The 914,215-nt window shown below is 72.1% G+C and carries 806 protein-coding genes, 19 tRNA genes, 6 rRNA genes, 2 other RNA genes, 6 pseudogenes and 4 riboswitches (2 of these 843 only partly in view); of the genes and pseudogenes, 374 read left to right on the top strand and 465 right to left on the bottom strand.

Translation table 11 applies throughout. The features are described from left to right. Window positions 1-2,205, bottom strand: the 5' portion of a protein-coding gene (locus D1J63_RS22835; protein ID WP_125631236.1) for an immune inhibitor A domain-containing protein. The gene continues 141 nt to the left of window position 1, outside the view; only the first 2,205 of its 2,346 coding nucleotides appear in the window; the start codon lies at window positions 2,203-2,205; its stop codon lies off the left edge, out of view. 428 nt (window positions 2,206-2,633) lie between these two features. Between D1J63_RS22835 and D1J63_RS22830 the strand changes: the two genes are divergently transcribed. Further along, entirely contained in the window at window positions 2,634-2,933 is a 300-nt protein-coding gene (locus D1J63_RS22830; protein ID WP_125631234.1) for a hypothetical protein, read from the top strand. A 3-nt stretch (window positions 2,934-2,936) separates the two neighbouring features. On the opposite strand, the gene D1J63_RS36790 is transcribed toward D1J63_RS22830, so the two are convergent. Both D1J63_RS36790 and D1J63_RS22815 read right to left on the bottom strand, forming a co-directional pair. Next, window positions 2,937-3,665 carry an RDD family protein gene (locus D1J63_RS36790; protein ID WP_164712935.1) on the bottom strand — a complete coding sequence of 243 codons (729 nt, stop codon included), beginning with the start codon at window positions 3,663-3,665 and terminating at the stop codon, window positions 2,937-2,939. Between the two features lie 285 nt (window positions 3,666-3,950). Further along, window positions 3,951-5,486, bottom strand: coding sequence for an RDD family protein (locus D1J63_RS22815; protein WP_125631232.1), 1,536 nt, complete (start codon window positions 5,484-5,486; stop codon window positions 3,951-3,953). Between the two features lie 269 nt (window positions 5,487-5,755). Between D1J63_RS22815 and D1J63_RS22810 the strand changes: the two genes are divergently transcribed. Then, the gene (locus tag D1J63_RS22810) at window positions 5,756-6,193 is read left to right on the top strand and encodes an SsgA family sporulation/cell division regulator (protein WP_102932826.1); all 438 of its coding nucleotides are present in this window, start codon (window positions 5,756-5,758) and stop codon (window positions 6,191-6,193) included. 13 nt (window positions 6,194-6,206) lie between these two features. Here the strand turns inward: D1J63_RS22810 and D1J63_RS22805 are convergent, their stop codons facing one another. Continuing rightward, window positions 6,207-7,655: an FAD-linked oxidase C-terminal domain-containing protein gene (locus D1J63_RS22805; RefSeq protein ID WP_164712934.1), complete on the bottom strand. Its 1,449-nt coding sequence runs from the start codon at window positions 7,653-7,655 to the stop codon at window positions 6,207-6,209. Between the two features lie 115 nt (window positions 7,656-7,770). On the opposite strand from D1J63_RS22805, the gene D1J63_RS22800 reads away from it, so the two are divergent. After that, window positions 7,771-9,195, top strand: coding sequence for a tetratricopeptide repeat protein (locus D1J63_RS22800; protein ID WP_164713216.1), 1,425 nt, complete (start codon window positions 7,771-7,773; stop codon window positions 9,193-9,195). A gap of 23 nt (window positions 9,196-9,218) precedes the next feature. On the opposite strand, the gene hppD is transcribed toward D1J63_RS22800, so the two are convergent. Then, on the bottom strand, window positions 9,219-10,364 hold the full coding sequence (gene hppD / locus D1J63_RS22795; protein WP_102930144.1) for a 4-hydroxyphenylpyruvate dioxygenase: 1,146 nt from the start codon (window positions 10,362-10,364) through the stop codon (window positions 9,219-9,221). A gap of 125 nt (window positions 10,365-10,489) precedes the next feature. Between hppD and D1J63_RS22790 the strand changes: the two genes are divergently transcribed. From D1J63_RS22790 to D1J63_RS22770, 5 genes are read left to right on the top strand one after another with little or no spacing between them, the layout of a single operon-like run. Beyond that, on the top strand, window positions 10,490-10,981 hold the full coding sequence (locus D1J63_RS22790; RefSeq protein WP_102930146.1) for an Lrp/AsnC family transcriptional regulator: 492 nt from the start codon (window positions 10,490-10,492) through the stop codon (window positions 10,979-10,981). A gap of 34 nt (window positions 10,982-11,015) precedes the next feature. Then, window positions 11,016-11,663: an ABC transporter permease gene (locus D1J63_RS22785; protein ID WP_125631228.1), complete on the top strand. Its 648-nt coding sequence runs from the start codon at window positions 11,016-11,018 to the stop codon at window positions 11,661-11,663. A gap of 7 nt (window positions 11,664-11,670) precedes the next feature. Beyond that, a complete protein-coding gene (locus D1J63_RS22780; protein WP_125635718.1) occupies window positions 11,671-12,945 on the top strand; it encodes a betaine/proline/choline family ABC transporter ATP-binding protein in 1,275 nt (424 codons plus the stop codon). Further along, window positions 12,942-13,823 carry an ABC transporter permease gene (locus D1J63_RS22775; protein WP_125631226.1) on the top strand — a complete coding sequence of 294 codons (882 nt, stop codon included), beginning with the start codon at window positions 12,942-12,944 and terminating at the stop codon, window positions 13,821-13,823. The genes D1J63_RS22780 and D1J63_RS22775 overlap by 4 nt, the downstream gene beginning before the upstream one ends. Beyond that, complete coding sequence (locus D1J63_RS22770) at window positions 13,820-14,788, top strand: glycine betaine ABC transporter substrate-binding protein (protein ID WP_102930140.1); 969 nt, start codon at window positions 13,820-13,822, stop codon at window positions 14,786-14,788. The genes D1J63_RS22775 and D1J63_RS22770 overlap by 4 nt, the downstream gene beginning before the upstream one ends. 18 nt (window positions 14,789-14,806) lie before the next feature. On the opposite strand, the gene D1J63_RS22765 is transcribed toward D1J63_RS22770, so the two are convergent. The 4 genes from D1J63_RS22765 to D1J63_RS22750 all read right to left on the bottom strand — a co-directional run bounded on the left by D1J63_RS22765 (window position 14,807) and on the right by D1J63_RS22750 (window position 20,105). Further along, on the bottom strand, window positions 14,807-15,586 hold the full coding sequence (locus tag D1J63_RS22765) for a S16 family serine protease (protein ID WP_125631224.1): 780 nt from the start codon (window positions 15,584-15,586) through the stop codon (window positions 14,807-14,809). A gap of 59 nt (window positions 15,587-15,645) precedes the next feature. Next, entirely contained in the window at window positions 15,646-16,305 is a 660-nt protein-coding gene (locus D1J63_RS22760; RefSeq protein ID WP_125631222.1) for a helix-turn-helix domain-containing protein, read from the bottom strand. A 297-nt stretch (window positions 16,306-16,602) separates the two neighbouring features. Continuing rightward, a complete protein-coding gene (locus D1J63_RS22755; RefSeq protein WP_102930137.1) occupies window positions 16,603-18,399 on the bottom strand; it encodes a DEAD/DEAH box helicase in 1,797 nt (598 codons plus the stop codon). Between the two features lie 212 nt (window positions 18,400-18,611). Beyond that, window positions 18,612-20,105, bottom strand: a complete 1,494-nt coding sequence (locus D1J63_RS22750; protein WP_125631219.1) for an MFS transporter — start codon at window positions 20,103-20,105, stop codon at window positions 18,612-18,614. A gap of 187 nt (window positions 20,106-20,292) precedes the next feature. On the opposite strand from D1J63_RS22750, the gene D1J63_RS22745 reads away from it, so the two are divergent. Further along, window positions 20,293-20,742, top strand: a complete 450-nt coding sequence (locus D1J63_RS22745) for a hypothetical protein (protein ID WP_125631217.1) — start codon at window positions 20,293-20,295, stop codon at window positions 20,740-20,742. Here the strand turns inward: D1J63_RS22745 and D1J63_RS22740 are convergent. The 10 genes from D1J63_RS22740 to D1J63_RS22695 form a co-directional block, all read right to left on the bottom strand. Beyond that, on the bottom strand, window positions 20,696-21,337 hold the full coding sequence (locus D1J63_RS22740; protein WP_241235593.1) for an SUKH-4 family immunity protein: 642 nt from the start codon (window positions 21,335-21,337) through the stop codon (window positions 20,696-20,698). The genes D1J63_RS22745 and D1J63_RS22740 overlap by 47 nt on opposite strands. A 164-nt stretch (window positions 21,338-21,501) precedes the next feature. Further along, window positions 21,502-23,823: a molybdopterin cofactor-binding domain-containing protein gene (locus D1J63_RS22735; RefSeq protein ID WP_102930133.1), complete on the bottom strand. Its 2,322-nt coding sequence runs from the start codon at window positions 23,821-23,823 to the stop codon at window positions 21,502-21,504. Next, window positions 23,820-26,417, bottom strand: coding sequence for a 2Fe-2S iron-sulfur cluster-binding protein (locus D1J63_RS22730; protein ID WP_125631213.1), 2,598 nt, complete (start codon window positions 26,415-26,417; stop codon window positions 23,820-23,822). Before D1J63_RS22730 ends, D1J63_RS22735 begins: the two co-directional genes overlap by 4 nt. Continuing rightward, window positions 26,414-27,307: an FAD binding domain-containing protein gene (locus D1J63_RS22725; protein ID WP_125631211.1), complete on the bottom strand. Its 894-nt coding sequence runs from the start codon at window positions 27,305-27,307 to the stop codon at window positions 26,414-26,416. The genes D1J63_RS22730 and D1J63_RS22725 overlap by 4 nt, the downstream gene beginning before the upstream one ends. A 273-nt stretch (window positions 27,308-27,580) precedes the next feature. Beyond that, window positions 27,581-29,194, bottom strand: a complete 1,614-nt coding sequence (locus tag D1J63_RS22720; RefSeq protein WP_125631209.1) for a beta-N-acetylhexosaminidase — start codon at window positions 29,192-29,194, stop codon at window positions 27,581-27,583. 1 nt (window position 29,195) lies between these two features. After that, window positions 29,196-30,041 carry a carbohydrate ABC transporter permease gene (locus tag D1J63_RS22715; RefSeq protein WP_102929500.1) on the bottom strand — a complete coding sequence of 282 codons (846 nt, stop codon included), beginning with the start codon at window positions 30,039-30,041 and terminating at the stop codon, window positions 29,196-29,198. Then, window positions 30,038-31,030, bottom strand: a complete 993-nt coding sequence (locus tag D1J63_RS22710; RefSeq protein ID WP_164712932.1) for a sugar ABC transporter permease — start codon at window positions 31,028-31,030, stop codon at window positions 30,038-30,040. Before D1J63_RS22710 ends, D1J63_RS22715 begins: the two co-directional genes overlap by 4 nt. Continuing rightward, the gene (locus D1J63_RS22705; RefSeq protein WP_125631206.1) at window positions 31,027-32,325 is read right to left on the bottom strand and encodes an extracellular solute-binding protein; all 1,299 of its coding nucleotides are present in this window, start codon (window positions 32,323-32,325) and stop codon (window positions 31,027-31,029) included. Before D1J63_RS22705 ends, D1J63_RS22710 begins: the two co-directional genes overlap by 4 nt. A 242-nt stretch (window positions 32,326-32,567) precedes the next feature. Then, window positions 32,568-32,852, bottom strand: coding sequence for a DUF3039 domain-containing protein (locus D1J63_RS22700; protein ID WP_030402030.1), 285 nt, complete (start codon window positions 32,850-32,852; stop codon window positions 32,568-32,570). Window positions 32,853-32,882: 30 nt separating this feature from the next. Next, a complete protein-coding gene (locus D1J63_RS22695) occupies window positions 32,883-33,455 on the bottom strand; it encodes a YqgE/AlgH family protein (protein ID WP_164712931.1) in 573 nt (190 codons plus the stop codon). 233 nt (window positions 33,456-33,688) lie between these two features. On the opposite strand from D1J63_RS22695, the gene murA reads away from it, so the two are divergent. Next, complete coding sequence (gene murA / locus D1J63_RS22690; protein WP_061444436.1) at window positions 33,689-35,035, top strand: UDP-N-acetylglucosamine 1-carboxyvinyltransferase; 1,347 nt, start codon at window positions 33,689-33,691, stop codon at window positions 35,033-35,035. 187 nt (window positions 35,036-35,222) lie between these two features. Here murA and D1J63_RS22685 read toward each other — a convergent pair whose 3' ends face one another. The 6 genes from D1J63_RS22685 to D1J63_RS22660 form a co-directional block, all read right to left on the bottom strand. Then, window positions 35,223-35,504: an HU family DNA-binding protein gene (locus tag D1J63_RS22685; RefSeq protein ID WP_004000874.1), complete on the bottom strand. Its 282-nt coding sequence runs from the start codon at window positions 35,502-35,504 to the stop codon at window positions 35,223-35,225. Window positions 35,505-35,856: 352 nt separating this feature from the next. Then, window positions 35,857-37,272: an NAD-dependent malic enzyme gene (locus tag D1J63_RS22680; protein WP_102929504.1), complete on the bottom strand. Its 1,416-nt coding sequence runs from the start codon at window positions 37,270-37,272 to the stop codon at window positions 35,857-35,859. A 413-nt stretch (window positions 37,273-37,685) separates the two neighbouring features. Continuing rightward, the gene (locus D1J63_RS22675; RefSeq protein WP_164712930.1) at window positions 37,686-40,037 is read right to left on the bottom strand and encodes a UvrD-helicase domain-containing protein; all 2,352 of its coding nucleotides are present in this window, start codon (window positions 40,035-40,037) and stop codon (window positions 37,686-37,688) included. An 82-nt stretch (window positions 40,038-40,119) separates the two neighbouring features. Continuing rightward, window positions 40,120-40,902: an anti-sigma U factor RsuA gene (rsuA, locus tag D1J63_RS22670; RefSeq protein ID WP_125631201.1), complete on the bottom strand. Its 783-nt coding sequence runs from the start codon at window positions 40,900-40,902 to the stop codon at window positions 40,120-40,122. Between the two features lie 71 nt (window positions 40,903-40,973). After that, a complete protein-coding gene (locus tag D1J63_RS22665) occupies window positions 40,974-41,498 on the bottom strand; it encodes a sigma-70 family RNA polymerase sigma factor (RefSeq protein WP_007450155.1) in 525 nt (174 codons plus the stop codon). Between the two features lie 195 nt (window positions 41,499-41,693). Next, on the bottom strand, window positions 41,694-42,284 hold the full coding sequence (locus tag D1J63_RS22660; protein WP_125631199.1) for an ABATE domain-containing protein: 591 nt from the start codon (window positions 42,282-42,284) through the stop codon (window positions 41,694-41,696). Window positions 42,285-42,478: 194 nt separating this feature from the next. Between D1J63_RS22660 and D1J63_RS22655 the strand changes: the two genes are divergently transcribed. Next, complete coding sequence (locus D1J63_RS22655) at window positions 42,479-43,027, top strand: anthrone oxygenase family protein (RefSeq protein ID WP_125631196.1); 549 nt, start codon at window positions 42,479-42,481, stop codon at window positions 43,025-43,027. A gap of 386 nt (window positions 43,028-43,413) precedes the next feature. Here D1J63_RS22655 and D1J63_RS22650 read toward each other — a convergent pair whose 3' ends face one another. From D1J63_RS22650 to stgR, 7 genes are all read right to left on the bottom strand, one after another. Next, window positions 43,414-44,601, bottom strand: a complete 1,188-nt coding sequence (locus D1J63_RS22650) for a uroporphyrinogen-III synthase (RefSeq protein WP_125631194.1) — start codon at window positions 44,599-44,601, stop codon at window positions 43,414-43,416. A gap of 109 nt (window positions 44,602-44,710) precedes the next feature. Then, window positions 44,711-46,072, bottom strand: coding sequence for a nitrate/nitrite transporter (locus D1J63_RS22645; RefSeq protein ID WP_125631193.1), 1,362 nt, complete (start codon window positions 46,070-46,072; stop codon window positions 44,711-44,713). Between the two features lie 132 nt (window positions 46,073-46,204). Next, window positions 46,205-47,035 carry a hypothetical protein gene (locus tag D1J63_RS22640; RefSeq protein ID WP_125631190.1) on the bottom strand — a complete coding sequence of 277 codons (831 nt, stop codon included), beginning with the start codon at window positions 47,033-47,035 and terminating at the stop codon, window positions 46,205-46,207. A gap of 117 nt (window positions 47,036-47,152) precedes the next feature. After that, window positions 47,153-48,424: an acyltransferase gene (locus D1J63_RS22635; RefSeq protein WP_241235592.1), complete on the bottom strand. Its 1,272-nt coding sequence runs from the start codon at window positions 48,422-48,424 to the stop codon at window positions 47,153-47,155. Between the two features lie 107 nt (window positions 48,425-48,531). Next, a complete protein-coding gene (locus D1J63_RS22630) occupies window positions 48,532-50,739 on the bottom strand; it encodes a glycosyltransferase (protein WP_125631188.1) in 2,208 nt (735 codons plus the stop codon). Then, window positions 50,739-52,211, bottom strand: a complete 1,473-nt coding sequence (locus D1J63_RS22625) for a hypothetical protein (RefSeq protein WP_164712928.1) — start codon at window positions 52,209-52,211, stop codon at window positions 50,739-50,741. Before D1J63_RS22625 ends, D1J63_RS22630 begins: the two co-directional genes overlap by 1 nt. Window positions 52,212-52,512: 301 nt before the next feature. Then, window positions 52,513-53,484 carry a LysR family transcriptional regulator StgR gene (stgR, locus tag D1J63_RS22620; RefSeq protein ID WP_125631185.1) on the bottom strand — a complete coding sequence of 324 codons (972 nt, stop codon included), beginning with the start codon at window positions 53,482-53,484 and terminating at the stop codon, window positions 52,513-52,515. Window positions 53,485-53,567: 83 nt separating this feature from the next. Here stgR and D1J63_RS22615 point away from each other — a divergent pair, with 83 nt between their 5' ends. Next, window positions 53,568-54,863: an MFS transporter gene (locus tag D1J63_RS22615; protein ID WP_164712927.1), complete on the top strand. Its 1,296-nt coding sequence runs from the start codon at window positions 53,568-53,570 to the stop codon at window positions 54,861-54,863. A gap of 54 nt (window positions 54,864-54,917) precedes the next feature. On the opposite strand, the gene ssrA is transcribed toward D1J63_RS22615, so the two are convergent. The 5 genes from ssrA to ftsE all read right to left on the bottom strand — a co-directional run bounded on the left by ssrA (window position 54,918) and on the right by ftsE (window position 58,863). Next, window positions 54,918-55,317: a transfer-messenger RNA gene (ssrA, locus tag D1J63_RS22610) on the bottom strand. Window positions 55,318-55,419: 102 nt separating this feature from the next. Beyond that, the gene (gene smpB, locus D1J63_RS22605; protein ID WP_007450171.1) at window positions 55,420-55,899 is read right to left on the bottom strand and encodes an SsrA-binding protein SmpB; all 480 of its coding nucleotides are present in this window, start codon (window positions 55,897-55,899) and stop codon (window positions 55,420-55,422) included. Between the two features lie 46 nt (window positions 55,900-55,945). Further along, window positions 55,946-57,145 carry a S41 family peptidase gene (locus D1J63_RS22600; RefSeq protein WP_176155126.1) on the bottom strand — a complete coding sequence of 400 codons (1,200 nt, stop codon included), beginning with the start codon at window positions 57,143-57,145 and terminating at the stop codon, window positions 55,946-55,948. A gap of 68 nt (window positions 57,146-57,213) precedes the next feature. Beyond that, window positions 57,214-58,131, bottom strand: coding sequence for a permease-like cell division protein FtsX (ftsX, locus tag D1J63_RS22595; protein ID WP_030402047.1), 918 nt, complete (start codon window positions 58,129-58,131; stop codon window positions 57,214-57,216). Window positions 58,132-58,173: 42 nt separating this feature from the next. Continuing rightward, a complete protein-coding gene (gene ftsE, locus D1J63_RS22590; protein ID WP_003975843.1) occupies window positions 58,174-58,863 on the bottom strand; it encodes a cell division ATP-binding protein FtsE in 690 nt (229 codons plus the stop codon). Between the two features lie 214 nt (window positions 58,864-59,077). On the opposite strand from ftsE, the gene D1J63_RS22585 reads away from it, so the two are divergent. Next, the gene (locus D1J63_RS22585; RefSeq protein ID WP_030402048.1) at window positions 59,078-59,272 is read left to right on the top strand and encodes a hypothetical protein; all 195 of its coding nucleotides are present in this window, start codon (window positions 59,078-59,080) and stop codon (window positions 59,270-59,272) included. Between the two features lie 141 nt (window positions 59,273-59,413). On the opposite strand, the gene D1J63_RS22580 is transcribed toward D1J63_RS22585, so the two are convergent. The 4 genes from D1J63_RS22580 to D1J63_RS22565 form a co-directional block, all read right to left on the bottom strand. After that, window positions 59,414-60,202, bottom strand: a complete 789-nt coding sequence (locus D1J63_RS22580; protein WP_125631183.1) for a hypothetical protein — start codon at window positions 60,200-60,202, stop codon at window positions 59,414-59,416. A 325-nt stretch (window positions 60,203-60,527) separates the two neighbouring features. Beyond that, window positions 60,528-61,634: a peptide chain release factor 2 gene (gene prfB, locus D1J63_RS22575; protein WP_125631181.1), complete on the bottom strand. Its 1,107-nt coding sequence runs from the start codon at window positions 61,632-61,634 to the stop codon at window positions 60,528-60,530. Window positions 61,635-61,713: 79 nt separating this feature from the next. Next, window positions 61,714-62,964 (bottom strand): serine/threonine-protein kinase, encoded by a 1,251-nt coding sequence (locus tag D1J63_RS22570; RefSeq protein WP_125631179.1) that lies wholly within the window; start codon window positions 62,962-62,964, stop codon window positions 61,714-61,716. Window positions 62,965-63,069: 105 nt separating this feature from the next. Beyond that, window positions 63,070-64,719, bottom strand: a complete 1,650-nt coding sequence (locus D1J63_RS22565) for a serine/threonine-protein kinase (protein WP_125631177.1) — start codon at window positions 64,717-64,719, stop codon at window positions 63,070-63,072. A gap of 407 nt (window positions 64,720-65,126) precedes the next feature. Between D1J63_RS22565 and D1J63_RS22560 the strand changes: the two genes are divergently transcribed. The 9 genes from D1J63_RS22560 to D1J63_RS22520 all read left to right on the top strand — a co-directional run bounded on the left by D1J63_RS22560 (window position 65,127) and on the right by D1J63_RS22520 (window position 83,156). After that, the gene (locus D1J63_RS22560; RefSeq protein WP_125631175.1) at window positions 65,127-69,245 is read left to right on the top strand and encodes an FHA domain-containing protein; all 4,119 of its coding nucleotides are present in this window, start codon (window positions 65,127-65,129) and stop codon (window positions 69,243-69,245) included. Window positions 69,246-69,446: 201 nt separating this feature from the next. Further along, window positions 69,447-70,844 carry an ABC transporter substrate-binding protein gene (locus D1J63_RS22555; RefSeq protein ID WP_125631173.1) on the top strand — a complete coding sequence of 466 codons (1,398 nt, stop codon included), beginning with the start codon at window positions 69,447-69,449 and terminating at the stop codon, window positions 70,842-70,844. 76 nt (window positions 70,845-70,920) lie between these two features. Further along, on the top strand, window positions 70,921-72,204 hold the full coding sequence (locus tag D1J63_RS22550) for a sugar ABC transporter permease (protein ID WP_125635706.1): 1,284 nt from the start codon (window positions 70,921-70,923) through the stop codon (window positions 72,202-72,204). After that, window positions 72,201-73,118 (top strand): carbohydrate ABC transporter permease, encoded by a 918-nt coding sequence (locus tag D1J63_RS22545; RefSeq protein ID WP_125631171.1) that lies wholly within the window; start codon window positions 72,201-72,203, stop codon window positions 73,116-73,118. The genes D1J63_RS22550 and D1J63_RS22545 overlap by 4 nt, the downstream gene beginning before the upstream one ends. Before the next feature lie 165 nt (window positions 73,119-73,283). After that, a complete protein-coding gene (locus D1J63_RS22540; protein ID WP_164712926.1) occupies window positions 73,284-75,569 on the top strand; it encodes a bifunctional glycosyltransferase family 2 protein/CDP-glycerol:glycerophosphate glycerophosphotransferase in 2,286 nt (761 codons plus the stop codon). A 145-nt stretch (window positions 75,570-75,714) separates the two neighbouring features. Continuing rightward, a complete protein-coding gene (locus D1J63_RS22535) occupies window positions 75,715-77,934 on the top strand; it encodes a bifunctional glycosyltransferase family 2 protein/CDP-glycerol:glycerophosphate glycerophosphotransferase (RefSeq protein ID WP_125631167.1) in 2,220 nt (739 codons plus the stop codon). Window positions 77,935-77,941: 7 nt separating this feature from the next. Continuing rightward, window positions 77,942-80,179 (top strand): bifunctional glycosyltransferase/CDP-glycerol:glycerophosphate glycerophosphotransferase, encoded by a 2,238-nt coding sequence (locus D1J63_RS22530; RefSeq protein ID WP_125631165.1) that lies wholly within the window; start codon window positions 77,942-77,944, stop codon window positions 80,177-80,179. Then, window positions 80,176-81,510 carry a hypothetical protein gene (locus D1J63_RS22525; RefSeq protein ID WP_125631163.1) on the top strand — a complete coding sequence of 445 codons (1,335 nt, stop codon included), beginning with the start codon at window positions 80,176-80,178 and terminating at the stop codon, window positions 81,508-81,510. The genes D1J63_RS22530 and D1J63_RS22525 overlap by 4 nt, the downstream gene beginning before the upstream one ends. Before the next feature lie 92 nt (window positions 81,511-81,602). Further along, on the top strand, window positions 81,603-83,156 hold the full coding sequence (locus D1J63_RS22520) for a hypothetical protein (RefSeq protein ID WP_125631160.1): 1,554 nt from the start codon (window positions 81,603-81,605) through the stop codon (window positions 83,154-83,156). A 21-nt stretch (window positions 83,157-83,177) separates the two neighbouring features. On the opposite strand, the gene D1J63_RS22515 is transcribed toward D1J63_RS22520, so the two are convergent. After that, a complete protein-coding gene (locus tag D1J63_RS22515) occupies window positions 83,178-83,591 on the bottom strand; it encodes an organic hydroperoxide resistance protein (RefSeq protein WP_125631158.1) in 414 nt (137 codons plus the stop codon). Between the two features lie 115 nt (window positions 83,592-83,706). On the opposite strand from D1J63_RS22515, the gene D1J63_RS22510 reads away from it, so the two are divergent. Together D1J63_RS22510 and galE (D1J63_RS22505) are read left to right on the top strand one after the other, a co-directional pair. Further along, entirely contained in the window at window positions 83,707-84,189 is a 483-nt protein-coding gene (locus tag D1J63_RS22510) for a MarR family transcriptional regulator (RefSeq protein WP_125631156.1), read from the top strand. 77 nt (window positions 84,190-84,266) lie between these two features. Beyond that, window positions 84,267-85,247, top strand: a complete 981-nt coding sequence (galE, locus tag D1J63_RS22505) for a UDP-glucose 4-epimerase GalE (RefSeq protein WP_125631154.1) — start codon at window positions 84,267-84,269, stop codon at window positions 85,245-85,247. A gap of 126 nt (window positions 85,248-85,373) precedes the next feature. Here galE (D1J63_RS22505) and D1J63_RS22500 read toward each other — a convergent pair whose 3' ends face one another. The 3 genes from D1J63_RS22500 to D1J63_RS22490 are packed head-to-tail and all read right to left on the bottom strand — an operon-like array spanning window position 85,374 to window position 86,942. Continuing rightward, the gene (locus tag D1J63_RS22500) at window positions 85,374-85,811 is read right to left on the bottom strand and encodes a glutaredoxin domain-containing protein (RefSeq protein ID WP_125631152.1); all 438 of its coding nucleotides are present in this window, start codon (window positions 85,809-85,811) and stop codon (window positions 85,374-85,376) included. Between the two features lie 34 nt (window positions 85,812-85,845). Next, entirely contained in the window at window positions 85,846-86,250 is a 405-nt protein-coding gene (locus tag D1J63_RS22495) for a nuclear transport factor 2 family protein (protein WP_164713214.1), read from the bottom strand. Between the two features lie 59 nt (window positions 86,251-86,309). After that, window positions 86,310-86,942: a TetR/AcrR family transcriptional regulator gene (locus D1J63_RS22490; RefSeq protein WP_125631148.1), complete on the bottom strand. Its 633-nt coding sequence runs from the start codon at window positions 86,940-86,942 to the stop codon at window positions 86,310-86,312. A gap of 172 nt (window positions 86,943-87,114) precedes the next feature. On the opposite strand from D1J63_RS22490, the gene D1J63_RS22485 reads away from it, so the two are divergent. The 4 genes from D1J63_RS22485 to D1J63_RS22470 all read left to right on the top strand — a co-directional run bounded on the left by D1J63_RS22485 (window position 87,115) and on the right by D1J63_RS22470 (window position 93,058). After that, window positions 87,115-88,044, top strand: coding sequence for an ABC transporter permease (locus D1J63_RS22485; RefSeq protein ID WP_102930362.1), 930 nt, complete (start codon window positions 87,115-87,117; stop codon window positions 88,042-88,044). Further along, entirely contained in the window at window positions 88,037-88,933 is an 897-nt protein-coding gene (locus D1J63_RS22480; protein WP_164712925.1) for an ABC transporter ATP-binding protein, read from the top strand. Before D1J63_RS22485 ends, D1J63_RS22480 begins: the two co-directional genes overlap by 8 nt. Window positions 88,934-89,093: 160 nt before the next feature. Next, a complete protein-coding gene (locus D1J63_RS22475) occupies window positions 89,094-91,346 on the top strand; it encodes a CDP-glycerol glycerophosphotransferase family protein (protein ID WP_125631146.1) in 2,253 nt (750 codons plus the stop codon). Then, window positions 91,343-93,058, top strand: a complete 1,716-nt coding sequence (locus D1J63_RS22470) for a glycosyltransferase family 2 protein (protein ID WP_125631144.1) — start codon at window positions 91,343-91,345, stop codon at window positions 93,056-93,058. Before D1J63_RS22475 ends, D1J63_RS22470 begins: the two co-directional genes overlap by 4 nt. A 235-nt stretch (window positions 93,059-93,293) precedes the next feature. On the opposite strand, the gene D1J63_RS22465 is transcribed toward D1J63_RS22470, so the two are convergent. From D1J63_RS22465 to D1J63_RS22455, 3 genes are all read right to left on the bottom strand, one after another. Continuing rightward, entirely contained in the window at window positions 93,294-98,264 is a 4,971-nt protein-coding gene (locus tag D1J63_RS22465; RefSeq protein ID WP_125631139.1) for an NAD-glutamate dehydrogenase, read from the bottom strand. A 473-nt stretch (window positions 98,265-98,737) separates the two neighbouring features. After that, window positions 98,738-99,409, bottom strand: a complete 672-nt coding sequence (locus D1J63_RS22460; RefSeq protein WP_102930699.1) for an HAD family hydrolase — start codon at window positions 99,407-99,409, stop codon at window positions 98,738-98,740. 58 nt (window positions 99,410-99,467) lie between these two features. After that, window positions 99,468-99,971, bottom strand: a complete 504-nt coding sequence (locus D1J63_RS22455; protein WP_125631137.1) for a hypothetical protein — start codon at window positions 99,969-99,971, stop codon at window positions 99,468-99,470. A 1,165-nt stretch (window positions 99,972-101,136) separates the two neighbouring features. Here D1J63_RS22455 and D1J63_RS37675 point away from each other — a divergent pair. Further along, a complete protein-coding gene (locus D1J63_RS37675; RefSeq protein WP_347141249.1) occupies window positions 101,137-101,550 on the top strand; it encodes an Rv3235 family protein in 414 nt (137 codons plus the stop codon). Window positions 101,551-101,655: 105 nt separating this feature from the next. Here the strand turns inward: D1J63_RS37675 and secA are convergent, their stop codons facing one another. Next, window positions 101,656-104,499: a preprotein translocase subunit SecA gene (gene secA / locus D1J63_RS22435; protein ID WP_125631133.1), complete on the bottom strand. Its 2,844-nt coding sequence runs from the start codon at window positions 104,497-104,499 to the stop codon at window positions 101,656-101,658. A gap of 281 nt (window positions 104,500-104,780) precedes the next feature. Between secA and D1J63_RS22430 the strand changes: the two genes are divergently transcribed. Beyond that, window positions 104,781-105,350 carry a GNAT family N-acetyltransferase gene (locus D1J63_RS22430; protein ID WP_102931294.1) on the top strand — a complete coding sequence of 190 codons (570 nt, stop codon included), beginning with the start codon at window positions 104,781-104,783 and terminating at the stop codon, window positions 105,348-105,350. 241 nt (window positions 105,351-105,591) lie between these two features. Further along, window positions 105,592-106,767, top strand: a complete 1,176-nt coding sequence (locus D1J63_RS22425; RefSeq protein WP_125631131.1) for a crosslink repair DNA glycosylase YcaQ family protein — start codon at window positions 105,592-105,594, stop codon at window positions 106,765-106,767. A 24-nt stretch (window positions 106,768-106,791) separates the two neighbouring features. Here D1J63_RS22425 and D1J63_RS22420 read toward each other — a convergent pair whose 3' ends face one another. The 7 genes from D1J63_RS22420 to mtnA all read right to left on the bottom strand — a co-directional run bounded on the left by D1J63_RS22420 (window position 106,792) and on the right by mtnA (window position 115,701). Next, window positions 106,792-107,556, bottom strand: coding sequence for a response regulator transcription factor (locus D1J63_RS22420; protein ID WP_125631129.1), 765 nt, complete (start codon window positions 107,554-107,556; stop codon window positions 106,792-106,794). 227 nt (window positions 107,557-107,783) lie between these two features. Then, window positions 107,784-108,476, bottom strand: a complete 693-nt coding sequence (gene raiA / locus D1J63_RS22415) for a ribosome-associated translation inhibitor RaiA (RefSeq protein ID WP_102931297.1) — start codon at window positions 108,474-108,476, stop codon at window positions 107,784-107,786. A 313-nt stretch (window positions 108,477-108,789) separates the two neighbouring features. After that, on the bottom strand, window positions 108,790-109,758 hold the full coding sequence (locus D1J63_RS22405) for a ComF family protein (protein ID WP_125631127.1): 969 nt from the start codon (window positions 109,756-109,758) through the stop codon (window positions 108,790-108,792). Between the two features lie 168 nt (window positions 109,759-109,926). Continuing rightward, window positions 109,927-111,774 (bottom strand): LpqB family beta-propeller domain-containing protein, encoded by a 1,848-nt coding sequence (locus D1J63_RS22400; protein WP_125631126.1) that lies wholly within the window; start codon window positions 111,772-111,774, stop codon window positions 109,927-109,929. Beyond that, window positions 111,764-113,863, bottom strand: coding sequence for an MtrAB system histidine kinase MtrB (gene mtrB, locus D1J63_RS22395; RefSeq protein WP_125631125.1), 2,100 nt, complete (start codon window positions 113,861-113,863; stop codon window positions 111,764-111,766). The genes D1J63_RS22400 and mtrB overlap by 11 nt, the downstream gene beginning before the upstream one ends. Window position 113,864: 1 nt before the next feature. Beyond that, entirely contained in the window at window positions 113,865-114,554 is a 690-nt protein-coding gene (gene mtrA / locus D1J63_RS22390; protein WP_003975799.1) for a two-component system response regulator MtrA, read from the bottom strand. A 4-nt stretch (window positions 114,555-114,558) separates the two neighbouring features. Then, complete coding sequence (mtnA, locus tag D1J63_RS22385; RefSeq protein ID WP_125631124.1) at window positions 114,559-115,701, bottom strand: S-methyl-5-thioribose-1-phosphate isomerase; 1,143 nt, start codon at window positions 115,699-115,701, stop codon at window positions 114,559-114,561. Between the two features lie 140 nt (window positions 115,702-115,841). On the opposite strand from mtnA, the gene D1J63_RS22380 reads away from it, so the two are divergent. From D1J63_RS22380 to D1J63_RS22360, 5 genes are all read left to right on the top strand, one after another. After that, complete coding sequence (locus D1J63_RS22380) at window positions 115,842-117,215, top strand: glycerophosphoryl diester phosphodiesterase membrane domain-containing protein (RefSeq protein ID WP_125631123.1); 1,374 nt, start codon at window positions 115,842-115,844, stop codon at window positions 117,213-117,215. A gap of 61 nt (window positions 117,216-117,276) precedes the next feature. Continuing rightward, the gene (locus tag D1J63_RS22375) at window positions 117,277-118,008 is read left to right on the top strand and encodes a DUF4129 domain-containing protein (protein ID WP_164713212.1); all 732 of its coding nucleotides are present in this window, start codon (window positions 117,277-117,279) and stop codon (window positions 118,006-118,008) included. Further along, entirely contained in the window at window positions 118,005-119,222 is a 1,218-nt protein-coding gene (locus tag D1J63_RS22370) for a DUF4350 domain-containing protein (RefSeq protein WP_164712924.1), read from the top strand. The genes D1J63_RS22375 and D1J63_RS22370 overlap by 4 nt, the downstream gene beginning before the upstream one ends. After that, a complete protein-coding gene (locus D1J63_RS22365) occupies window positions 119,222-120,211 on the top strand; it encodes a MoxR family ATPase (protein ID WP_102928893.1) in 990 nt (329 codons plus the stop codon). The genes D1J63_RS22370 and D1J63_RS22365 overlap by 1 nt, the downstream gene beginning before the upstream one ends. After that, a complete protein-coding gene (locus D1J63_RS22360; RefSeq protein WP_125631121.1) occupies window positions 120,211-121,521 on the top strand; it encodes a DUF58 domain-containing protein in 1,311 nt (436 codons plus the stop codon). The genes D1J63_RS22365 and D1J63_RS22360 overlap by 1 nt, the downstream gene beginning before the upstream one ends. A gap of 111 nt (window positions 121,522-121,632) precedes the next feature. Here the strand turns inward: D1J63_RS22360 and rrf (D1J63_RS22355) are convergent. The 4 genes from rrf (D1J63_RS22355) to D1J63_RS22335 all read right to left on the bottom strand — a co-directional run bounded on the left by rrf (D1J63_RS22355) (window position 121,633) and on the right by D1J63_RS22335 (window position 128,330). Further along, window positions 121,633-121,749 (bottom strand): 5S ribosomal RNA (rrf, locus tag D1J63_RS22355). Window positions 121,750-121,833: 84 nt separating this feature from the next. Continuing rightward, window positions 121,834-124,956 (bottom strand): 23S ribosomal RNA (locus D1J63_RS22350). Window positions 124,957-125,241: 285 nt separating this feature from the next. Then, window positions 125,242-126,768 (bottom strand): 16S ribosomal RNA (locus D1J63_RS22345). The 16S, 23S and 5S rRNA genes sit together here, the layout of an rRNA operon. A gap of 554 nt (window positions 126,769-127,322) precedes the next feature. Beyond that, window positions 127,323-128,330, bottom strand: coding sequence for a stage II sporulation protein M (locus tag D1J63_RS22335; protein ID WP_125631119.1), 1,008 nt, complete (start codon window positions 128,328-128,330; stop codon window positions 127,323-127,325). Between the two features lie 126 nt (window positions 128,331-128,456). On the opposite strand from D1J63_RS22335, the gene D1J63_RS22330 reads away from it, so the two are divergent. Beyond that, window positions 128,457-129,389: an RDD family protein gene (locus tag D1J63_RS22330; protein WP_125631117.1), complete on the top strand. Its 933-nt coding sequence runs from the start codon at window positions 128,457-128,459 to the stop codon at window positions 129,387-129,389. Between the two features lie 24 nt (window positions 129,390-129,413). Here the strand turns inward: D1J63_RS22330 and D1J63_RS22325 are convergent, their stop codons facing one another. The 9 genes from D1J63_RS22325 to D1J63_RS22280 form a co-directional block, all read right to left on the bottom strand. After that, window positions 129,414-130,028 (bottom strand): hypothetical protein, encoded by a 615-nt coding sequence (locus D1J63_RS22325; protein ID WP_125631115.1) that lies wholly within the window; start codon window positions 130,026-130,028, stop codon window positions 129,414-129,416. A gap of 119 nt (window positions 130,029-130,147) precedes the next feature. Continuing rightward, a complete protein-coding gene (ahcY, locus tag D1J63_RS22320) occupies window positions 130,148-131,605 on the bottom strand; it encodes an adenosylhomocysteinase (protein WP_102932743.1) in 1,458 nt (485 codons plus the stop codon). 279 nt (window positions 131,606-131,884) lie between these two features. Further along, complete coding sequence (locus D1J63_RS22310; RefSeq protein WP_125631111.1) at window positions 131,885-132,865, bottom strand: cation diffusion facilitator family transporter; 981 nt, start codon at window positions 132,863-132,865, stop codon at window positions 131,885-131,887. Window positions 132,866-132,990: 125 nt separating this feature from the next. Next, window positions 132,991-134,142 carry a mannose-6-phosphate isomerase, class I gene (manA, locus tag D1J63_RS22305; protein WP_125631108.1) on the bottom strand — a complete coding sequence of 384 codons (1,152 nt, stop codon included), beginning with the start codon at window positions 134,140-134,142 and terminating at the stop codon, window positions 132,991-132,993. A gap of 93 nt (window positions 134,143-134,235) precedes the next feature. Then, window positions 134,236-135,363, bottom strand: a complete 1,128-nt coding sequence (locus D1J63_RS22300; protein ID WP_125631106.1) for an SIS domain-containing protein — start codon at window positions 135,361-135,363, stop codon at window positions 134,236-134,238. 79 nt (window positions 135,364-135,442) lie between these two features. Beyond that, window positions 135,443-135,613, bottom strand: a complete 171-nt coding sequence (locus D1J63_RS22295; RefSeq protein ID WP_102928738.1) for a Trm112 family protein — start codon at window positions 135,611-135,613, stop codon at window positions 135,443-135,445. 267 nt (window positions 135,614-135,880) lie between these two features. Beyond that, a complete protein-coding gene (locus tag D1J63_RS22290) occupies window positions 135,881-137,245 on the bottom strand; it encodes a phosphomannomutase/phosphoglucomutase (RefSeq protein ID WP_125631104.1) in 1,365 nt (454 codons plus the stop codon). Window positions 137,246-137,325: 80 nt separating this feature from the next. After that, complete coding sequence (locus D1J63_RS22285; protein WP_125635696.1) at window positions 137,326-138,942, bottom strand: L-lactate permease; 1,617 nt, start codon at window positions 138,940-138,942, stop codon at window positions 137,326-137,328. Between the two features lie 152 nt (window positions 138,943-139,094). Further along, window positions 139,095-139,517, bottom strand: coding sequence for a DUF3499 domain-containing protein (locus D1J63_RS22280; protein WP_102928736.1), 423 nt, complete (start codon window positions 139,515-139,517; stop codon window positions 139,095-139,097). A 294-nt stretch (window positions 139,518-139,811) separates the two neighbouring features. Between D1J63_RS22280 and D1J63_RS22275 the strand changes: the two genes are divergently transcribed. Continuing rightward, on the top strand, window positions 139,812-140,264 hold the full coding sequence (locus D1J63_RS22275; RefSeq protein ID WP_164713211.1) for a metallopeptidase family protein: 453 nt from the start codon (window positions 139,812-139,814) through the stop codon (window positions 140,262-140,264). A gap of 28 nt (window positions 140,265-140,292) precedes the next feature. Here D1J63_RS22275 and D1J63_RS22270 read toward each other — a convergent pair whose 3' ends face one another. From D1J63_RS22270 to D1J63_RS22260, 3 genes are all read right to left on the bottom strand, one after another. After that, window positions 140,293-141,813: a DUF5719 family protein gene (locus D1J63_RS22270; protein WP_125631102.1), complete on the bottom strand. Its 1,521-nt coding sequence runs from the start codon at window positions 141,811-141,813 to the stop codon at window positions 140,293-140,295. Continuing rightward, window positions 141,810-145,628 (bottom strand): glycosyltransferase family 2 protein, encoded by a 3,819-nt coding sequence (locus D1J63_RS22265; protein ID WP_125631100.1) that lies wholly within the window; start codon window positions 145,626-145,628, stop codon window positions 141,810-141,812. Before D1J63_RS22265 ends, D1J63_RS22270 begins: the two co-directional genes overlap by 4 nt. Before the next feature lie 214 nt (window positions 145,629-145,842). Beyond that, on the bottom strand, window positions 145,843-146,106 hold the full coding sequence (locus tag D1J63_RS22260) for a WhiB family transcriptional regulator (protein ID WP_003975777.1): 264 nt from the start codon (window positions 146,104-146,106) through the stop codon (window positions 145,843-145,845). Window positions 146,107-146,792: 686 nt separating this feature from the next. On the opposite strand from D1J63_RS22260, the gene D1J63_RS22250 reads away from it, so the two are divergent. The 4 genes from D1J63_RS22250 to D1J63_RS22235 all read left to right on the top strand — a co-directional run bounded on the left by D1J63_RS22250 (window position 146,793) and on the right by D1J63_RS22235 (window position 150,715). Then, window positions 146,793-147,317, top strand: coding sequence for a cysteine dioxygenase family protein (locus D1J63_RS22250; protein ID WP_125631098.1), 525 nt, complete (start codon window positions 146,793-146,795; stop codon window positions 147,315-147,317). Window positions 147,318-147,361: 44 nt separating this feature from the next. Further along, window positions 147,362-148,345 carry a 2-phospho-L-lactate transferase gene (gene cofD / locus D1J63_RS22245; protein WP_125631096.1) on the top strand — a complete coding sequence of 328 codons (984 nt, stop codon included), beginning with the start codon at window positions 147,362-147,364 and terminating at the stop codon, window positions 148,343-148,345. After that, entirely contained in the window at window positions 148,342-149,673 is a 1,332-nt protein-coding gene (locus tag D1J63_RS22240) for a coenzyme F420-0:L-glutamate ligase (protein WP_125631094.1), read from the top strand. The genes cofD and D1J63_RS22240 overlap by 4 nt, the downstream gene beginning before the upstream one ends. A gap of 61 nt (window positions 149,674-149,734) precedes the next feature. Further along, a complete protein-coding gene (locus D1J63_RS22235) occupies window positions 149,735-150,715 on the top strand; it encodes a DNA-3-methyladenine glycosylase (protein ID WP_125631092.1) in 981 nt (326 codons plus the stop codon). A gap of 303 nt (window positions 150,716-151,018) precedes the next feature. On the opposite strand, the gene D1J63_RS22230 is transcribed toward D1J63_RS22235, so the two are convergent. Together D1J63_RS22230 and D1J63_RS22225 are read right to left on the bottom strand one after the other, a co-directional pair. Then, window positions 151,019-152,101, bottom strand: a complete 1,083-nt coding sequence (locus D1J63_RS22230; protein ID WP_125631090.1) for an NDP-sugar synthase — start codon at window positions 152,099-152,101, stop codon at window positions 151,019-151,021. Window positions 152,102-152,255: 154 nt separating this feature from the next. Further along, entirely contained in the window at window positions 152,256-153,515 is a 1,260-nt protein-coding gene (locus tag D1J63_RS22225) for a peptidoglycan recognition protein (RefSeq protein ID WP_125631088.1), read from the bottom strand. Window positions 153,516-153,654: 139 nt separating this feature from the next. Between D1J63_RS22225 and D1J63_RS22220 the strand changes: the two genes are divergently transcribed. From D1J63_RS22220 to D1J63_RS22195, 6 genes are all read left to right on the top strand, one after another. Next, entirely contained in the window at window positions 153,655-154,419 is a 765-nt protein-coding gene (locus D1J63_RS22220; RefSeq protein ID WP_125631086.1) for a TIGR03089 family protein, read from the top strand. Window positions 154,420-154,783: 364 nt separating this feature from the next. Continuing rightward, window positions 154,784-155,971, top strand: coding sequence for an LCP family protein (locus D1J63_RS22215; protein WP_125631084.1), 1,188 nt, complete (start codon window positions 154,784-154,786; stop codon window positions 155,969-155,971). 266 nt (window positions 155,972-156,237) lie between these two features. Beyond that, window positions 156,238-157,947: an LCP family protein gene (locus D1J63_RS22210; RefSeq protein ID WP_125631082.1), complete on the top strand. Its 1,710-nt coding sequence runs from the start codon at window positions 156,238-156,240 to the stop codon at window positions 157,945-157,947. 222 nt (window positions 157,948-158,169) lie between these two features. Further along, entirely contained in the window at window positions 158,170-159,882 is a 1,713-nt protein-coding gene (locus D1J63_RS22205) for an LCP family protein (protein WP_176155067.1), read from the top strand. 207 nt (window positions 159,883-160,089) lie between these two features. After that, the gene (locus D1J63_RS22200; protein WP_176155065.1) at window positions 160,090-161,814 is read left to right on the top strand and encodes an LCP family protein; all 1,725 of its coding nucleotides are present in this window, start codon (window positions 160,090-160,092) and stop codon (window positions 161,812-161,814) included. A gap of 76 nt (window positions 161,815-161,890) precedes the next feature. Continuing rightward, window positions 161,891-163,585, top strand: coding sequence for an LCP family protein (locus D1J63_RS22195; RefSeq protein ID WP_125631079.1), 1,695 nt, complete (start codon window positions 161,891-161,893; stop codon window positions 163,583-163,585). A 16-nt stretch (window positions 163,586-163,601) separates the two neighbouring features. On the opposite strand, the gene D1J63_RS22190 is transcribed toward D1J63_RS22195, so the two are convergent. Then, window positions 163,602-164,657: a glycosyltransferase family 2 protein gene (locus D1J63_RS22190; RefSeq protein WP_125631077.1), complete on the bottom strand. Its 1,056-nt coding sequence runs from the start codon at window positions 164,655-164,657 to the stop codon at window positions 163,602-163,604. Between the two features lie 287 nt (window positions 164,658-164,944). Between D1J63_RS22190 and D1J63_RS22185 the strand changes: the two genes are divergently transcribed. Beyond that, window positions 164,945-166,321 (top strand): LCP family protein, encoded by a 1,377-nt coding sequence (locus D1J63_RS22185; RefSeq protein ID WP_125631075.1) that lies wholly within the window; start codon window positions 164,945-164,947, stop codon window positions 166,319-166,321. Between the two features lie 31 nt (window positions 166,322-166,352). On the opposite strand, the gene D1J63_RS22180 is transcribed toward D1J63_RS22185, so the two are convergent. Further along, on the bottom strand, window positions 166,353-167,630 hold the full coding sequence (locus D1J63_RS22180) for an LCP family protein (protein ID WP_176155061.1): 1,278 nt from the start codon (window positions 167,628-167,630) through the stop codon (window positions 166,353-166,355). Window positions 167,631-167,749: 119 nt separating this feature from the next. On the opposite strand from D1J63_RS22180, the gene D1J63_RS22175 reads away from it, so the two are divergent. Next, window positions 167,750-168,316 carry an acyl-CoA thioesterase gene (locus D1J63_RS22175; protein WP_102930202.1) on the top strand — a complete coding sequence of 189 codons (567 nt, stop codon included), beginning with the start codon at window positions 167,750-167,752 and terminating at the stop codon, window positions 168,314-168,316. A 42-nt stretch (window positions 168,317-168,358) separates the two neighbouring features. Here D1J63_RS22175 and D1J63_RS22170 read toward each other — a convergent pair whose 3' ends face one another. Together D1J63_RS22170 and D1J63_RS22165 are read right to left on the bottom strand one after the other, a co-directional pair. Beyond that, window positions 168,359-169,399: a vWA domain-containing protein gene (locus D1J63_RS22170; protein ID WP_102930203.1), complete on the bottom strand. Its 1,041-nt coding sequence runs from the start codon at window positions 169,397-169,399 to the stop codon at window positions 168,359-168,361. 140 nt (window positions 169,400-169,539) lie between these two features. Further along, the gene (locus D1J63_RS22165; RefSeq protein WP_102930204.1) at window positions 169,540-170,697 is read right to left on the bottom strand and encodes an acyl-CoA dehydrogenase; all 1,158 of its coding nucleotides are present in this window, start codon (window positions 170,695-170,697) and stop codon (window positions 169,540-169,542) included. A 191-nt stretch (window positions 170,698-170,888) separates the two neighbouring features. Between D1J63_RS22165 and D1J63_RS22160 the strand changes: the two genes are divergently transcribed. Continuing rightward, entirely contained in the window at window positions 170,889-172,232 is a 1,344-nt protein-coding gene (locus D1J63_RS22160) for a UDP-glucose/GDP-mannose dehydrogenase family protein (RefSeq protein ID WP_102930205.1), read from the top strand. A 117-nt stretch (window positions 172,233-172,349) separates the two neighbouring features. Here the strand turns inward: D1J63_RS22160 and D1J63_RS22155 are convergent, their stop codons facing one another. Continuing rightward, window positions 172,350-172,859, bottom strand: coding sequence for a CGNR zinc finger domain-containing protein (locus D1J63_RS22155; protein WP_102930206.1), 510 nt, complete (start codon window positions 172,857-172,859; stop codon window positions 172,350-172,352). A 110-nt stretch (window positions 172,860-172,969) separates the two neighbouring features. On the opposite strand from D1J63_RS22155, the gene D1J63_RS22150 reads away from it, so the two are divergent. Then, entirely contained in the window at window positions 172,970-173,329 is a 360-nt protein-coding gene (locus tag D1J63_RS22150; RefSeq protein ID WP_102930221.1) for a VOC family protein, read from the top strand. A gap of 28 nt (window positions 173,330-173,357) precedes the next feature. Here the strand turns inward: D1J63_RS22150 and D1J63_RS22145 are convergent, their stop codons facing one another. The 4 genes from D1J63_RS22145 to D1J63_RS22130 all read right to left on the bottom strand — a co-directional run bounded on the left by D1J63_RS22145 (window position 173,358) and on the right by D1J63_RS22130 (window position 177,506). Beyond that, window positions 173,358-174,488 (bottom strand): dipeptidase, encoded by a 1,131-nt coding sequence (locus tag D1J63_RS22145; RefSeq protein ID WP_125631073.1) that lies wholly within the window; start codon window positions 174,486-174,488, stop codon window positions 173,358-173,360. Window positions 174,489-174,620: 132 nt separating this feature from the next. Then, entirely contained in the window at window positions 174,621-175,799 is a 1,179-nt protein-coding gene (locus tag D1J63_RS22140; RefSeq protein WP_125631070.1) for a dipeptidase, read from the bottom strand. 28 nt (window positions 175,800-175,827) lie between these two features. Then, on the bottom strand, window positions 175,828-176,370 hold the full coding sequence (gene purE / locus D1J63_RS22135) for a 5-(carboxyamino)imidazole ribonucleotide mutase (RefSeq protein WP_102930209.1): 543 nt from the start codon (window positions 176,368-176,370) through the stop codon (window positions 175,828-175,830). Further along, a complete protein-coding gene (locus tag D1J63_RS22130; RefSeq protein ID WP_102930210.1) occupies window positions 176,367-177,506 on the bottom strand; it encodes a 5-(carboxyamino)imidazole ribonucleotide synthase in 1,140 nt (379 codons plus the stop codon). The genes purE and D1J63_RS22130 overlap by 4 nt, the downstream gene beginning before the upstream one ends. Window positions 177,507-177,671: 165 nt before the next feature. Here D1J63_RS22130 and D1J63_RS22125 point away from each other — a divergent pair, with 165 nt between their 5' ends. After that, window positions 177,672-178,244, top strand: coding sequence for a GtrA family protein (locus tag D1J63_RS22125; protein ID WP_125631068.1), 573 nt, complete (start codon window positions 177,672-177,674; stop codon window positions 178,242-178,244). Window positions 178,245-178,268: 24 nt separating this feature from the next. Here D1J63_RS22125 and draK read toward each other — a convergent pair whose 3' ends face one another. Next, window positions 178,269-179,543, bottom strand: a complete 1,275-nt coding sequence (draK, locus tag D1J63_RS22120) for a two-component system sensor histidine kinase DraK (RefSeq protein ID WP_102930212.1) — start codon at window positions 179,541-179,543, stop codon at window positions 178,269-178,271. 34 nt (window positions 179,544-179,577) lie between these two features. Continuing rightward, a complete protein-coding gene (locus tag D1J63_RS22115; protein WP_019329973.1) occupies window positions 179,578-180,255 on the bottom strand; it encodes a response regulator transcription factor in 678 nt (225 codons plus the stop codon). 575 nt (window positions 180,256-180,830) lie between these two features. Here D1J63_RS22115 and D1J63_RS22110 point away from each other — a divergent pair. Next, window positions 180,831-182,327 carry an MFS transporter gene (locus tag D1J63_RS22110; RefSeq protein WP_125631065.1) on the top strand — a complete coding sequence of 499 codons (1,497 nt, stop codon included), beginning with the start codon at window positions 180,831-180,833 and terminating at the stop codon, window positions 182,325-182,327. 133 nt (window positions 182,328-182,460) lie between these two features. Here D1J63_RS22110 and D1J63_RS22105 read toward each other — a convergent pair whose 3' ends face one another. From D1J63_RS22105 to D1J63_RS22090, 4 genes are all read right to left on the bottom strand, one after another. Further along, window positions 182,461-183,108 carry a DUF1963 domain-containing protein gene (locus D1J63_RS22105; protein WP_241235591.1) on the bottom strand — a complete coding sequence of 216 codons (648 nt, stop codon included), beginning with the start codon at window positions 183,106-183,108 and terminating at the stop codon, window positions 182,461-182,463. Then, complete coding sequence (locus tag D1J63_RS22100; protein WP_125631063.1) at window positions 183,105-183,311, bottom strand: DUF397 domain-containing protein; 207 nt, start codon at window positions 183,309-183,311, stop codon at window positions 183,105-183,107. Before D1J63_RS22100 ends, D1J63_RS22105 begins: the two co-directional genes overlap by 4 nt. Before the next feature lie 173 nt (window positions 183,312-183,484). After that, window positions 183,485-184,042, bottom strand: a complete 558-nt coding sequence (locus D1J63_RS22095; RefSeq protein WP_102930214.1) for an ATP-binding protein — start codon at window positions 184,040-184,042, stop codon at window positions 183,485-183,487. Between the two features lie 200 nt (window positions 184,043-184,242). After that, window positions 184,243-184,620 carry an STAS domain-containing protein gene (locus D1J63_RS22090; RefSeq protein ID WP_061444345.1) on the bottom strand — a complete coding sequence of 126 codons (378 nt, stop codon included), beginning with the start codon at window positions 184,618-184,620 and terminating at the stop codon, window positions 184,243-184,245. A 240-nt stretch (window positions 184,621-184,860) separates the two neighbouring features. On the opposite strand from D1J63_RS22090, the gene D1J63_RS22085 reads away from it, so the two are divergent. Continuing rightward, window positions 184,861-185,787 carry an RNA polymerase sigma factor SigF gene (locus tag D1J63_RS22085; protein WP_164712921.1) on the top strand — a complete coding sequence of 309 codons (927 nt, stop codon included), beginning with the start codon at window positions 184,861-184,863 and terminating at the stop codon, window positions 185,785-185,787. Window positions 185,788-185,871: 84 nt separating this feature from the next. Here D1J63_RS22085 and D1J63_RS22080 read toward each other — a convergent pair whose 3' ends face one another. The 5 genes from D1J63_RS22080 to hutU are packed head-to-tail and all read right to left on the bottom strand — an operon-like array spanning window position 185,872 to window position 191,721. Next, the gene (locus D1J63_RS22080; RefSeq protein ID WP_102930215.1) at window positions 185,872-186,204 is read right to left on the bottom strand and encodes a hypothetical protein; all 333 of its coding nucleotides are present in this window, start codon (window positions 186,202-186,204) and stop codon (window positions 185,872-185,874) included. 39 nt (window positions 186,205-186,243) lie between these two features. Beyond that, entirely contained in the window at window positions 186,244-187,419 is a 1,176-nt protein-coding gene (gene hutI, locus D1J63_RS22075; protein ID WP_125631061.1) for an imidazolonepropionase, read from the bottom strand. A 41-nt stretch (window positions 187,420-187,460) separates the two neighbouring features. Then, window positions 187,461-188,810, bottom strand: a complete 1,350-nt coding sequence (locus tag D1J63_RS22070; protein ID WP_125631059.1) for a formimidoylglutamate deiminase — start codon at window positions 188,808-188,810, stop codon at window positions 187,461-187,463. Continuing rightward, window positions 188,807-190,024, bottom strand: coding sequence for an allantoate amidohydrolase (locus D1J63_RS22065; protein WP_125631057.1), 1,218 nt, complete (start codon window positions 190,022-190,024; stop codon window positions 188,807-188,809). Before D1J63_RS22065 ends, D1J63_RS22070 begins: the two co-directional genes overlap by 4 nt. Next, window positions 190,021-191,721: a urocanate hydratase gene (gene hutU, locus D1J63_RS22060; protein ID WP_125631055.1), complete on the bottom strand. Its 1,701-nt coding sequence runs from the start codon at window positions 191,719-191,721 to the stop codon at window positions 190,021-190,023. Before hutU ends, D1J63_RS22065 begins: the two co-directional genes overlap by 4 nt. A 178-nt stretch (window positions 191,722-191,899) precedes the next feature. Here hutU and D1J63_RS22055 point away from each other — a divergent pair, with 178 nt between their 5' ends. Then, on the top strand, window positions 191,900-193,273 hold the full coding sequence (locus D1J63_RS22055) for a diaminopimelate decarboxylase (protein ID WP_125635686.1): 1,374 nt from the start codon (window positions 191,900-191,902) through the stop codon (window positions 193,271-193,273). A 144-nt stretch (window positions 193,274-193,417) separates the two neighbouring features. On the opposite strand, the gene D1J63_RS22050 is transcribed toward D1J63_RS22055, so the two are convergent. After that, a complete protein-coding gene (locus D1J63_RS22050) occupies window positions 193,418-194,005 on the bottom strand; it encodes a hypothetical protein (protein WP_125631053.1) in 588 nt (195 codons plus the stop codon). Between the two features lie 129 nt (window positions 194,006-194,134). Continuing rightward, window positions 194,135-194,998 (bottom strand): MurR/RpiR family transcriptional regulator, encoded by an 864-nt coding sequence (locus D1J63_RS22045; RefSeq protein WP_125631051.1) that lies wholly within the window; start codon window positions 194,996-194,998, stop codon window positions 194,135-194,137. A gap of 152 nt (window positions 194,999-195,150) precedes the next feature. Between D1J63_RS22045 and D1J63_RS22040 the strand changes: the two genes are divergently transcribed. Beyond that, the gene (locus tag D1J63_RS22040) at window positions 195,151-195,585 is read left to right on the top strand and encodes a hypothetical protein (protein WP_164712920.1); all 435 of its coding nucleotides are present in this window, start codon (window positions 195,151-195,153) and stop codon (window positions 195,583-195,585) included. Window positions 195,586-195,988: 403 nt separating this feature from the next. Here the strand turns inward: D1J63_RS22040 and D1J63_RS22035 are convergent, their stop codons facing one another. Next, window positions 195,989-197,374, bottom strand: a complete 1,386-nt coding sequence (locus D1J63_RS22035; RefSeq protein ID WP_102930543.1) for a cystathionine beta-synthase — start codon at window positions 197,372-197,374, stop codon at window positions 195,989-195,991. A gap of 167 nt (window positions 197,375-197,541) precedes the next feature. On the opposite strand from D1J63_RS22035, the gene D1J63_RS22030 reads away from it, so the two are divergent. The 3 genes from D1J63_RS22030 (at window position 197,542) to D1J63_RS22020 (ending at window position 201,146) form a co-directional block, all read left to right on the top strand. Then, entirely contained in the window at window positions 197,542-198,567 is a 1,026-nt protein-coding gene (locus D1J63_RS22030) for an SGNH/GDSL hydrolase family protein (RefSeq protein WP_125631047.1), read from the top strand. A gap of 241 nt (window positions 198,568-198,808) precedes the next feature. Next, the gene (locus D1J63_RS22025) at window positions 198,809-200,029 is read left to right on the top strand and encodes an acetyl-CoA C-acetyltransferase (protein ID WP_102927542.1); all 1,221 of its coding nucleotides are present in this window, start codon (window positions 198,809-198,811) and stop codon (window positions 200,027-200,029) included. Window positions 200,030-200,336: 307 nt separating this feature from the next. Then, window positions 200,337-201,146 (top strand): hypothetical protein, encoded by an 810-nt coding sequence (locus D1J63_RS22020; protein ID WP_125631045.1) that lies wholly within the window; start codon window positions 200,337-200,339, stop codon window positions 201,144-201,146. 26 nt (window positions 201,147-201,172) lie between these two features. Here D1J63_RS22020 and D1J63_RS22015 read toward each other — a convergent pair whose 3' ends face one another. After that, window positions 201,173-201,484: a hypothetical protein gene (locus D1J63_RS22015; RefSeq protein WP_176155051.1), complete on the bottom strand. Its 312-nt coding sequence runs from the start codon at window positions 201,482-201,484 to the stop codon at window positions 201,173-201,175. Between the two features lie 103 nt (window positions 201,485-201,587). Here D1J63_RS22015 and D1J63_RS22010 point away from each other — a divergent pair, with 103 nt between their 5' ends. After that, the gene (locus D1J63_RS22010; protein ID WP_030189937.1) at window positions 201,588-201,818 is read left to right on the top strand and encodes a DUF4287 domain-containing protein; all 231 of its coding nucleotides are present in this window, start codon (window positions 201,588-201,590) and stop codon (window positions 201,816-201,818) included. Between the two features lie 82 nt (window positions 201,819-201,900). Here D1J63_RS22010 and D1J63_RS22005 read toward each other — a convergent pair whose 3' ends face one another. From D1J63_RS22005 to D1J63_RS21995, 3 genes are all read right to left on the bottom strand, one after another. Continuing rightward, window positions 201,901-202,824, bottom strand: coding sequence for a Bax inhibitor-1/YccA family protein (locus D1J63_RS22005; protein ID WP_125631043.1), 924 nt, complete (start codon window positions 202,822-202,824; stop codon window positions 201,901-201,903). A 168-nt stretch (window positions 202,825-202,992) separates the two neighbouring features. Continuing rightward, window positions 202,993-204,171 carry a 4-hydroxybenzoate 3-monooxygenase gene (locus tag D1J63_RS22000; protein ID WP_125631041.1) on the bottom strand — a complete coding sequence of 393 codons (1,179 nt, stop codon included), beginning with the start codon at window positions 204,169-204,171 and terminating at the stop codon, window positions 202,993-202,995. A gap of 168 nt (window positions 204,172-204,339) precedes the next feature. After that, window positions 204,340-204,423: transfer RNA gene (locus D1J63_RS21995), tRNA-Leu, on the bottom strand. A gap of 444 nt (window positions 204,424-204,867) precedes the next feature. Between D1J63_RS21995 and D1J63_RS21985 the strand changes: the two genes are divergently transcribed. Together D1J63_RS21985 and D1J63_RS21980 are read left to right on the top strand one after the other, a co-directional pair. Next, window positions 204,868-205,638 (top strand): ABC transporter ATP-binding protein, encoded by a 771-nt coding sequence (locus D1J63_RS21985; protein WP_102927536.1) that lies wholly within the window; start codon window positions 204,868-204,870, stop codon window positions 205,636-205,638. Window positions 205,639-205,709: 71 nt separating this feature from the next. After that, window positions 205,710-208,241: an ABC transporter permease gene (locus D1J63_RS21980; protein WP_125631037.1), complete on the top strand. Its 2,532-nt coding sequence runs from the start codon at window positions 205,710-205,712 to the stop codon at window positions 208,239-208,241. Window positions 208,242-208,320: 79 nt separating this feature from the next. Here the strand turns inward: D1J63_RS21980 and D1J63_RS21975 are convergent, their stop codons facing one another. The 14 genes from D1J63_RS21975 to D1J63_RS21910 form a co-directional block, all read right to left on the bottom strand. Next, entirely contained in the window at window positions 208,321-209,637 is a 1,317-nt protein-coding gene (locus D1J63_RS21975; RefSeq protein WP_125631035.1) for a cyclopropane-fatty-acyl-phospholipid synthase family protein, read from the bottom strand. 272 nt (window positions 209,638-209,909) lie between these two features. Further along, window positions 209,910-211,325 (bottom strand): NAD(P)/FAD-dependent oxidoreductase, encoded by a 1,416-nt coding sequence (locus D1J63_RS21970; RefSeq protein WP_102927533.1) that lies wholly within the window; start codon window positions 211,323-211,325, stop codon window positions 209,910-209,912. Window positions 211,326-211,778: 453 nt separating this feature from the next. After that, window positions 211,779-212,720, bottom strand: a complete 942-nt coding sequence (locus D1J63_RS21965) for a Ppx/GppA phosphatase family protein (protein WP_125631033.1) — start codon at window positions 212,718-212,720, stop codon at window positions 211,779-211,781. Further along, window positions 212,717-213,271, bottom strand: coding sequence for a DUF501 domain-containing protein (locus tag D1J63_RS21960; protein ID WP_125631031.1), 555 nt, complete (start codon window positions 213,269-213,271; stop codon window positions 212,717-212,719). The genes D1J63_RS21965 and D1J63_RS21960 overlap by 4 nt, the downstream gene beginning before the upstream one ends. A 119-nt stretch (window positions 213,272-213,390) precedes the next feature. Then, window positions 213,391-213,873, bottom strand: coding sequence for a cell division protein DivIC (gene divIC, locus D1J63_RS21955; RefSeq protein ID WP_164419631.1), 483 nt, complete (start codon window positions 213,871-213,873; stop codon window positions 213,391-213,393). A gap of 124 nt (window positions 213,874-213,997) precedes the next feature. Then, the gene (gene eno / locus D1J63_RS21950; RefSeq protein WP_125631027.1) at window positions 213,998-215,287 is read right to left on the bottom strand and encodes a phosphopyruvate hydratase; all 1,290 of its coding nucleotides are present in this window, start codon (window positions 215,285-215,287) and stop codon (window positions 213,998-214,000) included. 238 nt (window positions 215,288-215,525) lie between these two features. Further along, window positions 215,526-216,254 (bottom strand): resuscitation-promoting factor protein RpfA, encoded by a 729-nt coding sequence (gene rpfA / locus D1J63_RS21945; protein WP_125631025.1) that lies wholly within the window; start codon window positions 216,252-216,254, stop codon window positions 215,526-215,528. A 3-nt stretch (window positions 216,255-216,257) separates the two neighbouring features. Then, window positions 216,258-216,424, bottom strand: a riboswitch (cyclic di-AMP (ydaO/yuaA leader). 183 nt (window positions 216,425-216,607) lie between these two features. Beyond that, window positions 216,608-217,651: a transglycosylase family protein gene (locus D1J63_RS21940; RefSeq protein ID WP_125631023.1), complete on the bottom strand. Its 1,044-nt coding sequence runs from the start codon at window positions 217,649-217,651 to the stop codon at window positions 216,608-216,610. 143 nt (window positions 217,652-217,794) lie between these two features. Then, the gene (locus tag D1J63_RS21935; RefSeq protein ID WP_125631021.1) at window positions 217,795-219,096 is read right to left on the bottom strand and encodes a cytochrome P450; all 1,302 of its coding nucleotides are present in this window, start codon (window positions 219,094-219,096) and stop codon (window positions 217,795-217,797) included. Continuing rightward, a complete protein-coding gene (locus D1J63_RS21930) occupies window positions 219,093-220,070 on the bottom strand; it encodes a nucleoside triphosphate pyrophosphohydrolase (protein ID WP_125631019.1) in 978 nt (325 codons plus the stop codon). Before D1J63_RS21930 ends, D1J63_RS21935 begins: the two co-directional genes overlap by 4 nt. A gap of 75 nt (window positions 220,071-220,145) precedes the next feature. Next, a complete protein-coding gene (locus D1J63_RS21925; RefSeq protein WP_125631017.1) occupies window positions 220,146-220,799 on the bottom strand; it encodes a SurA N-terminal domain-containing protein in 654 nt (217 codons plus the stop codon). A 148-nt stretch (window positions 220,800-220,947) separates the two neighbouring features. After that, window positions 220,948-222,438: a serine/threonine protein kinase PkaE gene (pkaE, locus tag D1J63_RS21920; protein WP_277601477.1), complete on the bottom strand. Its 1,491-nt coding sequence runs from the start codon at window positions 222,436-222,438 to the stop codon at window positions 220,948-220,950. A 38-nt stretch (window positions 222,439-222,476) separates the two neighbouring features. After that, entirely contained in the window at window positions 222,477-223,082 is a 606-nt protein-coding gene (locus D1J63_RS21915) for a hypothetical protein (RefSeq protein WP_125631013.1), read from the bottom strand. 141 nt (window positions 223,083-223,223) lie between these two features. Next, window positions 223,224-225,245 carry an N-6 DNA methylase gene (locus D1J63_RS21910; protein ID WP_164712918.1) on the bottom strand — a complete coding sequence of 674 codons (2,022 nt, stop codon included), beginning with the start codon at window positions 225,243-225,245 and terminating at the stop codon, window positions 223,224-223,226. A gap of 261 nt (window positions 225,246-225,506) precedes the next feature. On the opposite strand from D1J63_RS21910, the gene D1J63_RS21905 reads away from it, so the two are divergent. After that, window positions 225,507-226,013, top strand: a complete 507-nt coding sequence (locus D1J63_RS21905) for a hypothetical protein (RefSeq protein ID WP_125631009.1) — start codon at window positions 225,507-225,509, stop codon at window positions 226,011-226,013. Window positions 226,014-226,023: 10 nt separating this feature from the next. Here the strand turns inward: D1J63_RS21905 and D1J63_RS21900 are convergent, their stop codons facing one another. Together D1J63_RS21900 and D1J63_RS21895 are read right to left on the bottom strand one after the other, a co-directional pair. After that, complete coding sequence (locus D1J63_RS21900; protein WP_125631007.1) at window positions 226,024-226,767, bottom strand: N-acetyltransferase; 744 nt, start codon at window positions 226,765-226,767, stop codon at window positions 226,024-226,026. Window positions 226,768-226,830: 63 nt separating this feature from the next. Continuing rightward, window positions 226,831-227,604, bottom strand: a complete 774-nt coding sequence (locus tag D1J63_RS21895) for an HNH endonuclease family protein (RefSeq protein ID WP_125631005.1) — start codon at window positions 227,602-227,604, stop codon at window positions 226,831-226,833. A gap of 147 nt (window positions 227,605-227,751) precedes the next feature. Here D1J63_RS21895 and D1J63_RS21890 point away from each other — a divergent pair, with 147 nt between their 5' ends. Continuing rightward, window positions 227,752-227,946, top strand: a complete 195-nt coding sequence (locus tag D1J63_RS21890; RefSeq protein ID WP_125631003.1) for an antitoxin — start codon at window positions 227,752-227,754, stop codon at window positions 227,944-227,946. Window positions 227,947-228,078: 132 nt separating this feature from the next. Here D1J63_RS21890 and mfd read toward each other — a convergent pair whose 3' ends face one another. The 6 genes from mfd to D1J63_RS21860 form a co-directional block, all read right to left on the bottom strand. Continuing rightward, entirely contained in the window at window positions 228,079-231,633 is a 3,555-nt protein-coding gene (gene mfd / locus D1J63_RS21885; protein WP_125631001.1) for a transcription-repair coupling factor, read from the bottom strand. A gap of 474 nt (window positions 231,634-232,107) precedes the next feature. Further along, window positions 232,108-234,675: an FtsX-like permease family protein gene (locus D1J63_RS21880; protein WP_125630999.1), complete on the bottom strand. Its 2,568-nt coding sequence runs from the start codon at window positions 234,673-234,675 to the stop codon at window positions 232,108-232,110. Then, complete coding sequence (locus D1J63_RS21875; protein ID WP_125630996.1) at window positions 234,672-235,460, bottom strand: ABC transporter ATP-binding protein; 789 nt, start codon at window positions 235,458-235,460, stop codon at window positions 234,672-234,674. The genes D1J63_RS21880 and D1J63_RS21875 overlap by 4 nt, the downstream gene beginning before the upstream one ends. Before the next feature lie 384 nt (window positions 235,461-235,844). Continuing rightward, entirely contained in the window at window positions 235,845-236,735 is an 891-nt protein-coding gene (locus tag D1J63_RS21870; RefSeq protein WP_125630994.1) for a cellulose-binding protein, read from the bottom strand. Window positions 236,736-236,923: 188 nt separating this feature from the next. Continuing rightward, the gene (locus D1J63_RS21865) at window positions 236,924-239,746 is read right to left on the bottom strand and encodes an SUKH-4 family immunity protein (protein ID WP_125630992.1); all 2,823 of its coding nucleotides are present in this window, start codon (window positions 239,744-239,746) and stop codon (window positions 236,924-236,926) included. A gap of 7 nt (window positions 239,747-239,753) precedes the next feature. Continuing rightward, a complete protein-coding gene (locus D1J63_RS21860; RefSeq protein ID WP_102929434.1) occupies window positions 239,754-240,746 on the bottom strand; it encodes an SMI1/KNR4 family protein in 993 nt (330 codons plus the stop codon). A gap of 289 nt (window positions 240,747-241,035) precedes the next feature. Between D1J63_RS21860 and D1J63_RS21855 the strand changes: the two genes are divergently transcribed. Both D1J63_RS21855 and D1J63_RS21850 read left to right on the top strand, forming a co-directional pair. Continuing rightward, the gene (locus D1J63_RS21855) at window positions 241,036-241,566 is read left to right on the top strand and encodes a YwqJ-related putative deaminase (protein WP_102929435.1); all 531 of its coding nucleotides are present in this window, start codon (window positions 241,036-241,038) and stop codon (window positions 241,564-241,566) included. Between the two features lie 68 nt (window positions 241,567-241,634). Further along, entirely contained in the window at window positions 241,635-242,129 is a 495-nt protein-coding gene (locus D1J63_RS21850; RefSeq protein WP_102929436.1) for an SUKH-3 domain-containing protein, read from the top strand. 14 nt (window positions 242,130-242,143) lie between these two features. Here the strand turns inward: D1J63_RS21850 and D1J63_RS21845 are convergent, their stop codons facing one another. Next, window positions 242,144-243,463, bottom strand: a complete 1,320-nt coding sequence (locus D1J63_RS21845) for a histidine kinase (RefSeq protein ID WP_125630990.1) — start codon at window positions 243,461-243,463, stop codon at window positions 242,144-242,146. Between the two features lie 134 nt (window positions 243,464-243,597). Here D1J63_RS21845 and D1J63_RS36780 point away from each other — a divergent pair, with 134 nt between their 5' ends. The 7 genes from D1J63_RS36780 to D1J63_RS21805 all read left to right on the top strand — a co-directional run bounded on the left by D1J63_RS36780 (window position 243,598) and on the right by D1J63_RS21805 (window position 249,317). Continuing rightward, window positions 243,598-244,458 (top strand): hypothetical protein, encoded by an 861-nt coding sequence (locus D1J63_RS36780; protein ID WP_164712916.1) that lies wholly within the window; start codon window positions 243,598-243,600, stop codon window positions 244,456-244,458. Between the two features lie 15 nt (window positions 244,459-244,473). Then, window positions 244,474-244,550: transfer RNA gene (locus D1J63_RS21830), tRNA-Gln, on the top strand. A gap of 112 nt (window positions 244,551-244,662) precedes the next feature. After that, the gene (gene glmU / locus D1J63_RS21825; RefSeq protein WP_125630988.1) at window positions 244,663-246,111 is read left to right on the top strand and encodes a bifunctional UDP-N-acetylglucosamine diphosphorylase/glucosamine-1-phosphate N-acetyltransferase GlmU; all 1,449 of its coding nucleotides are present in this window, start codon (window positions 244,663-244,665) and stop codon (window positions 246,109-246,111) included. Between the two features lie 131 nt (window positions 246,112-246,242). Beyond that, window positions 246,243-247,217, top strand: a complete 975-nt coding sequence (locus D1J63_RS21820) for a ribose-phosphate diphosphokinase (RefSeq protein WP_061444301.1) — start codon at window positions 246,243-246,245, stop codon at window positions 247,215-247,217. Between the two features lie 212 nt (window positions 247,218-247,429). Further along, window positions 247,430-248,026: a 50S ribosomal protein L25/general stress protein Ctc gene (locus D1J63_RS21815; protein ID WP_102929439.1), complete on the top strand. Its 597-nt coding sequence runs from the start codon at window positions 247,430-247,432 to the stop codon at window positions 248,024-248,026. A 117-nt stretch (window positions 248,027-248,143) separates the two neighbouring features. After that, window positions 248,144-248,746 (top strand): aminoacyl-tRNA hydrolase, encoded by a 603-nt coding sequence (gene pth / locus D1J63_RS21810; RefSeq protein ID WP_102929440.1) that lies wholly within the window; start codon window positions 248,144-248,146, stop codon window positions 248,744-248,746. A gap of 64 nt (window positions 248,747-248,810) precedes the next feature. Further along, a complete protein-coding gene (locus D1J63_RS21805) occupies window positions 248,811-249,317 on the top strand; it encodes a hypothetical protein (RefSeq protein ID WP_164712915.1) in 507 nt (168 codons plus the stop codon). Window positions 249,318-249,406: 89 nt separating this feature from the next. Here the strand turns inward: D1J63_RS21805 and ppc are convergent, their stop codons facing one another. Next, complete coding sequence (gene ppc, locus D1J63_RS21800) at window positions 249,407-252,142, bottom strand: phosphoenolpyruvate carboxylase (RefSeq protein ID WP_125630986.1); 2,736 nt, start codon at window positions 252,140-252,142, stop codon at window positions 249,407-249,409. 291 nt (window positions 252,143-252,433) lie between these two features. Between ppc and D1J63_RS21795 the strand changes: the two genes are divergently transcribed. Genes D1J63_RS21795 through D1J63_RS21785 form a run of 3 tightly spaced genes read left to right on the top strand, consistent with a single transcriptional unit; the run spans window position 252,434 to window position 255,315 of the window. After that, on the top strand, window positions 252,434-253,444 hold the full coding sequence (locus tag D1J63_RS21795) for a fatty acid desaturase (RefSeq protein ID WP_102927245.1): 1,011 nt from the start codon (window positions 252,434-252,436) through the stop codon (window positions 253,442-253,444). Next, entirely contained in the window at window positions 253,441-254,118 is a 678-nt protein-coding gene (locus D1J63_RS21790) for a TetR/AcrR family transcriptional regulator (protein WP_102927246.1), read from the top strand. The genes D1J63_RS21795 and D1J63_RS21790 overlap by 4 nt, the downstream gene beginning before the upstream one ends. Window positions 254,119-254,139: 21 nt before the next feature. After that, window positions 254,140-255,315: a CaiB/BaiF CoA-transferase family protein gene (locus D1J63_RS21785; protein ID WP_125630984.1), complete on the top strand. Its 1,176-nt coding sequence runs from the start codon at window positions 254,140-254,142 to the stop codon at window positions 255,313-255,315. Window positions 255,316-255,328: 13 nt separating this feature from the next. Here the strand turns inward: D1J63_RS21785 and D1J63_RS21780 are convergent, their stop codons facing one another. Next, entirely contained in the window at window positions 255,329-255,706 is a 378-nt protein-coding gene (locus D1J63_RS21780; RefSeq protein ID WP_125630982.1) for a VOC family protein, read from the bottom strand. After that, entirely contained in the window at window positions 255,703-256,533 is an 831-nt protein-coding gene (locus D1J63_RS21775) for a trans-aconitate 2-methyltransferase (protein ID WP_125630981.1), read from the bottom strand. Before D1J63_RS21775 ends, D1J63_RS21780 begins: the two co-directional genes overlap by 4 nt. Before the next feature lie 134 nt (window positions 256,534-256,667). Here D1J63_RS21775 and tamR point away from each other — a divergent pair, with 134 nt between their 5' ends. Next, window positions 256,668-257,165, top strand: a complete 498-nt coding sequence (gene tamR, locus D1J63_RS21770; RefSeq protein ID WP_102927250.1) for a MarR family transcriptional regulator TamR — start codon at window positions 256,668-256,670, stop codon at window positions 257,163-257,165. On the opposite strand, the gene D1J63_RS21765 is transcribed toward tamR, so the two are convergent. Continuing rightward, entirely contained in the window at window positions 257,124-257,903 is a 780-nt protein-coding gene (locus D1J63_RS21765; RefSeq protein WP_102927251.1) for a response regulator transcription factor, read from the bottom strand. The two genes, tamR and D1J63_RS21765, sit on opposite strands and share 42 nt — an antisense overlap. A 273-nt stretch (window positions 257,904-258,176) precedes the next feature. On the opposite strand from D1J63_RS21765, the gene D1J63_RS21760 reads away from it, so the two are divergent. After that, the gene (locus tag D1J63_RS21760) at window positions 258,177-258,632 is read left to right on the top strand and encodes a GNAT family N-acetyltransferase (protein WP_125630979.1); all 456 of its coding nucleotides are present in this window, start codon (window positions 258,177-258,179) and stop codon (window positions 258,630-258,632) included. A 72-nt stretch (window positions 258,633-258,704) separates the two neighbouring features. On the opposite strand, the gene D1J63_RS21755 is transcribed toward D1J63_RS21760, so the two are convergent. The 4 genes from D1J63_RS21755 to galT all read right to left on the bottom strand — a co-directional run bounded on the left by D1J63_RS21755 (window position 258,705) and on the right by galT (window position 263,016). Continuing rightward, window positions 258,705-259,613: an alpha/beta fold hydrolase gene (locus D1J63_RS21755; RefSeq protein WP_125635680.1), complete on the bottom strand. Its 909-nt coding sequence runs from the start codon at window positions 259,611-259,613 to the stop codon at window positions 258,705-258,707. Between the two features lie 172 nt (window positions 259,614-259,785). Next, window positions 259,786-260,949 (bottom strand): galactokinase, encoded by a 1,164-nt coding sequence (galK, locus tag D1J63_RS21750; protein ID WP_125630977.1) that lies wholly within the window; start codon window positions 260,947-260,949, stop codon window positions 259,786-259,788. Window positions 260,950-260,995: 46 nt separating this feature from the next. Continuing rightward, window positions 260,996-261,958, bottom strand: coding sequence for a UDP-glucose 4-epimerase GalE (gene galE / locus D1J63_RS21745; RefSeq protein WP_125630975.1), 963 nt, complete (start codon window positions 261,956-261,958; stop codon window positions 260,996-260,998). After that, complete coding sequence (gene galT, locus D1J63_RS21740) at window positions 261,955-263,016, bottom strand: galactose-1-phosphate uridylyltransferase (protein WP_125630973.1); 1,062 nt, start codon at window positions 263,014-263,016, stop codon at window positions 261,955-261,957. Before galT ends, galE (D1J63_RS21745) begins: the two co-directional genes overlap by 4 nt. A 212-nt stretch (window positions 263,017-263,228) precedes the next feature. Between galT and D1J63_RS21735 the strand changes: the two genes are divergently transcribed. Both D1J63_RS21735 and D1J63_RS21730 read left to right on the top strand, forming a co-directional pair. Continuing rightward, window positions 263,229-264,917 (top strand): sodium:solute symporter family protein, encoded by a 1,689-nt coding sequence (locus D1J63_RS21735; RefSeq protein ID WP_125630971.1) that lies wholly within the window; start codon window positions 263,229-263,231, stop codon window positions 264,915-264,917. A 21-nt stretch (window positions 264,918-264,938) separates the two neighbouring features. Next, complete coding sequence (locus D1J63_RS21730) at window positions 264,939-265,250, top strand: hypothetical protein (protein WP_125630969.1); 312 nt, start codon at window positions 264,939-264,941, stop codon at window positions 265,248-265,250. Window positions 265,251-265,714: 464 nt separating this feature from the next. Here the strand turns inward: D1J63_RS21730 and D1J63_RS21725 are convergent, their stop codons facing one another. The 10 genes from D1J63_RS21725 to rsmI all read right to left on the bottom strand — a co-directional run bounded on the left by D1J63_RS21725 (window position 265,715) and on the right by rsmI (window position 278,458). Then, the gene (locus D1J63_RS21725) at window positions 265,715-266,389 is read right to left on the bottom strand and encodes a response regulator transcription factor (RefSeq protein ID WP_102932016.1); all 675 of its coding nucleotides are present in this window, start codon (window positions 266,387-266,389) and stop codon (window positions 265,715-265,717) included. Window positions 266,390-266,591: 202 nt separating this feature from the next. Continuing rightward, complete coding sequence (locus D1J63_RS21720; RefSeq protein WP_206436780.1) at window positions 266,592-268,538, bottom strand: PQQ-binding-like beta-propeller repeat protein; 1,947 nt, start codon at window positions 268,536-268,538, stop codon at window positions 266,592-266,594. An 82-nt stretch (window positions 268,539-268,620) separates the two neighbouring features. Then, window positions 268,621-270,396 carry a PQQ-binding-like beta-propeller repeat protein gene (locus tag D1J63_RS21715; RefSeq protein ID WP_125630967.1) on the bottom strand — a complete coding sequence of 592 codons (1,776 nt, stop codon included), beginning with the start codon at window positions 270,394-270,396 and terminating at the stop codon, window positions 268,621-268,623. Between the two features lie 263 nt (window positions 270,397-270,659). Further along, complete coding sequence (locus D1J63_RS21710) at window positions 270,660-272,474, bottom strand: ABC-F family ATP-binding cassette domain-containing protein (protein WP_125630965.1); 1,815 nt, start codon at window positions 272,472-272,474, stop codon at window positions 270,660-270,662. A 57-nt stretch (window positions 272,475-272,531) separates the two neighbouring features. Continuing rightward, window positions 272,532-273,431: a 4-(cytidine 5'-diphospho)-2-C-methyl-D-erythritol kinase gene (locus D1J63_RS21705; RefSeq protein ID WP_125630963.1), complete on the bottom strand. Its 900-nt coding sequence runs from the start codon at window positions 273,429-273,431 to the stop codon at window positions 272,532-272,534. Between the two features lie 22 nt (window positions 273,432-273,453). Then, on the bottom strand, window positions 273,454-274,314 hold the full coding sequence (gene rsmA, locus D1J63_RS21700) for a 16S rRNA (adenine(1518)-N(6)/adenine(1519)-N(6))-dimethyltransferase RsmA (protein WP_125630961.1): 861 nt from the start codon (window positions 274,312-274,314) through the stop codon (window positions 273,454-273,456). A gap of 268 nt (window positions 274,315-274,582) precedes the next feature. Continuing rightward, window positions 274,583-275,917 (bottom strand): resuscitation-promoting factor, encoded by a 1,335-nt coding sequence (locus D1J63_RS21695; protein WP_125630959.1) that lies wholly within the window; start codon window positions 275,915-275,917, stop codon window positions 274,583-274,585. Between the two features lie 86 nt (window positions 275,918-276,003). Further along, a complete protein-coding gene (locus D1J63_RS21690; protein ID WP_125630957.1) occupies window positions 276,004-276,894 on the bottom strand; it encodes a TatD family hydrolase in 891 nt (296 codons plus the stop codon). 43 nt (window positions 276,895-276,937) lie between these two features. Beyond that, window positions 276,938-277,393 (bottom strand): hypothetical protein, encoded by a 456-nt coding sequence (locus tag D1J63_RS21685; RefSeq protein ID WP_125630955.1) that lies wholly within the window; start codon window positions 277,391-277,393, stop codon window positions 276,938-276,940. 198 nt (window positions 277,394-277,591) lie between these two features. Next, window positions 277,592-278,458 (bottom strand): 16S rRNA (cytidine(1402)-2'-O)-methyltransferase, encoded by an 867-nt coding sequence (rsmI, locus tag D1J63_RS21680; protein ID WP_125630952.1) that lies wholly within the window; start codon window positions 278,456-278,458, stop codon window positions 277,592-277,594. Window positions 278,459-278,567: 109 nt separating this feature from the next. Here rsmI and D1J63_RS21675 point away from each other — a divergent pair, with 109 nt between their 5' ends. After that, window positions 278,568-280,313: a phospholipid carrier-dependent glycosyltransferase gene (locus tag D1J63_RS21675; RefSeq protein WP_125630950.1), complete on the top strand. Its 1,746-nt coding sequence runs from the start codon at window positions 278,568-278,570 to the stop codon at window positions 280,311-280,313. A 28-nt stretch (window positions 280,314-280,341) separates the two neighbouring features. Here the strand turns inward: D1J63_RS21675 and D1J63_RS21670 are convergent, their stop codons facing one another. Further along, window positions 280,342-280,875, bottom strand: coding sequence for a hypothetical protein (locus tag D1J63_RS21670; protein ID WP_125630948.1), 534 nt, complete (start codon window positions 280,873-280,875; stop codon window positions 280,342-280,344). A gap of 220 nt (window positions 280,876-281,095) precedes the next feature. Between D1J63_RS21670 and D1J63_RS21665 the strand changes: the two genes are divergently transcribed. Beyond that, window positions 281,096-282,715: a penicillin-binding transpeptidase domain-containing protein gene (locus tag D1J63_RS21665; RefSeq protein ID WP_125630946.1), complete on the top strand. Its 1,620-nt coding sequence runs from the start codon at window positions 281,096-281,098 to the stop codon at window positions 282,713-282,715. 116 nt (window positions 282,716-282,831) lie between these two features. Then, window positions 282,832-284,532, top strand: coding sequence for a penicillin-binding transpeptidase domain-containing protein (locus D1J63_RS21660; protein ID WP_164712914.1), 1,701 nt, complete (start codon window positions 282,832-282,834; stop codon window positions 284,530-284,532). Window positions 284,533-284,544: 12 nt separating this feature from the next. Here the strand turns inward: D1J63_RS21660 and D1J63_RS21655 are convergent, their stop codons facing one another. Next, window positions 284,545-284,931 (bottom strand): SsgA family sporulation/cell division regulator, encoded by a 387-nt coding sequence (locus D1J63_RS21655; RefSeq protein ID WP_125630944.1) that lies wholly within the window; start codon window positions 284,929-284,931, stop codon window positions 284,545-284,547. Window positions 284,932-285,097: 166 nt separating this feature from the next. Here D1J63_RS21655 and D1J63_RS21650 point away from each other — a divergent pair, with 166 nt between their 5' ends. The 4 genes from D1J63_RS21650 to D1J63_RS21635 all read left to right on the top strand — a co-directional run bounded on the left by D1J63_RS21650 (window position 285,098) and on the right by D1J63_RS21635 (window position 288,999). Further along, entirely contained in the window at window positions 285,098-286,162 is a 1,065-nt protein-coding gene (locus D1J63_RS21650) for an energy-coupling factor ABC transporter permease (RefSeq protein ID WP_125630942.1), read from the top strand. A gap of 1 nt (window position 286,163) precedes the next feature. Continuing rightward, window positions 286,164-286,925, top strand: a complete 762-nt coding sequence (cbiQ, locus tag D1J63_RS21645) for a cobalt ECF transporter T component CbiQ (protein WP_125630939.1) — start codon at window positions 286,164-286,166, stop codon at window positions 286,923-286,925. Then, complete coding sequence (locus tag D1J63_RS21640) at window positions 286,913-287,704, top strand: ABC transporter ATP-binding protein (RefSeq protein ID WP_125630937.1); 792 nt, start codon at window positions 286,913-286,915, stop codon at window positions 287,702-287,704. Before cbiQ ends, D1J63_RS21640 begins: the two co-directional genes overlap by 13 nt. 77 nt (window positions 287,705-287,781) lie before the next feature. Next, window positions 287,782-288,999 (top strand): serine hydrolase domain-containing protein, encoded by a 1,218-nt coding sequence (locus tag D1J63_RS21635; RefSeq protein WP_164713209.1) that lies wholly within the window; start codon window positions 287,782-287,784, stop codon window positions 288,997-288,999. On the opposite strand, the gene D1J63_RS21630 is transcribed toward D1J63_RS21635, so the two are convergent. The 5 genes from D1J63_RS21630 to D1J63_RS21610 all read right to left on the bottom strand — a co-directional run bounded on the left by D1J63_RS21630 (window position 288,979) and on the right by D1J63_RS21610 (window position 293,816). After that, entirely contained in the window at window positions 288,979-289,254 is a 276-nt protein-coding gene (locus D1J63_RS21630) for a DUF1876 domain-containing protein (protein WP_102931815.1), read from the bottom strand. The genes D1J63_RS21635 and D1J63_RS21630 overlap by 21 nt on opposite strands. Before the next feature lie 83 nt (window positions 289,255-289,337). Beyond that, a complete protein-coding gene (locus tag D1J63_RS21625; RefSeq protein WP_125630933.1) occupies window positions 289,338-290,183 on the bottom strand; it encodes an EamA family transporter in 846 nt (281 codons plus the stop codon). After that, on the bottom strand, window positions 290,180-290,719 hold the full coding sequence (locus D1J63_RS21620) for a YbaK/EbsC family protein (RefSeq protein WP_125630931.1): 540 nt from the start codon (window positions 290,717-290,719) through the stop codon (window positions 290,180-290,182). The genes D1J63_RS21625 and D1J63_RS21620 overlap by 4 nt, the downstream gene beginning before the upstream one ends. A gap of 156 nt (window positions 290,720-290,875) precedes the next feature. Further along, window positions 290,876-293,113, bottom strand: coding sequence for an MMPL family transporter (locus tag D1J63_RS21615; protein ID WP_125630929.1), 2,238 nt, complete (start codon window positions 293,111-293,113; stop codon window positions 290,876-290,878). Between the two features lie 103 nt (window positions 293,114-293,216). Next, the gene (locus D1J63_RS21610) at window positions 293,217-293,816 is read right to left on the bottom strand and encodes a TetR/AcrR family transcriptional regulator (RefSeq protein ID WP_102931799.1); all 600 of its coding nucleotides are present in this window, start codon (window positions 293,814-293,816) and stop codon (window positions 293,217-293,219) included. Between the two features lie 186 nt (window positions 293,817-294,002). Between D1J63_RS21610 and D1J63_RS37285 the strand changes: the two genes are divergently transcribed. Next, complete coding sequence (locus D1J63_RS37285; protein ID WP_347141248.1) at window positions 294,003-298,040, top strand: S41 family peptidase; 4,038 nt, start codon at window positions 294,003-294,005, stop codon at window positions 298,038-298,040. A gap of 75 nt (window positions 298,041-298,115) precedes the next feature. Here D1J63_RS37285 and D1J63_RS21595 read toward each other — a convergent pair whose 3' ends face one another. From D1J63_RS21595 to D1J63_RS21580, 4 genes are all read right to left on the bottom strand, one after another. Next, entirely contained in the window at window positions 298,116-298,337 is a 222-nt protein-coding gene (locus D1J63_RS21595) for a hypothetical protein (RefSeq protein WP_125630927.1), read from the bottom strand. Between the two features lie 85 nt (window positions 298,338-298,422). Beyond that, the gene (locus D1J63_RS21590) at window positions 298,423-299,316 is read right to left on the bottom strand and encodes an SDR family oxidoreductase (protein ID WP_125630926.1); all 894 of its coding nucleotides are present in this window, start codon (window positions 299,314-299,316) and stop codon (window positions 298,423-298,425) included. Next, window positions 299,313-300,272, bottom strand: a complete 960-nt coding sequence (locus tag D1J63_RS21585) for an alpha/beta hydrolase (protein ID WP_125630924.1) — start codon at window positions 300,270-300,272, stop codon at window positions 299,313-299,315. The genes D1J63_RS21590 and D1J63_RS21585 overlap by 4 nt, the downstream gene beginning before the upstream one ends. Next, entirely contained in the window at window positions 300,269-301,798 is a 1,530-nt protein-coding gene (locus D1J63_RS21580; protein WP_125630922.1) for an NAD(P)/FAD-dependent oxidoreductase, read from the bottom strand. Before D1J63_RS21580 ends, D1J63_RS21585 begins: the two co-directional genes overlap by 4 nt. 160 nt (window positions 301,799-301,958) lie before the next feature. Here D1J63_RS21580 and D1J63_RS21575 point away from each other — a divergent pair, with 160 nt between their 5' ends. Continuing rightward, window positions 301,959-302,636, top strand: a complete 678-nt coding sequence (locus D1J63_RS21575) for a MerR family transcriptional regulator (protein WP_102931793.1) — start codon at window positions 301,959-301,961, stop codon at window positions 302,634-302,636. On the opposite strand, the gene D1J63_RS21570 is transcribed toward D1J63_RS21575, so the two are convergent. Continuing rightward, entirely contained in the window at window positions 302,624-303,427 is an 804-nt protein-coding gene (locus D1J63_RS21570) for an exodeoxyribonuclease III (protein ID WP_125630919.1), read from the bottom strand. The two genes, D1J63_RS21575 and D1J63_RS21570, sit on opposite strands and share 13 nt — an antisense overlap. Before the next feature lie 68 nt (window positions 303,428-303,495). On the opposite strand from D1J63_RS21570, the gene D1J63_RS21565 reads away from it, so the two are divergent. Continuing rightward, window positions 303,496-303,981 carry a GNAT family N-acetyltransferase gene (locus D1J63_RS21565; protein WP_125630917.1) on the top strand — a complete coding sequence of 162 codons (486 nt, stop codon included), beginning with the start codon at window positions 303,496-303,498 and terminating at the stop codon, window positions 303,979-303,981. 122 nt (window positions 303,982-304,103) lie between these two features. Here the strand turns inward: D1J63_RS21565 and D1J63_RS21560 are convergent. The 7 genes from D1J63_RS21560 to galU form a co-directional block, all read right to left on the bottom strand. Next, window positions 304,104-304,177: transfer RNA gene (locus D1J63_RS21560), tRNA-Ala, on the bottom strand. A gap of 55 nt (window positions 304,178-304,232) precedes the next feature. Further along, window positions 304,233-305,513 (bottom strand): gephyrin-like molybdotransferase receptor GlpR, encoded by a 1,281-nt coding sequence (glpR, locus tag D1J63_RS21555; protein WP_125630915.1) that lies wholly within the window; start codon window positions 305,511-305,513, stop codon window positions 304,233-304,235. A gap of 173 nt (window positions 305,514-305,686) precedes the next feature. Next, complete coding sequence (locus D1J63_RS21550) at window positions 305,687-306,376, bottom strand: GNAT family protein (protein ID WP_176156229.1); 690 nt, start codon at window positions 306,374-306,376, stop codon at window positions 305,687-305,689. Then, window positions 306,373-306,912 carry a MogA/MoaB family molybdenum cofactor biosynthesis protein gene (locus D1J63_RS21545; protein WP_125630913.1) on the bottom strand — a complete coding sequence of 180 codons (540 nt, stop codon included), beginning with the start codon at window positions 306,910-306,912 and terminating at the stop codon, window positions 306,373-306,375. Before D1J63_RS21545 ends, D1J63_RS21550 begins: the two co-directional genes overlap by 4 nt. After that, window positions 306,909-307,421, bottom strand: coding sequence for a cyclic pyranopterin monophosphate synthase MoaC (gene moaC / locus D1J63_RS21540; protein WP_061444236.1), 513 nt, complete (start codon window positions 307,419-307,421; stop codon window positions 306,909-306,911). The genes D1J63_RS21545 and moaC overlap by 4 nt, the downstream gene beginning before the upstream one ends. Window positions 307,422-307,507: 86 nt before the next feature. Then, complete coding sequence (glp, locus tag D1J63_RS21535; protein WP_125635676.1) at window positions 307,508-308,791, bottom strand: gephyrin-like molybdotransferase Glp; 1,284 nt, start codon at window positions 308,789-308,791, stop codon at window positions 307,508-307,510. A gap of 62 nt (window positions 308,792-308,853) precedes the next feature. Continuing rightward, complete coding sequence (gene galU, locus D1J63_RS21530; protein WP_102931249.1) at window positions 308,854-309,765, bottom strand: UTP--glucose-1-phosphate uridylyltransferase GalU; 912 nt, start codon at window positions 309,763-309,765, stop codon at window positions 308,854-308,856. A gap of 93 nt (window positions 309,766-309,858) precedes the next feature. On the opposite strand from galU, the gene D1J63_RS21525 reads away from it, so the two are divergent. Continuing rightward, on the top strand, window positions 309,859-310,473 hold the full coding sequence (locus D1J63_RS21525; RefSeq protein WP_125630911.1) for a 5-formyltetrahydrofolate cyclo-ligase: 615 nt from the start codon (window positions 309,859-309,861) through the stop codon (window positions 310,471-310,473). A gap of 103 nt (window positions 310,474-310,576) precedes the next feature. On the opposite strand, the gene D1J63_RS21520 is transcribed toward D1J63_RS21525, so the two are convergent. Beyond that, the gene (locus D1J63_RS21520; RefSeq protein WP_125630908.1) at window positions 310,577-313,381 is read right to left on the bottom strand and encodes a penicillin acylase family protein; all 2,805 of its coding nucleotides are present in this window, start codon (window positions 313,379-313,381) and stop codon (window positions 310,577-310,579) included. A gap of 238 nt (window positions 313,382-313,619) precedes the next feature. On the opposite strand from D1J63_RS21520, the gene D1J63_RS21515 reads away from it, so the two are divergent. The 6 genes from D1J63_RS21515 to mscL all read left to right on the top strand — a co-directional run bounded on the left by D1J63_RS21515 (window position 313,620) and on the right by mscL (window position 319,558). Further along, complete coding sequence (locus tag D1J63_RS21515) at window positions 313,620-315,218, top strand: potassium/proton antiporter (RefSeq protein ID WP_222514549.1); 1,599 nt, start codon at window positions 313,620-313,622, stop codon at window positions 315,216-315,218. A gap of 251 nt (window positions 315,219-315,469) precedes the next feature. Further along, complete coding sequence (locus D1J63_RS21510) at window positions 315,470-316,753, top strand: MFS transporter (protein WP_125630906.1); 1,284 nt, start codon at window positions 315,470-315,472, stop codon at window positions 316,751-316,753. 67 nt (window positions 316,754-316,820) lie between these two features. Next, entirely contained in the window at window positions 316,821-317,141 is a 321-nt protein-coding gene (locus D1J63_RS21505) for an FmdB family zinc ribbon protein (RefSeq protein ID WP_125630904.1), read from the top strand. A gap of 106 nt (window positions 317,142-317,247) precedes the next feature. Then, window positions 317,248-318,150: an S-methyl-5'-thioadenosine phosphorylase gene (locus D1J63_RS21500; protein ID WP_232250070.1), complete on the top strand. Its 903-nt coding sequence runs from the start codon at window positions 317,248-317,250 to the stop codon at window positions 318,148-318,150. 328 nt (window positions 318,151-318,478) lie between these two features. After that, the gene (locus tag D1J63_RS21495) at window positions 318,479-318,973 is read left to right on the top strand and encodes a hypothetical protein (RefSeq protein ID WP_125630901.1); all 495 of its coding nucleotides are present in this window, start codon (window positions 318,479-318,481) and stop codon (window positions 318,971-318,973) included. Between the two features lie 111 nt (window positions 318,974-319,084). Further along, window positions 319,085-319,558 (top strand): large conductance mechanosensitive channel protein MscL, encoded by a 474-nt coding sequence (gene mscL / locus D1J63_RS21490; RefSeq protein WP_102929018.1) that lies wholly within the window; start codon window positions 319,085-319,087, stop codon window positions 319,556-319,558. Between the two features lie 59 nt (window positions 319,559-319,617). Here the strand turns inward: mscL and D1J63_RS21485 are convergent, their stop codons facing one another. After that, window positions 319,618-319,794, bottom strand: coding sequence for a hypothetical protein (locus tag D1J63_RS21485; RefSeq protein ID WP_125630899.1), 177 nt, complete (start codon window positions 319,792-319,794; stop codon window positions 319,618-319,620). 112 nt (window positions 319,795-319,906) lie between these two features. Between D1J63_RS21485 and D1J63_RS21480 the strand changes: the two genes are divergently transcribed. The 4 genes from D1J63_RS21480 to D1J63_RS21465 all read left to right on the top strand — a co-directional run bounded on the left by D1J63_RS21480 (window position 319,907) and on the right by D1J63_RS21465 (window position 324,558). Beyond that, on the top strand, window positions 319,907-321,145 hold the full coding sequence (locus D1J63_RS21480) for a low temperature requirement protein A (RefSeq protein ID WP_164713207.1): 1,239 nt from the start codon (window positions 319,907-319,909) through the stop codon (window positions 321,143-321,145). Between the two features lie 93 nt (window positions 321,146-321,238). Continuing rightward, entirely contained in the window at window positions 321,239-322,282 is a 1,044-nt protein-coding gene (locus D1J63_RS21475) for a P1 family peptidase (RefSeq protein WP_125630897.1), read from the top strand. 134 nt (window positions 322,283-322,416) lie between these two features. Next, a complete protein-coding gene (locus D1J63_RS21470) occupies window positions 322,417-323,640 on the top strand; it encodes an Ig-like domain-containing protein (RefSeq protein WP_125630894.1) in 1,224 nt (407 codons plus the stop codon). Between the two features lie 168 nt (window positions 323,641-323,808). After that, window positions 323,809-324,558 carry a DUF6227 family protein gene (locus D1J63_RS21465; RefSeq protein WP_164712913.1) on the top strand — a complete coding sequence of 250 codons (750 nt, stop codon included), beginning with the start codon at window positions 323,809-323,811 and terminating at the stop codon, window positions 324,556-324,558. 36 nt (window positions 324,559-324,594) lie between these two features. Here D1J63_RS21465 and D1J63_RS21460 read toward each other — a convergent pair whose 3' ends face one another. The 4 genes from D1J63_RS21460 to D1J63_RS21445 form a co-directional block, all read right to left on the bottom strand. Continuing rightward, entirely contained in the window at window positions 324,595-326,679 is a 2,085-nt protein-coding gene (locus D1J63_RS21460; protein ID WP_125630892.1) for a fructose-specific PTS transporter subunit EIIC, read from the bottom strand. Between the two features lie 415 nt (window positions 326,680-327,094). Beyond that, complete coding sequence (gene pfkB, locus D1J63_RS21455; RefSeq protein ID WP_125630890.1) at window positions 327,095-328,042, bottom strand: 1-phosphofructokinase; 948 nt, start codon at window positions 328,040-328,042, stop codon at window positions 327,095-327,097. Further along, window positions 328,039-328,800: a DeoR/GlpR family DNA-binding transcription regulator gene (locus D1J63_RS21450; RefSeq protein ID WP_102929025.1), complete on the bottom strand. Its 762-nt coding sequence runs from the start codon at window positions 328,798-328,800 to the stop codon at window positions 328,039-328,041. Before D1J63_RS21450 ends, pfkB begins: the two co-directional genes overlap by 4 nt. A 187-nt stretch (window positions 328,801-328,987) precedes the next feature. Beyond that, entirely contained in the window at window positions 328,988-330,595 is a 1,608-nt protein-coding gene (locus tag D1J63_RS21445; RefSeq protein ID WP_125630888.1) for an MFS transporter, read from the bottom strand. 63 nt (window positions 330,596-330,658) lie between these two features. On the opposite strand from D1J63_RS21445, the gene D1J63_RS21440 reads away from it, so the two are divergent. Beyond that, complete coding sequence (locus D1J63_RS21440) at window positions 330,659-331,630, top strand: YafY family protein (protein ID WP_125630886.1); 972 nt, start codon at window positions 330,659-330,661, stop codon at window positions 331,628-331,630. 36 nt (window positions 331,631-331,666) lie between these two features. On the opposite strand, the gene D1J63_RS21435 is transcribed toward D1J63_RS21440, so the two are convergent. Continuing rightward, window positions 331,667-332,422 carry a TetR family transcriptional regulator gene (locus D1J63_RS21435; protein WP_125630884.1) on the bottom strand — a complete coding sequence of 252 codons (756 nt, stop codon included), beginning with the start codon at window positions 332,420-332,422 and terminating at the stop codon, window positions 331,667-331,669. A gap of 496 nt (window positions 332,423-332,918) precedes the next feature. Continuing rightward, window positions 332,919-333,917 (bottom strand): sigma-70 family RNA polymerase sigma factor, encoded by a 999-nt coding sequence (locus tag D1J63_RS21430; protein WP_030190975.1) that lies wholly within the window; start codon window positions 333,915-333,917, stop codon window positions 332,919-332,921. A 212-nt stretch (window positions 333,918-334,129) separates the two neighbouring features. Here D1J63_RS21430 and D1J63_RS21425 point away from each other — a divergent pair, with 212 nt between their 5' ends. Further along, on the top strand, window positions 334,130-334,648 hold the full coding sequence (locus D1J63_RS21425; RefSeq protein ID WP_125630882.1) for a GNAT family N-acetyltransferase: 519 nt from the start codon (window positions 334,130-334,132) through the stop codon (window positions 334,646-334,648). Window positions 334,649-334,728: 80 nt separating this feature from the next. Here the strand turns inward: D1J63_RS21425 and D1J63_RS21420 are convergent, their stop codons facing one another. Beyond that, the gene (locus tag D1J63_RS21420; protein ID WP_102929030.1) at window positions 334,729-335,490 is read right to left on the bottom strand and encodes a class III extradiol ring-cleavage dioxygenase; all 762 of its coding nucleotides are present in this window, start codon (window positions 335,488-335,490) and stop codon (window positions 334,729-334,731) included. A 121-nt stretch (window positions 335,491-335,611) separates the two neighbouring features. Here D1J63_RS21420 and D1J63_RS21415 point away from each other — a divergent pair, with 121 nt between their 5' ends. Continuing rightward, window positions 335,612-336,103 (top strand): MarR family transcriptional regulator, encoded by a 492-nt coding sequence (locus tag D1J63_RS21415; protein ID WP_102929031.1) that lies wholly within the window; start codon window positions 335,612-335,614, stop codon window positions 336,101-336,103. 109 nt (window positions 336,104-336,212) lie between these two features. Here D1J63_RS21415 and D1J63_RS21410 read toward each other — a convergent pair whose 3' ends face one another. Next, window positions 336,213-337,760, bottom strand: coding sequence for an MFS transporter (locus D1J63_RS21410; protein ID WP_102929045.1), 1,548 nt, complete (start codon window positions 337,758-337,760; stop codon window positions 336,213-336,215). A 242-nt stretch (window positions 337,761-338,002) separates the two neighbouring features. Continuing rightward, window positions 338,003-338,656, bottom strand: coding sequence for a TetR/AcrR family transcriptional regulator (locus D1J63_RS21405; RefSeq protein ID WP_125630880.1), 654 nt, complete (start codon window positions 338,654-338,656; stop codon window positions 338,003-338,005). Window positions 338,657-338,933: 277 nt separating this feature from the next. Here D1J63_RS21405 and D1J63_RS21400 point away from each other — a divergent pair, with 277 nt between their 5' ends. Further along, window positions 338,934-340,232: a M6 family metalloprotease domain-containing protein gene (locus D1J63_RS21400; protein WP_125630878.1), complete on the top strand. Its 1,299-nt coding sequence runs from the start codon at window positions 338,934-338,936 to the stop codon at window positions 340,230-340,232. A 261-nt stretch (window positions 340,233-340,493) separates the two neighbouring features. Continuing rightward, window positions 340,494-342,083: an IclR family transcriptional regulator C-terminal domain-containing protein gene (locus D1J63_RS21395; RefSeq protein ID WP_125630876.1), complete on the top strand. Its 1,590-nt coding sequence runs from the start codon at window positions 340,494-340,496 to the stop codon at window positions 342,081-342,083. A 70-nt stretch (window positions 342,084-342,153) separates the two neighbouring features. On the opposite strand, the gene D1J63_RS21390 is transcribed toward D1J63_RS21395, so the two are convergent. Together D1J63_RS21390 and D1J63_RS21385 are read right to left on the bottom strand one after the other, a co-directional pair. Next, on the bottom strand, window positions 342,154-342,624 hold the full coding sequence (locus D1J63_RS21390) for a hypothetical protein (protein WP_125630874.1): 471 nt from the start codon (window positions 342,622-342,624) through the stop codon (window positions 342,154-342,156). Window positions 342,625-342,812: 188 nt separating this feature from the next. After that, complete coding sequence (locus D1J63_RS21385) at window positions 342,813-343,079, bottom strand: hypothetical protein (RefSeq protein ID WP_206436779.1); 267 nt, start codon at window positions 343,077-343,079, stop codon at window positions 342,813-342,815. 345 nt (window positions 343,080-343,424) lie between these two features. Between D1J63_RS21385 and D1J63_RS21380 the strand changes: the two genes are divergently transcribed. Next, window positions 343,425-343,500 (top strand) — tRNA-Arg (locus D1J63_RS21380). A gap of 67 nt (window positions 343,501-343,567) precedes the next feature. Here the strand turns inward: D1J63_RS21380 and D1J63_RS21375 are convergent. The 16 genes and pseudogenes from D1J63_RS21375 to D1J63_RS21315 form a co-directional block, all read right to left on the bottom strand. Beyond that, entirely contained in the window at window positions 343,568-344,719 is a 1,152-nt protein-coding gene (locus tag D1J63_RS21375; RefSeq protein ID WP_125630872.1) for a site-specific integrase, read from the bottom strand. Continuing rightward, window positions 344,716-344,916 carry a helix-turn-helix domain-containing protein gene (locus tag D1J63_RS21370; RefSeq protein ID WP_125630870.1) on the bottom strand — a complete coding sequence of 67 codons (201 nt, stop codon included), beginning with the start codon at window positions 344,914-344,916 and terminating at the stop codon, window positions 344,716-344,718. The genes D1J63_RS21375 and D1J63_RS21370 overlap by 4 nt, the downstream gene beginning before the upstream one ends. 167 nt (window positions 344,917-345,083) lie before the next feature. Continuing rightward, window positions 345,084-346,574 (bottom strand): phage/plasmid primase, P4 family, encoded by a 1,491-nt coding sequence (locus D1J63_RS21365; RefSeq protein WP_125630868.1) that lies wholly within the window; start codon window positions 346,572-346,574, stop codon window positions 345,084-345,086. Then, entirely contained in the window at window positions 346,571-347,002 is a 432-nt protein-coding gene (locus tag D1J63_RS21360) for a hypothetical protein (protein WP_241235588.1), read from the bottom strand. The genes D1J63_RS21365 and D1J63_RS21360 overlap by 4 nt, the downstream gene beginning before the upstream one ends. Continuing rightward, window positions 346,999-347,901, bottom strand: coding sequence for a bifunctional DNA primase/polymerase (locus tag D1J63_RS21355; protein WP_125630866.1), 903 nt, complete (start codon window positions 347,899-347,901; stop codon window positions 346,999-347,001). Before D1J63_RS21355 ends, D1J63_RS21360 begins: the two co-directional genes overlap by 4 nt. An 87-nt stretch (window positions 347,902-347,988) precedes the next feature. Further along, window positions 347,989-348,156, bottom strand: coding sequence for a hypothetical protein (locus tag D1J63_RS36775; RefSeq protein WP_164712912.1), 168 nt, complete (start codon window positions 348,154-348,156; stop codon window positions 347,989-347,991). A 17-nt stretch (window positions 348,157-348,173) separates the two neighbouring features. Beyond that, window positions 348,174-348,638 (bottom strand): hypothetical protein, encoded by a 465-nt coding sequence (locus tag D1J63_RS21350; RefSeq protein WP_125630864.1) that lies wholly within the window; start codon window positions 348,636-348,638, stop codon window positions 348,174-348,176. A gap of 207 nt (window positions 348,639-348,845) precedes the next feature. Then, window positions 348,846-350,966 (bottom strand): ATP-binding protein, encoded by a 2,121-nt coding sequence (locus tag D1J63_RS21345; protein WP_125630861.1) that lies wholly within the window; start codon window positions 350,964-350,966, stop codon window positions 348,846-348,848. A 95-nt stretch (window positions 350,967-351,061) separates the two neighbouring features. After that, a complete protein-coding gene (locus D1J63_RS21340) occupies window positions 351,062-351,370 on the bottom strand; it encodes a hypothetical protein (protein ID WP_125630859.1) in 309 nt (102 codons plus the stop codon). A gap of 2 nt (window positions 351,371-351,372) precedes the next feature. Beyond that, window positions 351,373-351,690: a hypothetical protein gene (locus D1J63_RS21335; RefSeq protein ID WP_125630857.1), complete on the bottom strand. Its 318-nt coding sequence runs from the start codon at window positions 351,688-351,690 to the stop codon at window positions 351,373-351,375. A 20-nt stretch (window positions 351,691-351,710) separates the two neighbouring features. Further along, a complete protein-coding gene (locus tag D1J63_RS37280) occupies window positions 351,711-351,899 on the bottom strand; it encodes a hypothetical protein (RefSeq protein ID WP_241235718.1) in 189 nt (62 codons plus the stop codon). Then, the gene (locus D1J63_RS37275) at window positions 351,887-352,243 is read right to left on the bottom strand and encodes a hypothetical protein (RefSeq protein WP_241235717.1); all 357 of its coding nucleotides are present in this window, start codon (window positions 352,241-352,243) and stop codon (window positions 351,887-351,889) included. Before D1J63_RS37275 ends, D1J63_RS37280 begins: the two co-directional genes overlap by 13 nt. A gap of 136 nt (window positions 352,244-352,379) precedes the next feature. After that, window positions 352,380-352,856: pseudogene (locus D1J63_RS37270) on the bottom strand (DNA cytosine methyltransferase); the annotation flags it as partial. Next, complete coding sequence (locus D1J63_RS37580; protein WP_277601470.1) at window positions 352,853-353,866, bottom strand: protein spdB; 1,014 nt, start codon at window positions 353,864-353,866, stop codon at window positions 352,853-352,855. The gene D1J63_RS37580 and the pseudogene D1J63_RS37270, both read right to left, overlap by 4 nt. Further along, window positions 353,863-354,132: a DUF6284 family protein gene (locus tag D1J63_RS21320; protein ID WP_125630853.1), complete on the bottom strand. Its 270-nt coding sequence runs from the start codon at window positions 354,130-354,132 to the stop codon at window positions 353,863-353,865. The genes D1J63_RS37580 and D1J63_RS21320 overlap by 4 nt, the downstream gene beginning before the upstream one ends. A gap of 486 nt (window positions 354,133-354,618) precedes the next feature. Further along, complete coding sequence (locus tag D1J63_RS21315) at window positions 354,619-355,395, bottom strand: GntR family transcriptional regulator (protein ID WP_125630851.1); 777 nt, start codon at window positions 355,393-355,395, stop codon at window positions 354,619-354,621. A 58-nt stretch (window positions 355,396-355,453) separates the two neighbouring features. Between D1J63_RS21315 and D1J63_RS21310 the strand changes: the two genes are divergently transcribed. Both D1J63_RS21310 and D1J63_RS21305 read left to right on the top strand, forming a co-directional pair. Then, complete coding sequence (locus D1J63_RS21310) at window positions 355,454-355,882, top strand: NUDIX domain-containing protein (RefSeq protein ID WP_125630849.1); 429 nt, start codon at window positions 355,454-355,456, stop codon at window positions 355,880-355,882. A gap of 31 nt (window positions 355,883-355,913) precedes the next feature. After that, window positions 355,914-356,315: a hypothetical protein gene (locus tag D1J63_RS21305; RefSeq protein WP_125630847.1), complete on the top strand. Its 402-nt coding sequence runs from the start codon at window positions 355,914-355,916 to the stop codon at window positions 356,313-356,315. 461 nt (window positions 356,316-356,776) lie between these two features. On the opposite strand, the gene D1J63_RS21295 is transcribed toward D1J63_RS21305, so the two are convergent. Both D1J63_RS21295 and D1J63_RS21290 read right to left on the bottom strand, forming a co-directional pair. Beyond that, complete coding sequence (locus D1J63_RS21295) at window positions 356,777-357,214, bottom strand: ATP-binding protein (protein ID WP_125630845.1); 438 nt, start codon at window positions 357,212-357,214, stop codon at window positions 356,777-356,779. Window positions 357,215-357,487: 273 nt separating this feature from the next. Next, complete coding sequence (locus D1J63_RS21290; RefSeq protein WP_125630843.1) at window positions 357,488-358,228, bottom strand: GntR family transcriptional regulator; 741 nt, start codon at window positions 358,226-358,228, stop codon at window positions 357,488-357,490. An 81-nt stretch (window positions 358,229-358,309) separates the two neighbouring features. Between D1J63_RS21290 and D1J63_RS21285 the strand changes: the two genes are divergently transcribed. Beyond that, window positions 358,310-359,404 (top strand): DUF1152 domain-containing protein, encoded by a 1,095-nt coding sequence (locus D1J63_RS21285; protein ID WP_125630841.1) that lies wholly within the window; start codon window positions 358,310-358,312, stop codon window positions 359,402-359,404. A 190-nt stretch (window positions 359,405-359,594) separates the two neighbouring features. Here D1J63_RS21285 and D1J63_RS21280 read toward each other — a convergent pair whose 3' ends face one another. Next, a complete protein-coding gene (locus D1J63_RS21280) occupies window positions 359,595-361,025 on the bottom strand; it encodes a PIN-like domain-containing protein (RefSeq protein ID WP_125630839.1) in 1,431 nt (476 codons plus the stop codon). Window positions 361,026-361,763: 738 nt separating this feature from the next. Here D1J63_RS21280 and D1J63_RS21275 point away from each other — a divergent pair. Beyond that, a complete protein-coding gene (locus D1J63_RS21275) occupies window positions 361,764-362,198 on the top strand; it encodes a DUF6650 family protein (RefSeq protein WP_315978606.1) in 435 nt (144 codons plus the stop codon). Window positions 362,199-362,248: 50 nt separating this feature from the next. Here the strand turns inward: D1J63_RS21275 and D1J63_RS21270 are convergent. From D1J63_RS21270 to D1J63_RS21235, 8 genes and pseudogenes are all read right to left on the bottom strand, one after another. Beyond that, window positions 362,249-363,019, bottom strand: a pseudogene (locus D1J63_RS21270) (transposase). Window positions 363,020-363,058: 39 nt separating this feature from the next. Beyond that, complete coding sequence (locus D1J63_RS21265) at window positions 363,059-363,739, bottom strand: hypothetical protein (protein WP_125630835.1); 681 nt, start codon at window positions 363,737-363,739, stop codon at window positions 363,059-363,061. A gap of 139 nt (window positions 363,740-363,878) precedes the next feature. Further along, window positions 363,879-364,571, bottom strand: coding sequence for a response regulator transcription factor (locus D1J63_RS21260; protein ID WP_125630833.1), 693 nt, complete (start codon window positions 364,569-364,571; stop codon window positions 363,879-363,881). Further along, the gene (locus D1J63_RS21255) at window positions 364,568-365,722 is read right to left on the bottom strand and encodes a histidine kinase (protein ID WP_125630831.1); all 1,155 of its coding nucleotides are present in this window, start codon (window positions 365,720-365,722) and stop codon (window positions 364,568-364,570) included. Before D1J63_RS21255 ends, D1J63_RS21260 begins: the two co-directional genes overlap by 4 nt. 27 nt (window positions 365,723-365,749) lie before the next feature. Then, entirely contained in the window at window positions 365,750-366,538 is a 789-nt protein-coding gene (locus D1J63_RS37265; RefSeq protein WP_125630828.1) for a hypothetical protein, read from the bottom strand. Between the two features lie 125 nt (window positions 366,539-366,663). Then, a complete protein-coding gene (locus D1J63_RS37670) occupies window positions 366,664-367,155 on the bottom strand; it encodes a GIY-YIG nuclease family protein (protein WP_347141247.1) in 492 nt (163 codons plus the stop codon). Window positions 367,156-367,171: 16 nt separating this feature from the next. After that, the gene (locus tag D1J63_RS21240) at window positions 367,172-367,975 is read right to left on the bottom strand and encodes an MBL fold metallo-hydrolase (RefSeq protein ID WP_241235703.1); all 804 of its coding nucleotides are present in this window, start codon (window positions 367,973-367,975) and stop codon (window positions 367,172-367,174) included. Between the two features lie 190 nt (window positions 367,976-368,165). Further along, window positions 368,166-368,729, bottom strand: a complete 564-nt coding sequence (locus D1J63_RS21235; protein ID WP_125630824.1) for a hypothetical protein — start codon at window positions 368,727-368,729, stop codon at window positions 368,166-368,168. 116 nt (window positions 368,730-368,845) lie between these two features. Between D1J63_RS21235 and D1J63_RS21230 the strand changes: the two genes are divergently transcribed. From D1J63_RS21230 to D1J63_RS21220, 3 genes are all read left to right on the top strand, one after another. Then, on the top strand, window positions 368,846-369,442 hold the full coding sequence (locus D1J63_RS21230) for a TetR/AcrR family transcriptional regulator (protein ID WP_125630822.1): 597 nt from the start codon (window positions 368,846-368,848) through the stop codon (window positions 369,440-369,442). Window positions 369,443-369,536: 94 nt separating this feature from the next. Beyond that, window positions 369,537-369,947, top strand: a complete 411-nt coding sequence (locus D1J63_RS21225; protein WP_125630820.1) for a YciI family protein — start codon at window positions 369,537-369,539, stop codon at window positions 369,945-369,947. Window positions 369,948-369,955: 8 nt separating this feature from the next. Then, window positions 369,956-371,107, top strand: a complete 1,152-nt coding sequence (locus D1J63_RS21220) for a DUF6596 domain-containing protein (RefSeq protein ID WP_125635667.1) — start codon at window positions 369,956-369,958, stop codon at window positions 371,105-371,107. Here D1J63_RS21220 and D1J63_RS21215 read toward each other — a convergent pair. Then, window positions 371,079-372,662 (bottom strand): MFS transporter, encoded by a 1,584-nt coding sequence (locus D1J63_RS21215; RefSeq protein ID WP_125635669.1) that lies wholly within the window; start codon window positions 372,660-372,662, stop codon window positions 371,079-371,081. The genes D1J63_RS21220 and D1J63_RS21215 overlap by 29 nt on opposite strands. A gap of 181 nt (window positions 372,663-372,843) precedes the next feature. Further along, on the bottom strand, window positions 372,844-373,506 hold the full coding sequence (locus D1J63_RS21210) for a TetR family transcriptional regulator (protein ID WP_125630818.1): 663 nt from the start codon (window positions 373,504-373,506) through the stop codon (window positions 372,844-372,846). Between the two features lie 70 nt (window positions 373,507-373,576). Between D1J63_RS21210 and D1J63_RS21205 the strand changes: the two genes are divergently transcribed. The 3 genes from D1J63_RS21205 (at window position 373,577) to D1J63_RS21195 (ending at window position 375,914) form a co-directional block, all read left to right on the top strand. Next, window positions 373,577-374,476 (top strand): virginiamycin B lyase, encoded by a 900-nt coding sequence (locus D1J63_RS21205; protein ID WP_125630816.1) that lies wholly within the window; start codon window positions 373,577-373,579, stop codon window positions 374,474-374,476. After that, complete coding sequence (locus D1J63_RS21200) at window positions 374,473-375,147, top strand: CatB-related O-acetyltransferase (RefSeq protein ID WP_197923878.1); 675 nt, start codon at window positions 374,473-374,475, stop codon at window positions 375,145-375,147. The genes D1J63_RS21205 and D1J63_RS21200 overlap by 4 nt, the downstream gene beginning before the upstream one ends. A gap of 71 nt (window positions 375,148-375,218) precedes the next feature. Continuing rightward, window positions 375,219-375,914: a DUF5701 family protein gene (locus tag D1J63_RS21195; protein WP_125630813.1), complete on the top strand. Its 696-nt coding sequence runs from the start codon at window positions 375,219-375,221 to the stop codon at window positions 375,912-375,914. 6 nt (window positions 375,915-375,920) lie between these two features. Here D1J63_RS21195 and D1J63_RS21190 read toward each other — a convergent pair whose 3' ends face one another. Both D1J63_RS21190 and D1J63_RS21185 read right to left on the bottom strand, forming a co-directional pair. Then, window positions 375,921-377,003: a PP2C family protein-serine/threonine phosphatase gene (locus D1J63_RS21190; protein ID WP_125630811.1), complete on the bottom strand. Its 1,083-nt coding sequence runs from the start codon at window positions 377,001-377,003 to the stop codon at window positions 375,921-375,923. Window positions 377,004-377,167: 164 nt separating this feature from the next. Then, entirely contained in the window at window positions 377,168-378,385 is a 1,218-nt protein-coding gene (locus D1J63_RS21185; protein WP_125630809.1) for an MFS transporter, read from the bottom strand. A gap of 80 nt (window positions 378,386-378,465) precedes the next feature. On the opposite strand from D1J63_RS21185, the gene D1J63_RS21180 reads away from it, so the two are divergent. From D1J63_RS21180 to D1J63_RS21170, 3 genes are all read left to right on the top strand, one after another. Beyond that, window positions 378,466-379,455, top strand: a complete 990-nt coding sequence (locus tag D1J63_RS21180; protein ID WP_125630807.1) for a winged helix-turn-helix domain-containing protein — start codon at window positions 378,466-378,468, stop codon at window positions 379,453-379,455. A gap of 10 nt (window positions 379,456-379,465) precedes the next feature. Then, entirely contained in the window at window positions 379,466-379,987 is a 522-nt protein-coding gene (locus tag D1J63_RS21175) for a glutathione peroxidase (protein WP_125630805.1), read from the top strand. An 85-nt stretch (window positions 379,988-380,072) separates the two neighbouring features. Beyond that, complete coding sequence (locus tag D1J63_RS21170; RefSeq protein WP_125635663.1) at window positions 380,073-380,945, top strand: MerR family transcriptional regulator; 873 nt, start codon at window positions 380,073-380,075, stop codon at window positions 380,943-380,945. A gap of 93 nt (window positions 380,946-381,038) precedes the next feature. Here the strand turns inward: D1J63_RS21170 and D1J63_RS21165 are convergent, their stop codons facing one another. From D1J63_RS21165 to D1J63_RS21155, 3 genes are all read right to left on the bottom strand, one after another. Then, window positions 381,039-381,230 (bottom strand): DUF397 domain-containing protein, encoded by a 192-nt coding sequence (locus tag D1J63_RS21165; protein ID WP_030399277.1) that lies wholly within the window; start codon window positions 381,228-381,230, stop codon window positions 381,039-381,041. A 175-nt stretch (window positions 381,231-381,405) separates the two neighbouring features. Beyond that, complete coding sequence (locus D1J63_RS21160) at window positions 381,406-382,263, bottom strand: helix-turn-helix transcriptional regulator (protein WP_102929948.1); 858 nt, start codon at window positions 382,261-382,263, stop codon at window positions 381,406-381,408. A 315-nt stretch (window positions 382,264-382,578) separates the two neighbouring features. Next, window positions 382,579-383,337, bottom strand: a complete 759-nt coding sequence (locus D1J63_RS21155; RefSeq protein WP_102929949.1) for a GPP34 family phosphoprotein — start codon at window positions 383,335-383,337, stop codon at window positions 382,579-382,581. Window positions 383,338-383,526: 189 nt separating this feature from the next. Between D1J63_RS21155 and D1J63_RS21150 the strand changes: the two genes are divergently transcribed. From D1J63_RS21150 to D1J63_RS21140, 3 genes are all read left to right on the top strand, one after another. Continuing rightward, entirely contained in the window at window positions 383,527-386,532 is a 3,006-nt protein-coding gene (locus tag D1J63_RS21150; protein WP_232249504.1) for a D-alanyl-D-alanine carboxypeptidase, read from the top strand. A gap of 242 nt (window positions 386,533-386,774) precedes the next feature. Beyond that, a complete protein-coding gene (locus tag D1J63_RS21145; protein WP_125630802.1) occupies window positions 386,775-388,715 on the top strand; it encodes an MFS transporter in 1,941 nt (646 codons plus the stop codon). Between the two features lie 247 nt (window positions 388,716-388,962). Beyond that, complete coding sequence (locus D1J63_RS21140) at window positions 388,963-390,546, top strand: sodium:solute symporter family protein (protein WP_125630800.1); 1,584 nt, start codon at window positions 388,963-388,965, stop codon at window positions 390,544-390,546. Window positions 390,547-390,631: 85 nt separating this feature from the next. Here the strand turns inward: D1J63_RS21140 and D1J63_RS21135 are convergent, their stop codons facing one another. Both D1J63_RS21135 and D1J63_RS21130 read right to left on the bottom strand, forming a co-directional pair. Next, on the bottom strand, window positions 390,632-391,042 hold the full coding sequence (locus D1J63_RS21135) for a VOC family protein (RefSeq protein WP_102931883.1): 411 nt from the start codon (window positions 391,040-391,042) through the stop codon (window positions 390,632-390,634). 81 nt (window positions 391,043-391,123) lie between these two features. Continuing rightward, on the bottom strand, window positions 391,124-392,239 hold the full coding sequence (locus tag D1J63_RS21130) for an ADP-ribosylglycohydrolase family protein (RefSeq protein WP_125630798.1): 1,116 nt from the start codon (window positions 392,237-392,239) through the stop codon (window positions 391,124-391,126). Between the two features lie 223 nt (window positions 392,240-392,462). On the opposite strand from D1J63_RS21130, the gene D1J63_RS21125 reads away from it, so the two are divergent. After that, entirely contained in the window at window positions 392,463-393,677 is a 1,215-nt protein-coding gene (locus D1J63_RS21125; RefSeq protein WP_125630796.1) for a serine hydrolase domain-containing protein, read from the top strand. Between the two features lie 123 nt (window positions 393,678-393,800). Here D1J63_RS21125 and D1J63_RS21120 read toward each other — a convergent pair whose 3' ends face one another. Together D1J63_RS21120 and D1J63_RS21115 are read right to left on the bottom strand one after the other, a co-directional pair. Next, the gene (locus tag D1J63_RS21120) at window positions 393,801-394,658 is read right to left on the bottom strand and encodes a helix-turn-helix domain-containing protein (RefSeq protein ID WP_164712910.1); all 858 of its coding nucleotides are present in this window, start codon (window positions 394,656-394,658) and stop codon (window positions 393,801-393,803) included. A gap of 225 nt (window positions 394,659-394,883) precedes the next feature. Then, a complete protein-coding gene (locus D1J63_RS21115) occupies window positions 394,884-395,315 on the bottom strand; it encodes an ATP-binding protein (protein WP_125635657.1) in 432 nt (143 codons plus the stop codon). A gap of 116 nt (window positions 395,316-395,431) precedes the next feature. On the opposite strand from D1J63_RS21115, the pseudogene D1J63_RS21110 reads away from it, so the two are divergent. Together D1J63_RS21110 and D1J63_RS21105 are read left to right on the top strand one after the other, a co-directional pair. Next, a pseudogene (locus D1J63_RS21110) lies at window positions 395,432-395,620 on the top strand (helix-turn-helix transcriptional regulator); the annotation flags it as partial. A 17-nt stretch (window positions 395,621-395,637) separates the two neighbouring features. Next, window positions 395,638-395,829: pseudogene (locus D1J63_RS21105) on the top strand (DUF397 domain-containing protein). A gap of 4 nt (window positions 395,830-395,833) precedes the next feature. Here the strand turns inward: D1J63_RS21105 and D1J63_RS21100 are convergent. Beyond that, window positions 395,834-396,547, bottom strand: a complete 714-nt coding sequence (locus D1J63_RS21100) for a hypothetical protein (RefSeq protein WP_125630794.1) — start codon at window positions 396,545-396,547, stop codon at window positions 395,834-395,836. 51 nt (window positions 396,548-396,598) lie between these two features. Between D1J63_RS21100 and D1J63_RS21095 the strand changes: the two genes are divergently transcribed. Continuing rightward, the gene (locus tag D1J63_RS21095) at window positions 396,599-397,108 is read left to right on the top strand and encodes a DUF2165 domain-containing protein (RefSeq protein WP_125630792.1); all 510 of its coding nucleotides are present in this window, start codon (window positions 396,599-396,601) and stop codon (window positions 397,106-397,108) included. 1 nt (window position 397,109) lies between these two features. On the opposite strand, the gene D1J63_RS21090 is transcribed toward D1J63_RS21095, so the two are convergent. Then, a complete protein-coding gene (locus tag D1J63_RS21090) occupies window positions 397,110-397,673 on the bottom strand; it encodes a hypothetical protein (RefSeq protein WP_164712909.1) in 564 nt (187 codons plus the stop codon). A gap of 96 nt (window positions 397,674-397,769) precedes the next feature. Then, the gene (locus tag D1J63_RS21085; RefSeq protein WP_125630787.1) at window positions 397,770-400,373 is read right to left on the bottom strand and encodes a bifunctional FO biosynthesis protein CofGH; all 2,604 of its coding nucleotides are present in this window, start codon (window positions 400,371-400,373) and stop codon (window positions 397,770-397,772) included. Window positions 400,374-400,561: 188 nt separating this feature from the next. Here D1J63_RS21085 and D1J63_RS21080 point away from each other — a divergent pair, with 188 nt between their 5' ends. Next, window positions 400,562-402,079 carry a CehA/McbA family metallohydrolase gene (locus D1J63_RS21080; protein ID WP_125630785.1) on the top strand — a complete coding sequence of 506 codons (1,518 nt, stop codon included), beginning with the start codon at window positions 400,562-400,564 and terminating at the stop codon, window positions 402,077-402,079. On the opposite strand, the gene D1J63_RS21075 is transcribed toward D1J63_RS21080, so the two are convergent. Continuing rightward, a complete protein-coding gene (locus tag D1J63_RS21075; protein ID WP_125630783.1) occupies window positions 402,051-402,896 on the bottom strand; it encodes an endonuclease/exonuclease/phosphatase family protein in 846 nt (281 codons plus the stop codon). The two genes, D1J63_RS21080 and D1J63_RS21075, sit on opposite strands and share 29 nt — an antisense overlap. Window positions 402,897-402,992: 96 nt before the next feature. Between D1J63_RS21075 and D1J63_RS21070 the strand changes: the two genes are divergently transcribed. The 3 genes from D1J63_RS21070 to D1J63_RS21060 all read left to right on the top strand — a co-directional run bounded on the left by D1J63_RS21070 (window position 402,993) and on the right by D1J63_RS21060 (window position 406,870). Further along, complete coding sequence (locus tag D1J63_RS21070; protein ID WP_125630781.1) at window positions 402,993-403,409, top strand: nitroreductase family deazaflavin-dependent oxidoreductase; 417 nt, start codon at window positions 402,993-402,995, stop codon at window positions 403,407-403,409. Between the two features lie 90 nt (window positions 403,410-403,499). After that, complete coding sequence (locus D1J63_RS21065) at window positions 403,500-406,475, top strand: BTAD domain-containing putative transcriptional regulator (RefSeq protein WP_125630779.1); 2,976 nt, start codon at window positions 403,500-403,502, stop codon at window positions 406,473-406,475. Window positions 406,476-406,678: 203 nt separating this feature from the next. After that, window positions 406,679-406,870: a hypothetical protein gene (locus tag D1J63_RS21060; RefSeq protein WP_102931824.1), complete on the top strand. Its 192-nt coding sequence runs from the start codon at window positions 406,679-406,681 to the stop codon at window positions 406,868-406,870. A gap of 108 nt (window positions 406,871-406,978) precedes the next feature. On the opposite strand, the gene D1J63_RS36770 is transcribed toward D1J63_RS21060, so the two are convergent. The 3 genes from D1J63_RS36770 to D1J63_RS21045 form a co-directional block, all read right to left on the bottom strand. Further along, on the bottom strand, window positions 406,979-407,524 hold the full coding sequence (locus D1J63_RS36770; RefSeq protein WP_164712908.1) for an LEA type 2 family protein: 546 nt from the start codon (window positions 407,522-407,524) through the stop codon (window positions 406,979-406,981). Between the two features lie 91 nt (window positions 407,525-407,615). Further along, the gene (locus D1J63_RS21050) at window positions 407,616-410,012 is read right to left on the bottom strand and encodes a serine/threonine-protein kinase (protein WP_125630777.1); all 2,397 of its coding nucleotides are present in this window, start codon (window positions 410,010-410,012) and stop codon (window positions 407,616-407,618) included. Between the two features lie 192 nt (window positions 410,013-410,204). Next, window positions 410,205-410,975 (bottom strand): VOC family protein, encoded by a 771-nt coding sequence (locus tag D1J63_RS21045; protein ID WP_125630775.1) that lies wholly within the window; start codon window positions 410,973-410,975, stop codon window positions 410,205-410,207. Between the two features lie 134 nt (window positions 410,976-411,109). Between D1J63_RS21045 and D1J63_RS21040 the strand changes: the two genes are divergently transcribed. The 3 genes from D1J63_RS21040 to D1J63_RS21030 all read left to right on the top strand — a co-directional run bounded on the left by D1J63_RS21040 (window position 411,110) and on the right by D1J63_RS21030 (window position 413,194). After that, the gene (locus D1J63_RS21040) at window positions 411,110-411,745 is read left to right on the top strand and encodes a TetR family transcriptional regulator (protein ID WP_102928061.1); all 636 of its coding nucleotides are present in this window, start codon (window positions 411,110-411,112) and stop codon (window positions 411,743-411,745) included. A gap of 318 nt (window positions 411,746-412,063) precedes the next feature. Then, a complete protein-coding gene (locus D1J63_RS21035; RefSeq protein ID WP_125630773.1) occupies window positions 412,064-412,489 on the top strand; it encodes a pyridoxamine 5'-phosphate oxidase family protein in 426 nt (141 codons plus the stop codon). 36 nt (window positions 412,490-412,525) lie between these two features. Then, window positions 412,526-413,194 carry a pyridoxal 5'-phosphate synthase gene (locus D1J63_RS21030; RefSeq protein WP_125630770.1) on the top strand — a complete coding sequence of 223 codons (669 nt, stop codon included), beginning with the start codon at window positions 412,526-412,528 and terminating at the stop codon, window positions 413,192-413,194. 7 nt (window positions 413,195-413,201) lie between these two features. On the opposite strand, the gene D1J63_RS21025 is transcribed toward D1J63_RS21030, so the two are convergent. Further along, complete coding sequence (locus D1J63_RS21025; RefSeq protein WP_125630768.1) at window positions 413,202-413,819, bottom strand: GNAT family N-acetyltransferase; 618 nt, start codon at window positions 413,817-413,819, stop codon at window positions 413,202-413,204. A gap of 99 nt (window positions 413,820-413,918) precedes the next feature. On the opposite strand from D1J63_RS21025, the gene D1J63_RS21020 reads away from it, so the two are divergent. Continuing rightward, a complete protein-coding gene (locus D1J63_RS21020) occupies window positions 413,919-415,124 on the top strand; it encodes an NAD(P)/FAD-dependent oxidoreductase (protein ID WP_125630766.1) in 1,206 nt (401 codons plus the stop codon). Here D1J63_RS21020 and D1J63_RS21015 read toward each other — a convergent pair. Together D1J63_RS21015 and D1J63_RS21010 are read right to left on the bottom strand one after the other, a co-directional pair. Then, window positions 415,121-416,008, bottom strand: a complete 888-nt coding sequence (locus tag D1J63_RS21015; protein WP_125630764.1) for a hypothetical protein — start codon at window positions 416,006-416,008, stop codon at window positions 415,121-415,123. The genes D1J63_RS21020 and D1J63_RS21015 overlap by 4 nt on opposite strands. 20 nt (window positions 416,009-416,028) lie before the next feature. Further along, the gene (locus tag D1J63_RS21010) at window positions 416,029-417,339 is read right to left on the bottom strand and encodes an MFS transporter (protein ID WP_125630762.1); all 1,311 of its coding nucleotides are present in this window, start codon (window positions 417,337-417,339) and stop codon (window positions 416,029-416,031) included. A gap of 71 nt (window positions 417,340-417,410) precedes the next feature. Here D1J63_RS21010 and D1J63_RS21005 point away from each other — a divergent pair, with 71 nt between their 5' ends. Further along, window positions 417,411-418,445 (top strand): helix-turn-helix domain-containing protein, encoded by a 1,035-nt coding sequence (locus D1J63_RS21005; protein WP_125630760.1) that lies wholly within the window; start codon window positions 417,411-417,413, stop codon window positions 418,443-418,445. Between the two features lie 304 nt (window positions 418,446-418,749). Here the strand turns inward: D1J63_RS21005 and D1J63_RS21000 are convergent, their stop codons facing one another. From D1J63_RS21000 to D1J63_RS20985, 3 genes are all read right to left on the bottom strand, one after another. Continuing rightward, window positions 418,750-419,223, bottom strand: a complete 474-nt coding sequence (locus tag D1J63_RS21000) for an ATP-binding protein (RefSeq protein WP_164713205.1) — start codon at window positions 419,221-419,223, stop codon at window positions 418,750-418,752. 499 nt (window positions 419,224-419,722) lie between these two features. Next, on the bottom strand, window positions 419,723-420,235 hold the full coding sequence (locus D1J63_RS20990; RefSeq protein ID WP_125630756.1) for an EF-hand domain-containing protein: 513 nt from the start codon (window positions 420,233-420,235) through the stop codon (window positions 419,723-419,725). Window positions 420,236-420,291: 56 nt separating this feature from the next. Next, window positions 420,292-420,672 carry an STAS domain-containing protein gene (locus D1J63_RS20985; protein ID WP_007388697.1) on the bottom strand — a complete coding sequence of 127 codons (381 nt, stop codon included), beginning with the start codon at window positions 420,670-420,672 and terminating at the stop codon, window positions 420,292-420,294. Between the two features lie 319 nt (window positions 420,673-420,991). Between D1J63_RS20985 and D1J63_RS20980 the strand changes: the two genes are divergently transcribed. After that, window positions 420,992-421,585 (top strand): sigma-70 family RNA polymerase sigma factor, encoded by a 594-nt coding sequence (locus D1J63_RS20980; RefSeq protein ID WP_102927499.1) that lies wholly within the window; start codon window positions 420,992-420,994, stop codon window positions 421,583-421,585. Further along, window positions 421,582-422,859, top strand: a complete 1,278-nt coding sequence (locus D1J63_RS20975) for a maleylpyruvate isomerase N-terminal domain-containing protein (RefSeq protein WP_125630754.1) — start codon at window positions 421,582-421,584, stop codon at window positions 422,857-422,859. Before D1J63_RS20980 ends, D1J63_RS20975 begins: the two co-directional genes overlap by 4 nt. Window positions 422,860-422,905: 46 nt before the next feature. On the opposite strand, the gene D1J63_RS20970 is transcribed toward D1J63_RS20975, so the two are convergent. Further along, window positions 422,906-423,640 carry a helix-turn-helix domain-containing protein gene (locus D1J63_RS20970; RefSeq protein WP_125630752.1) on the bottom strand — a complete coding sequence of 245 codons (735 nt, stop codon included), beginning with the start codon at window positions 423,638-423,640 and terminating at the stop codon, window positions 422,906-422,908. 224 nt (window positions 423,641-423,864) lie between these two features. Here D1J63_RS20970 and D1J63_RS20965 point away from each other — a divergent pair, with 224 nt between their 5' ends. Genes D1J63_RS20965 through D1J63_RS20955 form a run of 3 tightly spaced genes read left to right on the top strand, consistent with a single transcriptional unit; the run spans window position 423,865 to window position 426,290 of the window. Beyond that, window positions 423,865-424,530 (top strand): DUF4097 family beta strand repeat-containing protein, encoded by a 666-nt coding sequence (locus tag D1J63_RS20965; protein WP_125630750.1) that lies wholly within the window; start codon window positions 423,865-423,867, stop codon window positions 424,528-424,530. 12 nt (window positions 424,531-424,542) lie between these two features. Beyond that, a complete protein-coding gene (locus D1J63_RS20960; protein WP_125630748.1) occupies window positions 424,543-425,508 on the top strand; it encodes an ATP-binding cassette domain-containing protein in 966 nt (321 codons plus the stop codon). Next, window positions 425,505-426,290, top strand: coding sequence for an ABC transporter permease (locus tag D1J63_RS20955; RefSeq protein ID WP_125630746.1), 786 nt, complete (start codon window positions 425,505-425,507; stop codon window positions 426,288-426,290). The genes D1J63_RS20960 and D1J63_RS20955 overlap by 4 nt, the downstream gene beginning before the upstream one ends. 57 nt (window positions 426,291-426,347) lie before the next feature. Here the strand turns inward: D1J63_RS20955 and purU are convergent, their stop codons facing one another. Both purU and D1J63_RS20945 read right to left on the bottom strand, forming a co-directional pair. Then, complete coding sequence (purU, locus tag D1J63_RS20950) at window positions 426,348-427,241, bottom strand: formyltetrahydrofolate deformylase (RefSeq protein WP_125630744.1); 894 nt, start codon at window positions 427,239-427,241, stop codon at window positions 426,348-426,350. Window positions 427,242-427,288: 47 nt separating this feature from the next. Beyond that, the gene (locus tag D1J63_RS20945; protein WP_061444143.1) at window positions 427,289-427,789 is read right to left on the bottom strand and encodes a hypothetical protein; all 501 of its coding nucleotides are present in this window, start codon (window positions 427,787-427,789) and stop codon (window positions 427,289-427,291) included. A 116-nt stretch (window positions 427,790-427,905) separates the two neighbouring features. Here D1J63_RS20945 and D1J63_RS20940 point away from each other — a divergent pair, with 116 nt between their 5' ends. Beyond that, window positions 427,906-429,222 (top strand): ABC transporter substrate-binding protein, encoded by a 1,317-nt coding sequence (locus D1J63_RS20940; protein WP_125630742.1) that lies wholly within the window; start codon window positions 427,906-427,908, stop codon window positions 429,220-429,222. A 30-nt stretch (window positions 429,223-429,252) separates the two neighbouring features. Here the strand turns inward: D1J63_RS20940 and D1J63_RS20935 are convergent, their stop codons facing one another. Together D1J63_RS20935 and D1J63_RS20930 are read right to left on the bottom strand one after the other, a co-directional pair. After that, window positions 429,253-430,944 (bottom strand): hypothetical protein, encoded by a 1,692-nt coding sequence (locus D1J63_RS20935; RefSeq protein WP_164712907.1) that lies wholly within the window; start codon window positions 430,942-430,944, stop codon window positions 429,253-429,255. Between the two features lie 201 nt (window positions 430,945-431,145). Next, window positions 431,146-432,531: a transcriptional regulator gene (locus D1J63_RS20930; RefSeq protein ID WP_125630740.1), complete on the bottom strand. Its 1,386-nt coding sequence runs from the start codon at window positions 432,529-432,531 to the stop codon at window positions 431,146-431,148. A 317-nt stretch (window positions 432,532-432,848) separates the two neighbouring features. Here D1J63_RS20930 and D1J63_RS20925 point away from each other — a divergent pair, with 317 nt between their 5' ends. The 3 genes from D1J63_RS20925 to D1J63_RS20915 all read left to right on the top strand — a co-directional run bounded on the left by D1J63_RS20925 (window position 432,849) and on the right by D1J63_RS20915 (window position 436,056). Beyond that, a complete protein-coding gene (locus D1J63_RS20925) occupies window positions 432,849-433,502 on the top strand; it encodes a bifunctional DNA primase/polymerase (RefSeq protein ID WP_125630738.1) in 654 nt (217 codons plus the stop codon). A 116-nt stretch (window positions 433,503-433,618) separates the two neighbouring features. Next, window positions 433,619-434,410: an ABC transporter ATP-binding protein gene (locus D1J63_RS20920; protein ID WP_125635652.1), complete on the top strand. Its 792-nt coding sequence runs from the start codon at window positions 433,619-433,621 to the stop codon at window positions 434,408-434,410. Further along, window positions 434,407-436,056 (top strand): transporter, encoded by a 1,650-nt coding sequence (locus tag D1J63_RS20915; RefSeq protein WP_125630736.1) that lies wholly within the window; start codon window positions 434,407-434,409, stop codon window positions 436,054-436,056. The genes D1J63_RS20920 and D1J63_RS20915 overlap by 4 nt, the downstream gene beginning before the upstream one ends. Before the next feature lie 31 nt (window positions 436,057-436,087). On the opposite strand, the gene D1J63_RS20910 is transcribed toward D1J63_RS20915, so the two are convergent. Both D1J63_RS20910 and D1J63_RS20905 read right to left on the bottom strand, forming a co-directional pair. Continuing rightward, window positions 436,088-437,059, bottom strand: a complete 972-nt coding sequence (locus tag D1J63_RS20910) for an alpha/beta hydrolase (RefSeq protein ID WP_125630734.1) — start codon at window positions 437,057-437,059, stop codon at window positions 436,088-436,090. A gap of 479 nt (window positions 437,060-437,538) precedes the next feature. After that, on the bottom strand, window positions 437,539-438,231 hold the full coding sequence (locus tag D1J63_RS20905; protein ID WP_007450686.1) for a metal-dependent transcriptional regulator: 693 nt from the start codon (window positions 438,229-438,231) through the stop codon (window positions 437,539-437,541). Between the two features lie 234 nt (window positions 438,232-438,465). On the opposite strand from D1J63_RS20905, the gene D1J63_RS20900 reads away from it, so the two are divergent. After that, a complete protein-coding gene (locus D1J63_RS20900; protein WP_125630732.1) occupies window positions 438,466-439,221 on the top strand; it encodes an SIS domain-containing protein in 756 nt (251 codons plus the stop codon). Window positions 439,222-439,293: 72 nt separating this feature from the next. Here the strand turns inward: D1J63_RS20900 and D1J63_RS20895 are convergent, their stop codons facing one another. The 3 genes from D1J63_RS20895 to D1J63_RS20885 all read right to left on the bottom strand — a co-directional run bounded on the left by D1J63_RS20895 (window position 439,294) and on the right by D1J63_RS20885 (window position 443,178). After that, window positions 439,294-440,700 carry a PAS domain-containing protein gene (locus D1J63_RS20895; protein ID WP_125630730.1) on the bottom strand — a complete coding sequence of 469 codons (1,407 nt, stop codon included), beginning with the start codon at window positions 440,698-440,700 and terminating at the stop codon, window positions 439,294-439,296. Window positions 440,701-440,867: 167 nt separating this feature from the next. Next, a complete protein-coding gene (locus D1J63_RS20890) occupies window positions 440,868-441,740 on the bottom strand; it encodes a GNAT family N-acetyltransferase (protein ID WP_125630727.1) in 873 nt (290 codons plus the stop codon). A 337-nt stretch (window positions 441,741-442,077) separates the two neighbouring features. Continuing rightward, window positions 442,078-443,178, bottom strand: a complete 1,101-nt coding sequence (locus D1J63_RS20885; RefSeq protein ID WP_125630725.1) for a citrate synthase 2 — start codon at window positions 443,176-443,178, stop codon at window positions 442,078-442,080. Window positions 443,179-443,417: 239 nt separating this feature from the next. Between D1J63_RS20885 and pdxH the strand changes: the two genes are divergently transcribed. Continuing rightward, on the top strand, window positions 443,418-444,119 hold the full coding sequence (pdxH, locus tag D1J63_RS20880) for a pyridoxamine 5'-phosphate oxidase (protein ID WP_125635650.1): 702 nt from the start codon (window positions 443,418-443,420) through the stop codon (window positions 444,117-444,119). Between the two features lie 18 nt (window positions 444,120-444,137). Here the strand turns inward: pdxH and D1J63_RS20875 are convergent, their stop codons facing one another. From D1J63_RS20875 to D1J63_RS20815, 13 genes are all read right to left on the bottom strand, one after another. Next, entirely contained in the window at window positions 444,138-444,743 is a 606-nt protein-coding gene (locus D1J63_RS20875) for a hypothetical protein (RefSeq protein WP_176154924.1), read from the bottom strand. 51 nt (window positions 444,744-444,794) lie between these two features. Further along, entirely contained in the window at window positions 444,795-445,424 is a 630-nt protein-coding gene (locus D1J63_RS20870) for a TetR/AcrR family transcriptional regulator (protein ID WP_125630721.1), read from the bottom strand. Continuing rightward, window positions 445,412-446,146 carry an enoyl-CoA hydratase family protein gene (locus D1J63_RS20865; RefSeq protein ID WP_125630719.1) on the bottom strand — a complete coding sequence of 245 codons (735 nt, stop codon included), beginning with the start codon at window positions 446,144-446,146 and terminating at the stop codon, window positions 445,412-445,414. The genes D1J63_RS20870 and D1J63_RS20865 overlap by 13 nt, the downstream gene beginning before the upstream one ends. Further along, the gene (locus tag D1J63_RS20860; RefSeq protein WP_125630717.1) at window positions 446,143-447,711 is read right to left on the bottom strand and encodes a 4-coumarate--CoA ligase family protein; all 1,569 of its coding nucleotides are present in this window, start codon (window positions 447,709-447,711) and stop codon (window positions 446,143-446,145) included. The genes D1J63_RS20865 and D1J63_RS20860 overlap by 4 nt, the downstream gene beginning before the upstream one ends. Before the next feature lie 28 nt (window positions 447,712-447,739). Then, complete coding sequence (locus tag D1J63_RS20855) at window positions 447,740-448,888, bottom strand: acyl-CoA dehydrogenase family protein (protein WP_125630715.1); 1,149 nt, start codon at window positions 448,886-448,888, stop codon at window positions 447,740-447,742. A 70-nt stretch (window positions 448,889-448,958) separates the two neighbouring features. After that, a complete protein-coding gene (locus D1J63_RS20850) occupies window positions 448,959-450,812 on the bottom strand; it encodes a biotin carboxylase N-terminal domain-containing protein (RefSeq protein WP_125630713.1) in 1,854 nt (617 codons plus the stop codon). A 13-nt stretch (window positions 450,813-450,825) separates the two neighbouring features. Further along, window positions 450,826-452,424 (bottom strand): carboxyl transferase domain-containing protein, encoded by a 1,599-nt coding sequence (locus D1J63_RS20845; RefSeq protein WP_125630711.1) that lies wholly within the window; start codon window positions 452,422-452,424, stop codon window positions 450,826-450,828. A 31-nt stretch (window positions 452,425-452,455) separates the two neighbouring features. Further along, complete coding sequence (locus D1J63_RS20840; protein ID WP_125630709.1) at window positions 452,456-454,126, bottom strand: acyclic terpene utilization AtuA family protein; 1,671 nt, start codon at window positions 454,124-454,126, stop codon at window positions 452,456-452,458. Further along, window positions 454,123-454,917 (bottom strand): TIGR03084 family metal-binding protein, encoded by a 795-nt coding sequence (locus D1J63_RS20835; protein WP_125630707.1) that lies wholly within the window; start codon window positions 454,915-454,917, stop codon window positions 454,123-454,125. Before D1J63_RS20835 ends, D1J63_RS20840 begins: the two co-directional genes overlap by 4 nt. Window positions 454,918-455,066: 149 nt before the next feature. Continuing rightward, window positions 455,067-456,833 (bottom strand): serine/threonine-protein kinase, encoded by a 1,767-nt coding sequence (locus D1J63_RS20830; protein ID WP_125630705.1) that lies wholly within the window; start codon window positions 456,831-456,833, stop codon window positions 455,067-455,069. A 103-nt stretch (window positions 456,834-456,936) separates the two neighbouring features. After that, window positions 456,937-457,416, bottom strand: coding sequence for a hypothetical protein (locus D1J63_RS20825; RefSeq protein WP_125630703.1), 480 nt, complete (start codon window positions 457,414-457,416; stop codon window positions 456,937-456,939). Beyond that, window positions 457,413-457,907, bottom strand: coding sequence for a MarR family transcriptional regulator (locus tag D1J63_RS20820; protein WP_125630701.1), 495 nt, complete (start codon window positions 457,905-457,907; stop codon window positions 457,413-457,415). The genes D1J63_RS20825 and D1J63_RS20820 overlap by 4 nt, the downstream gene beginning before the upstream one ends. Before the next feature lie 106 nt (window positions 457,908-458,013). Further along, a complete protein-coding gene (locus tag D1J63_RS20815; protein WP_164712906.1) occupies window positions 458,014-458,988 on the bottom strand; it encodes an EamA family transporter in 975 nt (324 codons plus the stop codon). Between the two features lie 206 nt (window positions 458,989-459,194). Between D1J63_RS20815 and D1J63_RS20810 the strand changes: the two genes are divergently transcribed. After that, window positions 459,195-459,647 carry an NUDIX domain-containing protein gene (locus D1J63_RS20810; protein ID WP_125630699.1) on the top strand — a complete coding sequence of 151 codons (453 nt, stop codon included), beginning with the start codon at window positions 459,195-459,197 and terminating at the stop codon, window positions 459,645-459,647. A gap of 94 nt (window positions 459,648-459,741) precedes the next feature. Then, a complete protein-coding gene (locus tag D1J63_RS20805) occupies window positions 459,742-460,356 on the top strand; it encodes a dihydrofolate reductase family protein (RefSeq protein ID WP_125630697.1) in 615 nt (204 codons plus the stop codon). Window positions 460,357-460,360: 4 nt separating this feature from the next. Here D1J63_RS20805 and D1J63_RS20800 read toward each other — a convergent pair whose 3' ends face one another. Further along, entirely contained in the window at window positions 460,361-460,921 is a 561-nt protein-coding gene (locus D1J63_RS20800) for a DinB family protein (RefSeq protein WP_125630695.1), read from the bottom strand. Between the two features lie 85 nt (window positions 460,922-461,006). Then, window positions 461,007-461,732: an alpha/beta fold hydrolase gene (locus tag D1J63_RS20795; RefSeq protein WP_125630693.1), complete on the bottom strand. Its 726-nt coding sequence runs from the start codon at window positions 461,730-461,732 to the stop codon at window positions 461,007-461,009. 206 nt (window positions 461,733-461,938) lie between these two features. Here D1J63_RS20795 and D1J63_RS20790 point away from each other — a divergent pair, with 206 nt between their 5' ends. After that, complete coding sequence (locus tag D1J63_RS20790; RefSeq protein WP_125630691.1) at window positions 461,939-462,337, top strand: helix-turn-helix domain-containing protein; 399 nt, start codon at window positions 461,939-461,941, stop codon at window positions 462,335-462,337. A 50-nt stretch (window positions 462,338-462,387) separates the two neighbouring features. Here D1J63_RS20790 and D1J63_RS20785 read toward each other — a convergent pair whose 3' ends face one another. Both D1J63_RS20785 and D1J63_RS20780 read right to left on the bottom strand, forming a co-directional pair. Further along, complete coding sequence (locus D1J63_RS20785; protein ID WP_240798807.1) at window positions 462,388-463,941, bottom strand: FG-GAP-like repeat-containing protein; 1,554 nt, start codon at window positions 463,939-463,941, stop codon at window positions 462,388-462,390. A 26-nt stretch (window positions 463,942-463,967) separates the two neighbouring features. Continuing rightward, window positions 463,968-464,240 carry a winged helix-turn-helix domain-containing protein gene (locus tag D1J63_RS20780; protein ID WP_125630689.1) on the bottom strand — a complete coding sequence of 91 codons (273 nt, stop codon included), beginning with the start codon at window positions 464,238-464,240 and terminating at the stop codon, window positions 463,968-463,970. A gap of 145 nt (window positions 464,241-464,385) precedes the next feature. Between D1J63_RS20780 and D1J63_RS20775 the strand changes: the two genes are divergently transcribed. The 3 genes from D1J63_RS20775 (at window position 464,386) to D1J63_RS20765 (ending at window position 466,192) form a co-directional block, all read left to right on the top strand. Beyond that, window positions 464,386-464,637 (top strand): hypothetical protein, encoded by a 252-nt coding sequence (locus tag D1J63_RS20775; RefSeq protein ID WP_125630686.1) that lies wholly within the window; start codon window positions 464,386-464,388, stop codon window positions 464,635-464,637. Beyond that, window positions 464,634-464,918, top strand: a complete 285-nt coding sequence (locus tag D1J63_RS20770; protein ID WP_125630684.1) for a hypothetical protein — start codon at window positions 464,634-464,636, stop codon at window positions 464,916-464,918. The genes D1J63_RS20775 and D1J63_RS20770 overlap by 4 nt, the downstream gene beginning before the upstream one ends. Before the next feature lie 104 nt (window positions 464,919-465,022). Then, window positions 465,023-466,192 (top strand): alpha/beta hydrolase, encoded by a 1,170-nt coding sequence (locus tag D1J63_RS20765; protein ID WP_125630682.1) that lies wholly within the window; start codon window positions 465,023-465,025, stop codon window positions 466,190-466,192. A 23-nt stretch (window positions 466,193-466,215) separates the two neighbouring features. Here D1J63_RS20765 and D1J63_RS20760 read toward each other — a convergent pair whose 3' ends face one another. Both D1J63_RS20760 and D1J63_RS20755 read right to left on the bottom strand, forming a co-directional pair. After that, window positions 466,216-466,593: a hypothetical protein gene (locus tag D1J63_RS20760; protein ID WP_197923542.1), complete on the bottom strand. Its 378-nt coding sequence runs from the start codon at window positions 466,591-466,593 to the stop codon at window positions 466,216-466,218. Between the two features lie 231 nt (window positions 466,594-466,824). Continuing rightward, entirely contained in the window at window positions 466,825-469,683 is a 2,859-nt protein-coding gene (locus D1J63_RS20755; protein WP_125630680.1) for an FAD-binding and (Fe-S)-binding domain-containing protein, read from the bottom strand. 110 nt (window positions 469,684-469,793) lie between these two features. Between D1J63_RS20755 and serC the strand changes: the two genes are divergently transcribed. Then, the gene (gene serC / locus D1J63_RS20750) at window positions 469,794-470,912 is read left to right on the top strand and encodes a phosphoserine transaminase (RefSeq protein WP_125630678.1); all 1,119 of its coding nucleotides are present in this window, start codon (window positions 469,794-469,796) and stop codon (window positions 470,910-470,912) included. Between the two features lie 69 nt (window positions 470,913-470,981). Here serC and D1J63_RS20745 read toward each other — a convergent pair whose 3' ends face one another. From D1J63_RS20745 to D1J63_RS20725, 4 genes are all read right to left on the bottom strand, one after another. Beyond that, window positions 470,982-472,448, bottom strand: coding sequence for a caspase family protein (locus tag D1J63_RS20745; RefSeq protein ID WP_125630676.1), 1,467 nt, complete (start codon window positions 472,446-472,448; stop codon window positions 470,982-470,984). A gap of 2 nt (window positions 472,449-472,450) precedes the next feature. After that, window positions 472,451-472,810, bottom strand: coding sequence for a hypothetical protein (locus D1J63_RS20740; RefSeq protein ID WP_276323124.1), 360 nt, complete (start codon window positions 472,808-472,810; stop codon window positions 472,451-472,453). Window positions 472,811-473,312: 502 nt separating this feature from the next. Further along, window positions 473,313-473,495, bottom strand: coding sequence for a DUF397 domain-containing protein (locus D1J63_RS20730; RefSeq protein WP_115743478.1), 183 nt, complete (start codon window positions 473,493-473,495; stop codon window positions 473,313-473,315). After that, window positions 473,492-474,361, bottom strand: coding sequence for a helix-turn-helix transcriptional regulator (locus D1J63_RS20725; RefSeq protein WP_125630672.1), 870 nt, complete (start codon window positions 474,359-474,361; stop codon window positions 473,492-473,494). The genes D1J63_RS20730 and D1J63_RS20725 overlap by 4 nt, the downstream gene beginning before the upstream one ends. Window positions 474,362-474,497: 136 nt before the next feature. On the opposite strand from D1J63_RS20725, the gene D1J63_RS20720 reads away from it, so the two are divergent. Continuing rightward, window positions 474,498-474,917 (top strand): ATP-binding protein, encoded by a 420-nt coding sequence (locus tag D1J63_RS20720; RefSeq protein ID WP_125630670.1) that lies wholly within the window; start codon window positions 474,498-474,500, stop codon window positions 474,915-474,917. 245 nt (window positions 474,918-475,162) lie between these two features. On the opposite strand, the gene D1J63_RS20715 is transcribed toward D1J63_RS20720, so the two are convergent. Then, entirely contained in the window at window positions 475,163-476,011 is an 849-nt protein-coding gene (locus D1J63_RS20715; RefSeq protein WP_125630668.1) for a helix-turn-helix transcriptional regulator, read from the bottom strand. A gap of 18 nt (window positions 476,012-476,029) precedes the next feature. Then, the gene (locus D1J63_RS20710) at window positions 476,030-476,794 is read right to left on the bottom strand and encodes a DUF6879 family protein (protein WP_125630666.1); all 765 of its coding nucleotides are present in this window, start codon (window positions 476,792-476,794) and stop codon (window positions 476,030-476,032) included. Window positions 476,795-476,971: 177 nt separating this feature from the next. Here D1J63_RS20710 and D1J63_RS20705 point away from each other — a divergent pair, with 177 nt between their 5' ends. From D1J63_RS20705 to D1J63_RS20695, 3 genes are all read left to right on the top strand, one after another. Then, window positions 476,972-477,205, top strand: a complete 234-nt coding sequence (locus D1J63_RS20705) for a DUF397 domain-containing protein (RefSeq protein ID WP_125630664.1) — start codon at window positions 476,972-476,974, stop codon at window positions 477,203-477,205. Between the two features lie 90 nt (window positions 477,206-477,295). Then, window positions 477,296-477,760, top strand: coding sequence for a hypothetical protein (locus D1J63_RS20700; RefSeq protein WP_125635642.1), 465 nt, complete (start codon window positions 477,296-477,298; stop codon window positions 477,758-477,760). 60 nt (window positions 477,761-477,820) lie between these two features. Further along, a complete protein-coding gene (locus D1J63_RS20695) occupies window positions 477,821-479,059 on the top strand; it encodes a methyltransferase domain-containing protein (protein ID WP_125630662.1) in 1,239 nt (412 codons plus the stop codon). On the opposite strand, the gene D1J63_RS20690 is transcribed toward D1J63_RS20695, so the two are convergent. Beyond that, a complete protein-coding gene (locus D1J63_RS20690; RefSeq protein ID WP_241235587.1) occupies window positions 479,020-479,652 on the bottom strand; it encodes a TetR/AcrR family transcriptional regulator in 633 nt (210 codons plus the stop codon). The genes D1J63_RS20695 and D1J63_RS20690 overlap by 40 nt on opposite strands. 114 nt (window positions 479,653-479,766) lie before the next feature. Here D1J63_RS20690 and D1J63_RS20685 point away from each other — a divergent pair, with 114 nt between their 5' ends. Next, window positions 479,767-480,621 carry an NAD(P)H-binding protein gene (locus D1J63_RS20685; RefSeq protein WP_125630660.1) on the top strand — a complete coding sequence of 285 codons (855 nt, stop codon included), beginning with the start codon at window positions 479,767-479,769 and terminating at the stop codon, window positions 480,619-480,621. A gap of 152 nt (window positions 480,622-480,773) precedes the next feature. Here D1J63_RS20685 and D1J63_RS20680 read toward each other — a convergent pair whose 3' ends face one another. The 5 genes from D1J63_RS20680 to D1J63_RS20660 all read right to left on the bottom strand — a co-directional run bounded on the left by D1J63_RS20680 (window position 480,774) and on the right by D1J63_RS20660 (window position 485,163). Beyond that, window positions 480,774-481,466, bottom strand: a complete 693-nt coding sequence (locus D1J63_RS20680; RefSeq protein ID WP_125630658.1) for a response regulator transcription factor — start codon at window positions 481,464-481,466, stop codon at window positions 480,774-480,776. Beyond that, entirely contained in the window at window positions 481,463-482,680 is a 1,218-nt protein-coding gene (locus D1J63_RS20675; RefSeq protein WP_125630656.1) for a histidine kinase, read from the bottom strand. The genes D1J63_RS20680 and D1J63_RS20675 overlap by 4 nt, the downstream gene beginning before the upstream one ends. A gap of 2 nt (window positions 482,681-482,682) precedes the next feature. Continuing rightward, window positions 482,683-483,231, bottom strand: a complete 549-nt coding sequence (locus D1J63_RS20670; RefSeq protein WP_125630654.1) for a hypothetical protein — start codon at window positions 483,229-483,231, stop codon at window positions 482,683-482,685. Between the two features lie 121 nt (window positions 483,232-483,352). Beyond that, window positions 483,353-484,177: an ABC transporter permease gene (locus D1J63_RS20665; RefSeq protein WP_125630652.1), complete on the bottom strand. Its 825-nt coding sequence runs from the start codon at window positions 484,175-484,177 to the stop codon at window positions 483,353-483,355. Beyond that, window positions 484,174-485,163, bottom strand: a complete 990-nt coding sequence (locus tag D1J63_RS20660) for an ATP-binding cassette domain-containing protein (RefSeq protein ID WP_102929808.1) — start codon at window positions 485,161-485,163, stop codon at window positions 484,174-484,176. The genes D1J63_RS20665 and D1J63_RS20660 overlap by 4 nt, the downstream gene beginning before the upstream one ends. 95 nt (window positions 485,164-485,258) lie before the next feature. Between D1J63_RS20660 and D1J63_RS20655 the strand changes: the two genes are divergently transcribed. After that, window positions 485,259-486,128, top strand: a complete 870-nt coding sequence (locus D1J63_RS20655) for a TetR/AcrR family transcriptional regulator (protein ID WP_125630650.1) — start codon at window positions 485,259-485,261, stop codon at window positions 486,126-486,128. On the opposite strand, the gene D1J63_RS20650 is transcribed toward D1J63_RS20655, so the two are convergent. Next, window positions 486,102-487,094, bottom strand: a complete 993-nt coding sequence (locus tag D1J63_RS20650) for a WD40 repeat domain-containing protein (RefSeq protein WP_164712905.1) — start codon at window positions 487,092-487,094, stop codon at window positions 486,102-486,104. The two genes, D1J63_RS20655 and D1J63_RS20650, sit on opposite strands and share 27 nt — an antisense overlap. 112 nt (window positions 487,095-487,206) lie before the next feature. On the opposite strand from D1J63_RS20650, the gene D1J63_RS20645 reads away from it, so the two are divergent. The 3 genes from D1J63_RS20645 to D1J63_RS20635 all read left to right on the top strand — a co-directional run bounded on the left by D1J63_RS20645 (window position 487,207) and on the right by D1J63_RS20635 (window position 489,630). Further along, window positions 487,207-487,887, top strand: coding sequence for a GDSL-type esterase/lipase family protein (locus D1J63_RS20645; protein ID WP_125630646.1), 681 nt, complete (start codon window positions 487,207-487,209; stop codon window positions 487,885-487,887). A gap of 110 nt (window positions 487,888-487,997) precedes the next feature. Then, window positions 487,998-488,585: a Uma2 family endonuclease gene (locus D1J63_RS20640; protein ID WP_125630644.1), complete on the top strand. Its 588-nt coding sequence runs from the start codon at window positions 487,998-488,000 to the stop codon at window positions 488,583-488,585. Between the two features lie 52 nt (window positions 488,586-488,637). Continuing rightward, window positions 488,638-489,630, top strand: a complete 993-nt coding sequence (locus tag D1J63_RS20635) for an aldo/keto reductase (RefSeq protein WP_125630642.1) — start codon at window positions 488,638-488,640, stop codon at window positions 489,628-489,630. 145 nt (window positions 489,631-489,775) lie between these two features. Here D1J63_RS20635 and thpR read toward each other — a convergent pair whose 3' ends face one another. After that, on the bottom strand, window positions 489,776-490,348 hold the full coding sequence (thpR, locus tag D1J63_RS20630) for an RNA 2',3'-cyclic phosphodiesterase (protein ID WP_125630640.1): 573 nt from the start codon (window positions 490,346-490,348) through the stop codon (window positions 489,776-489,778). Window positions 490,349-490,464: 116 nt separating this feature from the next. On the opposite strand from thpR, the gene D1J63_RS20625 reads away from it, so the two are divergent. Next, on the top strand, window positions 490,465-491,052 hold the full coding sequence (locus D1J63_RS20625; protein WP_125630638.1) for a Uma2 family endonuclease: 588 nt from the start codon (window positions 490,465-490,467) through the stop codon (window positions 491,050-491,052). An 18-nt stretch (window positions 491,053-491,070) separates the two neighbouring features. Here D1J63_RS20625 and D1J63_RS20620 read toward each other — a convergent pair whose 3' ends face one another. Both D1J63_RS20620 and D1J63_RS20615 read right to left on the bottom strand, forming a co-directional pair. Then, the gene (locus D1J63_RS20620; RefSeq protein WP_102929816.1) at window positions 491,071-492,447 is read right to left on the bottom strand and encodes an MFS transporter; all 1,377 of its coding nucleotides are present in this window, start codon (window positions 492,445-492,447) and stop codon (window positions 491,071-491,073) included. Window positions 492,448-492,474: 27 nt separating this feature from the next. Then, window positions 492,475-492,912: a MarR family transcriptional regulator gene (locus D1J63_RS20615; protein ID WP_003974639.1), complete on the bottom strand. Its 438-nt coding sequence runs from the start codon at window positions 492,910-492,912 to the stop codon at window positions 492,475-492,477. A gap of 149 nt (window positions 492,913-493,061) precedes the next feature. Between D1J63_RS20615 and D1J63_RS20610 the strand changes: the two genes are divergently transcribed. After that, entirely contained in the window at window positions 493,062-493,250 is a 189-nt protein-coding gene (locus D1J63_RS20610; protein ID WP_125630636.1) for a ribbon-helix-helix protein, CopG family, read from the top strand. Window positions 493,251-493,266: 16 nt separating this feature from the next. Here D1J63_RS20610 and D1J63_RS20605 read toward each other — a convergent pair whose 3' ends face one another. Beyond that, window positions 493,267-494,724 carry an NCS2 family permease gene (locus tag D1J63_RS20605; protein WP_102929818.1) on the bottom strand — a complete coding sequence of 486 codons (1,458 nt, stop codon included), beginning with the start codon at window positions 494,722-494,724 and terminating at the stop codon, window positions 493,267-493,269. Window positions 494,725-494,938: 214 nt separating this feature from the next. Here D1J63_RS20605 and D1J63_RS20600 point away from each other — a divergent pair, with 214 nt between their 5' ends. Beyond that, the gene (locus D1J63_RS20600; RefSeq protein WP_125630634.1) at window positions 494,939-495,253 is read left to right on the top strand and encodes a DUF2530 domain-containing protein; all 315 of its coding nucleotides are present in this window, start codon (window positions 494,939-494,941) and stop codon (window positions 495,251-495,253) included. Window positions 495,254-495,363: 110 nt separating this feature from the next. Continuing rightward, a complete protein-coding gene (locus D1J63_RS20595; RefSeq protein WP_125630632.1) occupies window positions 495,364-497,781 on the top strand; it encodes an HAD-IC family P-type ATPase in 2,418 nt (805 codons plus the stop codon). Window positions 497,782-497,881: 100 nt separating this feature from the next. Here the strand turns inward: D1J63_RS20595 and D1J63_RS20590 are convergent, their stop codons facing one another. Continuing rightward, window positions 497,882-501,010: a molecular chaperone Hsp90 gene (locus D1J63_RS20590; protein WP_125630630.1), complete on the bottom strand. Its 3,129-nt coding sequence runs from the start codon at window positions 501,008-501,010 to the stop codon at window positions 497,882-497,884. 444 nt (window positions 501,011-501,454) lie between these two features. Then, window positions 501,455-502,381: a DUF3027 domain-containing protein gene (locus tag D1J63_RS20585; RefSeq protein WP_102929150.1), complete on the bottom strand. Its 927-nt coding sequence runs from the start codon at window positions 502,379-502,381 to the stop codon at window positions 501,455-501,457. A gap of 344 nt (window positions 502,382-502,725) precedes the next feature. On the opposite strand from D1J63_RS20585, the gene D1J63_RS20580 reads away from it, so the two are divergent. Genes D1J63_RS20580 through D1J63_RS20565 form a run of 4 tightly spaced genes read left to right on the top strand, consistent with a single transcriptional unit; the run spans window position 502,726 to window position 506,246 of the window. Beyond that, window positions 502,726-504,117, top strand: a complete 1,392-nt coding sequence (locus D1J63_RS20580) for an MFS transporter (protein ID WP_125630628.1) — start codon at window positions 502,726-502,728, stop codon at window positions 504,115-504,117. Between the two features lie 58 nt (window positions 504,118-504,175). Further along, window positions 504,176-504,685, top strand: a complete 510-nt coding sequence (locus tag D1J63_RS20575; RefSeq protein ID WP_176154873.1) for a DUF2771 domain-containing protein — start codon at window positions 504,176-504,178, stop codon at window positions 504,683-504,685. Window positions 504,686-504,712: 27 nt separating this feature from the next. Further along, the gene (locus D1J63_RS20570; RefSeq protein ID WP_125630626.1) at window positions 504,713-505,408 is read left to right on the top strand and encodes a futalosine hydrolase; all 696 of its coding nucleotides are present in this window, start codon (window positions 504,713-504,715) and stop codon (window positions 505,406-505,408) included. Then, window positions 505,398-506,246, top strand: a complete 849-nt coding sequence (locus tag D1J63_RS20565) for a 1,4-dihydroxy-6-naphthoate synthase (protein WP_125630624.1) — start codon at window positions 505,398-505,400, stop codon at window positions 506,244-506,246. Before D1J63_RS20570 ends, D1J63_RS20565 begins: the two co-directional genes overlap by 11 nt. Window positions 506,247-506,263: 17 nt before the next feature. Here D1J63_RS20565 and D1J63_RS37575 read toward each other — a convergent pair whose 3' ends face one another. Then, window positions 506,264-506,647, bottom strand: coding sequence for a cold-shock protein (locus D1J63_RS37575; RefSeq protein WP_003974650.1), 384 nt, complete (start codon window positions 506,645-506,647; stop codon window positions 506,264-506,266). Window positions 506,648-506,822: 175 nt separating this feature from the next. Between D1J63_RS37575 and D1J63_RS20555 the strand changes: the two genes are divergently transcribed. Next, entirely contained in the window at window positions 506,823-507,095 is a 273-nt protein-coding gene (locus D1J63_RS20555; protein ID WP_125630622.1) for a hypothetical protein, read from the top strand. Here the strand turns inward: D1J63_RS20555 and D1J63_RS20550 are convergent. After that, a complete protein-coding gene (locus D1J63_RS20550; protein ID WP_125630620.1) occupies window positions 507,050-507,706 on the bottom strand; it encodes a haloacid dehalogenase-like hydrolase in 657 nt (218 codons plus the stop codon). The two genes, D1J63_RS20555 and D1J63_RS20550, sit on opposite strands and share 46 nt — an antisense overlap. Before the next feature lie 389 nt (window positions 507,707-508,095). After that, on the bottom strand, window positions 508,096-509,109 hold the full coding sequence (locus D1J63_RS20545; RefSeq protein WP_164712904.1) for a hypothetical protein: 1,014 nt from the start codon (window positions 509,107-509,109) through the stop codon (window positions 508,096-508,098). A gap of 140 nt (window positions 509,110-509,249) precedes the next feature. On the opposite strand from D1J63_RS20545, the gene D1J63_RS20540 reads away from it, so the two are divergent. The 3 genes from D1J63_RS20540 (at window position 509,250) to D1J63_RS20525 (ending at window position 514,142) form a co-directional block, all read left to right on the top strand. After that, window positions 509,250-511,850 (top strand): helicase C-terminal domain-containing protein, encoded by a 2,601-nt coding sequence (locus tag D1J63_RS20540; RefSeq protein ID WP_125630616.1) that lies wholly within the window; start codon window positions 509,250-509,252, stop codon window positions 511,848-511,850. 405 nt (window positions 511,851-512,255) lie between these two features. Beyond that, a complete protein-coding gene (locus tag D1J63_RS20530; RefSeq protein WP_125630612.1) occupies window positions 512,256-512,426 on the top strand; it encodes a hypothetical protein in 171 nt (56 codons plus the stop codon). A 78-nt stretch (window positions 512,427-512,504) separates the two neighbouring features. Beyond that, the gene (locus D1J63_RS20525; RefSeq protein WP_125630610.1) at window positions 512,505-514,142 is read left to right on the top strand and encodes a DNA repair helicase XPB; all 1,638 of its coding nucleotides are present in this window, start codon (window positions 512,505-512,507) and stop codon (window positions 514,140-514,142) included. A gap of 3 nt (window positions 514,143-514,145) precedes the next feature. Here the strand turns inward: D1J63_RS20525 and D1J63_RS20520 are convergent, their stop codons facing one another. Further along, on the bottom strand, window positions 514,146-514,331 hold the full coding sequence (locus tag D1J63_RS20520) for a hypothetical protein (RefSeq protein WP_003974657.1): 186 nt from the start codon (window positions 514,329-514,331) through the stop codon (window positions 514,146-514,148). Window positions 514,332-514,631: 300 nt separating this feature from the next. Between D1J63_RS20520 and D1J63_RS20515 the strand changes: the two genes are divergently transcribed. Further along, entirely contained in the window at window positions 514,632-516,677 is a 2,046-nt protein-coding gene (locus tag D1J63_RS20515; protein ID WP_125630606.1) for an ATP-binding domain-containing protein, read from the top strand. Window positions 516,678-516,869: 192 nt separating this feature from the next. Here D1J63_RS20515 and D1J63_RS20510 read toward each other — a convergent pair whose 3' ends face one another. The 3 genes from D1J63_RS20510 to D1J63_RS20500 form a co-directional block, all read right to left on the bottom strand. Continuing rightward, window positions 516,870-517,559: a copper homeostasis protein CutC gene (locus D1J63_RS20510; protein WP_125630605.1), complete on the bottom strand. Its 690-nt coding sequence runs from the start codon at window positions 517,557-517,559 to the stop codon at window positions 516,870-516,872. 85 nt (window positions 517,560-517,644) lie between these two features. Then, entirely contained in the window at window positions 517,645-518,328 is a 684-nt protein-coding gene (locus tag D1J63_RS20505) for a maleylpyruvate isomerase family mycothiol-dependent enzyme (RefSeq protein WP_125630603.1), read from the bottom strand. 10 nt (window positions 518,329-518,338) lie between these two features. Next, the gene (locus D1J63_RS20500) at window positions 518,339-518,989 is read right to left on the bottom strand and encodes a TetR/AcrR family transcriptional regulator (protein ID WP_125630601.1); all 651 of its coding nucleotides are present in this window, start codon (window positions 518,987-518,989) and stop codon (window positions 518,339-518,341) included. A gap of 122 nt (window positions 518,990-519,111) precedes the next feature. On the opposite strand from D1J63_RS20500, the gene D1J63_RS20495 reads away from it, so the two are divergent. Continuing rightward, entirely contained in the window at window positions 519,112-519,774 is a 663-nt protein-coding gene (locus D1J63_RS20495) for a hypothetical protein (RefSeq protein WP_125630599.1), read from the top strand. Window positions 519,775-519,784: 10 nt separating this feature from the next. Further along, window positions 519,785-520,891, top strand: a complete 1,107-nt coding sequence (locus D1J63_RS20490; protein ID WP_125630597.1) for a GNAT family N-acetyltransferase — start codon at window positions 519,785-519,787, stop codon at window positions 520,889-520,891. Here D1J63_RS20490 and D1J63_RS20485 read toward each other — a convergent pair. Together D1J63_RS20485 and D1J63_RS20480 are read right to left on the bottom strand one after the other, a co-directional pair. Beyond that, a complete protein-coding gene (locus D1J63_RS20485; protein ID WP_125630595.1) occupies window positions 520,873-521,169 on the bottom strand; it encodes a DUF4031 domain-containing protein in 297 nt (98 codons plus the stop codon). The two genes, D1J63_RS20490 and D1J63_RS20485, sit on opposite strands and share 19 nt — an antisense overlap. 10 nt (window positions 521,170-521,179) lie before the next feature. After that, window positions 521,180-521,560 (bottom strand): hypothetical protein, encoded by a 381-nt coding sequence (locus tag D1J63_RS20480; RefSeq protein ID WP_102930615.1) that lies wholly within the window; start codon window positions 521,558-521,560, stop codon window positions 521,180-521,182. Window positions 521,561-521,627: 67 nt separating this feature from the next. On the opposite strand from D1J63_RS20480, the gene D1J63_RS20475 reads away from it, so the two are divergent. From D1J63_RS20475 to D1J63_RS20465, 3 genes are all read left to right on the top strand, one after another. After that, window positions 521,628-522,578 (top strand): MurR/RpiR family transcriptional regulator, encoded by a 951-nt coding sequence (locus D1J63_RS20475; protein ID WP_125635638.1) that lies wholly within the window; start codon window positions 521,628-521,630, stop codon window positions 522,576-522,578. Window positions 522,579-522,687: 109 nt separating this feature from the next. Next, complete coding sequence (gene murQ / locus D1J63_RS20470) at window positions 522,688-523,623, top strand: N-acetylmuramic acid 6-phosphate etherase (protein ID WP_125630594.1); 936 nt, start codon at window positions 522,688-522,690, stop codon at window positions 523,621-523,623. Window positions 523,624-523,663: 40 nt separating this feature from the next. Continuing rightward, complete coding sequence (locus tag D1J63_RS20465; RefSeq protein WP_125630592.1) at window positions 523,664-524,233, top strand: hypothetical protein; 570 nt, start codon at window positions 523,664-523,666, stop codon at window positions 524,231-524,233. A gap of 11 nt (window positions 524,234-524,244) precedes the next feature. Here D1J63_RS20465 and D1J63_RS20460 read toward each other — a convergent pair whose 3' ends face one another. Beyond that, on the bottom strand, window positions 524,245-524,838 hold the full coding sequence (locus D1J63_RS20460; protein ID WP_125630590.1) for a dihydrofolate reductase family protein: 594 nt from the start codon (window positions 524,836-524,838) through the stop codon (window positions 524,245-524,247). A gap of 82 nt (window positions 524,839-524,920) precedes the next feature. On the opposite strand from D1J63_RS20460, the gene D1J63_RS20455 reads away from it, so the two are divergent. Further along, a complete protein-coding gene (locus tag D1J63_RS20455) occupies window positions 524,921-525,508 on the top strand; it encodes a TetR/AcrR family transcriptional regulator (RefSeq protein ID WP_125630588.1) in 588 nt (195 codons plus the stop codon). A gap of 32 nt (window positions 525,509-525,540) precedes the next feature. On the opposite strand, the gene D1J63_RS20450 is transcribed toward D1J63_RS20455, so the two are convergent. The 8 genes from D1J63_RS20450 to thrC all read right to left on the bottom strand — a co-directional run bounded on the left by D1J63_RS20450 (window position 525,541) and on the right by thrC (window position 534,440). Next, the gene (locus D1J63_RS20450) at window positions 525,541-526,077 is read right to left on the bottom strand and encodes a hypothetical protein (RefSeq protein WP_125630586.1); all 537 of its coding nucleotides are present in this window, start codon (window positions 526,075-526,077) and stop codon (window positions 525,541-525,543) included. A gap of 33 nt (window positions 526,078-526,110) precedes the next feature. Next, window positions 526,111-527,271, bottom strand: coding sequence for a pentapeptide repeat-containing protein (locus D1J63_RS20445; RefSeq protein WP_232249965.1), 1,161 nt, complete (start codon window positions 527,269-527,271; stop codon window positions 526,111-526,113). Between the two features lie 102 nt (window positions 527,272-527,373). After that, window positions 527,374-528,915, bottom strand: a complete 1,542-nt coding sequence (locus D1J63_RS20440) for a carboxylesterase family protein (protein ID WP_125630584.1) — start codon at window positions 528,913-528,915, stop codon at window positions 527,374-527,376. A 33-nt stretch (window positions 528,916-528,948) separates the two neighbouring features. Continuing rightward, window positions 528,949-530,079, bottom strand: a complete 1,131-nt coding sequence (locus D1J63_RS20435) for an NADH:flavin oxidoreductase (RefSeq protein WP_125630582.1) — start codon at window positions 530,077-530,079, stop codon at window positions 528,949-528,951. 232 nt (window positions 530,080-530,311) lie between these two features. Further along, window positions 530,312-531,937 (bottom strand): chaperonin GroEL, encoded by a 1,626-nt coding sequence (gene groL / locus D1J63_RS20430; RefSeq protein ID WP_030399380.1) that lies wholly within the window; start codon window positions 531,935-531,937, stop codon window positions 530,312-530,314. A gap of 327 nt (window positions 531,938-532,264) precedes the next feature. Beyond that, a complete protein-coding gene (locus D1J63_RS20425; RefSeq protein ID WP_004929928.1) occupies window positions 532,265-532,468 on the bottom strand; it encodes a cold-shock protein in 204 nt (67 codons plus the stop codon). A 407-nt stretch (window positions 532,469-532,875) separates the two neighbouring features. Continuing rightward, window positions 532,876-533,151 carry a MoaD/ThiS family protein gene (locus tag D1J63_RS20420; protein ID WP_125630580.1) on the bottom strand — a complete coding sequence of 92 codons (276 nt, stop codon included), beginning with the start codon at window positions 533,149-533,151 and terminating at the stop codon, window positions 532,876-532,878. Beyond that, the gene (gene thrC, locus D1J63_RS20415; protein ID WP_176154851.1) at window positions 533,148-534,440 is read right to left on the bottom strand and encodes a threonine synthase; all 1,293 of its coding nucleotides are present in this window, start codon (window positions 534,438-534,440) and stop codon (window positions 533,148-533,150) included. The genes D1J63_RS20420 and thrC overlap by 4 nt, the downstream gene beginning before the upstream one ends. A 17-nt stretch (window positions 534,441-534,457) precedes the next feature. After that, a riboswitch (SAM riboswitch) is annotated at window positions 534,458-534,605 on the bottom strand. Window positions 534,606-534,777: 172 nt separating this feature from the next. On the opposite strand from thrC, the gene D1J63_RS20410 reads away from it, so the two are divergent. Continuing rightward, the gene (locus D1J63_RS20410) at window positions 534,778-535,722 is read left to right on the top strand and encodes a glucosyl-3-phosphoglycerate synthase (RefSeq protein WP_125630578.1); all 945 of its coding nucleotides are present in this window, start codon (window positions 534,778-534,780) and stop codon (window positions 535,720-535,722) included. Window positions 535,723-535,733: 11 nt separating this feature from the next. Here the strand turns inward: D1J63_RS20410 and D1J63_RS20405 are convergent, their stop codons facing one another. Beyond that, the gene (locus D1J63_RS20405; RefSeq protein WP_125630576.1) at window positions 535,734-536,450 is read right to left on the bottom strand and encodes a hypothetical protein; all 717 of its coding nucleotides are present in this window, start codon (window positions 536,448-536,450) and stop codon (window positions 535,734-535,736) included. Window positions 536,451-536,596: 146 nt separating this feature from the next. Here D1J63_RS20405 and D1J63_RS20400 point away from each other — a divergent pair, with 146 nt between their 5' ends. Further along, window positions 536,597-537,985, top strand: coding sequence for a trehalose-6-phosphate synthase (locus D1J63_RS20400; RefSeq protein WP_125630573.1), 1,389 nt, complete (start codon window positions 536,597-536,599; stop codon window positions 537,983-537,985). 6 nt (window positions 537,986-537,991) lie between these two features. Here the strand turns inward: D1J63_RS20400 and D1J63_RS20395 are convergent, their stop codons facing one another. The 4 genes from D1J63_RS20395 to D1J63_RS20380 form a co-directional block, all read right to left on the bottom strand. Further along, complete coding sequence (locus tag D1J63_RS20395; protein ID WP_125630571.1) at window positions 537,992-538,477, bottom strand: hypothetical protein; 486 nt, start codon at window positions 538,475-538,477, stop codon at window positions 537,992-537,994. A 139-nt stretch (window positions 538,478-538,616) separates the two neighbouring features. Next, a complete protein-coding gene (gene otsB, locus D1J63_RS20390; RefSeq protein WP_125630569.1) occupies window positions 538,617-539,489 on the bottom strand; it encodes a trehalose-phosphatase in 873 nt (290 codons plus the stop codon). Window positions 539,490-539,524: 35 nt separating this feature from the next. Beyond that, window positions 539,525-539,758 (bottom strand): DUF3263 domain-containing protein, encoded by a 234-nt coding sequence (locus tag D1J63_RS20385; protein WP_125630567.1) that lies wholly within the window; start codon window positions 539,756-539,758, stop codon window positions 539,525-539,527. 50 nt (window positions 539,759-539,808) lie between these two features. After that, window positions 539,809-541,026 (bottom strand): extracellular solute-binding protein, encoded by a 1,218-nt coding sequence (locus tag D1J63_RS20380; RefSeq protein WP_206436812.1) that lies wholly within the window; start codon window positions 541,024-541,026, stop codon window positions 539,809-539,811. Window positions 541,027-541,213: 187 nt separating this feature from the next. On the opposite strand from D1J63_RS20380, the gene D1J63_RS20375 reads away from it, so the two are divergent. The 3 genes from D1J63_RS20375 (at window position 541,214) to D1J63_RS20360 (ending at window position 544,630) form a co-directional block, all read left to right on the top strand. After that, on the top strand, window positions 541,214-542,224 hold the full coding sequence (locus D1J63_RS20375) for an ROK family protein (RefSeq protein WP_125630563.1): 1,011 nt from the start codon (window positions 541,214-541,216) through the stop codon (window positions 542,222-542,224). After that, the gene (gene nagA / locus D1J63_RS20370) at window positions 542,224-543,369 is read left to right on the top strand and encodes an N-acetylglucosamine-6-phosphate deacetylase (protein WP_125630561.1); all 1,146 of its coding nucleotides are present in this window, start codon (window positions 542,224-542,226) and stop codon (window positions 543,367-543,369) included. The genes D1J63_RS20375 and nagA overlap by 1 nt, the downstream gene beginning before the upstream one ends. 328 nt (window positions 543,370-543,697) lie before the next feature. After that, window positions 543,698-544,630, top strand: coding sequence for a 1-phosphofructokinase family hexose kinase (locus tag D1J63_RS20360; protein WP_125635632.1), 933 nt, complete (start codon window positions 543,698-543,700; stop codon window positions 544,628-544,630). A 46-nt stretch (window positions 544,631-544,676) separates the two neighbouring features. Here the strand turns inward: D1J63_RS20360 and D1J63_RS20355 are convergent, their stop codons facing one another. After that, window positions 544,677-545,645, bottom strand: a complete 969-nt coding sequence (locus D1J63_RS20355) for a CBM35 domain-containing protein (RefSeq protein ID WP_125630558.1) — start codon at window positions 545,643-545,645, stop codon at window positions 544,677-544,679. A 120-nt stretch (window positions 545,646-545,765) separates the two neighbouring features. Beyond that, window positions 545,766-547,430, bottom strand: coding sequence for a diguanylate cyclase CdgB (gene cdgB / locus D1J63_RS20350; protein WP_125630556.1), 1,665 nt, complete (start codon window positions 547,428-547,430; stop codon window positions 545,766-545,768). A gap of 338 nt (window positions 547,431-547,768) precedes the next feature. On the opposite strand from cdgB, the gene D1J63_RS20345 reads away from it, so the two are divergent. Beyond that, a complete protein-coding gene (locus tag D1J63_RS20345; RefSeq protein WP_125630554.1) occupies window positions 547,769-548,377 on the top strand; it encodes a flavin reductase family protein in 609 nt (202 codons plus the stop codon). Between the two features lie 225 nt (window positions 548,378-548,602). Beyond that, the gene (locus D1J63_RS20335) at window positions 548,603-549,085 is read left to right on the top strand and encodes a GNAT family N-acetyltransferase (RefSeq protein WP_125630552.1); all 483 of its coding nucleotides are present in this window, start codon (window positions 548,603-548,605) and stop codon (window positions 549,083-549,085) included. A gap of 7 nt (window positions 549,086-549,092) precedes the next feature. On the opposite strand, the gene arfB is transcribed toward D1J63_RS20335, so the two are convergent. Next, window positions 549,093-549,530, bottom strand: coding sequence for an alternative ribosome rescue aminoacyl-tRNA hydrolase ArfB (gene arfB / locus D1J63_RS20330; protein WP_125630550.1), 438 nt, complete (start codon window positions 549,528-549,530; stop codon window positions 549,093-549,095). 157 nt (window positions 549,531-549,687) lie between these two features. Between arfB and D1J63_RS20325 the strand changes: the two genes are divergently transcribed. After that, window positions 549,688-550,263, top strand: a complete 576-nt coding sequence (locus tag D1J63_RS20325; RefSeq protein ID WP_102929939.1) for a TerD family protein — start codon at window positions 549,688-549,690, stop codon at window positions 550,261-550,263. Window positions 550,264-550,364: 101 nt separating this feature from the next. Here D1J63_RS20325 and D1J63_RS20320 read toward each other — a convergent pair whose 3' ends face one another. Both D1J63_RS20320 and D1J63_RS20315 read right to left on the bottom strand, forming a co-directional pair. Beyond that, on the bottom strand, window positions 550,365-551,018 hold the full coding sequence (locus tag D1J63_RS20320; RefSeq protein WP_125630548.1) for a response regulator transcription factor: 654 nt from the start codon (window positions 551,016-551,018) through the stop codon (window positions 550,365-550,367). Next, window positions 551,015-552,328, bottom strand: a complete 1,314-nt coding sequence (locus D1J63_RS20315; protein WP_125630546.1) for a sensor histidine kinase — start codon at window positions 552,326-552,328, stop codon at window positions 551,015-551,017. The genes D1J63_RS20320 and D1J63_RS20315 overlap by 4 nt, the downstream gene beginning before the upstream one ends. Before the next feature lie 251 nt (window positions 552,329-552,579). Here D1J63_RS20315 and D1J63_RS20310 point away from each other — a divergent pair, with 251 nt between their 5' ends. Both D1J63_RS20310 and D1J63_RS20305 read left to right on the top strand, forming a co-directional pair. Beyond that, window positions 552,580-553,149 carry a heme-binding protein gene (locus D1J63_RS20310; protein ID WP_125630544.1) on the top strand — a complete coding sequence of 190 codons (570 nt, stop codon included), beginning with the start codon at window positions 552,580-552,582 and terminating at the stop codon, window positions 553,147-553,149. A 101-nt stretch (window positions 553,150-553,250) separates the two neighbouring features. Then, window positions 553,251-554,666: a M1 family metallopeptidase gene (locus D1J63_RS20305; protein WP_125630542.1), complete on the top strand. Its 1,416-nt coding sequence runs from the start codon at window positions 553,251-553,253 to the stop codon at window positions 554,664-554,666. A 3-nt stretch (window positions 554,667-554,669) separates the two neighbouring features. Here D1J63_RS20305 and D1J63_RS20300 read toward each other — a convergent pair whose 3' ends face one another. Together D1J63_RS20300 and D1J63_RS20295 are read right to left on the bottom strand one after the other, a co-directional pair. After that, on the bottom strand, window positions 554,670-555,650 hold the full coding sequence (locus tag D1J63_RS20300; RefSeq protein ID WP_125630540.1) for a bifunctional GNAT family N-acetyltransferase/NUDIX hydrolase: 981 nt from the start codon (window positions 555,648-555,650) through the stop codon (window positions 554,670-554,672). A gap of 9 nt (window positions 555,651-555,659) precedes the next feature. Then, window positions 555,660-556,763, bottom strand: coding sequence for an NAD(P)-dependent alcohol dehydrogenase (locus tag D1J63_RS20295; RefSeq protein WP_125630538.1), 1,104 nt, complete (start codon window positions 556,761-556,763; stop codon window positions 555,660-555,662). A gap of 108 nt (window positions 556,764-556,871) precedes the next feature. Between D1J63_RS20295 and D1J63_RS20290 the strand changes: the two genes are divergently transcribed. The 5 genes from D1J63_RS20290 (at window position 556,872) to D1J63_RS20270 (ending at window position 560,172) form a co-directional block, all read left to right on the top strand. Continuing rightward, the gene (locus D1J63_RS20290; protein WP_125630536.1) at window positions 556,872-557,483 is read left to right on the top strand and encodes a TetR family transcriptional regulator; all 612 of its coding nucleotides are present in this window, start codon (window positions 556,872-556,874) and stop codon (window positions 557,481-557,483) included. 60 nt (window positions 557,484-557,543) lie between these two features. Next, window positions 557,544-558,050, top strand: coding sequence for a hypothetical protein (locus D1J63_RS20285; RefSeq protein WP_125630534.1), 507 nt, complete (start codon window positions 557,544-557,546; stop codon window positions 558,048-558,050). Window positions 558,051-558,201: 151 nt separating this feature from the next. Continuing rightward, entirely contained in the window at window positions 558,202-558,726 is a 525-nt protein-coding gene (locus D1J63_RS20280; protein ID WP_125630532.1) for a peptidylprolyl isomerase, read from the top strand. Window positions 558,727-558,847: 121 nt separating this feature from the next. Beyond that, window positions 558,848-559,402: a hypothetical protein gene (locus tag D1J63_RS20275; protein WP_125630530.1), complete on the top strand. Its 555-nt coding sequence runs from the start codon at window positions 558,848-558,850 to the stop codon at window positions 559,400-559,402. A 77-nt stretch (window positions 559,403-559,479) separates the two neighbouring features. After that, window positions 559,480-560,172, top strand: a complete 693-nt coding sequence (locus D1J63_RS20270; protein ID WP_241235702.1) for a hypothetical protein — start codon at window positions 559,480-559,482, stop codon at window positions 560,170-560,172. A 59-nt stretch (window positions 560,173-560,231) separates the two neighbouring features. Here D1J63_RS20270 and D1J63_RS20265 read toward each other — a convergent pair whose 3' ends face one another. Next, entirely contained in the window at window positions 560,232-560,945 is a 714-nt protein-coding gene (locus D1J63_RS20265; RefSeq protein ID WP_164712902.1) for a pentapeptide repeat-containing protein, read from the bottom strand. Between the two features lie 164 nt (window positions 560,946-561,109). Here D1J63_RS20265 and D1J63_RS20260 point away from each other — a divergent pair, with 164 nt between their 5' ends. From D1J63_RS20260 to D1J63_RS20245, 4 genes are all read left to right on the top strand, one after another. Next, window positions 561,110-562,270 carry an NAD(P)-binding protein gene (locus D1J63_RS20260; protein WP_125630523.1) on the top strand — a complete coding sequence of 387 codons (1,161 nt, stop codon included), beginning with the start codon at window positions 561,110-561,112 and terminating at the stop codon, window positions 562,268-562,270. 85 nt (window positions 562,271-562,355) lie between these two features. Next, entirely contained in the window at window positions 562,356-563,372 is a 1,017-nt protein-coding gene (locus tag D1J63_RS20255) for a zinc-binding dehydrogenase (protein ID WP_125630521.1), read from the top strand. Window positions 563,373-563,451: 79 nt separating this feature from the next. Then, window positions 563,452-564,963, top strand: a complete 1,512-nt coding sequence (locus D1J63_RS20250) for an MFS transporter (RefSeq protein ID WP_125630519.1) — start codon at window positions 563,452-563,454, stop codon at window positions 564,961-564,963. Window positions 564,964-565,113: 150 nt separating this feature from the next. Then, window positions 565,114-565,995, top strand: a complete 882-nt coding sequence (locus D1J63_RS20245) for an aminoglycoside phosphotransferase family protein (RefSeq protein ID WP_197925151.1) — start codon at window positions 565,114-565,116, stop codon at window positions 565,993-565,995. A gap of 24 nt (window positions 565,996-566,019) precedes the next feature. On the opposite strand, the gene D1J63_RS20240 is transcribed toward D1J63_RS20245, so the two are convergent. After that, a complete protein-coding gene (locus D1J63_RS20240; protein ID WP_125630515.1) occupies window positions 566,020-569,304 on the bottom strand; it encodes a LuxR family transcriptional regulator in 3,285 nt (1,094 codons plus the stop codon). Window positions 569,305-569,646: 342 nt separating this feature from the next. On the opposite strand from D1J63_RS20240, the gene D1J63_RS20230 reads away from it, so the two are divergent. The 3 genes from D1J63_RS20230 (at window position 569,647) to D1J63_RS20220 (ending at window position 573,270) form a co-directional block, all read left to right on the top strand. Continuing rightward, the gene (locus D1J63_RS20230; protein WP_061447023.1) at window positions 569,647-570,315 is read left to right on the top strand and encodes a response regulator transcription factor; all 669 of its coding nucleotides are present in this window, start codon (window positions 569,647-569,649) and stop codon (window positions 570,313-570,315) included. A 163-nt stretch (window positions 570,316-570,478) separates the two neighbouring features. Continuing rightward, entirely contained in the window at window positions 570,479-571,156 is a 678-nt protein-coding gene (locus D1J63_RS20225) for a DUF4255 domain-containing protein (protein ID WP_125630511.1), read from the top strand. 41 nt (window positions 571,157-571,197) lie between these two features. Next, complete coding sequence (locus tag D1J63_RS20220) at window positions 571,198-573,270, top strand: ATP-binding protein (RefSeq protein ID WP_164713203.1); 2,073 nt, start codon at window positions 571,198-571,200, stop codon at window positions 573,268-573,270. Window positions 573,271-573,293: 23 nt separating this feature from the next. On the opposite strand, the gene D1J63_RS20215 is transcribed toward D1J63_RS20220, so the two are convergent. The 4 genes from D1J63_RS20215 to D1J63_RS20200 form a co-directional block, all read right to left on the bottom strand. Continuing rightward, complete coding sequence (locus tag D1J63_RS20215; RefSeq protein ID WP_125630509.1) at window positions 573,294-574,751, bottom strand: RICIN domain-containing protein; 1,458 nt, start codon at window positions 574,749-574,751, stop codon at window positions 573,294-573,296. Window positions 574,752-574,850: 99 nt separating this feature from the next. Further along, window positions 574,851-576,284: an RICIN domain-containing protein gene (locus tag D1J63_RS20210; protein ID WP_125630507.1), complete on the bottom strand. Its 1,434-nt coding sequence runs from the start codon at window positions 576,282-576,284 to the stop codon at window positions 574,851-574,853. A gap of 15 nt (window positions 576,285-576,299) precedes the next feature. After that, complete coding sequence (locus D1J63_RS20205) at window positions 576,300-576,971, bottom strand: DUF4157 domain-containing protein (protein WP_164712901.1); 672 nt, start codon at window positions 576,969-576,971, stop codon at window positions 576,300-576,302. Between the two features lie 124 nt (window positions 576,972-577,095). Further along, window positions 577,096-580,041 (bottom strand): hypothetical protein, encoded by a 2,946-nt coding sequence (locus D1J63_RS20200; protein WP_125630505.1) that lies wholly within the window; start codon window positions 580,039-580,041, stop codon window positions 577,096-577,098. Between the two features lie 328 nt (window positions 580,042-580,369). On the opposite strand from D1J63_RS20200, the gene D1J63_RS20195 reads away from it, so the two are divergent. The 4 genes from D1J63_RS20195 to D1J63_RS36765 all read left to right on the top strand — a co-directional run bounded on the left by D1J63_RS20195 (window position 580,370) and on the right by D1J63_RS36765 (window position 583,194). Further along, window positions 580,370-581,974 carry a phage tail sheath subtilisin-like domain-containing protein gene (locus tag D1J63_RS20195; RefSeq protein WP_102931079.1) on the top strand — a complete coding sequence of 535 codons (1,605 nt, stop codon included), beginning with the start codon at window positions 580,370-580,372 and terminating at the stop codon, window positions 581,972-581,974. Window positions 581,975-582,050: 76 nt separating this feature from the next. Continuing rightward, the gene (locus D1J63_RS20190) at window positions 582,051-582,497 is read left to right on the top strand and encodes a phage tail protein (protein WP_030405220.1); all 447 of its coding nucleotides are present in this window, start codon (window positions 582,051-582,053) and stop codon (window positions 582,495-582,497) included. Next, window positions 582,497-583,039 carry a hypothetical protein gene (locus D1J63_RS20185; RefSeq protein ID WP_125630503.1) on the top strand — a complete coding sequence of 181 codons (543 nt, stop codon included), beginning with the start codon at window positions 582,497-582,499 and terminating at the stop codon, window positions 583,037-583,039. The genes D1J63_RS20190 and D1J63_RS20185 overlap by 1 nt, the downstream gene beginning before the upstream one ends. Next, on the top strand, window positions 583,036-583,194 hold the full coding sequence (locus tag D1J63_RS36765) for a DUF6760 family protein (protein WP_007450918.1): 159 nt from the start codon (window positions 583,036-583,038) through the stop codon (window positions 583,192-583,194). Before D1J63_RS20185 ends, D1J63_RS36765 begins: the two co-directional genes overlap by 4 nt. Before the next feature lie 371 nt (window positions 583,195-583,565). On the opposite strand, the gene D1J63_RS20180 is transcribed toward D1J63_RS36765, so the two are convergent. After that, window positions 583,566-584,051: a hypothetical protein gene (locus tag D1J63_RS20180; protein WP_125630501.1), complete on the bottom strand. Its 486-nt coding sequence runs from the start codon at window positions 584,049-584,051 to the stop codon at window positions 583,566-583,568. 2,428 nt (window positions 584,052-586,479) lie between these two features. Between D1J63_RS20180 and D1J63_RS20175 the strand changes: the two genes are divergently transcribed. The 9 genes from D1J63_RS20175 (at window position 586,480) to D1J63_RS20135 (ending at window position 596,744) form a co-directional block, all read left to right on the top strand. Then, complete coding sequence (locus D1J63_RS20175; protein ID WP_125630499.1) at window positions 586,480-587,232, top strand: hypothetical protein; 753 nt, start codon at window positions 586,480-586,482, stop codon at window positions 587,230-587,232. 141 nt (window positions 587,233-587,373) lie between these two features. After that, the gene (locus D1J63_RS20170) at window positions 587,374-587,796 is read left to right on the top strand and encodes a phage tail protein (RefSeq protein WP_102927666.1); all 423 of its coding nucleotides are present in this window, start codon (window positions 587,374-587,376) and stop codon (window positions 587,794-587,796) included. Window positions 587,797-587,824: 28 nt separating this feature from the next. Continuing rightward, entirely contained in the window at window positions 587,825-588,544 is a 720-nt protein-coding gene (locus tag D1J63_RS20165; protein WP_125630497.1) for a tail protein X, read from the top strand. Further along, window positions 588,544-590,463 (top strand): VgrG-related protein, encoded by a 1,920-nt coding sequence (locus D1J63_RS20160; protein ID WP_125630495.1) that lies wholly within the window; start codon window positions 588,544-588,546, stop codon window positions 590,461-590,463. Before D1J63_RS20165 ends, D1J63_RS20160 begins: the two co-directional genes overlap by 1 nt. A 34-nt stretch (window positions 590,464-590,497) precedes the next feature. Further along, a complete protein-coding gene (locus D1J63_RS20155; RefSeq protein ID WP_125630493.1) occupies window positions 590,498-590,959 on the top strand; it encodes a GPW/gp25 family protein in 462 nt (153 codons plus the stop codon). Continuing rightward, a complete protein-coding gene (locus D1J63_RS20150) occupies window positions 590,959-592,917 on the top strand; it encodes a putative baseplate assembly protein (protein ID WP_102927662.1) in 1,959 nt (652 codons plus the stop codon). The genes D1J63_RS20155 and D1J63_RS20150 overlap by 1 nt, the downstream gene beginning before the upstream one ends. Beyond that, window positions 592,914-593,492: a phage tail protein gene (locus D1J63_RS20145; RefSeq protein WP_102927661.1), complete on the top strand. Its 579-nt coding sequence runs from the start codon at window positions 592,914-592,916 to the stop codon at window positions 593,490-593,492. The genes D1J63_RS20150 and D1J63_RS20145 overlap by 4 nt, the downstream gene beginning before the upstream one ends. After that, on the top strand, window positions 593,489-594,964 hold the full coding sequence (locus tag D1J63_RS20140; protein WP_125630491.1) for a zinc ribbon domain-containing protein: 1,476 nt from the start codon (window positions 593,489-593,491) through the stop codon (window positions 594,962-594,964). Before D1J63_RS20145 ends, D1J63_RS20140 begins: the two co-directional genes overlap by 4 nt. A gap of 133 nt (window positions 594,965-595,097) precedes the next feature. Continuing rightward, on the top strand, window positions 595,098-596,744 hold the full coding sequence (locus tag D1J63_RS20135) for an alpha/beta hydrolase (RefSeq protein WP_125630489.1): 1,647 nt from the start codon (window positions 595,098-595,100) through the stop codon (window positions 596,742-596,744). Window positions 596,745-596,806: 62 nt separating this feature from the next. Here the strand turns inward: D1J63_RS20135 and D1J63_RS20130 are convergent. After that, a tRNA-Thr gene (locus D1J63_RS20130) sits at window positions 596,807-596,880 on the bottom strand. 219 nt (window positions 596,881-597,099) lie between these two features. Here D1J63_RS20130 and msiK point away from each other — a divergent pair. The 3 genes from msiK (at window position 597,100) to D1J63_RS20115 (ending at window position 599,685) form a co-directional block, all read left to right on the top strand. Continuing rightward, the gene (gene msiK, locus D1J63_RS20125; RefSeq protein WP_102931070.1) at window positions 597,100-598,236 is read left to right on the top strand and encodes a diacetylchitobiose ABC transporter ATP-binding protein MsiK; all 1,137 of its coding nucleotides are present in this window, start codon (window positions 597,100-597,102) and stop codon (window positions 598,234-598,236) included. A gap of 222 nt (window positions 598,237-598,458) precedes the next feature. Continuing rightward, window positions 598,459-598,905 (top strand): hypothetical protein, encoded by a 447-nt coding sequence (locus D1J63_RS20120; RefSeq protein WP_125635628.1) that lies wholly within the window; start codon window positions 598,459-598,461, stop codon window positions 598,903-598,905. Window positions 598,906-598,947: 42 nt separating this feature from the next. Next, complete coding sequence (locus D1J63_RS20115) at window positions 598,948-599,685, top strand: nucleotidyltransferase family protein (RefSeq protein ID WP_125630487.1); 738 nt, start codon at window positions 598,948-598,950, stop codon at window positions 599,683-599,685. Between the two features lie 94 nt (window positions 599,686-599,779). Here the strand turns inward: D1J63_RS20115 and D1J63_RS20110 are convergent, their stop codons facing one another. The 6 genes from D1J63_RS20110 to D1J63_RS20080 all read right to left on the bottom strand — a co-directional run bounded on the left by D1J63_RS20110 (window position 599,780) and on the right by D1J63_RS20080 (window position 606,520). Beyond that, entirely contained in the window at window positions 599,780-601,495 is a 1,716-nt protein-coding gene (locus tag D1J63_RS20110) for a DoxX family protein (RefSeq protein ID WP_164712900.1), read from the bottom strand. 260 nt (window positions 601,496-601,755) lie between these two features. After that, entirely contained in the window at window positions 601,756-602,697 is a 942-nt protein-coding gene (rlmB, locus tag D1J63_RS20105) for a 23S rRNA (guanosine(2251)-2'-O)-methyltransferase RlmB (protein ID WP_102928103.1), read from the bottom strand. 130 nt (window positions 602,698-602,827) lie between these two features. Continuing rightward, window positions 602,828-604,228 (bottom strand): cysteine--tRNA ligase, encoded by a 1,401-nt coding sequence (cysS, locus tag D1J63_RS20100; protein ID WP_125630485.1) that lies wholly within the window; start codon window positions 604,226-604,228, stop codon window positions 602,828-602,830. Window positions 604,229-604,421: 193 nt separating this feature from the next. Further along, window positions 604,422-604,934, bottom strand: a complete 513-nt coding sequence (ispF, locus tag D1J63_RS20095; protein ID WP_125630483.1) for a 2-C-methyl-D-erythritol 2,4-cyclodiphosphate synthase — start codon at window positions 604,932-604,934, stop codon at window positions 604,422-604,424. Then, on the bottom strand, window positions 604,924-605,700 hold the full coding sequence (gene ispD / locus D1J63_RS20090) for a 2-C-methyl-D-erythritol 4-phosphate cytidylyltransferase (protein WP_102928106.1): 777 nt from the start codon (window positions 605,698-605,700) through the stop codon (window positions 604,924-604,926). Before ispD ends, ispF begins: the two co-directional genes overlap by 11 nt. Window positions 605,701-606,037: 337 nt before the next feature. Beyond that, the gene (locus tag D1J63_RS20080) at window positions 606,038-606,520 is read right to left on the bottom strand and encodes a CarD family transcriptional regulator (protein ID WP_003953493.1); all 483 of its coding nucleotides are present in this window, start codon (window positions 606,518-606,520) and stop codon (window positions 606,038-606,040) included. 656 nt (window positions 606,521-607,176) lie between these two features. Here D1J63_RS20080 and D1J63_RS20070 point away from each other — a divergent pair. Then, window positions 607,177-607,917, top strand: a complete 741-nt coding sequence (locus tag D1J63_RS20070) for a copper chaperone PCu(A)C (protein ID WP_125630481.1) — start codon at window positions 607,177-607,179, stop codon at window positions 607,915-607,917. An 83-nt stretch (window positions 607,918-608,000) separates the two neighbouring features. Here D1J63_RS20070 and D1J63_RS20065 read toward each other — a convergent pair whose 3' ends face one another. Together D1J63_RS20065 and D1J63_RS20060 are read right to left on the bottom strand one after the other, a co-directional pair. Beyond that, window positions 608,001-608,681 (bottom strand): response regulator transcription factor, encoded by a 681-nt coding sequence (locus D1J63_RS20065; RefSeq protein ID WP_052842909.1) that lies wholly within the window; start codon window positions 608,679-608,681, stop codon window positions 608,001-608,003. Beyond that, window positions 608,678-609,976, bottom strand: a complete 1,299-nt coding sequence (locus D1J63_RS20060) for an ATP-binding protein (protein WP_125630479.1) — start codon at window positions 609,974-609,976, stop codon at window positions 608,678-608,680. The genes D1J63_RS20065 and D1J63_RS20060 overlap by 4 nt, the downstream gene beginning before the upstream one ends. 215 nt (window positions 609,977-610,191) lie before the next feature. Between D1J63_RS20060 and phoU the strand changes: the two genes are divergently transcribed. From phoU to D1J63_RS20045, 4 genes are all read left to right on the top strand, one after another. Continuing rightward, on the top strand, window positions 610,192-610,881 hold the full coding sequence (gene phoU / locus D1J63_RS20055; RefSeq protein ID WP_031047766.1) for a phosphate signaling complex protein PhoU: 690 nt from the start codon (window positions 610,192-610,194) through the stop codon (window positions 610,879-610,881). Between the two features lie 152 nt (window positions 610,882-611,033). After that, window positions 611,034-611,189, top strand: a complete 156-nt coding sequence (locus D1J63_RS36760) for a hypothetical protein (RefSeq protein WP_164419559.1) — start codon at window positions 611,034-611,036, stop codon at window positions 611,187-611,189. A gap of 118 nt (window positions 611,190-611,307) precedes the next feature. Continuing rightward, on the top strand, window positions 611,308-611,556 hold the full coding sequence (locus D1J63_RS20050; protein ID WP_125630477.1) for an SCO4226 family nickel-binding protein: 249 nt from the start codon (window positions 611,308-611,310) through the stop codon (window positions 611,554-611,556). 135 nt (window positions 611,557-611,691) lie between these two features. Further along, window positions 611,692-612,075 (top strand): hypothetical protein, encoded by a 384-nt coding sequence (locus D1J63_RS20045; protein ID WP_125630475.1) that lies wholly within the window; start codon window positions 611,692-611,694, stop codon window positions 612,073-612,075. A 214-nt stretch (window positions 612,076-612,289) separates the two neighbouring features. Here D1J63_RS20045 and D1J63_RS20040 read toward each other — a convergent pair whose 3' ends face one another. Then, window positions 612,290-612,757, bottom strand: a complete 468-nt coding sequence (locus tag D1J63_RS20040) for an SAM-dependent methyltransferase (RefSeq protein WP_125630473.1) — start codon at window positions 612,755-612,757, stop codon at window positions 612,290-612,292. A gap of 133 nt (window positions 612,758-612,890) precedes the next feature. Here D1J63_RS20040 and D1J63_RS20035 point away from each other — a divergent pair, with 133 nt between their 5' ends. The 4 genes from D1J63_RS20035 to D1J63_RS20020 all read left to right on the top strand — a co-directional run bounded on the left by D1J63_RS20035 (window position 612,891) and on the right by D1J63_RS20020 (window position 615,099). Next, window positions 612,891-613,760 carry an AraC family transcriptional regulator gene (locus D1J63_RS20035; protein WP_164712899.1) on the top strand — a complete coding sequence of 290 codons (870 nt, stop codon included), beginning with the start codon at window positions 612,891-612,893 and terminating at the stop codon, window positions 613,758-613,760. A 46-nt stretch (window positions 613,761-613,806) separates the two neighbouring features. Further along, the gene (locus tag D1J63_RS20030; protein WP_125630469.1) at window positions 613,807-614,205 is read left to right on the top strand and encodes a signal peptidase I; all 399 of its coding nucleotides are present in this window, start codon (window positions 613,807-613,809) and stop codon (window positions 614,203-614,205) included. Window positions 614,206-614,290: 85 nt separating this feature from the next. Then, complete coding sequence (locus D1J63_RS20025; protein WP_125630467.1) at window positions 614,291-614,782, top strand: hypothetical protein; 492 nt, start codon at window positions 614,291-614,293, stop codon at window positions 614,780-614,782. Further along, complete coding sequence (locus D1J63_RS20020) at window positions 614,779-615,099, top strand: transcriptional regulator (RefSeq protein WP_125630465.1); 321 nt, start codon at window positions 614,779-614,781, stop codon at window positions 615,097-615,099. Before D1J63_RS20025 ends, D1J63_RS20020 begins: the two co-directional genes overlap by 4 nt. A 299-nt stretch (window positions 615,100-615,398) precedes the next feature. Here the strand turns inward: D1J63_RS20020 and D1J63_RS20015 are convergent, their stop codons facing one another. The 3 genes from D1J63_RS20015 to D1J63_RS20005 form a co-directional block, all read right to left on the bottom strand. After that, complete coding sequence (locus tag D1J63_RS20015) at window positions 615,399-616,166, bottom strand: dienelactone hydrolase family protein (RefSeq protein WP_125630463.1); 768 nt, start codon at window positions 616,164-616,166, stop codon at window positions 615,399-615,401. A 202-nt stretch (window positions 616,167-616,368) separates the two neighbouring features. Beyond that, the gene (locus tag D1J63_RS20010) at window positions 616,369-616,560 is read right to left on the bottom strand and encodes a DUF6381 family protein (protein WP_125630461.1); all 192 of its coding nucleotides are present in this window, start codon (window positions 616,558-616,560) and stop codon (window positions 616,369-616,371) included. A 94-nt stretch (window positions 616,561-616,654) separates the two neighbouring features. Further along, a complete protein-coding gene (locus D1J63_RS20005) occupies window positions 616,655-617,413 on the bottom strand; it encodes a GntR family transcriptional regulator (RefSeq protein ID WP_125630459.1) in 759 nt (252 codons plus the stop codon). A 244-nt stretch (window positions 617,414-617,657) separates the two neighbouring features. On the opposite strand from D1J63_RS20005, the gene D1J63_RS20000 reads away from it, so the two are divergent. Then, entirely contained in the window at window positions 617,658-618,098 is a 441-nt protein-coding gene (locus tag D1J63_RS20000; protein WP_125630457.1) for an ATP-binding protein, read from the top strand. Between the two features lie 257 nt (window positions 618,099-618,355). Here the strand turns inward: D1J63_RS20000 and D1J63_RS19995 are convergent, their stop codons facing one another. Then, the gene (locus D1J63_RS19995) at window positions 618,356-619,957 is read right to left on the bottom strand and encodes a restriction endonuclease (RefSeq protein ID WP_125630455.1); all 1,602 of its coding nucleotides are present in this window, start codon (window positions 619,955-619,957) and stop codon (window positions 618,356-618,358) included. A gap of 840 nt (window positions 619,958-620,797) precedes the next feature. Between D1J63_RS19995 and D1J63_RS19990 the strand changes: the two genes are divergently transcribed. Next, a complete protein-coding gene (locus D1J63_RS19990; RefSeq protein ID WP_125630453.1) occupies window positions 620,798-623,050 on the top strand; it encodes a restriction endonuclease in 2,253 nt (750 codons plus the stop codon). A gap of 368 nt (window positions 623,051-623,418) precedes the next feature. On the opposite strand, the pseudogene D1J63_RS37255 reads toward D1J63_RS19990, so the two are convergent. Both D1J63_RS37255 and D1J63_RS19980 read right to left on the bottom strand, forming a co-directional pair. Next, window positions 623,419-623,688 (bottom strand): annotated as a pseudogene (locus tag D1J63_RS37255) (hypothetical protein); the annotation flags it as partial. A gap of 103 nt (window positions 623,689-623,791) precedes the next feature. Continuing rightward, window positions 623,792-624,553 (bottom strand): phosphoglyceromutase, encoded by a 762-nt coding sequence (locus D1J63_RS19980; RefSeq protein ID WP_102928664.1) that lies wholly within the window; start codon window positions 624,551-624,553, stop codon window positions 623,792-623,794. 161 nt (window positions 624,554-624,714) lie between these two features. Between D1J63_RS19980 and D1J63_RS19975 the strand changes: the two genes are divergently transcribed. Next, window positions 624,715-625,992: an MFS transporter gene (locus D1J63_RS19975; RefSeq protein WP_125630451.1), complete on the top strand. Its 1,278-nt coding sequence runs from the start codon at window positions 624,715-624,717 to the stop codon at window positions 625,990-625,992. A 60-nt stretch (window positions 625,993-626,052) separates the two neighbouring features. Here the strand turns inward: D1J63_RS19975 and D1J63_RS19970 are convergent, their stop codons facing one another. Next, window positions 626,053-626,511 (bottom strand): DUF2000 domain-containing protein, encoded by a 459-nt coding sequence (locus tag D1J63_RS19970; RefSeq protein WP_125630449.1) that lies wholly within the window; start codon window positions 626,509-626,511, stop codon window positions 626,053-626,055. 49 nt (window positions 626,512-626,560) lie between these two features. On the opposite strand from D1J63_RS19970, the gene D1J63_RS19965 reads away from it, so the two are divergent. Further along, window positions 626,561-627,430, top strand: coding sequence for an AraC family transcriptional regulator (locus D1J63_RS19965; protein WP_125630447.1), 870 nt, complete (start codon window positions 626,561-626,563; stop codon window positions 627,428-627,430). On the opposite strand, the gene D1J63_RS19960 is transcribed toward D1J63_RS19965, so the two are convergent. Continuing rightward, the gene (locus tag D1J63_RS19960) at window positions 627,408-627,911 is read right to left on the bottom strand and encodes a YbjN domain-containing protein (protein WP_125630445.1); all 504 of its coding nucleotides are present in this window, start codon (window positions 627,909-627,911) and stop codon (window positions 627,408-627,410) included. The genes D1J63_RS19965 and D1J63_RS19960 overlap by 23 nt on opposite strands. Then, window positions 627,904-629,277 carry a D-inositol-3-phosphate glycosyltransferase gene (gene mshA, locus D1J63_RS19955; protein WP_125630442.1) on the bottom strand — a complete coding sequence of 458 codons (1,374 nt, stop codon included), beginning with the start codon at window positions 629,275-629,277 and terminating at the stop codon, window positions 627,904-627,906. Before mshA ends, D1J63_RS19960 begins: the two co-directional genes overlap by 8 nt. Window positions 629,278-629,483: 206 nt before the next feature. On the opposite strand from mshA, the gene D1J63_RS19950 reads away from it, so the two are divergent. The 3 genes from D1J63_RS19950 (at window position 629,484) to D1J63_RS19940 (ending at window position 633,423) form a co-directional block, all read left to right on the top strand. After that, entirely contained in the window at window positions 629,484-630,299 is an 816-nt protein-coding gene (locus D1J63_RS19950) for a class I SAM-dependent methyltransferase (RefSeq protein WP_125630440.1), read from the top strand. 207 nt (window positions 630,300-630,506) lie between these two features. After that, complete coding sequence (locus D1J63_RS19945; protein WP_125630438.1) at window positions 630,507-631,646, top strand: C40 family peptidase; 1,140 nt, start codon at window positions 630,507-630,509, stop codon at window positions 631,644-631,646. 304 nt (window positions 631,647-631,950) lie between these two features. Continuing rightward, window positions 631,951-633,423: a fused response regulator/phosphatase gene (locus D1J63_RS19940; RefSeq protein ID WP_164712898.1), complete on the top strand. Its 1,473-nt coding sequence runs from the start codon at window positions 631,951-631,953 to the stop codon at window positions 633,421-633,423. Window positions 633,424-633,483: 60 nt separating this feature from the next. On the opposite strand, the gene D1J63_RS19935 is transcribed toward D1J63_RS19940, so the two are convergent. From D1J63_RS19935 to D1J63_RS19910, 6 genes are all read right to left on the bottom strand, one after another. Further along, window positions 633,484-633,819 carry a DUF2516 family protein gene (locus D1J63_RS19935; RefSeq protein WP_164419587.1) on the bottom strand — a complete coding sequence of 112 codons (336 nt, stop codon included), beginning with the start codon at window positions 633,817-633,819 and terminating at the stop codon, window positions 633,484-633,486. A 112-nt stretch (window positions 633,820-633,931) separates the two neighbouring features. After that, complete coding sequence (locus tag D1J63_RS19930; RefSeq protein ID WP_125630436.1) at window positions 633,932-634,570, bottom strand: hypothetical protein; 639 nt, start codon at window positions 634,568-634,570, stop codon at window positions 633,932-633,934. Between the two features lie 22 nt (window positions 634,571-634,592). Further along, on the bottom strand, window positions 634,593-635,030 hold the full coding sequence (locus D1J63_RS19925) for a helix-turn-helix transcriptional regulator (RefSeq protein ID WP_125630434.1): 438 nt from the start codon (window positions 635,028-635,030) through the stop codon (window positions 634,593-634,595). Window positions 635,031-635,123: 93 nt separating this feature from the next. Beyond that, window positions 635,124-637,190, bottom strand: a complete 2,067-nt coding sequence (locus tag D1J63_RS19920; RefSeq protein WP_125630431.1) for an AAA family ATPase — start codon at window positions 637,188-637,190, stop codon at window positions 635,124-635,126. 49 nt (window positions 637,191-637,239) lie between these two features. Beyond that, on the bottom strand, window positions 637,240-637,881 hold the full coding sequence (locus tag D1J63_RS19915) for a TetR family transcriptional regulator (RefSeq protein WP_125630429.1): 642 nt from the start codon (window positions 637,879-637,881) through the stop codon (window positions 637,240-637,242). 9 nt (window positions 637,882-637,890) lie between these two features. Next, window positions 637,891-638,910: an aminoglycoside phosphotransferase family protein gene (locus D1J63_RS19910; RefSeq protein WP_347141246.1), complete on the bottom strand. Its 1,020-nt coding sequence runs from the start codon at window positions 638,908-638,910 to the stop codon at window positions 637,891-637,893. A 189-nt stretch (window positions 638,911-639,099) separates the two neighbouring features. Here D1J63_RS19910 and D1J63_RS19905 point away from each other — a divergent pair, with 189 nt between their 5' ends. Further along, on the top strand, window positions 639,100-639,855 hold the full coding sequence (locus D1J63_RS19905) for an HAD hydrolase-like protein (protein ID WP_125630425.1): 756 nt from the start codon (window positions 639,100-639,102) through the stop codon (window positions 639,853-639,855). A gap of 17 nt (window positions 639,856-639,872) precedes the next feature. On the opposite strand, the gene D1J63_RS19900 is transcribed toward D1J63_RS19905, so the two are convergent. After that, window positions 639,873-640,694, bottom strand: a complete 822-nt coding sequence (locus tag D1J63_RS19900; protein WP_125630422.1) for an HAD family hydrolase — start codon at window positions 640,692-640,694, stop codon at window positions 639,873-639,875. Next, the gene (locus D1J63_RS19895; RefSeq protein WP_125630420.1) at window positions 640,643-641,524 is read right to left on the bottom strand and encodes a winged helix-turn-helix domain-containing protein; all 882 of its coding nucleotides are present in this window, start codon (window positions 641,522-641,524) and stop codon (window positions 640,643-640,645) included. Before D1J63_RS19895 ends, D1J63_RS19900 begins: the two co-directional genes overlap by 52 nt. Before the next feature lie 153 nt (window positions 641,525-641,677). Between D1J63_RS19895 and D1J63_RS19890 the strand changes: the two genes are divergently transcribed. Together D1J63_RS19890 and D1J63_RS19885 are read left to right on the top strand one after the other, a co-directional pair. Further along, entirely contained in the window at window positions 641,678-641,866 is a 189-nt protein-coding gene (locus D1J63_RS19890; protein ID WP_125630418.1) for a hypothetical protein, read from the top strand. A 191-nt stretch (window positions 641,867-642,057) separates the two neighbouring features. After that, complete coding sequence (locus D1J63_RS19885) at window positions 642,058-642,243, top strand: hypothetical protein (RefSeq protein ID WP_125630415.1); 186 nt, start codon at window positions 642,058-642,060, stop codon at window positions 642,241-642,243. 155 nt (window positions 642,244-642,398) lie between these two features. Here D1J63_RS19885 and D1J63_RS19880 read toward each other — a convergent pair whose 3' ends face one another. The 3 genes from D1J63_RS19880 to D1J63_RS19870 all read right to left on the bottom strand — a co-directional run bounded on the left by D1J63_RS19880 (window position 642,399) and on the right by D1J63_RS19870 (window position 645,535). Continuing rightward, the gene (locus D1J63_RS19880) at window positions 642,399-643,655 is read right to left on the bottom strand and encodes a GNAT family N-acetyltransferase (protein WP_125630413.1); all 1,257 of its coding nucleotides are present in this window, start codon (window positions 643,653-643,655) and stop codon (window positions 642,399-642,401) included. 60 nt (window positions 643,656-643,715) lie between these two features. Further along, window positions 643,716-644,780 (bottom strand): asparaginase, encoded by a 1,065-nt coding sequence (locus D1J63_RS19875; protein ID WP_241235586.1) that lies wholly within the window; start codon window positions 644,778-644,780, stop codon window positions 643,716-643,718. Between the two features lie 89 nt (window positions 644,781-644,869). Then, window positions 644,870-645,535: an aerial mycelium formation protein gene (locus D1J63_RS19870; protein ID WP_125630411.1), complete on the bottom strand. Its 666-nt coding sequence runs from the start codon at window positions 645,533-645,535 to the stop codon at window positions 644,870-644,872. 178 nt (window positions 645,536-645,713) lie between these two features. Between D1J63_RS19870 and dtd the strand changes: the two genes are divergently transcribed. Then, window positions 645,714-646,139: a D-aminoacyl-tRNA deacylase gene (dtd, locus tag D1J63_RS19865; protein WP_102929142.1), complete on the top strand. Its 426-nt coding sequence runs from the start codon at window positions 645,714-645,716 to the stop codon at window positions 646,137-646,139. 17 nt (window positions 646,140-646,156) lie between these two features. On the opposite strand, the gene D1J63_RS19860 is transcribed toward dtd, so the two are convergent. The 5 genes from D1J63_RS19860 to D1J63_RS19835 all read right to left on the bottom strand — a co-directional run bounded on the left by D1J63_RS19860 (window position 646,157) and on the right by D1J63_RS19835 (window position 649,382). After that, the gene (locus D1J63_RS19860; RefSeq protein ID WP_125630408.1) at window positions 646,157-647,122 is read right to left on the bottom strand and encodes a folate-binding protein YgfZ; all 966 of its coding nucleotides are present in this window, start codon (window positions 647,120-647,122) and stop codon (window positions 646,157-646,159) included. A gap of 20 nt (window positions 647,123-647,142) precedes the next feature. After that, the gene (locus tag D1J63_RS19855; RefSeq protein ID WP_102929144.1) at window positions 647,143-647,580 is read right to left on the bottom strand and encodes a transcriptional repressor; all 438 of its coding nucleotides are present in this window, start codon (window positions 647,578-647,580) and stop codon (window positions 647,143-647,145) included. Between the two features lie 15 nt (window positions 647,581-647,595). Beyond that, window positions 647,596-648,171 carry an FABP family protein gene (locus D1J63_RS19850; RefSeq protein WP_102929145.1) on the bottom strand — a complete coding sequence of 192 codons (576 nt, stop codon included), beginning with the start codon at window positions 648,169-648,171 and terminating at the stop codon, window positions 647,596-647,598. 171 nt (window positions 648,172-648,342) lie between these two features. Further along, entirely contained in the window at window positions 648,343-648,558 is a 216-nt protein-coding gene (locus D1J63_RS19840; RefSeq protein ID WP_125630406.1) for a DUF397 domain-containing protein, read from the bottom strand. Further along, window positions 648,540-649,382, bottom strand: coding sequence for a helix-turn-helix transcriptional regulator (locus D1J63_RS19835; protein ID WP_125630404.1), 843 nt, complete (start codon window positions 649,380-649,382; stop codon window positions 648,540-648,542). Before D1J63_RS19835 ends, D1J63_RS19840 begins: the two co-directional genes overlap by 19 nt. A 170-nt stretch (window positions 649,383-649,552) precedes the next feature. Between D1J63_RS19835 and D1J63_RS19830 the strand changes: the two genes are divergently transcribed. The 4 genes from D1J63_RS19830 to D1J63_RS19815 all read left to right on the top strand — a co-directional run bounded on the left by D1J63_RS19830 (window position 649,553) and on the right by D1J63_RS19815 (window position 652,326). Beyond that, on the top strand, window positions 649,553-649,945 hold the full coding sequence (locus D1J63_RS19830) for a hypothetical protein (RefSeq protein ID WP_125630402.1): 393 nt from the start codon (window positions 649,553-649,555) through the stop codon (window positions 649,943-649,945). Then, entirely contained in the window at window positions 649,942-650,193 is a 252-nt protein-coding gene (locus D1J63_RS19825) for a hypothetical protein (RefSeq protein ID WP_125630400.1), read from the top strand. Before D1J63_RS19830 ends, D1J63_RS19825 begins: the two co-directional genes overlap by 4 nt. Before the next feature lie 28 nt (window positions 650,194-650,221). Beyond that, window positions 650,222-650,584 (top strand): DsrE family protein, encoded by a 363-nt coding sequence (locus D1J63_RS19820; protein WP_125630398.1) that lies wholly within the window; start codon window positions 650,222-650,224, stop codon window positions 650,582-650,584. Window positions 650,585-651,105: 521 nt separating this feature from the next. After that, window positions 651,106-652,326, top strand: a complete 1,221-nt coding sequence (locus tag D1J63_RS19815; protein WP_102928828.1) for an RNA-guided endonuclease TnpB family protein — start codon at window positions 651,106-651,108, stop codon at window positions 652,324-652,326. A gap of 34 nt (window positions 652,327-652,360) precedes the next feature. On the opposite strand, the gene D1J63_RS19810 is transcribed toward D1J63_RS19815, so the two are convergent. Both D1J63_RS19810 and D1J63_RS19805 read right to left on the bottom strand, forming a co-directional pair. Further along, a complete protein-coding gene (locus D1J63_RS19810) occupies window positions 652,361-653,125 on the bottom strand; it encodes a glucose 1-dehydrogenase (RefSeq protein WP_125630396.1) in 765 nt (254 codons plus the stop codon). Window positions 653,126-653,166: 41 nt separating this feature from the next. Then, on the bottom strand, window positions 653,167-653,961 hold the full coding sequence (locus D1J63_RS19805) for an SDR family NAD(P)-dependent oxidoreductase (RefSeq protein ID WP_125630394.1): 795 nt from the start codon (window positions 653,959-653,961) through the stop codon (window positions 653,167-653,169). 83 nt (window positions 653,962-654,044) lie between these two features. Between D1J63_RS19805 and D1J63_RS19800 the strand changes: the two genes are divergently transcribed. After that, window positions 654,045-654,701 (top strand): TetR family transcriptional regulator, encoded by a 657-nt coding sequence (locus D1J63_RS19800; RefSeq protein WP_164712896.1) that lies wholly within the window; start codon window positions 654,045-654,047, stop codon window positions 654,699-654,701. Here D1J63_RS19800 and D1J63_RS19795 read toward each other — a convergent pair. From D1J63_RS19795 to D1J63_RS19760, 7 genes are all read right to left on the bottom strand, one after another. After that, entirely contained in the window at window positions 654,698-654,955 is a 258-nt protein-coding gene (locus tag D1J63_RS19795) for a DUF3099 domain-containing protein (protein WP_164712895.1), read from the bottom strand. The genes D1J63_RS19800 and D1J63_RS19795 overlap by 4 nt on opposite strands. Window positions 654,956-655,081: 126 nt before the next feature. Further along, the gene (locus D1J63_RS19790; RefSeq protein WP_003974805.1) at window positions 655,082-655,369 is read right to left on the bottom strand and encodes a DUF1416 domain-containing protein; all 288 of its coding nucleotides are present in this window, start codon (window positions 655,367-655,369) and stop codon (window positions 655,082-655,084) included. A gap of 55 nt (window positions 655,370-655,424) precedes the next feature. Further along, window positions 655,425-656,270: a sulfurtransferase gene (locus D1J63_RS19785; protein ID WP_125630388.1), complete on the bottom strand. Its 846-nt coding sequence runs from the start codon at window positions 656,268-656,270 to the stop codon at window positions 655,425-655,427. Between the two features lie 476 nt (window positions 656,271-656,746). Continuing rightward, on the bottom strand, window positions 656,747-657,484 hold the full coding sequence (locus D1J63_RS19775; protein ID WP_125630386.1) for a DUF2993 domain-containing protein: 738 nt from the start codon (window positions 657,482-657,484) through the stop codon (window positions 656,747-656,749). Between the two features lie 178 nt (window positions 657,485-657,662). Then, entirely contained in the window at window positions 657,663-658,853 is a 1,191-nt protein-coding gene (locus D1J63_RS19770; RefSeq protein ID WP_125630384.1) for a hypothetical protein, read from the bottom strand. A 3-nt stretch (window positions 658,854-658,856) separates the two neighbouring features. Beyond that, window positions 658,857-659,111 (bottom strand): MoaD/ThiS family protein, encoded by a 255-nt coding sequence (locus D1J63_RS19765; protein WP_030403605.1) that lies wholly within the window; start codon window positions 659,109-659,111, stop codon window positions 658,857-658,859. A gap of 36 nt (window positions 659,112-659,147) precedes the next feature. Continuing rightward, window positions 659,148-660,008, bottom strand: a complete 861-nt coding sequence (locus D1J63_RS19760) for an alpha/beta fold hydrolase (RefSeq protein ID WP_206307630.1) — start codon at window positions 660,006-660,008, stop codon at window positions 659,148-659,150. 229 nt (window positions 660,009-660,237) lie between these two features. Here D1J63_RS19760 and D1J63_RS19755 point away from each other — a divergent pair, with 229 nt between their 5' ends. From D1J63_RS19755 to D1J63_RS19735, 5 genes are all read left to right on the top strand, one after another. Then, entirely contained in the window at window positions 660,238-661,041 is an 804-nt protein-coding gene (locus D1J63_RS19755) for a response regulator transcription factor (RefSeq protein ID WP_125630382.1), read from the top strand. 42 nt (window positions 661,042-661,083) lie between these two features. Then, entirely contained in the window at window positions 661,084-662,106 is a 1,023-nt protein-coding gene (locus D1J63_RS19750) for a LacI family DNA-binding transcriptional regulator (protein WP_087808575.1), read from the top strand. A gap of 99 nt (window positions 662,107-662,205) precedes the next feature. Further along, window positions 662,206-663,243: a trypsin-like peptidase domain-containing protein gene (locus tag D1J63_RS19745; RefSeq protein ID WP_176154763.1), complete on the top strand. Its 1,038-nt coding sequence runs from the start codon at window positions 662,206-662,208 to the stop codon at window positions 663,241-663,243. A 73-nt stretch (window positions 663,244-663,316) separates the two neighbouring features. Further along, a complete protein-coding gene (locus D1J63_RS19740; RefSeq protein ID WP_125630378.1) occupies window positions 663,317-664,057 on the top strand; it encodes a response regulator transcription factor in 741 nt (246 codons plus the stop codon). Next, window positions 664,054-665,532: a HAMP domain-containing sensor histidine kinase gene (locus D1J63_RS19735; protein ID WP_125630376.1), complete on the top strand. Its 1,479-nt coding sequence runs from the start codon at window positions 664,054-664,056 to the stop codon at window positions 665,530-665,532. Before D1J63_RS19740 ends, D1J63_RS19735 begins: the two co-directional genes overlap by 4 nt. On the opposite strand, the gene D1J63_RS19730 is transcribed toward D1J63_RS19735, so the two are convergent. After that, window positions 665,507-665,908 (bottom strand): RidA family protein, encoded by a 402-nt coding sequence (locus D1J63_RS19730; protein ID WP_125630374.1) that lies wholly within the window; start codon window positions 665,906-665,908, stop codon window positions 665,507-665,509. The genes D1J63_RS19735 and D1J63_RS19730 overlap by 26 nt on opposite strands. A gap of 101 nt (window positions 665,909-666,009) precedes the next feature. Here D1J63_RS19730 and D1J63_RS19725 point away from each other — a divergent pair, with 101 nt between their 5' ends. Next, complete coding sequence (locus D1J63_RS19725) at window positions 666,010-666,393, top strand: helix-turn-helix domain-containing protein (RefSeq protein ID WP_125630372.1); 384 nt, start codon at window positions 666,010-666,012, stop codon at window positions 666,391-666,393. Window positions 666,394-666,435: 42 nt separating this feature from the next. Here the strand turns inward: D1J63_RS19725 and D1J63_RS19720 are convergent, their stop codons facing one another. Beyond that, the gene (locus D1J63_RS19720; protein ID WP_125630370.1) at window positions 666,436-668,262 is read right to left on the bottom strand and encodes a bifunctional metallophosphatase/5'-nucleotidase; all 1,827 of its coding nucleotides are present in this window, start codon (window positions 668,260-668,262) and stop codon (window positions 666,436-666,438) included. Between the two features lie 184 nt (window positions 668,263-668,446). Here D1J63_RS19720 and mshD point away from each other — a divergent pair, with 184 nt between their 5' ends. Continuing rightward, the gene (mshD, locus tag D1J63_RS19715; protein WP_125630368.1) at window positions 668,447-669,376 is read left to right on the top strand and encodes a mycothiol synthase; all 930 of its coding nucleotides are present in this window, start codon (window positions 668,447-668,449) and stop codon (window positions 669,374-669,376) included. Window positions 669,377-669,662: 286 nt separating this feature from the next. Here mshD and D1J63_RS19710 read toward each other — a convergent pair whose 3' ends face one another. From D1J63_RS19710 to D1J63_RS19690, 5 genes are read right to left on the bottom strand one after another with little or no spacing between them, the layout of a single operon-like run. Then, window positions 669,663-670,349 carry an ABC transporter gene (locus tag D1J63_RS19710; protein WP_164712894.1) on the bottom strand — a complete coding sequence of 229 codons (687 nt, stop codon included), beginning with the start codon at window positions 670,347-670,349 and terminating at the stop codon, window positions 669,663-669,665. Next, the gene (locus tag D1J63_RS19705; protein WP_125630366.1) at window positions 670,337-671,857 is read right to left on the bottom strand and encodes an ABC transporter permease; all 1,521 of its coding nucleotides are present in this window, start codon (window positions 671,855-671,857) and stop codon (window positions 670,337-670,339) included. Before D1J63_RS19705 ends, D1J63_RS19710 begins: the two co-directional genes overlap by 13 nt. Beyond that, window positions 671,854-672,714, bottom strand: coding sequence for an ABC transporter ATP-binding protein (locus D1J63_RS19700; RefSeq protein ID WP_061443957.1), 861 nt, complete (start codon window positions 672,712-672,714; stop codon window positions 671,854-671,856). The genes D1J63_RS19705 and D1J63_RS19700 overlap by 4 nt, the downstream gene beginning before the upstream one ends. Window positions 672,715-672,766: 52 nt before the next feature. Continuing rightward, window positions 672,767-673,630 (bottom strand): zf-HC2 domain-containing protein, encoded by an 864-nt coding sequence (locus D1J63_RS19695; RefSeq protein WP_125630364.1) that lies wholly within the window; start codon window positions 673,628-673,630, stop codon window positions 672,767-672,769. Then, complete coding sequence (locus tag D1J63_RS19690) at window positions 673,627-674,169, bottom strand: RNA polymerase sigma factor (RefSeq protein ID WP_125630362.1); 543 nt, start codon at window positions 674,167-674,169, stop codon at window positions 673,627-673,629. Before D1J63_RS19690 ends, D1J63_RS19695 begins: the two co-directional genes overlap by 4 nt. Window positions 674,170-674,428: 259 nt before the next feature. Here D1J63_RS19690 and D1J63_RS19685 point away from each other — a divergent pair, with 259 nt between their 5' ends. The 7 genes from D1J63_RS19685 to pstB all read left to right on the top strand — a co-directional run bounded on the left by D1J63_RS19685 (window position 674,429) and on the right by pstB (window position 683,475). Next, entirely contained in the window at window positions 674,429-676,813 is a 2,385-nt protein-coding gene (locus tag D1J63_RS19685; RefSeq protein WP_125630360.1) for an RNA degradosome polyphosphate kinase, read from the top strand. 607 nt (window positions 676,814-677,420) lie between these two features. Continuing rightward, window positions 677,421-678,551 (top strand): CHAD domain-containing protein, encoded by a 1,131-nt coding sequence (locus D1J63_RS19680; RefSeq protein ID WP_125635616.1) that lies wholly within the window; start codon window positions 677,421-677,423, stop codon window positions 678,549-678,551. Window positions 678,552-678,664: 113 nt separating this feature from the next. Continuing rightward, on the top strand, window positions 678,665-679,117 hold the full coding sequence (locus D1J63_RS19675) for an NUDIX hydrolase (protein WP_125630358.1): 453 nt from the start codon (window positions 678,665-678,667) through the stop codon (window positions 679,115-679,117). 200 nt (window positions 679,118-679,317) lie between these two features. Next, the gene (gene pstS, locus D1J63_RS19670; RefSeq protein ID WP_176154753.1) at window positions 679,318-680,448 is read left to right on the top strand and encodes a phosphate ABC transporter substrate-binding protein PstS; all 1,131 of its coding nucleotides are present in this window, start codon (window positions 679,318-679,320) and stop codon (window positions 680,446-680,448) included. 124 nt (window positions 680,449-680,572) lie between these two features. Then, window positions 680,573-681,583, top strand: a complete 1,011-nt coding sequence (pstC, locus tag D1J63_RS19665) for a phosphate ABC transporter permease subunit PstC (protein WP_125630356.1) — start codon at window positions 680,573-680,575, stop codon at window positions 681,581-681,583. Then, window positions 681,580-682,644 carry a phosphate ABC transporter permease PstA gene (gene pstA, locus D1J63_RS19660; protein WP_102932439.1) on the top strand — a complete coding sequence of 355 codons (1,065 nt, stop codon included), beginning with the start codon at window positions 681,580-681,582 and terminating at the stop codon, window positions 682,642-682,644. Before pstC ends, pstA begins: the two co-directional genes overlap by 4 nt. Before the next feature lie 54 nt (window positions 682,645-682,698). Then, complete coding sequence (gene pstB, locus D1J63_RS19655; protein ID WP_007451062.1) at window positions 682,699-683,475, top strand: phosphate ABC transporter ATP-binding protein PstB; 777 nt, start codon at window positions 682,699-682,701, stop codon at window positions 683,473-683,475. Window positions 683,476-683,586: 111 nt separating this feature from the next. Here pstB and pitH read toward each other — a convergent pair whose 3' ends face one another. After that, window positions 683,587-684,585 carry a low-affinity phosphate transporter PitH gene (gene pitH / locus D1J63_RS19650; protein WP_102932440.1) on the bottom strand — a complete coding sequence of 333 codons (999 nt, stop codon included), beginning with the start codon at window positions 684,583-684,585 and terminating at the stop codon, window positions 683,587-683,589. Between the two features lie 7 nt (window positions 684,586-684,592). Further along, complete coding sequence (locus D1J63_RS19645) at window positions 684,593-685,213, bottom strand: DUF47 family protein (RefSeq protein WP_030403626.1); 621 nt, start codon at window positions 685,211-685,213, stop codon at window positions 684,593-684,595. 207 nt (window positions 685,214-685,420) lie between these two features. Between D1J63_RS19645 and D1J63_RS19640 the strand changes: the two genes are divergently transcribed. Beyond that, window positions 685,421-685,810, top strand: coding sequence for a metal-sensitive transcriptional regulator (locus D1J63_RS19640; protein WP_125630354.1), 390 nt, complete (start codon window positions 685,421-685,423; stop codon window positions 685,808-685,810). On the opposite strand, the gene D1J63_RS36755 is transcribed toward D1J63_RS19640, so the two are convergent. Beyond that, a complete protein-coding gene (locus tag D1J63_RS36755; protein WP_164419508.1) occupies window positions 685,796-685,960 on the bottom strand; it encodes a hypothetical protein in 165 nt (54 codons plus the stop codon). The two genes, D1J63_RS19640 and D1J63_RS36755, sit on opposite strands and share 15 nt — an antisense overlap. 77 nt (window positions 685,961-686,037) lie before the next feature. Then, window positions 686,038-686,931 (bottom strand): hypothetical protein, encoded by an 894-nt coding sequence (locus tag D1J63_RS19635; RefSeq protein ID WP_125635612.1) that lies wholly within the window; start codon window positions 686,929-686,931, stop codon window positions 686,038-686,040. A 475-nt stretch (window positions 686,932-687,406) separates the two neighbouring features. Here D1J63_RS19635 and D1J63_RS19630 point away from each other — a divergent pair, with 475 nt between their 5' ends. Further along, complete coding sequence (locus D1J63_RS19630; protein WP_125630351.1) at window positions 687,407-688,999, top strand: FAD-binding oxidoreductase; 1,593 nt, start codon at window positions 687,407-687,409, stop codon at window positions 688,997-688,999. Window positions 689,000-689,016: 17 nt separating this feature from the next. Here D1J63_RS19630 and D1J63_RS19625 read toward each other — a convergent pair whose 3' ends face one another. From D1J63_RS19625 to D1J63_RS19615, 3 genes are all read right to left on the bottom strand, one after another. Beyond that, window positions 689,017-689,733, bottom strand: coding sequence for a phosphatase PAP2 family protein (locus D1J63_RS19625; RefSeq protein WP_125630349.1), 717 nt, complete (start codon window positions 689,731-689,733; stop codon window positions 689,017-689,019). A 205-nt stretch (window positions 689,734-689,938) separates the two neighbouring features. Continuing rightward, window positions 689,939-690,958: a bifunctional lytic transglycosylase/C40 family peptidase gene (locus D1J63_RS19620; protein WP_125630347.1), complete on the bottom strand. Its 1,020-nt coding sequence runs from the start codon at window positions 690,956-690,958 to the stop codon at window positions 689,939-689,941. An 11-nt stretch (window positions 690,959-690,969) separates the two neighbouring features. Beyond that, on the bottom strand, window positions 690,970-691,428 hold the full coding sequence (locus D1J63_RS19615; RefSeq protein ID WP_125630345.1) for an ATP-binding protein: 459 nt from the start codon (window positions 691,426-691,428) through the stop codon (window positions 690,970-690,972). Between the two features lie 198 nt (window positions 691,429-691,626). On the opposite strand from D1J63_RS19615, the gene D1J63_RS19610 reads away from it, so the two are divergent. The 9 genes from D1J63_RS19610 (at window position 691,627) to D1J63_RS19570 (ending at window position 701,157) form a co-directional block, all read left to right on the top strand. After that, the gene (locus tag D1J63_RS19610) at window positions 691,627-692,472 is read left to right on the top strand and encodes a helix-turn-helix transcriptional regulator (RefSeq protein WP_125630343.1); all 846 of its coding nucleotides are present in this window, start codon (window positions 691,627-691,629) and stop codon (window positions 692,470-692,472) included. Window positions 692,473-692,483: 11 nt separating this feature from the next. Next, window positions 692,484-692,822, top strand: coding sequence for a DUF397 domain-containing protein (locus tag D1J63_RS19605; RefSeq protein WP_125630341.1), 339 nt, complete (start codon window positions 692,484-692,486; stop codon window positions 692,820-692,822). 126 nt (window positions 692,823-692,948) lie between these two features. Beyond that, complete coding sequence (locus D1J63_RS19600; RefSeq protein WP_125630339.1) at window positions 692,949-693,689, top strand: SUMF1/EgtB/PvdO family nonheme iron enzyme; 741 nt, start codon at window positions 692,949-692,951, stop codon at window positions 693,687-693,689. A 314-nt stretch (window positions 693,690-694,003) separates the two neighbouring features. Further along, window positions 694,004-694,312 (top strand): membrane protein, encoded by a 309-nt coding sequence (locus D1J63_RS19595; RefSeq protein ID WP_003974839.1) that lies wholly within the window; start codon window positions 694,004-694,006, stop codon window positions 694,310-694,312. A 166-nt stretch (window positions 694,313-694,478) separates the two neighbouring features. Then, window positions 694,479-695,279 (top strand): hypothetical protein, encoded by an 801-nt coding sequence (locus D1J63_RS19590; protein ID WP_125630337.1) that lies wholly within the window; start codon window positions 694,479-694,481, stop codon window positions 695,277-695,279. Further along, on the top strand, window positions 695,269-696,594 hold the full coding sequence (locus tag D1J63_RS19585) for a hypothetical protein (RefSeq protein WP_206436776.1): 1,326 nt from the start codon (window positions 695,269-695,271) through the stop codon (window positions 696,592-696,594). Before D1J63_RS19590 ends, D1J63_RS19585 begins: the two co-directional genes overlap by 11 nt. Then, a complete protein-coding gene (locus D1J63_RS19580; RefSeq protein WP_164712892.1) occupies window positions 696,591-698,150 on the top strand; it encodes an SCO6880 family protein in 1,560 nt (519 codons plus the stop codon). Before D1J63_RS19585 ends, D1J63_RS19580 begins: the two co-directional genes overlap by 4 nt. A gap of 12 nt (window positions 698,151-698,162) precedes the next feature. Beyond that, window positions 698,163-699,578, top strand: a complete 1,416-nt coding sequence (locus D1J63_RS19575) for an ATP-binding protein (protein WP_007388842.1) — start codon at window positions 698,163-698,165, stop codon at window positions 699,576-699,578. Between the two features lie 43 nt (window positions 699,579-699,621). Next, complete coding sequence (locus D1J63_RS19570) at window positions 699,622-701,157, top strand: type IV secretory system conjugative DNA transfer family protein (RefSeq protein ID WP_125630335.1); 1,536 nt, start codon at window positions 699,622-699,624, stop codon at window positions 701,155-701,157. Between the two features lie 16 nt (window positions 701,158-701,173). Here the strand turns inward: D1J63_RS19570 and D1J63_RS19565 are convergent, their stop codons facing one another. Next, the gene (locus tag D1J63_RS19565; protein WP_180988764.1) at window positions 701,174-701,734 is read right to left on the bottom strand and encodes a GNAT family N-acetyltransferase; all 561 of its coding nucleotides are present in this window, start codon (window positions 701,732-701,734) and stop codon (window positions 701,174-701,176) included. A 94-nt stretch (window positions 701,735-701,828) separates the two neighbouring features. On the opposite strand from D1J63_RS19565, the gene D1J63_RS19560 reads away from it, so the two are divergent. Beyond that, on the top strand, window positions 701,829-703,118 hold the full coding sequence (locus D1J63_RS19560) for a sensor histidine kinase (RefSeq protein WP_197925229.1): 1,290 nt from the start codon (window positions 701,829-701,831) through the stop codon (window positions 703,116-703,118). Beyond that, window positions 703,115-703,804, top strand: a complete 690-nt coding sequence (locus D1J63_RS19555; protein ID WP_125630330.1) for a response regulator transcription factor — start codon at window positions 703,115-703,117, stop codon at window positions 703,802-703,804. Before D1J63_RS19560 ends, D1J63_RS19555 begins: the two co-directional genes overlap by 4 nt. 57 nt (window positions 703,805-703,861) lie before the next feature. Here D1J63_RS19555 and rrf (D1J63_RS19550) read toward each other — a convergent pair. From rrf (D1J63_RS19550) to D1J63_RS19530, 4 genes are all read right to left on the bottom strand, one after another. Next, window positions 703,862-703,978, bottom strand: a 5S ribosomal RNA gene (gene rrf / locus D1J63_RS19550). A gap of 84 nt (window positions 703,979-704,062) precedes the next feature. Continuing rightward, window positions 704,063-707,185: ribosomal RNA gene (locus D1J63_RS19545) — 23S ribosomal RNA — on the bottom strand. 280 nt (window positions 707,186-707,465) lie between these two features. Continuing rightward, window positions 707,466-708,992: ribosomal RNA gene (locus tag D1J63_RS19540) — 16S ribosomal RNA — on the bottom strand. Between the two features lie 636 nt (window positions 708,993-709,628). Beyond that, entirely contained in the window at window positions 709,629-710,177 is a 549-nt protein-coding gene (locus D1J63_RS19530) for a MarR family transcriptional regulator (protein ID WP_102929878.1), read from the bottom strand. A 153-nt stretch (window positions 710,178-710,330) separates the two neighbouring features. Here D1J63_RS19530 and D1J63_RS19525 point away from each other — a divergent pair, with 153 nt between their 5' ends. After that, window positions 710,331-711,611: an MFS transporter gene (locus D1J63_RS19525; RefSeq protein ID WP_125635606.1), complete on the top strand. Its 1,281-nt coding sequence runs from the start codon at window positions 710,331-710,333 to the stop codon at window positions 711,609-711,611. 46 nt (window positions 711,612-711,657) lie between these two features. Here the strand turns inward: D1J63_RS19525 and D1J63_RS19520 are convergent, their stop codons facing one another. Both D1J63_RS19520 and D1J63_RS19515 read right to left on the bottom strand, forming a co-directional pair. After that, window positions 711,658-713,307 carry a SpoIIE family protein phosphatase gene (locus tag D1J63_RS19520; protein WP_125630326.1) on the bottom strand — a complete coding sequence of 550 codons (1,650 nt, stop codon included), beginning with the start codon at window positions 713,305-713,307 and terminating at the stop codon, window positions 711,658-711,660. Between the two features lie 181 nt (window positions 713,308-713,488). Next, window positions 713,489-714,868: an NAD(P)/FAD-dependent oxidoreductase gene (locus D1J63_RS19515; protein WP_102931982.1), complete on the bottom strand. Its 1,380-nt coding sequence runs from the start codon at window positions 714,866-714,868 to the stop codon at window positions 713,489-713,491. A gap of 374 nt (window positions 714,869-715,242) precedes the next feature. Between D1J63_RS19515 and D1J63_RS19510 the strand changes: the two genes are divergently transcribed. Then, complete coding sequence (locus D1J63_RS19510; RefSeq protein ID WP_125630324.1) at window positions 715,243-716,076, top strand: helix-turn-helix domain-containing protein; 834 nt, start codon at window positions 715,243-715,245, stop codon at window positions 716,074-716,076. 441 nt (window positions 716,077-716,517) lie between these two features. Here D1J63_RS19510 and D1J63_RS37250 read toward each other — a convergent pair whose 3' ends face one another. Next, window positions 716,518-716,724 (bottom strand): hypothetical protein, encoded by a 207-nt coding sequence (locus D1J63_RS37250; RefSeq protein WP_240798636.1) that lies wholly within the window; start codon window positions 716,722-716,724, stop codon window positions 716,518-716,520. 9 nt (window positions 716,725-716,733) lie between these two features. Here D1J63_RS37250 and D1J63_RS19505 point away from each other — a divergent pair, with 9 nt between their 5' ends. Continuing rightward, the gene (locus tag D1J63_RS19505) at window positions 716,734-718,515 is read left to right on the top strand and encodes a sigma-70 family RNA polymerase sigma factor (RefSeq protein WP_241235585.1); all 1,782 of its coding nucleotides are present in this window, start codon (window positions 716,734-716,736) and stop codon (window positions 718,513-718,515) included. Here D1J63_RS19505 and D1J63_RS19500 read toward each other — a convergent pair. Together D1J63_RS19500 and D1J63_RS19490 are read right to left on the bottom strand one after the other, a co-directional pair. Further along, complete coding sequence (locus D1J63_RS19500; protein ID WP_164712891.1) at window positions 718,502-721,789, bottom strand: BTAD domain-containing putative transcriptional regulator; 3,288 nt, start codon at window positions 721,787-721,789, stop codon at window positions 718,502-718,504. The genes D1J63_RS19505 and D1J63_RS19500 overlap by 14 nt on opposite strands. 741 nt (window positions 721,790-722,530) lie before the next feature. Beyond that, window positions 722,531-724,690, bottom strand: a complete 2,160-nt coding sequence (locus D1J63_RS19490) for an asparagine synthase-related protein (protein ID WP_125630320.1) — start codon at window positions 724,688-724,690, stop codon at window positions 722,531-722,533. Window positions 724,691-725,403: 713 nt separating this feature from the next. Here D1J63_RS19490 and D1J63_RS19485 point away from each other — a divergent pair. Further along, window positions 725,404-726,825, top strand: coding sequence for an MFS transporter (locus tag D1J63_RS19485; protein ID WP_102928593.1), 1,422 nt, complete (start codon window positions 725,404-725,406; stop codon window positions 726,823-726,825). Between the two features lie 76 nt (window positions 726,826-726,901). Next, window positions 726,902-728,110: an L-2-hydroxyglutarate oxidase gene (lhgO, locus tag D1J63_RS19480; protein WP_125630318.1), complete on the top strand. Its 1,209-nt coding sequence runs from the start codon at window positions 726,902-726,904 to the stop codon at window positions 728,108-728,110. Window positions 728,111-728,118: 8 nt separating this feature from the next. On the opposite strand, the gene D1J63_RS19475 is transcribed toward lhgO, so the two are convergent. Next, window positions 728,119-728,523 carry a Dabb family protein gene (locus D1J63_RS19475; RefSeq protein ID WP_125630316.1) on the bottom strand — a complete coding sequence of 135 codons (405 nt, stop codon included), beginning with the start codon at window positions 728,521-728,523 and terminating at the stop codon, window positions 728,119-728,121. 193 nt (window positions 728,524-728,716) lie between these two features. On the opposite strand from D1J63_RS19475, the gene trmB reads away from it, so the two are divergent. Both trmB and D1J63_RS19465 read left to right on the top strand, forming a co-directional pair. Then, window positions 728,717-729,490, top strand: a complete 774-nt coding sequence (gene trmB / locus D1J63_RS19470; protein ID WP_125635602.1) for a tRNA (guanosine(46)-N7)-methyltransferase TrmB — start codon at window positions 728,717-728,719, stop codon at window positions 729,488-729,490. 10 nt (window positions 729,491-729,500) lie between these two features. Next, complete coding sequence (locus tag D1J63_RS19465; protein ID WP_125630314.1) at window positions 729,501-730,883, top strand: PrsW family intramembrane metalloprotease; 1,383 nt, start codon at window positions 729,501-729,503, stop codon at window positions 730,881-730,883. A gap of 16 nt (window positions 730,884-730,899) precedes the next feature. On the opposite strand, the gene D1J63_RS19460 is transcribed toward D1J63_RS19465, so the two are convergent. From D1J63_RS19460 to D1J63_RS19440, 5 genes are all read right to left on the bottom strand, one after another. After that, window positions 730,900-731,844, bottom strand: a complete 945-nt coding sequence (locus D1J63_RS19460) for an aldo/keto reductase (protein WP_125630312.1) — start codon at window positions 731,842-731,844, stop codon at window positions 730,900-730,902. Between the two features lie 152 nt (window positions 731,845-731,996). Beyond that, window positions 731,997-733,040: a M23 family metallopeptidase gene (locus D1J63_RS19455; protein ID WP_125630310.1), complete on the bottom strand. Its 1,044-nt coding sequence runs from the start codon at window positions 733,038-733,040 to the stop codon at window positions 731,997-731,999. An 11-nt stretch (window positions 733,041-733,051) separates the two neighbouring features. After that, a riboswitch (cyclic di-AMP (ydaO/yuaA leader) is annotated at window positions 733,052-733,209 on the bottom strand. A gap of 224 nt (window positions 733,210-733,433) precedes the next feature. Beyond that, window positions 733,434-734,645: a PP2C family protein-serine/threonine phosphatase gene (locus tag D1J63_RS19450; RefSeq protein WP_240798639.1), complete on the bottom strand. Its 1,212-nt coding sequence runs from the start codon at window positions 734,643-734,645 to the stop codon at window positions 733,434-733,436. 204 nt (window positions 734,646-734,849) lie between these two features. Then, window positions 734,850-734,923 (bottom strand) — tRNA-Met (locus D1J63_RS19445). Between the two features lie 68 nt (window positions 734,924-734,991). Continuing rightward, window positions 734,992-736,122 carry a dihydrofolate reductase family protein gene (locus D1J63_RS19440; protein ID WP_125630306.1) on the bottom strand — a complete coding sequence of 377 codons (1,131 nt, stop codon included), beginning with the start codon at window positions 736,120-736,122 and terminating at the stop codon, window positions 734,992-734,994. A 105-nt stretch (window positions 736,123-736,227) separates the two neighbouring features. Between D1J63_RS19440 and D1J63_RS19435 the strand changes: the two genes are divergently transcribed. From D1J63_RS19435 to D1J63_RS19425, 3 genes are read left to right on the top strand one after another with little or no spacing between them, the layout of a single operon-like run. Next, on the top strand, window positions 736,228-736,884 hold the full coding sequence (locus D1J63_RS19435) for a trimeric intracellular cation channel family protein (RefSeq protein WP_125630304.1): 657 nt from the start codon (window positions 736,228-736,230) through the stop codon (window positions 736,882-736,884). 23 nt (window positions 736,885-736,907) lie between these two features. Next, window positions 736,908-738,212, top strand: a complete 1,305-nt coding sequence (locus D1J63_RS19430) for a M20 family metallopeptidase (RefSeq protein ID WP_125630302.1) — start codon at window positions 736,908-736,910, stop codon at window positions 738,210-738,212. Between the two features lie 58 nt (window positions 738,213-738,270). Then, on the top strand, window positions 738,271-739,230 hold the full coding sequence (locus D1J63_RS19425; RefSeq protein ID WP_125630300.1) for a MerR family transcriptional regulator: 960 nt from the start codon (window positions 738,271-738,273) through the stop codon (window positions 739,228-739,230). Here the strand turns inward: D1J63_RS19425 and D1J63_RS19420 are convergent. The 8 genes from D1J63_RS19420 to D1J63_RS19385 form a co-directional block, all read right to left on the bottom strand. Further along, on the bottom strand, window positions 739,211-739,606 hold the full coding sequence (locus tag D1J63_RS19420; RefSeq protein ID WP_125630298.1) for a hypothetical protein: 396 nt from the start codon (window positions 739,604-739,606) through the stop codon (window positions 739,211-739,213). The genes D1J63_RS19425 and D1J63_RS19420 overlap by 20 nt on opposite strands. A 6-nt stretch (window positions 739,607-739,612) precedes the next feature. Continuing rightward, entirely contained in the window at window positions 739,613-739,990 is a 378-nt protein-coding gene (locus D1J63_RS19415; protein WP_125630296.1) for a hypothetical protein, read from the bottom strand. Window positions 739,991-740,053: 63 nt separating this feature from the next. Beyond that, window positions 740,054-741,235 (bottom strand): Cmx/CmrA family chloramphenicol efflux MFS transporter, encoded by a 1,182-nt coding sequence (locus tag D1J63_RS19410; protein ID WP_125630294.1) that lies wholly within the window; start codon window positions 741,233-741,235, stop codon window positions 740,054-740,056. 324 nt (window positions 741,236-741,559) lie between these two features. Next, window positions 741,560-741,632 (bottom strand) — tRNA-Lys (locus D1J63_RS19405). Window positions 741,633-741,748: 116 nt separating this feature from the next. Next, window positions 741,749-743,284 (bottom strand): amino acid permease, encoded by a 1,536-nt coding sequence (locus D1J63_RS19400; protein ID WP_125630292.1) that lies wholly within the window; start codon window positions 743,282-743,284, stop codon window positions 741,749-741,751. Between the two features lie 137 nt (window positions 743,285-743,421). Beyond that, entirely contained in the window at window positions 743,422-745,659 is a 2,238-nt protein-coding gene (locus D1J63_RS19395; RefSeq protein WP_164712890.1) for a DEAD/DEAH box helicase, read from the bottom strand. A 261-nt stretch (window positions 745,660-745,920) separates the two neighbouring features. Next, window positions 745,921-746,484 carry a hypothetical protein gene (locus D1J63_RS19390; protein ID WP_125630290.1) on the bottom strand — a complete coding sequence of 188 codons (564 nt, stop codon included), beginning with the start codon at window positions 746,482-746,484 and terminating at the stop codon, window positions 745,921-745,923. A 136-nt stretch (window positions 746,485-746,620) separates the two neighbouring features. Beyond that, window positions 746,621-746,971 (bottom strand): metallopeptidase family protein, encoded by a 351-nt coding sequence (locus tag D1J63_RS19385; protein ID WP_030404836.1) that lies wholly within the window; start codon window positions 746,969-746,971, stop codon window positions 746,621-746,623. A 71-nt stretch (window positions 746,972-747,042) separates the two neighbouring features. On the opposite strand from D1J63_RS19385, the gene D1J63_RS19380 reads away from it, so the two are divergent. The 7 genes from D1J63_RS19380 (at window position 747,043) to D1J63_RS37245 (ending at window position 753,865) form a co-directional block, all read left to right on the top strand. Then, window positions 747,043-748,716: a metallophosphoesterase gene (locus tag D1J63_RS19380; protein ID WP_164712889.1), complete on the top strand. Its 1,674-nt coding sequence runs from the start codon at window positions 747,043-747,045 to the stop codon at window positions 748,714-748,716. Between the two features lie 80 nt (window positions 748,717-748,796). Beyond that, window positions 748,797-748,869, top strand: a tRNA-Glu gene (locus D1J63_RS19375). Between the two features lie 34 nt (window positions 748,870-748,903). Beyond that, window positions 748,904-748,978: transfer RNA gene (locus D1J63_RS19370), tRNA-Asp, on the top strand. A 24-nt stretch (window positions 748,979-749,002) separates the two neighbouring features. Next, window positions 749,003-749,076 (top strand) — tRNA-Phe (locus D1J63_RS19365). A 118-nt stretch (window positions 749,077-749,194) separates the two neighbouring features. After that, complete coding sequence (hrpA, locus tag D1J63_RS19360) at window positions 749,195-753,154, top strand: ATP-dependent RNA helicase HrpA (protein WP_125630288.1); 3,960 nt, start codon at window positions 749,195-749,197, stop codon at window positions 753,152-753,154. A 104-nt stretch (window positions 753,155-753,258) separates the two neighbouring features. Then, window positions 753,259-753,333: transfer RNA gene (locus D1J63_RS19355), tRNA-Asp, on the top strand. 337 nt (window positions 753,334-753,670) lie between these two features. Further along, window positions 753,671-753,865, top strand: coding sequence for a DUF6274 family protein (locus tag D1J63_RS37245; RefSeq protein WP_125630286.1), 195 nt, complete (start codon window positions 753,671-753,673; stop codon window positions 753,863-753,865). A 476-nt stretch (window positions 753,866-754,341) separates the two neighbouring features. On the opposite strand, the gene bldC is transcribed toward D1J63_RS37245, so the two are convergent. Both bldC and D1J63_RS19340 read right to left on the bottom strand, forming a co-directional pair. Beyond that, window positions 754,342-754,548, bottom strand: coding sequence for a developmental transcriptional regulator BldC (gene bldC, locus D1J63_RS19345; protein ID WP_003949541.1), 207 nt, complete (start codon window positions 754,546-754,548; stop codon window positions 754,342-754,344). Between the two features lie 569 nt (window positions 754,549-755,117). Beyond that, the gene (locus D1J63_RS19340; protein WP_102930090.1) at window positions 755,118-755,969 is read right to left on the bottom strand and encodes a hypothetical protein; all 852 of its coding nucleotides are present in this window, start codon (window positions 755,967-755,969) and stop codon (window positions 755,118-755,120) included. A gap of 229 nt (window positions 755,970-756,198) precedes the next feature. On the opposite strand from D1J63_RS19340, the gene D1J63_RS19335 reads away from it, so the two are divergent. Both D1J63_RS19335 and D1J63_RS19330 read left to right on the top strand, forming a co-directional pair. Beyond that, on the top strand, window positions 756,199-757,293 hold the full coding sequence (locus D1J63_RS19335; protein WP_061443796.1) for a Glu/Leu/Phe/Val dehydrogenase dimerization domain-containing protein: 1,095 nt from the start codon (window positions 756,199-756,201) through the stop codon (window positions 757,291-757,293). 320 nt (window positions 757,294-757,613) lie between these two features. Beyond that, on the top strand, window positions 757,614-757,868 hold the full coding sequence (locus D1J63_RS19330; RefSeq protein ID WP_052843058.1) for a DUF3073 domain-containing protein: 255 nt from the start codon (window positions 757,614-757,616) through the stop codon (window positions 757,866-757,868). A gap of 78 nt (window positions 757,869-757,946) precedes the next feature. On the opposite strand, the gene purM is transcribed toward D1J63_RS19330, so the two are convergent. From purM to D1J63_RS19300, 6 genes are all read right to left on the bottom strand, one after another. Further along, on the bottom strand, window positions 757,947-759,014 hold the full coding sequence (purM, locus tag D1J63_RS19325) for a phosphoribosylformylglycinamidine cyclo-ligase (protein WP_102930091.1): 1,068 nt from the start codon (window positions 759,012-759,014) through the stop codon (window positions 757,947-757,949). 51 nt (window positions 759,015-759,065) lie between these two features. After that, window positions 759,066-760,592, bottom strand: coding sequence for an amidophosphoribosyltransferase (purF, locus tag D1J63_RS19320; protein WP_102930092.1), 1,527 nt, complete (start codon window positions 760,590-760,592; stop codon window positions 759,066-759,068). A gap of 62 nt (window positions 760,593-760,654) precedes the next feature. After that, window positions 760,655-761,515, bottom strand: a complete 861-nt coding sequence (locus tag D1J63_RS19315) for an META domain-containing protein (protein WP_125630284.1) — start codon at window positions 761,513-761,515, stop codon at window positions 760,655-760,657. Window positions 761,516-761,568: 53 nt separating this feature from the next. Then, a complete protein-coding gene (locus D1J63_RS19310; protein WP_125630282.1) occupies window positions 761,569-762,366 on the bottom strand; it encodes a maleylpyruvate isomerase family mycothiol-dependent enzyme in 798 nt (265 codons plus the stop codon). Window positions 762,367-762,375: 9 nt separating this feature from the next. Further along, window positions 762,376-763,212, bottom strand: coding sequence for a M23 family metallopeptidase (locus D1J63_RS19305; RefSeq protein ID WP_125630280.1), 837 nt, complete (start codon window positions 763,210-763,212; stop codon window positions 762,376-762,378). 41 nt (window positions 763,213-763,253) lie between these two features. Continuing rightward, complete coding sequence (locus tag D1J63_RS19300; RefSeq protein ID WP_125635596.1) at window positions 763,254-763,736, bottom strand: helix-turn-helix domain-containing protein; 483 nt, start codon at window positions 763,734-763,736, stop codon at window positions 763,254-763,256. 147 nt (window positions 763,737-763,883) lie between these two features. Here D1J63_RS19300 and D1J63_RS19295 point away from each other — a divergent pair, with 147 nt between their 5' ends. Continuing rightward, window positions 763,884-764,468 carry a Uma2 family endonuclease gene (locus D1J63_RS19295; protein ID WP_125630278.1) on the top strand — a complete coding sequence of 195 codons (585 nt, stop codon included), beginning with the start codon at window positions 763,884-763,886 and terminating at the stop codon, window positions 764,466-764,468. Window positions 764,469-764,522: 54 nt separating this feature from the next. Here D1J63_RS19295 and purL read toward each other — a convergent pair whose 3' ends face one another. From purL to purS, 3 genes are read right to left on the bottom strand one after another with little or no spacing between them, the layout of a single operon-like run. After that, window positions 764,523-766,781: a phosphoribosylformylglycinamidine synthase subunit PurL gene (purL, locus tag D1J63_RS19290; RefSeq protein ID WP_125630276.1), complete on the bottom strand. Its 2,259-nt coding sequence runs from the start codon at window positions 766,779-766,781 to the stop codon at window positions 764,523-764,525. Next, entirely contained in the window at window positions 766,778-767,458 is a 681-nt protein-coding gene (gene purQ / locus D1J63_RS19285) for a phosphoribosylformylglycinamidine synthase subunit PurQ (protein WP_003974894.1), read from the bottom strand. The genes purL and purQ overlap by 4 nt, the downstream gene beginning before the upstream one ends. Then, window positions 767,455-767,727, bottom strand: coding sequence for a phosphoribosylformylglycinamidine synthase subunit PurS (purS, locus tag D1J63_RS19280; protein ID WP_003974895.1), 273 nt, complete (start codon window positions 767,725-767,727; stop codon window positions 767,455-767,457). The genes purQ and purS overlap by 4 nt, the downstream gene beginning before the upstream one ends. Window positions 767,728-768,077: 350 nt before the next feature. Here purS and D1J63_RS19275 point away from each other — a divergent pair, with 350 nt between their 5' ends. The 8 genes from D1J63_RS19275 to D1J63_RS19240 all read left to right on the top strand — a co-directional run bounded on the left by D1J63_RS19275 (window position 768,078) and on the right by D1J63_RS19240 (window position 772,741). Next, window positions 768,078-768,395 carry an Lsr2 family protein gene (locus D1J63_RS19275; protein ID WP_102932929.1) on the top strand — a complete coding sequence of 106 codons (318 nt, stop codon included), beginning with the start codon at window positions 768,078-768,080 and terminating at the stop codon, window positions 768,393-768,395. Window positions 768,396-768,531: 136 nt separating this feature from the next. After that, window positions 768,532-768,603: transfer RNA gene (locus D1J63_RS19270), tRNA-Gly, on the top strand. Window positions 768,604-768,683: 80 nt separating this feature from the next. Beyond that, a tRNA-Gly gene (locus tag D1J63_RS19265) sits at window positions 768,684-768,756 on the top strand. Window positions 768,757-768,900: 144 nt separating this feature from the next. Beyond that, a complete protein-coding gene (locus D1J63_RS19260; RefSeq protein ID WP_125630274.1) occupies window positions 768,901-769,872 on the top strand; it encodes an ABC transporter ATP-binding protein in 972 nt (323 codons plus the stop codon). Then, window positions 769,869-770,684 (top strand): ABC transporter permease, encoded by an 816-nt coding sequence (locus tag D1J63_RS19255; protein ID WP_125630272.1) that lies wholly within the window; start codon window positions 769,869-769,871, stop codon window positions 770,682-770,684. The genes D1J63_RS19260 and D1J63_RS19255 overlap by 4 nt, the downstream gene beginning before the upstream one ends. 49 nt (window positions 770,685-770,733) lie before the next feature. Next, on the top strand, window positions 770,734-772,017 hold the full coding sequence (locus D1J63_RS19250) for a histidine kinase (RefSeq protein ID WP_125630270.1): 1,284 nt from the start codon (window positions 770,734-770,736) through the stop codon (window positions 772,015-772,017). Continuing rightward, window positions 772,014-772,628 carry a response regulator transcription factor gene (locus D1J63_RS19245; protein ID WP_164712888.1) on the top strand — a complete coding sequence of 205 codons (615 nt, stop codon included), beginning with the start codon at window positions 772,014-772,016 and terminating at the stop codon, window positions 772,626-772,628. The genes D1J63_RS19250 and D1J63_RS19245 overlap by 4 nt, the downstream gene beginning before the upstream one ends. Before the next feature lie 37 nt (window positions 772,629-772,665). After that, window positions 772,666-772,741, top strand: a tRNA-Gly gene (locus D1J63_RS19240). Between the two features lie 72 nt (window positions 772,742-772,813). Here D1J63_RS19240 and D1J63_RS19235 read toward each other — a convergent pair. From D1J63_RS19235 to ffs, 6 genes are all read right to left on the bottom strand, one after another. After that, window positions 772,814-773,713, bottom strand: a complete 900-nt coding sequence (locus D1J63_RS19235) for a phosphoribosylaminoimidazolesuccinocarboxamide synthase (RefSeq protein WP_125630268.1) — start codon at window positions 773,711-773,713, stop codon at window positions 772,814-772,816. A gap of 112 nt (window positions 773,714-773,825) precedes the next feature. After that, the gene (locus D1J63_RS19230) at window positions 773,826-775,325 is read right to left on the bottom strand and encodes a N,N-dimethylformamidase beta subunit family domain-containing protein (RefSeq protein ID WP_125630266.1); all 1,500 of its coding nucleotides are present in this window, start codon (window positions 775,323-775,325) and stop codon (window positions 773,826-773,828) included. Window positions 775,326-775,565: 240 nt separating this feature from the next. Further along, complete coding sequence (locus tag D1J63_RS19225; protein ID WP_125630264.1) at window positions 775,566-777,677, bottom strand: hypothetical protein; 2,112 nt, start codon at window positions 777,675-777,677, stop codon at window positions 775,566-775,568. 343 nt (window positions 777,678-778,020) lie between these two features. Continuing rightward, window positions 778,021-779,271 carry a phosphoribosylamine--glycine ligase gene (gene purD / locus D1J63_RS19220; protein ID WP_125630262.1) on the bottom strand — a complete coding sequence of 417 codons (1,251 nt, stop codon included), beginning with the start codon at window positions 779,269-779,271 and terminating at the stop codon, window positions 778,021-778,023. A 198-nt stretch (window positions 779,272-779,469) separates the two neighbouring features. After that, window positions 779,470-781,842, bottom strand: coding sequence for a DNA polymerase III subunit gamma and tau (locus tag D1J63_RS19215; protein ID WP_125630260.1), 2,373 nt, complete (start codon window positions 781,840-781,842; stop codon window positions 779,470-779,472). Window positions 781,843-781,887: 45 nt separating this feature from the next. Further along, an RNA gene (gene ffs, locus D1J63_RS19210) (signal recognition particle sRNA small type) lies at window positions 781,888-781,984 on the bottom strand. Between the two features lie 73 nt (window positions 781,985-782,057). Here ffs and D1J63_RS19205 point away from each other — a divergent pair. From D1J63_RS19205 to D1J63_RS19190, 4 genes are all read left to right on the top strand, one after another. Further along, window positions 782,058-782,145, top strand: a tRNA-Ser gene (locus tag D1J63_RS19205). A 593-nt stretch (window positions 782,146-782,738) separates the two neighbouring features. Further along, window positions 782,739-782,921 (top strand): hypothetical protein, encoded by a 183-nt coding sequence (locus D1J63_RS19200; protein WP_125630258.1) that lies wholly within the window; start codon window positions 782,739-782,741, stop codon window positions 782,919-782,921. Beyond that, window positions 782,918-783,358, top strand: coding sequence for a hypothetical protein (locus tag D1J63_RS19195; RefSeq protein WP_125630256.1), 441 nt, complete (start codon window positions 782,918-782,920; stop codon window positions 783,356-783,358). The genes D1J63_RS19200 and D1J63_RS19195 overlap by 4 nt, the downstream gene beginning before the upstream one ends. Continuing rightward, complete coding sequence (locus D1J63_RS19190) at window positions 783,355-783,972, top strand: hypothetical protein (RefSeq protein ID WP_125630253.1); 618 nt, start codon at window positions 783,355-783,357, stop codon at window positions 783,970-783,972. Before D1J63_RS19195 ends, D1J63_RS19190 begins: the two co-directional genes overlap by 4 nt. 102 nt (window positions 783,973-784,074) lie before the next feature. Here D1J63_RS19190 and D1J63_RS19185 read toward each other — a convergent pair whose 3' ends face one another. Both D1J63_RS19185 and D1J63_RS19180 read right to left on the bottom strand, forming a co-directional pair. Next, window positions 784,075-784,830, bottom strand: a complete 756-nt coding sequence (locus D1J63_RS19185) for an HNH endonuclease (RefSeq protein WP_125630251.1) — start codon at window positions 784,828-784,830, stop codon at window positions 784,075-784,077. After that, a complete protein-coding gene (locus tag D1J63_RS19180; RefSeq protein WP_232250302.1) occupies window positions 784,827-785,513 on the bottom strand; it encodes an AAA family ATPase in 687 nt (228 codons plus the stop codon). Before D1J63_RS19180 ends, D1J63_RS19185 begins: the two co-directional genes overlap by 4 nt. A gap of 113 nt (window positions 785,514-785,626) precedes the next feature. On the opposite strand from D1J63_RS19180, the gene D1J63_RS19175 reads away from it, so the two are divergent. From D1J63_RS19175 to D1J63_RS19165, 3 genes and pseudogenes are all read left to right on the top strand, one after another. Continuing rightward, window positions 785,627-786,498, top strand: a protein-coding gene (locus D1J63_RS19175; protein ID WP_241235487.1) for an IS5 family transposase whose coding sequence is annotated in 2 segments (ribosomal slippage) — window positions 785,627-785,987 and window positions 785,987-786,498 — 873 coding nt in all. Because the reading frame shifts where the segments join, the coding sequence is not laid out codon by codon here. A 146-nt stretch (window positions 786,499-786,644) separates the two neighbouring features. Beyond that, entirely contained in the window at window positions 786,645-788,213 is a 1,569-nt protein-coding gene (locus D1J63_RS19170) for a class I SAM-dependent DNA methyltransferase (protein ID WP_125630247.1), read from the top strand. Between the two features lie 177 nt (window positions 788,214-788,390). Further along, window positions 788,391-788,483, top strand: a pseudogene (locus D1J63_RS19165) (NUDIX hydrolase); the annotation flags it as partial. Here the strand turns inward: D1J63_RS19165 and D1J63_RS19160 are convergent. Next, window positions 788,471-789,034: an HD domain-containing protein gene (locus tag D1J63_RS19160; RefSeq protein WP_125630245.1), complete on the bottom strand. Its 564-nt coding sequence runs from the start codon at window positions 789,032-789,034 to the stop codon at window positions 788,471-788,473. The pseudogene D1J63_RS19165 and the gene D1J63_RS19160 sit on opposite strands and share 13 nt — an antisense overlap. Window positions 789,035-789,088: 54 nt before the next feature. Next, window positions 789,089-789,790 carry a hypothetical protein gene (locus D1J63_RS37240; protein ID WP_241235584.1) on the bottom strand — a complete coding sequence of 234 codons (702 nt, stop codon included), beginning with the start codon at window positions 789,788-789,790 and terminating at the stop codon, window positions 789,089-789,091. A 927-nt stretch (window positions 789,791-790,717) separates the two neighbouring features. On the opposite strand from D1J63_RS37240, the gene D1J63_RS19145 reads away from it, so the two are divergent. The 5 genes from D1J63_RS19145 (at window position 790,718) to D1J63_RS19115 (ending at window position 795,825) form a co-directional block, all read left to right on the top strand. After that, window positions 790,718-791,329, top strand: a complete 612-nt coding sequence (locus D1J63_RS19145) for a hypothetical protein (RefSeq protein ID WP_232250303.1) — start codon at window positions 790,718-790,720, stop codon at window positions 791,327-791,329. Window positions 791,330-792,333: 1,004 nt separating this feature from the next. Next, window positions 792,334-793,065, top strand: coding sequence for a hypothetical protein (locus D1J63_RS19130; protein ID WP_232250304.1), 732 nt, complete (start codon window positions 792,334-792,336; stop codon window positions 793,063-793,065). A 19-nt stretch (window positions 793,066-793,084) separates the two neighbouring features. Then, window positions 793,085-793,483, top strand: coding sequence for a hypothetical protein (locus tag D1J63_RS19125; RefSeq protein ID WP_125630239.1), 399 nt, complete (start codon window positions 793,085-793,087; stop codon window positions 793,481-793,483). A gap of 263 nt (window positions 793,484-793,746) precedes the next feature. Next, a complete protein-coding gene (locus D1J63_RS19120; RefSeq protein ID WP_176156210.1) occupies window positions 793,747-794,580 on the top strand; it encodes an MIP/aquaporin family protein in 834 nt (277 codons plus the stop codon). A gap of 111 nt (window positions 794,581-794,691) precedes the next feature. Then, window positions 794,692-795,825, top strand: a complete 1,134-nt coding sequence (locus D1J63_RS19115) for a glutathione-independent formaldehyde dehydrogenase (RefSeq protein ID WP_125630234.1) — start codon at window positions 794,692-794,694, stop codon at window positions 795,823-795,825. Here the strand turns inward: D1J63_RS19115 and D1J63_RS19110 are convergent. From D1J63_RS19110 to D1J63_RS19085, 6 genes are all read right to left on the bottom strand, one after another. Continuing rightward, window positions 795,822-796,589: a hypothetical protein gene (locus D1J63_RS19110; protein ID WP_232250305.1), complete on the bottom strand. Its 768-nt coding sequence runs from the start codon at window positions 796,587-796,589 to the stop codon at window positions 795,822-795,824. The genes D1J63_RS19115 and D1J63_RS19110 overlap by 4 nt on opposite strands. A 116-nt stretch (window positions 796,590-796,705) precedes the next feature. After that, window positions 796,706-798,586, bottom strand: a complete 1,881-nt coding sequence (locus D1J63_RS19105; RefSeq protein WP_125630232.1) for a copper resistance protein CopC — start codon at window positions 798,584-798,586, stop codon at window positions 796,706-796,708. A 234-nt stretch (window positions 798,587-798,820) separates the two neighbouring features. Beyond that, a complete protein-coding gene (locus D1J63_RS19100) occupies window positions 798,821-799,627 on the bottom strand; it encodes a glucose 1-dehydrogenase (protein WP_125630230.1) in 807 nt (268 codons plus the stop codon). Next, entirely contained in the window at window positions 799,624-800,115 is a 492-nt protein-coding gene (locus D1J63_RS19095) for a cupin domain-containing protein (RefSeq protein ID WP_125630228.1), read from the bottom strand. Before D1J63_RS19095 ends, D1J63_RS19100 begins: the two co-directional genes overlap by 4 nt. Further along, window positions 800,112-800,732 (bottom strand): GNAT family N-acetyltransferase, encoded by a 621-nt coding sequence (locus tag D1J63_RS19090; protein WP_125630226.1) that lies wholly within the window; start codon window positions 800,730-800,732, stop codon window positions 800,112-800,114. Before D1J63_RS19090 ends, D1J63_RS19095 begins: the two co-directional genes overlap by 4 nt. Continuing rightward, on the bottom strand, window positions 800,725-802,893 hold the full coding sequence (locus tag D1J63_RS19085; protein WP_125630224.1) for a penicillin acylase family protein: 2,169 nt from the start codon (window positions 802,891-802,893) through the stop codon (window positions 800,725-800,727). The genes D1J63_RS19090 and D1J63_RS19085 overlap by 8 nt, the downstream gene beginning before the upstream one ends. A gap of 83 nt (window positions 802,894-802,976) precedes the next feature. Here D1J63_RS19085 and D1J63_RS19080 point away from each other — a divergent pair, with 83 nt between their 5' ends. From D1J63_RS19080 to D1J63_RS19045, 6 genes are all read left to right on the top strand, one after another. Continuing rightward, window positions 802,977-803,702, top strand: a complete 726-nt coding sequence (locus D1J63_RS19080; RefSeq protein WP_125630222.1) for a siderophore-interacting protein — start codon at window positions 802,977-802,979, stop codon at window positions 803,700-803,702. Between the two features lie 25 nt (window positions 803,703-803,727). Then, entirely contained in the window at window positions 803,728-804,321 is a 594-nt protein-coding gene (locus tag D1J63_RS19075; protein ID WP_125630220.1) for an HhH-GPD-type base excision DNA repair protein, read from the top strand. A 636-nt stretch (window positions 804,322-804,957) separates the two neighbouring features. Continuing rightward, window positions 804,958-805,641 carry an HdeD family acid-resistance protein gene (locus D1J63_RS19060; RefSeq protein WP_102930693.1) on the top strand — a complete coding sequence of 228 codons (684 nt, stop codon included), beginning with the start codon at window positions 804,958-804,960 and terminating at the stop codon, window positions 805,639-805,641. A gap of 79 nt (window positions 805,642-805,720) precedes the next feature. After that, window positions 805,721-806,059: a hypothetical protein gene (locus tag D1J63_RS19055; protein ID WP_125630218.1), complete on the top strand. Its 339-nt coding sequence runs from the start codon at window positions 805,721-805,723 to the stop codon at window positions 806,057-806,059. A gap of 358 nt (window positions 806,060-806,417) precedes the next feature. Beyond that, window positions 806,418-806,714: a type II toxin-antitoxin system VapB family antitoxin gene (locus D1J63_RS19050; protein ID WP_003999914.1), complete on the top strand. Its 297-nt coding sequence runs from the start codon at window positions 806,418-806,420 to the stop codon at window positions 806,712-806,714. Between the two features lie 136 nt (window positions 806,715-806,850). Then, complete coding sequence (locus D1J63_RS19045) at window positions 806,851-807,465, top strand: LytR C-terminal domain-containing protein (protein ID WP_125635586.1); 615 nt, start codon at window positions 806,851-806,853, stop codon at window positions 807,463-807,465. A gap of 16 nt (window positions 807,466-807,481) precedes the next feature. On the opposite strand, the gene upp is transcribed toward D1J63_RS19045, so the two are convergent. Further along, the gene (gene upp / locus D1J63_RS19040) at window positions 807,482-808,117 is read right to left on the bottom strand and encodes a uracil phosphoribosyltransferase (RefSeq protein WP_061446998.1); all 636 of its coding nucleotides are present in this window, start codon (window positions 808,115-808,117) and stop codon (window positions 807,482-807,484) included. A gap of 139 nt (window positions 808,118-808,256) precedes the next feature. On the opposite strand from upp, the gene D1J63_RS36750 reads away from it, so the two are divergent. The 8 genes from D1J63_RS36750 (at window position 808,257) to D1J63_RS19000 (ending at window position 812,928) form a co-directional block, all read left to right on the top strand. Next, on the top strand, window positions 808,257-808,529 hold the full coding sequence (locus D1J63_RS36750; RefSeq protein WP_164712887.1) for a hypothetical protein: 273 nt from the start codon (window positions 808,257-808,259) through the stop codon (window positions 808,527-808,529). A 337-nt stretch (window positions 808,530-808,866) separates the two neighbouring features. Continuing rightward, window positions 808,867-809,409 (top strand): hypothetical protein, encoded by a 543-nt coding sequence (locus tag D1J63_RS19030; RefSeq protein WP_125630216.1) that lies wholly within the window; start codon window positions 808,867-808,869, stop codon window positions 809,407-809,409. Between the two features lie 68 nt (window positions 809,410-809,477). Next, window positions 809,478-809,909, top strand: coding sequence for a tRNA adenosine(34) deaminase TadA (gene tadA / locus D1J63_RS19025; protein ID WP_125630214.1), 432 nt, complete (start codon window positions 809,478-809,480; stop codon window positions 809,907-809,909). A 99-nt stretch (window positions 809,910-810,008) separates the two neighbouring features. Further along, window positions 810,009-810,093: transfer RNA gene (locus tag D1J63_RS19020), tRNA-Ser, on the top strand. A 43-nt stretch (window positions 810,094-810,136) separates the two neighbouring features. Beyond that, the gene (locus tag D1J63_RS19015) at window positions 810,137-810,358 is read left to right on the top strand and encodes a hypothetical protein (RefSeq protein ID WP_164418939.1); all 222 of its coding nucleotides are present in this window, start codon (window positions 810,137-810,139) and stop codon (window positions 810,356-810,358) included. Then, on the top strand, window positions 810,358-810,651 hold the full coding sequence (locus D1J63_RS19010) for a Dabb family protein (RefSeq protein ID WP_125630212.1): 294 nt from the start codon (window positions 810,358-810,360) through the stop codon (window positions 810,649-810,651). The genes D1J63_RS19015 and D1J63_RS19010 overlap by 1 nt, the downstream gene beginning before the upstream one ends. 179 nt (window positions 810,652-810,830) lie before the next feature. Further along, entirely contained in the window at window positions 810,831-811,670 is an 840-nt protein-coding gene (locus D1J63_RS19005; RefSeq protein ID WP_061446996.1) for an RNA polymerase sigma factor SigF, read from the top strand. A gap of 292 nt (window positions 811,671-811,962) precedes the next feature. After that, window positions 811,963-812,928 carry an RNA polymerase sigma factor SigF gene (locus D1J63_RS19000; protein WP_102931059.1) on the top strand — a complete coding sequence of 322 codons (966 nt, stop codon included), beginning with the start codon at window positions 811,963-811,965 and terminating at the stop codon, window positions 812,926-812,928. Window positions 812,929-813,043: 115 nt separating this feature from the next. Here D1J63_RS19000 and D1J63_RS18995 read toward each other — a convergent pair whose 3' ends face one another. Beyond that, a complete protein-coding gene (locus D1J63_RS18995; protein ID WP_164418954.1) occupies window positions 813,044-813,244 on the bottom strand; it encodes a hypothetical protein in 201 nt (66 codons plus the stop codon). Between the two features lie 205 nt (window positions 813,245-813,449). Here D1J63_RS18995 and D1J63_RS18990 point away from each other — a divergent pair, with 205 nt between their 5' ends. The 3 genes from D1J63_RS18990 (at window position 813,450) to D1J63_RS18980 (ending at window position 817,472) form a co-directional block, all read left to right on the top strand. Next, window positions 813,450-813,953 (top strand): MarR family transcriptional regulator, encoded by a 504-nt coding sequence (locus tag D1J63_RS18990; protein WP_102931057.1) that lies wholly within the window; start codon window positions 813,450-813,452, stop codon window positions 813,951-813,953. Window positions 813,954-813,962: 9 nt separating this feature from the next. Further along, window positions 813,963-816,542, top strand: coding sequence for an MFS transporter (locus D1J63_RS18985; RefSeq protein WP_125630208.1), 2,580 nt, complete (start codon window positions 813,963-813,965; stop codon window positions 816,540-816,542). Window positions 816,543-816,650: 108 nt separating this feature from the next. Continuing rightward, on the top strand, window positions 816,651-817,472 hold the full coding sequence (locus D1J63_RS18980; protein ID WP_102931481.1) for a YceI family protein: 822 nt from the start codon (window positions 816,651-816,653) through the stop codon (window positions 817,470-817,472). Here D1J63_RS18980 and D1J63_RS18975 read toward each other — a convergent pair. Further along, window positions 817,455-818,210 carry a GAF and ANTAR domain-containing protein gene (locus D1J63_RS18975; RefSeq protein WP_125630206.1) on the bottom strand — a complete coding sequence of 252 codons (756 nt, stop codon included), beginning with the start codon at window positions 818,208-818,210 and terminating at the stop codon, window positions 817,455-817,457. The genes D1J63_RS18980 and D1J63_RS18975 overlap by 18 nt on opposite strands. A gap of 18 nt (window positions 818,211-818,228) precedes the next feature. After that, complete coding sequence (locus D1J63_RS18970; RefSeq protein ID WP_164712885.1) at window positions 818,229-818,945, bottom strand: ANTAR domain-containing protein; 717 nt, start codon at window positions 818,943-818,945, stop codon at window positions 818,229-818,231. A 280-nt stretch (window positions 818,946-819,225) separates the two neighbouring features. Between D1J63_RS18970 and D1J63_RS18965 the strand changes: the two genes are divergently transcribed. Continuing rightward, window positions 819,226-819,627, top strand: coding sequence for an STAS domain-containing protein (locus tag D1J63_RS18965; protein ID WP_102931484.1), 402 nt, complete (start codon window positions 819,226-819,228; stop codon window positions 819,625-819,627). A 194-nt stretch (window positions 819,628-819,821) separates the two neighbouring features. After that, window positions 819,822-820,292, top strand: a complete 471-nt coding sequence (locus tag D1J63_RS18955; protein ID WP_125630204.1) for a PPOX class F420-dependent oxidoreductase — start codon at window positions 819,822-819,824, stop codon at window positions 820,290-820,292. A 50-nt stretch (window positions 820,293-820,342) separates the two neighbouring features. Here D1J63_RS18955 and D1J63_RS18950 read toward each other — a convergent pair whose 3' ends face one another. The 7 genes from D1J63_RS18950 to D1J63_RS18920 form a co-directional block, all read right to left on the bottom strand. Beyond that, on the bottom strand, window positions 820,343-821,101 hold the full coding sequence (locus D1J63_RS18950) for a TetR/AcrR family transcriptional regulator C-terminal domain-containing protein (protein WP_102931486.1): 759 nt from the start codon (window positions 821,099-821,101) through the stop codon (window positions 820,343-820,345). A gap of 288 nt (window positions 821,102-821,389) precedes the next feature. Further along, entirely contained in the window at window positions 821,390-823,591 is a 2,202-nt protein-coding gene (locus D1J63_RS18945; RefSeq protein WP_125630201.1) for a glycosyltransferase family 39 protein, read from the bottom strand. After that, entirely contained in the window at window positions 823,588-825,081 is a 1,494-nt protein-coding gene (locus D1J63_RS18940) for a glycosyltransferase (protein WP_125630199.1), read from the bottom strand. The genes D1J63_RS18945 and D1J63_RS18940 overlap by 4 nt, the downstream gene beginning before the upstream one ends. A 14-nt stretch (window positions 825,082-825,095) precedes the next feature. After that, complete coding sequence (locus D1J63_RS18935; RefSeq protein WP_125630197.1) at window positions 825,096-826,643, bottom strand: ATP-binding protein; 1,548 nt, start codon at window positions 826,641-826,643, stop codon at window positions 825,096-825,098. Continuing rightward, window positions 826,640-827,377, bottom strand: coding sequence for a response regulator transcription factor (locus D1J63_RS18930; RefSeq protein WP_102931217.1), 738 nt, complete (start codon window positions 827,375-827,377; stop codon window positions 826,640-826,642). Before D1J63_RS18930 ends, D1J63_RS18935 begins: the two co-directional genes overlap by 4 nt. A gap of 78 nt (window positions 827,378-827,455) precedes the next feature. After that, a complete protein-coding gene (locus D1J63_RS18925) occupies window positions 827,456-828,349 on the bottom strand; it encodes an amidohydrolase family protein (protein ID WP_125630194.1) in 894 nt (297 codons plus the stop codon). Between the two features lie 95 nt (window positions 828,350-828,444). Then, window positions 828,445-829,326, bottom strand: coding sequence for a DUF2797 domain-containing protein (locus D1J63_RS18920; protein ID WP_125630192.1), 882 nt, complete (start codon window positions 829,324-829,326; stop codon window positions 828,445-828,447). Between the two features lie 118 nt (window positions 829,327-829,444). Between D1J63_RS18920 and D1J63_RS18915 the strand changes: the two genes are divergently transcribed. Next, window positions 829,445-829,840, top strand: a complete 396-nt coding sequence (locus D1J63_RS18915; RefSeq protein ID WP_125630190.1) for a helix-turn-helix domain-containing protein — start codon at window positions 829,445-829,447, stop codon at window positions 829,838-829,840. Here D1J63_RS18915 and D1J63_RS18910 read toward each other — a convergent pair. Continuing rightward, window positions 829,830-831,317 (bottom strand): penicillin-binding protein 2, encoded by a 1,488-nt coding sequence (locus D1J63_RS18910; protein WP_125630188.1) that lies wholly within the window; start codon window positions 831,315-831,317, stop codon window positions 829,830-829,832. The two genes, D1J63_RS18915 and D1J63_RS18910, sit on opposite strands and share 11 nt — an antisense overlap. A 242-nt stretch (window positions 831,318-831,559) precedes the next feature. Between D1J63_RS18910 and D1J63_RS18905 the strand changes: the two genes are divergently transcribed. Continuing rightward, on the top strand, window positions 831,560-831,988 hold the full coding sequence (locus tag D1J63_RS18905) for a DUF6010 family protein (RefSeq protein ID WP_125630186.1): 429 nt from the start codon (window positions 831,560-831,562) through the stop codon (window positions 831,986-831,988). Between the two features lie 54 nt (window positions 831,989-832,042). Here the strand turns inward: D1J63_RS18905 and D1J63_RS18900 are convergent. Both D1J63_RS18900 and D1J63_RS18895 read right to left on the bottom strand, forming a co-directional pair. Beyond that, window positions 832,043-832,115 (bottom strand) — tRNA-Arg (locus tag D1J63_RS18900). Window positions 832,116-832,308: 193 nt separating this feature from the next. Next, window positions 832,309-832,399 (bottom strand) — tRNA-Ser (locus D1J63_RS18895). Window positions 832,400-832,612: 213 nt separating this feature from the next. Here D1J63_RS18895 and D1J63_RS18890 point away from each other — a divergent pair. Both D1J63_RS18890 and D1J63_RS18885 read left to right on the top strand, forming a co-directional pair. Continuing rightward, window positions 832,613-833,080, top strand: a complete 468-nt coding sequence (locus D1J63_RS18890) for an SSI family serine proteinase inhibitor (RefSeq protein ID WP_125630184.1) — start codon at window positions 832,613-832,615, stop codon at window positions 833,078-833,080. Window positions 833,081-833,276: 196 nt separating this feature from the next. Further along, window positions 833,277-837,674, top strand: coding sequence for a PAS domain-containing protein (locus D1J63_RS18885; protein WP_125630182.1), 4,398 nt, complete (start codon window positions 833,277-833,279; stop codon window positions 837,672-837,674). Between the two features lie 18 nt (window positions 837,675-837,692). Here the strand turns inward: D1J63_RS18885 and D1J63_RS18880 are convergent, their stop codons facing one another. Further along, window positions 837,693-838,271, bottom strand: coding sequence for a TetR family transcriptional regulator (locus D1J63_RS18880; RefSeq protein WP_125630179.1), 579 nt, complete (start codon window positions 838,269-838,271; stop codon window positions 837,693-837,695). 140 nt (window positions 838,272-838,411) lie between these two features. Between D1J63_RS18880 and D1J63_RS18875 the strand changes: the two genes are divergently transcribed. Next, on the top strand, window positions 838,412-839,701 hold the full coding sequence (locus D1J63_RS18875; RefSeq protein WP_125630177.1) for an MFS transporter: 1,290 nt from the start codon (window positions 838,412-838,414) through the stop codon (window positions 839,699-839,701). Between the two features lie 75 nt (window positions 839,702-839,776). On the opposite strand, the gene D1J63_RS18870 is transcribed toward D1J63_RS18875, so the two are convergent. The 3 genes from D1J63_RS18870 to D1J63_RS18855 all read right to left on the bottom strand — a co-directional run bounded on the left by D1J63_RS18870 (window position 839,777) and on the right by D1J63_RS18855 (window position 842,892). Further along, window positions 839,777-841,453, bottom strand: a complete 1,677-nt coding sequence (locus D1J63_RS18870) for a long-chain fatty acid--CoA ligase (RefSeq protein WP_125630175.1) — start codon at window positions 841,451-841,453, stop codon at window positions 839,777-839,779. Between the two features lie 127 nt (window positions 841,454-841,580). Continuing rightward, window positions 841,581-842,213, bottom strand: a complete 633-nt coding sequence (locus tag D1J63_RS18865; protein WP_164712884.1) for a SigE family RNA polymerase sigma factor — start codon at window positions 842,211-842,213, stop codon at window positions 841,581-841,583. A 352-nt stretch (window positions 842,214-842,565) separates the two neighbouring features. Then, the gene (locus tag D1J63_RS18855) at window positions 842,566-842,892 is read right to left on the bottom strand and encodes a hypothetical protein (RefSeq protein ID WP_125630173.1); all 327 of its coding nucleotides are present in this window, start codon (window positions 842,890-842,892) and stop codon (window positions 842,566-842,568) included. A gap of 362 nt (window positions 842,893-843,254) precedes the next feature. Here D1J63_RS18855 and D1J63_RS18850 point away from each other — a divergent pair, with 362 nt between their 5' ends. Next, window positions 843,255-844,148, top strand: coding sequence for a bifunctional DNA primase/polymerase (locus D1J63_RS18850; RefSeq protein ID WP_125630171.1), 894 nt, complete (start codon window positions 843,255-843,257; stop codon window positions 844,146-844,148). Between the two features lie 6 nt (window positions 844,149-844,154). Here the strand turns inward: D1J63_RS18850 and D1J63_RS18845 are convergent, their stop codons facing one another. Further along, the gene (locus D1J63_RS18845; protein ID WP_125630169.1) at window positions 844,155-844,532 is read right to left on the bottom strand and encodes a MerR family transcriptional regulator; all 378 of its coding nucleotides are present in this window, start codon (window positions 844,530-844,532) and stop codon (window positions 844,155-844,157) included. A gap of 75 nt (window positions 844,533-844,607) precedes the next feature. Between D1J63_RS18845 and D1J63_RS18840 the strand changes: the two genes are divergently transcribed. Together D1J63_RS18840 and D1J63_RS18835 are read left to right on the top strand one after the other, a co-directional pair. Beyond that, entirely contained in the window at window positions 844,608-845,336 is a 729-nt protein-coding gene (locus D1J63_RS18840; RefSeq protein WP_125630167.1) for an SDR family oxidoreductase, read from the top strand. 38 nt (window positions 845,337-845,374) lie between these two features. Further along, window positions 845,375-846,246 (top strand): IS5 family transposase gene (locus tag D1J63_RS18835; protein ID WP_241235487.1). Its coding sequence is split into 2 segments (ribosomal slippage): window positions 845,375-845,735 and window positions 845,735-846,246, totalling 873 coding nucleotides; the frame shifts between segments, so codons are not numbered across the junction. A gap of 177 nt (window positions 846,247-846,423) precedes the next feature. Here the strand turns inward: D1J63_RS18835 and D1J63_RS18830 are convergent. Beyond that, window positions 846,424-846,508, bottom strand: a tRNA-Ser gene (locus tag D1J63_RS18830). 62 nt (window positions 846,509-846,570) lie between these two features. Continuing rightward, window positions 846,571-847,161, bottom strand: a complete 591-nt coding sequence (locus D1J63_RS18825; RefSeq protein WP_125630165.1) for a TetR/AcrR family transcriptional regulator — start codon at window positions 847,159-847,161, stop codon at window positions 846,571-846,573. A gap of 71 nt (window positions 847,162-847,232) precedes the next feature. On the opposite strand from D1J63_RS18825, the gene D1J63_RS18820 reads away from it, so the two are divergent. Next, entirely contained in the window at window positions 847,233-848,126 is an 894-nt protein-coding gene (locus tag D1J63_RS18820; protein WP_164712883.1) for an NADP-dependent oxidoreductase, read from the top strand. Between the two features lie 101 nt (window positions 848,127-848,227). On the opposite strand, the gene D1J63_RS18815 is transcribed toward D1J63_RS18820, so the two are convergent. Further along, window positions 848,228-849,856: a trypsin-like peptidase domain-containing protein gene (locus tag D1J63_RS18815; protein WP_125630162.1), complete on the bottom strand. Its 1,629-nt coding sequence runs from the start codon at window positions 849,854-849,856 to the stop codon at window positions 848,228-848,230. A gap of 262 nt (window positions 849,857-850,118) precedes the next feature. Here D1J63_RS18815 and D1J63_RS18810 point away from each other — a divergent pair, with 262 nt between their 5' ends. From D1J63_RS18810 to D1J63_RS18800, 3 genes are all read left to right on the top strand, one after another. Continuing rightward, window positions 850,119-850,955 carry a glycerophosphodiester phosphodiesterase gene (locus D1J63_RS18810; protein ID WP_125630160.1) on the top strand — a complete coding sequence of 279 codons (837 nt, stop codon included), beginning with the start codon at window positions 850,119-850,121 and terminating at the stop codon, window positions 850,953-850,955. 220 nt (window positions 850,956-851,175) lie between these two features. Continuing rightward, window positions 851,176-851,814 carry an ATP-binding protein gene (locus tag D1J63_RS18805; RefSeq protein WP_102927911.1) on the top strand — a complete coding sequence of 213 codons (639 nt, stop codon included), beginning with the start codon at window positions 851,176-851,178 and terminating at the stop codon, window positions 851,812-851,814. 163 nt (window positions 851,815-851,977) lie between these two features. After that, a complete protein-coding gene (locus D1J63_RS18800; RefSeq protein WP_125630158.1) occupies window positions 851,978-852,943 on the top strand; it encodes a DUF5926 family protein in 966 nt (321 codons plus the stop codon). 244 nt (window positions 852,944-853,187) lie between these two features. On the opposite strand, the gene D1J63_RS18795 is transcribed toward D1J63_RS18800, so the two are convergent. Both D1J63_RS18795 and D1J63_RS18790 read right to left on the bottom strand, forming a co-directional pair. Continuing rightward, window positions 853,188-853,799 (bottom strand): hypothetical protein, encoded by a 612-nt coding sequence (locus D1J63_RS18795; protein ID WP_241235701.1) that lies wholly within the window; start codon window positions 853,797-853,799, stop codon window positions 853,188-853,190. A 190-nt stretch (window positions 853,800-853,989) separates the two neighbouring features. After that, entirely contained in the window at window positions 853,990-854,655 is a 666-nt protein-coding gene (locus D1J63_RS18790; RefSeq protein WP_125630156.1) for a bifunctional DNA primase/polymerase, read from the bottom strand. A gap of 660 nt (window positions 854,656-855,315) precedes the next feature. Here D1J63_RS18790 and D1J63_RS18785 point away from each other — a divergent pair. Both D1J63_RS18785 and D1J63_RS18780 read left to right on the top strand, forming a co-directional pair. Then, window positions 855,316-856,749 carry a PP2C family protein-serine/threonine phosphatase gene (locus tag D1J63_RS18785; protein ID WP_125630154.1) on the top strand — a complete coding sequence of 478 codons (1,434 nt, stop codon included), beginning with the start codon at window positions 855,316-855,318 and terminating at the stop codon, window positions 856,747-856,749. A 143-nt stretch (window positions 856,750-856,892) separates the two neighbouring features. Next, the gene (locus D1J63_RS18780; protein WP_125630152.1) at window positions 856,893-858,350 is read left to right on the top strand and encodes an aminopeptidase P family protein; all 1,458 of its coding nucleotides are present in this window, start codon (window positions 856,893-856,895) and stop codon (window positions 858,348-858,350) included. A gap of 67 nt (window positions 858,351-858,417) precedes the next feature. On the opposite strand, the gene D1J63_RS18775 is transcribed toward D1J63_RS18780, so the two are convergent. Then, window positions 858,418-858,882: an ATP-binding protein gene (locus tag D1J63_RS18775; RefSeq protein ID WP_125630150.1), complete on the bottom strand. Its 465-nt coding sequence runs from the start codon at window positions 858,880-858,882 to the stop codon at window positions 858,418-858,420. A gap of 241 nt (window positions 858,883-859,123) precedes the next feature. Here D1J63_RS18775 and D1J63_RS18765 point away from each other — a divergent pair, with 241 nt between their 5' ends. The 9 genes from D1J63_RS18765 to D1J63_RS18725 all read left to right on the top strand — a co-directional run bounded on the left by D1J63_RS18765 (window position 859,124) and on the right by D1J63_RS18725 (window position 869,234). Next, window positions 859,124-859,963, top strand: a complete 840-nt coding sequence (locus tag D1J63_RS18765; RefSeq protein WP_125630145.1) for a hypothetical protein — start codon at window positions 859,124-859,126, stop codon at window positions 859,961-859,963. 130 nt (window positions 859,964-860,093) lie between these two features. After that, window positions 860,094-860,849 carry a YcnI family protein gene (locus tag D1J63_RS18760; RefSeq protein ID WP_102932627.1) on the top strand — a complete coding sequence of 252 codons (756 nt, stop codon included), beginning with the start codon at window positions 860,094-860,096 and terminating at the stop codon, window positions 860,847-860,849. A gap of 146 nt (window positions 860,850-860,995) precedes the next feature. Then, entirely contained in the window at window positions 860,996-861,646 is a 651-nt protein-coding gene (locus D1J63_RS18755) for an SCO family protein (protein WP_102932626.1), read from the top strand. Further along, window positions 861,643-862,158 carry a copper chaperone PCu(A)C gene (locus D1J63_RS18750; protein ID WP_125630143.1) on the top strand — a complete coding sequence of 172 codons (516 nt, stop codon included), beginning with the start codon at window positions 861,643-861,645 and terminating at the stop codon, window positions 862,156-862,158. Before D1J63_RS18755 ends, D1J63_RS18750 begins: the two co-directional genes overlap by 4 nt. A 13-nt stretch (window positions 862,159-862,171) precedes the next feature. Continuing rightward, on the top strand, window positions 862,172-864,226 hold the full coding sequence (locus D1J63_RS18745; RefSeq protein ID WP_125630141.1) for a copper resistance protein CopC: 2,055 nt from the start codon (window positions 862,172-862,174) through the stop codon (window positions 864,224-864,226). A gap of 8 nt (window positions 864,227-864,234) precedes the next feature. Continuing rightward, window positions 864,235-865,572 (top strand): iron uptake transporter deferrochelatase/peroxidase subunit, encoded by a 1,338-nt coding sequence (efeB, locus tag D1J63_RS18740; protein WP_125630139.1) that lies wholly within the window; start codon window positions 864,235-864,237, stop codon window positions 865,570-865,572. Between the two features lie 80 nt (window positions 865,573-865,652). Then, window positions 865,653-866,585 (top strand): prephenate dehydratase, encoded by a 933-nt coding sequence (pheA, locus tag D1J63_RS18735; RefSeq protein ID WP_125630137.1) that lies wholly within the window; start codon window positions 865,653-865,655, stop codon window positions 866,583-866,585. 532 nt (window positions 866,586-867,117) lie between these two features. Continuing rightward, window positions 867,118-868,395, top strand: coding sequence for a serine--tRNA ligase (serS, locus tag D1J63_RS18730; RefSeq protein WP_125630135.1), 1,278 nt, complete (start codon window positions 867,118-867,120; stop codon window positions 868,393-868,395). Further along, the gene (locus D1J63_RS18725; protein ID WP_125630133.1) at window positions 868,392-869,234 is read left to right on the top strand and encodes an HAD family hydrolase; all 843 of its coding nucleotides are present in this window, start codon (window positions 868,392-868,394) and stop codon (window positions 869,232-869,234) included. Before serS ends, D1J63_RS18725 begins: the two co-directional genes overlap by 4 nt. A gap of 300 nt (window positions 869,235-869,534) precedes the next feature. On the opposite strand, the gene D1J63_RS18720 is transcribed toward D1J63_RS18725, so the two are convergent. Genes D1J63_RS18720 through D1J63_RS18705 form a run of 4 tightly spaced genes read right to left on the bottom strand, consistent with a single transcriptional unit; the run spans window position 869,535 to window position 873,034 of the window. Then, window positions 869,535-870,254 (bottom strand): ABC transporter permease, encoded by a 720-nt coding sequence (locus D1J63_RS18720; RefSeq protein ID WP_007388893.1) that lies wholly within the window; start codon window positions 870,252-870,254, stop codon window positions 869,535-869,537. Window positions 870,255-870,265: 11 nt separating this feature from the next. Next, on the bottom strand, window positions 870,266-871,177 hold the full coding sequence (locus D1J63_RS18715; protein WP_102932619.1) for an ABC transporter ATP-binding protein: 912 nt from the start codon (window positions 871,175-871,177) through the stop codon (window positions 870,266-870,268). After that, entirely contained in the window at window positions 871,174-872,082 is a 909-nt protein-coding gene (locus D1J63_RS18710; RefSeq protein ID WP_125630131.1) for an ABC transporter permease, read from the bottom strand. Before D1J63_RS18710 ends, D1J63_RS18715 begins: the two co-directional genes overlap by 4 nt. Further along, window positions 872,072-873,034, bottom strand: a complete 963-nt coding sequence (locus D1J63_RS18705) for an ABC transporter ATP-binding protein (protein ID WP_125635582.1) — start codon at window positions 873,032-873,034, stop codon at window positions 872,072-872,074. The genes D1J63_RS18710 and D1J63_RS18705 overlap by 11 nt, the downstream gene beginning before the upstream one ends. Window positions 873,035-873,366: 332 nt before the next feature. Between D1J63_RS18705 and D1J63_RS18700 the strand changes: the two genes are divergently transcribed. From D1J63_RS18700 to D1J63_RS18680, 5 genes are all read left to right on the top strand, one after another. Next, a complete protein-coding gene (locus D1J63_RS18700) occupies window positions 873,367-875,124 on the top strand; it encodes an SDR family oxidoreductase (protein ID WP_125630129.1) in 1,758 nt (585 codons plus the stop codon). A 111-nt stretch (window positions 875,125-875,235) separates the two neighbouring features. Further along, complete coding sequence (locus tag D1J63_RS18695; RefSeq protein WP_125630127.1) at window positions 875,236-875,784, top strand: RNA 2'-phosphotransferase; 549 nt, start codon at window positions 875,236-875,238, stop codon at window positions 875,782-875,784. A 6-nt stretch (window positions 875,785-875,790) separates the two neighbouring features. Beyond that, on the top strand, window positions 875,791-876,249 hold the full coding sequence (locus tag D1J63_RS18690; protein WP_125630125.1) for a hypothetical protein: 459 nt from the start codon (window positions 875,791-875,793) through the stop codon (window positions 876,247-876,249). 52 nt (window positions 876,250-876,301) lie between these two features. Further along, window positions 876,302-877,207, top strand: coding sequence for an LLM class flavin-dependent oxidoreductase (locus D1J63_RS18685; RefSeq protein WP_102932613.1), 906 nt, complete (start codon window positions 876,302-876,304; stop codon window positions 877,205-877,207). A gap of 90 nt (window positions 877,208-877,297) precedes the next feature. After that, a complete protein-coding gene (locus tag D1J63_RS18680; protein ID WP_164712881.1) occupies window positions 877,298-878,185 on the top strand; it encodes an HAD family hydrolase in 888 nt (295 codons plus the stop codon). Window positions 878,186-878,207: 22 nt separating this feature from the next. Here the strand turns inward: D1J63_RS18680 and D1J63_RS18675 are convergent, their stop codons facing one another. The 5 genes from D1J63_RS18675 to D1J63_RS18655 all read right to left on the bottom strand — a co-directional run bounded on the left by D1J63_RS18675 (window position 878,208) and on the right by D1J63_RS18655 (window position 887,307). Next, complete coding sequence (locus D1J63_RS18675) at window positions 878,208-879,260, bottom strand: M23 family metallopeptidase (protein ID WP_125630121.1); 1,053 nt, start codon at window positions 879,258-879,260, stop codon at window positions 878,208-878,210. Between the two features lie 139 nt (window positions 879,261-879,399). Further along, the gene (locus tag D1J63_RS18670; protein WP_125630119.1) at window positions 879,400-881,082 is read right to left on the bottom strand and encodes a GAF domain-containing protein; all 1,683 of its coding nucleotides are present in this window, start codon (window positions 881,080-881,082) and stop codon (window positions 879,400-879,402) included. A gap of 98 nt (window positions 881,083-881,180) precedes the next feature. Continuing rightward, on the bottom strand, window positions 881,181-884,696 hold the full coding sequence (gene cydD / locus D1J63_RS18665; RefSeq protein WP_125630117.1) for a thiol reductant ABC exporter subunit CydD: 3,516 nt from the start codon (window positions 884,694-884,696) through the stop codon (window positions 881,181-881,183). Window positions 884,697-884,776: 80 nt separating this feature from the next. Further along, window positions 884,777-885,781, bottom strand: coding sequence for a cytochrome d ubiquinol oxidase subunit II (gene cydB / locus D1J63_RS18660; protein ID WP_003974997.1), 1,005 nt, complete (start codon window positions 885,779-885,781; stop codon window positions 884,777-884,779). 20 nt (window positions 885,782-885,801) lie between these two features. After that, window positions 885,802-887,307 (bottom strand): cytochrome ubiquinol oxidase subunit I, encoded by a 1,506-nt coding sequence (locus D1J63_RS18655; RefSeq protein WP_102932607.1) that lies wholly within the window; start codon window positions 887,305-887,307, stop codon window positions 885,802-885,804. A 210-nt stretch (window positions 887,308-887,517) separates the two neighbouring features. Between D1J63_RS18655 and D1J63_RS18650 the strand changes: the two genes are divergently transcribed. Further along, a complete protein-coding gene (locus D1J63_RS18650; RefSeq protein ID WP_125630115.1) occupies window positions 887,518-887,922 on the top strand; it encodes a cyclophilin-like fold protein in 405 nt (134 codons plus the stop codon). Window positions 887,923-887,936: 14 nt separating this feature from the next. On the opposite strand, the gene hisC is transcribed toward D1J63_RS18650, so the two are convergent. After that, window positions 887,937-889,016 (bottom strand): histidinol-phosphate transaminase, encoded by a 1,080-nt coding sequence (gene hisC, locus D1J63_RS18645; protein WP_125630113.1) that lies wholly within the window; start codon window positions 889,014-889,016, stop codon window positions 887,937-887,939. A gap of 422 nt (window positions 889,017-889,438) precedes the next feature. On the opposite strand from hisC, the gene D1J63_RS18640 reads away from it, so the two are divergent. From D1J63_RS18640 to D1J63_RS18630, 3 genes are all read left to right on the top strand, one after another. Next, window positions 889,439-890,551: a LacI family DNA-binding transcriptional regulator gene (locus tag D1J63_RS18640; protein ID WP_003975000.1), complete on the top strand. Its 1,113-nt coding sequence runs from the start codon at window positions 889,439-889,441 to the stop codon at window positions 890,549-890,551. Window positions 890,552-890,932: 381 nt separating this feature from the next. After that, window positions 890,933-892,039, top strand: coding sequence for a Ser/Thr/Tyr protein phosphatase SppA (gene sppA, locus D1J63_RS18635; protein ID WP_125630111.1), 1,107 nt, complete (start codon window positions 890,933-890,935; stop codon window positions 892,037-892,039). A 182-nt stretch (window positions 892,040-892,221) separates the two neighbouring features. Further along, the gene (locus tag D1J63_RS18630; RefSeq protein ID WP_125630109.1) at window positions 892,222-893,094 is read left to right on the top strand and encodes a hypothetical protein; all 873 of its coding nucleotides are present in this window, start codon (window positions 892,222-892,224) and stop codon (window positions 893,092-893,094) included. A 24-nt stretch (window positions 893,095-893,118) separates the two neighbouring features. On the opposite strand, the gene D1J63_RS18625 is transcribed toward D1J63_RS18630, so the two are convergent. From D1J63_RS18625 to thiC, 3 genes are all read right to left on the bottom strand, one after another. Next, a complete protein-coding gene (locus D1J63_RS18625; RefSeq protein ID WP_125630107.1) occupies window positions 893,119-894,564 on the bottom strand; it encodes a VWA domain-containing protein in 1,446 nt (481 codons plus the stop codon). 102 nt (window positions 894,565-894,666) lie between these two features. Then, window positions 894,667-895,770, bottom strand: coding sequence for a hypothetical protein (locus D1J63_RS18620; RefSeq protein WP_125630105.1), 1,104 nt, complete (start codon window positions 895,768-895,770; stop codon window positions 894,667-894,669). Window positions 895,771-895,913: 143 nt separating this feature from the next. Beyond that, window positions 895,914-897,758, bottom strand: a complete 1,845-nt coding sequence (gene thiC, locus D1J63_RS18615; RefSeq protein ID WP_125630103.1) for a phosphomethylpyrimidine synthase ThiC — start codon at window positions 897,756-897,758, stop codon at window positions 895,914-895,916. Then, window positions 897,751-897,940, bottom strand: a riboswitch (TPP riboswitch). Its footprint overlaps the gene before it by 8 nt. A 71-nt stretch (window positions 897,941-898,011) precedes the next feature. Between thiC and D1J63_RS18610 the strand changes: the two genes are divergently transcribed. Next, window positions 898,012-899,520 carry a YibE/F family protein gene (locus tag D1J63_RS18610; RefSeq protein ID WP_125630101.1) on the top strand — a complete coding sequence of 503 codons (1,509 nt, stop codon included), beginning with the start codon at window positions 898,012-898,014 and terminating at the stop codon, window positions 899,518-899,520. Window positions 899,521-899,568: 48 nt separating this feature from the next. Here D1J63_RS18610 and D1J63_RS18605 read toward each other — a convergent pair whose 3' ends face one another. The 4 genes from D1J63_RS18605 to D1J63_RS18590 form a co-directional block, all read right to left on the bottom strand. Beyond that, the gene (locus tag D1J63_RS18605; protein ID WP_007388906.1) at window positions 899,569-900,006 is read right to left on the bottom strand and encodes an SsgA family sporulation/cell division regulator; all 438 of its coding nucleotides are present in this window, start codon (window positions 900,004-900,006) and stop codon (window positions 899,569-899,571) included. A gap of 100 nt (window positions 900,007-900,106) precedes the next feature. Continuing rightward, complete coding sequence (locus D1J63_RS18600; RefSeq protein WP_102932633.1) at window positions 900,107-900,832, bottom strand: IclR family transcriptional regulator C-terminal domain-containing protein; 726 nt, start codon at window positions 900,830-900,832, stop codon at window positions 900,107-900,109. Window positions 900,833-901,153: 321 nt separating this feature from the next. Next, a complete protein-coding gene (locus tag D1J63_RS18595; RefSeq protein ID WP_007388908.1) occupies window positions 901,154-901,366 on the bottom strand; it encodes a DUF5326 family protein in 213 nt (70 codons plus the stop codon). Between the two features lie 151 nt (window positions 901,367-901,517). Continuing rightward, window positions 901,518-901,835, bottom strand: a complete 318-nt coding sequence (locus D1J63_RS18590) for a cupin domain-containing protein (protein ID WP_003975009.1) — start codon at window positions 901,833-901,835, stop codon at window positions 901,518-901,520. 60 nt (window positions 901,836-901,895) lie between these two features. On the opposite strand from D1J63_RS18590, the gene D1J63_RS18585 reads away from it, so the two are divergent. The 6 genes from D1J63_RS18585 (at window position 901,896) to D1J63_RS18560 (ending at window position 906,591) form a co-directional block, all read left to right on the top strand. Next, window positions 901,896-902,273: a phage holin family protein gene (locus tag D1J63_RS18585; RefSeq protein WP_030403100.1), complete on the top strand. Its 378-nt coding sequence runs from the start codon at window positions 901,896-901,898 to the stop codon at window positions 902,271-902,273. A 4-nt stretch (window positions 902,274-902,277) separates the two neighbouring features. Then, on the top strand, window positions 902,278-902,772 hold the full coding sequence (locus tag D1J63_RS18580; protein ID WP_125630099.1) for a low molecular weight protein-tyrosine-phosphatase: 495 nt from the start codon (window positions 902,278-902,280) through the stop codon (window positions 902,770-902,772). After that, window positions 902,769-903,947, top strand: coding sequence for a cystathionine gamma-lyase (locus D1J63_RS18575; RefSeq protein ID WP_125630097.1), 1,179 nt, complete (start codon window positions 902,769-902,771; stop codon window positions 903,945-903,947). Before D1J63_RS18580 ends, D1J63_RS18575 begins: the two co-directional genes overlap by 4 nt. Before the next feature lie 251 nt (window positions 903,948-904,198). Then, a complete protein-coding gene (locus tag D1J63_RS18570) occupies window positions 904,199-905,095 on the top strand; it encodes a LysR family transcriptional regulator (RefSeq protein WP_125630095.1) in 897 nt (298 codons plus the stop codon). A 70-nt stretch (window positions 905,096-905,165) separates the two neighbouring features. Next, on the top strand, window positions 905,166-905,648 hold the full coding sequence (locus tag D1J63_RS18565; RefSeq protein ID WP_125630093.1) for an NUDIX hydrolase: 483 nt from the start codon (window positions 905,166-905,168) through the stop codon (window positions 905,646-905,648). Between the two features lie 76 nt (window positions 905,649-905,724). After that, the gene (locus D1J63_RS18560; protein WP_125630091.1) at window positions 905,725-906,591 is read left to right on the top strand and encodes a GNAT family N-acetyltransferase; all 867 of its coding nucleotides are present in this window, start codon (window positions 905,725-905,727) and stop codon (window positions 906,589-906,591) included. A 93-nt stretch (window positions 906,592-906,684) separates the two neighbouring features. Here the strand turns inward: D1J63_RS18560 and D1J63_RS18555 are convergent, their stop codons facing one another. Further along, complete coding sequence (locus D1J63_RS18555; RefSeq protein ID WP_125630089.1) at window positions 906,685-907,104, bottom strand: heme-binding protein; 420 nt, start codon at window positions 907,102-907,104, stop codon at window positions 906,685-906,687. Window positions 907,105-907,210: 106 nt separating this feature from the next. Further along, entirely contained in the window at window positions 907,211-908,419 is a 1,209-nt protein-coding gene (locus tag D1J63_RS18550; protein WP_102932592.1) for an MFS transporter, read from the bottom strand. A 141-nt stretch (window positions 908,420-908,560) separates the two neighbouring features. On the opposite strand from D1J63_RS18550, the gene D1J63_RS18545 reads away from it, so the two are divergent. After that, complete coding sequence (locus tag D1J63_RS18545; protein ID WP_125630087.1) at window positions 908,561-909,025, top strand: MarR family transcriptional regulator; 465 nt, start codon at window positions 908,561-908,563, stop codon at window positions 909,023-909,025. Between the two features lie 21 nt (window positions 909,026-909,046). Next, entirely contained in the window at window positions 909,047-909,499 is a 453-nt protein-coding gene (locus tag D1J63_RS18540; protein WP_102932590.1) for a GNAT family N-acetyltransferase, read from the top strand. A gap of 72 nt (window positions 909,500-909,571) precedes the next feature. On the opposite strand, the gene D1J63_RS18535 is transcribed toward D1J63_RS18540, so the two are convergent. Together D1J63_RS18535 and dnaB are read right to left on the bottom strand one after the other, a co-directional pair. Continuing rightward, on the bottom strand, window positions 909,572-910,957 hold the full coding sequence (locus D1J63_RS18535) for a serine hydrolase domain-containing protein (protein ID WP_125630085.1): 1,386 nt from the start codon (window positions 910,955-910,957) through the stop codon (window positions 909,572-909,574). A gap of 104 nt (window positions 910,958-911,061) precedes the next feature. After that, entirely contained in the window at window positions 911,062-912,540 is a 1,479-nt protein-coding gene (dnaB, locus tag D1J63_RS18530) for a replicative DNA helicase (protein ID WP_125630083.1), read from the bottom strand. A 459-nt stretch (window positions 912,541-912,999) separates the two neighbouring features. Here dnaB and D1J63_RS18525 point away from each other — a divergent pair, with 459 nt between their 5' ends. After that, window positions 913,000-914,215, top strand: the 5' portion of a protein-coding gene (locus tag D1J63_RS18525; protein WP_125630081.1) for an MATE family efflux transporter. The gene runs 122 nt beyond the window's last position; the window shows 1,216 of its 1,338 coding nt (coding positions 1-1,216); its start codon is at window positions 913,000-913,002; its stop codon lies beyond the right edge, outside the window.

Below are 914,215 nucleotides of genomic sequence, written 5' to 3'. Positions count from 1 at the left end.
GTTGAAGACCGAGACGCCCTTCGAGCCCGGGACGTACTTCGCGACGTCCGCCTTGTGCAGCGTCATGCCGTCCGTACGGAAGCGGCTGAACGGCGCGTCGTAGGTCTGGAAGCGGTTGCGCATGACCGTGCCGTCCTTCCACTTCAGCGCGGTCGGGTGCGAGTCGATCGGCAGGATCAGACCGGTACCGGGGTGCTGGCTGGTGTTGTTGTCCGCCTGGGAGGTGTCCCACTTCCAGATCAGCAGGCCGTTCTGGTACGCGTAGTGCTCGACCCAGTTCGGGCGCTCCGAGAAGCCGAAGTTGTACGGGCCGACCTCGAGGGTCTTGTCGTACGACACGTACTGGCGGTTCTCGGCGATGTAGTACTGCGCGTAGTCCTTGGTGAAGGACGCGCCCTTGCGGGTGAAGCCGTCCGCCGTCCAGGCGGCGTCCTCGGTCTCCGCGTCGTCGGAGAAGAGGGTCTGGCCGTCGGCCGTCACCGTGATCTCGTCGGCGGCGAAGCCCTTCATGGCCAGTCCGCCGTCGGTCTGGTAGCGGAAGCGCAGGTCGATCTTCTTGCCGGCGTAGGCGTCCAGCGGATAGACGAGCTTGCCGTAGGCGTCCACGGTGGCGCTCAGGGCGGGCTTGTCACTGCCGTCGCGCTGGATCGGCTTGCCGTCGAACGTGCCGTCGACCGCGGTCCAGTTGGCGCCGCCGTCGGTGGACACCTCGGTGTAGAGGTAGTCGTAGTCGGCCTCGATGTCGTACCAGCCGTCCAGGGTGAGGGAGGCGGACGACTTGCCGGTGAGGTCGACGCTGCGGGTCAGCGTGTTGCTGAGGTCGTTGCCGCTGCCGCTCCACCACTGGGTCTCGCCCTGGGCGGGGGGAACGATCTCGGTGGTGACCGCCTTCTTCGGCAGTTCGACGACCAGGCCCTGCTTGTGCTTGGTGTTGTACTCGGCCAGGCCCAGCTTGTGCCAGGAGTTGACGCCCGCCTTGGCGGTGTCGTAGTTCAGCCAGCCCAGCTGGAGCTTGTCCCAGGCGGTCATGTCGCCGGGCAGGTCGCCGATCTCGTTGCGGCCGGTGCCCAGCCACGAGCCGGACGACATCAGCGTCCAGAAGCCGGTGGAGTTGTCGCCGCCGTTGGTGTCGTAGAGGTCCGGCAGACCGAGGTCGTGGCCGTACTCGTGGGCGAAGACGCCGAGTCCGCCGTTCTCCGGCTGGATGGTGTAGTCGCCGACCCAGATACCGGTGTCGCCGATCTGGGTGCCGCCGAGCTTGTTGTCGGCCGGGCCGGTGGCGCCGGCGTCGGTGCCGAAGGCGTACCAGCGGTGGGCCCAGATGGCGTCCTCGCCCTGCGCGCCGCCGCCGGCGGACTCGTCCTCGCCGGCGTGCACGATCTGGAAGTGGTCGATGTAGCCGTCGGGCTCGTTGAAGTCGCCGTCGCCGTCGAAGTCGTAGCGGTCCCACTGGTCGTACTGGGTCAGCTGGGACTTGATCTGGGCGTCGGTGCGGCCGGCCGCCTTCTGGTCGGCGACCCAGGCGGTGACGCCGTCCTGCACCGCGTACCAGGCGCAGTTGTCCGGGTCGCACTTGTTGGAGCCGTAGCGGGCCTCGTTGTACGGGACCTTGACCCAGTCGGCGACCTCGCCGTCGACCGAGTAACGGCCGGAGGACTGCGTCTCGTAGTACGTCTTGACCGAGTGGACGCCCTTGCCGGAACCGAAGTACAGGTCCTGGTAGTGGTCCCGGTCGTAGTCCTCCTGCCAGGCCGTGGAGTTGTCCTCCTTGCGCTTCGGCTTGGCTATCTCGTTGTGCAGCGGGCCGGGGGTGCCGCCGTAGCGGCTGTCGACCTTGTTGCCGAACTCGACCAGGATGGTGAAGATCTTGTCGGTCTTCTCCCGGCCCAGCTCGACGTACTTGGCGTCGCCCTTCTTGCTCTTCAGCTGGACGACCTTCGAGCCGTCCTTCTTCTTCACCGACGCGTTGCCGGAGAGGACCTGCTTGAGGGCCTCCTCGCGCTGGGCGGCCTGAGTGTCGCTCAGGGGGCCCTTGAGGTCGTGGGAGCGCGCGGTCTTGTCCGGGCTGGGGTCGTGGCGGTTCACGGACTCCGGCCGGGACGGCGAGTCCGCCTGCGCCACGCCGGCCGCGGAGAGCGTGGCGGTCGCGGTGGCGAGCGCGATGGTGGTCGCCGCCGTTCTGAACGTCCAGGGTCTTCTGGTCACTTGATTTCCTCCCCCGCGTCCACGCGCGCGGAAGGGGGGACAAAGACAGAGCAAGTCCGCGCACACGTGATCAACGCGTGTTGTCAAGTGACGACATTTGACTAGAGGTTCGGCAGAAAAGACAGACCTTGACTTGAGCAGAACAAGTGCACTATGCGGAGCCGCCGTTCGCTTTGCGGACACCGGATCGTGACCTTCGCGGGATCCGGCGGCCCCCGGCCGGACCCGGCGGGCGCGCGTGACCGCCCACTTCCGGTACGTCATGAATCCGTGCGCCCCCCGTGCATCGGCCGTGCCGGTTAGGTCGTGCTTACTACCGTTCCCCCTCGGGCACACAGCGGGTTAGAGTCGCTTGGCGGAACGCCCGGAGACCGGCGGAAAGCCAGGCCGACAGCATCTTCAGCCCCTGATTGCCTTCCGAGGACACGATGGCCATGCCCCGTCCGACTGCCGCACAGTTCGCCTACGGTTCGTGCACCGTGATCTTCTCGACGCTCGCCATGCTGCTGCTGTCGCGGACGAGTTCGGGTCCCGGAGTCGCTCTCATCGCCGTCGCGGCCCTCGCCCTCGGTCTGCTGGTCGCCATGACGGTCCCGCTGCCCGGGCCCCGCACGGCGACCGCCACGCCGGCCCGACGGCCCGCCGACGACCGGGAGCCGGTACCGGTGCCCGCGCCGGCCCGTGTCTCCGCGGGCGCGGGCGAGTCGACGCGCGGACGGGCCGCCTGACCGTCAACGGGTGCTGACCACGACCGTCTTGGCCGCCTTGTCGTGCAGGCCCTGCTTGTAGGGCTTGTCGAAGAAGCTCCAGCCGCCCGCGATGATCGTCCACACGCAGGCGCAGCAGAAGGCGAACGGGATCCACAGCACCAGGGCCCGGATCAGCGACGTCTGCACCGAGGGCGTCGCCCCGTCGGCCAGGTTGGCCACCCGCATCCCGAGCCACTTCTTGCCGAGGGTCTGGCCCGTCTTCGTGGTCAGGTAGGTGTCGTACGCGATGTAGAGCACGGCGGCGATCACGGACTGCCCGAAGGACTTGCCGACGGAGACGTCGTCGCCGTCCACCGTGTACTCCTGGACGTTGAACGCCCAGCTGAGCAGCCACACCACGATGCCCACGAGGATCATGTCGACGATCCGCGCGAGCGTGCGCCGCCCGCTGTCGGCGAGCGGGGGCATCCCGGCCAGCGGATCGGCGGGGTAACCGCCACCGCCGTACGGATCCCCGCCGTAGGGGCCACCACCGTACGGGCCGCCACCGCCGGGGGGCGGGGCACCGTAGGGGCCGCCACCGCCGGGGGGAGGAGCGCCGTAGGGACCTCCGCCGCCGGGAGGCTGGGCGCCGCCGTAAGGATCCCCTCCGCCGGGAGGCGGGGGCGGGTTGTCGTAGGGGTTCTTCCTCAGCGGGTCGTCGTCCGGCGGCTGCTGCCCGCCGGCGCCGGGGGGCGGTTCGCTGCTCATGTCCCGAGTCGAACCCGGAGTCTCTTACGGCGCATCCGCCGAGGGCCGTCCGGTGGACCGGGGTGCGCCGTTCGGGGGTGGGGTGCGGGTTTCGTCGGCGGGTGCGGGTGCGTGGGGGCTGGTCGCGCCCACGCGGCGGAGCCGCATATCCGATACAGCCCCGCGCCCCCAAAAAGAAGGGCGTGCACTGGACGCCCCGGAAAGGGGCGCGGGGAACTGCGCGAGCAACCACGACGCACCCGCACCCGAAGACGAGACCGGCGCTCCCCTCACCCCACGGCCGAGCTAGCCCGCGACAAACGTGCCGGCGGCCTTGTCGTGCCAGCACTGGTGCCACGGGCGGTCGAACAGGCACCACACGATGCCGACCACGCCGACGGCCAGGAGGCCCGGAACGCTGTAGACCAGCCAGCGGCGCAGGGCCGCGCCGAAGGACGGCGGCTCGTGGGCCTCGATGTCCCGCACCTCCAGGCCGAGCAGCTTCTTGCCCAGGGTCCGGCCCCACTTGGCGGTGGGCAGCGCCTCGTAGACGACGCCGAAGAGCAGCAGGACGGCGAGCACGATGCCCAGGTAGGTGGACGTCGTGCCGTCCAGCAGCCAGACCGTGACGGTCTCGCCGGAGAGCTTCGCCTGGTCGATCTTGTCGTTGACGTGGTCCGCGGCCTTCATGCCGAGCGGTACGGCGGCCACGGCGGTGACGCCCGCGAGGACGACCGTGTCGATCAGCCGGGCGGCCAGCCGCTTGCCCAGCCCGGCGGGCCGGGCGGCCGCCTGACGCCGGGCGGCGGCCTGGAACACGTCCTCGACCGGCGGCTTCCACGGAGCGACGGGCTGCTCGTCCCCGCCCGCCCCGGCCAGCCGGTGCACCTGCTGGGCCCAGGAGGCCTGGCCCCCACCGGGGCCGCCGGCCGCGACCGGCGCGGCGGGGGCGGGCTGCGGCGGGGACGCCTGGTGCGGAACCGAAGGGGCGGCAGGGGCCGCGGGTGCCTGCGGCGCGGGAGCCTGCGCCGCGGCGGCCCGGGCGGCGGCCGCCTTGCCGGCCCCGAAGCCGGGACCGGAACCGGAGCCGGACCCAGGTCCGGAAGCGGCCCCGGGTCCGCCGGACTGCGGGCCCGAACGCGGGGTGACCGCGCGGAAGGTCATGGTGCCCTCGTCCTCCGCGGGGGCGGGAGAGCCGCCCGGCGCCGGTGAGCCCTGCGGGCCCACCGCGGGACGGCGGAAGACGAACGTGTTGCCGGCCTGGGACTCCCCCTCCGCCTCGCCGGAAGCGGAAGCCGAAGCCGAGGCGGGGCCGGGCGCAGCGGAAGGCGCGGGGGCAGCACCCGGCGCAGCCGCGGGGGCAGCCGGAGAAGCCGCAGCCGACGCAGGGGCAGACGCGGCGGCGGCGTCAGCCTGCCCGCCCGCCTCCGCGGCACCCTCCGCGGACGGTGCCGGCTGCCGGGTGTGCGGGACCCTCGGGTCCGCGCCCCGCGCCGGGCCCGGCCAGGCCACGCGCTGGTCCTGGGCGTCGGCGGAACCGGCCGGACCGGAGCGGTCGGCGCCCCAGGCCGTGGCGGACTCCGGACGGCTGCCGTGCTGGGACGCGGCCGGCGGCGGGTCCTCGACCGGGTCCTCGTCGAAGAAGTGCGGTCCTGTCTCCTCGACGGAGGGCCGCGCGCCGGGCGGAGGCGCGAGCGGCTCGCCGTCCTTGGGGGCGGGCCGGCTCGTGCCCGCCACCCAGGAGGCGCCGTTCCAGTACCGGACGTATCCGGGAATGGACGGGTCCGGGTAATACCCTTCGCGTGGCCTGTCGTCGCCGGGGGCCGGGGTTGGGGCGCTCATGTCCGTCGTCCCGTATCTGCTCGGGGGTTGATAGAGGGGCTCCAACATCTATCAGACGGGCGCAACGCGCACCGCCGGTCCCGCCGTACCCGCCCCTTTCCGGGCAACCTCGTGCCGGGACCTTCACACCCGGACGCCCGGGCATCCGTTCACCGGGACTCCCACCAAACCGGGGTTCGGAAAAAAGTTCCGCGAACCCGCGTAATGCTCCGGCCGCCGGCCGCTCTTCCTGGGCAAGGACCGTACGAGACACGGGAGAGGAACCCGCCATGCACACCGACCCCACCGGCCCCACCCGCCCCTCCGTCGTGGAGCGCGAGCTGGAGCTGCGGCTCATCCTGTCGCCCGAGCACGGCGTCCCGGTGCCGGCCAGGCTCGCCTACCACACCGACGACCCCTACGCCGTCCACGTCACCTTCCACATCGACTCCGGCCACCCGGTGCACTGGACCTTCGCCCGCGACCTGCTGGTGGAGGGCGTCTTCCGGCCGTCCGGGCACGGGGACGTGCGGGTGTGGCCGTCGAAGGCGGAGGGCCGCAGCGTCGTGCTGATGGCGCTGAGCAGCCCGGACGGCGACGCCCTCCTGGAGGCGCCCACGCCCCAGGTGTCGGCCTGGCTGGAGCGGACCCTGCGGGCGGTGCCGCCGGGGACCGAGGGCCGGCAGCTCGGGATCGACGACGGGCTGGCCGAGCTGCTCGCCCGGTGAGGAGCGGCACGGCTCAGAAGAGCTTGCCCGGGTTGAGGATGCCCAGCGGGTCGAAGACCTGTTTGACGGCCCGCTGCATCTCCAGGCCCACCGGGCCGATCTCCCGCGCCAGCCACTCCTTCTTCAGGACGCCCACGCCGTGCTCGCCCGTGATGGTGCCGTCGAGTTCCAGACCGAGGGCCATGATCTCGTCGAAGGACTCCCGGGCCCGCCGGGACTCGTCGGGGTCGGAGGCGTCGAAGCAGACGGTGGGGTGGGTGTTGCCGTCGCCCGCGTGGGCGCAGACGCCGATGGTGAGGCCGTACTTCGCGGCGATCCGGTCGACGCCCTCCAGCATGTCGCCGAGCCGGGAGCGCGGCACGCACACGTCGTCGATCATCGTGGTGCCCTTGACGGCTTCGAGGGCGGTGAGGGCCAGCCGCCGGGCCTGGAGGAGGAGTTCGGACTCGGCGGCGTCCTCGGCCGGGACCACCTGGGTGGCGCCCGCGGCCTCGCACAGCGCACCGACGGCGGCGAGATCGGCGGCCGGGTCGGCGGTGTCGAAGGCGGCCAGCAGGAGCGCCTCGGTGGTCTCCGGCAGGCCCATGTGGGCGAGGTCGTTGACCGCCTTGACGGTCGTACGGTCCATCAGTTCGAGGAGGGAGGGGACGTGTCCCCCTTCCATGATCCGGCAGATCGCGTCGCAGGCGGCCGACGCGGAGGCGAACTCGGCGGCCAGCACCAGCTGCTCGGGCGGCTTGGGACGCAGCGCCAGGACCGCCCGTACGACGATGCCGAGGGAGCCCTCGGAGCCGACGAAGAGCCGGGTGAGGTCGTACCCGGCGACGCCCTTGGCGGTGCGGCGGCCGGTGGACATGAGGCGGCCGTCGGCGAGGACGACATCGAGGCCGAGGACGTACTCGGCGGTCACCCCGTACTTGACGCAGCACAGGCCGCCGGAGGCGGTGCCGATGTTGCCGCCGATGGTGCACATCTCCCAGCTGGAGGGGTCCGGCGGGTAGTAGAGCCCGTGCTCGTTCACCGCGCGGGAGAGCGTGGCGTTGACGACGCCGGGTTCGACGACGGCGACGCGGTCGACCGGGTTGATCTCCAGGATGCGGTTCATCTTCGTCAGGGAGAGGACCACGCAGCCGTCGGTGGCGTTGGCCGCGCCGGACAGGCCGGTGCGGGCGCCCTGCGGCACCACCGGGACGCGCAGCTCGGTGGCGGTGCGCATGACGTGCTGGACGTCCTCCACGGTGCGCGGCAGGACGACCACGGCGGGGGCGCCGGCGGGGCAGAAGCTCGCCATGTCGTGGGCGTAGGAGGCGGTGATGTCGGGGTCGGTGAGGACGGACCCGGCGGGCAGCCCGGCCAGCAGCCGGTCGACGAGGGTGTTCCCGTCGGCGAGGGGGCTGCCGGGCGTGCTGGCGACCGTCGCGGCCGCGTCGTCTTCGTCGCGAGGCGCTTCGATACGGCTCATGATCACAGCGTCGCACCCGGGGCCATCGGTGTGAACCCCATGGGCGGCACCCGTAGCCTGCCCGGTGTGATCGTCGTATTGGCGCACAGTGAGCGCCATGAACGGCACGAACGCCATGGACGTCAGGGACGCCACGCGGGGACGGAGCGGAGGCCGCCGGCCGCCGCGCCGCGGGCGCCGCGCGCTGATCGCCTGCGGCGCCGGGGCCGCCGTACTCGGCGGGGTCCTGGTGCTGTCGGCGCCCTGGGACGGGCGTGACGCTCCCCCGCCCGCACCCGGGCCCGCGGCGCTCGCGCGGGGCGCGGTGACCACGGGGGTGCCCGCCGCGCTGCCGGACCTGGCGGCGCTGATCGGCGACCGGGAGACCCATCTGCGGGCGCATCCGCTGGACGGGGCGTCGTGGGCGGTGCTCGGGGCGGCCTACGTCGAGCAGGGCCGCCGGACGGCGGACGGCGCGAACTGGCCGAAGGCCGAGAAGGCGCTGCGCACCTCGCTGAAGACGGGGCCGAAGCGCAACCCGCAGGCCCTGGAGGGGCTGGCGGCGCTGGCGGTGGCGCGCCGGGACTTCCCGGCGGCGAAGAAGTGGGGCGAGAGCGCGGTGAAGGCGGCGCCCAAGCGGTGGACGGCGCATGCCGTGCTGATCGACGCGTACACCGGGCTCGGCGACGACAAGGGCGTGGGCCGGGCCCTGGACAAGGTGATGGAGCTGCGGCCGAGGACTCCCGCCGTGGGCGCGCTGGCCGCCGCCGTCTACCGGAACCGGGGCTGGCGGGAGGACGCGGCGGCGCGGATCTCGGACGCGGCGGCGAAGGCGGAGGCACCGGCCGAGCGGGCGGCGTACCTGGAGCAGGCCGGGCGGCTGGCGTTCGAGCGCGGGGGCCGGGAGGAGGCGCTGCGGTTCTTTCAGGAGGCGCTGCGCACCGACCCCGACCAGCGGGCCGCGCAGGCCGGCCAGGGCCGGGCGCTGGCGGCGCTGGGCCGGACGACGGAGGCGCTGTCGGCGTACCAGGCGGCGCTGGCCAAGCGGCCCGGTCCCGAGTACGCGCTGGAGCTGGGCGAGCTGTACGAGTCGCTGGGCCTCGGGCAGGCGGCGCGGGTGGAGTACGACCTGCTGCGGGAGCGGGCGCGGGGCGCCGAGGAGGCCGGGGCGGACGAGGCGCTGATGCTGGGGCGGCTGGAGGCGGACCACGGCGATCCGGCCGAGGCGGTGCGCCTGCTGCGGGCGGAGTGGGGGCGGCAGCCGGGGATCGCGGTCGCCGACGCGCTGGGCTGGGCGCTGCACCGCACCGGTGCGGACGAGGAGGCGCTGGAGTTCGCGACGATCGCGACCGACGGCGACAAGGGCGGCGGGGTGCGCAGCGCGCTGTACGTGTTCCACCGGGGCGCGATCGAGCAGGAGCTGGGGCAGTCGGGACCCGCGCGGCGGCATCTGCGGGAGGCGCTGACGATCAACCCGTACTTCTCGCCGCTGCGGGCCCCGGAGGCGAAGCGGGCCCTGACGGAGCTGGGCGAGCCCCCGCTGGAGGGCCCGCCCGACTGACATCTGCCTTTGCGGAGCTGGTGTCAGAGGTTGCCGCGCTTCTCCTGCTCGCGCTCGATCGCCTCGAACAGGGCCTTGAAGTTGCCCTTGCCGAAGCCCATGGAGCCGTGGCGCTCGATCATCTCGAAGAAGACGGTCGGCCGGTCCTGGACCGGCTTGGTGAAGATCTGCAGCAGGTAGCCGTCCTCGTCGCGGTCGACGAGGATCTTCAGCTCGCGCAGGACGTCGACCGGGACCCGGGTCTCGCCGGCCCACTCGCCGAGCGTGTCGTAGTACGAGTCGGGGGTGTCCAGGAACTCGACGCCCGCCGCCCTCATCGCGCGGACGGTGGCCACGATGTCGTTGGTGTTCAGCGCGATGTGCTGGACGCCGGCGCCGCCGTAGAACTCCAGGTACTCGTCGATCTGGGACTTCTTCTTGGCGATGGCGGGCTCGTTGATCGGGAACTTGACCTTGAGGGTGCCGTCCGCGACCACCTTGGACATCAGCGCGCTGTACTCGGTGGCGATGTCGTCGCCCACGAACTCCTTCATGTTCGTGAAGCCCATGACCTTGTTGTAGAAGCCGACCCACTCGTTCATGCGGCCGAGTTCGACGTTACCGACGCAGTGGTCCACGGCCTGGAAGACGCGCTGCTCGGGCGGGGCGACCATCGGCTTGGCGGCGACGTACCCGGGCAGGTACGGGCCGTCGTAGCCGGTGCGCTCGACGAGGGTGTGCCGGGTCTCGCCGTAGGTGGCGATGGCGGCGAGGACGACGGTGCCGTGCTCGTCCTTGACCTCGTGCGGCTCGGCGAGCGAGCGGGCGCCGTGCTCGACGGCGTAGGCGTGGGCGGCGCGCGCGTCCGGGACCTCGATGGCGAGGTCGACGACGCCGTCGCCGTGCTCGGCCACGTGCTGGGCGAGGAAGGTGCCCCAGTCGGTCGAGGGCTTGATCACCGAGGTGAACACGAAGCGGGCGGAGCCGCTCTCCAGGACGTAGCTCGCGGTCTCGCGGCTGCCGTTCTCCGGTCCGGAGTAGGCGACCAGCTTCATGCCGAAGGCGGTGGAGTAGTAGTGCGCGGCCTGCTTGGCGTTGCCCACGGCGAAGACGACCGCGTCCATTCCCTTGACCGGGAAGGGATCGGCCTGCCGGGCGGTGTCGGGAGTGTGGTGTGTGGTCTGCGTCATAGCCGCAGGTTCTCCCCTGTTCGCAAGGTGCGCAATAGTTTGCGTTTTCAGTGGGCAACATGACCAGTGATGTGCGGGTGCGGGCGGGCGATCTGTACAGGATGACCAGCAGGGAGGGTGTGGGCATGGCGGGTACGGGGATCGACCGGCTGGACGGGCGGATCATCGGTCTGCTGGCGCGGGAGCCGCGGATCGGGGTGCTGGAGATGTCCCGGCGGCTGGGGGTGGCGCGCGGCACCGCGCAGGCGCGGCTCGACCGGCTTCAGTCGAACGGAGTCATACGCGGCTTCGGTCCTGAAGTGGACCCGGCGGCCCTCGGCTACCCGGTGACCGCGTTCGCCACGCTGGAGATCCGGCAGGGTCAAGGGGCCGACGTGCGGGCGCACTTGGCGACGGTGCCGGAGGTCCTGGAGCTGCACACCACGACCGGCACCGGGGACATGCTGTGCCGGTTGGTGGCCCGCTCGAACGCCGATCTCCAGCGGGTGATCGACCGGGTTGTCGGTTTTGATGGCATCGTCCGGGCCGCCACGGCGATCGTCATGGAGAACCCCGTTCCGCTGCGGATCATCCCGCTGGTGGAGCAGGCGGCCGCGGACAGCGGCGGACACGACTGAGGCCGGGCCGGCCCGAACCCGGAGGTGAGCGAACGTGAACTTCTGGGACTACCTGAGCGATCGCCACCAGCAGCTGCTCGCCGACGCCTCCCAGCACGCCAGCGCCGTCTTCCAGTGCATGGTGGTGGCGACCCTGCTCGGGGTGCTGATCGGCGTGGTCACCTACCGCAGCGAGTGGGCGGGGAACCTGGCGACCCTGTCCACGTCGACGATCCTCACCATTCCGTCGCTGGCCATGATCGGTCTGCTCATCCCGATCGTGGGCCTCGGTGTGCCGCCGACGGTGACGGCGCTGACCCTGTACGGGCTGCTGCCGATCGTGCGGAACTCGATCGTGGGCCTGCGCGGGGTCGACCCGGCGCTGGTGGACGCTGCCAAGGGCATCGGGATGTCGCGTCCGGCGCGGCTGCTGCGGGTGGAGCTGCCGCTGGCCTGGCCGCCGATCCTGACCGGCATCCGGGTCTCCACGCAGATGCTGATGGGCATCGCGGCGATCGCCGCCTACGCCTCCGGGCCGGGCCTCGGCAACGAGATCTTCCGCGGGATCGCCTCGCTGGGCAGCAAGAACGCGCTCAACCAGGTGCTCGCGGGCACGCTCGGCATCATCGTCCTGGCCCTGCTGTTCGACGCGGCGTACGTGCTGCTGGGACGGCTGACCATTCCGAGGGGGATCCGTGTCTGAGACATCCGTGTCCGGCTCCGTTTCCGACGACGGCCGCGGTGCGGCGCCGGCCGGCACCACCGGCGCGACCATCGAGCTGGAGGCCCTCACCAAGCGCTACCCGGGCAGTCCGCAGCCCGCCGTCGAGAACGTGTCGATGGAGATCAAGGCCGGGGAGACGGTCATCTTCGTCGGTCCCTCGGGCTGCGGGAAGTCCACCACCCTGAAGATGATCAACCGGCTGATCGAGCCCAGCGGCGGGCGCATCCGCATCAACGGCGAGGACGTCACCGACATCGACCCGGTGAAGCTGCGCCGCAAGGTCGGCTACGCGATCCAGTCCTCCGGTCTCTTCCCGCACATGACCGTCGCCCAGAACATCGCGCTGGTGCCGAGGATGATCGGCTGGTCCAAGGCGCGGATCAGGTCGCGGGTGGAGGAGATGCTGGACCTGGTCGGCCTGGACGCCGGGGAGTTCCACGGCCGCTATCCGCGCCAGCTCTCCGGCGGCCAGCAGCAGCGGGTGGGCGTGGCGCGGGCCCTGGCGGCCGATCCGCCGGTGCTGCTGATGGACGAGCCGTTCGGCGCGGTCGACCCGATCACCCGGGACCACCTCCAGGACGAGCTGATCCGCCTCCAGCGGGAGCTGCACAAGACGATCGTCTTCGTCACCCACGACTTCGACGAGGCGATCAAGATCGGCGACCGGATCGCGGTGCTGCGCGAGCGCTCGCACATCGCGCAGTTCGACACCCCGGAGGCGATCCTCACCAACCCGGCGGACGACTTCGTCTCCGGCTTCGTGGGCGCGGGCGCCGCCCTCAAGCGGCTGAACCTGACCCGGGTGCGGGACGTCGGCATCACCGACTACCCGACGGTGACGGTGGAGGACCCGCTCCAGCACATCTTCGACCGGCTGCGGGAGTCGGGCAGCAACGAGATCCTGCTCCTGGACCGGCGCGGGCGCCCCTACAAGTGGCTGCGGCGCGGCGACCTGATGCGGGCCAAGGGCTCGCTGGCGCGGGCCGGGACGCTGGTCCACGACACGGTGACCCGGGACGCCACGCTGCGGGACGCGCTGGAGGCGGTGCTCACCGACAACGCGGGGCGGGTCGCGGTCACCGGGCGGCGCGGCGCGTACGAGGGCGTCGTGGACATGGAGACGCTGATGAACTCCGTGCACGAGTTGCTGGAGGCCGACCGGCTCGACGCGCTGGAGCACCAGCACGACCTGGAGGAGACCCGGTCCGCCCAGACGCACACCGAGCAGGAGGGCTTCGGCGGGGTCGGAGGCCGCGCGTGAGCGGCTCCTCCCGGCCCGTGCCCGGACGGCGTCCCGACGGCGAGCACGAGGTCAAGGGGCTCGCGTTCCGGGACGAGGGCGCCGGTGCGGGCGAGGACGAGGAGGAGGCCGGGACTCCCCCGCCGCCCCCGGCGCCGGCGGGCCGGGTCGGCTGGCGCAAGCTGACCTTCCTGCCCGTCGTCCTGATCGCCGTACTGCTGGCGACCTGGCTGTGGTTCCGGCAGGCCGACCTGGACGCGCTCACCCGCAACGCCCTCGGCAACGGCCAGGTCACCAAGGCGCTGTGGCAGCACGTCCAGCTCACGGTGATCTCCACCTTCTTCGTGCTGATCATCGCGATCCCGCTGGGCATCCTCCTCACCCGGCGGATGTTCCGGAAGGCCACCCCGTTCGCGATGGCGTTCGCCAACATGGGCCAGGCGACGCCGGCGATCGGTCTGCTGGCGCTGCTGGTGATCTGGCTGGGCATCGGCCGCCGGGCCGCCCTGATCGGCATCATCGTCTACGCCGTCCTGCCCGTGCTCTCCAACACCATCGCCGGCCTGAGGGCGAACGACCCGACGCTCCTGGAGGCGGCCCGCGGCATCGGCATGTCCCCGCTGGGCGTCCTGGTCCGGGTGGAACTCCCCCTGGCCGTCCCGCTCATCCTGGCCGGGGTGCGCACGGCGCTCGTCCTGAACGTCGGTACGGCGACGCTCGCGACCTTCGGCGGCGGCGGTGGTCTGGGCGTGCTGATCACCACCGGCATCACCAGCCAGCGGATGCCGGTGCTGGTGCTGGGCTCGGTCCTCACCGTGGCCCTGGCGCTGCTGGTGGACTGGCTGGCCTCGCTGGCGGAACTGCTGCTGCGGCCGCGGGGGCTGGAGGTGGGCACATGAGGCGACGCGTCTGCTGGACCCTGGCCGCGGTACTCCTTGCGGCTCCCGCCGGCTGCGGGCTGACCAGCGGCTCCCCGATGGTCGACGACGTGGAACCGGGCACCATCGGCAGGGGGAAGCCGCTGGAGGGGGCCGATCTCACGGTCACCTCGAAGGAGTTCACCGAGCAGCTGATCCTGGGCGCGATCATGGGCATCGCCTTCGAGGCGGCCGGCGCGGAGGTGCTCGACCGCACCGGCATCCAGGGCTCGGTCGGCACCCGCGCGGCCGTGGAGAACGGCGACGCCGACGCCACCTACGAGTACACCGGCACCGCGTGGATCACGTACCTGGGCAACAGCAAGCCGATCCCGGACCCGGAGCAGCAGTGGAAGGCGGTGAAGGAGGCCGACGCGAAGAAGGGGCTGACGTGGCTGCCGCCGGCCCGCCTGAACAACACGTACGCGCTGGCGATGAACCAGGCCAACTACAAGAGGTACGGCACGAAGACCCTGTCGCAGGTGGCGGAGCTGGCGAAGTCCGACCCCGGCGCGGTGACGCTGTGCGTGGAGGGCGAGTTCGCCAACCGCGCGGACGGCCTGCCGGGCCTGGAGAAGGCGTACGGCATGTCGCTGCCCGCCGGGAACATCACCCAGATGGACACCGGGATCATCTACACCCAGACCGCGAAGGGCGCCTGTACGTACGGCGAGGTGTACACCACCGACGGGCGGATCAAGTCCATGAACCTGGTGGTGATGGAGGACGACAAGAAGTTCTTCCCGAACTACAACGCGGCGCCCATGGTCCGCACCGCCACCCTGAAGAAGTGGCCGGCGATCGCGTCCGTCCTCGACCCGGTCACCAGGGCGCTGACCAACGACGTGGCGCAGACCCTGAACGCCAAGGTCGACGTAGACGGCGAGGACCCGCACCAGGTGGCGCTGGACTGGATGAAGGAGAAGGGCTTCGTGAAGGAGGGGTGACGGGGCTGTTCCCGGCCGTCAGCAGGCGGGAACGCCGCCCTTCCCGCTCTCCAGCGCCTTCAGCGAGTCGACGGCGCCCTTGAGGGTGGTGACCGGGATCAGCCGCAGCCCCTTCGGCAGCTCGGCCTGCGCGTCGGAGCACTCCGCCTTGGGCACCAGGAAGACGGTGGCCCCGTCCCGCCGGGCGGCCTGCGTCTTGAGCGGCACCCCGCCGACGGCACCGACCTTGCCGTCGTCGGTGATGGTCCCGGTCCCGGCGATGACCCTGCCCCCGGTCAGATCCCCGGCGCCGAGCTTGTCCACGATGCCGAGCGAGAACAGCAGCCCGGCGCTGGGCCCACCGACGTCCTCCAGCCGCAACCGCACGTCGACGTCGTCCCGGTCCATCCGGAGATACCCGAGCGCGGCCGCGGTCGCCGAGTCCTGGGACTCCTTCATCTGCTCCTGGTTGTACTCCTCGATCTCGCTCACGTCGTCGCCGCTCGGGTAGACGGCGTCGCGCGGCATCACGGCCCGGTCGGTGTCGAACCAGCTGCTGAGCACGTCCCCGAGACGGATACTGGCGTCCGGCCCGGTCGCCTCGATCGTCGTCATGCGCAACTGCCCGCTGGTGTCGTGCGTCGGCGCGCCACTGATCGTGATCACCTCGTCCCCCCGGTTCTTGCCCAGCACGTCGGCCGTCAGCCCCGGCTGCGCCACGGAGAACGGCAACGGCGCGAACACGGCGGTCGCGAGCAGCGCCACCACGGGCACACCGCAGACGGCGAGAAACTGGGAACGCGTGAGACGAGAGAGCACGGAGTCAATCTAACGCGGCGCGATTCCCGGGGCTCCGACGCCCGGTCCCGACCGACGTCTCACCGCAGTGCCTCCGCGACCTCCCGGGCCGCGTGCATTACGCGTTCGCCGACGCGTTCGGGGACGACGTCGGCCAGCATGACCACGCCGACGCTGCCCTCCACGCCCGTGACGCCGAGCAGGGGGGCCGCCGCGCCGCAGGCGCCGGCCTCCAGTTCGCCGTGGGTGAGGGTGTAGCCGGGGGTGTCCTCGTCGTCCTCGGAGGGCTGGGGCGGACGGCGGGCGGACAGGATGGCCTTGCCCGCGGCGCCCCGTTCCAGGGGGTGGCGGAAGCCCGCCCGGTAGGCGACGTGGTAGTCGGTCCAGGTCGGCTCCACGACCGCGACGGCCAGCGCCTCGGCGCCGTCCACCAGGGTCAGGTGGGCCGTCGCCCCTATGTCCTCCGCCAGGGCCCGCAGGGCCGGCATCGCCGCCTCGCGGACGAGGGGATGGACCTGGCGGCCCAGGCCCAGTACGCCGAGCCCGACGCGGGCCCGTCCGCCCAGGTCGCGGCGTACGAGTGCGTGCTGCTCCAGCGTGGCGAGCAACCGGTACACGACGGTCCGGTTCACGCCCAGCTTGTGGGACAGCTCGGTGACGGTCAGCCCGTGGTCCGTATCGGCCAGCAGTTTGAGGACCCGCAGTCCCCTGTCGAGCGTCTGAGAGGTCTCCGCGGTCACGACGCCCACTCCTTAGTGGTGAGGTCGGCGACCCTCTTCGCGGGGATGCGTCACCGAGTCCCGTCAGTGACGCGCTGGAGAGGCCGCCGATCGGCTGACGGCCCTGCTTTGTCGCGGGCCCAGTCGCTTTCACGGCTGCGCTCCGCGGCGGCGCTGCCACGGGGCGTGTGCGTAGCGGGACAGTAACGACCAGGTCCGCTCAGCGGAAGGCTCCGTCCAGAATCCGGGCACCAACCGTTATCGACTGCCGGTGTTTGTCCCGGTACGTACCGCGCACGCCTCCGGCGCCGCACCGCGTCACTTCATGCGCGTGGCCCACTCCTGGACCTTGGCGATGCGCTGGCGCAGCTGGCCGCCGGTCGCCTCGGCGCTGGGCGGGCCGCCGCACACGCGGCGCAGCTCGGTGTGGATGACACCGTGCGGCTTGCCGCTCTGGTGGACGTAGGCGCCGACCATGGTGTTGAGCTGCTTGCGCAGCTCCATCAGCTCCTTGTGGGAAACGACGGGGCGGCGGTCGGCGGGCAGTTCGAGCAGGTCGGCCTCTTCGTCGGGCTTCTTCCGGCTGTGCGCGATCTGCCGGGCCTGCCGCTTCTGGAGCAGCAACTGCACCTGGTCGGGCTCCAGCAACCCCGGGATGCCGAGGTAGTCCTGCTCCTCCTCACTCCCCGGGTGGGCCTGCATGCCGAACTCGGCGCCGTTGTACATGACCCGGTCGAAGGTGGCCTCGGACTCCAGCGCCTCGAAGGCGAACTGCTCCTGCTCGCCGGTGTCCTCGTCCTGCTCCCGGTTCGCCTCCTCCATCTCCTTCTCGGACTCGGCGTAGGGGTCCTCCTCGCCCTCCTTCTTGGGCTTGTCGAGGACGTGGTCGCGCTCGCGCTCCATCTCGTTGGCGAAGGTGAGCAGGTCGGGCACGGTCGGGAGGAAGACGGAGGCGGTCTCGCCCCGGCGGCGGGAACGGACGAAGCGGCCCACCGCCTGGGCGAAGAAGAGCGGGGTGGAGATGGTGGTCGCGTAGACGCCGACCGCGAGGCGGGGGACGTCGACGCCCTCGGACACCATGCGGACGGCGACCATCCACCGGTCGGTGCCCTGGCTGAACGTGTCGATGTTCTTCGAGGCGCCCGCGTCGTCGGACAGCACGACCGTGGCCTTGTCGCCGGTGATCTCGCGGATCAGCTTGGCGTAGGCGCGGGCCGAGTCCTGGTCGGCCGCGATGACGAGCGCCCCGGCGTCCGGGATGGCCTTCCTGACCTCGGTCAGCCGCTGGTCGGCGGCGCGCAGCACGGCCGGCATCCACTCGCCGCGCGGATCGAGGGCGGTACGCCAGGCCTGGCTGACGGCGTCCTTGGTCATCGGCTCGCCGAGCCGCGCCGCGATCTCGTCGCCTGCCTTCGTGCGCCAGCGCATGTTGCCGCTGTAGCTCATGAAGATGACCGGCCGGACCACTCCGTCGGCGAGCGCCGAGCCGTAGCCGTAGGTGTAGTCGGCGGCGGAGCGGCGGATGCCGTCGTTGCCCTCCTCGTACGCCACGAAGGGGATCGGGTTGGTGTCCGAGCGGAAGGGCGTGCCGGTCAGCGCGAGGCGGCGGGTGGCGGGCTCGAACGCCTCCAGGCAGGCCTCGCCCCAGGACTTGGAGTCACCGGCGTGGTGGATCTCGTCGAGGATGACCAGGGTCTTGCGCTGCTCGACGCGGTTGCGGTGCAGCATGGGGCGGACGCCGACGCCCGCGTAGGTGATGGCGATGCCCTGGTACTCGCGGCTGAGCGGGCCCGCGCTGTACTCGGGGTCGAGCTTGATCCCTATCCGCGCGGCGGCCTCGGCCCACTGCTTCTTCAGGTGCTCGGTCGGCGCGACGACGGTCACCTGCTGCACGACGTGGTGGTGCAGCAGCCAGGACGCCAGCGTCAGCGCGAAGGTCGTCTTTCCGGCGCCGGGGGTGGCGACGGCCAGGAAGTCCCGGGGCTGGTCCTGGAGGTACTTCTCCATCGCCCCCTGCTGCCAGGCCCGCAGCTTGCCGGCGGTGCCCCAGGGGGCACGGCCGGGGAAGGCCGGGGACAGGTGGTGCGAGGTGCTGGAGCTGGCGGTGGTAGTCACGGTCTCCGAAGGGGGTAGAACGGCTCGGCCACGTATGACAACCGGGCCACCCTACCGGCGGGCCGACGCGATCAACGCGCGCACGGGGTCGGGTCACCCCCGGGTGGGACGGACGTCACAACCGCCCCGTGCGTGCACTGCGGCTCACCCCCGCCGCAGCGGCGTCGCCGACCCCGCCTCATCTCTCTCGCAGTCGCGCCGCCACCCGCGTCTCACTTCTCCCGCAGCCGCGTCGCCACCCACGCCCCCGCCAGCGCCACCGCCGCCATCGGCAGGAACACCGCCGCGAACGCCGCCGGGTGGGAACCGGTGGCCTCACCGGCCCCGGCGGCCGCGTGGCTGACGGTGCCGCCGCCGAGGGCCGCGAAGGCCGCGCCGCCGACGGACAGGAGGACGACGTTGGAGAGCCCGTCGGAGATCTGGAGCGCGGCGGAGTTGGCACCGGCCTCCTCGGGGGCGGAGAGCTTGAGCAGCAGCACGCTGGTGGAGGAGATCACCAGCCCCATGCCGAAGCAGCCGAAGCCCCAGGCGACGGCCACCGTCCAGGCCGGCACGGCGTCGATCAGCACGCTGGGCGCCGTGGCGACGGCCGCCGCGACCAGCACCATGCCGAGGCTCATCAGGCGCTCCCGGTACGGCTCCAGGCGCGGCCGGGACTGCAACCACGAGCCCCCGGCCCAGGTCGCGCCGCCCGCCGCCAGGGAGAGCCCGGCGAGGGTCGGGCTGAGCCCCCGCTGGGTGACCAGCATCAGCGGGACGAAGGACTCGGCGGCGATGAACGATCCCGCGGCCACCCCGCGCAGCAGCACCACGGAGGGCAGCCCGCGCGCCGCCCGGTAGGTGCCGCGCGGCAGCAGCCCGAGCACGGCGGGCACGAGCAGCGCCACGCCCGCGGCCGCGGGCAGCAGGGCGACCGGGCGCAGATCCTGTGCGGCGTACTGGAGCAGGCCCGCGCCCAGCGAGATGGCGAGGGCGAGACGGATGCGGCGGCGGTCGAAGGAGGCCGGCGCGTCCCCTCCCCCTCCCCCGACGGGACCCGCCGCGCGGCTGCGTATCTGCGGCAGCGCGAGGGCCAGCGGGACGACCACCAGTACGGGGATGCCGACGAACACCCAGCGCCAGCCGAGGTGTTCGGTCACCGCGCCGGAGGCCAGCGGCCCGACGACGGACGGCACGACCCAGCCCGCCGCGAACGCCGCCATGATCGCCGGCCGCAGCCGCTCCGGGTAGGCCCGCCCCACGACGACGTAGAGCGCGACGATCACGAGCCCGCCGCCGAGCCCCTGCACGGCCCGCCCGAGGATGAACAGCCACATCGCCCCGGCCGTCCCGGACAGCACCAGCCCGGCCGCGAAGGCGGCGATGCCGGTCGTCAGCGGTGCCAGCGGCCCGCGCCGGTCGGACCACTGACCGGACAGCACCATCCCGAACAGGCTGGTCGTGAAGTACCCCGAGAACGCGAACGCGTACAGCGACACCCCGTCCAGCTCCCGCGCCGCCACCGGCATCGCGGTACCGACCGCCGTCGCCTCGAAGGCGATCAGCACGATGACGGAGACGATGCCGATGCTCAGCGCCCGGTAGGCACGGCTCAGCACGGTCTCGCCGGGGACGGCGGCAGCGGTGGCAGCGACGGTCCCGCCGGTACCGGCGGAGGACTCGGCGGGGACCGCGACATCGGTGTCACGGGGCTCAGGGACGGTCATGGTCGCCAGAGTAAGGGCCACGACCTGCTTTGACCCCTGTCGGGAGACGGTACGGGACCGGGACCTTGGTCGTACGACCGGCCCGGTCCGGCCCGATAGAGTTGAACGTGTTCAAATTCCATGCCATCGTGTGTGCTTGCCGATCCGGCACGAGTCGGCCGGGCGTGCGACGTACGCAGGGGGAGTCATGCGTGAGGAACGAGGGCGGGTCGCCGCGGCGAGGTTGCGTGGGGTGGTCCCGGCAGGCGCGGTCGCGGTGATGATGCTGGCCACGGGGTGCATGTGGCAGCAGCAGACACTGGCTCGGGCCGACGTCACAGGCACCTGGTCCGGGGACGGTGTCGGGACCCTTCGCGTCAATGCCGATGGCACCGTTGTCGCGACCGGCCTCGCCGTGTACGACCAGGACGGCGACAAGGTCTCGGAGTGCAGCGGCACCGGCGAGTGGGGCATGTATCCCGACGACAGGGCGGCGAAGCAGCTGTCGATCACCGTCTGCGACGGCAACCCGTGGGAATTCGGCGGCTCGAAGGAGCATCCGAAGATGCGGCGCGGCGTGGGCGATCCCGATGACGGGAACTTCCAGACCCTCAGCCGCCAGGAAGAGAAGCCGCCCGGCGCAGTGCCCACAGGGTGAGGGCGAGGGCGGAGATGTCCGCCACCAGGGGGTGGAGGGTGCCGTCGGCAGTTCTCCAGGTGAGGACGGCGCCCGTCGTGCCGTGGACGACCACGTGGGCGCCGTCCGTCAGACGGCCCAGGCGTACGAAACGGTCCGCGTCGGGCGGGAGCGGGTGCTCGGGGTGGTCCTCGCCGTACTCCGCCAGCGTCGGGAGCGGCAGGTCGTCCGCGTCGAGGTGGAAGGGGTGGGCGTGCTCCGGCAGGCCCGTCTCGCGCAGGAAGCGGCGGGTGGGGTCGTGGGTGAGGGCGGCCGGGAAGTCGATGTCCTCGAAGCGCGTCACCCCGCGGCGGCCGAACTCGCGGTCCAGGAAGCGGGTCGGCAGGTCTGGGGCGGCCCCCGGCGTCATGCTGTGGCCCACCGTCAGGAGCAGGCAGCTCATCAGCGCCGACGTGTTCCACAGGGACGGCCGCTCGCAGCCGCCCGGGGAACGGCGGGCGGCGCCGTCCTCCACGGACGTCGCGAGGCGGACCCGGGTCAGCAGCGAGGGGAGCGGCGGCCGGACGTCCGCCGCCGCGTCGCGCATCGTCGTCGTACCGCCGGTGACCGCGTGCATCGTCTCCCCCGGGAATGTGTGGCCGTGCGCGGGCCGGCGGCTGCCGTTCGCGCTCCTTCGGAGACTACGTGCCACCACTGACAACGCACCCCGCGCACGGACCCGTTCGCCCTGTAGGACGCGCCCGGCCCGTCCCGCGTTGCCTCACGCGCGCGACCAGCGGCTCAGGTGCCCGTGGCCACCGCTGCCTGGGGGCGGATCGGAAGGCGGTTGACCGGACGCCCGGTGGCCGCGCGTACGGCCGAGGCGACGGCTGCCGGGGAGGCGACCACCGGGACCGCGCTGACGGCCTTGGCGCCGAAGGGGGCGACCACGTCGCGTTCCTCGACGAGCTTCACGATGCGGATGTCGGGGGTGTCGAGTGCCGTCGGGAGGGCGTAGCCGGTGAGGTCGGGGTGGCGGATCAGGCCGCGCGGGGTGCGGAGGTTCTCCGTGAGCGCGATGCCGACGCCCTGGGTGACGCCCGCCTCGATCCGGGCGGTCAGCTGGGCCGGGTTCAGGACGCGGCCCACGTCCTGGGCGACGGCCAGTTCCACGACCCGGACCGAGCCGATCTCGATGTCCACGTCCACCACCGCGCGGATCGCGCAGAAGGCCATGCCGACGAACGCGTCGCCCTGCCCGGCCTCGTCCAGCGGCTCGGTCGGGTGCGGGCGGCACTGGGCGGTGGCCCACAGCTCCTTGCCGTCCAGCGCCTCGGCGACCGTCGTCGACAGCACGCCGTCGTACGAGGTGATCTTGCCGTCGGCGATCTGGAGCAGCTCCGTGGACATGCCGAACTGGTGGGCCAGCGGCTGCAGGAGCTGGGTGCGGACCATCTTGGCCGCGCGTTCCACCGCGCCGCCCGACACCCAGGTGTGGCGGCCGCGGCAGCCGGCGCCGGCCGGGGGCTGGTCGGTGTCCACGGGCGCGACGTGGACCTCGTCCACGCCCAGGGTCTCCTGGACGATCTGCCGGGCCAGGGTCGTGAAGCCCTGGCCGGTCTCCACGGCCGCGCACAGCACCGTCGCCACGCCGTTCTGGACCTTCACGGTGGCCGTGGAGACCTCGTCCGCGCCCTCGGCGCCGAGCATGTGCACCATGCCGATGCCGTAGCCGACGCCCCGGCGCACCGCGCCCGGTTCGCCCGCGCCCTCGGGGCCGCCGGGCAGCAGCCACTCGTCCTCGGGCGTGTCCTTGGGCAGGGCGGGGAGGGGGAAGTCGCGGACCGCCTGGAGGAGTTCGGCCACGGGGGCCGGGCAGGTGACGGTCTGGCCGGTGGGGAGGACGTCGCCGGTGGCCAGGACGTTGCGCAGCCGCACCTCGGCCGGGTCCAGACCGAGCTTCTTGGCGATCTTGTCCATCTGCGCCTCGTACGCGGCGCACACCTGCATGGCGCCCTCCCCGCGCACGTGGCCGGAGGGCGGGTTGTTGGTGCGTACCGCCCAGCCCTCGATGAAGGCGTTGGGCACGACGTACGGGCCACAGGCGAAGGCCACCGCGGCGGCCAGCGCGTCGGAGGAGGTGTCGGCGTAGGCGCCCGCGTCCAGCAGGATCTGCGCCTCGACCTTCACGACCCGGCCCTCGGCGTCCGCGTGGTGGCGGTAGCGCAGGAGGGTGGGGTGGCGGTGGGTGTGCCCGAGGAACGACTCCTCGCGCGTGGCGGTCAGTTTCACCGGGCAGCCGGTCTTCAGCGCCAGCAGGCCGAGCGGCAGCTGGAAGCCCTGGTCCTCGCGGTCCGCGGTGGCGCCCGGCACCCCGGTGACGACGATCTTCACCTGTTCGGGCGACAGGCCGTAGCAGGCGGCGGCGATGTCGCGGTCGCCGTGCGGGTCGGTGGAGGCCAGGTACAGCTCCACGCCGCCGTCGGGGCGCGGCACGGCCAGACCGGCCTCGGCTCCTATGGGGGCCGGGTCCTGGCGGCCGATGCGGTACAGGCCCTCGACGACGACCTCGCCGGCCGCCTCCGGGTCGCCGTGGCGCAGCGGGATGTGCCGGATCAGGTTGCCGTCGGGGTGCAGCGGCTCGGCCTCGAAGGCCTGCTCCGGGTCGGTGACCGGGTCGAGCACCTCGTACTCGACGATGACGGCGGCGGCGGCCATCCGCGCGGTGTCCGGGTGGTCGGCGGCGACGGCGGCGAGGGGCTCGCCGTGGTGGCGTACGACGTCGGCGGCGAAGACCGGGCGGTCGGCGTGGCCCCCGCGGCCGTGCAGCGGGGTGCCGGGCACGTCCTCGTGGGTGACGACGGCCCGTACGCCGGGCATCTCGCGCGCGTGGGTGGTGTCGATGGACACGATGCGCGCGTGCGGGTGCGGTGAGCGCAGTACGGCCGCCCACAGCAGGCCCTCGGCCCACAGGTCGGCGGCGTACGGGAAGGTGCCCTCGGTCTTGGCGCGGGCGTCGGCGGGCGGCAGGGACGCGCCGAGGCCGTGCGGGATCGGCTCGGGGACGGGGGTGACCGTCTCGGCGGTCCCCTCGGCCTCCGCAGTCGCGGCGTCGTTGCTCACGCGTGGCCTCCGTCCTGGCCGTGGTTGCCGTGCTCACCGTAGAGCGGGTGGCTGTCGTGCGGTCCTGTCGCGTCCTGCGCGTCCGGTGGCGGCTGGGACTCGAACGCCGACGGGTTGACGCCGCCCGCGCCGGGACCGGCCTGGTGCGGGATGCGGGGCTCGTCGGGGTCCGCGCCCGCGTGTGCCTCGGCGTCGGCGTGCGCCTCGCGTTCGGCGACGACCTCCTGGACGGCCTCCAGGACGCCCCGGTAGCCGGAGCAGCGGCACAGGTTGCCGCACAGGGCCTGGCGGGCCTCCAGCTCGGTCGGCGCCGGGTTGCCCTCAAGGAGGTTGTGCACGGTCATCGCCATGCCGGGCACGCAGAAGCCGCACTGCACCGCGCCCCGCCGGGCGAGCGCCCGCTGTACGTCCGAGGGCCGTCCGTCGGTGGCCAGACCCTCGACGGTGCGCACCTCGCTGCCGGCCGAGGTCACGGCCGGGACCAGGCAGGAGGCGACGAGCCGTCCGTCGACCTGCACGTTGCAGGCGCCGCACTCGCCCTGCGAGCAGCCGTCCTTGGCGCCCGCGAGGCCGAGCCGCTCGCGCAGGACGTAGAGCAGCGACTCGCCGATCCAGGCGTCGGTGACGGGCCGGTCCGCGCCGTTGACGCGCAGCACGTAGGAGGCGAGGGGGTGTTCGTCCTGCGGGCCGACGGGGGCCGGGGGCTCCTCGGCGGCCGTGAGGGCGGGGGCGGCTTCGGGGTCGGGGTCGGGGTCGGGGTCGGTGGCGTCGGACCGGGTCCCGTCCGGGCCGGTGCGGCCGTCGGCCGCGTCCGCCTCGGCGTCCGCGGGGCCGGACACGTCGGCGGCGACACTCTGGGGGTCCGTCGTGCCGGTCGGGCGACCGGTCGTGGGCTCCGGATGCGGCGCTCCTCCGGGCTCCTGCCCGTGCTCGCGCGCGCCCTCGGACGTCGACCCGTCCGGAGCGGTCGATGCCGGGCCCGGCAGGGGGCCGTCGGGGGCCTCCGGGCGGAGTTCACCCCTCGTCTCCTCGCCGGGATGCGCCGGGCCTTCTGCCCGGCCTTCAGGAGCCTCCTCGGCCCCACCGGGCTCGCCAGTCACCGTCTCGGTCCCGCCGACCGGCCCGGTGGCCGTCTCGGCCGTCCCGGCCGTCCCGTCGGCGGGGTCGGTCGGGTACGGGACGGCGCCGGAATCGGACCGTCCCACGCCGTCGTCGTGACCCGGCGCGTGCATGGCGTTCGCAGGGCCGGAGGTCTGCACGCCGTCGGCGGCGCCGGCCCCGCGCAGTCCGTCGGCGTGGCCGGGGGCGTGCGGGTCGTCGGCGGATTCGGCGGCGTACCGGCCCCCGTCGTGGCCGGACCGGGGCACGCCGTCGTCGGAGGCGGACCCCTGCGGACCCTCGACGGGACCGGGCGCATACGGCCCCCCGTCGGAACCGGACCCGTGCACACCACCGGCGGAACCGGAAACCCGCACACCCTCGTCCGGAGCCGAACCGTGCAAGCCCTGGGCGGAACCGGACGCGTACCGGCCCCCATCGGAACCGGACCCGTGCATACCTGCGGCGGAACCGGAGGCCCGCACCCCCTCCTCGGGAGCGGACCCACGCAGATCCCCGGCGGGAGCGGAGACGTGCGGGGCGTCGGCGGAACCGGACGCGTACCGGCCCCCGTCCGGGCCGGGCCCGTTCGCGCCGCCGTCGGGGGCGGGGGCGTGCGGGGGTCCGGAGGGGTGCTCCTCGCCGGTCGGGGCGGACTGGCCCGCGCCGTCGCCCCAGGCATGACCGGCGGGCTGGGCCGACGGTGGGCGTCGGTCCTCGGCGGACCGTTCGTCGGTGTCCGGGCCGTGTTCCTCCCGGCGTTCGCCCCACGGCTGCCCGGCGGCCTGCGTCGCCCAGGGCGCGGGAGCGCCGCCGGGGAGGGTGGCGGGCGCACCGGTGCCCCACTGCTCGGCCAGGGACGACGTGGTGAACTCGCCCGACTCGTCCGGCAGGTCACCGCCGGCGACGGGGATGGACCACTGCCCGGTCACGTCCTGGCCCGGCGCGGGCGCGGTCGCCGCGGCCTCCGGGTCGGTCTCGGCGGCCTGTGCGGCCTGCGAGAAGTCCCACTGTCCGGTGGGCCCGGGCTGGTAGGCGAACCGGTCGTCCTGCCCGGGGGCGCTGCCCTGCCCGGTGTGCGTGCCGTAGGGCGCCGCCCCGCCGTACGGGTCGTGGTGGGCGGCGTAGTCGCCGTACCCCTGCCCGGCGTCCGGCGCCTGCCACTGGGTGCCGTCCACGGGTGCGGACGGCGTCGACGGCATCGCCCAGGAGCCCGTGGCGGCCGGGTCGGTGCCCGCGGTGGTGGCGGGCGCGACCGTGATCTGGGGCGGCACGTAGCCGTGGCCGGGCGCGGCGAGCGGACTGTCGGAGGAGGCGAGGAGCGCGTCCACGCCGCCCTCGGGGAGTTTCACGAAGGCGGTGGCGCCGTCGTCGTAGTCGCCCTGGGGCAGCGGGTCCCAGCGGCCGCCGCTCGGCGGCGTCCCCCCGGCGTGCTGATCGCCGTACTCGTCCCCGTACTCGTCCCGGTACTCGTCGCCATGCCGGTCGTCGGTCACGACAGTGCCCTCCCCAGTGCTCGTCGGGCCAGCGCGGCGACGGTGCGCCGCAGGTGCAGTACGGCGGGCGGCAGCGGAGGCACGGTGCCGTCCTCGGCCGGGGCCTCGTCGGGGATGCAGGCCGCGGCGACGTACTCGCCGAAGCCGTGCAGTGCCTCGGGGACGATGGCGCGGCCGTTGTCCCAGTCGATGAGCGAGGCCACCCACTGCTCGGCCTCCAGGGGCCGCAGCGGCATCGGCGCGATGGCGCCCACGGCGCACCGTACGCCGCGCCGCGCCGGGTCGAGGACCAGTGCCACGGAGGCCGTCGCACGGCCGGGACCGGTGCGGCCGGTCGCCTTCAGGAAGACCTGCGGCGCGTGCAGCAGCGGCACGCGCACGTAGCCGATCACCTCGCCCGCGCGGAGCATCTCCATGCCCGCCAGCAGGTGCGAGACCGGCACCTCGCGCCGGGCGCCGCCCTGGCCCGCGATGATCAGCGTCGCCTCCAGGGCGGCCAGCACCGGCAGCGCGTCCCCGGTGGGGGCGGCCGAGGCGATGTTGCCGCCCAGGGTGCCCGCGTTGCGGATCTGCGGCGGTCCGGCGGCGCGCGCGGCGGCGGCGAGCGCCGGGATGAGCGCCGCGAAGTCGGGGCGGCCCATGCGGGCGTGGGTGAGGCCCGCGCCGAGCAGCGCGTGCCCGTCCTGGTACTGCCAGCCGCGGATCTCGCTGATCCGGCCGAGACCCACCAGCGCGGCGGGCCTGAGCTGGCCGGAGTTGACGGCCGCCATCAGGTCGGTGCCGCCCGCGACCGGAACGGCCGCGGGCATCGCGGCGAGCGCCGCCACGGCCTCGTCCAATGTCGTGGGCAGCGTGACGGCCTGCGCCGCCTGCGGTGCGTGCGTGGTCAAACCGACTGCCCCTTCCCGCTGTCCCACCTGGTCCCGCCCATGTGGCCGTACCGTACGACCTCACAGGGCGGACGTGGCAACTCTGGCACATCTTCGCAGGGCCCGAACGCAGGGGTCCCATAGGAGGCATTCGCCCGCCTCGTCGGCGAGATGGGACGTTTTCGTACGGGATCTCCGACGATCGGAGCTCGGCGCCATGCGCGCGAGTTGCCACCCTTCGGTGACGTTTGGGAGCGTTTCGCGGTCTGGGTGTCGCTGTGTGGCGGAGTTTTCCTACTTGTTCGGCGGCGGCCCGTCGATCGGCCGGCCGAGCACACCGGGCCGCCGCTGCCAGGGCAGCGGGCCGGCGGGCGGCCGGTAGTCGACACCCAGGGCGTCCAGGCGCCGGTAGTGGGCGGCCATCCGCCGCTCGAAGGCAGCGTAGTCCCGCTCGGCGGGGGCGGGCAGCGCGCTCCACGCCACCTCGGCGAAGGCGGCGAGCCTCGGGAACACCTGGTAGTCCACGCGCCCCTGGTTCTCCATCACCTCGGTCCACACGTTGGCCTGGGTGCCGATCACATGTCCGGACTCGTCCGGCGTCAGTTCGGCGGGAACCGGTTCGAACCGGTAGACGTCCTCCAGGGTGCGCACGAAACCGATCGGCACCGGTTCGTCCTCGCCCGGGGCCTGCCGGTGGTCCAGGTACACCTGCTGCTCGGGGCACATCACGACGTCGTGTCCCGCGCGCGCGGCGGCGACCCCGCCCGCGTAACCGCGCCAGGACGCCACGGCCGCGCCCTTGGCCAGGCCGCCCTCCAGGATTTCGTCCCAGCCGATGAGCCGGCGCCCGCGTTCGGTGAGCCAGGTGTCGAAGTGCTGGATGATCCAGGCCTGGAGTTCGTCCTCGTTCGCGAGGGCGAGTTCCTCGATGCGCGCCTGCGCGGTGGCCGAACTCCGCCACTGCTCCTTCGGGCATTCGTCGCCGCCGATGTGGACGAACTCCGAGGGGAAAAGCTCCAGCAGTTCCTCGAACACGCCCTCGTAGAAGCGCAGCACGGCGTCCGTGGGCGCGAGTACGTTCGGGGAGACGCCCCAGGTGTCCCACACGGAGAGCGCGGTGGTGTCGATCACGTCCGTGTTGCCGAGTTCGGGATACGCGGCGATGGCGGCCTGCGAGTGTCCGGGTACGTCGATTTCGGGGACGACGGTGATGTGCCGTTCGGCGGCGTAGGCGACGATCTCCCGGATGTCGTCCTGGGTGTAGTAACCGCCGTGGGGTTTGTCCTCCCACAGCGGCGAGGCGCGGTGGCCGTATTTCGTGCGTGCGCGCCAGGAGCCGGTCTCGGTGAGCTTCGGGTGGCGTTTGATCTCGACGCGCCAGCCCTGGTCGTCCGTCAGGTGGAAGTGCAGGACGTTGAGTTTGTGCGCGGCCATCAGGTCCAGGTAGCGCAGGACGCCGTCCTTGGGCATGAAGTGCCGGGCGACGTCCAGCATCAGGCCGCGCCAGCGGAATCGGGGCGCGTCCTCGATGCGGGCCAGCGGCAGCCGCCAGCGGCGGTCGGGCAGCGGGGCGCGCCGGAAGGCGTCCGGGCCGAGCAGCTGGCGCAGGGTCTGGGCGCCCCAGAAGAGGCCGGCCGCGTCGCCGCCGGTGAGGTGCACGCCCTCCGGGGCGACGACCAGGCGGTAGCCCTCGTCGGGCAGGCCGGCGTCGAGGGCGAGGCGGATGGCACCGCCGCCGCCCGCCGAGGGGGCCAGCGGCAGACCGGTGGCGGCGCCCAGCGTGGCGCGCAGCCAGCGCTCGGTGCGCCCGGTGCCTTCGCCGGCCACCAGAGCGGTGTCCGGGCCGAGGTCGAAGAAGGCGTCCTCCTGGGAGGAGACCTGCTGTGGCTGGGGAAGAACGTCGCTCACGTCAGTCCTTTACCGCTCCGCCGAGGCCGGAGACGAGTCGTCGTTGTACGAGTACGAAGAAGACCAGCACCGGAATCGTCATCACCGTGGACGCGGCCATGACGCCGCCCCAGTCGGGATCGTCCGGCTTGTAGAAGACCAGCAGCGCCATCGGCAGCGTCGACTGGGAGGTGTCGCTGATGATGAACGACTTGGCGAACAGGAAGTCGTTCCAGGTGGAGATGAAGGAGAAGACGCTGGTGGCCACCAGCCCCGGGAAGACCAGCGGGAAAAGGATCTGCCAGAGAAAGCGGCTCCGGCTCGCCCCGTCGATGTGGGCGGCCTCCTCCAGGGCCTCCGGCACGGCTTTCACGAAGCCCCGCAGCATCCAGATCGCGAAGGGCAGCGAGAAGGCGATGTGGGGCAGGATCAGCGAACCCAGGGTGTTGAGCTGACCGAAGTCCCGCATGAGGAAGAACAGCGGGATCGTGAGCGCCTCCACGGGCACCATCTGGGCCACCAGGAACATGATCAGCAGGGTGGTCCGGAAACGGAACCGGAAACGCGTCACGGCGGTCGCCGCGAGGAACGCGATCAGCGCCGAGGCGATCACGACGGAACCCGCCACGATCAGGCTGTTGAGAAAGTAGCGGCCGAATTCCTGCTGTTCGAAGACGCGCCGGAAGGAATCCAGCGAGGGGGTCAGCGTCCAGGGCCGGGGCTCGCTCGACTCGATCTCCCCGGCCGGTTTGAAGGCGCTCAGCACCATCCAGTAGAGCGGGAAGGCGACCACCACGGCGATCAGCAGCGCGGACGCCTCGGCCGCGAGCCGCCACGGACGGCGCACACGCGCGCGCGAAAGATTCACAGCTCCTCCCCCTGACGGCGCAGCAAGCGCAGGTAGACCAGCGTCACGGCCAGCAGGATCAGCAGCATGACGACCCCGATCGCGGAGCCGAGGCTGTACTGCGAGGACGCGAAGGCCTTCTGGTAGGCGTAGACGTTGAGGACGAGGTTCTGGCCGGCGATGCCGCCGCCGTTCGTCATGACGTAGATCTGGGTGAAGACCTTGAAGTCCCAGATGACCGACTGGATGGTCACGACCACCAGGATCGGCCGGAGCATCGGCGCGAGCACTGAGCGCCAGATCCGCCACTGCGAGGCCCCGTCGAGCGCGGCCGCCTCCAGGACCTCGGCCGGCACGGCCCGTATCCCGGCGTAGACGGTCACCATGACGAACGGGAACGAGCACCAGACCACTTCGAGCAGCACGAGCAGGAAGGCGCTGTAGCGCCCGTACGTCCAGGAGTGGTCGCCGAGGCCCAGCATCCGGTTGACGGGCCCGAAGTCCGGGTCGAACAGCAGCAGCCACACCGTCGACCCGGTGACCGCCGGCGTCGCCCACGCCCCCAGCCCCGCCAGCATCAACGCCAGCCGCGGCACGGCCCGCACCCGGGTGAGCAGCACGGCGAGCGCGCACCCGACCGCCAGCGTCGACACGACACACGCGGCGGCGAAGACGACGGTGGCGAGCAGCACCCGCCAGAACTCCCCGTCCCCGAACAGCTCGGCATAGTTCCCGAACCCCTGGAAGGTCGTCGGCTCCCCACCACTGACCTGAGCCTGCGTGTACTCCAGAAACGAGATCAGCCCGAGCTGGTAGACGGGGTAGACGAGCAGCCCACCAAGGACGACAAGAGCGGGGGCGAGATAGATCCAGGGGGTAGCGGAGGAGCCCCCAAAGGGGCGCGGGGCTGTGTTGCCTTTGCGGCTACCGCCGCGCGGGCGCGACAAGCCACGACGGCGCCGCGCCCGCCACCGAACCGCACCCCCCGAGCTCACAGGCGCACCCGTCATCCGGCGGAGCCAAACGCGTCGTCCATCTTCTTCGCGGCATCCCCAGCGGCAGCGCCCACGTCCTTCTTGCCGCTCACCACTTCCTGGAACATGGTCGGCAGCACCTGCGAGGAGTCGATCGTCGCCCACGCGGGAGAGGCCGGCACGAACTTCGTGCCCGCGCCGAGCGTGTCGACGAACGGCTTCACGAACGGCTCCTTCGCCGCGACCTGCTGCCGTACGTCCGCGAAGGTCGGCAGGAAGCCCATCGCGTCGAAGAGTTCGCCCTGCGCCTTCTTCGACGCGAGCCGCTTCGTCAGGTCGACGGCGAGGGTGCGGTGCGAGGTGCTCTTCAGGACGCCGATGTTGTTGCCGCCCGCGAAGGCGGGGGCGATGGAGCCGGGCTCGACCCCGGGCAGCGGCACGACCGCGTACTTGCCCTTGACCTGGCCGGCCTCCACGGCCTGGTGGCTGAAGTCGCCGCCGATGGCCATGGCCGCCTTGCCGGAGGCGAAGGCGGTGACGGTGTCGTTGCCGCCCATGCCGGCGCATTTGGCGGCGGGGCAGTTGTCGTCCCCGAACAGGGAGGTGTACGCCTCGATGCCCTTCCGGGCGGCGGCGCTGTCGATGGCGGCGGCGTACGAGCCGCCCTTGCCGGTGGCGAGTTCGCCGCCGTTGGCCCAGATGAACGGCATCGCGCCGTAGGTGTAGGCGCCGCCGACGGCGATGCCGTAGAGGCCGGGCTTGGCGGCGTGCACCTTCTTGGCGGTGGACGCCAGCTCGGACAGCGACTCGGGGGGTTCGAGGCCGAGTTCGTCGAAGACGTCGGTGCGGTAGTAGAGGGCGCGGACGCCGACGAAGTAGGGGGCGCCGTAGACCTTTCCGTCCACGGTGACCGACTGGCGGGCGGTGGGGTCGGTGTCCTTGGCCTCGTCCCAGGCCGCGAACTCCTTCGATATGTCGGCGAGTCCGCCGTCCTTGACGTATCCGGCGGTGTCGGTGTTGCCGTACTCGATGACGTCGGGGGCGCTCTTCGGGTCGTTGAAGGCGGCCTTGATGCGCTGGGCGCGGGTCTCGACCGGGATGTACTCGACGGTGACCTTCGTGTCCTCGTGCGCCTTCTCGAAGTCGGCGAGGACCGCGTCGACGACCTTCTCCTTGGGCTTGTTGTTGACCTCCTGGAACAGCCAGACGCGCAGCGTGCCGCTCTTCTCGTCCTTGCCGGAGGAGGAGTTGTCGGACGTCTGGGGGGCGCAGGCGGTCGCGGCGACGACGGCCGCGGCCAGCAGTACGGCCAGGCGGGGGGCGAGCTTCATGGAGTCTTCCTCCGGGCGTGCGTTGCAACATATGCAATGACGGTTTCGCTCTGCACAACACCCAGGAGCGTAGGGAGACATGAACCTGTCCACAAGAGGTCTGAACCAGTTCGTAAACCTCTTTGTGGATCGGCACCGTCGGAGCCCCGCCCCGGCCACGGCGCACGAAGGCCCCCGGAGTGCGCGCGGGCACACTCCGGGGGCCTTCGGGAAATCTCAAGAGGTCCGTACGGGCAGGGGCGCTACTTCTTGTCGCCGCCCTTGCCCTCGTCCCCGCCGCCGCTCATGGACTCGTAGATCTCCTTGCACATGGGGCAGACGGGATACTTCTTCGGGTCGCGGCCCGGTACCCAGACCTTGCCGCACAGCGCCACGACGGGGGTGCCGTCGAGGGCACTCGCCATGATCTTGTCCTTCTGGACGTAATGCGCGAAGCGCTCGTGGTCGCCGTCGCCGTGGGACGTCTGCGGCGTCGGCTCGACGAGGGTTCCCGTACCTGTCCCGCGCTCGGGCTCGAGAGTGCTCATAACCGCCAAGGGTACTGAAGCTCACACGCTTCAGTTGAGCGACGGGTCGTCCGGGTACGTCGCCACCATCGCCAGGTCGCCCCGCTGGCGGCGCAGCACCTCGCGCCAGAGTCTCTCGGGGAACGGCGAGGAGACGTCGCCGGGCTCGGACTCGACCACGTACCAGGCGCCCTCGGTCAGCTCGTCCTCCAGCTGGCCGGGTCCCCACCCCGCGTACCCGGCGAAGATCCGCAGGGCGCCCACGGCCGGCGCCAGCAGCTCCGGCGGTGCCTCCAGGTCGACCAGGCCGATCGCGCCGTGCACCCGGCGCCAGCCCAGCGGTGCCTGCTCGCCCGTCGCCCCGCCGGGGACGACGGCGACGCCGAGGGCCGAGTCCAGCGAGACCGGGCCGCCCTGGAAGACGACGCCCGGCTCGCCGGCCAGGTCCGCCCAGTCCTCCAGGATGTCGCCCACGTCGACCGGTGTGGGACGGTTGAGGACGACACCGAGGGAGCCCTCCTCGTCGTGGTCGAGGAGGAGCACCACCGCACGCTCGAAGTTCGGGTCCGCCAGGGCGGGCGTTGCCACGAGCAGCCGCCCCGTGAGCGAGGACACCTCGGTCATGCCAGACATGATCCCGCATGTTCCCCTCCCGTGGGGAGGCAATCGGAGGCACTGGGGTGAACACGCACCCGCGCACGCCCCTCGGCCGTGACCGCGCGTACGCGCCCGTGAACGCCACGTGTTGTGACAAATCCATGACGTTGCCGGACCGTGCGGAGGCGCCCTGAAGGGGGGTACAAGACGATTACCCTTTCCCTTCTGGCCCCTGCCCAACCCCACGGAACGCGAGATTCATGACCGTCAACGGCGCTGATGACGTACTGCTTGTCCACGGCGGAACCCCGCTGGAGGGCGAGATCCGGGTCCGCGGTGCGAAGAACCTCGTGCCGAAGGCCATGGTGGCCGCCCTGCTGGGCAGTGCGCCGAGCCGGCTGCGCAACGTGCCGGACATCCGCGACGTGCGGGTCGTACGCGGACTGCTTCAGCTGCACGGGGTGACCGTCCGTCCGGGCGAGGAGCCCGGCGAGCTGGTCATGGACCCCACCCATGTGGAGAGCGCGAACGTCGCCGACATCGATGCCCACGCGGGCTCGTCGCGCATCCCGATCCTGTTCTGCGGCCCCCTGCTGCACCGTCTCGGGCACGCCTTCATCCCGGGCCTGGGCGGCTGCGACATCGGCGGCCGGCCCATCGACTTCCACTTCGACGTGCTGCGGCAGTTCGGCGCAAAGATCGAGAAGCGGGCGGACGGCCAGTACCTGGAGGCCCCGCAGCGGCTGCGCGGCACGAAGATCCGGCTGCCGTACCCGTCCGTCGGCGCCACCGAGCAGGTGCTGCTGACCGCCGTGCTCGCCGAGGGCGTCACGGAGCTGTCCAACGCGGCCGTGGAGCCCGAGATCGAGGACCTGATCTGCGTCCTGCAGAAAATGGGCGCGATCATCGCCATGGACACCGACCGCACGATCCGCGTCACCGGCGTGGACGAGCTGGGCGGCTACACCCACCGTGCCCTCTCGGACCGCCTGGAGGCCGCCTCCTGGGCCTCCGCGGCGCTGGCCACCGAGGGCAACGTCTATGTCCGCGGGGCCCAGCAGCGCTCGATGATGACGTTCCTGAACACCTTCCGGAAGGTGGGCGGCGCGTTCGAGATCGACGACGAGGGCATCCGCTTCTGGCACCCGGGCGGCCGGCTGAAGTCCATCGCCCTGGAGACGGACGTGCACCCCGGCTTCCAGACGGACTGGCAGCAGCCCCTGGTGGTCGCCCTGACGCAGGCCACCGGCCTGTCCATCGTCCACGAGACGGTGTACGAGTCCCGGCTGGGCTTCACCTCGGCGCTCAACCAGATGGGCGCCCACATCCAGCTCTACCGCGAGTGCCTCGGCGGCTCGGACTGCCGCTTCGGCCAGCGCAACTTCCTGCACTCGGCCGTGGTCTCCGGGCCGACCAAGCTGGAGGGCGCCGACCTGGTCATCCCCGACCTGCGCGGCGGCTTCTCGTACCTGATCGCCGCCCTCGCGGCCCAGGGCACGTCCCGCGTCCACGGCATCGACCTGATCAACCGCGGCTACGAGAACTTCATGGACAAGCTCGTCGAGCTGGGCGCGAAGGTGGAACTCCCGGGCAAGGCGCTCGGCTAGACCGGCCCGCCAACGCCGGTGGGGCGGTCACCCGATCCCGGGTGACCGCCCCACCGGCGTTGAGACGAGCGCCCCCGAAAGGGGCGCGGGGAACTGCGCGACCAGCCACATCCGGCCCGCGGCCGGAGGACGGCCCGCACACCGTGCGAACGGCCCGCGCAGTTACCCGGCACTCCAAGCGGAGCGCTTACTTACCCTTGGCGGCTTCCTTGAGCTTGGAACCCGCGGACACCTTGACGCTGTAGCCGGCGGGGATCTGGATCGGGTCGCCGGTCTGCGGGTTGCGGGCGGTGCGAGCGGCACGGTGGGTGCGCTCGAAGGTCAGGAAGCCGGGGATGGTGACCTTCTCGTCGCCCTTGGAGACGATGTCGCCGACAACCTCGGCGAACGCGGCCAGCACGGCGTCGGCGTCCTTGCGGGTCACCTCGGCGCGGTCGGCCAGCGCGGCCACCAGCTCACTGCGGTTCATGTTGTTACTCCCGTGTTCTTCTTGCCGTTGAGGCGTGCCACGCGGCGGAGCCGCATGTTGGGCACAGCGATGCCGATGCTGCCAGGGCCCTCTGACATTCCCCGGACCCGGGTCGGTCGTCAGACCCTCGCGCCCAGGGAGGCATCCTGCCTCCACCTGCGGCGGTAAAGCCAATCCGGCACCCCCAGGAGGTCGTGAGAGCACCCTTGGGAGTCACACGCCGAGAGGGCCTGAGCCTTGCGCAACCCTAGAGGGCGATCCGAGGCCCGACATCCCGCGACGCGCCGGAGCGGCGGCCCGCCGTGGTGATCCTCGCCACCACGCGCGGGCCGCCTGCCCGGGCCCAGGGGGTCTAGGCGACCACTCCGGCGGCCTTCGCCGCATCCCGCACGGCGCCCGCGACGGCACCGGCGACCTTGTCGTTGAAGACGCTGGGGATGACGTAGTTCGGGTTGAGCTCGTCCTCGGTCACCACGTCCGCGAGGGCGTGCGCGGCGGCCAGCATCATCTCGGTGTTGACGGTGCGGGACTGGGCGTCCAGCAGGCCGCGGAACACACCGGGGAAGACCAGCACGTTGTTGATCTGGTTCGGGAAGTCGGAGCGGCCGGTGGCGACGACCGCGGCCGTCTCGCGGGCGATCGCCGGGTCCACCTCCGGGTCCGGGTTCGCGAGCGCGAACACGATCGCGCCGTCGGCCATGGCGGCCACGTCGTCGCCGTCGAGGACGTTGGGGGCGGAGACGCCGATGAAGACGTCGGCGCCGTGCACGGCCTCCTTGAGGGTGCCGGTGAGGCCCTCGGGGTTGGTGTTGTCGGCGATCCAGCGCAGCGCGGACTCCGGGGCGGCGTCGACCAGGTCGGCGCGGCCGGCGTGCACCACGCCGTGGATGTCGGCGACGACGGCGTTCTTGACGCCCGCGGCCAGCAGCAGCTTCAGGATGGCCGTACCGGCGGCGCCGGCGCCGGACATGACGACCCGTACGTTCTCGATCGGCTTGTCCACCACGCGCAGAGCGTTGGTCAGCGCGGCGAGGACGACGATGGCGGTGCCGTGCTGGTCGTCGTGGAAGACGGGGATGTCGAGGGCCTCGCGCAGCCGGGCCTCGATCTCGAAGCAGCGGGGGGCGGAGATGTCCTCGAGGTTGATGCCGGCGAACCCGGGGGCGATGGCCTTGACGATCTCGACGATCGCGTCGGTGTCCTGGGTGTCCAGGCAGAGCGGCCAGGCGTCGATGCCGGCGAACCGCTTGAACAGGGCAGCCTTGCCCTCCATCACCGGCAGCGCGGCCTTCGGGCCGATGTTGCCGAGGCCGAGGACGGCGGAGCCGTCCGTCACGACCGCAACGGAGTTGCGCTTGATGGTGAGGCGGCGGGCGTCCTCGGGGTTCTCGGCGATGGCCATGCAGACGCGCGCCACGCCGGGCGTGTAGACCATGGACAGGTCGTCGCGGTTGCGGATGGGGTGCTTGGACGCCATCTCGATCTTGCCGCCGAGGTGCATGAGGAAGGTGCGGTCGGAGACCTTGCCCAGGCTGACGCCCTCGATGCCGCGCAGCTTCTCCACGATCTCGTCGGCGTGGGAGGTCGAGCCGGCCGCGATGGTGACGTCGATCCGGAGCTTGTCGTGGCCCGAGGCCGTGACGTCGAGGCCGGTGACCGAGCCGCCGGCGGACTCCACCGCGGTGGTGAGCTGCGAGACGGCGGTTCCGCCCGCGGGCACCTCCAGTCGGACCGTCATCGAGTAGGAGACGCTGGGCGCCGTTGCCATGGCCGACTTCCTCTGCTTTCACCGTGTAACTGGGTTGTGCCGTCCGATCGTCGCACCTACCACCGAGTACGCGGTAGCCGCCCCGGATTGCGAACTTTTTGTTCGCACCGATTTCGGAAAACGACTTCCACCATACGAGAAGTAGCCCGTCAGGGGAAGGGGTCGGCGGAAGTGGCGGGCGGGACGTGCCCGGACGGCGAAAGGAACCCGCGGGACGGGAATTGTCTTGCGGGGATCGTTTGTTACCTTGGACGTGGCACCGGCTCGATCCAAGCCCCCGGGCCCAACCTTCGTCGCTACGAGCGACCACTTGCCGCGAGGCGAGCATGGCGGGTCGGTGCCACCTAGACGAAGAGCGAGAGGCCCGCGCCGTCCGACGGCGCGGGCCTCTCGCACGTTCACGTCCCGTGCGCTCAGTCGCGCAGCAGGTCCGGCACCCCCGAGGCGTCCGGCTCGTCCCGCTCGCAGGAGACGACCGTCAGCTGCTGCGTGGCCCGGGTCAGGGCGACGTACAGCACGCGCAGCCCGGCGGGCGACTCGTCGGCGATCTCGGCCGGGGAGACGACGACCGTGGCGTCGTACTCCAGGCCCTTGGCCTCCAGGCTGCCCAGCGCCACCACGCGGTCGCCGAGCCCCTCCAGCCAGCGCCGGGCCTCCTCGCGCCGGTTCATGGCGACGACGACGCCGACGGTGCCGTCGACGAGGCCGAGCAGCCGGGCCGCCTCGGCGCGGACCGTCTCGGCGAGGGAGTCCTCCACCACCGCGAAGCGCGGTTCCACGCCGGTCGAGCGCACGGCCGACGGGGACTGCGAGCCGGGCATGGCGAGGGCGAGGACCTTGGCCGCCAGCTCGGCGATCTCCGCCGGGTTGCGGTAGTTCACGGTCAGCTCGAAGCGGCGGCGCGGGCGGGTGCCGAGGGCCTCGTCACGGGCGGCGGCGGCCTCGTCGGGGTCGGACCAGGAGGACTGGGCCGGGTCGCCGACGACGGTCCAGGTGGCGTGCCGGCCGCGGCGGCCGACCATCCGCCACTGCATGGGCGTGAGGTCCTGCGCCTCGTCGACGATGACGTGCGCGTACTCGGTGCGTTCCTGGGCGAGGCGCTCGGCGCGCTCCCACTGGGTCTCCTCGCGCTGCGGCATCAGCTCCTCCAGCCCGGTGAGCTGGTCCAGCGGGTCCTGCTCGCGCCGCTTGCGGGGGCGGGCCGGGGTGCCGACGATCGCCTGGAGCTCGTCGAGCAGGGCGATGTCGTGCACGGAGTGGCCCTCGCGCCGCAGCGAACGGGCCACCTTGCGGACCTCCCCCGCATTCAGCACGCGCCGGGCCCAGCGGCCCAGGCGCCGCTCGTCCGCCATGGCGGCCAGCACCGCGCCCGGGGTCAGCTCGGGCCACCAGGCGTCGAGGAAGGCGATGAAGGAGTCCTCGGAGCTGACGTCCTCGTCGAAGGAGGAGCGCAGCTCGGCGGCGAGCTCGGGGTCGGTGTGCCGGGCCCCGGCGCCCGACTTCTGCCACAGGGCGTCCAGGAGCAGCCGGCGGGCGCGGGGGCGCAGCAGGTTGACGGGTGCGGTGCCGCCGAGGACGGTGCGGCGGATGCCGGCCAGCTCCCCGGCCTCCAGTTCGAGGCGGCGGCCGAAGGCGACGACCCTGAGCAGGGTCGGCGAGTCGGCCGGCTCCAGCGCCCCGCGCGCGGCCTTGCGCAGCACCCTCAGCATGCGCGAGGAGCCCTTGGCGCGTGCGGTGGCCGGGGAGTCGTACAGCGTGGCCTCCGCGCCGTCGACCAGGGAGCCGATCGCGCGGATGGCGACCTGGCCCTCCTCGCCGAGGGAGGGCAGTACGCCCTCGGTGTACGCCACGAGCAGCGGTGTCGGCGAGACGATGAGGATGCCGCCCGCGTACCGGCGCCGGTCCTGGTAGAGCAGGTAGGCGGCCCGGTGCAGGGCGACGGCGGTCTTGCCGGTGCCGGGGCCGCCCTCGACGTAGGTCACGGAGGCGGCGGGGGCGCGGATCACCTGGTCCTGCTCGGCCTGGATGGAGGCCACGATGTCCCGCATGGAGTGGGTGCGGGCCTGTCCGAGGGCGGCCATCAGGGCGCCGTCGCCGACGACCGCCAGCTCCTCGCCGTCCAGACGGGCGGTGACCTCGGGCCGCATCAGGTCGTCCTCGACGCCGAGGACGCGCCGCCCCTTGGAGCGGATCACCCGGCGGCGCACGACCCGGCCCGGGTCGACCGGCGTGGACCGGTAGAAGGGGGCGGCGGCGGGCGCCCGCCAGTCGATGACCAGCGGCGCGTAGTCCTCGTCGAGGACGCCGATGCGGCCGATGTGCAGGGTCTCGGCGATGTCCGCGGTGCCGTCGGGCTCGAGGGCGCCCTCGGCGGGTTCGACCGCCGTGTACGCGCCGTCCGGGCCCTTCTTGCCGTCCTTGCCGAGGAGCAGGTCGATGCGGCCGAAGAGGAAGTCCTCGAACTCGTTGTTCAGGCGGTTGAGGTGGATGCCGGCCCGGAAGACCTGGGCGTCGCGCTCGGCGAGGGCGCCGGGCGTGCCGACGTGGCCGCGCTGGGCGGCGTCGTGCATGAGGAACTCCGCCTCGTGGATCTTCTCCTCGAGGCGTCGGTACACCCGGTCCAGGTGTGCCTGTTCCACGCCGATCTCTCGGTCCCGTACGGAGTCCTCGCGTGTGGAGTCCTCCCGCGCGGAGTCCCCTCGTACGAGGCGTACGGGGTCGTGCTCCGAGTCGACCGCTGAATCCTGTTGAGCCTGTGCGGCCACCGGGCCCCCTTCTGACGTGCTGGGCAGCCGTCAAAAATACGCGAAGGGGGCCCGGGAAGCTACGGCGCGCCTGTGGACCGCGCTACGCGTCGACCTCCACCAGTCGCTTCCCGTCGAAGGTCATGACCTCGAAGTGGGAGATCTGGTTGGGTTCGAAGGCGGCGCCGCCGTGCACGTAGAGCGGCTTCTTGGCCTTTTCGGTGGTGGCGTCCGGGATGCCGTAGCCCCAGTCGGGGACCGTCCAGGAGCTGAGCGTCTCCCGCTCGCCGTTCTTGCCGACGGCGATCAGGGAGCACTTCTGGGGGCCCTTGAGGTTCTTCAGCTCCAGGACCGTCTCGGTGCCCCAGGCCTTCTTCTCCAGCGCCACGGTGGCGCTGACCTGCGTGGCCGGGTCGGTGGCGGTGACCCGGTCCGGCATGGCGGCGAAGGCGGACTCGGCGGCGCTCGCGGCCTGCTGCGTCGCCTCGGTCTTGCGACCGCCTCCGTCGTCGCCACCGCCGCCGCCCGTGGTCGCCACGGCGGCGAACGGGCCGCCGATGATCAGCGCGGCGGCGGTGCCCACCAGGTAGAAGTTGCGGCGGCGCTTGCTCGCCCGGCGTTCGGCGACCTCGTCGACGAGCTTCTCCGAGAGCCGCGGGCTGGGCTTCACGGTGAGCGACTCGGCGATCGCGGGCGTGCCGGTGCCGGGCAGGTCGGCCAGCGCCGCCATCATCGGCTCCAGGCCGGCCAGCTCGTCGAGCTGCTGCGCGCACCACTCGCAGGTGGCGAGGTGCGCCTCGAAGGCGGTCGCCTCGGCGTCGTCGAGGATCCCGAGGGCGTAGGCGCCGACGGTCTCGTGCTCGTTCGGCGCCGGTGATCCCTGCATGGGGACAGAATTACCCGTATCCCCCGGGCCGAATCCCCCGCCGAATCCCTGAGCTCCCCCGTACCCGCTCATCACGCCGTCACCCCCCGCTCCTCCAGAGCCAGCTTCATCGAACGCAGGGCGTAGAACACCCGGGAGCGAACGGTGCCGCTGGGTATGCCCAGTGTCTGCGCCGCCTCATTGACGGTACGCCCTTTGAAGTACGTCTCGACGAGGACCTCCCGGTGGGCCGGGGTCAGGTCGTCGAGCGCGTCCGACAGCGTCATCAGCCACAGCGCCTTGTCGATCTCGTCCTCCGCGGGGATGACCTCCAGCGGCGACGGATCGACCTCCTGCGGCCGGGCCTGCCGGCTGCGGTGGCCGTCGATGACGATGCGCCGGGCGACCGTCACCAGCCAGGGGCGTACCGATCCGGTCGCACGGTTGAGCTGACCGGCGTTCTTCCAGGCACGGATGAGCGTCTCCTGGACGACGTCCTCGGCGCGCTGGCGGTCCCCCGCGACCAGCCGCAGCACGTAGGCGAGCAAGGGGCCGGCGTGCTCGCGGTACAGCGCGCGCATCAGCTCCTCGTCGGGTTCCGAGGACGACTGCGACATGCGATGTCGGGCCCTCGCACCACGTTCATTGGCCACGACGGAATCCTTGCGCACGCCCACCTCCGATGTCCGGGGGTTCCCCCAGTCGGTCGCTCGCCCATTCGGTACGGACGCGAAGTGCGGCGTGTTCAAACCGAGATGAAAGATTTCCCGGGGGCGGTGTGACGAACGGGGCGCGCGGGGCGCTACGGGGACTTACCGGGCGAGGGCGGCGCGGCGGCGGTGCCGGGCGACGCGTTCGCGGTTGCCGCAGATCTCGCTGGAGCACCAGCGCCGGCGGCGGCCGCGGGAGGTGTCCACGTACACGATGGGGCAGTTGTCGCCCGCGCACTGCCTGAGGCTCGCCCGCGCGACGGGGTCGGTGAGGAGTTCCACGGCGTCCCGGGCGAGGGCGCCGAGCAGCGCGGCACACGGCGGCGGCCCGGTCAGCTCCCGCACCAGCGCGCCGTCCGCTCCGAGGACGGCGCGGGGCGCGGGGGGTGCGGCGAGGGCGAATTCGTTGACGCGGGCGAGTGCGAGGTCGTACGCGGGGGTCGGGGGTACCGGCCGGGTGCGCACCAACCTCGCGGTCTCGGCGCGCAGTTCGCGGAAGCCGGTCAGCCAGGTGGGGTCGGCGTGGGTCAGCGGGGTGCCGGGCGGGACGAGTCCGGAGCCGGTGATCCAGGCGCGCAGCGCGTCCAGGGAGCCGAGGCGTTCCACGGGGTGGGTGGTGGCGATGAGGTCCAGACAGGACCGCCCGGTGTCGAACCGCAGCTCGTACGGGTCGGTGGCCGTACCCAGTGCCATGTTCCTGTCACCGCCTTGGGTGGCCCGGTGGAGGGTGGGCGGGCCGGAGAGGGGAGCAGGGGAACCGCTCCTTCTACAGTGCCTGCCCGCCCGCGCGCCCGGAACCCCTCGTACCGCCCCCGTGTGGACGCTCGCGCATGCGCCCGCGCGTCCGGGCCATGTCCGGCGCGCCGCGGCGCCCGTTGACTGGACGCATGGCAGAAATCAACGGGGTACGGCGGTCCCGCACCGCCGGTGGAGTACTGGTCGCGGCCACGGTCGCCACGGGCCTGATGGCCGGGACCTTCTACGTCTTCGCCTGTGCCGTGATGCCGGCGCTGGCGCGCAGCGACGACCGGGTGTACGTCGACGTGATGCGCGACATCAACGAGGTGATCGAGAACGCGGTGTTCCTGCCGGTCTTCCTGGGCGCGTTGGTGCTCGCGGGCCTGGCGGGGTGGCAGTCGCGCCGGGCGCCGGGCCGCTGGTGGGTCTGGGCGGGCGCGACGGCGTACGCGCTCGCCTTCCTGGTCACCGTGGCAGGCAACGTCCCCCTGAACGACGCCCTGGCCCGGCCCGGCGATCCGGCGGCGCTGCGGGAGCGGTTCGAGGACCCGTGGCTGGCCTGGAACGCCGTACGCGCCGCGCTGTCGACGGTGGCGACGGGCTGCCTGGCGGCGGGGGCGGCGGCGCGGGTACGGACGACGTCATGGGCCGCTTCGGGGGCGGTACGGCGGGAGGCCGTGCACGGGTCACCCCGGTGAGCGCCGCGGACGGCGTCCCCGTCGCGGGTGCGGTGAGTGTCGGTGGCGGGTGCCTGCGGCGCCTGTGCGGGTGCCTTCGGCGGTGGTGGCGGGTGCCTGCGGCGCCTGTGCGGGTGCCTGCGGCGCCTGTGCGGGTGCCTTCGGTGGTGGTGCGGGTGCCTTCGGTGGTGGTGCGGGGTGCCTGCGGCGCCTGTGCGGGTGCCTTCGGCGGTGGGGGTGCGCGTAGCGCCTTGGGGTGCGTGGTGGGTCGGGGCCGCGCCGGGGGGTGTCCGTCCTCGGAACGGCGCGGAATCGGTCGGCCACAGAAGTGAACCGCGTTGACGCGCCAACCGCTGCGGGCGGACACCCCCCGACACGTCCCCTTCCCGCCGTACGCGGGCGACGGGTCAGTCCGTCGTGTACTTGCTGGTCGTCGCCGGGTCCAGGGCGAGGCGGTAGCCGCGTTTCACCACCGTCTGGATCAGCTTCGGGGTACCGAGGGAGGTGCGCAGGCGGGCCATGGCCGTCTCGACGGCGTGCTCGTCGCGGCCGGTGCCCGGCAGGGCGCGCAGCAGCTCCGCGCGGGGCACGACCCAGCCGGGCCGCCGGGCGAGGGCGCGCAGCAGGGACATGCCGGCGGGCGGCACGGTCCGCAGCTCCCCGTCGACGAGTACCGCGTGTCCGCGGATCTCCAGGCGGTGCCCGGCGACCGGCAGGGCGCCGGCGCGGGTCGGCAGCTCCTGGCAGAGCAGCTGGACGAGGGGCCCGAGCCGGAAGCGTTCGGGCTGGACCGTGGCGACGCCGTGCGCCTGGAGCGGCACCGCGGTGACCGGTCCGACGCAGGCGGGCAGCACGTCGTGGCCGAACGCGGCGAGCAGCTCCGGCAGCATGCCCCGCTCCTCGGCCCGCCCCAGCAGGGACACCGCGGCCGGCGCGCTGGTGAACGTCACGGCGTCCACGCCCCGCGACACGGCGGCGTCCAGCAGCCGGTCCACGGGCCCGAGGTCCTCCGGCGGCAGCCACCGGTACACGGGCACGCCCAGCACCTCGGCGCCGCCCTCCCGCAGCGCCTCCACGAATCCCGGCAGCGGCTCCCCGTGCAGCTGTACGGCGATCCGGCGGCCCTCGACACCCTGCTCCAGGAGCCGGTCCAGGACCTCGGCCATGGACTCCGAGGCGGGCGACCACCGCTCCGTCAGTCCCGCGGCCCGGACCGCGCCCTTGACCTTGGGCCCGCGGGCCAGCAGCTCCACCGTGCGCAGCCGCTCCAGCAGGGCGTCCCCGAGGCCCCAGCCGTCGGCGGCCTCGACCCAGCCCCGGAACCCGATGGCGGTGGTGGCGACGACGACATCCGGTGCCCGGTCGACGATCCGCTTGGTCGCGGCCATCAGCTCGCCGTCGTCGGCGAGCGGCACGATCCGCAGCGCCGGCGCGTGCAGGACGGCGGCTCCGCGGCGCTGGAGCAGCGCGCCCAGTTCGTCGGCCCGGCGGGCGGCGGTCACGCCCACGGTGAACCCGGCGAGCGGGCCGTGCTCGGGCCCCCGCGCCCCGTCGCCCCCACCGTCCGGCTCCCCCACGTCGCTCACGTCGTCCATCGCTCGCCGCGCTCCGTTCCGTTCACACCCACGTGCACCATCACGTGGCGACCGAGCCTGCCAACACCGCGTGACGGGCTCGGTTCCGCTTCATGTCACCAGTGTTACGTCACACCTCGGCACGGCTGAGCCCGGCCCTCGCCCGGTCCGGGCCCGCGGTGCCCTCCGGCGTCCGTACGGCTGGCCGGCGAAGGTATACCGCCCACGTGACGGCGAGACACACGGCGTAGAAGGCGAGGAAGGCCACGAAGGCGCCGGTGCCCGACCCGGAGGAGAGGAAGGACTGCCGGAAGGCGAGGTTGATCGCGACGCCGCCGAGCGCGCCCACCGCGCCGATCAGCCCCATGGAGGCCCCGGAGAGCCGCCGCCCGTACGCCACCGCCGCCTCCCCCTCCAGCCCCTTGGCCAGCGCCTTGTTCTGGAAGATCCCGGGGATCATCTTGAACGTCGACCCGTTGCCCAGCCCGCTGAGCACGAACAGCACCACGAACACGGCCACGAACAGCGCGAGCGAATCCGCCGCGCTGGCCGCGACCAGTACGGCGGTGGCGGCGGCCATGGCCACGAAGTTCCCCAGGGTGATGCGCGCGCCGCCGTACCGGTCGGCGAGCCTGCCGCCCACCGGGCGGATCAGCGAGCCGAGCAGCGGACCGATGAAGGTCAGGTACGCCGCCTGGAGCGGGCTGCGTCCGAACTGGCTCTGGAGCACCTGCCCGAAGGCGAAGCTGTAGCCGATGAACGAGCCGAACGTGCCGATGTACAGCACGGACATGATCCAGGTGTGGACGTCCCGCGCGGCGTCCCTGGCGGCCCCGGTGTCGTTCTTCACCGAGGCGAGGTTGTCCATGTGGCGTGCGGCGAGCACCGCGGCCAGCAGGATCAGCGGGATGTAGACGCCGAGCAGCACCCGCGGCCCGCCGCCCGCGCCGATGATCGCGAGCGCGGCCAGTTGGATGACGGGCACGCCGATGTTGCCGCCCCCGGCGTTGAGGCCGAGTGCCCAGCCCTTCTTCCTGAGCGGGAAGAAGGCGTTGATGTTGGTCATGGAGGAGGCGAAGTTGCCGCCGCCGATGCCGGCCAGCAGTCCGACCAGGAGGAAGGTCGAGAAGGACGTCCCCGGTTCCATGACGGCGAAGGCCGCGACGGTCGGCACGAGCAGCAGCCCGGCGGAGACGACCGTCCAGTTCCGCCCGCCGAAGACGGCGACGGCGAAGGTGTACGGCACCCGCACCACCGCGCCGACGAGCGTCACGACGGACGTCAGCAGGAACTTGTCGGCCGGTGTCAGCCCGTACTCCGGGCCCATGAAGAGCACCAGCACGGACCACATCGTCCAGACGGAGAAGCCGATGTGCTCGGACAGGACGGAGAAGAACAGGTTCCGCCGGGCGGTCCGCTCCCCCGTCTCCCGCCAGAAGGACTCGTCCTCGGGATCCCAGTACGTGATCCAACGGCCGCCAGGGACTGTCATGACGCCTCCACGGTGCTCCACAGCTCGGTTGCGCCGACGCTAGGCGGGACGCGTTTCGGGCCGGTGGGGCTGTGGATGACCGGGAGGGAACGTCGCTCTCACCCGGCGCCGGTGGCCGGTGAGAGATCGCGGTCAGCCCTGCGGGGGCTGGGGCTGCCAGTGCGGGTTCTGCTGCGGGTAGCCCTGCGGCGGGTACGGCTGCTGTCCCTGCGGGGGCGCGTAGGGCTGCTGGGCCTGTGGCGCCTGCTGCGGCTGGGCGTACGGCTGCGGCGGGTACGGCTGCTGCTGCGGCTGGGCGCCGTACGGGCCGGGGGCCGGCTGGCCGTAGCCGCCGGGCGCGGTGCCGAACGGGTTTCCGTGGCCCGGCAGCTGCCCGCCGGGCGGCAGGTAGCGCACCCGGCCCGTCTCGTCGGTCATCGGCATGAACCCGGCCGCCTGCAGCCGGGCCGCGAACTTGGCGTTGCGCTTGCGGGTGGCGAGGAAGCCGATGCCCAGGGCCGCCATGAGGACCAGCCAGATGATCCCGGAGATGACGAAGTCGTCGGACGAGCCGCCCTCGCGGAAGGCGATGACCACACAGGCGACGGTGCCGCCGAGCGCGCCGTAGCCCATGTTCTTCTGGGCGTTCTTTCCGGTGAGGTCGAACTTGATCCGCGCCTTGAGGAGTTCGAAGGCGTCCGGCACGAGCGGCGGCAGCGACACGCCGTCGCCGGCGTTCGGGTACTGCGCCCAGTTCTGCGCGGCCCGGGTGCGGGCCTGCGGGCTCGGGTCGGGGACGAGCAGCATGGTGAGCGCGGTGTTGTTCCCGCCGCTCTGACGGACGTCGGCGTACTCGTACCCGAACTGCTGGGCGACGAAGGCCAGCTTGGCGAGCTTCTTCACGGACGACATCCGGCTGGTGAGCTGGACCGGCTCCCCGCTCGCCATCAACTGCAGCATCTGCTGCGTCTGCCGCTTGCTCATCCCGCTGCTCCCCCTGACCGGCTCACGCCACCCTGTTCACTTCCGCAACCGGGGCAGTCTCGCACGGAGGGCCGACAGCCGTCAGCCCCGGTGCGGGAGCCGCCCCGGTCGAAAGGGTCAACTCCGGTGCGTGGCGCGGGCCCTCGGCTGCTTCGGTGCCGGGCGCTTGCCGCCGTCCGGCCACAGCTGGGGCTTGCGCTTGGCGGCCACGTCCTCCATCCAGCCGAACCAGACGATGCAGCTCCCGATGAGCAGCCAGGCGATGGCCAGGACCGGCCAGGGGCTCTCCAGCAGCCAGGGGACGTTCTCGTAGATGACGTCGAAGCCCCACAGCTGGTCCCAGAGCGTGGCCGCGACGAGGATGCAGACGTTGTGCCACAGGTAGATCGTCACCGCGCGGGAGTTGAGCAGGGTGATCAGCCGGTCCCAGCGGCGCAGCCGGCGCGGCCACTCGGTCCACGAGGGGCTGACGTGCAGGAGCAGCAGCACCGTCGCGAAGGACCAGACGGCCTGGGCGAAGGGGATGGAGTCCAGGTCGTACCCGGTCTTGAAGCCCTCCCGGAAGGCGTACCAGAGGCCCAGCGCGGCGATCACCGGCGCCACCGAGGGGACCACGTAGCGCGGCAGCCGTTTCAGGACGCCTTCCTGGTGGGCCATGCCGAGGATCCAGCAGGCGCCGAAGGTGCTGAAGTCGGTGAGCGCGGACGGGAAGCGCTCGCCCGGCAGGTTGAGGTAGCCGAACTGGAAGGCGGCCGACAGCACCAGGGGCGCCAGGATCGTCAGCCAGGGCAGGGCGCGCAGCGCGCGCAGCAGGACCGGGGAGAGCAGGACGTACCAGAGGTAGGCGCGGATGTACCAGAGCGGCCCGGCGAGTTCCCCGGCCCAGTCCTCGCCCAGGATGCCGTGGATGCCCGGCACGCTCTCGGCGAAGGGCGGGTCGCTCAGCGGCAGGATCCAGTAGAGGAGGTGGAACCACCACCAGCCCGGGTGCCCGTCCTCGTTCGGTCCCCAGCCCTGCAGCACCATGCCGGTCACGCCCACGGCGCCCAGCAGCCACAGCGGCGGCAGCAGGCGGCGCATGCGGCTGCGGACGACCTGGACGGCCGGGCGCTTGAGGCTGCGGGCCATCAGGTTGCCCGCGAGGGCGAACATGACGCCCATGGACGGGAACACCACCGGCAGCCAGGCCCAGCCCATGAGGTGGTAGAGGACCACGCGGAAGAGGGCAACCGCCCGCAGCAGGTCGAAGTACCGGTCCCGGACGGGACCGCGCCGGGCCCGCTCCTGCCGGGGCGCGGCCGGGTCCACCGAGGCGGGCGAGGCGGACTGGGCGGACAGGGCGGCCGGGTCCGCGCCGGCGGGCGGGTACGGGGACGGTGGTGCGGTCACGTGCGGGGCTCTCCGGGTGGCGGCCGGCGCGGAGGCGGCCGGGACGGGCGCTGGGGGCGGGACGGGCGCGGCGGGGTACGGCCGCGTCGGGTCGAACGGCGGGGTGGTCATCCGACCGGCCGCCTCCCGTCCATGGCGCCGGAGCGCCGCTGGGGCGGTACGCCGTCGGCACCGGGCGGCGGCGCGGACACACCGCCGCTGCGCCGCAGCTTCTGCCAGCGCAGCCGGCCGCCGGTGAGCGCCGTGATCCAGGACTGGAGCAGCACCACGTACATGATCTGCCGGTACAGGATCTGCTGGAGCGGCAGCGAGATGAGCGGGGTCAGCTTCTCCCGGTCGAGCCGGAAGGCGTACGCCGCGCACACCGCCTGGATGGCGAGGACGCCCAGCCACGCCACGATCGTCTTGTCGGTCGGGCCGAAGACGAGGCCGTAGAGCAGGAAGACGTCGATCAGCGGGGCCAGCAGCGGGGCCACGACCATGAACAGCGAGACGAAGGGCAGGCCCACCCGCCCGAAACGGCCCGAGGGACCCTTCTCGATCACCGCGCGGCGGTGCTTCCAGATGGCCTGCATCGTGCCGTACGACCAGCGGTAGCGCTGGGACCACAGCTGGCTGACGGACTCCGGGGCCTCGGTCCAGGCGCGGGCGTTCTCGGCGTAGACGACCCGCCAGCCGGCCCGGTGCAGCGCCATGGTGACGTCGGTGTCCTCGGCGAGGGTGTCGTCGCTCATGCCGCCGATGGGTTCCAGGGCGGAGCGGCGGAAGGCGCCGACCGCGCCGGGGATGGTCGGCATGCAGCCCAGGACGTCGTACATCCGGCGGTCCAGGTTGAAGCCCATCACGTACTCGATGTGCTGCCAGGCGCCGATGAGGCTGTCCTTGTTGCCGACCTTCGCGTTGCCGGCCACGGCGCCCACCTTCGGGTCGCCGAAGGGCTGGACGAGTTCGCGGACGGTGGAGGGCTCGAAGACGGTGTCGCCGTCCATCATCACGACGATGTCGTGACGGGCGTTGGCCAGGCCCCGGTTGAGCGCGGCCGGCTTGCCCGCGTTGAGCTGCCGGATCACCCGGACGCCCGGCAGGCCGAGCCCCTCCACGATGCGTGCGGTGCCGTCGCTGGAGCCGTCGTCGATGACGATGACCTCGACCGGGTGGTCGCTGGCCACCAGGGAACGCACCGTGTTCTCGATGCACTTGGCCTCGTTGTACGCCGGGACCAGCACCGTCACCGGTTCGGTGACCGCCGGGCCCCAGCGGAAGCGTCTGCGGCGCACCCGGCGGGCGTGGGCACCGGACAGCAGCAGCATCAGGCCGAAGCGTCCGATGACCAGCGTGCCGATGACCGCCAGGCCCACCACCAGGCCGTCGGTGACCTTCTCCGAGGCCTGGACCAGGAAGACCCACGCCTTGCCCTTCCACAGTTCGGCGCCGGTCACCGGGGTCATGGCGCTGGGCGCGTCCAGGGCCTCGGTGAGGTTGTCGAACTCGTAGCCCTTCTCCTTGAGGTCGGGCAGGAACCGGTCCAGGGCCTGCACGGTCTGGTGGCGGTCGCCGCCGGAGTCGTGCATCAGGACGATGGCGCCCTTGCCGCCCTTCGGGGTGGCCCGGCGGATGATCTCGTCGACGCCGGGCTTCTTCCAGTCCTCGCTGTCGGTGTTGTTGACGACGGTGAGGTAGCCGCGTCCGCCGATGTACTCGGTGACCGGCCAGGACTTGTTGTCCATGGCGTCGGCGAAGGAGGAGTACGGCGGACGGAACAGCGAGGTGCGCACGCCGGCCGCGCCGGTGAGTGCCAGCTGGTTCTGCGACAGCTCCCAGTCGATGCGCTTCTCGGACTGGAAGGAGAGGTCGGGGTGGTTGAAGGTGTGCAGGCCCACCTCGTGACCCTCGTCGACCATGCGCTGGACCAGGTCGGGGTAGCGGGAGGCCATGGTGCCGGTGACGAAGAAGACCGCGTGCGCGTCGTGCTTCTTCAGCACGTCGAGGACGCGTGGCGTCCAGGTCGGGTCCGGGCCGTCGTCGAAGGTGAGGACGAGCCGGTGGTCGGGCACGCTGAGGCTCTCGGTGCGCCCGCCGCGCGTGTCGATGACCGGACCGCCCTCGAGGATCTTCTCGGGCACGTCGGTGGTGGCGGCGGGCGGCTGGACGCGGTGGTCGGCGAGGATCTCGCTGTGCACGTATCCGCGCAGCATGAGCATCGCCACCAGGGCGACCAGGACGAACAGCGGAAGCAGCAGGCGCAACGGCAGGCGACGGCGGGAGCCCTCACGGGCGCTGCGCGCGGCCCCGTGACGGCGGGTGCGGGATGCCATCAGAGGGTGTTCTCCGGGGACAGGGAAAGGGAATCGGAAGAAGCGGCGGAGTCGGACGAGTCGGAAGAGGACGACGTGGCGGTGCCGGCCGGACCGGCGGCCACGACGGGCTCGCCGGCCGGGCCCGCGACGGGGTCCGCGCCGCCCGCGCCGTTGGGGTTGGCGCCGCCCTCGCCCGGACCGGCGTCCGTGGTGGTGCCGCCGGTGGGCTCGGTCGGACCGGCGGGGGTGTCGCCGTCGCCCGCCGGGGTGGACGCGTCCGTGGTGGCGGGGGTCGACGCCTGCGTCGACTGCGCCGGGTCGGGGCCGGTCGCGCCGGAACCGCCCGCGTTCCCGCCCGTGCCGGGCGCCGAGGACTGCGGGCCGGTGCTCGTACCGGGCTGCTCCGCGGTGCCGCCCGCGACGCCGGACGTACCGGACGCGGGTGCCCCGGCGCCCGGTGCGGTCGCCGTGCCGGCGTCGGCCGAGGGGCTGGTCTGCGGGAAGGCGGCGCCGGTGCCGGAGGGCTGCGCCGACTCCGAGGGAAGCGGCGTGGTGTCGACCTGGCCGGCCGGGGCGCCCTCCTCCTGGCCCGGTACGGGCATCCAGGGCGCGTCGGAGTTGCCGGAGAGCAGCGTGGAGACGATGACGACGGCGTAGACCGCGCAGGCGACGGCGACGAGGATGCCGAGGCGGCGGTACAGGCGGCTGCGGCGGCCCGACGCGTCGACGAAGACGGGGCCTTCGGAGGGCTCGGGGCCGCTCTTGCGGTGTCCGCCGTCGGCGCGCAGGAGTTGGCCGTCGCCGAGGTGGACGGCGTCGAGCTGGACCGTGACCTCGTGCGGGTCGTGGGTGTGACCGGCGGCGTCGGTGCCGGTGCCGGGACCCGCGTCGCCGTCCGTGTCCGGCAGCTCCTGCCAGGGGTCGCGGAGTGCGGCGGTGGCGGGGCCGGGCGGGGGTGCGACCGCGGGTGCGGGTGCCGGTGCGGGGAAGGCGCGGGTGGGACCGGCCGGCGGGAGGATGTCCGTCCGGTCGGGGTCCTGGGCGGCGCCGGTGCCGTGGCCGACGCCGTGGGCGTGGTGGGCGGCACCGGGCGCGGGGGCCGCGTGCGGGGCCCTGCCGAACAGGTCGGGCGCCGGGGCCGCGTTGCCGGGAGCGGCGCCGTTCGGGCCGTGGGTGGGGGCGGAGTTGCCGGGATTCGTCCCGGCGGGGTCGGTTCTGCCCCAGGTTATCCGGCCCTGGGCGGACTGGTCCGGGCCCGGGAGGCGACGAGCGTGGCCGCCTATTCGGGCACCGAGGATCTCCGTCCGGTCCGCGGCGGAACTCCCGTGGCCGCGCGGGCCCTCACGGGACTCCCCGAACCAGCCCGGACCCGACGCGGCCCCGGTGAACCCGGCAGAAACGGAGGAACCGGCAGAACCCGAAGCGCCGGCCGAGCCGGAGGAACCGGAGGAACCGCTGGAATCGGCCTCGCCGGGCCCCCTCGTGCTCATCGGGGACCTCCCCGCCGGAGGGAAGACCCGGGCCGGGGGCAACACCTCGGTGGCGTCAGCATGTCGTCCTGCCTCCGAGAGATCACGAGCCCCGGACTCGACATCGGGCCGCTCCGGTTGGGCGTCTTTTTGCCAATTCTTCACGCGCGCGCACTTCCCCCCACGGAACACTTCCGGGTGCGCACACGACTCCGAGCACTCGTCGGCCGAACCGGCCCCCACCAGGTTCGAGCGCCCCCTGTACCACACCGTGCTCAGGCAAAGAATGTAGCGCACGCGGAGGATGTGTGGTGGCCGCGTGTCACTTGTGGACGGACATCACAGCAGCGTCGGCGGCCGGAATCCATCCCCCGTCGGGAACCTCCAACCAACCCTTTTCGGTCGCGACCTGGGACGCTGCCCGGCGCAGCGCGTCGAGCGCGGGATGCACCAGTCCCTTTCGCCAGACGAGCGACACCGGCGAGAGCGGCACGGGGTCGACGAGCGGGCGTACCACCGTCGAAGGCATGGCCGGAAAGCTCCGCACGGCGAGGATCGGATTGCGCGTCTTGTCCATGATGCGCTGGAACTCCTCCTCGCCGATCGCCAGCGGCGCGGGGGACGCCACCTGGATGCCGCGCCCCTCGAAGAGGAGGTGGGCGAGGTCGGTCCACTCCGGTGTCCGCGGGTTACCGGCCCCGGCGTACACGCTCTCCCCGGCGAGCGCGGTCAGCGGCACCTCCGTCAGCCGGGCCAGCGGATGGTCCTCGGGCAGTACGACCGCCATGGGCTCGTAGCGCACCGGCTGATGGGCGAGCCCCGCCCGCAACGCCGCGGGCAGCCCCGCGAACCGGCCGAAGGAGGCGTCGAGGCGGCCCGCGACCAGTTCGCCGGCGGCGTGGGTCAGCCCACTCTCGTAACGCGCCATCAGCTCCTGCTCGGGCGCGAGCGAACGGGCCCGCTCCAGGACGAGGCGGCCGGTGGCCAGCCCCGGGGAGTTGAGGTCGACCAGCAGCGGGCGGGCCTGCCCGAAGGCGGCGAGCAGGTCGTCCTGCGCCTGGAGGACCCGGCGGGCGTACGGCAGCAGCCGCTCGCCGTCGGCCGTCGGCGTCACCTGCCGGGTGGTGCGGACGAACAGCTCGGCCCCCAACTCCCGCTCCAGACGCCGCACGTCCCTGCTCAGCGCCTGCTGGGCGACGTAGAGCCGGGCGGCGGCGCGGGTGAAGTGCAGCTCCTCGGCCACGGCGACGAAGGCGCGCAGGAGGCGGGGGTCGAGGTGGGCGGGTGCGGGCATCCGGTGAATTTACAACGGGGTTGCGTCAATGGCCACGGAGAAGGTGTTGGACCGCCCGATCGCCCCCGGGCGACGGTGGTCCCATGCCGCAACCGACCTCCGCGCACCCCTCCCGCCCCGCCTCCCCCGCCCCCTTCCTGGCCGTCACCGCGGACACCGTGGTCGCGGCCGACTTCCGCCCCCGCACCCGGAGCCGTCCGCCGGGCCCGTACCGCCGCCTCCTGTCCACACCCGGTGCACGCGCCTTCACGACCGGGAACCTCATCGCCCGGCTGCCCATGGGCATGTTCAGCGTGAGCGCGGTCGTGATGATCGCCGGCACCCGTGGGTCGTACGTCCTCGCCGGCGCCGTCACCGCGACGGGACTGGCGGCCACGGCGCTCGTCGCCCCGTGGACCGCACGGCTCGTGGACCGGTACGGCCAGGCGCGGGTGGCCGTACCCGCCACCCTGTTCGCCGCGCTGGGCTCCGTCGCCCTGCTGCTGTGCGTGCGGTACGGGGCGCCGGCCTGGACCCTGTTCGCCGCGTACGCCGCCACGGCGACGACCCCCAACACCGGCGGCATGGCCCGCGCCCGCTGGTCCCACCTGCTCAGGGGCGACGCGGACGCGCTGCACACCGCGAACTCCTTCGAGCAGGCCACGGACGAGTTGTGCTACATGCTGGGCCCGGTCCTCGCGGCGTTCCTGTGCACGGCGCTGTTTCCCGAGGCGGGCACGCTCGTGGGCGTGGTGCTGCTGGTGACCGGCATGCTGCTGTTCGCCGCCCAGCGTTCGACCGAGCCGCCGGCCCGCCCGCGCCCGACGGCGAAGGCACCCTTCCGGGCGCCGGGCATCCCGCCGCTGCTGGTGGTGTGCCTGGCGATGGGCGGGATCTTCGGCGCGATGGAGGTCGTCACGATCGCGTTCGCGGACGCACAGGGTCACCGCGCGGCGGCCGGTGCGGTCCTCGCCCTGCAGGCGGCCGGTTCCTGCGCCGCGGGTCTGCTCTACGGCGCGCTCAAGCCGGCCGGACCGGCCGAGCACCGCCTGCCGTGGTGCGTGGCCGCGATGACGGCCCTGCTGGTCCTGCCCCTGCTCGCGGCCTCCCTCAGCGGCTCCCTGCCCCTGCTGGCGCTCACGCTGCTGGTCGGCGGGATGGCGACGGCCCCGACGATGGTCACCACGATGACCCTGGTCCAGCACCGCACGCCGGAGGGCCGCCTGAACGAGGGCATGACCCTCGCGGTGACCGGCCTCCTCGGCGGTATCGCCTGCGGCAGCGCGGCGGGCGGCTGGACGGTGGAGCACGTCTCCCCCACCGCCGCCTACACCGTCCCGGTCACGGCGGCGGCCATCGCCCTGCTGCTGACCCTGCGGCCGGCCCGACGGACGCCGTGAACACGAAAACCCCCTGGTCATCGGCGGAAGGCCGACGACCAGGGGGTCCTGGAGATGTGGAGATGGCGGGAATCGAACCCGCGTCCAACGGTGCGGAACCAGGGCTTCTCCGTGTGCAGTCCGCTTCGATTTTCTCGGCCCCGGAGATCACGCGAACAAGTCTCCGACGGGCCCAGTCACTGTTTGGTTTCCCTCTTCACCCCGTGACCGGGATCAAGGTTTAGTCCCCTAGCTGATGCCAGGATCCGGGTCGGGAACAGCCCCGGGCTGACACTCCCTTAGTAGGAGGCTCGCTCTGCTACCTGAGATCAGGCAGCGAGGGCGAAGGCCTGCTGGGAGGAATCGCGCTTGGTGTTGGCGATTATTTTTTTCGGCCTGTGGTTTACGAGATCATGGCCGCTTCCTCGACACGCTTCCCCTGCTTCGACAGCCGCTGTCGAAACCGATCATCCCCATGTTGATTTTTCAAACCCTCCGAGGAGGTACGCGCTCGCTATGGAGTGCTTGCGCCATCGTACGTGACCAACGCAGGACGGTGCCAGCCTATTCCCGGCGCTCAGGCCCGCTGCTTGCGCCGGATCGCCGAGATCGTCCGCTCCGCCTCGCGCCGGTCCTGCTTCTCCCGGAGGGTCTGCCGCTTGTCGTACTCCTTCTTGCCCCGTGCCAGCGCGATCTCGACCTTGGCCCGGCCGTCCTTGAAGTAGAGCGCCAGCGGCACGATCGTGTGACCGGTCTCCTGGGACTTCGACTCCAGCTTGTCGATCTCCACGCGGTGCAGCAGCAGCTTCCGCTTGCGGCGCGCGCTGTGGTTGGTCCAGGTGCCCTGGCTGTACTCCGGCACGTGCACATTGTGCAGCCACGCTTCGTGTCCGTCCAGCTGCACGAAGCCGTCGACCAGCGAGGCCCGCCCCTGGCGCAGCGACTTCACCTCGGTGCCCGACAGCACGAGGCCGGCCTCGTAGGTGTCGAGGATCTGGTAGTCGTGCCGCGCCTTCTTGTTCTGCGCGATCAGCTTGCGCCCTTTTTCCTTAGCCATAGTGCGGTCCATTTTGGCACTACGGAGGGGTCTCGCGGAAAGCCGATTACGCGGGGTCGTTCGCCTCGCGCCCCAGTCCGCTCAGCACGGTCCGGGCCCGTCCCAGGGCGGCCGGGTCCGCCGGGTCGACCTCCAGGTCGGGCGTGATGCCCGAGCCGTCGACGCCGCGGCCGGAGGGGGTGCGGTAGTGGCCGACGGTCAGCTCGGCCACCGAGCCGCCGGGCAGCCGGCTCGGCATCTGCACCGAGCCCTTGCCGAAGGTGCGGGAGCCCAGGACGACCGCCCGGCCGCGGTCCTGGAGGGCCCCGGTGAGCAGCTCGGCCGCGCTCATCGTGCCGCCGTCGACGAGCGCGACCAGGGGTCTGGTGGTGTCGCCGCCGGGTTCGGCGTGCAGGGCGCGCTGCTCGCCGTCCACGTCGTACGTGGCGACCAGGCCGCCGTCGAGGAAGGCGGAGGCGGCGGTGACGGCCTCGGCGACCAGACCGCCGGAGTTGCCGCGCAGGTCGAGGACGACACCGGCGCCGGACGGCAACCGTGCCGCGGCCTCGCGCACCTGCTCGCCGACGCCCTTGGTGAACGAGGTGACCTTGACGACGGTGAGGCCGTCGGCGAGCGTGCGGACGGTCACGGGGTCCGTGGACAGCCGGGCGCGTCGTACGGTCTCGGTCCACGCGCGCGTGCCGCGCTCCAGGCCGAGGCGTACGGCGGTGCCGGCGGGCTCGGCCTCGGCGTCGCCGCGGAGTATGGAGACGACCTCGGTGACGGGCCGCCCGTCGACCGGCTCGCCGTCGACGCTGCGCAGGCGGTCGCCCTCGCGGATCCCGGCGCCCGCGGCGGGCGAGCCGGAGCGCACCCCGGTCACCTGGATACGGCCGTCCCGTTCGCGGCGCGCGGAGAGCCCGACGCCGGTGTACCGGCCGTCGAGGGCGTCCTCCAACTCCTCGTACTCGCCCTGGGAGTAGATGGCTCCCCAGCGGTCCCCGCTGCGGCTGACCGCGCGTTCGGCGGCCTCCACGGGGGACTTGCCGTGGGCCATCGCCTCGGCCGCCGCGCGGGCGACGTCGTCGGGCCGGGCCCGCTGACCGGCGGGGGCGGCCGAACCGGCCGCGGTGGGCTCGGACTTCCGGTCCGTCCCGGGGAGCGAGCCGGTGGCCGCGCCCGCGACGAGCACGCTCGCGAACACCAAGGTCAGGGCGGCCCCGTGGCGTGCGCGACGGGGCTGACAGAACAGGGCACGACCTGACATGCCGGTGAGTCTAGGACAACGCGAGGGGGTCGTACGGTCGCTCGACCGTACGACCCCCTTGGTATGTGTCACACCTTCAGGTACTTGCGCAGCGCGAAGAACGCGGCCAACGCGGGCATCAGCAGACTCACGGCCAGGATGAGCGGGAGCTTGGTCAGGACGGCGTCCCAGCCGATGAAGTTGATCAGGTTCAGCTTCTCGGACAGGGCGAGTCCGTGGTCGATGATGAAGTACCGGGCGATCACCAGGAATCCGCAGGCGACACCACCGCCGATGAGTCCGGCGACCGCGGCCTCCATGATGAACGGCGCCTGGATGTAGAAGCCCGACGCACCCACGAGGCGCATGATGCCGGTCTCGCGGCGCCGGCTGAACGCCGAGACGCGCACGGTGTTGACGATCAGCATCAGCGCGACGACGAGCATGAGGGCCATCACCGCGCGGGCGGCCCAGTTCATGCCGTTGAGGAGACCGAAGAGGTTGTCCAGGATGCCCTTCTGGTCCTGCACGGACTGCACGCCCTCACGGCCGTCGAAGGCGGTCGCGATGACCTGGTACTTCTCCGGGTCCTTCAGCTTGATCCGGTACGACTCCTGCATCTGGTCCGGCGTGAGGGAGCTGGCCAGCGGCGAGTCGCCGAACTGCTCCTTGTAGTGCTTGTACGCCTCGTCCTGCGACTCGTACGTCACCTTCTCGACGACGGCCATCTCGTCGAGGTCGGCCATGATCTGCTTCTTCTGGTCCTCGGTCACCGCGCCCTTGGCGCAGTTGGGGTCGGACTCGGCGTCGCTCTTGTTGCAGAGGAAGACCGAGACGTTGACCTTGTCGTACCAGTAGCCCTTCATGGTGCTGACCTGGTCGCTCATCAGCAGTGACCCGCCGAACAGGGCCAGGGACAGGGCGACCGAGACGATGACCGCGAAGGTCATCGTCAGATTGCGGCGAAGACCGACACCGATCTCCGAGACTACGAACTGGGCGCGCATGGCGTCTCGTTAAGCCTTTCGTTCCTCGTCGTCAGCGGCTCGTCAGTGCTGGTAGCCGTAGACACCGCGTGCCTGGTCCCGGACGAGGCGGCCCTTCTCCAGCTCGATGACGCGCTTGCGCATCTGGTCCACGATGTTCTGGTCGTGCGTGGCCATCACCACGGTGGTGCCCGTCCGGTTGATGCGGTCGAGCAGCTTCATGATGCCGACGGAGGTCTGCGGGTCGAGGTTGCCCGTGGGCTCGTCGGCGATCAGCAGCTTGGGCCGGTTGACGAAGGCGCGGGCGATGGCGACGCGCTGCTGCTCACCACCGGACAGCTCGCCGGGCCTGCGGTCCTCCTTGCCGCCGAGTCCGACCAGGTCGAGCACCTGGGGCACCGACTTGCGGATCTCGCCGCGGGACTTGCCGATGACCTCCTGGGCGAAGGCGACGTTCTCGCCGACCGTCTTGTTCGGCAGCAGGCGGAAGTCCTGGAAGACCGTCCCCAGCTGGCGCCGCATCTGCGGCACCTTCCAGTTGGACAGGCGGGCGAGGTCCTTGCCCAGCACGTGCACCTGTCCGTGACTGCACCGCTCCTCGCGGAGGATGAGCCGCAGGAAGGTGGACTTTCCCGAGCCGGAGGATCCCACGAGGAAGACGAACTCGCCCTTCTCGACCTCCAGGGAGACATCCCTGAGGGCTGGGTGGCTCTGTTTGGGGTAGACCTTGGAGACGTTGTCGAATCGGATCACGGATGCACCACGGGTCGCCGGGGGTAGATGTGCGTGACCATACGCGAACCGGGGAGCCGACCGCAGTCACCGGTCGGGGTTGCGTATCAGTTGCGCGTTTTGTCCCCACGGGAGGGCGCGCGGGGGCCCACGGAACCTGGCACAGTGGAAGGGGAACGTTCGTACCGTCGCGGGCGTTGTTTCAGACAGAGCCGGTGGCAAGGAGGGCGAGCGCATGACGTACGACCGGTTGGTGTGCGCGAACTGCGCGGCGCCCGTGAGTGAGGGCAGGTGCCCGGTGTGCCGGGCCAACCGCGAGCGGCTGCAGCAGGAGAGCAACCCCTTCTCGGGGCTGAACCCGATGGCGCTGATCGCGCTGCTGGCGGTGCTGGTCGCCGCGGTGGCCCTGCTGGCCCAGCAGACCGTCTGACGGCCCTGGAGCGGCCTTCAGGGCCGCCAGGACGCGGACACACGGGCACGACACGGACACGTAGAGCGCAAAAGGGGCCCGGAGCGGTGATGCTCCGGGCCCCTTCACGTGCGTGCGCGGTGCGTACGCGGACGGCTACCGTCAGGCAGCAGCGCCGCCGCGGCCGTTCATCAGGCGCGGCAGGAAGCGGAAGCCGATGCCGCCCGCGATCATCGTCGCGGCGCCGACCAGCAGGAACGTGGTCTCGGCGGCACCGGTCTCGGCGAGCTCCTTGCCGTCACCCTGGGCGGCGTTGTTGGAGGAGGCCGGGGCCTGCTCGCCGGTGTCGGTCAGGGCCGAGGAGCCCTGGTCCTGGGTGACGTTGTCGTTGCCGCCGCCGTCGGGGGAGGTGTTGTCGCCGCCGCCTCCGTTGCCGTTGCCGTTGCCGTTGCCGTTGCCGTTGCCCGAGCCGCCGTTGCCGTTGCCGCCGTTGCCGTTGCCGTTGTCGCCACCGTCACCCGGGTCGGTCGGATTGGTGGGGTCGGTCGTGCCCGGGTCGGTCGGGTCCGTGGTGCCGGGGTCGGTCGGGTCGGTCGTACCGGGGTCCGTCGGATCGGTCGGGTCCGTCGGGTCCGTCGGGTCCGTGGGGTCGGTCGGGTCCGTGGGGTCCGTGGGGTCCGTGGGGTCGGTCGGGTCCGTGGGGTCGGTCGGGTCCGTCGGGTCCGTGGGATCCGTCGGGTCACAGTCCGGACCGGTGCCGATGTCGCACGGGTCGGGGTCGTCCTCGCCGCCCTGGACGCTCAGACCGAGGCCGATACCGCTGTCGCTGGAGTCCGCGCTGACGCCGATCTCCAGCGCCGAGGCGGCGCCCGCGGCGGTCAGCGAGGCGCCGGCCGCGATCACGGCGCCGGCCGCGATGCGCGCGACACGGATGCGCGTCTTCTTCGTCATGTAGTTGCTACCCCCAGTAGCCGATTAGTCGGTGAGGCCGCACTCGGGGCTGTGATCGACGGGGGGCGGCTGCATGTGTGCTCAAGCCCCCCGGTTCACATGCGCCCCAGAAATACGCATGCCGCGCCTCACCATTCCGAATGTTCAAAGCAACGTCAAGGCCATTGCGTACGCGATGTCCAGGTAAGGGACGTATGCCGGACACAAAGGGTGTGAGTGTGATGCAAAACCCAGACATCACCGGCGAACGGCGGGCAGACAAAAGGCAACTGCCGCCCGAAGAGCGGCAGTTGCCTTGTCGACAAAGCGGCGATTCCGCTTCGCTTTACCTCTCCTGCTGCTTGCGCCAGCGAATGCCGGCCTCGAGGAAGCCGTCGATCTCGCCGTTGAACACGGCCTCGGGGTTGCCCACTTCGTGCTCCGTGCGCAGGTCCTTGACCATCTGGTACGGGTGCAGCACGTACGAACGCATCTGGTTGCCCCAGGAGTTGCCCCCGTCGCCCTTGAGGGCGTCCATCTTGGCCTGCTCCTCCTGGCGGCGCCGTTCCAGGAGCTTGGCCTGGAGGACGTTCATGGCGGTGGCCTTGTTCTGGATCTGCGAGCGCTCGTTCTGGCAGGAGACGACGATGCCGGTGGGGATGTGGGTCAGGCGTACCGCCGAGTCGGTGGTGTTCACGCCCTGGCCACCGGGGCCGGAGGAGCGGTACACGTCCACCCGCAGCTCGGACTCGTCGATCTCGATGTGGTCGGTCTGCTCGACCACGGGGAGGATCTCGACGCCCGCGAAGGAGGTCTGGCGGCGCCCCTGGTTGTCGAAGGGCGAGATGCGCACCAGGCGGTGGGTGCCCTGCTCGACGGAGAGGGTGCCGTAGGCGTACGGCGACTGCACGGCGAAGGTGGTCGACTTGATGCCGGCCTCCTCCGCGTACGACGTCTCGTAGACCTCGGTCTTGTAGCCGTGCTGCTCGGCCCAGCGCAGGTACATGCGCTGGAGCTTCTCGGCGAAGTCGGCGGCGTCCACGCCACCCGCCTCGGCGCGGATGTTGACGAGCGCCTCGCGCGCGTCGTACTCGCCGGAGAGCAGGGTGCGGACCTCCATCTCGTCCAGCGCCTTGCGGACGGCCGCGAGCTCGGACTCGGCCTCGGCACGGGTGTCCGGGTCGTCCTCCTCCTCGGCCATCTCGAAGAGCACCCCGAGATCGTCGATCCGGCCGCGCAGGGCCTCGGCCTTCCGCACCTCGGCCTGGAGGTGCGAGAGCTTGCTGGTGATCTTCTGCGCCGCCTCCGGGTCGTCCCACAGGGAGGGCGCGGCCGCCTGCTCCTCGAGCACGGCGATGTCTGCCCTCAGCCTGTCGAGGTCCAGGACGGCCTCGATCGACTCCATGGTCGAGGAGAGGGACTTCAGCTCTTCGGATACATCGACGACTGCCACGCATCCAGCGTAACGGCTCCGGCCCGCGGTCCACGCCCGGCGGGGGTGCGGGGTGTGGACCGCGGCGGCGGTGCGGGGCTCAGGGAGCGGCCGGCGCCGAGTTCCGCGTGTCCTGGGGACCGGTGCCGTCCTCGTCACCGCCCGTGGCCAGCCAGGTGCCGACGCCGATCGCCGCCACCAGGGCCACGGCGCCCGCACCCACCGCGAGCCGGCGCCGCCGCGCGGTGGCGCGGTTGCGGGCCGAGCCGGGGCGCGGGGAGCCCGCCGCGCGCGGGGCGCGGGCGGTGCCGCGGGCGCCGCCGGCCAGCTCGTCCGGGGCGGGGACGCGCATCGACGTGTGGGTGTCGCGGTTGGAGTCGGCGGGCTTGGCCCCCGGCACCAGCGGCACCGCTCCCCGGCGCCGTACGGGCTCGGGGGCGGCCGGGGACGCGGCGGACACCGCGGACTCCTCGGGGGCGTCCTCCTGCTGCTCGGCGTCGGGCTCGTCCACGTCCAGCGGGGCCATGCCGGCGAGCATCGGCAGCAGCTCGCGCAGCCGGGCGCTCAGCTCGGAGGCGCGCAGCCGGGAGGCGGGGGCCTTGGCGAGGCACTGGACCAGGAGCTGCCACAGCTCGTCGGGGATGCCGGGGAGCGGGACGACGGTCTCGGTCACGTGGCGGCGCAGCACGGCGCCGGGGTGGCCGCCGCCGAACGGCGTGAAGCCGGCGAGCAGCTCGTAGAGCACCGTGGCCAGCGCGTAGATGTCGACCGCGGCGCGCGGGGGCAGGCCCTCGACGATCTCCGGGGCGAGGTAGTCGGGCGTGCCGATGATCTTCGTGGCGCGGGTGCGGCGCGGGGTGTCGATGAGCTTGGCCACCCCGAAGTCCGTCAGCAGCGCCGGGTGCGAGCCGCCGGGGCCGAGCGGGCCCTGCATGTCGAGCAGCACGTTCTCGGGCTTGACGTCGCGGTGCACGACCCCGGCGGCGTGGGCCGCGGCCAGTCCGTCGGCGACGTCGGCGACGACGGCCACCGCGGCCTCGGGCGCCAGGCGCCGCTCCCGGTCGAGGCGGGTGCGCAGGTCGGTGCCGCGGACCAGGTCCATGACGAGCGCGAGGTCGTTGCCGTCGACCACCAGGTCGCGCACGGAGACGACGTGCGGGTGCTCCAGGCCGAGCAGGGCGGTGCGCTCCTGCACGAAGCGGGAGACGAGTTCCTGGTCGGACGCCAGGTCCTCGCGCAGCAGCTTGATCGCGACGGGTCCGTCGGGACCCTCGCCCAGCCACACCGTGCCGGCGCTGCCCCGCCCGAGGATCTGATGGGCGGTGTACCGGCTGCCGATCTTCCGTGCCAAGACTGCTCCTACCGACGCGTGTTGCGCCTAAAAGTACGCGTCCCGGGAGCCGGCCTTCACCGCGGAGGCGGAAATCACCCTCCGGATGTCGACAAGTCTCCAGACTCAGCCTCCGCCGGAGCCGCCCAGGTCCCCCATCCAGTCGGTCACGGTGGTGAACCAGTCGGTGAGCTGGTCCCAGTAGCCCTTGCCGGTGCCGATCCAGTCCTGGAGCGGGCTCAGCTCCCACACGAGCCAGCCGGCCACGAACAGGACGACGAGGGTGACCAGGCACCCCTTGAGGCAGCCCAGCCCCGGGATGCGCATGGGGTTGGCGCTGCGCTGCCGCGGCGGCCTGGGCTCACGCCGGGGCGGCTGCGGCTCGGGGGCGGGCGGCGGGGCGTAGCGCTGCGGCGGCTGGGGCTGCGGGGTGGCGTAGCGCTGCGGCGGTTGCTGCTGCGGGTAGCCGTAGCCGGGCTGCTGGGGCGGCGGTCCCTGGGGGGCCTGGCGCGGCTGCTGGGGCGCGCGGGAGACCTGCCGCTGGGGGCGGCGGCGCAGCGGGTCCTGGTTGGGGTCGAGGTACTGGACCTGCGTCTGCTCGTTGCGGTCGCGGGCGGCGCGCAGCTGGTTCTGCCAGGGGTGCGGGTCCTCGGGCCCGCCCTGACCGGGCGCGCCCGGCTGTCCCGCCTGCCCCGGGCCCACCGGCGGCATGACGGCGGTCGGGTCGGCGGCCCCGGTGTTCGGGAGCACGGCGGTGGGGTCGGCGGCGCCCGCCGGGCCCCCGGTGTGCGGCAGGACGCTGGTCGCGCCGTTCGGGTCGTAGGCGGCGTCGGGGGTGCCGGGAGTTCCGGGAACCTGCGCGGGTGCCGGGTCGGGGGCGAGGAGCGCGCCCACGCCCTCGGCGGCGCCGATCTGCGCGCTGCTCGCGTGCACGCCGATGCCCTCGGCGACGACGCGCAGGCCGCGGGCGAGGTTCTCGGCGCTGGGGCGTTCGTCCGGGTTCTTGCGCAGGCAGCGCTCGATGACCGTCCACAGCGGGTCGGGGACGGTGGAGGGGCGGCGCGGTTCGGCGCTCAGGTGCTGGTGCAGCACTTCGAGGGCGGAGCCGCCGCCGAACGGGGGACGGCCGGTGACCAGCTCGTACAGCAGGATGCCGGCGCCGTAGACGTCGACGGCGGAGGTCTGCGGGCGGCCCTCGGCGGACTCCGGCGCGACGTACGCGGGCGTGCCGACGAACTCGTGGGTACGGGTGAGGCCGGGCGAGTCGGCGAGGCGGGCGATGCCGAAGTCGGTGAGCATCGGGTGCATCTCGCCGCCGGTCTGCTTCAGCAGGACGTTGGCCGGCTTCAGGTCGCGGTGGACGACGCCGTCGGCGTGGCTCGCGGCGAGCGCGTCGGCGATCTGCGCGGTGAGCAGGGCCGCCGCAACCGGGGTGAGCGGCCCGTTTTCGCGCAGATAGCGGTGGAGGTCGGGGCCGTCGACGAGGTCCATGACGAGGGCCAGCAGCTCGCCCTCGACGACCAGGTCGCGGACCCGGACGATATTGGGGTGGGTGAGCCGGAGCAGGACGGAACGTTCGCGCAGAAAGCGCATCACGATGTCGGCGTCGCTCGCGAGCTCTTCCTTGAGCACCTTGATCGCGACGGTCTCGCCGGGCTGTCCGGCCACGGCCGCCTCGGCGCCCGCGGTCTCGCGCTGGCGGGCACGCCAGACGGTGCCCGTGGCGCCGCGGCCGAGGGGCTCCTCGAGGAGGTACTTGCTGCCGACGGGCCGCACGTCATGCGCTCCTAGTTGCTTGCTGGCTGTTCGGACCCACTGTCGCAGAAGCGGTCGGTCGACGGTGGGTCCCAGTCGGACCCAACTGTAGTGCCGCCTCCGGGCCACGTTCGAAGGAAAGACGCTCGACCCGGTCCCTTGGTTGCCGCTGCCCGGACGTGACCGATCTCAAGCGGACGGCTTTCGATCATCCACGGAGCAGCTGTCAGGCATTTTTGGGGGCACAGCCGACCAATCAAGATCATTTGACGGCGGGCGGCGGGCGCGTTGTCGGTGGCAGGTGCGAGGATGCGTGCAGTACTGGCCGACGTGCTCGTGTGACGGTGGGGGAAGTCCGCGGTGGGGGACCGTGGTGGCGGCTTCCGTCCCGGCGTGCGGGCGCCCGCGCGAAGGGACCGCTTACGGCGATGCAGATCCGGCTGACCGTCGTGGACCCGCTGGGCCCGCATGCACCGGCCGTCCCGGCCTCCTCGGCGGGGGGCCGCGCCGCGCGTTGCGACGTACTCGTCACCGCGCCCGCCGGCACGGCGCTGGCCGCGGTCGCCTCCGCGCTGGCCGCCACGCTCCCCGGCGAGGGCGCCGGCTCCGGCCAGGTGGTGCTGTACTCCGGCGCACAGCGCCTCGACGCCCAGCGCAGCACCCTGGGCGAGCCCCCGCTGGTCGACGGCGCCGTCCTCTGTCTCGGCGCGCCGGGCGAGCCCGACCCGCACACCGAGCCGGCGGACGTCCCCGTCCAGCTCCACGTGGTCGCGGGGCCCGACGCGGGCGGCGTCCACCTCCTGCACGGCGGCCAGATCCGGCTCGGCCGCTCCGCCGACGCCGACGTCGCGCTCGACGACCCGGACGTCTCCCGCATGCACTGCGCGGTCACCGTCGGTCCCGACGGCCGCGTCTCGGTCGCCGACCTCGGCTCCACCAACGGCACCACTCTGGACGGCACCCGCGTGGGCGACCGCCCGGTCCGCTTCGCCCCGGGTGCGCTGCTGCGGATCGGCGAGTCGGCCCTGCGGCTGGTGCCGGTGCCGCCGGCGGCGGAGGTGCGGGTGGCGACGACGCCGGACGGGGAGGGACACGTACGGCTGTCCGGGTACCGGGCGCCCGCACCGGGCGACGGGGTCGGCGACGCGGTGTCCCACGCGCGCGTGGCCGACGGGGCGGAGGGACCCGGCGCCGCGGGCGACCGCTCCCGCGCGGCGGGTCCGTCCGGAGCCGCGCGGGCGGCCGGCGGCGCCGCTCCCGCCACCCGCGGGGCGTCGGAAGGGTCGGGCACCGCGCCGGACTCCGGCGCCCACGGCACCCGGGGCACGGAGGCCGACGGCACCCCCGCGGCCGGGGGGCGGACCCACCACGCGTACGGCACCTCGGCGTACGGCACGGACGGGACACCCCCCGAGCCGCCGCAGGTCCCCGGGCAGGGCGGCGCACCCCGCATCGAGAGCCACGGCACCGGTCCCACCGCGGGCCTGCCCCGGCAGTCCCCCGCCGCGGGCGAGACACACGGCGGCGCGCGGGGCGCGGGGTCGTACGCGACCGACGGCCACCGCGCGCCCGGGCACCGCCCTCCCGCACCGCGCGCACCCGGCGAGCACGGGAGCGGCCGGGGTTCCTCCACGCCGGGCGGTTACGGGGCCGACGCAACCGGCGGCGGGTACGGGGCCGACGCGCCCGGCGGTGCCGCGCCCCGCACCGGCACACGCGGCGGGGGCGCGCACGGCACCGGCATGCCCGACGGGGACGCGTACCGTACCGGTCCCTCCGCACAGCAGCACACGTACGGGCCGGGTAGGTCCGGCGGAAGCGCGGCCCGCACCGGCACAACCGGCGAGGACGCGTACCGCACCGGCGCCTCCGGACCGACCCCGTACCGACCGGACAGTCCCGGCACGAGCGCGTACGGCGACGTCGGCGCGGGCGGGCCCGGCGGCGGCTCCGCCGGTGCGCGTGCTTCCCGCACGGGTGCCGCCGGTGAGGCCCCCCGCCGTCCCTCCGACGCACGCGGGTGGACGGCCGGCGCGGGCCCGAACGACCGCACCGGCCGGGAGCCCGGCACCGGACAGCGCGCCGACGACCGCCCCGGCCGCGAGCCCCGCCCCGGCCGCAAGGGCACCCCCCTGCGCGGCACCGACGTGCCGCAGGAGGTGCGCAGGCGCGGAGGGATAGGGGCGTGGGCCCGGCGGCTGACCGGCGGCCGCGCAGGCGCTCCGGAGACCGGCGTGTCCGGCGCGCGGGCGTACGACGAGACGACGGCCGCCGGAGCGGCGCCGGAGGCCCCGCCCGGCACCCAGCGCGCCCCGGAGACCTGGCCGGACCCCGCCTCGCTGCTGCTGACGGCGCTGGGCCCGGGGCCGCGGCTGTGGGAGCGCGGCCCGGATCACCCGGAGGCGCTCACCGTGCGGCTCGGCACGGCCGACCGGATGGCGCCGGGCGGTGCCGCCCCGCTGCCCGCGGTCCCGGTCACCGCCGATCTGCGCGAGGTCGGCGCGCTCGGCCTCGCGGGCCCGCGCGAGCGGCTCAGCGGGCTGGCCCGTTCGGTGCTGGCCCAGCTCGCCGCGCTGCACTCCGCCGACACCCTGGAGATCGTCCTGATCAGCGCGGACCGCTCCCGTCCGCTCGCCGAGCGGGACGCCGAGTGGTCCTGGCTCGGCTGGCTGCCGCAGGTGCGCCCGGGACACGGCCAGGACTGCCGCCTGCTGCTCGCCCACGACCGCGAACAGGCCACGGCCCGTGCGCAGGAGCTCCTCCGCCGCCTCGACGACCACCACGCGGACCGGGCCCGGTCCGGAGCACGCGCCCAGGACGCGGCTCCGGACGCGACCGGCGGAACCGCCCGCCACCAGCCCTCCTGGGCCCGCCCCGCCGACGGAAGCAGCGACGGGACCGACCCGGCCGGCGGCTTCACCGGCCCGTACACCGTGGTCGTCGTGGACGGGGACCCCGGCGGTGCCGACGTGCGCGAGGCGGTGGCGCGGCTGGCCCTGGAGGGACCGCGGGCCGGCATCCACGTCGTGTGCCTCGCCGAGACGGCCGCCGCCTCCCCCACGTCCCCGGTGACGCGGACGTACGAGGCGGCCTGCGCGGTGTCGCCGGTGTTCCGGGAGTGCGGTGCCGTCGCGCTGCTCAGCGGCGACGTGGCGACGACCCTGCGCCTGCTGCGCGTCGCCCGCGCGGGGACCAGCACCGGCACGAGCGCCGGACCGGGCGCGGACCCGGGCGCCCCGGCTGCACCCGTCGCCCCCGCCGGCCCGGTCGGGCACGGCACCCTCGGCACGCTGGACGCCGTCTCCCTGCCGTGGGCCGAGCGCTTCGCGCGCGCCCTGGCCCCGCTGCGCACGGACGCCGCCACCGGCGGCGAGCACCACGCGCGCGTGTCCGCACCGCTCCCCCGGACGGCCCGGCTCCTCGACGAGCTGGGCCTGGCCCGCGCCACCCCCGCCTCCCTGATGGCCCGCTGGGCCGCCGCCGCCGACGACACCGAGTCCCTCGGGGGACGCGCCCAGGCGGTGCTGGGCGCCGGTCCGCGCGGCCCCGTCCCGGTCGACCTGGCCGCCGAGGGACCGCACCTGCTGATCGAGGGCCCGCCCGGCAGCGGTCGCACCGAGCTGCTGCGGGCGCTGGTCGCCTCGCTCGCCTCGGCCGAACGGCCCGACCGGCTCGGCGTCGTCCTCGTGGACGGCCGCGACAGCGTGAGTTCGGGCGGCGCCCACGGCGAGGGCCTGCGTGTGTGCACGGACGTACCGCACGTCACCACCCATCTCACCGCCAACGACCCCGTGCGGATGCGGGAGTTCGCCCAGTCCCTGAGCGCCGAGCTGAAGCGGCGCGCCGAGCTGCTCGGACGGTCGCACTTCACCGAGTGGCACACGGGACGCGAGGTGTCGGGCCGGCTGGTGGCCCAGCGCACGGCTGCCACGGCGGGGACCGCGCCGGCCTCCGACGCCGGGGACATCGAGTCCCCGCCCAGCTCCACCCTGCGCCTGCGCCCCGCCGCCAAGCGCCGCACGGGGCCCGTCCCGCCCCTGCCCCGCCTGGTCGTGGTCGTCGACGACCTCGACGCCCTCGTCACTCCCCCGCTCGGTTCCCCGGGGCGCCCCGCCGCGGGGTCGGTGATGCGGGCCCTGGAGGCCGTCGCGCGGGAGGGCGAGCGGCTCGGGGTCCACCTGGTGGCGGCGACCGCCCCCGGCGGCCGTACGGAGAACACGGAGCCCGCCCTGCGCGCGACCCTGCGCGTCACCCTGGACGCGCCGGTGCCGGGCCCGGACGAACCGGCGCCCGGACGCGGCCGGTTGGCCCACCCCGACGGACGCACCACCGCCTTCCAGGGCGGCCGGGTCACGGGCCGCATCCCGCGCACGGCGACACTGCGCCCCACGGTGGTCCCCCTGGAGTGGCACCGCATGGGCGACCCGCCCACCCGCCGTCCGGTGCGCGAACTGGGCAACGGCCCCACCGACTTGGCCCTCCTGGCCAGCGCCCTGGAGCGCGCGGCCCGCGAGGTCTCGGCGGCGGAGGTCCCCTCGCTCCTGTAGTGCCGGAGCAGCCCACGACGCCCGCACCCGTGCCGCCCCAGCGGCACGACTGCCCGCAGGCGGCGCGCGTGGGAGTCACGACGCGGTCACGAAACCCCGTTCGGCGGCCGACGCGCCCTTGCCGCCCTCACCCCCCTGGCGTACACCAGAGCGCACGGGACAGCGCCGAGCGTTCGACGATGAACGAAGAACGGGGCAGTGATGCGCATGAGCAGCACCATCCGGACAGGCAGAACCGTCAAGAGGACCACCCGCGCCGCCGCCACCCTCGCCGTGGCGGCACTCGCCCTCTCGCTCACCGCGTGCGGGGGCGACGACGACAACGGCGGGGGTGACAACGCCGACAAGGGCGGCGGCACCAAGACACCGGCCTCCTCCGTCACCCTCCCGAAGCTGGACGGCGAGAGCCTGGAGGTCGCCGCCGTCTGGACCGGCACCGAGCAGGAGAACTTCAAGAAGGTCCTCGCCGAGTTCGAGAAGCGCACAGGCGCCAAGGTGACCTTCGTGCCGGCCCAGGACCCGATCATCAACTTCCTCGGCTCGAAGATCGCGGGCGGCGCCCCGCCGGACGTGGCGATGCTCCCGCAGCCCGGCGCCATCAAGCAGGCGGTGGACAAGGGCTGGGCCAAGCCGCTGGGCGCCGAGGCGACCAAGGAGCTGGGCGAGAACTACTCGCAGGGCTGGCAGGACATCGGCAAGGTCGACGGCAAGCAGTACGGCGTGTACTACAAGGCCGCCAACAAGTCGCTGATCTGGTACAACGCGCAGGTCTTCGAGAACGCGGGGGCGTCCGAGCCCAAGACCTGGGACGAGCTGCTCAACACGGTCCAGATGGTCTACGACTCGGGCGTCACCCCGTTCTCCGTGGGCGGCGCGGACGGCTGGACGCTCACGGACTGGTTCGAGAACGTCTACCTCTCGCAGGCGGGCCCGGAGAAGTACGACCAGCTGGCCAAGCACGAGATCAAGTGGACGGACCCGTCCGTGAAGCAGGCGCTGACCACTCTCGCGGAGATCTGGGGCAAGAAGGACTTCGTCGCGGGCGGCGCATCCGGGGCGCTGCAGACGGAGTTCCCGGCCTCGGTGACGCAGACCTTCACCGGCGGCGCCCAGCCCAAGGCGGGCATGGTCTACGAGGGCGACTTCGTGCAGGTCAACATCGGTGAGACGAAGGCGAAGGTCGGCACGGACGCGAAGGTGTTCCCGTTCCCGGCCGTGGGCGACACCGCGCCGGTGGTGTCCGGCGGCGACGCGGCCGTGGTCTTCAAGGACTCCAAGGCGGCGCAGGCGCTGGCCACCTGGCTGGCCTCGCCGGACGCGGCGGCGATCCAGGCGAAGCTCGGCGGGTTCCTCTCGCCCAACAAGAGCGTGGACGCGTCCGTGTACCCGAACGAGGTGCAGAAGAAGATCGCCGAGGCCCTGGTCGCGGCCGGTGACGACTTCCGCTTCGACATGTCGGACCAGGCCCCGCAGGCCTTCGGCGGCACCCCCGGCAAGGGCGAGTGGAAGACGCTGCAGGACTTCCTGAAGAACCCGAAGGACGTCGCGGGCGCCCAGGCGAAGCTGGAGGCGGACGCGGCCGCCGCCTACGGAGGCTGACGCGATGACGTCGGCGACGGCGGCGGGAGCCTCACGGGGCCCCGCCGCCCCCAAGTCACCCAAGTCGCGCGGGAGCGTGACCGGCACCCGCAGGTCCGTGGCGGCGCTGTTCCTGCTGCCCGCCCTGGTGCTGCTCGGCGCGCTCGTGGTCTACCCGATCGGGTACTCGCTGATCCGCAGCTTCTACGACCAGTCCGGCGACTCCTTCGCCGGATTCGACAACTACGAGACCCTGTTCACCGACGACGGCATCCGCACCGCCCTGAAGAACAACGTCATCTGGGTGGTGTTCGCGCCGACGGTCGCCACCGCGCTCGGCCTGATCTTCGCGGTGCTGACCGAACGCATCCGCTGGGGCACGGCGTTCAAGCTGGTCGTCTTCATGCCGATGGCGATCTCGATGCTCGCGGCCGGCATCATCTTCCGCCTGGTGTACGACCAGGACCCGGACAAGGGCGTCGCCAACGCGGTGTGGGTCGGGGTGCACGACACCTTCGCCGAGTCGTCCGCGTTCCCGAAGGCGCACCCGGGCCGCGACTCGCCGCTGAAACCAGCCGGCGGCGGTGCGTTCATCACGAAGCAGCCGGTCGGCGCGGGCACCCCGGTCGCCCTGCCCCTCGTGGGCGTCGCCCCCGATCTGATGCCCGACGACGCGAAGACCGCCGCGGTCGCCGAGCCCGAGGACGGCAGGGTCACCGGCACCACCTGGCAGGACTTCACCCGCGGCAAGGGCGTCGGCAAGCCGGGCGGCGTCGACGCGGCCGAGCTGGGCTACGCCGGGATGAAGATCGAGGCGGTCAAGGACGGCGAGGTCGTCGCGACGGCCACGGCGGCCGGGGACGGCACCTTCACGCTGCCCGCCGCGGCCGACGGGGCGCTGCTGAGACTGCCCGCCGACAACTTCAAGGAGCCGTACAACGGCCTGAACTGGCTCGGCCCCTCCCTCGTCACCCCGGCGATCATCGGATCGTATGTATGGATGTGGGCGGGCTTCGCGATGGTGCTGATCGCGGCGGGGCTGGCCGGGGTCCCCAGGGAGCTGCTGGAGGCCGCCCGGGTCGACGGCGCCAACGAGTGGCAGGTCTTCCGACGGGTCACGGTGCCGCTGCTCGCGCCGGTTCTCGCGGTCGTCGTCGTCACCCTGATGATCAACGTGCTGAAGGTCTTCGACCTGGTCTTCATCATCGCCCCGGGCTCCTCCCAGGACGACGCCAACGTGCTCGCCCTGGAGCTGTACCGCAAGGGCTTCGCCTCCGACCAGCCGGGCGTCGCCAGCGCCATCGCGGTGTTCCTGCTCCTCCTGGTCATCCCGGTGATGTGGTTCAACGTACGGCGGCTGCGGCGGGAGGTGCGGCGATGACCGCGGACGCGGGTTCCCTCACCACGGCGGCCGCCCAGCCGCCCGGGACGGTCGTCAAGGCGCGGCAGCCGCTCGGGTCCCGGCTCGCCGAGGCCGCCGGCGGCGGGCTCGTCCGGGTGTTCCTGATCGTGGTGGGCCTGTTCTGGCTGGTCCCGACGATCGGGCTGCTGCTGTCCTCGCTGCGCACGCCCGAGGACATGGCGGCGAGCGGCTGGTGGAAGGTCTTCACCGAGCCGTCGCAGCTCACCTTCCAGAGCTACGAGGAGCTGCTGAAGAACGGCGACATCACCTCGTCCCTCCTCAACACCGCGCTGATCACCGTCCCGGCGACCGTCCTGGTCGTGGTCATCGGGGCGCTGGCCGGGTACGCGTTCGCGTGGATGGACTTCCCGGGCCGCGACTGGTGGTTCCTGGCCGTGGTCGGGCTGCTCGTCGTACCGGTGCAGGTGGCCCTGATCCCGATCGCCGAACTCTTCGGCAAGATCGGCCTGTTCGGCTCGATGCTCGGCGTGATCCTCTTCCACGTCGGCTTCGGCCTGCCCTTCGCGGTGTTCCTGCTGCGGAACTTCTTCGCGGAGATCCCGAGGGAGCTGCTGGAGGCTGCCCGGCTGGACGGCGCGGGCGAACTGCGGCTGTTCGTGCGGGTGGTGATGCCGCTCGGCGGGCCCGCGATCGCGAGCCTGGGCATCTTCCAGTTCCTGTGGGTGTGGAACGACATGCTGGTCGCGCTGATCTTCTCGGACTCCGGGAGCCAGCCGATCACGGTCGCCCTGCAGACCCAGGTGCGGCAGTTCGGCAACAACATCGACGTGCTGGCACCGGGAGCGTTCATCTCCATGGTGGTCCCGCTGGCCGTGTTCTTCGCGTTCCAGCGGCAGTTCGTCTCCGGCGTCATGGCGGGCGCCGTCAAGTAGCCGCCGCGACGCCACCCTTGAGGGGGCCGGCCGGTGTCCGGTCCGCCCCCTCATCCGTACGGGCACAACGTCCCCCGAATGCCCCGGGGACCGTAACCAACTCGCGTCGGCGGCCGTTGCCGGGCAGAACGCCCGCGCCGATCCCGCCGACCCATGGATGTCCCCGTGCCCCGGTTCAGTGTCATCGTTCCCGCGTACCAGGTGCAGGCGTATCTGCACGCGTGCCTGGAGTCGGTGCTGGCCCAGTCGTACCCGGACTTCGAGGTGATCGTGGTCGACGACTGCTCGCCGGACGCCTGCGGCGCGATCGCCGACGAGTTCGCGGCCCTCGACCCGCGCGTCCGCGTCGTACGCCTGGCGCGCAACGAGGGCCTGGGCCCCGCGCGCAACGCCGGGATGGAGCGGGCGGGCGGCGACTACCTGGTCTTCCTCGACGGCGACGACACCCTCACCCCGCACGCGCTGCGCGGCATCGCCGACCGGATCAAGGAGACCGGCGAGCCGGACGTCCTGGTCTACGACTACGCGCGCACGTACTGGACCGGCGAGACGGTCCGCAACCAGGCCGCCGCGCACCTCACCGAGCAGGGTCCGGCGCCGTTCCGGCTCGCCGACCGGCCAGGGCTGCTGAAGCTGCTGATGGTGGCCTGGAACAAGGCGGTGCGGCGGGAGTTCGTCGAGCGCGAGGGCCTCGCCTTCCCGCCGGGCTACTACGAGGACACCCCGTGGACCTACCCGGTCCTGCTGACGGCGGGGTCCGTCGCCACCCTGGACCGGGTCTGCGTGCACTACCGGCAGCGCCTCCGGGGCAGCATCCTCGGCACGCCGGGCGAGCGGCACCTGGACGTCTTCGCGCAGTACGACCGCGTCTTCGCGTTCCTGGACGCGCGCGCGGAGACCCACCCGGCCTCGCGCCGGGAGCTGGACCGCTGGCGGCCCCTCCTGTACCGCCGGATGGCCGACCACCTGACGACGGTGTACACCCGCCCCGACCGCCTCCCGCGCTCCCTGCGCGCCGAGTTCCTGCGCCGGGCCCGCGTCCACTGCCGCCGCTACCGGGTCCCGGGCGCCCCCGCCCCGCTGCCCGTCCGCCTCCGCCACGCCCTGCTCCGCCTGGGCCTGCGCCGCACCTACGCCGCCCTGCGCCTGGCGTCGGCCCTGCGCCGCCGTACGGCGAGGATCACCGCGGGGCTGCTGCGCGCCGCCCGGACCGGCGCCCTGCGCCTGCACTACCGCGTCCAGCGCTGCCTCCCGCTCCGTGCCGACCGCGCCGTCTTCGCCGTCGAGGGCCACCGGGGGTACGGCCGCGACCCGGGGGCGCTGGAGGAGGCGTTCCGCCGGCTCGCCCCGCACGTGCGCACGGCGTGGGCCGCCGCCCCCGTGCACCACCACACCGTGCCGCCCGGCACCCGCCGCCTGACGCCGGGCACGGCCGCCCACTGGACCGCCCTGGCCCGCTCCCGCTACCTGGTGTCAGACGCAGCCTTCGACCCGGGCCTGGTCCGGCGCCGGGGCCAGGTCCTGGTGCAGACGCAGGCCGGGACGCCGCTCAAGCACATGGGCCTGGACCTCCAGGAGCGCCCGGGCGCCGCGCGCGGCACCGACTTCGCCCGGCTGCTGCGCGAGGTCGACACGTGGGACTACGTGGTCTCCGCCAACCGCCACTCGACCCTGACCTGGGAACGCGTCCACCCCGGCGGCTGGACCGCCCTGGAGCACGGGCAGCCGCGCACCGACGTCCTCCAGCGGGCGACGGCGGCGGACGTGGCCCGGCTGCGCGAGACCCTCGGCATCCCCGAGGGCACGGTCGCGATCCTGTACGCGCCCACCCACCGCGACTACCGGCGCACCCAGCGCTCCGCCCTGGACCTGGAGCGCGTCGTGCGCCGGCTCGGCCCGCGCTTCATGGTGCTGGCCCGCGCCCACCCCGCCCACGGCGGCCCGCTCGCCGCCTCCGCCGGCCGGGTGCTGGACGTCAGCGACCATCCGCACGTGGAGTCGCTCTGCCTGGCCTCGGACGCCCTGGTCACCGACTACTCGTCCCTGATGTTCGACTGTGCGGGCCTGGACCGCCCGATCGTGCTCCACGCCGACGAGCCCCAGGCGTACGAGGCGGTCCGCGGCACCTACGTCGATCTGCGGTCCTTCCCGCCGGGCGCGATCGCCCGGGACGAGGACGAGCTGATCGGCGTCTTCGCGAGCGGCGAGTGGCACGGCGCCCGGACGGCGCGGCTGCGGGCCGCCTTCCGCGAGCGGTTCTGCCCGTACGACGACGGCCGCGCCGCCGACCGCGTGGTACGCCGGGTCGTCCTGGGCGAGAGCGACCTGCCGCCGGTCGTGCCGCTCGCCGAGCGCCGCCCGGCTCCCTCGGCCGCATCCGCCCTCGCCCGCACCCCGCTGGCGACGGTGCCGCAACCTGCGGGGCCCCGGACCGTCACCGACAGCCTCTGACCGCCATTTGTCCACCGGGAGTTCCCATGCCCCGCGGTTCGTCGCGGCCCACTCCGTCCCGGCCGCCCACGTGGCGGCCGGCGGGGCGGCCGGGGCCGCCGTCGCGGCCTGCCGGGACCACGAACGAAAGAAGAGAAAGAGCAGTATGCCCCGCTTCAGCATCATCGTCCCGTCCCATGGGGTCGCGGGGCGGCTCTCCCAGGCCCTGGACTCGGTCCTCGGCCAGTCCTTCGGCGACTTCGAGCTGATCCCGGTCTGCGACGGCCCGGAGTGCGCCGCGGCGGACGTCGCCGGGGAGCACGCCGAGCGGGACTCCCGGGTGACGCCGGTGCACTCGCCGCCGTCGGCCGGTCTGGCCGGCGCGCGCAACGCCGGGATGCGGGCGGCGACCGGCGCGTACCTGCTGTTCCTCGACGGCGACGACGTCCTCGTGCCGGGCGCGCTGGCGGCGCTGGACGCGCGCCTCGCGGACACCGGCGGCGTCGACGTCCTGTACTGCGAGTACGAGCGGGTGCCCTGGTGGGAGGGCGAGACCACCAACCCGGCCGCCCCGCTGCTGGCGAAGGCCCCGGACGGCGCCTTCGCCCCCGACCGCGCCCCGCACCTGACCGGCGTGCACCTGCCCGCGTGGAGCGCGGTGCACCGGCGCACCTTCCTCGCCGAGCGCGGACTGGACTTCACCGACGGGCACTTCACGGACGTCGGCTTCGGTGCCCGCGCCGCGGTGCGCGCCGAGCGCGTGGCGGTGCTGCGCTCCGTGGTCGTACGGCACCGGGTGCGGCGCCAGGGCAACCGGCTGAACCTGCCCGGCGAGCACCACGCGGACCTGCTCGACCAGGCCGAACTGGCGCTCACCTACGCCGCCGAGCGGGGCCTGCCGCCCGAGCGGCTCGGCCCGCTGTTCGAGCAGCTCTTCGCCCAGGTCCTGAAGACGGCCACCCACCCCCGGCGCCTGACCCGGCGGGGGCGCCGCGCCTTCTACCGCCGGGCGAGCCGTCTGTACCGGCGCCATCGACCCGCGGGCTTCCGGCCGCCGGGAGGGCGGCTCGGCGTGCAGCACCGGCTGCTGGCGGCGGGCTCGTACGCCGGCTTCCGCGCCCTGCGCGCCGCCAACCGGGCCGCGACCGGCGTCCTCGGCCGCCTGCCGTGGCCGCGGGGACTGCGCACCCGGCTGCGCTACCGCCGCCACCTGCGCCGCCCGCTGGATCCGAACCTCGTCGTGTACTGCGCCTACTGGGGCCGCGGTTACGCCTGCAACCCGGCCGCGATCCACGCCAGGGCCCGCGAACTCGCCCCGCACCTGAAGTCGGTGTTCCTGGTCGAGCCGGACCAGGCGCACACGCTCCCGGCGGGCATCGACCACGCCGTCATCGGCAGCCACCGGTACTGGGAGGTGCTGGCCCGCGCCAAGTACCTGGTGAACAACGCCAACTTCGCCGAGGGCGTCGTCAAGCGCCCCGGCAGCGTGCACGTGCAGACGCAGCACGGCACGCCGCTGAAGACGATGGGCGTGGACCAGTCGCCGTACCCGGTGGTGGCGGCGGCCACCGGCAGCTTCACCAAGCTGCTGGGCCGCGTGGACCGCTGGGACTACAACCTGTCCGCCAACCGGCACTCCACCCGGATGTGGGAGCGGGCCTTCCCCGGCTCCTACGAGCACCTGGAGTACGGCTACCCGCGCAACGACGTCTACTGCACGGCCACCGCGGAGGACGTCGCCCGCGTCCGGCGCGAACTGGGCGTCCCGGAGGGGAAGACGGCGGTCCTGTACGCGCCGACGCACCGGGACTACGAGACCGGGTTCGGGGCGGGCGGCCTGGACCTGGAGGCGTTCTGCGAGGCGGCCGGCGAGGACGTGGTCGTGCTGCTGCGCGCCCACTACTTCTACGACCGGGGCGGGAAGCCGGAGCGCACCGGCCGGATCCTCGACGTGACCGCGCACCGCTCCTCGGAGGACGTGTGCCTGGCCGCGGACGCGCTGGTCACCGACTACTCGTCCATCATGTTCGACTACGCCAACCTGGACCGCCCGATCGTCGTGTACGCCGACGACTGGGACGTCTACCGGGAGACCCGCGGCGTCTACTTCGACCTCATGGCGGCCCCGCCCGGACCGGTGGCGCGCACCCCGGAGGAGCTGGCCCGCGTGTTCGCCGACGGCACCTACGCGGGCCCGGAGTCGACGGCGCTGCGGGCGGCGTTCCGGGAGCGGTTCTGCGAGTTCGACGACGGCCGGGCCGCCGAGCGCGTCGTGCGCCGGGTGCTGCTCGGCGAGCCGCCCGAGACGCTGCCGCCCGTGGTCCCGCTCGACCGGCGCGTCCCGGCGCCCGCCGCCGCCACCCACGAGAGCCTCGCAAGGAGCTGACCCAGCCGTGCCCCGCTTCAGCGTCATCGTCCCCTGCTTCAAGGTGCAGGGCTTCCTGCGCGAGTGCCTCGACTCGGTCCTGGACCAGTCCTTCCGGGACATCGAGGTGATCGCCGTCGACGACTGCTCCCCGGACGGTTCGGGAGCGATCCTGGACGAGTACGCGGCCCGCGACGACCGGGTGCGCGTGCTGCACCTGGAGGAGAACGTCGGCCTCGGCCGGGCCCGCAACGCCGGGATGCCGCACGCCACCGGCGACTACCTCTTCTTCCTCGACAGCGACGACTCCCTCACCCCGGGCGCCCTGCGCGCGATGGCCGACCGGCTCGCGGAGACGGACGACCCGGACGTGCTGGTCTTCGACTACGCGCGCACCTACTGGTGGGGCGGCACCCGGCGCAACGTCCTGGCCCGGGTGCTCGCGGAGGCCGGCGGCGGCACGTTCACGGCGGCCGGGCACCCGGAAATCCTCGACCTGCTGATGGTGGTGTGGAACAAGCTCTACCGCCGCGACTTCGTCGACCGCGAGGGCTTCACCTTCCCGCCGGGCTACTACGAGGACACGCCCTGGACCTTCCCGGTCATGTTCAGCGCGGAGCGGATCGCCGCGCTGGACCGGATCTGCCTGAACTACCGCCAACGCCGCCAGGGCAACATCCTGTCCACCACCAGCCGCAAGCACTTCGACGTCCACGCGCAGTACGAGCGGGTCTTCGCCTTCCTCGACGCCCGCCCGGCACTGGCGGACCGGTGGCGGGCGTTCCTGCACGCCAAGATGGGCGAGCACTGCCTGGACATTCTGTCCAAGCCGGACCGCCTGCCGCCGTCCGACCGGGCCGAGTTCTTCCACCGCACGGCGCAGATGTTCCGCGCGTACCGGCCGAAGGACGCCGCGGTCCCGGCCGAACTCCGGGTGCTGGAGGGGTCGTACGCCGCCTACCGGCTGCGTCGGCAGTCCGGGCGGGCGGTCCGGGAGCTGGAGCGCCGGACGCGGCAGGCACGCGGCACGGCCGCCGGTCGGGCCCGCCGGGCCGCGGCCGCCGTGCTCCCCCGCCGGGCGCTGGACCCGGACCTCGTCGTGTACTCGGCCTTCTCCCACCGGGGCGTGCTCGGCGACCCGGCGGCGATCTACCGCGCGGCCCGGGAGCACGCCCCGCACCTGCGCGGGGTGTGGGTGGTGCGCGACGAGGAGTGCGCGGCGGACCCCGCCCTCGTGCCGCCGGGCACCGAGCACGTGATTCTGGGCAGCGCCGCCTACCGGCGGGTGACCGAGCGGGCGGCGTTTCTCGTCAACAACGTCAACTGGCCCGGCACGGTGGCCAAGCGGGAGGGCAGCGTCCACCTCCACACCCACCAGGGCACCCCGCTCAAGTACATGGGCGTCGACCTGCTGGGCAGGCCCGGCGCCCGGCTCGGCCTGGACGTGCCTCAGATGCTGCGCCGGGCCGACCGCTGGGACCACAGCCTGGTCGCGGGCCGGTATGCGGAACGGATCTGGGAGCGGGCCTACCCCTGCCACTTCACGTCCGCGCGCACCGGCAGCCCGCGCAACGACGTCCTGGTCAACGCCGGTCCGGAGGACGGCCGCCGGGTCCGCGAGCGGCTCGGCGTCCCCGACGGCCACACCGTCGTGCTGTACGCGCCGACCCGCCGCGAGTACCGGCGCGGGGGGCTCGTCGAACGCCTGGACGTGGCCCGGCTCGCCGCCGACCTCGGCGAGCAGCACACGCTGCTGGTCCGGCTGCACCCCTCGCTCGCCACCGGCCCGGCGCGGGGCCTCGGCCTGTCGGAGCTGCACCGGCGGGGCGTGGTGGTCGACGTGACGGACGAACCGCACGTCGAGGACCTGATGCTCGCCTCCGACGTGCTGATCACCGACTACTCCGCCCTGATGTTCGACTACGTCCTCCTCGACCGGCCGATCCTGATCCACGCCGACGACTGGGGGCCGTACGCGGCGACGCGCGGCGCGTACTTCGACATCACCGAGGAGGCGCCCGGGCACGTCTCGCGCTCCTACCGCGAGCTGGCGTGGCTGCTGGCGTCCGGGGCGTGGCGGGACGAGGAGGCGGCGCGGCTGCGGGCGGCCTTCCGGGCGCGGTACTGCGAGTACGAGGACGGCCGGGCCGCCGAGCGGGTGGTGCGGACGCTGCTCCTGGGCGAGCCGATGCCCGGTCCCGAGCCCTCGGGTGTCCCCGGCGCCCGGGGCGTCCCGTCCGGACGCGACCTGCTGCCCTCCACATGAGACCCGGCAGCCGGCTGGGCGGCCGGTTCCTGGGGGTGCTGGTCCTGGCCGCCGTGTTCGCCGCGCTCCAGCTCGCGAACGTCACCGGCCGGGACACCCCCGACACCAAGAACTACCTGTCGTACGCGCTGAGCCTGACCGGCCAGGACAAGCGCGCGGCGGCGACGGCCACCATCGACTACGTGTGCGCGAGCCGGGCGGAGCGGGCCCGCCGGGACCAGAGCGTGCACGTGGTCCGCTTCCACCGCGCCGACCCCACCGACGAGGTGCTGGCCGAGTGCCGCGAGCAGGAGTGGGCGGTGGTCCGGCCACGACTGGCGGCCGGGCAGACCGGCGGGCACACCGTGCCGTACATGCCGGAGCGCTTCACGGCGATCTTCGAGGCGCGGCCCGGCTACCCGGCGTTCCTGGTGCCGTTCGTCCTGGCCTTCGGGGTGACGTGGGGCCTGTGGGCGGCGGGGGTCGTGATCGCGTGCGCGGGCGGGGTCCTGGTCTTCCTGGTCCTGCGCACCCTGGCGGTGCCGGTGCCGCTCGCCCTGACGGGGCAGGCGCTGTACTACGTGCTGCCGTGCGGGACGACCGCGATGCGCCCGATGACCGAGGGCCTGCTGATGGCGCTGACCCTGGCGGCGGTGTGGGGCTGCGCGCTGGTGCTGCGGGCCGGGCGGCCGAGGGCGGGGCTGGCGCTGGTCGCCGGTTCGCTGCTCGCCCTGTTCACGGTGAAGCACTCCCAGGCGCTGTTCCTGGGCGTGTGCTTCGCGGCGGCGGGCGCGGCGATCGCCCTGCGGCGGTACCGGCGACGGGCACGGGGGCGGGGCGGCCCGGCACCCCGGGAGGTACTGGCGCTCGCGGCCGTGGGCCTGGCGGGCGTGGCCGTCACCCTGCTGCTGGCGCGGCTGCTGCACTACCCGTCCGAGTCGGACAGCCTCCAGGACCTGCTCACCGACCACTTCGCCCGCCCCGACCGGAAGCACCCGTGGCCGGAGTTCTGGCAGTTGCAGGGCAACTTCTGGGTGGAGTGGCTCCGCCGGCAGGCCTGGCAGCCGCTGTTCGTGGCGGCGCTGGGCGCCGGGTTGTGGGGCGCGCTGCGGCGCGGGGGCGCGGTCGGCGGCTTCCTGGTCGCGGCGGCGTGCACCGGGATCCTCACGCAGGCCGGGCATCCGGACATCAACATCTGGGGCGAGCGGCTGATCGTGCTGGCGTGGCTGCTGCCGGTGGTGGGGGTTCCGCTGCTGCTGGAGCCGGTGGCGCGGGGCGGCGGCCGGGTGCCGCTGCCGGCGCGGAGTGAGCGGGACCGGGGGGAGCGGGACCGGGCGGAGGCGGTCGGCTGAGCGTCACCCGTTGAGGTGACTTGAGGTCATGGGCGGGACCCCATCGGGAACATACCGCAAATGTCCCGAATGCCCTTTTTTCTGACCGTCCTGTGAGCGCCGGCGTCCTCGTCCGGCGGCCGGTGCGCGGCGCGACGGCGCTGCGCGGCGGCCGCATCTGGCGCCCCACCCCGTACCAGGTCGCCGGTTTCTGCTTCTTCCTCGTGATGACGCTGGCGTACTGGGCGGTGCCGCTGTGCTGCGACGCCGGCCAGCACGCGGCCGTCGTCGAGCGCCTGAAGGCCGACCTCCTCCACCCCCGCCACCCGATGGCCGACCTGCCCGGCGAGGGCAGCGCGTACTACTCGCCGTACGCGGTGGCCGAGGGCGTGTTCGCCCGGCTGACGGGACTGGGCGGCTGGGAGGTGGTGCGGCTCGCCGGGCCGCTGAACCTGCTGGTGCTGCTGACCGGCCTGAACCGCTTCGTGCGGGTGCTGACCCCGCGACCGTGGGCGCCGGTCCTCGCACTGGGCGCGATGACGCTGCTGTGGGGCACGGAGCGGGCCTGGTGGAGCGGGTACCTCGGGCTGATGTCGATGACGGGCAACCTCGGCTATCCGTCGACGTTCGCCATCGGGCTCACCTTCTGGGCCTGGGCGCTGACGGGCGCGCGGGCGAGGGACGCGCGCCCGGTGCGCTACGTGGGCCCGAGCGGGCTGCGCGGCCTGCCCGGATACGCGGCGCTGGGCGGCCTCTACGCGCTGATCCTCCTCGTCCACCCGATCACCTCGGTGGCGGCGGTGCTCGGCGCGGTGGCGCTGGTGGCCGGATGGCAGCGCGGGTGGCGCGGGCCGGTCGCGGGGCGGTGGGCACTGACGGGCGCCGTGGCGGTGGGCGCGGCGGCGGCCTGGCCGTACTTCGACGTGTTCGCGCTGGCCGGCGACGGCAGCGTGGACGCCATGCACCGGGTCCTCTACCTCGACCTGCCCGGGGAGTTCTGGCTGGCGCTGCTCGGACTGCCGGCCCTGTGGGCGCGCGGGCGCCGCTCGCGCCGGGACCCGCTGGTGCTGATGTTCGCGCTGGACTGCGCGGTGGTGGCGTACGGCTGGTTCAGCGGCCACTACACCTACGGCCGCATCCTCGGGCTCACGCTGGTGCCGTTGCAGTTCGCGCTGGCGGTGGAGCTGGCGGCGCCCCGGCCGTGGGGGCGGTGGCGGGCGGTGCTGGGCCGGACGGCGACGGCCGGCGCGCTGCTCGGGTTCCTCACGGTCCACGCGGGGGCGGTGGTGCCGCGCGCCCTGGACCCTGTGGGCTTCGAGCAGCCGCCGCAGTGGCCGACGTACGCGTGGGCGGCCCGGCACATCGGCCCCGGCGAGGTCGTGATCACCGACGGCTACTACGCCGGGCACGCCATCGCCGGGTACGGCCCGAACCTCGCGGCGCCCGCCTGGCCGGACCCGGCGCTGGACGAGCGGGAGCGCGGGCGGCGGGTGGCCGACGTCGAGGCGTACCTCGCGCCGGACTCGACCCGCGCCGAGCGCGCCGCCGTCGTCCGCCGCTACCACGTCCGCTGGCTGCTGCTGACCCGCTGGCACCCGGTGCCCGAGGAGGCGGTGGTGGTGGCGTGGAGCGAACGGACGGGGGAGGTGCTGGCCCGGGTCGGCTGAGCGCCGCTCCCCGGCCGAGGACTACTCGATGACGAGGTCGACCGGGATGTTGCCGCGGGTCGCGTTGGAGTAGGGGCAGACCTGGTGGGCCTGCTCGACCAGCTTGCGGCCGGTCTCCTCGTCGAGGCCGTCGGGCAGCTCGACCCGGAGGGTGACGGCGAGCGCGAAGCCCTCGCCCTGCTTGCCGATGCCGACCTCGGCGGTCACCGCGGCGTCGCTGACGTCGACCTTCGCCGCGCGGCCGACCACACCGAGGGCACTGCCGAAACAGGCGGCGTAACCGGCGGCGAACAGCTGCTCGGGGTTGGTGCCCTGCCCGTTGCCGCCCATCTCGACGGGGATGCCGAGCGCGAGGTCGAGCGTGCCGTCGGAGCTGACGGCGCGGCCGTCACGGCCGTGGGTGGCGGTGGCGGCGGCGGTGTAGATCGCGTCCATGGGAGACCGTCCCTTTCGGAAGGAGACTGCGTGGCTTGACGTCCACAAGTAGAGCACGCAATTCAATTGCGCACAACTAAATGGCGCACAAATCCCGTCCGCTACCCTGGGAGGCATGACCACGCCGCCCGCAACCGACTGGCTCCGCCTGGACCAGCAGATCTGCTTCTCCCTGAACGCCGCGTCGCGCGCCTTCGGCGGCGTCTACCGCGTGGTCCTCAAGGAGCTGGGGCTCACGTACCCGCAGTACCTGGTGATGCTGGTGCTGTGGGAGCACGGCGAGCTGCCCGTGAAGAAGCTCGGCGAGCACCTCCGCCTGGACTCCGGCACCCTGTCGCCCCTGCTCAAGCGGCTGGAGGCGGCCGGTCTGGTCCGGCGCGAGCGCAGCGCGCGCGACGAGCGCTCGGTGGAGGTGCGGCTGACCGGGGAGGGCGCCGCGCTGCGCGAGCGGGCCGTCGAGGTGCCCCGCCGGATCGCCGCGGCGACCGGCCTGGACCTCACCGAGGTCCGCGACCTGCGCGCCCGCCTCGACCGGCTCACGGCGGCCCTGGACGCGTACGGTACCGATCCGGCACCCGCACGGTCCGTGCCGTCCTGACGGGTGCGGGCGCCCGGCGGCTGCCGGGATGACGGATCATGGGACCAAGAACCACCGAACGTAAGGGGACGGCCGCAATGACCTGGCTGATCACCGGCGGCGCCGGATACATCGGGGCGCACGTCGTAAGGGCGATGACCGAGGCGGGCGAGAAGGCCGTCGTCTACGACGACCTGTCCACCGGCATCGCCGAGCGCGTGCCCGACGGTGTCCCCCTGGTGGTGGGCTCGGTCCTCGACGGCGAGCGGGTCGCGCGCGCCCTGGCCGACCACTCGGTCACCGGCGTCGTGCACCTGGCCGCCAAGAAGCAGGTCGGCGAGTCGGTGGACCTGCCGCTGCACTACTACCGGGAGAACGTCGAGGGCCTGCGCGTCCTGCTGGACGCGGTCACGAAGGCGGAGGTCCCGTCCTTCGTCTTCTCCTCCTCGGCCGCCGTGTACGGCATGCCCGACGTCGACCTCGTGACCGAGGAGACGCCGTGCGTGCCCATGTCGCCGTACGGCGAGACCAAGCTGGCCGGCGAGTGGCTGGTCCGGGCCACCGGCAAGGCCTCGGGTCTGGCCACGGCGTCCCTGCGCTACTTCAACGTCGCGGGCGCGGCGAGCCCGGAGCTGGCCGACACCGGCGTCTACAACCTCGTCCCGATGGTCTTCGAGAAGCTGACGGAGTCGGCGGCCCCGCGCATCTTCGGCGACGACTACGCGACCCCGGACGGCACCTGCGTGCGCGACTACATCCACGTCGTCGACCTGGCCGAGGCCCACGTGGCGGCGGCCCGCGCCCTGCAGTCCTCCCCCGGTCGCACCCTCACCCTCAACATCGGCAGGGGCGAGGGCGTCTCCGTCCGCGAGATGATCGACCGCATCAACGCCCTCACCGGCTACGACCAGCCCCCGACGGTCACCCCGCGCCGCCCCGGCGACCCGGCCCGCGTCGTCGCCTCGGCCGACCGCGCCGCCGTCGAACTGGGCTGGAAGGCCAAGTACGACGTCGAGGACATGATCACGTCGGCCTGGGCGGGCTGGGTACGCCTCCACCCGGAGGCGGCCCGGGACTGACACCGGGCCGCGGGGGCACGGAGCACCGGCGCGCCGGGCCACCGGACCGCCCGGTCACCGTGCCGCCGGGTCACCGTGCCGCCGGGTCACCGGACCGCCCGGTCACCGTGCCGCCGGACCGCCGGGTCACCGTGCCGAGGAGACCTGCTCACGCACCCACGCGGGGTCGGGATTGGTGTACGCCCGGCCCGCCACGAGGACCGTGGGCACGGTCTCGTTGCCGTCGTTGGCCTCCCGCACCAGCTCCGCCCCGGCCTCGTCCCGCCAGATGTCGACCCAGTGCAACCGCCGCGCCCTCCGGCCCAGCCGGACGCGCAGCCGCATGCAGTAGGCACACCCGGGCCGCCAGAACACGACCGGCCGCCCGTCCACGGCACTGCGCCGCCGCGCCTCCACCGCACCGACCGACCGGGGGAACACCAGCGGCGAGGTCGCCCCCGCCAACAGCACGAACACCACCAGCAGCGCGACACCCGTCCCGCCGCGCCCCCGCACGAACGACCCGGCCGCGACCCCCGCCCCGACGATCAGCAACAGCACCGGGGCCGTCCACGCCCGTCTCATGTCCACCCTCTCGTCGTACCCCCTTGGGTCGCGCCTACAGCGGTCGTACGAACTCCGCCCGCCACTCGGGCGACGGGTCCGAGCCCAGGGCCGTCCAGTACTCGCGGCCGCAGGTTATCCGCCCGTCGCGGACCGTCCACAGGGAAACGGCCCGGTGGACGCCCATCGTCTCGTGCGGGACCTGCACCTCGGAGACCACGGTCTCGCCGTCGGCCACGACGCGCAGCACCTCGATCGACCAGCCCTCCGGGTACTCCGCGTTGACGCTCACGAAGTCGGCGCGGCCCTCGATCCGCTCGGCGCTGACCGGCCACTCCACCACCAGGTCGTCGGCGAGCAGCGCGCCGAGGCCCGCCCAGTCGCGGGCCTGCATGCGGGTCCAGAACTCCCGCACGGTCGCCGCGGGGTCCGGCACGTCCCCCGGGGCCGTCGGGTCCATCGGTTCCATCGGCTTCATGAGGGCATCGTGACAGGCACCACTGACAGTGGGCCCGGGGATCAGATCGCCTTCAGGCCCTGAGCCGTCGCCCGGGCCAGCGAGCCCAGGTAGCCCTTCGGCAGCTTCGGGCTGCGGACGACCACCGCGCGCCAGTACAGCGGGCCCGAGATCAGGTCGAGGGCCAGGTCGGTGTCGAGGGCGGGACTCAGCTCGCCGCGTTCGGTCGCCGCCGCGAGGATCCGGCTGGCGACGCCGTCCTGGCCCTCGCGCAGGGTCTTCTGCAGCGCCTCGGCGATCTCGGGATTGCGGGCCGCCTCCGCCTGGAGGTCGGGGATGATCTGCGAGGCCACCGGGTGGCGCAGGGCACGGGAGGTCACCTCGTACAGCAGCCGCAGGTCGCCCTCCAGGGAGCCGGTGTCCGGCGCGGGCAGGCCCTGGACGGCGAGGGCGGAGACGATGTCGAGCACCAGGTGCAGCTTGGAGCGCCAGCGCCGGTAGACGGCCGTCTTGCCGACGCCCGCGCGGCGCGCGATGCCCTCGATGGACATCCGGGCGTAGCCGACCGCCGCCAGTTCCTCGAAGACCGCCGCCCGGATGGCCTCCGTCACGTCCTCGCGCAGCACCGCCGCCCCGGCGGGGGCCCGGCGGCGCGGGCGCGGCGTCGGCTCGTCGGCGGCGGCGTTGGTCGTCATGCGCGTCAAGCATAGGGCGTCACGACGAAACGGTTGCGTTCCGGCGTCGCGACGCCCTACGCTCCCGTTACGACGATACGGTGCCGTCCCGACGTAAGTGAACACACACGGTCACCCGGGTGAACGACGGGCGGCGCCCTCTCGCCCCCTCCCCCGAGCGAAAGCACCGGATGTGAGCCAGGTCCTCGACCCCCCACCCGCGACCACCCAGGCGGCCTCCACTCCCGACCCGGACGACCTCGCGGCACTCGCCGCCCGGCACGGGCTGTCGGTCAGCGGCGCCCGCCCCTCCCTGCCCGAGTACGTCCGCCAGCTGTGGGCGCGCCGGCACTTCATCGGCGCCTTCTCCACCGCCAAGCTCACCGCCCAGTACAGCCAGGCCAAGCTGGGCCAGGTCTGGCAGGTGATGACGCCCCTGCTCAACGCGGCGGTGTACTACTTCATCTTCGGCATGCTGATGAACACCAGCCGCGGCGTGGAGGACTTCGTCCCGTTCCTGGTGACCGGCGTGTTCGTGTGGACGTTCACGCAGAGCTCGATCATGGCGGGCACCCGGGCCATCTCCGGCAACCTCGGCCTGGTCCGCGCCCTGCACTTCCCGCGGGCGGCCCTGCCGGTGTCCTTCTGCCTCCAGCAGCTCCAGCAGCTGCTGTTCTCGATGGGCGCCCTCGTCGTGATCCTGCTGGCGTTCGGCGTGCCGCCCGGCCCCTCCTGGCTGCTCGCGGTCCCGGCGCTGGCGCTGCAGTTCGTGTTCAACACGGGCCTGGCGATGGTCATGGCCCGGGTGGGCTCGAAGATCCCCGACATGGCCCAGCTGATGCCGTTCCTGCTGCGCACCTGGATGTACGCCTCGGGCGTCATGTTCAGCATCCACCACATGACCGGCCCGGACAGCGGCCTGCCGTCCTGGGTCGGCCCGCTGCTCCAGGTCAACCCCGCCGTCGTCTACATCGACCTGATGCGGTTCGCGCTGATCGACAGCTTCGGCGGCGGCATGCTGCCCGACCACGTCTGGGCGCTGGCCCTGGGCTGGGCGCTGGTCGCCGGGATCGGCGGCTTCATCTACTTCTGGAAGGCCGAGGAGACGTACGGTCGTGGCTGAGACCCCCGCTGAGAACACCCCCGCTGAGAACACCCCCGCCGAGCGCGTGCCCACCGTCGTCGCCGACGGCGTCGACATCGTCTACCGGGTCAACGGCACCGGCGCCGGCCGCGGCTCCGCGACCGCCGCCCTCAACCGCATCCTGCGCCGCGGGAAGGCCGAGAAGGCGGCCGGTGTACGCCGGGTGCACGCCGTGAAGAACGTGTCCTTCGTGGCGTACCGCGGCGAGGCCATCGGCCTGATAGGCACCAACGGTTCGGGCAAGTCGACGCTGCTCAAGGCGGTCGCCGGCCTGCTCCCGGTCGAGAACGGCCGGATCTACACCGACGGGCAGCCCTCCCTGCTCGGCGTCAACGCCGCCCTGATGAACGACCTCACCGGCGAGCGCAACGTGTACCTCGGCGGTCTGGCGATGGGCATGTCCCGGGCGCAGGTCAAGGAGCGGTACCAGGAGATCGTCGACTTCTCCGGGATCAACGACAAGGGCGACTTCATCACCCTGCCGATGCGCACGTACTCCTCCGGCATGGCGGCCCGGCTGCGGTTCTCCATCGCCGCCGCCAAGGACCACGACGTGCTCCTCGTCGACGAGGCCCTGGCCACCGGCGACCGCTCCTTCCAGAAGCGCTCGGAGGAACGCATCAGGGAGCTGCGCAAGCACGCCGGCACGGTCTTCCTGGTGAGCCACAGCAACAAGTCCATCCGCGACACCTGCGACCGGGTGCTGTGGCTGGAGCGCGGCGAGCTGCGGATGGACGGGCCGACGGACGAGGTCCTGAAGGAGTACGAGAAGTTCACCGGCGGCCCGGCCAAGGCGGCTCCCAAGGCGGCACCCAAACCGCAGGCCAAGCCCGCCACGCCCGCGCCGAAGGCACCGGCGGCCGTGTGAGCCCCCGCCCCCGCACGGGGGCGGCTCCCTCGGAAGGCGTACTCACCGCCCTCCCGATTAATCCTTTTGCCCGATTGATGTCACTATGACCGAATAGAAACCGACCCACAGGAGTGCTCCGGGAGCGACGCAGCGAAGGCCGAGGCGAAGGAGTCCCGCGATGCCCGAGACGGTCCACGATCCGTTCCCCGAAACGGCCCCCGACCTCAGCGTCGTCGTCCACGGCCGCAACGTCCAGGACCACCTGCCCGCCCTCCTCGACTCCCTGGACGCCCACCCCCTCACCGGTGTCGAGGTGATCGTCGCCGCCGTCGGGGACTGGGCGCGGGAGACGGCCGAGCGGCACGCCCCCGCCTTCACCGTGCTGCCGCTCCCGGAGGGGGCGGGGGACGCGGCGGCCCGCTCCGCCGGGGCCGCTCGGGCGCGGGGCCGGTGGCTGCACTTCGTGCACGCCAAGGACGGGCTGCCGGCCGGCGCCCCGTCCGCCCTCGCCCGGCACACCGCGGGCCTGCCCGGCCCGGTGGACGTCCTGCTGTTCGACCACGTCCGCAGCTCCTGGCGTGCCTCCGGCCTGCCCTCGCCCGACGGGCCCCGCCTCGCCCGCGCGGGCCGCGCCGAGGAGGGCCTCGCCCTCGACGACCGCGCGGGGCTGCTCCGGCTCGCCCCGCTGCTCGGCAACCGTGCCGTGCGCGCCGGGTTCTGGCGGGCCCACGAACGGCTGCTGACCACCGAGGACGAGCCGTTCGCCGCCTACGCCGCCCTGCTGCTCGCCGACCGCGTCGCCTGCCTGCCGCACCCGGCGTACGAGGACCGCGGGCTGCGCCCGGAGAGCCTCCCGCCGCCCACGCCGGCGCAGCGGTACGCCCTGGTCGACCGCTACGAGGCGCTGCTCGGCCTCACCGCCGGCCGGCCCGCCGTCCACCGCGCCCTGTACGACCTGATGGTCCGCGACTGCCTGCGCACCTTCGCCCGCGCCGGGATGCCCGACGACGTGGCCCGGGAGTTCTTCCACCGGGCGTCCGTGACCGCCCGGCGCCACCGTCCCGACGGCCACCGGCAGCCCGCGGGCCTGGAAGGGATGCGCCGGTCGCTCCTCGAGGAGGGCGCCTACGGCAAGTACCGCGCCCTCCAGAGCGCCAACCACGCCCGCCGCGGCCTGCGCTCCGCCGTGCGCACCGGCAGGCGACGGGCCGGCACGCGGCTGCGCTCTCTCCAGTACCGCGGCGCCCTGGCCCGCCCGGTCGATCCGCACCTCGCGGTCTTCTCGGCGTACTGGAACCGCGGGATGGCCTGCAACCCGGCCGCCGTCGCCGCCAAGCTCGCGGAACTCGCCCCGAGCATCCACCCCGTGTGGGTGGTCACGGCGCAGGGCGCGGCCCTGCTGCCGCCCGGCACCGACCACGTCGTGCCCTGCACCCGCCGCTACTGGGAGGTGCTGGCCCGCGCCAAGTACCTGGTCAACAACGTCAACTTCCCGGACGCGGTGGTCAAGCGCCCCGGCACCGTCCACCTCCAGACCCACCACGGCACCCCGCTCAAACGCATGGGCGTGGACCAGCTGCCCTACCCCGCCGCCGCCCACGGCCTGGACTTCCAGGCCCTGCTCGAACGCGTCGACAAGTGGGACTACAGCGTCTCCGCCAACAGCCACTCCACCCGCATGTGGCAGCGGGCCTACCCCTCCCACCACATCTCCCTGGACCACGGCTATCCGCGCAACGACGTCTACTACACCGCCGGCGCCGCCGAGGTCCGAGCGGCCCGGGCGCGCCTCGGCATCGCGCCCGGCCGCCGCGCGATCCTCTACGCGCCCACCCACCGCGACTACGAGGCCGGCTGGACCCCGCGCCTCGACCTCGCCGCCCTCGCCGACCGGCTCGGCGAGGAAACGGTCCTGCTGGTGCGCGCGCACTACTTCTACGACGGCACCGCCTCCCCCCTGGGGGGCCTGCTGGGGAGCCTGCGCCGCACCGGCCGCCTCGTCGACGTCTCCTCCTACGAACCCGTCGAGGAACTGTGCCTGGCCGCCGACGCACTGGTCACCGACTACTCGTCGATCATGTTCGACTACGCCAACCTCGACCGCCCGATCGTCGTCCACGCCGACGACTGGGAGACGTACCGCACCACGCGCGGCGTCTACTTCAACCTGATGGCCGAGGCCCCGGGACCGGTCGCCCGCACCCAGGCGGAGCTGACGGAGATCCTCACCACCGACGCCTGGCACGACGAACGCGCGACCAAGGCACGGGCCGCCTTCCGGCGCCGCTTCTGCGAGTACGACGACGGCCACGCCGCCGAACGCGTCGTGCGCCGGGTCTTCCTCGGCGAGGACGAGCGGACGCTCCCCCCGGTCCTGCCGGTCGACGACCGCATCCCGGCCCCGACCCCCGAGGAGGCCACCGCGTCATGAGGACAGCCACCACGAGCCCCGCCACGGGCACGCTCCTGCCGCCCATGAGCATCCCGGACGTCACCGTCACGGTCATCGTCTACAACGACGCCGAACGCCTCCCCCGCGCCGTCGCGTCCGTGCTGCGCCAGACCCACGCCAACATCGAGGTCGTGATCAGCGACGACCACTCGACCGACGCCACCGAGGAGGTGGCCCGCGAACTCGCCGCCCACGACCCGCGGATCGTGTACCTCCGGCTGCCGGAGAACAGCGGCGGGTGCAGCGCACCGCGCAACCGCGCCCTTGAGATCGCCCGGGCGCCGTACCTGATGTTCCTGGACAGCGACGACGAACTCCCCGAACGCGCCGTCGAGGTCCTGCTCGCCGCCCACCGCGAACGCGACCTCGACTTCGCCATGGGCGCCGTGCACCGCATCCGCGTGGACGGCGGACGCCGCACGACCTGGATGCCGCACCTGGTCGCCGAGCGCCGCACCCTGGACGGCATCGAGGCCGACCCGCGGCTGTTCTTCGAGCACCTCTCCACCAGCAAGATGTACGCCCGCGCCTTCCTCGACCGGCACGGCCTGCGCTTCCCCGAGGGCATCCACTACGAGGACCAACTCTTCTCGGCGCAGGCGTACTGCCTGGCCAAGACGTTCACCGTCGTCCCCGACCCGGTCTACCGCTGGTACATCGCCCCCTACGCCGCCTCCGAGGCCGCCTCCATCTCCAACCAGCGGCACAAGCTCACCAACGTCCGCGACCGCGTCCACGTGCAGCGCCTCATCGACGCGTTCCTGGCCGAGAGCGGGCACGAGGGGCTGCGCGAGGACAAGGACTTCAAGTTCCTCAAGCACGACTTCCGGATGTACGCCGGTGACCTCCCCTACCGGGACGACACCTGGCTGGCCTCCTTCGCGGACCTGATGAACCCCTACCTGGACACGCTCGCCGAGGGCGCCTGTGCCCGGCTGCCCCGTTCCGAACGGGTCGTCCTGCGGCTGCTGCGCGACCGGCGCCTGTCCGACGTCCGCACGGCGGCCCGGGGCCTCGGCCACGACGTGGCACCGCGCTGCGTGACACCGGACGAGGAGAGCGGCCGCGTGTACTGGGGCGAGGTGGTTCCGGAGTCCCCTCAGGCCCGCCGCGAGCTGGACCTGACGGACCTGGAGCTGGACACCCGGCCGTTCTTCACCGCCCTCCTCCGGCACGAGATCACGCGGATCACGCGCGGCCCGGGTGCGTCCGTCGACCTCACCGTCCGCACCTACGACCCCGCCCTGCGCCTCCCCGTCGGCCCCCAGCGCGCCGTGCTCCACCTCTCCCCCGGCCGCCGGCGCCTCACGGTGCCCTTCCGCCTCTCGCCCGTCCGCCCCGGGGTGTTCGAGGGCCGCGTCCGCCTGGACCTGGCGGCGGCCCGTCTCCCGCTCCACGGCTTCGAGGGCACCCGTCATCCAGTCCTCCGCCTCTGGCACCGCGGCCGCGCCCACACGGGCATCCTGCTGGCGCCGCTGACCTTCCCGCCCCTCACGGCCCGCGTCCCCCACCGCGCCGGCCTCACCCCGCACCGCGTCACCCTCCGCCCGGAGGGCCACAACCCGGGCCGCCTCCAGATCACCTGGCAGCCGACGGGCCCGACCGCCACGGTCCTCCGCCCAGCAGCCCGCCGCCTGTCCACCCCCCGAACCCGAAGAGCAGCCCGCCTGGCCGCCAACATCCTCCACTGACTGATGGAGCCGCGGCGAGTCGCGGACGCACGCAGCCGCGGCCAGCCGCCAAGCCTGCCGCCCCAGCTGCGGGCAGTCGTGCCGCTGGGGCGGCACGGGTGGGCGCAGCGGCACCCCGCAACGCCGGGCCGCGAACGCTCCCCCGCACAGCTCCCCCGGCACACGCCAAGGCGCCCCGGACCGAACCCGGCCCGGGGCGCCTCACACAGCGAGCGGCGCGACACCGCACCGCCACCTACGAATGCGTACGCAGCAACGTCCGCATCGTCCGCATGGCCACCGACAGATTCGACAGATCGAACTCGTCCGACGACCGGATCTCCTCCAGCGTCGTCCGCGCCCGCCCGAGAATCGCCGCGTTCTTCTCCTCCCACGCCTTGAACCGCTGCTCCGGCGTCGACGTACCGTTCCCCACCGCCAGGACATCCGCGGTCAGCGACGCGTGCGCCGAGTAAAGGTCCTCACGGATCGCCGCGCGGGCCATGGACTGCCACCGGTCGTTCCGCGGCAGATCACTGATGCGGTCCATCAGCTGGGTGACGCCGAGCCGGTCGGCGAGGTCGTAGTACACCTCGGCGACGTCCAGCGGCTCCTTGCCCATGCGGTCGGCCACCGACACGATGTCCAGCGTCGCGAAGGCCGAGGAGAACCCCGCCACCCGCGTGGCCGGCTCGTCCGGGACGCCGGCGGCGGTCAGCTCGTCGTAGATGTGCTGGTACCACTCCGCGTCCGCACCGCGCAGCAGCTTCGGCAGCTGCGACCACACCTGCTCGACCCGCTCGGCGAAGAAGTCCACCGTCTCGGCCAGCTCCAGCGGCTGCGGCCGGTTGTTGAGCAGCCAGCGCGTGCCGCGCTCGACCAGGCGGCGCGAGTGCAGCCGGATCCGGGTCTGGACGGCGGCGTCGACCTTGGTGTCCAGCTCCTCCACCGCGTCCCACACCGGGGAGGAGCGGAAGATCGCCCGGGCCACGGTCTGCGCCCGCACGATCTCCTCGAGCGACGCGCCGGTCTCCTCGCGCATCCGGTGCAGATACGTCGTACCGCCCGTGTTGACCGTGTCGTTGACCAGGACGGTCGTCGTGATCTCGCGGCGCAGCGGGTGGCCGTCGACCTGCTCGGCGAACTGCTCGCGCAGCGCCGTCGGGAAGTAGGCGTGCAGCAGACCCTTGAGGTACGGGTCGTCCGGCAGCGAGGTGTGCAGCAGCTCCTCGGCGACCGTGATCTTCGTGTACGCCAGCAGCACGGCCGTCTCCGGGCCGGTCAGACCGTGTCCGCCGCTCAGCCGCTCGCGGATCTGACGGTCCGTGGGCAGGAACTCCAGGGCGCGGTCGAGATGGCCCTCCCTGACCAGGTGGCGCATGAAGCGCTGCTGGGCGTGGAGCATGTCCTTGGACTGCGCGAGCGCGTTGGCGATCGCGGTGTTCTGCGCGTAGTTGTTGCGCAGGACCAGCGCGCCGACCTCGTCGGTCATCTGGGCGAGCAGCTTGTTGCGCTGCTTGACGGTCATGTCGCCGTCCTTGACCAGACCGTTGAGCAGGATCTTGATGTTCACCTCGTGGTCGGAGGTGTCCACGCCCGCGCTGTTGTCGATGGCGTCGGTGTTGATCCGGCCGCCCTGCAGCGCGAACTCGATCCGGCCCAGCTGGGTCAGGCCCAGGTTGCCGCCCTCGCCGACGACCTGGACCCGCAGGTCCTTGCCGTCGACGCGGATGGCGTCGTTGCCCTTGTCGCCGACGTCGGCGTTGGACTCGGTGGACGCCTTGACGTACGTGCCGATGCCGCCGTTCCACAGCAGGTCGACCGGGGAGCTGAGGATCGCCTTCATCAGCTCGGCCGGGGTCATCTTGGTGATGCCCGCCTCGATGCCGAGGGCCTCGCGGACGTGCGCGTTGACCGGGATGGACTTGGCCGTGCGCGGGAAGATCCCGCCGCCCGCCGAGAGCAGCTCGGTGTTGTAGTCCTCCCAGGACGAGCGCGGCAGCTCGAACAGCCGGCGGCGCTCGGCGTACGAGGTGGCCGCGTCCGGCGTCGGGTCGATGAAGATGTGCCGGTGGTCGAAGGCGGCGACCAGGCGGATGTGCTCGCTGAGCAGCATGCCGTTGCCGAACACGTCGCCGGACATGTCGCCGATGCCGACGACCGTGAAGTCCTGGGTCTGGGTGTCCACGCCCAGCTCCCGGAAGTGCCGCTTGACGGACTCCCAGGCGCCGCGGGCGGTGATGCCCATGCCCTTGTGGTCGTAGCCCGCGCTGCCGCCGGAGGCGAAGGCGTCGCCGAGCCAGAAGTTGTAGGACTCGGCGACCTCGTTGGCGATGTCGGAGAACTTCGCGGTGCCCTTGTCGGCGGCGACGACGAGGTAGGTGTCGTCCTCGTCGTGCCGGACGACGTCCGCGGGGTGCACGACCTCGCCGGCCACCATGTTGTCGGTGATGTCGAGCAGCGCCGAGATGAACGTCTTGTAGCTGGCGATGCCCTCCGCCATCCAGGCGTCGCGGTCCACGCTCGGGTCGGGCAGCTGCTTGGCGACGAAGCCGCCCTTGGCGCCGACCGGCACGATGACGGTGTTCTTCACCATCTGCGCCTTGACCAGGCCGAGGATCTCGGTGCGGAAGTCCTCGCGCCGGTCCGACCAGCGCAGACCACCGCGGGCGACCTTGCCGAAGCGCAGGTGCACGCCCTCGACGCGCGGCGAGTACACCCAGATCTCGAACGCCGGGCGCGGCGCCGGGAGGTCGGGGATGGCCTGCGGGTCGAACTTCATGGAGACGTAGTCGTGCGGCTTGCCGCCCGCCGCCTCCTGGAAGAAGTTCGTGCGCAGCGTCGCCTTGATGACGGTGAGGAAGGACCGCAGGATCCGGTCCTCGTCGAGGCTGGCGACCTGGTCGAGGGCCGCGTCGACCTCTTCGAGCAGGGCGTCGACGATCTCCCGCCCGGCCCGCTGCCGCTCCGGCGCCATCCGCGCCTCGAACAGGTTGATCAGCAGGCGCGTGGTGTGGACGTTGTTGCGGAGGGTGTCCTCCATGTAGTCCTGGCTGAAGGTCGAACCGGCCTGGCGCAGGTACTTGGCGTAGGCGCGCAGCACCATCGCCTCGCGCCAGGTCAGGCCGGCGCTGAGGACGAGGGCGTTGAAGCCGTCGTTCTCCGCCTTGCCGGTCCAGGTGGCGGCGAAGGCGTCCTGGACGCGCTCGCGGGCGTCGTCGCCGAGGTAGTCGGCGCCGCCGGACGGGGCCTTGGGCATCCGCAGGCCGAAGTCGTAGATCCAGGCCGTGGTGCGGTCCGCGCAGCGCAGCTCGTAGGGCCGCTCGTCGGTGACCTCGACGCCGAGCCGGCTGAGCACCGGCAGGACGGCGGACAGGGAGACCGAGCCGCCCTTCTGGTAGATCTTGAAGCGCCGCTCCTCGGGTGCGGCGCCGACCGGCTCGTACAGGCTCAGCGCGAAGGTCTTCTCCTCGTCGAGCTGCTCCAGGTGGCCGAGGTCGGCGACGGCGGAGCGCGGGCCGTGGTCGGCCTTGTAGCCCTCGGGGAAGGCCGAGCCGTAGTGGCGCAGCAGCTCGGCGGCGCGCTCCTCGCCGAACTCGGCGGTCAGCGCCTCGCCGAACCCGTCGGCCCAGGAGCGGGCGGCCTCGACCAGACGGGCCTCGACGCGCTCCTTGTCGGAGTCGGACAGGTGCGGCAGCTCGGTGCCCTGCGGGACCCGGACCACGAAGTGCAGCCGGGACAGGATCGACTCGGTGTTCCAGGCCGTGAAGTCGACGCTGGTGCCGCCGAGCTCCTCCTTGAGGATGTCGATGATCCGCAGCCGGACACCGGTGGTGTAGCGGTCGCGGGGGAGGTAGACGAGCGCCGAGTAGTAGCGGCCGTACTCGTCCTGGCGCAGGTAGAGGCGCAGTCGGCGGCGCTCCTGGAGGTAGAGCACGGAGGTGACGATCGGCTCCAGCTCCTCGACGGAGGTCTGGAACATCTCGTCGCGCGGGTACGTCTCCAGGATCTGGAGCAGGTCCCGGCCGTCGTGGCTGTTGGGCGAGAACCCGGCGCGCTCCAGCACCTCCTCCACCTTGCGCCGCACGACCGGCACCCGGCGGACGGACTCGGTGTAGGCCGCGGAGGAGAACAGGCCGAGGAAACGCCGCTCGCCGACCACGTTGCCGTTCTCGTCGAACTTCTTGACGCCGACGTAGTCGAGGTACGACGGCCGGTGCACGGTGGCCCGGCTGTTCGCCTTGGTCAGCACCAGCAGCCGGTGCTCGCGGGCCTTGGCCCGGGCGTCGGCGGGCAGCCGCTCGAAGGAGGGGCTGACCGGGTGGCTCTCGTCGGTCGCGTGGTGCGGGTCGGAGCGCAGGATGCCGAGGCCGGTGCCGGCGACGGCGGCGAGGGAGTCGTCCTCGCGCAGCTGGTACTCGCGGTAGCCGAGGAAGGTGAAGTGGTCGTCGGCCAGCCAGCGCAGCAGCTCGCGGGCCTCCTCCAGCTCCCGCGCGGGGAGGTCCTCGGGCGTGGTCTCGGTCGACAGCTGGTCGGCGATGCGGACGGCCGCGTCCCGCATCTTGCCCCAGTCCTCGACGGTCTCGCGGACGTCGTTGAGGACGCGGAGCAGGTCGGCGGTGATCTGCTTGAGGTCGCCGCGGTCGGTCTCGCGGTCGATCTCGACGTGGATCCAGGACTCGGTGTGCGCGTCGTGCGGCAGGTCGGCGGTGGGCGGACCGGCGAGCACCTCGACGAGCTTGCCGGCGATGTCGCGCCGCACCACGATCTGCGGGTGGACGACGACGTGGATGCCGCGGCCCTGGCGGGTCAGCTCGTTGGTCACGGAGTCGACGAGGAAGGGCATGTCGTCGGTGACCACCTCGACGACGGAGTGGCTGCACGTCCAGCCGTTCTCCTCGACCGTCGGGGTGTGCACCCGGACGTTCGCCGTGCCCTGCGGGCGGTTTTCCGCCAGCCGGTAGTGCGAGACGGCGGCTCCGAAGACGTCGACCGGGTCGCGGTCGGCCAGGTCCTCCGGGGCGGTGTGCCGGTAGTAGCGCTGGAGGAACGCGAACACGGATGCGTAGTCCGGGGCGCCGTCCGGGCCGTCCGGCGTGCCCGGGGTACCCGGAGTGCCCTCGCCCGTCGTCCCAGTCGGTAGGTGGCCCCCGACCGGGCTGTTCTCAGCTACCCGCGCAGCCCTTTCGAGCAGCTCGGCCTTGGCTTCGTCCAGCTTGGTCTGCATTGTCCTCTGACTCCTGTCGCGCGCCGTTGCGTGACGTAGAAGGAAGTACGGTCTCCTGCCTTCCGGCATGACGTCGGGACACGGGGTGTCCGGTCCGCTTCGACGCTATGCCGCAAGACGAGAGGAGCGGGGGCATATCAGCCAATGTCGCCGCTCCCACCGGGTGTGACTTCGCTCTCGCCGTCACCGTCCGGGGAGTGTGCGGCGGCCTGCCGGGGGTCTGTGCCGCCCCGTCCCGCCCGCGAGGATCAGCGACCGCCGCCCGGACACGGATGTCGTCCGTGCGTGCCGGGCGCAGGGCAGGGGCACCAGTGCCCCCGCGAGCTATCGCGCTGATCACGCCACAAGGCTATCGCTCCCCGTGGGCTCCCCGTCATGAGCCGCATGTGTACAAAACCGGACCCACAACTTGGACGTTCCGCACAGCTACCTACCGGTAACGGCGCGGCTCGCGCCATCGGACGCCGCCGGCGTCATCCCGCCAGCCGCTCCGCCACCACGACGGCCTCCCCCAGCGTGTCCACCACCGGCACCCCGACCCCCTCGAGGCTGGCCCGGCTGTGGGATCCGCCGGTGTACAGCACCGCCCCCGCCCCCACGTGGTGCGCGGCCAGCGCGTCGTCCGCGGCGTCCCCGATCACCACGGTGCGGGCGGGCTCCACCCCGGACAGCGCCAGCTGCGCGAGATGCCGCACCATGTGCTCGGCCTTGCTGCCCCCGGACGGCCCGGTGCGCCCGTCGACGCGTATGAAGTGCGCCTCGATCCCGAGTCCCTGGACCAGGGGCACCAGCTCGTCGTGGCCGTACATGCTGAGGATCGACTGGCTGCGCCCCGCGGACCGCCACCCCGCGAGCAGCTCGGCGGCACCGTCGGCGAGCCGGCAACGGGCCCGGTGCGCGCTGTAGTGCCGCTGGAAGGCCGCGTCCATGAGCTGCCACTCGGCGTCGGTGGGCAGCCTTCCCATCAGCCGCTCGTAGAACTTCGGCACCGGCACGCAGTACAGCGCCCGGTACTGCTCCAGTGTGATCGGCGCCAGCCCCAGCTCGGCGGACGCCGCGTTCGTCGCCCCGATGATGGCGTCGTTGTCGTGGAACAGCGTGCCGTTCCAGTCCCACACGATGTGTGCGCCCGTCTGCGTCCCCATGCCCGAAAACGTACCCGCCGCCACTGACAATCGGGACGTCGCGGAGCGAACTGCCTGGTCAGACCAGGTTCGGGAGCTCCTGCGTCGCGTACCAGAGCAGCTCGTGGTCCTCCGCGCCGTCCACGACGAACTGGGCGTCGTCGTCCCCGCCGTCCGCCGCCGCGAGCGACTCGGCCGCGGCGCGCACGTCCGCCTCCGCGTCGGCGGAGTCGACGTGCACCGCGGCCGCCTTGACCAGCGGCAGCGGCCCGGCGACCCGGACCTCGCCCAGTGCCGCCGGGTCGAGGCCCCGGTCCGGGTCGGCCGCGGCGGCGCCGTCGGGCACGTCGGCCGCGACCACGACCCGGCGCCGCGCCGCGGCGGGGTCGGCCGCCAGCAGGCGCAGGGAGGCCAGCGCGGCGCGGTTCAGGGCGGCGTACTCCAGCTCCTCGATGTCGTCCGACAGGTACCACTCGCGCAGCGCCGGCGTGACGGCGTAGGCGACGAACGGCCCGGCCCCCAGCTCCCCCGCCCGGTGCGCCTCGGCGAGGCCGGACAGGGTCAGGGGGACGTAGACGCGCATGAGTCTGCCGCTTTCGTGGTCGGGGACGCCGCCGGGGCGCTCGGTGGACCCGGTGGGAGAGCCTTCAGGATACGTGCGCGTGTCCCCTTTCGGGTCCCCACCCGGGGCGTCGGACACGTCCACCCCGGTCCCGGAATTCACCCTGGTCCCCCTTGCCGTCCCGGCTCTTGAACCCCTTCAACCACTCGGATAGGTGAACTTTCCCGCCCTCGCGACGCGGTCGCCCGCCTCCTTGCCGCGCCACCCCTCCAGCCCGTACAAGATCCCCGACCGCGAAGTTACTGCCCGGTATCTCCGGGCCCGCCGAACGGGGACCCCCATGCGCAAGGTCATGACCAGGAACCGGCTCCGCCCCACCACCCCACTCAGCCCCAACCCAACGGGCCCACTCGCCCGATCCGCACGGCCCGCCCCGCCCGGCGAGCCCGGCAACGCCCCGTCCCGGGGCCCGGGCGGCACCACCCCGCCCGGCCGCTTCGGCACACCGCCCCGCGTACCCGCCCACGCCACCCCTGCCGAAGCCCCGCCCGGCAACCCCGGCGGGCCCCGCCCCACGGACGCCGGCAACCCCACCAGCCCGGGGGAAGCCCGACACGGCAAATCCGGCGGGCCCCGAAGCACCGACGGCGAGACCGCCCCGCCCGGCCAGACGCCCCTGAGCGCCGTCTCCGCCCACACCGCCTCCGACGCAACCGGCGGTCCCCTGCCCCACACCCCCGGCGGCGCCTCCTCCCACCTGTCCGGCGGGCCCCGCGGCACCAACGGCGGCACCCCCGCCGCGCCGCCAAGCCGCACGCCCCTGAGCGCCGGCTCCGCCCGTGTCCCGTCCGACGGGTACGTCTGTCTCCCGTCCGGCGCACCCGGCGGTGTGCCGCCCCGTGCTCCCGGCGGTGTGCCGCCCCGCAGGCCGGGAGCGCGCGGGGCCCGTGCCGCCGCACCCGGTGGGCGGCCGCCGGGCTCGCCCGGCCGGTCCCGGCGGTCCCGTACGCGGCCGGCGGACACCCGTCCGCCCACGGCCGGCGCCGGGCCGGGCACCAAGCCGGGACCCGCCACGGGTCCGGCTTCTGACCCGGCCACCGGTATCAGTCCCGGCCCCGGCACGGCGCTCACTCCGGCGCGCGTCGCGAACCCCGCCACGGCCCGCACGGCCGGGGTGCCCGCACCGGTGGTCCACCGGGCCGCGCGGCCCGCCGCAGCGCCTCTCGTCCCCGCGCAGACCCCGCGCCGCCCCGTTCCGCAGCTGCGCCCCACCGACCACTTCGCCGAGCTCCTGCTCGGCGTGCTCAGCGGGCGGCGCCCCGTCCACTCGATGCTCCGGCACACCATCGGCCGTGCCTACGACGACCTGGCCCACCTCGCCGAACGCGGACCGCTGCGCACCCGCGGCGCGTCCCCCGTCGTCCGCGACATCGGGTACTTCGAGCCCCGGCCCGGCGCCCTGGAGGTCTTCGCCCGCATCGGCGCGGGCGACCGGCTGCGTGCCCTGGCCTTCCGGCTGGAGCAGGGCCGTGACCTGCGCTGGCGCTGTACGGCAGTGGAAGTGGGCGGCCCCCGCAGGCACCGCGCGGACGACGACTGAGGCGCCGCCCGCACCCGGCCCCCGGCCCCCGGAACAGGCCGAAGGGCCGGTCACCCCGGGTGACCGGCCCTTCCACCGCCACGGCGCCCGCAGGGCACCGCGTCGTCACTTCTTGCGGCGGCGTCCGCCCTTGGCCTGCTTGCGGCGCTCCGCACGCGTGAGCCCGTCGGACTGGGCCTGGGCGGCCTCGCCGTCGGTGAACTCACCCTCGACGACACCGCCCTCACCGTCCACGGTCGGCGCGGAGAAGTGCAGGTCCCGACGCTGCGGCGCGTCGAGGCCCTTGGCCCGGATCTCCGGACGGGCGCCCGCCTGGGCCGGGACCGCGTCCTGCGCGCCCTTGTCCAGCGACGGCGCCTTGTCCTCGACCGGGACCTCCTCGACCTGCTGCTCGACCTGGACCTCAAGGTTGAACAGGTAGCCGACGGACTCCTCCTTGATGCCCTCCATCATGGCCTGGAACATGTCGAAGCCCTCGCGCTGGTACTCGACCAGGGGGTCCTTCTGCGCCATCGCGCGCAGGCCGATGCCCTCCTGGAGGTAGTCCATCTCGTAGAGGTGCTCGCGCCACTTGCGGTCCAGGACCGACAGGACGACCCGGCGCTCCAGCTCGCGCATGATCTCGGAGCCGAGCTGCTTCTCGCGCGCCTCGTACTGCTCCATGATGTCGTCCTTGATGGACTCCGCGATGTAGTCGGCGGTCAGGCCGGCCCGGTCGCCGGCCGCCTCCTCCAGCTCCTCGACGGTGACCTTCACGGGGTAGAGCTGCTTGAACGCGCCCCACAGGCGGTCGAGGTCCCAGTCCTCCGGGAAGCCCTCGGCGGTCTCGGCCTGCACGTAGGCGTCGATCGTGTCGTTCATGAAGTGCTGGATCTGCTCCTGCAGGTCCTCGCCCTCCAGGACGCGGCGCCGCTCGCCGTAGATGACCTCACGCTGGCGGTTGAGGACCTCGTCGTACTTCAGGACGTTCTTACGGGTCTCGAAGTTCTGCGTCTCGACCTGCGACTGGGCGGACGCGATCGCGCGCGTGACCATCTTGTTCTCGATCGGCACGTCGTCCGGCACGTTGGCCATGGACATCACGCGCTCGACCATCTGGGCCTTGAACAGCCGCATCAGGTCGTCGCCCAGGGAGAGGTAGAAGCGGGACTCGCCGGGGTCGCCCTGACGGCCGGAACGACCGCGCAGCTGGTTGTCGATGCGGCGCGACTCGTGGCGCTCGGTGCCCAGGACGTAGAGGCCGCCCAGCTCCTTGACCTCTTCGAACTCGGCCTTGACCGCCTGCTCGGCCCGCTCCAGGGCGGCGGGCAGGGCCGCGGCCCACTCCTCGATGTGCTCCTCGGGGTCGAGGCCGCGCTGGCGCAGCTCCGCCTCGGCGAGGTCCTCGGGGTTGCCGCCGAGCTTGATGTCCGTACCGCGGCCGGCCATGTTGGTGGCCACCGTCACCGCGCCCTTGCGGCCGGCCTGGGCGACGATCGTCGCCTCCCGGTCGTGCTGCTTGGCGTTGAGCACCTCGTGCTGGACGCCGCGCTTGCTGAGCTGCTGCGAGAGGTACTCGGACTTCTCGACCGAGGTGGTGCCGACGAGGATCGGCTGCCCCTTGCGGTGCTTCTCCTCGATGTCGTCGACGACCGCCTCGAACTTGGCGACCTCGGTGCGGTAGATCAGGTCCGACTGGTCCTTGCGGACCATCGGCCGGTTGGTCGGGATGGGCACCACGCCGAGCTTGTAGATCTGGTGGAACTCGGCGGCCTCGGTCATCGCCGTACCGGTCATGCCGGACAGGCCGGGCTCTTCCTTGCCCTTGTGGTCGTGGCGCTTGTAGAGGCGGAAGAAGTTCTGGAGGGTGATCGTGGCGAGCGTCTGGTTCTCGTCCTTGATGTCCACCCCTTCCTTCGCCTCGATCGCCTGGTGCATGCCCTCGTTGTAACGGCGGCCGGCGAGGATACGGCCGGTGTGCTCGTCGACGATCATGACTTCGCCGTCGAGGACGACGTAGTCCTTGTCCTTCTTGAAGAGTTCCTTGGCCTTGATCGCGTTGTTGAGGTAGCCGACCAGCGGGGTGTTCACCGACTCGTAGAGGTTGTCGATGCCCAGCCAGTCCTCGACCTTGGACACGCCCGACTCGTGGATGGCGACGGTGCGCTTCTTCTCGTCGACCTCGTAGTCGCCGGTCTCCTCGATGCCCTTGAGGGTGTTGCCGGCCTCGCCCTTCTTCAGGCGCGTGACCAGCTTGGCGAAGTCGCCGTACCACTTGGTGGCCTGGTCGGCCGGACCGGAGATGATCAGCGGCGTACGGGCCTCGTCGACGAGGATGGAGTCGACCTCGTCGACGATGGCGAAGTTGTGACCGCGCTGGACCAGTTCGTCCTTGGACCACGCCATGTTGTCGCGCAGGTAGTCGAAGCCGAACTCGTTGTTCGTGCCGTAGGTGATGTCGCAGCCGTACATCTCGCGGCGCTGGGCCGGCGTCTGGTTGGCCAGGATGCAGCCGACGGTCAGGCCCAGGAACTTGTGGACGCGGCCCATCAGCTCCGAGTCGCGCTCGGCCAGGTAGTCGTTGACCGTGACGATGTGCACGCCTTCGCCGGACAGGGCGTTGAGATAGGCGGGCAGTGTGCCGACGAGGGTCTTGCCCTCACCGGTCTTCATCTCGGCCACGTACCCCATGTGGAGGGCGGCGCCGCCCATGATCTGCACGTCGTAGTGGCGCTGGCCCAGGACGCGCTTGGCGGCCTCGCGGACGGTGGCGAAGGCTTCGGGCAGCAGGTCGTCCAGGCTCTCACCGTCGGCGTAGCGCTGCTTGTACTCGTCGGTGAGGGCCCGCAGCTCGGCGTCGGAGAGGTCAGCGAAGTCCTCTTCGATGGAGTTGACCTGGTCCGCGATGCGGTGCAGCTTGCGCAGGATCTTGCCTTCGCCTGCACGCATGATCTTCGAGAGGACGGACACGGGGGTTGGTCTCCTTGCCGGTCGGGCCTGGGACGGTCGGTTTCCTGTGACGGATTGGGCAACGGCCATCGTATGCGAGGACCCCGCCGCACCGGGAGGCCTGCCGTAACGGGGACCGTCCACTCCTTTGCATCCAGCATCCCTGTCTGCTGTCACCCCTTTCAACGTCCGGGCCCCGCGGATGGTGCCGCACCCCGGCGACGAATCGCACGTGAGGTGACCGGATGTTCACGGAGGGCAAAACATTGGCGCCGCCACGGGACGCCGAGCAGAATCGGCCGATGGAACCCGTCACGCTCACCACCGACCGCCTGGTCCTGCGCGCGGTCGGCCCGCAGGACACCGAGGCCGTGTACGCCGCCTGCCAGGACGCCGACATCCAGCGCTGGACGACGATCCCCTCGCCCTACCTCCCGGAGCACGCGCGGGGCTTCACGGAGCAGATGGTCCCCGACGGCTGGGCGAACGACTCGATGTTCACCTTCGGCCTCTTCCTCCCCGCCGGGGATCTGGTGGGCATGCTCGGCGTCACGATGATCTCCCTGGGCGTCGGCGAGATCGGGTTCTGGGGCGCCAAGGAGCACCGCGGCCGGGGCCACGTCACCGAGGCCGCCGTCGCCGTCGCTCGCTGGGCCTTCACCGACCGGGCCGTCGACCGCCTGGAGTGGCGTGCCGAGGTCGGCAACACTGCCTCCCGCGCGGTGGCCCAGCGCGCGGGATTCACCATGGAGGGCACGCTGCGCTCCGGGATCAACAACCAGGGCACACGCCGCGACTGCTGGATCGGCTCCCTCCTCCCCTCAGACCTCTCCCTCCCCTCGACGTCCCCGTACTTGCCCGCACAGACATAACCACGGGCAGCCCCATGCCGCCGTAGCTGCGGGCAGTCGTGCCTCCCCCAGTGCCTGAACGGCCTGGGAGGTACCCCCAAGCGGCACGGGTGGGCGCAGCGGCACCCCGCTACGCCGGGCCGCGCAGCACCCCGCGCCCGCACACGCACCGGGTGCCACCCGGACCCCGGCCCACCGCACCCACCTCCCCGCACCCCCGCACCCCACCCACTGTCAGACCCACCCCCTATCGTGCGGACGCATGACGACCCTCCCGCCCCCCGCCACGGAACTGTCCGCAGCCGAGGCCCGCCGCCTCGCCCTCCGCGCACAGGGCTTCCTCGGCGCCCCCGACCGCCGCGCCGGCGTCCGCGGCGTCCTCCGTCACCTGGGCGCGGTGCAACTCGACACCATCTCGGTCCTGGCCCGCTCCCACGAGCTCATCCCGTACGCCCGCCTGGGCGCCGTCGGCCGCAGGACCGTCGACGACGCCTACTGGAAGGACACCCACGCCTTCGAGTACTGGTCGCACGCCGCCTGCATCCTCCCCATCGAGGAGTGGCCCCACTTCGCCTTCCGCCGCCGCGCGCTGCGCAACCGCCCGCACTGGAACCACCACCTCCCCGAGGGCGACTACGACCGCGTCATCAAACAGCTCCGCGCCGAAGGCCCCCTCACCGCGACCGACCTGGGCGGCGCGAAGAAGACCAGCGAGTGGTGGGACTGGTCGGGCACGAAGGTCGCCGTCGAGCGCGCGCTGATGTACGGCGAGGTGGTGTGCGTGGAGCGCCGCGGCTGGAAGCGGGTGTACGACCTGGCGGAGCGCGCGATCCCGGCCGCGCTGCTCCACGACGACCTGGACGACACGGAGTGCCTGCGCCGCCTGGTCCGCCTGGCCGGTCAGTCCCTGGGCGTCGGCACGCGCGCGGACATCGCGGACTACCACCGCCTCAAGGCCGAGCAGGTCGACGCGGTGATCGCCGACTCGGGCCTGGTGCCGGTCACGGTGCAGGGCTGGGGGCGGCCGGCCTGGGCGGACCCGGCGGCCCTGGAGACTCCCCCGCGCGGCCGTCACCGCACGACGCTGCTCTCGCCCTTCGACTCCCTCATCTGGGAGCGGGCGCGCACGGAGCGGATCTTCGGCTTCACCCATCGCCTGGAGGCCTACGTGCCCAAGCGGAAGCGGGTGCACGGCTACTTCGCGATGCCGGTCCTGGCCGGAGGGCGGCTCGTCGGCCGGGTGGACCCGGCGCGCGAGGGGCGCACCCTGGTCGCCAAGCAGGTCACGCTCGAGAGCCGGAAGGCGGCCCCGGCGGTGGCCCAGGCCCTGGTCGAGGCGGCGAGCTGGGTGGACTGCACGGACGTACGCGTGGAGCGGGTGGAGGCACCCGACCTGCGCGAGCCCCTCACCCGGGAGCTGGCCCTCCTGCTCCACTGACCGGGGCCCGGCTCACCGGCCGGCTCAGCGGATCTCGAGAATCTTCTCCCGCATCGCGTACACCACGGCCTCCATCCTGGAGTGCAGCTGGAGTTTCTCCAGGATGTTGCGGACGTGGTTCTTCACGGTGTTCTCGGAAATGAACAGTTCCTTGGCGATGTCCCGGTTGTTCATTCCCGTGGCGACGAGCTTGAGGACCTCCAGCTCGCGATCCGTGAGCCGGGGTGCGGGCACCAGTCGGCGTTCGTCGGTCCGCTGGATCATCGACTTGAACTCGGTGAGCAGTTTCGACGCCATGGACGGACTGATCTGGGACTGCCCGTCGGCCACCGCGCGAATGGCGGTGGCGACCTCGTCCGTGGAGATCTCCTTGAGCAGATATCCGGTCGCGCCCGCCTTGATCGCGTCGTAGAGATCGGCCTCTTCGTCGCTGATCGTCAGCATGATGATCTTGGCACTGGGGGCCACCTCCTTGATGGAGGTGCAGGCCTCGATACCGCCCCGCTTGGGCATCCGCACGTCCATCAGGACGATGTCCGGCAGCAGGTCGGCGGCCTTCTCCACGGCTTCGGCGCCGTCCCCGGCCTCTCCGACGACCTGGATGTCCTCCTCGGCCGCGAGCACGATTTCCAGGCCGCGGCGGAAAAGGGCGTGGTCGTCCACGACCAGCACCCTGATCGGCTCCTCGCGTGTGGGGCCCGCGTCCGCGTCCGGGCCCATGCCGACCGCCGCGTCGTCGATCCCGTGGTCGACGCCCGCGCCCCGCATCGGTCCGAAACTGTCCGCCATCGTTCCTCCCCCTGAAGGCTGTGGCACGTGGTCCTGAGCCATCGCCAACCCAGAGCAACGACCCACCTGTTGGGCCGTTGCCGCCATGATTCCATGCCCCGCCCGCAGCAGAGTGACCGAACGGGCAGCGATGGGGTCGCACACCCACGCGCACCGTCGCACACCGGTGCCCCTGGGGGCGCACACGCGCTCCAGGGGCACCGGACCGCTGTCACCGGCGGTGCGTGTCAGCCGCCGAGCGCGTCGCCCGCGTCGGGAGCGTGCGCCTGGGTGACCATCGTGTCCGTGGTGAGGTGGATGACGCCGTAGTCGTAGGCGTGCCGCCGGTAGACGACGCTGGGCTCCTTCGTCTCGGAGTCGACGAACAGGTAGAAGTCGTGCCCGACCAGTTCCATCTCGTAGAGCGCCTGGTCGAGGGACATCGGGGCGGCCACGTGGGTCTTCTCCCGGACGACGAGCGGCCCGTCGCCCTGAACCTCCAGCGAGCCGATCTTCTTGGTGGGAACGCCGTCCTGCTCCTCGGTCGGGACGACGGCGCCGTTCCCGTTGAGCGTCGCCGCGCCGGGTACGTGGTCGGCGACCTCGGCCGCCGAGATCCGGCGCGCTCCGCGGCGCGAGAAGCGCTTGTCGTGCTGCTTGCGCAGCCGTGCGCCGAGCTTCTCCGCCGCCAGGTCGAGCGCCGCGTAGGGGTCGCTCGCCGCTGCCTCCGCCCGGATCACCGGACCGCGGGAGCGGAGCGTGATCTCCACTCGGTCACAGCGGTCGGCCTGCCGGGGGTTCGGCTCCTTGGACACCTCGACGTCGAGGCTGATCACCTTGCCATCGAGCTTCTGGATCTTCTCCAGCTTCAGCTTCTCGGCCACGTGCTTCCGGAACCGCTCGGGCACCTCGGTCTTGCGGCCCTTGACGACGATGTCCACGCAGAACTCCGTTCCCGGATCGCTCCACTTCGACGGCGGAGCATCTCCCTTTTGCACCAGGTTCCGGTCTCTCCCGAAACCTCGGACTCGGTGACGTCCACCTCCTCCCCCGTGGGCGGGATCTCCACTCCACCGGTGCGGGTGATGACGGTGAAACCCGCAGCACGGCATTCGGATTTGAGAGGTGTGGCCTGCGGCTTTGCCTCACAACCGAACATATCTCGCCCGGACGGATGTCGTCACCCTCTACCGCGGCGTACCTCCGTTCCGGTGAATTGAACCTCTCATTACCTGCAACGACGAAAGTTCTCAGTCAGTTCCGGTTTATTTCGAAGGAATCTGGTGAAGCCGCGACCACTGCCGCGCAGATCGCCTCACGGATCACGCCACCGCCTCCGTACCGGCCCGCCATTCGGGGCACGGTCTTCCGTTCCTCTCTGCCTTCCCCTGCCTCCGCCGGATACACAGCCGATCTCGTCCTCCCGTACGTGTCCGGCCCCGCCCGCGACTCAACGGCGGCGGCCGTCGCCGCGCGCACCGCACGTGCCGCCTCGGCCAGCGACGCCCCCGTCGTCATCAGGTCGTCGACGAGGACGAGCACCCCTCCGCCGCGCAGCAACCCGCCGGCGCCGGGCGTCACCGTCAGGGCGCCGGTGAGGTTGTCCAGCCGCTGCCGGGCGTCGAGCCCCGACTGGTCGGCCACGGCGTACCGTTGCCGCAGCACGGCCAGCACCCGGGCGGACGTCCCGGTGCGCCGCAGCTCCCCCGCGGCCGCGAGGGCGATCCGCCGCGCCGGGTCGTGTCCGCGGATCCGCACGGATCTGCGCGCCGACGGCACGGGCACCAGCAGCACCGGTCCCCGCCTCCGTACGGCCCCCGCCCCACCGGAACCCGTGTCACCGGCGCCGGCGTCACCAGGACCCCCACCACCGGCTCCCGCACCGTCTGCTCCCCTCCGCGCCTCCCGGAGTCCCGTCCGCACCGCCCCCGCCAGTGCCACGCCGAGCGGTCCCGTGAGGGCCAGCACCCCCCGCTCCTTGTGTGCCAGCAGCGTCGCCCGGACCTCGTCCGCGTACGGCGCCGCCGCGTGCACCGGGGGCAGGCCGGGCGGCTCCGGGTCCGGACGCACCCGACACGGCGGGCTCCCGCTCAGCGCCGTACGGCACCGGGTACACAGCACCGCTCGAGCCTTGCCACAGCCTCCGCACTCGGCCGGCAGCACCAGGTCCGTGAGGTCGGTCCACCACCTCCGCACTGTCGGCGTTCCCCGCATGGCCACCATCTCCGCAACGTCCGCGATCCCCGATGGCCACCACTGTGCCAACGCCCGCGGAACCCTGCCAGGCCTGTGGAAAACGCCGCCCGCGCCCTGTGGAAAACTCCGTCGCGGCACGCGACGGCCGTTCCGCCCCGCCTTCGACGGGCCGGACGCCGCGCCCCGCCTCGGGCCTCACCCCGGATAGACCGGCGCGGTCCCCTCCGTCACCTTCTGCCACTGGAGCCCGGACGGCAGCCGCACGATCAGGTCCTCCGAGTACGCCACCAGCGGCAGCCGCTCGTCCTCGGTGGCGGCGATCTCCTTGACGCCGGTCAGCGCGGCGGGCACCGTGACCTCCGGCGTCGAACCGTCGACCTGGACGTAACCGATCTGCTGGACGCCGCCGCTCTCCCGTCCGACCACCACGAGCCGGGCGTCACCGGCCCACGACATGGCCGTGACCTCCTCCAGTTCCGGGGTCGCGGAGCGCAGTTCGAGCACGGTGACCACGGGTGGCTCGCCGGCCTTCTCCTCACGCTCGATCCGTCCGATGAGCAACGACCGCTTGCCGTCCTTCTCCACGACGAGCGCGATCCGCACCCCGTCGGCGGCGACCCTTACGGCCTGAACGCGTCCGTCGAGGCCCGGCGTCCGGACCTCCACCGGATCGCCCGCGCCCTTCTCCAGCAGCAGCAACCTCGGGTCGGCCGGGTCACGGTCGGCGATCCACAGATCGCCCCGCGTGTCCCAGCTGGGTGCGGTCAGCCGGTCCTTCTCCGCCTTGCCCCCGCTGGTCAGCACGGGGTCGCCCAGCGAACCGCCCGACACCAGGGAGCCGACGTAGAGCGACTTGCTGTCGAGACCGATCCCGGCCGCGCTGTGCTCGTCGCGCGACACGGCCACCGACCGCATGGCCCGGTGCCCCTCGCCCAGGGGGCCGGGCACCGGTTCGGCCCGGGTCCCGTTGCTGCCGGCGGCGATCCGCACCAGGCGGTCCTCGTCGTCGAGGAAGTACAGGTAGTCGGGCCGTTGCGCCGAGCCGCGCGTCGCGACCGTCTCGGCCCTGTCCTCGGAGAGCGAACACATCTGCTCCCCGCCCGAGCGCAGCTCGACCTCCTCCACCGCCGGAGTGAGGTTCTGCAGCGTGAACAGGAGCTGCGCGGCCATCTCGTCGCACTCGTCGTCGCCCGCCGCGGCCGCCTTGTCGTTGAGCGGCACGGTCAGCTTGTTGCGGTCGTCGGGCGTCAGCGAGACCACGTCGTCCGCCAGCGCCGTCCCGGTCGGGAAGCTGGACCTGACCACGGGGTCCAACAGGCTCGTCGGACCGCTGAGCAGGGAGCGCACCACCTGGGTCAGCGGATCCACGCGCCGGCGCACGTAGACGGGGTCGGCGACGGCCGCCGGTTCCCGGACCGTGCCGGTGTCGGCGTCCGCCCGCGTCACGGCGTTCGACGCGAAGTAGTACCGGTTGACCGACATGTAATTGCGCTGGAAGTCCGACTTGCCCATGACGACGCCCTGCGGCAGCACGTCGATGCGCCACTGCTTGGTCTTTGGGTTGCGGGTGAGGTGCACCGACTCGCGGTACCGCCCCTCGGCCGGCGCGTACGACTGCTGCCCGTCCACCGTGGCGACCTTGGTGCCGGTCAGGTTGACCGAGTAGTCGTTGGCCTCCTCGCGGTTGCCCGAGTGGTCCGACACCGTCCCCGGGCCGTCCGCGAGCACCGTCGTCGACCGGTCCGGCCGCCAGTTCTTCGCGGCGTCGCCGGTCAGGTACTTCCGCGCCGTCTCGTAGTGCGGATCGTCGCTGGTCAGCGCCTCCAGGAAGCCCTGCACGATGTCGGCGGGCGGGTCGTCCTCCTGCGGCGGCATCGCGAACACCCGCACCTGAGGGTCCTGGCGGGGCGTGGACTCCACCCCGCGCAGGTCCCCGCTGTCGGGCATGGACGCACATCCCGCCAGCAGCACGAAACCGCAGGCGGTGTACGCCATCACGCGTGCCGGCCCCCGCCGACCGCTCCCCTCGCGGTCAGCGCCCACGAGATGCCTCCCCTTGCCTGCTCGACTCCTCGGAACCGGCGTCCGCACGGCTCGCCGCCGCCCCCGGTGCCGACCCGTCGTCCTGTCTCCGCGCGGCCCCCGAAACCGGCCTCGGCACCACGCGCGCCCCGTTGCCGGGCAGCGCCGTCGGGTCTGCGGTGGGGGCGACCGTGGCCTGCCGCGGCGTTATCGGCCCCCGCGCGGAGACCGTGGACGCCTGACCGGCGGGCGCCTGCGCCGGGACGCCGACCGCCTTGTCCATGCCGTGGCCGTGCGGCCGTGCGGTGTCGCCCGGGCCCGCGTCCTGGAGCCCGTGGTTGCGGCGCGAGTCGGCCGGCTCCAGCGGTATCGGCGAGCCCCGCAGCGGCTCGTCCGCCGTCCTGGGCAGCGTCAGCCGGAACTGCGAGCCGCCACCTGGCTCGCCCCAGGCCTGCAGCCAGCCGCCGTGCAGACGCGCGTCCTCCAGGGCGATCGACAGGCCCAGCCCCGTACCGCCGGTGGTACGCGCGCGTGCCGGGTCGGCCCGCCAGAAGCGGCTGAACACCCGGGTGGCCTCGCCCGGCTTGAGTCCGACGCCGTAGTCGCGCACCGCGACGGCGACCGCGCCGCCGGCGGCGGCGAGCTTGACGACGACGTCCCGGCCCTCGCCGTGCTCGACGGCGTTGACGACGAGGTTGCGCAGTACGCGTTCCACCCGCCGGGCGTCCGCCTCGGCGACGACGGGCTGCTGGTCGCCGGAGAGCCGTATCCGCGTGCCCTTGCGCTCGGCGAGCGGCTCCGCACCGCTGACGACCCGCCGTACGACCTCCCTGAGGTCTATCGGCTCGGCCTCGAGGGCGGCGGCGCCCGCGTCGAAGCGGCTGATCTCCAGCAGATCCGCGAGCAGCGTCTCGAACCGGTCCAGCTGATCGGCGAGCAGCTCGGCCGACCGCGCGGTCACCGGATCGAAGTCCACGCGCGCGTCGTGGATGACGTCGGCGGCCATCCGCACCGTGGTCAGCGGCGTCCGCAGCTCGTGCGACACGTCGGAGACGAACCGCCGCTGCATCCGCGACAGGTCCTCCAGCTGGCTGATCTTGAGCTGGAGGTTCTGCGCCATCTTGTTGAAGGCCTCACCGAGCCGGGCGATGTCGTCCTCGCCGGTGACCTTCATCCGTTCCTGCAGCCGCCCCGCCGACAGCCGCTCGACGATGCTCGCCGCCATCCGTACGGGCGTGACGACCTGGCGCACCACGAGCCAGGCGATGGCGCCGAGCAGCACGACGACGAAGAGCCCGGCCGTCGCCAGGGTGCCCCTGACCAGGCTGAGCGACTTCTCCTCCTGGGTGAACGGGAAGAGGTAGTACAGCTGGTAGGGCTCGCCGTTCGGGTCGTTGACCTGCTTGCCGATGACCAGTCCGGGCTGGGACGCCTGGTCGGAGTTGTAGACGATCCGGGTGTAGCTCTGGGCGGCCGCGGTGTCGCCGTCGATGCGCTCCCGCAGGGACTCGGGGACGCTGGCCGCCCAGTTGACCGTCCCGGAGGCGCGTGGACCGCGTCCGCTGCCGCTCTCCCCGCCCATGGGGAGGGTGACCACGTCGAACGCGCTCTGACCGCCGCTGGAGAGCGATTTCACCAGCTCGCTCATCCACTGGATGACGTTCTGCGAGGGGCGGCCGTCCGCGGGGGTGGTGTCGTCGCCGTTGGTGCTCGCCGCCTCCTCGGCCTTCTGCTTGGCCGCCGTGAAACCACCGGTGGCCTGGCTCTGGGAGGCCTTCACCTTGGCGTCGAGCAGTCCGTTGCGGACCTGCCCGATCACCACGAAGCCGAGGAGGAGCACCACACCCAGCGACATCAGCAGCGTGGTGGCGACGATCCTTAGCTGGATGTTGCGTCGCCACAGCCGCATGACCGGCAGCAGGGGGCGGCGCACCCAGCGCATGAACAGCCGGAGCACCGGGCTGCCCTGCACCCCGCCGTGCAGCAGCCCGCCCTCCAGCACGCGGCCGAAGCGCGAACCGGAGGGCTTGCGGCCGGCGGACTCGGGGCCGACAGGCCGCCCGGCGCGGGCCCCGGACCCGGGCGCCGAAGCGGCACTGTCCCTGGTCATGTCAGCTCGGTCCGGCCTTGTAACCGACGCCGCGGACGGTCACCACGATCTCCGGCTTCTCCGGGTCCTTCTCGACCTTGGAGCGCAGCCGCTGGACGTGCACGTTGACCAGGCGGGTGTCGGCGGCGTGCCGGTAGCCCCAGACCTGCTCCAGGAGCACCTCGCGCGTGAACACCTGCCACGGCTTGCGGGCCAACGCCACCAGCAGGTCGAACTCCAGCGGCGTCAGCGCGATCGACTGCCCGTCCCGCTTCACGGAGTGACCGGCCACGTCGATGACCAGGTCGCCTATGGCGAGCTGTTCCGGCGCCGGCTCCTCCGACCTCCGCAGGCGCGCCCGGATACGGGCCACCAGCTCCTTCGGCTTGAACGGCTTCACGATGTAGTCGTCGGCACCGGACTCGAGACCGACCACGACGTCGACGGTGTCACTCTTCGCCGTCAGCATCACGATCGGCACACCCGACTCCGCCCTGATCAGGCGGCACACCTCGATGCCGTCCCGGCCGGGCAGCATCAGGTCGAGCAGCACCAGATCGGGCTTGGTCTCCCGGAAGGCGGCCAGCGCCTTGTCGCCGTCGGCTACGAAAGATGGCTCAAAACCCTCACCACGCAGCACAATGCCGAGCATCTCGGCCAGTGCGGTGTCGTCGTCGACGACAAGGACTCGTCCCTTCATAAACGACATCATCCCATTAGCTAATCGTTACCTGGGGTGACCTGGCACACAGCGCGGCCAGGGCCTCGGCCGTCACGGGCGAAACCACGCCCTCCTCGGTGACGATCGCCGTCACCAGTTCGGGCGGGGTCACGTCGAATGCCGGGTTGTACGCCTGGCTCCCCAGGGGTGCCACCGGAATCCCGCCTCCCGCTCCCGCCACCGGCACCTGGGGTGCTGTGACCTCGGTCACTTCATGTCCGGGGCGCTGCTCCACCTCGATGGACGCCCCGTCCGGTGTGCCCGGATCCACCGTCGTGACCGGAGCCACCACGATGAACGGCACATGGTGGTACCGCGCGAGCACCGCGAGCGGATAGCTCCCCACCTTGTTCGCCACCGAACCGTCGGCCGCGATGCGGTCCGCGCCGATCAGCACCGCGTCGACCTCACCCGCCGCGAACAGCGAACCCGCCGCGTTGTCGGTGAGCAAGGTGTACGCCATGTCGTTGCGGGCCGCCTCGTATGCCGTCAGGCGAGCACCTTGCAGCAAGGGACGCGTTTCGTCCACCCACAGGCGGCGCAGCCGCCCCTCCCGGTGCGCCGCGAGCGCGACCGCGAACGCGGTCCCTTCACCGCCCGACACCAGCGAACCCGTGTTGCAGTGCGTGAGGACGCGGTGCCCTCCGGCGGGCAGCAGCTCGTCGAGCAGCGCCAGTCCGTGCGCGGCCATCCGGGCGCTGGCCTCGGCGTCCTCCCGGTGCAGCGCCCGTGCCGCGGTCAGCGCCGCGGCGGCGGCCTGCCGGGGGTCACCGGTCCTGGCGAGCGCCTCCTGATGGGCGGCCCGCGCCCGGCGTACGCCCACGGCGAGGTTCACCGCGGTGGGGCGGGCGCCCTCCAGCGCGACCGCGGCCTCGGTCACCTCGAAGCCCCGCACGGCGGCGAGCGCGACCCCGTAGGCGCCGGCGATGCCCAGCAGCGGTGCACCGCGGACGGCGAGCGAGCGGATCGCCTCGACCAGGGCGGCCGGGTCCGTGCAGACCAGCTCGACCTCTTCGGCCGGCAACCTGGTCTGGTCCAGCAGCACCAGCACCGGGCCCTCGGGGGGTTCCTCCCACCGAAGGACCGGTATCCCGGTCGGCCTCTTGTCCTCGCCGCTTCGCGCGTCCTGATCAGCCATGCGGTCAGTGTGCCCCCTGTACGACGGACAATTGAAGGTGCGCAGCCCCTACCGCGCCCGGTCCGCACCCGACGCCCCCATGGCACGATGGCTGCCAACCTGCCGCCGCGACCGCGGAAGGGCACCGTGAAGGAGCGACGATGAACGACACTCCGGGCTGGGCATCGCCCGGATCCGCCCCGTCCGACGGCCCAGGCCCCGGCGCGTCCGGCCCCGCCGACCGCCCCGCCGGCCCCGATCAGCCCGCGCCGCCCGCGGACCGGCCGGGTGCGGAACCGACGAGCCCCGGCACGAAGTGGTCCAAGGAGCAGCCGCCCCCCGGCCAGTGGTCCGCACCCACCGGACCCGCCGCACCGGGCCAGGCGCCGCCTCCTCCGCCGCCCGGCCCGGGCTGGGGCGCCCCGCCTCCCGGACCTCCGGGAGGCGGCTACGGCGGCTACCGAGGCCCCGGCGGCCCGGGCGGAGGCTACGGCGGCTACGGCGCCCCCGGTGGACACGGCGGCTGGGGAGGCGGCTGGGGCGGGCCCCCGCCCGCGGCCAAGCCCGGCGTGATCCCGCTCCGGCCGCTCGGCGTCGGCGAGATCCTCGACGGTGCCGTCTCGACCATGCGCACCCACTGGCGCACCGTCCTCGGCATCTCGCTGACCGTCGCCATCTTCACCGAGGTCATCGTCGTACTGCTCCAGGGCCTCGTCCTGGACAACACCGGCACCGAGGCCCTCAACGACCCCGACGCCACCCTGAGCGAACTCGGCGACGCGCTGGCCGACACCACGATCAACTCGGGTGTCATCTTCCTGTTCTCGCTGATCGGCACCGTCCTGGCCACCGCTCTGCTCACCACCGTCACCAGCCGCGCCGTCCTCGGCCGACGCGTGACCACCGGCGAGGCCTGGCAGGACGCCCGCCCCCAGGTGCTGAAGCTGTTCGGCCTGATCCTCCTGCTGATCCTCATCGCCGCCAGTCTCCTCACCGCCGGCATGACGCCCGGTCTGATCATCTCGGCCACCGCGGGCGGCGAGGCCGGGGTGGCCCTGTCCGCCCTGGGCTTCATGGCGGGCGGCGTCGTCGCGATCTGGCTCTGGGTCCGCTTCTCGCTCGCGTCCCCCGCGCTGATGCTGGAGAAGCAGGGCATCAAGAAGGCGATGGCCCGCTCGGTGAAGCTGGTGCGCGGCTCCTGGTGGCGGGTCTTCGGCATCCAACTGCTCGCCACGGTCATCGCCAACGTCGTCGCGTCGATCATCGTCATCCCGTTCACCTTCCTCGCCGCGGCCCTCGGCGGCGACGGGATCGGCGGCTTCCTGGAAGGCACCGGAGACCTCGGCTGGACGTTCCTCGTCGTCAGCGGCATCGGCTCGGTGATCGGCTCCATGATCACTTTCCCGATCACGGCGGGCGTGACCGTCCTGCTGTACATCGACCAGCGCATCCGCCGCGAGGCTCTCGACCTCGAACTGTCCCGCGCCGCCGGCGCCCCCGGCCCCGGCGCCTCCGGCGCCGTCCCGGGGAGCTGATGCGGTGAGCACGTCGGGGGGAGTTCTCACGGAGGTGCTGTCGCGCGCCGCCGCACGAACGGTGTCGCACGCCAGCGACACCTCCGTGCTGTCGGCACTGTCGCTGACGCGCTCCGGCGACGAGCCGCCGGTGACGATCCCGCGCGACCCCGCGCGGGAGGCGGCACGGCGCGAGCTGTCCAAGCGCATGTACCACGAGAACGACCCCAGCTGGTTCCAGCGGGCCCTGAACGCCTTCTGGGACTGGATCGGAGAGCTGTTCAGCAGGGCTTCCACCGCGACACCGGGCGGGACGCTCGGCCTGGTCGTCGTCATCCTGGCCGTGGTGGCGCTGCTCGGCGCCCTCTGGTGGCGCCTGGGCACCCCCCGCCGCAGTCCCGTCTCCGCCCCCGCCCTCTTCGACGACCGCCCCCGCGGCGCCGCCGACCACCGCGCCGCCGCCGAGGCACACGCCGCCCAAGGACACTGGAGCCAGGCCGTCCAGGAACGCATGCGGGCCGTCGTCCGCGCCCTCGAGGAACGCGCCCTGCTCGACACCCGCCCCGGCCGCACCGCCGACGAGGCGGCCACCGAGGCGGGCCGCGCCCTGCCCGACCACAGGGACCGCCTGCGCACCGCCGCCCGGGACTTCGACGACGTCGCGTACGGCGGCCGGCCCGGCAGCGAACAGTCGTACCGGCGCCTCACCGAACTCGACCACGACCTGGAACGCAGCAAGCCGCACCTGGCGAGCAGCACGGCCGGAGCCACGGGCGACGCGGACCGGGACACCGCCCGGGGAGCCGCCGAATGACCACCGAGGCCACGCTCCCCACCACCGCGGCCTCGCCCACCGCCCGCCAGGTGTGGACCCGCACGCGCGGCATCGCCCTCGCGCTCGTCCTGCTGCTCGTCGGAGCCGTCGCGATCGCGGCGGTCCGCTCCGACGCCCGGCACAGCGAACTCGACCCGCGCTCCGCCGACCCCTACGGCAGCCGCGCCGTCGCCGAACTCCTCACCTACCGGGGGGTCTCCACGCGCGTGGTCACCACCCTGGACGAAGCACGGGCCGCGACAGGCCCGGACACCACCCTGCTGGTCGCCGTGCCCGACCTCCTGACGGAACGCCAGCAGACGGGACTCCACTCCGCGACGACCGGCTCCGGCGGACGCACCGTCCTGGTCGCCCCCGGCGGCGGCGCCGTCGAGCGCCTCGCCCCCGGCGTCACGGCCGACCCCGCGCTCAGCCTCGACTCGACCCTGGCCCCCGCCTGCGACCTGCCCGCCGCCCGACGCGCCGGCAACGCCGACACGGGCGGCATCCGCTACAGCACCCACCTGGAAGCCGACGCCTGCTACCCCAGCCGGCGCCTGGCCACCCTGCTCCGCATCCCCGACCCGACGACGGAGGCCTCTCCGGAAGGCCTCCCGGGCGACACCGTCGTCCTCGGCGCCCGCGACATCCTCTTCAACAACCACCTCGACGAACACGGCAACGCCTCGCTCGCCCTCCAACTCCTCGGCTCCCGCGACCATCTGGTCTGGTACCTCCCCTCCCTCTCCGACGTCCCGGACCCCGACGACGAGCGCGGCTTCTTCGACCTGATCCCGTCCGGCTGGCTCTGGGGCACCCTGCAGCTCTTCATCGCCGCCGCCCTCGCCGCCCTGTGGCGGGCACGCCGACTCGGCCCCCTGGTGCCCGAAAAACTCCCCGTCGCGATCCGCGCCTCCGAAACCGTCGAAGGCCGCGCCCGCCTCTACCGCAAGGCGAACGCCCGCGACCGCGCCGCCACCGCTCTTCGCTCCGCCACCCGCACCCGCCTCGCCCCTCTCACCGGCGTCCCCGTCTCCCAGGCGCACACACCCGAGTCCCTGCTCCCCGCCCTGTCCGCCCACCTCCACGGCACCCACGGCGACGGACAGTCCCTGCACGCTCTCCTCTTCGGCCCGCCGCCCGGCGACGACGCGGCCCTGATCGCCCTCGCCGACCAACTCGACGCCCTCGAAAGAGAGGTACGCCGTCCATGATGGACCCGACCACTGACAACGCCGGGCAGACTGCGGCCCCGGGCAACGCCCGCGCCGCTCTCGAAGCCCTGCGCGCCGAGATCGCCAAGGCCGTGGTCGGCCAGGACGCCGCCGTGACCGGTCTCGTCGTAGCCCTGCTCTGCCGGGGCCACGTCCTGCTCGAAGGCGTCCCCGGAGTCGCCAAGACGCTCCTCGTCCGCACCCTCGCCGAGGCCACCGAACTCGACACCAAACGCGTCCAGTTCACCCCCGACCTGATGCCGAGCGACGTCACCGGCTCCCTGGTCTACGACGCCCGCACCGCCGAGTTCTCCTTCCAGCCCGGCCCGGTCTTCACCAACCTCCTCCTCGCCGACGAGATCAACCGCACGCCCCCGAAGACGCAGTCGTCCCTCCTGGAAGCCATGGAGGAACGCCAGGTCACGGTGGACGGCACGCCGCGCCCTCTCCCCGAGCCCTTCCTCGTCGCGGCCACCCAGAACCCGGTCGAGTACGAGGGCACCTACCCCCTCCCGGAAGCCCAGCTGGACCGCTTCCTCCTCAAGCTCACCGTCCCGCTCCCCACCCGCCAGGACGAGATCGACGTCCTCACCCGCCACGCGGCCGGCTTCAACCCGCGCGACCTGCACGCCGCCGGCGTACGCCCCGTCGCGAGCGCCGCCGACCTGGAGGCCGCCCGCGCGGAGGCCGCCAAGACGACCGTCTCCCCGGAGATCACCGCCTACGTCGTCGACATCTGCCGCGCCACCCGCGAGTCGCCGTCCCTCACCCTCGGCGTCTCCCCGCGCGGAGCCACCGCACTGCTGTCGACCGCCCGCGCGTGGGCCTGGCTCACGGGCCGCGACTACGTCACGCCGGACGACGTGAAGGCCCTGGCCCTCCCCACCCTCCGGCACCGCGTCCAGCTCCGTCCGGAGGCCGAAATGGAGGGCGTGACCGCGGACTCGGTCATCAACGCGATCCTCGCCCACGTCCCCGTCCCCCGCTGATGGCACTCACCGGACGAGCCGCGCTCATCGCGGCCCTGGGCTCCGTTCCCATCGGCATCTGGGACCCCGGCTGGACGGGCATCCTCACGGTCAACGCCCCGCTGGCCGCCGCCTGCGCCTGCGACTTCGCCCTGGCCGCCCCCGTACGCCGCCTCGGTCTGACCCGCTCCGGCGACACGTCCGCACGTCTCGGCGACACCGCCGACGTCACCCTGACGGTGACCAACCCGTCGGGCCGCCCACTCCGGGCCCGTCTGCGCGACGCCTGGCCGCCCAGCAGCTGGCAGGCCGGCACGGAAACGGCGGCCTCCCGTCACACCCTGTCGGTGCCCGCCGGCGAACGCCGCCGCGTGACCACCCGCCTGCGCCCTACCCGCCGCGGCGACCGCCACGCCGACCGCGTCACGATCCGCTCGTACGGACCCCTGGGCCTCTTCACCCGCCAGGGCACCCATCGAGTTCCCTGGACGGTACGCGCCCTCCCCCCGTTCACCAGCCGCAAGCACCTCCCCTCCAAACTGTCCCGCCTGCGCGAACTCGACGGTCGCACCAGCGTCCTCACCCGCGGCGAGGGCACGGAGTTCGACAGCCTGCGCGAGTACGTCCCCGGCGACGACACCCGTTCCATCGACTGGCGCGCGACAGCCCGCCAGTCCACCGTCGCCGTACGCACCTGGCGCCCCGAACGCGACCGGCACATCCTGCTCGTCCTCGACACCGGCCGCACCTCGGCGGGCCGCGTCGGCGACGCCCCGCGCCTCGACGCCTCCATGGACGCCGCTCTGCTCCTGGCCGCCCTGGCCTCCCGCGCCGGCGACCGCGTCGACCTCCTCGCCTACGACCGGCGAGTACGTGCCCTGCTCCAGGGGCGCACGGCGGGCGACGTCCTTCCCAGCCTGGTCAACGCCATGGCGACCCTGGAGCCGGAGCTCGTGGAGACCGACGCGCGCGGCCTCACCGCCACGGCCCTGCGGGCGGCCCCTCGCCGCTCCCTGATCGTTCTCTTCACGACTCTCGACGCGGCCCCGATCGAGGAAGGCCTGCTCCCCGTCCTGCCGCAACTGACCCAGCGCCACACGGTCCTCGTGGCCTCGGTGGCCGACCCGCACGTGGCAAGAATGGCCCAGGCCCGCGGCCACACGGACGCCGTCTACGAAGCAGCAGCGGCCGCACAGGCCCAGTCGGAACGCCGTCGCACCGCCGACCAACTCCGTCGGCACGGTGTCACCGTCGTCGACGCGACCCCGGACGAGTTGCCGCCGTCCCTCGCGGACGCCTATCTGGAGCTCAAGGCGGCCGGCCGGCTGTAAACGGCGGGGCGGGGCAGGGCCGAAGGGCCCTGCCCTTTCCTCACTTCAAAGCCCCCCCAAAACGCAGAAAGCCCCGCACCGTTCCCGGTGCGGGGCTTCCTCGCAATAATTGTTCGGCGGCGTCCTACTCTCCCACAGGGTCCCCCCTGCAGTACCATCGGCGCTGTAAGGCTTAGCTTCCGGGTTCGAAATGTAACCGGGCGTTTCCCCTACGCTATGACCACCGAAACACTATGAAACTCTCAACCGCACCACGCTGTGGACGTGGGGTTGTTCGTGGTTTCAGAACCAACACAGTGGACGCGAGCAACTGAGGACAAGCCCTCGGCCTATTAGTACCGGTCACCTCCACACCTCACGGTGCTTCCAGATCCGGCCTATCAACCCAGTCGTCTACTGGGAGCCTTAACCCCTCAAGGGGGTGGGAGTCCTCATCTCGAAGCAGGCTTCCCGCTTAGATGCTTTCAGCGGTTATCCCTCCCGAACGTAGCCAACCAGCCATGCCCTTGGCAGAACAACTGGCACACCAGAGGTTCGTCCGTCCCGGTCCTCTCGTACTAGGGACAGCCCTTCTCAAGACTCCTACGCGCACAGCGGATAGGGACCGAACTGTCTCACGACGTTCTAAACCCAGCTCGCGTACCGCTTTAATGGGCGAACAGCCCAACCCTTGGGACCGACTCCAGCCCCAGGATGCGACGAGCCGACATCGAGGTGCCAAACCATCCCGTCGATATGGACTCTTGGGGAAGATCAGCCTGTTATCCCCGGGGTACCTTTTATCCGTTGAGCGACGGCGCTTCCACAAGCCACCGCCGGATCACTAGTCCCGACTTTCGTCCCTGCTCGACCCGTCGGTCTCACAGTCAAGCTCCCTTGTGCACTTACACTCAACACCTGATTGCCAACCAGGCTGAGGGAACCTTTGGGCGCCTCCGTTACTCTTTAGGAGGCAACCGCCCCAGTTAAACTACCCATCAGACACTGTCCCTGATCCGGATCACGGACCCAGGTTAGACATCCAGCACGACCAGACTGGTATTTCAACGACGACTCCACCCACACTGGCGTGCGAGCTTCACAGTCTCCCAGCTATCCTACACAAGCCGAACCGAACACCAATATCAAACTGTAGTAAAGGTCCCGGGGTCTTTCCGTCCTGCTGCGCGAAACGAGCATCTTTACTCGTAGTGCAATTTCACCGGGCCTATGGTTGAGACAGTCGAGAAGTCGTTACGCCATTCGTGCAGGTCGGAACTTACCCGACAAGGAATTTCGCTACCTTAGGATGGTTATAGTTACCACCGCCGTTTACTGGCGCTTAAGTTCTCAGCTTCGCCCCACCGAAATGGAGCTAACCGGTCCCCTTAACGTTCCAGCACCGGGCAGGCGTCAGTCCGTATACATCGCCTTACGGCTTCGCACGGACCTGTGTTTTTAGTAAACAGTCGCTTCTCGCTGGTCTCTGCGGCCACCCCCAGCTCACGGAGTAAATCCGGTCACCAGGTGTGGCCCCCCTTCTCCCGAAGTTACGGGGGCATTTTGCCGAGTTCCTTAACCATAGTTCACCCGAACGCCTCGGTATTCTCTACCTGACCACCTGAGTCGGTTTAGGGTACGGGCCGCCATGAAACTCGCTAGAGGCTTTTCTCGACAGCATAGGATCATCCACTTCACCACAATCGGCTCGGCATCAGGTCTCAGCCGTATGCAAGGCGGATTTACCTACCTTGCGGCCTACACCCTTACCCCGGGACAACCACCGCCCGGGATGGACTACCTTCCTGCGTCACCCCATCACTCACCTACTACAGGTCTGGTTCGTCGGCTCCACCACTCCCACTGACGGCAAAGCCGGCAGCAGGCGGTCTCACGGACTTAGCATCGCCTGGTTCGATGTTTGACGCTTCACAGCGGGTACCGGAATATCAACCGGTTATCCATCGACTACGCCTGTCGGCCTCGCCTTAGGTCCCGACTTACCCTGGGCAGATCAGCTTGACCCAGGAACCCTTAGTCAATCGGCGCAAACGTTTCTCACGTTTGTATCGCTACTCATGCCTGCATTCTCACTCGTCAACCGTCCACAACTACCTTCCGGTGCTGCTTCACCCGGCAGACGACGCTCCCCTACCCATCCATACAGGCGTTGGCCCTATTGTATGAATGACACGACTTCGGCGGTACGCTTGAGCCCCGCTACATTGTCGGCGCGGAATCACTAGACCAGTGAGCTATTACGCACTCTTTCAAGGGTGGCTGCTTCTAAGCCAACCTCCTGGTTGTCTGTGCGACTCCACATCCTTTCCCACTTAGCGTACGCTTAGGGGCCTTAGTCGATGCTCTGGGCTGTTTCCCTCTCGACCATGGAGCTTATCCCCCACAGTCTCACTGCCGCGCTCTCACTTACCGGCATTCGGAGTTTGGCTAAGGTCAGTAACCCGGTAGGGCCCATCGCCTATCCAGTGCTCTACCTCCGGCAAGAAACACACGACGCTGCACCTAAATGCATTTCGGGGAGAACCAGCTATCACGGAGTTTGATTGGCCTTTCACCCCTAACCACAGGTCATCCCCCAGGTTTTCAACCCTGGTGGGTTCGGTCCTCCACGACCTCTTACAGCCGCTTCAACCTGCCCATGGCTAGATCACTCCGCTTCGGGTCTTGAGCGTGCTACTGAATCGCCCTGTTCGGACTCGCTTTCGCTACGGCTTCCCCACCCGGGTTAACCTCGCAACACACCGCAAACTCGCAGGCTCATTCTTCAAAAGGCACGCAGTCACGAGAACAAGGCAAGCCTTGTTCCGACGCTCCCACGGCTTGTAGGCACACGGTTTCAGGTACTATTTCACTCCGCTCCCGCGGTACTTTTCACCATTCCCTCACGGTACTATCCGCTATCGGTCACCAGGGAATATTTAGGCTTAGCGGGTGGTCCCGCCAGATTCACACGGGATTTCTCGGGCCCCGTGCTACTTGGGTGTCTCACAAGCAAGCCGCTGACATTTCGACTACGGGGGTCTTACCCTCTACGCCGGACCTTTCGCATGTCCTTCGCCTACATCAACGGTTTCTGACTCGCCCTGTTGCCGGCAGACAACAGAAGTGAGATCCCACAACCCCGCACACGCAACCCCTGCCGGGTCTCACACGTGAACGGTTTAGCCTCATCCGGTTTCGCTCGCCACTACTCCCGGAATCACGGTTGTTTTCTCTTCCTGCGGGTACTGAGATGTTTCACTTCCCCGCGTTCCCTCCACACTGCCTATGTGTTCAGCAGCGGGTGACAGCCCATGACGACTGCCGGGTTTCCCCATTCGGACACCCCCGGATCAAAGCCTGGTTGACGACTCCCCGGGGCCTATCGTGGCCTCCCACGTCCTTCATCGGTTCCTGGTGCCAAGGCATCCACCGTGCGCCCTTAAAAACTTGGCCACAGATGCTCGCGTCCACTGTGCAGTTCTCAAACAACGACCAACCACCCATCACCCCGAGACTTACAATCCCGAGTGCACTGGGGCCGGCAACCGAAGACCCAGCCTCACGGCCGTGCCCTCAGACACCCAACAGCGTGCCCGACACCCTCGCCTTCCCTCACTCGTGTTCCACGCCGAAGCAGTACTAACGAGAAGATCAGGATCGAGTGTGCCGAGTAGTCAACGTTCCACCCATGAGCAACCGTGCAAGACATTTGCTTGCAGTCGGCCATGTGCTCCTTAGAAAGGAGGTGATCCAGCCGCACCTTCCGGTACGGCTACCTTGTTACGACTTCGTCCCAATCGCCAGTCCCACCTTCGACAGCTCCCTCCCACAAGGGGTTGGGCCACCGGCTTCGGGTGTTACCGACTTTCGTGACGTGACGGGCGGTGTGTACAAGGCCCGGGAACGTATTCACCGCAGCAATGCTGATCTGCGATTACTAGCGACTCCGACTTCATGGGGTCGAGTTGCAGACCCCAATCCGAACTGAGACCGGCTTTTTGAGATTCGCTCCACCTTGCGGTATCGCAGCTCATTGTACCGGCCATTGTAGCACGTGTGCAGCCCAAGACATAAGGGGCATGATGACTTGACGTCGTCCCCACCTTCCTCCGAGTTGACCCCGGCGGTCTCCCGTGAGTCCCCAACCTCCGAAGAGTTGCTGGCAACACGGGACAAGGGTTGCGCTCGTTGCGGGACTTAACCCAACATCTCACGACACGAGCTGACGACAGCCATGCACCACCTGTACACCGACCACAAGGGGGGCACCATCTCTGATGCTTTCCGGTGTATGTCAAGCCTTGGTAAGGTTCTTCGCGTTGCGTCGAATTAAGCCACATGCTCCGCCGCTTGTGCGGGCCCCCGTCAATTCCTTTGAGTTTTAGCCTTGCGGCCGTACTCCCCAGGCGGGGCACTTAATGCGTTAGCTGCGGCACGGACAACGTGGAATGTTGCCCACACCTAGTGCCCACCGTTTACGGCGTGGACTACCAGGGTATCTAATCCTGTTCGCTCCCCACGCTTTCGCTCCTCAGCGTCAGTATCGGCCCAGAGATCCGCCTTCGCCACCGGTGTTCCTCCTGATATCTGCGCATTTCACCGCTACACCAGGAATTCCGATCTCCCCTACCGAACTCTAGCCTGCCCGTATCGACTGCAGACCCGGGGTTAAGCCCCGGGCTTTCACAACCGACGCGACAAGCCGCCTACGAGCTCTTTACGCCCAATAATTCCGGACAACGCTTGCGCCCTACGTATTACCGCGGCTGCTGGCACGTAGTTAGCCGGCGCTTCTTCTGCAGGTACCGTCACTTTCGCTTCTTCCCTGCTGAAAGAGGTTTACAACCCGAAGGCCGTCATCCCTCACGCGGCGTCGCTGCATCAGGCTTTCGCCCATTGTGCAATATTCCCCACTGCTGCCTCCCGTAGGAGTCTGGGCCGTGTCTCAGTCCCAGTGTGGCCGGTCGCCCTCTCAGGCCGGCTACCCGTCGTCGCCTTGGTGAGCCATTACCTCACCAACAAGCTGATAGGCCGCGGGCTCATCCTGCACCGCCGGAGCTTTCGACCCGCCAAGATGCCTTGGCAGGTCAGTATCCGGTATTAGACCCCGTTTCCAGGGCTTGTCCCAGAGTGCAGGGCAGATTGCCCACGTGTTACTCACCCGTTCGCCACTAATCCCCACCCGAAGGTGGTTCATCGTTCGACTTGCATGTGTTAAGCACGCCGCCAGCGTTCGTCCTGAGCCAGGATCAAACTCTCCGTGAATGTTTGCCGGTTATCCGGCGTACACCACGAGAGCGGAACATCGGGAGGAATAGTCCCGACGTTCACAGCGTCCTCGCTGTGTGTTTCAAAGGAACCTCGTCCCAGCCGAATGACTGGAGACGGGGTATCAACATATCTGGCGTTGACTTTTGGCACGCTGTTGAGTTCTCAAGGAACGGACGCTTCCTTTGTACTCACCCTCTCGGGCTTTCCTCCGGGCGCTTCCCTTCGGTCTTGCGTTTCCGACTCTATCAGATCTTTCCGATCCGATTTCCTCGGTGCTTTCCAGGTTCCCGCTTTCGCGTTTCCCTTTCCGGCGGTTCCGACTTTATCAGAAGTTTCGGGGCGGTCTGACCGGCCGTTCGTTTCCGATTCATCGGGAGGTTGCTTCGTCGAATTCTTCGATTCGGAGAAGCTGGTAGATGTTCACTGTTGCCCTCTGGGGTGAACCCGTCTCCAGGCAACTGTTCTAATCTACCTCCCCGCTCGCTCCGTGTCAACGGCTCTTGCGGGAACGAAGAGGACAGTAGCAGCTCGCCGGGGTGGGATGCACATCAGGCGGCCGTCGGCACGGTGGCGCTGCGTTCGGCCGCCTCGACATCGCCCGTGTCGCCGGCGCGCACGGCGCGGCCGCCGAGGACGTAGACGTAGACGAGGAAGGCCAGCTCGGCCGCGACTCCGATGGTGATGCGGGCCCAGGTGGGCAGGCCTGACGGGGTGACGAAGCCTTCGATGGCGCCGGAGACGAAGAGGACGAGGGCCAGCCCGACCGCCATGCCGATGGCCGCCCGGCCCTCTTCGGCGAGGGCGACGCGTCGGGTACGGGGGCCCGGGTCGATGAGGGTCCAGCCCAGCCGCAGGCCGGTGCCCGCGGCGACGAACACCGCTGTCAGTTCGAGTAGGCCGTGGGGCAGGACCAGGCCGAGGAAGGTGTCGAGGCGGCCGGCCGACGACATCAGGCCGAAGCCGACGCCGAGGTTGAGCATGTTCTGGAAGAGGATCCAGATGACCGGTAGCCCCAGGAAGACACCCAGGATGAGACAGAGCGCGGCGGCCCAGGCGTTGTTCGTCCACACCTGGGCCGCGAACGAGGCCGCCGGGTTGCTCGAGTAGTACGTCTCGTACTGGCCGCCCGGACGGGTGAGCTCGCGCAGTTCACTCGGTGCCGCGATGGTGGACTGCACCTCCGGGTGGGTGCCGATCCACCAGCCCAGGAGCGCGGCGACCGCGGTCGACAGGAGTGCCGTGGGGACCCACCAGTGGCGGGCCCGGTAGACGGCCGCCGGGAACTGCCGGGTCAGGAATCGCGTGACGTCGCGCCAGGAGGCGCGTCGGGTGCCTGTCACGACACTGCGCGCGCGTGCCACCAGTTGACTGAGCCGTCCGGTCAGCTGGGGGTCGGGTGCGCTGGACTGGATCAGGGAGAGGTGGGTCGCCGTGCGCTGGTAGAGGGCGACGAGTTCGTCGGTCTCGGCGCCGGTCAGTCGGCGCCGGCGCCGGAGGAGGGCGTCGAGGCGGTCCCACTCCGCGCGGTGGGCGGAGACGAAGACGTCGAGGTCCATCGGTGTGCCTGCTCCTCGGCTATCGTCGGCGGCTCGTCGTGGATCAGCTTGTCGTACTGCGGCGCGGTGCGTCCTCAGCTTGGCAGACTGGCGGGGACGGGGGCATTCAGGGGAAGGGCGGCGGGCGTGAGTGAGCTGGTGACGGGCGAGGCGGTGGCGCTGGAGCTGCGTCCCGCGCGGCTGCCCAGCAGGGCGCTGGCCGTTCTGCTCGACCTGGTGGTGACGGTGGCCGTCTACGTCGCGGTGACCATCGCGCTGGTGGCCTCCACCTCGTCCCTGGACGGGGCGGCGCAGACCGCCCTGACGATCGCGACCTTCGTCCTCGTCCTGGTGGGCGGGCCGATCGCCGTGGAGACGCTCAGTCATGGGCGGTCGCTCGGGAAGATGGCGTGCGGGCTGCGGGTGGTGCGGGACGACGGCGGACCCATCCGTTTCCGTCATGCGCTGGTGCGGGGCTTGATCGGGGTGATCGAGATCCTCATGACGTTCGGGGTGATCGCCTGTATCGCCTCGCTGGTGTCGGCGCGGGGGCGGCGGCTCGGTGACGTGTTCGCGGGCACGCTGGTCGTGCGGGAGAGGGTGCCGTTCTCGTCGCCGGGCTTCATGCCGCCGCCTCCGCCGTGGCTGGCGGGGCGGTTCTCGGGGCTCGACCTTTCCGCGGTGCCCGACGATCTGTGGCTCGCCGTCCGTCAGTACCTGACGCGGGCGGGTCAGCTGGATCCACGCGTCGGCTGGGCCATGGCCGAGCGGCTCGCCGCCGATGTGGCGGCCCATACGGGTGCTCCGGTGCCGCGGGAGGTGCCGCCGCCCGCGTATCTGGCGGCGGTGCTGCAGGAACGGCAGGCACGGGAGGCCCGGCGGGCGTTCGGCGAGGCCTCGGCGGGCGGGCCTGCCGCCCCGGCGGCACCGAGGGTGCCGGTGTCTCCTGCGCCGACTCCCCCGTCGGCGCCCGCGCCGATCACCCCGCCGTCTGTACCGCCGTCCGGCGACCTGCCCGAGGTGTCGCGGGACGTGCCGTCGGACGGCCGCCGCGGGACCGGGTTCGTGCCGCCCGCGTAGGCACCGTCAATCGTCCGGCGCCCCTCACGGGAACACGGACGGTGGTGTCTCCAGGTCCTCCAGCTCGACACCGGGGGCCGCGAGTACGACGTCGCCGGCGATGTGCACGGAGTGCTGCTCGCCCGTGTCCAGGGCTGTGACCTGGTATTCGTCGACGACGAGCGGGCCGTTGTCAGTGGCGTGTGCTTCTCTGTTCAGCAAGGCCCAGGACTGGTCCACGGTGCGGGGGGCGAGGACCGGATCGGTGAGGGCGACGAGGCGTACGCGGGTGGCTGATGCGGAGGGGGTGAGGCGCAGGAGACGGGTGACGGCGACGAGGAAGGCCGGGGAGGTGCCGGTGAAGGCGTGGGCGCGCGCATTGCCTTCGGTGGCGTGGACTCCGGTGGGGTCGGTGCGGACCCAGGTGACGCCGTCGAGGGCGGCGCCGCGCACCTGCCAGTCGGCGGCGTGGAGTTCGAGGCGGAGGGGGCGGCCGAGTTCGTCGAGGGTGAGGTCGACGGAGCCGTGGTGGTCCCCGGTGGGGGTGGTCAGCTGTGAGACGTAGCGCCAGCCGGAGGGGCCGGGGGCGCATTGGAAGTGTTCTTCTGCGAGGGGGGTGTGGTCGTGCGGATCGTGGAGCGAATAACGGCCGCGGGGCATGGGTGTCCTGGGTGGTGACGGGCTGCTGGTCCGACCGCTGAGGCGGCAACGGGACAGGCCCCCGGCACGGGGGTGCGGGGGCCTGTCTCGTGGGCGAGGAGCCGTGGGAACCGGCTGGCTCAGTAGCGGTAGTGGTCCGCCTTGTACGGGCCCTCGACCTTGACGCCGATGTACTCGGCCTGCTCCGGGCGGAGCGTGGTCAGCTTGACGCCGAGGGAGTCGAGGTGGAGCCGGGCGACCTTCTCGTCGAGGTGCTTGGGAAGCACGTAGACGTCGGTCGGGTACGCGTCGGGCTTGGTGAACAGCTCGATCTGGGCCAGGGTCTGGTCCGCGAACGAGTTGGACATCACGAACGACGGGTGACCGGTGGCGTTGCCCAGGTTCAGCAGGCGGCCCTCGGAGAGGACGATGAGGACCTTGCCGTCGGGGTAGGTCCAGGTGTGGACCTGCGGCTTGACCTCGTCCTTGACGATGCCCGGGGTCTTGGCGAGGCCGGCCATGTCGATCTCGTTGTCGAAGTGGCCGATGTTGCCGACGATGGCCTGGTGCTTCATCTTGGCCATGTCCGAGGCCATGATGATGTCCTTGTTGCCGGTCGTGGTGACGAAGATGTCGGCCTTGTCGACGACCTCGTCCAGCGTGGTGACCTGGTAGCCGTCCATCGCCGCCTGCAGGGCGCAGATCGGGTCGATCTCGGTGATGATCACCCGGGCGCCCTGGCCACGCAGGGACTCCGCGCAGCCCTTGCCCACGTCGCCGTAGCCGCAGACGACGGCGGTCTTGCCGCCGATGAGGACGTCGGTGGCGCGGTTGATGCCGTCGATCAGGGAGTGGCGGCAGCCGTACTTGTTGTCGAACTTCGACTTGGTGACCGCGTCGTTGACGTTGATCGCCGGGAACAGCAGGGTGCCGTCGCGGTGCATCTCGTACAGGCGGTGGACTCCGGTCGTGGTCTCCTCGGTCACGCCGCGGATCTCGGACGCCAGCTGGGTCCACTTCTGCGGGCTCTCGCTGACCGTGCGGGTGAGGAGTTCGAGGATGACGCGGTGCTCGTCGGACTCGGCGGTGTCGACCGAGGGGACCTTGCCGTCCTTCTCGTACTCGACGCCCTTGTGGACGAGGAGGGTGGCGTCACCGCCGTCGTCCAGGATCATGTTCGGGCCGCCGGTGGGGGTGTTCGGCCAGGTCAGCGCCTGCTCCGTGCACCACCAGTACTCCTCCAGGGTCTCGCCCTTCCAGGCGAAGACCGGGACGCCCTGCGGGTTGTCGGGCGTGCCGTTCGGGCCGACGGCGATGGCGGCGGCCGCGTGGTCCTGGGTGGAGAAGATGTTGCAGGAGGCCCAGCGGACCTCGGCGCCCAGGGCGACCAGGGTCTCGATGAGCACCGCGGTCTGCACGGTCATGTGCAGGGAGCCGGTGACGCGGGCGCCGGCGAGCGGCTGGGCCTCGGCGTACTCCTTGCGGATCGCCATCAGGCCCGGCATCTCGTGCTCGGCGAGGGTGATCTCCTTGCGGCCGAACGCGGCCAGGGAGAGGTCGGCGACCTTGAAGTCCTGTCGGTTGTCGACAGTCGTCATTACGGGCTGCTCCTCGGGTTGGGTCGAGGTGGGTACGGCTGACCTGCGCGGCGGCGGACACAGGGGTGCCCCGAAGAGGACACAGGCATGCCCGCGTGCGCGCAGCGCAGTCCGTCGGAGGCCCTCTCTCCCTCGGCCGGTCCGTCGTGGACCGCCCGACCGCCATCAGCAGCGACGTCTGGCTCCGTCCCAAGCTACACCGCGGGCGCCCGCCGTCCCCAGTCCGCCTCCGAACACTTCCGGACGTTCACGCAGGGTGATGACGGGCGCCGGGCGTGGTCAGTGGGCTGCGGGCGGGGCGGTCGGGCCGCCGGGGGTCGCCTCGGGATCGGGGCCCTTGGCGGCCTCGGACTCGCTGTAGATGTCCGGTTCCAGGTAGATGACGCGGGCGATCGGGACCGCCTCGCGGATCCGCGATTCGGCGGCGTCGATGGCGGAGGCGATCTCCGTGGCCGTGCCGTCGTGGCGGACGGCGATCTTGGCGGCGACGAGCAGTTCCTCGGGGCCGAGGTGGAGGGTGCGCATGTGGATGATGCCGGTGACGGTGTCGCCGGAGACGACCGCGGCCTCGATCTGCTGGACCACCTCGGTGCCGGCGGCCTCGCCGAGCAGCAGGGACTTGGTCTCGGCGGCGAGGACCAGCGCGATCAGGATGAGCAGGATGCCGATGCACAGGGTGCCGATGCCGTCCCAGACGCCGTTGCCGGTGAGCAGGGCGAGGCCGACGCCGCCGAGGGCGAGGATCAGGCCGACCAGGGCGCCGAGGTCCTCCAGGAGGACGACCGGCAGCTCCGGGGCCTTGGCGTGGCGGATGAACTCCTTCCAGGACTTCTTGCCGCGCAGCGGGTTGGACTCCTTGATGGCGGTCCGGAAGGAGAAGCCCTCGGCGATGATCGCGAAGACCAGGACGCCCACCGGCCAGTACCAGTGCTCCAGTTCGTGCGGGTGCTTGATCTTCTCGTAGCCCTCATAGAGGGCGAACATGCCGCCGACGGAGAAGAGCACGATGGAGACGAGGAAGGCGTAGATGTAGCGCTCGCGGCCGAAGCCGAAGGGGTGTTGCGGGGTGGCCTCGCGCTGGGCCCGCTTGCCGCCCAGCAGCAGCAGGCCCTGGTTGCCCGAGTCGGCGACGGAGTGCACGGACTCGGCGAGCATCGACGACGATCCGCTGAAGAGGAACGCCACGAATTTCGCCACCGCGATCGAGAGGTTGGCGAGCAGTGCCGCCACGATCGCCCTGGTACCGCCTGACGCGCTCATGTGTCGCGTTGTCCCTTCGCCTACGTCCGTGGCCGGCTTTGCCCCGCCTTTGCGGTGCGCCATTCTTGCAGCCCGCGCGAACCCCGACGTGCCGGATGCCCCGTCGTACGCCTCTCAGACCCGGGTCAGACGCGCACGGTGGCCCGGAAGAGCGTGCCGGTTCCGGACACTTCGGCCTTTTCGTGCGCGGGGACGAAGACGGAGCGGCCGGGGGCCAGTTCGTGTTCGCCCGCCCGTACGGTGCCCGCCGTGCAGAGCAGGATCTGCGGGGTGGGCAGGGTGAGGTCGTGGGTGGCGGACCCCTCGGGCAGGACGTAGCGGGACAGGCGGAACTCGTCGGTCGGGGTGTCGTAGACCTCTTCGCCGTCGGGGGACGCCTCCGGGCGCAGCACGCCGGGGTCGCCCGCGTCGAAGCGGACGATGCGCAGAAGTTCGGGGACGTCGACGTGCTTGGGGGTGAGGCCGCAGCGCAGGACGTTGTCGGAGTTGGCCATGATCTCGACGCCGAGGCCGTTGAGGTAGGCGTGCGGGATGCCGGCGCCCAGGTACAGGGCCTCGCCGGGCTGGAGCCGGACGTGGTTGAGGAGCAGGGCGGCGAGGACGCCGGGGTCGCCCGGGTAGTGGTGGGCGACGTCGGCGTAGGGCCGGTAGGGGCCGCCGAGGCGGTCGCAGGCGGCCGCGGTCTCGGTGACCGTGCGGGACATCTCCTCGGGGTCGGCGGTGAGGATGGCGGTGAGGACCTCGCGCAGGGCGGCGTCCTCGGGGTGGGCGCGCAGCAGGTCGACGTACGGCTTGAGGGAGGCGACTCCGAGGCCGTCGAGCAGGTCGGCGGTCTCGGCCGGGGCGCGGAAGCCGCACAGGCCGTCGAAGTCGGTGAGGGCGCAGACCAGTTCGGGCTTGTGGTTGGCGTCCTTGTAATTGCGGTGCGGGGCGTCCAGGGGGACACCGCGGCGCTCTTCGTCCTCGTAGCCGGCCCTGGCCTGGGCGAGGTCGGGGTGGACCTGGAGGGAGAGCGGGGCACCTGCGGCGAGGAGCTTGAGGAGGAAGGGCAGCCGGGGACCGAACTTGGCGACGGACGCGGCGCCCAGTTCCTTCTCGGGGTCGGCGTCGACGACCTCGGCGAGGGTGCCCCGGCCCGTTCGGGAGGGGGCGCCCGGGTGGGCACCCATCCACATCTCCGCCTGCGGTTCGCCGGTCGGCTCGGTCCCGAGCAGGGTCGGGATCGCGGTGGTGGAACCCCAGGCGTAGGGGCGGACGGTGTTGTCGAGGCGGTCCATGGGCTCTCTCTGCCGGTGCGTGCGCGGTGGTACGTGGGAGTCGTACCAGGACGTCGTACGGGGAGGTCGTACGGGGGTGATGGTGCGTACGGATCAGGCGCCCGAGGCGAGTGCCAGGTAAACGGCGGCGAAATCCGTGATGGCGATCAGTTCGGCGAGGGTGTCGAGTTCGCCGCCCTCTTCCGGTTCCAGTTCGCTGATCGGCGTGTCGTGGCCGAGGGCGAGGTCACGGGCGTTGGGTGCGGCGGTGAGGCCGCCCGTGGGCCGGTCCCGCAGGAGCACCACGCGTGCGTGGAGGGCGGCCGGTTCCTCGACGCGGTCGCGGAAGAAGTCGTCGGGGTCGGCGCCGGCGGCGAGCCGGCCGGCGAGCAGGGCGCTGTGCGCGGCGAGCGCCTCGGGCAGGTCGGCGACGACGGCGGGGGTGCCGGACAGTTCGGCGAGCGCGGCGGCGAACCGGCGGCCCGCGGGCCCGGCGGAGGTGCCCTCGGTCCAGATGACGGGGAGGGATTCGGCCAGTTCGGCCGCGAGGGTCTTGGCGGGATTGCTGTAGGTGACGATCGCGGGTCCGCAGCGTTCGGCGACGCGGTCGAGGCGGTCGGCGACCTTGTCGATGGCCTCGGGGGGCGCCTCGAGCAGCCCGGTGCGGTCCAGCAGCGCGAGGAGCGGGGTGAGCAGCGCCCACAGGACACCGGGGGCGGCACCGGCGAGGGGCTCGTCGTGGTCGTAGGGAGCGGTCGCCATCGGGATGAACAGGCCGCGGGAGGCGCTCACCGCCTCGCTGAGCGGGGAGCGGGCGGGGGCGACGGCGACGACCGTGCAGCCGCGTCGGTAGGCCTGTTCGGCGAGCAGGGACAGGCCGGGCTCGGTGCCGTCGGGGGTGGCGATCAGCAGGAGGTCCACGGAGCCGGCCCAGCCGGGCAGTTCCCAGCGCAGGGCGCCCGCGGCGGGGGCGACGCCGGTGGGGGCGAGGCGGGTGACGGGGCTGCCGGCACCGGCGAGGGTGCCGAGGAGGTCGGCGGCGTGGGTGGCGGCGGCGCCGGGTCCTGCGATCAGTACGGCGCGGGGGCGGCCGTCCGGCTTGAGGTTGCCGACGCCGGCCTCGGCGGCGTGCCGGGCGGCGGTGCGGACGCGGGCACCGGCCTCGGCGGCGCCGCGGAGCAGGCCGCGGCGGTCGGCCTCGGTGAGGCGCTCCGGGGCGTCGAGGAGCGATTCGTCGAGCATGGCGGCAGGTCTCCGATCGCCGGGGCGTTCGTTCGGTTGCGCGGGGTCGTCGCCGGGTTGCCGGTCGCCGGGGCGGCGGTTACTCGGGGCGGCGGGCCTCGTCGACGAGGAGGACGGGGATGCCGTCGCGCACCGGGTACGCCAGGCCGCAGTCCTGGCCGGTGCAGATCAGCTCCGCTTCCTCCTCCTTGAGGGGGGCGTGGCAGGCGGGGCAGGCGAGGATCTCCAGGAGGCCGGCTTCGAGCGGCATGGGGGTTCCCTCCGGGGGTGGTGGGGCTTGTGTGGATGTGCTGGTCAGGGTACCGCCGGGGCGGGGCCCGTGCGGGTGGCCCACCTTGAACCCGGCGGTGGGGCTGGGGGCGGTCGCGCGCCGGGCGCTTGCCGGGTGCCGCTGCGCCCACCCTCCCCCACTCTCGGCTTCGCTCGAGCGGGGGGACCCCCGTCGCCCCAGCGGCACGACTGCCCGCAGCGGCGGCGGGGGGCGGGAGGGGGCGGCGCGGCTGCCCAACGTCGGCGGCTAAGCCCGGATGATCGCCAGGGCCTCGTCGCGGACCTTTGCCATCGTCGCCTCGTCGCGGGCCTCCGCGTTGAGGCGGAGCAGGGGCTCGGTGTTGGAGGGGCGGACGTTGAACCACCAGTCGGCCGTCGTGACCGTGAGGCCGTCCAGGTCGTCCACGGTGACGTCGTCGCGCTCCTCGTACGCGGCCCGGATCGCGGCGAGGCGGGCCTGCTGGTCGGCGACGGTGGAGTTGATCTCGCCGGAGCCGGCGTAGCGGTCGTACGCGGCGACGAGGGCGGACAGCGGGCCGTCCTGCTCACCGAGGGCGGCGAGGACGTGGAGGGCGGCCAGCATGCCGGTGTCGGCGTTCCAGAAGTCGCGGAAGTAGTAGTGGGCGGAGTGCTCGCCGCCGAAGATGGCGCCGGTCCTGGCCATCTCTGCCTTGATGAAGGAGTGGCCCACGCGCGTGCGTGCCGGTGTGCCGCCGTTCTCGCGCACGACCTCCGGGACGGACCAGGACGTGATCAGGTTGTGGATGACGGTGCCCCTGCCGCCGTTGCGGGCCAGTTCGCGGGCGGCCACGAGGGCGGTGACGGCGGACGGGGAGACCGGGTCGCCGTTCTGGTCGACGACGAAGCAGCGGTCGGCGTCGCCGTCGAAGGCGAGGCCGAGGTCGGCGCCCTCCTCGCGGACGCGCTGCTGGAGGTCGACGAGGTTGGCCGGGTCGAGGGGGTTGGCCTCGTGGTTGGGGAAGGTGCCGTCCAGTTCGAAGTACATCGGCACCAGGTCGAGGGGCAGGCCGGCGAAGACCGACGGGACCGTGTGGCCGCCCATGCCGTTGCCCGCGTCGACGACGACCTTGAGGGGGCGGATGGCGGTGAGGTCGACCAGGGAGCGCAGGTGGGCCGCGTAGTCGGCGAGGACGTCGCGCCGGGTGACGGTGCCGGGGCGGGCGGACGGTTCCGGGGCGCCCACCTCGCTCCAGCGCTCCACCAGGGCGCGGATGTCGGCGAGGCCGGTGTCCTGGCCGACCGGGGCGGCGCCCGCGCGGCACAGCTTGATGCCGTTGTACCGGGCGGGGTTGTGCGAGGCCGTGAACATGGCGCCCGGCAGGTCGAGTGCGCCGGAGGCGTAGTACAGCTGGTCGGTGGAGCACAGGCCGATCTCGGTCACGTCGGCGCCGCGGGCCGCCGCCCCGCGTGCGAAGGCGCCGGACAGGCCGGGGGACGAGGGCCGCATGTCGTGGCCGACCACGAGGGCGCCCGCGCCGGTCAGCTCGGCGAAGGCCGCGCCGAACAGCTCGGCCAGCGGCTCGTCCCACTGGTCCGGGACGACACCGCGCACGTCGTACGCCTTCACGATCTGCGACAGATCAGCAACCACGGCCAACCTTCCTGAAAGTCCTGTCGGAGCCCACAAACTACCCGTAGGGACCGGCGCACCGCCCGGAAGGTTCCCTCAGGTCAGGGCAGCATCCAGCCCAGGACGGCGGTGGACTGCCCGACCACGATCAGGCACATCACCAGCAGCAGGCCGAGGCTCCACGGCAGCACCTTGCGCAGGAGGTCGCCCTCGCGGCCCGCGAGTCCCACGGCGGCGCAGGCGATGGTGAGGTTCTGCGGGGAGATCATCTTGCCGAGGACGCCGCCGGAGCTGTTGGCGGCGGCGAGCAGTTCGGGCGAGAGTCCGGACTCCCGCGCGGCGGTCACCTGGAGGGCGCCGAAGAGCGCGTTGGCCGAGGTGTCGGAGCCGGAGACGGCGACGCCGAACCAGCCGAGCACCGGGGAGAGGAAGGCGAGTCCGGCCCCGGCCGCGGCGACGAAGTGGCCGATGGTGGCGGCCTGCCCGGACAGGTTCATGACGTAGGCGAGGGCGAGGACCGAGGTGACGGTGAGGATCGCGAAGCGCAGTTCGTGCACGGTCGCGAGCCACTCCTTGACCGCCACGCGCGCGTGCACGCCGAGGACGACGGCGGTGGCCACCCCTGCGAACAGCACGAGCGTGCCGCCGGTGGAGACGATCGGCCAGGAGAAGACGTTCCCGCCGACCGGCTTGCCCTCGGGGTCGAGCACGTCCAGGAACGGCCAGTCGTAGGACTGCGTGGCCTTGGCCAGCCAGTCCTTGACCGCCGGGATCTGCGCCACGGAGAAGACGGCGACGATCAGCGCGTACGGCGCGTAGGCCCGCACCACCTCCCGCGGCGTGTCCTCCTCGTCCAGTTCCTCGCTGCGTACGCCGGTCAGGACGGAGGCCCGTACGGGCTCGGCGGCGGGCCGGCGGGAGTGCGGTACGGCGACCAGGGCGCCGGCGCCGATGAGCGCGGCGGCGATGTCGGCGAGCTGGGCGGAGACGTAGTTGGAGGCGACGAACTGGGCGACGGCGAAGGCGACTCCGCAGGCCAGGGCGGGCACCCAGGTCTCGCGCAGGCCGCGCCGCCCGTCGACCAGGGCGACGAGGAGCAGCGGTACGACGAGGGCGAGCAGGGGCGTCTGGCGGCCGACCACGGAGGCGACGTCGTCCAGCGGCAGCCCGGTGACCTGGGCCAGCGTGACCACGGGGGTGCCCATCGCGCCGAAGGCGACCGGCGCGGTGTTGGCGACCAGGGAGACGACGGCGGCGCGCACGGGGTCGAAGCCCAGGGCGACGAGCATGACGGAGCAGATCGCGACGGGTGCCCCGAACCCGGCGAGGGCCTCCAGGAGGGCGCCGAAGCAGAAGGCGACGACGAGGGCCTGGATGCGGGGGTCGTCGGACAGGCGGCCGAAGGAGCGGCGCAGGATGTCGAAGTGCCGGGTGCGGACGGTCATCCGGTAGACCCACAGGGCGTTCACGACGATCCACAGGATGGGGAAGAGGCCGAAAACCGCCCCCTGGACGGCGCTGGAGGCCGTCTGGTCCAGCGGCATGCCGTAGGCGAGCCAGGCCACCAGCACGGCGGCCAGCAGGCCGATGAGGCCCGCCAGGTGCGCCTTCATGCGGACGCCGCCCAGCAGGACGAGGACGATCACCAGTGGCAGGGCCGCCACCAGGGCGGACAGGCCGAGCGAACCGGCGACGGGTTCCAGTTCCTGCACGTACACGGACGCCTCCCCGGATTCCGCCATGCGAAAGCGATTTCTCGTGACTTCCGGAATGGTCGTGTCCGCGACAACAGCGCGTCAATGGGTGTGCAGCAACGGATGTGATCGACGCCACGGGAAGTGGGACGGGGGAAGCAGGGGGCGAGCGGGACTCAGTTGTCCGGCGAGCGCAGCACGCGCAGGTGACCGCGGCGCGCGACCTCCATCGGGTCGGCCGTGCGTGCGCCGCCACCCGCCTCGGCCGCCCGCTCCTGGGGCCGGGCCGCCTCGCGCACCGCGTTGGCGAGCGCTTCCAGGTCGTCGCCGCTGGGGCGGGCCGGGGCCGATCCGTCGAGCAGGCGGACGACCTCCCAGCCGCGCGGGGCGGTGAGGCGCTCGGAGTGCTCGGCGCACAGGTCGTAGCAGTGGGGTTCGGCGTAGGTGGCGAGCGGGCCGAGGACCGCGGTCGAGTCGGCGTAGACGTACGTCAGCGTCGCGACGGCGGGACGGCCGCAGGCGGTGCGCGAACAGCGACGTACAGGGCTCACGATGTTGGACGGTACCGCACTCTTGAGCGGGCCGCGACGACTCTCCACCAGGTCACACCCCCGTGTCGTGGCGTGAAACGTCCTACGGCCGTCCCGCTCACCCCCGTTCGACCTGCGTGGACGCCGCTCCCGAGGAGCTCGCGCGGACCGGAAAGCGGTCACGACCCGATACAAACAACGACATTTGCCTTGAGTTCCGCGGTCACGGAGAGATACCGAATTGAGCCCAACCTTGGCTGGAATGGTCATCCGGCGACAGGCCGAGTGGACCGCCGTCACGTGGCCCGCCGAGCGCGTGCGGGCCGGGCGCGTCGCCTCGGCGGGGACTACCCTTCACCAGTGATGGACAACCCCGTGACGCCCCGTGATGCCGGCCGCCCGGGCCCCCGCCGTCGTGATCGCCACGGTCGGGGCATGCGCGGCCCGGTCGCTCCCCCGCAGGTGCCGCTCGCCGCGAGCCGTGGCGAGGTCTTCGCCGACCTGGTGCAGGACTCCGTGGAGCGGCTGGAGCGGCGGTGGCCGCAGCTCGCCGACATCGACTTCCTCGTCCTCGACGTGCCGCGGCCGGCCGCGGCCGGGGACGCGTGGAACGACGAGGCGGTTCCGCTCGGGGGCACGGTGCCCTCCCGGGACGGGCGGCGGGGGCGGGTGGTCGTCTACCGGCGGCCGGTGGAGATCCGGACCAAGGGGCGCGACGAGCGGGCGCTGCTGGTGCACGAGGTCGTCGTCGAGCAGGTCGCGGAGCTGCTGGGGCTCACCCCGGAGACGGTGGATCCCCGGTACGGGGAGGACTGAGCGGCGGGGGCCCGGTCGCCCCCGGCCACTACTTCTGCAGGACCGACAGGTCCTCGTCCGCGTTGGGCACCGAGACCATGCCCCGGTCGTCGGGGAGGGTCTGGACGGTGAAGGACGCGACGTCGTCGTCGGACCCCGTCAGAGTGCGCGAGGCGTGGACCGGGCCGCCCGAGACGGTCTCGACGGTCAGCGCATAGGAACCCTTGAGTCCCGCGGGCACCGGTGCGTCGACGTTCTGGGTCGTGCCGGCCTTCAGCGTGTACGTCTTGGTCGCCGTCGTGCCGCCCTCGGTGCCCGCCGAGGCCGTGACCCTGACCTTCGCCGCCGCGCCGGGCGCGGACAGGGCCAGGGTGGTGCTCTTGGCGCGGTTGTCCGCGGCCGTCGCGCGCGCACCGACCGGGTCGGAGGCCGGGATGAACGCGGACTCCTGCTCGTCGCCCTTGCCCCGCACGACCCGGACCGCGGCCACGACCGGAACGGACCGGTCCGTGGGCGTGAGCACCAGCGAGCCCGCCTCGCCGCGCGTGACCTCGCCGAGGTCGACGCCGGTCGTCATACCGGCCTTGACGTGCACGGTCTCGTGGCCGGCGGGCGTGATCAGCCCGGTCGGCGAGGCGAGTCGCACCTTCAGGTCGGCGTCGGTGCCGCCGGGCGTGAACAGCACCAGGCGTACGGCGGTGGCGTCCTTCGGGATGCCCGGCACGACCAGGTCGCTCGCCGGGTCCGCGGCCGCGGTCAGCCAGTCGCCGCCGGTCTTGTCGTCCAGGGCCTGCACCGCGGCGCCGAGCCGGCCGCTGCGCACGCCGACGTGCACGGTCAGGTCGGTCTGCCGCACGTCGCTGAGGGTCGACAGCAGCAGGGACTCCGTGGCGTGCGGCGGCACCGTGACGCCCTCGCCCACCGTGGACTTCAGGGCGCCGTCCTTGCCGTACAGCTCGATGTCGACGACGGCCGCCGAGTCGTCGGGGTTGGTCAGGTGCACGTAGTCGGTGCGGCCGGTCGCGGTGCTGGCGCCCGGGAACCAGAACTCCGTGTCCGGAGCGGTGCAGTTGACGCCCTGGAGTCCCCGGCCCGTCCCGGCGGCGACCTCCGTGGTCTGCTGGACCGTCCAGCCCGGCGCGCTGCCGCCCTCCGCGGTGCCGATCAGGGCGGGGGTGTCGGCGCCGGTGGTCTTCCCGGCGACGGGCGTGCCGGGCGCCTTGGGCTGGACGACCGGCTTCTCCGCCTTCTCGTCCTTGTCGCCCTTCTCGTCCTTGTCGTCGCCCTGGCCGCCGGCCCCGGTGGCGTCGTCCGACTCCGCCGCCACGAGCGCGGCGCTGCCCTTCTCGTCGGCGCCCTTCGTGACGGGCGTGAAGGACGTGTACGACGTCTCGGCGAGGTCGGAGGTGCTGGGCGCCGGGCACAGCAGGCTGGTGCGCTCCACGGGCAGCCGGGCGGCCGGCGCCCCGGTGTCCGGGCCGGAGTCGTCCGGGGCGGACACCGCGGCGAACCCGGTGACGGCGGCGAGCGCGGTCGCGCAGGCGATCAGGGACAGGGTCGTGCGCTTCACTGCTGGCTCCCGTCGGGGCGCTCACTGCCCGTGCCGTGCGGCTGCTGGGGCTGGGAAGGGTCGTACGGCGTGTCGTAGCCGCCCTGGCCGTACCCCTGGTCGAACGCGGGGTCGTACCCGGTCTCCTGACCCTGCGTCGGGTCGCCGTACGCGTACGGGTCGTACTGGCCGCCGCTCCCGTACTGCGCGCCCTGGCCGGCGGGGCCGCCCTGGTAGGCGTCCTGCTGGTACGGGTCCCCCTGGTAGGGCTGCTGCCCGTAGGCGGCGGGGTCGTACTGCTGGGCGCCCTGGTACTGCTCGCCGCCGTAGCCGCCGTCGTAGGAGCCGTAGTCGGTGCCGGTGTATCCCGTCGTGTCCCACGCGCCGTACGCCTGCTGCTGCGGGACCGGTGCGGGGGCCGCCGCGGGCGGCTCGGGGACCTCGGGTGCCTCGGGCGCCTCGGGCGCGTCGTCCGCTGTCCCGGGGCCCGGCTCCGGGCCTGCTCCGGCTCCGGCCTCGGCTTCCGCCGCCTCCGCCTCGGCCTGGGCGCGCAGGCGCCGTGCCCGGCGTCCCTCGCCCTCGGCCGCCTGGGCGGGGACGAGCTGCTCGTCGGGCAGGTCGTCGTCGACGTCGCGGCGCCTGCCGGGCAGGGCGAGCACGACGAGGACGACGCCGAGGAGTCCCTGGGCCCACATCCAGGCCGTGTGCGTGAACGGGGCGTCGTAGGTGACGTCCAGCCGGCCGCCGGAGGCGGGGAGTTCGAAGCCCTGGGCCCAGCCGTCGACCGTGGTGCGAGTGAGGGCCTTTCCGTCCAGGGTCGCCGTCCAGCCCTCGGCCGCGGTGTCGGCGAGGCGCAGCACCCGGCCGTCGGGGCCGGCCTTGACGTCGGTGTGGATCTCGACGGGCCCGGCCGCCACGGGCTCGGGCTCGCCGGCACCGGACTTCCCGGCACCCGACTTCTCGCCGGGCACGATGGTCGCGCGCGCGACCTCCTGGTTCACCCGCCACAGTCCGCTGCCGTCCTGCTGGCTGAGCCTGCTCAGTCCGGGCGTGGCGTCCAGGACGCGGGTGACCTCGCGCGGCGCTCCCTTGTGCACGAGCACGTAGCGCACGGCGAATCCGCCGAGCTGGTCGGCCTGGTCGGCGCCGGAGCCGGCCACGAGGTTGGCGACGACCTTGTCGAGGGTGGTGTTCCCGCCGTCGCCGGAGGCCAGTTCGCCGTCGCCGAGACGGGCGCCGGAGCCGCGGACCAGCATGTAGCTCACGTGGGCGGACGAGTCGCTGTCGAGGACGAGGGTGCGGGCCTGGTCGCGGGTGTGGCTCTCCTCGGCGACGAACGCGGGCACCTGCACGGGGTCGCGTCGCTCCACGGGCCCGTCGGCGCCGCCGATCATCCAGCCGGCGGCGGCGATCAGCGGGCCGAGGGCCGAGGCGAGGGCGATCAGGGCGGCGACGGGCTGGCGCCAGCCGAAGCTCTGCTCGGCCACGCGGAAGCGCGCGCCGTCGGCGCCGAGGGCCGCGGCGGACAGCAGGGCGATGCCGTAGACGAGGGTGGCGGGGCCGGCCCAGGCGGAGCGGTTGGACAGGACCGAGAAGACGAGGGCGACCAGGGCGACGGCCCAGGCCGTCCGGACGGCCAACTGCCGCTCGGAGCGCAGCAGTGCCGCCAGCGCGGCCAGCACGACGCCGATGAGGAACAGCCCGCCCACCGTGCCCGGACCGCCGGGGCTGGCGCCGAGCAGGTCGAGCGCGGAGGCGGCCGAGGAGCCGTACGCGAGCCCGGCCTCGTCGAAGAAGCCGAACGGCAGCAGCGACAGCGACCAGGGGGCGAGCAGCAGCAGCGGGGTGCCGAGCTGGGCGAGGAAGCGCGGTCCGTACGCCGTGATCTCGCCGCGGCGCAGGGCGAGCACTCCGAGGCCCAGGACCAGCGCGACCGGCCACACCACGGGCGTGAAGGCGGTCGTGACGGTCAGCAGCAGGGCGTACGCCCAGGTGGCGCGCCAGCTGCCGCGGGCGCCGGAGGAGCCCGTCAGACCGGCCGCCGCGACGCCCGCGCGCGCGATCAGCGGCAGCAGGACGGCGAGGACGGCGGTGCCGATGCGGCCGCCGGCGAGGGCGCCGGTCGCGGCGGGCAGGAAGGCGTAGGCGACGGCGGCCCAGGCGCGCAGCAGCCGGGACGGGACCAGCGGGCGGGAGGCGAAGTACGCCGTGGCGCCCGCCAGGGGCACCGAGCAGACCAGCAGCAGGGTGACGGCGAGTCCGGTGGAGCCGAGCAGGACGGAGGCGAGCGTGGCCAGGATGGCGAGGTAGGGCGGCGCGGAGGCGGTGCCGCCGGTGCCGACCGTGTGCCAGGCGTCCAGGTACCGCGACCACAACTCGCCGGCGCCGGCCGGGGCGGGCAGCAGCGCGCCGCCCGCCAGGGCGCCGCCGCCGAGGAGCGCGCGGCAGGCGACCAGGGAGACCAGCAGCAGCACCAGGAAGAGCACCGGGCCGGGTTTGCGGGCGATGCGCTTGAGGCGGGCGAACTGCTCGATCTCCAGGAAGTCGGCGTCGTCGCCGCCGGGTCCGGACTCGATGCCGCCGCCGTGCCGTCCGGCGCCCGTGGCGGCGTCGGCGTCGGAACCGCCGAAGAGGTCGCCCGCGACCTGCTCGACGGTGGCGCGGACGGTCGCGCCGGGCGGCGGGAACAGGGGCCGCAGTTCGTCCTTCTCGACCTGCGGGCGCCCGCGTTCGCGCCGGCCGGCGAGGATCCGCTCCGGTCGCAGCAGGACGCCCAGCAGGCCCCGGATCTCGTCCAGGGCCTGGCCGGGCACCTTGCCGACGAGGTAGGCGAGGGTCCGCAGCAGGGTGCCGAGGACGATGCGCAGCAGCACCCAGGGCAGCGCGGCGGTGCGGACGTTGACCAGGAGGGTGTGGACGGCGCCGGCCTTGTCCACCTTGTGCGGCGAGGCGGTGGTGCGGCCCGCGCAGTCGACGGCGCGGCGCTCGCGCGAGGCCGCCTCGGCGTGCCGGACGACCGCCTCGGGGGCGACGAGGACGCGCATTCCGGCCGCGTGCGCGCGCCAGCACAGGTCGACGTCGTCGCGCATCAGGGGCAGCCGGCGGTCGAATCCGCCGAGCCGCTCGAAGACGTCGCGCCGGATCAGCATGCCGGCGGTGGACACCGACAGCACGGTGCGGACGTGGTCGTGCTGGCCCTGGTCCTGCTCGCGGCGGTCCAGGCCGGTCCAGCGGCGGCCGGAGTTGGCGATGGAGACGCCGACCTCCAGCAACTGCCTGCGGTCGTACCAGCCGCGGAGCTTGGGTCCGACGACGGCGACGTCGTCGCGGCCGAGTTCGTACTCGGTGTCCACGACGCGCAGCAGCTGGGCGAGGGCGTCGGGTTCGGGGGCGCAGTCGTCGTGCAGCAGCCACAGCCACTGGACCGGCTCTCCGTGGGGCAGCTCCGGCAGGTCGTAGGCGTCGTCGCGCCAGCTGCGCGTGACGGGGTCCCAGCCGCTGGGCCGCTTCAGGTACGGCAGGTCCTCGGGGGTGAGGACGGGGGCGGTGCGGGCGGCCTCCTCGACGGCCTGGCCGAAGCCGGTGCGCCGGGCGAGGTGGAGCACGCGGTCGTCGCCGAGGGCGTCGGCGACCAGCCGGGAGGAGTCGTCGGCGCTGCCGGTGTCGGCGGCCACGGCGTACTGGACGGGGCGCTCCTGGCCGAGCAGCCCGGCGAGCGCGTCGGGCAGCCAGCGGCCTCCGTCGTGGGCGACGAGGACCGCGGTCACCACGTGACGCGGGAACTCAGGTGTGGCAGCGAGGTCTTGCTGGGCTGCCGTGTGACTCTGCACGGACATCGAGGTACGGGCCCCGGTTCGGTGGACTGCGGTGGACGCCCGTGCCTGTTGGGAACGGCGGGGCGTCTCGGACGAGCGCCCACACTATCGGCTGGACACAGGGGCGGCCCGCCGCCTGTGGACAACCCACCGGCGACGGGCCGTTACCGCTGCTCGGGCCGTCTGCGCGGACCGTCCGCGCGGGCCCTTCCGCCGCCGCGTCGGACGTTCGTGCTCAGACCGCGGCCTTCTTCAGGCGGCGGCGTTCTCTCTCGGACAAGCCGCCCCAGATGCCGAAACGCTCGTCGTTGGCAAGGGCGTACTCGAGGCATTCGGAGCGGACCTCGCAGGCGAGGCAGACCTTCTTGGCCTCGCGGGTCGAGCCGCCCTTCTCGGGGAAGAAGGACTCGGGGTCGGTCTGGGCGCACAGTGCGCGCTCCTGCCAGCCGAGCTCCTCGTCCGCGTCGTCGACCAGCAGTTGCTGCACCAGCTCGGTCATGTGCGCCCCTCGTCTGTCTTTCGCGTCCCCGTGATCCAGCCGTTACCGATTCCGGCTGAACGACACGAGTGAAATTACAAGTGTGCTGCTCCGGGCGAGTCAAGCCGAGATCTGCTATTGGGCCCCTTATTCACTCTGCGGAACCAAGGCCATGCAGTAAGTGTTCAAATCGCCATAAACCTTGACATACCAATCAGCCCGCCGGGGAGCCCGTCCCGTTCAACATCTGCACCAGGAAGGACGCCCCGGCGATCGATCCCGTTCCGATACACGCGCCGAAGCGAACCTGATCACATTCGGATCACGGGATCGCAACGGGGGTTGTGCGCCCGGCTTGTGCGCCATGTGTCCCGGAAGCCGTATGAGCAAACCTTTCGGCAGCGCGATCAACCGGATGAGGTGAAACATGTCCCACATAACGGGCATCGAGTTGACAGTGCTGGTGTGAACCGCTGTCCTTGTGGGCATGCTCGCGAACTTGGCGCTCGCCTCGACCCGCACCGCCGGGTCCCACGGTGCTGCCCGCGCTCGCTGTAGCTGTTGCCGCTGTTCCAGCTGTTGAGCCGACCGCGCTCCGGCTGTCCCCGAGTCCACGCGACTCGACTGCTCCGTTCCCGCCCCACCAGGGCGTTCTTCGTCATTCGCTCCGCTCCGCCGCTCTCTTCCCGCCGAGGAACCACGCACCCATGAACAGCGACAGCGATCTCCAGATCGCCGGCGACATCCTCGAAGTCCCCCACCTCCTGCAGCCTCCGCGCGAGCACCCGGCCACCGTCGCCGAGTTCGCCGGTCTCCTCCGTTCCCTCGCCGCCGACCGCACGGCGTGGGAGCACCTCGTCCGGTACGACGCGACGACCCGCTGGTACCACCGGCTGCGCACCGGCCCCGGGTACGAGGTCTGGCTGCTGTCCTGGGTGCCGGGACAGGGCAGCGGACGCCACGACCACGGCCCCTCCTCCGGCGTGTGGACGGTCCTGGAGGGCACGCTCACCGAGCACACGGAGCGCGGCACGCGCGCGTTGCGGGCCGGTACGCAGCGCGTGTTCGCGCCGGGCCACGTGCACGAGGTCGTCAACGACGCGCTGGAGCCGGCGGTCAGCCTGCACGTCTACCACCCGGGCCTGACCGAGATGCCGATGCACTCCCCGCAGTGCTCGGCCGCGGCCGGGCAGGACACCGGCGCCGGCACCGCCGCCGCACCGGCACGGTGACGACTGGTCGACGCAGTGTCGTACCCGCCTGCAAGACTGGGCCCATGCGCATTGTGGTTCTGGCAGGCGGCATCGGCGGTGCCCGGTTCCTGCGTGGTCTGAAGCAGGCCGCGCCGGACGCGGACATCACGGTCATCGGCAACACCGGGGACGACATCCACCTCTTCGGGCTGAAGGTCTGCCCGGACCTCGACACGGTGATGTACACGCTCGGCGGCGGCATCAACGAGGAGCAGGGCTGGGGGCGGGCCGACGAGACCTTCCACCTCAAGGAGGAGCTGGCGGCGTACGGCGTCGGGCCCGAGTGGTTCGGGCTGGGCGACCGTGACTTCGCCACGCACATCGTGCGGACCCAGATGATCACTGCGGGGTTCCCGCTGAGCGCGGTGACCGAGGCGCTGTGCGACCGCTGGAAGCCCGGGGTGCGCCTCATCCCGATGACCGACGACCGCGTCGAGACGCACGTGGCGGTGACCTTGCCCGACAGCGGCTCCGCCGCGGGGTCCGGGGAGCGCAAGGCGGTCCACTTCCAGGAGTACTGGGTGCGGCTGCGCGCCTCCGTACCCGCCGAGGCGGTCGTGCCGGTCGGCGCCGAGCAGGCCAAGCCCGCGCCGGGCGTCCTGGAGGCCATCGCGGAGGCGGACGTCATCCTCTTCCCGCCCTCCAACCCGGTCGTCTCGGTCGGCACGATCCTCGCCGTGCCCGGCATCCGGGAGGCGATCGCCGAGGCCGGGGTGCCGGTGGTGGGCCTGTCCCCCATCGTCGGCGACGCGCCCGTGCGCGGCATGGCCGACAAGGTGCTCGCCGCGGTCGGCGTGGAGTCCACGGCCGCCGCGGTCGCCGAGCACTACGGCTCGGGGCTGCTCGACGGCTGGCTGGTCGACACGGTCGACGCCGACTCCGTCACGCGCGTGAAGGCCGCCGGGATCCTCTGCCGCGCCGTACCGCTGATGATGACCGACCTCGACGCCACGGCGCAGATGGCCCGGGAGGCGCTGACGCTGGCGGAGGAGGTGCGGGAGGCGTGAGCGACGAGACGCGCGACGGCGCTTCCGGCCACCGGGACGGCTACCGGGTGTGGGCCCTGCCGGGGCTGCCCGAGGTGCGGCCCGGCGACGACCTGGCCAAGCTCATCGCGGCCGCCGAGCCCGGGCTGGCCGACGGGGACGTGCTGCTCGTCACGTCCAAGATCGTGTCCAAGGCCGAGGGCCGGATCGTCGAGGCCGCCGACCGGGAGGCCGCGATCGACGCCGAGACGGTGCGGGTGGTGGCCCGGCGGGGCACGCTGCGCATCGTCGAGAATCATCTGGGTCTGGTCATGGCGGCGGCCGGCGTCGACGCCTCCAACACTCCGCAAGGGACCGTACTGCTGCTCCCCGAGGACCCCGACGCCTCCGCGCGCGGCATCCGCGAGGGGCTCCGCGACACGCTCGGCGTGGACGTCGGCGTGATCGTCACCGACACCGCCGGGCGGCCCTGGCGGTCCGGGCTCACCGACATGGCGATCGGCGCCGCGGGCGTCCGCGTCCTCGACGACCTGCGCGGCGGCACGGACGCGTACGGCAATCCGCTCAGCGCCACCGTCGTCGCCACCGCCGACGAGCTGGCCGCCGCGGGCGACCTGGTCAAGGGCAAGGCCGCCGGCCTGCCCGTCGCCGTCGTACGCGGACTGCCGCAGGTGGTCGCCGAGGACGACGGCGAGGGCGCGCGGGCGATGGTGCGCGGCGCGCGCGGCGACATGTTCCGCCTCGGCACCTCGGAGGCGGTACGGCAGGCGGTCACGCAGCGGCGTACGGTACGGGCCTTCACGGACGAGCCCGTCGACCCCGGCGCCGTGCGCCGGGCGGTGGCCGCCGCCGTGACCGCGCCGGCGCCGCACCACACGACACCGTGGCGGTTCGTGCTCCTGGAGTCGGCGGACTCCCGCACCCGGCTGCTCGACGCGATGCGGGACGCCTGGATCGCTGACCTGCGGCGCGACGGCAAGAGCGAGGGGTCCATCGCCAAGCGCGTCCGCCGCGGCGACGTCCTGCGCAACGCGCCCTACCTCGTCGTCCCCTGCCTGGTCATGGACGGCTCGCACACCTACGGGGACGCGCGGCGCGACGGGGCCGAGCGGGAGATGTTCGTGGTCGCCACCGGCGCGGGCGTGCAGAACCTGCTCGTCGCGCTGGCCGGGGAGCGGCTGGGTTCCGCGTGGGTGTCCTCGACGATGTTCTGCCGGGACGTCGTACGGGAGGTGCTGGGGCTGCCGGGCGACTGGGACCCGATGGGCGCGGTGGCGGTCGGGCATCCGGCCGAGGAGCCGAAGGCGCGGCCGGAGCGGGACGCGGGGGCGTTCATCGAGGTGCGGTAGCCCTCTACCCTCGTAGGGGCTCTCCCTCGGCTCTCGTACGGCTCTCCCAAGGATCACGCTCGTGGCAGGACGTTTCGCTCCCCGGCCCCCTCGCGCCACCGTGCGCGGTGGGATACCCCGGCAGGCGCCCGCGCCGGGCCGGGTCCGGGTGTGGGTGCCGGACGGGCCGCTGGAGCTGGGGCTGGTGCTCGGGCCGCTGCGGCGCGGGCCGGGCGATCCGACGTTCCGGACGATGCCGGACGGGTCGGTGTGGCGGGCCAGCCGGACGCCCGCCGGGCCGGGCACCCTGCGGGTCACCGCGCGCGGCGCCGAGGTGCGGGGCGAGGCCTGGGGGCCGGGGGCCGAGTGGCTGCTGGAGGAGTTGCCGCGGCTGCTGGGCGCCGAGGACGACCCGTCCGCGTTCGTGCCGCGGCACCGGCTGCTGGCGGTCACGGCGCATCGGCGTCCGGGGCTGCGGCTGGGACGGACCGGGCTGGTGCTGGAGTCGTTGATCCCCTCGGTCCTGGAGCAGAAGGTCACGACGCTGGAGGCGTACCAGGCGTGGCGGCTGCTCGTGCGGAAGTTCGGCGAGCCGGCGCCGGGGCCCGCGCCCGGGCGGATGTGCGTGATGCCGGCGGCGCGGACGTGGGCGATGATCCCGTCCTGGGAGTGGCATCTGGCCGGGGTGGACGACAAACGGGCGTCGACGATCCTGCGGGCCGTGCGGGTCGCCGCGCGGCTGGAGGAGGCGTCGGGGATGGAGCCGGCGGCCGCGCGGGAGCGGCTGGAGGTTCTGCCGGGGGTGGGGCCGTGGACGTCGGCGGAGACCGTGCAGCGCAGTCACGGGGCGCCGGACGCGGTGACGGTCGGGGATCTGCATCTGCCGGGGATCGTGGGGTTCGCGCTGGGCGGGGACCGGTATGCGGATGACGCGGAGATGCTGCGGTTGCTGGAGCCGTATGCGGGGCAGCGGCATCGGGCGGCTCGGTTGGTGTTGTTGAGTGGGCGGGTGCCGGGGAGGCGGGCGCCGCGGATGGCTCCGCGGGGGATCGAGCGGTTGTAGGGGGTCCGGGGTTCGCTGGTCGGCCGGGGTGCGGGTGTGCCGGGGTGCGGGTGTGCCGGGGTGCGGGTGTGCCGGGGTGCTGGCGTGCTGGGGTGCGGGCGGTGGGGTGCGCGGCCCGGCGCTGGCGGGGTGCCGCCTGCGCCCACCCGTGCCGCCCTGGGGGTACCTCCCAGGCCGATCAGGCGCTGGGGGAGGCACGACTGCCCGCAGGAACGGCGGCGTGGCGGCTGCCAGCAGGTACGGCGGCGGCACAGCGACTGCCGTCGGCTACGGCGGTATGGCGACTGCTCGTGGTCGGGGCGGCTAGGTGTCCGAGGAGAAGCGGAGGGCTGCCGGGGGGATCTGGGCATCGCACCAGATGCGGGCGCCGGAGCGGAGTTCGTTGTCGGCGCCGATGACCGCGCCGTCGCCGATGACCGTGTCGGCGAGGACCGAGCGGGTGCCGACACGCGCACCCGTGCCGATGAGGGAGTCGGTGATGAGGACGCCCGGCTCGATGACGGCGCCCGGCAGGATCGTGCTCCCGAAGACGCGCGCCCCCTCCGCCACGAAGGCGCCCTCGCCGACCACCGTGCCGCCGGCCAGCTTGGCGTCGGGCGCGACCTGTGCCGTGGGCAGGACGAGGCGGTCGCCGCAGCGGCCCGGTATCGCCGGGGACGGGGCGCGGCCCAGGACCAGGTCGGCCGAGCCGCGTACGAAGGCCGCCGGGGTGCCCAGGTCCAGCCAGTAGGTGGAGTCGACCATGCCCTGGAGGTGGGCGCCGGTGGCGAGGAGCTCGGGGAAGGTCTCGCGTTCGACCGAGACGGGGCGCCCCGCCGGGATCGTGTCGATGACCGAGCGGCGGAAGACGTACGCGCCCGCGTTGATCTGGTCGGTGACGATCTCCTCGGGGGTCTGCGGCTTCTCCAGGAAGGCGAGCACCCGGCCCGCGTCGTCGGTGGGGACCAGGCCGTAGGCCCTCGGGTCCGTGACCGTGGTCAGGTGCAGGGAGACGTCCGCGCCCGTCGTCTCGTGGGTGCGGACCAGCGCGCCGATGTCCAGGCCCGTCAGGATGTCGCCGTTGAAGATCAGCACCGGCTCGTCGGGGCCGGAGTGCAGCCGGGACGCCACGTTGCGGATCGCGCCGCCCGTGCCGAGCGGCTCCTCCTCCGTGACGTACTCGAGGTGCAGGCCCAGCGCCGAGCCGTCGCCGAAGTACGGCTCGAAGACCTCGGCCAGGTAGCTGGTCGCGAGCACGATGTGCTCGACGCCGGCCGCCTTGGCCCGCGCCATCTGATGCGTGAGGAACGGCACTCCGGCAGCCCGGACCATGGGCTTGGGCGTGTTCACCGTGAGCGGGCGAAGCCGCGTGCCCTTGCCGCCGACCAGGAGGATCGCTTCTGTCACCTGTCGTCTCTGCTTCCTGCCGGGACCGGCCGAACTGTCTTTCGGCGGGCCAGTGTATGCAGACCGTTCCGTGGTGCCTTCGAGGACCGTGCGGCGGCGTGCCCCATCGGTTCCTCCGCCAGTCCTCGTCGGTCCCGTCGGTCCTCGGCCGGCCTCAGCGTCGCTGGTACGCCGCCGCCTTCGCACGGGCCGTGCCGAGCTTGGCGTAGAGCTTCTTTCCGGGGCAGTTCGTGGCGAAGCCGTCGCGGTGACCGGAGATGACGTTCAGTCGTACCTTCCTGCCCTTTGGGTAGAGGTTGCCACCCCCGGACTTGAGGTATGTCTTCCCGCGCGGATTCATGCCGTAGAGCCCGACCTTCCACGCGGTGAGCCGGGCGATCGCCTTCAGGGCGGCCGACGACGGCTTCTTGGAGCTGTAGGTGCCGAGTACGGCGATGCCCATGCTGTTGGAGTTGAACCCCAGGGTGTGGGCGCCCAGTACGGGCTTGGACACGCCGCCCGCCCGGCCCTCGTAGATGTTTCCGCACTTGTCGACGAGGAAGTTGTAGCCGAGGTCGCGCCAGCCCATGCTCCTGACGTGGTAGCGGTAGATGCCGCGGATGACCGACGGCGCCTGTGAGCAGCGGTAGTTGTTGCCGGTGTCCGAGTGGTGCACGAAGGCCGCCTTGATCTTCTTCGTGTACACGAACCCCTTCTGGCGCAGCTTCTCGTCGGCGCCCCAGCCGCGGCGGGTGGTGATGCGCGGGCGGGGGCCGGCGTGCGGCTTGGTCTTCTGCCGGGCGGGCAGCGCGGGAAGTACGGCGGGTTGGGCGGCCCGGGTCCGCGCGCGGTTCGCCGGCGGCGGGGTGTCCTCGCCGGGGTCGACGAGTTCGAGGCGCAGGCCGGTGGGGAGCCGCGGGGCGGCCGGGGCGGTACGGGCGGCCGCGGGAGCGTCCGCCGCCCGGACCCGCACCTCCACGCCGTCGGACTCGCCCACCCACAGCGGTGCGGTGGCGCCTCGGACGCGGCCCGAGGTGCTCTCGGGGGTGCCGGGGTCGGCGGCGTGGTCGGCGTTGTGGGTCTCCAGCTCCCGCCAGCCGGACCAGGCGCCGGTCGCGGTGGCCCGGGTACGGACCTCGACGCGGCCGTGGAGTTCGGTGGCGGGGTTGTCCCAGACGACGCCGACGAGCGAGAAGTGCCGTACGTCCCGGCGGGGCAGGCCCTGTTCGGCGGCGCCGGGTGCCCGGTCGCGGGCGAGGGGGGCGAGGGGCAGCGACTGGGTGCCGCCCGGGGCGTAGGTCTCGGGCCGTGCCGTCGGACTCGTCACGGGTGGTGCCGAGGTGGTGGTGGTGTTCGCTGCCGCGGGCGGGGCGAGCGGGAGGGCCAGGGCCGCCGCGCATGTGACACCGGTCGAGGAAGCTAGGAATCCACGCATGCCCCTGATTCTGTACATCATTGGACAAACATGTCTATTTGGGATCTGACGGGCCGTAGGGTTCTCTCGTGCGATCCGGTGGTGGCGCGGTGCGCCGTCCGCCCGGTGGGCGTCGCGCGGCCCGCGTACGCTTGCCCGGGTGAACGCGACCGACCGCACCCCTGCCGACCTGCTGAGTTCCGCGCTCGCCGCGGACCCGGGACGCCCCCTGGTGACCTTCTACGACGACGCCACGGGCGAACGCGTCGAACTGTCCGTGGCCACCTTCGCCAATTGGGTGGCCAAGACCGCCAATCTCCTCCAGGACGAACTGTCCGTCGAACCCGGCGACCGGGTCGCGCTGCTGCTGCCCGCGCACTGGCAGACGGCGGTGTGGCTGCTGGCGTGCGCGTCGGTGGGCGTCGTCGCCGACGTGGCGGGCGACCCGAAGGCGGCGGACGTGGTCGTGAGCGGGCCGGAACCGGAGTCGCTGGAGGCGGCGCGGGCGTGCTCAGGTCCGCGGATCGCGCTGGCGCTGCGGCCGCTCGGGGGGCGGTTCGCGCCGGCGGCGCCGGAGGGCTTCGCCGATTACGCGGTGGAGGTGCCGGGGCAGGGGGACCGGTTCGTGCCGTACGCGCCGGTGGACCCGGAGGCGCCGGCGCTGATCGTGGCCGGGCGGGAGTTCAGCGGGGCGGAGGTCGTGGAGCGGGCTCGGGCGGAGGCGTCGGGGCTGGGGCTCACGGGGCCGGGGGCGCGGATTCTGTCGGGGTTGCCGTACGACACGTGGGAGGGGTTGAGCGCGGGGTTGTACGGGCCGTTGGCTTCGGGGGGGTCGGTGGTGCTGTGCCGGCATCTGGAGCTGGCGGGGGCGGGTGTGGTGGATCAGCGGATCGAGGCGGAGCGGGTGTCGGTGACGGCGCGGTGAGGTTGCCGCGGTGAGGTTTCCGCGTGGTGGTTGGTGAACCGGCGTTGAGGTGACGCCGGGTAGGGCGGCGACCGGTGCCGGCCAGGGCCCGGCGTGCGTGCCGGCGCGGGGTGGGGCGCGTGGCCCGGCGCTGCCGGGGTGCCGCCTGCGCCCACCCGTGCCGCCCTAGGCGGCACGAATGCCCGCAGCTTGGGGGGCGACTGCCCGCAGCTTGGGAGGGCGGGGACTGCCCGCAGCTGGTGGGCGGGTGGCTGCCCGCGGGACCGTCTCGGGCGGTGTGCCCCGTTTGGGCTAGGTCCGTGCTGTCCTTCGTCGTGCCCCGGGGCATGGTCGTAGCAGCGCGCGGGTGTGGACGGAGGCAGGCGTGGGCGAGGACGCGGGTACGGCGGCCTCCGGTGGGGAGCCGGGGCGCGGGGCGTCCGCGAGCGGCCGTGGGTTGAAGCGGCGGCGCAAGCGGCGGCTGTGGATCGCCGGGATCGCGGTCGTGGTGCTGGCCGGGGGTGCCGCGGGCGCCGGGTGGGCGGTGTACGCCAAGCTGAGCGGCAACATCACGGCGGACGAGGCGGCCGCCGCCGAACTCGCCCGGTACGAGAAGGAGCGGCCCACGGCACTGGTGGACGGCGCGCAGAACATCCTCCTGATCGGGTCGGACTCGCGGTCGGGGGCCGGCAACTCCCGCTACGGCCACGACTCCGGGACCGAGCGGTCGGACACCACGATCCTGCTGCACCTGGCCGCGGACCGGGACAGCGTCACCGCCGTCTCGCTCCCCCGCGACCTCATGGTGAACGTCCCCGGCTGCCACCGCCCCGACGGGTCACTCACCGAACCGGCGTTCACGCAGTTCAACTACGCCTTCGCGGCGGGCGGTTCGGCGTGCTCGATCCGCACGGTGGAGAAGCTGACCCGCATCCGGATCGACCACCACGTGGTCGTCGACTTCGAGGGCTTCAAGGAGATGGTCGACGCGCTCGACGGCGTCGAGGTGTGCCTGCGCAAGCCGGTCGACGACAAGGACGCCAAGCTGAAACTGCCCGCGGGCAGGGTGACGCTCGACGGGGAGCAGGCGCTCGGATACGTCCGCGCCCGGAAGTCGCTCGGGGACGGCAGCGACACCGACCGGATGGACCGGCAGCAGCGTTTCCTGGGGGCGCTCGTGAACAAGGTGCAGAGCAATGGCGTACTGCTGAATCCGGTGAAGCTGTACCCCGTACTGGACGCGGCCACGTCCTCGCTCACGACGGATCCCGAGCTGGCGAGTCTGCGCGGGCTGTACGACCTCGTGCGCGGGCTGCGCGGAATTCCCACCGAGCGCGTGCAGTTCCTGACCGTCCCCCGGGAGTCGTACGCGGGCGACGCCAATCGCGACCAACTCGTGCAGCCCGGCGCCGAGAAGCTGTTCACCCGCCTGCGGACGGACGAGCCCGTGACGATCACGGCCGAGCGGTCGGACCCGAGCGGCGGTACCGGGAATTCCGGCGAAACCGGCGCCCCCGAATCCCCGGCGCCGACGTTCAGCGGGAACACCGCCGACGAGGACATCTGCGAGTAAAGCGCATTCCAAGAAGGGGCAACCGCGAGTGCAAGGTGGCATGCGCGCGCGGACAATTGTCCGAGAAATGCGCCGGATTGCCCAGTTGTAAGGTTCGTGGAATGCGTCACTGCCGTCGCCCCGTGCCGGGCGGGACGGTTAGTGTGAGCGATCCGGTGTGCCCGGCCGCGGAGTTCTGCCCTGGCCACGCACTGAACTGACGTGAGCGAGACCGGGCGCCCGGAGGGGAGGGCGCCGCGTGGCCCCGACGGAGGATTCGGAAAACCGTGGACGCGCAAGGCCGTGGGCAGGCGGAGGACATCGACCCCGCAGACCAGTGGGTGCTCAATCCGGACACCGGCGATTACGAATTGCGACTGCCTTCTTCCACTCCGCAGTCACCGGTCCCCGGGCCCCGCCGGGCCTCGCCGGCACCGAGTCCCGAGGTTCCCGCGCCGCGCAGGCGGCGTGCGACGCCGGAGGAACCGCCGCCGGGACGGCGCGACCGCCGGAGGCCGGCGAAGAAGGCCAAGAAGAAGTCGAGGGGCAAGAAGATACTTCTGTGGACCGGCGGCACGATGGCGTTCGTCGTCCTCGCCGCCGCCACGGCCGGTTATCTGTATCTCCAGCACCTCAACGACAACATCGAGTCCCTCCCGGACGACGGCGCGAGCACCGGCGGTTTCCGCAAGGACGAGGCGATCAACATCCTGCTGATCGGCACCGACAAGCGCACCGGCTCCGGCAACGACGGTTACGGGGACAAGGGCAGCGCGGGCCACGCCGACACCACGCTCCTGCTGCACGTCTCCAAGGACCGCTCCAACGCGACCGCGCTCAGCATCCCCCGCGACCTGATCGTCGACATCCCCGACTGCCCGACCACGCAGGAGGACGGGAGCACCAAGGTCATCCCCGGGTCCTCCGGCGTCCGCTTCAATCAGAGTCTCGGCCAGAGCGGCCGTACGCCCAGCTGCACCATGCGGACCGTCACCGAGCTGACCGGGGTGAAGCCCGACAACTTCATGGTGGCCGACTTCAACGCGGTCAAGACCCTGTCCTCCGCGGTCGGCGGCGTCGAGGTCTGTCTGGCGAAGGACATCAACGACCCCGACTCACACCTGAACCTGCCGGCGGGCAAGCACACGATCGAGGGCGAGGACGCGCTCGCCTTCGTCCGCACCCGTCACTCGGTCGGCTTCGGCGGCGACCTGAGCCGTATCGAGCTCCAGCAGCAGTTCCTCAGCTCGCTGATGCGCAAACTGAAGTCCAACGACACCCTCACCAGCCCGACCAAGATGGTGAAGCTGGCCGAAGCCGGCACCAAGGCGCTGACCGTCGACGCGAAGCTGGACGACATCGGCAAGCTGAAGGACCTCGGTCTGGAGCTGGGCAAGCTCGACACCAAGAACCTGACCTTCGCCACCGTGCCGGTCAAGGACAACCCGGCCGAGAAGACACCGGTGACGGTCGTCCTCAAGGAAGAGCCCGCCCAGCAGGTCTTCGACATGATCAAGAACGACGTCTCCTTCACCGAGGTCAAGAAGAAGGAGAAGGAGAAGAAGAAAAAGGAGGACGCCGCCGTCGCCGCCCGCCTCGAGGGCGCGAAGTCCGAGCCCTCCGAGGTCCGCGTCCGCATCCTCAACGGCGGCGCCTCGTCCGGCAGCGCGGGGCGGGAGCTGACCTACCTCCAGAACGAAGCCGGCGTCACGAAGTCGGAGAACGCGGGCAACGCCCCCGCCGACATCGCCAAGACCACCCTGGAGTACGCCCCCGACCAGGCCGACCAGGCCCGCGCCCTCGCCGAGATCCTCGGCCTGTCCGGCGCCGCCATGAAGCCCGGCGAGAGCGTCACCAACTCCCAGGGCCTGCCCACCATGACCCTCACCCTCGGCAAGGACTTCAAGGGCGCCGGAGTCAAGCTCGACGCCACCTCCGCCGAGGCGCCGAAGGACCTCCAGAAGTCCACGGCGGACAAGGTCGAGTGCGCGAAGTGACCTGAGGGGCCCCACGCACGTCTGACAGTACGACAGTCCATCGGTCGGCCGGTCGCCCATCAGCCGTCCGTCGGTAGGCCGGTCCGTGGATCGACCGGCCGAGCGGCCCCCGGTGAACAATCCACCGGTCGCCGTACAGCCAACGAGGGGCTTCGTACGTCCAACTGTGCGAGCAGGTCGCGTGCGGGTGTGCGTTCGCGGGCCCGAGGGTGGGAGAGGGACATGACGCAGAGCAGTGTGCGCGGGGAGGGAACGCGACCGGACACGGTCCGGCACGCCCGCGGCCGGCGGGCCGGACGCGACGGCCGGGACGAGAGCGCCGGGGACACGGCCGGGCAGGAAGACCGGGGAGGGTCGCAGGGCCACGGCGGCAGAAACGGCAGGCGCTCCGGGCGGCGGCGCGCCGGACGCCGGCACCGGGCGCTGAGGTGGTCCGCGACCACTCTCGCGGTGCTGATACTCGGCACGGCCGGCGCCGGATACCTCTACTACCAGCATCTGAACGGCAACATCGACAAGGGCGAGCGCAGCAGCGGCGATTCCAAGGCGCACAAGACCGAGCCGAACGCGGCCGGCCAGACGCCCCTGAACATCCTGCTGCTCGGTTCCGACAGCCGGGCCTCCGACGCCAACGTCGCGCTGGGCGGCGGCAAGAACCACCGCGACAACCCGCCGCTCGCCGACGTTCAGATGCTGATCCACCTGGCCGCCGACCGCAAGAGCGCCTCGGTGGTGAGCATCCCCCGGGACACCCGGGTCGACATCCCCGCGTGCAAGGACCCCGACACCGGGGAGAAGTTCCCGGCGACCAACGCCATCATCAACACGTCGCTGGCCCGCGGCGGCGCCGGCTGCACCCTGGCCACCTGGGAGAACCTCACCGGGGTCTACATCGACCACTGGATGACGATCGACTTCGCGGGCGTCGTCTCGATGGCGGACGCGGTCGGCGGCGTCGAGGTCTGCGTGAACCAGAATGTGTGGGACCGCCCGCTGCCCGGCGTGCCCGGCGGCTCGGGTCTGAAGATGACGAAGGGCTCGCACAAGGTCAAGGGCGAGGAGGCACTGCAGTGGCTGCGCACCCGGCACGCCTGGGGCAGTGACCCGCTGCGGGCCCGGGCCCAGCACATGTACATGAACTCGATGATCCGCACGCTGAAGAGCCAGAACGTCTTCACCGACGCCGGCCGGCTGATGGACCTGGCGGAGGCCGCCACGAAGTCGCTGACGGTCTCCGAGGAGATCGGCACCGTCAAGAAGCTGTACGACCTCGGCATGCAGCTCAAGACGGTGCCCACGGACCGCATCACCATGACGACGATTCCCACCGTCGAGGACCCCGAGGACAAGAACCACCTGCTGCCCGCCACCGACGCCGACAAGATGTGGGCGATGCTCCGCGACGACGTGTCCTTCGACGACAAGGGGACGAAGGGGAAGAAGGACGGCGGCGAGGACGCCACCGGAGACGGTGCCGCGGCGGACGGCGATGCCGCGAAGCCCTCCGACGAGCCCGCCGCAGACTCCGAGATCGGCGTCCTCGTCCGGAACGCCACCCGCTCGGCCACCCTGGGGCCGGTCACCGGCCGGGCCGGCGCGGTCGCCGGGACGCTGGTGGACAAGGGCTTCGTGAAGGCGACGAAGGACACCTCGGCGGCGCTCTCCGAGGAGCGGACCGTCGTCCGTTACCCGAGCGACGAGCTGGCGGGCGACGCGCGGCGCGTCGCCGAGGCGCTGGGGATCCCCGCGAACGCGGTGCGCAAGTCCACGGACGTGTCCGGGGTCACTCTCGTCGTGGGAGCTGACTGGCGCGAGGGCGCGTCCTATCCGAAGCAGAAGACGCCCGAGGCCGGAGACCTGCCGGAGAGCAGCGACGCCATCAACGGCTCGGACACCAGCAAGTGCATGGACGTCTACAAGCCCTACCGATGGTAGGAGTTCACGAAAATAGGAGGGAATGCCCTGTTGTAGGGGTGACGATCGTGACACCAGAGTCGTTCGACGCCGAACCGGGCGGATAGTGTGAGCGCTCCGGTGCCCCCTGCCGCGAGGTCCGCCCTGGCGTCGTGCACTTGTTGACCTTTTCTACCGTGCGCCTTCAGGAGAAGGTGCCGCGTGGCCCCGACGGAGGATTGGGAGAGCGTGGACGCGCAAGGACGTGGGCGGGCAGACGACGTGGATCCCGCAGACCAGTGGGTGCTGAATCCGCGTACCGGTGAATACGAACTGCGGATGCCCCCTTCCGGGCCCTCCGCCCCCTCCGCACCGGAGTCGTCCGTCCCCGGACCGCGCACGGCGGGCCGCCGCACGTCCGCTCCGGGCCGCGAGGTGCCGCCCCAGCGGCGGCGCCGCCCGGAGCCCGAGGAGCCGGTGCCGGGCCGGCGCGGACGCCGGCCGGAGAAGAAGAAGTCCAAGGGCAAGAAGGTCCTGCTGTGGACCGGCGGCACCATGGCCTTCGTCGTCCTGGTGGCCGGCGTGGGCGGCTACGTCTACCTCAAGCACCTCGAGGGCAACGTCTCGACGACGGACGTCGGCAACGCCGGAAGCAGCAGCTTCAGCAAGGACGAGGCCTTCAACATCCTCATCATCGGCACCGACAAGCGCACCGGTGCGGGCAACGAGGGCTACGGCGACAAGGGCAGCGCCGGGCACGCGGACACGAACATCCTGCTGCACGTCGCCAAGGACCGCTCCAACGCGACCGCGCTCAGCATCCCCCGCGACCTGATCGTCGACATCCCCGACTGCGAGACCGTGCAGGAGGACGGGACGAAGAAGGTCATCCCCGGCTCCGAGGGCGTCCGGTTCAACCAGAGCCTCGGCGACCTCGGCCGGGACGCGGGCTGCACGATGCGGACGGTGACGGAGACGACCGGCATCAAGCCCGACCACTTCATGATGGCCGACTTCAACGCGGTCAAGACGCTGACCACCGCGGTCGACGGTGTGGAGGTCTGCGTGGAGCACGCCGTCAACGACAAGAAGTCCGGGCTCGTCCTGGACGCGGGCGAGTCCAAGGTCGAGGGCGAGCAGGCCCTGGCCTTCGTCCGCACCCGGCACGCCTTCGGCAACGAGGGCGACCTGGACCGCATCAAGGTGCAGCAGCAGTTCCTGGGCTCGCTCATGCGGAAGATGTCCTCCAGCGACACCCTCACCAGCCCCACCAAGCTGGTGAAGCTCGCCGAGGCCGCGACCAAGGCCCTCACCGTGGACAGCGCCATCGGCAACGTGGGCACGCTCAAGGACGTCGCACTGGAGCTGAAGAAGGTGCCGCCGAAGAACATCACGTTCACCACGGTGCCGGTGCTCGACAACCCGGCCGAGAAGGTCAAGGCGACGGTGGTCGTGAACGAGACGAAGGCTCCCCCGATCTTCGACATGATCAAGAACGACATCTCCTTCACCGAGGTCGAGCAGGAGAAGAAGGCGAAGAAGAAAAAGGAGGACGCCGCCGTCGCCGCCCGCCTCGAGGGCGCGAAGTCCGACCCCTCGGAGATCAGGGTCCGCGTCATGAACGGCGGTGCTCCCACCGGCAGTGCCCAGCAGGAGCTGAACTACCTCCAGACCCAGGCCGGCGTCGCGAAGTCGGAGAACGCGGGCAACGCCCCCGCCGACATCGCCAGGACCACCCTGGAGTACGCCCCCGACCAGGCCGACCAGGCCCGCGCCCTCGCCGAGATCCTCGGCCTGACGGGCGCCGCCATGAAGCCCGGCGAGAGCGTCACCAACTCCCAGGGCCTGCCCACCATGACCCTGACCCTCGGCAAGGACTTCAAGGGCGCCGGAGTCAAGCTCGACGCCACCTCGGTCAAGAAGCCGGACCTGGACAACGCGTCCACGGCCGACCAGAAGCTGTGCGCCAGTTGACCTGAGGGGCCTGTCGTACGTCTCACAGGACGGCGACGGGCCCGCGCGGCGGCGCGGGGTGGGGAGGGACGCGGAGATGACGCGAAGCAGTGTGCAGGGGGACGACACGCAGGAGGACGCGGCAGACGCCTCCGAGCGTGCGGGGGTCGTCCGGGAGGACGGCGACAACGGTGTCGACGACACGGCGGACGAGGGTGGGGGCGGCATAGCCGACGACACGGCGGACGCCGCCGGGGGCGGCACGGGGAGCGACGGCGGGAAGCCCGAGGTGGTGGCCGCCCGTCCGCGTCGGCGCCGCCGGGCCCTGCGCTGGACCGCGGTGCTGCTCGCCGCGGTCCTGGCAGGCACCGCCGGGGCCGGTTACCTCTACTACGAGCACCTCAACGCCAACATCAAGCAGGACGCCCTGAACCTGGGCGACAACAAGGTCGCCGCGCCGACGCCCAACGCGGCCGGGCAGACCCCGCTGAACATCCTCGTCATCGGCTCGGACGCCCGGGACAGCGAGGAGAACCAGCAACTGGGCGGCGCCCGCGAGACGTTCGGCTCCACTCCACTCGCGGACGTGCAGATGCTGGTGCACCTGTCGGCCGACCGCAGCAACATGTCGGTGGTCAGCATGCCGCGCGACACGCTGCTGGAGATACCCAAGTGCACCGACCCGGACGACGGCACGGTGTACCCGGCGAGCGAGGGCCGGGTGATGACCAACCAGAGCCTCGGTCACGGCGGTCCGGGCTGCGCGGTGGCCACCTGGCAGGAGCTGACCGGCATCCACATCGACCACTTCGTGATGGTCGACTTCGCGGGCGTGGTCTCGATGGCGGACGCCGTCGGCGGCGTCCCGGTCTGCGTGGACGCCAACATCCACTCGCGCGACAACGAGGGCCACGGCTCCGGTCTGAAACTCGAGAAGGGCACCCACCCGGTCAAGGGCGAGCAGGCCCTGCAGTGGCTGCGCACCCGGTACGGCTTCGAGGACGGCAGCGACCTCGCGCGGGCCAAGGCCCAGCACATGTACCTCAACTCGATGGTCCGGGTGCTGCGCGAGAACGCGACCCTCAGCAGCCCGAACCGGCTGCGCAGGCTCGCCGAGGAGGCCACCGAGGCGCTCACCGTCGACCCGGGCCTGGACTCCGTCAAGAAGCTGTACGACCTCAGCGACGAGCTGCGCAAGGTGAAGCCCGAGCGCATCACCATGACCACGATGCCCAACCGGTACGTGGGCGCCCGCGTCGAACCGACCGAGGACGCGGAGCAGTTGTTCCGGCTGGTGCGCGAGGACATCGCCCTGGACGGCAAGGACGCGAAGAAGAAGCCCGACGCGGAGCCGGAGCCCCCGGCCGACCCGGCCGCCCCCGACGACGAGTTGGCGGTCCAGGTACGCAACGGCACCCGCACCGACGAGCTGGGCACCGCCCCCGGACGTGCGAACGCGATCGCCGGGCTCCTGGTCGAGCGGGGCTTCACCAAGGCGGTCGCGGACCCCTCGGTGCTGCCGAGCGAGGACCGTACGGTGATCCGCTACCCGAGCGCCGACCTGGAGGGCGACGCACGGCGCGTGGCGAAGTCCCTGGGCGTCCCGGCGAGTTCGGTGAAGCGCTCCACGGACGTCTCCGGCGTCACCCTGGTCGTGGGCGCCGACTGGCGCGAGGGCACGGCGTACAAGGCGCCCGGGAGCGACAACAGCACTCCCGAGTCCGCCCAGGCCCTCAACGGCGCGGACGACAGCGCCTGCATGCACGTGAACCCGGCGTTCACCTGGTCCTGAGGCGGTCGGGGCCGGGTCAGCGGGCCCCGGCGGCGTCCGCGGCCCCGGTCTCCGGCCGCACCGCCGGGCGCCGCGAGGCGATGACCTTGCGGGCCAGCGACTTCGGGCTGGTCAGGAAGCCCCAGCCCCACGACATGTGCATGGTCGCCAGCGCCACCGGGATCTGCGCCCGAGCCTTCAGCCCGAGCCCCTTGCCGGCGGGCAGCGAACCCGCGACGATCGCCGCGAGGTAGCCGCCGGGCACCACGAAGCCCCACGGGGTCAGCGCCGCGCCCACCACGACACCGGCCGCGATGGCGCACACGGCGGTCGGCGGCGCGAGGTAGCGCAGGTTGATGGAGCCGGAGTGGTAGCGGGCGACGACGTGCCGCCAACGGCCGTAGTCCTTGTACTGCTTGGCCAGCGCCCGCACGGACGGCCGGGGGCGGTAGGACACCTTCAGCTCGGGCGAGAACCAGATCAGGCCGCCGGCCTCGCGGATGCGGAAGTTCAGCTCCCAGTCCTGGGCGCGGATGAATTCCTCGTTGTACCCGCCCTGCCGCTCCAGCGCCTCGCGGCGGAACACGCCGAGGTAGACGGTCTCGGCGGGCGCCGCCTGTCCGCCCGTGTGGAAGGCCGCGTTGCCCACACCGATCTTCGACGTCATCGCGGCGGCGACGGCGTCCTCCCAGGCGTTCTCGCCCTCGGCGTGCATGATGCCGCCCACGTTCTGCGCGCCGGTCTCCTCCAGCAGCCGTACGGCCGTGGAGATGTAGTTCGGCGACAGCATGCCGTGGCCGTCCACGCGGACGACGACTGGATGGCGGGAGGCCTTGATCGCGGCGTTCAGCGCGGCGGGGGTGCGGCCGGTGGGGTTCGGCACGGTGTGCACGCGCGGATCCTCGGCGACGAGCTCGGCGGCGATCTCCTCCGTGCGGTCCGAGGACGGACCGACGGCGATGACGACCTCCATCTCGCCGGCGTACTCCTGGGCGAGGATGGCGCGGACGGCGCCGCGCAGGTGCCGCTCCTCGTTGAGGACGGGCATGATCACGGAAACGGCGGGCAGCCGCACGTCGGACTTGGCGTTCATCGGTGCTCACGTTACCGCGAACGGGGGACACGGGTGCGCGCCGCGGGGGTCACAGCCCCGGGCAGCAGATCGTATGGGCCTACGGTGCTCACGAATCCCACGTCCGGCCGCACGCTCCACGCCCAGGTGCCCGTCCCCGCGGAGGTGTCCCCTTGCCCACGCCGCCCCGCTCGTCCCGGGTCCCGGCCTCGACCGACCGGGGCGGGCCTCCGTCGCAGCGCGGCGGCCCCCGGCCGTCCCGGCGTCCGCCGCGGCCCCCCGTACGGCGGAAGAGGCCGCGCTGGGCCATGCGGGCGGTGACCGCGCTGTCGGTGGTGGTGCTCGGCTCCGCCGGGATCGGGCACGCGGTGCTCTCCAACCTGGACTCGGACATCTCGCGGGTCGACGCGTTCAAGGACATGAAGAACCGGCCCAGGGCGGGCGACGGCATGAACGTCCTGATGGTCGGGACGGACGGCCGGGACGAGATCACCAAGGAGGAGCGGCGCAAGTACAGGCTGGGCGGCGCCCCCTGCCACTGCACCGACACCATCATGATCGTGCACATCTCGGAGGACCGGGAGCGCGCGAGCGTGGTCAGCCTGCCGCGCGACTCGTACGCCGAGACGCCCGGCCACACCGACCGCACCACGGGCGAGCACCACAAGGGGCACCCGCTCAAGCTGAACGCCGCCTACGCCGAGGGCGGCCCGCAGCTGACCATCCGCACGGTCGAGAACATGACCCGCGTGAAGATCGACCACTACCTGGAGGTCGACTTCACCAGCTTCATGAAGACCGTGGACGTGCTCGGCGGGGTGAAGATCTGCACCGTCCAGCCGCTCAAGGACAGCTACACGGGGCTCGACCTCGCCCCGGGCACCCACACGCTGATGGGCGGGCAGGCGCTGCAGTACGTGCGCTCCCGCCACCTCGACGGCGCCTCCGACCTCAGCCGGATGAAGCGCCAGCAGCGCTTCCTGGCCGCCCTGATCGACCGGGCGACCTCCTCGGGGATCCTGCTGAACCCGCTGAAGTTCCGTGACGTCACCCGGGCCGTGCTGGGCTCGGTCCGCGCCGACGAGGGCTTCGGCACCGACGAGCTGCTGACGCTGGGGCGGGCGATGCGGGACTTCTCGCCGTCGTCGTCCGAGTTCACCACCGTGCCGATCGGGCAGATGGGATACAAGGTCGAGGGCGTCGGTTCGACCCTGAAGTGGGACCCGGTGAAGTCGAAGCGGCTCTTCGACGCCCTGCGCGAGGACAAGCCGCTGGCCGCGCCGAAACCGAGGCCGAAGGGGCCGGCTCCGGTGCGGGTCCCGGTGGACCCGAAGCAGATCCGCGTCCAGGTGGAGAACGGCACGCACACCTCGGGGCTCGGCAAGCGGGTGGACGACGCGCTCGCCGCGACCGGGTTCCGCACCACCAAGGCGCCGCGCAACGCCGGGGACCGGGCGGTCGAGCGGACCGTCGTCGCCTACGACCCCCGTTGGGACCAGTCGGCGAAGTCGCTGGCCGCCGCCCTGCCCGGCAGTGAGCTGAAGCCCGTGAAGGGACAGGGCGCGACGCTCAAGGTGATCGCGGGCGCCGACTTCGAGAAGGTGGTGAAGGTGCGGCCGGCCGACCCGCCGCAGGAGTCGGGCACGGTGGTGCGGGGCGACGAGGTGGTCTGCGGCAAGGAGTGAGGCGCGCCGGTGCTCACCAGCGCGCCCGGGCTCAGTTGCCGGAGACGGTGACCTTCTCGTCGTTCTTCAGCTCCTGGACGAGCTTCTTCACCTTGGCGTCGTCCCACTTGAGGTTGCCGCCGACACTGCCCGAGATCGGCATGTTCATCGAGGTGCCCTCGCCGCCGCTGACGCTCTTCATCGCCCAGAACATGCTCGCCAGGTCGAACAGGCCCATGTCCTTGTCGACGATGAGTGAGTCCAGGCCGGCGCCCATGGTCGGGTACAGCTTGAACGGGTTGAGGACGGTCGACGGGGTGGCCACCTGGCTCGCCAGCGCCGACAGGAACTTCTGCTGGTTCTTGGTGCGGTCCAGGTCGGAGCCGGGCAGGGCGTACCGGGTGCGGACGAAGGCGAGGGCCTCCTGGCCGTCCAGGGTCTGCTTGCCCTTCTTGAAGTCGGCGCCGGACTTCTTGTCCTTGATGTCCTGCGGGATGTCGATCTCGACGCCGCCGACCGCGTCCACGATGTTCGCGAAGCCGCCGAAGCCGATCTCCACGTAGTGGTCCAGGCGCAGCCCGGTGTTGTACTCGATGGTGCGCACCAGCAGCTCGGGGCCGTCCTCGGCGTAGGCGGCGTTCAGCTTGGTGTGCCGACCGGTGCCCTTGTACGTCTTGCCGGACTCGGAGCCGACGAAGCTCGGGATCTCCACGTCCGAGTCGCGGGGCAGGGAGATCAGCGTCGACCCGTTGTCCCCGGTGTGCAGGATCATCATCGAGTCGGTGCGCTTGCCCTCGGCGTAGCCGGTGTGCAGGTCCTTCATCTGGTCCTTGGACATGCCCTCGCGGCTGTCGGACCCGACGATCAGGTAGTTGGTGCCCTCGCCGGCCTCGGGCCGGTCGATGACCTTGGACAGGTCGACGTCGCGGTTGAGCTTGGAGTCGGCCCAGAAGTAGGTGCCCACGGTGGTGACGACGAGCACGGTCACCACCGTGATCGCGGTCCACTTGATCCGGCGGCGCCAGTTCGGCGCGGGCCGGTCCCGGAGCTGACGGCCGGGGCCCTGGCCGCCGCCACCGCCGCCGTAGACCTGGCCGGTGTTGTAGCCGCTGTCGTAGCCGTCGCCGCCGTACCCCTGGCCGTCGGTGTACGACGGCTGCTGGGGCACCCCGGCGCCGTACGGCGGGGCCGACGGGCCCGGGCCGGGCGGCGTCGCACCGCGGCGGACCTGACGCATCACGCGCGCGCTCTCGGGCCGTGCGCTCGCGCTGCCGCGCCCGTATCCGCTGCCGCGGTTGTCACCGGACCATCCCTCGGGCCAATCATTCATGCGCCCAGTGTGCAGGGCTGCCCTGTGGGCGTTACAAGGTTCGTCGGAAAATCAGGGCAGCGCTGTTGCGAACCCGACACAAAATCACGCCGGTGTAGCTCCGGCATAAGGTGGAGGCCATGACAGACCAGGCAGAACAGGCCTCGGCCGCGCAGCCGGCGCCCCCGGAGATCCCGGGCAAGCCGACCTCGGCCTCCCGCACCACCCTCAGCCACATCATGACGCACAGCGACACCAACCTTCTGGGGACGGTGCACGGCGGTGTGATCATGAAGCTCGTCGACGACGCGGCGGGGGCCGTGGCCGGACGGCACTCCGGCGGTCCCGCCGTCACCGCGTCCATGGACGAGATGGCGTTCCTCGAACCGGTCCGCGTCGGCGACCTCGTCCATGTGAAGGCGCAGGTCAACTGGACCGGCCGCAGCTCCATGGAGGTGGGCGTCCGGGTCATGGCCGAGCGCTGGAACGAGTCCACCCCGGCCACCCAGGTCGGCTCGGCCTATCTGGTCTTCGCCGCCGTGGACGCCGACGGCAGGCCCCGCACGGTCCCGCCGGTCCTGCCCGAGACCGAGAAGGACAAGCGCCGCTACCAGGAGGCGCAGATCCGCCGCACCCACCGCCTGGCCCGGCGCCGCGCGATCATGGAGCTGCGGGAGCGGCGGGCGGCCGAGGGGTACGAGGACTGACCCCCGCCCGGGACGTCGCGGCCCTCGCGGACGGCACGGGCGTCAGAGCATGAGCAGGAGCCGCGTGTTCGCGACCAGCTTCCGGTTCACGCTCGTGCTCTGCACGAAGATCGTGAAGTCGTCGTTGTGGTCCGGCTTGACGCGGACCTCGACATCCGGCAGGCCGAGCAGGGCCCGGGCCTCGGGTCCCGTGTAGATCTTGTCCGTCTTCTTCTCCAGCACCGATATCTGCTTCTTCGGCTGGACCTTCTCCGACTTGCTGAGCTGGTAGAACGCGCCGCCGGTGCGGTAGGTGTGCCCGCTCTCGACGACCCACTCCCGGATCGCGACGTCCCGGGTGACGTCGATGAGCCGGTACTTCGACGACTCCACCGGGGTGAGACCGGCCGCCTTGATGGTGTCCTTGTTGACCGTGTCCGCGCCAGTGGAGAAGACGGCCCGCGAACCCCGGATGCCCTTGGTGCGGCCCACCATGAACTTCTCGGTGGCCTCCTGGATGACCTGTCCGGCCTCCTCCAGGCCCTGGGTGCTGGTGGCGTCCCAGATGGCGATGTTGTCCTTCGGGAAGCCGTACTGCATGGCCTCGCGCTTGCCCATCTGGTCGGGCACGAGGACGGCCAGCGTCCAGTTGTCCTCCTGCGTCTCGATCATCGAGGACACGGCCTGGACCAGGGCACGCGGGTCCTTGGTGGGGGCGTCGGGGCAGCGGTGGCTCACGTTCTCCTGGCCGTCGGTGAGGACGAAGGTCAGGAAGCTGTGGTCCCCGTAGAGCTGGGCGGTCTGCGCCAGCTCGTGCTGCGACTTGAGCGTGGCGGCCAGCAGCGCCGTCATGCCGCCGACCCGGTACATCTGCTTCAGGGACGGCATCCGCAGCACGTCCTTGTCGTAGATGACGCACTGCACCCGGTCGGCGAAGACGTACACCGTGACGCGGGTCTCCTGGTCCAGTTCCTGGGAGCGGCGGGCCAGGTAGGCGATCTGCTGGTCGGCGACCTCGACCACCTTCTGGCTCAGGCGGGACATGGACGAGCTGGCGTCCAGCACGAGAGCGACGTGGTTGATGTAGTTCTGGCTTCCGGACATGGCGGATCCCCCTCTTACCGACTGCCGCTCGGCGGCTTCCCGACTCGATGGATCCACCGTCTCACCCGCCACTGACAATCCGTCACGACGAGCGAGGGGCGCCCGGCCGGCGGACGCCCCTCGCTGTACGGAAACCGCCGTTACGGCAGGTTGCGCGCCATGACGATGCGCTGGACCTGGTTGGTGCCCTCGTAGATCTGCGTGATCTTGGCGTCGCGCATCATGCGCTCCACCGGGTAGTCGCGGGTGTAGCCGTAGCCGCCGAGCAGCTGGACGGCGTCCGTGGTGACCTCCATGGCCACGTCGGAGGCGAAGCACTTGGCGGCGGCGCCCTGGAAGGTCAGGTCGCCGTCACCGCGCTCGGACTTGGCGGCGGCCGCGTAGGTGAGCTGGCGGGCGGCCTCGATCTTCATGGCCATGTCGGCGAGCATGAACTGGATGCCCTGGAAGTCGGCGATCGGCTTGCCGAACTGCTTGCGCTCCTTGACGTAGCCCTTGGCGTAGTCGAGGGCGCCCTGGGCGATGCCGAGGGCCTGGGCGGCGATGGTGATGCGGGTGTGGTCCAGCGTCTTCATCGCGGTGGCGAAGCCGGTGCCCTCCGCGCCGATCATGCGGTCGGCGGGGATGCGGACGTTGTCGAGGTAGACCTCCCGGGTCGGGGAGCCCTTGATGCCGAGCTTCTTCTCCGGGGCACCGAAGGAGACGCCCTCGTCGGACTTCTCGACGACGAAGGCGGAGATGCCCTTGGAGCGCTTGGTCGGGTCCGTCACGGCCATGACCGTGTAGAACTCGGACTCACCCGCGTTGGTGATCCAGCGCTTGACGCCGTTGAGGACCCAGAAGTCGCCGTCGCGGACGGCCTTGGTCTTCATGCCGGCCGCGTCCGAGCCCGCGTCCGGCTCGGAGAGGCAGTACGAGAACATGCCCTCGCCCTTGGCGAGCGGGCCCATGTACTTCTTCTTCAGCTCCTCGGAGCCGGAGAGGATGACGGGGAGCGAGCCCAGCTTGTTCACCGCGGGGATCAGGGAGGAGGAGGCGCAGACACGGGCGACCTCCTCGATGACGATGACGGTGGCGAGCGCGTCGGCGCCGGCGCCACCGTACTCCTCGGGCACGTGCACGGCGTGCAGGTCGTTGGCGACGAGCGCCTCCAGCGCCTCCCGCGGGAAGCGGGCCTCCTCGTCGACCGCGGCGGCGTGCGGCGCGATCTTCGCCTCGGCCAGCGAGCGGACGGCGTCGCGGAGCATGTCGTGCTCCTCCGACGGGCGGTACAGGTCGAAGTCAGCCGATCCGGCCAAGGTGTCTCACGCTCCAAAACGCTGTGATGCTGGGCACGCTAACTACCGTTAAGTAACCCAAATTTTAGGGCCCGCCCGCGTTCGTGGATAGGTGAGCTTGACGACAGCCGGACCAAAGGTCTCGAAAGGCTTTCCCCGCGTCCCCCGATATGCTCGGGCGCGCACCCATGCCGTACACCTCTGGAGCACCCATGGCCCTGAAGATCACCGTGATCGGTACCGGTTATCTCGGCGCGACGCACGCGGCGGCCATGGCCGAACTCGGTTTCGAGGTGCTGGGTCTGGACGTGGTGCCCGAGAAGATCGAGATGCTCCAGCGGGGCGAGGTCCCGATGTACGAGCCGGGCCTTCAGGAGCTGCTCGGCAAGCACGTCGCCGGGATCGAGGGGTCCAGCGGGCGGCTGCGCTTCACCACCGACTTCGCCGAGGTCGCGGCCTTCGGCGACGTGCACTTCCTGTGCGTGAACACCCCGCAGAAGCACGGCGAGTACGCCTGCGACATGTCGTACGTCGACTCCGCGCTGGCCTCGCTGGCACCGCATCTGACCGGCCCCGCGCTGGTCGTCGGCAAGTCGACGGTGCCGGTGGGCTCCGCCGACCGGCTGGCCGCCTACCTGACCGAGCACGCGCCGGCCGGCCACGAGGCCGAGCTGGCCTGGAACCCGGAGTTCCTGCGCGAGGGCTTCGCCGTCGAGGACACGCTGCACCCGGACCGGATCGTGGTCGGCGTGCGCAGCGAGCGGGCGGAGAAGCTGCTGCGCGAGGTCTACGCGACGCCGGTCGCGGAGGGTTCGCCCTTCGTCGTCACCGACTTCCCGACCGCCGAGCTGGTGAAGACCTCGGCGAACTCCTTCCTCGCCACCAAGATCTCGTTCATCAACGCGATGGCGGAGGTGTGCGAGGCCGCCGACGGCGACGTGGCCAAGCTGGCGGAGGCCATCGGGTACGACGACCGGATCGGCCGGAAGTTCCTGCGGGCCGGGATCGGCTTCGGCGGCGGCTGTCTGCCCAAGGACATCCGCGCCTTCATGGCCCGCGCCGGTGAGCTGGGCGCCGACCAGGCGCTGACCTTCCTGCGCGAGATCGACTCGATCAACATGCGCCAGCGCGGCCAGATGGTGGAGCTGACCCGGCAGGCGCTGGGCGGCGGCCCGTTCCTGGGCAAGCGGATCGCGGTGCTCGGCGCCACCTTCAAGCCCGACTCGGACGACGTGCGCGACTCCCCCGCGCTGAACGTCGCCGGGCAGGTCCACCTCCAGGGCGCCCAGGTGACCGTGTACGACCCCAAGGGCATGGACAACGCCCGGCGGCTCTTCCCGACCCTCGGCTACGCCGACTCGGCGCTGGAGGCGGTGCGGGGCGCGGACGTCGTGCTGCACCTCACCGAGTGGCGGGAGTTCCGCGAGCTGGACCCGCAGGTGCTGGGCGAGGCGGCGGCGGCCCGGGTGATCCTGGACGGGCGCAACGCGCTGGACCCGACATTGTGGCGCAAGGCCGGCTGGACGTACCGGGCGATGGGCCGCCCCACCGCCTGACGGCTGCCGGGGTCCCCGAGGGCGACGCCGGTTCGGCCGAGGCTCAGTCGGCCGAACCGGCGTCCGTCCGTATTGTGCCGCAGGGCGCGGCCGGGCGGCCGGTGAAGCGGGCGGTGTTTACGACTCCTTGGCCCGGTAGCGGCGCATCTTGGCGCGGGCCCCGCACACCTGCATGGAGCACCAGCGGCCGCGTCCGGCCGGGCTGCGGTCGTAGTACGCCCAGTGGCAGTCGGGCGCCTCGCACGCCTTGAACCGGCTCCAGGTGCCGGCCACCAGCGCCTCGGCGACGGCGGCGGCGACGCGTGCGGTCAGCGAGCCCTCCCGGACCGGGGCGAGGGCGGCGGAGCCGTCGGCCGTCTCGACGGTGACGACCAGCGGGGCGGCGGCCAGCAGCTCGCCCAGCGGGGTCACCGTGCGGTGCGGCGGATGGCCGGCGTGGGCGAGCAGGGTGGCGCGCAGGGACTCGCGCAGCTCACGGGCGGCGGGCAGGTCGTCCTCCGTCAGGCCGAACCGCTCCCGGACCTCCGGCGTGTCCAGCGAGTCGGCGCCCGTCTCGACGTTCAGCAGCGTGTTCACCAGGGCCTCGACCAGTTCCAGGCCGCCCGGCGCGGGCGATCGCTCACTCATGCTTGCGACGTTACCCCCAATAGGGCAGCATACAGTAACCGTTACCGGTTACCCGTCCTTACAGGTAACCGGCAACGGTGATCCCGACCGGACGCTTCAAGGAGGAAGTCATGGCTGTCGCCGAACTGGGCCCCGTGGTCCTGGACTGTCCCGAGCCCCGCGCACTGGCCCGCTTCTACGCCGACGTGCTCGGCGGCACCGTCGAGGGCGACGACGACTGGGTCGACCTGAAGCTGCCGGGCGGACGGGCGCTGGCGTTCCAGGCCGCCCCCGGCTTCGTGCCGCCGAAGTGGCCCGCGCCCGACGACTCGCAGCAGTTCCACCTCGACCTCACCGTCACGGACCTGGACGCGGCCGAGAAGGCGGTCCTGGAGCTGGGCGCACGTCCGCTGGACGCCGAGGACCGCACCCGCACCTTCCGGGTCTACGCCGACCCGGCCGGACACCCGTTCTGCCTCTGCGCCTGCTGAGCCGCCGCGCCCGGTGAGCGCCGCCCGCTCAGCCGTCCAGGTCGGCGATGGCCGCCGTGGACGGCTCGCGGCGCAGCTGGGCGGCCTTCGCGGTGAAGGCCGCGGCACGCAGGACGCGCTGGACGTTGCCCCAGGTCAGCAGGGCCACGTCCGCCTCGTCCCAGCCGCGGCGGAGCAGTTCGGCGATGAGCCGGGGGTAGCAGGAGGGGTCACCCAGCTCCAGCGGGTGGGCGGTGCCGGTGTCGTAGGTGCCGGACAGGCCGACGCTCTGCGGGCCGGCCACCGTGCGCACGTGGTCGAGGTGGTCGGCGACGTCCCGGACGGTCGGGCCGGTCTGCTCGGCGGTCAGCGGCACCATGCACAGGCCGCCGGCCGCGCCCAGCTCCACCAGCAGGTCGTCGGGGAGGTTGGCGGGGTGCGGGCGCAGGGCGCGGGCGGCGGAGCGGGTGCACAGCGCCGGCGCCTTGGACACCGCGAAGGTGCGGCGCATGGTCTCGGCACCGGCGCCGGAGAGGTCGGCGACGACACCGAGGCGGTTCATCTCGCGGACGACCTCCTCGCCGAACCGGGTCAGTCCCCCCTCGCCCGCCCAGCTCACCCCGGACAGCGTCAGCGCGCGCAGGCCGAGGGCGTGCAGGGAGCGCAGGATGCCGAGGCGGTCGCCGATCGCGGCGGCGCCCGCGGGACCGGGGATCACGGCGACCCGGCCGCAGTTGCGGGCGTCGATGGCCTGCCCGGCGTCGTACGCCAGGCGCAGCCCCTCCGGGTGGGCCCGCACGACCGTCTTGACCAGGTCGAGCTGTTCCAGCGTGGCGCCGACCGCACGGTCGCCGTCGACGGACTCGGGCAGGTGCAGCGACCACAGCAGCGCGCCCACGTGTCCCTCGCGCAGCCGCGGCACGTCGGTGTCGACGGCGCTCTCGCCCAGCTCCAGGTCGTACCAGGGCAGATGCCTGAGCGCCCAGGGCAGCCCGCTGCAGCCGTCGGCGACGGGATGGGCGGCCAGCACGGCGAGCGCCCGGGCCGACGGCTCGTCGTCGGGGTCGGACACGGGCGCGTAGGGCTCCGGCGGAAAGGCCTCCGCGGCGAGCGGCACGGGCAGGTCGTCGAGCCCACCGGCCTCGCTACCGGTGTGCAGGTCGTCCTGGAGATCTGCCATGGCGGTGCTCCGTACGGTCGTCGTGAGATACGGCCACCGTCGCACGGAGCGGTAAGGGCTTCCTGGTGGGTGGGGCGTTCGGGGGTACGAGCGCCCCACGCGCGCCCCACCCGTCGGCCGGAAGCGGGCGGTTCAGCCGTCCAGCTGCTCGATGGTGGCGTTGGACGGTCCCCGCGTCGCCCGGAGCCCCCGGGCCACGTCCTCCGCGGCGTCCAGGACGCGGACCGCGTTCTTCCAGGTGAGCTTGGCCAGGTCGGCCTGGGACCAGCCGCGGTCGAGGAGTTCGGCGATCAGGTTCGGGTAGCCGGCGACGTCGTCGAGGCCGTCCGGGGTGAAGGGCGTGCCGTCGTAGTCGCCGCCGATGCCCAGGTGGTCGACGCCGGCGACCTCGCGCATGTGGTCGAGGTGGTCGGCGACCGTGGAGACGGTGGCCACGGGGCGCGGGACGCGCTCCTCGAAGGCGGCGTGCACCTTCATCGCCTCGGGGCTGGAGTCCAGGTGGTGGAAGCCGTGCGCGCGCATGTTCTCGTCGGCCTCCGCCGTCCAGTCCACGGCGGCCTGGAGCACGAACTTCGGCACGAACGTCACCATCGCCATGCCGCCGTTGGCGGGCAGTCGCTCCAGCACGTCGTCCGGGATGTTGCGCGGGTGGTCGCACACCGCGCGGGAGGACGAGTGGGAGAAGATCACCGGCGCGGTGGAGGTGTCCAGCGCGTCGCGCATCGTCGTCGCCGCGACGTGCGAGAGGTCGACCAGCATGCCCTCGCGGTTCATCTCCCGCACGACCTCGCGGCCGAAGGCCGACAGACCGCCGACGCCGGGCTCGTCGGTCGCCGAGTCCGCCCAGGCGACGTTGTCGTTGTGGGTGAGCGTCATGTAGCGCACGCCGAGCGCGTACAGGGCGCGCAGCGTGGCCAGCGAGTTGTCGATGGAGTGGCCGCCCTCGGCGCCCATCAGGGAGGCGATCCGGCCCTCGGCGCGGGCCGCCTCCATGTCGGCGGCGGTCAGCGCGGCGCGCAGCTCGCCGGGGTGGCGGGCGATGAGCTGCCGTACGCAGTCGATCTGCTCCAGCGTCGCCGTCACCGCGCCGGGCAGGTCGGAGCGGACGTACACCGACCAGTACTGCGCGCCGACGCCGCCGGTCCGCAGCCGGGCCAGGTCGGTGTGGAGGTACGCGGACTGGTCGGCGGCGATGTCCCGGGCGTCGAGGTCGTAGCGGACCTGTTCGCGCAGCGCCCAGGGCAGGTCGTTGTGCCCGTCGACGACGGGGAACTCGCGCAGCAGCTCCCGGGCCCGGTCCAGCGAGGTCATCCGCGTACCTTCCGTCACTGTGTGTCGGTCACTTTCCGAAGCCGAAGCCGGCCGTCGAGCCCGCGACCTTGTTGCGCAGTCGCTTGCCCTTCTCGGTGGCCTGGTCGTTGAGGTCCTGCTGGAACTCGCGCATCCGGCCGAGCAGCTCCTCGTCGTGGGCGGCGAGGATGCGGGCGGCCAGCAGCCCGGCGTTGCGGGCGCCGCCGACGGAGACCGTGGCGACGGGGACGCCGGCCGGCATCTGCACGATGGACAGGAGGCTGTCCATGCCGTCCAGGTACTTCAGCGGCACCGGGACGCCGATGACCGGCAGCGGGGTGACGGAGGCGAGCATGCCGGGCAGGTGGGCGGCGCCCCCGGCCCCGGCGACGATCGCCTTCAGTCCCCGCCCCGCGGCCTGCTCGCCGTACGCGATCATCTCGTGCGGCATGCGGTGCGCGGAGACGACGTCCACCTCGTAGGGGATCTCGAACTCGTCGAGTGCCTTGGCGGCGGCCTCCATGACGGGCCAGTCGGAGTCCGACCCCATGACGATGCCTACGACCGGGCTCGCCGGGCTGGCCTGGCTCATTCGGTGATCGTCCCTCTCAGGTAGCCGGCAGCGTGACGGGCGCGCTCCAGCACGTCGTCCAGGTCGTCGCCGTAGGTGTTGACGTGGCCCACCTTGCGGCCGGGCTTCACGTCCTTGCCGTACATGTGGATCTTGAGCTGGGGGTCGCGGGCCATGCAGTGCAGGTACGCGGAGTACATGTCCGGGTAGTCGCCGCCCAGGACGTTGACCATGACCGTCCACTTGGCGCGCGGGCGCGGGTCGCCGAGCGGGAGGTCGAGGACGGCGCGGACGTGGTTGGCGAACTGCGAGGTGATCGCGCCGTCCATCGTCCAGTGGCCGGAGTTGTGCGGGCGCATCGCCAGCTCGTTGACGAGGATGCGGCCGTCGCGGGTCTGGAACAGCTCGACGGCCAGGTGGCCGACGACGTCCAGTTCCTTGGCGATGCCGAGCGCCATCTCCTCGGCGCGCAGGGCCAGCTCCTCGTCGAGGCCGGGCGCCGGGGCGATCACCGTGTCGCAGACGCCGTTGACCTGCTGGGACTCGACGACGGGGTAGGCCACCGCCTGGCCGTGCGGGGAGCGGACCACGTTGGCGGCCAGCTCGCGGACGAAGTCGACCTTCTCCTCCGCCAGCACGGGCACGCCCGCGCGGAAGGGCTCGGCGGCCTCCGCCACGGAGTCCACGACCCACACGCCCTTGCCGTCGTACCCGCCGCGGACCGTCTTGAGGACGACGGGGAAACCCTCGCCCTCGTCCGCGAAGGCGGCCACGTCGGCCGGATCGCTCACGATGCGGTGCCGCGGGCAGGGCACGCCGATCGCGTCGAGCTTCGCGCGCATCACGCCCTTGTCCTGGGCGTGCACGAGCGCCTCGGGGCCGGGGCGCACGGGGATGCCGTCCGCCTCCAGGGCCTTGAGGTGCTCGGTCGGCACGTGCTCGTGATCGAAGGTGATCACGTCACAGCCGCGCGCGAACTCGCGCAACGTGTCCAGATCGCGATAGTCGCCGACGACGACTTCGTTCACGACCTGCGCCGCGGAGTCCTGAGGAGTGTCACTGAGAAGCTTGAACCTGATGCCCAACGGGATGCCCGCCTCGTGTGTCATACGAGCGAGCTGGCCACCGCCGACCATGCCGACTACGGGGAACGTCACACCCCTAGCGTATCGGCCGCGCGGAGCCCACCTGTTTACCGGCCGTTTCCCGCCGCTCTCCGCGCCCGTTCCGACCCTCGTGGGTCCGTCCGCAGGAAGATCGCGCGTCCGGGTGGTTAGCATGAGCGGATTGACGCCAACCGATGGACGGGGGCCTGCACGACCATGGGACATGGTTCCTCGGGTGCTCAGACGGCTCCCGCCACGCCCCGGGCACCCCGTGAGGGAGTGCGGGGCCGGATCGACCGGCTCGTGCGCGAGGTCGTGAAGTTCGGCGCCGTGGGCGGCGCGGGGGTGCTGGTCAACCTCCTCGTCTTCAACTTCGTGCGGCACACGACCGACCTCCAGGTCGTGCGGGCCAGCATCATCGCCACGGTCGTCGCGATCGCCTTCAACTACGTGGGCTTCCGCTATTTCACCTACCGCGACCGCGACAAGAGCGGCCGGACCCGCGAGATGTCGCTGTTCCTGGTGTTCAGCGCGATCGGGCTGGTGATCGAGAACGGCGTGCTCTACACGGCGACGTACGGGTTCGGCTGGGACAGCCCGCTGCAGAGCAACATCTTCAAGTTCCTCGGCATCGGGATCGGCACGCTGTTCCGCTTCTGGTCGTACCGCAGCTGGGTCTTCCGGGCGCTGCCCGCCCGTGAGCCGGTGACGCGGGCCGAGACCTTCCTGGAGCACGAACACCCGACCGCGCTCCCCCGGGCCGACGGCGCCCCCGCCGGTCACCGCTGACCGGCTCGCCGCCCTCCGGCGCGCTCAGCGCACCGTCTGGCCGCCGTCCCCCGAGGACTTCTTCGGGGGCGGGGTACGGGACAGGAACAGCCCGAAGACCGGCGGGCGCCCCTGGAGCAGCTCCAGGCGTCCGCCGTCCGCCTCGGCCAGGTCGCGGGCGACGGCGAGGCCGATGCCCGTGGAGTTGCGTCCGCTGATCGCCCGCTCGAAGATCCGCGCCCCCAGGTCGGCCGGGACGCCGGGCCCCTCGTCGGTGACCTCGACGACGGCCTGGTTGCCGGTCACCCGGGTCCGCAGGGCGACGGTGCCGCCGCCGTGCATCAGGGAGTTCTCGATCAGCGCGGCCAGCACCTGCGCCACGGCGCCCGGGGTGCCCACGGCCGTCAGATGACGCTTGCCGGAGCTGACGATGGCCCGGCCCTCGCTGCGGTAGGCGGGGCGCCACTCGGCGATCTGCTGCTGGATGACGTCGTCCAGCTCGAAGGTGACGGCGGAGCCGCTGCGCGGGTCGCGGGAGTTGGTCAGCAGCCGGTCGACGACGTCCGTCAGCCGCTCCACCTGCGACAGCGCGATCGTCGCCTCCTCCTTCACCGTCTCCGGCTCGTCGGTGAGGGTGATCTCCTCCAGCCGCATCGACAGCGCGGTCAGCGGCGTACGGAGCTGGTGGGAGGCGTCGGCGGCCAGCCGGCGCTCGGCGGTGAGCATCCGGGCGATGCGCTCGGCGGAGGAGTCCAGGACGTCGGCGACACGGTCCAGCTCGGGGACGCCGTACCGCTTGTGCCGGGGGCGCGGGTCGCCGGAACCGAGGCGTTCGGCGGTCTCGGCGAGGTCGGTGAGCGGGGAGGCGAGGCGGTTGGCCTGCCGGATCGCCAGCAGTACGGCGGCGACCACCGCGAGCAGCGCCACCAGGCCGATGATCAGCAGGGTCCGGCCGACCTCGCGGGTCACCGAGGACCTGGGCTCCTCGACGAGGACGGTCTCGCCCTCCTCGCCGGTGGCCCTGCCCTGGAGGACGTCGCCGGACGGCTTGTCGCCGACCTCGACGACCGGCTCGCCGGGGATGCGGATCAGGGCGTACCGGGCGTCGCGGATCTGCTCCCGCAGGAACTGCTCGTCGACGGAGCCGGTGCCGATGAGCCGGCTGTCCACGATGCTGGCCAGCCGGACCGCCTCCAGGTCGACCCTCTCCTGTGCGGTGCTGCTGATCGTGCGGGTCTCGACGATGACGAGGGAGACGCCGAAGACGGCGATCACGACGAGCACCACGGCGAGCGTGGACTGGATCAGTCGACGGCGCATGTCCTCTTACCCGCAAGGCCCGCTCGGGGCCCGCTCAGTTCTTCTCGAAACGGAAGCCCACGCCGCGCACGGTGGCGATGTAGCGGGGGTTGGCCGCGTCGTCGCCGAGCTTCTTGCGCAGCCAGGAGATGTGCATGTCGAGGGTCTTGGTCGACGACCACCAGGTGGTGTCCCAGACCTCGCGCATCAGCTGGTCGCGGGTGACGACCCGGCCGGCGTCGCGCACCAGGACCCGCAGCAGGTCGAACTCCTTCGCGGTGAGCTGGAGCTCCTCCTCGCCCATCCAGGCCCGGTGCGACTCGACGTCGATGCGCACACCGTGGGTGGCGGGCGGCTGCGGGGGCTCGACGGCGCCGCGCCGCAGCAGGGCCCGGACCCGGGCGAGCAGCTCGGCGAGGCGGAAGGGCTTGGTGACGTAGTCGTCGGCGCCCGCGTCCAGGCCGACGACGGTGTCCACCTCGTCGGCGCGCGCGGTCAGGATCAGGATCGGCACGGCGTGGCCCTCGGACCGCAGCCGGCGGGCGACCTCGAGACCGTCCATGTCCGGCAGGCCGAGGTCCAGCACGACCAGGTCGATGCCGCCCTGCAGCCCCGCGTCGAGTGCGGTGGGTCCGTCCTCACGCACCTCGACCTCGTACCCTTCCCTGCGCAGTGCGCGGGCCAGCGGCTCCGAGATGGACGCGTCGTCCTCGGCGAGCAGTACACGGGTCATGAGCTGATGGTAGACCGCTCGGAGCAACGCCCGGGGCAAGATCGACCCAGGGCACTCCCGCCCGCGGAGCACCTGTGCGTCACCTGTGGAGCACTCGGGGACAAGCCGGGCACGCGCCGGACATGCGCCGCGCGACCCGCCCTCGGCCACCCCGCGTCCGCACCTGCGCCTGTGGGGTGCCATCCTGGAATAAACCTTCGAAAGATCGTTCGCGGTTCCACAGTTACCTGTGATTCACGTCTCAAGTCCTTCCATACCGGGCGGTGTACTGCCGTATGGTGAATCAGCGCCTGTAGCACCCAGAGGACCTTTGGCGACAGTTTCGACGCTGAAGGTCTCTTTTGTGTGCGGGCCGGCCCCCACGGCCGGCCTTGAAAGGAATGACCTGTGGCCGGGCCTCACCGCGTGCAGTGACGCGCACGGAGGCGTGGATCCCGGTGGCCGCCGCCCACCGCTTCGCAACCCGGAGCGGAATCCCTCAGGCGTGGGACGGGCGGGAAAGGCCGCCGGTGCCGGCCGCCCCCCACCGGGCGCGCATCGCCTCGTGAGCGCGTCCCGACCAGCAAGGATCGACCATGGCGTCCAGCCTGACGAAGGACTCGGTCACCCCGGGCACCCCCGGAACCGAGAAGACCTTCTTCGGCCACCCCCGCGGACTGGCCACACTCTTCATGACCGAGATGTGGGAGAGGTTCTCCTACTACGGCATGAGGGCTCTGCTCCCGCTGTACCTCGTCGCCCCGGGTGGCCTCGGCCTCAACGCCGGCACCGCGACCGCGATCTACTCGGTGTACCTCTCGCTGGTGTACCTGCTCACGATGCCGGGCGGCTGGTTCGGCGACCGCGTGTGGGGCCCCCGCAAGACCGTCGCCATCGCCGGTGGCGTGATCATGCTCGGCCACCTCACGCTGGCGCTGCCCTCCGCGGGCACGTTCTACGCGGGCCTCGGTCTGGTCGCCATCGGCTCGGGTCTGCTGAAGGCCAACATCTCGACGATGGTCGGCCAGCTCTACAGCGGCCCCGACGACCCGCGCCGCGACGGTGGCTTCACCGTCTTCTACATGGGCATCAACCTCGGTGCCTTCGCGGCGCCGCTGACCATCGGCACCATCGGCGAGAACGTCAACTGGCACCTGGGCTTCGCCCTCGCCGCGGTCGGCATGGGTCTGGGCGTGCTCCAGTTCCTGATCGGCAGCCGCCACCTGGACCCGCACTCCAGCGTGGTCCCCAAGCCGCTGTCCGCCCAGGAGAAGACCTCGACGCTGCGCAAGGCCGCGTTCTGGGCCGCGCTGGCCGTCGTCTTCTACGCGATCGTCGGCTTCTCCGGTACCTACACCCTGAACTGGGTCCTGGTCCCGCTGACCCTGCTCGGCGTGATCGTCCCGGTGCTGGTGCTGACCAACATCAAGCGCGACAAGTCCCTGGACCGCGAGGAGCAGTCCAAGATGTCGGCGTACATCTGGTTCTTCGTCGCCGCGGCCGTGTTCTGGATGATCTACGACCAGGGCGGCTCGACCCTGTCGCTGTTCGCCGACTCCTCGACGAACACCAGCGTCCTCGGCTGGGACTTCCCGGTCTCCTGGTTCCAGTCGGTCAACCCGGTCATCATCATGGCCCTGGCCCCGGTCTTCGCCACGGTGTGGCTGGCGCTCAACCGCCGCGGCAAGGAGCCGAGCACGGTCGTCAAGTTCTCCTTCGGCCTGGTCCTGGTCGGCGCGTCCTTCTTCCTCTTCCTGGCCCCGCTGGGCATCGCGGAGGGCGGCCACAAGGCGGCGGCGCTGTGGCTGGTGGCGATCTACTTCGTCCAGACCTGCGGTGAGCTGATGCTCTCCCCGGTCGGCCTGTCGGTGACGACGAAGATGGCTCCGGTGAAGTACGCCTCCCAGATGATGGGCGTCTGGTTCCTGGCCGTCACCGCCGGTGACGCCACGACCGGCCTGCTCTCCATCGCCGGCGTCGACCTCAACAAGACGGGCATCGTCGCCGCGGAGGCCACCCTCGCGGTGGTCGCGGGCGTCGCGATCTGGATGTACCGCAAGCGCGTCAAGGAGCTCATGGGCGACGTCCGCTGAGCCCTGCGGGCACGCCCGCGCCTTCTCGGAGGGTCACCTCGTCCTGCGGATGGGGTGACCCTCCGGGCGTTGGGGCGGGGCAGTGACGTCTTCTCAGCGGCGGCCGGTCAGCACTGCCATCAGCGGCGGCCGGTCAGCACTGCCACAGGAACGAGCCCTCCTCGCACGGCGCGCAGGCGAAGGCGTATCCGCAGCCGCCTCCGCCGAAGTTCATCGCCGTCCGGTCGTCGCGTCCCTCCTCGAGCTGGGCCACGAAGCTCATCGGCCGCGCGCACGACGGACAGGCCGGCGTCTCGTCGTGCTGCACCCACGACGGAGTACCGCCCAGCTGGCCGAGGACGTCCCGCAAGGGGCGGCCGTGCGCCTGCGACCACTTGCCGCGCGCCTCGTCGTACGGAGCCGCGTCCCGCGCCGTGCAGTCGATGCCGCAGGTCTCTGCCAGCAGGGTCTCGTCTCCCGCCGGCACCGGGGCGGGCGTGAGTCCGGCGCGCGGGAACAACAGCGCCCGGTTGCCACCCGCGACCGGGTCCCACTCGTCGCACAGCCCGGGGTCGTTCTGGCACATGAAGACCGACAGGACGCGCTCGGCATCCGCAGCCGCCCCCGCCCCCTGGGCGCCGGGCACGTTCACCAGCAGCTGCGCGAGGAACTGCATCGGTCCCGAGCACTCCGCGCACCGCGGCCAGGTGAACCCGGCCGGCACCAGCGGCACACCGCCGGTGCGTGTCACCGGCGCCAGGTCGTCGACCGGGCCGGCATACGTCATCAGGGTGGTCGTCACGGTCGCGCACCCCGGCTCCGTCCGTGGGCATCCGCGGCGGTGCATGCGGCCGAGCGCGTCCACGTGGCGGGACGCGGGGCGAGGCGGGGCCCGTTCGAGTCCTTGGAATCCCGGACGAGGACCCTCGCCGGGGTGGTGGCTGTCCCGAGGCGGTTCGAACCGTCGCCGCCGTACGGGGATTTCCGCCACTGGTGGATGCTCATGCCGGCCTCTCTCACATGTCCCGCCGGAGGTTCTGAACGAAGTCGCGCGCTGCGGTGGTGTCGAGCGCGCGGGACTCCATGTGCTCCGGCACGGCACGGTACTTGGCCAACCGAGCCTCGGGCGTCGAGGGGCGGGGCACGTCGAGGGGCGGGGGCCCGGGGACGGCAGCCCCTTACGCCGGAGCGCCCAGCTCCGCCCACACCCGCTTGCCGGCGACTCCCGGCGTGCGTACGACGCCCCAGTCCAGGCACAGGCGCTGCACGATGAACATGCCGTGTCCGCCGGGGCGCCCCGCGCGGTGCGGGGTCCGCGGCGCCGGCTGGCCCGTACCGCGGTCGGAGACCTCCAGCCGGATCACCTTCTTCTCGCAGGTGATCGACAGCTCGTCCGGGCCCTCCGCGTGGAGACACGCGTTGGTGACCAGCTCGGAGACCACGAGCAGGACGTCCTCCGCGGCGGCACGCTGGTCCGCGGTGGCGGAGGGCAGCCAGCCCCAGGCGTACAGCGCCTCGCGGGTGAAGTCACGGGCCAGCGGGACGACCCCGCTCGCGTCCTCGAAGCTCAGCCTGCGGGCCTGCCGCCCGCCGCCCCCGGAAGCGGAGGCAGCCGTGGGCACGGACGCCGCCCCGGGAGTCCCCGAAGAAGGCACCTGCGCGGGCGCGGACGCCCCGGAAGCGCCGCTGGGCTCCGGACCGCGGTCGCCCGGCGAGTAGGGCCGGGTGGTGCTCATCAGCGCTTCACCTCACCGATTCACCAGTTCACGTTTCAAAGTCGTCGTCGTCAGCAATGCCGTACACAGCCGGTTCAGGGTCTCTCCTGCCCGAGCGGACGGTGCGAACACCCCTGTATTCGCCACGAAACCCGGCGCGGGGCGGAAACGCCCGCCCCGGGAAGCACACGCACCCCTCCGTCGGCCGGACAAGGACCGGCTCAGCCGGACTCGTCGGCCAGGGCGGCCGCAAGCGTGTCATGCAGGGTGAAGACCGCTTCGGCCCCCGTGATCTCGAACACGCGGGCCACCACCGGCTGCATGGCCACCAGGTGTACTCCGCCCCCCGCCGCCTCGGCCTTCAGCCGCGCGCCCAGCAGGACGTTGAGCCCCGTGGAGTCGCAGAACTCGAGCCGTGAACAGTCCACGACGAGCCGGTTGAATCCCTTGGCGAGACAGTCCTCCAGCGGCTCGCGCAACAGATCGGCGGTGTGGTGATCCAGCTCACCCGCCGGGGTCACGACGGCACTGGGGCCCTCTTCCCGTACCTCGACCAGAAGCCGGCCCGACTGGGCCTGGCCGACCGTCCCGCGGTCCATGCCGTTTCTCTCTCCCGAGGTCGTGACTGCTTGCTGACGCCCTCGAACACTACGCCCTCCCACCGCACTCCGACACCCGAACAACCGCACAGAAACGGACATACCCGCACAGAACACACTTGCGGTCAGCTCGGTAAACCCGGTAGGGCTAGTAAGACACGTAAACCGACACGGCCGGCTTTGGAGGCGCCGCACACCGCAGTGCACGTATTTGGCTTCGGCAGCCGTATGCCGAGAACGATGGAGGACATCATGTCACCCCGGCTCGACGGATCGCGTACCCACCAAGCGACGTCGACACTCCCTCCGGAACATCTGGATCCCATCGAGCACCACGACGCCGTCGTCGACCCCGACGACGCACTCGCCGGGCTTCCGGACATCCCCGCCTACGACGAGGTCGCTCCGGCGGACGCCAGGGCCCTGTCCAAGACCCTCTTCGAGCGGCTGGAGTCGCTGGAGGAAGGCACCCATGAGTACGCGTACGTACGCAACACGCTCGTCGAGCTGAACCTCGCGCTGGTCAAGTTCGCCGCCTCCCGCTTCCGCTCGCGCAGCGAGCCGATGGAGGACATCATCCAGGTCGGCACCATCGGCCTGATCAAGGCGATCGACCGCTTCGAGCTGTCGCGCGGTGTGGAGTTCCCCACGTTCGCGATGCCGACCATCATCGGCGAGATCAAGCGCTTCTTCCGCGACACCTCGTGGTCCGTGCGCGTCCCGCGCCGCCTCCAGGAGCTGCGGCTCGACCTGGCGAAGGCCGGCGACGAGCTGGCCCAGCGCCTCGACCGCGCCCCCACGGTGACCGAGCTGGCCGAGCACCTCGGCCTGTCCAAGGACGAGGTCGTCGAGGGCATGGCGGCGTCCAACGCCTACACCGCCTCCTCGCTGGACGCCCAGCCGGAGGAGGACGACGCGGAGGGCGCGCTCGCCGACCGCATCGGCTACGAGGACCACGGGCTCGAGGGCATCGAGTACGTCGAATCGCTGAAGCCGCTGATCGCCGAGCTGCCCTCGCGGGACCGGAAGATCCTCTCCCTCCGTTTCGTCGCGGGCATGACCCAGTCGGAGATCGGCGAGGAACTGGGCATCTCGCAGATGCACGTCTCACGTCTGCTGTCGCGGACCCTCGTACGGCTGCGCAAGGGGCTCACGGTCGAGGAGTGATCCTCAGGCCCTGACCGGGTGTCGCTTGCCCTCCAGGGGGGCGGTCCGAAATCGGGCCGCTCCCCTTCGGGCTGCCGTGGCCCTTCACACGGAGTTGGCGACCAGCACGGCCGTCGGCAGGAACGGCACCAGGACGCACAGCAGCCAGAACGAGCGCGGGGCGAGGGCGGTCCTGCGCCGCAGGGGTTCGTTGGCCAGCCACCAGATCAGCCCGAACAGCGCGACCACCGGGACGACGATCACCAGCCAGAGCGCCATCCCGTCGTTCTCCGTCGGGTTGCGCATGGTCCAACCGAGTTCGGCCAGCGGCCAGTTCACCAGCAGGTACCAGACGAGCCAGATCGGTACCACCGCCGGAACGCCGAGCAGCAGGTTCACCAGGAACGGCGCTCCCCAGGCCCGCCAGTGCCTCGCCATCCGCCCCGTCCCCCCCCACTCCCACCGACGCTCGTACGCTCACACCTTACGTACGCCCCGCCGCCACACCCCCGCGACCAGCGGCACCCCCGGCCGGTAGGCCAGGTGGACGTGGCTCGGGGCGTCCAGCAGCGTCAGGTCGGCGTACGCCCCCGGGACGAGGCGGCCGACGTCCTCGCGGCGCAGGGCCGCGGCGCCGCCCGCGGTGGCCGACCAGACCGCCTCGTCCGGCGTCATCCCCATGTCCCGTACCGCGAGCGCGATGCAGAAGGGCACGGAGGACGTGAAGGACGAGCCGGGGTTGCAGTCGGTGGAGAGGGCGACCGTGGCGCCGGCGTCGATCAGGCGCCGGGCGTCCGGCCACTGGGCGCGGGTGGAGAACTCGGCGCCGGGCAGCAGGGTCGCGACCGTACGGCTGTTCGCGAGGGCGTCCACGTCGGCGTCGGTGAGGTGGGTGCAGTGGTCGGCGCTGGCGGCGTCGAGTTCGACGGCGAGTTGGACGCCGGGACCGTAGGAGAGCTGGTTGGCGTGGATGCGGGGGTGCAGGCCCTTGGCCCGGCCCGCGGTGAGGACGGCGCGGGCCTGGTCGCCGTCGAAGGCACCCTTCTCGCAGAACACGTCGATCCAGCGGGCGTGCGGCGCGCAGGCGTCGAGCATCTCGCCGGTGACCAGGTCGACGTAGGCGGCGGGGTCGTCGGCGAGTTCGGGGGCGACGATGTGGGCGCCGAGGAAGGTGACCTCGTCGGTGTGGCGGGCGGCGACGCGCAGGGCGCGGGACTCGTCGGCGGTGGTCAGGCCGTAACCGGACTTGGTCTCGAAGGTCGTGGTGCCCTGCCGCAGGGCCTCGGCGAGGTAACGGGTGAGGGACGCCTCCAGTTCCGCGTCGCTCGCGGCGCGGGTGGCGGCGACGGTGGTGCGGATGCCGCCCGCGCTGTAGGGGCGGCCGGACATGCGGGCGTTGAACTCCTCGGTGCGGTCGCCCGCGAAGAGGAGGTGGGAGTGGGAGTCCACGAAGCCGGGGAGGACCGCCCGGCCCTCGGCGTCGACCCGGTTGTCAGTGGCGGGTGCTTTGCTTGATTCACCGGTCCACGCGACCCGGTCGCCTTCGATGACGACGGCCGCGTCCCGGACCAGACCGAGCGGGGAGTGGTCGCCGAGGGAGGGGTCGTTGGTGACGAGTGCGGCGATGTTGGTGATGACGGTGCTGCTGCTCATGGGGTCCCTGGTGTCCTCGTGGGGGCGGGGGCTGGTCGTCGTCAGGCGTGCAGGGCTTCGACGGCCCGCGCGAGGGCCTGCGGCACGTCCGGCAGCAGGGCGTGCGCCCCGTCGCGTACGACGTGCCGCCCGCCCACGATCGTGTGCCGCACGTCCGCTGCCGTCGCGGCGAATACGGCTGTCTCGGCGCCGAGCCTGGGCAGTGGCCCCGCTGTCCTGACCGAGTCCAGCGCGATGGTCGCGAGGTCGGCGCGGGCTCCGGCCTCGATGCGGCCGGTGTCGTCCCAGCCGAGGGCGGCGTGGCCGTCGGCGGTGGCGGCGCGCAGCAGGGCCGCGGCGGTCCAGTGGCCGCGGGCGCGGGTGCGCAGACGCTCGTTCAGTTCCATGGCGCGCGCCTCTTCCAGCAGGTCGACGACGGCGTGGCTGTCGGAGCCGAGGGAGAGCGGGGAGCCCGCTTGCTGCAGCGCGGCCGCCGGGCCGATGCCGTCGGCCAGGTCCCGTTCCGTGGTGGGGCACATGCAGGTGCCGGTGCGGCTGCCGCCGAGCAGGGCGATGTCCTCGTCGGTGAGGTGGGTGTTGTGGACGCCGGTGGTGCGGGGTCCGAGCACGCCGTGGTCGGCGAGGAGCCGGGTGGGCGTGCAGCCGTGGGCCTGCCGGCAGGCGTCGTTCTCGGCGGTCTGCTCGGACAGGTGCACATGCAGCGGGGCCCGCCGCTCCTCGGCCCACCGCGCCACGGTCGTCAACTGGTCCGCGGGCACGGCCCGTACGGAGTGGATCGCGGCCCCGATCCGTGCGTGATCCCGTTCCTTGAGAACTGAACAGCGTTCGGCCCAGGACTCCGCCGTGCCGTCGGAGAAGCGCTGCTGGTGGGTGTTGGGGGGTTCGCCGAAGCCGGAGGACAGGTAGCAGGTGTCGAGGAGGGTGATGCGGACACCGGCTTCGGCGGCCGCCTCGATCAGCGCCTCGCCCATCGCGTTGGGGTCGGCGTAGGGGGCGCCCCCGGGCGCGTGGTGCACGTAGTGGAACTCGCCGACGGTGGTGATTCCGGCCAGCGCCATCTCGGCGTACACGGCGCGGGCGAGGGCGTGGTAGGTGTCCGGGGTCAGCCGGTCGGCCACCGAGTACATGACCTCGCGCCAGGTCCAGAAGGTGCCGGAGCCGACCTGGACGGTGCCGCGAAGAGCGCGGTGGAAGGCGTGCGAGTGGGCGTTGGCCAGTCCCGGCAGGGTCAGTCCGCGCAGGATCTCGGCGCCGGGCAGCGGGGTGTGGACGCCCTGGTGGACGGCGGCGATGCGGCCGCCCTGGACGTCCACGGCGACGCCCGGCTCGACGTGGGTGCCGAGCCAGGCGTGCTCCAGCCAGTACGTGCGGGTGCGCTCGGTGGAGGTCACGTGCAGGCCAGCCCTTCCAGTACGTCGGCGAGTGCGCTCACCCCGGCCACGCAGTCGTCCTCGGCGGCGTACTCGGCCGGGGAGTGCGAGACGCCGGTGGGGTTGCGTACGAACAGCATGGCGGTCGGGATGCGGTCGGAGAGGATTCCGGCGTCGTGTCCGGCGCCGGTGCCGAGGACGGGGACCTTCAGTTCCGCACGGGTGCCCAGGATGCGGGCGAGTTCGTCGCGCAGGGCGTGGTCGAACTCGACGACGGGCGTGAAGGACTCGCGCACGACGTCGAGGTCCACGCCGTGGGCGGCGGCGTACTCGCGGGCTGTCTTCTCGATGCCGGTGACCACGGTGTCCAGGCTCGTCTGGTCGGCGGCGCGGGAGTCGAGCCAGCCGCGGACCAGGGAGGGGATGGCGTTGACGCCGTTGGGTTCGACGCCGATCTTGCCGAAGGTGGCGACGGCACCGGCGAGTTCGGCCTCGCGGCGGGCGGCGAGGACGGTCTCGGCATACGACAGCATCGGGTCGTGCCGGTCGGCGAGGCGCGTGGTGCCGGCGTGGTTGGCCTCGCCGCGGAAGTCGAACCGCCAGCGTCCGTGCGGCCAGATGGCGGAGGCGATGCCGATGCGGTCGCCGGACAGGTCGAGGGCGCGGCCCTGCTCGACGTGGAGTTCGACGAAGGCGCCGATGCGGGCGAGCCGTTCGGGGTCGGGGCCGAGGGTGCCCGGGTCGTACCCGGCGGCCTCCATGGCCCGCGGGAGGGTGACGCCGTCGCCGTCGGTGAGGCGGTGCGCCTGCTCGACGGTGAGCGCGCCGGCGGTGAGGCGGGAGCCGACGCAGGCGAGGCCGAAGCGGGCGCCCTCCTCGTCGCCGAAGTTGACGATGCCGAGCGGCCTGGTGAACCGCGCTCCCTTCTCGCGCAGTTCGTCCAGGGCGGCGAAGGCGGAGACCACGCCGAGGGGGCCGTCGAAGGCGCCGCCGTCGGGCACGGAGTCCAGGTGGGACCCGGTGACGACGGCGTTCCCGGCGGCCGGGTCGCCGAGCCAGGCCCACTGGTTGCCGTTGCGGTCGGTCTCGAAGGCGAGGCCGCGCGCCTCGGCCTGCTCCTGGAACCAGGCCCGGCAGTCGGCGTCGGCGCCGGTCCAGGCGTAGCGGCGGTAGCCGCCGGAGGCGGAGCTGCGGCCGACCGGCAGCAGCTCCGCCCACATGCTGTGGAAGCTCACGCGCCGTCACCCTCGCGCGTCGCGCCGTCCGCGGCGGCCTCGTCGCCCTCGCGCATCGGCACCCGCACGCCCCGCTCCGAGGCGACGGACTCGGCGATGTCGTACCCGGCGTCGACGTGCCGGATGACGCCCATGCCGGGGTCGTTGGTGAGGACCCGGCGGATCTTCTCCCCGGCGAGCGGGGTGCCGTCGGCGACGGTGACCTGGCCGGCGTGGATGGAGCGGCCCATGCCGACGCCGCCGCCGTGGTGGAGGGAGACCCAGGAGGCGCCGGAGGCCACGTTGACCATGGCGTTGAGCAGCGGCCAGTCGGCGATGGCGTCGGAGCCGTCGAGCATGGCCTCGGTCTCGCGGTACGGGGAGGCGACGGAGCCGCAGTCGAGGTGGTCGCGGCCGATGACGATCGGGGCGGCCAGCTCGCCGCTCGCGACCATGTCGTTGAACCGCTCGCCGGCCCTGTCGCGCTCGCCGTAGCCGAGCCAGCAGATCCGGGCGGGCAGGCCCTGGAAGTGCACCCGCTCGCCGGCCATCTTGATCCAGCGGGCCAGGGACTCGTTCTCCGGGAAGAGGTCGAGGATCGCCTTGTCGGTCTTGGCGATGTCGGCGGGGTCGCCGGACAGGGCGGCCCAGCGGAAGGGGCCCTTGCCCTCGCAGAACAGCGGGCGGATGTACGCCGGTACGAAGCCGGGGAAGGCGAACGCCCGGTCGTACCCGGCGAGCTGGGCCTCGCCGCGGATGGAGTTGCCGTAGTCGAAGACCTCGGCGCCCGCGTCCTGGAAGCCGACCATGGCCTCGACGTGCCGGGCCATGGACTCGCGGGCCCGGGTGGTGAAGCCCGCCGGGTCCTTGGCGGCGGCGTCGGCCATGTCCTCGAAGGCGATGCCGGTGGGCAGGTAGGCCAGCGGGTCGTGGGCCGAGGTCTGGTCGGTGACGATGTCGATCGGGGCGCCCATGGCGAGCAGCTGCGGGACCAGTTCGGCGGCGTTGCCGAGGACACCGACGGACAGCGGCTTGCGCCGGTCCCGGGCCTCGGTGGCCAGCTGGAGGGCGTGGTCGAGGGAATCGGCCCTGACGTCGAGGTAGCGATGCTCGATGCGGCGGTCGATGGCGCGCGGGTCGCAGTCGATGCAGATGGCGACGCCGTCGTTCATCGTGACGGCGAGCGGCTGGGCGCCGCCCATGCCGCCGAGGCCGGCGGTGAGGGTGATGGTCCCCGCCAGCGTGCCGCCGAACTTCTTGGCGGCGACGGCGGCGAAGGTCTCGTAGGTGCCCTGGAGGATGCCCTGGGTGCCGATGTAGATCCAGGAGCCGGCCGTCATCTGCCCGTACATGGTCAGGCCGAGGGCCTCCAGGCGGCGGAACTCCTCCCAGTTGGCCCAGTCGCCGACCAGGTTGGAGTTGGCGATGAGCACGCGCGGGGCCCACTCGTGGGTCTGCATGACGCCGACCGGACGGCCGGACTGGACGAGCATCGTCTCGTCCTGCTTGAGGGTCTTCAGGGTGCGGACCATGGCGTCGAAGGAGCGCCAGTCACGGGCCGCCTTCCCGGTGCCGCCGTAGACGACGAGCTTGTCGGGGTGCTCGGCGACCTCGGGGTCGAGATTGTTCTGCAGCATCCGCAGGGCGGCCTCCTGCTGCCAGCCCAAGGCGCTCGGCTCGGTACCGCGTGGCGCTCGGACAGGACGAGGTCCGGACATGGTCTGCCTCCTGGTGGCTTGCTCCCGGCGAATGTTGCTACGGCTATTCATATCCTCGCCTCGTGAATAGAACTAGTCAACAGGGTCGTGCCCCGCGCGGCGCGCGTGCGAGGGTGGGGAGGGACGTGTCATGGCAGGCAGCGACGGTATGGAGGCTGGCGTGAGCGAGGGCACGGGCATGAGCGGCGACACCGGCGCGGAGCGGGCGGCGCGGCGGGACCGGGCGGTCCGGGCGGCCGTGGAGCAGGGGCTGCTGGGGCCCGGTACACCGATCGTCGGTCTGCTGGACGTCACCGGCATACGGGAGTCGGCCGCGGCCCTGCGGTCGGCGTTCGAGGCGGTGACGGCACCGGGGACGCCCGTGCTGCACGCCTTCGCGGTGAAGGCGTCCCCGCTGGTCCCGGTGCTGCGGTTGCTGCACGAGGCGGGTATCGGCGCCGAGGTCGCGAGCCCGGGCGAGCTGGCCCTGGCCCGGGCGGCCGGGGTGCCGGCCGGGCGGACGGTGCTGGACTCGCCCGCCAAGACGCCGGACGAGCTGCGCGAGGCCCTGTCGCTGGGCATCGCCGTCAACGCGGACAACCCGCAGGAGCTGGAGCGCCTCGACGCCCTGGTGACCGGGGGGACCAGCGCCTCCCCGCTCGGCATCCGGGTGAATCCGCAGGTCGGCGGCGGCTCCATCGAGGCGCTGTCGACGGCGACGGCGACCTCGAAGTTCGGGGTGGCCCTGCGTGACGAGGGGGCGCGCGAGTGGGTGGTGCGGGCGTACCTGGACCGCCCGTGGCTGACCCGGCTGCACGCGCACACCGGGTCCCAGGGCATTCCGCTGGCCCTGATGGCCGAGGGGGTGCGTCAGACGTACGCGCTCGCCGAGGAGATCAACGAGCGGGCGGGCCGCAGCCAGGTCGACACGCTCGACATCGGCGGCGGTCTCCCGGTGAACTTCGCCTCGGAGGAGACGACACCGACGTACGCCGAGTACGCGCGCGTGCTGAGCGAGACGGTGCCGGGGCTGTTCGACGGGCGGTACGGGCTGGTCACCGAGTTCGGGCGGTCGCTGCTGGCCAAGCACGGCACGGTCATGGCGCGGGTGGAGTACGCCAAGAGCGCCGGTGGGCGGCCGGTCGCGGTGACGCACGCGGGCGTGCAGGTCGCGACGCGGACGGTGTACGCGCCGGGGTCGTGGCCGCTGCGGATCGCCGCGTACGACGGCAAGGGGCTGCCGAAGACGGGGCCCGACGTGGTGCAGGACGTGGCCGGTCCGGCATGCTTCGCGGGCGACCTGCTGGCCGTGGGCCGCGCGATGCCGCTGCTCGAACAGGGGGACTACGCGGCGGCGCTGGACACGGGGGCGTACTACTTCGCGCACCACTACGCGTACAACTCGCTGGCGCGGCCCGCGGTGTACGGGTTCGTCTCCGACGAGGGCGGGAGCGTCTCCTTCGCCACCGTGCGGGAGGCTCAGCGGGTCGAGGAGATCGTGGCCGAGGCGGGTGGGGCCTACGCCGACGCGCTGACCGTCGCCGTGCGCCGTGGGGGTTCCGGCCGTTCGTAGACCCCACGGTCCGTCGTGACCGGTCGCGCCCACGCGGCGGAGCCGCACCACGTCGCAGCGCCGCACCCTGGCCGGGGCGGGTCGCGCCCCGGCGGACACGGCGGCGGTCGACACCCCGGCCGCCGCCGCGACCGCCTTGATCGGTCAGACCATCGCCGCCGTCTTCCGCCTCGCGCCGCCCGGTGCCGCGTCGCCCGCCGCGATGCCCGTGCTGCGGTAGCCCTTGACGGCCTTGCCCGCGGGGCGGCCGGCGTTGCCGGCGAGCCAGTCCACGCGGACCCAGAGCAGGGCGTCCCGGGACTGCTCGCGGCGGCCGATCCAGGCGGACTTGAGCCACAGCCCTGCCCCGCAGCCGGCCAGCAGCAGCCCGCCCGCGGCGGGGACGGCGAAGGCGCTGCCCAGCGCGGCGAGGAAGGCGAGGAGCAGCCACCAGCGGTGCCCCCGGCGCCAGTTGCGCACGGTGACCCCGCGGTCCTGGAGCACGTCGTGCTTGCCCGCGCGGGCGGCCGAACCGGCCAGGGCGGTGTAGCGCCGTCGGCGGACCCACGCCACGACGGCCGTGGCGACGATGAAGAGCGCGGCCCCGGCCATCACCCCGATCCGGCGTCCGGTGAGTCCCGGCACCAGCACCCCGATACCGGCCGCGAAAACGCCCAGCCACCACAGTGGTGCGGCGCCCGCCCGTACGACGACGGCGACCCGAGCCAGCCCCACCTGTCCTCCGCGCGCCACGTCCTGCCTCCTGTCCCGTTCCTGCCTGTGCGTTGCGTCTGAAGGGTGTGTCAGGCGCCGCACTGTAACGGGGCAAGCTGAGACGAATCTGAGAACCCGTCCGCCGTACGGGTCACCCGGCCCGAGGGCTCAGTCCACGAACAGCCCCCGCGCGGCGGCCTTGGCGTCGAACTCCTCCAGCCGGGCCTGCGCGTCCGGCAGGTCGTCGCACATCGCCTCGAGGAGCACCCGGCCGAGCAGCATCGGCGCGCAGGCGGTGTCGAAGGCGAGGCCGGTGCCGACGGCGGCGGGGAGCAGCAGGTCGGACACCTTGGCGACCGGCGCGAACGCGGAGTCGGCGACGGTCACCACCGTGAGCCCGGCCTCCTTGGCGTGGACGAGCGCCTCGACCACCTCGCGCGGGTGCCGGGGCAGGGCGAAGCAGAGCAGGGTGCCCGCGCCGGCCCGGACGGCGGCGTCGATGCGGTCGTGGAGCATCGTGCCGCCCTCGCCGAGGAGGCGGACGTCCGGATGGACCTTGGCGGCGAAGTAGGCGAAGCCGTGCGCCTGGGCGGCGGCGGCCCGCAGCCCGAGCACCGGCAGGGGCCTGCTCCCGGCGAGCAGCCGCCCCGCCTCCCGCACCGGCCCCGGGTCGGCCAGCACCTCCGCGAGGTGCCGCAGGTTCTCGATCTCGGCCGCCACGGCCTGCTGGTACTCGTTGACGGCACCGGTGTCCGTGACCGGTTCCGCGGGGGCGACCTCGCGCAGATGGCGGCGCAGCGCCGGGTAGCCGTCGAAGCCGAGGGCGACGGCGAAACGGGTCACGGACGGCTGGCTGACCCCCGCCAGCTCGGCCAGCTCCACACTCGACAGGAAGGGCACGTCGGATGCCCGGCGCACCATGCTGTGCGCGATGCGCCGCTGGGTCGGCGTCAGCCGGTGCCCCTCGAACAGCGCCTGCAGCCGCGCGGCCGGCCCGTCGGCCCCGCTGGTCCCGCCGGTCCCGTTCGTCATGTGGCCCCCTCGACCTATTCACGCGCCCCGACTTCTGCATACCGTTATACAGCGGGGTGGCGCGGCACCGCCGACCCGTACCGGCCGGCCCCCGCCGAAGTCGGGGGTTGTCCCCAGTGCCGAAGCCGTCCCGGCTGGCTACCGTCGGTTTCATGACGGGAATGGACGCACGCGACGCCGACCTCAAGAAGGATCTCGACGCCACCCTGCGCACCCGCAGGGAGCTCGGTGAGGAGTACGAGTCCGCGCTGGTCGACTCGTTCCTGGAGAAGGTGGACCAGCGCATCGACTCGGTCGTGGACCGCCGGGTGCGCCGGCAGCTCGCCGAGCAGCAGATGACGGCGGCCCGGGACGGCCGGTCGCCGAGGCCCACGGACACCTTCGGCGAGCGCTTCGGTTTCGGCATCGTCTCGCTGGTGCTGGCGATCCCGCTGTCCGCGATCGGCGGCGGTGTGGCGCACCTGCCCGGGATGCTGGTCGCCTGGGCGGGCATCGTCGGGGTCAACGTCGTCCAGGTCGCCCGCACCAACCCGGGCCTGTTCGGACGCCGCCACCGCACCGGCCGGGACGACGCCTGGGAGGACTGAGTCCCGGGACCGGCCTGGGCCGAGCCCTCGGACCGGGGCCTGGGCCGAGCCCTGGGGCCGGGCCCCGAGGAGAGACTGCGCGGGGACCGCCGCACCCCCATCGCTGGGGGGCGGGACGACGGCGGTCCCCGCGGGGGACGCGCACGGTGCCGGATCTCACGTCCGGGCGGCGCGTCCGTGGCGTCCTTGGAGGTCCGGGAGCCGCTCCGGAAGGTCCATGACGCCGTTCGGCATCGGCGGGTCCGGGAGGCCTCCCCCAGTGCTGAACGCCTGGGCGCTGCCCCGCCTTCCCTGCCGACACCCCCTACTGTGCCGGTCCCGTGTTAAGCGACTGCTGCGCGCACGTGACGTGCGCGTACCACTTCCGCGAAGACCGCGGAGGTCAACGGCCCGGCGACCGGTACTACTTGCCCTTGGCGAGGAAGGACAGCAGGTCCTGCCGGCTCACCACCCCGGTCGGCTTGCCCTCGACCAGGACGATGGCCGCGTCGGCGCCGCCGAGCACCGACATCAGGTCCGCCACCGGCTCGCCCGAGCCGACCTGGGGCAGCGGGGCGGACATGTGCTTCTCCAGCGGGTCCTCCAGCGAGGCGCGCTTGGCGAACAGCGCGTCAAGCAGCTCGCGCTCCACCACCGAGCCGACGACCTCGGCGGCCATCACGTCCGGGTGACCGGCGCCGGGCTTGACGATCGGCATCTGCGAGACGCCGTACTCGCGCAGCACCTCGATTGCCTCGCCGACGGTCTCGTCCGGGTGCATGTGGACGAGGGAGGGGATGTGACCGCCCTCCTTGTGGTTCAGGACCTCGGCGACGCGGGCGCTGGGACCGGCGTCCTCCAGGAAGCCGTAGTCGGCCATCCACTCGTCGTTGAAGATCTTGCTGAGGTAGCCGCGTCCGCTGTCCGGCAGCAGGACGACCACCACGTCGTCCTCGCCGAGGCGCGCCGCCACCTCCAGGGCCGCGACGACCGCCATGCCGCAGGAGCCGCCCACCAGCAGGCCCTCCTCCTTGGCGAGGCGGCGGGTCATCTGGAAGGAGTCCTTGTCCGAGACGGCGACGATCTCGTCCGCGACCTCGCGGTCGTACGCCGTCGGCCAGAAGTCCTCACCGACACCCTCGACCAGGTACGGACGCCCGGAGCCGCCGGAGTACACGGAGCCCTCGGGGTCGGCGCCGATCACCTTCACCGCGCCGTCGCTGGCGTCCTTCAGGTACCGGCCGGTGCCGGAGATGGTGCCGCCGGTGCCGACGCCGGCCACGAAGTGGGTGATCTTCCCCTCGGTCTGCTCCCACAGCTCGGGGCCCGTGGAGTGGTAGTGGGAGAGCGGGTTGTTCGGGTTGGAGTACTGGTCCGGCTTCCAGGCGCCCGGCGTCTCACGGACCAGCCGGTCGGAGACGTTGTAGTACGAGTCGGGGTGCTCGGGGTCGACCGCGGTCGGGCAGACGACGACCTCGGCGCCGTACGCGCGCAGCACGTTGATCTTGTCGGTGGACACCTTGTCGGGGCAGACGAAGATGCACTTGTAGCCCTTCTGCTGGGCCACGATGGCGAGGCCGACGCCCGTGTTGCCGCTGGTCGGCTCGACGATCGTGCCGCCCGGCCGCAGCTCTCCGCTCTTCTCCGCGGCCTCGATCATGCGCAGGGCGATGCGGTCCTTCACCGAACCGCCCGGGTTGAAGTACTCCACCTTGGCCAGGACGGTCGCCCTGATCCCCTTGGTCACGCTGTTGAGCCGCACCAGCGGGGTGTTGCCGACGAGGCTGATCATCGAGTCGTGGAATTGCACCGTGGTCTCCGGATGCCGCAAATGAAAGGTCGATATCGGTCCGGCCAGCCTATGGCCTGCCGACCCGAGCATGCCCCGTCACGGTCGTTCACCCTGCGTTGAGATTGGGCGACCGTCCGTACGGGGCAAGGAGTGGGTGTACGGGTTTCGGGAGGTGGCGGCTACGTATGACGAGCATGTCGAGGGCGAGGGTGGCCCGCCGGATCGCGGCCGGCGCCGCGTACGGCGGCGGTGGCATCGGGCTGGCGGGAGCGGCGGCGGTCGGCCTGGTGGTGGCCGAGGTGCAGCTCGCCAGACGCCGGGTGGGCGTGGGCACCCCGGCCCGGGTGCCGAACGCGCAGGGACTGTACGGCGGCACCCTGCCCACGGCCGGTGAGCCACCGCTGCGGCTGCTGATGCTGGGCGACTCCACGGCCGCCGGGCAGGGCGTCCACCGGGCCGGTCAGACGCCGGGCGCACTGCTGGCGTCGGGGCTCGCGGCGGTGGCGGAGCGGCCGGTGCGGCTCGGGTCGGTCGCGCTGCCGGGGGCGTGTTCCGACGACCTCGACCGGCAGGTGACGTTGGCGCTCGCGGATCCGGACCGGGTGCCCGACATCTGCGTGATCATGATCGGCGCCAACGACGTCACCCACCGGATGCCGGCGACCCGCTCGGTACGGCACCTGTCCGCGGCGGTACGGCGGCTGCGCACGGCCGGCGCGGAGGTGGTGGTCGGCACCTGTCCGGACCTGGGCACGATCGAGCGGGTGCGGCAACCGCTGCGCTGGCTGGCCCGGCGGGCCTCTCGGCAGCTGGCGGCGGCGCAGACCATCGGCGTCGTCGAGCAGGGCGGGCGCACGGTGTCGCTGGGCGACCTGCTGGGCCCGGAGTTCGCGGAGAATCCCCGGGAGCTGTTCGGGCCGGACTACTACCACCCCTCCGCGGAGGGGTACGCCACGGCGGCGATGGCGGTCCTGCCGTCGGTGTGCGCCGCGCTCGGCCTGTGGCCGGCCGAGGAGGAGCACCCGGACGCGCTGCGCCGCGAGGGCTTCCTGCCGGTGGCCCGGGCGGCGGCGGAGGCGGCGTCCGAGGCTGGCACGGAGGTCGCTGCCGCCATGCCCACGGGGCCTCGGGGGCCTTGGGCGCTGCTCAAGCGCCGACGGCGGCGGAGGGTCTCGGAGGCAGAGCCGGCACCGTCGGGACAGCCGGGGTAGTAGCTGGGGGCGCTCACGGCGCTGACCGGTGCCGCTGCGCCCACCCGTGCCGCCCTGGGGGTACCTCCCAGGCCGTTCAGGCACTGGGGGAGGCACGACTGCCCGCAGCTGGGAGGAGCGCCAAGCAAGCGCTTAGACATTTGCGGTCCATGTCACACGGCCATAGCCGTGACCCGGGCCATACGGCCGGGTAACTTCCCCAGCAGCCGCCCGATTACTTCGCCTCGCCACTGGAGCCGTGATGCCCGAAGCCGTGATCGTCTCTGCCGCCCGTTCCCCCATCGGCCGCGCCTTCAAGGGCTCCCTGAAGGATCTGCGCCCCGACGACCTGGCCGCCACGATCATCCAGGCGGCCCTCGCGAAGGTCCCCGAGCTGGACCCGCGGGACATCGACGACCTGATGCTCGGCTGCGGTCTGCCCGGCGGCGAGCAGGGCAACAACCTCGGCCGGATCGTCGCCGTCGAGATGGGCATGGACCACCTGCCGGGCTGCACGATCACCCGGTACTGCTCCTCGTCCCTGCAGACCTCGCGCATGGCCCTGCACGCCATCAAGGCCGGCGAGGGCGACGTCTTCATCTCGGCCGGTGTCGAGATGGTCTCCCGGTTCGCCAAGGGCAACTCCGACAGCCTGCCGGACACCCACAACCCGCTCTTCGCCGAGGCCGAGGCCCGTACCGCCGAGGTCGCCCAGCAGGAGGGCACCACCTGGCACGACCCGCGCGAGGACGGCCTCGTCCCCGACCCGTACATCGCGATGGGCCAGACCGCCGAGAACCTCGCCCGCGCCAAGGGCATCACCCGGCAGGAGATGGACGAGTTCGGCGTCCGGTCCCAGAACCTCGCCGAGGAAGCCATCAAGAACGGCTTCTGGGAGCGCGAGATCACCCCGGTCACGCTGCCCGACGGCACGGTCGTCAGCAAGGACGACGGCCCGCGCGCCGGCGTCACCCTGGAGGGCGTGGCGGGCCTCAAGCCGGTCTTCCGCCCCGACGGCCTGGTCACCGCCGGCAACTGCTGCCCGCTCAACGACGGCGCCGCCGCCCTGGTGATCATGAGTGACACCAAGGCCCGCGAGCTGGGCCTGACCCCGCTCGCCCGCATCGTCTCCACCGGCGTCTCCGGCCTCTCCCCCGAGATCATGGGCCTCGGTCCGGTCGAGGCGAGCAAGCAGGCGCTGTCCCGCGCCGGGCTGGGCATCGGCGACATCGACCTGGTCGAGATCAACGAGGCGTTCGCCGCGCAGGTCATCCCCTCCTACCGTGACCTCGGCATCCCGCTGGAGAAGCTCAACGTCAACGGCGGCGCCATCGCCGTCGGCCACCCCTTCGGCATGACCGGCGCCCGTATCACCGGCACGCTGATCAACTCCCTCCAGACGCACGACAAGCAGTTCGGCCTGGAGACCATGTGCGTCGGCGGCGGCCAGGGCATGGCCATGGTCATCGAGCGCCTGAGCTGACCCCCGTCGGGGGCCGCCGCCGAGTGCCGCTGATGGACCGTCAGTAGCACCCGGTGGACCCAGTGTGACGGACCGGCCCGGAGCCCTGCCGACCGCAGGGTTCTGGGCCGTTTTGTGACCCAAACTCCCCCAGGATGTGACCTACCTCTCCCGTACCCTTGATTTACGCAGGTCAGAACAGCACCACCCCCACCTTCCGGGCCCAAAGTCCTGTCCGTTTCGTGACGTTACGCACTGACAGACGATTAGTCCTCCCTTCAAGCTGATGTAGGAAGTCGGGGGTCGACTTTGAACCGGGAGTACGTCAGTGAGCGCCATGCCGATCGCCCTGCTGCTCACCACGGCCGCCACCGGCGCCGTGGGCGTCGCCGTCCTGCGCAGCATCCTGATGCTGCGCCGCCAGGTGACCGCCTTGCGCGCCGAGCTGGCCGAGAGCCGGGCCACCGCCGCGCGGGCCCGGGTGCCCGCCGCCCGCACCACCGCCGACGCCGAGGAGATACGCGCCGCCGTGGCGGAGGCGCTCGCCGAGGAGCGTGAGCGCGAGCTCGCCGAGGCGCGGGCCTTCTGGGCCGCCCAGGAGACCCGGGACGTCTCCGACGCGCCCCTGCTGCTCGGCCTGTCCGACAGTGAGCTGTTCCTGCCCCGCCAGGCCGACCTCGTGGGCCTGGAGCCGGTGGTCGAGCCGGCCGCGGACACCGACGAGCCGGCCGACCGGGACACGGGCCACACGGGCCCCAGGGAGTCCGCCGAGCTGGCCGCCGCCCGCCGCCGGCACCCCTCGCACCCGGACTTCGTGCCGAACCCGTCCCCGGCCGTGAACGACCACGACCGCACCGTGGCGACCCTGGAGGAGCTGGCCGAGTCGAGCGTCGCGCTGGCGGACGTCCGCCCGGGCCCGCTGGGCACCCTCGACGTGTACGTCTTCGCCGACGGCACCACCCTGTGCATGACCCCGGGCCACCGGGAGACCGCGGAGCGCCTGGCCGCGGCCCTGGGCGCGGGCCAGACGCCGTACCTCCTGGGCGGCTCCGGGATCTCCGGCGCCTACACGCTGACCTTCGCCTGCGGCGAGGAGAACGTGTACATCCTGGCGGACCGCGTCATCGCGTCCCTGTAGGCGCCCTCGCGGTCATCCCGGCCGCGTCACACCCCGGCCCGCTTGCGGGCCTCCTCCACCAGCGCCGCCGCTTCTTCCACCTGGCCCTCGTCGTTCAGTACGAGGGCCAAGTCGTGTGCGGCGACGGCGATCTGGTCGGCGGCGGCGAACATGCCCGCGTCCGGCATCTCACGGGGCTCGGCCCCGGGCTCCTCCGCGAGCTGGGCGCGCCGGGCCAACTCCCTGGCCAGCTCCAGCGCCTCGGCGGCCGCGCCGCGCTGCAGCCTGCTCTGCGGGGCGGCCCGCAGCCGGTCGGCGAAGTCGTCCACGGCACGGGTCAAAGGCGTCGTATCAACCACGGCGCGAGCGTACGCGGCCGTCCGGGACTGTTGCCAACGGGCGAACGCTCGGGCACGGTGACCTGAAGGACCGGCTTACATCCCCTTTCGCCCGGAGGCGCCGATGTCCCAAGTCTTCTCCGAGGAGACCCATCGCAATCTGCTCGCCCGTATCCCCCAGTGCACCGGCCGTGAGATCTCCGACTGGCTGCGCGCCGTCGAGGACGGCCCCGCCCTCTTCCGCTTCGAGGAGAAGGTCAGCTGGCTCCGCCACGAACACAACCTCGCGTACGGCCACGCGAAGGCGATCGTCCACGAGTACGACCTGAGAAGGGCCGCGCGCAAGCTGCTGTGAACGGGCGGGCGCCGAGCCCACGACGAAGGGCCCCGGGCACGAAGCCCGGGGCCCTTCACCCGCGTGGTGCTACGGGGCGCTGCTAGTCGTTGCTGTTCAGGATCGCGATGAGACGCAGGAACTCCAGGTAGATCCAGACCAGCGTCAGCGTGAGGCCGAAGGCGGCGAACCAGGCCTCCTCGCGCGGGGCGCCGTAGGCGAGCCCGTCCTCGACCTGCTTGAAGTCGAGGGCGAGGAAGCAGGCGCCGAGGATGACACCGATGACGCCGAAGACGACACCGAGCGCACCGCTGCGGAAGCCGAGGCCGTCACCGCCGCCGAAGACGGCGAACAGCAGGTTCACCATCATCAGGAGGACGAAGCCGAGCGCGGCCGCCATCACGAAGCCGTAGAAGCGGCGGTTGACGCGGATCCAGCCCGCCTTGTAGGCGACCAGCACACCGGCGAAGACCGCCATCGTGCCGATCACGGCCTGCATGGCCGCGCCGTCCGCGATGCGGTTGTCGACGACGCTGGAGACGACGCCGAGGAAGACACCCTCGAACGCCGCGTAGGACAGGATCAGCGCCGGCGTGGGCTTGCGCTTGAAGGACTGGACGAGCGCCAGGACCATGCCGATCAGGGCGGCACCGATACCGATGCCGTACGAGCGGCCGATGTTGGCGTCGTCCACCGGCAGCAGCGCCCACGCGAGCGCGGCCGTCACCACGAGCACGCCGAGCGTGCTCGCCGTACGGACGACGACGTCGTCCATCGTCATCCGGCCGGTGGTGGCGGGCGCCTGCGGCCCCGCGCCGAACTGCTGGTCAGGCTGGGCGTACGGGTTCTGCGCGTACGGGTTGCCGGCGGGCGGCTGGGCGTACGGGTTGCCCTGGGCGCCCTGCGCGTACGGGTTGGCCTGCGTGGCGACGGCGGGTCCCCCGGCCTGCGGCGCGGCGTTGAAGCCCGCGTAGCCGTTGTCGCGGCTGAACCCCCGTCGCGAGAAGACCGGGTTTCTGCTCCTCATTTCACTCCTCCATGGCCACACGGCGCAGCCTTGGCTCAAGAGTAATAGAACGGCAAAGGAATGACCCTACTGCTTGGGGAGGATCTTTCCCTCGCCTTGCGGCTCAACACGCTACGCCGATCAGTGATTCCCCTCACGGCCGGGGTCGCGCGGGCCGCCCGGCGGCGCTCACCCGATCGGGAAGCCGGTGTAGGCCTCGGCGAGGTCGGTCTCGGCGGCGCGGGAGGAGGTGATCCGGTCGAGGCGGGCCAGCTGGAGCCGGTCCTCGAAGGGGGTGGCGTCCGGGGCGGTGTGCAGCAGGGTCGTCATGTCGTACGAGAAGCGCTCGGCCTGCCAGACGCGGCGCAGGCAGGTCGCGGAGTAGGCGTCGAGCAGGTCGTCGGAGCCGGTCGCGGCGCGGTGGGCCAGCGCCCGCGCGAGGGTGACCACGTCGCCGACTGCGAGGTTGAGGCCCTTGGCGCCGGTGGGCGGCACGATGTGCGCGGCGTCGCCGGCCAGGAAGAGGCGGCCGTGCCGCATGGGCTCGTGGACATAGGAGCGCATCGGGGTGACCGACTTCTGGGTGATGGGGCCGCGTCGCAGGGTCCAGTCGTCGTCGGTCTCGAAGCGGCGCTCCAGCTCGTCCCAGATCTGCTCGTCGCTCCAGCTGTCGGCGTCCGTGTCCGCGGGGACCTGGAGGTAGAGGCGGGAGACGGACGGGGAGCGCATGGACAGCAGGGCGAAGCCCCGGTCGTGGCGGGCGTAGACCAGCTCGTCGTGCGAGGGGGCGACGTCGGCGAGGATGCCGAGCCAGCCGAAGGGGTACGTCCGCCCGAAGGTGCGCCCGTCCGGCACGGCCGCCCGGGCCACTCCCCAGAAGCCGTCGCAGCCGACGACGTAGTCGCACTCCAGCACGTCCTCGGCGCCCTCCGCGCCGCCGTGGCGGAAGCGGACGCGCGGCCGGTCCGTCTCGGCGCCCTCCACGGCCAGCGCCTCGGTCTCGAACAGCAGCGGCCCGCCGTCCTCGATCTGGAGGGCGATGAGGTCCTTGCAGACCTCGGTCTGGGCGTAGACCATCACGGACCTGCCGCCGGTGAGCTTGGGGAAGTCGACGCGGTGACGGCGCCGGTCGAACCGCAGCTCGATGCCGTCGTGGCGCAGCCCCTCGCGGTCCATCCGCTCCCCGGCCCCGGCCTCGCGCAGGACGTCCACCGTGCCCTGCTCCAGGATCCCGGCGCGCTGCCTGCGCTCGACGTAGGCGCGGTCGCGGCTCTCCAGGACGACCGAGTCGATCCCGGCGTTGTGCAGCAGCCGGGCGAGCAGCAGCCCGGCGGGGCCTGCCCCGATGATGCCGACGGTGGTGCGCATCGGTCGTTCCCTTCGATCGGCGTCGTTGCCTTTTCCCTGTTGTTCGCCTGGTGAAATTTCCTTCACCAGATGGGAATGAGTTTCCGGTCGCCCGCATGCCGCTGTCAACGGTTCCGGGGGTGCGAGAAGGGGGGTGACGCTCTGCACACAGCGCCATGACGGCGGTTGTGCCCGGAGCCGGACTTGAACCGGCACGCCCTCGAAGGGGCAGCGAGGTTTAAGCTCGCCGTGTCTGCATTCCACCATCCGGGCAGGCCATGGGCTCCGCGTCGCGTGCCTTGAGCCTATCGGGACGCGCCTCCCGGCCTCGGGCGGGCGAACCGATGTTGTCTTATTTTATTGGCGCCTGAGGGAGCATCAGATGCCGGGGCAGGCCGTCAGCACATGCCAACAGCCTTGCGTGCCGGGCTCCGCCATGTATGCGGAATGACGGGATTTCACCGTCTCGACAAGGGCGCCCGCCCCGTTCTCGCTCGCCCCGCCGTCGGGGTCGCCCGTCATCCGCAGGTATGACACGGACCGGCGCCGTCCGACCGGAGTCGCCCCCGTAAACCGGAACAGCGGCTGACTCCACGGCGCCGCACGGCAAGGACGATGGATGGCGTCCCCGAGCACACACCGTGCCGCCCGCAGACGTCGTGCGGACCGCACGCGCATGCCGGCCCCGCACGCCGTACCGACAGGAGCGCCCTTCCCGTGACCACCGCACCCATCGCCGACCGGTCCACCGCCGTGGCCGCACGCGCCACGGAGCTTTCCAAGATCTACGGCCAGGGCGAGACCCAGGTGGTCGCCCTGGACCGGGTCTCCATCGACTTCCGGCAGGCCGAGCTCACCGCGATCATGGGCCCCTCCGGCTCCGGCAAGTCCACGCTGATGCACTGCGTCGCGGGCCTGGACACCTTCTCGTCCGGCTCGGTGCGCATCGGCGAGACCGAGCTGGGCTCGCTCAAGGACAAGCAGCTCACCAAGTTGCGCCGGGACAAGATCGGCTTCATCTTCCAGGCGTTCAACCTGCTGCCGACGCTGACCGCGCTGGAGAACATCACCCTTCCGATGGACATCGCGGGCCGCAAGCCCGACAAGCAGTGGCTCGACTCGGTGATCCAGATGGTCGGGCTGTCCGGGCGCCTGGGACACCGGCCCTCCCAGCTGTCCGGCGGGCAGCAGCAGCGGGTCGCCGTGGCGCGGGCGCTGGCCTCCCGGCCGGAGATCATCTTCGGCGACGAGCCGACCGGCAACCTCGACTCCCGTTCCGGCGCCGAGGTCCTGGGCTTCCTGCGCAACTCGGTGCGGGAACTGGGCCAGACCGTGGTGATGGTGACCCACGACCCGGTGGCCGCCGCCTACGCGGACCGGGTGGTCTTCCTCGCCGACGGACGCATCGTCGACGAGTTGTACGGGCCGACGGCCGACTCGGTGCTCGACCGCATGAAGCGGTTCGACGCCAAGGGCCGCACCAGCTGACACGCCCCGCCGGCCACCCGTCCGTCCGCCCCCGCCCCCGTACCCCGTACGTCTGGACAGAGAAGACCCCCATGTTCCGTACCGCCTTGCGCAACGTCTTCGCGCACAAGGCCAGGCTGTTGATGACCGTGCTCGCCGTGATGCTCGGCGTGGCGTTCGTGTCGGGCACCCTGGTCTTCGCCGACACCCTCTCCAACGCCTTCCGCAACCAGTCGGCGAAGAGCTACCAGGACGTCGCCGTCGCCGTCACCTCGTACGCCGACTCGGACAACTCCGAGGAGGAGTACGGTCTCTCCGGCGAGGTCCTCGACCGGATCTCCGCCGTGGACGGCGTCGCCGGGGTGTACGGCCGCGTCGAGGGCTTCGCCGGGGTCGCCGACCCCGACGGGAAGCTGATCGGCGTCGGCTGGTCCAACAAGGGCTCCAACTTCGCCCCCGGCAAGGACGGCAAGGACGCCGCCTACACGTTCACCGACGGCTCCGGCCCGGTGCGGGACGACCAGATCGCCCTGGACGAGGACTCCGCCGCCAAGGGCGAGTACGAGGTCGGCGACCGGGTGCGCGTCGCGACCAACGGCCCGGTGAAGGAGTACACCCTCAGCGGTGTCTTCACCACCGAGGACGGCGCCGTCAACGCGGGCGGCAGCCTCGTCCTCTTCGACAACGCCGTCGCGCAGAAGCAGTACCTCCGGCCCGGCTACTTCGAGAGCGCCACCGTCGCCGCCGCCCCCGGCGCCGACGACGCGCGGATCCTGAAGGCGGTCGAGCCGCTGCTGCCGGAGAGCGCCGAGGCCAAGACCGGCCAGGCGCTCGCGGACGAGCAGGCCGACCAGATCGAACAGGGCATGGGCAACCTCAAGCAGGTCCTGCTCGGCTTCGCCGGCATCGCGCTGTTCGTCGGGATCTTCCTGATCTCCAACACCTTCACGATGCTGGTCGCGCAGCGCACCAAGGAGATCGCCCTGATGCGCGCCGTCGGCGCGTCCCGCCGGCAGATCACCCGCTCGGTGCTCGCCGAGGCCGCGCTGGTGGGCCTGGTGGCCTCGGCCGTCGGCTTCGCCCTCGGTGTCGGTCTGGCCGTCGGACTGCGCTCCGGCATGTCCGCGTTCGACATGAAGATGCCGGCCGGTCCGCTGGTCCTGTCCGCCACGCCGGTGGTCGCGGCGTTCGCGGTGGGCGTGCTGATCACGGTGTTCGCCGCCTGGCTGCCCGGCCGCCGGGCCGCGAAGATCCCGCCGGTGGCGGCCATGAACAGCGTCCACGCGGTGGCCACCACCAAGTCGCTGGTGGTGCGCAACTCCATCGGAGCGGCCGTCACCGCCCTCGGCGCGGTGGGGATCGTGGCGGGTGCCTCAGCCGGCGGCGACGACGGCCGGATGTACATCGGCGCGGGCGCGTTCTTCGCGCTGATCGGCGTGATCGTCCTGATTCCGCTGCTGTCCCGGCCCGTGATCGCACTGGTGCGTCCGCTGCTCGTCGGGCCCTTCGGGGTGGCGGGCAAGCTGGCCGGGCAGAACGCGGTCCGCAACCCGCGCCGTACCGGCGCCACCGCCTCGGCGCTGGCGATCGGACTGACGCTGGTGACCGGGCTGTCGGTGCTCGGCGTCACGGTCGGCACCGCCATCGACAAGATGACCACGGACAACATCAAGGCCGACTACATGGTCTCGATGGCCAACGGGGGCGACCTCGACCGGTCCGCGCTGACGGCGCTGGAGAAGGCCGACGGCGTGTCCGCGGTCTCACCCCAGCAGGACGCCTACTTCCGGGTCGACGGCGCATACGTGTCGGCCTCCGCCGTCACCCCGGGCGACATCGAGAAGGTGCTGACCGTCGACGTCGTCAGCGGCGACGCGGGCTCGCTCGCCCAGGGCCGGATCGCGGTCGCCGAGAAGACGGCCGAGAGCAGGGGCTGGAAGACCGGCGACACCGTCCCCGTCACCTTCGACGACGACCGGAAGGCCACGCTGACGGTCGGCGCCGTCTACAAGGACAGCGAGTTCCTCTCCCCCGTCCTCGTCGACCGCGAGGTCGTGGACCGCCACGAGGCGAAGCCTTCCATCCGGCAGATCTTCGTCAAGGTCGACGGCGGCCAGTCCGCGGCGAACGAGAAGGTCCTCATCGACGCGCTCGGCGACAACCCCGCGATCACCGTGATGGACCGGCAGGACATCCGCGACGAGTTCGGCGGCGCCATCAACACCCTGCTGAACGTCATGTACGGGCTGCTGGCGATGGCCCTGATCATCGCGGTCCTCGGCGTCGTCAACACCCTCGCGATGTCCGTCTTCGAACGGCAGCAGGAGATCGGCATGCTGCGCGCGATCGGCCTGGACCGGCGCCGGGTGAAGCGCATGGTGCGGCTGGAGGCCGTCGTCATCTCGGTGTTCGGCGCGGTGGTCGGCATCGGTCTCGGCACCTTCCTCGGCTGGGCGATCGGCGAGACCGTCGCCGAGGAGATCCCGGGGTACGCGCTGGTCCTGCCCTGGGACCGGATCGGGATCTTCGTCGTGCTGGCCGGTCTGGTGGGCGTCCTGGCCGCCATGTGGCCGGCCCGCAACGCCGCCCGGCTGAACATGCTGAACGCGATCAAGGCCGAGTGACCTCGCCGCGAGGCGACACACCGAAGGGCCGGGCCACCGCATGGGGCCCGGCCCTTCGGGGTCGTGTGTCGCGCGCGGATCAGGCCCGGTCGGGCGCGCCCCACACGCGGGCCCGCAACGGCATCCCGGAGGCGCCCGAGTCGGGCGTCTTCACGGCGAGGACCTGGTTGACGCCGATGCGGTTGCGCTCGAAGGCGAGCGCGGAGGCGGCCATGTACAGCTGCCAGACCCGGGCGCGGCCGGGGCTGACCAACCGGGTGGCCGTCGCCCAGTCGGACTCCAGGTTGGCGACCCAGCGGCGCAGGGTGAGCGCGTAGTGCTCGCGGATCGACTCCACGTCGCGGACCTCGAACCCGGCCCGCTCCAGCTGGGTGACGGTGGTGCCGATCGGGGCCAGTTCACCGTCGGGGAAGACGTAGGCGTCGATGAACTCGTCGACGTTGTAGGAGGACTCGTCCCGCTGCGGGCGGCGGGCGATCTGGTGGTTCAGCAGCCGGCCGCCGGGCTTGAGCAGCTTGTGCAGGTCGGTGGCGTACTCCAGGTAGCGCTCGGCGCCGACGTGCTCGGCCATGCCGATGGAGGAGATGGCGTCGTAGGGCCCGTCCGCGACGTCCCGGTAGTCCTGGACGCGGATCTCCACCCGGTCGGTGAGCCCCTCGTCGGCGACGCGCTTGCGGGCGTACGCGGCCTGCTCCTGGGACAGGGTCACGCCGACGACGCTCACCCCGTGCTCGCGGGCCGCGTGGATCGCCATCGAGCCCCAGCCGCAGCCGACGTCGAGGAGGCGCTGACCGGGCTTCAGGTCCAGCTTGCGGCTGACCAGTTCGAGCTTGTCGCGCTGGGCGTCCTCCAGGGTGCCGCCCTCGGCCGGCGGAGCGGGCCAGTAGGCGCAGGAGTACACCATGGAGGGGCCGAGGACGAGTTCGTAGAAGTCGTTGCCGACGTCGTAGTGGTGGCTGATGGCCCGCTTGTCGGTGCGCTTGGTGTGCAGGTGGCCGCGGGTCCGGCGGACCTCCTCCGGCGGTGGCGCGGGCGGCAGCGGCGGCCCGGCGAGCTTCAGCAGGCCCCGTACGGCGGCCCGGACCTCGGGGTCGCGCAGCGACTCGACCAGGCCGCGGGCGTCCTCGCCGCGCTCCCAGATCAGGCCGGCCATCAGCCCGAGGGCGGTGTAGAGGTCGCCCTCGATGTCGAGGTCGCCGGCCACCCAGGCGCGGGCCAGGCCCAGTTCACCGGGTTTGAACAGCAGGCGGCGCAGTGCCCTGCGGTTGCGGACGACGAGGGTCGGTGCGCCCGGCGGACCCGCGTGCGAACCGTCCCAGGCGCGAAGGCGCACCGGGAGTGGTGCTCCCAGCAACTGTTCGAAGAGGTTCTGCAGCCGCAGCGCGGCGTCAGCCATGGCGTACCTCCAAGACGAGCTATCCCGGAATGTCCAACACCACGTAAACACCTGCGAGCCCTCCGTACAGTCCCCGGCGCGCGTTACGACTCGGCAAAATAGCTGTACACACCAACGGACTTGTCGCCCCGGGGGCCGCGGCGCAACACGAAGAGGCCGCCCGCACCACGGATGGCGGACGGCCCCTTCGAGGGACTGCTACTGACTACTGCTGACTGCTACTACTACTAGTACTGCTACTGCTGCGCGTACTGCCGACAGCGACCGGAGGGTCAGGAGGCCTTGGCCTCGGTCTTCTCCGCCGTCTTCTCGGCCGGCTTCGCGTCGGCAGCCTTCGCCGCGGCGGGCTTCGGGGCCGGCTTGGCGGCCTCGTAGAACTCCTCGCGCGGCGTCTCCATCGCGCCGAGGGAGACGACCTCGCGCTTGAGGAACATGCCGAGCGTCCAGTCCGCGAAGACGCGGATCTTGCGGTTCCAGGTCGGCATCGCCATGCCGTGGTAGCCGCGGTGCATGTACCAGGCGAGACGGCCCTTGAGCTTGATCTTCATCTTGCCCATGACGATCATCGCGACGCCCTTGTGCAGGCCGAGGCCCGCCACCGCGCCCTTGTTGGCGTGGCTGTACTCCTTCTGCGGGAAGCCCCGCATGCCGGAGATCACGTTGTCGCCGAGGACCTTGGCCTGGCGCAGCGCGTGCTGGGCGTTGGGCGGGCACCAGGCGTTCTCGTTGCCCGCCTTGCGGCCGACGAGGTCCGGCACCTGGGCGTTGTCGCCCGCGGCCCAGATGTAGTCGGTGCCCTGGACCTGGAGGGTGGCCTGGGTGTCGACGTGGCCGCGGGGGCCGAGCGGCAGGCCGAAGCGGGCCAGCGCCGGGTTGGGCTTGACGCCGGCCGTCCACACGATGGTGTTGGAGTCGACCTCCAGCCCGTTCTTCAGCACCACGTGGCCGTCGACGCAGGAGTCCATGGAGGTGGACAGGTAGACCTCGACGCCGCGGCCCTCGAGGTGCTCCTTGCCGTACTGGCCGAGCTTGGGGCCGACCTCGGGGAGGATCTTGTCGGCGGCGTCCACGAGGATGAAGCGCATGTCCTCGCGGGAGACGTTGTTGTAGTACTTGGCCGCGTCCCGGGCCATGTCCTCGACCTCACCGATGGTCTCCGCGCCGGCGAAGCCGCCGCCGACGAAGACGAAGGTGAGCGCCTTGCGGCGGATCTCCTCGTCGGTGGTGGAGTCGGCCTTGTCGAGCTGCTCCAGGACGTGGTTGCGCAGGCCGATGGACTCCTCGATGCCCTTCATGCCGATGCCCTGCTCGGCGAGGCCGGGGATCGGGAAGGTGCGGGAGACCGCGCCCATCGCGATGACCAGGTAGTCGAAGGGCAGCTCGTACGCCTCGCCGACCAGCGGCGCGACGGTGGCGACCTTGCGGTCCTGGTCGATGGTGGTGACCCGGCCGGTGAGGACCTCCGCCTTCGGAAGCACGCGCCGCAGGGGGACGACGACGTGCCGCGGGGAGATGCTGCCGGCGGCGGCTTCGGGGAGGAAGGGCTGGTAGGTCATGTACGACCGCGGGTCGACGACGGTGACGGTCGCCTCGCCGTAACGCATCTTCTTCTGGATGCGTCGAGCTGCGTACAGGCCTACGTACCCACCGCCTACTACGAGGATCCTGGGACGCTCCGTGGTGCTCATGGCATCGAGTATCCACCCGGTCGAGGGGGGTGGTTCGTGCGCCCCTTCACAAGGTTCGGTGGAGGCTGTGCTACCATCCGCCGCCGACGTGACGGAGATCATGGCGGGCGAAGGAACCAGCGTGTAGGGCACCCCGTTGTCAATGCCGCGTGAGCTGCACCTCCGCACCGACAGGACGGTGGACCACCCTCCCGCGAGGGTTCCGCGGGACCCCCTCGCGACACCGTCCTGAACACGTTCAAAGGGCAGTTGAAACCCCAAAAGGGTCAACGAGCGCGCTTTCGTCGTCCGACGGGGCCCAATTCCTTGTGAAGAACTTCACGAACTTTGCCGACGGGATGTCACCGAGGGGCCCCGAAAGGCCCCCCGGCACCCGCTCAATCGTCGTCGGTCCTGCTCAGAACCCCACCGCACGACCGCCCCGGCCCTGCGGCCAGCCCCCTGGCGAACCCCCTACGCGAGCGACCACGCGATGCCGTCGAGGATGTCGTGCTCGCTCACGACGACCTCCTCCGCACCGGTCCGCTCCATGATCGCCAGGAGCACCAGGGCCCCGGCCGCGATCACGTCGACCCGGCCCGGGTGCATGGAGGGGACCGCCGCGCGCTCGGCGTGCGTGGAGCGCAGCAGCCAGTCGGTGATCTCCCGGACCCGCTCGCGGGAGACACGGGAGTGGTGGATGACGGCCGAGTCGTACTCCGGCAGCTCCTGCGCGATCGCGGACACCGTCGTCACGGAACCGGCCAGGCCCACCAGCGTGCGCGCCTCGCGCAACGGCACCGCCTGCTCGGCGAGGTCCAGGGCGGCCTCCACGTCGGCCCGTATCGCGGCGACCTGCGCCTCGGTGGGCGGGTCGGTCACCGCGCCGTCGCGCACCAGGTGCCGCTCGGTCATCCGCACGCAGCCGACGTCCACGGAGCGGGCGGCGCGCACGTGGTGGTCGCCGACGACGAACTCGGTGGAGCCGCCGCCGATGTCGACGACCAGGTAGGGCCGGTCGAGGCCGGCGCGGCCGGTCAGCTCCTTCGTCGCGCCGGTGAAGGAGAACTCGGCCTCCTGGTCCCCCGAGATGACCTCCGGCTCCACGCCCAGGATGTCCAGCACCCCGCGCACGAAGTCGTCCCGGTTCTCCGCGTCGCGGGAGGCGGAGGTGGCCACGAAGCGCAGCCGTTCGGCGCCGTGCGCCTTGATGACCTCGGCGTACTCCCGGCAGGCGGCGAAGGTCCGCTCCAGCGCCTCGGGCGCCAGCCGTCCGGTGCGGTCGACGCCCTGCCCGAGCCGCACGATGGTCATGCGGCGGTCCAGGTCGATCAGCTCGCCCGTGGCAGGGTCGGCGTCGGCGACGAGCAGGCGGATGGAGTTCGTACCGCAGTCGACGGCGGCGACCCGGGTCACTGGGCGTCCTCCCCTTCGGTGCCGGTTTCTTCAGTTGCGGAGACCGTCACGCACGGCCCCTTGCGCCACCACTCGGGCAGCATCGCGATCGCCTCGTCGCCCAGCGGGTTGACGCCGGGACCGGCCGCCAGCGAGTGGGCGACCAGGACGTGCAGGCACTTCACGCGGTCCGGCATGCCGCCCGCGCTCGGGAAGCCGGTCAGCTCCTCGATCTCGTCGCGGCGCCGGATGTAGTCCTCGTGCGCCGCGCGGTAGGCGGCCGCCAGCTCCGGGTCGGTGGCCAGGCGCTCGGTCATCTCCTTCATCACGCCGTTCGCCTCCAGCGTGCCGATGGCGGAGGCCGCCTTCGGGCACGTCAGGTAGTACAGCGTGGGGAAGGGCGTGCCGTCGGGCAGCCGCGGCGCCGTCTCCACGACGTCCGGCTGTCCGCACGGGCAGCGGTGCGCGATGGCGCGCAGGCCGCGCGGAGGCCGTCCGAGCTGCTGCTTGAAGGCCGCCACGTCCGCGTCGGTCGGCTCGGTGCGCGGGGTGGTCGGCGGGGGAGTCTGCATGACTGTCTTCTGCTGGTCTTCCTGTTGAGTCGCTGCCGGAGCGGCCGGCGTGATGTGCGTGGCTGCGGGGTCTGCATGGCTGCGTGGTCGGCGGTGCGGGCGTGGTCGGCGTGGTCGGTTCACTGCCGGCGGGCGGCGGCGTCGGCCTTGTCGACCCCGTCCCAGACGTTGCGGTACCAGGGGCGGTCGGCGGCGCCGGCTTCGGCACGGGTCTGCTCGGCCGCCTCCGGGTCGACGACGACGAACCCCGTCTCCCCCGGCATCACGTAGTGCAGCCGCAGCCGGATCTGCTGCTCGGCGTAGGCGTCGTCCTGCCAGCGTGCCTTGAGGTCGCGCAGGTCCTCGACCCGCTGCCGGGTCTCCCGCTGCTCCTGCTGGAGGTCGGCGATCTCGGCGCGCTGGGCGACGTACTGCCGGATCGGGTAGGCCAGGGCCACGACGAGTGAGCAGAGCACCATCGCGAGCAGCGCGGCCCGGCCGGTCAGCCGGGAGCGCCGGGCCTGACGCTTGGTCTGCGAGCGGTAGACCCGGGCCGCGGTCTGCTCCCCGATGATCCGGATCCTGGTCGCGGTGGAGAAACGGTCCCGGTCCTTCACGGCCATCTGGTCTCCGCCTCCCGTGCACGCGCGTACGTCCCCGCACACGGTACGGGACCGGATACGGGGACGTACGTACGACGCTGCCTCTTACGGGGCCTTACCGGGTGGCGCTCAGCCCTTGCTGTGCCTACTGGTTCGCAGAGCGAAACCGCGGGAACGCGCTGCGGCCGGCGTACACCGCGGCGTCGTCGAGGATCTCCTCGATGCGCAGCAGCTGGTTGTACTTGGCGACGCGCTCGGAACGGGCCGGGGCGCCGGTCTTGATCTGGCCGCAGTTGGTGGCGACGGCGAGGTCGGCGATGGTGACGTCCTCGGTCTCGCCGGAGCGGTGGGACATCATGCACTTGAAGCCGTTGCGCTGGGCCAGCTCGACGGCGTCCAGGGTCTCGGTCAGCGAACCGATCTGGTTGACCTTGACGAGCAGGGCGTTGGCCGAGTTCTCCTCGATGCCGCGGGCCAGGCGCTCCGGGTTGGTGACGAACAGGTCGTCGCCGACCAGCTGGACCTTGTCGCCGAGCTTGGCGGTGATGGTCTTCCAGCCGTCCCAGTCGTCCTCGAACAGCGGGTCCTCGATGGAGACCAGCGGGTACGCCTCGACCAGCTCGGCGTAGTACTCGGTCATCTCGGCGGCGGTGCGGTCCTTGCCCTCGAAGGTGTAGGAGCCGTCCTTGTAGAACTCGGACGCGGCGACGTCGAGCGCGAGGGCGATCTGCTCGCCCGGGGTGTAGCCGGCCTCCTTGATCGCCTCGAGGATGAGGTCGAGGGCCTCGCGGTTGGAGCCGAGGTTCGGGGCGAAGCCGCCCTCGTCGCCGAGGCCGGTGGCCAGGCCCTTGTTCTTCAGGACCTTCTTGAGGGTGTGGTAGACCTCGGCGCCCCAGCGCAGGGCCTCGGAGAAGGACTCCGCGCCGATCGGGGCGATCATGAACTCCTGGATGTCCACGTTGGAGTCGGCGTGCGAGCCGCCGTTCAGGATGTTCATCATCGGCACCGGCAGCAGGTGCGCGTTCGGGCCGCCCAGGTAGCGGAAGAGCGGCAGGTCGCTGGCCTCGGAGGCGGCGTGGGCGACGGCGAGGGAGACGCCGAGGATGGCGTTGGCGCCGAGCGAGCCCTTGTTGTCGGTGGCGTCCAGGTCGAACATGGCCTGGTCGATCAGGCGCTGCTCGGTGGCGTCGTAGCCGACCAGCTCCGGGCCGATCTGCTCGATGACGGCCAGGACGGCCTTCTCGACGCCCTTGCCGAGGTAACGGCCCGGGTCGCCGTCACGCAGTTCGATGGCCTCGAAGGCACCCGTGGAGGCGCCGGACGGAACGGCGGCACGACCCGTGCTGCCGTCGTCGAGGCCGACCTCGACCTCGACCGTGGGGTTGCCTCGGGAGTCCAGGATTTCCCGGGCTACGACGACGTCGATGGACGGCACGAGCATCTCCTTCTTCAATGTGACGCTTCGGTGTGACGCGCGGGTCCCGCGGGACCGCGGCGGCTCTGCGGGACCGAGCCTAACCGGCTCCGGGCGATCGGCCAGCCGATCGCCCACCCGCTGGACAGAACCGAGAGTAAATTGTTTCCGAACGGAACAAAGGCGGAATGTGAAAATCCCGCCCCGGTGCGTACGGGGGAACACGCACCGGGGCGGGAGTCGCGGGGGCCGCCGCTCCTTACTTCAGGTGCAGCTGCTGGCCCGGGTAGATCAGGTCGGCGTCGTCGACGATGTCGTCGTTCAGCTTGAACAGCTTCGCCCAGCCGCCCTTGACGTCGTGCTCCGCGGCGATCGAGCTGAGGGTGTCGCCCTTGACGACCTTGTACTCGCCGTCGCCCTTCTCGACCTTCTTGCCGGTCGGGGTGGTGACGGTCTTCTTGGCGGGCTTCTCGGCCTTCGGCTCGGCGGCCGGACGCTCGGAGGAGCGGGAGGCCTTCTGCTCGGTGGAGCGCTCGGCGGTGGAGCCGCCGCTCTGGCTCTGCGAGCTCTCGGAGCTGCCGGAACCGCTGTCCTCGGAGCCGCCACCGGTGTAGGCGGCGCCCGACAGGCCGGTGCCGCAGACCGGCCAGGCACCCTTGCCCTGGCCCGCGAGGACCTTCTCGGCGATCTCGATCTGCTGGGCCTTGCTCGCCTGGTCGGCGGTGGAGGCGTACTGCGTACCGCCGTAGGCGGCCCAGGTGGAGGCGGAGAACTGCAGACCGCCGTAGTAACCGTTGCCGGTGTTGATGGACCAGTTGCCGCCGGACTCGCACTGGGCGACGGCGTCCCACTCGGACGCGGTGGCGGCGGAGGCGTTGCCGGCCGCCATCAGCGGGGCGGCGACGGCGGCACCGGTCACGCCGGCGACGGCGATGACACGGGTGGCCTTGGACGGACGACGGTGCTTGCCCTTGCCGGAAAACAGCATGGTTGATCCCCTCACCGACGCCTGCGAGGTGAGCTGTCGGGTTCGGGCCGGTTGAGTTGCCCGGCCGGGTTCCTCGCGGAACTCGGCTTCACCCCTAGCCGCTCCGGCTCAACTGCCCGGTGCGGCACTTACCTTGGGTCCCCCGCTCCTGCCTGCGGCGCTTGACGCGACGACTGTTCCCGTACGGCCGCTGGCAGGATTCGGCGTTGCGGCTGTCGGGGCCCGCGGTGGCGAGCGGTCATGACCGTAGACACGCGCTCCGCGGATTTTCAAAGACGATCACGGCTTCTGAGACCTATCTCTCACGAGATCCAAAAGGGACATACAGTCTCTAACCGTGACGCGAACTCCCCCTACTTTTCGCCCGATTCGCCCGCGACCGTGAGCGTCTGACCGGGGAGGATGTGGTCCGGGTCGGCGCCGACGACGGTCTTGTTGTCGGCGTACAGCGCACGCCACCCGCCGTCGAGGTCAAGGGAGTCGGCGATGGCCCAGAGGTTGTCGCCGGAGCGGACGGTGTACGAGCCGTCCTCGACCTCTCGCGGTCCACCGTCGCGCGAGGCGTGCCGTCCCGCCGCGTCGCCCCCGCGGGCCTCGTCCGCGGCGCCCTCGTCCGCGCTGTCGCCACGGTGCCGGCCGGAGCCGGACGAGCCCTCGGTGCCCTGTCGTTCGGCACGGGCGCCGGAGTCGGATTCGGTGGATGTGTCCGACTTGGTGGAGGAACCCTCGTCACTCGACGAGCCCTCGGAGGAGGTGCCGGACGACGGGGAAGAAGAGGGCGAAGGGGACGAAGAGGGCGCCCCGGAAGCCGATTCGGAAGCCCCGCCCGCGTCGGCCGAGTCGGTCGCACCGGACGACCGGGAGGACCCCGACGACTCGGACGACTCGGGCGACTGCGACGACTCGGGCGCTTCGGTGGTCGTGGGAGAGGCGGACGATTCGGAACCGTCCGTCTTCCCCGACGTGTCCGAACCCTCCGACGCACCGTCACCGGACGCGTCCGAGCCGCTCGTGGCGCCCGAGTCGTTGCCGAGGCCGGCCAGGAGGCCGCAGGTCGGCCAGGCGGCGATGCCCTGGTCCGCGTGTATCTTCTCGGCGATCCGTATCTGCTGGGAGCGGCTGGCCTGGTCGGCGCTGGGCGCGTAGTCGAGGCCGCCGTACCGCTCCCAGGCATCCTGCGACAGCTGCAGGCCGCCGTAGTACCCGTTGCCGCTGTTCTGGCTCCAGGCGCCGCCGGTCTCGCACTCGGCCACCTGGTCCCAGGTCCCCGAGTCGGCCGCGTGGGCTCCGGTGGCGCCGAGCAGCGGGATCGCGATGGCGGAGCCGGTCACTCCGGCGGCGACGACCAGAGCGGGAGCCTGGCGGGGGCGACGGTGACGACCGTTCCCGGAGAGCATGCGACGACCTTTCACGAGACGACGGGGACCACGCGGCGGATGACGCTCGACACCACGTTGATCCGTGAACGTATAGGGAGATCATCGCTAGTCACAAGTTCATGCCGCGCAGATCACGTGAAGATCACAAAGTTGAGCGCGTGTCACTTTTGCGTCGGTGACCCGCCGTTGTCCGTCGATGACGCGGGCGGCGTGAACGACACGGGCAGGGTGCGCAGACCTCGCATGATGAGGCCGCCGCGCCACCGGAGTTCGGCCGGGTCCGCGGCGAGGCGGAGGTCCGGCAGCCGGGTGAGGAGCGTGGCCAGCGCCGTCTGCCCCTCCAGCCGCGCGAGCGGGGCGCCGAGGCAGTAGTGGATGCCGTGGCCGTACCCGAGGTGCTGGCTGTCGCGGCGGGCGAGGTCCAGGGTGTCCGGGTCGGTGAACCGCTCGGGGTCCCGGTCGGCGGCGGCGAGGACGACGAGGACGGGGTCGCCGGCCGCGACCTGCTGCCCGCCGATGGTGAGCGGCCGGGTGGCGAAGCGCCAGGTGGCCAGCTCCACCGGGCCGTCGTAGCGCAGGAGTTCCTCGACGCCGGTCTCCAGCAGGCCGCGCTCCCCGGCGGCGAGGGACGTCTGCAGCCGCTGCCGCTGCTCGGGGTGGGTGAGCAGGGCGTAGGTGCCGTTGCCGACGAGGTTGACCGTGGTCTCGAACCCTGCGAAGAGCAGGATGAAGGCCATGGCCGCGGCCTCGTTCTCGGTGAGGTGCTCGCCGTGGTCGGAGGCGCGGATCAGGCCGGAGATGAGGTCTTCGCCGGGAGCGGGCTCGGGCGGCAGGGCGGCGCGCTTGCGGTGGATGAGGTCGGCGAGGTAGCCGCGCATCTTCTTCACCGACCGCGCGACGCCGCCCCGTGGGCCTCCGCCGTGACGGATCATCATGCCCGCCCAGTCCCGGAAGTCGTCCTGGTCCTCGCGGGGGACGCCCAGGAGGTCGCAGATGGCGTAGATGGGCAGCGGGAAGGCGAACTCGTGGATCAGGTCGGCGGAACCGGTCTGCGCGAACCGGTCGATGAGGCCGTCGGCCAGCTCCTGCACCCGGGGGGCGAACTCGGCCACCCGGCGGGGTGTGAACGCCTTGCTGACCAGTCGGCGCAGCCGGGTGTGGTCCGGCGGGTCGATGTTCAGCAGATGGGTCATCAGCTCGGCCTTGCGCTCCCCGGGAATGCCGGTCTTGCCCTTGGCGTGCGCGGGCTCGTCGTGGTGCGCCGGGTTCTTGGACAGCCGGGGGTCGGCGAGGGCCTGCTTCGCGTCGGCGTACCGGGTGACCAGCCAGGCCTCCACCCCGCTGGGCAGCCGGGTGCGGTGCACGGGGGCGTGCTCGCGCAGCCAGGCGTAGGCGGGGTAGGGGTCGCTCGCGAACTCCCAGGTGAACAGCTCGGGGACCGGGGCGGAAGAGCTGCCGGTCATCCCTCGACCGCCCTGATGGCGTCCCGGTAGGTGCGGGCCGCCGCTCTCAGGGCCGCCTCCGGGTCGGTGCCCTCGGTCTCGGCGCGGGCGGCGAGGGCGAGGAGTTCGTAGCCGATGCCCTCGCCGGAGGGCAGGGGGACGTCGAGGTGCGCGGTGCGGACGCGGGAGTGGAGCTTGGCGGCGAGGGCGAGGCCGGGCTGGCCGAGGGGGACGCCCTCGGTGACCGAGGTGCGCTGCTTCTCGGCGGCCTTGGTGCGCAACCAGTGGGCGCGGACCTCCTCGGGGGTGTCGGCCCTCTCGTCGCCGAAGACGTGCGGGTGGCGGTGGACGAGTTTGTCGACGATGGTCCCGGCCACGTCGTCGACGGAGAACGGGGCGTCCGGGTCCTCCTCGGCGATGCGGGCGTGGAAGACGACCTGGAGGAGCACGTCGCCCAGCTCCTCGCGCAGTTCGTCGCGGTCGCCGTCCTCGATGGCCTCGACGAGTTCGTACGCCTCCTCGATGGCGTACTTGGCCAGGCCCTTGTGGGTGCGCTGCGAGGACCAGGGGCATTCCAGGCGGATGCGGTCCATGACCTGGACGAGGTCGAGCAGGCGGGCGCCCGGGAGGTCGTAGGAGGCCGGGAGCAGTTCGAGCTCGGGCATCCGGACGCGGCCGGAGCCGGCGAGGCGGGCGAGTCCGTCGGTGAGCGCGGGGTCGCCCTCGCCGGTGGCGACGACCACGACGGTGCGGCCGCCGGCGCAGGCCTCCACCAGTTCCTCGGCGGTGGGGGCCGCCTCGTCGACCCGTATGCCGGCCTCGCGCAGGTAGGGCAGCTGCGGGTGGGTGCCGTCGGCGCACAGGACGCGGTCGGCGGCGCGCAGGGCCTGCCAGGCGGGCCAGGACAGCAGGCCGGGGGCGACGCGGTGGCTGGTGGTGAGCAGGACGATGCGGCCCTGGTCGGGGGTGGTCGGGTCGGCGGTCTTCGCGTTCACTCTCCGAACCTAACGCACACCGCCGACGGCCCCCCGAGTTGTCCACAGGGGGCCGTATCCGTGCGGCTCGGGCGGTTACGCGGGCTGCTGGGCCCCGGCCGCCGCGATCTCCCGCACCCACGGCGTCCCGGTGTCGACGCGGCTGCTCTTCTGGACGTCCCAGGCGCCGTAGCGCGGGTTGAGGTCGATGTCGAGCTTCTTGGAAGCCTCGGACAGGGCCTGCCAGAACTCGGGCCGGCTGGTGTCGGTGCCGAGGCTCTGGGCGAGTTTCTGGGCCTCCAGCTGGACGCGGAGGTTGTCGTCGAGGCGCTCGGGGGCGACGTTGTACTGCTGGAGCCAGACCGTCTCCAGCTGCTCGGGGCTTCCGGCCTGGTCCTCGAGGCCGTCGCGCATGCCCTGCACCTCCTTGCGGCTGACGGTCACGCCGGCGTCCTGGGCGGCGCGGTGCAGGACCCGGTCGAGGACCATGGCGTGCAGGGTGTCGCGGGTGAGGGTGCCGGTCCTGGCGACGACCTGCTGGTACTGGGTGTCGTCCGGGACGGCGGCGCGCTGTGCCTCGCGCACCTCGTCGACGCGGTTCTCCAGCTGGGCGACGGTGATCCGCTGGTCGCCGACGACGGCCGCGGCGCCCGGGTGCGCGTCGTTGCCGCAGGCGGCGAGCAGGGGTGCCGCGGCGGCGATCGCGGCGGTGAGGAGAAGCGCGGAGCGACGGCGGCTGCGGCGGTGCAAGGGAACCTCCCGTTTGGAGATTGTGCGACGGTGCACAAAGTCTTGCGATGATCGATGTTAGGCAGTGGCCCGGCTCTGGCCAACCCATTGGACCAACGATTCATCGGGACTTCGGGCACCGCCTCGCGCCCGCCGCCGTCGGGGGTCGTCAGCCGTGCATCCGGCCGAGCCACTGGAGCGTGCGCCGGATGTCGGCGGCGAGCGGGTGGCCGGGGCCGTGGACGCGCTCCACGTCGTGCAGCAGCCGGGCCAGCGTGTCGTGGGCGGCGGCGCGGTCGCCGAGGGCGAGCAGGAGGTGGCCGATGCGGCGGCGCACGTCGTGGGCGAGGTCGGGGTCGCCGGCGACGTACTGGTTTTCGTAGTACGGCAGCAGCGCGCGGTACTCCGCGAGGGCGGCGGCAGGTTCACCGAGTTGTTCCAGGCACTGGGCGGCGTCGTAGCGGTGGCGCAGGGACTGCGGATCGGCCTGGCCGGCCTCGGCGGCGCGTTCGTCGGCGAGGCGGCGCAGTTCGGGCAGGGCGCGCCGGTACTGGCCGTCGTTCATGAGGGTCGCGGCGTACTGCTTGCGCAGGGTGCGTACGACCGGGGAGCGTTCGCCGTGCTGGTCGGCGGCGGCGGGCAGGATGGCGCCGAGGACGTCGACGGCCTGGGTGATGCGGCCCTCGCCGAGGAGGCGCTTGACGTCGTCGACGGCGCGGGCGACGTCCGGCTTCCCGGCGTCGGCGGCGGGCGTGACGGGGGCGGGTCGCGGCGCGGGGGTGCGGGCGCGGTCGGGCCAGGGGGCGTGCGGGCGTACGAAGGGGCGGGTGGGGTCCAGGGGGCCGCCGGTGGGTACGCCGCGTGCGGGCAGCAGCGGCGCCAGGTGCTCGTAGACCTCCTGGGCGGAGGCGGGGCGGTGCTGCGGGTCCTTGGCGAGCAGGCGCAGGACCAGGGTTTCGAGTGTGTCGGGGACCTCGGGGCGGATGCGGCGCACGGGCAGCGGCGGCTCGTACAGGTGCCGGTGCAGCACGCCGAGTGCCGTCGAGCCCGCGAACGGGACCTCGCCGCTGAGCAGTTCGTGCAGCAGCACGCCGAGCGCGTACAGGTCGGTGTACGGGCCGACGGCGCCGCCCATGGCCTGCTCGGGCGCCATGTAGGCGGGCGAGCCGATGGGGGTGCCGGTGTGGGTGAGGCGGGTGGTGTCGGCGTCCATGACGGAGGCGACGCCGAGGTCGAGGACGGTGACGGCGCCGTCCTGTCCGACCATCACGTTGCGCGGTTTGAGGTCGCGGTGGACGATCGGCACGGCGTGCACGGCGCTCAGGACGGCGCACAGCTGGGCGGCGACCGCGACGGCCCACTGCCACGGGTAGGGCTCGTGCTCGGCGAGGTGGTCGGAGAGGTCGGCGCCGTCGACGTACTGCATGACGAGGAACAGCTCCTCGCCCTCGCTGCCCGCGTCGTGCACCGTGACCAGGCCGGGGTGGTCGACCTGTGCGGTGATGCGGCACTCGCGCACGAAGCGGCGGCGCAGTTCGTCGGCCTCGTGCCCGGCCACCTTGTCGGGGCGCAGCAGCTTCACCGCCACGCGCCGGTCCAGGCGCCGGTCGTAGGCCGTCCAGACCTGTCCCATGCCGCCCTGGCCGATGAGCGTGGACAGCTCGTACCGGCCGGCGACGACGCGTCCTGCCGTCACGGTCACCGTCCGCCCCGGGGGCCGGCGTCGTGGCCGTCGTGGCCGCCGCCGTCGTGGCTGCGCAGGTAGTCGCTGAGTTCGTCGAGTTCGGCGCGGACCTGGTCGATGCGGGCGGGGGCGGGGTGGTGCTGCGGCGGGGCCTGGTACGGCGGGACCGGCGGCTGCACGGGGGCGGGGGCCGGGGCGTAGGGGTACGGAGGCTGCGGATGTCCGTAGCCGGGTGTCGGCGGCAGCGGCATCGGGGGCAGGTGGGCGGGGTGGGGCGGCTGCCGGTGGTGGCTGATGTCCGCGTACAGGAAGTACCCGGCGCAGGCGCAGGCGTTGAGCAGCAGGATGATCATGCCGGTGGTGCCGGCCGGGGTGCTGAAGTCGTCGGTGTCGTCGGTGGCCAGGAAGCAGAAGCTGACCACCAGGAGGGCGGCCGACGCCGCGAAGGCCCACCAGTCGCGCGGCCGCCGGGTCACGATGGCCACGTACAGGGTCGAGATCCAGGCGAGGAACCCGATGCTCAGCAGGGGCAGGGCCACGAAGAAGACGCGCAGCAGGACCAGCACCGCGGTGGCGGGGCGGCGCGGCGGCGGTGGCGGCGCATAGCCGTGGCCGTGCATGACTTCTCCCGAAGACCTGAAGAGACGGACGCGCACCGGCCGTCGACCGGTGCGGAGTCGAGCGTATAGGCCGACACGGACAAGCGGCCCCGGGTTGTACCGAACCGTTGTCGTCCTGGTCACCCGGCCCGTGCGGACCGCTCAGTCGGGGGCGACCGTGCCGTCCGTGAGCCCGTCGTACATGCCGCGCACCAGCTGCTCCCCCAGGCGGCCCGCGAGCCGCAGCGCGCGCTCGAACTCGTCGAGGGCGCGGAAGCGGTCGCCGTAGCCGCGCTGGGCGTCGAGCGGGAGGCGGGGCAGTTGGAGGCGCCGCACGTCGAGGCGGGTGGCGGTGGAGGCGTAGCTGCTGGCCTGCCGGTGGTTGGCGGTGCCACGCAGGAACCCGGCGAGGAACCAGGGGTCGAGGGCGGCGGGGTCGGGGCGCAGGAGCACGAGGTTGCGTCCCAGGGCGGCGCCGGCGGTGGTGTCGTCGACCACGCGCGCGACCGTGCCGCCGCCGAGGACGGGGACGACGACGTCGCCGGGTCGGGTCAGCACGGGCTCCTCGTCGCTCTCCGGGAGGGTGCCCGTGGGGCCGGTGCCGGTGAGGACGTCGTGGTCGGTGAGCACGGGCACGCGCGCGTGGCCGCCGTGGGTGCCGGTGCGCAGGGTCAGGGCGCCGCCGCGGGCGAGTTCGCCGACGGTGGTGAGGGGCCGACGGGGAGCGGCGCGTCCGGTGGCGGGGGCGGCGGGAGTGAGCCGCGCGGTCAGGCGCAGGGTCTCGTCCAGGTGCTCGCGTACGTCCGTGAGCCGTCCGGTGTCGCCGGCGGCGGTGGGGGGCGGCAGGTGGCGGGCGGGGGCCAGGTCGACGTCGTCGTCGAGGAGTTCGATGACGGGCAGGCAGCGGGCCAGGCCCGGCCGGTCGTCGAGCCGGCCGGTGCGGTCGAAGTCGTTCCAGGCGTCGAGCACGGCGTCCCGCACGGACCGCCAGTCCGGTCCGCCGCGTCCCTCCCCGGCGAACTGCCCGGCGTCGGCGAGCAGTACCTCGGGCTGCGCGGGGGCCTTCTCGGGCCGGCGCAGCACCCACAGGTGCAGGGGGATGTTGTACGGGGGTGCCGCGCCGACCGGCAGGGCGATCACGGCGCGCAGGGCACCCCGGCGCAGCAGGTCGGCGCGGATCCGGCGGCCGGAGCGGCGGGAGGCGGCGGCGGGCGGCATGAGGACGACGACGGTGCCGCCGTCCCGGACGCGGGCCAGGGCGTGCTGCACCCAGGCCAGTTCGGACTCGGTGCGGGCCGGGAAGCCGTACTCCCAGCGGGGGTCGTAGGCGAGTTCGTCGTGGCCCCAGTTGCGTTCGTTGAACGGCGGATGGCACAGGGCGGCGTCGGCGCGCAGGCCGGGGAGGGCGTCGGCGCGCAGGCTGTCGCCGGCGGCGATGCGCACGGTGGCGTCCGTGCTGAGGGCGAGCCGGAGCGTGGTGAGGGCGGTCAGTGCGGGGTCGTCGTCCTGGCCGTACAGCTCCTGCCCGGGGCTGGGGGTGGTGGCGACGGCGGCGCGGAGCAGGGTTCCGGTGCCGCAGGCGGGGTCGAGGACCGTGCGGGCGGGGCCGGCGAGTTCGGCCATCAGCCCGGCGAGGGGACCCGGGGTGAGCGTGTACTGCCGCGGGTTGGCGTCGAGGTGCCGGCCGAGCAGGAACTCGTAGGCCTTGCGGGCGCCCGGTCCGGCGGCGAGTTCGGCGGCGCCGCGCAGGAGGGGGACGGAGGGGAGCAGGCGGGGGCCGATCGGGGTGGTGACGGCGCGTTCGGGCGCCGGGCCGAAGCGGGCGTCGAGCACCTGGTCGAGGGCGGCGGGGAGCATGGCGGCGAGGCGTTCGTCGGAGCCGGCGCTCGCGTCCAGCCACAGGGTCGGGCGGTCGTGGATCAGCAGGAGGACGCAGCCGGTGTGCACGAGGGCGGTGACCGGTCCCTCGGGGTGGCCGGCGAGTTGCTGCCAGACGCGTTCGCGTGGGGGTACCTCGGCGAGTTTGCCCTGGGCGCGCAGCCATGTCTCGACGTCGGCGAGGGCGAAGGACGGGCTGGTCTCGGTGCCGCCGACGGGTTTGGGGAAGTCGGCGTGGCGGCGGCGCCAGTTGCTGACGGCGGCGCGGCCGACGCCGGCGAGCCGCGCGATACCGGCGGCGGTCACCTCGGTTCCGTCTGTCGCCTTGTCTGTCGCCTTGTCCTGCACGCTCGGGCCCCCTCGTCCTGGTCGTGTGAGGCCGATCCTACCGATGGACACGAACCACCCCGATTCACGGTGTGCACCGCCTTGCCGCTGTGAACCGTGTTGACTCGGTTCACAGCCTCTGCTCTTATTGACGCATCGAACCGCACACCGGGCCTGACCGACAGGCTTCCGGTCGACGCGGTCATCAACTGATCTGTCTCTGGGGAGAGGACCGACGTCATGGGCATGAAGACCAAGATCGCGCTGGGGGCCGTGGTGGGGATCGCCGTCATCGGCGCGATGTCGGCGAACTCGGGCGACGGGGACGGGGACGGCGGCGCCAAGAGCGACGGCCGGACCTCCGCGAGCGCGGGCGAGAAGTCGGGCGACGGCGCGAAGGCCGACGGGGGGAAGGCGGACGGCGCCTCCGACGCGAAGCCCGCCGAGGACAAGGCCGTCGAGAAGGCGTCCCAGGCCGAGCAGTTCAAGGCGTTCGTGCAGAAGAACGGCTCACCCAACGAGAAGGACGCCGTCTCCCACGTCACCAAGGTGCAGGGCGCCGACGAGCAGAACGACATCCTCGACGCCGCCGACGTCTACACCGACTTCACCGGCGGCATCATGGGCGAGGGCACGGGCCCGGCCAAGCTGATCGCCTCGGCGTTCGCCGACTGGAAGGACAGCGAGAACGGCCTCGTCACCATCTACGACGCCGAGGGCGAGCTCCTCGGCAACGGCCAGTTCTGACCGGCTGCGGCTACAGCGCGTGCCGCATCCACACGTTCGGCTCGACGTACACCGCGTACCCGCGCTCCGGTTCGCAGCGCACCGGCACCAGGGCGCCGGGGACCTCGACGTCCCCGGCGGTGTCGAAGGGCAGTCCCGTCCACCCCCGCCACTCCTCCAGCGAGCCGGAGACGGTCATGGAGGCCGGGGCCACGGAGTCGAGGGTGGCGCCGGCCCGAGCGTGGACGCGCAGCCAGGGGTCGTGGGGCAGGCCGTCGGGGCGCAGGCGCCGGGCGTACTCCTCGATGGGGGCGTGCGGTTCGAGGTGCTTGGCGCTGGGCCGGACGGGGGCGACGACCTCGCGGAAACCGCGGGCGCGGGCGTTGTCCCGCATGGCGGCGAGCATCCGGCCGGACAGGCCGCGCCCCTGGGCGCGCGGGGCGACGGTGACGGAGATGGCGCTGACGGTGTCCGGGCGGACCCCGCGGCGCAGGTCGCCGAAGGCCCAGACGAGCACCTCGCTCCAGCCCCGTGCGGGCAGCCTCCCGCGTTCCTCCGTGTGCAGGGCGAACGGCACGCTGTGCCCGTGGGCGACGACCTCGCCGTGCTCGTCCTCGGCGAACTGCACGTACTCGGGCAGTTCCGCGGCGATGCGGGGGAAGTGGGCGTTGCCCGAGAGGTCCTCGACGGCGAACGCCGGCCAGCTGTCGGCCATGTCCCGGATCCGGTCCCGCATCTCCGGGCGTTCGGCGAGACTCCATATCTGCGGCTTCATGGGGGCAAGGTAGGCGGGAGGGCCGACGACTCGAAAGCGGTTTGCCTCACCGCCCCCGGGCCTTCAGCCGCCGCACTGCTCCGCCATCGTCGTCTTGTCCGCCTTCGTCACCGCCAGTTCGTACTTGGCGGCCACCTGCGCGAACCGCACCGCGTACGCGCAGCGGATCGTCCTGCTGGGCGGCAGCCAGGAGGCCGGGCCCGAGTCCCGCTTGGCGGAGTTGGCGCGGCCCTCGACGGGGAGCAGGTTGAGCGGATCGTTGGCCAGCTGCTCCCGCTTGCTCTCCGGCCAGCGCGAGGAACCCATCTGCCAGCTGTACGACAACGGCACGACGTGGTCGATCTGGACCTCGCTCGCCTTCTGCTTGCGCCACTCGATGCTCGTCCCGGTGTACGGGTCGTCCAGCGTCATGGCGATGACCACACAGTCGGAGCCGGACCGGAAACGCACCTTCTGGCCATCGCGTTTCAGCAGGTCGTTCCGGGTGTCGCAGCCGTTGCGGGCGAGTGGGACGCCGTCGGCGGTGTCCATCCAGGCGTAGCCGAACTCGTCGCGGTCGTACCCCGTCTTCGGGCCGCGCCCCTTGGTGGTCAGGCCGTCGATCAGCTTGCGGGCCTCGGTGCGCGGGCCGTCGCCCGTGACCGGGGCGAGGCCCGGCCCGGTGCCGTCCGGGTTGTCCAGCGGGCTCGCGGCACGGCCCGCCGCGGGAGCCTCGGCGCCGCCGCCCGAGGCAGGGGTGTCGCCGTCCGCCTCCAGGCCCTCGCAGCCGGTCACCAGGGCCAGGGCGAGGACCGCGCCCGCGGCCCACCCGGTACGGATCCTGCTGTGCCGCCTCATGCGCGCCCCTCCCCTTGCCCGTTCGCGGCAACCACCGTAGCGAGGGAGAAGGCCGCACCATACCGTGCCTTAGATGGTCTTTAGTGGGCACACGAGACATATCTGTCGTACGGTCGACAGTGAGTCACGTCTCGGAAGGAGCTCTGCATGGGCATCCTCGACAAGATGAAGAGCATGGCCGGCAAGGACAAGGACAGGTCAAGGAAGATGTCCGACGCCGCCGAACGCCAGGTCAATCAGAGGACCGGCGGCAAGTACGAGAAGCAGGTCGACGCCGCGCAGCAGCAGGCCGAGGGCAAGCTCGGCTTCGGGCGCGAGCAGGGCGGCCGGGAGCAGCAGTAAGCGCTCCCCGCAACCGGACACGTCGAAGCCGTCCACGGAACTGTCCCCGTGGACGGCTTCTCCGTGGCCGGCTTCTTCTCGGTCGGCTTCTTCTCGGTCGGCTTCTTCTCGGCCGAGCCCCGGCCCCGGGTGCTACGAACCCAGGATCGAAGTGAGGAACTCGCCCACCCAGCCGAGCAGTTCCCGCCCGACCAGCGGCTTGCCGCCCACCTTCGCCGTCTTCGGACGCGGTACGAGCACCTGGTGGGTGCCCGCCTTGATGACGCTGCCGGGGTAGAGCCGCTTGAGCCTCAGCTCCTGGGACTCGCGCAACTCCACCGGCGCGAAGCGGATGTTGTTGCCCTGGAGCACGACCTCTCCGACGGCGCACGCCCGCGCGAGCATGCGCAGGCCGGCCACCAGCAGCAGGTTCTCCACCGGCTCCGGCAGCTTGCCGTAGCGGTCGACCAGCTCCTCCCGTACGGCCTTGATGTCCTCCTCGCTGTTGGCGGAGGCGATGGACCGGTACGCCTGGAGGCGCAGCCGCTCGCCGGGCGCGTAGTCGTGCGGGACGTGCGCGTCGACGGGCAGCTCGATCTTGACCTCCAGCGGCGGCTCCTCCTCGACCCCGCCCTCCAGAGAGGCCCGGTAGTCGGCGACGGCCTCGCCGACCATGCGCACGTACAGGTCGAAGCCGACCCCGGCGATGTGTCCGGACTGCTCGCCGCCCAGCAGATTGCCCGCGCCGCGGATCTCCAGGTCCTTCATCGCCACGTACATGCCCGCGCCCATCTCGGTGTGCTGGGCGATGGTGGCGAGCCGCTCGTGAGCGGTCTCCGTCAGGGGCTTCTCCGGCGGGTAGAGGAAGTACGCGTACCCGCGCTCGCGGCCCCGGCCGACACGGCCGCGCAACTGGTGGAGCTGGCTGAGGCCGAAGTTGTCGCCGCGCTCGACGATGAGGGTGTTGGCGTTGGAGATGTCGATGCCGGACTCGACGATGGTGGTGGAGACCAGTACGTCGAACTTCTTCTCCCAGAAGTCGACGACGACCTGCTCCAGGGCCTGCTCCGACATCTGGCCGTGGGCGGTGGCGATGCGTGCCTCGGGGACGATCTCGCGCAGCTTGGCCGCCGCGCGGTCGATGGACTCGACGCGGTTGTGGATGTAGAAGACCTGGCCCTCGCGCAGCAGCTCGCGGCGGATGGCGGCGCCGATCTGCTTGTGCTCGTAGGGGCCGACGAAGGTCAGCACCGGGTGGCGCTCCTCCGGCGGGGTGGTGATCGTGGACATCTCGCGGATGCCGGTGACCGCCATCTCCAGGGTGCGCGGGATGGGGGTGGCGGACATGGTCAGCACGTCGACGTTGGCGCGCAGCTTCTTGAGCTGCTCCTTGTGCTCGACGCCGAAGCGCTGCTCCTCGTCGACGATGACCAGGCCCAGGTCCTTGAACTTGGTCTCCGAGGAGAACAGGCGGTGGGTGCCGATGACGATGTCCACCGAGCCCTCGCGCAGCCCTTCCAGGGTCGCCTTCGACTCGGTGTCGGTCTGGAAGCGGGACAGCGCCTTCACGTTCACCGGGAACTGCGCGTAGCGCTCGCTGAACGTGCCGAAGTGCTGCTGCACCAGCAGCGTGGTGGGGACGAGGACGGCGACCTGCTTGCCGTCCTGGACGGCCTTGAAGGCGGCGCGGACCGCGATCTCCGTCTTGCCGTAGCCGACGTCGCCGCAGATCAGGCGGTCCATCGGGACCGTCTTCTCCATGTCGTCCTTGACCTCGGCGATGGTGGTGAGCTGGTCCGGCGTCTCCGCGTAGGGGAAGGCGTCCTCCAGCTCGCGCTGCCAGGGGGTGTCCGCGCCGAACGCGTGGCCCGGCGCCGCCATCCGCGCGCTGTAGAGCTTGATCAGGTCGGCGGCGATCTCCTTGACCGCCTTCTTGGCGCGCGCCTTGGTCTTGGTCCAGTCGGCGCCGCCGAGCCGGTGCAGGGTGGGGGCCTCGCCGCCGACGTACTTGGTGATCTGCTCCAGCTGGTCGGTGGGGATGTAGAGGCGGTCGCCGGGCTGGCCGCGCTTGGCGGGCGCGTACTCCACGACCAGGTACTCGCGGGTGGCGCCCTGGACGGTGCGCTGCACCATCTCGATGTAGCGGCCGACGCCGTGCTGCTCGTGGACGATGTAGTCGCCGGCCTCCAGGGTGAGCGGGTCGATGGTCTTGCGGCGCCGGGCCGGCATCCGGGCGCCCTCGCGTCCCGCGGCCTTCTGACCGGTCAGGTCGGTCTCGGTGAGCACGGCCAGCTTGAGTACCGGGTCGACGAAGCCGTGGTCGATCGAGCCGCAGGAGACGTGCACGACCGAGGGGCTGAGGGTGCCGAGGTCCTGGTCGAGGCGGGCGGCGATGCCCTCGCCGCCGAGGACCTCGACGGTGCGGGAGGCGGGGCCGTGGCCCTCGGTGAGGTAGACCGCGCGCCAGCCGTCGGCGAGCCAGCCCTTGGTGTCGGCCAGCGCCTTGGCGGTGTCGCCGCGGTAGGTCTCGGGGGCGTGCATGCCGAGCTTGAGGGTGTCCGAGTCGCCCGCCGTGCCGGCGTCGGACGTCAGCGTCTCGTCGGCGGCGAAGGGAGAGACCGACCACCACATCATGTCCAGCTCGCGGGCCCGCTCCCGGACGTCGGCGATGGACCACAGGGAGGCCGCGTTCACGTCGATCGGGGCCTCGCCGCCGCCCGCGGTGGCCGCCCAGGAGGCCTGGAGGAACTCCTGCGACGTCGCGACCAGGTCGGCGGCCCGGGTCCGCACCCGCTCCGGGTCGCAGACCACGGACATCGAGCCCTTGGGCAGTACGTCGAGCAGCAGCTCCATGTCGTCGACGAGGACGGGGGCCAGGGACTCCATGCCCTCCACCGCGATGCCCTCGGCGATCTTGCCGAGCAGTTCGCCCAGCTCGGGGTGGTCCTCGGCGAGGGCGGCGGCGCGCTCGCGCACGTCCTGGGTCAGCAGCAGCTCACGGCAGGGCGGGGCCCACAGGCCGTGTTCGGCGACCTCCAGGGAGCGCTGGTCGGCGACCTTGAAGTAACGGATCTCCTCGACGTCGTCGCCCCAGAACTCGACCCGGAGCGGGTGCTCCTCGGTCGGCGGGAAGACGTCCAGGATGCCGCCGCGCACGGCGAACTCGCCGCGCTTCTCGACCAGCTCGACGCGCGCGTACGCGGCCGCGGCCAGGGCCTCGACGATCTCTTCCAGGTCGGCGCTCTGTCCGGTGCGCAGGGCCACGGGCTCCAGGTCGCCCAGGCCCTTGACCTGCGGCTGGAGCACGGAGCGTACGGGGGCGACGACGACGGAGACCGGGCCGGTCTCCGGGTCGTCGGGGCGCGGGTGGGCCAGGCGGCGCAGGACGGCGAGGCGGCGGCCGACGGTGTCGCTGCGGGGGCTGAGGCGCTCGTGCGGAAGGGTCTCCCAGGAGGGGTACTCCACGACGCCCTCGGGCGGCAGCAGGGAGCGCAGGGCCGCCGCCAGGTCCTCGGCCTCGCGGCCCGTCGCCGTCACCGCCAGCACCGGGCGGCCCGTGTCGCGGGCCAGGGCGGCGATCGCGAAGGGGCGGGCCGCGGGTGGGCCGACGAGGTCGACGTGCATGCGGTTGCCGTCTGCGGCCGCGGTGATCGCTTCCGCGAGGGCGGTGTCCTTGACGACGGCGTCGAGCAGACCGTGCAGGCTCATTGAAGGGGCGCTTCCGTCCTGGGGTGGACAACACGAGTAACCCGACACGGTGAGGGCCGGGGGTGTCCAGGTTACGTCGGTCTGCTCGACTGCGTCGGGGGCTGTGGACGACGCCGGATGCGTGGTGGCCGGCGCCACGGTGGCCGTACCAGGGGGCTCCGCCCCCTGGAACCCCCGGGCCTATGGCCACCCACCACCCGACTCGGTGGGCTGAAAACCGAACGCCCGGGGTGACGAACGGCCCGGGGGCGGAGGCCGCGGTGCCCCCTGGGACCGGCCCCGGGCCACGGACGACTCGGGGGCCGAAAGCCGCGGCGCCCCTGGCACAGGCCCCCGGCTTCGCGAACGGCCCGGGGGCGGGGGCCGCGGTGTGCCGCCGGAGCGGGCGTGAAAAGGCCCGGCGCCGGAGGCGGTGGGCCTCCGGCGCCGGGCTTCCCCCGCAACCCCCGTGTGCGGTGGCTGGTGGGCCGGGTGCTAGTCCGTCGCGATGGCGTTCAGGACGTTCATGCGGCCGGCCCGGAAGGCCGGGACCAGGGCGGCGAACAGGCCCACGAAGGCCGATCCGACGAAGACCCCGATGATCGTCGGCCAGGGGATGTCCAGGACGTTCAGCCCCTCCAGGGCGAGCAGCTTCTGGGCCGTGGCGCCCCAGCCCATGCCCAGGCCGAGGCCCAGCAGGGCACCGAAGAGGGCGATGACCACGGACTCCATGCGGATCATGCGGCGCAGCTGGCGGCGGGAGAGGCCGATGGCCCGCATCAGGCCGATCTCCCGGGTCCGCTCGACCACCGACAGCGCCAGCGTGTTCACCACACCGAGGACCGCGACGATGATCGCCAGGGCGAGCAGGCCGTAGACCATGTTCAGCAGCTGGCCCACCTGGTCCTTCAGCTCCTGCTTGTAGTCGGTCTGGTCGGCCACCTGGTACTGCGGGTAGGCGTCCAGGGACTTCTTCAGCGCGGCGTACGCCTGGTCGGCCTGGCCGTCCTTCGCCTTGGCGAACATGATCATGTTCGGCGGGACGTTCTCGGCCGGCAGGTACTTCTTCATCGTCTCGATGCTGATGTACCGGGCGCCCTGGTCGATGGCCACGTCGTCGCTGGTGATCGCGGCGACCTTGAGCTTCGCGGTCTCGCCGCCCTTGAAGGCGACGGAGACGGTGTCGCCGACGTGCACGCCGTGCTTCTCGGCGTAGTCCGAGCCCACCGACATGGCGTCGGTGCCGTAGGCGTCGGCGAGCTTGCCCTTCGTCGTCGCGCGGCGCACGTCCTCGGCGTAGGTGGGGTCGGCGGCCGTGACGCCGTCGTCGTCCGTCTTGCCGTCGGGCGAGGTCAGCGTGGCGTCGAGCACCTTGTAGCGGGTCACGTGCTCCAGGCCGGGGGTGTCGGTCATGGCCTTCTCGGCCTGCGGCACGATCCGCTGGTTGCCCTGGACGATGAAGTCCGCGCCGACCGTCTTGTCCAGCTCACTGGTGGCCGAGGCGACCATGGAGGAACCGACGACGGAGAGACAGGCCACCAGTGCGAGGCCGATCATCAGGGCGGCGCCGGTCGCGCCGGTGCGGCGCGGGTTGCGCAGGGCGTTGCGCTCGGCCAGCCGGCCCACCGGGCCGAAGGCCCGCAGCAGCACCGCGCTGATCACCCGGACCACGAACCCGGCCAGCAGCGGGCCGATGACGACGAACCCGATGAGCGAGAGCACGATGCCCGCGCCCAGCATCATCGAGCCCTCGCTCGCCTTGTCGGCGGAGGCGGCCGTGAGCAGGGCGGCGGCGCCGGCGCCGGTGAGCACCAGGCCGATCAGGCCGCGTATCCAGCCGGCCTTGCCGTCGGCCGGCGTACCGGCGTCGCGCAGGGCGGCCATCGGGGAGATCTTCCCGGCCCGGCGGGCGGGCAGATAGGCGGCCAGGACGGTGACCACGACACCGAGGATCAGGCCGATCACGGGGGTCGCCGTCTTGATGGTGAGGTCGTCGGTGGACAGGTTCATGCCCGCCGCCGACATCAGCTTCATCAGGCCGATGGCGATCCCGACACCGGCCGCGACGCCGAGGACCGAGCCGACGACCCCGAGGAGGAGCGCCTCGACCAGCACGGAGCGGTTGACCTGCCGGCGCGAGGAGCCGATGGCCCGCATCAGGCCGATCTCACGGGTGCGCTGGGCGACCAGCATGGAGAAGGTGTTGATGATCAGGAAGATGCCGACCAGGAACGCGATCCCGGCGAAGCCGAGCATGGCGTACTTGATGACGTCCATGAACTCGCCGACGTCCTCGCGGCCTTCGTCGGACGCCTCCTTGGCGGTCTGGACCTTGAAGGTGTCGCCTCCGAGGGCTCCGGAGACGTTCTTCTTCAGCTGAGCGTCGGTCACACCGGACGCCGCGGTGACGTTGAACTGGCTGAACCGGTCCGTGCCCCCGAGCAGTTCGCGCTGGGCGGTGGGGGTGTCGAAGTAGACGACCGCGGCACCGGGGTTGGTGACGGTGAAGGAGGCGATGCCGACGATCTTCGCCTTGAAGTCGCCGGTCTGCGCGATGGTGCGCAGCTCGTCGCCGATCTTCAGGTCGTGCTTGTCGGCGGTGTCGGAGTCGACCATCGCCTCGGTCGGGCCGCGCGGGGCGTGGCCGGAGGTGATCTCCATGGACCGCAGGTCGTTCTTGGTCCAGTTCCCCGCGATGGTGGGGGCGCCGTTGGTGGCTCCCACGTTGTCGTTGTCGGAGTTGACGACGGTCACGTTCATCGAGGCGACCGCGCCCTCGACGGACTCCACGCCGTCGACCGAGCGGATCTTCTCCAGCGTGGACGCCGGCAGCGACTCCGGCACGCCGTTCTGCGGGGTGTCCTCGGCCTTGGCGTCCTTCGGCGCGACCGTCACGTCGGAGGAGGTGACCGCGAAGAGCTTGTCGAAGGTGGTGTTCATCGTGTCCGTGAACACCAGCGTGCCGCAGACGAACGCCACCGACAGCAGCACCGCCACCGCCGAGAGCGCCATGCGGCCCTTGTGCGCGAAGAAGTTGCGCATCGAGGTCTTCACGACGGTCATGACGTGCGCCCCCGGGCGTCGAAGTCCTTCATGCGGTCGAGGACGCCTTCGGCGGTGGGCTGGTACATCTCGTCCACGATCCGGCCGTCGGCGAGGTACAGCACCCGGTCCGCGTAGCTGGCGGCCACCGGGTCGTGGGTGACCATCACGATGGTCTGGCCCAGCTCGGTGACCGAGCGGCGCAGGAAGCCGAGCACCTCGGCGCCGGCGCGCGAGTCCAGGTTTCCGGTCGGCTCGTCACCGAAGATGATCTCGGGCCGGGCGGCCAGGGCCCGCGCCACGGCGACGCGCTGCTGCTGGCCGCCGGAGAGCTGGGTGGGCCGGTGCTTGAGCCGCCCGGCGAGACCCACGGTCTCCACGACGCGGTCCAGCCACGCGCGGTCGTACTTGCGGCCGGCGATGTCCATGGGCAGCGTGATGTTCTCGATCGCGTTGAGCGTCGGGAGCAGGTTGAAGGCCTGGAAGATGAAACCGATCCGGTCCCGGCGCAGCTGGGTGAGCCGCTTGTCCTTCAGGCCGGTGATCTCGGTCTCGTCCAGGTAGATCTGGCCGCCCGTGACGGTGTCCAGGCCGGCCAGGCAGTGCATCAGCGTGGACTTGCCGGAACCCGAGGGGCCCATGATCGCGGTGAACTGACCGCGGGCTATGTCCACGTCGACGTGGTCGAGGGCGACCACCCTGGTCTCGCCCGAACCGTAGGCCTTCACGACCTGCCGCGCTCGCGCGGCAACGGCCGTACGCCCTCCCGTGCTCCCGTGTGCGGGAATACTTACGGCCGATGTCATGTCAAGTCTCCTATGTCGGTCATCGAGTGAGCCGCCGGTGCCCGGCGCGACGTCCGTGCCGCCGCGCCCGCACTTGCTGCTGTCTCGAAGAGTCTGGCCGGAACCGGGGGCCGACCGCGCTGGTGTTCAGCGCAGTCTTTTACTGAGGAAAACCCCACCCCCGCGGGTCCGGTTCACCGCCCCCCAGCGGCGTAAAGCCAGACTAAGGACGGCCCCGGGCCCGTCTCGTCCTCCGTCGGTACGAACCCTCCCCGAGCCGTAGTACGGAGGTACCCCTAGGGGCAGTCCGCCTCCGGGCGGAGCGGGTCTCGGGGTCGCCCTCCTCCCTGAGACGCATCGAGCATCCACCCTGACGCCGCGTCAGGGGCAAGCCGATGCGGGCCGTCACTCCACCGCGCGGCCCGTCAGGGAACTCAGGCTGCTGCGCACGGAGTCCATCTGGGCCTGCAGTTCGTCCCACCGCTCCCCGTGCTCGCGCAGCACCCGCTCCGTGTCGCGGGCGATGCGCTCCTGACGCACCCGGGCCTCGGCGACCAGCTCGGCCGCGCGGGCCCGGGCCTCCTCCTGCCGCCGCCCGGCCGCCTCCCGGGCGGCGGTGAGTTCCCGCTCCGCCTCGCGCGCGACCTGCTCGGCCCGCGCCACCAGCTCCGCGTGGTGGGCGTCCAGGGCCCGCACCCGCTCCTCCTCGGCGCGCTCCGCCGCCGCCCACCGCTCGGCCAGCTCCCCGCTCTGCTCGGCCGCCGTTCCGGTGCTGCGCCGACGCGCCTCGCGCAACGCGGACAGCGCCTCCGCGCGCCCCGCCTTCACCTCGCGCCGCGCCTCGATCCGCACCTCATCGGCCTCCGCACGCGCCGCGAGCAGCACCTGCCGGGCCCGTTCGTCGGCCTCGGCGCGTACGGCGTCGGCGTGCGCCCGGGCCGCCTCCCGCACCCCGGCCGCGTGCGCCCTCGCGGCCTCCATCAGCTCCTTAGCGGCGACACGCGCCCGCTCGCGCACCGCCTCGCCCTCCGCCTCGACGAGCCGGAACACCTCGCGCGCGCTCTCCCCCAGCACCTCGTAGTCCTGCGAGGTGAGCTGCTCGACCACCTCCTCCAGGTCCCCGAGGTCCGCCTCCATCTCCCTGGCCAGCACGGTGAGTCGGGCGGCCCGCTCCCAGGCCGCGTCACGCTCCTCGGAGAGGGCCGCGACGTACGCCTCCACCTGCTCGGGACGGTAACCGCGCCCGCGCCCGCGTACGGTCACGAAGCCGTGGGGGGACGCCGATGCACCGCTCATGCCCATCACCCCTGCATCACCCTTGGCCCGCCTCGCGGTGGACCTGCCGCATCACATGGACCCGTCCGACTCTATGGATCGGGCGCAAGCGCACATAATCCGACACACCGCACACAAACGGGCGGGGCCCGGCCGACCCACAGATCGACCGGGCCCCGCCCGTCGGGCACCTCAGCGGCGCGAGCGCCTCACAGCAGCCCGTCCCACATCTGCTCGAGCAGCACCGACCACCAGCTCTCCGGCGAGCCGAGCGCAGCCGGGTCCAGCGCGGCCAACTGCGCCTGGAAGTCCACCGTCCAGCGGCCCGCCTGCTCCTGGTTCAGACCGAACCTGAGCCGCCACATCCGGCCCAGCAGCGCGAGGGAACGCGCGAATTCCGGCAGCCCCGAGTTCACGAACTGCGGCGGCACGGGCGCACCGCCCGGACCCGCCTCCACCGGCACCGCCACGATGGCCGCCGTGCCGTACTGCACACAGATCGCGCGGCCGAAGTCGCTGCCCACGACGAGGTACGACCCCGCGTCCGAGGCCGGCTGTACACCGCGCTCCGCCGCCAGCTCCGCCAGCGTCGGCACCGGGCGCCCCGGCTGGGCCTGCGCCCAGAAGAACGGGCCCATGTCCATCGGCAGCCCCGCGGCCACCAGCGTGTGCGCCACGACCGGCGGCACCCCCTGCCGGGACACCGCGGCCTGCTCGAACCGGAACACGCCCGGCCCGAACGCCGCCGCCAGCTCCTGCCCGATGCCCTCCGGCGGGATCGGCGGCGCCGGCTGCACCTGCGGCAGCGGCGCCCGCACCGGCGCCGGACGCGCGGGGCCGTCGGCCACCTGATGCAGCTCGCCCTGGTGCGCCAGCAACTGCTGCATGCCCTGCTGCCGGCTCGCGTGGTCCAGACCGTACGGCGCGATCGAGGTGATCCGCGCCTGCGGCCACTGCTCCCGGATCATCCGCGCGCAGTACGCGCCCGGCAGCTCGCACGACTCCAGCTCGGTGTGCAGCTCGAGCACCTGGTCCGGCGGCACGTTCATGGAGCGCAGCTCGTGGAACATCTGCCACTCCGGGTGCGGCGTACCCGGCGCGGAACGCCGGATCAGCTGCTGCTCGGAACCGTCCTGCGCGCGGTAGCGCAGCACGGCCTGGTAGCCGGGACCGACGGTCGGCTGACCGGTGGGCTGCGGCGGATACCCGTACGCCGGCGGCTGCCCCGGCCCGGGCTGCCCCGGCGGCGGTACGGCGCCGGGCGGGGCGGGTACGGCGCCGGGCGGGGGCGGCGGCGCGCCGATGCCGCCGGGACCGCCCAGGGAGGGCGACGCCAGCACGGTCTGCGCGTGGTGCACGGCACCGCTCGCACCCCCCGCGGAACCGGGCGGGGGCACGGCACCGGAAGCGCCCGGAGCGGCCGGAGGAGGCGGCGGCGGCGTACCCGGGCCGGAAGGCGCCCCGGGCACACCGGGAGCACCCGGAGCGGGGGGAACGCCAGGAGCCGCGGGCGGGCCGGGAGGTCCGGGAGGTTGCGGGGCACCGCCGCCGGTACGGCCCGGGTCGGCCAGCATCGTGGCAGCGTGATGCATCCCGCCCGGCGGCGTCCCACCCGGCGCGTTCGGCGCACTCGGCGGGGGCGGCGGAGTACCCGGCGCTCCCTGACCCGCGGGGGGCTGCGGAGCGCCGGGCGGGGGCGGCGTACCCGGAGCGCCCGGCGGAGGCGGCGTCGACGGACCACCGCCCGGACCCTCGGGGCCCAGCGACGACACCAGCTGCGTCGGCACGTACCCACCCGCCGGCGTGCCCGGCGCCGGAGTCCCCGACGGCGCGGGCGTACTCCCCGGACGCGCGCCCGGCACACCCGGAGCGCCCGGCGGAGGCGGCGTCGACGGACCACCGCCACGGCGCGGCGGAGGCGTCGCCTTGCTGGTCGCGGCGTCGGCGAGGTCCCCGGCGTTCGACGCGAGCGGCTGGGGCGGCGTGGCGGGCGATCCCGGACCGGGCGCCCCCTGGCCAGGCGCCCCCGGACCGGCGGACGGCTGCGCCGCGGGCGGCGTGGGGGGTGCGGGCGGCGGCGTACCCGCACCGGCGGACGCACCCGGCGAGTTCGGGCCGGCCGGAGCACCCGGCCCACCCGGCGCGTTCGGGTCGCCGATCGCCGGCGCGAGCGCCGTCGGCGGAAGCTGACTGCCGCCCGACATCAGCGCCGTCTTGGCGTCCGGCGTCGTCGAGGGCGGCGGCGTGTCGTCGTCGACACCGCTCAACGGCGGCGCGAACACGGTCTGGGGCAGCGGCACGGAACGGTCCTCACCGGCATCCGCGTTGGTGTCCGTCCCCGCCCACGGGGTCGCCCCGGCTGGCGCGCTCGGGGCACTCGGCGCACTCGGCGTACCGGAACCACTCGACGCACCCGACGCACCCGCGCCCGCCCCCGAGTCGCCCGAGCCCGCGGCCGGCCACCCCGCACCACTGCCGGACGAGGCGTCCGCCGACGCCGCCGGAGCCGACGGCACCCCGGCCCGCGTCTCGGGCAGCCCGCCACCGGCGCCGGACCCGACACCAGCACCCGCACCCGCACCAGACCCGGCGGCAGACCCCGCACCCCCGGTGCCACCGCCGTCCTGCCCCTCCTGATCCCCCCGTCGGCGATCCGGAATACCGATCCGGTCCGCCGCCTCCTGCAACCACTCCGGCGGACTCAACAAGAACGACGTCTGATTCAGATCGACCCGCGCCGCGGGCGCCGCAGCCGACGCCTCCGCCTCGTCGGGACGGCCGTACTCCTCCTCGTACCGGCGAATCACCTCACCCACCGGCAACGAGGGCCACAGCGTCGCCTCGCCACTGTCCCGGGCGATCACCAGCCGCTGCGCACCCCCGTCCGAACGCGGACCGTCCGCACGGTCCTCCGCCCACACCACGAACCCCAGGTCGAACTCCCGCACCCGCACCTCGCGGTGCTGGTACGCCGGCAACTCGCCGTTGACCCACTCCTCCGCGCGCTCCTGCGCCTGCGCGAACGTCACCATCGTCAGCTCACTCCCCTACCGACGCCGACGCGGGCACCGCACGCGCGAACCCGCCGTCCACCATCAGGTTCGCCACCGTCTCCAACTCCGGCGGGGAGCCCGCCAGACGCGACAGGAACGCGTCGAAATCCTCACCGCACGGCAACAGCAGCCGCTCCACACGATCCGCCGGCGGCCACGACGGATCCACGTCCCGCACGTCGTCGTACGCGCAGAACCACACCGAACCGATCCGCTCGCCCTTCACCTTCACGGCGAGCAGACCGCCCTGGACGAACGCGACGGCCAGAAAGTCCTTCGTCAGGTGGTCCCGCAGACACTTGTTCACATAGACCAGGTCGTTGACCGCCGCCTCCTCACGCACCGTGAAGAACGGCTGGTCCACCAGCAGCCCCAGCTCCGCGTCGAGCGCCGTACCCACCGGCGCACACCCGCCCGCCGCCTTCAGGAACGACCGGTACGCACCCGGCAGCCGGTACCCGAGGTCCTCCTCGACCCCCTGCACCTGCTGCTCCGTGACGGCCACCCCCGACTTCGGCAGCCCGAAGTGCGCCGGACGCGTCTCCTGCAACGGCCGCGTGCCCCGCTTGGCCTGGTCCACCGCCGCCGTCGCGATCCCGCCGTGGTGCCGCAGCAGCGCCTTCACCTCGACCGGCACCAGCTCCATCCGCCGCGAACCCGCCACGTGGTGCCACGTCCAGCCGTGCGGCGTCGCCACCGCCGGCACCGTGTCCCACAGCTCGTGCCCCGACGCCGACAGGGCCGCGTTCGCCGACACGTAGTCCGTCAGCCGCAACTCGTCGACCCCGAAACCCTCCGGCGGATCCGCGATCTCCGCGACCGCACGCGCGTACGGCGAGAAATCGGGGTAACCACCCGCGTCCACCCGTACCCCTCTCGGGTGACGGGCCGCACGCACCGGATCCGGGAAATGCACGACCTGCCCGGCATAGGCCGCGTTCGGCGGCGCGGCTGCTTGCCCGAGCCGACCTGTCGTCATGGCGGTTGCCCCCTGCGGCGTCTGTCTGCTGCCAGATCCCTCTGATCTGCCTGCACTGTCTTGTCCCCGCGTCCGATCGCGGTGCCGACAGCCTATGCGGTACCGCCAGAGGGGTCACCGGCACCGGACCCCGCACCCCGCCCCCGCACCCCCGCCTCCGTGACCAGCCGTCACCCTCCCGTGACACACCGCCCATACCCGGGCGTGTCGCCACGCCCCAGCTTCCGCAGCAGCCACGGGATTTGGCACCCTGTGACCTCCGGGGGGATGCTCAGGAGGGGAAACGATCATGACTGCGACACAGACGGGACCCGACACCGGGCGGTCCGACGACCGCCGCGGCGGCGACCCCCGCATCGGCTGGAGCAGCACCGACACCACCCAGGCCCCCACCCTCCGGCACCGCCGCGACGGCATACTCCCCACCGTCGCCGCCGCCCTCTCCGTACGCGGCACCACCCTCACCGGCACCGCCACCCGCGCCGACACGCCACCCGCCCTGCACCACCTCGTCCAGGACTTCCTCGACACCCTCACCAGCGGCCAACGAGACCGTTACACCGGACGCTGCGCCGAGACCATCCTCATCTCACGACACCTCGCCACCGCCGACGCCGCCCGCAGCAAACGCGCCGCACGCAAACCCATGACCAACGGCGAAGCCCGCAAAGCGCTCAAACACGCCAAACTCACCACCCGCCGCATCCGCGAGGACGGCGACCCCCTCCACGGCGCCTTCGCCGCACCCTGCCGCGCCTGCACCGCCCTCACCGCCCACTTCGGCGTCCGCGTCGTCGACCCCACGACGAACGACGACTGAGACGACTGACCGGCACCCACACCACCGACCGACCCCGCCGCACCAGCCGACGAAACGAACCAGGGCAGATGCAAGCCGACCGCACCTCCACCACCCGCTTCCCCGTCCCCGTCGACGCCGCACTCCGCGACGCCGGCTGGCAACCCGGACGCTGGGACATCAAGCAGGCCGAGATCTGGGCCGACACCCTGCGCGAACACACCTCACCCGCAGGACACCGCCACACCGTCTTCCCCGCCGCCGTCGAAGCCTGGGCCGAATTCGGCGGACTCCACATCACCCCCACCGGACCGGGCCGCCAGATCGCCCCCGCCACCCTCCACCTCGACCCCCTCCACGGCCTCCACATGGCCCGCACCCTCGGCGACCTCGGCCGCGCCCTCGGCACCCACACCTGCCCCCTCGGCACCGAAACCGACAGCCAGGCCCTCATCGCCATCGACACCGAAGGCCGCGTCTACGCCCTCGACCACACCGGCGACTGGTACCTCGGCCCCACCATCGACACCGCCCTCGCCACCCTCGTCGCCGGCACCCAGCCCACCCGCCTCACCGCGCACTGACGGCCGGCCCACGCCTACGAGGCCGGAATCACCGCCGACACCCGGAAACCGCCCGCATCCGTCGGCCCCGACACGAACACACCCCCCAGAGCGGCCACCCGCTCCCTCATCCCCACCAGCCCATTGCCCCCCGACGGCAACCGCGCCGACGCCTCACCCGACAACTCCGGCGGCGGCTCGTTCTCCACCTGCATCGCGATCTCCGACACCCGATGCGCCAACCGCACATGCGTCTTCGCGCCCGCCGCATGCTTGTGCACGTTCGTCAACGCCTCCTGCACCACCCGGAACGCCGTCGACTCCACCTCCGCCGCATACGCGCGCTGCTCCCCCTCCACGGACAGATTCACGACCATCCCGGCCGCCTCCGACTGCCCGATCAACTCGTCCAGCTCCGACAGACACGGCCCGTCCGACGACGACTCCCCGTCCCCCGCCGCCCGCGACGCCGCCGCCGCGGCAGCCACCCCCACCGCCGCCAACGGCACCGACGCCCGCTCCGCACGCGCGCCCTCCCCACCGCTGCGCAGCACACCGAGCATCTCCCGCAACTCCGTCAGCGCCTGCCGCCCCATGTCCCCCACCAGGGCCGCGTTCTTCACCGCCTTCTCCGGGTCCTTCCGCGCCACCGCCTGCAACGCCGCCGCGTGCACCACCATCAGACTCACCCGGTGCGCCACCACGTCGTGCATCTCCCGCGCGATCCGGGTCCGCTCCTCACCCCGCGCCCACTCCGCGCGCTCCTCCGCCCGCTCGGCGAGCAACTGCAGCTCGCGCTCGAGACTGTCCGCCCGCTCCCGCAGGCTCTCCATCAGCCGACGCCGCTGTCCCACGTACAGACCCAGCAGCAACGGCGGCGCGGTCATCCCCAGGGACGTCGCGATCGACGCGAACGGAAGGAACCAGTCCCCCAGCTCCAGGCCGTCCCGCGTCATGTCCTGCCCCAGCCGCACGAACGTCACGACCAGGGTCCCCAGGAACGTCATCCCGGCCAGCGCCCCGATGATCCGCCGCGGCAGCTCCGAGGCCGCCAGCGTGTACAGGCCGACGACGCCCATCAGGAAGCCCATCTCGGCCGGCGTGATGGCGAGCGCCACCAGCACCACCGCGATCGGCCACTTCCGCCGCACCACCAGCACCGAACCGGCCAACAGCCCGAACAGCACCCCCGCCGCGGTCGGAATCCCGGCGTCCCGCGCGAACGGAACCCCCTCCGCCGCACACTCCAGCGCGGACACGACACCGAGGCTCACATCGAGCACCGCACCGCGCCGCCTGTCCCACCACCAAGGCCCACCCCGGGCCGGTACGTGGTCTTCCCCCGTCGTGGTCATGCCTCCAGCCTACGGGCGCCGACCGCCCCTTTTCCGGTGACTTTCGACAAACGATACGACGCGATATCCCTCGAACTGGTGAACCCTGGACCGTTTCCCTCCGGAGGCGAAGATTCCGGCCGGACGGTATGCCCATGGCACGTTCACAGAACAAGTACGCGGACTTCGAAGAGCTGCGGGAGCGGGCGGTGGCGCTGCGGCGGGCCGGCTACAGCCTTCGACAGATCCGCGACGAGCTGAAGGTCTTCAACAACGACATCCTCAGCCGACTGGTGAAGGGTGAGCCGCCGCCGGAGTGGACCAAGCGGCCGCGCGCGAAGGACGACCTGCGAGATCGGGCACGCGAACTACGCCGTCGAGGGTGGACGTACGACCAGATCGAGGCCGAACTGGGCTGCTCCAGGAGCTCGGTGTCGTTGTGGGTGCGGGACCTGCCGAAACCCGAACCCCGATACACACCGCAAGAGCAGCAGACGCTGATGCGGGCCGGGCTCGCGCGTCTTCGTAGCGCTCAGGACGAGGAGCGACAACGCACCAAGGAGGAGGCCAAGCTGGCCGTCGGCGACCTGTCGGCCCGCGAACTCTTCCTGGTGGGCGTAGGCCTGTACTGGGCAGAGGGAGGAAAAGACAAGCCGTACGACCGCCGCGAGAACGTCGTCTTCGTCAACAGCGACCCGGGCATGATCAAGCTCTTTCTGGCCTGGCTCAACCTGCTCGGAATCGAACGTGAGCGCCTCCGGTTCACGGTCGTGATCCACGAGAACGCCGACGTGGCGGGCGCGGAGCAGTTCTGGGCCGAGCTCGTCAGCGTCGATCGGAGCGCCTTCAACAAGACGACACTCAAGCGGCACAACCCCAAGACGGTGCGCAAGAACGTTGGCGACTCCTACCGGGGCTGCCTGGTGATCAAGGTCTTGAAGGGCGCCGAGTTGTACCGCCGCATCGAAGGGGCATGGTCCGGGCTGGTATTGGCAGCCGAACAGCGGACGCCGTAGGCTGACTCCCGGCATTCCCGGGTTGCTCTGTCGGTAGGGGCGACTGGACTTTGAATCCAGGTAAGACGCAGGTTCGACTCCTGCCCCGGGAGCTCCCAAGCGGGCCCTGACTCCACAGTCAGGGCCCGCACTCATGTCCCCCACAAACCACCCCGGTATCCTGCGGATGTCCACCCCCACCCCCTCAAAGCCGAAGGGCATCCCGTGAGCGCCATTCGCCCGGCAGCCGTCGTCGTTCTCGCAGCGGGTGAGGGCACCCGTATGAAGTCGGCCACACCCAAGGTCCTGCACGAGCTGTGCGGCCGGTCCCTCGTCGGGCACGTGCTCGCCGCCGCCGGAGAGCTGGACCCCGAGAACCTGGTCGCCGTCGTCGGGCACGCCCGCGAGAAGGTCACCGCGCATCTCGCCGAGGTCGCCCCCGACGTACGCACCGCCGTCCAGGAGCAGCAGAACGGCACCGGGCACGCCGTGCGGATGGGTCTGGAGGCGCTGGGCGGCGCCGTGGACGGGACCGTGGTCGTGGTCTGCGGCGACACTCCGCTGCTGACCGGCGAGACGCTCAAGGCCCTCGCCGCCACCCACACCGCCGACGGGAACGCCGTGACGGTGCTGACGGCCGAGGTGCCGGACGCGACGGGGTACGGGCGGATCGTGCGGGACGGGGCCTCGGGTGCCGTGACGGCGATCGTGGAGCACAAGGACGCCTCGGAGTCGCAGCGGGCGATCCGGGAGATCAACTCGGGTGTGTTCGCCTTCGACGGGCAGCTGCTCGCGGACGCCCTGGGCAAGGTGCGGACGGACAACAGCCAGGGCGAGGAGTACCTCACGGACGTGCTGGGGATCCTGCGCGAGGCGGGGCACCGGGTCGGCGCGTCCGTGGCCGGGGACCACCGGGAGATCGCGGGGATCAACAACCGTGTGCAACTGGCCGAGGCCCGCCGCATTCTCAACGACCGGCTGCTGACCGGGGCCATGCTGGCCGGCGTGACCGTGGTGGACCCGGCGACGACGTGGGTGGACGTGACGGTGACGTTCGAGCAGGACGTGGTCGTTCACCCGGGTACGCAGCTGCACGGCGCCACGCATCTCGCCGAGGGCTGCGAGGTCGGGCCGAACACCCGGCTCACGGACACGCGGGTGGACGCCGGCGCACGGGTGGACAACACCGTCGCCTACAGCGCTCACGTCGGACCGCAGGCCTCCGTCGGGCCGTACGCGTATCTGCGGCCGGGCACGCGGCTGGGCCCGAAGTCGAAGATCGGTACGTTCGTGGAGGCGAAGAACGCGTCGATCGGTGAGGGGACGAAGGTTCCGCACCTCTCCTACATGGGTGACGCGACGATCGGTGACTTCACGAACATCGGTGCCGCGAGCGTGTTCGTGAACTACGACGGGCAGGACAAGCACCACACGACGATCGGCTCGCACTGCCGTACGGGTTCGGACAACATGTTTGTGGCTCCTGTCACGGTTGGGGACGGTGCCTACACCGCCGCCGGCTCGGTGATCACGAAGGACGTGCCGCCCGGTTCGCTGGCCGTGGCCCGTGGCCAGCAGCGGAATATCGAGGGTTGGGTGGCCCGGAAGCGTCCGGGGAGCGCGGCGGCGAAGGCGGCCGAGGCGGTGTCCCGTGAGGCGGACGGCGAGGACTGACCGGAAACCGGTGCGTCGAACACGGCGTACCGTGATAAGTGCACATCCGCACCCCACCAGCTGAGACGCCCCCGCGGCCAGCGGGAGAGCGCCCATGTCGCTCAGCTGCGAACCTCTGAGGAGAAAGTGCTGTGACCGGGATCAAGACGACCGGCGAGAAGAAGATGATGTTCTTCTCCGGCCGCGCACACCCCGAGCTTGCCGAGGAGGTCGCCCAGCAGCTGGGTGTCGGGGTCGTCCCGACGAAGGCCTTCGACTTCGCGAACGGTGAGATCTATGTGCGGTATCAGGAGTCGGCGCGTGGTGCGGACTGCTTCCTGATCCAGAGCCACACGGCTCCGATCAACAAGTGGGTCATGGAGCAGTTGATCATGATCGACGCGTTGAAGCGTGCGTCGGCCCGCTCGATCACCGTCATCGTGCCGTTCTACGGTTACGCGCGGCAGGACAAGAAGCACCGTGGACGTGAACCGATCTCGGCGCGTCTGATCGCGGACCTGATGAAGACCGCGGGTGCGGACCGGATTCTGGCCGTGGATCTGCACACGGACCAGATCCAGGGTTTCTTCGACGGCCCGGTGGACCACCTGTTCGCGCTGCCGCTGCTGGCGGACTACGTGGGTGCGAAGGTGGACCGTTCGAAGCTGACGGTGGTGTCGCCGGACGCGGGCCGGGTGCGGGTGGCGGACCGTTGGTGCGACCGTCTGGGTGCTCCGCTGGCGATCGTGCACAAGCGGCGTGACAAGGACGTGGCGAATCAGGTCACGGTGCACGAGGTCGTGGGTGATGTGAAGGGGCGCATCTGCGTCCTGGTCGACGACATGATCGACACGGGTGGCACGATCTGTGCGGCGGCGGACGCGCTGTTCGCGCACGGTGCGGAGGACGTCATCGTGACGGCGACGCACGGTGTGCTGTCGGGTCCGGCGGCGGACCGGCTGAAGAACTCGAAGGTGAGCGAGTTCGTGTTCACGAACACGCTGCCGACGCCGAACGAGCTGGAGCTGGACAAGATCACGGTGCTGTCGATCGCTCCGACGATCGCGCGTGCGGTGCGTGAGGTGTTCGAGGACGGTTCGGTGACGAGCCTGTTCGACGAGCAGTGAGTGTTCTGCAGTAACCGTTCTGCAGGCTTCGGTACCGCCTGTTGATCGTTTTGGGTACGGCCTTCCTCTCCGAGTAGACTGCTGAAGTTGCTCGGCGAGGGAGGCCGTACCCGTGTTCGCGGGTGTGGCGCTCCGTTATCGACGCGCTCTTCGTAGCAGGCCGTTCGTGGCCGGGTGACCACGTCCGTTCCTGATTTCCACGAGGAGTGATCATGTCCGAGGTGAAGCTCGCCGCCGAGACGCGCACCGAGTTCGGCAAGGGTGCCGCGCGTCGTATCCGCCGTGACAACAAGGTTCCCGGTGTTCTGTACGGTCACGGTTCCGACCCGCTGCACCTGACCCTGCCGGGTCACGAGCTGCTGCTGGCGCTGCGTACGTCGAACGTGCTGATCGCGCTGGACATCGACGGCAAGACCAACGAGCTGGCGATCCCGAAGTCCGTGCAGCGTGACCCGATCAAGGGTTTCCTGGAGCACGTCGACCTGCAGCTGGTGAAGCGCGGCGAGACCGTGTCGGTCGAGATCCCGGTGCAGGCCGAGGGTGAGCTGGCCCCCGGCGGCTACCTGCTGGAGTACGTCCTGGACGCGCTGCCGGTCGAGGCCGAGGCCACGCACATCCCGGAGCAGGTCACCGTGTCGGTGGCGGGTCTGGAGGCCGGTGCCTCGATCCACGCCAAGGACATCGCGCTGCCGTCCGGCGTGAAGCTGGACGTGGACGGCGACACCGTCGTGCTGCAGGTCCTGGCCGCGCAGGCCGAGGAGGCCCCGGCCGAGGGCGAGGGCGAGGGCGAAGAGGCCGCCGAGGCCTGATCCTCTCCGCCACGGTCATCGTGTGGTCGGCCGCTGTTCCCGTCCGGGGCAGCGGCCGACGCGTATGTGTGGACGGTGCGGACGGGTACGGACGGGTTCTGGGGACACGAAGGAGACATGGACGTGACGACGGACGCGGGGGCCCCCTGGCTGGTGGCCGGCCTGGGCAATCCGGGCCCCGAGTACGCCGCGAACCGGCACAACGTCGGTTTCATGGTGGCGGATCTGCTGGCGGAGCGGATGGGGGCGCGGTTCAAGCGGCACGGCAAGGCGCAGGCGCAGGTGGTGGAGGGGCGGATCGGTCCGCCGGGGCCCGCCAACCGGCGGGTGATCCTGGCCAAGCCGATGTCGTACATGAACGTGTCCGGCGGCCCGGTGACGGCGCTGCGGGACTTCTACAAGGTGCCGGTCGGCAATGTCGTGGCGGTGCACGACGAGCTGGACATCGACTACGGCGTGCTGCGGCTGAAGCTGGGCGGCGGGGACAACGGGCACAACGGGCTGAAGTCGATCACGAAGTCGCTGGGTGCGGACTATCACCGGGTGCGGTTCGGGATCGGCCGGCCGCCGGGGCGGATGCCGGTGGCGGACTTCGTGCTGCGGGACTTCTCGTCGGCGGAGCGCAAGGAGCTGGACTACTTCGTCGACCGCGCGGCCGACGCGGTGGAGGCTCTGGTGATCGAGGGTCTGGAGCGGGCGCAGAGCGCGTACAACTCCTGACTTGTCCGTCGATGGTGCGCGGGTGAGTTGACCGGGCGTGCAGGCATGGCCAATGATCCCGGCCATGCCTGCCTCTGCCGCCGCCGCTCGTGCCCGTCAGGCGTCGTCCGCGTCCTCCGCTCTGTTGACCTTCGGCCGGGTCGCGGCGATGGGGACGGTCACGGCGCTGATTCTGATCGCGGGGGTGTGGGCGTCGTGGGGTACGGCGCAGCACGTGCTGCTGACCAAGGGGCGGGAACAGGGCACGGTCCGGGTGACGCGGTGCGGGGGCGGGGTGTGCAGTGGGCCGTACTCGCCGGTGTCGGCGGGGTCGCAGGCGCGGGAGCGGGTCGTGATCGAGGACTCGGTCGCGGTGGCGAAGGGGCGGACGTACAGCGTGGTCCTGAAGCCCGGAAGCGGGGACGCGGTGCGGTCGGGGCCGGCGGGGATTCTGTACGCGTGGGTGCCCTTGGGTGGGGCGTTGCTGCTGGCGTCGGTGGTGGTCGCGGGCGGGCTGCGGCGGACTCGGGTGGCTTGGGGGATGGCGGGGGTGGGGGTTGCGCTGCTGACTGCGGCGTTCTTCGCGGTGTGAGTTGTTTCCGTACGACGTGAGGGTGCCCCGGGCTCTGTACGAGCTCGGGGCACCGGTGTTTTCACGTCTGCCCGCAGGCTGCGGGGGCGTCAGCCCGTGTTGCGGAGGCCCGCTGCCACGCCGTTGACCGTGAGGAGGAGGGCTCGGGCGAGGAGGGGGTCCGGGTCGGTGTTCGCGGCGGCTGCCTCTCGCTGGCGGCCCAGGAGGGCGACCTGGAGGTAGGAGATGGGGTCGAGGTAGGCGTCGCGGATGGTGAAGGTCTGCTTGAGGACCGGGTCGGCGTCCAGCAGTTCACTCTCGCCGGTGACGCGCAGGACCTCGGCGACGGTGAGCTCGTGCTCGGCCTTGATGGCGTCGAAGACGTGCTTGAGCTCGTCGGGGACGAGGGTGTCGACGTAGTGCTGGGCGATGCGCAGGTCGGTCTTGGCGAGGGTCATCTCGACGTTGGAGATGAAGTTGCGGAAGAAGTGCCACTGCTGGTGCATCTCGTCCAGGACGGTGTCCAGGCCGGCCTCGCGCAGGGCCTTGAGGCCGGAGCCGACGCCGTACCAGCCGGGGACGATCTGGCGGGACTGGGTCCAGCCGAACACCCACGGGATGGCGCGCAGTCCGTCGAGCGAGACGCCGGAGCCGGGACGGCGGGAGGGCCGGGAGCCCAGGTGCAGGTCGGCGAGCTGGTCGACCGGCGTGGAGGCCAGGAAGTAGGCCGGCAGGTCGGGGTCCTCGACGAGCCCCCGGTAGGCGGTGTGGGCGGCGTCGGAGACGACGTCCATGGCGGCGTCCCAGCGGGCCAGCGCCTCGTCGGACTGGCGGGGCGCGGTGTGCAGGGCGGAGGCCTGGAGGGTGGCCGCGACGGTCAGCTCCAGGTTCTCCCGGGCGAGGGCCGGGATGAGGTACTTGTCGGAGATGACCTCGCCCTGCTCGGTGACCTTGATCTCGCCCTCCAGGGTGCCCCAGGGCTGGGCGAGGATGGCGTCGTGGGTGGGGCCGCCGCCGCGGCCGACGGTGCCGCCGCGGCCGTGGAAGAGGCGCAGCCGTACGCCGTAGCGGTGGGCGACGTCGCGCAGGCGGCGCTGGGCGCGGTGGATCTCCCACTGGCTGGTGGTGATGCCGCCGAACTTGGAGGAGTCGGAGTAGCCGAGCATGACCTCCTGGACGTCGCCGCGCAGGGCGACCAGGCGCCGGTAGGAGGGGTCGGCGAGGAGGTCTTCGAGGATGGTGTCGGCGGCCTTGAGCTCCTCGGTGGTCTCCAGGAGCGGCACGATGCCGATCTTGGCCCAGCCGGCGTGCAGGTCGATCAGCCCGGCCTCGCGGGCCAGCACGGTCGCGGCGAAGACGTCGTCGGCGCCCTGGCACATGGAGATGATGTAGGACTCGATGACCTCGGGGCCGAAGACCTCCAGGGCGCGGCGGACGGTCTGGAAGACGCCGAGGGTCTTCTCGCCGGGCGCGTCGACGGGGGCCGGGGTGGGGGCGAGCGGCCTGCGGGAGCGCAGTTCCTTGGCGAGGAGCTTGGTGCGGTACTCGCGGGGCATGTCGGCGTAGCGCCAGGATTCCTCGCCGAGCCGGTCGAAGAGCTGGCCGAGGGCGTGGTGGTGGGCGTCGGCGTGTTCGCGGACGTCCATGGTGGCGAGCTGGAGGCCGAAGGCGGCCAGGGTGCGGATGGTGCGGGCGAGGCGGCCGTCGGCGAAGAGGCCGCCGCGGTGCTCGCGCAGCGAGGTCTGGACGATGCGCAGGTCGTCGATGAGCTGGGCGGTGCCGAGGTAGTCGCGGCCCTCTTCGTGGGGGGTGCCCTTGGCGAGGCGCTGCTTGGTGTTCTCCAGCTTCTGCCGGATGCAGGTGGCCTTGAGCCGGTAGGGCTCCTCGGCGTTGAGGCGCTTGTAGCGGGGGCTGATCTCGGGGAGCCGCTCGATGTCGGCCCGGAGGGAGGTCAGCAGTTCCTCGGTCGCGCCCGCGTAGCGGATGGAGTTGGAGAGGAAGCCGCGCAGTTCGTCGATCATCTCCAGGGCGTCGTTGATGCCGTGTTCGTGCTGGAGGATGAGGACGTCCCAGGTCACCTGGGGGGTGACGTTGGGGTTGCCGTCGCGGTCGCCGCCGATCCAGGTGCCGAAGGTGAGGGGGCGGGTGTCGTCCGGGAGCTTGACTCCGGCGCGCTCCAGCTCGGCGGTCAGGTCCTCCAGGACGTCGCCGACGGCGCCCGCGTGCAGCTCGTCGAGGTAGTAGATGGCGTTGCGGGCCTCGTCGGCGGGCTCGGGGCGGACGACGCGCAGTTCGTCGGTCTGCCAGACGAGGTCGATGTTCTCGGCGAGGCGGGTGTCGAGGCGGCGCCGGTCGGACTCGTTGACCGGGGTGTCCAGGAGGGCGGCGATGCGGCGCAGCTTGTTGAGGACGGAGCGGCGGGCGGCCTCGGTGGGGTGCGCGGTGAAGACGGGGCGCACGTTGAGGTGGCGGACCGTTTCGCGCAGGTGCTCGGGGTCGGCGTCCTTGAGCCGGTCGGCGGTGCGGGCGAGCAGTCCGCCCTCGGCGGCGCGCTTGGCGCCGAGTTCGCGGCCGCGGTGGACCTGCTCGGTGACGTTGGCGAGGTGGAAGTAGGTGGAGAAGGCGCGGACGAGCTTGGCGGCGGTCTCCAGTTCGGTACCGCGCAGCAGTTCGGCGGCGGCCTCGCCGTCCTCGCGGGTGAGTCGGCGTACCTTCTCGACGAGTTCCAGCAGCTCGGGGCCCTCCTGCCGGACGAGGGTCTCGCCGAGGAGATCACCCAGTCGGCGGATGTCGGCGCGCAGCTCGCTGCTGGTCGTCGTGGTGGTCTGGTCGTCGGCACTGCTCACAGGTGCGGCTCCTTGCAGTGTTGAAGCTCGTCTGGGAGGGAACCCGGACGGCCGTCTCGCGCGGCGGGCGCCGCTTACCGGGCCGGACGTCCGGGAAGTAATCAGAGCGGACCGCGCTGTCCGACCGGCTTCCAGGATAGGTGTCGGTCGGGACGCGCAGGCTCTGGGGCTCTTGCCGCGCGGCCACGCACTGCCATACTTACGTCGCCGTAGGTTACGGAACCGTAGGAAAACCGTGCAGGTTTCCGGAGCCCGGCACCGGACCCACCCTCGACCCCACAGGGGACGCGCATGACCACGAGTTCCGATGTGATCCCAGACGCTCCGCAGCCGGCCGATGCCGCCGCGGCGTCCTCCGCCACGCTGGGTGGTGAGCAGAAGCGGTCGATCGAGCAGATCACGCTGCTGCTGTTCATCACCGTTCCGTTCCTCGCGCTGGTGGCGGCGGTGCCGCTGGCGTGGGGGTGGGGCGTGAGCTGGCTGGACCTGGGGCTGCTGGTCTTCTTCTACTTCCTGGGCTGCCACGGCATCACCATCGGCTTCCACCGTCACTTCACCCATGGTTCCTTCAAGGCGAAGCGGCCGTTGAAGATCGCGTTGGCGATCGCGGGGTCGATGGCGGTCGAGGGGCCGCTGGTGCGCTGGGTGGCCGACCACCGCAAGCACCACAAGTTCTCCGACGACGAGGGCGACCCGCATTCGCCGTGGCGGTACGGCGAGACGGTACCGGCCCTGATCAAGGGCCTGTGGTGGGCGCACATCGCGTGGATGTTCGACGAGGAGCAGACGCCGCAGGACAAGTACGCCCCGGATCTGATCAAGGACCCGGCGCTGCGGGCGATCTCCCGCCAGTTCATCCTGTGGACGGTGGTGTCCCTGGCGCTGCCGGCGCTGATCGGCGGGCTGGTCACGATGTCCTGGTGGGGGGCGTTCACCGGGTTCTTCTGGGGTTCACTCGTGCGGGTGGCGTTGCTGCACCACGTGACGTGGTCGATCAACTCGATCTGCCACGCGGTGGGCAAGCGCCCGTTCAAGTCCCGGGACCGTTCGGGCAACGTGTGGTGGCTGGCGGTGCTCTCCTGCGGTGAGTCCTGGCACAACCTGCACCACGCGGACCCGACGTCGGCGCGGCACGGTGTGATGCGCGGGCAGCTGGACTCCTCCGCCCGGCTGATCCGCTGGTTCGAGCGGCTGGGGTGGGCGTACGACGTGCGCTGGCCGTCACGCTCGCGTATCGATTCGCGCCGCAACACGGATCAAGACGGCGCCCGCCGCCGGAAGGAGACGGCGAAGGCGGCATGATTGACGCCGTGGCGACCGACTCCAGCAGCACCCCAAGCAACGAGAAGCCGCGGCGAGCGCGTCGCACCCGGATGACCGGTGCCGAGCGCCGCCAGCAGCTGCTGGAGATCGGCCGCACCCTCTTCGCGGCGAAGGGTTTCGAGGGCACGTCGGTGGAGGAGATCGCGGCGAAGGCCGGGGTGTCCAAGCCGGTGGTGTACGAGCACTTCGGCGGCAAGGAGGGGCTGTACGCGGTGGTCGTGGACCGTGAGATGCGGCGGCTGCTGGACATGGTGACCGGCTCGCTGACGGCGGGGCATCCGCGGGAGCTGTGCGAGCAGGCGGCCTTCGCGCTCCTGGACTACATCGAGGAGTACACGGACGGTTTCCGCATCCTGGTCCGTGACTCCCCCATCCCGCAGTCGACGGGTTCCTTCGCCTCGCTCATCTCGGACATCGCCACCCAGGTGGAGGACATCCTGGGCCGCGAGTTCAAGAACCGCGGCTTCGACGCGAAGCTGGCCCCGCTGTACGCGCAGGCGCTGGTGGGCATGGTGGCGCTGACCGGTCAGTGGTGGCTGGACGTGCGGCGCCCGAAGAAGGCGGAGGTGGCGGCGCACCTGGTGAACCTGGCGTGGCACGGCTTGGACGGCCTGGAACCGAAGCCGCGGCTGATCGGGCACCGCAAGAGCTAGCGGCCGCGAGGGGCGGAACACATGCAGCCACTGCGCGGCGTCACGGTCGTCTCGCTGGAGCAGGCGATCGCCGCTCCCTACGCCAGCCGTCAGCTCGCGGATCTCGGCGCGCGGGTGATCAAGGTGGAGCGCCCGGGGACGGGGGACTTCGCGCGGGCGTACGACACCCGGGTGCGGGGTCTGAGTTCGCACTTCGTGTGGGTCAACCGCAACAAGGAGTCCCTCACCCTGGACTTCAAGGATCCGCGGGGCCTCGCGCTGCTGCGCCGGCTGATCGGGGACGCCGACGTCTTCCTGCAGAACCTGGCACCGGGCGCGGCGGCCCGGGCGGGTCTGGGCGCCGCGGAGCTGCGGGCGGCGCATCCGGGGCTGATCGTGTGCGACATCTCCGGCTACGGCACGCCGGGCCCCTACGCGGACCGCAAGGCGTACGACCTGCTGGTGCAGTCCGAGGCGGGGCTGCTGTCGGTCACGGGCACGCCGGAGGAGACGGCGAAGGTGGGCATCCCGGTGTCGGACATCGCCGCCGGGATGTACGCGTACAGCTCGATCCTGGGCGCGCTGCTGGAGCGGGGGCGGACGGGCCGGGGCACGCACCTGGACGTGTCGATGCTGGAGGCCACGGTGGAGTGGCTGGGCTTCCCGCTGTACTACTCCTTCGACGGAGGCGAGCCGCCACCGCGGGCGGGCGCGGCGCACGCGACGATCTACCCGTACGGACCGTTCACGGCGGGCGACGGGAAGGTCGTGATGACGGCGGTGCAGAACGAGCGCGAGTGGCGCGGCTTCTGCGCGGGTTTCCTGGGCCGCCCGGAGCTGGCCGGGCATCCGCACTACGCGACCAACGCGGACCGCAACGCGCACCGGGAGGAGCTGGGCGCGCTGATCGCGGCCCGGTTCGCGGAGCTGACCGCGGCCGAGGCGATCGAGCTGCTCGACGCGGTGCCGGTCGCCAATGCGCGGGTCAACACGCTGGCCGAGGTGTGGGAGCACCCTCAGCTGGCCGCGCGCGGACGCCTGCACGAGGTGCCCACGCCGGCCGGTCCCGTTCCGGCGCTGGCGCCGCCCGGCCCGACCGGTGGGGCGCCCCGGATGGAGGCGGTCCCGGCGCTGGGCGAGCACACCCGTGCGGTCCTCGGCGGCCTCGGCCTGTCGCAGGAGGAGATCGACGCGCTCGTCGCGGACGGCGTGGTGTGAGCCGGGCCGGGGGTCAGGGCCGGGCGGGTCCGTCCGGTTCCAGGAACTCCAGGCGGTTGCCGACCGGGTCGGCGCAGTAGAAGCGCCGGTGGCCGGGCAGGTCGTGGTCCCAGGTGACGGGCGTGCCGTGGGCCGTGAGGCGGGCGGCGAGCGTGTCGATCCCGGTGACCCGCAGCCCGGGGTGGGCCTTGCGGGCGGGGCGGAAGCCGGTCGTCTCGACGCCCAGGTGGAGGTGGACGGTGCCGGCCCGGAACCAGCAGCCGCCGTGTGCGGCGAGCGCGGGCGGTTTGGGGACCTCGGTCATGCCGAGGACGCCGAGGTAGAAGGCGCGCAGGGCGTCCTCGGAGCCGGGCGGCACGGCGAGCTGCACGTGGTCGAGGCCGGTGATCAACGGCTGCCTCCCCCGGGTTCCTTCCGTGCGACGGCGAAGACGCGGCGGAAGGGGAAGGGGGTGCCGTGCGCCTGGGCGGGGTAGGCGGCGCGCAGGACGGCCCGGTACTCGTCGAGGAACGCGTCGCGGGCGTCCGGGTCGTCGGCGAGGGCGTCCAGGACGGGCCGCAGTCCCGTGCCCTTCACCCAGTCGAGGACGGCGTCGTCGCCGGGCAGCAGGTGGATGTACGTGGTCTCCCACACGTCGGCGGTGCAGCCGGCGGCGGTGAGACGGGCGAGGTAGGCCTCGGGGGTGAGGACGGCGTCGTCGTGGCGCAGGACGCCGGTGAGGCGGTCCCGCCAGCGCCGGGAGTCGGCGAGTTCGCGCATCAGGCGGTGGCTGGGGGCGTGGAAGTTGCCGGGCACCTGGAGGGCGAGGGTGCCGCCGGGGGCGAGGCGGTCGATCCAGTCGGGGAAACGGTCGGCGTGGCCGGGGACCCACTGGAGGGTGGCGTTGCTGACGAGGAGGTCGCAGGGCTCGTCGGGGGTCCAGGTGCGGGCGTCGGCGGGGGCGAAGTCGAGGTGGCCGCCGCCGGGGGTGGGGCCGGCGTACTGCCTGGCCCGCTCCAGCATCTGCGGCGAGTTGTCGTAGCCGGTGATGCGGGCGGTGGGCCAGCGGTCGGCGAGGAGGGCGGTGGCGTTGCCGGGGCCGCAGCCGAGGTCGGCGATGCGGGGCGGGTCGGCGGGGAGGTCGGGGATCCGCGCGAGGAGGTCGGTGAAGGGGCGGGCGCGGTGGCCGGCGTGGCGCAGGTACTGGGCGGGGTCCCAGGTGGGGGCGGTGGCGGGCATGGAGCCTCCAGAGGGTGTCCGTGCGGGACGGGTACCCAGCGTGACTCCCGAATTATCTCGATGTCAAGATAGTTGTTGCCGAGAGGATCGACATCAAGAGACTTCACGTCGACACAACCACTACACTGATCGTCATGGAGGACGAGGTCGATCGGCTGGTCGCAGCGTGGCGCCGGGAGCGCCCGGACCTCGACGTGGAACCGCTCGAGGTGCTGAGCCGCGTCAGCAGGCTGGCCCGGCACCTGGACCGCGCACGGCGGCTGGCCTTCTCCGAACACAATCTCGAGCCGTGGGAGTTCGACGTACTGACGGCACTGCGCCGCGCGGGCACTCCCTACCAGCTCTCCCCGGGGCAGCTCCTCACCCAGACCCTGGTCACGTCGGGCACGATGACCAACCGGATCGACCGCCTGGCGAAGAAGGGCCTGGTGGAGCGCCTGCCCGACCCCAGTGACCGGCGCGGTGTCCTGGTCCGGCTCACCGACGAGGGCCGGGACCGCGCCGACCAGTCGCTGGCGGGTCTGCTGGCGCAGGAGCGCGCGATCCTGGGCGAGCTCTCGCGTGCCCAGCGCAGCGAGCTGGCGGCCCTGCTACGCCAGCTGACCGCCCCGTTCGACAACATCCCCGGTTGAGGGTCCGTCCAGGTCGGCCGGTCCCACCCCGGCCCGGCGGGCCAGCGCGACGGCGGCCAGGGTGGAGTGGACGCCCAGCTTGCCCAGGACGTTCTGCATGTGGGTGCGTACCGTGTGCGGGGACAGGTACAGCCGCTCGGCGACCGCTTTGCGGCCGAGGCCGGCGACCATGCAGCGCAGTACCTCGCGCTCGCGCGGGGTCAGCGACTCGACCAGCAGCTCGCTCTCGGTGCGGTGCTTGCGGGCGGCGGTCAGCTCGCGCAGGACGCCGGTGAGCAGGGCGGGCGGCAGGTGCGTCTCGTCGCGCAGGACGCCCCGGATGACGCTGAGCAGCCGGGACAGCGAGCAGTCCTTCGCCACCCACCCCGAGGCTCCGGCCCCGAGCGCGAGGGCGGCCCGCCGGGGGTCGTCCTTCTCGGCGAGGACGACGATCCGTACGCCCGGGTGCCCCGACCGCACGCCGGTGACCAGCGAGATCCCGTCGACCAGCCCGTCCTCGTTGCCGTCGCGCACGGGCACGGCGGGCCGGGTGCCGGGCACGTGGCCGCCCAGGTCGGCGTCGACGAGCAGCACGTCGAACCGGCGCCCCTCGGACGCGGCGCGTTCCAGGCAGCGCAGGGCGGCCGGACCGCTGCCGGCCGCGGAGACCTCGACGTCGGGCTCGGCGGCCAGGGCCGCCGCGAGCGACTCGGCGAAGATGCGATGGTCGTCGACGACCAGGACTCGGATACGAACCACGTAACCCCCTCCCCCGAGCTCCGCGCGGAGCAGGGGATACCCATCGTCTGTCCGTCCTCGGATGACGGCACCGGCACGGGTACGACGCCCGAGGCCCCGTATCCAGACCCCGTATTCAGCTGTGCCGTGCGGTAACCACTGCCCCCGCCCGGGCGTCGTACCCGGCTGTCTCGCCCCCTGAACGGCACCGGCCCCCACCGGTGCTGCTCATCAGAGTACGGGCGGGCGCCGACAGCGGAAGGCTATTTGCAGAACTGACTCCCCCACGCGTTTATGGTGTGCCGCATGTTTCGTCTTGTGACAGAAGTCGACAGGGAACGGCGCGATCTGCTGCGCACCCGCCTGCGGGAGACGAACACAGCGGCCTCCTCCGTCCTGCGTTCCCTGCGCGGAACCCCTCACGAACGCGAATTCCCGCTGCACGTGTGGGTGCTGGACGAGACCGGCGCCCTGGCGGGCGGCCTGGTCGGCCACACCTGGGCGACCTGGCTCCACGTGACCTACCTGTGGGTGGACGGCCGGCACCGCGGCTCGGGCCTGGGCTCCGCCCTCCTGGACGAGGCGGAACGCACCGCCCGCACCGAACGCGGCTGCACCGCCGCCCGCGTGGAGACCTGGGACTTCCAGGCCCCGGGCTTCTACACGAAGCGCGACTACGACGTCGTGTGCGTGATCCCCGACTACCCGCCGGGGGTCACGGAGTACACGCTGGTCAAGCGGTGGAGCTGAGGTGAGCCGGGAAGGCCCCGGGCCGTGGCGGGGGAAGCCGCGGCCCGGGGCCGGTCTATGGGGGCCGGGCGGTCAGTGGGCGTGGGCGGCGTGGTGGGTGACCTTGTGGATGGCCTTGATGGCGAGGTCGGGGCGGTCGGTGTGGATGTAGTGGCCGCTGCCCTTGGCGGTGGTGAGGCGGCTGTTGCGGGAGATCTCGCGCCACTCGTGCTGGCCCTTGGCCCACATGCGCTCGAGGGCGGGGCCGTACTGGGGGACCTCGGCGTACTGGGACTCGTGCTTGAGGATCTCGACGGGGATCCGTCCGGCGGAGCGGACCGGGCCGTCGGCGATGACGAACTGCTCCGGGTTCTGGCCCTCGTTGACGGCGAGGGCGCCGGCGCGGAGCTGTGCGGCCGTGCCGGTGGCGTCGGCGGGGACGGTGCGGTTCATGTCGCGGGTGAGGTGGGGGACGGTGGCGTCGAGGAGGACGAGTCCCTTGACGCGGTCGGTGTGGTCGGGGGCGTAGCGGGCCGCGATGTAGCCGCCCAGGGAGTGGCCGGCCAGGACGACGGGGCGGTCGCCGGCGAGGCGGTCGAGGACCTTCGTGAGCAGGGCGCCGGTGTCGTCCATGGTCTGCAGGGTGCCCGGGGCGGGCTTGTCGCTCCTGCCCTCGCCGAGGCGGTCGTAGGAGCAGACGCGGTTGGTCCTGCTCAGGGACTTCTGGAGCGGCGCCATGTTGTCCAGGCCCTCGCCGCCGCCCGCCATCAGCAGCACCAGCGGGTCGTGGCGGTGTGCGGCGCGGCCGGAGCAGGAGACGTTGACCGTGCGGCCGTCGACACGGATCTTCTTCTCGCCGGTGAAGGAGGCCCCGGCCGATGCCGCGGAGGAGCGGTCCTCGGTGCCGGCGTTGGCGTACTCCTCGTTGAGGACCAGTCCCGCACCGGCCGCGGTGCAGACGACGGCGATCGCGGCGGTCGCCTTGGCGAGGGTGCGGAACATGGGAGCCTCCAGCGGCGGGGTGGGTGGGAGTCGAGTGCTCAAGAAGCCTTCTCGGCCTGCCGGTTGTCGTTCCCGGCGACTGAGGAAGACTCTAGGAACCCGACGGCCCCCGATCGTCACCCCGCGGTGGACACCTGCCCGTAGCTCCTCCGGGGGACAGGCCCGCGAGGACTCAGCCCACCCGCCGGGCCCCCGCCGAGGGCACCGCCTCGAACACCCGCGGCGTCTTCAGGTCCGCCGCCGCGAAGGCGTCCTCGACCGCCTTGGTGACGGTGTCCACGTCCGCGGCCTCCACCAGGACGATCGCCGAGCCGCCGAAGCCGCCGCCGGTCATGCGGGCGCCGAGGGCACCGGCGGCGACGGCCGTGTCGACGACCAGGTCCAGCTCGCGGCAGGAGATGCGGAAGTCGTCGCGCAGCGAGGCGTGACCCTCCACCAGGACGGGGCCGATGGCCCGGGTGTCGCCGGACTCCAGGAGGGAGACCACCCGCTCGACGCGCTCGTCCTCGGTCACCACGTGCCGGACCAGGCGGCGCACCTCCTCCTCGTCGCCCAGGCGTTCCAGGGCGGCGTCCAGCTCGGCGTAGGGCACGTCGCGCAGCGCGTCGACGCCCAGCAGCGCGGCGCCCTTCTCGCAGCCGGCGCGGCGCTTGCCGTACTCGCCCTCGCTGTGGGAGTGCTTGACGCGGGTGTCGACGACCAGCAGGCGCATGCCCTCGGCGGCGAGGTCGAAGGGGATCTGCCGCTGGGACAGGTCCCGGGTGTCCAGGAACAGGGCGTGACCCGCCTGGCAGCAGGCGGAGGCCGTCTGGTCCATGATGCCGACCGGGGCACCGACGTAGACGTTCTCCGCGCGCTGGCACAGACGGGCCAGCTGCCAGCCGCGCAGGCCGAGGGAGTACAGGTCGTTCAACGCCAGGGCCACCACGACCTCCAGGGCCGCGGAGGACGAGAGTCCCGCGCCCGAGGGGACCGTGGAGGTCAGGTGGACGTCGGCGCCGGTCACGTCGTGGCCGGCCTCGCGCAGCGCCCAGACGACGCCCGAGGGGTACGCGGTCCAGGCCTTGTCCGAGCCGGGGGTCAGGTCGGCGACGCGCAGTTCGACCGGATCGGCCGTGATGTCGGCCGAGTGCAGGCGCAGGACACCGTCGTCGCGCCGGGAGACGGCCGCGACGGCGGTGTGCGGGAGGGCGAAGGGCATGACGAAGCCGTCGTTGTAGTCGGTGTGTTCGCCGATGAGGTTCACCCGGCCCGGCGCCGCCCACACGCCCTCCGGTTGTGCCCCGTACAGCTCCCGGAACCGCTCGCCGACGGTTTCCGCGACAGCCTCGCCCATGCCCTGACCCCTCGTTCTTCCGGTAAGTCCGTGAATACCGTGCGTCCTAGCCCGCGTGCCGCTGCGCGAACTCCCACGCGTCCGACACGATGCCCGCGAGGTCCGCGCGGGACGGGTTCCAGCCCAGTTTCTCCCGGGCGGTGTCCGCCGACGCCACCAGGACCGCCGGGTCGCCGCCCCGGCGCGGGGCCACGACCTCGGGGATGGGGTGGCCCGTGACCCGGCGCACCGTCTCGACGACCTCGCGGACGGAGAAGCCGTTGCCGTTGCCGAGGTTGCAGATGAGGTGCTCGCCCGGGGTGGCGGCCGCCACGGCCAGCAGGTGGGCCTCGGCCAGGTCGGCGACGTGGATGTAGTCGCGTACGCAGGTGCCGTCCGGCGTCGGATAGTCGTCGCCGAAGACGGAGATCGCCTCACGCCGGCCCTGCGCCACCTGCAGCACCAGCGGGATCAGGTGCGACTCGGGGTCGTGGCGCTCGCCGTACTCGCCGTACGCGCCCGCGACGTTGAAGTAGCGCAGCGAGACCGCGCCCAGCCCGTGGGCCGCCGCCTCGCCGGTGATCATGTGGTCGACGGCGAGCTTCGAGGCGCCGTAGGGGTTGGTGGGCCTGGTCGGCGCGGTCTCGACGATCGGGACCTGCTCCGGCTCGCCGTAGGTGGCGGCGGTGGAGGAGAAGACGAGCCGCCGCACGCCCGCGCCCCGCATGGCCTCCAGCAGGGCCATGGTGCCGCCGACGTTGTTGTCCCAGTACTTCTCGGGCTTCACGACGGACTCGCCGACCTGCGAGAAGGCGGCGAAGTGCAGCACACCGTCGAACGAGCCGTCCAGCCACTTGGCGGCGTCGCGGATGTCGCCCTCGACGAACGAGGCACCGGCCGGCACGCCCTCGCGGAAGCCGGTCGACAGATTGTCGAGCACGACGACCTCGTGCCCGGCCTCCACCAGATGCTGGGCGACGACGCTGCCGACATAACCGGCCCCGCCCGTCACCAGGTACTTCCCGCTCATGAACTCGCTACCTCTCGCAGTCGCTCGGCCGCGCGCTCCGGGGGCACGTCGTTGATGAACACGCCCATGCCGGACTCGGAGCCCGCGAGGAACTTCAGCTTGCCCGACGTACGGCGAATGGTGAAAAGCTCCAGGTGCAGCGCGAAGTCGTCCCGCGTCACGCCGTCGAACTCCTCCATCTGCCCGAACGGCGCCTGGTGCCAGGCCGCGATGTACGGCGTGGGCGGCTCTCCCTCGCCGAAGATCCGGTCGAAGCGCCTCAAGAGTTCCAGATAGACCTTGGGGAATTCTGTGCGCGCCGCCTCGTCGAGGCCGAGCAGGTCGGGAACCCGCCGCTTCGGGTAGAGGTGCACCTCGTACGGCCAGTGCGCGGAGTACGGCACGAAGGCGGCCCAGTGCTCGCCCTCCAGGACGACCCGCTCACCGGCCAGTTCCTCCTCCAGCACGGCGTCGAACAGGTTCTCCCCGCCGGTCGCGTCCTTGTGGGCGGCGAGTGAACGGAGCATCAGGGCGGTGCGGGGAGTGGTGAACGGGTAGGCGTAGATCTGCCCGTGCGGGTGACCCAGCGTCACTCCGATCTCGGCACCGCGGTTCTCGAAACAGAACACCTGCTCCACGGAGGCCAGATGCGACAGCTCCGAGGTGCGGTCGGTCCAGGCGTCGAGCACGAGCCGGGCCTGGTCCTCGCCGAGGTCGGCGAAGGAGGCGTCGTGGTCGGAGGTGAAGCAGACGACCTCGCAGCGCCCGGAGTCGCCGGCCAGCGAGGGGAACCGGTTCTCGAAGACCACCACGTCGTACGACGAGTCCGGAATCTCGCTCAGCCGCTCCCCGTCCGACGGGCACAGCGGGCACTGGTCGGCCGGCGGATGGTAGGTGCGGCCCTGCCGGTGCGAGGCGACGGCGACCGAGTCGCCGAGCAGCGGATCACGCCGGACCTCGGAGGTGGTGACGGTCCGCTCCAGCGGGCGGCGGTCCACGGCGTCCCGCACGGTGTCGTCCCGCAGGTCGTAGTAGACCAGCTCGCGGCCGTCGGCCAGCCGGGTCGAGGTCTTCTTCACTGCCGCACTCCTCTGCACCCACCCATGACGGTCGCCAGGACACCGTCCATCACCGAACACAATCAAACATAACACGTCACAACCCACCACCCCGGCCGCCGCAGCCCCCGTTCATCACAATCAAACAAAGTTCATCACCAAAAGTGTTCAATTCCTGAACGCGGAGGCGTAGGTTCCGCTGCGGATCAGTTCGCGAACGAAGCGAGTGCTACATGCAAACCCCCACAAGCCCCACATACCTAGCCGCAGAGCTTCGACTCCCCACCAACTGGCTCGACTACACGATCCTCGGGATCTACTTCGTGGTCGTCCTGGGCATCGGCTTCGCCGCCCGGCGGTCGGTCAAGACCAGCCTGGACTTCTTCCTGTCCGGCCGTTCGCTGCCCGCCTGGGTCACCGGCCTCGCCTTCGTCGCCGCCAACCTGGGCGCCACCGAGATCCTCGGCATGGCCGCCAACAGTGCGCAGTACGGCGTCTACACGACCCACTGGTACTGGATCGGCGCCATCCCGGCGATGGTCTTCCTCGGCCTGGTGATGATGCCGTTCTACTACGGCTCGAAGGTCCGCTCGGTCCCGGAGTTCCTGCTCCTGCGCTTCGACAGGGCCTCCCACCTCCTCAGTTCGGCCCTGTTCGCCATCGCCGCCATCCTGATCGCCGGCGTGAACCTCTACGCCCTCGCGATCGTCGTCGAGGCCCTCCTCGGCTGGCCGGAGTGGGTGGCCATCGTGGTGGCCGGCTTCTTCGTCCTGGCGTACATCACCCTGGGCGGCCTGTCCTCGGCGATCTACAACGAGGTCCTCCAGTTCTTCGTGATCCTGGCCGGCCTCATCCCGATCACCATCCTGGGCCTGAAGAAGGTCGGCGGCTGGGACGGCCTGTCCGACTCCCTCTCCAAGTCCCACGGCTCCGACTTCATGACGGCGTGGGGCGGCACGGGCATCGGCAGCGAGAACCCACTGGGCGCCAACTGGCTGACCATCGTCCTGGGCCTCGGCTTCGTCCTCTCCTTCGGCTACTGGACGACGAACTTCGCCGAGGTCCAGCGCGCCCTGTCGGCGAAGAACCTCTCCGCGGCCCAGCGCACGCCGCTGATCGCCGCGTTCCCCAAGATCTTCATCGTCTTCGTCGTCATGATCCCGGGCCTGGTCGCCGCGGTCCTCGTCCCGAAGATCGGCACGCCCGGCTCGGACCTCCAGTACAACGACGCGATCCCGTACCTGATGCAGCAACTGCTGCCCAACGGCGTCCTCGGCATCGCGGTGACGGGCCTGCTGGCGGCCTTCATGGCCGGCATGGCGGCCAACATCTCCTCCTTCAACACCGTCTTCACCACCGACATCTGGGCGAAGTACGTGGTGAAGGACCGCGAGGACGGCTACTACGTGCGCTTCGGCCGCCTGATCACGGTCATCGGCGTCCTGGCCTCGATCGGCACGGCCTTCCTGGCCTCCTCCTTCTCGAACATCATGAGCTACCTCCAGACGCTCTTCTCCTTCTTCAACGTGCCGATGTTCGTGGTCTTCATCATCGGCATGTTCTGGAAGCGGGCGTCCATGAAGTCCGGCTTCTGGGGCCTGATCGCGGGCACCACGGCGGCGATGGTCAACTACTTCGTCATCTACAAGCAGGGCATCATCGACATCCCCTCCGACCAGGGCGCCAACTTCGTCTCCGCGATCGCGGGCTTCGTCGCCGGTGCGGTGGTCATGGTCGCGGTGTCCCTGTTCACCGCGCCGAAGCCCACCGCCGATCTCCAGGGTCTGGTGTACGGCACCACGTCCCCCGGCATGGCGGAGCCGCCGGCCAAGGGCGACGACGCGTGGTACCGGAAGCCGGCGCTGCTGGGCTGGGGGGCGGTCGTCCTGGCCGCCGCCTGCTACATCCCGTTCTCGTTCTGATCGCGGGAGGATTGAGAGAGCATGTCTGATTCCTACTCCGACAAGAACCTGCAGGACGAGGTCTCCGAGCTGGAGACCAAGTCCGTCACCGCCGCGCGGCTGTTCGACATCCGGCGGATCATCGGCGGGCTGTTCGTGATCTACGGCGTCATCGTGACGATCGCGGGTTTCGTGGCGTCCGACGACGAGATCGACAAGGCGCAGGGGGTGAACATCAACCTGTGGACCGGGGTGGGGATGCTGGTCCTCGGTCTCTTCTTCCTGGCCTGGCTGAAACTGCGGCCGACGGCGCCGCCGACGCCGCCGCTGGAGGAGGCCGACGGGGAGAAGTGACGGTGCGCCTGTGACGCCGGGCGGGTGGTCCGGCGTCGGTGCGGGCGCCGGTGCCCGGCGTGGGTGCGGGCGGGGTGGGCCCACCGGCCCGGGGTTGCCGGGTCACCCGGCGGGGGTGCGGGCGGCCCACCGGCCCGGGGTTGTCCGGTCGCCCGGCGTGGGTGTGGGGGCGGGTGGGTCACGCGGCCCGGCGTTGCGGGGTGCCGCTGCGCCCACCCGTGCCGCCCCAGCGGCACGACTGCCCGCAGCTAGGACTGGGAGCCGCGTACGGCGAGGAGGGGGCGGGTCGGGGGGTGTCCGCCCGCAGCGGTTGGCGCGTCAACAGAGTTCACTTCTGTGGCCGACCGATTCCGCGCCGTTCCGAGGACGGACACCCCCCGGCACGCCCCCGACCCACCACGCACCCCAAGGCGCTACGCGCACCCCCACCGAACCCGCACAGGCGCCGCAGGCACCCGCACCGCTCAACCGCCGGAGGCACCCGCCCGGTCCAGCAACCCCGTTCGGGCTGCCAGGGCCGCTGCCTCCAGGCGGGAGCCCACGCCCAGTTTCATCAGGACGCGCTGGACGTGCGTGCGGGCCGTGGACGGGGCGATGCCCATGCCGGCCGCGATCACGCGCGTGTCCTCGCCGTCGGCGACCCGCACCAGTACCTCCACCTCCCGCGGTGTCAGCATCTGCAACAGCCGCTGCCCCTCGTCGTCGGGCTGGGCCGCCGGGTTCAGCAGCTCGCCGAAGGCCCCCTGCAGCAACGCCGGCGCCACCGCCGCCTCCCCGGCCCGCGCCTTCATGATCGCCCGCTCGACGCCCTCTATGCGCTCGTCGTGCCGTACGTACCCCGACGCCCCCGCCGCGAACGCCGCCGCGATCCCGCGCGGGCTCGGCACCGGCCCCAGCACCAGCACCGCCACCTGCGGACGCTCCCGCTTGATCCGCACCACCGGGTCGAAGACCCCCGGCTCGGCCGGTGCCGCGGTCCCCAGCAGGCACACCTCCGGCGCCCGGCTGATCACCAGCTCCGCCGCCCCCGCGGCCGGTGCCGCCGCGGCCAGCACCCGGTGCCCCCGCAGCTTCAGCGCCGAGGCCAGCGCCTCGGCGAGCAATCGGTGCTCGTCGACCACCATGAGCCGTACTCCCATGGAGCAACCCCCCAGTCACCCTGTCCCACCCCGGCATGCCCCCGGCATGTCCCCGGAAGCTACACGCTAGCCCGCCCGCGCGCTGCCCCTACCGGCGAGAACCGCCCCGGAGCGCCGGAATCCCCGGCCCGGCGACGCGACCGGCCCCGCCCCTGGAACAGGGACGGGGCCGAAAAGGTCACCCACGTGACGACGACGGGCGTCAGCCGCTGGTGCCGAACCCGATCGCCAGGTACGCCTTGTCGTCCGTGCTGTCCCGCTCGCTGGCGTACACCTCGGACATGTAGAAGTGCCCGTTGGCGTAAATCAGCTCGGAGTAGTCCGGCGACATGCTGGACTCCACATCCCGCACCGCCTCCGTCGCCGGGTTCTCCAGCAGCGTCGTCTGCTTGAACGAGGAGCCGTCGATGCTGACGATCTGGCCGCCCTTGTCGTACGGCGGGCGCTTGTAGGCGATCACGTTGCCGCCGTCCATGCGCAGCGGGGTGATCGTGTAGTCGTCGCCGGAGTCCGCGCGCTGGCCGGTCTGCTTGCCGGTGGTCAGGTCGAAGGCGACGACCTCGTTGGCCTGGCTGTACGACTCGCCGCTGCCCTCGTGCTCCTCGGTGGCGATGTAGAGCTTGCCGTTGCCGACCGCGAGCCCCTTGCAGCTCTCGGGCTTGGTGATGCTGTCGCAGCGGGCCGCGTACTGGTCGCCGGGCGCCGAGATGCGGTTGAGCAGCTTGCCGGTCTTGTTGTCGATGGAGAAGAAGTCCGAGATGCCGCTGCCGTCACCGGCGGAGTCGCCGACGTCGGCGGCCACGACCAGCGGGTTCGTCGACACGACGCCTGCGTACTCGATGCCCTTGGCCATCTTGTACTCGGAGAGCACCTTCCCGCTCTTGGGGTCGATGGTCTGGATGTTCAGCTGCCGCGCGTCGTACGAGCCGCACTTGCGCACCGCGACCAGCTTCTCGCCGCCGCCGTAACCGGCGTCGTAGCAGGTGTCGGTCGTCTTCGGGGACCAGAGGATGTCGCCCTTGGCGATGTCGAAGGCGACACCGCCGTCCGTGCTGCCCGCGGCGACGGTGTCACCGCTGATGGTGACGTTGTCGAAGGAGATCGGCCCTTCGCCGGCGGTCTTCGTCCACACCTTCTTCCCGGCGTCCAGGTCCAGGACGGCGACCTGGGTGCAGCCGTGGGTGGGCTCCGCCTTGGTCGGCATCTCGGGCTCGTAGACGATCACCGTCTTGTTGTCGTCGGTGACGTGCGGGGTGACGGCGCAGACGGGGCCTTCGAGCTTGATCGTCCACTTCTTGCTGCCCTTGTCGGGGTCGTAGCCGACGACCTCGGCGACCCCGCTCTTGGCGTACACCGTGTCGGTGAGCCAGGAGCCGGAGACGTCGGCGGTGCCGTCGTCCTTGCTCACCGCGGGCATGGGGACCTGGAAGAGCACCTTCGCGGCGGGGTCGGCGGGCGCCTTCTCCTTGGCACCGGAGGCCTTGCCGCCGTCGCCGCCCTTCTGGTCCGTACCGCCGTCGCCGCCACCGTCCTTGCCGCCGGAGCTCGCGGTGTCGTCCTTGCCCCCGTCGTCGGAGGAACCGGCGTACCAGACTCCGCCGCCGATGATCAGCGCGATCGCGACGACGGCCGCGACGATGATCGCGACCTGCGCGTTGATCTTCCGGCCGCCGCCGCCCGGCCCGCCCCCGGACTGGGGCTGCATGGGCATGGTCGGAGGCTGGTAGCCGGGCTGGTAGCCGTAACCGGGCTGCCCCGGCTGGGCGGGCTGCCCCGGCTGGGCGGGCTGCCCCGGCTGACCGTAGGCCGGCGTCGGCTGCCCGTACGGTCCGGGCTGACCCGGCTGACCCGGCTGCTGACCGGGGTAGCCGTACCCCGGCTGGGGCTGCGGCGGCGTCTGCGGGTAGCCGTAGCCCGGCTGCTGCTGGGGCGGCCCCGCGGGCGGGGTCGGCGGGGCGGCGGGGGCCTGCGGCGGGGTCTGCGGAGCGGCCCCGGGCGTCTGCGGGTAGCCGTAGCCTGGCTCGGGCGCCTTGCCCAGGTCGGGTCCGGAGGGCGGCGTGGGCGGCTGCTGCGGCGGCTGGTTCTGCGGCGGGCCGAAGCCGCCGCCCTGTGGGGGCTGGTTGGGCGGCGGGGGCGGCGGCTGGGTCATGACGTGAGCACCTCGGAGAGCGGAGACGACGGGGACGGAACGGGCCGCGCGGGCGCGGCCGGCGAAACGGCGGGAGAAGAGGTCACTTGCCGTAGGCGAGCATCAACTTCTCCTTCGACTCGTCGTTTCCGTTCAGGCGGGTGGTGGAGATGAAGAACCGCCCGTCGACCCAGTCGATGTCCTTGGAGTAGAAGCCGTTCTCGATGTCCGCGACACCCTGCGGGTTCTGCAGCAGCTTGGCCGGCTTGTGGCTGCTGCCGCCGGTCGGGATGGACACGATCTGGCCGCCCGCGTCATAGGACGGCTGGACGTACGCGACGAGCTGGTCGCCCTCGACCTTCATCGGCGTCATCGACTCGTCCGCGGGGGACTTGGTGCGCCACTTCTCCTTGCCGGTGGCGAGGTTGATCGCGACGATCTCGTTGGCACCGCTGGTCGCCTCGGTCGGCAGGTAGAGGGTGTCCCCGGCGACGGTCACGCCCGAGCAGCCCTGGAGGTCGCGCTCCATGATGGCCCAGCCGCACTCGGGGGCGAAGTCCTCGTCGACGCCGACCTGTTCGCGGACCTTGCCCGCCGAGGTGAAGGAGGAGATGTTCCAGACCTTCTTGTCCTCGTTGGTGGCGTAGATGACGAGCGGGTCGACGGAGTACGCGCGGGCGATCCGCCAGCCCTTCTCGTACTTGTAGGTCCACAGGGCCTTGCCGGTCTTGGGGTCGAGGCCCTGGAGCTCGTCGTGCGCGTTGTTGCCGCCGGCGCCGCAGGAGGCGACCTGGACGAGCTTCTTCGCGCTGCCCGCGAACCCGGCGGGGAAGCAGGCGTCGCCGTACTTCTTCTTGTCGTACAGCTTCTTGCCGCTGCGGACGTCGTAGGCGGTGCCGGACTGGGAGCGGCCGACCATCATGACGTCGCCGCTGAGCGTGAGTTCCAGGGAGAGCGTGGAGTCGAACAGGTCGCCCTCGGCGACCTCCTCCGACCAGCCCTTCTCGCCGGTGGCGAGGTCGATCTCCTGGAGCTTGTTGCACTTGGCGCGGTCGCTGGAGCCGCTCATGTAGGCGACGACGATCTTGTCGTCGGCCGTCTTCTCCGGGGTGACCGCGCAGATCTTCTCCGGGAAGGCGACCGGGTCCCAGGTGGGCTTGCCGTCGCCGACGTTGTAGGCGAAGACCTGCTTGTACGCGGCCTTCACCGCGGCCTTGTCGGTGATCCACATGCCGTCGGCGTCGGCGCCGGAACCGGGGGCGTCGGGCGCCTCCTTGTACCAGAGCACCTTGGACTCGCCGGCCTGGCGGCCCTCGTTGAGGTTCTCGGGGTCCTCGCCGCCGTCGCCGCTGCCGTCACCGGGGTTGACCGGGGCGCCGCCCTTGGATCCGGAGGGCTTGGGGTCGTCGCTCTTGCCGGCGACGGGCTTCTTGTCCTTGTCGTCGTCGCCGCCGCTCGCGGTGACGGCCCACACGCTGCCGCCGATGACGAGCAGGGCCGCGACCGCGGCGCCGACGACGAGGGCGGGCTTGCCCTTGAACGGGTTGCGGGACCCGGAGCCGCCGGGCGGCGGGGTGCCGGGCATGCCGGGGTACTGCTGCTGCGGATAGCCGTAGCCGGGCTGCTGGCCGTACGCCCCCGGCTGCTGCGGCTGGGCGTACGGGCCGGAGTTGTACGGTCCGGGCTGCTGGCCGTACGGCCCCGGCTGGGCGGGCTGGCCCGGCTGCTGCGGATAGCCGTAGCCCGGCTGCTGCGGCGGCGGGCCGGGCGGCGGTCCCTGCGGGGGCGGCGGGGTCGGTGCCCCGAAGCCTCCCGGAGGCGGGTCCTGCGGTGCTCCGAAGCCACCCGGCTGCGGCGGCTGATTCGGCGGCTGGCTCATCAGCGCGTTCCCCCTTATTGCTCACTCACTGATTTTTAGCCACGCCCCGGGTCACGCGCTGGCCCCGGAGTCGTCAAAGGCGATCGTTCTCACTGCCTCGGACCGTACTGGGACAGTCCTCGGACGGCCTTTCTATCACCCGCGACCAACCCCCCACCGGGCCGCGTCCGCCCCTGTTCCCAAGGCCGGACCGGCCCGTGATGCCTCCGTTACGCGCCTTCACGCCGCCTTTACACCACCCGCGCGCCCCGCACGCAGCCGGCTCAGGCGTCCTCGGCCAGTTCCAGCCAGCGCATCTCCAGCTCGTCGCGCTGCCCCGCCAGTTCGCGCAGCTCGGCGTCCAGCTCGGCCACCTTCGCGAAGTCCGTGGCGTTCTCGGCGATTTGGGCATGCAGCTTGGTCTCCTTCTCGGAGACCTTGTCCAGCTGCCGCTCGATCTTCTGGAGTTCCTTCTTGGCGGCACGCACGTCGGCGGCGCTCTTCTCGGGCACGGCGGCGGCGGGCTTGGCCGCCACGGCCGGGGCGCTGGAGGCGGCGGCCTCCTCCATGCGCCGGCGCCGCTCCAGGTACTCGTCGATGCCGCGCGGCAGCATGCGCAGCGCGCCGTCACCGAGGAGGGCGAAGACGCGGTCGGTGGTGCGCTCGACGAAGAACCGGTCGTGGGAGATGACGATCATCGAGCCGGGCCAGCCGTCGAGGACGTCCTCCAGCTGGGTCAGGGTCTCGATGTCGAGGTCGTTGGTGGGCTCGTCGAGGAAGAGGACGTTGGGCTCGTCCATCAGCAGCCGCAGCAGCTGCAGCCGCCGCCGCTCACCGCCGGACAGGTCCCCGACCGGCGTCCACTGCTTCTCCTTGCCGAACCCGAAGGTCTCGCACAGCTGCCCGGCGGTCATCTCCCGGCCCTTGCCCAGGTCGACGCGCTCGCGGACGCGCTGCACGGCCTCCAGCACCCGCCAGTTCGGGTCGAGCTCGGCGACCTCCTGCGACAGGTAGGCCAGCTTGACGGTCTTGCCGACCTTCACCTGCCCGCCCGCCGGCTGCCGCTCGCCCTCGCTGCGGGCGGCCTCGGCCATGGCGCGCAGCAGGGAGGTCTTGCCGGCGCCGTTGACACCGACCAGGCCGATGCGGTCGCCGGGGCCGAGCTGCCAGGTGACGTGCTTGAGCAGCACCTTGGGACCGGCCTGGACGGTGACGTCCTCCAGGTCGAACACGGTCTTGCCGAGCCGGGAGGAGGCGAACTTCATCAGCTCGCTGCTGTCCCGGGGCGGCGGCACGTCGGCGATCAGCTCGTTGGCGGCCTCGACGCGGAAGCGGGGCTTGGAGGTGCGCGCGGGCGCGCCGCGCCGCAGCCAGGCCAGCTCCTTGCGGACCAGGTTCTGCCGCTTGGTCTCCTCGGTGGCGGCGATGCGCTCGCGCTCGGCGCGGGCGAAGACGTAGTCGGAGTAGCCGCCCTCGTACTCGTAGACGTCGCCGCGCTGCACGTCCCACATGCGGGTGCAGACCTGGTCGAGGAACCACCGGTCGTGGGTGACGCAGACGAGCGCGGAGCGCCGCTCGCGCAGATGCCGGGCGAGCCAGGCGATGCCCTCGACGTCGAGGTGGTTGGTGGGCTCGTCGAGGACGATCAGGTCCTGTTCCTCGATGAGCAGCTTGGCCAGCGCGATCCGGCGCCGCTCACCGCCGGAGAGCGGCCCGATGACGGTGTCCAGCCCCTGCGGGAACCCCGGCATGTCGAGCCCGCCGAACAGCCCGGTCAGCACGTCCCGGACCTTGGCGTTGCCCGCCCACTCGTGGTCGGCCATGTCGCCGATGACCTCGTGCCGGACGGTGGCGGCGGGGTCGAGGGAGTCGTGCTGGGTGAGCACGCCGAGCCGCAGTCCGCCGGAGTGGGTGACCCGCCCGGTGTCGGGCTCCTCCAGCCTGGCCAGCATCCGGATCATGGTCGTCTTGCCGTCGCCGTTGCGTCCGACGACGCCGATGCGGTCCCCCTCGGAGACGCCGAGGGACACGCCGTCGAGGAGGGCACGGGTGCCGTACACCTTGCTGACGTTCTCGACATTGACCAGATTGACGGCCATTTCTCTCCTGCCTGGGGGATCGCTCGACCCTCCAGGGTAGTCCGGCCGCCGCGGGCCTCAGTCCAGGACGGTCGCCCCCGGCGCCGCCCCGGACGCCGTACGCACGTCCCGGCACGTCCCCGACGCCCGCAGCACGCCCGCGATGTCGGAGGCGGACTTGGCGTCGGTCGCGAGGAAGGCCGTGGTCGGCCCCGAACCCGAGACGACGGCCGCCAGCGCACCCGCCGCCCGGCCCGCCGCGAGGGTGTCGGACAGCTCGGGGAAGAGGGAGAGCGCGGCCGGCTGGAGGTCGTTGGAGACGGCGACGGCGAGCGCGGCCGGGTCGCCCTTGGCGAGGGCGTCGAGCACCGCCTGGTCGGCGACCGGCTCCGGAATGTCCAGGCCCTCCCCCAGCCGGTCGAACTCGCGGAAGACGGCCGGCGTGGACAGCCCCCGGACGGCCAGCGCGAACACCCAGTGGAAGTCGGCCCCCACCTCCAGCTCCGTCAGCCGTTCCCCCCGGCCCGTGCCCAGCGCGGCCCCGCCGACCAGGCTGAACGGCACGTCGCTGCCCAGCTCGGCGCAGATGTCCAGCAGCTCCTCGCGGGAGGCGCCGGTGCCCCACAGCGCGTCGCAGGCCAGCAGCGCACCCGCGCCGTCGGCGCTGCCGCCCGCCATGCCCCCGGCGACGGGGATGTCCTTGGCGATGTGGAGGTGGACGTCGGGGGCGCGGCCGTACCGTTCCGCGAGGGCGAGGGCCGCGCGGGCGGCGAGGTTGGTGCGGTCCAGCGGGACCTGGTCCGCGTCCGGCCCCTCGCAGGTGACGCGGAGCCCGTCGGCGGCCGGGGTCGCGGTGATCTCGTCGTACAGGGAGACGGCGAGGAAGACGTTGGCGAGGTCGTGGAAGCCGTCGGGGCGGGCGGCGCCGACCGCGAGCTGGACGTTGACCTTGGCGGGGACGCGGACCGTCACGCTCACTTGCTCGTCACTCCCTGACTTCCTACTGCTTGTGCTCGGCGATACGCGCGAACTCTTCCACGGTCAGCGCCTCTCCGCGCGCCTGCGGCGACACGCCCGCGCCGACGAGGGCGGCCTCGGCGGCGGCGGCCGACCCCGCCCAGCCGGCCAGCGCGGCCCGCAGGGTCTTGCGGCGCTGGGCGAACGCGGCGTCGACGACGGCGAAGACCTCGGCCTTGGACGCGCTGGTCTTCAGCGGCTCGGTCCGCCGGACGAGTGACACGAGGCCGCTGTCGACGTTGGGCGCGGGCCAGAAGACGTTGCGGCCGATGGACCCGGCCCGCTTCACCTCCGCGTACCAGTTGGCCTTCACCGACGGGACGCCGTACACCTTCGACCCGGGGCCGGCGGCGAGCCGGTCGGCGACCTCGGCCTGCACCATGACGAGGGTCCGCTCGATGCTCGGGAAGGTGTCGAGCATGTGGAGGAGGACGGGCACGGCGACGTTGTAGGGGAGGTTCGCGACCAGCGCGGTCGGGGCGGGGCCCGGCAGCCCGGTCACGTGCATCGCGTCGGAGTGCACGAGCGCGAACCGGTCGGCGCGCTCCGGCATGCGGGCGGCGACCGTGGCGGGCAGGGCGCCGGCGAGTACGTCGTCGATCTCGACGGCGGTGACCCGGTCGGCGGCCTCCAGGAGGGCCAGGGTGAGCGAGCCGAGGCCCGGTCCCACCTCGACCACCACGTCGTCGGGGCGTACCTCGGCGGTGCGGACGATACGGCGGACCGTGTTCGCGTCGATGACGAAGTTCTGGCCGCGCTGCTTGGTGGGGCGTACACCGAGGGCGGCCGCGAGTTCACGGACGTCGGCGGGGCCCAGGAGGGCGTCGGGGGTGGGGCTGCTCACCCCGCAAGGGTAGCCGGGGGCGCGTGGGCCTCCTGCCCGCAGCCGGGCACCGCGGACGGCCCCGCGCCCGCAGCCGGGACGAGAAGCCTGCACCCGCGCGGGCGGAAACCACGGAAAGCCTCGGCCCCCTGCCGGGCTCGCGGGCGGCCTCGCCCACGCAACCGCGCCCCGCGGACGGCCCCAGCCCACAGCCGGGCGCCACGGACGGCCCCGGCCCCGCACCCCGGGCGAGCCCCCGCACCCACGCAGCCGCGCCCCGCGAGTGGCCTCACCCCCGCAGCCGGGCGCCGCAGTGCGGCCAGGCGGCGGTGCCGCTGCGTACGTACAGCTTCTGCGCCCGGTACGTCTGCTCCGCGGCCGACGCGTCCTGGGGGCGGCCCTCGCCGCCGAGGTCGTGCCAGGTGCCGGTGTCGAACTGGTAGAGCCCGCCGTACGTCCCCGACGGGTCGACGGCGTCCGGGCGGCCGCCGGACTCGCAGGCGGCCAGGGCCTGCCAGTTCAGGCTGTCGGCGCCGTGCACGGAGTGCGGCCGGGGCCGGGTGCCGACCCGCACGATCCGCGGGGTGGGCTCGCGCACCACCTCGGTGCGCAGCCGGCGCGGCTTCTGGCGGACGCCGTTGACGGTGCGCAGGGCGTAGGTGGTGCGGCGCAGTCCGGGCCGGCCCGCCTGCTGGACGACCTCGGTGCCCCGGTAGAGGGTGGCGTCCTCGTCCCGTCGCTCGTCGAAGGGGATGGGGTCCTCGCGGACCTCCCGGGACCCGGTGATGCGCAGCACCGTGACGGTCTGCCCGTCGCGCGGGAAGGCGGTCCCCGGGACGGAGGTGGTGTCCTCGCCGCGCAGGGTGACGCCCGCCTCCTCGACGACCTCGCGGACGGTCGCGGCGTTGGTGCGGACGGTGCGGGTCCGGCCGTCCGCCATGACGGTCACCACCCGCTCGGTGCGCACCACCAGGGCGAGACCCTCGCGGCCGATGCGCCGGGAGCCCTCGGTGGACAGGTACGCGCCCTGGGTCCGTACGCCGAGCTCCCGCAGCGCCCCCTCCACCGTCTCCGCGGTCGTCCACACCTGGCGCCGGTGGCCGTCGAGGGTGAGCAGCAGGGGACGCCCGTAGCGGACGGTGATGTCCTCACCGCTGGTCAGCGGGGTACCGCGGGCGGGGGCGATGACGTCGTGGGCGCCCACCCGGACGCCTTCCTCGGCGAGCAGTTCGGTCACGTCGTCGGCGAAGGTGTGCAGGGTGCGCGGGGTGCCGTCGACGGTCAGCTCGACGGCCTTGTCCTTGGCGACGAAGGCGGTGGTGCCGCCCGCGAGGAAGGCCACGACCAGCGCCCGCGGCAGCAGCCTGCGCAGGGAGGTGTCCGCGCGTCCCGTGCACCGGGCCCGCCGCCGGCGCTCGGCGCGCCCGTCGCCCGGCGCGCTCACCGGCCGGCCCTGCGGTGCGGTGCCCTGCCGGGGCACCGCGGGCGCGGGCGGGTACGGGTCGCCGTACCCGTACGGCAGGGTCGGCGCGCTGTGCACGTCGTACGGTGCGGGGTACTCGTGGGCCTCGTAGCCCTCGTACGCGCCGTACGCCTCTGCCGGCTCGAACTGCGTTCTGCTCACGCCCACACGCTCCAGGGTCCCGATCGGGCCCCCAGAACCTAGCGGAGTGCCGGTCACTCTCCCAAGCGGCGCGACTACCCAGCGTGTCAGTAGCCGAAGGCGCGGGCCGTGTTGGCGGCGAGGGCGGTCGCCAGGACGTCCTCGCCGACGCCCCGTACGTCCGCCATGGCACGCACCGTGACCGGCACCAGGTAGGGCGCGTTCGGCCGCCCCCGGTAGGGCACCGGCGTCAGGAACGGCGCGTCGGTCTCCACCAGGACCAGCTCCGCGGGGGCCACGGCGAGGGCGTCGCGCAGGTTCTGGGCGTTCTTGAAGGTGACGTTGCCGGCGAAGGACATGTAGTACCCGGCGCGGGCGCAGACCTCGGCCATCTCGGCGTCACCGGAGTAGCAGTGGAAGACGGTGCGCTCGGGGGCGCCCTCCTCCTTGAGGACGCGCAGGACGTCGGCGTGGGCGTCGCGGTCGTGGATGACGAGGGTCTTGCCGTGCCGCTTGGCGATCTCGATGTGGGCGCGGAAGGAGCGCTCCTGGGCCGCCTTGCCCTCGGGGCCGGTGCGGAAGTAGTCGAGGCCCGTCTCTCCGACGCCCTTGACCTGCGGGAGTGCCGCGAGCCGGTCGATCTCGGCCAGCGCCTCGTCGAGCGCCGCGTCCCCGCCGGGCCGCCGCGCCCCTTGCCGGGACCATCCGTCGGGGTCGCCGTGCACGATGCGCGGCGCCTCGTTCGGGTGCAGGGCGACGGTGGCGTGGACGGCGTCGTGCGCCGCCGCGGTCTCGGCGGCCCAGCGGGATCCGGCGAGGTCGCAGCCGACCTGGACGACGGTCGTGACGCCGACGGACGCGGCCTTGGCGAGCGCCTCGTCCACCGTGCCGGACTGCATGTCGAGGTGGGTGTGCGAGTCGGCGACCGGCACCCGGAGGGGCTCGGGGAGCGGGGGCGCGGCGTCCTTGTCGGACCGGCCCGAGGCGTTCGAAGGCATGCCTCGATCCTACGAAAGCTCCCGCGCGTCCCCGGAAGGCCGGCTAGCTCGCCCTGCGGCGGGGGCGGAGGGCTTGCAGGAGGTCGGTCAGGTGCCACTGCCGGTGCCCGGCGCCGAGCCCCGGCGCCCCCGGCCCGGGCTGCTCGGGCACCTCCGGCGACCGCGGCACGACGGGCACCTCCAGCGGGCCGGCCGGCGGCACCCGGCGGGTCCGGTACGCGGTGCCGCGCACCGAGGCGACCCGCCCCGGGCGCATGATCCGTACGACGTGGTTGCCGCAGGTGGCGCAGGTCGGCCGGGTCAGCGGGGAGGGCACGACGCGGCCGTCCACGACGTAGAGCACGAACTCGCGGCCGTCGGCGTCCGTGTGGTGCTCGATCTCGAACGACTGCTCCCAGCCGTGCCCGCAGCGCATGCAGGCGAAGGAGTACGACTCGTGGACGACGGCGGTGGCACCGGCACGCACTCCGGTCCGCACGGTGCTCTCACTCATGCTCATCCCGGCTCCTTCGGTTCGTTCCGTTCCTTCCTCCAGTGGACTCCTCCACCGGCTGGAAAGCACCAGGTACTGCCGAGTATTTGGGCCGATTTGGGCCGCCCTTGGCGGGAGTCCCCGCAAGGTCAGCGGTGGGTCAAGAGCACGGCACCCAGGGTCAAGCGAAGCCCTTCGAATCCCCGCGTCCTTCTCCGCTTCTTCCTACGCGTTCTTCTCCGCGTCCCTCTCCGCGTTCTTGGCCGCCACGACCGCGTCGAACACCTCCCGCTTGGGCACGCCCGCCTGGGCGGCCACCGCCGCGATGGCCTCCTTGCGCCGCTCCCCCGCCTCCTCGCGCACCCGCACCCGGCGCACCAGTTCCCCGGCGTCGACCTCCTCGGCCCCCTTGTCCGGCGCGCCCTCGACGACGACGGTGATCTCGCCCCGCACCCCTTCGCCGGCCCACTCGGCCAGCTCGCCCAGCCCGCCGCGCCTGACCTCCTCGTACGTCTTGGTCAGCTCCCGGCAGACGGCGGCCCGCCGGTCGGCGCCGAAGACCTCGGCCATGGCGGCGAGGGTGTCGTCGAGGCGGTGCGGGGCCTCGAAGTAGACGAGCGTCCGGCGCTCCTCGGCGACCTCGCGCAGCCGGGTCAGCCGCTCGCCGGCCTTGCGGGGCAGGAAGCCCTCGAAGCAGAACCGGTCGACCGGCAGCCCCGACAGGGCGAGCGCGGTCAGTACGGCGGACGGGCCGGGGACGGCGGTGACGCGCACCCCGCGCTCGACGGCGGCGGCGACCAGCCGGTACCCGGGGTCGGACACGGACGGCATCCCGGCGTCGGTGACCAGCAGCACCCGCGCCCCGCCGGCCAGCTCCTCCACCAGCTCGGGCGTACGGGCGGACTCGTTGCCCTCGAAGTACGACACGACACGCCCCGCGGGGGCGACGCCGAGCGCCTGGGTGAGCCGGCGCAGCCGCCGGGTGTCCTCGGCGGCGACGACGTCCGCACCGGCCAGTTCGGCGGCGAGCCGGGGCGGGGCGTCCTGGACGTCGCCGATGGGAGTGCCCGCGAGTACAAGGGTTCCAGTCACCTCCCCATCCTCCCAGTTCCCCCGGCCGCTCCTCCCGGAAGGGGAACGTATCCGCGCCCGGGAGGCCCATGCGCGGGACGCGCACAGCACGGTTCCCTACGATGGCGCGGTGACCAGTACCGCGTCCTCCACGGACACCCGGCAGGGCCAGGCCCCGCACGACGAGCGGCCCACCTGGCAGCAGCGGCTGCGCCGCTTCGGCTACCCGGCGGGGGCCGCGGCCGACGACGTCCGCGACCGGCTGGTGCCGCCGTACACGAGCCCGAGTCCGCGCCTGTGGGCGTTCCTGGGCCTGTCGAAGCCGCTCGCCGAGCGGATCGTCCGCTGGTCGGCGTGGGGCGGCCCGCTGCTGGTGGCGCTGCTCGCGGGGGTGCTGCGGTTCTGGAACCTGGGCAGCCCGAAGGCGGTGATATTCGACGAGACGTACTACGCCAAGGACGCGTGGGCGCTCATCCACCGCGGTTTCGAGGTCAACTGGGACAAGAACGCCAACGACCTGATCCTGAACTCGGGCGGCGACGTCCTGATCCCGACCGACGCGGCCTACGTCGTGCACCCGCCGGTCGGCAAGTACGTCATCGGCCTCGGCGAGCTGCTGTTCGGCTTCGACCCGTTCGGCTGGCGCTTCATGACGGCGCTGCTCGGCACCCTGTCGGTGCTGCTGCTGTGCCGGATCGGGCGGCGGCTGTTCCGCTCGACGTTCCTCGGCTGCCTGGCGGGCGCCCTGATGGCGCTGGACGGCCTGCACTTCGTGATGAGCCGCACCGCGCTGCTGGACAGCGTGCTGATGTTCTTCGTGCTGGCCGCCTTCGGCTGCCTGGTCGTCGACCGCGACAGAGCCCGCGCCCGACTCGCCGCCGCGCTCCCGGTGGACGAGGACGGCCGCGTCCGCCCGGACGCCCACGTCGCGGAGACCCTCCGCCTCGGGTGGCGCCCCTGGCGTCTGGCGGCGGGCCTGATGCTGGGCCTGGCGGCGGCCACCAAGTGGAACGGCCTGTACATCATGGCGGCCTTCTGCGTGATGGCCGTCCTGTGGGACGTGGGCTCCCGCCGCGTAGCGGGCGCCCACCACCCCTACCGCGCAGTACTGCGCCACGACCTGGGCTGGGCCTTCCTCTCCACCGTCCCGGTGGCCCTGGCGACGTACCTGCTCTCCTGGCTCGGCTGGATCCTCTCCCCCTCCGACGGCACCGGCGGCTACTACCGCGACTGGGCCGCGAAGGACGGCGCGAACAGCTCCTGGTCGTGGCTCTTCCCCGACTGGTGGCGCAGCCTGTGGCACTACGAGACGCAGGTCCTCGAATTCCACACCCACCTGACCTCGCCGCACACGTACCAGTCGAACCCGTGGAGCTGGATCGTCCTGGGCCGTCCGGTCTCCTACTTCTACGAGTCACCCTCGGCGGGCTCGGACGGCTGCCCGGTCGACGCGGGCGAGAAGTGCGCCCGCGAGGTCCTGGCCCTGGGCACGCCGCTCCTGTGGTGGGTGGGCTGCTTCGCCCTGCTGTACGTCCTGTGGCGCTGGTTCTTCCGCCGGGACTGGCGCGCGGGCGCGATCGCCTGCGGCGTCGCGGCCGGCTACCTCCCCTGGTTCCTGTACCAGGAGCGCACGATCTTCATCTTCTACGCCGTCGTCTTCGTCCCGTTCCTGTGTCTGGCGGTGGCGATGCTCCTGGGGGCGATCATCGGCCGCCCGGGCTGCACGGACACCCGCCGGGTGGCGGGCGCGACCGGAGCGGGCGTCCTGGTGCTGCTCATCGCGTGGAACTTCATCTACTTCTGGCCCCTGTACACGGGCACGGCGATCCCGATGGAGGAGTGGAGAGCGCGGATGTGGCTGGACACGTGGGTCTAGCCGGGCGGGGCCGCCCGGGCCGGCTCGGTCAGGCGGCCGGCGGGGTCCACCGGCCGACTGCCCGCTGCCGCTTCGCGTAGGACCAGGTCACCGCGGTCATCAGCGCGGGGACGGCGAACAGCGGGGCGTAGGCGAGTCCCCAGACGATCCGTGCCGTACCGCCCGCGAGGTACGTCTGACTCTCGGCGGTGAAGACGACCACGAGCTGCCACAGTGCCACCAGGACCAGCACCGCGGAGGCGGTCCAGGCCAGCCGGGTCAGCGTCCCGGGGCGCAGCGGACGCCACCGGTCGCCGACGAGCAGCAGCGGGAGCAGCGCGGCCAGCTCGGTGAGGACGGAGAGGCCGACGACGTAGGCGATGCCCCATCCCGGGATGCCGTAGACGTCGCGCAGCACCTGGTCGCTGTAGCCCACGTAGACGCCGGCCGCCATGGCGACGCGCCACAGACCGGACGGGACGGCGCACAGGGCGATGGCGTGTGCGGCGCGACGAGCCCAGACGGGCGCGGGGGCGAGCGCGGGGGCGGAGAGAGGGGTGGTCGCTGTCGTCATGGCGTCCATGCTGGTTCCGGACCCGGCACCCGCGCTTCGTCCGCTGCGGCGGACCGTCTCCGCCGTGCGGGTGAGGAGGCCCCCACCAAAAGGACACCCGGTCTCCTTTAGGCCACCAATCGGAAACAGCCGTACCGCCTGTCACCCCCTGCGCATAGAGTGCCCCTACAAGTACTTCTGAACGCGTTCAAGAAGGCGGGCGGAAGGTCCGACGGGGAGGGGACTGCCGATGGGCAGGGGGGTCAAGGTCGCCGTCATAGGCGGGGTGTTCGCCGTGATGGTGGGGGGTGCCGGGTACGGCGCCTACAACGTGGTGTCGGCGCTGAACGGGGACGGGGGATCGTCCGGGTCGGAGACCAAGAGCGGGCCGCCGGGCAAGGACGAGGTCGCGGAGACCAGCGAGAAGTTCTTCACGGCCTGGGAGAAGGGCGACGCGACGACCGCCGCGTCGTACACGAACAACGCCTCCGTCGCCGGGACCCTGCTGACCGCCTACGGCGAGGACGCGCACATCACCGGCGTCGAGATCACGCCGGGCACGGCGGCCGGCACCTCCGTGCCGTTCACCGTGAAGGCGAAGGTGTCCTACGAGGGGACGACCAAGCCGATCGGCTACAGGAGCACGCTGACCGTGGTGCGCGGGGAGACCACCGGGCGGGCGCTGGTGGACTGGAAGCCGTCCGTGGTCCACCCGGACCTGAAGGACGGGGACACCCTGGTCACCGCGGAGTCGGCGACCCCGCAGATCCAGGCCGTCGGACGGAACGGCACCGTGCTGAGCAAGGAGAAGTACCCCTCGCTCGGGCCGGTCCTCGCCAAACTCCGGGAGAAGTACGGCGACAAGGCCGGCGGCACCCCCGGCGTCGAGCTGGCGGTCCGGCACACGGCCACGCAGGCGCCGGACACCCCGCTGCTGACGCTGACCGAGGGCAAGCCCGGCAAGCTCAGGACAACGCTCAGCGCGAGCGTGCAGGCGGCGGCCGAGAAGGCGGTGAAGCGGTACGACAAGTCCTCCGTGGTCGCCGTGAAGCCGAGCACCGGAGAAGTGCTGGCCGTGGCGAACAACCGCGCGGACGGGTTCAACGCGGCCTTCCAGGGCACCGTCGCACCCGGCTCCACCATGAAGATCATCACCGCCGCCATGCTCATCGACAACGGCGTGACCGACATGAACGGCCCGGCGCCCTGCCCGCAGACGGCGGTCTGGAAGAGCCAGACCTTCCACAACCTCACCAACATGAAGCCCAACGAGAGCGCCACCCTCGCCAACACCTTCATGCGCTCCTGCAACACCGGCTTCATCAAGCTCATCGACGAGGTCACCGACTCCTCGCTCACCGAGGAGGCCCAGGAGCGCTTCGGGCTCGGTCAGGACAACTGGCAGACGGGCATCGCCTCGTTCGACGGCAGCGTCCCCGCCTCCCCGGGGCCGGACCGCGCGGCCAACGCGATCGGGCAGGGCAAGGTCCAGATGAACCCGCTGAACATGGCCTCGGTCACCGCGACCGCCATCACCGGCGAGTTCCACCAGCCCTACCTGGTGCCGTTCGACCTGGACGGCCGGAAGCCGGCCACCGCCAAGGGGCTGCCGAAGAGCACCGCGTCCCAGCTCAAGCAGATGATGCGGCTCACCGCCACCCAAGGCACCGCCGTGAACGCCATGTCCGGGCTCCGCGGCGACATCGGCGCCAAGACCGGGTCGGCCGAGGTCGACGGGCACGAGGTCTCGGACTCCTGGTTCACCGCCTTCCGCGACGACGTCGCGGCGGCGGCCATGGTCCAGGGGGGCGGCCACGGCGGCGACGCGGCGGGGCCGATCGTCGCAGACGTGCTCCGAGTGGGCGGCTGACGCGGACCCGTGGCCACGGGTGGCCCTACTGTGGTCGCCGTTGCCGGAACCGGCACCCCAGGCACGCACGTCACTGAAGACACCGTAGTCGTCGAGGCACCGAGGAACGGGACACCGTGGGCAGCAGAAGGGCCGCCGCCGAGCGGCGCAGGACGAAACCCGCCGTGATCGGCAGCGTGGCCGCGGTGGTCGTGGCCGGTGCCGGCTTCGGTGCCTACGCGGTGTACGGCGGCGACGCGGGCGGCGAGGACACCGCACGGACGAAGTCGGCGGCGGCCGCCGAGAAGGTGAAGTCGGGTCCGCTGACGGCGGCCGAGGTCACCTCGACCGCCCAGCGGTTCCTGACCGCCTGGCAGAAGGGCGACGTGGCCGGGGCGGCCGCCGCGACCGACGACGCCGGGGCCGCGAAGGCCCTGCTCACCGGGTATGCCAAGGACGCCCACGTCAAGGACGCCACGTTCACCGCGGGCACCCCGGCCGGGGCGAAGGTCCCGTTCTCCGTGAAGGCCACCGTCGCCTACGAGAAGACGTCCGAACCGCTGGCGTACGACAGCGCGCTGACCGTCGTACGCCGGGCCGGCGACGGCGAACCCCGCGTCGACTGGCACGCCTCCGTCGTCCACCCGGAGCTGCGGGACGGCGACAGGCTGGTCACCGGCAAGGCCGGTGATCCGCCGGTGAAGGCGCTGGACCGGGACGGCGGGGAGATCACCGCCGCCGAGTACCCGTCCCTCGGCACCGTCCTGGACGGCCTGCGCGACAAGTACGGCAAGAAGGCCGGCGGCACCCCGGGCATCGAACTGCGCGTGGTGCGCGGCGAGAAGGCCGGTGACGGGAAGGGCGCGAAGGGGTCCGGGGCCGGCGAGGTCGCCGACAAGACGCTGCTGGAGCTGAGCAAGGGCACGCCCGGCACGCTGAGGACGACGCTCGATCCCGCTCTCCAGGCCGCCGCCGAGCAGCAGGTGGACGGCAAGAAGGGGGCGTCGGTCGTGCTGATGCGCGCCTCCACCGGCGAGATCCTCGCGGTCGCCAACGGCGGGCACGGCTTCAACACCGCCTTCCTGGGCTCGCTCGCCCCCGGCTCCACCATGAAGGTCGTCACCGCCTCGATGCTGCTCGAGAAGGACCTGGCGTCGGTGAACGAGAAGCACCCGTGCCCCAAGTACTTCACCTACGGCGGCTGGAAGTTCCAGAACGACGACAAGTTCGAGATCAAGGACGGCACCTTCAAGGCGAGCTTCGCCCGTTCCTGCAACACCGCCTTCATCAGCCAGGCCCCCGAGTTGAAGGACGACGACCTGACCCGGCAGGCCAAGGAGGTCTTCGGCCTGTCCATGAACAACTGGTCGGTCGGCGTGTCCACCTTCGACGGCCGGGTGCCGGTGCAGAGCAAGGCCCAGATGGCGGCCTCCCTCATCGGTCAGGGCGGCGTGCGGATGAACCCCCTGAACATGGCGTCGGTGTCGGCGACCGTGAAGTCGGGCAGCTTCCACCAGCCGTACCTGGTCGCCCCGTCGGTCGACGGGCGCAAGCTCGCCACCGCCTCGCGCACGATGTCGGGCAGCACCCTCGCCGCCCTGCGTGAGCTGATGTCCTACACGGCGGCGTACGGCACCGCGGCGGAGGCGATGGCCGGGGTGAGCGGGGACGTCGGCGCCAAGACCGGGTCGGCGGAGGTCGACGGGCAGGAGAAGCCCAACGGGTGGTTCACGGCGTACCGGGGCGACCTCGCCGCGGCGGGCGTGGTCCAGCAGGGCGGGCACGGCGGCGACACGGCCGGACCCATCGTCGCGGCGCTTCTGAAGGCGGGCGGCTGACGCGCCCGGAGTTCAGTGGGCCACCGGCTGGGCGGCGGGGGCCGCCTGGTGGGTGCGGCGCAGGAAGCGGATGAGCGCCTTGTTCTCGAACTGGACCACCGAGCAGCCCTGCGGCGAGTGGAACTCGACCACGGCCTGCACCCGTCCGCACGGCCACACCCGCACCTCGCCACTCCCGGCGGGCGCGCGCAGGCCCTGCTCCAGCAGCGCGCGGGGAAAGGTCCACTCGCGGGAGCGGGACGCCCGGCCGTCCCTCCCGGGCAGGGCGACGCACACCAGCGAGGGGTCGAGCTCGGGGTCGTAGCGCAGCACGACGGGTATCGCTCCGCCGTCGTCCTGGTCGGGGCGGTCCGCGTCCGTCAGGATGTGGGCTCGTGCGTACTGTTCGACTACGGACATGGGGTCGCCCCTTACGCTCTGCCACCTGTGATGAAGCTGTGGTTCCACCCCCACTCCAATGTCCCATATTTCCCGGCTCACGCCCCGATGAGCCGAATATCACATGTGAGGTCAGCCTTTACCTCGCTCTTGCGAACGAGTTGCAACTGGTCTCTATCATCGAACCGTGCATGTACCTGACGGATTCATCAACGCCCCGACCTCCGCCGTGACCGGGGTCGTCGCCGCCGGCGCCATCGCGGTCAGCCTGCGCGGCGCGCGCCGCGAGCTGGACGAGCGGACGGCGCCCCTGGCGGGGCTGGTCGCGGCGTTCATCTTCGCGGTGCAGATGCTGAACTTCCCGGTCGCCGCCGGGACCAGCGGACATCTGCTCGGCGGCGCGCTCGCGGCCATCCTGGTCGGGCCCTTCACGGGCGTGTTGTGCGTCTCCGTCGTCCTGCTCATGCAGGGCATCCTCTTCGCCGACGGCGGCCTGACCGCGCTCGGCGTCAACATCACCGACATGGCGATCGTCACCACGGTCGTCGCCTACGCCCTCTTCCGGGGCCTGGTGAAGGTCCTGCCGCGCACCCGGCGCTCGGTCACCGTCGCCTCCTTCGTCGCCGCGCTCGTCTCCGTCCCGGCCGCCGCCCTCGCCTTCACGGTCCTGTACTGGATCGGCGGCACCACGGACGTCGCCATCGGCAAGGTCGCCACCGCGATGATCGGCGTCCACGTGCTGATCGGCATCGGCGAGGCCGTGATCACCGCGCTGACCGTCGGCGCCGTCATCGCCGTACGCCCGGACCTGGTGTACGGAGCGCGCGGGCTCCAGCAGCGGCTGAAGCTGCGGGTGAACGGCGAGCTGGTCGACGCCCCCGGCGCCTCGGGCCCGGAACCCGCGCCCGTGCCCGTCGCCGCCCGCTCGCACCGCAAGGTGTGGATCACCGGCCTCGTCGCCTCCCTGGTCCTCGCCGGCTTCGTCAGCTTCTACGCCTCCGCCAACCCGGACGGCCTGGAGAAGGTCGCCGCCGACAAGGGCATCGACGAGAAGGCGAAGGAGCACGCCAGCGCCGACTCGCCGCTCGCCGACTACGGCGTCAAGGACATCTCCGACGCCCGGATCTCCGGCGGCCTCGCGGGCGTGATCGGCGTCGGCGTCACCGTCGTCGCGGGCAGCGCCGTCTTCTGGTCGGTGCGCAGGCGCCGCAGCGACGACGCCTCCCCGGCCAGTACGGAAACGAACGTCTGACGTGGGGGTGGGACACGCGCACCGGCTGTACCGGCACGGCCACTCCCCCGTGCACGGTCTGCCGCCGCACACCAAGCTCGCCGCCGCCTTCGCCTTCGTGGTCGTCGTGGTGTCGACGCCGCGCGAGGCGATGTGGGCCTTCGGCGTCTACGCGCTGCTGCTCGCCGCGGTGGCGTACGCGGCGCGCGTGCCCTCCGGCTTCCTGCTCAAACGGCTGCTGATCGAGGTGCCGTTCGTGGCGTTCGCGGTGCTCATGCCGTTCGTGGCGGAGGGCGAGCGGGTCGACGTGCTCGGCCTGTCCCTGAGCGTCAACGGCCTGTGGGGCGCCTGGAACGTCCTGGCCAAGGGCACCCTCGGTGTCGCCGCCTCGGTGATCCTCGCCGCCACGACCGAGCTGCGGGAACTCCTCCTCGGGCTGCAGCGGCTGAAGCTGCCCCCGCTGCTGGTGCAGATCGCGTCGTTCATGATCCGGTACGGCGACGTGATCACGGACGAGATGCGGCGGATGCGGATCGCCCGGGAGTCCCGGGGCTTCGAGGCCAAGGGCGTACGGCACTGGGGCGTGCTCGCCAAGTCCGCGGGGGCGCTGTTCATCCGCTCCTACGAGCGCGGCGAACGCGTCCACCTGGCCATGGTCAGCCGCGGGTACGCCGGTTCGATGCCGGTCATCGACGAGGTGACCGCGGACCGGGCGCAGTGGTCGTACGCGCTGGCCCTCCCGTGTGCGGCGCTCGTCGTGTGTCTGCTGGGATGGACCCTGTGACCGACCCAGTGACAGACCCCGTGACCGGCGCGCCCGCCTCCCTCGACGTCTCCGGCCTCGCCTTCGCCTACCCCGACGGGCACCAGGCCCTGTTCGGCGTGGACTTCTCCGTCGCGCGCGGCGAGCGGGTCGCGCTGCTCGGGCCCAACGGCGCGGGCAAGACCACCCTCGTCCTGCACCTCAACGGCATCCTGACCGGCGGCACCGGCACGGTCACGGTGGCCGGGCTGCCGGTCGACAAGCGGAACATGGCTCAGATCCGGCGCCGGGTCGGGATCGTCTTCCAGGACCCGGACGACCAGCTCTTCATGCCGACCGTGCGCGAGGACGTGGCGTTCGGGCCGGCGGCGGCCGGTGTGAAGGGCGCGGAGCTGGAGGCCTGCGTCGACCGGGCGCTCACGCTGGTCGGCATGGCGGAGTTCAAGGACCGGCCCCCGCACCACCTCTCCTTCGGCCAGCGGCGCCGGGTGGCGGTGGCGACCGTGCTCGCCATGGAGCCGGAGATCCTGGTCCTGGACGAACCCTCCTCCAACCTCGACCCGGCCTCCCGCCGCGAACTCGCCGACATCCTGCGCTCCCTGGACGTCACGGTCCTGATGGTCACCCACGACCTGCCCTACGCCCTGGAGCTGTGCCCCCGTGCCCTGGTCCTCAGCGACGGGGTGATCGCCGCCGACGGTCCGACGGCGGAGCTGCTGTCGGACGACGCGCTGATGCGCGCCCACCGCCTGGAGCTGCCCTTCGGTTTCGACCCGCGGTCGGTGGCGACCGGCGGGTGAGGAATGGTGGACGGTCCGTGGCGGTTGCATCCACTGTCACCAGTGGCCGGAAGGGACGTAGCGAAGTGGACACGGACGTGGACGTGCACGGCACGGTGGCCGAGGGCTTCGAGCCGGTGAGGGACGCGTTCGTACGGAACTTCACCGCGCTCGGCGAGCGCGGCGCGGCCGTCGCCGTCTACCGGGACGGGCGCAAGGTCGTCGACCTGTGGGGTGGCACCAGGGATGTCGACGGCACGGCCGGCACCCAACCGTGGCGCCGGGGCACCGCCCAGGTGGTCCGCTCGGCGACCAAGGGCGTCGCCGCCGCCGTACCGCTGCTGCTGCACCGGCGCGGGGAGCTGGACCTGGACGCGCCGGTGGGCGAGTACTGGCCGGAGTTCAAGGCGCACGGCAAGGAGCGGGTGCTGGTCCGGCACGTGCTGAACCACCGGGCCGGGCTGCCGGTCCTGGACCGTCCGCTCACCCCCGAGGAGGCCCTCGACCCGCTGCGGGGCTCCGCGGCCGTCGCCGCCCAGGCGCCCGTCTGGGAGCCGGGCACCGATCACGGTTACCACGCGCTGACGTACGGCTGGCTGCTCGACGAGCTGGTCCGCCGGGTGACGGGCGGGCGGGGCGCCGGGCAGTGGATCGCGGACGAGATCGCCCGCCCCCTCGGCCTGGACCTGTGGGTGGGGCTGCCCGCGGCGGAGGAGGCGGCGGGCCGGGCCGGGCGGGTCGGGCGCCTCGACGAGCCCGAGCCGTCGGGGAACGGCCCCCGGCTGCGTCCCAAGCGCGCGGTCACCGAGGCCTACGGGAACCCGGACTCCCTCACCCGGCGCGCCTTCGCGGCGATCACCCCGTTCCCCGACCAGAACGACCCCGTGTACCGCGCCGCCTCGCTCCCGGCCGCCAACGGCATCGCCACGGCCGACGGTCTGGCCCGCTTCTACGCGGCGCTGATCGGCGAGGTCGACGGTGTGACGCGGAGCGTGCGGCTGTTCGACCCGGCGACGACGGAGCTGGCCCGGGCCGAGGAGTCCGCCGGGCCGGACCGGATCCTGGTCGTGGGCACCCGGTTCGGCCTCGGCTACATGCTGCACGGCAGCGCGTCCCCGTTCCTGTCCCCCGGCTCCTTCGGCCACCCGGGCCGCGGCGGCTCCCTCGGCTTCGCCGACCCGGAGGCCGGCATCGCCCTGGGCTACGTCACCAACGGTTTCCGCAAGACGGTGACGGCGGACCCGCGGGCGCAGGCGCTGGTACGCGCGGTGCGCGCGTCGCTCGGCGGGAGCGGCTCAGACGTGGATCGGGTGTGAGGTCCGCCCCGACGCCGCGTCGATCTCGTCGTGCGCCTTGGTGAGCAGCTGCATCGCCAGCTCGTTCAACGCACGTGCCCCCGCGACCTCCTCGCCGACCCGTGGCTGCTGGGAGTCGACCCGGTGGCGGCTGGCGTTGCCGTGCGCGCGGACCTCGGTGCCGTCGGGGAGCCGCACCATCGCGACCGCCCGCGTGTGCTGGTCGTCCTCCATGAACTCCATGTCGACGTGCCATCCCACTGTGGTGTGGGTCATGACGATCACCTCCGGAACATCTCCTTCCAGGGTGCGCCTCCGCACGGCGGTCCGCACCACTCCGGCCGCCCCGGCGGTTCCGGCTATCCGGTGCGCAGCATCAGCCCGATCCCGACGACGAGGAGGCCCGCCGCCGCGATCCGGGGCGCGCCGAACCGCTCCTTGAAGAAGACGGCCCCTATCGCGGCGCCGACCAGGACGGACGACTCGCGCAGGGCGGCGATGGGGGCGAGTTCGGCGCGGGTCTGCGCCCACAGGACCAGGGCGTAGGCGGTGACGGACATCGCCGCGCCGAGCAGTCCGAGCGGGGCGTGCGGCCGGAGCAGCGCCCGGGCCCCGGCGCGGTGGCGGTACAGGAAGTACGCCGGCAGGACCGTCCCCTGCACCGCCATCAGCCAGGCGATGTACCCGAGGGAGGTCCCGGAGGCGCGTACGCCTAGGCCGTCGACGACCGTGTACGCCGCGATGGTCACGCCGGTCGCCAGGGCCGCGCCGATGGCCGCCCAGTCGGGCCGGCGTCCGCGCAGCCCCCACAGGGCGACGCCGGTCAGACCCGCGCAGGAGACCAGGATGCCCGTGGCGGCCCAGCCGTCCGGCACCTCGTGGGCGAAGACGGCGGCGAGGACGGTGACGAGCAGCGGCGCGCTGCCGCGGGCGATCGGGTAGGCCTGGCCGAAGTCGCCCAGCCGGAAGGACCGCATCAGCAGGGCGTAGTAGGCGATGTGGACGGCGGCGGAGACCAGCAGGTACGGCCACGCCCCGGCCGCCGGGAAGGCCGTGAACGGCAGCAGCGCGAGCCCGATGAGCATCCCGCCGCCTGAGATCAGGACGGCCCCGGTGAGCTTGTCGGTGATCCGGTGGGCGATGGCGTTCCAGCCGGCGTGGGTGACCGCCGCGAGCAGCACGGCCGCGGTGACCAGTGGGGTCACGCGGAGCGCTCGCGCACGTCCACGAGGGTGGCGCCGGCGGTGGCGACGAGCTCCTTGGGCTCCATCGGGAAGACGGCGTACGGGGTCCCGGCGGCGGCCCAGACGGTCTCGTGGGCGAGCATGGACCGGTCGGCCAGCACCCGGGTCCTGGTCCGGTGCCCGAAGGGCGGCACCCCGCCGATCGCGTACCCGGTCGTCTCCCGTACCACGTCGGCCTTGGCCCGCGTGACCTTCTCGGCGCCGAGTTCCTCGCGGACCCGGTCCAGGTCGACGCGGGAGGCGCCGTCCATGAGGACCAGGACGGGGACCCCGTCGGCGGCGAAGATGAGCGACTTGCAGATCTGGCTCAGCTCGCACCCGATCGCGGCGGCGGCCTCGCCGGCGGTGCGGGTGGCCTCTGGGAAGCGCCTCGCCCGTGCGGCCAGGTCGCCGAGGCCGAGTTCGCCGAGGGCGGCGGCGAAGCGCGGGTGGGCGGCACCGGCGTCGGCGGGGTCGGGGGTGGCGGCGGAGCCGGAGGCGTCGTCGGTCGTCGTCATGGTCCGCACCGTAGCGGTACGTGTAGCCCACAGGCGACCCGGTTAGGGGGCCCACGGGTCCCCGGGACGGAGGAAGCCGGTGAGGGCAGCCCCGTCCCCACGGAACCCTCACCGGCTGGTCTGTGCCGCCCTCCTGTCAGAGGCCGCGGCGGCGGGTCAGGCGCGCACCAGCTCCCGGTCCTCGTCGGGGTCGGAGCCCCGCTCGCCGGCCGTGCGCAGGCCCTCGCCCTCGACGTCCACGTTGGGCAGTGCGCGGTCCAGCCACTTCGGCAGCCACCAGGCCCTCTTGCCGAGCAGCGCGAGGACCGCCGGGACGATGGCCATGCGGACGACGAACGCGTCGAAGAAGACGGCGATCGCGAGGCCGAAGCCGATCATCTTGACCATGGACTCGCTGGAGCCGATGAAGCCCGCGAAGACCGCCATCATGATCACCGCGGCGGCGGTGACGACCCGTGCGCCGTGCTTGAAGCCGGTGACGACCGCCTGGTGGGGCTTCTCGCCGTGGACGAACGCCTCCCGCATGCGGGTGACCAGGAAGACCTCGTAGTCCATGGCCAGGCCGAAGACCACGCCGACCATGAAGATCGGCATCATCGACATGACCGGGCCGGTCTCCTCGACGCCCATCAGGCCGGACAGCCAGCCCCACTGGAAGACCGCGACGACCGCGCCGAGCGCCGCCATGACGGAGAGCAGGAAGCCGAGGGCCGCCTTCAGCGGGACCAGGATCGAGCGGAAGACCACGATCAGCAGGAGGAAGGCCAGCCCGACGACCAGGACCAGGTACGGCACCAGCGCGTCGTTGAGCTTCTCGCTGACGTCGATGTTCATCGCCGTAGAGCCGGTGACCAGGGTCTCGGCACCGGTCTTGGCCTCGACGTCGCCGCCCGCGTCGCGGATGGCGTGCACCAGGTCCTCGGTCTGCACGGAGGACGGCTTGGAGTCCGGGATCACGGTGATCGTCGCGGTGTCGCCGCCCTTGTTGGGCACGGGCGGGGTCACCGCCACGACGCCGTCGAGGCCCTTGATCTCGCCCGCGACGTCGTCGAAGGCGTCCTTGGGCGCGTCGCTGCCCTTCGCGTCCACGACGACCATCAGCGGGCCGTTGAAGCCGGGGCCGAAGCCCTCGGAGAGCAGGTCGTAGGCGCGGCGCTGGGTCGTGGACGTCGGCTGGGAACCGTCGTCGGGCAGGCCCAGCTCCAGGGAGGCCGCGGGGACCGCCGCGGCACCGAGGCCGATGACACCCAGGAGGAGTACGGCGAGGGGCCGGCGGACGACGAAGCTCGCCCAGCGGGTGCCCAGGTTGGCCTTCGGCGGGCCGGCCGGCCGGTCCGGCTTCGGCTCGCCCTTGCGGGAGCGGCCGAGCAGCCTGCCCTTCGCACCCGCCGGCTTGACCCGGCGTCCGGCGTAGCCGAGCAGCGCGGGGATCATCGTGAGCGCGATCAGCACCGCGATGGCGACGGTGCCGGCCGCCGCGACGCCCATCTTGGTGAGCATCGGGATGTTGACGACCGCGAGGCCCACCAGGGCGATGACGACCGTGAGGCCGGCGAAGACGACCGCGGAGCCCGCCGTGCCGACCGCCCGTCCCGCGGCCTCCTCGCGCTCCCGCCCCTCGGCGAGTTCCGCACGGTAGCGGGAGACGATGAACAGGGCGTAGTCGATGCCGACCGCGAGGCCGATCATCATGGCCAGGATCGAGGTGGTCGAGCCCAGTTCGAGCGCGCTGGCGAGCGCGGTGATCGAGGAGACGCCGATGCCGACGCCGATCAGGGCGGTGAGCAGCGGCAGCCCGGCCGCGACCAGGGAGCCGAAGGTGATGACCAGGACGACGGCGGCGACCGCGATGCCGATGACCTCGGTGGCGCCGGTCTCCGGGACGGCCTGGAGCGCGTCACCGCCGACCTCGACGGTCAGCCCGGCGTCGCGCGCCTGCTGGGCGGCGTCCTCCAGGGCGTCCTTGGTGGACTCCTCCAGCTCCATGCCGGAGACGTCGTACTTCACCGAGGCGTAGGCGATGGTGCCGTCCTTGCTGACGGCGTTGCCCGTGTAGGGGTCGGCGACCGAGGCGACCTCGGAGCCGTCCGCGAGCTCGTCGACGGTCTTCTGCACGGTCGCCTTGTTCTCGGCGTCCGTCATCTTCTCGCCGGACGGTGCCTTGAAGACGACGCGTGCGGTCGCTCCGTCGGCGCTCGCCCCGGGGAAGCGCTGTTCCAGCAGGTCGAAGGCCTTCTGGGCCTCCGTTCCGGGGATGGAGAAGGAGGAGTTGCCGGCTGGCGGGGCGCTGGCCGCGCCGACGCCGGCGAGCGTCAGCAGGGCCACCCAGATCAGGGCGACGAAGTGCCGTCGGCGGAAGGCGAGCCGGCCGAGTTTGTAGAGGAACGTGGCCACGGGGGCGTACTCCCGGTCAGGTCGTGGGTCTTCAGGGCAGGGGTGATCAGCCCGACGACGTGAGCGGTTACGTCAGGTGGGGCTCAGACAGTGCGTGGGGATGTCAGTGGGTGGAGACGCCGAGGGCGGGGAGGATCACGGCGTCGATGTAGGAGGCGAGGAACGCCCGGGTCGGCGGCTGGTCGTCCAGCAGCGTGCGGGTGGCGAACCCGCCGACCATCATGTGGACGAGGAAGTCCAGCGCCGGACAGTCCGGTCTGATCTCTCCGCGGTCGACGGCGCGTTGCAGCACGCGCTGGAACTCCGCCATCTCCGGTTCGATGAGCTGTTCCCGGAACGCCTGACGAAGGTCCGGGTTCTGGTGCAGCGCCATGGCGACGCCCCGCATCAGCGCGGAGTTCTGTTCCATGGTGCAGTCGTCCTCGCGCGCCATGAGGGCGTGCAGGTCGCCGCGGAGCGAGCCGGTGTCGACGTCGCCGATCTCGCCCGGCTTGTTGTGTCGCATGGCCTTGACGACCAGCTCCGGCTTGCCGCCCCACTGGCGGTAGAGCGTCGCCTTGCTGGACCGGGTGCGGGCGGCCACGGCGTCCATGGTGAGGGCGTCGTACCCGACCTCTCGGAGCAGGTCGAGCACGGCCTCGTACAGCTCGGCCTCGCGCTCGGGAGTGATCCGACTGCGGCGCGCGGTGGCGACCTCGGTCATCTCGCTCACTCCTCTCCGTCACACTCGGTGTCCGTCAGAACGACACCGTTTCGTACAGGACGAATGTACCCCACCGACCTAGCGAAACGAAACGGTTTCGTTCGTGTTCTGGGTCACGGTTGTCGGCACCGCATAAGCGCACCGCACGAGTTGCCGGTACCCGTCACCCGGAAAAGCATGGGGTGGGTGAGTTATCTGCGCCTTCCGCACCTCAGTGGCGACCAGCTGTGCTTCGTGGCCGAGGACGACCTCTGGCTCGCGTCCCTCGACGGTCCGGGCCGGGCCTGGCGGCTCACCGTCGACCGCACCAAGGCCGGTCCCCCGCGCTTCTCCCCCGACGGCCGGCACATCGCCTACACCAGTTGGCGCAGCCTCGTGCCCGAGGTCCACCTCGTGCCGGTGGACGGCGGCCCCGGCCGGCAGCTCACCCACTGGGGCGGCTTCGACACCCGGGTCTGCGGCTGGTCGCCGCCCGATCCCGACGGCACCACCGCCGTCCTCGCCGTCGCCTCCCACGGCGAGCCGTTCTCGCACCTCACCTGGGCCTACAAGGTCACCCCCGACGGCGACCCCGGCCGCAAGCTGCCCTGGGGGCCCGTCTCCGACATCCAGGCCGCCGACCTCGACGGCGAGCGCAGGACGCTGCTGCTGACCGGCACCCCGCCGCACGAACCGGCCGCCTGGAAGCGCTACCGGGGCGGTGCCACGGGCCGGCTGTGGCTGCACGGCGAGCGGCTCCTGCCCGACCTGGGCGGGCACATCGCCGCCCCCATGTTCGTCGGCGGCCGGATCGCCTTCCTCTCCGACCACGAGGGCGTCGGCAACCTCTACTCCTGCGCGCCCGACGGCACCGACCTGCGCCGCCACACCGACCACGACGCGTTCTACGCCCGCAACGCCGCGAGCGACGGCACGCGGGTGGTGTACCAGTGCGCGGGCGACCTGTGGATCGTGGACGACCTCGCGCCGGGCTCGGCGCCACGCCGGCTCGACGTGCGGCTGAGCGGTCCGCGGGCGGGACGGCGTACGTACCAGGTGCCCGCCGCCCAGCACGTGGGCGGCGTCTCCGTCGACGAGACGGGCCGGGCGAGTGCCGTCGTCGTACGCGGCAGCCTGTACTGGCTCACCCACCGCGACGGCCCGGCCCGCACCATCGCCGACACCCCGGGCGTCCGGGTGCGGCTGCCGGAGATGCTCGGGGAGAGCGGGCGGATCGCGTACGTGACGGACGCGGAGGGCGAGGACGCCGTCGAGATCTCCTACCTGCCCCGGGCGACCGGCGGCCGCGCGGCCCGGCGACTGGCCTCCGGACGCCTGGGCCGGGTCCTGGAGCTGGTGTCGGACCCGGCGGGCGAGCGCCTCGCCGTGGCCTCGCACGACGGACGGCTGCTGATCCTCGACGTCACGGAGCCGGACACGGAGGTCGCGCTGACGCTGGACGCGGTGGACGCCGGGTATCCGGGGGATGCCGGGGACCCCGAGCGCCCGTCAGACGCGACGCAGGAGGACGCGGCAGGCAGGGCGCCCGGGACGGACACCGACACGGCCGACGGCAGCGCGACCGAAGGAAGCGCAGTGGGAGGTGACCGCAGGGCCGGCGACACCCCGGCAGGCACCCCCGCCGACAGCGGCGCCGCAGCGGGCGCCACCCGCCCGGGCGCCCCGCGCGACGCCCCCGACTCCGGACCGGCCACCGGGGTCCCAACAGGCGGCGCGTCGACCCGGCGTACGGCGAAAGGCGACGCGACGGCCGACGTCGCGGCGGAAGAAGCATCCACGGCCGACGGCACAGCGGAAGGAGCATCCACGGCCGACGGCACAGCGGAAGGAGCATCCACGGCCGACGGCACAGCGGTCCGCGGCACGGCGGGAGATGACCCCGCGGCCGACGGCACGGCGGCCAGCGGCACGGCGGCCAGCGGCACGGCGGCCGACGGCACGGCGGGAGACGGCCCCGTGGCCGCCGCCCCTCGGGGAGGCGCTCCGACGGGTGACGACGCCGCCGACGACGCCCCCCGGCCGGGCGCCCCGCGCGACCACCCCGCCCCCGGCCCCGGACCAGCCGCCGGGGAGACCGGCACCCCGGGCGGCCCGGGCTTCCCTCCGACCGGCGGAGGCACCGGCACGGACGTTCCCGCCGAGGGCGCCGCCGCCGGGGGCAGCGTGACGCCGGGCGAGCCCGGCACCCCCGCGACCGCCGGAGGTCGGGTCACCGAGCTGATCCGCTCCGTCAACGGCCCCGTGCGCGACCTCGCCTTCTCCCCCGACGGGGCCTGGCTCACCTGGTCGCACCCGGGCATCGGACGCACCCTGCGGCAGATCAAGATGGCCCGGATCGACGGCCCGGAGGGCACCCTGGTCGTGGACGTCACCAACGGCCGCTTCGAGGACGAGAACCCGGTCTTCACCCGGGACGGCCGCTACCTCGCCTTCCTGTCCTGGCGCGGCTTCGACCCGGTGTACGACGTGCACACCGGCGACCTGTCCTTCCCGCTGGGCTGCCGCCCCTACCTGGTGCCGCTGTCCTCGGCGACGCCCTCCCCCTTCGCCCTCAATCCCGAGGGCCGCCCGGCGGCCGGGGGCCTGGATCCCCTGGAGGAGGAGCCCGGCGAGGGCGGCGCGGTGACCGTCGAGGTCGAGGGGCTGGAGAGCCGGGTGACGCCGTTCCCGGTCACCGCCTCCAAGTACTCGGCGCTGGAGCCGGTCGCCGGCGGCGGCCTGGTCTGGCTGCGCTGGCCGATCTCGGGCGCGCTCGGCGAGACCTTCGCCAACCCGGCCGACCCGAGCGAGCGGCCGACCCTGGAGCACTTCAACCTCGCCAAGGCGAAGAAGTCCGAACTGGTCGACCACCTCGACTGGTTCCGGGTCAGCGGCGACGGCAGCCGCTTGGTCGTGCTCGACGAGGGCGAGCTGCGCGCCGTACCGGCGACCGAGGTGGGCGACGGCGACTCGACCACCTGGATCGACCTGCGCCGCATCCTGCACGAGGTCGACCCGGCCGCCGAGTGGCGCCAGGCCTACGACGAGGCGGGGCGGCTGATCCGCGCCTACTTCTGGGACCCCGGGATGTGCGGCATCGACTGGGACGCGGTCCTCGACCAGTACCGCCCGCTGCTCGAACGGGTCGCCTCCCCCGACGAGTTCGCCGACCTCCTGCGCGAGGTGCTCGGCGAGCTGGGCACCTCGCACGCGTACGTCGTCGCCGGCCGGCGCAACGAGGGCCCGGCGCACTACCAGCGCTGGCAGGGCCTGCTCGGCGCCAACTTCGTCTGCCGGGACGGCCGGTGGGTGGCCAAGCGCATCCTGCCGGGCGACTCCTCCGACTCCAGGGCCCGCTCGCCGCTGGCCGGCACGGGCATCCGCGACGGGGCCGTCCTGACCCACGTCGACGGCCGCCCCGTCGACCCGGTCCTCGGCCCGTCCCCGCTGCTGGCGGGAGCGGGCGGTACGACGGTGGAGCTGACCTTCTCGCCCGCCGAGGGCTGCCGGGGCCCCTCCCGCCGGGTCGCCGTCGTGCCGCTCGTCGACGAACGCCCCCTGCGCTACCAGGACTGGGTGGCCAAACGCCGGGAGGTGGTGCGGGAGTTGAGCGGCGGGCGGTGCGGGTACCTGCACATCCCCGACATGGGCGGCTCCGGCTGGGCGCAGTTCAACCGCGACCTGCGCATGGAGGTGTCCCGGCCCGCGCTCATCGTCGACGTGCGCGGCAACGCGGGCGGGCACATCAGCGAGCTGGTCATCGAGAAACTGACCCGGACCATCCTGGGCTGGGACCTGACGCGGGACGCCCAGCCGGTGTCGTACACCTCCAACGCGCCGCGCGGTCCGGTCGTCGCGGTCGCCGACGAGGCGACGTCGTCCGACGGCGACATGATCACGGCCGCGTTCAAGCTGCTGCGGCTCGGCCCGGTGGTCGGGCAGCGCACCTGGGGCGGCGTGGTCGGCATGACCGGCCGGCACCGCCTCGGCGACGGCTCGGTGATCACGGTGCCGATGAACGCGGCCTGGTTCGACGCCTACGGCTGGTCCGTGGAGAACTACGGCGTCGCCCCCGACGTGGAGGCGCTGCGCACCCCGCTGGACTGGGCCGAGGGCCGCTACCCGGTCCTGGACGAGGCGGTGCGGCTGGCGTTGGAGCTGCTGGAGACCAACCCGCCCGCGACGCCGCCCGGTTACGACGCCGTACCGGACCGCTCGCGTCCGCCGCTGCCGCCGCGGGAGTAGGAGGGGCCGGTGGCAGGGGAAAGGGCGCCCACCCGGAACGACCGGGGGGCGCCCTCTCACTTCAGCGGCGGCGCGTCAGGCGTCGAAGCTGTCCTGGAGCCGCTCGTCCTCGTCGCGGCGGCGCGAGGACGGGTCCTGGTGCCCCGACTCCCGGCGGCGCTGGGACGACGGGTCCATCTCGTCCTCGTCGCGACGGCGGTCGCGGTTCTGGAACTGGTCCCGAGCCTGCTCGGCACGCTGCTTGCCCTGCTGCTGCATGCGGTCGGCCTTGTCCTGGAACTGGTCCTTCATACCCATGTGGGTTCACTCCTGTGATCGGGCCCGACCGGATCGGCCGGGTGCTCGATCAGATTCACACGGGCCGTGACCGTGCGCATGTCGATCACTTACGGACCGTAGTCGTCCTGGTGGGACGCTGTTCGTCGGCCGCGCCACCGGCGCCGACGAGCCCCACCCGCAGGCCGTCGAGCCGGTCCCCGAAGCGCCGCATCTCGCGCTGTCCGACCGTGCCGATGACGGCCGGCAGGTAGCCGCGCACGCCCTGCATGCCGCGCAGCCACCACTGCCCGTAGACGTGCGCGGAGCGGCGCTCGACGCCCTCCACGAGCCGGTCGACCGCCGGGCCCAGCGGATAGGTCTTGTTGGTCGGCCAGGGCAGCCGCTGCCGCAACTCCCGCATGACGTCGTCCCGGTCGGCGCCGCGCACCATGTCGGTGTCCGTCCAGGACAGGTAGCCGACACCCACCTTCACGCCCCGGTGCCCGACCTCGCCGCGCAGACTGTGCGCGTACGCCTCGACGCCGGACTTGGAGGCGCAGTAGGCGCTCATCATCGGGGCGGGGGTGAGGGCGGCCAGCGAGGCGATCTGGAGCAGGTAGCCGCGGCTCTCCAGCAGCGCGGGCAGGAAGGCGCGGGCGGTCACCGCCGAGCCGATCAGGTTGACCTCGATCACCCGCCGCCAGGACTCGGGGTCGGACTCGACGAAGGGACCGCCCGTGGCCACGCCCGCGTTGGCGACGACGATGTCGACCTTCCCGAACCGCTCCTTCACCTCCGCCGCGACCCGTGCCATCGCCTCGTGGTCGGTGACGTCGGCGTGCCAGTGGTCGCTGTCGCTGTGCAACCGGGCGGAGACCTGCTTGAGTTCGTCCGGCTCCAGGCCGACCAGCGCCACCTTCACACCGCGCGCGGACAGCTTGCGGGCCATCAACTCCCCCACGCCCCGCGCCGCTCCGGTGACGACGGCGACCCGCCCTTCCAGGCTGACCCTGCTCATGCGCTCTCCTCGGCGTGTTCGGCACCCGCACCGTGTGCACTCGGTACGCGTGCGCTGGGTATGTAGGTGGCCGCGAGGGCCCGTATCTTCCCGGTGACCAGGTCCGGCGCCTCCACCGGCGTCATGTGGCCGAGCCCCGGGAGTTCGGTGAGGCCCACGCAGTCCGGCAGCGCGGCGGCCAGGTCACGGGCGTGCACGGGCGGCGTCAGCCGGTCCGCCGTACCGACCACGATCTCCACCGGCATGCGCAACTCCCGTATGCCGTGGTCGAGATCGAGCAGGTCGAGCACCTGGGACCAGCCGTGCCGCACCCGGCTCGGGCAGGCGTGCACGATCCGGGCGCAGGCCTCGACCATGAGGGGGTTCGAACCCGGGCCCATCGTCCCGTACTTGAGGATCCGGCGGGCGAGCGGTGTGACCGGCCCGAGCGGCGCCCGGGAGCCGAGGATGCGCCGGGTCAGCCAGGTGCGCACCCGGCCCGCCCGCATCGGCACCACGGTGGCGGACGCCACCAGCCGTGCGCTGCCCGTGCTGCACAGCAGGGCGGCCGCCGCGTGCTCGCGCACCGCGGGCCGGGTCGCCGCCGCCATCAGCGTCATCCCGCCCATGGAGTGCCCGGCGATCACGGCCCGCTCGCCCGGCGCGAGGGTGGCTTCCAGTACGGCTTCGAGGTCGTCGGCGAGCGGCTCGGTGCCGTACGCCGGGTTGGCCGGGCTGCGGCCGTGGCCGCGCTGGTCGTAGGCGATGACCCGGTGGTCGGCGGCCAGTGCGCGGATCTGCGCCGCCCAGAAGGCGGTGGAGCAGCACCAGCCGTGCGCGAGGACCACCGCGGGCGCGTGCTCGGGGCCGTGCACCTCGACGTGTATCCGGGCGCCGTCGGCGGCGGTGACGGTCAGCTCGTGGGCGGGCACGGGCGGGGCGTAGGGCCCGTCGGCGACGTGCAGCAGGCGGCTCACGCGCTCACCTCGGCGTCCGCGTCGGCGGCCTCGACCGGTCGTGGGGACGGGCGCAGCACCTGGTACTCCGCGAGGTCCACGCGCCGCGTCTCGCGCCGGAACTCGGCGGTCGTGCCGGGCCAGACGGTGGTGTTGCGGCCGCTGGCGTCCAGGTACCAGCTGGTGCAGCCGCCGGTGTTCCACACCGTGCGCTTCATGCGCTCCTGCACGCGGTGGTTCCAGTTGCGCACGGCGGCGGGGCGGGGGTCGAGGGCGGTGCGGCCGCCGAGGACGTTGAGCTGGCGCAGGTAGTCGGCCATGTAGTTCAGCTGGGACTCGATCATCAGGATCATGGACGAGTTGCCGAGGCCGGTGTTGGGCCCGATGACCGTCATGAAGTTGGGGAAGCCGGCCGCCGTGCCGCCGCGCAGCGCCTCCATGCCGCCCTTCCAGGTCTCGGCCAGCGTCCGCCCGTCCGCGCCCACCACCCGCTCGGCGATGGGCATGTCGGTGACGTGGAACCCGGTGCCGAAGACGATCGCGTCCGCCTCGGCCTCGGAGCCGTCGGCGGCGACGAGCGTCGACCCGCGCACCTCGGCGAGCCCGCTGGCGACCACGTCGACGTTGGGCTTGGCGAGCGCCGGGTAGTAGGTGCTCGACAGCAGGATCCGCTTGCAGCCGATGCGGTAGTCGGGGGTGAGCTTGGCGCGCAGGGCCGGGTCCTTGATCGCGGCGCCCATGTTGCGCTTGGCGATCTGCTCGACGAAGCCCAGTTCATTGGGGTGTTTGGTGAAGGCCTGCACCTGGAGTTCGCGGATGCCCCACAGCAGCCCGCGGCGGAGCTTGGTGGTGGCGGGCACCGCCCGGTGCAGGGCGCGTTCGGCACCGCTGATGGCCCGGTCCACGCGGGGCATCACCCAGGCCGGGGTGCGCTGGAAGAGGGTGAGCCGGCCCACCTCCGGCTGGATGGACGGCACGATCTGGATGGCGGAGGCGCCGGTGCCGATCATGGCGACGCGCTTGCCCGCGAGGTCGTAGTCGTGGTCCCAGCGTGCGGAGTGGAAGACCTTGCCGGGGAAGGTGTCGAGCCCCGGGATGTCGGGGACCTTGGGGTCGGACAGCGGCCCGGTCGCGGAGACGACGACGTCGGCGGTGAGGGTGCCGCGCGCGGTCTCGATCTCCCACCGCAGCTGCTCGGTGTCCCACGCCATCCGCTTCACCTCCGAGTCGAAGCGGAGGTGGGGACGGAGCCCGAAGGTGTCGGCGACGTGTTCCAGGTAGGCGCGGATGTGCTCCTGCCCGGAGAAGGTGCGCGGCCACTCGGGGTTGGGCGCGAAGGAGAAGGAGTACAGGTGGGACGGCACGTCGCAGGCGCAGCCGGGATAGCTGTTGTCGCGCCAGGTCCCGCCGACGCTCCCCGCCCGCTCCAGTACGACGAAGTCGGTGATTCCTTCGCGCCGCAGCCGCACGGCGGCCCCCAGCCCGCCGAAACCGGACCCGATCACCGCCACCCGTACGTGTTCGTGAACCTGCTCGTGCTCGGCCATTCCGGAGCCTCCACGCTTGCCTGGACCGTCTGGAACCGTTCGGAACCACTTCGAACCGTGCCAGTGAACACTGGCGCAATGGGAGCGTAGAGCAGCTCCGTACTCATGGGTAGGGGTCGGACGGAGGAAAGTTACCCGCGGTACGCCATAGGGTCGTGACGTGACCGAGAAGCACGAATACCGCATGGAGGAACTGGCCGGACTGGCCGGCATCACGGTGCGCACCCTGCGCTTCTACCGCGAACGCAAACTGATCCCGCCGCCCCGCCGCGAGGGCCGCATCGCCTGGTACGACGACCACCACCTGGCCCGGCTGCGCACCATCGCCGCGCTGCTGGAACGCGGCCACACCCTCAACGGCATCGCGGAGCTGGCCGACGCCTTCGACCACGGCCGCGACGTCGGCGACCTGCTCGGCCTCGGCGAACCCACCGAGGAGACCCCGGTCCGCCTCACCCCCGAGGAACTGGCCGCCCGCTTCGAGGGCGAGGTCACCCCGGAGAACCTGGCCGCCGCGATGGAGCTGGGCTATCTCGGCACCGACGGCGACGAACTCGTCCACATCAGCCACCGCCTGCTGGAGGTCTCCTCCGCCCTGGTCCGCGAGGGCATCCCGCTCGGCGAGGTCCTCCAGGCCGGCGCCCGCGTCCGCGAGCACGCCGACGCCCTCGCCGAACTCTTCGCCGACCTGATACTGCGCCACGCCCCCGAACCGGAACTCCACCGCCTGCGCCCGCTGGCCCGCAGCGTGGTGGAGGCGGAGCTGTCCCTGGCCCTGGACCGGCGGATGCGCAAGCAGACGGACCAGGCGGACGGGGCGGGACCTCAGCGGTCGTAGACCACCGTGACCGGCGCGTGGTCGGACCACCGCTCGTCGTGCGTGGCGGCACGCTCGACGTATCCCTTGACGGCCCTGGCGGCCAGCCCGGGAGTGGAGACGTGGTAGTCGATCCGCCATCCGCTGTCGTTGTCGAAGGCCCGCCCCCGGTACGACCACCACGAGTACGGCCCCTCGACGTCCGGGTGCAGGGCGCGCACGACGTCCACGTAGCCGCCCTCCGCCGGGTCGAGGACGCGGCTCAGCCACTCCCGCTCCTCGGGGAGGAACCCGGAGTTCTTCTTGTTGGCGCGCCAGTTCTTCAGATCGGCCTCGCGGTGGGCGATGTTCCAGTCGCCGCAGACGACGACCTCGCGCCCCTCGGCGGCGGCCCGCTCACGCAGTTCCTTCAGGTGGGCGAGGAACTCGCCCATGAAGCGGACCTTCTCGTCCTGGCGCTCGGTGCCGACCTCGCCGGAGGGGAGGTAGAGGGAGGCGACCGTCACACCGGGCAGGTCGGCCTCGACGTAGCGGCCACTGGTGTCGAACTCCGCCGAGCCGAAACCGACGCGAACGGCGTCGGGCTCACGGCGCGTGTAGAGGGAGACGCCGGCCCGGCCCTTGGCGGCGGCGGGGGCGTGCGTCACGTGCCAGCCGTCGGGCGTACGGACGTGCTCGGGCAGCTGCTGGGGTTCGGCCCGCACCTCCTGGAGGCACAGCACGTCGGCGGAGGTGTCGGCGAGCCACTCCACGAAGCCCTTCTTCGCGGCGGCGCGCAGGCCATTGACGTTGACGGAGGTCACGGTGAGCATCCCGGCACGATACCGGCACACTGGACGACGTCCCATTCCGGACTCCGCATCGATATACGGTAGGCAGCATGAACATACGCAGGGTCCCCTTCGACCACCCGGACGCCGTGAAGCTCAACGACGAGGTCCAGGCCGAGTACGACCTCCGCTACGGCGACGGCGGCGACGCCACGCACCTGGACCCGTCGGACTTCGCGCCGCCGAACGGCCTGTACCTGGTCGCGTACGACGAGAACGACGTCCCGGTCGCCTCCGGCGGCTGGCGCCGCCAGGACGCCAACGACGAGGGCAATCTCGACGGGGACGCCGAGCTCAAGCGGATGTTCGTGACCGAGCAGGTGCGCGGGCGCGGGCTGGCCCGGCGCATCCTGGCCGCCCTGGAGGAGGACGCCCGCGCGGCGGGCCGGGCCCGGATGGTGCTGGAGACCGGCACCAAGCAGCCGGAGGCCGTGGCCCTGTACACGTCCAGCGGCTACGAGCCGTGCGTGAAGTTCGGCTACTACCGCTTCCACGAGGAGAGCCTCTGCTACGCGAAGGCCCTCCAGGTCCCGTAGGCGGAAGGGATCGGCCCCGGCACCACGGGACGAACCGGGGTCCGGGGCCCGGGGTCCGGGCCCGGGAACGACGAAGGTCCCGGCCGATCGTGATGATCGGCCGGGACCTTCGTCAATGTGCGTGGACCTGAGGGGATTTGAACCCCTGGCCCCCTCGATGCGAACGAGGTGCGCTACCGGACTGCGCCACAGGCCCTTGCAACGAGTGAAACTCTAGCACCCCGCCCGGCCTGCTCAAAAATCGCTTCCGGCTACTCGTTCGCCGCGCGGGGGCGGTCGCCGTCCTCGTACTGGTCGAACAGCGGCGTGCGGCCCCGCTCCCTGGCCCGGCGGGCGGACGCGGCACGGCGGGCGTCGCTGCGGCCCGGGGTCTCCGGACGCTCGTCGGCACGGGCGGCCGGGCGCTCCTCGGCGGCACGGTCCGCCGAGCGGTCCGGCACGGGTGCCGCCTCCTCCCGGTCGGGCGCGACGTCGGGCGCGACGGAGCTGGAGCGCGCCGAGCTCCAGGCGTCCGGGGCCGCGAGATCAACGTCCGGCGTGGCGCGGGGGGCGACCGGCGCGGTCACGTAGGTGGGCAGGGGGACCGGGACCGGGTCCCAGCTGTCGCCCTGGGGGCGTCCCCGGCGTTCCCGCTGCTGGTCGACCCACTCGGCGTGGTCGGTCTGCTCCACCAGGGCCCGCCGGTCCGCGGCGAGCGCCGACATTCCGGCACCGGGTTCCACGTCGGGTCCGTCGTCCGGCTCCTCGGTGTCGAGGTCCCCGACGGGTCCGCCGGGGTCGGCGGGGCCGCGCCGGCGCGGACGGGGGTCGCGGTCGCGCAGGCGTTGTGCGGCGGCCTCGGCCTGGCGGCGGTCCATCTGGAAGGCGAAGCGGCGGCGCTCCTGGGCGCGCAGATGGACGATGTAGGCGCTGAGCAGCACCGCGGGCACGCCCGGCGCCCACAGGAACGCGAGCCCGCCGACCGCCGCGACGACCGAGCCGAGCGTGAAGGCCAGGAAGAGCATCACGGTCGTACGCCGACGGCGGGCGAGGACCTTGGTGCGCCGGGCCCGTGCCGCGGCCGCCCCCGGTGACAGGGGCGCGCGCCGGGCCTGCGGCACCCGCCCCCGCGCCGGTGCCGCGCCGGACCGGGCCGGGTGGCCGGGCTCCGGGGACTGCCCGGATCTCGGGCCGTGGTCGGGTTCGCCCGTACGGGGGCGGGCGGTTTCGGGCCGCTCCGCCGGCTGCCGGGGCGGGACCGGCCGGGTGTGCCGTCGGGTCCTGGACACGGCGAAGGCCCGGACGTCCACCGAGTCGGTGACGGCGTCCGGGGCGTCGGCGTCGGGCTCCGCCTCGTCGGCGGAGCGCGACCGCAGGTCCTTGGCGTACCGGCGCTCCATGCCCGCCCGTCCGGACAGGAGCCGGATGGCGGTGCTGAAGCGTTCCGTCGGACGGGCCTCGTTCAGCTCGTCCTGCCTACGGAGCCACATCGGCACCAAGTAGGCGGCCCAGGCCCCGACGATGACTGCGTAGATGAGGCCGCTGCTGCTCACGCCTCACACGGTAGAGGGGTTTGCGTGAGGCCATCCGCCAATTGAGCCGGTGTGTCGCACGATCTGGCTGATATTTCGAACTTTTCTTGTGACCGATCCGATCAACCGACTGTCAGGACCGGGAAATTATCCGATTCGGGATGGTCACGGCCCGATCGAATTCGAACGTTTATTCAATTACCGGCGTTTCCGGTCCTCCCGGGGTTCCCGGGGTTCCCTCCGTTTCCGGTGTTGCCCGCGTTCGGGGCGCTGCGCTGCCGTGACCGGTGCCAGCGCCGCAGCAGACCCTCGGGAACCTCTTCGGCGGTGAGCGCGAAGACGAGATGGTCCCGCCAGGCTCCGTCGATGTGCAGATAACGCGGTCTGAGGCCCTCCTCGCGGAATCCGAGTTTCTCCACGACCCGGCGACTGGGCGCGTTCTCGGGGCGAATGCAGACCTCGACGCGGTGCAGTCCGACGGTGCGGAAACAGTGGTCCACCGCCATCGCCACGGCCGTCGGCATCACCCCGCGGCCGGCCACCGCCTCGTCCACCCAGTAGCCGACGTGCCCGGAGCACATCGAGCCCCAGGTGATGCCGGCCACCGTCAACTGGCCGACCAGCCGCCCCCGGTACTCGATGACGAAGGGCAGCATCCGGCCCGCGTGGGCCTCGGAGCGCAGGTGCCGCACCATCTGGCGGTAGGTGGGCCGGTGCGCGATCGGACCGCCGGGTCCGGGCGGCGGGATGGTGGCCTCCCACGGGCGCAGCCAGTCCCGGTTGCGCCGGTTGACCTCGCGCCAGGTCCGTTGGTCGCGCAGCCTTATCGGCCTCAGGACGATGTCGCCGTCCGTCAGCTCCGCGGGCCAGGACGGGCCGTTCAGCTCGCACCCCCACCGCTGGCGGGTCTCGGGTGGTCACCGCCGCGCAGTTGGTCCACGGCGTGCTTCAGCAGCGGCTCCAGCACGGCGAGGCCGTCCTTCACCCCGCCGGAGGATCCCGGCAGGTTGACGATCAGCGTGCCGCCCGCCACTCCGGCCAGTCCCCTGGAGAGCGCCGCGGTCGGCACCTTGTCCCGGCCGTACGCCCGGATCGCCTCGGCGATGCCCGGGACCTCGTGGTCGAGCACGGCGCGGGTCGCCTCGGGGGTGCGGTCGGTGGGCGAGATGCCGGTGCCGCCGGTGGTGACGATGACGTCGTAGCCCGCTTCGACGCCCGCGCGCAGGGCGGCCTCCACGGGGTCGCCGTCGGGCACGACCCGGGGGCCGTCGACGGCGAAGCCGAAGCGGCGCAGCCCTTCGGCGATCAGCGGGCCGCCCTTGTCCTCGTAGACACCGGCGGCGGCCCGGTTGGACGCCGTGACGACCAGGGCGGCGTACGGCCCGGGGAGGGCGCCCGCCGGGGAGGCGTCCGGCGTCATGACCGGTTCCAGTCGCCGGACTTGCCGCCCGTCTTCTGTTCCACCCGCACGTCCGTGATGACCGCTCCCTTGTCGACCGCCTTGACCATGTCGACCACGGTGAGCGCGGCGACGGAGACCGCGGTGAGCGCCTCCATCTCCACGCCCGTGCGATCCGTCGTCTTCACCGTGGCGGTGATCTCCACGGCGTCGTCCGCGACCGACAGGTCCAGTTTCACACCGGAGACCGACAACGGGTGGCACAAGGGGATCAGATCGGGGGTGCGCTTGGCGCCCATGATGCCCGCGATCCGGGCGGTGGCCAGTGCGTCGCCCTTCGGCACGCCCTCGCCGCGCAGCAGCTCGACCACGCGGGGCGCGACGAGGACGCGTCCACTGGCTCGGGCGGTGCGGGCGGTCACGTCCTTGCCGGACACGTCGACCATCCGGGCGGCGCCCGCCTCGTCGATGTGGGTCAGCCGGTCCTGCGGGTCCTGTCCGCTGCCGGACGGTCGGTCCTGCGTACTCATGCTCGTGTGGCGCTCCCGGTCCTGGCCCGGCGCGGTGCGGCGCGTGGGCCTGCTGTGCGCGACACGGTACCGCCATCGGGGACCGCTCAGCCGAGCAGGACCACCTCGACCTCGGCGCCGGGCTCGACGGACTCGGTGTCCTCGGGGACGACGATCAGCGCGTTCGCGTGCGCGAGGGCGGCCACGAGGTGGGAGCCGGAGCCGCCGACCGGGGTGACCGATCCGTCGGTGTGGCTGCCCCGCAGGAACTGCCGGCGGCCCTTCGGCGAGGTCAGGGCCTTGTCCGCGGCCAGGGACGCGGTGACCGTCGGGCGGTGCACGTCGGGCAGGCCCATGAGGGTGCGGATCGCGGGGCGCACGAACAGCTCGAAGGAGACGTACGACGACACCGGGTTGCCGGGCAGCGCGAGCAGCGGGGTGTGGTCGGGGCCGATCGAGCCGAAGCCCTGGGGCTTGCCGGGCTGCATGGCGAGCTTGCGGAAGTCGACGCCGCCGCCCGGCTCGTCCTCGTCCCCGACGTGCGCCAGCGCCTCCTTGACCACGTCGTACGCCCCGACGCTCACGCCGCCGGTGGTGACCATCAGGTCGGCGCGCACCAGTTGGTCCTCGATGGTGGACCGCAGGGTGTCGGCGTCGTCGGTGACGGCGCCCACCCGGTAGGCGATGGCGCCGGCGTCGCGGGCGGCCGCGGTGAGGGCGAAGCTGTTGGAGTCGTAGATCTGACCGGACGCCAGCTGCTCGTCGGGCTGGACGAGTTCGCTGCCGGTGGAGAGCACCACCACGCGCGGGCGCGGGCGCACCCGTACCGTGCCCCGGCCGATGGCGGCGAGCAGGCCGATCTGGGGCGGGCCCAGCACGGTGCCGGCCGCCAGGGCGCGGTCCCCGGAGCGGACGTCGCTGCCCTTGGCGCGGACGTGCGCGCGCTCCTCGGCCGGCCGGTACACGTGGACGTGGCCCCGCGCGCCCTCGGGGGCCAGGCTGCGGGCGCGCATGCCGGCCACCGGGCCCTCGCCGAGCCCGCCGTCGGTCCACTCCACGGGGACGACGGCCTCGGCGCCGGGCGGCAGCGGGGCGCCGGTCATGATGCGGGCGGCCTGGCCCGGTCCCACCGTGACCGGGTCGGCCTGGCCGGCGGCGACGTCCCCGACGACCTCCAGGACGGCGGGGAACTCCTCGCTGGCGCCCGCGACGTCGGTGACCCGCACCGCGTACCCGTCCATGGAGCTGTTGTCGAACGGCGGCAGGGACAGCGGCACCGTGACGTCGTCGACCAGGACGCAGCCCTGGGCGTCGAGCAGGTTCAGCTCGATGGGGTCCAGGGGGCGGACGGTGGCGAGGACGTCGTCCAGGTGCTCCTGGACCGACCACAGCCGGTCCTGACCGGGGCCCGCGGTGGCGTGGTCGTGGCCGGTGTCACGGTGCGCGCTGCTGCTCAACGTCCTTGCATCTCCTCGGCTACGTAACTGCGGAGCCAGGTCCGGAAGTCCGGGCCCAGGTCTTCACGTTCGCATGCGAGTCGGACAATGGCACGCAGGTAGTCGCCGCGGTCGCCGGTGTCATAGCGGCGGCCCTTGAAGACGACGCCGTGCACGGGGCCGCCGACCTTCTCGTCCGCGGCGAGCTGCTGGAGGGCGTCGGTGATCTGGATCTCGCCGCCGCGGCCGGGCTCGGTCTTGCGGAGTATGTCGAAGATGCGCGGGTCGAGGACGTAGCGGCCGATGATGGCGTAGTTGGAGGGCGCGTCGGCCGCGTCGGGCTTCTCGACCAGCCCGGTGACCTTGACGACGTCGCCCTCGCCGGTCGGGGCGACGGAAGCGCAGCCGTAGAGGTGGATCTGCTCCGGCGCGACCTCCATGAGGGCGATCACACTGCCGCCGTACTGCTCCTGGACGTCGATCATGCGCTGGAGCAGCGGGTCGCGCGGGTCGATCAGGTCGTCGCCGAGCAGGACCGCGAAGGGCTCGTGGCCGACGTGCGGGGCGGCGCACAGGACGGCGTGGCCGAGGCCCTTGGGGTCGCCCTGGCGGACGTAGTGGATCATCGCGAGGTCGCTGGACTCCTGGACCTTGGCCAGGCGGTCCGCGTCGCCCTTCTTCTGGAGGGCGGACTCCAGTTCGTAGTTGCGGTCGAAGTGGTCTTCCAGGGGGCGCTTGTTGCGGCCCGTGACCATGAGGACGTCGCCGAGGCCCGCGGCCACGGCCTCTTCGACCACGTACTGGATCGCCGGCTTGTCGACGACCGGCAGCATCTCCTTGGGAGTGGCCTTGGTGGCCGGCAGGAACCGGGTACCGAGGCCGGCTGCTGGGATGACAGCCTTGCTGATCCTGGGGTGGGACTGAGTCATGCGCGCCACCCTATCCGGTGCCTTTAGGGAGAATCTGTGACTCGGGACCACTGCTGCTCATATGAGCGCATTAGCGCGGTACAGGAGTCACTCATGCCTCACGACGGCCCTGCGGACGAACCTGACAAGCGGACGTTGCGGCGGGACTTCCTCGCGGCGAGGAACAGGTTGACGCCGGATGACGTGCGGGAAGCCGCGGACGCGCTGGCCGGGCGGGCGCTCGGGCTGCCGGAGGTGGCGGGGGCGCGCGCCGTGGCGGCGTACGTCTCCGTGGGCGCCGAGCCGGGCACCCTCGCGCTCCTGGACGCGCTGCGCACGCGGGGGGTGCGCGTCCTGCTGCCCGCACTGCTGCCGGACAACGACCTGGACTGGGGCGAGTACACCGGGGAGGGCTCCCTCGCGCGCGTGCGGCACGGCGGGCGGATGGAGCTGTTCGAGCCCGCCGGGGAGCGGCTGGGGCCGGACGCGGTGACGCGGGCGGACGTCGTGCTGCTGCCGGGGGTGGCGGTGGACGGCCGCGGCCTGCGCCTCGGGCGCGGCGGAGGGTCGTACGACCGGGTGCTGGCCCGCCTGGCGGCCGCGGGCGCCCGGCCCGCGCTGCTGGTGCTGCTCTACGACGGGGAGGTCGTCGCGCGCGTGCCCGCGGAGCCGCACGACCGGCCGGTGGACGCGGTGGTGACGCCCTCGGGGGTGCGCAGGTTCCGTTGACGCCGTTCCGGCACGCGAATCCGCCTCCACCGACGCCGTTCCGGCACGGAAAACGGCCTCCACGCACGCGTGGAGGCCGTTCTCGTGCGGCAGGCTCAGGGCTCTACGGCTTGAGCACCAGGGTGTCGCTCGTGCTTTCGTCGACCGCCTTCTTCGAGAAGGACCACGGCAGCAGTTCGCCGTCGGCCCACTTGTCGGTCTGGTCGGTGTAGTGCGCGCTGTAGGCGTGTCCGGAGGCGCCGGAGAGGTTGATCCAGCGGGACTTGTCGAGGTCGCCGAGGTTGACCACCATGCGCATGGACGGCACCCAGATCACCCCGTAGCCGCCGGCCGCGTTCCAGCCGGAGGCGTTGACCGCCGCCTCGCCGCCGCTGAGCTTCCAGGGACCGCGGTTGAGCGCGTACTTCAGGAAGCCGGGGCCCTCGGTGCCCAGGGTCTGGTTCTTCAGGAACAGGCGGTGCAGCCGGCCCCAGTTCCAGGTGTCGATGTCCTTGCCGAGCTTGGCGGTCAGCTCCCAGCGGGCGTCGATCATGGCGCGCTTGAACAGGTCGTCGCGGTTGTGGTCGGCGCCCTTGCGGGTGCCGTTGGCGGGCGTCGTCCACCAGTCGCTCTTCGGCTTGTCCATCAGGTTGCGCACGACCTCGAACCAGCGGTCGCCGCCGTCGGGCTGGGCCTGGCCGGGGTCGCGCTGGCCGCACTCGCGGACCTTGTTGGTCTCGTCCGCGGGACCGGTGGTGTTGACCGGGTCGACCCACAGGCACTGGCCCTCGACCCGCAGCTCCTTGGGCAGCTTGTTGCCGAAGGCGAGCTTGAGGATGTTGCGCCAGACCGCGTTGAAGTAGGCGGCGGCGGCCGAGTCGGCGTCCTGGGTGTAGTCCCAGCCCTCCAGCAGCTTCTGCGCCTCGCGGACGTCCTTGTCGTCGATGTCGATCTTCAGCAGCTGGGGCACGAGCAACTTGGCCATCTCACTGCTGTTGTCCAGCTGCATCTGGCGCATGTCGTCCGTGGAGATCTTGCCGCCGTCCTTGATCTTCTGCTCGATCAGGGAGGTGATGCGCTGGCTGCGGGCGCCGTAGCCCCAGTCCGTGGTGAGCGTGTACGGGTACTCGTCCTCGTCGACGACCGCCTGGTTGGCGGTCACGATGTAGCCGCGCTCCGGGTCGTACTCGTAGGGCAGCTCGTCCTGGTCGATGTACTCGCCGGTCCAGCGGTACTTGGAGCTCCAGCCCGGCGCCGGGACCGAACCGTCGTGGCCCTCGGCGCGCACCGGGATCCGGCCGGGCAGCGTGTAGCCGATGTGCTCGCTGTCGGCGTAGACCAGGTTCTGCGAGGGCACGTCGAACAGCGTGGCGGCCTCGCGGAAGTCGTCCCAGTTCTGCGCCCGGTCGATCGCGAAGACGGCGTCCATGCTGGTGCCCGCCTCCAGCGCGGTCCAGCGCAGGGCCACGCCGTAGCCGTCGCCGCGGTCGGGGGCGGAGCTGTCGACGGTGGCCTTCTTGCCGGTCTTCACCAGCTCGTCGTCGCGGTCGGAGAGCAGCGGGCCGTTGTTGGTCTCGCGGACGACGATCTTCTTGGCGTCGCCGCCGGCGACCTTGATGGTCTCCTCGCGCGTCTCGAAGGGAACCACCTTGCCGTCGTACTGGTAGCCCTCGCCGGTGATCTTCTCCAGGTAGAGGTCGGTGACGTCGGCGCCGGAGTTGGTCAGGCCCCAGGCGATCTCCTGATTGTGGCCGACGACCACGCCGGGCATGCCCGCGAAGGTGTAGCCGGCCACGTCGTACTGGCACTTGGCGGAGACGGTGCGGCAGTGCAGGCCCATCTGGTACCAGACGGACGGCAGGGACGGCGACAGGTGCGGGTCGTTGGCCAGCAGCGGCTTGCCGCTGATGGTGTGCTTGCCGGAGACGACCCAGGAGTTGGAGCCGATGCCGTTGCCGTTCACGCCGACGGCGGTGGGGACGTCGTCCAGGACCTCCTGGAGGCCCGCCAGTTGGCCCTGGAGGGCGCTGCCGGCACCGGTTCCGGTGCCGGTGCCGCCGGTTCCCGTGCCCGTCCCGGTTCCGGTACCGGTGCCCGTGCCGTCGCCCTCACCGCTGCCCGACGAGCCGCCGTCGCCGCCGTCGAAGGTCTGGGTGAGCTCGTCGTACTGGCCCTCCTGGACGATCGCCTTGTTGCGGTCGTACGGGTAGGCCGGGTAGAGGTCGGCGATCTGCTTGGGGCCGAGGCGGCTGGTCATCAGGGCGCGGTCGACCTCGTCCTGCATGTTGCCGCGCAGATCCCAGGCCATCGCCTTGAGCCAGGCCACCGAGTCGACCGGGGTCCACTCCTGGGGCTTGTAGTCGTTGGTGAAGCCGAGGGCCGCGTACTCCAGGGAGATGTCCGCGCCCTCCTTGCCCTTCAGGTAGGCGTTGACGCCCTTGGAGTACGCCTGGAGGTACTTCTTGGTGGAGTCCGACAGCTTCTCGTCGTACTCCTTCTTCGCCACCCGGTGCCAGCCCAGGGTGCGCAGGAACTCGTCGTTGTCGATCTGGCTCTTGCCGAACATCTCCGACAGGCGACCGGCGGTCATGTGCCGGCGGACGTCCATCTCGTAGAACCGGTCCTGAGCCTGGACGTAGCCCTGCGCCATGAACAGGTCCTCGTCGGTGGAGGCGTAGATCTGCGGGATGCCGTACCCGTCGCGCTTGACGTCGACCGGACCCGACAGGCCGTCGAGCGTGATCGAGCCCTTGGTCTGCGGGAAGGACGCGCGCACGGTGCTGATCGACCAGTACGCCCCGTAGGCGAGGCCGCCGATGAGGGCCAGGACCAGCACGAGGACGAGCAGACGGCCCTTGCGCCCCTTCCCCTTCTTCCTGCCGGACGTGCCGGACTGCTGACCCGGGGTGGCGGTGGTGGTGGGGGGCATCGCTGTCCTTGCTGTCCTAACACGAGCGGCAGGGGCGGGCTGTGCTTCGTACGGAGGCTGAGCGCTGAGCGCCGAGCGCTGGAGCAACTGTAGGCGCAGGCCCGGCTCCGCCTTGACGCGGAGTCGGGTACAGGGGCGCACGAGCGTTCGATCTTGCCAAGCCGAGCGTCAAGAAAGCGTCAAGAGTTAGGTAAGGTAACGAAGTAGTTGCCCGCGCAGTGCGGCGGATTCGTGTGCCATGGGGGTGCGCCTCGCGCACAACGCGGGCGCGTTCGCCCACGCTGTGATCCGTGCTGTGCGCCAGGGAAGGGAACGGCCGCTGACTGTCCACCACCTCAACCAGCTCCTGCTCGTCTGCTCGCTCGTCCTGCTCATCGCCGTGGCGGCGGTCCGGATCTCCTCGCGCAGCGGGCTCCCCAGCCTGCTCGTCTACCTGGCCATCGGCATCGCCATGGGCCAGGACGGCATCGGCGACATCAAGTTCGACAACGCCGAACTGGTCCAGGTCATCGGCTACGGCGCCCTTGTCGTGATCCTGGCCGAGGGCGGCCTCGGCACGAAGTGGAAAGAGGCGAAACCGGCCCTCCCGGCCGCCTCCGCGCTGGCCCTCGCCGGAGTCGCGGTGAGCGTCGGGGTGACCGCGGCGGGCGCGCACTACCTGACGGGGCTGGAGTGGCGGCAGGCGCTCATCATCGGGGCCGTGGTCTCCTCCACGGACGCCGCGGCCGTGTTCTCCGTGCTGCGCCGCATTCCGCTGCCCAAGCGGATAACGGGCACGCTGGAGGCCGAGTCCGGCTTCAACGACGCCCCGGTGGTGATCCTCGTGGTCGCCTTCTCCACGGCGGGACCGATCGAGCACTGGTACGTGCTGATCGGCGAGATCGCCCTGGAGCTGGCCATCGGCGCGGCCATCGGACTCGCGGTGGGCTGGCTGGGGTCCTGGGGGCTGAAGCACGTCGCGCTGCCCGCCTCCGGCCTCTACCCCATCGCAGTCATGTCCATCGCGATCGCCGCATACGCGGCCGGCGCCATGGCCCACGGCAGCGGCTTCCTGGCCGTCTACCTCGCCTCCATGGTCATGGGCAACGCGCGACTGCCGCACTGGCCCGCCACCCGGGGGTTCGCCGACGGGCTCGGCTGGCTCGCGCAGATCGGCATGTTCGTCCTGCTCGGCCTGCTGGTCACCCCGCACGAACTGGGCGACGACATCCTGCCCGCCCTGGTCATCGGCCTCGTGCTCACCATGGTGGCGCGGCCGCTGAGCGTCGTGCTGTGCCTCGTGCCCTTCCGGGTGCCGTGGCAGGAGCAGGCCCTGATGTCGTGGGCCGGGCTGCGCGGTGCGGTGCCCATCATCCTGGCGACGATCCCCATGGTGGAGGGCGTCGCGGGCAGTCACCGGATCTTCAACATCGTCTTCGTGCTGGTCGTCGTCTACACCCTGGTCCAGGGGCCGACGCTGCCGTGGCTGGCCCGCAAGCTGCGCCTGGGCAAGGGGGACGAGGCGGCCGACCTCGGCATCGAGTCGGCACCCCTGGAGCGGCTGCGCGGGCACCTGCTGTCGGTGACGATTCCCGAGGGTTCGAAGATGCACGGCGTCGAGGTCAACGAGCTGCGGCTGCCCACCGGGTCGGCCGTCACACTGGTCGTCCGCGACGGCACCTCCTTCGTGCCGCTGCCCACTACGGGACTGCGCCGCGGGGACGAACTCCTGGTGGTCGCCACCGACCCCGTCCGCGACGCCGCCGAGGCACGGCTGCGCGCGGTCGGCCACGGCGGCAAGCTGGCCGGCTGGCTGGGCACCGGCGGGGCCGGGGACACCCGTCGCAATCGCAGGTGAGCATGTGAGGGGTGCGCCCTTTCACAGGCCGCACCCCGCCCGGCCCCTGTACGATGAAGGCCGCACCTGATCGAACCACCTCTGTCTGAAGCAGAGCTGGCGCGACCGTATGGCGGTCGGATCGCCCCCTCATCCACGCGGGCTCCGGCATCTACCGCAGTCCGCGCAAGTGGACAGCTCTCGGCGCTCCCGCACGACGACCACCACGAGGCGGCGGGACCGCGCTACCAGGCGGCAGAAAGGCACGGGCCGTGGCATCCACGGTCACCCGCCCGGGATACGGGCAGCTGCTGCGCACCCGCGGCGCCTGGACGTTCCTGCTCCCCGGCTTCGCGGCACGCCAGCCGTTCGCGATGCTGACCCTCTCCATCGTGCTGCTGGTGCAGCACACCACCGGCTCCTACGGCGTCGCCGGCGCCGTCGCGGCCGTCACCGGCGTCTCCATGGCCCTGTTCGCCCCCTACAGCGGACGGCTCGCCGACCGCTACGGACAGCGCACCGTCCTGCTGCCCGGCGTGCTCGTGCACGCGGCGTCCGGACTGACCCTGACCTTCCTCGCGCTGGCGGACGCGCCCCTGTGGGCGCTGTTCCTGGCGTCCGTGCCGACCGGCGCCTCGGTGCCGCAGGTCGGGCCGATGGTGCGGGCGCGCTGGGCCGCGAAGCTCAAGGACTCACCCCTGATGAGCACGGCGGCCGCCTTCGAGTCGGTCACCGACGAGCTGACCTTCGTCCTCGGCCCCCTGCTGGCGACCGCCCTGTGCACGTCCGTCGACCCCGCCGCGGGCCTGGTCACGGAGGCCGCGCTCACCCTGGTGGGCGGTCTGCTGTTCGCCGCGCAGAAGAGCACTCAGCCCGTTGTCGGTGGCGCCGGTGGCGCCGACGGCTCCGGCGGCGGGCACGCGCGCGTGGAGCACGTTTCCGCGCTGCGGATCCCCGGCGTGCGGGTCCTGATCGTGGTCTTCCTGGGCATCGGTTCCGTCTTCGGCGGCATGCAGGTCTCGCTGGCCGCGTTCACGGAGTCGATCGGCGAGCCGGGCCTGAACGGCGTCCTGTACGGCGTGTTCGCCGCCGGCAACATGGTCTCCGGCCTGGCCTGCGGCGCCATCGCCTGGAAGGTGGCCCCGCAGCAGCGCCTCCTGGTCGGCTACACCGCCCTCGCGCTGACCGCGTCCGGCCTGTGGGCCGCGCACTCGGTGCTCGTGCTGGCCGGCCTCGGCCTGCTGGTCGGCATGTGCATCGCGCCCGCCATCGTCACCGGCTACACCCTGGTCGAGGGGCTGGTCCCGGCGGGCGCCCGCACCGAGGCCTTCACCTGGCTGACCGGCGCGGTCGCGCTGGGCCAGGCGGCGGCGGTGACCGTCGCCGGACAGCTGGAGGACCGCTTCCGGGAGGGCGCCGGGTTCCTGGTGCCGATGGGCGGCACGGTCCTCGCGCTGGCGGTCCTGGTGACGCTGCGCTCGCGGCTGGCGACGCGGTCCCACGGCCGTACGGTCGCACGTGGTGTCGGTCACCGCGCGCCCGCCACAGTGGACTGATCCCGCGGAATACGTCACTATGGACCGTCGTTAGCACTCATCGAGTGAGAGTGCCAGGAGGAAGACAGTGCCGACGTACCAGTACCAGTGCACCGAGTGCGGCGAGGGCCTCGAGGCGGTGCAGAAGTTCACCGACGACGCCCTCACCGAGTGCCCGAACTGCCAGGGACGCCTGAAGAAGGTGTTCTCCGCGGTCGGCATCGTCTTCAAGGGCTCCGGCTTCTACCGCAACGACAGCCGCGGCAGCTCGTCGAGCAGCTCGCCCGCCTCGTCGTCGAAGGCGTCGTCCTCGGCCTCGTCCTCCTCGGACTCGGGCTCGTCCTCCTCGGGCTCCGGCTCGTCGTCGGGCTCGGGCAGCAGCTCCTCCGCGGGCAGCACCGCCGCCTAGGTCCGCCACCTCCGGCTTCTCGCCGCGCGGGGCCGGTTCTTACGGGACCCTGTCGTCCTCCGACGACGGGGTCCTCGGCGTTGCCCCCGGCGGTTAGGGTGCGGGCATGGCGAACAAGGCGAAGGCCGAGAACGTGCGGACCGCGAGCGGGCAGGCCGGGAACGCGCCGGCGGGGAACGCGCGGGCCGAGATCGGCGTGATCGGCGGCTCCGGGTTCTACTCGTTCCTCGACGACGTGACCGAGGTCCGGGTGGACACGCCGTACGGGCCGCCCAGCGACTCCCTCTTCCTCGGCGAGGTCGCCGGCCGGCGGGTCGCCTTCCTCCCCCGGCACGGCCGCGGCCACCATCTGCCGCCGCACCGGATCAACTACCGCGCCAACCTGTGGGCGCTGCGCTCGGTGGGCGCCCGCCAGGTCTTCGGCCCGTGTGCGGTCGGCGGCCTGCGCCCCGAGTACGGGCCGGGCACGCTGCTGGTGCCGGACCAGTTCGTCGACCGCACCCAGTCCCGCCCGTCGACCTACTTCGACGGGCTGCCGACGCCCGACGGGACCGTCCCCAACGTGGTGCACGTGTCGCTGGCCGACCCGTACTGCCCCACCGGACGCGCCGCCGCGCTGAAGGCGGCCCGGGGGCGGGACTGGGAACCGGTGGACGGCGGCACCCTGGTCGTGGTCGAGGGGCCGCGCTTCGGGACCCGCGCGGAGTCCCTGTGGCACCGGGCGCAGGGCTGGTCGGTGGTGGGCATGACCGGCCACCCCGAGGCGGCACTCGCCCGTGAACTGGAGCTCTGCTACACCTCACTGACCCTGGTGACCGACCTCGACGCCGGTGCGGAGAGCGGCGAGGGCGTCTCGCACGAGGAGGTGCTGCGGGTGTTCGCGGCCAACGTGGACCGGCTGCGGGGCGTCCTGTTCGACGCGGTGGCCGCGCTGCCGGCGACCGGGGAACGGGACTGTCCGTGCGGGGCGGCGCTGGGCGGAATGGACCCGGGGATCGCGCTGCCGTAGGGGGTGCGGCCGGGGGCGAAGTACTGGAACAACTCGTTCCGGTGAGAGAGTTTTCCACAACCGGCCGGCGGTCCACGGGCGTCGGCAGGGCTCGGTGAAAAGCCTCATCGTGGGAGCGCAAGCCGGTCCCTCGTCACAGGTGGTGGTCACCGTGTTCCGTCCCTCCCTGTCCTCGCCCTCCCGGCCCTCAGCCTCCGGACCCTCCCCCTCCCTGTCGTCAGCCTCCCTCGCCTCTTCTCCCCTGCCGTCTTCGCCTCCCCCGCCTTCCTTCGCCGACTCGTACCCCTCGCCGCTCCCGGCCGGCGCCGACGCGCCGCCCACGTGTGAGGTGCCGCACTTCGCCCCGGTGCGGGTGCGCGGCGGGCGTCATCGGCTGCACCGGCTCGTGCGTCACCGACGACGTGCCCTCTCCGTCGGGCTCGCCGTCACCGCGGCAGCACTGGTGGCGGCGGGTCCGCTTCCCGGGACCGACGGGCACGGGACCGACGGGCAGGAGACGCGGGGGGCACGCGGGCACCCGGCGGCCGGGCCGACGGGCGAGCGGCAGCGCACCCGGCTCGTGGCGGCGCCGGTGCGGATCGCCGACGCGGCCACGGTGCGGCTGCTGAGGCCGGGCGATCGCGTCGACGTCGTCGCGACCGGGGACGGCGGGGCCGGCGACGCCTCCGTACTCGCCCGCGGTGTGCGGGTGGCCGAGGTGCCCGAGCCCGTGGAGGATCCGGCGGCGGGCGGGGCGCTGGTGGTGGTCTCGGTGCCGCGCGCGACGGCACACCGACTGGTCGGCGCCGCTACCACGGCACGGTTGGCGGTGACCCTGTGCTGAGCCCGTCAAGTACCTCGTTCGAGGGAACGGATTGGACAGGATGGCCCAACGCTGCCGTAGGTTTCGGAACGTTTGGTTCCTGCACCTGTTCAAGCGAGGAGTGCTCCGACCGTGAGCGACAAGAAGGAGCCGAGCGTCTGGCAGGGCTTCAAGGCCTTCCTGATGCGCGGCAACGTCATCGACCTGGCGGTGGCGGTCGTCATCGGCGCCGCCTTCACCAAGATCGTCAACTCGGTGGTGGAGGGGGTCATCAACCCTCTGGTCGGGGCGTTCGGCACACAGAGCCTGGACAGTTACAGCTCCTGTCTGAAGGGCCCGTGCACCGGGACCGGCGACAGCGCGACGGGCGTGCGGATCCTGTGGGGCCACGTGCTGGGCGCGACCCTCACGTTCCTGATCACCGCGGCCGTCGTCTACTTCCTGATGGTGCTGCCCATGTCGAAGTACCTGGCCCGGCAGGAGGCCCGCCGCAAGGCGAAGGAGGGCGCCGAGGAGGTCATCGAGGTCTCCGAGCTGGAGGTGCTCAAGGAAATCCGCGACGCGCTGCTCGCCCAGCGCGGCGCTCCGGGGCAGGACCGCACCTAGCCCGCGGGCCCGCGGCCCGGCCGGCGCCCGGAATCCCGCTCCTTTCGGTGAGGGGGGATTCAGATGTGGTGGGGCGGCTTCTCGTCGAGGAAGCGCTTCAGGTCGGCCGCGGCATCGCCCTCGGGCCGCTCTCCCCAGCCGCGGTCGGTGTCGTCCGAGGTCTGCTGGTCCAGCGGGTCGTCGAAGACCAGCGCGGGCCTGGGCGCGCGGGGCTCGGGGTCGGGGGTGGTACTCATGGCTCCAGGGTACGGCTCGCGCCGTGGACGCCGTCCCCCGCGGCCTGCTCACCCCGGCGGGCGGGTGGTCCGCAAGCACATCCGCGCCGTCTCTGCTGTGCTGGGAGCCATGATGTCCAGTCCCCGCCCCTCCTCCGCGACCGCGCCCTCCGGACCACCCCCCGACGACCACCCCCCGGTGCGCCGCCTGAGGGCACGCCACCGGCACGAGGTGCACCGCGCCGCCACGCCGCTCGAGCTCCTCTTCGACCTGTGCTTCGTCGTCGCCATCGCCCAGGCCGGCGTCCAGTTGGTGCACTCCGTCGCCGGGGGGCATGCCGGCGAGGGTGTCCTCAACTACGCGATGGTCTTCTTCGCCATCTGGTGGGCGTGGATGAACTTCACGTGGTTCGCCTCCGCGTACGACAACGACGACGTTCTCTACCGGGTCGTCACGCTCGTCCAGATCGCCGGTGTGCTGGTCCTGGCGGCCGGGGTCTCCCGGGCCTTCGAGGACCACGACTGGGTGGCCGTCGTCATCGGTTACGTGATCATGCGGATGGCCATGGTGGCGCAGTGGCTCAGGGCGGGCCGGTCGGCGGCACCGCCGGAGAGCACCATGGCCCGCAGATACGCGGCCGGCGTGCTGCTCTGCCAGATCGGCTGGCTGGGGCTGCTGATCGTGCCGGAGAGCGGCCGGGGCTGGCTGTTCCTGGTGATGGTAGTGCTGGAGCTGTGCGTGCCGGCGTTCGCCGAGCGCAAGCATCCCTCGTCCTGGCATCCGCACCACATCTCCGAGCGGTACGGGCTGCTCACGATCATCGTGCTGGGCGAGACCGTCGCGGCGGCCACGGTCGCGGTGAAGTCGGGCATCGAGGAGAACGACGCGCTGGGCGAGGTCCTCCCGATCGCGGCCGGTGGACTGCTGATCGTCTTCGCGGCCTGGTGGATCTACTTCGTGGTGCCCGTCCACAGCCATCTGCGCTCCAACCGACAGTCCTTTCTCTGGGGCTACGGCCACTACCTGGTTTTCGCCTCGGCGGCGGCGATCGGGGCGGGACTGGAGGTGGCGGTGGAGCAGGCCGTGGGCAAGGCGCATGTCTCGACGCTCGCGGCGTCCTTCGCGGTGACCCTGCCGACGGCGGTCTTCCTGCTCACGGTGTGGGCCCTGCACGCACGGTATTTCAAGGTGGGCATCGCCGAGCAGCTCGTGCTGCCGGTGGCCGCGCTGCTGGTGCTCGCCTGCACCTTCCTGGGGGGCGAGGCGGTGCTGGCGGCGGGGATCGTGCTGGCGCTGGCCGTGGCGGCCGGGGTGACGCTGACCGCGCGGCGCACCGAGCGGGAGCGGAGGGCACCGGCACCGGCCGCCTGAGTCACCGCTCCCCCGCCGTGCGGGGCACCGGTCCTGGCACCGCGCCGCGAGCGGCTGCTCTTCCGTCGCCGGTGGCGGGACGAGACTGGCCCCATGACAGTTGACGCATTGACGGATATCGCCGGTCTTCGGGTGGGGCATGCGACGCGTACCGGGAACGGGTGGCTGACGGGGACGACGGTGGTGCTCACACCGGAGGGCGGTGCGGTCGCCGGTGTGGACGTGCGCGGCGGCGGCCCCGGCACCAAGGAGACCGACGCCCTCGATCCGCGCAACCTGGTGCAGCGGGTGCAGGCGGTGGTGCTGACCGGCGGCAGCGCCTACGGGCTCGACGCGGCCTCGGGGGTGATGGCCTGGCTGGAGGAACGGGGACAGGGGGTGCGGGTCGGTCCGGACCCGGCGCACGTGGTGCCGGTGGTGCCCGCGGCCTGCGTCTTCGACCTGGGGCGCGGGGGCGACTTCCGGGCCAGGCCGGACGCGGCCACCGGTTACGCGGCCGCGGAGGCGGCCCACGCGAGTACGCCGGGCACCGGGGTGGCCGAGGGGTGTGTCGGGGCGGGCACCGGTGCCGTGGTCGGCACGCTGAAGGGCGGGGTGGGCACCGCGAGCACCCTGCTCGACTCGGGGATCACGGTGGCGGCGCTGGTGGTGGCCAACGCGGCGGGGTCGGTGACGGACCCGGAAACGGGGGTGCTGTACGGGGAGTTGTTCCGGGGCGGGCGAGTGGAGTACCCGGCGCCGGACGTGCACGAGGCCGCGCGGCGGCGCCTGGCCGAGGTCGCGGCGAGGAACGCACCGCCCCCGCTGAACACCACGCTCGCCGTCGTCGCCACCGACGCCGACCTGTCCAAGGCGCAGGCGCAGAAGCTGGCCGGCACCGCGCACGACGGCATCGCGCGGGCCGTACGGCCGGTGCATCTGCTCAGCGACGGCGACACGGTGTTCGCCCTGGCCACCGGGGAGCGCCCGCTCGAGGCCGGGCAGCCGCTCGCGCTGAACGAGCTGCTGGCGGCGGGCGCCGACGTGGTGACCCGCGCGATCGTGCGCGCGGTCCGGGCCGCCGAGCCGGTGGACGGCCCGGGCGGGTCCTGGCCGGCGTACGGGGAGCTGTACGGGCGGGTTTCCAGGGCAGGTTGACCCGGCCGCGTTGCGATTGTCCGGGTTTTGTCACGCGTCGGCGCTCCCGGCGGTCCGCGGGAACCCCGTGGGCCGCCGGGCCCCTCTAGACGGCTGAAGCGAACAGCGCACAACACCCGAACCTGGAGCAGCCCGTGACAACGCCGGACATAGCCACGCGGCGCGTACTGGGGGCCTGTGCCGCCCTGGTGGTCGGCGCCCTCACCCTCACCGCCTGCGGCGGAAGCGCCAGCGCCGACGACAAGAAGGACGGCAAGGGCGGCGCGGGGGCCGCCGACACCTCGGTCGCCGAGCTGGTGATCTCGGCCAAGGACGGGTCGACCGGCGCCTCGATCAACTCCACCGGTGTGAAGGTCAGCGACGGCACGCTGACCGACGTGACGATGACCGTCGCGGAGACGGGTGCCGCCGTACCGGGCACGGTGTCCGGCGACGGCGGCAGCTGGAAGCCGAAGGAGCAGCTGGAGCGGGGCACCAAGTACCGGATCACGGCGCGGGCGAAGGACGCGAACGGCCGCACGGCCGCGGCCGACTCGGTGTTCACGACCGTCTCCTCGGAGCACAGCTTCGTCGGCACGTACACCCCGGACGGTGGCAGCACGGTCGGGGTGGGGATGCCGGTGTCGTTCACGTTCGACAAGGCGATCACCGACCGGGAGAGCGTGCAGTCGCACATCACGGTCACCTCCAGCAGCGGGCAGAAGGTGGTCGGACACTGGTTCGGCGCGCAGCGGCTCGACTTCCGGCCCCAGGAGTACTGGAAGGCCGGCTCCAAGGTCACGATGAAGATCGACCTGGACGGGGTGGAGGGCGCGAACGGCCTCTACGGCGTGCAGAAGAAGACCGTCACCTTCACCGTGGGCCGCTCGCAGGTCTCCACGGTGGACGTCGACACGCAGACCATGACGGTGGTGCGGGACGGCGCGACGCTCAAGTCGATCCCGATCTCGGCGGGCAGCGCCGCGAACCCGACGTACAACGGGCAGATGGTGATCTCGGAGAAGTCCGAGCAGACGCGCATGAACGGGTCGACGGTCGGGTTCGGCGGCGAGTACGACATCCCGGACGTGCCCCACGCGATGCGGCTGAGCCAGTCGGGCACCTTCATCCACGGCAACTACTGGTACAGCCGCGGCAATCCGCCCTTCGGCGCCCAGGGCACCAGCCACGGCTGTGTCGGGCTGGCGGACGTGCAGGGCGCGCAGGGCGACACCCCGGGCAAGTGGTTCTACGACCACTCGCTCGTCGGGGACGTCGTGATCGTCAAGAACTCCCCGGACGACACGATCGCGCCGGACAACGGCCTCAACGGCTGGAACATGCCGTGGAGCGAGTGGACCGCCCAAAGCACCGGCTGATCGGGCTGTGAGCAGGAAGTTTTGACGGTTCGTCGGGCCGCGCGGGAACTTTTCGCGCGGCCCTCGCGTATTTCGTGCGTACGTTTTCTCGGTTCCCGGACATGATGTCCGACCGAGGGGCTACGGTATGCACCCACAAGGTGACATGCAGCAACGCCGGGAGAAACCTTGAGCGTTCCGTACGAGACGGCAGCGTACGAACCACCCGAGTCGCCCGAGTCTCCGGAGGAGCACCTCTTGCGGCTGCTCGGACGCGCCCTGAACTCTTTCGAGCTGCCCGACGAGGTCCTGCGGCGGCTGGACTGCGCACTGGCGCACGACGGTTCACTGCACTCCGCGCACCACAGCGCGGGGCTGCACCGCGAGACGTACCGCCACACCTGGCTGCTCGCCGACGGCTCGGCGCTCACCCTCTGGGAGCTGGTCCACAACACCGCCCCGGGCAGCGAGCCGCAGCACGAGGTCTACGTCGACGAGGAGGAGCTGCGCACCGCCGGATCCCGGCTGGCGCTGCCGCCCGACGCCCCGGATTTCGAGCTGCCGGCGCAGGTGCAGCTGTCGCCCGTCCCCACCCCGCGCCACGCGTACGTCCCGGACGCCTCGGCGGACCACGCCCGCCGGCTGCTGCGCCGCGCGGAGAACGCGGACCGTCCCGGTGCCGACCTCGCCGAGCGGCTGTCGACGGCGTGCGGGCACCAGATCACCCAGGCCTTCGGCGGGCCCGGCCGGGCGGGCCGCGCCCGGATCGGCTTCTCGCTCTACGAGCACGCGTTCCTGCTGCGCGACGGCGTGGAGGTCTCCCTGTGGGAGGTCGAGCACACGGCCACGCCGGACGGGCGGCACATGTGCGAGGTGTACGACAGCGAGGAGACGGCCCGCAGGGAGATGGAGCGGCGCGCGGCACAGGTGTCCCCGTAGCCGCGCCCCGCTCCCGTCCGGCCCGTGGTGGCCTGCCTACGCGGCCACCGGCTGCTTCTCCCCCGGCGCCGGGGCCGACGGGTCCGCGCCGTCCGGTCCCTGGGCCGGCGCTCCGGGCACCGGCTTGCGCAGGCCCTTGAGGACGATCACCAGCGCCGCGCTGACACAGACACCGGCCGCGATGGCGACCAGGTAGAGCAGCGGGTTGCCGATCAGCGGGACCACGAAGATGCCGCCGTGCGGGGCCCGCAGCGTCGCCCCGAAGGCCATCGACAGTGCGCCGGTGACCGCACCGCCCGCCATCGACGCCGGGATGACGCGCAGCGGGTCGGCCGCGGCGAACGGGATCGCGCCCTCGGAGATGAAGGAGGCGCCCAGGACCCAGGCGGCCTTGCCGTTCTCGCGCTCGGCGGCGTTGAAGAGCCGGCCGCGCACGGTGGTGGCCAGGGCCATCGCCAGCGGCGGGACCATGCCGGCCGCCATGACCGCCGCCATGATCTTCATCGCCGAGTCGCTGGGGCTGGCGACCGCGATGCCCGCGGTGGCGAAGGTGTAGGCGACCTTGTTGACCGGGCCGCCGAGGTCGAAGCACATCATCAGGCCGAGCAGCGCGCCGAGCAGGATCGCGTTGGCGCCGGACAGGCCGTTCAGCCAGTCGGTCATGCCCGACTGCGCGGACGCGATGGGCTTGCCGATCACGACGAACATCAGGAACCCGACGACCGCCGCCGAGACGAGCGGGATCACCACCACCGGCATGATGCCGCGCAACGCCTTCGGTATCGGTACCCGCTGGATCGCCAGCACCACGCCGCCGGAGATCAGACCGGCCGCCAGACCGCCGAGGAAGCCGGCGTTGATGGTGAGCGCGATCGAGCCGCCGACGAAGCCGGGGACCAGGCCCGGCCGGTCGGCCATGCCGTAGGCGATGTAGCCGGCCAGCACCGGGACGAGGAAGGCGAAGGCCACGCCGCCGATCTGGAACAGCAGCGCGCCCCAGCTGTCCGCCTGGGTCCACACGAAGTGGTCCATCACGGAGGGCGCCTTGTTGATCTCGTAGCCGCCGATGGCGAAGCCCAGGGCGATCAGCAGGCCGCCCGCGGCGACGAACGGCACCATGTAACTGACGCCGGACATCAGCCACTTGCGGAGCTTGGTGCCGTATCCCTCGCCGGACTCCCCACCGCGCTCGACGGGCGTCGCACCCGCGGAGGCGGAGGTCACCTCGCCGCGGGCCGCCTTGTCGCGGACCTCGCCGATCAGCTCGCCGGGCCGGTTGATGGCCGCCTTGACGCCGGTGTCGACGGTGGGCTTCCCGGCGAAGCGGTCCTTCTCGCGTACGGCGACGTCGTGGGCGAAGATCACGCCGTCCGCCGCCGCGATCACCGCCGGATCGAGCCGGGTGAAGCCCGCCGACCCCTGGGTCTCGACGACGACGTCGACGCCCGCCTCGCGGCCCGCGTTCTCCAGGGACTCGGCCGCCATGTAGGTGTGCGCGATGCCGGTGGGGCAGGAGGTGACGGCCACGATCCGGAAGGGGCGCTCGGGTGCGCCGGATTCGCGGCCGGTGCTGCCCGGGGTGGTCTCGGCGGAGGCCGCCGCCGAGACCGCCCCGGTGTCCGCGGTCTCCTCCGTGGTGCCCTCGGGGGTGCCCTCCGGGGTGTCCCCGGCGGGCGCCGGTTCCTCCCCGCGGATCAGCGCGGCGGCGTCGGCCGCGTCGCCCACCGAGCGCAGCGCGGCGGTGAACTCGGCGTTCATCAGCTGCCGGGCCAGCGAGGAGAGGATCGTCAGGTGGGCGTCGTCGGCGCCCGCCGGAGCGGCGATCAGGAAGATCAGGTCGGCCGGACCGTCCGCCGCCCCGAAGTCGACGCCGGCCGCGCTGCGCCCGAAGGCGAGCGTCGGCTCGGTGACGTGTGCGCTGCGGCAGTGCGGGATGCCGATGCCGCCGTCGAGGCCGGTCGGCATCTGCGCCTCGCGGGCGGCCACGTCGGCGAGGAAGCCCTCCAGGTCGGTCACCCGGCCCAGGGCCACCATCCGTTCCGCGAGGGCGCGCGCCGCCGCTTCCTTGGTGTCGGCGGACAGGTCGAGGTCGACCAGGTCCGCGGTGATCATGTCGCTCATCGCGGGCTCCTTAGCTCGCGTATCGCCCGGAACGTGGGGTGAGGGGCGGGGGCGGGGAGGGGGACGGGGGCACAGCGGTGGGGGCTTGGGACGGCCCTGGGGAGCGGGCCGTGAGCGGGACCGACGGCCCTGGGGAGCGGGCCGCGAGCGGGACCGACGACCCTGGGAAGGGAGCCGCGAGCGGGACGGACGGCCCGGGGAAGAGAGCCGCGAGCCGGACGGACGGCCCGGGGAAGAGAGCCGCGAGCCGGACGGACGGCCCGGGGAAGAGAGCCGCGAGCCGGACGGACGGCCCGGGGAAGAGAGCCGCGAGCGGGACCGACGACCCTGGGAAGGGAGCCGCGAGCGGGACCGACGGCCCGGGGAAGGGAGCCGTGAGCGGGGCTGACGGCCCGGGCGAGGTTCACGTCGGGAGTCACGGTGCCGGCTCCCCCAGTACGCGGTCCACGGGTACCTCGGTCGTGACGGTCACGGCGGCCGGGTCCAGATCCTGCGGCGTCGGCATCACGCTGCCGGGCAGCTGGACGGCGGCGGCGCCGTGCGCGACGGCGGAGGCGAGGGCGCCGGGGCCGGTCCCGCCGGCCACGAGGAACCCGGCGAGGGAGGAGTCCCCGGCGCCGACGTTGCTGCGTACGGCGTCCACGCGGGCGGTGCCGTACCAGGTGCCCGCGTCGTCCACGAGGAGCTGCCCGTCGGCGCCGAGGCTGGCGAGCACGGACCGGGCGCCCAGCTCCCGCAGTTCCTCGGCGGCCTTCACGGCGTCACCGACCGTGGCGAGGGGACGGCCGACCGCCTCGGCCAGTTCCTCGGCGTTCGGCTTGACCACGTCGGGCCGCTCGCGCAGCGCCCGCAGCAGGGCCGGACCGGAGGTGTCCAGGGCGATCCGGACCCCGGCGGCGTGCGCGCGGGCGACCAGGTCGGCGTACCAGGACGGGGCCAGGCCGCGGGGCAGGCTGCCGCAGCAGGCGATCCAGTCCGCGCCGGGCGACTGGCGCCGTACGGTCTCCAGGAGCAGTTCCGTCTCCGCCGGGGAGAGTTCGGGGCCCGGCGCGTTGATCTTCGTGAGGACGCCGTCGGCCTCGGCGAGCGCGATGTTGGACCGGGTGGGCCCGGTGATCGGGACCGCCGCGACCTCGATGCCCTGCGCGTCGAGCAGGTCGGCGACGAGGGCGCCAGGCGCCCCGCCCAGCGGCAGCACCGCGACGGTGCGCTGCCCGGCGGCGGTCACCGCGCGCGAGACGTTCACGCCCTTGCCGCCGGGGTCGACCCGCTCGCCGGTGGCGCGGACGACCTCGCCTCGGTCGAGGGACGGCACCTCGTAGGTGCGGTCCAGCGACGGGTTGGGGGTGACGGTCAGGATCATGCGCGTACTACTTCCGTGCCGGCGCGCTCGATGTCGCCGGCGTCCTCGGGGGTCAGTCCGTTGTCGGTGATGAGCAGGTCCACGTCGCTCAGGGCGCCGAAGCGGGCGAAGTGCTCCTGGGCGTACTTGGAGGAGTCGGCGAGCAGCACCACACGCCGGGCGGCGGTCAGGGCGGCCCGCTTGACGGCGGCCTCGGCGAGGTCGGGGGTGGTCAGGCCGTGCTCCACGGAGAACCCGTTGGCCGCCACCACGGCCACGTCGGCGCGGATCTCGCCGTATGCGCGCAGCGCCCAGGCGTCCACGGCGGCACGCGTACGGTGCCGGACGCGTCCGCCGACGAGGTGGAGCTGGATGCCGGGGTGGTCGGCGAGGCGGGCCGCGATGGGCAGGCTGTGGGTGACCACCGTCAGCGAGGTCTCCGGCGGGATCGCCGCGGCCATGCGGGCCACCGTGGAACCCGCGTCGAGGATCATCGTGCCCTCGACCGGCAGTTCCGCCAGGGCCGCCTTGGCGATGCGGTCCTTCTCGTCGGCGGCCGTGGACTCGCGCTCGGCGAGGTCCGGTTCGAAGTCGAGCCGTCCGGCGGGGATGGCGCCGCCGTGCACCCGGCGGAGCAGACCGGCGCGGTCGAGGGCCTTGAGGTCGCGGCGGATGGTCTCCGCCGTCACCTGGAACTCCTCGGCCAGCGACACCACGTCCACCCGGCCGCCGTCCCGGGCCAGCCGGAGGATCTCCTGCTGACGCTCCGGTGCGTACATGACCGTTCACCTCCGACCGTGCCCGAACCTGTGGTTTCTCCCGGAGGCTACGCCCGGTTGTCCGGAATGTAAACAGCAAACGGAAACAGTCAGGCGCAAGCAGACATGAACGGGCATCGGACATCGGGCATGACGAGAGGCTGGTCCGGCACCGAGGTGCCCGACCAGCCTCTCGCCGGCGTCTGTCTCAGACCAGTGCGGGCTCCTTCTCCTCCGTCCGGTCCTCCGCCCGGCCCCCTTCCACGTGCTGGGCCGGCCGTCCGGGCAGGGCGAACATCAGCAGGAAGATCCCGGTCAGCACCGCCGCCACCCAGCCCAGCGCGTTCTGGAAGGCGTCCACGTAGGCCGGGCCGAGGCGGGCGGGGGTGAGGTGGTCGCTCATCGTGCCGAAGAAGACCACCGACACCAGCCCGAGCCCCAGCGCGTTGCCCATCTGCTGCACGGTGTTGATGAGCCCCGACGCCGCCCCGGCGTGCTCGCGCGGCACCTGGGAGAGCACCGCGTCGGTCAGCGGCGCGACGATCAGGCCCATGCCGACGCCCATCACGACCAGCGGCGGCGCCATCTGCCAGGACGTGATCGCGAGGCCGTAGTGCCCGGACTCCCAGATGTAGAGGAGCACTCCGGCCGCCATCACCAGCGCTCCCGCCTGAAGCACCTTGCGCCCGAAGCGCGGGACCAGCTTCTGCACCGAGATCCCGGCGGCGGTGGACACGGCGATCGAGAACGGCACGCCGGTCAGGCCGGCCCGCAGCGGGCTCCAGCCGAGCCCGTACTGCAGGTACAGCGTCCACACCAGGAAGAAGATGCCGAGGGCGACCCCGAAGACGGTCTGCACGGCGATCCCGGCCGCGAAACTCTTCACCCTGAACAGCGACAGCTCCACCAGCGGCGAGCCGTCCCGCGCGCTCTTGCGCCGCTCGTAGGCGACCAGGACCGCGAGGACCACGACCGACCCGGCCATCGAGAGGTGTCCCCACAGCGGCCAGCCCAGCTCCTCGCCCCGGGTGAGCGGGTAGATCAGCATCAGCAGTCCGAGGGTGACCAGCGCGACCCCGACCAGGTCCAGCCGCAGGGCGCGCGGCGCCTTCGACTCCGTGATGAAGCGGCTGCCGAGGACCAGGCCCGCGATGCCGACCGGCAGGTTGATGAGGAAGATGGGCCGCCACTCGAGACCGAAGAGGTTCCACTCGGTGAGCAGCGCGCCCAGCAGCGGCCCGGAGACGGCACCGAGTCCGACGATCGCGCCGAACAGCCCGAAAACCTTGCCGCGTTCGTGCGCCGGGAAGGTGGCGTGCACGATCGACAGCACCTGCGGCACCATCAGGGCCGCCATGCCGCCCTGGAGAATGCGGGAGGCGACCAGCATCTCCGGGTTCGCGGCGAGGCCGCACAGCGCCGAGGCGAGGGTGAAGCCGCCGATGCCGACGAGGAAGACCCGCTTGCGGCCGTGGATGTCGCCGAGCCGGCCGCCGGTGATCAGTCCGGCCGCGAAGGCGAGGGCGTACCCGGCGGTGATCCACTGGACCTGGCTGAAGGTGGCGCCCTCGTCCTTCTGGATCGAGGGGATGGCGATGTTGACGATGGTGACGTCCACCAGGTCCATGAACGCCGCGGTCATCACGATCGCGAGCGCGAACCAGCGGCGCCGGTCGCCCGCGCCGGGCTCGGCGGACTCGACGGGTTCCGTGGGTACGGCGGGCTTGGCGGGCCGGGCGGATTCGGCGGGCGAGCGGGGCTCGTCGGTTGCGGCGGACGGGGCCGGCGTCGGCTCCGGGGTGTGCGTGGTGGTCATGGGGAGGAACGTACGCGGCCAGTAGGACGGATCGTGTCCTAGATCTACGGCATCCTCGAACGCATGACGACGGACACTCCGGCCCGGCTGCTGACCCTCCTCTCCCTCCTCCAGACGCCCCGCGAATGGCCCGGCGGCGAGCTGGCCGACCGGCTCGGGGTCTCCCGGCGCACCGTCCGGCGGGACATCGACCGCCTGCGGGAGCTGGGCTATCCGGTGCAGGCGACGATGGGCGCCGACGGCGGCTACCGGCTGGTGGCGGGCAAGGCGATGCCGCCGCTCGTCCTCGACGACGAGGAGGCGGTGGCCATCGCGGTCGGGCTGCGGGCGGGCGCCGGGCACGCGGTCGCGGGCCTGGACGAGGCGTCGGTGCGGGCCCTGGCCAAGCTGGAGCAGGTGCTGCCGTCCCGGCTGCGGCACCGGGTCACCACGCTCCAGTCCGCGACCACGCCGCTGACCAGCGGGGACGGGCCGAGCATCGCGCCCGAGACGCTGACCGTGATGGCCTCGACGGTGGCCGGGCACGAGCGGCTGCGGTTCGCCTACCGCGCGGCCGACGGCACCGGGACGCGACGCCTGACGGAGCCGTACCGGCTGGTGTCGACGGGGCGGCGCTGGTACCTGGTCGCCTACGACCTCGACCGGGGCGACTGGCGGACCTTCCGGGTCGACCGGGTGAGCGATCCTTTCGCCACGGGGTCGCGGTTCGCGCCCCGGGAGCTGCCCACCGGCGACGCGGCCGAATACCTGCGGCGTTCGATGCAGCGGCGCACCGACTCCTACGAGATCGCGGTCGTCTTCCACGCCCCGGCCGAGGCCGTCGCGCCGCTGTTGCCCCCGTGGATGGGTGCGCCCGAGCCGGTGGAGGGGTGCGCCTCGTGCGTGGTGCGGGCGACCGTGTCCGGCCCGGTGGAGTGGACCGCGGCCCGGCTGGCGACCACCGGCCTGGAGTTCCGGGTCCGGGAACCGGCGGAACTGGTGGACTGCGTACGGGAGCTGGGGGCGCGGCTGGCACGGGCGGCGGGGCCCGACTGAGAGGTGGCTGCCGTGCCCGCCCTCGCACCACCTGCGTTACGTGCGTTCCGCGGGCCCGTCCTCCCAGGCGAAGTCCCGCAGCACCTCCAGGTTCAGCAGCGCCTGCTCCAGGGGGCCGCGCGCGTCGCGGGAGGACGACGACGCCCACTGCTCCGTCGCCACCCGCACGGCGGCGCCCGCCACGGCGGCGGCGAAGTGCAGCCGGGGAGCGGCGGCCCGTCGTGCGGCAACGTTGTCGTCACCGCCGGACATCCGCGCGGCCAGCGCCTCCACCAGTCCCCGCTCCGTGGCGTGGCAGACCTCCGCCCACACCTTGCGCAGCGCCGGACTGCTCCCGGCCAGGCGGATGAGGGCGCGGGCCCACTCCCAGGAGGGCGCCGAGACGCCCGCGCCCGGGGTCAGCGTGTGCCGCACGGCGTGTTCGAGTGCCTCGGGCGGGGACAGTTCGGCCGGGGCGTCGCGCACCGCCCGTACCCAGCGCTCGGCGCCGAGGGCGTAGAGGGGGGCGATGGCCTCCTCCTTGGCCGCGAAGTAGCGGTAGAAGGTGCGCGGGGCGACTCCCGCGGCCTTGGCGATGTCCTCGGCCCGGGTGGCCCGCAGGCCCTGGTCCGCGAAGAGGCGGGCCGCCGCCCGGGCGATCTCCATCCGGGTCTCGGCCTTGCGCCGCTCGGTCAGGGAGACCTGCCCGGCGGGGACCTGCCCGGCGGAGACCTGCCCGGCGGAGAACGGCCCGGTGGAGCTGGACGGCCCCGGTGCCGGGTCGGGACGTGACGAAGGAACGGTGGTGCTCACTTCGGCAGGCTATGCCGCTGTGGCAGAATCTGCCATTCGGCGGGCCACCCCGGGGTTCAGGTTCGGGGTGCCCCGCCTCTCTCGCGTCTCTCGATCGTCTCCCCCTGCGGAAGGAGCCGGGCTGCGGCGCCCCGGGGGGAGAGGCGCCGAGCCCGGCTCGGGAAGTCCCGGCGCCGGGGGGAGTGCGTCGGGACGTGGTCCAGTGGTACCGCGCCGGGGGCGCGGCGCGAGCCGTCGCCGGAGGCGGGACGAACGGGCCGAACGTTGGGGTTGGACGGACCGGACGGGCCGGGTGAAGCGCCCGACGAATGGGCCGGTCCGCCGGGCTTGAACGTCTCTTTCCCGGCCCCGGCGGGTTGAAGCAGCGTTGTACGGCCATGTTTGCGCCGGGTTCAGCACCCGGCGTACGCCCCACCCGCCACGTCACGCCCCCGCGTCACGCCACCGTGTCACACGGCAGCCGGGCCGCACGGCCCGGCCGTCGTCTCCGGCGGCGTTACGCGGCCGCCTCGAAGCCGGTGTCGCGGGCCAGCTTCTTCAGCTCCAGCAGCGCGTGCTTCTCGATCTGGCGGATGCGCTCACGCGTGAGGCCGTGCTCCTTGCCGACCTCGGTCAGCGTGCGCTCGCGGCCGTCGTCGATGCCGTACCGCATCTTGATGATGGAGGCCGTGCGCGGGTCGAGCCGGCCGATGAGGTCGTCCAGCTCCTCGCTGCGCAGCAGGGTCAGCACCGACTGCTCGGGCGACACGGCGGAGGTGTCCTCCAACAGGTCGCCGAACTGGGTCTCGCCCTCGTCGTCCACCGACATGTTCAGCGAGACCGGGTCGCGGGCCCAGTCGAGCACGTCGGTGACGCGCTCCGGCGTGGAGCCCAGCTCGGCCGCGATCTCGGCGGGCTCCGGCTCGCGGCCGTGCTCGCGGTTGAACTCGCGCTGCACACGCCGGATCCGGCCCAGCTCCTCCACCAGGTGGACGGGCAGCCGGATGGTGCGCGACTGGTCGGCGATGGACCGGGTGATGGCCTGACGGATCCACCAGGTCGCGTACGTCGAGAACTTGAAGCCCTTGCGGTAGTCGAACTTCTCGACGGCGCGGACCAGGCCGGCGTTGCCCTCCTGGATCAGGTCGAGGAGCGGCAGACCGCTGCGCGGGTAGCGGCGGGCCACCGCGACGACCAGGCGGAGGTTGGAGCGGATGAAGACGTCCTTCGCCCGCTCGCCCTCGTCGATCAGGGCCTGGAGTTCCTCACGGGTGGCGTCCGCCCCGGTCTCCTCGTACCCTTCGAGGACCTGCCGCGCGAACACACCCGCCTCGATGGTCTGGGACAGCTCGACCTCCTTGGCGGCGTCGAGCAGCGGTGTCCGGGCGATCTCGTCGAGGTACATGCCGACCAGATCGCGGTCGGCGAGCTCGCCGCCGTTCGCGCGGACGCTGGTTGCCGAGCCGGAGGTCTCGCCGGTGGCGGACTTACGACGGGCGACGGCACGGGTTGCCATGCGTGCTCCCTTGCGATGGTGGTTCAGCGGGTGGTCCGGTGGACGCTCGGGCGCCTTGCGGGGTTGTCTCCGTGTCTCCAGCCCCTCTCGGGACTCTCCTCGGGTGCCCTGCATCCGATGGAAACAACGACTGGAATCCGGACAGAATTCCCAACCCGCCCCTCGATTTTTCTGATCATGCAGTACCCTGTCCCGCCACACGAGGAGGGGCGATGCCGTCGGGAACCGCTGAGGTCCAGGTCAGGCCGGGAGTCGAGGAGGATCTCAAGGCCCTCACCGACCTCTACAACCACTACGTACGTGAGACGCCCATCACGTTCGACACCGAGCCGTTCACCCCGGAAGAGCGCCGCCCTTGGCTGCTCTCCCACCCTGAAGACGGCCCCCACCGTCTGAGGGTTGCCGCAGACGCGGACTCACAGGAGATTCTGGGGTACGCCACCTCCAGCCCCTACCGCGCGAAACCCGCCTACACGACCTCGGTGGAGACCACCGTCTACGTCGCCCCGGGGGCGGGCGGGCGGGGCATCGGCTCGCTCCTCTACGCCGCCCTCTTCGACGCCCTGGCCGGCGAGGACCTGCACCGGGCCTACGCGGGCATCGCCCAGCCCAACGAGGCGTCCGCCCGGCTGCACACCCGCTTCGGCTTCCGGCACGTCGGCACGTACCGGGAGGTGGGCCGCAAGTTCGGCCGGTACTGGGACGTGGCCTGGTACGAGAAGCCGCTGTAGCCCCGGCGGCGGCACCCGGGGGCGCCTCTCGCACCTCGTCGGCCTGCGGCCGTCAGCCGTCGGCCGTCGGCCGGTGGCCGTCAGCCGAACTGCACCGACCGCTTCGCCAGCCCCATCCAGAACCCGTCGATCACCGACTGCCGCGTGTCCAGCTCACCGGCCGCGTCCGCCGCGCCCATGGTCACGAACAGGGGCGCGAAGTGCTCGGTGCGCGGGTGGGCGAGCCGCCCCGCCGGGGACTTGTGGGCGAAGTCGAGCAGCCCGTCCACGTCCCCGCCCTCCAGCGCGCGCCGGCCCCAGTCGTCGAACTCCGCGGACCAGGACGGGATGCCGCCCTGGCGGAGCGCGGCCAGGTTGTGGGTGAAGAAGCCGGAGCCGATGATCAGCACGCCCTCGTCGCGCAGCGGCGCGAGCCGGCGGCCGATCTCCATGAGCCGCGCCGGGTCGAGGGTCGGCATGGAGACCTGGAGGACCGGGATGTCGGCGCCGGGGTACATCTCGACCAGGGGCACGTAGGCGCCGTGGTCGAGGCCGCGGTCGGGGACGTCCTGCACGGGCGTACCGGGAGCGCGCAGCAGCCTGCGCACGGACTCGGCGAGCGCGGGGGCACCGGGGGCCTCGTAGCGCACCTGGTAGTAGTGCTCCGGGAAGCCCCAGAAGTCGTAGACCAGGGGGACGGTCCGGGTGGCGCCGAGGGCGAGCGGGGCCTCCTCCCAGTGGGCGGAGACGACGAGGATCGCCCTGGGGCGGGGCAGGGCGGCGGACCAGGCGGCGAGCTCACCGGGCCAGACGGGGTCGTCGGCCAGCGGCGGGGCGCCGTGACTGAGGTAGAGGGCGGGCATGCGTTCCTGCGGGGCGGCGGGCACGGCGGCTACTCCAATACTTGAACTCTCAATCTCTACTGAGGCTCAATCTACCCCCAGTTTGTTTAACATTCAAGGAACCGTCTCGTACAGTGGGCGCATGAACGACGAACCCCGATGGCTCACCGCCGAGGAGCAGCTCGTCTGGCGCTCCTACATCGAGGCCGCCACCCTCCTCGAGGACCACCTCGACCGCCAGCTCCAGCGCGACGCCGGCATGCCGCACGTCTACTACGGCCTGCTGGTCAAGCTGGCCGAGTCACCGCGCCGGCGGCTGCGGATGACGGAGCTGGCCAAGTACGCCAAGATCACCCGTTCCCGGCTCTCGCACGCGATCGCCCGCCTGGAGAAGAACGGCTGGGTCCGCCGCGAGGACTGCCCCTCCGACAAGCGGGGCCAGTTCGCCATCCTCACGGACGAGGGGTACGAGGTGCTGCGCCGGACCGCACCGGGCCACGTGAACGCCGTGCGCCAGGCGGTCTTCGACCGGCTCACCCCCGAACAGCAGAAGTCCCTCGGCGAGATCATGCGGATCGTCGCCGAGGGACTTCAGCCGAGCGAAGCGGGTGCGGACCTGCCCTGGCTGCGCTGAGCGCGCGGCCGGGGCAGGTCCGGGGGAACCGTGCGTACGGGGCGTCCCCTCCCCGTACGCACGGGTGGAACAGGAGCCCGAGCGGGTACGGCTGCCGATTCGGACGCCGTCAGTGGGCGACGACCGGCACCCGCAGCTCGTCCTCGGCCTCGTCGCCCGCACCGGACCCGGCGACGGCGTTGCCGCTGCCCGGGCGCCCGGCGTTGACGAAGGTCAGGGCGATGGCGGCCGCCACGACCAGGATGCCGACGGCGAACCAGATCGCGCTGGTGTAGCCCTGCACCTGGCCCTGCAGCTGGACCAGCTGCTGCTGGGAGCGGGAGGACGCGCCGCCGATGTGGTCGGCGATGTACGACGTCGTCGCGGAGGCGGCGATCGTGTTCAGCAGCGCCGTACCGATCGCGCCGCCCACCTGCTGCGAGGTGTTGACCATCGCGGAGGCGACACCCGCGTCCCGCGGCTCCACGCCGGTGGTGGCCAGGGACATGGCGGGCATGAACGCCGTACCCATGCCGAGGCCGAGCAGGAGCATGCCGGGCAGCAGCACACCGGCGTAGGAGGTGTCGACCTCCATCTGGGTGAGGAACAGCATGCCGACCGCGGCGACCAGGAAGCCGGGACCCATCAGCAGCCGGGGCGCGACCCGGGTCATCAGCCGGGTGCCGATCTGGGTCGAGCCCGTGATCATGCCCGCGATCATCGGCAGGAAGGCGAAGCCGGTCTTCACCGGCGTGTAGCCCTTCACGATCTGCAGGTAGTAGGTCAGGAAGAGGAACAGGCCGAACATCGCGATGATGGCCAGACCCAGCGAGAGGTAGACCCCGCCCCGGTTGCGCTCGGTGATCACGCGCAGCGGCAGCAGCGGAGCCTTGACCTTGGACTCGACGACCACGAAGGCCAGCAGCAGCACCGCCGAGGCGACGAACATGCCGACCGTCACGGCGTCGCTCCAGCCGTTGGACTCGGCGCGGGTGAAGCCGTAGACGAGCGCGACCAGACCGAGGGTGGACAGGATCACGCCGGGGATGTCGAGCGGCGAGCGGTTGCGGCCGCCCTCGGGCTCACGGATGACCAGGTACGCGCCGGCCGCGGCGACGATGGCGAACGGGATGTTGACGAAGAACGTCCAGCGCCAGTTCAGGTACTCGGTGAGGAATCCGCCGAGGATCAGACCCACGGCGCCACCGCCACCGGCGATCGCACCGTAGATGCCGAAGGCCTTGGCGCGCTCCTTGGCGTCCGTGAACATCACGGCGAGCAGCGAGAGCGCGGCGGGCGCGAGCAGGGCGCCGAAGACACCCTGGAGGGCGCGGGAGCCGAACATCATCGCCTCGTTGGTGGCCGCACCGCCCAGCGCGGAGGCGACGGCGAAGCCGCCCAGCCCGAGGACGAAGGTGCGCTTGCGGCCCCACAGGTCGGCTATCCGGCCGCCGAACAGCAGCAGACCGCCGAAGGCGAGGGCGTAGGCCGTGACGACCCACTGCCGGTTGCCGTCGGAGATGCCGAGGTCCTGCTGCGCGGAGGGCAGGGCGATGTTCACGATGGTGGCGTCCAGGACCACCATCAGCTGGGCGAGCGCGATGAAGACCAGCGCTTTCCAGCGACCGGCATCCGGGGCGTCGGCGACGCCGGAAGCCTTGACGGCTGTTTGAGACATGGAGATACCCACTTCGGACTTCGTGACGGAAAAAGACGAGAAAAGGGACGACTGGACCCGCGCCGATCACCCGCCGTCAGCGGGACGGCTGACGGCTCGGCGCCGGTGTCGATATCGGTGTCGGTGTAGGTGTCGCTGTCGGTGTGGAGGTATGTGAAGGTGCCGGTGTCGGCTTCGCTGTCGGTGTAGGTGCCGGTGTAGGTGCCGGTGTCGGCTTCGCTGTCGGTGTCGAACTGGCTGGACTACTGGTCGCAGGGCCGGCGGAGGTCCTCCACGGTGACGGCCGTACCCGGCAGGGCGGAGCGGGCGGGAGCCCGCAGCCCGTCCAGGAACAGCTGCAGATGGCGATGGACGAACCGGTCGACGCTCACGCACCCCGTACCGGCCGGGGGCCGGCTGAGCTGGGCGGCGGCGATCATCACATCGCCCACGCCCACGTCGTCGCGGAGCTGACCGGCCGCCTTCGCCCGGTCCATGACCTCGGCGACGAGCCGTTCGACCCGTTCGCGTGCCGCCTCCAGGTCGGGGTGGTGCTCGTCGAACGTGCTGGCCACCATGGGACACAGGGCGCTGATGCGCTCGTCGGCGGAGGCGTGCACGAAGCGCTCCAGCGCCTCGAACGCGTCCCCGGTCTCGTCGAGCGCCAGCTCGGCCGCCCGTGCCGTACGGTCCATGACCGAGCAGACGACCTCGCGGACGAGGGCGTCGCGGTCGGGGAAGTTGCGGTACACCGTGGCGTTGCCGACGCCGGCCCGGCGGGCGACGTCGTCGAACGGCACGTCCGGGCCGTGCTCGACGAACATCTCCCGGGCGGCGAGGACGATCCGCTCCCGATTGCGCAGAGCGTCGGCGCGGGGCCTGGTCACCTTGCGCTGGTCGGGGATGGCGGTCTGCACGGCGCACTCCTTGGTCTGTGGTTCACGATCCGGGGAGCAAGTCCCCGTTTCGCTCGGACACAGGTCTAAACGGGGAAACGATCCCCGGTTATTTCCCGCCCCCGAAGAACTTTCCGGTGACCTGAGTCACACCTGTGCCGCTCCTCCCCCGGTCGGCGGCTACCGGTGAGAAACCCACGATCGGCCTCTCCAGCGCGCGCCCGCCCACCCGGCGGCCCAGGGTGAGCCCAAGGGCGCAGCCGGTGTCGGGCGGCTGCCGTGGCACGGGGAGGTCCGCATGCAGCCGCACGGGCAGGCGCAGCCGCCGAGCCGCCGCATACGCCCGCGCCGACTGGCCGCGGGCGGGACCGTCGCCGTCCTGACCCTCGCCCTCAGCACCTCGGCCGGCACCGGTCGGCTCGCGCCCGGCACCTCGACCTCGGGCCCCGGCCCCGCCGCCCTCTCCCGCTCCTCCGCGCACGGCCCCTGCATGATCAGCGGCGGCCCCGAGACCCAGATGTCCGAGGGCGTCCCGACCTCCACCGGCTACGCCCGCTCGACCGGCACCGTCCGCGCGCTCACCCTGATGATCGACTTCTCCGACGCGCCCGGCGAGGGCAAGGCGCTCGACCGGTACGCGGAGTTCTTCCCGCAGACCGAGGAATGGTTCCGCACCAGCAGCTACGGCCGCCTCGACTACCGTCCCGAAACCCCGATCCGGGACTGGCTCCGGATGCCCAAGTCCTTCGCCGAGTACGGCATAGAGCGCGGCGCCCCCTTCGAGCCCGGCTACCGCAAACTGGTCCAGGACCTGGTCGCGGCGGCCGACTCCAAGGTCGACTTCCGCGCCTACGACCTCGTGAACGTCCTGGTCACCCCGAACGCGGGCCCCTCCGCCCTGGACACGGTCCTGTCCGTGACCTTCGCCGGGAACCAGGAGGCCCCGGTCGCCGACGGCGTCCCGGTGGCCAACGCCTCCTTCGTGTACTCCCGCCAGGACGACGGCTCCGGCTCCTACGACGAGACCGGCTACCGGGTCCTCCCCCACGAGAACGGCCACGTCTTCGGCCTCCCGGACCTCTACACCCAGGAGGGCGGCGGCGCCGTCGGCCACTGGGACATCATGAGCGAGGACTGGGGGGCCAACAACGACCTCCTCGGCTGGCACAAGTGGAAGCTGGGCTGGCTCGACCGCACCCAGGTGCACTGCGCGTCCGCGCCCGGGACGACCGAGTACACACTGACCCCGCTGGCCCGCAAGGGCGGCGACAAACTGGTGGTCCTGCCGCTGAGCGGCACGTCCGGCTACGCGGTCGAACTGCGCACCCGCGAGGGCAACGACGAGACGGTGTGCCGGCCCGGCGTACTGATCTACAAGGTCGACGCGGACGTGGACACCGGCATGGGCCCGGTACGGGTCTACGACTCCCAGCGCGACAGCGGCGGCTGCACCCGCAGCCCCAACGTCCACGCCGAACTCTCGGACGCCACCTTCACGCAGGGCGAGACCTTCAAGGACCCGCGCAAGGGCGTCACGATCAAGGTGACGGACAAGGACGGGACGGGAGACGTACGGGTCCGGGTCACCCGGAAGTGACGGCCGGGTACGGATCGCCCGGGCGTGACGGCCGTGTCCGGGCCACCCGGGCGTGACGGGGGGGACGGTCGAGCCGAGGTGGTCGGCGGGGACGGTCAAGCGGAGGCGGAGGCGGGAGGCAGTGGGCAGGGACGGTCGATCGGATGCAGGGGGCGAGGACGGTCGATCGGATGCAGCGGTCGGGTCGGGCTACCGTAGGCGCCCTGCGACACCCTGCGACACCCTGCGGCGCCCTGCCGTGATCGCCGTACCGGAGAGCCGATGCCCGCCCACACCCCTGACGTCACGCCGACCGAGGCGGTCGCCCCGACCGAGGCGGTCACGCCTCTCCTGCGCGGCATCGCCGTACTCCGCCGGCTGACCGAGGCGGACGGCGGCACCCTCAGCCTCAGCGCCCTGGAGAAGACCACCGGCCTGGCCCGCTCCACGGTCGACCGCCTCACGGCGACCCTCGCCCGCATGGGATACGTCCGCCTGGACGGCCGCGACGTGACCCTGGCCCCCCGCCTGATGGAACTGGGCAACGCCTACCTCGCCGCCCTCCGTCTCCCCGCCCTGCTCTCGGCCCGCGCGGACGCCCTGGCCGACGAACTGGACGAGTCGGTGTCGTTGGCGGTCGGCGACCGGGACGGCATCCGCTTCATCCACCAGGCCACCCGCCGCCGCGCCATGTCCCTGAGCTTCCGCATCGGCGACCTGCTCCCGGCGGAACGCACGGCCCCCGGCCCCCTCTTCGCCACGGAATGGACGGACGCGGACTGGCACCACTGGCGAGAACGCCGAGCCGCGGACCCGGCGGACCACACCTTCCCTGCCGTACCACCCCGCGAACGCCCCACGCCGGACGAGGACTTCGCCCTCCGCACCTCCACGGCGGCGCGCGACGACTACGCGCTGGACGACCAACTCATCGAACCGGGCCTGGTCGCACTGTCGGTCCCCGTACGACACCCCGGCACCGGCCGCGTGGCCTGCGTGGCGAGCGTCGTGAGCCACACCAGCCGCCACACGGCCCCGGACCTGCGCACGGCCCTTCTCCCCCGCCTGCGCGCGGCGGTGGCGGCGATGGAGAACGACCTGCGCAAGGCCCCTCCCCCGACCCCGGGTCCACCCCGCGCGGGCCTGGCCACCTGGACAGGGGCGTCAAAACAGGAACTGGGCCGGGACTTCGTGGAGTCCCTCGCCCGCGGCCTGACGGTACTCACCGCCTTCGGCGAGGGACGCTCCGCGCTCACCCTGACCCAGGTCGCCAAGGCAACGGGCCTGTCCCGCGCGACCGCACGCAGAGCCCTGATCACCTTCACCCACGCCGGCCTGGTGGCCCCGGCCCCCGAGGCCACCTTCACCCTCACCCCCCGGGTCCTGTCCCTCGGCTTCCCACCCCTCTCCCACACCTCCCTCCCCGAGATCGCCCAGCCCCACCTGACCGCCCTCGCCGACCGCGTCCACGAATCGACGTCCCTCGCCGTCCTCGCGGACTCCGGCACGGAGATCCAGTACACGGCCCGGGCGTCCACGGCCCGCGTCCTGAGCGCCCGCGTCACGGTCGGCACCCGCCTCCCGGCCCACGCGACGGCCCTGGGCCGCGTCCTGCTGGCCCTCCCCGAGGTCCGGGCCCGGGGCTACGCCCTGGTCGACGAGGAACTGGAAGCCGGCCTGCGCGCCATCGCGGTCCCGGTACGCGACCGCACGGGCAGGGTGGTGGCGGCCCTCAACGTGGCCATGCACGCGGCCCGCCGCACGACCGAGGCCTGCGAAACGGAGCTCCTCCCCGAGCTGACCCGAACGGCATCCGCCATCGAGTCCGACCTCCGAGTGGCAGGCCACTTCGTCCACGTCCCCCCGACGTGAGGATCGGCAGCGCGCAGCCCCTGTGGCGTGACGCCTGACCTCTGCGGGGAATCTCGGCGTGAAGGCCCAATCACGCTCGATGAGTGTCCTGCCTGCTGACTTCGCGCCACCACGCGGCGACTCGGGCGTCCATCCAGTACAGCATCTCGGCCTTGCCCGTCGCGGTGTCGGAACCACCTTGAGTGTTTTCGATGGGCCAGCGCTTTTCCTTGAACAGCTGGGCGGAGATGCGGCTGAGGGCCGCGTGCTCATTACTCTGCTGACGCTCCGGAAGTCCGGAACGCTGAAGCACCTCGGTGAACGCGACCTTCTCGTCGGGACGTTCAGCGGTCACTTCGAAGAGCGCACGAACGCCAGGAAGGTGATTCACCTTCCTCCACAGCAGCTCGACCTGAGCTTTCGTCCACAACCCCTGGCGTCCGAGGTCAACGGTCGTGTCGGTCCCATCGATTTCCGCAAGGAGCCCGTTGAGCTTGGTGTTGAGGGATTCGAGATCGGCGAGTGCGGAGACGACGGCGGCCCGCAGTGTTGCGAGATCCATGAGCGCAACCTTCCATATGGCTTCGTAGACGAACCTGTACGCGAGGACAATATGACTTCGTCTACGACTCCACAAGACCCGGGCGCACCGACGCCCGCCGCCCGAAGGGCACTCGCGACGCCATGCAGACCCGGCCCAGCACGGCAGGACTGCCCTCTGCCGAGTCGGCAACTACACCGGGCAGCGCATCACCCGTGGTTCCAGTTCCGCAGGGCGCAGGTGCCCCAGGTAGAGCGGCGCAGCCGGGCCTGCTCGACATGGTCGGCCGTGTCCCCGAACAGGAACGGCCGACGCTGGTGGACCAACCGCAGATAGAACGGGTAGTCCTCGTCCAGGATCGTCACCAGGCACATCCCCTCGCGCTCCCACGCGGCGATCTCGTCGGCGACTGCCTCCAGGTTCACCTCGGGCCCGGTGTCGAAGACAAGCGCGGCGCGCTCCAGGTCCTGGTCCATAGCCGAAGGCGTAGGAAGCCGCCTCCGCCCCCGGCGACCAAACAATTCGGTCGAGGAGTCCACCCGCCGAACGGAGCCCCGCATCGCCACCCAAGACCTTCGCCCACCGCGTTCGGCTTGCCGACCCTCGTCCTGTACCTGGGGTACGCGTGACTGAACAACTCAGGCCATCGGCCCCGTACAGGTACCCGCCGAACCCAACCGCGGTGCGGATGCGACGCCACCCGTTACACTGTCCGCGGTGGCTCAGACCGCACTGGCCTGCCCACCACAACCCTGTCGGCAACAGACCTGAAGCCCACCGTTCATTCACCGGGTTTTAGACACAGTTTCTGACAGATCCCCGCCTTCGTAGCTCAGGGGATAGAGCACCGCTCTCCTAAAGCGGGTGTCGCAGGTTCGAATCCTGCCGGGGGCACCAGGCAAAAGGCCCCGGACCGATCATGGTCCGGGGCCTTTTGACGGCACCGATTGACGGCAGTCGACTCTCAGGCGGCCGGCCGCCGTCGTTTCAGCAGCCGGTCCATGTGGCTGATCGCCTCCCGCTGCGTGTCCTGCACGACGTGCGTGTACACGTCCATCGTGATGCTGATTTGGCTATGTCCCAGGATCTCCATGATGACGCGGGGAGCGACGCCGGCAGCCGTCAGCAGCGTGGCGGTGCCGTGCCGGGCGTCGTGCAGCCGAACCACTCGCAGCCCGGCGTCAGCCGCGACCCTGGTGAAGGATCGGTAGACGTTCCGGGGCTCCACCGGCCGCCCGTTCCTCGTGGCGAAGATGTAGCCACTCTCCGACCAGGTGACACCCGTACGCTCGAACGCCTCGCGCTGCCGGAGCCGATGCCAACGGAGCGGAGCGACGCACAGGGCGGGCATCGGCACTACGCGGCTGCGACGGCTCTTGGGATCGTCGTCGTACAGCTCGCCTCTGCGACGCTGGGTTTGGTGTCGGACGTGAAGTACCCGGTTGCTCAGGTCCACGTCAGACCAGCGCAGGCCCACAAGCTCACCGCGTCGCAGACCCATGACGATGGCCAGGACGAACGCGGCGTACAGGGGGTCCTTCCGTGCCGCTTCCAAGAAGGTCAACGTCTCTTCCAGGGACCAGGGCCGAATCTCCCGCTGTTTGACTCGCGGTGGCTCCACCAGCGAGGCAACGTTGCGGGTGATCAGTTCCTCCCGCACGGCCGCCGTGAGCGCGGTGCGGAGCACGCGGTGTGCCTCCTTAGCGGTGGCTGCCGTGTGGGTGTTCTGCATGCGCGTGATGAAGCGGCGCACGTCGGCGACGCTCAGCGACTCCAGCCGCTTGGTTCCGAGTAGGGGCACCAGGTAGAGCCGGGTATGGGTCTCGTACTTGTCGTACGTGCTGAGCTTCCGTCGCGGCTGGACGTAGTGCGCGAGCCAGTACGGCAGCCACTCGGAGAGCTTTGCGGAGCGGGTGGGGGTCGGGATGCCCTGGCGGTCCCGTCGCACCAGCTCTTGACGCTTGGTGTCGCACTCCTCCCACGTAGCGCCGTAGACCGTCTTGCGCTTGCGGGTGCCGTCCGGCTGCGGGACGTACACGCGTGCCTCGTAACGGCCGTCCTTGCGCTGCCAGATGCTGCCAGCGCCGTTGGGGTTCCTCTTACGGGGGGCCATCAGGCTGCGTTCTCCTCGATTCGTTCCTGCATGAAGGCGCGCACGCTGTCAGGGGACACGCGGCGAGCGCGGCCGACGGTGAAGCTCGCCAACTGACGCGAGCGGATGAGGTCATAGACCTTGCTGCGACTCAGACGCAGTGCGGTCATGACCTCCGGCACGGTGAAGGCTTCAGGTGTTTCGGGCACCACGGTGCGCACGTCGAACCTCCGGAATCCGGGCAGTGCAGGGCGGCTAGCGCCGCAATGCTGTGGACCGCGGACCATCGCGGACCACCTCTGTTGACCTGCTGCTTTGTGGGATCGGCCTTGCGGACCACTGCGGACCACCGCCGGGGGCGTGGTCCGCGGTGGTCCTGGTTTTGCGGTCAGTGAAGGTGCAGGTCAGGCGGGGCGGTCCGCGATGGTCCGCGTCCCGGCGGATTGTCGATGGACGGTCCTCCGGGGGCACCGACGTCGTCGGAGGGGCGCAGCCCTAGACCGGTGTAAGTGCGAATGCGGGAATCGCCCGTGCGAGGACGGGTGAGCGTGAGCTGCGGAATGACGGAGAGAAGGTTGCGGCCGAAGACCTGCTTGGTGCCGGGGCGGACGCCGTTGTCCTCGGCCCACTCCCGCCAGACCGTCCATAGGGCGTCCACGGGAACCGTGCACGCGGGCCCGGTGGTGCAGCGCTCGCGGACGAACGCTGATGTGGGTGAGGCGGTGTCCTGCATGGTGGTGATGGCCTCGCGGCTGGAGGGCGGTTCGGTGATCCGTCCATGGCGCTGAAGCCGGGCGAGCCCTTCCAGTGCCCAATTCAAGATGCCGGGCATCTCGGTGGTGAGCCGGTCGGTGAGCGTGGTGTCTTCCTTGCCCAGCCACGACGTGCGCATGTTGAGCAGGATGAACCGCTTGGCGATGACGCCGGACGAGTCACCGAAGTGCGGCAATTCGTTGGACAGGATCATCAGCCGCGAGGGCAGCTTGCCCGTCCAGGGCTCGCGGTACTTGCGGTCGATGTCGATCGTGTCGTCACCCGAGATGGTCAGGAGCCGCTCGACCACCTGACTGTTGTCGTTGCCGGACAGGCGGGCGTCGGAGATGACGGCGAGGGGCTTGCCGACCAGGGTGGACAGACCGAAGTTCGTGCCGAGCCCGGCGAGGGTGGGACCGGCAAGGTTCTCCCGTCCGACCAGCTCTTTGAGCACGCGGGCGATGGTGCCCTTGCCGGACCGGGAGGGGCCGACGATGAGCAGGATCTTCTGTTGGTCGGTGCGGCCGGACAGGACGTAGCCGAACCACTCCTGAAGCGCGGCGATGGCTTCGGGGTCCTCGGGCCAGACCTGTGCGAGGAACCGTTCCCAGGTGGGGGCGGTGGCGTCCGGGTCGTAGGCGAACGGCACGGAGACCAGGTTGAAGAACCCGGGCCCGTGCGGCAGCAGCGCCCGGTCCCGGATGCGCAGCAGCCCGTTCTCGCAGGCGACGATGGGGCCGTGGTCCTGCCCGGTGTCGCCGTGGTCGTCGATCCAGGCGGGGGCGTCGGTGTCGGTGGGCAGCAGGGTGATGGCCCCCAGGGCATCGAGCAGGTTGCCGATCTTCTGCTTGGTCGGTGCCCAGTCGCGTTGTTCGGGCTGGCCGTCCTTGCCGGGGGTCTGGAAGACGGCGTGCTCAAGCCGGGTGTACATGGCGGCGCGGATCTGCGCGTCGTCCATCTCGCGCCAGCAGGTGCCGGTCCAGCGCATCCACGACGAACGCCAGCGCCGACACACGAGCTGTCCGTCCTCGGTCTGCCAGTCGGGCAGGAGTCGGCGGGCGACGGCCAGGGGGTTGGACGGCGGCGGCAGTTCCTCGCCCTGCTCCGGGGTGCGGGTGTCCATCATGCGGCGGCCCTCCCTTCTGTAGGTGCGGCGGGCGTGCCGGTGCAGAAGTGCCTGTGCGCGGCGTACTCGGTGACCAGCGCTGTCACGGCGTCCTGCCCGCGGGCGGTGCGGGTTTCTCCGCAGGGGCATGCGTAGGCGGCGGTCGGGGTGGTGGCGTGGCGGGTGGCCCAGCGGGCGCCGTCGTAGTGGTGCCGGTAGACGGGCGGGGCGTAGACGCGGATGCCGGGCCGGTCCGGGGTCGGGTCGGCGTCGGGGCGCACGTCCCGGGCCTGGAACCGGTTCGAACGAGGAAGGGCAGTTACGACGCCCTTGCGGGCGGCGCCTTTCGGCTCGCCCACGGCCGCCGGCGCCGGGTTCGGTCGGGCGGCGTGCGGCTCGGTGGGTGGGGTCGGTTGGCCTTCCAAGCGGGGGCGGCCCAGGGTGCTCATGCCGCCTCCCGGGGTCGGGCGGTGCGCAGGGAGCTGTCCAGGGCGCTGCGGATGGTGGCGCGGCACTCGGCAGCGGTGAGTCCCACGGCCTCGCCCGCCGCTTGGAAGGCGTCCTCTGCCACCTGGCGGGGGAGGTCGCCCCACGCGACGAACCGCCCCACCTTGAACGCGCTGCGGTTCAGCGTGACGTTCCGCAGCCCTTCCGGCGCGGCGGTCACGTTCGCGCATTCGGCGTTCAGCGCGGCGACGGCCGCCCGGCTCCCGTTCACCGCAGGAAGCCGCAACGGGCCCGCCGGGCGGGCGGGGGCGGGTTGCAGGATGCTTAGCAGCCATCCGGGCAGTGCGGCCGTCTCCGGGGCGCACAGCGCCTCGTAGGTTCCGGTGGGCAGGGTGCTCCCGGCGGCGACGACGTAGCCGCCCCACGCGCGGGTGTCGACCGAAGCAGCCACGGTGCCCGCCGTGTTGGCCAGCCGCGTCCAGGACGGGGCGGCGAAGTACAGGTGTTGTCCGCCGCTCGCAGTCCGGGTGCGGTAGGTGTCGGGGACGGCGTGGCCGGCGCGCTCGCAGAGCGCCGCGAAGGTCGCCGCGCCGCAAGGCGCGTCCCCATTGCTGTTGTCCTTGGGCACGTCCAGGTCGATGACGACCAGCCCGGACGGGCCCGTCGCCACACCGACGTTGTACGGCGCCCGCGACCAGGCGGCACGGATGCGGTCCGGGTCAATCGTCGCCCGGTCCTCCCACTTCAGATGCCCGCGCGCGCACGGGCCGGTGCCGCGGCAGGCCGTCCCGCCGTGCAGGGCGGGCCGCTTCGTGCCGGGACGCAGGGGGAAGACGTGCCAGCCGCGTGCGGCGGCGTTCAGCGCTGCGGACAGCAGCGCGGAACGGGGGTCATGGGTCATGCTGGAGGCCTCCAGTTCCTTTGATGGGTGCTGGCTGGCAAGGGCGGCCCCGGTTCTTGGCGGAATGGGGGGCCGCCCTTGGCGTAGCTAGAGGTCGGTGCCGGTGGAGTGGGCGACGCAGCCGGGGCAGGGCGAGTCGGGGCAGTCGCAGCCGCCGCACTCGGTGCAGATGTCGCCCGAGCACGCGTCGCACATCTCGTGACCGGGGCATCCGTAGGCGGCGCAGTCGTCGCAGTACTGGTCTTCGTCGAGCACGCGGGAATTCCTCCTGGTCAGTGATGGAAGTGGTTGCGCTTGATCACGGCCTTGCGGATGTTCACGGTGGTGCCGCCCTGGTGGCCGCGCGTGCCGAGGATCTGCACGGCGATCCATCCGCCGAAGACCACGGCGGCAAGGGTGATGAGCTGGGCGATGAACGCGGTGAGCGCGGCGATGAACGAGGTGAGCAGGACCAGCCCGCCGCACACCGCGAGGAACCCGGCGCCGCCGAGGGCGACGTTCACGGCCGTGCGGGACACAGCCGGTTTGGCAGCGACGGGCTCGGGACGGGTCGGTTCGATGGCGTAGCCGGTGACGACGCGGCCGTCGGGCAGGACGATGCTCGCCACCGCCGGGACCGTGCCGGGCTGCACCGGCACGGTCGGCGCCGCGACGGGCACGGCGGGCGGGTACGGGGTGGGCTGGTGGACCTCTACGGCCCGCTGTGCGGGCACGTGCGGTGCCTGTTCGGGGTACATGCGGAATCCCTTCCGGCCGAGGGCCAGGGAGGCAGAGACACCCCCTTCGGGGTGCCCTGCACAGGGGTGTTCGGGGGGTGTGACCTGCGCGCCTCCCTGCCTCCCTGGACGATCATTCGCGCAGGTCAGAGCCAGGGAGGCGGGTCAGGGAGGCGGTCAGGGAGTTCTCCCTGCCTCCCTGACCTGAGCGGGGTCGGCTCCCTGCCGTCATTCGGCGGAAGCGGAACCGTCGCTGTCGCGGTTGGCGAGGGCGCGGGCGACGCGGTCGCGGGCCACGCACATGACGCCGTCGGACTTGTACGGGCTGGCGTCGGCGTCGTCGAGGACGCGCTTGAGGTCGAGGAACGACCAGTCGCCGTAGGCGTCCGCGTTGCGCGCGGCGAGCCGGGCCAGCACGTCCTTGGTCCGCACCCGCGGGGCGTCGCCGATGACGGCGGCGATGTCGGCGAGCGGGTCGTGCTCCGCGCTGCGGTCGATGGCGTGCAGGGTGGTGACGCCGTCGCGCAGGGCCTTGGCCCGGTCGGTGATCGCGGTGGCGGCGTCGTCGTCGATGTAGTGCGTGCGGACCGTGATGGACGACTGTCCCGCCGGGATGCTGATCCCGTCGGAGGCCACGACCAGGGTCCCCCGGTCCAGCCCCGGACGCAGCAGGTTTGGCGCCGCACCCCCGTCAACGGCCTTGTCCCCCAGCGCCATGCGGGCCTGGGACTCGGTGCCGAGGGCGAGGGAGGCGCGGGTGTGGGCGCCCTCGCGCACGAGCTTGGGCAGGTTCTCGTTGGTCGGGTCCTGCGTGCCCTGCCACATCAGGACGTTGACCGCGCGGCCCTGGTTGTGGATCTTGCGGACGGCCATGAAGTACCGGGAGTCGGCCTTGGCGCCGCCGTAGGGCCGCTTGTCCTTACCGGTGCCCTTGGCGGGGCACATGAACGCGACCTGTGCTTCGTCGACCAGCACGATGAGCGGCGGGAACACCGTGCCGGGCGGCGCCTGGAGGCGCCGGTTCATCTCGTTCACGGCGCCCTCGACCATCTCGGTCACCTGGATGACGTGCTCGTCCGTCGGTCCCTGGATCAGCGTGGTGGCCAGGCCGTCGAACATGTTCCAGTCGCCCGCGCCCTTGAGGTCGCCCATGAGGAACTGCACGGACTTGTCCAGGGACAGCCACAGGGCCAGGGAGCGCAGGGCCACGGTCTTGCCCTGGTTCGACAGGCCCGTGATGAGCAGGTGGCGCTGGTAGAGGGACAGGGCGGCGGCATCCCCGCGCAGGTCCTGCCCCCAGGGCGCTTTGCCCGTGGTGTAGTCGGCGGTCATCGTGTCGTCGGTGACCAGCGGGGACGGGCCGATCGGCTCGTCCAGGGCGCCGGAGTCGGCGACCCACAGCCGCACCGTGCGGGCGGCCTGGGGGATGGTGATGAACACCTCGTGTTCGTGCCGGGTCAGGTTCTCGGCGAGCTTGCGCCGCTTGGCCTGCACCTCGTTCGTGGCCACCCCGGACGGGAGGGTCACGTCGACCTCGACGCCGCATCCGGCGATGCGGATCGGTCCGAGCATGGAGGCGCCGGCGTCGCCCATCTCCTTGATGGCCCGGGCCAGGGCCGGGACTCCGAGGTCGCGCAGGGCCTTGACCACGATGGACGGGGTGATGGGCTCCCCCTCGGTGTTGCGGACGTTGGCGGGCAGGGCCCAGGCGGGGGCGGCGTGCTGCTTGCGGCCGACCGACCACAGGGCGAGCAGGGCGAGGAACGGACCGATCGACAAGGCCGGACCCCACACCACTTGCACGATCCGGATCAGCAGGGCGATGAAGTCGACCGTTGCCGACAGCGGCGTGATCACGTCGCCGACGTGGCCGGTGTTGATGGCCATGACGACGCCGAGGGCGACCAGGACACCGACGCTCATCCCGGCACCGACCGCGACGCCCTTGGCGGCCTCGACCGGGGAGTGGAGCAGGTCCATGCGGCGGTGGTGGCGGGCGGCGCGGAAGCGCTGCAACCGCTCCTCCCACTCCTGCGCCGCTTCGAGGTTCCCGGCGGCTTCCGCCGCGCGGATCATCCGCTCGTACCGGGAGCCAGTACGGCCGTCCCACGCCCGGCGGGCCACGATGCGGCCGCCGTTGAAGGTGTAGAGGCCGTGCCGGGCTGCCGCCCGCACGGTGGCCCGGGTCGCCTCGTGCGTGGCGGCCGTCTTGACCGCGCGGCCGGAGCGGACCCACAGCGGCACCGGGCGGGCCGGGGGCGAGTCGGGCACGACCGTGAGCACGGTCGGGGCGGTGTCGGCGGTCGGGGGGTCGGTGGGCTTGTGGAGGCGGACGACGTTCTCAGACATGCGGAAGGTCTCCTGACTGCCCTGATCAGGGCCGGAAAGCACAGGGGGTGCACCGGGCCCCGCCCGGGTGTGAGCGCCGGGCGGGGCGCGGGTGTTCAGTGCTGGTCGCGGAGGCGGTTCTCCGCGCGGCTTAGCTGCGAGGGCCGGGTGCGCGGGGCGTCGACCCAGCAGAACGGGCGGATGCCGTCGGCGGCCTGGAAGACGCGCAGGGCGGCACCTGCCGCCGCGTCGGGCAGGGCGTAGACGCGGCCACCGGCCAGGGAGGCGAGCAGGCGGGCGCCGTGGTGCTCGCACCCGTCGGCGCCGGCGTTCGTGGTGTCGAGCACGGTCACGGCGGCCGGGCCGGTGCACGGGGTCGGGTCGTCGGGGTGCGCGGCGGGACACCGCCGGGCGGTGTGCTGCATATTCACCACCACCCCGACGACTTCCGCGCGGCCTTGCCCTTGGCGGCCTCGGTGACGATGCGCTGCCGCTCGGTCTGCAGAGCGGTGATCTCGGTGGTCAGCCGGGTCTCGGCGGCCTGCCATGCGGTGTCCATGGCCTGTTCGGCGCGGCCGGTGCTCTCGCCCCGGTGGAGCCGGTAGCCGCCGCGTGCGGCGGCGCCCATGATGGCACGGCGTTCACGGCTGTCCAGCGGCCACAGTTCCCGCTGACGGACAGCGGCCAGCTTGCGGTTCGCCTTGTGGATCTCGCGGTCCAGGCGGCGGGTGTCGGGCTTGCCCATGGTCGGCTACTCCTCGAAGGTCAGGCGGCCGTACGGGCCGGATGGGCGGCGGGGGAAAGGAAGCGCAGCGCGGCCGTGGCCTGTTGCGGGACCACGCCGTTGCCCAGCGCTTTGAGCTGTGCGGAGCGGGACAGGCCCGGGACTGCGGTGACGTGTCCGGCGGGCAGGCCCATGAGCCATTCGACGAAGGCGGGGCTCAGCCGTCCCACAGCGTCAACTGGCCCGGGGGCGGGGCGCTGGAGGACCGCCTCCCACCGCGCGACCGCCTCGGCGTACTCGCCCCACCCGACGGCACCGCCGGGAACGCACTCACCGCCACCTCCGGCAGATTCGCCCTGCCGGACCGCACGCGCCGGTCCGTCGCTTCCGTGCGCGAGACGGCGCCCTTCGCTCCGTCCAACGCGCGCGGGGTCGGCAGGAGCGATCCCATCTCGGCGGCCAGGCTCCTGCCGTGCGTGCCCGCTTCCTGCGAGGGGCTGCGCCGGGTCTGCCGGTTCTCGTTCTCCGACGCGCGCGGGGTGGGCAGCAGCGAGACGACGTGGCGCAGGTTCATCCCGCCCTGTGCCGCGTGTCCGGCTCCGGTGTTCTCCGAGGTCGACGGGGTCGGCAGGAGCGAGGTGACGGCGGTCGGAAGCTGCCCGCGCTGCCCGCCGCCCCTCCAGTCCCGTGCTGCCGGAGTCGGCAGGCCAGGCGAGGACGAAGAGGCGTTTGCGCTGGTGAGCCGCTCCCACGTCAGATGCGCGAAGAGTGCACCACCGCGCATCGAACCCGAGGGCGGCAAGATCTCCAAGCACGGTGTCGAATCCGAGAGAAAGGTGCCCTGCGACGTTCTCAAACACCGCGAGACGGGGTCGTAGAACCCCAAGGGCACGGGCGATGTCGGGCCAGATGTGCCGCTCATCAGCGACTCCCTTCCTCTTGCCGGCGGAACTGAACGGCTGGCACGGGTAGCCGCCCGTCACGACGTCGACCGGCTCCACCTCGGCCCAGCAAGTGGCGGTGATGTCGCCCAGGTTCGGCACCTGCGGGTGGTGGTGGGCGAGGATGCGGCAGGCTCCGGCGTCGTTGTCCGCGACCCACGCCAGCGAGCCCCCGAAGACGGCCTGGACGGCCATGTCCAGACCGCCGTAACCCGAGCAGAGCGAACCGATACGCAGCCCGCTCACGACGCAGTCCCCTGCCCGGAGCGCTCAGCGTCCAGCCGGGCGTAGACCCTTTGCACGTAGGAGCGGGACCGGGTGGACCAGGCCGCCGCCTCGGAGATGGACTTGCCACGCACCCACGCGACGCGGATCCGGTTCTGGGCCTCGACCGTCGACAGCCGGTCGGTGTCTTCGCTGTCCCCCTCGCTGTCCCCCTGCGGGTCGTTACGGTCCGGGGTGGACACCAGGTGTACACCGGCAGTGAGCTGGTGCGATGCGGGGCCCGGTGTGAGCGGGGCCGGAGCGTCGGTGTCCCCCTCACTGTCCCCCTTGGTGTCCCCCTCACGGGTCAGCGTGACATCGGTGACCGGTCCCCACACCGGCAGTTCCCAGCGGGCCGTGACGCCGGGTGGGACGGGGCTCGTTACGCTGGTCAGCGCCCTGCCGGTCTCCTCGCCCTGCCGCGCGGATTCCAGCGTCGCCCACGCGGAAGACAGCGTCTGCGCGGTCTTCGCCTGGACGTGTGCGACGCGGGCGCCGGCGGCCGTCACGGCCGTCAGCCGGGTCTCCTCGGTGGACGCTTCCGCCCGCAGCCGGGCCCGGGCCACGGCCGCCTCGTCCCGCGCTTCCTGCTGAATGCAGCGGATGGCGTCCAGCGCGTTCGGGGTGAGCGCGGTCCGCTCCCACATTGCGTGGACCAGCCACAACGCCTTCGCCGCGATCGGCAGCCACGCCACGGCCAGCCACGCCCCCGCGGAGTGTTCGGCGGTGAGGGCGTGGGCGACCAGGACGCCGACGGCAATGAGGCCGAAGGACCAGCCGACCGCGGTCACGGTGCGGTTGTGGTCACCCTGCGCGGCGAGCCGGCGTTCGTAGGCGAGGGTGGCCAGCCATCCCCCATCGATGCCCAGACCAACGACCACGGCGACCGGCCACGACACGGCCGTGCCCAGCCACATCACGACCACGGCCAGGGTCAGCACCATGGACACGGCCGTCATCGCCACGGCCGGCAACACGGTCTTGGCACTCACGCGGCACCCCCGGGCAGGCTCGCACCGGCCTCGCGGTTGACCAGCGCGACGCGGGCGGCGAGGGCGCGGCGGCGGGCCCGGCGGATGCGGCGCTCGTCGACCTCGGTCGGCGTGCGGTCGAGGGTGACGATGTGCGCGTCCAGCAGGTCGACGTCCGCGAGGATGACGGGCATCTCCTGTTCGATCGCGTCCAGCTCCGCGTCCGTCGGCTCCATGAAGTCGGCGAACGCGGTAACAGCGTTCTGAACAGTGACGATGTGGTTCATGGGTCGTGGTCTCCCTTACAGGTGAAACGGCCCGAACAGCACCCCCGGAGTAGCCGCTCCGGGGGTGCGCGCCGTTGTAGGTGATCAGCCGCGCCAGACGCGCGGCACGGCCACGTGAAGCGGCCGGAGTGCCCCGGGCGAGATTCGATCTCGCGCCCTTCACGGCTGAATGCCGGGGCGGCTCGCATGTCTCCTTCGGGAACACGGGCTCCCGTTACAGGCGTATGGAGACGTGACCTTTCGGTCTAAGCCCTCCCGAATGACAAGGGTCGGGTGCGCCCTCGGCCCGCTCTGTCCCGGGCCCCTTGGCAGCGAGTCCGGGGACTCGCTGCCCATTCGTGCAGGTCACGCAGTGATGCGCTCGCAGCACCTGCACTTATGTACTCATGTGCAGGAGTGACATGTAAGAGAGTGCCCAGCTCCTGCACATGAGTCAACCCGCCGCGCGGGCATGCTGCGACGGGTCGGGGCCGGAAGGAAGGCTTTTCAGTCACCCGCAGGGATGCGGTACTCCAAAACGAACTGGTCAGCGGCCATCAGGGTGTCGCAGACCTCAACGATTCGGCCAGCTTCGGATTCCGCGTTCCGAGTCAGGTGGATGATGGGCGAACCGGGGCTCAAGCTCAGAGCACCGATCTCCTGCTTGGTCGCGAGGCGCACGCGGACCGTCTCGGAGAGCTCCTTCAGTGTGTGCCCGTGCTCCTCAAGCCGGGCATAGATCCCTCCGCCGCCAGGGTTCTCCTCGAACAGCTCAGGGATGTCCTTGGCGATGTCCCACGGGAGGTAGGAGGTAGCTTCCTCCGTGGGAATGCCGTCGCTGAAGTAGAGGCGACGCCGGGCCAGTACCTTCGTGCCCAGTGGAACCGACAGCCGCTCTGCGATCTCTTCCGGCGCTTCGGTCGGCCCGACGTAGAGGACGCTCACGCTTGGCTCACTGCCAGCCTGTTCGGCCTCCGCGAGGTACGCAGCCTTGCCCGCGGTGCGGTGCGCCCTTCGGAAGCGGTCTGAGGACTTCCGCCGCACCGGAGGGCGCCGTTTCACGTATGAACCCTTGCCGTGGCGCGTCTCGATCAGGCCCGTAGCACGCAGCTCCGCGAAGGCTTTGCGTACCGTGCCCTGAGATGCGGCGTACTTCTTGATGAGCTCGGATTCACTGGGTACCTGATCCCCGGGCGCGAGGACGTGTTCCTTGATCTGGCGAACAAGGTCGTCCGCGATCTGTAGGTACTTCGGCTTTCCCGAGTCTGTGGAAGACGTGGGCATGTCCTACTGTTCCTCCTAAGCTCCTGTACATAAGCAACGCTACCCGGAGGGCGCGTCAATGCCGCTTCACTCGGTCTCGGTCGCTGGCGTAGTAGTACGCGATGACGGCCGCGTGCTAGTCATCCGCCGTGCGGACAACGGTGCCTGGGAGCCGCCCGGGGGCGTGCTTGAGCTGGACGAGCGGCCCGAGGACGGGGCGGTGCGGGAAGTGCATGAAGAGACAGGCATCAAGGTTTCGGTCGAGCGGCTGACCGGGGTCTACAAGAACATGAGTCGAGGCGTGGTGGCCCTCGTGTTCCTTTGCCGGCCGGAGGCGGGAGCGGCGCGCACGTCCAGTGAGTCGACTGCCGTGAGGTGGCTGACCCCGAAAGAGGTCGAAGACGCGATGGGGGAGGTCTATGCCATTCGTGTTCTCGACGCTCTAGACTCCGCTACGTCCCCGCATGTCCGCTCACATGACGGTCGCCGTCTGCTCGAATCCGCCTGATTACCGGGCATGTACCTGAGACGATGACAGCATGCTGACGTCTGCAGGGATGCCCCTTGAGGCCGCGCTGATACCCGACTGCACCACGCCGGAGGCTCATCGTGCGGCCTACAGGAACGCCAAGGCCAACGACGTGATCTTTGTGTGCGTCGCCCGCCGTGGGCGCCAATGGAAAGTTCAGCTTGACGCCATGTCCAGCAGCAAGCCGTACGTGCCCGACCATGCGATGGCACCCCTGCGGTCGGCAGTTGAAGCGCTGGTCCTGGACGGAACCGCGGAACAGGGCAGCGTCGGGGCCGACCAAATCTCCTTGTGGCCGATCGAGACAGAGAGCAGGGCCCGCGAGATCGCGGCCGCGTTCCATGCCGCTATGTACGGCCTCCAGCAGCTACACATGACCGTTCCGGCGCGTGGCTCTGACGGCGATTCTTGACGGCAACGTGGGTGCACTCTGCCGTACGTCCAGAACCACGTGAGCACGTTGCCGGCAGTCCCGGGTTGATTCAGGGCTGACCAGGGCTTGCGCCGGAAGATCTCCTAAAGCGGGTGTCGCAGGTTCGAATCCTGCCGGGGGCACAGCAAGAAGGGTCAGCTCAGGAGGGGTTTCCTCCCAGGCTGGTCCTTCGTCATGTCCGGCGTCGCGCCACACGCGTGCCACTAATGCCACGTGGATGCCACATCGCCTAGCCAGAGGCCCCGCCCCCACCGTCACGGATCACGGCCCCGAGTCGATCAGCGGTGACCGGCCCCGGTCGCTGGCCATGTGCTGGTAGATCAGCGCGGCCCGGGAGCTGCTGTACCCCATCCCCGTCATGCCCGTGCGCCGAAGATCAACGAAATGCAGCTCGGCCGTGATGCCCGCAGCCTTCCGGGCCTTGAAGGGAACCGGCTGTCTCACGCAGGCCACGCATCGGCCATCAGGAAGGAGACCACCGTCCCGCCGAAACGACTGGGTCGGGAGTGCCAGGACTCGGCGATGGAGTCGACCAGGAGCAGTCCCCGCCCGTGGGCGTCGTCGGCGTCCGGCCGGCGAAGACGCACGTTCACCGGGAAGCCGGGGTTGTGCACCTCCACACGCAGCGAGGTTCCCTCCCGAAACCACTCCACGCGTACGCGCCACTCCTCGTCAGCCCGCCCGTACAGGATGGCGTTCGTCACCAGCTCGGAGATCATCAGCACGCAGTCGTCGACCGAACAGGCGGGGTTGTACGGAGCGATGAACTTTCGGAACCAGCGTCGAGCCCGGGGGACGGACTCCGGAATCGGATGCAGGGTCAACGCCCCGAGCCACGGTGATTCCCCGCTGGGACAGCGGTTCAACCAGTAGGTCATCCGCGCTCACTCCTTGCCGCTGCCGTCGCAGTCGAGGCAGCGCCGCTTCGATGAGACACGAGTGCGGTCGTTGGCGGCGGCGAGCACCACCGACGTACGCGAACCGACGAACCACGTCCCCGGCATCCTCGGCATGCTGAGCGCGTGCCCTGATCCGGTCGCCGACCTGCCACGCCGTGCCCCCTTCCAGTAAGTGGCCTTAGCCACTTACTGGATAGTGGCATTGGCCACTTGGGCTGCGCAAGCAGTTCGCATAATCGACGCCCCATCGGGTCACGTCAGCGGATAGCCCTGCTCGAACGCCCAACGGTGCGGCGGATACACGGCCTCGGCGAACTCCAACGGCCGGTCCTGCAAGTCATAGACGACATGGTGAACGACCAGCACGGCGGAGCCCGGGTCGAGATGCAGGTCGACGGCCTCTTCGTCGGTGGCGCTCCGAGCGCACATCCGGTCCTCGGCGTAACTCCCCTGCCGTCCCGTCGTGTTTTCGACGTACATCAGTGTCCCCTCCTGAATCCGCTCGGGGTCCGTGAGCTTGGGCGCGCGTTGACCGACGTCGGGTGCGAACCAGGAGGTGGACAACGTGATGGGGCGGACCTCGTTGTTGGTCACACGCCGGCGATGCACGGCCCGGCGGTCCTTAACCAGCCCGAGAGCCTCAGCGACGTGATCCGGCGCGTCCGTCCAGCCGGCCGAGGTGATCACCGCGTACTCGCCGGGCGTGTAGATCTTCCCAGTCTGACGAGCCCGGCCGTACAGCTCCCGCGCACGCCGGTTGACTTCCAGACTCCGCACGTACGTACCCGAACCCTGCCGCTTCTCAACGAGCCCTTGATGACTCAGCGCCTCCAGGGCACGGGCCGCCGTCGGACGGGAAACCTTCCAGTCAGCGGCCAACTGCCGTTCCGACGGCACCTCGTCACCCGCTCGCAGGTCGCCCCGAAGGATCTGATCGCGGATGTGGTGAGCGATCTGGAGATACTTCGGTTGCGCCTCCTCGATCTGCGGCACGACTCCTCCTCGTCCAAGTGGCTATGGCCTCTAGCCACTATAGAGTGAGCGACACATACCAGAACCCGTAATGTTGACCGCATGACGCGGTTGATCGTCGCAGCGGGAGGAGGGGGCGACGCAGTCGCCGCCGCAATGCTTCACGCCGCCCAGTACGGCGACGAGGACCAGGCGGTCATCCTCACCTACGCGTGGGACCGCCTGTTGATCGACCCGGTACCGGGCCCCCGCACCGCACACGACTTCACCGGCCTCGAAGCCATCACCCGGTCCGTCCGGTCAGTACCCGCAACAGCCCGCCCCATCGCTCCCGCAGGCTCCACCCTCCCCCGCCTCGCATCCGAACTCCCCCAGACGTTCGCCCTTCTCGACCCGCAGCACGGAGTCGAAGGTGTGACGAACCAGCTGGAGGAGCTGATCGCCCACCTGACACCGGAGTCGATCGACCTCCTGGACGTCGGCGGAGACATCCTCGCCCGCGGCGACGAACCGACCCTCAAGAGCCCACTCGCCGACGCACTGACCCTTGCAGCGTGCTGCCGGGTGGACGCACCTGTCCGACTCCTGGTCGCCGGCCCCGGCCTGGACGGCGAACTGTCAGCGGACGCCCTTCGCCCGCTACTGGGCCCCGTCGTCCACACCTTCACGGCGGAGAACGTGGTCCCGATCAGCAGCGTCCTGGAATGGCACCCATCCGAAGCCACGGGCATGCTCGCGGCGACGGCCCGAGGAGTGCGCGGCACCTGCGAGGTACGCGACGCCGGCCTACCGGTACCACTCACGGACGAAAGCCCACGCGTTCACGAAGTCGACCTGGACGAGGCCCTAAGCCACAACACTCTTGCCCAAGCCATCACGGCGACGACGACCCTGGACGAGGTCGAGGCCCACAGCCGCCAGATCTGTGGCTTCTCAGAGATCGACTACGAGCGCAACAAGGCCACGTGGCTGAAGGACCAACCACCGACACCGCTCGATGTAAATATGGTGCTGCGCCAGGTCGACGAGTTCCAGTCAGAGGCTCGCGCCCGCGGAGTCACGCACACGACTTTCCGCCATCTGACCGAGGTCCTGAACATCAACGGCTCTCAGCGCGGCGACCTGCGTCAGCTCCTGCTGGCCAACCACCCGGACCAGTACGCAGCTCCACTGTGGCGAATCCCAGACGCCACCTGAGTTACAACCTTCTCTACTGGTCCAGGGCGGCTCGCTCCGCTCCCCGCGCGCGGCACGGCCCCGGGCCGGGCCTGCGGTCCTGTCTCCGCCCCGCTCCAACCCGGCCGGCGCCCGTGCCGCGCACCTGTTGCAATCAGCTACCCAATGCCGGGGAAGGGCTCGCGTGCCTACAGCTCAGCTCCAGTTTCTATCATTGGTCCGATTCTTGCGTCATGACTGCAATCATTTGGGAGATTCTCTCCTCGGTTGCGCTGATTCGGTTCTCTACCACCGTTCGCTCTTCGATGGCCTCGAAGAGAGCGGAGTCGACCTCCAAAAGATTCTTCCCACTACCGGCATTCGAGGGTTCTACCATCGTTTTTTCTAGCTCCACGATGCGATAAGTCAAGCGCTCACGATGGCGCCGTAGCCCGTCCAGCTCAGCTTCCATATCGGCAAGGCTGAACCAGTCTCGTGAAAATTTCGGCCTTTCCTGTGGCCTTACGCCTTCCTCTAGGTATCTAGATTTGTTTGCCATCCTACGCCTTGCTGCTTGAATGTCCTTCCAATCTCGGGAGCGTATGGGCAGGTGGACTTTTCCATCAAGCGTGCGTGACTTACCGGCACCTTCGAGCAGGGAACCGAGGGAAATAGATCGGTCTCTTCGGTGGCGAGCCAGGATTCGGGATGATTTGGACAGCGCGCTATTGTACAAGCCATCCCATTTTTGAGCGTCATGCGCCAGGTCCAGAATAAGTGAGTCACATTCCTCTGGCGTGACAGTACGGATCTCAACCTGGTCACGAGGGGCCTCTCTGATGTTCTCCGCCTGAGCTACAGTAGAGGCACTAACAGAGACGCCGAGCTCTTCTTTCGCTATCTGCAGAAAGCGCCCAAGAGGCGTAACCATGAAGTCAGCACCCCCACAACGCTCCTTAAATTCAGCAACAAGCTGAGGGTGTGCCCCGATAATAAAGCCCGCCTCTTTTCTAACCCAGTCCTCCTTGACATCATTGGTGACAAATAGGGCAGGCATCTCTCGGCTCTTGGCCTCACGGAGCAGTTGCTCCCAGACGAAAAAATCTCCATGAGCATTTTCCGACTTTGATGCATCCTTGAATCCGGGTGGAACTTTATTCTCGTACCGACGTTCAGCTTCTTCGATTAGGCGAGCAGCTTCGTCACTCTCGAAAGGGCCCCCGGTTTTCCCGTCCAAGATACTCGCCAATGACTCAAGGATGGGGTCGGCGTTGATAACATTATCAAGGCTGAGGTCGAATGAATCCTTTCGCCTTTTGATACTGGCTAGCGTTGCGGTGAATGCGGCATCGATGGGGGAGATGATCTCCCTCTTTTCAGCCTCAGATAGTGAGCAGCGTTTGGCAAACGTATGCAGCTCCTGCATTGCCTTTGCTTGCGCTTCTTCAAGGGATTTAGGGACTGAAGTGTAGAGCGCCAAATGCTCCTTCACTGCGTCTACGCGCCTGTTGAAGCATTCGGTCGCTACGTGATGTGAGACCCATAGCCTGTCTCCTAGTCTCCCTAGAGCGTCAAGAAGTTCATGGCGTGCGTCAGGAGTGAAGCGGTAAAGCTGCAGAAGAACATTGGTGTCTAGTGATACTAGATAGCTTCTGACGCCCATCTTGTAGTCCGGGGTCGGGCGTCGCCAAAGGCCGTCGAATGCAGAAAGGAAAGATGAAGTCATATCGCGTCCCCCCACGTTAGTAACAACTAACGATAGCGGCAGTGAGGTCTGTGATCACAGTGGTCTTGCACATCTTCGCTCTGCTAGCGGGCGCTCCCCGAGCGAACCTCTGCCCGGACACCGCGCCCGCGCCGCCCGCCCCAGTGTTGCTGACCTGCTGTCGTCACGGTCCGGCCCTTGCGGGCTGCTCTAGTTGAGGGCAGACCGAAAGCGTGGTTGAGGCCGGTGGGGTGCAACGAGGCACACGCGTGCGTGCTCGGTCGACGCACCTTCCATCATGGCTGGCTTTCGTCGGCTGAGGTTCGTGCCACTGCCGTGCCAGATGCAGGGGTCAGTCACGGTCGACAGAGTTATCTCGCGGTCGAGTTCTCGGCAGCCCGACCAAGTATCGAAGCGCCAGCTCAGCGGCACGATCCCCGCTCTCTCCTAAGGCGGGTGTCGCAGGTTCGAATCCTGCCGGGGGCACACAGGACAAAGGGCCAGCTCAGGACGGTTTCCTCCCCGGCTGGCACTTTGTCGTGTCGGGGGCCTCGTGGGCGCCGCATCCCTGCACCACTACCGCACCGCATCGATCGCCGCAGCAGCTAGCGTCGGCGGCCGTGGCTGGGGATCGGCGTTGCGTCGCGCCGGTGCTTCGGGGCTGATAGGGATGGACCGTCGACGGGAGGGGGACGGATGGGGATCCGGCCAACGGCATTCAGCGCCTTCGGATTTGGTGTGAACTGGGAGTTCACGAAGTCGGACAGGGTCATCGCGCAGGAGGTCATGGACTTCCTCGCTGACAAGCGCGTGCTGACGATCGGGTACGCGCGCCCGCAGACCGAGGCCACCGCCTGCCTCGCGTCCGCCGCCGAGTGCCGTACTCAACTGTCCGAGTACCTGACCCAGCTGAAGAAGCCGGGAAGCGACCTGCGCATCTGGCTGCGTGCCATGCGGCAGGCCTTCACGGACTTCATCGAGGCGGGCGGAGCCAACGGGGGACGTTTCGGCCCCGGATCCGACAGGAGGTTCAACGAGGCCCTGGCTCAACTGCGGGACCGCGTGCAGCAGCAGGCCGATGAGGTCTCGGTGCGTTACAAGCTCAGCGGCCTCAACCTTCCGGAGCACTAAGGGCTGTCCCGTAAACGATCTACGGCGCGTAGATCGCGTATCGGCGTGCCTCATCCGACGAGGGTGAGGTTGTGGAGTCGGGCGATGCCGAGCATGGCGCGATGAACACCCTCGCCCTTGAGGCGGCAGTCGCGGAGGATCTTCCACGTCTTCATGCGCGCGAAGGCGTGCTCGACGCGGGCGCGGACCTTGCGGTGGGAAGCGTTGTGCTCCTCTTTCCAGGCAGGCAGTTTGACCTGACCGCGTTCACGGCGGTGCGGGATGACCAGGCCGGTACCGCGGTAGCCGCCGTCAGCGATCACCGTTGTCCTGCCGACAGCGGCCTTCGCGCCGGACAGCTCCCATGCCTTGCAGTCGTTGCGGTTGCCGGGCAGAGGTCGGCCGACGGCGACGACAAGCCGGGTGTCGGCGTCGATGACGACCTGGTGATTGGTGGAGTACCGGTAGTTCTTCGAACGCTCGGCGATGCTGTGATCGTGGGTGGGAACCAAGGTGCCGTCTACAATCAGCACGGCATCCTTGCGGAACCGCTGACGCTGGCGCAGCGCGAGGGCGGGCCCGAGGTGGTCGACGATGCGGGCGGCAGACGACTTCGAGATCCCGAACAGCGGAGCGAGCTGTCGCAGTGTCAGGTTGGTTCTCCAGTAAGCAATGACGAGCAGGACGCGGTTCTCCAGCGGCAGACCCCACGGCCGTCCCTTGCGTGCACAGGCCGCTTCTTTCACCCGCAAAGCGGTGATGAGCGTGCCGAACTACTGCGGACTCAGCCCGGTGAACGGGCCTATCCAGCGGGGCTCCGATGCCGTGATCACACCAGTCATGGCGAGATCATCTCCCGAGTATGGAGGAGTCGTGTGGAGCTACGGGATCTCGGGGTACTGGGGGCGCTTCCGCTTGAGCTTGGCCAGGTCACTGAGATCGATGCCGGTGGCCTTGGCGTACTGCCTGGACCAGTCGGCGACGGCCTGCCGGAAGAGGTAGTCGGGGTAAGGGGCCACCGGTTCCTCGCCGCGGTTCCGCAGCTTGGTGACAGCCGCCCGCTCCAGTTCCTGATCACCGCACTGACGAGCCAGAAGGATGGCCTGTGCAAGCCGGGCCGGTCCGCTGTTGGCCGATGTGAACGACCAGACCCCCTCCCGGTGGACGTGGGTGTCCGCCAGAAGCAGCAGCCCTAGGTCATGGGAGTCGCGAACGAAGTGCAGGGAGGCTGGACCGTAGCGAGTGACGCCGGCGGCGATCTCGGGGGCGAGCGGGGCGCTGCCTGCCGGCCAGGGATAGCAGGCGGCGGGAGGGATGCTGGACGGACTTGCGTCGCCGGTTGGCGTGGGGTGGTCAATCCGGATGCCCACCCCACCGAAGTCGTCCATCCGATCACGAAGACCGGTGTAGTCCGTGTAGACCATCCAGCTGAAGGCTGACCGGTCGTAGCGGTCCTTCCAGATCGAAAGCATGGTGCACAGGCTTCCCCGGACGAACGTCAGCTTGCCGCCATCGACGCTGACAGGAGCCGTTCCGAGCAACTCGACAAACTGATCGGCCATCCTTCTTACCGTCCAGGGGCGCGTCACGACGGCATGGTAGGCGCTGCCCCCAGGAGCCAGATCGCCAGGGCTCCTGTCAGACCGCCCATCATCCGTAGATCATTTACGGGACAGCCCTTAGAGACAGTCGCCGCGCACCTCACACGCCACGTCGGCGGTCGCCCACCAGCCCGGTCTCGTAGGCGACGATGACGAGCTGGGCGCGGTCGCGCGCACGCAGCTTGGTGAGCAGGCGTCCGACATGGGTCTTGACCGTGGCCAGGCTCAGGTGGAGGTGCTCCGCGATTTCCGTGTTGGACAGGCCCCGCGCGATCAGGCCGAGCACCTCAAGCTCCCGGTCGGTGATCCCGTCCAGGGAGCGGCTGGGCGGCCGCGCAGGCTCCGGACGGCGGGCGAACTCCGCGATCAGGCGACGGGTGACCGAGGGGGCGAGCAGCGCCTCGCCGGAGGCGACGACGCCGATGGCGGTGAGGACCTCGGGCGGCGGGGTGTCCTTGAGCAGGAAGCCCGCGGCGCCGGCGCGCAGGGCGGCGTAGACGTACTCGTCCAGGTCGAAGGTGGTGAGGATGAGGACACGGACGCCGGGCAGGGCCGGGTCCGTGCAGATCTGCCGGGTCGCCTCGATGCCGTCGAGGTCCGGCATGCGGATGTCCATCAGCACGACGTCCGGCCTCTCGCGGCGGGCGAGTTCGACGGCTTCCGCTCCGTTCGCGGCCTCGCCGACGGCCGTCATACCGGGAGTGTGATCGACGAGAACCCGGAAGCTGCCGCGCACCATCGCCTGGTCGTCCGCGATCAGTACCCGGACGGGAGTCGCGTCGGTCGTGGTCATCGGTTCCCCTCGGTCGGCAGGCGGACGGACACCGCGAAGCCACCCTCCGGCCGGGGGCCCGCCTCGAAGCTGCCGCCGTACATCATCGCGCGCTCCCGCATCCCCAACAGGCCGTGTCCGCCCGGGAGTACGGGGACCGCCTGTCGGTGTGCGGGCGGTGGTCCCTCGTCCACGACGTCGATGCGGACCTCTGGAGCGTCGACCTCGACCGTCACCCGGCAGCGGGTCGGGGCCGCGTGCCGGACCACGTTGGTGACGGCCTCCTGGACGATGCGGTAGATGGTCACCTGTGTCCCCTCGGCCAGGCCGTCCCCGGCGTGCACCGACAGATCGACGTCCACTCCCGCCCGGTGTGCCTCCTCGGCGAGCAGGCCGAGTCGGTCGAGACCCGGTACGGGTCCCAGGGGCGCGCCCTCGGTGCGCAGCACACCGAGCGTGCGCCGCATCTCGGCCAGCGCGGAACGGCTCGTCTCCTCGATGACCTTGAGGGCGGCCCGTGCCTCCCGCGGGTCGGCCTCCGCCACGTGCCCGGCGACGCCCGCCTTGACGGCGATCAGGCTGAGGTTGTGCGAGACGATGTCGTGCAGCTCGCGGGCGATCCGCAGACGTTCCTCGTCCAGTGCGCGCTCCGCCCGGCGCCGCTGCTCCCCGGCGGCCTCGGCCCGGCGGCCGCGCACGGTGAACCCCATGCTCCAGGCCCCGCCGATCACCAGGAGCACGAGCCCGGCCACCCCTGCGGCGCCCCGCCAGTCCTCGGCGGGAGTGACCACCGCTTCCCCGACGTAGACGGCACCGCACGCCACCGGCAGCGTCACCGCGAGCGCGGGCACGGACCGGCGGGCGGGCTCGGCCAGCCCGACGAGATAGGCCGCGAGCCCGGCGGCGGTGTACGGCTCACGGGGGATGTCGAGGAGCGAGGCCACGGCCAGGGCGGTCAGTACGGCCGTCAGGACCGCGAGCGGCCATCGGCGGCGTACGGCGACCGGCAGACCGACCAGGGCCGCGATCAGGCAGCCCAGCCAGAAGGGTCCTGTGTAGACGGGCTGGCCGTCGTCGGCGGTCAGCCGGGCGAAGCCGATGTACACGGCGGTCAGGGCCAGAGCCGCGCCGAGGTCGAGGGCGTGGAGATGGCGCTGCCGCCTGGGCTTCATGGTTCGACGGTACTGGGACGTGTGCACTCAACCGGCCTGTCCCAGCAGCACCATCAGCCCGAGCGTCACCAGGGTCAGCGGTATCCAGCGCAGCACCGCCGCACGGCTGGGGCGGGGCGCTTCACACAGCAGGGCCAGGCCCAGCGGCACCAGGGCGGCGCACAGTCCGGCCAGGGCCACCAGTGACAGCGGGGTGGTCCCCTTGAGCACGCCGAGGGGCAGCGCCGCGGTGAGACCGAGTGCGGCGGCGCGGGCCGGACCGAGCACCCGGGTGCGCCAGGCGCCGAGGGCAAGGACGATCCACCCGGCGAGGATGGCGAGGTTCAGCGTGGCGAAGACGTGGAAGGCGCCGTAGCCGGCGGAGACCGCTTCGGTGGCGGGCCCGGCCCCCTGGGAACGCACCAGCTGAAAGGCCAGATGGTCCACCCCCGCGTGGAAGGCGCGGGCGAACAGCCCGAACATCACCAGGACCCCGCCCCACAGGCCCCAGCCGGCACTCCGCACCCCGATCCGTGCGGCCAGCACCGCCACGGCGGGCCAGAGCAGCAGGCCGCCCGCCGCGAAGAGGCCGTACGCGGTGGCCATCAGGGTGGGGTGCCGTTCGTACGCGGCGAGTTGGTCGGGGAAGAAGAAGGGGAAGCGGACCCGCAGCAGCGCGCCGGTCAGCATCAGGAGTGGGCCGAGCGTCATCGCGGTGCCGCCCACCCAACGTCCGGGGAAGCCGGTGGCCTCCAACCGGTCCACAGGCAGCGCGACTCGCAGTCGGGCGCCGATCGTCGTGACCGGGGCGGCCGTGGGCGTCGTCGGGTTCGTCATGCGGACGACGATGCCTTCGCCGTCCCCCGCGGGGCGTCGGACCAGGAGCTGAACCGCGGGGTCAGACCTGGGTATGACCCGGCGGGTCACCGAACAGGCGCCCCCTCCAGCCCGCCGCATAAAGGTCACTGCAGTTCTGCGCTCCCGTAGTACCGAGCCCTTGCCTGCCGCACCGCGTCGAGTGCGGCGCCCTCTCTCGCGCCGTCGACGTTGAGCGGGGGCGCCAGCCGGGAGATCAGTTCGCCTTCCGTCGCGCGCGGGTCGGGGTGCTCGGCCCACGTGAGCGCGAGGTGCTCGTGCATCCATTCGGTGAGACGTTCCTCGTCCTCCGGGACAAGGATCACCCGGTCCGTCCTCACCGTCCGATAGCCCTCGGTGGACATGAGAAGTCCCGCCAGTGTGCGGCGCAGGGTAGAACTCCCGGAACGTCGCAGGTGGTTCGACGTGATGCGGCTCCGCAGACGCGTCGCCTTGCCGAGGTACAGCAGCCGACGCCCGGGGTCCGCGGAGTTCGCCGGCCCCGTGAACGACGGGAGAACGCTCGGCGAAGCCCACCAGGCGTAGAGCCCCGAGGTTCTTGGCCTCCCACGTCGCCCCCGGCTCCGCCCCCGTTTCATCCCCTCGACGGCTCCCTCAGGCCCCCGCCCCCGCGCCCACCGTCACGTGCTCGCCCGGGGCGCACCGCAGTAGGCGGGCGGCGTGGCCCCGGTGGTCGGCCTCCGTGAGGAAGTCGTCGAGCGGGGAGCGGAAGACCGTGTAGTCGTCGTAGTGGACGGGCATGGCCCGGCGCGGGCGCAGGAGGTCGAGCAGGTCGGCGCCCTGTTCGGCGTCCATGGTGACCACGAGACCGCCGGGCAGGGTCGTGCCGCCGAGGTGCAGGACGGCCAGGTGGATGTCCGGGTGGCGTACGGCGATCTCGCGCAGGCCCTCGTACATCAGGGTGTCGCCGGAGAGGTAGACGACGAGCCGGGTCTCGCCCGTGCCGTCGCCGAACTCCAGCAGGCTGCCCATCACCGGCGGCAGCAGGAAGCGGGCGGGGCCGGGCGCGTGGCGGCCGGGGAGCGAGGTGACGCGGACCGTGGAGTCGCCGTGGCGCAGGGTGTGGGTCTCCCAGGTGCGCAGACCGGTGGCCCGGCGGAAGCCGTACAGGCCCTGCAGGACGCGGGAGCCGTGCGGGGTGGTGACGAAGGGCAGTCCCCGGTCGAGGCCGCGGCGGGCTACCCGGTCGAAGTGGTCGCCGTGGAGGTGGGAGAGGACGACGGCGTCCAGGTCCTCGTGCGGCAGTTCCGTCACGTCGAGGGCGGGCTCGGTGACCCGGCGCGAGACCAGTCCGTAGCCGAGGTGGGCCCGTTGGCCGCGGTGGAGGAAGTTGGGATCCGTCAGGAGCGTCAGGTCCCCGTAGCGGATCAGCAGGGTGGCATTGCCGATGAACCGGATGTCCGCGGCGCCCTCGGGCGGCTTCGCCGGGTCCGGTGCGTTCGGCGACCGCGCGGGGTTCGGCGGGTTCGGCGGGTTCGGTGAGTGGTGCGGCACGGTGGGCTCCCTCCGTCGCTCGCGGCTCCCCCGTGGACGTTCCGGGTGCTCGGAGAACGCGGGGCCACACCCCCGGGGCGCCGGACGGCTCCGGTCAGGCCCGATCGCGCGTCCCCCGGCCCAGGCGCACCGCCGAGACCAGGAAGAAGACGCCGCCGAGGAAGGCGTACCCGGCGAGGCCCCCCAGCGACGGATCGTCGGCGCCCGCCTGCGTGGCGAACGAGACGCCGGCGAGCGTCGAGACGGCACCGCTGACGATCATCGGCCACTGGCCGCCCAGCCGGCGGCGGACGGCGCCCGCGACGAGCTGCACGATGCCCGCGGTGACGGCCCACGCGCCCCAGACGCGCAGGACGGCCGGGATGCCCGAGGTCGCGGCGAGGGCGAGGGCGAGGACCGTGAGGGAGCTGATCGCGATGTTCGCGTACAGGGGCGCGGTGGGGCCGTCGTTCGCCTTCGCCGACCGCACGTCGACGATCGCGGCCGCGACGTCGAACAGCGGGTAGACCAGCAGGAGCGTGGTGCTGAGCGGGCCCAGTGTGTCGGCGGTGGCGAAGAGCAGGGCGGCCCATGCGGCGGCGAACGCGAAGCGGACGAAGTAGAGCTTGCGGAGGGTGGCGGGGACGCCGGTGGGCGGGGCGGCGACGGCGGTGTCCATGGGAGTGGCCTTCCGTGAGGGAGAACGTTCGGTCTCGTTGCCGTGCAGTCAAGAGCCTCCCCGCCTCCGCTGTCAAGACCGAACGTTCTACCTCGCCACCTTGATACGGTGGGTCCATGAGCCCGAGCACAGAAGCCCGCACCCCCTCCGAAGCGCGAGACCGGCTGCTCGGCACCGCCACGAGGATCTTCTACGCGGAGGGCATCCACTCCGTCGGCATCGACCGGATCACCGCGGAGGCGCAGGTCACCCGGGCCACGCTGTACCGGCACTTCTCGGGCAAGGAAGACCTCATCCTGGCCTACCTCGACCAGGCCGACCGGGGGATTCGCGGGCAGGTGGCCGCGGCCAGGGGCAGTGCCGACTCGGCCGCCGGGCGGGTCCGGGCCGTCGCGCGGTCCATCGTCGACGGGATCCGGTCCCCCGGCTTTCGCGGCTGTGCCTTTCTCAACGCCGTGGCCGAGTACCCGGACCCCGCCCACCCGGTGCACCGGGCCGTACTGGCGCACCGGCAGTGGTTCCTGGACACCGTCACGGAGCTGCTGGCGCAGGTCGGCGGCGGTGACGGCGAGGCCGCCGGGCGGCACTTCGTCATGCTCCGGGACGGTGCGATGGCGGCGGGGTGCCTCTTCGATCCGGAGCTGGTCTCCGACACCTTCCTGCACGGCGTGGAAGGGGTCCTGAGGGACGCGTCGGAAAAATCTTCCGCCTGACGTCCTGCGCCGTGTCGAGATCCCGCGTCCGGCTCCGTCCCAGGGGTGAAGGCGGCCACAATGGGCCGCACCAGCACCGAGGAGACGACGGATCATGGCCAAGTACCTGCTGCTCAAGCACTACCGAGGCGCCCCGGCACCGGTCAACAACGTGCCCATGGACCAGTGGACGCCGGAAGAGATCTCCGCGCACATGCAGTACATGAACGACTTCGCCGCCCGGCTCGAGAAGACCGGCGAGTTCGTCGACGGGCAGGCGCTCGCCCCCGAGGGCGCCTGGGTGCGCTACGACGGCGAGGGGAAGCCGCCGGTCACCGACGGGCCGTTCGCCGAGACCAAGGACCTCATCGCCGGCTGGATGGTGATCGACGTCGACACCTACGAGCGCGCCGTCGAGCTGGCCGGGGAGCTGTCGGCGGCCCCGGGGGCGGGCGGGAGGCCGATCCACGAGTGGCTGGAGCTGCGTCCGTTCATGGGCGAGCACCACCCGACCGTCACGGAGTGACCTCACCGATGGACGAGGCCCTGATCCGGAGCCTCACGCCGAGCGTGCTGACCGTCCTCGTCCGCCGCGGTGCCGACTTCGCGGCGGCCGAGGACGCGGTCCAGGAGGCGCTGGTCGAGGCGGTGCGCGGGTGGGCGGACGACCCGCCGCGGGACCCGAAGGGCTGGCTCGTCACCGTGGCCTGGCGGCGGTTCCTGGACGCGGCCCGCGCCGACACCGCCCGCCGTCGGCGCGAGGACCGCGTGGAGGAGGAGCCGGCGCCCGGGCCCGCCCCGGACGTGGACGACACGCTCCAGCTGTACTTCCTGTGCGCGCACCCCTCGCTGACCCCGTCCTCGGCGGTCGCGCTCACCCTGCGCGCCGTCGGCGGGCTGACCACCCGGCAGATCGCCCGGGCGTACCTGGTGCCCGAGGCCACGATGGCGCAGCGGATCAGCCGGGCCAAGCGCACCGTGTCCGGTGTCCGTTTCGACCGGCCCGGCGATGTCGCCACCGTGCTGCGCGTGCTCTACCTGGTCTTCAACGAGGGGTACTCCGGCGACGTCGACCTGGCCGCCGAGGCCATCCGGCTCACCCGGCAGCTCGCGGCCTCCGTCGACCACCCCGAGGTGGCGGGGCTGCTGGCGCTGATGCTGCTCCACCACGCGCGGCGCGCGGCGCGGACCGCGCCCGACGGCAGCCTGGTGCCGCTCGCCGAGCAGGACCGCGGCCGGTGGGACACCGCGTCGATCGCCGAAGGGGTGGCGATGTTGCAGGCGGCGCTCGCCCGGGACCGGCTGGGCGAGTTCCAGGCGCAGGCCGCGATCGCCGCCCTGCACGCCGACGCGCCCACCGCCGGGGAGACCGACTGGGTGCAGATCGTGGAGTGGTACGACGAGCTGGCCCGCCTGACCGGCAGTCCCGTCGTACGGCTCAACCGCGCGGTGGCCGTCGGGGAGGCCGACGGGCCGCGCGCGGGTCTGGCCGCGCTCGCCGGGCTGGACGAGGCGCTGCCCCGGTACACGGCGGTGGCGGCCTACCTGCACGAGCGAGACGGCGACCTGGACCGGGCGGCGCGCTTGTACGCCGAGGCGGCCCGCAAGGCGTCCGACCTCGCCGAGCGCGACCATCTGACCCGCCGGGCGGCGCGCCTCAACTCCCGGCGTCGTGCGGGCCGGTGACCGGCCGGGCGGGGTCGGGGGCCGGTGGGGGCGCACCGGCCGCCCGGTCCGGGCGCGCGTTCCGGTCCTGGGCCCGGCCGCCCGGGTGGCGCAGCGCGCAGAAGTAGCCGATGGCGAGGGCGACGGCCATGCCGTAGAAGACCCACTGGTTGGCCTCGGCGAAGTCGAGGCGGATGGCGGGCATCGCGTCCCGCATGGCGGTCTGGGCCGGGCCGTCGCCCGTCGGGGTGCGGGTGTCCGCGTTGCCGGTGATCGCCTCGGTGACGTCCCGGGCCATGGAGTGCCGCGCGTCGGGTGGTACGCCGCGGGTGCTCAGGGTCTCCTCGACCCGGTCGGTCATGGAGTGCGTCAGGAGGGTACCGAAGACGGCCAGGCCGACGCTGGCGGCGTAGTTGCGGACGGTCTGGGTGATGCCGGTGACCTCGCCGTAGGAGGAGTCGATCGAGCGGTTGACGGCGTCCGTCGACGCGGGGGCGAGGACGAAGCCGATGCCCGCGCCGGCGAGGGCGGCGTAGGGCCACTGGTCGTGCATGGACAGGTCGGTGAGTTTGCCGGCCCACAGCGCGAAGCCGACGGCGCCCAGGGCGCAGCCGATCCGCATCGCCCGGCGGGCGCCCCGCTTGTCGAGGATGCGGCCGCCCCACTGGGAGGCGATGGCGAACCCGGCGAAGAAGTACAGCAGGTAGAGGGCGGCCTGGTTGGGTGAGGCGCTGAGCGAGACCTGGGCGTAGACGGAGGCGAAGAAGAACAGCGGGACGAACGCCAGCATGGCGAAGAAGAGCACCAGCGCGTCCACGGTGAAGGCGCGGTCGCGGAAGACCGCGAGGTTGACCAGGGGGTGGCGGGTGCGCAGTTCGTAGCGGCAGAAGGCGTAGAGGATTGCCAGGCCGCCCGCGATGCAGACCCAGGTCGCCGCGTTGTCCCAGCCCCAGGCCGCCGACTGCTGGAAGCCGAGCACGCTCAGTCCCATCCCGGCGACGATCAGCAGGGCGCCCTTCACGTCCAGCGACTCCTCGCGCCGGCGGTCGGGGATGCCGGCCAGCGCGGTCAGGATCAGTGCCGCGACCGCCACGGGGACGTTGACCCAGAAGATCGCCCGCCAGGTCCAGGCGGTGAGCCAGCCGCCGAGGAGCGGGCCCACGGCGGTCAGGGCGCCGGTGAGACCGAAGAAGAGGGCGAGCGCCCGGCCCCGGCGCCCGACCGGGAACACCGCGACGACCACGGCGAGCGCGGCCGGGAAGAGCAGCGCGGCGCCCAGGCCCTGGACGGCGCGGAAGACGATGAGCCAGGTCAGCGCGTAGTCGCCGGAGGGGACGCAGCCGCACAGGACCGAGGAGGCGACGAAGACGAGGGTGCCGAGCACGACCACGCGGCGCGGGCCCCACAGGTCCGCCAGGCGTCCGCCGAGGGCGAAGAAGGCGGCCAGGGACAGCAGGTAGGCGTTGATCACCCACTGCATGCCCGAGGCCGACAGGCCGAGTTCGGAGACGATGTCGGGGGCGGCGATCGAGACGATCGTCTGGTCGATGAACGTCATCGCCACCGCGAACATCATGGCGGCGAGGGCCAGCGACTGGGAGGGTGCGCGGCGACCGGCTCGGGGCGTGTCCGGGTCGCGCTCCGTTTGCGTTCCGCTCACCCGGTCAGTCTGCGCCCACGCCGGTGACCGCGCATGCGGACGCCGGACGGCAGCGTCGTCCCGGCGGCGGGGCGGCCCGTACGACACCCCCCCCGGGCTACGCCCGGGCGCGGTGCCCGTACTCCGCGAGGGCCGGGGTCAGCAGGTCGAAGGCGCGGGGTGCCTCCCGGGCCAGCACCTCGGCGATCCGCGGGTTGGGGTGCCCCGCCAGGGTCAGTTCCTGGATGCGGGTGAACAGGACGCGGTGGACCCCGCCGAGCAGCGCCGCGGCCGTACGGGGGGTGATGTCGTCGGGCGGGGTGCCGGTCGTGTCGGCCAGGGCCGCGGTCAGTGCCTCCTCGCGCCGGTCGTGGAGGCCGCGCAGGCACGAGGTGAGGGTGGGGCTGTCGGCGATCATGCGGGTGAAGGCCTCGCCGGCGAAGCCCGCGACCGGGTCCTGGGCCGCCACGGCGGCCAGGAAGGCGTGGCGCAGGGCGGTCAGGGGCGTCTCGTCGGCTCCGCGTGCCGTCACGGTGACGGCCAGGGCGGCGACGAACTCGTCCTGGTGGTCCAGGGCGAGGTCCTCCTTGCGCGGAAAGTAGTTCGTCACCGTCTTCTTGGCGACCCGGGCGGCGTCGGCGATCTCGGCGATCGTCGTGTGCTCGAAGCCGCGCTCGATGAACAGCCTGGTGGCGTGGTCGGAGATCAGCTGCCGCGTCTCGCGCTTCTTGGCCTCGCGCAGGCCGAGCGCCGGGGCCGCCGGGGTGTCGTTCAGGTCCATGGCGAGAATCTTACCTCGGTAGTATTTTTATGTTGATTAGAAGTCTAGTCTCTGGGTAAGGTTACTCTCGATGAACGAATTCAACGAGAGGTACGACGCCGACTCCGTACGGGAGTTCACCGTGAGCGACGCGGACGCCGGTCCCTACGCGCTCGCCGAAGGACCGGACGGCGCCCTGTGGTTCACCCTCGTCCACCGGGGCGCCGTCGCCCGCAGGGACCCGGACGACGGACGGGTCACCGTCCACCCGGTCGGCGACGGGCCGACCGTGATCACGGCGGGGCCCGACGGCGCGCTCTGGTTCACCGAGTACCGGGCGCACCGCATCGGCCGAATCACCCCCGAGGGCGACTACGCGTCCTTCGCGCCCCGCACGCCCGAGGGCGGGCCCTTCGGGATCACGGCGGGACCCGACGGCGCGCTGTGGTTCACGCTCTCCGCGGCCGACCGGATCGGACGCGTCACCGTGGACGGCGAGGTCACCGAGTATCCGGCGCCCGGCGCCTTCCCGTCCGCCCTGACGACCGGACCGGACGGCGCCCTGTGGTGCACGCTCAATCAGGGCAACGCCGTCGGACGCCTGACCACCGACGGCCACGGCACCGCGTATCCGCTGCCCACCGAAGGCGCCGGGCCGGTGGGCATCGCCGCCGGTCCCGACGGCGCCCTGTGGTTCACCGAGACCGGGGCCGGGCGGATCGGCCGGATCACCGTGGCCGGCGACATCACCGAGTACCCGCTGCCCGACCCGGCGACCCGGCCGCACGCGGTGACGGCGGGGCCGGACGGCGCGCTGTGGTTCACCGAGTGGGGCAGCGGCCGGGTCGGCCGGATCACCGTCGACGGCCGCGTCACCTCGTACCCGCTCTCCCGCACCGACTGCGAACCGCACGGCATCACCGCACACGACGGCGCCCTGTGGTGCGCCCTGGAAACCGGCTCCCTGGCCAGAATCGAGGTCCGGCCTTGACCGACCCCACGCCCGACGGCGGCGCGCCCATTCCCGACCCCGGCGTGCTGCACCCCCTCGCGCAGCACCCGCGCGTCGTCCTCCTCAAGCCCCTCGTCACCGACGAGCGCATCCAGGTGGGCGACTTCACCTACTACGACGATCCCGACGACGCCACCGCCTTCGAGACCCGCAACGTGCTCTACGCCTACGGTCCCGAGCGGCTGGTCATCGGCAAGTACTGCGCGATCGCGACCGGCACCCGATTCCTGATGGCCGGGGCCGAGCACCCCACCATGGGCGTGTCGACGTTCCCGTTCACCATGTTCGGCGGCGCCTGGGGCGAGGCCACGCTCGACCTGGTCACCGGCATGCCCAGCCGCGGCGACACCGTCGTCGGCAACGACGTGTGGTTCGGCTACGGCGCCACCGTCATGCCCGGCGTGCGCATCGGGGACGGCGCGATCATCGCCGCCGGATCGCTCGTCACCGCCGACGTACCGCCGTACACCGTGGTCGGCGGCAGCCCGGCCCGGCCGATCCGGGCCCGGTACGACGCCGAGGACGTCGCGCGGCTGCAACGGGCCGCGTGGTGGGACTGGCCGGTCGAGCTGGTCACCCGCCATGTGCGGACGATCATGTCGGGCACCCCGGCCGAGATCGAGGCCGTCGCGAGGAAGGAACTCCCCTGACCGGTACCGCCCCGTTCCCCGGCCGCACCGCGAGCCGGTCCACCGCAGGCCTCCCGGAAGGAAGCACCCGCTTGACCGACTCGACGCACTCCCCCGCCCTCGACGCCGCCGGCGAGTTCGACCGGCAGGTCCGCACCCTCGTCGCGCTCGGCTACCCGGCGCTGTCCGGCCGCTCCCCCGAGCAGTTCACCGAGCTGGTGGCGCCGCTGCGCGCCGAGGCCGTGGCCCGCGCCGGCTCCGCGGCGCCCGCGGAGGCTTCCGCGGCATACGACCCGGCGGTCACCGGCCGGGTGCCCTTCGTCCTGGTCGTCGGGCGCGAACTGGCCCCGATCGAGGCCACCATGCCGCTGACCGCGCTGCCGGGCGGCCGGCTGCCCGGGTTCGTCGACCGCAGCTTCGAACCGGGCTCCCTGGAACGGTTCGTCGCCACCGAGGAGACCCGGCCGCCCGGCCCGGACGGTGTGCACCTGCTGTTCGACGTCGAGCGCGGGGAGGAGTTCTGCGGGGTCGTGCCGGGCGACGCGATGGCCACCGTCGCCGGGCGGGGCCGCACCCTGCTCACCATCGAGGAGGGGATCGCCCTGCTGACCCACGTCCCGGAGATCCTGGTGAAGAACAAGTGCTTCTCGACCGGCGGTTCACGGTGCGGGGACCGCCGGGTCCCGGCGCTCTGGATCAGCAAGCGGGCCCCGAAGCTCGGCTGGTGCTGGGAGGGCAACCCGCACACCTGGCTCGGCATGGCGTCCGCCGGTGCGCGCCACGCCTGAGCGCCGTCACGCCGGGGCGCCGGCGTCCCCGCCCTGGTAGCGCAGCAGCAGCATCGCCGCGTCGTCGTGGTGGGGCCCCGCCGCGTGCCGTACGAGGTCCTCGCGCAGGGCGTCCAGGGCACGGTGGGCGTCGGGGTCCTTGAGGAGGTGGGCGCGTTCGGCGAGCGGGTAGAAGCCGCCCCGCTCGTCGCGGGCCTCCGTGACGCCGTCGGTGTAGAGGAGCAGCTGGTCGCCGGGGAGGAAGGGCACCGGGAAGGGCTCGGGACCGGGGCCGCCGTGCGCGGCCAGGCCCAGCGGGAGGGCGTACGCGGGCGGCTCCGGGAAGTCGGCGGTGCCGTCGCCGTGGACGAGCAGCGGCGCGGGGTGGCCGTAGTTGAGCAGCACGGCGCGGTGGTCGTCGCCGATCTCGGCGAGGATGGCGGTGACGAACTTCTCGTCCTCCAGCTCGCGGGCGACGCTGCGCTCTAGCCGCTCCCCCAGTTTGACCAGGTCCTTCTCGTCGTACGCCGCCTCCCGGAAGGCGCCGAGGACCCGGGCCGCGGTCTCCACGGCCGCCAGGCCCTTGCCCTGCACGTCGCCGACGACGACCCGGACGCCGTGCGGCGAGGCCACCACCTCGTACAGGTCGCCGCCGATCCGGGCCTCGGCGACCGCCGAGGTGTACGAGACGGCGGCGTGCAGCGGGCCCGCGGTCAGCGGGACCGGGCGCAGCAGGACCCGCTGGGCCACCTCCGCGATCGAGCGCACGCTGGCCAGCTCGGCCTCGCGGCGCGAGCGCATCACGGCCGCCGCGATGCCGACGCCGGTCACGCCGGCCACCGAGACCATCGCGGTGTAGCCGCGGGGCCGGTCGAAGAGACCGTTGTACATGCCGAGGCCGACGCAGAGCAGCAGGGCGGCCAGTCCGATCACCGCGGTGCGCCGCCAGCCGCCGACCAGTCCGGCGAAGGCCGGGCCCAGCGACACCAGCGGCAGCAGCCCGACGCCCGGTCCGGCCGTGACGTCCACGACCGCGACCACCGCCATGGCCGCGACGGGCATCCAGGACAGCACCACCGCGGAACCGGACGGCGTCTTCTCAACGGTCATGACTACTCCGGTGTCGCAGCGCTCAAGAGCCGCCCTCTCCCTGTCCTCAGGCGCCCTCCCCAAGCTTCTCAGCCTAGGCAAAGGTCTGGACGCGCAGGAGTTCCCGGGCGGTCCTTAACCCAATCGAGGCCGAGTCGCACCCGCCGGGCCGGGCTCGTCAAAGGTCACAGGGACCGCACCGCCGCCCGCGCCGGCAGCAGCCCGCCGTCGGGCGCGTCCCGTCGGCTCGCCACCGTCAGCGTGAGGGTCACCGTGAGGGAGGCGAGCGCCATCACGGTCATGGCCGTCGCCGGTGAGGTGAACTGGGCCACCGTGCCCGCCAGGATCGCGGCGACGCCCTGCATGGTGAGCATCCCGGCGGAGTGCAGTCCGAGGGCGTGCCCGGAGAGTTCGTCGGGGGTCGCGGCGATCAGGCGCTCCTGCTGCACCAGGGTCGCGCCGAAGCCCACGGAGGCCACCGCGACCAGGACGGCCGTCAGCGGCAGCGGCGGGCGCAGGAAGAGGACGAGGTACGGGGCGGCCAGCAGCACCAGGAGGGGGACGCCGAGGCGCGGACGCAGCCGGGCCGGGAGCAGCCGGCCGACCGTGAGGTCCCCGGCCAGCATGCCCAGCGCGGCGCAGGCGAACAGCGTGCCCGCGGCGCGGGGGTCGTAGGAGACGTACAGGGACTCGCAGCCGACGACGAGGCCGTTGGGGATCCACAGGGCGAGGTACAGGGGGCGGCGCGGGCGGGCGGACCACAGGCGGGAGTTGGCACGCCAGGTGGCCCTTACGGAGGGGCGGCCGGCGGTGCGCGCCGGGCGGCGGGTCAGCCGGAGGGCGACGCCGGCGGCGATGGCGTAGAGGCCGGCGCCGAGCAGCAGGCACAGCCGCGGCGACAGGACGGTCACGAGGACGCCGCCGGCCCCGTAACCGGCGATCTGCAGGACGCCGTTCATCATGTTGAAGAGCGAACGCCCGGTCAGGTAGCCGTCCTTGGACAGGATCTCGGTCAGCAGTCCCCAGCGGACCCCGCCGCCGACGGAGGCGATCAGGCCCTTGACCAGGACGAGCGCGAGCATGCCCCACACCGGCAGGCCGGGCAGGGCGAGCGCCGCGGTGGCGACGGCGAAGGCCAGGGAGAGACCCGCGAGCGTGGCACGCGGGGGCAGCCGGTCGGCGGCGGAGAGGAAGAACGTGGCGCCGACGACCTGGGCGAGCGCCGGGCCGAACATGCTGACCGCGGAGAGCAGCGGCGAGTTCGTCGCGCGGAAGACCAGGGTGCCGAGGGCCAGGCCGCTCACCGTCTGGGCGGCGAGGCCCGCGGCGGAGGAGAGGAAAAGAGGGCTGAACTCCGGGGTGCGGAAGAGGTCCGCGTAGCTTCTGCGGCTCGTGTCTGGCATGCGGGGAGTGTGGGGCGGTCGCGGGACCGGCCGTTAATGTTTCGCGCGGACGCGAAAGGTGGCGGGAGAGAGGCCGGGGCATGGGCTGGTGGGAGGTCAACGCCGACACGCTCGCGCGCAGCCGTTTCGTCGTCTCACCGCTCGACGAGGTCCTCGCCTGCCTGAAGGTGCTGCACGCCGGAGTGGCCGGGCATCCCGGCGAACGGGCGTGGCTCGACACCCACCGGCCCGCCCACCTGCGCCGGATGGCGGCCGACCCGGTGGCCGCGCTGCTCGTCGACGCGGGTCTCGGCCGGGGCTGGAACGCCGACTTCCTCACCCCCACCCCGGTCGAGGGCCTCGGTTTCGAGGAGGGGGTGGCGCGGATCCGGGCGACCCGCCCCGACGAGGCCCGCGCCGACCTCACCGTCTGTCTCGGCGGCCCGCTCCCGGCCGTGCTGGACCGCGACGACCTGCCCGAGCGGGCCGCCGCGCTCCTGACGGAGGTCTGGACGCAGGCGGTGCGGCCGGACTGGGACCGGCGCCGCCGGGTGCTGGAGGCGGACGTCGTCGCGCGGACCGCGCGGGTGAGCCGGGGCGGCTGGGCGGCCGTACTGGACGACCTGCGGCCCGGCACCCGCTGGCTGGGCGACAGCCGACTCCAGATCAACCTGAACCCGTATCCGCCGCGCGAACTGTCCGGGGCCGAGCTGATCCTCGCGCCGATCACCCCGCAGCGGCACGGCTGGGTGGCGTGGGAGGAGCCCGAGCGGTACGCCGTGATCTACCCGTGCGCGGGCACCCTCGCGGACGACGGCGCCCGGCACGTGCCCGCCGCCCTCGGCGCGCTGCTCGGGCCGGCCCGCGCGGCCGTGCTCACGCTGCTCGGCACCCCCATGAGCACCAGCCAGCTGGTCGGCGTGACCGGCCAGGCCCTCGGCTCGGTCGGCCGGCACCTGCGGGTGCTGCTCGACGCGGGGCTGGTGGAACGGCGGCGCGCCGGCCGCTCGGTGCTGTACTCGCGGACACCGGCCGGGGAGGTGCTCGTCGAGGCGGGAGCGGGCGCGCCGGGTGCCGGGGTGCCGGACTAGCATCCGGTCCATGACGACCTCACCGAACACGCGAAGCGACGACAGCCTCCCCCTCGACGTCGAGATCGGCGCCCTCCAGGGCGGGACCGCCGACCTCTCCCAGTACGCGGGCCGGGTCGTGCTGGTGGTCAACGTGGCCTCCAAGTGCGGGCTCACCCCGCAGTACGCCGGCCTGGAGCGGCTGCACGAGCGGTACGCGGAGCAGGGGTTCACCGTGCTGGGCGTGCCCTGCAACCAGTTCATGGGCCAGGAACCGGGCAGCGCCGACGAGATCGCCGAGTTCTGCTCGGCGACGTACGGCGTCACCTTCCCGATGACCGAGAAGGTCGAGGTCAACGGGGAGGGCCGGCACCCGCTGTACGACCGGCTGACCGGCTTCCCGGACGACGAGGGGCACAGCGGGGACATCCGCTGGAACTTCGAGAAGTTCCTGATCGGCCGGGACGGCAAGGTCGCCGCCCGCTTCGCCCCGCAGACCGAGCCGGAGGCGGCCGAGGTCGTGGCGGCCGTCGAGGCGCGCCTGGCCGGTTGACCTTGCCCCTGGGTCAAGCCGAAGGGTCTGCGTCACCGGGCGGAGGAGCCGCCCGGTGACGGAGGACGACGGCGTGGACGACAGCATGGGTGACCGGGTGGGGGACGTGCGCGAGGACGCGTTGCTGACCATCGGCGCGTTCGCCGCGCGGGCCCGGCTGTCGGCCAAGGCACTGCGGCTGTACGACCGGCTGGGCCTGCTGGCGCCCGCCCACGTGGACGAGGCCACCGGCTATCGGTACTACCGCGCCGGGCAGGTCGAACGCGCCCGGCTGGTGGCCCTGTTGCGCCGGCTGGACATGCCGCTCGCGCGGATCGCCGAGGTGGTCCACGCGGACGGCGACCGGTCCGCCGGTCTGCTCGACGCCTACTGGGCGGAGGTGGAAGCCCGGGTGGCCGGGCAGCGCACGCTCGTCGAGTACCTCCGTGGACGTCTGACGGGAAGGGATTCCGACGTGTACGGAAAGTTCGTGGTCGAGACGGTGGACGTGCCCGACCAGGTGGTGATCACCGAGACCCGGCACACGCTGGCGGACGAGCTGCCGCAGTGGATCGGCGCGTCGCTGGGGCGGCTGGAGGAGGCGGCCCGGGGCTGCGGGGGTGTGACGGCGGCACCGTTCGTCGTCTACCACGCGGACGTGTCGGCGGAGAGCGACGGCCCGGCCGAGTCCTGCGTGCCGGTCGCCGACGAGGCGGCGGCGCGGGCGTGGAGCGAGGAGCGGGGACGCGCCCGGCAGACGCGGGTACGGGTGGAGCCGGCCGGGCGGCTGGCCTACACCCGGATCACCAAGGCCCAGGTGGCCTATCCGCAGATCCTGGCCGCCTTCGGGGCGGTGGAGGAGTGGATCGCCGCGCAGGGCCTGACGGTGACGGGGCCGTGCCGCGAGGTGTACTTCGCCGACTGGGATGCGGCGGGCCCACAGGACCCGGTGTGCGACGTGGCGTTCCCGGTGAGGTGAGGTGACGTGAGCTGACGGGCGCCCTCTCGGCAAGGTCGGCGAACTGGTCGAGAGGGCTCCGTCGGCGGTACGGGCGTACGACGCGTGGCGGTGTTACTCCTTGACCGAGGTCACGAAGGCGTTCCACGCGTCGGCGGGGAAGGCGAGGACCGGGCCGTCGGTCACCTTGGAGTCGCGGACGGCGAGCGCCGCCACGAGCGGGGACCGGACCTCGACGCACGCGCCGTTGCCCCCGGAGTAGGAGGACTTGGTCCACGATTCCTGGGCGCCCTGAAGAATTGCCATGTCTGCTCCGATGGCGAGTCGCGAGTGTGGTTTACGCCAATGACGTGTGATCTTTGGCGTGATCGACGCTACTCGCTGGCCTCCCCGGTCGGAGCAGCCATTCACCCGGTCGGATGGCATATTCCAGGTGAGTCTTCCAGTACATCGTGGGAGCCGTGTACTATGCCGCCGCCGTTCAGCGCGCGTACTCCTTCGCCACGTCCTCGATGCGCTGCCGCGACTGCTCCACGTTCAGGGCCTGCGCCCGCAGGTGCTCGTACATCACCGTGTACTTCTGCACGTCCGGCGCCTTCTCCAGATACAGGTCGCTGGTCACGCCCTCGATGTACACCACACTGGAGTCGGCCGTGTCGGCGAACTCCAGGATGGAGTACTGGCCGTTGATGCCGGGGTGCGCCCCGACGTCGAAGGGCAGCACCTGCACGGTGATGTGCGGCAGCTGCGACATCTCGGCGACGTGCTCCAGCTGCTCCCGCATCACCTGCCTGCTGCCCACCACCCGGCGCAGGCTGGCCTCGTCGAGGACCACCCACAGGCGCAGCGGGTTGTGCTCGGCGGAGATGCGCTCCTGGCGCCGTATGCGGACCTGCACCCGTTTCTCCACGTCGGCGACGGACGTCTCGGGCAACGCGCCCTGGATGAGCGCCTCGGCGTAGGGCCGGGTCTGCAACAGGCCGGTGATGATCTGGGGTTCGTAGGTGCGCAGCGACTCCGCGTCGGTCTCCAGGCCGATGTAGACGCTGTACGGGATGTCCCCGAAGGCGTGCCACCAGCCCTGCTGGCGCGAGTCCTTGGCCATCTGCATCAGCGAGTCGACGATCCGCTGGTCCTCGACCTCGTAGACCCCGCACAGGTCGCGGACGTCGCGCTGGCTGATGCTGCGCCGCCCGTTCTCCAGCCGGCTGATCTTCGACTGGGAGACCAGCAGCCGCTCGGCGACCTCCTCGGCCGTCATGCCCTTCTGCTCACGGAGCCGGCGCAGCTCCTGGCCCAGCCGACGCCGCCTTACGGTGGGATTGACACTCGACGCCACGGGACGTGCACCTCCGGCTGGGTGACTCGTACTTGCCACTTTGTGTATCTGCTGTTGAGCAGACTGCCACCAAGGTGCTTACTACCGCTGGGAAACGGTCGATATGCGCCGCGTACACGCCAGTTCGGCACACCACCCCCGGGTGCGGCCGCGCGGGGCGGCGGAACCTTTCCTCTGTCCGGGCGGGCCGGACGTACGGTCGGTTCCGCCGCCCCGCGCGGACCTGCGGCTCCCGTGACCGGGCTTGGGGACTGGCGGTGCGGCGTTGTGTGCGGCTGTGGTGCGGTGGTGCGGTGTGCTCGCGGACGGCAGGGGCTAGTGCGCCGCCGCTCGCGCCATGGATCCGTGGCGCGGTTGCGCCGGAACACCGCGGGCGGGTTCCGGGGCGGGCCTCGCCCCCGGTCCCGGGGCCTGGCGGCCGGCCGGGGCCGGACTGCGGCGTGGCTGTGCCGCAGCGCCGTTCTGGACGTCCATCACCGCGTGCGCCACCAGGCCGCCCATGGGGTCGTGCCTGATGAGGTCCCGCAGCCGGGACCGCGACGAGCGTCCTTCGTTGCCCGGGTAGAGGTGCTTGCCGAGTCCGACCGCGTGGGCCAGCGCGGCGAGCGCCGCGGTCCGCGGGTCCGGCGGTACGCCGGTGCGGATCGCCGAGTCGAGCCGGGCCTTGATCTCCCTGCTGATCGCCGTGTCCGTCGCCTGGTAGCGAGTCGTCGGCAGCACCCCGCACATCTGGCCCTCCACGGCATGCACCATGCCGCAGCGCTCCAGATGCGAGAGATAGGTCTGGCGCAGCCCCAGGCGGGGCCCGCCAATCCAGTTGACCGCCCGTACCGGAGCGCCACGCCTTCGCAGCAACTCCAACGCGCAGTCCAGTGTTGGATCTCCTGTCGGCCGTGGGGCCACCACGGCGATACGATCCCCGTCTGGGGCTATCCGTCCGGCCAGCGCCAGCTCCACCAGCTGTGCTCCGGCCAGACCGAGGTCGAGCGACTGCGGCTGTGCGGTGGTACCCGTGGTCGGGTCCAACGCCAGCAGCAGAAGCTCCTCCGGAAGTGTTCTGCGGCTCCTGCCCATCCATGCCTCCCCGCGTGGATGACAGACAGGGTGACCCCTCTCACATTGGTCTGTCGAGGGTGCGTGACCGCTTCGTAGTGGAACCAGTAGGTATGTCGTTCTCGTCTTCCGCGTGGGTTCCACCCGTACACAGGACACTGGTAGATGGTTTCGGTACGGGTTCGGTAGCGCGCACAGGACGTGCGGCGCATGGAGGAGGCATCGGTGGCGGGCGAGTCCCCCGACAGGTCGAAGCAGCGCGAGTCGTCGGAAGAACCGACGTCGGGGAGCGCGGGTCCGGTTCCCGAAGCCAGGACCGGGTCGAGCGAGGCGCGTGATCCGCGGCTGGCGGTGACGCGGCCGGAAGCGAAGCGCTCCGCGGGGTCCGGTGGCGGCGTCGACACGGCGACCCGGGTGCTGTCGGTCCGCGACACGGACGCCTCCGGCGAGGACGCCGACGCCGCCGGGACGCCCGAGGCGTCGGGCGGCGCCGGGGCGCCCTCGGACCCGTCGGCCCCGACCGCCGCGCCGGAGCCGTCCGACGCCTCCGAGGACGACCGCGGGGAGGAGCCTGCCCCCGGGAGCGACGGCCGGCTCCGGGACGTCGTCGCGGCCTGGGTGGCCACGGCCGACGAGCGCGCCGCGGCCAACGCCCGGCTGGCGGACGGGCGGGACGCGGAAGACGCGGAGCAGGCTCCGCAGGGCGACGACGCGACCGACGCCGAGCAGGCCTCCCCGGCCGAGGGCGCCGAGGCCGGCCCGCGGCAGGAGACCGAGGGGCCTCGGGAGGCCTCCGTCGACACCGCCGACTCCGAGGCCGACGCGCCCCGGGGCAAGGACTCCGCCACGGACACGGCCTCCGGTTCGGACGCGACCGCCGGCCCGGACGCGTCCGCCGGCTCGGACTCCGACTCGGCTTCAGCCTCCGGCAAGGGCTCGGACTCGGCCTCCGGGCCGGGCTCGGCGGCGGGCTCCGGTTCCCGCTCCCATTCCCGCTCCGATTCGGACACGGTCTCCAGCACGGGCTCCGGCCCGGACTCGGCCTCCGGGCGGGGCTCGGTGACGGGCTCCGCATCGGACCGGGACGAGGCCGCCGCAACCGACTCGACCCCGGACTCGGCCTCCGGGCCGGGCTCGGCGGCGGGCTCCGGTTCCCGCTCCCATTCCCGCTCCGATTCGGACACGGTCTCCAGCACGGGCTCCGGCCCGGACTCGGCCTCCGGGTCGGGCTCGGTGGCGGGCTCCGCATCGGACCGGGACGAGAGGTCGGCCGCCGCAACCGACTCGGCCCCGGGCACGGACGCCGAAGCCGGCGCCGACCACGACTCGGGCTCCGACTCCGACGCCGACCTCGACTCCGACGCGACCCCGGCGCCCGACGCGCGGGCGGACGCGAACCCGAAGGCAACCACGGAACCGGAGTCGGAACCGGCCTCGACGCCTGACCGGGAACCGAAGGCCGACCGGGAACCGAAGGCGAACCAGGCACCGAAGGCCGACCAGGCGCCGAAGGCGGGTCTCACGCCCGGCACCGAGCCGCAGGCGGGGTCCGGTCGGGGCGGTGACGGGGGTGCCGAGGGCGGGGACAGCGCCCCGGCCGTCGATCAGCCCACCGCCGTGTTCAAGGCGCCGCGGAAGCCCGCCGTGGACCAGCCGACGACCATGCTGAAGCTGGGGGACGCCGCCTCCGCCGCCGAGAAGGCCGGGCGGAAGGGCGACGCCCCCGCGCGGTCCGAGAGCGACGCCGAGCGGACCAGCAAGTTCGTGGCGCTGCGGAATCCTGACGACCCGGCGAACCGCAAGCCCCCGCAGCCTCCGCGGGCCGCGCAGTCCGCGCAGACCTCCGAGGCGCCCAAGCCGCCGCAGGCGCCCCGTACCGGTGTCACCGCCGCCCGGCCGCACGTCGGGCCCGACCGGACCACGCAGCAGCCGCTGCCGCCCAAGCCGCCGCTGGACCTGCTGGCGGAGCTGACGAACACCCCGCCGCCCCCGGAGACCCCGCTGCGCACGACGGTGCGCCGGGTCAAGATCTGGACGCCGCTGGTCCTCCTGCTGGTGGTCATCCTCGGCGTCGTGCAGTCCATGCGCCCGCTGCCCGCGCCGACCCTCGACCTCACGGCGCAGGACAGCTTCACGTTCGAGGGCGGCAAGCCGCAGATCCCGTGGCCCGAGAGCGGTCAGGCCGCGCTCGACGTGCAGGGCATCGGCTCGTTCGGCTCGTCCGGTGACCAGAAGCCGGTGCCGATCGCGAGCGTGGCCAAGGTCATGACCGCGTACGTCATCCTGCGCGACCACCCGCTCAAGAGCGGCGCCGAGGGTCCGAAGATCAAGATCGACCAGGCGGCGGAGGACCAGTCGGACGCGGGCGACGAGTCCACCGTCAACGTCTACGCCGGTGACTCGATCTCCCAGCGCGAGGCCCTCCAGGCCGTCCTGATCGCGTCCGCGAACAACGTGGCGCGGCTGCTGGCCCGCTGGGACGCGGGCTCGGAGAAGGCGTTCGTGACGAAGATGAACGACGCCGCCAAGGACCTCGGCATGACCAACACGACGTACACCGACCCGTCCGGGCTGAACAACACGACGGTGAGCACGGCCGTGGACCAGGTGAAGCTGGCCAAGGCGGCGATGAAGTCGCCCGCCTTCCGCGAGGTCGCCGCGATGATGTCGTACAACGACTACAAGGGCGTCAACCACGGCAACTGGAACCATCTGGTCGGCCACAACGGCGTCGTCGGCATCAAGACCGGCACCACCACCTCCGCCCTCGGCAACCTCGTCTTCGCGGCGAAGAAGGAGGTCGGCGGGGAGACCCGGACCATCGTCGGGGCCGTGGTGCGCCAGCCGGACGTCGGCGGGGGCATCCTCGACGCCGCGCTGGACGCGAGCGACGAGCTGATCCGGGCCGCGCAGGACACCCTGCAGTCGTCGACGATCCTGAAGAAGGGGAGCGTCGTCGGGTACGTCGACGACGGCCTCGGCGGCCGTACGCCGGTGGTCGCCACGAAGGACGTCAAGGCCGTCGGCTGGGGCGGACTGACGGTGAAGCTGACCTTCGAGGCGGACGAGGTGCCGCACTCGGCGAAGGCCGGCACCAAGGTCGGCACCCTCACGGTCGGCGACGGCGGTACCAGCGGCGCGGTGAAGGTGCCGGTGGCCCTGGGCCATGACCTCGTCGAGCCCGGCTTCTCGGACAAGCTGACCCGCCTGGGCTGACCTCCGGCCCGCCCGGGCCGAAGCGACGCCCCACGCCCCCGCGGCCACCCGGCCGCGGGGGCGTTCGCGTGCCAGGAGGCCCGGAGAACCCAAACGAGGCCCCACGAGGCCCCGGGACGGTCCCGAAAGGGAGGAGGCAACTGTGCGGGGCCGCGTGCTAGCGTCACGAAACGGGGCAGTCGCCGGTCGTGGGAACGGGACACGGCCCAAAGAAGAAGACGGGACACGGGGAGTGCCTTCAGGTGGCCACTGCGGAGCCGACACGCGCCGACGACGCCGATCCGGGCCAGGGAGCCGGCCCGCGACCACGCGTACCCGAACCCCGCACCCACGGGGCCGACGGTGAGCCGCGGCCTTCCGAGGCCCGTCCTTCCGAGCCTCGTCCTTCCGGGTCCGGGCCTGCCGAGTCACGGCCTGCCCGGTCCGGACCCGTCGAGCCGAAGGCTCCGTCGGCCGTGAACACCGCCCTCCTGGCCCTGCGCGAGCGCATGCTGCGCCACCCCGTGCTGTCCGTGACCGCCCTGGCCGGGGTGCTCCACATAGTGTGGTTCTTCACGTTCGCGAACAGTGGCGGCGACCTCGCGGCACAGGACGCGTGGGCCGAGTTCGTCGGCCGGCACCCGGACTCCGCGTACAACCTCGCCTGGTACGGCGGCATGCACCCGGTGTCGTACAGCGTGATCTCGCCGTACCTGATGTCGGTGCTCGGCGTGCGGACGACCATGATGATCGCGGGGACGGTGTCGGCCGGGCTGCTGACGATGATCCTGATCCGCAGCCGGGTGGTCCGCAATCCGCTGTGGGCGTCGCTGGCGGGCCTGTTCGGGCTGCTGGCCAACGCGGTGTCGGGGCGGGTGACGTTCGGGCTCGGCATGATGTTCGGGCTCGGCGCGGTCGCCGCCGTCTTCTGCTGGCCCCACCGCTGGCGGCACGAGCGCTGGGCCAAGGGGCTGTGCGCGGCGCCGCTGGCCGCCCTGTCGACCATGGCCTCGCCGGTGTCGGGGCTGTTCGTGGGCCTCGTGGCGGTGGCGCTGTTCCTGCAGAAGCGCCGCCCGGGTGCGTGGTCGCTGGGTCTGGCGCCGAGCGCGGTCGTCGCGCTGTCGGCGGTGCTGTTCCCCTTCTCCGGCACGCAGCCGATGGGGTTCGGCTCGGCGGTACTGCCGCTCATCTACGCGGGCCTGGTGTACTGGTTCGTGCCGAGCACCTGGAAGACCGTGCGGATCACGTCGGCGGTCTACGGCCTGTCGGTGCTGCTGGTCTGGCTGATCAGCTCCCAGATCGGCTCCAACATCACGCGGCTCGCGATGCTCTTCGCCGGGGTCGCGCTGGTGGCGGCGCTGCCGTTCACGGTGCCGAAGTCGCGCAAGTGGTACGCGCTGGTGGTCTCGCTGGTCGGCTTCGTGGGCTGGATCGGCTTCAAGTCGGCCGACGACGCCATCCACACCCAGCCCGCCGCCTCCTGGGCGCGCGAGCTGGCGCCGCTCGTCAACGAGCTGCAGAAGGTGGGCGCGGAGCAGGGCCGGGTGGAGGCCGTGCCGGCCCGCTCCCACCGCGAGGCCTCGGCGCTCGCGCCGTACGTGAACCTGGCCCGCGGCTGGACCCGGCAGGCCGACATGGAGCGCAACCCGCTCTTCTACGACGACACGCTCAACTCGGCGAACTACCACGAGTGGCTGAAGCGCTGGGCGGTGCACTACGTGGTGCTGCCCAAGGGCGAACCGGACGGCGACGGCGGCAAGCGCGAGCGGGAGCTGCTGCAGCGGGGCCTGCCGTACCTGCAGCAGATCTGGGGCGACGCCAACTGGCAGCTGTTCAAGGTGACCGATCCGACGCCGCTCGCGGAGCCGCACGCGGTGGTCCGGCGGGCCGAGCAGGACGAGTGGGTCATCGACGTGCAGGAGCCCGGCCGCATCCTGGTCCGGATGCCGTACTCGCCGTGGCTGAGCCTCGTCGACGAGGAGGGCAACAAGCTGAAGCCGCCGCAGGAGACGGAGGCCTCCAAGAACGCCCCGGAGGGCACGCCGAAGACGTACGACAACGTCAACGGCTGTGTGACGGAGACCGAGGAGACCGCCGACGGCGACGTGTGGACGACGCTCGTCGCCCCGGAGGCGGGCACGTACCGGCTGGCGGCGCCGTACGGGCTGAAGCGGGGCACGCCGTGCCCCGACGAGCTGAAGTAGCCGGAGCGGCCGAGCGCGGCGGACCGGGCGGCCTCTTCGGGGGCCGCCCGTTCTCGTTCATGTAGGTGAACGCAGGTCAGCAAGCCGAACCTTTTTACTTCCTCTTGACCTTCCCCTTTCTTGTCGTGCCCGCGTCGACGCACCCACGATGAGCGGGCACTTCGCGGCCTGCCACGCCCCTACCCCGCTCAAGCGAAGTGCCAACCGGCTGAGCGGAGTTCACAAGGCGGACCCCGGAAGGGGGCACATGAACGGTCTCGACTGGTCCGTGCTCATCGGCTACTTCGCCGTCATGGTGGCGATCGGCGTGTGGTCGCACAAACGCGTGGACGACGTCAGCGACTTCTTCACGGCCGGCGGCAAGATGCCCTGGTGGCTGTCCGGCATCTCGCACCACATGTCGGGCTACAGCGCGGTGATGTTCACCGGCTACGCCGGCATCGCCTACACCTACGGCGTCACGTCCTTCGTGACGTGGTCGTTCCCCATCGCGCTCGGCGTCGCCATCGGCTCCAAGCTGTTCGCGCCGCGCATCAACCGGCTGCGCTCACGGCTGCACGTGGCCTCGCCGCTGGAGTACCTCAAGAACCGGTACAACCTGCCCACCCAGCAGGCGCTGGCCTGGTCCGGCATGCTGCTGAAGATCGTGGACGTGGCCGCGAAGTGGGCGGCCATCGCCACGCTCCTGTCGGTCTTCACCGGCATCTCCCTCAACCAGGGCATCCTGATCACCGGTGTCATCACGGGCATCTACTGCACGATCGGCGGCCTGTGGGCGGACGCGCTGACGGAGCTGGGCCAGTTCGTCATCCAGCTGCTGGCCGGTGTCTCGATGTTCGTGGCCGTGGTCCTCAAGCTCGGCGACCACGGCGGCTTCTTCGGCGTCTGGGACGAGCCCGCGCTCCAGGGCCACGGGAAACCGCTGGTCGGCCCGTACGGGACGGTGTTCCTGCTGGCCTTCCTCTTCATCAAGCTCTTCGAGTACAACGGCGGCATGCTCAACCAGGCCCAGCGCTACATGGCCACGCGCGACGCCCGCGAGGCGGCGCGCGGAGCACGGCTGTCGGCGGTGCTGTGGCTGGTGTGGCCGGTGGTGCTGTTCTTCCCGATGTGGATGTCGCCGCTGCTGGTGGAGTCGCAGAAGGCGGACGGTTCCGACTCCTACGCCCTGATGACCGAGCAGCTGCTGCCGCACGGGCTCCTCGGCCTGGTCATCGTCGGCTTCTTCTCGCACACCATGGCCATGTGCTCCTCGGACGCCAACGCCATCGCCGCGGTCTTCACCCGTGACGTGGCGCCGGTGCTGTCGAAGCGGGCCCGGGGCTGGGGGCAGCGGTCGGGTCTGCTGGCGGCCCGGCTGACGACGGTGATCTTCCTCGGTCTGTCGATGGCGGTGGCGACGCAGGTCGACTCGCCGACGTTCAAGGACATCATCACCGTGGTCATCAAGTGGGTCGCCGGTCTGATGGGCCCGATCGCGATCCCGATGATGCTCGGACTGCTGCGGCCCTTCCGCCGCTCGGGCCCGACGGCGGCGCTCACCAGCTGGGGCCTGGGCCTGGTCGCCTTCTGGCTGGTCAACTACCCGATCAACTGGAACGTGGACGGCGGGGTGCCGCTCGAGTACCAGGTCTCCGTCCCGCTGGCGGTCTCGCTGATCCTGTACGTCGTCGTCGGCTACCTGCGGCCGGAGGACACCCCGGAACGGCTCGCGATCATCGAGCGCGTCAACACGGACGGGGACGACGACGCCTCCGGCGCGGCGGCCGCGATCCCGACGCCCGCGGGCGGGGTGGACGACGCGGTGGGGCGCAGCCGGGTGGGCGACTGACCCGCCGCCCGGCAGGCGTACGACCGGTGTCCGGCCGGCGGCCACGGTGCGTGGGCGCCGGCCGGACACCCGGCCGCGTCCGCCGCTAACGCAGTTCCTGGATGCGGATCTGGTTGCCGGCCGGGTCCCGGAAGGCACAGTCCCGGATGCCGTACGGCTGCTCGGTCGGCTCCTGGACGATCTCGGCGTTCCCGGCGCGGACCTTCTCGAAGGTGCCGTCGAGGTCCTTGGTGGCCAGGAGCAGCCAGCCGTAGGTGCCCTTGGCCATCATCTCGGCGATGGTGCGGCGCTCGGTGTCGGTGACGCCGGGGTCCACGGCGGGCGGCGAGAGCAGCAGCGAGATGTCCGGCTGGCCGGCCGGCCCGACCGTGATCCAGCGCATCTTGCCGTTTCCGACGTCCTTGCGGACCTCGAAGCCGAGGACGTCCCGGTAGAAGGCGAGGGACGCGTCCGGGTCGTCGTGCGGGAGAACCGTGGTGTGAATGCTGATGTCCATGGCATGCACGCTAGCCGCGCCCCGCGGGGCGGCGCTTCTCGAAACGTGACCGTCCTCGCGCCTCCCGGGTGTCGCCAGGGCCTAGGCCCGGGGGTACCGCGTCAGCCAGGCGGGGGACGAGCTTGCCGGGCCGTGGAGGGCGGGGCCCTGGGTCATTTCCATGGCGAAGTCGTCGGCCAGTTCCAGGAGGGTCGGGCGGCCCTCCAGTTCCGCCACCCAGGCCGGGGGCAGGGCCGTCTCGCCGTGCAGGGCGCCGAGCAGGCCGCCGGTCAGGGCGCCGGTCGCGGCCGAGGGGCCGTCGTGGTTGACGGCGAGGCGCAGCCCGTGCCGTACGTCCTCGCCGACCAGGGCGCAGTACACGGCGGCGGCGACCAGGCCCTCCGCCGTCCCCGCGCCGATCAGCTCGGTCACCCGCGCCGGGGTCGGCAGCCCCTGCCGTACCGCGCCGAGGGCGTGCTGCAGGGCGGTCGCCACGGGCTCGTGCCCCGGCCGGGCGACGAGCAGCGCCAGGGCCCGCTGCACGGCGGCGTCCAGGCTCTCGCCGCGCGCCAGCCCGTGCACGACCACGGCGTAGGCGCCCGCGGCGAGGCAGCCGGTGGGGTGGCCGTGGGTCTGCGCCGCGCACTCCACGGCGAGCTGGGCGACCAGTTGCGGCTCCCAGCCGACCAGCAGCCCGAACGGCGCCGAGCGGGCGGCGGCCTCGGGGCCGCGCTCGTCGGGGTTCTTGGGCGCCTCGGGGGTGCCCATCGTCTCGTCGCCGAGGCCGAGCAGCAGCGCGCGCGGGGCGTCCCGGCGGACGTAGAGCCACTCCTCGTGGGCCAGCCAGCCGTCGTCCTTGCGCCGCAGGTCGGGACCCCAGTCGCGCTGGGTGGCGGCCCAGCGCCGGTAGGCCCGGTGCAGGTCGGTCGGCGGGTGCCAGGCGCCGGTGTCGCGCCGTACCTGGGCGCGGATCAGCCCGTCCACGGAGAACAGGGTGAGCTGGGTGAGGTGGGTGACGGCGCCGCGCCGGCCGTGGGCCGGGGCCAGGTCCGACAGCCCCTCGGCGCCGTGGGCCTCCCGGATCGCGGCGAGGGCGAGGGAGTCGACGGGCGCCCCGAAGGCGTCCCCGACGGCCACGCCGAGCAGCGTCCCGCGCACCCGGCTGCGGAAGTCCTGCTGCTCGGCCCGCCCCCAGACGGCGCCGGTCGTCCCGCCCACGTGGACCTCCCCTCGGCACTGTGCGTACGTACGACGCCCAGCACTGTATGCGAACGGACGCGGTCGGTTCAGGGCTCGGGCGGGCGGGTTCGGTGTGGAAACGCTCACGGCCGGGGGTGGTGGAAGGTACACCCCGTATCGGCCGCCTGGCCCCATCGAGCGGGCGGCCGGTTCGCGAAAGGCTCAAGGCGTTCCGAGAGCAGCCTTGTTGAGAGGAAGTCCCGTGTCCGTTCGTCTCCCCGCCGCCGCCCAGTCCAAGCCGAGGAAGCGGCGCGGGCGCGTGCTGTCGGTGGTCGCCGCGCTCGCCGTCCTGGGCGGCGGCCTCGCCGTGACCGGTTCCCTGGCCTACGGCGCCCCGGACCGCGCCGGTCACCGCGACGCCGTGCGCGAGGGTGCGAGGGACCTGGTGCGCGAGGACGGTTTCCCGGCCGCGCTGGCCGCGGTCCAGGGCCGTGACGGACGCGTCCGCGACTACACCGCCGGCACCGGCGACCTGGAGACCGGCGCCTCCGTGCCGGTCAACGGCCAGGTCAGGGCGGGCAGCAACACCAAGGCCCTCACCGCGGCGGTCGTGCTCCAGCTGGTCGGCGAGGGCAAGGTGAAGCTGGACGAGCCGATCGAGACGTATCTTCCGGGGCTGTTGCACGGCGACGGCATCGACGGCGGCCGGATCACCGTGCGGAACCTGCTCCAGCACACCAGCGGCCTGCCCGACTACGTCCAGACCCTGGGCCTGGACCCCTTCGAGGTCCGCGACACCTACTACAACCCGCGTGACCTGATCGACCTCGCCCTGAGCCGGAAGGCGGCGTTCGAGCCCGGCGCGAAGTGGCAGTACAGCAACACCAACTACGTCCTGGCAGGCCTGCTCGTCGAGAAGGTCACCGGCCGCCCCTTCGGCGAGGAGATCACCGACCGGATCATCCGCCCCCTCGGCCTGAAGGACACCTACTGGCCGAACGTCGGCGAGCGCGGCATCCGGGGCGCCCACCCCAAGGGCTACGCCGCCCCCGCCCCCGGCGCCCCGCTGGAGGACATCACCCGCCTCGACCCGTCCCAGGCCTGGGCCGCCGGACAGCTCGTCACCACCCCGCGCGACCTCAACCGCTTCTTCTCCGCGCTGCTCGGCGGCAAGGTCCTGAAGGCCGCCGAACTGAAGGAGATGCAGACCACGGTCCCGGTGACCGAGGGCGCCCCCGCGCCCGGCACCGGCTACGGCCTGGGACTCTTCCGCACCCCCCTGTCCTGCGGCGTCGAGCTGTGGGGTCACGGCGGCTCCATCCACGGCTACGAGACCTACGGCGGCGCCACCCGGGACGGCCGCGCGGCCACGGTGGCGACGACGGCGCTGTCCAGCGCGGTGGCCGCGGAGCCCGCCGACATGATGGCGGCACACCAGCATGTCTTCGACCTGGTGGACACGGCCGTCTGCGAGTGAACGCGGCCGCGCTCGTCCTGGTGACCAGGTGGGCCGAAAAGCGTGAGCACTTCGGCAGGTTTTGTCATTGAGCCGCTCGGCTGAGCACATGGATGACACTTCCCCGCCGAGTGCTCACGCTTTTTACGCAGCCACCTGCGCCGAGAGGGGGCTCTCGCGGCAGTCACGGCAGCGGCCCGGTCGCGAGGCACGGAAGGCCCGGTCGCAGCCGTCGCAGGTCTGGAGGGGGTCGGGACGGCGTAGGTCGGGGGCGGGGGTGCGGGACGCGGGCAGCGCCGGGGGAAGGTCTGAGGTGAGACGGCGTTCCAGGAAGGCCGCCGGGTGACGGATCGGCTCCTGGGGCAGCCCGGCCGTCAGCGTCCGTTCCACGGCGGTCGAGGGGACACCGCGCTCCAGCCAGGCCATGACGGCAGGGGCGAGGCGCCGGACGTCACGCTCGGTCAGGAGCAGGCGTGAGTCGTGCACCCGGAGACCGGCAAGCAACGCCGTCGCCACCGGATTCGCCGCCGGGTCCGCCGCCTGTTCCGTCACCGAGTCCACCCCCGGGGCATCCACCACCGGGCCGGGGACCGGGAAGGGCGGCTCGCCGGCGACCGGCCGGGCGGGCCACGCCGCCGTTGCGAAGGCGGCGCGGGGCTTGTTGCGGGAGACCGTCCGGGTCACGACTCGCCCCGATTGAAGACGCTCCTTGGTGCGTGCGAGGTAGCCGTACTCTTCCAACTCCCTCAGGGCGGCGGCGATCCGGATCTCCCCCTCGGGGAACTTGCCCGCCAGCGACTTGATCCCGACCGGAGATCCGGCGGGCAGCGACTGGATGTGGACCGCCAGTCCGATCGCCGTCAGAGACAGCTCGGGATGCTGGAGAAGGTGATTGCCGACCACGGTGAAGTGGTCGTGGTGGGGGTGGTTCTCGTGCTCGACGCCACGGGGGTGACGGCCGGACACCGGGCGCGGGGGCGCGCTAGGCTTCTGCTCAGTCATCAGGAAGGGTCCACTTCCTCGGTGATCAGGCCCTCGCAGTGGGATTGCCTTCCCGGCGGGGGCCGAATCATGTCGGGGTCTGCTGCGACTGACGCTGCACCATGAACCCCGCGCCACGCCACCCGAGTTGGCGATGTTCACTCCGGAGGGTGACCGACGGGGACGGCAGGGGCGGGTTCGGTTCTTTCCCCGGTTCTTTGGTCTTTGGCGTCGCGCCCGACCGGGTCACGTCCGGCCACGACCCGGTGCCAGTTCGGCCCAGACGGTCTTCGCGGGGGCCGGTCCCGTGTCGACGCCCCAACGGTCCGCGTACGCGGCCACGATGCGCAGTCCGCGTCCGCACTCCTCCTCGTCGGCGGCCGGGTCGGGGAGTCGCGGGACCCGGTCGCCCCGGGCGTCCGTGACCTCGATCCGGAGGGTGCCGCCGGGAAGCAGGCGCAGAGCCAGCCGGAAGTCCCGGCCAGGCACCCGGCCGTGCAGCACCGCGTTCGCCGCCAACTCGGCGACCACCTGTACCGCCTCCCCCGAGGGCACGCACCAGTCGTCGAGTTGACGCTCGGTGAGCAGGCGCGCGAGCCGGGCACCCCGCCGCGTAGCGGACAACTGGACTGCGAACTGAGGCGCGTTCGTGGTGCCGCGCAGGGCCATCTTCTCCATCACGTCACCCAGCGTGGCCGTCCGTCTCTACGCTGAACAGCAACGACCTCGGTACCGAGAGTGACTGTCCGGGTTCCCACCGTGGTCGTACGGTTCGTACGCCAGGAGGGGAAGTCATGGAGGACGAGGAGACCGCGGCCGTGCTCAGGACGGTCGGGCGGCAGATCAAGATGTGGCGCGAGGCCGCCGGGATGCGGCAGGCGGAGCTGGGCGCCGCCATCGGCTACGGCGAGGAGATGGTGTCGTCGGTCGAGCGAGGACGGCGCGTGCCCAAGCCGGACTTGTCACTGACCTTCATCGAGAAAGTCATGGGAGAAGAGACATGACCTCCGCCCTGGAGTGGTTCAAGAGCAGCTAGAGCAGCAACGACGGCCCTGAGTGCGTCGAGGTCGCCATAGCCCCCGTCGACACCACCGTCCACGTCCGCGACTCCAAGAACCCCGAGGCCGCCCGCCTCTCCTTCACCGACGCGTCCTGGACCTCGTTCCTGGCGTTCACCGGCAGGCAGGCGTAACGGCTCAGCGGCGGAGCGACTCGCGCCAGGCGTCGGCGAGCGCGTCGAGGTCTCTGCGCCGCTCGTTCCTCAGATCCCGCGCCTCGTCGGTCCTGGGGTCCAGTAGGTGGCCGAGGGGCCTGGCACGGCGCCGGAATCCGACGCTCTCCCACAGCGCCGTGATCTTCTCACCGGCCCGCCCGAACTCGGCCTCGCTCATGGGGCCGTCCGGGAACTCCGTGATGTGGGTGGCCGCGAGGACCGCGCTGCAGCCGTCGGCCAGGGTCCAGACGGCCTCGGCCGCGAGGACCGGCCCGAGACCGAAGCCCCGCCAGGCGGGGTCCAGCCGCATGTCGTGGAGGACGAGCAGGTCGCCGTCGCTGGACGTCATGGCGTCCCGAAACTCCTGGCGATAGCCGCCCCGGCCGAGGTCGTAGACGCCGAGGACCAGGTTGGACAGGCCGGTGTCGTAGGCCTCCGCGTCGGAGAACGGGAACGGGCTGAACCTCTCGTCCATCCGCAGGCGGAAGAGCCTCATCGAACCGATCTCGTGCTGGACGGTCTTCGCCGCCGCCCCCTTCGGCCGGTCGAGGTACCGGCTGGACCGGACGGACACGTCCCACTCGTCGAAGCCGTTCTCGTCCCCCTCCGAAGCGACGAAGTGCCACGTCCGGTACTCCAGGTTCAGCCGGCGTGGATCGCCCGGCAGTTGGTCGGCGGAACGCTTCGGAGAGATCACGTTCCGGACCCTACCCACTCGCCGCGCTCGCGGCTTGGGGATAGTGCTGCCATGACCAAGAACCCCCGCAGCACCCTTTTACTCGCCTCCACCGTGCTCACCGCGGTGCTCGCCCTCTACATCGCCCTCGTGGCCCTCGGGAACATCACGGACTTCGACAACAACCAGCAGTACGTGCACCACGTCCTCGCCATGGACACCACGTTCAAGGACGACGACCTGATGTGGCGGGCGATCACGAGCAAGGGGCTCCAGGACACCGCCTACGTGGCGATCATCGTCTGGGAGACCGCGGCCGCGCTCGTGCTGATCTGGGCGACCTGGCTCTGGATACGCCGGCAGCACGCCCCCGCGCGGCGCTTCACCACGTACGGCACGCTCATGCTGATGCTGCTCTTCGGCGCCGGGTTCCTCGCGATCGGCGGGGAGTGGTTCGCGATGTGGCAGTCGGAGGACTGGAACGGGCTGGACGCGGCGACGCGGGTGCTCCTGTTCAGCGGCGTCGTGCTGATCGTGGCGCACCTGCCGTCCGGCGAGGCGGAGACCACGAGATCGCAGTGACCTAAGCGACCACAGTGACCGTCGTGCCGGACGTGCCGAACTCCCAGAGCGCGTCGCCGTCCGCCTTGGGCAGCCGTATGCCGCCCGTCTTGGCACCGTCGGCGGGCGGCGGCGGGGAGGAGCCGTCCACGGCGTTGGAGAAGGCGACCCAGACGCCGTCCTCCTGGGTGAAGTACATGATCTGCTCGACCCGCACCCCGTCGGAGCCCGTCGTCGGGTCCTGGCGGCGGGTGCCGACGCTGTACTTGCCCGGATCCGGGTCGACGGTGCCCGGCCACACCTTGAACGCCCGCCGGGTGGCGTCGCTGGCGTCGACCAGCCACACCCGGTCCTGGCCCACCGAGTAGACGACGCGCCGCCCGGTGCCGGAATCCGCCGGCACCGGGGCCGGCGCGGTCTCCTTCGGCTTGGGGTCCGCGGACGCCGACGCCGACGGGCGCGGCTTCGTCGCCGCGGCGGTGGGGTGGGGTCCCTGGTCCGCCTGTACGGCCAGGACGGTCACCGCCGCTACCGCGCCCACGGTCAGACCGGAGACCCACGCCCATGAGGGAAGTCGGGCAGGCACGGGCACGCATCTCCTCAGCTACGAGAACCCCGACACACCGGGGGCCCGATCATCGTACTGCGCACCCGCCCCGCCTCCGAAGCGTGCGCCCGCGCCTCAGTCCAGGACCGGCAGCAGCTGGGGCAGGTGCCCGTCCGAGTCCCGCGCCGCCCGCTGCCGCTCCTCGGTGACCGGGCCGTAGAGCGTGGTGCGCGGCCTCGCGGGGCGGCCCGCGGCGTCGGCGACCGCGATCAGGTCCTTGACCGACTTGTAGGAGCCGTAGGAGGAGCCCGCCATGCGGGAGATCGTCTCCTCCATGAGGGTGCCGCCCAGGTCGTTGGCGCCGGAGCGGAGCATCTCCGCCGCACCCTCCGTGCCCAGTTTCACCCAGCTTGTCTGGATGTTGGGGATGTGCGGGTGGAGGAGGAGACGGGCCATCGCGGTCACCGCGCGGTTGTCCCGCAGGGTGGGTCCGGGCCTCGCGATGCCCGCCAGGTAGACCGGCGCGTTGGTGTGGATGAAGGGGAGCGTCACGAACTCCGTGAAGCCGCCCGTGCGCCGCTGGATCCCGGCGAGGGTGCGCAGGTGGCCCAGCCAGTGGCGGGGCTGGTCGACGTGGCCGTACATCATCGTGGAGGAGGAGCGGATGCCCAGCTCGTGGGCCGTCTCGATCACCTCGATCCACGTCGCCGTCGGCAGCTTGCCCTTGGTGAGGATCCAGCGGACCTCGTCGTCGAGGATCTCCGCCGCCGTGCCCGGGACCGAGTCCAGGCCCGCCTCCTTGGCCGCGGTCAGCCACTCGCGGATCGACATCCCGGTACGGGTGGCGCCGTTGACGACCTCCATCGGCGAGAAGGCGTGAACGTGCATGCCGGGGACGCGTTCCTTGACCGCCCGCGCGATGTCGAAGTACGCCGTGCCGGGCAGGTCGGGATGGATGCCGCCCTGCATGCAGACCTCCACCGCGCCCACGTCCCAGGCCTGTTGGGCGCGGTCGGCGACCTGGTCCAGGGAGAGCGTGTAGGCGTCGGCGTCCGTGCGGCGCTGGGCGAAGGCGCAGAAACGGCAGCCGGTGTAGCAGACGTTGGTGAAGTTGATGTTGCGGGTGACGATGTACGTGACGTCGTCGCCGACCACCGACCTGCGCACGTCGTCCGCGATGCCGCACAGGGCGTCCAGCGCCGGGCCGTCGGCGTGCAGCAGGGCGAGGGCCTCGTCGTCCGTGAGCTTCGTGGGGTCGTCGGCCGCCGTCGCCAGCGCCGCCCGCACGTCGGTGTCGATGCGCTCGGGGGCCATGCCGGGGGCGGCGGCCTCGCGCAGGGCGCCCCAGTCGCCGTACACCTCGTCGAAGTCGTCGCGGCGGTCCGACGTACGGCCCTCGGTGTCGATGGTGGCGTGCAGGTCGGTGCGGCCGCTGGCGGTGAACGCCTCGTCGGGCTCCTGCCAGGCGTGCCCCTCGACCACCGCGTCCTCGCGGGCCAGGCCCGTGTCCGGGTCGGCGAGCGCCGCCACGTGCGGGCGCAGTCGCGGGTCCAGCCAGGGCTCGCCGCGCCGCACGAACTCCGGGTACACGCACAGCCGTTCGCGCAGCTCGAAGCCGACTGACCGGGACTTGGCGGCGAGTTCGTCGATCTGCGGCCAGGGGCGCTCGGGGTTGACGTGGTCGATGGTGAGCGGGGAGACGCCGCCCCAGTCGTCGATGCCCGCGCCGATCAGCCGCTCGTACTCGGCGTCCACCAGGTTCGGCGGGGCCTGGAGACAGGCGGACGGGCCCATGATGTGCCGGGCGACGGCGACCGTGGCGACCAGCTCGTCCAGCTCCGCGTCCGGCATGCCGCGCATCGCCGTGTCGGGCTTGGCGCGGAAGTTCTGGATGATCAGTTCCTGGACGCCGTGGTAGGCGCGGGAGACGCGGCGCAGCGCGAAGAGGGACTCGGCCCGCTCCTCGTACGTCTCGCCGATGCCGATGAGGATGCCGGAGGTGAAGGGGACCGAGGAGCGCCCGGCGTCCTCCAGGACCCGCAGCCGTACGGCCGGTTCCTTGTCCGGCGAGCCGTGGTGCGGGCCGCCCGGCTCGGACCACAGGCGGGTCGCGGTGGTCTCCAGCATCATGCCCATGGAGGGCGCGACGGGCTTGAGCCGCTGGAAGTCCGTCCAGGTCATGACGCCCGGGTTGAGGTGCGGGAGCAGGCCCGTCTCCTCCAGGATGCGGATCGAGATCGCGCGGACGTAGGCGATCGTGTCGTCGTACCCGTGCGCGTCCAGCCACTCCCTGGCCTCGGGCCAGCGCTCCTCGGGCTTGTCGCCGAGGGTGATGAGGGCTTCCTTGCAGCCGAGGGCCGCGCCCTTGCGCGCGATGTCGAGCACCTCGTCCGGCGACATGAACATCCCGTGGCCCGCCCGGCGCAGCTTGCCGGGGACGGTGACGAAGGTGCAGTAGTGGCACTTGTCCCGGCACAGCCGGGTCAGCGGGACGAAGACGCTCTTCGAGTACGTGATGACGCCGGGCCGGCCGGCGGCCTCCAGACCCGCGTCCCGGACCCGGGCGGCGGACGCGGTGAGGGCGTCGAGGTGCTCCCCGCGCGCCTGGAGCAGCACGGCGGCCTCGGACGCGTCGAGGGCGACGCCGTCCCGGGCGCGTTTGAGGGCGCGACGCATGGAGTTCTCGGTGGGCCCTGCGGGGTCGGCGGGTCCGGTTCCGGAGGTCGCGGAAGTCGTCATCCTTCGAGCATACGAGCGGCGTGATCAGCACGGGGTCCGCGTCCCGGTGACCCACCGGGCCGTTTCCGGTCCTCCATCCGTCTTCCCCCTTCCCTTGCACCGCGGTTCACGGCTCAATACGAGGGTTGCACGCACCAACCCCTGCACCACCCATGCCATGTCATCCACGACACCTGGGGAGCAGCAGCATGTGCGAGGACGTCCACGAGCAGGAACACGCCGGGATCGGCAGACGCGCGGTGTTCGTGACGGGAGCCGCCGCCGCGCTTACGTTGGGAGGCGTGAGCTTCGCCTCGGCGGCACCCCGGGAACGGCGGACCAGGACCGTGCGCGGCACCCTGCCGCCCGGCTCCCCCGACTTCGTGTACGTCCCGGTCGAAGTGCCCCGGGGCGTTCGCGAGATCCACGTCGCCTACACCTACGACCGCCCCGCCGTGCCGGCCGGCACCCAGGGCAACGCGCTCGACATCGGCCTCTTCGACGAGCGCGGCACCGACCTGGGCGGCCGGGGCTTCCGCGGCTGGTCGGGCGGGGCGCGCACGGAGTTCTTCGTCCGCGCGGACGACGCCACGCCGGGCTACGTGCCCGGACCGGTCCGGCCGGGCACCTGGCACATCGCGCTCGGCCCCTACACGGTGGCGCCCCAGGGCCTGTCGTACGAGATCACGGTCACGCTGACCCACGGCGAGCAGGACGAGAGCCCGCGTCCGGTGTACCCGCCCGAGCGGGCCGGGGGGCGGGGCCGGGCCTGGTACCGGGGCGACTGCCACCTGCACTCGGAGTACTCCGACGGCCGCTACACCCTCGCCGAGATCGCGGAGCTGGCGCGGGCGGCGGGCCTGGACTTCATCAACTCCTCGGAGCACAACACGCACTCCGCCCACGCGCACTGGGCCGGTCTCGCCGGGGACGACCTGCTCGTCCTGCTCGGCGAGGAGGTGACCACGCGCAACGGCCACGTCGTCGCCCTCGGCACCGATCCCGGCACCTTCGTCGACTGGCGCTACCGGGCCCGCGACAACCGCTTCGGCCGTTTCGCCCGGCAGATCCGCCGCGCCGGCGGCCTGGTCGTCCCGGCCCACCCGCACGCCACCTGCATCGGCTGCAACTGGAAGTTCGGGTTCGGCGAGGCCGACGCGGTCGAGGTGTGGAACGGCGCCTACACGCCCGACGACGAGGTGGCGCTGGCCGACTGGGACGGCATGCTGGTCGCCTCGGTGCGCGACGGGAGGGACTGGATCCCGGCGATGGGCAGCAGCGACTCCCACCGCTCCCCCGACGTGATCGGCCGCCCGCAGACCGTCGTCCTCGCCGAGGACCTGACCCGGGAGGCGATCCAGGAGGGCATCCGGGCCGGGCGCTCGTACGTCGCCGAGTCGTCGAAGGTGTCGCTGTCCTTCACCGCGTCCGGCGGCCGGGGCGAGCACGCCGGCATCGGCGAGCGGCTGCGCGTGGACCGCGACACCCCGGCCACCGTCCGCCTGGAGGTGACGGGCGCCCCGCGCTGCACGGTCCGGTTCGTCACCGACCAGGGCGTGCTGTTCACCGGCGATCCGCTGCCGGTGTCGGGTGCGGGCACCGTGGAGTGGCGCACGACGGCCTCGTACGCGGCGTACGTGCGGGCGGAGGTGCGGCACGAGACGGCGGCGGGCCCGCTGCCGGGGGCGCTGGCGGCGTTCACGAACCCGGTGTTCCTGGGGCGGTAGCCGGCCCGGGGACGGTTCCGCCGTCGGCCAGGTCCGCGACGACCGCCGTGTGGTCGGAGGGCCAGACCCCGTCGACGGGTCCGGCGGCGGCCCGCCGCACCGCCAGGACCCGGCCCAGCCCGCCGGCCCCGGGCGGGCCCACGTGGACGTAGTCGATCCGTACGCTCGGCTCGCCGTCCGCGTGGGCCACGTACGGGTTGGCGGTGTCCCAGGTGCCGGAGGGCGCGCCGGGGGCCGCGTGCTCCCAGGCGTCGCACAGCCCCGCGGCCCGCAGCAGGCGGACCTCCGGCGCCTCGGGGCGGGCGTTGAAGTCGCCGGTGACGACGGGCGGGTGGGCGGTGCCGTGCCGGTGCGCGGTCACGAACTCGGCGAGAGCCGCCGACTGTTCGCGGCGCACGGTGCGGGCGGGGCCGCCGCCGGAGGTCAGGTGGACGGTGAAGAAGGGGACGCGGTGCCCGGGCGCGTCCAGCCGGGCGTACGCGGCCAGCCGCCCGTCGTCCAGTTCGGCGGGGGCGGGCAGTTTCAGCACCGCCCGCTCCACGACCGGCCAGCGGCTGAGCACCGCGGTGCCGGCGCCCACCGTGTCGTCCCCGATCCGCCGCTGCCACCGCTCGGGCGCGGGCGAGGGCCACCAGGCCCAGTGCAGGCCGAGGTCACGGGCCAGCGACTGGGCGAGGTTCTCCCCTCCGTCGACGGCCCACACCTCCTGGAGGCCGACGACGTCGGGCTCCAGCTCCCGCAGCACGGCGAGAATCGCCTCGCGCCGGTCCGCCCACGGACCGAACCGCCACCACAGGTTCCACGTCACGACCCGCACACCCGCACCCCCGTCGTCTCCCGGCCCCGTTCACACCTTCCCCGCCGAGGATTTCCGGGAACATGGAGGCCCACGAGACAGGAGAGTGAACGAACGATGTCGTCCTCGTCCTCCGCGGAGACCAAGTACCGGGTCGTGACGGCCTTCCAGCGCCGGCTCAACGCCGTCGTGCGCCGGCTGCCCGGCCAGACGCTGCTGGAGACCACCGGCCGCGTCTCCGGACTGCCCCGCCGCACCCCGGTGGGCGGCCGCCGCACCGGCGACTCCTTCTGGCTGGTGTCGGAGTTCGGCGAACGGTCGCAGTACGTCCGCAACATCCGGGCCGATCCGCGGGTCCGGGTCCGGCTGCGGGGCCGCTGGTACAGGGGCACGGCCCACCTCCTGCCCGACGACGACCCGCTCGCCCGCCTGCGCCTCCTCCCCCGCTACAACAGCCTCGCGGTGCGGGCGATGGGCGTCGGGACGGGGCTGCTGACGGTACGGGTGGAGCTGGAGGGACAAGGGAGCAGGTGAGGAACCTGTGATCGGCGTCTCCCACGGCTGACGTGGTCAGCATGAACAAGGCAAACTGGCCTGGTTGCTCAGGATGTCTAGGGGGACGGCATGGACGGTGTACCGCGGGTTCCGGAGCAGCGGCGTCCCGGATTCCCGGCGGAACCGGACGGGGCGGCCGCGCTCCGCTTCGGCGTGCTCGGACCGGTGCGCGCCTGGCGGGGCGAGGAGACACTGGCCACCGGCTCGCCGCAGCAACGGGCCCTGCTGGCCGCCCTGTTGCTGCGCGAGGGCCGTACGGCGACCGCGGCCGAGCTGATCGACGCCCTGTGGGGCGAGGAGCCGCCGTCGCAGGCGCTGGCGGCGGTACGGACGTACGCGTCCCGGCTGCGGAAGGTCCTCGACCCGGGGGTGCTGGTCAGCGAGTCGGGCGGGTACGCCGTGCGGGGCCTGGCCGAGGGGGCGCTGGACCTGGCGCGGGCCCAGGACCTGGCCGCGGAGGCGGAGAAGGCCAGGAGCTCCGGGGACCTGTGCCACGCCCGCGACCTGCTGCGCCGCGCGCTGGCCCTGTGGGACGGCGAGGTCCTGGCCGGCGTGCCGGGCCCGTACGCCGAGACGCAGCGCGTGCGGCTCGGGGAATGGCGGCTGCAACTCCTCGAGAGCCGCCTCGACATGGACCTCGACCAGGGCTGTCACGCCGAGTCCGTCTCGGAGCTGACGGCGCTCACGGCGGCCCACCCCCTGCGTGAACGGCTGCGCGAGCTGCTGATGCTGGCCCTGTACCGCAGCGGCCGCCAGGCGGAGGCCCTCGCCGTCTACGCGGACACGCGCCGTCTGCTCGCCGACGAGCTGGGCGTCGACCCGCGCCCCGGCCTCCAGGAACTCCAGCAGCGCATCCTGCGGGCCGACCCGCAGCTGGCGGAGCCCTCCGGGCCGGCCGCGGAGACGGCGGCGCCCTCGGTGCGCCCGGCGCAACTGCCGGCCACGGTCCCCGACTTCACCGGCCGCGCGTCCTTCGTCCGCGAGCTGAGCGACGTGCTGTCCGCGGCCTCCGGCGGCGCGACGACGGGCCGCGTGATGGCGGTCTCGGCGCTGGCCGGCATCGGCGGCGTCGGCAAGACGACCCTCGCGGTGCACGTCGCCCACCAGGCGCGGTCCGCCTTCCCGGACGGACAGCTGTACGTCGACCTCCAGGGCGCCGGGGCGCGGCCCGCGGAGCCGGAGACGGTACTGGGCTCCTTCCTGCGCGCCCTGGGCACCGCCGACTCGGCGATCCCGGACTCCCTGGAGGAGCGGGCCGCCCTGTACCGCTCGGTCCTGGACGGCCGCCGGGTCCTCGTCCTCCTGGACAACGCCCGCGACGCCGCCCAGGTGCGGCCCCTGCTGCCCGGCACGGACGGCTGCGCCGCGCTGGTGACCGCGCGGGTGCGGATGGTGGACCTGGCCGGGGCGCAACTGGTCGACCTGGACGTGATGTCGCCCGAGGAGGCGCTGGCCCTCTTCACCAAGATCGTGGGCGAGGAGCGGGTCGCCTCCGAGCGGCAGGCGGCGCTCGACGTGGTCGGCGCGTGCGGTTTCCTGCCGTTGGCGATCCGCATCGCCGCGTCCCGGCTGGCCGCCCGCCGCACGTGGACCGTCTCGGTCCTGGCGGCCAAGCTGGCGGACGAGCGGCGCCGGCTGGACGAGCTGCAGGCGGGCGACCAGGCGGTGGAGGCCACCTTCGAGCTGGGCTACGGCCAGTTGGAGCCGGCCCAGGCCCGCGCCTTCCGGCTGCTGGGCCTGGCCGACGGCCCGGACATCTCCCTCGCGGCGGCGGCGGCCGTCCTGGACCTGCCGGCGGAGGACACGGAGGACCTCCTGGAGTCCCTGGTGGACACGTCCCTGCTCGAATCTGCGGCGCCGGGCCGCTACCGCTTCCACGACCTGGTCCGCCTCTACGCCCGCGCGTGCGCGGAACGGGACGAACAGCCGCCGAGCGAACGGGCGGCCGCGCTCTCCCGCCTGCTGGACTTCTATCTGGCCACGGCGGCGGGCGTGTACGCGATCGAGCGGCCCGGGGACCGGACGGTCGCCCACCTGGAGCCGACCTCCTACACGGGCCTCTCGTTCGAGGACCGGGGCGAGGCCCTGGACTGGCTCTTCACGGAGGCCCAGAACCTGCTGGCCTGCGCGCAGCAGCAGGTGTCGGGCAGCGAACTGCGCCGGGCGGTCGACCTGCTCTGGGCGACCAAGGACCTGGCCGAGTCCGGGGCCAACGCCCGGCAGTACGAGACGGCCGCGACGACGCTGCGCGACGCGGCGAGGGCGACCGCCGACATCCGGGCGGAGAGCCGGGCCAGGACCGCTCTGTCCAACGTCTTCCTGGCGGCCGGCCAGTACTCCAGGGCGGACGACGAGGCGCGGATCGCCATCGAGCTCGCCACCGAGGCGGCGGACGCCACGCCCATCGGCTGGGCCGCCACCGACCGGGGCATCATCGCGCTCAGCCAGGGGCGTTACGAGGAGGCGGAGGAGCTGCTGACGATCGCCCGCGACGGCTACCGCGCGGACGACAACCGTCCCGGCGAGGCGAGCGCCCTGTGCAACCTCTCGCGGCTGCACGAGCGCATGAACCGCACCCACAGCGCGATCGCACTGGCGCAGCAGGGTGTGGACATCTTCCGGCAGCTCGGCCTCACGCTGCGCCTGGCGAACGCCCGTTACGCGCTCGGGGTGGCGCTGCTGCGGGCGGACCAGCACGCGGAGGGCCTGCGGCAGATGCAGGACGCCCTGGTCATGTTCGGCAACAACCGCCAGCGCCTGTGGGAGGGCACCGCCCACTTCCGCATCGCACAGCTGCACCTGGTCGCGAAGCGGCCCGCGGCGGCGGCCCAGCACGCGGAACAGGCCCTTGCGATCGGCTTCATCGGCGGCGACCTCATCCGGGGCAGCATCCTGAACACCCTGGGACAGAGCCTGAGCGCGCTGGGGCAGAGCGGCCGGGCGCGCGCCTGCTGGGACGAGGCCCTGACGCTGCTGGAACGCGCCGACGCCCCCGAGGCCTCGGAGGTGCGCCGCCTGCTCGCCTCACCCGTCGACGCCGCATAACGGGGCGGCGGCAGGGGCGTTCATCGAACGTTTATGGCCACGGGCCAAGCTCTTACCCGGATCCGTCGCGTCGGGGGGCAGACGGGTCACGCACCGCGGCCACCCACCCGGGAGACCGCGCAGGCCTCTGTCCGGCGATACTCGGGGGAGTCGCCGGACAGAGGCGATCGGCACCCGTACGCAACGACTTTCAGGGGAGCAGCATGAGCGAGACCGAGAAGAAGCCGGCCGACATCGTCACCATGGAGAACCACGCTCCCGCACCGCCCGTCGGCGGCGAGGCCAAGCTCCTGGAGAACCACGCTCCCCAGCCCCCGGCCGACGAGCAGATCACGACCCTGGAGAACCACGCCCCGGCCCCGCCGGCGCTGGACCTGGACGGCGACGGCAAGTAGGCCCTTCTCGACCTTTTTCCCGCACGGGGATCGGCCGCGGTGGCGCGGAGGGGACGCCGCCGCGGCCGACGTGTGTCCGGGCTCGGCCGCGCCCCCCGCGTCGCGGGGTCACGACGGTGACGTCACCGTCTCTTCCAGTTGGCACTCGTACGGGGGTTCGTAGCCGTCGAAGGGGATGCGGACCTCGGTCACGCCCCCCGCGGGGACGGTGGCCTCCTCGTGGCCGGCGGTGAGTTCGGTGCCGTACACGTCGATGAAGCGGACGGTGACGGGGAACGTGTACTCGCTGTCGTTCGGGTTGGTGACCTCGACGGTGGCGTACGGCTCGGTCTCCGTGGCGCAGGTGATCAGTTCCAGGGTGGCGGACATGGCGTGGGTGTCGCCGCCGCCGCCCGTGCCGTCGCCGTAGGTGTCGTCGTCGTAGTCGTGGTAACCGCTGCCGCCGCTGCCGTAGGTGTCGTCGTCGTCCTTGTAGGCGTCGCCGCCGCCCGACGTGGACGACGAGCTGTCGTGGTCCTGGTTGGAGCTGCTGCAGCCGCCGCCCCCGTCGCCTCCGTGACCGTGGCCGTGCCGGCCGGTCGAGAAGCCGGTCAGGCTGAGGACCACCAGTGCGGAGATCGCCGTGTACCTGAGTGCTCGCCCCCGTGTTGTCATGACGATCACGCTAGTGCCCGGATGTCACGGACACGTCACCGGGCCGCCACTGCCCCTCACGCCGCGCGGGGCCGTCTCCTCGTGGGAGCCCTCAGGTCGTACGGGCCGTCCCGGTGCCCTTCTCCGCGTCCAGCGCGTACACGCAGCGGTCCTTGCTGCACGCGTACACGATGCCGTCGCGGACGACCGGGGAGCCGGTGATCTCGCCGCCGGTGGCGAGCTTCCAGCGCAGGCGGCCGTCGTCGGCCTTCAGCGTGTACAGCAGGTGGTCGGTCGAGCCGAAGTGGATGCGGCCCTCGGCGACCGCGGGCGCGCCCACGATGTCGCCGCCCGCCTGGAAGCGCCACTTGGGCGTGCCGGTGACCGCGTCCAGGGTGTACAGGCCCTTGCCGCTGCCCACGTGGACGTGGCCGGCGGCGACCAGCACCGGGTCGGTCGAGGAGCGGGCCTCGGTGGCGATGCGCCAGCGGTCGCGGCCGTCGGTGGCGTCGAGGGCGTAGACGGTGCCGAGGTAGTCGGCCAGGTAGACACCGCCGCCGGTCACGGCCGGGCCCGGCACGAAGGCGGGCGGGGCCAGGAAGACCGCCGGGGCCTCGAAGTGCCAGCGGACGTGGCCCGAGGTGACCTCCAGGGCGAGGACGCGGGTGCCGGCCGCGACGTACACGTAGCCGTCGGGCGCCTGGGTGAGGCGGACCGGGACCCCGCCGCAGGAGGCGGCGTCGCCGATCGGGTACGACCATCTCTCGTCGCCGGTCCGGGCGTCCAGGGCGCGCAGGCGGGCGTCCTGCCAGACGTACGCCGTGCCGTCGTGGAGCGCGGCGCCGGCCTCGGGGGACTCGAAGTCGGTCTGGGCTCCGGTGATCTCCCACAGCTTCTGGCCGGCCGACGCCTCCCAGGCCTGGACGCCGCCGCCGCGGGTGGCGGTGAGGACGGTGCCCCGGTCGGCCTGGAGCGAGTACACCCAGGCGTCGGTCTGCACGCGCCACAGGTCGGCGCCCTCGCGGGCGTCCAGGGCGAAGAGGGTGGGCCCGTCGGAGGCGTGGATGCGGCCGTCCGCGACCGCCATGGACCAGGCGACGTCCCGGGTCTTGAAGCGGCGGCGTCCGGTGCCCACGTCCAGGGCGTGCACCTCGAAGGAGGTGACGTAGACCAGCTCCTCGGCGACCCGCGGTGTGCCCCACACGTCGTTGGACATCCGGAACCGCCAGGGCCGCCACCCGGCCGGCGAGGCCTCCGCAGGCGCGGGGGCGGGGGCGGGGGCGGGTACGGCCGGGTCGGCGCCGTTGACGCCGGTGCGCGGGCGGGACCAGGAAGCGGCGAGGGCGGACTCCGGGGGCGGCGCGGCGACGGCGGCGGCGCGCATGTCGGCGACGCGCGGCCCGGGGCCGATGGGCACCGCGGCGCCGGGCAGCCGGACCGGCCCGCCGTCGGGGGCGCCGACGGGTGCGGGCACCGCCGGGCCGTGCGAGGGCGGCGCCGGTACGGCGGGGTCGTGCGCGGGCGGGGGCGGCAGCGGGGGCGCGTGGGCGGGCCCGCGAGCACCGGAGGGGCCGGGACCGCGGCCGCCGGCCGTGGCGGGCTTGGCCGCGGGGCGGCCGTTGCGGCGCCCCTCGATCAGGCCCACGGCCCGTTCGGGCAGCCACGCCGAAGCCGTACCGCTGTCGTCGGAGCCGGAGCCGAAGAGGTGCGGGGCGAGCTGGGCCTGGAGGTCGGCCGGGTTGGGGCGGCCGGTGGCCTCCATCTGCATGCAGGACTCGATGAGCGGGCGCAGCTCGTCGGGCAGGCCCTCCAGGTCGGGGCCCTCGCGCAGCAGCATGAAGACCGTCTCGACCGGGTTGGCGCCGTGGAAGGGCGGGTGCCCGGTGGCGGCGAAGACCAGCATGGAGCCGAGCGAGAACACGTCACTGGCGCCGGTGACGCTGCGGGAGTCCTTCGCCTGCTCCGGGGACATGTAGGCGGGGGTGCCGACGGCGACGTTCGTCATGGTCAGACGGGTGTTCGAGACACCGGACGCGATGCCGAAGTCGATCACGCGGGGGCCGTCCTCGACGACGAGGACGTTGGACGGCTTCAGGTCGCGGTGGACCAGGCCGGCGCCGTGGATCGACTGGAGCGCCTCCGCGACGCCCGCGGCCAGCCAGCGCACCGCCTGGGCCGGCAGCGGCCCGCACTCGTTCACTATCTCCTCGAGGGAGGGCGCGGGCACGTAGGCCGTCGCCAGCCACGGCACCGCGGCGCGCGGGTCGGCGTCGACCACGGCCGCCGTGTAGAAGCCGGAGACCGCGCGGGCCGCCTCCACCTCGCGGGTGAAGCGGACGCGGAACAGCTGGTCCTCGGCCAGCTCCGTGCGCACCGTCTTGATCGCCACGCGCCGCCCGGACGCCGAGCGCGCGAGATAGACCAGCCCCATGCCGCCGGCGCCGAGCCGCCCCAGCACCTCGAACGGCCCGATCCGCCGCGGATCGTGCTGCGTCAGCTGATCCACCACTTGCCTGCCACCTCCCCGTACGGGCCGCGCCACCCACATATGTACGCGACCGAAGTGCAGCGTCTCACCACCGCACCTCCGTGGCGCCACGCACCCCGATTCTTCCTGTCCGAGGCGCTGGTGGCGAACCTGGCGACAATCGGGGTGTCTTGTCTGATTCCGGGCAAAGATCCCGTTCGCCGCCGCCCCCGGTCAGCGCTGCAGCAGCGCGAACGACGCCCCCTGCCCGTCGGAGACCACGGTCACCCGCCCGTACGACGTCTCGAAGGGCGGGACCCGCACCCGCCCGCCGAGCCGGGCCACCGCCGCGAGCCCGTCGGCCACGTCCTCGACCAGGAAGTGGACGAGGAAGTGCGGCGGCATCTCGGCGGGGAAGACGTCCGAGACCCGGGCGCGGCCGAAGTCCGGGGAGGCGTCCGCGCCGAAGAGGGCGTCGTGGAACAGGTCGCCGTAGAAGGTGTTGGCGGCCTCCGTGTCCCGGGTGTACAGCTCGGCCCAGGCGAAGGTGCCCGGCTCGTGCCGGCGTCCGAAGCCGGTGCGGCGGCCCGGCTGCCAGAGCCCGAAGACCGCGCCGTCGGGGTCGGCGGCGAGCGCGGCGGTGCCCAGGTCCCCGACCGGGTGGGGCGGGGTGACGACCTGACCGCCGCCCGCCCGGATCCGCGCGGCCAGGGCGGCGGCGTCCGGGGTGTGGAAGTACACGGACCACACGGTGGGCATCCGGCCGTCCGTCTTGCGGACCAGCGCGGCGACCGGCTCGCCGTCCAGGCACGCCCGCACGGACTCCCCCGCCGCCTGCTCGTCCGTCTCCGCCGCGTCCTCGAAGGTCCAGCCGAACAGCTCGCCGTAGAAACGCTTGCCCGCCTCCACGTCGGAGAGCTGTGCGTCCACCCAGCAGGGGACGCCCTCCCGGCGGGCGGACGGACGGTCCGACGACCTCTTCTCGAATGCCCCGTTTTCGGCCATGCCGTCAAAGTAACCGCGTCACCCGCACCGCGCAGACCAGGCACACCCGTCTCTTCTCGCTCCCGCACCCCATTTGCAGTCGGCCGAATCGCGCTCGGATCACCCGTCGGTAAGCTGACGGCATGACAGGACAAGTGCGTACCGTCGACGGCCGCGTGGCCGGTCGACGTGGGCAGGCGACCCGGCAGAAACTGCTCGACTGCCTCAGCGAAATGCTCAGCTCCTCCCCCTATCGCGATGTCAAAGTCATCGATGTCGCCCGCAGGGCGGGCACCTCGCCCGCGACCTTCTACCAGTACTTTCCGGACGTCGAGGGCGCCGTCCTGGAGATCGCCGAGCGCATGGCGGCGGAGAGTTCCTCGCTGGCCGAACTGACGGCGGGCCGCTCCTGGGTCGGCAAGGCCGGCTGGCAGACCGCACAGGAACTCGTCGACGGATTCCTGGAGTTCTGGCGGAAGAACGACGCGATTCTGCGCGTGGTGGATCTCGGTGCGGCGGAGGGCGACAAGCGGTTCGCCAAAATCCGCATGAAGATCCTGAATTCGGTGAATTCATCCCTCACGGATTCCGTCGCCGATCTCCAGGCAAAGGGCAAGGTCGACAAGGACGTGAACCCCGCGGCGATCGCCGGGTCACTCGTCGTCATGCTCGCGGCCGCCGCATCGCACCAGAAGGGGTTCTCCTCCTGGGGCGTGAAACAGGCGGAACTCAAGCCCCATCTCGCCCTGTTGACCTATCTCGGCATCACCGGAAAGAAGCCCGTCAAGTAGGACACCGCGCGGCAGCCTGTCATCTCCGCCCGCCGCGTCGCCGCCCGCCGCACCCCTGGCCCTCCGCCGCGTCTCCGGCCGCCGGCCGCGCCTCCAGCCCCTTCCCTTTCCTCAGCCTCGTCGGCCGCCCGCTCGAACTCGGCGACCGTGCCCCGGCCCTCCGGCCGCACCGGCACGCTGTCCAGCGCCTCGAAGTTCAGCACCTCGAAGTTCAGCACCTCGTCGCCCACCTCTCGACGGCCCCGGACGGGGAACAGCCGCCTGCCCGGCCGACGTTGTGACCGGCATCCGTACCCGCACCCGCTGGAGGAGACCACCGTGGCCCTGACCCGCGAAGAGCGCGAGACGTTCCTGGCCGAGCCGCACATCGCCGCGCTCGCGGTCGACGCCGGAGCGGGACGCGCCCCGCTGACCGTGCCGATCTGGTACCAGTACGAGCCCGGCGGCGAGGCATGGATCATGACGGGCCTGGACAGCCGCAAGAACGAGCTGATCGGCAGGGCGGGCCGGTTCTCCCTGATGGTCGACCGCCTGGAGCCCACCGTCCGCTACGTGTCGGTGGAGGGGCCGGTCGTCGAGACGTTCGCCGCGACCGAGGCGCACCTGCGGGAGATGTCCGCGCGCTACCTCCCGGCCGAGAAGGTCGACGAGTACGTCGCCTTCTCCTCGGCGAACCACGGCGAGCAGGTCGTCGTCCGGATGCGGCCCGAACGCTGGCTCTCCTCCGACCTCGGCTCGGTGTGAGCCCCGGGCGCCCCTGACCGCAGGACAATCGGGGACATGGGAACCGATCTTCACGAGCTGCTGAGGTCACTGCGGGTGTGGGACCCCGAGGTCACCGAGCTGCCCCCGCTCGACCCGGCCGCCGCGCCCGGCGAACCGCTGGAGCTGTTCACCCGGTGGTTCGCCGAGGCGGTCGCGGCCGGCGAGCGCGAGCCGCACACGGTGTCGCTGGCCACGGCGGACGCCGAGGGGCTGCCGGACGCGCGCATCGTCATGCTGCACGGCGCCGACGCGGACGGCTGGGCCTTCGCCACCCACGCCGACAGCCGCAAGGGCCGCCACCTCTCCACCCGTCCGTACGCCGCGCTCGTCTTCTACTGGCCGGCGCTGGGCCGTCAGGTGCGGCTGCGCGGCCCGGTCGCCGTCGCCCCGGCCGAAGAGGCGTCGGCCGACCTGCACGCGCGCTCGACCGGCGCGCTGGCCGCCGCGCTCACCGGCCGGCAGAGCGCGGAGCTGGGCTCGACGGACGAGCTGGCCCGCGCCTCCGAGGCGGCCTGGGAGCGGGCCGGGCGGGAGCCGGACGCCCCGGTCCCGTCCTGGACGCTGTACCGGCTGCGCCCCGACGAGGTGGAGTTCTTCCAGGGCGAGGCCCGCCGGCGCCACGTACGGCTCGTCTACCGCCGGACCGGGGGCGGTGACTGGGACCGGCGGCTGCTGTGGCCGTGAACCGCGCTCACCGCGAGCCCGGCGCTGCCGGCTCCGCGTCCGTCGCCAGACGTGCGTGCAGGTGCACGTCCCGGAAGGCGTCGTGGCGGCCGGCCTGGAACATCGCCTCGCGCAGGGTCCCCTCGGCGCGGTAGCCGCTGCGCTCGGCGACCCGGCAGGAGGCTTCGTGCCCGGTCGCGTGGCCCAGTTCCAGGCGGTGGAGGCCGAGTTCCGCGTAGGCCCAGCGGGAGGCGAGGAGCAGGGCCCGGGTGGCGACCCCCCGGCCCCGGGCCTCGGGGAGCACCCAGTAGCCGACCCGGGCCGTCTTCAGCTGGGTGCTGATCTCGCCGAGGCCGATGTGCCCGAGCGTCGCACCGCTGTCCTCGTCCGTGATCCGGAACGAGGCCGACCTGCCGTCGGCCGCGTCGCGCGCCCGCGCCCGCAGCGACTCGCGGGCCCCGGCGAGGTCGGTCCACAGCTTGAGCGGGGTGTTCCAGCGCTGGAAGTCGGGATCGAGGTGGCCGCGCAGCCACGCTTCCGCGTCGGCGTCCGAGCCGGCGTCCCAGGCACGCAGACGCAGGCCGTGTCCGCGGGGTTCGGGACGGGAGAGGGAGGGGTCGAGGGTGTACATGCGTGTGTGGGCCATCCGGCCATTCAAGCCCACCGGTCCCAGTCGTGACCGATCCGCAACCGATTCCGGTCTTGACCGAGACCCATCAACCCGGTGCGCGATTACGCTCGCCGCATGGCCGACTCCACAGCGTCCGCTGAACCGCCGCAGCCCGTCCACCCCGCGGGCCGTCCCGTGTACGTCATAGGCGCCGGTCCCGGCGGTCTCGCCGTCGCCCACGCGCTGCGCGCCCGCGGTCTGCGGGCCGTGGTCCTGGAGCGGGCCGACCGGGTCGGTTCCTCCTGGCGGCGGCACTACGACCGGCTGCGGCTGCACACCACCCGCCGCCTGTCCTCGCTGCCCGGCCTGCCGATGCCGCGCCGCTTCGGGCGCTGGGTGGCCCGGGACGACGTGGTGCGGTACCTGGAGAAGTACGCCGAGTACCACCAGCTGGAGATCGTCACCGGTGTGGAGGTCTTCCGCGTCGAGCGCGCGCCCGACGGGGACGGCTGGCTGCTGCACGCCTCCGGGGGCCGGGAGCTGACCGGCGCGGCGGTGGTGGTGGCGACCGGTTACAACCACACCCCGCGGCTGCCGGACTGGCCCGGACGGGACACCTACACCGGCGAGTTCCGGCACGCCGCCGAGTACCGCGCCCCAGCCCCGTACGCCGGCCGGGACGTCCTGGTCGTCGGGGTGGGCAACACGGGCGCCGAGATCGCCGTGGACCTGGTGGAGGGCGGGGCCGCCCGGGTCCGGCTCTCGGTGCGCACGGCGCCGCACATCGTCCGCCGCTCGACGGCCGGGTGGGCCGCCCAGTACAACGGCGTCCTGGTCCGGCGCCTGCCGGCCGCGCTCGCCGACCGGCTCGCCCGGCCGCTGGCCAGGATCAGCACGCCCGACCTGTCGGCCCACGGGCTGCCCCGCCCGGAGACCGGCCTGCTCACCCGGGCCGCCCAGGGCGCCATCCCGGTGCAGGACGTCGGCCTCATCGACGCGGTGCGGGCCGGCCGGGTGGAGGTCGTGGCCGCCGTGGAGGGCTTCGAGGACGGCAAGGCGGTCCTCGCCGACGGCACCCGCATCGCCCCGGACACGGTGATCGCGGCCACGGGATACCGGCGGGGCCTGGAGGGCCTGGTCGGCCACCTCGGCGTCCTCGACGGCACCGGGCGCCCGGTCGTGCACGGGGGCCGTGCACCGGCCGGCGCACCCGGCCTGTACTTCACGGGGTTCACCAACCCCATCAGCGGGATGCTCCGCGAGCTGGCCCTCGACGCCGGGCGGATCGCGGGGGCGGTGGCGAAGCGGCAGGCGGGGCGGGTGTCGCGGATGCCGGGCTAGCGGGTGAGGATGAGCACGTCATCGGCGTCCGGGTCGCCGAGTTGCACGAAGAGTTCGGGGTCCTGCTCGGTGCCGCCGATCGTCCAGTACGTCTCCTGGCCGCACTCGCCGTCGGGACGCAGGAGGACGCCGTCGCGGTCGGTGTTCATGAACTCGTCGTCCCGTTCGAGCGTCCACGTGCCCGTTCCGTCGCACACCGGGAAGCCGCCCCACTCGTCGTCGCCCCCTCGGGACGGCAGGCGGGTCAGCCGGGCCTCTCCGCCCGGTGCCAGCCGCAGCACGCTCCCGTGCGCGCCGTGCCAGGTCCCGGTGAGCTGCCGGGCGGACAGCCGAGGGGGTTCGTAGTCGTCGGCCAGGACCGCGGCCGGTATTCCGCACCCGACGAAGAGGACGAAGCTCGCGACCGCCGAACCGATCCAGACCCTCCGGCCCCGCCACGACCGTCCGCGCAGGCGGTCGAGGACCAGTACCGGCAGGACGCCGGCCCCGGTGAACCACGGGAGGGTGTCGCCGAGCGGCCATCCCCACAGCACCCGTCCCAGCACCGCCCAGGCGGCGCCGATCAGTACGGACAGGGCCAGGTGCCAGGCCCACTCCGGGCCGCGAAGGGCACCGGGCCGCAGGCCGGCCAGGGCAGCCGCGGGCGTGATCTGCAAGGTCGAGTGAACGAGCCCGAGCAGCGGCAGCGCCAGCGGCACGCAGCAGATGCCCAGGTAGGCGCCGCCCACGTACCCGTAGTCGTCCCTGCCCGCCTCCATGGCGAACCACCACGCCAGCCACACGAGCGGCAGCTGTCCCGCGCACAGCGCGGTCGCCCGGTTCCAGTCGTCGTTCGGCCGGACGGGCCGCCGTTCACCGGGACCCGCCGTCTTCCCCCACCCCATTCCCGCAGCCTAAGACCTGCTCATGACAGCGCGGCCACCGGCGTCGCCCGGCGCCGGATCACCAGCGCCATCAGCGCCGCCGCCGCGCACAGTGCCCCGGAGGCGACCCACACCACGTCGTACGAGCCGAAGCGGTCGCGGGCCACGCCGCCCAGGAAGGCGACGAGGGCGGCGCCCACCTGGTGGGAGGCGAGCACCCAGCCGAAGACGATCGCGCTGTCGTCGCCGTAGTGCTCGCGGCACAGCGCGAGGGTGGGCGGGACGGTGGCGACCCAGTCGAGGCCGTAGAAGACGATGAAGAAGACCATCGGCGGGTGGACGCTCGGCGCGAGCAGCATGGGGAGGAAGAGGAGGGAGACGCCGCGCAGGGCGTAGTAGACGGCGAGCAGGCGGCGCGGCTCGAAGCGGTCGGTGAACCAGCCGGAGGCGATCGTGCCGGCCACGTCGAACACCCCGATGACGGCGAGCAGCGAGGCGGCGGCGGTGATCGGCATGCCGTGGTCGTGGGCGGCCGGCACGAAGTGGGTCTGGATCAGGCCGTTGGTGGAGGCGCCGCAGATCGCGAAGGTGCCGGCCAGCAGCCAGAACGGGCCGGTGCGGACGGCGGAGAACAGGACCGTCAGGGCGCGCCGGGCGGCGCCGGGGACGGGGGCGGGCTTGGGCACGAACTCCGTCGCGCCGTACGGCTTCTGGCCGACGTCGGCCGGGTGGTCGTGCAGCAGGAGCCAGACGAAGGGGACGACGGCCAGGGCGGCGAGGGCGACGGTGACGGCCGCCGGGCGCCAGTCGTACGTCTCGACGATCCAGGACAGCAGCGGCAGGAAGATCAGCTGGCCGGAGGCGGAGGCGGCGGTGAGGACGCCGGTGACCAGGCCGCGCCGCTCGGTGAACCAGCGGTTGGTCACGGTGGCGGCGAAGGCCAGGGCCATCGAGCCGGAGCCGAGGCCGACCAGCAGGCCCCAGCAGAGGATGAGCTGCCAGGCGGAGTCCATCCACACGGTCAGGCCGGAACCGAGCGCGATCACCATCAGGGCGACGGCGACGACCCGCCGGATGCCGAAGCGGTCCATCAGCGCGGCGGCGAAGGGGGCGGTCAGCCCGTAGAGGGCCAGGTTGACGGAGACCGCGGCGCCGATGGTGCCGCGCGACCAGCCGAAGTCGTCGTGGAGCGGGTCGATGAGGATGCCGGGCAGGGAGCGGAAGGCGGCGGCCCCGATGATCGTCACGAACGTGACGGCGGCGACCCACCAGGCGCGGTGCACGCGCCGGCGGCGGGGGGCCGGCTCCCGCCGGTCCTCGGTTACTGCGGTGGCGTCGGTTGTCTGGGTCACGTCACTGAGTCTCCGCAGCGGACGACGTACGGACGAGTGGCCCGGAGGACATGGTTCGCTAGGATCGGGCCATGACTTCCGGCCCCGGCGACACCTCCGGCACGTCCGCTCCCTCCGGCCGCCCGCACCGCGTCGTGGTCCTCGCCCTGGACGGCCTGCTCCCCTTCGAGCTGGGCATCGCGCCGCGCATCTTCGGTCTCGCCCGCGACGAGCGGAGGCGTCCGCTGTACGAGGTGATCACCTGCTCGGTCCGGCCGCCGGGCCCCGTCGACACGGACGCGGACTTCGCGATCATGGTCGAGAACGGCCCCGAGGCGCTGGCCACCGCCGACACGGTCGTGGTCCCCGCCTCCTACGAGCTGGGCCCGGTCTACCAGGAGGGCGTGCTGACCGGGGAGTTGGCCGCCGCCCTGGCCCACGTGCGGCCCGGCACCCGACTCGTCGCGATCTGCACGGGCGGGTTCGTGCTGGCCGCCGCCGGGTACCTCGACGGCCGCCCGGCGACCACGCACTGGGCCTCGGCCGAGCACTTCCAGCGGCTGTTCCCGAAGGTCCGGGTGGACGCCGACGTGCTGTTCGTCGACGACGGCGACGTGCTCACCTCGGCGGGGGTCGCGGCGGGGATCGACCTGTGCGTGCACATCGTGCGCCGCGACCACGGCACCGCCGTGGCCAACGAGGTGGCCCGGCGCACCGTGGTGCCGCCGCACCGGGACGGCGGGCAGGCGCAGTTCATCGAGCGGCCGGTGCCCGATCCGCAGCAGTCGTCCACGACGGCCGCCCGCGCCTGGGCGCTCGGCCGTCTGCACGAGCCGATCCAGCTGCGGGACATGGCCGCCCAGGAGTCGATGTCGGTACGCACCTTCACCCGCCGTTTCCGCGAGGAGGTCGGCGTCAGCCCGGGCCAGTGGCTCACCCGGCAGCGCGTGGAACGGGCCCGGCACCTGCTGGAGTCCACCGCCCTGTCGGTCGACCGGGTGGCCCGGGACGCGGGGTTCGGAACGGCCCAGTCGATGCGGCAGCATCTGCAGGCCGCGCTCGGCGTCACGCCGACCGGGTACCGGCGGACCTTCCGCGCGGAGTTGTCCACAGCCTGTGGAGAATGAGCGGGATCCGTCCCGGACTCGTCGGCCGGCGGCGCGGCGTTGTCCGCCCCGAGCACGGCATCGCGCGCCGCCACCCGACTCCGGCGCTCCCGCCCGGCTCCCGTCGCCCCCGAGGGAACCGCCGCCGACACGACCCACGCTCGTCGAGGGCTTCCGTCACCGAGCCCTCGTCGTCCCCTCGCGGCGAATCGTGGCTACAAGCGTGAGGAAACGGTCACCATCCGTCAACCGGCGAGGAAGGTTTCCTCACTTGTGCACCGTTTCGCCGGGGACGCGCACGGAAGCACATCCCGGCGCACGGCCGTCACACGACCTCGAAGGCGAACCCCTCGTACGCCGCCGCGCCGCCGTTCCCGCACAGGGGTGCGGCGTCCTCGCCCCCGGAGGAGCGGTCCAGCTCGCACCAGATGCGCTTGCCGGTGCCCTCCCTGCTCCAGCCCCACCGGTCGGCGAGGCCGTCCACGAGGGCGAGGCCCCGGCCGCCCGTCGCCTCGCCGCCCGCACAACGGGGCACCGGGGCACGGTCGCTGGCGTCGTCCACCTCGAGGCGGACGGTGGCCTCCTTGGTCTCCTCGGTCACCGCACCCGGCAGCACCAGCCGCAGCACCGCCGAACGCCCGGTGTGGACCACGGCGTTGGTGACGAGTTCGGAGACGAGCAGGACCAGCGTCTCGGCGAGGGGTTCGTCGGCCCGTATCCCCGACCCGGCCAGGCGTGAGCGCGCCCAGCGCCGGGCGCGCCCCACTTCCGAGGGGTCTGGACGGACCTCCAGCTGCACTTGAAGCACCTGCACCGCTCACACCATCCGAACCGGCGGACACAAAGGCTCGCGCCTCATGAGGGCCACGATCGTAGCCATTTCCAGCATGGCCAGAACAACGGCCGGGGCGGGGATCACCGAACGTGAATCCCTTGTGGAACAGCATGGTTGACGGACAGTCACGTCAACAAGCGCTTCGGGCATATTCCAGCGCGAAGGAGTACCCGTGCGCCATACTGTGCGACGCACATTCCGGGGAGTCGAACAGGCGGCGGCCGACGGCCGTTCCACCCTGCGGGGCAAGGCGCACACCGTCGGATCCGGAGCCGCCCCAGGGGCAACTCCGGCACGGCTGGCGCTCGGGACCACTCGCATCCCACACAAGGTACCGGAGCGTGGCACCGACTCCGGGCCGTAACGGGTCACACGGCGGACACAACCCGGTATCAACGCTCCGTGACGCGGTTCTGCCACGATCCGTGACACGCACCGCGCGGGGCCTCGCGGGCGAGTGCCGTCACTCGGGCACGGTGAACCAGCGGGCGAAGGCCGGGACGACCTCCGCCTCCCCCACCCTGCCGTCGCCGTCCGTGTCGAGCGCGGCGGCGACCGGTCCGGCGACGTCCCCGGGCACACCGAACGCGGTCAGCGCCCGCGCGGCGTCCGCGACGGTGACCGTGCCGTCGTCGGCGGTGCCGGCGACGGCGAGGGCGGCATGCAGGAAGGGGCGGGCGATCTCGGCGAACCGGTCCGGCTTGTCGCGCAGCCGCTTGACCGCCCCGGTGACGAACTCCTCCAGGGTGATGCGCTGGTCGCCGTCCCGGTCGGCGATGCCGGCCAGGCCCTGCCAGAGCGCCTCCGCTCCGCCGTACAGCGCCTGCCCCTTGTCGGAGCGGGCGGCGACGCCGAACTCGGCGAGCAGGGCCTTGGCCGCCCCGCTGAAGTCGGAACGGTCGATGTGGCCGTTGCCGTCCTGGTCGAAGGTGGTGAACCGGGCGGCGATCCTGCGCTCGTACTCGCTGTTGACCATGGCTCTCTCCGGCCGTCTCACGTCGGTGTCGGGTACGTCCCGCCCGGAGCGTACGCCTACGCGGACAGGGGGCGCGGCTCGTCCCCGGTCGCCGAGGCGAGGTCGGGGTGGCAGTCGAAGAGCCGGCGCACGCCCAGCGCACCGAGGACGCGGTTGACGTGGGAGCCGTCGACGGCTCCCTGGGCGGGCAGTATCAGGCGCAGCCTGCCCTGGCAGGAGCGGATGAGCCGACGGGAGGCGATGAGGACGCCGACCCCGCTGGAGTCGCAGAAGAGGACCTCGGACAGGTCAAGGACGAGGCTGTGCCGCCCCTCCGCGACCTCGTCGTGCACGCGCTGCCGCAGCACCGGTGACGTCACCAGGTCAAGCTCGCCCGACACCTGGAGCACGGCCCACCGGCCCCGCTCGCCGCCGGTCACGTTGAACGTCACCACCATGCCCTTCATCCGTCGGAACGCCTGGATTCACCCGAAACGGAAGCCATACTTACGCTTCTTGGCGGCGCGCCTGCCCACCGGCCGTTCCCGCAAACGCCGGGGCGGAAACGGAGACCGGCCAGAAGAGGCTTGTTTCAGACGCTTTCGATCCTGTTCGATCGATTTCGGTCGCACGATAGAGGGTAGTGGAGGCGCATATCACCTCCGGCCGGCCGGGGGCGCGCATTGGAGCAAAGGGGCGTGCGCTGTCGGACGTGCCGACTACATTCGGGGAGAGGGTGGCCGCAGGCTGGGTCCGAGGAGGGGGTGGAGGAACGGCATGGCGAAGAGGGACGTGCCACTGCGCTGGGACCGCAAGATGCAGCAGCGGCTCGCGCGCGGCGAGGCCGCCGCCCTGGGCGAGCTGTACGACCGGTTCGCCTCGCTGGTGCACGGCCTGGCGCACCGCGTGCTCGACGACGAGCGGGCCGCCGACCACATCACGCGCGACGTCTTCGCGCACGTCTGGGAGCACCCCGACACCTACGACCCCCGGCAGGGCCCGCTGCGCACCTGGGTCGCCACGCTCACCCACCGATTCGCCGTCCAGCGGCTGCGCGCCACCGAGACGGCGGCACTGGTCCGGGGCGGGCCGGGCACCGCGGAGGAGCTGGAGAGCAAGGTGCGGCACGCCTCGGTCGCCGCCCGCGCCGACTACATCGTCCAGTCCATGCCGGCCCCGCTGCGCGCCGCCCTCGAGCTGGCGTACTTCCAGCGCCGCGACTACCGCCAGACCGCCGCCGACCTCGGCGTCACGGAGGACGAGGCCCGCCGCCGCCTCCGCCTGGGCCTCCAGCTCCTGTCCACGGCCCGCGACGCCGGCACCGCCCCGCACCCACCCGCGGCACCGCCCGGATACGGGGGTGCGGCATGAAGGCGTACGACGAGGACGACGGTAACGACGAGCAGGACACGCAGGACGACCGGGAAACCCGGGACACGCAGGGAAACGACGGCGACACCGGCACCGGAGCGCGTATCCCGCTGCCCCGTGCCTCCGTCGAGGACGGTGGGCGGGCGCTGCCCGACCCGGCGCCGGCCGCGCTGGAGCACCAGGTGCTGACGTCGCTGCTCGGGGCGTGGGCGCTGGCGGCCTGCTCGGCGCAGGAGGCGGCGGCCGTCGAGGCGCACCTCGGGGAGTGCGACGCCTGCGCCGACGAGGCGCTGCGCCTGCGCGAGGCGGTCACGCTGCTCCAGCGGCCGGAGAGCCTCGATCTGGACCCCGCCCTGCGCACCCGGGTCCTGGACGGCTGCCTGGAGCGGCGCCCGCCCCGCATCCCGGTGCCCGAGTGGGCCGCCCCCTACGACGCCGAGACCGCCCGCCTGGACGCGCTGCTCCAGGACTTCGGGGACGCCGAGTGGCACGCCCCGGTCCGGCTGCGCTGGTTCGAGGACGACGGCGCCGCGAGTCGGCGCACCACCGTCGCCGGGGTGATCGCGCACCTGATGACGGTCGACGGGACGGTCGCTGCCGCGCTGGGCCTCGACGACCCGCTGGGCGAGATCACGGCGCCCGGCCAGGCACCGGCCGCCCGCACGGAGGCGTACTGGCGGGCCTCGCACTACCCGCCCACCCGGGCGGTGCGGGCGCCCTGGCGCGAGCAGAGCCATGACATCGTCCGGACGGTGGCGTTCACCGGCGACTCGGGCGGGATGCCGGTCTCCTACGGCGACTTCGAGCTGCCGCTGCGGGACGCGATGCTGGACCGGGCGTTCGAGTGCTGGGTGCACGCGGAGGACATCGCCGAAGCGGTGGACTACCCGTACGAGCCGCCGTCCGCGCGCCACCTCAACGGCATGATCGACCTCGCGGCCCGGATGCTGCCGGGTGTCCTGGCGGCCCGCCGCCGGGCCGGTCTGGCCGCGCCCGGCGACCGTCCGCACCTGGTCGCCGCGGGCGAGCCGGGACGCAGCCTGCGGCTGGAGATCGAGGGTTCGGGCGGCGGCGAGTGGCTCATCCCGCTGGACTCGCCCGGCGCGGTGGGCTCCGCCGATCACGAGGTGGCCCATGTCGCCCTGGACGGCGTGGAGTTCTGCCGGCTGGCGGCGGGCCACGTGCCTCCGGCGGAGGCGGCGGCCGGTCAGGTGGGCGACCGCGAGGCGATCAGGGACGTCCTGTTCGCTGCGGCCTGCCTGAGCCGGATGTAGGCGCGAGCCCCGTCGGCCGCACCCGCGGCGCCCGTCCGGCCCGGGCTCATCCCTCCCCGTCCGGGGGCACGGCGGGGGCCGTGTGCAGGACCTCACGGGCCTGGTCGGCGGCGCGGACGATGCTCTCGGAGATGTGGTCGAGGAAACGGGCGATGTTCTCCAGACGCTCGGCGGCCGGGGTGCCGGACCCCAGGACGGCCACGCCCTGGCGCGCGGTTTCGGCCACCTGCAGGGTCCCCCGGGCGCTGGCGATCATGGACTGGTACCAGACGTCGTCGTCGATGACGTAGCGCTCGCGGCGGGACTCGTCGCGTTCCCGGCGGACGAGTCCCTGCTCGTCGAGGAAGGCGACCGCCTTGGAGACGGACGCCGGGCTGACCTGGAGGCGCCGGACGAGTTCGGACGCGGTGAGGCTGCCGGTGTCGCTGACGCAGAGGCACGCCATCACCCGGGCCATCATCTTCGGCGTGCCCTGCTGTATGAAGACGGTGGTCAGCGTCTCCTCGTACTCGCGCACGGCCTCGGCGTCCCGCCCGTGGGCCGGCGGGGTCGCCGCCCCGCCGCGGGGGGCCGCCTGCCTGCGCCGGTGGGCGCGGCGCTCGGTGGCCCGGTGGGCGAGGTCGGCGCGGTACGCCGTGGGGCCGCCGTTGCGCATCACCTCGCGCGTGACCGTCGAGGTGGGGCGGTCCAGGCGCCTGGCGATCTCCGCGTAGGCGAGGCCGTCGGCCAGCCCCAGGGCGATCTGCTGACGTTCCTGCTGAGTGAGCCTGCCTCCCGGCATCGTGATCTCCTTCGCGCTCTCCTGATGCCCGGACCATAGCGTTCACTCCCAGTCCATTGCAACGCAAGCCCGCCCGTCGTTGCGTTACTTCCTGGACCGTTGCAACGAAATTATAGCTTTGAGCTGCTCTTTTTAACTTCCGTCGCAACAAAGTTGTTGATGCTTCCGTGAACGCAACGTAGCGTTTCTCATGTCAGAAACCGCGACGAACACAGGAGAGCACCATGCAGACCTTCGACACCACCGCCCCGATCTCCGCCGTCCTCGACGTCCCCGCGGGCCGCGTCCAGATCATCGCCGCCGACCGGGCCGACACCACGGTCGAGGTGCTGCCCTCGGACGCCTCGAAGGGACGTGACGTGACGGCGGCCGAGCAGACCCGGGTGGAGTTCGGCGACGGCGTCCTGCGGATCGAGGTCCCGGAGAAGAACCAGTTCATGGGCGCCTCCGGCTCCGTCGAGGTGACGGTCCGGCTGCCCGCCGGCTCCCGCGTCGAGGCCAGGACGGCGGCCGCCGAGTTCCGCGGCGTCGGACGGCTCGGCGACGTCGCCCACGAGGGCGCGCAGGGCCCGGTCAAGCTCGACGAGGCCGCGAGCGCCCGCCTCACCACCGCCGCCGGCGACATCTCGGTCGGCCGGCTGGACGGGCCCGCCGAGATCAGCGTCCAGAAGGGCGACATCCGGATCGCCGAAGCCGTACGGGGCGCGCTCGTGCTGCGCACCCGCTCCGGCGACATCACGGTCGGCGCCGCCGCCGGGGTCTCCGCCGCCCTGGACTCCGGCACCGGACACGGCCGCGTCCACAACGCGCTGAAGAACGCCGACGGCACCCCCGCCCTGACCATCCACGCGACCACCGACCACGGCGACATCACCGCCCGCAGCCTCTGAGGAGCAGCAGCCATGACCGACCTGGCCATCGCGGCGAACGGACTGCGCAAGTCCTACGGCGACAAGACCGTCCTCGACGGTGTCGACCTGGCCGTCCCCGAAGGAACGATCTTCTCCCTGCTCGGCCCGAACGGCGCCGGCAAGACCACCGCCGTCAAGATCCTCTCCACCCTCGTGACCGCCGACGCCGGTGACATCCGCGTCGGCGGGCACGACCTCGCCGCCGCCCCGCAGGACGTGCGGGGCGCGATCGGTGTCACCGGTCAGTTCTCGGCCGTGGACGGTCTGATCACCGGCGAGGAGAACATGCTCCTCATGGCGGACCTGCACCTGATCCCCCGGCGAGAGGGCCGGCGGGTCGCGGCCGAGTTGCTGGAGCGCTTCGGTCTCACCGAGGCCGCGAGGAAGCCCGCGTCCACCTACTCCGGCGGCATGAAGCGCCGCCTCGACATCGCCATGACCCTGGTCGGTGACCCCAGGATCATCTTCCTCGACGAGCCCACCACGGGCCTGGACCCGCGCTCCCGCCACACCATGTGGCAGATCATCCGCGAACTCGTCACGAGCGGCGTCACCGTCTTCCTCACCACCCAGTACCTGGAAGAAGCCGACGAACTCGCCGACCGCATCGCCGTCCTCCACGACGGAAGAATCGCCGCCGAAGGCACCGCCGACGAACTCAAACGACTCGTCCCCGGCGGACACGTCCGGCTCCGCTTCACCGACCCGGACACCTACCGCGCCGCCGCCACCGCACTGCCCGCCGGCACCGCCGACGACGAGGCACTGGCCCTGCAGATCCCCAGCGACGGCAGCCAGCGCGCCCTGCGCACCGTCCTCGACCACCTGGACGACGCGGGCGTCGAGGCCGACGAACTCACCGTCCACACACCCGACCTCGACGACGTCTTCTTCGCCCTCACCGACGGCGCAGGCGCCCCCGCCCGGACCGACCAGTTGAAGGAGACCGTCCGATGAGCAACCTCTCCCTCGCCGTGCGCGACTCGTCCACGATGCTGCGCCGCAACCTCCTGCACGCCCGGCGCTACCCCTCCCTCACCCTCAACCTGCTGCTCACGCCGGTCATGCTGCTGCTGCTCTTCGTCTACGTCTTCGGCGACGCGATGAGCGCCGGCATCGGCGGCGGCGACCGCTCCGACTACGTCGCCTACCTCGTGCCGGGCCTGCTCCTGATGACCATCGGGTCCACCACGATCGGCACCGCCGTCTCCGTCTCCAACGACATGACCGAGGGGATCATCGCCCGCTTCCGGACCATGGCCATCCACCGCGGCTCCGTGCTCGTGGGGCACGTGATCGGCAGCGTGGTGCAGTCGATCATGAGCGTGGTCCTCGTCGGCGCCGTCGGCGTGGCCATCGGCTTCCGCTCCTCGGACGCCACCGTCCTGGAGTGGCTGGCCGCCTTCGGGCTCGTGGTGCTCTTCACGCTGGCGATGACCTGGATCGCCGTCGGGATGGGCCTGGTCAGCCCGAACGCGGAGGCCGCAAGCAACAACGCGCTGCCGCTGATCTTCCTGCCGCTGATCTCCAGCACCTTCGTGCCCATCGACGCCATGCCGGGCTGGTTCCAGCCGATCGCCGAGTACCAGCCGTTCACGCCGGCCATCGAGACCCTGCGCGGCCTGCTCCTCGGCACCGGGATCGGCCACAACGGCTGGCTCGCCCTCGGCTGGTGCCTCGCCCTGACCGCGCTCGGCTACGTCTGGTCGACCTCGAAGTTCAACAGCGACCCGAAGTGACCGGAGTGACCACCGAGCCCCTGCGTCTTCGCCCGGAGCCTGTCGGACGGACAGGTTCTAGGCGAAGACGACCGTGCGTCGGCCGTTCAGCAGGATCCTCCGCTCCGCGTGCCACTTCACGGCCCGGGCCAGCGCCTGGCACTCCACGTCCCGTCCGATCGCCACCAGCTGGTCCGGGGTGACGTCGTGGCCGACCCGCTCGACCTCCTGCTCGATGATCGGCCCCTCGTCGAGGTCGGCCGTCACGTAGTGCGCGGTCGCGCCGATCAGCTTCACACCCCGGGCGTGCGCCTGGTGGTACGGCTTCGCGCCCTTGAAGCTCGGCAGGAAGGAGTGGTGGATGTTGATGATCCGGCCGCTGAGCTTCTTGCACAGGTCGTCCGAGAGGACCTGCATGTAGCGGGCCAGCACGACGAGTTCGACGTTCTCCTCGCGCACGATCTCCAGGACCCTGGCCTCGGCCTCCGGCTTGGTGTCCTTCGTCACGGGGATGTGGTGGAAGGGGATGTCGTAGGACCCCACCAGCTCGGCGAAGTCGGTGTGGTTGGACACCACGGCCGCGATCTCCACGGGCAGCGCGCCGATCCGCGCGCGGAAGAGCAGGTCGTTCAGGCAGTGTCCGAACTTGCTCACCATGAGCACGATGCGCATGCTGGCGTCGGCCCGGTTGATCTGCCAGTCCATGTGGAAGGCGTCGCCGATCGCGGTGAAGCTGGCGCGCAGCTTGTCCACCGTCACCGGCTCGCCGGCCGAGAAGTGGACCCGCATGAAGAACAGACCCGTGTCGTGGTCCCCGAACTGCTGACTGTCCTCGATGTTGCAGCCGGTCATGAACAGATAGCTCGACACGGCGTGCACGATGCCCTGCTTGTCGGGGCAGGACAGGGTGAGGACGTACTGGTCGGCCGGGGAGTCGGCCGCGGGGACGGCGGCGGAGGACTGCGCGTTCATGCTGCACAGGGTCCCATATCCGGCCCCTCCGCCCGCGTGCCGTCCCGTCAGGCGGACCGGGTCAAAATGCGCAGCACCTCGAGCGTGCGCGGCGCCGCCTCCGGGTCCTCGCCGTCGCTGGTGGCCAGCCGTACGTGCGCGTCGCGCGCCGCCCGTACCGCCTCCGGCCAGTCCGCGTGGTCCAGGTACGCGGTCACCGGTGCGTCCGGCCCGACCTGGTGCATGATCCGCAGGACCCGCAGCACGGCGGTGTCGACCAGCGCGGCCTCCTGCGAGTCGCGGAAGACCGTGCCCACGTACTTCTCGGCCGACCAGTGGTCCAGCCAGGTGTCCTCGACCAGGCGGTACACGGCGTCGGTGACGTCCCCGTAGCCGTCGACGCCGGCCAGCCAGACGTCCCGCTGGAAGGCGGGGGCGGAGAGCATGTGCAGCGCGGAGCGCACCTGACTGCGCCAGCGCCACCACGGCATGTCGTTGAGAGGCATGCCGCCCATGGTGGTGGAGCGACGGCCGCGACGGGAAGAGTTCTCCGAACCTTGCACGGTCATCGATCCTACGTTCCCCTCTCCCGCGTCCCGCCGGCCCCCGCAATTCACCTGTGCGTCACCACGCGTTGACCGCAGGTCACTCCCGGGTTGGCCGTGTGACGGAATCGTGCGGGCACATGACCGGCAGGCGACCCATCCGCAGCACTCCCCCCGGCGGCCCCCGCGGCCGCTCCCGGGCCACCCGTACCGGCGCCCTGACCGCGGGCGCGCTGGTGGCGTGCGCGGCACTCGCCGCCGGCTGCGGGGTCGTCCCCGGTGCCACGGGGGGCTCCGGGGACGACGGCCCGATCACCGTCATGACCTGGGCGCCGCAGGACACCGGCGCGACCAACAAGCCCGGGATGCCCGCGCTCGCCCAGGCCTACGCCCGCTCGGTCAACGCCCAGGGCGGGCTCGGCGGCCGCGAGCTCCGCGTCCTGACCTGCAACGACCACAACGACAGCGTGACCGCCGCGAAGTGCGCCCGCCGCGCCGTCAAGGAGGACGTGGTCGCCGTGGTGGGTTCCTACAGCCAGCACGCCGACTCGTTCTTCCCCGTCCTGGAGGGCGCCCGCATCCCGTACATCGGCGGATACGGCCTGACCAACACGGAGTTCACCAGTCCGCTGTCGTACCCGGTCAACGGGGGCCAGCCGGCGCTCCTGGCCGGGCTCGGCCGTGCGCTCGCCGACTCCTGCGGCCCGGTCACGCTGGTCCGGCCCGACACGATAGCGGGCGACCAGCTGGCCCCGCTGCTGGACTCGGGGCTGGTCTCGGGCGGGCACGAGCGGGCCCACGACCAGCGGGCGGCGGAGGACGCCACGGCCTACGACGACCAGGTCGGGCAGGCGCTGGCCCGGGAGGGCGGCGGCGGGGAGCCGGGGTGCGTGGTGCCCGTCCTCGGGGACCGCACCGGCACCTTCATGGACTCCTTCCGGCGCGCCCGCGAGGACCACCCCGGCGTACGGACCGCCACCGTGCTCGGCAGCGTCGACCAGACGACGGTCAACGCGAGCGGCGGGGCGTCCGGGCCCTACGAGGGGGCGTACGTCACCGGCTGGTACCCGGCGGTGGGCGATCCCGCCTGGGACGGGCTGAAGGAGCTGATCAAGGAGCAGGCGTTCGGCGACAACGACGTGGACGCGGCGGACGCCGGGGTGCAGACGACCTGGATCGCGTACACCGTGTTCAAGCAGGTCGTCGAGTCGCTCGGCGACGGCGAGGTGAGCGCCGACACGGTCCGGCGGGCCCTCGACGACGGTCTGGAGGTCGGCACGGGCGGGCTCACGCCCGACCTCCGGTGGACCTTCGCCGACAAGCTGGCCTCGGTCGGCTTCCCGCGTCTGGTCAACGCCGAGGTCACCCTCCAGGTCGTCCGGGAGGGCCGCCTGGCCTCGGCCCGCGAGGGCGCCGTGGACACCACCGGAACCCTGCGGGACGCGGACGTGGTCTGAAGCCCGTCCGGCGCGCCCGGGCCCGCCGCCTCACAACTGGGTCGGCTGGCGCTCGGTCAGGCCGTACTTCTTGGCGATGGCGTTCCAGAGCTTCGCGGCCTTGGCCTTCTCCTTGCTGGCCGTGCCGCTCGCCCGGTTGGCCGCCGACGGCTGGGTGGCGGCCTTGCCCTTCTTGCAGCCCTTCTTGCCGGCCGTCCGGTCGGCCCAGGCCGCGTAGTGGTTGTCGGCCGATGCCGAGGCCTGCCACGCCTTGGTGAGCGCGGTGGTCAGCTCGGTGTGCTGCGGCAGCTTGTCCACGGAGAGCTTGCCGAGGCTGTCCACCAGCCCGGTGCGCTGCTTGGCGGCCTCGCGCAGGTCCTTGGCCGCCTGGGACAGGTTGTCGCAGGTCTTCACGTCACCCACGGCGTTGATCACCGTGGTGCGGCCGGTGCCGCTCTCGGCGAGCAGCTTGTCCAGCTCGACGGCCTGCTGCTCGGCCGGGTCGGCGGACGGCGAGGCCGGGGCGGACGCGGACTCGGAGGCGGGGGCCGTGGCGGACACCGGCTGGTTGCCGCCCTTGTCCTCGTCCTTCCCCCCGCCGGCCATCATCGCGCCGGCGCCGACCCCGACGACGGCGATGCCCACGCCGACGGCCGCGATGAGCGGCAGCCGCGAGCCGGTACGACCGCCCCGGCCGCCGTCGTCACCGTTCCCGCGCCGCCTGCCGGTGCCACCGCCGCCGCCCGGGCCCTGCGGGACGTACCCGGACTGGCCGCCCGGGCCGGCGGGGTACTGCGCCTGGGGCTCGTCGAAGCGGGGCATCTGCTGGGTGGCCGAGGCCGGGCCGTCGGCGCCGGGCGCCCCGCGGAAGAGGTTGTCGAACTCGGCGGGCGGCTGACGCCCCTCGTCGGCACCGGGTCCGGCGCCGAACGGAGCACCGGCGGGGCCGCCGGGCACGGGCGCGATGAACTGCGTGGCCTCCGCGTCCGGGTTGGGTCCGGCGGCGGACGCCGCGGGCTGCGCGGGGTACTGCGGTGCCTGGCCGAGGTACTGGGTCGACTCGCCGGCGTGCGGCTGCACGGGTCTCTCCGGCGGCAGCGCACCCGGCCCCGCGGGCGGTATGTGCGGTATGTACTGGGTGGCGCCCTCGTCGGCGGACGCCCCGACCGGCGGGATGTACTGCGTGGCGCCCTCGTCGGCGGACGACATGGGCGCGGACGGCTGCGGCGCGACCGCCCCGCCGTACTGCTGGTGCTGCTCGTGATGCTGCTGGTGCTGCTGGTGTGGGTGCTGCTGGTGCTGCTGCCCGTACGGCGGCTGCGCACCGTAGGACGGGTCACCCGCCGGCGCCCCGTACGACGGGGGCGGCGCGCCCTCCGGCGGCAGCGGCCCGGGGCCGGCCTGCGGCGGCAGGGCCGCGGGGTGTCCGCCCGGGTCGCCCTGGGCGGGCGGCCAGGCCTGGGGGGCGGGCGGCGGAGGGGCCTGCGGATCGCCCCACGGCTGAGCGCCGGGCGGCGTGGGCCAGCCCTGGCCGGTGGACGGGGTCTGCTGCTGCTCGGGGCCCCAGGGCCGGTCCCAGGCCTGGCCGCCGGGCGGCGCCGAAGGGGGCGGACCGCCGGCCTGCGGGCCGACGGGGGCGTCCGCCAGCCCGGGCAGCAGGGGCTCGCCACCGTCCGAGGGCAGCACGATGCCTTCGTGCGCTTGCCGCGCCGAGGGCTCCTCGCCCTGTCCACTCTGCGTCACCGGGACTCCTACGAATGGGGGACCTTCGGAATCGTCGGCTCACGCTACCGGGTCCCCCGAGCCCACTGCCACGCCGCCCGGGGCGTCAACTCCTTCCCTGTGACGGCAGTAACAAAACCAGGCCCCATCACGCTGTTGATGTCCCTTTCCGCTCACCACGGCGCGGTGTCACGCCCGTTCACTCATCGGCGCCCCGTCCGCTCACGCGGCGGCCTGCAGGTCGAGCCGGGCTCCGAACTCCCTGACCACGGCTTCTTCCCGGTACGGCTCCAGCCGGGCCTGGAAGTCGTCCAGGTACTCGGCGCCCCGGTTCGAACGCAGCGTCTCCAGGAGTTCCACCGCCTTCGTCGCCGTGTTGCAGGCCTGTTCGATCTCGCGCTGCTGGACCTGTGCCGTGGCCAACAGCACATGGCCGATGGCCCTCCTGCGCGCGCGTGACGCGGGGTGCCCGTCCAGGGACTGCCGGGCGTAGCGGGCGGCCGCGTCCGCCTGGCCGAGGTCCCGGTGGCAGTGCGCCAACTCGTCGGCCAGGTAGGCGTCGTCGAAGTGCGCGATCCACACCGGGTCGTCGCCGGAGGCCGGATCGGCCGACTCCATCGCGCCGACCGCCCGCCCGGCCGCCTCGTGGGCCGCCCGTACGTCGCCGAGAAGCGCGTGGCCGCGGGCCTCGGCAGCGTGGAACATCGACTCCGCGCGCGGCGTGACCCGCCCGCGTGCGCCCTCCTGCGCCGCCCGCGCCAACTGGGCGATCTCGCGCGGGTTCCCGAGCTGCGCGGCGAGATGGCTCATGGAGGCGGCCAGCACGTACCCGCCGTAGCCGCGGTCCCCGGCCGCCTGCGCCAGCCGCAGCGACTGGATGTAGTACCGCTGCGCGAGCCCGGGTTGGCCGGTGTCGACGGCCATGTACCCGGCCAGCTCGGTCAGCCGGGCGACGGTGGCGAACAACTCCCGCCCGACCGCCTCCCGGTAGGAACCGGCCAGCAGCCCGGAGACGACGCTGTTCAGGTAGTGCACGAGGACCGGGCGCACGTGCCCGCTGCCGTACTGGTGGTCCAGGTCCGTCAGGGCCTGCGTCATCGCGCGCACCGCCGCCACGTCGGACTGGCCCACCCGCGGCCCCGCCGAACGCGACACCTGCGGGTCGGGGGCGGAGATCAGCCAGTCCCGGCTGGGCTCGACGAGCGCCGAGGCGGCGACGGAGGACCCGGACAGGAAGTCCCGGCGCCCCACGTCGCTGCGCCACAGCTCGCAGACCTGCTCGATGGCCCCCAGTACCGTCGGCGAGAACTGGAGGCCGACGCCGGACGCGAGGTTCTTGCCGTTGGCCATGCCGATCTCGTCGATCGTGACCGTACGGCCGAGCTTGCGTCCGAGCGCCTCGGCGATGATCGCCGGTGCCCGGCCCCGCGGTTGCTGACCGCGCAGCCAGCGGGCCACGGAGGTCTTGTCGTACCGCAGGTCGAGACCGTGCTCGACCCCGCACACGTTGACCCGGCGGGCGAGGCCCGCGTTCGAGCAGCCCGCTTCCTGAATGAGCGCCTGCAGTCGTTCGTTCGGCTGCCGCGCGACGAGCGGCCTTGCGGCCATGGCGTAACCCCCATGCGGTCTCATGCGGTCTCGATGCTGTCCCGGCGGATCGTCGGAGGAAACGGGACGGATCCGGCCATGAAGATCAATGCCCAGTCGAAGTGCCGACAATGCGAGACTTGCGAAGCTTGCGGTACTTACGCGGATTGCCGGGGTAACGGCCGGTGCCGGCCCCAGTGCTGGCTACCCAGCTCCCGCGCCGAATCCTCCTGCGCGCCCCCACCTGTGCACCCATGCGCCCCGAAAGCCGTGCCGATGCACCTCCCCCGCGCGCGCCGCCCCCGTAACCCCTGGTGAGCCCGGGAGTTGAGTTCCACGTGGAAGAGACCATCCCCGGCACCGAAGCCGCCCAGATCCCGCAGCAGCGCGGCACGTCGCTGCTGGAGACCGCCGTTCGCTACGCCGAGGAGCGTCACTGGGACGTGTTTCCCGGCACCTGGCTGGTGCCCGCCGACGGGGTGCAGCGCTGTTCCTGTGGCGACCCGGCGTGCGCCGCCCCGGGCGCGCACCCGGCGCGCGAGGACTGGGCGGCGCAGGCGACGGGCAGCGCGACCGTCGCCCGGCGGATGTGGCAGAAGCAGCAGACGGCGTCGATCCTGCTGCCCACGGGGCGGACGTTCGACGCGATCGACGTCCCCGAGACCGCCGGGTTCCTGGCGCTGGCCCGGATGCAGCGGATGGAGCTGACGCTGGGGCCGGTGACGCTGGCGCCGGACCGGCGGATGCGGTTCTTCGTTCTTCCGGGTGCGGGGGCGAAGGTGCCGGAGCTGGTGCGGCGGTTGGGCTGGGCGCCCCGGGTCCTCGATCTGGGCGTGCTCGGGGAGGGGGCGTACGTGGCGGCGCCGCCGACGCGGTTCGGGTCCTCGGGGGCGGTGCAGTGGGCCTGCCGGCCGACTGCGGTGAATCGGTGGTTGCCGGATGTGGAGGAGGTGATCTCGCCGTTGGCGTATGCGTGCGGGCGGGATCGTTAGGGGGCGCCTTTTCATCTGCCGGGTTGGTGTCTCTGTCGCGGCTGCGGGCCGTACGTGGTTGATCGCGCAGTTCCCCGCGCCCCTTTCAGGGGCGTTGCTCCCCCGTAGGGTTCATGGTGACGGAGGGAGACGTGGTGAGTAGCAGCGCCGTGCGGGTTGAAGGGCTCTGGAAGCGGTTCGGGCAGCAGGTGGCCGTGGGTGGGGTCGATCTGGAGTTGCCGGCCGGGAAGTTCATCGGGCTCGTCGGCCCGAACGGGGCCGGGAAGACCACCACGCTCTCCATGGTGACCGGGCTGCTGCGGCCGGACCGGGGGACGGTCGAGGTCGTCGGGCACGACGTGTGGCGTGATCCGGCCGAGGTGAAGGCCAGGATCGGGGTGCTGCCCGAGGGGCTGCGGCTGTTCGAACGGCTGTCGGGCAGGGAACTGCTCGGTTACACGGGCCGGTTGCGCGGACTGCCCGGCGACGAGGTCGACAAGCGGGCCACGCAACTGCTCGACGTGCTCGACCTCGCGGGCGCCCAGCACAAGCTGGTCGTCGACTACTCGACCGGCATGCGCAAGAAGATCGGACTCGCCGCAGCGCTGCTGCACAACCCGGAAGTGCTGTTCCTGGACGAGCCGTTCGAGGGCGTCGACCCCGTGTCCGCGCAGACCATCCGGGGCGTGCTGGAGCGCTACACCGCCTCCGGCGCCACCGTCGTCTTCTCCTCCCACGTCATGGAACTGGTGGAGTCGCTGTGCGACTGGGTGGCCGTCATGGCCGCCGGCCGCATCCGCGCCACCGGCACGCTCGCCGAGGTGCGCGGCGAGGCGGCCTCGCTGCAGGAGGCGTTCCTCGAACTCGTCGGCGCGGGCGGGCGGGACGCCGGATCCGACCTGGACTGGCTGGGCGGCGGGTCCCGATGAGCGCGCCGACCGCACCAGAGGCCCCGGTTCCGTCTCCGTCGGGTTCGCCGGGCGGTTCCGTTCCCTCCCTCACCTCCGTCTTCGTACGGCTGAAGCTGTCGCTGCTGCGCAACGGGCTGCGGCAGTCCGGCGGGCGGCGGGCCGCCTACATCGCCTCGGCCGTCGCCGTGCTGCTCTTCGCCGCGCTCCAGCTGATCGGCCTGGTCGCGCTGCGCGGGTACGCGCACGTGGACGCGCTGGTCGTGCTGCTCGCCGCGGTACTCGCCCTGGGCTGGGCGGTGATGCCGCTGTTCTTCCCCGGCGGTGACGAGACGCTCGACCCGACCCGGCTGGTGATGCTGCCGTTGCGGCCCGGCCCCCTGGTGCGGGCCCTGCTCGTCTCCTCGCTGGTGGGCATCGGGCCACTGTTCACGCTGTGCGTGTTCGCCGGTTCCGTGGTCGCGGTCGCGCACGGCGGGGCGGCGTACGTCGTCGGTGTCGTCGGCGCGGTCCTCGCGCTGCTGGTGTGCGTGACCCTCGCGCGGGCCGTCGCCGCCGCCAACGTACGGCTGCTGACCAGCCGCAAGGGGCGCGACCTGGCGGTGCTCAGCGGACTGGTCGTCGCCATCGGCGCGCAGCTCGTCAACTTCGGCGCGCAGCGGCTCGGATCCTCCGGGCTCGGCCAGCTCGCTCCGGTGGCCGACGTGGTGCGCTGGGTGCCGCCCGCGTCGGCGTTCGGCGCGATGGACGCGGCGAGCGACGGGGCGTACGGCGTCGCGGTGGCCCGGTTGGCGCTGACCGCGGCGGCGCTGGTGCTGCTGCTGCGGGTATGGGCGCGGCATCTGACGCGGCTGATGACGGCGCCCGACGGCTCCACGATCCAGAGCGACACCGGGGCGGTGCGCGAGCGGGGCTCGGCCGGACCCGCCCGGTGGCTGCCGGCGGGCCGTACCGGCACCACCATGGAGCGCACCCTGCGCTATGTGTGGCGCGACCCGAAGACCAAGGCGGCGTGGGTGACGTCGCTGGCCATCGGCCTGATCGTGCCGGTGTTCAACGCCTGGCAGGGCACCGGCTCGGTGTACTTCGCCTGCTTCGCCGCCGGGATGCTCGGCATCCAGATGTACAACCAGTTCGGGCAGGACACGTCCGCGTTCTGGATGGTCGCGATGACCATCTCCTCGACCCGGGACGCCTACGTCGAGCTGCGGGGGCGTGCGCTGGCGCTGCTGCTGATCACGCTGCCGTACGCCACCCTCGTCACGGTCCTGACCACCGCGATGCTCGACGACTGGCGCACCCTGCCCGAGGCGCTCGGCCTGTCCTTCGCGCTGCTCGGCGCGATGCTGGCGACCGGCGCGTGGACCTCGGCGCGCTTCCCGTACTCCATCCCGCAGGAGGGCTACAAGAACGTCGCCCCCGGGCAGGTGGGGCTGGCCTGGGTCTCGATCTTCGGCGGCATGATCGGCGCCGCCCTGCTGTGCGCGCCGGTGATCGCGCTGACGATCTGGGTGAACGTGAGCGCGGGCGCCGGGGACCTGGGGTGGCTGCTGCTGCCGGTCGGCGCGGTGTACGGCGCCGCGCTGACGCTGGCCGGCCTGCGGCTGGCCGCGCCGCGCACGGCACAGCGGCTGCCGGAGATCCTCACGGCGGTCAGCAAGGGGTGACGGGCCCCGGCCCTCCGCGGTGGGCGGACGGTCAGGCGTCCTGGAGGGCGGTGAGGAACGGCTCGATGGCCGCCCGCCACGCCTCCGGCTGGTCGTAGTGGACGAGGTGGCCGGCGTCGGCGACCTCCGCGTACTGGCCGTGCGGCAGGACGCGGACCATCTCCTGGGCCTCGGCGCGGCCCAGCTCGCCGTCGAGACCGCGCACGACGAGGGTGGGGCAGCGGACCTGGGTCAGTTCCTCCCAGTGGGCGTCGTAGACCCAGGTCTCCCGGGAGCGCAGCATCTGCTCGGGTTCGAAGACGGGGCGCCAGCCGTCCGGGGACTCGGCCATCACCTCGGCGTAGAACTCGCCGCGCGCCGGGTTCGGGCGCTCCACCCAGGGGTCGTCCTCGCCGAACCACTTGCGGACGTCGGCGAGCGTGGCGAAGGGGACCGGCCAGGCGCGGAACCACTCGGTCCAGGTGTGCTGGGAGGCGGCGCCGAGGGCGGAGGCCCGCATGTCGCAGATGATCAGACCGCGGACCAGGTCGGGGCGTTTCGCGGCGAGCTGCCAGGCGGTCAGGGCGCCCATGGCGTGGCCGATCAGGACGGCCGGGCCGAGCCCGAGCTGTTCCAGGGCCGCCTCGACGTCTCCGACGTAGGCCTCGCGGGTGTAGGCGGCGGCCTGCGGGGGCTTGTCGCTGCGGCCGTGGCCGCGCTGGTCGAGGGCGACGGCACGGTGGCGGGCGGAGAGCCAGCGGGCCGTGGGGGCCCAGTGGGAGGCGCGGCCCATCAGTCCGTGCAATAACAGCACGCCGGGCAGGCCTCCGGCCCCGGACGCGGGGGCGGCGGACGCGAGGCCGGACGCGTCGTGCGTGTCCCCCGTGCCGTGCGTGTCCCCCGTGCCGTGCGGGTCGTGCGCGTCCTGTGTGTCGTGCGTCCGGTCGGTCTTGGGAGGGTCGCCGAACTCCCAGGCGGCGAGGCGTACGCCGCCCGCGCCGGTCACGTCGATGCGCCGCGCCATAGGTCCTGGCACCCCCAAGCTCCGCTCGAACCCGCCCGCCTCACGAGCCGGCCGGTCCTGTGAACCGTGAACCGTGTCCTGCCTGCCGTGCAGAGTACCGAGATTATCGAATACCCATTCGAAAGAGCCGTCCCGCCGAGCAACACCCCTCATTCGAGTGACACCGGTCAGGGATTGATCGCCGCCGCCGCGGGGAGATCTTCAACGGGAGGCGGACCGCTCGGGGAAAACGGTCCGAGGGGATTGACCTTGAGAGCTCGGGGCTCCAGGTCAGCACAGGGGAGGACAGGCCCCGGCGCCACACGGCGCCGGGGCCCTCTCCGTCTCTCCGGCAACGCCCCTCCCCCTCTCCGGCCCGGGCGACATCGCTGTCAGCCACGCGGCCAAGAGACCCTCACGTCCGATGCCTCATGCCCCAGCCTCGCACGGGATACGCCCGGCCGCTGCGATTCGGCGCACCGGGGTCCGCCGCCGTGCGGTCAGCGCTTGGCGACGAACACGTGGGAGGCGGTGTCCGCCTCCAGCTCGGCGGCCTCACCGCCGCTGCCCACCAGCACCCCGCCCGCCGACTCGGTCACGCTCACCACCGAGCCCGGCTGCACCCCGGCCCGGCGCAGCGTGTACATCAGCTGCGCGTCCGTCTGGATCGGCTCGCCGATACGGCGCACGACGACCGTCTTGCCCTCGGCCCCCGGGTCGAGGTCGGCCAGGGAGACCATGCCCTCGTCCAGGAACGGGTCGGCGCCGTCCGTCTCGCCCAGCTCCTCCAGGCCCGGGATCGGGTTGCCGTACGGCGACTCGGTCGGGTGCCGCAACAGCTCCAGCACCCGGCGCTCGACGGCCTCGCTCATCACGTGCTCCCAGCGGCAGGCCTCGGCGTGCACCTGCTCCCACTCCAGGCCGATCACGTCGACGAGCAGGCACTCCGCGAGCCGGTGCTTGCGCATCACGCGCGTCGCCAGCCGGCGGCCCTCGTCGGTCAGCTCCAGATGCCGGTCCGCCGCCACGGACACCAGGCCGTCGCGCTCCATCCGCGCCACCGTCTGGCTGACCGTCGGGCCGCTCTGGTCGAGCCGCTCGGCGATCCGGGCGCGCATCGGGACCACACCTTCCTCCTCCAGCTCCAGGATGGTGCGGAGGTACATCTCCGTGGTGTCGATCAGTCCGGACATACGTGCCCCTCGATGAGATTGCCGGAGGCTGCGGCCCACCGGCGCGTGCGCTGGCCCTGCCACCAATTCTGACGCATACCACCGACAACCGTGCCCCGCCGCGAAAAGCCGGGCCCGGACCGCACCCGCTCGCGCCCGCTCACCCCCGCCCCCGCCGGGTTGACGCCGTATTGACACCGCACTGGTCCAGACCGCACCGTGATCCGCGACGCAGCCACACCGAAGGGGTCCCGCATGAGCGACCGCAAGCCGGCCAGCCAGTTCATCGACGCGGCGATCGACCTCCTGCGACGCGTCCGCGACGAGGAGGCGGACAGCATCGAGGCGGCCGGCACACTGCTCGCCGACACCGTGCAGAGCGGCGGCCGGCTCTTCGCCTTCGGCGCCGGCCACTCCTCCCTCGCCGCCCAGGACGTCGTCTACCGCGCCGGCGGACTCGCCCTGATGAACCTGCTCACCGTGCCCGGCGTCGTCGGCGTGGACGTCATGCCGGCCACGCTCGGCTCCGCCCTGGAACGCGTCGACGGCCTCGCGAGCGCCGTCCTGGACTCCTCACCGCTCCGCGAGGGCGACGCCCTGGTGATCATCTCCCTGTCCGGGCGCAACGCCCTGCCCGTGGAGATGGCGATGAACGCCCGCGCCCTCGGCGTCCGGGTCATCGGCGTGACCTCGGTGGCGTACGCCTCCGAGACGACGTCGCGGCACACCTCCGGCACCTTCCTCAAGGACCACTGCGACATCGTGCTGGACTCCAAGATCGCCGTCGGCGACGCGGAACTCACCCTGGACACCGTCCCGGCGCCCTTCGCCCCCGCCTCCACGGTCGTCACCAGCGCCCTCATGCAGGCCATGACGGCCACGGCCGCCGCCACCCTCGCCGACCGCGGCATCGAACCCCCGCTGCTGCGCTCGGGCAACGTGGACGGCGGCCACGAGTGGAACGGCCGCGTGCTGGACCAGTACGGGGACCGGATCTTCTACCGGCGGTGAGCGGGCGCGGCCACCGACGGTGAGCGGGCGCGGTCGCGCACCCGGCTACGGGCGCTCCTCCACCGCACCCAGCTACGGGCGCTCCTCCACCGCGCCCGCGAGATCCAGGGCCGCGGCGATCCGGACCGCCACGTCCTCGGCGTACATGGCGTCCTGGCGCTCGAAGGCGGTGCGTCCCGCGCCCCGCAGGAACGTGACGACGCCGAGGGTCCGGCCCCGGCTGCGCAGCACCGCGCACAGGCCGTGCACCGTGTCCGCCGGCCACTGCCGGGCCGCCGCCCACCGCCGCACCTGTTCTTCGGGCACCGTGCGCACTCCGGCGCTGGCCCGCACCGAGCCCGTGCGCTCCACGCACTGCACGGCGGGGTGCCCCTCGCCGTAGCGCACCGGCATCCCGGCCGTCCCGGACGGCACGCTGGGCCCCGGCGCGCCGGACGGCGTGGCCGCGACCCGCACCAGCCGTACCGGCTCCGCCGTGTCGGTGTCCGACGCCGCGCCGCTCACGACCCGGTCGATCAGCGCGTGGTCGGCGAACCCGGCCAGCGCGAAGTCCAGGTGGACGATCGCGGCCTCCGCCGGGTCCTCGCACTCGGCCGCGGCACGCGCCGCCCGGTGCAGCTGGTTGGCCCGGAAGCGCAGCAGCGCCGCCTCCTGCTCACCCTGCTTCGACTCGGTCACGTCCTGGAACAGCCAGCCGACGCCCAGCGGCACCGGCTCCTCCGCGAGCGGCGAGGCCAGCCGCACGAACCCGCTGCGCCAGCACCGGCGCCGCTCGCCCTCGGGCGTGCGCAGGCTCACCCACACCTCGGCCGGCGCGGGCGGCGCGCCCTCGGCGAGGACGTGCGTCAGCGCGTTCTCCAGCTCCTCGACGCCCTGGGCGAGCAGATCACCGAGCGGCCGCCCCAGCACGGACGTGCGCCCCGCCCCCAGGGCACGCGCCGCGTGCGCGTTGACCACGGCGGGCCGCAGGTCCGCGTCCACCAGGACGACACCCCAGCTCGCGTCCTCCAGCAGGGCCTCGCTCAGCGCGATGGAGCGCTCCAGGTCGATCTGCGCGTGCACCTCGCTGAACGCGCAGTACACCCCCGCCGGCTTCCCGTCGGGACCGCGGACCGCCGCCGACTGGGTGCGCACCAGCACCCGGCCGCCGTCCTTCGTCAGCAGCGCGAACTCGTGCACCTGGCGCCCCGGCGCCCGCATCGCGGACAGCAGCCGGTCCTCCACCTCGCCGGCGTCCGCGCTGCGCACGGCCCACCCGGCGAAGCCCTGCCGTCCCACGGCCTCGGCCGCGCTCCAGCCGAGGATCCGCTCCGCCTCGCGGTTCCAGTGGGTCACGACCCCGTCCGCGTCGAAGGCGCACAGGGCCGCGTCCATGCCGTCGAGGAGCGCGGCCAACAGGTCCGCGCCGTCCCGCTCGGGCTGCTCCGGCTCGTCCGGCCCCAGCTCGTCGGTGGTCCCACTACGCCGGGAAGCACTCACCTGGACCCCCTGCAGGCTGCGTCCGCCGTACGGTACGTCGGTTCACTCACTGGCCTTCATTCAACTCGAACGTGATGCAACACACACCGAGTTCCCGCAACTTCGCGGAAATCGTTGTACTGCGGAAACTCGGCATACGCCCCCGTCATGAAGGGGCATGGCGGAAGTCATTCGGGACCGGCGGAGAGCGTCAGATCGACCCATTCGTCGTGCTCGCCGTCGAGCACGTACCGCTCCTTCTCCACGAACCCGCGCGCTCCGGCGAACCGCAGTCCGTCGCCGTTGGCCGCCAGCACCACGGTCTCCACCGCCCCGGCGCCCAGCACGCGCGCGTGCGCCAGCCCTTCCTCGTAGAGCGCCGTACCGATCCCGCGGCCCCGGTAGGCCGGCAGCACGCGCGCGATCACGGTCGCCACCCGCTCCTCGCCGCCGGGCGGCCGCACGGTGGAGCAGCCGACGAGGACGTCCCCGAGGTAGGCGTTGGCCAGGCGGTTGCGTCCGACGCGTTCCCGCGCCTCGTCGAGGGTCATGGCGGCCGGCGGCACGATCACGTTGTGCACGTGCCGCCACTCCTCCACCATGGCGTCCCCGTCCACCGGCTCGATCCGCAGCGCCGCCGCGGGGCCGGCCGTGACCGTCCCCCGCCGCGCGTCCACCTCGATCTCGATGCGCATCCGCTCGTCCGCGAGCCCGCAGACCATCATCGTCGCGGCCGGCCGCACCCGGCCGAACGCCCGCCGCAGCACGGGCCAGCACGGCTCGAAGTCCTCCCGCGCGGGCAGCAGGTACCGCACCCGCACCACGTCCGCGAACGTGCAGCCCGCCTCGGCCAGCGCGGCCCCGACGTTCCGCAGGCACTGCTCGGCCTGCTCCACCACGTCCTCGGAGATCGTCATCGACGTGTAGTCGAACCCCGTCGTCCCCGACACGTGCACCCGGTCCCCGTCGACGACGGCCCGGGCGTACCCGATCCGCTCCTCGAAGGTCGACCCGCTGACTATCGCCCGCCTGACCGGCGGGTCCCCCTGGCGTTCCGTCATGGGCGAAACCGTAGGTGACCAGCGAAGACGCGTCCATGGGAGATCGACAACGAATCGACCCGGAAATTCGATTGATCGGCGGCCGACCGGTTCTTAAGGTGGGCCGTACACGAGAAGGGAGGTGGTTCGGCAGATGTATGACAACCGGACGCGTGAGGTGGCTGCGGGCTAGCGGCCCGGCACCACACGGAGTGCGGCGCCGGACCAGCGCGTGACAGACGCGTGCAGCCGGCCCAATCCCAAGCAGTCACCCGACCCGCGAGTCGCCGGTACGTCCGGCCGGCTCCTCCACGGAGGAACCAGACTCGCGGGTCGCCTGCGTTCAGGGGCCCCGACCTCAGCCCGCGATGTCGGCGTAGCCCTCGATCTCGCGCGGGTCGCGGGTGCCCGGGCCGACGTAGCGGGCGGAGGGGCGGACCAGGCGGCCGGTGCGCTTCTGCTCCAGGATGTGGGCGGACCAGCCGGCGGTGCGGGCGCAGGTGAACATCGAGGTGAACATGGGCGCCGGGACCTGAGCGAAGTCCAGCATGATGGCGGCCCAGAACTCGACGTTGGTGGCCAGCACCCGGTCGGGGCGGCGCGCGTGCAGCTCGGCGAGGGCGGCCTTCTCCAGGGCCTCGGCGACCTCGTAGCGCGGGGCGCCCAGTTCGCGGGCGGTGCGGCGCAGGACGCGGGCGCGCGGGTCCTCGGCGCGGTAGACCCGGTGGCCGAAGCCCATGAGGCGTTCGCCCGCGTCGAGGGTCTTCTTGACGTAGGCCTCGGCGTCGCCGGTGCGCTCGATCTCCTCGATCATGTGCAGGACGCGCGAGGGGGCGCCGCCGTGCAGCGGGCCGGACATGGCGCCCACGGCCCCGGAGAGGGCGGCGGCGACGTCGGCGCCGGTGGAGGCGATGACGCGGGCGGTGAAGGTGGAGGCGTTCATGCCGTGCTCGGCGGCGGAGGTCCAGTAGGCGTCGACGGCGGCGACGTGCTTGGGGTCGGGCTCGCCGCGCCAGCGGATCATGAAGCGTTCGACGATGGACTCGGCCTTGTCGATCTCGCGCTGCGGGACCATGGGCAGGCTCTGGCCGCGCGCCGACTGGGCGACGTAGGACAGGGCCATGACGGCGGCGCGGGCGAGGTCGTCGCGGGCCTGGCCGGCGTCGATGTCCAGGAGGGGTTTGAGGCCCCAGGCGGGGGCGAGCATGGCGAGGGCGGACTGGACGTCGACCCTGATGTCGCCGGAGTGCACGGGGATGGGGAAGGGCTCGGCGGGCGGCAGGCCGGGGTTGAAGGCCCCGTCGACGAGCAGGCCCCAGACGTTGCCGAAGGAGACGTGCCCGACCAGGTCCTCGATGTCGACGCCGCGGTAGCGCAGGGCGCCGCCCTCCTTGTCGGGTTCGGCGATCTCCGTCTCGAACGCGACGACTCCCTCTAGCCCGGGTACGAAGTCGGACATCAGGCGGCTCCTCGTGATCAGTGGTGTACGGCGACCTGGGCGGAGACGGTGCGGCGCCTCCATGGATCCACGGTCGTGCGTCGACTCGCGGTCCCGGCGGTCACCCCTGTGATGCCCCGTACGGCCGTCGGTCATCCGGCCGGAGCGGGACCAAGAACCATATCCCCGGGTGTCACGTTTGGGGAGTGGGTGCGGCACTGGGTGCCACCCCGGCCGGGTGGTGGAGCGGATGCGGCAGGATGGGCGGCGTGACCGATCGCGAAGCCGATTCCGCCGTCCCCGCCGCCGCAGTCCCCTTCGATCTCGCCTCGATGCGCAAGCAGTACCGGGCCGAGGGACTGTCCGAGACCGAGCTGGCGGCGACGCCCGTCGAGCAGTTCGCGCGCTGGTTCAAGCAGGCGGCGACGGACGGCGGGCTGTTCGAGCCGAACGCCATGGTGGTCTCCACGGCGGACACCGAGGGGCGGCCCAGCTCCCGCACGGTGCTGCTGAAGCACTTCGACGCGCAGGGGTTCGTCTTCTACACCAACTACGACTCCCGCAAGGGACGTGAGCTGGACGCGAACCCGTACGTCTCGCTGCTGTTCCCGTGGCATCCGATGGCCCGGCAGGTCGTGGTCACGGGCATGGCGCGGCGCACCGGGCGGGACGAGACCGCCGCGTACTTCCGGACCCGGCCGCACGGCTCCCAGCTGGGTGCGTGGGCGAGCGTCCAGTCGTCGGTGGTGGCGGACCGCCGTGCCCTGGACGGTGCGTACGCCGAGCTGGCGGCGCGCTATCCGGAGGGCGAGCAGGTGCCGGTGCCGCCGCACTGGGGCGGGTTCCGGGTGGTGCCTCAGGCGGTGGAGTTCTGGCAGGGCCGGGAGAACCGGCTGCACGACCGGCTGCGGTACGTGGCGGAGGGCGGCGGGAGCTGGCGGGTGGAGCGGCTGAGTCCGTGACGGGTCCGGGCGCCGGGCCTACAGCTTGCCCCAGAGGTACGCCGTGCGGTGGCCGTCGAGGACGGCGGCCAGACGGGCCCGGAAGTCGTCGCCGAGTTCGGGCCAGTTCCAGAACTCCAGGCCGAGGCGGCCGACCGCCAGCCGGTCGTCGGTCCAGAGCCACTCGCTCAGGGGGACGTCGCGGGCGCAGGCGGGACAGGTCACGTCGGCGTGCCCGGTGTCCTGCCAGGCGGTGATCGCCGCTGAGAAGCGGGGCCAGGCGCCCTCTCCCTCGTCTTCGTCCTCGTCCGACAGATCCCCCTCGCCCTCGTCCGACAGGTCCGTGGTGGTCCGGCAGCGGGGGCAGGTGACGGCCTCGGGTTCGTCCTGGCCGCTGTCGAAGACGGTGGGTCCGGTGTGCACGGCGAGCCCGTCGAACGGTTCCCCGTCGGGGTCGTCGTCGGCCACCGCCCGGTTCCAGTGGGGTCCGGGCGGGTGCCCGAGGGGCTGCCCGAGGACGCAGACCTCGCGGTCGGCGAGGACGATGCCCTCGCTCACCAGCCACGCGACCGCGCGCTCGGCGAGTTCTTCGGCCTCCGCCTCGCCGGCGTCGAGGTCGACGATCGTCTGGAAGTAGTCACCCATGGCCGGGACGGTAGCGCCGGGCACTGACAGCGCCCCGGTGCCGGACGCCGGTCACTGCGCAAGCGCCGCGTCCAGCAGCCGGGCCCACTGCTCGACCACCCGTTCCCGCCGTGCCGCGTCGTCGGTGAGGAGGTTGGCCAGGCCCAGGCCGCGGGCCATGTCGAGAAGGCCCTGGACGGTTTCGCGGGCGCCGGGGCGGGTTTCGTCGGCGTCGAGGAGGTCGACGGCGATGCGGTGGGTCTCGCGGCCGACGCGGGCCTCCAGTTCGGTGACTCTCTCGCGCAGTTGCTCCTCGTTGGAGGCGGCCACCCACAGGTGCAGGGCGGCGCGGAAGAGCGGGCCGGTGTAGAGGTCGACGAGGGCGGCGACCACCGCACGCCGGTCGTCGGCGCCGGCACCCTCGGGGAACAGGGCGCGCAGGGCGACGGAGCGTTCCTCGGCGACGTACTCGACGGCGGCCGTGAAGAGGTCCTCGCGGGTCGGGAAGTGGTGCTGGGCGGCGCCGCGGGAGACGCCGGCGTGTTCGGCGACGACGGAGACGGTGGAGCCGGCCCAGCCGCGTGCGGCGAGGCAGGCCACGGCGGCTTCCAGGAGCCGCTGCCGGGTGGCCCGGCTGCGGTCCTGCTTGGGCACGCGCTCCGCACGCTCGGCCGCGCCCGCGGCGCCGCTCACACCACCCATTCCGGATCCCGTCGTTCGAGGAAGGCCGTCATCCCCTCGCGGGCCTGCGGGGAGGCGAACAGCCGGGCCGAGAGCGCGGTCAGGTCGGCCGCGTCCCGGTCGAAGGCCTCCAGCACCCTAGCCGTGAGCAGCCGTTTCGTCTCGGCCAGGCCCTGCGGTGAGGCACGGCGCACACCGTCGAGGACGGGTTCGAGTACGGCGTCCACGTCGTCGCCGGCCGCCGTGACCAGGCCGGTGCGGGCGGCCTCGGCGGCGTCGAAGCGTTCGCCGGTGAGGTAGTGGCGGGCGAGGGCGCGGGGGTCGGTGCGGGGCAGCAGGGTCAGGGAGATGACGGCGGGTGCCACGCCGATGCGGACCTCGGTGAAAGCGAAGGTCGACTCGGTGGACGCCGCCGCGATGTCGCAGGCGCCGACCAGCCCGAGCCCGCCCGCGCGGACGTGCCCGGCGATGCGGGCGATCACCGGCTTCGGCACCTCGATGATCCGCCGGAGGAGGCCGACCAGGGCGTCGGGGTCGGGCGGGTCGCGCAGGTCGGCGCCGGCGCTGAAGGTGGTGCCGGTGTGGGTGAGGACGACGGCGCGGACGGCGGGGTCCCGGCCCGCGTCGGTGAGGGCCTCGGTCAGGTCGCCGACGAGGGCGGCGGAGAGGGCGTTGCGGTTGTGCGGGGAGTCGAGGGTGAGGGTTTCGATCCCCCGGTCCCGGGCGCGGGCGACGAGACTCATGCGCGTCCCCGCAGTTCCCGGCGGAGGATCTTGCCGCTGGCCGCCCGGGGCACGGCGTCGACGAGGGTGACCTTGCGGACGCGTTTGTAAGGGGCGACGCGTTCGGCGACGTACATCATGATCTCGCCCTCCGCGAGGTCGGGTGCGGCCGGCTGGCGTACGACGAAGGCGTGCGGTACTTCGTTGCCGTCGTCGTTGTACTCGCCGACGACGGCCGCGTCGGCGATGCCGGGGTGGGTGAGCAGGAGGGCCTCCAGTTCGGCGGGGGCCACCTGGAAGCCCTTGTACTTGATCAGCTCCTTGACGCGGTCGACGACGAACAGCCAGCCGTCGGTGTCGACGTGGCCGACGTCGCCGGTGTGCAGCCAGCCCTCCTCGTCGATCATGGCGGCGGTGGCGTCGGGGCGGCCGAGGTAGCCCTTCATGATCTGGGGCCCGCGGATGAGGATCTCCCCGGACTCGTCGGCGGGCAGGTCCTTTCCGGGCTCGGTGAGGGAGACGATCCGCATCTCGGTGCCCGCGATGAGCTTGCCGACGGTGCCGGGCGGCGCGTCGGTCATGGCGTCCAGGGGGACGACGTGGGTGCCCGGGGACAGTTCCGTCATGCCGTAGGCCTGGCCGACGGGCGGCAGGCCGAGCCGCCGGGAGCAGGCGGCGGCGAGGCGTGCGTCCAGCGGGGCGGCGGCGCTGACGATGTACTTCAGCGAGGACAGGTCGTAGTCGGCGACCAGGGGGTGCTTGGCGAGCGCCAGGACGATCGGCGGGGCGACGTACAGGCTGGTGATGCGGTGGTTCTGGATGGCGGCGAGGAACTGCTCCAGGTCGAAGCGGGGCAGGACGACGACGGTGGCGCCGAGCCTGAGCGGGGCGTTCATCAGGGCGGTGAGGCCGTAGATGTGGAAGAACGGCAGGACGGCGAGGACGCGGTCGCCGGGTGCGGCGGGCATGAGGGGTTCGAGCTGGGCGAGGTTGGTGGCGATCTGCCGGTGGGTGAGCATGACGCCCTTGGGGGTGCCGGTGGTGCCGGAGGAGTACGGCAGGGCGGCGACGTCCTCGGCCGGGTCGATCGCGACGGAGGGTTCGGGCGCCGTCGAGGCCAGCATGTCGACGAGCGAGCGGTGGCCGGGCGCGCTGTCGCAGACCAGGATCTCCTGGACGCCGCCCGCGAGTTCGGCGGCGCGGCGGGCGGTGTCCAGGAGCGGTGAGACGGTGACGATCCAGCGGGCGGCGCAGTCCCTCAGCTGCTTGGCGAACTCCTCGGCGGTGGCGAGCGGGTGCACGGTGGTGACGGAGGCGCCCGCGCGGGTGGCGGCGTAGAAGGCCAGGGGGAAGGCGACGGTGTTGGGGCTGTGCAGGGCGAGGACGTCGCCCTTGCGCACGCCGGCCTCGGCGAGGGCGGCGGCGACGCGCCGGTGGAACCGGTCCACCTGCTCGTAGGTGAGGGTGGTGCCGTCGGTGCCGTCGATCAGCGCCGGGGCGTCCCCGAAGGCGGCGGCCCCGCCGAGCACGGCGTCGTGGATGGGCAGGTCGACGGGCGGGACGTCTGCGTACTCGCTGCGGAACACGGTTCCTCCAACACGGGCTGGATACGGCCTAGTACGACTTGGGCAGGCCCAGGGTCTGGTGGGAGACGTAGTTGAGGATCATCTCCCGGCTGACGGGTGCGATACGCGCCACGCGCGAGGCCGTGACGAGCCGGCCGAGCCCGTATTCGCGGGTGAGGCCGTTGCCGCCGAGGGTGTGCACGGCCTGGTCGACGGCCTTCACGCAGGCCTCCCCGGCCGCGTACTTCGCCATGTTGGCGGCCTCACCGGCGCCGATGTCGTCGCCCGCGTCGTACAGGTGGGCGGCCTTCTGCATCATCAGGCGGGCGAGTTCCAGCTCGATGTGCGCCTGGGCGAGGGGGTGGGCGATCGCCTGGTGGGCACCGATGGGGGTCTTCCAGACGGTGCGCTCGCGGGCGTAGTCGAGGGCGCGGGAGAGGGCGTAGCGGCCCATGCCGATTCCGAAGGCGGCGGTCATGACGCGCTCGGGGTTGAGGCCGGCGAAGAGCTGGAGGAGGCCCGCGTCCTCGTCGCCGACCAGGGCGTCGGCGGGCAGCCGGACGTCGTCGAGGGTCAGCTCGAACTGCCGCTCCACGGCGTTGAGTTCCATGTCGATGGGGCGGCGCTCGAAGCCGGGGGCGTCGCGCGGGACGATGAACAGGCAGGGCTTGAGCTTGCCGGTGCGGGCGTCCTCGGTGCGGCCGACGATGAGGGTGGCGTCGGCGATGTCGACGCCGGAGACGAAGACCTTGCGTCCGGTGAGGATCCAGTCCCCGGTGGCCGCGTCGCGGCGGGCGGTGGTGGTGATGCGGTGGCTGTTGGAGCCGGCGTCGGGTTCGGTGATGCCGAAGGCCATGAGGCGGGTGCCGTCGGCGAGGGACGGCAGCCAGTCGCGTTTTTGCTCCTCGGTGCCGAAGCGGGCGATGACGGTGCCGCAGATCGCCGGGGAGACGATCATCATGAGCAGCGGGTTTCCGGCGGCGCCCAGCTCTTCGAGGACGAGGGCGAGTTCGGTGATGCCGGCGCCGCCGCCTCCGTAGGCCTCGGGGAGGTTGACGCCTATGTAGCCGAGCTTGGCGGCTTCCTGCCAGAGGCGTTTGTTGTCTTCGGCGTTGAGGGTGTGGGGGTGGGTTTTGGCGAATGCCGCCACCGCTTCTCGGAGGGACTTGTGCTCTTCGGATTCGATGAGGGTGGTCACGAGGCTCCTTCGGTCGCTGTACGAGTGCGGGTCCGTTGTGGCTGGTCGCGCAGTTCCCCGCGCCCCTGGGTCAGTCGGACTCGACGACCGCCAAGAGGGCGCCCATCTCCACTTGTCGTCCGACGCCTACCGGGAGCGCCGTCAATTTCCCCGTCACCGGAGCCGTGATGCGGTGTTCCATCTTCATGGCCTCCAGCCACAGGAGGGGTTGGCCCGCCTGGACGGTGGAGCCCTCGGTCAGGCCCTCCGCGACGCGGACGACCGTGCCCGGCATGGGGGCCAGGAGGGAGCCCGGGGCGTGCTGGGTGGCGGGGTCGGGGAAGCGGGGCAGGGCGGTCAGCGCGGTGGCGTTGACGTGGACGCGGTCGCCGTAGCGGGCGATGTCGAAGCGGCGTTGTACGCCGTCCGTTTCGAGGACGACCAGGCCGGGATCGGCCCGCACCACGTGTACGCCCTCGGCGGTGAGGCCGGTGCGGGTGTGGTGGTAGCGGACCTCGTGCTCCTCCCCCGCCACCGCGTACCGCTTGACCTGCGGCCCCGAGGGCAGGTTGCGCCAGCCGCCGAAGCGGCCCGTGCGGGTGCTCGCGTCGGCGAGGGCGGCGGCCAGGGGGGCGAGGGGGTCGGGGGCGGACCGGGTGAGGTCGGTCAGGTGGCGGTCGTAGAAGCCCGTGTCCATGCGGCCGGAGGTGAACTCCTCGTGGCGCAGGGAGCGGACGAGCAGGTCGCGGTTGGTGACCGGGCCGTGGATCACCGCCCGCTCCAGGGCGCCGGCGAGGCGGCGCACGGCCTCCGCGCGCGTGGGGGCGTGGGCGACCGCCTTGGCGAGCATCGGGTCGTAGTGGACGCCGATGTCGTCGCCGTCGGTGTAGCCGGTGTCCAGGCGGATGCCGTCGGGCACGGCGAGGCGGTGCAGGCGGCCGGTCTGGGGCGCCCAGCCGCTCGCCGGATCCTCGGCGTACAGGCGGGCCTCGACGGCGTGGCCACGCGCGCGTGGGGGGTCGGCTTCGAGGGCGTGGCCTTCGGCGACGCGCAGTTGGAGGGCGACGAGGTCGATGCCGAAGACGGCCTCGGTGACGGGGTGTTCGACCTGGAGGCGGGTGTTCATCTCCAGGAAGTGGGCCCTGCCGTCGGCGACGAGGAACTCGACGGTGCCGGCGCCGACGTAGTCGACGGCGCGGGCGGCGCGTACGGCGAGGTCGTGGAGTTCGGCGGTGAGTTCGGGGGTGAGACCGGGCGCCGGGGCCTCCTCGATCACCTTCTGGTGGCGGCGCTGGAGGGAGCAGTCGCGGGTGCCGAGGGCCCACACCGTGCCGTGGGTGTCGGCGAGGATCTGCACCTCGACGTGGCGGCCGTTCTCCAGGTAGGGCTCGACGAAGACCTCGCCGTCGCCGAAGGCGCTGGTGGCCTCCGCGCGGGCGGCGGTCAGTGCGGCGTCGAGGTCGGCGAGGTCGCGTACGACGCGCATGCCGCGTCCGCCGCCGCCCGCCGCCGCCTTCACCAGCACCGGCAGGTCGGCCTCGGTGACGTCTGCGGGGTCGGTGAGGGGCGCGATGCCCATGAGTTCCTTGGCGCGGGTCTTGGACGCCATCGCCTCGACGGCCTCGGGCGGCGGCCCGATCCACACCAGCCCGGCGTCCCGTACGGCGCGGGCGAAGTCGGCGTTCTCGGAGAGGAAGCCGTAGCCGGGGTGGACGGCGTCGGCCCCCGCGGCGACGGCGGCCTTCACGATCAGGTCGCCGCGCAGGTAGGTGTCGGCGGGGGACGCGCCCGGCAGGCGTACGGCGGCGTCGGCCTCGCGCGCGTGGAGGGCGTTCGCGTCGGCGTCCGAGTGCACGGCGATGGTGCGGATGCCCCACTGGCGGCAGGTGCGGAAGACGCGGCAGGCGATCTCGCCCCGGTTGGCGACGAGTACGGAAGTGATCACTGGTCTCTCACCCTCACATGCGGAAGACGCCGAAGCCGCCGCGCGCGCCCTCGTAGGGGGCGGTGTGGACGGCGGACAGGCACAGGCCGAGGACGGTGCGGGTGTCGCGGGGGTCGATGACGCCGTCGTCGTAGAGCCGCCCGGACAAGAACATCGGCAGCGACTCGGACTCGATCTGCTGCTCCACCATGGCGCGCAGGGCGGCGTCGCCCTCGTCGTCGTAGGGCTGCCCCTTCGCGGCGGCGGACTGGCGGGCGACGATGGACAGGACGCCGGCGAGCTGCTGCGGGCCCATGACGGCGGACTTGGCGCTGGGCCAGGCGAAGAGGAAGCGGGGGTCGTAGGCGCGGCCGCACATGCCGTAGTGGCCGGCGCCGTAGGAGGCGCCGAGGAGGACGGACAGGTGGGGGACGCGGGAGTTGGAGACCGCGTTGATCATCATGGCGCCGTGCTTGATGATCCCGCCCTGTTCGTACTCCTTGCCGACCATGTAGCCGGTGGTGTTGTGGAGGAAGAGCAGCGGGATGTCGCGCTGGTTGGCGAGCTGGATGAACTGGGCGGCCTTCTGCGACTCCTCGCTGAACAGGACCCCCTGGGCGTTGGCGAGGATGCCCACCGGGTAGCCGTGCAGGCTCGCCCAGCCGGTCGTCAGGCTCGTCCCGTACAGGGGCTTGAACTCGTCGAAGTCGGAGGCGTCGACGATCCGGGCGATCACCTCGCGCGGGTCGAAGGGGGCCTTGAGGTCGGCGGGGACGATGCCGAGCAGGTCCTCCGGGTCGTACTTGGGCGGCTCGGCGAGGGGCGGGTCGGCGTATGCCTTGCGGTGGTTGAGACGGGCGACGACCCGGCGGGCCTGGCGCAGGGCGTCCGGTTCGTCGACGGCGAAGTGGTCGGCGAGACCGGAGGTGCGGGCGTGCATCTCGGCGCCGCCCAGCGACTCGTCGTCGCTCTCCTCGCCGGTGGCCATCTTGACCAGCGGCGGACCGCCGAGGAACACCTTGGCGCGTTCCTTGACCATGATGGTGTGGTCGGACATGCCGGGGATGTAGGCGCCCCCGGCGGTCGAGTTGCCGAAGACGACCGCGACGGTCGGGATGCCGGCCGCCGACAGCCGGGTGAGGTCGCGGAAGATCGCGCCGCCCGGGATGAAGATCTCCTTCTGGGAGGGCAGGTCGGCGCCGCCGGACTCGACGAGGCTGATGCAGGGCAGCCGGTTGGCGAGGGCGATGTCGTTGGCGCGCAGGGCCTTCTTCAGCGACCAGGGGTTGCTGGCGCCGCCGCGCACGGTCGGGTCGTTGGCGGTGATCAGGCACTCGACGCCCTCGACGACTCCGATGCCGGTGACGAGGGAGGCGCCCACGGTGTACTCGCTTCCCCAGCCGGCCAGCGGCGACAGTTCCAGGAAGGGCGTGTCGGGGTCGAGGAGCAGTTCGATGCGCTCGCGGGCCAGCAGTTTGCCGCGCTTCCGGTGCCGGGCGACGTACTTCTCGCCGCCGCCCGCGAGGGCCTTGGCGTGCTCGGCGTCCAGCTCGGCGAGCCTGGTGAGCATGGCCTCGCGGTTGGCGCGGTGGTCGGGGTCGGTGGGGTCCAGAGCCGACGGCAGGACGGTCACAGCAGGGCCTCCGGGGTGTACGGCGGCACGGTCACAGCAGGGCCTCCGGGATGTCCAGGTGCCGGGCGCGCAGCCATTCGCCGAGCGCCTTGGCCTGCGGGTCGAAGCGGGCCTGCGCGGCGACGCCCTCGCCGAGGATGCCTTCGACGACGAAGTTGAGGGCGCGCAGGTTGGGGAGCGGGTGCCGGGTGACGGTCAGGTCGCGGGCCTCGGGGATCAGCTCGCGGAACCGGTCGCCGGTCAGTTCGTGGGCGAGCCAGCGCCAGGCGTCGTCGGTCCGCGCCCACACGCCGACGTTGGCGTCGCCGCCCTTGTCGCCGCTGCGGGCTCCGGCGACGAGGCCGAGGGGGGCGCGGCGGACGGGGCCGGGCGGGAGGGGCTCGGGCAGCGGCGGTTCCGGTACGGCGCGGAGTACGGCGGTGTCCCGCGCGGCCGGTACCGGGACGCGCCGCCCGTCGTGGAGTACGGCGACGTGGTCGACGGTTTCCTGCGGGACGTGGGCGGCCTCGAACACGCCGTAGGGCGCGCCCTTTCCCGGGGGCGCGAGCACGTGGAACCCGGGGTAGCTCGCGAGGGCGAGTTCGATCGCGGCGCCGCTCAGCGCCCGCCCGACGGCCTCCTGGTCGGCGTCCCGCACGACGAGCCGCAGCAGCGCGCTCGCCGTCTCCTCGGTCGCGGCGTCCGGCCGGTCGGTGCGGGCCAGGTCCCAGCGGACGTCGGAGACCTTTGCGAGCGCCGGTTCCATCTGGTGCCGCACCAGCGCGGCCTTGGCCTCGACGTCGAGGCCGGTGAGGACGAAGGCGACCTCGTTGCGGAAGCCGCCGAGCCGGTTGAGGCCGACCTTGAGGGTGGGCGGCGGTGCCTCGCCGCGCACGCCCTCGACGCGGACGCGGTCGGGGCCGTCCTGGGTGAGCCGTACGGTGTCCAGCCGGGCGGTGACGTCGGGTCCGGCGTACCGGGCGCCGCCCGTCTCGTACAGCAGCTGGGCGGTGACGGTGCCGACGTCGACGAAGCCGCCGGTGCCGTCGTGCTTGGTGAGGACCGAGGTGCCGTCGGCGTGCAGTTCGGCGAGCGGGAAGCCGGGGCGTCGTACGTCGCCGTCCCGGAAGAAGGCGTAGTTGCCGCCGGTGGCCTGCGTCCCGCACTCCAGCAGGTGCCCGGCGACGACGGCGCCCGCGAGCCGGTCGTACTCCGTCGGCTCCCAGCCGAAGTGCGCGGCGGCGGGCCCGGTGACCAGGGCGGCGTCGGTGACACGGCCCGTGACGACCACGTCGGCGCCGGCCCGCAGGCAGGCGGCGATACCGAAGCCGCCGAGGTAGGCGTGCGCGGCCAGGGTGCCGGGGTGGGCGGCGGTGAGGTCGTCGCCCTCGACGTGGGCGACGCGGACGGGGATGCCGAGGCGGTCGGCGAGCGCGCGTACGGCGTCGGCGAGACCGGCGGGATTGAGTCCCCCGGCGTTGGTGACGATCCTGACTCCCCGCTCGTGGGCGAGCCCCAGGCACTCCTCCAGCTGCCGCAGGAAGGTACGGGCGTACCCGGCGTCCGGGTTCTTCAGCCGGTCCCGGCCCAGGATGAGCATGGTCAGCTCGGCGAGGTAGTCGCCGGTGAGGACGTCCAGGGGGCCGCCGGTGAGCATCTCGCGCAGGGCGGAGAAGCGGTCGCCGTAGAAGCCGGAGGCGTTGCCGACGCGGAGCACGCTCACTTGGCGGTTCCCTTCGGCGGGCGTCCGCCTCCGGGCGGTCCGGCGAAGGCCTGGGCGATGTCCAGCCAGCGGTCGGCGTCCGCGCCCTCGGCGGTGAGCGCGAGGTCGGCGCGATGGGCGCGCTGGGTGGCGAGGAGGCAGAAGTCGAGCGCGGGGCCGGTGACGCGCTGCGGGGCGTCCTCCGGGCCGTACGTCCACAGGTCGCCGCCGGGGCCGGTGAGTTCGACGCGGAACGGCTCGGCGGGCGGGGTGAGTCCGTGGGCGGCGTAGGCGAAGTCCCGGGCGCGGACGCCGATGCGGGCGACGTGGCGCAGGCGGTCGGTGGGCGGGCGGGACACGCCGAGGGCCGCCGCGACGTCCAGGCCGTGGGCCCAGGTCTCCATCAGGCGGGCGGTGGCCATGGAGGCGGTGGCCATGGGTGGGCCGTACCAGGGGAAGCGGGCCCCGGGGGCGGCGGCGCGCAGGGCCTGGTCGAGGGCGGCGCGGCCCTCCCGCCAGGCGGTCAGCAGCTCGGCGGGGGCTTGTTCGGCGCCCTGCTCGGCGGCGTCGTCGACGTACCGGTCGGGGGCGGCGAGGGCCTGTTCGATCAGCCCCTTGAACCCGTCCTCGTCGGTGACCGCGACCAGGGCGGCCCGGTCGGTCCAGTGCAGGTGCGCGATCTGGTGGGCGATCGTCCAGCCGGGCGCCGGGGTGGCCGTCCGCCACTCCTCCGGGCTCAACTTGGCCACCAGCGCGTCGAGTTCCTCGCTCTCCTCGCGCAGGTCGTCGATCACGGGCGTCGGGTCGGACACGGGGCGCTCCCCTCGGGCACGGCGGTGTGCGGGGCGGTGTGGGGAGGAGCATGGCAGGGCGGGGATTAACAATCAAGCGCGCTTGCATGATTTTGTGCGGCGGACGGGCGCCGGGTGCCGTCGGTCACCTCGGCCTCGGACCCGCGCGGTCACGCGGCCGGCCAGACCGTCAGATCCGTGGCGAGGAAGCCGATGTCCGGCATCGCGGTCGACTTCGTCTCGATGACCATCAGCGCGATGTCGCCGTTGCGGTGCTTGACGCAAATCTCGCTTCCTGCCGCCTTGTCGGCCAGCAGGAGCTTGTGGGACGCCTCCGTATCGGAGGTCAGCCGACGGCACGTCTCGTATGTGGCGCCGGGACCGAGGACGTTGTGGACCAGGACGCTGGTGTCGCTCGTCAGCTCGCAGCCGACGTTCTCGCAACCGAAGCGGATGTCGCCCTTGCGGTCCTTGCGTTCCTCGCCGTTGTGAAGGATCAGCGAGTTGTCGTGGGTCAGCAACGGGGTGAGGTAGACGTGGGGCTGCGGAGCAGTAGCCCCGGCCGCGGGGCCGTCAACCCCCGTGTCCGACGTGCCGGCGGACGAGCGGGCCCCCGTCCCGGCCGACGACGCGGCGGCCTCCCCGGCCGGGGCCGACCCCTTCGCCTGCGGGCGGGGCGTACCGGACGCCGAATCGGACGCCGCAGCCGACGCGGCCGCGTCCCGGGCGCGGTCGAGGCCCCGGCCCGCCGCATCGAGGAGCATCGACCCCGCCAGGATCACCAGGCCGCACGCGACGACGGCGGCGGCCGAGATCAAGGCGGTGCGTCTTCTGCGGCGCTTGCGCTCCTCCGGCCCGGCCGGAGGCCGCGGCACGAACGGCCCTCCCGGGCCGGCGGCGGTCTGCCAGGGCGCGGGGGCACCCTGCCAGGGCATCGGCGCCGTTCCCTGTGGGGCGGTCCACGGGGCCGTGTGCGCCGCGGTCGGGCCCGGGGCCGCGACCGGAGTGGCGGCGGTCGCCGCCCCCGTGGCCGCGACCGGCGGAGGAACCGTCACCGGCGGCCCGGCGATCTCCCGCCACACGGCGGGCCCGGTGTCCTCACCGGCGTCCCGGCCCAGCTCCCGGCGGCACCACTCGACCAGCTCCGCCGGGGTGGCCCGTTCCCCGGGGTCGGCGGCCAGGCACCGGCCGAGGAGGTCGCGCAGGCGCTCGGGGAGCTCGGAGAAGTCGGGCTCGGAGTGGACGATCCGGTACAGCACGGTGGCGGCCGGGCCGTCGCCGTACAGCGGCCTGCCCAGCGCCGCGAACGCGGCCGTCTGCCCGAGCGAGAAGATGTCGGTCGCCGCCGTGACGTCGCCCCCGGAGGCCTGCTCGGGGGCCATGTACTGGGGCGTGCCGATGGTGGTGCCCGTGGCGGTGTGCGCGGTGCTGTCGGCGGCGAGCGAGATGCCGAAGTCGATGACGCGCGGGCCGTCGTCGGCCAGCAGCACGTTCGCCGGCTTGAGGTCACGGTGCACGATGCCCGCGCCGTGGATGGCCTGCAGCGCCTCGGCGACCCCCGCCATCAGCCACAGCACCGCGGGCACCGGCAGCGGTCCGTTCCGGGCTACGGCGTCCGAGAGCGAGGGCCCGGGCACGTACAGGGTGGCCAGCCAGGGCGGGGTGCCGTCGGGGTCGGCGTCGATCAGTTCGGCGGTGTAGGCGCCCTTCACCCTCCGGGCGGCCTTGATCTCCCGGCCGAAACGCCGCCGGAAGGTCGCGTCGTCGGCCAGTTCCGACCGTACGACCTTGAGGGCCACGGGCCGGCCGCCCCGGGTGTGCGACAGGTAGACCCGGCCCATGCCGCCCGCTCCGAGCCGTGCCGCGAGACGGTAACCGGCCACCGTGCGCGGATCGTCGTCCTGCAAGGGCTGGAAGACCTCGGCCGTGTGATTCATCGGTTCCCTCCCCATGATCCCGATGAGCTGACCAGGTACGCAGCCTATGCGGTGGGGCCGTCACCGGACGCCGGAGGGGGCACCCTCCCCCACGGCCGCGCGGTCACCCGTCCGTCGGCGCGGCCAGCTCGGCGTCGGCACGCTCGGTGACGAGCGCGAGGACGCGGCCGGCGGCGGCCAGGTCCTCGGCGGGTATCCCGCCCCAGATGCGGGCGCTGACGGGCGCGACCTCGGCGCCGACGGCGGCGAGCAGTTCGCGCCCGGCGTCGGTGGCGGGCAGGTGCGCGCCGTCCTCGACCAGCAACCCCTTGTCCAGGAGCCCGTCGACGACGGTCCGGATGTCGGCCGGGTCGGCCTTGAGGGTGCCGCGCACGTCGGCGACGAGGCCGTCCCGCGTCGGCGGGGTCGGGGCGGTGGCCGCGGCGCGCAGGACCACCTGCTGCTGGAAGGTGACGCCGTGCCGGGCCAGGATCTGCTCCAGCACCCCGCGGGCGGCGTAGTGGGCCAGGCCGAGGACGCGGGCGTCCGCCGGTGGCACGTCGACGGTGGGCGCGGTGGGCGTGGTGGGCGTGGTGGTGGTCATGGCGTTGTCCTCCGGGTGCTCTCGTCGTTCGGTACGGGTGGAGCGAGAGGTGCGTCGAGCAGGGTCGTCAGTTCGTCGGTGAAGGCGCGGGTCCGCGCGGCGTCCAGGCCCCCGAGCGGCTCCAGCAACCGCTGGAGCAGTTCCTGGACCACCGTGATCGCCTCCCGCGTGACGGACTCGCCCCGCTCGGTGAGGGCGAGTTGCACGGCCCGCGGGTCCCTGGGGTCACGGGTGCGCTCGATCAGCCCCGCCGCTTCCAGTGCTCGCGCCAGCTTCGAGACGTACAGCGCCTCCAGCCCCGTGTGGTCGGCGAGCCGGCGCTGACTGGGCCGCTCACCGGCGCGCTGCATGCCGTACAGCGAGGCGACCACCGAGTACTGGGCGTGCGTGAGGCCGAGGGGAGCCACCGCGCGGTCGACGGCGACCCGCCACTTGTTGGCGAGCCGCCACACGAGGAAGCCGGGCGTCGCGTGCCGTGAACTCTTGCTCATGCGAAATACAGTACATGGCTACTATGTACATGGCTACTAAATGGCCCACCGCGACGGGCACCCGTCGGCGGGACGACGCCTAGGACGCCTCGGACGCCTAGGACGCTTAGGACGCCTGGGACGCCTCGGGAAGCGCCGCCGCCTTCCGCCGCCCCACCTGCGTCCGCACCGCGCCCATGCTCGCCGCGATGACCAGGGCGATGGCGGCGGACTGGGTGGCGGACAGGGCCTGGTCGAGGATGAGGAAACCGGCCGCCGCGGCGATGGCGGGCTCCAGGCTCATGAGGATGGCGAAGGTCGGCGCGGGCAGCCGGCGCAGGGCGAGCAGTTCGAGCGTGTAGGGCAGCACGGAGGATAGCAGGGCGACTCCGGCGCCCAGCGCGAGCGTCACCGGGTCGATCAGCTTCGACCCCGACTCGACGATGCCGAGCGGCAGGAACAGCAGCGCCCCGACCGCCATGGCCATCGCCAGTCCGTCGGCCTGCGGGAAACGGCGTCCGGTGCGGGCGCTGAACACGATGTACGCCGCCCACATCGCGCCCGCCGCCAGGGCGAAGGCGGCACCGGCCGGGTCGAGGCCGTCGAAGCCGCCGCCGCCCAGCAGGAAGACGCCGGCCAGGGCGAGCGCGGCCCACACCAGGTTGACCGCGCGGCGGGAGGCGAAGACGGACAGGGCGAGCGGGCCGAGCACCTCGAGGGTGACGGCGGGGCCGAGCGGGATGCGGTCGACGGCCTGGTAGAAGAGGCCGTTCATACCGGCCATGGCGATGCCGAAGACGACGACCGTGCCCCAGTCGGCCCGGGAGTGGCCGCGCAGCCGGGGCCGGCAGACCACGAGCATGACGACGGCGGCCACGGCGAGTCGCAGGGTCACCACGCCGAGCGCCCCGGCCCGCGGCATCAGACTCACCGCCAGCGCGGCGCCGAACTGCACGGAGAGCCCACCGGCGAGGACCAGACCGACCGGTCCGAGGGAACCGAACCGCCCGCCCGGCGCACCGTCCGGCACGGGCGCGTGGCCGACGGCGGGCGCGGCGGCAGCCGGGGACGAGGTGCCGGGGGTGGCGCTTGGGGTACTCACGGGGGCTCCGGGACGGTGTGCGGACGGACGTGGTTCAGTATGCTGCACTGCCTGGTTCAGAGTAGTGGACTCTGTCAGGCACGTAGCACTTTTACGCAACTGTCAGGTCCGGGGCGTACGGCTGTCAACGCACGTCCGCCAGGCGAGCCGGGAACGCCCGGCCCCGGCCGCGCACCGTGCGGGCGCCGTCCACTACCGTCCACCGGGTGAGACGACTCCTGACCCGCCTCTGGCGCCTGCTGCGCCCCGTGCAGAGCCGCGTGATGTGGCTGGTGAACGCCAAGTTCGTGGTCGGCGTGACCGGCGTCGTACGGGACGACGAGGGGCGGGTCCTGATGCTCAAGCACCGGCTGTGGGCGCCGGGCCGCCAGTGGGGTCTGCCGAGCGGCTTCGCGCACAAGGGCGAGGACTTCCGGCAGACCGTGGTCCGGGAGGTCAGGGAGGAGACCGGCCTCGACGTGGAGGTGGGCCGGCTGGTCATGTTGAACAGCGGCCTGCGCACCCGCCTGGAGGTGGCGTTCGAGGCCCGTCTGCTGGGCGGTGAGCTGCGCCTGGACCCGTTCGAGATCCTGGAGGCCCGCTGGTGCCGCCCGGACGACCTCCCCGAGGACGTCCAGCCGATGTGCCGCCCACTGGTGCGGGGAGAGACGGTGCCCTGAAATCCGCTCGCCGGGGTGTCGAAAACGGCGGTGCCCGATCGACGCCAGGGTGAAGGCAGTACGGCAGTACCCATCACCCTAGGAGGCACCCCTCATGACCGTGACCGCGGACCTGGCCATCACCCTGGACGGCTACGTCGCCGGCCCGAACGTCACCCTCGACAACCCGGGCGGCGACGGCGGCGAGCCGATCTTCGACTGGATCCACACCCTGGCGAGCTGGCGGGAGCGCCAGGGCATGACCGGCGGGGACGAGAACCGCGACTCGGAGCTGATGCGCGAGTGGTTCGACGCCACCGGGGCGGTGGTCATGGGCCGGATGATGTACGACACGGGCGAGGAGTTCTGGGGCGACAACCCGCCTTTCCGCACCCCGGTCTTCGTCCTGACCAACCGCCCCCGCCCCACCCTGGTGAAGGAGGGCGGCACCAGCTTCACCTTCGTCACCGACGGCATCCACAGCGCCCTGGAGCAGGCGAAGGCCGCGGCCGGGGACCGGAACGTGGACATCGGGGGCGGCGCGCACACGGTGCGGCAGTACCTCGCGGCGGACCTGGTCGACGAGCTCCAGTTGCACGTGGTGCCCGTGCTCCTCGGCGGCGGACTGCGCCTCTTCGAGGGGCTGGGGGCGCGGCGGCGCGACCTGGAACGGGTCAGGGTCGTCGAGACGCCGCCGGCCACCCACCTGAAGTACCGCTTCGCGAAGTGACCGGTCAGCCCATGCTCTTGGCGCCGTCCAGGGACTCCCGGATGATGTCGGCGTGGCCCGCGTGCTGGGCGGTCTCGGCCATGATGTGCATCAGCACCCGGCGGGCCGACCACTCGGTTTCGGCCTGGAACCACGGCGCTTTGGGCAGCGGCTGGGTGGCCCCCAGGTCGGGCAGGGTGGCGACCAGCTCGTCGGTCCGGCGGGCCACCTCGGCGTAGTCGGCCAGCACACCGGCCAGCGTCTCACCGGGCAGCATCCTGAAATCGTCGGCCCGCCGCGCCCAGTCGGCCTCGGTCATGGCCGTGAAGTCCCCCATCACCGACGGGCCGTCCACGATAAAGGCGGCCCAGTTCCGCTCGGCGGCGGTCACGTGCTTGATCAGGCCGCCCAGGCACAGCTCGCTGACGGTGGTCCGGAGTCCGGCCTGCTCGTCGGTGAGGTCACGGGTGGTGAAGCGCAGGAAGTGCCGGTGCTTGGCCAGCATCCCCAGCAGGTCGGCGCGCTCGCCGGTCGGGGCCGCCGGGGCCTGGGTCCGAGCGGGGGTGGTGGCCTGGTCGATCGCCATGGTCTGTCTCCGTCTTCCGGTGGTGCCGTTCCGTCGATCGAGAACGACACTAGGGGCGATGTAGGCCAGAACGTGTCCTAGACGTCTAGGAGAGCTTGAGGAGCAGTTCACTGAGTTCGGCCGGCATGGTGATCATGCAGTCGTGGCCGGTGGGCAACTCCCAGACCTGGGCGGCAGTGCCGTTGGGCTGGACCGGGGGGACGGGGCGACGGGTGACGCCCGCCGGCATGGCGCCGACATTGTGGATGTGCGTGCGCGGGATCGCGTCAGCGGCCGGGTTGCCCAGTCGCACCGGCTGCTGAAGACAGCGCACCGGCTGGTCCGAGAGCATCCCGTGCAGCCAGGCGACGTCAGCCGGGTCGGTGACGCCGAACAGGCCGAAGGGCGCGGGCTGCTCGGGCATCGGCGGCACACGCCAGCCGCTCTCGGACTTCTCGGCGAGCTCGATCAGCTGCCGTGTCACGGGTTGGATGTCGACTGCGGACTCGCCGTCCTCCGGGACCATCGCGTCGAGGTAGACCAGGTGCGCGATGCGTTGCGGAACCCGGTGGGCCGCGGCGGAGATCACCAGCCCTGCGTAGCTGTGGCCGACGAGTACGACGTCGTCGAGGTTCTCCTCGGTGATCAGCCCGACCACGTCGTCGACGTGCGTGTCGAGACCCACCTCCGGGCCGAGCAGGTGCGCCTTGTCGCCGTAGCCGGTCAGGGACGGCGCGAACACCCGGTGCCCGGCGGCCTCCAGCAGCGGTACCACCCGCTCCCAGCACCGTCCGTTGTGCCAAGCGCCGTGGATCAGCAGGAATGTGGACATCGATCTTCCTTCGCATGAGCAGATGAGCAGATGAGCAAGGGAGCAGATGGGCAGATGGGCACGGTCACGCGTATGCCGCTGGTTCGCGACTCTGGCGGTTACTTTTCGTGCCTCGGTACTGTTTGAGTACCAGGAGCATGCTGGTGCACACGACGCGCCGCAGGCAATAAGGCACTTTTCGGTGCCTCGGTTCTCTGGAGGTAACCATGGACGCGGCACAGGGCGATCCGCAGTCGGTGGCACGGCCCAGCGATGCGTGCCGGACCCGGGTGGTGCTCGACATCGTCGGAGACAAGTGGTCGCTGCTGGTCGTGCGCAATCTCAGGGATGGACCGCGCCGTTTCACCGAGCTCAAGAGGTCCATCGACGGCATCAGTCAGCGCATGCTCACCGTGACGCTGCGCGGCCTGGAGCGCGACGGAATCCTGACCCGCACCGTCCACGACGTGATGCCGCCACATGTCAGCTACGAGCTCACCGAGATGGGCATCAGCCTGCGTGAGGCCACCGCGCCTCTGCTCGAATGGAGCGTCGCACACCTCGCCCGGATCGACGATGCCCGCGCCGCCTACGCTGCCCGCACCGATCCACCGACGACCTCATAACGGGACGGCAAGCCGGCTGTCACCCGGCACCCCCGCCTCGAAGACACGGCCTAGACGACGACCTCCCCGCCGCCCATCAGCAGACCCAGTCCCTCGGTGTCGTCGAAGGTGTCCCCGGACAACCGGGTGACGCCCCGGGTGGCGGGACCGTTCGCCGTGCCGGGCAGCAGGTAGGCCACCCCGTCGACCGTGTCGCTGCCCGGCGCGGTCACCACGAGGTCGGCGTACCCGTCGCCGTCCAGGTCGGTGAGGCCCACGGCGGCGCCGAAGTCGGCGTCCCCGCCCGGGGCGGCGCCGAGGTCGTCCCCGTCGAACAGCCGGGCGCCCTCGCCGCTGAGCCCGTCCGGGCCGCCCGCCAGGAACAGCACCTGCTCCGGCCCCGGCTCCCCGTACACGTCCCACCGGGGAGACCCGGCCACCACGTCCGCGTACCCGTCGCCGTTGACGTCCCCGGTGTCCAGGCTGGTGAAGACGGCGTCCTCGTCCTGGGGTTCGGCGCCGGGCACGCCCGGGGTGTCCCGGTCGACGGTCGTCGTCCTGCGCCTCCCCGGCCCGTCCTCCGCCCCGTACAGCACGGTGACCGAACTGCGGCTCGCGTCGCCGCCGCGGGGACTGAGGACCAGGTCGTCGATGCCGTCGCCGTCCACGTCGCCGATCGCCCCCTCGCCCGCGTCGGGGAGGTGGATGCCCTCGGGCTGCGTGAACCCGCCCCGGCCGCCGCGCAGATAACTCACCGGCCGGTTCAGCTCGGCCCAGGGCGCCTCGGGCTCCGGGTCGGCGGCGTGGAAGCTCACCAGGTCGTCGATGCCGTCGCCGTCGAGGTCCCCGGCGACGAGGTCCCCGTAGTTCGCGTCGCCGACGTCGGGGGCGGGCCGGCGCGGAGCGGGGACGCGGCCCGTCCCGGCGGGGGTGCCGTCCCGCTCGAAGGGCCCCTTGAGCAGCCCCTTGTCGGAGCCGAGCCCGAAGACCAGGTCGGGGTGCCCGTCCCCGTCGAAGTCCCCGGCGACCAGCTGCTCGTCAAGGATCGGGTCGTTGTCCCAGGCGACATGGCTGACGTCCGTGCCGGGCACCCGGGCGGCACGCGAGAGTCCGTCCCCGGACCCCCACATGATGATCACGCTCGGCTTCCAGTCGAAGACGGAGGCGGCGAGGTCGGTGTACCCGTCCCCGTCGAAGTCGCGGGCCACGACGTCCGTGCCGAAGAATGCCTCGTCGCGGTTCTTCCCCGGTATCCCGGCGTCGTCCTGGGTGAGGTACTGGCACCGGCCGATCCCCGTCCCGCCCCCGGCCCCGTACGCGACCTCGATGCTCCCGCCCCCGGCCCCGCCCTCCACGCTCCCCATCGACCCGAGCGCCAGGTCGGGACGCCCGTCCCCGTCGAAGTCGACGGCGCCCTGAGGGGCCTTCGCGGGGGCGTGGGCACCGCCGGTGCCGCATCGGTACGGCGCGGCGATGCGGGCCGGCTCCTCATCGGCGATCACCACCCCCGCGGCGACCGCCAACGCGACAACGACCGCACCGCCCCCGACCACCCAGGACCGCCTGCCCAACCGCCGCCGCGACGCCTCCACCCGATCACCCGAACCGTCCATACGGACGATCACGCGACGACCGCCTTACGCGGTTCCGATCAACGACTCCGGTCGGCGCCCCCGCCCTCCCCCACTTGCGGCCGACGGGCGACGAAGGAGCCGAGGCCCACTTCGGCCCGGATCAGCCCCTCCGCCTTGAGGTGAGCGAGAGCCTTCTGCGCGGTCGACGCCGCAATGGCGAACTCGGCCGACAGCTCGACCACCGACGGAACCCGCGCATCGATGGGGTAAGTACCGTCCGCGATACGTGCCTCAATGGCTGCGGCGACCTGCCGCCAGACGGGTCGGGTGCGATCGAGCTCGGGAGTCATGCGGTGGACGCTAAAACTCTGCGGTAGACCGCGCGACCGCAGTAGACTGCGGTAGACCATGAGACCAGTCCAGCTGAGACCCCCGCGACGGGTGGAGCCGTCCGGGGGCGTGGCCACCAGCTGAGACCCCTAAGGAGCTGCTGACGTGCTCTACCTTATCGACCGCCTCGCCACCTGGGTGCTCCTGTTGCTCAAGCCCCGAGGCACCCACCGCCGTACCGGCCCGCACCCGGCAAGCCGCACCGCACCATCCCCTCCGCCCGCCACCGGCACAGTCCCCCTCCCCTCCCACCGCAGTCCCTACGGCCTGCCCACCGCTCTCGACGGCACCCAGACCGCGGCCGTGCGCCCGTACCTGCTCTTGGGCACCCTGTACGCACGGGAGGCGGCGGCATGACGACACCGCGTGAGCCCCGTCTGCTCCCCTGGTCCGGCGCCGAGGGCAAGCCCTGCTACCTGATCACCGACGACAGCGGCGGCACCGTCTCCCGGCTGGCCGACACCACCGAGTCCACCCAGCTCGGCATGGGAGTGGAGCTGCTCGCCCACGCCCGCGACCTTCTCCCCCGCGCCCCGCACGGCGAACTCCGCTACCTCGCCGAGCGCCTCACCGAAGCCCTCGCGGACGCGCTACGGGTGGCCGAGAGCCGGGGACGCAGGATCCGGGGCCTGGACTGATACCACGGTGCCATTCGGGCCCCGGGGATCAGTCGTCGGTCGTACGGTCAAGTACCGCTCAGCGGCGACGCGTTGGGCGGTGGCCGGCGGCTAGCTTCGACCGCATGCCCAGCAGATCGAACACCTCGCGCAGAACCGTCCTGACCGCACTGCTCGCGGGGGGTCTGGCCGTCCCCCTCCTGGGGGCCGCCCCCGCGTCGTCGGTGCCCGCCCCGGCGCTGGAGTTGCCCCCGACCACCGGGCCGTACCCCGTGGGTCGCCGCACCCTGCACCTCGTCGACCGACACCGCACCGATCCCTGGGTGCCGACGGCGCGCGGCAGGGAGTTGATGGTGTCCGTGTCCTACCCCGCACGCCCATCGGGCGGGGCACCGGCGGCGTACATGACGGAGAGCGAGGCGCAACGGCTCTTGGAGGCCAAGGGACTCGCCGGGGTCGTACCGGCCGCGACGGTCGCGGGAACGCGGACGCACGCGCAGGTCGACGCACCCGCCGCACCGGGGCGCTTCCCCCTGGTACTCCTGTCCCCCGGCTTCTCCATGCCGCGCACCACGCTCACCGCGCTCGCCGGGGAACTGGCCGCCCGCGGTTACGTCGTCGCCGCCGTGGACCACGCCTACGAGTCCGTCGGCACGGAGTTCCCCGGCGGGCGGGTTCCGCCCTGCGTGGCTTGCGACCGGGTCGGCGTCGATGTCGAGGAGGCGGCGGTCGTGGAGGGCCGGGCCGCGGACCTGTCCTTCGTGATCGACGAGTTGACGGGCCACCGGAGAGCGGGCGTGCTCGCCCACGTGATCGACTCGCACCGTATCGGCGTTGCCGGGCACTCGATCGGCGGGGCGGCCGCCATGGCGACGATGGCCGCCGACCGGCGCGTCCGGGCAGGGGTCAACCTCGACGGGGGCTTCTTCGTACGCGACGCGGGGTCCGGGCTCGGCCGGCGTCCGTTCATGATGGTCGGCGCCGAAGACGTGCACGGTCCCGCCAACACCGGCAACGACTGGGCCGAAACCTATGACCGCCTGCACGGCTGGAAGCGCTGGCTGACCGTGTCCGGGGCCGGGCACTTCTCCTTCACCGACATCCCCTGGCTGGCGGAGCAGCTGGGGCTGCCTGATCCGGAGGTGCCGCTTTCGGGCGAGCGGGGCTGGTACATCACCCGCGACTACGTCCGCGCCTTCTTCGACCTCCACCTCCGGGGCATCCCCCAGCCCCTCCTCCAGGGCCCCACGTCCTCCCACCCGGAGGTCGACTTCCACCGGCCCGACAGCGCCTGATTGCCGGCACGCCACCGGCGCTCTTACAGCGTGAAGGCGATGCCCAGCATGATGGCCATGAGGGTCGTGACGAAGGCAGCCACGTGCCGCCACGTCACCTCTTGAACGGGCTGCCCTGCGCGCACCAGTTCGTACTGGCGTCGGATGTAGCCCGCGAAAACGACTCTGGTCAAGGCCAGGCCGAGCATGGCCACAGTGAACAACTGCAGCGGAGTGTCTCCCTCGTAACCCCGCAGTGCCGAGTCGAGAACGATGCCGAGCGCGCCGCCCGCGGGAAACACGATCGCCGCCCACCTGTGCTTCTTCTCCCAAATGAGGGACTGGAAGGCCAGCGCCGCCACCGCGCCTGCCACGAGGGCGGCTATCCACCAGGCGGTGTGGGAGAAGTGGGAAGTCAGCACGGGTGAATCTCCATCCATGGAAGGCTCACAGAGCAGGGTCCTTGCCCTCCATGGCCGCCACCGAGGTAAGGAAACAGCCTGCTCCCCCTTCCTCACGACCTTCGCGTCGCGAAGGGGAGAGCTTGCTGCCCGATCAGCATGCGTGCGAGGCACGCCTCTGCACATTGCCAGCTTCCGGCAATCTTCTGCCCGACTTACCGCTGGAGCGTCACGGCACCCACTGCCCGACCGTCATTCCTTTTCCAATTCCTCCGCCAGCACCTCCGCCAGGTGCCGCCCCCGCACGCCCGCCAGCTGCTCCAGCTGGGTTCGGCACGAGAAGCCGTCCGCCAGGACCACCGCACCGTCCGGGGCCTCGCGCACCGCCGGGAGCAGCTGGTCCTCCGCGCAGGCCGCCGACACCTCGTAGTGGCCTTCCTCGAAACCGAAGTTGCCCGCGAGGCCGCAGCAGCCGCCGCACAACTCGCCCCTCAGGCCCGCCGACTCGCGCAGCCGGCGGTCGGCCGCGTCGCCCAGGACCGCGTGCTGGTGGCAGTGGGTCTGGCCGACCGCCGGGAGGTTCACCGCCGGCGGGGTCCAGTGGGGGGCGTGGCGTTCCAGGGCCTCCGCGAAGGTCAGGACGCGCGAGGCCAGCCGGGCGGCGCGCGGGTCGTCGTGCAGCAGCTCGGGCAGGTCCGTGCGCAGGGCGGCGGCACAGCTCGGCTCCAGGACGACGACCGGCGCGGACGTCTCCAGCACCGGGGCCATCAGGTCCAGCGTGCGGCGCATCACCGTGCGGGCACGGTCCAGTTGACCGGTGGAGACGTACGTCAGACCGCAGCAGACCTGTCCCCGGCGGGCCGTCAGCAGCGCGAGAGCCGACTTCGACGTACCGTCGCCGATCACGCCGCGACCCCGCAGCGTCGGCGGCAGCGCCACCCGCAGCCCCGCCGCCTCCAGCACCCGTACGGCCGCCCGGCCCACGGAGGGGGAAAGGTGCTCGGTGAAGGTGTCGGGCCACAGGACCACCAGGTCGCCGTCACCGGCCGGCCCCCGGCGCCGCCTCCGCCACCACCTGCTGAACGTCTCCCCGGCCAGCCGCGGCACCTCCCGCTCCCCCGCGATCCCGCCCAGCCGCTTGGCCACCGCGGCCAACGGCCGTACCGAGGCGAGGGCGTTGACGACCGGCGCTGTCCGGGTCCGTGCCGCCCAGCGCAGCCACACCGGCAGCCATCCCATCGCGTAGTGGGCGGCGGGGCGGCGGCGCCCCTCGTAGTGGTGGTGCAGGAACTCCGCCTTGTACGTGGCCATGTCTACCTCGACCGGGCAGTCGGAGCGGCAGCCCTTGCAGGACAGGCACAGGTCCAGGGCGTCCCGGACCTCCGTCGACCGCCAGCCGTCCGTCACCAGCTCGCCCGCGAGCATCTCGTGGAGCAGCCGGGCCCGCCCGCGAGTGGAGTGCTGCTCGTCCCCCGTCGCGCGGAAGGACGGGCACATCACGCCCGTCCCGGACACCGACGTCGTACGGCACTTGGCGACCCCGACGCAGCGGCGCACCGCCGCCGAGAAGTCACCGCCGTCGGACGGGTAGCCGAACGCCACGTCCACCGGCTCGCGCGGCAGGACCGAGAAGCGGAGGTTCGTGTCGAGGGGGGCCGGGCGGACCAGCATCCCCGGGTTGAGGAGGTCGTCCGGGTCCCAGACCGCCTTCGCGCGCTCGAAGAGGGCGACCGTCTCGGCGCCGTACATCCGCGGCAGCAGCTCGGCCCGCGCCTGCCCGTCGCCGTGCTCCCCGGAGAGCGAGCCCCCGTGCGCCACCACCACGTCCGCCAGCTCCTCCGAGAAGCGGCGGAAGCGGGCGACCCCGGCGTCCGTCAGCAGGTCGAAGTCGATGCGTACGTGGATGCAGCCGTCGCCGAAGTGGCCGTACGGGGTGCCGCGCAGGTCGTGAGCCGACAGAAGGCTCCGGAAGTCGCGCAGGTAGCCGCCGAGCCGGGCCGGTGGCACCGCGCAGTCCTCCCAGCCCGGCCACGCCTCCGAGCCGTCCGGCATCCGCGTCGCCGTACCGCTCGCGTCCTCCCGGATCCGCCACAGCGTCCGCTGCCCGGCCGGGTCGGTGACCACCAGCGCGTCCACGACGTCCGCGGCCCGTACGACCGCCTCCGCACGCGCGCGTGCCTCCGCCTCCGTGGCGCCGCCGGTCTCCACGAACAGCCAGGCCCCGCCCCTCGGCAGTCCCTCCGTGGACGGCACCAGGTCCACCGCCATGCCCTCCACCGTGAGCGGTCCGAGCGGCAGCAGCCCGGCCGCCGCCTCCGCCGCGCCCGCCTCGTCGGCGTAGCCCAGCACCGCGAGCGCACGCGCGCGTGGTGACTCGACCAGCCGGACGACGGCTTCCGTCAGCACGCCGAGCGTGCCTTCCGAGCCGCAGAAGGAGCGGGCCACGTCCGCGCCGTTCTCCGGCAGCAGGGCGTCCAGCGCGTAGCCGGAGATGCGGCGCGGGAGGTCGGGGAAGCCGGTACGCAGGCGGGCCAGGTCGCCGTCCACCAGCTCCCGCAGGCCTTCCGGCGCCCCCGCCCACTCCTGCCCGAGCCGCAGCCGCCGCCCCCGCGCGGTGAGCACGGACAGCTCGCGCACGCTGTCCGCCGTCGTGCCCCAGGCCACCGAGTGGGAGCCGCAGGAGTTGTTGCCGATCATGCCGCCGAGCGTGCAGCGGCTGTGGGTGGAGGGGTCGGGGCCGAAGCGCAGCCCGTGCGGGGCGGCGGCGTCCTGGAGCCGGTCGAGGACCAGCCCCGGCTGGACGACGGCCGTACGCGTCTGCGGGTCGAGCGCGACCAGCCGGTTCATGTGCCGGGTGAAGTCGAGCACCACGCCCGTGCCCGTCGCCTGCCCGGCGATCGACGTGCCGCCGCCCCGCGCCACGACCGGCACCCCGCGCTCCCGGCACACCTCCAGCACGGCCGCCACGTCGTCGGCGTCTGTCGGCGCGACGACGCCGAGCGGGACCCTCCGGTAGTTCGACGCGTCCATGGTGGTCAGGGCCCGGGACGTGACGTCGAACCCGACCTCGCCGCGGACGGCCCTGCGCAGTGCTGCCTCCAGATCGGTCATGCGTCCAGCATGGGCTCTCGTAGCTCCGCACAGGTCCGCACGGCGGAGATCTCGTCTCATCGGACGGACATGTCTTCGTCCGGTTTGGCCGAGGCGATACCCTCCGGCTCGTGGCTGAGATCCAGATTCCTGCTGACATCAAGCCCGCGGACGGTCGATTCGGCGCGGGCCCCTCCAAGGTGCGGGTGGAGGCGCTGGACGCCCTGGCCGCCACCGGTACGTCCCTGCTCGGCACCTCCCACCGCCAGGCGCCCGTCAAGAACCTGGTCGGGAAGGTCCGCGAGGGCATCCGCGAGCTGTTCCGGCTCCCCGACGGCTACGAGGTGATCCTGGGCAACGGTGGCTCCACCGCGTTCTGGGACGTCGCGACCCACGGCCTGATCGAGAACAGGTCGCAGCACCTGAGCTTCGGCGAGTTCTCCTCCAAGTTCGCCAAGGCCGCGAAGCTCGCGCCGTGGCTGGCCGAGCCGACCGTCGTCTCCTCCGACCCCGGCACCCACCCCGAGGCGCACGCCGAGGCCGGCGTGGACGTGTACGGCCTCACGCACAACGAGACGTCGACCGGCGTGGCCATGCCCATCAAGCGGGTGTCCGGTGCCGACGAGGGCGCCCTCGTCCTGGTCGACGCGACGTCCGGCGCGGGCGGCCTCCCGGTGGACATCACCGAGACCGACGTCTACTACTTCGCCCCGCAGAAGTCCTTCGCCTCCGACGGCGGCCTGTGGATCGGCGTCTTCTCCCCGGCCGCGATCGAGCGCGCCGAGCGGGTGCACGCGTCCGGCCGCCACGTCCCGGAGTTCTTCTCGCTGCCGACGGCGATCGACAACTCCCGCAAGAACCAGACGTACAACACCCCGGCGCTGGCGACGCTGTTCCTCCTGGGCGAGCAGCTGGACTGGATGAACGGCCAGGGCGGCCTGGACTTCACCACCGCCCGTACCAAGGACTCCTCGACCCGCCTGTACACGTGGGCCGACGAGTCCAAGTACGCCACCCCGTTCGTCTCCGACCCGGCCAAGCGCTCGCAGGTCATCGGCACCATCGACTTCGCCGACGACATCGACGCCGCCGCGGTCGCCAAGGTGCTGCGCGCCAACGGCATCGTCGACACCGAGCCGTACCGCAAGCTCGGCCGCAACCAGCTGCGCGTCGCGATGTTCCCGGCGATCGACCCGGCGGACGTCGAGGCGCTGACGAAGTGCGTCGACCACGTCATCGAGAAGCTGTAGCCGTCACCACCGGCACGACAACGAAGGGCGCCCGGCGGATCATCCGCCGGGCGCCTTGCGCGTGGCGCCTCAGCCTCGCTGGATACCGGTCGTGTCGAGCAGCAGGCCCCGACGACCGCTCTGGCTCTGTGCCACCAATGCGACACCGTGCTGAGCCACGGCCAGGTACCAGGTGCCCGGTTGCAGTTCAGCGAACGGCGTTAGCGAGGAATCGTCTTCGGCTACGAGCGGGCGGGGCATTGGCACCGCGAACCAGAACGGTACGAAGTCCTCCTCCGGCGGCCTGGTCAGAGTGCCGACGAGCTGCTCGGCGTGGCGCAGGTTCTCTCGAATGCGTGCCTTGGCCTTCCTGCCAGACCGGCCGGTCACCGGCTCAGCCTCGACGATATCCCCTCGCTCGAGGCCAGTCGCGTCCAGCAGGATGCCGCGTACGCCCTCCTCCGTCTCCACGATCAGGGCATCTCCGCGCCGACCCCGTGCCAGATGCCAAACACCCGGCCTCAGCAGCAACTGGGCCTCCAGGGAGCCGTCCTCGCTCATCAGCGGCCGAGCCGCGGGAATGGCGAACCAGTACGGCTTGAAGTCTGGTTCGGGCGAGGATCCAAGGGCTTTGGCGAGTTGCTGTGCGACCGCCACGTTCTTCCGGGCCCACAGTTCGGCGGCACGCAGCTGCTCTGCCTCCGTGCGCAGCCGCTCCGCCGTCGCCTCCATCTCGGCGAGACGTCTCTCCGCGTCCCGCTGCCGTGAGGTGAAGGCGTTCGCAGCGCCGTGGTGCGAACTCGCCGGGTCCGCCCCGGCTGCGGCCCGGTTGCGGGCGATGGCAATCAGGCTCCCGCTGTTGCGGTTTCGCTGCTGCGGCACCGGGCGGCTCTTTCCCGACAGCCGCATGCGCAGGTGACGGTAGAGGCTCTCCATGTCGATCGGGTCGGGTCGACCCGCGATGCCCTCGATCAGGGTGGTGATGAGTTCGCCGGTGAACGCGGTGTACGTCTCGTCAGGCGGTGACACCGCAAGGTGGGTCTCCGCACAGGCGGTGATCACGCAGGTACCGTCCACCACCGTCTGTTCGGCGACATGAGAGCTGGCGCTCATCTGTCCGAGGAGGGCGCGTCCGCTGTAGCAGCAGTCGAGGATCACGACGGTCCGCCGGGCCCGTGCCGCCGGGTCCAGCACGGCCCGCCGCACATACTCATAGCGCAGCGAGGTGTACTCGCGTTCCGGATCAGAGTCGGGCAGCGCCAGATACAGCTCGTCGGTATGCGGATCGGTCAAACCGTGTCCTGCGTAGTAGACGACCAGCGTGTCCTCCGCGAGGCGGCCGTTCTCCCGTACGGTGTCCAGGACTTGGGCGGCGGTGGCCGGCTGCGGAATCACCGTGCAGGCTTCAGGCGGCAAGCCCCAGACCTCGCCGGCGGTGAACGCCGACCGCAGCCCTTCGAGGTTGGCGGCGACGGCGGGCAGGTTTTCCAACGCGGAGTAGTGGTGCGCGCCAATCAGCACGGCCCGGGAGCGGGCCGGGTCCGACAACACGGCCACGGCTACTCGCCGATCCCGTCGTCCAGGGACGGCTCGGGCTGGGGGGTGCTGCCGCCCCACTCACGCAGGATGCGTTGCACAGCCTCGGGGGAGTCGCCGTCGAGCGTGACGACCACACCGTCCCGCTCCATCGTGACCTGCGGGGCCCGGGGCCGTGAGCGACGCCAGGTGGCAACGGCCACGAGGAGGGAACCCAGCGCGATACTGTTGCTGAGTACGACGTTGACCACGTCGAGACCGCTCCCCATCGCGCCCTGCTGCTGACCCTCGATTCGGACGGAGACCAAGGCCTGGCCCCGGAGGTCGGGCTCCGCCAAGAGCCAGCGGCGCAGCGACGACACACCTGAGGGGTCGTCTCCCACAACGATGTCGATCTCCACCTGCTCTGGCTCCCACCTGAATGAGTGTGGCGAACCTCTCCATCGTAGGGGGCGAACCGCGGCTGTCGGGCCCGGAGGGCGTCAGCGGCTCGGCTGCTGGAAGCGGCGCACCGGAACAGTGGGAAGGCTGCCGTCAGCAACACGTGCTACTCGACCATTCTCGCCAGGCGTGTGCCGCGTATCCAGACGGCTCTACTCGTCGACAAGCAGTTCCTCGGCACACATCACCCTGAGGGACCGGTCGAGCCAGGTACCCAGCGCGTCGATATCGGTACACGAGGCGACCCGCGCCCGGACAGAGTCGGGGATCTCGATACCCCACACCTCGAGGATGCGCAGAGCAGACTCGGCCTTGCCCTCGGCCCTGCGTTCCGCTTTGCCCTCGCTCTGGCCCTTGGCGCGGCCTTCGAGCCAAGGCCGCCAGCGCGCCAGACGAGAGGCGCCCGGTGTATCCCCCGCCGGGCGCCCTACGTGCGTGCGATGCCTACGCGAACTGGCGCAGGAAGGCCTGCCAGCCGTCGCGTGAGACGGTGAGCAGGGGGCCGTCCTGCTGCTTGCTGTCGCGGACGGCGCGACCATCACCGGGGGCTGTGTTGGCGACCTCGACGCAATTGTTCTCCTGCCCCGAGTAGGAGGACTTGCGGAAAGGGCTTACGACTTCAGTCACGATCCGTCTTCCTTCAGGCTCCGCAGTATGCCCCGGATGAGCTGCGCACTCGCGTCCGGTGCCAGTGCCGACGATCGTAGTAGGTCGAACGCATTGGCGTAAGCGGCAAGGTCTTCAGGGCTTTCGAGGACCGAGGTCCCCCGCAGGTTGTCCAAAGTGACGGCCTCGGCGTTCGGCTCCTCGTCGAAGCTGAACGATGAGAAGGCGGAAGCGAGACCAGCCAACGCCCCGGCGCTGAACGGCAGTACTTGGATGGTGACGTTCTTGCGCCGGCCGACTTCCAGGACCGCGGACAGTTGGTCCCGGTGGACGTCGACGCTTACCAGCGGGTGCGCAATGGCCGCTTCCCAGAGGATCGCCGCGTACGAGGTCCCGCCCTCTTTGATCTTCGCCTGCCTGCCCACACGCACTGTCACCAACTGGGCGACTCGCTCCGGATCGATGTAGTGGGGCCCGCCGGCGATGACGGCCTCGGCATAGGCCGGAGTTTGGAGCAGCCCCGGCACCATCACGGGCTGCCACTCCCGGATGTAGGTCGCGTCATCCTCCAACGCGATGTGATCGACATAGTCGGGCCGCAGGTGCGCCGCGTGCTCGAGCCACCAACCCCGATTCTTGGAGTGTTTCGCCAACTCTTCGAGCTTGGTGCGCACTTCGGGGTCATGGACGCCGTACGCGTCCAGCAGCAGCCGCACCTCAATGACGCGAGCGGTCACATGCCCGCTCTCAAGGCGACTGACTCTGGCCTGACTCGCAGCGATGATCTCGGCTGCCTGCGGCTGATCGAGCTTCGCGGCGTGCCGGAACTGCCTGAGCGCGGTGCCAAGTCGCCTACTGCGTACGGTCGGCCGTCCTCCTGCGGGCATGACCCTCCCCTCTCCTCACGCAACGATGCCACACCGACCGGCAACATCGAGCGCTCTTCACTCGATCGAGTGGACGACTGAATGTATTCAGTTGAGCAGGTTGTGTACGCGCTGTTTGCGGCTCTAGCTTCAGCCCATGCCCGCAACCGAGACCTTCCTCGTCCCGAAGCACCGGCGGCACGTGCTGACAGTCCGGCAGCGTTTACACAAGGCGCTCGCCGGCTGGGGCGTCGCCGACGAACTCACCCATTCCGTCGTCCTGCTGGCCAGCGAACTCGTGACCAACGCCGTACTGCACTGCCGCACCTCGTACGCGCAGGTCGGCGTCACCCTCACCCTGGACGGCCCGGACCTGGTCCTGGAGGTCTCCGACCCGGACCGGGACCGGCTCCCCCTGCTCCACGACTCCGACCCTGACGAGGAGGGTGGGCGCGGGCTGGCTCTCGTGTCGGCGCTGTCGGACGACTGGGGGTGCCGACGGGACCCGTACATCAAGTGCGTCTGGGCGCGGTTCACGCTCGCGGGGAGGCGCGATGTGGCTCCGGGGGCTCCGTAACACGTTCACAAGGCGGCGCGCCGACAGGACGGCCGCGGCGCTCGAACATGAGGCGCGCGAGCCCGACCCGTACGTGTGGCCGCTCCCCAGCCCGTACGACGCCCGCTGGCGCCGCTGGCACAAACGCTGCCGAGCGGCGGGGCTTTACCTGCCGTACCCGAAGGACGAACCCTGTTGGTCCTCTCCCGGCACATCATCACCGCCGGCCCGGCAGGCCGAGGACGACGTAGTGCGGCCGTATGTCCTCAGGCCTTGATGCCGCGTCGCACCCGCGCGATCACCTGCTGCGCCTCCACGCCGTAGACGGCCGACTCTGCGAGAGCGTCCCAGGCCCGACGGTACAGAGCGATCGTTTCAGCATCGTCGAGCCAGAGTTCAGCGTGCCAGTCCTCGACCGTGACCAGCTGGTCGTCCATGACCCAGAACCCGTTCCCGGCCGGGACGCGCAACGGGCTGTCCAAGGCGACAATCCCCAGTTGGACGGTGTCCATGCCCACCACACCGAGCAGCCGGTCCAGCTGAGCGGCCAGGACTTCCGGCGCACACACGCGAGACTGAAGCGCGGCTTCCCACATCAGCAGGTTCAACCGCTTACCGGGCCGGTACAGCCACTCCTGCCGCTTCATACGGGCGCGTACCGCGTTCTCCGTGTCCTGCGGTGAGCGGCGGAGCCCTGCGTGCGACGTGAACAGGCTTCTGGCGTAGTCGGCCGTCTGCAGGAGGCCGTTGACGACATGGCCGTCCCACACATGCAGTGTTCGCGCCTCGCCGACGACGGCATTCCATGTCTCCTGCACAGGAGCGTGACCTGCCGCGAGCAGTCGTCGCCAGGATCGAATGTGGCTCTCGAAGCCTTTCAGGCGAGCCTGTAGTTCGTCGAAAGCGGCAGGCTGCCCCACCGCCTCGGCCCAGGCCCTGAGGTCGTCCTTCGTGGGGGTCTGTCTGCCGCTCTCCAGTTTGCTGACCTTCGACTGGGGCCACCCCAAGCGCCGAGCCAGCGCCGTACCGGTGAGCCGGCCATCGGGGCCCTCTGCGCGCAGCTCCCGCAGCCTTCGGCCCAGTTCCTCACGCGCTCTCTGATAGTCCGTGCTCACCGGTGTCCGCTCTAGCCCCTACATCTCGCTGCGCATCTCCGCCATGAATCTCTTCCACGGTACGGCGTGGTGCCAAGCAGTGTCCCGCAGCATGCAGCAGCGCACGACCTCTGCGGGTTCGGTGATCAGGTCCACGTGTGTGAGCTGGTCGTCGTCATCGAAGCGCAGGAGCGCGACGAGGCGGCTGTCGAAGAGCCAGAAGTCCTCGGCGGGGAGTCGAAGCCGGCCCGCGTCGGCGCGTCGCATATTGCGGATGTCCTCGCCCGACTCGATGTTCCACCGGGTGTGCTCCAACAGGTAGCGCTGACCAGGGGTGGGCGGCGCATCCACCAGCCGCACCCGCTCGATGCGCTTTCCGAGTGCCGTCTGGGCCTGGACCGTCTTGCGGAAGGCACTGATCGAATCGCATTTGGACCAGTCCTCCTCGACTCGTCCGGCCTCCATGAACTGCTTCCAGGAATCGCCCTCCTCGTCGCTCGCGTACCGCCGCCGCGTCTCCAGGCGCCACGCGGTGTGCTCGAACTTGCCGAACAGCCCGCTGAACTCGGCGAGATCGATCGTCTTTGCCTGGCGAGTCCGACCCTTCGGGGCCCAGTCCACCAGCAGGTCGCGCGGCACGACCACGGCGACCTCGCCTTCCGAGAAGTGCTGTAGCTGAGCGACATCCTCCTGACCGAGCGGAGGCCCGTGCACGATCACCTCGCCGCTGTCCACGTCCTCGTGTACGGACGGGCATCCGCCACCGTTGCTTCCCGTCCCGTTGAACCGCAACCTGCGCGCCATGCGCACCAACCCCCCTTGGGTCTAAACGATGTTGCGCACCCAGCATGGTGGCACCTCTGAGTGAATGTCCACGCATTCAGAGTGACCGCGTGAGAATAATGAAGAATATTCATCCCGATGCTTCCTCGTCCGTCCCTACGGTCGTCCCCAAGCCACACCGACCGGGAAGGGACAGATATGCCGCACCGAAACGACCTCTACCGACTCGACCTCACCAACGCCTCGTTCGCGACGGCGTGCGGAGGTAACACCCACCCCGACGGCGAGTCCTGCGTGACTCTCGCCCGCATCGGCAGCGACGCCTGGGCCCTCGGCGACAGCAAGCGGCCGGACGCCGAACCGCTTCGATTCACGACCGAGGAACTGAGCGTGGCCGGGATCGACCCAACCCGCTTCGGTCTGGCCCTCTGACCACCGCCTGGCACCGCTCTGACCTCCTCTTCCCGGCCACCTCGGCCGGGAAGAGGGGTCCGAAGAACCGAAGGACCGCCGGTGCATCACCTGCATCACCACGGCTACCTCTGGGTCGGTCCCAAGCCCCGCTTCGACCAGGAGGCTCTGCGGCGTCCTCCTCATCCCGAGCCGCCACCCGCAGGAAGCCGTCCGGAGCTGATCCAGCGGTACCGCGAGGTCGCTGCCGACTTCCCGGCCTGCGACCTGCCTCCGTTGGAAACGCGAAACTGGTTGAGCAAACCCCCCGCGCAGGTGCGCGGCACCTGGTCGGATGCGCGAGACGCCGCAGCATGGCTCCGCGACCGCCTGACCGAGTACGCACCGCGCTTCATGTCCGACGCCCAGCATGTCGCCCTCCGCCCGGTCGCCCTCGCCTCCTCGGCAGAAGCACGGCTGAGGTCGGGCAAGGACGTCTCGCTCGGCTACTACCTCGAACGCCCCATGTTTCTCTCCCTCGCCCTAGTGGCCTGCTCCCCGAAGGATGGGGCCGCCCTGCCCTGCCTCATGCCGTGAGTGGCACGGCCGTCACCCGCACTTGAAGCTGACACCGTGTGAGGGCCTAGCGTTGCCGCCGTGGACGACGGGACCTGGTGGACGGTGGGCGAACTGGCGCACGCGTCCGGGGTGTCGGTGCGGGTGTTGCGGCACTGGGACACGTTGGGCGTGGTGTCTCCCGAGCGCACGCCGAGCGGTCACCGCCGTTACGGCCCCGCGCACGTCACGCGTCTGTACCGGGCGTTGGCCCTGCGCCGGACCGGCCTGGGGCTTCGGCAGGTCGCCGCCTTGCTGGACCGCGAGGATCCGGACCCGGCGGCGACGCTGCGCGCGCACCTCGACGACGTCGAGGAGGACCTCCGGCGGCGAAGCCGACTGCGCGACCGACTCGTGGCCGCGCTCGGGAGTGCGGGGCCGGACCAGCTGATGAAGGTGATCGAGACCATGACCATGTTCGAGCAGTACGTGCACGGCTACCGGCCCGAGGAGAGCACGCGGCTCGCGGACCAGGCGGGCGCCCTGGTCGAGCTGCTGCACGGCGACACCCGGTTCCAACCGGGCGAGCGGGTCCTGGAGATGGGGTGCGGCGTGGGGGCGCAGACCACCGCCCTGGCCTCGCGCAGCCCGCACACGCGCTTCGTGTCGGCCGACATCGCCACCGACTCGCTGAAGTCGGCCTCGGGGCGCGTCGCTGCCGCGGGGCTCACGAACGTCGAGTTCGTCGAGAAGGACGTCTTCGCGCTCCCCGAACCGGAGGGCGGGTTCGCCGAGGCCTCCTTCGACCACGTCTTCGTGTGCTTCCTGCTGGAGCACCTGCCCGCTCCGGTCGACGCGCTGCGACGGCTGCGGCGTCTCGTGCGGCCCGGCGGGACGATCACCGTGATCGAGGGCGACCACGGCTCGGCCTATTTCCACCCGGACGACGAAGCGGCGCGCGCGGCCGTAGCGTGCCAGGTGACACTGCAGCGGCACGCCGGCGGTGACGCCCTCATCGGCCGGCGGCTCTTTCCCCTGCTGCACGAGGCGGACTGGTCGGACATCGCCGTCAGCCCGCGCACCGTCTACGTCGACGGCAGCCGGCCGGAGTTGGCCGAGAGCTTCACCAGACGCACCTTCACCGCGATGATCTCGGGGGTCCGGGAACCCGCCGTCGCGGCGGGGCTGATCGACGCGCGGACCTTCGACGCGGGCATCGCCGCCCTGCGGCGCACGGCCGAACCCGACGGGGTGTTCTGCTACACCTTCTTCAAGGCGGTCGCCCACCGCCGGACCTCGGCTCAGGGGGCTGTCGGGGCCCGCATGCCGGCGAGGAAGTAGGCGGTGCGGCGGTCGTAGTCCTCGCGTCGCGGGCGGGTGCCGTGCTTGAGGGCGAGTGCGCTGTCGTGGAGGAGTGCGTGCAGGTCCTCGGCCGTGAACTCCGGGCGCAGTGCGCCGGAGGCCCGGCCCTCGGCGACCAGTTCCTCGTTGATCTCGCCGCCCGCCCGGCAGATCTCCATGAGACTCCGCGCGTCGGGGTAGGCCTGCAGCATGGTGTCGACGGTGGCGGGCTGACGGTACTGCAGGTCGCGGATGGCGGTGACGTAGTACGTCAGCCGTTCCCAGACGTCGTCGATGGCGCGGGTGCGGTCGATGATGGCGTAGATCTCCGTGGCGACGACCTCGGTGATGACGGCTTCGATGAGGCCGATCCGGCCGCCGAACCGGTTGAAGACCGTGCCCTTGCTCACCCCCGCCGCCTTGGCGACCTCTTCCAGCGGCACGGACAGCCCACGGCCCTGGAAGGCGCCGATCGCGGCCTTGCGGATCTGCTCGGCATTGCGTTTGGCGTCGGCGCGCAGCCCGGGTCCCGCGGACGCCGCTCCGGTCGTCCCACCCGCGGCTCCGGCTGCTGCGGCTGCTCCGGCCATCATTCGGCTCCGTCTCCCGCGTCGCCCCGCACAACTTGACTCACCGGGTCAGTTTACTTACGGTCGCCACCGGAAGCGAAACTGACCACCCCGGTCAACTTAGTGAAGGGCCGCGTCATGATCGTCGTCACCGGCGCCACCGGCGGACTCGGCGGTGCCACCGTCGAGCACCTCCTCCAGCGCATGCCCGCCGACCGGATCGGCGTCAGCGTCCGCGATGTCTCGAAAGCGCGGCACCTCGCCGACCGTGGTGTCCGGGTGCGGCAGGGCTCGTACGAGGAGCCGGCCACGCTGCGCGACTCGTTCGCCGGTGCCGAGCAGGTGCTGGTGGTGTCCGGCAACGATCCGGCGGCCGACCTGGTCGGCCTGCACCGCAATGCCGTCGGAGCCGCCGTCGAGGCCGGTGTCCAGCGGATCGTCTACACCAGCCAGCAGGGCGCCGTCCCGGGCAATCCGTACCCGCCGTCGGAGTTCCACATCGCCACCGAGGCGATCCTCGCCGAGTCCGGGGTCGCCTGGACCGCACTGCGCAACGGCGCCTACGGCCCCCTCGACCAGGTGCTCGGCCCCTGGCGGTCGACCGGCGAGATCGTCCGGCCGGCGGACGGTCCCGTCCCCTACACCGATCGCGCCGACATCGCGGAGGCCACCGCGGTCGTCCTCGCCGGGGACCGCACCCTCGACGGCCCCGTCAACCTCACCGCGCCGACCGCCGTCACCTTCGACGACCTCGCCGAGATCGCCTCCGGCGTCACCGGCCGTCCCGTCAAGCGGGTCGTCGTGGACGACGAGGAGTGGGTCGCCGGCCAGGTCACGAGCGGTGTTCCGGAGCAGGTGGCCCGGCTGCTCCTCACCTGGCACCGGGCCGCCCGCGCCGGCTGCTTCGCACAGGCAAGCCCCCTGCTGGGCGAACTCCTGGGCCGCGAGCCCCGCAGCGCCGCCGACCGGCTCGCGGACCGGACCGCCGCCTGAAGCACCGCACCGGCGGACGCCGCGCCGAAAGACGTCACGATCCCCGCCTCACGACGCGGGCAGGCGCCGGCAGGCGCCAACGGGCGCCGACGGACGGCCGACCGCAGACGCCGGCAGGGGGCGTCGCACCCCCGCCTCGCGCCCGGCACTCCCTAGGCCAGCCCCGCCCCGATGGCGCGCCGGACCGCGTCGGCGCGGTCGCGGATGTGGGCCTTGGCGAACAGGTTGTTGATGTGGGTCTTGACCGTGGCCTCGCTGATGAAGAGCTTCTCGGCGATGCCCCGGTTGGACAGTCCCTGGCCGATCAGCGCGAGGACCTCGCGTTCCCGGGGTGTGAGGTCGTCCGGCAGGGGCTGCCCGGCCGCCTCGCCCTGGGCGGCGGGCGCCGCCTGCGCCCTGGCCGTGGCGAGCAGGCGGTCCTGGACCTCCCGGTCGAGCACGGACTGGCCGGCGCCCGCGGCCCGGATCGCCCGGGTGATGTCCTGGCGCCCCGCGTTCTTGGTCAGGTAGCCGCGGGCACCCGCGCCGAGCGCGCCCAGGATCGACTCGTCGTCGGCGAAGGTGGTCAGGACGACCACCGCCACCTCGGGGTGGTCCTCGGTCAGGCGGCGGGTGGTCTCGATGCCGTCCATCACGGGCATGCGCAGGTCCATCAGCACCACGTCGACGGGGCCCGCGGCCACCGCCGCCAGTACCTCGCCGCCGTCCGCGGCCGCGGCGACCACGTCGATGTCCTCGGCCAGTCCGAGCACCGCGGCGAGCGGCTCCCGCACGGCGGCCTGGTCGTCGGCGACGACCACCTTCAACTGCACGGGTCCCCCGGCCTGTTCACTCGTACCGCTCATCCCGGAATCACTGCCTCCACCTGCCAGCCGCCCTGGTCCCGACCCTCGGTGACCGGCCCCGCGCCGACGCTCCCGCCCAGCAGAGCGGCGCGCTCGCGCATGCCGATCAGCCCCATCCCGCTGCCGGCACCCGGGGTCACCGCACGGGTGGCGGGCCGGTTGCGGACCCTCAGTGTGATCGATGCGGCGGTGAACGTCAGCTCCACCGCGATCTTTCCGCCGGGAGCGTGCCGGGCCGCGTTGGTCAGGGCCTCCTGGGCGATCCTCAGGAGGTTCTGGGTCACCCGGGGCGACGCCTCGCGGACGGTCCCGGTGACGGTGAGGGCGTCGCGGTGGCCCGACGACTCGACCATCGCGGTCAGGCTCTCCACCAGCGGCAACGCGTCCTCGCGCAGCGCGTGCACGGTCCACTGCGCCTGCTTCAGGCTCTCCTTGACCAGGCCGTGCGCCTTGCTGGTGGCCTCCCGGACCTTCGCCAGGTCTCCGGTGTCGAGCAGGGCGTCGGCGAGCTCCAGCTGCATGTTGATCCCGGCCAGGGAGTGGGCCAGTACGTCGTGCACGTCCCGGGCGATGCGGGCGCGCTCGGTGAGGACGGCGGTCCGGGCCTCCGCACGGGCCGCGCGTTCCGCCGACTCCGCGGCCGAGAGCGCCGACCGTACGGCCCGGCGCTGGGTGCGGTTGAGGATGCCGACCACGACCGGTACGCCGGTGGAGAGGCCGAGCGTCCAGGGCAGGTCCGGGTCGCCCGGCCCCAGGTGGAAGTACAGGACACCGGCGCAGAGCAGGGAGCACGCCGCCGCGAGGGCGAGGGCCCGCCGGGGTTCGAGCCGGTAGCCGATGTGGCCGGCGAGGAAGTAGGCGAAGAGGTAGCTCGTACCGCTGCCGCTGACGCCGATCAGGGCGGCGGCCGCGACGACGCCGAGGGTGAGCCAGCCGGGCACCAGGCGCGGGGGGATGCGGTGCTCGGGCACGGCCCGGGCGAGCAGTGCCGCGGAGTTGAGCACGAAGAGGAGGCCGACCGCCAGTCCCTGGCCGCTGAACCCCATGGGCCGGATCGTCAGCGCTCCTACGACGACGACGGCGAGGGTCAGACCCCACTGCACCCGCGGGTCCTGGCCGGGTATCCGCCCGCTGGACGGTGTCGGACGCGGGTCCGCCCCCGGGGCCGGGGGCGGGGTGCTTTCGGTGGCGGACACCGGCAGAACATAGCGCACGGTCAGGCCTTGCGGTCCAGCACGGGCACCGCGGGGGCGGCGGGAGCGGCGACGGCCACGGCGCGGGCGTGGGCTCGGCTGCGCAGGTAGATCGTCGCCACCCGGGTGACCACCTCGGTGACCGCCATCAGTACGAAGGCCGCCACCCAGGCCTGGTCGCTCGTGATGTGGTGGGCGATGCTGAACCGGGCGACGTCGTCGGCGCCGCCGCCGTGCTCGACCCAGACCTGGAAGCCCATGCGGGCGCCCATGCCCAGCACCCACAGGATCGCCGACACCGCGCCGGCCTTGATCAGGAGGTGCCCGTCGAGCGCCCTGATCCGGGTGTGGACGCCGCCCGCGATGCCGAGCGCCGCGCCCACGCCCGCCAGGGTCGCGATCAGTACGAGGTCGTTGCCCTCGGTCGGGACGGAGTCCAGGTACGAGTACGCCACCACGGCCACGATCCCCAGCGGGATCAGGAAGGACCTGCGCTCGAGCCGGCCCTCCCGCAGCTGGCGGAAGACGATCAGAACGAGGGCGATGTCGGTGATCCACTCAGTCGTTGTCATGCCCTCAAGGCTCCTCGGACCAGGCCCGCGACACCTGGACCCGTGGGTGGAGCCGGGGGTGGAGATCCACCGCTCCGGCGAACTCCACCCCCGGCTCCACCCCGGTCGTCCCGCCGCGGCCCTACCGGCTCAGCCGCTGGAACCTCCGTACCGCCAGCGGCAGGAAGACCGCCGTCAGGACCACCGGCCACACGCCCGCCATCAGCAGCGCGTGCTGCTCGACCCAGGAGTCGCCGCCGCCGACCGGGGTGCCGAACAGGTCGCGGGCGGCGGCCGCCGTGGACGAGATCGGGTTCCAGGCGGCCACCCAGCCCAGCCAGTCGGGCATGAGCTGCGGGGCGACGAAGATGCTGGAGATCATCGTCAGCGGGAAGGCCACCGCGAACAGGCCGCCCGCCGCCTCCGGGTTGGGCACCAGGAGGCCCAGCCACACGCCGATCCAGATGAGCGCGAACCGCAGCCACAGCAGCAGCCCGAACGCGGCCAGGAATCCCCAACCGCCGTCCGGCCGCCACCCCATGGCCACCGCCGTCAGCATCATGATGGCCAGCTCCGCACAGGCCACGACCAGATCGGTCACCCCGCGCCCGGCCACCACCGCCGAGGACGCCATCGGCATGGAGCGGAACCGGTCGATGACGCCCTTCGTGGAGTCGTAGACGACGACCGTCGCGGTGTTGATGAAGCCGAACGCCATGGTCATCGCGAACATGCCCGGCATCAGGAAGTCCTTGTAGTCCCCGCCGCCCGGCACCGTCATCGCGCTGCCGAAGACATAGCCGTAGAGGAGGACGGACAGGATCGGGAAGCCCAGCTGCCAGGCGATGTTGACGGGCTGGCGCCGGTAGTGGGTCAGGCCGCGGCGGACGATGTTGCCGCAGTCCGCGAGCAGCCAGAACAGCCGGCCGCGTTCGGGCGGGGCCGTCGTCACGTCGAGGGCGCTCATGCCGCCACCGCCTCCTTCTCCGCGTGCCGCACCGGCTCCGCGCTCGTACGGTGGCCGGTCAGGCGCAGGAACACGTCGTCGAGGCTCGGCCTGCGCAGGCCGATGTCCTCCACGGCGACGCCCTCGTCCTGGAGGGTGCGGGCCACCTCGGTCAGGGCCGACACGCGGTCGGTGACCGGGGCGTGCACGCGCAGCGCCTCGTCCTCCACCTCCGGTTCGCCCCTGCAGACCCGGGCGACCGTCTTCACCACCCCGGGGATCTCGGCGCGGTCGGCCACCACGACCTCGATGCGGTCGCCGCCGACCAGGTCCTTCAGTCCGTCCGGGGTGTCGTCGGCGATGGCCCGGCCCCGGTCGATGACGGTGATGCGGGAGGCGAGCTTGTCGGCCTCCTCCAGGTACTGCGTGGTGAGCAGGACCGTCGTGCCGCTCGCCACCAGCGCGCGGACCGAGTCCCAGACCTCGCCGCGGCTGCGGGGGTCCAGGCCGGTCGTCGGCTCGTCCAGGAACAGGACGGCCGGGGCGAGGATCATCGACGCGGCGAGGTCGAGGCGCCGCCGCATGCCGCCGCTGTACTTGCCCACGCCCCGGTCGGCGGCGTCGGTCAGGTCGAACTGCTCCAGCAACTCGACCGCGCGGGCCCGGGCCCGCCTGCCGCCCAGGTGGAACAGGCGCCCGAACATCTCCAGGTTCTGCCGGCCGGTGAGCACCTCGTCCACGGCCGCGTACTGGCCGGTGAGGCCGATCCGCGCCCGCACCTCGCGCGCCTGCCGGGCGACGTCGAGGCCCGCGACCTCGGCCCGTCCCCCGTCCAGCCGGATCAGCGTCGACAGGATGCGCACCGCCGTGGTCTTGCCCGCGCCGTTCGGCCCCAGCAGGCCGTGCACGGTGCCCTCGCGGACGGTCAGGTCGAAGCCGTCCAGGGCGTGTTTGTCGCCGTACCTCTTCGTCAGGCCCTCGGCCCGTACCGCGTGTCGCTCGCTCATGGGTCTGAGTCCCCCTTCGGTCCCCAACTGAGTACACCGTACCCGATTGCGCGTACACCGTACCCAGTTTTTGGCCGCGGACTTAAACTGAGCCCATGGCGAGCGGTACGGAGACCAGCGGCAGCGGCGACATCGGCCGCACCCTCGAACTGTTGTGGGACACCGGCCGGCGACCCAGCCGGGGCCCCAGGCCGGGGCTGACGCTGGAGCGGATCGTCGAGGTCGCCGTCGAGGTCGCCGACCGGGACGGTCTCGGCGCGGTCTCGATGCGCCGGATCGCCACCGAACTGGGCACCGGCACGATGTCCCTCTACCGCTACGTCCCGGGCAAGGGCGAGCTGCTCGACCTGATGCTGGACCGCGTGCAGCGCCCGTCCCGGGACCCGGCCGACCTCGGCGACGGCGACTGGCGTTCGGCGCTCCAGGCCCTCGGCCACGCCACGCTCGCCCTCTACCGCCGCCACACCTGGCTGCTGGAGGTCAACCAGTCCCGGCCGATCCTCGGCCCCTCCGCCCTGGACGGCATGGAGAAGGTGCTCGGCCGGATCAAGCCGATGGGCCTGACCGACCCCGAGCTGATCTCGGCGATCGTCATGATCGACGGGTACGTGGTCGGAGCCGCCCGCACCCAGGTGTACGAGCGGGAGGCCGAGCGCAGCTCCGGGCTGACGGACGCGGAGTTCTGGCGGGCCCAGGAACCGGTGCTGGTGAAGGCCATGAGCAGCGGACGCTACCCCGTGCTGTCCTCCCTCTCCGAGGACGCCTTCGGCACCGGCTTCGACCACTTCGAGTTCGGGCTCCAGCGCATCCTGGACGGCCTGGAGGTGCTGGTGGCCTCGCGCCGGGCGGCGGCGGACGACCCCGCCGCGGGCAAGCCGACCGCGGACGCCCCCGCCGCGAGCGTCCCGGCCGCGGACCACCCGGCCCCGGCGAGCGGCTCAGCGGCGCCGGAAGACCCGGCGTAGGCCGAACAGGGCGGCGAGGGCGACGAGCAGCCCGACCGCGCCGACCTTGAGCGTGTCCCCGCCCGGACCGTCGGAGTCCGCACCCGAGGCATGCGACCCGGAACCCGATCCGCCGCCCGAGTCGCCGCCGTCGCGCCCCGGTACGTCCTCGGCCTTCACGGGGCTGTTGGCGCCCTCCATGCCGAGCAGCAGCTTCTTGCCGTCGGTCGTGTAGGTGGCGGACTCGCCCTGTCCCAGCGGCACGCTGATCCGCCCCGTGCGCTTGATCTTCCCGCCGTTCCAGTCGTACCAGATGCCCCCGAGATAGCCGCGCACGGCGAGCTGCCCGCCGTCCGGGGAGAACGCGGCGTCCGTCGCCCACAGGTCCACGGGCACGGTGGGCTTGAAGACGTTGCTGCCGGAGGACGACAGCTTCGCCGGGCCCTCGTACAGATGCCCGCCGTCCTCGTTCTTGTCGATGATGTAGACCCGCCCGGTCTTCGGGTGGACCACCATCGACTCGGCGTCGCGGGAACCGTCCGCGTACTTCACCACGTACTGCGTCGCCTTGACGGTCTGGTCCTTGAGCTCCTTCGGCTCGGGCAGCTCGTAGATCCACACGTACGGCCAGGTCACGCCGTCGTTGTCGCCGATGTCGCCGACGAAGATCCGGTTGCCGGGGCCGATGGCGATCGCCTCGACGTCGCGGGGCGTGCCGACGCCGGAGAGGGCGACGCGGGCGACGGTCTCGCCGGTGGCGCCGTCCACGGCGTAGAGGTAGGGGCCGGTGTCCTGGTCGTTGTGCGTCCAGTAGATGCCGGGGTGCTGACGGGAGGCGGCGAGGCCGCTGGACTCGGTGATGCGCGGGTCCTTGATGGTGAACCCGTCGCTCCCGGCGGGCCCGTCCTGCCCGTCCGCCGCCGAGGCGGGCACGGCGAAGGCGCCCACGAGGAGGGCCGAGGCGAGGAGGGCGAAGGGTCGGCGCATGCGCCAAGACTGCCATCCCGCGCGGGCGTTCACGTCGGCGACCACCCCGCCGGTCACCCTGCGTGGTCGGGCTCACATCGCGCCGGCCAGGCCGATCGTCCATGATGAGCGGATGCTCAGGTTCATGTTCGTCGGTGACTCCATGACGATCGGGAGCGCCGGCGAACACACGTGGCGCTACCGGCTGTGGCAGCACCTGCGCGACTCCCACGGCCGCCCCTTCACCTTCGTCGGCCCGCGCGAGACACTGCACGACCCGTCGACGGACGAGCCCGTGTCCTACTCCTACGCCGACCCGGACTTCCCCCGCGCCCACCTGGCCGGCTGGGGCGAGGGCTGGCATCACATGACGCCGCTGATCGGCGAGACGGTGCGCTCCTGCCGCGCGGACGTGCTGCTGGTCTCCCTGGGCCTGATAGACCTCGGCTTCTACACCAACGCCGAGCAGACCGCCGCCAACGTCCGCGCCTTCGTGGCCGCCGCCCGCTCGGCGAACCCGCGCATCCGCATCGCCGTGATGCCGGTCCTGCACAACATCCGGGTGGACGCCGACGAGACCTTCGCCGAGCAGGTCGCCCACTTCAACGAACTCCTCGCGAAGACCGCCGCCGACCTCGACGACCCGGGCGCCCCGCTGCTGTTCGTCCCGCCCCCGCCGGCGTACGACTTCCACACGGACACCTACGACGGCACGCATCCCAACGAGAGCGGCGAGCACCGGATCGCGGAGGCGTTCGCGGAGGCGCTGCACGAGGAGTGGGGGCTGGGCGGGCCGTACACCGCCGCCTCGTAGGAGCCCCGCACCTCTGGCATATGCGCGTCCTCCCGTGTCCCGGTCGCCGTGCGTATCGTTGTACCGCGCGGCTGCTCCCGCCCGTGGGACAGCCGGGGAGGAGTGCCACGATGACCGTCGTTGACGACAGGATCGACATGGCCGACGCCAACACCCAGCGCCTGGACGAGTGGTTCGAGCGGCTGGAGCGGATGCCCGTCCCCGAAGGATTCCGGGTCGAGATCGTCGGGGGCAACGTCCACATGACACCGCAGCGGGACACGCACTGGGAAATCATCCGCCGGATCGTACGGGCCATCGAGGACCGGTTCGGCATGAACGTCGCCGTCTTCTCGGACGTGCGCATCGACTTCCCCGGCCACGAGAACGGCTTCTGCCCCGACGTGGCCAAGCTCCGCGACGGGGCCGAGCAGGACGAAACGGGCCACTGGCGCTACCAGGACGTCGAGTTCGTGGCCGAGGTCATCTCCAAAGGCACCGCCGCCAACGACTACGGCCCCAAAAAGCTCGCCTACGCCGCAGCCGAGGTCCCCCTCTACCTCATCGCCGACCCCTACCAGGGACGCTGCCACGTCTTCTCACAGCCTAAGGACGGGGACTACACGGCCGAGTTCCGGCTAGCCTTCGGGGAGGACCTGGACCTCACCGACACCGTCCTCGGCCTCACCCTCGGGACCGACGCCTTCCCCCGCGACTGACCGCCCGCCCCCGCTTGCCTGGAGCGCACTCCAAGTCGTTGGCTTGGGGACCATGAAGTACACGCAGCTCGGACGCACGGGACTCAAGGTCAGCCGGCTCGTCCTCGGCACCATGAACTTCGGTCCGCAGACCGACGAGGCCGACAGCCACGCGATCATGGACGCGGCGCTGGACGCCGGCATCAACTTCTTCGACACCGCCAACGTGTACGGCTGGGGCGAGAACAAGGGCCGTACCGAGGAGATCATCGGCAACTGGTTCGCCCAGGGCGGCGACCGGCGCGACAAGACCGTCATCGCCACCAAGGTGTACGGCAACATGGGCGCCGACGGCGAGGCGTGGCCCAACCACGACAAGCTGTCCGCCGTGAACATCCGGCGCGCGGTCGACGCCAGCCTCAAGCGGCTCCAAACCGACCACATCGACCTGTACCAGTTCCACCACATCGACCGCGCCACCGGCTTCGACGAGATCTGGCAGGCGATCGACACCCTGGTCCAGCAGGGCAAGGTGCTCTACGCCGGGTCGTCGAACTTCCCCGGGTACAAGATCGCGCAGGCCAACGAGACCGCCGCCCGGCGTGGCGGGACCATCGGGCTGGTCAGCGAGCAGTGCCTGTACAACCTGGCCGAGCGCCGCGCCGAGATGGAGGTGATCCCGGCCGCGCAGGAGTACGGCCTCGGCGTCATCCCGTGGTCGCCGCTGCACGGCGGGCTGCTCGGCGGGGTCATCAAGAAGGAGGTCCAGGGCGGGCGCCGGGCCTCGGGGCGCGCGGCCGACGCCCTGGCGGACCCGGCGAAGCGGGCGCAGATCCAGGCGTACGAGGACCTGCTCGACAAGCACGGGGTGGAGCCCGGCGAGGCGGCACTGGCCTGGCTGCTGACCCGGCCCGGCGTGACCGGCCCGATCGTGGGTCCGCGCACGGCCGAACAGCTCGCGTCGGCGCTCAGGGCCGTGGAGCTGGAGCTGTCGGACGAGCTGCTGACCGGGCTCGACGAGGTCTTCCCGGGAACCGGTCCCGCTCCGGAGGCCTTCGCCTGGTAGCCGCGGCCGGAGCAGCGGTGGGGTGAGCGGGGCGGCCGCCCGGGGCAGGTCAGCCGAGGGCCGCCGCCACCGCCACCACCACGAGCATCAGCACGAGCACACCGGCCATGATCCGGTTACGGGTCTTCGGGTCCACGCCCCGAGCCTAACCGGAGGCGCCGAGCGGGCTGCGGGCGACCGCCTCGTAACGGGGCTGCTCGCCCGGCACGCCCGAGGCCGGCAGGAAGCTGCGGACCAGCGCCAGGTCGGTCACCGTCCAGGCGGGTCCGGTGAAGCCGGCCAGCGCCTCGACGTAGGGACGGGTGTCGAAGGGCTGCCTGCTGCGGGCCAGCGTCAGGTGGGGCCGGTAACGCCGGTGCTCGCCCATCTCGACGCCCGCCCTGCGCCCCGCCGACTCCGCGCGGTCGGCCAGCAGCCGCAGGGTCGCCAGGCCGCCCTCGGCGCCCGCCCACAGCGCCCGGCCGCGCCCGAACTGTCCACCGCCGCGCAGCGCCAGCTCGAAGGGCTCGGTGCGGCGGGCCGCCCGCTCCAGCCGGGCCGACAGGTCGGGTACGACGTCGTCGTCGACCTCGCCGTAGAAGGCGAGCGTGAGGTGCCACCCGGGACGCCCGGTCCAGCGCAGCCCGTCCGCCCCGGGCAGCCCGCGCAGGACGGCCACCTCGGCGGCGAGCGAGGCGGTGACGTCCTCGGGCGGCAGCACGGCGGCGAACAGTCTCATGCCGGCCAGTCTCCCCCGGGGAACACGTGTACGTCCGCGCGTCTCCAGGTCACCGTGCGTATCGTTGTACCGCGCGGCTGCACTCGCGTCGGTGGCAGCCGGGGAGGAGCGCCACGATGACCGTCCTTGACGACAGGATCGAGATGGCCGAAGAGAGCACCGAGCTGACTCTGGACGCCATGTTCGAGTGGCTCGAGAAGATGCCCGTCCCCGAGGGATACAAGACCGAGATCGTCGGGGGGCACGTCTTCATGTCGCCGCAGCGGCACCACCACTTCGAGATCATCTTCGACATTCTTGAACAATTGCGCGTCAAGTACACCCTCAAGCAACTGGCCTCGGACGTGCGCATCGACTTCCCCGGGCGGCTCAACGGATTCGCCTGCGATGTCGCGGCCATCGCCGAACGCTCGGTGAAGGACGGCAAGGGCCTCTGGCGCTATCAGGACGTCGAATTCGTCGCCGAGGTCATCTCCAAAGACACCGCCGCCAACGACTACGGCCCCAAGAAGGACACCTACGCCGCCGCCGGCGTCCCGGTGTACCTGATCGTCGACCCGTACACCGGCGAGTGGCACCTCCACACCCTCCCCAAGGACGGCGAGTACCACGCGGCCGTCAGCTTCGGCTTCGGCGAGGACGTCGACCTGACCGGGACCGTCGTCGGCCTCACCCTCAAGACCGACGACTTCCCCCGCGACTGACCGGAAGCCGGTCCCGCCCTACGCCACCGGCGCCAGCGCCTCCTGCCGCTCCCGCGGTACGAAGCGGACCTGGGGGTGGCCGCGGTGCCAGCCCACCGACAGGCGCAGGTTGCCGACGCGGGCCAGGACCAGGCCGATGACGAGTGCGGCGCTCGCCGCCACCGCGCCGCCCGCTGCGAAGCCGGCCCGGGCGCCGTAGGCGTCGGTGACCCAGCCGACGATCGGGGCGCCGATCGGGGAGCCGCCGAGGAAGACCATCATGTACAGGGCCATCACCCGGCCCCGCATGGCCGGGTCGGTGGACATCTGGATGCTGGTGTTGGCGGTGACGTTGACCGTCATGCTGAAGACGCCGATCGGGACCATCAGCAGCGCGAAGAGCCACAGCTCGGGCGCCGCCGAGGCCACGATCTCCAGGGCGCCGAAGCCGAGGGCCGCCGCGATCAGGACGCGCAGCCGGGCCGTGCCGCGGCGGGCGGCGAGCAGCGCGCCGGCCAGCGAGCCGACGGCCATGAGGGTGTTGAAGAGGCTGTACGCCCCGGCGCCCGCGTGGAAGACGTCGTCGGCGAAGGCGGACAGGAAGACGGGGAAGTTGAAGCCGAAGGTGCCGATGAACCCGACCAGCACGATGGTCCAGATCAGCTCGGGCCGGCCGGCGACGTAGCGCAGGCCCTCGCGCAGCTGGCCCTTGCCGCGCGGGGTGCGCCGCACGACGTGCAGTTCGCGGGCGCGCATCAGCAGCAGGCAGCTGAGCGGCGCGACGAAGGACAGGCCGTTGGCGAGGAACGCCCAGCCGGTGCCCACCCCGGTGATCATCACACCGGCGACGGCGGGACCGACCAGACGGGCGGACTGGAAGTTGGCCGAGTTCATGCTGACCGCGTTCTGCAGCTGGTCGCGGCCGACCAGCTCGGAGACGAAGGTCTGGCGGGCCGGGTTGTCCAGCACCGTGGCCAGGCCCATCGCGAAGGCGGCGAGGTAGACGTGCCAGACCTGGACCTGGCCGCTGAGGGTGAGGACGGCGAGGGCGAGCGCGGACAGGGCCATCGCGGACTGGGTGAACAGCAGCGTGGTCCGCTTGCGCCAGCGGTCGACGAGGACGCCGCCGTAGAGGCCGAAGAGCAGCATCGGCAGGAACTGCAGGGCGGTGGTGATGCCGACGGCCGCCGAGGAGCCGGTGAGGCTGAGCACGAGCCAGTCCTGGGCGATGCGCTGCATCCAGGTGCCGATGTTGGAGACGACCTGGCCCAGGAAGAACAGGCGGTAGTTCCTGACCTTCAGGGAGGCGAACATCGACGTCTTGCGCGGGGGCCGAGAGGTCTCGGGGGTGCGGGTGGTCGGATCGTCGGGGCCGTCGGGTGCGGGGGCGGAAGCTGCTCCGGATCCCGTACTCAAAAGGGTTCGCCTCCTCGCGAGAACTGCTTACTTGTGGGCGAGCTTCTCCAGCACGGGGGCGGCGGCGCGCAGTTTCGCCCACTCGTCCTCGTCGAGTCCCTCGACCAGCGTGGCCAGGAACGCGTTGCGCTTGCGGCGGCTCTCCTCGAGCATCACCACGGCCTGCTCGGTCTGCGTCACGACCTTCTGGCGCCGGTCCTCGGGGTGCGGCTCCAGCCGGACCAGGCCCTTGGCCTCGAGGAGTGCCACGATGCGGGTCATGGAGGGCGGCTGGACGTGTTCCTTGCGGGCCAGCTCGCCCGGGGTCGCGCTGCCGCAGTTGGACAGGGTGCCCAGCACCGACATCTCGGTCGGGCTGAGCGACTCGTCGACCCGCTGGTGCTTGAGCCGACGGGACAACCGCATCACGGCGGAGCGCAGGGAGTTCACGGCGGCGGCGTCGTCGCCATGCTTGAGGTCCGGCATGTTCCTTAGCGTAACTCATTAGTCTCGCGAAATACCACCGCCCAGCGCCCATGTGCCCGTGACGCCCGCCACTGAAACCCACAGTTCACCCGTACGAGTGAGACGTTTCCGGAAATCGGAGCGTCACCCGGCGCCCCGGGGCGACCCTCGTGCTCATGGGGACCAGCGTGCTCAGCCTGCGGATGGACGGGGAGCTGCTCGACCGGCTCCGGGACCATGCGGCCAAAAGAGGAATGAGCGTCCAGGACTATGTCGTCCGGACGCTCATTCGGGATGACTTCGACGAGCGGTTCCAGTCCGCCGTGGAGGAGACGGAACGGTTCTACGGGGTCACCTGAGGCGGCCCCGCGGGCCTCACGTCAGGCCCAGGGCCGGCATCAGGTAGTAGAAGGCGAAGACCGCCGACACCACGTGCATCGCCACCGGCACGTCGCGGCCCCGTCCGGCCGCCAGGCGCAGCACCGAGAAGGTGATGAAGCCCATGCCGATGCCGTTGGTGATCGAGTAGGTGAACGGCATCATCAGCATCGTCACGAAGGCCGGGATGGCGATGGTGAAGTCGGACCAGTCGATCTCCTTGATCGAACCGGCCAGGATCAGGAAGCCGACCGCGATCAGCGCGGGGGTCGCCGCCTGGGACGGGACCATGGTGGCGACCGGCGTGAGGAACAGCGCCAGGGCGAACAGCCCGCCGGTGACGATGTTGGCGAAGCCCGTGCGGGCACCCTCGCCGACGCCGGCCGTGGACTCCACGAAGCAGGTGGTGGCCGAGGCGGAGCTGGCACCGCCCGCGGCGACCGCGACGCCGTCGACGAACAGGACCTTGCTGATGCCCGGCATCTGGCCCTCGCCGTCGGTCAGCTTCGCCTCGTCGCTGATGCCCATGATCGTGCCCATCGCGTCGAAGAAGCACGACAGCAGCACGGTGAAGACGAACAGCACCCCGGTCAGGACGCCGACCTTCTCGAACCCGCCGAACAGGCTGACCTCGCCGACCAGCCCGAAGTCCGGCGTGGCGACCGGGTTGCCGGGCCACTCGGGGGTGGTCAGGCCCCAGGAGGGGATGTCGGTGACCGCGTTGATGATCATCGCGACGCCCGTCATCACGACGATCGAGATGAGGATGGCGCCCGGGGTCTTGCGGACGATCAGCGCGAGGGTCAGCAGCACGCCGAGGACGAAGACCAGCACCGGCCAGCCGTGCAGGTGACCGCCGGTGCCCAGCTGGATCGGGACCGTGGTCTGGGCGGCGTCCGGCATCCGGGTGATGAAGCCGGAGTCGACCAGCCCGATGATCATGATGAAGAGGCCGATGCCGATCGCGATGGCCTTGCGCAGGCTGTAGGGCACGGCGTTCATCACGCGCTCGCGCAGACCGGTGGCGACCAGCAGCATGACGACGAAACCGGCCAGCACCACCATGCCCATGGCGTCCGGCCAGGACATCCGCGGGGCGAGCTGGAGGGCGACGACCGAGTTCACGCCCAGACCGGCGGCCAGCGCGATCGGGACGTTGCCGATGACGCCCATCAGGAGGGTCGTGAACGCCGCCGTGAGGGCGGTCGCGGTGACCAGCTGGCCGTTGTCGAGCTGGTGGCCGTACATGTCCTTCGCGCTGCCCAGGATGATCGGGTTCAGCACGATGATGTAGGCCATCGCGAAGAAGGTGGCGAAGCCGCCGCGGATCTCACGGGGCAGGGTGCTGCCGCGCTCGGAGATCTTGAAGTAGCGGTCGAGGCCGTTCTGCGGGGGACGACGGTCCTCCGGCGGCTCGGGGGACGGGGGGACCTTGGCGGTGGCCGAGGTGGACATGCGGGGACCTCATCACCAACAGGTTCCCCCACGGCCTTGTCGGTGTTCCTCTTGGTGTTTTCTACGAATGAAAGCGGTCAGAGACAAACGGGTTCAGTATGAACGTATGAGCCACAGATCGCTATCTCCGCGCGTAGACCCGCGCCATCACGGAGCCATCACCGTGTTGCGCCGCGCCGTCAACCCGTTCGCACCCGCCTCGTAAGCTGTACGCATGACGAAGTGGACACCCACGCATGAGGCGCCGGAGCCCCTGGAGGGCCCCGTGGTTCCGACCATCGTCGGCGGCACCGTGCTCTGGTTCGTCCTCTTCCTGGTGCAGCTGCCCTTCTACGGCTGGTTCGACGACCACGGACACACCTGGTGGGTGTGGACCTGCCTGGCCGGGGCCGGTCTCGGCCTGATCGGCATCTGGTACGTCCGGGGGCGCGACGCCGCGATCAAGCGGGACGCCGCCGCGCGGGACGCCGAGGGCACTCGGGGCGCACCGGGCACCCACGGCACACAGGCCGACCGGCCCACCGCCTAGTACCCGGGTAGTACCGGGGCAGCACACCGCGCCGGAAGGCCTCGTACCCAGGTCGGATCTTCCCCGCACTCGGTGGGTGAAGCCGTAAAACCGCACTTACCGTCGAATGCATGACGCATCTCGACGCGGACCGACTCGACCCCGCGCACCCCCCGCCTCCCACCGACACGCCCTCGCCCGTGACCGGACTCACGACGGCCGGGGTCGCCGAACGGGTCGCGCGCGGCCAGGTCAACGACGTACCGGTGCGCAGCAGCCGCTCCCTGACCGACATCGTCCGCGCCAACGTCTTCACCCGCTTCAACGCGATCATCGGCGTGCTCTGGGTGATCATGCTGTTCGTCGCGCCGATCCAGGACAGCCTGTTCGGGTTCGTGATCCTCGCCAACACCGGCATCGGCATCGTCCAGGAGTGGCGGGCGAAGAAGACCCTCGACTCGCTGGCCGTGATCGGCGAGGCCCGCCCGACGGTGCGCCGCGACGGGAGACCCACCGAGGTCTCCACGTCCGAGATCGTGCTGGACGACGTCATCGAGATCGGCCCGGGCGACAAGGCCGTCGTCGACGGGGTGTGCGTCGAGGCGGACGGGCTGGAGATCGACGAGTCGCTGCTGACCGGCGAGGCCGACCCGGTGGTCAAGCAGCCCGGCGACCAGGTCATGTCCGGCAGCTTCGTGGTCGCGGGCGGCGGCGCCTTCCGGGCCACCAAGGTCGGGCGCGAGGCGTACGCCGCCCAGCTCGCCGAGGAGGCCTCCCGCTTCACGCTGGTCCAGTCCGAGCTGCGCTCCGGCATCTCCACGATCCTCAAGTACGTCACCTGGATGATGGTCCCGACGGCGATCGGCCTGATCCTCAGCCAGCTGCTCGCCAAGGACAACGCGCTGGACGACTCGATCGCGCGCACCGTCGGCGGCATCGTGCCGATGGTCCCCGAGGGCCTGGTCCTGCTCACCTCCGTCGCCTTCGCGATCGGCGTCATCCGGCTGGGCCGCAAGCAGTGCCTCGTCCAGGAGCTGCCCGCCATCGAGGGCCTGGCCCGCGTCGACACGGTGTGCCTGGACAAGACCGGCACCCTCACCGAGGGCGGCATGGACGTGACCGACCTGCGGCTGCTCGACGGCGCCGACGAGCGTTACGTCCGCACCGTGCTCGGCTCCCTCGGCGCCTCCGACCCGCGCCCCAACGCCTCCCTGCAGGCGATCATCGACGCCTACCCGGCCGACGGCGCCGCCGGTTCCGCCGGTGCGTGGCAGTGCACGGGGTCACTGCCCTTCTCCTCCGCGCGCAAGTACAGCGGCGCCACGTTCGACGAGGGCGACGGCGCAGTCGGCACCTGGCTGCTGGGCGCGCCGGACGTCCTGCTCGCCGAGGACGACCCGGCGCTCGCGGAGACCGGCCGGCTCAACGAGCAGGGCCTGCGCGTCCTGCTGCTGGCCCGCGCCGGCCGCCCGCTGGACCACCCCGAGGTCGCCGACGGGGCCGAGCCCACCGCCCTGGTCGTCCTGGAGCAGCGGCTGCGCCCGGACGCCGCCGACACCCTGCGCTACTTCGCCGACCAGGACGTCCGCGCCAAGGTCATCTCCGGCGACAACGCGGTGTCCGTCGGCGCGGTGGCCGCCAAGCTCGGGCTGTCCGGGGCCACCGTCGACGCGCGCCGGCTGCCCACCGAGCGGGAGGAGATGGCCGGGGCCCTGGACGAGGGCACGGTGTTCGGGCGGGTCACCCCGCAGCAGAAGCGGGACATGGTCGGCGCCCTCCAGTCGCGCGGCCACACGGTCGCGATGACCGGCGACGGCGTCAACGACGTCCTCGCCCTCAAGGACGCCGACATCGGCGTGGCGATGGGCTCCGGCTCGGAGGCGACCCGGGCCGTCGCGCAGATCGTGCTGCTCAACAACAGCTTCGCCACGCTGCCGTCGGTGGTGGCCGAGGGCCGCCGGGTCATCGGCAACATCACGCGCGTGGCGACCCTGTTCCTGGTCAAGACCGTGTACTCGGTGCTCCTCGCGCTCCTGGTGGTCTGCTCGCAGGTCGAGTATCCGTTCCTGCCCCGCCACCTCACCCTGATCTCCAGCCTCACCATCGGCGTCCCCGCCTTCTTCCTGGCCCTCGCCCCGAACAAGGAACGGGCCAGGCCCCACTTCGTACGGCGCGTGATGCGGTACGCGATCCCGGGCGGTGTGGTGGCCGGCACGGCGACCTTCGTGACGTACCTGGTCGCCCGGCAGCACTACACCGGCCCGGACGCGCTGGACGCGGAGACCAGTGCGGCGACGCTGACGCTGTTCCTGGTCTCGATGTGGGTCCTGGCGATCATCGCCCGGCCGTACACGTGGTGGCGGGTCCTGCTGGTGGCGGCGATGGGGCTGGCGTTCGTGGTGGTGCTGGCGGTGCCGTGGCTCCAGGACTTCTTCGCGTTGAAGCTGGTGGGGGTGACGATGCCGTGGACTGCCGTCGGCATTGCGGTGGCTGCGGCCGGCGTTCTGGAGTTCACCTGGAGGTGGGTGGATCGGCGGTTTCCCGTATGACGGTTCGTTGTTTGCCGCGGCGCCGTCGTGGCTGGTCGCGCAGTTCCTCGCGCCCCTAAAAACGGGGGCGCGCTGTACTCCCGTCGCTTACCAGGAACTGTCAGTCGAACCAGCGGTCCCTCGCCAGCTCCTCCGTCCTCGACTCGTCCTCCAGGAGGGCGGCCACCTCGAAGCGGCGGGGCCACTGGCCCGCCGCCCAGGCGAGGCCGGCCGCGACGCCCTCCAGGGTCGCGGCGTGCAGCGCACCGTCGTCGGTGAGGCGCCAGTCGATCTCCACGCCGTCGACGACCAGTTCCTCGTGCTCCACGTACGACGCCGGGGTCCGCGCCCCCAGCAGCACCCGCACCGGCTCCGGCACGTCGTGCTCGGCGCCCTCGGAGTCGACGCGGCCGGTGACGGACTCGCTCAGGCGCCGCACCTGGAACAGCTCGGCCAGTTCGGCGGCCCGGGCCGGGCGGACCGGCAGCAGCGGGACGCCGGACGTGAAGGGCAGCAGGTCGGGCGAGTCGACCACGACGGCGTCGGCGGCGTCCACCACGCGCACCTCGCCGTCGACCACGGCCCGCACCTCGTCCGGCAGGGTGACCTGCTCGGGGTCGAGGTCGGCCAGCGCGCCGTACAGGGCGTGCAGTTGGGCGGCCGTGACCGGGCGGTCGGGTTCGGCGAGGCGGTCCAGGAGTTCGGCCGCGCCGCCGGGCTCGTCGAGGAGGGCGGCGACCGAGGTGCGTACGCCCAGCGCCCGCAGTACCTGCTCGTCCTCGAAACCGGTCGCGTCGGCCTCGTCGTACAGGCCCCGCAGCAGCGGGTCGCCGCCCGCGGCGCGGAGCCCTGCCGGGCGGCGGCCACCGAGCACCGGGTGCCCGCGCAGCCACCACGCGGTGTACGGCCGTACGACCTCGTGGGTGCCGTCGTGCAGCAGGACGCGGACGGGCTGGACGAGGGCGTCGCGCAGCGGCGGCCGGGACAGCAGGGCGAGGGCCTCGGGCCAGTGGTCGTCGCCCACGAGGTCGAGGTCGCGCACGGCGACGATCTCGGTGGCGACCGGCGGGACGGGGCTGTCCGGGAACCGGTCGAGGACGTCCTCGCTCCACACGTCCACGGCGTCGAGGAGTCCCGCGTCGTCGGGCTCGGCGAAGTCTCCTTCGCGGGGCTCCAGTTCGTCGGGGTCCAGGACGACGTCGGTGGCGCGGACCAGGGCGAAGGTGACGAGGACGCCGCAGGCGGCCAGCGGCTCGGGGCCCCACTTCTCGGCGAGTTCCGCGTCCACGGCGGCGAGTTCGTCCTCGCGCATGACCCGGGCGAAGGGGCCGCCGGGGAAGACGAGTTCGCCCGCCGGGGAGAGTTCGCCGTCCTCGTCGGGCAGCGCGAGGGCGCCCAGCCAGGGCTCGTCGCCGGCGTCGAGCCCGGCGTCGCGGACCAGGCCGAGGACGGTGTCGGCCAGTTCGTCGGCGTCGAGGGTGTCCTCCTCCCAGTTCGTCGCGCCCTCGTCGTCCAGGGAGGCGGCGACGGCGGCCCTCACCTGCGGAGTGGTGAGCACGGCGCGCGGGGTGGCCGGGAGGGCGCCGAGCTTCTCCAGGAGCGGGTGCGCGGCGTCCGGGTGGGCGACTTTGAGGCCGAGCCGGGTGAGGACCTCCGGGTCGAGGGAGGCGGCCTCCGGGGACGGCAGCAGCACCTGCCGGGGCCCAATGGTCGTACGGCCGTCCGCGAGCGGCACCGGCAGCCCGGACAGCCGGTCGGGGTCGACCCCGGCGAGGCTGTCGTAGAGCCGCCACCACCAGCCGGGAGCCTTCTCCAGGCCAGCCAGCCGGTCGACCGCGTCGGTCAGCGGCACCCGGGCCACACCCAGCGTGCGCAGCTCGGCGCGGCGTTCCAGACCGGCGGGCAGCAGGGTCGGCAGCACCTCGGCCAGCACCCGCACGGTGTCGGCGCCCGCGCCCTCCACCACCTCTGCGTCACGGGGCCGCAGCGACTCCGGAAGGTCGTCCTCCGCGTCCTCGCCCCCGGAGGGGACGGCGGGCGGGAGGAAGGACGTACGGGGCAGCCGGCCGAGGATCGCCTGCCGCAGCGCGCCGTCCAGTTCGCCCCGGCCCAGCGCGCCGGGCACCAGGTCGATGAGGCCGACGGTGACCGGCCGCCAGTCGGCGAGCAGCCCGGCGTAGGCGTCGGCGGCCCGTTCCGTCAGGAAGTCGGTCAGCGGCCCCGGCGCGGTGTGCCGGCGGGTGGCGTCCAGCGGGAAGGAGGCGACGAGCAGGGCGGGCACGCCGAGCGGCTCGTCACTGGGGGTGGGCGCGTGGACCACGGGGCTGGTGCGAGGGCGTTCGGGGGCGCCGTCGGCGTCGACGGGCACCGCCCAGGTCACGGACCAGTGGGGGCGCAGCCGCTCCTCGACCGGCCGGTCGGCGAGCAGGTCGGGGGTGAGCGGGCCGTGCGCGGCGGCGGTCCGCCAGCGGGTGACGCCGTGGGCGGAGTCCTCCACCACGGTCAGCGCGTCCTCGGTCCGGCGGGAGAGCGTGCGCACCTCGTCCCCGGCCTCGATCACCACCTCCGCCAGGCCCGGCAGGGCCAGCAGCAGGGCGTCGTCCACGGCGCGCAGGAGCCGTTCGGCGAGGTCGGCGGCGGCCGTGTCGCGCAGCGGCAGGATGACGGCCGTGTCGTACGGGGCGGGGGCGCTGCCCTCGGCGGGGAACGGCAGCCGCAGCAGCGGTACGTGTCCGTCGCGCCGCCGGATCTCGTCGCCCAGGCCGGGGCTGTGCCGGGCGGTCTCGGCGGCCAGGTCGCGGGCCTCGGCCAGCGACCAGCGCACCCCGCCGTGCCGGCCGACCACGGCGGGCTCGTCGGTGACGGCCAGGACGGCGGCGAAGCCCACCCCGAACCGGCCGACCGAGCCGTCCCCCGCGTCCCGCTTGGCGGAGGCGCGCAGCGTGGACAGCGACTCGACGCCGGCCGCGTCCAGCGGGGCGCCGGTGTTGGCGGCAACGAGGACACCGTCGCGAAGGGTCAGCCGGAGCCGTCCGGGCACGCCGGAGCGGGCGGCGGCGTCGGCGGCGTTCTGCGCGAGTTCGACGACCAGCCGGTCGCGGTAGCCGCCGAGGACGAGGTCCTCCTCCGCGTTGGCGTCCTCACGGAACCGGGCCGGGCTCGTCGCCCAGGCGTCCAGCACCCCGCGCCGCAGCCGTGCCGTACCGAACGGATCGGCACCCTCGGCGGCAGGCCGTACGAACATGCTCACGGTGACTCTCCTCATCGACGGACCACGAAGGTACCGCCCCGACCGCCACCCCACGCACGACGCCGACCGACACCATCCGGCCCCGCCGTGCCCTGGACCCCGGCCGGCACCATCCAGCCCCTCGCGCCCTGCGCCCCGGCCGGCACCATCCAGCCCGTCGCGCCCTGGACGCCGGTCGAACACCATCCAGCCCGCCGCGCCCCGCGCCCCGGCCGGCACATCCAGCCCGCCGCGCCCTGGACCCCGGCCGAACACCATCCAGCCCGCCGCGCCCTGAACCCCGGCCGAACACCATCCAGCCCGCCGCGCCCTGGACCCCGGCCGGCATCATTCAGCCCGTCCGGCGTTTGAGGACGAGGCCGTCAAGGCCGACGGGGGTCTGGGGGCGCAGCCCCCAGGGACCTCAGCCACCCACACACCCGCACCCGAGAACGCACCCGCACCTTACGAATGCCCCAGCTCCGCCGAGGCCTGGTCCTCGGCCACCGGCACCGACCCCGAATCCGCGGCCGGCCGCAGCGGAAACGGATCCACCCGCGTCTCGTCGATCACCGGCGGAGCCACCCGCGGCGGCTTCGGCATGACCGCCGCCTCGGAGTGCCCGCCGCACCCGTAGGCCAGCGACACCACGTGCCCGTCCGCCGGGGAGAACTCGTTGGCGCACACCCCGAAGGCCTGCCCGAGCGAGCCGCCGATGCGCGCGAGGAAGCCGCAGCTGACGCAGGAGGCGGGGGCCGCCTGGGCCATCGCGGTCTTGGGGCCGTAGCCCTCCTCCCAGCGGTCGGCGGCGACGTGCAGCCCGTACCGGGACAGCACCCGGGTGCGGCGCAGGCCCAGCTCCTCGGCGACCGCCGAGATCGTGCCGCGGGCCGGGACGGTGGACAGCTCGGCGGGCGGCCCGGCGGTCACCTCGGCGTCCTCGGCCTCGACCAGGTCGGCCATCTCGTGGGAGACGGCCGAGTTGGGCGGCGGCTCGTCCTCGCCGGTCCAGCCGGGCTCCAGGCGCAGATCCTCCGCGTCGGTGGGCAGCAGGTCGCCGGGGCCCATGTCGCCGGGGCGCAGCCGCTCGCTCCACGGCACCCACTCGGGGGCGAGAAGCGCGTCGGGCCCGGGCAGCAGCACCGCCTCGTCCACCGTGACGATCTTCGCGCGGGAGGCGCGGGCCACCGTCACGGCCCAGCGCCAGCCCCGGTAGCCCATCTCCTTGCAGGCGAAGAAGTGCGTGACGACCCGGTCGCCCTCCGACACCATCCCCTCGTGCTCGCCGACGACGCCGGGGGCGGCGGCCTCCTCGGCTGCGCCCCGCGCGAGGTCGACGGCCTCGGCGCACAGGCGGTCAGGGGTGCGGCTTCGCGTTGTCGCTGCGCTCACAGGTATCGCTTCTCTCCATACGCCGTCTCACGAGTGCGCCGCTGCCTGCGAGGGGCGGACGGAGCGGACCTGTGGACCGCGTCGACGTCCGCGCCCGATCGCGCTCGGGCGCACCTAGGTCATCCATTCTGCGGGATGGCCGTACGGCGCGCGGCCGAGAACGTTCGCCACGGCGCGCTACGCACGCTACCTGTTCATGTGCGCTGGGCCTACACCGACGGGAGTTTCGGCGGGGTACGACCCGGCGTTCCCGCGTGGCGCCGGCCCCGGTGTCACCCGACCCGATCACCGCCATCCGTGCCGTATCGACGCTACAGCCGCCGCCGACGGGGCACTATGACGGGGTGGCAGCCGCACGGACGGAGTTCAAGCGCGGGGGCCGTGGGCGGGGCCCCGGCGCCCGGTTCCGTGCGCTCGGCCGGGCGCTGCGCCTCCCGGTGACCGGTACCGCGCGCGGCATCCGGCGGGCCACGCACGCGCACGGCGCCGGCGAGTCGGGCCTCGGCAAGCTGATCGAGCTGCACGGGGTGAACGGCGCCGGGGACGTGATGATCACCGTCGCGCTCGCCTCCACCGTCTTCTTCTCCGTCCCCACCGACGAGGCACGCGGGCGGGTCGCGCTGTACCTGGCGATCACCATGGCGCCGTTCACGCTCCTCGCCCCGGTGATCGGCCCGCTCCTGGACCGGCTGCCGCACGGCCGCCGCGCGGCGATGGCGTGCGCGATGGGCGCCCGCGCGCTGCTCGCGCTGGTGCTGTCGGGCGCGGTCGCCACCGGCGGCATCGAGCTGTACCCGGCCGCGCTGGGCGTACTGGTCGCCTCGAAGGCGTACGGCGTGGTCCGGAGCGCGGTGGTGCCGCGGCTGCTGCCGCCCCGGGTCTCCCTGGTGAAGGCGAACTCCCGGGTCACGCTGTGCGGGCTGCTGGCCACCGGCGTCGCGGCGCCGATCGGCGCGGGGCTCCAGCAGGTGGGGCCGCGCTGGCCGCTGTACGGCGCGTTCCTGATCTTCGTGGCGGGCACCGTGCTGTCGTTCACGCTGCCGCGCAAGGTCGACTCGGCGCGCGGCGAGGACCGGGCGCTGCTCGCCGCCGACGAGGGGCACCTGCCGGGGCCGCTGCGGGGGCGGGGCAAGCGTCCCGGGCTGCGCACGGTGGGCCCGGCGGTGACGCACGCGCTGGCCGCCAACGCCGCCATCCGCTGCCTGACCGGCTTCCTGATCTTCTTCCTGGCGTTCCTGCTGCGGGTGCACCCGATGACCGGCCAGAGCGCGGCGGTGTCGCTCGGCATAGTGGGCGTCGCGGCCGGCGCGGGCAACGCGCTGGGCACGGCGGTCGGGGCCTGGCTGCGCTCCCGCGCGCCGGAGGTCATCATCGTGACGGTGGTCGCGATCGTGCTGGGCGCGGCGGTGGTCGCCGCGGTGTTCTTCAGCGCCTTCCTGGTGGCCTGTCTGGCCGCGGTCGCCGGGTTCGCGCAGGCGCTGGCCAAGCTGTCCCTGGACGCGCTGATCCAGCGCGACGTGCCGGAGCTGGTGCGCACGTCGGCGTTCGCCCGCTCGGAGACGCTGCTCCAGGTCTCCTGGGTGCTCGGCGGCGCCGTCGGCATCGTGCTGCCGCTCAACGGCACGCTGGGCCTGTCGGTGGCCGCCGCGATCGTCGCCGCCGGGTGGCTGACGACCGTACGGGGGCTGCTCGACTCGGCGCGGCACGGGGGCAGGACTCGGCCGAGGGTGGCGTGACCACGCCACGCCGTACCCAGGTGGGGAGCGGGGCAGGAGCGCCGTATAGCCTTCCGCCATGACCACGTTGCCCCGCGGCACCGCCGCTCTCGGACACCGCGTTGTGCGACGCCGCCGCGCCGTCGCCGCCGTAGGCGCCGTGTCCGCCGGACTTCTCCTGCTGTCCGCCTGTGACGAACCGACCCCGATCGCGACGATCACGGTCGGCAGTGACTCGGTCAGCTCCGAGGCCACCTGCGGCGGAGAGGGCAAGACCCTTTCGGCCGACGAGATCACCAAGTGCCTGAAGGACAAGGACGCGAAGTCCATCACCGTCGACCAGGACGAGACCGTGCGCTTCGGTGTCGACCCGGACATCGCGGACAAGCACTGGACGATCCTGATGAACGGTCAGCAGCTGGTCGAGGACAGCGACAAGACCTACCGCACCGTGCCCGGCAGCGTCTTCTTCAACGCCCAGTACGGCGCCCAGGGCGACTCGACGAACGTCGCCGTCGCCGTGCGGGACGGCAAGGACGACAGCCAGAACATCACCGGTGTGTGGGTCTTCGAGCTGAAGAAGGACTGACCGCCCACGTCCTCCCCGCACCTCCTCGTGGCCACCGCGGTCCCCGTCGAACGGGACGCGGTGGCTCGGGCGTTCCCGGCGCCGGGCACCGAGGTGTCCCGCCCCGGGATCGCCCTGCACCGGCTGCCCGACGGCTGGGACCTGCTGGCCGCCGGGGTCGGTCCGGCCCTCGCCGCCGCCTCCACGGCCGCCGCCCTGACCGCCGCCGCGCTCGACGGCAGCCCCTACGACCTGGTCGTCTCGGCCGGCATCGGCGGCGGCTTCGCCCCGCACGCGCCCGTCGGCTCACTCGTCGTCGCCGACACGATCACCGCGGCCGACCTGGGCGCCGAGACCGCCGACGGCTTCCTGCCGGTCACCGAACTCGGCTTCGGCACCGTCACCCACCACCCGCCCGCCGGCCTCGTCGCCGCCGTCGCCGACGCGACCGGCGCCCGCCCCGGCACCGTCCTGACCGGGTCCACCGTCACCGGCACCGCGGCCCGCGCCACGCTGCTGCGCGAGCGCCACCCGGGCGCGCTGGCCGAGGGCATGGAGGGCTTCGGCGTCGCCGAGGCCGCCGCCGCGCACGGCGTGCCGGTGCTGGAACTGCGCGCGGTCTCCAACCCGGTGGGCCCCCGCGACCGTGCCGCCTGGCGCATCGGCGAGGCCCTCGCGGCGCTGACGGACGCCTTCGGGAAGCTCGCCCCCGTCCTCAGGAGTTGGAACCCACATGAGCGCTGACACGCTGCAGATCGCGTACTCCCCCTGCCCGAACGACACCTTCGTCTTCGACGCCCTCGCCCACGGCCGCGTCCCCGGCGCCCCCGCCCTCGACGTGACCTTCGCGGACATCGACATCACCAACGGCATGGCCGAGCGCGGCGAGTTCGACGTACTGAAGGTGTCGTACGCCGTACTGCCGTACGTGCTCGGCGAGTACGCCCTGCTGCCCTGCGGCGGCGCGCTCGGCCGGGGCTGCGGCCCGCTGGTGCTGACGCGGGAGGCGGACGCCGGCCTCGGGGGCCGCACGGTCGCGGTGCCCAGCGAGACCTCCACCGCCTACCTGCTCTTCCGCCTGTGGGCGGCGGACACGGTGCCCGGCGGCGTCGGCGAGATCGTGGTCATGCCCTTCCACGAGATCATGCCGGCCGTGCGGGACGGGAAGGTTGACGCGGGCCTGGTGATCCACGAGGCGCGCTTCACGTACCAGAACTACGGGCTGCACAAGCTCGCCGACATGGGCGAGCACTGGGAGCGGACGACCGGGCTGCCGATCCCGCTCGGCGCGATCATCGCGAAGCGCTCGCTGGGCGCCGAGACGCTGAACCGCCTCGCCGACGCCGTCCGCGGCTCCGTCCGCGCGGCCTGGGACGACCCCGAGGCGTCCCGGCCGTACGTCATGGAGCACGCGCAGGAGATGGACCCGGCCGTCGCCGACCAGCACATCGGGCTGTACGTCAACGAGTTCACCGCCGACCTCGGCGAGGACGGCTATGCGGCGGTCCGGGGCCTGCTGACGCGCGCGGCGGCCGAGGGACTCGTACCGGCCCTCGGCCCGGACGCGCTCGCGTTCCCGTAAGCGGGACGGGGATCGGATCAGACGTCGAGCTGGTCCGCGACCGCGCGGAGCAGCCCGGCGATCTTCTTGCCCGCCGTCTTCTCGGGGTAGCGGCCGCGCTCCAGCATCGGCGTGATGTTCTCCAGGAGGGTCGTCAGGTCCTGCACGATGGAGGCCAGCTCGTCCGGCTTCTTGCGCTGTGCGGCCGCGACCGAGGGGGCCGGATCGAGCAGGGCGAGCGACAGCGCCTGGTCACCGCGCTGACCGGCGACGACACCGAACTCGACGCGCTGCCCCGGCTTCAGGCTCTCGACTCCGGCGGGGAGGACCGAGGAATGGACGAAGACGTCACCGCCGTCGTCACGGGAGAGAAAGCCGAAGCCCTTCTCGCTGTTGAACCACTTGACCTTGCCGGTAGGCACGTCTGTCCTCGTCCTCGTACTCGTCGGGAAAACTGCTCGGAAATATGCTCGGAAACGGCTCTTGATAGCACTCGGGCGGGTCGTCCGGACCCGCCGGTACCCAGGCTAATGGTGATCGGCCGGGTGACAAGACGTCCCCCGGCTGTTCTCCAGGCCTGGGAACTACCCTGGTCGGGTGCGTGAACAAACCCAAACGAATTCCGCCGCGCCGGGTGACCGGCTGATCCGCGCCGGTGCGATCGTCTTCTTCGTCGGCGCCGTGGCCACGCTGGTCACGGTGGCCCCGCTGCTGCTGGGCACGACGCCCTTTCCCACCTTCATGTTCGGGCTGAGCATGCTGATGGGAGTGGGCTTCCTGGTCGCCGGTGCCGGGGTGCTCCGGTCGGTCGCCGCGGGGCGGCGTCAGGCGCGCGCCGCGTCGAGCCCCTCGGTGTCGCCCTCGCAGTAGGCCGCGAGCCATGCCGGGAACCGTGTGAGGTCGGCGAGGACCACGTCCGCGCCGGCCGCGCGCAGCTCGTCGGCGTCGCAGGGTCCGCTCGCCACGGCCACCGAGAGGGCGCCGGCGGCGCGGGCTCCGCGTACGTCGCCGACGTGGTCGCCGACGTAGACGTCCGCGTCGTGCTCGCGCAGCGCGGCGGCCTTCTGCTCGGCCCACAGGCCGCCGATCACGGCGTCCGGCTCGATGCCGAGGTGGGCCAGGTGCAGCTTGGCGTTCGGCTCGTACTTGGCGGTGACGACGATCGCCCGTCCGCCTGCCTCGCGCACGGCGGCGACGGCCTCGCGGGCGCCCGTCAGCGCGAGGGTGGGCTCGATCGCGTACGCCGGGTAGATCTCCCGGTACAGGTCGGCGACGGCCTCGATCTCCCCGGCCGGGAACCAGTTCGCCAGCTCCTCGGCCAGCGGCGGCCCGAGCCGGGTGACGGCCAGGTCGGCGTCCACGTACGTCCCCGTGCGCGCGCTCAGCTCCAGGTAGCAGGCGCGGATGCCGGGCCGTGAGTCGATCAGCGTCATGTCGAGGTCGAAACCGACGGTGGGCGCGGGGCGGGTCGTGGAGGCCATGACCCCCATTGTGCCGGGCACCGAACGGGCCCGGCCGAGCACGTACCTGCCGGACGCCCGACTCCGCCGGGGGCGAGCCCTGTGGGGGAGGGCAGGCGCCGTCAGCCACCGGGACAGGGCGCGCGGGAGCGGCCGGGCACATGCCCCGCCGACCGCCGAGACGGGCGGGCGCGGGGGGCGGGCGCAAGCCCCGCCGGCGTAGCCCCCCGCCGCGCGCCGGCCCGTCGCCCGGGCGTTCACTTTTCAGCCCACCGAGTCGGGTGGTGGGTGGGCACAGGCCGGGGGTCCAGGGGGCGGAGCCCCCTGGTACGGCCACCGTGACGCGCCCCGCCAAGCATCCGGGAGCCACGGTCCCGGGGGCCGACGGACGTGGCGGCCGAAGGGCCCCGTCAGCCGCGGGAGCGGCGGGAGCGCCACAGAAGGTAGAGGGCCGTGGCGACGGCGGCTCCGCGCAGGACCCAGGGCCAGGTGTCCGCGACGGCCTCGTTCAGGTGGCCCTCGGTGATCTCGTCGCCCCAGCGCCCCTGGGTGCGGCCCCACAGCCAGACGGCCCCGGCGGCGGCGACCGTGCCGGGCAGGCCCAGGACCGCCCACTTCGTCTGGGCCGGGGTCAGCCGGCGGGAGAGGTAGGCGATCAGCCAGCCGAGGCCGAGGGGGACGAGGCTGCCGAGTACGGCGCCGACGATCAGGAGGGCCGCGGCGAGCAGCAGCAGGGGGTTGTTCCAGCCGCCCTCGGGCCACATGCGGGGCAGGCGGCGCCCCTCCCGCTTCCCGACCGGCCCGGCGGCCGGCTCCTCGGCCTCCTCCACCGGGGTCTTCGACCCGGCGGTCTCCTTCCGCGCCGCCTCGTCCTCCACGCTCGGCGGCTTCCTCAGCAGCTCCGGGATCTCGACGCCGCCGACGAATCCGGGGACGCTGTCGCCGAGGGTGCCCGTACCGGCGAAGGGGCCGTCGTCGACCCGCCACCAGTCCGGCTGTCCCTCCTCGGCGTCGCCCAGTTCCCGCGCGCTCGCCAGGTGGGGAGGGGAGGCGGCCGGGGGCCCGGCCGGGGCCTCGGGTGCGGGGCGCCGCCGGCCCCTGCGCCGCTGGGCGTCACGGGGCGTGGCGTCGCGTGGCTCGGGGTCCCGCTGCTCGGGTACGGCGGTGGGGGCAGGCGCCTGCTGCCGTGCGCCGCTCGCGCCGCCCGCCGCGGTGACGATGTCGTCCGGGTCGCCCAGCCGGTCCAGGATGCGGCGGACGGCGGCGGGGCTGTCCACGGTGGTCTTGGCACGGTGCCGGTCGATCTCGTTGCGCAGCTCCGACACCAGCCGCATACGGGTGGCCGACGGCAGCTGCCGCTGCTGGGCCACGTCGCCGACGCGGCTCAGATACTCGAAGACGACCTGGTCGCTCTCGATCCCCACGTTCCCCTCCGGGGCGGTGCGTTGTGGTACCCCGACGTACCCCGTCGGACGAAGGTACCGAATCCTCCCCGTCCGGCCGACGGCACCGCGCCCGCGCACGCACACCTCCGCCGTCGCACCCACCCGCTAACGTGAGCAGGATGAGCACCGAGGAGAAGTCCGCGGCCCCCCGGTCCCTCGCGGAGGCGCTCCGCGTCAGGGACGACGTCTCGCTGGCCGCCCTCCTGCGCAGCCGTCCCGACCTCATCACCCCCGTGCCGACCGACCTCACCCAGCTCGCCACCCGCGCCGGCACCCGCGCCTCGGTCGTACGGGCGCTGGAGCGTCTTGACCGGTTCGCGCTGCAGACGGCCGAGGCGCTGGCCGTGGCGCCGGACCCGGCGTCGTACGGCGGGCTGCTCGCCCTGATGGCCGGCGACGAGGAGGACCCGGCCGTCGCGGCCGCGCTGCCCCGGGCCGTCGCCCTGCTGCGCGAACAGGCGCTGGTGTGGGGCGCCGACGACCGGCTGCGGCTGGTGCGCACCGCCCGTGAGCTGCTCGCGCCCTCCCCGCAGCACCCGTCCCCGACGGGGCTCGGTCCGTCCGTGCGGGAGGCGACGGCGGGGATGTCGCCGGGCCGGATCCAGGAGATCCTCGGCGCCGTCGGCCTGCCCTCCACCCACGACTCGGTGTCCGCCGTGTCCGCGCTCGGCGCCCTGTTCGCCGACCGGCGGCGCATGGCGGCGCTCCTCGCCGAGCTGCCGGAGGAGTCCCGGGAGGTGCTGGACCGGCTGGTGTGGGGGCCACCGTACGGCCAGGTCACCCACGACCCCGCCGCCCACCTGCGCGCCCTCCTCGACCGGGGCCTGCTGCTGCCGACCGCGCCCGGCACGGTGGTGCTGCCCCGCGAGGTCGCCCTGCATCTGCGCGCGGGCCGGGCGCACCGGACGCCGGAGCCGGTGCCGCCGGCGGTGGAGGCCGCCGCCACACACCGTCCACAGGTTGTGGACGCCACCGCGGCCGGGCAGGCGCTGGCGGCGCTGGCGACCGTGGAGGAGCTGCTGAAGGAGTGGGACGAGGGCGGCCCGGCGGTGCTGCGGGCCGGCGGCCTGAGCGTGCGCGACCTGAAGCGGACCGCCGTCGCGCTGGACGTGCCCGAGCCGGTCGCCGCGTTCTGGGTCGAACTGGCCTACGGCGCCGGTCTGATCGCCTCCGACGGAGAGGCGGACGAGCGGTACGCGGCGACCCCGGCGTACGACGAGTGGCGCGAGCTGCCGCCCGCCGAGCGCTGGGCGCACCTGGCGGGGACGTGGCTGACGGCCACCCGGACGCCGGGCGTGGTCGGCGGGCGGGACGCCAAGGACCGTACGCTCTCGGCGCTGGGCCCGAACCTGGACCGCTCGGCGGCGCCGGAGGTGCGGCACCGGGTGCTGGCCCTGCTGGCGGGGCTGCCCGAGGGTGCCTCGCCCGTCGAGGCGTCGGTGCTGGCCCGGCTGCGCTGGGAACGTCCCCTGCGCGGCCCGCAACGGCAACAGCGGGAGACCGGGACCGGTGAGGCGAGGGACGACGACCTGCGCAGCCGGATCGCCCGGTGGACGCTGTCCGAGGCCGAGCTGCTGGGCGTCACCGGGCGCGGTGCGCTGGCGGCGCCGGGGCGGGCCCTGATCGGCGCCCCCGAGGCACCCCGTCCGGCGGCGCAGGCGCAGGAGTCAGAGCCCGAGGGTCCGGGCGACAAGCTCCCGGTCCACCACCACCGCATGCCCCCGGCGGCCACTCCCCCGACCCCCGCCGAACGGGCCGCGGCCACCGCGACCGCCGCCCGGCTGCTGGCACCGCTCTTCCCCGAACCGCTGGACCACGTGCTGCTCCAGGCCGACCTGACGGCGGTGGCGCCGGGGCCGCTGGAGCGGGAGCTGGCCGACGTGCTGGGGGTGCTGGCGGACGTGGAGTCCAAGGGCGGGGCGACGGTCTACCGGTTCACGCCGGGTTCGGTGCGCCGCGCGCTGGACGCCGGGCGGAGCGCGGCCGAGCTGCACGCCTTCCTCGCCCGGCACTCCCGGACGCCGGTGCCGCAGCCCTTGACGTACCTGATCGACGACGTGGCCCGGCGGCACGGGCGGCTGCGGGTGGGCGCGGCGTCGGCGTACGTGCGCTGCGACGACGACGCGACGCTGGACGAGATCCTCGCCGACAAGCGGGCCACCGCCCTCGGCCTGCGCCGTCTCGCGCCCACCGTGCTGGCCGCGCAGGCCGACCCGGCGGCGCTCCTCGAAGGGCTGCGCGCGATCGGGTTCGCGCCGGCCGCCGAGTCCGCCGCGGGCGACGTGCTGATCGCCCGCGCGGACTCGCACCGCACCCCGCCCCGGGCCGCCCCCGAGCCGGTCCCGGACGGTCCGCCGGCGCCCGACGACACGCTCCTGGCGGCGGCGATCCGCGCCGTGCGCGCCGGTGATCTCGCCTCCACGGCCCCGCGCAAGCCGGGCCCCGGGAGCGGGGAGGGCGAGGGCGAGGCGCCGAGCGGCTCGCTGCCCCGCACGGGCGCCGCCGAGACGCTGGCCACGATGCAGGCGGCGGTCCTGACCGGCGAGGCGCTGTGGATCGGCTACGTGAACGCCGAGGGCGCCGCCAGCCAGCGCGTGATCGCGCCGATCCGGGTCGAGGGCGGCTTCGTCACGGCGTACGACCACACGGCGGACGAGGTGCGCACCTACCCGCTGCACCGGATCACGGGCGTGGCCGAACTGGCCGACGACGCGGGCTGATCCGGACCGGCTCCCGCGTGCGACGCGCGGCGCACTTTCGGGTGTACGCGGTGGTTCATGCACGCCACGCCGGGTGATTCGCACCTGCGAGGGAGCTTTTTTCATAAACCGCATCGGGTCACGGGCGGTCGGGCAGCCACCGGGTGCCCGGCAAACCAACCGAAAGGAAGAACCCGATGCGTACTGCCGTTCGCCGTGTCGCCACCGTCCTGACCTCCGCCACGGCACTGCTCGCCGCGTTCGCCGCCGAGGCCGCAGCCGTCGGCATCGACCTCGGCGGAGGCCTCACCCTCTGACCCGTCCCCCTTCGCATCCCTCCGGCGGGCCGGACCCCCAGCCCTTCCGGGCCCGGCCCGCCTCCCCCGCCGAGACCTTCGCCGAGAACCGAGACCCCGAAAGGCCCCCATGCGCGGCAAGACCCCCACCCCCGGTCCCGACCGTTCCACCGCCCGTTCCGCCGTCGCCGTCTCCGTCGCCGCCCTGATCACCGCCGCCGCACTGTTCGGGGCCCTCGCCCCCAAGGCCGCCGCGCTGGAGGGGCCGCTGATCAACAACATCAACATCGCTCTCCAGTAGGCCCCGCGCCGCGATCAGGCACACTGGACGTTTGGCCGAGCCGTCGTCCGGCCGTACGCACGCGAAAGGGTGCCGCCCGTGAATGGTCCGCTGATCGTCCAGTCCGACAAGACCCTGCTCCTCGAAGTCGACCACGAGCAGGCCGCCGACTGCCGTAGGGCGATCGCGCCGTTCGCGGAGCTGGAGCGGGCGCCGGAGCACATCCACACCTACCGGGTGACCCCGCTGGGCCTGTGGAACGCGCGGGCGGCGGGCCACGACGCCGAGCAGGTCGTGGACGCGCTGGTCGAGTACAGCCGCTACCCGGTGCCGCACGCGCTGCTGGTCGACATCGCCGAGACGATGGACCGCTACGGCCGCCTCACCCTCTCCAAGCACCCGGCGCACGGTCTGGTCCTGACGACCACCGACCGGCCGGTGCTGGAGGAGGTCCTGAAGTCGAAGCGGATCGCGCCGCTGGTCGGGGCCCGCATCGACCCGGACACGGTGGCCGTGCACCCCTCCGAGCGCGGGCAGATCAAGCAGACGCTGCTCAAGCTGGGCTGGCCGGCCGAGGACCTCGCCGGGTACGTCGACGGCGAGGCGCACCCGATCGAGCTGGCGGAGGACGGCTGGGCGCTGCGCCCGTACCAGAAGCAGGCGGTGGAGAACTTCTGGCACGGCGGCAGCGGTGTCGTCGTGCTCCCCTGCGGCGCGGGCAAGACACTGGTCGGCGCGGGTGCGATGGCGCAGGCCAGGTCGACGACGCTGATCCTGGTCACCAACACCGTCTCCGCCCGGCAGTGGAAGCACGAGCTGGTCAAGCGCACCTCGCTGACCGAGGACGAGATCGGCGAGTACAGCGGCACCCGCAAGGAGATCCGGCCGGTCACCATCGCCACGTACCAGGTGCTGACCACGCGCCGGAAGGGCGTCTACCCGCACCTGGAGCTGTTCGACTCCCGGGACTGGGGGCTGATCGTCTACGACGAGGTGCACCTGCTGCCCGCGCCGGTCTTCAAGTTCACCGCCGACCTCCAGGCCCGGCGGCGGCTCGGTCTGACCGCGACCCTGGTGCGGGAGGACGGCCGCGAGTCGGACGTGTTCTCGCTGATCGGGCCGAAGCGGTTCGACGCGCCGTGGAAGGAGATCGAGGCGCAGGGCTACATCGCGCCCGCCGACTGCGTGGAGGTCCGGGTCAACCTCACCGACTCCGAGCGGCTCGCCTACGCCACCGCCGAGGCGGAGGAGAAGTACCGCTTCTGCGCGACGACCGACACCAAGCGGAAGGTGACGGAGGCGATCGTGCGGCGGTTCGCCGGGCAGCAGATCCTCGTCATCGGCCAGTACATCGACCAGCTCGACGAGCTGGGCGAGCACCTGGGCGCGCCGGTCATCAAGGGCGAGACGTCCAACGCCCAGCGGGAGAAGCTCTTCGACTCCTTCCGGCAGGGCGAGATCAGCGTGCTCGTCGTGTCGAAGGTCGCGAACTTCTCGATCGACCTGCCGGAGGCGACGGTCGCCATCCAGGTGTCGGGCACCTTCGGGTCCCGGCAGGAGGAAGCCCAGCGCCTGGGCCGGGTACTGCGGCCGAAGGCCGACGGCCACCAGGCGCACTTCTACTCGGTCGTCGCCCGCGACACCCTCGACCAGGACTTCGCCGCCCACCGCCAGCGCTTCCTGGCGGAACAGGGCTACGCCTACCGGATCATGGACGCGGACGAAATCCTCGGCTGACGTTCAGTGACGGCGGACGCCGGCCTCCTCGCCGTACTCGCCGAGGACGACGACGTCGAAGGCGGCGCCCGCGAACACCCTGACGGCGCGCAGGGTGTCACCGAGCCGGTGCCGGTGGCTGCCGGCCACGGGCGTGGCACCGGACGCGCGGCCCGGTGCCGGGGCGGGGGAGATGGTTGCTGCGCTCATGTCTCCATGGTGCGACTGCCCACCCCCGACCGGCATCGGTCCACGGACCCAATCCCAGGCCGCCTCCGGTACGACCCTGGAGGGAGCGCATCCCCCAGCGCGGAGGACGTGATCCCCTAGGGGTCGAGCACCGGGGGTCGACCGCGGGGCGGAGAAAACGGTTGGCCCGCGCCGTCCGCGCTCCCCTAGAATCTCCGCTCTTGCCCGCCTCCCCACGGAGTGCCGCCGTCCGGACGGAAACCGGTCGGCCCACCGCGCGTCCCGCGCCCACCGCACCGCAGGTCATCCGGAGGCACCCCCTTGTCCACGCCCGTCCACGACGACCCCCTCTCCAAAGAGCGCTCCCACCTCGCCGCGTCCCGTTCCGCGCTGCGCGCCATGCGCGAGGACGTCGAGTCCCTGGACATCACCGACGTCACCGCGAACTGGGTCAACGCCGCCGTGCTGGAGGCGCAGATCGAGCAGCGCATCAAGGCGCTCGCCGACCTCAGCGAGACCCCGCTGTTCTTCGGCCGGCTCGACTACCTGCACGCCCCGGGTGCCGAGCAGGCGGAGGGCGGGGAGGGGGAACGCTTCTACGTCGGGCGGCGGCACGTGCACGACGCGGACGGCGACCCGATGGTGATCGACTGGCGGGCGCCGGTCTCGCAGCCGTTCTACCGGGCGTCGAAGAAGGACCCGCAGGACGTCTCGCTGCGCCGCCGCTTCGGCTACACCGGCGGGGACCTGACCGCGTACGAGGACGAGCACCTGCTCGACCCGGCCGAGGCGGCGACCACCAGCAGGCTGCTCCAGGAGGAGATCGAGCGGCCCCGCGTCGGACCGATGCGGGACATCGTGGCGACGATCCAGCCCGAGCAGGACGAGATCGTGCGCGCCGGGCTGGCCGGCTCGGTCTGCGTGCAGGGCGGCCCCGGGACCGGCAAGACCGCCGTCGGCCTGCACCGGGTGGCCTACCTCCTGTACGCGCACCGCGAGCGCCTGGCCCGCACCGGCACGCTGGTCATCGGCCCGAACCGGTCCTTCCTGCACTACATCGAGCAGGTCCTCCCGGCGCTCGGCGAGCTGACGGTCCGCCAGGCGACCGTGGACGACCTGGTCGCCCACGTCGAGGTGCGCGGCACGGACGAGGCGGCGACGGCCGTGATCAAGGGCGACGCGCGGATGGCGGAGGTGCTGCGCCGGGCCCTGTACTCCCACGTCGTCCCGCCCACCGAGGGCGTCGTCGTGGTGCGCGGCTCGCGCCGCTGGCGGGTGCCGGTGTACGAGCTGGAGGAGATCGTCCGCGAGCTGCTCGCCCGTGACATCCGCTACGGCGCCGCCCGCGAGGCGCTGCCGCAGCGGATCGCGCACGCCGTGCTGGTGCAGATGGAGCGGGCCGGCGAGGCCCCGGACGACCGGGTGCAGAACGCGGTGGCGCGCAACGCGGCCGTGAAGGCGCTGGTGAAGTCGGTCTGGCCGCAGGTCGACCCCGCCAAGCTGGTCCTGCGCCTCCTGGCCGACGCGGACTTTCTCGCCGAGCACGCCGAGGGGCTTCTCACCGAGGAGGAGCAGAAGGCGGTGCTGTGGGCGAAGCCGGCCCGCTCGGTGAAGTCGGCCAGGTGGTCGCCCGCCGACGCCGTGCTGATCGACGAGGCGACCGACCTGATCGAGCGCACCCACTCCCTCGGGCACGTGGTCCTCGACGAGGCGCAGGACCTGTCCCCGATGCAGTACCGCGCGGTGGGCCGGCGCTGCACCACCGGCTCGGCGACCGTCCTCGGCGACCTGGCGCAGGGCACCACGCCGTGGGCGACCAGGAGCTGGGCGGAGGCGCTGGGGCACCTGGGCAAGGCGGAGGCGGTGGTCGAGGAGCTGACGGCCGGTTTCCGCGTGCCGACGGACGTCATCGCGTACGCCTCCCGGCTGCTGCCGCACATCGCGCCGGGCCTCACCCCGGTGGCGTCGATCCGCGAGAACCCGGGCTTCTTCGACATCCGTACGGCCCCGGACGGGACGGCCGACGTGGTGGCGGCCTGCCGTGAGCTGCTGGAACGGGAGGGCTCGGTCGGCCTGATCGCCGCCGACGCGCGGGTGCCGGAGCTGGCGGCGGCCCTGGCGGCTGCCGGGATCGGCCACGTCGGGCCCGGCGAGGAGACCACCCACGCCACCCGCCTCACCCTGGTACCGGCCTCGCTGGCCAAGGGCCTGGAGTACGACTACGTGGTCCTGGACGAGCCGCAGGCGGTGGTCGACGGCGAGCCGGACGAACGGACGGGGCTGCGGCGGCTGTACGTGGCACTGACCCGCGCGGTGTCGGGCCTGATCGTGACCCACCGCACGGGGTTGCCGCCGCAACTGGCCTGACCCCCCGGTAGCTGCGGGCAGTCGCCGCCGCCCCTTGGCTGCGGGCAGTCGTGCCTCCCCCAGTGCCTGAACGGCCTGGGAGGTACCCCCAGGGCGGCACGGGTGGGCGCAGCGGCACCCCGCCAACGCGGGCAAGTGACGCCTCCCCCCACCCGCGAGCACCAGCGCAGGCCCACGGGACAAGCCAAACGCTCAGTGACCGAGCACCCGCCGCCACTCCGCGACCGCGTCCGCAGACACCGGCCCCGCCCACCCCGCGGGCCGCGCCGCGCCGCCGATGTGGAAGCCGTCGATGCCCGCGTCCAGCAGCCCCGGCACGTGGTCGAGGCGCAGACCGCCCCCCACCAGCAGCTGCTGCTCGTACCCCGGCTCACCCCGCCGCCGCGCCTCCGCGAGCAGCACGTTCAGGCCCTCGTCCACGCCACCGGCCGCACCGGCCGTCAGATACGTGTCGAGGCCCGGGAAGTCCGCGAGCTGCTTGCGCAGCGCGTCCCGGTTGGCGGCCCGGTCGATCGCGCGGTGGAACGTCCACCGGCACCCCTCCAGCACCTTGGCGATCTGCTCCACCGCCCCGAGGTCCACGTCGCCCGCCACGTCCAGGAACCCCAGTACGAACTGCGCGGCCCCGGCCTCCCGCATCTCACCGGCGACCCGGGTCAGCCGCTCGACGTCCCCGGCGGCGAACCCGTCCGCGAGCCGCAGCATCACCCGTACGTCGATGTCGACGGCGGCACGGATCGCGGCGACGGTCGCGGCCGACGGGGTGAGTCCGTCGGCCGCCATGTCGGTGACCAGTTCGAGGCGATCCGCGCCTCCGGCCTGGGCGGCGACCGCGTCCTCGACGTCGAGGGCGATCACCTCCAGGACTGCACGCTTGCTCATGGGACCCCATTCGTCGGCCTGCTACAGGTCTAGTCCAATCCAAGACTACGCGCCCGACGGCGGGCCCGGGGCCCCGCGTCGCCGCTCAGCCGCCGAAGATGTTGAGCTCCTTCGCCTCCACCCCGGCCAGCTCCCAGCCCGCCGCTCCGTCCAGGGGGCGGCCCGCGTAGAGCCGTACGAGGGTGGCGCCGTCGCCGATGTAGCGGCCCGGCGGCCGCTCGCCGCTCGCCTCGCCCAGCTTGAGCGGCTCGTCGAGGTCGTCCACGTCGGCGTGGAGCGGTACGTGTCCGCGCGCCCGGGTGACGGCGCCCAGCAGTGCGAGCGCCTCCGGCAGCCCGCGACCGGCGTACGCCCCCGGCTCGCCGAAGGCCACCCGTACGTCACCGGCGTGCACCCACTCGCCGAGTGCGACCATGTCCAGCACACCGCCCGCCCGGGCGATCACCGGGCCGGCCTCGGTCATGCCGCGCTCCAGTTCGTCGACGACGCGGGCGTTGCTCCAGTCGGCCCGTTCGGCGATGTCGCGGTCGTTGGACTCGGGCGAGAAGACGCCCTTCTCGAAGCGTTGCTCCACCACCCGGATCAGGGCACTGGAGCAGTGCGCCAGCACGTCGCGCACGGTCCAGCCGGGACACCCGACCACGGGCAGGGCGAAGTCGGCGTCCGTCCGGGACCGCAGCAGCGGCACCAGTTCGTCGCGTTCGAGGGTCAGCAGCCGGCCGGGCAGTTCGGGGTCGCGTACGTCGTGCAGGTCTGCGGGAGTCGTCATGGACTCCACGTTAGGGGCCGAGCAGGTCCTTCAGTTCGGCCTCGAAGAGGAGAGCCGGGTCGAAGCCCATGCCGGTGAACTGACCGGCGAGCTCCAGCGACAGCACGCCGTGCAGCCGGGACCAGAAGGACAGGGCGCGGTGGAGCGCCGGAGCGGGCGCCGGGTGGCCGCCCGCCCACTGCCGGTGGTCGTCGAGGTGCGCGTCGAACGCCCCGGCGGTGCCGCCCGGCGACGGCAGTGCGGCACACGCGTCCACGATGACCGTCATCGTCTCGGCGGCGACCTCGGTGATGTCGCCCGGCGCGTGGTAGCCGGGGACGGGGGTGCCGTGGATGAGGAAGTAGCGCTGCGGGTCGTCCAGGGCCCAGGCGCGCAGGGCGTGCGCGAGGCCGGCCAGGTCGGCGCCCGACTCGGCGGCGGCCCGGAAGGTGTCGGCCTGACTGCGGTAGGCGTCCCGGATGAGCTCCGTGATCAGCTCGTCGCGGCCGTCGAAGTACCGGTAGAGCGCGGGTCCGCTCATGCCCATCCGCTTGGCGATCGCGTTGAGGGAGAGCGCGGAGGCGCCCGCCGTGGCGATCTGCTCCCAGGCGTGTTCCTTGATCTCCGCGCGCACCTGGGTGCGGTACCGCTCGCGCGGGGTGCTCGTGCGCGCCTCCGGCATGGTCCGCCGCCACCTCTCGGCCGTCGCCCGGCTCGTCAGGCCGGTGATTCGGCAATCGGTTCCACAGTCAGCTCAACAATCAGTTAGAAGCTATCACGAACATTATCTGGGAGAATGGCCGCATGGCCGACCTCGACGCCCTGCGCTCCCGCTTCGCCCGCGCCCTGGCGGGAGCCACCGCTCCCGGCGCCGCCCCCGACCCCGCGCCGTACGCCGACAACCTGCTCGCCCGCTGGCAGGAGCCGCAGCGGCGCTACCACACCCTCGCGCACCTCACGGCGGTCCTGGACCACGTCGACGTCCTGGCGGAGCACGCCGACGACGTGGACGTCGTACGGCTCGCCGCCTGGTTCCACGACGCCGTCTACCTGCCCGAGCGGTCGGAGAACGAGGAGCGCTCGGCCCGGCTCGCCGAGCGCGCGCTGCCCGAGGCCGGGGTTTTGGCGGAGAGGACGGCCGAGGTGGCCCGGCTGGTGCGGCTCACCGTCACCCACGCCCCGGCCGGCGACGACCGCGACGGGCAGGTGCTCTGCGACGCGGACCTGGCGATCCTCGCGTCGCCGCCGTCGGCGTACGCGGCGTACACGGCGGCCGTCCGGGAGGAGTACCACTTCGTCCCGAACGCGGCGTTCCGCGCGGGCCGGGCCGCGATCCTGCGCCAACTCCTCGGCCTGCCCGCCCTGTTCCACACCCCGCACGGGCAGCGGGAGTGGGAGGCGACCGCCCGCCACAACCTCACCGGGGAACTGGAAATGCTGTCGCTGCCGGACACCCCGGGGGTCTAGCCTGCCCGGCATGCGAAGCATGGGCGGGGAGCAGGTGGAGGAGGCCGTCGCGGGCGCCGTGGCGCTGCTGCGGACGGCGACGGAGCGGGACTGGCGGGGGACGCGGGCCGGACGACTGGACTGGGACTGCCGGTACACGGCGGAGCACATCGCGAGCGACCTCATCGCCTACGCCGGTCAGCTGGCCGGCCGCGCCACCGAGGCGTACGTCCCGTTCGAGATCACCCTGGACGGCACCGACGACGGACTGGACCCCGCCGACAACGAGGGCGTCCTCCAGGTGATCGAGACGACCGGCGCGCTGCTCGCCGCCACCGTCCGCACCACCCCGCGCGAGGTGCGGGCCTTCCACCCGTACCCCTTCCGCAGCGCGAACCGCGAGGGCTTCGCCGCGATGGGGATCACCGAGGTGCTGCTGCACACCCACGACATCGCCGAGGGCCTCGGGCTGGCCTACGAACCGCCCGCCGAGCTGTGCGCGGACCTGCTGGCCCGGCTCTTCCCGCACGTCCAGCCCGGCACCGGTCCCTGGCACACCCTGCTGTGGGCCACCGGCCGCGGCGACCTGCCCGGACGCGCCCCGGTCACCGAGTGGCGCTGGCGCAACAACCTGGTGGTCCCGGCCGAACGCCTCACCCTCCAGGGCGTCTCCCCCGCCGCCGCCGGCGACCTCGCCGCGGGCGGCGACGGCGGCTTCGCGTGGGTCGAGGGCGGGCCCTTCCAGGGCACCCGGGACGCCGCCGGAATGCTGCTGAAGGCGTACGAGGCGGGGACGCACCGCCCGGAGTGGGGCGTCTTCGCGCTCGTCCGGCGCGAGGACGGGCGTGCGGTCGGCGGCATGGGATTCCACGGGGCGCCGGACGGGGACGGCCGGGTGGAGGTCGGCTACGACCTCGCCGAGGCGGCCCGCGGCAACGGCTACGCGACGGAGGCGCTGCGCGCGCTGTCCGCGTGGGCGCTGGCGCGGGAGGAGGTGACGTCCGTGTTCGCGACGACGGAGCCGGAGAACGGCGCGTCGCAGGCCGTCCTCGCCCGGGCCGGGTTCGGCCGGGTCGCCGTGGAGTCCGCCGGGGACGGCGACGGCGCCGGGCAGTTCGCCTACGAGCTGCGCGGCTGAGCACCGGGGGCGTCGCGGACGGCCCCCTTGCGCCGGCGCAGCCCCGCTCCGTGCAGCAGCCGCACCACCTCACGGCTGCTGACCTCCAGCGCACCGGCGGACACGGCGTCGGCGTACCGCTGGGCGGGCAGGTCGTAGTGGTCGCGTTCGAAGGCGCGGCGGGGCACGCCCAGGGCCGCGGCGAAGGCGTGCAGTTCGGTGTAGGAGACGTCGCTGACCAGGTGCGACCACAGGCGGCCGTGGCCCGGCCAGGTCGGCGGGTCGATGTAGACGGTCACCGCGGGAACCTCACGAGGACGTGCCGCCGGGAGTCGCGCCCAGCGAGCCGACCGCGGCGACCTTCACGCCGGCCTTGCCGCACACCCAGTGCGGGTCGGGACCCAACTCGGGCTCGACGTCCAGCGCGTGCGGGTCGCCGGAGCCGCACACCGGGCACAGCGGCCAGCGGCCGTACCGCTCCAGCAGGGCGTCCTGCACGTCCTGCGCGACCAGCCCCGCCACGAACTCCGCGCCCTCCGGCCACTGCTCGACCCACCAGCGCCGCTGTACGACGGACTCCTCGACCAGCGACACGACGTCCGGCTCGGCGACCTCGCCCGCCACCAGATCGGCGAGGACGAGGGCGCGTGCGGCGTGCAGCGCCTGCTCCAGGGGGCTGATGGGGTTCATGCACCCATTGTGCGCACTCTTGACCCGCGGACCGAAACGAAAATATCTTTCATGAGTGACCGATGAAGTGAAGGAAACTTTCGCCAGTGCCTCCGGGGGCCGCCGGGCCACCGGTGGCGGGAGCGCACCGCCCGCGCCCGCCGCGCTCGCGGCCAAGGTCCGCACCCTGGCGCCGTCGATGACGCGGTCCATGCAGCGGGTCGCCGAGGCCGTCGCGGGCGACCCGGCCGGCTGCGCGGCCCTCACGGTCACCGGCCTGGCCGAGCTGACCGGCACCAGCGAGGCGACCGTCGTGCGCACCGCCCGGCTGCTCGGCTACCCCGGCTACCGCGACCTGCGCCTCGCGCTCGCCGGGCTCGCCGCCCAGCAGCAGTCCGGCCGCGCGCCCGCCATCACCACCGACATCGCGGTCGACGACCCGATCGCCGACGTGGTCGCCAAGCTGGCCTACGACGAGCAGCAGACCCTCGCGGACACGGCCGCCGGTCTCGACACCGTCCAGCTCGGCGCGGCCGTCGCCGCCCTGGCCGCCGCCCGCCGCACCGACGTGTACGGCATCGGCGCCTCCAACCTGGTCGCCCAGGACCTCACCCAGAAGATGCTGCGCATAGGGCTCATAGCCCACGCGCCGGGCGATCCGCACCTGGCCGTCACCAACGCGGTGCAACTGCGCGCCGGGGACGTGGCGCTGGCGATCACGCACTCCGGCTCGACGGGGGACGTCATCGAACCGCTGCGGGTGGCCTTCGAACGCGGCGCGACCACCATCGCCATCACCGGCCGCCCCGACGGCCCCGTCACCCAGTACGCCGACCACGTACTGACCACGTCCACCGCCCGCGAGAGCGAGCTGCGGCCGGCGGCGATGTCGTCGCGGACCAGTCAGCTGCTGGTGGTGGACTGCCTGTTCGTGGGGGTGGCGCAGCGGACGTACGAGTCGGCCGCGCCGGCCTTGGCGGCGTCCTACGAGGCGTTGGCGCATCGGCACGGGGCGCTCCGCGGGGACCGTGGCAGGTAATCGCCGTGCGCGACTGCGGGTTCGTTGTGGCTGGTCGCGCAGTTCCCCGCGCCCCTGGGAGCCTCGCACCACCCAGCATCTACAAGTCACTGGAAAGAGCCATACCCTCATGACCTCCACCCCCCATCACCCCGATCTTCGTTCCCAGTTGGAGACGTTGGCCACCGAGGCGTTTCGGCCGGAGCTGGCCGAGATCGATCAGTTGCCGACGCTCGACATCACCCGCCTGATGAATGGCGAGGACGCCGCCGTGGCCGCCGCCGTGGCCGAGCGGCTGCCGGAGATCGCCGCCGCCATCGACGCCGTGGCCGTCCGGATGGCGCGCGGCGGGCGGCTGGTCTACGCCGGCGCCGGTACGGCCGGCCGGCTCGGTGTGCTGGACGCCTCGGAGTGCCCGCCGACCTTCAACACCGCCCCGGGGCAGGTCGTCGGCCTGATCGCGGGCGGCCCGGACGCCATGGTCACCTCGGTCGAGGGCGCCGAGGACTCCCCGGAGCTGGCCCGCGCCGACCTGGACGCCCTGGCGCTGACCGCCGACGACACAGTGGTCGGGGTCTCCGCCTCCGGACGCACCCCGTACGCCGTCGGCGCCGTCGAGTACGCCCGCTCGCTCGGGGCGCTGACCGTCGGCCTCGCCTGCAACCGGGGCAGTGCGCTGGCCGCGGCGGCCGAGCACGGCATCGAGGTGGTGACCGGGCCCGAGCTGCTCACCGGCTCGACCCGGCTGAAGGCGGGCACGGCGCAGAAGCTGGTCCTGAACATGCTGTCGACGATCACCATGATCCGGCTCGGCAAGACGTACGGGAACCTGATGGTCGACGTCCGGGCCTCCAACGAGAAGCTGCGGGCCCGCTCGCGCCGCATCGTCGCGCTCGCCACCGGTGCCGCCGACGACGAGATCGAGCGCGCCCTGACGGCGACCGACGGCGAGGTCAAGCACGCGATCCTGGTCCTGCTGGCCGACGTGGACGGCCCGACGGCCGCCCGCCTCCTGACCGAGTCCGGCGGCCATCTGCGGGCGGCGCTGGCGGAAGCGCACGGCTGACCGCCCGGGGCCGTCGGCGCCGTGTGCGATTCTGAAGTACATGAACCACGCCCAGCTGACCGCCCTGGGCCGCGCCCTGCGTCTGATCGGTGAGCACGGCGAGGCCCTGACCGCCGACACGCCCGAGGCCAAGCTGCACGAGGTCCGCGCGGACCTGAAGCGCGCGCTGGACCAGCTGGAGGAGAGCGTCACGACGACGGCCCCCAGCACCCGCTGCCCCGAGCACCCGAACGGGCCGGTCGACCAGGGCGCCCCCGACCTGTGCCTGCTGTGCGAGACCCGCCGCCGCACGGCTCGCCGCGCCGAGTACGGCGGCGGCCCGGTGCCGCACCGGCCCGCCGAGCCGGTCCAGTCCCGCTACGGCGTCCGGGGCGACCGCCCGCAGCCCCAGCAGCGCTGGCTGCCCGAGCTGTGGAACGGCCAGGCGTGGCAGCTGTGCGGCACCCCGCGCCGCGACCGCCGCGAGGCCGAGCTGTACATCGCGGCGCAACTGCGCGGCCCGCGCGCCGCGATGGCGTACCGGATCGTCCACGAGTTCACCGACTACGAGGTGCTGCGGGTGTGGGGGACGCCGGTGCGGGTGGACATCGAGCCGATGGGCGGGCTCTGAGTCCCGCCCCCTCACCGGCGGGTGAAGCGGGTGAGCGTGACGCCGTTGGTGAAGGCGGTGCGCTCGGCGGCGTCGAACACCGTGGGGTCGAAGGCGCCGTCGACCAGCGGGACGCCGGCACCGGCGATCACCGGATAGCTCTTGATCAGCAGTTCGTCGATCTCGGGCAGCAGGGCGCCCGCGAGCTTTCCGCCGCCGCACAGCCAGATGTCCAGGCCGGTGTCCTCCGCCTTGAGCTCACGGACGAGACCGAGCGGGTCGCTCGGCACGACGGTGACGGCGGGGTCCGCCTCGTCGGGCCGCAGGGTGCTCGACACCACGTACTGGCGCAGGTGCGCGTACGGGCTGGGGTAGCCCTCGTCGAGGCCGGGACGGTAGCTGCCGAGTCCCATCAGCACGGTGTCGAAGTTCCGGTTGGGCACGTCCGTGAGACCGACGGCGGCGCGGTAGGCGGTCGGCACGGTCTCGGGGTAGAGCGGGTTGACCCAGGCCGAGTAGGCGGCGGCCTGCCGTTCGTCGCCGAGCGGGAAGAAGTCGAACTCTCCGCCGGGTCCGGCGATACGGCCGTCGAGGGTGACGGCGACGTAGTACACGAGCTTGCGCAAGAAGAGCCCCTCACGTAGTACTCTGACCGAAGTGGTTTGAACGTAGTACTACACATGGAGTGGTGTCAATGGAGTTCTGCTCATGGTGAGGCGCAACGACGAGCGGCGCGCCGCCCTCGTGGACGCCGCGATCGAGGTGCTGGCCGCACAGGGCGCCCGGGGGCTGACCTTCCGGGCGGTGGACACGGAGGCCGGCGTACCGGCCGGCACCGCGTCCAACTACTTCGCCAACCGCGACGACCTGCTCACACAGGCGGGCGCCCGGGTCTACGAGCGGCTGCACCCCGGCGAGGCCGCCCTCGCGCGCCAGCACACGGTCCCCCGCGACCGCGACACCTACGTACAGCTGATGCGCGAACTGGTCGACCGCGTCGCCGCGTTCCGCACCGGCTACCTCGCCCTGCTCGAACTGCGCCTGGAGGCCACCCGGCGTCCCGAACTGCGCGCGGTGCTGACCGAACGCGTCCGTGAGGACGTCGCCGCCAACGTCGCCCACCACGAGGCGTCCGGCCTCCCCGGCGACGCCATGGCCGTCAAGCTGCTCATCCTCACGCTGAACTGGCTGATCGTCGAACAGCTCACCCTGCCGGACGTGTTCACCCCGGCCGAGCGCGACGAACTGGTGGCGGCGGCGGTCGAACGCCTCGTGACGCCGGAGGGGGACGGGTAGCCCAGGAGGGCCCCGCCTCTACTCGCCGCCCGTCAGGCGTTGCCGGGGCCGGCCGCCGCCAGGGCCTCCGACACGGCCTGCCGCAGGGAGCGGCTGGTGATCCGGCGGTTCTCCCCGCCGGCCAGGCACGCCGCGGCACGGCCCACCCAGTCGGGGTCGCCGAGGACGCGGAGCCTTCCGTCAGCGGTGAGCTGCCGCAGCAGGGCCTCCAGCCGGAGCGCGTCAACCGCCCGGTAAGGGCGCGTGTGCTGGTCGAAGCGCAGTTGGTGGTCCTCGTACGGGTGGCGCAGTGTCATGTGCAACCAGCCGCCGTCCCGCGTGGCGACCATGCCCTTCAGCGTGTACTGGCCCCTGTTGTTGGTGCTCCAGGCGTGCTTGCCCCAGGTGAGCCTGATGCCGTCCATGATCCTGGACCAGGGGATCAACTGCCCCTCGGAGTCCGGCTCGTGCTGGTGGAGCCCGTCCGGGCGGAACTCCACCCAGTGGCCGTCGCTCCGCTCGGCGTCCCCGACGCGCCAACGCCCGTCGGCCAGTTCCAGTGGCCCCAGAGACATGCGGTCCTCCCCCATGCGGTCATTGAACCACGCGCGTTCGAGCGCCGGTCAGGGCGTGGACCGCAGCGGCGGGGCCTGCCACGTCGTCCCGGGGGGCTGGAGCAGGGGTGACGGCTCGGGGCCGGGGTCCTCGGCGTCCACGACACCGGCGGCCGTGCGGTCGAAACCGGCGGGCCAGCGGGTGTGCTCGCTGGCCAGGGCACCGGTCAGCCGCGCTTCGGCGAGGTCGGCGGTGCTCAGGTCGGTGCCGCGCAGGTCGGCCAGACGGAGGTCCGCGCGGTGGAAGACCGCGCCGTGGGCGTCGGCCTTGCGCAGGTTCGCCTCGCGCAGGTCGGTCCCGGTGAAGTCGGCGTCGCGCAGGTCGGTCCCGACCAGCTTGGCGGCCCGCAGGTCGGTCAGAACGCAACGGGCCCGGCGCAGGATCGCCGTCGTGAGGTCGGCGTGCCGCAGGTTGAGCGAGACCAGGGACGCCTGGGTCAGATTGGCGTGGTAGAGGCTCGCCGCCTCCATGCAGGCCCGGTCGAAGTTGACCTCGGGGAACCACAGTCCGTCGCAGTCGGCCCGGCGCAGGTCGGTGAGGCTGAGATTGACCCAGGACTGCTCCCGGTGCTCGCACAGCACGCCGAGCGCGGTGAGCGCCACCTGGGCGTCGGCGGTCCGGGTCTCCAGGGGTGCGATGTCGTTGATGGGCACGTCGGCAGCCGGTGCCTGCGGCCCGGCGGGCGGCCAGGGCAGGTGGGTACGCAGGTAGGCGGCCAGGATGGAGATGATGGCCTCCCGGTCGCGGTCGGACTGCTCCGCGATCCGCCACAGTGCGTGCAGCCCGCCGATGCGCACATCCAGCTTGTCGCTGCCGAGCTGGTCGACGGCCCGGCTGAACCGGTCGGTGACGTAGCCCTCCTGGGTGGCGCGCAAGCCGGCCTGGCTCACCCGCAGTTGGCGCCAGGTGGCGTACGCGCCGAAGAGCACCACCAGGCCGCCGATCACCTGCAGAAGCGTCGTGCGGACATCGTTCACCGCCTTCAGCCGGTCCGGTGCGGCCACGCTCGCCCCGGCGAGATCGTGGTCGACCACCACGCCCGGCAGGACGACGAACACCGTGCCCAGAACGGCCGTCCCCGCCACGGCCAGCAGCCCCGCGACCACCCGGCGCCCGACCCGCCCGTCCTGCCCCGCGCGACGCCCGCCGGATGCATCCCCCGTCCCCATGGGCACCGGAGCCTAGGCGCCGCCCGGAAGCCGATCAAGGGCGGCGGCGCCTCCGGCCCGGGCGGGGGACGGCCGGCCGGGCCACCAGGTGTCCTCCGCCGCTCACCCCTTGGCCCTCAGCAGCGGCAGGGGTGTGAACTCGTGGCCCTCCCACAGGCGTCGGGAGGTCTCCTCCGGGTAGGGCGCGACCGTCGGTTCGGTGTCCAGGACCTGGACCAGGCGCCGCTGCGTGTCGTACGCGGGCCAGCCCGGGTCGCCGGTGCGGGCGAAGGCGGTCCAGGAGGCGCGGAAGCGGGACGACAGGGCCAGCGCCTCCTCGGACGGCTCCGCGCCGCCGAACTGGAGCCGTGCCAGGTCGGCCTGGAAGGCGCCGAAGAGAAGGGGGATGTCCAGGGCGTGACACGCGCCCAGGGCACCGCCGAAGGCGGGGGCGGGCCAGGTCAGTTCGTAGACGTGGGCCCGGCCGCCGCCCGCGAGGTGGGCCTCGGCCAGGTGCAGGGACGGCATCGCGAACAGCCAGTCGGTCTGGACGCGTTCGTAGAGGTCGTTGGCCGACGCCTGCGGGAACGCGGCGCGGTAGGCCGCTTCACCGCCCGGGGCGTACAGACGCAGGGCGGCGCCCGCGCGGTCCTCGCCCACCTCGCCGAGCCTGCCCGCCAGGGCGCTGAACAGGCGGTTCTCGTCGCGGTTGTGACCGACCATCAGCTCCACGTCGCGGGCCGCGCCGGAGGCGAGCGCCTGCCACGGCGCGACCGGCAGGAACTCGCCGTCCACGACCGGGGCGTACGGGGTGATCGTGGGGGCGGCCTGGCCCCAGCGGGCGACGTTGCCGGGCATCTTCGGGGCGAGGGCCTGACCGGCCTTGACGAGCTGGTCCGGGGCGATGTCCGAGAGGTCGGCGACGGTCGGGCGCAGGCCCAGTTCGGCGGCCAGGTCGGTGCCGATGTCCCGGGCGAGTTCGGTGGAGAAGAAGGTGCCCGGCACGCTCTGGGCGACGGCCCGCCGGAAGAGCCCGGCCGCGCGGGGCATCGCCAGCAGGGAGGCCACGGAACCGGCGCCCGCCGACTCGCCGAAGATCGTGACGCGGCCGGGGTCGCCGCCGAACCCGGCGATGTTGTCCTGCACCCAGGCCAGCGCGGCCACCTGGTCGAGCAGGCCCCGGTTGGCGGGGGCGCCCTCGATGTGGGCGAACCCCTCCATGCCCAGGCGGTAGTTGAGGGTGACGACGACGAGGTCGCCGTCGGCGGCTATGCGGCGGGCGTCGTAGGCGGGGCTGCCCGAGTGGCCCATCTTGTAGGCGCCGCCGTGGATCCAGACCATGACCGGACGCCGGGCGGCCGGGTCGGGGGCCGGGGTCCAGACGTTGACCGTCAGCCAGTCGTCGCCCTCGGGGACGTCCGGCGGGCCGACGGTGCCCGCGACGCCGAGGTCCTGCGGGGGCGGCGGGCCGAAGGCGTACGCGTCGCGCACGCCGTCCCAGGGGCGGGGGCGGCGCGGGGCGGCGAACCGGGCCTCGCCCACCGGGGGCTGGGCGAAGGGAATGCCGCGGAAGACGGCCAGGCCGTCCTCGGTCCGGCCGCGCACCGCACCGGCGGAGGTGCGCACCACGGGTTCCACTGACTCGGCGGGTCCAGGGATCGTCATCCTCCGGACCCTACGCCGTGGTGCGCACCGCGCTCAGCCGAGGGTCTTCAGCGATGCCGCGTCGTACGGGGCGAGTTCGTCGAAGCGGCCGCCGAGCACCTTCTCGGCCCACCGCGGGTCCTGGAGCAGGGCGCGGCCGACGGCGACGAGGTCGAACTCGTCGCGCTCCAGGCGGTCGAGGAGGTTGTCGAGGCTGCGCACCGGGGCGCCCTCGCCCTGGAAGGCCTTGGTGAAGTCGCCGTCGAGGCCGACCGAGCCGACCGTGATGGCGGTCTTGCCGGTGAGCTTCTTGGTCCAGCCGGCGAGGTTGAGGTCGGAGTCCTCGAACTCGGGGAGCCAGTAGCGGCGGGTGGAGGCGTGGAAGGCGTCGACGCCGGCCGAGGCGAGCGGGGCGAGGATGGCCTCCAGCTCCTCGGGGGTCTCGGCGAGGCGGGCGTCGTAGGCCTCCTGCTTCCACTGGGAGTAGCGGAAGATCACCGGGAAGTCGGCGGAGACCGTCTCCCGTACGGCGGCCACGATCTCGGCGGCGAACTTCGTCCGGGCCACGGGGTCGCCGCCGTAGGCGTCGGTACGGCGGTTGGTGCCGGACCACAGGAACTGGTCGACGAGGTAGCCGTGGGCTCCGTGGATCTCCACGCCGTCGAAGCCGATGCGCTCGGCGGCCGCGGCGGCCTCGGCGAAGGCGCCGATGACGTCGTCCAGGTCGCGCTGGGTCATCGCCTTCCCGGTGGGCTCGTCCTCGCCGATGCGCAGGCCGGACGGGCCGACGGCGGGGGCGTCCGGGAAGGGCTGCTCCCCGTCCTTGCGCACCATGCCGATGTGCCACAGCTGCGGCACGATCGTGCCGCCGCCCGCGTGCACCGCCTCGGCGACCTTCGCCCACCCGGCGAGCTGCTCCTCGCCGTGGAAACGCGGCACGCGGTCGCTCTGCCCGGCGGACTCGTGCCCGACGTAGGTACCCTCGGTGACGATCAGGCCGACCCCGGCCGCGGCGCGGCGCGCGTAGTACGAGACCACGTCCTCGCCGGGGATGCCGCCCGGGGAGAACATGCGGGTCATCGGCGCCATCGCGATGCGGTTGGGCACGGTGAGGCCGTTGATCGTGGCCGGGCGGGCGAGCAGTTGGGCGGCGCGGGTGGCGGCCTCGGTGGGGGTGGCGGTCACTTGCGGGCTCCCTGGAGTAGGTACCGGGTGGTATGTGCGCGCGCATTCATCGCACTCCTCGGTGAACGGCCCGGCCCGGTCGGGGCATTCCGTTCGTGGCCGCCGATCCGCCGTGACCCGGGACACATACGGCGGCCGGCCGGGAACACGGAAAGGCCCGAGGGCGGCACCCCCTCTCGGGGAGTGCCGCCCTCGGTCCGTGCAGGACGGTCGATCAACCGGAACCGGTCGATCAGAAGTCCATGTCACCGCCCGGCATGCCGCCCGGGGCGCCCGCCGGAGCGGCCTTCTCCGGCTTGTCGGCGATGACGGCCTCGGTGGTGAGGAACAGCGCGGCGATGGAGGCGGCGTTCTGCAGGGCAGAGCGGGTCACCTTCGCCGGGTCGATGATGCCCTCGGCGATCATGTCGACGTACTCACCGGAGGCGGCGTTCAGGCCGTGGCCGACGGTCAGGTTGCGGACCTTCTCCACCACGACGCCGCCCTCGAGACCGCCGTTGACGGCGATCTGCTTCAGCGGGGCCTCCAGGGCGAGCTTCACGGCGTTGGCGCCGGTCGCCTCGTCACCCGAGAGCTCCAGCTTCTCGAAGACCTGGGAGGCCTGGAGCAGGGCCACGCCACCACCGGCGACGATGCCCTCCTCGACGGCCGCCTTCGCGTTGCGGACGGCGTCCTCGATGCGGTGCTTGCGCTCCTTGAGCTCGACCTCGGTGGCGGCACCGGCCTTGATGACGGCCACGCCGCCGGCCAGCTTCGCCAGACGCTCCTGGAGCTTCTCGCGGTCGTAGTCCGAGTCGCTGTTCTCGATCTCGGCGCGGATCTGGTTGACGCGGCCCTGGACCTGGTCGGCCGAGCCGGCGCCGTCCACGATCGTGGTCTCGTCCTTGGTGATGACGACCTTGCGCGCGCTGCCCAGCAGGTCCAGCGTGGCGTTCTCCAGCTTGAGGCCGACCTCCTCGGAGATGACCTCGCCGCCCGTGAGGATGGCGATGTCGCCGAGCATGGCCTTGCGGCGGTCGCCGAAGCCCGGGGCCTTGACGGCGACGGACTTGAAGGTGCCGCGGATCTTGTTGACGACCAGGGTCGACAGGGCCTCGCCCTCGACGTCCTCGGCGATGATCAGCAGCGGCTTGCCCGACTGCATGACCTTCTCCAGGAGCGGCAGCAGGTCCTTGACGTTGCCGATCTTGGAGTTGGCGATCAGGATGTACGGGTCGTCGAGCGACGCCTCCATACGCTCCATGTCGGTGGCGAAGTACGCCGAGATGTAGCCCTTGTCGAAGCGCATACCCTCGGTGAGCTCCAGCTCCAGACCGAAGGTCTGGGACTCCTCGACGGTGATGACGCCTTCCTTGCCGACCTTGTCCATGGCCTCGGCGATGAGCTCGCCGATCTGGGTGTCGGCGGCGGAGATGGAGGCCGTGGAGGCGATCTGCTCCTTGGTCTCGACATCCTTGGCCTGCTCGAGCAGGGCGGCGGAGACGGCCTCGACGGCCTTCTCGATACCGCGCTTGAGGGCCATCGGGTTGGCGCCGGCCGCGACGTTGCGCAGGCCTTCCTTGACCAGGGCCTGGGCGAGAACGGTCGCGGTGGTCGTACCGTCACCGGCGACGTCGTCCGTCTTCTTGGCGACTTCCTTGACCAGCTCGGCGCCGATCTTCTCGTACGGGTCCTCGAGCTCGATCTCCTTGGCGATGGAGACACCATCGTTGGTGATCGTGGGGGCGCCCCACTTCTTCTCGAGGACGACGTTGCGGCCCTTGGGGCCGAGCGTCACCTTGACGGCGTCCGCGAGCTGGTTCATGCCGCGCTCGAGGCCGCGCCGCGCCTCCTCGTCGAACGCGATGATCTTGGCCATGTGAAGTGGTCCCTCCAGGACTGGGGGTGATTCCTTCGGACCGCGCCCGCGCCCGCGACGGACGGCTCGCCGGCCTTGTGGTTCCTTCCCCACCCGGCCCGCGGGCCTCACCGACCCGGTCCTTCGTTGTCACTCTCACCTTCAGAGTGCTAACGCCAATGATTAGCACTCGGCATGGTCGAGTGCAAGCGCCTCTCGGGGATCGGGCCGGGCGGTCAGCCACCCGCGAACAAGGGGACGGCACGCGTCCGGGCAGGCCGAAGGGCCCGTACCCCTGGAGGTACGGGCCCTTCGGATGAAGACCGGGTGCTGCGGTGGCCGCGCGTCTCAGGCGCTGAGGCGAACCATGTCGGCCTGCGGGCCCTTCTGACCCTGCGAGATCTCGAACTCGACCCGCTGGCCTTCTTCGAGGGTGCGGTAGCCGTCCATCTGAATCGCGCTGTAGTGGACGAAAACATCCGCACCACCGTCGACCGCGATGAAGCCGTACCCCTTCTCCGCGTTGAACCACTTGACGGTGCCCTGAGCCATGCCTAACTCCCCTATTACTGGCCCTTGCACAGATCCGCACTTCGCGGACCCGGGTCAGACCTCGCCCCCTCACGACTGGGGGCGTGCGCCGGAACGCGTCGACCGCGGCTGAATGTATCTGTCCAACTGCCGTCTGCAACAGGTCAATCGGACGAGAAATCTGGACGCGCCCGGTCCGGAATGTAGCGAGAATTCGCCTGAATACGGGTCAAGTCGGGGCACGCAAAGGGAACAAAAGCCGCAGAAAGCACCCACACTTTGGCTGTTTCTTGTCGGGCGGGCGGCAGGAATTAACGGTTCCCGTTGTGCCGATCGGGAGCGCGTTCCCCAACTCTACCGCGCTCAACCACATGGAATTGCCCCCTCCGTTTCTCTCACGGAGAGGGCAATTCACGCTACGACCCGTATCAGCCGCCGGCGACCGCCGGGATGATCGAGACGCCCGCGCCGTCCGGCGTCGAGGTCTCCAGGCCCTGCTCGAAGCGCACGTCGTCGTCGTTGACGTAGACGTTGACGAAGCGGCGCAGCTTCCCCTGGTCGTCCAGGACGCGGGCGGCGATGCCCGTGTGGTTCTTCTCCAGGTCGGAGATGACCTCACCGAGGTTGGCCCCCTCGGCACTGACCTCGGCCTTGCCGCCGGTGTAGGTGCGCAGGATGGTCGGGATACGAACGGTCACGCTCATGCGAGGCCAGCCTCTCGGAAGGAGTCCAGGTTGGGGCGGATCGTCGCGGTGAGGCCGGTGCCGGCCACCGCGTCGAGGGTCTTGAGGCCGTCGCCGGTGTTCAGGACGACGGTGGTGAGCGACGGGTCGAGCACGCCGTCCTCGATCAGCTTCTTCGTCACGCCGACCGTCACGCCGCCCGCCGTCTCGGCGAAGATGCCCTCCGTGCGGGCGAGCAGCTTGATCGCGTCCACGACCTGCTCGTCGGTCACGTCCTCCACGGCACCGCCGGTGCGGCGGGCGATGTCGAGGACGTAGGGGCCGTCGGCCGGGTTGCCGATGGCCAGCGACTTGGCGATGGTGTTCGGCTTCTGCGGGCGCACCACGTCGTGGCCGGCCTTGAACGCCGTGGAGACCGGCGAGCAGCCCTCGGCCTGCGCACCGAAGATCTTGTACGGCTTGTCCTCGACCAGGCCGAGCTCGATCAGCTCCTTGAGCCCCTTGTCGATCTTCGTCAGCTGGGAGCCGGAGGCGATCGGCACGACGAGCTGGTCGGGCAGCTGCCAGCCGAGCTGCTCGCAGATCTCGTACGCGAGGGTCTTGGAACCCTCGGCGTAGTAGGGGCGCAGGTTGACGTTGACGAAGCCCCAGCCCTCGCCGGCCGGGTCGCCGATCAGCTCGGAGCAGAAGCGGTTCACGTCGTCGTAGTTGCCCTCGATGCCGACCAGCTCACCGCCGTAGACGGCGGCCATGACGACCTTGCCCTGCTCCAGGTCGTGCGGGATGAACACGCAGGAGCGGAAGCCGGCCCGGGCGGCGGCGGCGCCGACGGCACCGGCGAGGTTGCCGGTGGAGGAGCAGGACAGGGTGGTGAAGCCGAAGGCGCGGGCGGCCTCCAGGGCCTGGGCGACCACGCGGTCCTTGAAGGAGTGCGTCGGGTTGCCGGAGTCGTCCTTGACGTACAGGCCGCCGGTGACGCCCAGCTCGCGGGCGAGGTTGTCGGCCTTGACGAGCTTGGTCCAGCCGGGGTTGATGTTCGGCTTGGTCGCCACGTCGGCCGGGACGGGCAGCAGGGGGGCGTAGCGCCAGATGTTCGCGGGGCCCGCTTCGATCCGCCCCCGCAGTTCCTCGGTGTCGTAGGCCGAGAAGTCGTAGGAGATCTCGAGAGGGCCGAAACACTCTTCGCAGGCGAAGACCGGTCCGAGCGGAACCCTGTGGCCGCATTCCCGGCAGCTCAGCGCGGCGGCGGGGCCGAGGTCGACGGTGCCGTCGGTGGGGTTCGTGGAGGTTTCGGCAGTCTGCACAGCCATGGAGGCGAGGCCCTTTCTCCTCATCTTCCTCACGACGCATCTCGCCGTGAGACGGATTTGGCACCTTCCCTAGCCGGGAGCCTCGCCACGTCCGTGTGACAAGTGCCGGCTGGAGGGTTGCCGGGGCTTCATCGGGCCGTATCCCTCTGCCCCTCTGGATGAGCGGTATGAAGTTGTTCTTCGCTGGTGCGCGCGGCGACCCCGGCATGCGGTGGTCCCACGCGTTGTTCAAGACTGTAACCGAAGGCCAGGACCGTTGAGACAGTCGTCCGTACCGCGAGATGGATCACAACGGATCACTGCGCATCACCACGGATCACGAAGGAGACCCCCGGACGTGCTGGAAGAAGTCGAGCGCTGGCTGAACGCACGCTCCTGGTCCGCCGGCGACCGGACCGTCCGGCAGCTCCTGTCCGCCAAGCACACCACCGGGCAGTCGGTCAGCGTGGTGCTCCCCGCGCTGGACGAGGAGGCGACGGTCGGCGACATCGTCTCGGTGATCCGGCGGGAGCTGATGCTGCGGGTCCCGCTGGTCGACGAGCTCGTGGTCGTGGACTCCGGGTCGAGCGACCGTACGGGCGAGGTGGCCGCCGCGGCCGGCGCGCGTGTCGTGCACCGGGACGCGATCCTCCCCCGCATCCCCGCCGTGCCCGGCAAGGGCGAGGTGCTGTGGCGGTCGCTGCTGGTCACCGGCGGGGACATCGTCTGCTTCGTCGACGCCGACCTGCGCGAGTTCTCCGCCGACTTCGTCTCCGGGATCGTGGGCCCGCTGCTGACCGATCCCGACGTGCACCTGGTCAAGGCCATGTACGACCGCCCGCTCGGCGCCGCCCCGGGGCAGGGCGGCCGGGTCACCGAGCTGATGGCCCGCCCGCTGCTCAACATGCACTGGCCGCAGCTGGCCGGTTTCGTCCAGCCGCTGGGCGGCGAGTACGCGGCCCGCCGCTCCCTGCTGGAACGGCTCCCCTTCCCGGTCGGCTACGGCGTCGAGCTCGGCATGCTGGTCGACGCCCTGCACCTGGTGGGCCTGGACGCGCTCGCGCAGGTGGACGTCGGGGTGCGCGTCCACCGCCACCAGGACGGCCGGGCGCTGGGCCGGATGGCCGCCGCGATCTACCGCACCGCCCAGCTCCGGCTGGCCCGCGGTCACCTGGTCCGGCCGACGCTCACCCAGTTCGAGCGGGGCGTCGACGGCTTCGAGCCGCGCACCTACGCCGTGGACACCGAGGAACGGCCCCCGATGGCGGAGATCGCGGAGTACGCGGCCCGGAAGGTGGCCTGAACCCCCGCGCCTCAGCCGGGGACGCCGTCCGACCAGCGCCACCTGCCACCGGAGTCCTGCTCGCAGGTCAGGTACTCGCCGCCGCGGCCGTGGGTGCTCAGGCCCCGGTGCTTCGTGGCGCAGAACTGGCCGTCGGCGTAGCAGTTGCCGGCCGGGCTCATCAGCTCGCAGACGCCGGTGCCGCCGCCTGTTCCGCCACCGGTTCCACCGCCCCCGCTCGTGCCGCCGGTGCCGTCGGCCCGGGTCTTCGACGGCTTCGGGGTCGGCTTCGGCGTGTGCAGCAGGCGCCCGGCGCAGTCGCGGCCGTCGCGGGGGACGGTGAAGGTCACGGTGCCGGAGCCGCCGCTCTGCTCGCAGACCTTCTCGTCGAGGCCCCAGGAGGAGGCCGGCTGCCCGGTGCCCTGGAGGAGCACGGTGTAGTCGACGTGTGCCCCCTTGGCGGCGAGGACGGCCGCACTCATGGTGCGGCCGGTGAAGTCCGCCAGCGTGGCGGCGGTCGGGGTGGGAGTCGGCGTCGGCGTCTGAGTGCTGGGGGACGTCTCGGGGGTCGGGCTGCTGCTCGGCGTCGCGGTGGCGGTCGCGGTGGCCGCCGTGGGTGCCTCCGCCTTCGTACTCGCGTCGCCGCCGTCGCCGCAGCCCGCCAGGGCCAGCGCGCAGGCCGCGATCAGGGCCGCCGTGCCGGTGAGTCCGCCGGTGCGCGGGTGTCGCGTACGTATGCGTATGGGCATGGTGCGCCCGCCCCCCAAGAAGTTGAAATGTGCACCGCACATCCTCAACCTGTTCACAGTTTCCGCACAAGACGCGTGACCGAATCGCCGCCGAGGTGACACCGGGGAACGTTTGAGGTTCGGGGGGCCGGGCTAGATTGAGGCGTATGGCTTCAAGCTTCGGTGCTGCTCAGGTGCTGGTCGCCTCCAACCGGGGGCCGGTCTCGTACGAGGTCCGGGAGGACGGGTCGCTGCACGCCAAACGGGGTGGTGGCGGGCTCGTGTCCGGGCTGTCGGCCATCGGCCCCGACGCCGGCGCGCTGTGGGTGTGCTCGGCGCTCGGCGACGGCGACCGCGAGGCGGTGCGGCGCGGGGTCGGCGAGGCCGGCGTGCGGATGCTGGACGTACCGGCCGACGTGCACGCGGACGCGTACAACGGGATCGCCAACAGCGTGCTGTGGTTCGTGCACCACATGCTGTACCAGACGCCCCTGGAGCCGGTCTTCGACGCGGAGTTCCGGCGGCAGTGGGCCTCCTACGAGGCCTACAACCGGGCCTTCGCCGAGGCGCTGGCCGAGGAGGCGGCCGAGGGCGCGGTCGCGATCGTGCAGGACTACCACCTGACGCTGGTGCCGGGGATGCTGCGCGAGCTGCGTCCGGACCTCAGGATCGGCCACTTCTCGCACACGCCGTGGGCCCCGGTCGACTACTTCCGGCTGCTGCCCGACGACATCGCCGAGCAGGTGCTGCGCGGGATGCTGGGCGCCGACCGGCTCGGGTTCCTCACCCGACGCTGGGCGGACGCGTTCACCGCCTGCTGCGACGCGGTGGTGGGCGGGCTCGGCGGCACGGAGATCGGCGTGCACGGTCTCGGCGCCGACGGCGACTTCCTGCGGAAGCGGTCGCACGAGGCCGACGTCGAGGAGCGGATGGCGGAGCTGCGGGAGCAGATCGGGGAGGGCCGCCGCACGATCGTGCGGGTGGACCGCACCGAGCTGTCCAAGAACATCGTGCGGGGCCTGCTGGCCTACCGGGAGCTGCTGGCCGGGCGGCCGGAGTGGCGCGAGCGGGTCGTGCACGTCGCCTTCGCCTACCCCTCGCGGCAGGACCTCGCCGTGTACCGGGACTACACGGCCGAGGTGGAGCGGGTCGCGAACGCGGTCAACGAGGAGTTCGGCACCCCGGGGTGGACGCCGGTCGTGCTGAATCTCAAGGACGACTTCGCGCGGTCGCTGGCGGCGTACCGGCTGGCGGACGTGGCGCTGGTCAACCCCGTCCGGGACGGGATGAACCTGGTCGCGAAGGAGGTGCCGGTCGTCTCCGACGCGGGGTGCGCGCTGGTGCTGTCCCGGGAGGCGGGGGCGTACGAGGAGCTGGGCGAGGACGCCGTGGTGGTGAACCCGTACGACGTGGTGGGGACGGCGGACGCGCTGCACACGGCGCTCGGCCTGCCGGCGGGGGAACGGGCCGAACGCTCGAAGCGGCTGGCGGCCGCCGGCACCGCGCTGCCCCCGGCGCGCTGGTTCCTGGAGCAGCTGGAGGCGCTGCGCGGCTGACGCGGGCTACTTGTCCCGCACCGGCGGGCAGGTGCCGGTCTCCTCGCCGATGGAGTTGATCTCGGCGTTCGGCCGCGGGTCACCGGCGTAGTTCACCTGGTCCGTGCACTTGACCCCGTCCTGCTTGGGGGTGCCGGAGGGCGCCTTGCCCGACTGCGGCTCGGGGCAGGTGCCGGTGTCCGCGCCGATGGAGTTGATCTCGGCGTTGGACCGCGGGTCGCCGGCGTAGTCCCGCTGGTCCGTGCACTTGACCCCCGTCCCCCGGTCCGGCTTCGACGCCGTCGGGGTCTGCGAGGACGCGCCGCCGGTGGCGGTGCCGTCGTCCGCGGAGGGGGACTGCGCCGTGGGGGTCTGCGCGGGGCTCGTCGCGGTCGCGGTGGGGGCGGCGTCGACGTTGACGTCGCCGTCGCCGCCGCTGTTGCCGCAGGCGGTCAGCGCCAGGCCGAGGGCCACGGCGGCGAGGGCGAGCATCGGGGTCTTCCGAGCGGACATGGCGGGTTCCTCCACGGTCGTGTGCCTCACTGAGCAGGCATTACGGCGTGCAAGACAGCGGGGCGGCGGGGCCGGGTTGCCCCGCCGGCGGTGTCCGGACACGCCTGTGACGCTCCGGGGAAGGGGCCGTGACGTCGGCTCAGGCCAGCCGGTGCGCGAGCGCCGTCAGCAGGGCCACGACCCCGGCGGGGCCGGGGACCTCGACGTCCGCGCGCCTGCGCAGTTCCGTCACCTCGTCGCTGGCGCTGCAGACCAGCAGGCCGGGGGTGCCCTCGGTGCGGAGGATGTCGACGGCCGCGTAGGCCGGGAGGTCGCCGAGGTCGTCGCCCGCGAAGAGGACCGAGCCGGCGTCGAGGGAGTGGACGTACGACCGCAGGGCCGCGCCCTTGTCCATGCCGGGCGGGCGCAGTTCCAGGACCATGCGGCCGGGTTCGACGATCAGGCCGTGGCGGGCGGCCAGGTCGGCGAGGGGGGCGCGCAGGGCCTCGAAGGCGGCCTGCGGGTCGGGGGCGCGGCGGGTGTGGACGGCGACCGCGTGGCCCTTGTCCTCCGTCCAGGTGCCCTGCGCCGCGGCCCCGGACCGCTCCAGCAGCCCCGGCAGCTCGGCGCGGACGGCGGCGACGCCCGGGTGCGGCGCGGGCGTGGCGAGGGTGCCGGTGGCGGCGTCCCAGCGCTCGGCGCCGTAGTGGCCGAGGACGACGAGGCGGTCGAGGCCGGGGACGTCCGCGAAGCCGCCGTGGTGGACGGCGACCTCGGCGGGGCGGCCGGTGATCACGGCGATCGAGGCGACCTTCGGGGCGAGCGCGGCGAGGGCCGGTACGGCCTCCGGGTGGGCGCGGGCCCGGTCGGGGTCGGGCACGATCGGGGCGAGCGTGCCGTCGAAGTCGAGCGCGACCACCGCGCGGCCGGGGTCGGCGAGAAGGGCGTCGAGCCCTTCGCGTCCGGCGGCCGTCGCGGGCGTCGGCAGGGGGTGTGGGGAGTCGTCTCGGGTGGAGTCCTGGTGGCTGCCCATACGGCGAACCTATCCCGCCGGCGCCGAAGGCAATCTCAGCGCTCCGCGCGGCGCGACTCCCGCACCCGGCGCAGGCGGTTGACCGTCACCGGGTCGGCGGCCAGGGCGCGGGGGTCGTCCAGGAGGGCGTTGAGGAGCTGGTAGTAGCGGACGGGGGCCAGGCCCAGCTCCTCGCGGACGGCACGCTCCTTGGCGCCGGGGCCGCTGAAGCCCCGGCGTTCCAGTGCGAGGATGCTCAGCTCCCGCTCGGCCAGCTCTCCCGGGTCCATGTACGGAACCGTAACGCCCGCCGCCGACAACGCGGCCGCCGCTCGGGCCGTCACTCCGCGCTGCTCGCCCGCATCGCCGTCGCCTGGATCTCGCCGAGGACCTCCTCGGGGCTGCCGCCGGGGGCGACCGCCTCGCCGATGCGCTTCTTGACGTCCGCGCTGACCGAGGCCCAGGAGGCCTTGCCGACCGGGTACAGCTGGGAGAGCAGCAGCTCGTCCAGGAACGGCTTGAGGTTCTTGTCCTCCGGCGCGGTGCTCATGGTCTGGGAGGCGGAGGTGGTCACGGGCAGCAGGCCGTACTCGCGGGAGAAGTCGAGGACGTTCTCCTCGCTGTAGACGAAGTCGAGGAAGTCGCCGATCTCCTCCTGGTGGCCGTTCTTCTTGAAGGCCGTCATCCAGTCGGAGACCCCGAGGGTGTTCCTGCTCTCGCCGTCCGCGCCGGGTGTGGTCACCATCCCGTACTTCACGCCCTTGTCGGCGGCCATCTTCATCAGCGAGGGGTGCCCGTTGAGCATGCCCACGTCGCCGTTGGCGAAGGCTTCGAAGGCGGCGGCGCGGTTGAGCTTGCCGGGGGCGACCGGTCCGGTGAGGCCCTTGCCGACCAGTTCGTCGCGCAGCCAGGTGAAGGTGGTGGCGTTCTGCGGCGAGTCGATCGAGTAGGTGCCGACGTCGTCGGTGTAGCCGCCTCCGCCGCTGAGCATCCACTGCATCGTCTCGGCCGGTGCCTCCTCGGGGCCCAGCGGCAGGGCGTACGGGTACTTCACGCCCTTCTCCTCGAGCGCCTCGGCGGCCTCGGCCAGGTCGTCCCACGTCTTGGGCGGCTGGACCCCGGCCTCGTTGAACAGGGTCTTGTTGTAGAAGAGCACGCGGGTGGAGGCCGCGAAGGGCAGGCCGTACTGCACGCCGTTGACCTGGCCGGCGGCGGCCAGCTGGGAGACGAAGTCGGCCTGGACCGGGATGGAGAGCACGTCGTCGGCCCGGTAGAGCAGGTCCTTGTCCGCGTAGTCGGAGTAGGCGCCGATCTGCGCCATGTCGGGCGCCTTGCCCGCCTCGACCATCTCGCGGACCTTGCGGTCGACGTCGTTCCACGAGTAGACGGTGACGTCCACGTGCACGTCGGGGTTCTTGGCCTCGTAGGACTTGGCCAGCTCGTCCCAGTACTTCTGGGAGCTGTTCTCCTTGCCGTCGCCGTAGTCGGCGGCGACCAGCTTCAGGGTCACCCCGTCGGAGTCGCCGGTCAGCCCGCAGCCGCCGAGGACCGCCGTCATGCCCAGTGCGGACACCACCGCGATCGTTCCTGTCCTACGCCGCTGCACCCTGTTCCCCAACCCTGCCGACGACTCGTCGTTCACTGCTCGTTGTTCACTGCTCGTTCGCGTGTTCGCTTAACGGATTAAGGTCTACACCACGCGAGTGGACTAGACCTCTCCCGGGTAGACGGGCCACACTGTCCCCGTGAGACATGTCATCGCCCTCGATGTGGGCGGCACCGGGATGAAGGCCGCCCTGGCGGGACCTGGGGGCGAACTGCTGCACCAGGCACGCCGTGCCACCGGCCGTGAGCGGGGGCCCGAGGCGGTCGTCGCGGGCATCCTCGACTTCGCCGCCGAGCTGCGGGCCTACGGCGCGGACCGCTTCGGCGAGCCGGCCGGTGCCGCCGGCGTCGCCGTCCCCGGCATCGTCGACGCCGAGCGGGGCGTCGCCGTGTACGCGGCCAACCTGGGCTGGCGCGACGTACCGCTGCGCAGGCTGCTCGGCGAGCGGCTCGGCTCCGTCCCGGTCGCCCTCGGCCACGACGTGCGCACCGGCGGGCTCGCCGAGGGCCGGATCGGCGCCGGACAGGGGGCCGACCGGTTCCTGTTCGTGCCGCTGGGCACCGGGATCGCGGGCGCCATCGGCATCGACGGCCGGGTCGAGGCGGGCGCGCACGGCTTCGCGGGCGAGATCGGCCACGTCGTCGTACGCCCCGGCGGCGTCGCCTGCCCGTGCGGGCAGCGCGGCTGTCTGGAGCGGTTCGCGTCCGCGTCGGCGGTCAGCCAGGCGTGGGCCGAGGCCTCGGGCGACCCGGAGGCGGACGCCGCCGACTGCGCCAAGGCCGTCGAGTCGGGCGACGCCCGCGCGCTCGCCGTGTGGCGGGACGCCGTGGACGCGCTCGCCGACGGACTGGTCACCGCGCTCACCCTGCTGGACCCGCGTGTCCTGATCATCGGTGGCGGCCTCGCCGAGGCGGGGGAAACCTTGTTCACACCGCTGCGGGACGCCGTCCGGCGGCGCGTGACCTTCCAGAAGCTTCCGGAGATCGTCCCCGCCGCACTCGGGGACACCGCCGGTTGCCTGGGTGCCGGGCTGATGGCCTGGGACCTGCTCGACGGCGCTGCTCCGGCCGCCCCGGCTGCCCGGACCGCTCCGACATCCACTGCTTCCACGGCCGCCGCGGCCGCGACTCCCCCGGAGGTAACCACCTGATGGCCCCAAGCAAGGTTCTCGCCGGTGCCCGGGTGGTACTGCCCACCGGAACCGTGGACGACGGCCGCGTGATCGTCGACGGCACGCGGATCGCGGCCACGGCTCCCCCGAACGCCGAGGTCGTCGATGTGTCGGGCCACTGGGTGGTCCCCGGCTTCGTCGACATCCACAACCACGGCGGCGGCGGCGCCTCCTTCGCGGGCGGCACCGCCGAGGACGTCCTCAAGGGCGTCGAGACCCACCGCCGGCACGGCACGACCACGGTCGTCGCCTCCGCCGTCACCGGTGATCTGGACTTCCTCGCCCGGCACGCCGGGATGCTCGCCGAGCTGGCGCAGCAGGGCGACATCGTTGGCATCCACTTCGAGGGGCCGTTCATCTCCCCGTGCCGCAAGGGCGCGCACGACGAGCAGCTGCTGCGCGACCCGGACCCGGCCGAGGTGCGCAAGCTGGTCGACGCGGCGCACGGCCACGCGAAGATGATGACGCTGGCGACCGAGCTGCCGGGCGGCCTGGACTCCGTACGGCTGCTCGTCGAGCACGGCGTGATCGCGGCCGTCGGGCACACCGACGCGACGTACGAGCAGACGGTCCGGGCCATCGACGCGGGCGCCACCGTCGCCACCCACCTCTTCAACGCGATGCCCCCGGTCGGCCACCGCGCCCCGGGTCCCATCACCGCGCTCCTCGAGGACGAGCGGATCACCGTCGAGCTGATCAACGACGGCACGCACCTGCACCCGGCCGCGCTGCAGCTGGCCTTCCACCACGCGGGTGCCGCCCGGGTCGCCTTCATCACCGACGCGATGGACGCGGCCGGCTTCGGCGACGGCCGCTATCTGCTCGGCCCGCTGGAGGTCGAGGTCGCGGACGGGGTGGCCCGGCTGGTGGAGGGCGGCTCGATCGCGGGCTCGACGCTCACTCTGGACCGCGCCTTCAAGCGGGCGGTGACGGTGGACGGGCTGCCGGTCGGGGACGTCGTCGCGGCGATCTCCGCCAACCCGGCGCGGCTGCTGGGCCTGGACGACCGGATCGGCTCCCTGGAACCCGGCAAGGACGCCGACCTGGTGGTCCTGGACGACGCCTTCGACCTGGTGGGCGTGATGCGCCGGGGCGCCTGGGTGGTCGATCCCCAACTGGGCTGATCCGTCCCCGAGTCCGCTCCGGGGCCCTCCAGGGATGGCCGACCGGGGGCTAGGGGGTGTCGTTTGGATCTTGCCGGGGTCGCGAGGCCTGGCACGCACATCTGCGGCGTTGTCGTCGGTTGTCAACGCTCCGCGTTGCCGCCCTCCTCCGCCTTGCAGCTGCACGCACCAGACCCCGCTCGGGTCGGCCACACGGCACCCTTGCCTGGAGCCGGCCTGATCCAAACGACACCCCCTAGGCCGACCGCCCGCCGTTTGGCATGATCGTGTCGTGGAGCGCAGCTCCGCGGGCACGCCCAGCCGCACACGATCGGGGGAGGTCGGCACGGTGATCCTCACCGTCACTCTCAACACCGCGCTCGACATCACCTACCGCGTCCAGGGCCTCAGGCCCCACGCCTCCCACCGGGTGACCGAGGTGACCGAGCGCCCCGGCGGCAAGGGGCTGAACGTGGCCCGCGTCCTGGCGGCCCTCGGGCACCAGGTCACGGTCACCGGCTTCGCGGGCGGCACCACGGGGGGCGTCGTGCGCGAGCAGCTGACCGGCGTGCCCGGGGTGACCGACGCGCTCGTGCCGGTCGCCGGGGCGACCCGGCGCACCGTCGCCGTCGTCGACGAGCGCACCGGCGACACCACCCAGCTCAACGAGCCCGGCCCGGCCGTGGCGCCCGCCGAGTGGAACGCCTTCCAGGTGGCCTACGAGGACCTGCTGACCGGCGCCGCCGCGGTGGCCCTGTGCGGCAGCCTGCCGCCGGGCGTCCCGGTGGGCGCGTACGCCGGGCTGGTGCGGGCCGCGCGCGCCGCGGGCGTGCCGGTGCTGCTAGACACCAGCGGGGAGCCGCTGCGGCGGGGGCTGGCCGCCCGCCCGGACCTGATCAAGCCGAACGCCGACGAACTGGCCGAGCTGACCGGCTCGCACGAACCGCAGCGGGCCGCGCAGGCCGCCCGGCGCCGCGGTGCCCGCTCGGTGGTCGCCTCGCTGGGCGCCGAGGGGCTGCTCGCGGTGACCCCGGAGGGCCGCTGGCGCGCCGCCCCGCCGGCCCATGTGCACGGCAACCCGACCGGCGCGGGCGACTCCGCGGTGGCGGGTCTGCTCTCCGGGCTGGTGGAGCACCTGCCCTGGCCGGACCGGCTGACCCGCGCGGTCGCCCTGTCGGCGGCCACCGTGCTGTCACCGGTGGCGGGCGAGTTCGACCGGGCGGCGTACGAGGAGCTGCTCGGGCGCGGGGTCGCGGTGACGGCGGAGGCGGGCGCGGCCTGAGTGCGGGCCTGGGTGCGGGCCCGGGTGCGTCACCCGGGCCGCCCGGTCAGTCGGACTGGAGCGAGAGCTTGTCGAGGACGAAGTCGCACTTGTTGCCCTCGTTGCACGCCAGCTCGATCGTGTTGGTGCCCTTGGTCAGGTTCACGTTGGCCCAGGTGGTCTGCCAGCCCTTTTCCCAGTCGCCCTCGGGCGTGCCGCCGAAGTTCTTCATGTTCAGCGGGCGCGAGGACGCCTTGCCGTTGATGACCAGGGTCGCGTCGGCGTCCTTGCCCGGAATGCCGTAGCGCACGTTCAGCCGGTAGCCGCCGGCCTTCTCGATGCCGTTGACGGTCCAGGTGACCTTCGCGCCGACCTGGTTGAAGCCCGTGACGTAGACGCCGCCGTCCGACTCCGCGCCCTCGACGTCCGAGGCGGTCCCCATGCCCGGCGACAGCCGCAGCGCCTTCGCGTCGGTCGCGGGCAGCTCGGCCTCCTCCTCGGCGCCCTCGCTCGCGGACGGGCTGGGCTCGCTGCTCTGGGACTGGGTCGGGGTCGGGTCGCCGCCCGCCTCGCTGCCGCCCTTGTCGTCGTCGGAGCCGCTGCTCGTCATGGCCACCGCGATGCCGATGACCACGGCGGCGACGACCGCCACCGCGCCGATCAGCAGGCCCTTGGTGTTCGGGCCGCGGCGCCCGCCGCCCCCGCCGTGTCCCGACGGCTGCTGCGGGGCCCCGGGGCCGCCACCGCCCGGGAAGGTCTCCGGCGCGGCGTAGTGCGCGTTCGGCTGCCCGTACGCCCCCTGCTGCTGACCGTAGGCGCCCTGCGGCTGCCCGTACGCGCCCTGCTGGGTCGGGGCGGCCTGGCCCTGCGGTGCGCCGTACTGCCGTGTGCCGACGGGACGCACCCGGTTGACGGAGTTCGGGTAGCCATAGCCACCGGACGGCGGCTGGGCCCCGTTGGCCTGCCCGTCGGCGTAGAGGTAGCCGAAGGGGTCGTCGTCCTCGGGCGTGCTCGCGCCGTTGTTGCCGGGCGTCATCCCTTGGTCTCCTAACCAGATGCGGTGCGTGTGCGGTACGGGTGTGTGAGAGAGCGAGCCTACCCGCTCCCACTGACCCAAACGGGTGACTCAGACCGCATCAACGCGCTGACCTGGTGATCATCCGGCCCGGCGGTGCTGTTTGGGACGAGATCGTTTCTCGACGTACATCCGTTCGTCAGCGGACTTCAGGACTTCGTCCGCCGTCATGCCGCAGTGGGCCCAGCCGATGCCGAAGCTGGCGCCCACGCGGACGGCCCGGCCCTCGGCCCGGATCGGCTGGATGATCTCGTTGCGCAGCCGTACGGCGAGGTCCTGGGCGTCGGCCCGGCCGAGCCCGTTGGCGAGGATCACGAACTCGTCGCCGCCGAGCCGGGCCACGGTGTCGCCGTCGCGGACCCCGCCGCTGAGCCGGCGGGCGACCTCGATGAGCACGGCGTCGCCCGCGTTGTGCCCGAACCGGTCGTTGATCGACTTGAAGCCGTCCAGGTCGCAGAAGAGGACCGCGAGCCCCTTGGTGCCGTCGTCCCGGCCGTCCTCGGGGGCCACGGCGTGCACGTGGTGGTCGAAGGCGCCGTACGGCTCGGCGACGGCGGAGAAGTCGAAGGTGTGGCCGCCGGAGTCGAACACGGCCGGATGCCCGTAGGCGGAGTCCATGGCGTCGGCCACGGCCGCGTGCGCGGACTGCGGGCGCTGGCACAGCCGGGCGGCGAGCCGGGAGCGCAGCTCGGCGCTGTTCGGCAGGCCGGTGAGGGAGTCGTGGGAGGCGCGGTGGGCGAGCTGGAGCTCGCGGCGCTTGCGCTCCTCTATGTCCTCGACGTGGGTGAGCAGGAAGCGCGGCCCGTCGGCGGCGTCGGCGACGACGCTGTTGCGCAGCGAGACCCAGACGTAGGTGCCGTCGCGGCGGCCCAGCCGCAGCTCGGCCCGGCCGCCCTCGGCGGAGGTGCGCAGCAGGGTGCCGATGTCCTCGGGGTGCACCAGGTCGGAGAAGGCGTAGCGGCGCATCGAGGAGGCGCGGCGGCCCAGCAGGCGGCAGAGCGCGTCGTTGGTGCGCAGGATGCGGCCGTGCTGGTCGCCGCCCATCTCGGCGATGGCCATGCCGGAGGGGGCGTACTCGAAGGCCTGCCGGAAGCTCTCCTCGCTCGCCCTGAGCGCCTGCTGGTCGCGCTCCAGGCGGACCAGGGCGCGCTGCATGTTGGAGCGGAGCCGGGCGTTGCTGATCGCGATGGCGGCCTGGAAGGCGTACATCTGCAAAGCCTCGCGGCCCCAGGCGCCGGGACGGCGGCCGTTGCGCGGCCGGTCCACGGACAGGACGCCGATCAGCTCGCCGCTGTTGCCGCCGCCCTGCGGGCCGGGGGCGTACATCGGGGCGAAGAGCCGGTCCGAGGGGTGCCACTCGTCCTCGAAGCGGGGCGCGGGCCCGTCGGTGTACCACTGCGGGACGTCGTCGTCGTCGAGGACCCAGCCCTCGGTGTGGGGTATGAAGATCAGGTCGCCCCACTGCTCGCCCATGTTCAGGCGCCGGTCCCAGGACTCGCGGGAGCCGGAGCGGCCGGTGATGAGCGCCTCGGCCGCCGAGTTCCCGGCGAAGGCGGCGACGACGAGGTCGCCATCGGGACCGACCAGGTTGACGCACGCCAGTTCGTACCCGAGGGCCTGGACGACGCCGTCGGCGACGGCCTGCAGGGTGTCGGCCAGGCTGCGGGCCTTGTTCATGTCGGCCATGGCCTGGTGCAGCTGCCGCAGGGACGCAAGGCGGACATAGGGCTCCGAGTCGGTCTCCATGCTCGCCCTCCCCCCGAGACCTCGCAGTGAATCAAGGGTTCTCTTCGGCGCCTTTACTGATGGTGCCCCGGATCGTGCTCTTGCAGGTTCCCCGCCACTGAATCACAGCGCGCTCCCCACTCGGTACACAGGGTCAACAATTACCGCCCCTTGTGACTCAAGTCACAGGGAAACCTGAACAATTGAGTGGGGATTCCGCGCTTTCCCCGTGTGTTTACCGAACGCAAAGTTTGTGGGTATGCGCACGTCTCCTCACCCGGTCTCCTTCCGTGGTCCTAGGTCCCGGTTCGGACCGGGGTCCGATGCCGGGCGCACGCACCGGAGATTAGCGTGACGGGGTGCCGAACACTCCCTCCCTCACGTCCGCCGGGGCCCTCACGTCCCCCGCGTCCCCGTTCCCGTCGCCCGCCTCAGGGCATGCTGAGGGGGTGAGCAACGAGGAGTTCCGTGCCGCCATGTCCCGGCTGGCCTCGGGCGTGGTGCTGGTGACCGCGCAGGAGCCGCCGCTGGACCCGGACGACCCGCTGGCGCCCCGCGGCGAGGACGTCGGCATGACGGCCACCGCCTTCATGTCGGTCTCCCTGGACCCGCCGCTGGTCCTGGTCAGCCTGCGCGAGGGCTCCCGCATGGACGACCTCCTCGACGAGCAGCCCCTGTGGGCGGTCTCCGTCCTCTCCGAGAGCCAGCGGCACATCGCGGGCCGCTTCGCGATGAAGGGCCGCGTCAGCGACCGCCTGCTGTTCGCGGACATCCCGTACGTACGGGGCGAGGCGACCGGGGCACCGCTGGCGGGCGGCGCCCTGGCGACCCTGGAGTGCCGCACCGAGCAGCGGGTGCCGGCCGGCGACCACACCCTCGTGATCGGCCGGGTCCTGACGGCCGCGCTGCCGAGCGCGGACGGGGGGCCGCTCACCTACTTCCGGGGGCGGTACCGGCAGTTGGGCTGAGCGGGGAATTCGCTCGCTCGCGCCCCCGCGCCCTGCCTAGGCCCTGTCGTCAAATTCCCGTCTGCCCGGCGGCGCCATGCACGCACTCTCGCCGCACCGGGCGCCGACCACGTACAACCAGTACGCCGGTCGACGCCCGGCACGCCGAGAGCACGCACCTGACGCCGCCGGCCCCGCCCTTCGGGCGGACGACGGGAATTTGACGACAGGACCTAGGGTGCGCGCATGACGACCAGCACCGGGCTCCGACTCGAGCCGATCACTCCCGCGAACATCGAGGCCGCCCTCGCGATACGGGTGCGGCCCGAGCAGGAGTTCGCCGTCTCCCCGGTCGTGAAGTCCCTCGCCGAGGCGTACGTCCACGGCGAGAAGGCCTGGCCGCGCCTGATCGTCGACGGCGACCGTCCCGTCGGGTTCCTCATGGGGTTCTTCGGCATCGACTGGTACGACGACGGCAGCGCGCTGCGCTCGGGCCTGTGGCGCCTGAACATCGACGCGGGGGAACAGGGCAGGGGGTACGGCCGCTTCGCGGTGGAGTCGGTGGCCGCCGAGGTCCGGCGGCGCGGCGGCCAGGAGTGCTTCGTCACCTGGCACCCCGGTGCGCACGGCCCCGAGGACTTCTACCGGAAGCTGGGCTTTTGCCCGAACGGCGAGAAGGCCGAGGAGGAGACGGTCGGCGTGCTGGAGCTGGACCGACCGGGCCGCTGACCGGGCTTCAGTCCCAGTTCTTCGGGGAGCGCCCCCGCTTGGTCTCGGAGCGCTGCTTCTTCTCCCGCAGCCGGCGTTCGTTGATGCCGCGCGGGATGCGGGTCGGCCTGCGGGGCCGGGGCGGCGGCGCGGTGGCCTCGGCGAGGAGGGCGGCGAGGCGCACGGCGGCGGCCTCGCGGTTGCGCCACTGGGAGCGGTGCTCGGAGGCGCGGACGGTGACGACCCCGTCGGACAGGCGCCCGGCCAGCCGCTCCAGCGCCCGCCGCTTCCACACCTCGGGCAGGGCCTCGGTGCGCGCCAGGTCGAAGCGCAGCTCCACCGCCGTGTCCGTGGTGTTGACGTGCTGCCCGCCGGGCCCCGAGGAGCGCGAGAAACGCCACACGAGCTCGGCCTCGGGCAGGGAGACGGAGCCGCGGATGACATGGGGACCGGACATGCCCTCCATGTTCCCGCCCCCGGACGGCCCACGTCACCCCAATATCCGGGGCCCGGTCTCGGTAAAGAAAGTAAAGAGAGGCGGAACCTTGTGGACCCCTCTCGACGTTCATGGTGGTAGCTGTAGCTTTCTTGCCGTACGTAAACGAGGGAAGGGACTCCCAACAATGGCTGTAAGCCTGTCCAAGGGTGGCAACGTCTCGCTCACCAAGGAGGCTCCGGGCCTGACCGAAGTCACCGTGGGGCTCGGCTGGGACGTCCGCACCACCACCGGCACCGACTTCGACCTCGACGCCTCCGCGATCGCGGTCAACACGCAGGGCAAGGTCTACTCCGACGCCCACTTCGTCTTCTTCAACAACAAGCAGACGCCGGACAACACGATCGTCCACACCGGTGACAACCGCACGGGTGAGGGCGCCGGCGACGACGAGGCGATCAACGTCAACCTGGCGGGTCTGCCGGCCGACATCGAGAAGATCGTCTTCCCGGTCTCGATCTACGACGCCGAGAACCGTTCGCAGAACTTCGGCCAGGTGCGCAACGCCTACATCCGCATCATCAACCAGGCCGGCGGCGCCGAGATCGCCCGCTACGACCTGTCCGAGGACGCGGCCACCGAGACCGCCATGGTCTTCGGCGAGCTGTACCGCAACGGCGCCGAGTGGAAGTTCCGCGCCGTCGGCCAGGGCTACGCCTCGGGTCTCGTGGGCATCGCCCAGGACTTCGGCGTGAACGTCTGACGTTCACCCGCCCGTTCGTTCCGTACGAAGGCCCCCCGGATGTCCGGCCGGGGGGCCTTCGGCGTTCCCGTGGGCAGGGCAGCGGCCCGGCGGGCGGCGCTTCAGGGCAGCAGGCGCTGCTCCTTGGCCACCGCGACCGCGCCCGCGCGGGTGTCGACGCCGAGCTTGTCGTAGATGCGGCGCAGATGCGTCTTCACCGTGGCCTCGCTGATGAACAGGGCGCGGGCGATCTCCCGGTTGCCGAGCCCGGTGGCGAGCTGGGCCAGGATGTCGCGCTCGCGGTCGGTGAGGGCGGGCCGCGGCTTGCGCAGGTTGGCCATGACCCGGCCGGCGACGGGCCCGGACAGCGCCGTACGACCCTGGGCGGCGGCGTGGATGGCCGCGAACAGCTCCTCGGGGCGCTCGGCCTTCAGCAGGTAGCCGGTCGCACCCGCCTCGATCGCGCGGGTGATGTCGGCGTCGGTGTCGTACGTGGTCAGCACCAGGACGTGCGGCACGCGGCCGGTGCCCGCGGTGAGGCGGCGCGTGGTCTCCACGCCGTCGATCCCGGCGCCGAGCTGAAGGTCCATCAGGACGACGTCCGGCGCCAGTCGCCCGGCGAGCGCGAGCGCCTCCTCGCCGGTGCCCGCCTCGCCGACCACCTCGATGCCGGGGGCGCTGTCGAGCAGGGCGAGCAGTCCGGCGCGTACGACGACGTGGTCGTCGCAGACCAGGATGCGGACGGGGGCGGGTCCGCCGGCTGCCGGGTCGGTCATCGGGGGGCCTCCTGCGGGTCGGCCGGGTCCGGCGGGGGTGGCGGGTCCGCCGGACCCTGCGGGTCGGTTCGGGACAGGTCCAGGGGCACGGCGGCGGACAGGACGGTGCCCTCGCCGGGCGCGGACTCGACGGTCAGGGTGCCGCCGAGCTGGCGCAACCGGGCGCGCATGGCGGGCAGTCCGTGTCCGCGCACCCCCGCGCCGGCGCCGGACGGGCGGGCCGGGTCGAAGCCGTGCCCGTCGTCGGTGACGTCCAGGACGACCTCGTCGTCGAGGAGGGTGAGGCTGAGCGCGGCGCGGGCCGCCCCCGCGTGTTCCCGGACGTTGGCCAGGGCGCCCTGGGCGACGCGCAGCAGCGCCGACTCGACGCGGGCCGGCAGCGTCGGGACGCGGGCACCGGCCTCGACGTGGACGCGCACGGTGAGGTGGTCGCCGGACTCCCGCTCGGCCAGCGTCCGCAACGCGGCCTCGAGTCCGCCGCCCCGGGCGAGGTCGGCCGGGGCCAGGTCGTGGACGAAGCGGCGGGCCTCGGCCAGGTTGTGCTCGGCGACGGAGGCGGCGCCCCGGACGTGGGCGCGGGCCTTGTCCTGGTCCGACTCCCAGACCCGCTCGGCGGCCTGGAGCAGCATCCGCTGGCTGGACAGCCCCTGGGCGAGGCTGTCGTGGATCTCCATCGACAACCGCTGGCGTTCGGCGAGGGTGCCCTCGCGGCGCTCGGAGGCGGCGAGTTCGCGGCGGGTGCGGATCAGGTCGTCGATCAGGAGGCGCTGCCGGGCCGCCTGCCGTTCGGTGTGCAGGAACACGGCGGCGGCGATGGCGGCGACGGCGGGCGGGGCGAGCAGCAGGTTCGGGTCGAAGCCCCCCGCGAGCCGCAGTTGCGCGGCGACGACGAACACCGTCAGGACGGTGACCAGGACGAGCGCCGCCCGGGCCGGCAGGGTGCGCAGGCCGGTGTAGAAGAGGGGCACCGCACACCAGGCGAAGCTGGGCGCGAGCACCACCAGCACCATCCAGACCACGACCACCGGCCCCAGCCAGGCCAGGCGTCGCCGGGCGGGCACGGTGCCGGGACCCGACGGCTGGGGACCGGAGGGCTGGTGCCCGAGCGGCGGCCGGGGACCGCTCAGGACCGGCCCGAGCAGATGCAGCACCGCGAGGGTGAGGGACAGGGCGAAGATCCACGGGGTGCGCGGCTCGCCGGGGTGACGCAGCAGGAAGCGGGCGAGGGCACCGCCGAGCAGCAGGAAGAACGCCACGTGCATGACGGCGCCGAGCCACCGGGCGTCCGGGTGGTCGTACGGCTTCGGCATCCGGCACCCGCCTCCTTACGCCCGCATCTCCTGCCGTTGCTGTTCCACAACGTGCCGCAGAAGACCGCTGAGCTGCGTGAACACTCCCATGGTGCCCTGTTCGGACACCCCGCGGGTCAACCGATCGGACGACCCCGCCGTCACCCGTTCCGCCGCCCACGAGCAGCCGGAACGCCGACCGTGCGGCCCCGGTTCCGGCCGGAGAGTGGAGAACACGAACCCGACCGCCCCACCCGGAGGAGCAGCTCACCATGAAGAAGACCCTCTCCCGTCGTGCCCGCGTCGCCACCGGCGGTGCCGTGCTCGCCGCCGTCGCCGCCGGCACCTTCGGCACGGTGGCCGCGAACGCCTCCGCCCCCGAGAGCGCCCAGGACGCCACGGTGTCCGCCGCCCCCGCCGCCGCGGCCGGCAAGCGGGACACCACCACCTCCACGCACCTGACGATCGACGCCGCCACCGAGGCCGCGCAGGCCGCGCTGAAGGCCGCCAAGAAGGAGGGCCAGCGGATCACGGTCGCGGTCGTCGACCGCAACGGCAACACGATCCTCACCATGCGCGGCGACGGCGCCGGCCCGCAGTCCTACGAGTCGGCCGAGAAGAAGGCGTACACGGCCGTCTCCTGGAACGCCCCGACCAGCGAGCTGGAGGGCCGCCTGGAGAACGCCCCGAACCTGAAGGACATCCCCGGCACCCTGTTCCTGGGCGGCGGCGTCCCGGTCACCGCCGGCAAGGCGCCGATCGCGGGTATCGGCGTCGCGGGCGCCCCCTCCGGCGCCCTGGACGAGAAGTTCGCCCAGGCGGGCGCGGCGGCCCTGAACTAGGCCTCCCGGCCCACGCCGAACCAGCACCTCCCGGGCCGCCCTCGGTCCCAACAGCCGGTCCCAGCGGGCGTTTCACGTGAAACACCCCATAGGATCACGAGGTGCGCATCCCCCGTCTGCTCGTGACCGCCGCCACCGCACTCGCCCTCGCGGCATGCAGTGGCGGCGGCTCGGTCGACGGCACCCCCGGCGGCTCGGGGGTGCGCGATCCGTACTTCCCCAAGGCCGGCAACGGCGGCTACGACATCGGCCACTACGACCTGACCCTGGACTACGACCCCGACACGGACGCCGACGCCGGGCATCTCACCGGCACCGCCGTGATCACCGCCCGGGCCACCGAGGACCTCTCCGCCTTCGACCTGGACCTCAAGGGTCTGGACGTCGAGGCGGTGGAGGTCGAGGGCCGCGACGCCCGCTTCAACCGGGCCGGGCAGGAGCTGACCGTGCGTCCGGCCGACGAGTTGCACGACGGGGAGACGTTCCGCGTGACCGTCCGGTACTCCGGCGAGCCGCAGACGATCACCGACCCCGACGACTCCGAGGAGGGCTGGCTGCCCACCGCCGACGGCGCGGTCGGGCTGGGCGAGCCGACTGGCTCGATGGCCTGGTTCCCCGGCAGCCACCACCCCTCCGACAAGGCGACGTACGACCTCGCGGTGACCGTGCCGGAGGGCCTCGGCGCCGTCTCCAACGGCGAACTGCGCGACGAGCGGACCAGGGACGGCCGTACGACGTTCACCTGGCACACCGCCGAGCCGATGGCGAGCCATGTGGTCACGGTCGCCGTGGGCGAGTGGGAGACCGCCCGCTCCACCACGGACGACGGCCTGTCCGTCTACACGGCGGTCGACCCGACGCAGGCCGACGCGAGCCGCAAGGTCCTGAAGCGGATCCCCGAGATCATGGAGTGGGGTCAGGAGAACTTCGGCCCCTACCCCTTCTCCGCCACCGGCGCGATCGTCGACCGGGACGAGGACGCCGGGTACGCCCTGGAGACCCAGAACCGCCCCTACTTCCCCGGCGCCCCCGACACCGTCCTGCTCGTCCACGAGCTGGCCCACCAGTGGTACGGAAACTCCGTCAGCCCGAAGACCTGGCGGGACATGTGGCTCAACGAGGGGTTCGCCACCTACGCCGAGTGGCTGTGGGAGGAGGACCACGGCGGCGACTCCGCCCAGGAGACCTTCGACGCGCTGTACGACGGGACGTACTACGACGACGAGGACGCGAACGACTCGATCTGGGCGTTCCCGCCCGCCGACCCGCCCGACGCGGCGCACATCTCGGACAGCCCCGTCTACCAGCGCGGCGCGATGGTGCTGCACAAGATCCGCCGGACGGTCGGCGACGACGCCTTCTGGGACCTGCTGAGCGGCTGGGCCGCCGCCCACCGCCACGGCAACGCGGACACCGGGGACTTCACGGCGTACGTGGAGAAGTCGGCGCCGGACGAGGACTTCACCGGCATCTGGGAGGACTGGCTGCGCGGGGACGGCAGGCCGGACAGCCCGTGACGCTCATGCTCCGACGTTCCCGCGGCCCTCGAAGCCCTCGAGCAGCAGGGCCAGGTCCGGCGGCCAGAGCGGCTCGGGTGCCTCGGCGAGTTCGGCCGGGGTCCACCACCGCCAGGTGAGGATGCCGTCCGCGGCGTGGGCGGCGGCGAGGTCGGGGCCGGTGGGCTCGCGACGGGGACCGTGCGCGACGTAGATGTGCTCGTACTGGCGGACGGGGCCGACGCCCAGGTGGGTGAAGTCGTGTTCCCAGGTGCAGAGCAGGGGGCCCGGCTCCAGGTCGGTCCAGCCGGTCTCCTCGCGCACCTCCCGCAGGGCGCCCTCGCGGGGGCTCTCGTCCGCCTCCAGGCCGCCGCCGGGCATCGCCCAGTGCACGCCGACCTCGACGTTGTCGTAGCGCAGGAGGAAGACCGCGCCCTCGGGGTCGAGCACGGCGACGCGGGCGGCGCGACGCGGGGTGCGCGGCCGGTCGCTCTCCAGCTCCTTGCGCAGCACCGTGCAGGGGCGGCCGGCCGCGAGGTCTTCGCGATGGTCCAGGACCGTGTGGCCGAGCGCGGTCCAGAAGGCGAGGCCGGCGGTGTTGCCGTCGAGGACGGCGAGCCGTACGGCGGTGCGGCCCGCGGCGCGGAGGCGGTCCTCGACGAGGGACGCGAGCCGTCTGCCGTACCCCTGCCGTGCCAGGCCGGCGTCCACCATCAGCAGCCCGATCCACGGGTCCGGGTCGGACGGGTCGGGATGCCGGGCGAGCGTCACCGCGATCCCGACGAGCCGGCTCGCCTCCCGGGCGAGCAGCACCTCGGCGCCGGGCCGCGCCAGTTCGTCGGCGAGGGCGGCCGCCACCTGCTCCGGGCGGACGTCGTCCGGGTCGGGGAAGTCGCCGCTGAGCGCGTGGAAGGCACGCTGGGAGGCGTAGAGGGCGGTGAGCTCGGTGAGGACGGGGCCCGGGATGTCGCGGTCGGGGGTGAGGGCGAGCGGCGTGAGGATCACTCCGGCAACCTATCCGTCCGTCGGGCCCTGCGGCCCGGACCGGTCCAGGTCGGAGAGGTCGAGGACGAAGCGGTGGCGGACGTCGCCCCGGTCGAGCCGGTCGAGGGCCTCGTTCACGCGGGCGGAGGGGAGGAGTTCGATGTCGGCGGTGATGCCGTGCGCTGCGCAGAAGGCCAGCATCTCGGCGGTTCCCTTCCGGCCGCCGCTGCCCGCGGAGCTGAGCTTCTTGCGGCCGATGAGCAGGTCGAGGGTCTCCAGGGTGACCGGTCCCAGGTGGCCGAGGTGACTGAGCGTGCCGTCCAGCGCGACCAGGCGGAGGTAGGCGCCGAGGTCGTGCGGGGCGGAGACGGTGTCGATCACGATGTCGAAGCGGTCGCGCGCGGCGGCCATCCGCTCGGGGTCCGTCGAGACGACGAGTTCGCGCGCGCCCAGTCTGCGCGCGTCCTCGGCCTTGTCCGGCGACCGGCTGATCACCGAGGTGTCGGCGCCGAGGGCTACCGCGAACTTCACGGCGAGGTGGCCGAGGCCGCCGAGACCGGCCACGGCGACACGGGTGCCGGGGCCGGCGCCGAGGGCGCGCAGGGGCTCCCAGACGGTGATCCCGGCGCACAGGAGCGGGGCGGCGGCGGCCGGGTCCAGGGCGGCCGGGAGGGAGTACGCGAACCGTTCGCCGAGCACGTACTCACGGGAGTAGCCGCCGAGGGTGGTCGATCCGTCGACACGGTCGGTGCCGCCGTAGGTCAGGGTGGGGAAGGCGTGGCAGAAGTTCTCCTGGCCGACCCGGCACATGGCGCACGCGCCGCAGGAGTCGACGATGTTGCCGACCGCGACCGGGTCGCCGGCCCTGAACCGGGTGACCTCCGGCCCGGTCGCCGTCACCACGCCCGTGAACTCGTGTCCGGGGACGAGGGGGTCCGGTTGGGCCGGTCCCCCGTCCGTGCCGCCGCCGGCCCGGAGGGCGTGCAGGTCCGTGTGGCAGACGCCGCAGTAGTCGACCCGGACGGCGAGGTCGTCGGGGCGCAGGTCGCGCCGTTCCAGCGGTGCGCGGCGCAGCGTCGGCGTCGTCGCGGTGCCGTTCGCGGGCTCCGCCCGCCAGCCCACTGTGGTCCTCATGGTTCTCCCCAATTTTTCAGACAGACTGTTCGGTCTATTCGAGCCTAGGCGCACTCGCCGCACCAAGCAAACCAACTGTTCTGTTTGACCGTGGGATACCCTGGGGCCATGCCCGACCGCACTTCCAACCGCGCCCCCGACCAGCCCCTGACCTCGCGCGGAGCCGCCACCCACCGGCGCATCCTGGACGTCGCGACCCGGGAGTTCGCCGAACACGGGATCGCCGGGGCGCGCGTCGAGCGGATCGTGGCCGCCGCCCGCACCAACAAGGCCCAGCTCTACGCGTACTTCGGCAGCAAGGACGGGCTGTTCGACGCGATCTTCTTCGGCTCGCTGGACCGCATCGTGAACGTCGTGCCGATCGACGCCGACGACCTCGCGGACTGGGCCGTACGCCTCTACGACGAGTACCTGCGCCGCCCCGACCTCATCCGGCTGGCCACCTGGGCGCGGCTGGAGCGGCGCCCGGCGGGGCACCTGGTCGACGACGCCGACCGCCGCGACGACACCAAGCTCCGCGCCATCGCCGAGGCCCAGGCGGCGGGCCGGGTGCGGCCGGGCGACCCGTTCGACGTGCTGGCCCTCGTCATCGCCATGTCCATGGCCTGGTCACCGGTCAGCAACGTCTACGCGGCGACCGCCGACGAGCCCGAGGAGACGCACGAACGCCGCCGCGCCCTGCTGCGCGAGGCGGTCAGCCGGGCCACGGCGGCGAGCTGACTCGTCCACGGACGCGCACCCGGCCGTCCCGGCGCCGCTGTCCGTGACACCATCTGCTGCGTGCTCGACATCGGTTACGCCCTCTCCACCCGCTTCCCGGACCCGCCGCAGACGGACTACCGGCGTGCGGACGTCCACGCCCTGCGGCACGACCTGTTCTGCGGGGACGTGTACCTCGCCGACACCAAGGCGGACCGGGAGTTGTCCACAGCCTGGGGATGGGTGCCGGTGCTCGACTTCGCGTGGGCGCTGTGCGACATCGTGGAGCAGGTCGACCGGGACCCGGCCGGTTCCCGGGCCGCCCGGCCGCAGCGGGCGGAGCTGGACTTCACCGAGTCCACCGACCGCCTGCTCTTCGAGCGCCGTTTCGGCTGGGTCGACATCGAGGCGGAATGGGTGCCGGAGTCCGAACCCCCGCTGTCCTTCTCCCACACCGAACTGCGCCGGGAGGCCCGGGACTTCCTCCACGACCTGCTCGCCGACCTCACCGACCTGCACGAGGACCTGGCGGACAACCCGGCGATCTGGTCCCTCCAGGCCCGCTTCCCCCGGGTGCCCTCCGCCTGACCGGCCCGGGCCGCTGCCGGAAGAGCCGCCACCGGGCATGAAGACCCAGAGCCCCCACTCGTGTGGGTGAGGCGCCGTGTCACCGCACCAGGGTGTGCTCACCCGGCCGGGACACTGGCCGGGCCCATACCCCACGCACGGGAGGACCACCGTGGCGGAAGAGCTGTACGCGACGCTGAAGACCAACAAGGGCGACATCGAGATCCGGCTGCTGCCGAACCACGCCCCCAAAACCGTCAAGAACTTCGTGGAACTCGCCAAGGGCGAGCGGCAGTGGACCGACCCGAACACCGGTCAGCCGAGCAACGCACCGCTGTACGACGGCACGGTCTTCCACCGGGTCATCCAGGGCTTCATGATCCAGGGCGGCGACCCGCTGGGCAACGGCACCGGCGGCCCCGGCTACAAGTTCGCGGACGAGTTCCACCCCGACCTGGCCTTCACCAAGCCCTACCTGCTGGCCATGGCCAACGCCGGGCCGGGCACCAACGGCTCCCAGTTCTTCATCACCGTCGGACCGACCACCTGGCTGACCGGCAAGCACACCATCTTCGGCGAGGTCACCGACGCCGCCGGTCAGCAGGTCGTCGATGCCATCGCCAACGTCGAGACCGGCCGCAACGACCGTCCCGTCGAGGACGTGGTGATCGAGAGGGTTGTCGTCGAGACCCGCTGACACCTGGTCGGCCCGTCTTCCGGGAACACCCGGGCGGAGTTCCGGGCGGAGTGTGGCACCCGGCGACCGAATCCCCTCACTTCCCGGTCGGCGGGCCGCCCCTGCGCCTAGGGTGTCGATCATGTTCAAGTCAGGGGTGGGGTTCCTCGCGTTGTTCGGGCTCGGCTGGTGGCTGCTGGCCACGAGTGCGTTCGACGGGACGGCGCGGCTGGTCGAGGTCGTGGCCGGGGGTGTTGTCGCGTTGGGGCTGATGCTGGCCGCGCGCCGTTTTCTCCCCGCGTCGGCGGGGGGGCCGTTCCCCGCCGACCGGCGCCGGCGGTTCCAGCAGGTCAACGGTCTCCAATGGCTGCTGATCATCGCCATCGCGGTGGTGTGCGGTCGCGCCGGGATGCCGGTGCTCATCCCCCCGCTGGTGGCGATCGTCGTCGGGCTGCACTTCCTGCCGCTCGCCGCGGTGTTCGAGCAGCCCCGGCTGCGGGTACCGGCGGCCCTGCTCGTCGTAGCCGGGGCAGCGGGACTGGTCGTGTGGCTCACGGACGGCTCGGACGCGACCGTTCGCCTCGTGGTGGGCGGCGTCTGCGCGCTCAGCCTGTGGGGTGTGGCCGCCTGGACGGTGTCGGGGGCGGCATCCGCCGCCGCACGGGACGCACAGGTCGTACAGGACGTACGGGAGTGACGGTGCAGGCAGTGGCCCGGCGGCGGGCCCGGACGGTTTCGGACGTCCCGCCGTTCAAGCCCTCTCTCGTCAAGGCGGTGTTCGGGGAAGTGACCTCGATGCACGTCTCCCGGGCGGCCGCGCAGGCCGCCGCGTCGGTGACGCGGACCGTGCTGACGGAGATCGTCGACGGCACCGGGCGGGCGGCGGCGGAGGAGGGCAGGAAGAAGCTGCTTCCGCGGGACCTTCTCACGGCGATCGGCCGGAACGTCGAACTCGATGTGGGCGACAAGTGGTACGACCACAGCCCCACCTTCCGACGCCTGAACGGCGACCTGTACGACGCCCGGGGGGTCCTCGTGCCCCCTGTGAGGCGCAGCCGGCCGCGCCGGCCGAGTGCCGTGGCCGGCGCCCACCGGTTCGAGGCCGGGGTCAGGAAGCTGCTGCGGAGCCGGGGAGTGACGGCCGTCCCGGTGCTGGTCCGCGACCTGGACGGAATCGCGAGCGTGTTCCTGACGGGCCTCGCCCGGGACGCGGCCATGGTCGTCCGCGAGGGCGGGGTCAAACGCTTCGGTGCGGTCACCCTGGTGACGCCGGGCGAACCGGCCACGGACCCGGCCCCGTTCCCCAAGGACTCCCTCGGAGCCCGGTCCACCCGCATCGGGGACGGGCGGACCGTGGGCATGGAGGACGTCCTGGCCGCCGCCACGATGCAGTTGTTCGGCGGCGCCCTCAGGAAGCGGGCGCTCACCGAGGCACGCGAGGCGACCCGGCACACGTCGGCCGGCTGAGCGGGCGGGGCCGGGCGGCTCCGGACCCCGCGCCCCCGGCGAGATCCAGACGACGCCCCCTAGCCCTCCGCCAGCACCCGCACCCCCAGCTCCGCCGCCAGCACCGGGGCCAGGTCGAGGAGCTGGGCGGGGCTGATCACGGCGCCCGAGAGGCGGTCCACGCCGCGGGACAGCTCCAGCGGGGCGGCGCCGCGCAGGTCGACGTCGGTGAGGGTGGCCGCGCTGAGGTCCGCCTGCTTCAGGGCGCAGTCGACGAACTCGACCCGCTCCAGGCGGGCGCCCCCGAAGTCCGGCTCGACCAGCACACAGCTCTCGAAGACGACGTCCTTGAGGCGGGCCCGGCGCAGATTGAGGTAGTCGATCTTGCCGCCCCGGATCAGGACCCGTTCCAGCACGGCGCCGTGCAGCTGGGTGCCGCCGAGGCGGGCGTCGAACAGCTCGACGTCGCGCAGGGTCGCCTCCGCGAGGTTCGTGCCCACGCCCCGGACGCCGGTGAGGACCGTGTCGAGCAGCCGGGCGCGGGGCAGCGAGGCCTCGTCCAGCGCGCAGCCGGTCAGCGCACAGTCCATGAAGCGGGCGCCCGCGCCGTCCTGGCCGGTGAGGTCCGTCTCCCGGAAGTCCAGCGCGTCGTAGTCCCCGTCGGGCTCCAGTCCCCCGTCGTCCTCGTACGGCGTGAGCGGCGGCAGCCGCAGCTCCGGGCGTCTCGCCGCGCGTACCGCCGTCGTGCCGCGCCCGCCCGCCGTTCGCGTCGTCCCCGCCGCTCTCCTCACCATGGACCCATGCTGCACCCCGGCACTGACAACCGCCTCCGACCTGCACGAACACCCCTTCTCCCGGCCGTATGTCACATCCGGCACCCCCGCGACCGTCGTACGGGCGGACAGGCGCCGCGCCAGGCGACCCGACCGCGACCCCGACCCGAGGGAGAACCCGAGCCATGCATCGCATCACCGTCATCGGCGGCGGCTTCGCCGGACTGACCGCGGCCATCACCGCCGCCGAGGCGGGCGCCAAGGTCACCGTCCACGAGGCCCACCACACACTCGGCGGGCGGGCCCGGACCGCCGACGGCCCCTACCGGACCAACGACGGCCCGCACGCCCTCTACAACGGCGGCCCGCACTGGGCGTGGCTGCGCCGGCGCGACCTGATCGGCCCGCTCGCGCCGATCCCGCCGCTGGAGGCGGCCCGGCTGCGGCTGCGCCACAAGGGGACGCTGCGCCGCACCCCGCCGTTCGCCCTGCTGAAGCTGCTGCGCCGGGGGGTCGGGCCGGCCCCGGTCGACACCGACTTCCTGACCTGGGCGACCGGGATCGCGGGAGAGGAGGGCGCGCGGGCCGCCGCCCACTACTGCGCCGTCGCCCTCTTCCACCACGATCCGGGGTCGCTGTCGGCCGCCTTCGTGCAGGAGCGGCTGCGGCGGGCCGCCAAACTGCCGCCCGAGGCGCACTATCCGCGCGGCGGCTGGTCCGGGGTCGTGGACCGGATGGCCGCCCTGGCCTGGAACCTCGGGGTCCGGATGGAGACGCTCTCCCGCGTCGACACGCTGCCCACCGACACCCCCGTCATCGTCGCCACCTCCCTCGACGCGGCCCGCCGTCTGCTGGACGACCCGGCGCTGACCTGGCCGAGCGGCCGCACCACACTGGTCGACCTGGCCGTACGGACCCGGCGCGGCGACGCCTTCGCCGTCTCCGACCTGGACGCGCCGGGGTGGATCGAGCGGTTCACCGCGCAGGACCGCACGCTGGCACCAGCGGGCGAGCAGCTGATCCAGGGGCAGGTGCCCATCGCGCCGCACGAGTCGAAGGCCGACGGCACCGCCCGCGCCGAGCAGCTGCTCGACCTCGGCTTCCCCGGCTGGCGCGAGCGGCTGACCTGGCGGCGCGAGGCGGTCGCGAACGGCCGTACCGGCGCCGTCGACCTGCCCGGCAGCACCTGGCGCGACCGGCCGGCCGTCGACCGGGGCGACGGCGTCTACCTCGCCGGCGACCAGGTCGCCTCGCCCGGTCTGCTCTCCGAGGTCTCCTTCAACAGCGCCCTGACGGCGGTCTCCCTCGCCCTCGGGCGGCGCGAGCTCGACCTCAAGCGTGCTTGACCCCAAGCGGGCTTGACCTCAAGCGGGCTTGAGGTCGTTGAGTGGGGCCCGCAACAGCTCCGCTCTTCAGCCTGGGGGTTCCGCCATGCACGCCATCCGACTGCACGCCTTCGGTCCGGCCGGGAACCTCGTCCTGGACGAGGTCGAGGACCCGGCGCCGGGCCCCGGCCAGGTCCGGGTCGCCGTCCGCGCGGCAGGCGTCCACCTCCTGGACACCTCCCTGCGCGAGGGCGTTCAGGGTCCGACGCCCGCGCTGCCCGAACTTCCCACGATCCCCGGCCGCGAGGTCGCCGGCGTCGTCGACGCCCTCGGCCAGGGCGCACCGGCGAGCTGGCTGGGCAGGTGCGTCGTCGCCCACCTCGGCTTCGCCCCCGGCGGTTACGCCGAACTCGCCGTCACCGATGTCGCCCGCCTGCACGAGATCCCCGCGAACCTGGACTTCGCCGAGGCCGTCGCCATGATCGGCACGGGGCGCACGACGATGGGGATCCTCCAGTTCGCCGACCTCGGTCCCGGTTCCGTGGCCGTCGTCACGGCCGCCGCGGGCGGCATCGGCACCCTGCTGGTGCAGTACGCGAAGAACGCCGGCGCCACGGTGGTCGGCCTCGCCGGCGGCCCGGAGAAGACCGCGCTCGTCACCGCGAACGGCGCCGATCTCGCCGTCGACTACACCGAGCCGCGGTGGCCGGCGAAGGTCCGCGCCCACCTGGGCGGCGATGGGGGTCCCCCCGCGCGAGCGGAGCCGAGCGTGGGGGAGGCCACCGTCGTCTTCGACGGCGTCGGCGGCGACGTGGCCCGCGAGGCGGTCGCCCTGCTCGGGCCGGACGGCCGGCACCTGGTCTTCGGCTGGGCGGCCAAGGGCGTCCGGGACGGCGGCCCCTACCTCGTCGAGGGCGTCTCCCAGCAGGTCCTCGGCCCGGTGATGATGCAGCGGGCCGGCGGCGCCAACCCCGCACGCACCCTCGAACTGCGGGCCCTCGCCGAGGCCGCAGAGGGCCGGCTCGTACCGGCCGTGCGGCGCTTCCCGCTCGCCGACGCCGCCGCCGCGCACCGCGCCCTGGAGAGCCGGGGGACGACCGGGAAGGTGGTCCTCGAACCATGACCGGCGGCCGGTGTGCCGATCCGCGCGACGGCTCGGGCAACGGGATGCGACACGTCCCGAATCGTGTTCTTCTGGCGAAATGAGTGGCTCCCGGACAGGTCGGACAGGGGAACCCGCCGCGCCCGCGGAGAGCGATCCGCACCGCTGGTGGGGGCTGGTCGTCATCGCCCTCGCCCAGCTGATGGTCGTCCTCGACGCGACGATCGTGAACATCGCGCTGCCCTCGGCCCAGCGCGACCTGGACATGTCCGACGCCAACCGGCAGTGGGTGATCACCGCTTACACCCTCGCGTTCGGCGGCCTGCTGCTGCTGGGCGGGCGGGTCGCGGACCTGGTGGGACGCAAACGCACCTTCGTCATCGGACTGATCGGCTTCGCCGCCGCCTCCGCGATCGGCGGCGCCGCCACCACGTCGGTGATGCTCTTCGGCGCGCGCGCCCTCCAGGGCGTCTTCGCCGCCGTCCTCGCGCCGTCCGCGCTGTCCCTGCTGACGACGACCTTCACCGACCCGAAGGAACGCGGGAAGGCGTTCGGCATCTACGGCGCGCTGGCCGGCAGCGGCTCCGCGATCGGCTTCATCGTCGGCGGCGTGCTCACCGAGTACCTGAACTGGCGCTGGTGCCTGTACGTCAACATCCCCATCGCCGTCGTCGCGGTGATCGGCGCGTTCGCCCTGCTGCACGACCGGCCCGGGCACGCCGAGGCCCGGCTCGACGTGCCCGGCGTGATCCTCGGCTGCGGCGGTCTCGTCGCCCTCGTCTACGGCTTCAGCGAGGCCCAGCCCCGGGGCTGGACCGACCCGCTGGTGCTGGCGCTGTTCGCCCTGTCCGTGGTCCTGCTGACCGCGTTCGTGTGGTGGCAGACCCGGGCGGCGACGCCGCTCCTGCCGCTGCACGTCATCCGGGAACGCAACCGCGCGGGCTGCTTCCTGACGATGATGCTGGCGGTCATCGGCATGTTCGGGCTGTTCCTGTTCATGACCTACTACCTCCAGGTCATCCTCGGCTACTCCCCCGTCCGGACCGGCCTGGCGTTCCTGCCGCTGACCGCCGCGATCGTCGTGGGCTCCACGCAGATCTCCGCCCGGCTGCTGCCGCACGTGGGCCCGCGCATGCTGATGGTGCCCGGCATGCTCCTCGCCTCCGGCGGCATGGTGATCCTGACGCGGATGACCGTGCACTCGGACTACGTGGCCGAGATCCTGCCCGCGCTGCTCCTGATGGGTCTCGGCATGGGCCTGACCTTCATGCCGGTGTTCTCCACCGCCACCGCCGGGGTCGCCCCCAAGGACTCCGGCGTGACCTCCGCGACGGTCAACACCTCCCAGCAGGTGGGCGGCTCGATCGGTACGGCGCTGCTCAACACGATCGCGACCAGTACGAGTGCGTCGTGGATCGCGGCGCATCTGCGGAACCCCGCGCAGCGGGAGCAGATCGTGCGGGAGGGGATCGTGCACGGGTACACGGTCGCGATCTGGGTGGCGGCCGCGGTGATGTTGCTGGCGGGGGTGGTGGCGGGGGTGATGGTGACGGCGAAGGCGCCGAAGCACGGGGTGCCGGCGGATCGGACGGTGCGGGAACCGGTGGGATGACTTCGCACGAGCGGGAGGTGCCCCCCACCGCCCACCCGTGCCGCCCTGGGGGTACCTCCCAGGCCGTTCAGGCACTGGGGGAGGCACGACTGCCCGCAGCTGTGCGGATGCGACTGCCCGCAGATGGGGGGCGCATGTAGCGTCGGGTGGGTGATTGACGTTCCGGAAGGACTCGCGGCCGCACAGCTGAAGTACAACGGGGAGGCCGGGCGGGCCTTCGTCGAGGGGTTGCCCGACCTGGCCGCCGGTTTTCTGGAGCGGTGGGGCCTGCGGCTCGACGGGCCGGCGATGCACGGGGTGGCGGCGCTGGTGCTGCCGGTCGTGCGCCGGGACGGTACCGGGGCCGTGCTGAAGCTTCAGGTCGTCGACGCGGAGACCGAGGGCGAACCGCTCGCGCTGCGGGCGTGGGCCGGTGACGGAGCGGTGCGGCTGCTCGACCACGACCCGGCCACCGGGACCATGCTCCTGGAGCGGCTGGACTCCGGCCGGATGCTCAGTCACGTCGAGGACTCCCGCGCGGCCGTCCTGGTCATCGCCCGGCTGCTCGCCCACCTCACCGCGACACCCGCACCGCCCGGGGTGCGGCGGCTCGGGGACATGGCGCGGGGGATGCTGGAGCGGACGCCCGGGGTGCTGGCGCGCATCCCCGACCCGGCGGACCGACGGCTGGTCGCCGACTGTGCCGCCGCCGTGCGGGAGGTCGCCGACGAGCCGGGCGACCGGCTGCTGCACTGGGACCTGCACTACGAGAACGTGCTCGCCGCGGACCGCGCCCCCTGGCTCGCCATCGACCCCAAGCCGCTGGCCGGTGACCCCGGCTTCGAACTGCTGCCCGCCCTCCACAACCGCTACGACCCGGCCGAGACCCGGTGGCGTTTCGACGCCATGACCGACGTCCTCGGCCTCGACCGGAAGCGGGCCCGCGCCTGGTCCCTCGGCCGCGTGCTGCAGAACAGCCTGTGGCACGTCGAGGACGGCAACCCGCCGGCGGCCGTTCAGGTGGAGATCGGGCGGCTGCTGCGCGCCCTGTGAGGAGCGTGCTGCCACCGCCCGTCCTCAGCACCGGGTGTCCGGGCGGACCTCCCGTTCCCGGTGTCCGCCGCGCTCCAGCGCGCCCGGCAGTTCCGTCCTGCGCCGTATCCGCAGCTTGCGGTAGGTGCTGGTCAGGTGGGTCTCCACGGTGCGCCGGGCGAGGTGGAGGAGTTCGGCGATCTCGGTGTTGGTGCGGCCGTCGGCGGCCAGTTCGGCGATCCTGCGCTCGCTGCCGGTCAGCGCGTCGGCGCCGGTGCGGGCCGCCGTGGAGCCCCGGGCGCCGCCCTCGCGCAGTGCCTGTCCGGCCAGCTGGAGCCAGCGCCGGGCGCCCCTGCGCTCGGCCAGGTCGGCGGCCTCCCGCAGCCGGGACCGGGCGCGTTGGCGTTCGCCCGCGTCCAGAAGCTGGCGGCCCTGGGCGAGCAGCGCGGGTATCAGCTCCATGTCGGTGTCGACGGCCGCGTCGCGCAGGGTCCGTACGGCCTCCTCGGCCAGCTCCAGACCGCGCCGGCCGCCGGTCGCGGTGCCCAGCACCCGCAGGGCGCGGCCCACGGTGCGCGGGGTGTTCCACACCCGGGCCAGCCGCAGCTCCTCCGTCGCCAGGGCCAGCGCCTCGGGGCCGCCGCCGAACGCCAGCCGTATCTCGGCGGCGGCGGTCCGCCACGGGGTGACGACCGGGCTGACCACCTCGCGGGCCGACTGGCGCCGCCCGCACTCCAGGAAGTCGTGGAGCGCTCCCATGGGATCACCGGTGGCGGCGCGCAGCACGCCCCGCGCGTACAGGTAGCGGTTCAGCTCCCAGTTCTCCGGGACCTCGCGCAGGTCGAAGCGGTCGGCGAGGCGCAGGGCCTCCTCGCTGCGGCCGGTGTGGACCAGTGCCATCAGGGCGTGGGCGTCCCGGTTGGTGGGGCCGGGCCCGGGTCCGGGGTCGGCGGCGAGGGTGAGCAGCCGGGCGTGGTCGCCGCGGGAGGCAACGATGTCGGCGCGGGTGTTGAGCAGCGCGTGCCGCATCGGGTGCAGCAGGGCGGGGTGCTGTCCGGCCAGACCGCGTTCCACGAGCCGTTCGGCCTCGTCGAGTTCGTCGGCCCACTGGGCGACCGCGGCGGCCGTGCCGAGGAGGAAGGGTTCGGCGAGCGGGTCGGTGGGCTGCGCGAGCAGGTCCCGTACCCGGGTCATCGCCTCGTCGGCGGAGATCAGCGCGGCCGTCGCCGCGTACCGCACCAGCAGGGCCTGTCCGGCGGTGCCGACCAGTTCCGGGGAGTTCCGGCCGGTGTCGGACAGCCACCGGTACACCTCCTGCCGGGTCGCCGGGTCCTCGTCGGAGAGCAGCGCGCCGGCGGCCTGCACGGTGCGGGCGAGCCCCGGGTGGCCGGACAGCCGGCCCTCGGTGCGGCGCAGCACCTCCATCGCCGTACTGATCTCGCCCCGGCCGGCCAGGGCGGTGCCGAGGGCGACGGCCGTGCGCACCTGGTTGCGGGGCTCGGCCGGCAGGTGCTGGGCCTCGGCGAGCCGCGCGATGGCGGTCGGGGTGTCGGCCGACGCGTACTCCAGGGAGCCCAGTTCGGTGAGCAGCCGCTGCCGGAGGTCGTCGGACAGCGGTTCGTCCAGGGCCCGGCGCAGATACCCGACGGCGTCGGCGGGCCGGGCGTCGTGCACGGCGACCGTCACGGCGTCCCGCAGGACGCGCAGCGCCCAGGACCGGCCGACGGCCGGGGTGCGCAGCAGGTGCCGGGCGACCGCCTCGACCCGGGCGCCGCGGCGCAGCATCGCTTCCGCGGCCGCCCGGTGCACGGCCTCGCGGCGCGGCCGGGGCCAGCCGCTGAGCACGGCGTCGCGCAGCAGCGGGTGCGCGTAGCGGGGGCGGCCGCCGGCGTCGGGGCGCAGCAGTCCGAGCCTCGTCATGGCGGCGAGCCAGCCCTCGATCCGCACGGGGTCGGCCCCGGCCGCCTCGGCGAGCACACCGACCGGGTCCCCGGCCGTCCCGCCCTCCACGGGCGGGGAGGCGGTGTGCTGAAGCGCCGCCGGGTACGGGGCGGGCGCGGGCGGATCGGTGCGGCCGTAGCCGGCGCCACCGGGTGCGGGCTGCGGGCGGCCGCCGTACGGGGCGGACTCCGGGAACGGGTACGGGTCCCGGTACGGCGGGTACAGCACCTCGGTGGTGGACGGCGGGTACGGCACCTCGGTGGCGGGCTCGGTGGGGTGCGGATAGGGCCCGTGCTCCCGCGGTACCGCGAGCGGGCCCGGTCCGCCGAACGCCGGGAAGGCCGTCGCGCCCGCGTACGGCGAGGACGCGGCCTGCGGGTCCGGGCCGGCGTCCCCCGCGTCCGTGCTCCACACGTCCCGGCAGCCCGGCGCGGTGGCGGCGGGCCGGCGCGTCCGCACCGCCGGGGTGTCGTGCGGGTGCCGGGGCACGGGCCCGGACGCCGGTGTCCGCGGGTGCGGGAGGGCATGCCGGAGCGCGCCCCGGCGCGGCGGCGGGCCCGTGGGCCAGGCCTGTTCCAGGGCGGCGAGGCCCCGGGCCACGTCGGCCGTCGCGGGGCCCGCGCTGTTCAGCCACCAGGAGACGGCCGCCGGGTAGGACCCGGGGTACAGCGCGGCGCAACTGTCCGGCACCGGCGGGATGCCGTCGGGGTGCGGGGTGCCGCCGAGGTCGTCCAGGAGGGCGTGCAGAAGCAGCGGGCTGCCCGCGCCGGCCCGTACGACCTCCCGCGTCCAGGACGCGGGCGCGTTCGGGAAGGCGTCGCGGACCAGCCCGGCCGCCGCCGCGTCGCTGAGCGGGGCGAGGGTGTGGGTGCGCACCAGGGACGGCGACAGCGCCTGGGTGAGCCCGGGGAGCCGCGGGTCGACGTCGTACTGGCTGCGCTCCGTGGCGACCAGCAGAACCGGTAATCGGTCGACGTGCCGGGCCGCCTCCGTCAGCCAGCGGCGCGAGGAGTCGTCGGCGAGGTGGACGTCGTCGACGGCCACCAGGACCGGGCCCTCGGCCGCGTAGGAGCGCAGCAGCCGCCACAGCCGGGCCGCGCTGCCCCGGTCGTCGCCGCCGGGCGCCATGTCGGTGAACTCCGGCACCGGGCCGAGGAGATGGAGGACCATGGCGAAGGGCACCGGGGTGTCCTCGGGCGAGCAGCGCACGCGCAGCACCCGCAGGCCCCGGTCCTCGGCGTGCCGGGCGGCGGTCTCCAGCACGGCGGTGCGTCCGGTGCCGCTGGCGCCGCGCAGCAGGACGAGGCGGCCGGCGCCGGCCCGGGCGCGCTCGATCTCGGCGGACAACAGCGCGTGCGCGTCGTCGCGTTCACGGAGCGGTCCGGTCATCGGTGCCTCCTGTGGTGGATGGTGCTCCCCCGGTGTGTGAGACGAACGACAGCGGTGAACGGTGGTGCGAAGTGGCGCGGGTCACGGTGGCTCGCGGCCGTCGCCACGGGCCCCCGCGTCCTCGCGCGCGCCCTGCGACCTGCCCGGACGCCTGCCCGTCGGCCCCTTGTGGGGGTCGGCGCGCCGGTCTCGTGGTGTACCTCGTGGTGGTCCACGATTGCGAAGTCCCAGCAGTCCCATAAGTGTGGAACACGCACATCCGCTACCGGCCTGTGCCGTATTGCGGGCACGTGAAGAGGGGGGAAACGGTTGCTCAACTCACCCCGGAACACCACCACATCCATCACCACCGCCACCTCGGCGCGCGGTTCCGGCCAGGCCGCCGGCGTCGTCGACCGGCGCGTGCCGGTGGCGGTGTCCGCTCCGGACCCGATCAGTCGCGAGGGCGCGGTCAGCCAGTTGCGGCGGCACCCGGAGATAGACCTGCGCGAGGAGTCGGGGCCCGGCACGGTGGCCCTGCTCATCGAGGACGCGCTCGACGACCCGGCGCTCACCCGGCTGCGCCGGATCGTGCGCAGCGAGGGCGCGCGCGCCGTGCTCGTGGTCGGCGCGATCCGCGAGAGCGAACTGCTGGACGTCGTCGAGTGCGGCGTCGGCGCGATCGTCTGGCGGCACGAGGCCACCGCCCACCGGCTGGTGCAGGCCGTACTGGCCGCCTCGCGCGGCGACGGCGACCTGCCCGCGGACCTGCTGGGCCGGCTGATCAGCCAGGTGGGGACCCTGCACCGGGGCGCGGCGGGCCGCCCCGGCGCCCCCTCGCTGGGCCTCGCACCCCGAGAGGTGGACGTCCTGCGGCTGGTCGCCGAGGGTCTCGACACCGGAGAGATCGCCGGCAAGTTGTCCTACTCCGAACGCACCGTCAAGAACGTCATGCACGGCCTCACCACGCGGCTCCATCTGCGCAACCGCGCGCATGCCGTGGCCTATGCCCTCCGGGAAGGCTACATCTGACCGAACGGGCAATCGAAGGCGGGCCCTTGGGGCCGCACGGGCAGGGCCGGCTGCCCTGCCGTCGTCCCCGTGGCGCGTGCGGGCGGGAGAGCCGCCGGGGCACGATCGACGACGGACGTCCACGACGACGGATGTCCACAGCGGGCAAGGCGGGAGCGCGAGCGTGATCCACGAGGTGGACGAGGTCCTCAAGACCCTCCTCAAGAGCGGGGCGTTGACGGACTCGGGCATCGACGTGGCCTTCGAGGCACCCACCCGTGACTGGGCGGCCCGGCGCAACGCCCCTGTGGTCAACACCTACTTGTACGACATCCGCGAGGACGTGAGCCGCCGGCACCGGGGTCAGATGTCGGTGCGCGACGAGGACGACATCGTCGTCAAGCGCCGCCAGCCGCCGCGCTGGTTCCGGCTGTCGTACCTGGTGACGGCCTGGACGAAGACCCCGCAGGACGAACACCGGCTGCTGTCCGCGGTTTTGGCGACCCTGTTGCCCCGCGAGCTGCTGCCGGCCTCCGAACTCCCCGGCTCGCTCGGCGCGCTGGGGCTGTCCGTGCCGCTGACGGTGGCCGGCATCCAGACGGAGTCCCGTTCCCTCGCCGAGATCTGGTCCGCCCTGGGCGGCGAGCTGAAGCCGTCCCTCGACCTGGTGGTGACCGCGCCCTTCCCGGCCTTCCCCGAGTACGACGCCGGGCCCCCGGTCACCGAGGGCGCGACGGTCCGGGTCGGCGGCATGGAGGGCGACCCGCCGCTGCCCCAGGGACGCTCCCACCGGCCGCACCAGGTGGCGGCCGCGCGCGCCGCCCGCAAGGCCACCCCGGACGGTCGTACGAAACGGCAGTGACACCAGTGACATCAGCGACGCCCGTGCCCCCGGTACCGACGGTGCGCACCCCCGGCACCGGCCGTCCACCGGCCGCCGACCCGTCCGGCGACCCCGCGCGGGCGCTGCTCGCCCGGCTCGGCGTCCTGCGGGAACGGGTGACCGCGCTGGTCGAGCACCGCACCGCCGGCGATCCCACGGCCGACGACCCGCTGCGCGGCCTGTACCTGCCCGACGAGGCAGTCCACCACCTGCTGCGCACCTGGCCGTCCGGCACCGGTGCGCCCGAGACCGCGGAGCCCCCGGCCCACGTCGACGCTTCGGCCCACGCCGGCGACTCACCGGACCGTGCCGGTTCCCCGGCCGGCCCCGGTGACCGGCTGGCGCGGCTGGCCGGGCGGGCGCGGCTGACCGAGCTGGACACCGCCGTCCTGCTCGTCGCCCTCGCGCCCGACGTCGACCGCACCTTCGAGCCGCTCTACGGCTACCTCAACAACGACGTGAGCCGCCGCCGCGCCACCGTGGGCCTCGCCCTCGACCTGTGCGGGGTGCCCGAGCACGCGGCGGCGGCCCGCGCCCGGTTCCACCCGTCCGCGCCGCTGCGCGCCCTCGGCCTGCTGGAGGTGGAGGAGCCCGAGCGCCCCTTCCTCACCCGCTCGCTGCGGGCCCCGGACCGGCTGCTCGGCCATCTGCTCGGCGACGACAGCCCGGACGCCGCGCTCCTCGGCCTGCTGCTCCCGATGCCGGACCCGCTGCCCGCCGCGGGCACCGACACGGACGCGTTCGTCCGCCGGCTGACCGCCCGACTGCGCGAGGGCCCGCTCACCGCCTACCTGCGCGAACCGCGCGAGGGCGACGGCCTGGCCGCGCTAGCCGCCGCCCTGGACGCCGCGGGTATAGACGCGCTGCGCTGCACCGAACCCGCCGACCACGTCCCCGAGCTGCTGCGGGAGGCCCGCCTGGGCGGGCGGGCGGTCGTGGTGGCGGGCCTGCCCGAGAAGCCGGGCCCCCTGGTGCGCGCCCTGACCGCGGCCGGGGACGTGACCGTCCTGCTGACGGACCCCCGCCCGTACGACCCGCACTGGTCGCCGACCGACCCGCTGGTGCTCGACGCCCCGGGCCGCCGGGCCGGGGGAGCCGCCGCCTGGCGGGCCGCACTGGGAGCCGACGCGGACGGGTTCGACCTGGCCACGGCCGTCGCCCCGTACCGGCTCGGCGGCGACCGCATCCGGCGGGCCGCGCACACCGCCCGCGCCCTCGCCGCCTTCGACGGCACCCCGGTCACCGCCGACCACGTCCGGCTCGCCGCCCGCCGGCAGTCCGCCTCCGGCCTGGAGAGCCACGCCCGGCGCATCCGGCCCGCGGTGGACTGGCGCGACCTGGTGCTCCCCGACAAACCCCTGGTCCAGCTCCGCGAACTCGCCCTGCGCGCCCGCCACCGCGACCGCGTGCTCGGCGACTGGCGGCTCAGCGCGGGCGGCGGACGCGGCCGGGGCGTCCTCGGCCTCTTCGCGGGCGAGTCCGGCACCGGCAAGACCCTGTCCGCGGAGGTGGTCGCCGCCGACCTGGGCCTCGACCTGTACGTGGTCCAGCTGTCGTCGGTGGTGGACAAGTACGTCGGCGAGACCGAGAAGAACCTGGAGCGGATCTTCACGGAGGCCGACCGCACCGACGCCGTACTGCTCTTCGACGAGGCGGACGCCGTCTTCGGCAAGCGCTCCGAGGTCAAGGACGCGCACGACAAGTACGCCAACATGGAGAGCGCCTACCTGCTCCAGCGCCTGGAGTCCTTCGACGGCATCGCCCTGCTCACCACCAACCTGCGGGCCAACATCGACGAGGCGTTCACCCGGCGCCTGGACCTGGTGGTCGACTTCCCCTTCCCGGACGCCGAGCAGCGGCTGGCGCTCTGGCGGCACGGCCTGTCCCGGGTCCCCTGCTCCGACGGCATCGACGCGGAGCCGCTGGCCCGGGAGTTCGAGCTGGCCGGCGGTTCGATCCGCAGCGCGGTGGTCACCGCCGCCTACCTCGCCGCCGGACGCGACGACACGGTGACGGCGGACGACCTCCTGGAGGGCGCCCGCCGCGAGTACCGCAAGGCCGGCCGGCTGGTCCCGGGAGAGGGCGGCTGGTGACCGCCGCCGGGACCGCCTGAGCCTCAGCCCCTCTTCGGGTGGATGATCTCCCACTCCTGGTCGTCGACGTTGGTGCAGTCGTCGAGCACCATCTTGGAGAAGAGGGCACCGCCGTTCGCGCCCTCCACCCCGAGGCACTTCTGGTTGCTGGAGAAGTTGCGGATCCAGTAGGCCCCGCTCTCCTGCTTGTCGATCCACCACATCTGGTTGTCGTTCGCGGTGGTGCTGTCGCAGTGGAACTCGGTGACCGGCGTCCCCACGGCAGCGGCACCGTGGTACGGCAGGTCCATGCAGTACTTGTCCTTGATGTTCCGTATCTGGAAGAGCGCCGCCCCGCCGGGGCCGCCCTTCTCGTACCTCACCTCGAGGTTCCAGATCTGGTTGTCCCCGTCGGTGTCGTCGCAGACGGCCTGCTGGACGGGTCCGTCGAGCTCGCCCTTCTCCCGGCCGGGGAGTTCGGCACACATGTGGCTGGTGGTGTTCCGCAGCAGGATGTTCTTGGCGGGCACCACCGGCTTCACCGCCGGCGTGTCGGGCTTCTTGCTCTCCCCGCCGCCCTTGCCCTCGTCGTCCTTCTCGGCACCGCCGCCGTCGTCCTTCGACTCCTGCGCGGCCGGCTCCTGCGCCTTCGGCTGCTCGGCGGGCGCGGACTCGGCGGTGCTGGGAAGCGTCTGTGGGGTGGCACTGGGGCTGGGGGCGAGCGCGGCACCGGCCTGCTGGGTCTGCTCGGTGGCGCTGGTGCGCACCTGCGGCTTGTACGCGATCCAGATCATCACGAAGGCGAGCGCGAGGGCCACGAAGATGCCGAGGAAGGTGGCCAGCCAGCGGGGCAGGAAGCCGCGCTGCACGTACGTGCCCTCGACATCGGTGGGATCAACGCCGGAGCGGCGTACCGCGAGCTTGTAGGGCCGTTCCTCCTTCGAGCCGAACCAGATGATCTGCTTCGGCTTCAGCGTCGTCTCCACGAACGCCGCACGCCCCGGCTCGATCTGCACATTCCCCGGGCGCACCTCGTACGAGAGGTGGTCGCCGGTGTCGCTGCCCGCGACCGAGGCGGTCACCTTGGTGTTGCCGAGATTGTCCACCGCCAGCCTGGGCCGGCCCCGGAAGCGCCCCTTCACCGTCGGCGGCACCAGCTCGGCCCGCACCTCGGTGAACGCCGTGATCGTGAGGTTCCCCTCCGGCACCGTCACCGCGTCCGGATGCTCGGTCGGGGTGATCCGCACCGCGTACGGGTTCGGCCCCGCTGCCGCGTCCGGCGTACGCGGCGGAGCGAACGTCAGCTCCACCGTCCCCGTGGTCCCCGGATACAGGCGAAGCGTCGGCGGCTCGACCGTCGTCCAGGGGGCCACGTCCCCCACCGGCTCGAACCGGTACTCGTCCACCACGTCACCGGTATTACGCACCCTCAGGCGCACACGCGTACTGCTGCCGGGGTCCACAGTCGCGGACGCGGGCTCCAGGGAAGTCCACAGGCTCACGCGGCGAGGCTACGGTTCAACTCCCCGTGGCGCAGCGGCACTCGGGGCAGTGCTCGCTGCCCCAAGGTGCCTGGTCGAGCGGCTGCCCGGACCGCGGGGTCACTCCTTGTTCGGGTGGATGATCTCCCACTCCTGGTCGTCGGTGTTGGTGCAGTCGGCGATGTTCAGCGGGGTCTCGGTGCCGCCGTTCTGGCCCTTCACGTTCAGGCACTTGTTGTTGCTGGCGAAGTTGCGGATCCAGTAGTCGCCGCTCTCCTGCTTGTCGACCCACCAGAGCTGGTTGTCGGCCGTCGTGCCGTCGCAGTGGAACTCGGCGATCCCCGTTCCCACGGGGCGTGCGCCGTACTCCCCCAGGTCCATGCAGAACTGGTCCGTGGCGTTGCGGATCTGGAAGAGCGGCACCCCGCCGGGGCCGCCCTTCGGGTACTTCACTTCGAGGTGCCAGTACTCGTTGTCGCCCTCTTCGTGGCAGTTGGCCTGCTGGACGACCCCGTTGATCTCGCCCTTGCCCCGGCCGGGGATGTCGGCGCACATGTGGGTGGTGGCGTTGCGCAGCATGACGTTCCGGGCGGGCACCACCGGCTTCACGGCCGGCTTGGCGGGCTTCTTGTCCCCTCCGCCCCCGTCTCCCGAGCCGTCGCCGCCCCCGCCGTCCTTCTCGGGCTCCTCGGAGGCCGGCTGCTCGGGTTGGGCGGGCGCGGACTCGGCGGTGCTGGGCAGGGTCTCGGGGGTGGCGCTGGGGCTGGGGGTGAGCGCGGCACCGGCCTGCTGGGTCTGTTCGGTGGCGCTGGTGCGGACCTGTGGCTTGTAGGCGATCCAGATCATCACGAAGGCGAGCGCGAGGGCCATGAAGATGCCGAGGAAGGTGGCCAGCCAGCGGGGCAGGAAGCCGCGTTGGACGTAGGTGCCCTCGACGTCGGTGGGATCGACGCCCGAGCGGCGTACCGCGAGCTTGTAGGGCCGTTCCTCCTTCGAGCCGAACCAGATGATCTGCTTGGGCTTCAGCGTGGTTTCCACGAACGCCGCACGGCCCGGCTCGATCTGGACGTTCGAGGGCCGGATCTCGTACGAGAGGTGGTCGCCGGTGTCGCTGCCCGCGACCGAGGCGGTCACCTTCGTATTGCCGAGGTTGTCCACCGCCAGCCTGGGCCGGCCCCGGAACCGCCCCTTCACCGTCGGCGGCACCAGCTCGGCCCGCACCTCGGTGAACGCCGTGATCGTGAGGTTCCCCTCCGGCACCGTCACCGCGTCCGGATGCTCGGTCGGCGTGATCCGCACCGCGTACGGGTTCGGCCCCGCCTCCGCGTCCGGCGTACGGGGCGGAGCGAAGGTCAGCTCCACGGTGCCGGTCGTGCCCGGGTACAGGCGCAGGGTCGGCGGCTCGACCGTCGTCCAGGGGGCCACGTCCCCGACGGGTTCGAACCGGTACTCGTCCACCACGTCACCGGTGTTGCGCACCCGCAGCCGTACGCGCGTACTGCTGCCGGGGTCGACGGTGGCGGACGCGGGCTCCAGGGAAGTCCAAAGGCTCATCGGATCCGTACCGTTCTACTCCGTGTCGTCCGCGTGGTCCGTGACCGCTCCCCGGGCGGCGACGGACGGGGCGATCTTCTCGCCCGCGCCGAAGGCGGCGCCGTCGGCCTCCGCGGCCCGCTCCGAGCCCTGGCCCGGGTCGGTCACGGCGAGTCCGGCACCGTTGTCGTTGCCCGTCTCCCGGACGCCCGACAGGTTCTCCTTGACGTGGCCCAGCTCATGGCCGATGACGTCCTTGCGGCCGGCCGCCTGCGGACCGAGGAAGATGTGGTTGTTGACCGTCATCGCCTGCGCGCCCAGGGCCGCGGTGGCGCGCTGGGCCACCGGGTTGTCGTGGACGCGGGTGGGAGAGAAGTCGGCCTGGTAGAACGACTCCGCCTCGGAGCGCAGCGACCCGGCGAGCGGGCTGCTCGGCGTGGCCATGGCCTCGTTGAGCAGCTGGACCTGGCCCTGCGGGCTCTTGTCGTCGAACCCGTCGTGCCCGCAGCCGGCGCCGTGCTGGTGCTCCTCCCGGCTGATGAGCCGCTGGACGGCCTGGTTGCCGACGGAGCTCTGGAGCGCCATGACCGTCGCGGGGGTCATCGGGGCGCCGCTCACCGCGGTGGTGGGCGCGGCCACGGCCCGGTGCGGAGCCCGACCACCCCGCACGGCCTTCTGCTCGGTGGCTTCCTCGTGCGCGCGCACCATGGCTCCCTTCGACACCGGACCTGTGGCCACCAGCCCTACCGGAGGGCGCCCGCCCCCGACAGGTACCCGAGGGCAACGTCGGGGGCAGCGCACCGGCGCCGCCCCCGGCCGCGGCGCGGGGTGCTCAGCTCGATGAGAGCGCCTTGGCTATGGCTCCTTCCCACTCCGTCTGCAGGTCGGGGTCGTTGAGCGACTCCAGCCACTGCTCTTCGGTCTGGTTGTGTTTCACCGGGCTGCACTTGAGCTTCCTGAGGAATTCTCGGGCCTGGCTCCGGATGTCCTCGGGGACGTTCTCGCCCACGGGCACGGCCGGCCCGGCCGCCTGCGCGTACAGCTCCTGCGCGTTGAGCTGGCGCTTTCCCTGCTTGATGGAGTGCGTCACCATGACCGCCTCCTTCAACGCGTCGCTCTTTCGGCCCCGCCCGTCCTCGTCCAGCTTGGGCGGCTCGGGCTCCGGTGTTCCTTGCTGAGCGAGGGTGGTCCGCGCGTGCTTCTTGTAGTCCCGTACCGAGTCGTATCGCTTGTTGGCCTTCCGCAGGCCCTTCTCGACCGCGCCCTCGCCCAGGGCCAGTGCCGTCGTACCACCCACCACAGCGGCCCCGATCCCGCCGGAGACCGCTCCCGCCGCGGCCGCGATCCCCACGGCGCCGGCCGCGGTGCGAGCGATGTTGCCGCTCCCGTTGATGGCGCGGCGCCTGAGTTTCCGCCCCTTCTTCTTCACCGCGTAGTCTCTGCCGCTGGCCAGGTGCCCCATCAGGTGTTCCCTCAGGTCCTCGATGCGGGCGCGCTCGCCCTCGACCTCATCCAGGGCCTTCCGCGCATCGGCACCGGTCGTGGCGTTCGCCAGCGCGATCGACTTCTCGGCCAGTGCCGTGTTGGCCTCTCCCAAGGTGTTCAGAACCTTCTGGAGGTTCTCGTCCCGCTTGGCGACTTGTTCGCCGAAGAGCTTCTTCAGCTCCTCGCGCTGCGCGCGGGTGTCCTTGAACACCTTGATGTCTCGGCCGACGGTCAGGGCGGAGAACCCGATGACGAGGCCACCGCTGGTGGCACCGAGCTCGGCCGCTCCCGCCACGTTCTCGGTGACTCTGCCGATGTTGTCGGCGCCCTTCACGAAGTCGTTGATGAGCATGAGACCGGACGTCATCGCACCGCCGAGCTTGCTCTTCAAGCCCTTTCTGTGCTCGTGGGAGGCCGGACCCGACTCGTTGCGCTTCTTGTACGACGTCCGCAGGGCCTTCAGGTTGTCGGCGGTGCCGGTGAAGTCGGAGATCGCGTTGGGTACGCCCTCGGTCAGTTGCTGGACCGTGGTGTCGTGCATCGTCCCGGTGTCCCCGTGCTGCGTCGCATCCGACCGCCGCGTTCCGCTGTACGGGGCGCTGGCTCGCAGGGCCCACAGGTCGACGGTGTCGACCCATGACTTGACCTTGGAGTTGACGGCGCCGAGCGCCTGCCTGACCCCCTTGCCGCGTGATCCGCCCGCCTTGCCGGTACCGGCCGGCTCTGCTCCGTCCGCCTGCTCCGCCGTCTCCGGCGCGTCCGGCTTCGCGGCCTCCTTCGTCTTCTTCTGCTCCGCCGCCTTCTTCGCCTTCTCCTCCGCCGCCTTCTTCGCCTTCTCCTGCTCTGCCTCCCTGGCCTGCTTCGCCTCGCTCAGCGCCGTCGTCGCCGTGGTCTGGGCCGCCCTCTGGTCCAACTGCCGCTGCCCCGCGGCCGCCGCCCTGTCCTGTGCTTCGGCGGCGTCCCGCGCGTGCCCCCGCTCCTCGGCGCGGGCCGCCTGCGCCTGCTGCCGCCGCTCCGTCGCGAGGTGCGCCTGCCTGTCCGCGTCGGCCTGGGCCCGGTCGGCCTGCCGCAGCGCCTGGTCCGCGGCCTTCTTGTGCCTTTCCGCCTCACGCTCGGCCTTGCCGCGCTCCCGCGCCGCGCCGTCGGCGTTCTTCTCCCGCAGCGCTGCCCGGTCCCTGGCCGCCTTCGCCTGCTCCAGCGCCGTGTCCCGGTCCTCGGCGCACGCGTTCGCCTCGTCCGCGGCCTTCTTCCGCGCGTCGTCGGCGTCCTTGCTCTCCCCCGCCTGGCGACGTGCTTCCTCTTCGGCCTCACCGGCCTGCTTCAGCGCCTCGGCCGCTTCCTCCGCCCACTTCTTCACGCGCCGCGCGATCTCGTCCTCGGCCTCCGCCTCCGCCTCGGCCCTGGCCGCCTGCCGCAGCGCCTCGTCCTCGGCCTCGGCCTTCGCCCGTGCCGCGGCCTCGGCGGCCTTCTGCTGCTCCTCGGCCTTCCTGGCCTGCTCCTTGAGCTTCGCCACCTCGGCCTCGGCGGCCGCCTGCTTCTGCCGGGCGTCGTCGGCCTGCCGCTTGAAGTCCGCCGCCCTCTCCTCGGCGGCCTCCCGCTTCTTCTCGGCCTCCTCGGCCGCCTCCGTGTACTTCCGCTCCTCGGCACGGGCCGCCTTCGCCGCCGCGCGTTCCCCGTTCTCGGTGCTCTGGAGCCCGCCCGCCCTCTCCTCGGCGGTCCGCTGCTTCTCCATCGCCGTCCCGGCCGCCTCGGTGAACCTCTCCTCGGCCTCGAGCGAGCTGGTCCGGCTCAACTCGGCGGCCCCGGCGGCGCCTTCCAGCTTCTCCGCCCGGCCCCGGGCCCCCGCCGCCTTCCTGCGTGCCTCGGCCGCTTCCCCGGACGCCTTCCACACGTCGGTCTCGGCGTCGGCCCGCGCCCGCGACGCGGTCGCGACCTTGGCCTTCTGGGCGGCCACCTCGTCCACGGCCGCCTGCTGCTCGGTCGCCGGGTCCGCTGCCCGGCCGGTCCCGCCCGCCGGCCGCCCGGTCTCCGTCACCGGCGTGATCCGCAGGTCGTCGTCCACCGCCGGCGCGGTCGCCCGCGCCACCACCGCGTCCCGGGGGAGCTGCGCCGTGCCGGTCGCGCGCTGGATCGCCGTACCCGACCCACGCCGGATCGCCGAGGCGACGGCCCGGTTTCCCGCCGCGGCCTGCAGCGAGGCCAGGGGCGGCTGCTGGCGTCCCTGCGGGCGGGTCCGGGCCGGGGCGGCCCCGGCCGTGCGGTGTCCCGGCGTCTGGTTCAAGCGGTCCGGCACGGACGATCCCCTTCTGGCACCCTGTCACCGCGCCCGCTCACGCGGGGCGGGCACCGGTGCGCGGAACGACACGCTCCGGTACGGGACTTGATCGCAAGATGACATCCTGGCGAACTGGCAGTCGACACAAGATGTTGAATCAGAAACGCCGGACGACCGCCAGGGGTCCAGGAGGGGAAGGGCCGGGAAGGGCCGGGAGTCTGCCCCAACGGGCACGGCCAGGGGCAATGACCATGCCCCCACACCGGCACCGAAGGGCGTTTCGGCGAAGGCAACGCGCGCGTGAGGCTGAGGGGCGTCCTGTCTCGTACCCCGAGGAGAGCAGAGCATGCCGTCCTACCTGTCGCCCGGCGTCTACGTCGAGGAGGTGGCCAGCGGCTCGCGCCCGATCGAGGGAGTGGGCACGTCGGTGGCGGCCTTCGTCGGTCTCGCCCCGACCGGCCCGCTGAACGAGCCCACGCTGGTGACCAACTGGACGCAGTACGTCGCGGCCTTCGGTGACTTCACCGGCGGGTACTACCTCGCGCACTCCGTCTACGGGTTCTTCAACAACGGCGGTTCCGCCGCCTACGTCGTCCGGGTCGGCGGCTCCGCCGACGACGCCGCCGTCGACACCGCGGACGGCAGCACCGCCCCCGCCGCCGTCACCGGCAGCACCGCCAAGGCCGCGCTGCCCGCCGCCGAGCCCAAGCAGCTCGGCACCTTCGCCGTGACGGCCACCGCCGCCGGCCAGAGCGGCCCGCTGACCGTCGAGGTCGCCGACCCCGAGGGCGAGGGCCCCGCCGAGCGCTTCAAGCTGATCGTCAAGGACGGCGACAAGCCGGTCGAGACCTTCGACGTGAGCGCCAAGAAGGGCAACCGCTCCTACGTCGTCACCCAGGTCAAGGAGCGCTCCAAGCTCATCACGGTGACCGAGGCCGCGCCCGCCGCGCAGCTGGTCCGCCCGGAGAACCAGACCCTGACGCTGCCCGCGCCGCCCGCCGCCGCGCCCGCCGTCCCGGCCGGCCGGGGCGAGATCGCGCACCCCGGCCCGACCCAGTACATCGGCGACTCCGCGGACCGCACCGGCTTCGGCGGCCTGGAGGCGATCGACGAGATCTCCATGGTCGCGGTGCCCGACCTGATGGCCGCCTACCAGCGCGGCGCGATCGACCTGGAGGCCGTCAAGGCCGTCCAGCTCGGTCTCATCGCCCACTGCGAGCTGATGGGCGACCGCGTCGCCATCATCGACCCGCCGCCCAGCCAGAACGCCCGCCAGATCCGCGTCTGGCGCCAGGAGACGGCCGGTTACGACTCCAAGTACGCGGCCCTGTACTACCCCTGGATCAAGTCCTTCGACCCGGCCACCGGCCAGTCCCGCCTGGTCCCGCCGAGCGGCCACGTCGCCGGCATCTGGGCCCGCAACGACTCCGAGCGCGGCGTGCACAAGGCCCCCGCCAACGAGGTCGTCCGCGGCGCCGTCGACCTGGAGCTCCAGATCACCCGCGGCGAGCAGGACCTGCTCAACCCGATCGGCGTCAACTGCATCCGCTCCTTCCCCGGCCGCGGCATCCGCGTCTGGGGCGCCCGCACCCTCTCCTCCGACCCGGCGTGGCGCTACCTGAACATCCGCCGGTACTTCAACTACCTGGAGGAGTCGATCCTGATCGGCACCCAGTGGGTGGTCTTCGAGCCGAACGACCACAACCTCTGGGCCCGCATCCGCCGCAACATCTCCGCCTTCCTGGTCAACGAGTGGCGCAGCGGCGCCCTGTTCGGCCAGAGCGCGTCCGAGGCGTACTACGTCAAGTGCGACGAGGAGACCAACCCGCCGGAGTCGGTGGACCTGGGCCGGGTCGTGTGCGAGATCGGCATCGCGCCGGTCAAGCCCGCCGAGTTCGTGATCTTCCGGCTGGCCCAGTTCTCCAGCGGCGGCGGGGAGCTGGAGGAGTAGCGGGCGGCGCGCTCCGCCCCTTACGCCTGCGCCTCGCCCACGCCATCGTCACAAGCCTCAGAAGGACTGAGAACACATGAGCCTGAACCCGGGTGACTCCCTTACTTCACACAATTTCGGTCTCCAGATCGACGGTGTGATGATCGAGTACCTCTCCGAGGTCAACGGCATCACCCTTGAGCAGGACGTCATCAAGTACCCGCAGAACAACGGCGCGACCGGCAAGCTCGAGATCGCCGTGATGCCGGGCTCCGCGAAGGACGGCTCCTGCACCGTCGTCCGCGGTATGACCCAGTCGTCCGCGTTCACCCAGTGGATCAACGACTCGCTCGAGGGTCGTATGTCCTCCGCCCGCAAGAACGCCTCGATCATCGTGATGGACTACGAGGACAACCCGGTCAAGCGGTACAACCTGCGCAACGCCTGGTGCAGCAAGCTCGACATGAGCCCGGTGAAGGCCGGTGAGGCCTCCGCGCTGACCGAGACCGTCACCATCGTGTTCGAAGAACTGGTCATCGAGTAATGCGGCGTATGGCTGCCAAGGCGCCTGCCGCGGCACCCCAGACCGCGGCGGCGGGAGCGGACTTCCCCCGTTCGGCTCCCGCCGCCGCGCCGGCGGAGGCACCGCCCGGTACCCCGGCCGGTCCTCCCGCCGGGCCTGCCGCGCCCGCCGTCGAGGCGGCGCCGCGGCAGGAGTTGCGGACCGAGTTCCCCTTCGAGCTGCCGCGCGGGTACGTCGACGACTCCGGCACGGTGCACCGGGACGGCGTGATGCGCCTGTCGACCGCCCGGGACGAGCTGATCCCGCTGCGCGACGTGCGGGTGCAGGAGAACCCGGCGTACCTGTCGGTGGTGCTGCTCGGCCGGGTCATCACCCGGCTGGGCACGCTGCCGTCGGTGCACGACGGCATCGTGGAGAACATGTTCGCCTCCGACCTGGCGTTCCTCCAGGACTTCTACCGCCAGATCAACGCGGAGGGGCACACCCGCGCGGCCGTCGCGTGCCCGCACTGCTCGGAGGCCTTCGAGGTGGAACTCGGCGGGAGCCGCCTGGGGGAATCGTGACGTACGCGACCGACCGGCTGCACGAGGAGATCGCGTACGTCGCCTACCACTTCCACTGGAGCCTGGAGGCGATCCTGGACCTGGAGCACCAGGACCGCCGCCGGTACACGGACCAGATCGCGTCCCTCGTGACGCGTGGCACGGCGGAGGGCTGATCGGTGGGATTCCTGGACCGGCTGCGGGGCCGTCGGGACGACGTCGGCGACGGCGACGGCGACGGGGGCGAGGGCGCGCTGTCCGCGGCTCCGTCTCCGGACCCGGGCGCCGACGGGAGCACGGCGTCCACGGCCGGCCCGGCGAGCGGTCCCGCGTCCGGACCGGCGCCCGTCGCGGTCGCCGCCTGGACCGGTCTGCCGCCGATCCAGCGGGCGACGGGTGCGGCGCGTACGGGAGTGGCGGACGCCGGTTTCGGCGGCCGCCTTCCGACGTGGCAGAACCCGTCGTTCACGAGCGCGCCGTCCCCGGCGGTACTGAACCCGGCGGCCGGCGACAGCCTGCTGTCGGGCGCCTTCGGCACACCGGCCCGTCAGCCGTCCTCCACCCGCCTGGCACCCCCGTCGGGCCCGCCACCGGTCCAGCGGATGCCGGTCGCGCCCCTGCGCGCGATACCGGCGGAGACCTCCGAGACCGGCGCACCCAGCGCTCCCGCGGGTTCCGTGGCGCCGACCCGGACCTCCGCCTCGGGTGCGCAGCCGCGTACGCCCCGGACCCGCCGGGGCGCTTCGGCACCCGCACCGGCACCGCAGCCCGCGTCCACGGCCACACCGCCGGTGCAGCGGGCGGCGCGTTCCACCGGGGCGGCACCGGCCCCGACGTCCGGGGCTCCGGCGAGCGCACCGTCGGCCCGGTCCGCGCGCGGGGTCCGGGTGACGCCGGTACCGCCCACCGCGACGCACCCGCGCCAGGGACTGACCAAGGCTCCGTCCGGGGGGTCGGCCGTGCAGCGCCGGTCCCTGCCCGCGAGCCGCCGGACCACCGACTCGCCGCCGGAGTCCTCCGGGACGGCGCCCACGTCGACGGACGGCGACCGAGCGGATCCCGGCGCCCCGGCGCGGCGCGCCGTACCTCCGCAACCCCGGCCCACGCCACCCGCCGCACCGCAGTCCCCGGCCGCTCCTCCGGTACAGCGGGCGGAGTCCACGCACACCCCGGCGCCCGGGCCCGTGAAGGGTGACCGACCGGCGCCCGACGCCCCGGTGCGGGGCACCGCCCCCCGGTCCGGCGGCGGTACGGGACCGGCAGGACACGCCGGTACGTCGTCAGCTGCGCCGGTCCAGCGAGCCGTACGCGAGCCCGGCACCGACACCCCCACGTCCCCGGCCCGCGCCGCCGGTACGCCCGTCCAACGTGCGGCGCGCGAGACCAACGCCGCCCCAACACCCGCGCCCAGCCGGGACCGAGGCACCCCGGCCCAGCGACCCACGCGCGAGACCAGCAACAACGCGGGCCCAACACCCCCGGCCCGCAACGCCGGTACGCCCAAGACCGGCACACCGGTCCAACGCGCAGTGCGCGAAACCAACGCCGCCCCAACACCCGCGCCCAGCCGGGACCGAGGCACCCCGGCCCAGCGACCCACGCGCGAGACCAGCAACAACGCGGGCCCAACACCCCCGGCCCGCAACGCCAGTACGCCCGAGGCCGCACCGCCCGTCCAACGCGCGGTGCGCGAAACCAACGCCACCCCAACACCCGCGCCCAGCCGGGACCAAGGCATCCCGGCCCAGCGACCCACGCGCGAGACCAGCACCAACGCGGGCCCAACACCCCCGGCCCGCAACGCCAGTACGCCCGAGGCCGGGCCGTCCCCCGCGCGGGACCGAGGCACCCCGACGCCCGGTGATACGCCGGTCCAGCGCGCCGCACGCGAACCCGGCAGCGGTGCCCCCGCGCCCGCCGCGGGATCCACCTCCGCCGGTGAGCGCCGGCCGACCTCGCCGGGCGCCGCTTCGACGGACCCCGTGGTCCAGCGGTCGGCGGACCGACGGCCCAGGACGGGCCTCGGGCCCCCCATCTCGCGCTCCGGCGACGGCACGCCGACCCGTACCCCCGCCGCCGAGCAGCGCACCGTGCCGCGGCCCGGCCCCGCGTCGACCGGGCCGACCGGTGAACTCCCCGTGCAGCGGGCGGAATCCACGAGCGCGTCCGCTCCGGGGACGCCCCCGGCGCCCACCACCCGCACCGCCCCGACCCCCGACCGCGCCGCCTCCGACCTCCCGGTGCAGCGCGCGTCGGCGCCCGGCTCCGCCACGCCCGCGTCCGGCTCCGGAAGCACGGGCACCGACAGCGCGACGTCGCCCTCGGTGCCTTCGTCGTCCCCGGCGCCCGCGCCCGCGCCCACGGCAGGGACCTCGCCGGTCTCCCCCTCGCGCAACGCCCCTTCGACCCCCTCGCCGGCCACGGCACCGGGCACTGCGCCCGCGCCGGTTCAGCGGGCGGTCGCCCGCGTCACCCCGCCGGCGGCCCCGGGCAGCGAAGCGGGTCCCTCCCGACCGGCGAACCGTCCCTCCACGTCACCCGGCGCCCACAGCGCCCCGGCCGACGCACAGCCCCCGGTCCAACGCCGGGCAGCCGCCGACCAGTCGAGGCCGGCACCAACGCCACCGCCCTCAGGCCCCACGGCGCCTCCGTCGGCCCACCGCTCGTCCGAAGCGCCCTCCGCGGTGCCCACGGCGGCCCCGGTCCAGCGGGCCACCAACAGGCCGGCCACCGACCTGCCCGGCCCGCCCTCCGCGCCCGCTGCACGGGCACCGCGCGGCGACACCCCTGCGGCATCCCCCGTCCAGCGCTCGGCCTCGGCCCAGCTCCCCGTCGCCCGCACGGAATCCCCCGTCGGCCAGAACACGGCGGGCAGCCCCTCGCCCGTACCTCTCGACCGACCGGCACCGGACCGGCCGGAGACCCGCCCGGCCCAACCCCACCGCACGGGAACCGGCCCCACTGAAACCGGCCGCACGGAAGCCCACCGCACGCAGACCCCCCGGCCCGCAAGCAGCCGGCCGGGGACCAGTGGCTCCCCGGCCGCCCCGGCCCACCCCGTGCAGCGCAGCGTCGCGCCCCGTCGTCCGGGACTCGGCGCCCCCACCTCCGCCGGCCCGGCCAACGCCGTACGCCCGGCCGCGCCCCCCGCTGCCCCGGCCCGGGTGACACCGCCCGCGCAGCGCTCCTCCGCGCTCGGCGCCCCCCTGCCCCCGGCCGACACCGCGCCGTCGGCTTCGCGCCCGCCCGCGGTGGCCCCCGTCCCGGTCACCACCGAGCCCCGTACCACTGGGCCCGTCCAGCGGGCCACCGCGCCGGGCGGCACCCCGGCCCCGACCACGGCGAGCCCGGCACCGCCCCCCTTCGCGGCCACCCCGCCCCTCGCGGCAACGCCGCCTTTCGCGGCCACGCCACCCTTCCCGGCACCGCACCCTTCCCCGGCCGCCCCTTCACCTCTCCCGGTGTCCTCTTCGACGCCCCTGCGGAGCGCGCCCACGGTCACGCCCGCGACCGCGCCCCTGACGACCCTCGCGGCGCCACCCCTGCCGGTCGCACCCGGCGGCACCGGGCCCAAGCCCCCCGCCGTCCAGCGCGCCGCCACGAAGGCCGTACCCCTGCGCCGGCCCGCTCCCCCGGCTGCCACCGGCGCACCCCTCCCGGTGGCCCCCCTCACGCCGCCCGCCGCGTCGGCGCCCCGTCCGGCGCTCCCCGTCGCCGCGGCGGCACCCGCGCCGCCGCCCGCCGACTCGGTGCCCGCCGCCCCCGCGGACCCTGCCGTCACCGCCGCGTCGGCAGCGCCCGGCGAGGCCTCCGCGTTCCCGGTCCAGCGCGCGTTCGGCCGCGGCAGCCGGGCCGGTCGTACCACCGGTGCCCTGGCGGCGAGCGCCGCGGCCGCACTGACCGAGACGTTCACGCGCCTCCGGCCCCACTCCTCGCCGCAGGGCCCGGCCGAGCCGCCACCGCCGCCGTACAGCGCCTCCCCGCCCGGCGGGCCGCCCCCGTACGCGGCGGTCCCCGCCGAGCCGAACCCGGGGGAGGGCCAGCGGCCGCCCGAGTACACGGCGGTCCCGGACGGTGGTTTCGACCCGCGTCAGCTCACCGAGTTCCAGCTCGACGAACTGGTGCACCGGATCGTCGGCCGCGTCACCCGTCTCGTCCGCACCGAGTTGCGCATGGACCGCGAGCGGATCGGCAGACTGCGCGACCCCCGCTGACCGAACCCGCCGAACCCGCCGAACCCGCCGACCGCACCGGACAGGCCGAAGAGACCGACCGGCCCGAAGCGACCGGACCGCCCACCGCCCGACGCCCGCCCACGACCGTTCCCCTCCCTCCCGACAGAAAGGCCGACCCCGATGACCCGCCAGGACCCGGGCTCCTCCATCTGGTTCAGCCTCGCCATCGACGGCGAGAGCCTCGGCTACTTCAACGGGTGCGAGGGGCTGTCGACCCAGGTGGAGGTGGAACAGCGCCAGGAGGGCGGCAACAACGGGTTCGTGTGGCAACTGCCCACCCGCGTCACGTTCTCCAACATCCGGCTGACCCGCCCCCTCACCCCGGACACGGCGAAGGTCGCCAAGTGGATCTCCTCCGTGCAGACCGGCATCAAGCGGCCCACCGCGCAGATCTCCGCCCTGCGCGCCGACGGGTCGCTGGTCGCCCGCTGGGGACTCATCGACGTCCTGCCGGTCAGCTGGCAGGGCCCCAGCCTCGACCCCGGCAACCTGTCCGTGGCCAACGAGGTCCTGGAGATCGCCCACCACGGGTTCACGGACTGACGGCGCCGAAGAGCAGAAAGGAAGACCCATGGCCAGCAGCAAGGGCGCCGGCAAGAGCCTCGTACGCGCCAACCTCGCCATCCACGAGCCTCCCACCGGGGACTCCACCACGCCCGGTGGGCTGATGCGCACCTTCGGCTTCGAGTTCAACCCGGCCCAGCTGACCCTCACCCGCCGGGCCCAGTGGAACGCGACCCCCGTGGCGGCCGTACGGGAGGCCGCGAAGCCGGAGTTCCTGGGCGCCGAGCCGCGGGAGATGACCCTGGAGATCTTCCTGGACACCTCCATGAAGCCCGGCGCCAACACGGTCCTGAAGAAGGTCGAGTCGCTGCTGGACTGCTGCGAGGTCACCGCCAAGAGCCTCGCCGCCGACCAGCCGTCACCGCCCTGGGTGGTCTTCGAGTGGGGGTCGTTCTCCACCGCCCGGTTCACCGCGTACGTCGCGTCCATCGAGGCGTCGTACACCCTCTTCAGCACCACCGGCGTCCCCATCCGCGCCACCTGCCAGGTGTCGCTGGTCGAGATCCCCGGCCCGACCCAGGGTCAGAACCCGACCTCGGGCGCGCTCACCGCACAGCGCGTGCACCGCGTCGTCGCGGGCGACTCGCTCCAGTCGCTGGCCTGGCGGGAGTACGGCAGCGCGAACGCCTGGCGGGCCATCGCCGAGGCCAACGGCATCGACGACCCGTCCCGGCTGCCGACCGGCACCCAGCTCATGCTGCCGGCCGCCGAGGAGGTGGCTCGCTGATGGTGCGTCCCGCGTTCTCCAGCATCGTCAAGGTGCGCGTCGGCTCCGCCGAACTGCCCGACGACATCGCCCTGATGCTCGTCGACGGCTGGGTCGACCAGGGCGTCGGCGTGCCCGCGGCCTTCCGCCTCACCTTCCGCGACCCCAAACGCAGGGTCCTCGACAAGCTCGGGGTGCAGTTCGGCACCCGGGTCGTCATCACCCCCGTCGCCGACGGCAAGGGCATCGGCAAACCGCTGCTGACCGGCGAGGTCACCGCCATGGAGGCCGACTTCGACGGCACCGGCAGCTACACCGTGATCCGCGGCTACGACTTCGGGCACCGCCTGATGCGCCAGCGCCGTGTGGCCGCCTACCGCAACCAGAAGGCGTCCGACATCGCCCGCAAACTCGCCGGCATGGACGGCGTGTCCGTCGGGCGGATCGATCCGACGAAGGGCGCCTACGGGTTCATCAGCCAGTCCAACGTCACCGACTGGGACTTCCTGGCCCGGCTCGCCGACGAGAACAACATGGTGATGTACGTGGACGCCAAGGGGAAGTTCCGGCTCGTCAAGCCGAACCCCGCCTCCGGTGCCCCCTCTCCCCAGACCGACGGGGACCAGAGCGCCTTCGTGCTCCAGGCCCGCCACGACGTCATGCGGCTGCGGGCCGCGGTCACCGCGGCCGACCAGGTCGGCAAGGTCGAGTCGCGCGGCTGGAACGTCACCACCAAGAAGAAGATCGTCGAGACCGCGCCCGCCACCACCGACCCGGGCATCAGCATCGGCTCCACCCCCGGCAGGGCCGCGGGCGCGTTCAAGACCGCCAAGCTCGTCGAGACCGCCCACCCCTACGACCGGCAGGACGAGGTGCGGCACGCCGCGAAGGCCCTCGCCGCCGACGTCACCTCCTCCTTCGCCGAGCTGGAGATATCCGTCAAGGGCAGCCCCGACCTGCGGCCCGGCGTGCCCGTGGCCCTCTCCGACGTCGGCAAGCCCTTCGAGGGCAAGTACACCGTCACCTCGGCGCGCCACCACTTCGGCGACAGCGAGGGCTACCGGACCTGGCTGACCGTCAGCGGCCGCCAATGGCGCTCCCTGTACGGACTCGCCTCCGGCGGCGGAGGCGCCACGGACCCCGCCGGCGCGGCCCGGCTGCCCAGCGTCGCCAACGCCATCGTCACCGACGTGCAGGACCCCCTCAAACAGGGCCGGGTCAAGCTGCAGTTCCCCTGGCTGGACGACGCCTACGTCAGCGACTGGGCGCGCAGTGTGCAGATGGGCGGCAAGGGCGGCGGCGGGGTCTTCCCCATGGACGTCGGCGACGAGGTGCTGGTCGCCTTCGACCGGGGGGCGCTCGACCACCCGTTCGTCATCGGCGGCCTCTACAACGGCCGGGACGTGCCGACCAAGGTGGCCGACGTGCCCCTGCACGACGGCCTGAAGAAGAAGGCCGTCCGGCACACCCTGTCCGACCGTCAGGGCAACCGCGTGGACCTGCTGAGCCAGCAGACCGGGCGGCGCAAGCAGGGCGTGCGGATCGCCAGCGGCAACGACAAGCTGACCATCAACCTCGACCGCACCAAGACCGAGATCACCGTGGACAGCAAGGGTTCGGTCAGCATCACGGGCAGCCGCTCGGTGTCGGTGGAGGCGGGCACGGACCTCACGCTGGAAGGGCGCCGTTCGGTGACGGTGAAGAGCGGCGGACCGCTGCTCCTCCAGGGGCGGGGCCTGGTCAACCTCACGTCGACCGCCGGCACCGTCAACGTCCGGGCGACGGGTGCCCTGCTCATGTCGGCGACCGGTGTCATGTCGCTCACCGCCACGGGCATGGTGACGGTCACCTCGGTGGCCAACGTGAACATCAAGGCGATCAAGCTCGACCTCCTCGGCGCCGTCTTCGTCAACACCGTCAAGTACCCGCTCCCGGCATGACCGGACGCGGATCAAGAAGGCAGGAGGCCCCCTGATGGCCGAACAGTTCGTCGGCTCCGGCTGGTCGTTCCCCCTGCGCATCGGGCCCACTGGCGGCATCGCCCTCGTCAGCGGCGAGCGGGAGATCGAGGAGGCCATGCAGCTCGTCCTCGCCACCGCCCCCGGCGAGCGGCCGATGCGTCCCGAGTTCGGCTGCGCCATCCACGACCTCGTCTTCGCGCCGGTCAACGAGCAGACCGCCGGCCGCATCCAGCACGAGGTGTACACCAGCCTGGACCGCTGGGAGCCGCGCATCGAGGTCCACGAGGTCGACGTCACGGCCGGCGAGGACCAGAGCGTCCTCCACATCGACGTGCGCTACTCCATCCGCGGCACCAACAACCCGCGCAGCCTCGTCTTCCCCTTCTACGTCATCCCCTCCCACGACGAGCCGGACCTCCCCGACGGCGGGACCGGCCCCGCGGGCCTCCCGGGCTCTCCCGAAAGCGATCGCTGATGTCCCTGCCCTCCCCGAACCTCGACGACCGCCGCTTCCAGCAGTTCGTCGACGACGCCAAGCGCTACATCCAGCAGCGCGCCCCGGAGTGGACCGACCACAACGTCTCCGACCCCGGCGTCACCCTCGTCGAGACCGTCGCCCACATGGCCGACCAGATCGTCTACCGCCTCAACCGGGTGCCGGAGAAGAACCACCTCGCCTTCCTCGACCTGGTCGGCATCACCCTGTTCCCGCCGTCCGCCGCCCGCACGGACGTCACCTTCTGGCTGTCCGCGCCGCAGGAGGACGCCATCCTGGTCCCCGTCGGCACCGAGGTCGCCACCCTGCGCACCGAACGCGACGAGGCCGTCGTCTTCACCACCACCGGCGACCTCACCGTCGTGCCGTGCGCCCTCGGCCGTCTGGTGGTGCAGCACAGCGGCGAAGCCGTCACCGACCGCACGACCGACCTCGCCGAGGGCAAGGACCTGATGTGCTTCGCCGAGGCGCCCGCCCCCGGCGACTGCATGCTCATCGGCCTCACCAACGCCGTCCCGCACTGCGCGCTCGCCCTCGAACTCGACAGCCGCGTCGACGGCGTCGGTGTCGACCCCCGCCAGCCGCCCCTGGTGTGGGAGGCCTGGACCGAGGACGGCTGGCAGCCCTGCGACGTCGACCGCGACGGCACCGGCGGCCTCAACCGCCCCGGCGACATCGTCCTCCACGTGCCCGGCGGCCACGTGCTGTCCCGCAACGGCGGCCACGAGGCCGGCTGGATCCGCTGCCGGGTCACCGACCCCCTGCCCGGCCAGCCCTTCTACACCGCCTCACCGACCATCCGCTCGGCCGAGGCCTACACCATCGGCGGCACCACCGGCACCGTCCACGCCGAGACCGTGTACGACGAGGCCCTCGGCGAGTCCACCGGCCTCCCCGGGCAGCGCATCCGGCTCGAACACGCCCCCGTCGTCGCCGACGACCCGCCCGTCCTGCTCCAGACCGCCGCCGACGACGGCTGGCAGGACTGGCAGGTCGTCCCCCACTTCGCCGGCTCCCGCCCCGACGACCACCACATCACCCTCGACGCCGCCACCGGCGAGATCGCCTTCGGCCCCGCCGTCCGCGAGGCCGACGGCACCCTGCGCCAGTACGGCACCGTCCCGCCCAAGGGCGCCGTCATCCGCGCCCGCCGCTACCGCACCGGCGGGGGCAGGGCCGGCAACGTCGCCCGCGGCGCCGTACAGGTGCTGCGCACCTCCATCCCGTACGTCTCCGAGGTCGTCAACCGCGAGGCCGCCCGCGGCGGCGTCGACGGCGAGACCGTCGAGGAGGCCAAGCTCCGCGCGCCGATCACCCTGCGCGCGCAGGAGCGCGCCGTCACCCTGCGCGACTACGAGGAGCTCGCCCGCCGCGCCGCCCCGGAAACCGCCCGCATCACCTGCCTGGAGGGGGAGGAGAACGAATACGGCGCCCACGCCGTCCGCGTCCTCGTCGTCCCCCAGGCCGTCCCCGACCCCGGTGGCCGCCTCCGCTTCGAACAACTCGTCCCCGGCGACGCCCTCCTCGGCCGCATCACCCGCCACCTCGACGAACGCCGCCTCATCGGCACCCGCCTCTCCGTCGGACCGCCCTACTACCAGGGCGTCACCGTCGTCGCCACCGTCCACGCCTTCCGCGACGTCGACGCCGACCGCGTACGCCGCCAGACCCACGACGCCCTCTATCGCCACCTCGACCCGCTCACCGGCGGCGCCGACGGCAGGGGCTGGCCCTTCGGGCGCCCCGTGCAGGCCGGCGAGGTCTTCGCCGTCCTCCAGCGCGTGCCCGGCGTCGAGCTCGTCGACGAGGTCGTCCTGCACCCCGCCGACCCCCTCACCGGCAAGCGCGGCGACCCCACCGACCGCATCGACCTCGAAGCCCCCGCCCTGGTCTTCTCCTACGACCACCGGGTCCGCGTGATCGGCGACGGCGCATGACGGCCGCCCCCGCCTCCCGGCGAGGCTCCGTCGACGGACTCGGCTCCTCCCTGCCCATCGCCTCGATGCTGCCCGCCGTCTTCGCCGACGACGACCTCGCCCTGCGTTTCGTCGGCGGACTCGACGACGTCCTCGCCCCCATCCTCAGCGTCCTGGACTGCCTCGACACCTACTTCGACCCCGCCCTCACCCCGGCCGACTTCGCCCAGTGGCTCGGCACCTGGGTCGGCGCCGAGACCGACGGCACCGAACCCGAGGCGCGGCTGCGCGCCGCCGTCGCCGCCGCCGCCCGGCTGCACCGCGTACGCGGCACCCGGCAGGGGCTCGCCGAAGCCGTACGGCTGGCCTTCGGCGTCGAACCGGAGATCACCGAGAGCGGCGGCGCCCAGTGGAACGCCCGCCCGCTCGGCCCGTTCCCCGGCCGGCCCCGCCCCCACCTGCACGTCGCCCTCCGGCTGCCCGACCCGAAACCGGCCGACACCCACCGCCTGGACGCCCTCGTCGCCGCCGCCCGCCCCGCCCACATGCCCTACACGGTCGAAGTGACCGCCTCCGAAAGGACCCCGGAGAGATGACCACGCAGAACTGCGCCGAGTGCGGAACCCGCGCGGAACCGGGCCAGTCCTTCTGCGACGCGTGCGGCGCCGTACTCAGCTGGGAGCAGACCGGCGCCGCCCGCAACGCCCAGCCCGCGGTCGCCAAGTCCGACCAGAGCCCCGCCCCCGCCCCCGCCTTCGACGCCTTCGCCGGCGCGGGCGTACCCCCGGCCCGCACCGACCGCCCGGCCACGACACCGGCACCCGCGGCTGCCTCCGCTGCCGCCTCTGCGCCCGCTTCGGGTTCGGCGTCGGGTTCGGCTTCGGTTTCGGCTTCGGCTTCGGCTTCCGACGGCACGGTCGAACCGTCCCCGGATGCCATCGGCGACGACCCGACCCTGCCCCGGCAGCGCCGCGCGGAAGGCCCGGAGGGCACCCCGGCCGTCGACGAGACGGCGGGCGACGCGGGCCGGGCAGGTGAGGCCGGTTCGCCGGGCACCGCCCAGAACCGCGACCCCGCGCCCGACGAGACGGCCCCCACCGCCCCGGTGCCCGCCGCGGCGGCCGCCCCCGCGGCACCCGCCCCGGCGGCCCTCAGCGACACCATGTCCGACCGGGCCCGTTCCCTCCTCGTCCCCGTCGCCGACCCCGAGGCCCCGGCCCCCACGCCTCCGCCGGCCGTCGCCCCCGTGCTGCCCGGCCGCCCCGACGCCGACCGCCCCCAGGTCCGCGCCCCCGGCCACCAGCCGGACATCGCCAACGGCCCGCCCTGCCCCTGGTGCTCCACCCCCAACCGTCCCGACCGCCACTACTGCGCCCGCTGCGCCATGCCCCTGGTCGCGGGCGGCGACCAGGCCACCACGCGCGCCCCCTGGTGGCGCCGGCTCTTCGGGGGACGCCGCCGGGAAACCCCCTGGGCCGGTGACCGCCCCCGTCTGCGCCGCGTCTTCGACCGCATCGGCACCTGGATCACGGTCGCCGTCGTGGCCACCCTGGCCGTCCTCGGCTTCATGTACATCCCCGAGGGCATCGACAACACCCGCGACCACTTCGCCAAGCGCGCCCCCGTCGCCCCCGACGGGATCAAGGCCTCGCACTCCTTCCCCGGCCACGACCCGAAGCTCCTCATCGACAAGCTGAGCAACACCTGGTGGGGCCCGGGCATCTCGGAGTCCGGCCAGGGCGAATGGGTCGAGGCCACCTTCACCGAGCCGACCCGCCTGCTCGACGTGATCATCACCCCTGGCGTCTCCTCCCGCGCCAACAAGCTGCAGGAGTCGGCCCTGCCGCACCGCATCAAGGCGACGATCACCATGAAGGACGGCTCGATCAAGACCCGCGACCTCACCCTCGACCAGGGGGCCGGCGGACAGCGACGCCCGTTCCGCGTCGGCGAGGTCACCAAGGTCCGCTTCACCATCGAGTCCGCCCACGCCGCTTCCGCCGACAAGCAGGTGGCGATCGCCGAGATCGAGTTCTTCGGCCCCTCCAGCGCCAACCGCTCCTCCTGACCCGGGCAGGGGCCCCGCCACCCACGACGATCCGAAACCGGCGGGGCCCCGCGCCCACCCGAGAAGAGCCCCAGCCCCACCCGAACGGACGCCACACCATGCGTCCCCCGCCCGGCCGCCAGAGGCTGAGGCCATGCCCACAGCACGAGCGATATCCACCGCCGTCCTGCTGTCCACGGCCACCCTGCTCGCCTCCTCCCTGACGGCCTGCGCGCCCTCGGACCAGGAACGCGACCGGCAACGCGGCACCGGCGGCACCACGACCGACGCACAGGCCCTGACCAACCTCCGCACCCAGTCCCTGGACTGGAAACCCTGCGCCGCCCCCTCCCCCCTCCAGGGCGGCGGCGAGGCCCCCGCGGCGCTTCCCGACGGCACCCGGTGGCAGTGCGCCACCCTGCGTACGCCGTTGAACTGGAAAGACCCCTCCGGCGAGACCATCGACCTCGCGCTCATCCGCGCCCGCACCAGCGGCACCCCGGACGACCGGATCGGCTCCCTGCTCTTCAACTTCGGCGGCCCCGGCGGCTCCGGCGTCGCCACCCTCCCCGGGCTCGCCCCGGACTACGAGAAGCTCCGCACCCGCTACGACCTCGTCAGCTTCGACCCGCGCGGCGTCGGCGCCAGCAGCGGCGTGCGCTGCCTCGACGCCGGCCTCCCCGACGAGGACGAGATCGACCAGACGCCCGACGACGGCGGCGACGAGACCAACGCCCTCGTCCGGTTCAACCGGGAAACGGCGGCCGCCTGCAAGAAGAACTCCGGGGACGTCCTCCCCTACGTCGGCACCACCCAGGCCGCCCAGGACATGGACCTGCTGCGCCAGGTCCTCGGGGACGACAAGCTTCACTACTTCGGCATCTCCTACGGAACCGAACTCGGCGGCGTCTACGCCCACTTGTTCCCGGAACACGTCGGCCGTGCCGTGCTCGACGGCGTCGTCGACCCCACCCAGGACGCCATGGAGGAAGCCCTCGCCCAGGCCGGCGGCTTCCAGCTCGCCTTCGAACACTTCGCCAACTGGTGCGCCCAGCAGGGCTGCACGCTCGGCGACGACGCCGAGGACATCGTCGACCTCACCGTCGGCCTCGAGGAAGCCCTCGACGACGCCCCGCTCGCCACCCCCGGCGGCGGCGAAGTCGACGGCGACGCCCTCATCGACGCCATCAGCGGCGCCCTCTACCGCCAGGACTACTGGCCCGCCCTCCGCGTGGGCCTGGAAGCGGTCACCGACGACAACGGTGAGGTCCTGGAGGACCTCGCCGAAGCCCTCGGCCAGCACGGCAGGGGCGGCGACCCCGACGACGACGCCGACGACGCCGACCCGGACGAAAGCAACGAGGACGACGCCTTCCGGGCCATCACCTGCGACGACTCCAGCAACCGCTACACCGTCGCCGACGTGCAGTCCCGCCTCCCCGACTTCCTCGAAGCCTCCCCCCTCTTCGGCCCCGGACTCGCCTGGTCGGCCCTCACCTGCGACGGCTGGCCCGTCCCCGGCGCCGCCCCGCACCCCGAGGTCGGCGCCCCCGGCGCATCCCCCGTCCTCCTCGTCGGCAACACCGGCGACCCCGCCACCCCGTACGAAGGCGCCGCCCGCATGGCGGAACGCCTCGGCGAGAAGGTGGGCGTGGAACTGACCTACGAGGGCGAGGGCCACGGCGCCTACGACAGCGGCAACACCTGCGTCCAGAACGCCGTCAACGCGTACCTGCTCGACGGCAGGCTTCCGGACCCCGGCACGGTCTGCGAGGCGGAACCGCTCCCGGAGGGCAAGTAACCGGCACCACCGACAACGCCCCCGCGATCCGAGATCGCGGGGGCGTTGCCCTGTCGCTGCAAAGCCCCCTGTCGGATTCGAACCGACGACCTTCGCTTTACAAGAGCGGCGCTCTGACCAGCTGAGCTAAGGAGGCACGCGCGCGGCGGGCGCGCGCAGGCTGCTCCACTGTACACAGAGCCGGTGAACGATGTGATTCGAAAATTTCGGCGAAATTCACAGACTCCCAGCTACTGACAGATCAGGTGAACGCCGGGTACCGTCCTGCTCAGCTTCACCCGTGTGGACTACACCACCACCTTCCTACAACGGATCGTCCGGCACGTTCCTGCCGGTAGAAGGGGGCCCATTCACCATGGCCACAGTTACGTTCGACAAGGCGACCCGTGTGTACCCGGGTTCCACCAAGCCCGCCGTCGACGGTCTCGACATCGACATCGCGGACGGTGAGTTCCTCGTCCTGGTCGGTCCCTCCGGTTGCGGCAAGTCCACCTCGCTCCGCATGCTCGCGGGGCTCGAGGACGTCAACGGCGGCGCCATCCGCATCGGCGACCGCGACGTGACGCACCTGCCGCCGAAGGACCGGGACATCGCCATGGTGTTCCAGAACTACGCGCTGTACCCGCACATGACGGTCGCCGACAACATGGGCTTCGCCCTCAAGATCGCCGGCGTCAACAAGGCGGAGATCCGGCAGAAGGTCGAGGAGGCCGCGAAGATCCTCGACCTCACCGAGTACCTGGACCGCAAGCCGAAGGCGCTCTCCGGTGGTCAGCGCCAGCGTGTGGCGATGGGCCGCGCCATCGTGCGTGAGCCGCAGGTGTTCCTCATGGACGAGCCGCTGTCCAACCTGGACGCCAAGCTCCGCGTCTCCACCCGTACGCAGATCGCCTCGCTCCAGCGCCGCCTGGGCATCACCACCGTCTACGTCACCCACGACCAGGTCGAGGCCATGACGATGGGCGACCGCGTGGCGGTCCTCAAGGACGGTCTGCTCCAGCAGGTCGACACCCCGCGGAACATGTACGACAAGCCCGCGAACCTCTTCGTCGCCGGCTTCATCGGTTCCCCGGCCATGAACCTGGTCGAGGTCCCGATCACCGACGGCGGCGTGAAGTTCGGCAACAGCGTCGTCCCGGTCAACCGCGACGCCCTGAAGGCCGCCGCCGACAAGGGCGACCGCACGGTGACCGTCGGTGTGCGTCCGGAGCACTTCGACGTGGTGGAGCTGAACGGCGGCGCGTCCAAGACCCTGTCGAAGGACTCGGCGGACGCCCCGGCCGGCCTCGCGGTCTCGGTGAACGTCGTGGAGGAGACCGGCGCCGACGGCTACATCTACGGCACGGTCGAGGTCGGCGGCGAGACGAAGGACCTCGTGGTCCGCGTCAGCAGCCGTGCGGTGCCGGAGAAGGGCACGACCGTCCACGTGGTGCCGCGTCCGGGCGAGACGCACGTGTTCTCGTCCTCCACGGGCGAGCGCCTCACCGACTGAGAAACCACGCGACCGGGTGATTTCACCCGCGTTGACGAAAAGAGCCCCGCGGCCTGCTGCGGGGCTCTTCCCGTTGTCGACAAATACCCCGGCACACCCGACATTTCGACCGGTGTTCGTCAACCTCTTATCCGGTTCGTGCCCGTCGTTCATCCCCCGATGGGGTGACTAAATGTCGCCAAATCATTACCGGGCGCTACCCTCACTCGCGTGAAGCACTCCGTGAAGCACTCCACCACCCGACAGACGCGACGCGGCCGGGGCCCCGCCCGCCGGATCGGCCGCTCTCTCGCCTTCGTCCTGCCCGTCGTCCTGGTGCTCTCCGGGACTCTCGCGGTCACCCGCGTCGACTGGTCCGGGGATCCCTCGGACTCGGTGCTCGCAGCGTCCGAGGCGTCGTCGTCCAAGGCCTCCGCCGCCCGCGCCCCGCACGAGGTGCTGCGCGACCGGCTGCTGACCGAGCTGCAGGAGGAGGACCCGGGCGTCGCGCTGACCCACCTCCAGCAGGCGGTGAACGAGCGCCCCTCGCTGGCCGACCACTGCGCGACCATCGCCCGCGCGCTGGGCCGCGCCGCGGTGAAGGCGTACGGCCCGACGCGCGCCCAGTCGTACGCCCGCCCCGTCTGCGACACCGCCTTCGCCTCGGGCGTCCTGGCCGCGCACGGCTGAGTGCCCTGCGGGGGCCGCCGGGGCGCCGCGTACAGTTCGGGCATGACCGATCCGAACGCCGCGTCCCGTCGCCCCGTTCAAGCCGTCGTCCTGGCCGGCGGGCAGGGTTCCCGGCTGCGCCCCTACACCGACGACCGGCCCAAGCCGATGGTCGAGATCCCGGGCACCGGGACGCCGATCATCGGCCATCAGCTCGCCTGGCTCGCCGAGGAGGGCGTCACCGACGTCGTGGTCTCCTGCGGTCATCTGGCCGAGGTGCTGCAGAAGTGGCTGGAGGGCGCCGATCTGCCGCTCTCCGTCACGACCGTCGTGGAGACCGAGCCGCTGGGCCGCGGCGGCGGCCTCAAGTACGCCGCCGCCCACCTCCCGCACCCCGACCGGCCCTGGTACGCGACCAACGGCGACATCTGGACCCGTTTCTCGCTGCGCGACATGGCCGACTTCCACGCCGAGCGGGACGCCGTCGCGACCCTCGCCCTGGCGCGTCCGCGGCTGCCGTGGGGCGCCGTGCAGACGGACGGCTTCGGCCACATCACCGACTTCATCGAGGCGCCGCCGTCGACGTTCGAGATCAACGCGGGCGTGTACGTCTTCTCGCCGGAGTTCGCCGCCATGCTCCCGGAGCGCGGCGACCACGAGCGCACCACCTTCCCCCGGCTGGCCCGCGAACGCCGCCTGGCCGGCTTCCCGATCCCCCAGGGCTCCTACTGGCGCGCGATCGACACCGCGAAGGACCTGACCGAGGCGGCCAGGGAGCTGGCGGCCCTGAGCGGCCGCTGAGCGCCGTACACACGTAGAGACAGACGGCACGGCAGCAGGGCCCCGCACGCGCTGTGCGGGGCCCTGCTCCGTGGTACGGGTGACCTGACGCCGGTCAGCCCAGGAGGCCGCCCACGAGGCGTCCGCCGGGCTCTCCCGTGGACGACGAGCCGCCGTCCTCACCGCTCCCGGTGCCGCCGGTGGAGCCGCCTCCGCCGCTGCCGCCGGTCGAGGTGCCGCCGGACGTCGGTCCCGCCGTGGTGCTCGGCGCCTGGCCGGCCGGGGAGGACTGCCGGGGCGGGGCCTGGCCCGTGGTGCCCTGGGTCTGGCTGGGCGTGCCGCCGCCGGTGGCGGTGCCGCTGCTGTCGCGGGTCGCTCCCGGCGTGCTCGCGCCGTCCTTCGCCGGGGCCGACGCGCCGCCGGTCGCACCCTGGGTGGGCGAGGCGGAGGCCTCCGGGGACGAGGTCTTCGGCCCGCGCGTGCCGGGCTCCTGCGGGAGCGGCGAGCCGGGCAGTTCGTTGCGCGGGGCCTCGCCGGGCCCGGGGACGACCACGCGGTCGGCGTCCCGGACGGCGCCGCCGAGGACGGAGCCGACCAGGAGGGTGATCCCGGCGACGAGGAAGGTGATCAGGGCGCCGCGGCGCAGGACGTAGCGGCGCAGGTCCCAGATGTCGGAGTGGGGGCCGAGCCGGCGCCAGGCGCTGCTCGCGAGCCTGCCGTCCACGGAGTAGACGGGTGCCCCGGCGATGATCAGCGGGGACCAGGCGGCGAGGTAGATGATGTCGGGCGCGTCGTAGACCGGGACGCTCTTCCAGCTGACGGTGACGAGGAGCGCGGCGGACAGGCCGGCGCCGATGACGGCGGCCACGCGCTGCCAGCAGCCGAGGACGGTCAGGACGCCCACCAGCACCTGGAGGAAGGCGATGACCAGCCCGGCGCCCACGGGGTGGGCGAGGGCGAACTGGCGCAGCGGCTCGGCGACGTCCCAGGGGTGCAGGGTGTTGAGCCACTTGACCATGGAGCCGCGTTCGCCGCCGTCGAAGTAGACGGGGTCGCAGAGCTTGCCCATGCCGGCGTAGATGGAGATGAAGCCGAGGAAGACGCGCAGGGGCAGCAGGACGACGCCGAGGTTCATGCGGCGGCCGGGGAAGTAGGCGTGGCGCGCCGGGTCGTCGGTGCGGCGCCTGCTGCGGGGCTCGCCCTGCTCCGGGTCGTCGTGGTCGACGTAGCCGTCGGGTCCGGGCCCGCCGGGTCCGGTCCCGAAGTCCAGGGTGTCGTAGGCGGGTTCGTCGTAGGCGCTGCCGACGGTGCGCATGGCGGGCAGCAGCCGGGTGCCCTCGGGGACGGGGCCGCGCTGGGCGCCGACGAGGGGGGCCTCGAGCGGTTCGGTGGCGGGGCCGTCGTCGTAGTCGAGGGGGTCGCCGTCGAGGCCGACCCGGGGGATGACCTGGGTGGCTCCGGCGTCGGCGGAGAGGTCGGCGGCCGGGTCGTCGGCGTGGTGACCGGCTCCCGCGCGCACCGCCTGGAGCAGCCGGTGGGCGCCGGTGTCGTCCGGGTCGGAGCGCCCGCTCCACACGACGGCGCGGCGGCGGCCCGCGGCCGGGGCGGCGGGCATGCGGGCGGTGTTCTGGGTGGCGCTCAGGTGCCGCGCGATCCGCGGGGACTGGGTCCGCCTGGCGGAGGCACCGAACTGCACGCGGAAACTCGCGTGGTTGACGATGACCTGGGCCGGATCGCTCGGCACCTTCACCATGCTCAGCGCGGGAGCGTCGTCGTATCCCGACGAGCGGTCCCCCGTGGGTGTGCGGGGTGTTCTGGTGTCCACACTCATCTAACCGAGTGATGTGTCGTTAGGACACTGCCTTGACCGCCCCGATCTGTCCGGACCGCGTCAAGCATGTCCGGACAGCCTCGAACACCCCGTTTGAGCTATCCGGCGAACACCCGTTCAGGAGCGCCGACGCGCCGCCTCGTACAGCACGATCCCCGCCGCCACGCCGGCGACCCCTCCCTCTGCCGCACTCGCACGCTGCGCGGCTTCGCACGGCTGCGCCGGCCTCCGACCGGCGGGCACCGCTCCCCCCGCTCGGGTCAGCCCCGCCGACGCGCCGCCTCGTACAGCACGATCCCCGCCGCCACACCGGCGTTGAGGGACTCGGCACCGCCCGGCATCGGGATCCGCACCCGGAAGTCGCAGGTCTCGCCGACGAGTCGGGACAGGCCCTTGCCCTCGCTGCCGACGACGATGACGACCGGGCCGTCCAGGGCCTCCAGGTCGCCGAGTTCGGACTCGCCGTCGGCGGCGAGGCCGACGACCGTGACACCGGCCTTCTGGTACTGCTCCAGCGCCCGGGTGAGGTTGGTCGCGCGGGCCACCGGCGTACGGGCGGCCGTACCGGCGGACGTCTTCCACGCGCCCGCCGTCATGCCGGCCGCGCGCCGCTCGGGCACGACGACGCCGTGGCCGCCGAAGGCGGAGACGGAGCGGACGACCGCGCCGAGGTTGCGCGGGTCGGTCACACCGTCGAGGGCGACGATCAGCGGGTCCGCGCCCTCGTCGTGGGCGGCGGCGACCAGGTCCTCGGGGTGCGCGTACTCGTACGGCGGCACCTGGAGCACGAGCCCCTGGTGGTTCAGCCCGTTGGTCATCCGGTCCAGCTCGGGACGCGGCGCCTCCATGAGGTTGATCCCGCCGCGGTCGGCGGCGAGCTGCAGCGCCTCGCGCACCCGCTCGTCGTTGTCGATGAACTGCTGGACGTAGAGCGTGGAGGCGGGCACGCCCTCGCGCAGTGCCTCGACGACCGGGTTGCGGCCGACGACCAGCTCGGACGTCGACCGGCCGCCGCCGCGCCGCTGCTGCGGGCGGCCCGTGGCGCGGCGCGCCTTGGCGTTGGCGGCGCGCTGCTTGGCGTGCCCCTTGCGCATCTCGGCGGGGGGCGTCGGCCCCTTGCCTTCCAGGCCACGGCGTCGCTTGCCACCGCTGCCGACCTGCGCGCCCTTCTTGCCGGACATGCGGCGGTTGTTCGCGGCCATGAGTTACCTGTCTCCGCTCTCGGTGTCTTCGGGGGGGGTGTGTGTCGTACGTGCGTCTTATGCAGTGTGCCGCCCGGAGGGCCGGGCGGCACAATCGATCTACGAGTCGATCTGTGACTGCGGAGTCGGGTCAGCGGGAGCCGAGGCTCCAGCGGGGACCCTGCGGGCCGTCCTCGATGACCAGCCCGGACTGCCCGAGCTGGTCGCGGATGGCGTCGGCCGTGGCCCAGTCCTTGCGCGCCCGCGCGGACTCGCGCTGGTCGAGCACGAGCCGTACGAGGCTGTCGACGACGTGCCGCAGGTCCTCGCCCTGCTCCTGCTCCCCCGCCCACTGCGCGTCCAGCGGGTCGAGCCCGAGCACGCCGAGCATGGCCCGCACCTCGGCGAGGCGGCCGACGGCGGCCTCCTTGTCGTCGGCGGCCAGCGCGCTGTTGCCCTGCCGGACGGTGGTGTGCACGATCGCGAGCGCCTGCGGGACGCCCAGGTCGTCGTCCATCGCCTCGGCGAAGGCGGGCGGCACCTCGGCGGCGGGCTCGACGGCGTGGCCGGCCAGCTCGGTGACGCGCTGCACGAAGCCCTCGATCCGCGCGTACGCCGACTCGGCCTCGCGCAGGGACTCCTCGCTGTACTCGATGGTGGAGCGGTAGTGCGGGGTGCCGAGGTAGTACCGCAGCACGACCGGGCGCCAGTGCTTGACCATCTCGCTCACGAGCACGCTGTTGCCGAGCGACTTGGACATCTTCTCGCCGCTCATGGTGACCCACGCGTTGTGCACCCAGTACCGGGCGAAGGCGTCGCCGAACCCCTTGGCCTGGGCGATCTCGTTCTCGTGGTGCGGGAAGATCAGGTCGATCCCGCCCCCGTGGACGTCGAACTCCTCGCCCAGGTACTTGTGCGCCATCGCGGAGCACTCCAGGTGCCAGCCGGGCCGCCCCCGCCCCCAGGGCGTCTCCCAGCTCGGCTCCCCGGGCTTGGCCGCCTTCCACATGGCGAAGTCGCGCGGGTCCCGCTTGCCGGTCTCGCCCTCCCCGGCGGGCTGGCGCAGCTCGTCGAGGTCCTGGTTGGACAGGGACAGGTAGCCCGGCAGGGACCGTACGTCGAAGTAGACGTTGCCCTCGGCCTCGTAGGCGTGCCCGCGTTCGATGAGGCCGCGCATCATCTCGACCATCTCGGTGATGTGCCCGGTGGCGCGGGGCTCGTACGTCGGCGGCAGGCAGCCGAGGGCGTCGTATGCGGCGTTGAACGCCCGCTCGTTCTCGTACCCGATCGACCACCAGGGGCGGTTCTGCTCGGCCGCCTTCCAGATGATCTTGTCGTCGATGTCGGTGACGTTGCGGACGAACGTGACGTCGTAGCCGCGGTAGGCGAACCAGCGGCGCATGATGTCGAAGTTCAGCCCGGACCGGACGTGCCCGATGTGCGGGGCGGCCTGCACGGTGGCACCGCACAGGTAGATCGAGACGCAGCCCGGCGTGAGGGGGGCGAAGTCACGGATCTGCCGGGCGCTGGTGTCGTACAGGCGAATAGTCACGAGTCCAGGGTAGTAGGCCCGGGGCAGTGCCCAGGGCACACGTACCCCGTTGTTGCGGCGACTTCTTGTCCCCGCGAGTCGGGTGGTGGGTGGGCACAGGCGGGGTCCAGGGGCGGAGCCCCTGGCGGGGCGCGGGGCGGAGCCCCGCACGGCGCGTCACCCGACGGCACCTCTCACGCTGCGCCCCGCCCGGCTAGGGCACCCGCACGACCAACGCCGTGGCCACCGCCATCAGCCCCTCCCCCCTCCCGGGGAACCCCAGCCCGTCCGTCGTCGCCCCCGACACGGACACCGGCGCCCCCGCGGCCGCGGAAAGCACCTCCTGCGCCTCTTCCCGCCGCTTGCCGATCTTCGGCCGCGCCCCGACCACCTGCACCGCGACGTTCCCGATCCGGAACCCCGCCTCCCGCACGATCCGCGCCGCCTCCGTCAGCAGCGTCACCCCGGACGCCCCGGACCACTCCGGCCGCCCGGTGCCGAAGTGCTGCCCGAGGTCACCGAGCCCCGCCGCCGAGAACAACGCGTTGCACGCCGCGTGCGCGACGACGTCCGCGTCGGAGTGCCCGGCGAGCCCGGGTCCCTCGCCCTCCCACTTCAACCCGGCGCACCACAGCTCACGCCCGTCCTCGAAGGCGTGGATGTCCGTACCGATCCCGACCTGCGGCAGCAACACCTGCACGTCCGCCTCGGATGCCTCAGAACCCATCGTTCAGCCTCCTGCGCGCCAGTACCGCCTCCGCGAGCACCAGGTCCAGCGGACGCGTCACCTTGAACGCCTCCTCGTGCCCGGGCACCACCACCACGGTGAGCCCCAGCTGCTCGACCATGCTCGCGTCGTCGGTGACGTCGTCGGTCACCGTCCCGTGGGCCCGCACCAGCGTGGCGCGGTCGAAGCCCTGCGGGGTCTGCACCGCGCGCAGCCGCGCCCGCTCGGGCGTCGCCACCACCGGCTCCGGCTCGCCGGGCGCCGCGGCGGGCTCGACCTGCTTGACGGTGTCGGCGAGCGGCACGGCCGGCACCACGGCGGGCGCGCCCTCCCGTACGGCCTCGATCACGGCGTCCACCGTGTCCACCGGTACGAGCGGCCGGGCCGCGTCGTGCACGAGGACGATGTCGTACTCGGGCGGCAGCGCGTCCAGGCCGAGCCGTACGGACTCCTGCCGCGTCTCGCCGCCGGGCACCACGAGGAAGTCCGTCCACTCGGGGAGCGCGTGCGTGTCGAGGAGGTTCTTCACCTCGGCCGCGCCGTCGGGCGGTGCGACGACCACGACGAGGGAGACCGCGCGGGAGGCGGCCATCGCGCGTACCGCGTGGATCAGCATGGGCGTGCCGCCCAGCGCGCGCAGGGCCTTGGGGGCGCCCGGGCCGAGCCGTACGCCCCGGCCCGCGGCCGGAATCACGGCGGCGGTCGGTGTGTTCGTACGGGTGCCGGCGGCCTGCGGGGCGGGCGAGGGACGCGATTCGTCAGACATCGGTTCCTGTCAGGTTTGTGTGCTCGACCTACTTGGGTATGGCCTCACCGTGCCGGGCGCGATGCCTTGACCGGACCCTTCCGTGACCCTGGTCGAGCCAGCAGCCCGGGCCCGGCACGCCAGGATCCGGGAGAGCCTCCCGGGACGAGCGTACGAGGATCATGGGCATCCGGACGTCCGGATGCCGTAAACCGTGTCCGGGCACCCGGGTACGAACATGCCGCAGCGCCCGGCGACAGCAAGGATGTCATCGGGCACCGCGGCATTTCAGTGCGCTGAACCGAGTGGCTGACGGTCTGCGCCTCACCTCGGATCCGGTCGGGTCAGGACCGTCGGATCAGGAGGCGAGCACCTCGTCGAGCAGGGCCTCCGCCTTGTCCTCGTTGGTGTTCTCCGCGAGGGCCAGCTCGCTCACCAGGATCTGGCGTGCCTTGGCGAGCATGCGCTTCTCACCTGCGGAGAGTCCGCGCTCGCGCTCGCGCCGCCACAGGTCGCGCACGACTTCCGCGACCTTGATGACGTCGCCGGAGGCGAGCTTCTCCAGGTTTGCCTTGTAACGACGCGACCAGTTCGTGGGCTCCTCGGCGTACGGCGCGCGCAGCACCTCGAAGACCCGGTCCAGCCCGTCCTGACCGACCACATCACGCACGCCGACGAACTCCGCATTGTCCGCTGGCACACGTACCGTCAGGTCGCCCTGGGCGACCTTCAGCACCAAGTAGGTCTTGTCCACGCCTTTGATCTGGCGAGTTTCGATAGCCTCGATCAGCGCGGCCCCGTGATGGGGATAGACCACGGTGTCGCCAACCTTGAACGTCATGTGACAGGTACCCCTTCCGTGGCTATCCAGGGTAACACGGAAACGGCGTCTTCTGAATGGCGTTTTCGCAGGTCAGGGCATATCTCGGGGCTTGACAACAGCAACAGGAACGTGCTGCGCCGGGCGAGCGGAAGAAAGTATTCGCAGGTCGGAGCGGCTGTTCCGGCCGCCCGAAACACGCACGTCACACGCTCCCGGAGCCCTCGCCGCATGCCCGAAGATCCCGATATGTCCGTTTCCACGCGTGCGACTTCCGCTACTCCGTTCGGTGGCCGTGGCGGGGTTCCGGACGAATCCGGAATTGATCACGAGGTGCCCCGCCCGGGCCCACCGGTGATCAATTTCCTGGCCGTCCGCGCATTCCTTCACGGAAATTTCGCGTACCGATCCGCGACCGGTATGGCGGAGGCTTCATAGCTGAATGTCGGACGAGTACGAGCCGCCAAAACGAGGTGCGGAACGCCCCCGGCCGCCCCCGTCACCCCGCCCGCACCGCGCCCGCGTCCTACCGCCTGCCGGGCGAAGCCGGGCGTCTTCGGGGAGGGTCGGGTGCGGCGGCCCGAGAACGGCTCGGTAGCCTAAGGCCGCTGACAGCCACTTAGGGCGGCTTTATCCGTTGCCGCCACCACGCTCGAGTCCAAGGAGTTGCCGCCGCCGTGAGCAGCAGCCTTCGACGCGGTGCCCTCGCCGCCGCCGCCATCGCGTTCTCGATCGCCTCGCTCGCCGCGTGCGGTGCCGGTCACAACGCCCAGACGCTGGAGATCAAGCCGGACCACGCCGCGACGACCGTCGGCGACATCGACGTGCAGAACGCGGTCGTCATCACCCAGCCCGATCTGGAGTCGACCGGCCCGGCCGTGGTCGCCGTCACCCTGTTCAACAACGGCCGGTCGGACCAGACCCTCGAGTCCGTCACCGTCCCGGGCACCGGCAAGTCCGCCGAGCTGAAGCCCGCCAAGGGCGAGAAGGGCGACCTGGTCGTCCCGGCCGGCGGCCGCCTGATCCTCGGCGGCGAGGGCAACGCCGCCGCCGTGCTGCCCAGCAGTCGCGAGGCACTCCAGGACGGCAACGCGCAGAAGATCACCTTCACCTTCAGCAAGACCGGCGAGGTGAGCCTGCGCGCCCTCGTCGTTCCCGCCGAGAGCTACTTCACCGAGTGGGGCCCGAGCGACGTCCCGTCGGCCCCGGGCGCGACGCCCTCCGACACGGCCTCCGCCGACGCCTCGGGCGAGCCTGCCGACGGCGAGTCCTCGGGCGCCCCCTCGGCCGGCGAGTCCGCCGGTGCGCCCTCCGGCGAGGCCGGCGAGTCCGGTGCCCCGGCCGACGGCACCTCGGCCGACGCCGACGGCACCTCCCAGGAGAACGGCACCGGCACGGACGCCGAAGCCGGCCACTGAGCGCCGTACGACCGAAGGGCGGGACCTCTCCGTGAGGTCCCGCCCTTCGTCACATCCTCCGGCCCGAGGGCCGGTGGGCCGGCCTACGGCTCGAACTTGTACCCCAGCCCGCGCACCGTCACCAGGTACCGCGGCGCGCCCGGGTCGGGCTCGATCTTGGCGCGCAGCCGCTTGACGTGGACGTCGAGGGTCTTGGTGTCCCCCACGTAGTCGGCGCCCCACACCCGGTCGATCAGCTGCATGCGCGTCAGCACGCGGCCGGCGTTGCGCAGCAGCATCTCCAGCAGGTCGAATTCCTTGAGCGGCAGGTCGATCTTGGTGCCGCCGACGGTCACCACGTGCCGGTCGACGTCCATGCGGACCGGACCGGCCTCCAGGGCGGCCGGGGCGACCTCCTCCGGCTCGCCGCGCCGGCGCAGTACGGCACGGATGCGGGCGACCAGCTCGCGGGAGGAGAAGGGCTTGGTGACGTAGTCGTCGGCCCCTATCTCCAGCCCGACGACCTTGTCGATCTCGCTGTCCTTGGCGGTCACCATGATCACGGGAACGTTCGAGCGGCCGCGCAGTTGGCGGCAGACCTCGGTGCCCGGCAGGCCGGGCAGCATCAGGTCGAGGAGCACGAGGTCGGCGCCGTTGCGCTCGAACTCGTCGAGTCCGTCGGGGCCGGTGGTCGCGATGGCGACCTCGAAGCCCTCCTTGCGGAGCATGTACGACAGGGCGTCGGAGAAGGACTCCTCGTCCTCGACGACGAGCACACGGGTCACGGAAGGACCTCCGGGGCGGGAAACGTTTCGTACGGGGATGTATGGGGGGAATGCGAGGAACGCGAGGCATGGGGGGAAGCGGACGGCCGCTCGGTCTCGTCACTGAGCCCGGCGCGGTCGGACCGCCGCTGCGCGCGGTCGCGGGCGGGGCCCGCCTCCGGCAGCCGCAGGGTGAAGGTGGAGCCCTGGCCTTCGGCGCTCCACACCGTGACCTCCCCGCCGTGCGAGGCGACCACGTGCTTGACGATCGCGAGACCCAGGCCGGTGCCTCCGGTGGCCCGGGAGCGGGCCGGGTCGACGCGGTAGAAGCGCTCGAAGACGCGCTCCTTGTCCTTCTCCGAGATGCCGATGCCCTGGTCGGTCACGGCGATCTCGATCAGGTCGCCGCCGGTGGCGGCGACGCGGCGGGCGGCGATGCCGACGCGGGTGCGGGCCGGCGAGTAGTTGACGGCGTTCTCGACGAGGTTGCCGAGGGCGGCGGCGAGCTGGCCGCGGTTGCCGCGCACGTGCAGATCCGCCGTACCTCCGGCGGCCATGGTGATCTGCTTCGTACCGGCGGCGTGCCGGCAGCGGTCGATGGCCTCGGCGACCAGCTCGTCCACCCGGACGGGCTCGGCGTCGTCGAGGGGGTCGTCGTTCTGGACCCGGGAGAGGTCGATGAGCTCCTGCACCAGGTTGGTCAGCCGGGTCGCCTCGATCTGCATCCGCCCGGCGAACCGCTCCACGGCCTCCGGGTCGTCGGCGGCGTCCATCACGGCCTCGGACAGCAGCGACAGCGCCCCCACCGGCGTCTTCAGCTCATGACTCACGTTGGCGACGAAGTCGCGCCGTACGGCCTCGATGCGGCGGGCCTCGGTGAGGTCCTCGACCAGCAGCAGCACCAGCCGGGAGCCGAGGGGCGCGACGCGCGCGGAGACGGCGAGGGCCTCCCCCCGCCCGTTCCCGCGCCGGGGCAGGTCCAGCTCGACCTGCCGTATCTCCCCGTCCCGCCGGGTGTCCCTGGCCATCTGCAGCATCGGCTCGACGGCGAGCCTGCCGCCCCGGACCAGGCCGAGGGCGTACGCCGCCGAGCTGGCCTTGACCACGGCGTCGGCCTCGTCGAGGACGACCGCGGAGGAGCGCAGTACGGACAGGACGGTGTCGACACCGGGCGGCAGCACGGGGTCGGTGTGGAGCGAGGTGCGCGTGGGGCGCTTCTGCTCCCGCTCGCTCCAGCGGAACGCCAGCATGGCGATGACACCGGTGAGTACTCCGGCGATCGCCGCCACTGCGGCGACCGCCGCGTTCACGTCCATGTCTCCAGGTTAGGCACGGCGTACGTCCGGGCCCCAGCCATCCGGGTGCGACCTCGAACACTCGTCGCCCAGAGTTCACCTTGGAGCCAGGGATGGTTCATTTGGGGTGCCGGAAACGGACGCGTACAGGCCGGAACGTGTAAGCGTGGGGGCACGGCGAGGGGCGCGTGGCCGCTCTTCGAGCCCCTTAAACGGACGTACGAGAGGGAATCCTGATGCGGGACGCGTACCACGAGGAACTTGATTCGATCGGTGACGGTCTGGTGGAGATGGCCCGGCTGGTCGGGTCGGCCATTGGACGCGCCACGACCGCGATCCTGGACTCCGACCTGAAACTGGCCGAGGCCGTCATCGAGGCGGACCAGAAGGTCGACGACCTCCAGCACGAGCTGGAGGCGCGGGCGATAACCCTGCTGGCCCGCCAGCAGCCGGTGGCGACGGACCTGCGCATCGTCGTCACCTCGCTGCGGATGTCCGCCGACCTGGAGCGCTCGGGCGACCTGGCCCAGCACGTGGCCAAGCTGGCCCGGCTGCGCTACCCGGAGCGCGCGGTGCCGCACGACCTGCACGCGACCATCCTGGAGATGGGCCAGCTCGCGCAGCGCCTGATGGCGAAGGCGGCCGAGGTGATCATCACCAAGGACGTCGACCTGGCGCTCCAGCTGGAGCAGGACGACGACGCGATGGACCTCCTGCACCGCACCCTCTTCCAGCACCTGATGGACGACCGCTGGAAGCACGGCATCGAGACGGCGGTCGACGTCACCCTCCTGGGCCGCTACTACGAGCGGTACGCCGACCACGCGGTCGCGGTCGCCAAGCGCGTGGTCTACCTGGTCACCGGCGAGCACGCGGACGACCTCCAGGCGGACATCCAGCCGGCGACGCAGGTCGAGGGGGCCTGAGCCGAGGCTGCGCGGGAGCGGGCCGGGGGCGCGCGTTCGCTCCCGTGCGCCGTTGATGCGACGGCCACTGGGGGCGTGCAATGGACCCGAGAGCCAGTAGTCGCAGGGATCCAGGGACCCAGAGATCCACGCACCCGCTTCCAGGAGGAACCATGGCCGATTCCCCCAGCACGAAGCCCGACCCCGCACAGGAACGCCCCACCGAGCAGCCCCCCGAGATCCGCAGCCTCCCGCTGATCGCCGCGTGCGGCTGCGGCTCGGGCTGCGGCTGCGGCTGCCAGTCGGGCAGCCCCTGCCAGTGCGGCTGACGCGGTAGCGGTCCACCCGCACGCCGTACGGGTGGACCGTGGTGTGACGGCCGGGGTCGCCCCGGCCGCCATACGGGCGCACCCTGGAAGCAGGACCCTGAAGGGGGTGCGAGGCGCCATGACTCACTTCATGGACGTACACCACGGGATGCACGGCATCACCTCGGACCAGCTGCACCAGGCCCACCAGGCCGACCTGGCCCTGGAGAAGGACGAGAACGTCCACTTCGAACAGGCGTGGGCGGACCCGGCCTCCGGCACCATCTACTGCCTCTCCGAGGGGCCGTCGGCCGAGGCGGTCCAGCGTGTGCACGAACGCGCGGGCCACAAGGCGGACGAGATCCACGAGGTCCCCCTGTCGGTATAGGCCGGGCAGGCCTCCCGCGGGCGGGTACCGCGTCACCCCGGACTTGAGTACGGGTACTCAGGCCCGGGGCGGGCTCGCGGTCGACCCTGGATGCAGGAGCACGACCACGACCACCACCCCGGGAGCCCGGATCCCATGAACAGCACCCAGCCGAACGCCGCCCGGACCCGCCGGACCGACCGCATACGCGCCGTCGTCCGCCTCGCCCTCGCCAACCGCGTCTCGGCGGTGTACCTCACCGCGGTCGGCGGTGCGATGGCGGTCGCCGTGGCACAGCCCCTGTTCGCGAGCGGCCCCGACGCGTCCCTCGTCTGGGTCTGGCCGGCCCTGTTCACCTTCCCGGCCTTCGGCTTCGTGGCCTGGCTCGGGGAGGCGGGCTGGGGCGGCGACGCCCCGGCGTGGTTCTTCGTCGGCGGCATCGTGCTCTCGGCCCTGGTCCAGTCGCTGGCCCTGGGGGCGGTGTGGCAGACCCTGCGGGGCCGCCGCGGCAACCGGGGACACCTGACGCCGGCGAGCTGAACGGTCGGCCCCGTCGGCGGCCGGCAGCACCCGGCCTGCCCACGACCGTGAGCAGCCCGCCCTCCCGGGGCCGGAAACAGCCCACCTGCCGACGGCCGAGAGCAGCTCACCCGCCCCCCGGCCGAGAGCAGCTCACCCGCCCCGGGCCGAAAGCAGGGCCACCGGCTGATGGCCGCAAGCAGCCCCCTCCCACGGCTGAAAGCAGCCCGCCCGCCTACGGCCGGAAGTAGTCCGCCATCAGCCGGCCGACCCACTCCGGCTGCCGGACGTCCGCCGGGCTGAACTCCGCCATGACCGGCTTCAGGTCCACGACCGGCGTACCGGAGACCGCGTCCAGGCCCACCACGGTCAGTTCCCGGCCGTGGACGGAGACGACGGCGCAGCGCGTCGACCCGATGCGGTTCGGCCGCCGGGGCCCGCGGCCCGCGAAGACGCCCACGGGCGGCAGATCGGACCGGCCGCGGCCCGGGCGGGGCTCGCGGTAGTCGTCGAGTTCCGGCAACTGGTCGAAGACGAAGAGGACTTCCACGTGGGAGAAGTCCTCCAGCCCCTGCAGGCACGCCTCGCCGAAACGCTCGTCGACGGTGATCGTGCTGCGGACGGCACCCCAGTTGTCCGTGTGCTGGACATCCGTCCGGTCGTTGCGGACCGTACCTATCGGTGTGATCTCGAAGCTCGGCATGACCGGAGGTTAATCCCCCGCGTACGCCTTACCGACCGGGCGGACCCGACCGACCGAACCGACCGAACCGGACCGCGGCGATCGGGCGCCGCCGGCGTGCCCCCTGCCACGGTGGATGCCGAAGGGAGGCCGCATGATCCCGGCACTGAACCACCTGACCGACCTGGTCGAGGACCACCTCGGCGAGGAACCGGACGTCCCCGCGCTGGCCGCGAGGCTCGGCACGACCGAGTACCACCTGCGCCGGATGTTCTCGTCGCTGGCGGGCATGCCGCTGTCGGAGTACGTCCGGCGGCGCCGCATGACGGTGGCCGCCACCGACGTCGTACGGGGCGAGGACGACCTGTTGACCGTCGCCGTCCGGTACGGCTACGGCTCGACGGAGGCGTTCGGACGCGCGTTCCGCTCGGTCCACGGCGCCGCTCCGCGCGAGGTACGCCGCGACGGCGGCCCCCTTCGGACACAGCCGCAGCTCAGGTTCCGCCTGACCGTCGAAGGGAGCACCCCCATGGACACCCGCTTCACCGACCGCCCCGCCTTCCGCCTGATCGGCCACGCGACCCGCGTCCCGCTCATCCACGAGGGCGTCAACCCGCACATCCAGCAGCACATCGCCGCCCTCCCCCAAGAGACCCACGCCCGCCTGAAGTCCCTGGGCGACACCGACCCGGCGGGCCTGCTCCAGGTCACCGACGACGTGGCCCAGGACAGTCCGGAGGGCACGGAGTTGACCTACCTCCACGGCGTCGCGGTCTCCGGGTCCACCCCGGCCCCCGACGACCTCGACGCCATCGAGGTCCCGGCCGGCACGTGGGCGGTCTTCCGCAGCTCGGGCCCCTACCCGGACGCCCTCCAGACCACCTGGGCGGCCACCGCGTCCGATTGGTTCCCCTCCAACCCGTGGCGCCTGCGCCCGGGTCCGTCGATCGTCTCCGTGCTGGACCGCACGGACGACTTCACGACGGCGACGACGGAACTGTGGCTGCCGGTGGAACCGTCCTGAGGACGATGCGCTTCCCGGGGACAGTCGGCTGCTAGCTTCCGGGACCATGACGGACGACGTGTACGTGGGCAACGCGGGCGAGGACGCGGCACTGGACCGGGGTTGGCTGCTGGGGCATTTCAAGGACGCCTCGGACCCCCGGCACAGCGAGGACGTGGAGATCAAGTGGGGCGTCCACCCGAAGGGCGACGAGCGCGCCCACTGGGTCACCGGCGAGCAACGCACCGCCCTGCAAGTCCTCGTCAGCGGCCGCTTCCGGGTGGAGTTCCCCGGCCGCAGCGTCGTCCTCGCCGAGCAGGGCGACTACGTCGTGTGGGGCAGGGGCGTCGACCACTCCTGGTACGCGGAGGAGGAGTCCGTGGTGCTGACGGTGCGGTGGCCGTCCGTACCCGGGTACGCGGTCGAGGCCGGGGCCGGCTCCGAGGCGCCGCCGGCGGCGAACTGAGGCCCACAGCACAGCGAACCACTTACTTGCCACTGCGGAAACTCGCGTCTTTCCACACCGGAAACAGACTGCTACTGTTTCCGTCATGGAAACCAACGGGGTACCCCTCACGCCGGAGCAGGCTCGCGCCGCCCTGGCCGACACCGAGCGCGTCCGGGCGTCGGCCACGGCACTGACGGCCACACCGTGGCCGACCTGGTTCTTCATCACGCTGACGCTCTATGTCGCCGTACTCCCGATCGTCCTCGGCGGCGTCATGACCGACGGCGACTGGCTGCTCCCGCGCCCCGCCTGGATGGCCACGCTCCTGACGATCACCGCGCTCTACGCTGCGCTGCTCTCCGTCGCGACGAAGGCGTGGCGCGAAAGGACCGGCGTAGCACTGCGGCTGGACGTCCTGCCGAAGCGGGCGACTCTGCCGCTCATGATCGGCCTCCCACTCCTCCTGATCGGGGGGCCGTACGCCTTCGGCGCCACGGGCCGGCCTGCCTGGCTGATCGCCACCTCACTGCTCGGCGCGGCCGTGTCCGTCGGCTTCCACCTCGCCTTCGTCCGCCTGCACCGGAGGACCGCGTGAGCGCCGAGCCCCGCGACCCGCTGGACGGCTTCGACACCACCATCCACGCCCCGCACCGCCTGCGCATCTGCGCCCTGCTGGAAGGCGCCGGTGAGGCGGAATTCGCCCTGGTCCAAAACCAACTCGGCCTCTCCGCCTCCGCGTTGAGCAAGCACGTCACGGTCCTGATGGACGCCGGCTACGTCGAACAGCGCAAGGCCGTCCGCGACACCCGCCAGCGCGTGTGGCTCCGCCTGACCCGACAGGGCCGGGCCGCATACCAGGGCCACCTGGCAGCCCTGCGCGCGATCGTGGAGCCGCCCGACCCGGCCCCCTGACCGACGAGACCGGGACGCCGGAATCCCTCCCGCTGACAGCGACTCCGCACGGACCACGGCCCCGACGCGCCCGCCACCGGGCGCAGCGCCGCTGAACGGCCCTCATCCAACCGCCCGTTGTCAGTGCCGGCCTTTAGGCTCGTGAGCGCGCGGTCGGCTTCCGGGGGTTCCAGCTCTGTAAGGAATGGTTGCATCCCCGGCCTGTCTGGGGGCGGCCCGGAGAATCGTCCGGGACCCAACCGACGGTCGGGCTTCGTCGATGGCCAACGGATGACCTGCCAGAGCCGACCGCGCACCCGTCAACGAGGCGGGTGACCGGGTTCCCCACCGCGCTCCAGGGTGCGGCCGAGAAGGGGCAGCAGGCGTTCCCAGTGGCGCCGCAGCGCGGCGGCGTCGAAGGCGTCGGTGTCGGACATGGTGAAGCCGTGGACGGTGCCGGGGTAGATCTCGGAGGTGTAGCCGACGCCTGCCGCGTCCAGGCCCTGGTTGAGCACACCGAGGGCCTCGGGCGTCAAGTCGCTCTCGGCGTGACCGAAGTGGACCTCGGCCGTGAGCTTGGCGAGGCTGCCAGGACCGTCGGCACCCACGGGCGCGTGGAACGCGGCGAGGGCGGCCACCCGGTCCGGGTGGGCCACGGCCGTGCGCGTCGCCAGGAGGCCGCCGATGCAGTAGCCGGTCACCGCGACCGGTCCGGCACCGACCTCGGGCTGAGCGGTGAGGAACGTGAGAAAGGCGTCGGCGTCGCGCAGGACGCGCTCTGCGGTGTGCGCCTCGATCAAGGGCATCACCTGGGCGAAGACCGCACCCCGGGCCTCTTCTCCGATGTGCTCGGGAAGCTCGACGACCGGCGCCGGGCCGTGCCGGTAGAAGTAGTTGGGCACGAGTACGTAGTACCCGTGCCCGGCCAGTTCGCGGGCCATCTCCCGCAGCACGGGCCGGATTCCGAAGCCGTCCGCGTACATCAGGACCGCCGGGTACCGCTGGTACCGCTCCCCGTCGCCGGGAAAGGCTGCGAACGCGTCGGCCCGTCCGTCCGCAGTCGGGATCTGCAACGTCTTGGTGGGCATGAAGGAGTCTCCTGTCATAGTTGATCCATCGAGCCTGTGATCAACACGACGGAGGCGGAGCCCGCGCGACAGCGCGGGAACCTCGTCTCAGCAGCGGGCCGACACCGGCCCCTACGGCGCTCAGAGAAGCACCGGGTCACCAATCCGTGCGTGGCGCGAAGCCGTCCCGGTAGTCATGACTCCAGAACATAGCCCACCGGACTCACGCCGGGGGATAGATGTCCCCGCCCCGCTCCATGCTTTCCTCTTCACTCTGGCTCTGCAGCCTTCGGGCCTTCTCCTGAAGCCTCTTCCGCTCGTCCGGATCACTGGTCTGCTCCGAGGCGGCCTTCAACTCATCCGCCTTGTCGCGCATCTGCTGCAGTCGGGCGCGAGCTTCTCCGCTTGCACTCATGTGATCCGTCCTCGCATCGTGAGTGTGCAGTTGCGTATACCAGCGAATCACGCTGGGCTACCTTCCGCATCCTCTCCGAGCCGCCGTTCCCGCCTCACGCGTCGAAGTCATACTCCAGGATGTACGAGGCGGCATCCAGCGTCATTTCGTTGACCTCGACGGCGCGACCCTCGTCCGTGAACGCTGTGCGGCAGACGAGGATGACCGGGGTGCCCGCCGCCATGCTCAACTGGCTCGCCTCGTCCCTCGACGGCATGCGTGAGCGAACCTCTTCGCGGAAGTGCACCGGCTCATAGCCGAGTTCGGCGAGCCGGGCGTACGTCCCGCCCTTCCCGGTGTCCTCCTGAGTGATCGCGGACCCGGCGACCAGGGCGGCGGGCAGATAGCTCGTCGCCAGCAGGACGGGCTTGCTGTCCAGGACGAAGCGCCGGCGTCGCACGCACACCGGCTCCCCCTCGGCGAGGTCCAGTACCGCCGCGACGCTCTCAGGAGCCGCTTCCTCGGACACCGTGACCTGGTCCACCTCAAGGGAGCGGTTCTCGATGTCGGCCGCCCAGATGGACCGGCCGTTGCCCCACTGCTGCCGGGCCAGACGCTGGATGCCCCGTCGGCGCAGCGGGCGGAACTCCCGGACGAACACGCCGGCACCCTTGCGGGCCTCGGCGACGCCTTCGTCCCGGAGGACGCTCAAGGCCTGGCGGGCGGTCATGCGGGCCACGCCGTGCGCGGTCATGAGGTCGTTCTCCCCCGGGAGCCGGTCACCGGGGCCGTACTCGCCCGACCTGATCGCTTCACGCAGCGTGTCGGCGATCCGCTGGTACTTGGGGCGACGGTCGTCTCCGGTGTTGGCCATCCCGTGGGCCTCCTCTCCTTCTCTAGACACCTTAGGCCACAGCTTGGTGGCTCGCTCGCTGCGAGTAGCGACCTCGCGCCCTCAAAGGGACTTCGAGGCAGGCGACTTGACGTCTCTAGAGATGTTGGCCACAGTATCTGTCTAGAGATGTCGCGGATGACTTGCTGAATGAGGGGTGCTGCATGGCGTCGTACGGGATCGGTCCATCGGCTGCCGTGGGAGCAGCGGCGGGGAGTGAGTGCGCGTGACCTACGCGATCGACCGCGGTCCGTGTGAGGACTCGCCGAGACTCGGGGCGATGACCTTGCACCCCGTCGCCGAATCGGTACCGAGGGCCAGGCGCTGGTTCCGCAAGTTCCTCACGCCGTACCAGCCGGCCTGCTCCGTCGACGACTGCGTCCTGTTGCTCTCGGAACTGGTGACCAACGCCGTCGTCCACGGCACATCGGACGCGCCCTGGCGGGTGCGGGTGGAATGGTTCCGCGCCGGGACCTCGCTCCGGGTCGAGGTGCACAATCAAGGGCTCCCCGAGAGCGTGCGGCTCAGGCGCCCCGACGCCGACGACGCGCACGGGCGCGGGCTGCAGCTGGTCGACTCCGTCGCCGACTCGTGGCACGCCGGTCCCAGCCGCTTCGGCGGAACGGTGGTCTCCTTCGAGATGGCCGACGCCTGGCCGCCATCCTGACACGGCCCCAACCACCCAGGCCCCGTCCCGCGAGCAGCCCGGAAGCACCAGTCGGCCCCCACCCCGCGAAGCAACCGCAGGACGGGGGCCTACTTCTTCTTGCCCTGGGTCTTGCCGGGGATCTTGGCGGCCCTGCGTTCTTGCTGGTGAGGGACGATGGGATCGTCCGCCGCGTGGTCGTCGTTGGTCGTCATTGACCACTGCCGAGCGGCCTCGGACGGCCCAGCTCCTCGGTCTGAGTGGGCCGCCCGCTGGCCTCAGCGCGATGGACGCCTCTTCGGCGGAACCGGGCCCGGGATCACATCCTTGCCAAGGTGTTCCTTGATCAGGTACTTGAGTTCCGGCCCTTCGATGAGCTGGAGCCGGCCATGTTGTCGGGCAAAGTCGTGGCTGGCCCTGCCGAACCACGATGTGGTGATCAGGACCCCCTTGGCAGCACGCTTGTGCTCGACCACTCCGGCGAGCGCCTGGACGGACTCAACACCCACGAGCTTGCTGTAGCGCTTCGCCTGAATGATGCACTCACCGTTGAAGACGGGGTCCTTGCTTACGGCCACCGCGTCAACGCCCTCGTCTTTGGACGCCTGGGTGTTCCAAGCCTCCATGCCGATCGCCTCAAACAGTTGGCGAATTAGGTGCTCGAACTCGGTGGGCGTCAGCTTCACCAGCACGGGCCTGCTGTCCAGGCCGGCGACGACATCCATGCTGTCCATGAGCCGGTACTTCGACAGGTCGAACTCGACGATGGGGCGGATCGGTTCGAGATCATAGGGGTTGGGCGATACCAGGGCGTTGAGCCCCCTGAGGCACTGCGCTGGATCAACCTGGCTGAGACGGAGCTTCCCGAACTGCTCCCTGCTGGCGCTGAGCGTCACCAGACAAGGTGAGACCTCCTGACCGGTGGCCCGATCGACGGTTCTCACGTGGCCGTTCAGGATCACGCCATTGACGATCCCGTCCGGATCGCTCGTCAGGACCTCGTGGACTGTCCTCAGAGCGACTTGCGCCAGGACGGATGCGTAGATCTCCTTGCGTTCCTTCTCCGGACGAGGCAGGACGATCGTCTCGTCTCGGTTCTTCACGTACCGGTAGCCCCGCGCCGTGGGAACGATCGCCTCAGGCGGCATGTGGATCTCAACGAGTACGTCACCGGTGGCAGGGCGAAAGGCGATTCGATGCGCGTGCGGGAAGCCCACTGGGTACACCGACGCATCCAGAACGGCTCCTAGATGAGCCTCGACCGCCGCGGGCTCCCCGGCCCTGTACGCCTCGCGCTCCTCATCCAACTTTGCATTGAGGGTCGCCACCTCCTCAAGGGCTTGCGCTTCGGCCTGGCGATGCTCGGCACGCTTCCGCTCCAGCGTTGCCAGCCGCTTCTCTTCGGCCCTCCGATGCCGATCCTGTGCCTCGCCGAACCGCACACGCGCCTCAGCAACCTCAGCCTCATAGCGCTTCCTGCCAAGACCAAGGACAGCAGCCAGGCCACCGGGCTCCGGTGGTGCGAACTCCTCCCATCGCGGGGAAGGCTCCGGACGAGACCAAGGACGCTCGTCTAACTTCCTCGGCGTGCGAGTCATCCGCCGGCGCTCAAAGGTCGTCGGCGGATCCCCCACCAGCGCGTCACGGAGCAACTGTCCAAGCTGCTCGACCTCGTGCTCGACCCCGATCGTGCGAACCCGCGCCTGCTCGGCCTGCTGCTCCTGATACGCAGCCTTCCGCTCGCGTCCCTGCCGCTTGCTGGCCGTCTCGGCGGCCTTACGCTCCCGCTCCGCTTGTCGCGCCCGTTGCTCTTGGGCACGTCGTAAAGCTTGCTGCTGCCGCTGATAGTCGTTGCCTCGGCCGCTGCCCCGTTGCGCCACCTGTTTGCCCCTCCCCTGGCCCTACTCCGCCACAGGGCTGCATTCCCCTTCGACATCTCAGAATCACGCAGGACAGGGACGTCACCTCAGCTGGTCCTCACGGTGCACGGTGGACTCAAGTCGTCTGTGTCTCAACCGACGACAGTCAGCCACGATGGCGGGTTCGCCAACCGACCAGGCTCGCGTGTGCCTCGCCGCACTCCCACTGGCCTCAGCCACGCTGTCGGGGTGTCGTCGATCCAGAGGAAGCCAGGACGGCCGGCCCGTGAGCACACTGCCTGAGCCATCAGCTTGGGAAGCTTGGGTTTCCTGGTGGCAGTTGCCGCGTTGACCTGCGGCGGGGTGTTGCTGGAGTCCTGGTCGCGCCCGGGGCGAGTTCCCGCTGTTCCCCGTGAAACCCCGCAGGATCTGGCATGCGAATGGCACGGTGCCTTCGCCTCGAACGTCTCTGGGCCCAGGATCGTCCGAGCCTCAACCGCCGACAGTCAGCTACGACGGCGGGTCAGGCGACCGCAGGTGCGCGTGTGCCTCGCCGTACCCCTGCCGGCCCGAGCCACGCTGTCCGCCGTCGACCAATGCAAGTCTCGACGGCGGACGCGTTGGGTCACACCTTGCGGAATGACCTCTTCGTCCCGAAGCAACTTGGGTGAGCGCCTGACCTCAGACTGTGCGCCGCTCACCTGCACTGGATTAGTGCGGTGGCCCGTGACGGTCAGGGGCTCGATCGACTGCGGAGGTGTACGCGCATGCATGCGGCAGCTGGTGTAGTTCGTTGAAGCGCCCGAGGGTTTCTCAGGTAAACCTGCTTCGTGGACTCCTGGGCTCAGTCATCATGGGATCATGCGTGACTTCTCTGTTCTCTCTGATGTCGAGTTCGAAGAGCTTGTGGGCGACCTTCTCGCAGCAGACTTGGGAACCCATTTCGAGCGATTCTCTCCGGGCCGCGACGGCGGAGTTGATTTGCGCTGGCGGAGTTCAGCGGGGCTCGGCGTAGCCCAGTGCAAGCATTACCAGAAGTCATCTTTCTCCCACTTGATGTCGGCCGCCTCTAAGGAATTCGAGAAGGCGAAAAAGCTCAAGCCGGCACATTACAAATTCATCACCAGTCTTGACCTGAGCGTTGGTCAAAAGTGGAAAATCTATTCAATTTTCTCTGCCTGGATGTCGGGGCCCGAAGATGTACTGGGAGCCAGAGATGTAGATGCTCTACTCACGCAGCATCAACAAGTTGAGCAGCGCCATGCGAAGCTCTGGGTATCAACTGGCATGCAGCTCTTTTGGGCAGTGCATTCGGAAATTGCTAACCGCGCCGAAGCTCTGCGGGTACGCATCGAAAAGGCCATGCCTCGATATGTCGTGAACGCCGGGTATTCTGTCGCTAGAAGAATGCTAGACGAACACAATGTTTGCCTTATTTCAGGCCCCCCTGGCATCGGTAAAACAACGTTGGCTCAGATGTTGCTGGCTGAGCATATTTCGGCAGGTTACACGCCGATTGAAGTTTCACAAGACATTAACGAAGCCTGGCATGTGCTGCATCGGGAGTCCAAGCAAATCTTCATTTACGATGACTTCCTTGGGCAGATTACATTTTCCGAGAGAATGTCTAAAAATGAGGATCGCCGCCTGACTGATCTTATCGATAGAATCTCAGACGGTGGAGACAAGAAGCTAGTTCTCACGACTCGCGAGTACATCCTCAGGGATGCTCGTAGGGCGTATGAAGGACTGCATGGGCTTGACAGAGAGTTTCAATTCATCCTAGAGCTTAACGGTTACAGCAGGAGGGATCGAGCTCAAATCCTGTATAATCACTTGTGGCATTCTGACGTGTCACCAAACTGTATGCACGAGGTAGCGCAAGGTGGGTATAAGGAAATCCTAGACCACGCTGGCTATAGCCCTCGCATGATTGAGTACTGCACAGGAAGGGCCTTTGATACGGATTCGCCGGGGTACCCCCAGCGAGTCGTGGTCAGCCTGGATCACCCGGAGAGAATCTGGCGGTTTGCCTTCGAGCGTCACCTAACCCAGGAACAGCGACTGTTGGTGCTCGTTCTTTGCACCTTGCCTGTAAACGTGGAATTGGATCCTCTTTGGCGAGCGCATGAGTCGCTATGTAAATCCTGCGGTCTCCAACCTTCACGCGGTAGCTTCCGTGATTGCCTGGAAGTTCTGGAAGGTACCTTCGTCTCTATTGAGATTGACTCGGCTGCTGGTACAACTATTCGACACACTAACCCATCAGTGCGGGAGTTCGGAATTCTTACGCTGAGCGAAGATGCAGAACTTTTCAGGGCGGTGATTGAGTCCGCAGTCTTCTTTGAGCAGTTGTCATCTTTGTATCGGTATGCATCGCCCACCCAGCCAGGCTCGAAAAAATCGATACTGTTTTCGCTCTTCTTGAGCGAGCGAGAGAAGGTGATCGCTCAGTTGTCGCAAACATTTCATTCCCCTTCACCGCAACGGGAGGATAGGTGGAGCGCTGATGACGGGCCTTATCGCGGTGAACCTCTCGGGAAGTATGAGCGTAGGATCAGATTTTATTATCAGCTCGACGAGGTGGATTCCTACGGTTCGCAGCGTCAACCTATTGAGAGTGGAGTTGAGCTCCTCGTAAGTAGGTGGAATGAAGGGAAAGGGGGGAAGAGTGAGGCAAATACACTGTTGATGAGGCTCCGCCACTACGGACTAAGCGAGCCCTTGTGGGACCAGGCGCATGACGCCCTTCATCGGTGGCTCAGCAGCACCTTGCGGGGGACTGAAGACTGGACTCATCTATTTCGCCACCTGAGGGACTGTGGTGACGACATGTTTGCGGTGAGCGGCGAAATGAGTGAGCGCTTCGCCCGATTCATGGATGACGAGTTCAGTAGTTGGGACCCTTTCCCGCCCGATCTGGATGAAATGCGGGAGATTGCCGATAGCTTCGGCTTGACGGAACTCGTGGAAAAAATCGATGAAGCGCTCGAAGAGGAGATCGATGAGTCGGCAAGCGCCTTGAGTTATGGAAAATCTAAGGGTCGCCAGGATGGCAATACATCGGATGAAGGTGAAGCGATCCTATTCGCGCGGCTGTTGGACCGACCATAAATAGCAGGCCCGCTCTGAGGTGTGAGGTCGGCGGAGCGGCTTTGGGGTGGCGCTGCTTTGGCGCGAGTGATCTTGGCCCCGTAAGCTTTCGGCGCGTCGGGCAGTCTGTAGCTTTCGGCGCGTCGGGCAGTCTGTGGACCTGCCCGGTAAAGCACGACGTGGGGGCCGTGGTCTTCGAGGCTCGCGCCAAAGTGGCTCCGTAAAGCCGCAGAGCCGACCGACCCAGCCACGACGTACCCCTTCTTTCACGGCAAGCGGCTGAGTGTTGTGCGCGCGGCACGGGCGCCGGCCGGGCTGGAGTGGGGCGGAGATAGGAGCGCAGGCCCAGTCGGGGGCCGGGCCGCGCGCGGGGCGCGGAGCGAGCCGCACTTGAATCGGTATGCATACGCCGGTAGTTCGGTGTCCTGACGGTGGGCCGTCGGTAGGAAGAGCACCGGTCAGATGGTCTACGTGATCCGGGTCCTGGCGTGGGTGACAGACACCGCGCACGGCTCCGCCCGCCAGAGAGCTCGTCGGGTCTCGATGCGACCCTCGTGGAGCCACTCCCACGCCGCATCCGATGCGTCCGCGTCAAGTGCTGGTGAGATCGTGCGGAGTACGACCGCTACTCAACGGTCCGCCTGCGGCGCGGAGTAGGCAGCGCACGGCCCCATCGCCCTGACTGCGCAGAGACGGCCCAGAGGCAGCGAAAAGCCCCCTCCCAGCGAAGAAATCGCAGGTAGGGGGCTTACTCGTGGGCGGTTACTTCTTCTTGCCCTGGTTCTTCACGGCCTCGATCGCTGCCGCTGCCGCGTCCGGGTCGAGGTACGTGCCGCCCGGGTTCAGCGGCTTGAACTCGGCGTTCAGTTCGTACGTCAGCGGGATGCCCGTCGGGATGTTCAGGCCCGCGATGTCCGCGTCCGAGATGCCGTCGAGGTGCTTGACCAGGGCGCGGAGCGAGTTGCCGTGGGCCGCGACCAGGACCGTGCGGCCGGTCAGGAGGTCGGGGACGATGCTGTCGAACCAGTAGGGCAGCATGCGGCCGACGACGTCCTTGAGGCACTCCGTCTGCGGGCGCAGCTCCGGCGGGAGGACCGCGTAGCGCGGGTCGGAGAACTGGGAGTACTCGGCGTCGCGGTCCAGGGGCGGCGGCGGGGTGTCGTAGGAACGGCGCCACAGCATGAACTGCTCCTCGCCGAACTCGGCGAGCGTCTGGGCCTTGTCCTTGCCCTGGAGGGCGCCGTAGTGGCGCTCGTTGAGGCGCCAGTGGCGGTGGACCGGGATCCAGTGGCGGTCGGCGGCCTCCAGCGCGAGCTGGGCCGTGCGGATCGCGCGCTTCTGGACGGACGTGTGGACCACGTCGGGCAGCAGGCCGGCGTCCTTGAGCAGCTCGCCGCCGCGCGTCGCCTCCTTCTCGCCCTTCGGGGTGAGGTTGACGTCCACCCAGCCGGTGAACAGGTTCTTCTCGTTCCACTCGCTCTCGCCGTGGCGGAGGAGGATCAGCTTGTACGGTGCGTCGGCCATACGCCCGAGCGTAATCCAACGGCCCGATCCCCCGCGCGGGCGCCCGGTGGGCGGACGGTTGACGGGAAGTGTTAATCGAGTGGCCCCCACCCTCCACGGGTTCGTAAGTTGTGCTCACCGCATCGGACGCTTACATCCATCTCGGCCACCTCGGGGGAACCATGTCAGTCGCCGGACTCAGACGTGCCGCACGCGAGACCGTCTCCGGGCTCCCCCGCGAGTTCTGGTGGCTGTGGACCAGCACCCTCGTCAACCGGCTCGGTGCCTTCGTCGCCACCTTCATGGCGCTGTACCTGACCATCGACCGCGGCTACTCCGCCTCGTACGCCGGTCTGGTCGCCGCCCTGCACGGGCTCGGCGGGGTCGTCTCCTCGCTGGGCGCCGGGGTGATGACCGACCGGATGGGGCGGCGGCCCACGCTGCTCGTCGCGCAGACCTCCACCGCGCTGTCCGTCGCGCTGCTCGGGTTCGTGCGGGACCCGGTGGCCATCGCCGCCGTCGCCTTCCTGGTCGGCATGGCGAGCAACGCCTCCCGGCCGGCCGTGCAGGCGATGATGGCGGACATCGTGCGGCCCGAGGACCGGGTCCGGGCGTTCTCGCTCAACTACTGGGCGATCAACCTCGGCTTCGCGGTCTCCTCCATGGCGGCCGGGTTCATCGCCGAGGTCAGCTATCTCGCCGGGTTCCTGATCGAGGCCGGGATGACGCTCGTCTGCGCCGTTCTGATCTTCGTGAAGCTGCCCGAGTCCCGGCCGCAGCGGACGGGGGCCGACGACGCCGCCGAGAAGGACGCCGCCGTCTCCCTGTGGACCGTGGTGCGCGACGGGCGGTACATGAGCGTCGTCGGGCTGTCGTTCCTGGTCGCCGTGATCTTCCAGCAGGGGTATCTGGGACTGCCCGTCGCGATGGGCGAGGCCGGGTTCACGCCCGCCGACTTCGGGCTCGCGATCGCCGTCAACGGCGTGCTGATCGTCGTCCTGCAGATTCCCGTCACACGGTTCATCGAGCACCGCGATCCGCGGCTGCTGCTCGTCGTCTCCTCGCTGCTGGCCGGGTACGGCTTCGGGCTCACCGCCTTCGCCGGGTCGGTCGGGGCCTTCGCCCTCACCGTGTGCGTGTGGACGCTCGCCGAGATCGTCAACGCGCCGACCCAGACCGGACTCGTCGTCCGCCTCTCCCCCGTGCACGGGCGCGGTCGCTACCAGGGCATGTACACCATGTCCTGGGCGGTCGCCGCCCTCGTCGCGCCGCTGATGTCCGGGTTCGTCATCGACCGCTGGGGCGCCGAGTGGCTGTGGGGCATCTGCGCCGTCGTCGGCACGGTGGCGGCGGCCGGGTACTGGGGGCTCATGCGGGGGCTGCCGGAGGACGACGAGACACCGGTCGCCCGGGACACGTCCGGTGCCCCCGCACCCCGGGTCGACGCCGGCGCCGTCTGATCCCGCCCGCCCGCTCACGGGTGCTCCCACGCCGCGTTCACCGGTGCACCCGTGCCCCGCTCACCCGTGCATCCGCGCCCCCTTCAGCACCTTGTCCACCGCGTTCTTCGGGCCGTACACGGCGAGGCCCACCAGGTCCAGGTCCGCCGTCGCCACCGCCCGCACCGCCGCGCGGTTGTCGCGGTCGTTGCCCGTGGCGAAGAGGTCGGACGTGAAGAGGGCGCGGGGCAGGGCTCGGGACAGCACGCGCGCGTGGGCTGTCGTCAGCGTCTCCTTCGTGCCCTCGAAGACCAGCACCGGCTGGCGGAACATCGGCAGGTAGCCGACCGCGTCGGCGTCCTCGTACGGCTCCCCGACGATCTCGGGGAACTGGCTGCCCAGGCCGCTGACCAGGAAGGCCGTGACGTTGAGGCGCTGCCAGGTCTCCAGGTCCTCGCGCAGCAGTACGGCGATCTTGGTGTCGAAGCGGACGGGGGCCTCGGAGTCGGGGGCCTCGTGGGCTGCGTCGTGCGTGCTCATACGGTGAGACTGCCGACCCGCGCGCCGCCCGGTCTTGTACGTTTTTTGCATGCCCGGCCGACGGAAGGACCAGCGGAGCGCCCAGCCGGACGTCTTCGCCTGGCGGCCCCGTGTCCCGGGCGTCGTCGAGGTCTTCCACGCCCACTACACCGAGTACGCCTACCCGATGCACGTCCACGACGCCTGGACGCTGCTCATCGTCGACGACGGCGCCGTACGGTACGACCTGGACCGGCACGAGCACGGCACCCCGCACGACACGGTGTCGCTGCTGCCGCCGCACGTGCCGCACAACGGCTCCCCCGCCACCCCGGACGGTTTCCGCAAGCGCGTCCTGTACCTGGACGTCTCCCGGCTGGGCGACGAGCTGATCGGGCCGGCCGTGGACGCTCCCGACCTGCGTGACCCGGTGCTGCGGCGGCGGGTCGGGCAGCTGCACTCCGCGCTCGCCCTCCCGGGCGACGAGCTGGAGGCCGAGAGCCGGCTGACGCTGATCGGCGAGCGGCTCCGCGCCCATCTGCGCCCCGCGCAGACCACGGACCCCGCACGCCGGGACCCCGTGCTCGCCCGGCGGCTGCGCGAACTGCTCGACGAGCGGGTCGTCGCGGGGATCGGACTCGAGGAGGCGGCCACGCTCGTGCCCGCCCATCCGGCGCATCTCGTACGGGCGTTCAGCGGGGCCTACGGCATCGCGCCGCACCAGTACCTGATGTCGCGCCGCGTAGACCGGGCCCGGCGGCTGCTGCTGGCCGGACGGTCCCCGGCGGACGTGGCGGGCGCCACCGGGTTCTACGACCAGGCCCATCTGACCCGGCACTTCAAGCGCCTGGTGGGGGTCACCCCCGGGCGGTACCGGACGAGCGGCGCGCGAGGAGCCCCGGGGGGGCTGAGTCCGGTCAGTCGCCGGAGCGCTCGATGAGGTGCTGGAACGCCTCCAGGTTCCGCGTCGACTCGCCGCGCGAGGTCCGCCACGCGTACTCCTTGCGGATGGCGGACGCGAAGCCCAGCTCCAGCAGGGTGTTGAAGGCGCCGTCGGCGGCCTCCAGGACCTGGCCGAGGAGACGGTCGATCTCGTCGGGGGCGACGGCGGCCAGGGGGAGCTTCGCGGTGACGTAGATGTCGCCGAGGCGGTCGACGGCGTAACCGACGCCGTAGAGCTTGAGGTTGCGTTCCAGGAGCCAGCGGTGGACGGCCGGTTCGTTCTCGTCGGGGTGACGGATGACGAACGCGTTGAGGGAGAGGGAGTGGCGGCCGAGAAGGAGGGAGACCGTCGTCGAGAGCTTGCGGGTGCCGGGGAGTTTGACGACGTAGTTGCCGGGTTCGGGGCTCTCCCACTCCAGGTCGGCGTCCTTCAGGGCCGCCTCGACGACCTGTGCTGCCTTCTCTGGTGCCTCAGCCATGGTGCGAGCGTACGCGACGGCGGTGCGACTGGATCGCGGCCGTGTAGACGTCGGCCGTCGCGGCGGCGGCGCTGTCCCAGCCGAAGGACTGGGCGTGCCGGGCGGCGGCGTCACCCATGCGGGGCGTCAGCTCGGGGTTGTCGGCGAAGTCGCGCAGCACGCGCGCGTACGCGGCCGGGTCGTGGCCCTCGACGAGGCGGCCGGTGACCCCGTCGCGCACGGCGACCGGGAGGCCGCCCACCGCCGCGGCGAGCACCGGCGTACCGGCCGCCTGGGCCTCGATGGCGACCAGGCCGAAGGACTCGCTGTAGGAGGGCATGACGAGGACGGACGCGGCCCGGAACCAGTCGGCGAGCTGTTCCTGTCCCACCGGCGGGCGGAAGCGCACGACGTCGGCGATGCCGAGCCGCGCGGCGAGCTTCTGCAGGCCCTCCGGCTTGGCGAGGCCGCTGCCGCTGGGGCCGCCGACGACCGGGACGACGATGCGGGAGCGCAGCTCGGGGCGCTCGTCGAGGAGTACGGCGACGGCGCGCAGCAGGATGTCCGGCGCCTTCAGGGGCTGTATGCGGCCGGCGAAGAGCGGGATCAGCGCGTCCTGGGGCAGGCCGAGGCGGGCGCGGGCGGCGGCGCGGGCGTTGCCGTGCTGTCCCGGGCCGGGCACGGAGCCCTTGGGGAAGGGGCGGAACCGGTCGAGGTTGACGCCGGGGTGGACGACGGCGACCTTGCCGGGGTCGGCGGCGTAGTGGCGGACGAGCTGCTCGGCCTCCTCCGCCGTGTTGGCGATCAGCCGGTCGGAGGCGGCGACGATCTGGGTCTCGCCGATGACGCGGGCGGCGGGCTCGGGGGTGTCGCCGTCGGCCAGGTTGGCGTTCTTGACCTTGGCCATGGTGTGCATGGCGTGCACGAGGGGGGCGCCCCAGCGCTGGGCGGCGAGCCAGCCGACGTGGCCGGAGAGCCAGTAGTGGGAGTGCACGAGGTCGTAGTGGCCGGGGCGGTGGCCGGCCCAGGCCTGCATCACGCCGTGGGTGAAGGCGCAGAGCTGGGCGGGCAGCTCCTCCTTGGCCAGCCCCTCGTAGGGGCCGGCGTCGACGTGCCGGACGAGGACGCCGGGGGCCAGCTCGACGGAGGGCGGGAGGGCGGCGGTGGTCGACCGCGTGAAGATCTCGACCTCGATGTTGATCGCGGCGAGACGCTGCGCGAGCTCGACGATGTAGACGTTCATGCCGCCGGCGTCGCCGGTGCCGGGCTGGTGCAGTGGTGAGGTGTGCACGGAGAGCATGGCGACGCGGCGGGGCCTGCGCAGCAGCCGGAGCCGCGGGGAGGCCGCCGGTGAGCGACGCCCGAGCCTGCTGACGTACTGGCTCACGAGCCGTTCCTCCTCGCTGCGGGCATGCCGGTGGGAGGACCTGCCGTGCCCTCCAAGGGGTGGGAACACCGGACGGGCGGTCCTCCATTCCGATTTTCTGGCCTTTGCCGAATCATTACCGCCTATCGCTCAACCGTTCGAGATCCGGACGGGTCCCCCCGTCCCGTGGGCCGATGCCGCGCGGACGGCCGCCTACCCTCGTAGGCATGCCGTCCCGCACCCCCGCCACCCGACCCGTGGGCACGGTCACGCGCGGGACGACGAATCCCAACCGGCTGCGCCGCATGGACCGCTGGATCGCGGCCGTGCACGGCGCCGAGCTGCGCCGCGCCGCCGCCCCCGTCGCCGTCGACCTCGGTTACGGCGCGGCCCCCTGGACGGCCGTGGAACTGCTGCTGCGCCTGCGCACGGTCGCGCCGCACGCGCGCGTGGTGGGCGTCGAGATCGACCCGGCCCGGGTGGCGGCGGCCCAGCCGTACGCGCGCGTGGGCCTCGATTTCCGGCACGGCGGCTTCGAGGTCCCCGTTTCCGCGCCCCCGCTGCTGATCCGCGCCGCGAACGTGCTGCGCCAGTACGACGAGGGCGAGGTCGCCGCCGTCTGGCGGCGGCTGTGCGCGCGGCTCGCACCGGCGTCGGAGGCTTCGCGCGGGGGGCTGCTGGTCGAGGGCACCTGTGACGAGATCGGGCGTCGGCACGTGTGGGTGGCCCTCGGTCCCGAGGGGCCGCGCACGGTCACCTTCGCCACCCGGCTCGGCTCCCTGGACCGCCCTTCCGACCTGGCCGAACGGCTGCCGAAGGCGCTCATCCACCGCAATGTCCCCGGGGAGCCGGTGCACGCCTTCCTGCGCGACTTCGACCGGGCCTGGGCCGCCGCCGCGCCCTACGCCTCCTACGGCGCCCGGCAGCGCTGGATGCGGGCCGTGCGGGACCTGACGGCCGACTGGCCGGTGACGGACGGGCCGGTGCGGTGGCGGCAGGGCGAAGTGACGGTGCGGTGGGAGGCGTTGGCGCCGCGCGCGTGAACCGGGGCCGGCGGCGGACGAGCGGGGAACGATCTTCGTACGACGTTCGTCACACCCCGGGAGAAGCGGGAGGCGAGCGGGAGGGAAGCGGGGGGCACGCGGCAGGAAAGCACGGCCTCTGTCGCCCTCTGTCGCTTTTCGCGCCGGCATGGCACGATCCCACGAGCGGGCTATGTTACTGACGGTTAATCAGTTTGGGGGCGAGGTATGCGTACGGGGAAGCGTGGCTTGACGACCGCGGCCGTGGCCGTGGTCTGCGCGGTCACCGTGCTGGCCGCACCGGGCACGGCATTCGCGGACCCGGGCCCCTCGCCCTCGCCTTCTTCGTCGCCCTCTCCGTCACCGTCGTCGGCCGCCCCGGCCACCCCTGCCGCCACGCCGAACAAGGACCTGGAAGCCGTACGCAAGAAGCTCGACGGGCTCTACCGCGCGGCGGCCTCGGCCACCGAGGAGTACAACGCGGCCGAGGAGAAGGCCCAGAAGCAGAACGCCGAGATCGTCGAGCTGGCCAAGAAGATCGTCAAGGGCCAGGAGAGGCTGGACGGCCTCAAGGACCGCGCGGGGGCCGCGGCCCGCGCCCAGTACCGCACCGGCGGCCTGCCCGACGGGGCCAAGCTGGTCCTGAGCGACGACCCCGAGGACTTCCTCGACGGCACCGGCCGGGTGATCCAGGGCCAGCGCGCCACCAAGGGCCTGCTCGGCGAGCTGACCCGCGCCCAGGAGGACCTGAAGACCTACGCGGCGGACGCCTCCGCCCGCTTCAAGGAGCTGGAGGCGAACCGCAAGGCCAAGGCCAAGGCCCGGAAGAAGGTCGAGAAGCAGATCGCGGCGGCCGAGAAGCTGGAGTCCGAGCTGGAGAAGGAGGAGAAGGAGCGCCTCGCCGAGCTGGAGCGGGAGGCGCAGGCCAAGGCCCAGACCGCCTGGCTCGACTCCGGCATCCTGAAGGACCTCGACGCCGAGGCGACCGGACGGGGTCGCAAGGCGGTCGAGTACGCCACGGCCCAGATCGGCAAGCCGTACCAGTGGGGCGCCGAGGGCCCGAAGTCGTACGACTGCTCCGGTCTGACCTCGCAGGCCTGGGTGTCGGCCGGGCAGGCGATCCCGCGCACCTCGCAGCAGCAGTGGAAGCAGCTCAGGCACGTCGCCGTCGAGGACATGCGCCCCGGCGACCTGATCATCTACTTCGACGACGCCAGCCACGTCGGCATGTACGTCGGCGACGGCTCCATGGTGCACGCCCCGCGTCCCGGGCGCTCGATCACCCTCGCGGGCGCCGGCTCGATGCCGATCCTCGGCGTGGTCCGGCCGGACACGGCCCCGGAGCAGACGCCCGCCCCCAAGGAGTGACCCGGGCCACCCGGCGCGCGCCCGGCCGGGGAGCGCCGAGCGGCCGGCCCGCCCCGGGGGCGTGAGACGGGCCACGTGACCCAGTCCACGCCCGGCGCCCCGCCCCGCGTGACGTTCGTCATCCCGGGCCCCCGGTCGGCGTGTCCAACTGCGGGGGATAACGCGGCATATGACAGTGGCCGAAGGCCGCCCGACGTGTTCTGGACCATTCCGCAGCGGTGCCGTCACCCGCTATGGTCCCCGTCGGTGGGTCGAGGTCCCTCGCCCCGCCATGCCCTCGGGGGGAGGGAAGGAAACCGACACGATGCCCGTACCCGTACCGCGGCAGAGGGCGATCCCGGCCGTGGAGTGCGGTCAGGCGCCCGCCGCGTCCCCGGACAGCGGCCCTCCCACGGAACAGGCCCCGACCGGGACGCACCCGGCCGAGAACCCCGCCACCCGGCGCGAGAAGGCCCGGGAGACCACCACGGAGAAGCGCGAGAACCCCACGGACACCAGCACAGGCACCCACACCAGCACCGGCACCGGCACTCCCGCCGGCACGGACCTCGGCACCGACCGGACCCGGAGCGCCCGGTCCGAGAGCGCGGCGCCCACGAACCTGACGGTGCTGCTGATCGAGGACGACCCGGCCGGCTCGCCCATCGTGCCCGACCTGCTCGACCAGGCCGGCAAGCCGATCCGCGTCCGCACCGCCCGCAACCTCACCGAGGCCGGCCGGCTGCTGACCGACGACGTCCACTGCATCCTGCTGGACCTCGCCCTGTCGACGCCGGCCCACGGCAGCGGTGACGCGGAGGACGACGACGAGCTGGCGGTGCTGCGGCACGTCCTGGAGCTCGCGCCCCGGCACGCCGTGCTCGCGCTGACCTCCTCCAGCGACGCCGAGCGCGGCGCCGAGGCCGTGGCGGTCGGCGCGCAGGACTACCTGTTCCGCGACGAGCTGGACGGGCGTCTGCTGAGCCGGGCGATCCGCTACGCCGTCGAGCGCAAGCGGTCCGACTCGGCGGAGCGGCGGCTGGCCGAGGGCCGGGTGCGGGCGCAGGAGAACCGCCGTCTGGAGCGCGGTCTGCTGCCGACCCCGCTGCTCGCCGGCTCCCCGCTGCGCTTCGCCGCCCGCTACCGTCCGGGCCGCTCGCGCGCGCTGCTCGGCGGTGACTTCTACGACGTCGTCCGTACCCCGGACGGCACCGTGCACGCCATGATCGGCGACGTCTGCGGGCACGGCCCGGACGAGGCGGCGCTCGGCGTGGAGCTGCGGATCGCCTGGCGGGCGCTGACGCTGGCGGGGCTCTGCGGCGACGAGCTGCTCGGCACGCTGCAGCAGGTGCTGGAGCACGAGCGCTCGGACGACGAGATCTTCGCGACGCTGTGCGCCGTGGACATCTCCCCGGACGGCCGCCGCGCCGGCCTGTGCCTGGCCGGGCACCCGTCCCCGCTGGTCGCCGCGCCGGGCGTGCCCGCGCGCCTGCTGCCCTACGACAACAACGGCCCGGCGCTGGGGCTGCTGCCGGGCGCCCGCTGGCCGCGGATGCAGGTGGAGCTGGGCGCCGAGTGGAGCCTGATGCTCTACACCGACGGTCTGATCGAGGGCCACGTCGGCGAGGGCCGGGAGCGGCTCGGTCAGGACGGCATGGTGGAGATGGTCCGCCGCCAGCGCGCCGAGGGCCTGCGGGGCGAGGAGCTGCTGCGGGCGGCCGTCAACGAGGTCCGCGAACTCAACGGCGGCGAACTGGCCGACGACGTCGCGGTGGTCCTGCTGGACCGGACGGCCTGAGCCGCCCGGTCCCGGTGACCCGGCGCGGGGACCGCCCGCGCGGACTGCCCGTCGTAGGGGTCAGCGTCCGCCGTTGTACGGGCCGTACGGGCCGTCGCTGCTGGAGCCGCGGCGGCTGCTGCGGCCGCCGCCGGACAGGCCGCGCAGGGCGGGCCGTACGTCGACCATGTACACGATCGCCGCGATGAGGCCGATGATCGGCAGGAACGACAGGATCGGGAAGATCAGGCTCACCACGAAGGCGAGCCCGAGGATGATCAGCCAGAACGGCTTGGTCTTCTTGTCCGCCGCGCGGTAGGCGTCCTCGCGACGGATGGCGGCGTCGATCAACGCGAAGCCGGTGAAGACCATCAGGGCGAGGTTCAGCAGCCCCAGGAAGTTCGCGAACCCCTGCATCAGCACAACGTCCACCACCAGACTCGGTTCTTCATTACGCGGTCACCGTACCCGCAGAACGAGCCGGGCACCCCTAGGGTGCCCGGCCGCTCCCCAGTCGTGACGCGCCCCACTACTTGGCGGGCGGCGTCGTCTTCTTGGCGGTGGTGGACTTCTTCGCCGGGGCCTTGCGCGGGGCGGGGGCCTTCTTCGCCGTGGCGGACTTGTCCTCGGTGACCCGGACCGGCTCGGACTTGGCCGTCGCGGGCTTGGCGGCGGGCCTGGCCGGGGCGGGCTTCGCCGGCTCGACGGCCACCGCGAGGTCCTCCACGTCCTCGGCGAGGTCCTCGATGCCGTCGGCGGCCTGGCCGCGCCAGGTGCGCACCGCGTGCTCGCCGCGCTCGGCGACCTTCTCGTAGGTCTCCCGGGCCTTGATGGCGTACTCGGCGGCGATGCCGACGGAGCGCAGTGCGAGGTCCTGGGCGCTCTCGCCGAGCTTCTTGAAGTCGGCGTCGAGGGAGCCGAAGAGCTCGTTGGCCTTGGCCTGGAGGCTGCCCTGGGTCTCCTTGACGCGGGCCGTCGCCTTCTCCTGGACGGCCTTCGGGTCGGTGTTGCGTACGGCGTCGATCCGCGCCGGGGCCTCCGCGCGCAGCTGCTCCACCAGCACCGGCACCTTCTTGGCCTGCTGGAAGGCGAGGTCGGCGGTGCCCGCGGCGAAGTAGAGCGGGGTGGGGTCGCTGAAGGTCTTGCGCAGGTCGTCGGTGATGGCCATGGTGATGGTCCTCCGGAATTGCTTACGAATGAGGGTTTTGTACTTTCTCAGCCCCGTCGACAGCGACATCGGCGTCGGCACCCGAGTCGGTATCGGCATCGGTGTCGGCCCCGAACCCGTTCTCCTTGCGGAAGGACTCGTAGACCTGGAGCAGCACCTGCTTCTGCCGCTCGTTCAGCGAGGGGTCGGCGAGGATGACCGCACGCGTCTCCACGTCGTCCCGGTCCCGCTCGGCGTCGAGGATCCCCGCGCGGACGTACAGCGTCTCGGCGGAGATCCGCAGCGCCTTGGCGACCTGCTGGAGCACCTCCGCACTCGGCTTGCGCAGCCCGCGCTCGATCTGACTCAGGTACGGGTTGGACACGCCCGCGGCATCGGCAAGCTGCCGCAGGGACAGCTGCGCGTTGCGCCGCTGCTCGCGCAGATACTCACCGAGATTGCCGACGTTGAGCGATGCCATGCCTCCACCATGCAGCAAGTTGCTAACTATTGCAAGCACCCTGCTTGCAATAGTGCACCAGGCCTAGGCGGCACGCCGTGAGCAGGCCCGGGCTCAGAACGGCAGTGGCCGGGTGTGGATCACGGTCAAGCGGGTCACCGCGCGGGTGAGGACCACGTACAGGCGGTGCAGGCCTCGTCCGCCGGGGCCTTCCGCCGCCGCGATCGCCGCCGGTTCGACGGCGACGACGTGGTCGTACTCCAGGCCCTTGACCACGCTCGCCGGGACCACGGTGACCCGGGCGTCCAGCGCCTCGGGGCCCGCCGCCGGGATGCCGGCCCCGGCGAGGGCCGCCCGCAGCCGGGGGACGTCCGGGTCGGCGGCGACGACGCCCACCGATCCCTGACCGGTGAGCGCGTGCCGTACGGCGTCCGCCACCGCCTCCGGCACCGCGCCGGGCTCGGTCTCGCGCAGCGTCAGCTCGCCGTCGCCGCGCAGGGACCGGGCCGGCGGCACGTCCACGCCGAGCCGGGCCAGAAGCCGGTTGGTGAGGCCCACGACCTCCTGCGGCACCCGGAACCCCGTGGTCAGCGGCGTCACCGCCGCGTCCGGGCGGCCCAGGTGGGCCAGGACGGTGCGCCAGGAGCGCGCGGCCCACGGCGTGGTCCCCTGCGCGAGGTCGCCGAGGACGGTGAGCGAGCCGAAGGCGGAGCGGCGGGCGATGGCCCGGCACTCCATCGGGGAGAGGTCCTGGGCCTCGTCGACGACGATGTGGCCGTAGCCCTCGGGGTGTTCGAGGAGTCCGGCGACCTCGTCGAGCAGGACGAGGTCGGCGGCGGACCAGCGCGCCGACTTCCACGACCGGGGTGCCCGCCCCGTCCACAGCAGCGCCTTCTGCTCGTCGGCGGCCAGGACCCCGTCGGCCGCCCGGGCCAGCATGTCCGGGTCGGTGAGCAGCGGCGCGAGGACCTCCTCCGGCCGCACCCGGGGCCACACGGCGTCGAGGGCGGCCCCGACGGCCCGGGACCGCTCGACGCGGCGCAGCCAGGCGTTGGTCCGCGGCCCGGCGCGCCGTTCGGCCCGTTCCTGGACGTACCGCACGATCCGGGCCCTCACCCGTTCCCGCCCGACCGTGTACGGCGGCTGCTCGTCCCGGACGTCCGCGACCACGCGGGCCAGCGCGCCGGCCGGGACGCGCCAGCGGTAGGAGCCGTCCGGCACGGCGAGGTCGCCCGCGGCGTCGGGGTCCACGCGCGCGTACAGGGCGCGGCGCAGCACCTCGGCGGTCCGGGCGTCGTGCTTGAGGGCGGCGGCCCGGGCGTCGTCGGTGCGGGTGACCGGGTGCCGGGCGATCTCCTCGGCCAGGGTCGACTGCCGTACGCCGGTCTCGCCGAGGGCGGGGAGCACTTCGGCGATGTAGGAGAGGAAGGTCGGGTTGGGGCCGAGGATGAGCAGGCCGCCGCGCCGGATGCGCTGCGGGTGGGTGTAGAGCAGGTACGCGGCCCGGTGCAGCCCGACGGCGGTCTTGCCGGTGCCCGGGGCGCCCTGGACGCAGACGGTGTCGCCGAGGCCGGCGCGGACGAGGTCGTCCTGGTCGGGCTGGATGGTGGCGGCGATGTCCCGCATGGGCCCGACGCGGGGCCGCTCGATCTCCCGGGCGACGATCCCGCTGTCCCGGGACTCGCCCCGGCCGAGGTGCTCGTCCTCCATGCCGGTGAGGTCGGTGGAGTCGCCGCGGCTGCCGGGCGCCCATCCGAAGCGGCGGCGGACGGCGACGCCCCGTGGGTCGCCGGCGGTGGCCTGGTAGAAGGCGCGGGAGACGGGTGCGCGCCAGTCGACGACGAGGGGCGGGGCGGCCGGGTGCTCGGTGATCCGCAGCCGCCCGATGTGCAGCGCCCGCCCGGCCTCCATCCCCTCCCCCTCCCCTGCCCTTTCCGGATCGGCGAAGTCGAGCCGGCCGAAGAACAGCGGCCCTTCGGGCAGTTCGCTCATCTCCCTGGCCCGGCTGCGCAGCCGGTACCCGAGGACCTCGGCGTCGGCACCGGACGCGGAGACGTCCTCGCCGGTGACGACGTGCTCGTGGGCGCCCCGGACCATCGCGGCGAGGACGGTGCGGCAGTGCTCGTGGTGGGCGCGTTCGCGGTCGAGGGCGCGCTGGAGGGCGGGTTCGGTCGACGTCATTCCGGCAAGCATAGACGAATGACGTTACTGAGTTACATTTTTTACCGCGTTACTTCGCCTTGCCGCCCCGCGCCGTGGTGAATCCGGGCAGTCCGGCCGCAAGCCCCGCGAACGCCCGCTCCGCCGCCGCCACCGCGTCCCCCCGCACGTCCTCCACCCGCTCCCCGCCGGCGATCCGCCGCCAGTTGTCCAGCGCGAGGACACGCTGGACGGCGATGATCTGCCCGGCGGCCAGCCTGGCCTCCAGGTCGCCGCCGAGCACCTCGGCGAGCGCGGCCTCGGACCGCTCCAGCTGCGTGTGCATCCGGGCGACCAGGGCGGGGGTGCCGTAGAGCAGCCGGTGGAAGGCGAGTACGGCGGGGTGGTCGTTGAGCCCGGTCACCGGGTCGCACCGCTCCAGCCCGGCCAGGAAGTGCCGGCGCAGCGCGTCGAGCGGCGCCGGCGCGCCGCGCGCCACCCGGGCCGCCTCGTCCTCGTGGTCGGCGATCCGGTGCAGGACGAGGTCCTCCTTGGCCGGGAAGTACCGGAAGAGCGTCGGCTTGGAGACCTCGGCCGCGGCGGCCACCTCCGCGACGGACACCGCGTCGAACCCCTTCTCCAGGAAGAGTTCGACGGCGGTGTCCGAGAGCGTCTGGAACATCCGCTGCTTCTTGCGCTCGCGCAGGCCGGGGGCGGGGACGGGGGCGTTCATGGGCCGAGCCTAGAGGGTGCCCGGGAGGGGCCCCTCCTCCGTGTGCGTGCGGCTCCACCGCACCAGGGCGGTGCCGATCTCGGCGGGGCCGGGCACCGAATCCAGCCCGAGGGGCAGCGCCGCGGCGCACAGGACGCCGTGCAGGCGGGCCGCCGCGAGCGCGACCCGGGGGCCGGGCGAGCGTGCGGCCCGGCCCAGCGAGACGGCCTCCCGGACGACGTCGGTGAAGACCGACTGGGCCCGCTTGTACCCGAGGAGCAGGTCCAGGTCGTGCCGCCAGCCGTGGGTACCGCCGGGGCGGGCCGCCTCGACCGCGCGCCGCCAGCCCTCCACCACCTGACGGCGCTGCCAGGACGGGTAGCGCATCAGGTGCAGATGGGTGGCCAGTTCGTAGAGCGGGTCGCCGACCATCGCCAGTTCCCAGTCGATGGTCCACAGCCGCCGGTCCGCGTCCACGACGAGGTTCTCGCGGTGCAGGTCGGCGTGGAGCAGGCAGAACGGTCGCTCGCGGAGCCCGGCGACGTGCTTGCGCAGCCTCTTGAACGCGTCGTCGTCCAGGCCCAGCTCCGCGAACAGGGACCCGAACTCCTCCAGGTTGGCCGCGTAGACCCGTTCCTCGGTGAAGCAGACGAGCCGTTCCATGAAGCCGTCGCTGTCGCCGTCCTCCGGCCGGTCCTCGGGGCTGCACAGCCGCTCCACGGCGAGCGTCCCCGACGTCACCGCCGCCGTCTGCCCGAAGAGCCGCACGATCTGCCGCAGCAGCTCGCGGGGGACCGCGTGACCGGCCGGGTGCAGGGTTCCCAGGGTCCGTCCCTCGATGAAGCGCTGCAGGTGCAGCCCCTCGAACTCGAAGACATCCGGTACGTGGGTGATCCGACCCTGCAGGGCCAGCAGCAGCTGTGCCTCCGACACGAAGTAACGGCAGTCGAACCACAGCAGGTTGCACCGTGGTTCCCGGCACTTCCAGCGCGCCCCTCCCTCCGCGCCGGGCAGCGGTATCACGTAGGTCTCGTGGTAGTACCCCGTCAACGGGCCCTCAATGTCACGCCGATCGCCGCTGAGCCCGGCCCCCAGAAGAGCGGGGGACCTCTGGGAGACTGTCATGTTCTGTGCTCCGCTCAACCTGGAGGAGTCGGTGCGGTGACAGGGTGCGTCACCCTACTCCGAAGTTACGTGTCGTCCTGCCTCGTTCGCGCCCAGTGGGGGGAGACTGCCGCAATGACCGACACGGACCTCGGCCGGGGAACCTTCGCGGACCGGGCCAACCTGCTGCGCGCGTTCGGATCTGCCCGCGCGGTGCTGTTCGACTTCGACGGTCCCGTCTGCGACCTGTTCGCGGGCGCGACCACAGCGGACTTGGCGGAACAGGTCAAACGGACGGCCCGACGGTACTGGGGGCCGCTCGACCCGTCGGTCGAGAAGTGCGACGACTCCCACGGCGTCCTCGGCCCGCTTAGGGAAATGTACGAACGGTCTTTTCCCAGGCCCAGCAGCCTCCCGCTGCAACTCGCCGAGGCCGCCGTCACCGGCCTGGAGCGACTGGCCGTGCGCACCGCGGTCCCCACTCCGCACCTGGACGCCCTCGTGGATCTGCTGCTCGGCCAGGGCAAACGACTGGCCGTCGTCAGCAACAACGCGGAGGGGCCGATCCGGGAGTACCTCGAGCATCGTGGACTCGGTTCGAAGTTCGACGGGCTCTTCGGCCGGTCACCCCAGGACGCCCGGCTGATGAAGCCGCATCCGGACTGCGTGCACCGGGCCCTGCGCCACCTGGCCCTGCCCGCCTCCGACTGCCTGCTCATCGGTGACCAGCTCACCGACCTCGAGGCCGCCCGGTTGGCCGGGACCGGCTTCCTCGGACTCACCCACCACCCGGGGCGCGCGGTGCGGATGGTGCAGGGCGGCGCGGACGCGGTGCTGGCCTCGTACCTCCCCGTCCTGCGGGCCGCCGACGCGTTGTCGCTTCGCGATTGACCTCAACTTCAGCGGCCTCAGCACTCCCACAGCAGCCGCAGGACCGGCTCCAAAGAGTGCACGACCGTTTGCGCCCCAGCCTCTTTCAGGATCTTCGTCTTCCGCTCGTTGTGGCCGTACCCCAGGAAGGGCACGCCGGCCCGCTGTGCGGCGGCCAGATCGGATGCGGAGTCGCCGACCATCAGGGCGTGCGCGGGCGCGGCGCCCATCGCACTGAGGGCGCGGTTGAGGCAGTACGGGTCCGGCTTGAGCAGGTGCGGGTCCTGGGTGCGGCCGTAGAGGTGCGGGGCGAAGCAGCCCAGCAGATCCCGGGTCGTCAGGTACTCGCTCACCACGCGGGGCGAGTTGTTGGTGGTGATCGCGAGGCCGACGCCGAGCGCGGACCAGGTGCGGATCAGGGGGTCGGCGTACGCGGTCGGCCATGCGGTGGGCACGGCGCGCAGCTCCTCGCGGGTCAGCCGTTCCTCGAACTCGGCGGCCAGGTCGCTCCGGTGGTGTCTGCGATTGACCGCATTCAGCAGGACGTGCGGGTCGGGACGGGCCCGCTCCTCCTGGGTCAGCAGCTCCCCCATTCCCTGTGTGTCCAGCCAGTCAAAGAGTTCGCCCGCCACCCGGGCGGCCGAGTAGCCCGCGAACAGTCTGCAGAGCGGGCCGTCGAAGTCCCACAGGACGACCCGGGCGCCCAGGACCAGGTCCCGCAGGTCATTGGACTTCTCCTGCTCGGACTGCTCGCGCCGTTCGTCCCGCTCGCTCACCGGTGCCGTCTTCTGCTCCGTATCGGAAGTCACTAGGAGAGTGTCATGTCCGTGGTGATGGTTTCCCAGAGGGCGTCGAACCACTTCTGTGATTCCTCCACGAACACCCCGTCCCGATCGCCCGTCCGCTTCAGGTGGGAGAACAACAGCGACTGTGAGCCGAGGGCGTCGTACATCTCCAGCGCCCGGCTCTCGTACTCCTCCTCGCGGCGGGTCAGGATGTAGTAGCCGAGCAGAGCCTCCTCGCCGTTGAGCAGGTAGAGCTTCATCGGCGGGGTGAACGGCAGCGCGCGGAAGGCCACCCGCACGTCGATGCGGGGGTGGACCTTCCGCACGCCGCGCAGATTGTTCTGGAGCACCTGGGCCTGGGCGTTGCGCATCTGGAGCCAGCGCCGGTGGACCGGGTCGTCGTCCTCCTTCTCGACCAGGACGGGGAAGGCGAGGGCGATGTCCCGGGACGGCATCAGCACCCGGACGTCGATCGACTCCGGGCGGATACGGCCCTCGTGGATCAGACGGAGCGGATCACCGAGGGCCAGCATCAGCGTCTCCGAGGTGTGGCATACGACGTCGATCTTCACGCGCGGTGCCGAGAACGCCTCCGTCAGCCGCGGGCCGAGCGCCACCATCGTCGGCTGCGGCAGATCACCCCGGGCAGGTTCGGGCTCGGCGATGCGGGGCGGGCTGCCCTTGCTGACGTTGGTGAGCAGCCCGTCCTCCTGGAGTGCGCGCAGGGCCTGGCGGACGGTGCCGCGCTCCACACCGAACTCCTCGGCCAGCTCCGCCTGGGTGGGCAGGCGGTCGCCCGCCTTGAGGTCTCCTCCGCGGATCCGCTCCCGCAGGGCCTCGGCGATCTCCCGGGACGAGAGCCTTCTGCTGCCGTTCACGGACACGTTCTCCTGAGTCACGACCAAACGTTACAACTTCGACCTACCTACAGGGAGTTGTTTGAAACTTGTTTATAGATAGCAACCAAGTGGGGACAACATAACAAAAGTTGGTTACCAACTTCGCGCGGTTGGCGGAAGCTCGGCCTACCGCACGTCCCGAAAGGGGGGAAACGACCCATGCCCGTCCTCGCCCTGGTCTCCGCCGTCTTCGTCATCGCCTTCGAGCAGCTCGTCCAGTGGAAGTACGGCGCCACCGGCATCGTCGGCCTGCTCCTGCTCACCGTGGGCATCAAGGCCAAGAGCCCCACCGTCAGTTCCGCCGGTGCGGTGCTGCTGGCCCTCCTGGTAGCGGGGCCTGCACTGTGAGACCCAGGACGGCCGACAGGGTCGGTGACGCCGCCCCGCGCACCACAACTTCTCGCCATCTTCGGACTGCCCATCGAAAGATGGTTACGGGCCATTCCAAGCGGAGATAAGTAGAGCTAAGTTGGTAGCCAACTTGAGCAACGTGGTCGAGCCTCACGGAGGTTGGCCACCACGGTGACAGGGGGTCCACCATGCCGCTCATCGCCATCGTCGTCGCGGCTCTGGCCATCGGGTTCGAGCAGCTCGTGCAGTGGAAGTACGGGCCGATGGGCATCATCGCGTTCGTCGCGCTGTCCGTCGGCATCAAGGCGAAGAACACCATGATCAGCGGTGTGGGCGCGGTGATCCTCGTCATGCTGCTCGCCCAGTCCGGCTGAACCGACGCACCGCCGGCCGGGCCCCCTTCCGGAGGGGAGCCGGGAGCCCGGCAGGCGGCAGACACCACGCACAACAACCACAACTGAAGAGCACCCAGAAGTGCACGCGCTACGGATGCGCACACGTCCACCGTCACCGGCGGAAGGGAGTCACCTCAGAACATGTCCGGGCACCAAGGCCGCCCGGACGTACGCAGCAGGGCGTCGACCACACGGGCGGCGCCCGCTCGTTCTTCCCGCACCCGGCCGAGCGCGGCCAGCCGTACGGCCGACTCGTCGCCGAGCCAGAGCGCCGCCAGGTCACCGACGTCGAGCACGACATGGGCGCTCTCGGTGGTCGGCGCGCAGGACGCCCCGTCCGGCCCCGCCTCCAGCCGCCACCGCCCGCCGGTGAGCCCTCCCCGGTCCACCAGCTCCAGTACCACCGCACCCTGCCCGTCGTACGTCCGCGCCTCCAGTGCCGCCGCGACGTCCAGGATCCGCACCCACAGCCAGTCGGCCTGCGTGGTGATGCGGGCCGCGCGCGGGTCCGGCAGGAGGAGCGGGAGCAGGTCGTCCGGAGAACGCCAGCCGCTCTTCACCGTCTGGACCCAGTCGATCGAGCACAGGTAGTGCCACAGCGCGCGCTCGGCGGCCGGGGTCACGCCGATCAGCCACTCGACGGTCGCCGTGTTCAGCGGCTGCTTGGCGTCGCCCCAGTGGTCGTCGGTCCGGTACGAGGCCAGCCCCTCGACCTCGCCGTCCGCCGAGCGGTACAGGACGTAGTAGGGCTCGGTCCACGGGGTGCCGTTCATGTTCACGACGCCGGTCCGGGACTGCCACCACAGCTCGGTCCGGCTGACCGCGCCCGGCTGGGCCCGGCGCAGCCGCTCGTGCAGCTCGGGGCCCAGCTTGCGGACGTCCTCGCCGTCCACGAGGTCGATCCGGCCGCCGTCCTCCGGGGCGGCCCAGCGGCGGTCCAGGCCGGCGCGGGGCACGTCGACCGTCCACTCGGTCATGGTGGTGGCGGGGCCGAAGCCGTACCGGCCGTAGATCGGGTACTCCGCCGCGATCAGCGTCGCAACGACGTCCCCGCGCTCCTTCGCCGCGGCCAGGTCCTGCGCCATCATCCGGGTGAGCAGTCCGCGGCGGCGGTGGGTCGCGGTGACGGTGACGTTGGAGATCGCGTCGGCCCGGACCGGGCGGCCCCCGACGGCCGTCAGCTCCTGGTCGAAGGAGCGGAAGGTCGCGACGCAGCGGTCGCCGTCGAAGGCGCCGAGCGACCGGCCGGGCACGAATTGCCGGCGCCGGGCCTCCAGCTGTTCCGCGGCCACGAGGGGCGGCTGCAGGAACCCGGTGTTCAGGGCCCGGTTCCAGTCGGGGAACTCGTCGTCGGTGACGGGGCGTACGTCGATCTCGGTGCGGCGGCTCATGCGCTCACCGTAGAACGCCGTGCCCGCCCGCGTCGCGGGGTTTACCGGGGCCCCGGGGCCTCAGAACGCCGCCCGGATCTCCCCCACCTCGCGGCCGCCGCCCAGCAGCGGCGCCCGGCCGATGCGGTCGACGACCGGGCCTGCCACCCCGAGCAGCGTCAGGGCGCGGGCCAGGACCGGGCCGAGCGCCCGGGTGGCACCGTCCTCGACCTTGAAGGCGAGGGCGCGGCCGTCCGGCAGGGCCACCGCCTGGACGGCCTCGGCGCCCATCTTGGAGAGCGTGCCGGGCACCTCGCGCATCAGCCAGGTGTCGGCGCGGCGGCTGCCGGCGACGTACTCGGGGTGGGCGCGCATCGCGTCGGCGACCCGGCGCTCGGCCGAACCGGGCTCGGCGGCGACGAAGGACCGGAAGGCGCGGGCCAGGCCGACCAGGCTGATCGCCATCAGCGGCGCCCCGCACCCGTCCGTGCCGACGGACGCCACCGGCTCGCCCGCCGCGTCCTTCACCACCCTGTGGATGGTCCGCTGGAGCGGGTGGTCCGGGTCGAGGTAGGTCTCCAGCGGCCAGCCCCGCTGCGCGCAGACCGCCAGCATCGCGGTGTGCTTGCCGGAGCAGTTCATGGTGACGCGGTCGGGCACGGCGCCCGACGCCAGGTACGTGTCCCGTTCCTCGGCGTCCAGCGGCAGGTCGGGCGGGCACTGGAGCAGCGCCGGGTCCAGGCCGTACTCGTCCAGCATCTTGCGGACCAGGTCTCGGTGAAACGGTTCTCCGGAGTGGCTGGCGGCGGCCAGCGCCAGCCGCTCCCCCGCGAGGTCGAGGCCGGCCCGCAGGACGCCGGCCGCCTGCATCGGCTTGTTGGCGGACCGCGGGAAGACCGGCGCCGTGACCTCGCCCAGGGCCAGCTCCACGGCCCCGTCGGCGCCCAGCACCACCAGGCTGCCCCGGTGCCGTCCCTCGACGAACCCGGACCGGACGACCTCGGCGAGGACGGGCGGCACGACGGGCGAGAGCGCGGACGTGGGCGCGGACCGGTCCGTCGGCGACGGCTGGTCCGCGGGCGACGACTGGCCCCCGTACGAGGGTTGCGAGGGCTGTGGCTGCTGAGACGGCTGGGGCGCGGGCATCGGCGGTGGCCTTCCGAACGGTCGACCCCCCACTGCGACGGCCCGGGATCACCGGGCCCCGGAGGCGGCGCGGATGGCCGCCCCCCGTGTCACACCAGCAGGTCGTCTACGTGTGCTTCCCCTTCACGGTACCGGCGGGCGATCTCCGCGCTGCAGCCGTCCGCCGTGCGCTGGAGCCGTTGCCGGTTCCCGGAGACCTGCTGTTCGTAGCGCACGAGCCGCCCCATCCCGGCGGTCAGCTCGCCGTCGGTGCGGGCCGTCAGGTCGGACAGCTCCACCTCGCCGAGCATCTCCGCGGCCAGCCGCCGGCACTCCTCGCTGCGCGGAGTGGCCAGCGTCACGTGGCGGGCGGAGGAACGCTGCCGGGCCGGTGCGTCGGCCAGGATCTCCGAGAGCCGCTCGACCACGGACCCGGTCGCCGCGGTGGTGACCACGGCCGACGACGTCGTCGACCCGCGCTCCGCCAGCTCCGCGCGCAGGATGTCGATACGCCCCTGCAGCAGCCGCCGTACGTAGCTGAGGTCGGCCTCCTCGCGCTGGGCGTCCCGGCGCAGCGTGCGCAGCTCCGGCAGGCTCAGCGCGGTCAGGTCCCGCTCCGGGGGGTCCTTCGGCAGCTCGGGACTGTCCGTGCGCTGCACGGGCGCCCTGGGCGCCTCCAGACCGGCCGGTCCGCCCGGGCCGCCGGAACCACCGGCCCCACCCGGACATGTCAACGCTGCAGTCCCGAACGACTGCCCCGTACTCGGTGTGCTCATGTGCCTCAACCGTCCCCTCGCCCGGCGTCTGGGAGCATCGTGCCACCCCGCGCGGACACTATGTGACCGAGTGCCCCTGATCGGCCCCGATCGGCCCCAGATGGGGGGTTAGGGAGTGAAAAAACCCCCCTACGGGCCCGCCCGTCCACACCCTGGGGGCGCACGGCATCATTGCGGGATGCGTGCAGTGGTGCAGAGGGTGGACGGCGCGAGCGTCGTCGTGGACGGCGAGACCGTGGGCGCGATCGACGGCGAGGGCCTGTGCGTCCTGGTCGGGGTCACCCACGAGGACACCAAGGAGAAGGCGGCGCAGCTGGCCCGCAAGCTCTGGTCGGTGCGGATCCTGCACGACGAGAAGTCCTGCAGCGACCTGGACGCCCCGCTCCTGGTCATCAGCCAGTTCACCCTTTACGGCGACGCCCGCAAGGGCCGCCGCCCCACCTGGAACGCCGCCGCGCCCGGCGACGTCGCCGAACCGCTGGTCGACGAGGTCGTCGCACAGCTGCGCGCGCTGGGCGCGACGGTGGCGACGGGCCGGTTCGGCGCGCAGATGCGGGTGTCCCTGACGAACGACGGCCCGTTCACGGTCCTCGTGGAGGTCTGAGCCCGGCCTTCAGGGCATCAGGGCTCGACGACGGTCTCCTGTGCGGCCGCGGTCTCCTCGGCCATCAGCCGGGCGTCGACCGGCACGTTCCGCTTCACCAGGGCGAGGGCGACCGGGCCCAGTTCGTGGTGGCGCACGGCCGTCGTGACGAAGCCGATCTTCCGGCCGTCGGGTCCGTCGTCCGCGAGGCGGATCTCCGCCCCGTTCGGCGGCAGGTGGACCTCGCTGCCGTCCAGGTGCAGGAAGACCAGCCGGCGCGGCGGCTTGCCGAGGTTCTGCACCCGGGCGACGGTCTCCTGGCCGCGGTAGCAGCCCTTCTGCAGGTGCACGGCCGTACCGATCCAGCCCAGCTCGTGCGGGATGGTCCGATGGTCGGTCTCGAAGCCGAGGCGCGGGCGGTGCTGCTCGACGCGCAGCGCCTCGTGCGCGAGGATCCCGGCCGCGGGCCCGGCCTGGGCGGCGAAGCTCTCCAGCTCCTCCCGCGGCAGGAAGAGGTCACGCCCGTACGGCGTCTCGCGCACGACGGCGGAGGCGGGTGCCTGGGCGATCGACCCGGCCGGCAGGTGCACGACGGCGGTGTCGGCGGTGCGGTCGGCGACCTCGACCCGGTAGAAGAACTTCATCGACTCCAGGTAGGCGATCAGCGCCTCCTGGGTGCCGGGCTCGACATGGGCCCAGACGGTCGTGCCGTCGTCGACGAGGTACAGGGCGTGCTCGATGTGGCCGTTCGCCGAGAGGATCAGCGCCTCGGTGGCCCGGCCGGGCGGCAGGTCGCTGACGTGCTGGGTGAGCAGCAGGTGCAGCCAGCTCAGCCGGTCCTCGCCGGTGACGGTGACGACACCGCGGTGGGAGAGGTCGACGAAGCCGGTGCCGTCGGCGAGGGCACGCTGCTCGCGGAACAGGTCGCCGTAGTGGGCGGCGACGCCTTCGTCCACACCCTCGGCGGGAACGGCGCCGGGCAGGGACAGCAGGGGGCTCTTCATACGCCCAGCCTACGACTCGCTTACGACTCGGTAGTTGAACCCTTCAGGGAACAGCTCTCGCACCGGCCGAAGATCGCGAAGTGCTTCATGTCCGTGTCGAAGCCGAACTGCTCGCGCAGCTTGGCCGTGAAGTCGGCGGCCACCGACAGATCCGCCTCGATCACGTTGGTGCAGTCCCGGCAGACCAGGTGGATGTGGTGGTGCCGGTCGGCCAGGTGGTAGGTGGGAGCGCCGTGCCCGAGGTGGGCGTGGCTGACCAGCCCCAGCTCCTCCAGCAGCTCCAGCGTGCGGTACACGGTGGAGATGTTGACCCCGGAGGCGGTCTTGCGCACCTGGCCGAGGATGTCGTCCGGGGTCGCGTGCTCCAGGGTGTCCACGGCTTCGAGCACCAGCTGCCGCTGCGGGGTCAGCCGGTAGCCACGCTGTCTGAGGTCGCTCTTCCAGTCGGTGCTCACCACACCACGAGTCTAGGACTACTTGAAGAAAGCGATTCCGTCGTCCGGCATGTCGTCCGGCAGGGCCTTGGCCCAGCGCTCGACGTCCTCCGGGGTGACGACCTTCTTCAGGTGCGCCGACATGTAGGGGCGCAGCTCGACCTCGGGGGTCTGCTTCTCGCCGACCCACATCAGGTCGCTCTTGACGTAGCCGTACAGCCGCTTGCCGCCGGTGTAGGGCTGCGAGGCCGCCGTGCGGGCCACCGCGTCCGTGACCAGGTCGATCTGGGGCTTCTGGTCGGCCATCTCGCCGTACCAGATCTCGATGACGCCGTCGTCGCGGGTCATCGTCACCTCGACCTTGCGGTTCGCGTCGATGCGCCAGAAGCCGTGCTCGGACTCCAGCGGGCGGACCTTGTTGCCGTCGTTGTCCAGCACCCAGGTGTGCGACTGGTACTCCAGGAAGTCCCGGCCGTCGTGGGTGAAGGAGACCTCCTGGCCGAAGTTGCACTTCTCGGCGCCGGGGAAGTCGTGCACGCCCGCGCCCGCCCAGTCACCGAGGAGGAAGGCGAGGGGGACGAGGTCCTTGTGCAGGTCGGACGGGATCTCGATCATGAGCGGACTTACTTCCTGGCGTCGGTGATCAGCGCTGGCCCTGGTACAGCTTCTTCACGGTCAGACCGGCGAAGGCGAGAACGCCGACGCAGACCAGGACCAGCAGGGCTTCGAAGAAGATCTCCACGGGGTGCTCCTTGAGCGGGGGGCATAAACAGGGCCGGCCCCAGCTTACGCGGCCCGCCCCGGCTCTTCTCGCCGGACTCCGTCCAGGAAGGCGGCCCACGCGGGGGCGGCGAAGAGGAGCGCACCGCGAGCGGGGTCCTTGCTGTCCCGGACGGGGACGAGGGAGGGGAGGTTGGGGGCGACCTCGACGCACTCGCCGCCGCTCGCGTTGCTGTAGCTGCTCTTACGCCAAGAGACGGTGCTCAGATCGATGGCTCGCACGGCGCTTCCTCCAACGTCCGCAGGATGAACTCGCGCGACTCGGCGGGTGACAGCGCCAAGTCACGCATCGCATCGTACCTACGTTGCAGTAGCTCAACTGAGGCGTTTTCCTCCACGAGTTCACCGCGCAGGTCGTTCTCGGTGTAGGCGACCACGCGGCCGCTCGACAGCCGCAGGAACATCACGGTGGTGTTCGTCAACCCATGACGCCCCGCACGGAACGGCAGCACCTGGAGGGTGATGCTCGGGCGTTCGGCCATCTCCGCCAAGTGGACCAGCTGCTCTCGCCATGCCCCCATGTCACGCAGCCATGTGCGCAGCACCGTCTCGGAGAGAATGGCGCGAAACGGCGGTGGGGCCTCCCCCTCCAGGAGTTGCCGTCGGCCGAGGCGGGCCTCGACCTGCTGCTCCAGCTCAGGCCCCTTGAGCCAGCCCCCGGCGAGCGCCTCGCGCGCGTACCCGGCGGTCTGGAGCAGGCCCGGCGGTGCGCTCACCGCGTAGTGCCACAGGCTGATCGCCTCAGCCTCAAGGATCATGTACCGCCGATACTGCTCGCGGAACTGCGTCGGATCGGCCACCGCCAACTCCCACAGCGTGAGCAGCATGCCGCCCGTGCCGTAGTACTGGTCCAGCGCCTCCACGATCTCCGGGCCGCCCAGCGTGTGGCCGTGCTCCATCTTCCCGAACTGGGACGCGTCCCAGCCCACCACCTCCGCGACGCCCCGCAGGGACACGCCCCGCCCGTTGCGCAGCAGCCGCAGCTCCTCCGCGAACCGCGCCCTCGGCTCCTGACTGCGACCCGTGATCGCCCTCCGCTGCGGCACCGCACCCCTCCCGGCTGTGGAATTTGTGGAATTTGGAGCGCCCGGTGTGGCACTAGCGGCCGTTCCGGGCTTGGCGACCCCCGCCGTGGGTCATGCTCGTAACTGCCACCACTACGCAGAGTAGGGCAACTGTCGCATTCCGTACAGACGTTGACGTAAGGGAGCGGACCGTGAGAACAGAAGCGGCCATCTACGAGCCCGGCACCGTGCTCTACGACACCGCCGCCGCGAAGGTCGGTGAGTACCGGGGCCGCAGTGGGGCGCGCGTGCTGCTCCGACCGCTCGGCGGCGGCCGGGAGTGGGAGGCGGAGCCGCCCGTACTGCGCCCGGCGACCGACCGCGAGCGCCTCGGGGCGAGCCTGCGCGCCGCGAACGACCGCACCCTCGCCACGCCCCCGGCCCCTGCCGAGCTGGAGCGGCCGCCGCTGCCGGTGCCGGGCTGCGAGGCCTGCGCCTGGCTGGCCGAGCGGCGGGAGACCGCACGGGCGGCGTTCGACCACAGCGCGGTGTCGGACGCGAACGTCCTGCTGCGCCAGCACCAGCGCAAGGAGCACGAGGGATGACGTACGACGGCGGACTGCCCTACGAGGAGTGCCGGCGGGCGCAGCGACTCGCGCCGCGACGGGACCGGGCGCCCCTCTCCCCCGGCTTCGCCATGCCCCCGTTCCACCCGGGCCACCCGCCCCGGCCCGCGCCGAAGCACAAGGCCCCGCCCCGGCGGCGCACCCGGCTGGACGGCGCCACCGTCAGCGGCCTGCTGACCGTCCTGTGCGTCGCGACGCTGCTGGTGACCATCACCTTCGCGATCTGACGCCACCCGCGCGGGCTACGCTTCCGGCATGGCGAAGAAGCTCGTGATCAAGGTGACGGCGGGGGCGGACGCGCCCGAGCGGTGTTCTCAGGCGTTCACGGTGGCGGCGGTGGCCGTGGCCAGTGGGGTGGACGTGTCGCTGTGGCTGACCGGGGAGTCGTCCTGGTTCGCGGTGCCGGGGCGGGCGGCCGAGTTCGAGCTGCCGCACGCCGCGCCGCTGCCCGACCTGCTGGACTCGCTCCTGGCGGGCGGCCGGGTGACGCTGTGCACCCAGTGCGCGGCCCGGCGCGACCTCACCGAGAAGGACGTCATCGACGGCGTACGGATCGCGGGCGCGCAGGTCTTCGTGCAGGAGGCGCTGGCCGACGACACGCAAGCGCTGGTCTACTGATTCGCTTTCGGGCAATCCCTGTCCCACCCAACTTCCGCACCGGGTGCGGTTCAGGACATGGTGTCCACGTTCTGCTTCAGTTCGCCGGTTTCAGCCCCGCCACGTCCACCGCGGCGACCACGCGCCTGAGGCCTCCTCCAGTTGCGGCCCCATGTACAGCAGCACGATGTCGCTGGCCTTCAGCTCCGGTACCGGCGGCACCCCGCTCAGGTGGTCAGGTCCTGGGTTCGGATCACCACGGCCTCGCTCTCGGTGGCTGATCGTGTGGTTCTCCACCCGTGCCGGGCTGTTGGCGAGCAGTATGCGGAAGTACTTGGGGCCTGTCCGCAGTCCGGTTCCGGGCGCGGAGCGCCCGTATTGCTACCAGCTTGACCCAAGGCAATACGAACGCCTGTGCCTGTAGTCACCGGTTGGGCTGGCGATTGGGAGTCGATCGGGCGGGTGTGCGGGTCTCGCACATATGGTCCTTCGCAGAGCTCGGGACGGCACGCTGTCCTGTCCGCGACCGAAGGGGGGACGAGATGGCACAGGTGGGGGCGAACGAAACGGTTGGGTATGCCCGGTACACGTACCGGTTGCGGGTGTCGTCCACGACTCACACGTCCCTGGCTGCGGAGTGGGGACGGTGTCGCTGGCTGTGGAACGAGTGCGTCGCCAAGTCCAGGGCCGTGCACCTGCACAACAAGGCGACGGGTAAGAAGGCCACGTGCGGCCCGGCCCAGCTCGACAAGATGCTGACCGAAGCCCGCGCCCGTACGCCGTGGCTGCGGGAGGGCTCGTCCGTTCCCCAGCAGCAGGTCATCCGCGACTTCGGCCGCGCCCGCGCCAAGGCGCACAAGGACATCACCGAGCGCCTGCCCGTGGCGCGCCGGGCCGGGATGCCGAAGTGGAAGATTAAGCGTGAGGCACTGGCAACCCTGAACTACACGAAGCGCGGGTTCCGGCTGAGGGACGGCCGGCTGCACCTGGCGGGCGGCATCGTCCTGTCGGTCGTGTGGTCGCGGGAGCTGCCGGGTGAGCCGTCCTCGGTGCGCGTGTACCAGGACAGTCTCGGGCACTGGTACTGCTCGTTCGTCGTCCCCGCCCAGGTCCAGCCGCTGCCCAGGACCGGCCGGATCCTCGGTGTCGACTGGGGAGTGAGGGAGACGGCGACCACCACGTCCGACGCGCACGACCTGCCGCATCCCGCGCACGGCGCGAAGGCCCGGGTGAAGCTGGCCCGGTACGACCGGATGATGGCCCGCCGCAGGCCGAAGAAGGGGGAGGCCGGTTCGAAGGGCTACCAGACGGCGAAGAGACTGCGGGCGAAGGCACACAAGAAGGTCGCCAGGCAGCGCGCGGATACCGGACGCAAGTGGGCGAAGAAGGTGGTCCGCCACCACGACACGATCGCGGTCGAGGACTTTCGCCCCAAGTTCCTCGCCAAAACCACGATGGCCCGCAAGGCCGCCGACGCCGCCATCGGCGCCACCAAGGCCGCCCTGACCGAAATGGGCCGCAAACACGGGCGGGACATCCGCCTGGTACACCCCGCGCACACCACGATGGACTGCGCGCAGTGCGGAGCGAGAGCCAAGCACGCACTGCCGCTGGGTGAGCGCACCTACACCTGTACCGCCTGCGGAACCGTCTCCCCCAGAGACAAGAACTCCGCACGCGTCATGCTCGTCCGGGCTGGTCTCAACCCGGCTGGTGCTGACGGCACAAGACCTCCTGTAGCGCCGCTCCAGGAGGCAGCCTGAGCCAGGAATCCCCTCCCTCCGGGGAGGGGAGGATTCAATGCCCCATGACGTACGCCACGGTCGGGCCCGTGGTCCAACCGCCGTCCACCGCCAGTTCCGCACCGGTGACGTACGACGCGGCGTCCGAGAGCAGGAAGACGACCGCGCCGGCGATCTCCTCGGGCTCCCCGACCCGGCCCATGGGGGTGTTGGGGTACTTGCCCTCGCCCTGCTCGATGCCCGTGGCCGCGGTCATCGGGGTGTACGTCATCCCCGGGTGCACGGAGTTGACGCGGATGCGGGCGGTGCCCAGCTCCACGGCGCCGATCTTCGTGAGCCCCCGTACGCCCCACTTGGAGGCGCCGTAGCCGGCCGTGAGGGCGAGGCCCATCAGGCCGGCCGCGGACGAGATGTTGACGATCGATCCGCCGCCGGCCTCCTTCAGCGCCGGGATCACGGACTTCATGCCGATGAAGACGCCCGTGAGGTTGATGTCGAGCACCTTGCGGAAGTGCTCGACGGACTCCGCCTCCAGCAGGCTGCCGGTCGAGATGCCGGCGTTGTTCACCAGGCCGTGCAGCGCCCCGAACTCGGTGACGGCGAAGTCAACGACGCGCCGCCAGTCGTCTTCCGAGGTGACGTCGTGGTGGAGGAAGCGGGCGCGGTCGCCGAGTTCGCGGGCGGTGCGCTCGCCGTCGGCGTCCAGGACGTCGGTGATCAGGACGTGGGCTCCGGCGGCGACCGCCTGCCGGGCGGCTTCCGCGCCCAGGCCGCGGGCGCCGCCGGTGACGATCACGTTCCTGCCGGTCAGGTCGTGCATGGTGCGTACCTTCCTCTCTGCGGTCTTGGGGGCGGGCGCCCTCAGAAGTGGGTGCCGCCGTCGACGCGGACCTCGGTGCCGGTGATGAAGCGGCCGTCCTCCGAGGCCAGCATCGCGACGACGGACGCCACCGTCTCCGGACCGGCGAACCCCTGGCCGAGCGCCGGGGAGAGCTTGGCGAAGAGGGCCATGTCGGCGTCCTCGGGCAGCCCGGGGCCGACGCACTGCCCGCTGGCCCCGCTGCCGTCCGTCATGCCCGAGGAGATGGAGCCCGGCTGAACGGCGGTGAAGCGGATGCCGCGTCCGGCGTACTCGGCGGCCAGGGCGTGGGTCATGGACTGGATGCCGCCCTTGCTGGCCGCGTAGGCCGCCATGTAGGGGTGCGCGAACGCCGCCGAGGTCGAGCTGAAGTTGACGACGGCCGCGTCCTCGCCCGCCAGCAGCGCCGGGATCGCCTCGCGGATCACCAGGAACGTGCCGACCAGGTTCACCGTCAGGACGCGGGTGAAGTCGGCGAGGCCGGTCCGCTCGGTGTGCGAGGAGCGCAGGATGCCGGCCGCGTTGACGAGGACGTCCAGCCCGCCCAGCGCGGCCGTCGCGGCCCGGACGCCCTCGCGCACCGAGGTCTCGTCCGCGATGTCGACGACGAGCGTGGTGAGCCGGTCCGCGTGTGCTCCCGCCTTCTCCAGGGTGTCCTTCAGGCCCGGTTCGCTGACGTCCGCCGCGACGACGGTGCCGCCCTCGGCGAGCAGCCGCAGCACGGTGGCCTGGCCTATGCCCGAGCCGCCGCCGGTGACCAGCGCGCGACGGCCTTCGTAACGATGCGAGTGGTTCATATCGTCACCGTACGCCTAGGTGGCACGTTTTGCCATCACGTCACGGCATGCCGCCGGGTGGTCGCAGGCCGTACGCTTCTGGGGTGAGCACCGAGCCACCGCCCCCGTCGCTGACCGAACGCCGCAAGGCCGCCACCCAGCTCGACATCGCGCACGCAGCGGCAGAGCTCTTCGCCACCCGGGGCCCGGAGGCCACGACGGCGGAGGAGATCGCCCGGCGGGCGGGGGTCGCGCTGCGCACCTTCTACCGGTACTTCCGCTCCAAGCAGGACGCCGTCGGGCCGCTGCTGACGGTCGGCGCCGACAGCTGGCGGGCGCTGCTCGCACAGGCACCGCCGGGTGCCGCCCCGGGCCCGGCCCTGCGCCAAGCGGTCGAGGAGGCGCTGGCGACGCCGGACCCGCAGGCCGTCGAGGCGCTGCTGCGCACGCGCGGCCTGCTGCGCGCCGCCGCGGACGACCCGGCGCTGCGCGCCGTCTGGTACCGCGTGAACCAGGAGTCGGAGGAGCTGCTGGTCCCGGTCATCGCCCGGCTGGCGGACGGCCGCCGGGAGCCGCTGGAGGTGCGGCTGATCGCCGCCGCGGCCACCGACGCCATCCGGATCGCCCTGGAGACCTGGTCCGGCACCGAGGCGCCGACCGAGGGCCCCGGCTCCCCCGCCGACCTCGCGGTGCGCTGCCTGCGGCGCCTCCTGGGCGGCATGGACACGCCCGAGGGCGAGGACGGTGCCGCACGGGGCTAGTGGCGCTTCTTGCCGTCCAGTTCGTCCCACCACTCGTCGGACTGGGCGTCGCCCGACGGGTCGTCCCACCAGCGGTCGTCCGGGCCGCGCCGGTTGGCGACCATCGCGGCCACCGGCGGGATGAGCATCGCGAACACGCACAGGCCCACGGCCGCCGGGACGGACCAGATGCGCACGACTGTCCAGGCCAGGACGAAGAGCACGATGCAGGTGCCCATCATGGCGAAGTAGACGTGCCGCCGCCGTGCGTACATACCTCCAGCGTAGGTCCGGACACGCGGTCCGGACACGCCGGAGGGGCCGCACCCCAGGCGTCCAACCCGGTGGGTGCGGCCCCTCGGCCGTCGCGCGCCGTGCGCGCTGCGCTTTGCCGCCTGCCGTCAGACGGCGATCGCGACCTCCGCGAGGCCGCCCTGCTGGGCGACGACCGTGCGGTCGGCGGTGCCGCCCGGGATCAGCGCGCGAACGGTCCAGGTGCCCTCGGCCGCGTAGAAGCGGAACTGGCCCGTCGCGGAGGTCGGGACCTCCGCCGTGAACTCGCCGGTGGCGTCCAGCAGACGGACGTAGCCCGTCACCGGCTCGCCGTCGCGGGTCACCTGACCCTGGATCGTGGTCTCACCGGGCTTGATCGTCGAGGCGTCGGGGCCGCCGGCCTTCGCTCCGCACATGTCGTTACTCCTGAGGTGTGTTGGGAAAGGTCGGCGGGTGCCGTACCCGTGTCGCTTACTTCGCGGCGCCGAGCTCGATCGGCACGCCGACGAGGGAGCCGTACTCGGTCCAGGAGCCGTCGTAGTTCTTGACGTTCTCCACGCCCAGCAGCTCGTGCAGGACGAACCAGGTCAGGGCCGAGCGCTCACCGATGCGGCAGTAGGCGATGGTGTCCTTCGCCAGGTCGACCTGCTCGTCGGTGTAGAGCTGCTTGAGCTCGTCGTCCGACTTGAAGGTGCCGTCGTCGTTGGCGTTCTTCGACCACGGGATGTTGCGGGCGGACGGGACGTGGCCCGGACGCTGCGACTGCTCCTGCGGGAGGTGGGCCGGGGCGAGCAGCTTGCCGGAGAACTCGTCGGGCGAGCGGACGTCGACCAGGTTCTGCGCGCCGATCGCCTGGACCACGTCGTCGCGGAAGGCGCGGATCGCGGTGTTCTGCGGCTTGGCCTTGTAGTCGGTGGCGGCGCGCTGGGGCACCTCGTCACCGGGGACCAGCTCGCGGGCGTCCAGCTCCCACTTCTTGCGGCCGCCGTCGAGGAGCTTGACGGCGTCGTGGCCGTACAGCTTGAAGTACCAGTAGGCGTAGGACGCGAACCAGTTGTTGTTGCCGCCGTAGAGGACCACGGTGTGGTCGTTGGAGATGCCCTTCTTCGACAGGAGCTTCTCGAAGCCCTCCTGGTCGACGAAGTCGCGGCGGACCGGGTCCTGGAGGTCCTGGGTCCAGTCGATCCGGATCGCGTTCTTGATGTGGTTCTTCTCGTAGGCGGACGTGTCCTCGTCCACCTCGACGATCGCGATGGTCGGGTCGTCCAGGTGGTCCTGCAGCCAGTCGGCGTCGACCAGGACGTCGCTGCGGCTCATGTTTTCTCCTCCGGGGCAGTTGGCGGCGGGGCGTGCGGTGAGAGGGTGTGCGCGCTCCGGCCGTGCGGCGGCGCGCGGGTGCTCCGGGGCAGGCCGGGGCGGGGTGAGGGATGAGGGGCACACGGACGGCGACGTCGCCGTCCGCCTCAGAAGGTGCGACAGAGCATGGCGGCAACGCGGCACAGGTCCACTGCCCGCCGCTTCGTGAGATCCGCCTGTTGCTTCATAGGTCCCGATCGTAAGGATTGAGGGCGGGCCGTGTCACCGACGTGTCGCATGATGAGACGGGATCGTCCGAGATGTGGGATCGGGGCCTGCGTCGGGCTGCCCAGGAGGGCCGCGGGGACCGGCGCGGGTGGCCTCGCATCTACGGTACGGACAGCGCCGTCTCGCCAGTCGGACGGCGCTGCCTCCGATCGACCCGTTCCCGACCGATCGCCGGGGGGCGCCGTCCCTCGTCCGCGCCGTCCCTCGTCCTACCCTGCCAGCTTGACGTTCGAACCCTTCACCGTGATCTCGACGCCGTCCTTCGCCGCCTCGACCTTGTCCAGCTCGATGCCGCCCGGCAGCTCGTCGATGGTCTGCTGGAAGTCGGTGATGGCCCGGATGCGGGACTCGGCGAGCTGCCGGCCGGCGATCTCCGGCAGCCCGTCGGCGACGACCTCCACGTCGTCGTCCTTGACCTTGACCGAGCTGAGCACCTCGATCGGCTCGGGCACCTCGACGCCGAGGACCGTGGCCTGCAGCGACACCTTGATCTTCCCGTTGCCGCCGTCGGAGAGGCCGATGACCTTGGCGTCGATGCCGGGCGCGATCTGCGTGGGCTCGGACTTGGTGGCCTTCATCAGCTCGTCGTAGCCGACGGTCGCGGTGCCGGTGGCGCTGTCCGCGGTGGCGGAGCTGTAGTCGCCGGAGAACTCGACGCCCTTCATGTGCGCCCGCAGCTCGGCGATGCGGATCTTCTCGCCGCCCTTGCCGGTGGACGCCTCGTAGTCGTCGATGCCGACCTCCACGTCGTCCAGCGAACCGCCGGCGAGCTGCGTGAGGAAGGGGAAGCCGTTGATGGAGACGTCCGGCGTCGAGGGCAGGTTCTCGGTGCTGCGCAGCTTGTCCGCCGCCTCGTCCTCGGCGAAGTTGACGGCGACACGGTCGGCGATCACGAAGAGGCCGCCCAAAATCACGACGACGATCAACAGTATTCGCAGTGCGCGCATGCGGTGTTCCCAACCCTGGACGCTCGACGGCGGCGGACCCGACGACCGGCGGCCGTCCAGCGCGAGCGTAACGCGGGCCCCCGGCGCCCCCCGGGTTTTGTCGAACAGCTGTGACAGGGGGCGCCGACACCTGTGACGGGGGCCGCCGTTGCCCGGGGACGCGGTGCCGCGCGGGGGCTCAGGCCAAGGCCCGGCCCAGGACGTACACGGCCGGGGCCGCCGCCGCGAGGGGCAGGGCCACGCCCGCCGTGAAGTGGACGAAGCGGGAGGGGTAGTCGTACGCCGCGACCCGCAGGCCGATCAGCGCGCAGACCGCCGCGCCCGCACCGAGCAGCGCACCCGAGGCCCCGAAGTCCGTCATCGAGCCGGCCGCGATCCCCGCCCCGGCCGCCGCGAGCAGCGCGACCACCACGGACGCCGGGGTCGGCAACGGCAGCGCGCGGGCCACGGCGGCCACGGCCACCGCGATCCCGCCGACGGCCACCGCGTCCGCGTCGGCGGCGAGATATCCGCCCGCGACGACGGCCAGGGCCGCCGCGGCGATCGTCGCCATCAGGCCGTACATCCGCTCGTCGGGGTCGGCGTGCGAGCGGAGCTGGAGGACGAGGGAGAGCAGCACCCACACCCCGAGCGTGCCGAGGATCGCCGCCGGGGAGCGGTCCGACACCAGCAGCGCCGCGTCGGCGGCGAGCGCCCCCAGGAAGCCCAGCGCGATGCCCTGCCGGGCGGGCCACATGCCGTTCAGCCGGAACCAGCCCGCCGCGGTGACCGCCTGGAGGACGACGAGCGGGACGAGGAGGGCGTAGGTGCCGAGCGCCGCCGCTCCCGACAGCAGCAGCCCGAGCAGCGCGGTGAGACCGGCCGGCTGCATGCCCGGGTCGATGATCGGCGATCGCCCTTCGGCCCGGGCCCGCTGCGCGTCGGTGATCCGCGTGTTCCCCGCGACGGTGGCCGGGCCGTAACCGGGCTCGTCGGAGGAGGAGACGGAGGGGGAGGGAGAGGCGGAAGCCGGGGACGGTGCGGGCGCGGGGGGCTCGTACGGCTGCGGCTGCGGCTGGGGCTGCGGCGCGTACGGCTGTGCCTGGGACTGGTACGGCTGCGGCTGTCCGTACCCCTGCGGCGGGTACGGCTCAGGTTGCGGCTGGGCGTACGGCGGCAGGTACGCCGTCTCCTCCGCGGAGACCGGCGGCTGCACCTGCGTCTCCCAGGTCTGCCCCTGCCACTGCTGCGTGTACTGGCCGGCGTCCGGGTCCGGCTGCTGCTCGCCGTAGCCCTGGTACGACTGGTACGGCTGCTGCCCGGGCCACGCCTGCGCGTCGTGTCCCTCGTACGGTTGCTGCCCGTACGGCTGATGCGGCTGGTCGGTCATCGCTCACCCTCCTGCGAACGGCGGGAGCACCTCGACCGTGCCGCCCTCGGCCAGCCGTACCGTCTCATGCCCGCGGGTGCCCACGGGGTCGCCGTCGACCAGGAACGAGCAGCGCAGCAGCACGCGCGTGAGTTCGCCGGGGTGGCGCTCGCGCACCGCGTCCAGCGCGTCGGCGAGCGTCGCCGCGTCGTACGGCTCCTCGGCCACCCCCGCCGCGGCCTTCGCGGCGGCCCAGTAGCGCACCGTGACCTTTGCCATCTCGTTCCTTCGTCGTCGGCGATGAACAACGTCAGGCTAGCCCGCCGCCGCCACCGCCCAGTCGCCGATGCGGTGCAGCAGGGCCTCGTCGGAGGCGTTCTCGGCATGGCCCATGCCGGGTTCCAGCCAGAGTTCGCCGTGGTCGCCGGCCGCCTCGGCCAGCATCCGGGGGTGGTCGAGGGGGAAGTAGCCGTCCCGGTCGCCGTGCACGACCAGCAGTGGCGTCGGCGCGATCCGCGGCACCGCCTCCACCGGCGACAGCGGCACCGGGTCCCAGTCCCGGTGGTGGATCCGGGTGCGCAGGCCGTAGCGGCCCACCAGGCGCCCGGTGGGGCGCATCACCAGCCAGTGCAGCCGGCGCATGGGTGCCGTGCCCCGGTAGTACCAGCGGGCGGGGGAGCTGACCGACACGACGGCGTCCGTGCCCGCCTCCTCGTCGCCGGCGTACAGGGCGGCGTGCCGCAGGACCACCGAGCCGCCCATGGAGAAGCCGACGGTCGCCACGCGCGCGTGCCCGAAGCCGCGCGCCCACGCGACCGCCGCGGCCAGGTCGAGCACCTCGCGGTCCCCGACCGTGGACCGTCCGCCGGAGGCTCCGTGGCCCCGGAAGGAGAACGTGACCACGGCACCGTGCCGCGCGAACGCCGCCGCGATCCGCCGTACGTGCGGCCGGTCCGCGTCGCCCGTAAACCCGTGCGCGACGACGAAGACCAGGTCAGAGGGGTCGCGTCGGTTCGGTCCCGGCTCGTACACGGCATCGACGGGGACACCGTCGGCCGTACGGAGGAAGGTGCGCGCGGGCGTGCGGCGCGGCGCTCCCCGGGGCGTCTCGGGATGCGGACGATTGTCTGGACGACGGGTGGAACGCGCCACATGACCCGCCGGTCGGTTGCTCATGTCGGCTATTCTGCTGGGCAGAGGACTCGGGCACCGTAGCCCCCGGGTCCTTTCGTGCTTTCGGGAGCGATGCCGGGCGGTCGTCGGGCGGTCGCCGGGCATTCACCTCCCGGACGCCACCAGTACGAAGCAGTGCCGCAAACGTCCTCGCAGGGACCCAGGAGGAACCAGACGTTATGGGCGAGCGAACCGGGCACGACCACAAACCGTCCCAGGCAGGTGGGGCGCGATGAGTTCTCTGCTGCTCCTGACCAACGCCCTCCAGCCGTCGACGGAGGTGCTCCCCGCCCTCGGACTGCTGCTGCACAACGTACGCGTCGCCCCCGCCGAGGGCCCCGCGCTCGTCGACACCCCCGGCGCCGACGTCATCCTCGTCGACGGCCGCCGCGACCTCCCCCAGATCCGCAGCCTGTGCCAGCTGCTGCGCTCCACGGGCCTGAGCTGCCCCCTCGTCCTCATCGTCACCGAGGGCGGGCTCGCCGCCGTCACCGCCGACTGGGGCATCGACGACGTACTCCTCGACACCGCCGGCCCCGCGGAGGTCGAGGCGCGGCTGCGGCTGGCCACCGGCCGCCAGCAGCTCGGCGGCGACGACTCCCCCATGGAGATCCGCAACGGCGACCTGTCGGTGGACGAGGCGACGTACTCCGCGAAGCTCAAGGGCCGGGTCCTGGACCTGACCTTCAAGGAGTTCGAGCTGCTGAAGTACCTCGCCCAGCACCCGGGCCGCGTGTTCACCCGCGCCCAGCTGCTCCAGGAGGTGTGGGGCTACGACTACTTCGGCGGCACCCGCACGGTCGACGTGCACGTACGGCGGCTGCGCGCCAAGCTCGGCCCCGAGCACGAGTCGCTGATCGGCACCGTCCGCAACGTCGGCTACCGCTTCGTGACGCCGGAGAAGACGGACAAGCCCGAGAAGGGCGAGAAGGCCGAGAAGAGCGGGAGCAGCGGGAAGAGCGAGCAGGCCGGGAAGCCCGGGAAGGCGGCCGCCGAGAAGACCGAGGCGGCGGGCGCAAGGTCATCCAAGGTGTGATACGCCCTGCCCGGAGCGGGTCCATCCGCGTAGACTCCGCGCGTGGCCAAGGTGACTCGGGACGATGTGGCGCGGCTGGCGGGGACTTCCACCGCCGTCGTCAGCTACGTCATCAACAACGGACCCCGGCCGGTCGCCCCGGCCACGCGCGAGCGTGTCCTCGCCGCGATCAAGGAACTGGGGTACCGCCCGGACCGGGTCGCCCAGGCGATGGCGTCGCGGCGCACGGACCTCATAGGGCTGATCGTGCCGGACGCGCGCCAGCCGTTCTTCGCGGAGATGGCGCACGCGGTCGAGTGGGCCGCCTCCGAGCGCGGGAAAATGGTCCTCGTCGGCAACAGCGACTACGTCGGCGAGCGCGAGGTCCACTACCTGCGCGCCTTCCTCGGCATGCGGGTGTCCGGCCTGATCCTGGTCAGCCACGCGCTGAACGACAACGCCGCCGCCGAGATCGACGCCTGGGACGCCCGGGTGGTCCTGCTGCACGAGCGCCCCGAGGCCATCGACGACGTCGCCGTCGTCACCGACGACCTGGGCGGCGCCCAGCTCGCCGTACGCCACCTGCTGGAGCACGGGTACGCGTACGTCGCCTGTATGGGCGGCACCGCCGAGACCCCGTCCGTCGGCGACCCGGTCTCCGACCACGTCGAGGGCTGGAAGCGCGCGATGAAGGAGGCCGGGCTCTCCACCGAGGGCCGGCTCTTCGAGGCGCCGTACAACCGCTACGACGCCTACCGGGTGGGCCTGGAGCTGCTCTCCGGCCCGCAGCGCCCGCCCGCGATCTTCTGCTCCACCGACGACCAGGCGATCGGCCTGCTGCGCGCGGCCCGCGAGCTGCGCATCGACGTCCCCGGCGAGCTGGCGGTGGCCGGTTTCGACGACATCAAGGAGGCGGATCTCGCCGACCCGCCCCTGACGACGGTCGCCTCGGACCGCTCGGCGATGGCGCGGGCCGCGGTGGACCTGGTCCTCGACGACGGTCTGCGGGTGGCGGGCTCCCGGCGCGAGCGGCTGAAGGTGTTCCCGTCGCAGCTGGTGGTCCGGCAGTCCTGCGGCTGCGCGTAGGACACCGTCCGACTTCTTTATATCGGGCATACGAGGTTCTGCCGGGCTTCTCAGACAGCACTCAGGCCGCTCTCATCCGAGGGCGGGAAGCTCATGGACATGACCGAGAGCCTCCGCCCGAACGGCGAGTACGAGCACGCGAACCCGTACCAGGGAACCCACCAGCACGCCTCCTCTCCCGTCAACCCGGAGTGGCCGCCCCCGCCGGCGCAGCCGCCCGGGAACCACCCCACGCAGCCGCTGCCCGAGCCGCCGCACGGCAAGCGCCCGGCCAGGCGGCGCGGCCCCGCCGCCCTGCTCGTGGCCGTGGCGATCGTCGCGGCCGCCGTCGGCGGCGGCACGGCGTACGGCATCCAGGAGCTGACCGGCGGCGACACCGTCGCCGCCGGCGCGACCAGCACCAACGTGGTGCCCTCCAGCCAGAAGGGCACGGTCTCCGGGGTCGCGAAGGCGGTCAGCCCGAGCATCGTCGAGATCAACGCCACCTCGAACGCCGGCTCCTCCACCGGCTCCGGCGTGATCATCACCGACGACGGCGAGATCGTCACCAACAACCACGTCGTCGCCGGCGCCTCGTCCGTCAAGGTGACGACGAACGACGGCAAGCAGTACACCGCCGAGGTCGTCGGCACCGACAGCAAGAAGGACCTCGCGCTGATCAAGCTGGAGAACGCCTCCGGCCTCAAGGCCGCGACCCTCGGCGACTCCGACGGCATCGGGGTCGGCGACCAGGTCGTCGCCATCGGCTCTCCCGAGGGCCTGACCGGCACCGTGACCAGCGGCATCGTCTCCGCGCTCGACCGCGACGTGACCGTCTCGACGGACGAGGGCCAGCAGCAACAGCAGCAGCGGCAGGGCGGCCAGTGGCCGTTCGAGTTCGGCGGGCAGCAGTTCAACGGCGACACCGGCTCGTCCACGACGACGTACAAGGCGATCCAGACCGACGCGTCCCTCAACCCGGGCAACTCCGGCGGCGCCCTGATCGACATGAACGGCAACATCATCGGCATCAACTCCGCGATGTACTCGGCGACCGAGTCCTCCGCGAGCGCGGGCAGCGTGGGCCTGGGCTTCGCCATCCCGATCAACACGGTGAAGGCGGACCTGCCCGAGCTGCGGGCGGGTGCGAGCAACTGACCGGGGGCGAGAACGTGCGACGCTGAAGGCGTTGGCAGCTCCCGTACCCACCGCATCCGAGGATCCCGAGACCATGAGCCCCGCAGACGGCGACCGTGACCGTGAGACCCAGCGCATCCTGATCGTCGACGACGAGCCGGCGGTCCGCGAGGCCCTCCAGCGCAGCCTCGCCTTCGAGGGCTACGGCACCGAGGTCGCCGTCGACGGCGCCGACGCCCTGGAGAAGGCCGCCGCGTACCGTCCCGACCTCGTCGTCCTGGACATCCAGATGCCCCGCATGGACGGCCTGACCGCCGCCCGCCGCATCCGCGGCGCGGGCGACCTCACCCCGATCCTGATGCTGACGGCCCGCGACACGGTCGGGGACCGGGTGACCGGCCTGGACGCGGGGGCGGACGACTACCTGGTCAAGCCGTTCGAGCTGGACGAGCTGTTCGCCCGTATCCGCGCGCTGCTGCGCCGCAGCTCCTACGCGGCGGCGGTGGCGGCCACCGCGGAGGACGAGGACACCCTCGCCTTCGCCGACCTGACCATGGACCTGGCCACACGCGAGGTCACGCGGGCCGGGCGCCCGGTCGAGCTGACCCGCACGGAGTTCACCCTGCTGGAGATGTTCATGGCGCACCCGCGCCAGGTCCTCACCCGGGAGCAGATCCTGAAGGCCGTCTGGGGCTTCGACTTCGAACCGTCCTCGAACTCCCTCGACGTGTACGTCATGTACCTGCGCCGCAAGACCGAGGCGGGCGGCGAGCCGCGCCTCGTGCACACCGTCCGCGGCGTCGGCTACGTCCTGCGGCAGGGCGGCGCGGAGTGACCTCCCTCGCCCGCCGGGTCCGCGCCCTGCCCATCCGGGCGCGGCTGTCACTGCTGGTGGCGGCGGCGGTGGCGTTCGCGGTGGCGGCGGTTTCGGTGACGTGCTGGTTCATCGTCCAGGGGCGGCTGTACGACCAGGTCGACAGCGACCTCAAGAAGGCCACGATGCTGAACGACCCGCAGCAGCGTGACCAGGCCAGGGAAGCGCTCAACAACTGCTCGCAGACCCCGCGGGAAGGCGTCAACGGCCTGCGGACGACCTACTCCCAGGTGGTCACGGCGACCGGGACGGTCTGCTTGTTCAGCACCTCGGTGGGTCAGATCAAGGTGACGGAAGCCGACCAGGAGGTGATCGAGAACGGTTCGCCCCGCGAGGGCAGCTTCCGCAACGGCACGGCCGAGGACGGCACCGAACTGCGCGTGCTGACCCTGCCGGTGACCATCACCAACCCGGTCACGCAGGAGAGAGCGGGCGCCGCGCTCATCGCCGCCGTACCGCTGAAGGGCACCCAGACCACGCTCAACGACCTTGCGCTGATCCTCCTCCTCGTCTCCGGAATCGGAGTCCTCGGCGCCGGCGTCGCCGGGCTGTGGGTGGCACGCACCGGCCTGCGTCCCGTCGACGAACTCACCGAGGCCGTCGAGCACGTCGCCCGCACCGAGGACCTCACCGTCCGCATCCCGGTCGAGGACGACAGCGACGACGAGATCGCCCGCCTCTCCCGCTCCTTCAACAGCATGACCTCGTCCCTGGCCAGCTCCCGCGACCTCCAGCAGCAGCTGATCGCCGACGCCGGCCACGAACTGCGCACCCCCCTCACCTCCCTGCGCACCAACATCGAGCTGCTCACCCGCAGCGAGGAGACCGGCCGCCCGATCCCGGAGGCCGACCGCAAGGCGCTCCTCGCCTCGGTCAAGGCCCAGATGACGGAGCTGGCGGCGCTCATCGGCGACCTCCAGGAACTCTCCCGCCCCGACACCGGCCAGCACGCGGGCCGCACCCGCATCCTCGCCTGGCAGGACGTCGTCGAGTCGGCGCTGCGCCGCGCCCGGCTGCGCGGCCCGGAGCTGACGATCAACGCGGACGTGCACCCCTGGTACGTACGGGCGGAACCGGCCGCGCTGGAACGCGCGGTGGTCAACATCCTGGACAACGCGGTGAAGTTCAGCCCGGACGGCGGCACGATCGACGTACGCCTCGCCGACGGCGTCCTCACCGTCCGCGACCACGGCCCCGGCATCCCCGCCGACGAACTCCCCCACGTCTTCGACCGCTTCTGGCGCTCCCCGAGCGCCCGCGCGCTGCCCGGCTCGGGCCTGGGCCTGTCCATCGTGGCGCGGACGGTGCAGCAGGCGGGCGGCACGGTGGGCCTGACCCGGGCCGAGGGCGGCGGAACCACCGCCACGATCCGGCTGCCGGGGGCGCCCGTGCCGCCGCCGGAGGGAGACCTCAGGCAGGCAGCCGAAGATCGATGACGAAGCCGATCTCGACGACCTGACCGGGCAGGGTCAGCTCGGTCACGCCCAGGACCGTGCTGGCCGGACGGTGCCCGCCGAAGTACGCCAGATTGCCCCGCGCCACCGCGGCGGCGTGCTGCCGCAGGTCCACGACGTACAGGGTCTGCGACACGATCTGGTTGCGGGTTGCTCCGTAGTGGTCCAGGACCCGGTCCATGTTGGCGTGCGTGCGCCGGAGCTGGGCGGCGAAGTCGCCCCCGTCCGGAAACTCACCCGCCTCGTCGAACGCGAGCTGCCCGGAGACGTGGACCAGCTCGCCCGACCTGATCGCCTGGGAGTAGCCGAAGTCGTCCTCGGCCGGCACGTCGAAACGGAACACATCGTGGGTGGTCATGGTGCTCGCCCTTCCGGCTGACTCTCTTGTGGTTACTCGGAAACCGTAGGAGAGTGAGGGCTGAACTGGAAGAACGCACTTTTCGGTGACTGGGGTACCTGATGGTGACCAAGCAACTGCTCAACGGCCTGCCCGAGGACGCGGACCTGCGGCGCGCGGACTCCCTGGCCCGGGAGATCTTCTCGGACGTCGCCAACAAGTGGGCCCTCCTGATCATCGAGGCGCTGGGCGAACGCACCCTGCGCTTCAGCGAGGTGCGCGGCGAGGTCGAGGGCATCAGCCACAAGATGCTCACCCAGAATCTGCGGATGCTGGAGCGCAACGGCCTGGTCCACCGCACGGTGCATCCGACCGTGCCGCCGAAGGTCGAGTACACCCTCACCGAACCGGGCCGCGCCCTGCGCGCCACGGTCGACGCGATCTGCGACTGGACCCAACGGCACCTCGGTCACATCGAGGAAGCACGGGAGCGGTTCGACGCCTGAGCGGCGTCACGGGGCACTCGGCCGAGTGCCCCGTGCTCGTGCCTACTGCACGACCGTGATCCGGTCCGCCGCCGGGGGCGTGATCGGGTCGGTCGCCGAGGAGTTGGCGGTCAGGTACTGCTCGAAGGCCGCCAGGTCGTCCGCGCCGACGAGTTCGTTCGTGCCCTCGCCCAGCGTGGTGAAGCCGTCGCCGCCGCCCGCGAGGAAGCTGTTCGACGCGACGCGGTAGGTGGCCGTCGGGTCGATCGGGGCGCCGTTCAGACGGATGGAGTCCGTCACCACCCGGTCCGCGCCCGACTTGGTCAGGTCCAGGGTGTAGGTGAGGCCGGACGAGATCTGGAGGATCTTCGGGGACGCCTCGTTCGGGCCGCTGACCTGCTCCTTAAGGACCTGGATCAGCTGGGCGCCCGTGTAGTCCCTGAGGTTCACCGTGTTGGCGAAGGGCTGGACCGTGAAGCCCTCGGCGTACGTGACGACACCGTCGCCCTCCGCGCCCGAGGCCGCGTAGGTCAGCGGGGCGCGGATGCCGCCCGGGTTCATCAGGGCCAGGTCGGTCTCCGGGTCCTGTGTCTTGCCGTACGCGAACTGCGCGTCGGCGATCAGGTCGCCCAGCGGGGACTCGGTGCCGTTCCGGTCGATGTCGGCGGAGACGTAGCCGATGGGGCGGTTGCCGATCGGGGCGGCGAGGGTGCTCCACCTGTCGATCAGGCGGGTCATGTCCGGCGCCTTGGGAACGTCGCGCGTCACCACGTGGTTCGCCGACTTCACCGACGTACGGGCGATGTCACCCGTCGCGCGGTCGTACGTCAGCGTGGTGTCCGTGTACAGGCGGCCGAAGGACGAGGCCGACGTGACCATGCGCGGGTTGCCCGCCGGGTCGGGGATCGTGCAGACGTACGCGTTGTGGGTGTGGCCGGTGACCAGCGCGTCCACCTGCGGGGTGATGTTCTTGGCGATGTCGACGATCGGACCCGAGATGCCGTCGCCCGCGCCCGGGGAGTCGCAGTCGTAGTTGTAGGAGGACGAGGCCGGGAAGCCGCCCTCGTGGATGAGCGCGACGATCGACTTCACGCCCTGGCGCTGCAGCTCCTTGGCGTACTTGTTGATCGTCTCGACCTCGTCCTTGAACTGCAGGCCCTTCACGCCCTCGGCCGAGACGATGTTCGGGGTGCCCTCCAGGGTCACGCCGATGAAGCCGACCTTGACGCCCCGCTGCTTCCACACCCAGTAGGGCTTGAGGATGGGCTTGCCCGTCTTCTCGTCGAGGACGTTCGCCGCCAGGTAGGGGAAGTCGGCGCCCTCGAACTCCTTGTCCGTGTAGCAGCCCTCGGTGGGGTGGCAGCCGCCGTTCTGGAGGCGGGCCAGTTCCCTGGCGCCCTCGTCGAACTCGTGGTTGCCGACGCTCGTCACGTCCAGGTCGAGCTTGTTCAGCGCCTCGATCGTCGGCTCGTCGTGGAAGAGGCCGGACAGCAGGGGGGACGCGCCGACCATGTCGCCGCCCGCGGCGGTGATGGAGTAGCGGTTGCCCTCGCGGGCCTCGCGCAGGTGGGTGGCCAGGTACTCGATGCCGCCCGCGTCGATCGTCTTCGTCGTGCCGTCCGGCTGGACCTCGGTGACGCGGCCGGAGGATCCGGCGGGCGGCTCCAGGTTGCCGTGCAGGTCGTTGAAGGAGAGGAGTTGGACGTCCTGGTAGCGGCCGTGGCCCTTCCCGTGGCCGCCATGGCCCCGGGCGTCTGCGCCCGTGCTCGCCGAGGCCGGCAGGGCCGCCGCGGCGAGCGCCCCGGCGGTGACGACGGTGGCGGCCGCGACGAGGAGACGGCTGGTACGGCGTCTGCGACGCGGCTGGTGCGACTGTGCTGTGGCTGGCATGCGCCCCCCTGTGGGTGTGCGTGGCGCGAGCCGCTGAGGAGACGGCTCGTCGGCGCAGCAGCCTAGAGTCAACGCGCGTAGCGCGACAGGGGCTTCCGGGTTACGACCTGGTTTAACTTCACTCCCTTCGTCCTCCTCGTCCGCTGCCGCCGCTCCGCCCCGCCCTCCCCTTACTCTCGTATGCATGACCAGCGACGACACCGTGCGGCCCGGCCGCCCCCGCTCGATCGAGACCCTCGCCGAACTCACGCCGGAGCAGACCGACGCCGTCCTCGCCCTGCTCACCGACGCGGCCCGGAACGACGGGCAGCACGCCGTGTCCGAGCAGGGCCGGCTGCAGTTGCGCGGGCCCGCGCGGGAGGGCGTCGCGCATCTGCTGCTCACCGTCGGCGACGACGAACTCGTCGGCTACGCCCAACTGGAGGGCACCGACCCGGTCGAGCCGCCGGCCGCCGAACTGGTCGTCCACCCCTCTCACCGGGGTCAGGGCCACGGGCGGGCCCTGGGCTCCGCCCTGCTCGCCGCCTCGGGCAAGCGGCTGCGCGTCTGGGCGCACGGCGGGCACTCCGCCGCCCGGCATCTCGCGCAGGTGCTCGGGCTGTCCCTGTTCCGGGAACTGCGGCAGATGCGGCGCCCGTTGGCCGGTCTGGAGCTGCCGGAGCCGCGCCTGCCCGAGGGTGTGAGTGTGCGTGCCTTCGTGCCCGGGCAGGACGACGCGGCCTGGCTCGCCGTGAACGCCGCCGCCTTCGCCCACCACCCGGAACAGGGCTCGCTCACCCAGCGGGACCTCGACGACCGAAAGGCCGAGTCGTGGTTCGACCCGGCGGGCTTCTTCCTCGCCGAGCGGGACGGCGAGCTGATCGGCTTCCACTGGACCAAGGTGCACGCGGAGGAGGGGCTCGGCGAGGTGTACGTCCTCGGCATCCGCCCCGACACCCAGGGCGGCGGCCTGGGCAAGGCCCTCACCACGATCGGCCTGCGGCACCTGGAGGGGCAGGGCCTGCCCACGGCGATGCTGTACGTCGACGCCGACAACAAGGCCGCCGTGTCGGTCTACGAACGCCTCGGCTTCACCACCCACGAGACGGACCTGATGTACCGCACGGAGACGTGACCCACCGACGGGCCGTACGGGGAGCGGTCCCCGGCGTCCGGCCGCACGGGAGCGGTCGCCAGCCGCCTGGCCGCACGGGAGCGGTTACTGACCTCCTGGCTGCACGGGAACGGTCACCGGCCGTCCGGCCGCACGGGAACGGTCTCCGGCCGCCTGGCCGTACGGGGAGCGGTCCCCGGCGTCCGGCCGCACGGGAACGGTCACCAGCCGCCTGGCCGCACGGAACGGTCACCGGCCTCCTGGCTGCACGGGAACGGTCACCGGCCGTCCGGCCGCACGGGAACGGTCACCGGCCGTCCGGCCGTATGAGGGCCGGACGCCGGCCGCGTCCGCGCCCCAGCGGCTCCGGCCCGCACGCCGCCCCCACCAGGACCACCGCCGCCGCCAGCACCGCCCACCGCTCGTGCCCGGCGGACCAGCGCGGGTCCTCGGCCTGGACGAACAGCGCCCAGCCCTCCGGCGCGAGCAGGGGCGCGAGAACGGCCGTGAGCAGCAGGGCCGCCGCGACGAACGGACCCGGACGGGCATCGTCCGTCAGCCGTACGGCCAGGGCCGCAGCGGCGAGGGCGAAGGCGCCCACCGTCACCGCCTCCAGGGTGACCCCGCCGACCGGGGGCCGGGACGCCGAGGGCGTCAGGAGCAGTACGGCCGTCCACCACAGCGCGGCGAGCGGCGCGACCAGGGCCACCCGCAGCGCCTGCCGGACGAGCCTCGGCGTCGGCACGGGCGCGGTGAGGTGGCGGGCCGGGTCGTCCAGCAGGAAGGCCAGGCCGAGTGCGCCGGTCAGGGCGGCGCCCCGCAGCAGTAACAACGTCTGCCAGGGGGCCGGTTCGGCGCCGGTCGCGGCCGGGGTGGCGGCGACCAGCAGGCCGAGGGCGCCCGCCGCGGCCAGGGCCCGCCAGGGGAGCGTGCGCCACAGTGGGCCGACCAGGTCCACCGTCAGCGATCCCCGGGACGCCGTCAGTCCTCGCACGAGTCCGCCTTCTTCGGGCCGGGCACGCCGAGGAGTTCGGCGACGCGGGCGGTCGTGACACCCGGTGCGGTCAGTTCGGCCCAGTGCTTCTTGACCCGGGCCCCGGTCCCGGCGGGCGGGTTCTCCAGCAGACGGCGTACGACGTCCGTCTGGCCCTCGGTCATGGACAGCGGGTCGGTGGGCGACAGGACGATCGCGGAGCCCGTCACGCTGTCGTCGAGGCGGACCCGGCGCAGGGCGTCCATCGGGTCGTCCTGCCAGCTCAGGGAGAGCCACATGACGGTGACCATCCGCCCGTCGCACAGCTCGCTGCCGGCCGCCTCCGTGCCCGCGACGAGGACGGCGGCGACCGCGCTGGAGAACTCGGGGACCCGGTTGCCGCCCCAGGCGGTGCCCACGGTGACCCGGTGCGGTTCGGTCGACGCGGGGATCGAGGCGTCGGTGCCCGGCCCGTAGCGGGCGTCGATCCGCTGCCGTACGACGAGTGGCCGGTCGTGCGCGGAGCCGCCGGCCACGGCCTGGACCCGGTCCACGACCTCGGCCCAGGCGCCGGTGCGGGGCGCCCACTCGGGGAGGGCGCAGTACGTCGAACCGCCGTGCTCGGCGCAGGTGAGGTCGGGGTCCGCCGAGGCGTGCTCGCGGGCCGCGGTCAGCTCCGGCGACGGCGTCACACCCCGGGCCTGGAGCACACCGCCGGTCACCGCGGCGGCGAGGCTCAGGGCGAGGCCGGCCCGGACGAACGCACCGCGTCCGCCGGCGACGGCCATGGCGAGGAAGGCGATGCACAGGGCCGCGCCCGCCAGGTACAGGGCGTGCCAGGCGGCGGGGCGTCCCAGCAGGTCGGAGGGCAGGGAGTCGGGGCCGATCACGGGGACGGCCGGTGCCAGCCAGGACAGCCCGCTCGCCTCGCTCGGCCCGGTCCCGAGAACGAACACGAACAGGAGCACGACCACCAGCAGGGGTGCGGCGAAGGCCGACATCGTCAGGCGGCCGAGCAGCACCCCAAGCGTCCCGAACGCCAGCACCGTCAGCGGCCCCACGGCCAGCTCGGCCGGCGAACCGTGTCCGACCGCACCCGGCTTGAGCGCCTCCCAGCCGAACTGCCCGGCCACGCAGACGGCGGTGAGCAGGGCGGCCGGTACGACGGACAGCGCGTGGGCGGCCGTACGGCGCCAGGGCTGCAGGACCAGCGTCGCGAAGTGCGGCTCGGTGCCGTGCCGTTCGGAGCGCACCACCGCGCGGGCGGCGCACAGCAGGACGGCGAGGCCGACGAGCATCGGCATGGACTGGGTGGCGCGGTCGGCGTCCTGGAGGACGGGGTTGCCGTCCCAGGAGTCCCGTGTACGCCAGACGATCCAGGCGACGTAGGCCACGAAGGCGATGACGACGGGAATGCTCAGCAGCAGCCTGCGGGCCTCGAACCGGGCGAGGGCGAGCACGGCCCGCGCTCCGCGGTCGTGGAGCGGTGTCTGCACGGGCGCGGACTCCTCCACCGCTACGGCGCTCACGCGGCCACCTCCGTGCCGGCGTCGTCCAGGACGAGCAGGTAGCCGTCCTCCAGGGTGGGGGCGGCGGGCTCGGCTCCCGGGGGCGGGTCGCCCACGTTCCGGAAGGAGCCGGTGCCGGTGCGCCACCCGGCCTTGGCGCCGGGGTCCTTCTCCGTGCTGCTCCACACCCTTCCGGCGGCCCGCGCCGTCAGCTCGGCCGGGGTCCCGTCGAACCGCACGGCGCCGGCCGCCATGACGATCACCCGGTGGCAGAGCATCGCCACGTCCTCGGTCTGGTGGGTGGACAGGAGCACGGTCCGCCCCTCCCCCGCCTCGGCGATCAGCTCCCTGAACCGCATCCGCTGCTCGGGGTCGAGACCGACGGTCGGCTCGTCGAGCACCAGAAACCCCGGGTCGCCCACCAGCGCGGCGGCCAGCGCGACCCGCTGCCGCATGCCGCCGGACAGCTTCTTGATCCGGCGTCCGCGCACGTCCCCGAGGTCGACCTCCTCCAGGACCCGCCGGACCTCGCGGTGCCGTTCCCTGCGGTCCGCCAGTTCCTTGAGGATCGCCACGTAGTCGACGAACTCGAAGGCGGTGAAGTCCGGGTGGAAGCCGGGCGTCTGCGGCAGATAACCGAGCCGCCGCCGCACCTCCTGGCGTCCGCGCGAGGTCCCGGGGTCGTGCCCGAGCACGGTGAAGGCGCCCCGGTCGGCGGGGACGGCGGTGGCGAGCACGCGCAGCAGCGTGGTCTTCCCCGCGCCGTTGGGCCCGAGCAGACCGGTGACGCCCGGGGTGAGCCGCAGCGACACGTCGTCGAGGGCGCGGGTGCGCCCGTAGTGCAGGCTCAGCCCGGAGGCGGAGACGGTGGGGGTCATACGGCACTCCCGTACGTGAAGGGAATCAGGAAGGAGGAGGGGTCGGCGAAGCTCACGCGGGGCCGCGCGCGAAGACGTCGAACCGGTCGCGGAACAGGAAGAGCAGCCCGGCGCCCAGCGCCGCCACGAGCCCGGAGACGCCCTGCCCGGCCGCGGTGAACGGTGCGAGCGTGCCCTCCCCGGCCCCGCGCGCCGCGTCGGCGGCCAGCAGCACGAGGGCCCAGGCGACCACGAGCACGGAGGGCGCGGTCACCGGCCCCAGCCGGGGGGCCAGCGCGAGCCCGGTCGTGGCGAGGGCGAGCCCGGGCAGCAGCCAGGCCAGGGCGGCCGGCCCGAACCCGGGCAGCGCTAGGCTGGCCAGGCCGCCCACCCCGAGCGCCACAACGAGCACGGCGACCGTGCGGATCATCAGCAGCCGGAAGCCGTGCATCGGCGAGACGACGGCCATCTCGTGCGTCGGGTCGAGCGCGGGCCCATAGGCGAGCGCCACCGAGACCAGCGGCAGCAGCGGGGCGCAGGCCAGGAACAGCGTGGGCCGGTCGGCGGCGCCAGCCGCGACGGCCACGAGGAAGGTCACGAGCAGCACGGCGGCGAGCGCGCCGAACCAGGACCGGCGCAGGACGGGGGTGGCCGCGAGCAGCCGCGCCGTGCCGTCGCCCACGCCGCACCGCACGAGCAGCCGCTCGAACCGGCCCGGCCGGGGGGCGTCCAGCTCGGCGTCGAGCCGTTCCCAGCCCGCGTCCAGCGCCGCGGTGTCGCTCACCGCGGCGAGGGTGCCCCGGCAGGTGGCGCAGGCGGTCAGGTGGGCGTCGGCGGACCAGAGCGCGGGCGCCGCCAACTCACCCCGGGCATAGGCCCGCAGGTCGTCCTCGTCCACATGCCAGGCGTCCCCGCGTCGGCTGTCCTCGATCGTCATGCCAGCGCCTCCCGCAGCTGCCGGCGGGCCCGCAACGCCCGCGTCTTGACCGTGCCCGGCGGGATGCCGAGCAGGACGGCCGCCTCACGGGTGGTCAGCCCGTCGACGACGGTGGCCTGGAGCACCGCGCGCAGCTCCGGCGAGAGCCTTATGAGCGCGCCGGCGAGGTCCCCGTGCTCGACCCCGGCGAGGACGCGCTCCTCCGCCGAGACCTCGTCCCGGTGCCGCAGGCGGGCCAGCGCCTGCCGCAGCCGCCCGCGCGCGCCGTCGCCGCGCAGCACGTCGATCAGCCGCCGCGAACCGATCCGCCACAGCCACCCGGCCACGTCCCCGTCCTCCCGATAGCGGGCGCTGCCGCGCCACACCGCGAGGAAGGTCTCCTGCACCACGTCGTCGACCACGGCGGGGTCGGCGCAGCGGCCGCGCATCCGGGCGGTCAGCCAGGGCGCGTACCGGCGGTACAGCTCCTCGAAGGCGCGCCGGTCGGCATCCGCCGCGACGGCCCGCAGCAGCTCCCCGTCGCTTCTCGTTTCGCTCACATCTCCTCATCGCACGGGCCCGCCCGATCGGTTCACACGATCTCAGGGGAGTTCGCCGGATGCCGCGGAGGCCCGATCGGAGGCGCGTATCGGGGCCCTTGTCGGGGCCCTTGTCGAGGCGGCTGTCGAGGCGGCTGTCAAGGGAGGTGTCGAGCCGCGTGTCGAAGCGAGTATCGAGGCGGGTACCGGAGGCCCGTAGCTATCCCGCACGTCATGTCCCCGTAACCATTGATTCAGACAGCCTTGCGAGGCTCACCGAATGAAGCCGACCGAGCCGCAGCCTTCCGGGCCCTTCAGGTCCTCCGGGCCTTCCGTGCCTTCCGACGCGCCTGACCGGCGCGCGGCGCGGAAGAATGGGTTCATGAGGCAGCCGAACACCCAGGCAGAGGTCCAGCCCACGCAGCACACGCCGCACGCGCACCCGCAGCAGGCGCAGCACCCGCAGCCGTCCGTGGGCTCCATCGCGGCGCACCGCCCGGACACCGTGGCCGCCACGGTCTCCGGCCTGGAGCCGGACATCGACGCCGACCTCGACGCGTACGAGGAGTCGGAGGAGTCCCAGGACGGCGGCGCCCGGCTCCCGCAGGGCCGTTTCCTGGACCGCGAGCGCAGCTGGCTCGCGTTCAACGAACGTGTTCTCGAACTGGCCGAGGACCCGAGCACGCCGCTGCTGGAGCGGGCCAACTTCCTCGCGATCTTCGCCAGCAACCTGGACGAGTTCTTCATGGTCCGCGTCGCCGGCCTCAAGCGCCGCATCGCGACCGGCGTCGCCACCCGCTCCGCCTCCGGCCTCCAGCCCCGCGAGGTCCTCGACATGATCTGGGCCCGCTCGCGCGAGCTGATGGCCCGGCACGCCGCCTGCTTCCACGAGGACGTCGCCCCGGCCCTCGCCGACGAGGGCATCCACCTGGTCCGCTGGAACGAGCTGGCCGAGAAGGAGCAGGCCCGCCTGTTCACCCTCTTCCGGCACCGCATCTTCCCGGTCCTCACCCCCCTCGCGGTGGATCCGGCGCACCCCTTCCCGTACATCTCGGGCCTCTCCCTCAACCTCGCGGTCGTCGTCCGCAACCCCGTCACGGGCCACCGCCACTTCGCCCGCGTCAAGGTCCCGCCGCTGCTCTCCCGCTTCCTGGAGGCCTCCCCGGGCCGCTACGTCCCCGTCGAGGACGTGATCGCGGCCCACCTGGAGGAGCTGTTCCCGGGCATGGAGGTGCTGGAGCACCACACCTTCCGCCTCACCCGCAACGAGGACCTGGAGGTGGAGGAGGACGACGCGGAGAACCTGCTCCAGGCCCTGGAGAAGGAGCTGATGCGGCGGCGCCTGGGCCCGCCCGTCCGCCTGGAGGTCGAGGAGTCGGTCGACCGCGAGGTGCTCGACCTCCTCGTCCGCGAGCTGAAGATCGGCGAGGCGGAGGTCTACCCGCTGCCCGGCCCGCTGGACCTCACCGGTCTTTTCCGCATCCACAGCCTGGACCGGCCCGAGCTGAAGTACCCGAAGTTCGTCGCCGGCACCCACCGCGACCTCGCCGAGGTCGAGTCCGCGTCCGCGCCGGACATCTTCGCCGCCCTGCGCACCAAGGACGTCCTGCTCCACCACCCGTACGACTCCTTCTCCACCTCCGTGCAGGCCTTCCTGGAGCAGGCCGCCACCGACCCGGACGTCCTCGCGATCAAGCAGACGCTGTACCGGACCTCCGGCGACTCCCCCATAGTCGACGCGCTCATCGAGGCGGCCGAGTCCGGCAAGCAGGTCCTCGTCCTGGTGGAGATCAAGGCCCGCTTCGACGAGTCCGCCAACATCAAGTGGGCCCGCAAGCTGGAGGAGTCCGGCTGCCACGTCGTCTACGGCCTGGTGGGCCTGAAGACCCACTGCAAGCTCTCCCTGGTCGTACGGCAGGAGGGCGAGACGCTGCGCCGGTACAGCCACGTCGGCACCGGCAACTACCACCCGAAGACGGCCCGCCTCTACGAGGACCTGGGCCTGCTCACCTCGGACCCGCAGGTCGGCGCGGACCTCTCCGACCTGTTCAACCGCCTCTCCGGCTACTCCCGGCGCGAGACCTACCGCCGCCTGCTCGTCGCGCCCAAGTCGCTGCGCGACGGCCTGGTCTCCCGCATCCACAAGGAGATCCAGCACCACCGCGCGGGGCGTCCCGCCTACGTCCGCATCAAGGTCAACTCAATGGTCGACGAGGCCGTGGTCGACGCCTGCTACCGCGCGTCCCAGGCCGGTGTGCCGGTCGACGTGTGGGTGCGCGGCATCTGCGCGCTGCGCCCCGGGGTGCCGGGCCTCTCGGAGAACATCCGGGTCCGCTCGGTCCTCGGCCGCTTCCTGGAGCACTCGCGCGTCTTCGCCTTCGGCAACGGCGGCGAGCCCGAGGTGTGGCTCGGCAGCGCCGACATGATGCACCGCAACCTCGACCGCCGGATAGAGGCCCTGGTCCGGGTCACCGACCCGGCCCACCGGGCGGCCCTGAACCGGCTCCTCGAGAACGGCATGTCCGACACCACCGCCTCCTGGCACCTCGGCCCGGACGGCGAGTGGACCCGGCATTCGACCGACGCGGACGGCCAGCCCCTGCGCAACATCCAGGAGATGCTCATAGACGCCCGGAGGCGCCGGCGTGGCACAGCGACACCTTGACCCGACGGATCACCCGACGGATCACCCGACGAACCCCACGGCGACCGCCGGACCGCCCCGTACGGCGGGCGCACACAGGGAAACGGGCCCCGACCGGGACGCGGCCCCGGACGCCCGGGCCGGTCTGGACCCGGACGACTCACCCGCCGTGGCGGAGACGGGCTCGGACAGCACGCAGATCGGGACCCGTACGGGCGCAGGCAGCGCACACGCGGGTGCGTCCACGACCTCGGGCAACCCGCACGCCGGAGCGGGTACGGGCGGCACGAGCGCCCACGCCGGGACGGACACGACGCCGGGCAGCTCGCACACCGGAGCCGGTACGGGCAGCACACATGCCGGGGCGGATACGGGCGACGCAGGCGCACACGCCGGGGCGGGCACGACGCCGGGCAGCGCGCACACCAGAACCGGTACAGGCAGCACACATGCCGGGGCGGATACGGGCGACGCAGGCGCACACGCCGGGGCGGACACGACCTCGGGCAACACGCACGCCGGAACCGGTACGACCTCGGGCGGCGCCCACACCGGAACCGGTACGACCTCGGGTCGCGCCCGCACCGGAGCCGGTGGGGGCGCGGACGCCAATGCCCTCGCGGACTACCTGCGCGCCCAGGCCACGGAGTTCCTGCGCGCCCTGCGCCGGCACCGCGAGTCCGGGGCGGGAGCGGGAGCGTCGGGCCCGGGAGCGGGCGGCCCGGGCCGTACGGCTCCGCCGGCCGACGACGTGGACGCGGTCCGTGCCCTGCGCCGTGCGGCCCGCCGCATCAGCGGCACCCTGCACACCTTCCAGCCGCTCCTGGACGCGAGCTGGGCCGAGGAGATGCGCCCCGAGCTGGCCTGGCTGTCCGGCACGCTGGCCCTGGAGCACGCGTACGCGTCCCGTCTGGAACGGCTGCTCCAAGCCCTGCACCGGCTCTCCGGCTCGTCGGCGTTCCCGGCCCCGCGCCCGGTGGGCCGGACCACTGCCGCTACCACCGCCACCAGCACCGCCACCACCGCCACCGTGCCGACCGGCGTACCCGCCCCCGCCCGTCCCGCCTCCCCGGACCGCGGCAGCCTCACCGTGGGCGCGGCCAAGGCGGGCGCGCTGCTCGACCGGCAGCTGACCCTGGCCCGTACCCGGGCGCACTCCACCGCCCTCCAGGCGCTGGGCAGCAGCCGCTTCCACGCCGTGGCGGACAAAGTCGCCTTACTGGCCAGCGAGGTCCCGCTGCGCGTCACCGCCCGCCCGAACCGCGGCGCCACCGCCCCCGAGACCACGCCCTGTGACCTGCGCCCGCTGGCCGCCGCCGCCGAGGAGCGCCTCGCCGACGCCGTGACCGCCCTGCCCCTGGTCGCCGCGGGCAGTCCCTACAACGCCCAGGCACTGGTCCACGGACTCTCGCCGGACCCCGCCCCGCACCCCCAGGACGCCCCGTGGCACCAGGTCCGCCTGCTGCTGCGCCTGCACCGGTACGCCCTGGAGGCACTGGCCGGCGCGGATGCCGCGGACGCCGGGGACCCGGGGGACGTGGTCGACGTACGCCTCCTCGCGGCCGGTGAGGCCCTGGACCGCCACCGCGACGCCTCGGAGGCCGCCGCGGCCGCCGCCCAGGCCGCCCGCACCCCGCGCATCGCCCCGGCGACGGCGTACGCGCTCGGCGTGCTCCACGCCGACCAGCGGCATGAGGTGGAGGCGGCGAGGTACGCGTTCCAGCACAGCTGGCGCAAGGAACCGATCAGGCTGCCGTAGAAACGGCCCGCGGGAGCGGCCCGCAGAAGCAGCCCGCAGGAGCAACCGTACAAACTGCCCGCAGGAGCCGGCCCCCGGCACCGCCGCAGGACCACGGGAGGTGTGAGCGCGCCGTGAGCCCCGCAGCCGACGACACCACCGTCCGCGCGGCGGGCTGCGTCCTGTGGCGCCCCGCGCCGCCGACCGCCCCCTCCGGCCCGGAGCTGTGCCTCGTGCACCGTCCGAAGTACGACGACTGGTCGCACCCGAAGGGCAAGCTGAAGCCGGGCGAGGACCCGCTCGCGGGCGCCCTGCGCGAGGTCGCCGAGGAGACGGGATACGCCGCCGTACCGGGCGTCGAGCTGCCCACCGTGCGCTACCTCGCGAACGGCCGCCCCAAGGAGGTCCGCTACTGGGCCGCGGCGGCCGGCACCGGCGCCTTCGTCCCGTCCGACGAGGTCGACCGCATCCTGTGGCTGCCCCCGGGAGCGGCTCGCGCCCGCCTCACCCAGCCCCGGGACCGAACCCTCGTCGACGCCCTCCTCGCGACGTGCCCGCCCGGAACCGGCCACCGAACCACTCCGTGAACGAGTCCCCGGACCGACCCCGGAACCGGCCCGTGTCCTCGACGTAAGCGTTCCGTGACCTCACCGCACCGTCCTCAGGGGTTCACCCGGCGTTCATTTACGCCCTTCGGCGCCTTCATCTCATCTGCCTAATTTCGGCCTTACCACTCCTCGCACGCCGCCGAATTCAGGACGGCGGCTCCTGGAAGGAACTCCCTCAAGTGAAGCTTCAGCGCATGAACCGGCGGGCCCTCGCTCTCGGTGCTCTCGCCGTCTCCGGCGCCCTGGCCCTCACGGCGTGCGGCTCCGACGACACCGGCGGCAACAGCAGCGGCGGCGACGCCAGCCAGGCCGCCTCCAACAGCAACATCAAGTGCGACGACGCCAAGGGCCAGCTCCAGGCCTCCGGCTCCTCCGCCCAGAAGAACGCGATCGACGCCTGGGTGAAGCAGTACGTCGCCGCCTGCAAGGGCGTGCAGATCAACTACAACCCGACCGGTTCCGGCGCCGGCATCACCGCCTTCACGCAGGGCCAGACCGCGTTCGCCGGTTCGGACTCGGCGCTGAAGCCCGAGGAGATCGAGGCCTCGAAGAAGGTCTGCAAGGACGGCCAGGCCATCGACCTGCCGATGGTCGGCGGCCCGATCGCGGTCGGCTACAACGTCCCGGGCGTCGACAACCTCGTGCTGGACGCCCCGACGATGGCGAAGATCTTCGACAGCAAGATCACCAACTGGAACGACGAGGCGATCAAGAAGCTCAACCCCGACGCCAAGCTGCCCGACCTGAAGATCCAGGCCTTCCACCGCTCGGACGAGTCCGGCACCACGGACAACTTCACCAAGTACCTGAAGGCCGCCGCGCCCGACGACTGGACGTACGAGGGCGGCAAGTCCTGGCAGGCCAAGGGCGGCCAGTCCGCGCAGGGCTCCTCCGGCCTGGCCGGCCAGGTCAAGCAGACGTCCGGCGCCATCTCGTACTTCGAGCTGTCCTACGCCAAGGACGGCATCAAGACCGTCGACGTCAAGACCGCGGCCGCCGAGCCGGTCAAGGCCACCGTCGAGAACGCGACCGCCGCCATCGGCGCCGCCAAGGTCGTCGGCACCGGCAAGGACCTCGCCCTGGAGCTGGACTACACCCCGGACGCCGCCGGCGCCTACCCGCTGGTCCTGGTGACGTACGAGATCGCCTGCGACAAGGGCAACAAGGCGGACACCCTGCCCGCCACCAAGTCCTTCCTGAACTACATGGCCTCGGAGGACGGCCAGGGCCTGCTGGCGGACGCCGGCTACGCCCCGATGCCCACCGAGATCATCACCAAGGTCCGCGAGACCATCTCGGGCCTGAGCTGACCCGAGTGCGGTCCGGTCCCCGCGGGGGCCGGGCCGCACCGTCCGGTGCACCGCCGCCAGGAGCCCCCGAGAGGGGCTCCGCCCGAGCCGCCGACCACGACGGCTCCGCAGACCGGAGAACCCGATGGACATGACAACGGACACCCAGAAGCCAGCCCCCTCCCCAACGTCCCAGCCGCCCGCGTCCGTGGACAGCGGCGCCACCCGGGGCGTCACCCGCCCCGGCGACCGGATCTTCGTCGGGCTCTCCCGCGGGTCCGGCATCCTCGTGCTGGTCATCATGGCCGCCATCGCGGCCTTCCTCTCCTACCGCGCCTGGCTCGCCATCAGCGAGGACGAGGCGAACTTCTTCACCAGCTTCGAATGGAACCCGACCGGTTCCCCGCCGGAGTTCGGCATCGCGGTCCTGGCCTACGGCACCATCGTGTCGTCGATCATCGCCATGGCCATCGCCGTCCCGGTCTCGGTCGGCATCGCGCTGTTCATCACGCACTACGCGCCGCGCAAGCTCGGCGGCCTCATCGGCTACGTGATCGACCTGCTCGCCGCCGTGCCCTCGATCGTCTACGGCCTGTGGGGCGCCCTCGTCCTGGTGCCGAACCTGGACGGCCTCTACGGCTGGCTGGACCAGTACCTCGGCTGGACCGGGATCCTCGAGTGGAACGGCGGCGCGGGACGCTCGCTGTTCACCGTGGGCATCCTGCTCGCGATCATGATCCTGCCGATCATCACCAACGTCAGCCGTGAGGTCTTCCGGCAGGTCCCGCGCATGCACGAGGAGGCCGCCCTGGCCCTCGGCGCCACGCGCTGGGAGGTCATCCGGATGTCGGTGCTGCCCTTCGGCCGCTCCGGCGTCATCTCCGCCTCGATGCTCGGCCTCGGGCGCGCGCTCGGCGAGACGATGGCCGTGGCGATGGTGCTCTCCCCGACCTTCGACATCACCCCGAGCCTGCTCGACCCGGGCGGCGGCACCTTCGCCCAGAACATCGCGAGCAAGTTCAACGAGGCCACCCAGATGGGCCGCGACGCCCTGATCGCCTCCGGTCTGGTCCTCTTCGTCATCACCCTGCTGGTCAACGGCGGCGCCCGCATGATCATCGCCCGCCGCAAGGAGTACTCGGGGGCCAACGCATGAGCCACGCAACCCTGACCCCCGCCCCCAAGAACCGCAGCTCCCTGCGCGCCGCCACGCTGCCCAAGTGGTTCCCGTGGGCGGTCGCGGCCGGCTCGGTCGTCGCCGGCCTCGGCATCAGCACGGCCGCCGGGCTGAACAGCAGCATCCAGTGGGCCCTGATCGCCGCGGTCCTCTTCGTCGCCGGTTCGTACGGCATCTCGGCGCGCGTCGAGGGCGGGCGGCAGGCCAAGGACCGGGTCGCGACCAGCATGGTGTGGGTCGCCTTCCTGATGGCGCTGATCCCGCTGCTCTCCCTGATCTGGGAGACCGTGAAGCAGGGCGTGAAGGTCCTCGACGGCTACTTCCTCACCCACTCGATGGGCGTGGTCGCCGACAGCGAGCCCGGCGGCGGCATCTACCACGCCATCCTCGGCACCCTGGAGCAGGTCGGCCTGGCCACGCTGTTCTCCGTGCCGATCGGCGTGCTCACCGCGATCTACCTGGTCGAGTACGGCCGGGGCCGGCTCGCCAAGGCCGTCACCTTCTTCGTGGACGTCATGACGGGCATCCCGTCGATCGTCGCGGGCCTCTTCGTGCTCAGCCTGTGGGTCCTGATCCTGGACATGGGTCCGTCCGGCGTCGCCGGCTCCTTCGCCCTGTGCATCCTGATGATCCCGGTCGTCGTCCGCTCCACCGAGGAGATGCTCAAGCTCGTCCCGAACGAGCTGCGCGAGGCGTCCCTCGCCCTGGGCGTGCCGAAGTGGCGCACGATCCTCAAGGTGGTCCTGCCGACCTCGGTCGGCGGCATCGTCACCGGCGTCATGCTGGCCGTCGCCCGCATCACCGGCGAGACGGCCCCCGTGCTGCTGTTGGTCTGGGGCACCGACTTCATCAACGCGAACCCCTTCCAGGACCCGCAGGAGTCGCTGCCGATGTACATCTACCTGCAGTACGGCGCGGGCTCCGACGCGGCCTACGACCGTGCCTGGGCGGCGGCCCTGACGCTGATCGCCTTCATCATGATCCTCAACCTCGCGGCCCGCGGCATCGCCCGCTGGAAGGCCCCGAAGACGGGTCGCTGACGCGACCGACGCACGAACAGTCAGCGACTCGGACCGAAAGAAGCAGTGATACCCATGGCCAAGCGCATAGATGTCAGCGGCCTCAACGCCTACTACGGCTCCTTCCTGGCCATCGAGGACATCTCGATGACCGTCGAGCCCCGCTCCGTGACGGCCTTCATCGGCCCCTCCGGCTGCGGCAAGTCCACCTTCCTGCGCACGCTCAACCGCATGCACGAGGTCACCCCCGGCGGCCGCGTCGACGGCAAGGTCATGCTGGACGACGAGAACCTCTACGGCGCCGGCATCGACCCGGTGGCCGTGCGCCGCGAGGTCGGCATGGTCTTCCAGCGCCCGAACCCGTTCCCGACGATGTCGGTCTACGACAACGTGGCGGCGGGCCTGCGCCTGAACGGCAAGTACAAGAAGTCCGAGATGGACGGCATCGTCGAGAAGTCCCTGCGCGGCGCCAACCTCTGGAACGAGGTCAAGGACCGCCTGAACAAGCCGGGCTCCGGCCTCTCCGGCGGCCAGCAGCAGCGCCTGTGCATCGCCCGGGCGATCGCGGTCGAGCCGAACGTCCTGCTCATGGACGAGCCCTGCTCCGCCCTGGACCCGATCTCCACCCTGGCGATCGAGGACCTGATCGGCGAGCTGAAGGAGCGCTTCACGATCGTCATCGTGACGCACAACATGCAGCAGGCGGCGCGCGTCTCGGACCGTACGGCGTTCTTCAACCTGGCGGCGGTCGGCCAGCCCGGCAAGCTGATCGAGATCGACGAGACGGAGCGCATCTTCTCCAACCCGTCGGTCCAGGCCACGGAGGACTACATCTCGGGCCGCTTCGGCTGATCCGCCCTCCCCATCCCCTCGCGGTGCTGCATGGCGGTGCCACCGCGAGGAGCACAAGGGCCCGCCCCCGAAACCGGGGGCGGGCCCTCTCACATGCCGTGCGGCGCCTCGCTAGAGGAACGCCAGGTTCACGATCCAGAACGACACCGCGGCCACCACCGCGGCGGCCGGCATCGTGATGAACCACCCCATGATGATGTTCTTCGCGACCCCCCACCGCACGGCGTTGACCCGCTTCGTGGCCCCCACACCCATGATCGCGGAGGTGATCACGTGCGTCGTGGAGATCGGCGCGTGGAAGATGAACGCCGACCCGAACATGATCGAGGCGCCCGTCGTCTCCGCGGCGAAGCCCTGCGGCGGGTCCAGCTCGATGATCTTCCGCCCCAGCGTCCGCATGATCCGCCAGCCACCGGCGTAGGTGCCCGCGGACAGCATCAGCGCACAGGCGAGCTTCACCCACACCGGGATCGGGTCGCCGTAGTCCTCGACGTCGGCGATGACCAGCGCCATCACCACGATGCCCATCGTCTTCTGCGCGTCCTGCAGACCGTGGCCCAGCGCCATGCCCGCCGCCGACACGGTCTGCGCGATACGGAAGCCGCGCTTCGCCTTGTGCGGGTTGGTCCGCCGGAAGATCCACATGATGACGGTCATCACCAGGTAACCGGCGATCAGACCGACGACCGGTGACACGAACATCGGGACGACGATCTTGTCGACGACCCCGTGCCAGTACACGGTCGTGCTCCCGGCCAGCGCCGCGCCGACCATGCCGCCGAACAGCGCGTGCGAGGACGAGGACGGCAGGCCGAAGTACCAGGTGATCAGGTTCCACACGATGGCGCCGACCAGCGCCGCGAAGAGGATCCCCATCCCCTTCGAGCCCTCGGGGGTCTCGATCACCCCCTCACTGACGGTCTTGGCGACCCCGGATCCCATGAACGCGCCGGCCAGGTTCATGACCGCGGCCATGGCGAGCGCCGCGCGGGGCGTCAGCGCGCGGGTCGACACCGAGGTGGCGATCGCGTTGGCCGAATCGTGGAAGCCGTTGGTGTACGTGAAGAAGAGCGCGACCCCGATGGTCACGACCAGAGCGAAGGTGTCCATGAACGGCTCAGGACTCCTTGACGGCGATGGTCTCCACCGTGTTCGCCACGTGCTCGAACGCGTCGGCCGCTTCCTCCAGCACGTCCACGATCTGCTTCAGCTTGAGCACCTCGATGGCCTCGTACTTGCCGTTGAAGAGGTGGGCGAGCAGCTTGCGGTGGATCTGGTCGGCCTGGTTCTCCAGCCGGTTGACCTCGATCCAGTACTCGGTGAGGTTGTCCATCGTGCGCAGGTTCGGCATGGCCTCGGCGGTCAGCTCGGCGGCCCGCGCCAGCACCTCGATCTGCTGCTCGACGCCCTTGGGCAGTTCCTCGATGTTGTAGAGGACGACCAGGTCGACGGCCTCCTCCATGAAGTCCATGATGTCGTCGAGGGACGAGGCGAGGTTGTAGATGTCCTCGCGGTCGAAGGGCGTGATGAACGAGGAGTTCAGCTGATGGAAGATCGCGTGCGTGGCGTCGTCACCCGCGTGTTCGGCGGCCCGCATACGCTCTGCGATCTCGGCCCGGGCGGATGCGTCCGCCCCGAGCAGTTCCATCAGGAGCTTGGAGCCCGTGACGATGTTGTCCGCGGAAGCGGCGAACATGTCGTAGAAGCTCGTCTCCCTGGGGGTCAGACGAAAGCGCACGTGGGGTCCTCGGGGTGCATCGGTTTCGGTCAGGCTGATGCTAGGCGCATCATCCGGCCACTGCTAACGGGCCGTCCCCCAGTGTCGCCCATCGGGCAGAGTGATGAGCAGGGGGGCGACGTCGGCCGCTCCGGCAAGGGCTCCCTACCCGGGAAAGTTCGTTACCATATACCCACCAGGGGTATATGTCCGTTATTGGAGGACGCGATGACCACCACCCAGGCCGGCGCGGGTGCGCCCTCCCCCGCCGCGGACCAGGCGGTGCAGCAGGTCGAGACGGACGGCACGGACATCGTGACCGACCACGACCGCGGGGTGCACGGGTACCACAAGCAGAAGGACGAGCACCTCAAACGCCTGCGCCGCATCGAGGGCCAGATCCGGGGCCTGCAGCGGATGGTCGACGAGGACGTCTACTGCATCGACATACTGACCCAGGTCTCCGCCTCCACCAAGGCCCTGCAGTCCTTCGCGCTGCAGCTGCTGGAGGAGCACCTGCGCCACTGCGTCGCCGACGCGGCCCTCAAGGGCGGCAACGAGATCGACGCCAAGGTGGAAGAGGCGACGAAGGCCATCGGCCGCCTACTGCGGACGTGAGCGCTCCTCGGCGACGCGCAGCACCTCGTCGATGCTCTCGAGGCTGAGCCGCTCCCGGGCGGCCGACGCCGCGATGATCAGGTCGCCGCACAGCTCGATCTCGGCGAGGGCCACGTGGTCCTGAACCGCCGTACCGCCGACCGGAGCCACACCCGTCACCTCGTCTCTGCCGTCACCGACTTCCTAGAGTAGGGAGCGGCCTACACACCGCGCATGGCACGGAAGGGCTAGTTCTTGCCGTCGGCCGCCGGGTCGCCCGGCTCCGCGGCGATCTTGCCGGCGTAGATGTCCCGGTCCTCGGGCAGCCGTACGCGGACGGCGGCACCAAAGTCGTAGAGCAGCGTCGTCGAGGCGACGTCCACGGTGCCGGTGCCGTCCTGGCGCCCGTTGGAGAAGCTGAAGCGGTGCCGGACCTTGCGGATCCGGCCCTCGTCGTCGAGGTAGGCGTCGAACGGCACCTCGGCGGTGGCGAACCCCTCGGCCGCCGCCGCCAGCGCCTTCTTGTTGCCCTCCGAGGCACCGCGCGCGGCCCGCGCGAGATCGGCGGTCCCCCGGTAGTGCCGCACCTCGGTCCCGGCCAGCTCGGTGCGCCCCACGTACGTCGCCGTCCGCGTCCCGCGCAGCACCTCGGCGGCGGCGAACGGGTCCGTCGCCCCGCCGGTCACCAAGTTCCCGTCGGACAGCGAGTCGGTGTCCACGCGCACCCACTTGTCGTCGGGGACGCCGGCCCCCCGGTTCTTCATGAACAACGCCCCCGGCGCGAGCAGCTCGGTGATCGGCCGGTGCTCGCTCGACCCCGCCGGGTCCTGCGGCAGCCGCACCTTCAGCTGCCCGAGCCGCTCCTCGAAGTCGTACACGCCCTCGCCCCGGATGGTGACCCGCGTCCCACCGCTGGCCATCTGCATCGCGGTACGGGCCTTGGCGCTCCCGGCGGCCACCAGGCGGTCGGCGGCCCGGTGCAGCACGGCGACCGGATCACCCCCGCCGGCGCCCTGGACGGAGGCCCCCTCCCCGGCACCGGAACACCCGGCAGCGGCCAGACCGACGCAGACCAGACCCCCGGCGAGGGCGAGACCGCCGCCCGTCCGCCAACTCCGCAGCTCCCGCTCCCGCCCGACCATCGCCACCTGCTGTCCCAGCCTCACGCCCGTTCCGGACCCCCTGCCGTCCCGCTTAACGAGGGGCAGGCGACCCCGGTAACGTTGTGGGCGTGGCGCAGCAGGACGGTCTCGAAGCCCCCGGGGACGCCCCGGAACACCTCACGACAACGGTCGAACAAGGCCGCTTCTGCCTGGCCCGCTGCACCTGCGGCTGGCGCGGCCCGGCCAGAAGAGCCAGAAGCCAGGCCCGCACAGACGCCGATTCCCACACCACGACGTAGCTGCAGGCAGCCGCCACGCCGCCGTCGCTGCGGGCAGTCGTGCCGCTGGGGCGGCACGGGTGGGCGCAGCGGCACCCGGCCAGCGCCGGCCCGCGTCCCCACCCCCGCCCGGCACCCACGCCGTACACCTGTACAGCCGACGCCCAGGGAACCCCACCCCCCACACCCCCGTCTCCTCCCAAGACCCCCCACGGGACACGGGACGCGGAGGCGACATGCACCGGCGCACATTCCTGACCACCACCACAGCCACCGCCCTGGCGGCAACCACAACCGCCTGCACGGGCAAGGACCCGTCCACAGGCACCGACTCCAAAGCGACTCGGGCCACAACCACCCGCACATCCCATGTCGGCAACGGCGCCACCCCCACCCCCAAAACCCCCGCCCCCAAGGCCCCCGCCACCTGGACCGCCCTCGCCAAGTCCCTCGACGGCCACCTCGTCCGCCCGGGCGACCCCGCCTGGAAATCGGCCCACCAGCTCTACAACACCCGCTTCGACACCCTGAAGCCCACCGCCGTCGCCTACGCCGCCCACCCCGACGACATCCGCACCGCCCTCTCCTACGCCCGCGCCCACCACATCCCCGTGGCGATCCGCAACGGCGGCCACTCCTACGCGGGTTGGTCCTCCGGCAACGGCCGCCTGATCATCGACGTCTCGAAACTGAACCGCGTCCGCGCCGCCGCCGGCGAGGCGGTCATCGGCGCCGGCGCCAAGCTGATCGACGTCTACCGCGCCCTCGCCGCGAAGGGCGTGACCGTCCCGGCCGGCTCCTGCCCCACCGTCGGCATCTCCGGCCTCACCCTCGGCGGCGGCCACGGCGTCGTCTCCCGCGCCTACGGCCTGACCTGCGACAGCCTCACCCGGGCCACCCTGATCACGGCCGACGGCAAGGAGATCACCGCCGACGCGTCAGGCGACCACAAGGACCTCTTCTGGGCCCTGCGCGGCGCGGGCAACGGAAACTTCGGCATCGTCACGGAGTTCCACTTCCGCACCCACCCCGCCCCCAGAGCCGTATCGGCGTACATGACCTGGCCCTGGTCGAAGGCGGCCGCGGCCGTCCGCGCCTGGCAGGAGTGGGGCCCCGACCAGCCCGACGAGATCTGGTCCTCCCTCCACCTCGCCGCCGCTCCCGGCCACACCCCCACCCTGTCGGTCTCGGCCTTCTCCCTCGGCACCTACGGCGAACTCCAGAACGCCGTCGACCGCCTCGCCGACCGCATCGGTTCGTCCGCGAGCCACGTCTCCCTCAAGCGCCGTACGTACGAGGCGTCGATGGAGATGTACGCGGGCTGCTCGTCCTTCTCGACCGACGCCCGCTGCCACCTCCCGGGCTCGGCGCCCGGCCACTCCCCGGAGGGCTCGCTGGGCCGCGAGACGTACGCGGCCCGCTCGGACTTCTACGACCGCTCGATCCCGCCCGCCGGCATCAAGGCCCTGCTCGCGCAGCTCCCGAAGGTGCGCGGCGGCGCCGGCAGCATCGCGTTCACGGCGCTCGGCGGGGCGGTGAACCGCGTCTCCCCGACGGCCACCGCGTTCGTGCACCGGCGCTCCCGGATGCTGGCCCAGTACCTCGTCTCGTGGCGGCCGGGCACGAGCGGAAGGGCGCCGCAGTCCTGGCTGAATTCCGCCTACGGCGCGATGCGGCCGTACGCCTCGGGCGCCGCCTACCAGAACTACACGGACCCGGATCTGACGGACTGGCGGAAGGCCTACTACGGAGACGCGGCCCCGCGCCTGGCGCGCCTGAAGCACCAGTACGACCCGGACCGCGTCTTCACCTACCCGCAGGCACTGTGACCGTCGAGCGGTGAGCGTCAGGCGGCGAGATCCCGCTCGCCCGACGTCTCGGCGCCGCTCTTCTCGCGCGCGCCCGGAATCACGGCACCGCGTCCGGCGGCACCCGACCGTCCTCGCGCGCTGACCAGCCACCCCACCCGGGGCGAGCGCTCGACGGCCCGGGTCAGCGGCGTCAGCAGCGCCATGGCCACCGGCGACAGCAGCAGCGCGACCGCCGTACCGAGGGCGAACCCGCCCACGACGTCCGTCGGGTAGTGCACGCCCATGTAGACGCGGGCGAAGCCGCCGAAGAGCGCCAGCACGATGGCGGCGATCCCGAACTTCCGGTTGGCGACGAACAGCGCGACGGCCAGGGCCATGCAGAGCGTGGCGTGATCGCTCACGAAGGAGAAGTCGTTCTTCCCCTCCACCAACACCTCGAGTCCGTCATGGGACTTGAAGGGCCGGGGCCGCTCGACGAAGCCCCGTATCGGCACGTTGACGAGTACGGCGACTCCGGCCGCGAGCGGCGCCCAGACCAGGGCCGCCACGTTCGACGCCGCGTCCTCACCGCCCCGCCGGCGCACGCCCCACCAGCACCACAGCACCAGCAGCACGATCGCGAACAGCAGTCCGTACTCGCCGACGAACTCCATGACCCGGTCGAACCAGTGCGGCGCGTCCTTGGCCAGGCCGTTGATGTCGTAGAGCAGCTCGACGTCGGGGTTCGACCCGGATTCGGCGAGTCCAGCCATGGTGCTGCGGCCCCTTCGTCATGTCCTGAGACGCACCGAGCGCGCGCCTCTTCTGCCACCCCCGTGGTCAGCTCACGTCAACAGGAACGCACGGTCCCCATTGATACGTTCCACACTCCACTGAATGATCACGCAGACGTTATCGAAGAGAGACACGTCTCCGCAGCTCAGGGCAGGGTTTCACGCTGGGTTCAAACCCTCCCATTCACACCGTGGTGGGCAACGCTTTCGCGCCATCTTCGGTGACCCGGGTGGCCCCGAAGTAGTCGGGCGTGTCGATCGGGTCGAACCGGATCACGGCCCCCGTCCGCGGCGCGTCGATCATGTATCCGCCGCCCACGTAGATCCCCACGTGCCGGATGGCCCGCGAGTTGGTGAGGTCGTCCGAGAAGAACACCAGGTCCCCGGGGAGCAACTCCTCCCGCCGGGGGTGCGGCCCCGCGTTGTACTGGTCGTTGGCGACCCGGGGCAGCTCGATCCCCACACTCTCGTAGGCGGCCTTGGTCAGCCCCGAGCAGTCGAACCGCCCACCCTGGTCGGCGGTCCCGTTCCCGCCCCACAGATACGGCGTCCCGAGCTTCTTCTGCGCGAAGGCGATCGCCCCGGCGGCCTGCTCGGACGGGTCGACCCGGCCGGTGGGCGCGGCGAAGCTCTTCTCGAGCGTCGTGATGACCTTGACGTAGTTCTGCGTCTCCTTGTACGGCGGCACGCCCTGGTACTTGATCACCGCATAGGCCCCCGCGTTGTAGGAGGCCAGCATGTTCTCGGTCGGATCGCCGGGCACGTCCTTCACGTACGAGGCGAGGGAGCAGTCGTACGACGCCGCCGACGGGATCGCGTCCGCCGGGTCCCACACGTCGCGGTCCCCGTCCCCGTCCCCGTCGATGCCGTGGGTGGCCCACGTCCCGGGGATGAACTGCGCTATCCCCTGCGCCGCCGCCGCGCTCCGCGCCTTCGGGTTGAACCCGCTCTCCTGGTACAACTGGGCCGCGAGCAGCGCCGGGTTGATGGCGGGGCAGAGGTTCCCCCACTTCTGCACGATCGGCTGGTACGCCGCGGGCACGCTTCCCTTGGCGAGCTTCTTGGCCCCGCCGCCCGCCCCGCCGGTCAGATTCCCGGCGACGAGGTAGACCCCCACGACGAGCAGCATCACGAAGCCCATCCCCAGGGCAACCGCGGCACCGGCACCGACCCACATCTTGCGCATGGTCCAACCATCCCCCATGCGAACGCCGTTCAGTGACGTTTCCCGGCCATGTCGTCGCGACGGCACTCGGCCCACAGCAGCTTGCCGCCCTTCGACGCGCCGAGCTCGCGCAGTACGGACACGCCCACGGCGTCCGCGCAGGCCCGCACCAGGTGCAGCCCCCGGCCACCCTCGGCGTCGCCCGGCGGTACGTCGCCGTCGCCGGGCCTGCCCTCCCGGAACCCGGCCGGCACCCGCCAGTCCCCGTCCCACACACCCACCCGCAGCCGCCCGGGCTCGCGCGACAGGATGCGGAGGGCGTAGGGGCCGGTGGTGTGCAGGTGGGCGTTGGCGAGCAGCTCGGCGGCCAGCAGTTCGGCGGTCGGGGTCAACTCCCCGAGGCCGTGGGCGGCCAGCGTGGCACGCAGGGTTGTGCGGGCGATCCCCGGTGCGCGTGGATCGTGCGGGAGGTGGAGGGTGTAACCCCAGGACGGGTTTACGGTGGCCATGGAAGTCTCCGGTCGGTTTGGGTAGTTGGCTGGTGGTCGGGGTGCCCAGTGGCATGCCGGTCCGTCGACCGGTGCGCTTCTGGGCGAGGGCGCCAGTTGTAAGGTAGCCGCCACCGGATAAGTACTTAGCCGGATAGCGGAAACTGGCTTAGCTTCCACTCGTGTGGGTGACCAAAGCGCCAAGGAGGCGGCGAGCCCGTGAGAGCGAACCCGACCGGGCGTCAGCTACGACTCGGCGCTGAGCTGCGAAAACTGCGCGAAAGGGCAGGCCTGACGTCCACTCAGGCCAGTCAACTGCTCGGCGTGAAGCAGAACCAGATCAGCAACACCGAGGCCGGCCGCATGGGCGTGAGCGCGGAGCGCGTCCGCGCCCTCGCCTGTCACTACGAATGCTCGGACCGCGCCCTCATCGACGCCCTCTGCGCCATGACGGCAGAACGTACCCGTGGCTGGTGGGAGGAGTACCGGGAGATCCTCCCCGGCGCGCTGCTCGATCTGGCCGAGGTCGAGCACCACGCGGTCCGTCTCCGCACGGCCATTACCGCGCACATTCCCGGCCTGCTGCAGACGACGGACCACGCCCGCGAGCTCTTCCACCACGTCGTACCGGACCTCACACCGCCCGACATCGAGCACCGCGTGTCGTTCCGCATCAAGCGCCAGACCGTCATCTTCCGCGACGCACCGGCCCCCTACCTCGCGCTGATCCACGAAGCCGCACTGCTGATGCAGTTCGGAGGTCCGACGATCGCGCGCCGCCAGCTTCAGCACCTCGTCGAAATGAGCGAGCGGGACAACGTCACCATCAGGGTCATCCCGTTCTCCGCCGGAGGCTTCCCGGGCTCCGGACAGTCGATCTTCTACTCCGCCGGTCCAGTGCAGCAGTTGGACACCGTCCACCTGGACCAGTCCCACGGCCCCGTGTTCCTGCACGCCGCGGCCCAGCTCGACAAGTACCGAGTGCTGCTGGACCGCACCGAAGCCAAGGCGCTCTCACCGGCGGACTCACGGGACCTCATCCATCGCGCCAGTCAACGCCTGTGAAGGGATCGAGCATGGTCGAGTACACGTGGCAGAAGTCGTCGTTCTGCGGCGAGGGCGACTCCTGCATACACGTCGCCGCAACCCCCGGCGCCGTCCATCTGACCGAAAGCGGCGACCCCACCGGTTCCATACTCACCGTCACCCCCACCACCTTCGGCGCCCTGCTCACCGCGTTGAAGTCGGACAGCCGGCCGTCGGCCACGGAGGTCACCGTCGCCACGTCCGACGGCGGCATCGTCCGGGTGCACGCCACCGGCACGCCGGGGACCGCCGTCACGACCGATCACCACAAGTGGGAGACCTTCGTGCGCGGCGTGCGCGCGGAGGAGTTCGACCACTTCGCCTCGTAGGCACCGTCGGCCTGCGCGCAGGCGGCCTGGTCCCAAGGTCGCTCCCGAGATGGGTCCGCAGGCCGAGGCGAGTCCACATCCACCGGCGTGATCATGTGGTTCGTTCGCACGAGTCGAGGAGGAGCCATGCAGGTGGAGCAGGTGGACTGGGTCGACATCCCGGCCGGGTTACTGCGTCGGGGCACGCCGGTGGACGAGGTGGGGGCCGTGGCCCGCCACTACGCGGACACCGGCGTGCCTCTGGAGTGGTACCTGAAGGAGACACCGCGCGCGGAGATCCACGTCCCCGCCTTCCGGATCGCCCGCACACCGGTCACGGTCGGCCAGTGGACCCGCTACGCGGCGGCCACCGACCGACCGCTCCCGAGTCCGTCGCCGTCGGACCACCCGGTCATCGGCGTCACCTGGGAGGCGGCGACGGACTACTGCCGGTGGATCGGGGAGCGGCTCGGCGGCCTGGCCGTACGGCTGCCCACGGAGGACGAGTGGGAACGCGCCGCCCGGGGTGACGACGCCCGGGAGTTCCCGTGGGGCGAGGAGTACCGCACCGGTCTGGCCAATCTGGTGGACCTCGGCATCGGCACCACGACGCCGGTCGGCTCGTTCCCGGACGGAGCCGGCCCCTTCGGGGTGCTGGACATGGCGGGCAACGCCGACGAGTGGACGTCCACCCTCTACGCCCCCTACCCCGGCGCACCCGAGGAGGTGCCGCGCACCGAGGACTGGGCCTTCGACCGGCACATCACCCGGGGCGGCGCGTTCCGCCACGACCGGGACCTGGCCCGGTGCGCCCGCCGCCACGGCGCCTACGAGGCGGACCTCGCGGCGATCGGCGTGGGCTTCCGCCTGGCGGCACCGGCCGCGTAGCGCCGAAGCCCGGGACGGCATCTGACCTCTGACACCGAATCAGGGCCTAACGATCGAACCGCATCACAGGTTTCGCTTACACATCGTTGCCAGCCATGCCCCGCCGTGATACACAGAGTGACGATACGACCACCAGAAGCCGTCTCGGCGCCGACTGACCAGCCGACGCCGGACGGTGGCAAGCTGTTCGCATAAAACCCGCCAAACAATGACGCCAAGGCGACATGCCAAGGCCTCATCGTCGGCGACAATGAGGCTTGACCTCTGCACGCCCGCAGAGGGCGCGGAACTACCCAACAGGGGCGGTGACTTACATGCTCTTTGCGGCCGACGAGGGAGACATCAACACCATCATCGGGGGGATCGCTCCGGACTGGGGCCCCTTCGGTGCGCTGGGGACCGAGGCGAAGACGATGGTCCAGGTCGTCATGGCCGTCGCCATTCTGCTCTGCCTCGGCATCGCCATCTGGGGCGCCGCCAAGCAGCGCATCGGGGCCACCGCGCTCCGGGACACCTTCAGCGCGGAGCAGGGCAAGGGCCTGATCATCGCGGGGCTGACGGGTGTGTTCATCATCGGCTCACTCGGCACGCTGTTCACCATCGTGTACGGAATGGCCGTATAGCCCGGCACCCATCCGTCCCTCCCCGCCCATCCCACCCGCCCGTCGTGCCAACCGGCTGAGGTTGCGTTTCCCTGATGTCGAGTCATAACACCGCGCCCGAGCGGGACCCAGCACGGCTACCGTCGTACGTACACGGCCGACCCGACGTCGAGGGGGCGTACGCGGCATGAGTCTCGGAGACGATCACCAGTCGTCCGGCGATTACGGCGGCACCGGCCAGACCCGACTCCGGCTCCCGGAGGAGGACGGCGCCCCCCGACGCGGCGGGCGCTCCTCCTCCCGGAGCCTGGTCACCGTGGTCGGCGTCGTCGTCCTGCTCATCGCGGCGATCGCCTTCGCGAACCGTGGAGGAGACGATTCCGCATCTGCGGAGGGTGGCGCCGGGGACAAGCCGAAGACGTCGGCGACAGCGCCCACGGGGACCCGCCCGGTGCAGTCGGGCTTCGCCCATGACGAGCAGGGGGCGCAGAGCGCGGCGGCGAACTATGCGGTGGCGCTGGGTTCTGACGGGATGTTCACCAAGTCCAAAAGAGACGCCATCCTCCGGTCCATCATCGTGCCCGACAGAGTGGCGGACTTTGAGACCACTCTGGACAGGGCATACAGCCCGGACTTCAACAAGGCTGTTGGCCTGAATCAGGACGGCTCGACGCCGAAGGGCTACACCTTCGTGTCTCGCACGAGTCCGATCGGCACCAAGGTCACCGAGAAGTCGGCCGACAGCACGACCGTCGAGGTCTGGTGCAGCGGGCTTCTCGGACTCGCTGGTCAGAACTCCACCGCCCCGGTCACGAGCAGCTGGTTCACCATCACCATGCAGCTTGCGTGGGTCAACGATGACTGGAAGATCGTGACGCACTCGCAGAAGGACGGCCCGGCACCGATTCCTGGTGACGACAAGGCATCCAGCGCGGACGAGATGGCCAAGGCCGTCAAGGAGTACGGAGGGTTCTCTTATGCCCGCTAACCGCCGCGTACTCCAACTGACCGGTGTCGTGGCAGCCGTGCAGACGGCAGCGTTCCTCTTCGCCACCCGTGCCTTCGCCGATCCCTCTCCAACGCCGAGCAACGACCCCTGCGACCTGATCCACGGCCCCGCCAAGGACTACTGCGAGCGAGGCGAAGGCGGGGGATCCGGTGGTGGGGGCGGGTCGGCCCCCGACACCCTTCCCTCCACGCTCGACCCCCTCTCCTCCCTCGCCAAGGGCTGTGCCGACGCCGCCGCCTGGACCGTCGACACGCTCAGCAACGCCGTGAAGAACACCGCCGACGTCGACTTCACGAACGGCACCTTCCTCAAGCAGTACGGCATCGTCTTCGCCGCGTCGACGATCCTCACCCTGGTCCTCTGGCTGCTGGCGGTGGCCAAGCGGGCCGTGCGCGGCGTCCCCTTCACCACCGCGCTCTCCGAGGCCGTCGGGTTCCTCTGGCTCACCGTGCTGGCGTCGGCCTTCACGCCGCTCATCCTGTACACGGTCGTATCGGCCACCGACGCCGTCACCGACGTCCTCGCCAAGGGCACCGGCGACCAGACGGACACGTTCTTCGGCACGTTCAGCGAGGCGCTGAAGCAGGGCAACGACATCGGCGGCGGCCCGATCATGCTGATCCTGGTGTCGTTCGTGTCGATCATCGCCGCCGGCGTGCTCTACCTGGAGCTGTACCTGCGCGCCGTCCTGCTCTACGTCGGCGCCCTGCTCGGCGTCGTCGTCTACGCCGGCCTGGTCGACAAGAACCTGTGGGGCCACGTCCGCCGCTGGGCGGGCATCATGATCGCCGTGATCATGGTGAAGCCCGTGATCGTCATCGTGCTCGGCCTCGCCGGCGCGCTGACCACGTCCGAGGGGCCGGACTCCGTCGCCGCCATCGTCTCCGGCCTCGCCATCATCCTGCTCGCGATCTTCGCCTCGGCGATGATCTACCGCTTCGTCCCCGGCTTCGGCGACGAGATCGCCAACGGCCGCAACAACCGCATCATGCAGGGCGCCGAGGGCAAGGCCGCCGCCGTGATCAGCTCCCCGGCGAACCTCGTCGCCCAGGGCATCAGAACCCACAGCAGCCGCAACAACGGCGACGGCGGCGGACAGTCCTCGTCCTCCGCGGCCGCCCGCCCCTCGAACCCCGCCTCCGGCGGAGTCGCCGCGCACAGCTCGCGCCCCTCGAACGGCGGCGGCGGAAATGTCCCCTCCGCCGCACCCGCACCGCGCTCCGGCAGCCCGGTGAACACACCGCACGCAAGCAACACCCGCAACAGCAAGAGCACAGGAGGTGACGGGCGTTGACGACCGAGTCCCACATGTCCCATACGGTCACGCCCCGCCGTACGTATCTGATCGGCCGCGCCCGGCCGAACGCGATCGTCGGCCGCAACCGCGAGACCGGTGAGATCGCGCTGATCGTCGCGGGCGCGTTCCTCGGCATGATGTGCGGGCTCCTCGTCCCCGTCCTGTCCCTGCGCATCGTGCTGCTCGTCGGCTTCCCGATGCTCGCGCTGGCGGCGGTCTACGTGCCGTACAACCACCGCACGTTCTACCGGTGGTTCGAGATCAACCGCAGCTACAAGCGGACGCTCCGCAAGGGTACGACGTACCGTTCCGGCGCCATCGAGGCGGGCACGAGGATCGACGGCCGGGAGGTCGAGGTCGGGCCACCGCCCGGCATCGGCCGCATCTCCTGGCTGGCGGCGCCCTTCGGGCCGGACGAGATCGCCGTACTGCTGCACGCCGACCGCAAGACCGTGACGGCCGCCATCGAGATCGAGGGACCCGGCGTCGGCCTGCGCGACTCCGAGGACCAGGAAGCCCTCGTCGACCGGTTCGGCACCCTGCTCAAGCACGTGGCCAACGGCGACGGCTTCGTCACCCGCATCCAGATGCTCGCCCGCACCCTCCCGGCCGACCCGGACGCGCACGCCAAGGACGTCGCCCAGCGCGGCGACGACAGGTCACCGGCGTGGCTGCAGCAGTCGTACGACCAGCTCCAGTCGATGGTGTCCACCAGCAGCGAGCAGCACCGCGCCTACCTGATCGCCTGCATGCACTACAACCGCGAGCTGGCCGCCGAGGCGCACACCATGGCGCGCGCCGCCCGCCCGCACACCGGGCGCAAACTGGACCGGGACGCCGGACTCGCCGTCGTGATGGCGCGCGAGCTGACCGACATCTGCTCCCGCCTCCAGGAGGCCGACATCCGGGTGCGCCAGCCGCTCGGCCAGGGCCGGCTCGCCTCGCTGATCCACGCCATGTACGACCCGGACCACCCCATCGACCACATCCAGGCGATGACCAAGCGCAACGCCTGGCCGGCCGAGCTGGACGCCATGGAGCCCACCTACCTCCAGGCCAAGACCCGCGAGTCCGCCACCCGCGCCCCCTGGTGCCACGCCACCGCCTGGATCAAGGAGTGGCCGATGACCCCGGTGGGCGTCAACTTCCTGGCACCGCTCCTCGTCCACACCCCGGACGTGATCCGCACCGTCGCCGTGACGATGGACCTCGAACCCACCGAGGTCGCCATCGAGCGCATGCTGACCGAGAAGACGAACGACGACGCCGAGGCGTCCCGCGCCGCCAAGATGAACCGGACCGTGGACCCCCGCGACATCGCCGCCCACGGCCGCCTCGACCAGCGCGGCGAGGACCTCGCCAGCGGTGCGGCCGGCGTCAACCTCGTCGGCTACATCACCGTGTCCTCCCGTACCCCCGAGGCCCTGGCCCGCGACAAGCGGACGATAAGGGCGTCGGCCGGAAAGTCGTACCTGAAACTGGAGTGGTGCGACCGTGAGCACCATCGCGCCTTCGTGAACACTCTTCCGTTCGCCACCGGCATCCGAAGGTAGGGGCTGAGCCTGATGCGGGACCCGCTGACCGTCCTCACCGACGCCTTCACGTCCTTCCTGTTCGGGAAGGTGGAGACGACCCGCCTCCCCGTCCGCACGTCCACCGGCCAGGCCCAGGCGGTCTACCTGCCGACGGCCGCGCCCGGCCTCGGCGACTCCGGCGTGATCATCGGCCGCGAGGTCTACTCCGGCAAGGGCTACATCTACGACCCCTTCCAGCTCTACGGCCAGCAGCTCCCCGCCCCGCACTGGCTGGTGCTGGGCGAGTCCGGCAACGGCAAGTCGGCCCTGGAGAAGACGTACGTCCTGCGCCAGCTCCGCTTCCGCGACCGCCAGGTCGTCGTCCTGGACGCCCAGGGCGAGGACGGCGTCGGCGAGTGGAACCTCATCGCCGAGGAGCTGGGCATAACGCCCATCCGCCTCGACCCGATGGCCGCCCTCGACCACGGCATCCGCCTCAACCCCCTCGACCCCGCGATCACGACGACGGGCCAGCTGGCGCTGCTGAGGACGATCATCGAGGTGGCGATGGGCCACGGCCTCGACGAACGCTCGGGCTTCGCGCTCAAGGTCGCGCACGCCTACGTCAACGAGACCATCGTCGAACGCCAGCCGGTCCTCACCGACATCGTCGAGCGGCTCCGCCACCCCGAGCCGGAGTCGGCCGAGGCGATGAACGTCGCCATAGACGACGTACGGGCCTGGGGCCTGGACGTGGCGCTGGTCCTGGACCGCCTCGTCGACGGCGACCTGCGCGGCATGTTCGACGGCCCGACGACCGTCGGCATCGACCTCGACGCGCCACTCATCGTCTTCGACCTCTCCCACATCGACCGCAACTCCATCGCGATGCCGATCCTCATGGCCATCGTGGGCGTCTGGCTGGAGCACACCTGGATCCGCCCCGACCGGAAGAAGCGCATCTTCCTGGTCGAGGAGGCCTGGCACATCATCAACAGCCCGTTCGTGGCGCAGCTGTTCCAGCGGCTGCTGAAGTTCGGGCGCCGGCTGGGTCTGTCGTTCGTGGCGGTGGTCCACCATCTGTCCGACGTCGTGGACGGCGCGGCGGCCAGAGAGGCCGCGGCCATCCTCAAGATGGCCTCCACCCGCACCATCTACGCCCAGAAGGCCGACGAGGCACGCGCGACCGGACGCGTCCTCGGCCTGCCCCGCTGGGCGGTGGAGATCATCCCCTCCCTCACCCCCGGCATCGCGGTGTGGGACGTCAACGGCAACGTCCAGGTGGTCAAACACCTGATCACCGAGACCGAACGCCCGTTGGTCTTCACCGACCGCGCGATGACCGAGTCCTCCACCGACCACCTGACCGACGACGCCCTGCGCGCCGCCGAGCTGGAGGCGGAGGAGCGGGCCGCGGCGTTCATGGAGCAGCACATCGGCGACTCGTCGGAATCGACGGTGGCGTAGGACGACGGTGGCGTAGGACCAGAAACGGAGAGGCACCGGACGCATGAGACCGGACGACCGCCGCGATCAGCGGCCGGCCCAGGGCGGCATCCCCGACGGCCTGCTGATCGGCGTACTGGCCTTCCTCCTCGGCATGACCCTGCTGGTGTGGACGGCGACGGGCCTGTCCGCCCTGTTCGCCCACGGCTCCTGGCCCGACGGCATCGGCTTCACCGACACCCCGTCGGCCATGCGCCACCTGATCGCCGAGCCCCACGACATCCCCGGCGCCTGGCCGGACGCCCCCGAGGCAGCGCTCTCCGGTTACGGGCTGTTCTGGGGCCTGTTCATCGGCCAGCTGATGGTGCTGGTGGTACTCACGGTGTTCGTGATGGGCACGGTGGCCCGGTGGCGCGCGGTACGGCAGCGGAGGCGCGAGTCGCCGGCACCGGCACCGGCACCGACGGCGCAGGAGCAGCCGGTCGAGGAGCCCCGCGTCCGTGAAGCACCGGTACACGAGGTACGGGTGAGCGAGGTACCGGCAAGCGAGGTACCGGTGCACGAGGTGCCCACCCCGAGGGCGCCGCACCAAGCCCCGGCTCCGGAACCCGAGCCCGAGCCCCTGGCCTCCGTGCCCCACGGCAAACGGGTGAGCGGATGGGAGCCCCACCGCGCCGAAGGCGGGGTGCACTACGGCCCGAGGGACAGCCGCCACGAAACCGCAACCGGCGCCCTGCGGGACGCGGAGGGCGCCGCCCTCGTCATCACCTCCAACCCCGCCCTCTGGTCGGAGACCAAGGACGCCCGCGCCAAACTCGGCCCCACCCACCTCTACGACCCGAACCACCTCTGCGACACCCCCGCCCGCTTCCACTGGTCCCCCACCGCGGGCTGCGAGGACAAGGCGACGGCCACCGCGAGAGCCACCGCCCTCCTCGCACCGGTCCGCCCCACCGCCCGCCTCGACCAGGCGCTCGGCGACACGGCCGAACTCCTGCTGCGCAGCTACCTGCACGCCGCCGCCATCGACGGCCGCACCGTCCGCCACGTCCACCGCTGGTCCCAGGGCCTCCAGGTCCAGGACGCCGTCCGCATCCTGCGCACCCACCCCAAGGCCGCCCCCGGCGCCGCGGGCGAACTCGAAGGCTCCCTCACCGCCCACCCCGAACGCCGGGACATGGCCCAGCAGCTGACGGCCCGTGCCCTGGCCGCCCTCTCCACGGTAAACATCCGCGAGGCCTGCACTCCCAACCGAAGTGATGCCCTCGCCTTGGATTCCTTCGTCCACGAACAGGGAACCCTTTACGTGGTGGGGGAATCCATTGAGGACCCCCGGACGAGCCCGGGCGCGATGCCGCTGCTGACGGCGCTCGTCTCCAGCGTGGTCGAGCGCGGCCGGCGCATGGCCGAACGGTCATCCTCCGGTCGCCTCGACCCACCAATGACCCTCGTCCTGGACGACGTGGCCGCGGTGGCCCCGCTCCCCCAGCTCCCGGAACTGCTCGCCACCGGCACGGACCTCGGCATGCCGACCCTGGCCCTGCTCCGCTCCCGCGAACAGGGCCGGGCCCGCTGGCCCCACGACGAGCTCCCCGTCTGACCGGAGCGCGGCGCCGTCAGCGCTCGAGCACGTACTCCAGCTCGTAGTCACCGGGCCCGCCCACCAGCGGCACCGTCCGCCCGCTCGGCACGAACCCCGCCTTGCGGTACGCCCCCTGCGCCCGCTCGTTGTCCGGGTGCACGATGAGCCGCATCCGCTCCATGCCGTTGGCCCACGCCCACTCGAGACCGGCGTCGAACAGCGCCTTGGTCAGCCCGCTCCCCCGCCACTCGGCCCGCACGAACACCCCGACGACGTGCCCCTGCCGCCGCTCCACCGGAAACCCGGCCCAGTCCGTCGTCCCGGCCTCCTCCACGACCACCGTCAGCGTGCCGAGCCACAGCCCACCGGGCCCCTCGGCCACGATCTGCCGGGCCCCACCGGACCCCTCGGCACCCCAGGCCGCCCGCTCCTGCCAGTAGGAGTCCGGACGCGGGGCGGCATCGTCGTACGTCTCCAGATACGCGAGGTCCGCGACCGGATCCCGCAGCGCACGCAGGCGCAGCTCCTTCACCGCGGGCCACTCGTCGGCGCGTATGGAGCGGATCACGTAGTCACCGGGGACCGAGGCACTCATGCCGGCCACCGTAATACCCGGGTACTACGCCCCTCACCTCATATACGGCCTCCGGAACGACGCCTCCCGGCCCCGTACCCCCGACCATGGTCGGATGGACCACGTGGACGCCGCCCGGCCCGCACCGGAGGACCGAGTCGCCGAACCCCTCACCGAGTACATCCAGCGCTTCACCCGGCGAGTCCGAGACTTCGACCGCCGCCGTCCACTCGTGTGGGACCTGCACCTGACCGGATTCTGGCTGACGGCCGCCCTCATCGACCTCAGCGCCTACCTCAACGGCGGCCGGCGCTACGTCGCCCACGACCTGGACGTTCCCAGCGGACTGCTGCTCGCCCTGAGCCTGGGCTTCACGGTCCCGCTCCTGTGGCGCCGCTCCCACCCGGCGGCGGTACTGCTCACCATGACCCCGGTCGCCCTCCTCAACGCCTGGAGCGGCGCCATCCTCCAGGCCGCCATGCTCCAGCTGCTCGTCGTCTTCCACATCGCCCTGCGCCTGTCCCTGCGCACCCTCTCCTGGGCCGCCCTCCTCGTCCTCACCCCGGTCGCCGTCTCGGCCATCCGATACGGCGACCAGCCCACCTGGGAGCAGCAGATCGGGGCCCAGCTGATGGCCGTCGCGGTGGCGGCGCTCATCGGCATCACGGTCCGCACCCGCCGCAACTACACCGACGCCCTGGAGGACCGCGCCCACCGCCTGGAGACGGAACGCCACCAGCAGGTCCGGCTCGCCGCCGCGGCCGAACGCGCCCGCATAGCACGGGAAATGCACGACATCATCGGCCACAACCTCTCCGTCATCACCGGTCTCGCCGACGGCGGCCGCTACGCCGCCGCCAAGTCCCCCGACCGCGCCGCGCAGGCCCTCGACGCCATCAGCACCACCAGCCGCCAGGCCCTCGGCGAACTCCGCCGCCTCCTGGACGTCCTGCGCGACGACGCCCAGGACGGCACCCCCACGGCTCCCGAACTGGCTCCCCAGCCGGCCCTCACCGACCTCGACCGCCTCCTCGACGGCGTCCGCCGGGCCGGGCTGCCCGTCCGCAAGACGGTCAAGGGCGAGCCCACACTCCCCGAGGGCCGCCAGCTCACCCTCTACCGCGTCATCCAGGAAGCCCTCACCAACACCCTCAAGCACGCCGGCCCCGACGCCACCGCCGACATCGACCTCTCCTACGGGGCGGGCGGCGCCGTCACCCTCACCGTCACCGACACGGGCCGGGCGGCCCCGCCTCCGCCCCCAGGCCACACCGGAGGCCGCGGCCTGCCCGGCATGCGTGAACGAACGTCCCTGTACGGGGGCACACTTGAGGCCGGCCCACGCCCGGCCCCCGAACGGGGCTGGCGCGTCCATCTGCACCTACCGGAGGAATCCCCGCAGTGACCACCGTCCTCATCGCCGACGACCAGCCCCTCCAGCGCTTCGGCTTCCGGATGCTCCTGGAGAGCCAGGACGACATGACGGTCGTGGGGGAAGCAGCCGACGGCGCCGACGCGGCCCGGCTGACGACCGAACTCCACCCCGACGTCGTCCTCATGGACGTCCGCATGCCCGGCCTGGACGGTATCGAGGCGACCCGCCGCATCGTCGCCGGCGGGGGCCGCTCCCGTGTCCTCATCCTCACGACCTTCGACCTCGACGAGTACGCCTACTCCGGCCTGCGCGCCGGTGCGTCCGGCTTCCTCGTCAAGGACGCCCAGCCGGAGGAGCTTCTCTCCGGCATCCGCGCGGTGGCCACGGGCGACGCGGTGGTCGCCCCGAGCCTCACCCGCCGCCTGCTCGACGCCTACGTCCACCATCTGCCGGCCACCTCGGGACCGGCCGGATCCACCGGCTCTCCGGCGTCTTCGCCGGATCCCCGCCTGACCCCGCTCACCGAACGCGAGACCGAGATCCTGCGCGTCATGGGCCAGGGCTGGACCAACTCGGAGATAGCCGAGCGCTTCCACCTGGCCGAGTCGACGGTCAAAACCCACGTGGGCCGCATCCTCGCCAAGACGGGTTCGAGGGACCGCGTCCAGGCTGTCATCCTGGCCTACGAAACGAAACTGGTCGGCCAGGAACAGTAGGCCGTAAACGCAGAAAGCCCCGCACCGTTCCCGGTGCGGGGCTTCCTCGCAATAATTGTTCGGCGGCGTCCTACTCTCCCACAGGGTCCCCCCTGCAGTACCATCGGCGCTGTAAGGCTTAGCTTCCGGGTTCGAAATGTAACCGGGCGTTTCCCCTACGCTATGACCACCGAAACACTATGAAACACTCAACCGCACCACGCTGTGGACGTGGGGTTGTTCGTGGTTTCAGAACCAACACAGTGGACGCGAGCAACTGAGGACAAGCCCTCGGCCTATTAGTACCGGTCACCTCCACACCTCACGGTGCTTCCAGATCCGGCCTATCAACCCAGTCGTCTACTGGGAGCCTTACCCCATCAAGTGGGTGGGAGTCCTCATCTCGAAGCAGGCTTCCCGCTTAGATGCTTTCAGCGGTTATCCCTCCCGAACGTAGCCAACCAGCCATGCCCTTGGCAGAACAACTGGCACACCAGAGGTTCGTCCGTCCCGGTCCTCTCGTACTAGGGACAGCCCTTCTCAAGACTCCTACGCGCACAGCGGATAGGGACCGAACTGTCTCACGACGTTCTAAACCCAGCTCGCGTACCGCTTTAATGGGCGAACAGCCCAACCCTTGGGACCGACTCCAGCCCCAGGATGCGACGAGCCGACATCGAGGTGCCAAACCATCCCGTCGATATGGACTCTTGGGGAAGATCAGCCTGTTATCCCCGGGGTACCTTTTATCCGTTGAGCGACGGCGCTTCCACAAGCCACCGCCGGATCACTAGTCCCGACTTTCGTCCCTGCTCGACCCGTCGGTCTCACAGTCAAGCTCCCTTGTGCACTTACACTCAACACCTGATTGCCAACCAGGCTGAGGGAACCTTTGGGCGCCTCCGTTACTCTTTAGGAGGCAACCGCCCCAGTTAAACTACCCATCAGACACTGTCCCTGATCCGGATCACGGACCCAGGTTAGACATCCAGCACGACCAGACTGGTATTTCAACGACGACTCCACCCACACTGGCGTGCGAGCTTCACAGTCTCCCAGCTATCCTACACAAGCCGAACCGAACACCAATATCAAACTGTAGTAAAGGTCCCGGGGTCTTTCCGTCCTGCTGCGCGAAACGAGCATCTTTACTCGTAGTGCAATTTCACCGGGCCTATGGTTGAGACAGTCGAGAAGTCGTTACGCCATTCGTGCAGGTCGGAACTTACCCGACAAGGAATTTCGCTACCTTAGGATGGTTATAGTTACCACCGCCGTTTACTGGCGCTTAAGTTCTCAGCTTCGCCTGGACGAATCCAAGCTAACCGGTCCCCTTAACGTTCCAGCACCGGGCAGGCGTCAGTCCGTATACATCGCCTTACGGCTTCGCACGGACCTGTGTTTTTAGTAAACAGTCGCTTCTCGCTGGTCTCTGCGGCCACCCCCAGCTCAGAGTGCAAGACTCGTCACCAGGTGTGGCCCCCCTTCTCCCGAAGTTACGGGGGCATTTTGCCGAGTTCCTTAACCATAGTTCACCCGAACGCCTCGGTATTCTCTACCTGACCACCTGAGTCGGTTTAGGGTACGGGCCGCCATGAAACTCGCTAGAGGCTTTTCTCGACAGCATAGGATCATCCACTTCACCACAATCGGCTCGGCATCAGGTCTCAGCCGTATGCAAGGCGGATTTACCTACCTTGCGGCCTACACCCTTACCCCGGGACAACCACCGCCCGGGATGGACTACCTTCCTGCGTCACCCCATCACTCACCTACTACAGGTCTGGTTCGTCGGCTCCACCACTCCCACTGACGGCAAAGCCGGCAGCAGGCGGTCTCACGGACTTAGCATCGCCTGGTTCGATGTTTGACGCTTCACAGCGGGTACCGGAATATCAACCGGTTATCCATCGACTACGCCTGTCGGCCTCGCCTTAGGTCCCGACTTACCCTGGGCAGATCAGCTTGACCCAGGAACCCTTAGTCAATCGGCGCAAACGTTTCTCACGTTTGTATCGCTACTCATGCCTGCATTCTCACTCGTCAACCGTCCACAACTACCTTCCGGTGCTGCTTCACCCGGCAGACGACGCTCCCCTACCCATCCATACAGGCGTTGGCCCTATTGTATGAATGACACGACTTCGGCGGTACGCTTGAGCCCCGCTACATTGTCGGCGCGGAATCACTAGACCAGTGAGCTATTACGCACTCTTTCAAGGGTGGCTGCTTCTAAGCCAACCTCCTGGTTGTCTGTGCGACTCCACATCCTTTCCCACTTAGCGTACGCTTAGGGGCCTTAGTCGATGCTCTGGGCTGTTTCCCTCTCGACCATGGAGCTTATCCCCCACAGTCTCACTGCCGCGCTCTCACTTACCGGCATTCGGAGTTTGGCTAAGGTCAGTAACCCGGTAGGGCCCATCGCCTATCCAGTGCTCTACCTCCGGCAAGAAACACACGACGCTGCACCTAAATGCATTTCGGGGAGAACCAGCTATCACGGAGTTTGATTGGCCTTTCACCCCTAACCACAGGTCATCCCCCAGGTTTTCAACCCTGGTGGGTTCGGTCCTCCACGACCTCTTACAGCCGCTTCAACCTGCCCATGGCTAGATCACTCCGCTTCGGGTCTTGAGCGTGCTACTGAATCGCCCTGTTCGGACTCGCTTTCGCTACGGCTTCCCCACCCGGGTTAACCTCGCAACACACCGCAAACTCGCAGGCTCATTCTTCAAAAGGCACGCAGTCACGAGATACGTGCAAGCACGTATCCGACGCTCCCACGGCTTGTAGGCACACGGTTTCAGGTACTATTTCACTCCGCTCCCGCGGTACTTTTCACCATTCCCTCACGGTACTATCCGCTATCGGTCACCAGGGAATATTTAGGCTTAGCGGGTGGTCCCGCCAGATTCACACGGGATTTCTCGGGCCCCGTGCTACTTGGGTGTCTCACAAGCAAGCCGCTGACATTTCGACTACGGGGGTCTTACCCTCTACGCCGGACCTTTCGCATGTCCTTCGCCTACATCAACGGTTTCTGACTCGCCCTGTTGCCGGCAGACAACAGAAGTGAGATCCCACAACCCCGCACACGCAACCCCTGCCGGGTCTCACACGTGAACGGTTTAGCCTCATCCGGTTTCGCTCGCCACTACTCCCGGAATCACGGTTGTTTTCTCTTCCTGCGGGTACTGAGATGTTTCACTTCCCCGCGTTCCCTCCACACTGCCTATGTGTTCAGCAGCGGGTGACAGCCCATGACGACTGCCGGGTTTCCCCATTCGGACACCCCCGGATCAAAGCCTGGTTGACGACTCCCCGGGGCCTATCGTGGCCTCCCACGTCCTTCATCGGTTCCTGGTGCCAAGGCATCCACCGTGCGCCCTTAAAAACTTGGCCACAGATGCTCGCGTCCACTGTGCAGTTCTCAAACAACGACCAACCACCCATCACCCTGCCGCAAGCAGCAAGTTCACTGGGGCCGGCAACCGAAGACCCAGCCTCACGGCCGTGCCCTCAGACACCCAACAGCGTGCCCGACCCGGTCCCTGCCCGGACTCACGTTCCACGCCGAAGCAGTACTAGTGATCCATCAAAGGAAACCGTGCCGAGTAGTCAACGTTCCACCCATGAGCAACCGTGCAAGACATTTGCTTGCAGTCGGCCATGTGCTCCTTAGAAAGGAGGTGATCCAGCCGCACCTTCCGGTACGGCTACCTTGTTACGACTTCGTCCCAATCGCCAGTCCCACCTTCGACAGCTCCCTCCCACAAGGGGTTGGGCCACCGGCTTCGGGTGTTACCGACTTTCGTGACGTGACGGGCGGTGTGTACAAGGCCCGGGAACGTATTCACCGCAGCAATGCTGATCTGCGATTACTAGCGACTCCGACTTCATGGGGTCGAGTTGCAGACCCCAATCCGAACTGAGACCGGCTTTTTGAGATTCGCTCCACCTTGCGGTATCGCAGCTCATTGTACCGGCCATTGTAGCACGTGTGCAGCCCAAGACATAAGGGGCATGATGACTTGACGTCGTCCCCACCTTCCTCCGAGTTGACCCCGGCGGTCTCCCGTGAGTCCCCAACCTCCGAAGAGTTGCTGGCAACACGGGACAAGGGTTGCGCTCGTTGCGGGACTTAACCCAACATCTCACGACACGAGCTGACGACAGCCATGCACCACCTGTACACCGACCACAAGGGGGGCACCATCTCTGATGCTTTCCGGTGTATGTCAAGCCTTGGTAAGGTTCTTCGCGTTGCGTCGAATTAAGCCACATGCTCCGCCGCTTGTGCGGGCCCCCGTCAATTCCTTTGAGTTTTAGCCTTGCGGCCGTACTCCCCAGGCGGGGCACTTAATGCGTTAGCTGCGGCACGGACAACGTGGAATGTTGCCCACACCTAGTGCCCACCGTTTACGGCGTGGACTACCAGGGTATCTAATCCTGTTCGCTCCCCACGCTTTCGCTCCTCAGCGTCAGTATCGGCCCAGAGATCCGCCTTCGCCACCGGTGTTCCTCCTGATATCTGCGCATTTCACCGCTACACCAGGAATTCCGATCTCCCCTACCGAACTCTAGCCTGCCCGTATCGACTGCAGACCCGGGGTTAAGCCCCGGGCTTTCACAACCGACGCGACAAGCCGCCTACGAGCTCTTTACGCCCAATAATTCCGGACAACGCTTGCGCCCTACGTATTACCGCGGCTGCTGGCACGTAGTTAGCCGGCGCTTCTTCTGCAGGTACCGTCACTTTCGCTTCTTCCCTGCTGAAAGAGGTTTACAACCCGAAGGCCGTCATCCCTCACGCGGCGTCGCTGCATCAGGCTTTCGCCCATTGTGCAATATTCCCCACTGCTGCCTCCCGTAGGAGTCTGGGCCGTGTCTCAGTCCCAGTGTGGCCGGTCGCCCTCTCAGGCCGGCTACCCGTCGTCGCCTTGGTGAGCCATTACCTCACCAACAAGCTGATAGGCCGCGGGCTCATCCTGCACCGCCGGAGCTTTCGACCCGCCAAGATGCCTTGGCAGGTCAGTATCCGGTATTAGACCCCGTTTCCAGGGCTTGTCCCAGAGTGCAGGGCAGATTGCCCACGTGTTACTCACCCGTTCGCCACTAATCCCCACCCGAAGGTGGTTCATCGTTCGACTTGCATGTGTTAAGCACGCCGCCAGCGTTCGTCCTGAGCCAGGATCAAACTCTCCGTGAATGTTTGCCGGTTATCCGGCGTACACCACGAGAGCGGAACATCGGGAGGAATAGTCCCGACGTTCACAGCGTCCTCGCTGTGTGTTTCAAAGGAACCACGTCCCAGCCTGATGGCCGGAGACGGGGTATCAACATATCTGGCGTTGACTTTTGGCACGCTGTTGAGTTCTCAAGGAACGGACGCTTCCTTTGTACTCACCCTCTCGGGCTTTCCTCCGGGCGCTTCCCTTCGGTCTTGCGTTTCCGACTCTATCAGATCTTTCCGATCCGATTTCCTCGGTGCTTTCCAGGTTCCCGCTTTCGCGTTTCCCTTTCCGGCGGTTCCGACTCTATCAGATCCTTTCGGGCTCTGATTCCCCGTCAGAGGGGGTTGTCGTCCCGGCCGTTGGGCCGTTCCGACGTCCCAAACCTTAGCGGACCTTCTCCGCGTTTCCCAATCGGGGTCGACCGGGCCGACGCGTACCCATGGGAATTGAATTCGGGCGCGCCGAAGTCATTCCCGTTGGGGATCGTGCTGGTGGTTTGGGTGCCGCTGCTGCGGCGGGAGGTGCTGCCGCAGAACCGTTACGGTGCCGTGGCAACTCGAAGAACCTTACGGATCTGGCAAGTGACTGTCAAGCGTCCCTGTCAAGATCTTTTAATCGAGGTCGCTGAGCCGGCCGCCGGCGTCCGGCTGGGCGTGTTCCACCCTGCGCAGGAGGCGGGTGAGCACCTCGCCGAGCGCGGTGCGGTCGTCGGCGGAGAGGTCCTGGAGCAGGTCCTCCTCGAAGACGGTGGCGAGTCGCATGGCCGCCAGCCACTTCTCGCGCCCCTCCGCGGTGATCGCCACGATCACGCGGACCCGGTTGTTCTCGTCGCGTTCCCTGGTGACCAGCCCCTCCGTGACCATGCGGTCGATGCGGTGGGTCATCGCGGCCGGTGTCAGGCCGAGGCGCTTGGCGAGGTCACCGGGGCCCAGGCGGTAGGGGGCGCCGGAGAGCACCAGGGCCTTCAGCACCTCCCAGTCCGTGTTGCTGATGCCCAGCTCGGCGGTCTGCCGGCCGTACGCGACGTTCATACGGCGGTTGAGGCGGGAGAGCGCCGAGACGATCTTCTCGACCTGGGGGTCGAGGTCCTGGAACTCGCGCTGGTAGGCGGCGATCTGCTCTTCGAGTGTCGGCTCGCCGGCGCCGGAGGTGTCGCCCATGGCCGCAGTATGGCACGCGGCTCCTTTGCCTTGAAGTCCTTCGCTATGTACTCTTTACCTTCGAACTTTAGCTTCTAAGTCTTCAGCCTTCAGCTCTGAGGGCCGCAGCGATCGATCCCGAGAGATCAAGAGAGGGTGAACGTGACCAGGGCAATGGGCGCGGCGATGCGCCGGATCCACGTGGGCAACGCACTCAGCGCGTTCGGACTCGGCTTCACAGTCCCCTACCTGTACGTCTATGTGGCGCAGGTACGGGGACTGGGTTCTGTCACGGCGGGCCTCGTGCTCGCCGTCTTCGCCGTGGCCGCGCTGATCGTGCTGCCGTTCGCCGGGCGGGCCATCGTCCGGCGCGGCCCGCTGCCGGTACTGCTGGTCGCCCTGGTCACCGCCGCGCTCGGCGCGATGAGCCTCGGACTGTCCGCCTCGGCGGGCACGGTGCTGCTGTCCGCCGCCGCGCTCGGTGCGGGGCAGGCGGTGATGCAGCCGGCGCTCGCGACGATGATCGTGGACTGCTCCACGACGGAGACCCGGTCGCGGGCGTTCGCGATGCAGTTCTTCCTGCAGAACCTGGGGCTGGGCGTCGGCGGGCTCATCGGTGGCCACCTGGTCGACACCTCCAGCGCGTCGTCCTTCACGCTGCTGTTCGCCATCGAGGCGGCGATGTTCTTGGTGCTGGTCGCCGTCATGGCGACGGTGCGGGCGCCGCGCGCTCCGCGGATCGAGGAGGCGCCGGGGCAGGGCACCGGCGGCGGGAGCTGGAAGCAGCTGCTCGGCAACCGGGCCATGGTGCAGCTGTGCGTGCTGGGCTTCGTCCTGTTCTTCGCCTGCTACGGGCAGTTCGAGTCGGGGCTGAGCGCGTACGGCGTCGAGGCGGCGGGCATCTCCACGTCCGCCCTTGGGACCGCGCTGGCGGCGAACACGCTGATGATCGTGGTCGCGCAGTTCGCGGTGCTGAAGTTCGTGGAGCGACGGAAGCGGTCTCGCGTGATCGCGTCCGTGGGGCTGATCTGGGCCGTGGCGTGGGCCGTGGCCGGGTACGCCGGGCTCGGGCACGGCAGCCAGGCGATGGCGACGGCCGCCTTCATCTCGACGTACGCGCTGTTCGGGCTGGGTGAGGCGATGCTGTCGCCGACGCTGGCGCCGCTGGTGGCGGATCTCGCGCCGACCGGGCTCGCCGGGCAGTACAACTCCGCTTTCGCCCTGGTGAAGCAGCTCGCGCTGGCGATCGGTCCCGCGGTGGGCGGGCCGCTGGGGGCCTCGCTGCACGGGCCGTACATCGTGGCGTTCCTGCTGTTCTCGCTGGGCATCACGGTGCTGGCGGTGCGGCTGGGACGGCAGCTGACCGACGTACAGAATCAGCCGTCGCTCGCGCGGAGCCTGGTGGTCACGCAGGGCGGGGCGCCGGCCGACGCGGTGGTGGCCGCGGAGGCGTGAGCCGGCCGGCAGCCGGGGCCGGGAATCCCACCGTCCCGGCGCCGGCTCACGGCTTCTGCAGGACGAACTCGCACCAGACCGCCTTGCCGCCGCCCGGTGTGCGCCGGGATCCCCAGTTGGAGGCGATCGTCGCGACGATGGCGATGCCCCGGCCGGACTCGTCACCGGGCTCCGCGCGGCGGCGTCGGGGCAGGTGGTCGTCGCCGTCGGTCACCTCGATGATCAGGCGGCGGTCGGTGCGGCGCAGGCGCAGCCGCATCGGCGGGGTGCCGTGCTGGAGGGAGTTGGCGACCAGTTCGCTGGTGGCCAGGACGCCGAGGTCGTGCAGGTCGGCCGGGAAGCGCCAGCTGGTGAGGACGCCGGAGGCGAAGGCACGCGCGCGTGGGGCCGCTTCCACTCCGCCGAGCAGTTCCAGTGCGGCGTTGCGGAACAGCTCGGCCTCGGTGCCCTTGCGGGCGGGGTGCTGGAGGACGAGGACGGCGACGTCGTCGTCGTGCTCCGGGGTGACGCCCGCCGAACGGACCAGTCGGTCGCAGACGACCTGGGGCGTGCCGGTGGCGCCGGACAGGGCGTGCTCCAGGGCGGCGATGCCCTCGTCGAGGTCTTCGTCGCGGCGTTCCACCAGGCCGTCGGTGTAGAGGACGGCCGTGGAACCGGGAGGCAGGGCGATCGAGCCGGAGGCGTGGATCCAGCCGCCCGTGCCGAGCGGGGGGCCGGTGGGTTCGTCGGCGCGCTGGACGGTGCCGTCCTCGTCGCGCACGAGGATGGGCAGGTGGCCGGCGGACGCGTAGACGAGGCGGCCCTCGTTCGGGTCGTGGATGGCGTAGACGCAGGTGGCGATCTGGTTGGCGTCGATCTCGGCGGCGAGGCCGTCCAGGAGCTGGAGCACCTCGTGCGGGGGCAGGTCGAGGCGGGCGTAGGCCCGGACCGCCGTGCGGAGCTGGCCCATGACGGCCGCCGCGCGGACGCCTCGCCCCATGACGTCGCCGATGACGAGGGCCGTGCGGCCGCCGCCGAGGGTGATCACGTCGTACCAGTCGCCGCCGACCGCGGCCTCGGTGCCGCCGGGGTGGTAGGTGGCGGCGACGCGCAGGTCGTCGGGCTCCTCCAGTTCCTGCGGGAGGAGGGAACGCTGGAGGGTGACGGCGGTTTCGCGCTGGCTGCGTTCGCTCGCGCGCAGGCGGCCCGCGGCCTCGGCGTGGTCGGTGACGTCGGTGGCGAAGACGAGGACGCCGCGGCCGTCGCCGTTGTGGCCCTCGGTGACCGGGGTGCAGGTGAAGGTGTAGGAGCGGCCGTCGGGGGCCTTGCGGGACTTGAGGGTGCGGGGCCTGCCGCTGCGCTGGACCTGGTCCAGGAGCGGGAAGAGGCCGGGCTCGTCCAGCTCGGGGAGGGCCTCGCGGGCGCGGGCGCCGAGGTCGCGTGTGCCGAAGGCGGCGACGTAGGCGTCGTTGACGTAGGCGAGACGGTGCTCGGGGCCGTGGACGAGGGCGACGAGGGCCGGGACACGGTCGAGGACGTCGCGTACGGGCAGGTCGTCCACGTCGGGGACGGGCGGGGCCTCGTCGGTCAGCTGTTCGGCGCGGGCGGCGGGTACGGAGCCGTCTCCCCGGCGGTCCGGGGGGACCGCCGTGTCCGTCCGCGACGCGGCGCGGCGCTGTGTTCCGGGGAGTCGGGCGCTCCAGCGCGTGAAGTTCACGAATCCTTGCCTCGTGTAGTTGTCGGCGGCCGGGGACCGGGACGGGCCGGGCGGCCCGGGCCCCGGGGGCCGCGCTGGGGCGAGCGGCGGCGCGCCCGCGGTGGTCGACCAGTCTGGCAGGGCGCCCGCCCGGCCGACATCCGTCAGACGCCCCAGTGGCCGGGGGAGTTCTTGGCTCCGGTCAGGACGACCCCTTCGGGTTGTGCGGGGGCTCCTGAGAAGGCTTTCCACCGGCCGCGCGTTCGAACTCCGCCCGCGGATGTTCGAGTGAACCCAGGGAGACGATCTCCCGTTTGAAGAGGCCGGCGATCACCCATTCGGCGAGTACGCGCGCCTTGCGGTTGACGGTGGGGACCCGGCTGAGGTGGTAGGCGCGGTGCATGAACCACGCGGGGTAGCCCTTGAGCCTGCGCCCGTAGACCTGGGCGACGCCCTGGTGGAAGCCGAGGGAGGCGACGGAACCGGCGTTGGTGTGGGCGTACGTGTCGAGGGGCTCGCCGCGCAGGGCGTGGGTGACGTTGTCGCCGAGGACCCTGGCCTGGCGGACGGCGTGTTGCGCGTTGGGGGCGCAGGTGCGGCCGGGTTCGGCGGCGGTGACGTCGGGGACGGCGGCGGCGTCTCCGGCCGCCCACGCGTGCGGGGCGCCGTCGACCGACAGGTGGGCGGTACAGGTGAGCCGGCCCCGGTCGTCCAGGGGGAGGTCGGTGGCGGCGAGGACCGGGTGCGGTCTGACGCCGGCCGTCCAGACGACCGTGCGGGTGGGGAAGCGGGAGCCGTCGCTGAGGACGGCCACGCGATCGGCGCAGGATTCGAGGCGGGTGTCCAGACGTACGTCGATGTTGCGGCGGCGCAGTTCGGTGACCGTGTAGCGGCCCAGTTCCTCGCCGACCTCGGGCAGGATGCGGCCCGAGGCCTCGACGAGGATCCACTTCATGTCCTCGGGAGTGACGTTGTGGTAGTACCGCGCGGCGTAGCGGGCCATGTCCTCCAGTTCGCCGAGGGCCTCCACGCCCGCGTAGCCGCCGCCGACGAAGACGAAGGTGAGGGCGGCGTCGCGGATGGCCGGGTCACGGGTGGAGGAGGCGATGTCCATCTGTTCGAGGACGTGGTTGCGCAGCCCGATGGCCTCCTCGACGGTCTTGAAGCCGACTCCGTGGTCGGCGAGGCCGGGGACGGGCAGGGTGCGCGAGACGGAGCCGGGCGCGAGGACGAGTTCGTCGTACGTCACCCGGCGGGCGCCGGTCCTCTCCTCGTCCGTGGCGAGGGTGGTGAGGGTGGCGGTGCGCGTCGTGTGGTCGATGGACCGCACCTCGCCGACGACGACGTCGCACTGGCCGAGGACACGGCGCAGGGGAACGACGACGTGCCGCGGGGAGATGGAACCGGCCGCCGCTTCGGGGAGAAACGGCTGGTACGTCATGTAGGGGTCGGGGGTGACGACCATGATCTCGGCCTCGCCCCGCCGCAGTTCGCCCTTGAGATTCCGTTGCAGCCGCAGGGCCGTGTACATCCCGACGTAGCCACCGCCGACAACGAGAATGCGCGCACGTTCCTTCACCACCCCATGACGCACCCGACGCTTGCGTTTGTCCACAGGCTCGGCAAATTGTGTGACTGGAGATCATGGGAGCGCGCAGGCGGGCGAAACGGCCCGGGCAAGCGTGATCGCGCAGGTCAGCAGGGGCGGGGGCGGGGTTCGGGGGTGGCACATTCGGGGCGTATGCGATCGGTGCTCCGAACGGGGGGCGCTCCGTGCGGAACGTGCCCCTTCTGAATTGACCCTCGCTCAACTATGTTCTTTCCCACGGTGTGTGGGGGCATGTGCTCATGGGGTCCGCGACGGGCGGACCACGGAAGCGGGCCCGTTCCGTGCACTCCGGCTTTCGATGGCGGGGAGAGTCTCCGGGGGGAGACGTCATTACCGGGGGATTGTCTATGCATGTTCAGGATTCTCATTGGTCGTCCGCGTCGGCCGTCGCGCCCGGCGGTGCGATGAGTACGACGGCGGGCGGCGCCCGCGGAGACGCGGCACGGAGCGCGCCCTTGCGCGTGGACGCCCAGCGCAATCTCGAGCACGTGCTGCGCGCGGCGCGCGAGGTGTTCGGCGAGCTGGGGTACGGCGCGCCGATGGAGGACGTCGCCCGGCGCGCGCGGGTCGGTGTGGGCACGGTGTACCGGCGCTTTCCGAGCAAGGACGTGCTGGTGCGCCGGATAGCCGAGGAGGAGACGGCTCGGCTGACCGACCAGGCACGCGCGGCGCTCGGGCAGGAGGACGAGCCGTGGTCGGCGCTGTCCCGTTTCCTGCGGACGTCGGTGGCCTCGGGCGCCGGCCGGCTGCTGCCGCCGCAGGTGCTGCGGGTCGGCGTGCCGGAGGACGGCGAGGGCGGCACCGGTGGCGCCGGTGGTGCGGCGGCCGGTGATCCCCGGGTGCCGCAGCAGCGGATACAGCCGGGCGCCGGCGAACTGCGGCTGGTGCCCGAGGAGACCGTCGCGGCCGGGGCACCGGCCGGCGGGGCGGGTTCCGTCGCCGCCTCCACCGACGGCTCCGTCGCGGTCGCCGAGGGCGCCGCGACGCTGCTGGAGGTCGTGGGCCGGCTGGTGGAGCGGGCGCGGACGGCGGGTGAGCTGCGGCCGGACGTGTCGGTGTCCGACGTACTGCTGGTGATAGCCACGGCGGCCCCCTCACTGCCGGACCCGGCCCAGCAGGCGGCGGCCTCGGCCCGCCTGCTGGACATCCTGCTGGAGGGCCTGCGGTCACGGCCGGCCTGAGAGGACCGACGCGACACGGTCCGTGCGGCACGGCCCGCTCGGGACGCCCGGTGCGGAAAGCGCCCTGTCCTGGGCGGCGGGCGCCGACCGGGCTGTCCGGGACGACCGGAACGGAGCGGCCGGTGCTGGGCGGACCGGTCCGGGACGGCCGGTGCGGAACGCATCCTGCCCGGGCAGCCGGAACAGGACGGGTCGGGCCGGACGGCCGGACAGGACCGGGGGGCGGGGCGGGCCGGGATGGCGGTGCCGTGAGGCGGTTCGTTTCTCCTTCCCCGAACGGCTGAGCGTTATTACCGCGGCCCGGCAAGTCCCCACAGACGAGTGATGGTCGGCACAAGGGGGTCCTGAACAAAAGCCAATATGGCACGCTGACCCGGTGTTCGGACTGGCTGGGCAGGTTGGCGGGGGCTTTCCGCGATGAGTGTTGACGGGCGGGACGGGTCAGTCGGTGACGGCGAGAAGGGGCCCGGTGACGCCGGGACCGGTGCCGCCCGGGAGGGTGGCGCGCCGCAGGTGCCGGGCCAGGGCGGTCCGGCCGGACCGGCCCGCGACCGGCGGGCCGGCCCCGTCGAGGACGGTGGCAGCGAGGCTCCTGCCGAGGGCGAGGGCCGCGCCGAGGCCGAGGTCCCGGCGCAGCGCGAACTGCACGAGGACAGCGTGCTGCCACCACCCTGGGACCCGGACGACGGTGGCGTCCTGCCGCCGCCGCGCGAGGTTCCGGCGTCCGACGCGGAGTTGATCCAGCGGATGCGCGCGGGCGACGACACGGCCTACGAGGAGCTGTACCGGCGTCACGCGGACGCGGTCCGCCGGTACGCGCGCACCTGCTGTCGTGACGCCCACACCGCGGACGACCTCACCGCCGAGGTGTTCGCCCGCATGCTCCAGGCGGTGCGCGGCGGTTCGGGTCCCGAGCACGCCGTGCGCGCCTACCTGCTCACCGCGGTGCGGCGCGTCGCCGCCGGCTGGACCCGGTCGGCGGGGCGGGAGCAGCTGGTCGAGGACTTCGCGGTGTTCGCCGCGCAGGCCGCGTACACCGCGAAGGTGCCGGACGACGACACCCTGGAGCTGGGCGCCGACGTCCGCGCCATGCACGAGGCCGAGCAGTCGATGGCCATGCGGGCCTTCCGGTCGCTGCCGGAGCGGTGGCAGGCGGTGCTGTGGCACACCGAGGTCGAGGACGAGTCGCCGAGCGAGGTGGCCACGCTCTTCGGGCTGGACGCCAACGGCACCCGCGTCCTCGCCAGCCGCGCCCGTGAGGGGCTGAAGCAGGCCTATCTCCAGGCCCACGTCAGCGATGCCCTCGCCACCGACGAGGAGTGCGCCCGCTACGCCGACCAGCTCGGCACGTACGCGCGCGGCAGGCTGCGCATCCGGGCCGAACGCGGGCTGCGCAAGCACCTGGAGGAGTGCGCCAGGTGCCGGCTGGCCGCGACCCAGATCGAGGAGGTCGCGAGCGGCATCCCCGCCGTGGTGCCCGTGGCGGTCATCGGCTGGTTCGGTGTCGCCGGGTACGCGAAGGCGGCCGGGCTCATCGCCGGCGGCGCGGGCGCCGGCGCGGCGGGAGCCGCGGGTGCGGCGGCCGCGGCGAGCGGCGGCAGCTCCGGCGGAGCGGGCGCCGGGGGCGGTGCGGCGGCGGAAGGGCTCGGCGCGCCGGTGAAGGCCGGCATCGCGGCCGGTGTGGTCGCGGTGGCCGCCGCGGCGGCGCTGGCCCTCGCGCTGGCCGGCAACGACGCCCCGGAGAAGGACCCGCCGAAGGCCGCCCCGCCGGCCTCCTCACCGGTGGCGCAGCCCGCCCCGGACACCCCCACGCCCTCGACGCGTCCCCCGAACCCACCCGAGCCGGTGGCAGCACCCGAACCGACCCCGACCCCCACGCCGCCCCCGAAACCCACTCCCACCCCCACGCCCACGCCCACGCCGAAACCGACCCCGACACCCACTCCCACACCCACTCCCACCCCCACGCCGACTCCCACGCCGACGCCTCCGCCCCCACCCCCGCCCGCCGTCTACCAGTGGAGCGAGCTGGCGTACGACGTGAGCGGCGACGGCACAGGCCCCGAGATGCGGCTGGCCGGGAGCAGTTGGGTGTGGCAGCGCTCGGCCCTGTCGATCGACGACGTGTCGTACGCGCACGGCGTCACCGTCAACGGACGTTCGTCGGTCACCATCGACCTCAACCGTGACTGCTCGTCCTACGACGCGCTGGCCGGCGTCGACGACCTGACGATGAAGCTGGGCAAGGTCCACTTCTCGGTGTACGCCGACGGCGTCCGGCTGTGGAACTCGGGGATGGTCAAGGGCGGAGACCCGGCGGTCCCCGTCCATGTGGACATCTCCGGCCGGGAGAGCCTGCGTCTGGTGACCGAGCCGCACAGCCCCGTCGACACGGTGGCGCTCGCGGACTGGGCGCAGTCCCGCTTCACCTGCGCGTAGGCGCCTGCGGGACCGGCTGCCCCACCGCCGCCGCCAGCGCGGCGACGACGTCCCGGGGGGTGAGGACGGCACCCGCGGCCAGTTCGTCGTCGTACCGCTCACCGCCGAGGGCCCCGCGGGCGGCGGCCTCGGCCCGTTCGGCGTGTGCGCGGTCCGGCATGGGGCGCGGACGGTCGCCGCGCCAGTGCCCGGCCGCGCCGAGCAGCCGCACCGCGCGGGCGTGGTCGCCGAGGTCGCTCAGCAGACCGGCCGAGCTGTCCACGAGGGTCGCGAGGACCAGGTCGGCGCACCGCTCCTCGACGGCCGTGCGCACGGTGTCCGCCAGCAGCGGCAGGGCCGCCCCCGGGCCCGACTCGCCCGCCGTGACGAGCGCGTCCACCAGCCCGAGCATCGCCAGGAACTGCGGCGGCGGCGTGCCGCGCCGGCACTCCTCGTCGGCCGCCTCCCACAGGACACGCGCTCGTGCGTAGTCCTCCTCCACCACCGCGAGTCCGGCCCGCAGCATCAGGACGAAGGCCTTGGAGTCCACCACGCCGTACCGGTCCGCCGCGGCCCCGGCCTCGTCGAGGACGCCGAGTGCCGTGCCGTGGTCCCCCTCGCGGTAGGCGATCTCGGCGAGCCGGGCGATGAGGAACGGCGCCTCCGCGAAGGCGCCCACCTCCTCGGCGAGCCGCAGGGCCTCCTCGTACTCGGCCCTGGCCTCCTGGTAGCGACCGCGCACCATGGCGGCCTCGCCGAAGGCGCTGCACACCTGGGCCTCCACCAGGCGGTCGCCGACGCGGCGGCTGAGGACGCGCAGCTCCGCCAGGTCGTCGTCGATGCCGACCGGGGTGCCCGAGAGGTCGACCACCGCGTGGGCGCGGAACATGAGGCTGGCGGCGATCTCCCATTCGCCCCCGTACCTGCGGCAGTTGGCGACGGAGGCGTCCATGGAGCCGCGGACGTCGCCCGAGTCGCTGACGAAGAACTCGGTCAGCGGCCAGATGAGTCCGGGCACCCGGGCCGCTTCGGGGCCGCCTGCGGCGAAGTGGTCCCGCACCCGCCGCACGTACCGCCGCATGCGCTCGTCCCGCAGTCCTTCCCTCGGCGCGGTCTCGAAGGTGAGGAGGATGTGCATCATCCGCACCCGCATGCGCAGGGAGTGCAGCGGGTGCGGCGGGTCACCGTCCCGCTCGGCGAGGAGCGCGTCGACGGGATCGGCGGCACGGTCGAGGACGTCCGTCACCGGAGGACCGTCCGCGTCCGGAGCGGAGCCGAGGCGCAGCACGCGGTCCAGCCATCCGACGCCTTCGTGACGGTAGTTCCGCAGCCACCAGAACCAGCCCATGGCGAGTGCGAGGGCGGCGGCCTCCGGCTCGTCGCCGGCGGCGAGGGAGCGGTCGAGGGCCGCACGGATGTTGTCGTGCTCGGTCTCCAGGCGCGCTATGTACGGCAGTTGCCCGGACGAGCGCAGTTGCGGGTCGGCCTCCTCGGCCAGGGCGCGCGCCCAGGCGCGGTGGGCCCGCTCGGCGTCGACACGCAGCCCGGGAACCTCGGCGGCGCGTTCCCCGGCGTACTCGTGGATGGTCTCCAGCATGCGGTAGCGCATGTCGGCGCCCTCCCGGCCGAGATCGGCGACGACGAGGGACTTGTCCACGAGAGCCCCCACGAGGTCCGCGGCGGGCCCGGAGCACACGGCCTCCGCCGCAGCCAGGTCCCAGCCGCCCGCGAAGACGGACAGCTCGCGCAGCATCGTGCGTTCCGCCTCGTCGAGTAGGTCCCAGGACCAGTCGACGACCGCGCGCAGGGTCTGCTGGCGGGGCAGGACGGTACGGCTGCCGGAGGTGAGCAGGCGGAAGCGGTCGTCGAGCCGGTCGGCGATCTCCCGCGGGGTGAGCAGCCGCAGCCGGGCGGCGGCCAGTTCGATGGCGAGCGGCAGTCCGTCGAGGCGCCGGCAGATCTCGGCGACGGCCTCCTCGTCGCGCAGTACGACGTCGGCGTCGGGCCGTACGGCACTGGCGCGCGCGGTGAAGAGACGAGACGCCTGCTCGGCGCTGAGCGGCTCGACCGGGCGCACCGATTCACCGGGCACGCCCAGCGGCTCCCGGCTGGTGGCGAGGATGGTGAGGCCCGGGCAGCGGGTCAGCAGGGTCTCGGCTAGCCGGGCCGCCGCGCCGATGACGTGTTCGCAGTTGTCGAGGACCAGGAGTTGGCTGCGCGGGGCGCAGTACTCGACGAGCAGGGCGACGGGGTCGTCCTGCACGGCCGGCCGGTCTCCGGTCAGCAGCACGGTCTCGCGCAGCCCGAGGGCGTTGACGACCGCGCCGGGCACCGCCTCCGGCCGGTCGAGCGGGGCGAGTTCGACCAGCCACGCCTGCTCGATCCCGGCGGCGGCCTCCTCGGCGAGGCGGGTCTTCCCGGATCCGCCCGGTCCGGTGAGGGTGACCAGGCGGGCGCGGCGCACGTCGGAACGGATGGCGTCGAGCTCCCGTTCCCGTCCCACGAAGGTGGTCAGCCTGGGCCGGATGTTGCCGCGGCGCTCACCGGCGGCCACGGCCCGCTCGGACGCCGGGGCGGTCTCCGGCTCCGCGCCGAGCAGTTCGGCGTGCAGGGTGCGCAGTCGGGTGCCGGGTTCGGTGCCGAGGCCTTCGGCGAGGGTGCGGCGGGCGTTCTCGTAGGCGGCCAGCGCGTCGGCGTCGCGGCCGGTGGCGCGCAGGGCGGAGATGAGGAGGGCGTGCAGGGGCTCGTCGTACGGGTGCGCGGCGGTCAGTTCGCGCAGTCTCGGTACGGCGTCGTGGGCGTCGCCGAGGCGCAGACCGGCCTCGATACGGGTGCGGGTGGCCTCCAGGTGCAGCGCCTCGGGGCGGGCGGCGTGGCCGGGGAGGTCGGCCAGGGCCGGGCCGCGCCAGAGGGCGAGCGCCTCGTCCAGGTGCCGGGCGGCGGTCGCGGCGTCGCCGTGTCCGAGGGCGGCGGTGCCCTGTCGTACGAGGCGTTCGAAGACGTACAGGTCGACGTCGTCGCGGGTCGCCGCGAGCCGGTATCCGCCGGGGGCCGAGACGACGGCGTCCTTGCCGACGGTACGGCGGAGGCGGCCGACCAGGGCCTGGAGGGCGGCGGGGGCGTCCTGCGGGGGGTCGTCCTCCGCCCAGACCTCGTCGATCAGGGTGGTGGGCGTGACGAGGTCACCGGGGCGCAGGGCGAGGGCGGTGAGCAGCGCGCGCAGGCGGGGGCCGCCGGGGGTTGCGACGGTGCCGTGGTCCTCCGTCTGGGTGACGCCCAGGATTCTGTACCGCACGGGGTCATTGTCGCCGAGGGGGTGCGACCGGGCACCCAGCGCGGGGGTGGGCCGCGTGGCCCGGGGTCGCCTGGTCACCCGGCGCGGGTGTGGGCGGGGGTGGGCCGCGTGGCCCGGCGTGGGCGTGGCGCCCGGCGTGGGTGTGGGGGGCCACGGGCCCGGGGTTGTCCGGTCGCCCGGCGTGGGTGTGGGGGCGGGTGGGGTGCGCGGCCCGGCGTTGCGGGGTGCCGCTGCGCCCACCCGTGCCGCCCCAGCGGCACGACTGCCCGCAGCTGGGGCGGCATGGCGGGTGCCCGCAGCTGATGCGGCGTGGCGGGTGCCCGCAGCGGCGGCGGCGTGGCGACTGCGTGCAGTGATGGCGGCGACGGCGTAGCGGACTGCCCCGCAGCTAGAGGGCGGAGAGCCGCGTACGGCGCGTATGGGGCAGTGGCGTGGGGCGGCCCGCAGGCGCGTACGGCGAGGAGGGGGCGGGGCGGGGGGTGTCCGCCCGCAGCGGTTGGCGCGTCAACAGAGTCCACTTCTGTGGCCGACCGATTCCGCGCCGTTCCGAGGACGGACACCCCCCGGCACGCCCCCGACCCACCCACCGAACCCAACGCGCTACGCGCACCCCCACCCAACCCGCACCGGCGCCGCAGGCACCCCGCACCACCACCGCCGCAGGCATCCCGCACCGGCGCCGCAGGAACCCCGCACCACCGCCGAAGGCACCCGCACCCGCACCGGCGCCGCAGGCGCCCGTCACACCCGTCGTACGACCGCGCCCGCGCCGCCCAGCGCGCTCCGTTGGGGTGCGATGCCGCCGGGGACCGCGCGTTGGCGGGCCGGGGTGCCGGTCCAGCAGGTGCCGCGGCGGGCCAGGAGGCGGCCGAGCCACAGCTCCAGGGAGACGAGGTCGGCCAGCCCGTCCAGCGGCAACGGCTCTCCCGCGGCAGCCGCCCGCACCGCCTTGCGCACGACCCGCGCCTCCACCAGCCCCGCCTCCGCGAGCAACGGCCGGTCGAAGAGCCCCAGCAGGGAATCCGCGGCGACCCGCAGCCCCGTCCGCGCCGCGGAGGCCGCCAGTGCCTGGGTCGGCGCCCCCCACCCCGGCGGCAGCTCGCTCACCCCCGCCCCCTCCAGCACGGACCGCAGGATCGCCGCCCGCGCCCCCGGCTGCACCCGCAGCGCCTCCGGCAGGGCCCGGCACGCCCGCACGACCTGGTTGTCGAGGAACGGCGTGTGCAGCCGCTGGAAGCGGATCTCCGCGGCCTGCTCCAGCACCCGTACCTCCGCCGCCTGCCGCGCCAGAGCGGCCCGCGCCCGGAAGTCCCCCGGCCGCTGCCCCGGCCCCACACCCGACCGCTGCGAGGACGTCTGCAGGCGAACCGATACTTCAGCCAGCGCCTCTCCGGTCAGCCACCGCGCCGCCGGCCCCGCTCCGGCCCAGGTCAGCGCGGCCAGGGACGCGTCCATCGCCCCGTCACCGGGCGGGTCGAACCGCCGCCGCAGCAACCGCTCGGCGAGCACCTCGAGGCCGCTCCGGTAGGGCGTGCGCGCCAGCCGCCGCGCCGCCGCGTACACGCGGGCGGGGACCAGTACCGACCCGTCGGCCTTGGCGAGCGCGGCGACGGGCCGCACCAGGTGGCGCCTCTTGCGGTCCATGAGGAGGTCGGCGAGGCGCGCCGGATGGGCGTCCAGCACCTGCCGCGCCCCGTACCCGGTGAAGTGGTCCGCGCTGCCCGCGGCCAGCCGCGCCCGGTGGCGGGCGGCGGCGACCAGGAGGGACCCCGGTTCGTCGGTCAGCGGCCCGTCCAGGGCGGCGTACGGCAGCATGTCCTCGTCGCCGGTGACCACCACGTGGTGGAACCGCGGGTTGGCCGCCAGCGCCCCCGCCCGCGCCAGTTCGGGTTCCTGCCCGCCGACGGCGAGGTCGTTGAAGGTGACGGCCAGCAGCCGCTCCCCCGCCCCGGTGCCGTGCCCCAGCACGGTCCCCGGCATCCCCGGCAGCCCGGCCGCCAGCAGCGCCAGCGTGCCGGAGGCCGGCCCGCCGGACAGGTCGGCCCCGATCCCCGGCACCGGCATCCCGCGCGCCGCACGGCGTTCGGCGGGTCCCATGCCCGGCACCGGACCGGGGTCGATGCCGTCCCCGGGGACGTGCCGGGGCGCGGCGAGCCGGGTCCGTACCGCCTCCACCAGGGCGTCCCGCACGCCGTCCACCGCGCGGTCGGGGTCGGCCGCGGGCGCCGCGACGGCGAGCGAGGCCACCGGCTCGTACCCGGCGATCTCGCGGGCCCCGGCGCGCAGGATCAGTGCGTGCCCCGGCGGAACGCGCTTCACGCCGTCGTACGGGGTGGAGTCGTCCAGCGCGGCCGGCACGTCGGGCGTGGCGAGCAGCGCGGCGAGGTGGCCGAAGTCGAGGTTGGCCTCGACGAGGTCGGCGAGCGGCAGCGCGGCGGTGGCGTAGGCGGTGCCGCCCGCCCACGGGGTGTGGAAGACCGGCCGCGCGCCCGCGAGATCGCCGCACACGGTGATCCGTCGCCCGACCTGGACGACGGCGGTATAGCTGCCGGGCCACGCCGTCAGATGCCGCAGTGCGCCCCCGCGCGCGGCGAACAGCGCGACCCGCAACTGCTCGTCGCTCGCGCCGCAGATGCCGAGGACGGCGATCCGGGTCTGCGGGTCCGCGGTGACGACGCGCACCTCGTCGGGGCGCCAGTCGCCCACCGCCCACAGCGGATCGGGGTCGCCCCACAACGCCTGGGCACCCACGGGCTGCACGGTCTCACCGTCGTAACCGGTGGCCCCGGCCGAGCCGTAGACCCCTGCGGAACCGGTGGCCCCGGCGGAGCCGCCCGCGCCGGCGATCCCCGCTGCTCCTGCTCCCACGGCGGCGCTGCTCCACCCCACCAACCACCGCATCGACGCCTCCACAGGCTGGGGACAACCAGTGCACCGTACGAACTGGTTCCCCATGCTGCCACGAAGGGCGCGCCACAGAGCGTCGGCGGAGCCGTGTGTGCTCCGCGAATGCGCCCTGGCGGAGACTCACGCCAGGACGTCAACTCCCTTGCACCGTCTCCGGGACGCCGCAACCGATGGAGTGAAGACGACGCGAATGCGCCCCCGAAACGCGCCCTTTGGCTCCCCCGCGCGCCCTCAACTCCCGTGGTGAGGGCGGTGGTACGCCGGAATCACCGGCGGCGATTTTCAGCCAAATCGACGTAACGCGGCCACACTCGAACACGCTCCGTACAAACTCTGCGCACCGCCCGACGAGCCGCCGGCGACGCGCAGCCCGGGGGACGGGACTCGCCCCCCGGGCCGGTCCGCCGCCCGCGGGGATGTAGGCGGCGGCGTCCCCCAGCCCACTGGATCCAGTACAGCGGGCCGACCCACGCACCGCCCATGGAATCGCTCCCGCCGTGGCCGGAGAAGAGCGCACGGACGGGCGCACGGCCACACATCGGGAGCACGCGGCAACAGACCGTACATACACCGCACTTGAGTACGGACCACAATCCCGCCATCCGGAAGAATGCCTCTTAACGCATGGGATGCGGCGAACTACGCTGGGTTTACGAATGCCGCGTGGTTATGCCAGCGCGGCAGCCGTCTGTGTCGAGGGGTGACGCATGTCCAGGGAGCAACGCGGGCCGAACGAAAAACTCGGCGCCGTTCTCGCCCTCGCGGGAATCAGCAACGCAGGTCTCGCCCGGCGCGTCAACGACCTCGGCGCCCAGCGCGGGTTGACCCTTCGCTACGACAAGACGTCGGTGGCGCGCTGGGTCTCGAAGGGCATGGTGCCGCAGGGTGCCGCGCCGCACCTCATCGCCGCCGCCATCGGCCAGAAGCTCGGCCGCCCGGTGCCGCTCCACGAGATCGGTTTGGCGGACGCGGACCCGGCCCCCGAGGTGGGCCTCGCCTTCCCGAGGGACGTCGGCCAGGCGGTCAGGTCCGCCACCGAGCTGTACCGTCTCGACCTCGCCGGCCGCCGGACCGGCGGCGGCATCTGGCAGTCGCTCGCCGGATCGTTCGCGGTGAGCGCATATGCGACACCCGCCTCACGATGGCTGATAACCCCGGCCGACAGCTCGGTGGCGCGCGAGGCAGGCCCGGCCGAGGGCTCCGGCGCACCGCTCAAAGTCGGCCACAGTGATGTGCAGAAGCTCCGCGAGGCCGCCGAGGACGCCCGGCGCTGGGACTCCAAGTACGGCGGCGGCGACTGGCGTTCGTCGATGGTCCCCGAGTGCTTACGCGTCGAGGCGGCACCGCTGCTCCTCGGCTCCTACTCCGACGAGGTCGGCCGCGCCCTGTTCGGCGCCTCGGCCGAACTGACCCGCCTGGCCGGCTGGATGGCCTTCGACACCGGCCAGCAGGAGGCCGCCCAGCGGTACTACATCCAGGCCCTGCGCCTGGCCCGCGCGGCGGCCGACGTCCCGCTCGGCGGCTACGTGCTGGCCTCCATGTCCCTCCAGGCCACCTACCGCGGCTTCGGCGACGAGGGCGTGGACCTGGCCCAGGCCGCCCTGGAGCGCAACCGGGGCCTGGCCACGGCCCGCACCATGAGCTTCTTCCGCCTGGTCGAGGCCCGTGCCCACGCGCGCGCGAACGACGCGGTGGCGGCCGGCGCCGCCCTGAAGGCCGCCGAGAGCTGGCTGGAGCGCGCCCGCCCCGGCGACAGCGACCCGTCGTGGCTCGGTTTCTACTCCTACGACCGGTTCGCCGCCGACGCGGCCGAGTGCTACCGCGACCTGAAGGCACCCCGCCAGGTCCGCCGCTTCACGGAGCAGGCGCTGTCGAAACCGACGGAGGAGTTCGTCCGCTCGCACGGCCTCAGACTCGTCGTCTCGGCGGTGGCCGAGCTGGAGTCGGGCAACCTGGACGCGGCCTGCGAGCAGGGCGTGCGGGCGGTCGAGGTGGCGGGCCGGATCTCCTCGGCCCGCACCACCGAGTACGTGAAGGACCTCCTGCACCGCCTGGAGCCCTACGGCGACGAGCCGCGCGTGGTGGAGCTGCGCGAGCGCGCCCGCCCGCTGCTGGTGACTCCGGCCTGACGGACCGCCCTCTTCCGGGTTTGAAGGCATTGTCAGTGGCGCAGTGCACTATCGAAGCCGGGAGGTGAACCGGGAGATGGAACGAGTGTTCGACTGTGATGTGCTGGTGGTCGGTGGCGGCATCGTCGGCCTGTCCACGGCGTACGCGATCACGCGTGCCGCCCCGGGCACCCGGGTGACGGTCCTGGAGAAGGAGCCGGGCCCCGCCCGCCACCAGACGGGCCGCAACAGCGGCGTCATCCACAGCGGCGTCTACTACCGCCCGGGCTCCCTGAAGGCGCGCTACGCGGTGCGGGGAGCCGCCGAGATGGTGAAGTTCTGCGCCGAGTACGGCATCGCCCACGCCGTCACCGGCAAGCTGATCGTGGCCACCGACCGCGCCGAGCTGCCCCGCCTGCACGCCCTGGTGCAGCGCGGCCGGGAGAACGGCATACCGGTGCGCGAGCTGGGCGGCTCCCAGATCGAGGAGTACGAGCCCGAGGTGCGCGGCCTGGCCGCCATACACGTCGGCACCACCGGCATCTGTGACTACGGCGCCGTGGCCCGGCAGCTCGCCCACGCCTCCGGGGCGGAGATCCGATACGGCGCCGAGGTGCACCGCGTCGACCGGCGCCCCGGCCTCGGCGTCGCCGTCCGCACCCGCGCCGGAGACGTGCTCCGCGCCCGGGTCATGGTCAACTGCGGCGGGCTGCACTGCGACGAGATCGCCCGGCTGGCCGGGGACGACCCCGGCATGCGGATCGTGCCCTTCCGGGGCGAGTACTACGAGCTGGCGCGGCCCGAGCTGGTGCGGGGACTGGTGTACCCGGTCCCGGACCCGGCGTTCCCCTTCCTCGGGGTCCACCTGACCCGCGGCATCGACGGCGGCGTCCACGTCGGGCCGAACGCGGTGCCGGCGCTGGCCCGCGAGGGGTACGGCTGGGGCGTGGTGCGCCCCCGCGAGCTGGGCGCCACCCTGGCCTGGCCGGGGTCGTGGCACATGGCCCGGCGGCACTGGAGGTACGGCGCGGGAGAGCTGCGGCGGTCGCTGTCCAGGGCCGCGTTCACGACGGCGGTCCGCAGACTGCTGCCCGCGGTGACGGAGGACGACCTGGTCGCCGCGCCGGCCGGGGTGCGGGCGCAGGCGGTACTGGCGGACGGCACGCTGGTGGACGACTTCCTGATCAAGGAGGGCCCCCACGCGGTCCACGTCCTGAACGCACCGTCGCCCGCGGCGACCGCATCCCTGCCCATCGGCCGGGAAGTGGGGCGCAGGGCGCTGGCGATGCTGGCCGCCGCGGACTAGGACCTGTCCTACTCGGGCGCGCTGCTGCCCTCGTACGAGCCGAGGCCCTCGATCAGGGCGACGAGGGCCGGGTCCCCGGCGAAGCGCTCGGCGTGGATCTGCCGGATGAGGTCGCCCGTGGCCGGGTCCTCGTCGTCGGTCAGGTCGTGCGAGACCATGCGCCGCACCAGTGGCAGTCCGATCTCGTCGACCCGCCGGTGCAGCGGGGCGTGCATGTACTCCCGGTAGCCCTCGATGTCCTCGACCGAGAACAGCGCTCCGTAGTCGAAGTCGCCGCCCACGTCGCGGCCGACCGACCAGTACGTGACGGCGTCGATCTCCCGTCCCATCCTGCGGAGCATCTCCAGAGCCTCGTCGACCCGGTCCCGGGGCGCGTCGGGGCGCATGGCGAGGCGTATCTGGTGGTGAATCACGGCGTCTCTCCTCGGCATTGACGCAAACACTTCTACCTGTCGAGCTAGTTATAGCCCATAACTAGCTCGACAAGCCATTGCACTCACGTACACGCACTAAAATCGACGCATTGTGTCTGACTCCCACCACGCCCACGCCCACGCTCACACCCCCGAAGCCGAAGCCGCTCCCCAGCCCCCGGCCGGGGCCTCCCTGCGGCACGTCCGCGCCAAGGGCGAGCCCCGTTTCCCCGACGGGCCGAAGCCCGATCCCGCCGGATCGCACTTCGAGCGGCGGATCCGGAGCTTCCAGCCGCGCCGCAGCCGGGTGACCACCGGACAGGCGGACGCGCTGCAGCGGCTGTGGTCCCGGTGGGGGCTGGACATCGACGGGCAGCGGGTCGTCGACCTCGCCGAGCTGTTCGGCAACGCCCGCCCCGTCTTCCTGGAGATCGGCTTCGGCATGGGCGAGGCCACCGCCGCGATGGCCGCCGCCGACCCGGCCACCAACATCCTCGCCGTCGACGTCCACACCCCGGGCCAGGGCAACCTGCTCGCTCTCGCCGAACGGGAGGAGCTGTCCAACATCCGGGTGGGCAACGGCGACGCGATCATCCTCCTGCGCGAGATGCTCGCCCCCGACTCCCTCGCCGGGCTGCGCGTCTACTTCCCCGACCCGTGGCCGAAGAAGCGGCACCACAAGCGCCGGCTGATCCAGCCGGAGTTCCTGTCCCTGGCCGCGACCCGGCTCGCCCCGGGGGCGGTGCTGCACTGCGCCACCGACTGGGAGCCGTACGCCGAGCAGATGCTCGAGGTGCTCACCGCGCACCCCGACTTCGAGAACACCGTGCCCGGCGGCGGATTCGCGCCGCGTCCCGAGCACCGGCCGCTGACCCGTTTCGAGGGGCAGGGACTGGACAAGGGACATGTGGTGAACGACCTGCTCTTCCGCCGCGTACCGCACAAGGAGCTGCCCCCCACCGGTTAGGGTCCATGCCGTGGCCACCTGTCCCCCGTATCCGACCCCCGTGCACCGGCATACGCACTGGTGGCAGCGCCCCTGGGTCCGCTACGCCGCGCTGATCACCCTGCTGGCGCTCTCCGGCCTGGTGATCCTCGCCCTGGTGCGCGAACAGACCGGCACACAGGGGTTCCTGGTGGGACTCGGTCTCGCCGTCCTGCCCGTACCGCTGCTCATAGCCGCGTTCCGCTGGCTGGACCGGGTCGACCCCGGCCCCTGGCGGAACCTGCTGTTCTGTTTCGCCTGGGGTGCCTGCGCGGCGGCGCTGATAGCGATCGTCGCCAACAGCTTCGCGACCCGGTGGATAGCGACCGCGACCGCCGACCCGACCGGCGCGGACACCTGGGGCGCCACGGTGATAGCCCCGGTCGTCGAGGAGTCGGCCAAGGCCGCCGCCGTCCTCCTGGTCTTCCTCTTCCGCCGACGGGACTTCACCGGCCTCGTCGACGGCGTGGTCGTCGCCGGGGTCACCGCCACCGGCTTCGCCTTCACCGAGAACATCCTCTATCTGGGCACCGCCTTCGGCACCGACCAGTTGACCGGCGACAGCGGCATCGCCTCCGTCACCGCGGCGACCTTCTTCGTCCGCGTCGTGATGTCGCCGTTCGCGCACCCGCTGTTCACCGTGCTCACCGGCATCGGTTTCGGCATCGCCGCCCTCTCCGCGGGCCGGCACCGCCTGCGCCGGTCCCTGCTGCCCCTCGGCGGACTGCTGCTCGCGATGGGCATGCACGCCCTGTGGAACGGCTCGGCCGCGTTCGGCGAGTACGGCTTCTTCGCGGTGTACGCGGCGTTCATGGTGCCGTCGTTCGGCCTGCTGACCTGGCTGGTGATCTGGACCCGGCAGCGCGAACTGGGCACCGTACGGGCCGAGCTGCCCGCGTACGTCGTCGCCGGGTGGCTGACGCCCGCGGAGCCGTACGCGCTCGGCTCGATGCGGGCCCGCCGCGTCGCCCGGCAGTACGCCCGCCGGCACGCCGGGAAGCAGGGGGCGCGGGCGGTGGCGCGGTACGAGGCCTGCGCGACCTCGGTGGCGTTCCTGCGGCAGCGCGGGCGCCGGGGCAGGGCGGGCGCCGACTTCGCCGTACGCGAGCGGGAGCTGCTGGACGCCCTGTGGCGGCTGCGGGGCGCGGCCCGTCCGGCGCTGGAGTACGCGGCCCGGGTCACGGCACCGCCGGTGCCGCGGCCGGTCCCGCCGTGGGTGTACGGGTACGGGGTGCCCGGCCCGTACGGGTCCGCGCCGGCGCCCGCCCCGTACGGGCCGTACGGTCCGCCCCCGTCGCACCATCCGTACGCGCCGCCCACCCCGCAGCTGCCCTGCACGCCGCAGTACCCGCCGCCCCGCCCCTACGGGCCGTAGGGTCCGCGCACCCCGCTCAGGCGGACGCCCGCGTGAGCCGCTCCGCCTCGTCCTGCGTCAGGTTCAGCTCGGCCACGCCCAGCAGCGCGGGCAGTTGCTCGACCGTGCGCGCGGAGGCGATCGGCGCCGCCACCGTCGGCCGGCCGGCCAGCCAGGCGAGGGCCACCGTGGCGACGGGCACGCCGTGGGCCTCGGCGATCTCGTCCAGGGCGGCGAGCACCCGGCGCCCGCGCTCGGTCTCCAGGTGCTTGGCCGCGCCGCCCGCCCGCGGGCTGTCCACGGCGGTGCCCGGCCGGTACTTGCCGGTGAGGAAGCCGGCCGCGAGCGCGTAGTACGGCACCGCCGCGAGACCGGCCCGCTCGGCGAGGTCGCTCAGTTCGCCCTCGTAGGTGTCGCGGGAGACCAGGTTGTAGTGCGGCTGGAGAGCGACGTACCGGGCCAGGCGCTCACGCTCGGAGAACTCCAGGGACGCCGCGAGCCGCTCGGCGGAGATGTTGGAGGCGGCGATGTGCCGCACCTTGCCGGCCCTCACCAGCTCGTCGAGGGCGCCGATGATCTCCTCGACCGGCACCTCGGGCTTGTCGAAGTGGGTGTAGTAGAGGTCGATCCGGTCGGTGCCCAGGCGGCGCAGCGAGGCGTCGGCCGCGGCCTTGATGTTCGCGGCGGACAGGCCGGGGTATTCGGGGTGCTGGCTGACCTTGGTGGCGAGGACGACGTCGTCACGGTTGCCGCGGGAGGCGAGCCACTTGCCGAGGACGGTCTCGGACTCGCCACCGCTGTTGCCGTCGACCCAGGCGGAGTAGGAGTCGGCGGTGTCGACGAAGTTGCCGCCCGCCGCCGTGTAGGCGTCGAGGACGGCGAAGGAGGTGTCCTGGTCCGCGGTCCAGCCGAAGACGTTGCCGCCGAGGGCCAGGGGGAAGACCTCGAGGTCGGAGGAGCCGAGCTTGCGCAGAGAAGTCATGTGGAGGATCAACGACCGTACTGGAGCGGACCATTCCGGACGCACGCAAAAACCCCGCAAAACGACCGCGAACCGGCAGCCCTGACGTCGGGGGGTTGCCGTCAGGACCGCCGGGGTTCAGCGGGGCGGGAAGCGTGAAGGCTCAGGGAGCCTCAGGGGGTGAGGCCCTTGCTCTGCAGCCAGGCCATCGGGTCGATGCCGGAGCCGTCGGCGGTGTGCACCTCGAGGTGGAGGTGGGCACCGGTGACGTTGCCGGTGGCGCCGACGCGGCCGATGACGTCACCGGTGGTGACCTTCTGGCCGACGCTGACGTTGATCGAGGACTGGTGCGCGTACCAGAGCTCGGTGCCGTCGTCGAGGGTGAGCACGGTCTTGTAGCCGTACGACCCGTCCCAGCCGGCCGACGTGATGGTGCCGCTGTGCACCGCCTTGAGCAGCGTGCCCGTGGGGGCGGCGAAGTCGAGGCCGGTGTGGTGACCGGAGGCCCACAGGGAGCCGGCCTGGTTGAAGGTGGAGGAGATCGTGTACGAGGAGGTCGGCAGCGTGAACTGCTTGGCCAGCTTGGCGAGCCGCTCGGCCTCGGCCTTCTTCGCGGCCTCCTCCTCCGCCTTCTTCTTGGCGGCGGCGGCCTTCTCCTCGGCCTCCTTCTCCGCCTTGGCGGCGGCTTCCGCGGCCTTCTTCTCGGCGGCGGCCTGCGCTTCGGCGGCGGCCTTGGTCTCGACCTGGGCCTGCTGCTGCTCGGCCTGCGCCATGATCCGGGCCCGCAGCGACTCGCCGGCGCCGGCGGAACCCGCGTCCGCCCCGGTGTCCGCGGCGACGGCCTGGGTGATGCCGCTGAGCGGGGTGGCGGAACCCTCGGGCTCCGACTCCTCGTCGCCGCCGGGCATGAGCGAGCCGACGTTCGGCAGGTCCGGCATGGAGATGGACACCGGCGGCTTGCCGGTCTGCGCGCTGGCCATGCCGCCCGCGCCGACTGCGGCTATGACACCGACGCCGAGGACGGTGGAGCTGCGGGCGAGCCCGCCGCGCTGCTTGGCGACGCGGTGCCGGCCGCGCACGGGGCGGATGGACTCCGCGGTGGGGTTCCACTCCTCCCAGGGGCCCTCTTCGGCGCGGGGGGCGTCGTAGCCGAAGGTGTCGGTGCCGTGCCCGGTGGGCACGAACGGGGCCTCGGGGGCAGGCCGGTTGGACGCCACGTGGGCGTACTCCTTTCCTTCCTTCTCGCCTACCGGGTTAGCTGACGGGTTCGGAGCAGGAAGGTCTCCTACGGGTGTGTGCCGACCGCGTTTCCACGGCGTCATACGCCCGATTCACCCCAATGTGGTGGTTCCCCGGTTCCCTTGCGGGATTCGGCGCGTGCGCACGGAGCCGCCTTCTGTGACGGCTGGGACGACCGCGCTGCGTTATCGAACGTTAATAGACGCGAGGCTCGGATTCCAAGCCGTTCCGCTTGATCATTAACGGAAACGGCCGGGACGCACCCCTCATGACCGGTGAAATCCGGACGAGTTGACTCGCTCTCAGTATTCCCCTTCGCGCCACTTTCTTCTGACGGTGTATCAGTTGTTATGCGGAGGGGGGTCGCGCTGTCACGGCTCGTGACAATGATCATGGTCGTCGTGCCCGGGGCGCCGTACGGCCAGCAGCGCCATGTCGTCCGCCATGCCGCCCCCGGAGTGCCGGCGCACGTCCTCGGCGAGGGTGTCGAGCAGGGTCGCCGGATGCCGGAAGACGCGGCCGGCCAGCCGCGTCTGCGGATCGTAGAACTCGCCTCCGGCGTCCCGGGCTTCGGTCAGCCCGTCGGTGTACAGCAGCAGAGTGGCCCCACCGGGGAAGGCGGCCTCCTCCGCCCGGTCGGGCCAGACGCCCAGCTCGCCCATGCCGAGCGGCAGCGCCGACTCGCGGGCGGGCAGGGCGCCCAGGGTGCCGTCGGCGTAGAGCAGCAGGGGCGGCGGATGGCCGCGGTTGACGATGCGTACGGTCCCGTCGCCGTGCGGGAGTTCGGCGAGGACGGCGGTGGTGAAACCCTCGAAGGCGTCCAGTCCGTCCCGCCGGGTGCCCTCGCGCGCCAGCGCCCGCTCCAGCCGCTGCGCCACCGCCTCCAGCGTCGCCTCCTGCTCGGCGGCCTCCCGGAACGCTCCGATCACGACGGCGACGGCGGCGACCGCGCCCATGCCCTTGCCGCGCACGTCGCCGACGATGAGCCGGACGCCGCGGGCGGAGTCCTGCACCGCGTACAGGTCGCCGCCGATGAACGCGTCGGCCTGCGCGGCCTCGTAGCAGACGGCGATCTCGAAACCCGCGATGCGCTCGGCGGGTTCGGGCAGCACGGCGCGCTGGGCGGCCTCGGCGATCTCGCGGACGGAGACGAGACGCTCGCTGCTGCGCCGCACCATGCCGTTCACGAGGACGGCGAGCACGGCGACCGTCGCGATGGTGATCAGCTCGGTGAGGGAGTCGACGTAGTGGATGACGCCCTTGCCCAGCTGCAGCCCGATGACCGAGACGACCACGGCGACACCGGTGAGCGCCGTGCCGCGCCGCGAGTAGAGCGGGGCGGCGATCAGGGGCGCGGCCGTGTAGAGGGGGCCGGCGGTGAAGTACCTCGGGGTGAGGATGTCGTACAGGATGGCGACGACGATCAGCAGCACGGGGAGCGCGTGCACGAAGGCGCGCCCGTACGCGGTCCGGCTGCGCGGCGGCGGCCCGGCGGGCGGCTCCTCGTCCCCGAGGCCCGGGTCGGGAACGGGATCGCCGGGGAGCCGGCCACCGGCTCTGGCGGCCGCTCCCTCGTCGTCCACGTCACCTGGCCGCACCACTCGTCTCCCGCCACCCCGCGCGTCCGCGCGCCGCTCACCGTCCAGGAGTCCAGGTTTCCGGGAGCGGGGGCGGGCGGCGAGCGGTGAGGGGCCGACCGGATGACACGGGGATACGGGACGCCCTCGGTGCGTCCCGAGACGCACCGAGGGCCGGAACCCTTTCGGATTCCGGCCCTCGGCCTTCAGTAGCGGGGACAGGATTTGAACCTGCGACCTCTGGGTTATGAGCCCAGCGAGCTACCGAGCTGCTCCACCCCGCGTCGTTGTGTTCACCACTGTACGTCATCCCGGGACCGGAATGCACATCGGTATCTCCGCCGCCGGCTCCCTACCGCTCCAGATGGCGGTTCGGCGCCTTGGCCGCCTCCTCGTACTCGGGCAGTACGACGACGGCGACGCCTCGCGCGGCGAGCACCCCGCTCCCGTCCGCACCCGCCACGAAGGTGTCCGGCTCCCGCCAGGCCGTGACGACCCGGCGCACCCCGGCGTCGAGGATCAGCCGGGCACAGGGCGCGGGCCGGGAGGCCCGGCGGGCACAGGGTTCGAGGCTGCTGTACACGGTCGCGCCCGCGAGCCGTGCGTCGGAGGGGTCGATCTTGGCGAGCGCGGCCTCTTCGGCGTGCGCCACGGGATCGCCGCCCTCCCGCGAATACCCGCGCGCCAGTTCGCTCCCGTCGGCGGCGACCACGACCGCCCCCACGCTGAACGCGGTCTCCGACGGCGGGCACAGCCCGGCCAGCTCACAGGCGACCTCCAGCCAGTACCGGTCGGCGGGGGCCACGCGCTCACCGGTCCCGGGTGCGGTGGGCCGGTACCGCATCAGCACGACGTCCCCGATCCGCCGCGTTCCGACCAGCGCGAGCCGCCCGCCCTGGTAGGCGCCGGGCCCGAACAGCCGGGGCGCGGCCGGGTCCCCGACCAGGACGGGCGCGAGAACGAGCTGCAGCTCGTCGGCGAGCTCCTGCTGGAGCAACTGGCTGTGGACGGTCCCGCCCCCCTCCACCATGAGCCGCCGCACACCCCGCCGGTCGTGCAGGTACTCCAGCGCGGCGTGCCAGTCCAGCACCGGTCCCAGGGACACGACGTCGGCACCGATGCCGAGCTCTCGGGCCCGCCGGGCCCCGTCGTCCGTGGTCAGCAGCACCTTCTCCCCGCCCGTGTGCCAGAACCGCGCCGCCGGATCCAGCTCGCCGCCGCCGCTGACGGTGACCTTGAGCGGGTACTCCGCCTGCCCGGCCGCGACCCGGGCCGCCCGCCGCTCGGCCGAGTTCACCAGCAGCCGCGGATTGTCGGCCCGGATCGTCCCGGCCCCGACCAGGATCGCGTCCACGGAGGCCCGCACCTCGTCGACCCGGTCGAAGTCGGCGGGGCCGGACAGCAGAAGCCGTTCGGGACCGGTGTCGTCCAGGTAGCCGTCGAGGGAGACGGCGGCGGAGAGGAGGACGTGGGGCAGGGGCATGGATGACACTCCGGGAGGCGGACGCGCGGCGGGTTCCGGCGCAGCAACCCTAGGCTCCGATGCCGCCCGCGTGGCGGGCACCCGCCCCGGGGTACCCGGCGCCCCATGAGCACCGAACCCGCTCCGCTGCTCGCCCTGGATCTCACCGGCACGTTCGCGTTCGGGCTGAACGGGGCGCTGACCGCGGTGCGGGCCGCGCGGCTGGACGTGGTCGGGGTGGTCGTGCTCGGGATGATCACCGCGTTGGGCGGTGGGTTCATCCGCGACGTCCTGATCGACTCGCTGCCGCCCGCCACGCTCCTGGACTGGCGTTACTACACGCTCGCCGCCGCCGGTGGGCTCATCGCCTTCGCCGTCAGCCGGCACCTGCGACGGCTCGAACCCGCGATCACCGTGCTCGACGCGGTCGGGCTGAGCACCTTCGCGGTGATCGGCGCGAGCAAGGCGCTGGACGCCGGGCTGGCCGTCGTACCCGCGATGCTGCTGGGCGTGATCACCGCGGTGGGCGGCGGCACCATCCGCGACACCCTCGTCGGCCGGATCCCGACCGTGCTGCGCACCGGGCTGTACGCCATCCCGGCGCTGGTGGGCGCGGCGGTGACCGTCGCCACGGTCCAAACGGGGCTGTACGGCCTGCCGGCGGAGCTGGGAGCGGCGGCGGCCTGCTTCCTGATCCGGATGCTCGGTCTCCACTTCGGCCTCAACGCGCCGGAACCACCCGAGACGCGTCCGTCCGGTGGCCGAACCCGGCGCCGTAAGTAGCCTCGAACCATGGAGCACCCTCGATGACCTCGACGAACTCGACGACCTCGACGACCTCGACGAGTGGCACCGCGCGGAGCGTCCTCGCCGGCCTCGACTCCGTCCGTTCCGGCCTGGAAGACCTGTACCGGGACCTGCACCGGCACCCCGAGCTGGGCCTGCGGGAGCACCGTACGGCGAAGAAGGCCGCGGACGCCCTGCGGGAGAGCGGCTACGACGTCACCGAGGGCGTCGGCGGCACCGGCATGATCGGGGTCCTCGTGAACGGGGACGGCCCGGTCGTCATGGTCCGCGCCGACATGGACGCCCTCCCGGTACGGGAGCGCACCGGCCTGCCCTACGCCTCCGACGAGACGGTGACCGACGACGACGGCCGGGAACAGCCGGTGATGCACGCCTGCGGCCACGACGTGCACGTGACCTGCCTGGTCGGGTGCGCGCGGCTGCTGGCCGAGCACCGGGACGCCTGGCGCGGCACCTTGGTCGCGCTCTTCCAGCCCTCCGAGGAGAACGGCGCGGGCGCCGCCGCCATGATCAAGGACGGTCTCACCGACAGGTCGCCCCGCCCCGACGTCGTCCTCGCCCAGCACGTCCTGCCGTACCCGGCCGGCTACGTCGGCACCCGTGCGGGCTCCTTCCTGTCCGCCGCGGACAGTCTCCGCGTCACCGTGCACGGGCGGGGCGCGCACGGTTCGGCGCCCCAGGCGTCGGTCGACCCGGTGGTGATCGCCGCGTCCGTCGTCGTACGCCTGCAGACCGTCGTCTCCCGCGAGCTGGCCGCCACCACGCCCGCCGTGCTGACCGTGGGCAGCATCCACGCCGGCAGCGGCCCCAACGTCATCCCCGACCGAGCCGTCCTGGAGCTCAACGTCCGCACGTACGACGACGCCACCCGCACCCGGGTCCTGGAGGCGGTCGAGCGCATCGTCCGTGCCGAGTGCGCGGCGTCCCGCTCCCCCGAGGAGCCCGAGTTCGAACGGCTCTCGTCCTTCCCGCCCACCGTCAACGACGAGGAGCCGACCCGGCGCGTCGCGGAGGCGTTCGGCGCGTACTTCGGCGACGACGCGCACACCGTCGAGCTGCAGACCGCCAGCGAGGACATGAGCGAGATCCCGGGGGCCTTCGGGGTGCCGTTCACGTACTGGGCGATCGGCGGCATCGACCCGGAGCGCTACGCCGAGGCCGCCCGCAAGGGCACCGTCGCCCAGGACATCCCGGTCAACCACAGCTCCTCCTTCGCCCCCGTCGTCCAGCCGACCCTGGACACGGGCGTGAGCGCGCTGACGGTGGCCGCGCTGGCCTGGCTCGGCGACGACGGGGCCGCGTAGCCCCGGGACTCCCGTACGGCTTGACTCTCCAGTGGCTGGAGACCGGAGAGTGGGCCTCATGAACGGCGCGACGCCCCTGTACTCGATCGGTGAACTGTCGGCCCGTACCGGCGTGCCCGTGCGGACGATCCGGTTCTACTCGGACACCGGACTGCTGCCGCCCACCGACCGCACCCCGGCCGGATACCGCCGCTACGACGACGCGGCCCTGGGCCGGCTCCACCTCATCGGCGTCCTGCGGGAGCTGGACGTCGACCTCGCCACGGTGCGCCGCGTGCTGGACGGCGCCGCCTGCGTCGCCGAGGTCGCCGCCGCGCACGCCGACGCCACCGCCCTCCGGATCCGCGCCCTGCGGCTGCGCCACAGCATGCTGCGGCTCGTCGCCCGGCGCGGTCCCAGCCCCGAGGAGACCGTGCTCATGCACCGGCTGACCCGACTCACCGCCGACGAACGACGGCGCATGGTGACCGACTTCGTCACCGGCCTCGACGCCGGCACGCCACAGGCCCGCGACGCTGCCGCCGTCCTGCGCACGGCCCTGCCCGACCTGCCCGACGAGCCGTCCGACGACCAGCTCGCCGCGTGGGTGGAGCTGGCCGAACTCATCGCCGACGACGGCTTCCGCGCGCGCATGGCGGACGCGGCGTTCCCGCCCGCCGACGAAACCGCGCTGCCGGGGGTGGCCCCCGAGCAGGCGGCCGAGCTCGTCCCGTTCGTCCGGGACGCGGTCGCCGACGCGAGGGCGGCCGGCATCGACCCGGACGGTTCCGGCGCCGACGCGGTGGTCGAGGCCGTAGCGAGGCGCTTCGCCGCCGTACTCGGGCGCCCCGACGGCCCCGAGTTGCGGGACTGGATGGCGTCGCGGTTCGAAGCCGGACACGATCCGCTCGTCGAGCGGTACTGGCGTCTGGTGTGGACCGTCAACGACTGGCAGGTGGTCCCCGGGCACCTGCCCTTCCAGCCCTGGATGGCCCGGGCCCTGAGCCGCTCCGTACGGGTCAGCCCCAGTCGCCGTTGACCCAGGCGACCAGGCGGGCACGCTTCTTGTAGGAGCAGCCGGCGCGGTTGTCACCGTACGTGTCGTGGGTTGCGGACCAGCCGGGCACCGCGTACCCGTAGTCGCCGGGACCGTACTCGCCGTCGCGGCGGCCGTCCATGCCGTCGGCCCAGTCGAGCAGGCCGAAGTCCGGGAACCCGAAGTCGAGACCGAGGTTGTCGAGATACCGGCCCGGGTCGGCCGGTTCCACCGGTGCGGGACGGCCGTCCGCCTCGGCGGTGTTCCGGTCCTCCAGGCAGCCGGACAGCACCGGCCGGCCCAGCCACCAGCCGGCCAGGAAGACGGCGTACAGCGTGGTGACGACACCGAGGCGGCGCGGGGTAATCCAGGCGGGCATCCGGCTCTACTTCCAGTCGCCTTCGAACCACGCCTGGAGGCGCGGGCGTTCGCCCGTGTCGTTGGCGCAGATGACGGAGTGAATGGTGACCGACAGGGTGCGGATGCTGAGGGTGTCCACGGGCACGCCGTCCATCGGCCTCACAGACGGTTTCCGGATGGGACCGGACACGGGTGGGGGCGTGGAGACCGCTGCGTGCCCGCCGTGTTCGGCGCGCCGGTCGAGCGCGGCCTGGTCCGGGCTGCACTCGGCCGTCACGGGCTGCCCCAGGTACCAGCCCGCGACGAACACGCCGTAGACCACGGCGGCGGCACCGAGGCGGCGCGGGGTGATCCGGCGAGGGCGGAGGCCAACCCAGCCTCCGCCGGGCGGAGTTGTACTCATACCGTGGGACTCTACCGGCAGGCACCGACAGGTCCGGCGCGCGGCTGCCGGCGCCCGGACGGGTCAGCCGTCGGCCTCGGCGCTGCGACCGGCCGCCGCGACCACGCTCCGGAAGGGGAACGCCACCAGCAGCGCGACCGCCACCAGCAGCCCGCTCACCCAGAGCGGCCCGAGGTCCCCGAACGTGGTGCCCAGCGAGGCCGCGGCGACGAACGGCCCCACCGCCGCACCGGTGTTGAAGGCCGCGGTCGCGTACGAGCCGGCCATGGTGGGGGCTCCTGCCGCCTCGTAGAGGACCCGCGTGATCAGGGTGCTGCCCAGCGCGAACGACAGCGCGCCCTGCACGAACACGAGGACGAGCAGGGCGGCCGGCCGGTGGGCCAGCACGGCCAGGGCCGGCCAGCCGAGGAGAAGCAGCGGGCCACCGACAAGGACGACCAGGCCGGGACGGTGGTCGGACACGCGTCCGGCGACGGTGATGCCGACGAAGGAACCGAGGCCGAAGAGGACCAGGACGACGGAGATCCACAGGTCGCTCAGGCCGGCGGTGCCCGTGACGACGGGGGCGAGGAAGGTGAAGCTCGCGAAGGTCGCCGCGTTCACCAGGGCACCGAGCAGCATCACGAGCGCCAGGCGCCGGCTCCTGAGCCGGGTGAGTTCCGCTCGCAGCGCGGGCCTGTGGGGCTCGTCTCCCCGGTCGGGGCCGGCCGGGACGCCTTTGATGATGCCGAGGGCCGCGGGCAGACAGAGGACGGCGACGGCCCAGAACGTGGCTCGCCAGCCGAGCGTGGTGCCGAGTACCGATCCCGCGGGGACCCCGGCGATCGTGGCCGCCGTCGTCCCGGACAGCAGCACCGCGAGCGCGCGTCCCTTGCTGTCCGCCGGGACCAGCCGGGCGGCGGTGGTCAGCGCCACGGCGAGGAATCCGGCGTTCGCGAGCGCCGCGACCACCCGGGTGGCGAACAGGACCGGGAAGTTCGCGGTGGCGGCGCCCAGGACGTGAGCCGCCGCGAAGACGAGGACGAACCCGAGAAGGCTCGATCGCGCCGGCCAGGTGCGGGCGAGCCCGGCCATGAGCGGAGCGCCGACGACCATGCCGATGGCGAAGGCCGACGTGAGCGTGCCCGCCGTCCCGACCGCCACGTCGAGGTCGGAGGCGATTCCGGGCAGGAGGCCCGCGAGCATGAATTCGGAGGTGCCCATGGCGAAGACGGCCAGGGCAAGCAGGTAGAGCGCGAGAGGCATCGAGTGGCTCCGAGGCGATGAGAAGCAGAGGGAGAGGCGTTCTCGTCACCGCGGTCAGCACCCACGGACCCGGGCGTCCGGCCGCGGAACGCGGCGGGACGGTCAGACCTACGGACTCAGTGGTTCAGGGGGCTGACGGCGTGACCGGCAGTCCCCACCCTGGATGCTTCGGGGCTCGACATGCCCCGCAAGCTACCCGACCCCTGCCCGCCGACGCACACCGTTTTGCCCGCCTGCCTCCGCACCGGCGCCGGCGCCGCGGTGCCGGGAGCCGAACCGGCGGGACCCCGGTTCGCTCGTGCTCTGAACCGGGGTCCGACGCGGTAGGCCCTGTGGGACTCGAACCCACAACCAATGGATTAAAAGTCCACTGCTCTGCCAATTGAGCTAAGGGCCCAGGCGGTGTGTCGCGCGGTGCTGCGTGATGTTGCCACACCGAGCATAGCCCGCCGCGGCCGGGAGGCCGATCGGGTATCGGGGTCCCGGCCGCGTCGGAGGGCCGGTGAGCCGGGGCTACGGGTCCACCGGCTCGGGGGCGTTCGCGTGGGCGGCGGCGCGGGCTCGGGTGCGCTCGTGCTCGGGGTTGAGGAACCAGTGCCGGGCCGAGGCCAGCCACCAGGTGGCGGCGAATCCCAGGACGACCAGGACGGCGATCGGCGCGTAGTTGAAGGTCTCCCAGGTGACCGGGGACACCTGGGGCAGCGTGAACAGGACCGTGATGACGCCGACCCACGTCACCGCGACCACGCCGATCACCTGCGACCAGCGGCCCAGGTGCCAGGGCCCGCGTTCGAAGGCGGCGCCCTTGCGGACCCGCAGGAGCGTCGGGATGACGTACGCGATGTAGAGGCCGATGACCGCGATGGAGGTCACGGCGGCGTACGCGGTGACGTTGATGAGGTACGGGAGGCCCAGGACCAGCGCGGCCAGGGCCGCCAGCCAGACCGCCGCGACGGGCGTGCGGGTGCGCGGGTTCACCGAGTGCCAGACGTGGGAGTAGGGGAGCGCGCCGTCCCGGGAGAAGGCGTAGATCATGCGGCTGTTGGCCGTCACCGACGCCATCCCGCAGAACAGCTGCGCCCCGATGACCACGAGGAGCAGGAGCTTGCCCGCCGTCGCGCCCAGGGCGTCGAGGAGGATCTGCGCGGGCGGCGCGCCCGTCGGGGACGTCAGGGCGCCCTCGTAGGACTGGATGGCGAAGGTGAAGCCGAGCAGGAGAACGAAACCGGCGATCCAGGAGGTCCAGATGGAGCGGACGATGCCCTTCGGTCCGGCCGTGGACGCGTCGTGGGTCTCCTCGGTCATGTGGGCGGAGGCGTCGTAGCCGGTGAAGGTGTACTGGGCCATCAGGAGGCCGATGAGGACGACGTACACCCCGCTGCCCCAGCCCGTGTTGTTCACGAACTCGCCGAAGACGAAGGACGCCGACTGGTGGTGGTCCGGCGCGAAGGTCAGCGCGCCGACGATGACCGCGACGCCCAGGACGTGCCACCACACGCTCACGCTGTTCAGCAGGCCGACGATGCGGACGCCGAAGGTGTTGAGCAGGCCGTGCAGGATCAGGATCGCGGCGAAGAGCAGGATCGTGCGGCCCGGCGTCACCTCGAAGTCGAACTGCAGGTTCAGGTAGGCGCCGAGGAAGGACGCGGCGCCGAAGTCGATGCCGGCGGTGACCGCGACTTGGCCCAGCACGTTGAACCAGCCCGTGAACCACGCCCAGGCCGCCGCCGTGCGCGGGGGCGCCAGGCGGTGCGCCCAGAAGTACAGGCCCGCCGAGGTCGGGTACGCCGAGCAGATCTCGGCCATCGCCAGGCCGACGAAGAGGGTCATCAGGCCGACGGCGACCCAGCCCCAGGTGATGACGGCCGGGCCGCCGGTGTTCATGCCGAAGAGGTAGAGGGTCAGGCAGCCCGACAGGACCGAGATGATCGTGAAGGAGACCGCGTAGTTGGAGAACGCCGACATGCGGCGGGCCAGAACCTGGGTGTAGCCGAGCTGGGCCAGCCGTTCCTCGTCCGACAGCCCACTCGCCTTGGCGTCATCTGTCATGCCCCCAGCAATTCCCTTGCGTCGAGCGTGACATGCGTCACTCCGTGGACTTCGTGGCCGGAACGGGACCGCAACGCGAAGCGCCGTGGCCTCCACCCGGTGGGGCGGAGGCCACGGCGCTTCTCGGTGTTCAGGCGTCAGCCGTTGCGCTTCCAGCGCGGCTTGTCGTCACGGCGGCCGAAGGACGAACCACGGTGGTCACCGCGGTGGTCGTCGCGGCGGCCGTAGGGACGGTCGTGGCCGCCGGAGCGGAAGCCGGGACGGTCGCCCTGGCGGTCGCGGTTGAACGGACGGTCGCTGCCACGGTGCCCGCCGCGGTCGTCGCGGCGGTCGAACGAGCGGCCACCGCGGTCGTCACGACGGAAGCCACCGCGCTCACCGCGGTCGTCACGCCGGTCGAAGGAACGCCCACCACGGTCACCACGGTCGTCGCGGCGGTCGAACGAACGGCCGCCCCGGTCGTCACGACGGTCGTCACGGCGGAAACCACCGCGGTCACCACGGTCGTCACGACGGTCGAACGAACGCCCACCACGGTCGTCACGACGGTCGTCGCGACGGAAACCACCACGGTCACCACGGTCGTCACGCCGGTCGAACGAACGGCCACCACGGTCGTCACGACGGTCGTCGCGACGGAAACCACCGCGGTCACCACGGTCGTCACGACGGTCGAAGGAACGCCCACCGCGGTCACCGCGGTCGTCGCGGCGGTCGAACGAACGGCCACCCCGGTCGTCACGACGCTCGAAGGAGCGCCCGCCACGGTCACCGCGGTCGTCGCGCCGGTGATCGCGACGCTCGTACGAGCGCTCGCGGTCGTTGCCGCCGCGCTCCGTCTTCTCCACGTCCCGGGCGCCGGGCTGCTCGGGCAGCGAGACCTCGGCCTCGGACGCGGCGGCGGCCACCTCGGCCAGGACCGTCTCCGGGTCCTCGCCGCGCTCCCGCGCGACCCTGGCGACCAGGCGGTCCGCCTCCTCGCGCAGCTCGGTGGCGCGGCGCTGGGCCCGCTCCAGCTCCTTGGTGAGCTGGGTGACCTCGCGCTCGGCCTGCTGCGCCGCGTTGCCCGCCGACTCGGCCTGGACCTCGGTCATCGACCGGGCGCCGGTGATCTCGGCGACCTCGGGGTCGAAGGCGGCACCGCCCTGGATGATGTGGCGCGTGGCGTCGACGCCCGCGTCCTCCATCAGCCGGAAGATCTGGCGGCGCTGGTGCGGCAGGGAGAGGGAGACGACGGTGCCGGTGCGGCCGGCGCGGGCCGTACGGCCGGCGCGGTGCAGGTAGTCCTTGTGGTCGCCGGCCGGGTCCACGTTCAGGACCAGGTCGATGCCGTCGACGTGGATGCCGCGGGCGGCGACGTCGGTGGCGACCAGGACGTTGACGTAGCCGTCCTTGAAGTCGGCCAGCGTGCGGGTGCGCGCGCCCTGGGTCATGCCGCCGTGCAGCGCGTCCGCCTTGGCACCGGCGTCGCGCAGCTGCTCGGCGACGCGGTCGGCGCCGAGCTGGGTGCGGACGAAGATGATGGTGCGGCCCTTGCGGGAGGCGATGGCCGCGGTGACCGGAGCCTTGTCCTTGGGCTTCACGACCAGGATGTGGTGCGACATGGTCGTCACCGCGCCCTGGGCCGCGTCGACCTCGTGGTGGACCGGGTCCTTCAGGTACCGGTCGACGAGGGTCTTGATCTCGTTCTCCATGGTGGCGGAGAACAGCATCCGCTGACCGCCGGCCGGGACCTGGTCGAGCAGCTCGGTGACCTCGGGCAGGAAGCCCAGGTCGGACATCTGGTCGGCCTCGTCGAGGACCGCGATCTCCACGTTCTCCAGGGAGCAGGCGCCGCGGTTGATGATGTCGCGCAGCCGGCCCGGGGTGGCGACCAGGATGTCGACACCCTTCTCCAGGGCGTAGATCTGGTTGCCCATCGAGGTGCCGCCGCAGACGACCTTCATCCGCAGGCCCACGACGTCGCCGTACGGCTGGAGCGCGTCGGCGACCTGCATGGCCAGCTCGCGGGTCGGGGTGAGGATGACGGCGCGGGGCTTGTGCTTCTCGGTGCGGCCGCCGGCCAGCGTGGCCAGGGTCGGCAGACCGAAGGAGAGGGTCTTGCCGGAGCCGGTGCGGCCCCGGCCGAGGATGTCCTTGCCGGCCAGGGCGTCCGGGATGGTCGCGGCCTGGATCGGGAAGGGGGTGGTCACGCCGTTCTGCGCGAGCTTGCGCACGACGCCCTCGGGCAGACCGAGGTCGGCGAACGTCGGCTCGGCAGCCTCGGGGGCCTCCGTGGCCGCGGCGGCGGCAACGGCCTCGACGGCCTCCGGCTCGCCCTGAACGCCTTCGGCGTTTCCGGGCACGACGACGTGGTCAGTACTGGTCATGGACATGCGAATGCGAAACCTTCCGGAGTCTCTCGTCGGCACGCGCCCGTCAACTCCGTGAATCGCGATTCGCAATACGACCGCCTCGATGCGGTCCACCACGGCAAGGGGAGAGTACGCGCCACACGGCGCGCTCTGCGGTGGCGCCGGGCAAATGGGATCAAACGATCTACCACCATACGCACCTCCCACCCCCGAAGGCAAACCGGCAGCACATCCGCGGTCCGCCCGGCAGCACATCCCCAGCTCAGCGGGCTGCCCCGGGACCTAGGCCGGTGTCCCGGCCGCCGGCGCCGGCTCCCGCTGCTCGAGCTGGGTCCCCGGCGGCTCGTGCGCCGACGAGGACGGCTCGGCCACCGTCGGCTCCGGCGTCGGGGAGGCGGGCGGCTCCTCGGGGGGCGTCGGCTCCGGCTCGGCCGGCCGGGTGGGCTCCGCCGGGGGCGTCCGGGTGGGCTCGGGGTCGTGGTCCCCGCCGCCCGGCGGCCGGTCCCCGGTCGGGCGGGCGGCCGGGGGCGCCGAGGCGGACGCGCCCTTCCCGGCGTCCTCCTCGCCGTCCTTCCCCTTGCCGTCGCGCTCGGCCTCGTCCCCGCCCTTGTCCTTGCCCTTCTTCCCCTTGCCGTGCTTCCCGTCGGCGGCCGCCGCTCCGTACCCGGCGTTCCCGCCGGAGACCGCGGGGCCGCCGTCCGGCACCTCGCCGCCCCGCTCCCCGGCGGAGTGCGACGGCTTGCCGCCCCCGCCGGGTGCGTCGTCGCCGACGCTCATGCAGCCGGCGGCAGCGGCGACGGCCAGGGCGGTGGCGGCCAGACGGACGGGTACGTACAAGGGGCGCACGGGCGGCCACCTCCGGGGGTCAAGGAGTCGCCGTGCCCAACTCCCTTCACCCACAAGAGGACACGCGCCCGGCGAGGCGGACTTGACCCGAGCGCGTCACCCGTACCCGGGGCACGCCTCTCGCGTCCGACCCGCGTCACCCGTAGCCGAGGGAGTGCAGCCGCGCGTCGTCGATCCCGAAGTGGTGGGCGATCTCGTGAACGACCGTCACCTCGGTCTCGGCGACGACGTCTTCACGCGTCTCGCAGTACCGCAGGGTCGGCCCCCGGTAGATGGTGATCCGGTCCGGCAGCACCCCCGCGTACCACTCCCCCCGTTCGGTCAGCGGCGTCCCCTCGTACAGGCCGAGCAGCTCGGGATCGTCCGCGGGCGGTTCGTCCTCGACGAACACCGCGACGTTGTCCATCAGCCGCGTCAGCTCCGGCGGGATCCGGTCCAGGGCCTCGGCGACCAGTTCCTCGAACTCCTCGCGCGTCATCTCCAGCACAGGCCCATTGTCGGGTACGACCGTGGAGTACGACCCGCATATCCGCCCCGGGCCACGGGCATACGGGACCAATGGCCCGCGTCCCCGCCGCAGCCCCGCACGTCCTGGCCGAGGTGATGAACCCCATCCGCAACGCCCCGCGCGCCCTCACCCGCCGCCTCCGCGACCGGCGCGACCGCCACGCCCGCCGCGGTCGCCGTACGTCCGCGACCCCGGAACTCGCCGCCCGCCCCCACCCCTGGACCCGCGCCGCCGGCCTCGTCGCCGTCGTCCTGCTCGGCGCCTGGCTCGGACTGCTGGTCGTCGGCAACGTCCGGGTCCCGGTCGGCCCCATGGACACGACGATGACGCTGCGGCCCTCCCTCACCGGCGGCACGAAGATCAACGTCTCACCGCTGGGCGCCCTCCAGCTCGACAGCCACGTCGCCCCGGTCCGCCTCGACGTCAACGTCGACCAGCTCGACCCCGCCCGCGCCCAGGCCCTCGTCGACCACCCCGAACGCCTCTCCGGCCTCCAGGACGAGGTCGCCCGGGACGTCGAGCACGGCACCCTCGACCTCGCCGTCCGCTCCTGCGTCGCCGTCGTCACCGGCGCCACCGCCCTCGGCCTCGCCGTCTACCGCCGCCCCCGGCGCGCGCTCGCCTCCGGCGGACTCGCGCTCACCCTCCTGGTCGCCTCCGGCGGCACCGCGTACGCGACCTGGAACCCCGACTCCGTCCTGGAGCCCAAGTTCTCCGGCCTGCTCTCCTCGGCGCCCTCGCTGGTCGGCAACGCGCGCAGCATCGTGACCGAGTTCGACGTCTACCAGAAGGAGCTGGCCCGGCTGGTGACCAACGTGACCAAGCTCTACGACGTCACCTCGACGCTCCCCGCCTACCAGCCCGACCCGACCACGATCCGCGTCCTGCACGTGTCGGACATCCACCTGAACCCGGCGAGCTGGAAGATCATCGCCTCGCTGGTGGAGCAGTACAAGGTGAACGTGATCGTCGACTCCGGCGACACGATGGACCACGGCACCGCCGCCGAGAACGGCTTCCTGGACCCCGTCGAGGACCTCGGCGCCCCCTACGTCTGGGTCCGCGGCAACCACGACTCCCGCGGCACCCAGGAGTACCTGAAGCACCTGAAGAACGTGCACGTCCTGGACGACGGCCACGCCCGGACCGTCGCCGGCCTGCGCTTCGCCGGGATGGGCGACCCGCAGTACACCCCCGACCGCTCCAAGGCGGACGGCGCCGAGGCCTCCCAGGAGCTGGCCGGGGCCCGCCTCGCCTCCGCGCTGCGCGACCAGCGCGCGGCCGGCACCCCCGTGGACATCGCCGTCGCCCACGAACCGTCGGCCGCCCGCGAGGTCGACGGCGACGTGCCGCTGGTGCTCGCCGGGCACCTCCACCACGAGGACATGGAGGTCATGAAGTACGGCACCCGGCTGCGTGTCGAGGGCTCCACCGGCGGCAGCGGCCTGCGCGCGGTCGAGGGGAAGTATCCCGACCCCATCCAGGCGTCGATCCTCTACTTCGACCGGGACTCCCGGCGCCTCCAGGCGTGGGACGAGATCGAGCTGGGCGGCCTGGGCCTGACGACGGCCGAGGTCAGCCGCCACCTGCCGAAGGAGAACCAGCCTGGCGCCACCCCGTCGCCCTCTCCCACCAGCCCGTCCCCGTCCGGCACCGGTGCCTCCCCCTCCGCCACCGGTGCCTCTCCCTCCGCCCCGGGCAGCCCCGCCCCCAGCACTCCGTAAACCGTTTTGGCGATACCTCCCGCCATCCCATATGCTTCTCACGTCCCCGACGCGCTGCGAAGCGCCCAGGCGGGCCGATAGCCCTCATCGTCTAGCGGCCTAGGACGCCGCCCTTTCAAGGCGGTAGCACGGGTTCGAATCCCGTTGGGGGCACGCAGTACATGTGCGACACTGTCGTACGAAGCTTGGTCCTGTGGAGCAGTTTGGAGTGCTCGCCACCCTGTCAAGGTGGAGGCCGCGGGTTCAAATCCCGTCAGGACCGCTGAGGTTTCACGTGAAACCTCTCGGCTGGGTAGCTCAGTTGGTACGAGCGATCGCCTGAAAAGCGATAGGTCGCCGGTTCGACCCCGGCCCCAGCCACAGCAAAGGCCCCGATCTTCGGATCGGGGCCTTGTTGTAGTTGCTGGCGTTGCCTGGGCGGACGCCGCGGCAAAAGCGTTCGCCAGGTTTTTCCCGAGGATGAGATCCTGGAATCCGTATGTCTACGCACCCTGCCCCCGCCCTCGGCACCCTCGCCCCCCGGCTGACCGAGCTGTCGCTGCGCGACGCGCACCGGCTCGGCCGCAGGCTGGAGGGTGCGCGGAAGATCCGTAAGCCGGAGGCCCGCGCCGCCGTTCTCGCCGAGATCGAGACGGAGGTGGCCAAGGCCGAGCAGCGCATCGGTGAGCGCCGGGCGCGGGTGCCGGCCGTCAGCTACCCCGAACAGCTCCCGGTCAGCCAGAAGAAGGACGAGATCGCGGCGGCCATCCGTGATCACCAGGTCGTGATCGTCGCCGGTGAGACCGGATCCGGCAAGACCACGCAGATCCCGAAGATCTGCGTGGAGCTGGGCCGTGGTGTCCGCGGCATGATCGGGCACACCCAGCCCCGCCGGATCGCCGCGCGCACCGTCGCCGAGCGGGTCGCGGACGAGCTGGACACCCCGCTCGGGGAGACCGTCGGCTGGAAGGTCCGCTTCACCGACCAGGTGAATCCGCAGTCCACCTTCATCAAGCTGATGACGGACGGCATCCTGCTCGCCGAGATCCAGACCGACCGCGAGCTGCGCGCCTACGACACCATCATCATCGACGAGGCCCACGAGCGATCCCTCAACATCGACTTCCTGCTGGGCTACCTCGCCCAGCTGCTGCCGAAGCGTCCGGACCTCAAGGTCGTCATCACCTCGGCGACCATCGACCCCGAGCGCTTCTCCCGGCACTTCGGCGACGCCCCGATCATCGAGGTCAGCGGGCGCACCTACCCGGTGGAGGTCCGTTACCGGCCCCTGCTCGAGGAGGACGGCGACGACGCCGACCGCGACCAGATCACGGCGATCACCGACGCCGTCGAGGAGCTGATGGGCGAGGGCAAGGGCGACATCCTCGTCTTCCTCTCCGGCGAGCGGGAGATCCGGGACACGGCGGACGCGCTGGAGAAGAAGAAGTACAGATTCACCGAGATCCTGCCGCTGTACGCGCGGCTCTCGCACGCCGAGCAGCACCGGGTCTTCCAGCAGCACACCGGGCGCCGGATCGTCCTAGCGACCAACGTCGCCGAGACCTCCCTCACCGTCCCGGGCATCAAGTACGTCATCGACCCCGGCTTCGCCCGCATCTCCCGCTACAGCCACCGCACCAAGGTCCAGCGGCTGCCGATCGAGCCGGTCTCGCAGGCCAGCGCCAACCAGCGCAAGGGCCGCTGCGGCCGTACGTCCGACGGCATCTGCATCCGCCTGTACTCCGAGGACGACTTCAACGCCCGCCCGGAGTTCACGGACGCGGAGATCCTGCGGACCAACCTCGCCTCCGTCATCCTGCAGATGACCGCGGCCGGCCTCGGTGACATCGAGAAGTTCCCGTTCATCGATCCCCCGGACCACCGCAACATCCGCGACGGTGTGCAGCTCCTCCAGGAGCTGGGCGCGCTCGACCCGGCGCAGAAGGACGTACGCAAGCGCCTGACCGACACCGGCCGCAAGCTCGCCCAGCTGCCCGTCGACCCGCGGCTCGCCCGGATGGTGCTGGAGGCGGACAAGAACGGCTGTGTCCGCGAGGTCATGGTCATAGCCGCCGCCCTGTCCATCCAGGACCCGCGCGAGCGCCCGGCGGAGAAGCAGGCGCAGGCCGACCAGCAGCACGCCCGCTTCAAGGACGAGACCAGCGACTTCCTCGCCTTCCTGAACCTCTGGCGCTACGTGCGCGAGCAGCAGAAGGAGCGCGGCTCGTCGTCCTTCCGCCGGATGTGCAAGCAGGAGTACCTCAACTTCCTGCGCATCCGCGAGTGGCAGGACATCTACACCCAGCTGCGCACGGTCGCCAAGCAGATGGGCATCCACCTCAACGACGCCGACGACGCCGCGCCCGACGACCGGGTGCACGTGTCGCTGCTGGCCGGCCTCCTCTCCCACGTCGGCATGAAGGACGTGAAGGAAGGCGGGAAGAACGAGTACCTGGGCGCCCGGAACGCCAAGTTCGCGATCTTCCCGGGCTCGGCGCTCTTCAAGAAGCCCCCGCGCTTCGTCATGTCGGCGGAGCTGGTGGAGACCTCCCGCCTCTGGGCCCGCGTCAACGCGAAGATCGAGCCCGAGTGGGTGGAGCCGCTCGCCGGGCACCTCCTCAAGCGCACCTACAGCGAACCGCACTGGGAGAAGGACCAGGCGGCCGTGATGGCGTACGAGAAGGTCACGCTGTACGGCGTGCCGATCGTGGCGCAGCGCAAGGTGAACTACGGACGCATCGACCCCGAGGTCAGCCGCGAGCTGTTCATCCGCAACGCCCTGGTGGAGGGCGACTGGCGCACGCACCACAAGTTCTTCGCCGACAACCGCAGGCTCCTGACCGAGGTCGAGGAGCTGGAGCACCGGGCCCGGCGCCGGGACATCCTGGTCGACGACGAGACGCTGTACGACTTCTACGACCAGCGGGTGCCCGAACACGTCGTCTCCGGCGCGCACTTCGACTCGTGGTGGAAGCACAAGCGGCACGAGCAGCCCGACTTCCTCGACTTCGAGCGCGAGATGCTCATCAACGAGAAGGCGGGGGCGGTCACCAAGGACGACTATCCGGACTCCTGGCGGCAGGGCCCGCTGAAGTTCCGGGTGACCTACCAGTTCGAGCCGGGCGCGGACGCCGACGGCGTGACCGTCCACGTGCCGCTCCAGGTGCTCAACCAGGTCACGGACGAGGGCTTCGACTGGCAGATCCCGGGCCTGCGCGAGCAGGTCGTCACGGAGCTGATCCGCTCCCTCCCCAAGCCGGTCCGCCGCCACTACGTGCCCGCGCCGAACTACGCCCAGGCGTTCCTGGACCGTGCGGTGCCCCTTCAGGAGCCGCTGACGGTGACCATGGCGCGGGAGTTGAAGCGCATGGTGGGGGTGCCGTTCGACGCGGAGGACTTCGACTGGGCGAAGGTCCCCGACCATTTGAAGATCACGTTCCGGATCGTCGACGAGCGCCGCCGCAAGCTGGCCGAGGACAAGGACCTGGAGGCGCTGAAGCTCCGGCTCCGCCCGAAGGCGCGCAAGGCGCTCTCGCAGGCCGCGGCGGCCACGGCGCAGCGCAGCGGCGGGGAGTCGCTGGAGCGTTCCGGACTCACGGACTGGACGATCGGCACGCTGACCCGGGTCTTCGAGACCCGGCGGGCCGGCCAGCCGGTGAAGGCGTACCCGGCCCTGGTGGACGACGGGCCGCAGGCGAACACCGTCTCCGTCCGCCTCTTCGACACCGAGGCCGAGCAGGCGCAGGCGATGTGGAAGGGCACGCGCCGGCTCATCCTGCGCAACATCCCGGTCAACCCGGCGAAGTTCGCGTCCGAGAACCTGACCAACCAGCAGAAGCTGGGCCTGTCCGCGAACCCGCACGGTTCGATCCAGGCGCTGTTCGACGACTGCGCCATGGCGGCGGCGGACAAGCTGATCGCGGACTTCGGCGGCCCGGCGTGGGACGAGGAGTCGTACCGCAAGCTCTACGACAAGGTCCGCGCGGAGATCGTCGACACCACCGTCCGTACGGTGGGCCAGGTGCAGCAGGTGCTGGCGGCCTGGCAGGCGTGCGAGCGGCGCCTGAAGACCGTGCGCAGCCCGGCGCTGCTGGCGAACCTCCAGGACGTGCGGACGCAGCTGGACGCGCTGGTGAAGCCCGGTTTCGTCACCGAGGCGGGGATCAAGCGGCTGCCGGACCTGATGCGCTACCTGGTCGCGGCGGACCGCCGGCTGCAGCAGATGCCGACGGGCGCGCAGCGGGACACGTCACGCATGGAGAAGGTCCACGAGATGCGGGACGAGTACGCGTGGCTGCTGGAGCAGATGCCGCAGGGCCGGCCGGTGCCGCAGCAGGTGCTGGAGGTCCGCTGGATGATCGAGGAGCTCCGGGTCAGCTATTTCGCGCACGCGCTGGGCACGGCATACCCCGTCTCCGACAAGCGGATCGTGAAGGCGATCGACGCGCTCGTACCCTGACGGGGCGGTGACGGAGTCTGCACGGAGGGTGAGTTCGACCGGGGGCCCACCCTCCTGTACAGTCTCTTCTCGCAGCGCAACGCACAAGAAGCGCCGCGAAACCTGGTCCTGTGGAGCAGTTTGGAGTGCTCGCCACCCTGTCAAGGTGGAGGCCGCGGGTTCAAATCCCGTCAGGACCGCAACAGAGCCCCGCACCGAGTCATCGGTGCGGGGCTTCTTCGTGCGACTCCGCTCCCCTCCCTCCGCGAAGCGCTCGCCACCCTGTCGAGGCGGAGGCCGCGCCCGCGGCGCAGCCGCAATCGGGCACAGCAAATCCCGTCAGGACCGCAACAGAGCCCCGCACCGAGTCATCGGTGCGGGGCTTCTTCGTTGCTCCCCGGTTGCCCGGTGCCAACCGGAACCACCGGAACCCCCTCAGTGGCCCTCTGCGGCCCTCTCGCGGCCTTGACGGCGTCACATTCGCTCGGTACTCCAAAGACAGGGCACATCCCCCGTGTGGCCCCCTGGAGGTGGCGTATGGCGACATCGGTCAGGCACGAGACGCGGGCCCTGCTCCGCGCGCATCTGTCGGCCGCGTCGTCGTACGGTCACGTGACGCGCCACTGTCCGATCTGCCACCGGCTGTTGCGGCTGGCGCTGGACTCGCCGGGGCCACAGTCTCCTACGGCCCGTCAAGAGGGCGTCGAGGACGGGAGCGCGCCCACGGCGTGAACACCGCGGGCCCCAACACCCTTGCCCCGCAGAGCTCCTGGAGGCCACGCCTCCATTAGCGCACGGGCGCAGGACCCAACAACCACCGTGCCGTGTGACGGGTGTCACCGCATGAGTTTTTGAAAGGGCCGCACTTACGACTCCCCTACAACTGGTCAATTTAATATGTGCAATTGCACCGCCTTCGCAGTGCCCGCACAGCCGAACCGACACCCCTCCCCAGACTCCGACAAGCCCGCTCACAGAACCGGCCACCGGCCCGCCGCCCGGCACAGGACCGCACACCCACCCGGCCGGCACCCGCACCCGCACCCGCACCCGCACCCGGGCACAAAAAAAATCGCGCTGGACCCGGCGGAGTCCAGCGCGATCAACGACGCACCTCTGTTGGGGCAGGGACGGCGTCGCTTGGAGCTGTGGTTCCAGGCGCCTCGACAGGTTGGGGGACCCGCCGTTCTGCCCGGTTATTCAGTTGTTCAGGCCTCGCTGCGCTGCTGCGGAATGCCCGCGAGCAGGGCGCGGACCTCGGCTTCGCGGTAGCGGCGATGCCCGCCGAGCGTGCGGATCGACGTGAGCTTGCCGGCCTTCGCCCAGCGCGTGACCGTCTTCGGGTCGACGCGGAACATGGTGGCGACCTCAGCCGGGGTCAGCAGCGGCTCGGCATCAGGGGTGCGAGCGGTCATGAGCGGCCTCCTCGGGAGAACCGAACCTTCTCGGTTCATTCCTCTAAATTCTGCACCTTGACCCGCGTTGCCCGAAATGGCGGACGCGAGTCGAGTCGGTTATAGGACGAACGGCTTGTCCTCGGCACTACAACTACACCATCTGTCCAGCCGCGTCGGCCAAACCGATGGAATTGCCCTCCCAGGTGTTCATCAGCGACGGAAGCCGATGGACTATGCCATAGCGGACAGTCACGCCTCTGTGACGATCAGTCACAGGACGATCAGGGGTCACCAGACCTGACACCAGACCCCCCAAAGCGTGCAATGCTGAGATTCCGCCCACAGTGCACCACAGCAGGACGGAAGGAGCCCTCCCCGAGCTCCTTGTCCTATTTTGGCACGAGGAGGGGGAAGCGGCGCAAGAGTGATGTACGTGCGGTCCGTCACGCTTGACGCATACGCCCGGATCGGGACCTACGTCCTTTGTCGGCAAGGAATCAGCCCACACCGAACAGGTGTCGGAGCGGAAGACGAAACCCCACATCGGGCGGTACGTCAAACGTCAGTTCGCGGACCGGCCCCCACCGTCAGTTCGCGGACCGCCGGTCCCGGACCGCCCGCCAGCGCTCCACCAGCCGCCCGTAGGCCGCGCCGGCGGTGGCCCCGTCGCCGTGCCGCAGCGCCTCGATCCCCTCGGCCACGTCCGCCGCGGAGTGGTCCGCCTCCAACTCCCCGGCGGGCAGGGCGTGCACCAGGCCGCCGTAGTCCAACTCGACCAGGGAACGCGGGTGGAACTCCTCCAGCCAGCGCCCCACGTCCACCAGCCCGTCGATGAGCGGCCCCTCGTCCACGGCCTCCCGCAGGGCCCGCAGCCCCCGGGCCACCCGCCGGCGGGCCTGCACCATCGGGGTGCGGTAGCGCAGCACCGGCGCGCTCGCCCCCTCGCCGTCGCCGCCCTCGTCGTACTCCCGCTCCGCGTCGGAGACCAGCACGAACCAGTTGATCGGCACCTGCCAGGTGGCCGTGCGGATCCAGGGCCGGGCATCCGGGTTGCGCCGCAGCCAGCGCTCGTAGTCCTGCGCGCTCTGGCGGCGCACGACCGGGGGGATCAGGGCGTCCAGGACCGGCTCCGGGAAGTCCTCGGCCAGCTCCCCCAGGGCCTGCCAGCCGCGCAGCCGGGTCCGCCAGGGGCAGACGCAGACCACGCCGTCCACCTCCGCCACGAAGGCGTCCGCGCTCTCGTGCACCGGCACCGCCACGGGCGGCGTGGGCAGCAGGTCGGCCAGCGAGCGGCGCAGCTCGTCCTGGTAGGAGGGCCGGTCGGAGCGGCGGGCGTAGCGGGTCCAGTGGGCGCGTTCCTCGTCGGGGAAGGCCGCCAGCGGCTCGTACACGCGCAGGTACGCCGCGTACGGCACGATCAGCGAGGACACCTTGGGCACGCCTGCTCCCTCCCCCGCGCACCGACGCGAAAACCTGCGGAAAGCCGTGGAAACGGATCACAAACGCGCGAGAATCTCTGCAAATCGTCGCACGCCCGTACTCCGTGCGGAGGTGATCCTGAGCACTGTGCGGCGGGCGGGCACCCCCAGGCTCTAATCTCGTGCCACAGTCCCCGCCACCCGCACGGGGACTGCCGTCCACCGCCGTACCTACACAGGAGTCACCACCGTGACCGACGTAACCGGCGCACCTGCTGATGTACTGCACACCCTGTTCCACTCGGACCAGGGGGGTCATGAGCAAGTCGTGCTCTGCCAGGACCGTGCCAGCGGTCTCAAGGCCGTCATCGCCATCCACTCCACCGACCTGGGCCCCGCGCTCGGCGGTACCCGCTTCTACCCGTACGCGAACGAGGCGGAGGCCGTCGCCGACGCGCTGAACCTCGCCCGCGGGATGTCGTACAAGAACGCCATGGCCGGTCTCGACCACGGCGGCGGCAAGGCCGTGATCATCGGTGATCCGGAGCAGATCAAGAGCGAGGAGCTGCTTCTCGCCTACGGCCGGTTCGTCGCCTCGCTCGGCGGCCGCTACGTCACCGCCTGCGACGTCGGCACCTATGTGGCCGACATGGACGTCGTGGCGCGCGAGTGCCGGTGGACGACCGGGCGCTCCCCCGAGAACGGCGGCGCGGGCGACTCCTCCGTCCTCACCTCCTTCGGCGTCTACCAGGGCATGCGGGCCGCCGCCCAGCACCTGTGGGGCGACCCGACGCTGCGCGACCGCACCGTCGGCATCGCGGGCGTCGGCAAGGTCGGCCACCACCTGGTCGAACACCTGCTCGCCGAGGGTGCGCACGTGGTCGTGACCGACGTGCGCAAGGACGTCGTACGGGCCCTGACCGAGCGGCACCCGTCGGTGGTCGCCGTCGCCGACACGGACGCGCTGATCCGGGTGGAGAACCTGGACATCTACGCGCCCTGCGCACTCGGCGGCGCGCTGAACGACGAGACCGTGCCGGTGCTGACCGCCAAGGTGGTGTGCGGCGCGGCCAACAACCAGCTCGCGCACCCGGGCGTCGAGAAGGACCTGGCCGACCGCGGCATCCTCTACGCGCCGGACTACGTGGTGAACGCCGGCGGCGTCATCCAGGTCGCCGACGAGCTGCACGGCTTCGACTTCGACCGGTGCAAGGCGAAGGCCTCGAAGATCTACGACACCACGCTGGCCATATTCGCACGTGCGAAGGAGGACGGTATTCCGCCGGCCGCCGCGGCCGACCGGATCGCCGAGCAGCGGATGGCGGAGGCACGCGCCCGCCGCTGACCCGGCCGCCGTAGGCGCCGGCCCGGCCCGGTCCGCGCAGGTTTGACGGGTACCCGTCGGGGGGCAGTTCGAGAGAACTCTCACTTATCCCGGCGGGTCGACCGCCGAAAGGTGGTTAAAATCGCGGTTGACCAGCGAGGACGGGGCGCCTCGACGGTCCTGGGCAGGGCCACGTGCTGCGGGCGACGTACCGTATGGGCGTGGGCTCAGGTACCGTGGAAGCCCTACGGACCGGTCTCTCTGCGGAGAGCCCGTTCCGGACCATGAACGCGTGTCAAGACTCTGGGGCCGTCGAGCCCCGTCGTTGAGGGGGTCGAGCCATGGGGCGCGGCCGGGCCAAGGCCAAGCAGACGAAGGTCGCCCGCCAGCTGAAGTACAACAGCGGTGGGACTGATCTCTCCCGCCTGGCCGAGGAGCTGGGCGCATCGCCGTCGAATGCACAACCGCCTAACGGCGGCCCATTCGAGGACGATGAGCAGGATGACGACGTGTACGCAAAGTACGCCGACCTCTATGAGGACGACGACGAGGACGAGGACGGCCAGTCCCCGTCTCAACAGCGACGCGGCGCTTGACCTCGCACTGAACACCTTCCCGGTCGGTGACCTCTGTCACCGACCGGGTTCTGTGCTACCCGCATCACCCGCGGTGCCTCAGGCGGCGTAGTCGCCCACGAGCTCGGCGCCCGTCGTGTGCTCGCCCCGGTCGGTGATCTCGCCGGCCACCCAGGCGTCCACACCGCGGTCGGCGAGGGCCGTCAGGGCCACGTCCGTCGACTCCTCGGGCACGATCGCGATCATGCCCACGCCCATGTTGAGGGTCTTCTCCAGCTCCAGGCGCTCCACCTTGCCGGTCCGGCCGACGAGGTCGAAGATCGCGCCCGGGGTCCAGGTGGACCGGTCGACCACGGCGTGCAGGCCGTCGGGGATCACGCGGGCCAGGTTGGCCGCGAGCCCGCCGCCGGTGACGTGGCTGAAGGCGTGGACCTCGGCGGTGCGCATGAGGGCCAGGCAGTCCAGGGAGTAGATCTTGGTCGGCTCCAGCAGCTCCTCGCCCAGGGTGCGGCCGAGACCGTCCAGGTGGGCGTCGAGCGCGAGGCCGCCCTCGTTCAGCAGGACGTGACGGACCAGCGAGTACCCGTTCGAGTGAAGCCCGGAGGACGCCATGGCGATCACCGCGTCACCCGTACGGATGCGATCCGGGCCGAGCAGCCGGTCGGCCTCCACGACGCCCGTACCGGCGCCGGCGACGTCGAAGTCGTCCGCGCCCAGCAGGCCGGGGTGTTCGGCCGTCTCGCCGCCCACCAGGGCGCATCCCGCCAGCACACAGCCTTCGGCGATGCCCTTGACGATCGCGGCGACGCGCTCGGGGTGGACCTTGCCGACGCAGATGTAGTCGGTCATGAACAGCGGCTCGGCGCCGCAGACCACGATGTCGTCCATGACCATGGCGACCAGGTCGTGGCCGATGGTGTCGTAGACGCCCAGCTGCCGGGCGATGTCGACCTTGGTGCCGACCCCGTCGGTGGCGGAGGCGAGCAGCGGGCGCTCGTAGTTCTTGAGGGCGGAGGCGTCGAAGAGGCCGGCGAAGCCGCCGAGGCCCCCGAGGACCTCGGGACGCCGCGTCTTCTTGACCCATTCCTTCATGAGCTCGACGGCGCGGTCGCCCGCCTCGATGTCGACTCCGGCGGCTGCGTAGCTGGCACCAGTTGTGTCAGGCATGACGATGAGAACCTTCGTGTCGTACGGCGGTAGTACCAGGGAGGCGGACGGCTACGGGCGACGGATGGCGTCGGCGGCGGCCGTACCGGCGGGCCCGGCGGCCAGCTCGGTCTCCAGGAGCTGCTTGCCGAGCAGCTCGGGGTCGGGGAGCTCCATCGGGTACTCGCCGTCGAAGCAGGCGCGGCACAGGTTCGGCTTGGCGATGGTGGTCGCCTCGATCATGCCGTCGATGGAGATGTACGCCAGGGAGTCGGCGCCCATCGAGGTGCCGATCTCCTCGACGCTCATGCCGTTGGCGATGAGCTCGGCGCGGGTGGCGAAGTCGATGCCGAAGAAGCAGGGCCACTTCACGGGCGGGGACGAGATCCGGATGTGGATCTCGGCGGCGCCGGCCTCGCGGAGCATGCGGACCAGGGCCCGCTGGGTGTTGCCGCGGACGATGGAGTCGTCGACGACGACCAGCCGCTTGCCCTTGATGACTTCCTTCAGCGGGTTCAGCTTGAGGCGGATGCCGAGCTGGCGGATGGTCTGCGAGGGCTGGATGAAGGTGCGGCCCACATAGGCGTTCTTCACCAGGCCGTTGCCGAAGGGGATGCCGGAGGCCTCGGCGTACCCGATCGCGGCGGGGGTGCCGGATTCCGGGGTCGCTATGACGAGGTCGGCCTCCGCGGGGGCCTCCTTCGCCAGCCTGCGGCCCATCTCGACGCGCGAGAGGTAGACGTTGCGGCCGGCGATGTCGGTGTCCGGGCGGGCCAGGTACACGTACTCGAAGACACAGCCCTTGGGCTTCGCTTCCGCGAATCGCGACGTTCGCAGGCCATTCTCGTCGATGGCGACGAACTCGCCGGGCTCGATCTCCCGGACGAAGCTGGCACCGCAGATGTCGAGGGCGGCGGACTCGGACGCGACCACCCAGCCGCGCTCGAGCCGGCCCAGGACCAGCGGGCGGATGCCCTGCGGGTCGCGGGCGGCGTAGAGGGTGTGCTCGTCCATGAAGACGAGGGAGAAGGCGCCGCGGACCTGGGGCAGCACCTTGCCGGCCGCCTCCTCGACGGTCAGCGGCTTGCCGTCGTCGTCGACCTGGCCCGCGAGCAGCGCGGTGATCAGGTCCGTGTCGTTGGTCGCCGCGACCCGGGTGGAGCGGCCGTCCTGCTTGGGCAGGTCGGCGACCAGGCCGGCGAGCTGGGCGGTGTTGACGAGGTTGCCGTTGTGCCCGAGCGCGATGGAGCCCTGCGCGGTGGCACGGAACGTCGGCTGGGCGTTCTCCCACACGGAGGCACCGGTGGTCGAGTAGCGGGCGTGACCGACCGCGATGTGACCCTGGAGCGAACCGAGCGAGGTCTCGTCGAAGACCTGGGACACCAGGCCCATGTCCTTGAAGACGAGGATCTGGGAGCCGTTGCTGACCGCGATTCCCGCGGATTCCTGGCCCCGATGCTGGAGGGCGTACAGCCCGAAGTACGTGAGCTTTGCGACCTCTTCGCCCGGAGCCCAGACACCGAAGACGCCGCAAGCGTCCTGGGGGCCCTTCTCGCCGGGAAGCAGATCGTGATTGAGTCGACCGTCACCACGTGGCACGCCTCCGAGTGTAGGCGAGGTCGACCACTGGTCCGAATTGGGGACAGAGTGTCAGCAGTGGATCACTGCTCGGCGACGGCCCGCACCGTGGTGCCGTCTTCGCTGGTCAGCGTGAGAGTTTCATGATCGATCCGATAGTCGACCTTGCCGTCGAAGAGGCCGAGGAGCCGCTTCTCGGCGTCCATGAGTGAGCCTTCGCACATCATTCGGGTCGTGGACGGGGCGCCGAGCACGATCCGCCCGTCGCCGACGGTGGCCCCGGCGCTGACGCGGTTGCAGGGGAGACGTCCGGAGACGGTCTTCGCGTCCCGGTCGAAGGTGAGGCGCGCGCGGCCCTCGTCGCCCTGCTGCCCCGGGGCGTCGACGACCCACTCCGTCCCGTACAGGGACGCGTCCTCGGAGCGGCTGAGCCGGACGGTGTCGCCGTCGGCGGTGGTGAGGGTGAGCCGCTCGCCCCCGCCCTCCGTGGTGAGCGGTCCGGTGGTGAGGGCGCGGCCGAGGGACTTCTCGAAGTCGGCGGGGACCTTGTCGCAGGCCTTCTCGGTGAACATGGCGTCGCTGAGCCGGACGCGCTCTCCCTCGCCCCCGTCCTCGACGGCGGCACGGGCGCTGAAGCTGTTGCAGCCGGTGCTGCCCGCGGCCTCGCCGCCGTCGTCGATGCGTACGTGTGCGGCTTCCGGCGCCCGGTGGGTGGTGCCGTCGACGGTGACGCTGTCGATGCTCCACCGCACACCGGTGACCCGCTGCCCGCCGGCGCCCACGGAACCGCTGCCGGTGTCGTCGGCCGCCTTCTCGCTGCCGCAGGCCGCGGCGAGCGGGACGAGCGCGGCGACGGCGGCCACGGTGAGGGTCGTGCCGCGCTGCGGCTTCTTCCCGGCCTCGTGCTTCGCGTGCTTCCTGTTCTGCCTGCTCTGCCTGTACATGCCGATTCGACGGAGCGAGGGAAGTTCCGGTTCCGCCCGGCTCGGTTCCTCCCTCAGCGCAGCAGCGGCAGCAGGGCGCCGAGGTCGGCCCGCTCCCCGCTCGCGCTCACTTTCGCCCCGTCCAGGGCGTCCGTCCAGGCCAGCCGTCCGGTGGCCAGCCGGATCCAGGTCAGCGGGTCGGTCTCGACGACGTTGGGCGGGGTGCCCCGGGTGTGCCGGGGACCTTCGACGCACTGCACGACCGCGTACGGCGGGATCCGCACCTCCGTCGAACCGCCGGGCGCCTTCACGGCGAGCGCGTCGGCCAGCAGCCGGGTCGCGGCGGCGAGCGCCTGCCGGTCGTACGGGACGTCGAGGCCGGGTATCGCGGCGTTCAGGTCGTCGGTGTGCACGACCAGCTCGACGGTGCGCGTGACGACGTAGTCGGCCAGCGGCAGGGCGCCCGCGCTGGTCGGGAGCAGCCTGCTGCCGGGCCGGGTGTCGAGCAGCTCGGTGAAGCGCCGCTCGGCCTCGGCGAGGTGGGCGTCGCGGTCGGGGTGCTCGCCGGCGAGCCGACGGGCGGTCGCGGCGATGGCGTCCGCGTCGGCGGCGATGGCGAACGGCCAGTCGAGCAGCCGCCCGTCCTGCCGCGGGGGCTCCGCCTCACCCAGCAGCCGGTCCACGGCGGCCAGCGCCGTCCCCACGTGCGCGACCAGCTCCCGCACGGTCCAGTCCCCCAGCCGGGTGGGCAGCGCGAGCTGCTCCGGCGTGAGGGTGCGGACGGCCGCCCGTACGTTGCCGAACTGGGCGAGTACGGCGGCGCGGGTGCGGACGGGATCGTAGGCGCGGGGGCGTTTCCTGGCGGGCGGCATGCGGTGAGCCTATGCGGGCGTCGCGGTCGGCGAGGGCGACTCGAGCACCTCTCCGTTGCGCGGGACGCCGATGCCGGTCCAGGTGAAGGGCAGGCCCCGCGCCGTGTCCGGGTCGGGGCCGTCCATCAGCTGGAAGTGGACGTGCGGCTCGGTGGAGTTGCCGGTGTTGCCGCACCGGGCGAGGACCTGGCCGGCGCGGACGCGGTCGCCCTCGCGGACGGTGAAGGAACCTCGCCGCACATGGGCGTACAGGGCGTGGGTGCCGTCGCCGAGGTCGAGGACCAGGTGGTTGCCGACGATGCGGCGGACGCCCGCCAGCTCGCGCACCGAGCCCTCGACGAGCATCAGGTACAGCAGCGCGGGCAGCGAGGTGCGGGCCAGGTGGTCGCGCTGGCCGTCGTCGGCCCGTACGACCGTGCCGTCGGCCACCGCGAGGAGCGGGGCGCCGAACGCCGGGAAGGCGCGGGGGCTCCGGGCGAGCGGCCACAGGGCGCGGAAGCCGGGGCGGGCGCCGGGCTCCGGCTCGGCGACGAGGTCGATGGCGAAGGTCTGGCCGTAGGCGTGGACGCCGTGGCTCGGGGTGCGGTCGGCCGGGCTGTTCAGCGCGGACCAGCGGCCGGTGACGGGCGGGGCGACCTCGACGGGGACGCGGGACCTGCCGGGCGCGTCGGGGGCGCCGCCGTTCCAGCGGTTGACCACGGTGATCAGGGCGTAGGCGAGGACCAGCGGCAGGAAGACGCCCCACCACGGATACCCCGGGTCGAAGAGGACGCCGGTGACCACCAGGACCAGGAAGGCGAGCTGCAGCACCCGGAACATGATCATGGCGAGCTTGCGTGCGGACATCGTTCGTTCCCCCTTGCCGGTGTGGGACCCGAGGGTCCCGGTCAGTTCCGCGCGGTCGACAGCGCCACCAGCAGCGGTACGACCCGCCCCGGCGGCACCTCGTGGCGGCCCCGGCCGGTGGCGTGCAGCCAGCCGGCGCCGGTGAGCTGGCGCAGGTGGTGGTAGATCTGGCCGGTCGTGCCCATCCCGTCCAGCTCCGCCAGCTCGGCGGCGGTGCGCCGGCCGCCGAGCACCTCCCGCAGCAGCCGCAGCCGCACGGGATGCCCGAGGGCCGCGAACACCTCGGCGGACTCGGCCCAGTCGGCGTCCAGCACCCCTTCGGTGAGCGTGCCGTGCTGCCACTCGTACCGCTCCCCGGCCGGCAGGCGCACGGAGCCGGTGAACAGGACCCCGCCGGCCTCCGCCCCCAACTCGGCGAGCTGCGCCTTCAGGCCCTCCAGGGCCCAGAAGTCGCCCTCCTCGGGCCCGGGGGCGGGCCGGTCGGCGGCCTCCAGCGCGGCGAGGCGCCGTTCGAGGTCGGCCACGCGGTGTTCGAGTTGCTCCACGGGTACGATATTACGTAGCAACGTAATTCTTGCAAGCGTCACTCGTACGTGTGTCTGGTCGCGAAAGGCGGCCCGGGAGGACCCCGGCCCTGGAAACACTGGTCCGCGCCTGGAAGGAGGTGCAACATGACGGTTATGGCCGAGCACACGTCTCAGATGTCGGTGGACGAGTTCGAAACGATCGCGTCCGCCGCTCCCGAGACCGTCACGTTGGAGTTCATTGACGGACGGATCGGGGTCAAGCCGGTGACGGACGGGGACCACAACAGCATCGTGTCCTGGCTGGCCAAGCGCTGTATGCAGTCGCGGCCGGACCTGGACCTGTACCAAACGCAGGGGCTACGGGTCGATGCGTACCGGCAGAGCCGGGCACGGCCGGACGCCGTTCTCGCTCCCGAGGCCCACTTCGCGGGACACGGCGAATGGGCCGAACCGGACGGCGCCCTTATGGTCGTCGAGGTCACGTCGTACGACTCGGACACGGACCGGCGTGACCGGCACGAGAAGCCTGCCGCGTACGGGCAGGCGGGGATTCCCGTGTACCTGCTGATCGACCGGGACACTTGCACGGTGACGGTACACAGCCGCCCGAACCGACGAGTCGGTGGCTATCGCGACATCCGCCTCACGGATTTCGGCGAGACAGTGGTCCTCCCCGACCCGATCGGCATCGAACTCGACACGGAGATCCTCAAGAACTACATCCGCTGAAGCGACGAGGTCCCGCCCGGACAGCCGGACGGGACCTCGAACCGCACAGATCCGCTACGCGAGCACCGCCGGGATCGTGCGCTCGTGGACCTCGCGCAGCTCGCTCAGGGAGAGCGTGAACTTGCCCTGGACCTCCAGCGCATCCCCGTCCACCACGCCGATGCGGGTGACCGGCAGGCCGCGGGCGCCGCACATGTCGTTGAAGCGGACCTCCTCCGAGCGCGGGACGGCGACGACCGCGCGGCCCGCCGACTCCGAAAAGAGGAAGGTGAAGGCGTCGAGCCCGTCCGGCACGATCAGACGCGCGCCCTTGCCGCCCAGCAGCGCCGACTCGACGACCGCCTGGACCAGACCGCCGTCGGACAGGTCGTGCGCGGAGTCGATCATGCCGTCGCGGGAGGCGGAGATCAGGATCTCGCCCAGCAGGCGCTCGCGCTCCAGGTCGACCTTCGGGGGCAGGCCGCCGAGGTGGTCGTGGACCACCTGGGACCAGGCCGAGCCGCCGAACTCCTCACGCGTGTCGCCCAGCAGGTACAGCAGCTGGCCGTCCTCCTGGAAGGCGACCGGCGTGCGGCGGGCCACGTCGTCGATGACGCCGAGGACCGCGACCACCGGGGTCGGGTGGATGGCGGCCTCGCCCGTCTGGTTGTAGAGCGAGACGTTGCCGCCGGTCACCGGGGTGCCGAGCTGGAGGCAGCCGTCGGCCAGGCCGCGCACGGCCTCCGCGAACTGCCACATGACCGCCGGGTCCTCCGGGGAGCCGAAGTTCAGGCAGTCGGAGACCGCGAGGGGCTTCGCGCCGGTCGTCGCCACGTTGCGGTAGGCCTCCGCCAGCGCCAGCTGCGCGCCCGTGTACGGGTCGAGCTTGGCGTAGCGGCCGTTGCCGTCGGTGGCGATGGCGACGCCGAGGCCGGACTCCTCGTCCACGCGGATCATGCCCGAGTCCTCGGGCTGGGCGAGGACGGTGTTGCCCTGCACGAAGTGGTCGTACTGCTGGGTGATCCACTGCTTGGACGCCTGGTTGGGCGAGCCGACCAGCTTGAGGACCTGGTCCTTCAGCTCGTCGGACGTCTGCGGCCGGGGCAGCTTGTTCGCGTCGTCGGCCTGGAGGGCGTCCTGCCAGTCGGGACGGGCGTACGGGCGCTCGTAGACCGGGCCCTCGTGCGCGACCGTGCGCGGGTCGACGTCGACGATCTTGCCGCCGTGCCAGAAGATTTCGAGGCGGTCGCCGTCCGTGACCTCACCGATCACCGTGGCGATGACGTCCCACTTCTCGCAGATCTCCAGGAAGCGGTCGACCTTGCCGGGCTCGACCACCGCGCACATGCGTTCCTGCGACTCGCTCATGAGGATTTCCTCGGGCGAGAGAGTCGAGTCGCGCAGCGGGACGTCGTCCAGGGTGACGCGCATGCCGCCGGAGCCGTTCGACGCCAGTTCGCTGGTCGCGCAGGACAGGCCCGCCGCTCCCAGGTCCTGGATGCCGACGACCAGCTTCTCGGCGAAGGCCTCCAGGGTGCACTCGATGAGGAGCTTCTCCTGGAAGGGGTCGCCGACCTGGACGGCGGGGCGCTTCGACGGCTTGGCGTCGTCGAAGGTCTCGCTCGCCAGGATCGACGCGCCGCCGATGCCGTCGCCGCCGGTGCGGGCGCCGTACAGGATGACCTTGTTGCCCGCGCCGGACGCCTTCGCGAGGTGGATGTCCTCGTGCCGCATGACGCCGATCGCACCCGCGTTGACCAGCGGGTTGCCCTGGTAGCAGGCGTCGAAGACGACCTCGCCGCCGATGTTGGGCAGGCCCAGGCAGTTGCCGTAGCCGCCGATGCCGGCGACGACGCCCGGCAGGACGCGCTTGGTGTCGGGGTGGTCGGCGGCGCCGAAGCGCAGGGGGTCCACGACGGCGACCGGCCGCGCGCCCATCGCGATGATGTCGCGGACGATGCCGCCGACGCCGGTCGCGGCGCCCTGGTAGGGCTCCACGTACGACGGGTGGTTGTGCGACTCGACCTTGAAGGTGACCGCGTAGCCCTGGCCGACGTCCACGACACCGGCGTTCTCGCCGATGCCGACGAGCATCGCGTCGGACTGGGGGGCCTTCTCGCCGAACTGGCGCAGGTGCACCTTGCTGCTCTTGTACGAGCAGTGCTCGGACCACATCACCGAGTACATGGCCAGCTCCGCGCCGGTGGGGCGGCGGCCGAGGATCTCCACGACCCTCTCGTACTCGTCCTTCTTCAGGCCCAGCTCGGCCCAGGGCAGCTCGACGTCGGGGGTCGCGGCCGCGTGCTCGACCGTGTCCAGAGGCGTCCGGCTCATGCGTTGACCAGCTTCTTGAGGATCGAGGTGAAGAACGGCAGGCCGTCGGTACGGCCCGTACCGATCAGCGACTCCACGGCGTGCTCGGGGTGCGGCATGAGGCCGACGACGTTCCCGGCGGCGTTGGTGATGCCGGCGATGTCGTTGAGCGAGCCGTTGGGGTTCATGTCCAGGTAGCGGAAGGCCACCCGCCCCTCGGCCTCCAGCTCGTCCAGCGTGCGCCGGTCGGCGACGTAGCGGCCGTCCATGTTCTTCAGCGGGATGTGGATCTCCTGGCCGGCGGTGTAGTCGCTGGTCCAGGAGGTGTCCGCGTTCTCCACCCGCAGCTTCTGGTCGCGGCAGATGAAGTGCAGGTGGTCGTTGCCCAGCATGCCGCCCGGCAGCAGGTGGGCCTCGGTGAGGATCTGGAAGCCGTTGCAGATGCCCAGCACCGGCAGACCGGCCTTCGCCTGGTCGATGACGGTGTCCATCACCGGCGAGAAGCGCGCGATGGCGCCGGCGCGCAGATAATCGCCGTACGAGAATCCGCCGCACAGCACCACGGCGTCGACCTGCTTGAGGTCCTTGTCCTTGTGCCAGAGGGCGACGGGTTCGGCGCCGGCGACACGGATCGCGCGCTGCGTGTCCCGGTCGTCGAGGCTGCCGGGGAAAGTGACGACGCCAATACGAGCGGTCACTTCGCGGCCCCCGCGACCACGTCTTCGGACTCGACCTTGACGGTGAAGTCCTCGATCACGGTGTTGGCGAGGAAGGATTCCGCAAGATCATGGATGCGGGCGAGGGCGGCGTCGTCGACCGGCCCGTCCACTTCCAGTTCGAATCGCTTTCCCTGACGGACGTCCGAGATCCCTTCGAAACCCAGTCGCGGCAGTGCGCGCTGCACCGCCTGGCCCTGGGGGTCGAGGATCTCCGGCTTGAGCATGACGTCGACTACGACGCGTGCCACTGGCACTCCCGGTGTGTGGTGCTGAGCAGGTTCCTTCAGACTACCCGTACAAAATTTCTACGCGCGTAGCCTTGGAGGAAACTACGTGAGCCCAGTCACGATTCGGCATCGGGAGGGGGCGGTCTCGAAAAGCTTCGGGAAAGATCCGGGATCGAGCACGGACACCTATTGCCCGGCAGACACGCGGGCAGATTTAGTCGGTCTTCCCATTGCAATGCCGAGCACTGTACAAATGAAATGTCATTAGCCGATACTTTGCCCAATTACAGGCGAACAGTCGGCATCATCGCGGCGTCTTGGCACGTTCGGGCACGTCATCGCGGAGATGCCGCACGAAGGGACCGATATTCGTGGCGCAGCGTGTCGTGGTCACTCTCTTTGACGACATCGACGGCTCGGAAGCGGCGGAGACGATCGCCTTCGGAGTCGACGGCCGGACGTACGAGATCGACCTGAACGAAGCCAATGCCCGGAAACTGCGCAAGGCGCTCGAGCCGTACGTCTCGGCCGGCCGCAAGCGCTCCCGGTCCGGCAAGGCCTACCGGCAGACGGAGGTCGCCCCCGACCCGGCGGCGGTCCGCGCCTGGGCCCAGGCGAACAAGATGGACGTGCCCGCGCGGGGCCGGATCCCGAAGAGGGTGTACGAGGCGTTCGCCGCGGCGCAGTGAGCCGCCCCCGGTCAGGAGTGGCCGACGGCCGCTCAGCCGCCCCTCGCGGCAACCGACTTGCGCGGCACCCCGGGTGATCAGCTAAAGTCTGGAGCACGCCGAGGGGCAAGGCCGAAAGGCCCAGCTCACGGAACACGCGGGTGTAGTTCAGTAGTAGAACATCCCCCTTCCAGGGGGAAGGCGCAGTGTGCAATTCCTGTCACCCGCTCTGCATCGCCGTACCGGCCACTCGATTGGATCAGGTAGGCTGGTGCTCGCACCGATCGGTGAAGGCCGTTCGGGAGCAATGCGGACGTAGCTCAGTTGGTAGAGCGCAACCTTGCCAAGGTTGAGGTCGCGAGTTCGAGCCTCGTCGTCCGCTCGGGAATCAGACCCCGGTCCTCCAGGACCGGGGTCTTTTCGTGCGTCCGGCTCCGGTGTCCTGCGGGCCGGGTCTGACATTTGTCATGTTCGGTGATGACGGCTCGCACTGTCGTGCCGCCCGGGGCGCCGGAATCCTTGAGGCATGCAAACCAACGGACACGAGCACGTGATTGAGGTCACCGACCTGCGACGTGTGTACGGGGGCGGGTTCGAGGCCGTGCGCGGGATCGACTTCTCCGTGCGCCGCGGCGAGGTCTTCGCCCTGCTGGGCACCAACGGCGCAGGCAAGACGTCGACGGTCGAACTGCTGGAAGGACTCGCCGCGCCGGCCGGCGGGCGGGTGCGCGTCCTCGGGCACGACCCGTACACCGAGCGGGCCGCCGTACGCCCCCGCACCGGGGTCATGCTCCAGGAGGGCGGCTTCCCCTCCGAGCTGACGGTCGCCGAGACGGCGCGGATGTGGGCGGGGTGCGTGAGCGGCGCCCGGCCCCCGGCGGAGGTGCTGGCGCTGGTCGGTCTGGAGGCGAAGGCGGGAACCCGCGTCAAGCAGCTGTCCGGGGGTCAGCGGCGCCGCCTGGACCTGGCGCTCGCCCTGCTCGGCGACCCCGAGGTGCTCTTCCTCGACGAGCCCAGCACCGGCCTGGACGCCGAAGGCCGCCGGGACACCTGGGAGTTGGTGAGCGGGCTGCGCGACGCCGGTACGACGGTGCTGCTGACCACGCACTATCTGGAGGAGGCCGAGAACCTCGCCGACCGGCTCGCGATCATGCACGAGGGCCGGATCGCCGCCACCGGCACCCCGGACGAGGTGACCGCCGCGCAGCCGTCCCACATCTCCTTCGAACTGCCCGACGGGTACTTCGTGGGCGACCTGCCGCCACTGGCCGAACTGGGCGTGAGCGACCACGAGACCGACGGCCGCATGGTGAAGCTGCGCACCCGGGAACTCCAGCGCGCGGCCACCGGACTGCTGGTCTGGGCCGGCCGGGCCGGGGTGGAACTGCGCCGCCTCGACGTGCGCTCGGCGTCCCTGGAGGAGGCCTTCCTCAGCATCGCCAAGGAGGTGTCCGCGAGGGCGGGCGACCCCACGACGGAGAAGGAGTACGCGGCATGAGCGCCACCGACGCACCGGCCCGCGCGAAGGGCCCCGCCCGCACGGCGGCCACCACGCCGATGAGCCGCATGGCCGCCCTCGCCCGCGCCGAGATGATCCTGCTCGGACGGAACAAGGGCACCGTCTTCGCCGCGCTGTTCGTCCCGTTCGTGCTGCCGTTCAGCGTGCGGGCTGGGGCCGAGGAGATGGACCTCGCCGGGGCCGGACTGACCCTCGGCACCCTCGTGCTGCCCGCCGCGATCGGCTTCTCGCTGCTGTTCGCCGTCTACTCGGCCCTGGTCGGCGTCTTCGTCGTCCGGCGCGAGGAACTCGTCCTCAAGCGGCTGCGCACCGGCGAGCTGCGGGACGTGGAGATCCTCGGCGGCTCCGCCCTGCCGGCCGTACTCGGCGGGCTGGTGCAGTCCCTGCTGCTCGCGGTGGGCTGCGCCGTCCTCCTCGACCTGTCCGCGCCGTCGGCGCCCCACCTGGCCGTCGTCGGCCTGCTGCTGGGCCTGGTGCTGTGCGCCGCGCTCGCCGCGGTCACCGCGAGCTTCACCAGGACCGGTGAGAGCGCGCAGGTCACACCGCTGCCGATCATGTTCGTCTCGATGGCCGGCTCCGGGCTGTTCTTCCCGCTGGACCTGCTCCCCGACCGGCTGGCCTCCGTGTGTGAGCTGCTGCCGCTGACGCCCGTGATCACCCTGGTGCGCGGCGGCTGGACCGGCGACCTGTCGGCCGGTGAGGCGCTGGGCGCGGTGGCGACGGCGGTGGCCTGGACCGTGCTCGCGGTGTTTGCTGTACGGCGGCGGTTCCGGTGGGAGCCGCGGCACTGACGTACAGGGACGTGCGAGGGCGTACGAGGTGAGCGGGAGCGGCGGACGGATGCGCAGGCCGGGCGGATGGTGGCGGACCAAGAGCACGCCGGAGAAGGTGGAGACGTACACGAGGTGGTCGTTCCACTTCTTCGGGGTCATCGAGGTGTTCGCGCTCGGGGTGAGCGCCTACGGCCGGACCGGCGCCGGACTCGCCACCGTGCTGTGCCTGCTGGTCGTCGCGCACGCCGCCGTCTGCATGCTCGTCTCGTCCCGGGCGCTGGACTGGACGCGCGGCCGGCGCCCCCAGCCCGTGCGGCTGATGTGGACGCTCGTGGTCGTCTCCGCCGTGGTCTCGACCACCGCCGTCGTGATCGCCGAGCGCGGACCCGCCGGTGAGGTGGAGACCGCGGCGGGCTCCGTCTACGGCGGCGTCCTGTGCTTCGCCGCCGGCGTCATCACGCTCGGGGTCAGCGGCAGGCGGCGCATGGTCGCCGTCGTCGGCGGCTTCGCGGTGGGCGCGGGGCTCCTGACGTTCCCGCTGGAGATGCCCGTCCTCGCGTCGGTCGTGCTGGCCGGCCTGGTGATGGTGACCGGCGGGTTCCTCGCCATCACCTCGATCTTCTCCCTCTGGCTGCTCAACGCCGTCTACGCGCTCGACGACGCCAAGGAGACCCGGGCCAGGCTCGCCGTCGCCGAGGAACGGCTGCGGTTCGGCCGGGACCTGCACGACGTGATGGGGCGGAACCTGGCGGTGATCGCGCTCAAGAGCGAGCTGGCCGTCCAACTGTCCCGGCGGGGCAGGCCCGAGGCGGTGGAGCAGATGATCGAGGTGCAGCGCATCGCCCAGGAGTCGCAGCGCGAGGTCCGGGACGTCGTACGCGGCTACCGGGAGGCCGCCCTGGAGGTCGAGCTGGCCGGCGCCCGGGGCGTCCTGACGGCGGCCGGCATCACGGCGCAGGTCACCGGCGAGACGGCCGGCCTGCCCGCCGAGGTGCAGTCGGCGCTCGGCTGGGTGGTGCGGGAGGCGACCACGAACGTGCTGCGGCACGGGGACGCGAAGAAGGTCGCCGTGACGGTGCGGATGTCGGGAGGGCGGGTAGTGCTGACGGTGGAGAACGACGGCGTGGCGGAGACGACGGGGGACGGCCCCTCGGCCGAAACGGCCGGCACGGCCGGCACGGCCCATACGGGCGGCTCGGGCGGCTCCGGGCTCGCGGGGCTGCGGGAGCGGCTCTCCGCGGTGGACGGGACGCTGGAGGCGGGGCCCGCCGGCCGGGGGGTCTTCCGGCTGACGGCCGCGGTGCCGCTGCCGGACGCCACGGCGGGCGCCGCGCTGGAGGTCGCCTCGTGACGACGACCGTGCGGGTCCTGCTCGCCGACGACGAACACCTCATCCGCGGGGCCCTGGCGGCCCTGCTGTCCCTGGAGGACGACCTCGTCGTCGTCGCCGAGGCGGCCACCGGTCCCGAGGCGCTGGCGATGGCGCGGGCGCACGCGCCGGACGTCGCCGTACTGGACCTCCAGATGCCCGGCGCCGACGGTGTGAAGGTCGCCACATCGCTGCGGGCCGAGCTGCCCGCCTGCAAGGTGCTGATCGTGACCAGCCACGGACGCCCCGGGCACCTGAAGCGGGCGCTCGCGGCAGGGGTGCGCGGGTTCGTCCCCAAGACGGTCAGCGCCCAGCGGCTCGCCGAGCTGATCCGCACGGTGCACGCCGGAAACCGTTACGTCGACCCGGAGTTGGCCGCCGACGCGATCTCCGCCGGGGACTCACCGCTGACCGCCCGCGAGACGGAAGTACTGGAGCACGCCGCCGACGGGGCGCCCGTCTCGGAGATCGCCGAGCGCGCCGCGCTCGCCGAGGGGACCGTACGGAACTACCTGTCGTCGGCCGCGAGCAAGCTCGGCGCGGAGAACCGGCACACGGCGGTGCGGCTCGCGAGGGAGCGGGGTTGGGTATAGTGGCTGTCGCGCCAGGGAGAAATCCCCGGCACGCAGTGCGAACGTAGCTCAGTTGGTAGAGCGCAACCTTGCCAAGGTTGAGGTCGCGAGTTCGAACCTCGTCGTTCGCTCCAGACGAGAAGCCCCCGGTTCCGGCCGGGGGCTTCTTCGTGTGCGGCCTCTGCGGCCTGTCGCGGTCTCTGCCGCTACGACCAGCTCTGGCCGGTCAGCAGCTCGTACGCCTCCACGTACTTGGCGCGGGTGGCGTCCACGACCTGCTGCGGCAGCGGCGGCGGGGGCTGCTCGCTCTTGCGGTCCCAGCCGGACTCGGCCGAGGTCAGCCAGTCCCGCACGAACTGCTTGTCGTACGACGGCTGCGCGCGGCCCGGCTGCCACCGGTCGGCCGGCCAGAAGCGGGAGGAGTCCGGGGTGAGGACCTCGTCGGCGAGGACCAGGTCGTCCCCGTCGAAGCCGAACTCGAACTTGGTGTCCGCGAGGACGATGCCGCGCTCGCGGGCGATGTCCCGGGCGCGGGAGTAGACGGCGAGGGTGGCCTGGCGCAGGGCGGCGGCGGTTTCCGCGCCGACCTGGCGGGCTACCTCCTCGTAGGAGACGTTCTCGTCGTGCTCGCCGACCTCGGCCTTGGTGGCCGGGGTGAAGATCGGGGCGGGCAGCTCGGAGCCGTCGACGAGGCCCTCGGGGAGGGCGAGGCCGCAGACGGTGCGGGACTCGTCGTACTCCGCCAGGCCCGAGCCGGTGAGGTAGCCGCGGGCCACGCACTCCACGGGCACCATCCGCAGCGACTTGCAGACCAGGGCGCGGCCCTCCCAGTCGGCGGGGGCGCCGGGGGGCAGCTCGGTGCTCAGGACGTGGTTGGGCGCCAGGTCGGCGAGCTGCTCGAACCACCACAGCGAGAGCTGGGTGAGGACCCGGCCCTTGTCGGGGATCTCGGTCGGCAGCACCCAGTCGTAGGCGGAGATGCGGTCGCTGGCGACCATCACGAGGTCGCCCGCCTCGTTCCGGTACAGCTCGCGCACCTTGCCGGTGTGCAGATGCACCAGGCCCGGAACCTGGATCGGCTCGGGCTTTTCAACGAATCCGGACACGGTTCCTCCCCGTGGTTCTGAACAATACGTCGATTGTCCCGTACGTCGCGGGGAGGGCGACCGGCGGGGAGGGTGCCGGGCAGGCGGCGGGGGTGGGCTCGGGGGCGCGGGCTCAGTCGCGCTTGCAGATGCGGTCCAGGAGGTTGGCGGTGGCGCGCTGGATCCGGGGGTCGACGTGGCCGGGGCGGTCCAGGGCCGGCGACCAGGCGAACGTGCCGGACGCGAAGACCCAGGCACCCGACGGGGCCCGGTACAGCGACGTCTCCTGGTGGCGCCGGACGCCGTCCACGTCGGTGTACGGGGAGTGGGCGAGCAGGACCCGCTCGTCGTGCTCGGGCAGCGCGGTGCGCGGGAAGTAGCGGTCGGCCTCGCCCGCCACCAGGTCCTCGATCTCGTCGCCCTCGTGGGCTCCGGTTGCCTCCCAGAGCCAGTGACCGGCGTTGCGGACGATCATCGGATGCGGTTCGGGGACGCGGCCGGCGTACTGGATGCCGAGCAGCTGCTGCTCGGGGCGGTCGATCTCCCGCCACAGCGCGGGCCGGCCGGGCCCCTTGCGTTTGCGGCAGGTCAGCAGGCGGTCGGGGACACCGGACGGGGAGGGCGCCAGCTCCACCTGCCAGTACATGGTGTTGGCGGACAGGAAGACCAGCGATGTCCCCCGGTCGCGGGCCAGCTCCGCGGTGCGGCGCATGGCGGCGGACCAGTACTCGTCGTGGCCCGGGAAGACCAGGCCCCGGTAGCGGGCCGGGTCGACGCGGCCGGAGTGCAGGTCGCGGGCGTCGGCGTAGGCGACGTCGTAGCCGTAGCGCTCGGCGAAGCGGATGAAGTCGTAGGCGTGGCCCACGTGGAGGGGGAGGCCGGCCCCCGCGTACGGGCGGTCGAAGGAGACGGTCGTCGCGGCGTCCGCCTCGCCGAGCAGGCGGCCCTCCTCGTCCCAGGCGTGGTAGAGGCTGGCGCCGGTACGGCCGTCCTCCGGGTAGAGGTTGTACGCCTGCCAGGTGACGTCCGGCAGGAGGAGCAGCAGGTCGGCCGGGTGGTCGTCGCGGACCGTGAAGGGGACGTGGGAGCGGTAGCCGTCGGCGGTGGTGAGGACCGCCACGTACGCGCCGATGTTCCAGTACGTGGGGATCTGAAGCCGCCAGGACAGCCACCAGTGGTGGCAGGAGACCGTGCGGTCGGCGGTGAGCGGCGCGGGCTGGACGATGCCGGACAGACGGGGGCTGTTGGTGATCTTGGCGGCGCCGTCACCGCCGTAGTGGCCGATCCGGTAGATGTCGACGCCGAACTCCTGGGGCGGGTCGACGGTGACGTGGAAGTCGATGGCCTCGCCGGGGGCGACGGCTCCCGTCGCGGTGAAGCCCTTGATCTGGCGGCGGACGTCGTCGGCGGCGCGGGGGCCGCCGCCGGAGTCGGCACGGGTGCGGGTGCCGACGTCGGTGCCGGTATCGGTACCGGTGCGGTCCTGGTCCGCGTACCAGGCGACCACCTGGCCGGTGTCGCCGAAGTACGTCTCGCCGCCGCGCAGCCAGGGGACCGGCCCCTGTCCGAAGGGGTCCGTCACGGCGTGCGCGAGTGCTCCCGACTCCCAGCGGCGGATCTGCTCGGGCCCCATGGGACAGTCCCCTCCCTCGTGCCCCCGTGGTCGTGCGTATGACGAACGCCTTTGCCATGTGCGCGATCGGTCCCAGCACATCACATTTCGCACGCGTGCGGTCACTGTTCGTCGCGAAGTGGCCGAAAGTGGAATGACGCCGTCCGATTCCTCCGTGCCGCACCCGCCCGCGGCACGCGCGACGTGGGGCGGCGGGGGGCGTGGCGGTCCGGGCAGTGGGCGGTGTGGGCGGTACGGGCGTCAGACCAGTCGTACCGGCTTCTCCGGGCGTATGCCGAGCTCGGTCATCCAGGCGCGCAGCGGACCCGGGTCACCCGTCTCGACGAGGCTGAGCACGCTGGGCGCCAGGTCGGCGGTGCGGGCGCCGTCGAGCAGGAGCGCCGGCCCGTCGAGCCAGTCGAGGCCGGGGGCCGCGCCGACGGTGTCCATCGCCGCGCAGCACACCATCGCCGTGATGTGCGCGGTGAGGATCTCGCGCCCGGTGCGCGGGGGCTGCAACGGCAGGAGGGGAAGCGCACGGTCGTCCCAGAGGGCGGCGTCGGGCCCCGTCCCGGCGCCCGGACCCGGGGGCGAGGAGGGGACCCCGGCCCCGACGGGCCGCTCCCGCGCCTCCTCACGGGCCAGCTGCGCACTGAGCCCGGCGGCCAGGGCGGCCCCCCGCGCCGTGGTGCCGGCGAGGTCGTCGTCGTCCTCGTCGTCGGCGGGGGTGCCGCGGTGGTCGGCGCGGGGCGGAGGCGGGGTGGCGTGGTCGCCGTGCGGGGTGGCGTGGTCGCCGTGCGAGGGGCGCGGGGCGGCGTGGTCGCCGTGCGGGGCGGCGTGGTCGCCGTGCGGGGCCTGCCCGTCGCCGGAGGCGTCCGGGGCGCCGCGCCTGGCAACGGGGCCGGCGAGATCGTCCAAGTCGTCGGCCGGGGCGTCGTGGTCGGCGTATGCCGGATGCGGGGTGGCGTGGTCGGCGTGCGGTGCATGCGTGTCGGCGGGTGTGGTGCCGGTCGCGGGGTGTGTCCCGGAGGCCGGGTCCGCGTCGGCGGCTGTGGGAGGGGCGAGGGCGGGAGCGGGGTCCGGGGTGGTGAGGTGGTCCAGGACGCGGGCCAGGGTCGGGCCGTCCGTGCCCGGTGCGGTGCCCGCGCCGGTGCGGCGGACGCCCAGGGTGTCGAGCACCCGGTGCAGCCGGGCCGCGTCCGTACGCCAGGACCGGTCGACGACCTCCTCGGGATAGTCCTCCCAGCCGACCGGCGACCAGTCCGGGCGGGTCTCGGCCGGCCCTCCGTGGAAGAGGCGCGCGGCCAGCAGCGAGACCGCCTCGTCCACCACCCCGGGCTCCTCCAGCAGGTCACAGGCCGGGCGCTCGCCCAGGCGGGAGGCGAAGCCCTCGGCCAGACGGTCCCGGCGCGACAGCTCCGTGAGGGCGGCGACGACTCCCACGTCCAGCCGGGAGGGCCAGCGGCCCATCCGCCAGGCGGGCAGCGCCACCCGGGTCAGCAGCCGGTCCCAGCCCGCGTAGGCGAGCCCCACCTGCTCCTGCGCGACGATCCGCAGACCGTAGTCCACAGCCTGTGCACGCTCGGCGGCCGCGGCCGCGACCCCGCGCTCCATCTCGGTCGCGTGCCGCCGACAGCTGCGCAGCAGGAGCCGGGAGACCCAGCCGAGGCCCGCGCACGCCGCCCGGGACAGCGGATCGCGGCGGCCCGCAGAGGCCACCGCCACGGCGGCGTCCAGCCCTCGTATGAAGCGCCGGGCCGCGGCTATGTCGGGGTGCGCCGAAGGCCCCGTACCGGCGACCACCGGGGCGAGGACGGCGCGCAGCTCGCCCACCCGCATCCACCACAGGAACGGTGAGCCGATGACCAGAACGGGCGCCGCGACGGCACTCCGGCGGCGGGCGGGGTCGCCGAGGCCGGGCAGGCCGTCGTCGTCCCTGTCCACGGGCGGGGGGCCGTGGAGCGGATGGGTGCGGTCCTCCAGCCAGCTGTCGCAGTCCGGGGTGAGCGCTATCGCCGAGGGGGCGGGGACGTCGAGCCGGTCGGCCAGGTCACGCACCATCCGGTAGAGCTCGGGCGCCGACTCCTCGGGGACCGTGACCGTGGGGGTCATGGCGGGCTCGGCGCGGGCCACGACCAGGGCGACTCCGGCGGCGGCCAGCAGGACGAGCAGCGCGAGCACGGACACCACCCAGCGGAGGACGTCCCAGCCTCCGCCCACGAGGTGCCCGGTGGATCCGCCGACGAGGAGGATCACGGCCGCGGCGGCGGGCAACAGGGCCACGGCCAGCGCGCGGCTGCGGACCCGCAGCACCGCAAGCGCCCGGGTACGCGCGGCCAGCGCGCCCATCTCCACACCACCGAAAGCGGTCACGGCCGGACCTCACCCCCTCATCGCTGTCCTGTCTGCCCTGTACCTGCCGACCCGTCCTGCTGCACTACTGCTCTCCTGCTCGCCCTGGTCTTCCTGCTCTTCGGGTTCTGCTCACTCCACCCACTGTGGCACCCGGCACTGACATCGCAATGCCGGTGGGCCAAGTGCCGGAACGCCTGCGCGGCACCATAGTTGGGGGCCCCGCGCCCGTCAGCCGTATGGCCCATCGGTCACCCGATGGAATGGCTTTGGGGAAAGCTGAGGACGGACAGCAAAGGTCAGGCCCCGGCTCCTGGGAGGGAGCCGGGGCCTGTCGGATCCGGTGACCGGGAAGGTCGAGGGGTTACGCGCCCGCCGCCTTCGCCGCGATGTCGGTGCGGTGCTGCGAGCCGTCGAGGCCGATGCGGGCGACGGCCCGGTAGGCACGGTCCCGGGCCTCGGTGAGGTCGGTGCCGGTGGCCGTGACGGACAGGACGCGACCCCCGGCGCTGACGACGGCGTCGCCCTCGGCGCGGGTGCCGGCGTGCAGGACGTAGGCGTGCGGGGCGTCCTGGGCGGCCACCTCGTCGAGGCCGGTGATCGGGTCACCGGTGCGCGGGGTGCCGGGGTAGTTGTGGGAGGCGACGACCACGGTGACGGCCGCCTCGTCGCTCCAGCGCAGCGGCTCCAGGTCGGCGAGGTTGCCGGTGGCGGCGGCCATCAGCAGACCGGCGAGCGGGGTCTTCAGGCGGGCCAGCACGACCTGGGTCTCGGGGTCGCCGAAACGAGCGTTGAACTCGATCACGCGCACACCGCGCGAGGTGATCGCGAGCCCGGCGTAGAGGAGTCCCGAGAACGGCGTGCCGCGTCGGCGCAGCTCGTCGACGGTCGGCTGGAGCACGCTCTGCACGACCTCGTCGACCAGCTTCGGGTCGGCCCAGGGCAGCGGCGAGTACGCGCCCATGCCGCCGGTGTTCGGGCCCTCGTCGCCGTCGAGGGCGCGCTTGAAGTCCTGGGCGGGCTGGAGCGGGCGGACGTTCTCGCCGTCGGTGATCGCGAAGAGGGAGACCTCGGGGCCGTCCAGGAACTCCTCGACGACGACGCGGTCGCAGGCGTTCGCGTGGGCGCGGGCCGTCTCGACGTCGTCGGTGACGACGACGCCCTTGCCCGCGGCCAGCCCGTCGTCCTTGACGACGTAGGGCGCGCCGAAGGCGGCGAGGGCCGCGTCGATCTCGTCGGGGGTCGTGCAGACGTAGGAACGGGCCGTGGGCACGCCCGCGGCGGCCATCACGTCCTTGGCGAAGGCCTTGGAGCCCTCCAGCCGCGCCGCCTCCCCCGACGGCCCGAAGACCGGGATGCCCGCCTCGCGGACGGCGTCGGCGACCCCGGCGACCAGCGGCGCCTCGGGTCCTACGACGACCAGCTCGGCGCCGAGCCGGGTGGCGAGCGCGGTGACGGCCGCGCCGTCGAGGGCGTCGACCTGGTGCAGTTCGGCGACCTCGGCGATACCGGCGTTGCCGGGTGCGCAGTGCAGCGCGGTGACGTCGGGGTCGAGGGACAGGGAACGGCACAGGGCGTGTTCGCGGGCGCCGCCGCCGATGACAAGGACCTTCACGGGGTGAAGCCTAATGGGAACGGGCCGCCGCGGTTTGTGCGGGCTTCCGAAGGGACCGGCCGCGGAGGCTTGTGGCTTCCTCCAGGCAGGGCGTCCGGCTCGGACGGCCGACTCGGGCGGCCGGCTCGGACGGCCGGCTCGGACGGCCGACTCGGGCGGCCGACTCGGGCGGCCGACTCGGGCGGCCGGCTCGGACGGCTACTCGTTGGCGATCTCCTCGACCACCGTCGCGCCCAGTTCGCGGACCAGCAGCTCCTTGCCGGAGAGCGCGGACTCGTCGAGGTCCGGGTCGTCGTCCTCGGGGATGTCGTCCTCGGGGGAGACCGGGGGCGGCTCGGGTGCCGAGGGCCGGGGTGCGGGGGCGGCGGCCGGAGCGGACGCCGGGGCCGGCGCGGGGGCCGTGGAGGGGGCGGCGGGCGCGGACGGGGGCGCCGCCGGCCGCTGCGCGGGCGTGCCCCCACCGAAACCGCCCCCGCCACTGCCGCCGCCGAAGCCACCGGAGGGCCCCGAGGGGCCGGACGGACCCGCACCGGAGGGAGGCGCCGAGCCGCCGGAGGGATCGACGACCGCGTCGATCTTCCACTGCACGTTGAACTGCTCGGCCAGCGCCTGCCGCAGCACGTCCTCGCTGCCGCTGCTGACGAAGTTGTCCCGGGCGCCGGCGTTGACGAAGCCGAGCTGGAGGGAGGTGCCGTCGAAGCCGGTGACCTGAGCGTTCTGACTGAGCAGGATCCAGGTGAACCGGCGGCGGTTCTTGACCGCCTCCAGGATGTTGGGCCAGAGCGAGCGGGGGTCGATCCCCGCAGCGCCCGGCGGCGGAGAGGCGGGCGCGGGACCGGCCGGAGCGGAGGCCGGAGCCGGAGCCGGGGCCGGAGTCGCGACGGGGCCGGCGGCCGGACCGGGAGCGGCCGGTGTCCGGGACTGCCCACCCCCCGCGGGGGCCGCCGTGGGCCACCCACCGGGGCGGCGCCCACCACCCGCGGGAGCCGCGGTCGGCCAGGCACCGGGGGCCGGTGCCGAACCGGAAGCGGGAGCCGGAGCGGCGGCGGCAGGTGCGGGGGAAGCCGCGGAACCGGCAGCGGCGGCGGAGGGAGACGCGGCCGGCGCCTGCCCGCCCTCGGCGGAAGGGCCACCCACGTCGGCCGAGGACCCGGCACCAGCACCGGCACCGGTCCCGGCACCAGGAGCAGCACCGGCACCCGCGCCGGAGGACGAGCCTCCGCCCGGGCCGTTGCCCGGGCCTCCGCCGGGCGCACCGGCGCCCTGCCCCCGTACCGCCGCACGGGCCGCGGCGGGTCCGCCGCCCGGCGGCAGCGGAGCCCCGGCGGGCGCCGCGCCCCCCGCCGCACCGGCATGCGCCTCGGGCCCCGGCGCGTACCCCATGGCGGGTGCGCCCGCACCGGCCGAGAACTGCACCCCGCGCTCGATCCGGTCCAGCCGGGCCATCACGGACTGCTCGTCGCCGTACGCGGCGGGCAGCATCACGCGTGCGCAGATCAGCTCCAGCTGGAGGCGCGGCGAGTGGGCGCCGCGCATCTCGGTGAGCCCCTCGTTGACGATGTCGGCGGCGCGGCTCAGCTCGGCGGCGCCGAACGACTGGGCCTGGGCCTGCATCCGCTCGACCACGTCGGCCGGGGCGTCGATGAGCCCCTTCTCCGCGGCGTCGGGCACGGCGGCGAGGATCACCAGGTCACGCAGGCGCTCCAGCAGGTCGGTGACGAAACGCCGCGGGTCGTTGCCCCCCTCGATCACCCGGTCCACGACCCCGAAGGCGGCGGAGCCGTCCCCGGAGACGAAGGCCTCGACGACGGAGTCGAGCAGCGAGCCGTCCGTGTAGCCGAGCAGGGCGGTGGTCATGTCGTACGTCACACCGTCGGCGCCGGCGCCCGCGAGCAGCTGGTCCATGACGGACATGGAGTCACGCACCGACCCCGCGCCGGCCCGCACCACGAGCGGCAGCACACCCTCCTCCACCGCGATGCCCTCCCTGCCGCACACCTCGGCGAGGTAGTCGCGCAGGGTGCCGGGCGGCACGAGCCGGAAGGGGTAGTGGTGGGTCCGCGACCGGATGGTCCCGATGACCTTCTCGGGCTCGGTGGTCGCGAAGATGAACTTGAGGTGCTCCGGGGGCTCCTCGACGACCTTCAGCAGGGCATTGAAGCCCTGCGGGGAGACCATGTGGGCCTCGTCGATGATGTAGATCTTGTACCGGCTGGAGGCGGGCCCGAAGAAGGCCTTCTCGCGCAGGTCACGGGCGTCGTCCACACCACCGTGGGAGGCGGCGTCGATCTCGATGACGTCGATCGATCCCGGCCCGTTCCTGGCCAGGTCGCGGCAGGACTGGCACTCGCCGCACGGCGTGGGCGTCGGGCCCTGCTCGCAGTTCAGACAGCGGGCCAGGATCCGGGCGCTGGTCGTCTTGCCGCAACCGCGCGGACCGCTGAACAGGTACGCGTGATTGACCCGGTTGTTCCGCAGCGCCTGCTGCAGCGGGTCGGTGACATGCCCCTGCCCGATGACCTCGGCGAAGGACTCCGGGCGGTAACGGCGGTAGAGCGCGAGAGACGACACGCATACGAGGTTATAGGCGCCCACCGACAACCGGACCGCCCGCAAACGAGACGCCCCCCACGCACCCGCCAGAGCCGACCTACCCTTGCTGCCTTCCGGCCCTGGGGGAGTTCAGTCAGATAGCGCCGCGTGAGGGGCTGGCCCACACGTTACCCGATGTCGGGCCCCGGGAACGAGTTCGCAAGCACTCCCCGGCGTCATGTAATGTTCTCGGCGGAGGATTCGCCTAGAGGCCTAGGGCGCACGCTTGGAAAGCGTGTTGGGGGCAACCCCTCACGAGTTCGAATCTCGTATCCTCCGCCACCGCTGAACTGCGGAAACGTGGGCCCCGACCAGATCTTGGTCGGGGCCTTCGTCGTGCTGTGGTCTCAGTTGCTGTGATCGGATCGCTGCGGACCTGGGCGGACAGCCGGCATCCGCCGGTGGCCCTGACGTGTCCCCGTGCCGGGTACCGGCCGCATTTCTTCCACCTGTCGCCCTTGCGACCACAACGGCGAGTAGCCCGGCTCCGCACGTGCCTCATCCCACACCCGGTCGCCTACCTCCGGCCCCGAGCCCACCTCGTTCGGAGGCTGACCATCACCGCCGGGCTGCAATCAAAAACACGGATCGTACTGCTGGCTAGCGGTTTCGGGCCGCATGTCTCTCGAACGGGGAACGACGCCTGGCCCGCCCGCAGACGGGGCGACTAGGACAGCAAGACCAGACCCCACTGGCTTACAGCCAGCTCTCCAGCAAGGGCATTCGCCCACGCTCCCAGGAGGAGAACGATCATGACTTCCGCAATTCCCGCGACATCCACGGCGACGCCACCCCCAGACGGACGGTGCATCTCCAGCGCGCCCACAGCCCTCGTCTCGGGGCCCACCCCAGTCTCCTGGCAGGCACTTCGCGCCATGATCGATTCGTACTGCGGCGTCACGACCCTGTTGGTCGAGGCCGGGATCGGCTTGCACAGGCTCATGGAGCGCGATGGCGGCTCGGAGCTCAAGCTCGCTTACACGCTTCTCCAGAAGTTCGTGATCGCTCCCGTGGACGAGCGCGCATCGGATGAGACCGAGGAGGAGGCGATCGCATGACCACCACCGACATCGACCTCGACACGCTTCCTTCGGACACCCTCGTCGCCGAGTGCGGCCGGATCACGCCGATCGGGAAACTTGTCATCGCGAAGCTGGCCAAGGAACTGGCCGACATCTGCAGCCAGGCTGACGACCCGCAGGCCGCACTCCAGGTGGTCCTGGAGGCCGTCCCGAAGCACATGGCGGAGATCGCCAGCCGGCGAACCAGTGTCGGCCCCAGCCCGCTGCGCACCGCCCTCACCAGCCTCATCGGATCCCAGTGTCTGGAGCGACGCCCCGGCCGCGACCCGCTGACCGGTGATCGAATGGACGGCCAGCCAGACACCGACGACACCTGGCCCGACCGCCTGCTTTGCACCCAGCAGCATGGCCACAGCGGCGACCACCGTGACGCCCTTGGGCGTAACTGGAAACGAGCGGAGGTTTCGGCATGACCATTCTGACCCATGAGCGTCTCTTCGCCGTGTCGCTCCACTTGCGCCAGGGGGATGCCCACCAGGCGAAGGCCATCATGCTGCGCCGTGACGAGGGCCGCTTCATGGCCACCTACGACCCCGAGCGGGCCTCTCTCGACACTGCAGCCGTACTCGCCCGCGCCCTACTCTCGTCCGAGCGCATCATCGTCTCCGAGGTAATCCTCGAAGGCCACGACCCGGACCTGACGGCCTTGTACCGTGCTGCCTCGAAGCTGCTCCTGGACGTAGAGATCACCAGCGGACCTCAGATCACGGAACCCACAGTGAAGGTGCGCAGCCAGGAGCCGACACAGGCGACGTACTTCATCCCCGAGGGCTGGGACTTGTCCGACGCCCTCGACAGGCTGCCCGCCTCGTTCGCCTGCGCCCGGCCGGAGGTGGCCGGCCATTTGCATCGCATCGAACAGGCGAAGAAGGACTCCGGCGGGAAGATCGACCACGCCCTCGACGTCGTGGGCATGCTGATCCTGGAGACCGACGATCCGGACGGCGTCTGGGACGAAGTGCTGCAGGTGCTCCACCAGGTCGAGACCAAGCAGGCGACGGCTGGCACACCCGCCACGGCGGCCTGAGCTCCCATGCAGGTCGAGCCCTGCTGCAGTCAGTCCGGACTCCGCGCTGTAGCGACCGTATCCGGATGCCAGAACACGTTCGGCGGACCCAACTGCGGCCCTTCACGCGTGGAGGGCCGCATTCAGTTCCTCGTCCCTGAGCAGGTCGAGGATGTCGGGATCCGTGTCAGTGAAAATGACCTCCGCGTCATCGGACACGGCTTTCCGGAGTGCTGCGTGATACACGTCTGCGAAGGGCTGATTGCGCATGCGCCACTCTTTGCGGCGCATGCCCTTGTGGTCGCCATCGGCGCGAGCTCGTGCCCAGCCCCTGAGGTCGTCTTCCAGGCTGAGCCAAGCGTTGGCTCTCACGCGCGGCCGTCGCCCCTCGTTCAAACCGCACACCTGGATGGTCCACTTCCCCTTGCGGGAGCCGTCGACCGGGCGGTAGACCCCGCTGGCCAAGCGGAGATCCAGGTGCTCGAAGGGATCTTCTCGGGTCGGGTCGACTAGGAGCGAACCGACGACTCCGTCGCCTCGGTGCTGGTCCCTCTTGAACCGGCTGTTGCAGGTGGAACAGGCCAGCAGGAGGTTGGGCCAGTAGAAGGTCCGTAGCGTGCAGTGGGACTTGGGCACGAAATGGTCGACGGTATCGGCCATGTGGTTGCCGCAGTACATGCAGCAGTCAACTCCGGGCGCCATCTCCTCCAAGGCGTCACGCACAGGCCGGTACACGTCGCGGCGCACGGTGTTGCGGTCCCAAATCCGCTGGGCGTGGTCGCCCCGCTCGGGTACCGGAGTGTTGGCCAGTTCCTGAGTCAGCTTCAACAGGGAGGACTCAAGCTCGGACGGAAGCCGCGGCCGTACGATCCTGATCACGAACCGTCCGTCTCCCTCCTCCTAGCCCGCAAGCTGGCGTCCTCCACGTATGTCGCCTGAGAGCTGGACAGCGTCCTACGCAATTCCCGGAACCGCCGCATGGTCGCTTCGTCCGCATCCCCTGCTGCGACGTCGTACTCCAGGTCCGCCAGTTCCTCCCGCATCGACTCCGCACGGCGGGAGAACGGTGACAACAGGCCGAAGAAGTCCGACAGGACCGCGTCGTCGCCGGAACCGTAAACCACTCGGCCGAAGAGCTTTTCGTCCACGACCTCGGGCGGAACGTCTTCATCCGGACCGGGAAGCCGGATCAAGCCACCCGGATCGGCGGCCTGACAGACATAGGGGCTGTGGGTGCTGACGATGAACTGGACGGCAGGGAAGTGGACCTTGAACCACTCACCGATGCTCTGCTGCCACGACACGTGCAGGTGTGCATCGACCTCATCGATGAGGACGACTCCTGGGTGTGGCAGATACGGTCGGCCGTCCTTCCACCGGAGATCGATGGCCCCGTACGCGGCATACATCTGTCGTACGACATCCAGGACCAGCGCCGAGACGGTACGCAGGCCATCACTCATCCGCCTCTGCGCGATCAGAGGCCCTTCGCCGTCGACGCGGCGCATCCACAACCCGCGTGAGGTGATCTCCTCGACACGGTAGTGCGCCTCGTTCCCCAAGAGCCTGGCGACGAATCCGCAGATGATCTCCTCAAGCGGATTAGCGCCGAGCGCGAGGCTGCCGAGGCCGAACGGAAGGCGATCCGGCGTGCGGCAGCCCTAGGCAGTTTCGTTTGGATCAGTCGGTCGTTGGTTCGGGTGTGCCGTTGACTGATGCGCAGTGGGCGCGGATTGAGCCGTTGCTCCCGGACCGGACGCCGAGGCGAGGTGGTCGCTGGCGAGACCATCGAGAGGTGATCGACGCGATCGCCTACAAGTTCCAGACCGGCACGCAGTGGGTTCACCTGCCGGAGAAGTACGGCAACTGGCGAGGGGTCTACAACCGGCTGCGGATGTGGGCCGTCGACGGCACCTGGGAGCGAGTCTTCACCGCCCTGGTCGCCCAGGCAGACGCGGACGAGGACCTCAACTGGGCCGTCTCGGTCGACTCCACCATCGTGCGGGCCCACCAGCACGCGGCCGGAGCCCGCAAAAGGGGGCCCCGGCCGGCGAGCCGACCGACCATGCCATCGGCCGGTCCCGCGGCGGACTGACCACGAAGATCCACCTCGCTGCCGACGCCCGCTGCCGGCCCCTGGCGTTCGTTCTCACCGCAGGCCAGGCCGGTGACGCACCCGCGTTCACCGACGTCATGGCCCGCCTGCGCGTTCCCCGCCGACGAGGACGACCCCGCACCAGGCCGGACCTGGTCCTGGCCGACAAGGCGTACTCCTCCCGCGCGATCCGCGAGCACCTGCGCAAGCGCGGCATCCGGGCAGTGATCCCCGTCCCCGCAGACCAGCGCGCACACCGGCTACGTCGGGGCAGCCGGGGCGGCAGGCCACCGGCCTTCGACCGCGAGACCTACAAGCAGCGCAACACCGTCGAGCGGTGCATCAACCGCCTGAAGCAGTGGCGTGGTATCGCCACCCGCTACGAAAAGACCGCCACCATCTACCTGGCCGGACTCCACATCGCGGGCATCTTCCTCTGGTCCGCCCGGTGATCCAAACGAAACTGCCTAGCCCGGGGCAAGAAACGCAAGAAGCCCGAGACATCAGACCCTGATAACAAGCCGCCGCTTCCCTCCCAGGTCACTGAGCCCCGCCTCCCCCTAGGGGAACAGACCCTTCTCCCTGAGGAGTTCACCGCGTGAAACCGGAAGCTCGCCGTCTCGTCGATCGGCTCTGGAACTACTGCAACGTCCTGCGCGACGACGGCGTTTCGAGCCTTGAGTACCTGGAACAGCTCAGTTTCCTGGTATTCCTCAAGATGGCTGCGGAGATCGAGGAGGCCGACAAGACGCTCCCCGAAAGCAGGCGGCGCCATGTCCTGCCCAACACCGAGCAGTGGCGCGGTCGAGGCTGGCCGGAACTCCTCGATCTCACTGGCACCGACCTGGAGGAGGCATACACACAGCTCCTCACTGACCTCGGGAAACGCGAGAATGGCAAAGAGGACACCGCCCTCAGTCTGATCTTCCACCGTGCCCGCAATCGCCTCCAGAACCCGGCCAATCTCCGCCGCCTCATCGTCGACCTGATCGACAAGGAGCAATGGCTCACCGCCAGCAAGGACATCAAGGGCGATGCCTACGAGGCACTCATCGCCCGCAGCGCAGAGGACACCAAGGCTGGCGCCGGACAGTACTTCACCCCCCGCGTACTCATCGAGTCCATCGTGCGGTGCATGCGGCCCACCCCGGACGACACCATCACCGACCCGGCGTGTGGCACCGGCGGCTTCCTGCTCGCCGCCTACGACCACATCGTGAGGGAGTACGGTGCTGAGATGTCCACGGAGGACTTCGCCCGCTTCGATGAGGGCGAGGCCATCTGGGGCACTGAGCTTGTCCCGGCGACCGCCCGCCTCGCGGAGATGAACCTCATCCTCCACAACATCGGCAAACCGGACGGCAAACCCCTCATCGACGTGGAAGACGCCCTGGCGAAGCCGCCGACCAAGCGCGCCTCCATGGTTCTCGCCAACCCTCCCTTCGGTAAGAAATCGTCGATTGTGATCACCAACATCGACGGCTCGGTCAGCCGCGAGGACATGTCGTACCATCGCCGCGACTTCTGGGAGACCACGACCAACAAGCAGTTCAACTTCGTCCAGCACATCGTGAATGTGCTCGCTGACAACGGCAGGGCCGCCGTGATTGTCCCGGACAATGTCCTCAACGAAGGTGGCCGCGGCGCAAACATCCGTCGCGAACTGCTCAAGCGCTACAACCTCCACACCATGTTGCGCCTGCCGAAGGGCATCTTCTACGCCGGCACGGTCAAGGCCAACGTCCTCTTCTTCGATGCCGCCCCGCCCCGCCGTAGCGCGGATGAACCCCCGCACACCAAGCAACTGTGGGTGTACGACCTGCGCACCGGCAACCGCTTCACGCTGAAGCAGAACCCGCTGCTCCCCGGACACCTTGAGGACTTCGAGAAACGTGCGTTCGGTGTCGGCACCGACGACCCGAATGGCGCCATCGACCGCCGTGTACCCGAAGGACGCCTCCAGGTCTTCGACGGTGCCGAACTCGTTGCCACCAAGGACGTCAATCTCGACATCGGCCTGATTGAAGCAGAGGCGGCGGAGGCCAAGTCTCTGACCGAACTAACGCTCGCGCTTTCCGCGGACCTGCGCGGGGCGCTGCTCGAACTGGAGCACCTGGCGGCTGACTTGGACGTGGAGCTGCCGCCGCTGATCCGAGAGCAGCGGTGAGGGATTGGGCCCGGCCGCCACGGCCGGGCCCAATCCCTCACTATCCAGCTACAAGTCGTTACGTCCGTCCCCGTACTTGCTGGGGTTCCGTGCGCGATCCACAGCCTGTGCGCAAGCTTCGGCGAACGCGGCAGCGACAGCATCTTCGTCCGTTCCGCGCACCTGCGCCTCGACCTCCAGCCCGCAGACCTGGACCAGTACGACATCCACCCCAGCATGCGCCAGCAGATCGGCGACTACCTCGCCGGCACCTATCCCTACCTCGGCTGACTCGCCACGGCAGCTTCGACCCTCTCGACAGACGAGAAAATCTCCGGCGCCGCGCGCCGGATGAACCGACAGACCACGCCGTCCGCGCCATAACGGTCGACGATCTCCGCAACCCCTTCCCGCGCGGTCGTCCGGCCGCCGTCGGGCGTCGTCGTCATGTCGCAATCCACGAGGGCGTCCACCAACAGCGGATCGTCCAGCAACGGGAACTCCCTCGCCAACTCCTCTCGCAGCCCATGTTCTTCCGCCTCCAGCAGCGCGAACGAGTGGTTCGCTACCAGACGGGCCAGCCTCTCATCGACACCGTGCTCGTCCCGTAGAAAGCGTGCGCCATCGAGCGGATGGAACCCGGTGGTCGCCAAGCGAGGCGCATATCCCACGTCATGCAGGATCGCGGCCGAGATCAGCAGGTCAGTGTCCTTCCCCAAGATCAGGCCGACCTCGGCCGCCCGGGCTGCAACCCCACAGCTGTGCGCCCACCGTCGTGGGAGCACATTCCCGAGTTCAGCCGCCGCAACTCGCCTGGCCCAGGCCACCATCTCCTCGCCCATGGCCTCTACATGCCCCGCCGAGTGCCTGCCAGTCGCATTGGTCCCCGTCCCGCCTCAGTGAGCCCGTCGCTCGGCAGTGAGCTGAGCCGCCGGACGACAGGGCCGGCCCAAGAGGGCGCATCTCTGCTCGAAGTCCGACGGGAGCCAGCCGCGGCTCAGCAAGCGCGGGTGTGCGGGAAACGCCGTGATCGCGGCAACGACGAAAGCGAGCGATGCCCACGGCGTGTGCACGCGCGTCATCACCTGCTGGCCGCGCGTGCTGATAAAGCTCGTCTGGAAGGTGTCCGGAGCAACGAGTTCGATTGCGCTCAGCGCCCTCCAGTCGAGGTCGAGTTCGCACGTCGAGTTCGCGAAATGCAGCCTGCGTGGCGTGAGCGTCACTGCACCTGTTCCGTCCACCACCCACCGTGGCTGCGCGTCACGCGCCGCCTGCCGGCGCCGCGTGGAGTTGCCCAACGCTGAGCCCACCAGACTCCCGATGACAAGTGCAGGACTGCCGACGGCGACCACATTGCTGTGCTGGTAACGACCGTCTCCCAGGGCTCGCCAAGTCGAGCGCTGACCGGGGCCCACGGCAAGCGCACGGTCCCCTTGGTCCAGTCTTGCGGTTGTGGCGACCAGGGGGCGGTCAGCCAGGCGGCCTTCGAGCAGGTCGGCGAGGATGTCGCACGTGTGCCACAGGTACTCGTCCAGCGGGGACCACGCCGACCGGTTCGCGTTCTCCGGCGGCGGCGCGAAAGGGTTGGGCACTGTCACTTCGGCATCCGTCCGAGGATCCATCGATTACCTAGCGCGATCAACCCTATCCACGCCGCACTACGAGCGGGATGCCGTTCGCCTAATGGCCGATTTCGTTCGCTCGGACAGCTGGACGAGGGACAGGCGCTAGCCTCACGCGCTGAACGCGACTTCGCCCCCGCCGACACGGCCTACATCGGTGCAGGCAAGTGTGTCACCACCCCGAAACGCCAGCCGCACCAAGACGAACTCACCACGACCGAGCAGACGGCCAGCCGGGCTTGTCAGCCGCACGCGCACCCATCGAACAAGGAGTCGCCGAAATCACGGCGAGTCTTCTGCAGAGCCCGACGCGTCCGAACCGAATGACCGCGACACCGCTGAAATTCTCAATCTGCCACTCACGCGTGCGGAACCACCTCACGACACACCAGGCCGGTGGTCACAATTGGAGAGGCGCATTCCACCTCGATTCATTCCAGTATGCGGAAACCCCAAGAGAGATATTTCGACACCACCTCGCCGAGGCTGCGGCCCTAACAGGATGGCCTCGCTCGCCGTATCCCGAGGTCATCAACGGAACCGCTGCAGGTGCGCCGACCGCTCAAGGGCATCGATAATCAGCCCCGATGTTCTGTCGGCATTGCGTTATTACACAACTAACCTAGGCTCATCGAGCACCCTTCGCAGCCACTCCCTCACGGGGGGCTAGCGCCGAAAACAACAGACACGAAGGGAACACTGTTGAGACGCGCAGTCCACAGAAGCCTGCTGGCCTTATTCGCGGCCCTTGGGATAACCCTGGCCTCCAGTACGGCAGCGAACGCGCACTACGTCTACTACGCGGACCTCGTATGGTCGAACGCCGATTCGTCGCGATGCGTCATGAACCGGTCTGAGACGTCACACGGTTCGACGGGCGGAGGCTACTTCCGCGGTGACTCGATGTCCCAGGCCGAACTCAGCTCCATTCCGTCCGACTGCATTCTTCCCTGGGAGCGCAACACCGGGTGGCTCGCAGAAGGATTCGTCATCTACAAGTGGTACGTCGACGCCCAGGGTGACGGCTCCTGGCTCATCTGCGACCGGACCGATCAGTGGTACATGAACTCCGAGCCGGCATCCACGATGCGCATCACCAGCACCGCCCCGGCAGGCGGCGCGTGCGGCTCCGGCTACTACGGTCTCGGCAACTACGCAGGTATGAAGGACGGCAACGCGTGGTACGGCTGGGACGTCATGATGTGGTCTGGATCCCACCTGCTGCCTGACACGTCGTTCGCGGCACCGCCGGCACCGACCGAGGCGCCCCCTGGAGTAAACGACGACAACGTGGCACCGGCAGGATCGATGCCTGACACCATGCCCGTGTCGGATTCCAACGGGAAGCCCGCCGTCGACGCATCGGGCAACCCCATCGAGACGCAGGTACTCCCGGAGGCCCCGACCGGGGCCAAGAGTCTCGCCACGGCGAACGCTCCGCGACACTTCACGACCGCTCCGAACGGTGCCACCATCGAAGAGGTCGAAGTCGTACTCGACGGCCTCGTAAGGTAGGGACGCAAGTCCCAAGGAACGCGACAGCTCCGGCGCGGATCACTTCCCGTGTCGGAGCTGCGGCGCGGCGAGGAGCGCCAATACGACTCTCACCAAACAAGAAGAGGAGTCATAAATTGGTCACCTTGCAACGCATTTGCGGGTTCCTCGCACTCATTTCCCTTGCATGGATCGGGTTTATCGCATTCCTGACAACACCTGACGCACTACTTTTTGCCACCAAGCGCGGTTCCCTCATTACTCCGATTTCGATCCTCATCCTTGCCGCCGGCGGGTGGATTGCAATCTCATACCGCTTACGGAAAATATCCGACCGCTGACCGGATCAGCACCTTGCATCGCTCCTCACCGGTCACGCAAACGTCACCGCCATCGTCGAGTCCCTGGCCGACATGGCCCGGGTGGGTCGTGGATCTACTCCGCGATCGACGGCGAGGCATACCGCTGGATCGTCGACCACGTCGGACTGAAGCTGTACGACCTGTCCTGACTGGCTCTGGAGCCGTATTGGAGTCGCCGTCGGTAGCGCGAGAAGGCTCCGGCTGGTTTCAGTTCTGGTCTCATTCGCGCCCGTCCGGCCCTGTCCGAACAGGGCCACCCCGAACGAACCGCCGCAGGCCAGCACGGGTACGGCCTGCTCCGGACCCCCGTACGAACATTTGGAAAGCGTGTTGGGGGCAACCCCTCACGAGTTCGAATCTCGTATCCTCCGCCAGTGCCTCACCGGGCACGATGTCGAAGGGCCCCACCGTTCGCGGTGGGGCCCTTCGACGTGCGTGGTCTCACTTTATGGTCCCGGTTCTGCAGGCTTCGCGATGTTTTGGCCACATGCCCCGTTGAGGAAGACATGAGGTGGGATCGTGTCTTTCGTCATAGTCGTGATGATCTTGGTGTGGTGGGGTGATCGTCGACCACCCGGGTACGCACACCTCTTCCCGCTCACACGAGAACCGGGCCTGCTGTGCCGTACCCGAAACCAGCCCAGAATGGGGAACTTCGGGCACATGTCCAACAGAACGATCAACCGCGCCAGGTTCACGCGCACCGCCGTACTCGTCTCCGCACTCACGGCCGGTGCGGTCTTCGCCACCGGCACCGGAGCGCAGGCGGCCCAGGCCACTTCCGTCACTTCCGGCACTCGCGGCGCACCTGGCACCACCGCCGTCGATGGCGACTTCACCACCGATGAACGGGAGCAGGGCAGGATCCTCGCCGAGGGCATAGCCGAACTCGGCATCAGCGAGAGCCAGTTTGCCGACGCCTTGGAGATCTCGCTCACCCGCACCATCGACGCCCAGGGCCTGCACGACCGCCTCGCGGCGCTGCCCTCGTCGCCCACCGCCCAGCAGACGGCCGAGGCCGCCCACCCCGGCGACGCCGACGCCCAAGCCGCCCTGCTGCCCGTCCTGGCCAACGAGAAGGTCCGCCACGCCACTCTGCAGAACCTTGCCGCCGAGAGCGGCGAGAAGGCTCCCGTCGTTGCTTTCGGCTGGTGGGACAAGACCAAGTTCGTCGTCGGCTGCTCCGCGGCCGTCGCGGGGGTGCTGATCTCCTTCGTCCCCGCCGGCTCGGGCGTCAGGGTGGCCCGCGCCGTCAAACTGTTCAAGAGCTACGGCGCCAAGAAGACGGCCACGATCCTCTGGCGCTTCATGAAGGGCAAGCACGTGGGTTCGAAGGAACGGGAGGCCGTCAAGGCGTTCATCGGTATCAGCGCCATTCAGAAGGCCTGCACGTGACCGAGGCGGAGGTGAACAAGTGACTCTGGAGCATGTCTCCGTTGCCGTTCTGGCTGCGGAAATCATCCTCATGCTGCTCGCCCGCCTCGGCACCGAGCGGCGGCACTGGCGCCACCACAGGAGGGGTGGAGTGGCGCCCCGGAAACGTGACGACATCAGGCTCGGGCCCGGTCTGGTGTACTCCGTCGCGGCGCTGGCCCTGGTCGTCGTAGCCGTGTTCAGCGGTATCGACTTCGAGTGGGACATCGGCACGCTGAGCCTGCTCGGCGTTCTCGGTGTCCTCGTTCCGGGCTACGCCGCCCATTCCGTGATGCTGCTCGGCACACACGGTGACCGGACGCCGCTCAAGGGGTGGCAGGAGACGCTGGCATACGTGCTGGCCGCGCTCGGTGGGGCCGCCGCGGTCGCGTTCGCCTGACCACCCGCGCCACCGGTGCTGGGCACACGGGTGATCGTGTGCCCGGCACCGTCTTAGTTCGAGCTCTCCGCCCTCGCCGGGGCCGGCCTTGCTCCGTCGAGGGGAATTTTCGCGTGCCAACCGGTGCACTTGCCCGGTTGAGCGGCCCGGCGGCGTTTTGTGCGGGTATGGAGCGGATTGGTCTGTTCCGATCCAGCGAAGGAGGGCCGGTGGCCGAACGCGTGGTTCATCGACGTGGCTATCGAAAGGGACTCGGCGGCGAGATGTGCGCCGAGTTCCTCGGGACGTTCGTCCTGATTCTGTTCGGCGTCGGTTCGGTGGCCGTCGCGGTCGCCGGGCTGCCGGGCTCGGGCCGGCAGACCGTGGACTTCGGGGCCGCCAACTGGCTCATCATCGCCTGGGGATGGGGCCTCGCCGTCGTGTTCGGCGTGTACGTGGCCGGTGGCATCAGCGGGGCGCACCTCAACCCCGCGGTGACCCTGGGATTCGCGGTGCGGCGGGACTTCCCGTGGCGGAAGGTCCTGCCCTACTGGCTCGCGCAGGTCGTGGGCGCCTTCGTCGCGGCAGCGCTCGTGTACGCCTGCTACCGGTGGGCGATCGACGCGTCCATCGCCAAGGCCGGCGAGACCCGGGAGACGTCGCTGTCGACGTACTCGATCTTCGCGACGTTCCCCGCCGAGTACTTCGGGGACTCCTGGTGGGGCCCCCTGCTCGACCAGATCGTGGGCACCGGGATCCTGCTGCTGCTGATCTGCGCGCTGATCGACACCCGCAACACCGCTCCGGCGGCCAATCTCCACCCGTTCCTCATCGGGCTCGTCGTCGTCGCGATCGGTCTCACCTTCGGCACCAACGCCGGGTACGCGATCAATCCGGCCCGCGACTTCGGCCCCCGCCTGTTCACCTTCTTCGAGGGCTGGGGCGACATCGCCCTGCCCGGCACCTTCCAGTGGTTCAGCGGCTACTGGTGGATCCCCATCGTCGGCCCGCTCATCGGCGGGGTCGTCGGGGTCCTGGTGTACGACCTGCTCATCAGCCCGGTGATCAAGGCCAGGCTGAGCGAGCGCGAGGAAGGGCCGGCCACCGAGGAGCCCTAGGACGGACCCGCCCCGGACGCGCCGATCCGAACCGATTTGCCCCGCCTCCTCCACCGGAGAAGCATGGGAGGTGGGTCACGGGGGACCGGCGCGCGGACGGAGGTCGCGACCATGAAGGCTGTCGTCTACAAGGGACCGTTCTCGGTAGCGGTCGAAGACGTGGAGAAGCCGGACCTCCGGCACCCGAACGACGTGATCGTGCGCGTCACCTCGACCGCGATCTGCGGGTCCGACCTGCACATGTACGAGGGACGCACCGCCGCCGAGCCGGGCATCGTCTTCGGCCACGAGAACATGGGGATCGTCGACGAGGTCGGTGAGGGCGTCACCGGGCTGAAGGCGGGCGACCGCGTGGTCATGCCCTTCAACGTCGCGTGCGGCTTCTGCACCAACTGCGCCGCCGGATACACGGGTTACTGCACGACGGTCAATCCCGGCTTCGCGGGCGGCGCGTACGGCTATGTGTCCATGGGGCCCTGGCAGGGCGGCCAGGCCGAGTACCTGCGCGTCCCGTACGCCGACTTCAACTGCCTGAAGCTGCCCGAGGGCGACGCCCACGAGACCGACTTCATCCTGCTCGCCGACATCTTCCCCACCGGCTACCACGGCTGTGAACTCGCCGACGTCCGTCCCGGCGAGAGCGTCGCGGTGTACGGGGCGGGTCCCGTCGGGCTCATGGCCGCCTACTCGGCGCTGCTGCGCGGCGCGAAGAAGGTGTTCGTCGTCGACCGCGTCCCCGAGCGGCTGCGCAAGGCCGAGGAGATCGGCGCGGTGCCCGTCGACTTCTCCGCGGGCGACCCGGTCGAGCAGATCAAGGAGCAGACCGGGGGCGCCGGCACCGACAAGGGCGTGGACGCCGTCGGCTACCAGGCGACGGCGGGCGGCACGGGCAAGGAGGAACCGGCGACCGTCCTGAACTCGCTGGTCAACACGGTCCGGCCGACCGGTGCCCTGGGCGTTCCCGGGCTCTACGTCCCGGCCGACCCGGGCGGCCCGGACGAGCAGGCCAAGCAGGGCATGCTCCTCGTCGCGATCGGCCGGCTCTTCGAGAAGGGGCTGCGGGTCGGGACGGGGCAGTGCAACGTCAAGCGGTACAACCGCCGGCTGCGGGACCTGATCATCGAGGGCCGGGCCACGCCCAGCTTCGTCGTCTCCCACGAGCTGCCGCTGGACCAGGCACCGTCCGGCTACGACAAGTTCGACAAGCGGGTCGAGGGCTACACGAAGGTGATCCTGCACCCCTAGCGACGCGGGCGGAGGCGGACGCGGAACCACAGCGCCGCGCCCATCGCCAGCGGTACGGCGACCAGGGGCACCGTCCACCACGGCACGCGTGCCCACACCGCCGACAGGCCCACGGCGAAGCACACGCCGATCACGCTGAACAGCAGCCGTCTGCCGTACGGCTCCCAGGTCAGCGGTTCGTGGGCCTGCGGCCTGGCGAGGCGGACCGTGCCGAAGACGAGGCACTGCGCCGCGACGAGCCCGGCGAGTACGCCGACGGCGGCGTTCATCTGGAGCTCGTCACGCGGCGCCTCCAGGGTGTCCTGCCGTACGCCGTCCTCGGTGAGCACCATGATCTCGCCGCGCCAGGCGGTGGCCGTGACCCGGTCACCGGGCCTGAGCCGTTCCAGGAGCGGTCCCGAGCCGTTGAAGTGCACGGTCCCCCGCCAGGAGTCCCGGTACGTCAGGGTGGCGTCGTGGACCGATTCCTTGCCGGCCGTCCTGTTCACCGTCTTCTCCACGGTGAGGTGCCAGGTGCTCAGGCAGTCCGTGTCCGACCGGCTCAGCTCGCCGGAGGAGCACGACTCGGCCGCGCGGTAGTCCTGGTAGCGCTCGCCGTCGGAGGGCAGCCACCAGGCGAAGACGAGGCAGCAGGCCACCGCCGAGGCCAGGGACAGCAGGATCAGCAGGACGCCCGTGCGCCGCGCCCGGCACCTGTCCTGCGGCCGGTCCGTGTGCCGCGCCGTGGCCCACGCCCGGGACGCCGTCGCCGCCCTCGCCCTCATCGCCCCTCCCCCTCCCGCTTCTCCGGCAGCTTCGGTCATCCGGAACCCGGAACACAACGAGCCGGGACGGCAGTCGGACCGGGGCTGGGACTTCCGTACTCCGGCAAGACCGGCCGTTACCGCTCCACCCGTATCCGCCGGGTCTCGCTCACCTGGTCGATCTCCGACACCCGGACGGTCGCCTTCATCGTCCAGGTGCCCGGGAGGGGCAGGGTGACGGTGTTGGCGCTCCAGTAGCCGCCCCGGTCGACCAGCTCGGCCCCGATGGGGCCCAGGTCCTTGTCGGGCAGGGTGAAGGAGAGGCGCAGTTCGGGCACGGCGGCCAGGCTGCCGTCGGGGCCGAAGACCACGGCCTGCACCGCGTTGTCGCCGGTACGGCCCGGGTCCAGGGTGATCTGGACCGTGCCCCGGCCCGAGGCGCCGACCTCGAACGGGATCGTGGTGACGGACGCGGGCAGCACCCCGCCCGCCGGTACGGCCGCCCGTGCCGCCTCCTCCGCGGAGCGGCCGGGCGGGGTGGCGGTGAGCACGGTGGTGACCCCCAGCACCACGGCGGCGACGACGGCCTCGACGAGGACGGAACGGTACAGACCGCGTCGGAGGGCGGGCCCGGGCCCGTCGTCGCCGGGGCCGGTGCCGGTGTCGGTGTCGGGGCCCCGGTCGGCGTCGGGGTGCGGGTCGGCGTCGGGGTCCGGTGAGGGCGGTGGTTTCGGTGTCTCCGGTGGTGGGCCGCCCGTCGGTTGCGGTATCCGCTCGGGGACGCGGTCGGGCTCGCGTACGGCGACCGGGGCGGTCACCAGCGCCGCCGTCCACCGCCGGGACACCGCCGCCGCGGCCAGCAGGACGGCCACCAGGACCACCTTCGCGAGCAGCAGCCTGCCGTACGTCGACCCGGTGAGCGCCTGCCAGGAGCCGAGGCCGCGCCAGGACTGGTAGACACCGGTGACGACCAGGACGGTCACGGCGGCGAAGGCGGTCCGGGAGAAGCGGGCGACGACCCCGGCCGGGTCCGGGGAGGGGCGCGGGGCGCGCAGGGTGACGAGCAGGGCGACGAGGCCGCCGAGCCAGACCGCGGTGGCCAGCAGGTGCAGCACGGAGGACGTCATCGCGATCGGCACCTGTATGCCGGCCGAGGCGTGCTCCGCTGCGGCCCAGGTCAGGGCGAGGCCGACGGCCAGTACGACGCCCACCGCGGCGGCGAGCGGGCGACCGCCCCGGCGCCGGTCGCCGCGGTCCGCGCAAGCCGCGCGGTCCACGCGAACCGCACGAGCCGCACGGGCGAGGTACAGCGCGACCGGCAGCAGCAGCCCGAGCCTGGTCAGGAGCAGGGCACCCGGCCGGGTCGTGAGGGTGTCGCGCAGCACGGCCGGGTCCAGGGCCGTCGACGGGCCCGTGCCCGCCTCGTACGGGGCGCGCAGCACCAGCAGGGCGAGGGTGGCCGCCAGCAGGGTCCACCAGGCCGCCACCAGGGGGCGGCGCAGCGGCGCCGGGTCCGGCGGGCGGCACAGGGCGACGAAGGCGGCGGCGCCGATGAGCAGGGCCGCGGCCAGGTAGGAGAGGTAGCGGGCGATCTTGTGGAGGGTCGCGGTCAGCGGGTCCTCGGTGGGGCCGGTGTCCACGGGCGCGGCCGCCTGGGAGGGCTTGCCGACCGAGAAGGTGAAGGCGCCGGAGACGGGGTGGCTGTCGGCGGACACCACCCGCCAGGCGACGGTGTACGTCCCCTCCCCCAGCTTGCCCGGCAGCGCGACCCGGGCCGTGTCGGAACGCCCGTCCGCGCGTCCGGCCTCCCCCGTGTGCAGCCGGTGGCCGCCCGGGTCCAGGACGCGGAAGGAGTCGTCGCGCAGGCCGACGGACTCGCTGAAGGTCAGGGTGACGTGGGCGGGCGCCCGCCCAAGGACGGCTCCGTCCTCGGGGTCGGTGGAGCCGAGGGCGGCGTGGGCGGACGCCGGTCCGGCGCCGCCGAGGACGAGCAGGACCAGCACGGGGCCCAGCAGCACCAGCCGCCGGAGTCCCCGCTGGGCCGGTCGGCACCGGGTCCCGTGCGGGGCCCCTCGTAGGGCCGGTCGCCGCTCCCGGTCCCCCGGTTCCGTCCGGCCGCACCCTCGTCCCCGGTCTCCAGCGCACGCACCGCCGCCACACCTCACGTCGCATCTCCGTCGTCGGGGCCCACTGCCTCGCCGATACGTACGGACGGGGAGGCCGCCCCGCTCAGCCGGGCGGCCGGCGGCTCCTCACCACGACGGGCGTGCCGTCACCCCGCCGTCCACCACGAGGTCGTGGCCGGTCACCCAGGACGCCAGCCGCGAGGCGAGGAAGACGCACGCGTCGCCCACGTCCTCCGGACGCCCGAGCCGTCCCGTCGGTGCCGCCCGCCGCCACCGCCGTACGCCCTCCGGCCAGGCCTCGGCCAGGCCCTCGCGGTCGATGAGGCCGGGGGACACGGAGTTGACCCTGATCCCCCACGGGCCGTACTCCAGCGCCGCCGACCGGGCGTGCATCACGACCGCCGCCTTGGAGGCGCTGTAATGCGCGTGGGCGGAAGCGGGGGCGCCCGCCTCGATGGAGGCGATGTGCGTGACCGTGCCGCCGCCGTCCTGGTCCCGCATGATCCGGGCCGCGGCCTGCGTGCACGCGAAGACGCCGGTGAGGTTGGTGTCCACCACCTCACGCCACTCGGCCGCCGTCATGCCGGGCAGTTCCCGCAGCGGCTGCACGCCCGCGTTGTTGACCAGCGCCGTAAGCCGTCCGCCGCCCCAGTCGGCGGCCTCCTCGGTCAGGCGCCGGCAGGCGTCCTCGTCGGTGAGGTCGGCGCGCAGGACGGTGGCGCGTCCGCCCCGGTCCCGGATCCGTTCCGCCACGTCCCGGGCCGCCTCCACCGCCGTACGGCAGTGCACCGCCACCGCCGCGCCCTCCTCGGCGAAGCGCAGCGCGATCCCGCGGCCGATGCCGCCGCCCGCGCCGGTGACCAGGGCGACCTGACCGGCGAGGAGACGTGGAGAAGGGGAGGGAGGGGGAGACGGGGCGGGCGCGGGGGTCATGGGCGGCACAGTGCCACGATCCGCTCGGCCGCCGCCGGGTAGCGCGCCGTGAGGTCGGCGGCGTCGCCGTGCTCGTAGTCCCCGTAGGTGAATCCGGGCGCCATGGTGCAGCCGAACAGCGACCACGCGCCGCCCGCGGCCACCCGGCCGCCCATCCAGGTGCCGGCCGGGACGGTGAACTGCACGTGCTGCCCGCCCAGGACGTCCGGTCCCAGCACGGCCCTTCGCGCGCTGCCGTCCGGGGCGAGGAGGAGGAGTTCGAGCGGGTCGCCGAGGTAGAAGTGCCAGACCTCGTCGGCGGGCAGGCGGTGCAGGGCGGAGAAGTCTCCCGGGCGGGCGGTGAGCAGGGCGACGATGGCGGACCCGGCGGGGCGGCCGTCCGGGCGCTCGGGCCCTGCCCAGGTGCGTCGGAAGAGGCCGCCCTCGCGCGGGATGGGCTCCAGCGCGTAGTGCGCGATCAGGTCGTCGGCGGTGGGCGCGTCGGTCACCCCGCGAACGCTACCTCCCGGCGGAGGAAGGCGAGTTGCGCCTTCTTCTCGGGCAGGTACACGTCCGGCAGGTCGACCTCGGGCAGGACCACCGCGGGGCCGGCGGTGAAACCCTGCTTGAGGAAGCGGGCGATGGCCTTCTCGTTGGCCACGTCCGGGTCGACCACGATCCGGGTCCGGTCCAGGCCCAGCAGGACGTACGTCATGAGGGCGCCCGACAGTGCGGCGGTCCAGCCCGGGCGCGCGCCCTCGGCTCCCGCGGGGGCGAGGAGCAGGTGGACCCCGATGTCGCCCGGCTCGGCGTCGTAGCACTCGCTCACCCGGTCGGCCGCGGGGTCGTAGGTCTGGAGCAGGCCGACCGGCTCGCCGTCCTTGACGACCAGGAAGGCGTGGTGGGTGTCGAGGGTGTCCATGTGGGCGTAGACGGCGGCGACCTGGTCCCTCGTCAGGCCGTTCATGCCCCAGAAGGCGGCCCGTTCCTCGCTCACCCAGTCGTGGACCCGCGCGGTGTCCTCGGCGGGGTCCAGGGGGAGGACGCGGACGGTGCCGAAGCCGTCGAGGTACTGCTCGTGGACGGCGGCCCGGTCGGCGTACGGGGTCGGCTGGGCGTCAGTCATCGGATTCCTTCGTGAGCCGGGTGAAGTCGGTGATCACCGGGGTGAGTTCACCGGCGAGCCACAGGGGCTGCTGGTCGCGGTGGTGGGGCGAGCCCGGTACGCCCGAGGCTCCGTGCGGCACCACCCAGCGGCTGTTGTCGCGGTCGGCCAGGTCCCAGACGTACCGGGCGGCCGGGCCGCGAGCGGCGCGGTCGGTGAGGCCGGGCACGGGGGAAGTGCACAGCACGCAGTCGTGGTCGCCGGAGAGGCCGGGCTCGGCCGCGGGGCCGGTGGCGTCCGGCAGCGCCCGCCAGGGGGCCAGACGGTGGGTGTCGCCCCAGGTGCCGGGCGGCGGCGCGGCGGCGACCTCCTCCAGCGCGGCGCGGACGGTCGCGGCGCGGTCGATGCCGTACAGGTCGTCCGCGCGCAGGAGGTGTTCGAGGGCGTACGCGACGCGGGGCACCAGCGCGAGCCACGGTTGCAGCACCTCGGGGTACGCGGGCGGCACGGACGCGGGGGCGAGGGCCGGGTGCGCCGCCAGTCTGCGTACGACCGCCGCGCGCAGGGCCGCGTACGCCGCCGCGTCGGTGCTGTCGGCGTCCATGCGGCGGTCCCAGGCGAGGAGGCGAGCACCCAGGGCGGCGGCCTCGGGGGTGAGGGGGGCCGGGGTGGTTGGCGGAGTGGTGGGGGTGGTTGCGGTGGTGGGCGTGGTTGCGGTGGTGGGCGTGGTTGCGGTGGTTGCGGTGGTTGGAGCGGTCAGGGCTGTGAGGTGGTTCAGGAGGGGGGTCGCCGAGGCCAGGTGGGTGTCCGTGTGGATCGTGGGCATGTCCGGCGCCGACCAGCGCTCCTTGGCCGCGAGCAGGGCGGAGATGCGGTCGGCGCGGTGCGGTGGGGCGAACTCGACGCCGAGTGGGGTGGACGGGCCGCGCTGGTTGGCCATCACGGCGACGCCGTCGGTGAGTCCGGCTCGGGGCGGGGTGTGCCAGCCGGTCCACTCGTGGCCGGGCTCCCAGGCCGGTACGGGGCGCAGGCCGTTCTCCTCCGGCCGTACCGGCACCCGGCCCGCGACCCGGTGCAGCAGGCCGCCCTCCGTGTCGGCGGCCTGCACCACGTTGACCGGCTCGGTCCACGCGTCCAGGGCGCGGTCCACGTCGGCGACCGTGCGGGCCCGCAGCAGCGGCAGCAGGGCGCCGAAGCCGAGGTCGGCGGTGACGCGGGGCGGGTGGCGCAGGCTGAGCGCGGCCGGGGTGCCGTCCTCCAGGCCCTCGGGGCCGCCCGCGATGACCGGGCCCCGGTCGGTCTCGATGACCTCGACCTCCACGGTCTCCTCCCCGGCGACCTCGACGCGTTCCGTGTGGCGGGCGGCGCGGTGCCAGGTGCCGTCGGGGCCGAGCGCCTCGACCCCGGCGCCGGTGCGGCGCAGGCGCTCCCGGTACAGGTCCTGGTAGTCGGCCATCGCGTTGGTGATGGCCCACGCGACCGTCCCGGTGTGGCCGAAGTGGGCGACGCCGGGGACTCCGGGCACGGCGAGGCCGACGACGTCGAACTCCGGGCAGGACAGGTGGATCTGCTGGTAGACGCCGGGGTCCTCGATGAAGCGGTGCGGGTCGCCCGCGATCAGGGCGTGTCCGGTGGTGGTCCGCTCGCCGCTCACCAGCCAGCCGTTGCTGCCGGCGGTGCCGGGGCCGTCGGTCGCGAACAGGGCGACGGCCTCCGGGCCCAGGTGCGCGTTGATGTGCTCGCGCCAGAGCTTGGCGGGGAAGCCCGCGAAGAGGAGATGCGTGCCGAGCCAGACGCCCAGCGGGGTCCAGGGCTCCCAGTGGCCGGGGGCGAGGCCGGTGCGGGCGAACTCCGGGGCGGGGTCGTTTTCCGCCAGCCCGTCGTTGACTCCGTCGACGTACGCCCGCACCCAGGCGGCCGTCTCCGGGTCCTGCCGCTCCAGGGCCGTGAAGCAGCGGCGCGCGGTGTCCGCGAGGCGGGCGCGGCGGGCGAGGCGGTCCCAGGACAGGGCCTCCGGGCCCAGGAAGGACGCGGACGTGCCCTGGGCGCGGTGCCGTTCGACCTCGAGTTGCCAGGCACGGTCGCGGGCGGTCACCCGGCCCTGGGCGCGGGCCAGTTCGGCCGCGGAGTCCGCGCGCAGGTGCGGGATTCCCCAGGCGTCGCGGTAGGTCTCGGCGCTCACCCCTGTGCCCCTACTTTCCTTTAGGTTAGGCTCACCTAAGTCTTCTGGTCGTGGCCGAATAGTACGTGAAAGGTGAAGGAAACATGGGGCAGGGGCGGGGCTGGGAGGGCGCGGTCCTCAAGCTGATGCGCGCGAAGGACTTCGAGTTCACGGTGACGGACGCGGAGGACGTGACCGCGGACTTCCGGCGGCTGCGCCTGACCGACGGGGGCATGCTCGCGGCGACCGGGGTGCATCCGACGATGTGGGTGCGGCTGTGGTTCGAGAACGCGGGCCGGCCGCACCAGCGGGCGTACACGCTGGTCGACCCGGATCCGGAGGCCGGCACCTTCGCCATGGAGTTCGCCCTGCACGAGGGGTGCGCGAGCGACTGGGCGCGGGCGGCGAAGCCGGGTGACACGATCGAGGCGACGGTCCAGGGCACCGGGTTCGAGGTGCCGCGGCCCCTCCCGTCGCGGGTCTTCGCGGTCGCGGACCCGGCGTCCCTGCCCGCCCTCAACTCCCTCCTCGACGCGCTGGGCCCGGTGCCGGCGACCGTCTGGTTCGAGGGCGGCACGGACGACGGGCTGCCGTTCCGGACCGTCCCCGGGCGGCACGAGGTCCGCGCGGTGCCGCGCCGGGACGCGGGGGCGCATCTGGTGGCGCGGGTGAAGGAGGAGCTGCCGGGGCTGCTGGGGGCCGCCTCCGAGCCGTTCGTCTGGATCGCCTGCGACACGGCGACGACGCGGGCGCTGGGGTCGTACGTCCGCAAGGAGCTGGGGGTGCCGAAGCAGCGGGTGAACTCGCTGGGGTACTGGCGCGCGACCTGAGCCCGTACGCGCGATCATCGGGACCATGGACGTCACACTTCACCTCGCCCAGGACCCCGAGGCCGACGAACTCCTCGGGCGCAGTCCGCTCGCCGCGCTGATCGGCATGCTGCTCGACCAGCAGGTGCCGATGGAGTGGGCGTTCAAGGGGCCGTCGACCATCGCCCGGCGGATGGGAGCGGAGGACCTGGACGCGCACGACATCGCGGCCTACGACCCCGAGGCGTTCGCCGCGCTGCTCTCCGAGAAGCCGGCTGTGCACCGTTACCCCGGGTCGATGGCGGGGCGGGTGCAACAGCTGTGCCGGTACCTCGTCGAGACGTACGACGGTGACGCCGAGGGCGTCTGGCGGGGCGTGTCCACCGGCGGGGAGCTGCTGAAGCGGCTCCAGGCCCTTCCGGGGTTCGGCAAGCAGAAGGCCCAGATCTTCCTCGCGCTGCTCGGCAAGCAGCTCGGCGTCCGCCCCGAGGGGTGGCGCGAGGCCGCGGGCGCGTACGGGGAGCCGGACTCCTTCCGGTCCGTCGCGGACATCAGGGGGCCGGAGTCGCTGACCAAGGTGCGGGCGCACAAACAGGAGATGAAGGCGGCGGCAAAGGCAACGAAGGCCTCCGGCAAGTAGGGGGCGGATGCCTGCGGCGCCGGTGCGGGTGCGGGATGCCTGCGGCGCCTGTGCGGGTGGGGTGGGGGTGCGCGTAGCGCCTCGGGTCCGGTGGGTGGGTCGGGGGCGTGCCGGGGGGTGTCCGTCCTCGGAACGGCGCGAAATCGGTCGGCCACAGATCCCCCCGGCGCGGACGCGCCAACCGCTGCGGGCGGACACCCCCCGCCCCGCCCCCTCCTCGCCGTACGCGGCTCCCCGTCGCCCCACGCCACTGCCCCACACGCGCCGTACGCGGCTCCCCGCCGATGCCGTCGCCGCCGTCGCTGCGAGCAGCCGCCCCGCTGCCCCTCACTGCGGGCAGTCGTGCCGCTGGGGCGGCACGGGTGGGCGCAGCGGCACCCCGCAACGCCGGGCCGCGTGACCCACCCGCCCCCACACCCACGCCGGGCGACCGGGCAACCCCGGGCCCGTGGGCCCACCTCGCCCGCACCCGCGCCGGGTGTCACGCCCACGCCGGGCCGGCGGGCCCGCCCCCGCACCCGCGCCGGGGGACCCGGCACCCCCGGACCGGTCGGCCCCCGCGCCCCCGCCGGATGGCGTCAGCCCCGCGGACCCTCCCCGGTGGCGGGCATGTCGGCGTGGCTCTCAGCATGGGGCATGACCGAACCACCTTCCGGCTCCCCCGGCGGGACGCCGTACGACGACCGAGGGGTGCACGGCCGGCACGGGACCCACGCCCCGGGCGCCGTACGGCAGGAGCCCGAGCCCGAGCCGCCCTTCGAGGGGCCCCTGCACCAGCTGTCCCGCGCCGCCTGGCAGACCGTGCTGTTCACCGGCGTCGCCTCCCTCGTCCTGGGCGTGCTGGTCCTGGTCTGGCCCGGTGCCTCGCTGCTCGCGGCCGGCGTGCTCTTCGGCCTCTACCTCGTCATCAGCGGCGTGCTGCAACTGGCCGCCGCCTTCGGCACGCACCGCAGGACCTCGCTGCGGGTGCTGGCCTTCATCAGCGGCGCCGTGTCGATCCTGCTGGGTCTGTTCTGTTTCCGCGGCCCGCTGCAGTCGGTGCTGCTGCTCGCGCTGTGGATCGGCATCGGCTGGCTGTTCCGCGGCGTCACGCAGATCGTGGCCGCCGTGCACGACCCGGCGATGCCCGCGCGCGGCTGGCACGTCTTCCTCGGCGTCGTCACCGTCGTGGCCGGCATCGTCCTGATCGACTCGCCGGTCGAGTCGGCCACCGTCCTCATGCTGGTCGGCGGCTGGTGGCTGGTCGTCGTCGGCGTCGTCGAGATCGTCACGTCGCTGCGGCTGCGCGGACGGGCCGGGCGGGTTCCGCGCAGTCTGTGAGCGGCTTCCCGTACGCCGAGCGGGCGGATCTCGCCCCCGGCGCGATGGACGGCGTACGCCGGGCGGGGACACGAGTGGGGTGAGACCCGCACCGCACGCCGGCACCGCCGTCCGCTCCGGACGCCTCGGCGCCCGTCTGCGGGTCCTGGTCCTGCTGCTCGTCCTCGTCGTGCCCGGCACGCACGTGACGGCCCAGGCGGTGCCGGTCACGCCGGTGGCGGGCGCGGGCGGCGCCGCGGGGGAGTACGACCACCTCGACACCGCCCTGCGCGTTCCGGGCCGGCGTGCGGCCGTGGTCCGGCCGGGCCCGCCGTGCCGTACGGCGGGCCGTCGTCGTACTCCCCCGCGCCTCGACGCTCGTACCGAGAGCGCCACCGCCCCTCCCCGCGGCCCGCGTTCCGTGGTTCTGCGCTGCTGACCGCGCCGGGCCGGCCCGACCGCCGGTCCCCGCGCCCACCGCAACAAGCACGCCAAGGAACGAGGAACCGCCATGCCCAACGACCCCTACGCCGCCCTGCGCGCCCTCCTGCGCGCCGAGGCCGCCCGCCGTACCCCCGAGCCGCAGCCGGCCCCCTCGCCGGAACGCGGGCGCCGCTGACGCACCGTGCGGGCGGCGGAGGCGGGCGCGTACCGTCTCCGCCGCCCCCCGGGGGAGATCCAGCGGTCGTCGATCTCGCGGCCCCGTCGGTGTTTGGCCCCCTTTACGGCGTCTTTTCCGGCGTCGTACTCCGGCGCCATGGCTGCGCCCGCAACGTCCGGGCCGGTAGGCTTTCCGTGTGATCTTCAAGCGCATCGGAAACGGCCGGCCGTACCCCGACCACGGCCGGGAAAGCACCCGGCAGTGGGCGGACGTCGCTCCGCGCCCGGTCCGCCTCGATCAGCTCGTGACGACCAAGGGGCAACTCGACCTGGAAACACTCCTGGCCGAGGACTCCACCTTCTACGGCGACCTCTTCGCGCACGTCGTGAAGTGGCAGGGCGATCTGTATCTGGAGGACGGGCTGCACCGGGCGGTGCGGGCCGCGCTCCAGCAGCGGCAGGTGCTGCACGCCCGCGTTCTCGAGCTCGACTGACCGGGCCGGCGGGACCCGCGCTTGACCCTTTCGGGTTGCCTTGCCACCCGACTGCGGAACGTCGACTGATCATCTAATAGGCATCGCCGCTCCCGCGCATTACGCTGCGCCCATGAGCATGCTGACTCCTCCCGGCATGGGTGGCCAGTACAAGATCACGGGGGACCGGTACCCGCGGATGCGCCCGTCCCGGCGACGCGGCCGGATCGCGGTCGCCGCCGTCGCCTCCGTCACCGTTCTCGGCGTGCTCGGCTGGGGCACGCTGCAGCTCATCGACGTCTTCACCGGCGGCGACAAGGCCTCGGCGGCCGGTGCCGCGGGCTGTGCCACCCCCGCGAAGGCGAGCGCCTCGCCCGCCGCCGTGGTGCTGCCCAAGCCCGGTCAGGTCACCGTCAACGTGCTCAACGCGACGACCCGCAGCGGTCTGGCGCAGAAGACCGCCGACGAGCTGAAGAAGCGCGGCTTCCGTGTCGGCGACGTCAGCAACGCGCCCGAGAAGTACGACAAGAAGGTCACCGGCACGGGCGTCCTACTCGGCCCGGCCGCCTCCGCGAAGACGGCGCTGCCCGTGCTCGGGACCCAGCTCCCCGGCGCCGAGCGCCAGACCGACGCGGCCCGCAAGGGCGCCGCCGTCGACCTGATCATCGGCAACGCTTTCAAGGGACTGGCGAAGCCCGCGGCCGCCGACGCGGCGCTGGCCGAGCTGACCGCGCCGCGCCCGACGCCCGACGCGGAGAAGAAGAGCTGCTGAGCGGCGGTACGAGGTACTACTCGGCCGCTCCGTACATGCGGTCGCCCGCGTCGCCGAGGCCCGGGACGATGTAGCCCTGCTCGTTGAGCCGCTCGTCGACCGAGGCCGTCACGACCGTCACCGGGGTGCCGGCCAGCTCGCGCTCCATGAGTTCGACGCCCTCGGGGGCGGCCAGCAGCACCACTGCCGTCACGTCGTCGGCGCCGCGCTTGATCAGCTCCCGGATGGACGCCACCAGAGTGCCGCCGGTGGCCAGCATCGGGTCCAGGACGTACACCTGGCGGCCGGACAGGTCGTCCGGCATGCGCGTGGCGTAGGTGGACGCCTGGAGCGTCTCCTCGTTGCGCACCATGCCGAGGAAGCCCACCTCGGCGGTCGGCAGCAGCCGGACCATGCCGTCGAGCATGCCGAGACCGGCCCGCAGGATCGGCACGACCAGCGGACGCGGGTGGGAGAGCTTGACGCCGGTGGTCTTCTCCACCGGCGTGTGGATGTCGACCTGTTCGGTGCGCACGTCGCGCGTGGCCTCGTAGGCGAGCAGGGTGACCAGCTCGTCGGCGAGGCGGCGGAAGGTCGCGGAGTCGGTGCGCTGGTCGCGCAGCGTGGTGAGCTTGTGGGCGACCAGGGGGTGGTCGACGACGTGGAGACGCATGTCCACCACAGTAACCGGGCTCCGTGGGGGCGGCGTCCCCGCGGCGGGGCAAGGCGCGCGAGGCGGCTCCACTCGTTCGCGGGCGTCAAACCGCCCGACCGGGGGAAGGTGGGAGGGACGGACGCTGGGTGGTGAGACTGTGCCTGACCGGGACTTCCACGACACGCCGTCCCCCGGAGCCGACCGGGGGACGGGACACGGGACGGAGCCGGGTGCGGCGCCGGGGCGGCAGCCGGACGGCGCTCCGCCGCGGGAACCCGAAGCGGAGCGGGAGGCCGAACGGCGTCGGCGCCGGGCCCAGTTCCTGCGCGATCTGGCGGAGGCCCGCCAGTTGCGGGACCGCGTGCAGCCGCGCCGCGCCAAGACCGCCCGGCTGCGGCACGCGATGCGCATGCGCACCTTCCGCTGGTAGCCCCCGGCCCCCTTCCGGTACGGCGAACTTCCTGAGCCGGCCGGGGAAGATCGTGCGCCGCGCCGACGTTGGTCGTGACGGACGGACGCGGGGACCGCGAGAATCCGCGTACGATCCGCACGTGGCGGCGACGAGAGCGCTGCTGGGCGGCGGCCCGGGTGAGCACTTCCGGAACGCCGGTCAAAACAGCCGGACACAGGGCGCCGAAGACGTCCCCTGAGTGCCTTGTTTCTGCCACGATTCCGAGTGGGTGGGGCTCGGAGCACCGCTCCCCCGCCCGCAGCCTCCGCCGGGGGGATCCCCAACCGGCACCCCTAGGACCAGTGGGAGAGTCACGGTGTACTTCGCCGCACTGCTCGCGCGCACCGAAGACGGGTGGGAAGCGAGCGACACAGAGCTCGACGATGTGGAAACCCTGTCGGATCTTGCCGACCTGGCCCGGGAGGCCTCTCCCGACGAGGACACGGTGCTCGTGCTGATCGAGCAGGAGGACGCGTGGTTCGGAGTCGTCCGGGTGGACGGCGAGGAGGACCCCCGTATCTACGTCTCGGACGCCGCCGCGGCCGCGCGCAGCAGCTACGGCGAGATCCTGCTCACCGACGAACTGCTCGGCCGCGAGCCGGGTGACGACGGCGACGACCTCGACGCCCTCGACCTCGACGGCACGGAGGACGGCGAGTCCGACGACGAGGACGACGGCGACGGCTCCGGCGCGGCCGCCGGCTCGGCCGAGGCCGTGCCGCACGGGCCGGTCGGCGACGCCGAGATCCTCGACGACCTCGGCATGAGCGAGAAGGAACTGCGCTCGATGTCCGGGGACGCGGTCGGGGAGATCGCCGAGGCCCTCGGCGCCCTGGACGTCCTGGAGGCCGTCCGCTGACCGCGCCGGCCGAGGAGGAACCCGAGGCGGCGCCGCCCGACCCGGTGCGCGACCGGTGGCGGGCCGCGATGCGGCTCGCCCTGGCCGAGGCCGGGCGGGCCGCACAGGGCGGGGACGTGCCCGTCGGCGCCGTCGTACTGGCGCCGGACGGACGCACCGTGCTGTCCGCCGGGCACAACGAACGCGAGGCCACCGGGGATCCGACGGCCCACGCCGAGGTCCTCGCGATCCGGCGGGCCGCCGTGGAACTGGGCGAGTGGCGGCTGGTCGACTGCACGCTCGTCGTCACCCTGGAGCCGTGCACGATGTGCGCGGGCGCGCTCGTGCAGTCCCGCGTGGACCGCGTGGTCTACGGCGCCCGCGACGACAAGGCGGGCGCGGCCGGGTCCCTGTGGGACCTCGTGCGCGACCGGCGGCTCAACCACCGTCCCGAGGTGATCGGGGGCGTGCTCGCGGACGACTGCGCCCGGCTGCTCACGGACTTCTTCCGCGACCGCTGACCCGGTCCGTACGGGCCCCCGGACGGCTGCCCGTACGGCCGTTCGTCGGCCGCAATACCGATTTCAGAGCATGCCGCTCCGTGCTGTAAGGTCTGTCTCGGTAGCGTGTCCGAGCGGCCGAAGGAGCTCGCCTCGAAAGCGAGTGTGGCGCAAGTCACCGAGGGTTCAAATCCCTCCGCTACCGCTTTGGAAGGGCCCCGTCGAAAGACGGGGCCCTTCGTGCGATCATGAGCGACCGAAAGGCGTGGGTCGAAGGGACAGGGGAGGCCGCGGTGGCGGTGAACTCGAAGAAGATCGCCGTCTATGTGGTCGTGGTCTTCGTGCTGTACGTGATCATCACTGATCCGGCCAAGGCAGCCGACTACGTGCAGATAGGTTTCCAGGGCATATCGGACGCGGCTGGCGCCGTGGGCGACTTCATGACCTGGGCCGCCAACGGAGGAAAGTGATGATCCGCCACCTTGTGCTGTTCCGGCTGAACGACGGCGTCGAGCGCGACGACCCGCGCGTCGTGGAGGGCGTCGAGGCCTTCCGGGCGCTCGGCGGCCAGATCGAGGAACTCCGCTTCTGGGAGTGCGCCTGGAACATCAGCGACCGGCCCATCGCCTACGACTTCGCCATCAACTCGGCCGTGGACGACGCCGACGCGCTGAAGCGCTACCTCGAACACCCGGCGCACCGGGCGGGCGTCGCGCTGTGGCGGGAGTTCGCCACCTGGGTGATCGCCGACTACGAGTTCTAGGACGGCCTCGGGCCCTTCGGCCTCTCCGGCCCCGCACCAGCCCGGTGCGGGGCCGTTCTGCGTTCACTCAACACGACGTTATGAGGTGCTTGCACACAGTGGACATGTCTTGTGATGCTATGACCGCTTTTGACGGATGAGTTACGGAAGAGTTGACAGATCACGAGGTGGAGTTGACCGTGCCGGCCAGTACTGCGCCTCAAGCACCGCCCGCACCGCCCGCCCAGGCCCAGGAGGCCCCCGCGCCGCAGCGCAGCCGGGGCGCCGACACCCGGGCCCTGACCCAGGTGCTCTTCGGCGAGCTCAAGGACCTCACGCCGGGCACGCCGGAGCACCACCGGGTGCGCGCGGCGCTCATCGAGGCCAACCTCCCCCTGGTGCGCTACGCCGCCGCCCGGTTCCGCTCCCGCAACGAGCCGATGGAGGACGTCGTCCAGGTCGGCACCATCGGGCTAATCAACGCCATCGACCGCTTCGACCCGGAGCGGGGCGTGCAGTTCCCGACGTTCGCCATGCCGACCGTCGTCGGCGAGATCAAGCGGTACTTCCGCGACAACGTCCGCACCGTGCACGTACCGCGCCGGCTGCACGAGCTGTGGGTGCAGGTCAACAGCGCCACCGAGGACCTGACGACCGCCTTCGGGCGCTCCCCGACCACCGCCGAGATCGCCGAGCGGCTGCGCATCACCGAGGAGGAGGTGCTGTCCTGCATCGAGGCGGGACGGTCGTACCACGCCACCTCGCTGGAGGCCGCCCAGGAGGGCGACGGGCTGCCCGGACTCCTCGACCGGCTCGGCTACGAGGACCCGGCGCTGGACGGGGTCGAGCACCGGGACCTGGTGCGGCACCTGCTCGTCCAACTCCCCGAGCGCGAGCAGCGGATCCTGCTGCTGCGCTACTACAGCAACCTCACCCAGTCCCAGATCAGCGCGGAACTCGGCGTCTCCCAGATGCACGTCTCGCGGCTACTGGCGCGTAGTTTCCAGCGGTTGAGGTCCGCGAACCGGATCGACGCGTAAGCTCGGGCAGGGCTCCGGACGGAGTCGAAAGCACGAGCGAGGGGTCACCGGCGAGAGCGAATCGCTCACCAGGGCCGTTGCGGACGGAATCGGGCTGAAAGCCCATCAGACCCCCTGTTTCCAGGGGGTATTCGCGTCTCGGATGTCGACATGTCACTACAGCGCGTTGCCGACATGTGACATTCTGCCGGAGACGCGTTTGCCGGAGCTTCGGCTCCGGTATTCAGGTGAAGGCTGCGTTCCCGGCGTGGGAGCGTGTGCCGCGACCGTCCCGCGACCCAAAGGGGGTGGCATGTCCGCAGAACAGGGCAGCTCGAAGGTGCTCGCGCTCGCGGAGAGCGAGACCGCGCCCGACTCGATCGAGGCGCTCGGCGCCGTCGAGACCGTCGGCCCCATCGACTCCGTCGGCTCCGCCGGTCCCGTCGACGCCGACCGGGCCGGCGAAGCCGTGCCGGACCTCGACGCCGTGCCGGCCCAGGCGCTTCCGGCCACGGAGGCCATCGACACCCGCACCCTGTCCCGCTCCCTGTTCCTGCGGCTCGCCGCCCTCGACGAGGACAGCCCCGAGCGTGCCTACGTCCGGGACACCCTGATCGAGCTCAACCTCCCGCTGGTGCGCTACGCCGCCGCGCGCTTCCGCTCCCGCAACGAGCCGATGGAGGACATCGTCCAGGTCGGCACCATCGGCCTGATCAAGGCGATCGACCGCTTCGACTGCGAGCGCGGGGTCGAGTTCCCGACCTTCGCCATGCCGACCGTGGTCGGCGAGATCAAGCGGTTCTTCCGCGACACCTCGTGGTCGGTGCGCGTCCCGCGCCGTCTCCAGGAGCTGCGCCTGGCGCTGACCAAGGCCAGCGACGAGCTGTCCCAGAAGCTGGACCGCTCCCCGACCGTGGGTGAGCTGGCCGCCGTCCTCGGCGTGTCCGAGGAGGACGTGGTCGACGGGCTGGCCGTGGGCAACGCCTACACCGCCTCCTCTCTGGACTCCCCGGCCCCGGAGGACGACGGCGGCGAGGGATCGCTGGCGGACCGCCTGGGCTACGAGGACACGGCGCTGGAGGGCGTGGAGTACCGCGAGTCCCTCAAGCCGCTGCTGGCCAAGCTGCCGCCCCGGGAGCGGCGGATCATCATGCTGCGCTTCTTCGCCAACATGACCCAGTCGCAGATCGGCGAGGAGGTCGGCATCTCGCAGATGCACGTCTCCCGGCTGCTCACCCGGACCCTGTCGCAGCTGCGCGAGGGCCTCATCTCCGACTGAGCCCGCGCCGCGGGAGAGCCCGTACGACAGCACGGCGGCCGCCGTGGCACCTCGGGGGTGCCACGGCGGTCGCCTTCGTCCGTGCCGGTACCGGCCGCTGCGGCCAGTAACCGTTCTAGCCGAGCGCCAGCCAGGCCACGGCCGCGACGACGACCACGGCGGCCAGGATGCCGACGATCAGGCCGACGCGGGGACCGGACGAGGAGGCGGGGGCAGCGGCCTGCCGGCTCTGCGGGGCGTCGTCGACGAACGCGCGGAACATCTGGGTGCTGCCTGCGGGGTCGTTGGTGCCCTGGGGGCCCTGGGTGTTAGCCATGGGCCGAGACACTAGCGAATCCGCGGGTGCGGCCCAAGTGCGGGGCCGTCGAGCCCTCTTGACCCGGCCCACCCCTTATCACCTGCGCGTTTACTATCGCAATACTTGCCTTTGCCAACTTTTTATGCCGCACCCCCCGTTTTTGTTTGCCTGTAGCAACTAACGGAACTTATGGTTGCCCTAAGCAACGAATCGGGAGGTGCGCGTGGCCGGGAAGGCGCAGTACGAGGAGCTGATCCGCCAGTTCAGCGCCTTCGGTGCCGTGAAGCGGGAGATGGGCCGGCTGCTGCCGTCCGACTGTCCCGGCGGGTCCGTCGCCGTACTGACACTGCTCGGCCGGCACGGGGACATGCGCATGAGCAAGCTCGCGGAGCTGCTCGCCGTGGACATGTCGGTGACCAGCCGCCATGTCGCCCACGCCGCCGAGCGCGGCTGGATCGAGCGCTTCCCCGACCCCGCCGACAAACGCTCGCGCATTCTGCGCCTGACGCCCGCGGGGCAGGACCAGCTCGACGAGATCGCCGAGCGGAGCACCCAGCTGCTCTCCCACCGCCTGAGCGACTGGTCCGACGACGAGGTCGGTCAGCTCTCCCGGCTCATGGCCCGCCTCAGGGCCAGCTTCGACGACTGCCGGGCCCCCGCGGCCCGGCCTCCCGCACTGTCCGGGGACGACACGTCCACCCGTACACCCGCGATCACCATTAAGTAAAGGAAGTCCATGGCAACGACCACACCGGCCGGTGTGCGGGCTCATGCCAAGCACGGGGGAGGCTCCAACGGAGACGCTCCGATGACGCACCGGCAGATCATGGAGGCACTGTCCGGGCTGCTGCTCGGCATGTTCTGCGCGATCCTGTCCTCGACCATCGTCACCAACGCCCTGCCCGAGATCATCGGGGACCTCGGTGGCGGCCAGAGCGCCTACACCTGGGTCGTCACCGCCTCGCTGCTGACGATGACCGCGTCCACCCCCCTGTGGGGCAAGCTCGCGGACCTGTTCAGCAAGAAGGCCCTGGTCCAGATAGCCCTGATCGTCTTCGTCATCGGCTCCGTCGTGGCCGGTCTGGCGCAGAACCCCGCGATGCTGATCACCGCGCGGGCCATCCAGGGCCTGGGCGCCGGCGGTCTGTCCGCCCTGGCGCAGATCATCATGGCCGCGATGATCGCCCCGCGTGAGCGCGGGCGCTACTCCGGCTACCTCGGCGCCACCTTCGCCGTCGCCACCGTCGGCGGTCCGCTGCTCGGCGGCGTCATCACCGACACCAGCTGGCTCGGCTGGCGCTGGTGCCTCTACGTCGGCGTGCCCTTCGCGATCCTCGCGCTGATCGTGCTGCAGAAGACGCTGCACCTGCCCGTGGTCAAGCGGAAGGTCAAGGTCGACTGGGCCGGCGCCTTCTTCGTCACCGCGGCCGTCTGCCTGCTGCTCATCTGGGTGACCTTCGCCGACGACAAGTACTCCTGGATGTCCTGGCAGACCGGCGCCATGGTCGGCGGCGCGATCGTGCTGACGCTGCTCTTCCTCCTCGTCGAGTCGAAGGCCAGCGAGCCGATCATCCCGCTGCGTCTGTTCAGGAACCGCACCATCACCCTGGCCTCGCTGGCCTCGCTGTTCGTCGGTATCGCGATGTTCGCGGGCACCGTCTACTTCAGCCAGTACTTCCAGCTGGCCCGGGACAAGTCCCCGACCATGTCGGGTGTCATGACGATCCCGATGATCGGCGGCCTGTTCGTCTCGTCCACGGTCTCCGGCATCATCATCACCAAGACCGGCAAGTGGAAGCGCTGGCTGCTGTCCGGCGGTGTGCTGCTGACCGCGGGCCTGGGCCTGCTGAGCACCATGCGCTACGACACCCCGTACTGGCACATCGGCATCTTCATGGCGCTGATGGGCCTCGGCGTCGGCATGATGATGCAGAACCTGGTGCTCTGCACGCAGAACCAGGTGGACCCGAGCGACCTGGGCTCCGCGTCCTCCACGGTCACCTTCTTCCGGTCCCTCGGCGGCGCGGTGGGCGTCTCGGTCCTCGGCTCCATCATGTCGACCCGGATCAGCCACTACGCCACCGACAGCATCGGGCAGCTCAAGCCCGAGGACCAGATGGCGGCCGGCAAGGCCCTGGGCTCGGGCCAGATCCCGGACATGGACCTGCTCCCCGCGCCGATCCGCACCTGGCTGGAGAGCGCCTACGGGCACGGCATCGCCGACATCTTCCTGTACGTCGCGCCGATCGCCCTGCTCGGCTTCCTGGTGACGCTGTTCATCAAGGAGGTGCCGCTGCGCACGAAGGGCGCCCTCGCCCAGGCGGCGGAGTCCTCGGCCGAGTCCGCCCCGCCGGTGGCGGGCACCCCCGCGGAGGCCGTCCGCGTCGCCGACGAGCCGGTTCCCGCCGGTGCGATGGCGGCCGTGTCGGCCACGCCGTCCGGCGACCCGGCCACCTCGGCCGTCTCGGACACCGCGGTCTCCCCGGCCGCCACGCAGCGGCTGGCCGCCGTCGCCACGACGACCGGCTCCGGTGAACCGCAGGCCCCCGTCTCCGGTGGCATCGCGGTGCGCGGCTTCGTCCGCGGCGCCGAGTCCGCGCCGGTCCCGCAGGCCGCGGTCACGCTGATCTCGCTGGCCGGCCGCCAGCTCGGCCGGTCCGTCGCCCAGGCCGACGGCTCCTACGCCGTCGACGCGCCGAGCGCCGGGTCGTACGTGCTGATCGCCTCCGCCGACGGGTTCCAGCCGCAGGCCTCCACCATCGTCGTGAACGACGAGCCGGTCGCCTACGACATCCTGCTCAGCGGCACCAGCGGGCTCACCGGCCTGGTGCGGGCCGTGGAGGGCGGGCTGCCGGTCAAGGACGCCATGGTGATCGTCACCGACGTGCGCGGCGACCTGCTGGCCAGCGCCACCACCGGCGAGGCGGGCGAGTTCGCCTTCACCGAGCTGGTGCCGGGCACGGTGACCGTCGCCGTCAACGCCGCCGGCTACCGGCCCCGCGCGCTGCCCCTGGAGATCGGCGGAACCGGCGTCACCCGCGTCGAGGTCGACCTCCAGGCGGGCGCCCAGGTCCAGGGCGTCGTGCGGGCCCCGCAGGGTCCGCTGGCCGACGCCCGGGTCACCCTGGTCGACGCGGCGGGCAACGTGATCGGCACGGCCACCACCGGTGCGGACGGCGCGTACGCCTTCACCGACCTGGACGCCGGTGAGTACACCGTCATCGCGACCGGCTACCCGCCGGTGGCCACCGCCCTGACGGTCGCCGGCCCCGGTGCCGACGGCCACGACATCGAACTCGCCCACCCCGGCGAGTAGCAGGGATCCGGCCCGTGGTGGCGGGCGCGCTCCGAGCGGAGGTGCGCCCGCCCCCACGGGCCGGTTTCTTTACGACCACTTTCTGAGCCTTTGCAGGGAGAAAACGGGATGGGACTGACCGCGAGGATCCGAACGCGGGACGGATGGGCCGTGTCGCACGCGGTCGTCACGGTGACCGACATGACCGGCGTCCAGGTACTGCGCGCCGAGGCGGACACCGAGGGCGCCGTGCGGGACACCACCCCGCTCACCCCCGGGGCGTACACCGTCATCGTCACCGCGGTCGGCTACACGCCCGCCGCCTCCAGCGCGATCGTCACCGCGAGCGGCCGGGCCGAGGTCGGCACGGTGACGCTGGCCCGCCAGGGCGGCACCGAACTGCCGCCGCCGGGGCCGTGGACGGTCGACCCGGCGCACTCCGGCGTGGCCGCCGTCGCCCAGCACCTGGGCATCTCCAGCGTGCGCGGGCGGTTCACCGACTTCGCCGCGACCGTCGAGATCGCGCCGGACGACGTCACCAAGTCCCGGGTGGAGGCGGTGATCAAGGCGGCCTCCATCGACACCGGCAACGGCATGCGCGACACCCATCTGCGCTCGGCCGACTTCCTGGACGTCGAGCGGTTCCCGGAGATCACCTACCGCTCCACGGGCGTGCGCGAGGCCGGGCCGGACCGCTGGACCGTCCACGGCGAGCTGGGCCTGCACGGGGTCGTCCGCGAGGTCGACCTGGACCTGGCCTACCTCGGCACCGGCGCCGACCCCTGGGGCGGCACCCGGGCCGCCTTCCGCGCGACGACGGAGCTGCACCGCGAGGACTTCGCCATGAACTACAACCAGGTCGTCCAGGCCGGCATCGCCGCCATCGGCACCACCCTCAGGGTCGAGCTGGACATCCAGGCGGTCCAGGGGGAGTCACTGCCGACGATGTGAGGCACCGCCGGACGCCCGGGCCACCACCTGGGCGCACAGGTCGCGGAGCTTGACGTTCCGGTCCTGTGAGACCCGGCGCAGCCGTTCCATGGCCCGGGCGGCGTCGATGCGCTCCCGGGCCATGAGCATGCCGACCGCCTGGTCTATGACGCTGCGGGAGAGCAGGGCTGTGCGCACGTCCGGCGCCGAGGCCCGCTCCCGCTCGATGCGCAGGGCCTCGTTCACCGCGTCCGCGGCCCGCTCCGCGAAGGCGCGGGCCGCGTCCAGTCCGAGGGCCAGGGAGTCGGGCTCGACGCCGTAGAGATTGAGCGCGGCGCCCGTCTCGCCCTCGACGGCCAGCGGCAGCGCCAGCACACAGCGCACCCCGGTGGCCAGTGCGTACTCCGTGTACGGGGGCCAGCGGGTCTCGGCGGCCAGGTCCGGGGAGTACTGCGCCTCGCCCGACTCGGCGGCGTCCACGCAGGGACCCGAGCCGTTCTCGTACTGGCGCAGGTCCAGCCCACTGGGCAGGCCCGTGCTGCCCGCCAGCGTCATCAGCCGGTCGGCGCGGCGCACCGTGACGGAGCAGGCGTCGGCGCCGGGCACCTGCCGGACCGCGCGGTCGGTCAGATCGCGCAGCAGCGTGTCCAGGCCCTGGGCGCGCGCGAGGGCGTGCTCAAGCGTCTCCGTGCCGGTGCTCGTGCCCGGGTCCGGGTTCGTGCCCGCGCGGGGATCGGGGTCCGTCGTCTGCGAGGTCATGACCGTACGGATGTCCCGTCATCGCTCGGTCACGCCTCGGCCGCCCGGCGCGGAGTGGGCGTCGACGATGCGGCGGGCCAGGTCGCGCAGTTTCACGTTCTCCCGCTGCGACGCCTTCACCAGCGACTCGAAGGCACCGGCCGCGTCGATGTTCAGACGCTCCATCAGGATGCCGGTGGCCTGGCCGATCAGGTCCCGGGTGCGCATCGCCTCGGTGAGCTGCTCGCGCACGGTCGCCGAGTCCAGGGCGAGGGAGACGTGTGCGGTGAACAGCCGCCCGATGCGGGTGGCGTCCTCGTCGAAGGCCTGCGGCTTGCGGGCGTACGCCGTCAGCACGGTCAGCCGGCGCCGGTCCGCGCGCAGCCGCAGGGACAGCGCCGAACGCAGGCCGAGCCCGGACAGGGCGTTGCCGCCGCCGTCGGCCTCGCTGTCGTCCGTGCGCACCACGGGCGTCGTCCACAGGCGCTCCCAGTCCGGGTGCGGGGTGTGGCCGCCCTGGCCGCCCTGCCGGGGCTCGGCGGCGAACCGCACGGTCTCGTCGGTCCAGGCGAGGGTGCGCAGGCGGCCGCCGCGCTGGATCTCCGAGATGCCCGCGTGCTCGGCGTCGGGCAGCAGGCGTACGGCCAGGCCCACGGCCGTGTGCAGGGTGTCCGCGGGGGTGTTCGTCCCGTGCAGGTCCCGGGCCGCCGCCGTCAGGGCGTCGGCCAGCTCGAAGCCGACCGGAAAACGCGGCAAATCAGTAAATTCGGACGCAGCCACCACGAACCTCTTCAGCGTGCGCGGCCTCACGGCCGTGCGCAGGAGAGCTCCGCAGCACATTCCCGACTGCGAGCACAGGACGAACAGCACTTTAGCTGCTTGGTTGCGTGCCGGTGACGCTCGGTCGACGCACGGGGCGGACGGGTGGCCGGGCGGCCTCCCGCGCCTTCCGCGTCGCCGCGCCACGTGGTGGAATGGGGGCGGGTCAGGAAGCGGCCCGGCCGGAAGCCCGACGGACGTCTGTCAGGTGAGTGCTGTGACCTTCCATCCCCAGCCCTGCGAGCCGTGCGAGCCGTGCGATCCACCCGGCTGTGCCGTGCTCGCGCTGCCCAGCGAGATCGACTTCTGCAACGCCTCCGGGCTGCTGCCCCTGATCATGACCGCCGTGGAGCAGCGCTCCGACGGCCTGCGCCTGCTCGTCCTGGACCTGTCCGCGACCCGTTTCATGGACTCCCAGGGTGTCCGCCTCCTCACCGCCGTGCGCCGCGGGCTGCCCGACCACGCCTCGCTGCGCGTGGTGGCCGCCCCGAAGAGCGTGGCGAGCCGCGTCCTCGAACTCTCCGGCCTGCGCCGCGACGTACCGGTCCACGACAACCTCGCGGAGGCGCTGCGCGCGGAGAGCGGGACGGCGGGCAGTGGGCTGCGGGAGGGCGGGTGACGCAGCGGCGCGGGCGCGGATGAGGGACGGCGGGACCGTGGGTGACGGGGCGGCGGGACCCGGGGGGGGGGACGGGACCGTGGTGACGGGACGGCGGGGCCGTGGGGGACGGGGCCGTGGGGGACGGGGCCGTGGGGGACGGGGCCGTGGGGGACGGGGCGGCGGGTGACGGGCGTGCGGCCTAGGCTGACGGCATGGCACCGAACATCGCGACGAACACCCGTGTCTCCCTGGACGAGTTGCTGGACTTCGTACGCCCCCGGCACCGGGCGATCCTGCTGACCCGGCGGGCCGACGGCAGCCCGCAGGGGTCACCGCTGACCTGTGGGGTCGACGACTCCGGCCGGATCGTCGTCTCGACGTACCCCGAACGGGCCAAGACCCGCAACGCGCGGCGTGACCCGCGGGTCAGTCTCCTCGTGCTCAGCGACGAGTGGAACGGCCCCTGGGTCCAGATCGACGGCACCGCGGAGGTCATCGACTCCCCGGACTCCGTGGAGCCGCTGGTGGAGTACTTCCGCAACATCTCCGGCGAGCACCCCGACTGGGACGAGTACCGGCAGGCCATGGTCAAGCAGGGCAAGTCCATCATCCGGGTACGGCCGCAGAAGTGGGGGCCGGTGGCGACGGGCGGCTTCCCGGCGCGGCTGGCGGCGGACGACTGAGGGCTCGCCGGCCGGGGGTGCGTCCGGGTCGCCGTGCGGGCGGCTCCGGGTCAGTCCCGGCCGACCATCGCGTCGATGCCCGCGACGAGCAGGTCGAGGGCGAACTCGAAGTCCCGGTCCAGCATCTCCGCGACGGTGTCGCCGCCCCGGGCCGCCATGATGTCCTGGGCGTCCTCGATGGTGCCCGCGCTGTCCGGCACCTCGGTCACCGCGCGCATGGAGTCCTGGAAGTACTCGTCCGGGCTCAGCCCCGTGTCCGCCACCCGGGCGAGGAAGCGGCTCTCGATGGTGCCGTAGCCGTAGACGAACTGGAAGACGGCGGAGATGGCGCCGGTCAGACGGTGGGCGGGCAGCCCGCTGCGGCGCACGACGGTCTGCACCGACCGGGAGAAGGCCAGCGAGTGCGGCCCGATGTTGAGGTAGGTGCCGACCAGCCGGGACAGCCAGGGGTGGCGCACCAGCAGCGCCCGGTTCTCCCGGGCCAGGGCGCGCAGTTCCTCGCGCCAGTCGAGGCCGGCGTCGGGGTCGGGGTGGCGCAGCTCGCCGAAGACGGCGTCCAGGGCGAGTTCGAGCAGCTCGTCCTTGGTGTCGACGTACCAGTAGACGGACATCGCGGTGACGTTCAGCTCGGCGGCCAGGCGGCGCATGGAGAACCCCGTCAGGCCCTCGGCGTCCAGCAGCCGGACGGTGACCCGGGTGATCCGGTCCCGGTCGAGCCCGGAGGGCTGCCCTCCGCGGCGCCCACCGCGCCGGCCCTCCCCGTTCAGCCACACACTGGCCCGGGGCCCCTGCCGCCCTGCCTTCGCCATGCGCACCACTCCTCGACTGCGTCGATGCCGGACATGCTAGGCGCCCCTTCAGGGGCGCGGGGCGTGACCACGTCCGGCTCCGCCGCGCGGGCGCGACCAGCCACAACGGCGCCGCAGCCGCACACCTGCCCCACCGCCCGAGCTCTCAGGCGCCCAGCTCGTCGGTGAGCGAGGGATGGCCACGTTCAGCACGGTGTTGTCCAGGACCACCGTCAGCTGGGCGGGGCTGATGACACCGAGGATCAGCACACTCTCGGCCGAGCGCCTTCCCGGCCGGGCGCCGGGCGGTCAGTCCGTCGGCGAGGTGAGGTCGTAGAAGGTGGCCGAGCCGACCGTGACCTCCTTGAAGGTGGCCTCGACCCACGAGGTGATCTGCGACGCGGCGCCGGAGTCGCCGCCCATGCCGCCACCCATTCCGCCGCCGGCGATGAAGTAGTGGATCCTGCCGTCCGCCACGTACTTCTTGAACTGCGCCAGGGTCGGCGACGGGTCCGTGCCGTTGAAGCCGCCGATCGCCATCACCGGCTCGCCGGTGCCGAGCTGGTAGCTCGCGGCGTTCTGCGAGCCGATCGCCGCCGCGACCCACGTGTAGGAATCGGCGTCGGCCTCCAGCAGCTGCTTCGCCTCGGAGCCGACTTCGGCGCCGTTGAGCAGGCCGCCCATGCCGCCGCCACCCGCGCCGCCCGTCCGGCCGCCTTCGCCGGTCGGGCCGTTCTGGTTGCTCCGGCCGTTCGGCATCTGACCGTTCGGGGCCTGCCCGTTCGGCATCTGGCCGTTCGGCACCTGGCCGTTCTGGTTGTTCCCTCCGGTGCCCGGAGCGGTGCCGCCGCCGGGGAAACCGCCGGTCCCCGGGCCGCCCTGGCCCTGCCCCTGACCCGGCGCGTTCCCGCCGCCCGGGAAGCCGCCGCCCCCGGGACCGCCGCCCCGCATGCCCGCGCCGGACGGGCCGGCCGTGACGATGGAGCCGCTGTGTCCCTCCCGCAGGGTGCTCAGCGAGTAAGCGGTGGGCGCGGCCAGCGACGCCACGAGGCCGAGGCCCGCCGCCGCGAGCGCCGTCCGCCGCCCCAGCCGGCCGGCGAAGACCAGCCCGAGCGCGGCGACCAGACCGCCGACCAGGACCGGCATCCGCAGCCAGGGCAGGTAGTCCGGTGTGCGGTCGAGCAGGACGTACCCCCAGGCCGCGCTCGCCGTGACGGCGGCGGCGAGGGCGAGCGACGCCCAGATCCGTTCCCGCCGCTCCCACAGCGTCGCCGCACCCATGCCGACGACCGCCGCCAGGTACGGCGCGAGGGCCACCGTGTAGTACTGGTGGAAGATGCCGGCCATGTAGCTGAAGACGGCCGCGGTCATCAGCAGGGAGCCGCCCCAGACCAGGAAGGACGCGCGTACGGCGTCCGTGCGGGCGGCGCGGCGGGTGGCGAGAAGGCCCGCGACCAGCAGGATCAGGGCGGCCGGGAGCAGCCAGGAGATCTGGCCGCCGATCTCGGAGTTGAACATCCGGCCCCAGCCGGTCTCGCCCCACTGCCCGCCGCCACCGCCGCCGGGACCACCGCCGCCGCCGACGCTGCCGGTCTCCTCGCCATTGAGCCGGCCCAGGCCGTTGTAGCCGAAGGTCAGCTCCAGGAAGCTGTTGTTCTGCGAACCGCCGACGTACGGCCGGGACGACGCCGGCCACAACTCCACGACCGCGACCCACCAGCCGCCGGACACGACGATCGCGGCGGTCGCCAGGGCGAGTTGGCCCAGGCGCTTTTTGAGCCGCACCGGTGCGCAGACGCCGTACACGAGGGCGAGCGCGGGCAGGATCAGGAAGGCCTGGAGCGTCTTCGCCAGGAACGCGAAGCCGATCGCGACGCCCGCCCACACCAGCCACTTGGTCCGGCCGTCCTCCAGCGCCCGTACGACGAGGTAGCAGGCGAGGGACATCAGCAGGGCGAGGAGCGCGTCCGGGTTGTTGAAGCGGAACATCAGCGCGGCGACGGGCGTGAGCGCGAGCACGGCGCCCGCGATCAGCCCGGCCGCGGGGCTGAACCGGCGGCGCACGGCCGCGTACACGACGGCGACCGTGCCCACCCCCATCAGCACCTCGGGGACGAGGATCGACCAGGAGGAGAGGCCGAAGATCCGTACCGCCAGCGCCATCGGCCACAGCGCGGCCGGGGGCTTGTCGACGGTGATGGCGTTGCCCGCGTCGAGCGAGCCGAAGAAGAACGCCTTCCAGGACTGGCTGCCCGCCTGCACGGCCGCCGAGTAGAAGGAGTTGGCCCAGCCGGACGCGTCGAGGTTGTACAGGTAGAGCAGTGCGGTGGCCGTCAGGAGGGCGAGGAAGGCGGGGCGCACCCAGCTCGGGTCCTCGGGGCGGCCGCGCCACAGCCGGCCGAAGCGGGAGCGCCGGGGCCGGTGGTGGCCGGTCGGCGCGGGCGCCTCGGGCGGGGGTCCCCCGTCGTCCTCGGCGGGGGTGTGCACGGCCGGGTCGTAGTGCGTCGTCATCGGGCGTCCCTGGAGTGGTCGGTGTCGGGGTGGCGTACCGGCTGGAGCCGCACAGTGGCGTCGCTCCAGGCCCGGTACGGGTCCGGAAGGTGAGGTTCCGGGTGGTGGGTTTCCGGAAGCTGGGATTCAGGCAGGCGCGACTCCTGCGGGCCCGGTTCCGGCAGGCGCGACCCCTGCCGGGCTGGCTCCGGCAGGCGCGACTCCCGCGGGCCCGGCTCCGGCAGGCCCGGCTCCCGCGCCGGCGCCGTGGGCTCCGCGTCCGGGAAGACCCAGGCGCGGAACAGCAGGAAGCGCAGCACGGTGGCCGCGAGGTTGGCGGCGATCAGCACCGCCAGCTCGGTGGAGTGGTCCGGGTCGGCGCTCGCCGCGCCCAGGGCGGCCAGCGAGCCGCTGGTCAGCGCCAGGCCGATGCCGAAGACGACCAGCCCCTGCGCCTGGTGCCGCACGGCGCCTCCCCGGCCCCGTACCCCGAAGGTCAGCCGCCGGTTGGCGGCCGTGTTGGCGACCGCCGAGACCAGCAGGGCGAGCGCGTTGGCGAGCTGGGAGCCGGTGAAGTGGCGGAAGCCGCTGTAGAGGAGGAGGTAGAAGAGCGTGGACAGGGCGCCGACGACGCAGAAGCCGACGAGCTGCCGGGCCAGGCCCTGCGGTACGCCGCTCAGTTCGCGGTCGCGCGGGTCGTCGCCGAAGGGGCGGCCCAGCCGGTCCAGCGGCAGCGAACCGGTGGCCAGGGCCTTGCCGACCCGCCACACGCCCTTGAGGTCCTCGGTCGCCGTGCGCACGATGTGCACGGTGGAGTCCGGGTCGTCGACCCAGTCGACCGGCACCTCGTGGATGCGGCACCCGGCGCGCTCGGCGAGCACCAGCATCTCGGTGTCGAAGAACCAGCCGGTGTCCTCCACCAGCGGCAGCAGCACCTGGGCCACGTCCCGGCGGATCGCCTTGAAACCGCACTGGGCGTCGGAGAAGCGGGCCTGGAGGGAACCGCGCAGGATGAGGTTGTAGCTACGGGAGATGAACTCCCGCTTGGCGCCGCGCACCACCCGCGAACTGCGGGCGAGCCGGGAGCCGATCGCGAGGTCCGAGTGACCGGAGATCAGCGGGGCCACCAGCGGCAGCAGCGCGTTCAGGTCGGTGGAGAGGTCGACGTCCATGTAGGCCAGGACCGGGGCGTCCGACGCCGACCAGACGGTCCGCAGCGCCCGGCCGCGCCCCTTCTGCTCCAGCCGGACGGACCTGACCGTGCCGAGGTCCGCCGCCAGACCGGCCGCGACCCGCGGGGTGCCGTCCGTGGAGGCGTTGTCGGCGACCGTGATGCGGAAGGCGTAGGGGAACGTCCGGGTGAGGTGCTCGTGCAGTCTGCGGACGCACGGCCCGAGGTCCTTCTCCTCGTTGTAGACGGGGACCACTACGTCCAGGACAGGCGTACCGGCTCCTGCGGCCGGGAGGTGCTCCCGCGCCGGCAGGGAGCCGGGAGAAGAGTCGGTTCGCATGGGACCGACACTTCTCAACTCCCCTGTCGTACCCGTGTGGTGAGACTGTGCTGTGCCTGTGAGTGCGCGGGCGCCTCCGGCCGGTCCCGAACGGCGGGCAGGTACACGGTGAAGACCGTCCGCCCCGGCGCGCTGTCGACCGTCACACCGCCGCCGTGCGCGGCCGTCACGGCCTGCACGATGGCGAGCCCGAGGCCGGTCGAACCGGTCGCGCGGGAGCGCGCGGAGTCGCCGCGGGCGAACCGCTCGAAGACGTGCGGCAGCAACGCGGCGGGAATGCCCGGCCCGTCGTCCTCCACGTCCACGCACAGCCACTCCCCGGCACCCCGCACGCGCGCGGTGACGGTCGTGCCCGGCGGGGTGTGGTTGCGGGCGTTGCCCAGCAGGTTGACCAGCACCTGCTGGAGCCGGGCGGGGTCCGCCGACACGAGGGCCGGTTCGTCGGGCAGGTCGAGCCGCCAGGTGTGGTCGAGCCCGGCGGCGCGGGCGTCGCCGGCGGCGTCCACGACGAGCGGTACGAGATCGGTCCGGCCGAACTCCAGCGGGCGCCCGGCGTCCAGGCGGGCGAGCAGCAGCAGGTCCTCGACCAGCAGGGTCATGCGGCCGGCCTCCGACTCGATGCGGCCCAGCGCGTGCCGGGTGTCGGGGCCGACCCGTTCGCGTCCCCGGCGGGTGAGTTCGGCGTAGCCGCGGATGGAGGCGAGGGGGGTGCGCAGTTCGTGGCTGGCGTCGGCGACGAACTGCCGTACCCGGGTCTCGCTCTGCTGGCGTGCGTGCAGGGCTCCGTGGACGTGGTCCAGCATCCGGTTGAGCGCGGAGCCGACCCGGCCCACCTCGGTGTGCGGGTCGCACTCGGACTCCGGCACCCGTTCGTCCAGGTTCACCTCGCCCGCGTGCAGGGGCAGTTCGGAGACCCGGCCGGCGGTGGCGGCGACCCGGCGCAGGGGGCGGGTGGCGACGCCGACGATGACGGCCCCGGCGAGGGAGGCGGCGACGAGACCGGCCGCGGTGACGCTGGCCTCCACGAGGATCAGGGTTCTGATGGTCTCGGTGACATCGTCGGTCGGAACGGCGGCGTAGTAGGCGTCCCGGTACTCCACTCGGTAGTCACCGAGGCCGGTGATGCCGACGGTGTGCGTCCTGCCGTCCCGTGGCACGCCCGCCAGCTCGGCCCGCTGGGCCTCGGTGAGGGAGACGGCCGTCATCCCGCTGAAGTCGGTGCTGTCGTCGTCCTTCCGGCCGAACGCGGCATCGACGACGGCGCCGTCGCGCACCTCGGCGACGACCGTGCCCTGCGGCTGGGGTCCGCGGGTGACGAACTCGTCGAGGTCCAGACGATGCGGGGCGCTGCCGCCGGGATCGGGGTCACCGGGCGGCTTGAACCCGGACACCCGCATGGCGACCTCGTGCACCTGCCCGTCCAGCTGCTCGTACAGGTGCGAGCGCAGCGCGACCGTCGTCACCGTGCCGATCACCGCGCACACCACCGCGATCAGCGCCACCGACGCGACGACGAGCCGCGTCCGCAGGGTCCGCGGCCGCGGTCGTCGCCGCCGGGTCATGCCGCGGGCTTGATCAGGTACCCGGCACCGCGCCGGGTGTGGATCATCGGCTCGCGCCCCGCGTCGATCTTCCGGCGCAGGTAGGAGATGTACAGCTCGACGACGTTGGCCTGCCCGCCGAAGTCGTACGACCACACGCGGTCCAGGATCTGCGCCTTGCTCAGCACCCGCCGCGGGTTGCGCATCAGGAAGCGCAGCAGCTCGAACTCGGTGGCGGTGAGGTGGATGCCGTCGCCGCCCCGGGTGACCTCGTGGCTGTCCTCGTCCAGGGTGAGGTCGCCGACGACGAGGACGGAGTCGGAACGCCGGTCGGCGGCGCCGGAGCGGCGGATCAGTCCGCGCAGCCGGGCGACGACCTCCTCCAGGCTGAACGGCTTGGTGACGTAGTCGTCCCCACCCGCGGTCAGCCCGGCGATACGGTCCTCGACGGCGTCCTTGGCGGTCAGGAACAGCACCGGCACGTCCGGCAGGTCGCGGCGCAGCCGCCCCAGCACGCTCAGGCCGTCCATGTCGGGCAGCATCATGTCCAGTACGACGGCGTCGGGCCGGAAGTCGCGCGCGGCCCGTACGGCGCCGTGGCCGTCGCCCGCGCTGCGGATCTGCCAGCCCTCGTAGCGCAGGGCCATGGACAGCAGTTCGGTGATGGACTGCTCGTCGTCCACTACAAGCACCCGGACGGGGCTCCCGTCCGGCCTCAGCAGTTCGGTGCGCCCCTGGGGCGAGATCGTGGTCATGGCGGACAGCCTGTCGGGGCGCTCTGAGAGGGTCCTTTCCCCAACCTGTGATTTCTCTGAGAAACCGGCGCGGCCCTCTCAGCCGACGCCCGGCAGCCCGAACAGCCGAGCCGCGTTGTCGTGGCACACACCGCGCAGCCACGCCTCCCCCAGGCCCAGCCGTTCCAGGGCGTGCAGCTGGTGCAGATAGGGATACGGGATGTTGGGGAAGTCGGTGCCGAGCAGGACGCGGTCGCCGAGACCCGCCAGCCGGGGCAGCGCACGGTGCGGGAAGGGCGCGAGCCGCTCGCTGAAGTCGGTGAACGCCATGGTCGTGTCCAGCCGCACCTGGCCGTACCGCTCGGCGAGGTCCAGGAAGTCCTCGTACTCGGGCATGCCCATGTGGGCGACGACCAGCCGGAGCCGGGGGTGGCGGGCCAGGACGCGGGCGATCGGCTCGGGCCCGGTGTGCTTGCCGGGCGCCGGACCCGAACCGCAGTGGACGACGACCGGGACCCCCGCCTCGGCGAGCACGCCCCACGCCGGGTCGAGCAACGCGTCGGCCGGGTCGTACGCCCCCACCTGCACGTGCGCCTTGAAGACCCGCGCCCCGTCCTCGACGGCCCGGCGGACGTACGCCTCGACGCCCGGCTCGGGGAAGAGGGTGGAGGTGTGCAGGCAGTCGGGGGTGCGGCGGGCGAAGTCCACCGCCCAGTCGTTGAGCCACTGGGCCATGCCGGGCTTGTGCGGGTAGAGCATCGCGGTGAAGGCCCGCACCCCGAACGCGCGCAGCAGCTCGGCGCGTTCGTCCTCCTCCTGCCGGTAGGTGATCGGCCACTCGACGCCGCCGGTCAGCGGCCCGAGGGCGTCGAAGTAGGCCCAGACCTTGCGCAGCACGCGCTCGGGCATGAAGTGCGTGTGCACGTCGACCAGCCCGGGCAGCCCGAGCTCCTCCCAGAACCGGCGGACCCGCCCGGCTTCGTGATCACTCATGGGGTCACGATCGCGCCCCGTGCTCCGGGGAACAAGGGGGCGAGGGGAACGACGGGAACGACGGGCCGGGGCATCGGGTTCGGGACGCGGAGTGGTCAGAACAGGCCGTCCTGCACCCCCGCCGCCCCCTTGAGCTCCCGCAGGGGCACCGCGCAGGGCTCGCCCCCGGCGGCCACCAGCTCCCACCCCGTCATCAGCCGGGTGTCGAGGACGACGACCCCGCGCTCCGTCGCCAGATGCAGATCCGGCCCGGCGGCCGCCACCAGCTCGCCCCCGATCGCGCCGCCCGCCACCAGCTCGGTCACCTCCGCCGCGGCGGCCGGCCCGCGCTCCGCACCGCCGATACCGAACACCCCCGCGTGGTCGACGGCCCGGAACGGCTCCGGCGTCAGCGCCTCCGGCCACCCGCCCAGCGCGACCGCCCGTGCGTGCAACCCGGCGATCTCGGCCGCCCGTTCCTCCTCCGAGGCGGGCAGCGCGGCCCGCACGGCGCGCTTGTGGGCGTACGGGACGCGGTCGGGCACGCCCAGCGCGGCCCGCAGCAGCTCCTCGGTCCGGCGCGCGGCCATCAGCGGCCCGTGGCCCAGCCAGCCGAAGCACACCGCCCCCTGCTCGAGCAGCCGCGCCGAACCCCGTTCGTACGCGGTGATCCCCACCTTGACCAGGCCCGGCCCGAACCACGCCAGATAGACGCGGTACGGCCGCGGATCGTCCGCGACGGTGTCGGCGGCCACGGAGTGGGCCCGGTCGAGGCGCGCGCACTCCTCGCACCGCGCCCCCGTGCTCCGACCCGGCACACCCGCCCGCACCGGACACGCGTGCCCCCGCGCCCCCACGCAGGTCCGCACACCCCCCTCGGCAACCGCGAAGGCCACCCGCCTCCCCCGGACCAGCGCACTGCGCCGGCCCCCGACCCACGACAGCACGGGGCCGTCCGCCGCCCACCGCAGCCCCGCGCACTTCCATGCCTGTGCCATCCCCACCGACAGTAGAGGGCACCACTGACAACGACACGGGGGCCGGGGACGACGTCCGAACGGCGTCCGGGCGGACACTCACCCGTGGTGAGCGCCCGCCCGGACGTACCGTACGGTCATGGCAGAAAGTGAACCGATGTGCCCCGAGCGCCTGCTCATGGAGCACGTCACCAGCCGCTGGGGCACCCTGGCCCTGATCGCCCTGCTGGACCGTCCGCACCGCTTCAGCGAACTGCGCCGCGAAATCGGGCAGGTCAGCGAGAAGATGCTGGCCCAGACCCTGCGGACCCTGGAGCGCGACGGCCTGGTCCACCGGGACGCCAAGCCGGTGATCCCGCCCCGCGTGGACTACTCCCTCACCGACCTCGGCCGCGAGGCCGCCGAACAGGTCCGGGACCTCGCGCGCTGGACGGAACGGCGGCTGACGGCGGTCGAGCGGGCCCGCGAGGCCTACGACGCGACGAGAACCGTACCCGCCGCCGTCCGCACCGGCGTCCCCGGCGTCACTGCTTGAGGACGGCCTCCATCACGCGCTTGGCGATGGGCGCGCCGAGCCCGCCGCCGGAGATGTCCTCGCGGGAGATGTCCATGTCGGTCGGGTCGATGAACACGGCCACGGCGACGGAGGACCCGTCGTCCTTCTTGCCGTAGGACACGAACCAGCCGTACGGCACCTTCTCGTTGACGTCGACGCCGCGCTGGGCGGTACCGGTCTTGCCGCCGACCGTGATGCCCTCGATCTGGGCGCGGCGGGCGCTGCCCTCCTTGGCGGTGAACTCCATCATCTCCTGGACCTTCTGCGCGGTCTCGGCGGAGACGGCCTCGCTCATCGTCGCGGGCTCGGTCTTCTCCAGGGTGTCCAGGTCCGGGCCCTTGACCTCGTCGACGATGTAGGGCTGCATCACCTTGCCGTCGTTGGCGATCCCGGCGGTGACCATGGCCATCTGCATCGGCGTACTGGTCAGGCTGCCCTGGCCCATGCCGGTGAGGGCGGTGCCGGGCTTGTCGAGGTTCTCGGGGTAGAGGCTCTTGGTGGCGAGCAGGTCGCCGAAGTCGTCGGAGTAGACGTCCTCGTTGAAGCCGAACTTCTCGGCCGTCTCGCGCATCTTGTCCTGCCCCAGCTTGGAGGCGGCGTCGAGGAAGACGTTGTTGCAGGAGTACTGCATGGCGGTCTTCATCGAGGCCTTGTTGCAGACCGCGTCGCCGGCCTCGCTGCCGATCTTGTTGGTGGACTGCGGCAGCGGGTACGGGGAGACGGCGTCCGAGCGGGCGTCGACGTCGGTGACGATGCCGTGCTCGAGCGCGGCGGCCGCGGTGAGGATCTTGAACGTGGAGCCCGGCGGGTAGGTCTCCCGCAGCGCGCGGTTGGCCAGCGGCTTGTTCTTCTTCTTGTCGAGGGCGACGAAGCGGTCGGACTCCTTGAAGGTGTTGCCCGCGAACACCGACGGGTCGTAGGAGGGCGCCGAGACCAGCGCCAGCACCTTCCCCGTCCGCGGGTCGAGCGCGACCACGGCACCCCGTGCGCCCTTCAGGTCGGTCAGCCCGTCCCAGGCCGCCTTCTGCGCCTTCGGGTCGATGGTGGTGACCACCGAGCCGGGCCGCCGCCCCTCGCCGCTGACCACGTCGGCGAACCGCTGGAAGGCCAGCCGGTCGTCCTTGCCGGTGAGGATGGAGTCGTAGGTCTTCTCCAGCAGCGTCATGCCCTGGGCCTGCGAGGCGTACCCGGTCACCGGCGCGTACATCGGCCCGTCGACGTAGGTGCGCTTGTACTTGAGGTCGGTGCTCTCGGTCTCCTTGGAGCCGGTGACGGCCCGTCCGCCGACGACGATGTCACCGCGCGGCGTGGCGAACTGCTCGATCTGCACCCGCCGGTTCTTGGTGTCGGAGGCCAGTTCCGGAGCACGGACGTACTGCAGCCAGTTCGCGCGGATCAGCAGGCCGAGCACCAGGAGCCCGCAGAAGATGGCCACGGCCCTCAGCGGCTTGTTCACCGTCGGCCTCCGTCGAGGCTCGGCCGGTCGGATATCGTCCGGTCGGATATGAAGACTGGTCCTCTCAACATGCGCACACCCTAGACACAGTTGCGGACCGTACTCACGTCCGGTCGGCCGGCGCACGGGCCGTGTCGCCCGACTCCAGGGGCACATGACCGTCGAGACCCTCGGCGACAATCCGTCGGAACCTGTCACTCACGCCACTGGGACACCCCCCGTGTCCTGCATAGCGTGCCCGCATGAACCTCGCCGGCCTCCTCCCCTACGTCGTGCCGATCGGCATCGGCCTCCTCGTCGTCCTGCTGCTGTCCCTCGTCCCGGACCCGCACCGCCGCCCCCTGAACGCCCTCGGGATCGCCGGGGCCGGGGGCGTCTACTTCTCGGGCGGCGGCCTCGACGCCTGGGAGCTCCCGTTCGGCGCGCTCATGCTGTACGTCGCCTACCGGGGCCTCACGTCCTGGACGTACATCGGCATCGGCTGGCTGCTGCACACCGCGTGGGACGTCGTACACCACCTGAAGGGCAACCCGATCCTCCCCTTCGCCCACGACTCGTCCCTCGGCTGCGCGATCTGCGACCCGGTCATCGCCCTGTGGTGCCTGCGCGGCGGCCCACCCCTGCGGGAACTCGTCCCCGCCTTGGCGTCCGAGGAGAAGGCGAAAGCATAGGCAAGAGCAGAACAGAAGCCCCGTGGAGATCTCCACGGGGCTTCCGATTCACTGTGCACTCGGCAGGATTCGAACCTGCAACCTTCTGATCCGTAGTCAGATGCTCTATCCGTTAAGCTACGAGTGCTTGTCTTTTTCAGTTTTACCGCCGCTCCCGGCCCTTCCGGCCCGCTCGCGGCGACAGGAAGAACATTACATGACTGCCGCCGTCATGTGAAATCCATTGGCCGCACCCCTTGCGACCTGCGCAAACGCCCCGCTGAGGCCCGCCGGACAACACAGAAGCCCCGGCCGTGCGGGCCGGGGCTTCGGTGATCGTGCGGAGGCGGAGGGATTTGAACCCTCGATGGGGTGTAAGCCCCAAACCGCATTAGCAGTGCGGCGCCATAGACCGGACTAGGCGACGCCTCCAGACAACATCACCATCTCGCGTGCGAGCGCGAGTGGCGCGTGCCGATGATGACACAGTTGAGCGCGCTGTCACCAATCGGCCCCCACGGTACTAGGCGGGCAGGCCGCAGGGCAAAGCCCTTACGGCGTGGCCGCGCCGGACGTCGCGCGTCCGCACGGCGTACTCCGCGGCCGCAGGCGCAACGTCGCGGCGGCCGGCGCGTTGGTCAGGTCATGTTCCAGGTCTCCCGCACCCCCGCCGCCCGCCTCCTCGGCGCCGCCGCCCTGTCCGCCGCCGCCCTCGCCTCCGTCTGCGCCGCGCACCCGGCCGCAGCCGTCGTACCCGGTCCCGGCGTTCCCGACGGCGGCCACCTGACGGTCACCGTCCGCGACGCCGGCCCGGGCTTCGACGGCACGTACGAACTGTCCTGCCACCCCGCCGGCGGCGACCACCCCGACCCGGACGGCGCCTGCGCCGTCGTCGAGGGCGACACCCGGTGGGGCCGGGACGCCTTCGCGCCGGTGCCCGAGGGCAGCGTCTGCACCATGCAGTACGGCGGCCCGGCCACCGCGCACGTCACCGGCGTCTGGGCCGGCCGCCCCGTCGACGCGACGTACGACCGCCGCGACGGCTGCGAGATCTCCCGCTGGGACCGCATGGTGCCGCTGCTGCCCGACCTCGGGGGACCGGCCCGGTCCTAGAGGAAGGACGGCGACGCCTGCTCGGCCCGACGGTCACCGGTCACACGTTCTACGCCACCTCCTCGTGCGACCTACGTCCCATCCCACCCCGCCCGCCGGGCCCCAACCCTTAGACTCCCTCGGGTGACACGCCGCGGGCCGATTGGCAAGATGGCCCAGGCGGTCGGCAAGTGCGGTAACAGGAGGGAAGCGTCTCGTGAGCAGCAGGCCATCCCGAGGCGCTGCTCGCCTCGCAGCCATACTGGACGCGCTGCCGGACGCGTTGGTCCTGGTCAACGCCAACGGCACCGTGGTCAACGCGAACACCATCGCGCTGGAGGCGTTCGAGACGCCGGGCACCGCGCTGGTCGGGCGGGGGCTCCTTGATCTGCTGCCCCAGTTCGACTCGCGGCTGATCCCCGGGTCCATGCGGCGGCCGGACCACATCGATCCGCGGGCGCGTACGAAGCCGACCCGGATGGTCGCCCGGCGCACCGACGGCTCCGAGTTCCCGGTCGAGGTCACCAGCGCCAACCTGGAGACCGGCCAGCAGGCCTACGACACCTACGGCTACACCGGCGACGAGCTGCTGATGCTGGTCGTCCGCGACCTGTCCGGCACCGTCGACACCGAGGCCGAGCTGGCCCGTTCGCAGCGGCAGACCGAGATGATCCTGCGGGCCGCCTCCGAGGGCGTCGTGGGCACCGACACCGACGGGCGGATCGTCCTCGTCAACCCGGCCGCCGCCCAGATCCTGGGCTACCGCGCCGGTGAACTGGGCGGCCGCGAGCTGCACACCCTGGTCCTGCACTCCCGCGCCGACGGCTCGCCGTTCCCGTACGACGAGTCGCCGCTCGCCGACACCCTGCGCTCCGGGCGCAAGCACCGGGTGCGCGGGCAGGTGCTGTTCGCCAAGAGCGGGGACCAGCTGCCGGTCGACCTGACGACCGCCCCCGTGCGCGACGGCGACCAGCTCGTCGGCGCCGTGATGACCTTCACCGACCGGCGCCCCTACGACGCCCTCGTCAAGGAGCACGAGGAGGCGGAGCAGCGGCACGCCGAGGAACTGGAGCGGCTCGCCGAGGAGCACGCCTCCGAGCTGACCGCGCTGCGCCAGCGGCACGTCGCCGAGCTGGAGGAGCTGCGGGAGAAGCACGCGGAGGAGCTCGCCGCGGACGCCGACCGCTACGCCGCCCTCGGCGAGCGGGAGAAGGACCGGTACGAGGCGATCGCCGGCCGGCACGAGCAGCTGCTCACCCTCCTGGGCGACTCGCTGCGCGGGCCGCTGGACGAGCTGCGCCAGGAGCTGGCCGCGCTGGCCTCCGACGACGCCGGGCAGCTGTGGCCCGAGGCCAACCAGGTGCTGCACCATCTGTCGGCCGGCTACTCGCGCATCACCACCCTCATCGACAACGTCCTGGGCTACCAGAGCCTCGACGTGGGCAACGAGCAGGTCGCCCGTACGAAGGTGATGCTCGACGCCGTCGTCGCCGCGGGTGTCGACGGGGCTGTGGAGTTGATCGGGCCGGGACGGGTGCAGTTCGCCGTGCACGCGCCGCCGATCGAGGCCGAGGTGGACCCCCGGCTCCTCGCCACCGCGCTCGCCCATCTCGTCGCGGACGTCGCGGGCGTCGACGCGACCGGCAACTCGCCCGTGTCGGCGACGGGCGGATACCTGGACAACACCGTCGTGGTCGCGGCGGCGCAGCGCGGCGAGGTCGTGCGCATCGAGGTGCGCGGGCCGTACGCCGGCGGGGACCCGGTGCACGAGCCGATCGTGCGCGGGATCGTGCGGGCGCACGGCGGCGTGCTGCAGACGCACGAGGTGCCCGGCATGAGCGGCAGCGCGTTCGTGCTGGAGGTGCCGATCGGGGGCGGGGCCGGTGCGGTCGCCGCCCCGGGCACCGAGGTGGCTTCCGTCGCACCTGCCGAGGGTGCCGGTGGCGTGGGCGCGGGGAACGCCGTGGCCGTGCGGGAGCCGGCCCCCGGGGGCGGGCGGCGGCGGGCGCGCCGGGCGTCGGTCGACGCGTTCCTGGAGAGCGAGGTCGCGGGTGCGCCGGGCGAGGGCGGTGCCGGGCCCGAGGCGGAGAAGGCCGCTCCGACCGGGCGGCGCAGGCGGCGCGCGGCGCAGGCCGAGAGCGAGATCCAGGCTCGGGGACAGGTGCAGGCGCCGGAGCAGGGCGCCGCTTCGGCTCCACTGCCCGTGCCCGCGCAGGCGGGTCCCGGTGAGGGAGCCGGGGCCGGTGGTACCGGGCGCCGGCGCGGACGGCCCGCCGAGGGTCCGGGTACCGAGGTCGCCGTGGCAGCGCAGGGGGCGCCCGCCGGGGTGTCCGAGGGTGCCGTCGTTATGGCCGGCGAGCACGGCGGAGGGTCCGCGGCGTCCAACACCGGGCTGGGCGGGACCGTACCCCCGCAGGGGGTGCCCGCGCCGGCCGCCGGCCGCCGGGCCGGGCAGGACGGCGGAGAGCAGCACGCGCTGCCCCCGGCCCTGCCCGCGCAGGCCGGTGAGTCGGATCCCGCGCACCGCGCTTCCGCAGACCCCGCGCACACGGACCGGCCGACGGGGCGCCGGCGGCGCGCCCTCGCCTCCGCGAACGAACGTGCCGCGGCGCAGGAGGCCGCTCCGCGCCAGGTGTTCGCCCTGCCGCCCGCCGACGCGGACCGTCCGTCCGACGGTACGGCGGAGGCGGCGCCGGAGGGCCAGGACCCGGCTCGCGTTCAGGGGCAGGCGCCGACCGGGCCCCTTCCAGTCCCCGGTCCCCTTCCCGTACCCGGGCCCGCCGCTCCCGGTGACGCCCTGCCCGACGACGGTCGTCACGACGCCGTACCGCACGACCGGGCCGACGACCACACGCCGCCGCAGCCGCACCCCGCCGAGGCGCCCACGGGACGCCGCCGCCGGGCCGCCACCCCCCGGCCGACCGGGGAACCGGCGCCGGTCCCGGCGCAGCACGCCCCCGCGCAGGGCGTCCCCGCGCAGGGGGCGCCGACGCCGGTGCAGGGAGCCCCGGTGCCGTCTCCGGCCGAGGCGCAGGAGTCCCGGCCCGCCGCAGCCGGTGCCGACGCCGCGCAGCCCGACATCCCGCACCCCGGCACCGCGGCGCCCGCTGCCCCCGGCCGGCCGGCGCCCGCGCCGCAGCCTCAGCCCCAGCCGCAGCCCCAGTCCTGGCCCGCGGCCGGGGACACCCAGGGCGCCGGCATGCCTGTACCGCCCGTGCCGCCCGGCGCGGCCGTCGGCCCCGCGGCTCCGGCCACGCCTGCCACGCCCGCCGCGCCCGCCGCCCCGGCGGCTCCGGCGGCCCCCCGGAGCGTCCCCGCCACCACGCCGAGCCGGGGCACGCCGCTGCCGCCCGAGAACGCGCCCGCCCCGCGCGCGGCGCAGCCGCTGCCCGCCGAGGCGTCCGCTCCCGTCGACCCGAACTCGACGCAGGGCCGGGCGATCAGCGTGCGCACCCTCGGCCAGGGCGTGCCGTTCAACCGGCAGGCGGTCCAGGTGCAGCAACCGTCGGCCACACCCGCCCCGCACCAGCCGGGTGGCGGTGGGCGACGCCGCAAGCTGGGCACGCCGCCCGACCCGGCCGCCGGCGCCGCGGCGCAGTCGGCCCGCCCGCACCCGGCCGCGGAGCAGCCGCCCGGCGCGCTGCCCCCCACCACGCCGCCGCCCACCGCGCAGCCGAAGAAGCAGTCCCCGCCGCAGCCCCAGGAGCAGCCGTCCCTGGCCGGCGGTCAGGGACGGCTCGCGCCGGTCACCGAGGGCGCCGGACGGTCGTACGCCATAGGGGCACCGGACCGGGACGCCGCCGAGGGGCCCGAGCCGCTGGACGGGCCCGGCGGGGCCGTCGAGGTGGCCGACCCGCCGCGTCCGCAGCCGATGGACGACGAGCTGCCGCCGGAGCCGCTGGACAACCCGCGCCGGCTGCTGGTGTGGCCCGCGCCGGACGTCTCCACGCAGCAGGCGCTCAGCGACCGCGGCTACCGGCCGGTGATCGTGAACTCGCGCGAGGAGGTGGACGCGCAGATCGCGGCTTTCCCGGCCGCGCTGTTCGTGGACCCGCTGACCGGGCCGATCACCCGTACGGCGCTGCAGTCGCTGCGGCAGGCGGCGGTGGCGGCCGAGGTGCCGGTGCTGGTCACGGCCGGTCTCGGACAGGCCTCGCGGGACGCGGCCTACGGCGCGGATCCCGCCGTGCTGCTGAAGGCGCTCGCGCCCCGGGACAGCGAGCAGCACCCGCCGCGCGTGCTGCTGATCGAGGAGCACGCGGAGATCGCCCTGGCGCTGACGGCGACGCTGGAGCGGCGCGGGATGCAGGTGGCGCGGGCGGCGAGCGACGCCGACGCGGTGACGCTGGCGGGGCAGTTCCGGCCGAACCTGGTCGTGATGGACCTGATGCGGGTGCAGCGGCGCCAGGAGGGGTCCGCCGGGATCATCGACTGGCTGCGCGCCAACGGACAGCTCAACCGCACCCCGCTGGTCGTCTACACCGCCGCCGTCGACCAGGACGACCTGCCGCGCCTCGCCTCGGGCGAGACGGTGCTGTTCCTGGCGGAGCGTTCCACCAGCGGCGAGGTGCAGTCCCGGATCGTCGAGCTGCTGTCGCGGATCGGGACCAACTGAGGGCCCGGCGGCCCGGACCTACCGTTCGACGATCCGACGGGCCGCCTTCTTGATCGAGTCGCGCAGCCGGTCGCCGTCGCCGTCCTCGCCGCCGACGAGGATGCGCTTCATCTGGGGCACGACGACCGCCCAGTTGGCCATCGCGACCAGCAGGAACAGCAGGTCGGGCGCCGGGATGGCGTCGGTGACGACGCCGCGTTCCTGGCCGTCCCGCAGGGTCGCGACCTTGCGGGCGTAGTGCGCTTGGCGTTCCGCCTCGTGGGGCAGCTCGGCGGTGCCGTACTCCATGCCCTCCCAGAAGAGCAGGCGCAGCAGCTCGGGGTGGACGGCGTGGTAGTCCAGCAGGCGGTCGATCCAGCCCTCGATGTCGTCCGGGTCGACGGGGACGGAGATCGCGAGGTCGAGCATCTTCTTCTCGAGGACGGACGCGAACAGCTCGCCCTTGTTGCCGTAGTAGGCGTAGATCAGCTGCTTGTTGGCCCTGGCCTCGGCCGCGATGCGGTCGATGCGCGCCCCGGCGATGCCGTGGCGGGCGAACTCCGCCACCGCCGCCTCGAAGATCCGGGCCTTGGTGGCCTCGGGGTCCCTTGCTGCCATGGGGCCAGGGTAACGGGGCCCCGAGCGGTAACCAACTATTTGGTTGACAGGGTTCGGGAATGCGGGACAGACTCCCGGGGTTGCCTCCAACCAACCAGTTAGTTGTTAGCTGGTGTGCACTCGAAGGAGTCGGTCCGCCCATGCCGTCATCGCCCGCCGCTTCCGTCACGTCGCCGCAGACCGGCCCCGGAAGCACCGCCCCCGTGCACCCACCCGGCCCCGCCGGTCCGTCCGGAACCGGACCGTCCGGTGCCGTCGCCCGGCTCTTCCTCCCCCTGATCGCCCTGTGCACCGCCGTCACGGCCGCCAACATCTATCTCGCGGCGCCGCTGCTCCCCCTCATCGCCCACGACATGGGCTCCACCCCGTCGGCGGTCGCCTGGCTCGCCTCGGTCGCGCAGCTCGGGTACGCGGCCGGCCTGCTCTTCTTCGCCCCGCTCGGCGACAGCGTGAACCGGCGCCGCCTGGTCGCCGTCCTCTCGCTGGTCGCCACGGCGGCCCTGCTCGCCGCCGCCGCGTCGGCCAGCACCGGCGCGCTCGCGGGTGCGGTCCTGGTCGCCTCGGCCGCGACCGTCGTACCGCAGCTGCTCGTCCCGCTGGTCGCCGAGCGCGCCCCCGCCGACCGCCGGGCCCGGCACGTCGCCGCCGTCATCGCGGGCCTGTTCACCGGCGTCGTCGCGGCCCGGGTGGTCGGCGGTCTCGCCGGGCAGGCCTTCGGCTGGCGCACGGTGTTCGTGGGCGCCGCCGTCCTGACCGCCGTACTGGGGCTGGCGACGGCGTACATCCTGCCGGTGGAGCGGCGGCAGCGGCGGGGGCCGCTGTTCGCGGGGCTCGTCGCGATACCGGGCTTGGTCCGCCGCTCGCCCGACCTGTGGCGGGCGTGCGTGCGGCAGGCGGGGATGTACGGCGCCTGGAGCGCCCTGTGGACCTCGCTCGCCCTGCTCCTCACGGGGGACGAGAGGTACGGCATGACCACCGCCGCGGCCGGTCTGTTCGGGCTGTTCGGGCTGGCGGCGAGCGTCGTCGCACCGCTCGCCGGGGGCCTGGTCGACCGGTTCGGCGCCGCCAAGGTCGTACGGTCCGCGTACGCGCTGGCCGCGCTCTCCGTGCCGCTGTTCTGGCTGGGCGGGCAGGTGATGGCGGCGTTGTGCGCGGCAGCCGTCCTGGTGCACGCCGCCCTGGTCGCCTCCCACGTCGCCAACCAGACCCTCGCCCTGACCACGACCTCGGCCCCGGCCACCGCCAACACGGCCTACGTCGTCGCCGGCTTCGCGGGCGGCGCGCTGGCCTCGGCCCTCACCGGGCCCGCGTTCGGTCACTGGGGCTGGGGCGGCGTGTGCGCGGTGGCGGGGGCGTGGCTGGTGCTGGGGTGGACGGCCACGGCCGTACGCCCGGCGCGGACTGCGCGCACGCCCCGTACCGCGCGGTGAGGGCGGGAGAGGCGGAGGGGGCGCCGGGCGGGGGGCCGTGGGGCCCGCCGACCGGCATCCTCGTACCCGCGCCGGTCAGAGACGGGTGACGTCGAGACCGCCGTCGGCGTACTGCCTGCGCAGCACCTTCTTGTCGAACTTGCCGACGCTGGTCTTCGGCACCGTCTCGATGAGGGTCCAGCGTTCCGGGAGCTGCCACTTGGCGATCTTGCCGTCCTCGGCGAGGAAGGTGCGCAGGGCGGCGAAGTCGGTGGTGGCGCCCTCCCTGAGGACGACGGTGGCCAGCGGGCGCTCGCCCCACTTGTCGTCCGGGACGGCGACCACGGCGGCCTCGGCGACGTTCGGGTGGGACATCAGCGCGTTCTCCAGCTCGACCGAGGAGATCCACTCGCCGCCGGACTTGATGACGTCCTTGGCCCGGTCGGTCAGGGTGAGGAAGCCGTCCGGCGAGATGGTGCCGACGTCACCCGTCTTCAGCCAGCCGTCCTCGCTGAACTTGTCGTCGGGACGCAGCGGCTCCGCGCCGGGGCCGTTGTAGTAGGCACCGGCGATCCAGTTGCCGCGCACCTCCAGCTCACCGGCGGACTCCCCGTCCCAGGGCAGGCGCTCGCCGCCGGGACCGGTGAGGCGGGCCTCGACGCCGGCCGGGAAGCGGCCCTGGGTGAGGCGGTAGGCGAACTCCTCCGGCGTCCCGACGACGTGGGCGGGCGGCCGGGCGATGGTGCCGAGCGGCGAGGTCTCCGTCATGCCCCAGGCATGGCAGACCCGCATGCCGAGCGCGTCGAACGCCTCCATCAGGGAGGGGGGACAGGCCGAGCCGCCGATGGTGACCTGGGTGAGCGAGGAGACGTCGCGGGGCCTGGCCGTCAGCTCGGCGAGCAGGCCCTGCCAGATGGTGGGGACGGCGGCGGCGTGCGTGGGCCGCTCGCCCTCGATCATCGCGGCGAGGGGCGCGGGCTGCAGGAAGCGGTCCGGCATCAGCATGTTCACGCCGGTCATGAAGGTGGCGTGCGGCAGCCCCCAGGCGTTGACGTGGAACTGCGGGACCACGACCAGCGTGGTGTCCTGATCGGTCAGGCCCATCGACTGGGCCATGTTGACCTGCATGGAGTGCAGGTAGATGGAGCGGTGGCTGTAGACCACGCCCTTGGGGTCGCCGGTGGTGCCGGAGGTGTAGCACATGGCGGCCGCGGCCCGCTCGTCCAGCTCGGGCCAGTCGTACGTGGTGGGCTTCGGGACGATCAGGTCCTCGTACTCGTGCACCTGGACGGCGGTCCCGTCCAGCAGCGAGCGGTCGCCCGGCCCGGTGACGACGACGTGCTCGACGGTCTTCAGGTGCGGCAGCAGCGGGGCGAGCAGCGGCAGCAGCGAACCGTTGGCGATCACGACCCGGTCGGCGGCGTGGTTGACGATCCAGGCCAGCTGCTCGGGCGGGAGGCGGAGGTTGAGGGTGTGGAGGATCGCGCCCATGGAGGGGATCGCGAAGTAGGCCTCGACGTGCTCGGCGTTGTTCCACATGAGGGTGGCGACGCGTTCGTCGCCGTCGACCGCGAGGTCCTCGCGCAGGGCGTGCGCCAGCTGGGCGGCGCGGGCGCCGATGTCGGCGAAGGAACGGCGGTGCGGCTCGTCCTCACCGGTCCAGGTGGTCACCTGCGAGCTGCCGTGGATGGTCGACCCGTGGGTCAGGATCCTCGAAATCAGCAGCGGTACGTCCTGCATCGTGCTCAGCACGGTGTCCTCCCGGGGCGACATTGCCTACGCGGCGGTAAGGGATGCGCTGATTCTGCGCACATACCGCGCGGTATGTCACTAGTCCCGGGCGATCGATCAGTGGGCGGGACGGTTCACGCGATCGGGCCCAGGGCGTCTGCGGCCCGGCTCAGGACCGGACAAACCCCAGCTCAGGGTCCTCGCGGAGCTTGCCGAGGGCCCGGGAGACCGCCGACTTCACGGTGCCCACGGAAACACCCAGCACTTCCGCCGTCCGGGCCTCGCTCAGGTCCTCGTAGTACCTGAGGACGACCATGGCGCGCTGCCGTGCGGGCAGCTTCATGATCGCGCGCCACATCGCGTCGTGCAGCGCCTGCCGCTCCGCCGGGTCCTCGCCGCCTGGCACGGGCTCCGGCTCGGGCAGCTCGTCGCAGGCGAACTCGTCGACCTTGCGCTTGCGCCACTGCGAGGTCCGGGTGTTCAGCAGCGCCCGGCGCACATAGCCGTCCAGGGCGCGATGGTCCTCGATGCGCTCCCAGGCCACGTACGTCTTGGTGAGCGCGGTCTGCAGCAGGTCCTCCGCGTCGCTCGGGTTCGCGGTGAGCGAGCGGGCGGTACGCAGCAGCACCGGCCGGCGGGCCTTCACGTACGAGGAGAACGACGGGTACGGGAAGGTCTGCGTCCTTGCTGTGGCCGTGGCCAGGGCCGGGCCCGTTGCCACGATCGGGGCCGGGGGCGGCGCCGTGGCCGGCGCCATGGCGGTGGCGGCGCTCGAAGCGCTGGTGCAGACAGGTGCGGTCATGGCTCAACGCTATGAGCGAGGGGGCACCCGGCGGATCGGCCGCAGGTCCCGAAGGAGAGTCCCCCTCAGGTTGTAGGGGTGGTGTTGGCCCCACCTCCTGTAGGTGGAGCGGGGGAGGAGGGGTACTGCGGGTTGCCCCTGAGGGTTGCCCGGGGGACGGGCGAAGGAACTGCCCGGGGGACGGGCGAGGCGGCTGCCCGGGGGACGGGCGAACGGGGCCCGGGGACAGGCGAAAACGCCAGGGCGACGGTACCGAAGTACCGCCGCCCCGACGCACTGCGACCCCATGAAGCACACCCGCACAAGGAACCGAGGGGCCGGCGCGGCAGCGCACCCGCGCCGACCCCTCAGCTCACCACCACAGCGGGGAGAAGCTGACGGCCACGTTCTCGTTGCCCTGATTGATCGCCGTGAACGCCGAGCCGTCGACCTGCGCGGTGTTGCTCTGGTTCGACGCCCCCGAGCCGACCGCCTGCTGCTGCGTGGTGGACGAGTTGCCGTTGTTGTCGTCGCCGACGCCGCTGCCGAGGATGCCGGCGTTGGCACTGGCGGCGGTCGCGCTGGATCCGTCGTCCGCGAAGGCGCCGTTGTCCGCCGTCGCCACCCCGCCGAAGAGAGCGGCGGCGAGCGGGAGGGCGGCGACGGCGGCGACGACACGGGCGGTACGGATGCTTGCCATGTTGTTCCTCCAGAACAAGTGCGCACCGGCTTCAGCCGACAACGCGTGAAGTACGTGAACCAGGACTGGTGCCAAGGCAGTTGGCCGACCGCCTCGACGCTGTGCACGACGTCGCGTGATCAGAATTGCCCAGCGAACCCCGGCGAACCACCCCGGAAGCACCGATTCGCCCTCAAGCGTGAGGACAAGTCGATAAACCCCTTTGCTTCCCTTTCGCATCACCCGCCCACAGCACGGACAACCCCACCCCAAGCCCCACAAGAGGTGAAGCGTTCCGCCACTTTTTCTCCCCGACCCGCCCTCCCCGGCGCGTCGCACCCCTCACCCTTCCCTTTCTCGAACATGCGTACGAACATAGACCCATGGCCACCACCGACCGGCAGGCCACGACGCTGGCCCTCGCACACGCCCTGTCAGCCGCGGAACGCGGACTGGCCGTCATCCCGCTGGCCCGGACCAAGCTCCCCGCGCTGCGCTCCCCCCACCGCCGCGCCCCGACCCCCGGGCCCGTCACCTGCCACGGCGAGTGCGGCCGCTTCGGCCACGGTGTCCACGACGCCTCGACCGACCCGGCCCGCATCCGCGCCCTGTTCGCCGCCGCCCCCTGGGCCACGGGCTACGGCATCGCCTGCGGTCTGCCGCCGCACCACCTGATCGGCATCGACCTGGACACGAGGCCCGGCGAGCCGGACCCCGGCTCCTCGACCGCCCTGCGCGAACTGGCCCTGCGCCACCTGTTCACGATCCCGCCCACGGTCGTCGTCCTGACCCCCAGCGGAGGCCGCCACCTCTGGCTGACCGGCCCACCCGACCACGTCGTCCCCAACTCGGCCGGCCGCCTCGCCCCCGGCATCGACGTCCGGGGCGCCGGCGGCTACCTGGTCGGCCCCGGCTCCCGCACCCGCCACGGCAGCTACACGACCGCCCCGGGCACGTCCCACCTGCCCCCGGCCCTCTGCCCGCCCGCACTGCTCCGGCTGCTGCTCCCACCTCCCGTGCGGCGTACCGGGGGCGGCGCATCGGCATCGGGCGAGCCGGTGGCGGGCGGCCGGGGACTCGTCCAGTTCGTCCTCGCCGCGCAGGAGGGCCAGCGCAACACCCGCCTCTTCTGGGCGGCCTGCCGCGCCTACGAGAACGGCATCGGCCCGGCCCTCCTGACCCCCTTGCTGCAAGCCGCCCGCACCACGGGCCTGACCGACCGCGAGGCCCGCGCCACCATCGCCTCGGCGGCCCGTATGACGGGCCACCATCCCTGACCGCGCCTACGGGTGCGTGTCCGTGATCGCGATGATCTCGTCGAGGCGGTCCAGGGCGGCCTGCAGCTCGTCGACCTTGGCCTGGATGCGGTCGCGCTCGGCGCGCAGCATGGCTCGTTGCTCGGTGTCGGTGTGCCCGGTGTCCCAGCACGGAAGGAGTTCCGCGATCCTTCGACTGGTCAGACCGGCGGCGAACATCTGCTGGAAGAAGCGCACCAGGAGGACGGTGTCCTGCCGGTAGAGGCGCTGGCCGGACGGGCTGCGCTCGACGGTGAGCAGCCCCTGCTGCTCGTAGTAGCGCACGGCGCGTACCGAGACACCGGCGCCCCGTGCCACCTCGCCGATGCGGAGCAGCCGCTCGTCCGCGGTCTCCGTGACGGTCATGCTGATTCCTCTCGTCCCGGTTCTCACGGTCGGCACTTGCCTCTGACGTCAGCGTCAGGTTTTAGCGTACCGGGCATGGACATCAACAACTCCGTCGCCCTTGTCACCGGAGCCAACCGCGGCCTGGGCCGCGCCTTCGCCCGGCGCCTGCTCGAACGGGGCGCCCACAAGGTCTACGCCGCGGCCCGCCGACCGGAGACCGTGGACCTGCCCGGGGTCGAGGTGCTGCCCCTCGACATCACCGATCCGGCATCCGTGCGGGCCGCCGCCGAGGCCGCCCCGGACGTCACGCTCCTCGTCAACAACGCGGGAATCAGTACGGGGACCGATCTGGTGACCGGTTCGCTGGATACGGTGCGGCACGAGCTGGAAACCAACATGTTCGGCCACCTGGGAATGATCCGGGAGTTCGCGCCGGCGCTGGCCGGGAACGGCGGGGGCGCTGTCGTCAACGTCCTCTCCGCCATGTCGTGGTTCGGGGGCGCGGGCGCCAATTCCTACCACTTGACCAAGGCCGCCGCCTGGGCCATGACCAACGGCGTCCGCCTGGAGCTCGCCGGGCAGGGCACGCTCGTCACAGCGGTACACCTCGGCCTGGCCGACACCGACATGGCGGCGGGCTGGTCCGTGGACAAGATCGCTCCGTCCGACCTGGCCGACGCGGCGCTCGACGGTGTCGAGGCGGGCTCCGCCGAGGTCCTCGCCGACCAGTGGAGCCGGGACATCAAGTCCCGGCTGCCGCTCACGCCGGAGGAGTTCAACGCCGCGATGGACCGCGCCCTGGCGGCGCTGATGGCGGCCTGAGGTGCCCACGGGGCAGATCGACCACTAGGCAGTTTCGTTTGGATCAGTCGGTCGTTGGTTCGGGTGTGCCGTTGACTGATGCGCAGTGGGCGCGGATTGAGCCGTTGCTCCCGGACCGGACGCCGAGGCGAGGTGGTCGCTGGCGAGACCATCGAGAGGTGATCGACGCGATCGCCTACAAGTTCCAGACCGGCACGCAGTGGGTTCACCTGCCGGAGAAGTACGGCAACTGGCGAGGGGTCTACAACCGGCTGCGGATGTGGGCCGTCGACGGCACCTGGGAGCGAGTCTTCACCGCCCTGGTCGCCCAGGCAGACGCGGACGAGGACCTCAACTGGGCCGTCTCGGTCGACTCCACCATCGTGCGGGCCCACCAGCACGCGGCCGGAGCCCGCAAAAGGGGGCCCCGGCCGGCGAGCCGACCGACCATGCCATCGGCCGGTCCCGCGGCGGACTGACCACGAAGATCCACCTCGCTGCCGACGCCCGCTGCCGGCCCCTGGCGTTCGTTCTCACCGCAGGCCAGGCCGGTGACGCACCCGCGTTCACCGACGTCATGGCCCGCCTGCGCGTTCCCCGCCGACGAGGACGACCCCGCACCAGGCCGGACCTGGTCCTGGCCGACAAGGCGTACTCCTCCCGCGCGATCCGCGAGCACCTGCGCAAGCGCGGCATCCGGGCAGTGATCCCCGTCCCCGCAGACCAGCGCGCACACCGGCTACGTCGGGGCAGCCGGGGCGGCAGGCCACCGGCCTTCGACCGCGAGACCTACAAGCAGCGCAACACCGTCGAGCGGTGCATCAACCGCCTGAAGCAGTGGCGTGGTATCGCCACCCGCTACGAAAAGACCGCCACCATCTACCTGGCCGGACTCCACATCGCGGGCATCTTCCTCTGGTCCGCCCGGTGATCCAAACGAAACTGCCTAGCCCTCGAACGAACTCCCCTGCCCGACGCCGGGATTCGGACCTGACGAACCGCCCGGTTGAGGTCGGGACGCGAATCGGGGGGAACCGCGGTCACTGACGGGCAGGACGCACGGCAGCGGCCCCCGACCAACCTGCTGGCCGGGGGCCGCTCACCTACGCGGTGGGTGTGGGATTTGAACCCACGGTGGCTTGCGCCACGACGGTTTTCAAGACCGTTCCCTTAGGCCGCTCGGGCAACCCACCCGTGCACCGTCCCGCCGGGGCGGAGCGGGTACAGCCTACCGGCAGCGTCCGGCGGGCGGGGCTCACGTGTGGCGGGGCGGGCGGGCGGCCTCCCAGGCGGCCTCGATCATCGGGAAGATCTCGTCCAGGGCGGCTTCCGGATCGGGGGCCTCGCGGGACAGCGAGTAGGCGTCGATCACGAACCGCGCGATGGTGCGGGCGGCCGTCTCGCTCCGGGTCAGGTCGGGGTCGGCGGCGATGGCCCGCGCGAGGGTGTCCGCGTGGCGCAGGCGGACCGACTCGTCGTACTTCCGCAGGGCGGGGGACGCGTCGATCATGCGCCAGACCGGGGCGGCGCTGTCGGCGGTGCAGTGCCGCACCAGGGCCAGGATCTCGCGGCGGAGCGCGGGGATGAGCGGCTCGTGCGGGGACCGGTCGGTGACCGCCCGCGTGAGGCGGTGCTCGAAGTCCTCGTCCTGCTCGAAGACCAGCGCCTCCTTCGAGGCGAAGTGGGAGAAGAGCGTGGTGACGGCCACGTCGGCCTCGGCGGCCACGTCACGGATGCCCACCGCGTCGTACCCGCGTTCCAGGAAGAGCCGCAGCGCGGTGTCGGCGATCTTCTGACGGGTCGCGGCCTTCTTGCGCTCACGACGGCCGGACTGCTGCACGGTCATGCCCGGCAGGCTAGCAGGTACGAAACCATAACCGTTATGAAAAGCTATCCGTTAGTGCTACGTTCGGCGGCATGAGGAAAGTGAGCTTCGCCGAATTCGGCGGTCCGGACGTTCTGCAACTCGTCGACGCCGAGGAGCCCCGTCCGGGCCCCGGCGAGATACGCGTCGCCGTGCGCGCGGCGGGCGTGAATCCCGTCGACTGGAGAATCAGGGAGGGACAGGTTCTGGGCGCCCATCCGGTCGAGTTGCCCTCGGGGGTCGGGATCGACGCCGCCGGGGTCGTGGACGAGGTCGGTGAGGGGGTCACGGGGGTCGAGGTCGGCGACCGGGTGTTCGGCGAGGGCAGCAGTACGTATGCCGAGTTCGCCGTGCTCGGGGCCTGGGCACGGATGCCCGAGGGGCTGTCGTTCGAGGAGGCGGCCGGGTACCCCTCCGTGGTGGAGACCGCGCTGCGCGTCGTCCGCGAGGTCGGTGTGCGGCCCGGGCAGACGCTCCTGGTCAGCGGTGCGTCGGGGGGAGTCGGTTCGGCGGTGCTGCAGATCGCCCGCGACCGCGGCATCAGGGTGATCGGTACGGCCGGCGCCGCGAACCAGGAGTACCTGCGCGAACTCGGCGCCCTCGCCACGACGTACGGCGACGGCTGGGTGGAGCGGGTGCGGCGGCTCGGTCCCGTCGACGCGGCTCTCGATCTGGCCGGCTCGGGGGTCGTTCGCGAGCTCGTCGAGCTGACCGGGAACGCGGACAGTGTCGTCAGCATCGCCGACCTGGGGGCGCCCGAGTTCGGCGTGCGGTTCTCCGGGGTGGCCGGAAGCATGCCGGCGGCGCTCGCCGAGGCCGTCGACCTGATCGCGCGGGGCAGGCTGCACATCCCGGTCGAGAAGTCGTACTCACTCGCCGAGGCCGCGGCGGCGCACGTCGACAGCCGGGCCGGTCACACGCGCGGGCGCCGGGTCGTCGTCATCTGACCGCCTGTACAGCGCACTTCAGCCGACCACCTGTACTACGCACTTCGCCACCGGGCGGATCCCGGTGGCGAAGGAGGCGGTCGTGCGGGGAACGGGGTGGATCAGTCGTCGCCGACCTTCGAGCCCAGGGTGACCTCGGTGGTGTGCTGCTTGCCGCCGCGCTCGTAGGTGACCGTGACCTCGTCGCCGGGCTTGTGGGTCCAGATCTCGCCGATCAGGGTCGGGCCGCTGTCGATCACCCGGTCGTCGAGCTTGGTGATGACGTCACCGGGCTTCAGGCCCGCGTCGTCGGCGGGGCCGCCCTTCTCGACGGGGTCGGAACCGCCCACGCCCTGCTCGGTGAGCTTGGCACCGTTCGTCGTCTCCTCCAGGGAGACGGAGGCGCCGATCTTCGCGTACACCGGCTTGCCGTTCTCGATCAGCTGCTGGGCGACGAACTCGGCCTGGTTGATGGGGATCGCGAAGCCCAGGCCGATGGAGCCGGCCTGGCCGGTGCCGAAGCTGCCGTTGCTGGACGACTGGATCGCGGAGTTGATGCCGATGACGTTGCCCTGCGCGTCCAGCAGCGGGCCGCCGGAGTTGCCCGGGTTGATCGACGCGTCGGTCTGCAGGGCGCTCATGTACGAGGCCTTGCTGTCGGCGCTGCCGTCGCTGGAGGCCACGGGGCGGTTCTTGGCGCTGATGATGCCCGTGGTCACCGTGTTGGACAGGCCGAACGGGGCGCCGATGGCGATCGTCGAGTCGCCCACCGCGACCTTGTCGGAGTCGCCGAGGGGGAGGGGGTTCAGGTCCGAGGGGGCGTTCTCCAGTTTGATGACCGCGACGTCGTAGCCCTGGGCGTGACCGACCACCTGGGCGTCGTACTTCTTGCCGTCGGGGAAGGTCGCGCTGAGCTTGCCGCCGTCGACCGCCTCCGCCACCACGTGGTTGTTGGTGACGATGTGGCCTTCCTTGTCGAAGACGAACCCGGTGCCGGTGCCGCCCTCGCCGTTGCTTCCCTCGGCCTGGATGGTGACCGTGCTGGGCAGCGCCTTGGCGGCCACTCCGGCGACGGTGCCCGCGTCGCGCTTGACGGAGCCGCCGGTGTCGGAGGCGGAGACCGTGGTGGAGCCGTTCCCGTCGTTGTTCCTGGCCAGGGTGTAGCCGAGCCCGCCGCCCAGGCCGCCCGCGACCAGCGCGGCGATCAGGACACCGGCGACCAGACCACCCCGTCCGCGGCCCGGCTTCGGGGCGGGCTGCTGGTACGAGGCTCCCCAGCCACCCGCTCCGCCACCGGCGCCCTCGTCCGGGCCGTTACCCGGGCCGTCGCCGTGACCGAAGCCGTCGCCGTGACCGAAGCCGTTGCCGTTGCCGTTGCCGTTGCCGTTGCCATGACCGAACCCCTCGCCGCCGCCCGCGCCGTACGTCGGCGTCTGGGCCGGGGTGCCCGGCGGCGGGGGCGGGGGCCACGAGGCGTCGGGAGCCGTGGGGGCCTGGGGGCCCTCGCCGCCCTGGGGGGCCGGCTGGTCCTGGGGCGCCTGGTGGGCCCGGGTCACCGGGGCCGGGGCCTGGGCGGGGGGAGCCGCCGGGGCCTCGGGGGTGGACGCCGGGGCCTCGGGGGACCCGGGGGCCGGGTGGGAGGTGTGCGGGGCGGGAGGCTGGGGCTGGGCGGAGGCAGCGGGAGCATCCACCGGCACGGGAGGTGCGGACGGGGCCGGGGGTACCGCGGTGCCCTCGTTCTCGGTGCTCACAGCTTCTCTCCTCGTTCCACGGCTGGTTGTCGCTCACCCTGGTCGCGCTCAGCCACGCTCACGCGCTGCTCCACGGTCCGGCGCGATGCGGATGTGCCGGTGTTTTTGTATGCCATCAGCTTTTCCCACGGGCCGTCAGGGCACCATAAGCCGTTGCTGTGCGTCCCCGACCGTTCTTTACATAGGTCATCCAAGACTAAACGGACGCGTTGCCGATTCCGCCGATGGCACGTCTACCCGCCCGCGGTGGCACCATGACGCGGTGACCCACGCACGACAGCACCGGATTCAGGTCGTCGCCCACCGCGGAGCCTCCGAGGAGGCCCCCGAGCACACGCTGGCCGCGTACCGGAAGGCGATCGAGGACGGGGCGGACGCCCTCGAGTGCGATGTCCGCCTGACCGCCGACGGCCACCTCGTCTGCGTCCACGACTGGCGCGTCAACCGTACGTCGAACGGTCGCGGCGCGGTGTCCGCGCTCGAGCTCGCCGATCTCGCCGCCCTGGACTTCGGCGCGCGCCGGACCCGGGAGTTCTGGCGCACGCGCGACGAGCAGCCCGACTGGGAGCACCGGCCGGAGGACCGCGAGGAGACCTCCGTACTGACGCTGGAGCGGCTGCTCCAACTGGTCGCCGACGCGGGGCGGCGCGTGGAGCTGGCCATCGAGACCAAGCACCCCACCCGCTGGGCGGGACAGGTCGAGGAGCGACTGCTGCTGCTCCTGAAGCGGTTCGGACTGGACGCACCGGCCTCGGCCGAGGAGTCCCCGGTGCGGGTGATGAGCTTCTCGGCACGGTCGCTGCACCGGGTGCGGGCGGCGTCGCCGACGCTGCCGACGGTGTACCTGATGCAGTTCGTCTCCCCCCGGCTGCGCGACGGACGGCTGCCCGCGGGTGTCCGGATCGCGGGCCCCTCGATGCGGATCGTCCGCAATCACCCCGCGTACATCGAGCGCCTGAAACAGGCCGGTCACCAGGTGCACGTGTGGACGGTGAACGAGACCTCCGACGTGAACCTCTGCGCAGGCCTGGGCGTCGACGCCATCATCACCAACCGGCCGCGCGCGGTCCTGGACCACCTCAACCGCCCCGGCCGCTGACCGGCCCACCGTCCGGACCGGGACCGCCGCACCGCCCGGACCGGGACCGCCGCACCGTCCGGACCGCGACCCGCCGACCGCCCGGGACGTCGGATCGTCCGCCGCTCTTGACCCGGCGGCCCCGCTGCCCCATCCTCCGGTCTCGGCCGGACCGATCAGATCCAGCCATGCGATTACGGGGAGTGCTCCGGCGCGTTCGGTGCGTGTTCGACCGTGTCGAATGCGTCACCGTACGGGGATCGGCCGGTTTCCGGCTCGGAGCGATGGGGCATCCACACCGTGGCGTGGGGCGAAGGAGGTCTCGGGGGTGGCGTTGGTGGTGGCACAGGAGGTGCCCACGTCGTCGAGCATGGCCGTGCCCCATGGCCCTGCGGGCGTGGGGGAAGCAAGACACCGCATGCGTGATCAGTTGCGCAGAGGCGGTGTGACGGAATCGGTCATCGACGACGCCGTACTGGTCCTTTCCGAACTACTGAGCAATGCCTGCAAACACGGCCGGCCGCTGGGCGACGCCCTGGCCGGGGACGGCGACGTCCGCGCCGCGTGGCAGGTGGACGCGGGCGGCCGGCTGCTCGTGGAGGTCACGGACGGCGGCGGCCCGACCCGCCCGGCTCCGGCGACCCCCTCGGTCACCGCGCACGGCGGCCGCGGGCTGAACATCATCACGGCGCTCGCCGACGACTGGGGCGTACGGGACGACGCCCGCGGAGAGGTCACGGTCTGGGTCGTCGTCCACGGCGACGTGCACGATCCGGACGCCGGGCACCGGCGTGACGACTTCGCCGCCCGGATCTCGGCACCGGCGGTCTCGGAGATCCCCGGCCTGGACTTCGCGGACGCCTTCGACGACCTCGGCTGATCCGGTGGCCCGTGCTCCGGGCGGGCCGGGGCGGGCACCAGGCCCTGGCGGGCGACGGCGAGTTGTCCACAGGCGGCCCGTCGTCCACAGGGTCCCGTCGGCCGGGTCCGGAACGGCTAGGCTCGCGCCGTACGAGTAGAGCCGTAACCGGGAGACACCCACGATGGCCAAGAAGCGACCCCAGACGAAGGCCAAGCGGCCCCAGCTCGACGACGCCGAGGTCCCGGTCGTCGGCGCCCGCGAGCCCTGCCCCTGCGGCAGCGGCCGGCGGTACAAGGCCTGTCACGGCCGGACCGCAGCCCAGGCCACCACCGCGCTGGTGCAGCGCCCGTTCGAGGGGCTGCCCGGCGAGTGCGACTGGGTGGCACTGCGGGAGTTGGTGCCGGCGGCCACGGTCGGGCTGACCCTGCGGGACGGCCTGCCCGAGGGCGTCCCCTCCGTCACGCTGGCCACGGTGCTGCCGATGGCCTGGCCCGCCCTGCGCCGCGACGACGGCTCGGTCCTGCTCGGCCTGCAGAACGACACGGCGTCCGGCGACATCAGCCGCGACCTCGCCGACACCCTCGCGCGGGCGCTGACCGCCGACCCGGGCACCCCGGTGCAGGGCCGCCGCGCTCCGGCCGACGGCCCCCGGCTGCAGGATCTGCTCGCACCCGAGGGCCCCTTCGAGCCGGAGGTGCACTCGGGCTTCGAGTTCTGGGTGCCGGACCCGGACAACGCCACGCCGGACGTCACCGCCTCCCTGGAGCGGGCCAACGCCGCGGCCATCCCGACCGTCCGGCTGCAGAGTGTCGACGCCGCCTACTGGTGCGAGACGCCGGACAAGAACCACCTGCGGTGGGTCATGCCGCACGAGGAGGAGCGCCTTCTGGACGCCCTGGCCCGGCTGCACGCCGCGGGCCGGTCGTCCCTCGGCGAGGGCACCCGGCTCGTGGGCTCCTTCCGCGCCCACGGGCTCACCGTGCCGGTGTGGGACCTGCCGAGCGAGATCACCGCGCAGGACGTCGAGAAGCCGGCCGCGGAGTTCGCCGAGCGGCTCGCCGAGGCCCTGGCCGCGGACGCCCCGCTCACCCACGACGAGCGCCGGGCGCGCGGCGGTCTGACCAACCGGCAGGTCACGCTCAGCTGACGTCCGCCCGCCGGGGCCGTCCCCGGCTGACCGACCGGTCAGCCGGAGCGGCGCCCTCCGGACGCGTGACTCCGATCACAACTCCCCGTGGAGACAGGCCAGTCGGTGACCGGAAACAAGAGATCGAATTTGCTAACCGCCGATCTCTTGTTACCGTTCCAGTAGCCCGGTTGCTGGTGCATCCCCCGTCGCCAGCAACCGGGTCTTTCCGTGTCCCAGGTCGTGCACTCACCGCAGTCGCCCGTCAGCTCCCCGTTTGCACGGGTGAGTTGCTCCCGGCGCCCTCGACGCTCTCGTCACCCCCGCCACTCACGCCGCTTCCGGCGCTTCCGGCACGCAGCAGCAGCGGCCCGTACCCGGCCCGTTGCGCGAACTCCGCGACCGCGCTGTACCCCGCCAGCCCGCCCCGGGTCGCCCCTTCGGCGTCCGGCGGCGTCTCGCAGGTGCCCGGCGCGTCCTCGGCGCTCACCGCACAGCGCATCCGCACGCTGCGCCCGTCGGGCCCCATGAGGCTCAGCACGGACTCGAGCGGGCCGCCGGTGACATTGCGGTAGTAGGTCCGCGCCCAGGTCTCCGTCCCCCGGGTCAGGACACAGGTCTGCGCTTCCACGCCCGCGGGCGAGGTGAGTTCGGGACCGCAGCGCGCGGCCAGCGCGGGACCGGGCGGTAGCGGTGAACGGGTGAGGACGGCGCCCGCCGCCGGGGACGCGGACGCCTTGCCGTCACCGCCCCGGGCGAGAAGCGGGACGAGCGCCGGGGCATCCCCGCCCCCGTCGCCCGAGGGCCCCGCTGACGCCACGGCGAACGGCAGTACGACCGCGCACACCACGACTCCCGCGAGCCCGTACAGACGGATCCGCCGACGGTCCGGCCCACCGCGGCGTCGCCCGGCGCGGCGCGGTCCGACGGTCCCTCGCGGTCCGACGGCGCCGAGCGGCCCTACGGCGCCGCGCCGTCCGACGGCACGGTGCTCCCCAGCATGAAGCGGCATGGGGCGGACGATAACGACCGCGAGCGGACCCGGACCCGGCCCGCGCCGGACACCCCTACGACTCGGGCGCGCTCACACCCGTACGAGTGAGTGCGTCGACCACCGCGTCCACCACGGCCTCCACGTCCGGCACCCAGGGCGCGGCGGAGCCGGGCAGCGGCGCCCGCTCCCAGCGGACGGCACCGGCGCCGGTCTCGGACGGCGGCAGCGCGAGATAGCCGCCCTCGCCGTGGAAGCGCAGGGAGCCGGGGACGAAGTCCTTGGCGTAGAGCAACTCGCCCAGCTGCTCCATGGAGTACGGCCTGACCAGCAGCGACCAGCGGTGGGGCGAGGCGACGACCGGGCCGGTCCGCAGCCCGGCGCGGTCGAGCGCCGCGAGCGCGTGGGCGGCCGGCAGGGCGGGCAGCGAGACGGCGCACGGGGCGCTGCCACCGGTGGCCAGGACGATCGGCGCGGTCGGCCGGTTGGTCCACCACCAGCGCACCATGCGGGCGTCGGTGGTCGCCGCGAGGAGACCGGGGTCGAAGGGATGCGCGCCCGGCACCGTGCACTCGGGGTCGGGGCAGGCGCAGCGCGACCGTGCCCGCTCGTCGGCCGCCGCGCCCGGGAGTACGGGCCACCGCCATTGTGTCGCGTAGGTCAGGGCCGCGCCGATCAGCTCAGGCCGCCCGTCGTCGTGCTGGGACAGGAGCCTGCGTCGCCTTCCGAGGATCTCGCGCATGAGCGCTCGTTCCTTTCCGTTGCACGCCTGGCAACACCGTGGTCACTCACACCATGTGTCGATCGCTTCGCTGTGCGTTGCTGGTGGCGCATCACACCCCTGCCGAGGGGCGCCCCCGCGGGGAGATCCCCGGACGACACCTCCACCACGGGCAAGGGAAACCCCTGTGGGTCGAGCACTGACTGCGTCCGTGACGGTTCCGACCACTGCGTCTGTCAAAAGCATGGGCGTGGCGCGGGGGTGGCGAAGTGTGGCGTTTTGCCGTCGCGCGTATTTCTCTCCGCCTCCGCCACGGGAGGATGGGGCACGGTCGTCGGTGGATAGGACGCCCGGGTCCGTCGCCAGGTTCCAGGTGGCCCCCAACCACCCCTGGCCTTCTCCGAGTACGTACCCATCACGACCGCTGTGACGCTCCGTGAAGCACCCCCAGTCGACCGCAACAAGGCGTCCTCTGGGGCAGTTTCAAGCCAATTTCGCATTTCCGCAAGGGGTCGGGAAGAAGGCCGTTCGCACCCCACGGACACCAGGAATCCCAGCAGGACAATGCTGGACATCCCCTTACGAGTGCGTGTACATGTGGAGACACTGCTGGCGGCGCAGAATGACATGGGGGTTTGCGATGCTTTTGAGCAGTAAGCGCCGGTCGGAAGGCCGGACGCCATGAACGCCCCGCACCCTGCGAAAGTGGCCGGAATCGATTCAACGGTTCCCTCCCCCGCACACACTGTCGCGCCCGCCCCGACGGACGCCTCCTCGGCGACCGGGTCCCGCACGGCGGACGCCGAGACCGTCACCGACGGCTCGGGCGCCCCCTGTGCCCCCGGCGCCCTGCTCCAGGACCGGCTCGCCGGCTGGGTCTCGGACCTCACCACCCTGCACGAACTGACCGAACGCCTGGTTCGCACGGGCACCCTCGCCGACGGCCTCCAGGAACTGCTGCACGCCGGAGCCGCCCTGGTCGGCGCCCGGCGCGGGCTCGTCGTGCTGGAACCGGCCGACGGACTCGGCCCCGACACCACCGTCGGCCTCGGCCTCGCCCGCGCCGATCTCGGCCACATCGAGACCGTGCCCCGCTCCTCCCTGTCCTACGGACGGATCCTGGACGGACTGCCGGTCGACGAGGACGGCGTCACCGAACCCGACCTGCTCGCCGAGAAGACCCTCGACCCCCGCCACCGCGAGGTCGCCGCCCGCCTCGGCTACGCCGCGAGCTACGCCCTCCCCCTGCACGCCGAGGGCTCCGGACGCCTCGGCGCCGCCGTCTGGCTCTACGACGAGCCCGCCGAACCGGGCGAACGGCAGCGCCACCTCGCCGGCCTGTACGTGCGGTACGCCGCCCAGCACCTGGCCCGCCTCCTGGAGGTCGAGCGCACCCGCGCCGCCGTGGCCACGATGGCCGAGGAACTGCTGCCCTCCCGCCTCCCCCGGGTGCCCGGCGTGCAGCTCGCCGCCCGGCACCGCACCGGCCCGCGCGGCGGGGGCGACTGGTACGACGCGCTGCCGCTGCCGGACGCCGCCCTCGGCCTCGCCGTCGGCTCCGTCACCGGGTCGGGGCCCAGCGCGGTCGCCGCGATGGGGAGGCTGCGCGCCTCGCTGCGGGCGTACGCCGTGATGGAGGGCGAGGATCCGGTCGCCGTCCTGTCCGACCTGGAGCTGCTGCTGCGGCTCACCGAGCCCGCCCGCTCGGCCACCGCGCTGTTCGGCTACTGCGAGCCCGCGCTGCGCCGGATCACCCTCGCCGGCGCCGGACACAGCCCGCCGCTGCTGATCGGGGAGCGGCGCACCGAGTTCGTCGAGACCTCCGTCTCCGCGCCGCTCGGCATGCTCGCCTGCTGGGAGGCGCCCAGCGTGGAGTTCGAGGCCGAACCCGGAGAGACGGTTCTGCTGTACACCGACGGACTGCTGCACCGCACCGGCGACCCGGCCGACCGCGCCTTCGCCCGGCTGCACGCGGCGGCGGCCGGAGTGCCCCGGGCCGCGCGCCACGACCCGGACGCGGTCGTCGAGCACGTCCTGCGCACCGTGCTGCCCGGCTCGAAGGCGGAGGCGGACTCCGAGGAGGACGTCGTCCTGCTGGCGGTCCGGTTCGAATAGCGGACGCCGGGGCGGCGTGAACGCCCCGCATGCCGCACATAACGGACGGTAGTGCCTTCGCGTAACAGGTCCTCCGGCCCTGGGCCCCCTTCCGTACGACCGTACGATGGGGGTGGTCCAGTGCCGTACCTAGGAGGATGACCGTGGCGGAGGAGCTCACCCCGGAGAACCCGGACGAGACCGAAGAGCCCATCAAGCAGCGCAAGAACGGCCTGTACCCGGGCGTGTCCGACGAGCTGGCCGAGAACATGAAGTCCGGCTGGGCCGACACGGAGCTGCACGACCTGGAGCCGATCGCCCAGGCCACGGAGACCGCCGCCCGCCGTGCCGCGCTGTCCGCCCGCTTCCCGGGCGAGCGTCTGGTGATCCCCGCGGGCAACCTGAAGACCCGCTCCAACGACACGGAGTACTCCTTCCGCGCCTCCGTCGAGTACGCGTACCTGACCGGCAACCAGACCGACGACGGCGTCCTGGTCATGGAGCCCGAGGGCGACGGTCACGCCGCGACGCTCTACCTCCTGCCGCGCTCGGACCGGGAGAACGGCGAGTTCTGGCTGAACGGCATGGGCGAGCTGTGGGTCGGCCGCCGCCACTCCCTCACCGAGGCCGGCAAGCTGTACGGCATCCCCGCCTCCGACGTCCGCGAGCTGGCCGACAGCCTGCGCGAGGCCACCGGCCCGGTGCGCGTCGTGCGCGGTTACGACGCCGGCATCGAGGCGGCCCTGACCGACAAGGTCACCGCCGAGCGCGACGAGGAGCTGCGCGTCTTCCTCTCCGAGGCCCGCCTGGTCAAGGACGAGTTCGAGATCGGCGAGCTGCAGAAGGCCGTCGACTCCACCGTGCGCGGCTTCGAGGACGTCGTGAAGGTCCTCGACAAGGCCGAGGCGACCAGCGAGCGCTACATCGAGGGCACCTTCTTCCTCCGCGCCCGCGTCGAGGGCAACGACGTCGGCTACGGCTCCATCTGCGCCGCCGGCCCGCACGCCTGCACCCTGCACTGGGTCCGCAACGACGGCCCGGTCCGCTCCGGCGACCTGCTGCTGCTCGACGCCGGCGTGGAGACGCACACGTACTACACCGCCGACGTCACCCGCACGCTGCCGATCAACGGCCGCTACAGCGAGCTGCAGAAGAAGATCTACGACGCCGTGTACGACGCCCAGGAGGCCGGCATCGCGGCGGTGAAGCCGGGCGCCGCGTACCGCGACTTCCACGACGCCTCCCAGCGCGTGCTGGCCGAGCGGCTCGTCGAGTGGGGTCTGGTCGAGGGCCCCGTCGAGCGCGTGCTGGAGCTCGGTCTGCAGCGCCGCTGGACGCTGCACGGCACCGGTCACATGCTCGGCATGGACGTCCACGACTGCGCCGCGGCGCGCGTCGAGTCGTACGTCGACGGCACGCTTGAGCCCGGCATGGTGCTCACCGTCGAGCCGGGCCTGTACTTCCAGGCCGACGACCTGACCGTGCCCGAGGAGTACCGGGGCATCGGCGTGCGCATCGAGGACGACATCCTCGTCACCGCCGACGGCAACCGGAACCTGTCCGCCGGCCTGCCGCGCCGCTCGGACGAGGTCGAGGCGTGGATGGCCGCGCTGAAGGGCTGACCCGTCGTGCGACGGCCGGGTACCGCGTGGTGCCCGGCCGTCGGCGTTCCCTCGCGGCCGGTGTCGGTCAGACCGCCACCAGCGGGGCGTTCTCCCGCCACTTGAGGATCTTGTCGAAGCTCACCACGGCACCGGCACGCCCCGGCTCACTGCCGATGTGGACGTGGTCCGCGAGCTCGCGGATGAGGCACAGACCGCGCCCGCTCTCCGCCTCCGCGGGCGCCGGACGGGCCAGGCCCTGCGGTCCGTCCGAAGCGGTGGCGGGGAAACCGGGGCCCGTGTCGGCGACCTCGATACGGCACCGTTCGCCGTCCAGATAGGCCGTGACGCGGTAGGCCTCGCCGGGGCCGCCCGACCCGTCGTCGCCGCCGTGCTCGACCGCGTTGGCGCAGGCCTCGCTCAGCGCGACGGAGAGGTCGAAGGAGATGTCGGGGTCGACGCCCGCGGTCTCCATGGTGCCGATCAGCAGGCGGCGGGCCAGGGGCACGCTCGCAGCCTCGCGCCGCAAATGGAGTGACCACCAGATGCTCATGCTCCAGCCTCCCGGCCGCGGCTCGACATACCGATACGTATTGCCCCTCACACCCGGGCGTAAGCACGCTGCCGCCGTGACACCGCTCGTCTGGCGGATGCGTCGCCGCCGCCGATCGGTGTATGCGGTGCGGCCCGCGACAGAAGGTGATCTTCCGTGTGGTTCCTCGCCTTCCGGTCGTACGGCATCTTGTGGACCTGCCGTACGGCGCGTGGGCCGCGGGTGCGATGATGAGGCCGCCATGACTGCCCCCCACCCGCCAACGGCGCGCTCCGGGAACGATCTCCGGGTCCTGCGGGCCGCGGTGTTCGCCGCGGTCTGTGTCGTGCTGGCCGCGGCGGGGCACACCCTCGCCTCCTGCGCCACCGTTCCGCTGTGGTCGCTGGGCGCGGGATTCCTCGGGGCGGTTCTGGTCGCCGTGCCACTCGCCGGGCGCCGGCGCTCGCTGGCCGGCATCGCGACACTGCTCACCGTCGGACAGACCGCACTGCACACCCTCTTCGGGCTGGGCCAGCACGGCACCGCCGTCGCCGCCCCGGCCGCGGCGTCCGGCTCCGGGGCGGGCGCGCTGTCCGACGCCTCACTGGTCCAGCAGGCCGCACGGCTGGTCTGCGGGACCACCGCGGCGGCGATCAGCCCGACCCAGGCCCAGCGCATCCTCACCGACGCGCGGATCGCCCCCGACGTCCGGACCGGCGCGGCGCACCACCCGGCCGACGCCCTGTCCGGCGCCGGTGGTTCCGCCTCGCTGCTGCCGTCCCTGCCGATGCTGCTCGGTCACGTCCTCGCGGCCCTGGCCGCCGGCTGGCTGCTGCGGCGCGGGGACCTGGCGCTGGCCCGGCTCGTCGAACTGTCGGCGCACTCGGCCCACTCCGTGGCCGAAGCGGCGTTCGTCCGCGCCCTGCGCGCCGCGCTCTCCCTGGTGCGCGCCCTGCACGCCGGGCTGGCCGGCGCCCCCGGTACGGGACCCCGCCTGCCGCACCCCACGCTGTGGGTGCCGCCGCGGCCCCGTACCACCGCACTCCAGCACACGGTCATCAGGCGCGGCCCGCCGAGTGACGCGTTCGCCCTCGCCGCCTGACACGACGCGACCACCGTCCCGCTTCCCGGGGAGGGGCCGCCGTCGTGCGGCACGCGCGCGTGCGCGCATCCCTCCTGTCACCCGGCACCGGGTCAGTACCGGTGTCCACACGAAGCGGAGTACTCCGTCCATGAAGGCTTCCCGTATCGCCGCCGCCGGCGCCGTGTCCGGTATCGCCGTCCTCGCCCTGTCCGCCCCCGCCTTCGCGCACGTCAGCGTGCAGCCGGAGGGCGCGGCCGCCAAGGGCGGTTACGCGGTCGTCGACTTCAAGGTGCCCAACGAGCGCGACAACGCCTCCACCACCAAGCTGGAGGTCACCTTCCCCACCGACCACCCGCTGGCGTCCGTGATGCCGCAGCCGGTGCCGGGCTGGAAGGCGGAGGTCACCAAGGCCAAGCCGGCCAAGCCGCTGGAGGCGCACGGCAAGCAGATCACCGAGGTCGTCACCAAGGTGACCTGGACCGCCGACGGCAAGGGTGTCGAGCCGGGCTACTTCCAGAAGTTCCCGGTCTCCATCGGAGCGCTGCCCGAGGACGCCGACCAGCTGGTGTTCAAGGCGATCCAGACGTACTCCAACAAGGAGGTCGTGCGCTGGATCGAGGTGCCGCAGGAGGGCCAGGAGGAGCCCGACACCCCGGCGCCCGTGCTCAAGCTGTCCGCGGCCGAGGACGACGCCCACGGCGCCTCGGGCTCCTCGGACGCGAAGGCCGACGACGCCGAGGCAGCCGCGCAGAACACCGCCGCCGACGCCTCCTCGTCGGACTCCGGCTCCGGCAGTGACACCACCGCCCGGGTCCTCGGCATCGTCGGCATCGTCGTCGGTGCGGCGGGCGTCGCGTACGGCGTGCTGGCCGGCCGACGGCGCAACTCCGGCACGGCGGCGTAACAGCCCGTGCCGGTGCGTCGGCGTGACCTCGCCGGCGCATCATCTCGTCCGGTGCGCGCCGGACACCCGTCCGCCGGTCCGTCCGTTCGGACCGTCCGGCGGACCCCGGTGCGCACCGGAGCACCTCACATCTGGGACATTTTTCTATGCGCAAGAAGACGTTCGCCATGGCCGCCGTGCTCGCCGCCGCCTGTCTGACGCTGTCCGCCTGCGGCAGCGGCGCCGACAGCGACAAGCCCGTGACCGTGGTCTCCGAGGACAACAGCCAGCAGGCCGCCACCGTCCTCGACAAGCCCTTCGAGAAGCCGGACCTGGTCCTCACCGACACCCGGGGCAAGAAGTACGACCTGCGCGAGCAGACCGCCGGCAAGCCCACCCTGATCTACTTCGGCTACACCCACTGCCCCGACGTCTGCCCGCTGACCATGAACAACATCGCCGTGGCCAAGAAGCAGCTCTCCCAGGCGGAGCAGGACAAGCTCCGCGTCGTCTTCGTCACCACCGACCCCGAGCGCGACACCCCGGCCGCGCTCGGCAAGTGGCTCAAGGGCATCGACCCGCAGATCGTCGGTCTGACCGGCGACTTCGACACCATCCAGGCGGGCGCCCGCACCCTCGGCATCTCGATCGAGCCGCCGACCAAGGACAAGGACGGCAAGATCGTCTCGACCCACGGCACCCAGGTCGTCGCCTTCTCCCCGAAGTCCGACGCCGGCTACGTCCTCTACGGCGAGGACGCCACGGTCGACGACTACACCAAGGACCTCCCCAAGCTGATCAAGGGGGAGAACCCGTGACGCGGCCCGTGGGAGGGTCCCTGAAGCGCCGCCCCGCTCTCACCGCCGTCGCGGTGATCGGCGCCCTGGCCCTCGCCGGCTGCGGCGGCTCCGACTCCGACTCCGCGGCCTCCGGCGCCGAACTCTCCGTCGACGCCGCCTACATACCGCAGCCCGTCTCCGACTCGATGGCGGCCGGGTTCCTCACGATCACCAACGAGGGCGGCACCGCGGACGAGCTGACCTCCGTCACCAGCGAGTCCGGCGAGGTCACCGTGCACGAGACCGTCGAGGGGACCATGAAGGAGGTCGACCGCCTGGAGGTCCCCGCCCACGGTCAACTCGTGTTCAAGAGCGGCGGAAACCACCTGATGTTCGAGAAGCTGAAGCGGCAGCCGAAGCAGGGACAGTCGGTCGCCGTCGAACTGCACTTCGCCCACTCCGACCCCGTCACGGTCAAGATGCCCGTGAAGGCGGCCACCTATCAGCCCACCACCGGAGACTCCGGGCACACCGAAGACTCCGGACACTGAGGGAGGGACCACCTTGACGCAGACCATCGCCCCGCGCGTCCGGACCCTGGTGCTGCTGCTCCTGGCCGCGGCCTGCGCCCTGCTGGCCGGCGCCGGGCCGGCCTCCGCGCACGCCGCGCTGACCGGCAGCGATCCCCGGCAGGGGGCGGTGGTCGACAAGGCCCCGGCCCAGGTGTCGCTCACCTTCTCCGAGTCGGTTTCCATGGACGACGACTCGCTGCGCGTCCTCGACCCCAAGGGCCGGCGCGTCGACGACGGCAGGCCGTCCGGCACCGGCGGCACGACGTACTCCGTGAAACTGCACGCCGGGCTGCCCGACGGCACCTACACGGTGACCTACCAGGTGGTCTCCGCCGACAGCCACCCCGTCGCCGGCGCCTACACCTTCTCCGTCGGCGCCCCCTCCGAGACCTCGGTCTCCGTCTCCGCGCAGGCGGCCGGCGGCGGGTTCGTCGGCGGGCTCTACGGCGTCGGGCGGTACGTCTCGTACGCCGCCTTCGTCGTCCTGGTGGGCGGCGCCGCCTTCGTGCTCGCCTGCTGGCCGCGCGGCTCCGGGGTGCGCGCCGTGCAGCGCCTCGTCGTCTCCGGCTGGCTCGCGCTGACCGCCGCCACCCTCCTGCTCCTCCTGCTGCGCGGCTCCTACACCGGCTCCGGGAAGCTCGCCGACGTCTTCGACCTGAGCCTGCTCGGCGAGGTGCTGCAGACCAAGTCCGGCGCCGCGCTGGTCTCCCGGCTGCTGCTGCTCGCGGCGGCCGCGCTGTTCATCGCCGTGCTCTTCGGCGCGTACGACAAGCGGGAGGACGAGGAGAGACGGGACCTCACCTTCGGACTCGCGGTCGGCGGCAGCGTCGTGGCGGCGGGCCTCGCGGCGACCTGGGCCATGTCCGAGCACGCCTCCGTCGGCCTCCAGGCCGGTCTCGCCATGCCGGTCGACGTCGTCCACCTGATCGCCGTCGCCACCTGGCTCGGCGGACTCACCGCGCTGCTCGTCGCCCTGTACCGCGGCCCGGCGCAGACGCCGGTGCCCACCGTCGCCGTACGACGGTTCTCGCGCGTCGCCTTCGGCAGCGTCGTGGCGCTGGTGGCGACCGGGACCTACCAGTCCTGGCGCCAGCTCGGCTCCTGGACGGCCTTCACCGACACCCGGTACGGGCAGCTGCTCCTGGTGAAGATCGGGCTCGTGGCGGTGCTCGTCGGCATCGCGTACTTCTCCCGGCGGTGGACGGCACAGCTGGCGGAGACGGTGCCGGCCGTCGCCGGGCAGCGGCAGAAGGAACGCGTGGCCGCGTCGGGCGGTCGCAGGGACGACGAGGCGAACGCCGCCGGGAAGACCACGGCCGCCGGGAAGGCGGGAGCCGCCGGGAAGGCCACGGCCGCCGGAAAGGCGGGAGCCGCCGGGAAGGCCACGGCCGCCGGAGAGGCGAAGGCCGCGGGGAAGACCAAGGCCGCCGGTAAGGCGTCCGGCACGGGGAAGGGCTCCGGCGGCTCGCAGCGCGCCGCCCAGCTCGCCCGGCAGCGCGCGGCCGTGGACGCCGCCCGGCAGAAACGGCAACGCGACGCCGACCCGCACCGCTTCGGACTGCGCCGCTCCGTGCTCGCCGAGGCGGGCGTCGCCGTGGTCCTGCTCGCGGTGACCACCGTCCTGACCCAGACCGAGCCCGGTCGCACCGAGGAGGACGCCAAGGCCGCCGGAGCCACCTCCGCCACCAGTGCCGCCCCCGCCACCGGCGCGGTGACCCTGGACATGCCCTTCGACACCGGCGGCCAGAACGGCAAGGGCGTGGTACGGGTCGAACTCGACCCCGCCCGGGTCGGCGCCAACGACCTGCACCTCTACGTCGAACGCCCGGACGGAACCGCCTTCGACATCCCCGAGGTGAAGGTGGCCCTCACCCAGAAGGCCAAGGACATCGGGCCCCTGCCCGTCGCGCCCGACCACATCACCACCGGCCACTGGTCGGCCGACGGAGTACAGATCCCGATGGCCGGAGACTGGGAAGTCGCCGTCACCGTACGGACCTCCGACATCGACCAGGTCACCCTCACCAAGAACGCGCAGATCGGCTGAACCGCACCATGGCAGACCAGTCCATCCCGGAGGCCCGGAACCCCGAGACGACCCGCAGGGCAAGCGACGGACCCGGACCGCTCGACTCCGACGGCACCACCGCTCCCGAGGGCATCTCGCGGCGGCGGCTGCTCGGCACCGCCGGTGCCACCGGGCTCGTCCTCGGCGCGGCGGGCGCCGCTGCGGGCTACGCCGCCGCGCCCTCCTCCGCCGCCACGCCCCTCACCTCGCTCGGCAGTGAGCGGGCGATGTTTCACGGGAAACATCAGCCCGGCATCACCACCCCCATGCAGGCGCGAGGCCACCTCGTCGCCTTCGACCTCGCGGCGGGCGCCGGCCGCAAGGAAGCCGCCGCGCTGCTGCGCCGCTGGTCCGACACGGCCCGGCGGCTGATGGCGGGCGAGCCGGCCGGGACCCGGGACACCGACGTGGCCCGGGACGCCGGCCCCTCCTCGCTGACCCTCACCTTCGGCTTCGGCCACAGCTTCTTCGGCCGGACCGGGCTGGAGAAACAGCGCCCGGTGGCACTCGACCCGCTTCCCGACTTCTCCTCCGACCACCTCGACAAGAACCGCAGCAACGGCGACCTGTGGGTGCAGATCGGCGCCGACGACGCCCTGGTGGCCTTCCACGCCCTGCGCGCGATCCAGCAGGACGCGGGAACGGCCGCCCGTATCCGCTGGCAGATGAACGGCTTCAACCGCTCGCCCGGCGCCACCGCCCACCCCATGACCGCCCGCAACCTCATGGGCCAGGTCGACGGCACCCGCAACCCGAAGCCCGCCGACGCCGACTTCGACCAGCGGATCTTCGTGCCGGAGGCACCCGGGTCGGGGAAGGGCGCACCGGCCTGGATGGCGAACGGCTCCTACGTCGTCGTACGCCGCATCCGCATGCTCCTCGACGACTGGGAGAAGCTGTCGCTCAAGGCCCAGGAGGACGTCATCGGACGCCGCAAGTCCGACGGGGCACCGCTGTCCGGAGGGAGCGACGCCACCGAGACGACGGAGATGGACCTGGAGAAGACGGACGGCTCCGGGAAACTCGTCGTTCCCATCAACGCCCACGCCCGGATCACCCGCCCCGACCAGAACGGCGGCGCGGCCATGGTCCGCCGCCCCTTCTCGTACCACGACGGCTTCGACGCCGACGGCGTCCCGGACGCCGGGCTGCTCTTCATCTGCTGGCAGGCCGATCCGCTGCGGGGCTTCGTGCCCGTGCAGCGCAAGCTGGACCGGGGCGACGCGCTGTCGCAGTTCATCCGGCACGAGGCGAGCGGCCTGTTCGCGGTACCGGGCGGGGCGTCGGAGGGAGAGTACGTGGGGCAGCGGCTGCTGGAGGGGTGAAACCGGTGGTGAATCACCCCGCGGAGGGGCTGGGGCGCGACGCGTGAGCCTGGCGTCCCCGGGCCCATTAGGGTGAGGACATGCCAGCCAGTTACGCGTATCTCGGCCCCGAAGGCACCTTCACCGAAGTCGCCCTGCGCACCCTTCCGGAGACGGCGACCCGGGAACTGGTCCCGTACGTCTCCGTGCAGTCCGCGCTCGACGCGGTGCGCACCGGCGAGGCCGAGGCCGCGTTCGTGCCGATCGAGAACTCCGTCGAGGGCGGCATCACCACCACCCTGGACGAGCTGGTCGCCGGCCAGCCGCTGATGATCTACCGCGAGGTGCTGCTCTCCATCACCTTCGCGCTGCTGGTCCGCCCCGGCACCAAGCTGTCGGACATCAAGACGGTCACCGCCCACCCGGCCGCCCAGCCCCAGGTTCGCAACTGGCTCAAGACGCACCTCCCGGATGCCGCCTGGGAGTCGGCCGCCTCCAACGCGGACGGCGCCCGCCTGGTGCAGGAGGGCCGGTACGACGCGGCCTTCGCCGGCGAGTTCGCCGCGGGGCGCTACGGCCTCGAGGTGCTGGAGGCAGACATCCACGACGCGGAGAACGCCCAGACCCGCTTCGTGCTGGTGGGCCGCCCGGCCCGGCCCGCGGCACCGACCGGCGCGGACAAGACCTCCGTCGTGCTCTGGCAGCGCGACGACCATCCCGGCGGCCTGCGCGACCTGCTGGGCGAGTTCGCCACCCGGGGCGTCAACCTGATGCTGCTCCAGTCCCGGCCCACCGGTGCCGGCATCGGCAATTACTGCTTCTGCATCGACGCCGAGGGGCACATCTCCGACCGGCGGGTGGCCGATGCGTTGATGGGCCTGAAGCGGTCCTGTCTCCAGGTGCGCTACCTCGGGTCGTACCCGCGGGCGGAGGTCGAGCCGGCCGACGTGGACGCGCTGCGGCCCGGCACCTCGGACGAGGCGTTCGTCGCGGCGGCGGACTGGGTGGCGCGCTGCCAGGACGGCCGGTTCTGATCACCGGGCCTATCGGCTGATTTTCCTCGTCCGCCCGTTGTCCACAGAAGTTATCCACAGGTCCTCTTCTCGACCTGGGGACAAGTCGACAACGAAACGGCATTCAGTCGACATATCCCCCTACGGGGCCCCTCTTCACCCACAGGGGCCCAGGTCACCCTTCGTCCACCTGTTTCTTGCACCCCATTCTCCGGAGTGACACCGGGTGCCCCGTTTCCACTCGAAAGTGGAGGCGTGGAGGGTTTGGGCAGTCCACCCGCCGGAATTGGGAATGATCGCTTCCGTGAGTCCACAGATCTTTCGCACACCCTGTGGATAACTTTTCCGGACCGTGGATTCCTGTGGACAGCCGCTCCCCAAGTCCCGTTCTCCACAAGCGAATCCGGTCAACGGAGTGCCCGGTGGCGCCTCGTTCCGGGGACGGCGCAACGCCTCATTGACCGGCCTCATCGACCGGTCGCACGGAACGTGGGACCCGCGTCCGGCAATAGTGGGTCGAGACCCGACACCGCGCACCGGTAGCCTTGACCGCGTGATTGACCTTCGCCTGCTCCGTGAGGACCCCGACCGTGTGCGCGCGTCGCAGCGCGCCCGTGGAGAGGACGTCGCGCTCGTCGACTCCCTCCTGTCCGCCGACGAACGGCGCAGGTCGTCCGGCGTCCGCTTCGACGAGCTGCGCGCCGAGCAGAAGGGTCTCGGCAAGCTGATCGGCAAGGCCACCGGAGACGAGAAGGCCGAACTGCTCAAGCGGGCCGAGCAGCTCAAGACCGACGTCAGGGCCGCCGACACCGAGCGCGACGCGGCCGACGCCGAGACCCAGGAGCTGCTCCAGCGGCTCGGCAACCTCGTCCACCCCGACGTGCCCGTCGGCGGCGAGGAGGACTTCGTCACGCTGGAGACGCACGGCACGCACCGCGACTTCGCCGCCGAGGGCTTCGAGCCCAGGGACCACCTGGAGCTGGGCCAGCTGCTCGGCGCCATCGACGTGGAGCGCGGCGCCAAGGTCTCCGGCTCGCGCTTCTACTTCCTGACCGGTGTGGGCGCCCTCCTGGAGCTCGCCCTGGTCAACGCGGCGATCGCGCAGGCCACGGCGGCCGGCTTCACGCCGATGCTGACCCCGGCGCTGGTGCGCCCGCAGTCGATGGCCGGCACCGGCTTCCTCGGCCAGGCCGCCCAGGACGTCTACCACCTCGACAAGGACGACCTGTACCTGGTCGGCACCTCCGAGGTGCCGCTCGCCGCGTACCACATGGACGAGATCCTGGACGCCGAGCGCCTGCCGCTGCGCTACGCCGGCTTCTCGCCCTGCTTCCGCCGCGAGGCGGGCTCGCACGGCAAGGACACCCGGGGCATCTTCCGCGTGCACCAGTTCGACAAGGTCGAGATGTTCTCCTACGTCCTTCCCGAGGACTCGCAGGCCGAGCACCAGCGCCTGCTGGAGTGGGAGAAGCAGTGGCTGACGTCGCTGGAGCTGCCGTTCCGGGTGATCGACGTGGCCTCGGCCGACCTGGGCTCCTCGGCCGCGCGCAAGTACGACTGCGAGGCGTGGATCCCGACCCAGGGCAAGTACCGCGAGCTGACCTCGACCTCGGACTGCACCGAGTTCCAGTCCCGGCGGCTGTCGATCCGCGTCCGCGAGGGCAAGAAGGTGCGCCCGCTGGCCACGCTCAACGGCACGCTGTGCGCCGTTCCCCGCACCATCGTGGCGATCCTGGAGAACCACCAGCAGGCCGACGGTTCGGTCCGCGTCCCCGAGGTGCTGCGCCCGTACCTGGGCGGCCGGGAGGTCCTGGAGCCGGTGGCCAAGTGACTGACACCGGCACCGCCACGGTCCCCGGCACCGATGCCGCCGGGGGTTTCCCGTACCGGCTGATCGCGACCGACCTCGACGGCACGCTGCTGCGCGGCGACGACACCGTCTCGCAGCGCACCCGTGACGCGCTCGCCGCGGCCACCGCGGCGGGCGCGGCCCACATCGTGGTCACCGGGCGGGCGGTGCCGTGGACCCGGCACATCCTGGACGACCTCGGCTACGACGGGCTGGCCGTCTGCGGTCAGGGCGCGCAGGTCTACCACGCCGGGGAGCACCGGCTGCTGACCTCCGTGACCCTGGACCGGCAGCTGGCCGGGGTGGCACTGGCCAAGATCGAGGCGGAGACCGGCCCGCTGTACCTGGCGGCGAGCCGGGACGGCCTGGACGGCGACGTACTGGTCGGTCCCGGATACGAGGTCGGGGGCGACCTTCCCGCGCTGCCGCTCACCGACGCCTCGGACTTGTGGTCGGCGCCGCTGAACAAGATCTACATCCAGCATCCGACCCTGTCCGACGACGAGCTGGCCGAGGTGGCCCGGCAGGCCGCCGGCGGCTTCGTCACGGTGACCATGGCCGGCGCGGGCGTCGTCGAGCTGCTCCCCCTCGGTCTGTCCAAGGCGACCGGTCTCTCGCTGGCGGCACGTCGGCTCGGCCTGAAGGCCGCGGACACCATCGCGTTCGGTGACATGCCCAATGACGTCCCCATGTTCGGCTGGGCGGCCCGGGGTGTGGCCATGGCCAACGCCCACGAGGAGCTGAAGGCGGTGGCCGACGAGGTGACGTCCTCCAACGACGAGGACGGCATCGCGGTGGTACTGGAGCGTCTGTCGGCCTGATCCCGGCCCGGCGGTCCTCACCGAAGCGGCCTCGCGCACGGTCCGGACGGCACCGGCGTCCCCGTCGGTCGGCCCACGCGGGGCATCCCGTGTGCTCGAAGCGGCCTTCCGTTGCGCCGGCGCCGTCCGGCCTCGTGCATCCCCCACAGTGCCGCCGCGGAGAGCCGGGCGCCACCGATTAAAAGCGGACGTACACCGCGTTACCGACGGCTCGCCGCCCACCGGGCCGCCGCAGGCCGCCGTCTCCCCACGGGCCACCGCGTCCCGGTACGGCTCCCCGCCCGGGACCGGGCGGAGCGGTCACTCCTCCCCGGCGAGGGTCAGCGACCGCAGCTTCTGGCCGGCGTACCAGGTGGCGAGCACGGTCACCGCGGCGAGCAGCACCGTCGCGGTGGGCAGGCCGACGTCGGAGGTCACCAGGTTCCCGTCGGCGACCTTCTGGGCCACCGCCAGCGACCACTGCTGGACGCTCAGCGTGCGGGCCCCCGGCACCAGGGAACCGAACAGGGCCTCCCAGACCAGGGCGTAGACGAGACCGAAGACCACCGCGTGCCGGGACACCGTGCCCAGCAGCAGGAACAGGGCGGCGTAGGCGATGGAGGCGACCAGCGCGGCGATCGTGTAGGCGACGGCGACCTGCTGGCCGTTGCCGTTGAGGATCAGGCCGGCGAGCAGCGTGGGCACGGCGGAGAAGACCATCGTCACGGCTATGGCGACGATCAGCTTGGTGAAGATGATCGTCGGCCGCTTGATCGGCTTCGACAGCAGGTACACCACCGAACCGTCGTCGATCTCGGGGCCGATGGCGCCGGTGCCGGCGATGACGCCGATGATCGGCACCATGGTGGCGAGGGCGAACCCGCCCAGCACGTCCGCGGCGGTCTGGTCGTCGGCTCCGGCGAGGGCGCGCACGGCGACGGCGATGACGAGCAGCAGCAGGGGGAGCGCGCCGAGGATGAGGGCCCGGCGGCGGCCGAGCAGGGCCCGGTAGGTGAGCCGGGCGACTGTGGGGTCGTACATTCTTCGGCCTCCTACGCCGCGACGAGATACGAGAAGACGGACTCGAGGGACTCGTCGGAGGGCGAGACCGTGAGGAGTCGGATGCCGTGGTCGCGGGCGACCTTCGGCAGCAGGGCCGTGAACCGGCCGAAGTCGACGGCCTGGATGCGCAGGGCGCCCTCGGCGAGGTCGACCTCGATGCCGGACGTCGACGGGTCGGCGATCAGCGCTGCCGCGAGGGCCCGGTCGTCGCTGGAACGCACCAGGTAGCGGTGCGGCCGGTCGGTCATCAGGCGGCGGATCTTGCGGAAGTCGCCGCTGGCCGCGTGGCGTCCGGCGACGATGACCTCGATGTGCCAGGCGAGCTGTTCGACCTCTTCGAGGATGTGCGAGGAGAAGAGCACGGTGCGGCCCTCGTCGCCCATGCGCCGCAGCAGGTCCATGAGCTGCATGCGCTGGCGCGGGTCCATGCCGTTGAACGGCTCGTCGAGCAGGAGCAGCGACGGCTGGTGGACCAGGGCGGAGGCCATTTTCACGCGCTGGCGCATGCCCTTGGAGTAGGTGGCGATCTTCCGGTCCTGGGCGTAGGCCATCTCCACCGTGGCCAGCGCCTCGTCGGCCGCCTTGGCGCCCAGGCCGTGCAGCTCGGCGTTGGCGAGGACGAACTCGCGGCCGGTGAGGAAGTCGTACATCGCCTCCCGCTCGGGGACGATGCCGATGTGCTTGTAGATGTCCTCGTTGCGCCAGACCGGCTGACCGTCGAGGGTGACGCTGCCGGTGGAGGGGGCGAGGAAGCCGCCCATCATGTTGATGAGGGTGGACTTTCCCGCGCCGTTGGGACCCAGCAGGCCGGTGACGCCGGGGCCGATCGTCATGGTGATGTCGTTGACGGCGACCACGTTGCCGAACCAGCGGGAGACGTGGTCGATGTTCAGCGTGGTCACAGTCCCACCTTCTTGTAGCGGCGCATCAGCAGGCCGTAGGCGCCGGCGATCAGGCCCAGGGTGACGAGGACGTAGACGGCGCCCTCACCGTTGCTCGGGCCGACCCCGCCGGGAGCGGCCGAGGTGGCGCCCAGGAAGGCGGACTGCACTCCGTCGATGAGGGTGATCGGCGAGAACAGGCCTATCCAGGCGACGGCTCCGGAGCTGCCCTGGACGTCCGCGATGGCCTGGAGCGTGGAGACCGCGCCGTAGGTGATGGTCAGGACGGCGATCACGGCCGCGATGCCGAAGCCGCGGCGCGGGGTGACCGAGGCCACGACCAGACCGAGGCCGGCGAAGAGCAGGGAGAGCAGTGCCACGGAGACCAGTCCCTGGGCGAACCCCTTGGTCTGGTCCGCGAAGTCGAGTTTGGCGAGCAGCGCGCCCACGTATAGCACCAGCAGGGGTGCGGCGGTGAGGATGAAGAGGGCGGAGGCCAGCGAGGCGTACTTGGCGCGGACGTAGTCGGAGGTCTCGATCGGCCGGGAGAAGTACAGCGGCACGGTCTTGAAGCGCAGGTCGCGCGAGACGGACTGCGGGGCCTGGGCCGCGACGTAGAGGCTGATGACGGCCTGCAGGACGATCGCGTAGCGCGTGTAGTCCAGGGGCAGGTCGTCGGCCTTGGTGGCGACGGCGACCGCGACGATGATGCCCGCCGGGAGGCACATCACCACGAACAGCAGCATCGGCAGCACCTTGGACTTGGCGGAACGGCCGAGGCCGTAGGCGCCGCGCAGGGACTGCGAGTACAGCGAGCGACGGGCGTAGGCGCGGCCGAGGCGGGGGCCGTCGTAGCTGCGGTAGCCGATGTTGTGGATGCGGGTCTGGTCACCCGGGACCGTGGCTGTGGGCTGTTCAGCTGCCATGGCCGACCGCCTCCTTCCGTGCTGCGTCGTTGTCGGTGAAGACCTCCGAGATGTGGTGCCGGCGCTGCTCCATGCGGACCAGGCCGAGGCCGAGGTCGGCTATGACGTCCCGGACCAGGTCGTAGGTCTCCTCGCCCGCCGCGGTGAGCAGCAGGACGTGGCCGGCACCGGGCAGACCGCTGCCGTCCTGGACGGTCACCCCGCGCGCGTCGAGCGCGTCGCGCACCGCTCGGGTGCCGTCGGGGTGTTCGTCGGTGTCGGTGACCTCGATCGCGAGGGTCGTGGTGGTCTGGGTGAAGTCCGTGGTGGAGCTGGAGCGCAGCAGCTTGCCGCCGTCCACGACGACGACGTGGTCGCAGGTGCGTTCCAGTTCGCCCAGCAGGTGGGAGGTGACCAGGACGGAGATGCCGAAGTCGGTGTGGATGCGGCGGATGAGGCCGAGCATCTCGTCGCGGCCGACCGGGTCGAGACCGTTGGTCGGCTCGTCGAGGAAGACCAGCTGGGGGTCGTGGACGAGGGCCTGCGCGAGCTTCACGCGCTGTTTCATGCCCGTCGAGTAGCCGCCGATGGGGCGGTAGCGCTCCTCGTACAGGCCGACGTGGCGCAGGGTGTCGGCGGTGCGCTCGCGGGCGGCGGTGGGCGGCAGGCCGGACATGCGTGCCATGTGGACGACGAACTCGGTGGCCGAGACGTCGGGTGGCAGGCAGTCGTGTTCCGGCATGTAGCCGACCCGCTCGCGGATGTCGGCGCCCTTGGTGGCGACATCGAGTCCGAGCACTTCGGCCCGGCCCTCGGTGGCGGGAGACAGACCCAGCAGGATCTTGATCAGGGTGGACTTGCCGGCGCCGTTGGCACCGACGAGTCCGGTCACACCGGGTCCGACGTCCACGGAGAGCCGGTCGAGCGCGGTCACCCGGGGGAACCGCTTGCTCAGGCTTTCGGTCGCGATCACAGTCACATCCACGACAGTAGTGACGGGCGCCACTGCGGTCGTCAGACCGCAGAGCCGTCTTCGCGTCAGACTCGAGTAGTACGGGCCCGTAGGGGATGCCGTACCTGAGAGCCACCGAGTGGGCTTCCGCACCGCGCAAGCAGCCCTGGCGACCGCCCTATTGACGTTGGGTCTAACAACTGGGAGATTCGGCGACGTCGCGTTACGCGTGAGTAGCACGGTCGGAAGGACCGCGCCGGGACGGGGGTCCGCCACCGGCACCGGCCACCGAGGAGCGAGCGCCTTCGGGCGGACGACGATCTGCCGCACGAGCGGCGCTGGGCGGAGGAGGCATGACGGTGCTGAACGGCGGGCGAGAGCGCTGGGTGCGCACGGGCGGGGTCGAGCTGTGCGTCGTGGAGCTGGGCGATCCCCGGCAGCCCACGGTCGTCCTGGTGCACGGCTACCCGGACAGCAAGGAGGTCTGGTCCGAGGTCGCCGCCCGCCTGACCGGCCGCTTCCACGTGGTCCTCTACGACGTCCGCGGCCACGGCCGGTCCACCGCGCCGAGCCCGCTGCGGGGCGGGTTCACGCTGGAGAAGCTGACGGACGACTTCCTGGCCGTGGCCGACGCGGTCAGCCCGGACCGCCCGGTGCACCTGGTGGGCCACGACTGGGGGTCGGTGCAGTCCTGGGAATTCGTCACGGTCAGGCGCACGGAGGGCCGCATCGCTTCCTTCACGTCGATGTCCGGCCCCTCCCTGGACCACTTCGGGCACTGGATCAACCAGCGCCTCAGGCGGCCCACCCCGCGCCGGGTGGGCCAGCTCCTCGGCCAGGGCGCCAAGTCCTGGTACGTCTACCTGCTGCACACGCCGGTGCTTCCCGAGCTGGCCTGGCGCGGCCCTCTCGGCAAGCGCTGGCCGGGCATCCTGGAGCGCGTCGAGAAGATGCCGGGCGGTGACTACCCGACCCCGTCCCTGCCGTCGGACGCGGCCCACGGGGCGTGGCTGTACCGGGACAACGTCCGGCCCCGGCTGCGCAGACCGCGTGAGGACGCCTACGCACACGCACCCGTGCAGCTCATCACGCCCCTCGGCGACGCGTTCCTGTCGGAGCGGCTCTACGACGGACTGGAGCTGTGGGCACCGCGGCTCACCCGGCGCACGCTGCCCGCCAAGCACTGGGTGCCGCGCACCCGGCCGGACCGGCTGGCGGACTGGATCACGGAGTTCGTCACCGCCACCGAGGACGGCCGCCCCGGGACCGCCGCGAGCGGGAAGTACGCGGACCGCTTCGGCGGGCAGCTCGTCCTGGTCACCGGTGCGGGCAACGGCATCGGGCGGGCGACGGCGCTGGCGTTCGCCGAGGCCGGTGCGCGCGTGGTGGCCGTCGACCTTGACGCCGAGGCCGCCGACCGGACCGCGGAGCTGTCCCGGCTGATCGGTGCGCGCGCCGCCTGGGCGGAGGCCGTGGACGTCTCCGACGGGCAGGCCATGGAGAAGCTGGCGGCCAGGGTCGCCGCCGAGTACGGCGTGGTGGACGTGCTCGTGAACAACGCGGGGATCGGACTGTCCGGCTCCTTCTTCGACACCACGCCGGAGGACTGGAAGAAGGTCCTCGACGTCAATCTGTGGGGCGTGATCCACGGCTGCCGTCTGTTCGGCCGGCAGATGGCCGAACGCGGGCAGGGCGGGCACATCGTCAACACCGCCTCGGCGGCCGCGTTCCAGCCCTCCCGGGCGCTCCCCGCCTACGGAACCTCCAAGGCGGCCGTGCTGATGCTGAGCGAGTGCCTGCGCGCCGAGCTGGCCGGTCGGGGGATCGGCGTCACGGCGATCTGCCCCGGCCTGGTGAACACCAACATCACCTCCACGGCGCACTTCGCGGGGGTGGACGCCGAGGAGGAGAAGCGCCGGCAGCAGCGCGCCGCCCGGCTGTACGGGGCGCGCAACTACCCGCCGGAAAAGGTGGCGGACGCCGTCCTGGAGGCGGTCGTGCACAACCGGGCCGTGGTGCCGGTGACGCCGGAGGCACGGGGCGCCCACCTCATGTCCCGCTTCGCCCCAGGGGCGTTGAGGCGTCTCGCCCGCGTGAACCCGCCTCTCTAGTTTCCACAGGCCATCCCAATCAGCCTGTGGATAACCGGACTTGACTGTGGATCAAACCTCGCGAGCGATAATCCTTCGCGTGACGCGCGTCTCACCAGGCAGGCTGGTGCCATGCAACAGGAACGCTCGGTGAAGGTGTCCAAGTACCTGTCGAAGCACCTGCGCCACCAGCCCGAGAGGATCGGGCTCACGCTCGACGAGGGCGGCTGGGTCGAGATCGACACGCTGATCGCCGCGGCGGCCGCACACGGCTTCCGCGTCACCCGCGACGAGCTCCACCACGTGGTCGCCACCAACGACAAGCGGCGCTTCGCTGTCGACGGCACCCGCATCCGAGCCAGCCAGGGCCACAGCATCGACGTGGATCTGGGACTGCCCCCGGCGACCCCGCCGCCGTACCTCTTCCACGGAACCGTCGCCCGCCACCTGGAGTCCATCCGCAGCGAGGGACTGCGGCCCATGAACCGGCACGACGTGCACCTCTCGCCCGACCGCGCGACCGCCACCCGGGTCGGAGCCCGCCGCGGCCGGCCGGTCGTCCTCTCGGTGGACGCCGCCGCCATGCACCGCGACGGACACGTCTTCCACGTCAGCGCGAACGGGGTCTGGCTGACGAAGGCCGTGCCGTCCCGCCACCTGCGCTTTCCCGCTCCGCACTGACCCCGCATGATCGAGGGCATGGAGCACCTCCCCACCACCCAGTCCGCCGTCACCGCCCTCCGCGCCATCGCCGAGGAGTACGCGCTGGAGATCGAAGTCACCGACGACATCGGTGCCGACCAGACCTCCCGCCGCAGTGCCGCGGGCGTGGGGGTGACCACCGACGCCGACGGCTCCCTCCCGCACGAGGCGTATGTCGAGTTCGGCGGCGTTCCCCGGGTGAGCGTCCGGCTCTTCCCCGAGGACGACGCCCTGATCACCGTCGAGAACGTGGAGTGCCCCGACGTCCCACGTGACGAGGTGCCCGCGTTCCTGCGCTCCGTCTTCGACGGCCGCGCCTTCGTCAAGGGGCGCCGCTTCCCACCCGGGTACCACCTGATCGTGCCGCTGCCCGGTAACCGCACGCACCGGGAGTACGTGCCAATGATCTTTCTCAGCCCGTGGCTGAGCAGTCGCGTACGGTGAGGCCGGGGGCCGTTTCACGTGAAACCGGAGACGGCCGCATAGGCTCGATGACATGAGCCTGCGCCTGAGCACCGTGATCCTCCCCCATCGCCGCTGGCACGAGGGCGGCCGTTCGACCTGGACGCGGGCGGAGCAGCTCGGCTTCCACACCGCGTACACCTACGACCACCTCTCCTGGCGCAGCTTCCGGGACGGCCCCTGGTTTGGTGCCGTACCCACCCTGACGGCCGCCGCAGCCGTGACCGAGCGGTTGCGGCTGGGCACCCTGGTCACCTCGCCGAACTTCCGGCACCCGGTGACGCTCGCCAAGGAACTGATCTCCCTCGACGACATCTCCGGCGGGCGGATCACCCTCGGCATAGGAGCGGGCGGCACCGGCTTCGACGCCACGGCGCTGGGCCAGGAGCCGTGGACACCGCGTGAGCGGGCGGACCGGTTCGGCGAGTTCCTGCCGCTGCTCGACCGGCTGCTGACCGAGGACGCCGTGTCGTACGAGGGCGACTTCTACTCGGCCCACGAGGCACGCAACATCCCGGGCTGTGTACAGCGCCCCCGGCTGCCCTTCGCGGTGGCCGCGACCGGCCCGCGGGGACTGGCGCTCGCCGCACGGCACGGGCAGGCGTGGGTGACCACCGGCGACCCGAAGCTGTTCGAGAACGGCACCCCCGAGCAGTCCGACCGGGCCCTGCGCCAGCAGGCCGACCGACTGGCCGACGCCTGTGCCGCGATCGGCCGCGAGGTGGGTGAGCTGGACCGGGTCCTGCTCACCGGCTTCACCCCGGAGCGCAACCGCCCGCTGCAGTCCGTGGACGCCTTCGTGGACTTCGCCGGGCGTCACCAGGACCTGGGCTTCACCGAGCTGGTCGTCCACTGGCCGATCGCCGACTCCGACTTCGCCGCGGACGAGAAGGTCTTCGAGCGGATCGCCATGGAGGCGCCCGCGCAGTTGCAGGGGTGACGGCAGGCAGGAGAAGGCGGTGCAAGAAAGGTCCGCGCATGAGAGCCGTAGCTCACATATGTGCGGACCCTCGCACGGGCGTGCACGCATATGCGTGACAATGACCGGGTGACCTCAGCGACCCGAAAGCCCGAGCCCCCGGCCGCCGCCACCCGCCCGCGGCTCATCGCCACCGACCTCGACGGCACCCTGCTGCGCGACGACAAGTCGGTCTCCCCGCGCACGGTCGCCGCCCTGGCCGCCGCGGAGAAGGCGGGCATCGAGGTCTTCTTCGTCACCGGCCGTCCCGCCCGCTGGATGGACGTCGTCAGCGCCCACGTACACGGGCACGGCCTCGCCATCTGCGGCAACGGTGCCGCCGTGGTCGACCTGCACGGCGGCCCGGGCAAGCACAGGTTCGTGAAGGTCCGCGAGCTGCCGCGGGAGAACGCGCTGGACGCCGTACGGCTGCTGCGCCAGGCGGCGCCCGGCACGGTGTACGCCGTCGAGCAGACGTACGGCTTCCACCAGGAGCCGGCCTATCCGAAGCTGCACATGGAGGTGCCCGACGACCTCCTGCCCGCCGAGGAGATCCTGGCACCGGGCGGTCGCGCCGCCGCCGAACCCGTCCTCAAGATCCTTGCCTTCCACCCGGAGCTGGACCCCGACGCCTTCCTCACGCTGGCCCGCCTCGCCCTCGGCGACCGTGCCAACGTCACCCGGTCCAGCCCCAGCGCCCTGCTGGAGATCAGCGGTCCGGACGTCTCCAAGGCCAGCACGCTCGCCCTGTGCTGCGCCGAGCGCGGCATCTCGCACGAAGAGGTCGTGGCCTTCGGCGACATGCCGAACGACGTCGAGATGCTCACCTGGGCGGGGCGGTCGTACGCGATGGGCAACGCGCATCCCGACGTGGTCGCCGCCGCCTCGGGGCGGACGGTCGCCAACAACGACGACGGGGTGGCCGTCGTGATCGAGCGGATGCTGGCGGAGCTGCCCTGAGCCCCGCCCACGTCCGGTGGCGTCACCGCAGCGGCACGCCGTGCTCCGACAGCCACGGCACCGGGTCGAGCGCCGAGCCCATCTCCGGGGTGACCCGTACCTCGAAGTGCAGGTGGGGCCCGGTGGAGTTGCCCGTGGTACCGGACTGGCCGATCCACTGCCCGGCCTCGACCCGGTCGCCCTGGTCGACGGCGACCGCGGCGAGGTGGGCGTACTGCGTGTAGTAGCCGCCCGCGTGCTGGATCACGACGTGGATGCCGAAGGCGCCGCCGCAGGACACTTTCAGCACCCGCCCCGCACCGACCGAGCGTACCGGTGTCCCGACCGGGACCGCGAAGTCCTGGCCGGTGTGCAGGTTCGCCCACCGCGACCCGCCGCTGCCGAAGGACGCGGACAGCTCGTAGGTCTCGACCGGTGCCACCCAGGCCGGGCCTGCGGGCAGGTCCGGCTGGTCGAGACGGACCGCGCCGGGGCACGAGCCGGCCGCGACGGAGGAGTCCGCCTGTCCCTCCAGCTGTGACCGCGCCGCCTCCAGCTTGCCCTCGATCTTCTTCTTCAGCCGCGCCAGTTCGGCGTTGCGCTTGTCCAGCGCCTGCCATGCCGCCTCTGCCTTGGCCTCGTCGGCGGCGAGCCGTGTCTCGGCCCGCAGGTTCTCGCCGATGGCCCGGTCGACGGCCTGATTCGCGCGGGACACGGCCCGCTGACCGCGCATCAGCTCGTCGGGGTTCTCGGCGAGCAGCATCCGCGCCGTGAGCGGCAGCCCACCGCCGTCGCGGTACTGGGCACGGGCGATGCGGCCGAGGTCCTCGCGCATGGCGTCGGTCTTCTGCCGCTGCGCGTCGAGCAGCCGCTCGTACTCCAGGGCCTTCGCGCGTTGGGTCTCAGCCGCGCGCCGCCCGTCCTCGTACTGGCGCGTGGCCGTCGCCGCGTCCTGGTACAGGCGTGCCACCTGCGGGCCGAGGGCGGTACCGGATCCGCCGTCCGCGTCCGTGCCGTCGGTGGGGCGGGCCGCGAGCAGCGCGAGTGCGCACAACAGCACCGGAACGAGCAGCGGGCGTCGGCGGGATGAGCGCATGTCAGCGATCGTGGACCGGCGGAGGGCGCGAGGTCTCGTTCGGGTCGTACGAGTGGGGGACCCGTTGCTGCACACGGATCAGTGCCGCTGCTGCACATGGGGCAACACGGCGTCGGCCTCACTCAGTACGGCGCTTCCCTCAGTACGGCGCTTCCCACAGCACCGTCGTACCGGTGCCGTCCGCCCCGATGCCCGGCCCGAGCCGACTGGTGCCGCCCACGGCCTCGGCTCGGCGCTCCAGATTGCGCAGGCCGCTGCGCCGGCCGCCCTCCGGAATGCCGACCCCGTCGTCCGCGACGGTCAGCCGCACGCCCGGCCCGCCGTCCCGCAGGGTCACCGACGCGTCCACGACCACCTCGATCCGGCTTGCGTGGGCGTGCCGGAAGGCGTTGGACAGGGTTTCGCGCAGCGCGGCGATGAGGTTCTTGGCGGTCAGGTCGCCGACAGCGGTGTCGACCGGGCCGACGAACCGGTGCGCCGGCGTGAAGCCCAGCGGTGCGGCGGCCATGGTGATCTCCCGCAGTACACGGGTGCGCAGTCCTGCGGGCGCCTCGGCCGGCTGCTGGAGCGCGAAGATCGCCGACCGGATCTCCTGGATGGTGACGTCGAGTTCCTCGACGGCCCCGCCGACCCCGTCGCGCACTTCCGGCACGGCCGACCTGCGCTGGGCGCTCTCCAGCATCATCCCCGTGGCGAACAGCCGCTGGATGACGAGATCGTGCAGGTCCCGGGCGATCCGGTCGCGGTCCTCGTACACGGCGAGCCGTTCCCGGTCGCGCTGGGCCTCGGCCATCGTGAGCGCCAGCGCCGCCTGTGAGGCGAACCGCTCGCCGAGCGCACGCTCCGTCCGGGTGAACGGGCGGTCCCCCCGGGACCGGGGCAGGGCTAGGCCCCCCAGCACCTTCCCGTCCCGGCACAGCGGCACCAGCATGACCGGCCCGTAGGAGCGCGCCGGCCCGGCCTCCAGGCGGGGGTCAGTGGCGGCGTCGTCCACGAACGCGGGCCGTCCGGCGAGCAGTTCCGCCACGATGCCGTTCTCCGGCGGGAGGACGGTGCCGAGGGCGTTCGTGGGGTGCGGTGCGTCGACGGCCACGATCTCCAGGCCGCCCCCGTCGGCCGGCAGCAGTACGAACCCGGCGGCAGCCCCGGACAGGCGGCGGGCCTGCTCGGCGACGATCTGCAGGGCATCGTCGGTGTCACCGCCCGCGAGCAGGGCGGTGGTGACGGCGACCGACCCGTCGATCCAGCGCTCCCGCTGCTGAGCGGCTTCGTGCAGTCGCGCGTTGCCTATGGCGATTCCGGCCTCGGCGGCCAGCACCCGGACCATGGCGAGGTCGTGGTCGTCGAAGGGCTCGCCCGCGTGTTTGTCGGTCAGGTAGAGGTGGCCGAAGATCTCGCCCTGCACGCGGATGGGGACTCCCAGGAAGCCGCGCGTCGGCGGGAGGTGCTCGGGCAGGCCGCGGGAACGCCGGTCCTCGGACACGTCGGTCGGCCGGACCGGTTCGGGGCCCCTGATCAGCGCGCCGAGCAGGCTCTTTCGGTCCTCCGGGCGGTGGCCGATGCGCCGGGCGGTCACGTCGTCGAGGCCGTGGTGCACGAAGTCGGCGAGGCCGTCGCCGTCCTCGTCGACGACGCCGATGGCCGCGTACCGGGCGTGTGCCAGGTCGGCGGCCGTCTCGCAGATCCGGTGGAGCGTGGTGTGCAGCTCCAGGCCGCTGCCGACGGACCGCATCGCGTCCAACAGTTTCGGCACCCGGGCCAGGAGTTCGGCCGAGGCCTCCGGGCGGGACGGCAGCGAGCCGGGAGGCGGTGCTGGGGGCATGCCCCGAGCCTAATGAGACCTTTTTGTTCGGGAAAGTCGGATTCCAGGATTTCTTTCCGAAACCGTGGCAGGAACCGTGGCCGGGTCGGCTCGGCCGGTCAGCGCGCCGCCACGAGCAGCTCCGCCGCCGCCTCCCGCCCGGCCATCTCCCGCAGCGGTCCCGGAACGGCCGCCAGCTCCGCGTAGCTGCCCCGCTGCACGACCCGGCCCCGGTCCAGGACGATCACCTCGTCCACGGCCCGCAGTCCCGCCAGCCGGTGCGTGATCAGCAGGGTCGTACGGCCCTCGGTCGCCGCCAGCAGATCGGCGGTGAGCGCGTCGGCGGTCGGCAGATCGAGGTGTTCGGCGGGCTCGTCCAGCACCAGGACGGGGAAGTCGGCGAGCAGCACCCGGGCCAGGGCCAGCCGCTGGCGCTGACCACCGGACAGCCGGGCCCCGTGCTCACCGACCAGCGTGTCCAGGCCGTCGGGCAGGCTGTCGGCCCACTCCAGCAGCCGGGCCCGCGCCAGCGCGTCGCGCAGCTCGCCCTCGGTGGCGTCCTTCCTGGCCAGGAGCAGGTTCTCGCGGACCGAGCTGTCGAAGAGGTGCGCGTCCTGGGCGCACAGTCCGACGCGCCGCCGCACGGCGTCGCCGGCCAGGGCGTAGGCGTCGACACCGGCCAGCGTGTAGGAGCCGGCGTCCGCGTCGAGGAAGCGCAGCAGGACCTGGGCCAGGGTCGTCTTGCCGGACCCGGACGGTCCGACCACGGCGACACGGCGGCCCTCCGCCAGTGTCAGGTCCAGCTCCGCCAGCGCGTCCCTGTCCTGCCCGGCGTGACGCGCGGACAGTCCCTTGAGGACCAGCGGGAACGGCGAGGTGGGCGCCTGCCGGGGTGTCTCCGGCTCCCGCACCGGCTCCGGGGCATCGAGCACCTCGTGCACGCGCTCGGCGCTCCGGAGCACGCGCTGCCGGTACTGCACGGCGAGCGGCAGGCCGAGTACGGCCTCGAAGGCGGCCAGCGGGGTCAGGACGACGACGGCCAGAGCCACCCCGGCGAGCCGGCCGTCGGCGACCGCCTGGACCCCGACGAGGGCGGCGCCCGCGACCGTCAGACCGGAGACGAGCGCCGTGAGTCCGTCGCCCAGCGCGGTGGCGGTGGCGGCCCGCGAGGCGATCCGGGTGAGGGTGCCGTCGGCCCGCCGCGCCTCGGCGGCACGCCCGGGCAGGGCACCGGCGACGGTCAGCTCGGCGGTGCCAGTGAGCAGGTCGGTCACCCGGGTGGCGAGTACGCCCTTGGCAGGGGCGAGCCTGCGCTCGGCGCGCCGTGCCACGGCGGCGGTGACCAGCGGGACACCGGCACCGGCCGCGAGCAGGCCGACCGCGAGCACGGCACCCGCCTCCGGCAGCAGCCAGGCCGTGAAGCCCACCGACGCGGCGGAGACGATCAGCGCGCCACCGGCGGGCAGCAGCCAGCGCAGCCAGTAGTCCTGCAGGGTGTCGACATCGGCGACGAGCCGGGACAACAGGTCGCCCCGGCGGCTGCGGCGCAGCCCCGCGGGGGCCAGCCGCTCCAGCCTGCGGTAGACGGCGACCCGTGTGTCGGCCAGCATCCGCAGCACGGCGTCGTGCGACACGAGCCGCTCCGCGTAGCGGAACACGGCCCGTCCGATGCCGAAGGCACGCGTCGCCGTCACGGCCACCATCAGGTACAGCACCGGCGGCTGCTCGGAGGCGCGCGAGATGAGGTACCCGGAGGTCGCCATCAGGCCGACGGCGCTGCCGAGGGCCAGAGTGCCGAGCAGCAGCGCGAGTCCCAGCCGACCGCTGCGGGCCCCGGACATGGCGCGGACCCTGGACAGCACGCCTCCCCGGGCCCCTGGAGCACGCTCGGTGCGCCGAGGGGACTCGGCGACCGGCTCGTCGAAGGCGTCCGGGGCGGGCAGGCGCGTGCTTCCCCGCGCGGCGGCCGGCAGCCCGCCGATGTCCTCGGCGGCGACGACGGCCGGCGCCTCCAGCCGCACCACCCGGTCGGCCACCTCCAGCAGTGCCGGCCGATGCACCACGAGCAGGACCGTTCGCCCCTGCGCCAGCCTGCGCACGGCGTCCACGACCTCGGCCTCGGTGGCCCCGTCCAGGGCCGCCGTCGGCTCGTCGAGCAGCAGCACCGGCCGGTCCGCGAGGAATGCCCGGGCCAGCGCGAGCCGCTGCCGCTGTCCGGCGGACAGACCGGTTCCGTCCTCCCCGAGGAGCGTCGCCGTGCCCTTGGGGAGCGCGTCCACGAACTCCAGGGCTCCCGCGTCCCGCAGCGCCTGCCGTACGGCGGTGTCGTCGGCGTCGGGCCGGGCCAGCCGTACGTTCTCCGCGATGGTGCCGGCGTACAGGTGCGGATGCTGCGGCACCCAGGCGACCCGGGCGTGCCACTCGGCCATGTCGAGGGAGGCGAGGTCGGCCCCGCCGATCCGGACCCGTCCGCCGGTCGGGGGCACGAAGCCGAGGAGGGCGTTCAGGAGCGTCGACTTGCCCGCCCCGCTGGGGCCGACGAGCGCCACCGTCTCTCCGGGTTCCACGGTGAAGGTGACGTCCGTGACCGCGTCCGCGGTGCGTTCCGGGTAGCGGACCGTCACGTCTTCGAAGGCCAGGGCACCGTCCACCGGCACCCGGCCGGTGCCCGACGCCGGTACGGGACGCTCCAGCACCTCGAAGATGTCCTCGGCGGCGGCGAGGCCCTCGGCCGCCGCGTGGTACTGCGCTCCCACCTGCCGCAAGGGCAGATAGGCCTCGGGTGCGAGGACGAGCACGACCAGGCCGTCGTACAGCGCCATGTCCCCGTGGACCAGGCGCATGCCGATGGTGACGGCGACGAGCGCCACGGACAGCGTGGCGAGCAGTTCCAGCGCGAAGGACGACAGGAAGGCGATCCGCAGCGTCCGCATGGTCGCCCGGCGGTACTCGCCGGTGATGCGTTTGATCGACTCCGCCTGTGCCTTGGCCCGGCCGAAGACCTTCAGCGTCGGCAGCCCCGCGACCACGTCCAGGAAGTGTCCGGACAGCCTCGACAGCAGCCGCCACTGGCGGTCCATCCGGGATTGGGTGGCCCAGCCGATCAGCATCATGAAGATCGGGATGAGGGGTAGGGTGCCGACGATGATGGCCGCCGAGACCCAGTCCTCGGTGACGATGCGGGCCAGCACTGCCACCGGCACGACCACTGCGAGGCCGAGCTGCGGCAGATAGCGCGAGAAGTAGTCGTCGAGGGCGTCGACGCCCCGGGTGGCGAGCGCGACCAGCGATCCGGTCCGCTGGCCGCTCAGCCAGCCTGGGCCGAGCGCGGTGGCCCGTTCCAGCAGCCGGCCCCGCAGCTCCGACTTCACCGCGGCACTCGCCCGGTGTGCGGCCAGTTCGGTGAGCCAGCCGACCAGCGCCCGTCCGCAGGCGACGGCCACCAACAGCAGGAGGGGGGTACGGAGTCCGGCGGCCGTCGTGCCGTGCTGGAAGGCGCCGACCACCACCTCGGCGATGAGCATCGCCTGCGCGACGAGCAAGCCGGCCCCGACGGCCCCCAGAGCGACGACCGCTGCCAGGAAGAACCGGGTCGCACGGGCGTAGCGCAGAAGACGTGGATCGATGGGTTTCACGTGAAACAGGCCTTCCTGCCCTGGGGTTGCGGTGTCACCGTGTTTCACGTGAAACGCAGTGACACCGCATCCCGTTGGACTCAGTGCGCGGCGTCGGCGAGGTGCTGGGTACCGATGCGCTTGCGGAACACCCAGTACGTCCAGCCCTGGTAGAGCAGAACGACCGGCGTGGCGATCACGGCCAGCCAGGTCATGATCTTCAGCGTGTAGGCGCTGGACGAGGCGTTGGTGACGGTGAGGCTCCAGTCCGCGTTCAGCGTGGACGGCATGACGTTCGGAAAGAGCGTCAGGAAGAGCATCGCCACGGCGGCCACGATGGTGACGCCGGACAGGGCGAACGACCAGCCCTCGCGCCCGGCCTGGTTCGCCATCAGCGCGGCGACCAGGGCGGCGACGGCCACCACCAGGGCGACCAGGCTCTTGGCGTCCCCGCTGTCGGCCTGCGTCCAGAGCAGGAAGGCCAGGGCCAGCACGGCCGTGACCAGGCCGACGCGCAGCGCCAGGGTCCGCGCCCGCTCACGGATCTCACCGACGGTCTTGAGCGCGGTGAACACCGTCCCGTGGAAGGTGAACAGCGTCAGCGTCACCAGGCCGCCCAGGAGGGCGTACGGGTTGAGCAGGTCCCAGACCGAGCCGACGTACTCCAGGTCCCGGTCGATCTCCACGCCGTGGACGATGTTGCCGAAGGCCACGCCCCACAGGAAGGCGGGGATCAGCGAGGTCCAGAAGATCGCCGTCTCCCAGTTGCGCTGCCAGTTCTCCTCGGGCCGCTTGACGCGGTACTCGAAGGCGACGCCCCGGACGATCAGGCAGACCAGGATGACCAGCAAGGGGAGGTAGAACCCGGAGAAGAGCGTGGCGTACCACTCGGGGAAGGCGGCGAAGGTGGCGCCACCGGCCGTGAGCAGCCACACCTCGTTGCCGTCCCACACGGGGCCGATGGTGTTGATCAGCACCCGCTTCTCGGCCCGGTTCCGGGCGAGCAGCTTGGTGAGCACTCCTACCCCGAAGTCGAAGCCCTCCAGGAAGAAGTAGCCGGTCCACAGGACGGCGATCAGGACGAACCAGACGTCGTGCAGTTCCATGACTGTGCAGCTCCCTCGGCCTAGTACGAGAAGGCCATCGGCTTGTCGGCGTCACGGAGATCGCCGCCGATCTTCGTGGGCGGGTTGAGGTCGGCCTCGGTCAGCTCGGGCGGTCCCGCCTTCACGTACTTCGCGAGGAGCTTGACCTCGATGACGGCCAGGACGGCGTACAGCAGGGTGAAGACGGACATCGAGGTGATGACCTCGGCGGTGGAGACACCGGGGGAGACCGCGTCGCGGGTCTGCATCACGCCGTAGACGACCCAGGGCTGCCGGCCCATCTCGGTGAAGATCCAGCCCCAGGAGTTGGCGATCAGGGGGAACGCCATCGTCCACAGCGCCAGCAGCCAGTAGATCCGCGAGAGCTTCGCCCCGAGCGGCTTCTTCAGCAGCACGAGATGCGGGACTTCGTCCTCCCCGGTGCGCAAGGCCGGTGGCAGCAGGAACCGCTTCCGGGTCAGCCACAGGCCCAGCAGGCCGAGGGAGAAGGACGCCATGCCGAAGCCGATCATCCAGCGGAAGCCCCAGTAGGCGACGGGGACGATGGGCTTGTAGTCACCGGGGCCGAACTGCTCCTGGAGTGCCTTGTTGGTGTCGTTGATGCCGGGCACGTAGGACTCGAAGTCGCTGTGGGCGAGGAAGGAGAGCAGTCCGGGGATCTCCAGGGCGACCTTGTTGTGCCCCTTGTCGACGTCGCCGTAGGCGAACACCGAGAACGGTGCCGGCTGCTCGCCGTCCCACAGGGCCTCGGCGGCGGCCATCTTCATCGGCTGCTGCTCGTACATGACCTTGCCGAGGGTGTCGCCGCTGACCGCGGTGAGCAGGCCACCGACGGCCAGGGTCACCAGGCCGAGCCGGAGCGAGGTCCGCATCACCGGGATGTGCTTCTTGCGCATCAGGTGGAAGGCTGCGATGCCGACCATGAAGGCGCCACCGGTGAGGAAGGCCGCCGAGAAGCTGTGGAAGACCTGGTTGAGGGTGGTGTTCTGGGTGAGGACCTGCCAGAAGTCGGTGAGTTCGGCGCGGCCCTTCTCCTCGTTGATGCGGTAGCCGACGGGGTGCTGCATCCAGGAGTTGGCCGCGAGGATGAAGTACGCCGACAGCAGGGTGCCGATCGAGACCATCCAGATGCAGGCCAGGTGGATCTTCTTGGGCAGCTTGTCCCAGCCGAAGATCCACAGTCCGATGAAGGTGGACTCGAAGAAGAACGCGATCAGCGCCTCGAAGGCCAGCGGGGCACCGAAGACATCGCCGACGAAGCGCGAGTAGTCGGACCAGTTCATGCCGAACTGGAACTCCTGCACGATGCCGGTGACGACCCCCATCGCGATATTGATCAGGAAGAGCTTGCCCCAGAACTTGGTCGCCCTGAGGTACTTCTCCTTCTCCGTGCGGACCCAGGCGGTCTGCAGTCCGGCCGTGAGGGCGGCCAGCGAGATCGTCAGCGGGACGAACAGGAAGTGGTAGACGGTCGTGATGCCGAACTGCCATCGCGCCAGCGTCTCCGGCGCCAGAGCCATGTCCACGTCGTCACTCTCCTCACATCGCCACATCGCCGTGGTCAGCGGCAGTTTGCGCGTGTTTGTCACACCCAACGCGGGCGCAACCGGGACACGCTTGTGAACGCGTTCACATTCACAAGCAATTATGACCTACTGCTTTTCGACACCGGAAGGGGGGTCCCCTGTGACGTCAACCCCTTGGCAAGAACTTCAACATCTTGTTGAATCCGCGGCATGAACACCACGGACACGCAGGAGCAGTACGCACGGATACGCATCTCATGGCCGGCGGGTCAGCTCACCGCGACTCTCGAGGACACCCCCACCACGCAGGCGCTTCTCAAGGCCATGCCGCTCACCGCCTCCGCCCACACCTGGGGCGAGGAGGTGTACTTCGACACAGGTGTGTCGGTTTCACGTGAAACGGACGCGCGGCAGGTCGTCGAGCCCGGAACCGTCGCCTTCTGGACCGACGGCGACGCGCTGGCTCTCCCGTACGGACCCACGCCGATCTCGCGAGGCGACGAGTGCCGCCTCGCGAGCCCGTGCAACGTCCTCGGCCGCCTCGACGGCGACCCCCGCCTGCTGGCGACGGTGCGCGACGGCGACCCGGTACGCGTGGAGACGGTGGACGTCTGACGCCCACCGCCCCGTCAGATCTCCTTGCGGAACGCTTCCGACACCTTCAGGAAGATGTCGTTCGCCTCGCTCTCCCCGACCGTCACCCGCACACCCTCACCCGGGAACGGCCGTACGACCACGCCGGCCCGCTCGCACGCCTCGGCGAAGGCGAGCGTGCGCTCCCCCAGCCGCAGCCAGACGAAGTTGGCGTGGGCCTCCGGCACCGTCCAGCCCTGGGCGCGCAGCGCGTCGACCACGCGCGTGCGCTCGCACACCAGCGAGCCGACCCGGCCGATCAGCTCGTCCTCGGCACGCAGCGAGGCGATCGCCGCCTCCTGCGCGATCTGGCTGACCCCGAAGGGCACCGCCGTCTTGCGCAGCGCAGCCGCCACCGGCTCGTGGGCGATCGCGAACCCGACCCGCAGGCCGGCCAGGCCGTAGGCCTTGGAGAAGGTACGCAGGACGCAGACGTTCGGCCGATCACGGTAGAACTCCACGCCGTCCGGGACCTCGGCGTCGCGGATGAACTCGCGGTAGGCCTCGTCCAGGACCACCAGCACGTCGCTGGGCACCCGGTCCAGGAACCGCTCCAGCTCGGCCCGCCGCACCACCGTGCCCGTCGGGTTGTTGGGATTGCAGACGAAGATCAGCCGGGTCCGGTCGGTGATCGCGTCCGCCATCGCGTCGAGGTCGTGCACGTCGCCCGGCGTCAGCGGCACCCGCACGGACGTCGCACCGCTGATCTGCGTGATGATCGGGTACGCCTCGAAGGAGCGCCAGGCGTAGATCACCTCGTCGCCGGGGCCGGAGGTCGCCTGGATCAGCTGCTGGGCCACTCCGACCGAGCCGGTGCCGGTGGCCAGGTGGGAGAGGGGCACACCGAAGCGGTCCGACAGCTCGGCCATCAGCGAGGTGCAGGCCATGTCCGGGTACCGGTTGAAGGAGGCGGCGGCCGCCGTCACCGTCTCCATCACTCCGGGCAGGGGCGGATAGGGGTTCTCGTTGGAGGACAGCTTGTAGGCCACTGGGCCGTCGGCCGCGGCGGGCTTGCCCGGCTTGTAGGTGGGAATCCCCTCCAGCTCGGCGCGCAGCTTGGGGTTCTTCTCGCTCACCGCAGTCCTCCTCGTGACCACCACCGGCATCGAATACTTCTCACCTTATGAGGATTCGGGGCCGCTGCGTATAGGTGGGACCGGACCTCGTCCGGGTGCGACCGTGCCTCGTCCGTCACAGTGGCATCAGGGACACCAGCACACGAAGGCGCATGATTCGGGGGGCGCGCCACACATATATCTACGCGCCGGTGGCTCGCGCCGTGGCGCGCATCCCTCGTGCAGGTGAGTTGAGACCTCTTCGCAACATCCGCCACCCCGCAGGCCCCCACTGGTCAACACGCCAGGTAATGGGATGTGCGAGCCCAACTACCTTGCTTTCCAATGGCGTTCACCGTAAATGATCATGCAGAAACGTGACTGTCTACGCGTGCATATGCGTCCGCACTACCCCACCCCATGAGCCCTACTATCGGCTCGCCATGACAGCAGCAGGGAAGCACCAGGTGAGCCGCGCGGAAACCTCACGTCGAGGCAGCCGGCCGGGCCGGGCGGGTATCAGGGACGTGGCCGCCGCCGCCGGAGTATCCATCACTACCGTCTCCGATGCCCTCAACGGCAAGGGCCGACTCCCGGATGCCACCCGGCGCCATGTGCGCGAGGTCGCCGACCGGCTGGGCTACCGGCCCTCGGCCGCCGCCCGCACGCTCCGCACGGGCAAGTCCGGACTGATCGGCCTGACCGTGACGACGTACGGGGATGAACCTTTCACCTTCACCGAGTTCGCGTACTTCGCCGAGATGGCGCGCGCCGCCACGTCCGCCGCGCTCGCCCGCGGCTACGCCCTCGTCATCCTCCCGGCGACCTCCCGTCACGACGTGTGGTCCAACGTCGCACTCGACGGCACGGTCGTCATCGATCCCTCCGACCACGATCCGGTCGTCAGCGAACTGGTCCGGCAGGGCTTACCCGTCGTGTCCGACGGCCGGCCGGCCGGTTCACTGCCGGTGACCGCCTGGGTCGACAACGACCACGAGGCGGCCGTACTCGGCATCCTGGACCATCTCGCCGACGCCGGCGCCCGCAGGATCGGTCTGCTCACGGGCACCACGACCGACACGTACACGCATCTGTCGACCACCGCCTACCTGCGCTGGTGCGAGCGCGTCGGCCAGGATCCGGTCTACGAGGCCTACCCCGCGCACGATCCGTGCGCGGGAGCGGTCGCCGCCGACCGGCTGCTCGCCCGCCCGGACCGGCCCGACGCCGTCTACGGCCTGTTCGACCCGAACGGCACCGACCTGCTCGCCGCCGCCCGCCGCTACGGTCTGCGCGTCCCCGAGGACCTGCTGCTGGTCTGCTGCAGCGAGTCCACCGTGTACGCCAGCACCGAGCCGCCCATCACCACCCTGTCGCTGAAACCCCGCCGCATCGGCACCGCGGTGATCCAGGTCCTCATCGACGCGATCGAGGGGCTGCACTCCGATCAGCCGGTCGAGCAGGTGATACCGACCGAACTGATCGTGCGCACGTCCTCGCAGCGGCGGCCACCGCGTACGACGGTCAGCCCGCCACGGTCACCGGAGGGCGAGTAGGGCGGGCACGCGACAGGCGTGACCCGGGAAGCGGCGGCGTGGCGGACGGCGGCGCCGTCCCGGCCGGAAACGGCACGCGCGATCGGCGGCGGCCGGCGACGCCGCCGAAGAACCCGGAAAAGAAGAACCCGGAAAAGCGGCGGCGCGGGACGGCGAAACAGGGCGGAGGACACCACACCCGCCCCGGCGGGAACAGGACCGGACCCTGGTTACGGACGGGCGAAGCCAGGCCCAATCGGGGCGAATGCCGCGGTGAACCGGAGTCCTGTCCTGATTCACCACCCCTGGGTCATCACACAGCGCGATCCGCATTCCTATGATGGGCCCACACACCGCGGGCCGCTGCGACCAGGCAGTCCGAAGCGGTGCAGATGCGGCGCGATGGTGGAGGGGTCGATGACTCAGGGGGCCGGTCAGGGACCCGAGGTGGAGCGGACGGCGACGGTGCGCGACTTCCGGGTACCCGCGTACGTCCACGATGCCGCTCCGTACGCTGCCCCCGGCATGCACACGGGCGAGTCGGCGCCGCCCTCCGAGGAGGGGCTGGAGGAAGCCCTGCCCGAGGGCTACACGCCCACTCAGCGCGACCTGCCCGTCATCCGTCGGGGTGACACGGTCCAGGTCACGGTCGACCCCGCGCCCGTAGCGGCGCAGCAGCCGGCCACCGGCCAAGGGCCCCTGTTCGTCGTCGGCGACGTGCACGGCTACCTCGACGAACTGCTGGCCGCCCTGCGGGAGAAGGGCCTCGTCGACGACGCCGGCCAGTGGTGCGCGGGCACCTCCCGACTGTGGTTCCTCGGCGACTTCACCGACCGCGGCCCGGACGGCATCGGCGTCATCGACCTGGTGATGCGGCTGTCCGCGGAGGCCGCCGCGGCCGGCGGCTACTGCAAGGCGCTGATGGGCAACCACGAACTGCTGCTGCTCGGCGCCAAGCGGTTCGGCGACACGCCCGTCAACTCCGGCGCGGGCACCGCCACCTTCCAGGCCGCCTGGCTGCTGAACGGCGGCCAGAAGACCGACATGGACCGCCTGCAGGACCACCATCTGCAGTGGATGGCCCGCCTCGACGCCATGGAGGAGGTCGACGACCACCTCCTGGTCCACTCGGACGCCACCACCTACCTCGACTACGGCCGCTCCATCGAAGAGGTCAACGACACCGTCCGCGAGACGCTCACGCGCAACGACGCGGAGGAGGTGTGGGACCTGTTCCGCAAGTTCACCAAGCGCTTCTCCTTCCGCGACGAGGGCGGCGCCGACGCCGTGCGCTCACTGCTGGATACGTACGGCGGCACCCGGATCGTTCACGGCCACAGCCCCATCCCCTACCTGCTGGGCGAAGTCGGCTCCGAGGACGGCGAGGACGACACCCGGACCGTCGTCGAGGGACCGCACGTCTACGCGGACGGCCTGGCCATCGCGATGGACGGCGGCGTCACCATGGCCGGAAAGCTGCTGGTCCAGCAACTGCCGCTGGACTCCTGACCGTTCCCCGAGCGGGCCTTTCGGCGGCTCCGTCGCCGCGAACGGGCACCCAATTTCTGGAAACCCCCTGTCACCCTCCACCGTCACCGCTCTACCATCGGCTTATCCGTAGCAGGCTCCCCTCCGTTTCTGCCCGACGGCTCGTTGGCATGCGAGCCCCAAGCCCTACGGAGCATCGGGGGATGCACATGAACAGCGTTCCGCAGTACCTGTCGACCGAGGACCGCCAAGAGTACGAGCGGATCCTCGACGAGGCGCTGCGCTCCGCACCACACCGCCCGGAACTGACCGCTGTCGGTCAGCGACTCAACTCCGAACAGCTGCGCACCATGGCACTCAACGCCACCGCCCTCATCACGGCGGCGGCCACCACCGAGTACCAGCACTACGTGAAGGTCCGCGAGGAGATGCGCCACCCCGCGCCCTCGGGCCCGTCGACCACCTCGCGCGGGTCCGGCTCCCAGGAGCAGGGCGCGGGTGCTGGCGGTCTCGCCGCCACCATGGGCGAGATGGCCGAGGCGACCGGCGCGGGGGCCGTCGCCGTCGTCGCCGTCCTGGCGCCGGTCCTGGCCGGTACCGCCGCGGCGATCTTCCTGCTGGTCGGCTACATCCTGAAGATGCTCGACCCGGAGCAGGCCTTCGCGCAGACCATGCTCACCACGGGGTGGGTGTTCGGCGCCGTCACCGCGGTGGCGATCCTCGTCGCCGCGGTGGGACTGCTGCTCACGGCGCTGCGCAACCGCCCGTCCGCCGAGTCCGGCTTCTACGACGCCCGGGACGAGGAGGTGGCCCGGGCCCGGGAAGCCTGGCACGAGGCCCTGCTGGAACGCGGCATCCTGCCCTTCCTGCGGGACGCGCTCGGCGAACCCGGCACGGCGGCACTGCACCGCGCGGGACCGGCGGCCCCGGGCAACGGCCGCATGCCGCACCTCGGCTACGGCCGTCCCGGCTTCACCAGCCCCGACGGCGGCTCCGACCCGGGTTCGCGTCCGAGCTACTCGAGCCCGGACTACAGCAGCCCGGACTTCGGGGGCCCGGAGCACCGGCCCGAGTAGCCACCGGCACGGGCGGGCAGCGGCTCAGAGGATGCCCGCCCGGCCGGCGGCAGTGATCCAGGACGGGAACTCGGACAGCAGACGGTCGTACAGCTCCGGGTCCGGTACGGTGCCGATGTCGTCGACGGCGAAGAAGCCGACGTTGTCGACGCGCCGGCCCGGCAGGGTGTCGAACCGCTCCAGCACGCCGTAGTCGGAGCGTCCGAGCCCCACGAACTGCCAGAAGACCGGTTCCTCCACGGCCTCCCGCAGCTCCCGCTCGATCTCGGCGTTGCGGTAGACACCGCCGTCGGAGAAGAACAGCACCAGGGTCGGGACCGGCGCCGGGTGCTCCCGGACGAAGGCGCGGACCTCGGCGATCACCTTCTGCTCCTCGTTCTGGATGCCGACCGCCCGCATGTCGACCTGCTCGGGGTGAAGGCCCTTCTTCCGGCCCCGCCGGAACAGGCTGATCTCCCCCACGCGTACGTGCAGCCGCAACCATTCGGGCAGCTCACCGAGGCGCAGGTCGGGCAGGCGCGCCGGGTTGGAGGCGAAGGTCCACGCCTGCATCTCGCCGTCGTCGTCCAACTGCGCGGCCACGGCGGCCATCCGCTCCACGACGTCCGCGACGACGCCCTTCGAGTAGAGGAAGGACATGGACCCGGAGGCGTCCAGTACGAGGACGACGCGCGCGGTGACCCCGGCCGCCCCGTGCTTGCTCAGGCTGACCGCGACCTGCTCCTTGCGCAGGGACAGCCGCTTGCGCATGTCCACGGGCAGGCGTTCCTCGCCCTTGGTGAGACGGGGCCCGGTGGCGGCCGGCGCCGCACTCGGCGGGACCGGAGGTACGGAGGGGACCGGCGGTGGTACGGGAGCCGTGGGCGTCGGGGAAGCCGGTGCCGACGGTGCGCGGGGGGCCGTGGCGGGAGCGGCCGTCGGGGCAGCGTCGTCCACAGTGATGCCGAAGTCCGTGGCCAGCCCCGCGAGTCCGGCGGCGTATCCCTGTCCGACCGCGCGGAACTTCCACTTGCCCTGGCGCCGGTACAGCTCACCGGCGACCAGCGCGGTCTCCGGACCGGCCGTGATGTCGAACCGGGCCAGTTCGGTTGCGGTCGCGGTGTCCAGCACCCGCAGCGACAGCCCGGGGACCCGGCCGAACGTCCCGCCGTCCGCCGAGGCGCACAGGACGATGCGCTCTACGGCCGTCTCAACCGCCCCCAGGTCCACCTCGACGGCATCGCTCGTGACGCCCGCGTCCGCCCCGGGCCCACCCGGCTTGCCCAGGTGCCGCACCGCGCCGGAGCTGTGCCCGGGCTGGTTGTAGAAGACGAAGTCACCGTCGTCCCGCACCCGCCCGGCCGAGGTGAGCAGCAGCGCGGAGGCGTCGACCTCGGGGACGCCCGCTCCGGCGGACCACACGAGTTCGACGCGGACCGCGGGGGAGTCGACGGCGACGTTGGCACCCTTGCTCAGTGAGGTGGCTGTCATGCGCCCAGTCTGCCGAGCAGGGCCGCTCGGCGGGGAGAGGGCCGACCCTGCGGCCTGTCCCCTCCCCGCGCCCGGGCGTTCAGTCCGCGATCGGCAGGGCTGCTACATGCGCCGAACTATCTGCGCTCCCGCCCTTTCGACCGTTGTACGGCTGTAGACGTGAACCAATGCGAGATGGAAGAGCGCCGGCGCAAGTGGAGCCCAGCGATGGATCCGATCCGCACGCAGCATGTACTTGACCACTGCTGCAGGGCGGAAGGGCACGTAGTCGATGGTCTGATGTTCCCATCTGTCCGCGACGCCTCTGCTCATCCGTTCCTGCATACCTTCGCGGGTCAGTTCCTTCAGCCTGGCGTAGAAGTGAGCACTCCAGTGGCGCTTGTCAATGTCCAGTACAAAGGCGAGCAGTTCGAGTGAGTACTCGTTCGGCTCGATGGAGAGTTCCTCCCGTATGCCGCGCCGGGCTACGGCATACAGGTCGGGGGCACTGCGGCCGGATGAGTCGATGTGCCGTGACAAGCCCTCGTTCACGGAGGAGTTCCAGACCCCCGGCGCCATACGGACCCGGTCGCTGCGCTGGCTGACGACCAACATGTCGTCGGCGGTCACCACCGCGACATTGGTGGCGAAACTGCACTGCAGAAACGCGGGTGCCTGCAGCGGATCGTCCGGGGCAAGATAGCAGGACCGAGGAGTCGTGCCGTCGGACAGTCGGCGATCGAGCTGCTGAGCCGCAAGAAACGTGTAGTAGTCGGTCGGGCGCAGCCGCAGATGAACTTCGGGCCGTTCGTCGAGGGCGGTGCGGGAGACATCGAACGATTCGACCGCGTAGCGAGGACCGTTCCACAACGGCGTTCGTCCCTCCGCACGCAGGCGTTCGCTCTCAACCTCGATTTCAGCGCGCCAACCGACCATGTCCGGGGGCAGCTCGATCTCCTCGTCGAGCACGTGGATGTAAATGGCCTCGGCGGGTATCGACGACTCACCGTCTCCCTCCACGACCAGCGCGGAGGTATGGAGGGGGCCCAGGGAGAAGGTCCTCCAGGCGGGGCTGGACTCCTCCCTCTGCCTCAGGCTGCGCACCGCTCTCGTCGAACGAGTGCGCAGTTTGTGCCAGCTGTTCTGTAACGGTTGTTGGAAGAGCACCGCGAACAACATCCCCAGCACCGCGCCGACGACGCCATTGGCCATATCAATCCCGCCCATGTCAGGCAGAGTAGGCCCGTAGATCACCTCATGCGCGATCTTGTCTCTTCCGTTACGGCACAGAGCAGGCCCTCCCCGAGCCTGAAGTGGCCCCGGACGCAGCCACCGGGGACCAGGCCGGGGAGTCAGCCCACACGTTGGGTTCAGTCAGCCATGGGCAGATAGACCCGGTTCCCGTTGGCCGCGAACTCCTTCGACTTCTGGAGCATCCCCTCAGCGACTTCCTCAGCCGTCGCCCCCGCAGCCGCCGTACCGCCGAACTGCTTTGTGATGTTTTGACTGATCTTCATCGAGCAGAACTTGGGCCCGCACATGGAGCAGAAGTGGGCCGTCTTGGCGGGTTCGGCAGGCAGGGTCTCGTCGTGGAACTCCCGTGCCGTGTCCGGGTCGAGGGCCAGGTTGAACTGGTCCTCCCACCGGAATTCGAACCGGGCGTCCGACAGCGCGTCGTCCCACTCCTGTGCACCTGGGTGGCCCTTGGCGAGGTCGGCGGCATGGGCGGCGATCTTGTAGGTGATGACGCCGGTCTTGACGTCGTCGCGGTTGGGCAGGCCCAGGTGCTCCTTGGGCGTGACGTAGCAGAGCATGGCCGTGCCCCACCAGGCGATCATCGCGGCACCGATGCCGGAGGTGATGTGGTCGTACGCCGGCGCGACGTCCGTGGTCAGCGGGCCGAGCGTATAGAACGGAGCTTCATCGCAGATCTCCTGCTGAAGGTCGATGTTCTCCTTGATCTTGTGCATCGGGACATGTCCCGGGCCCTCGATCATGGTCTGTACGTTGCAACGCTTGGCGATCCGGTTGAGTTCCCCGAGGGTGCGCAACTCGGCGAACTGGGCCTCGTCGTTGGCGTCCGCGATCGAGCCCGGGCGCAGGCCGTCGCCCAGGGAGTAGGTGACGTCGTAGGCGGCGAGGATCTCGCAGAGTTCCTCGAAGTTCTCGTACAGGAACGACTCCTTGTGGTGCGCCAGGCACCACGCCGCCATGATCGAGCCGCCGCGCGAGACGATCCCGGTCTTGCGGTTCGCGGTCAGCGGTACGTACGGCAGGCGCACGCCCGCGTGGACCGTCATGTAGTCCACACCCTGCTCGGCCTGTTCGATCACGGTGTCCTTGTAGATCTCCCAGGTCAGCTCCTCGGCCCGGCCGTCGACCTTCTCCAGGGCCTGGTAGAGCGGCACGGTGCCGATGGGAACGGGGGAGTTGCGCAGAACCCACTCGCGTGTGGTGTGGATGTTGCGGCCGGTGGAGAGGTCCATGACCGTGTCGGCGCCCCACCGGGTCGCCCAGGTCATCTTGTCCACCTCCTCCTCGATGGAGGACGTCACCGCCGAGTTGCCGATGTTGGCGTTGACCTTCACCAGGAACCGCTTGCCGATGATCATCGGTTCGATCTCGGGGTGGTTCACGTTGGCGGGCAGGACGGCACGTCCCGCCGCGATCTCCTCGCGAACCACTTCGGGCGAGACGTTCTCCCGGACGGCCACGTACTCCATCTCCGGGGTGATCTCACCCCGTCGCGCGTACGCGAGCTGCGTGACCGCGGTGCTGTTCCGGCCCCGGCGCGGCTGGCGCGGGCGGCCGGGGAAGACGGCGTCGAGGTTGCGCAGACCGCCGCGCGGCGAGGTGTGCTTGATTCCGTCGTCCTCGGGACGGACGGGACGGCCCGCGTACTCCTCGGTGTCGCCGCGGGCGATGATCCAGTTCTCCCGCAGCGGAGCGAGGCCCCTGCGGACATCGGTGTCGACGAGTGGATCGGTGTACGGGCCCGAGGTGTCGTACAGCGTGACCGACTGCCCGTTGGTGAGGTGCACCTGACGGACCGGCACCCGCAGATCAGGGCGTGAGCCCTCGACGTACGCCTTGTGCCAGCCGATGGACTTCCCGGCCTCCGTGGTCTCCGCGGCGTCCTCCTGGCCGGAGTTCTGGGTGGGGTGGTGTGCGGAGTTCTGCGCGGAGGCAGGCGTGCGTGCGTCCTTGATGGTCATGAGACCTACTCCCTACGCCGGCATTACCCGGTAACAGGTTCGGCGGTCGACGCAGCGGCTTCCGTCCGACGGTGCTTCGTGGGATACGTCACTCGACTTCGGTGACGTTTCCCGTGAAACATCGCTGGGACGGAGGTCAGCGCCCTCTCAGCCCGGTGCTCCGAGCTCCCGCGTGTACAAAGGTGCCTCCACGCTAGCGCCCCTTCGGGCGCGGTGACCAGAGGGCCCCCCTCGTTCTTGCGATGATCGGGCGGTGACCACACCGCAGCATCCCCCCTTTCCACCGCGCCGGCCCCGCCGCGGACCGAACGCCGAAGAGGGCGACGGTCGTGCGACCGGCCATGTCCCCGCCTTCGCTCATGGTGCGCCCGAGGGCAGACCCGAGACCGGTCACGGGCACGGGTCCGGTGCGAAGGGTGGCGGGCAGGGCGCGAGTGGCGGACAGGGCGCGGGTGGCGGGCACGGGCACTCGCACACCCACAGTCATGGACCCGCGGCGCCCGTCTCCCGGCATCTGCGCAAGGTCATCGCCGCCGTCCTGATCCCCTTCGCCGCGGCCGTGGTGGTCGGACTCGCGGTGCTGTGGCCGGGCGGTGCGCCTGCTCACGAACGCACGGGTGTCGGCTTCGACCGGCAGACACAGGAAGCCACCGTCACCAAGGTGGTCGCGCTCAGCTGCCAGTCGGTCAACGCCTCGGGCGGCACCCCGACCGGTGACACGTCCACGGCCGAGGGATCCTCCGCGGTGCAGCAGGCGACGGGCGAGTGCAAGCGGGCGACCATCCGCGTCGACACCGGCGATGACAAGGGCCGTACGTTCAACGAGATCGTGCAGCCGGACCAGTCACGGCAGTTGCACGAGGGGCAGAAGGTGGTGGTCGCCTACGAACCCTCGGCGCCCAAGGACCTGCAGTACTCGGTGACCGACATCAACCGCCGGCTCCCCCTGGCCCTGCTCGCCGGCATCTTCGCGCTCGCCGTCGTGGTCGTCGGGCGACTGCGCGGTCTCATGGCGCTGGTCTCGCTGACCATCAGCTTCCTGCTGCTGAACTTCTTCATCCTTCCCGCGATCCTGCAGGGCTCCAACCCCCTGGTCGTGGCTGTGATCGGGTCCAGCGCCATCATGCTGATCGCGTTGTACCTGTGCCACGGGCTGTCGGCCCGCACCTCCGTGGCGGTGCTCGGCACCCTGATCTCCTTGCTGCTGATCGGCGTACTCGGGTCGCTGTTCATCGGCTGGGCCGCGCTCACCGGCAACACGGACGACAACACCGGCCTCATCCACGGCCTGTACCCGTCCATCGACATGAGCGGCCTGCTGCTCGCCGGCGTCATCATCGGTTCGCTCGGTGTCCTCGACGATGTGACGGTCACCCAGACCTCCGCGGTCTGGGAGCTGCACGAGGCCAACCCGACGATGGGCTGGCGCGGCCTGTACCGCGCGGGCATTCGCATCGGCCGCGACCACATCGCCTCGGTCGTGAACACGCTCGTCCTGGCCTACGCGGGCGCCGCCCTGCCCCTGCTGCTGCTGTTCTCGATCGCGCAGAGCGGGGTGGGGACGGTCGCCAACAGCGAACTGGTCGCCGAGGAGATCGTGCGTACGCTGGTCGGCTCGATCGGGCTGGTGGCCTCCGTGCCGGTCACCACGGCCCTCGCGGCCCTGGTGGTGTCGGCGGACCGGCCGACCGCCGCCGCGGGGGCGGCAGCCGGTGCGGGAGCGCCGGCACGCGGTGGGCGGGGCCGTCGCCGTAAGCGCTGACGCGCCCGGCGAAGCGTTACGCCACCGCTGCGCGTCTGCCGTAACGGTTCAGCCCGCGCTCTGTTCCTCGGCCAGGATGCGGTCCAGGGCTTCGTCGAGGTGGCTGTCGAAGTCGGCGAGCGCGCCCTCCTGGCCGAGGGGCACGAGCTTGTCGGTGCGGTCGAGGAAGGCCACGAGAGGCGCGGCCGAGGAGCGGAACAGTGCCTGGTCGCTGCCGACCTGAAGGCGGATCAGCACCTCGGCCAAGGGCTCCGGATCGACCGGTGCGATGCGCACGTCTCCGTCGCCGCACGGCCGGCCCACTCCGTCGACGAGCAATTCCCGGCCGAAGGCCCAGGTCACCGGCGCGTCTCCGGGCAGATGGAAGGTCAGTCGTACGGCGTAGGGATCACGTGTCTCGTACCGCAGCTCCACCGGGATGCGGAACGAGAGCTCCTCGGACACGAGAAAGCTCATCATGACCTCTGCCTGTACGGACTCGCCCATTCGCCTACCCCGTCATTCGCCGTCGACTGTCCGGGAATCAAACCTCTAACACTGGTGGCATCTTGCTCAACGTACACACCAGATCACAAGGAGTGAGTTTTCAGATACTGATAGAGAGCGCCAGTGAACCCAGACGCCGCCCCACCTCGGTCTGCAAACGCTGAGCCGCCGGCAGCAGTCGGTCCGCCTGGTGGAGGGGGAGCGAGATGGCCATCGTCGCGGCGGTGGTGCCGACGGTGATCGGAATGGCCGCGCAGACCGTGCCGAGCGCGTATTCCTGGCGCTCGACCACCGGCGTCATCCGGCGCATGCGCTCCAGTCGTTTCAACAGGCTGTGGCCGTCACGCAGCGTATACGGCGTGAGCGGCCGAACCGGGTAGCGGTCCAGGTGGTCACGGCGGGCGTCCTCGTCCAACTGGGACAGCAGGCACTGCCCGATGGCGTGCGCGTGCCCCGTCTCCCGGAAGTCCGCCCACTCCTCGACCGCCGGGTTGCCCGGAGTGTCGGAGACGCACATGACCTCGATCTCGCCGTCCCGGTACATGGCGTAGTACACCGGGACGCCGATCGCGTCGCGCCAGCGGGCCATGGTGTCGACCACCGTGCTGCGACGTTTCTGCTCGGCCCCGCTGCTGCTCAGCCGCTCGGCGGCCTCGCCGAGGAAGAACAGTCCCTTCTCCCGGCGCAGATAGCCCTCGTGCACCAGCGTGCGCAGCAGGTGGTACGCGGTGGGCAGTGCCAGCCCCGTCTCGCGGGCCAGTTGTTTGGCCGGGGCGCCGTACTCGTGCTCGGCGACGCACTCGAGCAGGCGCATCGCCCGCTGCACGGAGCCGATCAGGGTCGCGGAGGGCGGCGGGTCGGCGGAGGAGGGCCTGGGGGAGGTCCGAGGCGTCGGGCAGGGCTGCACGGGAAGGGCGTGCAGGTGAGCGAATGCGGTGTCAGCCGTGGCCAAGGGTCACTCCCGGAACGCGAGGAGGCAACCCGTGCGGAGAACACGGGTGGGGGTGTACGCCGTGCACGGGGTCGCCCCCGCGTGGAGTTCCGGACTCTAACCGTCGGTCACCGCTCACCGAGGTCCCGTCCGGGAAACTTCCCCCGCCCGAGGGAACCGGTGGTTCCTGTTACCCCCACCGGTGTCCCACCTCTCTCACCAGTCGCTGCGCGACGACGAGCTCGACATGAACTTGCGTACGACGTAGATCAGTCCGCCGACGAGCGCGACGAAGACCAGCAGCTTGAACAGCAGCCCGATCACGAACCCGACCACGCTGGCGATCAGCCCGCCGAACACGACCAGGGCGATGACCGGCACCGCGATCCACTTCACCCACCACGGCAGTCCCGTGAAGATCTCTCGCATCGCCCTTGCCCTCACCTTTCGGGGAACCCCGGCCAGTCCGGGGAATCCTCTGATGTCCTGCACTCGATGCTAGAGGCGCGAGGGCCACGGCAGGGGCTTGGCATCCCTTGTCTCCCCCTGACCGATCCCCTAGGGAACCCCGGGTCCGGTCTCAGCTCTCCGGCGGAGAGAACACCACCAGAACCCGCAGGTCCTCGCTGATGTGATGGAACTTGTGGGCGACCCCGGCCGGCACGTAGACCACACTGCCGCGGGCGACCTGGGTGGTCTCCATGCCCACGGTGATCGCGGCCCGCCCGCTCACCACGAAGTACACCTCGTCCTGTGCGTGCGGTTTCTGCGGGTCGGTCGTCCCCGCGTCGAGGGCGTACAGGCCGACCGACATGTTCCGCTCGCGCAGGAACTGCAGGTAGGCACCGTCGTTGGCGGCGCGCTCCGCCTCCAGTTCGTCCAGCCGGAATGCCTTCATCGCCTCGTCCGTCCCCTGCCTCACCGTTCGTTTCCGATCGCGTCTGCCACGATCAGACACATGAAGAATTTCCTAGTCAAGACGATCGCCAACGCGGGCGCCCTGGCGGTCGCCGTGTGGCTGCTCGACAAGATCACCCTGACCGGCGGCAGCACCGGGGAGAAGGCCGCCACCCTGATCGTGGTCGCCCTGGTGTTCGGCCTGGTCAACATGGTGGTGAAGCCCATCGTGCAGGTGCTGACCTTCCCGCTGTTCATCCTGACCCTCGGCCTGTTCACGCTGGTGGTCAATGCCCTGATGCTGTTGCTCACGTCGTGGGTGGCCGACAAGCTCGACCTGAGCTTCCACGTCGACGGGTTCTGGACCGCCGTCCTGGGCGGCCTGATCATCTCGATCGTCTCGTGGGCCCTCAACGCGTTCCTGCCCGACGGGGACTGATTCGATGACCTACCGCGTCTGTTTCGTGTGCACGGGCAACATCTGCCGCTCCCCGATGGCCGAGGCCGTCTTCCACGCGCGCGTGGCGGACGCCGGGCTCGACGACCTGGTCGAGGCCGACAGCGCCGGCACCGGCGGCTGGCACGAGGGCGAGGGCGCCGACCCGCGCACCGTGGCCGTCCTGGCGGAGAACGGCTACGAGCTCGATCACACGACCCGCCAGTTCCAGCAGTCCTGGTTCTCCCGTCTCGACCTGGTCGTCGCCCTCGACGCGGGGCACCTGCGGGCCCTGCGGCGTTTGGCCCCCACCGAGCGGGACGCGGCCAAGATGCGCCTGCTGCGCTCGTACGACCCGGCCGCCGACGGCGACGACCTGGACGTCCCGGACCCCTACTACGGGGGCCAGGACGGTTTCGAGGAATGCCTTGAGATGGTGGAGGCGGCGAGCACCGGGCTGCTCGCCGCCGTACGCGAGCAAGTGGAAGGACGGGCGGCATGAGCGACTCCGCTACGAAGGACGGGGCGGGTACCGGCGCGGGGAGCGCCGCTTCCGGCCCCGGTGACGGCACACGCGCGGTACGGGCCGGGCTGCCCGAACCCGTCAAGCACGAGCCGACCCTGCCCGGCCCGGTGTTCGCCGCCCACTTCCACCTGCCGGGCGACCCGACAGGGCCGTACACCTACGGCCGCGACGAGAACCCGACCTGGACCCGTCTCGAGAGCGCCATCGGCGAGCTGGAGGCGCCCGGACAGGCCGACGTGGAGACACTCGTCTTCGCCTCGGGCATGGCCGCGATCTCCTCGGTGCTCTTCTCGCAGCTGCGGGCCGGCGACACGGCCGTCCTGCCCGACGACGGCTACCAGGCGCTGCCGCTGGCCCGTGCGCAGCTGGAGGCGTACGGCATCGAGGTGCGCACCGCGCCGACCGGCCGGGACGCCCAGCTCGACGTCCTGGACGGGGCGAAGCTGCTGTGGATCGAGACGCCGTCGAACCCGGGGCTCGACGTGTGCGACGTACGGCGGCTCGTGGAGGCGGCGCACGCGCGCGGCGCCCTGGTGGCCGTCGACAACACCCTCGCCACTCCGCTGGGGCAGCGCCCGCTGGAGCTCGGCGCCGACTTCTCGGTGGCCAGCGGCACCAAGCAGCTCACCGGCCACGGGGACGTCCTCCTGGGCTACGTGGCCGGCCGCGACGCCGGTGCGATGGCCGCCGTGAAGCGCTGGCGCAAGATCGTCGGTGCGATCCCCGGCCCCATGGAGGCCTGGCTCGCACACCGCTCGATCGCCACCCTCCAGCTGCGGGTGGACCGGCAGGACGCCACCGCGCTCAAGGTGGCCGAGGCGCTCCGGGCGCGGCCCGAGATCACCGGCCTGCGCTACCCCGGGCTGCCCGACGACCCGTCCCACAAGGTCGCCTCGCAGCAGATGCGGCGCTACGGCTGCGTCGTCTCCTTCACGCTGCCCTCACGCGCGCGTGCCGATCGTTTCCTCGACGCGCTGCGCCTCGTCGAGGGTGCGACGAGCTTCGGCGGGGTGCGCTCCACCGCGGAGCGACGGGGACGCTGGGGCGGCGATGCGGTGCCGGAGGGCTTCATCCGGCTCTCGGTCGGCGCGGAGGACCCCGACGATCTGGTGGCCGATCTGCTGCGCGCGCTGGACGAGACGGCGGCCTGACACCGCAGCGCTGCTCCGCACCCCCACCGGCCCTTCGCGCCAGGTACGACGGACGGTCCGAGCCTCCCCCCTCGTGGCTCGGACCGTCCTCCGGTTCCGGGCATCTCCGGTTCAACGCGCGAAGAGCCGGGCGACCCAGGCTAGTTGACTGAGTGTCAGTGTCCAATCACAGGGGCGACAGCGACCTATCGACATATTTATAGTTGGGTGCGGGCGGGGGCTGGAGAAGAACAGAAGAGGGACGGGTTTCCGTGGATCTGGCCTTGCTCCGTACCTTCGTCACCGTGCACCGGGCGGGTTCGTTCACCCGCGCGGCCGCGCTGCTCGGCCTCTCGCAGCCCGCCGTCACCTCGCAGATCCGCACGCTGGAGCGTCAGCTGGGCCGTCCACTCTTCCTTCGGCAGGCCCGCGGAGTGACTCCGACGACCATCGGCGACGAACTCGCCCACAAGGCCGCCCCGCATCTCGACGCCCTGGTGGAGATCGCCGAGACCGGACCGGGGGACGACTCGGCCCTGCGAACCCTGCATCTGGCCGGACCTCCCGAGTTCACCGCGGAACGGGCGCTGCCCGCCCTCCTGGGCGACGACGGGCGGGCCTTCGCCCTGCGCGTCTCGTTCGGGAACGCCGAGCAGACCCTGGAGGGGCTGGCGGCCGGGCACCACGATCTGGCCATCGCCACGGCCCGTCCCCGCGGCGCGCTGCTCACAGCGACTCCACTCTGCGACGAGGTGCACGTTCTGGTCGCAGCACCTGGCTGGGCGAAGCGTGCCGGTGCCGAAAAGCCCCATGACACCGACGTCTCCGCCCTTGCACACCTCCCCGTGGTCGAGGTGCACGAGTCGCTGCCCTTCGTCGCCCGCTACTGGGGCTCCGTGTTCGACGCCCGTCCGGCCGCTCCGGCCACCGTCGTCGCTCCCGACCTGCGCGCCGTTCTCGCCTGCACGATCGCGGGCGCGGGACTCGCCGTACTGCCCCGCTATCTGTGCGCCAAGGCGCTGGAGCGCGGGGACGTCGTCGCCCTGCACGATCCGCCGGTGCCGCCGTTGCGGACGTACTTCCTGGTGGCACGCACCGGCACGCTGGCGATGCCGCACATCGCCCGGGCCCACGAGGGGTTGCAGCGCGCGGCCGCCGCCTGGAACTGAGCCGGCGGACTCGGGAATCGGGCGTGCGTCACGATGTTTCACGTGGAACCAGCCGGGCCACATTTCTCCCATGACCGTCCGACCCGTGGTCAAGCGCACCGCTCGCGCCGTCCTGCTGGACGGCGACCATCTCATCCTGATCAAGCGGACCAAGCCCGGCGTCGATCCCTACTGGGTCACTCCCGGCGGAGGCGTCGAGCCGGACGACACCACCGTCGTGGACGCCCTGCACCGGGAGGTGTTCGAGGAGCTCGGCGCCAAGATCAGCGATGTGGTGCCCTGCTTCGTGGACACCGTGGAGCACATCGGCGAGGACGGTGGCGCGACCGGAGTCAAGGTGCAGCACTTCTTCGTCTGCCGCCTGGCATCCATGGATCCGTCCCTGCGGCACGGCCCCGAGGTCGACGAGCCCGCCGGTGAGTACGAGATCGTCAGAGTGCCGTTCACCCGGGTCGGGATCGCCTCGGTCCACCTCGTACCGCTGTCCCTGCGGCACTACCTGGACGGCAACATCGAGGGTGTGCGTGCCATGCACGCCCCCGACCTCGGCTGAGCGAGTGGCCGAAAGCTCGCGTGTTCCGCCGGAAAGAGGTGGACGCGGACGGCCACTCTCGGACAGCCTGACCTGCGTGCCGACTCCTTTCCCCGCCTCTGCACCGATCCGCCGTCTGACGCTCCGGGATCTCACCGCCTGCGCCGACCTGTCCGAGGACCGGGGGTGGCCGCGCGAGGAACACAAGTGGGGGTTCCTCCTCACGGCCGGCCAGGGATACGGCATCGACGATCCCGATGGCGGCCTGGTCGCCGCCTGTACCGTCACCGGGTACGGCCCCCAAGAGCGCCCCACTCTCGCCGGTATCGGAATGGTGCTGGTCGCCGAGCGACACGCCCGCCAGGGGGTGGGACGCCGGTTGATGCGCCACGTCGTCTCCGGCCTGGGCACCGTTTCCCTCACCCTGCACGCGACACCGTACGGTCGGCCGCTCTACGAGGAGCTGGGTTTCAAGGTGACGGGCGGGGCGGAGATGGTGCGCGGCCGTTTCGTCCCGGGCGGGCCGGAGCCGAGGGCCGTCACTCGCGCGGCCACCGCCGAGGACCTCACCACGATCCTCCGGCTCGACGAGAAGGTCTTCGGTGCCGACCGCACCCACATCGTCACGCGGCTGCCCGCCTTCGCCGACCAGTTGCGCATCGCCGAGGAGGACGGCCGGATCACCGGGTACGCCGCGGCCTGGCCGAACATGGACACCCACGTGGTGGGTCCGTTGATCGCCCGTGACACCGAGACGGCCAAGGCTCTGATCGGCTCGCTGGCGGCCCGCACCGACCGGCCGCTGCGCACCGACATCGACGTACGGCACGAGGATTTGCTGGCGTGGCTCAAGGAGCGCGGCCTGTCCGCGGTCGCCCCCAACGCGGTCATGACCTACGGGATCACCGAGCTGCCCGGCGACTGGACCCGGCGGTTCGCGCCGCTGACGGTGGCGGCGGGCTGACCTCGGCGCTACGCCCCCGCGCCGCGCCGTCCGACCGGCTCCTGGGCGGCCCGGACCCGGTCGGACGGCGCGGCTGCTCCAGGACCACTGGCGTCAGGCGAGGCTCCGCACGGCGGCCGAGGCGAAGCCGTGGTCCTGCTCGGGTGCGCCTCCGCCCACCCCGATCGCCCCGATCAGCCGGCCGTCCCGGTGCACGGGCACGCCGCCCGCGATGAACAGCAGCGGCCGGTCGAGTGCCGTGGGCAGCGTGTGGAAGGGGCCTCCGGGCTGCACGGCATCGACGAGGTCGGCGGTCGGGGTGTTCAGCTGGAGCGCCGTGTAGGCCTTGCGCGTGCTGGTCTCTCCGGAGATCAGCACGGCGCGGTCGTCGCGCCGGAAGGCGAGCAGATGACCCCCGGCGTCGAGGACCGTGACGCTGACGGTGACGCCGGACGCCTCGGCAGCGTGGCGGGCAGCGGTGACGAGGGCTTCGGCGTCCTGGATCGTCAGCGGGGTGACGGCGGTGGTGCTCATGGGTCGTTCTCCTTGGTTGTACTGAGTGGTGCGATGCCTCGACGAGGCGTCAGTGGTCTGTGGGGCGCGGGGCGCGGGGGCGGCCCTGGCCCCGCGCCCCGGTCGGTCAGTGGTGGACGGCGGCTCGCTGCTCGGTGGGCACGGAACCGGCGACGACGGGTCCGGGAGCGCTGCCGCGCCGCTCCAGGGCGGCCGAGAGGACGGCGAGGACGAGAGCGGCGGCTGCGAGCACGGCGCCGACCCAGTTGGGGGCGGTGTATCCGTAGCCGGCCGCGATGACGACGCCGCCGAGCCACGCGGAGAGGGCGTTGCCGAGGTTGAAGGCGCCGATGTTCACCGCGGAGGCGAGGGTCGGAGCGCCGTGCGCGTGGTCCAGGACGCGCTTCTGCAGCGGGGGGACGGTGGCGAAGCCCAGGGCGCCGATCAGGACGACGGTCACGGCGGACGCGATCTTGTCGTGCGCGGTGAGGGTGAAGAGGGCGAGCACGACGGACAGCGCACCCAGGGAGATGTACAGCATGGGCATCAGGGCACGGTCGGCGAACCGGCCGCCGACGAGGTTGCCACCGACCATGCCGAGGCCGAAGAGGACCAGCAGCCAGGTGACCGAGCCGTCGGCGAAGCCGGCGACGTGGGTCATCATCGGCGCGATGTAGGTGATGGCCGCGAAGACCCCGCCGAAGCCGAGGACGGTCATGGCCATCGCGAGCAGGACCTGGGCGTTCTTGAACGCGGCCACCTCGTGGCGCAGCCGCACGCCCTCGGCCCTGGGCACGTCGGGGACCAGCTTGGCGACTCCGGCCAGACCGACGACCCCGAGCACGGCGACGACGGCGAACGTGACGCGCCAGCCGGCGGTCTGCCCGATCAGCGTGCCCAGCGGGACACCGACGACATTGGCGACAGTCAGTCCGGTGAACATCATCGCGATGGCGCCGGCCTTCTTGTGCGGAGCGACCAGACCGGCCGCGACGACCGATCCGATGCCGAAGAAGGCGCCGTGCGCGAGCGAGGCGACCACGCGGCCGATCAGCATGACGGAGAAGACGGGGGCGAGGGCGGAGAGCAGATTGCCGACGATGAACAGGCCCATCAGCAGCATCAGCATCCGCTTGCGCGGAACCCTGGTGCCGAGCACGGTCATCAGCGGGGCGCCGAACATCACGCCGAGCGCGTATCCGGTCACCAGGTATCCGGCGGTGGGGATGGAGACCCCGTAGTCGCTCGCGACCTCGGGCAGCAAGCCCATGATCACGAACTCGGTCGTTCCGATCCCGAAGGCCCCGATCGCGAGGGCCAGAAGCGCGAGAGGCATGGAGGGGGTACACCTTCCGAAACGATTGCAAGAGCGCTTTACGTTCGAAGACAATAGTTGCACACGCGGGCTATATGCAAACGCAGGCAATTGCGGCGCTGGTCTACCCTGGTCTGAGCCGCCCCTGGACGGAGGAACCACATGACAGCGACGGATCCCGCGCTCACCGCCCTCTCCCAGGGCTGGTGCGCCCTCTCCCTGCTGCACGGGAGGATCGAGGCCCACATCGAGCGCGCTCTGCAGGCCGGCCACGACCTGAGCGTCCGTGAGTACTCGCTGCTCGACGTGCTCAGCAGGCAGCACGACGGCGACGGGGGGCATCTGCAGATGAAACAGGTCGCCGACGCCGTGGTCCTCAGCCAGAGCGCGACCACCCGGCTGGTCACCCGGCTCGAGGACCGTGGCCTGCTCGAGCGCTATCTGTGCCCCACCGACCGACGCGGCATCTACACCAACGTCACCGCGGCGGGCTTGCAGCTGCTCAGCGAGGCGCGGCCCACCAATGACGCCGCCCTGCGCGAGGCCCTCGACGACGCGGCCGCGAACCCCGACCTGGCCCCGCTGGTCCGGGCAGTGGAGACGCTGAAGGCACCTGTGCCCGCCTAGGTCCGGTTCTAGAGTGCGGTCATGGGAGACCTCGAAATACGCCCCACCACCGCCCGGGACATTCCTGCGGTCGTCGCGATGCTCGCCGACGACCCGCTGGGCGCACAACGCGAATCACCGGACGACCTGGGCCCGTACATGGCCGCCTTCGAACGGCTCAGGACCGATCCGAACCAGCATCTCGTGGTGGCCGTCCGCGAGGACCGTGTCGTCGGCACGCTCCAGTTGACGATCGTCCCCGGCCTGTCCCGGCGCGGTGCCACCCGCTCAATCATCGAAGGCGTCCGCATCCACGGCGACGAGCGCGGCAGCGGGCTGGGCACCCAGCTCATCGAGTGGGCGATCGACGAGTCCCGGCGGCAGGGATGCCACCTGGTGCAACTCACGTCCGACAGGACCCGTACCGACGCCCATCGCTTCTACGAGCGTCTGGGCTTCTCGGCTTCTCACACAGGGTTCAAGCTCCAGCTCTGAGGTACGACTCGAGCCACGCGCCCTCCACGGTGCCCGGCCCTGTTTCACGTGAAACAGGGCCGGGCCGGACAGTCAGCCGATCCCTCGCCACCCTTCCGGGTCCACACCGCCGGGTACACCGGAGCCCTCTTCGTACGGCTGACGCGTGAAGACGAAGGAGCCGAGGTCCAGATGGCTCACCGTTCCGTCCGGGCGCCTCACCGCCCGGAGCAACTCCCCCGCGTAATAGCCCTCCAGCCCCGTCCAGCTGCCGTCACCGTTCGCCCGGAAACGTGAGCGACGGCCCTGGCCCGACAGCGGCCCCAGCGAGACCCCTCCGCCGGGCGTCAGCCGCAGGGCGAAGGCGTGGGTCCCCCAGTACCACTGCCCCGCCAGCTCCAGTACCGAGGAGTCGACGTCCCGCAACGGGCGCCACGGCTCAGGGATCCGGGGCTCCGCCTCGGCGACGATGCGCACGAGGTCGGCTCCGACCCCGGCGAGCAGCGGCCCGGACGTGCAGTTGGTCAGGACCACCGCGGCGACATCGTCCTCCACGTCGATGATGAGGTTGGCCAGAAAGCCCGGCAGGGACCCGGAGTGGCCCACCAGCAACCGCCCGTCCCGGTGCTGGAGCTGCAGCCCCAGTCCGTACGCCGCACCGTCCACCACATCCGCCGCCTCGGCCGGCGCGGCGGGCGCCCGCATCTCGCGCACGGACTCCACGCCGAGTACCTTGTCGTCTCCTCGCATCAGAAAGACGGCGAACCGCGCCAGATCCCCGGTGGTGGACCAGAGTTGTCCTGCCGGGGCCATCAGCCCGAGGTCCTCGACGGGCTCGGCCAGCATCACGTCGGCCCACGGATGGACCGCCCAGCCACCGGCGTGCGGGGCACTGGGACGCAGGGCCGTACGCTCCAGCCCCAGCGGGTCCAGCACCTCTCGCTGCAGCACTTCCTCCCACGGAGCACCGCGCAGCTTCTCGACCAGCGCGCCGAGCAGGGTGTAGCCGGGGTTGGAGTAGTGGTGGCGGCGCCCCACGGGGTGCAGGAGCGGCTGCTCACCCAGCACATCGGCGAGCTCGGGCCGCAGCGAGCCGGGCGTCCGCTCCCACCACGGCGCGGGCGACTCGGCGGCCAGACCGCCCGAGTGCGCGAGCAGCTCGGCGATCGTGGCCTCCCCCGCCTTCGTACCCGGCAGATGCTTCTCCAGCGGATCCCCGAGGTCGAGCACGCCCTCGTCGCGCAGCCGCAGGACGAGGACGGCGGTGAACGTCTTGGTGATCGAGCCGATCCGGTACTGCACGGTCTCGTCCGGTCCGTGCCCGTCGACCGAGGTCCGCGCCCCGTGCCACACGGTCTGTCCGCCCCGGACCACCGCCGCTACGAGCGACGGCGTGCGCCCCTCGGCCTGGGCAACGGCGATGCGGTGCGTCAGGGCCCGGCGGGTGGTGGGAAGCAGTTCTTGCTCAGGTGTCGTCATGCGCCCAGTCCACCCGTCGGCACTTCTCACGTCGAGCCGATTTCCCCCGTGGCACGGTCCTCGGTCGGGTGGGGCAGGACGCGTGGAGGTCCCCTGGCCGGGCGTCAGGTCTGTGCCATGTCCACGAAGCGCGAATAGTGGCCCTGGAAGGCGACCGTGATCGTCGCCGTCGGGCCGTTACGGTGCTTGGCCACGATCAGGTCGGCCTCGCCCGCGCGCGGCGACTCCTTCTCGTAGGCGTCCTCACGGTGCAGCAGGATGACCATGTCGGCGTCCTGCTCGATCGAACCGGACTCACGCAGGTCGGAGACCATCGGCTTCTTGTCGGTGCGCTGCTCGGGACCACGGTTCAGCTGGGAGAGCGCGATGACCGGGATCTCCAGCTCCTTCGCCAGGAGCTTGAGGTTACGGGACATGTCCGAGACCTCCTGCTGCCGGCTCTCGGCGCGTTTGGAGCCGCCGGACTGCATGAGCTGGAGGTAGTCGATGACGACCAGCTTGAGGTCGTTGCGCTGTTTGAGGCGACGGCACTTGGCGCGGATCTCCATCATCGACAGGTTCGGGGAGTCGTCGATGTAGAGCGGCGCGGCCGACACGTCGGGCATCCGGCGCGCCAGCCGGGTCCAGTCGTCGTCCGTCATCGTGCCCGACCGCATGTGGTGCAGCGCGACGCGGGCCTCGGCGGAGAGCAGTCGCATCGCGATCTCGTTGCGACCCATTTCGAGCGAGAAGATGACGCTCGGCAGGTTGTTCTTGATCGAGGCGGCCCGGGCGAAGTCCAGCGCCAGGGTCGACTTTCCCATCGCGGGACGGGCGGCGATGACGATCATCTGCCCGGGGTGCAGGCCGTTGGTCAGCGAATCAAAGTCGGTGAATCCCGTCGGCACACCGGTCATCTCGCCGCTGCGCGACCCGATCGCCTCGATCTCGTCGAGCGCGCCCTCCATGATGTCGCCGAGCGGCAGGTAGTCCTCACTGGTGCGCTGCTCGGTGACGGCGTAGATTTCGGCCTGGGCGCGGTTGACGATCTCGTCGACGTCGTCGTCGGCCGCGTATCCCATCTGCGTGATCCGGGTGCCGGCCTCCACCAGGCGGCGCAGGACGGCCCGCTCGTGCACGATCTCCGCGTAGTACGCGGCGTTCGCGGCCGTCGGCACGGTCTGTACGAGGGTGTGCAGATACGAGGCGCCGCCGACCTTGTTGATCTCGCCGCGCTTGGTGAGTTCGGCGGCGATCGTGATCGGGTCGGCCGGCTCGCCCTTGGCGTAGACGTCGAGGATGGCCTGGTAAACCGTCTCGTGGGCCGGCTTGTAGAAGTCGTGGCCCTTGAGGATCTCGACGACGTCGGCGATGGCGTCCTTGGACAGGAGCATGCCGCCGAGCACGGACTGCTCGGCGTCCAGGTCCTGCGGCGGCACCCGCTCGAAGGACGGGCCGCCGCCGTCCCACGCACCGTTGTCCGAACCGCGCTCGTGCTGCTCGTCGCGGTTGCGGCCGCCCTCACCGCGGCGGCGGGAAGCAGGCAGACGATCGCTGGGACCGCTGTCGGCCCACGGGTCGTCCAAGGGCTCGGAAATGCTCACCGAGCCACCTCCTCCCGTCCGCCGAGCGGACCTCGCCGTGCCTCTCATTTCTACGGCACGGCACTGACAAATAAGACGCCCAACTCCGGTTCTGGCGCGTCGGTTTTGTGACGATTCACCAGCCGACGGACGGAGCGGGCGCCGGATAACCGTAGGCCTGCGGGCACCGTCAGCCAATCTGGTTATCCACAGGCCATGTGGACGACGGGCCAGATGCTGTGGAGAACTCCGCGAAACCTGTGCACGACCCGGTGGACAGCCCTGTGAACAAGCCCGCAGCCCGGCCCACGAAGCGGCCCTGACCTGCACAGTCATCGTCCACCGCCTGTGCAGAAGAAAAACTTGCCCAGCCGGACCAAGATCGCTCGGACCTGTACCCAGAAGTACACGGGGCGAGAGCAATCGTAAGGGTCGTCACAGCATTGCATCTCTTACCTGTGGACGATTAGATTGGTGCTCATGACACAGGCCCCCGCGCGCACCCGGACCGCCCGGCGCCGGCACGACCGAGAGATCGTCGCGCTGGCCGTCCCGGCCTTCGGCGCGCTCGTCGCCGAGCCCCTTTTCGTCATGGCCGACAGTGCCATCGTCGGCCATCTGGGAACCGCTCAGCTCGCCGGACTCGGGATCGCCTCGGCCCTGCTCACCACGGCCGTCAGCGTCTTCGTCTTCCTCGCCTACGCCACCACGGCAGCCGTTTCCCGTCGCGTCGGCGCGGGCGACCTGCAAGCAGCGATCCGCCAGGGCATGGACGGCATCTGGCTGGCGCTGCTGCTCGGGGCCGCTGTCATAGCGGTCGTCCTGCCCACGGCCCCCTCCCTGGTGGAACTCTTCGGCGCATCCGAGACCGCGGGCCCCTATGCCACGACCTATCTGCGAATCTCCGCGCTCGGCATCCCCGCCATGCTCGTCGTGCTGGCCTCGACCGGTGTGCTCAGGGGGCTGCAGAACACCCGCACCCCGCTGTACGTGGCCGTGGCCGGCTTCGTCGCCAACGCCGTCCTCAACGTCGTACTCGTCTACGGCGCCGGCCTCGGCATCGCGGGTTCCGCCTGGGGCACCGTCATTGCCCAGGTCGGCATGGCCGCGGTCTATCTGTGGGTGGTCATTCGCGGGGCTCGACGGCACGGCGCCTCCCTGCGACCCGACCTGGCCGGCATCAGGGCATCGGCTCAGGCCGGGGTGCCACTGCTCGTGCGCACGCTCTCCCTGCGGGCGATTCTCATGATCGCAACGGCCGTGGCGGCCCGTCTCGGTGACGCCGACATCGCCGCGCATCAGATCATCCTGTCCCTGTGGAGTCTCCTCGCCTTCGCCCTCGACGCCATCGCCATCGCGGGGCAGGCCATCATCGGGCGGTATCTGGGCGCGGGTGACGCCCAGGGCGCGCGCGACGCCTGCCGCAGGATGGTGGAGTGGGGCATCGCGGTCGGGGTCGTGCTGGGCCTGCTCGTGGTGCTGTCCCGCCCGGCGTTCCTGCCGCTGTTCACCGGTGACTCCGTGGTCAAGGACGCCGCGCTGCCCGCACTGGTCATCGTGGCCGTCGCGCAGCCCGTCTGCGGAGTGGTCTACGTCCTGGACGGTGTCCTCATGGGTGCGGGCGACGGTCCCTACCTTGCCTGGGCCATGCTGCTGACCCTGGCGGTCTTCACCCCTGCGGCGCTCCTCGTTCCCA

Source organism: Streptomyces sp. KPB2 (genome assembly GCF_003950055.1).
GTDB classification, from domain to species: domain Bacteria; phylum Actinomycetota; class Actinomycetes; order Streptomycetales; family Streptomycetaceae; genus Streptomyces; species Streptomyces salinarius.
The sequence above is the reverse complement of the archived record's forward strand: the minus strand, read 5'-3'. Positions and strand labels throughout refer to the sequence as shown.

Bases quoted from the DNA above. Each gene is read 5' to 3' on its own strand.
- D1J63_RS21785 (WP_125630984.1), top strand. From the start codon at position 254,140: ATGCAGCCACTGCGCGGCGTCACGGTCGTCTCGCTGGAGCAGGCGATC.
- D1J63_RS19945 (WP_125630438.1), top strand. From the start codon at position 630,507: ATGCGTACGGGGAAGCGTGGCTTGACGACCGCGGCCGTGGCCGTGGTC.
- D1J63_RS22190 (WP_125631077.1), bottom strand. From the start codon at position 164,657: ATGAACGCCAAGTCCGACGTGCGGCTGCCCGCCGTTTCCGTGATCATG.
- D1J63_RS22680 (WP_102929504.1), bottom strand. From the start codon at position 37,272: ATGGCAACGGCGCCCAGCGTCTCCTACTCGATGACGGTCCGACTGGAG.
- D1J63_RS21065 (WP_125630779.1), top strand. From the start codon at position 403,500: ATGGACGGTGTACCGCGGGTTCCGGAGCAGCGGCGTCCCGGATTCCCG.
- D1J63_RS20765 (WP_125630682.1), top strand. From the start codon at position 465,023: ATGCCCAGCAGATCGAACACCTCGCGCAGAACCGTCCTGACCGCACTG.
- D1J63_RS18945 (WP_125630201.1), bottom strand. From the start codon at position 823,591: ATGACGACGCACTACGACCCGGCCGTGCACACCCCCGCCGAGGACGAC.
- tadA (WP_125630214.1), top strand. From the start codon at position 809,478: ATGCGGCTCGCCCTGGCCGAGGCCGGGCGGGCCGCACAGGGCGGGGAC.
- D1J63_RS20875 (WP_176154924.1), bottom strand. From the start codon at position 444,743: ATGGGTGACTACTTCCAGACGATCGTCGACCTCGACGCCGGCGAGGCG.
- D1J63_RS22040 (WP_164712920.1), top strand. From the start codon at position 195,151: ATGACGGGAATGGACGCACGCGACGCCGACCTCAAGAAGGATCTCGAC.
- D1J63_RS20510 (WP_125630605.1), bottom strand. From the start codon at position 517,559: ATGAGCAAGCGTGCAGTCCTGGAGGTGATCGCCCTCGACGTCGAGGAC.
- D1J63_RS20645 (WP_125630646.1), top strand. From the start codon at position 487,207: ATGCTCAGGTTCATGTTCGTCGGTGACTCCATGACGATCGGGAGCGCC.
- D1J63_RS21805 (WP_164712915.1), top strand. From the start codon at position 248,811: ATGCCTGCCTCTGCCGCCGCCGCTCGTGCCCGTCAGGCGTCGTCCGCG.
- D1J63_RS20505 (WP_125630603.1), bottom strand. From the start codon at position 518,328: ATGACGACTCCCGCAGACCTGCACGACGTACGCGACCCCGAACTGCCC.
- D1J63_RS19915 (WP_125630429.1), bottom strand. From the start codon at position 637,881: ATGAACGCCCCCGTCCCCGCCCCCGGCCTGCGCGAGCGCAAGAAGCAG.
- D1J63_RS19825 (WP_125630400.1), top strand. From the start codon at position 649,942: ATGACGTACGACGGCGGACTGCCCTACGAGGAGTGCCGGCGGGCGCAG.
- D1J63_RS21175 (WP_125630805.1), top strand. From the start codon at position 379,466: ATGACGACCTCACCGAACACGCGAAGCGACGACAGCCTCCCCCTCGAC.
- D1J63_RS22630 (WP_125631188.1), bottom strand. From the start codon at position 50,739: ATGGCATCCCGCACCCGCCGTCACGGGGCCGCGCGCAGCGCCCGTGAG.
- D1J63_RS22110 (WP_125631065.1), top strand. From the start codon at position 180,831: ATGGCGTCCAGCCTGACGAAGGACTCGGTCACCCCGGGCACCCCCGGA.
- D1J63_RS20255 (WP_125630521.1), top strand. From the start codon at position 562,356: ATGCACGCCATCCGACTGCACGCCTTCGGTCCGGCCGGGAACCTCGTC.
- D1J63_RS21295 (WP_125630845.1), bottom strand. From the start codon at position 357,214: ATGACCTACTGGTTGAACCGCTGTCCCAGCGGGGAATCACCGTGGCTC.
- D1J63_RS20405 (WP_125630576.1), bottom strand. From the start codon at position 536,450: ATGCCCATACGCATACGTACGCGACACCCGCGCACCGGCGGACTCACC.
- D1J63_RS18940 (WP_125630199.1), bottom strand. From the start codon at position 825,081: ATGCGAACCGACTCTTCTCCCGGCTCCCTGCCGGCGCGGGAGCACCTC.
- pheA (WP_125630137.1), top strand. From the start codon at position 865,653: ATGCCAGCCAGTTACGCGTATCTCGGCCCCGAAGGCACCTTCACCGAA.
- D1J63_RS22640 (WP_125631190.1), bottom strand. From the start codon at position 47,035: ATGAGCAAGCGGCAGACGCAGCAGATGCTGCAGTTGATGGCGAGCGGG.
- rlmB (WP_102928103.1), bottom strand. From the start codon at position 602,697: ATGGCCGCGAACAACCGCCGCATGTCCGGCAAGAAGGGCGCGCAGGTC.
- D1J63_RS19590 (WP_125630337.1), top strand. From the start codon at position 694,479: ATGAGTCTCGGAGACGATCACCAGTCGTCCGGCGATTACGGCGGCACC.
- rpfA (WP_125631025.1), bottom strand. From the start codon at position 216,254: ATGCTGTTTTCCGGCAAGGGCAAGCACCGTCGTCCGTCCAAGGCCACC.
- D1J63_RS19745 (WP_176154763.1), top strand. From the start codon at position 662,206: ATGACCGAGAGCCTCCGCCCGAACGGCGAGTACGAGCACGCGAACCCG.
- D1J63_RS20145 (WP_102927661.1), top strand. From the start codon at position 592,914: ATGACGGCCGCCCCCGCCTCCCGGCGAGGCTCCGTCGACGGACTCGGC.
- D1J63_RS18565 (WP_125630093.1), top strand. From the start codon at position 905,166: ATGACCGTCCGACCCGTGGTCAAGCGCACCGCTCGCGCCGTCCTGCTG.
- D1J63_RS21225 (WP_125630820.1), top strand. From the start codon at position 369,537: ATGGCCAAGTACCTGCTGCTCAAGCACTACCGAGGCGCCCCGGCACCG.
- D1J63_RS19120 (WP_176156210.1), top strand. From the start codon at position 793,747: ATGTGCGCCGAGTTCCTCGGGACGTTCGTCCTGATTCTGTTCGGCGTC.
- nagA (WP_125630561.1), top strand. From the start codon at position 542,224: ATGGCCCCAAGCAAGGTTCTCGCCGGTGCCCGGGTGGTACTGCCCACC.
- D1J63_RS20495 (WP_125630599.1), top strand. From the start codon at position 519,112: ATGGCCGACCTCGACGCCCTGCGCTCCCGCTTCGCCCGCGCCCTGGCG.
- D1J63_RS20825 (WP_125630703.1), bottom strand. From the start codon at position 457,416: ATGACCACCACCACGCCCACCACGCCCACCGCGCCCACCGTCGACGTG.
- D1J63_RS20960 (WP_125630748.1), top strand. From the start codon at position 424,543: ATGACCGACCTGGCCATCGCGGCGAACGGACTGCGCAAGTCCTACGGC.
- D1J63_RS21880 (WP_125630999.1), bottom strand. From the start codon at position 234,675: ATGACCGTCGTGAAGACCTCGATGCGCAACTTCTTCGCGCACAAGGGC.
- D1J63_RS19575 (WP_007388842.1), top strand. From the start codon at position 698,163: ATGCGGGACCCGCTGACCGTCCTCACCGACGCCTTCACGTCCTTCCTG.
- D1J63_RS21135 (WP_102931883.1), bottom strand. From the start codon at position 391,042: ATGGACATCAGCATTCACACCACGGTTCTCCCGCACGACGACCCGGAC.
- D1J63_RS22360 (WP_125631121.1), top strand. From the start codon at position 120,211: ATGGCACTCACCGGACGAGCCGCGCTCATCGCGGCCCTGGGCTCCGTT.
- D1J63_RS21170 (WP_125635663.1), top strand. From the start codon at position 380,073: ATGGGTGACCGGGTGGGGGACGTGCGCGAGGACGCGTTGCTGACCATC.
- D1J63_RS20015 (WP_125630463.1), bottom strand. From the start codon at position 616,166: ATGCCCACCAAGACGTTGCAGATCCCGACTGCGGACGGACGGGCCGAC.
- D1J63_RS20050 (WP_125630477.1), top strand. From the start codon at position 611,308: ATGACTCACTTCATGGACGTACACCACGGGATGCACGGCATCACCTCG.
- D1J63_RS20115 (WP_125630487.1), top strand. From the start codon at position 598,948: ATGACCGATCCGAACGCCGCGTCCCGTCGCCCCGTTCAAGCCGTCGTC.
- D1J63_RS22085 (WP_164712921.1), top strand. From the start codon at position 184,861: ATGGAGGACATCATGTCACCCCGGCTCGACGGATCGCGTACCCACCAA.
- D1J63_RS20185 (WP_125630503.1), top strand. From the start codon at position 582,497: ATGCGGCGTATGGCTGCCAAGGCGCCTGCCGCGGCACCCCAGACCGCG.
- D1J63_RS18765 (WP_125630145.1), top strand. From the start codon at position 859,124: ATGACTGCCCCCCACCCGCCAACGGCGCGCTCCGGGAACGATCTCCGG.
- D1J63_RS20830 (WP_125630705.1), bottom strand. From the start codon at position 456,833: ATGAATCACACGGCCGAGGTCTTCCAGCCCTTGCAGGACGACGATCCG.
- D1J63_RS22420 (WP_125631129.1), bottom strand. From the start codon at position 107,556: ATGGCGGACAGTTTCGGACCGATGCGGGGCGCGGGCGTCGACCACGGG.
- D1J63_RS20205 (WP_164712901.1), bottom strand. From the start codon at position 576,971: ATGGTGCGCGCGCACGAGGAAGCCACCGAGCAGAAGGCCGTGCGGGGT.
- D1J63_RS21940 (WP_125631023.1), bottom strand. From the start codon at position 217,651: ATGCTCTCCGGGAACGGTCGTCACCGTCGCCCCCGCCAGGCTCCCGCT.
- D1J63_RS20170 (WP_102927666.1), top strand. From the start codon at position 587,374: ATGACCCGCCAGGACCCGGGCTCCTCCATCTGGTTCAGCCTCGCCATC.
- D1J63_RS21320 (WP_125630853.1), bottom strand. From the start codon at position 354,132: ATGAACCACATCGTCACTGTTCAGAACGCTGTTACCGCGTTCGCCGAC.
- bldC (WP_003949541.1), bottom strand. From the start codon at position 754,548: ATGACCGCTCGCACCCCTGATGCCGAGCCGCTGCTGACCCCGGCTGAG.
- D1J63_RS21815 (WP_102929439.1), top strand. From the start codon at position 247,430: ATGTCCGAGGTGAAGCTCGCCGCCGAGACGCGCACCGAGTTCGGCAAG.
- efeB (WP_125630139.1), top strand. From the start codon at position 864,235: ATGGCAGACCAGTCCATCCCGGAGGCCCGGAACCCCGAGACGACCCGC.
- D1J63_RS19425 (WP_125630300.1), top strand. From the start codon at position 738,271: ATGAACGGCGCGACGCCCCTGTACTCGATCGGTGAACTGTCGGCCCGT.
- D1J63_RS22750 (WP_125631219.1), bottom strand. From the start codon at position 20,105: ATGACCGTCCCTGAGCCCCGTGACACCGATGTCGCGGTCCCCGCCGAG.
- D1J63_RS19305 (WP_125630280.1), bottom strand. From the start codon at position 763,212: ATGTCCGCACGCAAGCTCGCCATGATCATGTTCCGGGTGCTGCAGCTC.
- D1J63_RS19160 (WP_125630245.1), bottom strand. From the start codon at position 789,034: ATGGGCGAGGAGATGGTGGCCTGGGCCAGGCGAGTTGCGGCGGCTGAA.
- D1J63_RS20805 (WP_125630697.1), top strand. From the start codon at position 459,742: ATGACCGTGACCGCGGACCTGGCCATCACCCTGGACGGCTACGTCGCC.
- D1J63_RS20135 (WP_125630489.1), top strand. From the start codon at position 595,098: ATGCCCACAGCACGAGCGATATCCACCGCCGTCCTGCTGTCCACGGCC.
- D1J63_RS21220 (WP_125635667.1), top strand. From the start codon at position 369,956: ATGGACGAGGCCCTGATCCGGAGCCTCACGCCGAGCGTGCTGACCGTC.
- D1J63_RS21190 (WP_125630811.1), bottom strand. From the start codon at position 377,003: ATGACCGTTGAGAAGACGCCGTCCGGTTCCGCGGTGGTGCTGTCCTGG.
- D1J63_RS36780 (WP_164712916.1), top strand. From the start codon at position 243,598: ATGGCACGTTCACAGAACAAGTACGCGGACTTCGAAGAGCTGCGGGAG.
- D1J63_RS20795 (WP_125630693.1), bottom strand. From the start codon at position 461,732: ATGTCCACATTCCTGCTGATCCACGGCGCTTGGCACAACGGACGGTGC.
- D1J63_RS18870 (WP_125630175.1), bottom strand. From the start codon at position 841,453: ATGTCGCCCCGGGAGGACACCGTGCTGAGCACGATGCAGGACGTACCG.
- D1J63_RS22470 (WP_125631144.1), top strand. From the start codon at position 91,343: ATGAGGACAGCCACCACGAGCCCCGCCACGGGCACGCTCCTGCCGCCC.
- D1J63_RS22495 (WP_164713214.1), bottom strand. From the start codon at position 86,250: ATGGACCCGACGGCCCCGGGGGACGTGCCGGACCCCGCGGCGACCGTG.
- D1J63_RS21155 (WP_102929949.1), bottom strand. From the start codon at position 383,337: ATGGGCAGGAGCCGCAGAACACTTCCGGAGGAGCTTCTGCTGCTGGCG.
- D1J63_RS18825 (WP_125630165.1), bottom strand. From the start codon at position 847,161: ATGACCGTGCAGCAGTCCGGCCGTCGTGAGCGCAAGAAGGCCGCGACC.
- D1J63_RS22370 (WP_164712924.1), top strand. From the start codon at position 118,005: ATGACCACCGAGGCCACGCTCCCCACCACCGCGGCCTCGCCCACCGCC.
- D1J63_RS20605 (WP_102929818.1), bottom strand. From the start codon at position 494,724: ATGTCCACCTCGGCCACCGCCAAGGTCCCCCCGTCCCCCGAGCCGCCG.
- D1J63_RS21385 (WP_206436779.1), bottom strand. From the start codon at position 343,079: ATGGACCAGGACCTGGAGCGCGCCGCGCTTGTCTTCGACACCGGGCCC.
- D1J63_RS22080 (WP_102930215.1), bottom strand. From the start codon at position 186,204: ATGGCGAGGCACTGGCGGGCCTGGGGAGCGCCGTTCCTGGTGAACCTG.
- D1J63_RS20445 (WP_232249965.1), bottom strand. From the start codon at position 527,271: ATGGGGACGGGGGATGCATCCGGCGGGCGTCGCGCGGGGCAGGACGGG.
- D1J63_RS19720 (WP_125630370.1), bottom strand. From the start codon at position 668,262: ATGCCAGCCACAGCACAGTCGCACCAGCCGCGTCGCAGACGCCGTACC.
- D1J63_RS20915 (WP_125630736.1), top strand. From the start codon at position 434,407: ATGAGCGCGCCGACCGCACCAGAGGCCCCGGTTCCGTCTCCGTCGGGT.
- D1J63_RS19075 (WP_125630220.1), top strand. From the start codon at position 803,728: ATGGACGTCACACTTCACCTCGCCCAGGACCCCGAGGCCGACGAACTC.
- D1J63_RS21335 (WP_125630857.1), bottom strand. From the start codon at position 351,690: ATGGGCAAGCCCGACACCCGCCGCCTGGACCGCGAGATCCACAAGGCG.
- D1J63_RS19770 (WP_125630384.1), bottom strand. From the start codon at position 658,853: ATGACCGACCAGCCGCATCAGCCGTACGGGCAGCAACCGTACGAGGGA.
- D1J63_RS19485 (WP_102928593.1), top strand. From the start codon at position 725,404: ATGTCCAGGGAGCAACGCGGGCCGAACGAAAAACTCGGCGCCGTTCTC.
- D1J63_RS18785 (WP_125630154.1), top strand. From the start codon at position 855,316: ATGAACGCCCCGCACCCTGCGAAAGTGGCCGGAATCGATTCAACGGTT.
- D1J63_RS19740 (WP_125630378.1), top strand. From the start codon at position 663,317: ATGAGCCCCGCAGACGGCGACCGTGACCGTGAGACCCAGCGCATCCTG.
- D1J63_RS21255 (WP_125630831.1), bottom strand. From the start codon at position 365,722: ATGAAGCCCAGGCGGCAGCGCCATCTCCACGCCCTCGACCTCGGCGCG.
- D1J63_RS21980 (WP_125631037.1), top strand. From the start codon at position 205,710: ATGTTCCGTACCGCCTTGCGCAACGTCTTCGCGCACAAGGCCAGGCTG.
- D1J63_RS18875 (WP_125630177.1), top strand. From the start codon at position 838,412: ATGCCGTCATCGCCCGCCGCTTCCGTCACGTCGCCGCAGACCGGCCCC.
- D1J63_RS19790 (WP_003974805.1), bottom strand. From the start codon at position 655,369: ATGTGCGGAGCGAAGGCCGGCGGCCCCGACGCCTCGACGATCAAGCCC.
- D1J63_RS19315 (WP_125630284.1), bottom strand. From the start codon at position 761,515: ATGTACAGGCAGAGCAGGCAGAACAGGAAGCACGCGAAGCACGAGGCC.
- D1J63_RS22205 (WP_176155067.1), top strand. From the start codon at position 158,170: ATGACGCAGAGCAGTGTGCGCGGGGAGGGAACGCGACCGGACACGGTC.
- D1J63_RS22310 (WP_125631111.1), bottom strand. From the start codon at position 132,865: ATGAGCGCGTCAGGCGGTACCAGGGCGATCGTGGCGGCACTGCTCGCC.
- D1J63_RS22260 (WP_003975777.1), bottom strand. From the start codon at position 146,106: ATGACCGAGCTGGTGCAGCAACTGCTGGTCGACGACGCGGACGAGGAG.
- D1J63_RS21215 (WP_125635669.1), bottom strand. From the start codon at position 372,662: ATGATGTTCGCGGTGGCGATGACGTTCATCGACCAGACGATCGTCTCG.
- groL (WP_030399380.1), bottom strand. From the start codon at position 531,937: ATGGCCAAGATCATCGCGTTCGACGAGGAGGCGCGGCGCGGCCTCGAG.
- D1J63_RS22650 (WP_125631194.1), bottom strand. From the start codon at position 44,601: ATGGACGACGTGAGCGACGTGGGGGAGCCGGACGGTGGGGGCGACGGG.
- arfB (WP_125630550.1), bottom strand. From the start codon at position 549,530: ATGGAGGGCATGTCCGGTCCCCATGTCATCCGCGGCTCCGTCTCCCTG.
- D1J63_RS20450 (WP_125630586.1), bottom strand. From the start codon at position 526,077: ATGGGGGAGGACCGCATGTCTCTGGGGCCACTGGAACTGGCCGACGGG.
- D1J63_RS19430 (WP_125630302.1), top strand. From the start codon at position 736,908: ATGACCTCGACGAACTCGACGACCTCGACGACCTCGACGAGTGGCACC.
- D1J63_RS19015 (WP_164418939.1), top strand. From the start codon at position 810,137: ATGAGCGACCGAAAGGCGTGGGTCGAAGGGACAGGGGAGGCCGCGGTG.
- ahcY (WP_102932743.1), bottom strand. From the start codon at position 131,605: ATGACGACTGTCGACAACCGACAGGACTTCAAGGTCGCCGACCTCTCC.
- D1J63_RS22645 (WP_125631193.1), bottom strand. From the start codon at position 46,072: ATGACAGTCCCTGGCGGCCGTTGGATCACGTACTGGGATCCCGAGGAC.
- D1J63_RS22555 (WP_125631173.1), top strand. From the start codon at position 69,447: ATGCGCATGAGCAGCACCATCCGGACAGGCAGAACCGTCAAGAGGACC.
- D1J63_RS21285 (WP_125630841.1), top strand. From the start codon at position 358,310: ATGACGCGGTTGATCGTCGCAGCGGGAGGAGGGGGCGACGCAGTCGCC.
- lhgO (WP_125630318.1), top strand. From the start codon at position 726,902: ATGGAACGAGTGTTCGACTGTGATGTGCTGGTGGTCGGTGGCGGCATC.
- D1J63_RS19115 (WP_125630234.1), top strand. From the start codon at position 794,692: ATGAAGGCTGTCGTCTACAAGGGACCGTTCTCGGTAGCGGTCGAAGAC.
- D1J63_RS20905 (WP_007450686.1), bottom strand. From the start codon at position 438,231: ATGTCCGGACTGATCGACACCACGGAGATGTACCTCCGCACCATCCTG.
- D1J63_RS19435 (WP_125630304.1), top strand. From the start codon at position 736,228: ATGAGCACCGAACCCGCTCCGCTGCTCGCCCTGGATCTCACCGGCACG.
- D1J63_RS21350 (WP_125630864.1), bottom strand. From the start codon at position 348,638: ATGTACCCCGAACAGGCACCGCACGTGCCCGCACAGCGGGCCGTAGAG.
- D1J63_RS20320 (WP_125630548.1), bottom strand. From the start codon at position 551,018: ATGACCGACCCGGCAGCCGGCGGACCCGCCCCCGTCCGCATCCTGGTC.
- D1J63_RS21340 (WP_125630859.1), bottom strand. From the start codon at position 351,370: ATGCAGCACACCGCCCGGCGGTGTCCCGCCGCGCACCCCGACGACCCG.
- D1J63_RS20520 (WP_003974657.1), bottom strand. From the start codon at position 514,331: ATGAGCGCAGCAACCATCTCCCCCGCCCCGGCACCGGGCCGCGCGTCC.
- D1J63_RS18685 (WP_102932613.1), top strand. From the start codon at position 876,302: ATGAGCCTGCGCCTGAGCACCGTGATCCTCCCCCATCGCCGCTGGCAC.
- D1J63_RS20665 (WP_125630652.1), bottom strand. From the start codon at position 484,177: ATGAGCGCCCTCGACGTGACGACGGCCCCGCCCGAACGCGGCCGGCTG.
- D1J63_RS21595 (WP_125630927.1), bottom strand. From the start codon at position 298,337: ATGGGTATGAAGGACCAGTTCCAGGACAAGGCCGACCGCATGCAGCAG.
- D1J63_RS19990 (WP_125630453.1), top strand. From the start codon at position 620,798: ATGCGTGACTTCTCTGTTCTCTCTGATGTCGAGTTCGAAGAGCTTGTG.
- D1J63_RS20990 (WP_125630756.1), bottom strand. From the start codon at position 420,235: ATGGTCAACAGCGAGTACGAGCGCAGGATCGCCGCCCGGTTCACCACC.
- D1J63_RS21025 (WP_125630768.1), bottom strand. From the start codon at position 413,819: ATGGCCCACACACGCATGTACACCCTCGACCCCTCCCTCTCCCGTCCC.
- D1J63_RS21030 (WP_125630770.1), top strand. From the start codon at position 412,526: ATGGGAACCGATCTTCACGAGCTGCTGAGGTCACTGCGGGTGTGGGAC.
- D1J63_RS20975 (WP_125630754.1), top strand. From the start codon at position 421,582: ATGAAGGCGTACGACGAGGACGACGGTAACGACGAGCAGGACACGCAG.
- D1J63_RS21590 (WP_125630926.1), bottom strand. From the start codon at position 299,316: ATGAGCAGGGTCAGCCTGGAAGGGCGGGTCGCCGTCGTCACCGGAGCG.
- D1J63_RS21015 (WP_125630764.1), bottom strand. From the start codon at position 416,008: ATGGGGTGGGGGAAGACGGCGGGTCCCGGTGAACGGCGGCCCGTCCGG.
- D1J63_RS22430 (WP_102931294.1), top strand. From the start codon at position 104,781: ATGGAACCCGTCACGCTCACCACCGACCGCCTGGTCCTGCGCGCGGTC.
- D1J63_RS20110 (WP_164712900.1), bottom strand. From the start codon at position 601,495: ATGAGTGTGGACACCAGAACACCCCGCACACCCACGGGGGACCGCTCG.
- D1J63_RS19870 (WP_125630411.1), bottom strand. From the start codon at position 645,535: ATGAGCACACCGAGTACGGGGCAGTCGTTCGGGACTGCAGCGTTGACA.
- purE (WP_102930209.1), bottom strand. From the start codon at position 176,370: ATGAGCCAGGCCAGCCCGGCGAGCCCGGTCGTAGGCATCGTCATGGGG.
- D1J63_RS21655 (WP_125630944.1), bottom strand. From the start codon at position 284,931: ATGTCCGTAGTCGAACAGTACGCACGAGCCCACATCCTGACGGACGCG.
- D1J63_RS19930 (WP_125630436.1), bottom strand. From the start codon at position 634,570: ATGGCCATCACCGACGACCTGCGCAAGACCTTCAGCGACCCCACCCCG.
- D1J63_RS20240 (WP_125630515.1), bottom strand. From the start codon at position 569,304: ATGACCGGACCGCTCCGTGAACGCGACGACGCGCACGCGCTGTTGTCC.
- D1J63_RS21450 (WP_102929025.1), bottom strand. From the start codon at position 328,800: ATGTACGCACCGGAGCGTCAGCAGGAGATCCTCCGGCTGGCCCGGGAC.
- D1J63_RS22030 (WP_125631047.1), top strand. From the start codon at position 197,542: ATGACGAGCATGTCGAGGGCGAGGGTGGCCCGCCGGATCGCGGCCGGC.
- D1J63_RS36760 (WP_164419559.1), top strand. From the start codon at position 611,034: ATGGCCGATTCCCCCAGCACGAAGCCCGACCCCGCACAGGAACGCCCC.
- D1J63_RS20040 (WP_125630473.1), bottom strand. From the start codon at position 612,757: ATGCCGAGCTTCGAGATCACACCGATAGGTACGGTCCGCAACGACCGG.
- stgR (WP_125631185.1), bottom strand. From the start codon at position 53,484: ATGCCCGCACCCGCCCACCTCGACCCCCGCCTCCTGCGCGCCTTCGTC.
- D1J63_RS21260 (WP_125630833.1), bottom strand. From the start codon at position 364,571: ATGACCACGACCGACGCGACTCCCGTCCGGGTACTGATCGCGGACGAC.
- D1J63_RS22175 (WP_102930202.1), top strand. From the start codon at position 167,750: ATGACAGACCAGGCAGAACAGGCCTCGGCCGCGCAGCCGGCGCCCCCG.
- D1J63_RS22655 (WP_125631196.1), top strand. From the start codon at position 42,479: ATGGCAGAAATCAACGGGGTACGGCGGTCCCGCACCGCCGGTGGAGTA.
- D1J63_RS19960 (WP_125630445.1), bottom strand. From the start codon at position 627,911: ATGGCTGAGGCACCAGAGAAGGCAGCACAGGTCGTCGAGGCGGCCCTG.
- D1J63_RS20195 (WP_102931079.1), top strand. From the start codon at position 580,370: ATGCCGTCCTACCTGTCGCCCGGCGTCTACGTCGAGGAGGTGGCCAGC.
- D1J63_RS21230 (WP_125630822.1), top strand. From the start codon at position 368,846: ATGAGCCCGAGCACAGAAGCCCGCACCCCCTCCGAAGCGCGAGACCGG.
- thiC (WP_125630103.1), bottom strand. From the start codon at position 897,758: ATGACCATCAAGGACGCACGCACGCCTGCCTCCGCGCAGAACTCCGCA.
- D1J63_RS21005 (WP_125630760.1), top strand. From the start codon at position 417,411: ATGACTTCCGGCCCCGGCGACACCTCCGGCACGTCCGCTCCCTCCGGC.
- D1J63_RS21390 (WP_125630874.1), bottom strand. From the start codon at position 342,624: ATGGATCTCGCAACACTGCGGGCCGCCGTCGTCTCCGCACTCGCCGAT.
- D1J63_RS22455 (WP_125631137.1), bottom strand. From the start codon at position 99,971: ATGCGCGTCTACGTCCCCCTGACCCTGTCCGGCCTCGCCGAGGCGCAC.
- D1J63_RS20655 (WP_125630650.1), top strand. From the start codon at position 485,259: ATGGCGAGCGGTACGGAGACCAGCGGCAGCGGCGACATCGGCCGCACC.
- D1J63_RS18840 (WP_125630167.1), top strand. From the start codon at position 844,608: ATGGACATCAACAACTCCGTCGCCCTTGTCACCGGAGCCAACCGCGGC.
- D1J63_RS22475 (WP_125631146.1), top strand. From the start codon at position 89,094: ATGCCCGAGACGGTCCACGATCCGTTCCCCGAAACGGCCCCCGACCTC.
- D1J63_RS21570 (WP_125630919.1), bottom strand. From the start codon at position 303,427: ATGCTCACCGTGACCTCCGTCAACGTCAATGGCCTGCGCGCCGCCGCG.
- D1J63_RS22090 (WP_061444345.1), bottom strand. From the start codon at position 184,620: ATGGACCGCGGGACGGTCGGCCAGGCCCAGTCGGGCCGGCTTCTGGTC.
- D1J63_RS18930 (WP_102931217.1), bottom strand. From the start codon at position 827,377: ATGACCACGATCTCGCCCCAGGGGCGCACCGAACTGCTGAGGCCGGAC.
- D1J63_RS18630 (WP_125630109.1), top strand. From the start codon at position 892,222: ATGCACATGAACAGCGTTCCGCAGTACCTGTCGACCGAGGACCGCCAA.
- D1J63_RS21730 (WP_125630969.1), top strand. From the start codon at position 264,939: ATGTCTGATTCCTACTCCGACAAGAACCTGCAGGACGAGGTCTCCGAG.
- D1J63_RS20650 (WP_164712905.1), bottom strand. From the start codon at position 487,094: ATGCGCCGACCCTTCGCCCTCCTCGCCTCGGCCCTCCTCGTGGGCGCC.
- D1J63_RS21850 (WP_102929436.1), top strand. From the start codon at position 241,635: ATGCAAGCCGACCGCACCTCCACCACCCGCTTCCCCGTCCCCGTCGAC.
- D1J63_RS19935 (WP_164419587.1), bottom strand. From the start codon at position 633,819: ATGCAGGGGTTCGCGAACTTCCTGGGGCTGCTGAACCTCGCCCTGATG.
- D1J63_RS20965 (WP_125630750.1), top strand. From the start codon at position 423,865: ATGCAGACCTTCGACACCACCGCCCCGATCTCCGCCGTCCTCGACGTC.
- D1J63_RS20890 (WP_125630727.1), bottom strand. From the start codon at position 441,740: ATGACGGAACGCCAGGGGGACCCGCCGGTCAGGCGGGCGATAGTCAGC.
- D1J63_RS20030 (WP_125630469.1), top strand. From the start codon at position 613,807: ATGACGGACGACGTGTACGTGGGCAACGCGGGCGAGGACGCGGCACTG.
- D1J63_RS21430 (WP_030190975.1), bottom strand. From the start codon at position 333,917: ATGGCAACCCGTGCCGTCGCCCGTCGTAAGTCCGCCACCGGCGAGACC.
- pfkB (WP_125630890.1), bottom strand. From the start codon at position 328,042: ATGATCCTGACCGTCACCCCCAACCCGTCGCTGGACCGCACCTACGAG.
- D1J63_RS20295 (WP_125630538.1), bottom strand. From the start codon at position 556,763: ATGAGGACCACAGTGGGCTGGCGGGCGGAGCCCGCGAACGGCACCGCG.
- D1J63_RS21500 (WP_232250070.1), top strand. From the start codon at position 317,248: ATGGCGAACAAGGCGAAGGCCGAGAACGTGCGGACCGCGAGCGGGCAG.
- D1J63_RS18680 (WP_164712881.1), top strand. From the start codon at position 877,298: ATGCGTGACAATGACCGGGTGACCTCAGCGACCCGAAAGCCCGAGCCC.
- D1J63_RS19000 (WP_102931059.1), top strand. From the start codon at position 811,963: ATGTCCGCAGAACAGGGCAGCTCGAAGGTGCTCGCGCTCGCGGAGAGC.
- D1J63_RS18555 (WP_125630089.1), bottom strand. From the start codon at position 907,104: ATGAGCACCACCGCCGTCACCCCGCTGACGATCCAGGACGCCGAAGCC.
- D1J63_RS20865 (WP_125630719.1), bottom strand. From the start codon at position 446,146: ATGAGTCTCGTCGCCCGCGCCCGGGACCGGGGGATCGAAACCCTCACC.
- D1J63_RS21545 (WP_125630913.1), bottom strand. From the start codon at position 306,912: ATGACGCCGGACGCCTCCCCGGCGGGCGCCCTCCCCGGGCCGTACGCC.
- D1J63_RS21150 (WP_232249504.1), top strand. From the start codon at position 383,527: ATGGAGGAGGCATCGGTGGCGGGCGAGTCCCCCGACAGGTCGAAGCAG.
- D1J63_RS37245 (WP_125630286.1), top strand. From the start codon at position 753,671: ATGGCGACATCGGTCAGGCACGAGACGCGGGCCCTGCTCCGCGCGCAT.
- D1J63_RS22545 (WP_125631171.1), top strand. From the start codon at position 72,201: ATGACCGCGGACGCGGGTTCCCTCACCACGGCGGCCGCCCAGCCGCCC.
- sppA (WP_125630111.1), top strand. From the start codon at position 890,933: ATGGTGGAGGGGTCGATGACTCAGGGGGCCGGTCAGGGACCCGAGGTG.
- pstB (WP_007451062.1), top strand. From the start codon at position 682,699: ATGGCCAAGCGCATAGATGTCAGCGGCCTCAACGCCTACTACGGCTCC.
- D1J63_RS19640 (WP_125630354.1), top strand. From the start codon at position 685,421: ATGACCACCACCCAGGCCGGCGCGGGTGCGCCCTCCCCCGCCGCGGAC.
- D1J63_RS20060 (WP_125630479.1), bottom strand. From the start codon at position 609,976: ATGGACGTGAACGCGGCGGTCGCCGCAGTGGCGGCGATCGCCGGAGTA.
- D1J63_RS22745 (WP_125631217.1), top strand. From the start codon at position 20,293: ATGCGTGAGGAACGAGGGCGGGTCGCCGCGGCGAGGTTGCGTGGGGTG.
- D1J63_RS20680 (WP_125630658.1), bottom strand. From the start codon at position 481,466: ATGAGCGGTACGAGTGAACAGGCCGGGGGACCCGTGCAGTTGAAGGTG.
- D1J63_RS22300 (WP_125631106.1), bottom strand. From the start codon at position 135,363: ATGCTCGACGAATCGCTCCTCGACGCCCCGGAGCGCCTCACCGAGGCC.
- D1J63_RS22250 (WP_125631098.1), top strand. From the start codon at position 146,793: ATGAACAGCGACAGCGATCTCCAGATCGCCGGCGACATCCTCGAAGTC.
- D1J63_RS19890 (WP_125630418.1), top strand. From the start codon at position 641,678: ATGCCCGTCCTCGCCCTGGTCTCCGCCGTCTTCGTCATCGCCTTCGAG.
- D1J63_RS21620 (WP_125630931.1), bottom strand. From the start codon at position 290,719: ATGACGACGACCGACGACGCCTCCGGCTCCGCCGCCACCCCCGACCCC.
- D1J63_RS19595 (WP_003974839.1), top strand. From the start codon at position 694,004: ATGCTCTTTGCGGCCGACGAGGGAGACATCAACACCATCATCGGGGGG.
- D1J63_RS18935 (WP_125630197.1), bottom strand. From the start codon at position 826,643: ATGACCCGGCGGCGACGACCGCGGCCGCGGACCCTGCGGACGCGGCTC.
- D1J63_RS20970 (WP_125630752.1), bottom strand. From the start codon at position 423,640: ATGCCGGGAGGCAGGCTCACTCAGCAGGAACGTCAGCAGATCGCCCTG.
- D1J63_RS21795 (WP_102927245.1), top strand. From the start codon at position 252,434: ATGACCACGAGTTCCGATGTGATCCCAGACGCTCCGCAGCCGGCCGAT.
- D1J63_RS21355 (WP_125630866.1), bottom strand. From the start codon at position 347,901: ATGACCCATGACCCCCGTTCCGCGCTGCTGTCCGCAGCGCTGAACGCC.
- D1J63_RS18905 (WP_125630186.1), top strand. From the start codon at position 831,560: ATGAACCTCGCCGGCCTCCTCCCCTACGTCGTGCCGATCGGCATCGGC.
- D1J63_RS18545 (WP_125630087.1), top strand. From the start codon at position 908,561: ATGACAGCGACGGATCCCGCGCTCACCGCCCTCTCCCAGGGCTGGTGC.
- manA (WP_125631108.1), bottom strand. From the start codon at position 134,142: ATGGACCGCCTCGACAACACCGTCCGCCCCTACGCCTGGGGTTCCACC.
- D1J63_RS22155 (WP_102930206.1), bottom strand. From the start codon at position 172,859: ATGAGTGAGCGATCGCCCGCGCCGGGCGGCCTGGAACTGGTCGAGGCC.
- D1J63_RS20395 (WP_125630571.1), bottom strand. From the start codon at position 538,477: ATGTCCGCTCGGAAGACCCCGATGCTCGCCCTCGCCGCCGTGGCCCTC.
- D1J63_RS19975 (WP_125630451.1), top strand. From the start codon at position 624,715: ATGTCAGTCGCCGGACTCAGACGTGCCGCACGCGAGACCGTCTCCGGG.
- D1J63_RS21115 (WP_125635657.1), bottom strand. From the start codon at position 395,315: ATGGAGAAGATGGCCCTGCGCGGCACCACGAACGCGCCTCAGTTCGCA.
- D1J63_RS19190 (WP_125630253.1), top strand. From the start codon at position 783,355: ATGACCATTCTGACCCATGAGCGTCTCTTCGCCGTGTCGCTCCACTTG.
- D1J63_RS19600 (WP_125630339.1), top strand. From the start codon at position 692,949: ATGCAGGTGGAGCAGGTGGACTGGGTCGACATCCCGGCCGGGTTACTG.
- D1J63_RS22150 (WP_102930221.1), top strand. From the start codon at position 172,970: ATGGCTGTCGCCGAACTGGGCCCCGTGGTCCTGGACTGTCCCGAGCCC.
- D1J63_RS18595 (WP_007388908.1), bottom strand. From the start codon at position 901,366: ATGCGAGAGATCTTCACGGGACTGCCGTGGTGGGTGAAGTGGATCGCG.
- D1J63_RS18985 (WP_125630208.1), top strand. From the start codon at position 813,963: ATGGCAACGACCACACCGGCCGGTGTGCGGGCTCATGCCAAGCACGGG.
- smpB (WP_007450171.1), bottom strand. From the start codon at position 55,899: ATGGCTAAGGAAAAAGGGCGCAAGCTGATCGCGCAGAACAAGAAGGCG.
- D1J63_RS19585 (WP_206436776.1), top strand. From the start codon at position 695,269: ATGCCCGCTAACCGCCGCGTACTCCAACTGACCGGTGTCGTGGCAGCC.
- D1J63_RS18670 (WP_125630119.1), bottom strand. From the start codon at position 881,082: ATGCCCCCAGCACCGCCTCCCGGCTCGCTGCCGTCCCGCCCGGAGGCC.
- D1J63_RS20420 (WP_125630580.1), bottom strand. From the start codon at position 533,151: ATGAGCGTGACCGTTCGTATCCCGACCATCCTGCGCACCTACACCGGC.
- D1J63_RS20635 (WP_125630642.1), top strand. From the start codon at position 488,638: ATGAAGTACACGCAGCTCGGACGCACGGGACTCAAGGTCAGCCGGCTC.
- D1J63_RS20425 (WP_004929928.1), bottom strand. From the start codon at position 532,468: ATGGCTCAGGGCACCGTCAAGTGGTTCAACGCGGAGAAGGGGTACGGC.
- D1J63_RS21630 (WP_102931815.1), bottom strand. From the start codon at position 289,254: ATGACCCACACCACAGTGGGATGGCACGTCGACATGGAGTTCATGGAG.
- D1J63_RS20910 (WP_125630734.1), bottom strand. From the start codon at position 437,059: ATGGCGCGGCGCATCGACGTGACCGGCGCGGGCGGCGTACGCCTCGCC.
- D1J63_RS18760 (WP_102932627.1), top strand. From the start codon at position 860,094: ATGAAGGCTTCCCGTATCGCCGCCGCCGGCGCCGTGTCCGGTATCGCC.
- D1J63_RS18950 (WP_102931486.1), bottom strand. From the start codon at position 821,101: ATGGCGAAGGCAGGGCGGCAGGGGCCCCGGGCCAGTGTGTGGCTGAAC.
- D1J63_RS22225 (WP_125631088.1), bottom strand. From the start codon at position 153,515: ATGCGTGGATTCCTAGCTTCCTCGACCGGTGTCACATGCGCGGCGGCC.
- D1J63_RS21975 (WP_125631035.1), bottom strand. From the start codon at position 209,637: ATGGCTGACGCCGCGCTGCGGCTGCAGAACCTCTTCGAACAGTTGCTG.
- purL (WP_125630276.1), bottom strand. From the start codon at position 766,781: ATGAGCCGGACGCCTCTGGACACGGTCGAGCACGCGGCCGCGACCCCC.
- D1J63_RS20940 (WP_125630742.1), top strand. From the start codon at position 427,906: ATGACCGGCAGGCGACCCATCCGCAGCACTCCCCCCGGCGGCCCCCGC.
- D1J63_RS22815 (WP_125631232.1), bottom strand. From the start codon at position 5,486: ATGAGCGCCCCAACCCCGGCCCCCGGCGACGACAGGCCACGCGAAGGG.
- D1J63_RS19570 (WP_125630335.1), top strand. From the start codon at position 699,622: ATGAGACCGGACGACCGCCGCGATCAGCGGCCGGCCCAGGGCGGCATC.
- D1J63_RS20250 (WP_125630519.1), top strand. From the start codon at position 563,452: ATGAGTGGCTCCCGGACAGGTCGGACAGGGGAACCCGCCGCGCCCGCG.
- D1J63_RS21960 (WP_125631031.1), bottom strand. From the start codon at position 213,271: ATGCAGACTCCCCCGCCGACCACCCCGCGCACCGAGCCGACCGACGCG.
- D1J63_RS20045 (WP_125630475.1), top strand. From the start codon at position 611,692: ATGAACAGCACCCAGCCGAACGCCGCCCGGACCCGCCGGACCGACCGC.
- ftsX (WP_030402047.1), bottom strand. From the start codon at position 58,131: ATGCGCGCCCAGTTCGTAGTCTCGGAGATCGGTGTCGGTCTTCGCCGC.
- D1J63_RS22185 (WP_125631075.1), top strand. From the start codon at position 164,945: ATGCGGGCGGTGACCGCGCTGTCGGTGGTGGTGCTCGGCTCCGCCGGG.
- D1J63_RS21845 (WP_125630990.1), bottom strand. From the start codon at position 243,463: ATGACCACGACGGGGGAAGACCACGTACCGGCCCGGGGTGGGCCTTGG.
- D1J63_RS20710 (WP_125630666.1), bottom strand. From the start codon at position 476,794: ATGGCGCGCAGGTTGCGGTTCAACGGGACGGGAAGCAACGGTGGCGGA.
- D1J63_RS19820 (WP_125630398.1), top strand. From the start codon at position 650,222: ATGGCGAAGAAGCTCGTGATCAAGGTGACGGCGGGGGCGGACGCGCCC.
- D1J63_RS19130 (WP_232250304.1), top strand. From the start codon at position 792,334: ATGTCCAACAGAACGATCAACCGCGCCAGGTTCACGCGCACCGCCGTA.
- D1J63_RS19525 (WP_125635606.1), top strand. From the start codon at position 710,331: ATGGGCGCGGCGATGCGCCGGATCCACGTGGGCAACGCACTCAGCGCG.
- D1J63_RS21870 (WP_125630994.1), bottom strand. From the start codon at position 236,735: ATGAGCGGTGCATCGGCGTCCCCCCACGGCTTCGTGACCGTACGCGGG.
- D1J63_RS18620 (WP_125630105.1), bottom strand. From the start codon at position 895,770: ATGGGCGGGATTGATATGGCCAATGGCGTCGTCGGCGCGGTGCTGGGG.
- D1J63_RS18955 (WP_125630204.1), top strand. From the start codon at position 819,822: ATGGCACCGAACATCGCGACGAACACCCGTGTCTCCCTGGACGAGTTG.
- D1J63_RS19080 (WP_125630222.1), top strand. From the start codon at position 802,977: ATGGGGCAGGGGCGGGGCTGGGAGGGCGCGGTCCTCAAGCTGATGCGC.
- D1J63_RS22125 (WP_125631068.1), top strand. From the start codon at position 177,672: ATGGGACATGGTTCCTCGGGTGCTCAGACGGCTCCCGCCACGCCCCGG.
- D1J63_RS19420 (WP_125630298.1), bottom strand. From the start codon at position 739,606: ATGCCCGCCTGGATTACCCCGCGCCGCCTCGGTGTCGTCACCACGCTG.
- D1J63_RS21410 (WP_102929045.1), bottom strand. From the start codon at position 337,760: ATGTCTCAAACAGCCGTCAAGGCTTCCGGCGTCGCCGACGCCCCGGAT.
- D1J63_RS19045 (WP_125635586.1), top strand. From the start codon at position 806,851: ATGGGTGGCCAGTACAAGATCACGGGGGACCGGTACCCGCGGATGCGC.
- D1J63_RS20210 (WP_125630507.1), bottom strand. From the start codon at position 576,284: ATGAGCCTTTGGACTTCCCTGGAGCCCGCGTCCGCCACCGTCGACCCC.
- D1J63_RS22770 (WP_102930140.1), top strand. From the start codon at position 13,820: ATGAGGCGACGCGTCTGCTGGACCCTGGCCGCGGTACTCCTTGCGGCT.
- D1J63_RS18800 (WP_125630158.1), top strand. From the start codon at position 851,978: ATGGCCAAGAAGCGACCCCAGACGAAGGCCAAGCGGCCCCAGCTCGAC.
- D1J63_RS19905 (WP_125630425.1), top strand. From the start codon at position 639,100: ATGACCGACACGGACCTCGGCCGGGGAACCTTCGCGGACCGGGCCAAC.
- D1J63_RS20690 (WP_241235587.1), bottom strand. From the start codon at position 479,652: ATGATGGCCGGAGCAGCCGCAGCAGCCGGAGCCGCGGGTGGGACGACC.
- D1J63_RS22805 (WP_164712934.1), bottom strand. From the start codon at position 7,655: ATGAGCCGTATCGAAGCGCCTCGCGACGAAGACGACGCGGCCGCGACG.
- D1J63_RS22615 (WP_164712927.1), top strand. From the start codon at position 53,568: ATGCCGCAACCGACCTCCGCGCACCCCTCCCGCCCCGCCTCCCCCGCC.
- D1J63_RS18805 (WP_102927911.1), top strand. From the start codon at position 851,176: ATGCGTCACCGTACGGGGATCGGCCGGTTTCCGGCTCGGAGCGATGGG.
- D1J63_RS22045 (WP_125631051.1), bottom strand. From the start codon at position 194,998: ATGACGAACGGGACCGGCGGGACCAGCGGGGCCGACGGGCCGGCCGCG.
- D1J63_RS22140 (WP_125631070.1), bottom strand. From the start codon at position 175,799: ATGACCTCGCTGGACCGGGCCCGGGAGCTGCTGCGCGAGTTCCCCGTC.
- D1J63_RS22625 (WP_164712928.1), bottom strand. From the start codon at position 52,211: ATGAGCACGAGGGGGCCCGGCGAGGCCGATTCCAGCGGTTCCTCCGGT.
- D1J63_RS22510 (WP_125631156.1), top strand. From the start codon at position 83,707: ATGACCACGCCGCCCGCAACCGACTGGCTCCGCCTGGACCAGCAGATC.
- D1J63_RS18540 (WP_102932590.1), top strand. From the start codon at position 909,047: ATGGGAGACCTCGAAATACGCCCCACCACCGCCCGGGACATTCCTGCG.
- D1J63_RS21970 (WP_102927533.1), bottom strand. From the start codon at position 211,325: ATGAGCACCACGGAGCGTCCCAGGATCCTCGTAGTAGGCGGTGGGTAC.
- D1J63_RS19775 (WP_125630386.1), bottom strand. From the start codon at position 657,484: ATGCGCGCACTGCGAATACTGTTGATCGTCGTCGTGATTTTGGGCGGC.
- D1J63_RS19965 (WP_125630447.1), top strand. From the start codon at position 626,561: ATGCCCGGCCGACGGAAGGACCAGCGGAGCGCCCAGCCGGACGTCTTC.
- D1J63_RS19925 (WP_125630434.1), bottom strand. From the start codon at position 635,030: ATGGCATCGCTCAACGTCGGCAATCTCGGTGAGTATCTGCGCGAGCAG.
- D1J63_RS19860 (WP_125630408.1), bottom strand. From the start codon at position 647,122: ATGAAGAGCCCCCTGCTGTCCCTGCCCGGCGCCGTTCCCGCCGAGGGT.
- D1J63_RS21525 (WP_125630911.1), top strand. From the start codon at position 309,859: ATGCCTCACGACGGCCCTGCGGACGAACCTGACAAGCGGACGTTGCGG.
- pitH (WP_102932440.1), bottom strand. From the start codon at position 684,585: ATGGACACCTTCGCTCTGGTCGTGACCATCGGGGTCGCGCTCTTCTTC.
- D1J63_RS21580 (WP_125630922.1), bottom strand. From the start codon at position 301,798: ATGGCCGAGCACGAGCAGGTTCACGAACACGTACGGGTGGCGGTGATC.
- D1J63_RS21280 (WP_125630839.1), bottom strand. From the start codon at position 361,025: ATGGGCGTCAGAAGCTATCTAGTATCACTAGACACCAATGTTCTTCTG.
- D1J63_RS18690 (WP_125630125.1), top strand. From the start codon at position 875,791: ATGATCGAGGGCATGGAGCACCTCCCCACCACCCAGTCCGCCGTCACC.
- cydB (WP_003974997.1), bottom strand. From the start codon at position 885,781: ATGGAACTGCACGACGTCTGGTTCGTCCTGATCGCCGTCCTGTGGACC.
- D1J63_RS19725 (WP_125630372.1), top strand. From the start codon at position 666,010: ATGGTGACCAAGCAACTGCTCAACGGCCTGCCCGAGGACGCGGACCTG.
- D1J63_RS19195 (WP_125630256.1), top strand. From the start codon at position 782,918: ATGACCACCACCGACATCGACCTCGACACGCTTCCTTCGGACACCCTC.
- D1J63_RS21905 (WP_125631009.1), top strand. From the start codon at position 225,507: ATGGGCATGAAGACCAAGATCGCGCTGGGGGCCGTGGTGGGGATCGCC.
- D1J63_RS20770 (WP_125630684.1), top strand. From the start codon at position 464,634: ATGACGACACCGCGTGAGCCCCGTCTGCTCCCCTGGTCCGGCGCCGAG.
- D1J63_RS18650 (WP_125630115.1), top strand. From the start codon at position 887,518: ATGAACACCACGGACACGCAGGAGCAGTACGCACGGATACGCATCTCA.
- D1J63_RS19875 (WP_241235586.1), bottom strand. From the start codon at position 644,780: ATGCCCGCGCCCCAGCCGTCTCAGCAGCCACAGCCCTCGCAACCCTCG.
- D1J63_RS19765 (WP_030403605.1), bottom strand. From the start codon at position 659,111: ATGGCAAAGGTCACGGTGCGCTACTGGGCCGCCGCGAAGGCCGCGGCG.
- D1J63_RS19400 (WP_125630292.1), bottom strand. From the start codon at position 743,284: ATGACAGATGACGCCAAGGCGAGTGGGCTGTCGGACGAGGAACGGCTG.
- D1J63_RS20820 (WP_125630701.1), bottom strand. From the start codon at position 457,907: ATGAGCAAGAGTTCACGGCACGCGACGCCCGGCTTCCTCGTGTGGCGG.
- D1J63_RS21935 (WP_125631021.1), bottom strand. From the start codon at position 219,096: ATGACCGGCAGCTCTTCCGCCCCGGTCCCCGAGCTGTTCACCTGGGAG.
- D1J63_RS18845 (WP_125630169.1), bottom strand. From the start codon at position 844,532: ATGACCGTCACGGAGACCGCGGACGAGCGGCTGCTCCGCATCGGCGAG.
- murQ (WP_125630594.1), top strand. From the start codon at position 522,688: ATGACCTCCACCCCCCATCACCCCGATCTTCGTTCCCAGTTGGAGACG.
- D1J63_RS21440 (WP_125630886.1), top strand. From the start codon at position 330,659: ATGACGACGGACACTCCGGCCCGGCTGCTGACCCTCCTCTCCCTCCTC.
- D1J63_RS21395 (WP_125630876.1), top strand. From the start codon at position 340,494: ATGCCCGCCCACACCCCTGACGTCACGCCGACCGAGGCGGTCGCCCCG.
- D1J63_RS21485 (WP_125630899.1), bottom strand. From the start codon at position 319,794: ATGAGTACCACCCCCGACCCCGAGCCCCGCGCGCCCAGGCCCGCGCTG.
- D1J63_RS21020 (WP_125630766.1), top strand. From the start codon at position 413,919: ATGGCCGACTCCACAGCGTCCGCTGAACCGCCGCAGCCCGTCCACCCC.
- D1J63_RS22560 (WP_125631175.1), top strand. From the start codon at position 65,127: ATGCAGATCCGGCTGACCGTCGTGGACCCGCTGGGCCCGCATGCACCG.
- D1J63_RS22535 (WP_125631167.1), top strand. From the start codon at position 75,715: ATGCCCCGCTTCAGCATCATCGTCCCGTCCCATGGGGTCGCGGGGCGG.
- mtnA (WP_125631124.1), bottom strand. From the start codon at position 115,701: ATGGCTGATCAGGACGCGCGAAGCGGCGAGGACAAGAGGCCGACCGGG.
- D1J63_RS19530 (WP_102929878.1), bottom strand. From the start codon at position 710,177: ATGGGCGACACCTCCGGCGCCGGCGAGCCGACACTCGAAGAGCAGATC.
- D1J63_RS36790 (WP_164712935.1), bottom strand. From the start codon at position 3,665: ATGAGCAGCGAACCGCCCCCCGGCGCCGGCGGGCAGCAGCCGCCGGAC.
- D1J63_RS20565 (WP_125630624.1), top strand. From the start codon at position 505,398: ATGAGCGCTGACACGCTGCAGATCGCGTACTCCCCCTGCCCGAACGAC.
- hppD (WP_102930144.1), bottom strand. From the start codon at position 10,364: ATGACGCAGACCACACACCACACTCCCGACACCGCCCGGCAGGCCGAT.
- D1J63_RS18640 (WP_003975000.1), top strand. From the start codon at position 889,439: ATGACAGCAGCAGGGAAGCACCAGGTGAGCCGCGCGGAAACCTCACGT.
- hutI (WP_125631061.1), bottom strand. From the start codon at position 187,419: ATGAGCAGCAGCACCGTCATCACCAACATCGCCGCACTCGTCACCAAC.
- D1J63_RS21080 (WP_125630785.1), top strand. From the start codon at position 400,562: ATGTGCGAGGACGTCCACGAGCAGGAACACGCCGGGATCGGCAGACGC.
- D1J63_RS20325 (WP_102929939.1), top strand. From the start codon at position 549,688: ATGGCTGTAAGCCTGTCCAAGGGTGGCAACGTCTCGCTCACCAAGGAG.
- D1J63_RS21315 (WP_125630851.1), bottom strand. From the start codon at position 355,395: ATGCCCACGTCTTCCACAGACTCGGGAAAGCCGAAGTACCTACAGATC.
- D1J63_RS18975 (WP_125630206.1), bottom strand. From the start codon at position 818,210: ATGACCTCGCAGACGACGGACCCCGATCCCCGCGCGGGCACGAACCCG.
- D1J63_RS22700 (WP_030402030.1), bottom strand. From the start codon at position 32,852: ATGAGCACTCTCGAGCCCGAGCGCGGGACAGGTACGGGAACCCTCGTC.
- D1J63_RS22160 (WP_102930205.1), top strand. From the start codon at position 170,889: ATGGCCCTGAAGATCACCGTGATCGGTACCGGTTATCTCGGCGCGACG.
- D1J63_RS21205 (WP_125630816.1), top strand. From the start codon at position 373,577: ATGAACGAATTCAACGAGAGGTACGACGCCGACTCCGTACGGGAGTTC.
- D1J63_RS19260 (WP_125630274.1), top strand. From the start codon at position 768,901: ATGCAAACCAACGGACACGAGCACGTGATTGAGGTCACCGACCTGCGA.
- D1J63_RS18550 (WP_102932592.1), bottom strand. From the start codon at position 908,419: ATGCCTCTCGCGCTTCTGGCCCTCGCGATCGGGGCCTTCGGGATCGGA.
- D1J63_RS21890 (WP_125631003.1), top strand. From the start codon at position 227,752: ATGGGCATCCTCGACAAGATGAAGAGCATGGCCGGCAAGGACAAGGAC.
- D1J63_RS22585 (WP_030402048.1), top strand. From the start codon at position 59,078: ATGACGTACGACCGGTTGGTGTGCGCGAACTGCGCGGCGCCCGTGAGT.
- D1J63_RS20150 (WP_102927662.1), top strand. From the start codon at position 590,959: ATGTCCCTGCCCTCCCCGAACCTCGACGACCGCCGCTTCCAGCAGTTC.
- mtrA (WP_003975799.1), bottom strand. From the start codon at position 114,554: ATGATGTCGTTTATGAAGGGACGAGTCCTTGTCGTCGACGACGACACC.
- D1J63_RS18700 (WP_125630129.1), top strand. From the start codon at position 873,367: ATGACGGTGCTGAACGGCGGGCGAGAGCGCTGGGTGCGCACGGGCGGG.
- D1J63_RS19700 (WP_061443957.1), bottom strand. From the start codon at position 672,714: ATGACCCCCACCGTCTCCGCCTCCGGGCTGAGCCTGCACTACGGGCGC.
- D1J63_RS21855 (WP_102929435.1), top strand. From the start codon at position 241,036: ATGACTGCGACACAGACGGGACCCGACACCGGGCGGTCCGACGACCGC.
- D1J63_RS21415 (WP_102929031.1), top strand. From the start codon at position 335,612: ATGAACGACGAACCCCGATGGCTCACCGCCGAGGAGCAGCTCGTCTGG.
- D1J63_RS19940 (WP_164712898.1), top strand. From the start codon at position 631,951: ATGCCCGTACCCGTACCGCGGCAGAGGGCGATCCCGGCCGTGGAGTGC.
- D1J63_RS20985 (WP_007388697.1), bottom strand. From the start codon at position 420,672: ATGGTGGTGACGTTCAACGTGACCGGCGGCGAGCGGGGCCGGTGGGCC.
- D1J63_RS21180 (WP_125630807.1), top strand. From the start codon at position 378,466: ATGGGCTGGTGGGAGGTCAACGCCGACACGCTCGCGCGCAGCCGTTTC.
- D1J63_RS19615 (WP_125630345.1), bottom strand. From the start codon at position 691,428: ATGGCCACCGTAAACCCGTCCTGGGGTTACACCCTCCACCTCCCGCAC.
- D1J63_RS19885 (WP_125630415.1), top strand. From the start codon at position 642,058: ATGCCGCTCATCGCCATCGTCGTCGCGGCTCTGGCCATCGGGTTCGAG.
- D1J63_RS22180 (WP_176155061.1), bottom strand. From the start codon at position 167,630: ATGAATGATTGGCCCGAGGGATGGTCCGGTGACAACCGCGGCAGCGGA.
- D1J63_RS21565 (WP_125630917.1), top strand. From the start codon at position 303,496: ATGAACATACGCAGGGTCCCCTTCGACCACCCGGACGCCGTGAAGCTC.
- D1J63_RS20025 (WP_125630467.1), top strand. From the start codon at position 614,291: ATGGAAACCAACGGGGTACCCCTCACGCCGGAGCAGGCTCGCGCCGCC.
- D1J63_RS20480 (WP_102930615.1), bottom strand. From the start codon at position 521,560: ATGAACCCCATCAGCCCCCTGGAGCAGGCGCTGCACGCCGCACGCGCC.
- D1J63_RS19950 (WP_125630440.1), top strand. From the start codon at position 629,484: ATGCCGTCCCGCACCCCCGCCACCCGACCCGTGGGCACGGTCACGCGC.
- D1J63_RS21210 (WP_125630818.1), bottom strand. From the start codon at position 373,506: ATGGACCTGAACGACACCCCGGCGGCCCCGGCGCTCGGCCTGCGCGAG.
- D1J63_RS22335 (WP_125631119.1), bottom strand. From the start codon at position 128,330: ATGGACCTCGACGTCTTCGTCTCCGCCCACCGCGCGGAGTGGGACCGC.
- D1J63_RS19490 (WP_125630320.1), bottom strand. From the start codon at position 724,690: ATGCGGTGGTTGGTGGGGTGGAGCAGCGCCGCCGTGGGAGCAGGAGCA.
- D1J63_RS22425 (WP_125631131.1), top strand. From the start codon at position 105,592: ATGACGACCCTCCCGCCCCCCGCCACGGAACTGTCCGCAGCCGAGGCC.
- mfd (WP_125631001.1), bottom strand. From the start codon at position 231,633: ATGAGCCTGCACGGTCTGCTCGACGCCGTCGTCAAGGACACCGCCCTC.
- D1J63_RS22005 (WP_125631043.1), bottom strand. From the start codon at position 202,824: ATGAGGAGCAGAAACCCGGTCTTCTCGCGACGGGGGTTCAGCCGCGAC.
- D1J63_RS19785 (WP_125630388.1), bottom strand. From the start codon at position 656,270: ATGAGCCGCAGCGACGTCCTGGTCGACGCCGACTGGCTGCAGGACCAC.
- purM (WP_102930091.1), bottom strand. From the start codon at position 759,014: ATGCCTGACACAACTGGTGCCAGCTACGCAGCCGCCGGAGTCGACATC.
- mshD (WP_125630368.1), top strand. From the start codon at position 668,447: ATGACCAGCGACGACACCGTGCGGCCCGGCCGCCCCCGCTCGATCGAG.
- D1J63_RS20900 (WP_125630732.1), top strand. From the start codon at position 438,466: ATGAGCGACCGCAAGCCGGCCAGCCAGTTCATCGACGCGGCGATCGAC.
- D1J63_RS20685 (WP_125630660.1), top strand. From the start codon at position 479,767: ATGATCGTCGTCACCGGCGCCACCGGCGGACTCGGCGGTGCCACCGTC.
- D1J63_RS20790 (WP_125630691.1), top strand. From the start codon at position 461,939: ATGGACGCGGCACAGGGCGATCCGCAGTCGGTGGCACGGCCCAGCGAT.
- D1J63_RS18605 (WP_007388906.1), bottom strand. From the start codon at position 900,006: ATGGGCGAGTCCGTACAGGCAGAGGTCATGATGAGCTTTCTCGTGTCC.
- D1J63_RS22465 (WP_125631139.1), bottom strand. From the start codon at position 98,264: ATGCAGACCAAGCTGGACGAAGCCAAGGCCGAGCTGCTCGAAAGGGCT.
- D1J63_RS18675 (WP_125630121.1), bottom strand. From the start codon at position 879,260: ATGCGCTCATCCCGCCGACGCCCGCTGCTCGTTCCGGTGCTGTTGTGC.
- D1J63_RS20640 (WP_125630644.1), top strand. From the start codon at position 487,998: ATGACCGTCGTTGACGACAGGATCGACATGGCCGACGCCAACACCCAG.
- D1J63_RS20670 (WP_125630654.1), bottom strand. From the start codon at position 483,231: ATGACAACGACTGAGTGGATCACCGACATCGCCCTCGTTCTGATCGTC.
- D1J63_RS20725 (WP_125630672.1), bottom strand. From the start codon at position 474,361: ATGCCCGCAGGAGGACGGCCGACCGTACGCAGTAGGCGACTTGGCACC.
- D1J63_RS21900 (WP_125631007.1), bottom strand. From the start codon at position 226,767: ATGAAGCCGCAGATATGGAGTCTCGCCGAACGCCCGGAGATGCGGGAC.
- D1J63_RS21345 (WP_125630861.1), bottom strand. From the start codon at position 350,966: ATGTCTGAGAACGTCGTCCGCCTCCACAAGCCCACCGACCCCCCGACC.
- murA (WP_061444436.1), top strand. From the start codon at position 33,689: ATGACCGTCAACGGCGCTGATGACGTACTGCTTGTCCACGGCGGAACC.
- D1J63_RS19880 (WP_125630413.1), bottom strand. From the start codon at position 643,655: ATGAGCCGCCGCACCGAGATCGACGTACGCCCCGTCACCGACGACGAG.
- D1J63_RS19255 (WP_125630272.1), top strand. From the start codon at position 769,869: ATGAGCGCCACCGACGCACCGGCCCGCGCGAAGGGCCCCGCCCGCACG.
- D1J63_RS19410 (WP_125630294.1), bottom strand. From the start codon at position 741,235: ATGCCTCTCGCGCTCTACCTGCTTGCCCTGGCCGTCTTCGCCATGGGC.
- D1J63_RS20080 (WP_003953493.1), bottom strand. From the start codon at position 606,520: ATGACGTTCAAGGTTGGCGACACCGTGGTCTATCCCCATCACGGGGCC.
- D1J63_RS18855 (WP_125630173.1), bottom strand. From the start codon at position 842,892: ATGGCAAGCATCCGTACCGCCCGTGTCGTCGCCGCCGTCGCCGCCCTC.
- D1J63_RS19605 (WP_125630341.1), top strand. From the start codon at position 692,484: ATGGTCGAGTACACGTGGCAGAAGTCGTCGTTCTGCGGCGAGGGCGAC.
- ispF (WP_125630483.1), bottom strand. From the start codon at position 604,934: ATGGGTTCTGAGGCATCCGAGGCGGACGTGCAGGTGTTGCTGCCGCAG.
- cofD (WP_125631096.1), top strand. From the start codon at position 147,362: ATGCGCATTGTGGTTCTGGCAGGCGGCATCGGCGGTGCCCGGTTCCTG.
- D1J63_RS22115 (WP_019329973.1), bottom strand. From the start codon at position 180,255: ATGACCCGTGTACTGCTCGCCGAGGACGACGCGTCCATCTCGGAGCCG.
- D1J63_RS20885 (WP_125630725.1), bottom strand. From the start codon at position 443,178: ATGTCCGACTTCGTACCCGGGCTAGAGGGAGTCGTCGCGTTCGAGACG.
- D1J63_RS22025 (WP_102927542.1), top strand. From the start codon at position 198,809: ATGCCCGAAGCCGTGATCGTCTCTGCCGCCCGTTCCCCCATCGGCCGC.
- D1J63_RS20455 (WP_125630588.1), top strand. From the start codon at position 524,921: ATGGTGAGGCGCAACGACGAGCGGCGCGCCGCCCTCGTGGACGCCGCG.
- D1J63_RS21085 (WP_125630787.1), bottom strand. From the start codon at position 400,373: ATGACGACTTCCGCGACCTCCGGAACCGGACCCGCCGACCCCGCAGGG.
- D1J63_RS19010 (WP_125630212.1), top strand. From the start codon at position 810,358: ATGATCCGCCACCTTGTGCTGTTCCGGCTGAACGACGGCGTCGAGCGC.
- D1J63_RS20540 (WP_125630616.1), top strand. From the start codon at position 509,250: ATGAGCACCGAGGAGAAGTCCGCGGCCCCCCGGTCCCTCGCGGAGGCG.
- D1J63_RS21425 (WP_125630882.1), top strand. From the start codon at position 334,130: ATGCCGTCGGGAACCGCTGAGGTCCAGGTCAGGCCGGGAGTCGAGGAG.
- D1J63_RS22010 (WP_030189937.1), top strand. From the start codon at position 201,588: ATGTCCCAAGTCTTCTCCGAGGAGACCCATCGCAATCTGCTCGCCCGT.
- D1J63_RS20335 (WP_125630552.1), top strand. From the start codon at position 548,603: ATGACGACCAGCACCGGGCTCCGACTCGAGCCGATCACTCCCGCGAAC.
- D1J63_RS22810 (WP_102932826.1), top strand. From the start codon at position 5,756: ATGCACACCGACCCCACCGGCCCCACCCGCCCCTCCGTCGTGGAGCGC.
- D1J63_RS20930 (WP_125630740.1), bottom strand. From the start codon at position 432,531: ATGGCCGCAAGGCCGCTCGTCGCGCGGCAGCCGAACGAACGACTGCAG.
- D1J63_RS22830 (WP_125631234.1), top strand. From the start codon at position 2,634: ATGGCCATGCCCCGTCCGACTGCCGCACAGTTCGCCTACGGTTCGTGC.
- D1J63_RS20160 (WP_125630495.1), top strand. From the start codon at position 588,544: ATGGTGCGTCCCGCGTTCTCCAGCATCGTCAAGGTGCGCGTCGGCTCC.
- D1J63_RS18820 (WP_164712883.1), top strand. From the start codon at position 847,233: ATGAGGAAAGTGAGCTTCGCCGAATTCGGCGGTCCGGACGTTCTGCAA.
- D1J63_RS22195 (WP_125631079.1), top strand. From the start codon at position 161,891: ATGACGCGAAGCAGTGTGCAGGGGGACGACACGCAGGAGGACGCGGCA.
- pth (WP_102929440.1), top strand. From the start codon at position 248,144: ATGGACGTGACGACGGACGCGGGGGCCCCCTGGCTGGTGGCCGGCCTG.
- D1J63_RS21790 (WP_102927246.1), top strand. From the start codon at position 253,441: ATGATTGACGCCGTGGCGACCGACTCCAGCAGCACCCCAAGCAACGAG.
- D1J63_RS20780 (WP_125630689.1), bottom strand. From the start codon at position 464,240: ATGACTCCCGAGCTCGATCGCACCCGACCCGTCTGGCGGCAGGTCGCC.
- D1J63_RS19230 (WP_125630266.1), bottom strand. From the start codon at position 775,325: ATGGGGCCCGAGCAGATCCGCCGCTGGGAGTCGGGAGCACTCGCGCAC.
- D1J63_RS19200 (WP_125630258.1), top strand. From the start codon at position 782,739: ATGATCGATTCGTACTGCGGCGTCACGACCCTGTTGGTCGAGGCCGGG.
- D1J63_RS21265 (WP_125630835.1), bottom strand. From the start codon at position 363,739: ATGGCCGATCAGTTTGTCGAGTTGCTCGGAACGGCTCCTGTCAGCGTC.
- D1J63_RS20490 (WP_125630597.1), top strand. From the start codon at position 519,785: ATGCGAAGCATGGGCGGGGAGCAGGTGGAGGAGGCCGTCGCGGGCGCC.
- D1J63_RS19685 (WP_125630360.1), top strand. From the start codon at position 674,429: ATGAAGCCGACCGAGCCGCAGCCTTCCGGGCCCTTCAGGTCCTCCGGG.
- D1J63_RS20385 (WP_125630567.1), bottom strand. From the start codon at position 539,758: ATGGACCCGGGAGAGCTGGCCGAGCGGGAGCTGAGCATCCTCGCACTG.
- D1J63_RS22660 (WP_125631199.1), bottom strand. From the start codon at position 42,284: ATGGCACTGGGTACGGCCACCGACCCGTACGAGCTGCGGTTCGACACC.
- D1J63_RS20140 (WP_125630491.1), top strand. From the start codon at position 593,489: ATGACCACGCAGAACTGCGCCGAGTGCGGAACCCGCGCGGAACCGGGC.
- D1J63_RS20315 (WP_125630546.1), bottom strand. From the start codon at position 552,328: ATGCCGAAGCCGTACGACCACCCGGACGCCCGGTGGCTCGGCGCCGTC.
- D1J63_RS20595 (WP_125630632.1), top strand. From the start codon at position 495,364: ATGACGCATCTCGACGCGGACCGACTCGACCCCGCGCACCCCCCGCCT.
- D1J63_RS20355 (WP_125630558.1), bottom strand. From the start codon at position 545,645: ATGACGCCCGGCAACAACGGCGCGAGCACGCCCGAGGACGACGACCCC.
- D1J63_RS20310 (WP_125630544.1), top strand. From the start codon at position 552,580: ATGAAGAAGACCCTCTCCCGTCGTGCCCGCGTCGCCACCGGCGGTGCC.
- D1J63_RS22325 (WP_125631115.1), bottom strand. From the start codon at position 130,028: ATGCCCCGCGGCCGTTATTCGCTCCACGATCCGCACGACCACACCCCC.
- D1J63_RS19630 (WP_125630351.1), top strand. From the start codon at position 687,407: ATGCACCGGCGCACATTCCTGACCACCACCACAGCCACCGCCCTGGCG.
- D1J63_RS18980 (WP_102931481.1), top strand. From the start codon at position 816,651: ATGGGACTGACCGCGAGGATCCGAACGCGGGACGGATGGGCCGTGTCG.
- D1J63_RS22740 (WP_241235593.1), bottom strand. From the start codon at position 21,337: ATGCACGCGGTCACCGGCGGTACGACGACGATGCGCGACGCGGCGGCG.
- D1J63_RS37670 (WP_347141247.1), bottom strand. From the start codon at position 367,155: ATGAAACGGGGGCGGAGCCGGGGGCGACGTGGGAGGCCAAGAACCTCG.
- D1J63_RS20705 (WP_125630664.1), top strand. From the start codon at position 476,972: ATGCCGCACCGAAACGACCTCTACCGACTCGACCTCACCAACGCCTCG.
- D1J63_RS22490 (WP_125631148.1), bottom strand. From the start codon at position 86,942: ATGACGACCAACGCCGCCGCCGACGAGCCGACGCCGCGCCCGCGCCGC.
- D1J63_RS22145 (WP_125631073.1), bottom strand. From the start codon at position 174,488: ATGGCAGATCTCCAGGACGACCTGCACACCGGTAGCGAGGCCGGTGGG.
- D1J63_RS19565 (WP_180988764.1), bottom strand. From the start codon at position 701,734: ATGAGTGCCTCGGTCCCCGGTGACTACGTGATCCGCTCCATACGCGCC.
- D1J63_RS18790 (WP_125630156.1), bottom strand. From the start codon at position 854,655: ATGCGCGAGATCCTCGGAAGGCGACGCAGGCTCCTGTCCCAGCACGAC.
- purU (WP_125630744.1), bottom strand. From the start codon at position 427,241: ATGAACGCGCAGTCCTCCGCCGCCGTCCCCGCGGCCGACTCCCCGGCC.
- D1J63_RS22000 (WP_125631041.1), bottom strand. From the start codon at position 204,171: ATGCGCACCACCGTCGGCATCATCGGGGCAGGCCCCGCCGGGCTGCTG.
- D1J63_RS19415 (WP_125630296.1), bottom strand. From the start codon at position 739,990: ATGAGTACAACTCCGCCCGGCGGAGGCTGGGTTGGCCTCCGCCCTCGC.
- D1J63_RS19380 (WP_164712889.1), top strand. From the start codon at position 747,043: ATGGCCCGCGTCCCCGCCGCAGCCCCGCACGTCCTGGCCGAGGTGATG.
- D1J63_RS21720 (WP_206436780.1), bottom strand. From the start codon at position 268,538: ATGACCCAGCCGCCGCCCCCGCCGCCCAACCAGCCCCCACAGGGCGGC.
- D1J63_RS21665 (WP_125630946.1), top strand. From the start codon at position 281,096: ATGGGCAGGGGGGTCAAGGTCGCCGTCATAGGCGGGGTGTTCGCCGTG.
- D1J63_RS18890 (WP_125630184.1), top strand. From the start codon at position 832,613: ATGTTCCAGGTCTCCCGCACCCCCGCCGCCCGCCTCCTCGGCGCCGCC.
- pdxH (WP_125635650.1), top strand. From the start codon at position 443,418: ATGGGCGGCGTGACCGATCGCGAAGCCGATTCCGCCGTCCCCGCCGCC.
- D1J63_RS21735 (WP_125630971.1), top strand. From the start codon at position 263,229: ATGCAAACCCCCACAAGCCCCACATACCTAGCCGCAGAGCTTCGACTC.
- D1J63_RS21915 (WP_125631013.1), bottom strand. From the start codon at position 223,082: ATGCACGGCCACGGCTATGCGCCGCCACCGCCGCCGCGCCGCCCCGCC.
- pstC (WP_125630356.1), top strand. From the start codon at position 680,573: ATGGACATGACAACGGACACCCAGAAGCCAGCCCCCTCCCCAACGTCC.
- D1J63_RS22695 (WP_164712931.1), bottom strand. From the start codon at position 33,455: ATGACCGAGGTGTCCTCGCTCACGGGGCGGCTGCTCGTGGCAACGCCC.
- D1J63_RS21310 (WP_125630849.1), top strand. From the start codon at position 355,454: ATGCCGCTTCACTCGGTCTCGGTCGCTGGCGTAGTAGTACGCGATGAC.
- D1J63_RS21305 (WP_125630847.1), top strand. From the start codon at position 355,914: ATGCTGACGTCTGCAGGGATGCCCCTTGAGGCCGCGCTGATACCCGAC.
- cdgB (WP_125630556.1), bottom strand. From the start codon at position 547,430: ATGGAGACCGACTCGGAGCCCTATGTCCGCCTTGCGTCCCTGCGGCAG.
- D1J63_RS19755 (WP_125630382.1), top strand. From the start codon at position 660,238: ATGAGTTCTCTGCTGCTCCTGACCAACGCCCTCCAGCCGTCGACGGAG.
- D1J63_RS21775 (WP_125630981.1), bottom strand. From the start codon at position 256,533: ATGCCCGCCACCGCCCCCACCTGGGACCCCGCCCAGTACCTGCGCCAC.
- D1J63_RS20755 (WP_125630680.1), bottom strand. From the start codon at position 469,683: ATGACCGATCTGGAGGCAGCACTGCGCAGGGCCGTCCGCGGCGAGGTC.
- D1J63_RS22685 (WP_004000874.1), bottom strand. From the start codon at position 35,504: ATGAACCGCAGTGAGCTGGTGGCCGCGCTGGCCGACCGCGCCGAGGTG.
- D1J63_RS18925 (WP_125630194.1), bottom strand. From the start codon at position 828,349: ATGAGTGATCACGAAGCCGGGCGGGTCCGCCGGTTCTGGGAGGAGCTC.
- D1J63_RS18995 (WP_164418954.1), bottom strand. From the start codon at position 813,244: ATGGCTAACACCCAGGGCCCCCAGGGCACCAACGACCCCGCAGGCAGC.
- D1J63_RS20290 (WP_125630536.1), top strand. From the start codon at position 556,872: ATGCCCGACCGCACTTCCAACCGCGCCCCCGACCAGCCCCTGACCTCG.
- hrpA (WP_125630288.1), top strand. From the start codon at position 749,195: ATGTCTACGCACCCTGCCCCCGCCCTCGGCACCCTCGCCCCCCGGCTG.
- D1J63_RS21640 (WP_125630937.1), top strand. From the start codon at position 286,913: ATGGACCCTGTGACCGACCCAGTGACAGACCCCGTGACCGGCGCGCCC.
- D1J63_RS20550 (WP_125630620.1), bottom strand. From the start codon at position 507,706: ATGGCCTCCACGACCCGCCCCGCGCCCACCGTCGGTTTCGACCTCGAC.
- thrC (WP_176154851.1), bottom strand. From the start codon at position 534,440: ATGGCTGTGCAGACTGCCGAAACCTCCACGAACCCCACCGACGGCACC.
- D1J63_RS21400 (WP_125630878.1), top strand. From the start codon at position 338,934: ATGCAGCCGCACGGGCAGGCGCAGCCGCCGAGCCGCCGCATACGCCCG.
- D1J63_RS20530 (WP_125630612.1), top strand. From the start codon at position 512,256: ATGCGCGGCAAGACCCCCACCCCCGGTCCCGACCGTTCCACCGCCCGT.
- D1J63_RS21275 (WP_315978606.1), top strand. From the start codon at position 361,764: ATGGGGATCCGGCCAACGGCATTCAGCGCCTTCGGATTTGGTGTGAAC.
- D1J63_RS20500 (WP_125630601.1), bottom strand. From the start codon at position 518,989: ATGCCGGAGGCGCGCACGAGCACCCCGCGCGAGCGGTACCGCACCCAG.
- D1J63_RS21610 (WP_102931799.1), bottom strand. From the start codon at position 293,816: ATGACCGAGGTCGCCACCGCGCGCCGCAGTCGGATCACTCCCGAGCGC.
- D1J63_RS20005 (WP_125630459.1), bottom strand. From the start codon at position 617,413: ATGGCCAACACCGGAGACGACCGTCGCCCCAAGTACCAGCGGATCGCC.
- D1J63_RS19460 (WP_125630312.1), bottom strand. From the start codon at position 731,844: ATGACTTCTCTGCGCAAGCTCGGCTCCTCCGACCTCGAGGTCTTCCCC.
- D1J63_RS21445 (WP_125630888.1), bottom strand. From the start codon at position 330,595: ATGACCACCACGCACACCCCGGAGCCGACGCCGGCCCCGTCCGCCGCA.
- D1J63_RS21715 (WP_125630967.1), bottom strand. From the start codon at position 270,396: ATGAGCCAGCCGCCGAATCAGCCGCCGCAGCCGGGTGGCTTCGGAGCA.
- D1J63_RS20980 (WP_102927499.1), top strand. From the start codon at position 420,992: ATGGCGAAGAGGGACGTGCCACTGCGCTGGGACCGCAAGATGCAGCAG.
- D1J63_RS19395 (WP_164712890.1), bottom strand. From the start codon at position 745,659: ATGTCCATGACCAGTACTGACCACGTCGTCGTGCCCGGAAACGCCGAA.
- D1J63_RS19110 (WP_232250305.1), bottom strand. From the start codon at position 796,589: ATGAGGGCGAGGGCGGCGACGGCGTCCCGGGCGTGGGCCACGGCGCGG.
- D1J63_RS21120 (WP_164712910.1), bottom strand. From the start codon at position 394,658: ATGACTGAGCAGAAGCCTAGCGCGCCCCCGCGCCCGGTGTCCGGCCGT.
- D1J63_RS20275 (WP_125630530.1), top strand. From the start codon at position 558,848: ATGTTCAAGTCAGGGGTGGGGTTCCTCGCGTTGTTCGGGCTCGGCTGG.
- D1J63_RS18920 (WP_125630192.1), bottom strand. From the start codon at position 829,326: ATGGCACAGGCATGGAAGTGCGCGGGGCTGCGGTGGGCGGCGGACGGC.
- D1J63_RS21420 (WP_102929030.1), bottom strand. From the start codon at position 335,490: ATGCCCGCCCTCTACCTCAGTCACGGCGCCCCGCCGCTGGCCGACGAC.
- D1J63_RS20035 (WP_164712899.1), top strand. From the start codon at position 612,891: ATGATCCCGGCACTGAACCACCTGACCGACCTGGTCGAGGACCACCTC.
- D1J63_RS18720 (WP_007388893.1), bottom strand. From the start codon at position 870,254: ATGTACGACCCCACAGTCGCCCGGCTCACCTACCGGGCCCTGCTCGGC.
- D1J63_RS20720 (WP_125630670.1), top strand. From the start codon at position 474,498: ATGCCCGCAACCGAGACCTTCCTCGTCCCGAAGCACCGGCGGCACGTG.
- D1J63_RS21875 (WP_125630996.1), bottom strand. From the start codon at position 235,460: ATGACATCGGCCGTAAGTATTCCCGCACACGGGAGCACGGGAGGGCGT.
- D1J63_RS21360 (WP_241235588.1), bottom strand. From the start codon at position 347,002: ATGAGCACCCTGGGCCGCCCCCGCTTGGAAGGCCAACCGACCCCACCC.
- D1J63_RS20400 (WP_125630573.1), top strand. From the start codon at position 536,597: ATGGCTTCAAGCTTCGGTGCTGCTCAGGTGCTGGTCGCCTCCAACCGG.
- D1J63_RS21725 (WP_102932016.1), bottom strand. From the start codon at position 266,389: ATGGGAGTACGGCTCATGGTGGTCGACGAGCACCGATTGCTCGCCGAG.
- mtrB (WP_125631125.1), bottom strand. From the start codon at position 113,863: ATGACCAGGGACAGTGCCGCTTCGGCGCCCGGGTCCGGGGCCCGCGCC.
- D1J63_RS18775 (WP_125630150.1), bottom strand. From the start codon at position 858,882: ATGAGCATCTGGTGGTCACTCCATTTGCGGCGCGAGGCTGCGAGCGTG.
- D1J63_RS21060 (WP_102931824.1), top strand. From the start codon at position 406,679: ATGAGCGAGACCGAGAAGAAGCCGGCCGACATCGTCACCATGGAGAAC.
- D1J63_RS20625 (WP_125630638.1), top strand. From the start codon at position 490,465: ATGACCGTCCTTGACGACAGGATCGAGATGGCCGAAGAGAGCACCGAG.
- D1J63_RS21710 (WP_125630965.1), bottom strand. From the start codon at position 272,474: ATGGCCGTCAATCTGGTCAATGTCGAGAACGTCAGCAAGGTGTACGGC.
- D1J63_RS20155 (WP_125630493.1), top strand. From the start codon at position 590,498: ATGGCCGAACAGTTCGTCGGCTCCGGCTGGTCGTTCCCCCTGCGCATC.
- D1J63_RS18575 (WP_125630097.1), top strand. From the start codon at position 902,769: ATGAGCGACTCCGCTACGAAGGACGGGGCGGGTACCGGCGCGGGGAGC.
- rsuA (WP_125631201.1), bottom strand. From the start codon at position 40,902: ATGCAGGGATCACCGGCGCCGAACGAGCACGAGACCGTCGGCGCCTAC.
- D1J63_RS19920 (WP_125630431.1), bottom strand. From the start codon at position 637,190: ATGACGTCGACCGAACCCGCCCTCCAGCGCGCCCTCGACCGCGAACGC.
- D1J63_RS21070 (WP_125630781.1), top strand. From the start codon at position 402,993: ATGTCGTCCTCGTCCTCCGCGGAGACCAAGTACCGGGTCGTGACGGCC.
- D1J63_RS19560 (WP_197925229.1), top strand. From the start codon at position 701,829: ATGGACCACGTGGACGCCGCCCGGCCCGCACCGGAGGACCGAGTCGCC.
- D1J63_RS21140 (WP_125630800.1), top strand. From the start codon at position 388,963: ATGAACGGTCTCGACTGGTCCGTGCTCATCGGCTACTTCGCCGTCATG.
- tamR (WP_102927250.1), top strand. From the start codon at position 256,668: ATGGAGGACGAGGTCGATCGGCTGGTCGCAGCGTGGCGCCGGGAGCGC.
- phoU (WP_031047766.1), top strand. From the start codon at position 610,192: ATGCGGGACGCGTACCACGAGGAACTTGATTCGATCGGTGACGGTCTG.
- D1J63_RS22055 (WP_125635686.1), top strand. From the start codon at position 191,900: ATGAGCGGCGACACCGGCGCGGAGCGGGCGGCGCGGCGGGACCGGGCG.
- D1J63_RS19100 (WP_125630230.1), bottom strand. From the start codon at position 799,627: ATGACCCCCGCGCCCGCCCCGTCTCCCCCTCCCTCCCCTTCTCCACGT.
- D1J63_RS22100 (WP_125631063.1), bottom strand. From the start codon at position 183,311: ATGAGCATCCACCAGTGGCGGAAATCCCCGTACGGCGGCGACGGTTCG.
- D1J63_RS19330 (WP_052843058.1), top strand. From the start codon at position 757,614: ATGGGGCGCGGCCGGGCCAAGGCCAAGCAGACGAAGGTCGCCCGCCAG.
- D1J63_RS21690 (WP_125630957.1), bottom strand. From the start codon at position 276,894: ATGCCTTCGAACGCCTCGGGCCGGTCCGACAAGGACGCCGCGCCCCCG.
- D1J63_RS21095 (WP_125630792.1), top strand. From the start codon at position 396,599: ATGACCAAGAACCCCCGCAGCACCCTTTTACTCGCCTCCACCGTGCTC.
- D1J63_RS18590 (WP_003975009.1), bottom strand. From the start codon at position 901,835: ATGAAGGCATTCCGGCTGGACGAACTGGAGGCGGAGCGCGCCGCCAAC.
- pstA (WP_102932439.1), top strand. From the start codon at position 681,580: ATGAGCCACGCAACCCTGACCCCCGCCCCCAAGAACCGCAGCTCCCTG.
- D1J63_RS20190 (WP_030405220.1), top strand. From the start codon at position 582,051: ATGAGCCTGAACCCGGGTGACTCCCTTACTTCACACAATTTCGGTCTC.
- D1J63_RS20380 (WP_206436812.1), bottom strand. From the start codon at position 541,026: ATGACGGCGGTCCTCGGCGGCTGCGGGCTGACCGGCGACTCCGACGGG.
- D1J63_RS20600 (WP_125630634.1), top strand. From the start codon at position 494,939: ATGACGAAGTGGACACCCACGCATGAGGCGCCGGAGCCCCTGGAGGGC.
- D1J63_RS21460 (WP_125630892.1), bottom strand. From the start codon at position 326,679: ATGAGCGACATGATCACCGCGGACCTGGTCGACCTCGACCTGTCCGCC.
- D1J63_RS18585 (WP_030403100.1), top strand. From the start codon at position 901,896: ATGAAGAATTTCCTAGTCAAGACGATCGCCAACGCGGGCGCCCTGGCG.
- D1J63_RS21755 (WP_125635680.1), bottom strand. From the start codon at position 259,613: ATGTTCCGCACCCTCGCCAAGGCGACCGCCGCGATCGCCGTCGTCTGC.
- D1J63_RS19090 (WP_125630226.1), bottom strand. From the start codon at position 800,732: ATGACTGACGCCCAGCCGACCCCGTACGCCGACCGGGCCGCCGTCCAC.
- D1J63_RS19310 (WP_125630282.1), bottom strand. From the start codon at position 762,366: ATGCCGCCCGCCAGGAAACGCCCCCGCGCCTACGATCCCGTCCGCACC.
- D1J63_RS21365 (WP_125630868.1), bottom strand. From the start codon at position 346,574: ATGATGGACACCCGCACCCCGGAGCAGGGCGAGGAACTGCCGCCGCCG.
- D1J63_RS18625 (WP_125630107.1), bottom strand. From the start codon at position 894,564: ATGACAGCCACCTCACTGAGCAAGGGTGCCAACGTCGCCGTCGACTCC.
- D1J63_RS22705 (WP_125631206.1), bottom strand. From the start codon at position 32,325: ATGAAGCTCGCCCCCCGCCTGGCCGTACTGCTGGCCGCGGCCGTCGTC.
- D1J63_RS36770 (WP_164712908.1), bottom strand. From the start codon at position 407,524: ATGACAACACGGGGGCGAGCACTCAGGTACACGGCGATCTCCGCACTG.
- D1J63_RS18695 (WP_125630127.1), top strand. From the start codon at position 875,236: ATGCAACAGGAACGCTCGGTGAAGGTGTCCAAGTACCTGTCGAAGCAC.
- D1J63_RS21895 (WP_125631005.1), bottom strand. From the start codon at position 227,604: ATGAGGCGGCACAGCAGGATCCGTACCGGGTGGGCCGCGGGCGCGGTC.
- dtd (WP_102929142.1), top strand. From the start codon at position 645,714: ATGCGTGCAGTGGTGCAGAGGGTGGACGGCGCGAGCGTCGTCGTGGAC.
- D1J63_RS20945 (WP_061444143.1), bottom strand. From the start codon at position 427,789: ATGACCGTGCAAGGTTCGGAGAACTCTTCCCGTCGCGGCCGTCGCTCC.
- D1J63_RS22600 (WP_176155126.1), bottom strand. From the start codon at position 57,145: ATGTCAGGTCGTGCCCTGTTCTGTCAGCCCCGTCGCGCACGCCACGGG.
- D1J63_RS20660 (WP_102929808.1), bottom strand. From the start codon at position 485,163: ATGAGCGAGCGACACGCGGTACGGGCCGAGGGCCTGACGAAGAGGTAC.
- D1J63_RS37265 (WP_125630828.1), bottom strand. From the start codon at position 366,538: ATGACGAACCCGACGACGCCCACGGCCGCCCCGGTCACGACGATCGGC.
- upp (WP_061446998.1), bottom strand. From the start codon at position 808,117: ATGCGTCTCCACGTCGTCGACCACCCCCTGGTCGCCCACAAGCTCACC.
- D1J63_RS22580 (WP_125631183.1), bottom strand. From the start codon at position 60,202: ATGACGAAGAAGACGCGCATCCGTGTCGCGCGCATCGCGGCCGGCGCC.
- D1J63_RS18755 (WP_102932626.1), top strand. From the start codon at position 860,996: ATGCGCAAGAAGACGTTCGCCATGGCCGCCGTGCTCGCCGCCGCCTGT.
- D1J63_RS22460 (WP_102930699.1), bottom strand. From the start codon at position 99,409: ATGGGGACGCAGACGGGCGCACACATCGTGTGGGACTGGAACGGCACG.
- D1J63_RS22095 (WP_102930214.1), bottom strand. From the start codon at position 184,042: ATGAGCACCACCCGGCCCTACTCGCCGGGCGACCGCGGTCCGGAGCCC.
- D1J63_RS37275 (WP_241235717.1), bottom strand. From the start codon at position 352,243: ATGAACCTGCGCCACGTCGTCTCGCTGCTGCCCACCCCGCGCGCGTCG.
- D1J63_RS19805 (WP_125630394.1), bottom strand. From the start codon at position 653,961: ATGAACCACTCGCATCGTTACGAAGGCCGTCGCGCGCTGGTCACCGGC.
- D1J63_RS21860 (WP_102929434.1), bottom strand. From the start codon at position 240,746: ATGACGACAGGTCGGCTCGGGCAAGCAGCCGCGCCGCCGAACGCGGCC.
- D1J63_RS21670 (WP_125630948.1), bottom strand. From the start codon at position 280,875: ATGGACGCCATGACGACAGCGACCACCCCTCTCTCCGCCCCCGCGCTC.
- D1J63_RS19510 (WP_125630324.1), top strand. From the start codon at position 715,243: ATGCATGTTCAGGATTCTCATTGGTCGTCCGCGTCGGCCGTCGCGCCC.
- D1J63_RS19295 (WP_125630278.1), top strand. From the start codon at position 763,884: ATGACGGTTATGGCCGAGCACACGTCTCAGATGTCGGTGGACGAGTTC.
- D1J63_RS18915 (WP_125630190.1), top strand. From the start codon at position 829,445: ATGGCAGAAAGTGAACCGATGTGCCCCGAGCGCCTGCTCATGGAGCAC.
- D1J63_RS20165 (WP_125630497.1), top strand. From the start codon at position 587,825: ATGGCCAGCAGCAAGGGCGCCGGCAAGAGCCTCGTACGCGCCAACCTC.
- galK (WP_125630977.1), bottom strand. From the start codon at position 260,949: ATGGGCGAGGCTGTCGCGGAAACCGTCGGCGAGCGGTTCCGGGAGCTG.
- D1J63_RS19620 (WP_125630347.1), bottom strand. From the start codon at position 690,958: ATGGGGGATGGTTGGACCATGCGCAAGATGTGGGTCGGTGCCGGTGCC.
- D1J63_RS20800 (WP_125630695.1), bottom strand. From the start codon at position 460,921: ATGGCGATCGACCAGGCCACCACCCCCGCTCGGACCCAGGCCCCGGCG.
- galE (WP_125631154.1), top strand. From the start codon at position 84,267: ATGACCTGGCTGATCACCGGCGGCGCCGGATACATCGGGGCGCACGTC.
- galE (WP_125630975.1), bottom strand. From the start codon at position 261,958: ATGAGCGGGAAGTACCTGGTGACGGGCGGGGCCGGTTATGTCGGCAGC.
- D1J63_RS19440 (WP_125630306.1), bottom strand. From the start codon at position 736,122: ATGCCCCTGCCCCACGTCCTCCTCTCCGCCGCCGTCTCCCTCGACGGC.
- D1J63_RS20870 (WP_125630721.1), bottom strand. From the start codon at position 445,424: ATGGGTGGTGTGAGCGGCGCCGCGGGCGCGGCCGAGCGTGCGGAGCGC.
- D1J63_RS22665 (WP_007450155.1), bottom strand. From the start codon at position 41,498: ATGTCGCAGTCGTCCTCGGAACCCGACGAGGAGCTGATGCGCGCGCTG.
- D1J63_RS21685 (WP_125630955.1), bottom strand. From the start codon at position 277,393: ATGAGCATGAGTGAGAGCACCGTGCGGACCGGAGTGCGTGCCGGTGCC.
- D1J63_RS19795 (WP_164712895.1), bottom strand. From the start codon at position 654,955: ATGTACGCACGGCGGCGGCACGTCTACTTCGCCATGATGGGCACCTGC.
- D1J63_RS20265 (WP_164712902.1), bottom strand. From the start codon at position 560,945: ATGGTGAGGAGAGCGGCGGGGACGACGCGAACGGCGGGCGGGCGCGGC.
- D1J63_RS21475 (WP_125630897.1), top strand. From the start codon at position 321,239: ATGACAGTTGACGCATTGACGGATATCGCCGGTCTTCGGGTGGGGCAT.
- divIC (WP_164419631.1), bottom strand. From the start codon at position 213,873: ATGGCCGTGAAGGACCGGGACCGTTTCTCCACCGCGACCAGGATCCGG.
- galU (WP_102931249.1), bottom strand. From the start codon at position 309,765: ATGACTCAGTCCCACCCCAGGATCAGCAAGGCTGTCATCCCAGCAGCC.
- D1J63_RS21185 (WP_125630809.1), bottom strand. From the start codon at position 378,385: ATGCCAGACACGAGCCGCAGAAGCTACGCGGACCTCTTCCGCACCCCG.
- D1J63_RS21760 (WP_125630979.1), top strand. From the start codon at position 258,177: ATGGTGTGCCGCATGTTTCGTCTTGTGACAGAAGTCGACAGGGAACGG.
- D1J63_RS20955 (WP_125630746.1), top strand. From the start codon at position 425,505: ATGAGCAACCTCTCCCTCGCCGTGCGCGACTCGTCCACGATGCTGCGC.
- D1J63_RS22405 (WP_125631127.1), bottom strand. From the start codon at position 109,758: ATGGTGGCCATGCGGGGAACGCCGACAGTGCGGAGGTGGTGGACCGAC.
- D1J63_RS21520 (WP_125630908.1), bottom strand. From the start codon at position 313,381: ATGCCCCCCACCACCACCGCCACCCCGGGTCAGCAGTCCGGCACGTCC.
- D1J63_RS18880 (WP_125630179.1), bottom strand. From the start codon at position 838,271: ATGGCAGCAAGGGACCCCGAGGCCACCAAGGCCCGGATCTTCGAGGCG.
- D1J63_RS18850 (WP_125630171.1), top strand. From the start codon at position 843,255: ATGGCCACCACCGACCGGCAGGCCACGACGCTGGCCCTCGCACACGCC.
- D1J63_RS22790 (WP_102930146.1), top strand. From the start codon at position 10,490: ATGGCGGGTACGGGGATCGACCGGCTGGACGGGCGGATCATCGGTCTG.
- D1J63_RS19980 (WP_102928664.1), bottom strand. From the start codon at position 624,553: ATGGCCGACGCACCGTACAAGCTGATCCTCCTCCGCCACGGCGAGAGC.
- D1J63_RS21480 (WP_164713207.1), top strand. From the start codon at position 319,907: ATGTCCAGTCCCCGCCCCTCCTCCGCGACCGCGCCCTCCGGACCACCC.
- D1J63_RS19850 (WP_102929145.1), bottom strand. From the start codon at position 648,171: ATGATCGAGATCCCGTCCGACCTGCACAAGGACCTCGTCCCCCTCGCC.
- D1J63_RS18865 (WP_164712884.1), bottom strand. From the start codon at position 842,213: ATGACCGCACCTGTCTGCACCAGCGCTTCGAGCGCCGCCACCGCCATG.
- msiK (WP_102931070.1), top strand. From the start codon at position 597,100: ATGGCCACAGTTACGTTCGACAAGGCGACCCGTGTGTACCCGGGTTCC.
- D1J63_RS22365 (WP_102928893.1), top strand. From the start codon at position 119,222: ATGGACCCGACCACTGACAACGCCGGGCAGACTGCGGCCCCGGGCAAC.
- D1J63_RS22275 (WP_164713211.1), top strand. From the start codon at position 139,812: ATGGACAACCCCGTGACGCCCCGTGATGCCGGCCGCCCGGGCCCCCGC.
- D1J63_RS22295 (WP_102928738.1), bottom strand. From the start codon at position 135,613: ATGCCGCTCGAAGCCGGCCTCCTGGAGATCCTCGCCTGCCCCGCCTGC.
- D1J63_RS18580 (WP_125630099.1), top strand. From the start codon at position 902,278: ATGACCTACCGCGTCTGTTTCGTGTGCACGGGCAACATCTGCCGCTCC.
- D1J63_RS19145 (WP_232250303.1), top strand. From the start codon at position 790,718: ATGTCCCAGGCCGAACTCAGCTCCATTCCGTCCGACTGCATTCTTCCC.
- ispD (WP_102928106.1), bottom strand. From the start codon at position 605,700: ATGTCTGACGAATCGCGTCCCTCGCCCGCCCCGCAGGCCGCCGGCACC.
- hutU (WP_125631055.1), bottom strand. From the start codon at position 191,721: ATGTCCGGACCTCGTCCTGTCCGAGCGCCACGCGGTACCGAGCCGAGC.
- D1J63_RS19060 (WP_102930693.1), top strand. From the start codon at position 804,958: ATGACCGAACCACCTTCCGGCTCCCCCGGCGGGACGCCGTACGACGAC.
- D1J63_RS21865 (WP_125630992.1), bottom strand. From the start codon at position 239,746: ATGGTGACGTTCGCGCAGGCGCAGGAGCGCGCGGAGGAGTGGGTCAAC.
- D1J63_RS19625 (WP_125630349.1), bottom strand. From the start codon at position 689,733: ATGGCTGGACTCGCCGAATCCGGGTCGAACCCCGACGTCGAGCTGCTC.
- D1J63_RS19815 (WP_102928828.1), top strand. From the start codon at position 651,106: ATGGCACAGGTGGGGGCGAACGAAACGGTTGGGTATGCCCGGTACACG.
- thpR (WP_125630640.1), bottom strand. From the start codon at position 490,348: ATGAGACTGTTCGCCGCCGTGCTGCCGCCCGAGGACGTCACCGCCTCG.
- D1J63_RS21515 (WP_222514549.1), top strand. From the start codon at position 313,620: ATGGGGGTGCGCCTCGCGCACAACGCGGGCGCGTTCGCCCACGCTGTG.
- D1J63_RS21165 (WP_030399277.1), bottom strand. From the start codon at position 381,230: ATGGCAATTCTTCAGGGCGCCCAGGAATCGTGGACCAAGTCCTCCTAC.
- D1J63_RS19250 (WP_125630270.1), top strand. From the start codon at position 770,734: ATGCGCAGGCCGGGCGGATGGTGGCGGACCAAGAGCACGCCGGAGAAG.
- D1J63_RS20010 (WP_125630461.1), bottom strand. From the start codon at position 616,560: ATGAGTGCAAGCGGAGAAGCTCGCGCCCGACTGCAGCAGATGCGCGAC.
- D1J63_RS19695 (WP_125630364.1), bottom strand. From the start codon at position 673,630: ATGACGATCGAGGACAGCCGACGCGGGGACGCCTGGCATGTGGACGAG.
- D1J63_RS22515 (WP_125631158.1), bottom strand. From the start codon at position 83,591: ATGGACGCGATCTACACCGCCGCCGCCACCGCCACCCACGGCCGTGAC.
- D1J63_RS22500 (WP_125631152.1), bottom strand. From the start codon at position 85,811: ATGAGACGGGCGTGGACGGCCCCGGTGCTGTTGCTGATCGTCGGGGCG.
- D1J63_RS21235 (WP_125630824.1), bottom strand. From the start codon at position 368,729: ATGGACACCGCCGTCGCCGCCCCGCCCACCGGCGTCCCCGCCACCCTC.
- D1J63_RS22800 (WP_164713216.1), top strand. From the start codon at position 7,771: ATGGACGTCAGGGACGCCACGCGGGGACGGAGCGGAGGCCGCCGGCCG.
- D1J63_RS20575 (WP_176154873.1), top strand. From the start codon at position 504,176: ATGACCACGTTGCCCCGCGGCACCGCCGCTCTCGGACACCGCGTTGTG.
- D1J63_RS20440 (WP_125630584.1), bottom strand. From the start codon at position 528,915: ATGACGATCCCTGGACCCGCCGAGTCAGTGGAACCCGTGGTGCGCACC.
- D1J63_RS19730 (WP_125630374.1), bottom strand. From the start codon at position 665,908: ATGACCACCCACGATGTGTTCCGTTTCGACGTGCCGGCCGAGGACGAC.
- D1J63_RS19635 (WP_125635612.1), bottom strand. From the start codon at position 686,931: ATGGTCGGGCGGGAGCGGGAGCTGCGGAGTTGGCGGACGGGCGGCGGT.
- D1J63_RS22525 (WP_125631163.1), top strand. From the start codon at position 80,176: ATGAGACCCGGCAGCCGGCTGGGCGGCCGGTTCCTGGGGGTGCTGGTC.
- D1J63_RS22265 (WP_125631100.1), bottom strand. From the start codon at position 145,628: ATGTCCGTGCAGAGTCACACGGCAGCCCAGCAAGACCTCGCTGCCACA.
- D1J63_RS19810 (WP_125630396.1), bottom strand. From the start codon at position 653,125: ATGCACGACCTGACCGGCAGGAACGTGATCGTCACCGGCGGCGCCCGC.
- D1J63_RS18535 (WP_125630085.1), bottom strand. From the start codon at position 910,957: ATGACGACACCTGAGCAAGAACTGCTTCCCACCACCCGCCGGGCCCTG.
- D1J63_RS20615 (WP_003974639.1), bottom strand. From the start codon at position 492,912: ATGCCGGACCTCAAGCATGGCGACGACGCCGCCGCCGTGAACTCCCTG.
- otsB (WP_125630569.1), bottom strand. From the start codon at position 539,489: ATGGGCAGCCACCAGGACTCCACCCGAGACGACTCCCCACACCCCCTG.
- D1J63_RS21045 (WP_125630775.1), bottom strand. From the start codon at position 410,975: ATGGCCGAAAACGGGGCATTCGAGAAGAGGTCGTCGGACCGTCCGTCC.
- D1J63_RS22710 (WP_164712932.1), bottom strand. From the start codon at position 31,030: ATGACGGGTGCGCCTGTGAGCTCGGGGGGTGCGGTTCGGTGGCGGGCG.
- D1J63_RS19970 (WP_125630449.1), bottom strand. From the start codon at position 626,511: ATGAGCACGCACGACGCAGCCCACGAGGCCCCCGACTCCGAGGCCCCC.
- D1J63_RS22380 (WP_125631123.1), top strand. From the start codon at position 115,842: ATGAACGACACTCCGGGCTGGGCATCGCCCGGATCCGCCCCGTCCGAC.
- D1J63_RS20465 (WP_125630592.1), top strand. From the start codon at position 523,664: ATGAACCACGCCCAGCTGACCGCCCTGGGCCGCGCCCTGCGTCTGATC.
- D1J63_RS20260 (WP_125630523.1), top strand. From the start codon at position 561,110: ATGCATCGCATCACCGTCATCGGCGGCGGCTTCGCCGGACTGACCGCG.
- D1J63_RS22170 (WP_102930203.1), bottom strand. From the start codon at position 169,399: ATGTCCGGAAGCCAGAACTACATCAACCACGTCGCTCTCGTGCTGGAC.
- D1J63_RS19760 (WP_206307630.1), bottom strand. From the start codon at position 660,008: ATGAGCAACCGACCGGCGGGTCATGTGGCGCGTTCCACCCGTCGTCCA.
- moaC (WP_061444236.1), bottom strand. From the start codon at position 307,421: ATGAGTACGCAGGACCGACCGTCCGGCAGCGGACAGGACCCGCAGGAC.
- draK (WP_102930212.1), bottom strand. From the start codon at position 179,543: ATGCGCCGTCGACTGATCCAGTCCACGCTCGCCGTGGTGCTCGTCGTG.
- D1J63_RS18710 (WP_125630131.1), bottom strand. From the start codon at position 872,082: ATGGCAGCTGAACAGCCCACAGCCACGGTCCCGGGTGACCAGACCCGC.